Raw genomic sequence first — 914,379 nt, forward strand, 5'->3', positions numbered from 1 at the left:
GGCGAGGCCAATGACGCCGTTCGCGGCCGCAAGCACGGCTTGCGTCGAGCGGTAGTTGCGGTCGAGCGTGATCATCTCCGCGCGCGGTGAGAAGCTTTGCGGGAAGTCGAGGATGTTGCGCACGGTGGCGGCGCGGAACGAATAGATCGATTGCGCATCGTCGCCGACGACGGTGAGCCCACGCCCGTCCGGCTTCAGAGCCAAAAGGATCGAGGATTGCAGGCGGTTGGTGTCCTGATATTCGTCGACCAGCACGTGATCGAAACGGCCGCCGATCTCTTCGGCGATCAGCGCATCGCTCGTCATCTGCGACCAGTAGAGCAGCAGGTCATCGTAATCGAGCACGTGCTGCGCCTGCTTGGCCTCGACGTAGGCCGCAAATAGCCCCTTCAGCTCGGCGGCCCAGCCCGTGCACCAGGGATAGTGCTGGCCCAGTACCTTCTCGATCTCCATCTCGGCGTTGACGCAGCGCGAGTAGATTGCAAGACACGTGCCCTTGGCCGGAAAGCGGCTCTCGGTTTTCGACAGGCCGCGTTCGTGCCGAACCAGATTCATCAGGTCGGCGGAATCCTCGCGGTCATGGATGGTGAAGGCGGGATCGACGCCGATCCGCTCGGCATATTCGCGCAGGAGGCGCGCGCCGATGCCGTGGAAGGTGCCGGCCCAGGTCAGCGCGTCGCGCATGATCGCGGCGTTGCTCTCGCCGAGCACCTTGCAGGCGATGCGCTCCACACGCCCGGCCATCTCGGCCGCTGCGCGGCGCGAGAACGTCATCAGCAGGATGCGGCGCGGATCGGCACCTGCGACGATCAGATGCGCGACGCGATGGGCGAGCGTATTGGTCTTGCCGGAGCCTGCGCCGGCAATGACGAGCAGGGGACCGCCCACGGTCGCGCCATCCACCACGCCATGCTCGACGGCGCGGCGCTGCTCCGCATTGAGCGTGTCCAGATAGGTTGTCACGAATCGCCCCGGTGAAGGGGCAGAATCAACGATCCTCGGGCGAATCGCAATGTAGCTGGACGCGGGAGGCATGAGGATTTAGGGGAGAGGGAACAGCTCGTTCCATCCCGGACGGTTTGCAGAGATGGCCGATCCTACGCCCGACCTGTTTGAAATGCGCCGGCTGGAATCGCTGAGCAACACCATTTTTGGTGTCGCGATGACGCTGCTGGCCAATGATCTGCCCAAGGCGGGCGAGTTCAAGGCCATGCCGACCTGGAGCGATCTCGGTCAACTTTATTCCGGGCGCGTGACCGGGCTGATCCTGAGCTTCATCATCGCGGGCGTGTTCTGGATCAGCCATCACCGCCGGCTTGCCAACCAGCCGGAAGCGGGCCGCCACATCGTGCTGCTCAACCTGGTGTTCCTACTGTCGATCGTCCTCCTGCCGGTGACCAATGGCCTCTATGGCAATTACGGCATGAGCACCGCCGTGGCCGTGCTGTTTGGCCTGCATCTCACCGTCATCGCCGGGCTGAATGCCACACTGTGGTGGCTCGTGATGCGCGGCTTCCGTCACCAGTTGGTTGCGGCGTTGTTTCCGCTGGCCGTGTTCCTGCCCGGGACCGTGGTGGCTGCGGTCGCCCCGCAATACGCGACCTATTTCTGGTTTCTGGCCTTCGGCGGACTTCTCATCCGCCGCCGCATAGATGTGGCGACGGACGGTAAAACGTGACGGTGTCACCGCCCTTCATCCCTTGGTCGGCGTCGCACCAAACCCGTCGGCCGGCGCGTAGAGCATGACCGGGCGGATTTCGTAGACCGCCGATGGGTTGACCTCGCGCAGCTTCCGCGCTGCCGCGATCGCCTCCTCCTCCGTGTCGTAGTTGACGAGGTGGAAGCCCAGGAGCTGCTCCTTGGTCTCGGCAAACGGGCCGTCCAGCACCATGCCCGCGCCGGGACCGCGCAAAGTGCGGGCCTTTCGGGTTTCATCGAGGCGAGCGGCCGGCCCAAGGTGTCCGCTGGCCCGCAAGGGGGCCTGAACTTCGATGACTTTGGCCACGACTGCGGCGTCTTCCTGCGACGTCCAGGACAGGATCTCGTCTTCCACATGGTAGGCCAGGATGGCGTAAAGCATCGTCAACTCGCTGTTTTTTGCTGCGCGCCCTAAAGGACGTATCACTGCACCGGCAGCCGACAATGGCTGGGCGCGAAATATTGCATCGCCAAGGTTGCGACGAAACCGTCTTGAAACCTGATTGCCGCCCGTGGCCGTGAACGCCGCCCGAAGCCGATGCGACTATTGGCCACCAAGAACACGCGGAGGCGGCAATGTCGGGTCAGACCATCAACATCATCTGCGACGCGCGTCGGGCAGGGAAGTCGGAAGCGGCCGATCTGCACGACCAGTCCGGCCATCATCGCTATTACGGCAGTTCCGCCGAGAACGGTGGCGAGCGCATCATCGAGAGCCGCCGCGGCAAGCAGCCGCGCGCGCTGAACGTCTGCGGCTTCTGACGCCTTCGACCAGATTGTTTTTGGACCATGAGCGTCCTGCAAATAATGATCGCCACGATGCCGTTCCTGCTCTCGCTTGTGAGCAGGAACAGCAAGGCGATCGCCCCGTGCCTGCTCACGAGCATCTTCACCGTGCTGTTCATCGGCGTGCTGATGGCCGCCGTCGCCGTGCGCGAACGGCTTCGCGTGCTCTGAGCCGGCGGGCGGCCCTCCCGATCAAGGCAATTCCCAAAAAAAGGCGCGGCGGGGAGAACCCCGTCGCGCCCGATTTCTTGCTCGCTGGTCCAGGGCTGAGAGCGCCCCGATGCCAAGCTCATTTCGAAGCTTAGCGGGCGATCCCAGCGAGGTGACAGCGCTTGAGATAAGACACTGGATCACCTCCTTTCGTTGGTTTCGGGACGCTCAATATAGGGTGAAATCCCCCCGCCGTTAAGAGGTGGAGGCGGGTGGGAACAAGCCTGTTCGTGAGGTGGGAAAGACCGGCGAGGGACAGTTGAGACCGCCGCCCGGCCGTGTTAGGGAGCCGGTGTCGCGGGTGTAGCTCAATGGTAGAGCAGCAGCCTTCCAAGCTGAATACGAGGGTTCGATTCCCTTCACCCGCTCCAATCGCGACTTTTCACGCCTTCCTGCGATTTTCTGCGATCGCGTTCGCTGGTGGGCGCCCTCAGGCATCCCGGGCAGCCTCAACAAGGCACGATTCGATCAGATTGAAGCGGCCGACGCGGAGAACGGCTGTGGGACGGAAGCCACTCTCGGTCAGGAGCCGATAATATTCTCTTTCGGTCCGTTCCCGTCCACCTGGACCGCGCAGCATGTTCAAATCGCTCATGGCGCACGACCTGCCCGCGTCATCGGTACCAGGCGATTCCGGCATCGCTCGTTCGACTAATAGCAGTCTGCCTTTTCGAGGAAGCGCTTTGCGACAGTTTTCCAAAATGATGCAGCTGCGCTCATCATCCCAGTCGTGAATAATGCTTTTCAAGATGATCGCTTCGGCCCCCGTAGGCACCGCGTGAAAGAAATCACCTGCGACAAACGTAAGGCGATCGGACAGTCCCAGCCTGCCGAAGTGCTGGTTAGCGGCATCAGCGCACCTCGGCAAATCGAAAACCGTTCCTTTGATATTCGAGTATTCTCTCGCCACGGCGCCCATGAGTTCCCCAGAGCCGCCTCCGACATCCATCAAGTGGGAGATCGTGCCAAAGTCGTAGGCCTGCAGTAGATCGTGCGTGACCAACCGCGTCAGGTCTGTCATCGCTTCATTGAATATCCGCACATGCTCTGGCGTGCGTGCCATCAGATCGAAATTGTCGCCGACGTCCTGGAGTTGGGCAGCCGTCTTCCCCGACATGATCGAATCCAGCAGACCATCCCACCTCCTGGTCAGCATGTAGCCTTCAAAGATGACCCAGCTCTTGAACGATCGTTCGGCAGCACCATCGAGTCCCGCCCCCAGTTCGGTTAGCAAGTAGCGGTCTTCGCTGACGCGAGAGCAAATGCCGACGGCCGAGAGAGCGACGAGCAAGCGGGCCAGTGCGTCCCGGTCCGTGTGGGTTCGACTCGCGAGTTCATCGACCGTTCGCGGTCCGTCGCGCAGCCATTCGGCAAGCCCCAGCCTGGCAGCGACATAGATCACTGCCGTCACACGGTGCGATTGAACAAGATCCAACAACTTTTCGCGGGGATCGGTGGTCATGTGCCGCTCTAGTCTTCGATCGGGAATCCTGACGCCGCCACGATCGGGCCCCAGCGTTCGAAGTCGGCGCGCTGGACACGTTTGAGTTCGTCCGATGTCGTTCCTGTCGGCTCGCAGCCGATGGCATGAATCTTTGCGCGCATTTCGGGATCGCTCCCGATTGCAATGATCTCCTTTCCCAGGCGCTCAACGAACTGACGGGAAGAATGGGCAGGTGCATAGAATGCGAACCATCCGGACGCGTCGATATCGATCCCGCTCTCCTTGAGAGTCGCGGTTTGGGGTAGGAAGGAAGATCGCGCGGCGGCCGCGGTGGCGATGATGCGTATGCCACCGCCCCCATGTTGCTCCAGGAGTTCGGAAACAAACGCCATATACATCGGGACCCGGCCGGCCAGCACATCCGGGAGGGCAGCAGGCGTACCCTTGTAGGGCGTGTGGCGCAGGTTCAGGCCTGTGATCCGGCCAAACTCGCCGCAGATAAAATGAGGTGCTGTACCTGCTCCGGGCGAGCCGTACACGGCCTGGGCGGGATTGGCTTTCATCCAGTCGATGAGCTCGTGCGCTGAATGGATGGGCAGCTTCCCGCTGACCGCCAGAGCCAGATCGACCGTCATCACCTGCGAAAGGGGCACAAAGTCGCGCTCTGCATCGTAGCCCAAGCTCCTGAAGAGATGCGGCTGGAGTGTGAATTGCGAAGCGGAAGCAAACAGCACTGTCTCCTCGCCCGGTGCGGCATTCTTGACCGCCTGAGCGCCGATGCGCCCGCCAGCGCCAGCAAGGTTCTCCACAATCGCCACCTTGCCGAGCCTGGTATGGAGCTGCTCGGCAAACAGCCGGGCGATCGAATCTCCCGACCCGCCAGGCGCGAACGGAAACACGATCCTCAGCGGCCGGTCGGCGGCAATAACGGGTAGCGGAAGAGCCAGAGCCGAAAACCCGCTCAGTATGGCGCGACGCGAGCAAAGCTGCATGGCGTTCTCCATGTGCCTGGGACAGCAACGCGATGATCCGGCCGGCTTTCCATCTCGCTATCCTGAAGCAACAACGCTATAACCCGAAATCGCATTTTCCTATCGGGCTATAACGTGAGGTGAATACTCATGCAGTGGCAGGACCGCATCGGCCGACGCCTGCGCCTCAAGGATCTGCATACGCTCCAGACCGTCGCAGAGGTCGGCAGCATGGCCAAGGCGTCTCACCGTCTTGGATTGTCGCAGCCGGCGATCTCCAAGGCCATCACCGACATGGAGCACGCCGTCGGGGCCGCGCTGCTGGATCGCACCTCGCGCGGAGTCGAACTCACCGAGTGCGGTCGCCTTCTTGTCGATCGCACGCGCGTCGTTTTCGACGAAATAAAGCTGGGTGTTGCCGACATTGTGCAAAGATCGGATCCGGCACAAGGGCTCGTTGCGATCGGCACGACCGAGCCGGTCACCGCGATCGTTACAGAAATCATCGGACATCTCGTTCGCAGATATCCAGGCATCAGGTATCATATCACGATAGGTGATCGGGATGCGCTTGAGCATGCTCTGCGCCAGAGAATGCTTGATCTGGCCATAACGCGCTGGGCGCCGTTGCCAGTCGCGGATGATTTGTCCGCGGAGGTGCTGTTTAGATCCTCCCTTGCGGTGATGGCGGAGCGACGGCATCCGCTGCTGCGATCGAGGAAGAAGCTGAAACTCGCAGAACTTATGCAAGAGCAATGGACGCTCTCGCCGCCCGAGTCTTTTTTGGGTCGTACCGGCGTCGAGCTATTTCGGCGACATAACCTGCCCCTTCCGCCAACGACCGTCACCACGATTTCAATCTACATGCGGTTGAATCTGTTGGCGAGCAGCCGGTTCATAACCCTGTTGCCCATGCAGATACTCAGAATGCGATCGAGTAGCGCATGGCTGCGCGCGTTGAACGTCGATCTCGGCGATACTTCCGCCCCGATAGCCTCGATCACCTTGAAGGGACGACGGGCCGGAGGTGCAGTCAGGTTATTCCAACAGGCCAGCCGGGAGGTCTGTAAGGCGCTGGTTGGAGTGAGCTGACGTCATACCGTCAGCAGATTCCACTGCTCTGCCGTCTGGAGCAGATGGCCCAAGCTGTTGCTCACTTCGCCACCATGACCATCTGCTGCCGCGATGGCGTGCGTGATCAGATAAGGCGTGCTCGGATCGGTCGAGACCGAGTCTATCTGTAGTTCGATGCGCTCGGTGCCGGTGACATGCAGTCCGTCGATGTCGAAGCTTCCGGCGTGGCCGTGTTTTGCCGCCTGGTCGAAGGCGGTTTCGATCCTGGCAAATTCGGCGAGAAAGGCCCGTTCCGCTGTGGGATTTTGGTCGTTGATGATGAAGCGGAGCGTGTCATGCCCGCCGCCGCCGCTCACCATCTGTTGCCCGAAGGTGAAGCTGCCGTCGGGCTTGACCAGGCTCGCGCTTTCCTTGAGCACGAAGAGGTCATTGCCGGTGCCGCCGAATAGCGCATTGGTGCCGGCGCGGTTGACGATCAGCGCATCGCCATCGCTGCCGCCGATCAGCTTGTTGACGCCGGTCGAACCGGTCTCGAGCACGTCATGGCCGGAGCCGCCGTCGAGCGTGGCGTTGCCGGCACCGGCCCAAATCAGGTCGTTGCCAGTGCCGCCATGCACCGTCACATTGCCCTCACCGGCAAAGATGATGTCGTCGCCGGCGCCGCCATAGATTGTATAATTGTCGTTCAGCCCCGACCTGGTTGGATCGAGTGGCGTCGCGAAGACGAAATTGTCGCCGCCCCCGGCATGGATCACGCTCTGCGTGCCGTCGAGGAATTGCGCCGTATCCGACGTCAGCACCGCATCGGAGAATGCCGCCAGCACGCCGTGCGCCGCGCTGGTCGGATGCTCTCCATCGAAGAAGGCGAGCTCGTTCGGCGCAAACTGGTGCGTGCCGGTGGCGAGCTGGGCGGTCCAGGTGACCGTGAGATCGTTGTTGAAGCCGAAGGTCTTGGGATCCGCGGCAAAGGCTTCCGTCAATTGGAAGGCGTCCACCAAATGGACATTTGAATGGCTGGCAGCGAGCTGCGCCAATGCAGCGTTGTTGACGAGGTCTACGGCGTGAACGGCCGCGACGACGGCCGGGCCCTCGGCCTGCGCATTCGGCGTGAGCCCGAAATCGGGCAATGTGTAGAGGATGATGTGCTTGAAACCCGCGTCGGTCAGCGCGTTGATCGCTGCATCGACGCTGCCGATGACGTTCTGCACAAACGCCGGCAAATCCGCGGGATTACCATCGTTGAGAAAAAACGAATCATAGTCATTGCTGCCGATATTGATCAGCGCGGTGGCATCGGCCGGTGGCTTGTGGCCGTCGAGCTCCGCGATGTATTGCGCGACCTGGTACGAAAGATTGATGGCGTGTGGCGGGACATGATTGACCAGCAACGAGGGCGACGTATCGCTGGCCTCGGCAAAACCGTAGGCCCTGTCGTCGAGGCGCATATGCAGCAGGCTTGCGAGCTGCTCGGCGTAATTGGGCCCGTTGGAGAACCGTCCGTCCCAGTCGGGCGGCTGCGGAAGGCCGATCAGGTTGAAAAGGTTGCCGTTGTCCGACAGGCTGTCACCGAAGACGACGAGCGTGGAATTATGATGCTGATCCCGTCTCATGTTTCGCTCCCTGACTATGCAGATACTCGTTCGATCGCCGATGCGATAGGCCGGTCATGAATTCGGCGGCGCGAAGATGCAGCGAATGTCGGGGTTTTCGCCGGTGCCGAAGCAGATGTGCCAGCGGCCGTCGCGAGACTCTCTTCGCGATTTCGTCGGGTTGACATAGAGTGTTGTGCCATCGTCTGTCGTCATCAACAGCCCATCGGACAGCATCTGAATGCGTGACACCGGATGGCAATCGCCATCATGGCAGCAGTCGGTCGGATACCAACTGATGGTGCTGCCGTCGGCGCCGTGATGGACGTGGGCGCTGGCCGGCGAAAGCGCCGCAATACAAATTGCCACAATCGGTATCGGCAATGTTGTAAGGATCGATCGGTACGAGCTCAGTTCGAGCCAGCGGGCAATGTCGAGCATAGGAAATCTCACCAGTCAGGGTTTCCAGGACGCAAATGACCGGAGCGCTTGAGGCGCGAAACGGTTGACCAGGGGAGGCAGCGTGACACACAGCCTGACGATGAGGGGTAGCGCGAGCACGGGGATCACGCAGGCCGCGACGTAACCCTCCGCCAACGGCGGCAGCCCAAAACTCGCGGCCGCCCACGCCAGAGTGACGTTGCGATTGCCGCTGACGAGGCCGATCGTCCCGGCCAGCTGCAAACCAAGTCTTGAAAAGACCAGCGTGGCAAGCCCGCACAGTCCGAAATTGATTGCAATCGCGGCCGCGAGCATTTCCTCGAAACGAGCCGGGTTGCTGTGCCACTGTGTCGTGATGCCCTGCGAGGTCGCAAGACCGACGATGATGAGCCCGATGACGGCGACGCCGGTGGCGGCGCGCTGATCCGGCAGGACGGGCGTCAGCCGTTCGCGCCACCGCAATGATGCGACGGCTACAAGCGCCGCCATCCCGATGATGCCAAACAGGCGGAGGGCAAGGGCCTGCATGTCGAAGGCGACGCCGAGGCCCAGCACGGTGGCGAAGCAGGGAATCGAGATCGGCGCGAGCAGCGTCAATGCGATCGACACGAGCAGGGCGATGCGGGGCTGCAGGCCCAGCATCGCAGCAATCGCTGCGGCACTGCCGACTGGCGGCGCCAGCAGCGAAAGCAGCACGCCGGCCCGCAGCGATGGATCAAGTGGTACAAACGACAACAAGGCGGCCGCAGCCAACGGAAGCACGATACCGACCCAGGCCAGCACTACGCCGATCAGAGAGATGCGCATCTTGAGGCCGGATGGTGCAAGACCGGCGGTGAGAAAGGAACCCAGCGTCAGAAGAAATGCGGATACAGGCAAAAGGCTGTATCCGAAATGCGCGAGAGGCCGGCTGAGAACGCCCACACAGAGGGAAACCACCAGCAGCATCGGGCCTTGTCTACCAAGGGCGGAAAGTAATTTTCCGAATGTGCGCATCCGCTTTATCCTCGTTGGTACTTGCGAAGAGTTCTGAGCTGGGTCGAAAAGCGCCGCTTGCCTGTTGGCCAACGGTGCTGCTTCGCGTGAGGGGTGGTCAGGGCGGGTCGGGATTGAACAACGGCGAATGCCACTGCGCAGCCGTCTGCTGCTGCGGCGCACCGACGAGCACCCAAATCCCGAGTGCTGTGACCACCGATATTGCCAGGCACCAGCCGGCGAGGCGCGGCCGGTCCTCGTTCACGGCAACGCCATCGCAAGGGCTGTGGTCGCGTCGGTCGCATCCGCTCCCGGCACCGCAAAGTAGATGGCGGCGATCATGACGACGCTGAACATCGCGTAGCCGCAGATGATCCAGCGATCGTAATCGCGGTTCCCGGTGGGCAATACAGGAGGGCTGGCGCTTTCTGAGCTCTTCATTGTCACGCTCCTCTGCAATTCACGGCGCGTGCGTTCCCAGCTTGTGAAGCCGTCCGCACGCCGATGGAAAATAAAAAGTGCTTCGCGAACTTCGTCACCGTAAAGGTTGCGGCAATCGATGCGGGAAGTCGTGAAGAGGTTCTGAAAAGATTCCGAATCGATGCCGAGGGAACAGGCAGCCTGGGCAGATTGTGCACACGAAATCGGGGCGCTCAGGGCGTCTCGCGTCATGAATTCGTCACGAGGTGCTCGTGCGCGAAAAAAGCTTCCGTTGCGGGAATATCGCCGCGCCCAACCCGATAAATCAGATCAAGGGGCGATCTATGCTCGACGTCGCGCTGGTCTCGTTGGCGAAACCTGTGATCGATTTCATATCGGACGAAATTCGCAAGTGGTACGTTGAGCGAGCATGCGTAGCGCGCGCCCAGGCAGTTGCGTCTGCGGGCGGGTCGCTCAGTTCCGCCGGGTTGCAACATTCCGTCGTTGCATAGCTGCTCGATCTCGTCTTCGTCGCGCTGGGCGCCGATTTTCTGCTACCGTGCGGCGTGTGGGCCGGGGCATTTTGAAAGCTGAACGAGTTAATTGCGAAGACTTCCAACCGAGAACGAATTTGTTCATGTCGACGGTCCATGCTTTCGGTCCATTCCGTCTCGACGCGAATGCGGGCATCCTGTTCCACGGTACCGAGCCTGTGGCTCTTGGTCGGCGCGCGGTGGCGCTGCTTCGCGTGCTGGTCGAGAAATCCGGCGAGCCGGTCGCCAGGGACGCCCTCGTCGAGGCTGCGTGGGCAGGGCTTGCGATTGAAGACAGCAATCTCTCGGTGCAGATTGCGGCTCTGCGCAAAGCTCTCGGTGCCGAACCTGGCGGCGACCGCTGGATCGAGACGCTGCCGCGCCGCGGGTATCGCTTTGTCGGGCCGAGTACTGGAAGCTCGCAACAAGGACCGACGGCCGAGCGAACATCGGTCGTCGCTCCCCGATCTCGCTGGCTCGTCGGGCGACGCGGCCTGCTCCAGAAGCTGGACGGCACGATGCGACGCATGCTTGGTGGAGAGCGGCAGGTCGCTTTCGTCACTGGCGAGGCCGGCATCGGTAAGACCTCGTTTGTCGAGATGGCAGCCGAGCAATTATCCCGACATGGCGTCGACTTCCTCGCCGGGCAGTGTACCGAGCGCTTCGGCACCAACGAGCCGTTTCTTCCGCTGATCGACGCCTTGACGACGCGCTGTCGCGGACCGGGCGGGTCGTCCCTTGTGGAGGCCATTCGCTCCCATGCGCCGACCTGGCTGTTGCAGATGCCGGGCTTCCTTGAGGGAGTGGATCGTGCCGCGTTTCAAAACGAGGTGTTCGGAGCGACGCGGGAGCGGATGCTGCGGGAATTCTGCGACCTGCTTGAGGCATTGGGCGCAGATCGCCCATGGGCCCTCATTATCGAAGACATGCATTGGAGCGATTTCGCGACGGTGGATGTCCTGTCGCGCTTCGCGCGCGGGGATCGCAGGACATCAATACTCGTTCTCGGCACCTACCGGCCCGACGACGCAACCGCACAAGGCCATCCGGTTCGCCGCCTGCACCAGGATCTGGAGATCCACGGACGATGCAGCGAGTTGCAACTCGATCGACTGTCGAGCATGGAGGTCAAACACCACCTGGCTCTGCGTTTCCAGGACGAGGAGCTGGCCTCGGTGCTCTCCGGGCCCATGTTCGGACGCAGCCAGGGGCAACCGCTGTTCATCGCTTCCCTCGTGGATTACTTTGTCAACCAGGAGTCGATCGTCCAGATCGATGGCGCTTGGCGCCTCGGTTCCGGAATTGCTATCTCCGACGATGTTGTACCGAAAGATCTGAGCAATTTGATTACGCATCGGATCGATCGACTGACCGATGACGAGCGTCAACTCCTGGAGGTTGCCAGCGTAGCTGGGAGCGAATGCCCCGCCGCCCTGGTGGCTGCCGGATTGGCGCGTGACGAGATGCAGACCGAGGAGATCCTCGCGGAACTCACCCGGAGGGATCGCACCCTGGTGTCATCAGGAGTGTCTGAATGGCCCGACGGGACCTATTCGGGATCGTACGCGTTTCATCATATTCTCTATCAGAATGTGCTCTATCAGAGGCTGCCCCCGGCGCGACGAGTCCAGGTCCATCGCCGCATGGGTGAGCGGCTGGAACGGGGGTATGCCGGCCGCACGGAGAATATCGCAGCGAGCCTCGCGCTGCATTTCGAGCAGAGCCGTGACTTCCCGCGCGCGTTGCGCTACCTGAGCCAGGCGGCAGAGAACTCCGCAAAACGCCTCGGCCACGAGGAGGCAACCAATTATCTGTCTCGTGCGCTCGGAATTCTGGATCGTCTGGGTGCGACGGATCAATATGGAGCCCGCATCAACTTGCTGCGTCAACGCAGTTGGGCCCTGCGCTCGGCCGGCGATCTCGGCGGCTCGGTCCGCGACCTGAACGAGATGATCGCGACAGCTGCAGCGGCCGGCCAGCTTCGTCAGGAAGTGAATGGACTCCTGGCCGTGAGCCGGTTCTGCCTTCATGCCGACCGGCGGGTGTGCCTTCACGCCTCCGACGAAGCGCTGGCCAAGAGCGAAGCGCTCGAGGATGACGCCCTGAAGGCGCTGGTCCAGGGCAGCAGTGCCAGCATCAATCTGTACTTGAAGGGCTGGAGCGAGAAGGACGCGGCACTCTGCCAGAAGGCCTTGCAGGCGACGGCCGAGGCGCGCGACCACAGCACGCTGATCCGGCGGTATGGGATCGAGGGAATCCTCGAGTGCTGGCGGTCACATTATCAGGAATGCCGCCGCACGGGGACGGACGGCAAGAGGCTGGCTCAGGAGGTTGGCGACGTCTACATCTTCGTGCTGTTCAATGTACTGGAGTCGACCGCGCTGCTTCACCTCGGCGAATGGCGACAATTGCAGCGCGAGACCGTCGCCGCGCTGGCGCTCGCGGAGAGAAATGCCAATCGCCCGGCGATCGCATTGTGCCGCCTGACGCTAGCCTGGCTCCATGTCGAGGCGATGGACTTTGAAGGAGCCCGCCAGCTCTGCGAAAGCGTCGACGAGGCGGTTCTCGACGAAAACCCCTTCGCGTTCTTCTTCCAGCGGGCCGTTCTGGCGAAAGCGTTTGTCGGCATGAACGAGCCGCAACGCGCGCGCGAGCTGTTCGACGATGTCACGAGTCGCCTCGATGCGGATGGCATTTGCCTGGATTTCACCATCTACACACAACTCTATCACTGCCTCGGCGAATACGGGCTTCAGACAGGTGATCTCGCCCAGGCGCGATCGTCGGCTGCAAAGCTCCATGACTATGCCGCGCCGGCTCCCGACCGCAATCATCTGGTGCAGGCGCTTGGCCTGCTTGCGAAGATAGCGTGTGCCGCAGGCGATCTGGACGAGGCGCGGTTGCAATTGGCGCGTGCGCTCTCGGTTCTGGACAACGCCGACATGCCGCTTGCCGCTTGGCGGATTCATCGGACGGCGGCGGAGATCTATGCAAGTCTTGGCGAGGCGGCCGAGGCGGCCAGGCACCGGGTTCGCTTCGAGCAGATCATACGGAAGCTTGCCGAGAATTTCGATCCAACAGACAAATTGCGATCGTCGCTCCTCGCCGCTATCGATGCCCCGCACCAGGACTGAAGCATCGAAAACATCCGCTGGCCGAGCCGACAAGCTAGTTATCCGTGTCGCGGACGATAAGCGTGGATAGGCGTCGCACCTATCGGCCCGTCGCTATTTCTTGTGATCACGCGCGATCCTGAGTGCGACTGAGATAAAATTGCCAAGCGCCGCCGAACGCACATCGGCCCGAGAGGCCAGTCCCAGGGCCGCCTGCGGCGCGTCACCGGTCAGCCGAAGATAAACGATGTCGTTTGTTCTGAGATGCCTGAGCGATTCCGGCACGATCGCAATCCCAAGTCCGGCCGCCACGAGGTTCAAGGTCGAGGTCAGTTGCGGTGCTTCCTGGCTCAGCCGCGGGCGGAAGCCCGAACGTTCGCAGGCTGCGATCACGACATCAGTCAGTCCCGGCCGCACGTCTCGATGGTAGAACACGAAAACCTCGTCGGACAGGCCTGCGAGCGTCGTTGCCTTGCGCGACGCCAGTCGATGCCTCTTCGGTACCGCGACCACCATTCTCTCATGCAGCAACGGGGTGTAGGCTACGACCTCGTCCGCCTCGAACGGCGGCCGGATGAAGGCGGCATCAACCGTACCGTCCCGAATCATGGCCACGAGATTGGTCGAACTGTTCTCTTGCAGCGTGACGTGTAGGGCGGGATAGGCTTGGCGAAACTCGAGCAGGGTGCGAGTCACCGCCGGGTGAAAGCAGCCCGACTCCGTGAAGCCAACGCAGACGTGGCCCGACATGCCCCGTCCAACCTGTTGCGTCACCACCACGGCCTCGCCGATGCGGGACAGAATCGAACGGACCCGGTCCGCGAAGACCGAACCGGCCTCCGTCAACGCCACATGGCGCGGCGTTCGATCCACGAGACGGACACCCACCTCCTGCTCCAGCGCCTGAATCTGCTGCGAGAATGGCGGCTGCGCGATGCCGACCCGCTCAGCCGCGCGCGTAAAGCTCAGCTCCTCCGCGAGGGCGAGGAAGTAGCGCAGGTGTCTCAGTTCCATAATTATATCCAGAATGTATGGATTGGCCCTTATCTAGATATTTGACTGGAAGCATTAATGGGCCGATTTGAGCTGGCAAGCGAATTGTGCGGCGAACGCCCGACATGCCGGAGGGACCCAACTCATGTCATTCAAACAGAAGCTCCAGCAGAAGCGAGCCATCCTCGTGCCCGGTGCGCCCAACGCGCTCGCGGCTCGCGTGATCACCGACCTCGGCTTCGAGGCGATCTACGTGACCGGTGCCGGGGTGACCAATATGTCGCTCGGGCTTCCCGATCTGTCCTTCGTCGACCTGACGCAGATCGTTCAGCACACCATGGCAATCCGAAACGTGACCGATCTGCCGCTCGTCGTCGACGCCGACACCGGCTTCGGCAATGCCGTCAATGTGGCGCACACGGTCCGCATGCTCGAACGTGCCGGCGCCAGCGCTATCCAGATCGAAGATCAGAAAATGCCCAAGCGCTGCGGTCATTTCGCCGGCAAGGAACTGATTACATCGCAGGAGATGGCCGCAAAGGTGAGGGCGGCGGTCGATGCCCGCCGATCCGAAGAGCTTCTAATTATCGCTCGCACGGACGCGCGCGCGACTGAGGGCTTCCAGGCCGCGCTCGATCGCGCGACGCGCTATGTCGAGGCCGGCGCGGATCTCATCTTTATCGAAGCGCCGGAGAGTGAGGACGAGGTTCGGCGCATTCCCGCGGCGCTGCCGGTCCCGCAATTGGTGAATCTTGTGGTCGGCGGCCGCACCCCGATCTTCGACCAGGCCGAATTGGCAGAGATCGGATTCGCCATGGCGCTCTACGCGAACGTGGCGTTGCAGGGGGCCATCCTGGGAATGCAGAACGCACTGGGGGCGCTGGCCAGGGACGGGCGCATGGATGAGGACGGTGCGCTCGTGGCGAGCTTCGCCGAACGGCAGCGTCTGGTTCGAAAGAGCCACTATGACGAACTCGAGCGTCGCTATGCGACGTAATTCGGCAGTAGCGCCGTAAAGAGCAGAAATCCGACATGGGAGGAAGTGATGATCAGCACAGCGCATGATGTGCCGATGGATGCTGCGTCCGGAAAACGGTTCGCTGTGACAACAGTCCAGCTGCGATCCATCGTGGGCGGATGCGTTGGGAACCTGATCGAATGGTACGACTTCCTCGTCTACTCGATATTCTCGATCTATTTCGCCAGTTCGTTCTTTCCTCAGGGCGACCAGACCGCCCAATTGCTCAACGTCACCGCGGTAGCGGCGGTTGGCTATGTCGCGCGGCCACTCGGCAGCTGGCTGATGGGCCGCTACGCCGACCGAAGGGGGCGACGGCTGACGCTTGCCGTGTCCGTCTCCTTCATGTGCTTTGGCTCCCTCCTGATCGCGGTGACACCGACATATGCGATGATTGGCGTCGTTGCACCCGCTCTTCTGGTGGTGGCGCGCCTGCTCCAGGGTTTGAGCATGGGTGGTGAGTACGGCACCAGTGCCACCTATCTGAGCGAGATGGCGCCGAAGGATCGCCGCGGCTTTTTCGTTGGATTCTTGCAGGTCAGCGTCGTATCCGGCCAGCTCGCCGCACTTGCTCTTCTCCTGCTCTTGCAGCACGCGATCCTTCGTCCCGGACAAATGGAGGCTTGGGGCTGGCGCATTCCATTCGTCATCGGCGGCATCTTCGCGCTCTTTGCCCTCTACCTGCGACGCGGTATCGCCGAAACCGATGCCTTCCGGGAGACCGGGATCAAGGAGCAGAGCCGCGGATCAATGGCGACCCTCCTCGCGCATTGGAGGCTGATCCTGCTGGCGATCGGCATCACGGTGGGTGGAACAATCTCGTTCTATACTTACACGGTCTACATGCAGAAATTCATGGTCAACACCGTCGGCATGACGAAGGAAGCGGCCTCGCTCACCACCGCAGCGGCTCTTTTGTGTTATCTGCCTCTTCAACCTCTGTTTGGCCTGGTATCCGATCTCGTTGGACGCCGCCCGGTGATGATTTTCTTCGGCGCCGCCGGTACGATCCTGACCGTTCCGCTTCTGACCGCCATGAGCCATGCCGGCAGCGCGTGGGAAGCATTTGCCCTGAATTTTGCGGCTCTCTTCATTCTCAGCGGCTTCACCTCGATCCACATGCTGGTCAAGTCCGAACTCTTTCCCGCCGAGATTCGGGCCCTCGGCGTCGGGTTGCCATATGCGATCACCACGGCGATCCTTGGCGGGACCACCGAATGGGTCGCGCTCCAGTTCAAAGCCATGGGTCGCGAGGAATGGTTCTACTGGTATGTCACGGGTGCCATTCTGATCTCGCTCGTCGTCTACCTGATCATGCCGGAGACGCGTCGAACATCGCGACTTGATGGCGCGACGACCGCAGGCCACCACCGGGCCGCGCGATGAGCTCGGTTGATGCGGTATCAGAAATTCGCAACCGTCTTCAGTCCGAACACCAATGCGTTCGGATTCGCGGTCGTGCCGCCGGGGTCAATCACGTATTGGATGTTCGGTCGTATCTGCAGGCCGGTGAGCGGCCGCCAAGTGTAGTAGAGCTCCAGGGCGTATTCGTTGCTCTGGACCGCGACCGGACCGAGGCCCGCCAGATTTTGCAGTTCTTCCGACCAGGCGACACGGCTGTTGACGTGGGTGGTGCCGATCGCAAATCCGATGTCATCCTCGGGTCGGGACTGGAATGGACCGGTATAGGTCAGGCCACCGGCGATCTGATAATCGGTGGTCGACGTTCGGCGGTCGGCCATCGTCGCGTTCAGGAACAGGCTCAGCGTGCCCGCTGAATCTGCTCGCGATGGCCGGATCACCTGCTGGAGGAAGCTGACGTAGATACCGTAACGCCCGCGGCTCTGTAGCAGCGGCTGTCCCGAGAGGACGGCCGGGTTGCCGTTGATGTCGGTGACCACGTCAGGGGCGGTCGATGTGTCATACCAGCCGCCGAACTTGTAGCTGCCTTGAAGGCCGCCGAACTTCGGCAGCCAGGCGAGTTCCGCCGGGATGAGAATGCCGGTGGATCCCGAATAGAACACCGGAAGAGCTGATTGCTGCACCTTCAGGTAATTGGGATTGGCGTCGAACACACCAAACTGAAAATAGCCGAAGCCCTGCAAGTTGAATTTCAGCCGGGTGGCCCATTGGCTGACTGGCCAGTTGTAGATGTAGTTTCCGACGAGGTTGCCGGGTTGCGCGCCACAGAAGGTCAGGTTCTGGAAATCGCACGCGAACGATGCGAAATCCTCGCCGAAGGTGATCCGCCCGATCTTCCAGTCGGCCGCTCCGTCGATGAATTTTTGGTCGTACCAGAATTGCGTGAGCCGCAGCGTCTGGCCGCGTCCGAACACCTCCTGTACCTGCTGCAACGTGCCGAGGCGGGCGTCATCGCTCAAATTGCTGCCGTTGCGGTCCGTCCATGTGACCTGGACCGTGCCGCCGGGCACGACACCCAGCTTGGTCAGATCGAACGTCGTGCCGAATACCCATTGATCGGTGTAGGCCGCCTGTTGCCGCTGACCGCCCGTTGCATTGCCGGCGATCTCGCTGGTGTAGCCGAACTGAAAATCGATGCCTGCATTCGACAGCTTGGTTCTCGCACCGTCCCAGTCGCCGAACAGCCAGGGCACCGGTGCCGGTGCAGTGCCGGTCCCACGACTGGGAAACGTCAGATCGGCGGCGTGGGCGACCTGGCCGCCTGCGCAGACTGACATCACCGGGAGACCCAACCAAAGGAAGAACGTAACTGAGCACTTCGCTCTGCCACCGGATGACGCAACCATGACGACGCTCCCGGGTTCAATCCTTCAATGAGTAGGCGATGACGTAATCGCCGCGCTTGGTGCCGAACGAGCCGTGGCCGCCGGCCGCGGTGACGACATATTGCTTGCCGTCGATCTCGTAGCTCATCGGCGTCGATTGGGCGCCGGCCGGCAGGCGATCTTCCCAGACCACCTTGCCGTCGCGCACATCGTAGGCCCGGATCGTGTACTCGTAAGTGCCGGTGTAGAACGCGACCCCGCCGGCGGTGGTGATCGGCCCGCCCAGCATCGGCACGCCCATCTTGAAGGGAAGCGGTAGCGGCGTGGTGTCCCGGATCGTGCCGTTGGGATGCTGCCAGACGATCTTCATCGTCTTCAGGTCGACTGCGGCCATCGATCCCCACGGCGGCCGGTAGCACGGCACGGAGAGGGGCGAGAGAAAGCTCCAGATATCCACGCCGTACGGCGTGCCATACATCGGCTGCACTCCAACTTCGCTGCCGACCGGCTTGTCAGCCGTCGGTGCCGGAGGATTCTGGGGCCCGCGCGGGGTCAGCCGCGATGCGAAGGGTAACGACATCGGGTTGGCGATGGCGATCTGTCTCACCGGATCGACCGCAATGCCGCCCCATTCGAACATGCCGAGATTGCCCGGGAAGACGAGCGTGCCCTGCAACGACGGCGGCGTGAACGTGCCCTCGTAACGCAGTCGGTGAAACATGATCCGGCACAGCAGCTGGTCGAAGATCGTGCCGCCCCACATGTCCGCGCCGGTCAGCTTTGCCTCGGGGCGGAATGTCAGCTCGGAGAACGGCTGTGTCGGTGCGGTGCGGTCGCCGGGGGCGGCGCCCTGCGGAACCGGACGCTCCGGTGCCGGCACGATCAGTTCGCCGGTCCTGCGATCGAGCACAAAGATATTGCCCACCTTGGTCGGCTGGATGATCGCAGGCACGACGCCCTTGGCCGTGGCGACATCGACCAGGCTCGGTTGCGACGGAACGTCCATGTCCCAGAGATCATGATGCACCGTCTGGTACGACCAGGCGCGTTTCCCGGTGTTGACGTCCAGTGCAACGATTGAGCTGGAATAGCGCTCGACGAGCGCATTGCGATTGCCGCCCCAGATGTCGGGCCCGTTGTTGCCGGTGGGGATGTAGACGAGGTTCAGTTTCGGATCGAACGAGGCCGTGATCCATGAATTCGGCGAACCGTTGGTGTAATGCCGCGTCGGCGACGGCAGCTCATTCTCGTCCGCCGCGCCGGAGTCCCAGACCCAGACCAGCTTGCCGGTGTAGACGTCGAAGCCGCGGATCACGCCGGAAGGCACTTCGACCGCATAATTGTCGATCACCGCGGCGGCGACGACTAGGATCCTGTCACTGACGACCGGCGGCGACGTCGGCTCGAAGAAGCCCGCCGTCTTGATCCCCATCCCTTGCTGCAAGTCGAGCAAGCCGTGATCGCCAAAGCTGTCGCAGGGTTTGCCGCTGTCGGCATCGAGAGCGATCATGCGTCCGTCATTGACGGGCAGGAAGATCCGCCGGGGGCATTCGGCAGGCGCCGGAGCGCCGCTGCTGTCGACCGCGCCGGCCGCGGTTTCGTGGTAGGAGACCCCGCGGCAGGTCATGTGCTGGAACGTCTTGTTGAACACCAGCTTGGGATCGTATCTCCAGCGCTCCTTGCCGCTCTTCGCGTCGAGCGCAAACAGGACCTGGTGCTGTGAGCAGAGATAGAGCGTGTCGCGCACCTTGATCGGGGTGACCTCGAAGGTCGTCTCCCCGGAATCCTCCGGCGTCGGCACGTCGCCGGTGCGGAAGGTCCAGGCCACCTTGAGGTTGCCGACATTGTCGGGCGTGATCTGCTTCAGCGGCGAATAGCGTTGTCCGAATTGCGTGCGTCCATACGCACGCCAGTCGGCATCCGGCTGCGGGTCGGCTTCACTTTGCGGCACGGCGGAGCCGGACTCGGCGATCGTGCCGTTGACATCGTGATAGCTGGACAGAAGTCCGATGACGAGAACGACCGAAGCGGCAGCGACGCCGACCCAGAGCGGCGCCGTCGCGCTGCGGTAAGACACCGGCTCGTCGCGCACCAGACCGCGAACGATGACGGGTGTCAGAAGCCACAGCGCCATGGGGAAGATGATGTCGCCGCGCGCCGCGAGCGGCCACCAATCAAATCGCACTTCGTAGACGGCCCAAGCCAGCGTGCCGACCAGCACGATCGCAAACAGCCACAGCGCCGAACGGCGCTGTGCCAGCAACAACGCGCCAGTGGCGAGAATACCAACACCAAGGATGATATAGAAGACGGACCCACCCAATGCGGCGAGCCAAATGCCGCCGCCCGCGAGCACCAGGCCGATCAAGGCGTAGACGAGACCTGTGATGAAGACTGCCCTGGATCGCTGCATGGCTACTCCGGTGCGGAAAAGGGCCCGAGCGTGTCCCCGCGCAAGCACAACAGATGGCGTCCGTCTTCAAGGACTGTGGTTCAATCAACCACAAATGGCAACCGTCAACCGCCGCCGTGATGCAACCGCCGAGCGCAAAATTGCGATGCAAAAGCAAGGTTCTCCAAAATGCGCGCGTAACGTTCAAAAACAAGTGACACGGCTTGTTCTGGCTTGATGTCGGTTGCCTTCAGGCGGTCGAGGGCGGTGCCTTGCCACCGAGTTGGGTCTGCGCCGATCGCTATAGCCCGACGAGGATCACGGCAAGCGGCCGGCTTGTGGGATTCGCTCGATCAAGGTGCTCTGCGGTTTGTCAGGATGTTTGGCTTGCGGCACGCGCCAGCGCTCGCGCGTCAGGCAATGCTTCCATAAGTTTCCCCCTCAACAGACGGGGGGCAGTCTCGGCCTCGCCGCCGGATTCTTCGGAAAAAGCGCGCAATATCACCATATTGGGTTGACCCCGGCGAACGATATGTCAGAGAAGGACAGGTTTCGGCCGGAGCTTCAGGCCGGCGCCCCATCGGGGCAGTTTGGGAGCAGTTGTAGACATGGCTGAGCGGATCGCTCTCATCACCGGCATTACCGGGCAGGACGGCGCCTATCTCGCCGAATATCTGCTGTCGCTCGGCTATGTCGTGCATGGCATCAAGCGGCGCTCGTCCTCGTTCAACACCGCGCGTGTCGACCACCTGTATCAGGATCCGCATGTCGGCAATGTGCCGTTCCTGATGCACTATGGCGACATGACGGACTCGACCAATTTGATCCGCCTGGTGCAGCAGATCCGGCCGACCGAGATCTACAATCTCGCCGCCCAAAGCCACGTCGCCGTCAGCTTCGAAAGCCCGGAATACACCGCGAACGCTGACGCGATCGGCGTGCTGCGCCTGCTGGAGGCGATCCGCATCCTCGGCATGGAGAAGGAGACGCGGTTCTACCAGGCCTCGACCTCCGAGCTCTACGGCCTGGTGCAGGAGATTCCGCAGAAGGAGACCACGCCGTTCTATCCGCGCTCGCCTTATGGCGTCGCTAAGCTCTATGGCTACTGGATCACGGTGAACTACCGCGAAGCCTATGGCATGTTCGCGAGCAACGGCATTCTCTTCAACCATGAGAGCCCGATCCGCGGCGAGACGTTCGTCACCCGCAAGATCACCCGCGGCGTCGCCCGGATCGAGGTCGGGCTCGAGGACACGCTCTATCTCGGCAATCTCGAGGCCAAGCGCGACTGGGGCCATGCCAAGGATTACGTTGAAGGCATGCACATGATCCTGCAAGCCGACAAGCCGGACGACTTCGTGCTCGCCACCGGCGAGACGCGCTCGGTGCGCGAGATGGTCGAGCTCTCCTTCGCGCAGGTCGGTCGCCGTATCGAATGGCGCGGCAAGGGCGTCGAGGAGACCGGCATCGATGCCAAGAGCGGCAAGACCGTGGTGAAGATCGATCCGACCTACTTCCGTCCGACCGAGGTCGACCTCCTCGTTGGCGATTCCAGCAAGGCGCGCAAGGTGCTCGGCTGGAAGCCGAAGCGGACCTTTGCCGAGCTCGTCACGGAGATGATGGCAAGCGATCTGTCGGAAGCCAAACGGGATGTCGCAAATGGCAAACGCACCGTTTGAGCTGAAGGGCAAAAGCGTTTACGTCGCCGGCCATCGCGGCATGGCGGGCAGCGCGATTGCGCGCCGGCTGGCGCGCGAGGACGTCAGGCTCGTCACGGTGGACCGGCGCGAGGTCGATCTCTGCAACCAGGCCGCGGTGTTTGACTGGTTCGCGAAGGTGCGGCCGCAGGTCATCTTCCTCGCCGCCGCCAAGGTTGGCGGCATCGTCGCCAACAACACGCTGCGCGCGGAGTTCATCTACGACAACATCGCGATCGCGGCGAACGTGATCCAGGCCGCGCATCAGAACGGCGCCGAGAAGCTGATGTTCCTCGGCTCCTCCTGCATCTATCCGAAGCTGGCCCAGCAGCCCCTGCGCGAGGATTCCGTGCTGACCGGCCCGCTGGAGCCGACCAACGAGCCCTACGCGATTGCCAAGATCGCGGGCATCAAGATGGTGGAGGCTTATCGCAGCCAATATGGCAGCGACTTCGTCAGCGTGATGCCGACCAATCTCTACGGCCCCGGCGACAATTATCATCCCGAATTCAGCCATGTCGTCGCCGCACTGATCCGGCGCTTCCACGAGGCGAAGCTGTCAGGCGCGAAGAGCGTTGTGGTCTGGGGCACCGGCACGCCTCGGCGCGAGTTCCTCTATGTCGACGACATGGCGGATGCTTGCGTGCATCTGATGAAGACCTATTCGAGCGCCGAGCTGATCAATATCGGCACCGGCGAGGACATTGCGATTGCCGAGTTCGCGCGCGTGGTTGCCGACGTCGTCGGCTACAGCGGTGGGATCAGTTTCGACACGACGCGTCCCGACGGCACACCGCGAAAACTGCTCGACGTCAGCCGGCTGACCAAGCTTGGCTGGCGCGCGACGACGTCGCTTCACGACGGCCTGAAGAAAGCCTATGCGGCGTATCTGACCGGCTAGCTGCTCGCGGTCATGCGGCTCGCCGCCGACAACACGAAATCTTGAACCCGAAGCTGTCGTGCGCCGATACATCGGAATCGCAAGCCGATTTTCCGTGCCGACCTTCCGCGTCACAGCCCGCAGGCTGCCTGATCGTCACGCGTGGCGCTTGCATACGTCCACCGCGTTTTATATCGTTCGATCTAAATCTATGAGGCCGCAATCTGTGTCCGCGAAATTGCGTCAGGGCCTGATCGCCGCGAGTCCGATTGGAGAAGTTGAGATGAGCAAGACACTTTCCGAACAGCTCGAGGAATTCCTGGCCGGCTGGATGCAGCGTGTCCCTGCAGAGCGTCGGGCGGTCATGGAACGCCACATCGCGCATCTGTCCGATGTCGGCCTCGGCAAGCTGGCCAAACAGGTCGGCGACCGGGCGCCTCCGATCAGCCTGCCGGGAGTCGATGGCAAGCCGTTCGACGTCGCGGCGCTGTTGGCGAAAGGCCCGGTTGTCGTGACGTTCTACCGCGGCGGATGGTGCCCTTACTGCAATCTCGAGCTGAGGGCCTATCAGAACCTGCTGCCGCAGATCGCGGCTGCCGGCGCGAGCCTGGTCGCGATCAGCCCGGAAAAGCCCGACGATACCCTCACGACCGTCGAGAAGAACGCTCTGACCTTTCCTGTGCTGAGCGATGTCGGCCAGGCGGTCGGGAAGGCGTTTGGCCTGGTCTACACCTTCACCGACGAGTTGAAGTGGGCATATGAAGCGTTCGGTCTCGACATCCCGGCCAAGAACGGCGCTCCGGGCGAGTGGTCGCTTCCACTGTCAGCGACTTATGTCATCGGAACGGACGGCATCATCCTGTTCGCCGATACGGGGGTGGATTATCGTCGTCGGACCGAGCCGTTGGACGTCCTGACGGTGCTTCAGCGGTCGGCGGAAGCAGCCGAATAGGCGCTGCACGTGCGAACCGGCCGCGCGCCAGAGGAGGAAGACGATGAGTGTCTTGCGAACGCCCGACGAAAATTTCGCCGATCTTTCCGGCTATCGGTTTCGCCCGAACTATCGCGAGTCGCGCGCCGGTCTGCGCATGCATTACCTCGACGAGGGTGCACCGGATGCTCCGGTGGCGCTGTGCCTGCACGGGCAGCCGACCTGGTGCTATCTTTATCGGAAAATGGTGCCGGCCTTCGTTGCCGCAGGCATGCGCGTGGTGGCGCCGGACTTCTTCGGCTTCGGCCGGTCCGACAAGCCTGCGGAGGAAGCGACCTACACGTTCGACTTCCACCGCGACTCCATCGCCTCCCTGATCGAGGCGCTCGATCTGAAGCGGATCACGCTGGTTTGCCAGGACTGGGGCGGGCTCATCGGCCTCACCATTCCCATGGACATGCAAGCGCGGTTCGAGCGGCTTCTGGTCATGAACACGACGCTTGGCACCGGGGATGTGCCTCTCGGCGAAGGCTTTCTGTCCTGGCGCGCCTTTTCGAACAGCAAGCCCGACATGGACATTGCCGGCCTGATGCGTCGCGCTGTGCCGACGCTCGACGAAGCGGAAGCTGCCGCCTATGCGGCGCCGTATCCGGACGTGCGATACAAGGCCGGCGTGCGGCGCTTTCCGAATCTCGTACCGGACCGGGTGGACGCGGATGGAGCGGCGCTGTCGCGCCGGGCCCGCGACTTCTGGTCGAAGCAGTGGGACGGCAAGAGCTTTATGGCTATCGGCATGAAGGATCCCGTTCTCGGTCCTCCGGCGATGCAGGCCTTGCGGGCAAGCATACGGAACTGTCCGCCACCTCTTGAATTGGCGGATGCCGGTCACTTCACCCAGGAGGCGGGCGCGGTGATCGTGGAGGCGGCCATCAAGAGCTTTGCCGGCTAGGCTTCGATCTGCTGATATCCGCGCAAACCGCCTGTCCTGCGACAGGAGCGAGGCTTGAATGGCACGGCCAAGAGAGTTCGATGAAGGGGCCGTTCTCGATGCTGCGGTCCATCGTTTCTGGTCGAAAGGTTACGAGGCGACGTCCGTTCGTGATCTTGCCGAGACGATGGGCATCACCGGCGCAAGCCTCTACAACGCGTTCGGGGACAAGCGGTCGCTCTACAGGCGATCGCTGGATCACTATGTCAGCAACAGTTTTGGCGATCGCGTGCGGCGTTTCGAGAACGAGCTTCCGCCGTTCGATGCCCTGAAGGCCTTCTTCGAGGAGATCATCGAACGATCGGTTGCGGACAGGGAGCGCAAGGGCTGCATGCTGGTGAATTCCGCGCTCGAACTGGCGCCGCATGACAGGGAGTTCCGTCAGGTGGTGGCCGGCGTGCTCGGCGAGGTCGAGGCATTCTTCCGGCGTTGCGTTGAAAAGGGACAGATATCGGGGACGATCACGGCCGCCCAGCCGGGCGAGGATCTCGCGCGCCTGTTGCTCAGTGTTCTCCTCGGAATCCGCGTGCTGGCGCGGTCGCGGCCGAAGCGTGAATTGCTGGAAGGGGCAGTCCGGCCGGCATTTGCGTTTTTGGGGCGGAAGAGTGGGCGGTAACGCAGAAGATGGGTGACGCGAGGTCGCTTGTGCAAGGCTGCGCCTGCCGCTTCAAACAATCAACCGTCCACGCCGCGCCGCGATCCCGATCGTGACCTCGGCGCCCGCGTTGAAATCGAGGCGGTCGGCTTCGACACCGTCGCTGAAGATGACGCCGTTCTCTGCCATCAGCGAACGGATGCGCAATTGTTCTGCAAGCGCGAGCCGGCCGCAGACCAGCTTGGTCTGTGAGTAGCGGCTGGGGAAGGGCTCGCGCACCGCGAAGCGCAGCTCGGCTGCGTCCCAGGGCAGGGCGTCGTAACCGGCCGGCCGGGAGGGCTGGCCAAAACTGCCGGCGATGGCGAGCGAGCCGGTGACGATGCTCTTGAACCATGCGGTCGAGCCGAGCCCGGTCGAGACGATCAGCCCGCTCGAGGATTGTCGCTCCGTTTCCCCGCCGGCCGCGATCTCGTAAATCGCGGAGACATGCGTGCGCGCTCCGATGAACAGGTCGTTCACGGCATGAAGCACCTGGCCGTCGCTGAGCCGCGCCTCCGCCATCGTCACGGACTGGCTGTCGCGTTTCCCAGCAGCGACCTCCGGCAGCAGCTTGGCGAGGTCGCGCGGCGCGAAGGGGAGGAGGATGCCGTCGTAGCGCGCGGGGTCCGGGTTGACCCCGATCAGCGGATGGCCGTCAAGATATTTCATCGTGTTGGCGACGACGCCGTCCTGGCCGAGTGCGATCACGATGTCATCAGGTGCAAAGATGAAATTGGGCAGGAAGCCGCGCTCGATGATTTGGTAGCGACCCCATTGCTCCAGCACTTGCAGTGTCGCGTGCCGTTGCGCCTGATAGACCTGGTGCTCGCGCTCATAATCGGAGAAGTCGGCGCCGAGATGCTCGACATAGAAACGCGCCTGCGCCGCCGTGAGGTAACGCGCGATCAGGTCCTCCAGCCTGGTCTTGCGCGTCACCAGCACGATCTTGCGCTCATTGGCGGCGGGCATTGGCGGCCTCCACGGGCTTCGGCTTCTCCATCAGCTGGCTGAGCAGGTCGGGCGAGACGTTGAGCTGGCCGATCTTCTCAGCCTTCTCGGCGATGCCGGAGAAGGCTTGCGCGATCAGCTGGCCCGGCTGCATGCCGGCGGCGGCGAGCGCCTGGATCACGCGGGTGTCGACGCCCTCGAAGATCTTCATCAGCGCGCCGACGCGATAGGCCTCGGCGTCGGCCAGCGTGCGGGTGTTCTCGGCGTTGAGGCCGACGAAATCCTTGCGCTTGCCTTCCAGCACGATGTCGGCGGCCATGCCGGCCTGGCGCAGCTCGTTGCGCTTGGCGGCGACGCTCGCCTCGGCATCCATCTGGGTCTCGCGGATCGAGCGCTTCTTCTGCTCGACAGCGATCTCGGTGTCGAGCTCGCTCTCGCGAATGGCGCGCTCCTGCTCGACGGCGAAATTGCGTCGGGCGAAGATCGCTTCGTCCGCGTTCTTCAGGATCGCTTCGCGCGCCTGCGCCTCCAGCGCCTTCGCGGTGTCCGGTGTCGGCTTGATGCCGCGGATCGACACGCCGAGGATTTCGAGGCCGAGCGCGGCGATATCGGCGCGCCCCCGCAAACCACCGGCGATGATGTCGGCGATGCGGTCGGAGGCCTGGAGCGCGTCCTTCAACGTCAGCTCCTTGATCGCCTGCTGGGCGAGGACCTCGACTGTGCCGAGGATACGCTCCGGCAGCTTTTCCGGATCGTCGCTCTCATAGGTCTTGCCGTCGGACTTCAGCGTGAAGTCGAGCATGGATGCCGCCTTCTTCGGCTCGCTGACGCGATAGGTGACGTGGCCCTGCACGGTCAGGGTCTGAAAGTCGCGGGCGATCTGCTGGAAGATGAAGGAGGCGTCGCGGCTGCCGACGGGCACGGCGACGAGCGTGGTCACCGGCGCGTAGTAGAGCGCGGAAAGGCCGGCGCCTTCTGCGACGACGGCGCCGGCGCGGTACTTCATCAGAAAAGTGGTGGGCTGAGCCTTGATGAACCTGATGCCGAACATGGCTTACTCCGTGGTGAGCTATAAGTTGGTCTGAGCAACTAAGTAAGTTGTACTGTACAACTAAGTATGCTACTGTCAAGCCCGAACAGGGGAGATTGCCGATGGCGGGCGAGGGGCGGACCGAAAGGCTTGTAAAGCCTGGACAATTGGACTTTCCGCGACCCCTGACGACGGTCGATGTCGTGATCTTTGCGATTCTGGACGACCAGCTTGAGGTGTTGCTGGTGCAGCGGCCGGCCGGTGCGGGCGAGCCGTTTCCGCTGGCTTGGGCGTTGCCGGGCGGCTTCGTCGACATCGCCAGGGACCGCGATCTCGCGGCGTGCGCAGCCCGCAAGCTCAAGGAGAAGACCGGGGTCACGAGCCCTTATCTCGAGCAGCTCGGAAGCTGGGGAAGTGCCACGCGAGATCCGCGCGGCTGGTCGGCGACGCATGCCTACTTCGCGCTGATCCCGGAGGAGGCCGGCGTGCTCACGCCCGATGCGCGCTGGTTTCCAATTCGAGAGAGCAGGTTTAAGGAGAAGCTCGCCTTCGATCACGCCGACATCCTGGCCACCGCAATCCAGCGTCTGCGCAACAAGGTCGAGTACACCTCGCTGCCGGCCTATCTGATGCCTGAGGAATTCACGCTGCCGGATTTGCAGCGCGTCTACGAGATCGTGCTCGGCCGTCCGCTCGAGAAGAGCGCGTTCCGGACGCGGATCCTGTCGGGCGACATGATTGAGCCGGTGGCGAGGATGCGCCGCGGCCCCAACCGGCCAGCGCAGCTCTATCGCCTGAAGCAAGGCAGCGAGCCCGTGTATTTCGTGCGGACATTCAATCCGCCGGAGTGATGTCTCGCGGGGCTGATGGATGCGCGTCCGCACGTGCAATTCGTCATGGGCGTCAAGAATGCGATGCCAGCGGATGAGCATGTGCTCGACATCCTGCTGGGCGAGCTCAGGCGGCTGATTCCGCAGGCGACGTGGACCGCGGCCGGGATTGGACGTCATCAGGCCGAGGTGATGGGCTGGGCGCTCGCGCGCGGCGCCGATGCGGTTCGCACCGGGCTTGAGGACAATATTAGGATCGACAAGACACGGCTTGCCGCCAGCAACGCGGAGCTCGTGACCATCGCCCGTGAGGCTGTCGCGCGCCACGGCCGACGCGTCGCGACCGCAGCCGAGGCGCGATCCCTGCTCGGGCTCGCGGGATAGCGGCTACTGCCTCCTCCTGACATGCTCCCGGCTGCCTTCTGCCATTCGGCGGCCGGCGTTCCACTGCGCTGAGTCTCCGGGTAAGACGGGGGCCACAGGCGTGATCGGCGCCTGCCGGGCAGGCGACGAGTGGAATGCGGTTCTTGAAATCTGACAGCAGGCTGATCGGGGTCCTGCTGGTGCTGGCAATCACCCAACTCATTGGATGGGGCACGATCGGCCTTCCGGCCGTCATCGGCCGCGACCTTGCGGCCGATCTCGGCCTGAGCCTGCCGGCGGTGTTTGCGGGCAGTTCGGTGCTCTATGTCACCATGGGGCTGTGCGCGCCCTGGCTCGCCAAGGCGTTTGCGCGGCACGGCGCGCGCAAGGTGATGATGGTAGGCACCGTCGTTGCGGTGCCGGGCTACGTCGTCCTGTTCTTCGCGCGCGAGCCAATCCTCTATTTCGCGGCCTGGGTCATCCTCGGCATGGGCGGCAGCGCCACGCTGTCGACCGGCGCCTATATCATGCTGAACGAAGTGGCCGGGCGGCAGGCCAAGAATGCCATCGGCGCATTGATGCTGGTGACAGGGCTGTCCAGCAGCATCTTCTGGCCGACCACCTCGTTTCTCAGCTTCCATCTCGGCTGGCGCGGCACCTGCCTCGTCTACGCCGCCATGCTGATCCTGGTCTCGCTTCCGCTGTATGCCTTCGGCGCGCCGCGACGGGGCGTGGTGAAGGACGAAGGCGGCGAGGCGGCGAGGCCTTCGGCTGCGCCGGCCATTCCGCGAAGCACCTTCAACCTCGTCGTGATCGCGATCACGCTCAACGCCTTCGTCAATTTCGGCCTTGGCGCCGTTCTGATCGAGCTGTTGCGCGCGGAGGGGCTGGCGCCGGCGCAGGCGATCGCGTTCGGCTCGATGCTCGGCGTGATCCAGGTCAGCGCCCGCGGCCTCGATTTTCTCGGCGGCGGGCGGTGGGACGGCATCACGACCGGGCTCGTCGCCGGCACAGCGCTCCCCGTCGCCATGCTGCTGCTGATGCTGAGCGAGGGCGCGACCTGGGCGGTCGCGGTCTTCATCCTGCTCTACGGCGCCGGCAGCGGCGCCATGGCTGTCGCGCGGGCGACGATCCCGCTGGTGTTCTACGACCAGGCCGAGTTCGCCAAGGCGATGTCGATGATCGCGCTGCCGCTCAATCTTGCTTCCGCGATCTCGCCGCCGCTTCTTGCCGCTCTGCTCACCCAGTTCGGCAGCCGCGGCGCGCTCGGGCTCACCTTCGCCTTTTCCTGCGCGACGGTGCTGATCCTGGTCCTGCTCGGCCGCCGTCGACCACAGGTCGCCGCAGCGGCGGTGACGTAAGGCAATATCGCGACGCGGAAATTCTGCGTTCGCCGCCGGGCGGTGGATGGCCGTATGCCCGGAGTGCAGTGCTCAAGGCGCCAAAATAGTGTATCCGCAGGGAGCGCGGGCCGCGATCTCGCCGCCGCGCCAAGATCAGCTCCAAGATTCAGTTCCCCGGAGGAAATCGACATGTCGGCCCTGCCGCTCTCAGGCATCAAGATCCTTGACCTTACGCGCGTGCTCGCCGGGCCCTTGTCGGCCCAGATGCTGGGCGATCTCGGCGCCGACGTGATCAAGATTGAGCGGCCGGGCACCGGCGACGACGCGCGCGCCTTCGGCCCGCCCTACCTGAACGATCCCGAGGGCAAGGCCAACAACAACAATTCGTTCTATCTCTGCGCCAACCGCAACAAGAAGTCGGTCACCGTCAACATCGCGAAGCCCGAGGGGCAGGCGATCATCCGGGAGCTTGCCAAAGACGTCGACGTCTTCATGGAGAACTACAAGGTCGGCGATCTCAAGCGCTACGGCCTGGATTACGAGACCATCAAGGCGATCAATCCCCGCATCATCTATTGCTCGGTGACAGGCTTCGGCCAGACCGGCCCTTATGCGCCGCGCGCCGGCTATGACGCCATTCTGCAAGCGATGGGCGGCCTGATGAGCGTGACCGGGCACATGGACGGCGAGCCGGGCGAGGGCCCGATGAAGGTCGGCCCCTCCATCGTCGACTACATGACCGGCATGAACACCTCGATCGGGATTCTCTCGGCGCTCTACAATCGCGACGCCAATGGCGGCGTCGGGCAGCATCTCGACGTCTGCCTGTTCGACACCGTGATCGCCTCGCTCAGCCACTGGCTCCAGATCTACCTCGTCAACGGCAAGACGCCGCCGCGCCGCGGCACCTGGGGCAATGGCGGCATGCCGGCCGGCGTGTTCCGCTGCACCGACGGCGAGCTGATGCTGGTGGTGGGCAATGACGGCCAGTTCCAGCGCACCTGCGCCGTGCTCGGCGAGCCCGAGCTCGCCAACGACAAGCGCTTCGTCAGGAACAACGACCGCGTCGTGCACGGCAAGGAGATCATGGCGATCTTCGCCGGCCTGTTCCTCAAGCAGCCGGTGGCCTATTGGCTGGACAAGCTGGAAGAGGCCGGGGTGCCGTCAGGCCCGATCAACAATTTCGAGCAGGTCTTTGCCGATCCGCACGTCCAGTCGCGCGGCATGCGGGTGAAGACCGCGCACAAGTTCGAGCCGGAGCTTTCGCTGATCCGCAACGCACTGACTTTCTCGGAGACCCCGATCAAGACTTACCGCGCCCCGCCGTTGCTAGGGGAGCACACACAGGAGGTGCTCGGCGGCAAGCTCGGCTACGATGCGGGGAAGATCGAGGAGCTGAAGAAGCAAGGGATCATCTGACGCCTCTTCTTTTCCTCTCCCCGCTCGCGGGGAGACGAGCGCAGTGAAGCGCGTGCGATGCCGGGCTTGGCTGAAACGCCGTCAGACAAATCGTGACGTCATCGTGACGCTTACGCGGTCTTGCGCGAGGCTTGCGCGCAATCCCCAGCCAAACCCGGTCCGTACTCGCACAGGCTTCCGCTTCGCGCGCGACTCAGATTCGATCTCTCCCACTGGGTTCGGGAGGGAAGTGCATGTCCTATACGATCGGGTTCCAAGCGAAGAACCAGAAGGCAATTCTGGCGACCGAGGCGGCCACGGCCAATCAGGCCGTCGCGATCATTGCCGCACTGCGGCAAAGCGCCGAAGAGATCAAATTCATCCGCTCGCCGCAGGAAGGCGAGATGGGCATCGAGATGCTGCTGCTGCTCGCCAAGGAAGAGGCCGAGGAGATGCCGCAGCGGGCTTAAACCGCGTTCTGCGCGATCATACTTCGAGCTTTAGCGAAACATGCCGGCTGCATCATCGTGTAGTCAGGCCGCAGTCTCGCTTGAACCGAAGGTGGCCGCCCATGAAACGCCAAGCGCTCCGCGTTGAACCGATTTCGTCCTTTCTCGACCGCGTGAAGGCACCAACCTCGCCGGTGACGCGCGCCGGCAACATGATCTTCGTGGCAGGCCTGCCGCCGTTCGATCCCGAGACGGGCGAGATCGGGGGGATGCCGATCAAGCGCCAGAGCGAGATCATCATGGAGCAGATGAAGCTGTGCCTGGAGACGGCCGGCGCCTCGCTCGACAACGTCATGAAGTGCAACGTCTACTGCACCTCGACAAAACATTTCGCCGTCTTCAACGCCATCTATGCGCGCTACTTCCCGGTCGATCCGCCGGCGCGGATTTTTGTCTGCACGCCGGAATGGTTCGGTCCCTTCGACGTCGAGATCGACTGCATCGCGATGATGTGAGGGATGAGAGCGTTTTCGAGCGAAGTGGATACCGGTTCGCGTCAAGAAAACGCGTCAAAACAAGAATCTAGAGCCCCGTTCCGATTCCATCGGAACGGGAAAGGCTCTAGCGTGCCAGCATACGCGCCGGCGCCTTCATTCCTCCGCCCGCCGTCAGCGCCATCGTCGAGACGCTGACGACGCGTGCGATGATGCCGTCGACGTCATCGACGTCGCATTTGCCTTCCGACAGCTTGGTCAACCGCTCGCTGTCGCGCACCGTCTGCTGCGCCATGGCCAGCGCAAAATGCAGGCCCCAGTACAGCTCGACATCGGGCATTCCGGGCAGCGATCGCCGCATCGCGGCGACGAACTTGCGCAAATGATCGATCTCGCGATTGCGGATGCGGCGGATCGCCGGCACCGACTCGATGTTGACGCGGATCATGAAGCGCGCCGCGGTCGAGCGTGCATTCTCGGGTCCGAGGCAGCCGCGCAGGGTCGGCCCGACCAAAGCGCGCAGGATGTCCGCGATCTCGGCGCGGCCGCCGCCTGTCTCTTCCGCCGCGCGCAATTCCTGGAGCCGCTCGCGGTTGAGCTGCAAGCTGCGGGTGACGAACAGTTCCGCGATCAGCTCGTCCTTCGAGCCGAAATGATAGTTCACCGCAGCCAGATTGACGTTCGCCTCCGCGACGATGTCGCGCAGCGTGACATCGCCGAAGCCGCGATCGGCATAGAGCCGTTCGGCGGCGGCGAGAATGGCAGACCTCGTATGATCGCTGGCCATGGGCGCCCTCAGGGGAGGGAGTTGCAATTCAAACACTTGTATGAAACTATCGTTTGAAGGCCGGAGAAAGTCAATCCGCTTGATGGAATTGCGCCGCTTGGCGGTGAGGTTCCATCACGGCTCGCAAGCCGCGCGCTTTCGCGCTTGCGGGTCGCGCGCGGCGGGACGACAGTCCGGCGCAAAACAGGCTTTCAAAGCGAGACCGAGGAGCGTCCCATGGACTTCGATCTGTCCCCCAAGCAGAAGGAATGGCTCGACCGCGTGCAGTCCTTCATGGCCAAGCACGTGCGTCCGGCGGTGCCGATCTACAACGAGCAGGATCACAGCGGCGAGCGCTGGAAGGTGATCCCGGTCCTGGAAGACCTCAAGAAGAAGGCGAAGGCCGAAGGTCTCTGGAACATGTTCATGCCGCCGAGCGAGCATGAGGACGACGAATTCCGCGGCGCGGGACTGACCAATCTCGAATACGCGCTGCTCTCGGAGGAGATGGGCCGCATCACCTGGGCCTCGGAAGTGTTCAACTGCTCCGCGCCCGACACCGGTAACATGGAAGTGTTCATCCGCTACGGCTCCAGGGAGCAGAAGCGCAAATGGCTGCGCCCGCTGATGGACGGCGAGATCCGCTCCGCCTTCCTGATGACGGAACCGGCGGTCGCCTCGTCCGATGCCACCAACATCGAGACCAGCATCAAGAAGGACGGTGACCACTACGTCATCAACGGCCGCAAATGGTGGTCGTCCGGCGTCGGCGATCCCCGCTGCAAGATCGCGATCCTGATGGGCAAGACCGATTTCAATGCCGCCAAGCATCAGCAGCAATCGCAGATCCTGGTTCCGCTCGACACCCCCGGCATCAAGGTCGAGAAGATGCTGCCGGTGTTCGGCTTCGACGACGCGCCGCACGGCCACGCCCAGGTGCTGCTCGAGAATGTGCGGGTGCCGAAAGAGAACATCCTGCTCGGCGAAGGCCGCGGCTTCGAGATCGCGCAGGGCCGCCTCGGTCCGGGCCGCATCCATCACTGCATGCGCACCATCGGCAAGGCCGAGGAGGCGCTGGAGAAGATGGTGAAGCGGCTCTCCTCGCGCACCGCCTTCGGCAAGAAGATCGTCGAGCACTCTGTGTGGGAGCAGCGCATTGGCGATGCCCGCACCAATATCGAGATGACGCGTCTGCTGTGCCTCAAGGCTGCCGACATGATGGACAAGGTCGGCAACAAGACCGCGCAGGCCGAGATCGCCATGATCAAGGTCGCAGCCCCCAACATGGCGCTGAAGATCATCGACGAGGCGATCCAGGCCTTTGGCGGCGCCGGCGTCTCGGACGATGCGGGCCTTGCCAAGGACTACGCCCACATCCGCACGCTGCGGCTCGCCGACGGTCCGGACGAGGTGCACAATCGCGCCATTGCAAGGCTCGAAGTTCGGAAGTATGCCAACTCTCCCAAGCACTAACAGGGAGAGCCCTGCGGCGCTCCCGACTTGAAGAAACGACAGGGCATGATTGGGTGACCGCTTGACGCAAGTGCGTCAGCGGTTACCGATTAGGATCATGTTCGGACTGAAGAGGGAGCGTCACCGTGGCTGACGGCGTCAGGAAAGACGAAGAATTCTCCGGCACCAAGCCGGTCGAGGAGCGGCATCGTATCGACGAGATGCGGCTCGAGGCCTGGATGCGCGAGAACGTCGCTGGCTTCGAGGGCCCGCTGGTCGTGCTCCAGTTCAAGGGCGGCCAGTCCAATCCGACCTACCGCCTGAACACGCCGAACCGCTCCTACGTGATGCGCCGAAAGCCGTTCGGCAAATTGCTGCCGTCGGCGCATGCCGTCGATCGCGAGTACCGCGTCATCGCGGCCCTTGGAAAGCAGGGCTTTCCGGTCGCGCACGCCTATGCGCTGTGCCAAGACGACAGCGTAATTGGCGCTGCCTTCTACATCATGTCGATGGAGGAGGGTCGCGTGTTCTGGGATCCGGCACTGCCGAGCCAGACGCCGGAGGATCGCCGCAAAATCTTCACCAGCAAGATCGAGACGTTGGCGAAGCTGCACCTGTTCGATCCCACAGCGATCGGGCTCGGCGACTTCGGCAAGCCCGGCAATTATTTTGCCCGCCAGATCGACCGCTGGACCAAGCAGTACCGCGCGTCCGAGACCCAGCACATTCCCGAGTTCGAGAAGGTCGCCGAATGGCTGCCCAAGACCGTTCCGGAACAGGCGCGCGTCTCGATCGTCCATGGCGACTATCGCCTCGACAACATGATTTTCCACCCGACGGAACCGCGCGTGCTGGCCGCGCTGGACTGGGAGCTGTCGACGCTCGGCGATCCCATGGCCGACTTCACCTATCTGCTGATGCAGTGGGTCATGCCGGGCCTGGCCGGCGTCGATCTCAAGGCGCTCAACATCCCGAGCGTCGAAGAGGCCGCGCAGATCTATTGCAACGTGACCCAGATGAGCGTGCCGGACCTCAACTGGTACTTCTCCTATAATCTCTTCCGCCTCGCCGGCATCACGCAAGGCATCGCCGGCCGCATCCGCGACGGCACCGCCGCGAATGCCAAGGCGCTGGAGTCGGCCAAGCGCACCGTGCCGCTGTCAAAGGCGTCATGGGAGTACGCGCAGAAGGCGGGCGCGGTTTAGGAGAGACAAGGGCGCGGCCGGGTGGCCGCGCTTTTTTGTCTCGTGTCCCAGACGCACTGCAACGCCCTTAGCGTTGCTGCGCAGAGCCCGGACCCAGTTACTTGGCAACGGTGACTACCCCTTCGCGCAATGCGCGATCAGCTTCTTCACGAAGTCTGCGCATTTCTCCAGCTCCGCCATCTCGACAAATTCGTCCGGCGTGTGCGCCTGCGCGATCGATCCCGGGCCGATCACGACCGAGGGGATATCGGCCATGCCGGCAAACAGGCTCGCTTCGGTGCCGAAGGCGACCTTGGCGTGGTCGTTGCGGCCGGCGAGCTGCTTGGCCAGCGTAACGATCGCCGCATCGGCCGCGGTGTCGAGCGCGGGATAGTCGAGGATTTCCTCGAGATCGATGCCGCATTCCGGATGCCTCGCCTTCATCGCCGGCTCGAGCTCGGCCTTGGCCCAGGCCACGATCGCATCCGTCACCTCCCTGGACTCGCTGATGCCGATGCCGCGGCATTCGAAATCCACCGTGCAGGTGTCAGGCACGATGTTGAGCGCCGCGCCGCCATGCACGATGCTGGTGAGCAGCGTCGAGTGGGGCACGTCATAGAGGCTGTTGCGCTCGACCCGGCCTGCGAGCTTGACGGCGCGGCGACGGATTTCGGTGATCAGCTCGGCGGCGTATTCGATGGCGTTGACGCCATCAGGCGCGATCGAGGAGTGGCGGGCGAGGCCACGGAAAGTCGCGCGCACGCCGTGCTTGCCCTTGTGGCCGATGATGACCTTCATCTCGGTCGGCTCGCCGATGAAGGCGCCGAGCGGCCTGACTTTCTTCTTGGCGACCTCGGTGAGCATCGGGCGCACGCCGACGCAGCCGACCTCCTCGTCATAGGAGATCGCGAGATGGATCGGCGTGTTCAGCTTTGCCTCCAGCATCTCCGGCACCATGGCGAGGCACACCGCGACAAAGCCCTTCATGTCGGTGGTGCCGCGGCCGTAGAGCTTGCCGTCGCGCTCGATCAGCTTGAAGGGATCATGGCTCCAGTCCTGGCCCATGACAGGCACGACATCGGTATGGCCCGACAGCACGAGGCCGGGGCGATCCTCCGGCCCGATCGTGACCCAGAGCGAGGCCTTCTGTCCGGTCTCGTCGACGATGCGCTCACCCTTGATGCCGAGGAAGGCGAGATAGCTCTCGATATGCGCGATCAAAGGCAGGTTGGTGCGATCGCTGATGGTGTCGAAGCCGACGAGGTCGGCAAGCATGTTGCGGATGCGATCGGGGCGTGAGCTCGGGAAGATCGGGTTGGGCATTGTCACGTTCTTGTCAGGGGATTGCAGAGGCTGAGATTGCCTGCATGAACCATACCAACGTCGTACTCCAATGAGCAAATCAATACAGGTCTGTAGCCCGGATGGAGCGCAGCGCAATCCGGGGTCTTTTGCCCGCGCGGATGGATTCCCGGATTACGTTGCGCTCCATCCGGGCTACGAGATCTTGCGTTGCCCGTCAGGCAAAACACGCTAAGGCTCGGTCAATCCACGCTCACAAAAATATTCCACTTTACCGAAATTCGGAAACGGCGTATGTGTCGCCTCACTCCGGCCCAAGGAAGAGGGGCGTATCGCGATCGTCACGAACGCGGGCCGGGCGGCGGTGGACGTGAGCTACATCGGCGCGAAGGGCTTTGCAGGGCGGGCAACCGTGAGCGAGGCCGTCGCGCACACGACCGGTGCGGCTCGCGTACGGCAAAATCGTGTGGTCCTGACGCCCGGGGTCTGAGCGTCAAGTCTTGCGGTGATGTGTGTGGCCCGACCGGGCCGGCATGTCAGTCATCCGCAAGGCGACGGGGGCAATAGTGCATCGCTCCCCGGGGAGATCACGACATAAGCCGTTCCAACCATCGCGCAGGGAAGGCCGGGATGCTCCGGTTGCCCTGTTACCCGCTGTGCCGAGTAGCGCAATCTGCTCCTTGCATAGCGGTCAATGGGAGCCAGCCGGCTCCCGGCCTTCCCTGCGCCCTCTTTCATTGGGCGAAACGACGAAGCAAGGCTCGGGCGAGACAAGCCGCGAGAGCGCGAAGGTGTGTCTGCGATGAAGATGCGAAACGATAGAACGACGCTGCGTCCCCCACACTCCGTCATTGCGAGCGTAGCGAAGCAATCCAGACTGTCGCCGTGGAAAGATTCTGGATTGCTTCGCCACGCTCGCAATGACGATGTTGAGGCAGTTGTGCGCGAAATATCTCCCCACGGTCGTCCCGGCGAAGGCCGGGACCCATAACCCCAGGGAGTGGTTTTGCGAAGGCTCTTAGTGAAGAATATCCCCGCGGTACTAGCGCCGCCTTTCACCGATAGACCTCGCGGTATGGGTCCCGGCCTTCGCCGGGACGACACCGAGAGTGTGGCGGCGCTGTGCAAACCGGAGGGGAGAACCCCGTTGCTAAACCGGCTTCCCCGCATACGGCATCGACGCGGTGAGGCCACCATCCACCGGGAACGCCTGGCCGTTGACATACGACGCTTCGTCGCTTGCCAGAAACAATCCCATCGCGGCGAGCTCATGCGGCTGGCCGGGGCGCTTCAGCGGATTGAGCTGGCCGATCTTGTCTTGGGTGCCGCGCTCCTTGGCGCGGTCGAAGATCGGTTTGGTCATGCCGGTCTCGATCAGGCCCGGACAGACCGCGTTGATGCGCACGCCGGTGCCGGTGAGCGAATACGCCGTGGTCTGCACCAGCGAGATCACGCCGGCCTTGCTCGCCGCATAAGGATGTCCGCTGGCGCCGGCCTTGAGGCCTGCGACCGACGCGGTCAGCACGATTGCGCCGGACTGCTGCTTTACCATGTGCGGCATCGCATACTTCACCGCGAGGAACGGTCCGATCAGATTGATGCGCAGGATTTCCTGCCAGTGCTCCACCGTCTGCTCGGCGAGCGGAACGAGGCCGCCGGAAACGCCGGCATTGGCCCAGATCACGTCGAGCCGTCCGTGCGTCTTCACCGCCTTGTCGATCACGGCGATGACATCCTTCTCAGAGCCGGCGTCCGCGATCATTGCCTCGGCGACACCGCCGGCCTTCTTCACCTCGTCGACGGTTTCCTTCACCGCCTCGGTGCGATCGACCGCGATCAGCTTGGCGCCTTCCCTGGTGAACAGGTGTGCTGCCGCGCGACCGATGCCGCTGCCGGCGCCGGTGATGATGACGGATTTGCCTTGCAGGCGGCCCATGCGCTTTCTCCCTTTGGTTCGTGCGCGACGCTTGCCGCGCGACGGAATTTCAAACAGAATTTGAAACAGTAAAGTGTCTTGAGACACGTTCGCTACTCACGTACAGCGACATCACACGCGATGGAAGGGTTTCGATGATGTCCGACTCCAGCAAACCCGATGTGGTCACGACTCGGTGGTGGTGGGTCCGTCACGCGCCGGTGCGCAATGATGGCGGCAACATCTACGGGCAGAGCGATCTCGCTTGCGACACAAGCGACACTTATGTTTTCAACGCTGTTGCCAAGGTGCTGCCACGCAAGGCGGTCTGGTATTCGAGCAATCTGATGCGCACGCATCAGACCGCCGAAGCGATCTGGGAGGCAGGCTACCCGCGGCCCGCATCGATGACATGGGAGGCGGATCTCGCCGAGCAGAATCTCGGCCGCTGGCAGGGCATGAACCGGGCCCAGTTCATCGCCAGCCGCCCCGTCGGCGCGAGCTGGTTTGCCGACATCAACGAGCCCGCGCCCGGCGGCGAAAGTTTCATGGATCTCTACAACCGCACGCGCCGCACCGTCGAGCGGATCAACGGAGAGGCCGCAGGCCAGGACGTGATCGCGGTCGCGCATGGCGGCACCATCAAGGCGGCGATCGGCCTCGCACTCGACGGCCAGGTGGAGCGGGCACTGTCGTTCGACATCGACAATGTGTCGATCACGCGGCTCGATTATTTCGCGAGCCCCGAGCGGAGCGTCTGGCGCCTGCCGATGGTCAATCAGCAGCCGTGGATCGCGGATGACGCGCATGCCGAGATGCATCAGCTCGCGGGTCCGGAAGTCAAGAAGCTCGCCTGAGCGATTGCCGGCTCGCGCGACCGCGGCGTAAGCTTCAGGCCAATTCAAATCAACCTCTGGGAGGAAAGCATGACCTTGTTCGACATGAAGGGGAAAGTCGCCGTCATCACGGGATCGACGCGCGGCATCGGGCTTGCGATTGCCGAGCGCATGGCCGAGCACGGCGCCAAGGTCGTGATCTCCTCGCGCAAGGCCGACGTCTGCGAAGAGGTCGCCAAGGGCATCAACGACAAGTTCGGCAAGGGCACCGCGGTCGCGATCGCCGCCAACATCTCGTCCAAGGAAAACCTGCAAAACCTCGTCGACGAGAGCAATCGCGCCTTCGGCAAGATCGACGTGCTGGTCTGCAACGCCGCGTCGAACCCGTATTACGGTCCGCTCGCCGGCATCTCCGACGATCAGTTCAGAAAGATTCTCGACAACAACATCGTCGCCAACAACTGGCTGATCTCGATGGTGGTGCCGCAGATGATCGAGCGCAAGGACGGCTCGGTCATCATCGTCTCCTCGATCGGCGGCCTCAAGGGCTCGACCATCCTCGGCGCCTACGCGATCTCGAAGGCCGCCGACATGCAGCTCGCACGCAACCTCGCTTGCGAATACGGCAAGCACAATATCCGCGTGAACTGCATCGCGCCCGGCCTGATCAAGACCGACTTTGCCAAGGCGCTCTGGGACAATCCTGAGAATTTGAAAGCCTCAACCGCGCGCTCGCCGCTGCTGCGGATCGGCATCCCCGACGAGATCGCGGGCGCGGCGGTGTTCCTGGGCTCTGCGGCCGGCGACTTCATGACCGGCCAGACCATGGTGATCGACGGCGGCGCGACGATCAGTTGAGGCGTTTGCTGGTGCGCTCCCTCTCCCGCTTGCGGGAGAGGGCTGGGGAGAGGGTGCCTCCGCAGAGAGACTCCTGACGAGGAGAAAGCCCTCACCCGGCGCTACGCGCCGACCTCTCCCGCAAGCGGGAGAGGTTGCACCGAGATTGCGGCTCGATCGTCCAAACTGGTCAGGTCAATCCACCGCCGCGTAAACCAGATCCCGCACCAGCGTGCGCGTAAAATCGCGCTGTCCCGGGCCCTGGCTCATGAACACCGTGAACAGATCCTCCTTCGGATCGATCCAGAAGAACGTCCCGGCGATGCCGCTCCAGAAATACTGGCCGATGCTGCCGGGAAAGGGCGCGATGCCGGCGTCGCGGCGGACCGCAAAGCCGAGGCCGAAGCCGTGGCCGGGCGACAGCAGCGTGCCGTTGATTGCGACGTGCGGGCCGAGGTGATCGGAGGCCATCAGCTCCAGCGTCTTGCGGCCGATGATCCTGTTGCCGTCGAGCGTGCCGCCATTGCGCAGCATCAGTGCGAAGCGGGCGTAGTCCATCGTGGTCGAGACGAGGCCACCGCCGCCGGACTCCATCACCGGCTGCTCCAGCATATTGAAGAGAGCGACCTTGTCGCCGGTCCAGGGATCGTCCGCGAAGGGCTCGGCGAGGCGACCGGCATTGGCCTCGGAGGTCGAGAAGCCGGTCTCGGCCATCTGCAACGGCGCCAGGATGCGTTCGGCCAGATACGCGCCGAGCGACTTGCCGCTGACGACCTCGATGATACGGCCGAGGATGTCGGTGGAGCGGCTGTAGTTGAATTCGTCGCCGGGGTGGCAGACGAGCGGGAAGCTTGCCACCAGCGCGGCGTGCTCGGCATTGCTGATCCTGCGGCTGCGCACCCGCGAGTCCTGGTAGATCTTGTGCACGGGGCCGTCGCCCTGGTGCTCGTAAGTCAGGCCCGAGGTGTGGCGGAGCAGGTCCTGCACCGTCATCGCCCGCTTTGCTGGAACCAGCTCGAGCTTGCCGCCGCTGACCACGCCGACCTTCTGGTCGGCAAACTCCGGAATGAATTTTGCGACGGGATCGCTGAGGAGGAGATGGCCGTCCTCGACCAGCGTCATGACGCCGACCGACACGATCGGCTTGGTCATCGAGAAGATGCGGAAGATCGAATCAAGTGCCATCGGCGCGGACGCAGCCGGGCTCTGCTTGCCGAGCGCCTCGAACCAGCCGATTTGGCCGCGCCGGGCCACCAGCACGGTCATCCCGGGCACGGTTCCCCTGTCGACCTCGCGCCTGAAGGCGTCCGACATCGCCTGGAGGCGGGGGCGCGACAGGCCTAGCGTTTCCGGCTTGGCATCGGGCAGGGATGGGGTTTTCGGCGTGATCGCGGCGTGAGGGGCAGCTTGGACAGTCATGGGCACTCCCGGTTTCTCATTATTATCGGGAATGAACTGTGGCCCGGAAGCCGCGGGACAAACAAGCGAAGCCGGCGCGCGTCACCCTTGCAATCCGTCCTTGCAATCCGGCCGCGCCCTGTGCTTGAAAGCGCCCCTGATCCGCGCGGCGACGTGAGGGTCCGTAGGAGTGTAGCTCAATTGGTAGAGCACCGGTCTCCAAAACCGGGGGTCGCAGGTTCGAGCCCTGCCACTCCTGCCAGCTCATCCCAGCCAATCAGGATCGACAGGCAGGACAGGGACGAGCTGAAAAGCTCGGACCGTGGGTGATGCTGATCAAGTAAGCCCTTGATCCGGATCAGGTCCGCTGGCGGCGGCCGTGTGTATCCCGGCCTGCCCACACCTTGACGTTTGGCCCCATCAGCAGTACATACCCCGCACTCGCAGCCGGCCCGTTAAACGCGGATCTCCGGCGCGGCTTTGAAATCCCCCGAACAATCGAGCCCGGTTTTCCGGCTCATCCTTCGAGACAGAGGGCTGGGCCAACGGCGGCTGTTCGGATCCCTGAAATCCTTAATGGCGTCTCAAACGATGGCAGTCAGCCCGTTCAAATTCTTGCAGGAAGTGCGCTCGGAGACCGCCAAGGTCACCTGGCCGACCCGCCGCGAGACCACGATCACCACCATCATGGTGTTCGTGATGGTCGCCGTGGCCTCGGTGTTCTTCTTTGCCGCCGATCAGATCATCCGCTACCTCATCACCTTCCTTTTGGGCATTCACTGATGGCAACAGCAGCCGCTGCAACCCAATCGACCGACAAGCGCTGGTACATCGTCCACGCCTATTCGAACTTCGAGAAGAAGGTCGCCGAATCGATCCGCGAGCAGGCCAAGCAGCGTGGGCTCGAGGAGCTGTTCGAGCTGGTGCTGGTTCCGACCGAGAAGGTCACGGAAGTGCGCCGCGGCCGCAAGATCGACGCCGAGCGCAAGTTCTTCCCGGGCTACGTGCTGGTGAAGATGAAGCTGACCGACGAGGCGTTTCATCTGATCAAGAACACGCCGAAGGTCACGGGCTTCCTCGGCGCGGAGAACAAGCCGATGCCGATCTCGGAAGCCGAGGCGATGCGCATCCTGCACCAGGTGCAGGAAGGCGTGGAACGGCCGAAGGCGTCGGTGTCGTTCGAGATCGGCGAGAACGTGCGCGTGGCCGACGGCCCGTTCGCTTCGTTCTCAGGTGTGGTCGAGGAGATCGACGAGGCACGCTCGCGCGTGAAGGTCGCGGTGTCGATCTTCGGCCGCGCCACGCCGGTCGAGCTGGAATTCGGTCAGGTCGAGAAGGTCTGACCGGGTAGGCGTGAGGCTTCGGTCTCACGCGAGCAAGAGGCCGTGGGAGGGAGAGGGCGGTTGCCAGCCGCACCCGACCCAGACCACGAACCTGAAACCGCCGGCCTGGCCGGCACAACAGGAGTGATACATGGCAAAGAAAGTGACCGGATACCTGAAGCTTCAGGTCCCGGCCGGTGCGGCGAATCCCTCGCCCCCGATCGGTCCCGCGCTTGGTCAGCGCGGTCTCAACATCATGGAGTTCTGCAAGGCGTTCAACGCCCAGACCCAGAAGGAAGAGAAGAACACCCCGATCCCGGTGATCATCACCATCTATGCGGACCGTTCCTTCACCTTCGAGATGAAGACGCCGCCGATGTCCTTCTTCCTCAAGCAGGCCGCCAAGATTCAGTCCGGCTCGAAGGCGCCGGGCCGTGACAAGGCCGGCTCGGTGACGCGTGCACAGGTGCGCGACATCGCGGAGAAGAAGATGAAGGATCTCAATTGCGACACCATCGAATCGGCCATGAAGATGGTCGAGGGCTCTGCCCGCTCGATGGGTCTGGAAGTGGCGGGGTAAGGGCTCATGGCAATCGGAAAGCGTTTGAACAAAGCCCGCGAAGGTGTTGACCGCGAAAAGCTTTACCCGCTCGCGGACGCCATCAAGATGGTCAAGGAACGCGCGAAAGCGAAGTTCGACGAGACCATCGAGGTCGCGATCAATCTCGGCGTCGATCCGCGTCACGCCGACCAGATGGTCCGCGGTGTCGTGACCCTGCCGAACGGCACCGGCCGTACGCTCCGCGTCGGCGTGTTCGCCCGCGGCGCCAAGGCCGATGAGGCCAAGGCTGCGGGTGCCGACATCGTCGGCGCCGAGGACCTGGTCGAGAAGGTGCAGAACGGCACGATCGATTTCGATCGTTGCATCGCCACCCCCGACATGATGCCGCTGGTCGGCCGTCTCGGTAAGGTGCTCGGCCCGCGCGGCCTGATGCCGAACCCGAAGATCGGCACCGTGACCATGGACGTCACCGGTGCGGTGAAGGGTGCCAAGGGTGGCTCGGTCGAGTTCCGCGTCGAGAAGGCCGGCATCCTGCAGGCCGGCGTCGGCAAGGCCTCGTTCTCCGAGGAGAAGCTGGTCGAGAACATCAAGGCGCTGGCTGACGCCGTCGCCAAGGCCAAGCCGGCCGGCTCCAAGGGCACCTACATCCAGCGCGTTGCGGTGTCTTCGACCATGGGTCCGGGCGTGAAGGTCGAGCCGGGCACGATTCTCGGCTGAGGTTTGGAAATTGCATGAGGCGAGGGGCGGAATCGGGCAACCGATTCCGCCCCTTTCCATTTTCGACGGCATTTCACCGGAAACAACAACAATGGCTGACAAGGTCCTGATCTATTCGCGCTTTCCCAAGACGATGGTGGCGCGCTTCGCCGAACGTTTTGATTTGCTCGACAGCGGCGGCAAGCCGGCGCGGGAGGTGTTTTCGGTCGAAGAGCTCGCAGGCGTCCGCGCCATGCTGACTGCGGGCGGCACGCCGCTCGGCGCAGACGCGATGGACCTGCTGCCGAAGCTCGGCGCCATTGTCTGCTACGGCACCGGCTATGACGGTGTCGACCTGAAGGCGGCCGCTGCGCGCAACATCGCGGTCGGCCACAGCCCTGGTGCCAATGCCGCCTCGGTCGCCGATATCGCAATGACTCTGATGCTGGCGGTGACGCGGCGGATCCTGATTGCCGACCACTATGTCCGCAGCGGCGACTGGGCCGCCTCAAGGCAGTCGCCGATGATGCGTCCGCAAGCCGGCATGCCCGGCCGCCGCGTCGGCGTCTACGGCATGGGCGAGATCGGTCGCAAGATCGCGGCGCGCTGCGCCGCCTTCGAGAGCGAGGTCGGGTATTTCAGCCGCACCAAATACGATCTGCCCTATCAATATTTCCCGACGCTGGAGGCGCTCGCCGACTGGTGCAGCGTGCTGATGATCGCCGTGCGGGCAGGGGCCGACACCCAGCACGCCGTCAACGCCGATATTCTCAAGCGCCTCGGCGAAGACGGCTACGTCGTCAACATCTCCCGCGGCTCGGTCATCGACGAGAAGGCGCTGGTTGCGGCCCTGATCGACAAGACCATCGCCGGCGCCGGCCTCGACGTCTACGAGAAGGAACCGCACGCGCCCGACGCGCTGACCGCGCTGCCGAACGTGGTGCTCGCGCCGCATCTCGGCGGCCACACGCTGGAGTCCCACGTCGCCATGCAGAACTGCGTGCTGGCGAACCTGACCGGGTTCTTCGAGGGCAGGCCGCTGCCATACAGGGTCAAATCAGCCTGAATCGGCCCTTGTCAGCCTGCCTCAGGCCCCGCCGGCAATCGATTGGAACTGGTGTGAATTTTGCTCTTGGCAATCGGGCTCCGAGCGGTTAAAGAACCGCTTCCGGACGTGCCGGCCTTGGCTGGCGCGTTCGTGCACGCATTCCGAAAACCCGATACGGTAGGAGATCATTCCTTTTCAGGACGTCCGCAAGGATTTGCCGAAAAAGGAAGGAAAACCCGTCAGTTCGGTGGGGTGCGGGCAGAGGTCAGGCGGCTCGCCGGCTGACCTTGTCCTGTCCAAGACTGCAGGCGCCCGCGGGAAATTTCGATTTCTCAACGGCTTAATCGCATGGCCTGCATAGACGGGTGAAGACCGGATTTCACTTCGCGTTCCACTTTGGTGGTGGTTGCGGAATGGGTTTGGTTCGGACCTCGACACGCCGTGGGCCTTAGCGGGTTCCCGGAGGGCAGGCTTTGAATTGTCGTCTTGCCCGGCATGTCCGATGGGTTTTGCCCCTGAGGTTCAAGTTTGGGCGGGACGATGGGTGCAACCCGGCGGTCCCGCTTTCGCGATGACCGCCAACCGGAAAGAGCTTGCTGTGGAACGAGCGGCAAAAAAAGAAGCGGTCGAACAGCTCAATGGGGTCTTCAAGACCACGAGCGTCGCGGTCGTTGCTCAATATTCCGGCCTCACCGTTGCCCAGATGCAGAAGCTGCGCACGCAGATGAAGCAGGCTGGCGCCTCGGTGAAGGTCTCGAAGAACCGTCTCGCCAAAATTGCTCTTGAAGGCACCGACGTCGTTGCCATCGGCCCCATGCTGAAGGGACCGACCGTGATCGCCACTTCGAACGATCCGGTAGCGGCGCCGAAGGTCGCCATCGAATTCGCCAAGGCGAACGAAAAGTTCGTCATCGTCGGCGGCTCGATGGGAAAGACCGTCCTGAATGTCGACGGCGTGAAGGCGCTTGCCTCGCTGCCGTCGCTTGACGAACTGCGCGGCAAGATCGTCGGCCTGCTTGTGGCCCCGGCGACCAAGCTCGCTCAGCTCGCCAACGCGCCCGCGGGCAAGCTCGCGCGCGTCATCCAGGCTCATGCCTCAAAGGGCGAAGCGGCCTGACGCCCTTCGCAAAACTCAAACCCGAACCAGACTTACATTCAAGGAAACTGAACAATGGCTGACTTGCAGAAGATCGTTGACGACCTCTCGAGCCTCACCGTGCTCGAGGCTGCCGAACTCGCGAAGCTCCTCGAAGAGAAGTGGGGCGTTTCGGCTGCCGCGGCCGTCGCCGTGGCCGGCCCGGCTGGTGGTGGCGCTGCCGCCGCTCCGGCTGAAGAGAAGACCGAATTTACGGTCGTTCTGGCCGCCGCCGGCGACAAGAAGATCGAGGTCATCAAGGAAGTCCGCGCCATCACCGGCCTGGGCCTGAAGGAAGCAAAGGACCTCGTCGAGGGCGCGCCGAAGCCTGTCAAGGAAGGTGTGAACAAGGAAGAGGCCGACAAGATCAAGGCGCAGCTCGAGAAGGCTGGCGCCAAGGTCGAGCTCAAGTAACCGCAGGTTACTTGAGCGAGATCCCGGGCGAGCGTCAGCGAGACCCGGGATCCCGGACCACAGATCTGGTGGCCGTGAGGTCCCGAAAGGCTGGCCCGGATGCAAAAGGCGTGCGACGGATCGTCCCGACGCAGGCTGAACACGAAAAAGTGTGGGGATTTGAGGGTTTACCCCTCGAATCTCCACTATTGTCGCCCCATATCGGGTCGGCAGCACGAAAGCGCGGTGGGCAGGGATGCCGGATTTCCCTGTAAGCCGTTGGGAGAGCAGGCTATTTCGGGCTTTTGCAGTCCGTGAAGACAATCGTTGTGACGGGCGGGCGTGCCTATGCGCCCCGCGCGTCGTTTTGCGTTTTGAAGGTCTGAAGAACAGATTCAGGACATGACGGCCTGAAACTGGATTTTCGGTCCCCCAAAACGGGTTCGAAAAATTCAACCCGGGGAGCGGCGGCAGCCGCGTTCCGGACGGCGCGCCCAGAGCGGGCGACGAAATGAGAGGCCACGATGGCGCAGCAGACATTCACCGGTCGCAAACGCGTTCGCAAGTTCTTCGGACACATCAAGGAAGTCGCCGAGATGCCGAACCTCATCGAGGTTCAGAAGGCGTCCTATGACCAGTTCCTGATGGTCGACGAACCCGCGGGCGGGCGTCTCGACGAGGGCCTCCAGGCCGTGTTCCGGTCCGTGTTCCCGATCTCCGACTTCTCGGGCACCTCGATGCTGGAGTTCGTCCGCTACGAGTTCGAGCAGCCGAAATATGACGTCGACGAGTGCCGCCAGCGCGGCATGACCTTCGCGGCCCCCCTCAAGGTGACGCTGCGCCTCATCGTGTTCGATATCGACGAGGAAACCGGCGCGAAGTCCGTCAAGGACATCAAGGAGCAGGACGTCTACATGGGCGATATCCCGCTCATGACGATGAACGGCACCTTCATCGTGAACGGCACCGAGCGCGTCATCGTCTCGCAGATGCACCGTTCGCCGGGCGTGTTCTTCGACCACGACAAGGGCAAGACCCATTCGTCGGGCAAGCTGCTGTTCGCTGCCCGCGTGATCCCGTATCGCGGCTCCTGGCTCGACATCGAGTTCGACGCCAAGGACATCGTCTATGCGCGTATCGACCGTCGCCGCAAGATTCCGGTGACGTCGCTGATGTTCGCGCTCGGCCTCGACGGCGAGGCGATCCTGTCCACGTTCTACAAGAAGATCCTCTACAAGCGGACCAAGGAAGGCTGGCGCGTTCCGTTCGACGCCAACCGTTTCCGCGGCTACTCGACCATCAACGACCTGATCGACGCCGACACCGGCAAGGTCGTGCTCGAGGCGGGCAAGAAGCTCACCGTCCGCGCCGCCCGTCAGCTCCAGGAGAAGGGGCTCAAGGCGCTGCGCCTGTCGGATGAGGAGCTCGTCGGCAACTATCTCGCCGAGGACCTCGTCAATCCGAAGACGGGTGAGATCCACGCCGAAGCCGGTGAAGAGATCACCGACAAATCCATGAAGGTCCTCAACGAGCACGGCTACAAGGAGCTGCCGCTGCTCGACATCGACCACGTCAATGTCGGCGCCTATATCCGCAACACGCTCTCGGCCGACAAGAACATGACGCGCGAGGACGCGCTGTTCGACATCTACCGCGTGATGCGTCCCGGCGAGCCGCCGACGCTGGATTCGGCCCAGGCGATGTTCCAGTCGCTGTTCTTCGACGCCGAGCGCTACGACCTCTCCGCGGTCGGCCGCGTCAAGATGAACATGCGCCTCGACCTCGATGCGCCCGACACCCAGCGCACGCTGCGCAAGGAGGACATCCTCTCCGTCATCAAGACGCTGGTGGACCTGCGCGACGGCAAGGGCGAGATCGACGACATCGACCATCTCGGCAACCGCCGTGTGCGCTCGGTCGGCGAGCTCATGGAGAACCAGTACCGGATCGGCCTCCTGCGTATGGAGCGCGCGATCAAGGAGCGCATGTCCTCGGTCGACATCGACACGGTCATGCCGCAGGACCTGATCAACGCGAAGCCGGCGGCTGCCGCCGTGCGCGAGTTCTTCGGCTCCTCGCAGCTCTCGCAGTTCATGGACCAGACCAACCCGCTGTCGGAGATCACCCACAAGCGCCGTCTTTCGGCGCTTGGACCGGGCGGTCTGACCCGCGAGCGCGCCGGCTTCGAGGTGCGCGACGTGCATCCGACGCATTACGGCCGCATCTGCCCGATCGAGACGCCGGAAGGTCCGAACATCGGTCTGATCAACTCGCTCGCGACGTTCGCACGCGTGAACAAGTACGGCTTCGTCGAGACGCCGTACCGCAAGGTCAAGGACGGCCGCGTCACCGACGAGGTCGTGTACCTCTCGGCGATGGAAGAGGGCCGCTACACGGTCGCGCAGGCCAACGTGCCGCTCGACCCGAAGGGCCGCTTCACCGAAGACCTCGTGGTCTGCCGTCACGCCGGCGAAGTCTTGCCGGTCACGCCGGACAAGGTCGACTACATGGACGTGTCGCCGAAGCAGCTCGTTTCGGTGGCCGCGGCGCTGATCCCGTTCCTCGAGAACGACGACGCCAACCGCGCGCTGATGGGCTCGAACATGCAGCGCCAGGCGGTGCCGCTGGTTCGCGCCGAGGCGCCGTTCGTCGGCACCGGCATGGAAGGCGTAGTTGCGCGTGACTCGGGTGCCGCGATCGCGGCGCGCCGTTCGGGCGTGATCGACCAGATCGACGCGACCCGCGTCGTCATCCGCGCCACTGAAGATCTCGATCCGACCAAGTCGGGCGTCGATATCTACCGGCTGATGAAGTACCAGCGCTCGAACCAGTCGACCTGTATCAACCAGCGTCCGCTGGTGAAGGTCGGCGACATCGTCAAGAAGGGCGACATCATTGCCGACGGTCCGTCGACCGATCTTGGCGAGCTCGCGCTCGGCCGCAACGTGCTGGTCGCGTTCATGCCGTGGAACGGCTACAACTTCGAAGACTCGATCCTGCTCTCCGAGCGGATCGTGAAGGAAGACGTGTTTACCTCAATTCATATCGAAGAATTCGAGGTGATGGCCCGTGACACCAAGCTCGGGCCTGAGGAAATCACCCGCGACATTCCGAACGTCTCGGAAGAAGCGCTGAAGAACCTCGACGAAGCCGGTATCGTCTACATCGGCGCGGAAGTGCGCGCCGGCGACATCCTGGTCGGCAAGATCACGCCGAAGGGCGAAAGCCCGATGACGCCGGAAGAAAAGCTTCTGCGCGCCATCTTCGGCGAGAAGGCCTCCGACGTTCGCGACACCTCGCTGCGCGTTCCTCCGGGCGTGCAGGGCACGATCGTGGAAGTGCGCGTGTTCAACCGTCACGGCGTCGACAAGGACGAGCGTGCGCTGGCGATCGAGCGGGAAGAGATCGAGCGTCTGGCCAAGGACCGCGACGACGAGCAGGCGATCCTGGACCGCAACGTCTACAACCGTCTTGCCGAGCTGCTCGAGGGTCGGCAGGGCATCGCGGGTCCGAAGGGCTTCAAGAAGGACACCAAGATCACCCGTGCGGTGCTCGAGGAGTACCCGAAGTCGCAGTGGTGGCTGTTCGCCTCGCCGAACGACAAGCTGATGGCCGAGATCGAGGCCATGCGGAAGCAGTACGACGAGTCGAAGAAGGGGCTGGAACAGCGCTTCCTCGACAAGGTCGAGAAGCTTCAGCGCGGTGACGAATTGCCGCCCGGCGTGATGAAGATGGTCAAGGTCTTCGTCGCGGTGAAGCGCAAGATCCAGCCCGGCGACAAGATGGCCGGCCGCCACGGCAACAAGGGCGTGGTGTCGAAGATCGTGCCGATCGAGGACATGCCGTTCCTCGAAGACGGTACGCATGCCGACATCGTGCTCAATCCGCTCGGCGTGCCCTCGCGCATGAACGTCGGACAGATCCTCGAGACCCATCTCGGCTGGGCCTGCGCCGGCCTCGGCAAGCGGATCGGCCAGACGGTCGATGCGTATCTGTCGAAGCAGGACATCAAGCCGCTGAAGGAAACCTTGAAGAAGGTCTACGGCGAGGACGAGACGATCAAGTCGCTCAACGACAACGAACTGATCGAGCTCGGCCACAATCTGAGCCGCGGCGTGCCGATCGCGACGCCGGTGTTCGACGGTGCCAAGGAGACCGACATCGAGGAGATGCTGAAGCTCGCGGGTCTCGACGCTTCGGGTCAGTCGACCGTCTATGACGGCCGCACCGGCGATGCCTTCGATCGCAAGGTGACGGTGGGCTACATCTACATGCTCAAGCTGCACCATCTCGTCGACGACAAGATCCACGCGCGTTCGATCGGTCCGTACTCGCTCGTCACCCAGCAGCCGCTGGGCGGCAAGGCGCAGTTCGGCGGCCAGCGCTTCGGCGAAATGGAGGTGTGGGCGCTCGAAGCTTACGGCGCGGCCTACACGCTCCAGGAAATGCTGACCGTGAAGTCGGACGACGTCGCCGGCCGTACCAAGGTGTACGAGGCGATCGTGCGCGGCGACGACACCTTCGAGGCCGGTATTCCGGAATCGTTCAACGTGCTGGTCAAGGAAATGCGCTCGCTCGGCCTCAACGTCGACCTGCACAATTCCAAGGTCGGTCCCGGCACGGCGGAAGCAGCCGAGTAACACGACCCTTCATGCCCGGCCTTGACGGCCGGGCATCGGCGCCCCTCCCAAGGCCTTGAGGGCAGGGCGCCCCGCTTAGTGATTTTCGAATTTGCGGCCGGAGGCGACCGGCACGCGAGGAGAAGACGATGAACCAAGAAATTATGAATCTCTTCAACCCGACGACGCCGGCTCAGGTCTTCGACCAGATCCGGATCTCGATCGCGTCTCCAGAGAAGATTCTGTCCTGGTCCTACGGCGAGATCAAGAAGCCGGAGACCATCAACTACCGTACCTTCAAGCCCGAGCGCGACGGCCTGTTCTGCGCGCGCATCTTCGGGCCGATCAAGGATTACGAGTGCTTGTGCGGCAAGTACAAGCGCATGAAGTACAAGGGCATTATCTGCGAGAAGTGCTCGGTCGAGGTCACGCTGTCGCGCGTCCGGCGCGAGCGCATGGGCCATATCGAGCTCGCGGCGCCCGTTGCCCACATCTGGTTCCTGAAGTCGCTGCCGTCGCGCATCGGCCTTCTGCTCGACATGACGCTGAAGGATCTCGAGCGGATCCTCTACTTCGAATATTACGTCGTGCTTGAGCCGGGCCTCACCGCGCTGAAGGACCGTCAGCTGCTGTCGGAAGACGAGTATCTGAAGGCGCAGGACGAGTACGGCCAGGATTCCTTCACCGCCATGATCGGCGCGGAAGCGATCCGCGAGCTGCTCAAGGGCATGGACCTCGAGAAGCTCGAGGCCTCCTTGCGCGTCGAGATGCAGGAGACCGACTCCGACATCAAGCACAAGAAGCTCGCCAAGCGCCTGAAGATCGTCGAGGCGTTCCGTCACTCCGGCAACAAGCCGGAATGGATGATCCTGACCGTCGTGCCGGTGATCCCGCCGGACCTGCGTCCGCTGGTGCCGCTGGACGGCGGCCGCTTCGCGACGTCGGACCTCAACGACCTGTATCGCCGCGTCATTAACCGCAACAACCGCTTGAAGCGGCTGATGGAGCTGCGCGCGCCGGACATCATCATCCGCAACGAGAAGCGCATGCTTCAGGAGGCGGTGGATGCGCTGTTCGACAATGGCCGCCGCGGCCGCGTCATCACGGGTGCCAACAAGCGTCCGCTGAAGTCGCTCGCCGACATGCTCAAGGGCAAGCAGGGCCGGTTCCGTCAGAACCTGCTCGGCAAGCGCGTCGACTATTCGGGCCGTTCGGTGATCGTGGTCGGTCCCGAGCTGCGCCTGCATCAGTGCGGCCTGCCGAAGAAGATGGCGCTGGAGCTGTTCAAGCCGTTCATCTATTCGCGGCTTGACGCCAAGGGCCTGTCCACCACCGTGAAGCAGGCGAAGAAGCTGGTCGAGAAGGAACGGCCCGAGGTCTGGGACATCCTGGACGAGGTCATCCGCGAGCATCCGGTGCTGCTCAACCGCGCGCCGACGCTGCATCGCCTGGGCATCCAGGCGTTCGAGCCGGTGCTGATCGAGGGCAAGGCGATCCAGCTTCACCCGCTGGTCTGCTCCGCGTTCAACGCCGACTTCGACGGCGACCAGATGGCCGTGCACGTTCCGCTGTCGCTCGAAGCGCAGCTGGAAGCGCGCGTGCTGATGATGTCGACCAACAACATCCTGCATCCGGCGAACGGCCAGCCGATCATCGTGCCGTCGCAGGACATCGTGCTCGGTCTCTACTACGTCTCGATCATGCGCGAAGGCCTGCCCGGCGAGGGCAAGCTGTTCGGCGACATGGCCGAGCTCGAGCACGCCCTGCACGCGAAGGTCATCCACCTTCACACCAAGATCAAGTATCGGTGGGAAGGCATGGACGAGACCGGCAAGATCTCCAAGCGCTGGATCGAGACCACCGCCGGCCGCGTCATGCTCGGCAATCTGCTGCCGCGAAACCCGCGGATCTCGTACGAGATCATCAACAAGCTGATGACCAAGCGCGAGATCTCGGGTGTCATCGACCAGGTCTACCGTCACTGCGGCCAGAAGGAGACTGTGATCTTCTGCGACCGCATCATGGCGCTCGGCTTCTACAACGCGTTCAAGGCCGGCATCTCGTTCGGCAAGGACGACATGGTCGTGCCGCACAGCAAGTGGAAGATCGTCGACACCACCCGTACGCTGGCGAAGGATTTCGAGCAGCAGTATAACGACGGCCTGATCACCCATGGCGAGAAGTACAACAAGGTCGTCGACGCCTGGTCGAAGGCCACGGAAGAAATCGCCAAGGCGATGATGAAGGAGATCTCCTCCACCAAGAAGACGGCGAGTGGAGCCGATGCCGACATCAACTCGATCTACATGATGGCTCACTCCGGTGCCCGCGGTTCGCCGGCCCAGATGCGCCAGCTCGCCGGCATGCGCGGCCTGATGGCCAAGCCGTCGGGCGAGATCATCGAGACGCCGATCATCTCGAACTTCAAGGAAGGCCTCTCGGTTCTCGAGTACTTCAACTCGACCCACGGCGCCCGCAAGGGTCTCGCGGACACCGCGTTGAAGACCGCGAACTCCGGCTACCTGACCCGTCGTCTGGTCGACGTCGCGCAGGATTGCATCATCACGCAGAGCGACTGCGGCACCAAGCTCGGCATCAAGATGCGCGCCATCGTCGATGCCGGCACCGTGGTGGCTTCGCTCGGTTCGCGCATCCTCGGACGCACGGCCTGCGAAGACATCCGTGACAGCTCCGGCAAGGTGATCATCAAGCGCGACACGCTGATGGAGGAGAGCCATCTGGACGCCATCCATCAGGGTGGTGTGCAGGAGGTGAAGATCCGCTCGGCGCTGACCTGCGAGCTCGTCAACGGCATTTGCGGCAAGTGCTACGGCCGCGATCTCGCTCGCGGCACGCCGGTCAACCACGGTGAAGCCGTCGGCGTCATCGCGGCGCAGTCGATCGGCGAGCCGGGCACCCAGCTCACCATGCGCACCTTCCACATCGGCGGTGCGGCGCAGCTCAACGAGCAGTCTTTCGTCGAAGCCAATTTCGACGGCAAGATCGTTATCAGGAACAAGGCCATCGCCCGCAACAGCGAAGGTCATCTGGTCGCGATGGTGCGCAACATGGTGGTGGCGATCGTCGATGCCGACGGCACCGAGCGTGCGACGCACCGTATCCAGTACGGCGCGCGCCTGCACGTCGACGAAGGCGACATGGTCAAGCGTGGCCAGCGCATCGTCGAGTGGGATCCCTACACCCGTCCGCTTCTCACCGAGGTCGAAGGAACCATCGGCTTCGAGGATCTGGTCGAAGGGCAGTCGATCTCGGAAACGCTGGACGAGGCCACCGGTATCGCCAAGCGCGTGGTCATCGACTGGCGCTCGACCCGCGGCGGCTCGGACCTGCGTCCGGCCATCGTGGTCAAGGGCAAGGACGGCAAGGTGCTCAAGCTCGCCCGGGGCGGCGATGCCCGCTACATGCTGTCGGTCGACGGCATTCTGTCGGTCGACATCGGAGCCAAGGTCCAGCCGGGCGACATCCTCGCCCGTGTCTCGACCGAAAGCGCCAAGACGCGTGACATCACCGGCGGTCTGCCGCGGGTGGCGGAACTGTTCGAGGCACGGCGTCCGAAGGATGCGGCGATCATCGCCGAAATCGCGGGCACCATCCGGTTCGGGCGCGATTACAAGAACAAGCGTCGCATCTCGATCGAGCCGATGGACAAGACCGACGAGCCGCGCGAGTACCTGATCCCGAAGGGCAAGCACATCCACCTTCAGGACGGCGACGTCGTCGAAAAGGGCGACTTCATCGTGGAAGGCAACCCGGCGCCGCACGACATCCTGGCGGTCAAGGGCATCGAGGAACTCGCGGCCTATCTGGTCAACGAGATTCAGGAGGTCTACCGGCTCCAGGGCGTGCTCATCAACGACAAGCACATCGAGGTGATTGTCCGTCAGATGCTCCAGAAGGTGGAAATCACCGACCAGGGCGACACGGACATGATCTCCGGCGAGCAGGTCGACAAGATCGAGTTCGACGCGCTCAACGAGAAGGCCAAGGAAGAGGGCAAGAAGCCCGCCACGGGGACGCCGGTTCTGCTCGGCATCACCAAGGCGAGCCTCCAGACTCGCTCCTTCTTCTCGGCGGCCTCGTTCCAGGAGACCACCCGCGTCCTCACGGAAGCGGCGGTCAACGGCAAGGTCGATCCGCTCGAAGGCCTGAAGGAGAACGTCATCGTCGGCCGGCTGATCCCGGCGGGCACCGGCGCCTCCATGGCCAAGATCCGCGAAGTCGCCGTGAAGCGCGACAAGATGATCCTCGACGAGCGCGAGAAGCAGGCCTCGGTCGTGCCGCCGGCGCCGGAAGCGGAGCCGATGGCGCTGCCGCCCGCGGAATGATGCCTCATCCGTAAGACTACCGAGGAAAGACAAAAGGCCGGCGGAAGCCGGCCTTTTTGCTGCTTTGTTTGGTTGCTGCGGTGCGGGACCAACCTTTGTTCATCTTCCCTTCAGTCTGAAAAGCGCTTCTGGTAGGGGAGCTTAGACCGGTGGTCCCGTGACGGGGGCAGGGCCGGAGACCACGGAACTCAAATGCTTGATCTCGCAATCGTAGGCGGCGGCCCCGGCGGGCTGATGAGCGCCTGGTATCTGAAGCGTAAGCTCGGCGACCTCTGCCGCATCACCATTTTCGAAGCCTCCGACCGGCTCGGCGGCAAGATCGTCACGCGCAAATTCGATTCCGCGCCGGCGATGTATGAAGCCGGCGTCGCCGAGATCTACGACTACTCGATGACCGGGCCCGACCCGCTACGCGAGCTGATCCAGCATTTCGGCTTGCAGACCATTCCGATGGATGCGGAGCAGGTGCAGTTCGGCGGCGAGCTGCTCAACGACGTCGCCGGCATGCGCCGCAAATACGGCGCCATGACCGCGGCCGCGATCGAGTCGTTTCGCACGCGCTGCGCCGAGAAGATGACGCCGATCGAATATTACGAAGGCGTCGGCGCGCACGACAATGAGAACCCCTGGGCCTACAAGACCGCCGAGCAGGTGCTCGACGAAGAGGTCGAGGACGAGACCGCCAAGCGCTTCTTCAAGGTGATGGCGCGCTCCGACATCGCGACCGAGAGCCACAACACCAACGGCCTCAACGCGCTGAAAAATTACCTGATGGACGTCGACGGCTATATCGGCCTCTACTCCATCCAGAACGGCAACGAGCAGATCGTCGAGTGCCTCCAGTCGGAGGTCAATGCCGACATTCAGCTCAATCACCGCGTGCTCACCGTCGGCAAGGCTGAGACCGGCCGCTATCAGCTCAAGATGATGAACGGCAAGGGACCGGAGACGCGCGACTTCGACCTCGTGCTGGTCTGCCTGCCGCATTCCTGGCTCGCCACCATGGGGTGGGAGGGCGAGCAGCTCCGCAAGTCGATGGTCAAGCATGTGTCGTATTTCGATCGTCCCGCGCATTACCTGCGCGTCTCGATCCTGTTCGACACCCCGTTCTGGGGCGACAAGATTTCCGGCGCCTGGTTTATGTCGGAAGCCTTCGGCGGCTGCTGCGTCTACAACGAGGGCGCGCGCCACGATGTCGGCAAGCACGGCGTGTTGAACTGGCTGATTCCCGGCTCCGACGCGCTCGCTTTCGCCAATCTGTCGGATCAGGAGCTGTTCGACGCCGCGCTGAAATCGCTGCCGGCTTCGCTCGGCGATGCGCGCGCGCATTTCATGGAAGGCAAGATCCACCGCTGGCTGTCGTCGGTGAACGCAATCCCGGGCGGCGTGCCGGTGCGCGACGTCATGACCAACCACCGGCCCGAGCCGAAGGAGCACCCCGGCATCGTGCTGGTCGGCGACTATCTGTTCGATTCGACGCTGAACGGCCTGCTCGACTCCTCCGATGCCGCGACCGATATCATCCTGACCGAGATGATGCGCCTGCGCCGCGAGCGCGTGCAGGGCGGCAAGCCGGTCTCCGACAAGATCGACCGCGACTATTTCGAGAACTATCGCGGCCTCGGTCCCTATGGCGAGGCGTGGCAGCACTTCACCGATCCCGACTATCTGGCCAAGCTGATCGGCATCGTCTGGGGCAAGGCGAAGGGCGCCAAGCTCCTGGTCGCGGGCTCGGCCAGCGGCGAGCTGGTCGGTGCGCTGCGCGAGCGCGGCATCGATGCCTGGGGCATCGAGAACAACCGCGCCATCCATGCCAAGACGCCGAAAGCGCTGAAGAAGTACAACAAGCTCGGATCGATCCTGGACATGCCGTTCAAGGACGGCGCGTTCGACTTCGTGTTCGAGACGAGCCTCTGCCATGTTTCCCCGAAGCAGGTGGTCCGCGCCATCAAGGAGCTGAACCGCGTGGTCAAGACCGGCCTCATGTTCGGCTCGATCACCTCTGACATGGCGCCGGCGCTGATCGACCGCTACGACTTGCTGCGCGGCGTGAAGAAGCTCGGCACCTGGTGGGAATGGTCGGAGCTGTTCTTCGGCAACGGCTTCGATCTCGCGATGCACCGCAACGATTGCACCGATGCGCTTTGGGAAGCGACGCTCGCCGCCAACAAGGGCCCCGGCCAGTGGTACGCGGACGCCGACTCCTTGCGTTATTCCTTCTTCGACAAGGTCGACGACGAAGACGACGACTAGCTTTAAGGATCGGGTGACTTCGCCAATTGTTTTGCCGAAGTCATCGTGATCGCATAGACTCGGGGGCAGTAGCGGTGTGCCGCTATTTCCCTGCTTTCTCTGCGGTCATGCCGGCCGTCAGCATCGGTTGGTTTCATGGCGTCCAGGCCTCTCTCTCCCGACAAACAGAAGCTCGCTGTGCAAGAGGCGGCCGAGCTCGAAGACAAGCTCGTCTCCGGCGAGAAGCCCGAGCTGGCAGAGGACGACGAGGACGAAGACCAGGACGACGAGCTTGAACTCGACGACGACGATGAGGACGAGGACCTCGTCGTCTTTACCGCCCGCGAAGCCGCCGGCGCGCTCGCGACCATCTGGGGTTTCGTCAATCCCTATCTCGCCAACTACAAGCGGACATTGTCGTACGTCGCGTTCGGCGTGACGGTCGAGACGCTGTTCAACGTCATCATGCCGCTCAGCCTGAAATTCCTCATCGACGACGCGCTCGGCGAGGAAGATTTTCAGGCGCTCTACAAGATTCTCGGCGTGCTCGCGGTCGCCGGCATCTTCACCTCGATCGTCGCTGTCTGGTACGAGCGCTGGGACGCGCGGTTGGCCGCCTGCATCATCTCAGACGTCCGCAAGCGGTTGTTCGAGCACGTCCAGGACCTGCCGGCGGCCTATTTCGGCCGCACCAAGCGCGGCGAGATCCTGTCGCGCTTCTCGGTCGATCTTTCGGCCTTCGAAGGTTCGGTCAAGACATTCGTCAACAGCGCCGCGTTGCCGTTTCTGGAATTGATTGCCGGCATCATCCTGATGGTGTTTTTGAACTGGCAGCTCGCGGTCGTTGCACTTCTGGTGTTCCCGATTACGCTGATCGGCCCCCGCATCCTGACGCCGAAGGCGGTCCAGGCCAATTACGAGCAGAAGCTCAACGAGAGCGCGCTGCTCGGCATGGTGCAGGAGAACGTGGCGGCGCAGGCCGTCATCAAGGCGTTCAGCCTGCAGCGCAAGATGTTCGGCTTCTTTACCTTCCGCAACGACGAGACGCGTAACAGGATTGCCGCAGCCGCGTTCCTGTCGACCATGGTGGAGCGGACCGTCACCATCTCTGTGCTGCTGCTGCACCTCGTGGTGCTGGCGATCGGCGCTTATCTGGCTACCAAGGGCCAGATCACCATCGGTACTTTCGTCACCTTCGAGAGCGCGTTCTGGGAGGTCTCCTACAACATCGCCCATGTGATGCACTTCATCCCGGTGTCGATCTCCTCGGCTGCCGCGATCCGTCACATCCAAGAGCTCCTCGACGAGCCCACGCGCGGCGCCGACCGCCCCGGCGCGCCCGATCTGCCGCGCATCACCCACGACATCACCTTCGATCATGTCACGTTCCAGTACGACGGCAGCCAGACGCCGGTGCTGGACAATCTCAGCCTCAAGCTCAATGTCGGCAAGAGCATCGCCATCGTCGGCCCGTCGGGCTCCGGCAAGAGCACGCTGCTCAACCTGATCCTGCGGCTCTACGTGCCGGACGAAGGGCGCGTCACGATCGACGGTGTCGACGTGCGCAAGGTGACGCTGGATTCGCTGCGCCGGAGCATGGCGGTCGTGTTCCAGGAGAACATGCTGTTCAACATGTCGATCCGCGAGAACATCCGGCTCGGCAAGGAGGGCGCGACCGACGAGGAGGTGGAGGAGGCGGCCAGGAAGGCCGAGATCCACCGCTACATCATGAGCCTGCCGCAGCGCTACGACACGCCGGTCGGCGAGCGCGGCGATACGTTGTCGGGCGGCCAACGCCAGCGCATCGCGATCGCGCGCGCGGTCATCCGTAATCCCTCCGTGCTGCTGCTCGACGAAGCCACCTCGGCGCTGGACCAGACCACGGAGGCCGCGATCAACCGCACGCTGCTCAAGGTCGCGAAGGGCCGCACCATGATCTGGTCGACCCATCGCCTGACCTCGGTGGTCGAGATGGACGAGATCATCGTGATCTCGGGGGGCAGGGCGATCGAGCGCGGCTCGCATGCCGAGCTGCTCGCCAGGAACGGTAGCTATCGCAAGCTGTGGAACGACCAGATCCACCAGCCGCATGGCGCGGTGGCTCAGGCCGACGACGACAGCGACGATGACGACGAGGAAGACCTCGAGGATGATGAGGACGAGGACGACGAGGAGGAGTGACCGAGGAAATTCGGCTCCAGATGGAACGCTCCTCCAAGCCGCCGCAACAATCCCTGGGCTGACCAAGCCAGGAAGCGGGCCCAGCGCTGCGCCGTCCAGTACGGGTTGGTGGCGACCGATACAGAGCGGAAGTGGAACGCCTTCGCGGCTGACCATTCGTCGCAGGCCCGCTTGACCGGATCGGCGTAGAAGGCTGCGATCTTGCCTGCATCCATCCCGTCGGACGCCAGCCATTGCGGGATGTAGACGTTGCAGAGCCGCTCGACGTCGGTGAAGACCTTGTCGCAACCTGTGCCGGCGACAGGGCAGGAGGTCGAAAAGGCGTCACCGACCAGCACCAGGCCATTCTGATGGCTGGCATCATTCACATAGAGATCGACGGGGCGGATCTTCATCTCGCCTGCGATGTCGAACGGGCCGGTGATGCGCTTCAGTCGCGGCAGCGCGGCGTGCAATGTCTCGCTGGGCGCGCGGCGCAGTTCGCGCAGCCAGGGATCGTCGAAGCTGCGATAGACAAACAGATTGGCACGCATCCGCGTACCGATCGGAAACAGCGTGATGTAGGGGATGCGGTCGCTCGGCCGCTCCGAGAAATAGGTCAGCGCGGGGAAATCGAATGAGGCTCGCCCCGCCGGCACGATATCGAACCCGACCGAGATCGAATGGCAGGCGCTGATGACGTTGCGGGTGATGCCGAGCTGGTGGCGCAGGCCGACATTCAATCCATTGGCGAGCACGACCAGGCGGGCGGATACGGTCCCTTCGTTGGAGATCGTGATCCGCTGCCGCTCCGGGCTGGTCTCGATCGACACCGCCTTGGCCCAGATGCGTTCGACAGTCTCGGGAATCTCGTCGCGGATCGCGTTGACCAGGCAATCGTAGAGGATGTTGAACTGGCGGCTCGGCGCCTTGTCGAGGAGACGGCCGAAGCGCGCGATCCAGTTCTCGCCGGCAAAGGTCGCGCGGCGCAGCACCGGGTCGGCTACCCCAGTTCGCTCGAATCGCTCGACCTGCCCGTGGCCGCTGATCTTTTCGACGCGAAAATCGGCCGGATAGGTTGCGTGCGGATCGATCAGAATCGCCGAAATGCCGGCGCGGCCGAGCATCGCGGCGGCGGTTGAGCCGGACAGTCCGCCGCCGATAATGGCAATGTCGGTGTACCGCATGGCGCTTGTCTCTGCCGAAGGTGGCAGATTGCCGCATCAAGAGGAAAAAAAGCCTTAGCGGGAGTTATAAAAGTATATTTCTCCCGGGTATAAATTGGTTTAGGGCTGGCGGAACCGGGGCCTCGTTCCCATATGGGCGAGGCGCGGTGAGGGCGGCCAAGAGGCGATTTCGGCAGGCACTAGAAGCGCTTTGTGACTGTCGTTTCGCCTTGACTTGATCGATTCTCACTTATAGAAAGCGCCTCACTTAACGACAGGCGGTGAGCATCGCCAACGTCGGAACGGGCCACCCGTTTTGACCCTTTCAGGGGTCGCAGAGACGGGCACCAACCTCGACGAATGCCGCTCAAACGCTGTCGATTATAGCTAGGCAATGCCAGGCGATTTTAGTTCTCTTGAGCAAGTTCTCTTGAGATCGAACTCGGATGCATGACCTCGGTATGCGGGCTGACGGCGTTTTTCGCTGATTGGCCCAAAGACTGTGGTCCTCTGTGCGTCGAAGCGCTTTCCGCTCAGTGATGGAGCGGTTGGCGCGATTTCGCTTTGTGCGGATTGTTCCGTGCGAGGCGGCCTCATCGGATGGGTCGTCCGAATAGAATTTGCGGTCCCGGCAACGGGCCGCGGCAAGACAGCGGGCCCGGAAGGGGCCGCGATAGAACAAAGGGTAAGGCCAGGATGCCGACGATCAACCAGCTGATCGCTCAACCGCGTGAAGTGCAGAAGTCGCGCAAGAAGGTGCCGGCGCTGCAACAGTCGCCGCAGAAGCGCGGCGTTTGCACGCGCGTCTACACCACGACCCCGAAGAAGCCGAACTCGGCGCTTCGTAAGGTTGCCAAGGTGCGCCTGACCAACGGCTTCGAGGTGATCGGCTACATCCCGGGTGAGGGCCATAACCTCCAGGAGCACTCGGTGGTCATGATCCGCGGCGGCCGCGTCAAGGACTTGCCTGGCGTGCGCTACCACATCCTCCGCGGCGTTCTGGATACCCAGGGCGTCAAGAACCGTAAGCAGCGTCGTTCGAAGTACGGCGCGAAGCGTCCGAAGTAAGCGGGAACCAGCTCAATGTCTCGTCGCCACTCAGCGGAAAAGCGCGAAGTCCTTCCCGATCCGAAGTTCGGGAACATCATCGTCACGAAGTTCATGAACTCGGTGATGTACGCCGGCAAGAAGTCGGTCGCCGAAGGCATCGTCTACGGTGCGTTTGGTCTGATCGAATCCAAGACCAAGCAGAGCCCGCTCGGCGTGTTCGAGCAGGCACTCGAGAACGTCATGCCGACCATCGAGGTGCGCTCCCGCCGTGTCGGCGGCGCGACCTACCAGGTCCCGGTCGAGGTTCGTTCGACCCGCCGTCAGGCGCTCGGCATCCGCTGGCTGATTTCGGCAGCGCGCGAGCGCAACGAGAAGACGATGACCGAGCGGCTCTCGGCGGAGCTCTTGGACGCATCGAATAACCGGGGGAACGCCGTCAAGAAGCGTGAAGACGTGCACCGGATGGCGGAAGCCAACCGCGCCTTCTCGCACTATCGCTGGTAACGGCGAAACAAACGGACTCGCAAGGAACACCCCATGCCCCGCCAACATGCCATCGAAGACTACCGTAACTTCGGTATCATGGCGCATATCGACGCCGGCAAGACGACGACGACCGAGCGCATCCTCTATTACACCGGCAAGAGCCACAAGATCGGCGAAGTGCACGAAGGTGCCGCGACGATGGACTGGATGGAGCAGGAGCAGGAGCGTGGCATCACGATCACCTCGGCTGCCACCACCGCGTTCTGGGCCGGCAAGCGCCTGAACATCATCGACACCCCCGGTCACGTCGACTTCACCATCGAAGTCGAGCGTTCGCTGCGCGTGCTCGACGGCGCCGTCTGCGTGCTCGACTCGAACCAGGGCGTCGAGCCCCAGACCGAGACCGTCTGGCGCCAGGGCGACAAGTACAAGGTTCCGCGCATCGTCTTCGCCAACAAGATGGACAAGACCGGCGCCGACTTCTTCAAGTGCCTGTCCGACATCGTCGACCGCCTCGGCGCCAAGCCGATCGCGATCCAGCTTCCGATCGGCGCCGAGAACAACTTCAAGGGTCTCGTCGACCTCGTGAAGATGAAGGGCATCGTCTGGAACGATGAATCGCTCGGCGCGAAGTTCGACTATGTCGACATTCCGGAAGATCTGGTCGAGCAGGCCAAGGAATACCGCGAGAAGATGGTGGAAGCCGCCGTCGAGCTCGATGATGACGCATTGGCCGCTTTCCTTGACGGCAACGAGCCGGACGAAGCCACGCTGAAGCGTCTGATCCGCAAAGCGGTGCTGACCGGCGCCTTCTATCCCGTGCTGTGCGGCTCGGCCTTCAAGAACAAGGGTGTGCAGCCGCTGCTCGACGCCGTCGTCGACTATCTGCCGTCGCCGATCGACGTGCCTGCGATCAAGGGCACCGACGACCGCGGCAACGAGGTCGTGCGCAAGGCCGATGACAAGGAGCCGCTCGCGCTGCTCGCGTTCAAGATCATGGACGACCCGTTCGTCGGCACCATCACCTTCTGCCGCATCTACTCCGGCGTTCTCCAGAGTGGCACCGGCGTCGTGAACTCGACCCGTGAGAAGAAGGAGCGGATCGGGCGCATGCTGCTGATGCATGCGAACAACCGCGAGGACATCAAGGAAGCCTATGCCGGCGACATCGTCGCGCTGGCCGGCCTGAAGGAAGCGCGCACCGGTGACACGCTGTGCGATCCCGACAAGCAGGTGATCCTGGAAAAGATGGAATTCCCCGAGCCGGTCATCGAGATCGCGATCGAGCCGAAGTCCAAGGCCGACCAGGAAAAGCTGGGCGTGGCGCTGGCGAAGCTCGCTGCGGAGGATCCGTCCTTCCGCGTGTCGACCGACCAGGAGTCCGGCCAGACCATCCTCAAGGGAATGGGCGAGCTCCATCTCGACATCAAGGTCGACATTCTCAGGCGCACCTACAAGGTCGACGCCAACATCGGCGCGCCGCAGGTTGCGTTCCGTGAGCGTGTCACCAAGAAGGCCGAAGTCAAGTACACCCACAAGAAGCAGACCGGCGGTACCGGTCAGTTCGCCGAAGTGTCGATCGTCGTCGAGCCGAACGAGCCCGGCAAGGGCTACGAATTCGAATCGAAGATCGTCGGCGGCGCGGTGCCGAAGGAGTACATCCCCGGCGTCGAAAAGGGCCTGAACAGCGTGATGAGCTCTGGCGTGGTCGCGGGCTTCCCCGTGGTCGACGTCAAGGTTCAGCTCGTCGACGGCAAGTATCACGACGTCGACTCGTCGGCGCTCGCCTTCGAAATCGCGTCGCGCGCGGCTTTCCGCGAAGCGCTGCAGAAGGGCAAGTCTGTCCTGCTCGAGCCGATCATGAAGGTCGAAGTGGTGACCCCGGAAGACTATACCGGCTCGGTCATCGGCGACCTGAATTCCCGGCGCGGTCAGATCCAGGGTCAGGACATGCGCGGCAACGCCAACGTCATCAACGCGATGGTGCCGCTCATGAACATGTTCGGTTACGTGAACAATCTGCGCTCGATGAGCCAGGGTCGCGCGACCTTCACCATGCAGTTCGACCACTACGCAGAAGCGCCGGCAAACGTGTCGGCAGAAGTCCAGAAGAAGTTTGCCTGATTGTCGTCGGTCTCGAACTGACGATTGAACGGAGAGTCAAATGGCCAAAGCAAAGTTTGAACGTAACAAGCCCCACTGCAACATCGGCACCATCGGTCACGTCGACCATGGCAAGACGTCGCTGACCGCGGCGATCACCAAGATCCTCGCTGAAACCGGTGGTGCGACGTTCACGGCGTACGACCAGATCGACAAGGCGCCGGAAGAGAAGGCGCGCGGCATCACCATCTCGACCGCACACGTCGAGTATGAGACCAAGAACCGCCACTACGCCCACGTCGACTGCCCCGGCCACGCCGACTACGTGAAGAACATGATCACCGGCGCCGCCCAGATGGATGGCGCGATCCTGGTCGTGTCGGCCGCTGACGGCCCGATGCCGCAGACCCGCGAGCACATCCTGCTCGCCCGCCAGGTCGGTGTGCCCGCGCTCGTCGTGTTCCTCAACAAGTGCGACATGGTCGACGATCCGGAACTGCTCGAGCTCGTCGAGCTCGAAGTCCGCGAGCTGCTCTCGAAGTACGACTTTCCGGGCGACAAGATCCCGATCATCAAGGGCTCGGCGCTCGCCGCCCTCGAAGATTCCGACAAGAAGCTCGGCCACGACGCCATCCTCGAGCTGATGCAGAACGTCGACGAGTATATCCCGCAGCCGGAGCGTCCGATCGACCAGCCGTTCCTGATGCCGGTTGAAGACGTGTTCTCGATCTCGGGCCGCGGCACCGTCGTCACCGGCCGTGTCGAGCGTGGCATCGTCAAGGTCGGCGAGGAAATCGAGATCGTCGGTCTCCGTGCGACCCAGAAGACCACCGTCACCGGCGTCGAAATGTTCCGCAAGCTGCTCGATCAGGGCCAGGCCGGCGACAACATCGGTGCGCTGCTCCGTGGTACCAAGCGCGAAGACGTCGAGCGCGGCCAGGTGCTGTGCAAGCCGGGTTCGGTCAAGCCGCACACCAAGTTCAAGGCTGAGGCCTACATCCTCACCAAGGAAGAGGGCGGTCGCCACACCCCGTTCTTCACCAACTACCGTCCGCAGTTCTACTTCCGCACCACCGACGTGACCGGTGTCGTGCACCTGCCGGAAGGCACCGAGATGGTGATGCCGGGCGACAACATCGCGATGGAAGTGCACCTGATCGTGCCGATCGCGATGGAAGAGAAGCTCCGCTTCGCGATCCGCGAAGGCGGCCGTACCGTCGGCGCCGGCGTCGTCGCCTCGATCATCGAGTAATCAAGCGAATAGGGAATGGTGAGTGGCGAATAGGGAAATCCATTCGCTACTCGCTACTCGCCACTCACTAAAGAAAGAACGGCAATGAACGGCCAAAACATTCGTATCCGTCTCAAGGCGTTCGACCATCGTATCCTCGATACGTCGACCCGCGAGATCGTGAACACGGCGAAGCGCACCGGTGCGCAGGTTCGCGGACCCATTCCGCTGCCCACCCGCATCGAGAAGTTCACCGTGAACCGTTCGCCGCACGTCGACAAGAAGAGCCGCGAGCAGTTCGAGATGCGCACTCACAAGCGCCTGCTCGACATCGTCGATCCGACCCCGCAGACCGTCGATGCTTTGATGAAGCTCGACCTCGCCGCCGGTGTCGATGTCGAGATCAAGCTCTGAGCATGACCCCGAAAGTGGGCACCGGTTTTCGGACCGGGTCATGCTCACAAAGATTAGCTAGTCCGCAAGGACAGAAAGAACAGGAAGCAAGCCGATGCGCTCCGGAGTGATCGCACAAAAGGTCGGGATGACGCGGGTCTTTACAGAGGCCGGCGAACATATCCCCGTGACCGTGCTGAAGCTCGGCAATTGCCAGGTCGTAGGCCACCGCACCGAAGAGAAGAACGGTTACGTCGCGCTCCAGCTTGGTTCTGGCAGCCGCAAGACCGTTTACATGCCCAAGGCCGAGCGCGGCCAGTTCGCGGTCGCCAAGGTCGAGCCGAAGCGGCAGGTCGAGGAGTTCCGCGTCACTGCGGATGCCATGATCCCCGTGGGCGCCGAGATCCTCGCCGACCATTTCGTCGTCGGCCAGTTCGTCGACGTCACCGGTACCTCGGTCGGTAAGGGCTTTGCCGGCGGTATGAAGCGCTGGAATTTCGGCGGTCTGCGCGCCACGCACGGTGTGTCGATCTCGCATCGTTCGATCGGTTCGACCGGTGGTCGTCAGGACCCCGGCAAGACCTGGAAGAACAAGAAGATGCCCGGCCACATGGGTGTCGATCGCATCACCACGCTCAACCTTCGCGTCGTCCAGACCGATGTCGAGCGCGGCCTGATCCTCGTCGAAGGCGCCGTTCCCGGCTCCAAGGGCGGCTGGATCCGCGTGCGCGACGCCGTCAAGAAGCCGCTGCCGAAGGAAGCTCCGAAGCCCGGCAAGTTCAAGGTTGCTGGCGACGCGGAAGCCGCCCCGGCCGCGCAGGAGGCGTGAGATGGAATTGAAGGTCACGACCCTCGAAGGTAAGGAAGCCGGCTCCGTCCAGCTGTCCGACGCCATTTTCGGCCTCGAGCCGCGCGAAGACATCATCGCGCGCTGTGTGCAGTGGCAGCTCAACAAGCGCCAAGCCGGCACGCACAAGGCCAAGGGCCGCGCCGAGATCTGGCGCACCGGCAAGAAGATGTACAAGCAGAAGGGCACCGGCGGCGCTCGTCACGGCTCGGCCCGCGTGCCGCAGTTCCGTGGCGGTGGCCGTGCCTTCGGGCCGGTGGTGCGTTCGCACGCCACCGACCTGCCGAAGAAGGTCCGCGCGCTCGCCCTCAAGCATGCGCTGTCGGCCAAGGCCAAGGACGGCGATCTGCTGGTGATCGACAAGGCCGCGCTGGAAGCCGCCAAGACCAAGGCGCTGCTCGGCCACTTCTCGGGCCTGGGCCTGACGAACGCGCTGATCATCGACGGTGCCGAGCTCAACAACGGCTTCGCCGCTGCGGCCCGCAACATCCCGAACATGGACGTGCTGCCGATCCAGGGCATCAACGTTTATGACATTCTGCGCCGTCAGAAACTCGTTCTGACCAAGGCCGCCATCGATGCGCTGGAGGCGCGCTTCAAATGACGAAGAACATCGAGGCTCGCCATTACGACGTGATCGTCGCTCCGGTCGTCACCGAAAAGGCGACGCTGGCGTCCGAGCACAACAAGGTCCTGTTCAAGGTGGCCGCGAAGGCGACCAAGCCGCAGATCAAGGAAGCGATCGAGAAGCTGTTCGACGTCAAGGTCAAGAGCGTCAACACGCTGGTCCGCAAGGGCAAGACCAAGATCTTCCGCGGCAATCTCGGCTCGCAGTCGAACACCAAGCGCGCGATCGTGACCCTCGAAGAGGGCCACCGGATCGACGTCACCACCGGTCTGTAAGGTCGTACGACGATGGCACTGAAGACATTCAATCCTACGACGCCGGGCCAGCGCCAGCTGGTCATGGTCGATCGTTCGGCGCTCTACAAGGGCAAGCCGGTCAAGGCGCTCACCGAAGGCAAGCACTCTTCCGGTGGTCGCAACAACACCGGTCGCATCACCGTCCGCTTCCGCGGTGGTGGTCACAAGAGGACGCTGCGCACCGTCGACTTCAAGCGTGAGAAGGTCGACGTTCCCGCGACCGTCGAGCGGCTGGAATACGATCCGAACCGCACCGGCTTCATCGCCCTGATCAAGTATCAGGACGGCGAGCAGGCCTACATCCTGGCGCCTCAGCGCCTGGCCGTGGGTGACACTATCGTCGCCGGCAACTATGTCGACGTGAAGCCAGGCAACGTCATGCCGCTCGGCAACATGCCGGTCGGCACGATCATCCACAACATCGAGGTCAAGATCGGGAAGGGCGGTCAGCTCGCCCGTTCCGCCGGCACCTATGCCCAGCTGGTCGGTCGCGACCAGGATTACGTCATCATCCGCCTGAACTCGGGCGAGCAGCGCCTGGTCCACGGCCGTTGCCGCGGCACGATCGGTGCGGTGTCGAATCCGGACCACATGAACACCTCGATCGGCAAGGCCGGCCGCAATCGCTGGTTGGGCCGTAAGCCGCACAACCGGGGCGTCTCGATGAACCCGATCGACCATCCGCACGGCGGTGGTGAAGGTCGTACCTCGGGCGGTCGCCACCCGGTTACTCCGTGGGGCAAGCCGACCAAGGGCAAGAAGACCCGCACCAACAAGTCGACCAACAAATTCATTCTCCTAAGCCGCCACAAGCGGAAGAAGTAAGGAACGCCGGACATGGTTCGTTCAGTCTGGAAAGGCCCGTTCGTCGAGGGTTCTCTGCTCAAGAAGGCAGATGCCGCGCGCGCGTCCGGCCGTCACGACGTCATCAAGATCTGGAGCCGTCGCTCGACGATCCTGCCGCAGTTCGTCGGCCTGACCTTCGGCGTCTACAACGGTCAGAAGCACGTGCCGGTGGCCGTCAACGAGGAAATGGTCGGTCACAAGTTCGGCGAGTTCTCGCCGACCCGGACCTTCCATGGCCACTCCGGCGACAAGAAAGCCAAGAAGGCTTGAGGATTAAACGATGAGCAAACCTAAGCGCGAACGGAGCCTCGCCGAGAACGAGGCCAAGGCGGTCGCCCGGATGCTGCGGGTGAGCCCGCAGAAGCTCAACCTGGTCGCCCAGCTCATTCGCGGCCGGAAAGCGGCTGCTGCGCTCGCCGACCTGCAGTTTTCGCGCAAGCGGATCGCGATCGACGTGAAGAAGTGCCTGGAATCGGCTATCGCAAACGCCGAGAACAACCACGACCTCGACGTCGACGATCTCGTCGTGGCGCAGGCCTTCGTCGGCAACGGCCTCGTGATGAAGCGCTTTGCCGCCCGCGGCCGTGGTCGCTCGGGCCGTGTCTACAAACCATTTTCGCAGCTGACGATCATTGTTCGTCAGGTCGAAGCCGAAGCAGCAGCGGCTTAAGGGTCGCAGGAGAAAACGATGGGTCAAAAGATCAATCCGATCGGTCTGCGTCTCGGCATCAACCGGACCTGGGATTCCCGCTGGTTCGCCGGCAAGCAGGAATACGGCAAGCTGTTGCACGAGGACGTCAAGATCCGCGAGATCCTGCACAAGGAGCTCAAGCAGGCGGCCGTCGCCCGCATCGTGATCGAGCGTCCGCACAAGAAGTGCCGCGTCACCATCCACTCGGCTCGTCCGGGCGTGGTGATCGGCAAGAAGGGCGCCGACATCGACAAGCTGCGCAAGAAGGTCGCGGACATCACTTCGTCCGACGTCGTCATCAACATCGTCGAGATCCGCAAGCCGGAGCTCGATGCGACGCTGGTGGCCGAGTCGATCGCGCAGCAGCTCGAGCGCCGCGTGGCGTTCCGCCGCGCCATGAAGCGCGCCGTGCAGTCGGCGATGCGTCTCGGCGCGGAAGGCATCCGCATCAACTGCTCGGGTCGTCTGGGCGGTGCGGAAATCGCGCGCATGGAGTGGTATCGCGAAGGTCGCGTGCCGCTGCACACGCTGCGCGCCGACATCGACTACGGCGTCGCGACCGCGTTCACGACCTTCGGCACCTGCGGCGTCAAGGTCTGGATCTTCAAGGGCGAGATCCTCGAGCACGATCCGATGGCCCAGGACAAGAGAATGGCCGAAGGCGAGACCGGCGGCGGTGGTGATCGCGGCGGCCGTCAGCGCCGTGACGCGGCCTGACGCCAGCACAGAGAATTTGAGGGCTTACAGCCATGATGCAACCTAAGAAAACGAAGTTCCGGAAGGCGCATAAGGGCCGCATTCACGGCGTTGCGACTTCGGGCGCGACGTTGGCGTTCGGCCAGTTCGGGCTGAAGGCGACCGAGCCTGAGCGCGTCACCGCGCGCCAGATCGAGGCCGCCCGCCGTGCGCTGACCCGCCACATGAAGCGCGCCGGCCGCGTCTGGATCCGCGTGTTCCCCGACGTTCCGGTGTCGAAGAAGCCGGCCGAAGTCCGCATGGGCTCCGGCAAGGGTTCGCCGGAATTGTGGGTCGCGCGCGTCAAGCCGGGCCGGGTGCTGTTCGAGATCGACGGCGTCAACACCCAGACGGCGCGTGAAGCGCTGACGCTGGCGGCCGCCAAGCTGCCGATCAAGACGCGCTTCGTCGAGCGCATTGCGGAGTAATGGCCATGGCACAGATGAAGATCGAAGACATCCGCGCGATGAGCCCCGACCAGCAGGACGACGCCGTCCTCAACCTGAAGAAGGAGCGCTTCAACCTGCGCTTCCAGCGCGCCACCGGGCAGCTCGAGAACACCTCGCGCCTGCGCGAGGCTCGCCGCGACATCGCCCGCATCAAGACCATCGCCGCGCAGAAGCGCGCGAAAGAGAAGTAAGGGGCTTACGAATATGCCGAAACGTACTCTGCAAGGCGTGGTCGTCAGCGACAAGACTGCCAAGACCGTCGTGGTGCGCGTCGATCGCCGCTTCACGCACCCGATCTACAAGAAGACGATCCGCCGTTCGAAGAACTACCACGCACACGACGAGAACAACGAGTTCAAGCCGGGCGACATGGTGTGGATCGAGGAATCGAAGCCGATTTCGAAGTTGAAGTGCTGGATCGTGATCCGGGGCGAACACAAGAAAAGCGCCTGATCTGTTGGCCTTGGCCGACTGACTTCAGGGAAATGTTGAGCGCCGGCTAGGCTGGCGCAAAGAGAAAGAGGACGAGGTGCATCAATGATTCAGATGCAGACCAACCTCGACGTGGCCGATAATTCTGGCGCACGCCGTGTCATGTGTATCAAGGTGCTCGGAGGCTCCAAGCGCCGCTACGCCACGATCGGCGACATCATCGTCGTCTCGATCAAGGAAGCGATTCCGCGTGGCAAGGTGAAGAAGGGCGACGTGATGAAGGCCGTCGTGGTGCGGGTCCGCAAGGACATCCGCCGCGCCGACGGTTCGGTCATCCGCTTCGACCGCAACGCCGCCGTCCTGATCAACAACCAGGCCGAGCCGGTCGGCACCCGTATCTTCGGGCCCGTGCCGCGCGAGCTGCGCGCCAAGAACCACATGAAGATCATTTCGCTCGCGCCGGAGGTGCTGTGATGGCCGCGAAGATCCGCAAGGGCGACAAGGTCGTCGTGCTGACCGGCCGCGACAAGGGTCGCACCGGCGAGGTGTTCGAAGTGCGCCCCGACGCCGGCACGGCGCTGGTGCGCGGCATCAACATGGTCAAGCGTCACCAGAAGCAGACGCAGGCCCAGGAAGGCGGCATCATCTCGAAAGAGTCGCCGATCCAACTGTCCAACGTCGCCTATGTCGGCAAGGACGGAAAGCCGACGCGCGTCGGATTCAAGATTCTGGCGGACGGCAAGAAGGTTCGCATCGCCAAGAGCTCGGGAGCTGAGATCGATGGCTGAGACCGCTTACACCCCGCGCCTGCGCGCGGAATACGATGCGAAGATCCGCACGGCGATGACCGAGAAGTTCGGTTATGAGAACGTCATGCAGGTTCCGCGCCTGGACAAGGTCGTGCTGAACATGGGCGTTGGCGATTCCGTCAACGACCGCAAGAAGGCCGAGACCGCCGCCGCCGAACTGACCCAGATCGCCGGTCAGAAGGCGATCGTGACCTATTCGCGTATTGCAATTGCGACCTTCAAGCTGCGTGAGAACCAGCCGATCGGCTGCAAGGTCACGCTGCGCAAGGCCCGCATGTACGAGTTCATCGATCGTCTGGTGACGGTCGCGCTGCCGCGCGTCCGCGACTTCCGCGGCCTGAACCCGAAGAGCTTTGACGGCCGCGGCAACTACTCGCTCGGCATCAAGGAGCATATCATTTTCCCCGAGATCGACTTCGACAAGGTCACGGAAGCCCGCGGTATGGACATCACCGTCTGCACCACGGCGAAGACCGACGAAGAGGCGAGGGCCTTGTTGACCGCTTTCAATTTCCCGTTCCGGCAGTGAGACGCTGACCTAAAGCCTCTCAAACGCGGATACCCAGGAGCCAAGCATGGCAAAGAAGAGTTCAGTCGAGAAGAACAACCGGCGCAAGCGGATGGCGAAGAACGCCGCCCCCAAGCGCGAGCGGTTGAAGGCGATCATCGCCGACAAGACGCTGCCGATGGAGGAGCGTTTCGCTGCGACGTTGAAGCTGGCGGAAATGCCGCGCAACTCGTCGCCGACCCGCATCCGCCTGCGTTGCGAGCTGTCGGGCCGCCCGCGCTCGAACTACCGCAAGAACAAGCTGTCCCGTATCGCGCTGCGCGACCTTGGCTCCAAGGGCATGGTCCCGGGCCTCGTGAAGTCCAGCTGGTAAGGAGGGTCGTTTAGATGTCTACGCACGATCCAATCAGCGATCTGATCACCCGCATCCGCAACGCGCAGATGCGCGCGAAGAGCAAGGTCTCCACGCCTGGCTCGAAGATGCGCGAGAACGTCCTCGAAGTGCTGAAGAGCGAGGGCTACATCCGCGGTTACGCGACGCTCGAGCATGCCTCGGGCCGCAGCGAGATCGAGATCGAGCTGAAGTATTTCGACGGCGAGCCCGTCATCCGCGAGATCGAACGTGTCTCCAAGCCCGGGCGTCGCGTTTACGCCTCGGTAAAGAACCTGCCGCGGGTCAATAACGGACTCGGCATTTCGGTGTTGTCGACGCCGAAGGGGATCATGGCCGACCACAGTGCGCGCGAAGCGAACGTGGGCGGCGAAGTCCTCTTCACGGTGTTCTGAGAAGGATTTTTGATCCATGTCACGTGTTGGCAAAAGGCCTGTGGCGGTGCCGTCCGGTGTGACCGCGACCGTCGACGGGCAGACCGTCAAGATGAAGGGGCCGAAGGGCCAGCTTCAGTTCGTCGTCCATGACGACGTCGAGGTAAAGCTCGAGAGCGGCCAGGTGAAGGTCAAGCCGCGGACCGAGACCAATCGCGCGCGGGCGCTGTACGGCACCGCCCGCGCCCAGGTCGCTAACCTGGTCGAAGGCGTCACCAAGGGTTTTGAGAAGAAGCTCGAAATCACCGGCGTCGGTTATCGCGCCGCGATGCAGGGCAAGAACCTGCAGCTCGCGCTCGGCTACAGCCACGACGTGATCTATCCGATCCCGGAAGGGATCACGATCACCGTGCCGAAGCCGACCGAGATCACGGTGACGGGCAGCGACATCCAGCGTGTCGGCCAGGTCGCCGCCGAGATTCGCTCCTATCGTCCGCCGGAGCCCTACAAGGGCAAGGGCGTGAAGTATGTTGGCGAATTCATCTTCCGCAAGGAAGGCAAGAAGAAGTAACGGAGCCGGTCATGTCGAAAGCCAAGGTTACGAATGCCCGGCGCAAGCGGAGTGTGCGGCTGAAGCTGCGCCGCTCGGCTGGCGGCCGTCCGCGCCTGTCGGTGTTCCGTTCGTCCAAGCACATCTACGCCCAGGTCATCGACGACCTGAAGGGCGAGACGCTGGCCTCTGCCTCGTCGCTCGAGAAGTCGATGCGCGACGGCGGCAAGACCGGCGCCGACATCGATGCGGCGAAGGCGGTCGGCAAGCTGCTGGCCGAGCGCGCTGCGGAGAAGGGTGTCAAGGAAGTCGTGTTCGATCGCGGCAGCTACCTCTATCACGGGCGCGTCAAGGCTCTCGCCGACGCTGCGCGTGAGAGCGGGCTGAGCTTCTAACAGAATTTGAGGATTGAGGCGCAAGCCTCTGAAGGATTGGAAAAATGGCAGAACGCGAACAACGTGGTGGACGCGATCAACGCGGCGGCGGACGCGAACGCAAGGAGCGCGAGGAGCGCGACAGCGAGTTCGTCGACAAGCTCGTCCACATCAACCGCGTAGCCAAGGTCGTCAAGGGCGGCAAGCGCTTCGGTTTCGCAGCGCTGGTCGTGATCGGCGACCAGAAGGGCCGCGCGGGTTTCGGTCACGGCAAGGCGCGCGAAGTGCCTGAGGCGATCCGCAAGGCCACCGAGTCCGCCAAGCGCAACCTGACCCGCGTCTCGCTGCGCGAGGGCCGCACGCTTCATCACGACATCGCCGGCCGTCATGGCGCGGGCCGTGTCTATCTGCGTGCAGCTCCGGCCGGTACCGGCATCATCGCCGGTGGCCCGATGCGCGCCGTGTTCGAGACGCTCGGCGTCCAGGACGTGGTGGCGAAGTCGATCGGCTCGTCGAACCCGTACAACATGGTGCGCGCGACCTTCGATGCGCTCAAGCACCAGGATTCACCGCGTTCGGTCGCAGCCCGCCGCAACATCAAGGTGTCCACTCTGCAGTCCCGCCGTATCGGCGGCGATGCCGAGGCGGCTGCCGACTAACGGAAGTTTCGGAGTAGACTCCCATGGCCAAGGCCGCAAAGACGATCAAGCTCGAGCAGACCGGCAGCGCGATCCGCCGCCATCACTCGCAGCGCTCGACGCTGATCGGGCTCAAGCTCAACAAGATCGGCCGCGTCAGCGAGCTGCCGGACACCCCGGCAGTCCGCGGCATGATCGAGAAGGTTCACCATCTCGTCCGTATCGTCGACGAGAAGTAGGATAAGGAGAAGGGCGATGAAGCTCAGCGATATCGCCGACAACGCCGGCTCGCGCAAGAAGCGTATGCGCGTCGGCCGCGGCATTGGTTCGGGCAAGGGCAAGCAGTCCGGCCGCGGCGGCAAGGGCCAGACCGCGCGTTCGGGCGTGCGCATCAAGGGTTTCGAGGGCGGCCAGATGCCGATGCATCGCCGTCTGCCGAAGCGCGGCTTCAACAACATCTTCCGTGTGGAGTTCGTCGAGATCAATCTCGACCGTCTCCAGGACGCGGTCGATGCCAAGAAGATCGACACCGGCAGCGTCGTGAACGTCGAGGCGCTGGTGAAGGCCGGCGTGCTGCGCCGCGCCAAGGCCGGCCTGCGGCTGCTCGGCCGCGGCGAGCTCAAGGCCAAGCTCAACATCGAAGTGCACGGCGCCACCAAGTCCGCGATCGAGGCGGTCGAGAAGGCCGGCGGCTCGGTGAAGATCCTCGCCCCTGCCAAGGAAGAGGGCGAGGCGGCGTAACAACTGCGTCATCGGCCCGCGCCTCGCGGGCCTTTACGCGTGCCGGACGATGGACTTATCGAAGCCGAAGCCCCAGATAGTGTCCGGCGTCCGCTAGACTAGCCCGGCCGCGGGCATGTCGGCGCAAAAGGCGGCGGGAGAAAGTCCAATATGGCCTCTGCAGCGGAACAACTGGCAGCCAATCTCAATTTCGGCGCGTTCGCCAAGGCCGACGAGCTGAAGAAGCGCATCTGGTTCACCCTGGGTGCGCTGCTCGTTTATCGCCTCGGCACCTACATCCCGCTGCCCGGCATCGACCCCAACATCTGGGAACAGGTGTTCCGCTCGCAGGCGGGCGGTATCCTCGGCATGTTCAACATGTTCGCCGGCGGCGGCATCCACCGCATGGCGATCTTCGCGCTGAACATCATGCCGTACATCTCGGCCTCGATCATCATTCAGCTCCTGACCACGGTCTCGCCGCAGCTCGAGGCGCTGAAGAAGGAAGGTGAGGCGGGCCGCAAGTTGCTGAACCAGTACACCCGCTACCTCACCGTGATCCTGGCCGCGTTCCAGTCCTATGGCATCGCGGTCGGCCTCGAAGGCGCCGGCAACGTCGTCAGCGACCCCGGCATGTTCTTCCGGATCTCCACCGCGATCACGCTGACCGGCGGCACCATGTTCCTGATGTGGCTGGGCGAGCAGATCACCTCGCGCGGCATCGGCAACGGTATCTCGCTGATCATTCTCTCCGGCATCGTCGCCGAGCTGCCGGCTGCGCTCGCCAACATGCTCGAGCTGGGCCGTCAGGGCGCGATGTCGACCGGCCTGATTCTGGTCGTCATCATCATGGCGGTCGCGGTGATCGCCTTCATCGTGTTCATGGAGCGCGCGCAGCGGCGGCTTCTGATCCAGTACCCAAAGCGCCAGGTCGGCAACAAGATGTTCGAGGGCCAGTCCTCGCATCTGCCGCTCAAGCTCAACACCTCGGGCGTGATTCCGCCGATCTTCGCGTCCTCGCTGCTGCTGCTGCCGACCACGGTTGCGAATTTCAACGCGGGCTCGGGGCCCGAGTGGTTCCAGTGGATCACGACCCAGCTCGGCCACGGCCGGCCGCTGTTCCTGGTGCTCTATCTCGCGCTGATCGTGTTCTTCGCCTTCTTCTACACTGCGATCGTGTTCAACCCGACCGAGACTGCGGATAATCTGAAGAAGCACGGCGGCTTCATCCCGGGCATCCGTCCCGGCGAGCGCACCGCGGAATATATCGACTACGTGCTGTCGCGCATCACCGTGCTCGGCGCGATCTATCTCGCGATCGTCTGTCTGATCCCGGAAATCCTGATCTCCTACGCCTCGGTGCCGTTCTATTTCGGCGGCACGTCGCTGCTGATCGTCGTCAGCGTCACCATGGACACGGTGGCGCAGGTGCAGGGCTATCTGCTGGCGCATCAGTACGAAGGCCTGATCCGGAAGTCGAAGCTGCGCGGCCGCCGTCGCTAGGGCCGCGGCGTTCCTCTCAGGCGGCGCGCCCGCGCCGCCGATTCGCTGCGCGAGCAAGGCGAGACGCTCGCAGAGGCAATCGGCCAGTCATTCGGTCGCATCGACAGAACTGCTTTCACAGCAACACAATCGCTGATTTCGACGGCCTTCTTGGCGTCCGGGCACTTGCTCCCCTATGATATGGGTAGCGGTGCGGCGCTGATTATGATTTGCACTGTTACTCAACTTTCAAACACAGGTGCGCGACGTATCGCTCACCAATCCGGGGGGCGTACGCCGATGAGAATTATACTTCTGGGACCGCCGGGGTCGGGCAAGGGGACCCAGGCGCAGCTGCTGGTGCAGCGCTATGGCATCGTTCAGCTCTCGACCGGCGAAATGTTGCGTGCAGCGGTTGCGGCCGGCACGCCGGTCGGTCTCAAGGCCAAGGAGATCATGGCCGGCGGCGGTCTCGTGCCCGACGAAATCGTGGTCGGGATCATCTCGGACCGTATTGACGAGGAGGACGCCAAGCATGGCTTCATCCTCGACGGCTTCCCGCGTACCGTGCCGCAGGCCGAAGCGCTGGACGAGCTGCTCCGCCACAAGCACCTCAAGCTCGACGCCGTGATCGAGCTCCGCGTCAACGAGAGCGCGCTTTTGAGCCGCGTCGAGACCCGCGTCGCCCAGATGCGGGAGCGTGGCGAGGAGGTCCGGGTCGATGACACCCCGGAGGTCCTGACCAAGCGACTCGCCAGCTACCGTAGCCAGACGGAACCCCTGATTCACTACTATTCCGAGCGTCGGAAGCTTTCGACCATCGACGGCATGATGACCATCGACGAGGTCACCCGTGCCATCCACCGCCTGTTGCTGGCGCTGGGTGCGGTCGAGCCCAGGACGCATGCCCGGAGCGCGGCCAAGGCGGCACCGGCCAAGACAGGGGCAAAGAAGGCCAAAAAGCCGGCGAAAACGGCCCAAAAAGCCACAAAACCCACCAACAAGGCCGCCAAGAAGGCCGCAAAGGGTGTCAAGAAGGCGGCCAGGAAAGTCGCGAAAAAGGCGGCCAAAAAGGCAGTCAAAAAAGCTTCGAAGAAGGGTCCAAAAAAGGTCACGAAAAAGCGAGCCAAACGCTAGCGGCGGTTGACGAAAGCCCCCTGAATCCCTTAATAAGCCCCGCATCCAAGTCGGATAGTTTCAGACGATGCCGGGCCCCAGGAAGACCGGGGGTGGGCGTCGTGTTCGCGTTTGCGGACACCTGCCCGAGAACACAAGCACTTAAAGCCCGATTCCTGACGAGGGATCGGCGACAGGAGAGAAGGCCGTGGCCCGTATTGCCGGCGTGAACATTCCCACCAACAAGCGCGTGCTGATCGCGCTCCAGTACATCCATGGCATCGGCCAAAAGATCGCCGGTGAAATCCTGGAGAAGGTCAAGATCCCGGAGGATCGTCGCGTCAATCAGCTCAGCGACGCCGAAGTGCTCCAGATCCGCGAAGTGATCGACCGCGACTATCTCGTCGAGGGCGATCTGCGTCGCGAGGTCGGCATCAACATCAAGCGTCTGATGGACCTCGGCTGCTATCGCGGCCTGCGTCATCGTCGCGGTCTGCCGGTGCGCGGCCAGCGTACCCACACCAATGCGCGTACGCGCAAGGGCCCGGCCAAGGCCATCGCCGGCAAGAAGAAGTAATTCGACGCGAATAGGTGAGTGGCGAATGGCGAGTGGTCATCCACTCGCTATTCGCCACTCACCATTCGCATTTTCACAGGTGTAGCCGCTGGCATTACGGCGGCGTTTGAGATCTCCAGGAAAGGTACTCTATGGGCAAGGAAGCCACCCGCGTTCGTCGTCGTGAGCGCAAGAACATCGCCTCCGGCGTCGCGCATGTGAACTCGTCGTTCAACAACACGACCATCACCATCACCGACGCGCAGGGCAACACCATTGCCTGGTCGTCCGCCGGCACGATGGGCTTCAAGGGCTCGCGCAAGTCGACCCCGTATGCCGCGCAGGTTGCCGCTGAAGACGTGTCGAAGAAGGCGCAGGAACACGGCATGCGCACGCTGGAAGTCGAAGTCGCCGGTCCAGGTTCGGGCCGCGAATCGGCGCTTCGCGCGCTCCAGGCCGCGGGCTTCACTGTCACCTCGATCCGCGACGTGACCACGATCCCGCACAACGGTTGCCGTCCGCGCAAGCGCCGGCGCGTTTGATACCAAGTTGCGGGCGCGTGGTCGCCCGCGATGACTTTTTACGAAGCCGTGGGAAATGATCTGCGGCCTTTCTCCAACGCCAGTATTTGAGTTCTCAAATCGACTGGCCCGTATGGGTGAAAACAGTGACGATCCAGAAAAATTGGCAAGAACTGATCCGGCCGAACAAGCTCCAGGTGATTGCTGGTAGCGATCCGGCCCGTTTTGCGACCGTCGTTGCCGAGCCGCTCGAGCGCGGTTTCGGCCAGACGCTCGGCAACGCGCTGCGCCGCATCCTGCTCTCCTCGCTCCAGGGCGCGGCGGTGCAGTCGGTGCACATCGACGGCGTGCTGCACGAGTTCTCCTCGATCGCGGGCGTCCGTGAGGACGTCACCGACATCGTGCTGAACATCAAGGACATCGCGATCAAGATGCAGGGCGAAGGCCCCAAGCGCATGGTCGTGAAGAAGCAGGGCCCGGGCACCGTCACCGCCGGCGACATCCAGACCGTTGGCGACGTCGTCGTGCTCAACCCGGACCTCCAGATCTGCACCCTCGACGACGGCGCCGAGATCCGCATGGAGTTCACGGTCTCGACCGGCAAGGGCTACGTGCCCGCCGAGCGCAATCGTCCCGAGGATGCGCCGATCGGCCTGATCCCGGTCGACAGCCTGTACTCGCCGGTCCGCAAGGTCTCCTACAAGGTCGAGAACACCCGCGAGGGCCAGATCCTCGACTACGACAAGCTGACCATGACGATCGAGACCAACGGCGCGATCTCGCCGGATGACTCGGTGGCTTACGCCGCCCGCATTCTTCAGGATCAGCTCAACGTGTTCGTCAACTTCGAAGAGCCGCGCAAGGAAGTCGCCCAGGAGATCATCCCGGACCTCGCCTTCAACCCGGCCTTCCTCAAGAAGGTGGACGAGCTCGAGCTGTCGGTGCGTTCGGCCAACTGCCTGAAGAACGACAACATCGTCTACATCGGCGACCTCGTGCAGAAGTCGGAAGCGGAAATGCTCCGCACCCCGAACTTCGGCCGCAAGTCGCTGAACGAGATCAAGGAAGTGCTGGCCCAGATGGGTCTGCACCTCGGCATGGAAGTGCCGGGCTGGCCGCCAGAGAACATCGACGAGCTCGCCAAGCGCTTCGAGGATCACTACTGATCCTTTTTTCACTGTCGCGGTCGGGCCTCCGGCCGCGATTTTTATGGGCGAACGCAGGAAGCCCACCTGAGCAACTGATCCGACGAACCATCGCGGCAGTTCATACGTAAGGAATAGACACATGCGTCACGGCAAGGTTCATCGGAAGCTCAACCGCACGGCCGAGCACCGCAAGGCGATGTTCGCCAATATGGCGGCCGCGCTGATCAAGCACGAGCAGATCGTCACCACGCTGCCCAAGGCCAAGGAGCTTCGCCCGATCGTCGAGAAGCTCGTGACCCTCGGCAAGAAGGGTGGGCTCGCCATGCGCCGCCAGGCGATCTCCGAAATGCGCGACAAGGACCAGGTCAAGAAGCTGTTCGACGTGCTGGCTGCCCGGTACAAGGATCGCCAGGGTGGTTACACCCGCATCATCAAGGCGGGCTTCCGCTACGGCGACAACGCCGCGATGGCTGTCATCGAATTCGTCGATCGCGACGTCGATGCCAAGGGCCAGGACTCCGGTCCGGTGCAGGAAAAGGAAGCCGAGGCGGCGTAAGCCGACCGGTATTGAGTTTCGGAAAGCGGCGCCCTTGGGCGCCGCTTTTTTGTATCCCGCAGCCATTTCTCATGCTGCGCACGATGATTTTCCACAAAAGCATTTTGATTGGGAGGCTTCGATGAAGATGGTCTTTGGCATCGTGCTGGCGCTCTCGGTGTCGCCGGCTGCCGCCGAGACACTGGTCGAGCGTGGCGCCTATCTCGTCAACAGCGTGATGGTCTGCCACAACTGCCACACCCCGCGCGGCCCACAGGGCCTCGACATGTCGCGGGCGCTCTCGGGAGGGCAAACGTTCGACGAGCCTGCCTTCAAGGTCACCGGCTCCAATATCACGCCAGACAAAGACACCGGGATCGGCAACTGGACCGACGCCGAGCTGAAGCACCTTCTCGCCAGCGGTATCCGGCCGAACGGGACCAAGGTCGCGCCGATCATGCCGACCGAGTTCTACACGGTGCTCACGGCCCGCGATCTCGATGCGCTCGCAGCTTACCTGCGCTCGGTGCCGGCCGTGCGGCACGAGACGCCGGCGCCGGAATACAAGATCCCGCTGAAGCCGGAGACGCCGACCTATGCCGGCAAGCAGGCCGCCGAGGCCGAGCTCGCCGACAAGCTCGCGCGCGGCCGCTATCTCCTGACCATCGCCCATTGCCTGGAGTGTCACACGCCGGAAGGTCCGTCCGCGGTGCACGATTTTGCCGCAGCAAGCGGCAAGGGCGGCCGGACCTTCAAGGGGCCGTGGGGTGAATCCATCTCCCCCAACATCACCCCGGATCCGGTGGCGGGTCTCGGCCAATGGAGCGACGACGAAATCAAACGTGCGATTACGCAAGGCATCGCGCGCGACGGCCACAAGCTGAAGCCACCGATGGCCTATGCTGGCTACGCCACCATGACGGCCCAGGATCTCGATGCCATCGTCGCGTTTCTCCGGACGCTACCCCCGCGGGGCTGAATCCTCACGCGTCGGTGAGGGACGATTGAAGCTGCTTGAGCAGCGCACGATATCTCCGTCAACCTCAATGGAGATGATTCATGAATATCGACCTTTCCGGAAAGACCGCCCTCGTGACCGGCTCGACCGCCGGCATCGGCCACGCCATCGCCAAGGGCCTGCTCGGGTCCGGCGCGAGCGTCGTCATCAACGGGCGCGGCCAGGACAAGGTCGATGCGGCCGTCCGCAAGCTGGAAGGCGCGGGGGCCAAGGTCCGTGGCATCGCCGCCGACGTCTCGACCGCCGCCGGCTGCAAGGCGCTGGTGGCAGCGCTGCCGGAGGTCGATATCCTCATCAACAATGCCGGCATCTTCGAGCCGAAAGACTTCTTCGACATTCCGGACGAGGACTGGAGCCGCTTCTTCGAGGTCAACGTCATGAGCGGCGTTCGGTTGTCGCGCGCTTACCTGAAGGGAATGCTCAAGCGCAACTGGGGCCGCATCGTCTTCATCTCTTCGGAGTCCGGGCTCAACATTCCCGTCGAGATGATCCATTACGGCACGAGCAAGACGGCGCAGCTCTCGGTCGCGCGTGGTCTCGCCCAGCTCACGCGCGGCACCGGCGTCACCGTGAATTCGGTGCTGCCCGGCCCGACCATGTCCGAAGGCGTCGCGACCTTCGTGAAGGATCTCGCCAAGCAGAACGGGCAGTCGGTCGATGAAGCCGCCGCAAGTTTCGTCAAGCAGCACCGCCCGAGCTCGCTGATCCAGCGCTTCGCCAGTGTCGACGAGATTGCCAACATGGTGGTCTACGTCGCTTCGAAGGAGGCGTCAGCGACCAATGGCGCAGCGCTGCGCGCGGAAGGCGGCATCGTCAATACGATCGCGTAGGAGCGGCGCATGGCAGCTTATGTGATTTCGGAAGTCGAGGTGCGCGACCCCGATGGATTCGGGGCTTATCGCGCGCTTGCCGCGAAGACGATTGCGCAGTTTGGCGGACGATATCTCGTCCGCGGAGGCAGGGCAGAGCTGGCGGAGGGCAACCTTCCGCCGAAGGCCATCGTCATCGTCGAATTCCCGTCGATGGCGCGGCTGAAGGAATGGTACGCCTCGCCGGAATACGCCGAGGCGCTGAAGATCCGTGCCGATGCGCTGGAACGGCGGCTGCTGTTCGTCGAGGGCGTCGACCCATCGCAGCTATTGTAGGGTGGCAAAGCGAAAACGTGCTCACCACCCTTTCGCGCCGTCGCGAGATGGTGGGCACGGCGCGAGTACGCCTTTGCCCACCCTGCGGCACCGCGCGTGCCTTACCACCCCTCCAGCACGATCTTGCCGCGCGACTTGCCGCTCTCGAGCAGCGCGTGCGCACGCTTGAGATTGCGGGCGTTGATGGTGCCAAAGCTCTGGTCCAGCGTGGTGCGCAGCACGCCTTTGTCGAGGAGGTCGGCGACGTCGTTGAGCAGATGATGCTGCGCGATCATGTCCGGCGTCTGGAACGAGGAGCGCGTGAACATCGATTCCCAGTGCACCGAGATCGCCTTGCCCTTGAACGTGCTCATGGTGAATTCCGGCGGATCGTCGATCAGGCCGAACCTGCCCTGCGGCGCCATGAACTCCGCGATCGCCTTGTAGTGCTGCTCGGTGAAGGTGAGGCTCGCCACCAGCGCGACCGGCGGCAGCTTCAGCTTCTCGATCTGCTGCTTCATCGGCTTGCCGTGATCGATGACCGCATGCGCGCCGAGATCGAGACACCATTTTTGCGATTCCGGCCGCGTCGCGGTCGCGAGCACGGTGAGGCCGGTGAGGCGGCGGGCGAGCTGGATCAGGATCGAGCCGACGCCGCCGGCACCGCCGGTGATCAGCAGCGTGCGCGGATCGACGCTCTTGCCGGGCACCGCGCCGAGGCGATCGAACAGCAACTCCCAGGCGGTGATGGAAGTGAGGGGAAGGGCGGCGGCTTGCGCAAACGAGAGCGACTTCGGCTTGTTGCCGACGATGCGCTCGTCGACCAGGTGGAATTCGGAGTTGGTGCCCTGACGCAGGATCGAGCCTGCGTAAAACACCTCGTCGCCCGGCTTGAACAGCGTGACCTCGGGCCCGACGGCATCGACCACGCCGGCCGCGTCATAGCCGAGAATCTTCGTCTCGCCTTCGGGCGGGACGGCGCGCTTGCGCACCTTGTAGTCGACCGGATTCGCCGAGATCGCCTTCACGGCAACGCGGATGTCGCGCCCCATCGGCTCGGGTTTGGCAGCCTCGAAATCAATCAGTGACTCCGCATCCTCGATCGGAAGAGATTGTTTGTAGCCGACGGCCTTCATGGCTTGGGTCTCCGTTGCTGGCGGCGATTGCCTGCCGTCTAACTGTCGCGCTGGCCCCCATTTGGCAAGTACTGTAAATTCGGGGAACTAGTCCCCGTTTGGATACTATTGGGAAAAATCCGATGAAACGGAAGAATTTTGCCCGTCGACCCGGGTGCGCGGTCGAGGCGGCACTCGACCTGATCGACGGCAAGTGGAAGGGCGTAATCCTCTATCATCTGCAAAGCGGCACCCAGCGCTTCGGTGAATTGCGCCGGAGAATGCCCGGGATCACACAGCGCATGTTGACCAAGCAGCTGCGCGCGCTCGAGGACGACAAGCTCGTCGTCCGCAAGGTCTATGCTGAAGTGCCGCCGCGCGTCGAATATACGCTGTCCGAACTCGGCGAGAGCCTGCGTCCGGTGATCGATATCCTGAAAGCCTGGGGCGAGGGCCATCAGGAGCGGCTGTCCTGCGCGCCCGAGCCGGTGGTCGTGAGAACGCCGAAACGCGCGGCGTAGATGTCCGGGAGCGGACGATGCCGCCCCCGGAAGAGATCGCATCAGAACGCGAACTGCGTGCGCATCGCGACCGCGTCGAACCTCGAGCCCGTATCCGCCGCCGAGACTGGCGAGGCCTGCTTGGAGATATTGCCATGCAGGTAGTCGAGCATGAAGCGGACGTTGCCGTTGACGTACCAGTTGAGCGCGAGCGTGTAGACCGTCTGGCGGCCGCCGGCGATGCCGGCGGCGGTCGCGAGCTGATCGTTGAGATCCATCTGACTCACGCGGCCCGCGACTTCCCAGGCACCCCAGCCGCCACCTTCGAGCGAGAACGGATGCACCGGCTTGACGCCGCCATAGGCGGCGTTGCCCGGATTGTACTTGCGGGATTCACCGGTCAGGACGTAGGCCGCCTGCGCGTAACCGCCCTGGAATTTCAGGCTCGACGTGCCGATCGGTACCACGGCGGTATTGGCATTGCGATCGATGTTGAACCAGTAGTATTCGCCCTGGACCCAGAGCGGTCCATAGGTGCCTGCGGCTTCCACACCATACACCTGCGCGCCCGAGACATTTGCAATCGCACCGGTCGAGATCAGTGTCGTCGGGTCGATGCGCAGTTCGGGCCGGTCGCTGAGCGTAAGGGTTTGCGTGTTCGCGACCAGATTGCGTGGCGGCTGGATCAGCCACTGCGCGTCGGCGCCGAGATGCACCGAATAGTCGTTGCCGCTGACGACCTGGCCTGCAACGCGGGCGGTCGCGCCGTATTGCTCGCTGGTGCCGGCAGGTACGGCGCTTGACGCCGAGTGAATGGCACCCGTGGTTGGGCCCGTCGCGTAGGCGCCGGCGTAGAACACGTCGTTGTACCAGCGGGCGCCGGCAGCAGAACGGAAGTCGCCGGCGGCGATGTTTTGCGCAACCACGCCGACCGAGGCACGTTCCATGAAGGCGATGTCGTTGGAGCTCGTGGACTCATCCATGGTCCAGGCGAGGTCCATGACGCCGGCTTCGATGGCCATCTTGCCGCCAAAAGGCTTCAGTCCGGTATAGCTCACGAACGCGTTCTCGATGCCGGACGTGCCGCCCCCGGGCAGCAGTCCGACGGTGGGGGGAGTCGTAGAGGAGCCCACGGTGCCGCCGAAGCCATCAGCCGTACCGCCGAAATCGTAGATCAGCGCGAAATTCCAGTCCTCGAGGAATTTACCGACGACACCGATGCGCGCGCGGCGGACGTTCTCGCCGCTGTCGAGTTTCTGCGGCACCGTTCCCGCGGTGTTGGGACGGTAGTCGTAGCCGCCGACGTCCCAGTGCACGCGGCTCGTGATCGCGACGCAGTTGGCTCCGTCCGCCGTGCAGATGGTCGGCCGGTTGTTCGGCATCGTCACCACAACGCCGGATGCAGGCGGCGGGCTCTTCATTGGGATCGCCGCATTGGCATTGGCGACGACGGCCTTCGCTTCGGAGCGTGCTTCAGCCTTTGCTTCGGCTTTGGCCTTCGCGGTCGCCACCGTGTTCGCGGCGGTTTGACTCTGTAGCTTGTCCAGTTTCTGCTCAAGCATCTTCAGCTGCTGCTTCAGGAGTGCGATCTCCTGCTCGCTGCTGCTGGCTGATTGTGCCTGCGCCTGCGAGGCCGCCAGCACGCCGGCGAGACCAATCGCCGTGGCTGCAATTCTTGTCCTGCTCACGTCACCACTCCATCGGTTAGACCAACTTCCCCAAGTCGCAACGGGAGAGCCTAAGAACGATCGATGACTGTCCCGCGACGGCGCGCCACGGCTGCTGCGGTTCCACCTGATGTAAATTCGCCGCAGCCGAATCCGCCATCAGGCAGCATGCAAGATGATGCGCGTCATGCCAATGAGCGGCGCCGGCCGGATTGTCATTTTGCACGCCGGGCTTGCATGCCGGTCACACCGGGGAGAGGCCGAATATTGCCATCTCGCGCCCTTCTATTGGGTGGCGAACGCGCCTATATTCCGTCGTCTTTTCCAAGAGGTAGGAATGTTTCGATCGATCTGTACGGCCGTCATCACTGCACTTTGCGTAGGCTTTTCGGGCCACCTCGATCCGGCCTCGGCGCAGGACCGGCGCGTGCCCTCGTCGCCAGCCGAGCTGCGGCTCTCTTATGCTCCGATCGTGCAGCGGGTGCAGCCGGCGGTCGTGAATGTCTACGCGGCGAAAGTGGTGCAGAATCGCAACCCGCTGCTGGACGATCCGATCTTCCGCCGCTTCTTTGGCGTTCCGGGCCAGCAACAGGAGCAGGTGCAGCGCTCGCTCGGTTCGGGTGTGATCATCGATGCGTCCGGCCTCGTGGTCACCAACGTCCACGTCATCGAAGGCGCCGACCAGGTCAAGGTGTCGCTGTCGGACAAGCGCGAGTTCGAGGCCGAGATCGTGCTGAAGGATCCGCGCAGCGATCTTGCGGTGTTGCGCCTCAAGGACACGAAAGAGAAGTTTCCGGCTCTCGAATTCACCAATTCTGACGAGCTGATGGTGGGCGACGTCGTGATGGCGATCGGCAATCCCTTCGGTGTCGGCCAGACCGTGACCCACGGCATCATCTCGGCGCTCGCGCGCACACAGGTTGGCATCACCGACTACCAGTTCTTCATCCAGACCGACGCTGCGATCAATCCCGGCAATTCCGGCGGCGCGCTGGTCGACATGACCGGCAAGCTTGCCGGTATCAACACCGCGATCTATTCGCGCTCCGGCGGCTCGCAGGGCATCGGCTTTGCGATTCCCGCCAACATGGTGCGCGTCGTCGTCGCCTCCGCCAAGAGCGGCGGCAAGGCAGTGAAGCGGCCGTGGCTCGGCGCCAAGTTGCAAGCCGTGACGCCCGAGATCGCCGAAAGCCTCGGCCTGCGCTCGCCGACCGGCGCGCTGGTCGCAAGTGTCGTGCCGAACGGCCCCGCGGCGAAGGCGGGCTTGAAATCCTCCGACCTCATCACCGGCATCGATGGCCAGACCGTCGACGACCCTAACGCCTTCGATTATCGGTTCGCCACGCGTCCGCTCGGCGGCACGGCGCAGATCGACGTGCAGCGCGGCGGCAAGCCGGCGAAGCTGACCGTGGGGCTGGAGACCGCGCCTGACGCCGGCCGCAACGAGCTCGTCATCACGGCGCGCTCACCGTTCCAGGGCGCAAAGGTCTCGACCATCACGCCGGCCGTGGCCGACGAGCTGCATCTCGATGCAGACACCGAGGGCGTCGTCATCACCGAGCTCGGCGACGATTCGCCGGCCGCCAATGTCGGCTTCCAGAAGGGTGACATCATCCTCGCCGTCAACAACCAGAAGATCGGAAAGACCGGCGACCTCGAGAAGGCCGCCGGCGCGAGCCAGCGGCTCTGGCGCATTACGCTGGTGCGCGGCGGCCAGCAGATCAACGTCACGCTGGGCGGATGAGTCCGAAGCGACCACAGGAGACGCCAACTCTCTTTGCCGCGGCGGGGCTCGACCACGACGCTCCGCATCCGCTGCCGGACCGTTTGCGGCCGCGCGAATTGTCGGAGGTGGTGGGCCAGGATCACATCCTTGGTCCCGACGGCGCGTTGACGCGCATGCTGGAGACGCGCACGCTCGGCTCGCTGGTGTTCTGGGGCCCGCCCGGCACCGGCAAGACCACGGTGGCGCGGCTGCTGGCAGACGCGACCGACCTGCATTTCGAGCAGATATCAGCGGTGTTCTCTGGCGTCGCCGACCTGAAGAAGGCCTTCGATGCCGCACGCGCCCGCCGCGAGATGGGCACCGGCACGCTGCTGTTCGTCGACGAGGTGCACCGCTTCAACCGCGCCCAGCAGGACTCGTTTCTGCCGGTGATGGAGGACGGCACGGTGGTGATGGTCGGCGCCACCACCGAAAACCCGTCCTTCGAGCTCAACGCGGCGCTTCTGTCGCGCGCCCGTGTGCTGGTGTTTCGTTCGCTCGATGCCGCCGCGATCGAAAAACTGTTCGCGCATGCCGAGGAGGTCGAGGGCCGCAAGCTGCCGCTCGATGCCGAGGCGCGCGCCGTGCTGGTGCGCATGGCCGATGGCGATGGCAGGGCCTCGCTGACGCTCGCCGAAGAGGTCTGGCGGTCGGCAAGGGCGGACGAGATTTTCAACGCCGCGCAGTTGCAGGACATCCTGCAGCGTCGCGCGCCGATCTACGACAAATCCGCCGACGGCCATTACAATCTGATCTCGGCGCTGCATAAGTCGGTGCGCGGCTCCGATCCGGACGCTGCGCTGTATTATCTCGCGCGCATGCTCGATGCCGGCGAGGATCCGCTGTTTCTCGCGCGCCGCGTCGTGCGCATGGCGGTCGAGGACATCGGGCTTGCCGATCCGCAGGCGCTCGTGATTGCGAATGCGGCGAAAGACGCCTTCGACTTCCTCGGCCATCCCGAAGGCGAGCTCGCGATCGCGCAGGCCGTGGTCTATCTCGCCACCGCGCCGAAATCGAACGCGGTCTATACGGCCTTCGGCACGGCGATGCAGGTCGCCAAACAGGCCGGCTCGCTGCTTCCGCCAAAGCACATCCTGAATTCGCCGACCAAGCTGATGAAGTCCGAGGGCTACGGCGCAGCTTACGAATACGACCACGACACGCCGGATGCCTTCTCTGGCCAGGACTACTTCCCGGAAGCGCTGGGCCGCCAGACTTTCTACGATCCGCCCGAGCGCGGTTTTGAGCGAGAGATCCGGAAACGGCTGGATTATTGGGCCAAGCTGCGGAAAGAGCGGGGCGGCTCGCGCTAGAAACGGCCTTTCGCCGTGACGGGAGCCGGCTTTTAGGGTAGGCAGGCAATCATGAGCCGCCGCATCAAGAGAATGAATCCAAAGCCCCGTTCGCGTGACGAGCGCGACGATTCGCGTCCGTTCAAGGCGCGCACAGCGAAGAAGGCCGGGCCGCGGCCGGGCGGTAAGCCAGGCTTCCAACCGGGCGCGAAGCCGCCGCGCTTTGCCGGCGAGCGTGCTGAGCGGCGTCCGCCCAAAGCTGCGCCGGAAAGGGCTGCGCCGGCAAAACCCGTCGAGGCGCTGCTGCCGACCAAGGTCCAGACCGTCAAGGTGTCGGCCGACGAGAACAACATGCGCGTCGATCGTTTCCTCGAGGCGCGCTTTCCCGGTCTGTCGTTCTCGCACATCCAGCGCGTCGTCCGTAAAGGCGAGCTGCGCGTCGACGGCAAGCGCGTCGACAGCAAGGATCGGCTGGAGGAGGGGCAGAGCGTCCGCATTCCGCCGCTGAAGCTCGACACGCCGAAGGCCGTCGGCGAGCTGTCGGAAGGTGCGCAAAAGACGCTTGCTACGCTGAAGGAGATGACGATCTACGAGGATGACGACGTCCTCGTGCTGAACAAGCCCGCTGGCCTCGCCGTTCAGGGCGGCTCGGGCATGACGCGCCACATCGACCAGATGCTGGAGGTGATGCGCGATTCCAAGGGCCAGAAGCCGCGCCTCGTCCACCGTATCGACAGGGAGACGTCGGGCTGTCTCCTGATCGCGAAGACGCGCTTTGCCGCCTCGCATCTGACCGGCGCGTTTCGCTCGCGCTCGGCGCGTAAGACCTATTGGGCGCTGGTGCCGGGTCTGCCGAAGCCGAAGCAGGGCCGTATCTCGACCTTCCTGGCGAAAGAGGAGAGCGAGGACGACACCATCATGCGCATCGCCCAGCATGGCGACGAGGGCGCAAGCCACGCGGTGACCTACTACGCGGTGGTCGAGACCGCCGGCAACAAGCTGACCTGGGTGTCGCTGAAGCCGGTGACGGGCCGCACCCACCAGCTCCGCGCCCACATGGAACATATTGGCCATCCCATTGTCGGCGATCCCAAATATTTCAACATCGAGAACTGGCAGTTGCCGGGCGGCCTGCAAAACCGGCTGCACCTGCTCGCACGCCGCATCGTGATCCCGCATCCGCGCGGCGGCGTGATCGATGCCACCGCGCCCTTGCCGCCGCACATGCAGCAGTCGTGGAATTTGCTGGGGCTCGACGCGAGCCGGTTCGATCCGATCGAGAACGCTCCGGAAGAGTAGGGCTGAGCTCCGCTGCCAACCCCGTCATTGCGAGGAGCCCTTGCGACGAAGCAATCCAGAATCCCTCCGCGGAGAGATACAGGATTGCTTCGCTACGCTCGCAATGACGGTGTCGAGACAGCGGTGATGGCGCCCCTCAATTCCGAAACTGCTCCAGAAACATCCGCAGACTGTCATGCGGGCTCTCGACGTCCGTGATCAGCCAGCCCTCCGGTCCGTTGACCAGGATGAAGTTCAGCGTCACCCGTCGGCCGTGATTGTCGAAATTGGCCGCGACATAGGTCTTGTCGAATTGCTTGCGGATGATCGCGATCGCGACCGGGCCGAGCTTCCAGCTCGGGCTCTGCACGATGAAGTCATAGGGTTCGGTCCGCGGCGCGGACCATACCTTGCGCAAGGAGGGGTCGAAGAATTGCCGGGCGGTCGCGGCGTCCCGCGGCAGGCCCTTGGACAGCTCCGGCGCGCCCTCGCCATAATAGGCGTAGACGTTGCGGACCAGCGATTCCGGGGTGCGGAAGCCTGCCTCGGCTGCACCCAGCCAAAGCCCGGCGAAAAGGGCCCCAATGCCCAGAAGTTCCCTCATGCCCCGCCGCTCGCTTTATCGGCCGCCGGTCTTATCGTACAAGCCTAGCATTGAGCGACCGGGACCGAAAACTCACATGCGCGAATTGTTCGATGAAGCTGCGGGCCAGCCCCCGCGCGATCCGTACGAGGCGGCCCGCCAATCGGCGCGCACGCCGCTGCGCAAGCGCTTCTACAAGGAGGCAGGCGTCACTGAAGCCGAGGACGGCTTTGCCATCACGCTCGACGGCAAGCCGATCCGCACGCCCTCCGGCCGCCAGGTCGCGATCCCCTCGCGCCCGCTCGCAGATGCCGTGGCCGCGGAATGGAGGGCCCAGGGCGAGACGATCGATCCCGTGGCCATGCCGCTGACGCGGATCGCCAACAGCGTGGTCGAGGGCGTCGTCGACCGTGTCGCGCTCGTCAGCGACGACCTCGCAAAATACTTCGAGAGCGACCTGCTGTTCTACCGCGCCGGCCACCCCGAGGGCCTGGTCGCCCGCGAGGCCGCGCATTGGGACCCCGTGCTGTTCTGGGCCGCGGAGCGGCTCGGGGCGCATTTCATCCTGTCCGAAGGCGTCATGCAGGTAAAGCAGCCGGACGAGGCCGTTTTGGCCGCGCGCGCCGCGCTCCCCGGCGATGCCTGGTCGGTCGCAGCCCTTCACGTGGTCACGACCCTGACCGGCTCGGCGCTGTTGGCGCTGGCGCTGGCCCATGGTGTGCGCGATGCCGACCAGGTCTGGGCTGCTGCGCATGTCGACGAGGACTGGAACGCGGAGAAATGGGGGGTGGACGAGGAGGCGGCCGTCCGCCGGGCCGCCCGCCTGAAGGATTTCCAGGCCGCGGTGACGGTTTTGGCGGCGGCCAAAGGTCCTTAACGAGAGGTTTACGAGGGCGGCCTTAGGGTGGGGGCAGCGTTCTGCTGGGCCCTCAAAATGCCAACGCCGATAAGCTCGATCGTTCCCGTCAGTGCTGCCAGCCCTGTGGCTGATGCGGCGACGCCCGATCTCGTGCTTCAGGCCGGCAGCGTGGTCGACGCCAGGGTGGTCAGCGTGCTCGCCGACAATCTGGTGCGGATCGCGATTGCCAACCTCTCCCTCGACGTGACGTCCGAAGTCGCGCTCACGCCGGGCCAAAACCTTCAGCTCGCGGTGTCGCAGAACGACGGTACGATCCGGCTCGCCGTCGTCAATAGCGCAGGCGGGACGGCGGCCGATCAGGTGACGCTGACGCCCACGGCTGCGTCGCTGGTGGACAGTCCCTCGCTCGTGCCGTCCGCGACCGCGGCGCGCAATCCCCTGACGCCGTCGGAGCAAGTCGCCGTCACATTGGCCTCGGCTGAGGCTGTCACGAAGCAGGGCAGCCAGGCGCCGCTGTTCGCCAACCTCGCCGCGGTCGTCACCGGCAGCGATTTGCCGGCGGGACTGAAGCAGGCGGTGCTTGATGTGCTGACGCAGCAGACGCCGCTCAACACCGCCCTCGACGGCGCGGACATCGCATCCGCATTCCAGAAGTCCGGGCTGTTCCTCGAGGCTTCGCTGGCCGCAGGCGTGACGCCTTCATCGGGAGCAGTGCCGGACCTGAAGGCGGCGCTGCTGGTGCTGCGGCAAACTCTGGCGGCCGCTTCTGGCACGCTCGAGGCCGGCGTGCCGCAGACACCGGTGCAGGGCGCCGCACGACCGGCGAGCACCGCGGCCGCGCCGCAGGCCGCAACGACTGCGGCTCAAGTCTCGGCGACCGTACAGGCGGCCGCGCAGCCATCCGACGCGGAGGTCGCCCAACCAGCACAACTGCCGCGCGGCGCGGCGCTTGCAGCCGCCGTTCTCGCCGACCTCGCGACCGAAGCCCCGCAGGCGGCACTTCCGCGGACAGCGGCCGCGGGCCTTGCCGCGAGCCTGCTGCAAGAGGTCACGCAAAACCTGCCGCGCGTGATCGGCAATGTGCCGGGCTCCAACAAGGCCGTACCTGATGGCCATGTCTTCGAGGCGGCCGCGCGCACGACCACGCCGCCGCCGTTTCGCGGCGCGCTGCCACAGCCGCAATCCATCGCCTCGCCATCGCTTGCGCCGGACACGCCGCTCGCTGCCACCGTGCACCGCCTGCTCGACGACACCGATGCCGCGATCGCGCGGCAGACCTTGCTCCAGGTCGCTTCGCTTCCGGATCGCGTCGATGCCAGCGGGCACCGGATCGACCCGACCGTGCCGCAGTGGAATTTCGAGATCCCCTTCGCGACCCCGCAAGGCACCGCGATGGCGCAATTCGAGATCTCGCGCGATGGCGGTGGCGAGTCGGCCGATCCCGCCAAGCGGGCCTGGCGCGCGCGCTTCTCGCTCAATGTCGAGCCGACCGGCCCCGTGCACGCGCTGATCACGCTCAACGGCGACAAGACCTTCGTGCGGATGTGGGCGGAGCGGCCGGCGACCGCGCAACAGCTCCGTGCCGGCATCGGCGAGCTCAGCCAGGCCCTGACCAAGGCCGAGCTGAAGCCCGGCGACATCGTGGTGCGCGACGGCACCCCGCCGCAGCCGCTACCTGCCCGCGCCGGGCATTTTCTGGATCGCGCCACATGAGTGATGACTCCAAGCTCGCGATTGCGCTGCATTACGAGAAGGGGAGCGGCGCGCCTGTGGTCGTCGCCAAGGGCAAGGGCACGATCGGCGCAAAAATCGTCGAGATCGCCAAGGCGCACGACATCCCGATCGAGGAGAACGAGGTGTTGGCCGGCGCGCTGTCCAAGGTCGAGCTCGGCGAGGAGATCCCGCCGGACCTCTACAAGGCCGTCGCCGAGGTGCTGGTGTTCGTGCTGCGGCTGTCGGGCCGGGCGCGGTAGAGCATGATCCGGAAAAGTGTGTAGCGGTTTTCCGAAAAGATCATGCTCAAAAAATGCCCTGTCATCGTTTCAACACGATGGCGGCTGCATGGTCGTGCTATATTCCTCAATTCGACGGACGTTTCGCTTGCTGACCCGCCGCTTCACCCTCGGTCTTTTCGCCGCAGCCGCGGCGTTGCCGTCGCGTGCATTTGCCAACGTCGCGCCGCCACGCAACGAGATCCGCGAGAGCCTGGCGAAGCACTTTACCGATCTCGGCACCGCCGGCACCTTCGTCGGCTACAAGGTCGAGGACTATCTGATCGTCGCGAGTGACCGTGAGCGCTCGGGCGAGGGCAAGCTGCCGGCCTCGACCTTCAAGATCCCGAACTCGCTGATCGCGCTCGAGACCGGCGTCGTCGCCGACCCCGACAAGGACGTGTTTCCGTGGGATGGCGTGAAGCGGCCGATCGAAGCCTGGAACAAGGACCACACGCTGCGCAGTGCAATCGCTGTCAGCGCCGTGCCGGTCTATCAGGAGATCGCGCGCCGGATCGGGCAGGAGCGGATGCAGAAATATGTCGATCTGTTCGACTACGGCAATCGCGACATCGGCGGCGGCATCGATCAGTTCTGGCTGTCCGGCGCGCTGCGCATCGATCCGATCGAGCAGATCGATTTCGTCGATCGGCTGCGCCGTCGCGCACTGCCGATCTCCAAGCGCAGCCAGGATCTCGTGGCCGACATCCTGCCGGTGACCAAGGTCGGCGACAGCGTCATCCGCGCCAAGTCGGGATTGACCGGGCGCGAGCAGGGCTCGCTCGGCTGGATGGTCGGCTGGGCCGAGAAGGGCGAGGCACACACCGTGTTCGCGCTCAACATGGACTGTCCCGAACAGCGTCACATCGAGGCGCGCATGAGCCTGACGCAAGCCTGCCTTGCCGATATCGGCGCGGTCTGATTGTTGCGCGGACACAGAAGTAGGGTGGGCAAAGGCGCATAGCGCCGTGCCCACCATCTCTCCATACGATGAGCTGTTGGTGGGCACGCTTCGCTTTGCCCACCCTACGGCATCGCTGTCAATTTTGCGCGCGCGCCCTCACGCCTTGTCGGCCGGCTTCTTCGCCGTCAGCGCCTGGTCGATGGCAAAGCCGCCGATCTCGCTCATCGCCTGCGAGATCACGTCGCCCTTTCGTGCAAAGCCGCTGGAGAGATAGTCGAACTGGGTTCGCGCCAGCCGCAGCACCTCGATCGGCACGGAGACGACGGTTTCGTTGAAATTGTCGACGGAGGCGCGCAGGCTGTCGAGCTCGGTGGTGAGCTTGCCGATGTGGCTTTCCGCGTCCTGCATCAGGGCGAGCAGCTTGCTGCGCTCGGCGTCGAATGCGGTCCGTTCGGCCGCCGCCGCCGTGGTGACCTCGGCAAGCTGCGCGCGCAACGCCTCGATCTGGCTGACCATGGCATCGGAGGCAATCTCGGTAGCCACGCGCAGCTCGGTGCTGCGCGTGCTCTCTTCCTGCGCCTCATGAAAGAGCCGCTCGGCCGACATCGCCCGCTGCGCCAGCGACTCGATCAGCGCGGCCGCGCGCAGCAGCATCTCGCCGTTACGCCCCGACACCATGCTGGCCATGCGCCGCAGGAAGTCGACGGTTTCGGACGATGGGGTCGGCGGCAGGGGGACGACCGTGGCGGACATGGTGATACTTGCAGCCAGACGTGATGACCGCCGCCGTACCGACTGGGCTCACGCAACATTCGGCGCCTGATCGCTGGCTCGGAGCAAGCCTGAATCGCCTGAAACGGTCAACCGCCCCGCACGGGTAAAATCGCGGCAATCCCCGCTATCAAGCCCGGCGATCAGGCGTCCTTCTGCCGGCCGATCCGCCCGAGATGGGTGAAGCCGAAGCCGGCCGAATATTTCAGGCCATAACCGAGTGCCCGGTCGATGCCGATATGGGCAAGCCAGATCAAGGCGATGGACAGGGTGAGGGGCGAGGCGAAGCCGAACCCCAGCGTCATCAGCGTCACCGGCGCCATGTAGCTGTGGGCGGCATTGTAGGCCAGCGCACCGAATTTGGCGTCGGACAGATAGGCCAGGAAGCTCAGATCGGGCACCAGGAAGAGCAGCAGATAGACCGTCCAGGAGCCGCCCCAGGCCGCATAGAGCGCCGTCATCCCGGCGAACAGAGCGAGCCCCTCGAGCCGCAGCAGGGTCCTGACGCCGCCGGTCACCGCGCCGGTTTCGGCCATCGCTTGGTCCATCGTCGCCTCCCAGGCAAAACTTTGTAATTCCTTGCGCTTTCCCGCTGCCTCAGGGCAGCCCCTGCGGCGCCGAAAGCGGCTTCCCGGTTCGTAAAATGCCGTGTTAGAACCCCCGGCAATCGCATTTAGGCTAAGAACTGGCGGGAGCAAATGAAGAATATCCTGGACGCCCTTGAAGACCGTCGTGCCGGCGCAAAGCTCGGCGGTGGCGAGAAGCGCATCGAGGCGCAGCACGCCCGCGGCAAGCTGACCGCGCGCGAGCGCATCGAGCTGCTGCTCGACAAGGGATCGTTCGAGGAGTTCGACATGTTCGTCGAGCACCGCTCCACCGAGTTCGGCATGGAGAAGACCAAGGTGCCCGGCGACGGCGTCGTCACCGGCTGGGGCACGGTGAATGGCCGCAAGACGTTTGTCTTTGCCAAGGATTTTACCGTGTTCGGCGGCTCGCTGTCCGAGACCCATGCGCTGAAAATCACAAAGCTCCAGGACATGGCGATGAAGGCGCGGGCGCCCATCATCGGCCTCTATGATGCCGGCGGCGCCCGCATCCAGGAAGGCGTCGCCGCGCTCGCCGGCTATTCCTACGTGTTCCGTCGCAACGTGCTCGCTTCAGGCGTGATCCCGCAGATCTCCGTCATCATGGGCCCCTGCGCCGGCGGCGACGTCTATTCGCCGGCGATGACCGACTTCATCTTCATGGTGAAGAACACCAGCTACATGTTCGTCACCGGCCCGGATGTGGTGAAGACGGTGACCAACGAGGTCGTCACCGCCGAAGAGCTCGGCGGCGCCTCCGTGCACGCCACGCGCTCGTCCATTGCCGACGGCGCCTTCGAGAACGACGTCGAGACGCTGCTCCAGATGCGGCGCCTGATCGACTTCCTGCCGTCCAACAACACCGACGGCGTGCCGGAATGGCCGAGCTTCGACGACATCGGCCGCCTCGACATGTCCTTGGACACGCTGATCCCCGACAATCCGAACAAGCCCTACGACATGAAGGAATTGATCCTGAAGGTCGTGGACGAGGGCGATTTCTTCGAGATCGCGGAGTCCTTTGCCAAGAACATCGTCACAGGCTTCGGCCGCATCGCTGGCCGCACTGTCGGCTTCGTCGCCAACCAGCCGATGGTGCTCGCCGGCGTGCTCGACAGCGATGCCTCTCGCAAGGCCGCGCGCTTCGTCCGCTTCTGCGACGCCTTCAACATTCCGATCGTCACCTTCGTCGACGTGCCGGGCTTCCTGCCCGGCACCGCGCAGGAATATGGCGGCCTGATCAAGCACGGCGCCAAGCTGCTGTTTGCGTACTCGCAGTGCACCGTGCCGCTCGTGACCATCATCACCCGCAAGGCCTATGGCGGCGCCTTCGACGTCATGGCATCCAAGGAGATCGGCGCCGACATGAACTACGCCTGGCCGACCGCCCAGATCGCGGTGATGGGCGCCAAGGGCGCGGTCGAGATCATCTTCCGCTCTGACATCGGCGATCCCGACAAGATCGCCGCGCGCACCAAGGAATACGAAGACCGCTTCCTGTCGCCGTTCATTGCCGCCGAGCGTGGCTACATCGACGACGTCATCATGCCGCACTCGACGCGGAAGCGGATCGCAAGGGCGCTGGCGATGCTGAAGGACAAGAAGACGGAAATGCCGGCGAAGAAGCACGACAATTTACCGTTGTGAGCTATTTGTAGGGTGGGTTAGGTCCGATCAAAGTCCTATGACCGAAGACGATCCGACCGACGAAATCTCCGATATCGAGGTCCGGATCGAGGCGCTGGCCGAGATCGCCGAGCGCTGCCGGAAGTATATCCTGGCGTCCAAGATCGCCATCGGCAGCGGTGCCGCGCTGCTGTTGATCACGATCCTCGGCTTGCTGGGAACAGGTCAGACTGCCGCTCTCGGCTCGATCGCCCTGATCGTCGGCGGAATCGTCTCGCTCGGCTCGAACGTCAGCACGCTGCGGCAGACGGATGATTCCATTCGCGCGGCGGAAGCGCTTCGCGCGCAACTGATTGGCAGGATCAACCTTCGTGTGGTCGAGGACACGCCGATGAAGCTGGTGTGACGCGCTGGCTTGTGCCTTCGGCCGGCCTACTTGCACGCCGGGTAGCCGAAGCGCTTGATGATCTCGCTTCCCGAGATCGGATGAAATTCGAAGGTGTCCATGAAATGATTGTCGGTGACGTATTGGCGCAATGCGGCGTTATAGGTGCTGAGCATTTGCTGCGTGCGAACGGGACTGACAATTCCCTTTTTCATCGAGCCGCCCGAGTGAAACAGCAATGTGGCGCCGGGCGTGACGCAGACGTTGCGTATTGAAAGGAACATGGTGCAGGCGGATTGACAGTGGCTGTCGATGCGAAAGCGCTCGCCGGACGCGTTGTATTGCGCGATCACGTTCTGGAACTGCGCAAACACGGCTGGATTGGGAGCGCCGTAACCCATGCCGAGCGACGATACCGAGCCGTCGGCGTAGGCTGGCTGTCCCACCAGGCCGCAGGCGGTGTAAAGAATTCCAAGCGCTCCCAACCCACGCGCCAATCGCTGCCAGCTGTTCAAGGCGCTCTCCCGCCGCTTCACGCCGCAGCCTTGGGCGTCAGAACCTGCAATTCCGTGCGGCACTCGGCGGCGTAGGCCTGAAGTCGCTCGACGGTTTGCCTGTCGAGGATCGCCTTCGCCAGACGCTCGGCGCGAGCAAGTTGGTCTTTGAGATAATCGATGCGGGTCATGTCTCACCTTCCGCCTGGATGATTTGAAGGAAATTGCTTCGTTCCGTTGGCGGTGATCCTACGGCGAACGCCGGGTTAATTGTGTGCGTTCGATCACACTCCGCGCGCGGCATCTGCCGCGGCGAAGTGCGCCATCTGGTCGGCATGGGCCTTTGCGAAGGCCGGACGGGCGGTGGCGCGCGCGACATAGGCACGGCAGGCTCGGTGTCCCGACAGTCCATCGAACTTATCGACGACGCGCAGCACGTCCGACATCAGGATGTCGGCGACGGAGAAGGAGCCTGCGAGCCATTCGCGGCCCCCCAGCACCGTCTCCATGTGCTTGAGGCGGAGTTTGAGGAAGTCGTCGACGAACTTCACGGCAGGTGAACCATCGTCACTGCCGGTGAACTTGAACATCGTCCAGGGCAAGGCGGGCATCTCCACCGAATTGAGCGCGGCGAACACCCATTCGGTCGCCTCGCTGCGCCCGCGCGGATCAGTGGGTACCAGCTTCGCACTGAGTTCACCCAGATGCAGCAGGATCGCACCGCTCTCGAAGATCGAGAGGTCGCCGTCGGTCAGCCACGGCACCTGGCCGAACGGCTGGTGCGCGAAATGCGCGGCGTCCCGCGGGCCGAACGGCACGCTCGCGACGCGATAGGGCAACGCGGCCTCCTCAAGCGCCCAGCGCACGCGCAAGTCGCGCACGAATCCCCGCGGCATCTCGGGAACCCAGTCGAAAGTGGTGAGGGTGAGGTCGGCCATGCGGTGTCTCCGTGTTGTCTTAGGCCTAGGACGGATAAGGGCCGTGCGTTCCGACAACGGGACGAGATTGTTTGCAAGGTCCGCAGCGTGCCGCTGCCTTTGCAATGAACCTGAACGCGCGATTCAGCCGCAGTTCATCTCGTGACCGCGACACTTCGTCTCGCATCATACAACGCATGCCCGAGAGGAAGACGTCATGGAACGCCGCAATTTTCTCAAGCTCGCCATCGGTGCCGCGGCTGGCGCGGCCGCGTTGACGGCGGCCGCACAGGCCGCACCGCTGTCACCGCAACCGCTCAATGGCCCGGCCGTCGCGCCCGGCGTCGACGCCGAGATTCGCCCGGCCGTCACCAGCAGCGAGGAGATCGCGCAGCTGAAGCCGGAACAGGTGCGCTGGGGTCACTGGCACCACCGCCATTGGGGTTGGCATCACCGTCATTGGGGTTGGCGCCGCCGCCATTGGGGTTGGCGTCATCGCTGGCACCGCCGGCGCTGGCGTCACTGGTAGTCGCGTTCGTTTCAGCCGTTCGTAGTGCCCAACCGCCGCACGCTTTGCGGTTCATTGATGAGAAAGGAAGAGTCGTGAGAAAGATATTTGCTGCCTCTGCGCTCGTCATCGGCTTCGGCCTTTTCGGCCTTAGCGCGTCATCGGCGATGCCGCTTGCGCCGCTCGGCCAGGCGGCCTCGGGCGATACCATCCAGGTCGCCGGCGGTTGCGGCTGGGGCTGGCATCGCGGGCCCTATGGCGGTTGTCGTCCGATGTATAATTGCCCGCCCGGTTGGCATTCCGGTCCTTACGGCCGCCGCTGCTTCCGCAACTGGTAGGCTGAACGAAAAAGGGGATCGCGATCGCGATCCCCTTTTTGCTTGGCAGGTGCGTCACAGAGAAAATGGCCGCGCAGGCTTTCGCCGCGCGGCCACTTTGCAATGCGAAAAGCTCAGATCGGACGGCAACGGCCGTAGTACCAGCGGAAGCCATAGGGGCACACGCGCCCTGCAGGACGCACCACCACGACCGGCGCGGGGGCGGGCGCCACGACGACGACCGGAGGACGCCCGGCCATCGGACGGCAGCCACCATAGGGGCCACGATACCAGCCGGGGCCGCAGCCGCCCATGGCGCTGGCGGACTCGCTGAAACCGACGGCCGCACTGGCGAGCATCACGGCTGCGAACAGATATTTCATGAGGTCTTCCTTCTCGTCCTTGGAGCGGATTCTGGGGGCGGATTCTTGGGGGGAATTCTCGAGGGGCTCAGCGCTCGCGGCGCACAATGAATCAAAAGGCACGATTCGACACATTAAATTTTGGGAGGGAATGTGCCGACACGATGTGATCCAACTTGGCCAACATGACCTGAATGCGACATGAATGCCCGTGCTGCCTGAGGCGACAGGCCGGCGTCGCTAGCGGCCGAGAAAGCCCAGCACCAGCTCCCTGTACTTGTCCGGCGCCTCCAGGAACACGAGGTGCCCGGTGTCCGGAATCACCTCCGCGCGCGCGTTCGGCATCTTCGCGGCAAATGCTTTCGCGAGCTCGGCGTTCTGCCCCATTTTTGCGCGCAACGCCTCGGGCGCAAGCGGCCGGCCCGGCGCGTTGTGGTCGTCGGCGCCCATGATGAACAGCGTCGGCTCGGTGATGAGGGGAATCTCGTGCGCGACCGGCTCGCGATAGATCATCTGGCCGGAGGAGACGAAGGCGCGCAGCCAGCGCGGATAATCGGGGCTCCCCTTGATGTTGAAGCGGGCGTCGATGAACGGGGTGATCGCCTCAGGCGGCAGCTTGATCGCGTAATTGGTCTGGAGCTGTTTGCGGTAGCCGTCGGCGGTGAGCTTATCCTCGGCCTCGATGATTGTTTCGGTCGGTGTCGGCGGCACGTAGAGGCGGTAGTCCTCGAGCCCGATCGGGGCCGTCAGAACGAGGTGCGCGACGCGGTCGGGATAGGCTCGCGCGATGCGCACCCCGAGCATGCCGCCGAGCGAATGCGCGACGATCTCGGCCTTGTCGATCTTGAGGTGATCGAGCAGCGCCATGGTGTTGCGCGCCAGATTGTCGAAGTGCAGCTCGCCTTGCGGTTTGGAGGATTTGCCGAACCCGATCTGGTCGGGCACCACGACGCGGAAACCGGCCTCGCTCAGCATCTTGATGACCGGCGCCCAATAGCTCGAGGGAAAATTGCGTCCGTGCAGCAGCACCACGGTGCGGCCGTTCGGCTGAACTGGGGCGACGTCCATATAGGCCATGCTGAGCTGCTCGCCGTCGTTGACAACAGGCAGCAAGTGCACGGGATAGGGATAGGCGAAGCCTTCGAGCGCGATGCCGTAGGGTTCGCGCGGCGCGTCGGCGGCGCGGGATATAAACGGGATAGTAACAAGGGCGACAGCAAATGCTGCCGAGTAGATGCGGTTCATTGAGGTCTCCGTCATGCCCGGGCAAAAGCGCGAAGCGCGTCTTCGCGCAAGTGTCCCGGTCATCCACGTGCCAGCCGCAATAAAGACGTGGATGGCCGGGTCAAGCCCGGCCATGACGGCCGCGCGCATTCACACGCAAATGTGCGAAGTCACGCAACTTGCGTGATCAGTCCTGCCCGTTGCCGAACAGCGCGGCAAATTGCTTCTCGCCGGCGCGCGTAAAATTCACCACGCGGCTGCCGGGGGTGGCATCGCGCGCGGCCCATTTCAGTTCCGCGAAACGTTGCATCATGGCGGCGCCCAGCGTGCCAGCGAGGTGGTGGCGGCGCTCGCTCCAGTCGAGGCAGGCCTTGCAGACCGGGCGGCGCGGATGGGCAAGCATCTCGGGCGAGATCTGCAAATGTTTGGCGAGGAAGCGCTCGCCCTCAGCCGTCAGCTCGATCTCCTGCTTCTTCTGCTTGACCAGGCGACGATCGCGCAAGCTATCGAGCATCTGCACGCCGAGATCGCCGGCGAGATGGTCGTAGCAGATCCGCGCGCGCCGCAGCGCCGGGTCCTTCGGCCCGGTGCGCACGCGCATGTGGCCGGTGCGCGCGGCAAGCCCGGCAAGTCCTTCGAGCACGCCGGCGACGTCGTCGTCGGTGAGGCGATAATAGCGGTGGCGGCCCTGCTTCTCCGGCTCGACCAGCCCGCCGGCCTCGAGCTTGGCGAGATGCGAGCTCGCGGTCTGCGGCGTGATCCCGGCCTCCTGCGCCAGCTCGCTCGCGGTCAGCGCACGCCCGTTCATCAGCGCCGTGAGCATGTTGGCGCGAGCGGGGTCGCCGACCAGCGAGGCGACCATGGCGATGTCGGGTCCTGATTTCATGCTTCGATGGTAGCCGAAGCATCGTGGCCGGGCAAGCCGGTAATCTCTCATCACGTCGTCATTGCGAGGAGCGCAGCGACGAAGCAATCCAGACTGTCTCCGCGGTGGGATTCCTGGATTGCTTCGCTGCGCTCGCAATGACGGAGGAAACAGGAGAGCCCGTCATGTCCATCACCGTCTTCATCCGCTACCAGCTCGACCCCTTCAAGCGCGCGCAGTTCGAGGACTATTCGAAGCGCTGGCTCAGCATCATCCCGAAATGCGGCGGCGACCTGATCGGCTATTTCATGCCGCATGAGGGCACCAACAACATCGCCTTTGCGCTGATCAGCTTCGAGAGCCTCGCCGCCTATGAGGCCTATCGCGCGCGGTTGCGGCAGGATGCGGACGGCATGGCGAATTTCCATTTTGCCGAGGACAACAAATTCATCCTCGCGGAAGAGCGCACCTTCCTGCGCAAGGTGGTAGTGTAGGCCATCAACGAGAGGAGACGCCCATGATCGCCGTGATCTTCGAGGTCTGGCCCAAGCCGGAGCACCGCCAAACTTACTTCGATCTCGCGGCCGATCTGAAATCGATCCTGCAAACCATCGACGGCTTCGTCTCGGTCGAGCGTTTTGAAAGCCTGACCGAGAAGGGCAAGATTTTGTCGGTGTCGTTCTGGCGGGATGAGGCCGCCGTCGAGGCCTGGCGCAACACGATGGAGCACCGGCGCACCGAGGCCCGGGGCAGGGCGCAGATCTTTGCCGATTATCGCCTGCGTATTGCGAGCGTCATCCGCGATTACGGCATGAAAGATCGCGACGAGGCGCCGAAGGACAGCCGCGCCGTGCACGACGCGCACTAGCGGGCGCGTTGGCGCATCCCCATCTCTGCGCGGCCAACAAGGGAGAGAAACATGCACGTGACAACCGCTGACAAGCGCGCGACGTTCAGGAAGATGCACGAGAGCGGCTGCTTCATCCTGCCCAATCCGGTCGATGTCGGCAGCGCGAAAGCCTTGCAGCATCTCGGTTTCAAGGCACTTGCGTCGTCGAGCGCGGGCTTTGCCTGGACCATCGGCAAGGCCGACAATCGCGTCACGGTCGACGACGTCTGTCAGCATCTGGCAGCATTGAGCTCGACGGTCGATATCCCCGTCAACGCGGATTTCGAGGGCGGCTTTGCAGTCGAGCCGGACAAGGTCGCCGAAAATGTCGAGCGCGGTGTGCGCACCGGCGTCGCCGGCCTCTCGATCGAGGATTCCACCGGCGACAAGGACAAGCCGCTTTTCGACCGCGCGCTCGCGGTCGAGCGCATCAAGGCCTCACGCAAGGCGATCGGGGATAGCGGCACGCTTCTGGTTGGCCGCTGCGAGGCGTATCTCTGGGGCGTGACCGATCTCAAGCTCGTCATCGACCGGCTCGCCGCTTATGCGGACGCCGGCGCCGACTGCCTCTACGCGCCGGGGCTAAAGACGCGCGAGGACATCGCGGCGGTGGTGAAGGCTGTCGCACCAAAACCGTTCAATCTCCTGATCGGCGGCTCCGGCCTGTCGCTGAAGGAGGCCGAAGATCTCGGCGTGCGCCGCATCAGCGTCGGCGGCTCGCTGGCGCGCGCCGCCTGGGGCGGCTTCATGCGCGCGGCAAAGGAGATGGCGGAGAAGGGCACGTTCACGGAGCTCGGCAGCGGCTATTCCGGCGGCGAGCTCAACAAGATGTTCAGTTGAACGAAGAGCGGCGGGACCTTCATCCCGCCGCTCGCCTATCTCAACGCGATTACTGCGCCTTGGCGCCGTCAGACTTGGCCGCCGGTTCCGGCGCGGCCGGCTTGCTCGGCGCGGCACCCGTGGTCATCCCCGGCTCGGTGTTGTTGCGCGGCGTCACGTCACGCATACCGGGAGGGGCTGCCGGATTGGCAGGCGCCGTCTGCTGCGCCGTTTGCGACATCGGCGCGTTGCTTGCCTGGTTACTCGTGCTCGTATTGTTTAAGCCATAGAACACGGCGCCCAGCACCAGGGCGACAGCCACGGCGAACAGCGCGACCTTGCCGCTGGAGGCGGGGCCTTCGCCAAGCTCGGGGTCGACCTGGAGGTCGCCATCCCGGCGCGCCGCGCGAAGGTACTCATCGTCGGCGAGGTTCGGGCGATACGGATCGTTGGGAAAACGGTCGTCAGCCATCGATTGGGTCTCCTCGTTGATTGCGCGGGACAACCCGGAGATGCGAGATTCCGTTCCGTGTCCCTTATGTTTTCGTCGCATGTTGCCCTCACGTCAGGAATCGGGAACCTGTTAACTTGGGAACCGCGGACGTAAGTTCCATGGCGGGGAGCGAGGGAACAATTCGATGTGGAGCCTGCCGCCGAGCGATAGCGTGCTGCATCTTCTGGCGCTGGTCGCGCTCACGGCGCAAGGCATGACGGCGGCGCTTGCCGCCGGCCGGCGCAGCATGGACTGGCTCGGGGTCTGCTTCCTCGGCAGCATCACGGCGCTTGGCGGCGGCACGTTGCGCGATCTGCTGCTCGGGCATTATCCGCTGGTCTGGGTTGCGAACCCGATCTATCTCGTGCTTCCCGGCGTGGCGGCGCTGCTGACGATCCTGTTCGCGCGCCTCGTGCACCGGCTGAAGCTCGCCTTTATCGTGCTCGATGCGATCGGCCTTGTCGTCTTCACCATGACCGGCTGCGACATCGCCTGGCAGATGGATGTGTCGCTGCCGATCGTCATCGTCTCCGGCATGGTGACGGGCTGCGCCGGCGGCGTGCTGCGCGACGTGCTCTGCAACGAGGTGCCCCTGCTGTTTCGCTCGGAGCTCTATGCGACGGTCTCGGTGGTGACCGGCCTGTTCTATGCCACGGCGTTCGGATTGAACATCAACGCCGAACTCTGGACCATCCTGACCTTCGTGCTCGGCATCAGCCTCCGCCTGCTCGCGGTGCGCTACAAATGGGAAATGCCGAAATTCGTGTTTTCGGGGGATGAGGAGCGGTAGCTCTGTCCACGGGGGAGGCGGCGGTGAGCTACGGCTCCTTCCGCGCCTTCGCCACCTGCGCCGGCGTCACCATCGGCGCCGCATTGCCCCAGGAATTGCGGATGTAGTTCGTGACTGCCGCGACCTGCTCGTCGGACAATTGCCTGGCATAGGCCGGCATCTCGCCGGTGTTGGGCGCGCGCGGCGTCGTCACGGTGTGCGCGCCGTCGAGGATGACACGCAGGGTGGACGATGGATTGATCGATTGCAGCAGCGCATTGTCCGGCAACGGCGGATAGATCCGCGGGCTACCTGTGCCGTCGGCCTCATGGCAGGCGATGCAGAGCTTTGCGTAGACGGCCTGGCCCGCTTTCATCTCGGCATCGTCGGGCGGCGTCACGTTGGTCTCGCGTCGCGCCGGTGGCAGGCTCTTCAGGTAGATCGCAATCGCGCGCACATCGGCGTCGCTCATCTTCGACGTCGAATTGACGATCACCTCCGCCATCGGCCCGCCGGCATGGCTTTTGGCGTTGCGGCCGCTTTGCAGATATTCGGCAATGTCCGGTGCGCTCCAGGTCTGCAATCCGGTCCGTGCGGCGCCGTCGAGCCGTGGCGCGTACCAGCCGTCGAGCTCACTGCCCGACAGCGCCTGGGCCGTCTTGTCCGCGCCAAAATAGTTCTTCGGCGTATGGCAGGCGCCGCAATGGCCGAGCCCGGTGACGAGATAGCCGCCTCTGTTCCAGGCCGCGCTCTTGCCCTGGTCGGGCTCGAACAGGCCGGGTGTGAAGAACAGAAGGTTCCAGGCCCGCATCAGGCCGCGATAGCCGAGCGGCCAGCGCAGCTCCGGCGGCTTGTTGCGGCTCGCGACAGGCGCGAGCGTACCGAGATAGGCCCGGATCGCCAGCGTGTCGTCCTTGGTCATCTTCGTGAAGTAGGGGTAGGGGAAGGCCGGGTAATAGAGCGAGCCGTCCGGCGCGGTGCCAAAGCGTACCGCGCGGGTGAAATCGGCATCACTCCAGGCGCCGATCCCGGTGTCGCGATCCGGCGTCAGGTTCGGCGCATAGATCGCGCCGAAGGGCGTGTCGATCCGTTTTCCGCCGGCGAACGGTTTTGCCGGATCGGCGGTGTGGCAGCCTGCACAGTCGCCGGCCTCGACCAGCGCCTTGCCGTAGGCGATCAGCTCCGGCGACGGCTCGGCCGCCACGGCGGCCCGTGCAACCGCACCGCACAACAGCGCAACAGCCAGAATCGTCCGCATCACAAGGCCTCTCCTGTGACCAATCATTGAGTGCCGGATCATAGCGGCGTCACGTCGTTTCGCGATGGCGGGGTATGGTGACACAAATTGAAAATCCGCAATGCGATTCCAGCCACGAAATTGCGTTTTTTTCCCGCCGCCGCGCGAGGCCCAGATTTGTGATGCGGAGCATGAAATATCCGACATAGAGTGGCGAAGGTGGTCGGCGCGCCCTAGCTAAAAACAACGGGCAGGCAACGGCTTAAGCAGCCAAACGCTCAAAAGGGCGGAAGAGGACAACAATGGGCATCAACCAGGGTCCGATCAGTCTCGATCAGAAATACACCCAGGACACCGGCCACGTCTTCACCACGGGCATCCAGGCGCTGGTCCGCCTGCCCATGGCCCAGATCCGGCGCGATCGCGCCAACGGGCTGAACACCGCGGGCTTCATCTCCGGCTATCGCGGCTCGCCGCTCGGCGGCTACGACCAGCAGCTCTTCGCCGCCCGCAAGCATCTCGAACAGTACAACATCAAATTCCAGCCCGGCGTGAACGAGGACCTGGCGGCAACTGCCGTCTGGGGCTCGCAGCAGCTCAACCTCTCGCCCGGCGCCAAATATGACGGCGTGGTCGGCATCTGGTACGGCAAGGGCCCCGGCGTCGACCGCTGCGGCGACGTCTTCCGGCACGGCAATACTGCCGGCTCGGCCAAGAACGGCGGCGTGCTGTGCCTCGCCGGCGACGACCACGGCGCAAAGTCCTCGACCGTTCCGCATCAGTCCGACCACGCCTTCATCTCCGCGCTGATGCCGTATCTCTATCCCTCGAGCATCCACGAGATGATCGAGATGGGCCTGCTCGGCATCGCGATGTCGCGCTATTCGGGCTGCTGGGTCGGCATGAAGGTGATCACGGAGACGGTGGAGACCACCGCCGAGATCGACCTCACCGACGAGATGAAGCCCTTCATTATTCCCGCCGATTTCGAGCTGCCGCCCGGCGGCCTCAATCTGCGCTGGCCGGACGACCGCTTCGAGCAGGACCGCCGCCTCCAGGACTACAAGGGCTTTGCCGCGATCGCCTTTGCCCGCGCCAACAAGGTCAACCGCGTCACGATGGACAGCCCGAACGCCCGTTTCGGCATCATGGCGTCGGGCAAGAGCTATGAGGATGTCCGCCAGGCGCTGCGCGAGCTCGGCATCACGGAGGAGGTCGCCGCAAAAATCGGCCTTCGCCTCTACAAGATCGGCATGCCCTGGCCGCTGGAGCCGGAAGGCGTGCGCCAGTTCGCCGTCGGCCTCGAAGAGATCTTCATCGTCGAGGAACGCCGCGAGATCGTCGAGAACCAGGTCAAGCAGGAGCTGTTCAACTGGCGCGACGATGTGCGTCCGCGCATCGTCGGCAAGATGGACGAGCACGACAAGCGCTTCCTGACCTTCGCCGCCGAGCTGAGCGTTGCCTCGCTTGCGACCTCGCTGACCGAGCGGCTGCTTCGACTTAATCTCAATCCTGAGATCGCGGAGATGCTCCGCGTCAAGGCCGACTGGTTCAACGGCCGTCAGGCCACCCAAATGCAGGCGGTCGCGCCTGTCTCCCGCACCCCGTATTTCTGCTCCGGCTGTCCCCACAACACGTCGACCAAGGTCCCCGAAGGCAGCCGGGCGCTCGCCGGCATCGGCTGCCACTTCATGGCGCTGTGGATGGATCGCTCGACCGAGACCTTTACCCATATGGGTGGCGAGGGCGTGCCGTGGGTCGGCATCGCGCCCTTCACCAACGAGAACCATATTTTTGCGAATCTCGGCGACGGCACCTATTTCCACTCCGGCCTTCTCGCCATCCGCCAGGCGGTGGCCTCCAAGACCAACATCACCTACAAGATCCTCTACAACGACGCTGTCGCCATGACCGGCGGCCAGCGCCATGACGGCGATCTCTCGCCGCAGCAGATCACCTTCCAGCTCCACGCCGAAGGCATCCGCGAGATCTATCTCGTCTCGGAGGCGCCCGACACCTATCCAACCGACACCATCGCGCCCGGGGTGAAGAAGTATCACCGCGACGAGCTCGACAACGTCATGAAGATGTGCCGCGAGTTCAAGGGCACCTCCGCGATCGTGTTCGTGCAGACCTGCGCCGCCGAAAAGCGCCGCCGCCGCAAGCGCGGCCTGATGGAGGATCCGGCGCGCCGCGTTATGATCAACCCGGCGGTCTGCGAAGGCTGCGGCGACTGCTCGGTGCAGTCGAACTGCATCTCGGTCGAGCCGCTGGAAACCGAGTTCGGCCGCAAGCGCGCCATCAACCAGTCGTCCTGCAACAAGGACTATTCCTGCCTGAAGGGCTTCTGCCCGTCCTTCGTCACCGTCGACGGCGGCGCGCCGCGCCACCGCGCACCTAGCGAGCTCGCCGACATCGGCGCGCTGCCCGAGCCGGCCTCGCGTCCGGCGCTGGACAAGCCCTACAACATCGCGGTCGGCGGCGTCGGCGGCACCGGCGTGCTCACCATCGGTGCGCTGCTCGGCATGGCCGCGCATATCGAGGGCAAGGCCTCGATGATCCTCGACATGTCGGGGCTTGCGCAAAAAGGTGGAGCGGTGCTGAGCCACGTCCGCCTGTCGGATCATCCGGCGGAGGTGACCTGTTCGCGCATCGTCACCGGCACGGCCGATCTCGTACTGGCCGCCGATGAAGTGGTCGCTGTGGCAAAAGACACGATCTCGCTCTGCGATTCCGGCCGCACCCGCGGCATCATCAACAGCCACGTCATCCCGACCGCCGACTTCGTCCTGAACCGCGATTTCAACTTCCAGACCCGCAAGCTGAACGGGCTCCTGGAAACGGCGCTTCACAAGGACTCCGTGTTCTTCGATTTCACCAAGCCGGCGGAGCAGCTGCTCGGCGACAGCATCGCCACCAACATGATGATGATGGGCTACGCCTATCAGAAGGGGCTGTTCCCGCTGTCGGCGGAATCGATCGAGCAGGCGATCGAGGTCAACGGCGTCTCGATCAAGATGAACAAGGAAGCCTTCCGCCTCGGCCGCCTCGCGGTCGCCGATCCCCAGCGTCTTGCCGACATGCTGAAGGGCACGGACGAGGTCGTTGCGCCCAAGACCTTGGACGCCATGACGCTCGACGAGGTCATCGAGCATCGCGCCAAGCATCTCACCGCCTATCAGAACGGTCGCCTCGCCAAGCGCTATCGCAAGCTGGTCGACCAGGTCCGCGACGCCGCGGCGAAGGGCGGCTATGGCGAGGCGCTGCCGCGGGTGGTCGCGATCAACTACGCAAAACTGCTGGCCTACAAGGACGAATACGAGGTCGCGCGGCTCTTCACCGACGGCGCCTTCGCCCAGCAGCTCCGCGACCAGTTCGAGGGCGACTACAAGTTCAGCTTCAATCTCGCCCCGCCGATCCTCAGCCGCGGCGTCGATGCGCTCGGTCGCCCGAAGAAGCGCGCCTTCGGCCCGTGGATGCTGAAGGTGTTCGGCGTGCTGGCCAAGTTCAAGTTCCTGCGCGGCACCCCGCTCGACATTTTCGGCCGCAGCGCCGACCGCAAACTCGAGCGCGATCTGATCGTGGGCTACGAAAAGGACGTCGCCACGGTGCTCGGCCTGTTGTCGCCCGTCACGGCCGACACGGCGGTTGAGCTCTTGTCACTGCCCGACCGCATCCGCGGCTATGGCCCGGTGAAGGAGAAGGCGGTGGCGGACGCCAAGGTCCGTTACGCCCAGCTCGCCGCGGACCTCGCGAGCCCGCCGCCGGCGCCAAGGCAGATCGCGGCGGAGTAAGGGCTTCGTAGGGTGGGTTAGCCTTGCGGACTGCGCGAAGCGCAGATCGCTGGGCGTAACCCACCATTCGGCCTCCATGTGGGATAACAAAGAGGTGGGTTACGCTGTCGCTAACCCACCCCACAGGTCTGCGTTTGACAAAAGTTGTGCCTGCGCGATACGAACAACCTTCGATAGTGAAGCGCGGCGGGTGATGCGGTCGTGCGCTATGCGGGGCGGCGATCGATGTCGTTGCGCGGTGGTTTGATTGTCTTGGTGGCCGTCGGCCTTTTGGCGGCGTTGGGGATGTATTGGCATCAGCATGACATCGAACGCGTCATGCGTGACGGCTATGGCACTACGGGCAAAATCACGTCCGCCGAAGCCGTCTCGAACCGATTTCCGTTCGTGTTCGACGGCGTCTGGCCCCGTTTTGTCGACGAAAATCTGTCGATCGGACTGCAATGGACCGGAAAGGACGGCGTTCAGCGCGAGCGCAAGGGGATCGCAGTCAGTGCCGCCTATGCGGCGCGGATCACGGTTGGCAATCAGCTCAGGCTCGTGACGGTGCCCATTCAGGCCATTGACGACGATTCATCGCTTCCGGTGATCGTCGAAGATCTCGACGACCATCTGAGCCACATCCGATCTACCTCCAGATTCATGCTGGCGGGCGCAGGCATCAGCGCCATCATCCTGCTGCTCGTGATCGGATGGCAGACATGGGCGGCGCGTCGAAGCGGGCCGGGGAGTGCAGCAATCGCCGCCGGATCGCGGCGGCCGTTTCCTTTCGTCCTCGGGATCCTGACCGCCGTGATGGTTCTGTTCGGCGGCTACATGCTGGTGAATTCCTATGTCGAGCAGAGCACGTTGAAGGAGATCCTCGACCATGGCGACGAAGTCACCGCCGATCTCACGCGCGCCTATGGTGAAGTGAACAAGGCCGGTGACGCGCCGAGCTATCTCGTCACGCTGGCGTGGACCGACAAGAACGGACGACAGCAGAGCTACGGCCCGACCCATGTCAGCCCAGGCTTCTGGCAGAAGATCACGCGGAACGGCGTCCAGACCGTCAGGCAGACCAGGATCCGCTATCTCTCGGGCAGGCCGGATGCGCGGCCTCTGATCGTCGACGACGCGGCCGAAGCCCAATATCAGAACAGCTTTGGCGTGAAGGGCGGCGCTGTCTTCCTCGTCTTCGGCCTGATCCTCGCTGCGGCGACCGCGTTCCGCTATCGCGCGCGTCCGGGCATGGCCTAATCGCGCGAGATGGGTGTCGGTTGGGTTAGATGAGCCTGCCTTTCGATTTCCTGTTTGAAATCAATCGCCGTCCTACTGTGCATGGGGTTGTTTTCGATAAAACGAAACCCGCTTGCATCGTCGGGCAAAACACCTTTAGGATTTGGCTGTCGCATCCGTCATTGCGAACCCCTCTCGCCCGACGGAATATTTCCGCGCTTGCCAATCAGGTCCGTGCGGTTCAGAAAAACCGAGCAAAAAGAAACGCGAGCGGAGACCTCTGTTTTGACCATCAAGGGCAAGGCCTATATTGCCGGGATCTACGAGCACCCGACCCGGCATGCGCCGGACAAATCCACCGCCCAGCTCCACGCCGAGGTCGCCAAGGGCGCGATCGAGGATGCCGGGATCAGCAAGGACGACGTCGACGGCTATTTCTGCGCGGGCGATGCGCCGGGCGGCGCCTGGCCGATGGTCGATTATCTCGGCCTCAACACCAAGAAGCTGCGCCATGTCGATTCCACCGAGACCGGCGGCTGTTCCTACATCATCCATCTCGGCCATGCCGCGGAAGCGATCGCGGCGGGCAAGTGCTCGATCGCGCTGATCACGCTCGCCGGCAAGCCGCGCACCGGCGTGATGCCGCCGCGTGCGGCCGGCGCGGAAGCCGATTTCGAGTCCGCTTATGGCGCCACCACGCACAATGCCTATGGCATGTGTGCCATGCGCCACATGCACGACTATGGCACCACCTCAGAGCAGCTCGCCTGGATCAAGGTCGCAGCCTCCCATCACGCGCAATACAATCCGCATGCGATGCTCAAGGACGTCGTCACCGTCGAGGACGTGCTGAATTCGCCGATGATCTCCGATCCGCTGCATCGCATGGATTGCTGCGTCGTCTCCGACGGCGGCGGCGCACTGATCGTGACGACGCCGGAGATCGCCAAGAGCCTGAAGAAACCGCTGGTCAAGCTGATCGGCCATGGCGAGGCGATGAAGGGCCCGCGCGGCGGCAAGGATCTCGATCTCACTTACTCAGCGGGAATCTGGTCCGGCCCGCGCGCCTTCGAGGAAGCCGGTATCACGCCGAAGGACATCAAATACGCCTCGATCTACGACAGCTTCACCATCACCGTGCTGATGCAGCTCGAGGACCTCGGCTTCTGCAAGAAGGGCGAGGGTGGCAAATTCGTCGCCGACGGCAATCTCATCTCGGGCGTCGGCAAGCTTCCGTTCAACACCGATGGCGGCGGCCTGTGCAGCAACCATCCCGTCAATCGCGGTGGCATGACCAAGATCATCGAGGCGGTCAGGCAGCTGCGCGGCGAGGCGCATCCGAAAGTGCAGGTCAAGAATTGCGATCTCGCCATCGCCCATGGCACCGGCGGCCTTCTGGGCGTCCGCCACGCGGCCTCGACGGCCATTCTGGAGCGCGTGTGATGAGTGAAGCGAAAAAGTATCCGGCCCCGGTAACGAACCCCGAGACCGCGGCGTTCTGGGACGCGGCGAAGCAGGGCAAGTTCATGATCAAGCGCTGCACCGCCTGCGGCGAAGCGCATTACTTCCCGCGCGCGATTTGTCCGTTCTGCTACTCCGACAAGACTGTGTGGGAGGAGAGCTCGGGCGAGGCCACGATCTACACCTACAGCCTGATGCGGAAGTCGCCGACCGGCCCTTACGCGATCGGCTACGTCACGCTGAAGGAGGGGCCATCGCTCCAGACCAATTTCGTCGATTGCGATCTGGAGAAGCTCAAGATCGGCCAGAAGGTGAAGGTGGTGTTCAAACCCACGGATGGCGCGCCACTGCCGTTCTTCACGACGGTCTGACGTTTTCTTCCCTTCTCCCCTTGTGGGAGAAGGTGGCGCGAAGCGCCGGATGAGGGATATGTCTCCACGGAGAGAGCTTTCGCTGCGGAGCCAACCCCTCACCCAAACGAGTTTGCTGCGCGGCTCTCGCGGCCCTCTCCCACAAGGGGAGAGGGCACATTAACGAGCGCCGGTGCTCGCTGAGAAGAAGCCGGAGAGGAAACAAACAAAATGTCCGCCAGATACGAAGAACTCAAAGGCCTGAAAAACATCGGCCAGAAATATTCCTACAGCGATCGCGAGGTGATGCTCTACGCCTACGGCATCGGCCTGGGCGCCGATCCGATGGATGAAAACGAGCTCGCTTTCGTCAACGAGGGCACGTTCACGCCGCGACCGCTGAAGGTGGTGCCGACCTTTGCGTCGGTTGCGGCGTGGGGCTCGGGGCCGGGCGAGATGAACCTCAACCGCGTCATGGTGGTCGACGGCGAGCGCGACATCACCTTCCACCAGCCGCTGCCGGTGGCCGCACACATCACGGCCGACTCCTCCGTTGTCGAGGTCTACGACAAGGGCAAGGACAAGGGCGTCGTCATCAGCCACCAGACCGTGCTGAAGAACGAGAAGGGCGAGAAGCTCGCGACCCTCGTCGCTTCGCGCTTCGCTCGCGGTGATGGCGGCTTCGGCGGACCGAACCTGACCCAGCCCGATCCGCACCAGATCCCGTCGCGCAGCCCCGACAGGACCATCGACATCGTCACGCGTCCCGACCAGGCGCTGGTCTACCGCCTCTGCGGCGACCGCAACCCGCTGCATAGCGATCCCGAGTTCGCCAAGAAGGCCGGCTTCCCGCGCCCGATCCTGCACGGCATGTGCACGTACGGCATCACCTGCCGCGGCGTGCTCCAGACCTATGCCGACTACGACGCGTCCGCCTTTCGTCAGCACGTCGCGCGGTTCTCCTCGCCGGTCTACCCCGGCGAGACCGTGACCATGGACCTCTGGAAGAACGGCAACACAATCTCGTTCGAAGCCAAGGTGAAGTCGCGCGGCGTCACCGTGATCAAGAACGGCAAGACGGTACTGGGTTAGGAAGCCACCGACGTTTCGCCTCTCCCCGCAAGCGGGGAGAGGCGAAGAAAGAAAAACGAACAGGGAGAAGCCACCATGGGACTACTCGATGGCAAGGTTGCGCTGATCACCGGCGCGGGCGGGGGGCTCGGTGAGGCCTACGCAAAGCTGTTCGCGCGGGAAGGGGCGTCCGTCGTGGTCAACGATCTCGGCGGACCCCGCGACGGCTCCGGCGCGGACAAGTCGATGGCGCAGCTTGTGGTGGACGCGATCAAGGCCGGGGGCGGCAAGGCGGTCGCCAACGGCGCGGACATCTCCACCATGGAGGGCGGCCAGTCGGTGTTTGACGACGCCATCCGGCATTTCCGCCGCGCCGATATCCTGGTCAACAATGCCGGCATCTTGCGCGACCAGACCTTTGCGAAGGCGACCGAATCCGACTGGGACAAGGTCATCAAGGTGCATCTGAAGGGCACCTTTTGTTGCACCATGCCGGTGTTTCGCTGGATGCGGGAAAACGGCGGCGGCGTCATCGTCAACACCTCCTCGACCTCGGGCCTGATCGGCAATTTCGGCCAGACCAATTACGGCGCGGCCAAGGGCGGCATCTGGGGCCTCTCCAACGTGCTGGCGATCGAGGGCCGCAAGTACAACATCCGGATCTGGACGCTCGCCCCGGGCGCGCTGACCCGCATGACCGCAGACCTGCCCCGCTATAAGGAGAACCCCGGCGCGGCGCTGGGGCCGGACGGCATCGCGCCGGCCGTGCTATACATGGTCAGCGATTTGTCCGGCGACCAGACCGGCAAGGTGCTGGGCGTGTCCGGGCCCCGCGGCGTGCGCGAAATGCGGATGATGGAAATGGAAGGCTGGAAACCGCCGCACACGGGCTGGAACGCCCGGGACATCGCCGATCACGCCAAGGAGATCTTCTTCTCCGAGGAGCAGATCAAGATGGGCGCGCGGCGGTTCTAGCCACACGACAGAGAGAGACAAGGAAGACGATGAAACTGACCGCCGACGCCAAGGGCACCTTCGCAATCGCGCCGACGCCGTTCCACGACGACGGCCGGATCGATGAGCGCTCGATCGACCGCCTGACCGATTTCTACGAGGAAGTCGGCTGCGACGGCGTCACGGTGCTGGGCATCCTCGGCGAGGCGCCGAAGCTCGATGCGGCCGAGGCCGAGCAGGTGGCGGTGCGCTTCGTCAAGCGTGCCAAGACAATGCAGGTGATCGTCGGCGTCTCGGCGCCAGGCTTTGCCACCATGCGCTCGCTGGCGAGGGCCTCGATGGACGCCGGCGCGGCCGGCGTGATGATCGCGCCGCCGCCGTCGCTGCGCACCGACGACCAGATCGTCGGCTACTTCAAGCAGGCGGCCGAGGCGATTGGCCCCGACGTGCCCTGGGTGCTCCAGGACTATCCGCTGACCTTGCAGGTGGTGTTCACGCCGGCCGTGATCCGCAAGATCGTCATGGACAATCCGAACTGCGTGATGCTCAAGCACGAAGACTGGCCGGGCCTGGAGAAGATCACGACCCTGCGCGGCTTCCAGAAGGATGGCTCGTTGCGGCCGCTATCGATTCTCTGCGGCAATGGCGGTACGTTCCTCGACTTCGAGATGGAGCGCGGCGCCGACGGCGCCATGACCGGCTATGCCTTCCCCGAGCTCTTGATCGACGTCGTGAACCTCTCCAAGGGCGGCAAGCGCGATGCCGCGCATGATCTGTTCGACGCGCATCTGCCGCTGATCCGCTATGAGCAGCAGCCGGGCGCCGGGCTCGCCGTACGCAAATACGTGCTCCAGAAGCGCGGCATCATCGCCTCCAGCGCCCAGCGCAAGCCCGGCGCGACGATCACGGCGGCGGCGAAGGCCGAGGTCGAGTACCTGCTGTCGCGCGTCGCCCGTTTCGACAAGCGCGCCAATCTTGGCCCGCAATCCAGCGCCGCAGGTTAGTTGCATGCCCGAGAACGCCGCATCACGCCCTGCATCGACGATCCTTCTGCTGCGCGATGGCGCCGCAAAGGTCGACGGCAATAGCCGCGATGAGATCGAGGTCTTCATGATGGTTCGCCATCATCAGATCGAGTTCAACTCGGGCGCGTTGGTGTTTCCGGGTGGCAGCGTCGATGCCGGCGACAACGAGATCGTCGCCCGTGCCGACCTGTATTCGGGCGGCGAGGGCCTCAGCGAAGCGGATCGCGGGTTTCGGATTGCCGCGATCCGCGAGACTTTTGAGGAGAGCGGCATTTTGCTGGCGCGATCGAAAGGGACAAACACGCCGATCGATGCCAAGCGCGCCGGCGAGATCGCGGACAAGCATCGCGTTGCGCTCAACGAGCACAAGATCAGCTTCCTCAGCATTTTGGCCGACAACAACCTCCAGCTCGCGCTCGATACGCTCGTGCCCTACGCGCACTGGATCACGCCGGAGGGCATGCCAAAGCGGTTCGATACCTGGTTTTTCCTGGCCGCCGCGCCGCCCGACCAGCTCGGCGCGCATGATGGTCGCGAGTCGACCGACTCGATCTGGGTCTCGCCGCGCGAGGCGGTGGAGGGTGGTGAGAGCGGACGCTTCAAGCTGCCATTCCCCACCACGCGCAATCTGATCCGGCTTGCGAAGCAGCCGGCCGTGAAAGCCGCGCTCGACCATGCCAAGGGCATGTCGATCGTCACAGTGATGCCGGTCATGACCAAGACCGAAGGCGGCCGCCAGCTTCGCATTCCCCGCGAGGCCGGCTACGACGGCGAGGTCTTCGAGGTCGGCGCGGTCGGCTAGTATACTTCGATACGAAACGAAGTATCGACGGCCGCGGACGCGCTAGGTTCAGTCCATCGAGAACGAGATGGACGCGCCCCCATGGACAACCGGCAGGACACCAACATCGCCGTCGAGCTGGCCCTGCTGGTCGTGCTCGCAACGCTCTGGGGCGGCTCCTACACCTTCATCAAGCTCGGCGTCGCCACCATTCCGCCGATCACACTGATCGCCGCCCGCACGACGGTTGCGGGCCTGCTGCTGCTCGTCGTGATGTGGGCGCGCGGCATCAAGATGCCGACGGACGCCGCGACCTGGCAGCGCTTCGCCTTCCAGGCCGTGCTCAACAGCGTCATCCCCTGGACCCTGATCGCCTGGGGCGAACGCCATGTCGATGCCGCGCTTGCCACCATCCTCAACTCGGCCGCCCCGATCTTCACCTTCCTGCTGACCGCTGTGGTCACCCGCCACGAGGCGACGACCCCGAGAAAACTGTTCGGCGTGGTCGCCGGCATGGCCGGCATCCTGCTGATCGTCGGCGTCGATGCGTTTCATGACGTCGGCCGCGGCCTCGTCGCGGAAGCCGCCATCGTTGCTGCCACCATCTGCTACGCCTGCGCCGCGATCTTCGGCCGCAGCTTTAAGGGCCTCGACCCGATGGCGCCGGCCGCCGGCTCGCTGCTGGCGGGCGCGGCCGTTCTGATCCCGGCCTCGCTGGCCGTAGAGCAGCCCTGGACGCTGTCGCCGTCTTTGAGTTCCGTGCTGGCGCTGCTCGCGCTCGCGGTGTTCTCGACCGCCGCTGCGTTTGCGATCTACTTCCGCCTGATCCAGACGCTCGGCTCGGTTGGCACCACCGCGCAGGCCTATCTCCGTGTGCCGATCGGGGTCGCCATCAGCGTCGCCTTCCTCGGCGAGACCCTGAGCCAGACCGCCTGGATTGGCCTTGCCTGCGTCGTTTTCGGCGTCGCGGCCATGACGATCCCGGCCCGGCGGCAGGCCGGCGCCAAAACGTCATAAAGCCGACGCCAAAGGGCCGGCTGGCCTTAATATTAAGGATATTCGGCAGCCGGAGGCATGTTCCCCCGGGACCGCAAGCCGTCGTATATTGGGCTTCCAGTAGCCCGGTCCGTAAAACACGCCAATGTCCGCCGAATTGACGCCGACACCTGAGAAAAAGCGAACCTTTTCGCTCTCCATCGGCCAACTGACGTTCGGCAGCTTCCTGCTGGTGCTGGCGGTGATCATCGTCACCTCGACCGCGAGCGTGATCGCGATCCGGCACATCGACACGACCTTCGCCGAGTTGCAGCGGCTCCAGAGCGTCGGCGACCTCGCCGAGGATATCGACCGCCGCATGAACGAGCTGCGGCTCGCCGCGCGCGATTTCGTCACCGATCCCGGCGCCGGCATCCAGTTCAAGCAGGTGGGCGAGGCGGCCTCGACGCTCAGCGACATCCTGAAGAAGACCCGCATCGAGCTCGCGCCCGAGCAGCAGGACATGATCGACGGCGTCACCGAGCGGCTTGCGACCTATCGCAGCGGCCTGGAGCGGATCTCGACCCTGATCGACCGCCGCGCGCAACTGCTCGCCGGGCTGCCGCCGCTGCGGGACCAGTTCGACGCGGCGGTTGCGGGTACGGCGGACCGCGAGCTTGCCGCCCGCCTGTCGGAAGCACAGAGCCGGATCGCGCTCGGGCTGCTCGCGCGCAATCCGTCTGCCGCCGAACAGGCCGCGCAGAGCATGCGGACGATGGACATCGCCGATGGCGCGTTGAGGTCAGCCGTCAACAATTATGCCGATGCCATCATCGCGGTCGCCGTCCGCGAGCGCCAGATTGCTGATATCGACCGTGAGGTGCTGGGCACCGAGGGCAGGCTGATCGGGCGCGTCACCGAATTGCTGCGTGAGGTCAGCGCGCGGCGCGGCCACGTGCTGTCGCGCGACTTCGCCCGCACGCTGACGGAGGCGCGGTGGCAGAGCATCCTGCTCGGTTCTGTCGGTGTGCTGATCGGCATCGTCGCGGCCGCCTTTGTGGTGCGGCGGACGGTGCGCCCGCTCGCCCAGATCGCGCGGTCGATTCGTGCGCTTGCAGCCGGCGAGAAGGACACCTCGATCCCGTCAGCGGACCTCGACAACGAGATCGGCGACATCGCGCGCGCGGCCGAAGTGTTCCGCCGCGCGCTGGAGGAGGCCGACACGGCGCGCGAGGCGGCGGTGCGCGCGCTCACCGAGCAGCGTCTGGCCGAAGAGAGCTATCGCAAGCTGTTCGAGGGCTCGGTCGACGGCATCTACGTGACGACGCCGGCCGGCGATCTCCTCAATGCCAATCCGGCGCTGGCGCGGATGATGGGCTACGACAGCCCGCAGCACCTGATCGACAGCGTCAACGACATCGCTCACACCGTCTACGTCCATCCCGAGGCGCGCGAGGAATATCAGCGGCTGATGCATCGCGACGGCATGGTGCGCGAGTTCGAATACCAGGTGCGTCAGCGCAGCGGCAACATCCTTTGGCTCTCCGACAGCGCGACCGGGGTACGGGACGAGCAGGGCAGGATCGTCCGCTACGAGGGCACGCTGCGCGACATCACCGACCAGAAGCGGGCTGAAGACGCCATCGCCGAAGGCCGGCGCCTGCTCCAGCAGGTCATCGACACCGTGCCCGCCGTCATCAACGTCAAGGACCGCGATCTGCGCTACGTGCTGATGAACCGCTACATGGCTGGCATCTTCGGCATCGAGCCCGGCGACGCGCTCGGGCGCACCACCGCCGACTTGATGTCGCGTTACGGTGCGGCCAAGACCGACGAGAACGACAAGCGCGTGCTCAGTTTCCGCAAGGGTCTCGGCTTCTACGAGGAGGAGTACAAGGACTCCTCAGGCAATATGCGGCAATGGCTCGTCAACAAGCTGCCGCTGCTCGATGCCGAGGGCGAGATCGAGCGGATCGTCACCGTGGCGCTCGACATCGGCGAGCGCAAGCGTGGCGAGCAGGAGATGCGCAAGGCCAAGGACGCCGCCGAGACCGCGCTGCGCAACCTGCGCGAGACCCAGGCCTCGCTGATCGAGGCCGAGAAGCTTGCGGCGCTCGGGCGTCTGGTCGCCGGCGTCGCGCACGAGGTCAACAATCCCGTGGGCATCAGCCTCACGGTTGCCTCTGCGCTCGAGCGTAAGACCGCGATGTTCAGCGCCGAGGTCGAGCGTGGCGAGCTTCGCCGCTCGACGCTCAACGACTATCTCAACACCAGCCGCGACGCCTCCTCGCAACTTGTCTCCAATCTCAACCGCGCGGCCGAGCTGATCCAGTCGTTCAAGCAGGTCGCGGCCGACCGCAACTATTCGGACCAGCGCACCTTCGATCTCGCCGACCTCACCGAGCAGGTGGTGATGAGCCTGCGACCGGGCCTGCGCAAGCAGAACCTGACGCTCAACGTCGAGTGCCAGCCCAATCTCATCATGAACAGTTACCCCGGCCCGTACGGCCAGGTGCTGACCAATCTGTTCCTGAACTCGGTGGCGCACGCTTTCCCGGATGGGCGACCGGGCATCATCGACATCCAGGTGCGTGAATCCGGCAAGGACAATGTCGAGATCATCGTCTCTGACAATGGCTGCGGCATGTCGCTCGACGTGCGCCGCCGCGCCTTCGATCCGTTTTTCACGACGCGGCGTGACCAGGGCGGCACCGGCCTCGGGCTGCACATCGTCTACAGCATTGTTACCAACCGGCTCGGCGGACGGCTCGATCTCGATTCAGAGCCGGGCGGCGGCACGCGCATCCAGATGGTTCTTCCGCGCACTGCGCCGCTCGAGCAGGCGGCGGAGTGATCAGGCTGCGGAGGGCTAGTCGATGTCGGCGAGCCTGTGCAACGTGGCACCAAAAATCTGGCTGGCCTTGCCGACAAGCGCGGTGCCCGTCATATCCGCACGCGTATCCGTGAAGGTGCCGCTGACGCCGATGCCGACTGCGGTCGGGCCGCCGAACAGGGGATTGTCGTCACCACGCGGCGAGGTGTGCCGTTGCACCAGCACTTCACCCTTGAAGGTGTTGTCCTTCACCGTGTAGCTGCCGGTGTAATAGAGATAGGCATCGCCGCCAAGAATCTTGCCGTCGCGGAAAAGAATCACGCCGCTGCCCTTGCCGACTCGACCATCGAGCAGCGTCACGTGGATCGAATAGAGGCCGTTCTTCATCACGTCCCGTCGGCCGGCCGCCATCGCCCAACGGCGTAACCGGTGAAGCTTTTATGCCAAAGCACAATCCTTCGTGCAACGCGGCAGTTTGCCGGCCGATGAGCTTGCCCGGAGCTTGCGAACCGTAATTGTCCCGACTTGCCTGTGACGCCGATATGACGGTCTCATCATCAGGCGAGGCCAATCGTTGCGAATCAAGTTGGCCCGCGAAATGCATAACCATTGTTGCACTAGCCGCGGGGTGCTGGAGCAAGAGCAACGTGACCAACTGGATCGATTCCGGCGGCCAAGAGCCGCGTCTGTACAGTGCGCGTCCCACAAATTGCAAAAGCGAACAACCGCGGATCGGCCGCAAGATGCGGTGGCGAAGCGCAGCAAGTCTCGCTTGCGCCATGGCCCTGATCGCGCTCGCGGCCCCCATCGGGCACGCCCGCGACCGCGGCCAGTTCGTCAACACCAGCGCCGAGCTGAAGGCCTGGTTCGACGGCTTGCGAAGTGGCAAGGGGCCCTGCTGCTCCGATGCCGACGGCTCGGCAATCTCGGACTCCGACTGGGAGAGCAAGGACGGGCACTACCGTGTCCGCGTCCCGCGCCTTGGCTACGTGCTCGAAGGCCAGCAGCAAGAGCTCGTCTGGGTCGACGTGCCGGAGGAGGCCGTGATCTCGGAGCCGAACCGGGTTGGACGTACCATGGTCTGGCCGATCTACGGCTACATGGGCGTCACCATCCGCTGCTTCATGCCCGGTAGTATGACTTAGCGGGCGACGGCTCGCCCGCTCTCGTTGGCGTCCGATGAGGCCCGTGCCGGATCAGGTATATTTCTTGTCGCGCTCGAGCAGCTCGATGGAGATGCCTTCGGGACCGCGGATGAAGCAGATGCGGACGCCTGGCCGAATCGTGGTCGGCTCGCGCGTGAACGTCACGCCCTTGGCCTTGATCTCGGCGGCGACCGCGTCGATGTCCTTCACCGTGAGCCCGAAATGGTCGAGGCCCTGATGCGGGTGCGGTGGCGGCGGGCTGACGGCGCTCTCGCCTTCCAGCGGCGCGATGAAGATTTTTGCGCCGCCCAGACTCACGTCGATCCGCCCCGGTGCACGCACGATCTCGCCGCCGAGGATATCCCGCAGCCAGGACGCCGTGGCTTCCGGATCGGGGCTGCGTAGATGGACGTGATCCCAAGTGACGATAGGCATTTCATTTCCTCCAACGGGTCTTCGCGCCATTGCAGCGCATGTTGGCGATCCAGGCTGACGATCGCCACCGGGCCTCTTTGGCGCGATTCGCGTGCCCGCGGGAACCAAAGTTCCTCTGGGGAATTGAGAAAGACGCGAGCGGACGAGCGGTCGTAACGTGGCCGCGCCGGCGCGGACCAATCAGGCGATGCATGCCGGAGGCGCTCGGGCCGGCATTCGGTGACGCACTCATGAACACAGGGCTTGGCCGGATCGAATTGGGACACCTCGTCGGGGCCGGCGATGGCCCGCCGCGGTCCGGGCCTGCGGTGGGTGTTTGGTTCAAGCGTGGGCTGCTGGGGCTGTTGGCTGCGGTGGTCGTGGGTGGCGCCGTTTGGGTGCTGATGCCGCCGTCCGAAGGTAATGTCGTGCAGACCGAGCCTGCGACCCCTGCGGTGGCGGTCGCCGATCCGGCCGCCGGAGCCTCTCCCATCGCGATGCTGGCAGCGGAGCCGGCCGGGCTCGACCGGCTGAAAATCTCGTCGCAGACTTGGCGGCGCGGTGGGCTCGGCTCGAAGGCGCTGGTGACCTTTACCGTGCGAAATGACAATGACTATGCCGTAAAGGATGTCGAGATCGTCTGTGCTTTCGCGCGGCGCGACGGCAGCCATCTGACCGACCGCGGCCGCGTGCTCGCCGACACCGTCGGCATGAAGAGCCGCAAGACCTTCGCACGTGTTCCGGTCGGATTCGTCAACATCAACGCCGATCAGGCGAAATGCTCGCTGGTGACGGCGCGGCGTGCCTAAAGGCCGGCGCATTCCGCTAGCGGAAAAGTTACCGTCGATACCCTTGGTCAAAAAACTTGCCGTCGCTATTTGAACCGAAGGGCGGGTGCAGGAACCAATTAAAGGATCGCCTGTTAAGGCGAAGAGCCCACGCGGGGATGCGGGGGGCGGAGCGCGGCTAATGCCCATCTTTCGCTATTTCGTGTTTGTCGGTGGAGCGCTGCTCGCACTGTTGTTCGCAGCGGATTTTGTTTGGCCGACGTCGCCCGTCGTCAAAGCGGTGGCGACTGCTGGCTATGACCAGCCGCTGATCCGAATCCGGTCCGACCGCCATCTACCTGATCGTGTGGTGCTCGACACCAGCCAGCCGACGATCGCCGCGCCGGTTGTGGTGAAAGCGGCGGCCGCCGCAGTGCCCCAGCCGACGCAGGCTGATGCCCTGGCCGAGATGTCGGCCAAGGCGCGGGTGCGCGAGACGTTCGCTCAATTCACGCCGGCTGCAGTAAAGCTCGATGCAGCATCGGCCAGGAAAACCGACACCAAGCCGCAAGTCCAGGCCCAGCTTCCCCAGACCCAGGTTCCCCAAGTTCAGGCGCCGGCTCAGCCCAAGCGCAAGGTCGCCAGGGCCCACCCGGCGCCGCAGCGCGGGCAGCCGATGATGCTGGTAGCCCAGCAGCCGCATTTCGGTCTGTTCAACACCACCTGGTAGGAGCGCCTCTGCCCCGCTTCGATTGGAGGTGGGGAGGGCTTTTTATTATCTGACCTCTCTGCTAATTCGAACGCATCCGAGCGCCGCCAGCAATGGCGCGGCGCAGCTCGGTTGTGGCCCAATACCCCGGGTCAGGGCGCTCGTAGCTCAGCTGGATAGAGCATCGGATTTCGATTCCGAGGGTCGGAGGTTCGAATCCTTCCGAGCGCGCCATTCGCCAGGCAGGGGGCACCCTTGCAAGCGCCGCGGCCTGCAAGCCGGGCCAAGCATCCGGCGTCAGGCTGCCGGAAGGCCGCTATGCCGACCCCGTGCCAGCGTGTCCGAGGGGGTCTCGTGGAAGGTCGCGCGGTACGATGCGGCAAACTCGCCCAGATGATGAAATCCCTGGGCGCGGGCGCACGTCGCGACTGTCGCGCCGCCGCCTTTGAGGAGCCGGGCGCGGGTGGCCCAAAGCCGCTTCAGTCGGATGTACTGATGCAGGCTCATGCCGCGTACTTTCGTCACTGCACCGCCGAGCGTGCGGATCGAGACGCCGAATTCGTCGGCGAGATTGGCCGTATAGATCGGCGCGGTCGGATAGGCCGCGACGTAATCGTCGATCTGCTGCACGAGCCTCGCGGATCGTGCGCCTGCAATCGGCGCGCTGCTCTCCGACAGCGGGTCAATGCGAAACAGATCGTCGAGGGCGAGCAGCAGGCCCTCCTGGAGATGGGCGGCGACCTCCCTGGTTTCGAACATGTGCGGTTCGACTGACGCCGTTCTCAGGATGTCGAGCACAAGCTGTCGCGCATGGAGATGGGCAGCGGGATCCGCGATGCGAACCCACAAGGCGTCGGCGCGATCGAACCAGCCGCGATCCCTGAGAGTGGGCGAGAACATGATCAACACGTGATGATTGGTCTGGGGCTCGACGAAGTGGCAATCATGATGGCCGCGCAGGGCGACGAAAAAGCGCGAGTCGAGATCCATCCCGCTTGACGTCGCCCGCAGATCGTCGGTCATCGGCAGGATCACCATGCCGCCCGGTGCGCGATAGGCGGTATCGAGAATGCGCGCAAACGATCTCGCCACGATGATCCGGCACGCCGGCAGGTTCACGACCGCTCGCGCCGCCGCGAAGTTGGTGACGTCGAGGGGAATGCTGCGGGCATCTTCAAGCGACTCTGCCGGCCGAAACGAATCGACATCGGTAAAGGTGACCAGCTGGAGCGCGGAGGAGGGGGCGAGAGCGTCGAAGAACATTCGTCTGGCCGGTTCTTGAAATGTGACGATGAAATGAATGTCGGTACGTCGCCATCAATGGCGAAACACGGCGATTCAGTAAACCGGATTCCGGGCCGTAGTATTGCGGACATCATGCCACGAGGCGCGTCGGGTCGATGTCGCCATCAACGTTCGCGGCTCATCGGTTGACCGGTCGCGAGATCAATGAAGTGGAGCCGTGTGCAGGCCGGGCAGGGGAAGCACTCGAAGCTTCGTCCCTCCTGTCCCTGCTGCTTCTCGAGATGCGTTTGCACGTTCATGCCCGTCTGCGGGCATCGGAAAACAATCAAATCGGCCATCGGTGCAGAATGACGGCACGTCGGATTTCATCTTTGATCTAGATCAGTTTGGGAATGGCTCCGGGCGAGCTGCGAGGCGTCCGTCCCGCAAAAGCCAAGGGGCCCGAGGGCCCCTTCAAATCTCACCAGCGGCGATAGCCGTAGTAGCCATAGTAGCGCGGGCGCGGGGCATAATAGCGCGGTGGACCATAGTAACCCGGACCATAGCCGTAGCCGTATGCGTAGTTCGGCCGCCACCGGCAGCGTCCCCAGGCATTGCAGACCATGACGACCTGCTCGACGTTGGAGACCTGTGGCGCCGCAGGTGCAGGCGCAATAGGCATGGCGGACGCCGCCGGCGATGCCGCGAGGGCACTGAACAGGGACGCGGCGACGAGGCCAATCTTCAGCTTCATGATGTCTTTCCTCTGCTTACGCCGGACACGATATCGAAGTCGTTCTGATCAAATTGTGGCAGAACCGAAATGTAATGCTGATGAACAAATCTTCAGCTCGTCCGCCGCGGCCCTGACCCAACTCGGGGAAATCAGCAAAGGTTCGCGTCCATGGACAATTGCCGTGGTCGCGCGGCGGCACGAGCGGTGTTTCGAGTAATTCGAAGAGCAGTCGGACGACCGACTGGCGCGTCGCGTGAGACGCGCGCGATGCGCGCCAAAGCGAGGTCGGTCAGGATCTCGTCGAAGGGCCCGCCAGGGCTCCTCAGTAGCAGGGGTGCCGACGGCGGTCCTGGCCGACATAGCCGGCCGCACTCTGGTAGCAATGGTTGGTCGACGGGCCGTCATAATAGGCAAAGGTGCCTGGCGTGATCCCGGGGCCGTAATTGTGTAGATAGCTGATCGGATAGGGCAGCGGGTTGGCGTAGTAGCGGTGGTGATACCGGTGCGCCTCCGCCAGGTTGGGGGCTAGGATTGCGGCCGACAGGGCAGCAACCGCGGCAATAAGCTTCAACTTGCTCATCTCGATTCTCCGGAACCAGCGCTTAGAGGTCAGTTCCTTATAGCCTTTTTGGGCGGGCCGGACAGCCATCCGGCGAGCCGAATTCGGGGCTATCCCCCCAGATTCCCGGGCAGGTGTGACCGAATTGCCGGAGTTGAAGCCGGCAGCCTGCCCATTTTTGGCCTTTTCGGGATGCTTAACGAATTCCCCACACAAGTGTGGCCAAAGAGAATTCGGTTCAAGATTCCACTTGCCGGCCCTCTGGGGTGCTCTTCGGGCCGGTTCGTTCCTGCAAGGGTTTCGTCGTCACGTCGCCATGCGCATCACGCTCCTCAGCCTGCTGTTGCTTCTCCTCGCTGCCGCCACGCCGGCGCGGGCCGAGCTGCATATCACCCGCGACCACGGCGGCTATGTCGACGAATACAAGGCCAAGTACAAGCGCGTCCGCGACAAGGGCGAGCGGGTCATCATCGACGGCATCTGCAATTCGGCCTGCACGCTGGTGCTCGGCATCGTGCCGATGAACAAGATCTGCGTGACGCCGAAGGCGAGCCTCGGCTTCCACCAGGCCTATTACGATAAAGCCTTCACCTTCGGCATCAAGGTCACGAGCGCCGAGGGGACGTCCGACCTGATGTCCTACTATCCCGACACGGTGAAGGACTGGATCCGCCGCAATGGCGGGCTCACCACCGACATGAAGAAGATCAAGAACGGTGTCGAGCTCTGGAAGATCATCGACCCCTGTCCAGACGAATGGTGAGCGGCTGATCTGAGCCGTCGCGCACTCCGTCCGACGTGCAGCGCAACATCTGACAGCCGGAAATTCGCATTGCCGCATGGTCCCCGCTCGGGCAATGAGGGCGGCAATGAATCATAATCAAGAAAATCTGGCCGCACGCGCAGCGCCGGCCCTGTTCGTCTTGCTCTGGAGCACCGGCTTCATCGGCACGAAGTATGTTATCAACAATGCCGATCCCTTGACCTACCTCGCCATCCGCATGGCGATCGTGGTCGGACTGATGGCGATCATCGCGGCGATCGCGCGGCCGAAATGGCCCGATCGCACCGGCATCGCGCACAGCGCGGTCGCCGGTATCCTCGTTCACGGCTTTTATCTCGGCGGCACCGCGATCGCGATCGCCCATTCGATTCCAGCCGGGCTCTCGGCGCTCATTCCCGGTCTTCAGCCGATCCTGACCTCGACCATCGCCAATCGCTGGCTCGGCGAGAAGGTGACGCCGGTCCAGTGGGGCGGACTCGTGCTCGGGCTCGGTGGCGTTGTCCTGATCCTGCATAATCGCCCGATGACCGGCGAAGCCGGGCTCGGCTGGCTCGCCTCGGTGGCCTCACTGGTCAGCATCACGCTCGGCACGCTCTATCAACGTCGCTACTGCAACCACATCGATTGGCGCGCCGGCAATCTCGTGCAGTTTGTCGCGGTCACGATCTTCTTCGCGGCCGGCGCCTTCCTGTTCGAGGACCGCGTTGTGCACTGGACGCGGGAGTTCGTGCTCGCGCTCGGCTGGCTTGCGGTCGCGCTCTCGATCGGCTCGATCGGCCTGTTGTACTGGCTGATCCGCCATGCGGCAGCGACCTCGGTGGCGAGCCTGTTCTATCTGGTGCCAGCCGTCACGTCGCTGATGGCCTATCTGCTGTTCGCCGAGAAGCTCGATGCGCTGGCGATCGGTGGCATGGCGATGTGCGCGGCCGCCGTGTTCGTGGTCAACCGGCGCGTCTAGGCGCCGCATCGCCGGAATACATCCCTGACGTGCGTGGCGCCGCCATGCTAGGCTGGCCGCATTTCAGTTTCACTTCCAGCACGGTGATTTCCATGAAGAAGGCGAGACGTGCACTGCTCGGCAGATCGATGAAGCCGGTCCGGATTGCCTGCATCAACTATGCCGAGGAGACGATCGACGATAAGGAGATGCGCCAGCTCACCGCGGCACTGCAGAAATGCTACGACGAGCACTTCCTGCCGGTCTGGGGCTATCCGGTCGATCTCTACATCGCGCGCAAGCCGAAGCCGACCGACTGGCAGCTCGTCTATTTCGACGACGCCTCGCACAAGAACATGCTCGGGCGTCATGAGCTGACCCATCGCGGCCAGCCGATCTCGAAGATCTTCGTCAAGGCGCTGGGCGGCGAGCCGATCAGCCTGGCGGCCTCGCACGAGCTGTTCGAGATGGTGCTCGATCCCATGGCCAACCTCTGGGCCGACCAGAACCGGAACACCCAATATGCCTACGAGGTCTGCGACGCCGTGGAGGAGGACTCCTTCCGCGTCAGCGGCCTCGAAATGTCGAACTTCGTCTACCCGTCCTGGTTCGAGCCGTTCAAGCATCCCCGCGGCACCAAATTCGACCATAAGGGAACGCTGAAGGCGCCGTTCTCGATGACTGAGGGCGGCTACGTCATCAAGAAGGTCAACGGGAGGAAGGTGATCAGGGCGTTCGGGTCGCCCGAAAAGCGGCGGCGATTCGCCAAGGAGGACCGGCGCGGCCATCGCAGCGAGTTTCGCGATCCGCAAGGTGTCCATCACCCGGGCCGGCGCGCGTCCAAGCGGCGCGGGTAGGACCATGGTGGAGGTCTCCGGGCGCGCCCGCACCCGGAGACCTGCTCTCAGGCTGTGATCAGCGCTTGGCCTTCTTGGCCTTTTTCTTCTTCTTGGCGGATTTCTTGGGGGCCTTCTTCACGGCCTTCTTGGCTGCCTTCTTCGCGGCCTTTTTGGCTTTCTTCTTCGAAGCCTTCTTTGCTTTCTTCGGCGCTACTTTCTTGGCCACTTTCTTTGCCGCCTTCTTGGCCTTCTTTGCCGCAGGCTTGGGAGCCATCTTTGGCGGCTCAGCGGCAGGCATCGGTTCGATCGTCGGCTCAACTACTGTTACATCGTCCATATCGTCCCCCACGGTTTGAATGGAGCGATGACGATAGCGGGTTTCATAATTGTGTCAAAGCAGCGCTCAACCTTTGCGGATCTTTGCGTAGGCGGCGAGCGCGCGCTCGCGCCCTTTGGCGTGACCGACGATCGGCCGCGGATAGGTCTTGCCGAGCGTCACGCCGGCGCTGGCGAGCTCGATCGGCGTTGCCTGCCATGGCTGGTGGATCAGCTTCGCCGGCAGGTCCTTCAGCTCCGGTACCCAGCGCCGGACATAGGCGCCATCAGGGTCGAACTTCTCGCCCTGGAGCACCGGATTGAACACGCGGAAATAGGGCGCGGCGTCGGCGCCGCAGCCGGCGACCCACTGCCAGTTGGCGGGATTGCTGCCGGCATCTGCGTCGACCAGCGTGTCCCAGAACCAGGCCTCGCCGTCGCGCCAGTCGATCAGCAGGTGCTTGACCAGGAAGGAGGCGACCACCATCCGGACCCGGTTGTGCATCACGCCGGTGTGCCAGAGCTCGCGCAGGCCGGCATCGACGATCGGGTAGCCGGTGCGGCTGCGCTGCCAGGCGGCGAGCGCTTTCTTGTCGGTCTTCCAGGGGAAGTCGTCGAAGTTGGTTTGCAGATTCTCGGTCGCGAGGTTGGGGTGGTCGTGGAGCAGGTGGCGGCAGAATTCGCGCCAGCCGAGCTCGCTCAGGAATTTGTCGATGCCGGCTCCGAGCGCGGGCTCCTCCGCTGCGGAGAACCGCGCGGCGTGCCAGACCTGGCGCGGGCTGAGCTCGCCGAAGCGCAAATGCGGTGACAGACCTGAGGTTCCCTCCCGGTCCGGCCGGTCGCGGTCGCCGGCATAACCAGGCGCATTGTGCTTGAGGAAGTCGCGCAGGCGCGCGCGGGCGGAGGCCTCACCCGGCGTCCAGCTCTCGCGCAGGCCGCCCGCCCAGTCGGGCTTGCTCGGCTCCAGCGTCCAGCCGTCGAGCGCGTCGCTCTCAATCTTCGGGCCGGGGCGCAGCTCCTTCGGGGCGGGCAGCGGTTTTGGCGGATCGCCCAGCGCCAGCACCCGCCGCCAGAACGGTGTGAACACGCGCAAGCCGCGGCCTTCCTTATTGCGGATCGCCGCGGGTGGGACGAGCAAGTCGCCGGGAAAACTTTGCGGGTCCATGCCGAGCTTTGCCAGCGCTGCTTCGAGCTGTTTCTCGACCGCCTGATGCGGGGCCTGAGCGACCGCATTCCAATAGACCGCACGGGCGCCGCTCTCGCGCGCCAGGTCCGGGATGACCTTGGCCGCAGGTCCCTTCCGCAGGATCAGTGATCCTCCGATCTTGCCAAGGCTGGCACCGAGCGCGCGCAGGGAATGCGCCAGCCACCAGCGCACCGCGCCGCCCGGCGTCCGTCCAGCCGTCTCGTCGAGGACATAGAGGCAAATGAGCGACGCACCGGTTGTCGCGGCGGCGTGGAGGGCGGGGTGGTCGGACAGGCGGAGATCGTCGCGGAACCAGACGATCACAGGCGGCGGGCTTGGCGTAGTCAGGGGTGTCCTCGTTTACGATTTGGAAAGCATGTCGCGGGCGGCAGTGTGAACCATCGTTAATGGGGTCGTAAGCCGATTGCACGAATATGCAGGAATTACGGGGGTGGTTCCATTCATGTCCAGGCTTTTGACCGGGAAGTTCTTGCCGCAATTCAAGCTGGGCACCAAGGCGGTTCTGTGCGCCGTGCTGCTGATTGCCGTGAACACGGCGCTCGTGGTCGGTGCCGGCTATTGGTCGCTGACCACTGCCGTCAATGAGCGCGCGCTGCGCGACATCGAGGTCAATCTGCGCACGCTGGCGCTCGCCTTTGCCGAGATCGTCCCCGACGTCAGGATCACGATGAAGGATGGCTCGGTGACGCGCGCCGAGATTCCCAAGATGCCCGAATTCAAGGATCACACCATCGTCGATCGCGCTGTGTCCTATGTCGGGGGCAATGCGACTCTGTTCGTGTTCGATGAGGCAAGCGGGCAGTTCGTCCGCCGCTCGACCAATGTGAAGAAGGAAAATGGCGACCGTGCCGTCAGCACCCAGCTTGCCGCTGACCATCCGGCACAGGCCGGCTTGCGCCGTGGCGACGCTTATAAGGGGCCAGCCACGCTGTTCGGCAAGTCCTTCATGACGGCTTATTTCCCGATCGCGGATGCGAGCGGCAAGGTCGCCGGCATTCTCTATGTTGGCATCCCCATGGCGCAATATGAGAGCATGCTGGCCCAGGCGATCGAGAGCATGGCCATCGCAGCCGGCGTTGCCGCACTGCTCGTCCTGGTTCTCACCTTGCTGATCGTGCGCCGCGTTACCAGGCCGCTGACCTCGGTCACGCGCTCGCTGACGGCGCTCGCCAACGGCCAGAGCGACGTCGCGATCGAATGCGAGGACCGCGCCGACGAGATCGGCGAGATCGCCCGCACCGTTGCAGTATTCAAGAGCAATTCGCTGGAGCGGGCGCGCATGCGCAGCGAGCAGGCGGCCGCAACGGCCGCTGCCGCCGAGCAGCGCAAGTCCGAGCTGCGCAACTTCGTCGAGGAGTTCCGCGGCAGTGTCGGCGGCATCCTGGACAAGGTGCTGGAGTCCTCCGGCGAGTTCGAGCGCGTGGCGCGGCAATTGACCGACACGGCGCGGTCCACCGCCGATCTGTCGGCGCAGTCGGCCGGCGCCTCCGAGAGCGCCTCAGACCACGTGCGGTCGGCGGCGTCAGCCTCCGACGAGCTGTCCCAGTCGATTTCGGAGATCACCCGCCGGGTGCAGGATTCCAACGCGATCTCGGCCGAGGCGGTGCAACAGGCCGAGGCGACCGACCAGCGCATGGCGCAGCTCTCCGAGGCGGGCTCCCGCATCGGCGACGTCGTCAAGCTGATCACCTCGATTGCCGAGCAGACCAACCTCCTTGCCCTGAACGCCACCATCGAGGCCGCGCGCGCCGGCGATGCGGGCCGGGGCTTTGCCGTGGTGGCGCAGGAGGTCAAGACGCTGGCCGGTCAGACCGCCAAGGCGACCGAGGAGATTTCGAACCAGATCGCCAGCATGCAGCTTGCGACCCAGGAGTCGGTCACCGCCATCAAGGCGATCGGCCAGACCATCGAGCGTATCAGCGGCATTGCAAGCTCGATTTCGGCTGCGGTCGAGCAGCAGCGGAGCGCGACCCAGAACATCGCGGCCAGCGTCCGGGCCGCGGCCTCCGGCACAGCCGACGTTGCCGTCAATGTCCGTCATGCGGCCAAGGGTGCGAGCGAGACCGGTGAGACCTCGAGCCGGATGTTTGCCTCGGCCCAGGCGCTGTCGGGCGAGAGCCTGCATCTGAAGGCCGAGGTCGACAGCTTCCTCGACCGCGTCCGAGCGGCTTGATCTCGAATTGGCCGGCTGAAACCATCGGCCCGCCGTGACGTAACTGACGGCATCATGGGACTGCCTGCGCCATCGCGGGCAGGGAGGCCGCCAGTGAACCGCATTGCCGTCCTGTATGTCGCAACCCTGATCGTGCTGATGGGGCTGGACTTCCTGTTCCTCGGGCTGATCGCCAAGGGCTTTTTCACCGCGCAAGTCGGCGACATGCTGGGCGAGCCGAAGCCGGTGCCGGCGATCGTATTCTATCTGCTCTATGTCGTCGGCGTGCTGACCTTCGTCAGCGGTGGTTCGGCTGCGACCTGGGAGTCGACGCTCGCTTTCGGCGCGCTGTTCGGGCTGTTCTGTTACGCGACGTTCGACCTGACCGCGCTGGCGCTGCTCAAGCACTGGAGCTGGCCGGTGGCGTTGGTCGATGTCGGCTGGGGCGCGGTGGTGACCGCGGTCTCGTCGACCGCGGGTCTGTTGGTGGCGAACCGGCTGACCGCGTAAGCCGTCACTTCGGCTGCGGCACGATCCGGATATAGGGCTTCGGCTCTTTCCAGCCCTGCGGATAGATCGTCTTGGCCTCGTCGTTGGAGACCGAGCCCGCGATGATGACGTCCTCGCCCTGCTTCCAGTCGGCCGGCGTCGCGACGCGGTGCTTCGCGGTCATTTGAAGTGAGTCGATGACGCGCAGGATCTCCTGAAAATTCCGGCCTGTGGTCATCGGATAGACCAGCACCAGCTTGATCTTCTTGTCGGGCCCGATGACGAAGACGTTGCGGACGGTCTGGTTATCGGCCGGCGTCCGGGTGAGGGGATCGCCCGAGGTCGAGGCCGGCAGCATGCCGTACAGCTTCGAGACGTTGAAATCGGTGTCGCCGATCATCGGGTAGTTCGGGGCCGCACCTTGGGTCTCCTTGATGTCCTCCGACCATTTGGCATGACGGTCGACCGGATCGACCGAGAGGCCCATCAGCTTGACGCCGCGCCTGTCGAATTCCGGCTTCAGCCGGGCCAGGGTGCCGAGCTCGGTCGTACAAACCGGCGTGAAGTCCTTGGGGTGGGAAAACAGCAGCGCCCAGCTGTTGCCGATCCAGTCGTGGAACTTGATCTTCCCTTCGGTGGTCTCGGCTTCGAAGTCGGGCGCGGTGGTGCCGATCGGAAGTGTCATGGTTCTACCTCATCGCATTGAATTTACTTCTGAATTTGGTTCGGCCGTCGCGACCCAGTATAGGGTGTCGCCGATCCCAAGTGAACTGGTTCAAGTAAAATGTGAATTCCTTCCCTGAAGGGCCGATTTCCTGGCACCTTTCTGTTACAGGGGCGCCTGCGGCGAAATATCTCCACCGGAACTCAACGGGATGGATTGCCCCGATAAAGCCTTTTATGACCCGCATCACGCTCGCCCGACGTTTGATGGAACCGGAATGGTCCTGATAGCGACCAATTGGCAACCATCGAGAAAAGTCGCGATCCCCGTACCGAATCATTAACCACCCCTTTACGCCCGCATGGAAATGCTGGTCGATCAGAAGAAATCTGGAAGTGAACTATGTCCGCCGCACTGCCGAAGTCTGTTGAGTTGTCGTCCCTCGAACCGTCCTGCCGCGATACCGCGGCTCATGCCCTCTCCATCGTGCGTGACGGTGTGATCACGGGCGAAGGCCCGACCACCAAGGGCCGCGTGCACTTTTCCCGCTCCATCGATGCCGATGACACCGCCTGGTGCGCCCGCATCCTGACGGCAGTCGCCGTCAACGACCAGCCGGTCAGCCGCTCCGAGGCTGAGGCGCTGTTCGAGATCAACGAGGCCGCAACCGAGCGCACCGATGGTGGCCGGTTCGACGACTTGCTGGCCAAGGCTGTCGCCCACTACGCTGCGAGCGCCTCGGGTCTGAAGGTTCCGGCGCGCAGCGTTGCGCTCGCCCAGGACACCGACATCGAGAGCTGGGCGCCGTCCTATGCCTCCAAGGTCAACAGCGAGATGCTGGAGTGGATTGCCGGCCAGATGCGCGGCAAGCGCCAGAACAACCGTCGCCTGATGGCGATGGTGGCGACCTTCCTGGGCGCCACCGCGCTGCCTCTGGCGGGCCAGCTGCCGAACGTGTTCGACATTGGCATGTAATTTCGAGACTTGAGATTTTCGCGCCCCTTGCGGGGCGCGAAAGCAGCGGCGGGGTTATTTCCCCGCCGTTTTTTTGTTGCCGGCGTCAGGCTCCAGGCCCAGCGTACGGCCGACGAAACCGGCGGCGTCGAAATAGCGCTGGCTGCCGACGCGCTGGACGTTGAGCACGGTCTGGAGACCGTTCTCGGACATCTTCGACTTCTCGACCGCCTTGTAGGCCTTCGGCACGATGCCGTTGGGCAGTGCTTCCGACATCACGCGGCCGACCAGGCCGCCATTCTCCGAGCCGCGCAGGCCCATCAGCTGGGCCGCGGTCATGCCGACATCGGCATTGCTGACCGGCAGCTCGTCGACGAAGCCGGCTTTGAAGTCCGGACCGATCGCCGCCATGAAGTTATAGGTGTCGCCGCGGCTGAAGCTGCCATGCATGCCCTGGCCCTGACGCAGCACGGTATCGGCCACCTGCACCGAACAGTTGGTCGGCGCCTCGCCGCACTCGCTGGCATAGGAGCGGAAGTTGACGACGATCGCCGGCGTCGGGGTTGCAGCCTTGCCGCGCAGATTGATGCTCGACAGCGGCAGCGTGCCGGGGAAGCGGCCGAGGGTGTCGTCGACGAACAGGCCCGAGATGTAGTCCTGCTCGAGCAGCGCCTTGACGGTCTTGGCCGCCAGCTTCTTGTCCTTGTTCGGTAGATAGATCAGGTCCGAGCCGCCATTGGTGGCGATGACGAGGTCGGGCTTGGTCGGATCCTTGCCGAGCACGCCGTTGCCGGCCTTCGGATGGGCGTTGCCGGTGATGGCGGCGTTCTTGTCGTTGGGGTCGAACAGCGGCAGGTCGAGCGCCTTGGCAAGATCGAGCGCCAGGAAGCCCATCGGCAGGAAATCCTTCGGCGTGTCGTCATAGCTGACCTTGGCCGAGGGGCTGGTCTTGCTCTCCTTGGAGATGGTGGAGAAGCCGTGGTCGGCCTGGATCATGATATTGGTGTTGGCGGCGAGGCCGAGATCGTCGAGTGCCTTGCGGATCTGGGCGAGGTTGTTGTCGACGTTCTTGATGCTCGCCATCGTGCTCGGGCCGTTGATGCCCGGCATGATCTGGTTGAGGCTGTCGCCCTGGTTATGCTGGGTGCCGTCCGGGTCGCGCGACCAGAACACCAGCACGAACGGCTTGTTGCGCGCCTTGAACATCGGCAACACCACCTTGGTGGCGACGTCGGCGAAATAAGCCTGCTGGGTGACGTTGGCGGTGGTGGTGCCGGGCGTCTTGGCGTCGCCGGCCTTGCCGTTGTCGCCGCGGCCGGGGGCGGCCAGCGCGAGGCCCGCCTTGGTCAGTGCATCCTTCATCTCGTCCGACAGCGCCACGCCGGCCTTGCCACCGGTCGAGTCGTCGATGACGATCGAATGCTGGCCCGGCTTCTCGGGCTTGTCGGTGTGGTCCCACTGGTAGGTCGGGCCGACCTTGCCGATCGCCGCCGTGCTGAGGCCCTTGTCGCGGGCCATCTTCAAAACGGTCTCTTCGTTGAGATAGTCGCCCTTGAAATGCTCGTCGATGTCGCCGAGCACGGCATCGTTCTCGATGAAGGGGACGACGGTGTCGCCGGCGGGCACCGAGGTGTAGTTGGTCCAGATCGTGTTGGAGAACACGCCGGTGTCGCCGAGATAATGGCCGGTCGACATCGCCGAGCCGTTGGCCATGGTGAAGGTCGGGAACAGCGAGTGCGAGTTCTTGAAATTGATGCCCTTGTCGCGGACCTCGGCCATCGCCGGTGCGCTCTCGGGAGTGACCTTCAGCGAACGCAGCCCGTCGGGGATGAACAGGATCAGGTTGCGGGGGGTGTTGTTGTTCTGGGCGGAGGCAAGTCCGGTGGACAGCACTGTCAGTCCGGCGGACAGCAACACCAATGAGCGGCGCATCGATCTCTCCTAACGGTGAGGCGGCTTGAGCGGCCGACGCGGCCGCCGTCTTCGTTTAGTTTTGCTGTATGACAGTTTTGTTACAAGGGTGAATGACCCTGCAAAGATCGATGAGAGGAGACTTCGAAGTCACGGACTCGTCATGGCTGAGCTGAGTCCGGTGCACGAGATCGTCGTTGAGCAACAGACACGCCTTCGCATCCTCGCGGCGCGTTTCGCCCGAGCTTTGCTTCGCCGGCTCACCCTCAACTGAAAGAGGGCGCAGGGAAGGCCGGGAGCCGGCTGGCTCCCATTGACCGCTATGCAAGAAGCAGATTGCGCTACTCGGCACAGCGGGTAACAGGGCAACCGGAGCATCCCGGCCTTCCCTGCGCGATGGTTGGAACGGCTTATGTCGTGATCTCCCCGGGGAGCGATGCACTATTGCCCCCGTCGCCTTGCGGATGACTGACATGCCGGCCCGGTCGGGCCACACACATCACCGCAAGGCTTGACGCTCAGACCCCGGGCGTCAGGACCACACGATTTTGCCGTACGCGAGCCGCACCGGTCGTTTGCGCGACGGCCTCGCTCACGGTTGCCCGCCCTGCAAAGCCCGTCGCGCCGATGTGACCCACGTCCACCGCCGCCCGGCCCGCGTTCGTGACGATCGCGATACGCCCCTCTTCCTTGGGCCGGAGTGAGGCGACACATACGCCGTTTCCGAATTTCGGTAAAGTGGAATATTTTTGTGAGCGTGGATTGACCGAGCCTTGGCGTGTTTTGCCTGACGGGCAGCACAAGGTCTCGTAGCCTGGATGGAGCGCAGCGTAATCCGGGATCGCATCCGCGGATGTAAACGTCCCGGATTGCGCTGCGCTCCATCCGGGCTACGGGCTACGGGGAGGCTATTGCGAGCGCACGAAGCAATCCAGAATCCCTCAGCGGAAAGACTCTGGATTGCTTCGCTGCGCTCGCAACGACGGAGGGTGGGCGGCAGCAGCGATTCTCCAGCCGGCAGCTCATACGCCGCGAAAGAAAAGACCCGTCGCTTGATGAGCGACGGGTCTTGCGATGGCGCTCACTACCAGGTCCGATACGCGCCGGTGAGCGTGCCGTTGTTGTTGCCGTCAGGGCCGACGTCGCCTTGCGTCGAGCTCGGCGTCGGATGGTTAGTTCCGTTGTACGCGTTATAGGGACCGGCCGTGCCGGGATAGTACATCGCACGCGGTTGCGCGGGCACGTAGCGGGGGCCGCTGCGGTCCCAGCCCACGGGGTTGCCGTACCGATCGTAGGTTTGCGCCGATGCGGCGGCTGTGCCCGCGATGAACGTTGCGGCGATCAGGGATGCGAGTTTGATGTGGCGTTGCATGCGAGTTGCTCCTTTTCTTGTATGGGAGCCAACGACCGCAATGTGGTGACGTTCCGGATCGCACGATCAACTTGCGATCAACACGGGATCAGCTCTTCGCGAGGCAAGACAGGCATGCTCCTTATGTGAGCTTCCCCGGCCCGAGCCTATCTCGGCCCGATGATCGGGGCGCGCATGCATGGCGTCGCGGTCCGGATATTGCCGCGCTGACCGATTTCGGGACAGCGGCTATCGTCCGCCGCCCGTGTTAATCCCGTGCTTTAACCAACAATTAATTATACGTTTGCGGGCGGGCGACGGGCCGGCCTAGCGTGCGGTGGGGAGCCGCAATCGCGAAGCCAAACCAGTTGGTGCGTATCATGATGTCCAGATCATCCGGGGCGTTGCTCGCCTCGCTCAGCGCAGCCGCGCTGCTCCTTGCTTCCGGCGACAGTTTTGCAAGACCAGGCGGCGCCGCCCCGCATGGCGTGGTAGCTGCCGCCGCCCCGCCGGCCGCAGCGCGTCCGTCGATCGCCCCGGGAGCGCGCTTCCGCGGCCGCAACAATCCATGGGTCTATTGGCCCGGAGGCGGCGGGTTCTTCTACGACGGCGCGACCTACAGCGAGCCGTTCGCCGGTGCCGGGCAGCCTGTTACCAACGACGTGCGCTACACCTATAGCTATGACGTTCCCTGGGACTGGGCGCACCGCTTCCCGCCGAACGTCGTGCCGTCCGACCGGCCCTATGTGCCGAGCTGCCCGACGGAGTCCGTGACGGTGCCCGGCCGCGGTGGCGGCGAGCACACCGTTAACATCATGCGCTGCTACTGAGCGGCGCGTCCGGGTCCTGTCGTGCTTAGAGAATTCCGGCCGCGGCGGCGTGGTCGCGGTTGGACTGGTTCTGCCTGACGGTCGCGAGCTCGCGGCTGCAGGCTTCGAACGCGGTCGTACCCGGCCGGAGCCCAAACTGGCCGCAGACGTCCCGATCCTCAGCCGCAATGATGTGTACGAGCTCCGCCTCGGCCGCTGCGCGCATCGCGGGTCCCGAAACGAACGCCGTGTGCAGGCCAAAGGCCGCCACGACGGCCAGCAGCAATGCGGTCGGAAGCGCGAGGCGGGGCAGGTCGTTGGCGGTGTGCTGAGAAGGGTGGGCCTTGCGTCTCGCTTCGGTCATGAAATCCTCAGTTGAATGAAATATCGATCGTCAGAAAAATGATGGTGGGGCCGTCCGGCAAAATCGGCGGATCCAACATCAATACACGCTGCGCCGCAGCGGGAACGTGAAACAGATTACAAAAATTCGGGTCAGTGCTAGCCGAGTTCAAAGCTGGTTACGCCGAACACGCGGTCGAGCCGCAGTGACGGGGCCGGTCCAGTGTACATTCGCGCCGTTTCGAATATCGGCTTCAGGGCCAGGAATTCCGCAAGCGCAATAGCATCACGGTTCGGGGCGGGGATGTCGAGCACAATCTCGCAATGTCCGACGCTGGCAAGCAACGCCTGCACGATGGCCTCCGCAGCGGCACGGTGGCCGGCTACCAGCGGGCCGATCTTGTAGCCGGCCCTGCAGGGGCGGACCACGCCCCAAGCGGCAAGCTTGCCGTCGCGCATCAGTGCGCGTCCGATGTGACCGGGCGCGTTGATCCAGGCGCGCAGGAAGGCGCTGCGCGGAGCGGGAAAGACGGTGGCGTCGTCGGCTTCCAGCATCGCGAACGGGATTTTGTCGAGCGCGACGATATCGGCCGGCGGACGAGACGGCGCCGCAACAACGCCGCCATAGCGGATGTTGGCGTAGGCAAGCCGGAAGCCGGACTTCTTGTAATTGTCCTGCTGGGCCACGACGCCATCGAGGCCGATCACGCGGCGGCCGGCATGCGCGATCGCAGCGTTCCAGATGCGCAGGCCGTGACCCGCACCGCGAAAGCCGGCGCGCACGATGTAGAAGCCGAGGAAGGCGAAGCGGTCATCATAATTGACGCAGGAAATTGTCGCGACCGGCTCGCCGTCGATTTCGCCGACGAAAAAACCCTGCGCGTCGGGGATCGCAAAGCAGGCGGCGTCGCGAAGGCCGGGATTCCAGCCCTCGGCCGCGGCCCAGTCGACGGCGATGGAGATCTCCTCGGGGCGCAAATTGCGGATCTGCAGATCGCTCATGACGGATGGACCTGCCGGCAAGTCTGGCTGTAGAAGGCCCGCTGACGGGCTTGGCCGCCGGCTTGCCCCGACGCTATCACAGGAAAGACGGATCATGGCAGCAGAGAAGGTCGCACTCGTTACCGCCGGCGGCAGCGGCATGGGGGCAGGGGCTGCGCGGCGGCTTGCGGCGGACGGTTTTCGCGTCGCGATCCTGTCGTCGTCCGGCAAGGGCGAGGCGCTGGCGGCCGAGCTCGGCGGCTTCGGTGTCACCGGTTCGAACAAGTCGAATGACGATCTGAAGCGCCTGGTCGACGGTGCGCTCGCGAAATGGGGGCGGATCGATGTGCTCGTCAACAGCGCCGGCCACGGACCGCGCGCGGAGATCACCGAGATCACCGACGAGCAGTGGCACACCGGTCTCGATACGTATCTCCTCAACGTCGTCCGTCCGACCCGGCTGGTGACGCCGGTGATGAAGGCGCAGAGGTCGGGTGCCATCATCAACATCTCGACCGCCTGGGCGTTCGAGCCGAGCGCGATGTTTCCGACCTCGGCGGTGTTCCGCGCCGGCCTTGCCGCCTTCACCAAAATCTTCACCGACAGCTATGCCGCCGACAATGTCCGCATGAACAATGTGCTGCCGGGCTGGGTCGACAGCCTGCCGCAGACGGAGGCGCGCCGCGACAGCGTGCCGATGAAGCGCTACGGCAAGGTCGAGGAGATCGCGGCGACGGTCGCGTTCCTCGCCTCCGACGGCGCGGCCTATATCGCCGGTCAGAACATCCGCGTCGACGGCGGCCTGACGCGATCGGTCTGAGACGGGTTGAGAAATTACTTAGCCTGAAAGCTAACAGTTGTTGACGGGGCGCCCGGGCAGGTCCATAGTTAGCTACATGGCTAACCAACAATCCCGTCTCGACCAGGTTTTCGCAGCCCTTGCCGATCCCACGCGGCGGGCCATCGTGATGCGGCTGTGCGCCGGCGAGGCCTCGGTCGGCGAGCTCGCGGATCCCTTCGACATGGCGCTGCCGAGCTTCATGAAGCACATCCATGTGCTGGAGCTCAGTGGTCTTGTGGAGTCGGAGAAATCCGGCCGCGTGCGCACCTGCCGTCTCGCTCCTGACGCGCTCCTCGGCGCGGAAGACTGGTTCCAGCAGCAGCGCGCGGTCTGGGAGGCACGGCTCGACCGGTTCGAGGCCTATGTGATGAAGCTCAAGCAGGAGAGGGCGGCTGCCGCGCCGCCGTCCAAAAAAGCCAACAAGACCACGAAGAAGACAACCAAACGGAAAGGTCCCTGACAATGACGAGTTCTGCCAATCCCGCTTTGTCGCAATGGTCGCTCGACCGTGAGATCGTGATGTCGCGCGTGATCGACGCGCCCCGCGACCTGGTGTTCGAGGCGTGGTCCGACCCGAAACACCTGCCGCAATGGTTCGGGCCGAAGGGATTTCAGATCGAGACGTTCGAGATCGACGTGCGCGTCGGCGGCGTCTGGCGCTTCAACATGATCGGCCCGGACGGCACGGTCTATCTGAACCGGATGCGTTTCCGCCGCATCGAGCGGCCGAAGCTGATGGAGATGGACCATGGCGTCGATCAGGACGATGATCCCGGCATGTTCCGCTTCACGCTCACCTTTGCCGAGCAGAGCAACGGCAAGACCGTGCTGATGATGCGGCAGCTGGCCTCGAGCACGGAGCAGCGCGACGGCATGATCGGCTTCGGCGCGGTCGAATATGGCTACCAGACGCTGGACAAGCTCGCGGCCTATGTCGCGGGGATGAAGAAATAGATTTCTCCGCATTGTTCCGGGGGTCTCGAAGAGCGCCCCTGGAATTTGCGCGGAAGTAAGTCTGGAAACGCGTGGGGAGAGCCGTCGCCGTCTCGAATATGACAGGGCGCCGGGCCAATTATGACAGCGCTCTCACGCAGTTTTTTGTCGCGCCGTGCTACGGATTTATGACAGAATTGCTACCGTTGAATGTCATATTGACTACGACGGAGCGGTTCATGTTGCAGTGGCAGGCACGGTCAAATCCCCTGGCGTGGTGGTGGGGGTCCCTGACGCTGGTCAGTGCTGCCAACATTCTCGTCTGGTTCATGTTGTACCGCGAGTTCTATCCGACCGTTGCCGGCAGCGTCGGCGGCGGCTCGGATATCGGCCTGATGTTCCTGCTTTGCGCGGCCTATGTGTTCGGCTGCGCCTTCCGCTCGGTGCTGCCGCGCGCCGACGTGCAGCGCATCTGCCTGTTCGACACCTGGCTGTCGAGCGTGTTCGTCGGCCGCACTGTCGCGACCGTGGCCGAAGTCTGCTTTGCGGCGCAATGGGCGATCATCCTGCATCAGCTCGGTCACATGACGGGCGCGGAGAGCGCGGCGAACATCGCGCTTCTGATCGTGCCGATCATCATCGTCGCGGAGTGCTTCTCCTGGTACGCCGTGGTGACCACCAACTTCCTCTTCAACGCGATCGAGAATTCGTTGTGGGCGGTGACCTTCTTCCTCGCCGGCATCGCGCTGTGCCGCTTGATGCCGGAATTCCAGGGACCGGTGCGCTTGGCGCTGATCGCCGGCATCGTCGGCATCGCCTGCTTTCTCGCCTTCCTCGTCACCGTCGACGTGCCGATGTATCTCAGCCGCTGGCGGGCCGGGCACAAAGAGGGCGGCAGGTTCCTCGGCTTCCTCGAGGGCCTGCATGACGTCTCGACGCGCTGGGTGGTAACCCACGACATCGCGCACTGGAAAGGCGAGCTGACCTGGATGTTCCTGTATTTCAGCGCCGCCGTCTGGTCGAGCCTCGCGCTTTGCGCGCTCTACGCCATGGAAGGCTATCTCACGCGTTACCTCGCCTGAGGTTATTTACCGACCAGGCCGCACTTGCTGCGGTCGAGCGGGCGCGTGCCGCCGCTGAACTGCGCCTGGCTTGACTCGGTGGTCGCGCGCGAATGAGCGCGGCGCGCCTCAGAACGTCAGCTGCACCTTCATCGACTGCGCGCGGTCGCTGGCGAGCTCGAAGGCTGAGACCGCGTTCTCGAACGGCATGGTGGCCGTGATCAGCGGCTTGACGTCGATCAGGCCTTCGCCCATCAGCCGGACTGCGAGCGCGAACTCGGGATCGAAGCGGAAGGTGCCGCGGAGCTGCAATTCCTTGGCGACGATGGTGTTGATCGGCAGCGTCATCTCGCCGCCGAGGCCGAGCTGCACCAAGGTCGCGCCCGGCCTGAGCACGTCGAGCGCGGCGCGGAGCGCAGCCTGGTTGCCGGAGGCTTCGAACAATGTGTCGAACACGCCCTTGCCGGCGCGCCAGGGATCGAGCGCGGTGGCATGGGTCGCGACATTGATGGCGTGGGTGGCGCCGAGCTTGTTCGCGACCGCGAGCGGCGCGTCGGCAACATCGGTCACCACAATTTCCGATGCGCCGCCGAAGCGCGAGACCAAAATCATCAAGGCGCCGATCGGGCCGCAGCCGGTGATCAGCACGCGCTTGCCGAGAAGGGGGCCGGCCTGCTTGCCGGCATGGAGGCACACCGCGAGCGGCTCGGCCACGGCGGCTTCGGCGAGCGACAGCTTGTCGGAGATCGGCACGGCCTGCGTCGCATCGACGGTCAGGAACTCGCGAAAGCCGCCTTGCACATGAGGAAAGCGCATCGCGCTGCCGAGGAAGCGCATGTCGAGGCACTGGTTGCGCATGCCTTCCTGGCAATGCAGGCACTGGCCGCACGGCTTGCTCGGATTGACCGCAACGCGGGTGCCGGGCTTCACGCTGGTGACGCCGTCACCGACCGCCGCGACCACGCCGGCGATCTCGTGCCCCAGCGCCATCGGCTGCTGGATGCGCACGACGCCAAAACCACCGTGGTGGTAGTAGTGCAGATCGGAGCCGCAGATGCCGCCATTGGCGATCTTGACCCGGACCTCACCCGGGCCGGGCGCCGGATCGGGGTAGAGGTCGATCCGCAGGTCCTTCGGGGCGTGAATGACGACGGCGCGCATGGTCTCGTTCCCTGTTTCGCGATTACATCGCGGCGATCATGCCGCCATCGACATAGATGATCTGGCCGTTGACATAGGTGGAGGCGTCCGAGGCGAGGAAGATCGCCGCGCCCACCAGCTCGTCCGGCTTGCCCCAGCGCTTGGAGGGGACGCGGCCCATCAGCCAATTGTTGAAGTCGGTGTTGTTGACCAGCGCCTCGTTCATGTCGGTGAGCATGTAGCCGGGGCCGATCGCATTGGCCTGGATGCCGTGCTGGGCCCATTCGACCGCCATCGAGCGGGTCAGGTTCTTGATGCCGCCCTTGGCGGCCGTGTAGGGCGCAATCGTCGGACGCGCGAGCTCGCTGCCGAGCGAGCCGATATTGATGATCTTGCCGTGCTTGCGCGGGATCATGCGCTTGGCCGCCTCGCGGCCGATCACGAAAGCGCTGGTGAGGTTGGTCTCGATCACCTTGCGCCACTCGTCGGTGGTGAACTCGACCAGCGGCTTGCGGTGCTGGATGCCGGCGTTGTTGACGACGATGTCGACGGCAATGCCCTTCTTGTCGAAGTCGTTGAACGCCGCGACGATCGCTGGCTCGTCGGTGACGTTGAAGGCGGCACCTTCGGCCTGATGCCCGGCGGCGCGAAACTCGGCGACGGCCTGCTCGACGCGCTTGGGATCGACACCGTTGACGATGATCCTGGCGCCGGCCTTGGCCATGCCCTCGGCAATGGCGCGGCCGAGGCCGCGGGAGGAGCCGGTCACGAGCGCGGTGCGGCCGGACAGGTCGAACAAAGCAGTGCTCATCTCGAGAAATCCTTAAGCGTGGGAGCGGCGCACGGTGAGATCGCTGCGGTCGAACACCGCGGGCAGGAGATCGACGCCGAGGCCCGGTCCTTCCATCGGATAGACGTAGCCGTCCTTGATCGTCGGCATCGTGGTGACGAGCTCATTGTACCAGCCCTTGTAGAAGGCGCGCACCGATTCCTGGATCAGCGTGTTGGGCTGGCTGAACGACATGTGGATGGCGGCGATGAAGCCGATCGGGCCAATGCAGTCATGAGGCGCAAAAGGCCGGTGATAGGTCTCGGCCATCGCCGCGATCTTGCGGCCCTCGGTGAGGCCGCCGGTCCAGCACAGATCCGCCATCACCACATGCATGGCGTCGCGGTCGAGCATGTCCTTGTAGGGGAAGCGCGAGCCCAGCGTTTCGCTGGCGCAGACCCAGACGTCGGTGGAGCGCGCATATTCGGCGAGCGCCTGCGGCGAGTTCATGCGGATCGGGTCTTCGTACCAGGTCGGCTTGTAGGGCTCGAGCGCGCGCGCGATCTGCTTGGCGGTCGGCAGATTCCACAGCGAGTGGAGCTCGACCATGATCTCCATCCTGTCGCCGACGGCTTTGCGGATCTTCTCGAACGGTTCGATCGCCTGCTTCATCTGCGCGGCGGTGATATAGAGGCCCTTGTTCTCCTGCGCCGCCGGATCGAACGGCCAGATCTTCATCGCCGAAATGCCGCTTTCCAACAGGCTCTCGGCGAGCGCATCGGCGCGGTTCATGAAGCCGTCGAGATCTTCGTAGGGGCCTTTGGAGGCGCCGAGATTCCAGTTCGACACCGGGCTGATATTGGTGGAGCGGACATATTGCGTGCCGGCGCAGGTGTTGTAGATGCGCTGCTTGTCGCGGCAGAGACCGCCGAGCATCTGGTGCACCGGCTGATCGCAGACCTTGCCGAACAGGTCCCACAACGCGATGTCGATCGCGGACGCCGCGCGATATTCGACACCGGTGGAGGACTGCGCCATCGGCAGGTTCAGCATGTCGCGATGGATGGCTTCGATGTGCAGGGGATTGCGGCCGAGCAGGCGGCCGGCAAAGGTATCGTGGATCTGCGCTTCGATTGCGCCCGCGCCATAGAAGGTTTCGCCGAGACCGATCATGCCCGTGTCGGTGTGGATGCGCACCCAGATGACGTTGGAGAATTCCTCGGTGCGCAGCGTCTCGATCGACGTGATCTTCACGGCAACTGTCCTCCCATCACAGGCGCGGTGAGCGCTGTTGTTTATTTCGCAGCGCAACATGTGGCGCGCAGGCGAAAGTCTTACGCCTGCTTGTAATATATCACAACATGTTTTAAGGGTGCCACAAATAAGGCGCCGTCCTGCAGAGCGCAGGCCGACGGGAGGAATTCGATGGCACGGCGCAAACGCGCGCTCCAGGTGGTGAGAGCGGAGGACGACAGCGGCGGGGGCAAGCCCTCGCGGCGCAACCGTCTCAACTTCTTCGAGCTGGCCTATCAAAAGATCGAGGAGCTGCTCGTTCACTGCGAGCTGAAGCCCGGCCAGTTCATGACCATGCTGGAATTGCAGCAGATCACCGGCTTCGGCCGCACGCCGGTACACCACGCCGTCAACCGTCTTTCCGCCGACACGCTCATCATCATCCGCCCGCGCCACGGCCTGCACATCGCGCCGATCGATCTCGCGCGTGAGCGCATGCTGCTGGCCTTGCGCCGCGACATGGAGCGCTTCGTGATCCGTCTTGCGGCCGATCGCGCCAGCCTCTCGCATCGTAATCAGGCGCTGCACATCGAACGCTTGCTGCGCGAGCGCCGCGCCAGCCTGACGCTCGACGAATTCAACAGCCTCGACCGCCGCATCGACGCGCTGGTGCTGGAGGCGGCGGGCGAGCCGTTCCTGGTGCATACGCTGCGGCCGCTGCACACGCTGTATCGCCGCATCGGCTACATCCACCACCGCTTCATGCCGGGACAGACCGATTTGTCAGGCACGATCGATCACCACCTCGCCATTCTCAGCGCCGTTGCCGGCCGCCATGTCGAGGCCGCCGTGAAGGCGAGCGATGCGCTGATCGACTACATGGACCAGATGTTCACGGGCATGGAGGCGGGGATCGACCCGCGCCTGCTCGATTGCAGCATCGAGCCGCTACTTGGCGCTTAAAAAGTACTTGGCGTAAAAGTTTTGAAGAGAGGACCAGACATGTCAACGATGGCGATGCCACAACCGACCGCGAGCGAAGCCGCGGTCCGTTACCTCATTACGAACTACAGTCCCAAGGGCAACAAGGTCGGCTGGCTGATGATGGCCTCGATCCTGGTCGAGGCCTGGGATCTCTATTCGATCGCCTTCGTGCTGATCTTCATCCGCGAGCAGTACAATCCCGATCCGCTGATGCTCGGCCTTGCCGCAGCCGGCACGCAAGGCGGCGCGCTGATCGGTGCGCTGCTCGGCGGCTGGCTCTCCGACAAGATCGGACGGCGCGTGATGTTCCTGATCACGATGGTGATGTTCATCGTTCTCGCGCTGGCGCAGGCCTTCGTGCCGAGCGTCGGCTGGCTCGTCGTGATCCGTTTCCTGCTCGGCGTTCCGCTCGGCTCCGACATCTCGACCGGCTACACCTACATCATGGAATCCATGGCCAAGGGCGAGCGCGAGGTCATGGGCAACCGCTGGCAGTTCATGTTCGCTGTCGGCGAAGTCCTGACCATCGGCGTCATCGTGATCTTCCTGCTGCTCGACATCCAGCACGAGATGCTGTGGCGCGTGACGCTCGGCCTCGGCGCGGTGCCGGCGCTGATCATCCTGATCATGCGCCACGACGTGCCGGAGACGGCGGTGTGGCTGGTCCAGAAGGGGCGTTTCCGCGAGGCCAAGCAGGTCGCGCGCGAGATGTTCAACGACGATCTCGCCATGCTGCCGGACCAGGACGTGGTGATGCCGAAGGTCTCGACCCGCGACTTCATCGCCGACCTCAGGAAGGACCCGATCCGCTGGCGCGCCACGATCTACGGCTGGATCGCCTGCTTCGCCCAGGGCAGCGAGTTCTCGACCTTCGCGTTCTACCTGCCGGTGCTGTTCGTGATGGTCGGCGTGTCGAGCGTGCTCGGCAACAACCTGGTGACCATGGCGCTGTTCTGCTTCGCCGCCGTGTCGGGCTGGGTCGGCCCGCTGCTGACGCCGAAGATCGGCCATCGCGGCATCGCCATTGCCGGCTTCTCGATCGTGCTGTGCGCGCTGTTGGTCGCGGCCTTCGCGCTCTATACCGACAACAAGATGCTGCTGCCGTTCGCGGCCGCCGCCATGCTGTGGGGCCATTATTGGGATGCGTCGAACTGCATGACGATCCCGACCATGGTCGCCAAGCCGAAGTACCGCGGCACCGCCAGCGGCTTCGCCTACATGTTCGTGAAGCTGCCGTCGTTCCTGGCGATCTTCCTGTTCCCGTCGTTGTTCGCGGCGATCGGGCAGGCCGGCGCCACGCTGTTCGTCGCGATCTTCCCGCTGGTCGGATTGCTCGCCGCGATCTTTATCCTGCCGGAAGTCTACGGCTACGAGAACGACTAAGACTCGCGCGTTACCTGATCGCGGCCGCCAAGGCCGCGATCAGGGCGGGCGGCGTCACAAGCATTCCAAGTTTCAGGAATGGCCAGGCGCCGACCTCGATCTTTTCCCGCCGCAGGGCGACCAGCCACAGGATAGTGGCGAGGGAACCGGTCACCGACAGATTGGGTCCGAGATCGACGCCGATCAAAAGGGCGCTGACGACGGGGGCGGGCAGGTGGTCGCTGGCGGCGACCGAGCCCGCGACGAGGCCGACCGGAAGATTGTTGGCGATGTTGGTGGCGACCCCCGTCGCAATACCGACGCTCCAGGCCGCCTTCGGGATCGATTGCGCCACCGCCTCATGCAACAAGGCGCTGAGCTGCCCGATCACGCCGGTCTTCGCCAGCGCTTCCACCATTACGAAGAGCCCGCCGACCAGCGGCAGCACGCTCCAGGACACGCCGCGCAGCACGGGCAGCGGCGATTGCCGGCTGATCAGCAGCACGATTGTCGCCGTCGCCACGCCGCAGATGAAAGTCGGCAAGCCCAACGGCTTGTCGAGTGCGGACGCGGTGACCAGCACGACGCCGATCGCGACGATGCCGGCGGCCGTCAGCTTGCCGCCGCGGCCGAGTCTTGGATGCGGAACGCTGCGTGCGATGCTCTCGTCCTTCAGAGCGCGGTGCTGGGCCAGACGCAGCACGATGTAGGTGAGCAGGATCGAGGCTATCGAGGGCAGCGCAAACAGGCGCAGCCATTCGGTGAGCTGCGGCATGCGCGCGCCGAACACGACGAGATTGGCGGGATTGGAGATCGGCAGCACGAAGCTTGCGGCGTTCGCAATGAAGGCGCAGACGAACAGATAAGGCAGCGGTTTTGCTCCTGCCGCGCGCGTCGCGGCGTAGACGGCGGGCGTCAGCACGATCGCGGTGGCGTCGTTGGAGAGCAGCACCGTCACCACCGTGCCGACGAGATAGATCAGCAGAAACAGCCGCTGCGGTGAGCCGCCGGCATATTCGACCGCGAGCGCGGCGAGATAGTCGAACAGACCTTCGAGCCGCGCGAGCTCGGCGATCAGCATCATGCCGATCAGGAAGAGATAGACATCGACGCCTTTCTCGATGCCGGTGAGCGCATCCTGCCAGGGCAGGAAGCCGAGCAGCACGAGGGCTGCAGCGCCGATGACGGCCCAAATCGCCTCCGGCAGGCGGAGGGGCCGGAAGATGACGCCCGCGGTCGCGGCAACGATAATGCTCCAGGCCCAGATGGCGTCATGCGGCACGCTCGGCACGTCGTCGCTCCGGGCCTTAAAACTTCACGGCGAGCAGCACTGCGCCGGCGCCGATCATGGCGATGCCGAGCCAGCCTTGGGCGCTCGGCCGTTCACCGAGAAAGGCGAAGGCGAACAGGGCCACCAGCACGACGCTGAGCTTGTCGATCGGAGCCACCAGCGTCGCCGGACCGAGCTTGAGCGCGCGGAAATAGCACAGCCAGGACGCGCCGGTCGCAAGCCCCGACAGCACCAGGAACAACCATGTCTTCGATGAGACCGTCGATGGGACCGTGAACTGGCCGGTGAAGAACAACAGCACCGAGAAGGCGAGCAGCACCACGATGGTGCGGATGAACGTCGCCAGGTCCGGATTGATGTTCTCGACGCCGACCTTGGCAAAGATCGCGGTCAGCGCGGCAAAACAGGCGGAGAGCAGCGCCCAGGTTTGCCAGGCGGAGAGGAGGGCGGGTTTCATATCATCGATATCCGTTGTTTTGTGGCAGCGCGCCGGCACCGTCATTGCGAGCGGAGCAAAGCAATCCGGATTGTCTCCGCGGAAAGATTCTGGATTGCTTCGCTGCGCTCGCAATAACGGAAAGTGAGGCAGCTTTCATGCAATTATAACACTCACCGTGCCATCGACAGCTTCTCCGTGATCGCCTTGCGCAAGATGCGCGACAGCGATTCCACCGAATACGGTTTCTGGATCAGCTCGAAGCCGCGATGGGCGTTCTCGGCGAGAACGTTGCTGTAGCCGCTGGTCAGCACGACGGGGAGGCCCGGATAGCGCTCGCGGATGATGCCGGCAAGCTCGACGCCGTTCATGCCGGGCATGATAACGTCGGAGAAGACGAGGTCGACCGCGAACTCGTTCTCGCCGAGGATGGCGAGCGCGGCATTGGCATTGGCGACGCGGCGGACGACATAGCCGAGGTCTTCGAGCAGCTCGGTCGAGAACTGACCGACATCGTCATTGTCCTCGACCACGAGTACGCGATAGCCGCGTCCGGTGGTCGCCGCCTCGCTTGTCAGCGCCGCGGCTTGCTTGTCCGCCGCCGGGCTCTGGGCCTGCGGCAGATAGATGGTGAAGGTCGCACCCTTGCCGGGCGTGCTCGTCACCGCGATGTCGCCCTCGGACTGCTTTGCGAAGCCAAAGGCCTGGCTCAGGCCGAGGCCTGTGCCCTTGCCGACCTCCTTGGTGGTGAAGAACGGTTCGAAGATGGCGTCGATGTTTTCAGGCGCGATGCCACTGCCGGTGTCCGCGACCGAGATCGCGACGTAGTCGCCGCCGCGCGCCGACTGCGCGCGCAGGCTCGGGATGCCCTGAACCTTGCGGACCGCGATGGTCAGGCGGCCTTCGCCATCCATGGCGTCGCGGGCATTGATGGCGAGATTGATCAGCGCGGTCTCGAACTGGGCGATGTCGGCCACCGTGAAGCAATCGGCATCGCCGATCTCGACGGCGATCTCGATGCGGCCGCCGACCAGGGGCCGGACCAGCTGTGCCACGCCCTCGACCTGGCTGCCGACATTGAAGATCTGCGGCTTCAGCGGCTGCCGGCGCGCGAAGGCGAGCAGCTGCGCGGTCAATTTGGAGGCGCGCTCGACGGTGTCGGAAATGGCGTCGACATAGCGGCGACGGCGCTCCTCCGGCAGCTCGCGCCGGCGCAGGAAGTCGGTCGCCGAGCGGATGATGGTCAGGAGGTTGTTGAAATCGTGCGCCACGCCGCCGGTGAGCTGGCCGATCGCCTCCATCTTCTGCGATTGCCGCAGCGCTTCCTCGCCGCGGCGGCGCTCGGTGATGTCGACGGCTTCGGGCACGGCGCCGGTGATGTTGCCATGGCGGTCGAGCACGGGACGCATGCCGAATTCGAAATCGCGCTCACCGACGGGGAGCCGCAACCGCATCTCCATCCGCACCGCTTCGCCCTTCAGCACCTCGTCGAACGCCTCGCGCACGGCGGCGCTCATGCCTTGGGTGCCGGTGAACCAGGGCGTGTCCCAGAACGGCTTGCCGATCACCTCCGACGAGCTCGCCTTGATGCCGTCGAGCGCGGTCTTGTTGGCATAGAGCAGGTCGCCCTTGAGGTTGACCAGGCCCTGATACTGGTTGCTGGTCCCGAGGATCGCGCGCAGCCGCGCCTCGTTGGCTTCGAGCTCGGCGGTGCGCTCGGTAATGCGCTCCTCCAGGGTCTCGTTGAGCCGCCGGAGCTCGATCTCGGCCTGTTTGGCAACCGTGATGTCGTGAGCGACGCCGATGAAGCCGATATGCTTGCCGTTCGGGTCCCAGCGCGGCTGCGATTCCGAGCGCAGCCAGCGCCATTCGCCGGCGGCGTTCTTGTAGCGCGCTTCCAGCACGAAGGGCTTGAGCGATGCTTCGCCCTGGACCGATTGTTGCAGCACATGCGGCAGGTCGTCCGGATGCAGCACCTTGCGCCAGTCGAAATCGATGGCCTGGTCGTAGGGAAGGCCGACGAAATCGACATAGGCCTGGTTGGCGAAGGAGCGCTTGCGGTCCAGCTTGGTCACCCAGATCGGCACCGGCGCGCTGTCGGCGATCAACCGAAAGCGCTCCTCGCTTTCCCGCAAGGTCGCCTGTGCCAGCATCTGGTCGGTGACGTCGAGGTCGGCGCCGACCAGACGGACCGCGCGGCCGCTGGCGTCGCGCTCGATCCTTCCAACGACGCGGATCCAGCGGACCTCGCGGTCGTTGGGACGGATGATGCGGTAGCGATCGAAATAACCTTCGCTCGCGCCCTTCAGCGTATCGAAGAGATGGCTGATCGTTCGTTCACGATCTTCGGGATGGATGCGGCCGACCCAGTCTTCGTAGGTCTCATTGGCGGCCTCAGGCGGCAGGCCGTGGATCAGGAGGTATTCGGGCGTGCGTCGTGTCTTTACGCCGTCCCTGAAGTCGACCTCGAGACCGCCGACGCCAGCAATGCGCTGGATGCGCGCGAGCTCCGCCTCGCGCTCCTGGAGGGCGCGATGGGCGTTGTCGCGCTCGCGCGCGATGTCTTCGAGGTGCTGGCGCAGCCTCTCGGCGGCAATGGTCTCGGGCAAGGGATCGTTCAAGGCATCGGCCGTTGTGATGCGGGTGCGTGCGTGCCGGACTGATATTCACACAGACGGAGCGTGATGACCATTGCCTAGAAGGGAGAGCGGACGACGGCCCGCGGCCTGCCTGGCGCGGGAAAACTATACGTAATGAACGTCAGGGCTGGCATTTTGTTCCAAAGGTTGGAACGATCAGCCTGCAGAGACGTCTTTGCGAGGCGCCAACTTTCTTTGACAGAACTCCCTTTCAGAAAAGGCTAAATCTTGAAGCTGTTTGTCTGCCAATCCTGCGGCAACGTCCTCTATTTCGAGAATCGCGGCTGCGAACGCTGCGGTCACCGTGTCGCCTTTCTGCCCGAGCGGGAGACGATGTCGGCGATCGAGCCGGACGCCGAGGCTGATGATCACTCGTGGGCCACACTGATCGACAAGGGCAAGGGGCGGATGCTGTGCCGCAATGCCGAGTACGATGCCTGCAACTGGCTGACGGATGTTGGCGATGTCACCGGCTATTGCTGCGCCTGCCGCCATAACGGCATCGTGCCGGACCTGTCCGATCCCGCTCAGCTTGCCGGCTGGCGCGAGCTGGAAGTGGCAAAGCACCGGCTGTTCTATTCCCTGATCCGATGGAAGCTGCCGCTCCAGACCCGGCAGGAGAACCCAGAGCATGGGCTGATCTTCAATTTTCTCGCCGACGATCCGAACAGCGGGCAAAAGATCATGACCGGCCACGACAACGGCCTGATCACGATCGCGCTCACGGAGGCCGACGACATCGAGCGCGAACGGCGCAGGCTGGAGATGGGCGAGCCGTATCGCACGCTGCTCGGGCATTTCCGCCACGAGGTCGGACACTATTTCTGGGACGTGCTGGTGCGCGGCGGCGGCAAGCTGGAGGAATGCCGCGCCGTGTTCGGTGACGATTCGACCGATTACGGCCAGGCCTTGCAGCGCCACTACGCAGAGGGCGCGCCGCCAGACTGGCAGCAGAACTACGTGTCCGCCTATGCGACCACACATCCCTGGGAAGACTTCGCCGAAACCTGGGCGCACTATCTCCACATCGTCGACGCGCTGGAGATGGCCTCGGAGTTCGGCATGGAGGTGCGGCCGAAGGTCGATCGCGACGGCGAGTTGACGGCGCGTATCCGTTTCAACCCTTACCAGGCCAAGGACGTCGAAGTGCTCGTCAACGCATGGCTGCCCTTCACCTTCGCCATGAACAGCGTCAACCGGGCCATGGGCCTGCGCGACCTCTATCCCTTCATCCTGTCGTCCGCGGTGGTGACGAAACTGGGCTTCATTCACGGCCTGGTCCGGGGCGTGGTCAAGGACATGACCGCGGCCGGGAAGCCCTAAGCCATCCAAGGGCTTGCGAGCCCGGCTTCGGTCTTGCGCTGGTACGCCAGACGGGCCGGATTTTGACCGTTGCCTCCGGCCCATTTTGCTGTACCACGACAGCATACGGCCCCGTTCCGACCGGCCCGCCCGGGCGCGGGAGGGGGTCCCGCCCAAGGACCAAGCTCAAGAAGAACATGTTCAAACGCATCCTGATCGCCAATCGCGGCGAAATCGCCTGCCGGGTCATCAAGACCGCTCGCCGCATGGGAATTCAGACGGTTGCGGTCTATTCCGAGGCCGACCGCGACGCCCTCCATGTCGAGATGGCCGACGAGGCCGTGTTGATCGGCCCCCCCGCCGCGGCCGAGAGCTACCTGGTGATCGACAAGATCGTGGAGGCCTGCCGCAAGACCGGTGCCGAGGCGGTTCACCCCGGTTACGGCTTCCTGTCCGAGCGCGAGGCGTTTCCGCGGGCGCTGGAAGCCGCCGGCATCGTCTTTATCGGCCCCAACCCAGGCGCGATCGCCGCGATGGGCGACAAGATCGAATCCAAGAAGGCGGCTGCGAAAGCCAAGGTCTCGACCGTGCCCGGCTATCTCGGCGTCATCGAGGACGACAAGCACGCGGTCCGCATTGCCGACGAGATCGGCTATCCCGTGATGATCAAGGCCTCTGCCGGCGGCGGCGGCAAGGGCATGCGCATCGCGCATTCGAAGGCAGAGGTTGCAGAAGGCTTCAACCTCGCCAAGGCCGAGGCCAAGGCCTCGTTCGGCGACGACCGCGTCTTCGTCGAAAAGTTCATCGTCGATCCCCGCCACATCGAGATCCAGGTGCTCGGCGACAAGCATGGCAACGTGATCTATCTCGGCGAGCGCGAATGCTCGATCCAGCGCCGCAACCAGAAGGTCATCGAGGAAGCGCCGTCGCCGCTGCTCGACGAGGCCACCCGCCGCAAGATGGGCGAGCAGGCGGTCGCGCTGGCCAAGGCCGTGAATTATGATTCCGCCGGCACCGTCGAATTCGTCGCGGGGCAAGACAAGAGCTTCTTCTTCCTGGAGATGAACACGCGCCTTCAGGTCGAGCATCCCGTCACCGAGCTCGTCACCGGCATCGACCTTGTCGAGCAGATGATCCGGGTGGCCGCCGGCGAGAAGCTCAAGCTTACGCAGAAGGACGTCACGCTCACCGGCTGGGCGGTGGAATCGCGCCTCTATGCGGAAGATCCCTTCCGCAACTTCCTGCCCTCGATCGGGCGGCTGGTCAAATACCGTCCGCCGGCCGAAGCCAGCCATGACGGCATCACCGTGCGCAACGACACCGGCGTGCAGGAGGGCGGCGAGATCTCGATCTATTACGATCCGATGATCGCAAAGCTCGTCACCCACGCGCCGTCGCGCGCGGCCGCGATCGAGGCACAGGCGACTGCGCTCGACGCCTTCTATGTCGACGGCATCCGCCACAACATCCCGTTCCTGTCGGCGCTGATGAACCATCCGCGCTGGCGCCAGGGCAATCTGTCGACCGGCTTCATCGCCGAGGAGTTCCCCAAGGGCTTTACGCCGCGCGCGCCGGAAGGCGAGGTCGCGCGGCGGATCGCCGCCGTCGGCGCCGCCATCGATCACGTGCTCGGCGCGCGCAAGCGGCAGATTTCGGGCCAGTTGGGGGGACGCGTCGTGCAGCGCGAGCGCCGCCGCGCGGTGTGGCTCGATCGCCAGGAGATTTTGCTCGAGGTCGCTCGCGAGGGCGAGGCGATCGCGGTGAGCTTCGTCAATGCCGATGGCAAACTGGGCAAAGCGCATCTGTTGCAGTCGCCCTGGAAGCCGGGCGACCCAGTCTGGCAGGGCACCATCGACAGCCAGTTCATCGCGGTGCAGGCCCGGCCGATCGCGAACGGCATCCGCCTTGCGCATCAGGGCGTCGAGGTGCCGGTCTATGTCTGGACCGAGGCGGAGGCCGCATCCGCCCGGCTGATGCCGGTGACCACGGCCTCCGACACCGGCAAGAAGCTGCTTTGTCCAATGCCCGGTCTCGTGGTCTCGATCGCGGTGACCGAAGGGCAGGAGATCAAGGCCGGCGAGACGCTGGCCGTGGTCGAAGCCATGAAGATGCAGAACGTGCTCCGCGCCGAGCAGGACGGCACGGTGAAGAAGATCCACGCCAGCGCCGGCGCGACGCTTGCCGTGGACGCGCTGATTTTGGAGTTTGCGTAAAGCGTGTGAGCGGGGCCCGTTAGGGCCCCACGGAGTATGTTGCGGCTGCGTCGCAATTGTTGAGAGGGCACCATGGCGTTCCGTTCCCGCCGCGAGAAACTGCGCTCCATTCTGTCGGGCTCGGCCTGCATCCATCCTGGCTCGGTCTACGACGCTATCTCGATCCGGATTGCCGAGGACCTCGGCTTTCCGATCGGCATGTTCGGCGGCTCGGTCGCTTCGCTGGCCGTGCTCGGCGATCCCGATATCACGCTGATCACGATCACCGAGCTCTGCGAGCAGATGCGGCGGATGTCGCGCGCTTCAGCGCTACCGGTGCTGGTCGATGCCGATCACGGCTATGGCAATGCGCTCAACGTGCGTCGCACGGTGCAGGAGCTGGAGACGACGGGCGCCGCGGGGCTCACCATCGAGGACACGCTGTTGCCGGCGGCCTTTGGCGAAGCGAAGACCCAGCTGATTTCGCTGGAGGAGGGCGTCGGCAAGATGAAGGCGGCGCTGAGTGGTCGCAGCGATCCCACGCTGGTCATCATGGGCCGCACGGGAGCAGCTTCGATCGCCTCGCTTGAAGACACTATCCGCCGCGCGCAGGCCTATGAGGCGACCGGCGTCGATGCGCTGTTCTTCACCGGAATCAAGTCGCGCGCCGAGCTCGAGGCGATCGCGGCGGCGACGCATCTGCCGATCGTGCTCGGCGGCGCGCCGGAGGAATTGAATGCGCCGGATTATCTCGCCACCCAGCGCGTGCGCATCGCTCTCCAGGGCCACGCGCCGATCGCGGCTGCGACGCAGGCCGTCTACGACACGCTGAAGGCGTTGCGCGAGGGCACGTCGCCGAAGGCGCTCAAGGGCCTCGCATCGGCTGAATTGACCAACCGTGTCATGCGCGAGGTCGAGGTGAGGGCACGCAGCGCCGACGTCCTCGGGTTGAAAAAATGAGCCGGGCGATCCTCCAGGTGATGATCCGCGGGCGCGTTCAGGGCGTCGGCTACCGGGCCTGGGTCGAATATCAGGCCACCGCGAGCGGCCTCGAAGGCTGGGTCCGCAACCGGCGCGACGGCAGCGTCGAGGCGCTGTTTGCGGGAGCGCCGAAGCACGTCGCCGACATGGTCGCGCTGTGCCGCCACGGCCCGCCGTCGGCAAAGGTCGACAGTGTCACCAGCGAGACATCGCGCGTGGACGAACTGAATCTGCGCCGGGCAGGGGAAGCGTTTTCAGTGTTGCCGACGGTTTAGACAGCCTTATCGTGGCAGCTTGGCGATCGCCTCGCTCAGCTCGTGAATCTCGTACGGCTTGCGCAGGATCGGGAAATCGCCGCGCACGTCGGCGGCGGCCTCGCTGTAGCCGGTGGCGAGCAGGATCGGCAGGCCGGGGCGGATCTGGCGCAAATGATGGGCGAGGGAGAGCCCGTCCATCTTGCCGGGCATCACGATATCCGTGAAGACGAAGTCGACGCCGTTGTGCTCGAGCTCGCGCAGCGCCGCCTCGGCATCGGGCACGCGGTGGACCCGGTAGCCGAGCTGCTCGAGCAGGCCGATGCTGACGACGGCGACGTCCGGATTGTCCTCGACGAGCAGCACCGTGCCGCTGCCGCGGAACGCCATCGCCTCGGTTGTATCCCGCACCGGCGCATCCGTTCCGCGCGGCAACAGGATGGTGAAAGCAGTACCCTTGCCGAGCTCGCTTGCGACCTTCACGGTGCCACCGGCCTGATGCGCAAAACCATGCACCTGGGACAGGCCGAGGCCGGTGCCCTTGCCGATCGGCTTCGTCGTGAAGAAGGGCTCAAAAATCTTGTCGACGACGTCGGAGGGGATGCCAAGCCCCGTGTCGGCGACATCGATTGCGACGAACTCGCCGGCGAGCAATGTCTCGTCCATGACGACGTTGCGGGCACTGATCGTCACCGTGCCGCCGTCGGGCATCGCATCGCGGGCATTGATGACCAGATTGAGCAGCGCGGTCTCGAGCTCGGAGGCGTCGGTCCGGATCGGCCAGAGATCGCGCGCGACGTCGAAGGCGAGGTGGACGGAGCTGCCGATGCCGGCATCAAGCACCTCTCGGATCGACGCGATACGCTCGGCGAAATCGATCGCCTGCGGATTGACGCTTTGCCGCCGCGCGAAGGTCAGGAGCTGGCTGGTCAGCGCGGCACCGCGTCTGGTCGCTGTCTCGATCGCCGAGATCGCGCGGTCGAGCTTCGCGTCCTCGGTGCCGCTCTTCTTCAGGATGTGAAGGCTGCCGCTGATGATCATCAGCAGGTTGTTGAAGTCGTGCGCCACGCCGCCAGTGAGCTGGCCGAGGGCATCGAATTTCTGGGATTCGGCGAGCTGCTTCTGCATCGCCTCGAGCTTGATCTGCGCATCGCGCCGCTCGGTGATGTCGCGCGTGATCTTGGCGAAGCCGATGAGCTGGTCGTCCTCGTAGATCGGGTCGATCACCACGCTTGCCCAGAAGAAGCTGCCGTCCTTGCGGACGCGCCAGCCTTCCTCCTCGTAGCGTCCCTTGTCCCGGGCGATGCCGAGCGCCCGGGCCGGCTTGCCATTGGCGCGGTCGGTCTCGGTGTAGAAGCGCGAAAAATGCTGCCCGACGATCTCCTCGGACGAGTATCCCTTGATGCGCTCGCCGCCGATGTTCCAGCTGGTGATGATCCCAGTGGGGTCGAGCATGTAGAGGGCGTAGTCGGCGACACCTTCAACCAACAGCCGGAAACTTCGTTCGCTCTCGAGCAAGTCTCTCTGCTGACTGAATTTTTTAACCATTCCTGAAACCCCACCTCGACGGGTGCAAACGTTCAAAAGGGCGTTTGGTTCCCGTTCTCTGGGATGTTTTTAGGCAAATACGCCGGGCGGTATGCACGAGGCAAGCCGTCGGGAACACTTGACAGCCAATCCGATCTATCGGATATTTCTGTTATGACAGAAATAACAGGAAAGAAAAGACTTCCCGCCGCCGTCGAGCGCTTCATCCTGCATTGGGGCGACATGGGCGACGGGTGGGGCGTCAACCGCTCGGTCAGCCAGATCCACGGGCTGCTCTATCTCGCGGAGGCGCCGATGACCGCGGAGGACATCGCCGACACGCTCGGCATGGCCCGGTCCAACGTCTCCAACTCGATCAAGGAGCTGCTCGCCTGGAACCTGATCCGGCGGGTGCCGATCCTCGGCGATCGCCGCGACCATTACGAGGCCGAGACCGACATCTGGGAAGTCGCGGCGCGCATCGCGGCGCGGCGCAAGGAACGGGAACTCGATCCGGCGATTGCGGCGCTCCGGGCCTGTGTGTCCGATGCCGCTGACGATCCAGCCATCAGTCCGGTCGCAAGCAAGCGGCTGAAGGAGATGCTCTCCTTCACCGAGCTCGCCGACCACTGGTTCATGCAGATGCTGAAGGTGCCGCGGCCGCGGCTGGTCGCCCTGATGCGGCTTGGCGAGAAGATCGCCAACCTGCTGCCGCTCGGCAAGGCCAAATAGTTTGAGGAGGGTGCGATGACGTCGGAAAGATTATCAGGCTCCAACGCATCTCTTCCCGCTCACACCAAGCTGCTCGACGACCGCCGCTTCCGCGCACTGCTGTCGGACGAGGATTGGGGCCGGCTGCCGCTCGCGACCTGGCGCCGTTTTTCCAAGCGAGTCGCCGACGGCGACAGCGTCGTCTATGTCGGAATCGTCCACGAGGTCTTCTTCAGCAATATCGGCTGGTGGTTCGCGCAAGCCGCGCGCCTGATCGGCGGCCCGTTGCCGATTGGCCGCGACACCGGGGTCCCCATGATCGTCACCGTCACCGAGGACGGCGCGAGCGGCGGCCAGACCTGGACCCGCATCTGCGCACGCAAGCACGGTTTTCCGCAGGTCATTCATTCCGCAAAGCGCTTCGCAGGTCCTACCGGCCTCGAGGAATATGTCGGCTTCGGCGTCTCGATGGCGCTGCGCATCGCGGTCGAGGGCGAGACGCTGACCTTTCGCAGCGCCGGGTACGGCCTCCAGCTCGGCAGTTTCTGGATCCCGCTGCCGCAATGGCTGACGCCGGGCGACCTCACGGTGACGCACCGCGATCTCGGCGAGGGCGCCTTCCGCTTCACACTGGATGTCGTTCATCCGCGTTACGGCGCGCTGATCCACCAGTCCGCCACCTTCAGGGAGGCCGTGTCATGACGCCGCTGTTGTGGACACTCATCGCCATCCAGATCGTGATGGGCGTGTTCGACACCTTCTATCACCACGAATTCACCGAGCGACTGGCCTGGCGGGTCTCGCAGCGTTTCGAGCTGAAGCTGCACGGCATCCGCAACATGTTCTACGCGCTGCTGTTCCTCGTGCTCGGCTGGCTCGAGGTGCATGGTGTGCTGGCGCTCCTGATCGTCGTCGTGCTGGTCGCCGAGATCGTCATCACGCTGATGGATTTCGTCGAGGAGGATCTGAGCCGAAAACTGCCGGCGAGCGAGCGGATCAACCATACGCTGCTTGCGATCAATTACGGTGCCATCCTGGTGCTGTTGCTGCCGGTGCTGATCGATTGGGCCTTGCAGCCCTTCGGCGTGAGCGTTGCCTATCAGGGCTTGCTCAGCATCGCGGCAGCAGCTTGCGCAGCCGGCGCGGCGCTCTGCGGCGTCAGGGATTTTGCGGCGATGCGCCGGCTCGGCCGTATGAAAAGCATGCCTGCGCCCGGACTTGTCGAGAAGCTCGCCAGCCGCAAGACCGTGCTGATCACGGGTGCCACCGGCTTCATCGGCAGCCGGCTTGCGGCAAGCCTCAGCGGGGCGGGGCATCACGTCATCGCGCTGATCCGTAGTCCCGCGAAGGCCGAGATGCTGCCGCCGCCGGTCACGCTGATCACCAGCCTCGAGCAGCTTGCCGCGGACACGCGCATCGACGCCATCGTCAACCTCGCCGGCGAGCCGATCGGTAATGGCCTCTGGACCGAGGCGAAGCGCGCGAAGATCATCGGCTCGCGCATCGACATGACCGGCGAGGTCGTGAAGCTGATCGCGCGGCTCGAGCGCAAGCCCGAATTGCTTGTCAGCGGCTCCGCGATCGGCTGGTACGGCTTGTGGGCCGACCAGGTGCTGACGGAGTCGGCCAAGTCGCACGCCTGCTTCAGCCACGAGCTCTGCGCGGCCTGGGAGAAGGCGGCGCGGCCGGCCGAGGAGCTTGGCGTGCGCGTGGTCTATTTGCGCATCGGCCTCGTGCTTGGCACCGAAGGCGGCTTCATTACGCGTATGCTGACGCCGTTCGAGTTCGGCCTCGGCGGTCCGCTCGGCACCGGGCGGCAGTGGATGTCCTGGATCGAGCGCGACGATCTGATCCGGCTGATCGCCTATGTGATCGCGACGCCCGATCTCGTGGGTCCCGTCAATGCCACCGCGCCGATCCCGGTCACCAATGCAAAGTTCACCGAGGAGCTCGGCCGCCGCCTGCATCGGCCCGCGGTGTTCCGCATTCCCGGTGGCCTCTTGCGCCGGATCGGCGGCGGCTTTGCCGACGAGCTTCTGCTCGGCGGTCAGCGCGTGCTGCCGAACAAGGCGCTGAGTCGCGGCTTTGTGTTCCGCCACGAAACGCTGCGCAGCGCGTTCGAGGCGATCTTGTGAGGCGGTGTCCTAGTTCGCCGCAACGCTCCGAAATGTCGCTGCCACCGCGCGGAGGGCTGCGAGCTTGGCGGGATCGCTGACCTTCGAATGCAGCATCACCTTCGAGCTGCCGAGCTTTGGTAGCTTGTGCGCCGGCCCGATGTCGACCAACCCGGGAGGCGCGATCCGCCGCGCCAGCGGCGCGATCGCAAGCCCGGCGAGAGCGGCCGCAACCACGGCCGTGACTCCGCCACCGACAAAACGCTCGCGCCAGGCAATGCCCGCCTTGTCGAGCGCGCGCACCGCGACGGCGCGGACGCCGCAGGGTGGGGCGAGTGTTGCAAGCGGCAGCGCTTCTCCCTTCGGCAGGGTGAAGCGTCGTGACGCGAACCAGCCGAACTCATCCTCGGCCAGCTTCTCGCCACCGCGGCGGCTGCCTTCCTGGCGCACGATCACGGCATCGAGCCGGCCCGCATCATAGGCGTCCTGCATCTCGCGCGAGAAGCCGATGGTGACGGCGAGGGTGAGCTTTGGCGAGATCGCGTGCAGGCGTTCGAGCAGCGACACCAGCTCGGGGCCTGCTGCGTGGTCGGAGATGCCGAGCGAGAGCGATTGGGCCGCCGGTGCCTCGCCCGACAGCGCGCGGTCATGCGCCTGCATCAGCGTGCGGGCGCGATCTAGGAAATCCGCGCCGTCCGCGGTGAGCTGCACCGCGCGCGGCGAGCGCTCGACGAGCCGTTTGCCGAGCAGCGCCTCCAGCCGCTGAAGCTTGAGACTGACGGCGGCTTGCGTCGTGCCGAGCGCTTCGGCCGCACGCGTAAAGCTCTGGAGGTCGGCGACCAGCAGGAAGGCCTGGACAGTGGCGATGTCGAGCGTGGCTGCCATTATGATTGTTTATCACTGGTATCAGGAGAGATAAGATACCAAAATGACGAGCGGAGGTCTAGTTTCTCACCAACGCCTCGCAAGTCCCGCGCGGCATTCGAGGAGAACGACAATGCCCCTGATCACCGTATCCTACGCCTCGTCCCGCCAGTCGCCCTTGCTGAAGGCCGATATCGCGAGTGCCGTGTCCGAGCTCACCGCAAAGATCCTGCACAAGGATCCCAAGGTCACTGCCATCATCGTGAAGTCGGTCGATGCGAGCGACTGGTTCGCCGGCGGCAAATCGCTCGCCGACCAGAGGCTCGCGAGCTACTGGATCGACATCCATGTCACCGAAGGCACCAACACCAAGGACGAAAAGGCGGCCTATCTCGCCGCGATGTTCCAGCGCATGGCCGAGATTATCGGCCCGCTGCACCCCGAAACCTATCTGCATGTCGACGAGGTCAGGGGCGACGCCTATGGTTTCGGCGGCCTGACCCAGGAGTGGCGCTACATCGCCCGCAAGCGCGATGTCGCATCCGAGCGCGCGGCTTAGGCTACCGCCTCCCGCAGCAGCGCCTTCGTCGGGCCGAATAGCTCTTCGAAGGCCTGCCGGAGCGCGACGTCGACATCGGCCACGGTCACGAGCTGGCCGAGGTCGACCAGCGAGGTGACGCCATAACGGGGATCGGCGACGCCGCAGGGCACGATGCCAGCGAAATGCGAGAGCTCCGGCTCGACGTTGATGGCGATGCCGTGGAACGAGACCCAGCGCTTCAGGCGGACGCCGATCGCCGCGATCTTGTCCTCGTGCTCAGGACCCTTGTCGGGCCGCTTCACCCAGACACCGACCCGGTCCTCGCGCCGCTCGCCACAAACGTTGAAGGCGGCGAGCGTCTTCAGGATCAGCTCCTCCAGGCTCGCGACATAGGCACGTACATCCGGCCGGCGGCGCTTGAGATCGAGCATGATGTAGGCCACGCGCTGGCCGGGGCCGTGATAGGTGAGCTGGCCGCCGCGGCCGGTCGCAAACGTCGGGAATCGCGGGTCGAGCAGGTCGGAGGCCTTTCCGGAGGTACCGGAGGTGTACAGCGGCGGGTGCTCCAGCAGCCAGACCAGCTCCGGGCTTTGGCCTGCCGCAATCGCGGCAACGCGCGCCTCCATCGCGGCCACGGCATCCGGATAGGGCACAGGCGCGTCCGAAATCCGCCACTCCACGGGAGAGCCAATGGAGGCGGAAAATGACGTCAAATCGAGGTCTTGGCGGGGGTTTTGAGGCGAATTAACCATTGGCTAACCATAACGTGGTGATGATTGCAGGCGCAAATGCAGAGTCCCAAGTTGCGGCGGTGCTGAAGTGCCCACTCTCGATAAAGTCACCGTGGATCTCATGGTCGTCCTCGGGACGACCACCATGCCAATCCATCAGGTATTACGTCTTTCCCGCGGCGCCATCATTGAGCTCGACGCAACCGAGGCCGACGAGGTCAAGGTTCTCGCCAACAATCTGCCGGTCGCTTCCGGCGTCGTGCTGGTCGATCGCAACCGGATCGCAGTCGAGGTCAAGCAGATGCTGCCGCGTTCGGCAGGCAGCCGGTAGGGGCTTCGGACCCGCTGGGGCCCCGGGTGCCCGATAGGGCCGATCCGGGCAGGGACTGAATTTTCCTGCCAAGCTTGTGGAATTCGGGGCCTTTGCAGGCTTGTATCCCCCTGATGGATTTGTTAGATCGGCGGCCGTTGATCCGGCCGGCCACAAGGCTGAGGCCGGATTTTCTAGCGCTCGTGGCGGAACTGGTAGACGCGCTGCCTTGAGGTGGCAGTGGGTAACACCGTGGGGGTTCGAGTCCCTCCGAGCGCACCACGCATAGCCCGGAATAAAGATCGGCGGGCTCGCGTTGTGATCCTTCAATGCTAAGCAGTCTCGCGAGCAAGCCCATCAAACGATAGGTGGGCCATGTCACGCGCTGCCCATGTCGATATGGCCAGAGATCATCGAACCATCGACATGCGCGCGGGCGCCAAGGCTGCGTGAGTTCTCCAGCGATGATGTTTCACCACCGTGTCAAATTGCGATGCGGGATTCGAAAGTGCCGCGCTACTTTTGAGAGCGTTACAGTGACGAAGTGTGATGCTCGATATCGTTCGGTTCCCGTCGGTCGGCCGCGTCACACTTGCCCAAATTGCGTGCGGCGCTCTCCTGCAGCTGAGCACTCCGTCTTGAAGTAGCCTTTTGGGTGTGTCCCCGCGGAAACACTCCTTTGAAAAAGGGGTCTTTGAGAACCGGTGCCGGCTCTCCTTCATATCAGTTCCCGCGGTTCGGGCTTAGGATCGCTCCAACATTTCGATGACCTCTCGGTTGGGGCGACATCATGAATAAGCGATTTCTTTCGGGACTGATTTTCGTATTCGGGATTGGGGCGGTGGCACCAGCTTTTGCGGCCGACCTGCCGGTGAAGCGAAGGGCTGAGCCGCAGCAAACGCAGCAGACTGCGAATAATAACTGGTCCGGCGGCCAGGTCGGCGGATCCAATGGTGTCAGCTCGGTGAACAACAACTTCGTCGAGCCGGGCGCTTATGTTTGCCCTGCCGCCTTTCCCTATAACGTGAGCTGCTTCGAATCGAACTTCGCGTTCGGCGGTCATCCCGTGAGCTACACGATCGGGCCGTTCCTCGGATACCGCTGGCAGTTCGGGAATAGCGTAGTCGGCGTTGAAGGCGATTGGTCGTGGAAGAAGGCCGAAAACACGGCGTTGGTCTCGATGCCGTTCGTCTGTTTCGACACGACCTGCGCCAACTATCGCTCTGACACCAAGTACGGCGCGATCAAGCAAACCTGGGACAGCTCGTTTCGGCTTCGTTACGGATGGCTCGTGACTCCTTCGACGCTTGTCTACGGGACCGCCGGCATCGCGATCGGGGAAATCAGCGGCTCGTTTTCGTACCAGGGCATACTCTTCACCACGACGCCTCTCGTTGCTGCCGGAAGCACGGCAACGTCCAGGGCGGACTGGACGGATACCAGGGTCGGTGGAACGGTCGGTGCTGGCGTCGAGACCGTTATTTGGGGTGGATGGAAGGCGAGGGTGGAATACCGCTACACGGACTATGGCAGCTATACCAAGACCGTCGGGGTGAACACCGTTTGCGCCGCGCCAACAGGCTGTAGCGCACCGTCCAGCAGTGCGACGATTGACGTGCGCGAGTCCTTCCACACGGTTCGCGTGGGCTTGGGCTTCGACTTCTGATCCCTCCCGCGGTCTATCGTTTGGCGCCTTCTCCGACCAGCGAGAAGGGACCCCAGATCGCCGGATGAGCATTTGTCGGCGACGACTTATCGGCGAGATAGGCAAGCATGGCGCGCCGCAAGGCTTCAGCGCGCCCCAGCGTCGGGTCTGCTTTGAGCGTATCAAATGTCGACGTGCTCAACCGCGTTGCCGCTTCGGAGGCAACCGGCCAGTGTGACACCAGAAGAGCTCGCGCTCCCGCATAGAAGAAGGCGCGGGCGAGGCCGGAGAGAGCCTGGGCGCCCGGCTTCTCGCCTGCCGCCGTGTTGCAGGCCGATAGCACGACCCAGTCGGCGTTGAGCTTGAGTTGCGCGGCCTCGCTTGCCGTCAGCAAGCCATTATCGTCCGGGGTCGGTTGGGCCGGCAGGGTGAGGAGCAGCGCCGGCTCGGCAAGGCCCTTGATATCGCCGGCGACGAGACCATGCGTCGCGAAATAGACGATGCGATAATTCTCGAGCGTCGTGTGCTTTACGGTCGTTACGCTCGCGTCGCGACCGAGATGGATATCGGAGGCAGCAGCGCCAAGGTCAGATGCAACCGCCCTGAGTTCATCTGCGGTGTCGGGAAGACTTGGTGCGGAGGCCAGCGCCGAGCGATCGAGGCCGGCGCCACGCCAATATTCGGTGTAGGACCTGGCGATGCCCCTCGCGTGAGCGGTGCCTCTGGCGTCCCCCGGCGTGCGGTCGGGGCTGAACACCGGGTCGCCAAATCCAACCATCGGCTTCAGGTCCAGGTCTCTGCGCGCAAACGACCGCAGTGTCCGCAAGCTCGCGACCGAGGGGAGGACGGTGACCGCTTGACGCTTGATCAACCACGCAGCGTCGCGATAGGCGGGGGCATCCTGCTCGGGCGTTTTGCCATTGAGCTGTACCGAGAATTGGGTCGGCTTCTGTGTCACCAGCAGGTGAAACGGAAGGGCCGTCAGCGGTCCCGACGCTGCGACAAGCAGCTGGCGCTTGGTCTTGATCAGCCCGTCGACCGGACCAAGCAGCTGCCCGAACAATTGGTATGCGAGGTTGAGATCGAATGGTTGAAGCTTATCGACGTCCAGTCCCTTGCGAAACTTCTCGACCTCGTCGGCGAGATCGCTCGTGCCGATGGGGATCGCATGCCAGTCGAAGTCGGTGGCCGTCAGGGCAAAAACGTAGCTCTCCTTATCGCCAGTCAGAAAGAAAACGAGCGCCTCCTCGGACCCGAGCAATTTCTGTGCGTCCTCGACCTGCAAGGGTTTTGGCGTGGCGAGCTTGGCGAATTCAGGAAATTGCTGCTGCAACTGTGCCGAGTTGGCGGCCAGCTTGCTTTCGGTGTCGGCGATGGTCTTGCGTATTTGGTCAGCCTGCGCCGTGTTCGACTGCCCGTCCGGGTTCGACAGAACCACGACCAGTGCCTTGTTGCGATCACGCAAATAGGCGGACAGATCCTGGTTCGTGCGCACGAGCGCGGCAAGCGCATCGTTACCCGCAGCAAATCTTGGCCCAAGTTGCTGGAGGGCACCGCCGGCCGACGACTGAATGGCCCACTGAGCCACTTCGAACGCCTCTTGGCCGAATGCCCCGGCGGAACCGTCTCCCGCGCGTGCAGCAGCCGCGAGGCCGGCGACATGCGTTACAAAAATGTCGCTGCGCTGCTCGATCAAGCCGTCTGAGCCGTCGCCTGCCAATTTCCCCGCCGATACATCGCCGTCGGCGTGCGCGAGGATGGCCGCGGTTGCCTTGCGAGAATAGGCGATCGCATCGGTGGGATTGCCTCGCGAAATGCTCAACAAGGCGAGATCGTTGAGTCCTCTCGCAACTTCCGGGTGGTTCACGCCGCGCGCCTTCTCGTTGATCGCGAGCGCGCGCTTGTATGCCTGTTCAGCCTCCGCATAGCGGCCCTGATGCTCGAACAGGTGGCCTTGGCTGATCAGAACCGTGGCAACGAAACGGTGACTCGGCCCGAATGCCTTCGTGAAGATGGCGAGCGCCCGATTGAACTGTGTTTCCGCCTCGGCGTAGCGATGCTCTCCGTCGTAGGCGACGCCGAGCTTGCGGAGCACTTTTGCGGTGTCGGGGTTTTCCGCGCCGAGCGACTTCTCGACAATGGCGAGCGCCCGCTGGGCGTATGTTTCGACGTGGCTGTAGCGCTCCTCGGATTCATAAATCGCAGCAAGATTGTTGAGAATGGTGGCCACGCTGATACTGTCTGGGCCGAACGCCGCCTCCCGAATGCCGAGAGCGCGCTGGTAAAGTGCCTCGGCTTCGTCGTACCGGCCTTCGTCCGCGTACACGCTCGCCAAGTTGAGTAGCGAGGTGGCGAGGCGAGGGTGGTTTGGGCCCAGCGCCTTCTCCCAAATCTCGATGGCGCGTTGAAACAGGCTGTCGGCCTCGGCATAGCGGCCCACCCGCTCATAGACGTGCGCCAGGTTGTTGAGACTTGCGGCCACATCGGGGTGGTTTGGACCAAGCGCCTGCTCGCGAATTGCGAGCGCCCGCTTGGTGGCTTTCTCGACCTCGGCGAAACGGCTCTGGTCCTCATAGACCTTGGTGAGATTATTGAGGATCAGCGCGACCTGGAGGCTGTTGGGCCCGTTAGTCTTCTCGGCCATGCCGAGCGCCCGCTGGTACTGCGCCTCCGCCTCCGCGTAGCGCGCCTGGCTCGTGTAGACATCTCCGAGATTGCCGACCAACCGCACCACAGCGGCGTCATTCGGTCCGAGCGATCTTGTCGCGATATCGAGAGCCTGCTTGTATAGCTTCTCGGCCTCAACGCCGTTGCCCTGCAGCAGATAAACCGTGGCAAGGTTGGCGAGCGCCTGCCCTGTGCGCGGATCGGCCGGCGGGACATTCTTTTGCAAAGCATCAACCACCTGCTTGAACATGACGACTGCTTCGGCGTAGTGCCCCAACTCCTGATGGGCGCGAGCGAGATCGTTGAGGGCCAGAATGTAAGTGATGTTGTTGGTGCCGGCGCGCCTGGCCGCCGCCTCGGTTGACTGCGCTTGCGTCAAGGCTTCGGAATATTTGCCGGCTGCATACAGCTCCGTGAAACGCTTCTGTGCGGCCTCGATATCGATCTTCTGCGCGGCCGCCGGTGTCAGGGTGACGCTGACCGCAACCAGAAGGGCAGCCAGTCCGCGCCGCCACCCCGATTGCAGCAACAATCCGGGTGAATTGACGAAGAACAAATGTGCACGGGGGGTCACTCTCTTGCTCCTTGCCAACTCTCGCCGCGGCGAACCGCCGCAGCTGCAAGCCCCATTCGCTACGGCGAATAGACAGCCTGGACCGGGATTGCGCTCAAATCTCCGGGTAAAGCACGCCCATCAATACTCTTGATCTGTGTAAACCCCAGACTATTGCAAACGAAGCCTGCATCCGATTTCCGGATCATGTCGCTGGAGATGGATCGCTCGACCGCTCCGAGTTCTGCGATGAAGCGTCTGCGTGCCAGTCCGGGCAATATTCCGTCTGCTCTTTGTGGTGTCACCCAAGCTCCTTCGATCCTGAAGAAGACGTTGCCGACGGTTGCACACGCCACATGTCCTTGCGTATTGAGCATGATGGCGTCATCAGCACCGCGATCGATGGCCTCCCTCCGGGCCAAAATATTGTCTCCATAGCCCAATGACTTGATCCTCGAGAGAGGAGAGTGCTCGTTTCGTCGCGTAGATCGGCAGACGACAAAGTCCTGAGGAAGCGGAGCGGGGCTGGATGCGACCGTTAATACGCAGGTCGCCTGTGACGCAGCTTCCTTCGGCCAGAGTCCTCTTCCAGTGGGGCCTCTCGTGACAGTTAGCCGAATTGCGCTTCGGGTATCTTCGCTTGCGCCCGCCAGTAATCGATCCGCCGCGTCGGAGATGCGGTCGTCACGGAAGGGGATCGTCAGGCCAATCTCGACCGCTCCAGCTTTCAGCCTCTCGAGATGTTCAGCCAGCCAAAACGGAGTAGAGCCGACAGCCTTAATCGTCTCGAAAATGCCGTCGGCAAGCGTGAAGCCTCGATCCGCGACCAGCACACGGGCTTCATTTTGATCGACAATGCTTCCGTCAAGCCAGACAACGCTCATGCGAAAATCTCGCAAATCGTCAATTCGGATCTCTTGGCGAGCTGCCTGTTTCGTCTGCGCCCACAAGCTCGTATCGATCCGGACTGAACCCACCAGTGAGCGCCGTCACGACCGATTTGATCGAGGCCGCCGCCTTGAGAAGCATTTCGTCGAATTCGCCCTCTGGGGTCGAGGCGGCCACGACGCCGCCGCCGACGCCCATCGACAGGCGTCCTCGGCTCGCAACGATAGTTCTTATCACGATGCTCAGGTCGACCGCCCCATCGTCTCCTAGCCAGCCCAACGACCCAGAATAGACGCCTCGAGCTCGTCCTTCCAATTCATCGATAAATCGCAGAGTACGGGTCTTCGGCGCGCCAGTCATCGAACCGCCGGGGAACGCATTCCGGATCAATTGGACTGGGACGGCAGCAGGCTCCAACAGGCCGGTTACGGTACTGACCAATTGATGAACCGTGCGATATGATTCCACATCGAATAGTTTCGGCACGCGGACGCTGCCGGGGCTACAGCTTCGCGAGAGATCGTTTCGCAATAAATCAACGATCATGACGTTTTCTGCGCGATCCTTCTCGCTCGTTCGCAATTGCTCCGCGAGTTGATCGTCCTTGAGTGGATCCTGGTCGCGTTTGATCGTGCCTTTGATTGGCTTGGTCTCGACTTTCCCGCTTGTGTCGATCGAGAGGAAGCGCTCGGGCGAGGCACTCAGGACGGCACCTTCGGGCCACTTGATAAACGCCGCATGAGGAGCAGGATTGACCTTCCTCATGGTTCGATACAGCGTCAATGGATCCACGTCGGAGTTGCAATGCAACTCGTTCGTCAAGCAGACCTGGTATGTTTCGCCTTGCTGTATCAGATCCAGGCATCGACGGATGTCGGATAGATAGGTCTCTCTGTCGCGGTCCAGGAAGAATTTTATCGGCTCGTTCGGTATGTTCCGGAGCTCAGGCATCACCGGGGAGGCAGTCTGTTCGATCATGGCGATGGTGTGATCGATCCATTTTTTTGCTCGCTCCGCGCAGGACGGTTCGTCGACAGCTAGGACATAGGTTTTCTTTTCGACATGATCGACCGCGATGAAGCGGTCCGAGTAGATGAACATCGCGTCTGGCGTCGCGGCCCTTCGACTTGTCGGTGAACCGCAGTCGTTCCGAAGCTCATAACCGAACCACCCGACGTATCCACCGACGAATGGGCAGGGAGGGGCTGGCTCCGGGCGGCGGGGCTCGATCCGCTCGAGGTGTTCGAAAATTCCGGTGCGCTTGATGTGGGTGCCGGTACGGTCGGATATTTCGAGGCGCTTGTCCGCGGATCGATACTGAAGCCACGCCGCGTTTGGACCAGACGCATCGCCAGCATAGGACCAGCGCGCCCGACCTTGTTCCACGAGACTGCTATCAAGCCAATAGGCATGGGGGGATTCGGAAAACAACGATGAGAATGCGTCCTCCATGTTAATTTCACGAGGAATTTCTTTCCAGAACGTTCGCTTTCGAGATGGTTTCGACTCCCTCCTGCGAGCGGAGCCATCGAATGGCTCACCATTCAATGACTTTCCATTCAACGACTTGCCGTTCAATGACTTGCCGTTCAACAACTTGCCTTGACCGTTTGAGCGATTTCTTGACGGATCAATCATCCGACAGAAGTTTTCCAACAGTTGCCGGCCGTGCTCGGTGATGATGGACTCAGGGTGAAATTGAACGCCCCATTGCGGCCGATCGCGATGGGCAAGCCCCATGATCAAGCCATCCTCTGTCCAGGCCGTCACCTCCAGGCAAGAAGGAACGGGCCGCTGCGCGATCAGCGAATGGTAGCGAGCTCCCCTGAAGGGAGAAGGAATCCCTTTGAAGATTCCAGTGTCGCTATGATGGACGAGAGAAGTCCGACCGTGCATTGGCGCGGGCGCTCGAACCACCCGGCCTCCCGATAGCGCGGCGATGCCTTGATGACCGAGGCACACACCAAGTAGCGGTACGTTGGCTTCTTCGATGACGCTTTTGCAGAGTCCGAAATCATCAGGCTCCTCTGGATGCCCGGGCCCGGGCGAAATCACAATTCCATCGAATTGTTTTTCCTTGAGCTCATACCAGGAAATCTCGTCATTCTTCACGACGAGCGGCGGCTCGTGGCAAATTTCAGCGAGGAGATGAACGAGATTGTAGGTGAACGAGTCGTAGTTATCTATGACCACCAATCGCATGCTGCACCAGACCATGAAAAGTTTTCATAAGAAAAATCGAAGGTCGTGAGATGGAGAGTGTTTTTGGTTTTAGTCGAAGATGCTAACCGGCGATGTGACGCACGTCTCATTGTGGAAGAATATACGCAGCAGGACCGCCACTGGCTAGTTGTCGGTTATTGACCGGGGTCTTGGTCCGGCCATGTCCATCAGCACAGCGATGTCGATCAACAATGAGGCAATCACGGTGCCTCAATAAGCATCGCGACGTCGATCGCCGGCTTCGGTCGCGTCGGCGGACTACAATTTGGTCAACTTTACTGCCGCCAAGGTTCAGGATTCGAGCTTCGGTGCGTGATCAGGCCGCTGTAGCATCGACGGGCACTGTCACAGCAGTTGCGACGAGGCCGTGCGCAACTATGAAGCGGCCGCGCAACTCGACAAGCGGCGGTCCGCCGTCAGTTCGGGTTCCATCGACGAGCAGCTTCGCGGCGAATGTACCCATCGGATCAATCGTCAGGCGTGCATCTTCGAAGCCGAGCCAACGGCCAGTCAGGGGGTACCAGGCCTTGTAGACGGACTCTTTCGCGCTGAACAACAATCGCCCCCAGTGAAGCGCGGGAAGTGCACGGGACAACGCAGCCAGCATCTCAGACTCTCCCGCCACGGTGATCGATTCCTCGACGCCGTCAGGCAACCGATCGCTCCTTTCGGTATCGATACCGATGCTCGCGAGCACGCTATTGTGGGCAACTGCGGCAGCCCGGAAGCCGGTGGTATGAGTGATGCTGCCGACCACGCCCGCCGGCCACAGCGGCTCGCGCCTCGGGCCTGCGCGGATTGGAACCGGTGCGTACCCAAGCTTGGCGAGTGCGTCGCGCGCGCAGCGTCGCGCTGTCATGAACTCGCGGCGGCGGGTTTCGACGGCGTTCGCGACAAGAGATTCCTCTTCCGGAAAGCTCTGCTGCGCCGGCGCATCCTCGAAAGTCTCAACCGCCACAACGCCGTGGGGCAGCAGCTTTTCGATCATGCTGGCAGCACCTTCCTGGGCATTGGCGGCTTGCTGCGCTTGCTCCACTCGCGCGGATAACCGACTGAGACTTCCTCAAACCGGACGCCATCATAGTAGGCTGTTCGTGGGATGTGCAGGTGACCATAGACAACGACGCTGGCGCGAAAGCGAATGTGCCAATCTGCGGTCCGGGTCGTGCCGCACCATTGCGCGAATTCCGGAAAGCGCAGCGCCTGGGTCGGCTGGCGGATGAGCGGCCAGTGCCCAACGAGGACCGTCTTCACATCGGGCCCCAGGGCGAGCAGCCGGCTCTCGGCTTCGCTCAGCCGAGCACTGCACCACGATTCCCGATCCGGATACGGAGACGGGTGCAGCAACATCTCGTCGGCGCAGACGATTCCAGTCTGATACGCGTACTGCAGGGACTCTCTCTTTGTGCGCGTGCCGGGCGCGAGCCAGGAATGGTCATAGAGCAGGAACAGCGGCACAATCGTGACAGGGCCGCTTTCGTCCGGCCAGATCGCGTACTCGTCTTCGGGTGTCAGGATGTCGTTGTCTCGGCACATTTGAACCAGAGCCTGGTAGCGAGCCACGCCTCGTAGCTGGACGGGGTCATCACGAAGTGTCCACAAGTCGTGATTGCCCGGCGTCCAAATCACTTTCGCATACCGGCTCCGCAACAGCGAAAGTGTCTTCTCAATCTTGCTGAACGTATCGTCCACATCGCCGGCGACGATCAGCCAGTCGTCACGCGATTCCGGACGCATTTGGTCGATGATACGCCTGTTCTCCGAGAATGAACTGTGAAGATCACTGGTCGCAAACAGGGATCCCGGCACCTCGATTCCTCTCTGCCTTGCTCGTCGTTTGCGCTCGGACCATGTCTTACCCAGTCTAGACGCTGAGCATGAGTACAATTAAAGTGGCGACAAATCCGGGCGGGCTTTGTTAGCCGAAGAATATCTTTAGATGATGACCGCCATGGAAGTGGTAAAAAGTTCGAACTCAAGTAGAAATTATCGTACCTTATAGTTGCAAGCATTGAAGCAGCGATCCACGTGCGGGGGTGTAAGACGCGGTTCCATCGACGTGGCTACTCCAAGCTCGGCGCTATCTAAGTGGCCTACGTCACATTCACATTCGCGGCGCTGCATTAACTTGCTTCTGATGAACTTGCTTCTGATGCCGTTGAACTCCTCAAGCTTGTAAAATTGTTGACGCCGGCGTGCGCTTTGTGACTCAATTGCGTCTGTGCTTGGTTCTCTATTTTGCGAGGCCGATCGCTGACAGGCGCATCGTTCACCTCGATCAAGCAACTCAAGCAGCACTTTAGTGCCTCGTCGGAATTTGCAACGAATGTGAAGGAGGGTTCGTCTGGACGAAATTGTGAGTCCAGCACTGCGCGTCAAAGGGCCACGCTTGGTGGCTTGTGATTTCTGGATACCAGTATGAGTTGTAACTTACTTGTTTTGTGATTGGTCGCCATGCAGCATCTCAGCTCAACGTATGACCTGTTAACCGGTTCGGCGTTGATCAGTTACCGACTGTCGCTGTCGGAGCACCCCTGGTTGGCGCATCACAAGGTTTTCGATCGCGTCGCCTCGGCTGGGACCGGGCTATTGGAATTGGCTCTGGCGGCAGGGCTCGCCCTGGACAGTCCGCGGGTGCTTGAGCTGACGCTGGTTGCTCCCCTGATGATTTCTTCCGCGAGTGGATCGCGGGTGAAGATACAGGTGCAGGCTGCCGACGCACAGGGGCGTCGTACATTTTTCCTCCATAGTCTGGATGAGGCATCGCGCGCGCCATCAGGCGGCTGGATCCTCCATGCGACGGGCGTGTTGGCGGAAGCCGAGGCAGCCGACCAAGACGAAGCCGCTGTGCCGCTTCTCGATGCGTGGCCCCCGGAGGGAACGACACAACTGGACATCTCGAATCTCGGCGCTCGATTAAGTGCACAGGGACTTGATTGCGGGCCGGCGTTGCAGGGACTGGCTGGGGCCTGGCGCCTCGGCGACACGATCTACGCGGAGGTGGCGCTGCCCGCCGGCACGATATCGGGTGCTGCGGAGTTCGGCATTCATCCCGCGCTTATTGATGCTGCCTTGCATGTATTTGCTGCGGAAGGTTTTGCCGCCGACGATGAAGGTGGCTTGCCGCTTCCGTTTTCGTGGTCGGATGTGACGCTGCACACACACGGGGTCCGCGAGTTGAAGGTACGTTTTGATCTGGGCACGTCTGAGAGCTCGGAGCAGAGGTCGGCCTCGATGGTGTTGTGGAATGGGAAAGGGCCGCCGGTCGCGACGGTGGGGCGTCTGACACTTCGTCGGGCTGCTGGCGAGCCATCGCTGGAGGATCAAGTCGAGCAAGCGGCGGCTCCAGAACTTTTGCATATGCGGGAAAGCCCGAAGCCTCGTCGTGTAGCGGCAGGTGGCGCCGCCGTATCAGCCCTGCGCCATCGCTTGAGCGAGCTGCCCGAAAATGAGCGTCTCGGGAGCCTTGTGGTATTGGTGCAGGAGGGTATTGCGTCGATTTTGGCCTTGCCCGGAGCGTCCTCTGTCCCTGCGGATGCGCCGCTGAAGGGGCTTGGCCTCGACTCGCTGATGGCGGTCGAGCTGCGTAACCGCCTGTCGGTGCGGGTAGGGATCAAGCTGCCGACGACGCTGGCGTTCGATTATCCGACTCCGGAGGCGATTGCGTCGCTGCTTTTGCGCGAGATCTTTCCGGATCTGCATGCAATCGCAAGCACTGCTCTCCAGCGGCCGCGCGCGAAGGACGAGCCGATTGCGATCGTGGCAATGTCGTGCCGTACGCCGGGGGACGTCAAGGATGCGGAGACTTATTGGACCCTGCTTGCGGAAGGGCGGGATGCGATCGGACCGTTTCCGGCGCGCTGGGATAGCCATGCGCTCTACGATCCGGATCCGGAGACGCGGGGCAAGAGCTACGCGCGAGAAGGCGGCTTCCTGCATGATGTCGATCAATTCGACGCGGGCTTTTTCGGGATTGCGCCACGCGAAGCGGTGTCGATGGATCCGCAGCAGCGATTGGTGCTGGAGGTCGTGTGGGAGGCGCTCGAGAAGGCCGGGCTTCAGCCGGAGGCGCTGAATGAATCGAGCACGGGCGTCTATCTCGGCTCGATGCGCAGCGATTACAGGCAAAGCGGGATCTCTCTGGAGGCGATGGATGGCTACGTAGAAACAGGCCAGGCCAGCAGTGTGCTCTCCGGTCGTGTGTCTTATGCGCTGGGTCTGCAAGGCCCGGCGATGACGATCGATACGGCGTGCTCGTCATCGCTGTCGGCGCTGCATCTCGCCTGCACGGCGCTGCGGCAGGGCGAGTGCGATCTGGCACTGGCGGGCGGTGTGCAGGTGATGAGCACGCCGTCGGTGTTTGTGGAATTCAGCCGGCTGCGCGGCGTCGCGCCCGACGGCCGAAGCAAGAGCTTCTCCGACGGCGCTGACGGCGCCGGTTGGAGTGAAGGCTGCGGCGTGCTGGTGCTGAAGCGGCAGTCGGATGCGGAGCGGGATGGCGACGAGATTCTGGCGCTGATCCGGGGCTCTGCGGTGAACCAGGATGGTCGCAGCCAGGGTCTGACGGCACCCAATGGTCCGAGCCAGCAGCGCGTGATCCGTGCCGCCCTGTCGGCGAGTGGCGTCAGCCCCGACGAGATCGACGTTGTGGAAGCGCACGGCACCGGCACAAGTCTTGGCGATCCCATCGAGGCGGGCGCCCTGGCCGCGGTGTTCGGGCCGACCCGGCGCGAAGATCGCCCGCTGTGGCTGGGCTCGTCAAAGTCGAACCTCGGGCACACCCAGGCGGCCGCCGGCGTTCTCGGCGTGATGAAGATGGTGCTGGCGCTCCGGCACGAGGTCTTGCCGAAGACGCTGCATGCGGAGCATCCAAGCAGCCAGATCGAGTGGGACGGCAGCGGGCTGTCGCTGCTGCAGGAAGCACGGGCGTGGCCGCGGGAGCCTTCGCATGTGCGCCGTGCCGGCGTGTCCTCGTTCGGCATCAGCGGGACCAATGCGCATGTCGTGATCGAGGAGGCGCCGGCGCGGTCGTCTGCTGCTGTCAGCAGTGAGATCAACGGCACGGAAGCATCGTCGCAGGCCGTGATCCCGCTGCTGGTGTCGGGCCGTGACGAGGCCGCGCTGCGGGCGCAGGCGGGCCGGTATGGCGAATGGCTGTCGCAGCATCCGGACGCGGACTGGGGCTCCGTGGTGGCGACGGCTGCATTGCACCGGACGCATTTTGGCGCGCGGGCCGCGGTCTCGGTGCGCGATGCGGCGGAGGCGATAGAGGCGTTGCGATCGCTGGCCGAGGGCCGCCCGCATGCGGCGGTGTCGGTCGGCGAGGTGCGCGACCGCGGCCGTGTGGTGTTCGTATTCCCTGGACAGGGCAGCCAGTGGCCAACGATGGGCCGGGCCCTGCTGGCGGAGTCGGCGGTGTTTGCGCAAGCGATTGCGGCCTGTGAAACGGCGCTGTCGAGATACACGGACTGGTCGCTAACCTCTGTGCTTCGTGGCGATGAGGATCTCGAACCCTCCCTGCTGGAGCGGGTGGACGTGATCCAGCCGGCGCTGTTTGCGATGAATGTTGGCCTTGCCGCCGTGTGGCGCAGTCTCGGGCTGGTGCCCTCGGCGGTGGTGGGCCACAGCCAGGGCGAGATCGCAGCCGCCGTGGTGGCTGGCATCCTCTCGCTCGAGGACGGCGCCCGGGTCGTGGCGCTGCGCAGCCAGCTGTTGCGCCGTCTGACCGGGCACGGCGCGATGGCGGTGACGGAGCTTGCGGCCTCGCTCGTGGAAGAGCGGCTGAAAGCGGCGGAATGGTCCGGTCTGTCGGTCGCGGTGGTCAACACGCCGGGCTCGACGGTCGTCTCGGGGCCGACTGAAGCGATCGAGCGCTGGGTCGGCTGCCTTGGCCAGGAAGGGGTGTTCTGCCGGCAGGTCAATGTGGACTACGCCTCGCACAGCGCGGAGATGGACCCGATCCTGCCGGAGCTGGAACGCTTGCTGTCGGACCTTAAGCCACAGTCAGGTCAGGTGGCGATGATCTCGACGGTGACGGGATCGCGTTGTGAAGGAGTATCGCTGGACGGGGCCTATTGGTGCCGGAACCTGCGGCAGACGGTGCGGCTCGACCTTGCACTGGCCGAGCTGATCGGTCACGGGCATGGCGTGTTCGTGGAAGCGAGCGCGCATCCGGTGCTGGCAATGCCGCTGTCTGCGGCAAGCGGCGAGCATGGCGTGGTGGCGGGATCGCTGCGCCGCGATGGCGGAGGGATGTCGGAGCTTTTGCGCAATCTCGGCACGCTGCATGTGCACGGCGTTGGCGTCGACTGGAAGGCCGTTGGCAATCTCGCCAAGCAGCCTGTTGCCTCGCTTCCGACCTACGCATTCCAGCGGCAGCGTTACTGGCTTGAGGCGGAGAAGGCGGGCGGTGATGTCGCGACGATGGGCCTGTCGGAAGCCGCGCATCCGCTGCTGGGAGCTGCGACGCCGCTGGCGGAGAGCGACGGCTTCCTGCTGACGGGGCGGCTGTCGTTGTCGGACGCGGGCTGGCTGGGCGACCACAAGGTGTTCGGGACGGTGCTGCTGCCGGGGACCGGGCTGTTGGAGCTCGGCTTTGCGGCGGCGCGTGCGGTGGGCGCCACGAGCGTGTCGCAGCTGACGCTGCTGGCGCCGCTGGTGCTGCCGGCGGAGGGCGGGGTGCGGCTTCAGGTCCAGGTCGATGGTGCCGAGGCGGGCGCCGGCGGCCGGGCCTTGAGCATCTACAGCCGTGCGGAAGATGCGGCCGAGGGCGGATCGTGGACACTGCATGCGCAGGGCATGCTGGGCGAGGCGGCAGCGGAAGACGCGGTGCAGGACGCTGCAGCGGAGAGCGGGCTTGAAGAGAGCGGGCTCGAGGTGTGGCCGCCCGTCGGTGGCGAGCCGATCGATTTGAGCGGTCATTATGCGCGGATGCAGGCCCGCGGCTACGGCTACGGGCCGCTGTTCCAGGGGCTGGTTGAGGCCTGGCGTGTTGGGGACGCCGTAGTTGGGCGGGCGGTGCTGCCCGATGCGCTGTCGGACTCGGCGGAGAGTTACGGGCTGCATCCGGCGCTGCTGGATGCGGCGCTGCATGTGCTGAGCTTTGATCCTGTTGCGGGCAGCGATCTCGATGGCGGAGCGGATGCGCCGCTGCTGCTGCCGTTCGAATGGTCCGAGGTGTCGCTGGCCGCGACGGGGGCGCGTGAGCTGCGGGTGCGCGCCTCGGTCGAGCGCGGTGGCGAGGGCGAGGCGCTGGCGCATCTGCAGCTTGCGGATGGTCACGGCCGTGTTGTGGCCCATGTCGGGGGCTTGCGGCTGAAGCAGGCAAGCGAGGCACAGATCCGTGAGGCTTCGCGCAGCGAGGCGCAGCATCTGTATCGGCTGGAGTGGCGTGCGGTGGCGCTGGGCGAGGCCAGCTCCGAAGCCCCGCTGATGGTGGGCGGCGACGGCAGGCTGGCGGCGGCTCTCGGGCTTGATCATGCCGAGAGCATTGCAGCTGTTGTTGCGCGGCTCGACGCGGGTGCATCAGTCCCGGCTCAGATCGTGTTCGACCATTTGTCCGATCCGGCTGAACCTGATGGCCCCGTGCTTGCGGCAACGCATGCGACGGCGGAACGCGGGTTGGCCGAGCTTCAGGGGCTTCTTGGCGAGGCGCGCCTGAACGAGACGGATGTCGCGTGGCTGACGCGGGGCGCGGTGGCGACGGGTCCGGATGAAGGTGCCGGCGGACTGACGCGGGCGCCACTGTGGGGCCTGGTGCGCAGCGCGCGGGCGGAACATCCGGACCGGCGGTTGCAGCTCGTTGACATCGATGCGGTCCTCGCGGATGCGTCGTTGCTGGCGAAGCTGACGTCGACGACGTCCGAGCCCGAGCTGGCGCTGCGGCATGGTGCGGTGCTGGCGCCGCGGCTGCTGCGGGCTGGAGCGGGCGGGAGTGTCCTTCAGGCGCCGGCAACAGCGCCGGATTACCGCGTTGCGGTCACCGCTGCCGGCCGGCTCGACGGCGTCAGCCTGGTGGCGGCAGGCGAGCTGTCGGAGCCGTTGGCATCAGGTGAGGTCCGGGTCGGCGTGCGTGCGGCCGGCATGAACTTCCGCGACGTGCTGATCACGCTGGGACAGATTGCATCCCCCGGCATCGGGTTCGAGTTTGCCGGCGTGGTGGAGGCGGTCGGCGCGGAGGTGACGTCGGTTGCGGTCGGCGACCGGGTGTTCGGCTGTGGGCGCGGCTGCTTTGGCACCCGCGCGGTGACGCCGGCGCAGCAGCTTGCGACGATCCCTGAAGGGATGTCGTTCGCGGCGGCGGCGACGATCCCGCTGGCCTATCTGACGGCGCTGTATGCGCTGCAGGAGCTTGGGCATATCAGGTCCGGAGACCGCGTCCTGGTGCACGCAGCAGCCGGTGGCGTCGGGATGGCCGCGGTGCAGCTGTGCCGGCATTTTGGCGCGGAGGTGTACGGCACGGCGAGCCCCGCCAAATGGCCGGTGCTGGAAGGAATCGGACTGGACGGACGGCATATCGCCAACTCCCGCGACCTCAGCTTCGAGACGCAGTTTTTGTCGGCGACGAACGGCGAGGGTGTCGACATCGTGCTCAACGCGCTGACGGGCGAGTTCGTCGATGCCTCGCTGCGGCTGCTGCCGCGGGGCGGCCGCTTCCTGGAGATGGGGATCGCGGACGGGCGTGACGCGGATGCGATCGCGGCAAAATATCCTGGCGTGAGCTACCACGCGTTCGTGCTGCCTTCGGAGCGGATGCCGGCGCTGTTGCAGCAGCTGATGGGCCTGTTCGCGGCAGGCGTGCTAAAACCGTTGCCGTACGTGGCCTACGATGTGCGGCAGATGCCGGCGGCGCTGCGGCAGATGGCGCAGGGCCGCCACATCGGCAAGCAGGTGGTGCAGCTGCCGCGGCGTCTTGAAGCGGACGGCACCGTGCTGATCACGGGCGGTGCGGGCGAGCTCGGCCGTGAGGTCGCGCGGCATCTGGTTGCGGATCACGGTGTGCGTCATCTCTTGCTGACGTCGCGCCGCGGCATGGCCGCGCCGGGTGCATCTGAACTTATTACCGAGCTACAGGCGCTGGGCGCGCAGACGGTCGAGCTGGTGAGCTGCGACGTCGCGAACCGTGATGCTGTCAGTGCCATATTGAACACCATCGCGCCGGAACGTCCGCTGACGGGGGTGTTCCATCTGGCGGCGACGCTGGACGACGGCATCGTGCCGGCGCTGACCGTGGAGCGTCTGGAGCGGGTCTTGCGGCCCAAGCTCGATGGCGCCTGGCATCTGCACGAGCTGACGGCGGACCAGGATCTTGCGGCGTTCGTGCTGTTCTCGTCGGTTGCAGCGCTCGGCAGTCCGGGCCAGGCGAACTACGCGGCGGCGAACGTGTTTTTGGACGCGCTTGCGGCGGAGCGTCGGCATCGCGGCCTTGCCGGGCAGAGCCTGCTGTGGGGCCTGTGGGAGCAGCGCGGGGTCGGCATGACGGCGCATCTGGGCCGGGCCGAGCTGTTGCGGATGCGCCGGCAGGGCGTGCAGGCGCTGTCGCTGGAGCTCGGGCTCAAGCTTCTGGATGCGGCACAGGCGCAGCCCGAGGCGATGCTGGTCCCGATCCATCTGGATGTCGGCGCGATGCAGCGCCAGTTCGGCGAGGAGGTGCCGGCGCTGTATCGCGGCCTGGTACGCACTGGCTTGCGGCGGGCCTCAGTGGCATCGAGCGGCGACACCAACAGTCTGCGGTCGCGGCTGGCCTCGCTTGCGGGCGAAGCGGAGCGGCTGGCGGCGCTGGTGGAGCTGGCGCAGGAGGAGATCGCGGCGGTGCTGGCGCTGCCGGGCGCCGCCTCGGTGCCGGCGGACCAGCCGCTGAAGGAGCTCGGGCTCGACTCGCTGATGGCGGTCGAGCTGCGCAACCGCCTGTCGGGCCGGGTCGGCACCAAGCTGCCGGCCACGATCGCCTTCGACTATCCGACCGCACGGACGATGGCCCGCCTCCTGCTCGAGAAGCTCGAGCTCGGTCGTGCGCCTGCTCGACAGGAGCCGCGGCGGGCGATCAGTGCATCGGCGACGTCGGAGTCGATCGCGATTGTCGGGATGAGCTGCCGCACACCTGGAGGTCCCGCGAGCCCGGAGAGCTATTGGGCCTTGCTGGAGCGCGGTGGCGACGGCGTGGGCCCGCTGCCGGGCCGCTGGAGCCGTGATCTGCTGCGGCGCCTGGACGAGATCACGGGCGGACTGTCGCAGGAGGGTGGCTTTATCGACTCCGTCGAGGACTTCGACGCCGGCTTCTTCGGCATCTCGCCGCGCGAGGCGGTGGAGATGGATCCGCAGCAGCGCCTGATCCTGGAGGCGGTGTGGGAGGCGCTGGAGCGCGCGGGGATCCGACCCGAGGGTCTGGGAGAGAGCCGGACCGGCGTCTATCTGGGCTCGATGGCTGGCGACTACGGCACGCGCTCGCTCGAGGCGGCGACGATGTGGACGTCGACGGGCACGCTGTCGAGCGTGCTGGCGGGCCGTGTCTCCTATGTGCTGGGGCTCGAGGGTCCGGCGATGACGGTGGATACGGCCTGCTCGTCGTCGCTGACGGCGCTGCACCTGGCGAGCACGGCGCTGCGTCAGGGTGAGTGCGACCTCGCACTGGCGGGCGGCGTGACCGTGATGTCGACGCCCTCGACGTTTGTGGCACTGGGTCCTGACAACGGGATGGCGCCGGATGGTCGCTGCAAGGCATTCTCGGCAACCGCCAATGGTGCGGGCTGGAGCGAGGGCTGCGGTGTGCTGGTGCTCAAGCGCCAGTCGGATGCGGAACGGGATGGCGACGAGATTCTGGCGCTGATCCGGGGCTCTGCGGTGAACCAGGACGGCCGCAGCCAGGGTCTGACGGCGCCCAACGGCCCGAGCCAGCAGCGCGTGATCCGTGCGGCGCTGTCGGCGAGCGGGGTGAGCCCCGACGAGATCGACGTGGTCGAGGCGCACGGCACCGGAACCAGCCTTGGCGATCCCATCGAGGCCGGCGCCCTGGCCGCGGTGTTCGGGCCGACGCGGCGCGAAGACCGTCCGCTGTGGCTGGGCTCGTCGAAGTCGAACCTCGGCCACACCCAGGCTGCGGCCGGCGTCCTCGGCGTGATGAAGATGGTGCTGGCGCTCCGGCACGAGGTCTTGCCGAAGACGCTGCATGCGGAGCATCCAAGCAGCCAGATCGAGTGGGACGGCAGCGGGCTGTCGCTGCTGCAGCAAGCACGGGCGTGGCCGCGCGAGCCTTCGCATGTGCGTCGTGCCGGCGTGTCCTCGTTCGGCATCAGCGGGACCAATGCGCATGTGGTGATCGAGGAGGCGCCGGCGCGCGCCACAGCTCGTGGCACGGATACAAAAAATACAGACGATGCGTCATCGCCGTTGATCCCGCTGCTGGTGTCGGGCCGTGACGAGGCCGCGCTGCGGGCGCAGGCGGGCCGGTATGGCGAATGGCTGTCGCAGCATCCGGACGTGGATTGGTCTTCCGTGGTGGCGACGGCTGCATTGCACCGGACGCAGTTCGCCGTACGTGCCGCGGTGTCAGTACGCGATGCGGCGGAGGCGATAGAGGCGTTGCGATCGCTGGCCGAGGGTCGCCCGCATGCGGCGGTGTCGGTTGGCGAGGCCAGGGGCGAGGCCGGCAAGCTGGCGTTCCTGTTCACGGGCCAGGGCGCGCAGCAGATCGGCATGGGCCGGGCGCTGCTGGAGACGTGCCCGGCGTTCCGCGCCACGTTCGAGGAGGCCTGCGGCCATTTTGACGAACTGCTGGATCTGCCGCTGCGCAGCGTCATGTTTGCAGAGGAAGGCTCGGAGGCGGCGTCGAAGCTCGACGAGACCGCCTACGCACAGCCGGCGCTGTTTGCGGTCGAGGTGGCGCTGTTCCGCCAGCTGGAGCAGTGGGGTATCGCGCCCGACATCCTGCTCGGCCACTCCATCGGCGAGCTCAGTGCCGCACATGTTGCGGGCGTGTGGTCGCTCAGGGATGCCTGCCGTGTGGTGGCCGCGCGCGGCCGCCTGATGCAGGCGCAACCCGCCGGCGGCGCCATGGTGGCGATCGAGGCAGGTGAAGCGGAGGTGCTGCCACTGCTTTCTGAAGGCGTCGAGATCGCCGGGTTGAACGGGCCGCGTTCGACGGTGATCTCCGGCGATGAAGCCGCCGTGCTGGCGCTGGCGGAAGCGTTCAAAAGCAAGGGTCGCAGGACCTCTCGTCTGCAGGTGAGCCACGCGTTCCATTCCAGGCGAATGGAGCCGATGCTGGAGGCGTTCGGCCAGGTGCTGGCGTCAGTCTCCTTCGGCACGCCGCGGCTGCCGGTCGTGAGCAACGTGACGGGCCGTCTGGCGACCAAGGAGGAGCTGTGCAGCGCGGCGTACTGGGTGCGTCAGGTGCGCAGTCCGGTGCGGTTCCTCGACGGCGTGCATGTGCTGGAAGCCGACGGCGTGCGGGCAAGTCTCGAGCTTGGTCCGGACGGCATCCTGACCGGACTAGCAGCGGGATGCTTGTCGGAAGGCTCACCGATGCAGGTGATTGCCGCACAACGCCGCGGCCGCGATGGCGGCGAGGCGCTGCTGGCGGCACTCGGCACGCTTCACGTTCACGGCCTTGGCGTCGACTGGGCGAAGGCGCTTGGATCGAGCGCAAAGACATCGGTTGCCTCGCTTCCGACCTACGCATTCCAGCGGCAGCGTTACTGGCTGGAGGCGGAGAAGGCGGGCGGTGATGTCGCGACGATGGGCCTGTCGGAAGCCGCGCATCCGCTGCTGGGAGCTGCGACGCCGCTGGCGGAGAGCGACGGCTTCCTGCTGACGGGGCGGCTGTCGTTGTCGGACGCGGGCTGGCTCGGCGACCACAAGGTGTTCGGGACGGTGCTGCTGCCGGGGACCGGGCTGTTGGAGCTCGGCTTTGCGGCGGCGCGTGCGGTGGGCGCCACGAGCGTGTCGCAGCTGACGCTGCTGGCGCCGCTGGTGCTGCCGGCGGAGGGCGGGGTGCGGCTTCAGGTCCAGGTCGATGGTGCCGAGGCGGGCGCCGGCGGCCGGGCCTTGAGCATCTACAGCCGTGCGGAAGATGCGGCCGAGGGCGGATCGTGGACACTGCATGCGCAGGGCATGCTGGGCGAGGCGGCAGCGGAAGACGCGGTGCAGGACGCTGCAGCGGAGAGCGGGCTTGAAGAGAGCGGGCTCGAGGTGTGGCCGCCCGTCGGTGGCGAGCCGATCGATTTGAGCGGTCATTATGCGCGGATGCAGGCCCGCGGCTACGGCTACGGGCCGCTGTTCCAGGGGCTGGTTGAGGCCTGGCGTGTTGGGGACGCCGTAGTTGGGCGGGCGGTGCTGCCCGATGCGCTGTCGGACTCGGCGGAGAGTTACGGGCTGCATCCGGCGCTGCTGGATGCGGCGCTGCATGTGCTGAGCTTTGATCCTGTTGCGGGCAGCGATCTCGATGGCGGAGCGGATGCGCCGCTGCTGCTGCCGTTCGAATGGTCCGAGGTGTCGCTGGCCGCGACGGGGGCGCGTGAGCTGCGGGTGCGCGCCTCGGTCGAGCGCGGTGGCGAGGGCGAGGCGCTGGCGCATCTGCAGCTTGCGGATGGTCACGGCCGTGTTGTGGCCCATGTCGGGGGCTTGCGGCTGAAGCAGGCAAGCGAGGCACAGATCCGTGAGGCTTCGCGCAGCGAGGCGCAGCATCTGTATCGGCTGGAGTGGCGTGCGGTGGCGCTGGGCGAGGCCAGCTCCGAAGCCCCGCTGATGGTGGGCGGCGACGGCAGGCTGGCGGCGGCTCTCGGGCTTGATCATGCCGAGAGCATTGCAGCTGTTGTTGCGCGGCTCGACGCGGGTGCATCAGTCCCGGCTCAGATCGTGTTCGACCATTTGTCCGATCCGGCTGAACCTGATGGCCCCGTGCTTGCGGCAACGCATGCGACGGCGGAACGCGGGTTGGCCGAGCTTCAGGGGCTTCTTGGCGAGGCGCGCCTGAACGAGACGGATGTCGCGTGGCTGACGCGGGGCGCGGTGGCGACGGGTCCGGATGAAGGTGCCGGCGGACTGACGCGGGCGCCACTGTGGGGCCTGGTGCGCAGCGCGCGGGCGGAACATCCGGACCGGCGGTTGCAGCTCGTTGACATCGATGCGGTCCTCGCGGATGCGTCGTTGCTGGCGAAGCTGACGTCGACGACGTCCGAGCCCGAGCTGGCGCTGCGGCATGGTGCGGTGCTGGCGCCGCGGCTGCTGCGGGCTGGAGCGGGCGGGAGTGTCCTTCAGGCGCCGGCAACAGCGCCGGATTACCGCGTTGCGGTCACCGCTGCCGGCCGGCTCGACGGCGTCAGCCTGGTGGCGGCAGGCGAGCTGTCGGAGCCGTTGGCATCAGGTGAGGTCCGGGTCGGCGTGCGTGCGGCCGGCATGAACTTCCGCGACGTGCTGATCACGCTGGGACAGATTGCATCCCCCGGCATCGGGTTCGAGTTTGCCGGCGTGGTGGAGGCGGTCGGCGCGGAGGTGACGTCGGTTGCGGTCGGCGACCGGGTGTTCGGCTGTGGGCGCGGCTGCTTTGGCACCCGCGCGGTGACGCCGGCGCAGCAGCTTGCGACGATCCCTGAAGGGATGTCGTTCGCGGCGGCGGCGACGATCCCGCTGGCCTATCTGACGGCGCTGTATGCGCTGCAGGAGCTTGGGCATATCAGGTCCGGAGACCGCGTCCTGGTGCACGCAGCAGCCGGTGGCGTCGGGATGGCCGCGGTGCAGCTGTGCCGGCATTTTGGCGCGGAGGTGTACGGCACGGCGAGCCCCGCCAAATGGCCGGTGCTGGAAGGAATCGGACTGGACGGACGGCATATCGCCAACTCCCGCGACCTCAGCTTCGAGACGCAGTTTTTGTCGGCGACGAACGGCGAGGGTGTCGACATCGTGCTCAACGCGCTGACGGGCGAGTTCGTCGATGCCTCGCTGCGGCTGCTGCCGCGGGGCGGCCGCTTCCTGGAGATGGGGATCGCGGACGGGCGTGACGCGGATGCGATCGCGGCAAAATATCCTGGCGTGAGCTACCACGCGTTCGTGCTGCCTTCGGAGCGGATGCCGGCGCTGTTGCAGCAGCTGATGGGCCTGTTCGCGGCAGGCGTGCTAAAACCGTTGCCGTACGTGGCCTACGATGTGCGGCAGATGCCGGCGGCGCTGCGGCAGATGGCGCAGGGCCGCCACATCGGCAAGCAGGTGGTGCAGCTGCCGCGGCGTCTTGAAGCGGACGGCACCGTGCTGATCACGGGCGGTGCGGGCGAGCTCGGCCGTGAGGTCGCGCGGCATCTGGTTGCGGATCACGGTGTGCGTCATCTCTTGCTGACGTCGCGCCGCGGCATGGCCGCGCCGGGTGCATCTGAACTTATTACCGAGCTACAGGCGCTGGGCGCGCAGACGGTCGAGCTGGTGAGCTGCGACGTCGCGAACCGTGATGCTGTCAGTGCCATATTGAACACCATCGCGCCGGAACGTCCGCTGACGGGGGTGTTCCATCTGGCGGCGACGCTGGACGACGGCATCGTGCCGGCGCTGACCGTGGAGCGTCTGGAGCGGGTCTTGCGGCCCAAGCTCGATGGCGCCTGGCATCTGCACGAGCTGACGGCGGACCAGGATCTTGCGGCGTTCGTGCTGTTCTCGTCGGTTGCAGCGCTCGGCAGTCCGGGCCAGGCGAACTACGCGGCGGCGAACGTGTTTTTGGACGCGCTTGCGGCGGAGCGTCGGCATCGCGGCCTTGCCGGGCAGAGCCTGCTGTGGGGCCTGTGGGAGCAGCGCGGGGTCGGCATGACGGCGCATCTGGGCCGGGCCGAGCTGTTGCGGATGCGCCGGCAGGGCGTGCAGGCGCTGTCGCTGGAGCTCGGGCTCAAGCTTCTGGATGCGGCACAGGCGCAGCCCGAGGCGATGCTGGTCCCGATCCATCTGGATGTCGGCGCGATGCAGCGCCAGTTCGGCGAGGAGGTGCCGGCGCTGTATCGCGGCCTGGTACGCACTGGCTTGCGGCGGGCCTCAGTGGCATCGAGCGGCGACACCAACAGTCTGCGGTCGCGGCTGGCCTCGCTTGCGGGCGAAGCGGAGCGGCTGGCGGCGCTGGTGGAGCTGGCGCAGGAGGAGATCGCGGCGGTGCTGGCGCTGCCGGGCGCCGCCTCGGTGCCGGCGGACCAGCCGCTGAAGGAGCTCGGGCTCGACTCGCTGATGGCGGTCGAGCTGCGCAACCGCCTGTCGGGCCGGGTCGGCACCAAGCTGCCGGCCACGATCGCCTTCGACTATCCGACCGCACGGACGATGGCCCGCCTCCTGCTCGAGAAGCTCGAGCTCGGTCGTGCGCCTGCTCGACAGGAGCCGCGGCGGGCGATCAGTGCATCGGCGACGTCGGAGTCGATCGCGATTGTCGGGATGAGCTGCCGCACACCTGGAGGTCCCGCGAGCCCGGAGAGCTATTGGGCCTTGCTGGAGCGCGGTGGCGACGGCGTGGGCCCGCTGCCGGGCCGCTGGAGCCGTGATCTGCTGCGGCGCCTGGACGAGATCACGGGCGGACTGTCGCAGGAGGGTGGCTTTATCGACTCCGTCGAGGACTTCGACGCCGGCTTCTTCGGCATCTCGCCGCGCGAGGCGGTGGAGATGGATCCGCAGCAGCGCCTGATCCTGGAGGCGGTGTGGGAGGCGCTGGAGCGCGCGGGGATCCGACCCGAGGGTCTGGGAGAGAGCCGGACCGGCGTCTATCTGGGCTCGATGGCTGGCGACTACGGCACGCGCTCGCTCGAGGCGGCGACGATGTGGACGTCGACGGGCACGCTGTCGAGCGTGCTGGCGGGCCGTGTCTCCTATGTGCTGGGGCTCGAGGGTCCGGCGATGACGGTGGATACGGCCTGCTCGTCGTCGCTGACGGCGCTGCACCTGGCGAGCACGGCGCTGCGTCAGGGTGAGTGCGACCTCGCACTGGCGGGCGGCGTGACCGTGATGTCGACGCCCTCGACGTTTGTGGCACTGGGTCCTGACAACGGGATGGCGCCGGATGGTCGCTGCAAGGCATTCTCGGCAACCGCCAATGGTGCGGGCTGGAGCGAGGGCTGCGGTGTGCTGGTGCTCAAGCGCCAGTCGGATGCGGAACGGGATGGCGACGAGATTCTGGCGCTGATCCGGGGCTCTGCGGTGAACCAGGACGGCCGCAGCCAGGGTCTGACGGCGCCCAACGGCCCGAGCCAGCAGCGCGTGATCCGTGCGGCGCTGTCGGCGAGCGGGGTGAGCCCCGACGAGATCGACGTGGTCGAGGCGCACGGCACCGGAACCAGCCTTGGCGATCCCATCGAGGCCGGCGCCCTGGCCGCGGTGTTCGGGCCGACGCGGCGCGAAGACCGTCCGCTGTGGCTGGGCTCGTCGAAGTCGAACCTCGGCCACACCCAGGCTGCGGCCGGCGTCCTCGGCGTGATGAAGATGGTGCTGGCGCTCCGGCACGAGGTCTTGCCGAAGACGCTGCATGCGGAGCATCCAAGCAGCCAGATCGAGTGGGACGGCAGCGGGCTGTCGCTGCTGCAGCAAGCACGGGCGTGGCCGCGCGAGCCTTCGCATGTGCGTCGTGCCGGCGTGTCCTCGTTCGGCATCAGCGGGACCAATGCGCATGTGGTGATCGAGGAGGCGCCGGCGCGCGCCACAGCTCGTGGCACGGATACAAAAAATACAGACGATGCGTCATCGCCGTTGATCCCGCTGCTGGTGTCGGGCCGTGACGAGGCCGCGCTGCGGGCGCAGGCGGGCCGGTATGGCGAATGGCTGTCGCAGCATCCGGACGTGGATTGGTCTTCCGTGGTGGCGACGGCTGCATTGCACCGGACGCAGTTCGCCGTACGTGCCGCGGTGTCAGTACGCGATGCGGCGGAGGCGATAGAGGCGTTGCGATCGCTGGCCGAGGGTCGCCCGCATGCGGCGGTGTCGGTTGGCGAGGCCAGGGGCGAGGCCGGCAAGCTGGCGTTCCTGTTCACGGGCCAGGGCGCGCAGCAGATCGGCATGGGCCGGGCGCTGCTGGAGACGTGCCCGGCGTTCCGCGCCACGTTCGAGGAGGCCTGCGGCCATTTTGACGAACTGCTGGATCTGCCGCTGCGCAGCGTCATGTTTGCAGAGGAAGGCTCGGAGGCGGCGTCGAAGCTCGACGAGACCGCCTACGCACAGCCGGCGCTGTTTGCGGTCGAGGTGGCGCTGTTCCGCCAGCTGGAGCAGTGGGGTATCGCGCCCGACATCCTGCTCGGCCACTCCATCGGCGAGCTCAGTGCCGCACATGTTGCGGGCGTGTGGTCGCTCAGGGATGCCTGCCGTGTGGTGGCCGCGCGCGGCCGCCTGATGCAGGCGCAACCCGCCGGCGGCGCCATGGTGGCGATCGAGGCAGGTGAAGCGGAGGTGCTGCCACTGCTTTCTGAAGGCGTCGAGATCGCCGGGTTGAACGGGCCGCGTTCGACGGTGATCTCCGGCGATGAAGCCGCCGTGCTGGCGCTGGCGGAAGCGTTCAAAAGCAAGGGTCGCAGGACCTCTCGTCTGCAGGTGAGCCACGCGTTCCATTCCAGGCGAATGGAGCCGATGCTGGAGGCGTTCGGCCAGGTGCTGGCGTCAGTCTCCTTCGGCACGCCGCGGCTGCCGGTCGTGAGCAACGTGACGGGCCGTCTGGCGACCAAGGAGGAGCTGTGCAGCGCGGCGTACTGGGTGCGTCAGGTGCGCAGTCCGGTGCGGTTCCTCGACGGCGTGCATGTGCTGGAAGCCGACGGCGTGCGGGCAAGTCTCGAGCTTGGTCCGGACGGCATCCTGACCGGACTAGCAGCGGGATGCTTGTCGGAAGGCTCACCGATGCAGGTGATTGCCGCACAACGCCGCGGCCGCGATGGCGGCGAGGCGCTGCTGGCGGCACTCGGCACGCTTCACGTTCACGGCCTTGGCGTCGACTGGGCGAAGGCGCTTGGATCGAGCGCAAAGACATCGGTTGCCTCGCTTCCGACCTACGCATTCCAGCGGCAGCGTTACTGGCTGGAGGCGGAGAAGGCGGGCGGTGATGTCGCGACGATGGGCCTGTCGGAAGCCGCGCATCCGCTGCTGGGAGCTGCGACGCCGCTGGCGGAGAGCGACGGCTTCCTGCTGACGGGGCGGCTGTCGTTGTCGGACGCGGGCTGGCTCGGCGACCACAAGGTGTTCGGGACGGTGCTGCTGCCGGGGACCGGGCTGTTGGAGCTCGGCTTTGCGGCGGCGCGTGCGGTGGGCGCCACGAGCGTGTCGCAGCTGACGCTGCTGGCGCCGCTGGTGCTGCCGGCGGAGGGCGGGGTGCGGCTTCAGGTCCAGGTCGATGGTGCCGAGGCGGGCGCCGGCGGCCGGGCCTTGAGCATCTACAGCCGTGCGGAAGATGCGGCCGAGGGCGGATCGTGGACACTGCATGCGCAGGGCATGCTGGGCGAGGCGGCAGCGGAAGACGCGGTGCAGGACGCTGCAGCGGAGAGCGGGCTTGAAGAGAGCGGGCTCGAGGTGTGGCCGCCCGTCGGTGGCGAGCCGATCGATTTGAGCGGTCATTATGCGCGGATGCAGGCCCGCGGCTACGGCTACGGGCCGCTGTTCCAGGGGCTGGTTGAGGCCTGGCGTGTTGGGGACGCCGTAGTTGGGCGGGCGGTGCTGCCCGATGCGCTGTCGGACTCGGCGGAGAGTTACGGGCTGCATCCGGCGCTGCTGGATGCGGCGCTGCATGTGCTGAGCTTTGATCCTGTTGCGGGCAGCGATCTCGATGGCGGAGCGGATGCGCCGCTGCTGCTGCCGTTCGAATGGTCCGAGGTGTCGCTGGCCGCGACGGGGGCGCGTGAGCTGCGGGTGCGCGCCTCGGTCGAGCGCGGTGGCGAGGGCGAGGCGCTGGCGCATCTGCAGCTTGCGGATGGTCACGGCCGTGTTGTGGCCCATGTCGGGGGCTTGCGGCTGAAGCAGGCAAGCGAGGCACAGATCCGTGAGGCTTCGCGCAGCGAGGCGCAGCATCTGTATCGGCTGGAGTGGCGTGCGGTGGCGCTGGGCGAGGCCAGCTCCGAAGCCCCGCTGATGGTGGGCGGCGACGGCAGGCTGGCGGCGGCTCTCGGGCTTGATCATGCCGAGAGCATTGCAGCTGTTGTTGCGCGGCTCGACGCGGGTGCATCAGTCCCGGCTCAGATCGTGTTCGACCATTTGTCCGATCCGGCTGAACCTGATGGCCCCGTGCTTGCGGCAACGCATGCGACGGCGGAACGCGGGTTGGCCGAGCTTCAGGGGCTTCTTGGCGAGGCGCGCCTGAACGAGACGGATGTCGCGTGGCTGACGCGGGGCGCGGTGGCGACGGGTCCGGATGAAGGTGCCGGCGGACTGACGCGGGCGCCACTGTGGGGCCTGGTGCGCAGCGCGCGGGCGGAACATCCGGACCGGCGGTTGCAGCTCGTTGACATCGATGCGGTCCTCGCGGATGCGTCGTTGCTGGCGAAGCTGACGTCGACGACGTCCGAGCCCGAGCTGGCGCTGCGGCATGGTGCGGTGCTGGCGCCGCGGCTGCTGCGGGCTGGAGCGGGCGGGAGTGTCCTTCAGGCGCCGGCAACAGCGCCGGATTACCGCGTTGCGGTCACCGCTGCCGGCCGGCTCGACGGCGTCAGCCTGGTGGCGGCAGGCGAGCTGTCGGAGCCGTTGGCATCAGGTGAGGTCCGGGTCGGCGTGCGTGCGGCCGGCATGAACTTCCGCGACGTGCTGATCACGCTGGGACAGATTGCATCCCCCGGCATCGGGTTCGAGTTTGCCGGCGTGGTGGAGGCGGTCGGCGCGGAGGTGACGTCGGTTGCGGTCGGCGACCGGGTGTTCGGCTGTGGGCGCGGCTGCTTTGGCACCCGCGCGGTGACGCCGGCGCAGCAGCTTGCGACGATCCCTGAAGGGATGTCGTTCGCGGCGGCGGCGACGATCCCGCTGGCCTATCTGACGGCGCTGTATGCGCTGCAGGAGCTTGGGCATATCAGGTCCGGAGACCGCGTCCTGGTGCACGCAGCAGCCGGTGGCGTCGGGATGGCCGCGGTGCAGCTGTGCCGGCATTTTGGCGCGGAGGTGTACGGCACGGCGAGCCCCGCCAAATGGCCGGTGCTGGAAGGAATCGGACTGGACGGACGGCATATCGCCAACTCCCGCGACCTCAGCTTCGAGACGCAGTTTTTGTCGGCGACGAACGGCGAGGGTGTCGACATCGTGCTCAACGCGCTGACGGGCGAGTTCGTCGATGCCTCGCTGCGGCTGCTGCCGCGGGGCGGCCGCTTCCTGGAGATGGGGATCGCGGACGGGCGTGACGCGGATGCGATCGCGGCAAAATATCCTGGCGTGAGCTACCACGCGTTCGTGCTGCCTTCGGAGCGGATGCCGGCGCTGTTGCAGCAGCTGATGGGCCTGTTCGCGGCAGGCGTGCTAAAACCGTTGCCGTACGTGGCCTACGATGTGCGGCAGATGCCGGCGGCGCTGCGGCAGATGGCGCAGGGCCGCCACATCGGCAAGCAGGTGGTGCAGCTGCCGCGGCGTCTTGAAGCGGACGGCACCGTGCTGATCACGGGCGGTGCGGGCGAGCTCGGCCGTGAGGTCGCGCGGCATCTGGTTGCGGATCACGGTGTGCGTCATCTCTTGCTGACGTCGCGCCGCGGCATGGCCGCGCCGGGTGCATCTGAACTTATTACCGAGCTACAGGCGCTGGGCGCGCAGACGGTCGAGCTGGTGAGCTGCGACGTCGCGAACCGTGATGCTGTCAGTGCCATATTGAACACCATCGCGCCGGAACGTCCGCTGACGGGGGTGTTCCATCTGGCGGCGACGCTGGACGACGGCATCGTGCCGGCGCTGACCGTGGAGCGTCTGGAGCGGGTCTTGCGGCCCAAGCTCGATGGCGCCTGGCATCTGCACGAGCTGACGGCGGACCAGGATCTTGCGGCGTTCGTGCTGTTCTCGTCGGTTGCAGCGCTCGGCAGTCCGGGCCAGGCGAACTACGCGGCGGCGAACGTGTTTTTGGACGCGCTTGCGGCGGAGCGTCGGCATCGCGGCCTTGCCGGGCAGAGCCTGCTGTGGGGCCTGTGGGAGCAGCGCGGGGTCGGCATGACGGCGCATCTGGGCCGGGCCGAGCTGTTGCGGATGCGCCGGCAGGGCGTGCAGGCGCTGTCGCTGGAGCTCGGGCTCAAGCTTCTGGATGCGGCACAGGCGCAGCCCGAGGCGATGCTGGTCCCGATCCATCTGGATGTCGGCGCGATGCAGCGCCAGTTCGGCGAGGAGGTGCCGGCGCTGTATCGCGGCCTGGTACGCACTGGCTTGCGGCGGGCCTCAGTGGCATCGAGCGGCGACACCAACAGTCTGCGGTCGCGGCTGGCCTCGCTCGCGGGCGATGCGGAGCGGCTGGCGGCGCTGGTGGAGCTGGCGCAGGAGGAGATCGCGGCGGTGCTGGCGCTGCCCGGGGCCGCCTCGGTGCCGGCGGACCAGCCGCTGAAGGAGCTCGGGCTCGACTCGCTGATGGCGGTCGAGCTGCGCAACCGCCTGTCGGGCCGGGTCGGCACCAAGCTGCCGGCCACGATCGCCTTCGACTATCCGACCGCACGGACGATGGCCCGCCTCCTGCTCGAGAAGCTCGAGCTCGACAACGTCAAGTCAGGTCCGTCGGTCTGGGGTGATGAGCAAATTCGCCGGAAGCTACGAGAAATTTCTATCGAAGCGCTACGCGAGTCGGGCCTTCTTGAGCGTCTCATGATGCAGCCGAATGCCACCTCTTCCCGGCGTGCAGGCGACGATGAATTGTCCGCGCATATCGATGAGGCCGAAACCGAGTCTTTGTTGAATATCGCGTCTGAATTGCTCTGAAAAACATGCAGCAAATGAATCAAGAAGTTCAGGATCTAAAGAACGCTCTTCGCCAGAGTCTTCACAAGATTCGGGATCTGAAATGGTCTCTGGAAGCGGCGGAGAATGCCTCCTCTCAGCCCATCGCGATTGTCGGGATGAGCTGCCGCGCGCCTGGAGGACTGGCGAGCCCGGAGAGCTATTGGGCCCTGCTGGAGCGCGGTGGCGACGGCGTGGGCCCGCTGCCGGGCCGCTGGAGCCGTGATCTGATGCGGCGCCTGGAAGCGGTCACGGGCGGGCTGACACAGGAAGGCGGCTTTATCGACGCGGTTGCGGATTTTGACGCCGGGTTCTTCGGCATCTCGCCGCGCGAGGCGGTGGAGATGGATCCGCAGCAGCGCCTGATCCTGGAGGCGGTGTGGGAAGCGCTGGAGCAGGCGGGCATTCAACCGGAGAGACTGCGAGAGAGTCGGACCGGCGTCTATCTGGGCTCGATGGCTGGCGACTACGGCACGCGCTCGCTCGAGGCGGCGACGATGTGGACGTCGACGGGCACGCTGTCGAGCGTGCTGGCGGGCCGTGTCTCCTATGTGCTGGGCCTCGAGGGTCCGGCGATGACGGTGGATACGGCCTGCTCGTCGTCGCTGACGGCGCTGCACCTGGCATGCACGGCGCTGCGGCGAGGCGAGTGCGACCTCGCGCTGACGGGCGGCGTGACGGTGATGTCGACGCCCATGACGCTGGTCGCACTGGGGCCGGACAACGGGATGGCGCCGGACGGTCGCTGCAAGGCGTTCTCGGCGGAGGCGGATGGCGCCGGCTGGAGCGAGGGCTGCGGTGTGCTGGTGCTGAAGCGGCAGTCGGATGCGGAGCGGGATGGCGACGAGATTCTGGCGCTGATCCGGGGCTCTGCGGTGAACCAGGACGGTCGCAGCCAGGGGCTGACGGCACCCAACGGCCCGAGCCAGCAGCGCGTGATCCGTGCGGCCTTGGCGGCAAGTGGGGTGAGCCCCGACGAGATCGACGTGGTCGAGGCGCACGGCACCGGAACCAGCCTTGGCGATCCGATCGAGGCCGGCGCCCTGGCTGCGGTGTTCGGGCCGACGCGGCGCGAAGATCGCCCGCTGTGGCTGGGCTCGTCGAAGTCGAACCTCGGCCACACCCAGGCGGCGGCCGGCGTCCTCGGCGTGATGAAGATGGTGCTGGCGCTCCGGCACGAGGTCTTGCCGAAGACGCTGCATGCGGAGCATCCGAGCAGCCAGATCGAGTGGGAGGGCAGCGGGCTGTCGCTGCTGCAGCAAGCACGGGCGTGGCCGCGCGAGCCTTCGCATGTGCGTCGTGCCGGCGTGTCCTCGTTCGGCATCAGCGGGACCAATGCGCATGTCGTGATCGAGGAGGCGCCGGCGCGCGCCACAGCTCGTGGCACGGATACAAAAAATACAGACGATGCGTCATCGCCGTTGATCCCGCTGCTGGTGTCGGGCCGTGACGAGGCCGCGCTGCGGGCGCAGGCGGGCCGGTATGGCGAATGGCTGTCGCAGCATCCGGACGTGGATTGGTCTTCCGTGGTGGCGACGGCTGCATTGCACCGGACGCAGTTCGCCGTACGTGCCGCGGTGTCAGTACGCGATGCGGCGGAGGCGATAGAGGCGTTGCGATCGCTGGCCGAGGGTCGCCCGCATGCGGCGGTGTCGGTTGGCGAGGCCAGGGGCGAGGCCGGCAAGCTGGCGTTCCTGTTCACGGGCCAGGGCGCGCAGCAGATCGGCATGGGCCGGGCGCTGCTGGAGAGCTGCGCGGCGTTCCGCGCCACGTTCGAGGAGGCCTGCGGCCATTTTGACGGACTGCTGGATCTGCCGCTGCGCGATGTGATGTTTGCGGAGGAAGGCTCGGAAGAAGCCTCGAAGCTCGACGAGACCGCCTACGCACAGCCGGCGCTGTTTGCGGTCGAGGTGGCGCTGTTCCGCCAGCTGGAGCAGTGGGGTATCGCGCCCGACATCCTGCTCGGCCACTCCATCGGCGAGCTCAGTGCCGCACATGTTGCGGGCGTGTGGTCGCTCAGGGATGCCTGCCGTGTGGTGGCCGCACGTGGCCGCCTGATGCAGGCGCAACCCGCCGGCGGCGCCATGGTGGCGATCGAGGCCGGCGAAGCGGAGGTGCTGCCGCTGCTTTCTGAAGGCGTCGAGATTGCCGGGTTGAACGGGCCGCGCTCGACCGTGATCTCCGGCGATGAAGCCGCCGTGCTGGCGCTGGCGGAAGCGTTCAAAAGCAAGGGCCGCAGGACCTCTCGTCTGCAGGTGAGCCACGCGTTCCATTCCAGGCGAATGGAGCCGATGCTGGAGGCGTTCCGGCAGGTGTTGACATCGGTCACCTTCGGCACGCCGCGGCTGCCGGTCGTGAGCAACGTGACGGGCCGTCTGGCGACCAAGGAGGAGCTGTGCAGCGCGGCGTACTGGGTGCGTCAGGTACGCAGTCCGGTGCGGTTCCTCGACGGCGTGCATGTGCTGGAGGCGGAAGGCGTGCGGGCAAGTCTCGAGCTTGGTCCGGACGGCATCCTGACCGGACTAGCAGCGGGATGCTTGTCGGAAGGCTCACCGATGCAGGTGATTGCCGCACAACGTCGCGGGCGCGATGGCGGCGAGGCGCTGCTGGCGGCACTCGGCACGCTTCACGTTCACGGCGTTGGCGTCGACTGGGCGAAGGCGCTTGGATCGAGCGCAAAGACATCGGTTGCCTCGCTTCCGACCTACGCATTCCAGCGGCAGCGTTACTGGTTCGAGGAGGAGAAGCCGAGCCCGGCTGACTCGAAAAATGGGGTTGATGCCCGTTTCTGGGAAGCAGTGCAGAGCGGCAGCATGGAGCGCGTCGGGCAGCTCCTTCAGCTTCCAGAAGGCGGACAACGCGAGCATCTGTCAGCGCTCCTGCCGGCCCTGAACAGTTGGTACGAGCAGACCGAAGCAGAGGCGATGGTCGATGCGTGGTGTTACGAGGACCAATGGCAGAGAGTAAGCGCCCCAGCCTCGTCCGCGGCTACTGACGGCGTCTGCTGGCTTGTGAGCGGCGAGCGGCCCGACGTGGCGCACCGCGAGCGGCTGCAAGAAATCCTCAGCGCGCAAGGCGCAGCCGTCGAATGTCTCACAGTGAACGAAGCTGGGGCTCGACTGCGCGCAGACGCAGGCAGTGCAGACGCTACTTTGCCGCGCGCTGTCGTGTATCTGGCAGGAGAGTTGCCGCCAGGACGCTCTGTGGCGGAAGAAAAACCCTGGCTGCACGCGACCAGCGAAGCTGTCACGCTCGCACAAGCTATCAGCCAGCGAAAAGAGGCTTCCAGCACGCGCCTGTGGCTGTGCACGCCTCACGCTCTCCGGGTGAGAGACGACGATGTGCCGACAGCAGCCTATCTGCAAGCATTGTGGGGGCTTGGCAGAACACTGAATTTGGAGCTCCCAAATGCCTTTGGCGGGCTGGCAGATCTTGGACCTGCTGACGCCGTCACGCTGCGGCGGATCGCGGCCACGTTCCTGTCCGCCGAGACGACGGGCGAAGAGTTTGCGCTGAGGGGACAAGATCTCTGGACGCGAAGGCTGCACCACGTGCCGTCGCGGACCGCCTCGAAGCCTGCTGCTACGAAATGGGACCCACAGGGCACAATCCTCATCACCGGCGGCACTGGCGCGCTGGGGTCGTTCCTGTCCCATCGCCTTGCGAAACGAGGTGCGCAGCATCTCATCCTGACCTCGCGACGTGGCGAACGTGCGCCTGGCGCCGCCGATTTGGTGGCGGCACTCACGGGCAAGGGGTGTCGCGCTGAGGTCAGGGCCTGCGACGTCGGCGACAGCGCTGCGGTCGACGCTCTCATCCGTCAGCTGACATCCGGTGACGCTGGTAGGCCTGCGCTGCGTCACATTTTTCACCTCGCTGGCGACGTGTCGGACGTCCCGCTCAACGAATTGACGCGAGAGGCAATCGAGCACGAACAGGGCGGCAAACTTGGCGGTGCCTGGGCGTTGCATGAGTCCGTGCAACGTTGGGGAAGCGAGCTCGAAACGTTCGTGTTGTACGGATCGGTCGCTGGCTTCCTGGGTAACTATGGCCAGTCCACCTATGGCGCAGCCAATGCCGGGCTTACGGGTTTGGTCCATCTGCGACGTTCCAGCGGATTGCCCGCGACGATCCTTCACTGGGGTGCATGGGCGGATGCAGGAATGGCTGCCGCTCAGAACACGGAGTCTCAGCTTCGTCGTCGCGGCGCGTCCTTCATGAAGCCAGAGCTCTGTTTATTGGGACTTGAGCGAGCGTTGCAGGAAGATCGGGAGGAGCTGGCGGTCTTTGATATCGACTGGGCCCGCACGAGGGAGTTGACCGGCCGCACCAGTCCGCTTCTGAGCGAGCTCCCGGATATGCAGGTCGCATCCGGTCCGGACAGCGCGCACGGACATTCGCATAATTTGAGGATTGAGCTGCAAAAGCTGACAGCTCGCGAGCGCCGCAGCCGCGTGCTGTCGCTGGTGCGGGATCTCGTTGCCATGGTGCTGGGGATCAACGATCCCCGGACATTGGCATCCGAGATCGGCTTCGCCGAGTTGGGTCTGGACTCCCTGATGGCAGTGGAAGTCCGGAACAGGCTTGCAAAGCAAACCGGTCTGTCGGTGCCGGCGACCCTCGCGTTCGACCATCCCAATTTGAAGGCCGTGAGCGAATGGGTGCTGGAGGCTCTCGAACTGGGCGACAGCTCGAGAAAGATTGAGACTGCTGCGGTCCTGCGTCATGGCGAAGCGTCAGGCGCGCTTGCGATCATCGGCGTGGGGCTGCGTTTTCCCGGCGGCGCCGAAGATCTGGAGAGTTTTTGGCAGCTGCTGTCGACGGGCGTCGATACGCTGGGGCCGATTCCCGCGGAGCGTTTCGACCGTGCAACCTACTATGACCCGGATCCCGAGCACCGAGGCACATCGTACGTCAAGGAGGCATCGTTACTACATGATGTGGCGGGATTTGACGCGGCTTTCTTCGGGATATCGCCGCGGGAAGCAACGCAGATCGACCCGCAGCACCGGCTGTTGCTTGAAGTCACATGGTCGACGCTCGAGGATGCCGGGATCGTACCTAAATCCCTGGCGGAGTCGACGACCGGATTGTTCATCGGCATTGGACCGAATGAATATCAGACCCGAGGTTTCAATCTAGCGGAGGCAGACGCCTATGCCGCGACGGGCGGTGGGGCGGCATTCTCTGCTGGGCGACTTGCCTACCATTTGGGCGTGCAAGGTCCGGTCATGGCCGTGGACACGGCATGTTCGTCGTCGTTGGTCGCGCTGCACCTCGCCTCGGAGCATCTGCGATCAGGACGGTGCGACTTGGCGATCGTGGGCGGCGTGCAGGTGGCGTCGAGTCCGGAAGCGTTTGTGGTGTTGTCGCAGACGCGCGCGTTGGCGTCCGATGGTCGAAGCAAGACGTTTTCCGAGGCTGCCGACGGATACGGCCGTGGCGAGGGTGCCGCTGTCTTGGCGGTGATGCGGCTGGAGGATGCGCAGGCACAGGGGAAGCGCATAGTCGGCGTGGTGCGCGGAACGGCGGTCAACCACGACGGTGCTAGTTCGGGCCTCACCGTGCCAAACGGAATTGCGCAACGGAAGACGCTGCGAGCCGCATTAGCCGACGCGCGTTTGGGCGCCGCCGACATCGATGTCGTCGAATGCCACGGAACGGGAACGTCGCTGGGGGATCCGATCGAAGTCCAGGCGTTGCACGCGGTGTATGGCCAGGCGCGACCCGAAGATCTCGGACGATTGAAGCTCGGAGCTGTGAAAACGAACGTTGGACATTTGGAAGCGGCGGCGGGCTTGGTCGGTGTGATCAAGATGCTGGCCAGCTTCGAGTCGGAAGCATTGCCGCCTACGCTGCATTGTCGACCGCTCAATCCGCACCTGGATTGGGAACGACTGAATGTCGAGGTGGTGGATCAATTGACTGCCTGGCCTCGCGATGTGGCGCGGCCGCGGCGCGCGGGCGTCAGCGCGTTTGGACTGAGCGGGACGAATGCGCATGTGGTGATCGAGGAAGCGCCGGCGCGCGCTAATGTTGTCAGCGCGGCTGATGCGTCATCGCCATTGCAAGCGTTGATCCCGCTGCTGGTATCGGGCCGTGACGAGGCCGCACTGCGTGCACAGGCGGGCCGGTATGGCGAATGGCTGTCGCAGCATCCGGACGTGGATTGGTCTTCCGTGGTGGCGACGGCGGCATTGCACCGGACGCAGTTCGCTTCGCGGGCGGCGGTCTCGGTGCGCGATGCGGCGGAGGCGATAGAGGCGTTGCGATCGCTGGCCGAGGGTCGCCCGCATGCGGCGGTGTCGGTTGGCGAGGCCAGGGGCGAGGCCGGCAAGCTGGCGTTCCTGTTCACGGGCCAGGGCGCGCAGCAGATCGGCATGGGCCGGGCGCTGCTGGAGACGTGCCCGGCGTTCCGCGCCACGTTCGAGGAGGCCTGCGGCCATTTTGACGAACTGCTGGATCTGCCGCTTCGCGATGTGATGTTTGCGCAAGAGGGTACGGAAGAAGCCTCGAGGCTTGACCAGACCGCCTATGCGCAGCCGGCGCTGTTTGCGGTCGAGGTGGCGCTGTTCCGTCAACTGGAGCAGTGGGGTATCGCGCCCGACATCCTGCTCGGTCACTCCATCGGCGAGCTCAGTGCCGCACATGTTGCGGGCGTGTGGTCGCTCAGGGATGCCTGCCGTGTGGTGGCCGCGCGCGGCCGCCTGATGCAGGCGCAACCCGCCGGCGGCGCCATGGTGGCGATCGAGGCCGGTGAAGCGGAGGTGCTGCCGCTGCTTTCTGAAGGCGTCGAGATTGCCGGCCTGAACGGGCCGCGTTCGACCGTGATCTCCGGCGATGAAGCCGCCGTGCTGGCGCTGGCGGAAGCGTTCAAAAGCAAGGGCCGCAGGACCTCTCGTCTGCAGGTGAGCCACGCGTTCCATTCCAGGCGAATGGAGCCGATGCTGGAGGCGTTCGGCCAAGTGCTGGCGTCAGTCTCCTTCGGCACGCCGCGGCTGCCGGTCGTGAGCAACGTGACGGGCCGTCTGGCGACCAAGGAGGAGCTGTGCAGCGCGGCGTACTGGGTGCGTCAGGTGCGCAGTCCGGTGCGGTTCCTCGACGGCGTGCATGTGCTGGAAGCCGACGGCGTGCGGGCGAGCCTTGAGCTTGGTCCGGACGGCATCCTGACCGGACTAGCAGCGGGATGCTTGTCGGAAGGCTCACCGATGCAGGTGATTGCCGCACAACGCCGCGGGCGCGATGGCAGCGAGGCGCTGTTGGCGGCACTCGGCACGCTTCACGTTCACGGCGTTGGCGTCGACTGGAAGGCCGTTGGCAATCTCGCCAAGCAGCCTGTTGCCTCGCTTCCGACCTACGCGTTCCAGCGTCAGCGTTACTGGCTGGAGGCGGAGAAGGCGGGCGGTGATGTCGCGACGATGGGCCTGTCGGATGCCGCGCATCCGCTGCTGGGAGCTGCGACGCCGCTGGCGGAGAGCGACGGCTTCCTGCTGACGGGGCGGCTGTCGCTGTCGGACGCGGGCTGGCTGGGCGACCACAAGGTGTTCGGGACGGTGCTGCTGCCGGGGACCGGGCTGTTGGAGCTCGGCTTTGCGGCGGCGCGTGCGGTGGGCGCCACGAGCGTGTCGCAGCTGACGCTGCTGGCGCCGCTGGTGCTGCCGGCGGAGGGCGGGGTGCGGCTTCAGGTCCAGGTCGATGGTGGCGAGGCGGGTGCGGCCGAAGGTCGCGGGCTCAGCATCTACAGCCGTGCGGAAGCGGCCTCCGAGGGCTCGTCGTGGACGCTGCATGCGCAGGGCGTGCTGGGCGAGGCTGCGGCAGAAGCCCAAGACAATATCGAGGCAAGCGGCCTCGAAGTATGGCCACCCGTTGCCGGCGAGCCGATCGACCTGACCAGTCATTATGCGCGGCTGGCTGCGCGCGGCTACGGCTATGGACCACTGTTCCAGGGGCTGAGCGAGGCCTGGCGTGTCGGCGATGTTGTCTACGGCCGCGCGGTGCTTGCGGAAGCGCTGGGACCGTCGGCGGAGAGTTATGGCCTGCATCCGGCGCTGCTGGACAGCGCGCTGCATGTGTTGACCCTTGCGCAGGTCGAGGGTCTCGGCGACGGGCCGGTGCTGCTGCCGTTCGAGTGGTCGGACGTGTCTCTGGTTGCGACCGGTGCGCAGGAATTGCGTATCCGTGCATCGGTGCAGCGAAGTGGCGAGGGCGAAGCCCTGGCGGTGCTGCATGTGACCGATGGCAATGGGCGCGCGGTTGTGCGCCTTGGCGGGCTGCGGTTGAGGGAAGCGAGCGATGCGCAGATCCGTGACGCCGCGCGCACCGAGACGCAACATCTGTACCGTCTGGAGTGGCGCTCGGTCGCTTTGAGCGAGAGCGGAGCTCAGGCGCTTGCCTTGCCGCTGATCGTCGGAGGCGACGGCGCGCTGGCGAGGCATCTGGGTCTCGATCACGCCGACAGCGTTGCGGCCGTTGTTACGCGCCTCGACGAGGGCGGAGCGATACCGTCGCAGATCGTGTTCGACCATCTCTCCGAGGCGGGTGGGTGCGTGCTTGCGGCGACGCATGCGACGGCTGCACGCGGTCTTGCCGAGTTGCAGGGAATTCTTGGCGAAGCGCGTCTGGGCGAGACGTCGGTGATTTGGCTGACGAAGGGCGCAGTGGCGACAGGTCCTGATGACGGCGCGTGTGGATTGTCGGGTGCGCCGTTGTGGGGACTGGTGCGGAGCGCGCGGGCGGAACATCCCGATCGGCGGCTACAGCTTGTTGACGTGGATGTGCCGCTTGCGGATGCTTCGCTGCTGTCAAAGCTGATTTCGTCGACGACAGAGCCCGAGCTTGCGCTGCGGCATGGCTCTGTGGTGGCGCCACGGCTGGTGCGCGCCGGAGCAGGCGAGGCAGAGCCGCGGCGTCTTGCTGCTGGCGGGACGGTGTTGATCACGGGCGGTGTGGGCGAACTCGGCAGTGAGGTCGCGCGGCACCTAGTTGCTCGCCACAATGTGCGTCATCTGTTGCTGACGTCGCGCCGTGGCATGGCGACGCCGGGCGCGAGCGAGCTGGTAGCGGAGCTGAAGGCGCTGGGCGCGCAGACGGTTGAGGTTGCCAGTTGCGACGTCTCCGATCGTGCCCCGGTCGGCACGCTCCTGAGGGCCATTGCGCCGGAACGCCCGTTGACGGGTGTGTTCCATCTTGCCGCATTGCTGGACGACGGGATCGTGCCGGCGCTCACCATAGAGCGTCTGGAACGTGTGCTGCGACCAAAACTCGATGGCGCCTGGCACCTGCATGAGCTGACGGCGGATCAGGATCTGGCGGCGTTCGTGCTGTTCTCGTCGGTGGCGGCGCTCGGCAGTCCGGGGCAGGCGAATTACGCCGCAGCGAACGCATTCCTTGATGGGCTTGCGGCGGAGCGGCGGCATCGTGGTCTTGCCGGGCAGAGCCTGCTGTGGGGCCTGTGGGAGCAGCGCGGTGTTGGTATGACGGCGCATCTGGGCCGTGCCGAGCTGATGCGGATGCGCCGCCAGGGCGTGCAGGCGCTGCCGCTGGAGCTTGGGCTCAAACTGCTGGATGCGGCGCAGGCGCTGCCTGACGCGGCGGTGATCCCGATCCACCTGGATATCGGCGTGGTGCAGCGCCAGTTCAACGAAGACGTGCCGGCGCTATATCGCGCCCTGGTGCGCACTGGCTTGCGGCGTGCCTCGACGTCGAGCGGTGACACCAACGCCTTGCGGGTTCGGCTGGTCGCGCTTGCGAGCGACGGTGAGCGGCAGCAGGCGCTGGTGGAGCTGGCGCAGGAGGAGATCGCGGCCGTGCTGGCCTTGCCCGGGGCCTCGTCTGTGCCTGCGGATGCACCGCTGAAAGATCTCGGACTGGACTCGCTGATGGCGGCCGAGATTCGCACCCGCTTGTCGAAGCGGGTCGGAACCAAGCTGCCGACCACGCTCGCCTTCGATTATCCGACGGTGCGGGCAATGTCGCGCCTGCTGCTCGAGAAGCTGGAGCTCGATCGGACTGCTGCTCGACACGATAAGCGGCGGGCGATCACCGCATCGACGGCGGCGTCGGAGTCGATCGCGATCGTTGGGATGAGCTGCCGTACACCTGGAGGTCCGGCGAGCCCTGAGAGCTACTGGGCCTTGCTGGAGCGAGGTGGTGATGGCATTGGCCCGCTACCTGGCCGCTGGAGCCGCGATCTGTTGCGACGCCTGGAAGTCGTGACGGGATGGCTGACGCAGGAAGGCGGTTTTGTCGACGCTGTGGAGGATTTCGACGCTACGTTCTTCGGCATCTCGCCGCGCGAGGCTGCGGAGATGGATCCGCAGCAGCGCCTGATCCTGGAGGCGGTGTGGGAAGCGCTGGAGAGAGCTGGTATCCAACCGGAAGGCCTGAGAGAGAGCCGGACCGGCGTGTATCTCGGCTCCATGGGCAGCGACTACGGCATGCATCGCTCGCTTGAAGACACCACGATGTGGACGACGACGGGCAAGCTGTCGAGCGTTGTGGCGGGTCGCGTCTCCTACGTGCTGGGCCTCGAAGGCCCGGCGATGACGATCGATACGGCCTGCTCGTCATCTCTGTCGGCGTTGCATCTCGCCTGCACGGCGCTGCGGCAGGGCGAGTGCGACCTGGCACTGGCGGGCGGTGTGCACGTGATGTGTACGCCCATAGCCTTGGTCAGCATGGGTGCGGGTGCTGTCGCGCCCGACGGCCGAAGCAAGAGCTTCTCCGACGGCGCTGACGGCGCCGGTTGGAGCGAAGGCTGCGGCGTGCTGGTGCTCAAGCGCCAGTCGGATGCGGAGCGGGATGGCGACGAGATTCTGGCGCTGATCCGGGGCTCTGCGGTGAACCAGGACGGTCGCAGCCAGGGGCTGACGGCGCCGAACGGCCCGAGCCAGCAGCGCGTGATCCGTGCGGCGCTGTCGGCGAGCGGGGTGAGCCCCGACGAGATCGACGTGGTCGAGGCGCACGGCACCGGAACCAGCCTTGGCGATCCGATCGAGGCGGGCGCCCTGGCCGCGGTGTTCGGGCCGACCCGGCGCGAAGATCGCCCGCTGTGGCTGGGCTCGTCGAAGTCGAACCTCGGGCACACCCAGGCGGCGGCCGGCGTCCTCGGCGTGATGAAGATGGTGCTGGCGCTCCGGCACGAGGTCTTGCCGAAGACGCTGCATGCGGAGCATCCGAGCAGTCAGATCGAGTGGGAGGGCAGCGGGCTGTCGCTGCTGCAGCAGGCGCGGGCGTGGCCGCGTGAGGCCTCGCATGTGCGCCGTGCCGGCGTGTCCTCGTTCGGCATCAGCGGGACCAATGCGCATGTCGTGATCGAGGAGGCGCCGGCGCGGGCGTCTGCTGCTGTCAGCAGTGAGATCAACGGCACGGAAGCATCGTCGCAGGCCGTGATCCCGCTGCTGGTATCCGGCCGTGACGAGGCGGCACTGCGGGCGCAGGCCGGGCGTTACGGGACGTGGCTGTCGCAACATCCCGATGCGGACTGGGGCTCCGTGGTGGCGACGGCTGCGTTGCACCGGACGCAGTTCGCCGCGCGGGCCGCGGTGTCAGTACGCGATGCGGCGGAGGCGATAGAGGCGTTGCGATCGCTGGCCGAGGGCCGCCCGCATGCGGCGGTGTCGCTCGGCGAGGTGCGCGACCGCGGCCGTGTGGTGTTCGTATTCCCTGGACAGGGCAGCCAGTGGCCAACGATGGGCCGGGCCCTGCTGGCGGAGTCGGCGGTGTTTGCGCAAGCGATTGCGGCCTGTGAGACGGCGCTGTCGAAATACACGGACTGGTCGCTAACCTCTGTGCTTCGTGGGGATGAGGATCTCGAACCCTCCCTGCTGGAGCGGGTGGACGTGATCCAGCCGGCGCTGTTTGCGATGAATGTTGGCCTTGCCGCCGTGTGGCGCAGTCTCGGGCTGGTGCCCTCGGCGGTGGTGGGCCACAGCCAGGGCGAGATCGCAGCCGCCGTGGTGGCTGGCATCCTCTCGCTCGAGGACGGCGCCCGGGTCGTGGCGCTGCGCAGCCAGCTGTTGCGTGGCTTGAGCGGCCGCGGAGCCATGGCGGTGACGGAGCTTGCGGCCTCGCTCGTGGAAGAGCGGCTGAAAGCGGCGGAATGGTCCGGTCTGTCGGTCGCGGTGGTCAACACGCCGGGCTCGACGGTCGTCTCGGGACCGACTGAAGCGATCGAGCGCTGGGTCGGCTGCCTTGGCCAGGAAGGGGTGTTCTGCCGGCAGGTCAATGTGGACTACGCCTCGCACAGCGCGGAGATGGACCCGATCCTGCCGGAGCTGGAACGCTTGCTGTCGGACCTTAAGCCACAGTCAGGTCAGGTGGCGATGATCTCGACGGTGACGGGATCGCGTTGTGAAGGAGTATCGCTGGACGGGGCCTATTGGTGCCGGAACCTGCGGCAGACGGTGCGGCTCGACCTTGCACTGGCCGAGCTGATCGGTCACGGGCATGGCGTGTTTGTGGAAGCGAGCGCGCATCCGGTACTGGCAATGCCGCTGTCTGCGGCAAGCGGCGAGCATGGCGTGGTGGCGGGATCGCTGCGCCGCGATGGCGGAGGGATGTCGGAGCTTTTGCGCAATCTCGGCACGCTGCACGTTCACGGCGTTGGCGTCGACTGGAAGGCCGTTGGCAATCTCGCCAAGCAGCCTGTTGCCTCGCTTCCGACCTACGCGTTCCAGCGGCAGCGTTACTGGCTTGAGGCGGAGAAGGCGGGCGGTGATGTCGCGACGATGGGCCTGTCGGAAGCCGCGCATCCGCTGCTGGGCGCGGCGACGCCGCTGGCGGAGAGCGACGGCTTCCTGCTGACGGGGCGGCTGTCGTTGTCGGACGCGGGCTGGCTCGGCGACCACAAGGTGTTCGGGACGGTGCTGCTGCCGGGGACCGGGCTGTTGGAGCTCGGCTTTGCGGCGGCGCGTGCGGTGGGCGCCACGAGCGTGTCGCAGCTGACGCTGCTGGCGCCGCTGGTGCTGCCGGCGGAGGGCGGGGTGCGGCTTCAGGTCCAGGTCGATGGTGCCGAGGCGGGCGCCGGCGGCCGGGCCTTGAGCATCTACAGCCGTGCGGAAGATGCGGCCGAGGGCGGATCGTGGACGCTGCATGCGCAGGGCGTGCTGGGCGAGGCGGCGGCAGAAGCCGCCGCCCAAGACAATATCGAGGCAAGCGGGCTCGAGGTGTGGCCCCCCGTCGGCGGCGAGCCGATCGATTTGAGCGGTCATTATGCGCGGATGCAGGCCCGCGGCTACGGCTATGGGCCGCTGTTCCAGGGGCTGGTTGAGGCCTGGCGTGTTGGGGACGCCGTGGTTGGGCGGGCGGTGCTGCCCGATGCGCTGTCGGACTCGGCGGAGAGTTACGGGCTGCATCCGGCGCTGCTGGATGCGGCGCTGCATGTGCTGAGCTTTGATCCTGTTGCGGGCAGCGATCTCGATGGCGGAGCGGATGCGCCGCTGCTGCTGCCGTTCGAATGGTCCGAGGTGTCGCTGGCCGCGACGGGGGCGCGGGAGCTGCGGGTGCGCGCCTCGGTCGAGCGCGGTGGCGAGGGCGAGGCGCTGGCGCATCTGCAACTGGCGGATGGGCACGGGCGGGTGGTCGCCCATGTCGGTGGTCTCAGGCTGAAGGAAGCGAGCGAGGCACAGATCCGTGAGGCTTCGCGCAGCGAGGCGCAGCATCTGTATCGGCTGGAGTGGCGTGCGGTGGCGTTGAGCGATGCTGCCTCTGAAGCACCTCTGATGGTGGGCGGCGACGGCGCGCTTGCGGCGGCTCTCGGGCTTGATCACGTCGAGAGTATTGCGGCTGTTGTTGCGCGGCTCGACGCGGGTGCATCAGTCCCGGCTCAGATCGTGTTCGACCATTTGTCCGATCCGGCTGAACCTGATGGCCCCGTGCTTGCGGCAACGCATGCGACGGCGGAACGCGGGTTGGCCGAGCTGCAGGGGCTTCTTGGCGAGGCGCGCCTGAACGAGACGGATGTCGCGTGGCTGACGCGTGGCGCGGTGGCGACGGGTCCGGATGAAGGCGCCGGCGGACTGACGCGAGCGCCGCTGTGGGGCCTGGTGCGCAGCGCACGGGCGGAACATCCGGACCGGCGGTTGCAGCTCGTCGACGTCGATGCGGTCCTCGCGGATGCGTCGTTGCTGGCGAGGCTGACGTCGACGACGTCTGAGCCCGAGCTGGCGCTGCGGCATGGTGCGGTGCTGGCGCCGCGGCTGGCGCGCACAGGCACAAGTGCGATCGAGCCGCGACATCTTGCTACTGGCGGAACGGTGTTGATCACGGGCGGCGTGGGCGAACTTGGTAGTGAGGTTGCACGGCACTTGGTTGCCAAGCGCGGTGTACGTCATCTGTTGCTGACGTCGCGTCGCGGGATGGCGACGACTGGCGCGAGCGAGCTGATTGCAGACCTGCAAGCGCTTGGTGCGCAGACGGTGGAGATCAAAAGTTGTGACGTCTCGAACCGTGATGCGGTTGGCGCGGTGTTGCGTGGCATCACACCGGATCGTCCGTTGACGGGTGTGTTCCATCTTGCGGCAACGCTGGACGACGGCATCGTACCGTCGCTCAATGTGGAGCGACTGGAGCGTGTGCTGCGACCAAAACTCGATGGTGCCTGGCACCTGCACGAGCTGACGGCGGATCAGGACCTCGCGGCCTTCGTGCTGTTCTCGTCGGCGGGCGGGCTTGGCAGCCCGGGGCAGGCGAACTACGCGGCAGCGAACGTATTCCTGGATGCGCTTGCGGCGGAGCGTCGGCATCGTGGTCTTGTCGCGCAGAGCCTGTTGTGGGGCCTGTGGGAACAGCGCGGCGTCGGCATGACGGCGCATCTGGGCCGGGCCGAGCTGATGCGGATGCGGCGGCAAGGCGTGCAGGCGCTGTCGCTGGAGCTTGGGCTCAAGCTTCTCGATGCGGCGCAGGCGCTGCCGGATGCGGCGGTAATCCCGATCCATCTGGATGTCGCCGCGATGCAGCGCCAGTTCGGCGAGGAGGTGCCGGCGCTGTATCGTGGCCTGGTACGCACTGGCTTGCGGCGTGCCTCGGCCGGAAGCGGTGACACCAACAGTCTGCGGTCGCGGCTGGCTGCGCTTGCAAGCGATGCGGAGCGGCTGGCTGTGCTGATGGAGCTGGCGCAGGAGGAGATCGCAGCGGTGCTGGCACTGCCCGGGGCCTCGTCAGTGTCTGCGGACCAACCGCTCAACGAACTTGGAATGGACTCGCTGATGGCGGTTGCTCTCCGCAACCGTCTGTCGGGGCAGATTGGGACCAAGCTGCCGACCACGCTGGCGTTCGATTATCCGACGGCGCGGGCGATCGCACCGCTGCTGTTGGAGAAGCTCTCATTGAACGAGCGCGCGTCGCTGAGACAAGGTGCGGACGGGAAAAGCAAGGTCCGATCAAAACTCGAAGGGCTGGCATCACTCAGTGCATTGCTTGATAGCGCAGATCCCGAATTTCTGCGCCAGCTCGACCTGGAGCGGCGGCTTTCAGGGCTTGCGGAGATGACTGCCTTGCTGGAGAAGGGAAGTTCTTCTTGTGTCGTTCCCATACGCCCCGGATTTGGAGATCGGGTACTGGTTTACATCCCGGGCCTTGGCCATGGCTCGACCCGCGAGAACACGCCGCAGGTCATAAAAAACCTGGCTGGCGACTATCCTATCGCGGGTCTCAATCCATACCCACTCGCGGCGCAGGGGCTGCTGCATGGGCCTGTCGAAGATCTGGCTTCAAACTATGCGCCACACGTGGAGTCCTGGATCGGCGATCGATCCGTGTTTTTCGTCGGAGGCTCCTTTGGCGGAGTTGTCGCCATTGCACTGGCTTCCGAATTGGAACGTCGGGGCCATCATGTGACTGGAATCGCCTTGCTCGACACGCAGGCGCCGCCTGACCTCCACTCCGTACCAGTCTCGATGATGAATGCCATCGATGGAATGGGATGGGCCCACCTGATGAGAACGTACGGCCTTGCCGAGGACGATTCCGAAAAGCTAGCCGAACTTACCGGTGCACCATCAACCCAGGCCCTGCGCGAGATGATATCCGACAACGTCAAGGGCCAGATCGGCTACGTCCTGCCAGCAGTATCAGCGCCAATTTACATGCTCCACGCAAAGGAGCACGACCCTGCGCTTCGTAGCCTTGAAGAACATTCGCTACCGGATTTGGGCTGGAGCCGGTTTGGGCTTGAGCTGACCTCCATCACCATGGTGCAGGGCACCCACAGCTCCATGTATGCCCATCCGGAAGCACCGGGTCACATCGATGCGCTGTTCGAGAAGGGATCATGATCAGGGGCGCGGCGAAGTCGCGGGTCATCGCTGCTACAGCCGATCAGGCATTGAGTTGATTTAGGACGGCGAGAGCAAATCAATGGGCCGCGCCAAGCGCCGATTGCTGTTCGAATTGCTCAGCAGAGGATACCGAGATGCCACGAAGGTGATCGACATCACTCTGAACGACAAAAACTGATGATCGCGGCAGGAACAATTCCGGCTTGCCGGCCGCGCGGTAAGCAAATGTCCGCTCCGATACCAAGCGGATTGCTCGTCAAATCCCTACGTCAAATAACCGAATTTGTGTGCGAGCTAAGGTGCTCGCACACAATGTTCATGCTGCATATCTCCGCGACACTCCAAACTCAAACCGCCCCAGAGACCACTGCACCACAATTGGCAATTGTCTCAATCGTTGTCGTCAGGGTGTACCCGGCGACGCCGGCGCAACGGGTCTCTTTGCCGAGACTCGGCACCTCGCCCCTCGCGGAGCAGGTCGCCCAGCTTGCGAAGAGGCGTTTCAACCATGCGGTTCGTGAAGCCGGTCATCATCCGGTCGGCCATGCGCCGACCCTCTTCAAAATCAATGTCAAAAAGATCAATGTCTAACAAATCTTCGCGGTATTGGCGCTTGCGGCGTTGCCGCTCGGCATCGGCCCAAGCCTGCTTTTCTTCTTCATTCGGGCCTTCAAGCCATGCTTGCCGACGCTTCTTCTCGCGCTCGGCCCAAGCTGCGATGTCAGCCTCAGGCACAGCCCACGGTTCGTGTTCGCTAAAAGTTTCGGAGGCGCTTTCAGAACGCCGGGAATCCGTCGAAGCCTTGCTCATGAACAATCTCCAATATGGATCAACAAAGGATAGCATGTCCTAAGAACTTGTCCATCCGCCCCACGTCGAGCGGACACGGATCGAAAGTCGGTTTCGCGCGTTGCTTGTGGTTATTTTGCGGCTTTTGAGCGCATTCCCTGTGTGATCTGATCCGTGATGCAGCGCTTGAACCTAATTCTCTGGCGCGGGCTGCTCCATCGCTGCGGCACTTTTTCCGAAGCCCAGGAACGATCGCGAGCCTTGGGCTGGCACCTAGCGTACTCGCCCGAGGCTGCGCTGGCTTACCTCTCGTCCGATCACGTTCGATTGCTCGATGGCGGCAAGCTTGCGTCCCTGACGGAGGGCCAACAGCATAAAAATAAACGCGCAGAAAAGTAGCGTTCCGGGAATGAAATATTGCCCGACTCCGAGTGCAGCATTCAGGCTCGCGAATGCATCCTCACGGAATCCAAGAGATGCAATCGTGCCGATGAGGGCCGTCCAAATGCCATACTGCAAGAGGCGAGCTTGCAACATTCGCAGCGATACTTCGATCGAGCGGCCGGATGTCAGCAGCTTATTTACATTAGCTACGATCTCCTTGGCTTGTCCCCACGTCTCGGTAACGCTTCCAATTGCCTGTCGTTGCGTGAATATCTCGCCAACGTCGATGCGCGCGGCGCGCATCATGAATTGCGCTTCGTCCGCCAGCGGATCGCATGTGGGCGCGAGCTCGAAGACGATTGCATCCCGTGTCAGCAAAGTCCGCAAGTACAGCGAAACCGTCGCCGGAATGGATAAGCCGTGCTGTCGTATGACAGACATCATCCGAACCACGATATGTCTGGCGGCCAGCCAAGTCACGCTTCCGACGGGGCTGCGAAAACCATACAGATAGTCCTCAAGCACGACGGACATATCCCGCCGAAATCTGGCAATGTCTGTGCTCGGTGCGGCTTCGATCCATCGCAACAGCTCATCGGTTGCGTCGTCAAACTGTTCTCGAAGCACGTACTGCATGAAAAACCGAAATGAATCCTGGTGTTCCTCGGTGAACCGTCCGACGACGGCAAAGTCGACATAAGCTATCCGGTTGTCGGGCAGGATCAGGATGCCGGCGGGACTTAGATCGGAATGGAAAAGCCCGTCTCGATAAATCTGGTTGAGTGTGCACCAGTAAATGCGTCGAGCGATTAGGCGCAGATCGTAGTCCTGGTCTTTGAGACTCTGAAGGTATTCCCTGTCGTCGTGTTGGATCGCGTTCAAGATTCGCTGCACGGGGATCCCGTCGACGAATTCCCAAGTCAGAATGCGTTTGGCGGTATATTCTTTTCTGACTGTGAAATTGAACTCGGCTTCATCGCCCTTGGACAACTCCGACATGACTGTCGCATTGCGCGCCGTGTCCGCGAGATCGAGCTCCGAAAATAGAGCGCGCTCAAATTCCTTCACATAGGTGGCAACCGAGTTGGCTCCAAAGACTTTTGCCCAATCCAACGGAGCGGCAAGCCAGTGCATCAGGCGAATATCCGTCAGGTATTTCTTTCGTGTGGCCGGATTTTGGATCTTCACTGCGAGCCGCACGCCGCCCAAGGACGTCGCCCGATGGATCTGCCCGCTTGACGTGACCGCAAAGGGCTCGCGTTCAAGCGCCGCAAAAATCTCGTCGGGGGAACGACCAAGGTCTTCGATGATGATTTGATGAATTGCTGAATAGTCTTCTGCCACCACCTCGTTGGTGATTTGCAGGAGTTCCAGGCAGTAGTCCGCGGGTAACAGGTCAAAGCGAAGAGCCAGAGCCTGACCGAGCTTGACGAAGGTGAAACCCAATTTTTCAAACACGAGGCGCAGGGCGCGCGCCGACTTTTGTGGGCTCGACCGGAAGGGCCATGCCGCTGGCAATTGATACCGCGCCAGCAAAAGCGTCAGTTGGAACAGGCGCGCTATCGACTTGAACAAATCAGGCATCTGCTCTTCCGCGTGCTAACCGTACAAGCCACTGTGATAAAACGTGGAGGCGGGCCATCGCTGCCGCGATCCTAGGTTCCGCTCCAGGTGCGTGCAAGCCGATTGTGGTCGGCTCGCGCGAGACGTTCTCGGCTGAGTTGCGTCGTACGACCGATCAACACTCAATTCCTCCGATGGCCAGTCGGAGCGGAGCCCAACGCTGTACAAATCCGGCCGCGTCGTGCTAAATATCAGCTTTGGCCCACATTGTCGGTCGCGACTTGACCGTTGTGAGTGATTAGCAATTGATCGATAGAATTGGCCACGTGTTTTTGGGTGCGCGTCGGCTTTGCCAAATTATCTCGGCTGTTTCGCGTTTTTACGTCCGTCCCAAGCTTTGGCCAGGAAAGGTAGTGGTTCCACCGGAAGTACGCTTGCGCCTTTTTTTGGAGTACTTGGGCGGCGCATGGATGAAGATCGGACAGGCGCTTGCGCTACGGTTCGATTTGTTGCCGAGCGAATATTGCGCCGAACTGTTGAAGCTTCTCAACCAGACTCCGACTGTTCCATATGATGCGATCCGCCAAGTGATCCTGCATGAACTTGGTTCGTTTCCCGAGCAGATATTCGCGTCCTTTGATCCTGTGCCGCGCGCAACCGCTTCCATCGCTCAGGTTCATATCGCGACCGCACGCGATGGCGAGAAACTCGCGGTCAAAGTGCAAAGGCCCCGCGTCGAGGAACAATTCGAAGCGGATTTTCGTATTTTCCACATGATATCGTGGCTGGTCGGCCTGATGGATTCTTTAGGAGGATCCGCGCTTCGCTCTTTCTCGGAAGAGTTCGAGAAGTGGAGCCGCGAGGAACTGGATTTCACAACTGAAGCAAGAAACACCTTTCGGATACATGTGCGATCCGAGCACGATCCAATTCAGGTCTGTGCGGACGTTCGTTTTGAGTTTTGCTCACGGCGCGTCTTGGCCACCAGGCTGCTGACAGGCATCTCGCTGTTGGAGGTTGGCAATGCAGCGCGAGCGCAAGATACTGGAGCTTTGCGTGCTCTGAATTTGCAACGCGACGATCTCAAAAAGATCGCGCGAAATTACTTTTGGTCGGTTTACAACCAAATCTTCCGCGATGGCATCTTTCACGCAGATCCTCATCCAGCCAATGTCTTCGTGCTCAGCGGAAACAGGATCGGATTTGTCGATTTCGGCGCGACCGGCCGGCTGTCCAAGGAATTCCGGTCGGCACTCTCCGAGGTCTTTATTCATCTGTACCGAAGGAACATCGAGCAAGCTGTCGCCGCAAACTTCAAGTTGCTCGTTCCGTCGGAGGATACCGACCTGCGTCAAGCGCGGGAAGATTTTTTCATCGCGTATCAGATGTATCGGCTTGCGCTGGATATTGCGGGGGCGGACGTGCGGAAGCTTACCACGGAGCTGCTGGTGGGCACCATGACGATTGCGCGACGCCACAAAATTCTCATGCCGCAAGAGCTGAGCATCTATTACAAGACCATCATGACCGTCGATGCGGTCGTTTCTGAATTGGCACCCGACTACGATTGGATTTCCGATTTGCCTGAGTTCTTCACGCGGGGTTTTATTTCCGATGTGAGGGAAGGGCTTCATCGCTGGCCGGAAATCGTGCTGGCGACCAGGCATAGCGCGGACCGTTTGTTGAGTGATGCTAACAGCCTCACAGCATCGTTCCAGTTCTTTAATCCCGCTTTGAAGAGCATCCAGACGAGGGCCGTGCTCTACGGAATCTGGTCCGTCGCCTTTTGTGTGGCAGCCTATTTGGCCGCGAAGGGTGACATGTCGCTCCTGAATGACATCGTGGGCGTGAGCAATCGTTGGATCGTTTTCGGCTTCATGGGAGCTGCAATCGTTTCCTTGCTTCTGATGCAGCGCCAAATCCGAGATATTCGGAAAGTCAAAACTTGATTGGAAGCTAAGCTTTCGTCCGCTCTGTGTTGGCGGTCACAGAATTTTAGGAGCAAGTAGGTTCCGCTCGGTGGTCGAGCACTCCGACCGCACGGTTTGTGCAACCGCGATCTTGCCTGCTTGAGCATTCGATATATCGTGTTGTCTGCGCGAGGCCCATGGTGAAGAGCATGAATACTCAAATTCCGGACACGCTCGATCTGGACGTCGGCCGCAATGCAATTGCTGCGATCCCGCGTCTTTACAATTTCGCCGACGATGTCCTGGCTCGAAATCTGGTGGCGGGACGCGGGGGCAAGACCGCCTACATCGACCAGCGTGGGGCCTGGAGCTATGGTCAGCTCGCGGAGCGGGTGGCTCGGTTCGGAAATTTGCTGCGCAATCTCGGCATTCAGCGTGAGCAACGTATCCTGATTTGCCTGACCGACACAATCGACTCGCCCACGTGTTTTCTTGGTGCGGTCAAGGCGGGCGTGGTCGTGGTGCCCGTTAATACGTTGCTGAGTGAGGTAGAATATCGAGTCATATTGGAGGATAGCCGCGCTCGCCTCCTGATCGTTTCGGAGGAGCTATACCCTCGCTTTGCGAATCTGATCGACGCGAGTCCGGACCTCGAGCATGTCCTCGTGTCGGGCACCCATGGCTTCGGGCGCACGCTTTTCGAGGACGCGCTGCAGGCGGCCGCTACAACCGAACATACCGCGCCGACCGTCAAGGACGAGATATGCTTCTGGCTTTACACCTCGGGTTCGACCGGAACGCCGAAAGCTGCGGTGCACGTCCATGCCACCCTGGGGCTCACCGCCTCTTGCTACGGTGCTCACGTACTCTGCCTCACCGAGGAGGACGTCGTCTATTCGGCGTCGAAACTGTTCTTTGCCTATGGCCTCGGCAATTCGATGATTCATCCTCTTTCGGTTGGTGCGACGACGGTGCTGGCGTCAGAACGTCCGACGCCCAACTCGGTCGCGGAGCTCATGCGAAGGCACGGCGTTACCGTGTTCTTTGCGGTGCCGACTTTCTATACGGCGTTTCTTGCGGCGGATCCGGTGCAGCGCGAAGCGCTGAAGCTCCGGCGTTGCTGGTCCGCCGGCGAGGCGCTTCCGGTCAATATCGGGCGGTCCTGGAGCGAACGCTTTGGCATGGACATCCTTGATGGTCTCGGGTCTACGGAAGTGATCAGCACATTCCTGTGCAACCGCCCAGGAGCAATTCGCTACGGCACCAGCGGCAAACCCGTACCAGGCTTCGAAGTCCGTCTGGTTGACGAGGCGGGGGCCGTTGTCGCGCCGGGAGAAATGGGCGAATTGCAGGTTCGAGCACCGACCGCCGCAATCATGTATTGGAATGACCGCGAGCGGTCCCGTTCGACCTTTCTGGGCGAATGGCTTCGTTCGGGAGACAAATACATTGAGGACAAGGACGGCTACTATTCGTATTGCGGGCGCCGGGACGATATGATGAAGGTCGGCGGTATCTACGTCTCGCCATTTGAGGTCGAGGGGGCGCTGCTGACCCATCCCGACGTGCTCGAAGCGGCGGTCGCAGCATGGCCCGACGAGGATGGCCTGATCAGGCCCAAGGCGTTTGTCATTCTCAAGCCTTCCGGCAAGCCGAACGAAGCCATGGCGCTTGCGCTGCGCGACCATTGCCGCAAGCAGCTCGCTGCTTTCAAATATCCCCGCTGGATCGAATTCCGCACAGAATTGCCGAAGACTGCGACGGGTAAGATTCAGCGCTTTAAATTGCGCGCGGAAGGCGCTGATCGTGCGGATGAGGCTGCGACGGAATAGAACAGCAGGACCAGAGTTCGGTAGCTGCTTTGTAATAGTCGACGGAGTTGCACCACATCTGCTCAGAGCTCGGCCGCCGCGCGCTTACTGATCGAGAGCTCTCAAGATCGTCGCGCGCATGCGATCGACAGTATTGTTGATGAAGAAGTGATTTCCTGCGACTGCTTCACTAAAGAAGGACCCTCTCGTTTCCTTTTCCCAGCCAGCCATCGAAGATGGCGGACACAGATGGTCTTGCTCTCCAGCAATTGCGTAGATGGGGCACGCAAGCGGCGTTCCGGGCAAGTACTGGTACGTTTCGTACATTTTCATGTCTGCCTTGAGGATCGGCAATAGCATCTCCAGAAGGTCGGGTTCAGCAACGACAGCCGGAGAGATCCCGCCGGGATACCGGGCCATTTGCTTCTTGATGAATTCGGCATCGGGAAGCGTGTGCAGATGCGGGAGACTCAGCTTCTCCGTAGGTGCTTCGATCGCAGCCACTATCAGGGCTTGCGGTTGCTGCTGCCTTGCATCTTGCGCCAGAATACGCGCCGTTTCGAAAGCAATGAGCCCGCCAAGACTATAACCGAACAAGACGTAGGGCATCCGTGACAGATGTGTGATCTCGTCAGCCAGGCTCCGGGATGCGTCACTAACCCTGGTCAATAGGGGCTCCCGCCTGCGGTTCCAGCGTCCCGGCAGCTGGACTGCGCCGACCTCGATGTTTTCGGGCATGCTGCGCGCAAGCATGTGGTAAACTTGTGCGCTCCCACCGGCATAGGGGACACATAAGACCCGCGCCTGTGGATCGCGGCGTTCCGGGCGAAACTCTATCCAGGGACTAAGCATTGGAGCAATATTGCGAGAGGAGATACGGCGCGCACAATTAAGACGCCTCAGACGCACATTGGTCAACCGCAACGTGGCGAGAGCAATTCCAAGCCTAGCGCCGTAAGGCCGCCGCTGAATAGTCGTAGGACAAATTTATCGCCTCGGAGAGACGCATATGGATCCTTCTTCAAGGGACGAGGAAATTCGAACGCTTCGGAGGCTGCTCGCAATGCGCGAGGCCCAACTCGTGGAAGCAATGAATGAAATCGAGCGGCTCAAGAGCCAGTTCGTCTCTAAAGGGAATCAACAGAACACATCGACTTGCTCTGTATAAGAGAGCGCCAAAGAAGGCGCACGCAGGCAAGCGCAGCGCAACCGACTGCCTGCCGCCGGCCGGCGATACGATCAGGGCGCGCGACGCTATGCTGCCACTTCCAGCGGCTTCCGCTCGGCAAGAGCGGCTGCGCGGGCGTTCAATCGGCTTCGGATGAGGTCGAGTTGTCGCGTGCGTTGCGACGGCAAAAACAGTTTCCTGACGCCGGAGGACCATTCGGAACGCAGGCCGTTGTCGACGATCGGCGCGCAGTGCTGGTCCTGCGCTTCGCCGTGGTGATCGGGCGAGCTCCTCAGCGTTTCGTCGACACGGAGCAGGGACTCGCAGGGCGCGCCCTCGGCGTAGATCACGTCGTGGCTCTCGAGCTTGATATGGAAAAATTCCAGTTCGTCATGCTCGTGAGCCGGGTAGAGCGAGATCGTGGTATCGTTGATCAGGCTTTCGGCCGGGATCAGCAGCCCATCGATCAGCAACGCGTGACCTCCGGTCACGAATAGGTCGGCTGACGGGACATTGGTCGCCAGCGCGCCGCGCGCGATGCGGACTGGGCGCGCGTGCTTGTCCCATGGCCTGCCCGCATCACGCCTGGTCCGCCGAAATCGCCCAATCCATTCGATCGGCCGTGCGCCCCCGAACGCGGTCGGGACGATATCGCCGACGCAGAGGTCTTCGATCTTGCGAGAGCCTGTCAGGGTCGCGATCCCAGTGCCTTTCAGGAAGCAGTTTTGACCGTGGTAATAGGCGCGGGCGGGCCTCGCCCCGTACCCTGCGATAGCCGCCGCCGCGGCGAAAATCGTACGCCGCGTCAGCGCTTTGGATGGGGCCTTCGCTTGATCTGACTGAGCCATTTCGGCGCGTCTCCAAAATTCCGCTACCCGGGCCGTCTGTTCCAGACGAAATCGGAAATGATGCGCCGTAGCGTTATCATTGCAGGTTATGTTAGTCGAATGTTATATTCGCGCATGCGCTAGGTAAACCCCTGCGGACGCAACGCCGGCTGCGACACGATCTCGCGCGCTTCTGCTTAGAACAGGGAATTCTGGGGCCATCGCAGCGCATGCCGTTGTCCGGCCGCAATTTGTCCGTCGCTCATTTTCGAGGCGACCGCGTTGCGCAACTTGGCAAAATTGTCACGCCGGCGTTTGGGCGCATGCGATGCCGCCAGGTTGAGCCATTTGTAGGCGGCAACGTCGTCCTGCGGAACGCCCTGGCCCTTGTCGTAGGCGAGGCCGAGCAGATACTGCGCGGTGGTATCGCCCTGTTCGGCCGCTTGCCTGTACCAGTAACCCGCGGCGTCATAGGCCTGCGGAAGCCCCTGGCCGGTCGCATACATGAAGCCGACCATCCCTTGGGCCTGCGCATTGCCGCGCTCGGCGAGCGGAAGCAAAAGGCGCGCGGCATTATTGTAGTCGCCGCGGCTGAATGCGGCGCTGCCTGCGCCGAGCGTATCCGCGTGTGCAACGCCGGTCGCTGCGAGCGCCAGCACGATGGCGGCGAGGAAGGGCCTGCTCGACCTGATCATGTGATTCACTTGCATTTTCGGAGTAATTTGTGCGGGCTCAGCGGTAGGTCGTTGGCCCGGTCTGCTTCGGCCCGATCGCGTTGATCGTGCCGCGCAGCTTGGTGCGCAGCTCTTCGGCGACGAAATGGGCGTCGGCGCCGTCGCGAATGATTTGCGGGCGGATGAAGATGATGAGCTCGGTGCGTTTGACTTGCTTGTCGGTCTGTCCGAACACGGCTTCGCCGATGACGGGAATCTGGTCGAGCCCCGGAATACCCTGGCGGGATTTGGTCTGGCTGTCGCTGATCAAGCCCGCCAGCAGCACGGTCTGGCCGCTCGCGACCGCAACCGAACTGCGCACCTTGCGGGTCGACACCGTCGGGGTCAGCGAGTTGGTCGAAGTCGAGGAGGAGCCCGACGTCGTGGAACTGGCCACGGGATTGGAGATCTCCTGCTCGACGTCGAGCCTGACATTGCCGTTCGCGTTGATGCGCGGCACCACGCGCAGAATGATGCCGGTGCTGCGATAGTCGGTGGTGTTAGCGATCGTGTTGCTGCCGGTCAGCACGGTTGCGCTACCGGTCTGGATCGGGATTTCGTCGCCGACCTGAAGCGTCGCGATCTGATTGTCGATCACCACGACTGAGGGATTCGACAGCACCTTGACGTCCGTGATCGCATGCAGCGCGTTGAGCACCGCCCTCGGTGTGGACGCACTGCCGACCAGGAAATTGAAGCCGGGGATGGCGCGCTGGAGCGCGACGTCGGCCGCCGCGGCAACGACCGCCGAGGCGCCGTTATAGCCGAACGAGCCGGTGTCCGGTTTGAGGCCGAGATCGCGGCTCATAATGTAGGACTGGACGCCGTATTGCAGATCGTCGGTCAGCGTGACCTCGGCGATCGTGGCATCGATGGCGACCTGGAGCTGCGGCTGGTCGATTTCCTTGATGGTCTGCTCGATGATGCGGTACTGCTCCTGGCTCGCATAGATCAACAGCGTGTTGTTGACGCTGTCGGCGGTGATGCGAACGCCATCCAGGACTCCGGCCCCACCGGGGCCTCCTCCACGGCCTCCGCTCTGACCTGAGGCGGAATTGTCGAACAGACTGCCGCCGCCCTGGCTCGTGGCGCTTGCGCCGTAGCTGGCTTGATTGCCGGAAGACGCGTCCGCCGTTGCGCCGCCACCGGCGCTCCGCCCACTCGATCCGAAGCCCCCTGAAGATTGGCCGGTGGGTGAGGCCGAAAGCCGGTTGAGAGCGGAGCCGCCGCTCGAGCTCGCCGACAAGCCGGAGCCCGGTGCGACCTGGCCGGCGGGGCTGTCCAGCGGGGATGACGAGGATCCCGACGAGCTGCTGCCACCGAAGACATCGTTCAGCACGCGGGCGATCTGCTTGGCGTCGCCGAACTTCACGCGATAGACGTGGACCGCCGATCGTCCCGTATTGGTCGTGTCGAGGCGACGAATCCAGGTCTCGACGCGGCTCAGCAGTTCCGGCCTGCGCGTGACTGCGAGCACCGCGTTCATGCGGGCGATCGACTGGAACTTGATGACGCCCTGCGTCATGCCGCCTTCGCCGGAGTCCACGATCTTCTCGAGCTCGGCGATGATCGGGCCCGGATTGCTGTTCTGCACCGGGAAGATGCCGACGGATTGCCCCTTCAGGAAGTCCGCATCGAAGCTGAGCACGAGGTCGACCGCGCTGCGGCGCTCGCTGCCCGTACCCTGGATCAGGATGAGATTCCGGCTGGTATCGGCGCGGATCATGCCCTGCTTGGCGGCAAAGCTGTCGACCAGCTTGATGACCGTCTGCGCGGAGACATATTGCAGCGGCACGACAGTGATGCCGTAGCCGGGCGTCATGCGATCTGACGCATCCGCCAGTCCGGTCCCAACGGCATCGGACGCCGGCATCACCCGGTAGCCGGTATCATCCCGCACCAGCGCTGCACCGACGAGGCGTAGGGAGTTCTCGAGCGCGAAGGCGACATCCGTTTTCGGGATGGGGCGGCCCGACGAGAGGCTGATATTGCCCTGGACGCGCGGATCAATCACGTAGCCGACGCCGAGGATGTCCCCGAGCACGATTTTGGCGACGGATGAAATCGGCGAATTATCAAAATTCAGCTCGAACTTGTCCGTGCTTGCGGTGGCGGCCTGCGCCGACGTTGCCGTCGGGGCATCATCTCCGGGGTCGGCGGCGTAGATCGCGGTCTTGGCCTTGGGGCCGGTGGAGAGCTGCCGTTGCGGCAGCTGGCTCGGATAACGCGGCAGCAGGTCGACCGAGCGGACCTTGTCGAAGACGTCAGGGTCCTTGTTGTTGTCGGCGTCAGCGATGCTGCTGACCGTGTTGCAGGATCCCAGCAACACGGAGATGAGGACGCATTGGACAATCAAGCCGATCCGGAATGTTGCTCGGCTCACTGGACTGCCTCACTCACGCGCCGCCCGTTGTCATGGCCGGGCTGATGCCGGCTTGCTTAACCGTCTCGTGTGACAGTCTTGTGTTATGAATGTCGACGGCATCGCATTGAATGTGAGAGGTATTGTTATCTTAATGTGATGTGATCGAAATTGTGAAGGTGCGTCAACGGCTTTTCACCCCGCCAAGGCGTGAACTGTCGGGACCGGTGCTGCGACGGATCATCACGTCACATTTCCAATCGGAAAACTAAGGTAAACGGCGCGCTCGCCGCTCTGCGGCCATCAGAGTGACTGCGGTAGACATTCATGGCTTCCCCGAATGCGCACGAGTTCGCAGCTCGTTTCAGCCAGAAGGCCGGCCTGAAGGCGGACGTGGACAAGCTGGGCAGGCTGAACGGGTCTGGTCCCGCCGAGGGCGGGTTGCGCAAGCTGTGGGAAATGAGCGAACTGTCGGCGAACGAATTTGCCGACGAGGTGGCGCTGTTCTTCGAGCTGCCGCGTGTCGCGCTCCAGGAGATGATGGCGGCAGAATCCCGGGTGCAGCAATTCTCGCGGCGATTCTTGCGCGAAATGGCGGTGTTTCCGTGTCAGCCGCCGGGCGGTACACCGCTTCTCGTGCTGGCCGACCCGACCGACCGTGCGTCGATCCAGGCTGCCGCGATTGTGTTGGGGATGACGCCCGCGATCAAGGTGGCGTCGTTCGAGGATATCGCCACCGCACTCGACCAGCGCCTTGGCGAGGAGGAGGCCGTAACTGCCGAGACCGCTGCCAGCTCGACCGCACAGGACGATGATATCGACAATCTGCGCGACCTCGCGAGCGGAGCCCCCGTCGTCCGCGCCGTTAGCGACATGTTCGAGACTGCGGCAGAGCTGCGCGCCAGCGATATTCACATCGAGCCGGGCCGAACCTCGCTGGTCATACGGATGCGCGTCGACGGATTGTTGCGCAATGTCGCGACACCGAGCGGCGTTCCTCCAGCAGCAGTGATCTCGCGCATCAAGATCCTGGCGGGCCTCAACATTGCCGAGCGCCGCCTGCCGCAGGACGGTGGCGCGCGTGTCCGTGTCGCGCGTTCGGAAATCGACGTCCGCGTCGCGATCATGCCGACGCAACACGGCGAGTCCGCTGTTATCCGCCTGTTGCCGCGCGACCGCGCCCTGCTGTCGATCGACAAGCTGGGCTTCCTGGCTGGCGACCAGAGCAAATTGCGACGCATGCTGGCCTTGCCGCACGGCATGGTGATCGTCACCGGACCAACCGGCAGCGGCAAGACAACGACGCTTGCGACCGTGCTGTCGCTGCTCAACGAGCCGACAAGGAAGATCCTGACCATCGAGGATCCCGTCGAATACGAGATCCCCGGTGTCTCCCAGTCCCAGGCCAAACCTTCGATCGGACTGACGTTTGCGACCGCGCTGCGCTCCTTCGTGCGCCAGGACCCCGACGTCATCATGGTCGGCGAGGTCCGCGACTCCGAGACCGCCCATGTCGCCATCCACGCCGCGCTCACCGGCCATCTGGTGCTGACCACGCTGCACACCGAGACGGCGGCAGCTGCGGTGCCGCGCCTGCTTGATCTCGGTGTCGAAGCCTTCCTGCTGCGCTCGACCCTGCGTGCGGTGATCGCGCAACGTCTGGTCCGTCAGCTCTGCGATCGCTGCAAGGCCAGCCGGCCGCTGACCCACGCCGACGTCGAGGCGGACCCGCGCTACACGGCGGTCGGTCTGTCCGTCGGCAATGTCATCTTCGAGCCTGTCGGCTGCGAGCGGTGTAGCGGTGTCGGCTATCGCGGACGTATCGGCGTGTTCGAGGTGCTCGAGATGAACGAGGACGTCCGTGCCCTGGTCGAGGAGAAATCCGACTGGGAGTCCATCGACAAGGTCGCCATCCGCAACGGGATGACGACGATGATCGAGGATGGCCTCGCCAAGTGCCTGTCGGGCATGACCTCGGCGGCCGAGATCCTTCGCGTGACCACCGTGCGGTGACGAGATGCCGAACTTCCGCTACCGCGCGCTGACGCAGAAGGGAGAGGTCGTTTCCGGCTCGATCACCGCGTCGAACCTCGCCGAGGTCGCCCAGCGTATCGAATATCTCGGTCTGGTTGCCATCGATGCAGGTCCCGAGGAGGAAGCCAAAGGCTGGTCGTTTTCGCTCGCCTCGTTCTCGCTGTCGAAACCGGGCTCGGCCGATGTCACCATTTTCACGCGCGACCTCGCCTTGTTGTTGAAGGCAGGTGCGCGCCTTAACGACGCGCTGGAGCTGCTCGCCAACGATATGGACGTCGGACGGTTGCGGCCGGTCATCAACGACATCAAGAATGCGATCCTGTCCGGTGAGAGCTTTGCCGAGGCGCTCGGGCGCGAGCCGAATTTGTTTCCGGCAATGTATGTCGCCCTCGTCAGGGTCGGCGAGATGTCCGGCGGCCTCGACCACATCCTGGAGACGATCGGAAGCGAGCGCACACGAGCCGAGGCCCTGCGCCGCAAGGTGACCGGCGCCCTGCAATATCCTGCCTTTGTGCTGCTCGCGGCCGGCGGCGTGCTGATCTTCTTCGTCACGTTCGTGCTGCCGCAATTCTCCGCGGTACTGCGCGATTTCAACGCCAAGACGGATCCGGTCATCGAGGTGTTCCTCACGCTCTCTGACGTGCTGCGCGGTCACGGGGTCGAGGTTGGCGCCGCGGTCGGCATCGCCGTCATCGGCGGCTGGCTGGCGTGGCGGAGGCCCGCTGTTCGCGCCGGCGTCGTGACGCAGCTGGCGCGGCTCCCGGTGATCTCGACAGTCGTGGAATTTCACCGCGCCGCGCTGTTTTCGCGGAACCTCGGCATTCTGCTCGGCAGCGGTGTGACACTGACAGCAACGTTGCGCATCCTGATCGACATCATGACCGCCACGGGCGACGTACCGGCATGGGCGGCGATGGCCGATCGGGTGCGTCATGGCGGCAGGCTCGCGGACGCGCTGGCCGCCTCGGCCGTCTTGCCGCCGGTCGCCGTGCGCATGCTGCGGCTCGGTGAGGAGACCGGCCAGTTGCCGACGCTGTCCGGCCGTGTAGCGGAATTTTACGAGGAGAAGCTGCAGCGTCAGCTCGATCGCGTCGTGGCCATTATCGGCCCGGCCGCGATCATCCTCATCAGCGTGGTCGTCGGCGGCCTGATCGTCTCGGTGATGACGGCGCTGCTCTCGGTGACGCAAGTTGTCGGATGAACAGGGGAGAATGCGCATGATCGGCTTTTCGAGGAGGAGCCTGTTCGCTCCGCCCAGGCGGCGCCGGCGCCGCCTGGGGGAGGAGGGCTTCACGTTGGTCGAGATGCTGGTGGTCATCACCATCATCGGCATGATCATGGCGCTGGTCGGCCCGCGAGTGCTCAACTATCTAAGCGAGTCTCGGGTGAAGGCGGCCAAGATCCAGATCCAGAGTTTCACCAGCGCGCTCGACCTGTTCTACCTCGACGCCGGCCGCTTCCCGACGAGCTCGGAAGGGCTGGCCGCGCTCGCGCATCCGGTCAGCGGCGTGTCGTCCTGGAATGGGCCCTACGTGAAGGGCGGCAGTGTTCCCAACGATCCATGGGGCAACCCTTATGTCTACAAGCAACCCGGAGAGAAGGACCCTTACGAGATCCGCTCGTTCGGCTCGGATGGACAGGAAGGCGGGACGGGAACGGCTGGCGATATCTCATCGGCAGCGAAGTAATCTCGAGAGCGGGGAGGCCGGTTTCACCCTGCTCGAGATGGTCTGTGTCCTTGCCATCATGGCGCTGCTCGTGGCGATTTCGCTTCCGCGCATGCCGATGGCCACCTCGCGGCCGAAGCTGGAGGCCTACGCGATTCAGATCGCCACGCTGCTGAAGGCCGATCGTAATGCGGCGATGGGACGCCGATTGTCGGTCAGCGCTGTGGTCGACGCGCCCGGGCGGATCGTCCGGGCCGGCTCGAGCGGGGGAGTTGTCAGGGTGCCGGACGACGTCGTGTTCGACGCACTGCTGCCGCAGCGCTGCAATGGTCGAGAGATGCCGTCGGTCATTACGTTTCTCCCGAGTGGAATGTCGTGCGGCGGAGCAATACGGCTGACCCGGTTCGGCAGCGGGTTCGATGTGCGGGTGAACTGGTTGACGGGAGGAGTGGACATTGTCACGCAGGAAGTCGTCCAGGCGGCGCAGTGAGGCCGGCTTCACGATGATCGAGGCGGTGATCGCGCTGGCACTGCTGTCGATCGTGCTTGCGGCGGTCGGTTCGCTCGTGGCCAGGAACGTGCGCGGTGCGCAGCAGCTCGAGCAGCATACTGCCCTGATGCAGACGGCGCGCCTGATCGCATCCCGCCTTCCGCAGGAAGGCCAGCCGCTTCCGACGGAGCTCTCCGGCAGGGAGGCCGGCTATCGCTGGCAGATGCGGATCTCGCCGTTCGTGGATGCCGACACGGCGGTTCCGGACTCGCCGTTCGTTCCGCAGCGGGTTGAACTGCGCGTGCAATCGCCGACCGGGGCGATCGTTTCGTTCGAAACCGTGCGTCTGCAATACCGGGACGGGCGGCAATGAGGTCGATGCTCGTCCGGCTGTGGAGATCGAACGCGGGCTTCACCATGTTCGAGGCCCTTGTCGCGCTGGCGGTCATGGGGCTGGCCTTCGGCGTACTGGCCAGCGTGACAGGGGCGTGGTTGCCGCCATGGAATCGTGGCCTGCTCCAGACCCAGCGCAACGAACAGGTCACGGTCGCGCTTGATCGCCTGGCGGCCGATCTGTCTGCCGCCGAGTTTGTCACGCCGAACCGGGACAACACCGCCGCCTTGTTCCGTGGTGATGATTCCTCGATCGTCTTCGTGCGCTCGGCTGTGGGTCCCAACAACCGCCCGGGTCTGGAGATTGTGCGGATCGGCGAGATGACCGATCGCGCGGGGCGGGCACTGGTGCGCGCCCAGGCACCCTTCGTCCTTCTCCCGACCGGCGATCCTGCGGTTGATCCAATACCGTTTAGGGATCCTGTCGTGTTGCTGCGCGGGCCGTTTCGCATCACCTTCGCCTATGCCGGTCCGCGAGGCGATTGGCGCGCTATCTGGCCCCCTTGGGCGGGTCTGCCGACAACGGTTCGCTTCGACCTTCACGACGCCGATGGAACGATCGTGCTCTCGACCGCGACGCGTGTCCGTGCCAACGCAGCGGCACCTCAGGGCGAGCCGGCCAATGATGCTCGCCCTGGCGAAAGTCAGGCCGCAAGTAACGATGGGACGGGGCGCAGGTGACCCAGAACCCTTCAAATGTCGGCTCGAGGACGGCTGAGCGCGGCTTCATCGTGGTGGCGACGCTGTGGCTGCTTGCCGCCCTGGCCGGGTTGATCCTGGTCGGCTCGGTGTACATGACCCAATCGGCCATTGCACTGAGCGCGTTCGACGCGGCCACGCAGCTTCAGATGATATCGACGGCTGGCGTCGAGCTGGCTGCCTACCAGTTGTCCGGTGCCGCACCTGAGGTGCGCCCATCCCATGGCAGCTTTACGTTCCGGCTGGCGAACGCAAGGGTCGCGGTGGAGTATCAGTCCGAGGCCGCACGCATCAACTTGAATATGGCGCCTCGATCCGTGATCGCCGGCCTGTTTGTGGCCCTCGGCGTCGAGTCCGGAGCGGCCAGCCAGTTTGCGGATCGGATCGCGGCGTGGCGGAGTGCGCCAAAACCAAATGTGCAGGACCAGGAGGATACTCTCTACGTTGCTGCCGGCTTGGCGTACCTGCCGCGCCACGCTCCCTTCAGTAATGTGGACGAGCTATCGCTCGTTCTGGGAGTACCCGCAGAGCTGGCGGAACGCGCACGGCCGTTCCTGACATTGTACAGCGGCATTGCGGGGGTCAACGTCCTGGAGGCGGCTCCGGAAGTGCTTTCCGCACTTCCCGATATGACCTCTGCGAAGGCTGATGCATTCCTGGGTCAGCGTGACGCGTTGTCCTCGAACGATCCGGAATTCGTCCTGGGCATTCTCGGTGGCGGGGTGACCGGTGCGACGGTCGCCGCAAGCAATGCTTACCGCATTCGCATGCGTATCATTCTTCCCGACGGCAGAGACAGCAGATCGGAGGGTGTCATCGTGTTGTTCGATCGCGGCGCGAAGAGTGCCTATCGGGTGTTCACGTGGCGAGATGACATAGATCCGTCGAGAGGGGGAACGCAAAGATGAGCGTCGTCAGTGAAATTACGGCAGCGTCGTCCTTGTGGATTGACACCGTGGCCGGTGTCGTGAGCGCCCGGCTCGCGAATGTGAAACCGGTTCGCCGGATCGAGGTCGCCGAAAATGAGGCCGGGGCCTTCACGATGCGCCTCGCGCCGACAACCAAGATCGCGGACGGCGAGCTCTTCGCCTGTCGCGTCGCTGTGACCGACGGTGCGTTGAACGATCCGCTTTCGCCGCAATGGGCGGCCGCAGTGCGGGGAGGGGTGGTCGAATTGCAGCTCCGGCCGTCCCGCTTTGTCTTCCGTCCGATCGAGCTGCCGGGCCGCGCCGCCGAGTTCCTCGACGGAATCATCCGCGCCCAGATCGATCGCATCACGCCGTGGGCGCCGAGCGAAGCGCTATTCCACTGGACTGCTCCGCACACCATCGCCGGCGACCGCATCGAAACAACGGTGGTGGCCACCGGGCGAACGGCGGCCTTGTCCTTGGTGCAAGCCTTCTCTGACCTGGGAGCAGCAGGTGTCGGGATCGTGACCGAGACACAAGAGCATGGCCGGATCACCGTTCTCGATCAGCGGAGCAGCAAGCTGGCGGAAAGCCGCTGGATACGTACCGCCCTGATCGCGAGCCTTGCGGCAACAGGCGTGCTGGCGATGCTGTCACTCGGCCTTGGCGGGTTCGTCGCAGATTCCTACGACACGCAGCAACAGCAAACCCAGCAGCGGATCGCGGAACGGCGCGCAGTCATGCGCGGCAACCAGACGGGCTCCAGCGGCAGCCCGCTCGACCTCCTGATCCGCCGCAAGCAGACCTCCCCCTCCAGCGTGATCGTCATCGAAGCGCTGTCGGCGTTGCTGCCGCAAGACACTTACGCAACCGAGGTCCGGATCGAGGGCGACAAACTGCAGATCGTCGGCGTCACCCGCGACGCACCGTCCCTGATTTCGATCCTGGAGCAGTCGCCGCACTTTGCGAGCGCGGGATTCTTCGCGCCGACGACACACGCCGCCAACGAGTCTGGCGAGCGTTTTCACATCGAAACCAAGCTCAAACCATATTTCGGGTCCGGCACATGATCAGCATGCAGAGGGTCGAAGCCCTTCTCTTACGGTTTCCGATCGCGGCGGCCGCCGCCTACGTCGCCCTGATCGTACTCTTCCTTTTCGTCACGATCGGCACGACGCTCGACATCCTGGAGCGGCGCGGAGCGGCGGGCGCCGCCATGGAGATCCTCGATCGCCTGGACACTCGCGGTCCGGAACGTGCCCCAGCGGCACGGGCTGCGGTCAATGTCCCGTCAGGCTCGCCCTTCCTCGAAGGCGGGAGCGCCTCGCTTGCCGGCGCAACACTTCTCCAACGGGTTGCGGCGGCAACGAAGCGGGTGAACGGCAATACCTTGTCGTCGCAGGTCGATCTTCAGGGACCTAAATCCAAAGCAGGCTTCATTACGGCCACCTCGAATTTCGAGATCGATCCGGCCCAGCTCCAGCCCCTTCTGTACGATCTGGAGGCGGGTATGCCATTTCTGTTCGTCGACGAACTCGTCGTACAGGCGCCTTCGGCATCGACTCAGGGCGGAAAGCTGCGCGTGTTGCTTGGCGTGTCCGGGCAGCGGCAAAGCCAGAAATAAAGTAGGTCATGCGCTGCAGCCGGCGCCGCGCCCCCGTTAGCCGCACGATGTTGCCGGCGGATATCACTTGATCGAGCGGCAACGTTAGCGTTATAACGATAGTATCACATTGCCGATGGATGCGAACGTTATTGCCCGTCTCGGTGTTCATCTGGAAAAAGGCGTGGAAATGCGCGCTCTTGCCGTGCTGATTGGTTTGGTACTGATCGGCAACGCCGAGGCACTGGCCGCGAACACGCCGCTCGTGATTGATGCGCAAACCGTCGATCCGAGTGGTAGTGATTTGTTCGCGCCGAGGCCGGTTGACGCGCCGGTTGCCGCGGCCCCGGTTGCCACAGCGCCGCAGCCCGGTGCGGCTGCGACCACCACGCCTGCGACCGCGCTTCCGGACGAACACATCACGAGTGGTAATCCGCTTTGGTCGATTCCACTGGCGCGTTTGACGGCGTCTCGCGATCAGCCGCTGTTCGCGCCGTCGCGGCGTCCAGCGCCGCCGCTGGAGATGATCAGAGCTGCACCAGCGCCGGTTGGCCCACCACCGAAGCCGCCAGAACCAGAAAAGCCGCAGCTCTCATTGCTCGGCACTGTTGCGGGATCGCGCGAACGCATCGGCTTGTTCATCGATTCCGTAAGCAAGGAAGTCCTGCGTCTTAAAGCGGGCGAGGACCATCAGGGATGGACGCTGCGCAATGTCAAACCGCGCCAAGTCGAACTGGCAAGGGGACTGGACAATGCCACTCTGGAATTGGCGCCCCCTGACCTTACGCCCGGCCCCTCTGCACCAATGCTTGCCGGGGCGGCAACGCCGATATCCACGTCCGCAAAGCCAATGGCTGGGTCAGCAACATCGTCGCCGCCTGCGGCCCTTGTCAACGCGTTCAAGCCTTCCGGCGCGGTTCAAACGCTGACGAACGCGGGTGTGCAACGTACACTGCAATCGCTCCAGCCACCACCAGGAAGCCCGATCATGCCGCAGAGGCCCCGCTAGGTGAACAACCGTGGATCGACGCCAGGTCCAGCGACCAACGAGCGTTAAACAGTCTAATGCAGAACGTTGCAGGATTGTGCTCCTGCGGCCGCCGGAAGATCGCAGAGATACGACACTTTGTGCCGGCTGCCGGGAAAAGTCTTCGGCCGGTGTCGACGTGCTCGCCGCAGAATGACCGCTTTTCGTCCAACATAACGATCGCTTTTCGTCTTCAATCTGAAATTTTTTTTAACATCAGTCACAGCAACGATAAGAAACATTCTTACAAGAATGGGAAATAGGCTTCGCTTGGCAGGCAGTGGGCTGCTGTTCTTTGCGTTGCTGGAAGTCGAGCCTGTTTTTGTAAGTTGGGGGGTTGAAATGCGCGCGACAAATGCGATTGATCTGACTTGTCCCAAGTCCGCGCTGCAAGATTCAAACGAGAATGTGTATAGTCTGGGCCTCAAGCAGGACGAAAACAGCCTGCTTCGTCGCATCGAAAATCTCAAGCACGAGAATGTGCTCCTGATGCGCATGGTCGAGGAAACCCAGGTCGAAGTCGTGCGCCTGCGCAAGCTGCTCTCCACAACGTGACGACCGAAGCGCTCGTTCGTCATTGATCGAGCGTCGCCGGCTCACGCGAGCCGACGCGACGATAGCCGGGCGGACCAGGTTGATCCGCTCTGGCCGGCACGCAAACCCCAAGCGTCGGCGCCCGGTTGTTGTGTCCTCGGGCGTCGCGGGCGTTTCTCCAGTCCCGGTTTCCTTCCGGGCGTCTCGGCACCCACCCTCCCAGCGAGATTGCGCGTCTTGTTTTCGTGGTCGCTGCGCCGGCAGCGTCTATGGAGCAGGAACCGCAACAGATTCCCTTGCGGAAGGCGTGCAGGCGCGGAGGGCGCCGCGCAGGCGTGGCGAACGGTCAGCTGAGTACAAAACGGTCATGCGATTGAGAAACCTCTTGGCCATCGCATGCTGTCTGGTCTCCTCCGTTCTGCTTGGCGGCTGCGGCTTCATTTCCATGTCGGGGCCGGCGAGCGTCGACATCAAGGCCGAGAACACCAGCGTGCTGCCGTTTGCCGTCGTCAAGCTCACGCCTGATGTCGTGCGCTTGCTCGAGAAGTTCGAACCCAACGGACTGCCGGGGGGGCTCGCGGACAGTCGTCCGCCTTCGAGCATCCGCTTCGGCATCGGCGATATCATCAGCGTTACGATCTTCGAGGCCTCGGCGGGGGGCCTTTACGTGCCGCCGGAGGCCGGTGTCCGACCCGGCAATTTCGTGAGCCTGCCTGATCAGGCCGTCGACAATGACGGCAACATCACGGTGCCCTATGCCGGCAGGATACGCGCGGCGGACCGTACAAATGTGCAGATTCAGGACGACATCCTGAAGCAGATCAAGAAGCGCGCGATCGATCCGCAGGTCGTCGTGACATCGACCCAGCAGCGGTCGTCGCTCGTCAGCGTGTTCGGCGAAGTCAGGACGCCGGTCCGCTTCCCGATGCCGGCGGCGGGCGCCCAGGATCGGATCACCGACGCGATCACGCGCGCCGGCGGCATCAGCGGCGCCGGCTGGGAGACCTGGGTCGTCCTGGAACGCGGCGGCAAGCGCGCCACGGTACCGTTTGGCAACCTCGTCTATTTTCCCGCGAGCAACATCTTCGTGCAGCCGGGCGACCGCATCTATCTCTATCGCGAGCCGATGAAATTCATCGCCTTCGGCGCGACCGGCCAGCAGGGTGAGTTCAATTTCGATGCATGGCGGATCAACCTTACGCAGGCGGTGGCGAAGGCCGGAGGGCTGCTCGACTTGCAGGCCGATCCGGCTTCGGTCTTCCTCTATCGCCGTGAGCCGCGCGAGGTGGCTACGCAGCTCGGGGTCGATTGCTCGAAATTCGACGGCGACTCCGTACCGATCATCTTCAACGTCAATTTCCAGGATCCGGCGGGCTATTTCGTCTCCACCAAGATGCAGATGCGTCCATTCGACGTGCTTTACGCCGCCAATGCGCCGGAGGTCGATATCACCAAGGTCCTGAACTTCATCAACACGGCGGTCGTGACCGCCGATAACGGAGTGACGCTGGTCAACGACATCAAGGTGGTCCGAAGCAAGCTTTGAGTGACAGGATTGATGGGGCTCCCCTTTCCCAAATCGGGACGCGTCAGGTCAGAGAATTATGATAATATGAGAATCTCATACCATGTCGGGCGATCGGCGTTGGTGCCACATCACGGGCTTCCGAGATGAAGCCATGTTGTCTAATGGAGGCTTCGCAGCATGGCTGTCGCTCTGTCGAGAATAGGATTTCGCCGTAGCGGTTACCTCCTCGTGGCCGGTCTCGTTGCGATCATGGCGGTCCCGGCGGTGGCCCAGACTCCGGGTCCGGCCAATCCGCCGGCCGGCCAGCGTGAGAGCACAATCATCGGCGGTGGCGCATCCGGCGCCACAATTCAGCGCTGCGTCGACGTGCAGATCGGGGGCGATACCGCGTTCGGCTGTCTAAACGAAAAACTTCGGCGGGAAGTGGACAAGGTCAATCCAACGCTCAACCTGCCGCCGATAGATGCGCGCTCATCCGATGTGCGCGTGGGCATCGGCAACGAGGCGGCCGTGCGCCAGCAATTGGGTTCCAACTACGGTCGTACCATCACGCCTTTCCGCCCGCCGTCCATCTCCAACGTGCTGCCGCATCGCTGATGTCGAAACCCTCTCCGCAAGCGAAGACTATTTGGGCCACATCTCGATCGTGGCCATCGGCTGCCTTGTGCCTGCTCATTGTCCTAGGCGGAGAGGCGAGGGCGCAGGACGACGACGGCAAAAAGACCGAGATCAGCGGTGACGCTGCTGCGTCGACGGAAGCGGATGATGAGGCTCCCAAGCCTCTGCTGCTCGAACCGTTTGCTCCGCGGCCGCTCACCGCGGCCGATTTTCCCCCGGCAAACCCGCTGCTCGCCGCCAACTATACCTACCGGACCAGCGCCATGTTCGGCCGCGACTGGCGCGCCGGCCGCGCTGAATATCGCCAGCTCGTCGAGCGTGAATCGCTTGCTTTCGGCCTGCCGCCCGCGCTCGCGGATGCGGTGATGGCGGTGGAAAGCAGATACAATCCGGCTGTTGTCGGCATGGATGGCGAGGTCGGGCTGATGCAGGTGATGCTGCCGACGGCGCGAATGATGGGTTTCGCCGGCACAACGTCGGAGCTGGCTGCGCCTGAGGTTAACGTGCACTATGGCGTGCAATATCTCGCTGGCGCCTGGCGCCGCGCCAACGGCGATCTCTGTACGGCGACGATGAAATATCGCGCTGGTCACGGCGAGACACGATTTTCCTACCTGTCGGTTGAGTATTGCGCACGCGTTCGCGCTCATCTGGTTGCCAGCGGCGTTCCAGTTACCGGTGCCGTTCCGCAACCGACCTTCGGAAGATCCCCGGCACTTGCGAGATCTCCAGGCGGCGGCTCCTCGCGCAGCCGCGTGTTGTCGGGGACCGGCACGATCAACTTCGCAGAGTTGAATACGCGCCTGCGCTGCGCAACGGAGCGAAAGACGCCGCCCGACCTGCGCTGATCAGACCTTGCACTACTCCGAGGTGTGCTGAGATCGATCGGCGGCCCTCAAGTCAGGCTGCCCGATCATGCGCGATTCTTTCCGCCGGTAGGACGCCGGCGCCGCACCGCCGGGGCCGGGCGGCTGGTCGCCAGCGCCTCGCCGATGGCGCGCCAGCATTTGACGGCATCGCGGAAGGCATGCTCATGGGCGGAACTCTTGCCGCGCCAATCCATCAGTTGTTCGGCATCCGCAATCGTCGCCTCACCCGATTTGAGGCGCATGATCCACGACAACGCCTCACGGATTAAGGGATCTAAGTGATCGACCTGATGGTTTCGCTTCGTCACGATCCAGCGCTTTCCCGCCCATGCCGGTCATGAGCGGATGGCCCCGATCGACATATCTCTGTAGGTGAGACGTTGCAACGCGCTGAAAACCGAATTTGCCGCGCGCGGGACGTTTGAGGCGTTCGGCGCAATGCTCGACCGCCTGCTTGAGGTCGGTCTCGACGGTCCGAACCGTCACGCCGAGGATTGCCGCGATCTCCCGGTTCGGCAAGCCGTCGATGCGCGAGAGCATCAGGACGCGGCGCCGCCGCTCCGGGAGCTCGGCGATCGCGCGCTTGAGTTGTTCGACTTCGGAGCGATCCTCGATCACGCGCGCCGCATCGGGCCGGTCATCGGGAATCTCGAGCATGCTGTCGACCTCGTCGGCGGTGAGGCGACGCTTCTCGGCGCGTCGGCGGTCGGTGGCAATGTTGAGCGCAATGCGAAACAGATAGGCCTTGGGGCTGCGCACGGGCCCGATCTCTCGCATGCCGGCGAGACGAAGATAAGTCTCGTTGAGCGCCTCGGAGGCGAGGTCCGGCGAGCCGAGGCGGCGCGTCAGGCGCCGATCGAAATCGACGTATTCGGCGAGCAGCAAGCTGCGCAGGCTGGAGATGGTATCGATGGTCATGTTACGCCCCACTTATTAAACCCCGAATTTTGGCGGGACGGTAGAGAGACCGCACAACGGTAATGTGACGAACTGTTAGTCTATAATAATCATCGCGCGATAGTCGTGTTATGTTGCGCGAAATCATCACATCAACGATGCGGCTCGTCCAAGCGTACGGGAATCTTTTCGCGGCGACTGCGAGCGCGACGTCTATCGGATAAGGCTCGGCGGACTGGCGCGTCCCGGTCGGTTCGGGCTGTCCGAAGATCACTGCGGTCGCGACGAGCTGGCCGCAATGCGAGCATGATATCGAGGCTTAGGTGAATTCGCGTGGTCTGTATGAGAGGAGCGCGCGCCATCATGTGCCGCTTCCGTTGCGCGCCCTGCGGAGAGGCCGGTCGGTCGCCGCATGCGCACCGCAGCTCGCAGTCTGCGGCCTGCTGATCTGTGCGATCTGCGCCGGGCCCGCGGCGGCGAAGTCCGAAGCCGAAGCGACCAAGCCTGCCGCGGTGAAGCCGGCAGCAGCGCCCGCGGCAACCGCGCCGGCCAAGAACGGCGCAGATGCCGCCAAACCAGCCGCTCCAGAAGCCCACTTCGACATCGACGAGTTTCGTATCGAGGGTGCGGACAATCTGCCGCAGATCGAGGTTGAGACGGCGGTGTATCCGTTCCTCGGTCCGAACAGGAGCGCACAGGACGTCGAGAAGGCGCGCGCTGCGGTCGAGAAGGCCTATCACGACAAGGGCCTCCAGACCGTCACCGTGGCGGTCCCGCAGCAGGACGCGCAGCGCGGCTTCGTTGTGCTGAAAGTCACCGAGAGCCGGGTCGGACGCCTGCGCGTCAAGGGCTCACGTTATTTCGATCTGAACAACATCAAGGACAGCGCTCCTTCGCTGAAGGAAGGAACGCTGCCGAATTTCCAGGACGTGACGAAGGACATCGTCGCGCTCAATCGCTGGACGGACAGGCGCGTCACGCCGGCACTGCGGGCAGGCGTCGCGCCGGGAACGGTCGATGTCGATCTCAACGTCGAGGATACTTTCCCGCTCCACGGCAGCCTCGAGCTCAATAACAAGCAGAGCCCGAGCACCACACCGCTGCGCGCCAGCGTTTCGATGCACTATGACGACCTCTGGCAGCTCGGCCATTCCATGACCTGGACCTACCAGGTTGCGCCGCAGAATCCGAAGGACGCGATGGTGGTCTCCGGCTCCTATCTGGCGCGCACCGAGATCGATTGGCTCAGCGTTCTCGTCTACGGCCTCGTTTCCGACAGCTCGGTTGCAACGGTCGGTGGAGCGAACGTCATCGGTCCCGGGCAGGTCGTCGGCGGACGTGCAGTCCTGACCTTGCCGTCGAAAGGCGATCTGTTCCAGACGCTGTCGCTCGGCGTCGACTACAAGGACTTCAAGCAGTCGCTCAAGCTCGGCACCGATGCGTTCGACTCCCCCGTGACCTATGTGCCGCTGGTCGCCACCTACGGTGCCACGTGGCAGGGCGAGGGACATCTCACACAGCTCAACGCCACGGTGACCGCCAATCTGCGCGGCGCTGGCTCGAACCGCGATGAATTTGACGCCAAGCGCTTCGACGCGACGCCGAGCTTCATCACCCTGCATGCCGACATCTCGCACACCCAGGATTTCGCCGGCGGCTTCCAACTCTACGCCAAGCTCCAGGGACAGGCCGCCGATCAGCCGCTGATATCGAGCGAGCAGTTCAGCCTTGGCGGACAAGATACCGTGCGCGGCTATCTCGAGACCGAGGTTCTTGGCGATTACGGCGTCGCCGGAACGCTGGAGCTACGAACGCCCAATCTTGCGCAATATCTCGAGCAGAAGCTGCCCAATCCGCTCGGCGAACCCATCAAGTACAACGCGTTCGACGAATGGCGCTTCTTTGCGTTCGCCGACGCCGGCAACGCGCGGATCCACGAACCGCTGCCCGATCAGCAGTCGCATTTCGATCTCGCCAGCTACGGTGTCGGCATGCGCATGAAGTCGCTTCGCTATCTCAACAGCGTCGTTTTCGTCGCCATGCCGCTGACCAGCCAGCAGGTCACCGTCGCCAATCATCCACGGTTCAGCTTTCGCGTCTGGGGAGAATTCTAGATGTCGCTCCTTCGTTTTGGATCACGCCGCGGACACGGCTTCAGCGCGCCGGTGATGTTCGTCCTCGTTCTTCTGGCCGTGCTGTGGCCGAAACCTGCCGCCGCGTGGTGGAATGATCAGTGGACGCTGCGCAAGAAGATCACGATCGACACCGGACAGTCTGGCGCCGGTATCAGCGACGCCATCGGTACGACACCGATCCTGGTGCGCCTGCATGTCGGCAATTTCCGCTTCGGCGCCGCAAAGGAAGATGGCGGCGATCTTCGCTTCGTCGCGGCCGACGACAAGACGCCGCTGAAGCACCACGTCGAGAAATACGATTCATTGCTCGGCGAGGCGCTGATCTGGGTCAGCGTTGCCGATTTGAAGCCCGGCACCAAGAACGACATCTGGCTCTACTACGGAAATCAGAAGGCGCCGACCGCGGTCGACGCCAAGGGGACCTACGATCCCGATACGTTGCTGGTCTATCATTTCAACGATCGGGGAACCCCGGCGCAGGATGTCACGGCCTGGGCCAACAGCGCGCAGACCGTGGTGCCGGCCGCCGATGGCGCCATCATCGGGCAGGGCGCGCGCCTCGACGGACAGACTGCACTCACGCTTCCCAACTCGCCATCGCTCGTGGTCGCCGAGGGCGGCGAGCTGACCTGGTCGCTCTGGGTCAAGATGACCGCGACCCAGCCGGGCGCGGTGCTGTTCTCGCGGAGCGAGGGTGCGAACGGGCTTACGGTTGGATTGGACAATGGTGTCGCCTTCGTGGAGGTGGTGAGCGGCGGCAACACGCAGCGCAGCGCCGGTGGCGCGGCGATTGCGGCGGGGACCTGGCATCAGATCGCCTTTACGGCGAAGGGCAGCCAGATCACGCTCTATGTCGATGGCGCCCAAGCCGCAACGCTTGCAGCGGGCCTTCCCACCATGACAGGCGTGGCCCAACTCGGCGCAGGCGCGCCTGCGGCGGCAACTCCGGCGGCCGACGCAACGGCGGCTCCGGCCACACCCGCGGGCGATGCTGCGCAAACGCCGCCGCCGGCGGCTTCACCGGCCGCCGCGGCAGCGGGTTTCGCCGGCGACATCGACGAGTTTCAGATCGCGAAGGTCGCGCGGCCCGCCGGCTTCATCAAGCTGGCTGCGATCGGGCAGGGGCCTGACCAGGCCAAGCTGATCTCGTTCAGCGTCGACGAGGAAACCTCGGGCTGGTTCAGCGGCGGCTATTTCGGCGTGATCCTGCGCTCGGTGACGCTCGACGGCTGGGTCGTCATCGGCCTGCTCGCGATCATGGCGTTTATCAGCTGGTACGTCATGGTCGACCGCATCTCGTATCTGAACCGGGTTGCGCGCGGCAACGAGATCTTTCTCAAGCATTTCCGCGAGACATCGACCGACATCAGCGGTCTGCTTCAGCTCGACAGCCAGGAGAACGATCCAAGCTTCGGCGGCGAATTGGCTGCGAAGCAGCGCAAGGCGATCCACGCCGCACCGCTCTATCGCCTGTTCGCGGCCGGGGCGCAGGAAATTCGCAAGCGCTTTGCGGGCGGCGGCTACCGGCGGTTGTCGCCGCAGGCGATCCAGTCGATCCGCGCCGTGCTCGACAGCGGCTTCGTGCGGGAGAGCCAGCGCCTTAACCGGCTGATGGTGATGTTGACGATCGCGATTTCCGGCGGCCCGTTCCTCGGCCTGCTCGGCACCGTCGTCGGCGTCATGATCACCTTTGCGGCGATCGCGGCCTCTGGCGACGTCAACGTCAACGCGATCGCGCCGGGCATTGCGGCCGCGCTGGTCGCAACCGTCGCCGGCCTCGGCGTCGCGATCCCGTCGCTGTTTGCCTACAACTACCTGACGATCCGCATCAAGGATGTCTCGAGCGAGATGCAGGTCTTCGTCGATGAGTTCATCACGCGGATCGCGGAGTCCTACGAATTGCCGGACGAGCCGGTGAAGCAGGCGGCGGAGTAACCCATGCAAGTCCAGTCCGAAAGCAAGCCGTACGACGACATCAACATCACGCCGATGCTCGATCTCGCTTACGTGCTGCTGGTGATCTTCATCATCATGACCACGGCGACCGTGCAGGGCATGAAGGTGAATCTACCCAAGGCAAGCGCGGCGCCGTCGCTGGCGCAGCAGACCACGAAGGCGATCACGGTCGCGAACGACGGCAAGCTGTTCCTCGACACGATCCCCGTGACGCTGCCCGAGCTCGAGCAGCGGCTGGTGCAGCAGCGCTCGCTGACGCCGGAGTTTCCGATCGTGGTGCGCGGCGACGCCCAGACCCAGTACCAGAATGTCGTCGACGTGCTCGACATGCTCGGCCGCCTTAACTTCACCCAGGTCGGCATGGCGACCAAGCCGGTGGCACGGTGAACCTGACAGCATGTGAATTCGATGGATCAGCGCGACAACATCGAGGAGAGCGAAGGACCGGCCTGGCGGCGTTATCTGCTGCTGGGCGGCGGCGGTCTGCTGGTCCTTGCGCTGATGGTCGGCGGCATCATGGTCTTGATGGGCGGCGACAAGAATCCACCGCGCAAGGTGAACGAGCTTCAGGTGACGATGATCGTTCCGCCGCCGCCTCCGCCACCTCCGCCGCCGCCACCGGAGCAGCAGCCCGAGCAGAAGATGGTCGAGCAGACTCCGGTCAAGCAGGAGATGATCGAGGAGAAGCCGGTCGACATCCCCAAGGAAGCGCCGCCGGACGCTCCCAGCGATTCGAACGACAGCCCGCCGTCGCTCGAGGCCAACACGGCGGGTCCCGGCACGTTGCGCGGCGGCAAGGGCGGCCTGATCGGCGGCGGCGGCGGTGGCGGTGGCGGCAGCAGCAAATGGGGCTGGTACGCCAGCATCGTGCAGGCCCAGGTCGAGGCGGCGCTGCGTGCCAACGACAAGACGCGTCACGCGACGATGCGGGTCAGGGTCAACCTCTGGTCCGATGCGACCGGCCGGATCACCCGCGTGCAGCTCGCGTCCTCGAGCGGCAACAGCGAGCTCGACGCGGTGATCCGCGACCAGGTGCTCAGCGGCATGACGTTGCGTGAGCCGCCGCCGAGGGAAATGCCAATGCCGATCGTGATGCAGGTCACGGCGCGCAGTCCGGGTTGAAGAGACGGCGGGGCGGCGGGAGCCGTTTGCGCAAGCGAGTGTGAGAAAGAGTGGAAGAAGGGTTGATGTCATGTGGCGTGCAGAGATGACAAAGCGACAGCTGGCGGGGACCGCGGCGATCCTGCTTGCGCTTTCCGTTCCGGCGCATGCCCAGGACGACACGCCGTCGGGCAAGCGCCCGACCGTCTCGCGCAACGCACCGCCATCGTCGAACGCGACGGTCAATTTGATCAATCTGCTGGTGAAGCAGGGCACGCTCAGCGAGGAGCAGGCGACGGCGCTGATCAAGCAGGCGGACGACGAGGCTTACGTCGCCCGCCAGGCTACGCGCGACGCCACGACCAAGGCGGAAGGCGCCGAGAAGGCGGCGGCGACCGCAACGGACGCGGTCTCGCCGCCCGGCACCAAGCGCGTCACCTATGTCCCCGAAATCGTCAAAAAGCAGCTGCGCGATGAAATTCGCGCCGAGGTCATGGCGAAGGCCGAGAAGGAGAACTGGGCCTCTCCCGGCAAGTATCCGGAATGGGCCCAGCGGATCCGGTTCTACGGTGACATCCGCGCGCGCTATGAGGGCGACCATTTTCCAGCCGGAAACGGCCCGCTGGAGAATTTCAACGCGATCAATACCGGCAACCCGTTCCTCGAGGACAACGCCAACGCGATCAATCCCTATTTTCCGCCGACCTACAACACGACTCAGGATCGCAACCGGTTCCGCTTCCGCGCGAGACTTGGCGCCGATGTCGATCTGTATGACGGCTTCTCGGCCGGCCTTCGGATTGCGACAGGCGATAGCAGCTCGCCGGTCTCCACAAATCAGACCTTCGGCGGCAATGGCGGTGATTTCTCGAAATATGCACTTTGGCTCGATCGCGCATTCATCAAGTACCAGCCGGTGCAGGACTTCGTCGGTTCGGTCGGCCGGTTCGACAACCCGTTCTGGTCGCCGACAGATCTCGTCTGGTATAAGGAACTCGGCTTCGACGGATTTGCCATCCAGGCCAAGCACGAGGTGGATGAGGGCTTCACGCCGTTCTTCGTCGGCGGCGCCTTTCCGATCTTCAACACCGATCTGAACGCAGGTCTCAATACCGCGGACCTGAATGGACCGATCAAGTCTCCGAGCCGCGACCGGTGGCTGTTCGGCACGCAAGCCGGCTTTGGTGCCAGGTTTGATCCCGAGACCAACCTGACGGTGGCGGTTGCTTACTACGACTTCGCGAACCTGCGCGGCAAGCTCTCCAGCACATGTCTTGTCGCGACCGCCACCGATACCTGCGATACGGATTTGCTGCGTCCTCTGTTCGCGCAGAAGGGCAACACCTACATGCGGCTTCGCAACATCCCGACGGTGACGACGCCCGTCACCACGCTGAACTACCAGTATTATGGCCTCGCCAGCGATTTCCGCCCGGTCGTCGCCAGCGTCCAGCTCGACTTCGCCCAGTTCAATCCGATCCACATCATCCTCGATGGGGAATACGTCTGGAACACGGCCTTCAATCGCGGAGCCGTCGGCGCCGTCGCCGTCAACAATTTCGCGCCGACATCAGATGGCTCGGCCGGCCCCTTCAACGGCGGCAACCAGGGTTGGCTCGCGCGGCTCACGGTGGGCGACAAGGAGGTCAAGCATCTCTGGGACTGGAATGCGCATGTCGGCTACAAATATCTCGAGTCCGACGCGATGGTGGATGCGTTCGTCGATTCCGACTTCGGTCTCGGCGGCACCAACCTCAAGGGCTATTTCATCGGCGGCAATGTCGGTCTCGGTGAGAACGTCTGGGCCTCTGTGCGCTGGATGAGCGCCAACAGCATCGCCGGGCTGCCTTACGCCGTCGATGTCGTCCAGCTCGATCTCAATGCGAGGTTCTGATCATGCGGCTCCTGCGTCTCTCCCCCGTGATCGCATTGGCGTTGATGATCTCCCCGGCCGCGCACGCCGACCAGGAAGGCGATCGCCTGCGCGAAGCGCTGCGATCCGCTACCGCCCAGGCGAGGGCGGCCGAGGATCAGCGCGCCGCGCTTCAGGCAAGGCTGACGACGGCCGAACAGGAGCGCGACCGGCTGCGCAAGCAGAACGAGACCTATCGTGCCCAGGTCAAGGAAGCGGAGCAGGCCTATCGCCAGGCCGTGAAGGACTTCAACGAGCGTCTCGCCGAACGCGACGATTCACTCGAGAAGTGGAAGACCGCCTATGCCGAGGCAGCGAGCGTCGCGCGAGCCAAGGATGCCGAACGCGCCAAGTTCGAGTCCGACGCAACCACGTTCAAGGCGAGCACCAAGGCCTGCGAGGCCAAGAACGTTCAGCTTGTGAAGGTCGCCAACGACGTCGTGACCAAATATGAGGCGATGGATCCGTTCGAGAAGGTTCTCGACCACGATCCCGTATTTGGCTTGAAGCGGGTCGAGCACCAGAACGCGGCCCAGGACTTCCGCGACAAGATCCTCGAACAGAAGGCCAAGCCATGATCCATCACGCATTCAAAGCCGCCATGCTCGCTGGCGCGCTCTTCGCTGCCGGCTCGCCGATGGCCATGGCCCAGACCCGCAACGCACCCCAACCGGCGCCGGCTCCTGCACCGGCACGCCCGGCGCCTGCCGCGCCCGTGCGCCCTGCGGCCGCGGAGGATGCTTCGGCGGTGAAGAGCAGCGAGGTGATTGCGCGGGTCGGCGACAGCGATGTTACGGCCGACCAGGTGCGTGCGACGATTCAGCTCCTGGATGCGCGCCAGCAGGCTGCGATGGCGCGCGACCCGGCTCTGCTCAGCCAGACGGTGCGGGCCATCCTCGCCAACCGCCTCGTGCTGAAGGAGGCGACGGCCAAGAAATGGGACCAGCAGCCCGCCGTCGTTGCCCAGCTGGCTCGCGCGCGCGAGAGCCTGATCGTCGAAAGCTATCTCCAATCCGTGACGGCGCCACCGGACGGCTTTCCGAGCGAGGCCGAGATCAAGAGCGTCTACGACGCCAACGCCAGCGCGCTGCTTGTCCCGCGCCGCTTCCGTCTCGCCCAGGTCCTGGTCGCCGTGCCGAAGGACGCAGACAAGGCCGCCGAGGACGCCGCGCGCAAGAAGCTCGACGACGTCGTCAAGAAGGCCAAGCAGGCCGGCGCGGATTTCGCGGCAATTGCGCGCAGCTCGTCCGATGAGTCCGGCTCCGCCGAACGCGACGGTGAGATCGGCTGGGTCAACGAGCCGGATCTTCGGCCCGAAATTCGCGGTCAGGTCACCGGGTTGCAGAAATCCGGCATTACCGATCCGATCCGGCTCGACGACGGCTGGCACATCGTGAAGCTGCTGGACACTGAGGCGGCACATACGCGGCCGTTCGCCGAGGTGAGGGATGCGCTGGTACAGCGCATGCGGGCCGAGCGCGTCGAGGCCAATCGCCGCGCCTATGTGACGGAATTGCTCAAGCAGAGCCCGCCTGTCGTGAATGAGATCGCGCTCTCCAAGCTGCTCGAAACGAAGCCCGACGCTGCACCGTCGCGGTAGGCAAGGTTCCGTCTGAATAATCCAGCCGGGTTGCGTGATCGCGCAGCTCGGTCGTGTTTTTTTGTTCCCTGAAACCGCATCCACGAAACCTATGAATGACACGCGTCGGTTCCGATCACCAATATCGTTAAACGTTAGTTAAATATCATATACATGTAACAATATATGTGATACCCGGAGGCACGTTGCGTGCTCTCAGCGGCGGCCGGGAAACGGCCGGTGCGGTCCCTTGGCCGCCCCAAGCAACGCCCCCATGCCGCTGGAGTGTGCCGGTGAATATCGATCTGAAGCCTTCTGCCTTCTCGTTTCGCTGGCGGAGCCTCCGGGCCGCGCTGCTCACCTCGACGGCGCTGCTGCCCTGGCTGATCAACCATCAGGCGCAGGCACGCAATCTCAATTCGAGCAATTCTTCGGTTGCCCCGGCCACTGCGGCGCAGGTTGCTGCAGGACTTGCTGCACAGCAGGCGGCAAGTGCGGGAGCGCAGGCGCAAGTCTCGCTGGCGCGTGCGGCGGCCGCACTTGCGGCGGCGCGCCAGGCGCAGCAGGACGCGGCGGCAGCAGCGGTCGGCAAATCAACCGTCAACGGCGTCGTCACCGGCGGCCTGATGCCGCTTGGCGGCGTGACGCAGAATGCCTGCGGTGCGTCCTGCTCGACCCTTCAGCTCAACACCCCGTCCGCCTGGCAGAACGCCAACACGACCTTCACCCAGACACTCAACGACGGGCAGTACACGGTCGACATCACCCAGACGCAGTCAAAGGCGATCCTGAACTGGCAGACCTTCAACATCGGCCGCAACACGACCTTGAAGTTCGAGCAGCAGTCCTCCGATTGGACCGTGCTGAACCGCGTGACCGATCCGACCGGGTCCCCGACGCAGATCCTGGGTCAGATGAGCGCGCTTGGCGGCGTCTACGTCATCAATCGGAACGGCATCATCTTCGGTGCCGGCGCGCAGGTCAACGTTCACGCCCTGGTGGCCTCGAGCCTGGATGTCGGTGCGCTTGGTATGACCCAAGCCGCGCGCGACAGCTTCTTCCTCGGCAGTGGCATCAATGGTCCCAATGCTTTCTCGGTTACGCCCACGTCGCAGCCCGGCGACCCGAATTACGCGTCTGAGAACAATCATTGGGGTGATGTCACAGTTCAGGCCGGTGCATCCATCAAGACCAGCATCGTCGATCTGGATTCGCCGGGCTTCATCTATCTGTTCGGTCGCAACGTCTCGAATTCCGGCTCGCTCGCGGCTCCCGCCGGCGAGGTCGCCCTGGTCGCGGGCCGTAGCATCAACCTGATCTCCGGAGGCTTCTGGAAACTGCCGTCGAGCGTGCTTCCGAGCGGTGTGACCTATCGCGGGACCGACTTCCAGGTCACCCAGTTTGCCGATGTTTATCAAGCGCTGGGCAGCGGCCCGATCACAAACAACTATGCTGCGGGGACGGGACTCGTCAGCAATGACGGTCTGATCGAAACGCCACGCGGTATCACCGAGGCGATCGGCGACCGGATCACGATCGGCCAGGCCGGTGTCATCTCGGCGGATACCGGCATCACCCGCAACAGCATGGTGCTGTTGCGCGCTGCGACCAGCATTGACCTCGAAGGCACGATCAGCTCACTTCCCTACGACGATCCGTTGACGAGCAGCCTGCCGCAGGGCGGCAGCGCCGGCAGTACCGTGCAAACCTTCACACCGGCTTATGTCGAACTGTCGGCCCAGGGCTCCGTCACGGTCGGATCGAGCGGCCTGATATCCGCGCCTTCGGCAACGGTGACGCTGCGTGCCACCGATCTTGGTGCTACGTCCTTCTATACGAATCCTGACGTGTACAGGCTGTTCGGCACGCAGAATAGCCCCGCCGCGCTCCAACCAAGCGTCACCGGTCCACAGCGCATCGAGCTGGAGTCGGGAGCAACCATCGACGTCGCAGGGCTGCAGGACGTCGTGCTCCCGGCGAGCTACAATTTCATTCCGTTCGTGCCGCGCGGCAATGAATTTGCCGATACGCCGCTCCAACGAAATGGCGCCCTGTACGGTCAGACCTTGTGGATCGACATCCGCGCCTCCGGGACGCGCAGCGACGGCACGACATGGGTCGGAACGCCGGTGGCCGATGCCAGCGGTACGATCAACGCCTATGGCCGCAGCATCCAGCAGCTCATGACGACCGGGGGCGTCGTCAGCCTGCAAACGGACCGGACCGCGCCGGACATTCCGACCAACGAAGCAAGAGTGATTACGCAGTCTGGCTCGGTGATCAATGTCGCGGGCGGCAACGTCACCTATCTGCCGGGCATGGTCTCGACCAGCATCCTGCTCGGGGCCGATGGCCGCAGATATGGCATAGCGAACGCTGATCCCAACATGACTTATATCGGACTGGCCGGCCAGTTCACGGTCGACCACTCGCATTGGGGCATCAAGGAGATCTGGTCGACTGCGACGCAGATCTATCAGTCCGGCTATACCGAGGGGCATGATGCCGGCGGCGTCAACATCACCACCGTCAGCCCACAGCTCCAGGGGCAGATGTATTTCGGCTCCGTGGGGGGCGAGCGGCAAATTTCGCAGGGCCTGAAACCATCATCGACGAATGGCGTGACCGCCGCTCAAGCCAAGGGCGACGAACTCCCGTCGCAGGGATATCTCACGCTGAATCTCTCGAGCAGCGTCGTGATCGACGCGGATGCGGCGTCAGACCAGTTGGCAGTGACGAACCAGATCGGGCAGACCGGCGCTCCTGTTGTGAAGGGTGCTGATTTCACCCCGACCAGTACGCACCAGACCGTCCTGTCGGCCCCGACGCTGTCGAGCTACGGTCTCAGCCTGCTGCAAGTCAACAGCAACGATCTGCTGGTCACGCACAATGCAGCGAACGACGCAGCGGGACTGCCCGACCTCAATCTGGCGGCCGGCGGAACGTTCTCGGCGACGACCGGCAGCGCGATCAGCATCGCAGGAAATATCAGGGTGGCGGGCGGCCAGATCAGTCTGGTGACCGACGCCTATACGTTTGGCATCACAGGCAATCCCTTATTCCAGCGGGCGCAGACCGTATCCGGCAAGGCCGATGTCTTCGTCGAGGGCGCGCTCGACGTCAGCGGCCGCTGGGTCAACGACACCGGCCGGTTCGGAACCGCGATGGGCGGTCCAGGATACATCGACGGCGGTTCGATTTCAATTGCGACGAACAAGAGCAGCAACGGAACCATCGACACGACCGGCAGCATTCTGCTCGCGCAGGGATCGCTGCTGGATGCCTCGAGCGGCGGATACATTTCCTCGACCGGGGTTGCCAAGACCGCCTCGACGGGAGTCTTGGCGGGGCGTGGCGGCAGCATTTCGCTGCTCACTAATCAAGGAAGCGAGTTTGTTGACCCACTCAACGGCAGCGGGGGACCTCCGAGGCCGAGCAGCGGCAACGTCGCTCAACTCCAGCTCGATGGTACGCTGCGGGCCTATGGCTTCGAGCGTAACGGCACGCTGACGCTGGGTGCCGCGAAGACGATCACGATCGACAGCACCGCGCATGCAGACGCGAGCTCCGGCATTGTGACCTCGACCGGCGCGGGCCTGACGCCGGTCACGCTCGCAGCCTCCCGGCTGACGGACGGAGGATTTGGCGCCTATGTGATCGAGTCGACGCCCGACGGCTGGACCGGCACAAGCTCGGTGATCACGGTAGCCGCAGGGGTGAATCTGACGCTCCAGCAGCAGAACCTCGCGAGCCTTGCCGACTACAGTGCTGTCGGCACCGGTAGCAAGATCGCGAATGTCGCAGGCTTTGCGCGGTTGCCTGACGATCAGCGCAAGTCGGTCGACTTCACGCTGAAATCCGACAACATCCTGCTCGACACCGGCGCCGTGATCGCGACCGATCCGGGGGCCAAGATCAGCTTTGGCGGCATTCCGAACTACTTATTGTCGACTCCGCTCCGGGAGCAGGCGGCCCAGAACGTCCTGTTGCGCGGCAGCGTGATCGATCATGCCGGCACGGTCGTGGTGAACGCGCAGAAGACCTGGCTTGGACCTCAGGCCAAGGTCGACGTCTCCGGAACATTCGTGGCCAACTCGCGCTATGGGCAGCCGAAGGGCCAGACCGTCAGCGGTACGGTCCTCGGCGGTGGCTCCTTCACCATCGAAGCCGCCGCGCCGAACGTTCAGGTCGGCAATCTCGCCAACACCTACACCCCCGGTGCTGTCCCGTCCGGCACTTATGTCGTCGCCGAGCAGGGTGCCGTGGTCGACGTATCCGGCTACGCCACGTCGATCCAGGCCCAGGACGCCAGCGGCAACTCGGTCACGTCCCAGTCCTGGAGCGACGCCGGCACCGTCAAGATCGATGCGGCCTCGTTCGTTTGGGGCGGCACGTTCGTGGCCAAGGGTGGTCGCTCGGCCGATGGAACGCAGGTGATGTCGGCCGACGGCAAGACGCCGCTGGCCAATGGCGGCACCATCATGCTCGGCGGCGGCGCGATGCTGCTGCAACAGGATTCGACCAATATCTCGGCTGCGCTGTCCGGAATCCTTGCGGCCGGTCCGGCGACGCTTGCCAACCTCGCCAGCAATTCGAGTTCTCTCGTCAATCAGCTCGCATCGGCGTCGGGCACGTCGTCCTCGATATTTGCCGCGGTCGATCGGCTGAGCGCTTTCGAAAACGTCTTCCTCTACAGCGGCACCGCGCAGAACGGACCTGCGCGAATCTTCACGGGTCTGTCGGGAAATACCTATGCCATCGCCCCCCCGTCGCTGAGCGCGTTGTCGATCTCGGGCTCCGTCACCTGGACGTCCGACAACGGCCTGTCCCGCCTCTACATCGCGGCCAACACGATCAGCTCGACGACATCAGGCAGCACGGTCACGCTGGCGGCACCCTATATGCTGCTGACCGGTGGTGGCGGCGCCAGCAGCACGGCCGGCAGCTCGCTCTATCTCGGCTTCGAGCGCACCAGGGCCGGCGATCCCTCGTCGGACGTCATCATCGCGAAGACGATCGACGTCGAAAACGCCGCCTTCGCCGGCTTCAACGACATCGAGCTGAAGAGTGCGGGCGACATCCGTCTGAGCACCCCGAAGGTCGCTGACGGGTTTTCGTCGGGCGGCACCTCGAGCGACGCTGCGAGATTTACCGGCCAGATCGCCGCAGGCGGCGCCAACCTCGTCCTCGACGCCCAGCGAATCTACCCTGTCTCGGATGTCGACTTCACCATTCAGACCACGGGTAACGTCACGTTCCAGTCCACCGCCGGCGGACGCAGCGACATTCCCCTGTCGGCCGGCGGCTCGCTCAGCGTCTATGCGGCGACCATCGATCAGGACGGCAATATCTTCGCTCCGCTCGGCAAGATCACACTCGGCGATGACGGCACCGCGACCGGTAACACGTTGAAGATTCAGACAACGTCCGTGACGCTCGAGCCTGGCAGCCTGACCTCCGTCACGCTCGCCGGCACCGTCGTGCCCTACGGCGAAACGCTCGACGGCGTGAATTGGTATTACAACGCCAGTCTTCATCCCATCCTGGCTGCGGCAAGCGGTACGGAGCCGGTGCTGCCTTCGAAAGGGCTTGTGCTCAATGCGAGCGGCGTTGCGGTCAAGCAGGGCGCAACGATCGATACGCGCGGCGGCGGCGACCTTCAGGCGTCGGAGTGGATCCAGGGCAAAGGCGGCTCGCGCGACACGCTCGCCACGACTCCTTCGGGCCAGACCGTCTACGCGCTCGTTCCGTCCGGCAACAATCCGGTCGCGGCCTTCGATATCCACTTTACCACCGCGCGCAGCCTCGATGGCGGTCAGACGGTCAAGGCGGGCGATGCCTATCCGCTGGCGGGACAGCAGATCTATCTCGACGGCAGCACCGGCGTGCCGGCTGGCACCTACACGCTCTACCCCGGGCACTACGCGACCTTGCCGGGCGCGCTGCGCGTGGTCGATTATGGCAGCAATCTCGGACGCAACGTCGCGTCGGGCACGACCTTGCCCGACGGGACCGTGCTGGTGACGGGACACTATACCCAATCGGTGCGGCCGGGAGCCTACGCGTCGGGGAGTGAGCTGTTCGCGGTCCAAAGCAGCTCGGTATGGCAGCAATACAGCGAATACAGCTTCAGCAGCGCAAACAGCTACTTCATCGACAAGGCCAATCACGATGGCGTTGCGATCCCCCGGCTTCCCGTCGACGCCGGTCGCATCGCAGTGATTGCGCAGCAGCAGCTCATCCTCGCCGCAACCGAGTTGAGCGCGCCGGCTGCCGGCGGCCGCGGCGGCGAGCTCGATATTTCGGCGAGCAAGCTCGCCGTGCTGAGCCCCAGCGTTGATCCGCAGCCATTTACGGCCGCCGGCTATGTCGTCGTTGCGAGCGACCAGCTGTCGAGCTTCGAAAGCGTCCTGATCGGCGGCCTGCGCAGCGATACGGCGAAGGGTACGCTGATCACGGGAACCGCCTCCGACGTCGTGGTGGACACGCCTGTCGATCCGGCGACGCAGACCGGCGGGTTGTCGCTTCCCGAGATCATGCTCGTGACGACCCCGCTCGGCACGACGCAACAGACTGTCTCGTCGTCGTTCCAGGTCAACGTCAACGGCACCTGGTTCGACGGCACGTCCCAGTTCACCGCCAATGCGCCGACGGGGACCAGCACGATTTCGATCGCCACTGGCAGCGTCATCAAGACCACCGGGAATGTTCATACCGGCGTGGGACGCAACTTCTATGTCGGCTCGAATGCGAGCAGCACCACCACGGCGCAGCAAGTGGCGACGGCTCTCGGCGGAACGCTGGATTCCACCGGCACCGTTATCACGGGCGCCGATATCAACAAAATTCCCATCGGCGTTCCGGGTGTGGGCTACGGTAACAACCCGCCCACGGACGTGTTGTCGAGCTATTCCAGCCAGGGCCTTGGCGCGCTCTTTGTCGCGTCTCAGGATTCGACGATGTCTGTCGCCGGCCCGTCGGGATCGCCGCTGACGATCCAGTTCACGACGCTGGGTGGTTTCTTCCCGGTGCGCAGCGCCGATGGCAGCAGCGGTCCGGCCGCGGTCACTTTGCCGGGGGGCAATGTCGGTCACGTCGAGATCAGTGCCGGTGCGCAGATCACGACCAACAACCTGTTCATGCAGGCGACGGCGAGCACGAACAGCATCGTGCTCAACAAGCCGGTTGCGGGCAACCCGAACCTGCCCGCTGCCACCATCAACGCGGGCCAGGCAAAGATCGCAGGACGCAGCATCGGGATCGGGGCGAGCACGAGCGACGGCGTCATCCTCAGCGACGCCAATCTGGCCCAGCTTGCAACCGTGAAGAACCTGACGCTTGCGGCAGTCGCAGGCGACATCACGTTCTATGGCTCCGATCTGATCCAGACGGCGATGCAGGGGCTGACGCTCGACGCGCGCGCAGTCACCGGCACGGGAGGCGATAGCAAGATCCAAGTCGGCGGCACCGTGACGCTGCTCAACAGCAGCGGCTTGACTGGCACATCGGCGCAAGCCGGAGTGAGTGGGAGCCTCGATATCGTCGCGACCGACATCGTATTTGGCGGGGGCAGCCAGACGATCGCTGGATACTCGCAAGTAAACCTCGCGGCCAGCGAGCACGTATTGTTTAGCAATCAGGGCACGCTGAGGCTGGGGACTGGAAGCGACACAAACGGTCTCCCGACCGATGTGGTCGGTCTCCAGATGATCACGCCGCTGGTTTCGGTCGGCGGCAACACGTCAAAGGGCGGCGGCTCGTTCGTCGCCACCACTTCCGGTGCCGTCAACATCGGCAACGCCATCTTCGATCCCAGCAAACCACTGCCGATCAATCCGCCCACGGACAGCAGTGACACCGGCGGCAGCCTGTTGGTCCAGGGCAAGAGCATCAGCGTTGGCGGCTTTGTGGACGATCAGGGCCAGCAGCGCGCGGGCAGCATCATCCAGGCGCAGTCCGGTACGATCACGCTGGAGGCAACGACCGGAGACGTGACGCTCGGCAACAACGCCTATCTGTCGGCGCGCGGCTACGCCAAGAACCTGGTCGACACCACGACGTACCTGTCCGGCGGCAAGGTCGTGCTGAAGGCCGATGCCGGCAATATCGTGACGGTCGGTGCCACCGACCTGAGCAAGGGCAACGATGCCAGCGTGATCGATGTAGCGCAGCCTGTTGACGGACTGGGCTATGGCGGGCAGATCCAGATTCTTGCGACCGCCGGTCAGGCGACCCTGCTCGGGGATCTCCACGGCAAGGGCGGCAACGGTCTTGGCGGCAGCTTCCTGATCGACACCAACAGTCTTCAGGTCAGCTCGACCTACACGCCAAGGGTCGCGCTCGATCCGCTGGCGGACAAGCTGCTGGCGGGCGGGTTCACCGGCGCCATCGACATCCACACCAGGACCGGCGATCTGATGCTGTCCGAAGGCCACACGCTCAAGGCCAATTCCGTTGCGCTCACGGCGGATGACCAGACCTGGGACAGCAGCGATCCGTCCAGGCATTTCGGCCGTCTCGTCATCGCCGGCACGATCGACGCCAGCGGCTATGCGGGGACGACCGCCGACGGCACCGGGCAGGCGGGTGGACAAGTCAACCTCTACGCGGCCAACGAAATCACGCTGACGTCGACGGGCGTCATCAACGCCTCCACCGAGCACGGCGACGAGCGCGGTGGCGACGTGACGATCGGGATCGGCTGGGGCACCAAGAGCAACGCCGGCATCGACCTCCAGCCGGGCTCGCGCATCGACGTCCATGGCGGCACCAAGGGCGGGCTGAGCGGCGGGACGGTCCTGGTCCGCGCGCCGAACGACGGCGGCAACGACGTCTACATCACGCAGATCGCCTCGACCATCACCGGCGCCCGCGACGTGACGATCGAGTCCTTCGTCAGCTTCAGCACCAACGGCCAGGGCGGCATCGATGCGTCCTCGCTCGGCTGGAACGGCGTGCTCGATCCGGGCGGCGCGGTGAATGCGACCAGCGTGAAGGTCAACACGGTCTATGTGCCTCCCGGCAGCGGGGGCTCCTATACCGAAGTCCCCAACGTGATCTTCTCTGCGCCCGCAACGACTTCGACCGGACTCAAGAGCATCACCATCGCTTCGTCGAGTGTCTGGTATCAAAATGCGCTCGCCCCCAACTTCGTCGGCGACGTCGTGATCGAGGCGCCCACGGGAGGCACCGCCGCAAGCGGTGTCGTGACGACGGACGCGAACGGCACGCCCACGTTCACGATCACCAATCCGGGCAGCGGCTTCACCGGCGCGCCTGCGACCATCCGCTTCTACAGCCAAGGTGTTCTCCTCGCCACCGCGCACCTGACCGGCAGCGATTTTGCCAGTGCGCAGTTGACGACCGCCGGCCAGGCCACGGGCACTGCGGTGATGGGGCTGAAGAGCATCGCGATTGCCTCGACCAGCAGCTGGTATCATCTCGATCCCAATTTCGCGGGCACCGTGGTGATCCAGGCTGCGTCGGGCGGCGCTTCGGCGACCGGAACGGTGACGACGGATGCGAACGGCGTTCCCACGTTCACGATCACCGGCGCTGGCAGCGGGTTTACGGGGGCGCCAGCCACGATCCTGTTCTATCGCGACGGCAAGCTCGTCGTCACTGGACACCTCTCGAGCAGCGATTTCGCCAGCACCGTGATGACGGTCGTCGGCGTCAACGTGACCAATGCAGGCTCGCTCTACACCGGCGCCGCCACGGCGACGTTCTCGGGCGGCGGCGCAGGCGCGACGCAGGCGGCCGCGGTGAACGCGGACATGGATACTGCCGCAGCGACCGGGTCGGGCGCCTTTGCCGCCGTGACGCTGCAACAATACGTGCAGGGCAAGTTCGTCTACAACACCAGCACTGACGTGAAGTATTATGGCTTCAGCGGCGCGATGGATCGGATCGTCAAGCCGCTCGCCGGCGTGCTCGGATCGGTGGTGCATCTGCGGCCCGGCGTCGACCTGGTCAACCCGGATCCGACCATCAACGGCGGCAACATCACTGTTGCCAGCAACTGGAATCTCGCAGCCGGCACGGTCGGCAATTTGAAGCCGAACACCGGCTCGCTGGCGGGACTCCAGTACTTCGACCCCAGCACCAGCTATGTCGATTTTGCCTACCGCTATCTCGCGAACTACGGAACCGCGGACGCCCCGAGCTACGGGGTCGAAGCCGGCGCGCTGACACTGCGCGCGTTCAACAACATCAACGTGAACGCGTCGATCTCCGATGGGTTCTTCCAGTTCGGCGACTATCTGAACGGTACCTACAAGACCGCCGTTTCGAATTATATTGGTTCGACCACGGCACGGAGGACGATCGACAACGGTAACTCCACCCTGAACAATTACCTGCCCGCACCGTTCGCGCCGTACAACACGACCGGAAATCCCAATGGCATCAGCGCGAGCGCGGTCGACCTCAACGAAGCGGATCTGTTCCCGCATTCGCTGCTTGTCTGCGTCAGTCATTGTGGTGCCGATTCCGCGCCGGATGGCTGGGCTGCGATCGTCAATCCTGGCTCGTGGTCTTATCGTCTGACCGCCGGCGCCGACATGGGAAGCGCCAATCCAAACGCGATGCAGTCGCTCGCAAGCGTGAATGGCCGTAATGCTGGAGACGTCGTCGTGAATGGCCACGTCCTCAACACAACCATTGCACCGCTTCTCAATCTCAATCTGCCGACCATGGTGCGGACCGGCACGGGCGGCATTTCGATTGCGGCCGCGCGCGACGTCAGCCTCGCCGATACTGCCGCTCCGGGCGTCATCTATGCTGCAGGTGTGAACACGGCCCGATATGCCAATCCCTATGATGCGTCGGGCAATGTAACGGATTCGAATGGATTCCTTGAGCCGCAACTGATGAGCTATGGCAGTAGTACCTCGGGCAGATTGGAAGTGGTCTACGGTGCACCGACCGCTGCAGCGTTCCCGGTTGCCGCGGGTGATGTGTCGGTCATCGCGCAGGAGGACATCAAAGGCTACAGGAATGTCACGACAACGAACTTGTTCAATATCGCTGCCCTGGCGAACGCCTACTACACGCCTTGGCTCATCGCTGATGCTGGCGTGACAAACGCGGCCGGTGCCCTAACACTGGGCGCCGGCGTGTTCGCTCCTTCGTCAGGGGCCTTTGCATCCCAGACAGCCTGGTGGATCCAGTACGCCAGCTTCCGTGAGGGGATTCTGTCTGCTGGTGGCAACGTCAACGTCACGGCGGGACGCGATCTGGTCGACGTCTCGGTCTCTCTGCCTACGACCGGGCGGGTCACCGGAGGGTTGAGCTCGCTGAGCACGCCGCAAACCCAGCTCTACGGCAGCGGTAACATGACGGTGCGGGCGGGCCGCAACCTGCTGGGCGGTTCTTATTACGAAGGCTCGGGACACGCGAGTATCCAGGTCAGCGGCATCGTGGATGCGAACGGGACGATCACGCTCAAGGACGGATCGGCCGCGCCGAATTACACACTGCTCGCGGTGGACACCGGCCAGATCAGCATGATTTCGGGCGGATCGATGGCGATCAGTGGCATCGTTAATCCCGCCGAGCTGCACCTGCAGTCGCCCTCATTTGCCAATCAAGGGGGGGTGGGTTCGACCCAATCGCTGCTCATGAACACCTACGGCCCCAACAGCGCGGTAAACCTGTTGGCCGCCACTGGAAATCTGAATATCGCGATGCCGCAGACAAGCGGTACTACGGCCTGGACGACGGGATTGATCTACCCGGCGAGCTTCACCGCCATCGCTGCAGGCGGCGACATTACTACAAAAGGGCTCGTGACCAATTCAGCGACTAATACCACCGCGACAATGCCCGGAATCGTCCTGACAGGCTCGCAGAATGGCACGTTTGAACTACTCGCGCAGGGAAGCATCGATCTGACCGGCGGCTATACCAATCTGGCCACCCCCGGGCCGTCCATTTCGGCGGGACCGTCGCTACTCGATACGGCATTCGATCCCTACCAGCCCAATAACGGTATGACAGGCGCCTCCAGTTCCGCATTGCTGGCTCACCAGGACGATCACGACACCAACCCGGCGCGCATCTATGCGGTGTCGGGCGACATCTCGGCGGTGGCGACCACGACAAGCATCGTGCCGGCTGGCACGGTCACCTCTGCCACGCTGGTTGACTATTCGAGGGTCGAGCTCAACCGGCCGGCGAAGATCTATGCCGGTCGTGATATTCTTAATCTCAATCTCATCGCCCAGAACATTGCTGCAGACGACGTCACGACCATTCAGGCGGGACGTGACATTCTGTACAATTACGGCACGGCGCCTTCAACCCTCGGAACACCGCCTCCAGGTCTCACGGTATCTGCAGGCTTCTCCTTCAGACGCAGCCTCGGTGGGCCTGGCCTCCAGATCGCTGGTCCTGGTTTCCTCGTCGTGCAGGCCGGGCGCGACCTCGGGCCGTTCCTGCCCGTGACGCGCGACAGCAGCGCCTTCACCTTGGATCAGGAAGGCATCGCCGCGATCGGCAACGCCAGTCTCTGGCCGGTCGGCAACCGATATGTCAATCAGGGCTCGAGCGGCATGTACGACGTCACGCTGCTGGGTCCCGTTACGTCGAGCACAAGGAAGCGCAACGAGCAGTTGCCGGGCACCAGCGCCGATATCATCACGATGTTCGGCGTCGCCAACGGCATCAACTATGACGGCTATACCACGGTGGATGCCGCCACCAATCAGCCCGTCTTTCATCCAGGCGTGATTGCCACCTATATCGATCCCGCCAACGCCTCCGACGTCGCTCACAACTACATCAGCGAGCTGAAGGATTTCCTCGTCAGCATCGGCAGGCCGGCCGGCAGCGATTCCGACGCGTGGAGCATCTTCCAGTCCTTGCCGAAGGATCTTCAGCATGTCTTCGCCGACAAGGTGTTCTTTGCAGAGCTCAAGGCCGTCGGCAAGGCGCAGACCGCAACGTCCGGCAACTACCAGCGCGGCTACGAGGCGATCAACACCATGTTCCCGTCGGACTTCGGCTACACCAGGAACGCGCTCGGCGGCGGCACCAACGGCGCCAACGCGCTGGTGCACACCGGCGATCTCGATTTGCTGCATGCGACGATCCAGACCAGGTTCGGCGGCGACATCTCGATCTTTGGTCCGGGCGGCACCATCCGCGTCGGCTCGCTCGCGCTCGAGCCGAACCCTCTGCTCAAGCCGAACGATCTCGGCATCCTGACGCTCGGCGGCGGGGCGATCAACACGTTCACCGACGCGAGCGTGCTGGTCAATTCGAGCCGCATCATGACCCAGCAGGGCGGCGACATCCTGATGTGGAGCTCGAACGGCGACCTCGACGCCGGCCGCGGCGCCCAGACCACGCTGTCGTTCCCGCCGCTCCAGGTCACGTTCAACTCCGACGACTATCAGAGCGTCGATCTTGGCGGCCTCGTCAGCGGCGCCGGCATCGCCGTGGTGCAGAGCTCGAAGCTCGCCAGCGAGTCGAACGCCTTCCTGCTCGCGCCACGCGGCACCGTCGATGCCGGTGAAGCGGGCATCCGGGTGTCCGGCAATCTGGTGATCGCGGCCGTGCAGGTGGTGAATGCCGGCAACATCCAGGTGGGCGGCACGTCCACCGGTATCCCGACTGTCACGGCGCCGAACATTGGCGCGCTCAGCGCGGCCTCGAACACAGCCGGCGCCGCCGCCAAGTCGGCCGAGCCGCCGACCGCCGGGGGTAACAATGATCGCGCCTCGGTCTTCATCGTCGAGGTGGTCGGCTACGGCGGCACTGGCGGCCAGGACTCCAACTCGTCCGGCAACGGTCAGGGCAACCAATCCGACGACTCCGGTAAATCTGACGACCAGAAGAAAAAGCAGCCGTAGCGGCGCGCGCGAGACAGCAGAGGTCGGGGGGCCGCGATGACCGAGATCCATGCCATCATCCTCACGCTCGACGAGGAGAAGCACATCGCGCGCTGCATCGAGAGCATCCGTGCGCACTGCGCCAGCATTCTCGTCGTCGATTCCGGCTCGAAGGACCGCACCCGGGAGATCGCGGCCGGCCTTGGTGCCGAGGTGATCGAGAATCCCTGGATCAACTACGCGACCCAGACCAACAAGGCGATCTCGGCCTGCGCCGGCAAGACCGGCTGGCTGATGCGGATCGATGCCGACGAATATCTCACGCCGGAATCGGCGGCCGGCCTGCATGATCTGCTGGACCGGCAGCCGCGCGACGTCGCCGGCGTGGTCGTCCGCCGCCAGATCGTGTTCCTCGGACGCCGCATCAGATGGGGCGCCATCGAGCCGAGTTGGCAGCTGCGGCTCTGGCGCGCCGGGCAGGGCTCCTGCGAGCAGCGCTGGATGGATGAGCACATCATCGTCAGCGGCAAGGTGGTGCGATCGACCATCGATCTCGTCGACGAGAACCTCAATTCGCTCGACTGGTGGACCAGCAAGCACAATCGCTACGCCTCGCGCGAGGTCATCGACATCCTCGCCTCGCGCGGGCTGCTCGGCGAGAACATGGACATCCAGCGCCACAGCGCGTCCTGGCAGGCCAAGCTCAAGCGCTTCGTCAAGGAGCGGGTCTACGAAAAGCTCCCTGGCGGCGTGCGGCCGCTGTTCTTCTTCCTCTACCGCTATGTCGCGCGGCTCGGCTTCCTCGACGGCAAGCAGGGCTACTACTTCCACATCCTCCAGGGCTTCTGGTACCGCACCCTGATCGACGCCAAGCTCGACGAGATCATGGCGTTGGCCAAGCGACGGGGCGTTCCGGTCAGCGAGGCGGTGCGGCTCGCGACCGGATTTGATCCGAATGTCGCGGTTCCGGCGCCGGCTTCCCCGATGCCACGTATCGTCGCGTCGGACGGCGAACGCGGCCGCGAGCGAGCTATCGCGCACCAGTCGTAGGCAAATTCGATCGACTGTAGTTGACTGCGGCCCGTGCCAAGCGCGATGACATTAACCTCCAGCCTGTCGTGAGTCAAAACAGTGCCGCATCCGATCCCGGATGCGGCACAGTCGCCATCAGCCCTTTTCTTGTGGTCGTTACTCCGCGGCGACGATTTCCGGCTGGCGGATCGCGGGCTTCGGAGCGTCCTTGGGGCGCTGCGTCTTCTGGACCTGCTGGTCGATCCAGGCGTAGGTTTTGGCGATGCCGCTCTTGAGCGGCTGCGACGGACGCCAGGCCAGCTTCTCGAAGATCAGCTTGTTGTTCGAGTTGCGGCCGCGCACGCCGAGCGGGCCGGGGATGTGCCGCGGCGTGATGGTCTTGCCGGCGATCTCGGCGGCGATCGCCGCGAGGCGGTTGATCGAGACCATTTCCTCCGAGCCGATGTTCACCGGGCCGGCCCAGTCTGAGCGCATGAAGCGGATCGTGCCTTCGAGGCATTCGTCGATGTAGAGGAAGGAGCGGGTCTGCTCGCCGTCACCCCAGATCTCGATCTCGCCGGGGTTGCCGGCCTGCGCGACTTTGCGGCAGATCGCGGCCGGCGCCTTTTCCTTGCCGTCGTTCCAGGCGCCTTCGGGGCCGAAGATATTGTGATAGCGCGCGACGCGGACCTCGAAGCCGTGGTTGCGGGCATAGGCCGCGTAGAGGCGCTCGCTGAACAGTTTTTCCCAACCGTACTCGCTGTCGGGCGCCGCCGGATAGGCATCGCTCTCGGCGAGGCCCGCGTTCTCGGCCTCTAGTTGGCGGTATTCCGGATAGATGCAGGCCGACGACGAGTAGAAGATGCGAAAACTATTGCGGCGCCGGCAGGCCTCGAGGATGTTGAGGTTGATCTGCGCCGAATTGTGCATCACCGAAGCGTCGTTCTCGCCGGTGAAGATGTAGCCCGCGCCGCCCATGTCGGCGGCGAGCTGATACACCTCGTCGAAGCGCGTATCGACGGCTTCGTGGCAGACCGCGAGATCGCGGAGATCGCCGACGATGAAATCGTCAGCCTGGGTCGGGCTGAAGCGGGGATATTTGAGGTCCACGCCGCGGACCCAGAAACCCTCCGCCTTCAGGCGCTTGACCAGATGGGACCCGATGAACCCGCCTGCGCCGCAGACCAATGCCTTCTTCATACGCTGCTCCTGACCAATCGTAGTTTCTTTGCTGACGATGCGTTGTGGTTCGCGGCGAAATCTTCGAGCAATTGGGCGCATCGATCGCTGTCGCCGACATCGACGTGGAAGTACGCGCTGGACTTGCGCGCGTCGCAGAGCAGGTGGACGTCGGATTCCGTCGGGCCGATGAACATCACCGGCAAATCCGAGTCGACGCAGGCATAAACCTTGGACGGCAGCACGTAGCCGACGAACGCGTTCTTCAGGGTGATGAGATGCGCATCCGGTGTCCTGAGCAGCGAGGCGAGCTGGTCCAGCGGCACGAGATCGGTGCGAATGTAGGGCGCCTTGGCCTCGTCAAGCGCTTCGGCGACGGTGGCCGCGCCCTTCCCGATGGCGTTGAGCCAGAGCAGCACCGTTCCTGATCCAGTTTTGTGATGCTCGATATAGGCGCTGACGAAGGTCGCCGTGTCGTGTGCGATGCCCCAATTGCCGGAGTAGAGCAGCAGAAACTTGCCGTCGGTCTGCGGCGGCCGGGCGAGCGGCGGAGTGCCGGGGCCGATCTCGATCGGGGAGGGATCGCGCTTCAGCACGATGCGATCCTTGGTCACGCCGATCTCGTTGAGCCGCATCGCCTGATCGTGCCCGAGCACCTCAAACGTGTGGACCCGCCGGCGCCAGAACAGGGTGAGCGTGAGGACGAGCTTGAGGAACAGGCTAGGGCTGCCGCGTTCGGCGATCGCGCATTCCGGATGGAAATCGGTGATGCGATAGATCAGCCGCTTGCGCAGCAGCACGTTCAGCGGCGCGATCCAGTGCAGGAACAGCGGCGGGCTGCCGGTGAAGAGAACCGATTGCGCCTTGCGAATGAAGGGGAGCGCGGCCCGCAGCAGCTTGGTGTTGGTCGTGATGGTCCAGCGAATGCGCGCAGAGGTCCGGGCCTTGTCGTAGGCGGGAACCGGCACCTTGACGATCTCGAGCGTGCCGCGCTCGAAGCGCTCGATCGAACTTGTCGCTTCACCCGAGGTGAGGCCGACCAGCGTAACATGCAGGCCGCGGTCGCGTGCCATCTCGCGGGCGAACAGCACCGAATACTGCCCCACCGCGCCGAAGTCCGGCGGGAGCCAATCGCAGATGTAGACGAGCCGGGAGGCGGACATGACGGCGGCGGGCCCGAATTCTCAGTGAACCACACCGCGGCCAGTCAGGCCGCGCGCGCGCCGCTTGCCGCATCGCATATTGGGGCACTCGGGTAGCATAACATATGGTCCGCAAGTTATGATGGTAAGATATGCGTGACGCTATGGCAGTAACATGTCGCCTTCACGACACGTGACGCCTCGCGCGGAGACCGCCAGGATGACGGCGGCCCCATGATTTTCAGCTCAGGCTCGCGATTTTTCCAGTTCGCGCCAGGCCTGCGCGATGGCGTCGCTCTCGATCTTCTCGCCGAACAAGATCATCGGAACGGTGCCGAGCATGATCTTAACATCCAGCATGAAGGACATGTTCTTGACGTACCAGACGTCGAGCGCGGCCTTGTCGGCCGGCGAGATCGCGCGCCCGCCCTTGATCTGGGCCCAGCCCGTGAGGCCCGGACGCACCAGCAGGCGGGCCGAATAATCCGCCGGTTGATCGACTGGGAGCAGCGGACGCGGGCCCACGAACGACATGTCGCCGGTCAGGATGCTGATCAGCTGGGGCAATTCGTCGACCCGGGTCCGGCGCAGCACATTGCCGACCGCGGAAACGCGCTGCGACTCGTGCCTGCGGCGGCCGAGCGCATCGTGGGCTGCGGCCATGGTGCGGAACTTGAAGACCTTGAACGGCTGCGCGCCGAGCCCCGGACGCTGCTGCCAGAACAGCACCGGGAAGCCGACGTCCATGATCGTGATGAGCGCGACCACGCCCATGAGGGGGGCCATCATCACGAGAAGCAGCGCCGCGAGAAAGATGTCGAGGGACCGTTTGATGGTGCGATAGGGCGAGCTGGCGAGGCCCTCGCCGCTCATCGCGCTGAATGCATAGGTCTGCGCCCGCGTCTCGGGGGCTTTGCCGCTGCGTGGTGCCTCCCGGTTCGGACGTTCCGATGCGATCTTCTGATCGAGGAATTCGAGCGGGATCGCGTTGGCAGCTTCGAGGGCGAACAGGGCTTCCCGCGCCTGGACCGACAGCTCGCGAAGCGGAACTGCAAGCACGATCCGGGTGATGACGACGCCGTGGACCTCGAGCGTGCGGACAACATCGGCAACCTGCTCCGGTGTGCCGAGGACGCGATGCGACAACAGCGACTGCCCACGAGGGGCTTGCGCGTCCAGCAGGCCGACGACGCGAACGCGATCGCGGGCATAGCGGGTGATGCAATGCAGATAGAGCTCAGCCAGCTCATTGAGGCCGACGAGAAGGACGGACTCGGCCGTGGGAACGATCACGTCCTGCTGCCAATCGCCCGGCGAGCGCCGTGCATGCCAAAGCCGGCTCGCGATGCGCGCCCCGATCATCAGGGTGATTGTGATGAGAGCCTGGAGCAGCGGCAACGCGCGCGACACCCCGTCGAGCCGGTTGGCAACGAAAGTCAGCACCGAGGCGCCGGCGACGATCGCCACGACCGCGGTGACGATATCGCGATAGTTTTGCGGAGAAGAGTAGCGCCAGACAGCGCGAGTGACGCCCGACAATGGCAGCACGATTGCAGCCGCGGCAATCGTCAGGAGACCATACGGGATCAGCGCGACGAGATGATCGCTCGAGAATTCCAGATTTTCGCGAAGCACCGAGGACGCGACCAGCGCGAATGACACCAACGCCAGATCCGCCAGCAGAATGCGCAATGATCTCATGGCAATTACCGTCTAATCCCTTGTCATTTCATAGATATTCACCGCATTTGCCGGCGTTCCGGCGGGCTTTGTTGCGGTTAACATTCAGTTAACATTAGACTGTGACATCGGGGCGACGTCACAACATTAGTTAGAAAGAGTTCCACGAGACACGTGCGGCCCGTTCCGGCCAGCAGAGGCTGGCGCAGCGGCAGATTTGCGGGGCCTTGGACGCCTGAGACTGCGCGTCGCGCGGTCGAGGTCGATGACACCGTGATGTGATCGCGATGTCGCATGTCATCGTAACATAATATGACGTGGTGTATCCCGTGCCCGCGTTGACGGGATCGAAACGTGCCGAACGGGCAGGTTGCGAGCCTGACGACCGTGAGGTGCGTGCTTGGGGCTCGCGCATGACGTTCCGCGTAACACACGCGCCGACGCAGGAAATCGCGGCGGCCGCTAGAGGAGACGGGTGGGCATATGACCGCGATCCTGGGGCTGAATTTCAATCACGCCGATGCATCGGCCGCGCTGATCCTCGACGGCAAGGTCGTTGCGGCTGTCGCCGAAGAACGCTTCGGACGTCGCATCAAGCATGATCCGTCGTTCCCGGAACACGCGATCAGGTCGGTCCTCGCGATCGGCGGGGTCAGCGCCAGGGATATCGATATCATCGCGGTTCCCCGCGATACGCAGCAAAACCGGTTGAGCAAGGCCATGTATGTCTTGCAGAATCCGTGGCGCGGGGCGCAGGCGGCGGCAGAGCATCTGCGTCGCGCCAATGCCGAGAAGGGCACCGTCGACCGCGTTGCGGAAGCGTGCGGCGAGGCGACCGGCTCGCTGCGGGCGAAGCTCGTCAACATCGAGCATCACATCGCGCACATAGCGAGCGCCTATTATTGCTCGCCGTTCGAAGGGGTCACCGCCGGCTTCTCGTACGACAGCAGCGGCGATTTCGTCAGCGCGATGGCCGCACGATGCGAGGGCAGCCGTATTGAGGTGCTCGATCGCGTGTCGTTGCCGAACAGCCTCGGGTTCTTCTACACGGCCTGCTGCCAGTACATCGGGTTTGACGGGTTCGGCGAGGAATACAAGGTCATGGGCCTTGCCCCTTATGGGGAGAACACCTACGCGGAGTTCATGCGCGAGCTCGTGACCTCGCCCGACGACGGCTGGTTCCGTCTTTCACCCGGATGGTTCGGAATGCATTCGGGTGGTGAGAGTGGTGGGGTGGACGATCGCAACGCGATCGTGACGGGGACGCTCTACACCGACAAATGGGCCGAAAAGCTCGGCGCTCCGCGCAAGCGCGGCGACGAGCTGACGCAACGCCAGCGCGACATTGCCCGCTCGTGCCAGGTGCGGTTCGAGGATGTTGCGATGGATTGCTTCCAGAAGCTTCACGATCGGGTCCGCACCAACCAGATCACCTATGCCGGCGGATGTGCGCTCAACGGTGTGGCGAATGCGCGGTTGCTGCGTGATACCCCGTTCGAGAAGGTCTATCTCCAGCCGGCCGCGTCCGACGACGGCCTGTGCATCGGTGCCGCCATGTGGGCCTGGCACAACGTCGCGGGTCGGTCGGAGCGCTTCTACATGAAGCATGCCTATTGGGGCCCGGAATATCCGGACAGCATGCTGCGCAAGGCAGCCGAGGCTGCGGGCTTTCCGGTCCACGAGGTGTCCCGCGCCGAACTTCCGGACGCTGCCGCCCGCCTGATCCGGGCGGGCCTGGTGATCGGATGGTATCAGGGCCGGTCGGAATGGGGCCCACGTGCCCTCGGCAACCGCTCGATCCTGGGCGATCCGACACGGTCGGACATCAAGGATCTCATCAACGCCAAGATCAAGCGCCGCGAACTGTTCCGCCCGTTTGCGCCGACCATCGTGCGGCATGCGGTCGGCAAGTTTTTCGAACAGGACGTCTTCAGCCCGTTCATGATGCACGTCGTGAAGGTACGCCCGGAATGGCGCGACCAGTTGCCGGGCATCACCCATGTCGACGGCACCGGCCGGCTTCAGAGCATCGAGCGCGAGACGAACCAATTGTACTTCGATCTGATCGAAGCGTTCGGTCGCCTGTCCGGTATTCCGATCGTTCTCAACACCAGCTTCAACGAGAACGAGCCGATCGTCGATACGCCGGAGCAGGCTGTGAACTGCTTCGTGCGGACCGGGCTTGATGCGCTGTGCCTCGGCAACTACATTGTCGCCAAGCCGGAGCATGAGGCGCTGGTGCGCGACGCTTGCAGGTCGCCCGAAGCCGCGGCGAGCTGACAAGCTCGTTCATTCCGCTGCGCGTGCATCGCCTGGCTAGGAGATTGCACTCGTAGCCATCGCCGGCGTCCGGCCATGCGCTGTTGCGACCTCGGAGAGCACCCGGCCAAGCCGCTTGGCCGGGATGCTGATCTCGAACCGCCGCAGAAAGCAATCGCGGGCGGCTTTGCGCATCGCGTCCTTCTCGGGTTCGGCCAGTGCTGCGAAGCGAGCAAGCAGGTCGCAGACCCCCGCGGCGTCATCGGTCGCGATCAGGCCGGCAGCGTCAGATTTGACCTCGCGCCAGATGTTGACCTTGTCGGTGATCAGCACCGGCTTGCCGGCTGCAAGTGCCTCGGCGACCGCGACGCCAAAGTTCTCTTGATGCGATGGCAGCACGAAAGCATCGCAGGCGCGCAGCGCGCCCCATTTGATGTCCCCAAACACCGCGCCGGGCCAATGGATGCGACGTTCAATGCCGGCAGCGCGGGCCTGATCCTCGAGTTGGCTGCGCCAGCCGACCTGGTCCGGGCCCGCGACGACCAGATCAAGCTCGGGGTGCTCGGTCGCGATCCCTGCAAACGCGGTGACCAGCAAATCACAGCCCTTCTTGGGATGGATTCGACCGAGAAAGAGCAGAAACGAGCGGTCGCCGAGCGCAGGCAGGGATTTGCGGAAAGCGCCGACCTGGTGCGCGGGATCCCCCACGATGTCCGCGGTCCCGTAGCCGACAATTCGCTCGCTGGCGCGATATGGCCAGAACGTGTTGCGGGCGCGGCGCATCTCGTCTTCGGTGGTGAACAGCACGGCGTTCGCGTTTGCAAGCAGCGGGCCTTCGCAAAGCGGCCAAAGCGCCTGCTTCAACGCATGCTTCAAGCTCCCGCGAGCCCACGGATCGAGCATGCCATGAACGAACACGGCGTAGGGAATGCCGGATTGTGGCAGCACCTGCCGCGCCCCGAACGTTGCATAATTCCAAAGTCCGTTGACGACCACGATATCGTAGTTGCCGACATGCGATTTCAGCCACGGCACGAATTTCGGCGCATAGCCGTAATGCGCCCACAGCCAGTTCAACGGGCCGGATGGCTTGCTCAGCATCCCGCTCCCGACCGCGAAGGTCGGCACCGGACATGCGCCGACCCAGCCGTCGTCCGGGGCGTCGAGACTGACGATATGTGTGTCCGTAGCAAAGGCACGCCGGGCCTCCGCTTGGCGAAGCAGGCCCTCGATGGCCCCGCCACCGCGAGGGTCTACTGACGCAATGATCTCGAGAACGCGCAATGACGGCTTCATTGATGGCTTCACATCCAGATATGATCCATACAATATATGGATGAGATGAACGATATCAAATTGATCGCCGTCTTATCAAGGATCACGCGGAATGACGTCGGTCGCGCGTCTGAATTCATCAGACTGTCAACGAGCGCTGCCATCACCGTGCGCTGGCGGCACTTGCGGACCCGCCGGAAGCATCGCGTCTCCGAATGCCAGAGCCACACAAGCTGAGAAATGTTCCGGCAGGGGATGCGATCATGAGCGACGCAATGACGCCCAACGCACAGCTCGGGTCAGCCTCGATAGAACAATCGCCTTCCATCCTTGAGACGGTTCTGGATATCTGGCAGCGCACGACGGGCCCGAAGGGACAGCAGCCGAACGCAGATCTCCGCCATATCGGGATCGGTGTCAGGCGGGTGGTTCGCTTGCTGGATGAAATTGAAGAGGCGCTGGGCAAGAGGATTCCGATCGGCACCGCGTTGAGGCTGGGCACGCCGGACGCCATTGCCGAGGCTATCGCGACCGATCGGTGGCCCGAGCCTTCGCCGCTGCTGCTGCTGAAGGATGGCGACGATCGTCCGCCGCTCTATCTGATCGCAGGCGTTCGCGGGACTCTGTTTGAAGTCGTCGCGCTGGCGCGGGCGTCATCATTCCCCGGCAAGATCTGGGGACTTCAGCCGCCCGGCTTCGAGGGCGACGCGCCGCGCTTCGAGTCCATCGAAGCGACCGCGGCCGAGTTTCTCGAACATCTCGTTGGCGATCGTGCCGCGCCGGTCAATCTCGTCGGATATTCGATGGGAGGCGAGATCGCGATCGAGATGGCAAGGGCACTGCGTTCGGACAATCGAAAGCTTGGATTGATCGGACTCATCGACACCAACGTCGTGGAAAGACACTGGTCGCTGACGACGCGACTGCGCTATGCGGCACGGCGCTCGCAGTTGCGGGTCTTCGGGCTGTTCCAGGCGCCATCGGGGCAGCGCCTTGATAACTTGCTCAATATCGTGCGTCCGCTGATCCGTCGCCTGATCGGTCAGTTCACCTATGATGCAGAATTCACGCGCTACTACGAATCCGGGCTCGACGACAGGATCAAGGTCGTCAAGGATCTCGCACTCGTGGCCTACGAACGCTATGTGCCGCCCGTCGTCGATTTTCCTGTCGTTCTGTTCAAGTCGTGGGAGTCGGCCAAGCGGGATCTCGTCGATCCCGTCGAAACCTGGCGGCCGAAGATTCCCGAGCTCGAAGTGGTGGAAGTCGATGGCACCCATGCCAACATGATCTTCCCGCCATTCGTGCGCGGGCTGGCATCCGAGATCGCCGCTCGCCTATTGTAGGCATTGTCCCGCGACGAATTCACAAACCCAAATCTGCGCAACGCCGGGCGCAAGCAACGCGCGTCATATCCTCAGACGAACGGTACAAAAAAATGCACCCGGCCGAAGCCGGGTGCAGGTGCCTCGTTTGAAGGAGGCCTTGTACGGTCAGATCAGGCGCCCGAGCGGGTCTTGCAGACCGGGTTGGCCGAATCGCCGGCGTTGCCCATCTGCGACGGGCCGCCCGTGATGAGCGGGATGATCGGATCGCGCCAGGCGTTCGGGATCGGCGAGAAGCCCTGCGACTTCAGGATCGCAGCAGCGTGCGAGTCGTAGTAGTGGAACCCGATGTAGTTCATCATGTTCTGGAAGGTGCCGAGGCCGAGGCCGCTGTCACGGGTCTGGCTGTAGCACTGATAGAAGTCCAGCCAGGTGAAGCCCGCGATCGGGTACGAGCTGGGGGTGGCCGGGTTCGGAACCTGGGACTGCGAGCTCCAGTTCAGGGGGTTCGCAATCGCATTGGCGTCCGGCAGGATCGGCGTGACGGCAGCCATCGCGTTGTTGATGCGGGTCGGCGAGGGCCACTGGAAGGCACCGGTGGCGTTGTCCACGTCATACTGCGACTGGACGTTGGCAACCTGCATGCCGGTCGAGAGCACCGGCTGCGAGAAGTCGGTGGTGGAGTAGCCGATTGCACCGTTGGTGCTCTCGATCGCGGTCTTGACGCCGCCGTTGGTGGAGGCACCAACGAACACACCGCCGCCCGGGTTGTTGTTGAGCGGCTGAGCCGGCGAGCAGGTGTCGTTGGTGAAATCCGGCCAGTTGATCAGATTGTTCGCTTCATAGAGAGCGTCGGGGCAGGCCGTATTGACGCGGGCGCTGAAACGGAACTCCCACGAGCGAGTGGTCGGAGAAGCGGTGAGCGCATCGGCCGTGTTGAGCGGACCGGTGACGCCCTGGCACTGACGATAGAGGGCATTGGTGAAGAGGAAGTTGGTGCCGCTGCCGTCAGCGCGGTGGATGACCTTGATCTGACCGGTGCCGAGAGCAACGTTGTTGTTGGCCTTGGTCAGTTCGGGGTCGTTCCAGGCGGTGATGTGGCCGGTGAAGATGCCGCACAGCGCCTTGCGGGTCAGGTTCAGGCCGGTATAGTTGCCCGGATAACCGAACGTGGCCTTGTCGGAGGTCGCACCCGCCGGAACGGCGTTGGCGATATTGAGGGTGGTGCCCGCACCGTCCTTGCCGTTGAACGCGATCACGACAGCGCCAGCCAGAGCCGGCATCTGGATGATGTTGCCGTACTTGGCATTGTTGCCGGTCGCAGTGTAGTTCGCCGCATCGGTCGAATTCCAGATGTCGTCGCTGCCGACGAACTGCACCGACGGATAGCCGTAGTGATCGGTCCAGCCGGGAATCCAGCCCGAAACGATCGGGAGCGCAACGGCGGGCGCGGAGCCGAAGCCGGTCCCGTTGGAGGAGCCGTCATGGGCAATGAGCGCGCGCTTGCCGCCGCCCGAGCCAACCGGAACGTAGAGGATCTGCATGAACAGGCCGCTCGAGTCGCCGGTCCCGCTGCCGCAGGACGGAGAGATCGGATAAGCGGGCTCGAACGTGCCGGCGGGAATGCTGCCGATGGCGGGATAGGGCCAGGTCGGGCCGGCGGGATTGCCGTCGACTTGGACGGAGTGGCAGTCGAAGAGATAGCGATAGACCGGGGCAGGGAACGACGCACCTCCCGCGTAGACCAGCTGAGCTTGGGCCGGCGCAGCCAGGCCGCAAGTGCCGATGGCGGCCGAGGCCAGCAAATACGCTTTCCAGTTTCTCATTAGAGACTCCTGTTCGATTTCTAAGGTCCCGACCTTCTCCCCCAGCGGGCATCGTATCGGGTGCGGCGGACCCTAGTCAGGCTTTGTTATGCTTTAACGTTACATTTGTGAAAACGATAACATCGTCAAATGATACTCGTCGAGCGCGGCGCTCTTGTTGGTTGAGTGTGTGTTGCGGTGAAATCTTCCGACCGCATCAAAGACGAAATACTGCTGCAATTCGCTTTGATTTCACGCAAATCGCGCCGCGATCCTGCATGATGTGCTGATCGCGACAGCCCGCTTCGCGACGACTGAAAAAACATCATGACAACGTTTGATAACATAACTGGAGTCGATAGTCACAAATCATTCTTCCCTGCATTATATTAGCGTCAGGCTTGGGTCATTACAGACGCATCCTGGTCCTGCCGAGCGGGCACGACCAGTTGCAGTTGCGGGAGCATCACGCCGTCACGCTGCTGCTGTGCAGTCTTCGGTGATGCATTTCTAAATCTGATCGAGGGTATGATGGTTCTCAATCGTGTTCGCCGCCAACAGTCGTCTGGCGTGTATTCTCGAATGGTGGTCGGACTCGCAGTCGCGACGAGCCTTTGGGCCGCGAGCGGATCGAGCCGCGCCCAGTCAAGCGACACGGTTCTCGCCAAGGTCAGCGACCTCATCGTCGCCAAGGTCGACGACATCGTGATCGACGGCCGCGACTACGCGCTGGCGCAGCAGATGTTCGTGCATGATCTGAAGGGATTGGACGAGAAGGCGCGTCACGATTTTCTGGTCCAGTACCTGATCGACGTCGCGCTGATGTCGCGGGATGCGCAGAAGAGGGATCTGAAGGTGGATGAGGCTGCCCTTCAGCGCAACTTCGACTTCATCCGCAAGAAGGCGCTGATGGAAAGCTGGCTGGGCACCGTCGGGCAGGGCGCGATCTCGGAAGATTCCGTGCGCGCGGCCTATGAGCAGGCGGTCAAGGACACCAGCGAGCCCCAGATCCGCATGCGGACCATGCTGTTCAAGGTCGACGCCGCCGGCGATGAGAAGGCCGTCAAGACCGCAGAGGAGCGCGCCAACGAGGCCGTCGCCCGCGTCAAGAAGGGCGAGGAGTTCACCAAGGTCGCAGAAGACATGACAGGAACGTCTTTGCCGGCCACGCTCAAGGAAGCGGGTTATCAGAGCCGCCAGCAGATGAAGCCGGAAATCGCGAAGGTCGCGTTCACGACCGACGTGGGAAGCACGACCGCCCCTATCCGCACGGAGCAGGGTTGGGAAGTCGTGAAGGTCGAGGACAAGCAGACGCGAAAGCCGCTCGACTTTGACATCGTGAAGAGTCAGTTCGCGATGGTCGTGGCGCGGAAGGCTCAGCTTGCGGCCATGGAGAAGCTGCGGTCGGAGGCGAAGATCGAGCGGATGGATATCCCCGAGCCGCCGCAGGATCAGGCCGCCAAGACGCCGAATGACGCCGCCAAGGCGAAGACGTCGAACTGATGGCGGTCGCGCCGAACGACAGCCGTTGAGGGACGATCGCGCCGAAGCTCAGCGGCTTCGGTCGATCGTTCCAGGACTATTCGGGAACAGGAATTGCTAGTGAAGCCACGGTTGTCGCAGGCCGCGAATATCGGGCTTCTGTTCGGCGGATACGGCTTCGGGCAGGGAGCTGTGTTCCTGACCCAGACCTGGCTGATCGCCGCTGGCGAATATCGTCTGCTCGCCTCGTTCGGGACCCATTTTCTGTTTGCCGTCCTCGGCAGCCTCGCGGTCGATGCGGGCTCGAACACCACGCTGGCGCGCCACGCGGCGTCTGCTTCCGGGAGTGCTGCCAAGGAGCTTTCGCAAGCCTTCTGGAATGCGAGCGTGTTTCGAATGCTTCTGGCGATGGCTCTGATCGTCGCGGCAAGCATCTATGCGTTTGCTTTCGCTCCGGATGGATTTTCTCGAAATTACGTGCTGTTTGCGGCGCCCGGTCTGCTGTTCGTCGCCTGCAATGCGGCCGGATTGCTGGACGGATTCAAGTTCAGCGGAATCAGCGGGACCAGCGCTGCGTTTCCCTATGCGGTCTCTGCGCTCGTTCTCATTGCGACGAGACACGCTTCGCCCGATACCGCGGGCGCGGCGCTCGGCGCGGCTTTTGCCGGCGGATCCTTGCTGATGGTCGTGGTGCAATGGATCGCGCTCGTCAAACTCGGCTGGCGGCCACATGCGCCGACCACGACGATGCGCGGTCTGCGAAGGGCGGCGCGGGAAGGCGGGGCGATGCTCTGGGTCCTCTTGCCGCCCCAGATCTATGGCCGCGCGCAAGTGGTCCTGAGCGCGACCTATTTTGGTGCCGAGACAACCGCTCTCTTCCTCTACGCCAAACAGGTCGCGACTGGGGCGCTTCAGATCGTGGCCTTCGTGCAGCGGGTCGAATTCCCGACCCTGGTCGCATGCTTGTCCGGTCACAACGAAAATCCGGTGGGAACTGCCCTCCGCGTTCAGAAACTGGTGGCTGCCACGGGAATTAGCTTCACGGCGGCAGTGTCGGCGGCCGGATTGATCGCCGCCCAATTCCCGGGAAGCAAGTTCAGCGCCGTCGCGCCACTCCTGAGCGCGTTCGCCCCGACCATCCTGACGGTGACCGCGGTGGTCATGATGATGCAGGGGCTGGCCGCAACCGGAGCCTATGAGGGCCTCGCGGTCGACATCACGGTCTTCCACCTGGTCGGGGTTGTGGCGAGCTACGTGTTCCTGAGCAGGCTCGGCGTGTATGCATTCATTGCGGCCGATATCCTGTCGACCCTGCTTGGCGTCGTGCTGCTCGCGCTGCGGCTGGGCAGGTCGAAGCAGCAGGTTGCGGCGATGGGGCAGCAGCCATGACCGCCATGACCAGCGCGGAGATGCGCGGCTTCGCCGACAGGCCGGTGAGGCTGCGAAGACATCGGCTCTTCGCCCCCGCAATGCGCATGAGGCTGGCCTTCTTCGTCGGCTATTACGCCCTGAACGTGCTGTTCGCGGCGGACAAATTCGTGGCCGCGCTGACATTTCCCGCCTTCCTGATCTGTTGCTACAACGTCGCCCGAATTGCGGGGCGCTACGCAACCGTCGAGGACATGCTGTGGCTGCTGATGTACGTGTTCTTCGTCATCGCGCCCTGTCAGACGTTGAGGTTCGGACATTTTGAGAATGAAGGACCGGTCACCGGGCTTTTTTTCACCAATACGGAAATTTCAACCGCCTTCATCATCATCATCATCTTCCTCCTGTCCGCGACCGTCACGAGCATCCTGATCAGGCGGCTCGTCACGGCGGCGGAGCCGGTGCGCTACCGGTTGAAGGTCAACGTGTTGCCCGTACTGCTGGTCCTCAGCGTCTTCGGCTTTGCCGTGTTCGTGGTTGCGCAAGGCGGTATCGGAAATGTCCTTGCGGATCGATATTCCAAGGAATTGTCTGACGACGGCGCGGTGGGAACTGCGGGCATTTCCGCACTCGGGCTACAGATGGTCGCCTGTCTCCTGATCGCGGTCTATGCGAAGTGCATGCCTCGTCGGCGGAGCGCCGTCGTCGTCATGTCGACGTCAATTGCGCTCGCATTGCTCTTCGTTGCTCAGAATCCGTATAACACGGCGCGATTCGTTTTCCTGATCGCCTGGCTGCCGATCGTTCTGGTTTTCATCTCCGGGAAGCTCGGCATCAAGACATTTTATCTCGGCGTGGTGATCGGCCTCGTCGTCCTCATGCCGATGCTCAATCTCACTTCCAGATCCGGCGCCTCGTTGGCCGAGGCGATCGAAGCCGTCGACGTCTCCAGCGTGCTGACGATCCCGGGCCTCGACGTGCTCGACATGCTCGTCTACGAGGTGCGCTATCTGGAACTCTCGGACTTCTTCTGGGGCGGAAAGACGCTGGGTCTGATGTTGTTCTTCGTGCCACGCAGCCTCTGGCCGGGAAAGGAGACGGTGCTGGCGGGCGATATGGGGGGCGCGCTGGCCGACCTCGGGACGGCAGCAACCCCCAACCTGTCGGGTTTCGTGGCGGGCGACTTCTACGCCGACCTCGGCATGGCCGGCGCTGCGATCGGCGCCGTTTTGGTATCGTTCCTGCTCACATTCTTCGGGAGCAAGCGAGCGGTGCTGGTGCACGGCTTGGATCTGCGCGCGTTCATTTTCATGGCCTCGGCACCAATTCTCGTGCGCGGCTCGCTGGGCTCCGTGGTCTCGCTCACATTCGTCGAGATGGTCGCTCTCGCGGTGCTGACCCGCATCCTGTGCCGACGGGTCGTGACGGACCGCGACGGGAGCCGCAAGGGGCGAGGGAAGTCTCATTGATAACATGACTTTCCGGGAAGATCATAAAAGGGACGGCGCAACGTTATGATTTCGCGGCGATGTCACCAATCACGTCTATTGAGCGTGCCGCGGGCGATCGATTTCCCGGCGATCGTTTGGGCAGCCGCGACGAGCGTGGCCGCATAACGGCTAGGAGATGGGTATGGAACAGCTCGAATCGATCTCTGGATATACCTTTGACGATGCGGAGCTGGACGTATCGCACGACATTCTCTTGCCGTGCCTGCTTGCCGTCATCGACGAGCGCGGCGGCAAGGGAACCCGCGTTATGGATCTCGGCTGCGGCAACGGATCGGTCACTGAGCTGCTGCATCGCCGCGGTCATTCGGTCGTCGGCGTCGACCCCTCCGAATCCGGCATCCGGTACGCGCAACAGAAATATCCGCATCTCCAGATCGACCGTGGCTCGGCCTACGATCCCATCGCCGAAAAATATGGCCAGTTCGACTTCGTCGTCAGCCTCGAAGTCGTCGAGCACCTCTATAATCCACGCAAATTCGCCGCCACCGTGCATAGTCTGCTCAAGCCGGGCGGCACCGCGATCATCAGCACGCCCTATCACGGCTACTGGAAAAATCTGACGATGGCTGTCACGGGCCGGCTGGACCATCATTTCACGGCGCTGTGGGATCACGGGCACATCAAGTTCTGGTCGTACAAGACACTTCGTATGCTGCTCGAGGAAGCCGGTCTCCGCGACGTTGAATTCCACCGTGTCGGGCGGATACCACCGCTGGCCAAATCGATGCTCGCCGTCGCCCGGAAATAGAACGAGGCCATCGGGCTGCTTCATCTTGAAGCCGTCGTAACAGACCTCGCGAGCCTGTACCGGGGGCGCAATCGCATGTTTCGATCGTTGTGCATCGCATTTGCGCTGATTGTCCTCGCGGTCGCGGACGCGGATGCGCAGCCGCATATGTTCTGGTTCAACGATCCCGTTGGTCCGGATGACACAGTCATCGTCACGGGATCACAACTCGATGCCGTCACGGCGATCAGCATCAGCCGTGTTCCGGACGGCGCCTCAGGCGGGGACGGATCCGCCCCGCGGTCGGTGGAGTTGATCCAGCAAGACGCGCAATCCGTGAAATTTGTCGTGCCGAAGGAGTTTGCCCCCGGGGTCTACCGGTTCACGTTGACTTATCCGCAAGGCGAGAGCGCTGCCCTGCTCAACAGACCGACCATCTATTGGGTGCAGACCAGCCTTGGCGACACGGTCTCGCCGGGCGGGGAAGTGCGCATCTTCGGTCGCAATATTGTCCGGAGGCTGGATCGGGCGAAACTCATCATGGTTCCAGAACGCGCGGGCCAGCCCGTCACGTTGAGTCCGAGCGCAGGGAATCTCTGGCACGGACGCTTTCGTCTTCCGGATACGGTGGCGCCCGGCGACTATCGTCTGCGCCTCTCGAACGGTAACGGCACCGACGAAGACGTCGTCGATGCAGAACGGATTCACGTCGTTCCTGCCGTCGCGGAGACAGGCGCAATTTTCAACGTGCGCGAATATGGCGCATTCGGCGACGGCGTCATCAACGCGTCGCGGGCCGTCAGAGCCGCGATCAGCGCGGCTCAACAGGGCGGCGGCACCGTCTATTTTCCCCGCGGCCGGTATTTGATAACGGGCCCGCTCATGATCCCGCCCCATGTGACGCTCAAGGGCGAGCGAACGGATCTTGTCAATCTGGTCTGGTCGGATGTGGAAGATCCACCCGAGGCGCTGATTGCAGGCACGTCGCATTTCGCGATCGAAGACCTGACGATCTATGCCTCGCGGCATCGGCATATCGTGGCGGGTGGGTTTTTGAACGGAGTTCCGATCCCGAATGCGTCCGACATTGCTCTCCGGCGCGTGCGTATTCGCGCCTCGGCCTTTCGCGGCCATACAACTGCCGAGCAAACCTATCAGCGGATGCTGAAGATCGAGCAGCAATATGGACAGTTTCTGGATACGATCCGTCTGACGGGCGATCGGTTGACTGTCACCGATTGCGATGTCGTTGGATCGGGCCGGTCGCTCTATCTGCTCAAGGCGAGCAACGCCGTGATCTCCGGCAACATTCTCAACAACGGTCGGTTGGGATGGTATTCATTCACCGGGGTCAAGCGGGTCATATTCGAAAATAACACCGTCACCGCCGCAGACCTTCAGGGCACCGGTGGATCGATCAATACGCTTTCGCCCGATGTGACCGGATCGGAGAACGTGTTCTTCGCCAACAATATTTCCAAGGCGATATACGGCTGGGACCGCGAAGCGATCTCGAGTGACGGCGGCGGTGGCTTCTATTTCGGTCCTGCCGTGAGCGTTGCGCCGGACCAGCTATCGTTACCGGGGCCGGCGAACGAACATGTCATCGCAACGACCTGGGTGGGGGCCCTCGTCATGGTTGTGGATGGGCTCGGGGCCGGCCAATTCGCGCGCGTCGTCCGCTTCGATCCGGCCGGCAACAATGGGCCGATGTCGGTTACGCTCGACCGCAAGCTTGCGGTCGACCTCGATGCGACCTCGGTCGTCACCGTGGTTCAGATGCATCAGAACTATCTCATTGTCGACAACACATTCCAGGATGTCGGCGTCGCCGCACAATTCTACGGCACCGGCCTGAATCATGTGCTTGCCGGAAACGTCGCCACGCGAACTGGCGGTTTCTTCGACCGCGGAATGACCTATCACCATTTTCAGCCCAGCTGGCAGGTCCAGCTCCTCAACAACCGGATTACCGAAGGCAACGCCTACCAGGCGGGGCCGGATCGCACGATCGCGTCCGGCGAAGCCTTGATCGCGGTTCAGGCGGTGCGCTCGCTCGGTGTGTGGAACCTGCCGCCGTTGGTTCGCGGCGTGATCGTGCGCGGTAACCGGATGGACAACGACTCTCATATCGAAGTGACCGGTGTCACGCCGGCCTTCCCGGGCGTACGTGACGTTGTGATCGAGGACAATGTTATTGGAGCGTCGCGTGTTGGCTTGGTGATCGACCGCGGGGTGTTGTTGACCACTGAACGGCGCAACACGGTCAATGTCATCGACAGGTGACCTCCTCGGCGCGCCGACCCGGTCGAATTGCCGCGGAACCTGCCGCGAGGGACGCGGCATCTGTGACGCGCAGATGACGCAATGGGGGTTTGTTTTATTTCGCCGAAGCAAGGGGGAGCACGTCTCATATCTGGGCACCTGACGACCGGCTTTGGCGGGGCATCGGGTGGCCCGAGACACGCGTGGTCACGCGGCAGGCAAGCAGTCGAGGATTTGGACGGGGGCGCGTCGATGGCGCCAATCCCCGGCGGACAACGATGGATATTCGAACGGTCGTGCCAGCCAATCCAATCGATCAGGCGGAGCGGGAAGATCTCGACGACGCGATCTCCGTGTCGGACCTCGTCGAGAAGATCTGGGGCTTTTTCCGTCGTCAGTACCTGGTCTTTCTGATCGTCACCGCCTGCGCGATCGGTCTCGGCGTGGCCTATCTCCTGACGACGCCGGCGCGTTACACAGCGCATGCAATGGTGCTGATCGACTCCAGCAAATTGCGGGTGCTGCAACAGCAGCAGACGTCATTCGCGGACACGCCGCTCGACACCACTCAGGTCGAAACCCAGGTCGAAGTCCTGAAGTCCGACGGCGTCGGAATGTCCGTCGTGAAAGAGATGCATCTGGCGGAGGACGCTGAGTTCGCCGGATCTGGCGGAAGGTTTTGGGGGACTGATAGTTCGACGCAGAGCCTGGAGAGCCGGCAGTCGCAGGCTCTGGACGCAGTTTTGCGTCAGCGCACCATCACCCGCGTCGGCCGCACCTATGTGCTCGACGTCGCCTTTACCTCGCTGCGTCCCGATCGCGCCGCTGAAATAGCCAATGGGATCGGCGAGGCCTACATCGTCGACCAGCTCGAGTCGAAATACCAGGCCACAAGGCGAGCCAGTAAATGGCTCCAGGATCGGATCGCCGAACTGAGGGAGCAGGTTTCAGCCGTCGACCGCGCCGTGCTCGACTACAAGGAAAAAAACAAGATCGTCGACATCGCTATCGCCTCGTCGTCCGGAGGAGCCAACACCAGCACGCGATCGCTGGAAGAGCAGCAACTCGGCGAGATCACGAGTCAACTGAGTACAGCGCGCGGGACCAGCGCCGAGGCGAAGGCGCGGCTCGATCGCATCCAGGATATCCTGAAAATGGATATCCCCGACGCGTCCGTCGTGGATTCGCTGAAAAGCGAGATCGTCATTCGGTTGCGCAATCAGTATCTCGACCTGGCCCAGCGTGAGGGTATCCTGTCGCAGCGCTACGGGAGCGACCATCAGGCGGCGATCAACGTGCGGGCCCAGATGGAGCAGGTGCGCCAATCCATCACCGACGAGCTGCGCCGTATCGCTGAAAGCAACAAGAGCGACTATGAGATCGCCGTCGCACGCGAGCAGTCGCTCAAGAACAAGCTCGCGGACATGGTCTCGGATGCGAGGCTCACCAACCGCGAACGCATCGGCTTGCGCGAGCTCGAGAGCAATGCCCAGGCCATTCACGCGATCTACGACAGCTTCCTCCAGCGCTACATGGAGGCGATCCAGCAGCAATCGTTTCCGATCACGGAGTCCCGCGTCATCAGCGCGGCGACGGCGCCCAAGCAGAAGAGCAGCCCGCGCACATCCGTCGTGCTTGGTGCCGCCACGGTTCTGGGGCTTGCGCTCAGCCTGGTGATCGCCGGCTTGCGCGAGGCGCTCGACCCGGTTTTCCGCAGCACGCGCCAGGTGCGGGAAACCCTCCAGGTCAAATGTCTCGCCGTGGTGCCCTTGCTGGACGCTCCGCCGCGATCGCGTTTGCCGGCGCCCTTGCGGCGCTATATCGGGCTGGACGCCGTGCCGCCTGGCGGAGCGGATCCGCTGTTGGGCCGCGCGGTTCTCGATCCGTCGTCGCTGTTTGCGTCGGCGTTCCGCTCGATCAAGGTCGCGGTCGACGTCAGCACGGCCGGTCGGCGGAGCAGGGTCGTCGGCGTGATCTCGACGCTGCCTGACGAGGGAAAATCGACGATCGCCAGCAACTTCGCCGAACTGATCGCACATGTCGGCAAGAAGGTCATCTTGGTCGACGGTGACCTTCCCAATCCGACGATCAGCCGGGCCATGGCCCCGGATGCGGCCAATGGCCTGCTCGAAGTACTCGCCGGCGAGGTCGCGCTGCACGATGCACTCCGCACCGCGCGCGGGCTCGACTTCCTCCCGACAATCCTCGGGTCCAGATCGGCTCAGGGCAGCGAGCTTCTCAGCTCGGAGGCCCTGAAAATGCTGATCGAGCGGTTACGCGAGACATATGACTATATCATCATCGACCTGCCGCCCCTTGGTCCCGTTGCTGAAGTCCGGGCGACGGCAGGCATCGTTGATACATACGTCCAGGTGATTGAATGGGGCCGGTCGCGCAAGAACACGGTGCGGCAGCAACTGCTCGGAGCTCCCGAAATCTACGAGCGGTTGCTCGGTGTCGTCCTCAACAAGGTCGATCTCAGGGAGTTCGGGCGGCATGAGATGCTCGACGACGTCGCCAGCAGCCACGGATACTATTGAACGCCGCAACCGTCTCGCGCGCGGTCACGTCTCGGAACGGGGCCGCCAGCTACCCCCGACCAGTCGAGCTTGCGGCTGCCGCGTGCGGGGTCGGTAGCGTGAGCGGCCGTCGCGCCATTCGTTCATGCATCGCTCGGAGATTGCTGGCGCAGGCCGCGATCTCCTGCTCGGCCCGCTGTCGTAATGCGGCGTCGAGAAACAGCTCGGTCAGTGCGGCGTCGAGCTTCACACGAGTCAGGCCGTCGCGGCTCTTGCGACGATCGAGCGGGATTGCCGCGGCGGTGCCGCAGGCCTCTGCCGCGTCGCAGTCGATCAGCGCGGCCAGTTCGTTGTAAGTCAGCCAGATCTGAGGCACGACGGATTTTTCCCCTTGGTCCGCGGCATATTCGGGGGCAGCCCTGATTTTTCCTTTAATTTCGTGATTGAATTTGCGATGCAGGCTCGAGGGGGATGCGGCAGCCTGAGTCTAGGGGAATTTTCTGGTGCTAACGGTGTGGTGCTGACACGGGCATCGGGAGCGCCGGCTGGGGGCATCGGGCGGGCGCAAGTTAACCATCGTCACGTCGATGGTGAAGTGGTGGCTTTACTGCGGGGACGATCCGCGTCAAGCCTAACCACCAAGAACACGTTAGCCAACCTTTCATAAGTATGTTGAAAAGGTTAACTAATTGCGCTTATTAGTGTGAAGTGAACATTGGCCGGAAAGGGCGGAGATGGTCGGCAGGAGACATGATTCGCGGGAGATTTCGGACAAGCTGGCTCAGGCGGATCAACTCGTGGCCAGAGGCAAGACGCAGCGCGAGATATCAAAAGCGCTCGGCGTGAGCATCATGACATATCATCGCTGGAAGAAGATGGTCAAATCCCCGGAGTCGGCGGATGGCGCAGGCAGCGAGATGACCATCAGCTTGAGCGCGCCGCGCGAGGCCTCTTCCGAAGAGACCATCAAGCGCCTCGAAGTCGAAAACGCGCAACTGCGACGTCTTGTAACCGACATGTTGCTGGAGAAGCTCAAGTACGAAGAGCAGCTTCGTGCACGTCAGAAGGGCTAGGGCTTGATCCCCAGGCTGATCCCCAAGGGGGGAGGCAAGGGCAGCGGCGCGAGATCGGTGACCGGTTTGGCCTGCGCGCTGTTGAACGACACCCAGACATTCGGGTCGGCGGCGCTCTGCCGCGACAGATAGCGGTAGCTGGTCTCGTACCAGAACAGGATTTCCGGCGTCAGGTTGTCCAGGATCATCTCGCCGCGATCGGACCGGACCGTCAGGACGGCGTGACGCTCCTTCTCGTGCCCGCGCTCCTCGACGACGGTGATCAGAAGCGCCCCCAGCGGCCAGCCGGCCTTGGCGAGCAGCCGCCGCTTGAGCAGGACCATGTCCTCGCAATCGCCGCGGTCGAGCGGATAGGCCCAACGCTCAGCTTTCCCGTAGAGCTCTGCATCGCTGGTCCATTGCACGCGGTCGTTGACGTATTTGTTGATCTCGTAGAGCTGCTGGAGCAGATCCGGCGTCAGCGTCACGTCACGCGCCTGATCGGCCTCCGGCTTGCACTCTTCGGCACCGGTCGCGCAAAGCTGCAACCATCCGTTGGGCGCCTTCGTGGCATTTCCGATTGCGGCGAACAGCACCGGACGGCCGAGGAAGGCGTGGGCCGGCGAAACATGCAGCGGGGCGATCGCGGCGAGCGCAGCGGCTGCCATCACCCAGGCGCGAAGCCGGGTGGCGTGTCGTCTCTCGCTGCTGAAATTCGCCATGCCCGTCCCCCATCGGCGTCCGGATGGGAGGCTCGCAGACACACTTCGCGATCCCGCTAAGCGATTGCTTCAAATTGTATGGATCTCGGCGAAAGGCGCCGGGCAAAGCCGGCCATGGTGTGATTTGGATTAAATCGCAGGCCCTTCCGGGCGCGCACCTCGAGCCTTAGAGGTTTCCGGCAACCGATTGACATCACATGGGATATAGTCGAGCCCGGTGCGCGCCGGGGCTTTAGCCATATTCCTCGCCTATGCCGTATTCCTTGTAGATCTCGAGCGGGTCGGTCTCTGGAAACAGGCGGCATTTGGCCTGGGCGAGATGCAGGCTCACCGCCGCCGGCTCCTTGCCGTTCGCCAGCATTTTTCGGATATCATCCATATGCGCGCTCGGCTGGTGTTTCGGCGCGAGCTGCTCCAGCGCGACCAGCGCGGTCGCGAGCGCCTCGGTCAGAACCCAGTCGTCGTGGCCCGTGATTCCCTTCTTCGGCATCGGCAGACCCCACATGCGGGTGACCGTGTCAGTCTACTGTAGCTTCCGTTGAATCTCCATCGAGCCGCGCGCGCGGAACAAGCCGACCGCTGTCCTCGCTTGCATTATGGTCGCGCGTGGCTAAAAGGCGGCAATTGCGCTGGCGTTCGTATCTTTGTTGAAACAAAGTTGGCGTAGAGGGGCCTCGCGCGCCGCTCAGGCCGGCTGTTCCGGCCTGCAATCCACATCTCTGAATTCGACAAAGCCAAACGGTCGTACCGCTCAAGGCTGGAGCCACATGGTCTTTCTTAGCTTCGTCTATCGCTTCCTGACCAACTTCGCGTTCATGGCGCTGGTCTATTTCAGCCTGAACTTCATGGAGAAGTATCCGAACCGGGCGATCCTGGCGATCCTGGTGCTGGTCTATTCAGGCATGCGCGCGGCCTCGACGCTGCGGGCGTTCTACTTCTTCCAGAAGATCGAGAAGCTCGAAGCCGAGACCAGGCGCCTCCAGGCCCCGATCAATGACGGCTCGGGCGGAACGAGCGCGCGCAAGCAGATCGTGATGGATGTCGCGCGGCTGCGCCGCGACGGCGAGCTCAAGTCCTATATGGACCTGTTCTTCCTGGCGCTGATCGTGCTGCTCTGCGTCGCCGCCATCATGCGGCAGTAAGGATTTACTGCGCGCGCTTCTTCAGGCTGGCAAGCCGTGTCGGATGCGGCGCGGCGCCATTCGCCTGACTCTTGGCCTGCGCCGCGTGTTTCGGCGCGGCGTGCGCAGCATGCGCGGTCTTGCGTCCTTGCATCTTGCCCGCCTTGCCCCTGGCCGCACGCGGCGCTTCGGCCGCCATGGCGACACGCGTCGCGGCCCGCCGCGACAAGGTCGTCGACAGCAGCACCTCGATCGAGCCTTCAGGGATGGCGAAGAGATCGCGGTCCGGCACCGGCAGGGTGGCCGCGACATCCGCACGCGCGACGGTCTTGCGCGGAAACAGCGGCTGGTAGGCGGCTTGCGCATTGAGATCGGCGAGGTTCGGGGCCGGAAGCGTCACGGTCTGCGCGAACACGAAGTTCGGCACCGCCGGCCAACGCGCAATCGGCGTGGTTTCGCTCGGCGGATGCAACAACCATTCGACCGGCGTGGTCGGCGTCGCCGGCCGGTCGGCGGTCGCGGGCACCACATGGACGATGCGATAGCCGCGCGCCTTCAGGTCGCGGATGATTTTCGGCAGCGCCGCCACGGTGCGGGCCTGGATGTCGTGCAGCAGCAAAATGCCCTTGCCCTTGGCCTCGAGCCGCTGGATCGCGAGCTGGTAGACGCGGTCGGGCGACACGTGCCGCCAGTCGTCGGCAGGGAAATCGGCGCTCCACACCTGGATGCCGCGCGAGATCAGATAGTTTTCCACGCCTTCGGCGCGCATCAGGCCGGGAATCCGGAAGAACGGCGCGAGCTGGGACGACGGATCGGTCATCGCCGCCGAGGTCCACTCGATGCCGCCATTGATCTCGGTCTCGGCCTTCTCGATCGGCATCCGGTCAAAGGTCAGCGGATGGTTCATGCTGTGGGTGCCGACGGTGTGGCCGGCCGCGACCAGCTTGCGCACGCCTTCCGGGCTCGCCTTGGCCTGGCCGCCGATGGTGAAGAAGGTCGCCTTGATGCATTCGTCGGCCAGGATCTTCAGCACCTGGTTGGAATATTTCGGCAGCGGACCGTCGTCGAAGGTCAGGACCACCTCGTGGTCTTTCAACGGCAACGTCTCGCGGTACTGCATGGTGCCGATGCGCGGATGCTCGCGCGGATCGACGACAAGGGTTCGGGAGGTGCCGAGCGCATCGGGATGGCCGGGGCATTCGGCCGCGAAGGCTGCCGGCGACGCCGTCGTCAGCAAGCCCAGAAGCAGGACGGCCCACGATCGCGTCCGAAAAGCAACGCTACTGCCGATCATGAACCTCGTCTGCCCTCATATGCGACTGGCGCCATAGTAGGTCGGGGATGCCTGAAAACGGTTCAGGCGCAAAACCCCTGTCATCATTGCATGGACTAGCATGAACAGAATGTTAATAGGGCCCAAATCACCCCATTTTGCCGTGGCGTGACATTCCGGCATCAATGCGCGTCGGCATTCTTCTGCGGCGGCGGCGCGCCTTGCGGCACGATGTGGACCACGCGAAAGCCGTTCTCCCGCAAATACCGCAGGAAAGCCGGCATGATCGCGGCCGTGCGCGCCTTGGGATCGTGGAACAGGATGATGCCCTTGCCGGCCGCGGCGACCCGCTCGGTGATGAGCTTCAATTCCTGCTCCGGCGTCATCTCGTTCCAGTCGCTGGCCCACAGATCAGCCCCGAACACGGCGATGCCGCGCGCCTGAAGCAAATCGAGCTCGGCAGGCGTTGCTTCGAAATAGGGGAAGCGGAAGAACGGCGTCGAGGGCGTCGTGGTCGAGGTCCCGTGCAGTGCCAGCTCGTCGGCGGCGATGCCGCGGTCGATCTCGCTCTTCGCCTTGTCGAACGGGATCCGCGCCATGAACGGATGCGACCAGGTGTGGTGGCCGATGGTATGGCCCTCGCGCGCGATGCGCTTGACCATGTCGGGGTGCTCGGAGGCGTGCAGGCCGATCAGGAAGAAGGTCGCGTGCACGCATTCCTGCGCCAGCGCCGCCAGGATCTTCGAGGTGGTCGGCGGGTGTGGGCCGTCGTCGAAGGTCAGCACGACCTCGTGATCGGCGAGCGGCAGCGTCTGCGGAAAGCTCTTCAGCCCGACGCGGGGCGTGGTCTTGGCGTCGACGCTCAGCAGTCGCGAGGTGCCGAGCGTGTCCTTGCGCGGACAGTCCGCGGCCTCGACTGGGGCGCTCCCGATCAGGGCCGCGAGGATCGCGCCCAGCATGATCGAGGTCCGTTCCAGACGATGCATCTTTGCCATTGCGCTCGCGATTGCCTTGTGGGTATTGCCTGACCGTCAGCCCGAACCAATCGATCCAACCTGTCAAACGGCGAGGCGCACCATGGATGAACAGATGGACGGTGCGGCGTCCGCCGAAGCTTCGGTACTCGACCACGTCCCGATGCGCAATGAAGACGGCGAAATTCGGCACGAGTTCGTCGAGGAAATCGCGCATGCGATCGAGGCCGGCGACAGCGCCGCGCTGCGCGCCTGCGTCGCCGAGCTGCACGAGGCCGACCTCGGCGATCTGATCGGGGCGCTCGCGCCCGACGACCGCGTCCGCCTGGTCGAATTGACCGGAGCCGATTTCGACTTCTCCGCGCTGAACGAGGTCGACGAGACCGTGCGCGATGAGATCCTCGACGAGCTGCCGCCGGAGACGGTGGCCGAGGGCGTCCGCGAGCTCGAATCCGACGACGCGGTCGAACTCCTGGAAACCCTCGATCAGGACGAGCAGGAGGAGATCCTCGAGAAGCTGCCGCTACGGGAGCGCGTCGCGCTCGAGCGCAGCCTGCTGTATCCGGAAAATTCCGCCGGCCGGCGCATGCAGACCGAGTTCATCGCCGTGCCCCAGGATTTCACGGTCGGGCAGGCGATCGACTACATGCGCGATACGCCGGATCTCCCCGATCGCTTCTACGAGATCTATGTCGTCGACAAGGACCAGCACTGGCAGGGCGCGGTTTCGCTCGACGTCCTGCTCCGCGCCCGTCGCCCGGTGCCGCTGACCGAATTGACCGATGAGGATCGCCGCCGCGTCTCCGTCCTGGAGGACCAGGAGGAAGTCGCGCACATGTTCGGCAAATACAACCTCGTTGCCGCGCCGGTGCTCGACACCCAGGACCGCCTCGTCGGCGTCATCACCGTCGACGACGTCGTCGACGTCATCGAGGAGGAGGCCGACGAGGACCTCAAGGCGCTCGGCGGTGTCACTAGCGACGAAGAGCTCTCCGACACCGTGTTCACCATCGCGCGCGCCCGCTTCAACTGGCTGCTGGTCAACCTCGCCACGGCCTTCCTCGCGTCCTCCGTGCTCGGCCTGTTCGAGGGCCAGCTCGAGAAGATGGTGGCGCTCGCCGTGCTGGCGCCGATCGTGGCGAGCCAGGGCGGCAATGCCGCGACCCAGACCATGACCGTCGCGGTGCGGGCGCTCGCCACCCGCGAGCTCGGCTCCTCCAACGCCTGGCGCGTGGTGGTGCGCGAGACGACCGTCGGCCTCGTCAACGGACTCGCCTTCGCCGTGATCACGGGCATCGCCGCGGTGGCCTGGTTCAAGATCCCCGGCCTCGGCATCGTCATCGGGCTCGCCATCATCTGCAACCTCGTCGCCGGCGCGCTCGGCGGCATCTTGATTCCGATGGCGCTCGAGCGTGTCAGGGCCGATCCGGCGGTCGCCTCCGGCACGTTCGTGACCACCGTGACCGACGTGGTCGGCTTCTTCTCCTTCCTCGGCATTGCGACGCTGTGGTTCGGGTTGAAGTAACGGTTCGTGTCCCGGGCGCGCTGCAACGCCCTTCAGCGTTGCTGCGCAGAACCGGGACCCAGAAAGCGGCACGGTACGCTGCGGCGAATGGGCCCCGGCTCTGCGGCGCACCGCGAAGGCGCGCTGCACCGCGTCCGGGGCACAGAGGCCTTCATCTTTAATCCGACCTTAAGCGTGCTGCCGCATCATCGGCCGCGCTTGGGGGAATGGGCATGCGGTTGCGGCTGAAGGCGGACGGACGGATCGTCGAGTTGCGGGACGGGCAGGAATGTCCGATGCCGCCCGCGGCCAGTGCGGCGCCGGCCGAGGCCGGTTCGCTCGCGGTGCGCGATCTGCGCCGCCGCGCCTGCCTGACCCAGATGGAGTTCGCCGCCAAGCTTGGCGTACCCGTCGAGACCATCCGGAATTGGGAGCAGGGCAAGCGCGCCCCGCGCGGACCGGCGCGTGCGTTGCTCGCGGTGATCGCGCATGCGCCCGACACCGTATTCCAGGCGCTCGCCAAAGCCTGACACGAACCTCCCGTTAGCATTGCGCTGAATATCCGGCCCGGCATCCGTTGGCAGCCTGGCGGGGCGGGTCCATAATATGTCGGGGGCGATCGCAACAGAGAGGCTGCCTCATGCTGTTCGTCGAGGCCAATGGCGCAAGGATCCCGGCGATCGGGCTCGGGACCTGGGAGCTGAGCGGACGGCCTTGCGCGCGCGTGGTCGAGCAGGCGCTGCGGCTCGGCTACCGCCATATCGACACCGCGCAGGTCTATGACAACGAGCGCGAGGTCGGCGACGGCGTGCGCGCCTCGGGTGTGCGCCGCGACGACATCTTCGTCACCACGAAGGTCTGGACCAACCATTTCGCGCCGCACGATCTCGAGCGCTCGGTCAAGGAGAGCCTGGTGCGTTTGCGGCTTCCCGCCGTCGATCTCCTGCTGTTGCACTGGCCCAATCCACATGTGCCGCTGGCGGAGACGCTCGGCGCGCTCGCCCATGCCAAGCGCATGGGCCTGACGCGGCACATCGGCGTGTCCAACTTCACGGTGGCGTTGATCGAGCAGGCGGTTGCGCTGTCGGGCGAGCCCTTGGTCTGCAACCAGGTCGAATATCACCCTTATCTCGACCAGGCGAAGGTGAGGGCGGCCTGCGACCAGCACGGCCTTGCACTCGTCGCCTACAGCCCGATCGCCAGGGGCCGCGTCAAGGCCGACCAGACGCTCGCGGGAATCGGCCGCGCCCATCGCAAGAGCCCGGCGCAGATCTGTCTGCGCTGGCTGGTGCAACAGAATGTGTCGGCGATTCCACGCACCTCGCGCGTCGAGCGGCTGTCGGAGAACATCGAGATCTTCGATTTCGAGCTGGCGGAGGACGAGATGGCCATGATCTCGGCGCTGGCCAATCCGAAGGGGCGCCTGACTGACTTTGGCTTCGCGCCAAAATGGGATTGAGGGGTGCCTGCGGTATGCTAGGAGCAAGCGGGCAACCCAAGATCGGGCGATGGAACTGCGAAAGATCATTCGGACGGACATTGCAGCGTCGGCGATCGCGCATCTGACGCTGGTGGGGCTGATCATCCTGATCAGCGAGGTCCATCCATTCCACGCTGCGCCGCCCGAGACCGTGACGGTCGACATCGTCACGCCGGAGCAGGTCAAGGAACAGGAGCAGAAGGCGGAGGAGGCCGCAAAGGAGAAGGCGCCGGAGCCGACCCCGACCCCTGAGCTGAGGCTGCCGAAGCTCGATTTCACCGACAAGGACAAGCCGGACGCTGCGGCAAAGCCGGCGGCCAAGGAAACCGCAAAGGAAACTGCAAAGGAAACCGCCAAGCAGAAGGCCGCATCGCAACCATCGTCAAAGGACAAGGCCGCGGCTGAGCCGCAGCAAAAACAACCGCAGCCGGAACCCTCACAGGCCCCGAAGCAGCAGGAGGCCAACGCGCAGCCGCAGGCGCAGCAACCGCCGCAAGCGCAAGCTCCGCAGCCTCAACAACCACAACCACAGCCGCCGCAATCGCAATTGCCCCCGCAACAGCCGCCTCAGCCACAACAAGCGATGCCACAGCCGCAGGCGGCTCCGCCGCCGGTCTACCAGGCGCCCGAGCCCGACGTCACCGTCAAATACGGTGTGATGCTGGGCCTGCCGCCCGAATTGCCGGTCGAGCTCAAAGACGCGCCGAAGGATGACGGCGGCGACGCCAAGGATTCGGTCGGCGCCAAGCTGCCGCCCGAGGTCATTGCCGAGCTGCGCCGGCACCTGAGGAGCTGCGCGAAGCTGCCGGCCGGCGTCGCGCCCACCGACAATGTGCGCGTCAAGCTGCGCGCAGTGCTCGCCACCGACGGCACGCTGGCGCGCCCGCCGATCCTGATCGAGGCTCCGCCATCCACGAAGGGCGTGGCCATCGTGAAGTCCGCGATGAGCGCGATGGAGGCCTGCCAGCCCTACAAGATGTTGCCGCCCGACAAATACGGGGAGTGGAAGGTGATGGACCTGTCGTTCACCCCGCAGGATTTTGGCGGGTAGTAGGTGGCTGCTATCGCAGCTCAAATCCACGAACCGGTGCGAGACAGTCCGCACAATATTCCACCTGCACCGCGCCGTTGCCCGTGCAGGGCTGACCCACGGCCATCAGGAAGCGCATGGGCTTGGCAATGAAGAAGCTGGATGACTCCACCCGGCAAAAGTCCCGCGACTTCAGTTCGTGCGTGAGCGCGTCGAGCCGCATGAAGTGGCGGGAGGTGTCGGTGTAGCCGGCATAGTCGAACAGCTCGAACGGCGGCCTGTCCTCGTCGCGAAAGGCCTCGCGGATCGTCGTGACTTGCGCGTGGACGAAGCCGGCGAGCAGCAGCGCTATCGCTGGTATCTTCCAGCTTGCGCGAAGGCCGTCGATCGCGAGCGCGATCGACACGAAGAACAGGAACTGCGGGATAATGTAGTAGCGATCGGCGACGCTGGCGATCGACAGCCGCAGCGCCGGGAAATAGGCGATCGTCCACAGGCAGACCAGCGGCAGCAGCAGCTGCGCCGGCTCGCTGGGCCTGGCGCGGAAGCATTGGAGCGCGGCCGCGGCAAACAAGGCGAGCAGCAGCACCATCCGCAGGTGCAGCGCGATCATCTCGATTGGGCCGGGCAAATAAGAGACGACCCGCTCGAGCAGGATCATCCCCGACACCGTGCCGAAGAAGCTGACATCGCCGATCGGCGACGCCGCCAGCGCGAGCGCCACGACACCGAAGAGCGCGATATTTGCGAACCACGCGACACGCCGATCGGCCAAGGCTTTCATGATGTGCGAAAGAAGCCGGCCTTCGAGACGAACATAGACATGGGTCGCGAGCGCGATCACGCCGAGGCCGGCAAGCATTGCCGGCAAGGCGTGAGACGCAAAGCCGCCATCGCCGACAAAACGCCGTCCGCATAGGATAAGCTGAACCGCAAGGTTCAGTTGCCCGATCAGCAGCAGCCTTGCGCTGCTTTCGCCGGGCCATTTGAGCGCGACGAGGAGCGTGGCCGCGGCAAAGGACAGCGCCGCGGCGACGAAGATGGCGTGGCTCCAGCAGCCCAGCGAAAAGGCGAGCAGTAGAAGGAAAAGCCAGCGATGAGAGCGTCGGTCTGGTTGCAGCAGGTGCGGAAGGGCCAACAGCACCAGCGCGAGCAGGAGGTTCTGGAGTGCGTTCACCTCCCAGGCGACCCGGCTGTAGAACAGGAACAGCAGCGAGGATCCCATCGCCAGCGCGAAGTAGAGCGCGGCCGCGCCTCTCTTGCGGAGAGCCTGGGCTGTCGCACCGAGGGCCAGACCGTTCAGAATGGCGCCCGCCAGCCGCAGGCTGCCCGTGCCAGCCGGGACCATCGCAAAGACCAGGCTCACGATTTCAGGGAATAGCGAGCCGGTGTAGCCGTTCATGCCGCGAAGCGTGAACATGCCGCGGGCCTGCTGCTCGAGCGCGCGCAGCCCGACCCAGGCTTCGTCGCCGTGCAACCCGGGAAATGAATCGAGCCGCACCAGCAGGCCGGCCGCGACCATCGCCGTGATCGATCCCAGCAGCGCGGCGTAAGCGATGTCGCGCGACTGTTTCGGCTTGATTGCAGTGTGTGCCGATGCCGGCCGAAGATCAGGATGCATTGCGCCCGGCTGCCGCTGAATTCGCGCCGGCACGAATATGTGGGAAAAGATCACACGTCAATAGTTGCGGGCATGTGGGGCGGGTCGAGCGAGGCGCGGCCGATCCCGCCGGCTAAAGCGCGATGCGATTAGGTTCGACCGGCTGCCCCGGGGTCACCTCTCCCCAGCGGGGAGAGGTCGAATTGCTCCTGGCGATGCGGAGCATCTTCCAGAGCAATCCGGGTGAGGGGCCGCGGCACCCAGTGACACCGTAACCCCTCACCCGGATCGCATCTTTCGATGCGATCCGACCTCTCCCTACGGGAGAGGTGTTCGGAGTTCGCGGCTCGCATCGTTTCAATCAAATTTCATCGCGCTTTAGGCGCCGTGGTTCGCAAGCCAGGTGAAGGCGGCCAGAATTCCCGGCAGTTGCAGATCATGGCGAAGCTTGCCGGAGGCCGGCAGCAGGCGATGGTCCACCGCGACGCCGGCGCGCCGCAGGGCCTCGACATAGGCGGTCTGGACCGACGCCGACACGCGCTGGTCCTGCGGGTCGGTCAGCACGATGATCTGTTGCGGTGGATGGCGCGCCACATCAGTGACATGGTCGATCGGGTCGAGGAAATCGCTGTGGCCCGTGATGTCGGCGGTCCAGCCGTTCTCGCGATTGCGCTGCGCGACCGCGGTATTCCCCGAGGTGATCACCGCGCAGCCGATATCGTCGCGGCGCGCGATCAGCGCCGCCACGAGATGGCCGCCGCCGGATTGGCCGACCAGATTGAGACGACGCCAGCCAAAATGCGCCTTGAGCCGGCTGAGCGCCGCATCCACCAGCGCGACCTCGCGCGGCCGCCGCCGGTCGAGATGGCGACCTGACGAGCCCAGAATCCCGGGACGCGCCAGATGGACGTAGGGGCGACGGAAGTTGGCGCTCAGCTGTTCTGCCAGCGCCTGCACGTCGTAGGCCGTCGCTGCGACGTACCATTCGTTGGCGACGACCGTGCCGTCGCGCTTCTCCACGGCATCCCCGCGCAGAAAGACGACAGGGTCGGCCGGTGCCCCCCGAGGCGCAGCACCATAAAAGGCGAGAACATCGCGCTTGCCGTCGACCTCGACCAGCACGCGTCCCGGACCGTCACCGTCCGATGCAGAGCATTCGACGCCACGAACCACGTCGTCGCCGGAGAAGGGCGTGGTTGCCAGGTCCGCAATGTCCGAAAAGCTGATCACGACCTCAGTTTGCACCCGATCTCCCGCTCAATGTCAAGTAAGGCGCCCCGACGGGCAAAACACTTGTGAGACTGTCAAGCGGCCAGCCCAAAAATATTCCACTTTACCGAAATTCGGAAATATCGTATGTGTCGTCCATCCCGGCTCGACCTTGAGGGGCGATCGTACGTCGTCACGTTTTGCGAGCCGGGTTGCGGTGGACGCGGCAGCGTCGGCACGAAAAGGTGCGGGCAGGGCGGGTAGTCCCTGTGAGCCCGAAACCGCGTGCGGATGAGCGGCGCTGAAAGTTCGTCTCGCCAACATTCTTGCGGCGCGTGTGCACACTGCCGGAAGACCCTGTGGCAACGGACGAACGCGCGTACGGCAAAACCGTGTGGTCCTGGCCGTCGTTGCTACGGTCAAGCCTGTCGCGGAGGCGCAAGCGAGCCCAACCGGGTGGACTGCGCCGCCAATTCGCGGGGCGAGGGAGGCCAGAAGGAAAGTTCGGCTCCCGGGAGAGCACGGCATAAGCCGTCAACCCACTGCGCAGGGAAGGCCGAGTGTATCGGCTACACCTGTATGCTGCTGTGCGGTTCTTCCTGCGCTACACCTCGCGCAGCGGACCGCGGGTGCCGGCCGGCACCCGGCCTTCCCTGCGCCCTCTTGGATCAGAGGGTGGAGAGACGAAGCAAAGCTCGGGCGAAATGCGCCGCGAGAATGCGAAGGCGTGTCTACGGTTTGAAATGCGAATGGGAGAAAGGCGATGTCGCCTCTCGCTCCGTCATTGCGGCCCGCGCTTGTGCATCCCCTCATCGCCCGCCACCACCTCCGGCGCCATCGCAGCCCACGCGCTGGACGCGAATTGCCTTCGCCAGGTCACGATCACCACTGCGGCCGTGGTCACGAACAGCACCCACGGGCTGACGAACCAGCCGAGATAGCCGAGCGCGAAGAAGAAGGCGCGCTGGCCGCGGTTGAAGTGGCGGCCGGCGGATTCGAACACGCGCGTGGTGCGAATGACATGGGCCTCGGCCTGCGGCGTGTCGCGCTGAGAGGCCGGCGGCATGCCGCCGTAGAGGATCGCGACATAGTTGAACAAGCGATAGGCCCAGGCGAACTTGAAGAAGGCATAGACGCAGATCAGCACCAGGCCGACGCATTTCAGCTCCCACATCGCGGGCGAGGTGCTGAGGTCGATCGGCAGCTTGCCCAGAATCGTGATGGCGTCGTTGGTGGCGTGCAGCAGCGCCAGCGCGCCGCCGAGCGCGAACAGGCTGGTGGAGGCAAAGAAGGCGGTGCCGTTCTGGAGCGAGGCCATGATCTGCATGTCGACCATGCGCGCTTCGCGGTCGAGCAGGCGGCGGACCCAGACCTCGCGATAGCGGTTCATGCGCGCGGACAGGCTGTTGCGGCCATAGGCCGAGTGCTCGAGCGTAGCGGCATAGACCAGCCATTCGATGATGAAGAAGCCGACTGCGGTGATGTCGACCCAATGCCTGCTCATAGATCTCTCCTCGGGGATCGGAACGATTGCCACGCATACCCCTGCGCGGCAACGATTGATTGGCGGCAGGCGATGGCGCTAAAAGCAGCCGTATCCAAAGGACTCGGGAAGGACCGGTGACATGGCAGCGCTCAAGCTTGCGATCGGCAACAAGAACTATTCGTCGTGGTCGATGCGGCCCTGGCTCGCGCTCCGCGCCAACGACATTCCGTTCGCGGAGACTGTGATCCCGCTCTACACCGACAATCCCGCGGACAAGCAACAGATCCTGGATTTCAGCCGTGCCGGCAAGGTGCCGGTGCTGGTCGACGGCGATATCACGGTGTGGGATTCGCTCGCCATCATCGAATACATCGCCGAGCGTTATCCGGACAAGAAGCTGTGGCCCGACGATGTCGCCGCGCGCGCGCATGCCCGTTCGGTGTGCGCCGAGATGCATTCCGGCTTCGTGGCGCTGCGCAGCGAATGCGGCATGAACCTGCATCGGCCGATCCGCGCCGTGACACTGTCGGCGGATGCCAAGGCCAACATCGCCCGCATCCAGGAGATCTGGCGCGAATGCCGCGTGCGCTACGGCTCAGGCGGGCCGTTCCTGTTCGGCCGCTTCGGCGCAGCGGACGCGATGTTCGCACCGGTGGTGCACCGCTTCCGCACCTACGCAATCGAGGTCGAGCCGGAGGCCAAGACCTATATGGAGACGATGATGGCGCTGCCGGCCTTCCAGGAATGGACCCGCGACGGGATCGCCGAAACGCTTGTCATCGAAAAGTTCGAGAACGTGTAATCGCGAATTTGATCGGGCGCCGCTTGACGGCATGGCGGCTCGCGGCGCTCAATCGCAGGGAACAACGGTTAAGGAGAGGGGACGGTCATGGGAATTCTGGACTCGCTGGAGAACAACCCCGCCTTGCGAAGCGCGCTCGGCCAGCTTGGCGCTGCGGTGCTGCCGGCCGTGCTGAGCGAGGTGATGGGCAGCAACAACCAGGGCGGCTTGGGGGCGATCGTCGCCAAGCTCGAGCAGGCGGGTTTTGGCGATCAGGTCAAATCCTGGCTCGGCAACGGCCAGAACCTGCCGATCTCGGCCGACCAGCTCCGCGCCGTGCTCGGCAGCGACACCGTCCGCCAGCTCGCGGCCCGCTACAATATCCCGGTCGACCAGCTGGGCGAGATTCTGGCCCAGGAACTGCCCAAGGCGGTGGACCAGGCGAGCCCTCAGGGGCGTCTGCCGCATGGCGCATAAGGCCTGGTTCCAGCGGTATTCAAGGCTGGCCCAGTTCCCATTATCGTCCTGAAAAGACTTCAAAATTCGGGCGTTTGCCATGCGCGCATGACGCTGGCCAAAATCGTCGCATGCATGCTATACAGCGACTGGGTTTCCGGCCGGCCATCGCAGTGGGACCATGTGCGAGGCAGGCGTTGTTTGAGTGATGGAGAGGGTGTTGAAGCACAAATTCCCGATTGGAACGCGCGTATTGTTCACTGCCAGCAACGTCGCGCGCCCGGCTGCCAGCGGCTCGTATGAGATCATCCGCCTGCTGCCGACGGAAGGCGACGACTGCCAGTACCGGATCAAGAGCTCGACCGAAGCCTTCGAACGCGTCGCCAAGGAAAGCCAGCTCGCACTCTCGTAGCGTGCTGACGGCACCGCGCATTGACATTGCGGCCGAATTTGCTCCGCCCGCCGTCAAAAGGCCCGCTTCACCTTCACAAGGTGCACCGGGGGCAGTTGCCGATTAGCGGTGCTCGCTTTGACCATTCGCTCTTTGCTCGCGTGAGGGGACATCGCGCATGAACTGGGCATGGGCCACGTCGCTCGACCAAATCTGGCGCTCGCCGGCCTTCCCGATGTGGATGACGCTGGCGGCAGCCGGCTTCTTCGGCCTGATCATGCTGATCACGCTGCTGCGCGCCGAGAAATCGGTCGCCAACGGCGCGCTCACCGTCATCACGCTGCTCGCCATCGGCATCGCGGTCGCCGCCACCATGCGCGTCTATGGACCGGCGGGGCGGACCGCGCCGAGCGAAGCGCGCGCGCAGGCGGTCGCAACCGCCAACTTGCCGGCGCTGTCCTGCCTCGACGATCTCGCCGGCGATGCCGTGCTGGTCGGCTGCGAGAAGGCGCTGTTCGGCTCGCCTGATGCCGCCGCTGCGGCCGTCTCCTACACCGCGGCCCGGATCGACCGACTCACCGCGCTTGGTGATGCCGCGACCGCCGAGAAGAGCCTGACGCCGGACATGAAGGTGCTGCGCAAGGCGCTGGAGCATGATCGCTACGGCCTTGTCGCGCAGGTGCTGATCGCACGCGACGGCTGCACCCAGTTCGACTGCGCCGCGTTCCGCTCGCTGACCGATCAGCAGCAGGTCGCCGCCAACATGGACGCCCATCTCTACGACATGCTGGTCGCGCGCTATGCGCCGAGCTGGAACGCGCCGGCAACCGCGCCGGCGATGCCGCCGTCAGGCGCGCTCGCCGCGCTGCCGCCGACGATGCCGACCGGCAAGCCGACCAATGCCGACTTCCCCAGCGCCGCGTCAACGCCGCCGGTGAGCATCATGACTCCGGAGCCGCCGGCGGCCGCGACACGTCAGGCGCCCGCCGCTAACGCCGCAGCGGCGCCAGCGCCGCGCGCGCCGGCGGCGACCTCCGCTCAGGCCGCCGCGCCTGCGGCACCGGCCGCGAAGAAACAGCCCGCGCCGAAGGCCGCGCGTGCGCCGGCCGCGGCTCCGGTTCCGCTGGCGCCGCCGCCGGGCTCGGCTCCCGCGGCTGCGGATAACGACTAGATCGGCATTCCAAATCCGCGGCCGGCCCGCTAATGCTGGGCCATGCCTCTCCATCTGATCAAGCTTGCCGTCGGCTGCGACTCCGTCAAGGAATTGAAGGAGTGGATCGCCGAACGGATGCAGACCGCCAAAAAGAAAGGTCTGCCGCAACACCACATCCACATCACGCGCATGGTGCCCAAGCGCGACGCCGAGATCCTGTCGGGCGGTTCGCTCTATTGGGTCATCAAGGGCGAGATCGCCGCGCGCGAAAAGATCATCGGCATCGAGCCGTTCCGCGACAAGGACGGCATCGGGCGCTGCCGGATCGTGATGCAGCCGAAGGTGATCACGGTGTCGCCGCGGCCGATGCGGCCGTTCCAGGGCTGGCGCTATCTGACCGACGATTCCGTGCCGCCCGATCTCGGAAAGTCCGCCGCCGGCACGATCGCGGCGATGCCGGAGCCGATGCGGCGCGAGCTGCGCGATCTCGGACTGCTCTGAGCAGACCGCTCAAGGCGGCGTGACGATGTGCAGCCGCGCCACCTCGGCGGGCGGCACCACGAATGGGCGGGCGCCTGCGTCAAGACTGTCGACGAGGTCGACCAGGGCGGGCTCGACGCCCATTTCGAGCAGGTACTTGCGGTACTGCTCGCCAAATATCACGGTCAGGCTCTCGCGTTGCTCCGCCGAGACGTTGGGCGCGCGGCGGTTGCGGATGGAACGGCCGGTCAGCACCACCTTGGCGCCTTCGGCAAGGCTGCGATGCACGCCGCCGGCGAGCACGAGGACGCAGGCGAAATCGCAGGCCGCGTCGGGCAGCGCGACCTTGGCGTCGAGCGGTCCGCCCGGGCGCTTCAGCGCAAAACAATCCGCCTCCGATTTGCCGGCGCAGGCCTCGACCTCAGTCGCGCCCGCGATTGCATCCAGGCCGTGGTCGCGCAGGATGCGGCCCATGCTGGTCGCAACGTTGAGGTTCGACGCGCCCCAGATGTGAATGACCACCGGCAGCTTGCGTCCGGCCTGCCGGTCGAGGATCGCGATCAGCCGCTTCCAGCTGTCCCATTGCACGGCGCCTTCGGCGGCGATCCAGTCCGAGCAGCCCGGTCCGCAGGCGCCAGCCGGGCCACGCGCCACATAGAAGATCATCGCGTCTGTCGGCGACCCGTACAGGCCGATCGGCGGGCGCTGTTGTGCTTGTGCAGCCGTGGCGGCGACGAACACCAGCACCGCGCTCACGATGATCGTGCGGATCGACGACATTGCGCCCTGCTGCTTGGTTCGTTCCCTCATCGCGATCATCCATGCGGTTGAGGGGAGGCGCAAGGTCAACCTCGGCTATCGTACCGGGATATTGTCGATCAGCCGCGTTGCGCCGAGCTTGGCCGCGACCAGGATCCGCAACGGCCCGTCCGTGCGCGAATTGACCGGCGCCAGCGTCTCGGCATGGCGGACCTCGAAATAGTCGAGCACAAACCCGGCCGCTGTGATCATCTCGGCGCCGCGTGCCATCGCGGGCGTGATCGCTTCGCCGGCCTGGATGCGTCCGGCACTCTCTTTCATGGCGCGGTAGAGCATGGTGGCGGTCTGCCGCTCCTCGGCCGAGAGGTAGACATTGCGCGAGGACATCGCGAGCCCGTCGCGCTCCCGTATCGTGCGGGAACCGATCACCTTGACGCCAAGGTCGAGGTCGCGCGCCATCTGCGTCACCACGCGGAGCTGCTGAAAGTCCTTTTCGCCGAAAATCGCGACATCTGGCCGGCATTGCGTGAACAGCTTTCCGACCACGGTGGCGACGCCGCCGAAGAAGTGCGGCCGGAAACGGTCCTCGAGGCCGGCGAGCGCCGGCCCTTCCGGCACGATGCGGGTGGTAAAGCCCTCAGGATACATCGCCTCGACGCCGGGGTGCCAGACGATGTCGACATCCTCCGCCGCGAGCTTGGCGATATCGGCCTTCCAGGTCCGCGGATAGGCGCCGAAATCCTCGGTCGGGGCGAACTGAGTCGGGTTGACGAAGATCGAGACCACGACGCGGCGCGCGCGCCGCTTGGCGAGGCGCACCAGCGACACATGCCCGTCATGGAGTGCCCCCATGGTCGGCACCAGCGCGACCGTGGCCTTTCGCTTGCGAAGAGTGTCGACGGCGCGCCGCAGGGCGGGCACCGTGCGGGTGATCAAGGGGCTTCGTGACATCAGGACTCGAGGGGTTGGGGAGTGGGGTTGGGCGTGGCCAGCCGCGCAGCCGGCTAACCTTAACAAGCAGCGGTCGTGGACGCCATGCATCGACATGCGGCACAGCATCCTGCGCGACGCCGCGAAAGGCGTCGCGACATTGTGGGCTGGATCACAGACGCGACGAGCCTGCACGATTCATGATGAAGACCAACGCACAGCGATTTCGCTATCCTGTCACGCATTTCACTTGACCGCAGACGCGGCCAACTCGAAGATATTGCTTAGGGGTGTTGAGGACCGCCATGCTTGTGCAGGCTAGCCACGGCCAATCCGGCTCGGCGCATGTCGTTGTGCTCGGCAATGAGAAGGGCGGCTCCGGCAAATCGACCACCGCCCTGCACATCGCGGTCGCGCTCCTGAAGGCCGGCCAGCGCGTCGCCACTATCGACCTCGACTGCCGTCAGCAGAGCTTCACCCACTACATTAACAACCGCTCCGCCTGGGCGCGCCGCACCAAGCTCGATCTGGAGCTGCCGGTGCATCGCTGCATCAAGCTCGGCGAGACCATGCAGATCGCCGAGAACGAGAGCTCCGAGTTCCAGCAGTTCATGGAGGCGGTCTCGGCGGTCGAGAGCAGCTTCGACTTCATCGTGATCGATACCCCCGGCACCGACAGCTATCTGATGCGGCTCGCGCACTCGATGGCCGACACGCTGGTCACTCCGATCAACGACAGCTTCCTCGATTTCGACGTGCTCGGCACCGTCGATCCCGCCAATTACGCGGTGACGGGCGAGAGCCATTATGCCGAGATGGTGCGCGACACCCGCCGCAAGCGCCGCCAGCTCGACGGCTCGACCACCGACTGGATCGTGGTGCGCAACCGCCTGTCCATGCTCGGCTCCCGCAACAAGCAGCTCGTCGCCGACGGCCTGAAGGATTTGTCGCTGCGGCTCGGCTTCCGCTACGTCGACGGCTTCGCCGAGCGCGTCGTCTACCGCGAGTTCTTCCCGCGCGGCCTCACAGCGCTGGACGAGATCGACGAGGCGACGCTCGGGATGCGGCCCAATCTCGGCCATCTGACTGCGCGGGAGGAGGTGACGAGCCTGCTCCGCCAGCTCAAGCTCCCGCTCGACGAACGCGGCCGTCGCCGCGCCGCCAACCGGGCCGAGTGGTTCAGCCAGGTCGACAAGCCGCTCGAGGTCCACGACATCCTCGGCGCCTGAACCTGCGGCGGTATAGAGCTACTTCCAGTCGATCCATATCGCCGGTTCCCGCCGGAACGGAGCCGGCGCGACGCCGTTTCATTCAATGTTTACTGGGAGATTGAACCCGATCGAGACGGGTCGCGTCGGATGGTCATGCGCATCCTGATGTCCGTAGAGGACCGGGATTGCCCAACAAACGTGTGCGTCGCACAACGAAAGGGCTGCCGGATCACAATTTTTAGCCTTCCTGTCACGTGGCTGTGACGTATATTAGGGAATAGGCGACAAGGGCCCTTTGAGAGGCCTCTACCAACTCGATTTCAACTGCGATTTCAGGCCAGAACGGCCTGAGGCTGAGGACGAAAATGAAGCGTGGAATTGCCGTACTGGTTTCAGTGGGTGCCCTCTGCGGCGTCGCCTATTTCACGGCGAGCAAGTGGGCGATCAAGCACGAGACCATCACCTTCTATGACGCTTCGCGCGACAACCGTCCCGTGCCCGTCGACATCGCGATCCGCCGCGACAAGGAAATGCAGGCCAATGCCGGCATGATCACGATGCCGGTCGCCGTGATCAATCACGGCAACACCGTCAAGAACACCGAATACGGCTTCCTCGCCAACGTCTTTGCGGCGCGTGGCTATCTCGTGGTCAGCCCGCAGCATGATTTGCCGACCGATCCTCCGATGGTGACCAAGCCCGGCGAGCTCTATGTCGGCCGGCTGCCGCAGATTCTGCGCGGCGTCGCCAACATCCATCTCGCGATGCAGGAGATGAAGAAGGTTCAGCCCAACGCCGACTACGCCAGGGTGACGATGGTCGGCCACTCCATGGGCGGCGACATCACGATGTATTTCGCCAAGCAGTATCCGGACGAGGTCAAGAAGGTCGTGACGCTGGATAATCTCCGCGTGCCTTTCGTGACCGCCGGCAAGTTCAAGATCCTGTCGTTCCGCTCCAAGGATCCGCAGTTCAAGACCGATCCGGGCGTGATCCCGACCGACGAGGAATGTGAGAAGGCCGGTATCCAGGTCGTGAAGACCGACTTCCAGCATAACGACATGCGCGACACCGGTCCGGATGACGCGAAGAACTCGATCCAGGGCATGCTGGATAAATTCCTGAGCGACACCGACAGTGCGATCGCGCCGGTCGACACGACGTCGTCGCCGCCGAAGGTGCTTGAGCCCGGCCCCGTGGCCCTTATGTCACCCGCCAAGAGCTGATCCGTCCAACATCGCTGGAAACAGGTTACGAGGCCTCCGCCGGCACGCGCCTGCGGAGGCTAGCTCATTGACCGGGCAGGGCGCGCTATCCACATTGGTTGCTTGAGACCAGGTGCGACCAGCGATGTCCGGTGAACCGATCAAACCGCGCAATAGCGATGCCGTTTCGACAAAGGCCGAACGCGACGGTGCGCTGCCGCAGGCCAAAACCTCGACCTCGGAGGATGTCGCCGACTTCGTCGCCAGGGCGCGTGCGCTATCGCCACATGCGCCCGGCGCCAGGGGCCGTCTGATCTTCGCGCTGGATGCGACGATGAGCCGGCAGCCGACCTGGGACATGGCCTGCGCGCTCCAGGGCGATATGTTCCGCGAGGCGTCCGCGCTCGGCAGCCTCGACGTCCGGCTTGTCTACTACCGCGGCTACAACGAATGCCGCGCGACGGGATGGATCTCGGACAGTGGCAAGCTTGCGACGCTGATGAGCAAAATCGACTGCCGCGGCGGCGATACCCAGATCGGCAAGGTGCTGACCGAGGCGCGGCGCGAGGCGGTCGCATCTGGCGTGCGCGCACTGGTCTTCGTCGGCGACGCGATGGAAGAGAAAGTGGACGAGCTCTGCGCCAAGGCAGGCGAGCTCGGCATGCTGAAGGTGCCGGTGTTCCTGTTTCAGGAAGGGGACGATCCCGTGGCCGAGCAGGCCTTTCGCGAGATCGCACGCCTCACCGGCGGCGCCTGGTGCCGGTTCGATCCTGGCGCGGCGGCGCAGCTCCGCGATCTCTTGCGCGCGGCTGCGGCCTATGCCGTCGGTGGCCGGGAGGCGCTGTTGAAATTGTCGAAGGCGATCAGCGGAGCGGCAAAGCTGATCGGACAGATGAAATAGCAGGTCAGGTCAGTGCGGCCTGCGTCAGCTTGAATCCGTTGCTCATTGTCTTCGCAAATCTCCGCCGCGATGAACCAGGGCGCTGTTGCCGTCCTCATCACCGCCGCGAGCAGCGCCCTCAATTGCGGATGCCGAAAGGACGCCATGCATTTTGACAATAGGGCGACTATATTCGGCGCATGACCCTGATCGCCGGCCTTGTCGCTGTTATCACGATTTATCTGTTGCTGCAGATGTTCCGCTCGGCCAATCCAGCGGTGCTGGCGCGCACCATCAAGGTTGGCGGTGGCGTGGTCGCGCTCGCGGTCGCGGCCTTCACGGGCTTGCGGGGCGAATTGGCGGTGGCGATCCCGCTCGGAATCTTCGGCGCCGGGCTGCTTGGCTGGACGCCGCTGGCGAATGCGGGCTTCGGCAGTGTCGGTGGCCTGTTCGGCGGCGGCGCGGCGCGCACGTCCGGCCAGACTTCGCGCGTACGCTCGCAATTCCTGGATATGCGGCTCGACCACGATTCCGGTCAGTTGGCAGGCCAGATCGTTGCAGGACCCCATGCCGGGCGCGAGCTCGACGAGTTCGATCTCGCCAGCCTGCTGGCGATGGTCCCGGCGTTTGACGCCGAGAGCGTGGCTTTACTTGAAAGCTATCTGGACCGCCGCTTTCCCGCTTGGCGTCAGAACGCGCAGGGCGACGCGGCAGGGGGGCAACGCCGCGCGACGGCGAGCGGCAAAATGACGGCGGAGGAAGCCTATCAGATCCTTGGCTTGCAACCGGGAGCGGGGCGCGACGACATCAGCCGGGCGCACAAATCCCTCATGAAGAAACTGCATCCCGACCAGGGGGGCTCGACGTATCTCGCTGCCCGGGTAAACGAGGCCAAGGATACTCTGCTTCGTACGCATAACGGCTAACTCCGGCACCACGCCACAAACGCAAATCCCGCGTCAGCTCCGCGTGCTCTGTTCGCCGTCGCCCCGATGCCCGCCATTGTCGGCGTGGTCGATCCCTTGAGCAAAATTTAACCGTAAATCCTTGACGAGAGGTTGTCGCTGGACAGCCTTCGCATCATTGCGTCTCCAACGCGAAAATGCCCGCGCCGTAGGGCGCGGGCATTGGGATCGGGGTATCGCTGAAACTAGTTGCGGACGGTGATGCAGGAAATGTCGGCACGCTTCAGGGCGCGGCAGACGGCTTCGGCCTGATCCCGCTCGAGCCCGGCGAAGCGGGCGCGGTAGAGCTTGCGATTGTCCTTGGCGACGACCGGCTCGGTGAACGGATCGGCCTTGCTGAGCAGGCCGCGGGCCGAGCTGCGCGCGGCGTCGATGCGCTGCTGGGCTTCGCTCTCGCTCTCGAGGGCGCCGACCTGGACGATCCAGCCGCTATGGGTGACGACCGGCTTGGTCGTGGCGCTCATCTGGATCGGCTGCGGTGTCGGATCGGCCGAGGCAAGCTTGGCGGTGGCGACCGGTGCGGGCGCGGCGGCGGTTGCCGCCGGCAGCACGCCGAGCACGCCGTTACCGGAGCCGAAGCCCGCAGGCTGCCGAGGCAGCTCGGTGCGGGCGATCTCGGCCCTCGGCGCTTCCGGCTGGCTGACGACCTCGGGCTTGTTGATGAGGTCCGCCCGGGCGACGACAGCGCCAGATGTCTCGGCGACATCGGAGCGGGACGAGATCGTGTTGGTGACTTGCGGCGCGACCTGCGTCGGGGCGGCAGAGGCGACCTTCACCGCTCCAGCCTTGACCTGAACCGTCTTGACCCGCACCGGCTTCATCGGTTCTGACGAGCCCGGAATGAGGGAGAGCGGCTGGCTCGAGATCACGCCATTGGTCAGCGGCGCGGGCTCGATCTTGGACTCGGTCGGCTTGGCCTCGGGCTTGGGTTGCGCCGGCGGCATCGCGGCGGTTGCGGCCGCAAGCGCCGACAGGCGCGAAGTCGGACGCGGTGCCGCGGCGTCAGGAGCAGGCACGGCTGCCGCCTGCAGAGCGGGCCGAGCCGGGGTATCCGATGCATCGGCCACGTCGGTGTTGGCGTCGGCGCCGTTGCGCTCGGTCACTGAGGTAACGGTGTGCGTGGTCGCGCCCTTCTCGAGATTCTCCGCGAGCAGGTTGCGCATGATGGCGTCGCGCGAGCCGCCGCTGCGGCCGCCAAGCACCACGCCGATCAGATGGCGGTTGCCGCGGCGCATCGAGGTTACGAGGTTGAAGCCGGAGGCGCGAGTATAGCCGGTTTTGATGCCGTCAACGCCCTCGACGCTGCCGAGCAGGTGATTGTGGTTGCGGATCGACTGTCCGCGCCAGTTGAACGTAGTGGTCGAGAAATAGCGATAGTAGCGCGGGAAGCGCTCCTGGATGGCGCGGCCGAGCGTGGCCTGGTCGCGCGCGGTTGTAACCTGCTCGTCGTTGGGAAGGCCGTTGGCGTTGCGGTACACCGTCTTGGACATGCCGAGCGCGCGCGCCTTGCGCGTCATCATCTGGGCGAAATCGTCTTCGTCGCCGCCGATCGCTTCCGCGATCACCACGGCTGCGTCGTTGGCCGAGCGGGTGACGAGACCCTTGATCGCGTCCTCGACGCGAATGGTCTGACCGGCGCGCAGGTTCAACTTGGTCGGATCCTGATCGGCGGCGTGTTGCGAGACCGGCATTTCGGTATCGAGCTTCATCTTGCCGGACTCAAGGCGCTCGAACAGCAGATAGAGCGTCATGATCTTGGTCAGCGAAGCCGGATGGCGGAGCCCGTCCGGGCTGGTCGACTGGAGCACCGCGCCGGAATTGCCGTCGACGATGATGGAGGCGAATTGCGGGCTGTAGCTCTCGGAGACGTCGCGTTGCACCCGGTGGTGCGCGTAGTGGCGCCGATAGCGCCGTGCCTCGGCGGCGTCGGTGGTGACGATGACGGCTGTGGTGACCGCAAGCAGCCCGAAGACGCCAACCCGCGCCAAGCGCGAGGAAGACCAGTTATTACGAAGCATGGAACCCCGTCCCCGTTTCTGACTTGATCACCGGCTCGTGAGGCGAAATTGTGCCCTGCGGACCCGGGATCATTACCTGCTCAGGCTGTCCCTCCGCTGGTGCTCACTGGCGGGGAACGTTGGGCCTGAGCCGCTTTTCTGGCTAAGGTGATGTTCTCAAATGGCTTTTGACCATCTGCGGAAGGCGAACACGTCCAGGGAATCAGGGTAGGGGCCCGCGGTTTCCAAAAGCTTAAGGAACCCTTGCGGGAAAGCCCGGGAATCTCCGCGATCTGTATCTATTTTTGTGCGCCGCACAAGATTCTTGACTTTTTTGTGCGTTGCACTAATTGTGGGCAGAGTCAGGGAGCCGGGGCTTCCGGACGAAAGCCAGGGAAAAAGGATTCCGAAATGTTCAAGGTTGAAGACTTTCAGAACTACGGGAAAGAGCAGTTTGAGACGTGCGTCGCCTCCGCGACCTCGGTGCAGCACGGCCTCCAGGCGATTGCCAGCGCCTATGGCGACTACACCAAGAAGTCGTTCGAAGACACCAAGTCCTTCGTCGAGAAGCTTTCCGGCGTGAAGTCGCTGGACAAGGCGATGGAAGCGCAGACCGAATTCGCGCGTTCCGCCTACGAGACCTTCGTTGCGGAATCGCAGAAGATCGCCGGCCTCTACAGCGACCTCGCCAAGCAGGCGTTCAAGCCGGTCGAGACCGTCGTGTCGAAGTTCACCCCGGCCGCTCACTAAATCTTCTGGAAGTCCTGGAATCGAAAGCCCGGCTGACCAGCCGGGCTTTTTCGTTTCCGTGCGATGGCTCCGTCAGCGCGCCACGCGCAACTTCGACAGCGAGGTGCCGATGTCCTTGAACACCGAGACGGTCTGGCTCGCCAACGTCACCAGATAGAACTTGTCGGTGCTGCTCGCGCAATATTGCAGCACGCTCGAGGTCGGATCCGAGCCCGTGTTCACCTGCACCGTATAGATCGTGATGTTCGCCGCCTTGGCGTTGTCGCACAGCTTCTTCTGCCGCGCGTCGATCTGGGACGCATTGCTGTACCAGCGGTTCTGCGTGTTGAGGCCGTCGGAGAGCAGGACGATTGCATCCTTGTAGGTATAATTGGTGTCCTTGGCCGGCGCGTTCATGGGGTCGCCGGTCGACAATGTCATCCAGCCCCAGGCAAGACCAATGCCCTGGTTGGTATTGCCGGTCGGCTTCATGGCGTCGATCCGGCTCTTGAGCGAGGTCCAGTCGTAGCTCAGCGGCATGATCGGCTGCAAATAGGCGGAGCTCGCGGTGTTGCAGTAGGAATATTGCTCGGCCGGGAAAAGCGTCGAAGAATTGCCGTTCGTCGGCGTCGTGTTCTTGGTGTCGTAGTCCTGTTCGCGGTCGACGACGCAACCGGTCCAGGTGTTGTGATTGGCAGCCGTCCAGGTCTTGCCGTTGCTCACGCAAGACGACTGAGACGTATAACTCGATTTGCTGCAGCTGCCGTTGGCGGCATCCCAGTCCGAGAAGTCCATCCAGGACTGGCTGTAATTGCTGGCGCCGACATTGACGTCCTTGGCGAACGGCACGATCGAGATGTAGACGTCGCCGTCAGTCTTGGCGAGCGCGCTGAGCTGGTCGACCAGGTTCTTCGCAGCCGTCTGCATCGCCGATATCTTGCCGTTGTCGGCCATCGATCCCGTGTTGTCGAGCACCATGGCCACGCGCATGCGCACCAATCCCCAGGCGCTGGTCGATGAGGTGCTAATGTCGAGCGTCGGGAAGCCGACGATCTTCATGAAGGTGGTGGTGAAGTTGCCGTCGCCGTTCACCTGGATGGTCGAGCCCATGGACGTGCTCGCAGTGTAGCTCGCGGTGACCGTGACGTTCGGCAGCGCAGAGGTGTCGGTGAACAACGCATTGAAGTAGGCCGTGGCCTTGGCGCTGATCTGCGATGTGGTGATGGTGCCGGACGACAGGTCCTTGGACAGCATCAGCGCTGTTGAGTCGAGCGCCGCCTGCATCGAGGTGCGAGCCTGGACGGCGCGGCTGTAATCGACTGCCGCACCGACGAAGCCCAGCACTGGAACGAGCGCGATGGCGAAGATCATGGCAATATTGCCTTGCTCGGCCCCGGCGAAACGGGCGAGCTGCCGTCCAATGCGGCTGACAATTGGCAGGCGAAACATGACGGTCCCCGGGCTCTGTGGCTTTGCCCGATTTCGCGCCAAATCGTTCAACAACGTGTAAATTGCCCCGTAGAAAGCCGGGGCTATCGGCGCGCCGAACCGTCGCTGTGGTGTTTACGACAGGTTCCTGGTCAACAGATTCTAAACGGCTAGGGTGGAAGTTTTTGTCAAATCGGTTCGGATTGATTAACCTTGGTCAGGATCGCCCGGACCGGGAATCGGGACCGCTGCGGCCGCACCGGCTGGACCTTTGCACGCTTGCGGCGAGCCGGGGGTGGGCCCATATTCCTCACAATCGATCCGGACCGGACCGGTTGGAAGCGGCGATCCAGCAAGGCGGCGCGCCTGTGCGAGGCTCCCTAGTGCGGGGCCGCGCGGCGGACCGTTATTCGCTTCCGTGGGGAATTTGAACGCCTGAGCCATGCTGCAACTGACTTCCAGACAAGACATGTTCGCGGCCGCGGCCGCCCACGCTCCCCGGATGAGCAACGACGAGAACCGTTCCGGTAGCCCGACCGGTCCGAACACATCTGTGATCACCAAGGTCAAACCGAAGACCAAGCGGCCGAACCTCTATCGTGTGCTGATCCTGAACGACGACTACACGCCGATGGAATTCGTCGTCCACGTGCTGGAGAAGTTCTTCCAGAAGGATGTCGAGGCCGCGACCAAGATCATGCTGCATGTCCATCATCACGGTATCGGGGAGTGCGGCGTCTTCACCTACGAGATCGCCGAGACCAAGGTGACGCAGGTGATGGATTTCGCCCGCAAGCACCAGCACCCGCTGCAATGCGTGATGGAAAAGAAGTAACCGCCCGTTCGAATCCCGAGTTTCTCCAGATGGGTTCTGTTCGTGCGGTGTGTGACGTCAGCGCACCCTGTTGCGCGCGGCGGCAACAGCGCCGGCGCCGATCCTGCCCAAATGGGTAGTTCTGCCCAAATCGGAACGGGTTTTGCATCGAGCATGCGGTGGGCGCGTAATGTCCATCGAGTCGCGGAACCGGTCTTTCGCCGCGATCTTGTATAACTATATGTGACAAAGGTTGTTGTTGCCTGACCGGGCGATGGCGATCATGATGGTGGGGGCCATAGAGGACGCGAATGCCGACTTTTTCCCAAAGCCTTGAACAATCCCTGCATCGTGCGCTGGCGATCGCAAACGAGCGTCATCACCAATACGCGACGCTCGAGCATCTCCTGCTCTCCTTGATCGACGATTCCGATGCAGCCGCGGTGATGCGCGCCTGTAGCGTCGATCTCGACAAGCTCCGCACGAGCCTCGTCAATTATCTTGAGACCGAATTCGAAAATCTGGTGACGGACGGCGCAGACGACGCCAAGCCGACCGCCGGTTTTCAGCGCGTGATCCAGCGCGCGGTGATCCACGTGCAATCCTCCGGCCGCGAAGAGGTGACCGGCGCCAACGTGCTGATCGCGATCTTCGCCGAGCGCGAGAGCCATGCCGCGTATTTCCTGCAAGAGCAGGACATGACGCGCTATGACGCGGTCAACTACATCAGCCACGGCATCGCCAAGAGGCCCGGCGTCTCCGAAGCGCGGCCGGTGCGCGGCGTCGACGAGGAGACCGAGACCAAGGGCAACGAGGACGCCAAGAAGAAGGGCGAAGCGCTCGAGACCTATTGCGTCAACCTCAACAAGAAGGCGCGCGACGGCAAGATCGATCCGGTGATCGGACGCAATTCCGAGATCAACCGTGCGATCCAGGTGTTGTGCCGTCGGCAGAAGAACAATCCGCTGTTCGTGGGCGAGGCCGGTGTCGGCAAGACCGCGATCGCGGAGGGCCTTGCCAAGCGCATCGTCGACAGCGAGGTGCCGGAAGTGCTGGCAGCCGCGACCGTGTTCTCGCTCGACATGGGCACGCTGCTCGCCGGCACGCGTTATCGCGGTGACTTCGAGGAGCGCCTGAAGCAGGTGCTGAAGGAGCTCGAGGCGCATCCCAACGCGATCCTGTTCATCGACGAGATCCACACCGTGATCGGTGCGGGCGCGACCTCGGGCGGCGCGATGGATGCCTCGAACCTGCTCAAGCCGGCGCTGGCCTCGGGCACCATCCGCTGCATGGGCTCGACCACCTACAAGGAATATCGCCAGCACTTCGAGAAGGACCGCGCGCTGGTGCGGCGCTTCCAGAAGATCGACATCAACGAGCCGACGGTCGAGGACGCGATCGCGATCCTGAAAGGTCTCAAGCCTTACTTCGAGGACTACCACCGGCTGAAATACACCAATGAGGCGATCGAGGCCGCCGTCCAGCTCTCCTCGCGCTACATCCACGACCGAAAGCTGCCCGACAAGGCGATCGACGTGATCGACGAGTCCGGTGCGGCGCAGATGCTGGTCGCCGAGAACAAGCGCAAGAAGACCATCGGCATCAAGGAGATCGAGACCACGATCGCCTCGATGGCGCGGATCCCGCCGAAGAGCGTGTCGAAGGACGATGCCGAGGTGCTCAAGCATCTCGAGCAGACGCTGAAGCGCACCGTGTTCGGCCAGGACAAGGCGATCGAGTCGCTTGCCGCCTCGATCAAGCTCGCACGCGCGGGCCTGCGCGAGCCGGAGAAGCCGATCGGCTGCTACCTGTTCTCCGGTCCAACCGGCGTCGGCAAGACCGAGGTCGCAAAGCAGCTCGCGGCGTCGCTTGGCGTCGAGCTGTTGCGCTTCGACATGTCCGAATACATGGAGCGGCACACCGTGTCGCGCCTGATCGGCGCGCCTCCCGGCTATGTCGGATTCGACCAGGGCGGCCTGCTCACGGACGGTGTCGACCAGCATCCGCATTGCGTGGTGCTGCTCGACGAAATCGAGAAGGCGCATCCCGACCTCTACAACGTCCTGCTCCAGATCATGGATCACGGCCGGCTCACCGACCACAACGGCAAGCAGGTCAACTTCCGCAACGTGATCCTGATCATGACCACGAATGCGGGTGCTTCGGACCTTGCCAAGCAGGCGTTCGGCTTCACGCGGTCGAAGCGGGAAGGCGACGACCACGAGGCGATCAACCGGCAGTTCGCGCCGGAGTTCCGCAACCGCCTCGATGCCATCGTCTCGTTCGGCCATCTCAGTGTCGAGGTGATCGGCACCGTGGTCGAGAAGTTCGTGCTTCAGCTCGAGGCGCAACTCGGCGATCGCGACGTCACCATCGAGCTGTCAGAGCCCGCCAAGGCCTGGCTGGTTCAGCACGGCTATGACGAGCAGATGGGCGCGCGTCCGATGGCCCGCGTCATCCAGGAGCACATCAAGAAGCCACTGGCCGACGAGGTGCTGTTCGGCAAGCTCAAGGGCGGCGGCCACGTTCGCGTCGTTCTGGTCAAGGACGAGGCCGACGAGACCAAGGACAAGATCGGCTTCGAATTCGTCGAGGGTCCGGTGACGCCGAAGCAGGAAAAGCTGCCGGGCGCCCGCAAGCGCCCGCCGGGCAAGCCCAACAAGCCGGGTGGCCCCGGCGGCTCGAAGGGGCCGACCTCGAAGGGCCCGCTGGTCAAGGCTTGATCGGCTGCGACATGAATCGAAAAGGCCGGCTCTCGAAGCCGGCCTTTTTGTTTGCGCCGATTTGCTTGCACCGATGTCAGGCCACGGAGCGCCGTCTTACGTTCCGGCTTCGGGCGCCTTCGGCGGCCGCGGCTTCTTTGCAGGACGCGGTGCGACATGCGGCGCGGACGGCTGCATCGTCACGATGACCGGATTCGGCTTGTGATCGGTTGCCGCACCGGTCGCGGCGTCGACGCCCATGCCGACGACTCCGCCGAGCAGGAGATTGCCCGCAAAGCCGGCGGCGCCGGCGGTCGGGATGTCCCGGCTGAGCGGAACGACCTGCGGCTCATAGCCCTCCTTCTGGAAGGTGATGGAGATGTCCGCGTTGCGCTTGACCACTACGGAGCATGGCGTCGTGCAGGTGGTCGGAACCTCCATTCCGCTGACGACGGCCTCTACGCCTGATGGTGTCGATGAAATGCTGATGTTCTCGGTGGTGCCGCGCGTGACCGACGCGCAGCCGCCCAGCATGACGCTGAGCGCCACGATTCCCAATGAACGCATGAATAAATTGCCCCTTGTCCCGCCACAAGTGAAGCGCAACTGGAGCGCGAGCGCAATACTTCTCGGGGGGAGTGGTAAAACTACGGATTGTATAAGTCCGGGCGTGGGCCCTCAGTCGCCCCGCAGCCGCTGGTCGTCCTGGACGCGGACTTGCTCGGCGCCACGCGCGCCTGCGGGTGACAGCCGCAGCATGCTGAGCATCGCACCGCAGAGCGCGAAGCCGACGCCAGTGAGGAGCGCGATCCGGGTTCCGTCGATCGGATAGCGGCCGAGGAACAGCGCCACCAACGCCGCGCCCGTGGTCTGGCCGAGCAGGCGCGCCGTGCCCAGCATGCCGCTGGCGCCACCGGAGCGCTCGCGCGGCGCGGCCGCGATCATAGTGCGGTTGTTGGGCGTCTGGAACAGGCCGAAGCCGGCGCCGGCCAGCGCCATCCGCCAGACCACGTCGAGCGGCGTTGGGACCGCAGGCAGGAAGGCGAGCGCACCGAGACCACAGGCGAACAGCGTGAGCCCGATGCCGCCGAGCAGGCCAGCCGGATAATGCTCGACCAGCCGGCCTGCCAGCGGCGCGGCGCAGGCCACCGCGATCGGCCACGGCGTGATCAGAAGGCCCATGTGAACGGCCGAATAGCCGAACCGGCTCTGGAGGTAGAAGGGGATCGCGACGAAGGCCAGCATCTGGCCGCAGAACGAGGCGATCGAGGTCGCAATCGACAGCCCGAACACCGGGATGCGCAGCAGGTCGACCGGCAGGAGCGGCGACGTCATGTGGGTTTCGCGATAGACCAGCAGGGCGCCTGCAATGATCGCGATGGTGAACTGGACCAGGCATGTGATGGTTGCCTCGCCGTGCCCGCTGTCGATCGCGGCGATGCCGACGCCGAAGGTGATCGCCGACAGACCCGCGCTTTGCCAGTCGAAGGAATGGCTCGCGGGTGTCGTATGCGGCAGGCTGCGCCAGCCGAGCGCCAGCGTCGCCACACCGAGCGGGACGTTGATGGCGAACAGCCAGGGCCAGCTTCCGACCGCAAGGATGCCGGCGGCGATCGTCGGCCCGACCGCGGCGGAAAAGGCCACAACCAGCGCGTTGATACCGATGCCGCGACCGAGCAGGCTGCGCGGATAGGTGAAGCGCACCAGCGCCGAGTTGACGCTCATGATCCCGGCGGCGCCAAAACCTTGAATGATGCGCGCGAAGGTGAGTAGCGGCAGCGTATGCGCCAGCGCGCAGAAGGCGGATGCGAGCGTGAACAGCGCGAGCCCGACCAGATAGACCCGGCGATAGCCGACGATCTCACCCAGCGACGCCAGCGGCAGCAGTGAGATCGTGATCGCGAGCTGGTAGCCGTTGACGATCCAGATCGAGAAGGCGGGGCTCGCGTTCAGGTCAGCCGCGATCGTCGGCAGTGCCACGTTGGCGATGGCGCTGTCGACGACAGCCATGGTGATACCGAGCGCAATGGTCAGGATCGCCTGGTTGCGCTGCGGTTGCGGCAGGCCGTCGGCATGCTCGATTGGGGCGGGCGACATGAGGGAGGCGTGCTTGATTCGAGCCGTGGTTGACCTCCGGATTAGGAAATTGCGAGATGCGTCGCAACCCGGCAAGGTACGGACGGTTCCTGTCCCGGGAGCGGGTCTCCCGGCGCTGTGGGCATGGATCGGGGCTGCTCCGACAAAAAACGCGAAAACAACCCCATGCACAGTAGAAATGATTGGCAAAATCTGAATTCGGGAAGGCAGAAATATTCATTGACCTGTCGGGCAAAACAGCGGCAGAATGCCAAGGTGGTGATGGCTGGGCGCGGCGTGCGCGAGCTTCGTGCTAATCCCCGCTAGGAGCGGCGCGCTTACACTGGCGGCGGATTGCGGTCGGTGAAAGTCGTGCGCTGGTGCCAATAGGGATAGGGCAGCGTCACCTTGCTCGCGGCGTCGAGCTTTGCGATCTGGTCCTTGGTCAAGGACCAGCCGACCGCGCCGAGGTTTTCGCGCAACTGAGCCTCGTTACGTGCGCCGATGATCAGCGTCGAGACTGTCGGGCGCTGCAGCAGCCAGTTCAGCGCGATCTGCGAGACGCTCTTGCCCGTCTCCTTGGCGACCTCGTCGATTGCCTCGACAACGCGATAGAGGTGCTCGTCGGGCACGGGCGGCCCAAAATCGGCGGTCTTGGGCAGGCGGCTGACCTCGGGCTTCGGCTGACCGCGGCGGATTTTTCCGGTAAGGCGGCCCCAGCCGAGCGGCGACCACACCACCGCGCCGAGCCCCTGGTCGAGGCCGAGCGGCATCAGCTCCCATTCGTAATCGCGCCCGATCAATGAATAATAGGTTTGGTTGGCGACGTAGCGCGGGAAGCCGTGCTTGTCGGCGACGCCGAGCGACTTCATCAGGTGCCAGCCCGAAAAGTTCGACACGCCGACATAGCGGATCTTGCCGGCGCGCACGAGCACGTCGAGCGTGGAAAGCACTTCCTCGGGCGGAGTGAAGGCGTCAAAACCATGGAGCTGGAACAGGTCGATGTAGTCGGTGCCCAGCCGGCTCAGCGAACCATCGATGGCGGCGAGCAGATGCTGCCGCGACGAACCGACGTCGTTGGGCCCATCGCCGAAGCGGAATGTCGCCTTGGTCGAAACCAGCACCTTGTCGCGGCGGCCCTTGATGGCCTCGCCCAGAACGCGCTCGGATTCGCCGAGCGAATAGACGTCGGCGGTATCGAACATTGACACGCCGGCCTCGAGGCAGATATCGAGCAGCCGTCGCGCTTCGGTCGCATCCGTCGTGCCCCATGCCGCGAGGCGGCCCACGCCGCCGAATGTGCCGGTGCCAAGGCTCAACGCGGGTACCATGAGGCCGGACCGGCCCAAGCGTCGGTATTCCATCGATATGCTCCTCGGCTGGCCGCTGATTGATCCCTGCGGCCTTGGTGCTGAGGCTAGCTCAAGCCTGCACTGCGTACCATTGTGCGCGCACATGGCGGCTCTGCTTGCAAGGCTCGGATATGCTACGCGACGCTGGTCGTTTGCAGATTGGCTGCCGAAATCTTCGCGCGCAGCCACGCTTCGAACGCAGCGACGTGGCTGCGGCCCTTCGCTTCGGCAGAGCGCACGAGATAATAGGACACCGTCTCAACCTCGAATTTGGGCTGGCGGAACGGCGCGACCAGCGTGCCCTTGTCCAGCTCCTCGGCGGCCAGGATCTCGCTCTCCAGGACGACGCCGAGACCTTCGACAGCCGCATCGATGGCCATGGTGGATCGGTCGAACCACAATTCGTGACGCGGCTTGATGTTCGATCCAGTGACCTTGCGCAAATAGTCGGTCCAGGTCAGCGCGTTCGAGGAGTGGATCAACGTGGCGCGGGCGAGATCGCCGGGCTCGTGCAGTCCGAGCTGCTCGATCAGCCGCGGACTGCATAGCGGACGCAGGCGCTCCGCCAGGAGTGGCTCGATCTGCCGCCCGTTCAGGACGGGAGGACGTCCATAGGCAATGGCGAGATCGAAGCGGATGGTTTCGAGATCGCGCAGATCAGCGATGGTCGACAGCCGGATTCCGATGTCCTGGTGCTGGCCGATGAAGTCGCCGATCCGCGGTTGAAGCCATTTGGCACCGAAGCTCGGGCCGCTCGCGATGAAGAGATGATCGCGCTGCGACTGCGGCGCCACCAGCCGCGTCGCACCCATGATCGTGCCGAACGCGCGCTCGATCTCGCCGGCATAGAGCCGGCCGGCATTGGTGAGCACCGCGCGGCCGGCATGCCGCGAGAAGACGCGGACGCCAAGAAAATCCTCGAGCTTCTGGATCTGGTGGCTGATTGCCGAAGGCGTGACCCCAAGCTCCTCGGCGGCGCGGCTGAAGCTGCCGTGGCGGGAGGCCGCCTCGAACGCCGACAGCGCCTTGAGCGGCGGCATGCGCGGCCGCTCTGTTGACTCCACTTCATCGGCTGCTGAGTTTTTTGAACTGGCGCCCATCATGCCTGCCCGGTACGAATTTCCCTGTTGCACTGGCAAGTTTCGTACCGCGAACGCCCTGACGCAACAGCTTCGTGCCCGAAACCCGACCCGAGACCGGCGAGCGGAAACCGCATCGCCGCGCCGCGCAGCCGTGCGGCGGATGCCGCTTGCCCGAGGAGACGACATGACTTCAGCGCTGAAACAGGCCGCCGACGAATTTTTGGTCCGATATGGCGGAGACGTGTTCCCGAACCTCTTCACCTCGGCAAAGGGGACCATCGTCACCGACAGCGACGGGCGCGACTATCTCGATTTCACGTCGGGGCAGATGTGCGCCACCATCGGCCACAACCATCCGGCGATCGTCGCGGCTGTGGAGCGAGCGGGCAAGAAGGCGTTCCATCTCTTCAGCGGCATGATCCCCGAGGTGGTGGCCGAACTCGCTCAGGTGCTGGCCAAGGACTGGCTGCCCGGCGACCTCAAGCGCTCGATCTTCATCAACACCGGTTCGGAAGCGACCGAAGTCGCGCTCCGGATGGCCAAGATGTACACCGGCGGTTACGAGGTGCTCGTCCTCGGCGGCTCCTGGCACGGCATCACCGGCGGTGCCGCCTCGGTCTCGATGGCGAGCGATCGCAAGGGCTATGGCGTACCGCCGCCCGGCGTATTCGTCATCCCCGAGCCGAACGCCTACCGGCCTTACATCGCGAAGGGCAGCGAAGAGGAATCCGCGCTCGCCAATCTCGAGCTTGCGCTGAAAATGTTCGACATGCAGTCGAGCGGGCGGGGCGCGGCGATCATCGCCGAGCCCGTGATCAGCGCGGGCGGCGTGCTGGTACCGCCGAAGGCGTTCATGGAAGCGCTGCGCAAGGCGGCCGACGAGCGCGGCATGCTGCTGATCTTCGACGAGGCCCAGACGGCGTTCGGGCGTATCGGCAAGAAGACCGGATCGGAATATTTCGGCGTTGTCCCCGACATCATGACCATGTCGAAGACGCTGGGGGGCGGGCTGCCGCTTGCCGCTGTCTCGACCACCGAAGCAATCGAGAGCAAGCTCCACGACGATCACTTCACCTATTACACCAGCCACGTTTCCGATCCCTTGCTTGCCGAGGTCGGGCTCGCGGTGCTGCGTGTGATTTCGGAAGAGAAGCTCGTCGAGCGCGCCAATATCATGGGCGCCTATCTGCGCGGCCGCTTCGAAGGCCTCCAGCAGAAATACGAGCAGATCGGCGACATCAGGGGCATGGGCCTTCTGCTCGGCGTCGAACTCGTCACCGATCGCAACAGCCGGCGTGCGGCCCATCAGCTCGGTGGGCTGACCACGAAAAAGTGCTTCGAGCACGGGTTGAGCATGAACATCCGCCGCCGTCCCGAGCGCGGATCGGTCTGGCGAATCGCGCCGCCGCTCACCGTCTCGACAGATGAGATCGACCGCGCCGTCGAGATCCTGGATCGCTCGTTGCGGGAAAGCCTCGACGAGCTGTCGCGAAACCCCGCCGCCTAGCAACGATCCGGAGGCTGACATGATCCGCAGAGATTCGTTCACGTTCGCCGTCGCCGTCATTTCGCTTGCGCTGCTGGACGGTCCAGCAGCGCAGGCCGGAAGTCAGACCCTCGACAAGATCAGGGAGACCGGAAAGATCACCTTCGGCTACCGGGAGGCCTCGATCCCGTTCGCCTATCTCGGGACCGATCAGAAGCCGACCGGGCTCTCGCTCGACCTCTGTTCTGCGGTGGCCGCCAAGATCAGGGTTGCGTTGCGGCGACCGGAGCTCGGGATCGACTATGTGCCGGTGAATGCGTCCAATCGCATTCCGTTGCTTCAGAACGGCGCCATCGACGTCGAGTGCGGCAGCACGACCAACACCGCCGAGCGGCAGAAGCAGGTCTCGTTTTCCGTTGCGACCTACGTGGCGTCGCCGCGCTGGCTGGTGTCCGCTGCGTCAGGAGTTACGGAGCCCAAAGGACTCGACGGCCAGACCGTCGTCATCACCCAGGGCTCGCTGAACTTCGCGGTCGCCAAGAAGGTTCTCGATGATCAGAAGCTCAACGTGACGTTCGTTCAGGCCAAGGACCACGCCGAGTCGCTGCTGATGCTGGGAACGGGTCGCGCCGCCGCGTGGTTCGAGGACGATATCCTGATCGCTGGCCTCGTCGCGAACGCGTCCGATCCCAGGGCGTTCCGGATGCTGGCGGCGACCTATGCGCCGTCTTATTACGGGCTGATGACTCGCAGAGAAGATCCGGAATTCAAGGCCCTGGTCGATGCCGCGATCAGGGAGAAAATGGCTTCCGGCGAATTTGGTAAGCTCTATGCGAAATGGTTCGAGGCGCCGATTCCGCCGAAAGGACAGAACCTCCAGCTTCCCATGAGCGAAGCGATGATGGCGCGTGTCGCATCTCCAAGCGATGCGCTGGCGCCCTAGTGCCGCAACTGGCCTTGTCGGAAATCGCGCGGCGACATCCCGAAATGCTCGCGGAAGACCCGGCCGAAATGCGAGAGGTCGTTGAAGCCCCAGGCAAAGGCGATCTCGCTGATATGGCGGTGGGCGAGCAGGGGCGAGGCGAGGTCGCGCCGGCATTGGGCGAGACGTTCGGCAAGGACATGGCGCTGGAACGAGGTGTCCTCGTCGGCGAGCAGATCATTGACATAGCGTGGCGAAATGCCGAGTGCGGCGGCGGTCTCCGGCAGCGACAGGTCGGGATCGGCGAGGTGACTGCGGATGTGGGCCTTCAGCCGGTACAGCAGGGCGGAGCGGTGGGTCGAGGACGGCAGCGACGTCTGGCCGAGCCGCTCGCTCAGCGCCATCGCCAGCAGATCGACGGCCTGCTCTGACAGGGCAGCGGCATTGTTCGGCGCAAGCCGGTCCGCGCTCTGGCAGAGCTTGAAGATGAAATCATAGGCGAGCCGTTCGAGCGGCGCGTCGGCGCCGAACGAGATCGCAGTCAGCGTCTCGGTGCGGCCGAGCCGCCGCTGCAACATCTCCCGCGGCACCTTGAAGATGGTCTGCGTAAAACTGTCGTTGAACTTCAGCTCATAGGGACGCGTGGTGTCGTAGAGCGCGAACTCGCCGGGATGGATCACGGTCTCGCGGCCGTCCTGCACCACGCCGCCGTCGCCGCGATTGCCGAGCGCAATGAGAACAAAATCCTGATCCGAGCGCGCGATGCGCGAGGGCGTGCGGAACACGTGCTGGCGGTCGGAGCTGACGTCCGAGCAGATCGCCTTGCCGAGAGCGGCCTGCGTGACCGAGCCGTGAAAGGCGCTGCCGAGGTCGGACTTGCAGTCGAGCCCGACGAAGACGTCGCAAACGATGTCCTGCCAGAGCGCAAGCCGCCGGTAGCCGGGGCTGCCGTCCGTCGTGAACTGGATTGGCATCTGGCAACCCTCCCTTTCACATCCAGCGAAATCGCATGTCGGCGCAGATCCGGCCTGATCGGAGGCAAGTTCCGTACCGGGGCGGCGATCCTGTCCGGTCGAGTTTTTGTTCCGCCGTGGTCGAGCGCCGGTCCGTCCGGCTTGGCCAAATAGACTGCATCGGACGAGGTCTCCGATCAACTGGCAATGGAGGCGGCAATGGGCATCGAACATCCGAAATACAAGGTCGCAGTGGTGCAGGCGGCGCCCGCCTGGCTCGACCTTGACGCCTCGATCGACAAGTCAACCGCGCTGATCAAGGAGGCGGCCGAGAAAGGCGCCAAGCTGATCGCCTTCCCGGAAGCCTTCATTCCCGGCTACCCCTGGCACATCTGGATGGACTCACCGGCCTGGGCGATCGGCCGCGGTTTTGTGCAGCGTTATTTCGACAATTCACTGTCCTATGACAGCCCGCAGGCTGAGAAGCTTCGCGATGCCGTGCGTAAGGCAAAACTGACGGCCGTGATAGGCCTCTCCGAACGCGACGGCGGCAGCCTTTATCTGGCGCAATGGCTGATCGGCCCCGATGGCGAGACCATTGCAAGGCGCCGCAAGCTGCGGCCGACCCACGCCGAGCGCACAGTCTATGGCGAGGGCGATGGCAGCGATCTCGCCGTCCACGCCCGGCCCGACATCGGCCGTCTCGGCGCGCTGTGCTGCTGGGAGCATCTCCAGCCACTGTCGAAATACGCGATGTATGCCCAGAACGAGCAGGTTCACGTTGCGGCCTGGCCGAGCTTCTCGCTCTACGATCCCTTCGCGCCGGCGCTCGGCGCCGAGGTGAACAACGCCGCCTCGCGCGTCTATGCCGTGGAAGGCTCGTGCTTCGTGCTCGCGCCTTGCGCGACGGTGTCGCAAGCCATGATCGACGAGCTCTGCGACCGGCCCGACAAGAACGCGCTGCTGCATGTCGGCGGCGGCTTTGCCGCGATCTATGGCCCCGACGGCAGCCAGATCGGCGACAAGCTCGCGCCGGACCAGGAGGGGCTGTTGATTGCCGAGATCGATCTCGGCGCGATCGGCGTGGCCAAGAACGCAGCCGACCCCGCCGGACATTATTCGCGTCCGGACGTCACGCGGCTCTTGCTCAACAAGAAGCCCTACAAGCGGGTCGAGCAGTTCGCGCTGCCGGTCGACACCGTCGAGCCAGCAGATATCGCTGCGGCGGCGAGTTGATCGTCGCAATCAAGGGGAGGGCACGATCCATGGAATCCGCAATTCCTGTACATCTCGAAACCCCGCGCACGCGCCACAAGCGCGTGCCGGACGATTACCAGCCGCCATATCCGTCCTTCGTGGCGCGCTACAAGCCGGCCGTGAGCCGGGTGGTGATGGCCTATTTCGGGGTGCAGTATCGCGGCGCGGCGCCGGTGGCCGCGACGGAGGCGCTGAACGAAATCGCAGGACTGTTCGCTGCGGCCAACGGTCCCTCTCATTGGGACCGCGCGCAATATCGCGACCAGGCCGGCTACGAGAACGTCGTCACGGTCGCCTATTGGGATGACATCGCGCGCTTCGATGCCTGGTTTGCGCCGGCGCGCGAGGTGTGGACCGGCAAGCAGCGCGAGGGCATCGGCGCCTTCATCGAGGTTCTGCGTCCCGCTGTGGCGCGGCATGAGACGCTATTCTCCTCGCTCGGTCGCCCCGAGGGTGTCGCAGTGATCGCCGAAGGCATGAGCGGCGAGGTGCAGGAGCACGCCTATTGGGGCGGCATGCGCGATCGGATTCCGCTGTCGCAGACCGATCCGATGTCGCCGGGCGATAATCCGGAATTGATCCGTGACGGCGCGCGGCTGCGGGTCAAGGCGCATGACAATCTGTGCCTGATCCGCTCCGGGCAGGATTGGAGCGATACCGAGGCGTCGGAGCGAAAGCTCTATCTCGACGACGTCGAGCCAGTGCTGCGCGAGGGCATGGATTTTCTGCGCGACGACGGCGTTGCGATTGGCTGCTACGCGAACCGCTACATGCAGGTGCTCTCGGCCGACGGCAGCATCAGTGAAAAGTCCTACGGCCAGAGCTGGTGGAAGAGCCTGGCTGCGCTCGAGCGCTGGGCGGAATCGCACCCGACCCATGTCAGGATCTTTGGCGCGGCGATGAAATATCTCTCGACGCTCGGGCCTGCCGCAAAGCTGCGGCTCTATCACGAGGTCACCGTCGCGGCCGCCGACGAGCAGTTTTTCGAATATCTGAACTGCCATCCGAAGACGGGTATGCTGGCAGCGGTCGAAAGGGTGGGTGCCTAGGCCACGCAGTGCTTGATCACCTCGGGATGCGCGGCGCAGATATGATGCGCACCAGCGTCCCGCAGCTCGGCCTCGCTGCCGTAGCCATAGAGCACGCCGATCGCGGTCATGCCGTTGGTTCGGGCGCCGACCACGTCGTGGCTGCGGTCGCCGATCATGATTGCGCTGGCGGGATCGACCTTTGCCTCGTCGAGCGCGTAGCGGAGCAGGTCGCGCTTGTCGACGCGGGTGCCGTCGAGCTCGGAGCCGAACACGCGCTCGAAATGCGGTTTCAGGCCGAAATGCGCGACGATGCGGATGGCGTAGACCGCGGGCTTGCTGGTGGCGACGAACATGCGCGGCGTGGTCGCGGCAAGCGTCGTCAGCGTGTCCGTGATGCAGGCATAGGCTTCGTTCTCAAACAGGCCGATATCGCTGAAGCGCTCGCGGTAGAGCAGCAGGGCCCGATCGGCTAGCTCGTTGGTTCCGGTGAGCTTCTTCAGGCTGGCATGCAGCGGCGGACCGATGCACCAGGTCAGCTCGTCCTCGCTGGGCACCGCAAGGCTCAGCCGCTCCAGCGCGTACTGGATCGAGCGGGTGATCCCGGGTTTTGGGTTGGTCAGCGTGCCATCGAGATCAAAGAAGATTATCGCCATCGGGCCCCGGCCAGCGTTCATATTGCCGCCCGTTGCTAGTGGGAACAGGCCTCAAGTCAAGGCCCGTTGCGTCATTGCTGCCGGGTCCATTCGACGATCGCGGCAGCGTCCGGGCCGGCCTGCGTCTCCCAGCTGGCGATCGCGTCCGTTGCGGCTTTGCGGAGCGCTGTGACAAGGGCTGGCGGCGCGGGCTCGGCGATCTTGACGCCGTTGTCGCGCATGCGCGCGTAATTCTCGGCCGTGCGATGGGCCAGCAGCGCGAACTGGCTCGCCTCGGTCTCGGAAGCTGCGGCCAGCACCTCGCGCTGCATCGGCTCCGACAGGGCGGCAAATGCCTCGTTGCGGACGAAGGCGATCGAGACCGGCATCGCGTAGTTGATGGCCGTGAAATAGGGCAGGAAGTCCCAAAGCTTGCGTCCTGCACCACCGTCGCCCGAGGTGAGGAATGCGTTCAGTTGGTGGTCCTTCAGGCCGGCAAGCGCTTTGTCCATCGGCAGGAACTGCGCATTGGCGCCGGCCGCGCGCATCACCACGCTGGAATTGGCATCGTAGGCCCGCAAATTCAATTTCGGCAAATCGTCGGCGCTTTCGAGCACATGGTCCGACCAGAGGCCCGTGGCCGGCCAGATCGTCAAATAGAGCAGCTTGAGGCCGCGCGCGGCGAGCGCCTTCTCGTAGAGCGGGCGCGCGCGCAAATTAGCGGCGCGGGCGACGTCGACCGATTGCACCAGGAACGGCAGCGTGGAGAAACCGAGCGCGGGGTCGAGGCCGGACAGTGCACCCGCAAAGGCATCGCCGCCGGCGATCTTGCCATCCTGCGCAGCGCGCGGCATCTCGCCTGAGCTGATCTTGAGCTCGTTGTCGAACGCATTGGCCAGTGTCAGGAAGCCGTTGGTGCGTTCCGACACGCGCTTGGCGAAGGTCGAAAGCCCAATCCCGGAAATGTTATTCTCGGGATATTCGGTGGTCATCCGCCAGCTGACCTGAGCTACGGCCGGCGCGGCAGACAGGGCAAGTGCGACGAGGACGAGGATCGCGCGGATCCCTTTGGCGGGGGAGTGCATTGGGAGAAGCAGGTCAGGCAGCATATATTGGCAACTCGTTGAACCATGGTTCGATGCCACAACATGGCACATCACCTTGTTGCATGCCGCGCCGGTGCGCGCCACCGTGATGCCTGCACCCAGTTGGTGCAGACTGCATCGCGCGTCATCATCGCGCTGCTTGTCCTGGTGACGGCGGCGGCGGCATGGGATGGCTCACCGGCAAAAACCAACGTCGCGGTGCCGAGCGTCGAGGAGCTGGCGATGCCGCCGGCAAAGCCCGCGGATGCACGCGAGAGCGACACGCGGGAATCGATCTGCCTGATCATCGAGGCGGCCGCGCGCGATGCCAACCTACCGCTGGAGTTCTTCGCTCGCGTCATTTGGCAGGAGAGCCGCTTTCAGGCCGATGCGGTCGGCCCCATCACGCGCAGCGGCGAGCAAGCGCAGGGGATCGCGCAATTCATGCCGGGCACCGCGAGCGAACGCGGGCTGCTCAATCCCTTCAATCCGGTGCAGGCGCTGCCGAAATCGGCGGAGTTTCTCAACGAGCTGCGCAACCAGTTCGGCAATCTTGGCCTCGCAGCCGCCGCCTACAATGCCGGGCCGCGGCGGGTGCAGGAATGGCTCGCCGGCACCGGTCCGATGCCGGAGCAGACCCGCAATTACGTCTACGCCATCACCGGCGCGACGGTCGAGGCCTGGGCCAAGGCGGGAGCGACCGGCAAGGGGCCGCCGAGCTCGCCGCCGACGAGTTGCCGCGATCTGATGGCGCTGTTGAAGCGGGCGCCAAATCCCTTCGTCGCCGAGCTCGAGCAGCATGTGGAGCTTGCCGCCGCAAAAATCTGGGGTGTGCAGCTCGCCGCCGGATTCGACCGCAACAAGGCGCTGGCGATGTATTCCCGTGCCGTCACGCGGCTCGCCGCCGTGGTCGGAGATCGCGATCCGAGCCTGCTCTCCTCGGTGGTGCGCAGCCGCGGTTCGCACGCCTTTTACCAGGTGCGGATCGGCGCCGACACGCGCCCCGAGGCGGACGATCTCTGCAATCGCATCCGCAAAGCGGGCGGGGCGTGCTTTGTGCTGAAAAATCGCGGCGTGAGCGGGTAGCGGGCGCGCGCATGCCAGCCCCGCCGCGGGCTTCCTTGACGCGGTCGCCCGCATTGCCCGTTATGCAGGCACGATTCCGCAACCGTCGGCCAACCTCCCGTGCCGCTACCTCCGCTCGATTCTCCTCAATGGCAAAGTCCGTGGCGCGCCTTCGGCTGGGGGCTGCGCTCGATCACGCAGACGATCCTCACGCTCGTCCTGTTCGCGACTTATCTGGGCATTGGCGCGCTCGCCCATGACAGCCACTTCAGCCTGGTCTGGGCGCTGTCTTCCACGCTGTTTGTCTGGGCCGGGCCGGCGCAGATCATTTTGATCACGACGCTCGGCTCGGGCGCCACCATCATCCAGTCCGCGATCGCGGTCACCGTTAGTGCTGTCAGGCTGTTTCCGATGGTGGTTTCGGTGCTGCCGCTGATGCGCACGCCGACGACCAAGCGGCGCGAGCTGTACTTTGCGGCGCATCTTACGGCCGTCACGCTGTGGGTCGAGTGCCATCGCTTCCTGCCGCAAGTGCCGCGCGAGCGGCGCATCGCTTTCGTCAACGGCCTTGGCTTCGGTCTGGTCTCGGTGTGTCTCACCGCCAATACGATCGGCTATTTCCTCGCCGCCAATCTGACGCAGACTTTGGGTGCCGCGATCCTGCTGCTGACGCCGCTGTCGTTTTTGTTCTCGACCGCGCGCAACAGCCGCGAGGTGGCCGACGTCGTCGCACTCGCGCTCGGGGTTCTGCTTTATCCGATTGCGGCGAAGATGAACTCCGGCCTCGACATCCTCGTCAGTGGCCTTGCAGCCGGCACGATCGCCTATGGCGTGCATTGGTGGCGGGAGGTGCGCGCATGAGCGCCGCGCAACTCATCGGCGACTGGCAGGCGCTGTTCGTGCTGTTCGTCGCGGGTGTCATCCCCAATCAGATCTGGCGCATGCTGGGCCTGTGGTTCGGCGGCGGCATCGACGAAGGCTCGGAGCTGCTGGTCTGGGTGAGGGCGGTCGCGACCGCGATCCTGGCCGGTGTCATCGCCCAGATCGTGGTCGAGCCGCCGGGCGCGTTGGCAAGCGTGCCCGACGTCTTGCGCTACGGCGCAGTCGGCGCCGGTCTCGTCGTCTTTCTCTTGACCCGCCGCTCGATCTTTGCCGGCGTGGTGGCCGGTGAAGTCTTCATGCTGGCCGGCAAGTGGTGGTTGGGCTAAAACCACTTCCGAATAGCAAGGAACGGGACATATGGTTCGCGAAAACGAGCTCCGCGAGGGCGAGGTCGCCATCGAGCTGCCGTCGACGGAGGACGCCGGCCTCGTCTTCATCGGCCGCATCCGCACGCCGTGGACATCGCGGCTGGAGACGCCGCGGCAGGGCCGCCACGACGGTCCGATTTGCCGCCTCGAGATTTTTGAGCCGTTCGTGCCGGCAATCAAGGGCGTCGATTTCTACAGCAATCTCGAAGTGCTCTACTGGCTCGACAAGTCGCGCCGCGACATCGTGCTGCAAAGCCCGAAGAACAACGAGAAGACCCGCGGCACCTTCTCGCTGCGCTCGCCGGTCAGGCCCAATCCGATCGGCACCTCGATCGTCAAGCTGGTCGGCATCGAGGGCAGCACCATTCTGGTGCGTGGTCTCGACTGCATCGACCATACGCCGCTGATCGACATCAAGCCCGACCGCTGCGAGTTCACGCCGCTTGCTGCGCCGCAGGCTGGCGATTTCCAAACGGAGTGAGGGCGTCAACCCGCCTTCAGCGCCGCGATCAGCTTGGTCGCGTTCTCCTCCAGCACCTTGACGTCTTCCTTGCGGCTGGCGGCCGGCAGCATCGCCACGCCCTCGTGGCGCGGCATCACGTGCATGTGGAGATGAAACACCACCTGGCCGCCGGCGGATTCGCTGAACTGATGCACGCTGATGCCGTCGGCGTCGAACGCCTTCATCGCGGCAGCGGCGATCTTGTGCGTGCCGCGGGCGACATGGGCGAAGTCGTCCGGCTTGATGTCGAGGATGTTGCGGGCCGGGGCCTTCGGGATCACCAGCGTGTGGCCGGGCACGCGCGGCATGATGTCGAGGAAGGCGAAAACGTGCTCGTCCTCATAGACCTTGTGGCAGGGAAACTCGCCGCGCAGGATCTTTGCGAAGATGTTGTTGGGGTCGTAGGCGGTCATGGCAGCAGCTCCCAAGAATTTAACGCATAGATTTTGCGCTTACTGTCATCAGCCTCGGCGAGCCGTCAAGGCGCCTCGTCGGCACCTTTGCGGAACGGGCCGAGCTCGGCGAGCTCCCGTCCGGCTTCCGCGACATAGGCGCGCTCGCGCTTGAGGTAATCGTCGATGGCACGGCGCAGGCCGGGATCGGCGATGAAGTGGGCGGAATGGGTCGTCCGTGGCAGGTAGCCGCGCGCAATCTTGTGCTCACCCTGCGCGCCGGCCTCAACATGGGTCAGGCCGCGCTTGATGGCAAAATCGATCGCCTGGTAGTAGCAGACCTCGAAATGCAGGAACGGATGGTGCTCGACCGCGCCCCAGTTGCGGCCGAACAGCGTGTCCGAGCCGATGAAGTTGATGGCGCCGGCGATCCAGTGGTCGTTGCGGCGGGCCATCACGAGCAGCACGTCCTCGCTCATGGTCTCGCCGATCAGCGAGAAGAATTCGCGCGTGAGGTAGGGGCGGCCCCATTTGCGCGAGCCGGTCTCCATGTAGAACGCGAAGAAGGCGTCCCAGGCATCTTCGGTGATGTCCTTGCCCGTGAGCCAGTGAATGGTGACGCCGGCGGCGAGCGCATCGCGCCGTTCCCGCTTGATCGATTTGCGGTGACGCGAGTTGAGCGTCGCGAGGAAATCGTCGAAGCTGGCAAAGCCCTCATTGTGCCAATGAAACTGCTGGTCGGTACGCTGGAGGAAGCCGTGCCCGGCGAGCAGCTTCCATTCGGCCTCCCGTGCGAACGTCACGTGCACAGAGGAGGCCTTGCTGACGCCGCACAGCGCCACCAGGCCGCTCGCGAGCGCCTCGGTGATGCGCTCGCGGTCGACGCCGTCGCGGACCAGTAGCCGCGGTCCAGTCGCAGGCGTGAAGGGAACCGAAACCTGAAGCTTCGGATAATAGCGGCCGCCGGCGCGCTCATAGGCGTCCGCCCAGCCGCGGTCGAAGACGTATTCGCCCTGGCTGTGCGATTTCAGATAGCAGGGCACGACGCCGACGACGCGACCATCGAGCTTCGCCGCCAGATGCCGTGGCCCCCAGCCGGTGCGGATGGTGGCTGAACCCGATTTCTCAGCGGCGGAGAAAAACGCGTGCGAGACGAACGGGTTATAGGCGGGCTTTAAGAGGCCAGCCGAACCGCCTGGGAGCCCGGATAAGGTTCCCATGCCATGCCCGTTGCAGGCCTTGCCAGGATTGGCGCAGGCGTCCCAATCCTCCGGCGAAATTTCGCTGATGGATGGGACGGCTTCGAGCGTGATGTCGGATGATGCCATTGCGCCCAAGATCGTGCATTGCAGCAGCGACTTCAAGGGCGGGGACATCAAGCCTGCGGCACAAACCCCTCGAAGATCATTTGATCGGCGTATTGGCCGACACGCGTCCGCTGCTCCGGCGTGCGCACGGTCCAGCCGAGCAGGGCGCAGCCGAACACATTGCGGGCGATCCAGGGGGCGGGGGCCGGAAGGTGGTCGACCTTGTAAGCAATGAAATGCGGTTGGGTCTGAAAGCCGTGGCGCAGGTACAGCATGCTGTCGCGCTGCGCCTGCGTCAGGTCAGCCCAGTATTCGTCGTCATAGCTTCGCTGGGCGACGATGCCGCGCGGGCGCGAGGGCAGAAGCTCGCGGAGCGCCAGCACCTGGTCGGGATCGAAGGACATGCCGACCGCGGGACCCTGATAGGGCGCCAGCACCTCGGCCATCCGCTTCACCAGCTTGCGGTCGCCGTCAAAATGGCTCTTCACCTCGATCACCAGCGGAACGCGGCCGGCAACCATGCCGCAGAGGTCGGACAGCGACATCATCCGCTCGTCTGTGGCCTTGAACTTGATGGCCCTCAGCTCGGCTGCAGTCTTCTCAACGAGGTCACCGGTCGCCTCGGTGAGGCGGCCGAGCGCATGATCGTGGTGCACCATCGCCTCGCCGTCGGCGGAGAGCTGGATGTCGACCTCGATCGAGAAATTGCCCGCGATCGCAGCCTGCACCGCGCCCGGCATGTTTTCCACGATGCCGCGCGAAATATCGTGCAGGCCGCGATGGGCGACCGGCCGGGCTGTCAGCCAATCAGGAGCGCGCATCCGGCTCAGGCGATCTCGAATACGCCTTCGACCTCGACGGCTGCGTCCGCCGGCAGCGAGGCGACGCCGACGGTGGTGCGGGCGTGACGGCCCTTGTCGCCGAAGGCCGCGACCATCAGGTCGGAGGCGCCGTTGAGCACTTTCGGCCCGTCGAGGAAATCGGGGGCCGAATTGATGAAGCCGCCGAGGCGCACAACGCGTACGACCTTGTCGAGGTCGCCAAGCGCGGCCTTGACCTGGGCGAGCAGGTTGACGGCGCAGCCGCGCGCGGCCGCCGCGCCCTGTTCGAGGGAGACGCCGCCACCGAGCTTGCCCTTGGCGATCAGCTTGCCGGAGGGATCGAAGCAGACCTGACCGGACACAAACAGCAAATTGCCGGTGCGCACGAACGGCACGTAATTGGCCACAGGGGTGGGCGCCTCATGCAGCTTGATGCCCTGATCCGCCAGTTTCTGCTCGACCGTGCCCGCCATGTTCGACCTCGATGTCTGAAAACTCATATCCGTTCCGGCCGTCGCGGCCGGGCGCGCCCTGTTTCGCCCATCGTGCCGTCACATGCAAGCAAGCCGACCGGGCCGCCGCGCTGCATTTTCTTGAGGCAGGACAGGAGGTTCAACCAAGAGGCGCAACTTTCCGTGAAACGGCCCCAGTTGCGACGCAATGGAACGGTCATTAAAGTGTCGAATCTGCGCTTCCCCAGGGAACAGACATGGTGCACCTTTTCCGGACTTCGCTCGGTGTGATGGCGCTCGCGGCGGCCGCTTTCGGGCCCAGCGGCGGGGCTTATGCGGCCAACGGTCCGTTCCTCGCGCATCAGGCGCTCTATGATTTGAGCCTTGTGAAATCGCGCTCCAACTCCATCAACAGCGCGCGCGGCCGCATCCTCTACAATTTCGCCGGCAGTAGCTGTGAGGGTTACACCTCCGAATTCCGTCAGGTCTCCGAGCTCGACAGCGGCGAGGGCAAGATCACGCTGAGCGACCTCCGCTCCAATTCCTGGGAGGATGCGGCGGGGAAAAGCTACCGCTTCAAGATCGAGACGCGCATGAACGAGACCGAGGCGGGCCTGGTCGACGGCTCGGCGGAGCGCGACGGCGACCACATCAACGTCAAGCTGAAGCTGCCGGCGCCGAAGAATTTCACCCTGGACGGCAAGATCGTTTTCCCGACCGAGCAGATCCAGCGCATCATTGCGGCGGCCAAGGAGGGCAAGCCGCTGCTCGAGCTCTCCGTCTATGACGGCTCCGACGATGGCGAGAAGGTCTACAACACCCTGACCGTGATCGGCCAGCCGATCCCGGACGACCGCACCGCTTCGCCCGATCCGTCGACGTCGGACGAGCACATGAAATCGCTCAAACGCTGGCCGGTCACCGTCAGCTATTTCGACCGCGAGGCCCAGCAGAAGGAAGGCGAGCAGACGCCGGTCTATGCCATGTCGTTCGAGCTCTACGAAAACGGCGTCTCCCGCCAGCTCGTGCTCGACTACAACGACTTTGTCATCTCAGGCGCGATGGGCAAGTTCGACGTCAAGGACAGCAAGCCCTGTAATTGAGGGCGGGATCATCCGTCACGCGGCAAGAAAAAAGGGCGCAGCTTCAGTGAAGCCGCGCCCTCTTGATGTGTGCTGCGAAGCAAGGCCCCCGTGGTCTCGCTCTGCCGTTAGGCTGCCAGCGCGTTGGGAGCCAGGCTTCCCGACGCCACCGCATTGTGCTCGGTGATCATCGTGCCGCCATGTCCATCCGAAGCCAGCGTGAAGTTCGCGGCCGCGTACTGGCCGAGCAGGGATAGCGACGCCGAATTGGTACCGTCGCTGAGGGTTAGCGCTCCGCTCCCATTGCCGGGGTCGGCCGCATAGCCTAACGTCGTCCCTGCACCGAAGGCGATGTCCCTGAGGTCGAGCATGTCGGTGTCGCCAAACCCGGAGATCTGACCCGAGAACAGATCGGAGCTGTCGAGCTGGAGCGTGCCGTTTCCGCCCTGGAACGTGACATCGGCTGCTGCGCCACCTTCGGCGACATGCTCGAGACCACCCGAGATGATCGTACCGTTGGCGATACCGCTGTTCACCAGCTCGACGCCGCCACTGTGGACGATCGTTCCGTTGGTGATGCCGCCCGAGACGGTCTGAAGGCCGCCGCTGTTCACGACCACGTCGTTGGCCACGCCCATGACGTTCTCCTTGCCGTGATTTCCGATCACGGTGTCGTCGACGACGCCATAGATGTATTCGGTGCCTCCGAGATTGGTCGTGTTGTCGGCGGTACCGTAGACAAACTGATAGCCCGCGCTGATGACCATGTTGTTCGCCAGGCCGCCGACCTGGATCATGGCGTAGCCGCCGGTCAACACCGTGGCGCCGTTCGAGATGCCGCCGGTGTCGACGACCTCGTAGCCGCCGGAATTCACCGTCGTGTTGGTGGACGTCGCGCCGGCGCTCACGATTTCATAGCCGCCGCGGTTGACCGTGGTCGCCACCGAGCTGCCGCCCGCGCTGACGAACTCGTAGCCACCGCTATTGACGATCGTACCGCTGGTGAAACCGCCCGAGGTGACGACTTCGTAGCCGCCGCGATTGACCACGGTCGCGACTGCCAGGCCGTAAACCTCGACCTGCTGCGTTGCGCTTGTCAGGGTCGTGCCGCTCACGACGCCGCCGCCAAGCACGGTCTGCGTGCCGCCGGTCATCACCGTGTTGTTGGCGACGCCGTCCCAGACGATCTGCGACCCGCCGCTAATATGCGTACCGGACGCGGTGCCGCCAGCCAGCACATATTCGGAGCCGCCGCTCATGGTCGTGTTGCTTGCGACGCCGCCGCTTCCGATGAATTGCCAGCCGCTCGTCATCGTCGTGTTGATCGCGGTGCCGATAACGTCCTCCTGGCCACCGGCAATGGTCGTTGCGCTGACCATCGCGCCGCCATAGACGGCCTGGTAGATACCGTTGCCGAGCGTCGTGCCGCTGGCCACGCCGCCGGAATAGACCCATTGCGCGCCGGTGCTCAGGTTCGTTCCGGTCGCGATACCGCCGTCATAAATGGCCTGAACGCCGCTGCCGGTTGTGCCGCTGGCCGTTCCGCCCGAGTAGATGTTCTGGGCGGCGCCGTCCAAGGTGGTGCCAATCGCCCGGCCACCGTTGAGGATGTTCATGACGGCGCCTCCGGCGATCGTCGCATCGATGTCGGTGCCGAACACGTTCTCGACGGCAAGACCGCCCAGGAAGGAGTCGACGGCCGTTCCGCCGGAATCCACCACCAGCAGGCCGCCGCCGTTTACGACCGTCGCACTGGCTACGCCGCCGGCATTGATTTCGAGCGTGCCGCTCCACAAGACCAAGGTCCCATCGGCGGTCGTCCCGGAGCCGACGTCCAACGTCTCGCCGGGCTGCACTGTGTCAGTCATCGCATCTCTCCTGTAAAATTCACTGTGTCCTATTGCCGTTCTGCGTCCCGAACCCCGGGATCGCTTCGATCGTGCGTCGTACTTGGTCGAAGGTGATCAGCCGCGTGCATTCGAATTGCCGCGGAGTGTCCTTGTGGCGCGGGCACCACAGGAAGTCTTTGTGGTCGAACCTGTGAACAGGATCGTTCCAGCAGGAATTGCAGGCGTGGTAGTTGACGACGCGGTGCGGCGTCGTGAACTCATTGGTCGGATGCGTGAAGCCGCTGATGAGGACGACGGGCGTTCCGGTCGCCCAGGCAAGCCACGACAGCCCGCTCGACAGGCCGATGAAGAAGGCCGCGTGCCTGACCCAGCGCGCGCGCTCCTGGAGCGGGCGGTCGCCAGTCTCGTCCTCCGCTCCGTGCGGAATGTGGGTCCAGACCACGCCGGAGCCGTGAACGGGCTTCTGGTCGATACAGATCACCCGGTAGCCGGCTTGTTTCAGGAAGCGGACCGTTTCGTGCCAGCCATGTGGATTGTTCCAGTATTTGCACTGCGTGGTGCTCTGCACGGCGATGCAGACATAGGGCTCGGCGATCGGAGGGGTGTCGTCAGCGAGCGCAATTTGCGGCGGCTGTTCGGTCGGATCCACGCCGAGGATGTAGCCTGCGGTTCGATGCAGACCGACGTGACGGAAGTCGCAGGGCTGAAACATCCGGTCGTGGTCATCGAAGAACAGCCCGATACTGTATGTCGCGTAGTAGCGGCGCGGATCAACCTCGCCGTGAGGGAGCAATGTGATCTCGGGATACGCCGTGCGGAACAGCGGGATGACCTTTTCGGACATCGTGCAGGTCAATCGGCAATTGTGCAGGGCACGAAATCTGGCCGCATAGGGAAACCATCCGATCGTATCGCCGAGCGTCACCTCGGGGAGCTGGATCAGGACGTCGCGATCGGCTGCCGAGTAGTCGTGCTCGAGCACGATCTCGTCCTTGACCCAGATCTGGAGGCGGATACGAACGAAGTAGCGCTTTGTCGAATTGATGCGGCCGGACTTGATCTCGGTCTCGAACAGGACATTGCCGCTGTCGATATCGCAGAGCCTGACCCGGTAGGGACCGTTGTTGTCGGGGAGCCAGACCCTACAGCCGTCGTTGAAGTCGAAACGAATCCCCAGCGGGCCGGACTGGGTCGGCACGTCGGCTGGCGGGCGGAAGGGCAGCTTATCCGGAACTGCCGGGGAGGACGTCCGCGTGCTCTCCGGCGGCGCGGCGGCGTCAGCCGATGCGGGCGGCGGTGGCCGGGATGAGCCGTTCGCAGCAGGAGCGGGAGTTGGGACGTGGGCAATATTCATCGGGAAGCAGTCGGCAATGGACTTCGTCTGATGGCGTTGGCGCGGGAGCTGGTTGCTATCGCTGTCGGGTCGGCGCCGTCATCGGCGTCCGAAGTTGATTGTGGTGACGTGCGCCAATTATAATATGCGCATCATATTTGTTATCATAACACAGTGAGTAACGTTTTATTCCAGCTCATCCTTATGTTGTGGCGCGCGCTAACGCGTCGGATCGCCGCTATCGATTGTTGCGGGAAGGCGCCCCGCGGTATCTCGCGACGAATCATGACAAGTTGATCGGCGCGTCTCAGATGATGAGGACCGAATAGGTCCTATTTTGTAGATACGATGAGCGTATCGCGGAGTTGCTGTTGGTGCCGATCTGGATGCCAATGGGTATCGGAGGCGTTCCGCGAGCGGCACTGAAGAGGCGTCAAGGCCGGCGGTCCAATTCAAATCCACATTCGTATATGAGTCGCATTTGGTAGCTATAACATAGATCGTTAATATATCATACTGATTTGGGCGCGGCCTGCGCATTGTGCCTGATGTGGGATGCAAGGAGCAGACAATGCGCCCGTCGGAGTGTCTTGACGTGATGGAATGGGCATTTTGCGGGGCTGCGCATGGCTGACGATGCGGTCCAGGCGTTGCCCAGTGATCCCGGCCTTCATGCGGTCGTCGCCTTGTTGCGTCTGAATGGCGTGGGGGTAAGCCCGGATCAGGTTCGGCATCAATTCGGCACCGGGATCGGCGTGACCGAGATCCTGCGCTGCGCCAAGGTCTTCGGTTTGAAGGCAAAGACGATCTCTGCGCGTTGGGAGCGGCTCGCCGGGATTCCGATGCCCTGCATCGCGGTCCTGCGCGATGGCGGATTTTTGCTGCTCGGCAAGGCCGGGGACGACAAGATCATTGTCCAGGCGCCGGAAGCTTCGAAGCCGGATCTCATGACCCGGGCCGAGTTTGAGGCCGTGTGGGATGGCCGGGCCATCCTGATTGCGAAGCGGGCACTCCTGACCGATCTCAGCCGACGCTTTGACATCACGTGGTTCCTCGGAGCCATGCAGAAATACCGGCGGTTGCTCGGCGAGGTCCTGGTCGGGTCGTTGTTCCTCCAGCTGTTCGCGCTCGTCTCGCCGCTGCTGTTCCAGGTCGTGATCGACAAGGTGCTGGTCCATCGCAGCATGACCACGCTGGACGTGCTGGTGGCCGGGCTGATTGCGATCGCGGTGTTCGAGACCATCCTCGGAGCGCTCCGCACTTACCTGTTCTCGCACACGACCAATCGCATCGACGTCGAATTGGGTGCGCGGCTGTTTCGGCATCTGCTGGCGCTTCCGATCGGATATTTCCGGGCGCGGCGCGTTGGCGACTCCGTTGCCCGGGTGCGTGAGCTGGAGAACATCCGCAACTTTCTCACCAGCTCTGCCTTGACGATCGTGATCGATCTGTTCTTCACCATCGTCTTCATCGTGGTGATGTGGTTTTATTCGCCGCTGCTGACGCTGGTCACGCTCGCCTCGTTTCCGTTCTACATCGCCATATCAGCGGGGGTCAGTCCCGCCTTTCGCTGGCGGCTCGACGAGAAATTCCAGCGTGGCGCGGAGAACCAGGCCTTCCTGGTCGAGTGCGTCGCGGGCGTCGAGACGCTGAAGGCGATGGCGCTGGAGCCGCAGATGCAGCGGCGCTGGGAGGAGCAGCTCGCCGCTTACGTCGCGGCGAGCTTCCGCGTCATCAGCCTCGGCAACACCGCAAGCCAGGCGATCCAGCTCGTCAGCAAGGTCGCGACCGCCGCGATCCTCTATTTCGGCGCCAAGCTCGTCATTGCGGGCGATCTGACCGTCGGCGAGCTCGTCGCCTTCAATCTCCTGTCCGGCCGTGTCAGTGCACCGGTGCTCCGTCTGGCGCAGATCTGGCAGGATTTCCATCAGGCACGGTTGTCGGTGCAGCGCCTCGGCGACATCCTGAACACGCAAGCCGAGCCCGTGTATACCCCGGGGCGGGCGGCGTTGCCCGCGATCCGCGGTGATATCAGGTTCGAGCATGTCACCTTTCGATACCGCATCGACGGACCCGAGATCCTCAGCGATGTCAGTGTGAGCGTGCCGGCGGGGCAGTTCGTCGGCGTCGTCGGCACGTCGGGATCCGGCAAGAGCACGCTCGCCAAGCTCATCCAGCGGCTCTACATCCCCGAGAGCGGGCGGGTGCTGGTGGACGGCACTGATCTGGCGATGGTCGATCCGACCTGGCTGCGCCGACAGATCGGGATCGTTTTGCAGGAGAACATCCTGTTCAACCGCACGGTCCGCGACAACATCGCGCTTACCGATCCCGCAATGCCGATCGAGCGCGTGATCGAGGCCGCCAGGCTGGCCGGCGCGCACGAGTTCATCCTCGAGCTTCCCGAGGGCTACGACACGGTCGTCGGTGAGCAGGGCAGCACCTTGTCGGGCGGCCAGCGGCAGCGGATCGCGATCGCGCGGGCGCTGGTGACCAATCCGCGCATCCTGATCCTCGATGAGGCGACCAGCGCGCTCGATTATGAGAGCGAGCGGATCGTGCAGCAGAACATGATTCAGATCGCAAAAGGGCGGACCGTCTTCGTGATCGCGCATCGTCTGTCGACGCTGCGGATGGCCCACCGCATCATCACGATGGATCGCGGCCGTTTGATCGAGGACGGCACCCATGAGGAGCTGATCAAGACCGGCGGCCGCTACGCCACGCTGTTCCGGCTTCAGGCGGGCTTGCATGAAATCAGCTAGCAACAAGGTTGTGCCGTTCCCGGCGAGCAAGGCGCCTGCGAGAAGCAGGGACGAGATTGCGTTTCTGCCGGCGGCGCTGGAGATCGTCGAAGCGCCGCCCAATCCGGTCGGCCGTGCCGTCGGCGCCACGATTGTTGCGGCCTTCGCGGTTGCGATCGTCTGGGCTTGCTTCGGCACCGTCGACATCGTTGCGGTGGCGCCGGGGAAGGTGATCCCGAGCGGCCGCACCAAGGTGATCCAGCCGTTCGAGACCAGCGTCGTGCGTTCGATCAAGGTTGCCGACGGTCAGACGGTGCGGGCAGGGGATGTGCTGGTCGATCTCGACTCGACGATGAACGAGGCCGAGCTGGGGCATCTCAAGAGCGATCTGGTCGGTGCCCAGCTCGAGGCGGCGCGGTTGCGCGCGGCGCTCACCGACGGCGGCGATCCCGTCGCCAACTTCCATCCGCCGGAGGGAGCTCCCGCCGAGCTCGTGCAGGTGCAGCGGCGGTTCCTGGCGAGCCAGACCGCCGAGCAGACCGCCAAGCTGGCGTCGATCGAACACCAGGTCGCGCAGAAGGAGGCCGAGCGGGCGACGATCACGGCGACGATCGGCAAGCTCGAAGCGACGATCCCGCTGCTCCAGCAGCGCGTCGACATGCGCAAGCAGCTGTTCGACAAGGAGCTGGGGTCGAAGATCTTCTATCTCCAGGAGCTGCAGGATCTGGTCGGCCAGCAGCAGGATCTTGTGGTTCAACGGAGCCGATACAAGGAGGCCGATGCGGCGCTGGCTGCGCTGGTCGAGACCTCCACCAAGACGACGGCCGAGTATCAGCGTTCGCTGTCGGATGACCTCGCCAAGGCCGAACAAAAGGCCGCGGGCCTGATGCAGGACGTCGTCAAGGCCGAGCAGAGGAGGAGCTTCCAGCGCCTGACGGCGCCGGTCGACGGCGTCATCCAGCAGCTCGCGATCCATACCGTCGGCGGCGTCGTCACCCCGGCGCAGGCGCTGATGGTGATCGTGCCGCTGGAAAGCCGGCTGGAGATCGAGGCGATGCTGTCGAACCGGGACATCGGCTTCATCGAGGTCGGCCAGGACGTGGCGGTCAAGATCGATACCTTCAATTTCACCCGCTATGGCCTGTTGGACGGCAAGGTCACGAGCGTGTCGCACGACGCCATCACCCGCGACAGGCCCGCCGACAAGAACGGCGAGAAACCGCCGGGCGCGGAGGACAGCAGCGAGCCCAAGGGGCAGGAGCTGGTCTACTCGGCCCGGATATCGCCCGACCGGGGCCGGATGCTGATCGACGGCAGATACGTCAATCTCTCACCCGGCATGGCCGTGACCGTCGAGATCAAGACCGGGACCCGCAGCATCATCAGCTATCTGTTATCGCCGCTGGCGCGCTATCGGCACGAGAGCCTGCGGGAGCGATAGCAGCGTTGGCGTCAGGCGCGTTTCCGGATAGGCTTGCGCCCGACGAAGAAACGCCAGGGAACAACATCATGCCCAAGCTCGATCATCTCCGCCCCAGCGGCCTGCATCACAATCCCGCTTACTCCCATGTCGTCACCGCCACCGGGGCGCGCACCATCTACATCTCCGGCCAGGTTTCGACCGATGAAGAAGGGCGCATCGTCGGCGAGGGCGATCTCGCCGCACAGACCACGCAGGTGATGCAGAATCTCGGTCTGGCGCTGAAAGCGGCCGGTGCGAGCTACTCGAATATCGTGAAGATCACGACCTTCGTGGTCGGCTACAAGCCGGAGCTGCGCCCGATCATCGGCAAGGCCCGCTCCGCCTTCTTCGAAGGCATGGAGCCGCCGGCCTCGACCCTCGTCGGCGTCTCCGCACTCGCCGCGCCGGAATGGCTGATCGAGATCGAGGCGGTGGCGGTCGCGGATTGAGGGCTCGCCACAAAAATATCGAAAACAACCCCATGCACAGTAGCGGACGGTCGCCGGCGTGACCCGTGGGGCACTCCGCGAAGCACTGGACACGTCGGGCAAAACAGGGGCATGATACGATCATCGGAAAATCCGCATTTGGCTCGGATCGGGGCCGCGCGAGGCCTGACTGTCCCGGATACCGACGCGCAGCGCGAATGGGTGGTGGCTTTCGGCAATGCGCTGGAAAACAAGCAGGTGGAGAAATGATTCTGCAAGATGCCATTCGGATCGCCGCGGCGCTGATCAGCCGCGACGATGGACGTGTGCTGCTCGTCAGGAAACGAGCCACTGAGGCCTTCATGCAGCCGGGCGGAAAGATCGAGGCCGGCGAGCATCCTCAGGCGGCGCTGAGGCGCGAATTGTCCGAAGAGCTCGGGATCGAGGTCGATCCGAACGAGATGATCTATGTCGGACGCTACACGGCGCCTGCCGCGCATGAGCCGGGCCGGCAGGTCGATGCGGAGATTTTCCGTGTGGCCGTCGCGCGGTCAGTCAATCCCGGCGCGGAGATCGAGGAGATCCTCTGGCTGGACCCTAATACGCCTGGATCGGTGAAGCTCGCACCTCTCACGCGCGACAAGCTGCTTCCGCTGTGCTCACGGCCTGCTGGAGCGGATTAATCCCGGCTTGCCTCCGATACATCTCGGAGAGCGGCCATCGCATCTTCGATCATGTCGGAGGGAACGAAAAGATGGTCGTGGTGGAAGGCCGACACGGCGTTCACGCTGATACCGCAATCGGCCAGATGCGTGGTGATAGCCGCAAGGAAGCCAACCGCATCGAGCGCAGAGTGAACCGTCAAGCTAATCAGGCGTGAAGGGAATGCGTACTGCAATCCCGCTGCTTCGGCTTCTTCAAGCAGGATCACCAGCGTCGTTCCTTCCTGCTCGCGGAACGTCATGCGCGGATTGAGTGTTGCAGGAATGCGATCGCTTGCGGCGATTGTGCAGAACACGAAGACACCCGGCTGAATCTCCGGCTTCATGTCTCTCAGGAGCAAGTCGAGATCGCGTTCGCCTGCCATCACTCCTCCGCCTTCTCCGGCCCCTCATACGCAATGCCACGGATCACCGCGGCGCTGCCGAACTTCTTGCGCAAACTGTCCACCGCGCGCTCGGCATGCGCGGCGCGGCGGTCGAGCATGTCGGTGTCGTCGGCGGGCGAGCCCTCGCGCAATGCGCTGACGCCAGCGCCCATCAGGCGGAAGGCGGTGCCGTCGATCTCTTTCGCCAGCATCTCGCGGCAGATCGAGAAGATCTTCGCGGCAAGCTGCGTTGGCGCCGCGATCGACTGCGAGCGGGTGCGCTGGCGGAAATCGGCGGTCTTCAGCTTCAGCGTGACGGTCGAGCCCGCGAGTTCGCTGCTCTTGAGCCGCGACGACGTCTTTTCGCACAGCCGCCACAGGATCTTCTCGAGCGACGCGAAATCGCGGATGTCGGTCTCGAAGGTGGTTTCGCTCGAAATCGTCTTGGCGCCCCGGTCAGGTTCGACACGGCGGTCGTCGATGCCGCGCGCGAGCCGCCACAGCCTGCGGCCGTCGCTCGGGAACTGACGCATCAGCTCGATCTCGTCGGCCTTCTGGAGATCGGCAATGATGCGGAAGCCGCGCTGCACCAGGCGCTCCTGCGTGGCCGGGCCGACGCCGAAGATGAAGCCGACCGGCTTCTCGGCCAGCATCAAGCGCGCGTCTTCCTGATCGAGCGCGGCAAAGCCGCGCGGCTTGTCGAGATCCGAGGCGATCTTGGCCAGAAACTTGTTGCAGGACAGGCCCACCGAGACGCTGATGCCGACATCGCGCTCGACATCGCGGGCAAAGCGCGCCAGCACCTTTGCCGGGATCATGCCATGCACCCGCTCGGTGCCGGAGAGGTCGAGGAACGCCTCATCGATCGAGAGCGGCTCGACCAACGGCGTCAGCGCCTGCATGGCCTGCCGCACCTCGCGGCCAACGCGGACATATTTGGCCATGTCCGGCCTGATCACGGTCGCATGCGGGCAGGCCTCCAACGCCTTATACATCGGCATCGCCGAGCGCACGCCATAGGTGCGTGCGATGTAGCAGGCCGCCGACACCACGCCGCGTTTTCCCCCGCCGATGATGACGGGCCTGTCGGCGATATCAGGGTTGTCCCGCTTCTCGACCGTCGCGTAGAAGGCGTCGCAGTCGATATGGGCGATGGTCAGGCTGGCGAGCGCGGGGTGGCGGACCAGGCGAGGGGAACCGCAGGCCGAGCAGCGCCGCACGCCCATGTCGAGATCGGCCAGACAATCCCGGCAGAAGCAGCGGGGCCCGGCCGGGTCGGGGACGCTCACGGCACGTCGCGCTCCCAGGTCCGGTCGCCGAGCGCGTCGCCCAGCACCTGCCGCGCCGCGGCAACGTTGGTCGGATGCAGTTCCGAGGCCTTGGCAAAGGCCTTCACAGTGGCGTCATCGCGCAGCACGAAATCGAGCGCGCTGAGGAGGAAATTGGGGTCGGAGGCGGCGTTCCGCAGCGTCTCCGGGCCGACCCCCGTCTCAGCCAGGAACAGGCCCAGCCTTTCCGGGTCGCCCGCAATAAAGGACAGCGCCTGAATCGCAACGATTTCAGCGACTTCGCGGGGGTTGTGAACAGGCTTTTTCAAGGGCCCGGTTTGCCTTTCCGTTAACTTTCGGTGTCTACTTTGCATCATGCCCGAGTCTCCGCCGTGAGTCTTGCGACCCCAGACAAGCAACTGGAAACCACATCGCAGAAACTGGCCCCTCGGGTTTAACGAAACTAGAGCGAATCTGAGGCTAGTTTGAATCCAGTTTTCGAAGCGCCGGCGAGCGGCGCCTGAGGCGCTATGGCTAAGACCGTCCTGATCGTGGAAGACAACGAGCTCAACATGAAGCTCTTCCGCGACCTGTTGGAGGCGCACGGCTACCAGACCTCGGGCACCAGCAACGGCTACGAGGCGCTCGACCTCGTGCGCAAGATGCGGCCCGACCTCGTGCTGATGGATATCCAATTGCCGCAGGTCTCGGGCCTCGAGGTGACGCGCTGGATCAAGGACGATCCGGAACTGCGCGCCATTCCCGTCGTCGCGGTCACGGCCTTCGCGATGAAGGGCGACGAAGAGCGCATCCGCGAGGGCGGCTGCGAAGCCTATTTGTCCAAGCCGATCTCGGTCGGCAAATTCATTGAGACGGTCCGGCGTTTTATCGGATAGGAAGTGAGCTCAAAGTGTCCGCGCGTATCCTGGTCGTCGATGACGTTCCTGCCAACGTCAAGCTGCTCGAAGCCCGTCTGTCCGCCGAATATTTCGACGTGATGACCGCTTCGAATGGTACCGAGGCGCTGGCGATCTGCGCCCGCGCCGAATGCGACATCATCCTGCTCGACGTGATGATGCCCGATATGGACGGCTTTGAAGTCTGCCGCCGGCTCAAGACCGATCCGGCCACGCACCACATTCCCGTCGTGATGGTCACCGCGCTCGACAGCCCGGCCGACCGCAATCGCGGCCTGGAAGCGGGCGCCGATGATTTCCTGACGAAACCCGTCTCCGACGTCGTGCTGATCGCGCGCGTGCGCTCGCTGACGCGGCTGAAGATGATGACGGACGAGCTGCGCATGCGCGCCATCACCTCGCTCGAGATCGGCATGCAGGCGCCCGAGCGCAGCGCGGTTGCCGACACCGGCAAGGGCGGCCGCATCCTCCTGGTCGACGACCGCGAGTCCTCCTATGAGCGGCTGGCGACGATCCTCGCCGCCGAGCACACCATCGACGTCGAGCCCAATCCGACGGAAGCGCTGTTCCACGCCGCCGAGGGCAATTACGACCTGCTGATCGTCTCGCTCGATCTGAACAATTTCGACGGCCTCAGGCTGTGCAGCCAGGCGCGCTCGCTGGAGCGCACCCGTCACGTGCCGATCCTTGCGATTGCGGAGGCCGAGAACTCCACGCGGCTGCTTCGCGGCCTCGAGATCGGGGTCAACGACTATCTGCTGCGCCCGATCGACAAGACCGAGCTGCTGGCGCGGGTGCGCACCCAGATCCGCCGCCGCCGCTACACCGACCATCTGCGCGACAACGTGCAGAACTCGATTGAGATGGCGATCACCGACGCGCTCACCGGCCTGCACAATCGCCGCTATATGGAGAGCCATCTGGCGACGCTCGCCGAGCAGGCGTCCACGCGCGGCAAGCCGCTTGCGCTCATGATTCTGGACATCGACTATTTCAAGTCGATCAACGATAATTACGGCCACGATGCCGGCGACGACGTCTTGCGCGAGTTCGCCGTGCGCGTGCGAAAATCGATCCGCGGCATCGATCTCGCCTGCCGCTATGGCGGCGAGGAGTTCGTCATCGTGATGCCGGAGACCGATCTCCATGTCGCCGGCATGGTTGCTGAGCGCCTGCGCCGCTCGATCGCGGGCGAGCCGTTCGCCGTCCACAAGGGCACCAAGCGCATCGAGGTCACGATCTCGATCGGGCTCACCACGCTGGAGCAGAAGGGCGAGGCGGTCGCCGACGTCCTCAAGCGCGCCGACACCGCGCTCTATCGCGCCAAGCACGACGGGCGCAATCGCGTGGTGTCACAGGCAGCGTAAGGCAAGGGGCGCTGCCTCATTCTCGCTGTCGTCCCGGCGGAGGCTTGGCCTCCGCCGGGACGACGGCAATTATTGTGACGCGGGCTTGCGTCCCTTCATCGGCTTTGCACCACCACCACCGCCCACATCCACCCCCGCATTCCGCAGCAGCACCGTGGCCGCTTCCTTCGCCGCGCGGGCCATCGCGGGGTCGTCGCGGACGAGGTCTTGGGCGATCGAGCCGTCGACCAGCAGCACGAGCTGGGTTGCCAGCGCGTCCGAATCCGTAACGCCAAGCTCGATCAACCGCTCCCGAAACCAGACGCGGCGGCTTTCCTTGAAGGCGATGGCGATCTTCTTCACCGCGCGATCGGCGGGGCCGAGCTCGGCGACCGCGTTGACGAACGGACAGCCGCGAAAATCCTTGGCCGCGAAGCGCCGCTCCAGCGAATCGAAGGTGGCAAGGATCTGTTCGGCCGGCGGCTTGTCGGACGGGTGGGCGTGGACGAAGCGGCGCTCCAGATAGGCCGCGATCAGCGCGTCCTTGGAGGGGAAGTGGTTGTAGAGCGTGCGCTTGGAGATGCCGATCTCGGCCGCGATGGTGTCGACGCCGATGGCGCGAATGCCTTGCAGATAGAACAGCTTGTCGGCGGTCTCGAGGATCCGCTCCTTCATCGTCTGTGGGGTCGTCGGGGGAGCCATGCGGCAGCGCAAATCCTGTTTGCTTGACAGCACCGGCCTTCTATAGCCTAAGTACACAGGTCTGTGTAATCAAAATCAGCGCGAATTGCAGATGCCGGCACGCCTGCCGTGCCCACGAGGGAGAACAACAATGCCCCTGTTGCAGGTCCTGCGTCCGACATTGCCGATCCTGATCGGCGCCTCGATCATGCTGACGCTGAGCATGGGGTTGCGGCAGTCGCTCGGCATCTTCATGCAGCCGCTGACGCATGACATCCACATTTCGATCTCGGATTTCACGCTGGCGCTGGCGGTGCAAAACCTCGCCTGGGGCTTTCTCCAGCCGCTCGCAGGCGCAATGACGGTGCGCTACGGCTTTCGCCCGATCATGATCGTCGGCTCACTGATGTACATCGTGGGCCTCATTCTGATGGCGATGGCCAACGGCCTCGTCAGCATCATGATCGGCGCCGGCGTGCTGATCGGCACCTCGCTTGCCTGCACCGCGGCCGCGATCGCGATGTCGGTGGCGGCGCGGGCGGTGCCGGCGACGGTACGCTCCACCGTGCTCGGCATTGTCTCCGGCGCCGGCTCGCTCGGCGCGCTGCTGTCGGCGCCGATCGGGCAGATGCTCAACGAAGGCTTTGGCTGGCGCATCGGACTTGCCGGCTTCGTCGTGATGTCGGTGCTGATGATCCCCGCAGCCTGGTATGCCGGCCGCGTCGACAAAATCCCTCTGCCGAAGCCGGCCGCCGACGACATTGGCGATGCCACGGCTGCGTCGGTGGCGACCGCGGCATTCGGCAATGCCTCCTTCGTGGTGATGACCTGCGCCTATCTGGTCTGCGGCATGCAGCTCGTGTTCCTGACCACGCATCTGCCGTCTTATCTCGCGATCTGCGGCCTCGATCCAATGCTGAGCGCGCAGACGCTCGGCATGATCGGCGGCTTCAACGTGCTGGGCTCGCTGTTCTTCGGCTGGGCCGGCCAGCGCTGGAACAAGCTGGCGCTGCTCGGCGGCATCTACATCCTGCGCTCGCTCGCGCTCGCCTGGTATTTCATGTTGCCGGCGACGCCGTTCTCGACGCTGCTGTTCGGCGCCATCATGGGCTTCCTCTGGATGGGCGTCGGCCCGCTGGTCGCCGGCGCCGTCGCCGAGATGTTCGGGCTGCGCTGGCAGGCGATGATCCAGGGCCTCGCCTTCATGAGCCACCAGATCGGCAGCTTCCTCGGCGCCTATGGAGGAGGGGTGATCTACGACTCGCTCGGGTCCTACAACATGGCCTGGCGCATCGGCGTGGCGCTGGGCTTGGCCGGCGGCATCATCCAGGTCGCGTTCGCGCTGATCCGGCCGTCGCAGCCACCGGTGCTGAAGGCGGCGTAGGGCTTTGTCGTTATGAGCGTCCGCTCAGGAGTCTGGAGCGAACGCCGCGGAGCTTGGTCGCATTTGACACCCCTTGCGGACACGCAACGAGGTCACAACGGGAAGCGGGATAGCGGCCGGTGTTGTCGCTGATGCCAAAATAATAGCGTGTCACTGCGGCGGCTTTCCGATTTGGCACCGTTTCAACATCGGCGCCGATCAGCTGTTCCTGACGAAGAGGGCGGCGCCAGATCCAGTTCGAGGCTGTAACGGACAGTGCCCCTGCCGCTTAGTCCCTCTAGCCTGCGGGCCCGGAGGTCTGCGGAAGCGGCGGCTTGCGCTCCGGAAGCTTCTTCTTCGGAGGCGCAGGCAGCAAACCTTCCCTGATCGCCTGTTTGCGGGCGAGCTTGCGGGCCCGGCGAATAGCTTCGGACTTCTCGCGCGTTTTTCTCTCCGAAGGCTTCTCATAGGCGCGCCGCTGTTTCATCTCGCGAAAGACGCCTTCGCGTTGCATCTTCTTTTTCAGAACGCGAAGCGCCTGGTCGACGTTGTTGTCGCGGACAAGAACCTGCATTGAAACTCCTCGCTGGGCTGCGAAAGGGGGCGATCCTGCACGCAGCCAATTGCGCAGGAGATTTTTTGCGAATGGGAGAATGAGAGCAACCGCGCATCTCTTCGCCGGCCTCGAACGAGCAGGTTTGCCCATCGCGGCGATGCGGTTCAGTGGAGGCGACGTGACCACCGCTGCCAGTCTAAGTCAATCGATAAAGACCGTCGCGCGCCGACATCTCATCTGGAACTGCCCCCCGGCCGGCGCTGGGAACGTCGCGCCGAAAACAAACTGGCTTTCTTCCTTGCAAAAAACCGAAAGGTATGTATATTGAGCCTATTCGATTAGCCGCTGTGCCTTGTTGAACGTGCCCGCGGGCTCCTTTTCCAAAGACATCGACGAAGTTGAAATCACCGCGTGATTACCGCGCGGTACGCGCTTGCGCGCTTTGGAGATGAAAATGACGACAGGTACCGTGAAGTGGTTCAACGGCCAAAAGGGCTTTGGATTCATCCAGCCGAACGATGGCAGCAGCGATGTGTTCGTTCACATCAGTGCGGTCGAACGCGCTGGTCTTTCGGGTCTCGCCGAGGGCCAGAAGGTCAATTACGAGCTCAAGACCGACAAGATGCGGGGCAAAGTCAGCGCAGAGAACCTCTCGCTGGCCTGATCTCGTAGCGCCGTTTCACGGATGTACTGGAACGGCAATACTGCCCGCTCGATCCCCCGGATTGAGCGGGTTTCGTCTGTTGCGGAACGGGGTGAAGGATGAGCGCCAGGAAATCGGCAGAACCGTCGCCTGCAGCGATGGCACGCGCCGATCGTCAGCGGCTGGCCGCCGAAGAAGGCGTGCGGGCGATCGCGGATGTCGAACGGCAGGCGATCGAGGTCCGAAAGAACATGGCGCGACTGCGCGAGTTGCGCGAGGCCAAGGAAGTCGCCGACGCGGCACTTGCACTGAGCCTGCCGTCACCGGCCCCAAAGAAACGGACAAGGAAGTCGCCGCGATAGCCGGCGTCAATGCCGTCGATGGATTGTCGAGCACCGAGTCACGAGCCGGAGAGTGTTGATCGTGCCCAGAGCAAAGTCCGACGGAAGCGGAACGATTACCTTCACCCTCGCGATCGGCGCGGCGCGACAGATATGCCGACTTACAACGACGTTTCAAACCGACAAGCAGGCCTTCAGCTATCTTCACAAATATCGGACGGAGTTCGAGCGGATCGCGCGAGCGCGGCTTGCTTCGGGCGAACTTGAAGACGGGATCGTCGTGCTCTCGATGCTCTAATCTGAGGCGGAGCGCGCCGACAGCGTCGATAAGCCGAGCGGGCCGCCCTTCGCGCGCCTCAATCAGGCAGGCAGCAGCGAAGCCCGATGCTGCCTCGATCGCCATGCGGACGCCATGCCATCGAGTTCGCGCCGAACGTCGTCCAAGACGCTGGTCCAGTCGCCTCGCTTCGGTTGCCTGAACAGCCGCATCGACCGATACCATGGGCTGTCGCTGCGGTTGAGCAGCCAGCGCCAATCCGGGTTGAAGGGCAATAGCGTCCAGACTGGAGCGCCGAGCGCACCGGCGAGGTGAACGACGCTGGTGTCGACCGAGATCACCAGATCGAGACAGCCCATCAGTGCCGCCGTTTCGCTGAAATCCGTCAGATGCTCGGTCAGATCGACGATGTCAGGACGTTCGCTGAGGAACGCCCGGTCCTGGTCCCGGACACCTTTTTGCAGGCTGATCCACCGGACGTCGCAATCGAGCAGAGGCGCAAGCGTGTGGAGCGCGATCGATCGATTGTGATCGTTCTTGTGATTTGGATTTCCCGACCAGACGAGGCCGACGCGGAAGCGATTGCGGGGGCCGAGCCGGTTCTCCCACGCCTGCACGCGCGTCGTTGAGGGCGCAGGCACGTAGCCCTGCGCAAACGGGATCGTATCGAGCCGCGTCCCGAACGCCAATGGCAGGGTCCCAAGGGGACAGTGCAGGTCGAAAGCCGGCGGCTTCGCAGGCGATCGGCCGATGCACTTTTCAATGCCGGTGATGCCACCCAAGAGCTGCTGGATCGGCGGCTCGACCTCCAGGATGATTTTGGCTCCGAGCGCCGCCACCATGGGCACATAGCGCGCGAACTGAATGGCATCGCCCAATCCCTCGTCGGAGTGAAGCAAGATGGTCTTGTCTGCGATCGGCTGGTCGCCAAGCCAAAGGCGTTGGGAAAAGCCGCGATCGACCAGACCGACGGAAGGAAGCCGCCAACGCGCTTCGCGCGCAAGCCAGCCTCCGTCAAAATCTCCGGTCAGGAGCTGAAGCGTCGCCAGGTAAAACAGCGTCTGCGCGTCGTTCGGGGCGACCGCCAAGGCTCTGTGAAAGGTCGCGAAAGCGTCATCCAGCAATTGCAGATGCAACAACACCACGCCCTTGTTGTTGAGCACCGCATGAAAATCCGGTCGAAGTTTGAGCGCCCGGTCGAAACAGGCAAAGGCCTGTTCCAGCCGACCCCATTTCCAATGCAGCAGGCCGAGATTGTTGTGCGTCTCTGCGAGGCCGGGGTCGAGTGCAATGGACCGCTCGTAGTCGGCCTCGGCCTCCTCGAGCCGGTTCACCTCCGCGCAGCAAACGCCGCGCATTTGATACAGGGCTGCGGAGTTTGGATTGAGTTCCGCGGCGATATCCAGGCATTTCAGGGCTTCCGCATGCCGGCCGAGCTCGAGCAGCAGCATGCCGCAGTTTTGCGCGGCCTCCCAATATTGCGGATGCAGCTTCAGCGCCTGCTGGAAATGCAGCACGGCCTCGTCCCTGTGCGCGAGTTGCCAGAGCAGATTGCCGAGATGATTCCAGAGGCCGGCATCCTCTGGCTTGAGGATCAAGGCCTTGGCGTAGTGTTGCCGCGCGTCCTCGAGGTGGCCCTGCCGCTCCAGCACCGTGGCGAGACTGAGGAGGTACTCTGCCTTCGGCGCCTGCTTGATGGCGCGTCCGATCCATTCCGCGGCGGCGTCATGCTGCTGCGCCTGAAAACAAAGCACGCCCAACAGATGGAGAGCATCCGCGTGTTGGGCGTCCAACGTCAGCGCTTGCCGGCAACACAGCTCGGCCTCGGCAATCCGGCCGGATTGAAAATGGGCGAAGCCGGCCTGGCAGAGCGCCGCCGGTGTGACCTTTCCGGATTGCTTGGCCGCGGCCCGGCGCTCTCTGCGATTCATGAACGGCTGGAAATGATCCGAAGTGGCGACCAGTCCAGCACGCCTGCCTTGTGCGGGGCTGTTGCAGACCGGCGCCCTGTGGGGCGCCGGTCACCACGCCGTGACGTTCACCTTGCCGGGACAGGCCGCGGAAGGCGCAGGCCCCGGGACAAGGCCGGGCGGCGCGAGGCCGGCAGCCTGTTCGGAAGCTTTCCGAAATAGGAGAGGGTCTGTGTCATCACGCCTCTGACCGCCGGTTCGACCTTCGCAGAGATGAACCAGCAGACCGGGACAAGCAGACCAAGTTGGATCCACAGGGCCGCGGTGGCATCCAGGCCGGCATCGACCAGGAAATGAATGATCGCGGAGCCGGTGATGTTGTGCAGGAGATAGAACGGATAGGTGATGAGGCCGAGGGTTCTCCAATAGGCCGGAGCCTCAGGAGAAGCGATGCCCGCAGCGCGCCTGTTCCTGCTTCTGTTTGCGATAAAGGCAATCAGGAGCACCGCAGCCGCCCAGACCGCGATCGGCACAAGAGCCGATTGATCCGCGATCGCGGGGATGCTGGTCAGAAAGAACGAGGCGAAGAAGTAGATTTCCGCGGCGCCCGAAAGACAGGTGATGGCAACGGCGACCTGCTCGAGCGCCGTCAATTTCCTGTTCGCGGAAATGAACAGCCAGATGCCCAGCGCAAAGAAGCAGCCATGGGTCAGCAGGAATGCCGCGGCCGGCACCCGAAACATCAGAATGATGAGATAAGGCAAGTCGTCCGGCGTCGTGCATGACAGGATCAGCAACGCGATCGCGTTAAAGATGGCGCTGTAGATGGTGAGACCCCAGGCGAGGTGACGCAAGGTGACCTTCTTGGTGTGCATCGCGCAGAACACGAGGCCATAAAACGCCGTCTCGGCTGCCAGCGTCCAGTAGACGCCATCGAGCCACTGACCGGTGACTCCCTTGGGAACCATCAGCATGGCGTGGATGTAGGGCACAATGAATTGGGACGCGGATCCGCTGCCGAAAATGAGCAGAACAAGCAGGCTCGTGGTGGCGCAGACCCAGACCGCCGGATAAAGCCGGAGCGCGCGACCCAGAAGAAATTCGCCCGGCGAAGATTTGCACGCGGAATTCGCGATGACGAAGCCGGAGATCACGAAGAAGATTTCAACGCCGACCCAGCCGAACCATGTGAAGGGCGCGGCGGAGGGGTAGATGACATCGGCAGCCACGTAGCGCTCGAAACCGGGGACGCCGATCGACACCCAGGCCCAGGACCAGAACATCTGGTGAAAAATGGCGACACCGAGAGCCGTCGCGAAGCGCAGCGGATCGAGCAGGGGAAAATGGTTTTTCACGGGAAAATTCCAAAGTCATGAAACGATCCCGCAGGTGATATTGAAGGCCGTCACGAAGCTCTTTGAGGAACGTCACACTTCTCCGGGCGGCGACGAAATACGTAAATTTTGGAATGGGTTAGCGTGCCGTGCTGTGTGACGTAAGGCGCGTTATCGCAGTCACGGTGCCAGCTCATCCTGATCCGCGGTCGCGCTCCGAAGGCGGCGCGGGAATCGTCCGCATCTGCCCAATCGCTGGGCGAGACGCCGCTGCGTGAAGCAGCGTGCGCTTGACGTGCCGCACAGCAGCAAACGAGAATCGAAGCGCGTTCAGCAGGTTGATCGCGCCGCGTCGATGGTGCGAATCTTGCTTGTTTTTGATCAGGACTTGGAATCGTCTCTGACGTTTTCCGATCTGGCGACAAGGGAAAGGCCGATAAGCCATGAGGCTGGTCGCTGCCAGTCTCCAGCCATCGACGCTCGACGACCTCATCGCGCCGAGACGCGATCATTGTGTCCCGAGGCATCGTATCCCGAGACGTCGTATCCCTAGAAATTCTGTCCCGAACATCCGAGCTGATCGCGCCGGTGCATCGCGCCCGCGCGTTCGTTCGTCTCGTCGGTTTCAAGCAATGCCGGACGACATCTCAGGCGACTTGGGAGGATGATGATGGAAGCAAGAACATCCACGCGCCAAAGGCTCGCGACGCTGGTGGTCGCGCTGTTGGGAATTGCACTTCTCTACCTTGCGCTGGGCGACGTTGCGCTCGCGGAGGACGCGGGCCCGCCGGCTTGCGGCGGCAAGATCCTGGAGAAGTGCACGCCCAATTCCGGCGACACCGCCTGGATGCTGACCTCCGTCGCGCTGGTGCTGATGATGACGGTGCCGGGGCTCGGGCTGTTCTATGGCGGCATGGTGCGCAAGAAGAACGTGGGCGACACCGTGATGACGAGCTTTGCGGTGACGTGCCTCGTTACCATCCTGTTCGCGATCCTGACCTACAGCCTGGCCTTCCGCGCCGGAACGCCGTTCATCGGCGGGCTGGACCGCATGTTCCTGAAGGACATCCTCAGCGATATCGGCAAGGGCGGGATCGGCAATCCCAATCCGCTCGCGGCGACGATTCCGGAAAGCGTCTACATCTGCTTCCAGATGACGTTCGCGATCATCACGCCGGCGCTGATCGCCGGCGCCTTCGCCGAGCGGATGAAGTTTTCCGCGATGCTCTGGTTCATCGGCCTGTGGGCGATCTTCGTCTATGCGCCGATCGCGCATTGGGTCTGGGGCCCCGACGGCATCTTCTCCGCCGGCAACGACGCCGCCTGGGTCAAGGTGCTCGATTTCGCCGGCGGAACCGTCGTGCACATCAATGCCGGCGTGGCGGGCCTGATGTGCGCCATCATGCTCGGCAAGCGCAAGGAGACCGGACCGGCGCACAACATGGTGCTGACCTTCATCGGCGCCTCGCTGCTGTGGGTCGGCTGGTTCGGCTTCAACGCGGGCTCGGCGGTGACGGCAGGCATGCAGGCCGGCATGGCGATGCTGGTGACGCAGATCGCGACCGCGGTCGCGGCATTCACCTGGATGCTGGTCGAGTGGGCGCTGAAGGGCAAGCCGACCGTCGTCGGCCTCTGCTCGGGCGCGGTCGCGGGCCTCGTCGCGATCACACCCGCGTCCGGCTTCGTCGGCCCGGTCGGCGCCTTCGTGATCGGCATCGCAGCCGGCGTCATGTGCTACTGGGGATGCACCGGGCTGAAGGCGATGTTCAGCTATGACGACGCGCTCGATTGCTTCGGCGTCCATGCCCTCGGCGGCATCGTCGGCGCACTGCTCACCGGCGTCTTCGCCGTCGAGCAATATGGCGGCACCGCGGGCGCGCTGGAGGGAAATCCCGGCCAGTTCGTCAACCAGTGCATCGGTGTTGCCACGGTCTTCGTCTACGACGCCGTCGTCAGCCTGATCATCCTGTATGTGGTCAAGCTGTTCGTCGGTTTGCGGGTCTCGGAGGATATGGAGCGCGACGGCCTCGACCTCGCACTGCATGGCGAGGTCGTGCACTGAACGGCCGACAACAACGTTGAACGAATCCGGCCACCCGCGCCGACCTTGCGGGTGCGCCGGCACGGGAGAGGGAACGATGACTGAAATTTTTGCGCAAGGTGACCTGCTGATCGAGCGGGTAGGAGATGTAGCGCCATCGGGAACGCTCGCCGAGACTGCCGAGGGTGTTCCGCTGGTGCTGCTGGAGGGGGAGGCGACCGGACATTGTCATGCGATCGGCGAGCGCACGACGCTGTTCCGTGACGACGATCTGGCGCGCGACATTCCGGCCGGGCTCTATCTCGGGCATCTCAGGGTTGCCTCGGCCTATGCGCGGGTGACGCATGAGGAGCACGCGCCGCTGACGCTGCCGCGCGGCACCTACCGCGTGCGCCGCCAGCGCGAACTCGGCCCGCGGGATGCGCGCGTCCTTGCCGATTGAACGGGCGCTCACGGCGGAGCAGCGGAGCGCGCTCGGTGATTTTCGGGCGCGGTGGGCTGCGATCCGGCGCGCGACCGCGCCGGCCGATCGCAGCGCCGCCGAGGAGGCCGTGCGGCTTGCCTATCAAGCCGCGGGGCTTGCGTCGCCAGCGCGGATCGTCTGGTGCCACGGTCCGATGGCGCTGGCCAAGCTTGCCGGCCGGATCTCGCGCGACGACGGCCGCAACCTTCGCGCCCGCCTCGTCGACGATGTGCATCGCGACGTTGCCGCGTCGGTTGCGGCGCGGATCTCCCGGAGAATGCTTGCGGCCGTCGAGAGCGCAGTCAATCCCGACGACCCGCTCGCCGCCGCGGCGACCGAGGCGGTGACACGGAACGTTCCGGAGAAAAACCTGTCGGTGCTGGGCCAGCTTCGCCGCAACGGCCTGTCGTGGTCGGGGCTCCTGGAGGCGCTGGTTGCTCCCCGCAGCTTTGCGTCCTGTACGGCAGGCCCGCAAGATCTGTCGTGGCTCGGCGCTTTCGATTATGTCCGCGAGCTGCTTGGCCTGCGCGCGGAGACGGAGCCGCTGCGCGGCCTGATGCAGCTCGCAACCAGCGTCGGCTGGCTGCAACCCCATGAGCACATCTGCTGGCTCGCGGAGCGGCCGAACCTGCTGTGCGGTGACGCGCGTGACCGGCTGCATCACCCAAGCGGCCCGGCGCTGCGCTATCCCGATGGCTGGTCGATCTGGGCTTGGCGCGGGGTGGAGGTGCCCCGCTGGATCATCGCGCACAAGGACCGGATTACGCTTGCCGCGATCGACGCAGAGATCGACGTCCAGGTGCGCCGCTGCATGATCGAGATCATGACGCCGGAACGCTACGTCGCGCTCGGAGGCGCCACCCGCATCGCCGAGGACGAGACCGGCGTGCTGTGGCGGCGGAACTGGCTCGCAGCCGACGCCTGGGCCGCGGTGGAGGTCGTCAACGCCACGCCCGAGCCGGACGGCACGCGCCGGCATTTCTTCCTCCAGGTGCCGGCCAATCTGCGCACCGCGCGCGAAGCGGTCGCATGGACCTACGGCCTGCGGGCCGAGGCCTATGCGGGCCTCGTGATGAGGACGTAAGCTGTCTGGTCAGCTGCGGTAATAGCGCCACATCCGCAGGAAGGTGCGATGGATCGTGTCGGGCGGCTGATCGAACGGCTCGACATTGATCCGCACCATGTTGGTGTGGCTCATCCGCCAGGGCAGGCGCATCAGCCAGCGCCAGGACGGCTGCTTGCGCCAGTCGACCACCAGCGCGCTCGAGAGTGGCACGTTCAAGACGATCTGGAGCTCATGCACCGTCATGGCGCGCTCGGCGATCTCGACGAGATCGATGCGCTCGATGGCGCGCCACCGGATCAGGCCGAAGGCCTGGATGAAGAGGCCGTATTGGTTGGCGCCGATGGTCGGCCGGCCGGTCTCGAGCAGCGGAATGTTGTAATAGGTGAAGCCGGCGGCGAGCGCTGCGAGCACGAGCCAATAGAGCGCGCCGGTGAGAAACGTGGCGGTGCAGAAGATCGCGGCCAGCGCCGCCGTGACGTAGACCGGGAAATAGGTGTCGTCGCGGCCATAGGCGACCGAATAGCCACCGGCATTGCCCTCGTCGAGCGTCGCGATCATGGCCGCAAAGTTACGACCATCGGCCGCAAAATAAAAACGGGGCCCCAAGGGCCCCGTCAAAGTCCGTAGCGTATCCCGCGATCCTGCTTGATCTTCTTACTTGATCTTGGATTCGCGGAATTCGACGTGCTTGCGCGCGACCGGGTCGTACTTCTTCTTGACCAGCTTGTCGGTCATGGTGCGCGAATTCTTCTTGGCGACGTAGTAGAAGCCGGTGTCAGCCGAGGACACGAGCTTGACCTTGATGGTGACCGCTTTGGCCATGTTCAGGACCTCAAAAATGAAGGGAATCTGGAGCCGGCCAAACGGCCCGCGTTGGCCGGCAACCTAGCCAGAAACCGCCTGATGTCAAGGTTTTAGCGGACCAAAACCACCCAAAACGGTCCCATTACGCCTCGAAGAACCGGTTTTTTGGCCGCGGCAGGCCCAGATTCTCCCGCAAAGTGGCGCCCTCATACTCTTTGCGGAAGATCCCGCGGCGCTGAAGCTCCGGGACCACCTTGTCGACGAAATCGGCGAGGCCGGCAGGCACGAACGGGAACATGATGTTGAAGCCGTCGGAGCCGCGCCCGACCAGCCATTCCTCCATCTGGTCGGCGATGGTCTTGGCGGTGCCGACAAAGGCGAGCCCGCCATAGCCGCCGACGCGCTGGGCGAGCTGACGCACCGTCAGATTGTCGCGCTTGGCGAGGTCGACCATGCGCTGGCGGCCGCTCTTGCTGGCGTTGGTCTCGGGGATCTCGGGGAGAGGGCCGTCCGGATCGAATCCGGAAGCGTCGGTGCCGAGGATGACCGAGAGCGAGGCGATGGCACTGTCGTAATGCACGCGGCTGTCGAGCAGGGCGCGCTTCTCCTTGGCCTCGTCGACACTGTCGCCGACCACGACGAAGGCGCCGGGAAGAATCTTCAGGTGCTCGGGATCGCGGCCGATCTTCTCCATGCGGCCCTTGATGTCGGCATAGAGCTTCTGGCCGTCGGCGAGGCTGCCGCCGCCGGTGAATACCGCTTCTGCCGTCTCGGCCGCGAGCTGCTTGCCATCCTCGGAGGCGCCGGCCTGCACGATCACCGGCCAGCCCTGCACGGGGCGGGCGATGTTGAGCGGGCCGCGCACCTTCAGAAATTGACCGTCGTGGTCGAGCGTGTGCATCTTTGATGGCTCGAAGAACAGCCCGCTCTCGACATCGCGCACGAAGGCGTCGTCGGCGAAGGAATCCCAGAGACCGGTGACGACGTCGTAGAACTCGCGAGCGCGCTTGTAGCGCTCGGCGTGCTCCATGTGGTCGTCGAGGCCGAAGTTCAGCGCCGCATCCGGGTTCGAGGTGGTGACGATGTTCCACCCGGCGCGGCCGCCGCTGAGATGGTCGAGCGAGGCGAAGCGCCGCGCGACGTGATAGGGCGCGTCGAAGGTCGTCGATCCCGTCGCGATCAGGCCGATCCGCTCGGTGACCGCGGACAGCGCCGAGAGCAGCGTGAACGGCTCGAACGAGGTCACGGTGTGGCTGCGCTTCAGCGCATCGATCGGCATGTTCAGGACCGCAAGATGATCGGCCATGAAGAAGGCGTCGAACTTGCCGGCCTCGAGCTTCTGGATCAGCTGCTTGATGTGGCCGAAGTTGAAGTTGGCGTCGGGCCAGGCCCCGGGATAGCGCCAGGCGCCGGTGTGGATCGAGATCGGGCGCATGAACGCGCCAAGCTTGAGTTGCCGTTGTGCCATCGCGCCCTAAGTCCGTTTTGGTTGTCGTTCGGAAAGACATAGGGATGCGGCGGAACTCCGCCATCGGGGAGGACGGGAAGAATCTTTTGTTTTTCGCCGTCAGCTCAGCACAATCCCGTCATTCCGGGCTCGCGCCAAGGGGCGCGCCCCGGAATGACGGAAGGACTCAGCTCAAAATATCCTTCCGCATCTTGCCGCCGTAGAAATGGAAGAACGGCACCGGCGCGTCGTGGCGCAGCGGGCCGGTGGCAAGCCGGGTGTCGAGCTCGTTGAGCACGTTGCGCGTCATCGGATGCAGATCGGCGAGCGGCTTTGAGCCGAGCTCGACCCAGACCAGCTCGACCAGTTCTGCATCCGCATGGATCACGCCCTCGACGCGATGGGTGATCGCGGACGCATCCGCCGTGAAGAAGCGCGTGTCGAACCGTTTAACGCGGCCGGGCGGGGTGATCGCGCGCGCGATCAGGAACAGGCTGGAGGGATCGGGCAGCAGGCCCGCATCCGCGAACGGCTTCCAGGGGCCTTCGAGCCTGGGCACTTTTCCCTCAGCCTTGCGTCCGAGGCAGAGACCGGTCTCCTCGCAGGCTTCCCGGATCGCAGCGATCGCCAGCGATTTGGCGCGCGAGGCCGGCGTCTTCGGACTGCCCTTGGCGAGATTGGCCTCTAACTCCGTGGTGATGGGGGCCGCGACCGAGACGCGATAATCGTCCTTGTCGACACGGCCGCCGGGGAAGACGAATTTGCCGGGCATGAACACCACCTTGTCGTGGCGCTTACCGACCAGCACTTTTGGAACGGTGCCGCTGCGATCGACCAGGATCAGTGTCGCCGCATCCCTCGGGCGGAAATAGGGATGGTGGTCGGCCTCCTTGCCCTCGTGGATCTTTGCCTTCTCGGCTGCCTGCGAAATATCCGTCATGTCCTCACCCAACGCTTTTCATTTTTTTGCTTACACAGGCGGAATACCATCCGGCGGGTTCTCGTCAAACCCGTGCATGCGCAGAGCCCATTGCAAGCCGACCACAGCTCCCTTCACCGGCTGCAACAGGGCGAGCGACGCGAAGAAGGTGAACGGCAGATAGGCGGCAAAGCTGAGCCAGACCGGCGTGGTGTAATTGGTCTCGATCCAGAGGATCGTGGGCACCACGATGTGGCCGACGATGACGATCACGAGATAGGCGGGCAGATCGTCGGCGCGGTGTGGCGTGAAGTCGAGGCCGCACTGTGCGCAATTGTCCGCGGTCTTCAGGAAGGCGCGGAACAGTTTTCCCTCGCCGCAGCGCGGGCAGCGGCCGCGAAAGCCGCGCTTCATCGCAGCCCAGAGATCGCGCTTCTCGACCAGGCCGGTCTCGCGCGTCCAGATCTTCGGGGCTGTGCTCATGGTCACCATGCCTTGCCCTTCTGGCCCCCGCCTTTGCCTTTGTTCTTTCCCTTGCCCTTCTTCTTGCCGGGCTTTGGCTTCGGCGGCTTGCGTTTTTTGTCCGGGCTGCGTCCGGGATGGGCCTTCAACGAGGGACGGCGTTGCGGACCCGGTCGCCTGCGGTCGTGCGGCGCGGTCTCGCTGGATGACGACAGCAGCTCGAAGCGCAGCGCGCCTGCGATGGGGGCTGCCTCGATCAGCCGGACATCGACGACATCGCCGAGCTGGTACATGGTGCGGCTGCGCGTGCCGACCAGCGCGTGGCGGCTCTCGTCATAGTTGAAATATTCCGCGCCGAGGGATCGGATCGGGATCAATCCGTCGGCGCCAGTTTCAGCGAGTTTGACAAAGAGCCCGGCGCGCGTGACGCCGGAGACGCGGCCCTGGAAGGTCGAGCCGATGCGGTCGGCAAGGTGATGCGCGATCAATCGATCGACGGTCTCGCGCTCCGCCTTCATCGCGCGCCGTTCGGTCAGCGAAATGTGGGCTGCGACCTCGCCGAGCGATTCCGGCGTCTCGCTGTCAGGCAGGGCGCCTTCGCCAAGGCCGAGCGCGCGGACCAGCGCGCGGTGGACCACGAGATCCGCATAGCGGCGGATCGGCGAGGTGAAATGCGCGTAGCGTCGCAGGTTCAGGCCGAAATGGCCGTAGTTCTCGGAAGAGTATTCGGCCTGCGCCTGGGCGCGCAGCACGACCTCGCTGACCAGCGGGTAATAGTCATGGCCCTCGAGCTGGGCCAAGACGCGGTTGAACAGGGTGGGGCGCAGCGCGCCGGCCTTGGCGAAGGGGACGTCCAGCGTCTCCAGGAACTCCGCGAGGGCGTGGACCTTTTCCAGCGTCGGCTCGTCATGTACGCGGTAGATCAGCGGGAGCGATTTCTTCTCCAGCATCTCGGCCGCCGCGACATTGGCGAGGATCATGAACTCCTCGATCAGTCTGTGCGCATCGAGCCTGTCAGGCACGACGACGCGGTCGACGGTGCCGTCGCTTTTCAGCAGGATCTTGCGCTCGGGCAGATCGAGATTGAGCGGATCGCGCTCGTCGCGCGCGCGCTTGACGCAGGCGTATGCCGCGTAGAGCGGTTTCAGGATTGGATCGAGCAGGGGGCCGGTGGTGTCGTCAGGCCTTCCGTCGATCGCGGCCTGGGCCTGCGCATAATTCAGCTTCGCGGCCGAGCGCATCAGGATGCGATGAAAACTGTGCGAGCGCTTGCGTCCGTCGGGCGCAATAATCATCCGCACCGCAAGCGCGCCGCGCGGCTCGCCCGGCACCAGCGAACAGAGGTTGTTCGAGATGCGCTCCGGCAGCATCGGCACGACGCGGTCGGGGAAATAGACCGAATTGCCGCGGTCGACCGCATCGCGGTCGAGCGCGGTGCCCGGACGGACGTAGAAGCTCACATCGGCAATGGCGACGTCCACGATGAAGCCGCCTTTGTTATTCGGATCGGGATCGGCTTGCGCATGCACAGCGTCGTCGTGATCCTTCGCATCCGGCGGATCGATGGTGACGAGCGGGACGTCGCGCCAGTCCTCGCGCCCTTTCAGATTGGCCGGCTCCGCTGCCTCGGCTTCGCGCTCGGCGGCGGAAGAGAATTGCAACGGGATGTCGTGGGCGTAGATCGCGATCAGGCTGATCGCCTTCTCCGACTTGACCGAACCGAGCTTCTCTTTCACGCGGCCGGAGGCGAGACCAAAGCTTCGCGAACGAATGATGTCGACGCTGACGAGGTCGCCGTCCTGCGCGCCCTGTGTCTCGGTCGGGGCGATGTTCAGCTCACGGTCTGCGGACTTCTTGTCGACGGGGATCAGCCGTCCACCGCCCTCGGGCAGGCTGCGGAACACGCCGAGGATGCGGCTCTTGGCCTTGTCGAAGACCTTGATGATATGGCCGCGATACGCCGGGCCTTCGGACTCGTCCGTGCGCTCGACGCGCAGCAGCACGCGGTCACGGACGCCGGCGACGGTGCCCGGCTTTGGCCGGCGCGGCATCTGGATACGGATTTTAGGGGGCTCGCCGCTTTCGACCTCGTCCCATTCGGTGGGCGAGGCGATCAATTCGCCATCGGAGTCGCGGCCGGTGATGTCGGCGACCAGCGTCGGCGGCAGGCTGTCGGGCTCTGAAATCCTGTGGCGCTTTTTCTTAATGGTGCCGTCGTCCGCGAGCTCGCGCAGCATGCGCTTGAGCTCGATGCGATCGGCATTCTTCAGGCCGAACTCGCGCGCAATTTCGCGGGTCCCGACGTTTCCCTGATGTGCCTTGATGAAGGCGACGATGGCGCTCCTGTCGGGAAAGCCATGGTCATGCTTTGGTTTCACTTAACCTCTAATTCTTGCCGGCACTCTTCTTGGCCGGAGTATTTGCAGGATTCTTGGTGGCGGCGGCCTTGGTCGGCGACGTCTTGGCGGTCGTCGACACGGCTGCGCGCGCCTTGCTTGTGGATTCGGATTTGACCGCGGCTTTCTTCGCGGCCGGTTTCTTGGGTTTTGGCGCGGCGTCTTCGCCGTCCGCTGCCTTCTTGGCCTTGGCCGGCTTCGCCGCCTTCTTCGCGGGCTTCTTGCCGCCGCCCTTGGCGGCGCGCTCGTCGATCAGCGCGATCGCCTGCGCCAGCGTGACGGTGTCCTTTTCGAACTCGGCGGGGATCGTCGCGTTGACGCCGCCCGCCGTGACATAGGCGCCGTAGCGGCCGCTCTTCACGGTGACGGTGCCGAGCGTCGGGTGATCGCCGATCGCCTTGCCGGGGTCGGCGCCGAAGCGACGGCTCGGGCCCTTGGCCACCTTCTCCGCGATCAGCGTCACCGCGCGATTGAGGCCGATGTCGAAGACCTCGTCGCCGGCCTCAAGACTGGCATAGGTCTTCTCGTGCTTCACGAACGGCCCGAAGCGGCCGAGACCTGCGGTGATCGGCTCACCGGTCTCCGGATGCTTGCCGATCTCACGCGGCAGCGACAACAGCTTGAGCGCAAGCTCGAGCTCGATATCGCCGGGCGAGGTGCCTTTTGGAATACCGGCACGCTTTGGCTTCTCGCCTTCCTCGTAATCCTTCTGCTCGCCGAGCTGGATGTAGGGGCCAAAGCGGCCGGCCTTGACCCAGACATCGCGACCGGTGTCGGGATCCTGACCGAGCGAACGGTCGGCGCTGGCTTCGCCATCGGCGGCGAGCTGACGGGTGTAGCGGCATTCCGGATAGTTCGAACAGCCGACGAAGGCGCCGAACTTCCCGGCCTTCAGATTCAACCGGCCATTGCCGCAGCTCGGGCACTGCCTGATATCGCCCCCGTCCGTGCGCGGCGGATAGATGTGCTGGCCCAGCATATCGTCGAGCACGTCCAGCACCTGGGCTACGCGCAGATCCTTGATCTCGTCGACGGCGCCGATGAAGCCGGTCCAAAAGTCCTTCAGAACCTGCTGCCACGAGATCTCGTTGTTGGAGATGCGGTCGAGCTGCTCTTCGAGATTGGCGGTGAAGTCGTATTCGACGTAGCGATTGAAGAAGCTCTCCAGGAACGCGACCACGACGCGGCCCTTGTCCTCGCCGTGCAGACGCTTCTTCTCCAGCTTGACGTAGCCGCGGTCCTTCAGCACCTGGAGGATCGAGGCATAGGTCGAGGGCCGGCCGATGCCGAGCTCTTCCATGCGCTTGACCAGCGAGGCCTCCGAGAAGCGCGGCGGCGGCTCGGTGAAATGCTGGGTGACGGAGAGCGACTGCCGTTTGAGCGCGTCGTTCGGACTCATCGCGGGCAGGCGGCGGGAATCCTCGTCCTCCTCGTCGTCGCGGCCTTCCTGGTAGAGCGCCAGAAAACCATCGAACTTGATGACCTGGCCGGTGGCGCGCAGCTCCAGCGTGCGCGCGCCGGCCTTCGCCCTGATGTCGACGGTGGTGCGCTCGAGCTCGGCCGATTCCATCTGGCTCGCGATGGTGCGCTTCCAGATCAGTTCGTACAGCCTGGCCTGATCGGAATCGAGCTTGCGGCTCATGCTGTCGGGGCGGCGCGAGAGGTCGGTCGGGCGGATCGCTTCGTGGGCTTCCTGCGCGTTCTTGGCCTTGGCCTGGTACTGGCGCGGGGCATCAGGCACATAGGCGTTGCCGTAATCCTCGCCGATCACCTTGCGCGCCTGGGTGATCGCCTCGGGCGCGATCTGCACGCCGTCGGTACGCATATAAGTAATGAGTCCGGTGGTCTCGCCGCCGATGTCGATGCCTTCGTACAGCCGCTGCGCGATGCGCATCGTGTGCGCCGGCGCGAAGCCGTATTTGCGACTGGCTTCCTGCTGCAGCGTCGAGGTGGTGAAGGGCGCCTGCGGATTGCGCCGCGCAGGCTTGGCGTCGACCGCGGTGACCGCGTAGGTCGCGAGTTCCAGCGCCTTCTTGAAGTCTTCGGCCTCCGCGCCGGTGCCGATGTCGAGCCGCTGGATCTTCTTGCCGTCGGCGCCGACCAGACGCGCCTCGAAGGCGTCGCCGCGCGGGGTCAGCAGCGTCGCGATCAGCGACCAGTACTCACGCGCCACGAACTTCTCGATCTCGAGCTCGCGGTCGCAGACCAGACGCAGCGCCACCGACTGGACACGGCCGGCCGAGCGGGCGCCCGGCAGCTTGCGCCACAGCACGGGGGAGAGGGTGAAGCCGACCAGATAGTCGAGCGCGCGGCGCGCCATATAGGCGTCGACCAGCGCGCCGTCGATCTGGCGCGGATGCTTCATCGCGTCCGTGACGGCCTGCTTGGTGATGGCGTTGAACACCACGCGCTCGATCTTCTGATCTTTCAGCGCGCGCTTCTCCTTCATCACCTCCAGCACGTGCCAGGAGATGGCTTCGCCCTCACGATCAGGGTCGGTTGCCAGAATCAGGCGGTCGGCGCCCTTGAGCGACCTCGCAATATCGTTGAGCCGGCCGGCCGCCTTGGGGTCGATCTCCCAGATCATCTTGAAATTGCTGTCGGGATCGACGGAACCGTTCTTCGCCGGCAAGTCCCGGACATGGCCGAACGAGGCCAGAACCTCGTAGGACGAGCCCAAATACTTGTTGATCGTCTTGGCTTTCGCCGGCGACTCCACAATGACGATATTCATGTAGTTCCAGTGACTTACGGGGAAATCTTGGGCCGAATTCGTTCAGATTCGGGTCGGCCGTTTCGTCCCGAACATGGGTGGTGAGGCCTCCGCTGTCAAATCGAAGGGTGTTGAAAGGCCTCCGAATGGGAAAAGTTTCATATCGAGAAAGTTGCAAATTACCACCTTGGAGTTGCGATCCATGTGGGCGTAATGTTCCCGCGGGGCATGGATTCGGTGGGGTCTGGTGACTAAGCCAGGAAAGAAACGGGCGCGCGCGCCGTCGGGCGTGCAAGGGCGCCCGCGCAACGAGGAACCAGGGGAGGGCGGGGCAGATGAGGCGGTCGCCTTCATCGCCGAGCAGGTGACCGCATTGCGCACGCTCGCCGAGCGCCACAAGCTCGACGTGTTGCACTATCTCCTGGGCATGACGCAGTTGGAGGCCGACGAGCATCTGCGGCTGCGGACCAAGCGCAAGCTGTCGTGAGGATGCTTCGTCCCGGCGAAGGTCGGGATCCATACCGCGTGATTTTTCGGTGATCGCAGGTGCCAATACCGCGGGAGGCTGAATAACTGCACGTCTCCGCCAAACCTCTCCCTGTGGTTATCGGTCCCGGCCTTCGCCGGGACGACGTGGGGAGAGATCGTGCGCAGCGTCAGCCTGTTGCGCGCCGCCGCGACGCCGGTCGCGGCTTCAGCGTGGTATCCGTCTGGCTGAGCAGCCGTCCATCCTCGGCGCGCAGCTCCAGCTTCCGCACCGGGCGGCCTTTCTCGCGATCGACCAGGATGGTCGCGATCTCCTCGGGGCGATCGTCGAAGGCTTCGCTCCATTGCCGGAGTGCCACCAGGATCGGGAAGGTGCCGCGGCCCTTCGGCGTCAGCACGTACTCTTGATACGCGCTGCCGTCGGAGGCGGGGGCGGTCGCCAATATGCCGTGATCGACCAGCGAGCGCAGGCGTACGGCCAAAATGTTCTTGGCCATGCCGAGCTTGCTCTGGAATTCGCCGAAGCGGCGCAAGCCGAAGAATGCCTCGCGGATGATCAAGAGCGACCACCAGTCGCCGATCGCTTCCAGCGATCGTGCGATCGGGCAGGAGTCCCCTTCAAAGCTCGTTCGTTTCACCATCGTCTTTGGTCCCGTCGCGCCCGCCGGGGCTCGGCAGGCGATCACGCGCTTGTGTGGTTGCATTATAAAACCAGATGCCCTAGATGGCAACTCAGTTTCATTATGCAACCACTGGAGGCGAGCGTGAGACTGAAGAACAAGACGGCCTTGATCACCGGCGGCAATAGCGGCATCGGGCTTGCGACGGCAAAACTGTTCGTAGCCGAGGGCGCCAAGGTGATCATCACCGGGCGCAACAAGGAGACGCTGGAGGCGGCAGCCAAGGAACTCGGCCCGAACGGGCTCGCGCTCACAGCCGATGCCACCGACATCGCCGCGACTGAAGCTGCGATCAAGCAGGGGGCGGAAAAATTCGGCAAGCTCGACATCGTGTTTGCCAATGCCGGAATTCCCGGCGGCACGCCGCTCGGCTCAGCCACGCTTGAAATGTTCGAGAAGGTCATCAGCACCAACCTCACCGGCGTGTTCTTCACGGTTCAGTCGGCGCTGCCCTATCTCAACGACAACGCCTCGATCATCCTCAACGGCTCGGTGATCTCGGTGCTCGGCAATCCCGGCTACTCGGCCTACGGCGCGGCGAAGGCCGGCGTGCGGGCGATGGCGCGGATCATGGCCTCGGAGCTGTCGCCGCGTGGCATTCGCGTCAATGTGGTCGCGCCCGGCGCGATCCGCACGCCGATCTGGGGTGCTGCGATCGCGACGCCCGACGCGGAGAAGGCGTTCGAGAAGCGCATCGGGCTGGCGACGCCGCTGGGGCGCATTGGTGAACCGGATCACATCTCGAAGACGGTGCTGTTCCTTGCGTCCGACGATGCCGCGCACATCCAGGGCCAGGAGATCTTCGTCGACGGTGGCGCGGTTGCCTCGCCGAGCGGCGCGCCGATCTATCGCGGTTGATCAAATCACGCGCAAATTGAATCGGTCGGCGCATGCGATGCGGGTTGCGCCGGCCGGTTCCCTCATCTTGCGGGAAGTATTTTCTGAAGCTTGCATGATGCGTTGAACCTTCGCGGGTGCCGCAAAGACTTTTCTACGGGCAGGGGTCATAAGACTCATTTTAAAGGAGCCCGTAATGCCGAAGGCAGCTCGCATTTATTCGCCGATTTCTGCACCGCGCATTTACACCGAAAGATCCGCCGTTCCGACCAAGCGCTCCGATACGTCAGAGTTTATTGGCGTCGCCATCTTCTCTGGCGTCGGCCTGCTCGTATCGCTCGTCGCCGTCATCCTTGGCGTGCAGGGCGTCTGGTTCTAGCTCTACGGAACATTTGGAAGTCCATCAGCCGCCGCAGGTAACCGCGCGGCGGCCAATAAGATTGGCGTGGCCTCAGGCCGCGTGCAGGCTCGTGGCCGCCTGGAGCGCACCGGCGAGCGCCCTCTCGCGATGCTCGGCGCCGACCTGGATGCCGTCGGCGGGGATGAATTCGAGGCTGGTGATGCCGATGAAGCCAAACACCCAGCGCAAATAGGTTTCGAGGTGCTCGCCGGCAGCGGAGGGCGTCTCCGCGCCGTAGAAGCCGCCGCGTGAGATCGCCACGATCACGCGCTTGCCGCCGGCAAGACCCTGCGGACCGTTCGCGTCATATTTGAACGTCTTCCCCGCCACCAGAATGCGATCGATCCAGGCCTTGAGCTGGCTCGGAATGGTGAAGTTGTACATGGGCGCGCCGATCACCACGATGTCGGCAGCAAGGAACTCGTCCAGCACGGCGGCACTGGCGGCAAGGTCGGGTGCGAGTTCCGCGGGCGCGGGTGCGCCCTGGGCGGCCGCGAGGTGCGATCCGGACAGGTGGGCAAGCGGGGTCTGGGTCAGGTCGCGATAGACGATGTCGAGCAATGGCGTCGCCTGGCGCAGCCGGTCGACGATGGCGGCGGAAACCTGCCTGGAGACGGAGTGGGGGCCGAGCACGCTGGAGTCGATATGGAGCAGTTTCATTGGGGTCACCCATGGTATAGATTTGTAACCCGCACTACATGAGTGACTGTCGAAATCCCCGCAAGAACGCACTTTTTTGAGCCATGGACACATCTCTGAAACCGAGTGACAGCCATTTGCCCGCCGAGCCGGTGCGGCCGGGTCCCGACCATGCCGACTGCCGCGGGGTCGCCTCCGTGCTGTCGCGGGTCGGCGACAAATGGAGCGTGCTCGTGATCATGATGATGGGCGACGGGCCCAAGCGCTTCAATGAGCTGAAGCGCATGATCAACGGCATCTCGCAGCGGATGCTGACCCTGACCTTGCGGGGGCTGGAGCGCGATGGCCTCGTCACCCGCACCATCTTCCCGACGATTCCGCCGCGGGTGGATTACGAATTGACCGATCTTGGCCGCGGGCTGACGCAGCCGGTCATGGCGCTTGGCGAATGGGCGTTCGCGCATCTGGCGCAGATCGAGGCGGCACGAACGAAGTTCGATCAGCGCAAATAGCGTTTTCGAGCGAAGTGGGGACCGCGCGTCAAGAAAACGCGTCAAAAAGGAGCCCTAGAGCAGCGACACCAATCCGCCGCCGTGGCGTTCGAGCCGGCCGGCGAGCTCGAGCTCCAGCAGCACCGTGCGCACGATCGCGGGCGATGCGCCGGACATCCGCACGAGATCGTCGATCGAGATCGGGACAGGGCCGAGCAGACTCGTGATCTGCTCGCGGTCATGTCCTTGCGGATCGCTTTCGAACGGTTCGCTGTCGGGTTCGCTCGCCGGATGCATCGGCGGCCGCTCCATGATCGGTGCGACGGCGTTGACGATGTCGGCGGCCTCGGTAACGAGTGTTGCACCCTGCTTGATCAGGTCGTTGGTGCCCGCGGCGCGCGGATCGAGCGGCGAGCCGGGAACGGCGAACACCTCGCGGCCCTGTTCGGCTGCCATGCGCGCGGTGATCAGCGAGCCCGAGCGGTGCGCGGCTTCCACCACGACCACACCGAGCGCGGCGCCCGAGATCAGCCGGTTGCGGCGGGGAAAGTCGCGGGCGCGCGGCTCGTGGCCGAGCGGCATTTCGGAGATCGCAGCACCCTCGCGGTCGAGGATCGAGACCAGCAAATCGCCATGCTCGGGTGGATAGATGCAGTCATGGCCGCCGGCGAGCACGGCGATCGTGCCGCTCTCGACGCTGGTGCGATGCGCGGCCTGGTCGACGCCGCGGGCAAGGCCGGAGATGATGACAAAGCCGGCTTCGCCAAGCTCGCGGGCGAGCTGCCCGGCGAATTTCAAGCCGGCGCCGGAGGCATTGCGCGAACCGACGATCGCGATCATCGGCCGCATCAGGGTTTTCGTGTCGCCGCGCACCGCGAGCAGCGGTGGCGCATCGTCGATCATCGCCAGCCGTTCCGGATAACCGTCCTCGCCGGGCGCGAGCCAGGACATGCCGAGCTTCCGGCTTGCGGCGAGCTCTGCCTTCGCCTCGTCAACACTACAGATGCGCCCCGATCGCGACGCGCCGCCACGCCGTGCAAGATCCGGCAGCCGCTCCAGTGCTGCGCGCGCGGAGCCGAAATGAGCGACCAGCGAATTGAAGGTGCGCGGCCCGACATTGTCGGAACGGATCAGCCGCAGGCGGTCGATCCGCTCGGCCTCAGTAAGCTCCACGCTTGGATTGATGGCGTCCACGGCGTCTCCTTGTGGGCGCAGCATGGAACAACCTGGGGGCGTGAGCAACAGCGCCGTGCGCTTGATCACGCTTCGAATGTACGACGAAAGACCCGCCGACCACGGCGGGTCTTTCGCGAAGTCGTCCGCTTAGTGCGCGTGCGCCGCCTGAGCCGCAGCGACGCCATCACGCGAGAGGCGAGCGTCAAGGCTGAGCGCACCGGCGCCGAAGGCAAAGATCTGAAGCAGGCCGCCGGCCATCATCACGTTCTTGAGGAAATGGATCATCTGATTCTGGTCGGCAAAGTTGTTGTGGAAGGAGACCGCCGCGGCGAGCGAGAATACGGCCATCGTCAACGCGACCGAGCGGGCCTGATAGCCCGCGATCAGCAGGAGACCGCCACCGAGCTCGACGAGAACGGCGATCGCATAAGCCAGCGGCGGCACCGGGAGTCCCGCAGAGGCGATGTAAGCGGTCGTCGCACCGTAGGCGGCGAGCTTGCCGAAGCCGCTCATGGCGAAGGGGAGGCCGATCATCAGCCGGCCGACGAGGGAAGCATAACGGGCTGTCGTATCCATGGTAGTCGCTCCTGTGTTGAGGTCCGACGGCGGTGACGCACCAGCGTCTGCCGTTTGGAAGAAATTGCGCGTCGCGGGCCTTCGTTGTGTTTTGAAATTGGACCTTTCGAATTGCGATATAAATAGAAATGGTTGAAAGTCACCGTTTCCATTTTTGATCTTATAGGCCAACAGGTCGTGCCGTCGCGGAGACGAATGATCTGCTCGAGAGGCCCGGCTGCCGTGCGCTTGCGCGACCTCGTCGCGATGCTAAAAGCGATGGCAATAAGAAGGGTTTTGCCATGATCTCACTCGCCGACCTCCAGCGCCGCATCGATCGCGGCGAGCTTTCGCCCGATGCCGCCATCGCGCAGTCGCACGCGGCGATCGAGGCACGGGAGAAGGAGGTCCACGCCTTCGTCCGCCATGACAAATCCGCGAAGGCGCAAAACACCGGCCCGCTGCGCGGCATCGCGGTCGGCATCAAGGACATCATCGACACCGCCAATATGCCAACCGAGATGGGCTCGGAGATCTACCGCGGCTGGCAGCCGCGCGCGGACGCGCCGGTCGTGATGATGCTGAAGCGGGCGGGCGCGACCATCATCGGCAAGACCACGACCACGGCGTTTGCTTCGCGCGATCCGACCCCAACGCTCAATCCGCACAATGTCGGCCATACGCCGGGCGGCTCGTCCTCGGGCTCGGCTGCCGCGGTCGGTGCCGGCATGATCCCGCTGGCGCTGGGCACCCAGACCGGCGGCTCGGTGATCCGGCCTGCCGCCTATTGCGGCGCGGCTGCGATCAAGCCGTCGTTCCGCCTGCTGCCCACCATCGGCGTCAAATGCTATTCGTGGGCGCTCGACACGGTCGGCCTGTTCGGTGCGCGTGCCGAGGATCTCGCGCGCGGACTTCTGGGAATGACCGGGCGCAGCGAATTTTCCGGCATTGCTGCTGCGAACTCGCCGCGCATCGGCGTGGTCCGGCAGGAATTTGCCGGGCCCGTCGAGCCGGCCGCAGAGCAGGGGCTGCAAGCCGCGATCAAGGCGGCCGAGCGCGCCGGCGCCAGCGTCGAGATCATCGAGATGTCCGAGACGGTGAAGGAGGCCTGGCGCATCCATCCCATCATCCAGGATTTCGAGGCGCATCGCGCGCTCGCCTGGGAATTCTCCGAGCATCACGACGAGATTGCGCCGATGCTGCGCGCCAGTCTCGACGCGACGGTCGGCTTGACGCCGAGGGAATATGACGAGGCGCGCCGGATCGGCCGCCATGGCCGCCGCGACCTCGGCGACGTCTTCGATCGCGTCGATGTGCTCCTGACCTATTCCGCGCCGGGCACACCGCCGGCCAAGGAGCTCGCCTCCACCGGCGACCCTCGCTACAACCGGCTCTGGACGTTGATGGGCAACCCTTGCGTCAACGTGCCGGTGCTCAAGGTGGACGGCCTGCCGATCGGCGTGCAGGTGATCGCGCGCTTCGGCAACGATCCCGGTGCGCTGGCGGCGGCCTGGTTCCTGGAGGATGCGGTGGCGAAATCAGGCTAGCGCGGGCTCCGCCGGCACAGCGGGATCGTCCGATTTGATCTGCGCAGCGGCGGAGTCTGCATCTCGCCCGAGCCACCGTTCGGCGGCCTCGCGGCCGTTCCGGTGCAGCAGGCGAATGAAGCCGCGGCCGAGATCGGCCGAGGAGCGCTGTGCCAGGCCCTCGATCGAGTCTTCCGCGGCGATTTTCGAGAGCCGCAGCGCCGGCATCGTGTGCGGTCGCGCCCATTCGATCGCCGCGATCTCGGCGTTGAGGGCGGCATTGGCCGCGATCTGGTCGAGCCGGCGGTCGATCGCAGCGAGCGTGATCGGCACATAGGAGTCGCGGGACGGGGTGATCTGGACCAGCAGCACATCCGTCGCCGCCGTCTCCTGCACCAGCTTCACCAGCGGCGGATTGCCGCCGAAGCCGCCATCCCAATAGGCCTCGCCGTCGATCTCGACGGCGCAGTGAACCAGAGGCGGGCAGGTCGAAGCCAGCGCGACATCGGCGCAGATCGTGTCGTTGCGGAAAACTTGCTGCTGGCCGTCGCGGATTCGCGTCGCCGCGATCAGGAGTTTCGGGCATCTCGTGTCGCGCAGGGCCGCGAAATTGACGTCGCGCGACAGCGCCTGCCGCAACGGATCGAGATCGAACGGATCGAAATGGCCGGACCGCAGGGTCGGCCCGAACGCGACCGAGCTTCCCGCCGGCGAAAAGCCACCGACCAGCATCAGTGAGCGGAACGAAGCCTCGTGCATCAGCCGGAGCCAGAACCGGTTCAGCCTTGCGCGCGCAGCCTCACGGCCACCTTCGGCGAGGCCGCAGGCGAGCAGCAGCGCGTTGATGGCGCCGGCACTGGCACCGCTGATGGTGTCAAAGCCAATATCGGGCTCCTCCAGCAGCCGCTCCAGCACGCCCCAGGTGAAGGCGGCAAAGGTGCCGCCGCCTTGGAGCGCCAGCGATAGTTTCCGCGGCGGCCAGGGTCTTGAGGACGCAGGCTTGCGCGCGACAGGTGCGGCGACAGCAACGATCTCGATCGAAGCCGGCGCCTGCACGACGGGAGCAGGCGGCGGCGCTGGTGGAGGAACAAGGACAGGCTCGGGGATGGGAGGCGGCGAGGGAGCTCCGGACCAGATATCCGTTGCCGACAGCAGCTGGCTGGCCGCGGTGCGTCCCGCACCTTGCGAACCGCCGTCGATAAGCGTGCCGACAATTGTCTCGCTCATTCTGAGCTACCGCGTAAGGCCATTTCCTCTGTCAGGATGACAGGCATGGAACCGGTTCGCTACTCCCGGCCGTGAGTCGGCTCGAAGTTGCGAACGGGAATTGGCTTACAATGCGGAAGGTGTGCGGCGGTATCCGTACTTTTTCCGACTTTAGGTTTTGTTTTGACGCGTTTTCTTGACGCGAACCGGGATCACTTCGCTCGAAAACGCGCTCTAGGCCTTTTCGCCGATCCGGCTTTCCTTGCCGGCCTGCAATCGCTTGATGTTCTCCCGATGCGCGTAGAACAGCAGCAGCGTCAGGATCGCGAACAGCGCCGACAATGCGAGGTGGCCGAACCACCACAGGAATATCGGCGTGATGAACGCCGCCACCAGCGCCGAGAGCGAGGAGTAGCGGGTGGTGAAGGCCGTAGCTAACCACAGCAGGCAGAACACGACGGCCGCCGGCCAGAACAGGCCGAGCAGGATGCCGATATAGACGGCGACGCCCTTGCCGCCGTTGAACTTCAGCCAGACCGGAAAGAGATGGCCGAGGAAGGCGCCGAGGCCGGCCACCATCGCCGCATTGGGTCCTGCGATGTAGCCGGCGATCACCACCGCCACAGTGCCCTTGAGCGCGTCGAGCAGCAGGGTCCCTGCGGCAAGGCCCTTGCGTCCCGTTCGCAGCACATTGGTGGCGCCGATGCTGCCCGAGCCGATCGAGCGTAGATCCTGCGTGCCGGCGAGCCTCGTCAGGATCAGCCCGAACGGAATCGAGCCGAGCAGGTAGCCGATGAGGAACGCAACCGGCAGGAACGCTTCAAGCCCCATGGCGGTCTCTCCATGGCTGACATAGCCAGCGCCCATGATCTGGTCCTGACATGTTGTCGCGATGCGAGACGCGGCCCGCGTCGCTGGAAGACGGCACCCTAGACATGCTCGTAGACCGTCCGTCCGCCGACAATGGTGCGCACCACGCGGCCTGTAAAGCGGGCTTCGTCGAACGGGGTGTTCTTGCAGGGCGATTTGAGGTCGGCGGGATCGACCACCCAGGGCGTGTCGGGGTCTATCACGATGACGTCGGCCGGTGCGCCGGTGCGGAGGGTTCCGCCTGACAGCCCCAACAGTTCCGCTGGCCGGGTCGACATCGCCTTGATCAGCGTCTTGAGGTCCAGCTCTTCGTTGTGGACCAGCCGCAGGCCTGCCGCCAGCATGGTCTCGAGCCCAATCGCGCCGGGCGCGGCTTCCGCAAACGGCAGGCGCTTGACCTCGACGTCCTGCGGATTGTGGTCGGACATGATGACGTCGACGAGGCCGGAGGCGACGGCTGCGACCAGCGCGCGGCGATCGTCCTCGGTCCGCAACGGCGGCGACAGTTTCAGGAACGAGCGGTAGGGCCCGATGTCGTTCTCGTTCAGCGCGAGGTGATTGATCGAGACCGACGCGCTGACGGCAAGTCCGGCATCGCGGCCGCGCTTGAGGATGTCGAGCGAGTCGATGCAGGTCAGCGAAGCCGCGTGATAGCGGCCGCCGGTCAGCGCGACGAGCCGCATGTCGCGCTCGAGGATGACGGCTTCGGCGGCCTTCGGGATGCCCATCAGGCCGAGGCGGGTGGCGAACTCGCCCTCGTTCATGACGCCTTCGCCGATCAGATCGGGATCCTCGGTATGGTGCACGACCAGCGCGTCGAAATCGCGGGCGTAGGTGAGCGCCCGGCGCATCACCTGGGCGTTGGTGACACTGCGGTCGCCGTCGCTGAACGCCACGGCGCCGGCGGCCTTCAACAGGCCGAACTCGGTCATCTCGTCGCCGCGCATGCCTTTGGTCAGCGCCGCCATCGGCTGGATGTTGACGATCGCGGTGTCGCGAGCGCGGCGCATCACGAAGTCGACGGTCGCCGAATTGTCGATGACGGGCAGGGTGTCGGGCTGGCAGATGATGGTGGTGATGCCGCCGGTCGCTGCCGCCTGGCTCGCCGACGCAAAGGTCTCGCGATGGCTGAAGCCGGGCTCGCCGACAAAGGCGCGCATGTCGATCAGGCCGGGGGCCACGATTTTGCCGGAGCAGTTGACGACATCGGTACCCTCGGGGACGCCGGCGGCACCGATGCCGCGGCGGGTCTCGCGGATGATGCCGTCAGCAATGAGGACGTCGCCGGGGCCGTCGAAATCTCTGGAGGGATCGACGACGCGGGCATTGGCGAGCAGGATCGGGCGGCGGTCGGTCAGCATCGGCATCACGCGTTCGGCAGGTTACGGGCGAGCGCTTCCAGCACCGCCATGCGCACGGCGACGCCCATCTCCACCTGTTCGCGGATCAGGGACTGCGCGCCGTCGGCCACGGCCGTGTCGATCTCGACGCCGCGATTCATCGGGCCGGGATGCATGACGAGTGCGTCGGGCTTGGCGTAAGCGAGCTTCTTCTGGTCCAGACCGAAATAGTGGAAATACTCAGAAGTCGATGGCACGAAGGAGCCGTTCATGCGCTCGCGCTGAAGCCGCAGCATCATGACGATGTCGGCGCCGTTGAGCCCTTCGCGCATGTCGCGCGCGACCTCGACGCCCATCCGCTCGATTCCCGACGGCAGCAGCGTGGTGGGGCCGACGACGCGGACGCGGGCGCCCATGGCGTTGAGCAGGATGATGTTGGAGCGAGCGACGCGCGAATGCAGCACGTCGCCGCAGATCGCGACCACCAGCCCCTCGATCCGGCCCTTGTTGCGGCGGATGGTCAGCGCGTCGAGCAGCGCCTGAGTCGGATGCTCGTGCGCGCCGTCGCCGGCATTGATCACGGAACCGTCAACCTTGCGGGCGAGGAGTTCCACCGCGCCGGAGGCGTGATGGCGCATCACCAGAATGTCCGGGTGCATCGCGTTCAGCGTCATCGCGGTGTCGATCAGCGTCTCGCCCTTTTTCATGGACGAGGAGGAGACCGACATGTTCATGACGTCGGCGCCAAGACGTTTTCCCGCGAGCTCAAACGAGGATTGGGTCCGGGTCGAGGCTTCGAAGAACAGATTTACCTGTGTCCGTCCACGCAGGACGGTGCGCTTCTTGTCAACCTGGCGGTTGAGCTCGACATATTCTTCGGACAGGTCGAGGAGGCCGGTGATGTCGGCCGCGGAAAGGCCCTCGATGCCCAGCAAATGCCGGTGGCCGAGGACGAAGGTCGATTTCGATGTCATTAAAGCGAGAGCTATAGGCGCGGATGGCGGGGGGAGCAAGGGCCAAAGCCGGGGCAGGGAGTTATCCCCTGATCTGTCGCCTCGTTCTTCGCCACGCCCGGGCTTGTCCCGCCTGCGCGGCCGAAGCCGCTTCAGCGAGGCGAAGGCCCTGGCATCCACGATCTTCTATCGCATTTGACGCAAATAAGCCGTGGATGGCCGGGACAAGCCCGGCCATGACGACGTGGAGGCATAGTGTGAAATCGCTTCTCATCGCGACGATAGCGATAGCTATCGTTTCATCCGCCCACGCCCAATCGCTTCCCGGCGGCTTCGTCTATCTGCGCGACATCGATCCCACCATCATCCAGGACATCCGCTACGCGACGTCAGTCAATTTCGTCGGCCGGCCGCTGGCCGGCTACGGCGCCGGCGAATGCGTGGTGAAGCGGGAGGTCGGGCTGCGGCTGAAGGCGGTTCAGCAGGAGCTCAGCAGCCAGAACCTGTCGCTGAAGATGTTCGACTGCTACCGGCCGGGGCGGGCCTCGCTCGACATGGTCAGATGGTCGCAGAACGGCCGCGAGACCGCGGCCGACCGGCGCTACAATCCGCGGATTCCCAAGACCGAGCTGTTTCGGCTCGGCTATATCGCAAGCCGCTCGCAGCACTCCACGGGTGCCGCGCTCGACCTGACGCTGGTCGATCTCAAGGCCGACAATTCCGCCAAATACGATTCGTCGAGGATCTATGCCGACTGCACGGCGCCGGTCGAGGCGCGCATCCCGGAGGGCAGCGTGGACATGGGCACCGGCTATGATTGCACCGACTTGAAGGGACATACCGCAGCATCGTCGATCAATCCGGACCAGCGCGCCTGGCGCAGGCGTCTGGTGGCTGCGATGGCGAAGCAAGGCTTTGTGAACTATTCGAAGGAGTGGTGGCATTTTTCCCTGCCGGGGGCGGGCGGGGCGGCCTATGATTTCCCGATTCCGCCGCGGCGGAACTGACCCCGCCGTATCTTTGCGAAAGCTCGCTGATGGACTCCCTCAATCCCGATCATCCGCCGCTCATCGTGACGCCCGTGGCGTCGCGCGTGTGGAAATTCTGGGGCACATCGCTGTGGGGGATCCTGCTCTTCGTCGCGATGTTCGTCGGACAGATCGGCGCGATCGTCCTGCTCGTGGTGCATCGCGGTCTGCCGCTCAACCTCGCATCGATGCAGCTGGTCGGCGCCGAGCCGGAAGCGCTCGCGCTGTCGGTCACGATGGGCTTGCCCGCGACGCTTGGGGTCGCGTGGCTCGCCATTCGCATCAGGAAGGCGTCCTTCGTCGACTATCTCGCGCTGCATTGGCCGTCGTGGAAGCAGATCCTGCTCGGCGCGGTCGGGCTCATCGCGGTCGTGCTGGCCTGGGAGGTGGTGTCGCGCTCACTCGGCCGCGAGGCGACGCCGGGCTTCATGACCGATCTCCTCAAATCGGGCCGCGACAGGGGCGCCGCGGTGCTGCTGCTGCTGTCCTTCAGCGTGGCGGCGCCGATGTCGGAAGAGGTGCTCGCGCGCGGCTTCCTCTATCGCGGCTGGTCAGAGAGTTTTCTGCGCGTGCCCGGCGCGATTCTGCTGTCGTCGCTGGTGTGGACGGCGGTGCACATCCAGTACGATCTCTATTTCCTCGCCGAGGTCTTCTCGATCGGCGTCTGGTTCGGCTACATGCGCTACCGCGCCAACTCGCTCTGGCTCACCATCGTGCTGCACGCGCTGAACAACATGACCGCGGTGGTGCTGACGATGTGGCTGGGGAGCTAGCGCTCACGCCACCAGCGCGATCGCGATCGGCATGGTGATCGCCGCCAAAATCGTTTGCAGCGTGATGATTTGCGCCAAGAGCGGCGCATCGCCGCCCATCTGGCGGGCCAGCACATAGGCGCTGGGCGAGGTCGGCACCGCCGCGCAGATCGCCACGATCGCGAGGCTGTTGCCGGTGAGGCCGAACCAGGCGGCAAGAACCAGCGCGAGCACGGGCATCAGCACGAGCTTGAACGCCACACCGAGGGTTGCGCTCAGACTCGGGCGGAGCAGGCCCTTGAGCTGGAGGCCGGCGCCGGTGACGAGCAGGCCGATGGCGAGCGAAGAGCGGCCGAGCGCGTCCGCAACCTCGTGCCAGATTTTTGGCAGCGGCAGATGGATGACGTTGATGAATAGCCCGATGACGCAGGCCCAGATCAGTGGATTGCGGATCACCGTCAAGGCGATCGCGCGCGCAGATTGCTTCTCGGGTGACGCATAGTGCGCGAGCACCGCGACGCTGAAGACGTTGACCAACGGAATGATCGCGACCATCGCGACCGAGGCAAGCGCCAGCCCGACTTCGCCGTACAGATTGGCTGAGACCGACAGCGCAACATAGGTCTGCCAGCGCGTGGCGCCCTGGAAGATCGAGGTGAAGGCGGGGCCGTCGATGTCGAGTCGTGACAGCGCCGGGCGGAGCGCCAGACAAAGCAGCGACATTGCGAGCGCCGACAGCAGCAGCGCGCCGCCGACGCCGGCGACCGGCACTTTTGAGAGGTCGGCCTTCACCAGGGTCTGGATCAGCAGCATCGGAAACAGCACGAAATAGGTCAGCCGCTCCAGCCCGTGCCATTGCGTGTCGAGCCGCATCAGGCTGTGCCGGAGCACCACGCCGAGCACGATGAGGATGAAGACCGGCAGCAGCGCCGCGATCACGACGGCCATGGATCAGCCATTCTCCGAAGCTGCGCGGAGATTTGCGAGCCGGTCCAGCGCGCCTTGCAGGATGAAGATCGCGGCGTGCTCGTCGATCACTTCGGCGCGCTTGGCGCGGCTGACATCCATGCCGATCAGCTCGCGCTCGACCGCCGCGGTCGAGAGGCGCTCGTCCCAGAGGCCGATCGGGAGTGCCGTGAGGGCGGCAAGATTGCGGGCGAAGGCGCGGGTCGATTGTGCGCGCGGGCCCTCGCTGCCGTCCATGTTGATGGGAAGGCCGAGCACGAAGCCGATCGCCTTGCGCTCGGCCGCGATCGCGAGCAGGCGGGCCGCGTCCTGCTTGAACTGCTTGCGCTGGATGGTCTCGACGCCGGTCGCAAGCCGCCGGTCTGGGTCGGAGACCGCGACGCCGATGGTCTTGGTGCCGAGATCAAGCCCGATCAGCGCGCCGCGCTGGGGCCAGTGGGTTGCAGCATCGACCAGGGGCAGGATAGGAGCCGGCATGGCTTAGCGCATATCATGCCGCGATGACGTCGTCCTCTGTCTTGAGGCAGGACAGGAAGCCGCTGAGCGCGCTGAATTGATGGCCGGAGCGGCGCTGGATGAAGAGCGTTTCGACGCGGGCGTGCTGCGGGCTCAGCGTGTGGATCGACACGCTGCCATTCATCGCACTGCGCTCGACCACGGCGCGCGGCAGCAGCGTCACCCCCATGTCGGCGGCGACACAGCCGATCATGCCGTCGAGCGTGCCGAGCTCGAAGCGTGTCGCCGAGGGCCAGCCGAACTCCACAAAAATCTGCTCGAGCCGCTGCCGGTAGGTGCAGCCGGTGCGGAACGCCAGCGCAGTCGGACCGGACTCGGGCGTGCCGGCGCGCAGCTCGGCGAGCGAGTTCCAGCGCCGCGCAGCTACAAGCACCAGCTCTTCGCGGAATGAGCTGGTCGCAATGAGGTCGGCATGCGCGATGGGACCTGCGACGAAGGCGCCGTCGAGCCCGCCTTCGAGCACGCCCGTGACGAGATCGGCGGTGGTCGCGGTGCGCAGGCTCAGCCGCACGGCGGGAAAGCGGCGGTGGAAATCGGCGAGCAGCGGCGGCAGCCGCACCGCGGCCGTCGTCTCCATCGAGCCGATTGCGAGCGGCCCCTTCGGCTCGCCGTCGTCGCGCGCGGCGAGCACGGCCTCGCGCGACAGCGCCGCCATTCGCTGCGCGTAGGGAAGCAGGCGCCTGCCGGCGCCGGTCAGCGTCATGCCGCGCGAGTGGCGTTCGAACAGCGGCGTGCCAATCTCGGCCTCGAGCGCCTTGACGCGCTGGGTGACGTTGGATTGCACCGTGTTGAGCTCTTCGGCGGCGCGGGTGATGCCGCCGGTGCGGGCGACCGCGGCAAAGGTCTGGATGTCGCTGAGTTCCATGGTGTCGTTTCGCTTTTGTGATGGCAGCGTTCGCAACAATTCATTTTCCGAGAATGCTAGTCGCGCCTAGTCTGTCTGTCCAGACGGGGGAGGAGCCATGCCGATCGCAACGCCGCTGACTACGTTGCTGGGGATTCAGCATCCCATCCTGCTGGCGCCGATGGACGTCCTCGCCGGCAGCCGGCTGGTGACGGCCGTGAGCCGCGCCGGCGGTTTCGGCATTCTGGGCGGTGGTTATGGCGAGGGGGCGTGGCTGGAGCAGGAGACGGCAAAGCTTGCCGGCCTGTCTGTGCCGTTCGGCATCGGCTTCATCACCTGGAGCCTCGCCAAGCGGCCCGAGCTTCTCGACATCGCGCTTGCGGCAAAGCCATCCGCGATCATGTTGTCCTTTGGTGATCCCGCGCCGTTTGTGCCGAGGATCAAGTCGGCCGGCGCCAGTCTGATCTGCCAGGTGCAGGACCAGGCGATGGCGCAGCAGGCGCTCGATGCCGGCGCCGATGTCCTGATCGCGCAGGGGACGGAGGCGGGCGGTCACGGCGCCTCCCGCACCACGATCGATCTCGTGCCGGCCATCGTCGATCTTGCGGCGGGCCGCGTGCCGGTGGTGGCCGCCGGCGGCATCGCCGACGGACGTGGGCTTGCCGCCATGATGATGCTGGGGGCGAGCGGCGTGCTGCTCGGCACGCGCTTCTATGCAAGCCAGGAGGCTGACGGCGCCGATGAAGCCAAGCGGCGTATCTGCGCGGCGGATAGCGGCTCGACCGTGCGTGGCATCGTCTTTGATCTCTCGCGCAACAATATCTGGCCGGCGCCCTTCACGGGACGCTGCCTGGTCAACGATCACGCCCGGCGCTGGATCGGCCGCGAGGTCGAGCTGATGCAGAATGTTGCCAGTGTTGCCGCCGATTATGCGGCTGCTAAAGCGGCCGGCAATTTCGACGTTGCCGCCGTGATTGCGGGCGAGGCGGTCGGACTGATCCATGATATTCCACCCGCGGCCGAAATCGTCGAGCGGATTGCGACGGAAGCCGAGCAGCACCTCGCCGGCCGGCGCAATTCGATCGTCTCCGCCGCCTGACAAGAAAGAGACACATCATGTGGCCTGACCGTCGACTGATCGATCTCTTCAAGACCGAATTCCCGATCGTGCTGGCGCCGATGGCCGGCGTGATGGATGCCGAGCTGGTGATCGCCGTGGCCGAGGGCGGCGGGCTTGGCTCGTTGCCGAGCGCGATGCTGTCGCCGGAGAAGGCGCGTGAGCAGGTCAGTCTCATTCGCCGGCGCGTGAAGGCGCCGGTCAATATGAACTTCTTCTGCCACACACCGATCGAGCTCACGGCCGAGGCTGACGCGCGCTGGAAGCATCGGCTCACGGGCTACTACACCGAGCATCGGCTCGATCCGGCGGCGCCGATCAACGCGGCGAACCGTGCGCCGTTCGATGCCTCTTTCTGCGAGGTCGTCGAGCAGCTCAAGCCAGAGGTCGTCAGCTTCCATTTTGGCCTGCCGGAGGCGGCTCTGCTCAAGCGCGTCAAGGCGGCAGGCTGCCTCGTCATTTCATCCGCCACGACGGTGAAGGAAGCCGTCTGGCTGGAACAGCGCGGCGTTGATGCCGTCATCGCGCAAGGCGCCGAGGCCGGTGGCCATCGCGGCATGTTCCTGACGGACAAGATCGCCGAGCAGCCCGGCACGTTTGCGCTGGTGCCGCAGGTCGCCGATGCCGTGAAGGTGCCGGTGATTGCCGCCGGCGGCATCGCCGACGGCCGCGGCATTGCGGCGGCGTTCGCGCTCGGCGCATCCGGCGTGCAGATTGGCACGGCCTACCTGCGCTGCCCGGAATCCACACACACGGCGGCGGGACGCGCGGCGCTTGCGGAGGGACGGGATGACTCCACCGTCATCACCAACGTCATGACCGGGCGGCCGGCGCGCGGCGTCCAGAACCGCCTGATGCGCGAAGCCGGCCCGATCTCGCCGGATGCGCCGCCATTTCCCCATGCCGCAACGGCGCTGTCGCCGCTGAAGGCGGCGGCCGAGAAGCAGGGCAAGGTGGACTTCACCAATCTCTGGGCCGGGCAGGCGGTCGCGATGGGCCGGGAGCTGCCGGCGGCCGAATTGACCCGGGATCTGGCCAAATCGGCGCTGGCGCGCCTGCGTCAGATGGCCGGCTAGGGCGGTTGCGGCGCAAAAGCGGCCTCTGCTATACGGCAGTTAGAATTTGCCGTGAGAGGCCTTATATAATGTCCGTCGACGCCGCTACCGTCCGCCGCATCGCGCATCTGGCGCGGATTGCGGTTTCCGAGGGCGAGGTTCCGCACCTGCAGGGCGAGCTCAACGCCATGCTCGCCTTTGTCGAGCAGCTCTCGGAGGTGAATGTCGAGGGCGTGGAGCCGATGACCTCGGTGACCCCGATGCAGATGAAGAAGCGGCGAGACGTGGTCAATGACGGCGAGATCGCCGACGATATCGTTGCCAACGCGCCCGCGACCGAAGGTCACTTCTTCCTGGTGCCCAAGGTCGTTGAATAACTTTTAGGACCTGGTCCGATGTGTCTGCTTTGCGACGATGAGAAGGCCTATCAAGCCTATATGAGCTATCTCGACAAGATGGAGCGGCAGGGCAAGGCTGCCGACCCCAATGTCGCCGCCAATGCCGTGCTCGACGAGCTTGAGGCGGCGGCGAATGCGGCCGCGAAAAAAGACGACCCGGCCAACGACAAGACCCTGTCTCCGTTCTTCTGCAGCCCGATCAATAAATGACCGATTTGACATCGCTGACCCTCGCCGAGGCCCGCAAGGGCCTCGCCGACAAGACTTTCACGTCACTCGAGCTGACCGACGCGCATCTGAGCGCGATCGAGCAAGCGCGCGTGCTCAACGCCTTTGTGCTGGAGACGCCGGACCAGGCGCGCAGCATGGCGCGCGAGGCCGACGCCAAGATCGCCAAGGGTGAGGTGGGGCCGCTCGCCGGCATCCCGCTCGGCATCAAGGATCTGTTCGCGACCAAGGGCGTGCGCACCACGGCGTGCTCGAAGATTCTCGGCAATTTCGTGCCGACTTACGAGTCGACCGTGACCTCGCAGCTCTGGCGCGACGGCGCCGTGATGCTCGGCAAGCTCAACAATGACGAGTTCGCGATGGGCTCGGCCAACGAGACCTCGTGCTTCGGTCCGGTTGGCAATCCCTGGCGGCGCGAGGGAAGCAACACGACACTGGTGCCGGGCGGCTCGTCCGGCGGCTCGGCCTCGGCCGTCGCCGCGCTGCTGTGCATGGGTGCGACTGCGACGGACACCGGCGGCTCGATCCGTCAGCCGGCGGCGTTCACCGCGACCGTCGGCATCAAGCCGACCTATGGCCGTTGCTCGCGCTGGGGCATCGTGGCGTTTGCCTCGTCGCTCGACCAGGCCGGTCCGATCGCGCGCAGCACGCGCGATGCGGCGATGCTGCTGCGCTCGATGGCCGGCCACGATCCGAAGGACACGACGTCGGTCGACGTGGCCGTGCCGGACTACGAGGCCGCGATCGGCAAGTCCGTGAAGGGCCTCAGGATCGGCATCCCCAAGGAATATCGCCTCGATGGCATGCCGGCCGAGATCGAAAAACTCTGGAGCGAGGGTGCGGCCTGGCTCAAGGCCGCCGGTGCCGAGCTCGTCGAAGTCTCGCTGCCGCACACCAAATACGCGCTGCCGGCCTATTACATCGTGGCGCCGGCGGAGGCGTCCTCCAATCTCGCGCGCTATGACGGCGTGCGCTACGGCCTGCGCGAGCAGGGCAAGAACATCATCGAGCAGTATGAGAACACCCGCGCCGAAGGATTTGGTGCCGAGGTGCGTCGCCGCGTCATGATCGGCACCTATGTGCTCTCGGCCGGCTATTACGACGCTTATTATCTGCGCGCGCAGAAGGTGCGCACGCTGATCAAGAAGGACTTTGAGGATTGCTTCGCCAAGGGCGTCAACGCGATCCTGACGCCGGCGACGCCGTCGGCGGCGTTCGGCATCGGCGAGAAGGGCGGCGCCGATCCCGTCGAGATGTATCTCAACGACATCTTCACGGTGACTGTGAACATGGCGGGCCTGCCCGGCATCGCCGTGCCCGCCGGCAAGGATGCGCAGGGCCTGCCACTCGGCCTGCAACTGATCGGCCGGCCCTTCGATGAGGAAACGCTGTTCTCGCTCGGCGAGGTGATCGAGCAGGCGGCCGGCCGCTTCACGCCCGCGAGGTGGTGGTGAATGTCGCTGGCTTCATCGCAAGCCTCGACGGCGCGGCGCCCGCGCCGGAGCTGAGCGCGCCGCTCGCCGGTCTGTGGTGGGCCGCGAAGGGCGACTGGGACCAGGCGCACAGAATCGTTCAGGACGACAATGGCCGCGACGCCGCCTGGGTGCATGCCTATCTGCATCGCGTTGAAGGCGATCCCGGCAATGCCGGCTACTGGTACCGCCAGGCCGGCCAGGTCGCGGCCAAGGATTCATTGGAAGCGGAGTGGGAGCGGATCGCTGCCGCGCTGCTCGGGAGCAAGACATGAGCACGGCCACGCACAAGTTTCTTAAAGGCGCCACCGGGGATTGGGAGATGGTCATCGGCATGGAGATCCATGCCCAGGTGACCTCGCACTCAAAACTGTTCTCGGGCGCTTCGACCGCGTTCGGCGGCGAGCCGAACAGCCACGTCTCGCTGGTCGATGCGGCGATGCCGGGCATGCTGCCCGTCATCAACGAGGAATGCGTCAGGCAGGCTGTCCGGACTGGGCTTGGCCTCAACGCGAAGATCAATCTGCGGTCGGTGTTCGATCGAAAGAACTATTTCTATCCGGACCTGCCGCAGGGCTACCAGATCAGCCAGTACAAGTCGCCGGTGGTGGGCGAGGGCGAGGTTCTGCTCGAGCTCGACGGCGGCCGCAACGTCACCGTCGGCATCGAGCGGCTGCATCTGGAGCAGGACGCCGGCAAGTTGCTGCACGACCAGTCGCCGACCATGTCCTATGTCGATCTCAACCGCTCCGGCGTGGCGCTGATGGAGATCGTCTCCAAGCCCGACATCCGCGATGCCGAGCAGGCCAAGGCCTACGTGACCAAGCTCCGCTCGATCCTGCGCTATCTCGGCACCTGTGATGGCGACATGGAGAAGGGAAGTCTGCGCGCAGACGTCAACGTTTCCGTGCGCAAGCCGGGCGGCCCGCTCGGCACCCGCTGCGAGATCAAGAACATGAACTCGATCACCTTCATCGGTCAGGCGATCGAGTATGAAGCGAGGCGCCAGATCGAAATCCTCGAGGACGGCGGCGCGATCGACCAGGAAACGCGGCTCTACGACCCCAACAAGGGCGAGACGCGCTCGATGCGCTCGAAAGAAGAGGCGCACGACTATCGCTACTTCCCCGATCCGGATCTGCTGCCGCTGGAGTTCTCGCAAGACTTCGTCGACGGGCTGAAGTCGAAGCTGCCCGAGCTGCCGGACCAGAAGAAGACGCGCTTCGTCGCCGATTTCGGCCTGTCTGCCTATGACGCGAGCGTGCTGGTCGCCGAGCGCGAGAGCGCGGTGTTCTACGAGACCGTGCTGGACAAGCTCGCCAACCGCGCCCGCGACGGCAAGATGGCGGCGAACTGGGTGATCAACGAGTTGTTCGGCCGTCTCAACAAGGAAGGCCGGGATATTACGGCCTCTCCAGTCAGTGCCGAGCAGCTGGCTGCGATCATCGACCTGATCGGCGAGGGCGTCATCTCGGGCAAGATCGCCAAGGATCTGTTCGAGATTGTCTGGAACGAGGGTGGCGATCCCCGCGCGCTGGTCGAAAGCCGCGGCATGAAGCAGGTGACCGATCTTTCGGCGATCGAGAAGGTGGTCGACGACATCATCGCGGCCAATCCCGACAAGGCCGCGCAGGTCAAGGACAAGCCGCAGTCGCTCGGCTGGTTCGTCGGCCAGGTGATGAAGTCGTCGGGCGGCAAGGCCAACCCGCAGAGCGTCAACGACCTGCTCAAATCCAAGCTCGGCGTCTGACACCGCACGTTCGAACGAGGTGACGGGATGCGCTTCGTCACCTCGCTTCAGCTTTCGATGCGACGTTCGCGCGCATCCTCGACGGCAGACTTCGTCCCGATCGACGGCGATGCAGCGCCCGAATCGCCGTCGCGCGATTCGCGCAAAACGGCGACCTGCACACGCTCCGACGAGCATTTCCGCCGTTAAGCATGAAAATATTTTCGTTGCCAAAATTCGCGACTCAGAGTCCGCGGAGCGCGTCCGCACGGCGACGAAGCGAGACGCGACGTGCATCGCCGCGTTGATCATGCGCAATACGCAAGTGCAGAATAATACTTGCTGCATAGAGTTTTCTTGCAGTCGCCACGCGCGCCGACGTCGATGCAGCGATCGCTCCGCGTGATCGCAAGCACATGTCTCTGCGAGCACGCGCATCGCGCTCGCCAAGCGCACGCGCACTGCGTCGTCAACACTTCCTTAAGTGAGAAGATGTTTTTTTCGTCGTGTTGGTGTATTCGGGGTGAGTGCACATTCGATCCCCGAATGCGCGCAGCGATTAAAGCCATCTCACACATCGGAGGGCAACATGGCCAAGAAAGCGAAGAAGGCGAAGAAGGCGAAGAGCGCAGTGAAGAAGACTGCGAAGAAGACCCGCAAGGTCGCGAAGAAGAAGAAGTAACTTCGCTTCTGAAGTTGCCGGCTCTTGAGCCGGCACGTCATCAGCGCCCCCTAGAGGTTCTGGTCGACGATAGAGGGTGTCGGCGAGACATCAGGTCAACGGTCGGATCGTCAGCTTTCACGAGTTCGCTCGTCAGAGTCCGGTCCGGCAGAAGAAACGAGTTTTCTTCGTTCGGTGCGGTTGTCCTTGATCGAGGGCTCCGCAATTTCACAAGCGGCCTTTGGGCCGACGTGGAATCTGGTCCTGACGTGTTCGCCGACGCCCTCGTTCCCTGAGGCCGGGGTATTGCCGGCATCCCATCTCCCACATTGCTGACCTGATCGCGACGTCGTCGCGTTGCGCTGTTGCCTTGGCCGATCGGCCTTGAGGCAGGCGAGGGCTGCGGCGAACTGTCGTTGTCGCGACGGTCGTCGCTCGGGCGCAATTGCCGAGCGGTTGCCCCGATGCCGGTCTCGGTCTTCGCGGCCTGCCGGCCTGATTGCCGCAGACGGGCGCTCGGCCCCGAGCTGTCAGGCGGTCTTCCAGCGCAGCGCCCCCACAAATTGTAGCCACAGGACACACGCCACCGCGCGCGATGGTTATCGATGTCCCAAAATCCCACGGTAAACCAAATCTGACGAATCGCAGAAGTGCCTGCAAATCAGGGACTTCTCGAACTGCACGCGGGCGCGCCGGGCGCCTCCGTTTACGTTCGCTTCATCGCGATACTTAAACTGCCATTCAAATTTGCCCGCCATCATCGTCTTCAACAAGCCGGCAAACGGCATTGGGGATGAGTTGAACAGCGCATGATCCCGGGAAGGATCATGCAAATCAAAGTTGGACGGGAGCCGCGCTCGGGGGAACGAGACGGCACAAGAAAAAGGGGATGCGTTATGTTTCAGGGAACTTTCGATCTGGAGATGGCGACGCCGATCGACGCAAGCGCGCTGTCGGATGTGCTGTTCGAGCGCGGGATGTATTGGGCGAGCGGCCGTTCAGGCCTCGTCGATCTCGTCGCCGCGCACAAATGGTTCAACCTCGCTGCCCTGAAGGGCCGCAAGGACGCCGTCGCGTTGCGCCAGGAAGTCGCCGGCCAGATGTCGGATACCGAGATCTCGGCCGCGCAGCGCGAGGCGAGGGCGTGGGTCTCCGCGCACTGAGCGGAGACAGGCGCCAAGACCCCTTGTTTTCACGGGTCAGCCTCGTTGCGTTGAATCAAGAGCCTGCAAAAACGGCCCAAGAACGGGTCACTGGCTGCCGATTCAGATCGCGCTCGACAACTGCGATCTGGAACTCGGACGGCCACACAAAACGGGCATCCTGCCCTGGACGTTTCCATGCCGGCGCAAGTCCGGGGTGTGGTTCAATGTCTGGGCCGGCGAGCCGGTGCTGATTTCGCCCTCAGTGGCGGATCTGGCGTTCCCAGCCGTGAGACGCGGGCGCGCGCATATAAGATGAGCCGCGAATCGGTCTGCCTGAGCGACACGCAAATCCTTGCGTCAGGCTTGCGCGGCCATCGCGATGCCGACTTTCAGGTGAAAGAACGCACCAGCCCCAATTCTGCCGCTTGCGGCTCGGCGCCGGGTCGGGCATACCGCGCATATTGGAGACGTGGCCGAGTGGCTGAAGGCGGCGGTTTGCTAAACCGTTATAGGCTTGTAAAGGCCTATCGAGGGTTCGAATCCCTCCGTCTCCGCCATGCAGCCGGTCAAGATTTTGATTTTGCTCAGGTTTCCTGACGGCAGCGCGTCTGTCTGAGCTCAGTTTCAGGCCCGCGCTGTCCAATCTCACAATTTGCCCACAAACACCTGTCGGCGTTGCGGCTACGGGCTCTGCCCGCGCAGAACCGAGCCGACAAGGCGATAGCCTTCAATCCCGACTTTGCTGACGCATATGCAAGCAAAGGCGACGGTTTGAAGAGCTCAAGCGCAATGAGAGCATCTGTCGGATTGCGTCATCGCCGATCACGTCTTGCTGCCGGACTCAAACCGCCAGTCCTGCGACGAGAAGGTCGTTCGTTTGCTCGGCAGTTTCATCGCGCGACAATGAAGGCGAGTAAGCAGACGGACGAATGCCCGATCGCGCCGATCACGATTTGCAGGCGGTATGGACGACGCACATTGGAAATGGCTTCGCAGGATGTGTCGCGGCGCGCTTTGCTTGATGCCGCAGGTCTGCCTGAATTGATCACGCGAACGTGCGAGGATTGTGAGGCGCTCGCGAACCAGCGCTTTACACGCGGCGCCCTCGAGGCAGCCTACGAGGCCATGCCGCAAAGATATCAGGCTGGATTGCCGCCGGAACATATCGACGTTCAGGCGCAGCGATGACGGAGGCCCTCATCCGAACAGCTATCACCGTGTGAGTTGCGTGTTGCGGGTCGGGCAGGGGACGACATCGCGCATATAGAGTGTCTGTGCGCCGTTGAGCCTGCTGCGGAGATGGGCCGATTCCCTGAGCGATGGGGCGTCCCACGGCCCCTCGACGATTCCCGCGATTCGATCGCGTCAGAACCGCAACACCGCCTCTCCGTGCTGGCGATCGTTTGCCGAGAATTTCGGCGGCAAATGGAACCGGTTATAAAATGACAATAAATTCAATGGCTTGCGCGGGCGACTTGATCACATCTGCGTGTTATTTGTGCAACACCCGTTGGAAAACACGCTTCATTGGCTCGTTTCGGAGCGTTCTCTTGTTGTGTGTGCAAGGGCCTTCGGTAATTGTGACTGAGCGACGGAGGGGGGCATCCCGAGGTCGTCCCGTTTAGGTCTTTCGCTTAAGTCCCTCGCGTTCATGCGGGTGTGTCCGAAGACGCGAAGGTGACCAAAGCGGTGATTTAGAGGGGGTTGGGGAATTGGCCGTTCGGGTCAGTGACCTTCCCTGAAGAGCAACTTGGAGGTTTAACATGAAGTTGGTTAAGAGCCTTTTGCTCGGCTCAGCGGCGGGTCTGATCGCCGTGGGCGGAGCGCAGGCAGCCGATCTCCCCGTGAAGGCCAAAGCGGTCGAATACGTGAAGATCTGCTCCCTGTACGGTGCGGGTTTCTACTACATCCCGGGCACCGACACCTGCATCAAGCTGGGTGGTTACCTGCGCGCGGAAGTCGCGGTGAACACCAACTCGGACTTCAGCGGCCAGTTCACCGCAAACGCGGGTTCGCGCAACCGTCTGACGAACTACTACACGGCTCGCGCTCGTGAAGACCTCAACATCGACACGCGCACCGCGACCGAGTACGGCGTGGTCCGCACCTTCTTCGACGGCGTGTTCTCCTGGACGACCGGCAACTATGCCGGTACCGGCAGCGCGACCGGCACCACCGCCTACAGCGGTACGCTGGCGCTCAACACCTCTGGTGCGACCCCGGCGCTTGTTGGTTCTTCGATCAACGGCACTGACGGCAACACCTCGGCCGGTTCGCTCGGCGTGTACTACGCCTTCATCCAGTTCGCCGGCTTCACGATGGGTAAGGCCGTGTCGCAATTCGACGCGCCCTGGACCAACTATCCCGGCAACAACTTCGACGGTCTCGTCGGCGGCAGCGGCACGGTCACTGGTATCCTCCAGTTCACCTACACCGCTGACTTCGGTCAGGGCGTGACGGCGTCGTTCTCGGCGGAAGATCCGACCCAGTACCTCCAGGCCGGCAACCTCAACATGACCGGCGCGTCTGCGGCTGGCATCCTCGGCGGCTCGTACGGCTCCAACGCCATCGGCGGTTCGCGTTCTCCGAACCTCGTTGGTATGGTGCGTGTCGACCAGGCTTGGGGTCTGTTCCAGGCGTCGGTCGCTGCGCATGACAACCACGTTGCCTATTACGGCGCGACCGAGCCGACTGGCCACCCCGACGACAAGTGGGGTTGGGCGGTTCAGCTCGCTCTGTCGATCAAGAACATCCCGACTGGTGCGGGTGACGTGATCAACATCGGTGGCGTCTACACCGACGGCGCGACCCGCTACAACTTCCAGAACCTCGCGGGCAGCTCCTACTCGATGTTCGGTAGCTCGGGCCTTGCTGGTGCCTACGGCAGCATCGGCTTCGCCAACGCTCCGGACACGGTGTACATCACCGGCAGCTCGCAGGAGACCGTCAAGACCTGGGGCTTCCGTGGCGCTTACACCCACAACTGGGATCCCTACTGGAACACGGCGATCTACGGTGCCTACGCCGGCGTGCAGTTCGGCAGCCTGGCCAAGACCACGATCTGCGGCCCCGCCGGTATCGGTGGTGGCGTGTTCGGTGCCCTGGCCGGTGTGACCTCGTGTAACCCCGACTTCAACGTCGGTCAGGTGGGTATCATCACCCGCTGGACCCCGGTCAAGAACCTGACGTTCTCGGCGGACGTTGCCTGGACCCACATCGACCAGAAGTATGCTGGTACGGTTGCGTTCACGCCGTCCGGCACGACCGCCAAGCCGGCCGCAGTGTACGAGCTCAAGGATCAGGACTCGGTCGTTCTGCTCCTCCGCGCTCAGCGCAACTGGTAAGTTCGGTCTAACGATCTGACAGAGAGCCCCGGCGGGAAACCGCCGGGGCTTTTCTTTTGCTGGAGCGGCCTGCGCGTGGCCGCTAGGACGTTTGGTCAAGCGGGTGAGCTGATTGCTGGGCCGCCTAGTCAGGTGGGGTTATCGCATATGACGGCTGGAGAATGCCGAACCAGCTCGGCCTGCATGGTTCGAGACGCCCGCCTTGGCGGGCTCCTCACATGAGGGTCTCGCCGCGAAACGCGACCTCATCCTGAGGGCCTGCCATAGGCGGGCGTCTCGAAGGATGGCCACAAGCGAGCTTCTGTCCGCGAGCCAGCGGCTTCCTGAATCGAGCCTCAGAAGCGTCTGCTCAAGCGCTTCCTGACCCTCAGCGTCTCCCGTTCAAGGACAGGCGGGGACGGGCGTGGCGCTCACAATCGATGCGCTCACCAGAGCCTCGAGTGAGGAGGGCAGTTACTCCACCCTCCCGGTACCGCGGCGCAAATCCGCCTCGATCTGCAACCGAGTGCCGCCGCCAAAGCGGGCGCGGTAGACTTGCAGGTTCTCCATGATCCGCTGCACGTAGTTGCGCGTCTCGGAGAAGGGAATGAGCTCGACCCAGTCGACCGCGTCGATCTTGGCGTCGCGCGGGTCGCCGTAGCGGTCGATCCACTTCTTCACGCTGCTACGGCCGGCATTGTAGGCGGCAAAAGTCATGATGTAGGAGCCGCGATAATCCTCGAGCAGTCCGCCGAGCTCGGCGGCGCCGAGCGTGGCGTTGTAGGACGAATCGTTCTTCAGTCGGGACAGGTCGTAAGTCGCCCCGTGTCGCTTGCAGACATAGCGCGCGGCGTCGGGCGTCACCTGCATCAGGCCATAGGCCTGCGCTGGCGAGACCACGGATGGGTTGAACGCGCTTTCCTGCCGCGCAATCGCGTAGACGATGCTGCGCTCGACCTCGGGGCCGATCTGCGTGAACTGCGGAATGCCGTTGACGGGGTAGGCGTAGAAGTCGAACGGCAAACCGCGGTTGAGCGCGGCCTTGCCGACCAGCAGCATGCCGCGCGCGTCGCTGTAGCGCTGGGTCAGCTCGCCGAGCCCGGTGAGGGCCTCGGGATCGCCGTTCTCGCCCATGTCCGCCAGCATCGGCACCACCATCTCGCGCTCGTCGAGCTCGTAGAGCAGCTGCGCGGCGCGCACGATCTCCAGCCGCTCGGCCCCGCGGCCGCGTGGCTGGCTGTTGAGCTCGATCTGCGGCAGGCCGAGCTTTGCGCGCGCAAGCTGGCCGTAATAGCTGGTGGATTGCTCGGCGGCGCGAGCGTAGGCGTTGCGCGCCTCCTGCTGGCGGCCTGCGGCCTCGGCTGCGCGGCCCTGCCAATAACCGGCACGCGCCAGTGTGGTCGGATTGACGCTGCCGATGCCGATGCGGGCAAAATGCTGGCTGGCTGCCGCGGGATCGTTGAGGAAGCGCAGCGCGATCCAGCCCGCCGTGAACTCCTGCTCGGTCTTGTAGATGTCGCGCGAGGGCAGCGCCGCGTCGCGCGCGATCAGATAGGCGCTGCGGAATTCCTCGGTGTCGATCATCTTGCGCGCGAGCAGCCGCCGCTCGATCCACCATTCGTCGAGATTATAGAGCCGGTTCGGATCCTTCGGCGCCGACAGCATCAGCTGGGCGGCTTCGGCAAACTTCTCCTCGCGACGCAAGAGCTGGATCTTGCTGAAGATGAAGCCGGGATCGTTGTGCAATTCACGCGGCACCTCCTCGAGCAGCGCGCGCGTGTTCGGTGCCTTTCTGTTGGATGCGATGCGGGCCTTCGCGAGCGCGACATAGCCGGCACCGAGGCGTTTGGCGGCACGCAGAGCGGCCTCGGTCTCGCTGCCATAGAGCAGCGTGTCCATCCGCGCCTTCTGGTCGCCCGGCGTCAGCAGCGCGCCGAACTGGTCGAGCGCGTTGTTCTCGGTGTCTTCCGACATCGGATCGTTGCGCCAGGCTTCGCGCACCAGCCGCTCGGCATTGGCGCGGTCGCCGCGCGCCAGCATCGCCTTGGCGAGCGTGAAGCGGCCCTTCGCGGACACGGGGGATTCGTTCTCGAACCACGACCATGCCACGGAGTCGTCGCGCCGGTCGTCCCACATCGCGGCTTCGAGGCGCCGGCGCAGGAAGGTCTGCGACGGCCAGCTCGGATTGGCGGAGAGGAAGGCACGGTAGCGCTCCACGGTCGCGCCATTGTCCTCGCTGCGCAGGATGATCCATTCGGCGAGCTTTCGCGCGACTGGATCGGTGATCGAGGCGGCGTAATTGGAGGCGTCGCCCGACCTGCGCTTGCGTACGAGCTCAATGACGTTCTCCAGCGTGTCCTTGTCGGCTTGTGACGTCGACGAGGTCGCAGCGATCGCGGCCGGCGTCACTGGCTTGAGCGGTGCTGCGTGCTGGCGGGTCGCGGGTGCCAGCACCGGAGCTGCGACCGGTCTGGCAGGCGCCGGGGCGGTGGGCCTGATGGTCGCCGTCACAGCCGGGGCGGGTGCGGTCTTGGGGGCCGAACCGTTGGCGGTCGGTCCTGATTTTGGCGCAGGGGCCGCTGCCGCAGCCTTCGGCTTGTCGGGCTTGGGCTTGTCAGCTTTGGGCTTCGCGGATTCCTTGCTGGCGTCCTTCCCGGCATCCTTGGCAGGTTTCTTCGCAATGTCCTTTGCCGGAGCGCCAGCAGCTCCCGTGCTCGCGCCCTTCGCTGAGTCCTTGCCAGTTGCCTTGCTTGTCTCCTTGGCCGATCCCTTGGCAGGTCCCTTGGCGGCGTTGGCTGCTGGCTTCGCGGTGTCCTTGGTTCCTTCCGCGGTCGTCTCATCGGACTTGGCCCAGGCGGCGCAGCCTATCGACAGCCCCGCCAGCAGGCACACGACCAGACCAGCGGATCGCCATGAGGCATGGGAAAAGGAGGTCACGGCGTACGTCGCCCCGAATCAGTGAATTGGCTCAAGACCTATCTGTACAAGATCTGGCTGTATTTGATTGAATATGCGGACAAAATACCAACAGCCGCTTACCTTCGCCGGGTTTGCACCACCACCGCGGCAAAATCGCGGCCTAATCGGTGCGTCATGGGGCAGCGGCCCTTTTACCGGCAGGTGAGACCCGATATGAAGGGAGCTTGCTCAAGAGATCGCCGCGTACGGAGGAAGTCCATGGCAGCCAAGACGAAATTCCGGGGGTCGTTCACCGCCTTGGTCACGCCGTTCAAGAACGGTTCGCTGGACGAGGCGGCATTCCGGTCGCTGGTCAACTGGCAGATTTCCGAGGGCACCAATGGCCTGGTCCCGGTCGGCACCACCGGCGAGAGCCCGACGCTCAGCCATGACGAGCACAAGAAGGTGGTCGAATGGTGCATCGAGGAGGCCAAGGGCCGCGTGCCCGTGATCGCAGGTGCGGGCTCCAATTCGACCAAGGAAGCGATCGAGCTCGCCCAGCATGCCGAGAGGGCCGGCGCCAACGCCGTGCTGGTGGTGACGCCCTATTACAACAAGCCGACCCAGGAAGGGCTGTACCAGCACTTCAAGGCGATCAACGACGCGATCGGGATTCCGATCATCATCTACAATATCCCGCCGCGCTCGGTGATCGACATGTCGGTCGACACCATGAAGCGGCTGTGGGAGCTGAAGAACATCGCCGGCGTCAAGGACGCCACCGCCAGCATGGTGCGGGTGTCGCAGCAACGCGCCGCGATGGGCGAGGATTTCAACCAGCTTTCCGGCGAGGACGCCACCATCATCGGCTATATGGCGCATGGCGGCCACGGCTGCATCTCGGTGACCTCGAACGTGGCGCCGCGGCTGTGCTCGGAATTCCACGCCGCCTGGCAGAAGGGCGACACCAAGGCGGCGCTCGCGATCCACGACAAGCTGATGCCGCTGCACAATAACCTCTTCATCGAGAGCAATCCGGCCCCGATCAAGTACGCGATGACGCTGCTTGGCAAGCTCGACGAGGCGCTGCGGCTGCCGATGGTGCCGGTGTCCGAGCCGACCCGCGTTGCCGTGCGCAGTGCCATGGTGCACGCTGGCCTGATCAACTGACGCATCAGCCACCGGGGAGCTTTCATGAGCGCCGTCGAGGAAAAGGGCATGCGGATGCTCAAGGAGTTCCGCGAGTTCGCCATGAAGGGCAACGTCGTCGACCTCGCAGTCGGTGTCATCATCGGCGCGGCCTTCGGCGCGATCGTCAATTCGCTGGTCGGCGACGTGATCATGCCGATGATCGGCGCCGTCACCGGCGGCCTCGACTTCTCGAACTACTTCACCCCCTTGTCGAAGGCAGTCACTGCCACCAATTTAGCTGACGCGAAAAAGCAAGGTGCCGTGCTCGCTTGGGGCAGCTTCCTGACGCTGACGATCAACTTCATCATCGTCGCCTTCGTGCTGTTCCTGGTGATCCGCGCCATGAACACGTTGAAGCGCAAGGAAGAGGCGGCGCCCGCCGCCCCGCCGAAGCCGTCGGCCGAGGCCGCGCTGCTGACCGAGATCCGTGATCTCCTCAAGAAGTGACGCGCGCGCTTCATCCAAACTGTTAGCATCGCAGCGCATCTCGATCGGGTTTGACTTCCATGGCCGACAAGAACGAACGTCCGATCAAAGTCATGGCGGAAAATCGCAAGGCCCGCTTCAACTATGCGATTGAGGATACGATCGAGGCCGGCATTGCGCTGACGGGCACCGAGGTCAAGTCGATCCGCAACGGCAAGAGCACGATCGCGGAATCCTACGCCGACTCGAAGGACGGCGAGATCTGGCTGATCAACGCCACCATTCCCGAATACCTCCAGGGCAACCGCTTCAACCACGAGCCGAAACGGCCGCGGAAACTGCTGCTGCACCGCCGGCAGATCAACAAGCTCATGGGCGCGGTGGACCGCGAAGGCATGACGTTGATTCCGCTCAAACTCTATTTCAACGAGCGCGGTCGCGCCAAATTGCAGTTGGCGGTTGCAAAGGGCAAGAAGCTGCACGACAAGCGCGAAACTGAGAAGAAGCGCGACTGGAGCCGGGAGAAGGGCCGGCTGATGCGGGCAAGGGGATAGCGAGATGAATCAGAGAAACCTGCTCGAGGTCGATTGGAGCCAGATTCCCGCACCGACTGACGACGGTGGCGCCGCGCATCTGACCGGCATGCGGCTACCCGCGATCGGCCTGCGCGCGACCGACGACAATTCCGTCACGCTGTCGGCGCTCTCCGGCCGCACCGTGGTCTTCGCCTATCCGCGCACGGGCGAGCCTGGCAAAATCGCTTTGGTTGAGGACTGGGACATGATCCCGGGCGCGCGCGGCTGTACGCCGCAGACCTGCGCATTTCGTGACCTGTTCGCCGAGCTGAAGGCCGCCGGCGCCTCGCAGGTGTTCGGGCTCTCGACGCAGAGCAACGAATACCAGACCGAAATGGCGTCGCGGCTGCATCTGCCATTCCCCGTGCTCTCGGATGAGAAGCTGGAGCTCACGCGCGCGCTCACTCTGCCGACCATGGAGGTTGCGGGGCTGACGCTGATCAAGCGCATGGCGCTGATCATCGACGACGCCAGGATCACGCATGTGTTCTATCCGGTGTTTCCGCCCGACCGGAACGCCGGCGATGTGCTGGACTGGCTGAAGGCCAATCCCGTTAGCGCCTAATCGAGATCGGCTTTCACCTTCGCAAACACCGAGCGGAACATGTCAGGCGTCAGCACGCCTGTGTTCGTGTTGTAGCGCGAGCAGTGATAGCTGTCGTAGAGCCGGAACGGGCCAGCCTGATGCACCGCACCATGGCCGAACGGCGCTTGCGAGGCCTTCAGCTTTAGCGGCTTGAGCAGGGTGTCGTGCGCAATCCGCCCCAGCGCGATGATCGCCCGCAGGTTCGGCATCGTCTCGAGGTTCGCAACGAGAAACGGTCGGCAGGTGTTGATCTCCACCGGCAGCGGCTTGTTCTGCGGCGGCACGCAATGCACCGCGTTCGCAATCCGGCAATCCACCAGCTTCATACCGTCGTCGGGGCGCGCCTGATAGGTGCCGCTGGCAAAGCCGTATTCGATCAGGGTCGCGTAGAGCAAATCACCCGCATAGTCGCCGGTGAACGGCCGGCCCGTACGGTTGGCGCCCTGCATCCCCGGCGCGAGGCCGACGATGAGCAGGCGCGCCGTGATATCGCCGAACGGCGGAACCGGCGCGTTGTGCCAGGACGGCTCGCGCGCGCGGTTCGCCTCGCGAAAGGCGACCAGGCGCGGGCAGAGCGGACAGTCACGGTCGGGAACGAGGGCGGGGGGCTGGCGGCTTGACCGGGCCGCCTCACTCCTCGAAGTCGTCATCGCCCCTCGGCGCCATGGTGGTCGCGCGTTGGAGGAACTGCGGAGCGTGGTGGCGTCCCTCGCGCTCGCCGCGATCACGTGGCGCGGGGCGTTCGGACGGATCACGGCCGAGCTTGGATTGCAGCTCGACGAGATCGGTGAAGACGTCGGCCTGGCGGCGCAGCTCGTCGGCGATCATCGGCGGCTGGCTGGCGATGGTGGAGACCACGGTGACGCGCACGCCGCGGCGCTGCACGGCCTCGACCAGGGAGCGGAAGTCGCCATCACCGGAGAACAGCACCATCTGGTCGATGTGCTCGGCGAGCTCCATGGCGTCGACCGCAAGCTCGATGTCCATGTTGCCCTTGACCTTGCGGCGGCCGGAGGCGTCGATGAACTCCTTGGTCGCCTTGGTGACGACGGTGTAGCCGTTGTAGTCCAGCCAGTCGATCAGGGGACGGATCGAGGAATATTCCTGATCCTCGATGATCGCTGTGTAGTAGAACGCCCGCAGCAGCGTCCCGCGGCTCTGAAATTCCTTCAGCAGACGCTTGTAATCAATGTCGAAGCCGAGAGTTTTTGCCGTCGCGTAGAGATTGGCCCCATCGATGAAGAGCGCAATCTTGTTGGTAGGGGAAGGTGACATTCAGTTTGCTCGCGTAGTGTTCGTGATAAATTCGTTTATTGTTGGCGCGACGGCAGCCAGCCGCGCAATTCAAAGTGCTGCCGAAACCCGTCGAAACCGCAAATCCGGAGAAGTCGGGGCAATCAAGGTATAGTTATGGCGGACTTTCATACACCCGGCGCCGCCCTCAATGGCAGCCCGGGAAACCACCCATCCCAGCCCCAATGTGGAGGTACCAGAGCCGTTTGGCGAGGCCAAATCACAAATTGGCCTTGCGAAATCGCCCTGGCCCCTATAACTACCCCCAATCATCCACATATTTCGTCCCACCCACAACGGAGCGACAGTCTATGGCTCGCGTCACCGTAGAAGATTGTATCGACAAGGTCGACAACCGGTTTGACCTGGTCCTGCTGGCCGCCCACCGGGCCCGCATGATTTCGTCCGGTTCACAACTAACGGTTGACCGCGATAACGACAAGAACCCTGTTGTATCTTTGCGTGAAATTGCCGACCAGACCATCTCTCCGGAGGACCTCCGCGAGGAGCTCGTGCACTCCCTCCAGAAGTTCGTCGAGGTCGATGAGCCCGAGCCGGATACGGTGCCGCTGATCGGTTCCGCGGGCGCGAGCGTCGATGCGGACGACACGGAAGTTGCGGTTGAGCGCATGACCGAAGAGGAGCTCCTGAAGGGCCTCGAAGGGCTCGCGCCGCCGGAAGAGCAGCCGGAGGAAGACGAGTAATCGTCCTATCGTGATCTTCGAATTGTTGTGATCTTATCGAAGGCCCGAACCCGTGTTCGGGCCTTTGCTTTTGTTGCCGTTTTCGTGGTTACCATGGCGTTGTCGATTGGCGCCGCGCAGCTTGCATCGAATTGATCGGCCGCGCGCGCGATCGGCGCTAAGATGTATACAACGAGCCCTCCCTCGGCCCGTTTGAAGGCAGGACGCATGGTGTATCGACGCCGCAGACCAACGCAGATGCAGGCCGCAACCGAATCGGTTGCCGTGGCCCCGACTGCGCAGGTGGCGCGGCCGGCGAAGCCGCGTGCGCGCATGATGCGTCAATATGACCTCGTCGAGCGCGTTCGGTCCTACAATCCCAACACCAATGAAGACCTGCTGAACCGCGCCTATGTCTACGCCATGAAGGCGCACGGCTCGCAGACCCGCGCCTCCGGCGATCCGTATTTCTCCCACCCGCTCGAAGTGGCGGCGATTCTCACCGACCTGAAGCTCGACGACGCGACCATCGTCGCGGCATTGCTGCACGACACGATCGAGGACACCGAGGCGACGCGGGCCGAGATCGACCAGATCTTCGGATCGGAGATCGGCGCGCTGGTCGAGGGCCTGACCAAGCTGAAGCGGCTCGAGCTCGTCTCGCGCGAGGCCAAGCAGGCCGAGAATCTGCGCAAACTGTTGCTGGCGATTGCCGACGATGTCCGCGTGCTCCTGGTGAAGCTCGCCGACCGCCTGCACAACATGCGCACGCTGGAATTCGTGCCGACCGAATCGCGCCGGCGCATCGCCGAGGAGACGCTCGACATCTACGCGCCGCTCGCCGGGCGCATGGGCATGCAGGAAATGCGCGAGGAGCTGGAGGATCTGTCCTTCCGCACCCTCGATCCCGAGGCCTATTCTGTGGTGATGCAGCGGCTCGACGCGCTCGCCGAGCGCAACCGCAATCTGATCGGCGAGATCGAAGACCAGCTCTCCAACAATCTGCGCCACCGCGGCCTGGGCGCGCGGGTCTACGGCCGCCGCAAGAAGCCGTTCTCGATCTGGACCAAGATGGAGCGCAAGTCGGTCGGCTTCGAGCAATTGTCCGACATCTTCGGCTTCCGCGTCGTCGTCAACGACGTCGAGGCCTGCTACCGCGCGCTCGGCATCGTCCATACCACCTGGCCGGTCGTGCCGGGGCGTTTCAAGGACTACATCTCGACGCCGAAGCAGAACGATTATCGTTCGATCCACACCACGGTCATCGGTCCTGGCAACCAGCGCGCCGAACTCCAGATCCGCACCGAGGCGATGGACCAGATCGCCGAGCGCGGCATCGCCGCGCATGTGTTCTACAAGGAAGGCGAGGGCTCGCCGACCGAATTCCTCAAGCGCGAGTCCACCGCGTTCGCCTGGTTGCGTCACACCGTCGGCATCCTCTCCGAGAGTGCCAATCCCGAGGAATTCCTTGAGCACACCAAGCTCGAGCTGTTTCACGACCAGGTGTTCTGCTTCACCCCGAAGGGCAAGCTGATCGCGCTGCCGCGCCATGCCAATGTGATCGACTTCGCCTATGCGGTGCACACCGACGTCGGCAACAGCGCGGTCGGCTGCAAGATCAACGGCAAGTTCTCGCCGTTGTCCTCGGAGCTCCAGAACGGCGACGAGGTCGAGGTACTGACCTCGGAGGCGCAATCGGCACCGCCTTCGGCCTGGGAAACGCTTGCGGTCACAGGCAAGGCGCGCGCTGCGATCCGACGTGCCACGCGTACCGCCGTGCGTGACCAATATGTCGGCCTCGGCCGGCGCATCGTCGAGCGCCTGTTCGAACGCGCCAAGATCGAATATGCCGACGACAAGCTGAAGGGCGCGTTGCCGCGGCTCGCGCGCACCTCGATCGAGGACGTCATGGCGGCGGTCGGCCGCGGCGAGATCAAGGCCTCCCACGTCGCGCGCGCGATGTATCCCGACTACAAGGAGGAGCGCGTCGCGCGCTACGGCATCAAGAAGGGACTCGCCGCCAAGCTCAAGGAGAAGGCGGCGTCCGAGCCGCCGCGCAGCCCCGTCGCGATTCCGATCCGTGGCATCAATTCGGAGCTGCCGGTGAAGTTCGCGCCGAATGGCGGCGCCGTGCCCGGTGACCGCATCGTCGGCATCGTCACGCCGGGCGAGGGGATCACGATCTATCCGATCCAGTCGCCGGCGCTGAAGGATTTCGAGGAGGAGCCGGAGCGTTGGCTCGACGTGCGCTGGGACATCGAGGATTCCGTGCCGCAGCGCTTCCCCGCCCGCATCAAGGTCGAGAACGTCAACGAGCCCGGCGCGCTGGCGCAGATCGCGACCGTGATCGCCGAGCACGACGGCAATATCGACAATATCAGCATGCAGCGCCGCTCGCCCGACTTCACGGAGACGACGATCGACCTCGAAGTCTACGATTTGAAACATTTGAGCGCGATCCTGGCCCAGTTGCGCGCGAAGGCGGTCGTCGCCCGCGTCGAACGTGTTAATGGATAGGCGCCTTTCGGTCTGTTCTTGCGCTTACGAGAGTCCCTGCAATGCCCGCTCTTCCGCTCCGCCTCGGCGTCAATATCGACCATGTCGCGACCGTCCGTAACGCGCGCGGCGGCCGCCATCCCGATCCGGTCCGCGCGGCCTTGCTGGCGATCGAGGCCGGCGCTGACGGCATCACCGCGCATTTGCGCGAGGACCGCCGGCACATCCGCGACGAGGACATGGCGCGGCTGAAGGCCGGGATCTCCAAGCCGCTCAATTTCGAGATGGCGGCGACCGACGACATGATGCGGATCTCGCTCGCGACCAAGCCGCACGCGGTGTGCCTGGTGCCGGAGCGCCGGCAGGAGGTGACGACCGAAGGCGGCCTCGATGCGGTCGGCCAGCACAACGCGCTCGCGCCCTACATCGCGCGGCTCAACGATGCCGGCATCCGCGTCTCGCTGTTCATTGCCGCAGACCCCGCGCAGATCGAAATGGCGGCGCGGCTGCGCGCGCCTGTGATCGAGATCCACACTGGCGCGTGGTGCGATGCCGTGGTCGACGGCCACACCGAGAAAGCCGAGGCCGAGTGGCTGCGGATCGTGGCGGGCGTGAAGCTTGCGAAGAACGCGGGGCTCGAGGTCCATGCCGGGCATGGGCTCGATTATGCGACGGCGGAGAAGATCGCTGGCCTGCCGGAGATCATGGAGCTCAACATCGGCTACTACATGATCGGCGAAGCCCTGTTCGTCGGCCTCGCCGAGACCGTGCGCAGCATGCGCGCCGCAATGGATCGCGGCCGGAGCAGGGCATGATCATCGGCATCGGCTCCGACTTGATCGACATCACCCGTGTCGGCAAGGTGATCGAGCGCCATGGCGAGCGCTTCCTCGACCGCATCTTCACCGAGGCCGAGCGGGCCAAGGCGGAGCGGCGGGCCAAGAACGAGAAGATGGTGGTCGCAACCTATGCCAAGCGTTTTGCCGCCAAGGAGGCCTGCTCCAAGGCGCTCGGCACCGGGATCCGGCGCGGCGTCTGGTGGCGCGATATGGGGGTGGTCAACCTGCCGGGCGGGCGGCCAACCATGCGGTTGACCGGAGGCGCTCTGGCGAGGCTTCAGGCCCTGACGCCGGAGGGGTTCGAGGCCCGGATCGATCTGTCGATCACCGACGATTGGCCCCTGGCGCAGGCCTTCGTGATCATTTCCGCGGTGCCGCTGGTCAAGCCCTGATCGCCTGGCGGTCATTTTATAATTCGTATTGAAAATCAATGTCTTGCAGGTTTTTGATGAGATCCTTGATTGCGTGGCCCCCGACAACCGTCTAAAAGTCCGCCGACGCAGATCAGCCTGGGCGAATTCGGCTTTACGCCGGAATTGGCCCTCACTATCAGAATCAGGACAATCTCCTTGCACCGCGAAAGCGATGGGCCGTTCGCGGGAGGAGGGCGCTCTGTGACCGCCGGTCGGAATTGAGAGAGCAATGAGCGTGACTTCGGGAACAAAAACTGAGAGCGGCGTCGGCGAAACGATCCGGGTCGTGATCCATGCTCTCCTGATCGCGCTGGTGATCCGCACCTTCCTGTTCCAGCCCTTCAACATCCCGTCCGGCTCGATGAAGGCGACGCTGCTGGTCGGCGACTATCTGTTCGTCTCGAAATATTCCTACGGCTATAGCCACTACTCGATCCCGTTCTCGCCGCCGCTGTTCTCGGGACGTATCTGGGGTTCGGATCCGAACCGGGGCGACATCGTCGTGTTTCGGCTCCCGAAGGACGACTCCACCGATTACATCAAGCGCGTGATCGGCCTTCCCGGTGACCGCGTCCAGATGAAGGACGGCCTGCTCTACATCAACGACACGCCGGTCGAGCGGCAGCGCATGAGCGAATATGTCGGCGAGGATCCGTGCGGCTCCGAAGGCGGTGGCATCTCGCGGGTGAAGCGCTGGAAGGAGACGCTGCCGAATGGCGTGTCCTATGAGACGCTGGATTGCGCCGACCATGGCTACATGGACGACACCAACGTCTACACCGTGCCACCCGGCCATTTCTTCATGATGGGCGACAACCGCGACAATTCCACCGACAGCCGCTTTCTCGGCCAGGTCGGCTATGTACCGGCGGAAAATCTGATCGGCCGCGCCCAGATGATCTTCTTCTCCATCGGCGAGGGCGAGCACGCCTGGATGTTCTGGCGCTGGCCGTGGTCGGTGCGCTGGAATCGCTTCTTCAAAATCGTCCGATGAAAGACGAAGCCAAGGACATCACGACCCAACCGATCGAGGCGCAAGCCGCTCCTGAGGGCGAAGCTGCAACAAAGGCGCTCGCCACCAAGGCCGCTGAAACGAAGACTCCTGCGAAGAAGAAGCGGGTGAGGGGCAGCAAGGCCAAGGACAAGGCGGCGGCCGACGCAAATGCTGCGCTCGAGGCGCGTATCGGGCACGGCTTTGCCGATCCGAACCTGCTGATGCAGGCGATCACGCATGTCTCGGCGCTGAAGTCCGGGCGCAAGCGCGGCGACAGCTACCAGCGGCTGGAATTCCTCGGCGACCACGTGCTCGGTCTCGTCGTGTCCGACATGCTCTATCACGCCTTTCCAAACGCCGATGAGGGCGAGCTGTCGAAGCGCCTCGCCGAGCTCGTGCGCAAGGAGAGCTGCGCCGATGTCGCAAAATCGCTCGGGCTGCTCGACGACATCAAGCTCGGCTCGGTCGGCCCCGCCGCCGACGGCCGCCTGCGCAAGTCGATCCTCGGCGACATCTGCGAGGCCGTGATCGGCGCCATCTTCCTCGACGGCGGCCATGCGGCGGCATCCGAATTCGTCAAGCGCAACTGGACCGAGCGCATGCACAAGCCGCGGCGGCCGCTGCGCGATCCCAAGACCGTGCTCCAGGAATGGGCACAGGGAAAGGGACTGCCGACGCCGGTCTATCGCGAGGTCGAGCGCACCGGGCCGCATCACGATCCGCAGTTCCGCGTCGCGGTCGACCTGCCGGGGCTGGCGCCGGCCGAAGGCATCGGCGGCAGCAAGCGCGCGGCGGAGAAGGTTGCGGCCTCCGTCATGATCGAACGCGAAGGCGTTGGCGGCGGCAATGATGGCTGAAACGAGCGAGGCACCGGCTGCGACGCGCTGCGGCTTCGTGGCGCTGATCGGCGCGCCCAATGTCGGCAAGTCCACGCTGGTCAACGCGCTGGTCGGCGCCAAGGTCACGATCGTCTCGCGCAAGGTGCAGACCACGCGCGCGCTGATCCGCGGCATCGTGATCGAGAACAACGCGCAGATCATCCTGGTCGATACGCCCGGCATCTTCCTGCCGAAGCGGCGACTCGATCGCGCCATGGTCTCGACGGCCTGGAGCGGGGCGCATGACGCCGATCTCGTCTGCGTTCTGCTCGATGCCAAGACCGGGATCGACGAGGAGGCCGAGGCGATCCTCACCAAGGCCGCCAGCGTCAACCACGAGAAGATTCTGGTCATCAACAAGGTCGACCTGGTCCAGCGCGAGACACTGCTGGCGCTGGCGCAGGCGGCGAACGAGCGCATGAAGTTTGCGAAGACCTTCATGATCGCGGCGATCTCGGGCGACGGCGTCGACGACATCCGCGCCACGCTCGCCGAGATGGTGCCGCCGGGCCCGTACCTCTATCCCGAGGACCAGATGTCGGACGCGCCGATGCGGCAGCTGGCGGCCGAGATCACGCGCGAAAAGATCTATCAGAAGCTGCACCAGGAATTGCCCTACCAGTCCACTGTCGAGACCGACAAATGGGAGGAGCGCAAGGACAAGTCGGTGCGCATCGAGCAGACGATCTTCGTGGAGCGCGAGAGCCAGCGCAAGATCGTGCTCGGCAAGGGCGGCGCCACCATCAAGTCGATCGGCGCGGACTCGCGGAAAGAGCTGATGCAGATCCTGGATGCGCCGGTGCATCTGTTCCTGTTCGTCAAGGTGCGCGAGAACTGGGGTGACGATCCCGATCGCTACCGCGAGATGGGCCTGGAATTTCCCAAAGAATAAGCAAGAACAGATCGGTATCCGATGAGCGTGCCCCGTAACGTCCAGCGCTTCGAAGCGTTGCTCTATGCATCGCTGATGCTGGATGCCCTGTCGGTCGCAGTGCAGGACCGAACGCCAAATGCCGAGATGACCGAGCAGATGATCATGACGGCGACCCTGCTCGCGGGTGGCATGATCCTGCTGCTGGTCTATTTCGTCTGGTTGGCCGCGCATTGGCGCAAGAACTGGCCGCGCTGGGTGCTGGGAGCAGCACTGGTGCTATCGGTGATCTCGCTCGCGCAGATCATCGGCGAGCGGGGCCTCGAGCTCGACAGCGTCATCGAGATCGTGTCCTGCGTGCTGACGGCGTTCGGGCTGTATTTTTCCTTCAGCGGCGATGCCCAGGGCTGGTTCAACGCGTGATCGAAATTGGTGGGCACGCTTCGCTTTGCCCACCCTACGATCGCTCGAATTGCGCTACACTTCGCGCCATGGAATGGACCGACGAAGGCATTGTGCTGGGCGTGCGGCGGCATGGCGAGAGTAGCGCTATCGTCGAGCTGCTGACTCGCGGCCACGGCCGGCATCTCGGGCTCGTGCGCGGTGGCGCCGGCTCGCGGCTGCGGCCGCTCTTGCAGCCCGGCAACAGCGTCAGCGCGGTGTGGCGGGCGCGGCTCGACGAGCATCTCGGCACCTATGCCATCGAGGGGTTGAAGCTGCGCGCGGCGACGCTGCTGGGATCGTCGCATGGTGTTTATGGCGTCACTCATCTTGCCTCGATTGCACGGCTGCTGCCGGAGCGCGATCCGCACGAGCAGATCTTTGCGATGCTCGAGCATTCGCTCGACGATTTCGACGATATCGGCAGCGCCGCCGTGCACGTGATCCATTTCGAGCTGGCCATGCTCGGAGAACTCGGCTTCGGGCTCGCGCTCGAAAACTGCGCGGTGACTGGGGAGACCACGGACCTGATCTACGTCTCGCCGAAATCCGGCGGCGCGGTGTCACGCACGGCAGGTGAGCCGTGGCGCGACCGGCTGTTGCGGCTGCCACCGTTCCTGCGTCAGGGCCAGATGCACGACGACCTCACCGACGAGGATCTCCAGGACGGCTTCCGGCTCACCGGCCTATTCCTGCTGCGCCACGTGCTGGAGCCGCGAGGACAGGGGCATTCCGACGCGCGGGCCGGCTTCATCAGCGCCCTGACACGGCAGCAGGCCAAAGCGGCGCTCCCGGCGCCATGAGCTGACTGAGTCTCTGCCCTGCCTCAGGACATGTTTCTCCGGAACGAATTGTGCTTGTACCAGTTGGCCGAGCAGGTTCCACAACGGGGATAGCCTAAATGTTGATCAGGGGACTCGTATTGTCAGCCGCGCTGGTCGCGGTTGCGCCGGACGCGATAGCCGGCGAGCCGCAACCGGGCGTGTTTCGCCGCGCCTCCTGCACCGTCGTCAGGTACTATGTGGCGAAATATTCCGCTGCGGCCGCAGAGACATGGGCGAGATCCAAGGGCGCGACCGAGGCTGAAATCGAGGCCGCCCGCCGTTGCCTGACCAACGCGCCTGTGACCGCACAGGCCAAGGTTCAGCCCACCGTGACTGCCGGCTGGGCAGGCCAGTAACGACCCACAGGGAACCAATCGATCCTTGCCCGATTCGCTTCCACGGTTTAACCGGGCGGCATGGGAAAACGAATCGTTCCGCCGGAAGAACCGGCCGAAATTCACGACGTTCCGCTGCGTGAGGCGCTGGAAGAGCGCTATCTCGCGTATGCGCTCTCGACCATCATGCATCGCGCGCTGCCAGATGCGCGCGACGGCCTGAAGCCGGTGCACCGGCGCATCCTCTACGGCATGCGCCTGCTCAGGCTCGACCCCGGCACGGCCTTCAAGAAGTCCGCCAAGATTGTCGGCGACGTGATGGGCTCGTTCCATCCGCATGGCGACCAGGCGATCTACGACGCCATGGTGCGTCTCGCGCAGGACTTCTCCTCGCGCTATCCGCTGGTCGACGGCCAGGGCAATTTTGGCAATATCGACGGCGATAACCCCGCCGCCTACCGCTACACCGAAGCGCGCATGACCGACGTCGCGCGGCTTCTGCTCGACGGCATCGACGAAGACGGTGTCGAATTCCGCGCCAATTACGACGGCCAGTCGAGGGAGCCGGTCGTGCTGCCAGGCGGCTTCCCGAACCTGCTCGCCAACGGCGCGCAGGGCATCGCGGTCGGCATGGCGACCTCCATCCCGCCGCATAACGCCGCCGAGCTCTGCGACGCGGCGCTGCATCTGATCGAGAAGCCCGACGCGAAGTCGAAGGCCCTGCTGAAATGGGTCAAGGGCCCGGATTTCCCGACCGGCGGCATCTGTGTCGATTCCAAGCAGGCGATCGCGGAGGCCTACACCACCGGCCGTGGCTCGTTCCGCGTCCGCTCGAGATGGGAGCAGGAGGAGGGCGCACGCGGCACCTGGGTCGTCGTCGTCACCGAGATCCCCTTCCTGGTGCAGAAGTCGCGCCTGATCGAGAGGGTCGCCGAGCTGCTGGACCAGAAGAAGCTGCCGCTGGTCGGCGACATCAGGGACGAGTCGGCCGAAGACGTCCGCATCGTGATCGAGCCGAAGTCGAAGAACGTCGATCCCGCGCTGATGATGGAATCGCTGTTCCGGCTCACCGAGCTCGAGAACAAGATTCCGCTGAATCTCAACGTGCTGATCAAGGGCCGCATCCCCAAGGTGGTGGGGCTCGCGGAGTGCCTGCGCGAATGGCTCGACCATCTGCGCGACGTGCTGATCCGCCGGACCAGCTATCGCAAGGTGCAGATCGAGAACCGGCTCGAGGTGCTCGGCGGCTTCCTGATCGCGTTTCTGAATATCGACGAGGTGATCAGGATCATCCGCAACGAGGATGAGCCGAAGCCGGCGCTGATGAAGCGGTTCAAGCTCACCGAGGTGCAGGCCGAAGCCATCCTCAACATGCGGCTGCGCTCGTTGCGCAAGCTCGAGGAAATGGAGATCCGCACCGAGGACAAGAACCTCCGCAACGAGCTCAAGGGTGTCAACGCCATCCTCGCCTCCGAGACCGAGCAGTGGAAGAAGGTCGGCGAGCAGGTCGGCAAGGTCCGCGACATGTTCGGACCGAAGACGCCGCTCGGCAAGCGCCGCACCACCTTCGCCGACGCCCCCGAGCACGATCTCGCCGCGATGGAGGAAGCTCTCGTCGAGCGCGAGCCGGTCACCGTCGTCGTCTCCGACAAGGGCTGGATCCGCACCATGAAGGGCCATGTCGAGGATCTCTCGGGGCTCGCCTTCAAGCAGGATGACAAGCTCGGCTTCGCCTTCTTCGCCGAGACCACGTCGAAGCTGTTGTTGTTCGCCACCAACGGCAAGTTCTATTCGCTTGATGTGGCGAAGCTGCCCGGCGGCCGCGGTCATGGCGAGCCGATCCGCCTGTTCATCGACCTCGAGCAGGAGGCCGCGCCCGTCGCGCTGTTCGTCAACAAGGGCGGACGCAAATTCCTGGTCGCGAGCCACGAGGGCCAGGGCTTTGTCGTCAACGAGGACGATTGCGTCAGCACGACCAAGAAGGGCAAGCAGGTCCTCAACGTCGACATGCCGAACGAGGCGCGCGCGATCACCGAGGTGCTCGGCGACACCGTCGCGGTCATCGGCGACAACCGCAAGATGCTGGTCTTCCCGCTCGACCAGGTGCCGGAGATGGCGCGTGGCCGCGGCGTGCGCTTGCAGAAGTACAAGGACGGCGGCCTGTCGGACATTGCAGTGTTCGACGCCAAGGCGGGCCTCACCTGGAAGGACTCCGCGGGCCGCGAATTCTCGGCGACCATGAAGGAGCTCGCCGAGTGGCAAGGCACTCGCGCGGATGCCGGCCGCCTTCCGCCGAAGGGCTTCCCGAAGTCGAACAAGTTCGGCAAGGCGATCGGGTAATCGCTCTCTTATTCCTGATGTACAGCAATGCTCTTGCATGGCTGTATCGGTCTGCGCGGCCTGATACCGTCCGCCATCCCGGTGTTCTGGAACTTTGAGAAGTAACGCGATGTACGATGTCATTGTTGTCGGCGGCGGCTCAGCCGGTGCCGCTATGGCCGCACGGCTCTCCGAGGATCCTGCACGACGCGTGCTGCTGCTCGAAGCCGGTCTCGACTGGCGCGCCGACGAGGCGCCCTGGGAGGTGCGGACGCCCAATCCCATTCCGATCATCCACCAGCGCGAGTACCAGGAGAAATGGCAGTGGCCTGATCTCTTGACGCGCCGGGTGGCGGGACAGGAGCCGCGCTTCTACTGGCGCGGCAAGGGGCTCGGCGGCTCATCGATGATGAACGGCCAGATCGCCATCCGCGGCGTTGCCGACGCATTCGACGAATGGGCGGCCAATGGCTGCACCGGCTGGTCGGCCAAAGAGGTGATGCCGCTGTTCTCCGTGATCGAGGACGATCTTGAGTTCAGCGACGCCGCAGGCCATGGCCGCGGCGGACCGCTGCCGGTCTATCGCGCGCCGCCGGAAAAATGGGGCCCGATCGATCAGGGCTTGCGCGATGCGGCGCTGGCGAGCGGCTATCCCTGGTGCGCGGACGTCAATGGCCCGGACGGCGAGGGCGTCGCCTGCTATCCCATCAACAGCCGCGACGGCCGTCGCATCACGACGAACGAAGGTTATCTCGAGCCCGCGCGCGGCCGCGCCAATCTGGAGATCCGGGGCAAGACGCTGGTCGATCGCGTGCTGATCAGCGACGGAAGGGCGACCGGCCTGCGCGTCCATGTCGAGGGGCAGGGCACCCAGGAGATCAGCGCGCGCCATATCGTGCTCTGCGCCGGCGCGATCCACAGCCCGGCGATCCTGCTGCGCTCCGGCATCGGCCCGGCCGACGAGCTGAAGGCGATGGGGATCGCGGTCGAGCGCGACCTGCCGGTCGGCCGGCATTTCTTCGACCACCCGCTGTTTCGCGCCACGATCCAGCTCCACGAAAAGCTGCGGCCGACTGACCCCGACACCCGCCACACCAATTGCTGCGTGACCTATTCCTCGGGCCTCGCCAATGGCGGCAAGCGCGACATGATCCTGATCGCCTTCAACCATCGCGGCATCGGCATGCCAGGTGCGATCGGCGCCGGGCTGTTCAATGCGTATTCGCGCGGCACGCTGAAGCTGGCTTCGACCGATCCCAGTATCGATCCGGTCGTCGAGGAGAACATGCTGGCCGATCCCCGCGACATGCTGCGAATGATGGATGCCGTGAAACGGCTCGCCGTGATCACCTCGCAGCCGGCGCTTTCCGGCATCGCGGACTGGATCCGACTGACCGACACCGATCTGACATTGCCGCAGGCCGCCGCGCTGCCGGATCGCGAGCTCGATGCGCTGCTGCGCCGTGAAACCGGCGACATCCAGCACGCCGCCGGCAGCTGCCGCATGACCGGCGCCGACGATGACGACGGCGTGGTCAATCCCGACGGCACGGTGAAGGGGATCGCGGGCCTGCGCGTTGCCGACGCCTCGATCATGCCGTCGGATTGCCGGGCCAACACCCACTTCACGACGGTGGTGATCGGCGAGGCGATCGCGCGGATGATGATGCGGTAGTGCTACTGCATCCGCGTCATTGCGAGCGGAGCGAAGCAATCCAGAGTCCTTCCGCGGAGACAGTCTGGATTGCTTCGCTCCTGTTCAGCCCGGGGACATAGCTTACACCTGTTCGGGGACATGGTTGACACTTTTGGATCATCCTAGATCGATCGCCGCGATCTGGTGCGCGGCGAAGAAGATGCCGAACCTGCCGTCGGTATTGAGTGGACGGATCGCAAGCCGTTCGCCGCGGAAGGCCTGCGGAACCTTCCACAATTTGCCTTTGAAGCTGACATAGGCCTTGGTGGTGGAGACGGAACGGACGACCTCGTGCTCGTCGTATTCCACCGCGGGCAATCTGTCCGGCATTTCCCGCGAACTGGGTTGGTACCGGCTTGCCGGAACGTTGTAGTTCAAAGCCTCATGCGGCCGATCGAGATTGTAGACGGCTCGCCATTGGTCGAATGCGCGCTGCACCTCGGCAAGGTCGCGGTAGCGCCTGAAGGCAAATACCTCGGCCTTCAGCGTGCGATGGAAGCGTTCGTTCTTTCCTCGGCTCTGCGGATGATACGGCCGGCTGTGGATCACCCGGACGCCAAGCTTCAAAAGCCAGACCGTCAGCCCGGTCCAGGGGTCTTCAAGGGTGAAGCCCCAGGGGCCGCCATTGTCGACGAACATCGCATCGGGGAGGCCGTACCGGCGGAATGTCTCCCTCAGATGCCCTTGCACGGTCGAACCTCGCTCGTTGTCACAAGCAGCCAGGCACAACGAGAACCGCGAGTGATCGTCCAGCATCGTCAGCGGGTGGCAGGATACGCCGTCCTCGAGGGGGCTGTGTCCCTTGAAGTCCATCTGCCAGAGCTGATTGGGTGCCTCCTTCTCGAAGCGGATGTAGGGCTGTCCAGGTCTCCCCGCAGGTTCGCTCACGCGATCGTAGCGACGCAGGATCTCGTGCGTCGTCGATATCGCCGGCACGGCTTGCCGGTCGCGCTTTAGACGATGCAAAATCTTGCGCGCCCCCCAGGCCGGGTGGACATCGCGCAAGGCCACAATCTGCTGCTCGATCGCAGCCTCAGTACGATCCGGGCTGTGATGCGGCCGGCGCGAGCGATCGGCCAGCGTCGTATCCCCTGCATCATAGCGCTCGATCCACTTGTAACCAGTCTGGGCACTAATCCCGAACTGCCGGCACAGCTTCCGCCGGTTCACTCCTTCCTGCTTAGCAAGCATCACAAACTCGCGCCGCTGGTCCATGACAGACACCTCTCGCCACGGCATGGCTCGCCCCCTTGTTCGACGAATCCAGCCGATTTTGATGTGTCAACCATGTCCCCGAACAGGTGTAAGCTATGTCCCCGGGCTGAACACTGCGCTCGCAATGACGGAGCGAGCGGCGAGGCCATCGCTCTCCAATTCATATTTCAAACAGCAGACGCACTATCGCGTTCTCGCGGCGTCTTTCGCCCGAGTTTTGTCTCTCGCACACGCCCTCGTGGAGACAAGGGCGCAGGGAAGGCCGGGCGCCGGCTGGCACCCGCGATCCGTGCGCTGTAGAAATGCACACGGGGTGGACCACAGGTCTCGCCGGTCGCCCGGCCTTCCCTGCGCGATGGTTTTACGGCGTACTTCGCGCTCTCCCCGGGGAGCGATGCACTATTGCCCCCGTCGGCTAACGGATCACCGATGCGCGTGCCCGGTCGAGCCGCCACATCACCGCTAGCCTTGACGCACAGACCCCGGGCGTCAGGACCACACGACTTGGCCGTCCGCGCACGTCTTCGCTGGGACTTCGTGCGCTGGCGTGTGCTCGCGCCCGAAGCCATGCGAAGACGCTGTCAGCGCCGTGTCGTCGGCACGGGGAGTCTTGCTCACGGTTTCCCGCCCTGCAAATGCCCGCCGCGCCCGACGCCGTCGCGTCCATCGCTGCCCAGCCCGCGGTTCGTGACGATCGCGATCCGCCCCTTGTCTCGGGCCAGGGTGCTTTGTCTGTACGACAAATCCGAATTTCGGTAAAGCGGAATATATTTGCGCGGAGCGCTTGACGTGCTGCCGGTGTTTTGCCCGACAGGCATTTTTTCGCGGGGCGCGCCTCAATTTCCGGCGGTGCCGACCAGGCGAGGGCGGTTGCGGTTTACGAGCGAACGCTCGGCCGGTAGCGCCCGCAGCCAGTCGCGGAAGCTGACGATTTCGGGACAATCCGCGGTGCCTTCAGGCGCGATCAGCCAATCACCCAAACCGGATCCCTCGTTGATCCGGTCGCAGCGATAGCCCGGATGGTGGCTGACACCGCGGGCGATCAGCATGTCGGCCTTGCCCTCGACCAGCTCGTGCAGGCCGGCGGGCTGGAGCACCCGCAGGCCGATCTCCGCATGCGCGCTGCGAAACGCCGCCAAGTCGAGACGGCGCAAATCCAGGCTGCCATGGACCCCAAGCTGGAGCAGCACCGCACCCGCCGGCTTCAATTGCGAGGTCGCCTCGGCAATGAGGCGAAAGCCATCGGATATCCCGGGCAGATAGGCTTGGCCTGCCGCGGTCAGGACAAGCTGCTTATGCAGCCGCCCGAACAGCTGCACGCCGAGGCGCGCCTCCAGCGCTTTCACCTGCTGCCCGACGGCGGCGGGCGTCACGTGCAGCTCGTGCGCGGCGAGCTTGAAACTGAGATGCCGCGCGGCGGCTTCGAAGGCGCGGAGCGCGTTGAGGGGTGGAAGGGCGTAGGTCATCGCGCGGCAGTTTGACACCGATGGGTCGTGGCCTTGCAATAGATTTTCTTGCGCTGAACAGCAGGAATGATGCTTTGCGCCGCGGCGATGTCAGCGGATACGGTCAGCGTGCCATCCGGAGAACACCATGCCCCGCCGACTGGATCATCTCGTTGTTTGTGTCCACGATCTCGAACAGGCTGCGCTGGATTGGCGAAAGCTGGGCTTCAACCTCACGCCGACCGGTGTGCACCCGTTTGGAACCAGCAACCGCCTTGCGCAATTCGCCGACAATTTCGTGGAGTTGCTGGCCGTCACGGACGATGCGTTGGTGTCCCCAGCAGCGCCCGGCCATTTCAGCTTCGCAGCCCACAACCGGGATTTTCTGAAGCGGGCCGAAGGCATGTCGATGCTGGTCTTGCATAGCACCGACGCCCACGCCGATGCGGCACGCTTCAGGGCCGAGCGCATCGGCGACTATGCGCCGTTCGATTTTGGCCGCGATGCGGTGCTGCCGGGCGGAGGCACGGCACGGGTCGCATTTTCGCTGGCCTTTGCCACCGATCCCGCCATGCCTGGAATCGCATTCTTTACCTGCCAGCAGCGTCACCCGCCGGAACTGTTTTGGAAGCCCGAGTATCAGCGGCACGCCAACGGCGCCGCGCGCGTGATCGAGATCGTGATGTCGGCCGAGGAGCCGGCGGCGCATCGCGACTTCCTCGAGCGGCTGATGGAATGCCCGGCCGAGCTTGCGCCGGGCCGGCTGACGGTCGGCGACAGCGATAACCGGATCACATTGCTCGGCCCGTCAGAACTGGCGCGCCGGTTACCGGGCCTCGCGAGCAGCTCGTCGCCGAGCTTTCGCGCTGCGCGTCTGGCAGTCGTCGATCTCGGTGCGACCCGGCGGGCATTGGAGAGCAACAGCGTCAGCTTCGCGATGATCGGCGGCGCGCTGCTGGTCCCGCCGGTCGCGCCGCACGGCCTGGCGCTGGAATTCGTCGAACAGGAGGCAAACTGACATGGCGCTCCACCCCTTCTATGAATCGCATCGCGGTGCCATGGAGGCTGCTATGCGCCATCGTCTCGACCTTGCGGAACCGATGCTGCGCGAGCGTGCTTATCTGTCCGACATGGGTGGGATCAAGCGGGAGGTGATGGACGAATTCGAGATCGTGCTCACGCAAATGCCCTATGTGGGGGGCGCGGCAAGCCGCATGAGCGATTTCTTCATGCGGCTCATAGGCTTCATGGCCATCAGCCGGGTGCTGCGGCGACACGGCGTGCCGCTGCCCGTGATCGGCGAGATCGAGCGGGAGACTTACAAGGCGCAATTGCTGACCGAGCCCGAAGCCGAGCGTCTTGCCGCGGGGCGTCAGTTCATGTCGCGGGAGAACCAGGCCTTGCTGCGCGAGCAGGCCGCGAAAAGCCATCTGCAAGAGTTTCCGGAAGATTTCGTCTACGATTTCGTCGCGCCCGGCCCGCGCGACAGCTTTGAATTCGGCATCAACTACAGGGCATGCGGCTTCTGCAAATTTGCGGCCCGACATGGCGACAAGGAGATCCTGCCGAACATTTGCGGCCTTGATTTCGACGCCTACGCAACGCGAGGCATCCGCCTGGAACGGACCCAGACATTGGCTGGTGGCGCGAACCACTGCGACTTCCGCTTCTCCCGGCTTCCGGCGGACTAGATCACCCCTGCCAGCCGCAACCCCACGCCGGCCGCGCAACTGCCCGCCAGCACCGTCAGCATGCCGAGCTTGAAGCGGAAGATCGCGGTTGCGGCCGCGATGGCCAGCAGCAGTGCGGGGACATCGACGCTGGTCAGCACCGGCATGTCGAAGGCAAACGGAAAGGCGTGCACCGGTACGGTCTGGTGGAACAGCGTGTGCAGCGCGAACCAGATCGAGAGGTTGAGGATCACGCCGACGACGGCGGCGGTGATCGCGCTGAGCGCGCCGGCAAGTCCCTTGTTGCCGCGCAGGAGCTCGACATAGGGCGCGCCGAGGAAGATCCAGAGGAAGCAGGGCGTGAACGTGACCCAGGTCGCGAGCAGGCCGCCGAGCGTTGCGGCGAGCATCGGCGACAGTCCGCCCGGATCGCGATAGGCCGCCATGAAGCCCACGAACTGGAGCACCATGATCAGCGGGCCCGGCGTGGTCTCGGCCATGCCGAGGCCGTCGAGCATCTCCTGCGGCTTCAGCCAGTGATAATGCTCGACCGCCTGCTGGGCCACATAGGCGAGCACCGCATAGGCGCCGCCGAAGGTGACCAGCGCCATCTTCGAGAAGAACAGCGCGATCTGGCTGAACACGTTGGCCTGTCCGAGCCCCACGAGCAGCGCGATCACCGGCACCAGCCACAGTGCCAGCCACATTGCACCGACGCGGATCGCGCGTCCGGTATCGGGGCGGACGTGGTCGGGCACGGCCTCGCCCAGCATGCTGTCGATCGCGGCAGCGCCGCCGCTGGGGCCGTGGCCGGCCGGCGCGAATTCCGGACGGCCTTGCCTCGCGCCGACATAGCCGATCACGCCGGCGGCGATGATGATGATCGGGAAGGGGACGGCGAAGAAGAAGATCGCGACGAAGGCGATGGCGGCGAGCGCAATCATGATGCGGCTCTTCAGCGCGCGCTTGCCGACGCGTACCACGGCCTCGACGACGATGGCGAGCACGGCAGCCTTGAGCCCGAAGAACAACGCCTCGACGAAGCTGACATTGCCGAAGGCGGCATAGACGTAGCTCAGGCCCATGATCGCGATGATGCCGGGCAGGATGAACAGGCCGCCCGCCATCAGCCCGCCCGCGGTGCGGTGCATCAGCCAGCCGACATAGGTCGCAAGCTGCTGCGCCTCCGGCCCCGGCAGCAGCATGCAGTAATTCAGCGCATGCAAAAAGCGGCCTTCGGAGATCCAGTTCTTCTCCTCGACCAGGATGCGGTGCATCACCGCAATCTGGCCCGCGGGCCCGCCAAAGCTCAAGGACGCGACGCGGAGCCAGACGCGAAAGGCCTCGCCGAAGCTGATGCCGTGACCGGCATCAGCTCCTGCTTGAAGGTTGCGGGTATCCATTACGCCTTCACCTTGTTGGTCGGCCAATTGTGGGTCTCGGCGGTGGCGTCGCGGCACCAGCGGTAGAAGGCGTCATAGAGCAGCATGCCGGCCTCGAGCTGCTCGAGGTCGTCGTCATACATCCGCGACAGCCCGAGCGAGGCTGCGAGCAGGCCCGGAGCTTCCGGCGCGAGATCAGGCCGGGCGGTGTCGGCGCCGCGCACCAGCGTTGCAAGGCGCAGCAGTGCTGGCGTCGCGATCCCGAATTCCTCGATCATGACGTCGAAGGTGCAGAGCTCGCCGCGGTGGCTCCAGAACACGTTCTCGATGTCGAAGGGCGCGGCGTTGAAGCGCTCGCCGACGGCGACCACCTCGGACGGCGCCACATACAGAAACACCGCGTTGGGATCGACGAAGCGGCGGATCAGCCAGGGGCAGGCGATGCGGTCGATCTTCGGTCGGGCCCGCGTGACCCAGACAGTGCGGCCCTTGGCGTCGCGCGGCGGCAGCTTGGTCGCGTCGACCAGGGGCAGCTTTGCCGCCTTCCAGGCTTCGAAGCCGCCCTCCAACGTCTCGGCGGGGATGCCGAGCTGCCTGAGCCAGGCCGCCGTGCCCTGCGCGAGCTTTGCGCCGCGCAGGCAGGAGACGATTGCCGTGCGGCCGGCGAAGTCACCGCCCCAGTCCGGGACATTGTCGTGGCTGAGCTTGATCGAGCCGGGAATCAGCCGCCGGTCGGCGGCAAAATCCTCGTCCGTCCGCACGTCGATCAGGGCAGGGGCGTTTGCCGTGCCGATCAGCCGTGCCAATTTGTCAGAAGATATCGTTGTGTAGGAAGACATGATGCGCCCTCGTAAAATCAAACGGGACGCGATACTTGGGCATGTCGCCTCGTGGGGAGATCGCTCAAATCCCCATGAGCGGCATTACAGCGAAACCGCGCCGGGCTGTCAATCGGCTCGTTTCCTTGATTTTGTCCTGATGTCCCGCAGGTCTATATTGCGGGTCAACGGACCGGACCTTTCGGAGAGCCTTCGATGCATTCCCATTCCATTGACCAATGGACCCATGACCACGCCTTCCTCGGCGACAAGCACGACGAGAATGAGCGGCGCACCTGGCTCGTGGTCGTCCTGACACTGGTCATGATGGTCGGCGAGATCGTCGCCGGCTCGCTGTTCGGCTCGATGGCGCTGCTCGCCGACGGCTGGCACATGGGCACGCATGCGGCAGCGCTCGGCATTGCCGCCTTCGCCTACCGCTTCGCGCGCCGGCACCTGGGGAACGCGCATTTCACCTTCGGCACCGGCAAATTCGGCGATCTCGCCGCTTTCTCCAGCGCGATCATCCTCGGCCTGATCGCGGTCGAGATCGCCTATGAGAGCGTGCTGCGGCTGATCAATCCGGTGTCGATCGTCTATGGCGAGGCCATTGCGGTCGCAGCGCTTGGCCTCTGCGTCAACCTCGCCAGCGCCTGGCTGTTGCGCGACAACCATGATCATCACCACCACGGCCATGATCACGGTCATGCGCATGACCACGACGATCACGATCACGACCACGACCACGACCATCACCACCATCATCACGACAACAACCTCCGCGCAGCCTATATCCATGTCATGGCTGATGCCGCGACCTCGGTGCTGGCGATCGGTGCGCTGCTGGTGGCGCGGTATTCGGGATGGGTCTGGGCCGATCCGGCGGTCGGCCTGATCGGCAGCGCCGTGATCGCGAGCTGGGCGTTCGGCCTGATCAGGAGCTCCGGCGCGGTCTTGCTCGATGTGCGCGCGGACGAGACGCTGGAGCGGACCATCCGCACGCGGATGGAGGTCGGCGACGACCGCGTCACCGACCTGCATCTGTGGCAGGTCGGCCCCGGCCATTGCGCCGTGCTGGTCTCGGTGGTGTCGGACCAGCCAAGGCAGCCGGCGGTCTACAAGCAGCGGCTCGCCGGATTGAGGGGGCTGAGCCACGTCACGGTCGAGGTCGAGACTTGTCCGCACTAGACCTTGTCCGCGCTAGACTTGCTCACACTGGACTTGCCCACACTGGACTTGCCCACATCAGACCTGCCCGCATTGATGTGATCGGCGGGGCCGGGAATTTTCACCCGCGGCCGGGTTTGGTCATCGGTATCGGCGCGCGCCCTCGCGCGTCACGGTCAAAAGGAACAACAACCATGCGTCGGGTCGGCCTTGTCCTCTCCGCCATCGCTCTCCTCCTGTCCGCCTCGGCGGCGTCCGCGCAGTCGGAAAAGCCGGGGGTCGAGAAGCTCTACATCATGAATTGCGGGGAGGGTGTTGCCGGCGACATCGGGCGCTGGTCGCCCGGGGTGAATGAAGGCCAGTCGATGGACTTCGTCGACACCTGCTATCTCATCAAGCACACGAAGGGCTGGTTCCTGTGGGACACCGGCATCCCCGATGCGGTCGCCGCGATGCCGAACGGGCTCACGCCGGCCGATCCGAAGGCCGTGACCTGGAAGCGGCCGAAGACGCTCGCCTCGCAGCTCGAGCAGATCGGCGTCAAGCCGGCCGACGTCAAGGCGATGGGTATCTCGCACACCCATCCCGACCATATCGGCAATGTCGAGATGTTCCCGCAGGCCATGCTCTACGTGCAGAAGGCCGAATATGACTGGCCGGGCGCCAACAACGAGCCGCGCTTCAAGCCCTCGCATCCGGTCGAGCTCCTGTCGGGCGACAAGGACGTGTTCGGCGACGGCAGCCTGACCATCCTCTCGACGCCCGGCCACACGCCGGGGCACCAGTCGCTGCTGGTGAAACTGCCGAAGACCGGCGCGGTGCTGCTGTCCGGCGACGCCGTCCACTTCAAGAGCAATTGGGAGAACCGGCGCGTTCCCGTCAACAATTTCAATAAAGACCAGACGGTCGCCTCGATGCAGAAGATCGCCGACACGCTCGACAAGGAAAAGGCGCAGCTCTGGATCAACCACGACAAGGCGCTGCGCGACAGCCAGAAGATGTCGCCGGAGTTTTACGAGTAGCTGCTGGCGGCACTCCTGTTGCCACACAGGTGGCAGCGGGCTGTGTGAGCGGCCCCTTCAATGCTCCGGACCAGGAGACGATTGTGGGGAGTGGGCTGGCGTTGCGATCGCGCTTGTCTCGAGCAGCTTGGGCGACGCGTCGCCGTGTTCGCCGGCATCTGGATTGCGACCAGCCAGGCGAAGCCGGCTTAGCTTTTCGGAGCGGTGACCTGCGGCGGGCTCGCGTCCGGCGTCTTCTTCGGCTTCAGCGTACCGGCATAGAACGAGACCAGCCACACCAGCATGATGGCGAGGAGATAGACGCCCCAGGCCTGAGGCGGCGTCATGGCCCAGCGCAGGAGGCCTTTGAACGAGCGGGGCGGGCGAGTGTCTTCGGTCATGGTGCGCTTGTGCGCGAAAGCGGCAGCGGGGTCAATCCGGCCGCGGCGCGAGGCGGATCAAGAACAGCGCGGCCAGCGCCGACAGGCTGAGCGCTGACGAGACCATCAGCACCTTGGCGCCCATGACGTCGATCAGCAGGCCGAAGGCCAGCGGCGCCACCGCCTGCGCCATCCGCGCCGGCGCGCCGATGATACCGAGGCGGTAGCCAAAATCCTTCGGGCCGAAGATCGAGAGCGGCAGCGTGCCGCGTGCGATCGTCAGGATGCCGTTGCCGGAGCCGTGCAGCAGCGCAAAGGCGCTTGCGGCAGGGGCACTGAAAATGGCGATGACGGCAGCTCCAAGCGGATGCGTGAGGCAGGCAAGCCGCGTCGACCACAGCGGATGAAAGCGGCTGAGAAAACCCGCCTCGAGAATCCGCGCGGCCACTTGCGCCGGACCGATCAGCGCACCGGCCGCGATCGCCTCGACATGCGTCGCGCCCGTCGCCTCCAGGATGCGCGGGAAATGCACGGCCATGGCGCCGGTGACGGTCCAGACCGCGGCGAAGACGAAGGCGAGCATGATCATGGTGCGATCGAGCGGCAGATGCGGCTTTTCCGCCGTCGTCGCGGCCTGCTTCGCGCCCTTGATCGCAGGCAGCGTGAAGAAGTTGAGCGGCAGGCCGATCAGGATGTTGGCGGCCGCCCAGGCGAAACAGGTGTCGCGCCAGCCGATATGGGCGAGGCCCCAGGCGGTGAGCGGCCATCCGACCGTCGAGGCAAAGCCCGCCATCAGCGTGATGCCGGTGATCGAACCGCGTGCCTCGGTGCCATAGATGCGGCCAAGCGCCGCGAAGGCGGCGTCATAGAGCCCCATCGCCATGCCGATGCCGAGCACGAGCCAGGCGAACGACATGAGTGCCACCGACTGTGAGAACCCGAGCAGCACGAGGCCGGCGGCAATCGTCAGGTTCGAGGCCGACAGCACCTGCCGTCCGCCGACGAGATCGATCTGCCGCCCGATCCGCGGACCGAGCATGGCGGAGATCACCAGCGAGGCCGAGAACGCGCCAAAGATCCAGTTCGTGGAGATGCCGAGGTCATGCGCCATGGGATCGGCGACCAGCGCCGGCAGATAATAGCTCGAGGCCCAGGCCAGGGTCTGCGTGGTGCCGAGCGCCAGGATGATCGGAAGCTGGCGCTGGCTCATATCCTCGTATTTCTGGTCGCGGATGTCATCGGTTGCATTTGCGGCCCGCGGCGCGAGCGCGTCAACAGCGTCCGCGACATATTCGATCTGTTGCAGGCGGGAGCCTCGGATGGGCAGGATTCGCGCCCGGCCTTTCGCTCGTCACGAATGCACGCCATAATGGCGTATGCAAATGACCTCGCGCCTCGCGCTGATGAACTGGCTGACCGGCCAGGGGCTCACGGGCCTGCCCGAAAGCGAACTGCTCCGCGGCTTCTGCGAGCGCTGCCGCGCCGAAGGGCTGGAACTCTCGCGCGGGCTGGTCGTGATCGACACGCTGCATCCGATCTATGAGGGCCGCGGCTTCCGCTGGAGCGACCGTCCCAGCAACGAGAGCGACGTGTTCGAATACGGCTCGACCGCCGAAGGCGACGCCGCCAAGAGCTGGCGGCGCTCGGTGTTCTTCCACATGCTCGAGCATGGCCACGACGAGATGGTGATCGATCTGGCCGATGCGCCATCGATGGATTTCTCGCAGCTCGGCGAGCTCGTCGAGAAGGGCCACAAGCATTATCTCGCCTTCGTGCACCGCTTCGGCGAGAACGGCGCGCTCGGCCTGATGGATTGTCTCTATTCCTGCTGGACCACGCGCCGCGACAGCGGATTTTCCGAGCCGGAGCTCGCCGCTCTACGCGATCTCGTGCCGGTGCTGGGGCTCGCGATCAAGTCGGGGCAGCAGGTCGATATCGCGCGCACGCTCGGCCGGGTCTATCTCGGCCGCGGCGCCTCCGAGCAGGTGCTGGGCGGCCGCATCTCGCGCGGCGTCACCGAGCGCATCAACGCCGTGCTGTGGTATTCCGATTTGCGCGGCTCGACCGGGATCAGCGAGAGCATCGGGCCGGACGAGATCATCCCGTTCCTCAACGATTATGCCCAGGCCGTGATCGACGCGATCCACGACGCCGGCGGCGACGTGCTGAAGCTGATCGGCGACGGCGTGCTGGCGATGTTCACCGGCGAGGACATGGCGGATGCCAGGCGCGCCGGGTTACGCGCCGAACACCTGTTCCGCAAGAACGTCACGGCGCTGAACGCGCGCCGGACGGCTGATGGCCGTCCCACCACGTCCGCCTATATCGGGCTGCATGTCGGCGAAGTCTTTTACGGCAATATCGGCAGCGAGGACCGGCTGGATTTCACCGTGGTGGGCCCGACCGTGAACGAGGTCAGCCGCATCGCCTCGATGAGCCGCTCGGTCGACCGCGAGCTGCTGGCATCGGCCGAGTTCTACAAGGGACTCGATGCCGCCGGCCGCCGCTATCTCGTCTCCACCGGCCGCTACGCGTTGCGCGGCATCGGCCGCGCGCAGGATCTCTACACGCTCGATCCCGAGGTCGACAGCAACGAGCCGGTGACCGGCGCCTATGAGCGCTATCTGGCGAGCTAGCACCGCGCAGTCACTGTGTCCCCCACCATGTCCGGCTGCCGATCCAGCGCCACCGCAGGCGAGAGCCAGATGACCAGCGCCTGGACGCCGAACACGGCCGCCGCGAGATAGAGGCACGCTTCCGCGCTCCAGAAGCCGCCGACGATCGCGCCCAGTGCCGAGCCGAGCGGGCGGGCGCCATAGCTCATGATGTTGATGGCGGAGACGCGGCCGAGCAGGCGCGGCGGCGTCACGGACTGGCGCAGCGTCGTGGTCGAGATCACCCAGAGGATCGGCCCGACACCGAGCAGGAAGAAGCTCAAGGCCGCCAGCCAGGGCGAGGGGATCAGCACCGTCAGCGCCATCACGATTGCGGCGACGAAGCCGGTGACCGGGCCGAGGCCGACCACGATGCCGAAGGCGATGCGCGTCATCACGCGCGTGGCGAACAGCGCGCCGATCACCATGCCGACGCCATACATGGTCAGCACCGTGCCGACGCCGGCTGCGGTCAGGCCGAGATGGCGCACGGCATAGGGCACGAACACCGCAATCTGGAGGAACCAGCCGGTGTTGAAGATGAACTGGGTGATGAACACCGGGCGCAGCAGTGCGTGATGAAACACGAAGGCCGCGCCTTCGCGGATGTCCTGGAATGGATGCCGCCGCGGCGTCGGCGCGCGGGCGGGCTCGTAGATGCCGGAGAGCAGAACGACTGCAATCGCCGAGAGCGCGGCGGCAAAGCCGAAGGCGGGGCTTGCACCGAGCCAGCCGACCAGCGCGCCGCCGACCGCAGGTCCGCTGGCAAAGGCGATGGTGCGGGCAAGCTCGATCCGGGCATTGGCGGCCGGCAGCAGCTCCGCGCTCACCAGCGAGGGCACCAGCGCTGGCGCCGCCACGCTGTAGACGACGGTACCGCACACGGCCGTGAAGCCGAGCAGGGCCAGCAGCGACAGATTGAGCGCGCCGAACGCGAGCAGCAGCACGATCGCCGCGAGTGCCGCAGCGCGCAGCGCTTCGGCGCCCGCCATCAGCGCGCGGCGCGAGATGCGGTCGGCGAGCAGGCCAGCCGGAATGGCGAACAGCACGAAGGGAAGGGTCAGGGCCGTCTGCAACAAGCCGGTCTGGCCCTCGGCGACGCCGAGCGTCAGCACGGCGACGATCGGGGCAGCCGCCAGCGCGACCTGTTCGGCCGATTGCGCTGCGAGGTTGGACCAGGCGAGGCGGTTGAAGGTGCCGGGGAGGCGAGGAGTATTCGGCATGGGTATTTCCTTGGCGCAATTCCTGCAAAGTCGGGTTGGTCGCAGTATCCGCCTGCGGGGATGGCCAAACCCACCCGCTTTCCGACAGCGCCGGGCAGGAGGGGAGCCAATGCGGCTAGATGCAGTTGCAAATGAGTTGCAATAAGACCCGACTTCGGTATTATGCCAGCATGGATGCCCGATCGCCCGATCTGACCCAAAATCTGACCCGAGACGCCGCTGCCGGCTGGCGCTCCGATGCGCCGACCACCAAGAGCCTGGCCGAGGTCAATGCCTCGGTCGCCCTGCCTGCGGCGGGCGCATGGTGGCGGCGGCTGCTGGCCTTCGTCGGCCCGGGCTACATGGTCTCGGTCGGCTACATGGACCCCGGCAATTGGGCGACCGACCTCGCCGGTGGATCGAAGTTCGGCTACACGCTGCTCTCGGTCATCCTGCTCTCGAACCTGATGGCGATCCTGCTCCAGTCGCTGGCGGCGCGGCTCGGCATCGTCACCGACCGCGACCTCGCGCAGGCCTGCCGCGCCACTTATTCGCCTGCGGTGAATTTCCTGCTCTGGCTCGCTTGCGAGGCGGCGATCATCGCCTGCGATCTCGCAGAAGTCATCGGCACCGCGATCGCGCTCAAGCTGCTGTTCGGCATTCCCCTGATCGGCGGCGCGCTGCTCGCGGCGCTCGACGCCTTCCTGCTTCTCGTGCTGATGAACCGCGGCTTCCGTTTCCTGGAAGCCTTCGTCATGGCGCTGCTCGCGGTGATCGCAGTCTGCTTCGCGGTCCAGATCGTGGCCGCGGCGCCGCCGGTGGCCGAGGTTCTGCACGGCTTCGTGCCGAAGGGCGAGATCTTCACCAATCCGGAGATGCTCTACATCGCGATCGGCATCATCGGTGCGACCGTGATGCCGCATAATCTCTATCTGCATTCGTCGATCGTGCAGACGCGCGCCTATGAGCGCAACGACGAAGGCCGCCGCGAGGCGATCAAATGGGCGACGACGGACTCGACCATCGCCCTGATGCTGGCGCTGTTCGTCAACGCCGCGATCCTCGTGGTGGCCGCCGCGACCTTCCACAAGAGCGGCCATTCTGAGGTCGCCGAGATCGACCAGGCCTTCGAGCTCTTGTCACCGCTGCTCGGCCTCGGCATCGCCTCGACGCTGTTCGCGGTCGCGCTGCTCGCCTCCGGCCTCAATTCGACCGTGACTGCGACGCTCGCCGGTCAGATCGTGATGGAAGGCTTTCTCGATCTGCGGCTGCCGAGCTGGGCGCGCCGCCTGCTCACGCGCGGCATCGCGATCGTTCCGGTGATCATCGTCACCGCGATCTATGGCGAACGCGGCACGGCGGATTTGCTGGTGTTCAGCCAGGTCGTGCTGTCGATGCAGCTGCCCTTCGCCGTCATCCCGCTGGTCCGCTTCGTCTCCGACCGCCGCAAGATGGGCCAGTTCGCGATTCCGGTCTCGGTCGCAGCGATGGCGTGGATCGTCGCGGGCGTGATCGTGGTGCTGAATCTGAAGCTGCTGGCGGATACGCTGTTCGGGTGAGGTGCGAATGGTGAGTGGCGAGTAGCGAATGGAGTTCGTTCCACTCGCTATTCGCCACTCCCAATTCACGTCCTTCAGTCCTGCGGCTCGGACGCCACATCCCCCTGCGCGTCGATGCGGAGCCAGCCTGACGGCGCGAGGCGTTGCTGCGGCAGGAAGCGGGCCTTGTAGTCCATCTTCTTGGAGCCTTCGATCCAGTAGCCGAGATAGACGTAAGGCAGCCCTTGCCGGCGCGCGCGGGCGATGTGGTCGAGGATCATGAAGGTGCCCATCGAGCGGCTGACCTGGCTCGGCTCGAAGAACGAATAGACCATCGACAGGCCGTCGCTGAGCACGTCGGTCAGGGCGACGGCGATCAGCTCCTCGCCGCGGCCGGTGACGCCGCTGTCGGGGCCGCGCTTGCGATATTCGATGATGCGGGTCTCGACGTGGCTGTCCTCGACCATCATGGCGTAGTCGAGCACAGTCATGTCGGCCATGCCGCCATGACGATGGCGGGAGTCCAGATAGGCACGGAAAACCGAATATTGCTCGGAGGTCGGCACCGCGCTGCGCTGCTCGCCGACGATGTCGGCGTTGCGGGCCATCACCTTGCGGAAGTTGCGGGAGGGGCGGAACTCGTTGGCGACGACCCGGACCGAGACGCAGGCGCGGCACTGGTCGCAGGCCGGCCGGTAGGCGATCGACTGGCTGCGGCGGAACCCGCCATGGGTCAGGAGGTCGTTGAGGTCACCGGCGCGCTCCCCCACGAGGTGCGTGAACACCTTGCGCTCATGCCGACCCGGCAGATACGGGCAGGGGGATGGCGCCGTGAGGTAGAATTGGGGGGTGTCGCGCGAGTGCTGGGTCAAGGGACGTCGTGGGCCTCCGAAGTGGGTAACAGCATCGCGCTACGAAAGCCCTTGGTCAATCGGTCTGCTGGGCAGGTCAGATCCGTCAGTCTAATCTGGTTCTGGTTGATAGGTCCTTGATCACCAGGTTCTGGCGGCTTGCGGCGCCGGCACACGAACGGAATTGTTGATCACGACCGTTCCCAGCACGAAATCGTGCAACAGGCGCCGGCGGCCGTTGAACAGGCCGACCAGCACCACGAAGGGCGACAGGAACGATACCGTCACCCAGAACAGCACGGCGTGGGTCGCGCCGAGCACGAAATAGCCGGGCGCGCCGTACCAGGTGCGCAACTCCAGATCCATCACCCGCATGCCGATCGTCGCGGACGACGGACCGCCGATGCAGGCGCCGTAATAGACGATGGCCCAGACCACCGAGGCCGGCCAGGCCAGCCAGAACAACGCCCAACCGATGCCGAGCGTGACCACGCCGAACACCGCGATGAAGATGTAGCCGAGGATCACAGGCACCGAGATCACGACCATGTCGATCAGGAAGGCAAATGCCCGTCGCGTCGCCACGCCACGGAACAATTCCGGATGCAGATAGGGGTCGTAGGCGTGAGCCGCGCCGTCACTGCGCCAGGCGTTGTCTGAATTGCCCGAGTCCGAATACGACATGTCGCTCTCCCAGGGAAAACTCCCGTGGCAGGACATGGGAACAGGCTCTTCCCCTGCCAAGGGTGCGCTGGGATTAACAAGCCGAAATATTCCGGCGATTCGGGGGCGGGGGAAATCGTGTGGGAGGCTGCGTTGGTGCCACACCCCCTGATGTCGTCCCGGCGAAGGCCGGGACCCATAACCACAGGGGGCAGTTTGGCGAATACCAGGAATTGATCCTTTCGCCGGTATCAGCACCGCGCATCACAGATCGATCACGCGGTATGGGTCCCGGCCTTCGCCGGGACGACTCGAGCAATTGCTACTGCGCCCTGATCTTCTCCGCGGCTTTCGGCGCGAAATAGCTGAGCACGCCGTCGGCGCCGGCGCGCTTGAAGGCGACGAGGCTCTCCATCATCGCGCGCTCGCCGTCGAGCCAGCCATTGTTGGCCGCAGCCGCGATCATCGCGTATTCGCCGGAGACTTGATAGGCGAAGGTCGGCATCGCGAACGTGTCCTTCACGCGGCGGACCACGTCGAGATAGGGCATGCCGGGCTTCACCATCACCATGTCGGCGCCCTCGGAGATGTCGAGCTCGACCTCGCGCAACGCTTCGTCGGTGTTGGCGCTGTCCATCTGATAGGTACGCTTGTCGCCGGTCAGCGTCTTGGCCGAACCGATGGCGTCACGGAACGGGCCGTAGAAGGCGGAGGCGTACTTTGCCGCGTAGGCCATGATCTGCACGTCGAGCAGGCCCGAATGATCAAGCCCCTCGCGGATCGCGGCGACGCGTCCGTCCATCATGTCGGATGGCGCGATGATGTCGCAGCCGGCCTCAGCCTGCACCAGCGCCTGGCGCACCAGCACCGCGACCGTCTCGTCGTTCAAGATCTTGCCGTCAGAGATCAGGCCGTCATGGCCATGGCTGGTGAAGGGATCGAGCGCGACGTCGCAAAGGATGCCGAGATCGGGAAACTCCTTCTTGATCGCGCGCACCGCCTGGCAGACCAGATTGTTCGGATTGGTCGCCTCCGAGCCTTCCTCGTCGCGCAGGGAGGGGTCGGTATAGGGGAACAGCGCGATGCAGGGGATGGTCAGCTTCATGGCGCGCTCGGCGTCGCGCACGGCCTGGTCGACGCTGAGGCGATCGACGCCGGGCATCGAGGCGATCGCCTCGCGCTTGTTGCTGCCGTCGATCAGAAACAGCGGCCAGATCAGATCGTCGGCGGTGAGCACATTCTCGCGCACCATGCGCCGGGCCCATTCGGCCTTGCGGTTGCGGCGCGGGCGGACAGTCAAATCGAGGGCAGGGGAGGCCGTTGTGCCATCCCGGCGCGAAACCTCGCGCAGTTCGATCGGACGTCCGTATTTGATCGCCATCACTCTTCCTCCGGCTGGAATTATTCTTATACCAGCTCGCATGGTTCCCGTCACCGCGGCTTGACCCGCCGCAAGAGATGGACTGCCGATTGATTTTGCGGGGCGAACCAGCCAGAAGGGGCCATGTCCGAGATTTCCACCCGCGATGCGGCCCGCGACAGCGCCACTGCCAGGGACGCCGTCAGAGACAATGCCCGCGACAATGCGATGTCGGTGGCAGCGATCTCGTCGGAGCGGCCTGAGTCCGACGACAATGTCTGGACGCGCCGGCTCGTGCTGTTCCTGCGGGTGATGGCGCTGCTGTCGATCCTCAAGGGCCTCTATCACTGGGCGCAGGTGACGGGCTTCGTCGGCGGCGAGGACGAGGCGTTCGAGAACCAGTCGATGGCCTGGCAGGCCTCGACCATCTATTTCGCGGTGATCGAGCTCGTCGCCGCCGTCGGCCTCTGGCTCGCCACGCCCTGGGGCGCGGTGGTGTGGCTCACGACCGTGGTGTCGATGGCGGTGATCGAATTGATGTTCCCGGGCATCTATGGAGGCAGCCTGGTCGTGGTCGGCGTTGAGGCCTTCATGCTCGCCGCTTATCTCGCACTCGCCTGGATGGCTGCACGCGAGCGGCCGCCGTAGCGCGCGTCCCATCCTACGGTCTGATCTCGCCGGGACACGAGCGTTGCTCGTGGTTGACCGCTGGTTGCGTCAAATTCGCCGTAACTTTTCGCTAACCCAGCCCTTCCGCCACAGCCGTTACGCGTGCGTTTCGAAACGGGGCGGGGCTGTTCTGGAATGTGACAATCGGTTCGGACGGAGGGTGAACAGGACCTTGCGAGGGTCAACAGAGGGTTGCGAAAAGTGCTTGTGGCACAGGCTTAATCCGCAATTCACTGTCTTAAATTCATGATCTCTTTATTCTCTTATTTAAGCCGATCTTCAAACGGCCCCCTTAAGTTGCAGCTATCGGACGGGACACAAGTTTCGTCGAATAAGTGTCGATAAAAACGACAACAGGGGAAGTGTCATGATGAAAGCCGTCGCAACTGCGGCAGATACCGCAGAGCGCGTTTCCGGCCCGCAGGGTTCGGTGCAGTCGCTCTATCTGGAAGCATTGACTCTGGTGGAACGGCTGCATCGCCGTCTCCTCGACGTCATCAAGGACGAGTTCGATCGCCGCGGCCGCGCCGACATCAATTCAGTGCAGGCACTGCTGCTCTACAACATCGGCGACAAGGAGCTGACTGCGGGCGAGCTGCGCACGCGCGGTTACTATCTCGGCTCCAACGTCTCCTACAATCTGAAGAAGCTCGTCGAGCTCGGCTTCCTCGATCATCAGCGCTCGCGCGTCGATCGCCGCTCGGTGCGCATCCGCCTGACGCCGCAGGGCCAGGAAGTCCGCCGCATCGTCGACTCGCTCTACCAGAAGCACGTCAAGACCGTGGAACAGGTCGGCGGCATCTCGGGCGAGGAGTTCTCGACCCTCAACAAGTCGCTGCACCGCCTCGAGCGGTTCTGGACCGACCAGATCCTGTATCGGCTCTGAGTTTTCCAAAGGGATCAAGGCCAAGCCGGCCCGCAACAAGACCGGCAAGCCGTCCCTAAAGTACCTGCCGAACGTGCCTGACTTCCCCAAGCGCGCCGGTCCGGCTTTGCCCGGACCGGTGCGTTTTGTCGTTTCGCGCTTGCGAAAAAATCTCCCCGCTGGAGGGAACCCGTTCCCAGCGTCGCACTTATCTCTCTGGATCGGAGGATGCGATGCTGGTCGAACGCGGGTTGCAGGCTATGAACGTGGAGCTTGTGAGCGATGCTTACGCGATCGCCGCGAATTATCTCCGCCGTTCCGGCGCGATCCCCGACACGCTCGTCACCAATGAGCGCCTGCTCGAGATCGTCATCCAGCTGCTCCAGCACCGTGAGTTCAACAAGATCAGGCTCGCCAACAAGGCGATCGCCAGGTTCGAGGCCCAGTCCGGGGCGAGAGCGGTTGCCTGATCGAAATTTCCAACATCGCCAAGACCCAGAGGATGCCATGGACGCCGCCATCGACCGCATCATGCAGACCTATGACCTGCTCGCCAACCGCACGTCCGCGGCGAGCGCGGAGGCGCGCGCCAAGGTGACCAACTACCTCAACACGCTGATGGAAGCCGGCGAGAAGGACCCCCACAGGTTGACGGTCTGCGGCCTGACCTATCTGCGTCAGCTCGACGGCAGCGTCGACCCGGTAAAGGCGGGGTATACCGGGCTGTAGACGAGAGACGGCCAGGCGGCCGCGAGACCAACAGTGCCGATTGTTACCGATACGCTGGTCCGGCGGCCCGATCCAGGGCGTCCGCCGGGCGAGTCCCGCAGGCCGACGGGGCTCCAAATCCCCGCGATCCCCACCATATCTGGCATAATTGCCACGCCCAACCCGCAAATGCTTGGCCGGGGCGGGGTGATGTGGTAAGTCGCCATCGCTTCCGATCGCCACACCAGACCTGCCCGTAGCCCGCCAAAAGGCTGCGGCGGTGGAGATATTCGCCGATGACCTCTTCCAGCGCCAAAACCGCCTCCGCGCCCGATTCGTTTTTCACCGCCTCGCTCGTTGATGCCGATCCGGAGATCGCCGCCGCGATCAAGGGTGAGCTCGGCCGGCAGCGTCACGAGGTCGAGCTGATCGCCTCCGAGAACATCGTCAGCCGGGCTGTGCTGGAAGCGCAGGGTTCGGTGATGACCAACAAATACGCGGAAGGTTATCCGGGCGCACGCTACTACGGCGGTTGTGAGTGGGTCGACGTCGCCGAGAACCTCGCGATCGATCGCGCCAAGAAGCTGTTCGGCGCCAACTTCGCCAATGTCCAGCCGAACTCGGGCAGCCAGATGAACCAGGCGGTGTTCCTGGCACTGCTCCAGCCCGGCGACACCTTCATGGGCCTCGACCTCGCGGCCGGCGGCCATCTCACCCATGGCTCGCCGGTCAACATGAGCGGCAAATGGTTCAAGGCTGCGCACTACACCGTGCGCCGCGAGGACCAGATCATCGACATGGACACGGTGCAGAAGCAGGCTGAAGAGATCAAGCCGAAGCTGATCATTGCCGGCGGCTCGGCCTATTCGCGCGCCTGGGACTTCAAGCGTTTCCGCGAGATCGCCGACTCGGTCGGCGCCTACCTGCTGGTCGACATGGCGCACTTCGCCGGCCTCGTCGCCGGCGGCGTGCACGCCTCGCCCGTGCCCTATGCGCACGTCACTACCACCACGACGCACAAATCGCTGCGCGGTCCCCGTGGCGGCCTGATGCTGTGGAATGACGAGACGCTGACCAAGAAGCTCAACTCGGCGATCTTCCCGGGCCTCCAGGGCGGCCCGCTGATGCATGTGATCGCGGCCAAGGCGGTCGCGTTCGGCGAGGCGCTGCGTCCGGACTTCAAGCTCTACGCCAAGAACGTCGTCGAGAATGCCAAGGCGCTCGCCGAGACGCTGCGCGGCCACGGGCTCGACATTGTTTCCGGCGGCACTGACAACCATCTGATGCTGGTCGATCTGCGTCCGAAGGGGCTGAAGGGCAACGCCTCGGAGAAGGCGCTGGTGCGTGCCGCCATCACCTGCAACAAGAACGGCATTCCGTTCGACCCCGAGTCACCCTTCGTCACCTCCGGGATTCGGCTCGGCACCCCGGCTGCGACCACCCGCGGCTTTGGCGTCGCCGAATTCCAGCAGGTCGGCGGCATGATCGCCGAGGTCCTGAACGCGATCGCGCAATCCTCCGACGGCAAGGCACCGCTGGTGGAAGCCGCAATCAAGGAACGGGTCAAGGCACTCACCGACCGGTTCCCGATCTATCAGTAAGGCCAAGGTACACGGATGCGCTGCCCGAACTGCAACAGTCTCGATACGCAGGTAAAGGACTCGCGTCCGACCGAGGACTCTTCCGTGATCCGCAGGCGGCGCGTGTGCGTCGCCTGCAATTTCCGCTTCACCACCTTCGAGCGCGTGCAGCTGCGCGAGCTCACGGTGATCAAGCGCAACGGCCGCCGCGTGCCGTTCGACCGCGACAAGCTGATGCGCTCGGTGTCGATCTCCTTGCGCAAGCGGCAGGTCGAGCCGGAGCGGGTGGAGAAGATGGTCTCCACCATCGTGCGCGAGCTCGAGACCGGGGGCGAAGCCGAGATCTCGTCCGAGGTGATCGGCGAGACCGTGATGGAGCATCTGCGCACACTCGACGACGTCGCTTATGTGCGCTTTGCCTCGGTCTACCGCAACTTCCGCGAGGCCAAGGATTTCGCCGAGGTACTCGGCGAGCTCTCCGGTGAGGAGGAAGCGCGGCTCGCCGCGATCCGCAAATGATCTTCCGCATCCTGGAGGATCAGTTCGCGCAGAAGGCCCGCGAGTCCAAGGATGCCGATCGCCGCTTCATGCAGCTTGCCCTGGCGTTGGGCAAGCGCGGGCAGGGGCGCACCTGGCCCAATCCGGCCGTCGGCGCTGTGATCGTGAAAGATGGCGTGATTGTCGGCCGCGGCTGGACTCAGCCGGGAGGGCGACCGCATGCCGAGCCTGAAGCGTTACGACGGGCAGGCGAGGCAGCGCGCGGCGCCACGCTCTACGTCACGCTCGAACCCTGCTCGCATTTCGGCAAGTCGCCGCCTTGTGCGGATGCGGTGATCGCGGCCGGCATCAAGCGGGTGGTGGCGGCGATCGAGGATCCCAATCCGGAAGTGGCTGGGCAGGGCCATGCGCGGCTGCGCGCTGCGGGTATTGCGGTGGAAGTGGGCCCGTGCGCGACCGAGGCCGCCTTCGACCACGCCGGCCATTTTCGCCGCATCCGCGATCACCGGCCTCATGTGATCCTGAAGCTCGCGGTCTCGCCCGACGGCAAGATCGGCGCAGCCGGCGGCAAGCCGGTTGCCGTCACCGGCGAGGCCGTGCGCAACCGCGTGCATCTTTTGCGCGCCTCGAGCGATGCCATCCTGGTTGGTGCCGGTACGGTGCTTGCCGATGATCCGGAGCTCACCTGCCGTCTGCCGGGCATGGCGGCGCGTTCGCCGGTGCGGATTGTGCTCGACCAGAGCCTGCGTATTCCGGCATCGAGCAAGCTCGTGCAATCTGCCCGCGAGACGCCTCTCTGGGTGGTGGCGTCCGAGCTTGCAGAGGCCGCGTCCGTCACGCGGCTTGGCGCCGCAGGCGCGCAGATCATCCGCGTACCGCCGGGGGCCGCCTCGGGGCTCGATCTTCCGGCCGTGCTGCATGCGCTATTCGAAAAGGGCATCACGCGGCTGATGGTCGAGGGCGGCAGTCGCGTCGCGGCATCATTCGTCGCGTCCGATCTCGTCGACGAGATCTGGCTGTTCCGCGGAGCGGAAGAGGTGGGCGCAGACGGCGTCGATGCGCTCGATGCATTGCCCCTGTCGAAAATCACGCAGTCGCAGGTCTACAAGGTTCATGCTAGCGAAACGTTCGACAAGGATACTCTCACCATCTACGAGCGCGCCTAGCATGTTCACCGGCATTGTCACCGATATCGGCGAGATCGTCAGCTTTACGCCTGTGGCGCAGGGCCAGCTGCACCGGCTGCGCATCGCCTGCCGCTACGATCAGACCACTATTGCCGACGGCGCCTCGATCGCCAGCAACGGCGTGTGCCTGACCGTGGTTGCCTCCGGCGTCGCAGGCGGTAAGGATTCTACTCAAAAGACCTGGTATGACGTCGATGCGGCCGCCGAGACGCTGGCACTGACGACGGCAAAGCACTGGAAGCTGGGCACCAAGCTCAATCTCGAGCGTGCGCTCAAGATCGGCGACGAACTCGGCGGTCACATCGTCGCCGGCCATGCGGACGGGATCGCGACTATCGTCAGCCGCGAGGACCTGCCGGACATGGCGCGGTTCGAGCTCTCGACGACGCGGGAGCTGGCGCGCTTCATCGCCACCAAGGGCTCGATCACGCTCGATGGCGTGTCGCTCACGGTCAATACGGTGAAGGATGTGACCTTTTCGGTGCTGATCATCCCGCATACGCTCACTGTCACGACGATCGGCAGCTGGAAAGCGGGCGCCGAGGTCAATATCGAGGTCGATCTGATGGCCCGCTACGCGGCGCGGCTCACGGAAATGAAATGACCGGCAGAGCCGGCCCGAAATGACAGTGTCTTTGAACTTGGCTTACTGGCTGGCGGCGACTACATAGCGCCGACCCCAGTAGAACGGATTGAACGATGGCTGACGCACGGCGTGCACCTCTGAAGGACCAGACCGACATTTCCGGCGCGCGCGCGCTGATTGTCGAGGCGCGGTTCTATGACGATCTCCAGGACGCGCTGCTGGACGGCGCGGTGGCCGAGCTGAAGGCGGCCGGCCTGACCCATGACGTCGTCACGGTTCCCGGCGCGCTGGAGATCCCGGCCGCGGTCGCCATCGCTGTCGATGCGGCTGCGGCGAACGGCAGGCCCTACGATGCGGTGATCGCGCTCGGCTGCGTCATTCGTGGCGATACCATTCATTTCGAGATCGTCTCGCAGGAATCCTCGCGCGCGCTGATGGATCTTGCGGTGGCGCGAAAGCTGCCGCTCGGCAACGGCATCCTCACCGTCAACAATGAGGACCAGGCTTGGGCGCGGGCACGCGCGAGCGAGCTGAACAAGGGCGGCGATGCCGCTCGGGCCGCGATCGCGATGCTGCGCATCAAACGCCGCCTGACGCGGGCCTGAGCCATGGCTGACAGCAGGAAACCGGCGGGGCTCACGGAGAAGAAAGCGAACCGGCGCGGTGCAGCGCGGCTCGCGGCCGTGCAGGCGCTCTACCAGATGGACATTGCGGGCGCCGGCATCAACGACATCTTTGCCGAGTTCGAGAGCCACTGGCTCGGCAACGAGGTCGAGGGCGACACCTACCTGCCAGCCGAAGCCGCGTTCTTCCGCGACGTCGTCTCCGGCGTCGTGCGCGACCAGAAGAAGCTCGATCCGCTGATCGATGAGGCGCTGTCCAAGGGCTGGCCGCTGAAGCGCATCGAGGCGATTTTACGCGCGGTATTGCGGGCCGGAGCCTATGAGCTCCAGCACCGCAAGGACGTGCCGGGTCGCGTCGTGGTGTCCGAATATGTCGACGTCGCCAACGCCTTCGTCGACCGCGAGGAGACCGGTATGGTCAACGCGGTGCTCGATCAGATCGGCCGCCAGTTTCGCGGCGACGAGTTCGGGCGGGGGTAGGACGACGCCGGAGGTTGGGGCTGACATTGATGACCACTCCGCAAAATCCTTCCGGCGAAGATTCCCTCATCGCGCTCTATTTCAAGCCGCTTGCGACCGATCCCGGTGCGTTTGGCCTGGTCGATGATGCCGCGATCCTCTCCTCGGCTGGCGAGGACATCGTCGTCACCACCGACGCGGTGGTCGAGGGTGTGCATTATCTTGCCACCGATCCCCCCGACAGCATCGCCCGCAAGGCGCTGCGGGTGAACCTGTCCGATCTCGCTGCGAAGGGCGCAGAGCCTGCGGGCTTTGTGCTGACGCTGGCGCTGCGCAGCAAGGAGGATGCCTGGCTCCGGCCGTTCGCGGATGCGCTCGGCAAGGACGCAAAGACCTTCGCGTGCCCGCTGCTTGGCGGCGATACCGTGTCGACGCCGGGCCCGCAGATGATCTCGATCACCGCCTTCGGCCGGGTGCCAAAGGGCCGAATGATCGGTCGCACCGGCGCGCGGCCGGGTGACCTTATCCTGGTGACGGGGACGATCGGCGATGCCGCGCTTGGTCTCGACGTGCTGACGGGAGGTGCGGCGGCGGGAGCGGTCGCGTCTGATCCCGCTGCAAGGGATGCGTTGATCTCGCGCTATCGTATTCCGCAGCCCCGCAACGCGCTGGCGCAGGCCGTGCGCGACCATGCGACGGCCGCGATGGATGTCTCCGACGGGCTCGCCGGCGATCTGACAAAGCTCTGCGCTGCGTCGGGAGTTTCAGCCACGGTGGAGGTAGCGAGCGTGCCGCTCTCAACCGCAGCGAGAGACCTCGTCGCGCGCAATGCCGTTTGCGTTGAGACGCTGCTTGCCGGTGGCGACGATTACGAGGTGCTGTGCACCGTTTCGCCGGCGCAGAGCGATGCGCTGATTGCCGCGGGGCAGGCGGTTGGCGTCGCCGTCACGGCGATCGGCACCATCGTCGAGGGCCGCGAACGGCCGCGCTTCCTGGACGGGCAGGGGCAGGAACTGGCTTTGAAGCGGCTGTCCTACAGCCACTTCTAGGAATTGCTCCAAACCGACGTTCGCTCTCAGGACCAAAGGTTTGGGACTAGTCCTAAATACCTGCCAAGATCGGCTTTTTCGGCCTTATCCGGCGTTGCACCCTCAATTTGATTTTGGCAAGCTCGCGACCGACTGAGGCCGTCCCTTCGGGCGAGGGGCGGCCTTGTTCAAAATCAAGGCGCCGCACCGCACGACGGACAACAAAAGGCGCCGGGGGTACGTACATCAAGGATCTGAGGCAAAAAATCACATGACAGCATTATGGTTGATAGTGCTCTGCGGAGTGCTTTCCGTCGTCTACGCGATTTGGGCGACGTCTTCGGTGTTGAGCGCGGATGCGGGGTCGCCGCGCATGCAGGAGATCGCGGGAGCGGTGCGTGAAGGCGCACAGGCTTATCTGCGGCGTCAATACACCACGATCGGCATCGTCGGCATCGTCATCTTCGTGCTGCTCGTCTATTTCCTCGGGCTTTACGTCGCGATCGGTTTTGCCGTCGGCGCCATCCTGTCAGGCGCCGCCGGCTTCATCGGCATGAACGTCTCGGTCCGCGCCAATGTGCGCACTGCGCAGGCCGCGACGACGTCGCTTGCCGGCGGCCTCGAGCTCGCCTTCAAGGCGGGCGCGATCACCGGCATGCTGGTGGCGGGTCTGGCGCTGCTCGGCGTCACGCTCTATTTCGGCTTCCTGGTCTATTCGCTGAAGCTCGCGCCCGACAGCCGTGTCGTGGTCGACGCCATGGTGGCGCTCGGCTTCGGCGCCTCGCTGATCTCGATCTTCGCCCGTCTCGGCGGCGGCATCTTCACCAAGGGTGCGGACGTCGGCGGCGACCTCGTGGGCAAGGTCGAGGCCGGCATTCCCGAGGACGATCCGCGCAACCCGGCCACCATCGCCGACAACGTCGGCGACAATGTCGGCGACTGCGCCGGTATGGCCGCCGACCTGTTCGAGACCTATGCGGTGACCGCGGTCGCGACCATGGTGCTCGCGGCGATCTTCTTCGCCAAGACGCCGATCCTTATGAACATGATGACGCTGCCGCTCGCCATCGGCGGCATCTGCATCATCACCTCGATCATCGGCACTTTCTTCGTCAAGCTCGGGCCGAGCCAATCGATCATGGGCGCGCTCTACAAAGGCCTGATCGCAACCGGCGTGCTGTCGCTGATCGGCATCGCCGGGGTGATCTACACCTTGATCGGTTTCAGCAAGCTCGATGGCGTCGAGTTTACCGGCATGGCGCTGTTCGAATGCGGCGTGGTCGGCCTCGTCGTCACCGCGCTGATCATCTGGATCACCGAGTACTACACCGGCACCGACTATCGCCCGGTGAAGTCGATCGCCCAGGCCTCGGTGACCGGTCACGGCACCAACGTGATCCAGGGCCTCGCCGTCTCGATGGAGGCGACCGCGCTGCCCGCACTCGTCATCATCGCCGGCATCCTCGTCACCTACAGCCTGGCCGGCCTGTTCGGCATCGCGATCGCCACCGCCACCATGCTGGCGCTCGCCGGCATGGTCGTGGCCCTCGACGCCTTCGGCCCGGTGACCGACAACGCCGGCGGCATCGCCGAAATGGCAGGCCTGCCCAAGGAGGTGCGCAAGTCGACCGACGCACTCGACGCGGTCGGCAATACCACCAAGGCGGTGACCAAGGGCTACGCGATCGGCTCCGCCGGTCTCGGCGCGCTGGTGCTGTTTGCGGCCTACAACCAGGACCTCAAGTTCTTCATCGCCGACTCGGCGAACCACGTCTACTTCAAGGGGGTCAATCCGGACTTCTCGCTCAACAACCCCTACGTTGTTGTTGGCCTCTTGTTCGGTGGCCTGCTGCCGTATCTGTTCGGCGCGATGGGCATGACGGCGGTGGGACGCGCGGCCAGCGCCATCGTCGAGGAGGTGCGCCGGCAGTTCCGCGAGAAGCCGGGCATCATGCAGGGCACCGACAAGCCGGATTACGGCAAGGCGGTCGACCTGCTCACCAAGGCGGCGATCAAGGAGATGATCATCCCCTCGCTGCTTCCGGTGCTGTCGCCGATCGTCGTCTACTTCCTGATCTACGCCATCGCCGGTGGCGGCGCGGCCGGCAAGTCGGCGGCGTTCTCGGCGGTGGGCGCGATGCTGCTCGGGGTGATCGTGACCGGCCTGTTCGTCGCGATCTCGATGACCTCGGGCGGCGGCGCCTGGGACAACGCCAAGAAGTACATCGAGGACGGCCATTTCGGCGGCAAGGGTTCCGATGCCCACAAGTCGGCGGTGACCGGCGACACCGTCGGCGATCCCTACAAGGACACGGCGGGACCGGCGGTGAACCCGATGATCAAGATCACCAACATCGTGGCCCTGCTGCTGCTGGCGATCCTGGCGCACTGAGCTGGGACAACAACGCAAGACAAAACCCCGCGGCACGAGCCGCGGGGTTTTTGTTTGGAGCGTCGCTACGCTCGCAATGACGGAGACGCCACCTACTGCACATCCATTTGCAGCCCTTCCTTCTGGATGATGCCGGCGAACTTCTTCGTCTCGGCGTCAACGAAGTCGGCAAACTGCTGCGGCGTTCCGTAGTCGGCGCGGGCGCCCATCGCGGCGATCTGCTTCTTCATGTCGTCGCGCTCCAGCATCGCCTTGACCTGGAGATTGAGCGCCTCGAGAACGGGGGCTGGAACGCCCTTGGGCAGAAAAACCGAGAACCAGGATGATACGTCGAAGTTCGCGAGCTCTGGCGCGCTCTCGCGCATGGTCGGCAGGCTCAGTGCGAGCTCGCTGCGCTCGGTGGTGGTGACGCAGAGCCCGTTGAGCGTGCCGTTCTGGACCTGCGGCAGGCTCGGATAGAGATTGTCGAACAGGATCTGGATGTCGCCAGCAAGGGCGGCCTGCAGCGCAGGGCCGGCGCCGCGGAACGGGATGTGCGTCATCTTCAGCCCGGTGAGCTGGAGGAACCAGGCGCCGGTGAGGTGAGGGCTCTGACCGACGCCTGACGAGGCGTAGCTGAGCTTGTCCGGATTGGCCTTGAGATAGGCGATCAGCTCGGCGACCGATTTGATGCCGGTCTTCGGATGCGCCGAGACGATGTTCGGGATCCGGATCATGTTGGAGACTGGCTGGAGCTGGTCCGGCTTGTAGCTGAGGTTCTTGAAGATGCTGTAGGCGATCGCGTTCGGACCGGGATTGCCGATCAGGATAGTGTGGCCGTCAGGCTTCGAGCGCACCACCTCGGCCGTGCCGATCGTGCCACCGCCGCCGGAGCGGTTTTCCACGACAGCCGTTTGGCCCCAGGCGGTTTGCAGATGGGCGGCGAGCAGTCGGCCCATTACGTCGGTCGAGCCGCCGGCCGCAGCCGGCACGATGACGCGGACATTTTCGGTCGGCTTCCAGTCCGCCAGACTCGATCGCGGCAGGACGGCTGCCGCCGAAAGACCGGCAACGCCGGCGAGCACGCGACGACGGGACAGAAATCTTGTCTGCAATGTCTCGGGCACGAATCCACTCCCTGCTTCTTGTTTTGCAGGGAGCCTATGGAACCGGGCCCACAACGGCAAGTCGCGCGCGACGGCACGTGCCGCGCGGATAGCGGCACGACGCCGCAGGCCGAAAAGTCGCCGCAAGACCTCAGTTGAAGCTGAGCAGCTTGAACAGCGGCGCGAGGTAGCTCATCTCCTGACCCGACGTCGGCGTGGTCCGGCTAATGAAGTCGAAGATCTTGCCGTCCTGGAGACCGTAATTCGCAAGCCGGCGCACGCGCCGGTTCTTGTCGAAATAGATCGCGATCACGCGCTGGTCGACCAGCTTCTGGTCCATGAAGGCGACGATGCGCTCGGAGCGCTGCGAGATGTAGTAGAACACCTCGCCGTCGAGGGTGGCGACAGTGGAGGGCGTGCCCATCACGATCAGAACCTGATCCTGGCTCGCGCCGATCGGAATCTGCTCGAGCGCCCCCGGCGGCAGGATGTAGCCTTTCTGGAATTGCTCACCGGTGCAGCCAGTAAGTGCTGCGCCGACCAGGGTGGCGGCCGCGAGCATGCGCAGGCCGCGCCAGCGCAAATTCAAGCCGCGCCAGCCGAAATTCATGGCGCGCCAGCGCGAATGGAGGCCGCGCGGTCTGACGGCGCGCAGGCGGGTCTGGGTCGTTATGGTCATTGCGGAACTGATTCCGTCCCCTTGCGTCGCGCGAGGCGCTGAAGTACCGGGCGGAGGCTCTGAATGCAACTCGCGCGCGCCCGCTTGCGGAAACCACAATGCTTTGGCCGTTCAATCACTTCAGGAAACCCCGGCTAGCCCCGGCCGGCACCATTGAGGCCATCTATGGCATGATCGTGACGCAGGCACGAGAACCCATATTTTACCGGGACTTGGGCGTGCCGGATACGGTTAATGGCCGTTTCGACCTGTTGCTGCTGCACCTCTGGCTGTTGCTGCGGCGCCTGCGGACCGCCCAGGGCGGCGTGGAGCTGTCGCAGGCCCTGTTTGATCGCTTCTGCGAGGATATGGACGACAATCTGCGCGAGATGGGCGTGGGCGACCAGACGGTCCCGAAGCGGATGCGGGCCTTTGGCGAGGCCTTTTACGGCCGCGTTCAGGCCTATGACCAAGCCATCGATGCCGGCGCCGAAGCGCTGGCGCAGGCGATCCGCAAGAATATCTTGAACGGCGCCGGGATGGATCACGCGCTGCGGCTTGCAGCTTACGCGGCGGCCGCCGAGGCTGATCTTGGCCGCACCGATGAGCCCGCGCTGCTGCGCGGATCCTTCAAATTTCCCGCGCCGCCTCGTGGGAAGGAGACGCCATGAATCGACCGACGACAGGATCCGCATCCGACCCCTGGCGCTCGCCCGTGACGGTCGCCCAGATTCCCGACACCGGCCTGCACCGTGAGCTCGAGGCCTCGGCTGCCGAGCGTCGGGCCATGGCCGATCTCGCGGGGGTGCGCGACATCCTGTCGGCCCATGCCGACTTCGACGTCGTGCCGAAGAGCGGCGGCAGAGTGCATGTCACAGGCCATGTCCGTGCACTGATCGGCCAGACCTGCGTTGTCACGCTCGATCCGATCGAGAACGAGATCGACGAGGAGATCGACCTGACATTCGCGCCCGAGGCCGAAGCGCGGCGACTGGCCGATTTGATCGAGGAGGGGCAGGACGACCAGAATCCGCCTGATGTCGCCGATCCGCCGGAGGCGATCGTCAACGGCATCATCGACCTCGGCAGGCTTGCCACTGATGCGCTGTTCCTGGCGATCGATCCCTATCCGCGCAAGCCTGGGGCGGTGTTCGAGACGGAGACCATCGCGCCTGACCCGGAGGACCATCCGTTCGCGGCGTTGAAGGCGCTCCAGGACAAGAAGAAGGGCCGATAGCTCGCGCATTCCCCGTGCGAATCCTTGCGGCGGGCCGTGAGGTAGTTTGCCGGATGCATTGAGAATTCGTCATATCCATCTGATGTATATGACATTTATGTGAATTTGCGACCTCTCAGCCAGATCGACCTGAATCCAAAAGGCTGGGGGCAGGAGGTTGTTTCGGGATAACAAAACGCTATTGTCGCGCCCCGGTCCGGGTGCGACGTCGCGCTTGGCCGGTCGCCATGTCCATGGCGAACCCATTTTGCGGCCCCGATCGTTGACGACCGCACCAGACCAGGTTTCCGGGACTTTCATGCCTAGCAAGGTTCGTATCGCGCTTGACGCCATGGGGGGCGACGTCGGCGCCGCTGTGGTCATTCCAGGCGCTGCCATCTCGCTCGGCAGGCATCGCGAGACCGAATTCCTGCTGGTTGGCGACCGCGCGCGGATCGAGCCCGAACTCGAGAAACACCCCGCGCTCAAGGCCGCCTCCCGAATCATCCATACCGACGTCGCCGTCAGCATGGAGGACAAGCCGAGCCAGGCGCTGCGGCGCGGCCGCAAGACCTCCTCGATGTGGCTTGCCATCGATGCGGTGAAGAAGGGCGAGGCCGATGTCGCCGTCTCCGCCGGCAACACCGGCGCGCTGATGGCGATGTCGCGCTTCAACCTGCGCACGTTGCCGGGCATCGACCGTCCGGCCATCGCCGGGATATGGCCGACCAAGCGTGGCGATTCCGTCGTGCTCGATCTTGGCGCCACCATTGGCGGCGATTCTCACCACCTCGTATCGCTTGCGATCATGGGAGCGGCGATGGCAAGCGTGCTGTTCAACAATCCGCGTCCGACGGTTGGCCTGCTCAATATCGGGACCGAGGAGATCAAGGGCCACGAGGAGATCCGCGAGGCCGGCGAAACGCTGCGCGCGATGAACCTGCCGGAGCTCGACTATCTCGGTTTCGTCGAGGGTGATGGCATCGGCAAGGGCCGCGCCGACGTGATCGTGACCGAGGGATTTAGCGGCAACATCGCGCTCAAGGCCGCCGAGGGAACCGCACGCCAGATGGCGGAACTGCTCCGCAACGAGATGCAGCGGAGCTGGCTGTCCAAGCTCGGCTATCTCTTTGCACGGGGCGCCTTCCAGGCCCTGCGCGATAAAATGGACCCCAACAAATCCAATGGTGGGGTGTTCCTCGGATTGAACGGACTCGTGGTCAAGAGCCATGGCGGAATCAGCGCCGAAGGCTTTGCCTATGCGATCGATGTTGGCTATGAGATGGTCAAATTCGATCTCCTGAACAAGATCAATCAGATGCTCAACCGCGAGGGTGGCGCACTCAATTCCGTGCAGACCGCGCAGGAGGCTGTTTCGTGACTCAAATTCGTTCGGTCGTGCTGGGCTGCGGCTCTTATTTGCCGGAGCAGGTGGTGACCAACGCCCAGTTGGCGGCACGTATCGACACGTCCGACGAGTGGATCGTGCAGCGCACCGGCATTCGCGAGCGGCACATCGCGGCCGAGGGCGAATTCACCTCGCATCTCGCGATCAAGGCGGCGCAGGCCGCGCTCACCGACGCCGGCATGGACGCGCAGTCGATCGACCTGATCGTGCTCGCGACCTCGACGCCGGACAACACTTTTCCGGCGACCGCAGTCGCCGTGCAGCACGGGCTCGGCATCAACCACGGCGCGGCCTTCGACCTCCAGGCCGTCTGCTCGGGCTTCGTGTTCGCGCTCGCGACGGCTGACAATTTCCTGCGCACCGGCGCTTTCAAGCGCGCGCTGGTGATTGGCGCCGAGACCTTCTCGCGCATCCTCGACTGGAACGATCGCGGCACCTGCGTGCTGTTCGGCGACGGCGCCGGCGCGATCGTGCTGGAGGCGCAGGAGCAGCAGGGCAACGCCGCAACCGATCGCGGCGTCGTCACCACGCATCTGCGCTCCGACGGCCGCCACAAGGCAAAACTGTACGTCGATGGCGGGCCGTCCTCGACCCAGACCGTCGGCCATCTGCGCATGGAGGGCCGCGAGGTCTTCAAGCATGCCGTCGGCATGATCACCGACGTGATCGTCGACGCCTTCGAGGCGACCGGCCTGAACGCCGAGAGCATCGACTGGTTCGTGCCGCACCAGGCCAACAAGCGAATCATCGACGCGTCCGCCCACAAGCTTCATATCGCACCGCAGAAGGTGGTGCTGACGGTGGACCGTCACGGCAACACGTCGGCCGCCTCGATTCCGCTGGCACTGTCGGTGGCGCGCAAGGACGGCCGCATCAAGCGCGGCGATATGGTGCTGTTGGAAGCGATGGGCGGCGGCTTCACCTGGGGCTCCGCGCTCGTGCGCTGGTAAGCCACAGTCGATAAAATTTTGCCGGAATCAGTCGCGATTATCGATGCTTCTGCATTGATGAGCGCTGTTGACCGCCGTATCGTAACCTCCTAATTTCAGACAACAATTGTTCGCCGTGATGTGGGGCAGGGCGATGACCGATCAAAGTAAAACCGTAACGCGTGTTGATCTCTGCGAGGCCGTCTACCAGAAGGTGGGTCTGTCGCGCACGGAGTCGTCCGCCTTCGTGGAACTCGTGCTGAAGGAGATCACCGACTGCCTCGAGCGGGGCGAGACGGTGAAGCTGTCCTCGTTCGGCTCCTTCATGGTGCGCAAGAAGGGTCAGCGTATCGGTCGTAATCCGAAGACCGGCACCGAAGTGCCGATCTCGCCGCGCCGGGTGATGGTTTTCAAGCCGTCGGCGATCCTGAAGCAGCGGATCAACGCCCAGCACCGCACCAATGGCGACGCCAGCAAGGCTCAACCCGAGGCGTAATCGCCTTTCGGAAAGGATTGGCATTTGGACAAGGCGCCGGATGCGTTCCGAACCATCAGCGAAGTAGCGCAGGAACTCGACATCCCGCAGCACGTGCTGCGGTTCTGGGAGACGCGATTCGCCCAGATCAAGCCGATGAAGCGCAGCGGCGGCCGCCGCTACTACCGCCCCGACGATGTCGACCTGCTCAAGGGCATCCGCCGTCTCCTGTACGGGGAGGGCTACACCATCCGGGGGGTGCAGCGGATCCTGAAAGAGCACGGGGTCAAGTCCGTGCAGGGGTTGGCCGACGGCTCGGCCGCGGTGTCGTTCGGGGCGATCGAGGACGCCATCGGGGCGAGCCTGATGGAGCCTGAGGACGAGGCGCCCATCAAGGGCGTCTCGGATGCCGACGAAAACGACTACCAGGGCGACGAAGAGGAGGGCATCGACTTCCGCTTCGCCGAGGTCGACGACGAGGATATCCTCACCACCTTCCGCAAAGGCGGCACGGCCGCGCCGGCCGGCCCCAGCGCGCTGGACCGGGAGCGGCTGGAACGGGTGCTCGGCGACCTCGTCGCCTGCAAGGACATGCTCGATCACGCGCTGAAGGACGGCTGAGGGCGCTTTTCGTCGTCTTTGCGGTCAGTTCCGGGCACTTGGGGGCAGAGGTACCAAAGACACCAAAATGGCGTGGCTCGCCTTGCGCAAAGCGGCGATCCTAGCTAATGGAACGGCGTTCGGAGCGTGGCGCAGCCCGGTTAGCGCACTAGTCTGGGAGACTAGGGGTCGGAGGTTCAAATCCTCTCGCTCCGACCAATATTTTGCCGGATTTCAGGGCATCTCGGTTCTAGCTAGGTAGCCAGCACGGTACTTGGCGCAGGCCCATCAAGGACCCAAATGAACTGGTGGGATCGGTGGAAGCGGTTGGCCGCCCAGCCTCCGGGTGAGAGGCAGACCGCTCAACCTCCGGGGGTGACGCAGAACGTTTTGGACCTGCATCTTGCAGCCGTTGAGTTTTCAGACGGGACGCAAATTCCTCTCCGACCCGACTCGATCTTAGTACTTACCGGGGCGAATAATGTCGGTAAGAGCTCTACATTGACAGAAATCTTCGATCACATGATCGAAGGTGAGAAGCTTGGTCCTCTCGTGCGATCAATTCGGGTGCACGCTGGGGGCTCAATGGCCGCATTCGTCGAGCACGCAAACCTAAACTCCCTTCCAGTAGACCAACTAGGCTATACGACAATCGAAGGAAGACCCTATCGCGTCTCGGAGTTTGAGACAGACGTAAAGAAGAAGTTTGTCGGTTCGCGTGCCGCTGGATTGTTCATCACTCATCTAACTGCAATAAAGCGGCTCGAGGCAGCTAATCCATCAGTTCGCGAAAGCCGGCCAGAACAATCGAAAAAACCAATACAGTGGCTTGAATTTGACGAAGCGACTGAGCTGAATATTAGCTCGTTGTTCGAACGCATTTTTGGGCTGAAGCTCGTATTGAACCGGCTGGCCGGGGACAAATTGCGGCTTCATGTATGCAAAGAACATTATCCCACCACCGCGACAGGTATCTCCCGCGAGACCGTCGCGCGGCTCGCTCGGCTCCCACAGCTCGAGCGACAAGGTGATGGAATGCGAAGTTTTGCCGGATTGATGCTTAGTCTGCTTGTGAATTCAAGAAGGGTGGTTCTGATTGACGAACCAGAGGCATTTCTGCATCCGCCCCAGATCCGCAAGCTTGCCGATGTAATTGCACGGGATACGCCTGAACAAACTCAAATCATTGTCGCTACCCACAGCGACGAATTTGTACGAGGTTTGCTAGATGCCTCGGGCAATCGAGTTGCAGTGGCTCGGATCGATCGCAAGAGGGATGATTCGACTGTCGTATCGGTGTTAGATTCCGGCCAGATAACCAACCTTTGGATTGATCCGCTTTTGCGCACCTCAGATGTGCTTTCGGCCCTCTTTCACGAGGCGGCAATCATTTGCGAAGGAGAGTCAGATGCTCGATTTTTTCGGGCATTGCTCGACGCGGTTACCACAGAGCAGCGCCGGCCAGATATTCGATTTTATCATTTCGGGGGGAAGGACAAGGTTTCCGGAATCGCCAAAGCCTTGAAGCTCGTAAGTGTTCCCGTCATAGCCGTTGTCGATATCGATGTGCTTTCGGACAAAACCAAATTCCTTTCATTGTTTTCGACTATGGGCGGAAATCCAAGCGAAGTGGAAAAAGAGGTGACGCTGCTCGTCACCAAGGTGCAATCAAAACGATTAGAATCGTCGGCAACGGAAATCGCGCTAGACCTCGAACGGATTGCTGCCGAGTCGCGGAAAGGCGATTCCAACACGGACCAATCGCGGAAGCAAATAGCTGAGATCGGAAAGAGTTCCTCGCCCTGGCAACGAGTCAAGGAAGACGGCTACCGAGGATTTGCTGATGCCGATCTCGTCAATGCGTTTGAGAAGATATGTGTTGCGTCAGAGGCCGTAGGTCTCTTAATTCTTAAAGAAGGTGAGCTAGAGGGCTTTTGCAGGGGCTTTTCGCGCAAAAACAAGGCCGAATGGTTGGCATCAGTCTTACAGCTCGACCTTGAGGAAGATGAAAGGTTCGCCGACGCGCGAAGCTTCGCTGCTTCCCTGCTAAGAGTCGTTGCTCAGGTCATCGACCACCCACCTCAGATCAGCTCCGGATCAGTTGCACCATAGTTGCGATACGCAGACAGAGTATCAAATCCGCAATTCAGTCGAACTTTGTCGCGGGTTCCAGCGTCGGGATATAAACTGCGGTCAGCGCCCTAATCGGCACACTGCGCCGGAGCAGCCTTGCCGCGAGCCCGTGCCCGGACGTCGAAGGCGAGTTGATAGTGCCCCACGACGTCCACAATGGACGCTTGCGTGCTTTCCAGGCGCTTGACGAACCCGCTCAGATTGAGGTCCACGACCGCGTCGACCGCCAACAAGGATATCGAGAGGAGCGCAATCGTCCCGGCGACAGCCATTCTCTCCCATTCAGATGACTGCATTAATGAACTTTCTCAGGTATTTTGCCGCTTGCCTGGATAGGTAGGGCGTTTATGTCCGGTTCAACCCCCAAGGCTGCCTCACGCACGTGTTCTTGAAGTGCGACAGTTGTGTAACAGGGCGGATGCCGGATCGTCTCGATTCGGTCAACCTGCGCGACAGTGCCTTTCGGCGAACGTCGGAATGCTATGTGGCCGGTCGCAAAAACCCGACCACCATTCTTGTCGTCTCATCCACCAGCGTCCTCACCATCTTCTCCGGCAGCATCTCGCTCGGGTTCAGCACCGTGTTGTGCGCGATCGCTTCGATCGCGCTGACGCAGATGAAGGTTGCGACATCGAGGTCGATCTTGCGCATTTCCTTGTAGTGGTTCTCGAAATAGGTGCGGACGAGGGTATGGACCTCGCGGTTGACGGCTTCGACATCGAGCTTTCCTGCACGCGGGATCTGCTCGGCGAGGACGCGATGGAGCTCAGGATTGATGCGGTGTGCGTCGATCGCGACGGTGACGAGGCGGCGCACGGCTTTCTCGATCGGCAGGTCCGTGACCTCCGTGAGCGTCGTGCGGACGACATCCATGATCTCCTGGTTGTGACGCTCGATCACGGCGGCAACCAGCGCCTCCTTGCTCGGGAAATATTGATAGAGCGAGCCGACGCTGACGCCGGCGATCTCGGCGATCCGGTTGGTGCTCGTCTTCTCAAAACCTTCGCGCACCAGAATGCGAGCAGTTGCCTCGACCAGTGCGTCGACCGTGGCGCGGGATCGCTCCTGCGAGGCATTTTTCCGGGGTGTTGTGGGCGGTTTGCGGGCCACGGCCTTGTGATCTGAATGCGAGTAGGAAAAGCGAGCGAATGCTCGCATTATAGGCACGGTTGGCATCCCATAGATAGAAGCAAGTTGGTGTCGGTCGGGCGCAGCAAATGAGGGCAGGAGCATGAGCGTTGCGAAGATGCTGTCGATTGGGCGGCTTTGCGAATGTCCTTTTGCATGGGCCGCGTCTTCAAACGATCCCGCGCCGAGCTTGCAGAGCCGCCTCTTTAACCTGCTGCTGCGGCAGCTCCCGTACAAGCAGCAGCTCGCATCCGCCGAGGCCGTGCAGGCGCATGTGCAGAAGCTCGCGCTGGAGCCTGTAACGTTCGAGCCGACGGGGCTTGGCCGCGGCGTCGAGGCGACGCTGACCAAGATGGGCGGATGGCCGGTCTATTACACCGCGCCGTCGTCGGGCCATGAGGGCTGCAACTTCGTCATGTTCCTGCATGGCGGCGGCTACATCAACGAGATCGTTCCGGCGCATTGGCGCTTTGTAGGCCAGATGACGCGCAAGGCGGGCGTCGTCTGCGTCGTGCCGATCTATCCGCTTGCGCCGCGCGTGACCGCGAAAGATGTCGTGCCGAGGACGGCCGAGCTGTTGCGGATGCTGCTGGAGGATGCGGGGCCCGCAAAGGTTACGGTGGTCGGCAATTCCGCCGGCGCGGGTCTTGCGCTGGCCGCGTGCCAATGGCTGCGCGACCGCGGCCACCGCCAGCCGAACCGGCTGATATTGATCTCACCTGGAGCCGACGCGTCCGTCAGCCGCCCTGAGCAAACGGAGATCGCCGCGCGCGATCCGATCCAGGATATTCCGGGCATCATCGAGGCGGGACGGCTCTATGCCGGCGAGCTCGATATCGGCCATCCCTTTGTCAGCCCGCTCAACGGCGCGTTCCGTTTCCTTGCGCCGATGACGATCTTTTCAGGCACGCGCGATCTGCTCTACCCCAATAGCGTCGACCTCGCTGCGCGCGCGCGGGCCGCAGGTGTCCCGGTCGAGCTGCATCTGTGGCGCGACCAGCCGCACAATTACGCGCTGATGCCGACGCCGGAGGGCCGGCGGGCGCGTGCGATGATTTTACGGGCAATGGCTTAAAGAGGGAGCGTGACTGATGTCACGCTGCGCGCTGGCGAGAGCTGACGCTCGCGAGATCTGGCGCTGATCGTGTCGCGCGGGAGGGAGAAGGCGGCCTCCGGGGCGTTTCCTCTGGGAGTGTAGTTTTGCGGGGCCTTTAGGCGTGGCCCTTGATCTCGTAATGGCCCGGCACGCATTTGTAGCGGTCGAGGCGCCAGTTGGCGTGATAGATCGGATGCTCGTCCATCCATTTCGCCAAGGGCGCCTGAGCGCCGACCGCGCACGCCATCATCGACATCTCGGGCGTCATGTTGCTGTCGGTCACGATTTCCTCGACACAGCTGCCTGAGGCAGCGGCGCCAAGCCGGCAGAGCACGGCAACGACGGTTATGAACATTCCAATCACCTCATCGGTAGTTTCGACCACGAGGAGGATGCAAGCCGAGTGCCACAGCCTGTGTCGTAAACGACACGCCGGCCGGGTCGACTCGCCCCAGCATCCCCATTTGACGATTCGGATTGTAAAAAAATTCCCCTTAACCCGAAGCCGGACAATTACGGGGAACCAACAGGGATGATCGCAGGAATGTTGGATTCCGGGGGCAGCCTCGCGCCGGCGCCCTCTTCACAGAGGCGGCGGAGCCGATAGGCTCCCTTCTGTGCGGATCCTCGCCGACAGAGCGGGACCGCCATAGCACCAAGGAAGCGCGAGGGCAGACCATGAAGGCAAGACCGACCGGCGTGATCCCGCCGATGACGACGCCGTTCCGCAAGGACGGCGAGATCGACTACAAGCTGTTGGCGCCCCAGGTCGACTGGATGATCGGCGCCGGCGCCCATGGCGTCGCTGCCGGCGGCTCGACCGGCGAGGGCCACACGCTCGATCACGAGGAATTTCGCGACCTGATGGACGCGACGGTAGAGGCGGTCAGAGGACGCATTCCCGTGATCGCCGGCATCATCGTCGATTCGACACGTGACGCGATCCGCCGCGGCAAGCTCGTGCGCGACATCAATGTCGCAGCCCTCCAGGTCACGCCGGTGCACTATCTGTTCAAGCCGGACGACGAGGCGATGGTGGCGCACTTCCGCGCCATGGCCGATGAGACCGGCATGCCCATCATCATCTATAACGTCGTGCCGTGGTCCTATCTGTCGCCGGCGCTGCTGACGCGGATCATGACCGAGGTGCCGCTGGTGGTCGGCGTCAAGCAGAGCGCGGGCGATCTCAAGCTGTTTGCCGACCTCATGATGATGGCGCCGGACAAGCTGATCTACAGCGCCGTCGATGCCCTGATGTATCCGTCCTACACGCTTGGCGCCCATGGCTCGATCGCCGCGATCCTGACCGCCGCGCCGCATGCCTCCGTCGCGCTGTGGGATGCGGTGAAGGCAGGCGACCATCCCCGCGCGCTCGAGCTGCACAAGAAGCTGCTGACGCTGTGGAATGCGATCATCGCCGACAATCTGCCGGCCTGTACGCGCTATGCGCAGACGCTCCAGGGCTTGCCGCGGACATATCCGCGCGCACCGATGCCGGAGGCCTCGCCGGCGCAGCAGGCCGCGATCCGCAAGGCGCTGGAGGCGCTCGGCGCGTTGCCCCGCCTCGAGGCCGCGGAATAGTTCGTCCGCCGAGATAACTGATCCGGGCAGAACTGATCCGGAATGGCAGCGCCGATCCGCTTTTACCTGCGGATGCGGCGCTGCTACATTTGCGCTCGCCCGCGCGAGCGGCGCGGCGGCAAAGAAACAGACCGACAAGGGGAGGGGTCGAAATCCCATGAAGGAATTTGCAGGAAAGATCGCCGTCGTCACCGGCGGCGGCACGGGCATGGGGCGGGAGCTGGCCCGACAGCTCGTCGCCGAAGGCTGCAATGTCGCGATGTGCGACGTCTCGGAAGCCGCGATGGCCGAGACCAAGCGGCTCTGTGAGGTCGAGAAGCTGCCGCAGGGATTGCGCGTGACCACGCATGTCGCCGACGTCTCGATCGAGGATCATCTCAAGCGCTTTCGCGACGAGCTCGCCGAGCAGCAGATGACGGACAACATCCATCTGCTGTTCAACAATGCCGGCATCGGCGGTGGCGGCAGCCTGTTCACCAACACCCGCGAGCAGTGGGAGCGAACCTTCAACATCTGCTGGGGCGGCGTCTATCTCGGCGTCCGCACCTTCCTGCCGATGCTGGTCAAGGCGGACGAGGCGCACATCGTCAATACCGCAAGCGTCAACGGCTTCTGGGCCTCGATCGGCATGAACCAGGCCCACACCGCCTACAGCTCGGCGAAGTTCGCGGTGAAGGGCTTTACCGAGGCGCTGGTCAACGACCTCCGTTTGCACGCGCCCCACGTCAAATGCTCGGTGGTGATGCCCGGCCATATCGGCACCTCCATCGTCTCCAACTCACGCAAGGTGCAAAGTGGCGATGGATCGGACCGTCTGAGCGCCGACGAGGTCGCGCTGACCCGCACGCGCATGGTCGCGGCGGGCGTGCCAGATGCTGACAAAAAGTCTGATGACGAGATTCAGGCGGCGTTCGCCGAGCGCGCCCGCAGCTTCCTGGAGGATGCGCCGACGACGGCGGCACAAGCCGCAAAGATCATTCTCGACGGCGTGAAGGCGGAGCGATGGCGAATCCTGGTCGGCGAGGACGCCAGGCGCCTCGACGAGCGCGTGCGCGCGACACCGGAGCAGGCCTATGACCGCGCTTTCTACGAGAGCTTTACCCAGGAGGTTGGCTGGCGGCTCGGCTGATTTTATTGGCTGAGACTGTCAACGACCGCGCGCTCTTTATGTATGATGACCATCATTGCAAGCAGCGTACATATTCTTTTATTCGCTGCATCCGCAGTGCATTTCTTTCGTGTATGACGAAACGGAATATCACGCATGCGGCGGTATTCCCGCGTTCAAGCGATGGTGATCTTAAAGCTGTCTCATTTGAAGCAAGCCAGCTTGGTTGGCGAACTAAAATAGTTTAGTGAATCAGGCGTAAGGCCACGATAGAGCATAGCTCCGATGATACCCGCATGCCTCTCCGACGATTGGATCCTCTGCCCGGAGAGAGAGGATATCTCCGCTGAATTCACCCGGCTGCTCACCGCGGCCCAGGAGGGCGGCGCCACCATCGCAGAGTGTCTGATGATCGCGCGGCAGCTGAAGCGCGGCGACGAACAATCATGGCACCGCGAGTGGAAGAGGCTGGCGCAGGCCAATCGGCAGCGCGCCGAGGCTGCGTTCGCAGAGGGCCACAGGGTGACCGCGCAGCGCAATTGGCTGCGCGCCATGAACTACTACAGCGCGGCCGCGATGCCGCTCGACACGGCCGACGAACGCCGCTGGGTGGCGGTGCTCGCGATGCAGGAATGCGCCCGGCGCTTCCTCGCGGCCCGCGATCCGGCCGGCGAAGTGGTGACGGTGCCCTGGATCGAAGGACATTCGCTGCAGGGCTACTTCCTGCCTGCGCCGTCGGCGAGCGGGCGCGCTCCGGCCGTGATCTGCGTCGGCGAGCCCGGCCATCGCAAGGAAGAGTTTCTGTTCAAGCTCGCGCCGCACGCGCGCGAGCGCGGCTTCTCGATGCTGGCGCTGGACCTGCTCGGCGACCAGCGTGACGATTATGTCGATACGCTCCTGCATCGCAGGGATCTCGAGAGCTCGATCGGCAGTGTCATGGACTATCTGGAGGCGCGCAGCGACGTCGATTTCGACCGCGTCGCGATCGTGGCGGACGGGTGGGGATCCTCCTTCGTGGCCCGTGCGGTCTTGCAGGAGCCGCGGCTTGCCGCGGCCGTGTGTGACGGCGGCCTGTGGGACCTGCACGAGCGGTCGTTCTTCGCCAGCCGCTTTGCGATGAGCGACCTCAGCATCGTCCCGGTGTCGCATTCGCCGCTGATGGCCTCCAGCGTCGACTGTCCGGTGCTGATCACACTTGGCGAGGACGGCTGGCTCAAGGCCGACCGGGCCCGTCAGATCGTGCAGAAATCCCGGCTCGGCAGCTCGGATATCGTGCTGAAGGTGTTCACCGCGGCCGAGACCGGCGCGGCGCAGGCCCATGCGGACAATCCGAGCCTTGCCAACGAATACATCTTCGACTGGCTCGAATCCCAACTCGGCGCGACGGGTCGGCGGATCTGAGCGCGGAGATTCGACGGCGACGGGCTAAAGCGCGATGAGATTAGCTTAGGATGAATCGTTATCGCTCTTTAGATTATTATTTGAGTATGATCTTTCCGGAAAACGGCTGTGCACTTTTCCGGATCATGCTCTAGAGGTCGAGAGACAACCTGACGCACGCCTTTTCGAGGCGGGTCTTCAGCGTCGCGAGCTTGGCGGTGAACTCGGTCAGCTCGTTCTCGTCGAACTCCTGGAAGACGAATTCGCGAATCGTCTTGTACTGCTCGTTGAGGCTCGCGATGTGCTTCTGCGTCTTGTCGACCAGCGACAGCCGGACCACCCTTGCATCGGTCGGCGACGGCCGCCGACGCAACAGGCCTTTCTTCTCGAGAATCTTGGACTGGGTGGTGACGAAGGACGGATCGACATGAAGCAGCTTGGAGACCACGTTGACGGGAACGCCGTCATCCTTGTCGAGATCGGAGATGGCCATCAGGATCAGCCATTGCGGGCCGCTGATGCCGAGCGTCCTGGCCCAGAACTGACGAAGCTCCTCCAGATGCATGTTGATCGAGGATATCTCCCAGGTGAAGCGCCTGATGATATCGAGATTGCCGATGGGGCGGAGGCGCGCCCCTTCCTTCCTCGTCGCTGACACAGCGTCACTCCCGTGGGCTGATTCATCCTGGCCGGTGTTCGCGGACGGCATAGTCCACGCAAGTCTGCCCTGACGCAAGTGCAGGGCAGGGTAATTTTGTCACGGAAATTACAAATATGATCAGATCAGCCTTTTGGCCGGTCCGGGGTGTTGCTGCGCGGACACAGATTTAGTGAAATAACAAAGCTGATCTAATAAACTATTTTGATTACCAGAACGGCGCATGCATATTGACCGTGACGGTGGGGGGTACTCGATCGTCCCGTTGCAGGTGGTTCGCTCACGTCCCTCGCGTCTTAAGCGGGTGTGTCCGAAAGCGCGAAGCGGCCGAGCGGATTTGAAGAGATGGGGATCTGGGGGGCCTCACGGTCCGATCTCCGTAAAATGAGCAACTTGGAGGTTTTAAATGAAAGTGGTGAAGAGCCTTTTGCTCGGCACTGCGGCGGGTCTGATCGCCGTCGGTGGAGCTCAGGCGGCTGATCTTCCGGTCAAGGCCAAGGCGGTCGAATACGTGAAGATCTGCACGCTCTACGGCGCAGGCTTCTACTACATCCCGGGCAGCGATACCTGCATCAAGCTCGGCGGCTATCTGCGTGCGGAAGTCGCGCTGAACGCCGGCGGCAACTACAGCGCCTCGTACAACAACGTCTTCGCGGCGAACAACCGCCTGACGAACTACTACTCGGCGCGCGCTCGTGAAGATCTCAACATCGACACGCGCACCGCGACCGAATACGGCGTGGTCCGCACCTATTTCGATGCGGTGTTCACCTGGACGACCGGCAACTATGTCGGCACCGGCTCGGGCACGGGCTCGACCCAGTACAGCGGCACGCTCGGTCTCAACGCGGCCGGTACGGGCCTGGTCGGTTCGAGCGGCGGTGCCGTCAACGGCACCGACGGCGCGATCTCCGGCGGTGCGCTCGGCGTCTACTACGCCTTCATCCAGTTCGCCGGCTTCACCTTGGGTAAGGCCGTGTCGCAGTTCGACGCGCCCTGGATCAACTATCCCGGCAACAACTTCGACCAGCTGGTCGGCGGCAGCGGCACCACCAACGGTGTTGCGCAGGTCACCTATACGGCCGATTTCGGCCAGGGCGTGACGGCGACGGTGTCGGCGCAGGACCAGACGCAGGTCTTCCAGACCAACATCTGGAACGTCGCCGGCATGAGCACCGCGGGCGTGCTCGGCGGTGCTTACGGCTCGAACGATCTCGGCGGCAGCAGGTCTCCGGACCTCGTCGGTGCGGTTCGCGTCGATCAGGCCTGGGGCCTGTTCCAGGCGTCGGTGGCCGCGCACGACAATCATGTCGGCTACTACGGCGCGACCGAAGTGACCGGTCATCCCGAAGACAAGTGGGGCTGGGCGGTCCAGCTGGCACTATCGATCAAGAACATCCCGACCGGCGCGGGTGACGTGATCAACGTGTCGGGCGTCTACACCGACGGTGCGAGCCGCTACAACTTCCAGGAGCTGGCCGCGACCAGCTACTCGATGTTCGGCAGCTCCAACGCCGCCTATGGCAGCATCGGCTTCGCCGGCGTGTCTGATGCGGTGTTCGCTCCGGGCGGCGGCCTCGAGCTGACCAAGACCTACGGCTTCCGTGGTGCCTACACCCACAACTGGAATCCGTACTGGAACACGGCGCTCTACGGTGCCTGGGCGGCTGTCAACTACAGCGGCACGGCCAAGGGCCTGATCTGCGGCAGCGCCGCGTTCGCGACCCTGACCGGCACCTGCAACCCGGACTTCAACATCGGCCAGGTCGGCGTCATCACCCGCTGGACGCCCGTGAAGAACCTGACCTTCTCGGCTGACTTCGTCTACAGCCACCTCGACCAGAAGTACTCGGGCACGATCACGACGGCGGCGCTCACGTCGGTTGCCAAGCCTGCGGCGACCTACGAGCTGAAGGACCAGGACACCTACAGCCTGCTGCTGCGCGCCCAGCGCAACTGGTAAGCTTCGGGTCACCTGACGATCTGACGAAAGCCCCGGCGGGTGACCGCCGGGGCTTTTTTGCAAAAGGCGCGTGTCTCGAAAATCCGAATCTTCCTACGCAAATGGCGAAGACGAGCTATGCGATTCGATCGTCGCCAAATTTATTTACTTACCTGAGTTACTAAGCTATATAGCTGTTAGCCGATTTCGAAAGTTACGGCTCTTAGCTTCACGCTAAGCCTCCAGAAACCTCCGGTGATGCCCCGCCGGAGGTTTTTCATTTTGGGACGACGCTGGAGCGTCAGCCGCGTGCGATGCGCACGCGGGAGTTCGGTCGGTAGGCGAGGCGGCTGTGGCCGGCGCAATAAGGCTGCCCGTCATGTGAGGCATTGCCGCAGAAGCAGAAATCGTCGGCCCCCGGCGTCGAGATCGGCCAGCGGCAGCGATTTTCGCTGAGCTCGAGCAGCGAGCAGCGATTGGTGTCGTCGATCGGGCCCGTGACCACCGGTGCAGCGGTTTCGCCGTAGATCGTGGCGAGCATTTCGTATTGCAGCCGCGGCACTGTCTTCGGCGCGCGGGGCGGCGCGAAGCTTCTGTTGTCCTGAAGCTTGCGCTCGTCGACCGAGCGGCCGCGGGTCAGATTGAGCCGGGACAGCTTGCCGATCACGGCGTTGCGGCTGACGCCGATATCGGCCGCGATCTCGCGGCAAGACAGGCCGGCCTCGAAGTGCCGCTTCAGACGTTCAATTCGTTCGTCAGTCCAGGTTGGTGAAGAAGTCGGTGAAAAAACAGGCATTGTAACGGTCCCAGGTTTGCAGATGACGGCCAGCCGCCTCTGAGATCGGTCCGCCTCACGTCCGGCGCGTCCTCACGTCCTTCCATTGTCGCGAATCGACAAAAGTCCGTCCTTGATGGCGAGACGGATGCCTTCCTCGATCAATGTTCGTGCGACGCCGGGAACGCTGGTGCCGTGGGTGCCCTGTCTCACCAGTTTTTCCAGGTAGGTGATGGTCGAGAGCGCCAAGGTTACGGGAATGCGGTCAGTCTCGGCTTTTTCGGTGGCCATGGCCCGAACGCTAGCCTCTTACTCGGATACATAAAAGTAACGATTAAGACTCTATTTAGGTTTGAGGGCAGAAGTCAAATCCGGACTGAACCGGAGGGGCAGCCCGTTGGAATCGCGTTGGAAATCGGCGCGACGGGGCGCGCCGCGCGAGCGACCGGCGGCGGCGTCATGCCAAACGGGGCAAAGAGAGGTGCGGCAGGCTCAGCCGTGCACGATCGCCTTCTCGATCATGCAATGGATGCCCTTGGAGCCGTTGACGGTCTGGGTCACCCGCAGATCGGCGGCCAGGCTGCACAGCGTGTAGGCGTCCTCGCGCGACAGATTGCGCTTCTCGCCGAGCAGCGTGATCATGTCGCGCAGGGCTCGCACCACGCACTGGTCGAGGTCGGGATCCATCGCCATGGTCAGGTAGTGCGAGGCCGTCTCCGCGCGGGGATAGTCGAACCGCAGGTCCTTGCGCAGCGTGAGGCGGAAGCGGCCCTGGAGCGCGGTCTCGATCGCGGTGACGCAGACCTCGCCGTCGCCCTGCACGCCGTGGCCGTCGCCGCAGGAGAACAGCGCGCCCGGCACGAACACCGGCAGATACAGCGTCGCGCCCGCGCCGAGCTCCTTGTTGTCGAGATTGCCGCCCATGGCGCGTGGAATGAGCGAGGTGATGCGGCCCCAGGCCGGCGGCGGCGCCACGCCCATCACGCCGAAAAACGGCTTCAAGGGGAGGTCGAGGCCCCAAGGCAGCCGGCCGACCATTCGCGTTCGGTCCAGCGGGATGTTGAGGATGCGCGTCTCGTGGAAATCGTCGGGCAGGGTGCCGGACAGCGGCCGGATCAGATTGTAGCCCCAATCCTGCCGGAGCTGAACGTCGAGGATCTCGACCTCGAGCACGTCGCCGGGTTCGGCGCCGTCGACCGCGACCGGGCCGGTGAGGATGTGGCCGGGCACCATCCGTTCGGATTTCGCATGCACCTCGAACAGCTCGGGCGGCACGTGGAACTGGTTGCGGTCCGGCACCACCTCCGGTCCGCCGCTGATGGTGTCGATGGTGACCTCGTCGCCGCTCTTGATCGTCAGGACCGGTTTGAGCTTGGCCTCGAAAAAACCCCAGTGGCAGGTCGCGGGGCTCGCATTCAGGTGGTGATGGGTCATTTGCGGTGTCCGGTCGTTTTCATCGAAAGGCGGTGCAGCCGGGCTTGACCCGGCGATCGATCCTCTTCCAAGAAGATTTCTGAAGATGGGCGGGCGGGTCAAGCCCGTCCGTGACCGGCGCGTTCATTCCAGCGAGGCTCCCCTGTTCTTTTTTCTGTCCAAGACGCTGGGCGTCGCGTTGCTGCCGATCAATTTGCTGGTTGAGCTCGGAATCGCGTCGCTGATCTTGATGGCGACGCGCTTTGCCTCGTTCGGGCGCAAGCTTGCCGTGACCACGCTGGTGCTTTGGGCGCTGACCGCGTTTTCGCCGCTCGGCAATTTTCTGCTCTATCCCCTGGAGTCGCGGTTTCCGCCGTGGGACCCGTCGCGCGGCGCGCCCGACGGCATCATCGTGCTGGGCGGGTCCGTCGATGTCGATCTCTCGGCCGCGCATCACACGCCTGTCGTCGCAAACGCGGCCGATCGCCTGATCGTGCCGGCCGAGCTCGCGCGCCGCTATCCCAATGCGCGCATCGTGTTCACCGGCGGCACTGCGAATTTGCTGCCCACCAGCGGGAGGGAGGCCGATTACTCCGCGCCGATCCTGGAAAACTCCGGCATCGCGAAGGAGCGTCTCATCCTGGAACGCGAGTCGCGCAACACCTATGAAAACGCGATGTTCACAAAGCAGCTGGTGGCGCCGAAACCGGGCCAGCGCTGGCTCCTGGTCACGTCGGCCTTCCACATGCCGCGCTCGATGGGAATCTTTCGCAAGGCCGGATTCGAGGTCGAGGCCTATCCCGTCGACTGGCGGATGGGTGGCCGCGACGAGCTGTTCTCCTTCTCCAATAACGGCGCGTCCGGGCTCATCCGCACCGATGTGGCTGTGCGCGAATGGATCGGCCTTGTGGCCTACCGCCTGATGGGGCGGAGTGACGATTTGCTTCCAGGCCCGGTGAAGGACTAGAGCGTTTTCGAGCGAAGTGGATCCCGGTTCGCGTAAAGAAATCGCGTCAAAACAAGAATCGAGAGCCTCCGTTCCGATTCCATCGGAACGGAAATGGCTCTAGAAACGACGATAACATCAAGATGACCGGCGCGTGATCGCCGGCCCGGAGGACGCCATGCAGCAGCAGAGTGCGGAGACGATCGATCTTGCCGGCCTGGTGGCCGATCTCAACAGCCTGTTGCGGCTGAAAACGAATGTGATCGGCATGAAGCTGTTCGCGCTCGTTGCCGACATGGAGGCGATCCCGAAGATCCGGCGGCCGAATGCGATCCACACCACCGACCAGATCGTCAGCATGGCCGCGCGGCTCGGCTGGACCGTCGGCATCACCGGCGACGATCTCGTCGGCGCGCAGTGTCGCGCGGTGATCGGCCTTGCGCCCCAGGACGACAAATGGCTCGCCGGCGAAAACTATGTCGGGGTGTGGCACGGCACGGCCGAGGACGCGCGCAAGCGGCAGGAGGCGCTGGACGTGGTGCCGTTCGGCCGGTATCAGGCGCTCGCGGTGAGCCCGCTGGCCAGCGGCCGGCTCGATCCGCCCGACATCTGCCTGGTCTATGCAACGCCCGGGCAGATGATCATCCTGATCAACGGGCTGCAATATACCGGCTACAAGAAGTTCGAATGGGGCGTGGTCGGCGAAACCGCGTGCGCGGATTCCTGGGGCAGGGCGCTGAAAACCGGCGAACCCAGCCTGTCCTTGCCATGCTATGCCGAACGGCGCTATGGCGGCGTGCCGGACGAAGAGATGCTGATGGCCTTGAAGCCGCAGCATCTCGCCAAGGCGATTGAGGGCATGAAGGCGCTGGCCAAGAACGGCCTGCGCTATCCGATCCCGCCCTACGGCATTCAAAGCGACGTCCGTGCCGGCATGGGCGTGAGTTACGCGAAAAAGTAAAGGCCAGTCATGAGCTCTGCGAAATTCGACATCGTCGTCTATGGCGCGACCGGTTTCACCGGTCAGCTCGTCGCCGAATATCTGGCGGCCCATTACAAGAACGACAAGCAGCTCAAATGGGCGATGGCCGGCCGCAGCCTCGACAAGCTGAAATCCGTGCGCGACGCGATCGGCGCGCCCGCCGATACGCCGCTGATCGTGGCGGATGCCTCCGATGCGGCGTCGCTGAAGGCGATGGTGGCGCAGACCAGGTCGGTGATCACGACGGTCGGGCCGTATCAATTCTACGGCGAGGCGCTGCTCGAGGCCTGCGTTGCCGGCGGCGCGGATTATCTTGACCTCTGTGGCGAGCCGGTCTGGATGCGACAGATGATCGACAAGCACGAGGCAGCTGCCAAGGCGAGCGGCGCGCGCATCATGTTTTCGTGCGGCTATGATTCCGTGCCGTTCGAGCTCGGTACGTTCTTCGTGCAGGAAGAGGCCAAGCGGGTGTTTGGTGTACCGGCCCCGCGCGTGAAGGGGCGCGTGCGCGACATGCGCGGGACGCTGTCAGGCGGAACCGCAGCAAGTGCAAAAGCGACCTTCGACGCGGTCGCCAAGGATCTGAGCCTTGTCGCCATTCTCAACGACCATTTTGCGCTGACGCCGGGGTTCGCCGGGCCGAAGCAGCCGAAGGGCAACAGGGCGGCCTATGAGGAGGACCTGCAATCCTGGGCCGCGCCGTTCATGATGGCGCTGATCAACACGCGCAACGTCCATCGCTCCAACATGCTGATGGGCTTTCCCTACGGCCGCGAGTTCGTCTACGACGAGATGGTTTTGACCGGCCCCGGCGACAAGGGCGAGGCCAATGCGAAGCGGGTGATGGCCGTCAACGCCGAGAAGACCGGCCCGAATGCGCCAAAGCCGGGTGAGGGGCCGTCAAAGGAAGAGCAGGAGAAAGGCCTCTTCAATCTGCTTTATGTCGCGATCGCGCCCGACGGCCGCCAGGTCCGTGCCGGCGTCACCGGCGACCGCGATCCCGGCTACGGCTCGACCTCGAAGATGATCTCGGAATGCGCGATCTGCCTGTTGCGTGACGCAGACGACGTCCCCGGCGGAATCTGGACGCCGGGCGCGGCGATGCAGCACAAGCTGATCAAGCGGCTGGTCGAGCATGCCGGGCTGACGTTCGCTGTAGAGAGCTAGCTCGGTATCGTAGAGTGGGCAAAGCGAAGCGTGCCCACCAATCCTATCGCAATGGTGGAGAGATGGTGGGCACGGCGCTTCGCGCCTTTGCCCACCCGACGGCAGCGCGCGCCTAAGCCGCCCGCGCGTCATACGCGTACATGAACTCCATGCTCTTCGAGCCCAGCGGCAGCAGCCATTTCAGCATCTGATTGCGCAACCAGGCTCCGGTCGCGCTGAACTCGCGCTTGTTGTTGCCGTTGCGGCGGGCCATCGCCACGATCTTCTCGGCGCGCGGGCGGCGCTCGGCCTCGAAGGCCTGGAAGGTGGCGCCGAGCTCCTGGCCGTCCTGCATCAGCCGCGCCAGCCGCATCGCATCTTCCAGCGCGAGCGAGGCGCCCTGGCCGGCATGCGGGCTCGTTGCGTGCGCGGCGTCGCCGATCAGCAGCGAGCGCTTGCGCGACCATGTCGGCAAGGTCGCGACGTCAAGCGTGTCGGTGACGACGATGTTCTCGGCCGCCTCGATGATGGCAGGAATCGGATCGCGCCAGCCACGATGGAAGCCGCGCAGATGCTGCTTCAGCGCCGCCGCGTCGAGCGCGCGGAACATCGCGGCATCCATGCCGTGCGCAGGCTGCGTGCTCCACCACATCACGCCGTCCTTCGGATCCGGGCTGCAATAGCCGTAGCCGAAGAAGCCGCTCTGGCCGAACGTGGTCTCGACATGGCGGTCGTTCGCCCGGCCGGCGAGCACGGCATGCGGCACGAAGCCGCCGAACCCGATCAGGCCGGTGTCGAAGGGCTTTGGCCCGTCAGGCACCACCTGGCGCCGCGCGATCGAATGCACGCCGTCGGCGCCGATCAGGAAGTCGCCCTCCGCGGTGGTGCCGTCGGCGAAATAGGCGATGATCGGCTGGTCGCCGCGATCCTCGATCTTGATCAGCCGCCTCTCGAAATAGAGCGAGACGCAGGAGCACCACGCCTTGTCGATCAGCATCTCGTTCAGTGTGGCACGGCAGACATTGACCGCGGGCTGGCCGAAGCGCCGCGCCATGTCGCGGTTGATCGATCCGAGCCGCTCGCCGCCTTGCGAATAGAAGTCGAAGGATTCCGCAATCGAGCCGCGGCTGATCAGCTCGTCGGCTAAGCCGATCTCGTCCATGACCTGCATGCCGTTCGGCGCGATCTGGAGACCGCCGCCGATGCCCTTGGAATAGGGCCAGGCTTCGTAGATCGCGGATTCGATGCCGGCACGGCGCAGCAGGATTGCGGCAACGGGCCCGGCGATGCCGGCGCCGATGATCAGGGCCTTGCGCGGACGGGTGGACATGGCTTGCTCCCGAGGTTTCCGTGGTGCTAGGAGAAATTACGGTCGCTAAATCTCTTAGTGACTAAGATATATATTCGGTAAGAGATGAGGTCGGCCTTGTCAAGGGCAAAGGCGCGCACGGCGTTGTTGGGAGAGCTCGAGGAGGCGATGCGGCGGTCGTCCGCGCAGGGCGTGCTTTATGGCCAGACCGTTGCGAATGTTGCCGGAATTGCCAATTCCGACCTCGAATGCATGGACATTCTCTATCTCGAGGGGCGGGTGACGGCGGGCCGGCTCGCCGAGGTCACGGGGCTCACGACCGGGGCCATCACCGGCGTGGTGGACCGGCTCGAGAAAGCGGGCCTGGTCCGCCGCGAGCGGGACGAGACCGATCGGCGCAAGGTATACATCGCAGTCGTGCCGGAGACGGCGATGAAGATCGGCCAGCTCTACGTGCCGATGCAGCAGGCGATGGAGAAGGTCTTCAGCACGTACACGGATGAAGAGCTGCGCCTGCTGCTGCGCTTTGCCAATGAGGGCTACAAGGGCGTGCTTGCGGCGACCGCGGCGCTGAAGGGCCTGCTCGACACGCCGCCGGAGAAACGGCCCGATCTCAAGCTGAAGAAGCGTCCTCGCCAGCCCTAGCCCTGTAGGCCTGCGCGGCCGCGATCATGCCCCACATCGCGCCCAGCATCATCCAGAAATGCCGCCAGTGGTCGGTGTCGATCACAAAGCTCTCGCCGACGGTGCCGACGAAGGCCGAGAACACGGCGAGATAAGCACGCTGCCAGGGTACGCGGACGAAGATGTGGCGGAAGCCCATGACCACGGTGGTGAAGACCAGCGCGGGATAGCACACGCCGGACATCCAGCCGCCGGACATGAAGGCGTTCAGATACGAATTGTGGGTGTCTTCGGGGAAGAAGCGATGGAATTGCAGCGGGCCGATGCCGAACGGCAGGTCGAGCGCCATCTCCGCACCGAGGATATGCCGGCCGAACCGGCCGAAGCGGCCTTCGTCATAGCTCTGGTCGAAACTTGCGCGCTGCTTGAACATTTCAGCGATGCTATCGAACGACAGCAGCACCGCGATCAGCGCCAGCCCCAGCACCATCGCGACGATCGCCATGATGATGATGCGCGAGCGCTGCGCGTTGGTGCGGCTGGTCAAGACCATCAGCAGCAGCATGAATGCCGATGTGAGGACCAATCCGCCCCAGGCGGCGCGGGAGAAGGCGAGCAGGATCGCCAGCGACATGATGCCGAAGGCGATGACGTTGCGGGAGGCCTTGGCGAGCTTGTCGGAGACCACGCTCTGGAGCGCGAACAGCGCCGGCAGGATCAGGAAGGCGCCGAGCACGTTCGGATCCTTGAACGTGCCGCGCGCGCGCTCGTAGAGCGTAAAGAGGTCGTGGCCTCCGGGAACCAGGTTGAAATAGCCGGCGATGGCCGCGAGCGAGGCGATCATTGCGCCGACCACGAGGCCTCGGCGCAGCATGTCGAGCCGCGCCGCCGTATCCTCGGAGGTGACCATCGCGAAGAACACCACGGTCACTGCCATGTACCAGGAGGTCGCGATCCAGCTCACCACCTCGGACTGCTCGAACAGCGGAATCGCGCTGATCGTGTAGCCGACATTGAGCAGCACCAGCAGCAGCACCAGCGGCATCAACACGAGCCTGAGCCGCAGGCCGGTGGCGAAGAAGGTGACGGTCGCGAGCAGTGTCACGATCTCGTAGGGGCTCGGCTCGATGAAGACGATCGCTCCGGAGGCGCCGACCAGCCACACCAGCGCGCGCTGGAGCGCCAGCACGCCCGGCGCAGCCGGTGCGGCTATGTTCACTCCACCGGCTGTCGCCGCATACGCCATCACGCGCTCACGCTACTGGTACGCCACAAAACTCGCCGTCATCGCCCGGCTTGACCGGGGCATGACGGAAACTCAATACGCGTTCTCGTTCTTGGTCAGCAGCGCGGTCGGCGTCTTCAGGAGAATGTAGAGGTCGAACAGCACCGACCAGTTCTCGATGTAATAGAGATCGAACTCGACGCGCTTCTGGATCTTCTCTTCATTGTCGATCTCGCCGCGCCAGCCGTTGATCTGGGCCCAGCCGGTGATGCCGGGCTTGACGCGGTGGCGGGCGAAATAGCCGTCGACGGCCTCGTCGAACAGCCGGCTCTGGAGCTTGCCCTGCACCGCATGCGGACGCGGGCCGACCAGAGAGAGATTGCCGGAGAAGACCACGTTGAACAGCTGCGGCAGCTCGTCGAGGCTGGTTTTGCGAATGAAGCGGCCGACGCGGGTGACGCGCGGATCGTTCTTGGTCACGACCTTCGACGCGGTCGGATCAGCCTGATGGTGATACATCGAGCGGAATTTGTAGACGTCGATGCGCTCATTGTTGAAGCCGAAACGCTTCTGCCGGAACAATACGGGGCCAGGACTGTCGAGCTTGACCGCCAATGCCACCAGCGCCATCACCGGGAGTGCGGCGAGCAGCGCGAGGCTGCCGACGATACGGTCGAACAGCCATTTCATCACCAGATCCCAGTCGGTGATCGGTGCTTCGAACACGTCGAGCGTCGGCACCTCGCCGAGATAAGAATAGGAGCGGGGACGGAAGCGCAGCTTGTTGGTGTGGGCGGACAGGCGGATGTCGACCGGCAGCACCCAGAGCTTCTTCAGCATTTCCAGGATCCGCGTCTCCGCCGAGATCGGCAGCGCGAACAGCACGAGATCGACGCGGGTGCGGCGGGCGAATTCGACGATGTCATCGACCTTGCCGAGCTTGCGCGCGCCGGCGCAGGTGTCGAGCGCGCGGCTGTCGTTGCGGTCGTCGAACACGCCGAGCACGTGGATGTCGGAATCCTCCTGCTGCTTCAGCGCCTCGACCAGTTCCTCGCCGTTACGATCGGAGCCGACGATGATGGTGCGGCGGTCGAGCCGGCCCTGCCGTGCCCAGTTGCGCACCAGTGAGCGCAGCACCAGCCGTTCGGCGATCAGCGCGGCGAGGCCGAGGAAGAAGAAGGCGGCAAGCCAGAGCCGCGACATTTCGGTGCCGAACTTGGCGAAGAAGGAGACGCCGATGAACAACAGGAAGACGAACGACCAGGACGAGATCATCCGCGTCATCTGCCGGAGCTGACCGCGGAACAGTTGCACCTGGTAGATGTCGGCGGCCTGGAAGCAGACCACGGCGGCGATCGCAACCGCGATGATTTCCGCAGGATAAACCCAGCTGAAGCCGGAGAGCGGCATGACGTAGCCGACATAGAGAACGATGCCGACGAGGCTCAGCAGCGCGAAGTCGGTGGCGCGCACGGCGCCGGCGATCACGATCGGAGAATAGGCGCGGGCGACTTTCTGGTTGACGACTTCGAGCGCAGCCGGCGTGAGCCGGCGACGGCGTTCGACAAAAGCCGGTTCAGCAGGCTTCGCCGCAGCGTTGGCCGCGGCATCGAGCATCGAGCGTGCGTTGAGCGGTTCCACGGGCTTCCACGTCCATTCCAAATACCCGCGGGCCACGGCTCTGTGCCCCGGGCGAGCATCCCCTGGCACGTCGATTATCGGACAAATCGGAAGATTCTCTAAAGCGGCCCAAAGGATGGTTAATGATTTGCGAATGCATCGCGGTAACCCGCGAGCACGCCGTCGACCATCGCCTGCTGCGAGAAATGCGACGAGATCCGCTGACGCAGCGATGACGCCCGCTGCGCGGTCCCTTGCGGATTGTCGAGCGCGGAAGCGATGGCCTCGGCCATGGCGTCAGCATTGCTCGCCGCGAACAGGGCCGGGCTCTCGGCGCCGAAAATCTCGGGGATGCCGCCGACGCGGGCCGCGATCATGGGAATGCCGGCCGCGCCGGCCTCGATCACCACATAGGGCATGGAATCGCCGCGCGAGGGCACGACCAGCAGCCGCCCCTTGGAAAAGCCATGGCGCGCCTTGACGTGGCCGATGAAGCGGATCGCGCCGCCAAGGCCGAGCTTCTCGACCTGCGCCTTCAGCGTCGCGGTCTCTTCGCCGTCGCCGCCGAGCGTCAGCGTCACTTTTCTGCCATTTGCATGCAGCCGCGCCACCGCATCGACCAGGAGATCGGCACCCTTGATGTGCCTGAACTCGCCGACATAAGCGAGATCGGTGGCATCCTCGGCGGTGACGACCGGCTCGAATTCCTCGGGCGTGACGCCGTTGAAGACGCAATGCACCACACCCTTGGGCGTGCCGACGATGCGCTGATAGGTGTCGCGGGCAAAGGCGCTTTCGAACAGGAACAGGTCGGTCGCGTCCATCAGCGTGCGTTCGAGCCGCGCGTAGAACTCGCCCTTGAAAGTGTGCAGCGGATAATGCAGCGAGCCGCCATGCGGCGTGTAGATGCGGATGGTGTCGTCGGAGCGGCGTCGCATGCGGACGAAGGCACCGGCCTTGGCGCCGTGGCCGTGCATGACGTCGGGTTTGAGCTTGCCGATCAGTCGGCGCATTCGAAGCCACACCAGAAAATCGTCCGGCGACGGCTCGCGGCGGATCGCGAGCCGGTGCACGCCGAGCTTCAGGCGCGGCGCAAGCTCTGCAAGCGCCTTCTCGGCGCGCTCGCCACCGGTGAGGCTGTCGGCGAGAATGCCGACATGATGGCCGCGATCGGCCTGGCCGTTGGCGAGATCAAGGATGTGCCGGAAGATGCCGCCGACGGGCGCACGCACGGCGTGCAGGATGCGAAGCGGCTGGTCGGGAGACGGGGGCATGATCAAAACCAGCGCTCGACGGCGAATGCCGAACATTCTTCGAAATTTCGAAACGGATTAAGGACCCTCGTGGTTAACAAACGGTGACGACGCCATGCGCGCCGCCTGCGGCCGGCGGTTAACCCAGCGGCAACCATAATGGAGTGTAATCGCCGCGGTTGAGGTAGAGTCGTTGTGGCGTTGCCCCGCGGGAGTTTGCGATGCGTTTGGCGTTCTGGCGTGCCGGTAAGAACAGCGCGGTGGTCGAGCGGGCTGTTTCGAAGCCGAAGATCGAGCCGAAGGCTGAAGCAAGGCCTGCGGCCGCTGCCGCCAAACAGGCGTCGGTCGAATCCGGTGACATCGATCTGCACGCGCTCGGCGGCGCGCTGGCACGCAAGCGCAGCTGGATTATCGTGCCGACGGTGCTGGCCCTCGTCGCGTCCGTCGCTGTCGTCAATCTCATCACGCCGCGCTACAAATCCGAGTCGCGCATCCTGATCGACGGCCGCGAGAACGTATTCCTGCGGCCGAGCAGCGACCGCAGCACCGAGGAACGTCAGGCGCTCGACCCCGAGGCTGTGACCAGCCAGGTCCAGCTCGTGCTGTCGCGCGATCTCGCGCGCGAGATCATCAAGAAGAACAAGCTTGCGGAGCGTCCCGAATTCGATCCGGTGCTGCAAGGCATCTCGCCGCTGAAGTCGCTTGCGGCGCTGGTCGGCATCGGCCGCGATCCGTTCTCGATGACGCCGGAAGAGCGCGTGCTCGACGCTTATTACGATCGTCTCCAAGCCTACGCCGTCGACAAGTCGCGCGTCATCGTGGTCGAATTCCAGTCCGCCGATCCGGACCTCGCCGCGCGCGTCGCCAACTCGATCGCCGACGGCTACCTCGTGCTCCAGCAGAATGCCCGTCAGGACCAGGCCCGCAGCGCGAGCCAGTGGCTCTCGGGCGAAATCGAGAACCTGCGCAAGAAGGTCTCTGACGCCGAAGCCAAGGTCGAGGATTTCCGTTCCAAATCGTCGCTGTTCGTCGGCACCAACAACACCACGCTGTCGAACCAGCAGATGGGCGAGGTCAACACCCAGCTCAACAACGCCCGCTCGATGAAGGCGGACGCTGAATCCAGGGCGCGGCTGATCCGCGAGATGCTCCAGAGCGGCAAGCCGATCGAGGCGTCCGAGGTCGTGAACTCCGAACTGATGCGGCGCCTGTCCGAGCAGCGGGTGACGCTGCGTGCACAGCTCGCAGAACAATCATCCACGCTGCTCGGCAACCATCCGCGGATCAAGGAATTGAAGGCGCAGCTCGGTGACCTCGATGGTCAAATTCGCGACGAGGCGGCCAAGATCTCGCGCTCGCTCGAAAGCGATGCGCGGATCGCCGCCGGCCGGGTCGATGGGCTGACCGCGAGCCTCGAGCAGCTGAAGAAGCAGGCGACCTCGACCAATGGCCAGGATGTCCAGCTGCGTGCGCTCGATCGCGAAGCCAAGGCGCAGCGCGACCTGCTCGAAACCTATCTCGCCAAATATCGCGAGGCCAACACCCGCGAGACCATCGATACCGCGCCGACGGAAGGCCGCATCATCTCGCGCGCCATCGTCTCCAACACGCCAGCCTACCCGAAGAAGCTGCCGATCGTGCTGATCGCGACGCTGGCGACGCTGCTGCTCTCGTCCGGTCTGGTGGTTACCGGCGAACTCCTGCGTCAGACCGCGCCACGCGCCGTTGCCACGCTCACGCCGGCGGTGGTTCGCCAAAAGCCGGCGGTCGAAGAGCCGGTCGCCGATGCGGTCGAGATCGAGCCGGTGCCGCTCCAGCCGGACATGACGGCCAATGCCGATGTCAGCGAATTCGCCGAGATCGGGCAGCTGGCCGAAAGTCTGAAGGCTGCGGGTTCGGCCGCGAAGAAAGTCACGGTGCTCGGCACCGCATCGGGCGACGCCATCACGCTGTCAGCGCTCACGCTCGCCAGGCATCTAGCCCGCGATGCGCGGGTCGTCGTGGTTGATCTCGCGGCATCGTCGCCGGCGATTGCCGCTGTCTCCGTCGATGCCACGTCGCCCGGTCTTGCCGAGTTGATGCAGGGCGAGGCGTCGTTCGCGCAGATCATCACCCGGGACAAGCTCTCGCGGCTGCATCTGGTGATGGCCGGCCGTCCCGGCTTCGACCGCAGCCTGCTGCAGTCGCCGCGGGTGACCCTTGCGATTGACGCCTTGCTGCGTGCCTATGACCACGTGCTGATCGACGCCGGCAGCGCCTCAGACTTGCCCGCTGAACTCCTGACGTCCGGTGCCCGCGCCGTCGTGGTGCCCGATGCGTCGATGGCGCCGGACGCGCGCACGCTGATGTGCGAGCAGCTCAAGGCCGTTGGTTTCAGCGAGGTGACGATGCTGAGCAGGCCGGTGCAGCCGTCGGATGCCGGCGAGCCCACCCCGCGCGTCGTGGCGGCGTGATCTCGCTTTCCCTCTCCCCTTGTGGGAGAGGGTGGCTCGTCGCGCTAGCGACGAGACGGGTGAGGGGTCTCTCTCCGCATGTGAGCCTCTCTGAGTTCGACTCGTTGATGCAACCCCTCATCCGGCGCTTCGCGCCACCTTCTCCCACAAGGGGAGAAGGGAAGGGATCGCGGATGGATATTGGAAAGCTCGGGACGTCTAGCCGAATGCCCGGCGCAGCCTCTGCGCCAGGTCGAACAGCATCTGGTTCTGCTTTATCAATCGCTTGCCGCGGTTGACCGATGACATCGCCATCGCGGCGAGCTTGCCGCGCGAGGTCAGCGGGACGAAGCTGTCGAAGATGTCTTCGTCACCCTTGCAGAACATCCGCTTGTAGTCGTCCGAGCCGATGCCGAGGTCGAGTGACCGGTAGCCGCACTCGGCATAGCGGTCGATGATGTTGCGCATCAGGATCAGGCCGGGGCTGTGGCGGGCCTGCTCCGACAGGGTGTAGGTGTTGAACATCATCGAGAAGCGCTGGCCGTCGGCGACGCCAGCGAAGATTGCGATGATTTCATCGTCGCATTCGAGCGCGTGGATGTCGATGACGCGGCCTTCGCCGCGCGGCGCAAGGCAGGCACTGCGGACGAACTGCTCGACACCCGGCTCCGCGAAGACGTTCGGCAGTTTCTGCTCCGCCATTCTCACCGGCTTGATGCGGAAGAACCAGTCGAGCAGGCGGGTGACGTCCGCGTCCGTGGTGGCAAGGTGATAACGATAGCCGGCGAGCGCCTGGAGCTTCTTCTCCTTGCTTTTGAGGCGGCGGCGGAAGGAATTGCTGATGCGCGACTCGGGCGAGCCGCCGGGCTCCATCACCAGCAGAGGGCAGCCGTTGATCGCGCTCTGCCGCGGCAACAGTGCGAACGGGTTCTGTTGCTCATGCCAATGCAATGGCTGCTGCGTGAGCGCCAGCACGTCGATATGCGCGCGCAGCGGCGCAAGGAGTACATCGAGATCGGCCGAAATGGCCTGGGCCGCGAACTCGGCGTTCCACAGTCCCATGTTGAAGGTCGTATGCTTGCCGCCCATGAAGCAGCCCGTGCGCACGCCGTGGCTCTGGCGCAGCGCGAGCGGTAGCAGCGCGAGCGGTCTTTGCTCCGCATCACGGGCGATAACAATGAAGGGCCGGGCGCCTTCGCCGGCCCCGACCAGGCGTTGCCACGGACCGAGCAGGTCGAATTGTTGATAGGGCGTGGAGAGGTGACCGGGGTCTTCGAAGGCGCGCCAGACCGGCTCGGCGGCGTCGAGATCGGAAACGATGTCGACATGCGCGATGCGGCTCGCTTTCGACCGCGCTGGCGCTTCTGCCGTCCGGCTTTGCATCGCCGCAGCCATGGTCATTCGCGGAACCTGTCGAGAAATCGAAAATATGCGTATTTCGGCCTGAGGCCGAGCTTTGCAAAGAAATGTCAACAAAGGGTAATGACTATGGGAGAAGGAACAGGCCGCCGGCGAACGCAAGGGTGGGATATTTGGCATCCGATGACAGATGGCTGGAGCGGTTGCGGCTCGAGCTGGCCTGGTTCACCGGCCAGCCGCTGCTGCGCAGCCGCGGTGCCGGTGCCATTCTGCGCTTCGCACGGGTGCGACCGCGGCGGAGCGGAGCATTCCAGCCGTTGCGCGACAGCGAGATCTCGCCGCAATTCCTCGATCGTGCCATTCGCGCGCTGAAGCGCTGGAAGTATGACTTCCTCGGCATGGACGAGGTCTGCCGGCGCGCGGTGACATTGCCCGAGAAGCGGCGCTTCGTGGCACTCACCTTCGACGGGGCCAACAAGGATCTCATCAGCTACGCCTATCCAGTGCTGGCGCGCCACGCCGTGCCCTTTACCGTCTACGTTCCCACCGCCTTTCCGGACGGCGTCGGCGAGGCCTGGTGGCTCGGGCTCGAACAGGTCATCGCGCGCGAGAGTCGGATCAGCCTGATGATGGGTGAGAAGGAGCAGCGCTTCACCGTCATCGGCAATGCGGAGAAGCAGGCGCTGTTCTCGTTCGTCGAAGGCTGGTTGCGCTCGCTGTCGCCGGCGGATTTGTCCGCTGCGATCGCCGATCTCTGCACGCGCTATCGCATCGACCTCGCCGCGCTGTCGCGCGAGGCGTCGATGGATTGGCAGGATCTGGCGAGGCTGGCGGACGATCCGCTCGTCACGATCGGCAGCGCAACCGTGAACTATCCCGTTCTTGCCAACATGAAGGATACAGCCGCGCTGCGCGAGATGACCATGGGCAAGGCAGTGGCTGAAGCGGCCTTCCGTCGCGAGATCCGGCATCTGGCGTTCCCGGTTGGCGATCGCGCCTCGTTTCGGCGCAGTCACGTCGTCATGGCCGAGGAGGCAGGCTTCGGCAGCGCGGTGTCGACCATTCCCGGGATCGTCGATGCGGAGGGGCGCACCAATCTGCACGCGCTGCCGCGCATTCCCTGGGACGGCCGCATGCGCTCGCTCCGGATGATGCGCGTGCTGGTGTCGGGAATTGCCTTTGCGCCGGTGAAACCGACAGGTAGCGCTACGAGCTAGGCTCTACGAGCTGGATTTGGCCCGATCGGACCGCTGCATCCAGCTCACGATCGGCATCGCCGGCAGGACCCAGCCCATTCCGACCGCGACGTAATAGATCGCCTGTCGCCAGCCGGACTCGGCGATCCAGGGCATCTGCGCGGCCGCCATGCCGAGCAGGGCCCAGACCGTGGCCAGCACCAGGAGCAGAATGGCGCCGAGGAACTTTCGGGTGCGGATTGTCATAGCGGTTTGTTGCGGCTTTTGCATAACTTGCGCTGCGGGAGCGGGGGACTATAAGGGGCACGCAGTCCTGTTCAAGCCTCTTTGGTTGCCGGTTTAACCCCGAAATGACGACGGTTTCCGCCCCTTCCGAGCCGCATCGCGCCGTGCGCTGGTGGCTCGTGTCCGTCGCCGCGCTGATCGCGCTGATGGTGCTGGTCGGCGGTGCAACGCGGTTGACGGAATCCGGCCTCTCCATCGTCGAGTGGAAGCCGGTGACGGGCAGTGTGCCGCCGCTGTCGGAAGCGCAGTGGACCGACGCGTTCGAGGCCTACAAGAAGATCCCGCAATATCGCGAGCTCAACGCCGGCATGAGCCTGTCCGAGTTCAAGGAGATTTTCTGGTGGGAATGGAGCCACCGGCTGCTCGGCCGTTTCATCGGCGTCGCCTATTTGCTCCCGTTCCTGTTCTTCCTGTGGCGCGGAGGTCTGTCGGGCGAGTTGAAGCGCAGGCTGTGGCTGCTGTTCGCGCTCGGCGGACTCCAGGGCGCGGTCGGCTGGTGGATGGTGGCCTCGGGCCTCACCGAACGCGTCGAGGTGTCGCAATATCGGCTGGCGACGCATCTGGTGCTGGCGCTGCTGATCTTTGCCGGCATCGTCTGGACGGTCCGGCGGCTTGCCGAGCGGCCGCAGCTCGCCACGTCCACGCGGCTGCGCTTCACGAGCGCGCTGCTTCTCGTCGTGACCTTCGTGCAGATCTATTTCGGCGCGCTGGTCGCGGGCCTGCGCGCAGGCCGTGCCTACAACACCTGGCCCACAATCGACGGCGCCTTCATTCCATCCGCAGAGCGGCTGTGGTTCGAGACGCCGTGGTGGCGCAACATGTTCGACAATGTGCTGACCGTGCAGTTCGAGCACCGCATGACCGCCTATGCGCTGTTCGTGCTGGCGGCACTGCATGCGGTCGACGCGGTGCGCTCGCATGCAGGCCCAGCGGCGCGTGGCGCGCTTTGGCTGTTGGCGGCTGTCAGTCTGCAAGCGGTGCTCGGCATCCTCACGCTGCTCAACCAGGTCCCGATTGACCTCGCGCTGTCGCATCAGGCGGTCGCGATCGTGGTGCTGACGCTTGCGGTGATGCAGGCGGAACGACTCGCCTCGCGGCATTCGACCGAGATGCAGTCGCGCGCGGTTCCGGTCGGTCAGCCCGGCTGATCAGCAATAGCCGTAGATGCCGCACGAATAGGGCAGCCGCCAGAAATAGTCGACCTGCTTCCCGCCGTAGTACGAGCCCTGATAGTCGTAGTCCCAGGGACGGCCGTAGTAGCCGGGCAGCGTGTGCGAGCCGGGCAGGAGCGGGGTGCCCGGCAGGTTGCGGATGTAGCTGCCGATGCCATAGGCCGGCGAGATCAGCGCATCCGGATCGGTCTCGACATAAACCTTAGGCGGCTCCGGCGGTGGAGCGACGGCCCGCCGCCTCGGCGTCGCCGGTAAATCGGCGGCAACAGCGGCTGAGACCGTCAGCATCGCCGCAAGGGCAGGTACCATCCAGCGCAGCATCGTCGGCTCCGAATCAAAACAGGGCGATCCAGGGACGATGCATACGGCAGATATGGTTAATGACTGTTAACCGGGGCCGTTCCGGGGCGCACTTTCATGTGCCCCGCAGATCAGGCAGGAAACGTCCTGACGGGCGTGACGATCGCATCGAATTGAATCGATACCCTGTTCTTCAGGACGTGTTGGATAACCTCTGTTTCTGACTTCTCGAAGAATTCTTCCCAGTTCTCGGATTGACCAAACTCTCTCTCGAAATCGATCTCGGCGAACTTTCCAATGAAGACGCCGGTCACGTCCGACTCCCTGTTCTTTGCGAACAAATGTTTTTGTCTCGACTTTTTCATGTACAGGCTGATCATGCGGAGAGCCTTGTAGACCAGCGTGCTGTCGTGAAAGAGAATGATCGCGTCGCTCTTCACCAGCGGAAGCGTCCACAAGAAATCCCTGAAGCAGGCGACATCGGTGTGCTCTCCATCGATGAACGCAATCTCGAAATTGTTTTCCGCCCCTTGCAGCGAATCCACCGAGCCATCAAACGTCGTCAGCTTGGACGTCGGTATGCCACGAGAGACCAGATTACCGATCATCGTCTGATGTGTAATTCCGGAGTAGTCGTATTTGGCTCCCCTCTCATCCGGCTGTTGCCGGCCCCTTTCATCGATCGAAAGGACCGCTTTACATGCGGGGTCCATCAGAAACGGGGTCAGGCTTCCGCCAAGATACGAGCCGATTTCGACGTAAGAAAAGGACCCCAGGACTCTCTTGGTGAGAGCAATGGTCTGCAACAAGAACCGTTTGTCGTGCGCGCTTGTCTGTGAGGGAATTGGAAAAAGCGATCCGATGTCCGGCGCGGCAATATTCATGGCCTTCCTTGTACAGTCGCGAGTCGTGGGAGCGTTGGGCGACGGTAGCGATGGAAGCTGGCGCGGAGCCTTCGGCAGGACGCAGCGCCAGATCGCGGCGAAGACGGCAGGCAAAGGCGGCTCGGACGGGGGGTTCCCGTCCGAGCTGCGCGTGCGGTCGTGCTTCGAGGTTTTCTATGCGGCCAGCGCCTGCTCGAGATCGGCGATCAGGTCTTCCTTGTCCTCGATGCCGATCGAGAGCCGCACCACGTCGGGACCGGCGCCCGATTTCACCTTGGCGGCGTCGTCGAGCTGGCTGTGCGTGGTCGAGGCCGGGTGGATGACCAGTGAGCGCGTGTCGCCGACATTGGCGAGATGCGAGAACAGCTGCAATTTCGAGACCAGGCCGACGCCGGCGTCATAGCCGCCCTTCAGGCTGAAGGTGAACACGGCGCCCGCGCCCTTCGGCGCATATTTGCGCGCGAGCTGGTTGTACTTGTCGCTCGGAAGCCCCGCATAGCTCACCGAGGCCACCGCCGGATGACCGGCGAGGAATTCGGCGACCGCCTTGGCATTGTCGCAGTGCTTCTGCATGCGCAGCGGCAGCGTCTCGATGCCGGTGAGGATCATGAAGGCGTTGAAGGGCGACAGCGCGGGGCCAAGATCGCGCAGGCCCAGCACGCGGCAGGCGATCGCGAAGGCGAAATTGCCGAACGTTTCCTGAAGGCGGATGCCGTGATATTCCGGCCGCGGCTCCGACAGCATCGGATATTTGCCGCCGGTCGACCAATCGAACGTGCCGGCATCGACGATGATGCCGCCGAGTGAATTGCCGTGGCCGCCCAAAAATTTCGTCAGCGAGTGCACGACGATGTCGGCGCCGTGATCGATCGGGCGGATCAGGTAGGGCGAGGCCAGCGTGTTGTCGACGATCAGCGGCACGCCGGCCTTGGCTGCCACACTCGAGATCGCCTCGATGTCGGTGATGCTCCCCGCCGGATTGGCGATGGATTCGATGAAGATCGCTTTCGTGCGCGGCGTTACCGCGCGCTCGAAGCTCGCGATGTCATCGGGATCGGCCCACACCACGTTCCAGCCGAAGCTCTTGAACGCATGCGTGAACTGGTTGATCGAGCCGCCATAGAGTTTCCGCGCGGCGATGAATTCGTCGCCGGGCTGGAGCAGCTGCTGCAACACCACGACCTGCGCGGCATGGCCGGAAGCAACGGCCAGCGCGGCCGTGCCGCCTTCGAGCGCGGCGACGCGCTCTTCCAGCACCGCATTGGTCGGATTGCCGATGCGGGTGTAGATGTTGCCGAACGCCTGCAAGCCGAACAGCGAGGCGGCATGGTCGGCATCGTTGAAAACGAAAGACGTCGTCTGATAAATCGGGGTCGCGCGCGCACCGGTGGTGGGATCGGGCTGTGCACCGGCATGCACGGCAAGGGTCGAAAATCCCGGAAGGCGATCGCTCATTGAGGGCGTCCTGTTCTTGTGGTCTGAAATCGCGCGGCATGCTGATGGGCGAACCCGCTGCCGTCAAGGCGCGGGTTCACGTCGGAATGATCCTGCTGCCTATTGTCGCGTTCGCGAAAAGAATCCTTCGCAATCGCGTCAGCTGTGCTCGCTCTTGTTTTTCGCGGCGCGATCCGAGGCGGCGGTGTCACCGCCGCCGACACTCATCCGATTGAGGGATAACCGCATGCCCTGTGTCGGCGCCGGCGGCCGCTTGGAACTCAGCGTGCGCGTGTTGACGCCCATCCAGGAGATTTCCGACGACAGCCGGCCATATTCGATCTTGGGGCAGCGGTTCATCACGACCTTGATGCCGACCGATTCCGCCTTCGCCGCGGCGACATCGTCACGCGCGCCAAGCTGCATCCAGATCACCTTCGGCAGCGGATCCAGCATGAGCGCCTCTTCGACGACAGGCATGACGTGGCTCGAGTTGCGGAAGATGTCGATCATGTCGACGGGACGGCCGATATCGCTCAGCGAAGCGACGAACGGTTTTCCGAGCAGATCCTTGCCGACATGGCCGGGATTGACCGGGATCATGTCGTAGCCGCGCTGCGCCAGATATTTGAACGCGAAATAGCTCGGCCGCACATTCTGCGGCGATGCCCCGACCATCGCGATCGACTTCACGCTGTTGAGGATGCCGCGGATGTAACTGTCGGGATAGGCGTCGTGATTCATCTGGCGTCTTTTCTTGTTGTCATTCATCCCGCCATGTCGGCGTGCGCTTCTCGATGAACGCGCCGATGCCTTCCTCGGCGTCGCGGGCCATCATGTTCTCGGTCATCACCTCTGCCGCATAGCGATAGGCGTCTGCAAGGCTCATCTCCGCCTGGCGGTAGAACGCCTCCTTGCCGAGCTTGACGGTATAGGCCGATTTCAGCGCGACCTGTTCCGCGAGCGCAATCGCGGCGTCGCGCTCGGTGCCGGCGGCGACCACGCGATTGACGAGACCGATCTCGCGGGCCCGCGCGGCCGGGATCGGTTCGCCCGTCAGCAGCATCTCCATCGCCTGCTTGCGCGGCACGTTGCGCGACAGCGCCACCATCGGCGTCGAGCAGAACAGGCCGATGTCCACGCCGGGCGTGGCGAAACTTGCAGCTTCGGATGCGATTGCGAGATCGCAGCTTGCGACGAGCTGGCAGCCGGCCGCGGTCGCGATGCCCTGGACGGCAGCCACCACCGGCTTCGGCAGATGCACGATCGCCTGCATCATCGCGCTACAGGCGTTCATCATCTCGGCGAAGAAGGCGCGGCCGCGATCCGGATCGGCGCGGCGCGCCGTCAGCTCCTTCATGTCGTGGCCGGCCGAGAAGGCGGGACCGTTGGCGGCGATCACGACGCCGCGGATCGCCTTGTCGTCGCGGATCTCCTCGAGTTCGGCATGCAGGCCGGCGATCATCGCTTCCGACAGGCTGTTGCGCGCGGCCGGGCGGTTCAACGTCAGGACCGCGATGCTGCCGATCGTTTCGCGCAGCAGAATTGGCGGTTGCGGGGAGGGGGCGCGGGCGGCCTGGGCGGACATCGAGGCGTTTCCGATTGGATTATTGCGTTTGGATGACGCAGACAACTTAATGTAACAGGGGACATGAAGCGAGGGTGAGGCGTAGCATGGCGTTAGCGAAAATGAGCGTGGCGGAGGTCGAGCAGTTTCTCCGCGACGAGTTTCCCCAGGCCTTCAGCGGCGACGACATCACGATCGAGAGCGCGGACGGGCAGACCTGTCTTTTGCGCCAGCGCTACAGCGAACGGATGCTGCGACCGGGCGGAACCGTGTCCGGCCCGACGCTGATGGCGCTGGCCGATTTCGCCATGTATGTGGTGCTGCTGTCGGCAATCGGGCCCATTGGGCTCGCGGTCACCACCAATCTCAACATCAATTTCCTGCGCAAGGGCCAGCCCGGACAGGACGTGCTGGCGGAAGCGCGGCTGATCAAGCTCGGCAAGCGTCTGGCGGTCGGGGAGGTGAACCTCCTGTCAGGGACCTCGCCCGATCCGATCGCCCATGTCACGTCGACCTATTCCATTCCAAATGTTTGAATTTTTTGCGGGTAATATAGCACCTTATTTATAAGACATTGATTCTGCTAACGTAATTTCCATCGCAGGGCATTGACCGTTGCGCGTCACTTCTCTAGAAAGCCGGGCAGTCCGGTGCGGTGTTCGCGCCGATATCCCCGTCCACGGAAATTCTGACATGAAAACCTTTTCGGCAAAGCCGGCCGAGGTGACGAAGAAGTGGGTGCTGATCGACGCCAAGGGTCTGGTCGTTGGTCGTCTCGCCACCATCGTTGCCATGCGTCTGCGCGGCAAGCACCTCCCGACCTACACCCCGCACGTCGATTGCGGCGACAACGTCATCATCATCAACGCCCAGCATGCGGTCCTCACCGGCCGCAAGCGCGAGCAGAAGACCTACTACAAGCACACCGGCTATGTCGGCCACGTCAAGGAGCGCACCGCGCGCCAGATCCTCGAGGGCAAGCATCCCGAGCGCGTGCTCGAGAAGGCCGTCGAGCGCATGATCCCGCGTGGTCCGCTCGGTCGCGTCCAGATGGGCAACCTCCGCGTTTACGGCGGTGCCGATCATCCGCACGAGGCCCAGACGCCCGAGAAGATCGATATCGCCAAGTTGAACCGCAAGAACACGAGGGCCGCATAATCATGGCCGAATCCATTCAGTCGCTCGACCAGCTCTCGCAGCTCAAGACCTCGGCGGCGCCCGATGCGCCCAAGCACGAGAAGAAGGTCGACAAGTTCAATCGCGCCTACGCCACCGGCAAGCGCAAGGACGCGGTCGCCCGCGTCTGGATCAAGCCGGGCGCCGGCAAGGTCACCGTCAACGCGCGTGAGGTCGAGGTCTATTTCGCCCGCCCCGTGCTGCGCATGATGATCGAGCAGCCGTTCTCGGTGGCCGCGCGTTCCGGCCAGTACGACGTGATCTGCACCGTCGCCGGCGGCGGTCTGTCCGGCCAGGCCGGCGCCGTCCGTCACGGCATCTCCAAGGCGCTCACCTATTTCGAGCCGGAGCTGCGCACCGTGCTCAAGAAGGGCGGCTTCCTCACGCGCGACTCCCGCGTGGTCGAGCGCAAGAAGTACGGCAAGGCGAAGGCCCGCCGGTCCTTCCAGTTCTCGAAGCGTTAATCGCTTCGGTCACATTCGCCGCGAAAGCGGCTTCAATGAAATGCAAAAGGGCGCTGATTTCAGCGCCCTTTTTGTTGTTCGTTTGTACGCAAATTGATGACGTGTTTCGCGAAAACTTGGGCGCCCGTGAAAACCTGAATGGAACCCGCGGGACATAGCGTCGCATCTGGAAGGGCGCGCAAGTCGGCTGGGCCGATCGCGTAACTGCTATGTGTTAAAGGGGGCCGACATGATGTCGCTCGATAGCATCACGCTCTATTTGGTCGCCACGATGGTTGCCGCACTGCTCGGCGCCATGATGGTGTTTTTCGGCAAGCAGGAGAACAGCCCTGCGCTGAAATGGTGGGGCACCGCCTATCTCCTTGGTGCCGCGTCCGTCGCGCTATGGACCGTGGCCGGCGACAAGCTCGGCCCGCATCTCTATCTCGCGCTGAACGCTGTCGGCTTCGTCGCCTGCGGCATGGTGTGGAATGCGGCGCGCGTCTTCCATGGCCGCAAGCCGAACTGGCCTGGTCTCGTGCTCGGCGCATTCGCCTGGGTCGCGACCGCAACGCTGCTCGATCCCTCGGCCTCCATGCTGCGCATGATCATCGGCGCCGGCATCGTCTCTTTCTATGCGGCGCTGACCGCGAGCGAGCTCTGGGTCGAGCGGCGCAAGAGCCTGCAACGGCGCTGGCCGGCCTTCGTGGTGCCGGTGATGCATGGCTGCGTGCTGATGCTGCCGATCCTGCTCGGCAGCTTCCTGCGGCCGAACGATGCCGGCTTCTCTCACAGCGTCTGGGTCACCGTGTTCGCGGTCGAGCTCGTGCTCTACGCCGTCGGCACCGTGTTCGTGATCTTCATGCTGGTGTCGGAGCGCACCGTGACCGCGCACCGCACCGCCGCCTCCACCGATCCCCTGACCGGCATGCTCAACCGCCGCGGCTTCTCGGAGGCCTGTTCACGGATGATCGAGCGCGAGGCCAAGGGCGGCCGCCCGGTCACGGTGATGATCTTCGATATCGACCACTTCAAGTCGATCAACGATCGCTTCGGCCATCCAGCCGGCGACGAGATGCTGAAGCTGTTCTCGACTATCGTCGTCAACAATCTGCGCATCTCCGATCTGTCCGGTCGCATCGGCGGCGAGGAGTTCGCGGCGCTGCTGCCGTGTTCACTGGAAGAGGGCGTGGTGGTCGCCGAGCGCGTGCGCGAGGCGTTCGAGACGTCCGGCGTCGTGGTCGATGAAGGCCCGGTCGACACCACCGTCAGCATCGGCATCGCTGGCGGCCCCGCCGGCACCGAGCTCGAGGTGTTGCTGGCCTCGGCCGATACCGCGCTCTACCAGGCCAAGCGCGGCGGCCGTAACCGCGTCGAAGCTGCTGAGGAGCTGCCGCTATCGCTGGAAAACTGGCGCCGCCAGAGCGCCGCGCGGATCGGTTTGCCGAAGGTGCAGCCGGCGACCGCCTGACACGCCGGCCGCTCTGCGGTAATGGTCTATTTACCATTCGGTTCCTACCATTGCGATCATGGAATCGACCCGTCGACAGAGCCCGCAGGCCGCCCTGATGAAGCTTGAAGCCGCTGCGGCCTCGGCACGCGGCGGTTTCGCCTGCCTGTTCTCGACTGCGGACGAATACGAGACCGCCCTGATTACCGAGCGCCGCGCGCAGGGGCACTACACGCAGGACCGCGACTACTGGTCGTTTGCGCTGTTCGTCGGTTGCGCGCTTATCATTGTCGGCACGGTCCTGCTGCTTGCCTGAGAGCGGCGCATTTTGAGCCGAGCAGGGCGCCGATCCGGCGCCTTTTTCTTTGCCTCCGGGTGCGGTAGACACGCCCGTCAACAAAGAAGGGCGGAAACGATGGTCACCGAGATCGCGCAAATCGAAATCAAGCCGGGCAGCGAGAAGGATTTTGAGGCGGCCGTCGCCAAGGCCAAGGCTGCCTTCGGCCGCGCCAAGGGCTTTCACGGCTTCGAGCTGCACAAGTCGATCGAGAAGCCGCAGCGTTACCGGCTCATGGTGAAATGGGCGACGCTGGAAAATCACACCGTTGATTTCCGCGGCTCCGAGAATTTCACCGAATGGCGCGGCCTCGTCGGCCAGTATTTTGCCTCGCCCCCGGAGGTCGAGCACACCGAGACCGTGCTGACGACCTGAGAGAGGTCAGGCCGCCTCTGCCTGGGGCGGGACTTCATACGTCTTGAAATGGTCGATCATGACCTTGGCGATGGCGACCAGTGGCAGCGCCAGCGCCAGGCCCCAGATTCCGAAGACGACACCGAGCAGGATCTGGAATGCGAACAGCGTTGCCGGCGGGATGTCCAGCGCCTGGCGCTGGAGGATCGGCGTCAGCACGTAGCTTTCCATCGTGTGCACGCCGAGGAACAGGACGAGCGCGGACAGCGCCGGAATCCAGCCCGAGGCGAGGCTCGCCAGCACCACCACGACGCCGGCGATGATGGCGCCGACGGTTGGGATGAAGGCGAGCAGGCCGGCCTGGATTCCAAGGATGAACGAGCCGGGGATGCCGATGATGGCAAGCCCGATCCAGGTCACCAGGCCTACCGCGAGCATGACGATGATCTGCGCGATCAGCCAGCGCTCCAGCGTCTCGCCGATACGATCGATGATGAGGGTGGCGCGCACACGATGCCTGGCGGGTGCGAGGAACAGCAGGCCGTCGTGATAGACGCCCGGCTGGGCGGCGAAGGCGAGCCCGAGAAACAGCACGATGAAGACGTTGCCGACGGCGCTGATCGCACCGAACAGCAGCTTGAAGGTCTGGCTCACGATCGCTCCGCCGCTGGAGGCGAGCGCGCCAGCGCCCGGCAACGCGCCGCGCGGGGCCTGGCTTGGGGCGGGCGTCGAACCAGCGTCGGCGGAGGCTTGGGGCGCGGCATTGCCGAGATCGAACACGCTGGTGTCGATGCCGTGGTTATCGAGGAAGGAGCGGACGTTGGTGATCTGCGATTTGATGGTCTTGCTGAGCACCGAGGCCTGCTCGGCGATGGTGGCGCCGCCGAGATAGGCGACGCCGGCGAGCATCGCGGCAAGCGCGACACAGACGATCGCAAGCCGCACGGCATGTGGCAGGTGAAAGCGGCGGCCGAGCGCGTTGGTCAGCGCGTTGAGCGCGACGCCGAGCAACATGCCGGCGAAGATCAGGAGCAGGGTGGCCGCAAAATACCAGGTGAAGGCGAGCAGGGCCGTGAACAGCACCACGCCGATACCGCCGATGGAAATTGCCCAAGCCTGATCCCGGGCCAGATCTGCGCGGGGCCGGGATCCCTCGTCTCTGGAAATCGTCACATCCTGTCCTTTTCCGACCGCAATCGGGCACTCTTTCGTGAAATCCCGCCCGGGATCAAGCCGCCGTCGCGCGCCAGGACGCGTCCTCGGTCTCCCAGACCAACGCCGGGCGGGCTCGAACGGGTGCCGTTGCGGCGCCCTTGGCCGCAATTGCGCGAAAATAGCATTGCCGTCCCGCGATCCCTTCTGTTGAATTTGTTCCATCCCAGGGGCATCTTTGGGGAATCTTCTTAGCGCGGGAGGTCGGAACGGGAGATGAGAAAGCCGGTCGTCGGCGTGATTGGGAACGCCAGTCGCATCGAAAATCGATTTCAGGTCCAGATGGTGGGCGAGCGCAATCTGCGCGCCGTGGCCGAGGTCTCCGGCGGCCTGCCGGTGATGTTCGCGGGCTCGCCCGACATCACGGATATCGCCGCGCTGCTCGATGCGGTCGACGGCATCGTCCTCACCGGCGCCCGCGCCAACGTTCATCCGACTCGTTTCAACGTCGACCCCTGCGAGAAGCACGAGCCCTACGACATCCACCGCGACGAGGTGGCACTGGCGCTCTCGGTGGCCTGTGTCGCCCGCGGCATCCCGATCTTCGGCATCTGCCGCGGCTTGCAGGAGATGAACGTCGCCTTCGGCGGCTCGCTGCATCCGGAAATCCGCGAAATCCCCGGCCGCATGAACCACCGCATGCCCCGGCTCGAGAACGGGGAGATCCATCCGGATCCGACCGTGGTGTTCGCCGACCGGCACGACGTCGATCTCACGCCGGGCGGGGCGTTTGCAACAATCCTCGGCTGCGAGAGGATCAGGGTGAATTCCCTGCACGGCCAGGGCATCCTCGATCCCGGCAAGCGCGTGCTGATCGAAGGCATCGCCGAGGACGGCACCATCGAGGCGATCCGCATCGCCGAAGCCCCAACGTTTGCGCTCGGCGTGCAATGGCACGCCGAATACGACCCCCAGCACAACCCGATCAACCGCAAGCTGTTCGAGGCGTTTGGCGAGGCGTTGGTCGAGCGGCAGCGCGTGAACGCGTAGGCCGGGCGCGCTTGAGGCTTTTGGGCACGCTCTCGCCACATCGTCATTGCGAGCGCCGCGACTCCAGGGGCGAGACGAGAACGTGCAGAACGAGGTGAATCCAAAGGTGAACCCGTTCGGGTCGCGAGCAACATTCGTCATGAACGTCTGCGCGCTGGTGTTGGCATGTGTTGTTCTGACCGAAGTGGCAGTCATTGAGAATCAGCGCTTCGGTCATGCTTTGCCGAGCGATCCTTTTCTCTGCTTCTTTCCCGCCCTCATCATGTTCGTCGTCAGAAGCGAGCCGTTCTCATTTTTCTTTCTACTAGCCCATCTGCTCGTTTCGGTCAGATTGACCTTCCCCGTGTTCGGCATCGCTGCCGGCACCTACAAGTTTAGCAGAGCAGATGATCCGCTATTCATTCTGGTGTTGTTCACGATGGCAACGGCCATATGCTTCGTTGCGTTCGTCTTCGTCGCTCTAATTCGCTTCTTGGTCGCGCATCGACGGCCCGCCGAGTGAACGCAGCCGGTGCCCCAAAATAGAAAGGCGCCCCTCACGGGGCGCCTTTTGCTTGTCGCATAGAGTTCGGACAGCTTAGCCCGAATAGTACATCTCGAACTCGACCGGATGCGGGGTCATTTCGAAGCGGGCGACTTCGGTCATCTTCAGCTCGATATAGGCGTCGATGAAGTCGTCGTCGAACACGCCGCCGTTCTTGAGGAAGCCGCGGTCCTTGTCGAGGTTTTCCAGCGCCTCGCGCAAGCTGCCGCAGACGGTCGGGATCTGCTTCAGCTCTTCCTTCGGCAGGTCGTAGAGGTCCTTGTCCATCGCCGGGCCCGGATCGATCTTGTTCTTGATGCCGTCGAGGCCGGCCATCAGCATCGCGGCGAAGCCGAGATAGGGATTGGCGAGCGGATCGGGGAAGCGCACCTCGACACGCTTGGCCTTCGGCGAAGCGGTGTAGGGGATGCGGCAGGAGGCCGAGCGGTTGCGCGCGGAATAGGCGAGCAGCACGGGCGCCTCATAGCCCGGCACCAGACGCTTGTAGGAGTTGGTCGACGGGTTGGTGAAGGCGTTGATCGCCTTGGCGTGCTTGATGATGCCGCCGATGTATTGGAGGCAGGTCTCTGACAGGTCGGCATACTTGTTGCCGGCGAACACCGGCTTGCCGTCCTTCCAGATCGACTGGTGCACGTGCATGCCCGAGCCGTTGTCGCCATAGACCGGCTTCGGCATGAAGGTGGCGGTCTTGCCGTAGATATGCGCGACCTGGTGGATGCAGTATTTGTAGATCTGCAAATGGTCGGCCATCAGCGTCAGCGTGTCGAACTTCATGCCGAGCTCGTGCTGGGCGGAGGCGACCTCGTGGTGATGCTTCTCGACCTTGACGCCCATCTTGGCCATGGCGCCGAGCATTTCGGAGCGCATGTCCTGCACGGAGTCCTGCGGCGGGACCGGGAAGTAGCCGCTCTTGGTGCGGACGCGGTGGCCGAGATTGCCGCCTTCATATTCGGTGTCGGAGTTGATCGGCAGCTCCGAGGAGTCGAGCCGGAAACCGGTGTTGTAGGGGTTCGCCGAATAGCGCACGTCGTCGAACACGAAGAACTCGGCCTCGGGGCCGACGAACACGCTGTCGCCCACGCCCATCGACTTCACCATGGCTTCCGCCTTCTTGGCGATGCCGCGGGGGTCGCGATTGTAGGGCTCGCCGGTGGTCGGCTCGAGCACGTCGCAGGTGATGACCATGGTGGTCTCGGCGAAGAACGGATCGATCGTCGCGGTCACCGGGTCGGGCATCAGGCACATGTCGGACTCGTTGATCGCCTTCCAGCCAGCGATCGAGGAGCCGTCGAACATCGTTCCTTCGGCGAAAATATCCTCATCGATCATGCTGACGTCGAACGTCACGTGCTGCCACTTGCCGCGCGGATCGGTGAAGCGCAGGTCGACGTATTTGACGTCGTTGTCCTTGATCGATTTCAGGACGTCTTTGGCGGTCTTCATGCATACCCCTTTTGGCTCTGCGGGTCGGTTTCCAGATGAGCGGATTTGTTCTCGCTTTTGGCGAGTTCGTGGCGCGACCGCACAAACGAAATCAGGCCGCCGAAGCAGCCTTATTTCTTGTCAGAGTGTCGCAAAATGCGGGATAGCACCCGGCTCAGATAGCGTCCAGCCCGGATTCGCCGGTCCGGATGCGGATCGCCTCTTCGATGTTGGAGACGAAGATTTTCCCGTCACCGATGCGCCCGGTTTGCGCAGCGCGGCGGATCGCATCGATGGCGCGTTCGACCAGATCATCGCCGATCACGATCTCGATCTTCACCTTGGGAAGGAAATCGACGATGTATTCTGCGCCGCGGTAGAGCTCGGCATGACCCTTCTGGCGGCCAAAGCCCTTGGCCTCGGTCACGGTGATGCCTTGAAGGCCGACTTCCTGAAGCGCTTCCTTCACCTCGTCGAGCTTGAACGGCTTGATGATGGCTTCGATTTTCTTCACTGCGCGCCTCCCGGCCTTGTCGATCAATCAGCAACGTCTTCGTCAGGATGCGCTTCTCTCACGCACGAAATTTGCCTTCTGTCCGGGTCGCCTGATCAACCCGGCGGCGGCCGGCCACACCCTGATGAATGCCAGTGAGCACGACGAACCGAAGCGGCTTCCTCGTAAGCAGGGTCTATGCCAAGTTGCATTTGCCCTGGTTATTGGAGCGTTATCAGCCTTTTAACGAGCATTCCTGATAGGTGGAGCCGACCGGCACAAGATACCTAAGACTGTGAAATAGGCAAACAGTTCAATCTTTATGCAGGTCGAGGTTTTATGTTTCGAAGCGGCACAGGAAATGCCTGTTGAAAAGGCGTTTGTACCAGGGAAGTGGCATGGAAGTTTTGACCAACGCTGAAATGCAACGGGCTGACCAGCTCTCGATTGCGGCCGGCACGCCCGGCTTCAAGCTGATGCTCAGCGCAGGGCAGGCGGTTGCCGAAGCTGCGAACGCGCTGATGGAGGAGGGGCCGATCCTGATCGTGGCCGGCCCCGGCAACAACGGCGGTGACGGGTTTGTCGCGGCCGCCGAGCTCGCCGCGCAAGGACGAGAGGTCTCGGTGATCCTGATGTGCGAGCGCGATCATCTCCAGGGCGATGCGGCCTCTGCCGCGCGCGGCTGGAAGCATCCGGTGCTGCCGTTCAATCCGCAGGCGATCGGAAAGCCCGCTTTGATCATCGATGCGCTGTTCGGTGCGGGCCTCAGTCGTGCGGTCGAAGGCGAGGCGCGCGCGATGATCGAGGCGATCAACGCCAACGGCGCGCCGGTGCTCGCCGTCGATTTGCCGAGCGGCATCAACGGCACCAGCGCGGCCGCGCTCGGCGTCGCGGTCAATGCCGCCGAGACCGTCACCTTCTTCCGCAAGAAGCCGGCGCATCTCTTGCTGCCGGGCCGCATGCATTGCGGCCGCGTGCGCGTCGCCGATATCGGCATCGAGAGCCACGTGCTCGACGAGATCGGGCCAAAGATCTTTGAGAACGATCCGGATTTCTGGGGCTCAGCCTTTCCGGTGCCGCGCATCGACGGCCACAAATATGCGCGAGGCCATGTGCTGGCTGTCTCGGGCGATGCGGCGGCGACGGGCGCTGCACGGCTCGCAGCGCGCGGGGCGCTGCGAGCGGGCGCAGGCCTCGTGACATTGGCGAGCCCGCGCGATGCGCTCGCGATCAACGCAGCCGCGCTCACCGCGGTGATGGTCCGCCCCGTCGATACCGCGATCGAGTTCGCCGAGTTGCTCGGCGACAAGCGTTACAACACCTGCATGATCGGCCCCGGCGCGGGCGTTGGCGAACGCACCTGCGATTTTGTCCACAGCGCGCTGTCGGCGCAGCGGCACCTGGTGTTGGACGCCGATGCGCTGACGAGCTTTGCCGCCAATCCCGAGCGGCTGTTTGAATCGATCAAGTCCTCGCAGGACGCAGCTGTCGTGCTGACGCCGCACGAGGGCGAGTTCCCGCGGCTGTTCTCCGACCTCAGCAACAAAAATCCGGGACGCTCGAAGCTCGAGCGCGTGCGTTCCGCAGCCGAGCGCGCCGGTGCGGTCGTGCTGCTGAAGGGCCCGGACACGACCATCGCCGCGCCCGACGGCCGCGCCACTATCGCCGCCAACGCGCCGCCCTGGCTCGCCACCGCCGGCGCTGGCGATGTGCTCGCCGGCATCATCGCAGGCCTGCTTGCGCAAGGCGTGCCGGCGTTCGAGGCTGCCAGCATCGGCGTCTGGATGCACGGCGAGGCGGGGAGCGAAGCGGGCCCTGGGCTGATCGCGGAAGACCTGACCGAGACGCTGCCGGCGGTTCACCGGCGCATCTACAATGCGCTCGGGGTGGAGTACTGATGCTCAGGCCGCTCGCGCTCACTGACATGGGCGCGGCCGCACAGGTCCATCGGACGGCATTCGACCGGGCGATGCCGTGGCTGGTCGGTCTGCACACGCCGGACGAAGACAGCTGGTTCTACCGCGAGCGCGTTTTCACGGCGTGCCGAATCTGGGGACGCTTCGACGACGGCTTGCTCAGCGGGATCATCGCTTTCCGCGATGGCTGGATCGAGCAGCTCTACGTGCTTCCCGCGGCACAGGGCCGCGGCGTCGGCACCGAGCTCCTCGACGCCGCCAAGAGCGCCTGCGAGCGGCTGGAGCTCTGGACCTTCCAGCGCAACACGCGGGCGCGGCGATTCTACGAAGCCCGCGGCTTCATGCTGGTCGAGCAGACCGACGGAGCGCGGAATGAGGAGCGGGAGCCTGACGCCCGCTATCTCTGGATACGTTAAGCGCCTTGATTGGACATGGATTGTCGTCTAAGAACTACATGTGGTCGAGCTCCAGCAGACTGAGACGTTTCGAAAATGGCGATTGCGTCTCCGGGATGACGCGCCCGAGCGCTGATCGCGTCGCGCTTGGATCGGCTCGCGCATGGGCATGCAGGTGACGTTCAGCCTGTTGGCGACGGGATCAGCGAACTGCGTATCCATTACGGCCCGGGCTATCACGTCTATTTCCAGAAGCGGGGCCACACAATCGTCGTTCTGCTTTGTGGCGGCGACAAGAGCACGCAGACAAGGACATCAAGACGGCGAAGCACCTTGCCGAGATCTGGAGTGAATGACATGGGCGAGAAGCTGACGACTTATGATCCGGCCGAAGATCTCCAGTCTGATACGGCCATCGCCGTGTTTATGGAGGAAGCCTTCAAGACTGAGGATGCGGCCTATATCGCGCATGCTCTTGGTGTCGTCGCCCGTGCCAAGGGGATGACGCAGATCGCCAAGGAGACGGGTCTGTCTCGCGAGCAGCTCTATCGCTCGTTCAGCACCAACGGCAATCCGACGCTCAAGACCACGATAGCGGTGATGAAGGCACTCGGAATCGAACTTACGGCCAAGCCGCACGCCTAATCGACGCGGCTCACTCCACCCCGTACCAGCGCACCAGCCGCGGTGCAGCCCAGTCGGTCACGACAGATTCGATCAGCCATTTTCCGGGCGAGGCGGCGGCGAAGGCGATGCGCTGGGTCTGGCCGGGCTCGATGGCGAGGGTATCGAGCCAATAGGGCTTCCAGCCGTCGTCGAGCTTGTCGAGCAGGCGGAAATGGTGGCCGTGCAGATGGAAGACGGTGGTCGCTATTGCGGGGTTATGGAGGGCGAGCACGACGGTGCGGCCAGCCCTGGCGCGGAATGCCGGCTCGGAGGCGGTGGAGAAGGACGGGGGCCGGGTCCAAATAGCGTCGGGGGCGCCGACCGCGACATCGAACCGCAGCGCGCCCTTGAGATCGAGCTGCTCGGGCAGGCCGTTCGATGGGAGCGGCTGGGGAGGCGCCAGCGGCGCGCGCCGTTCTCGTGTGCCGGAAATCGCAAGGCGCCCGATCGGATGGGCTTCCTTGCCGTCATGCAGCAGGAACGCTGCCGAAGTGGCCGTATCCACAAAGGCGTCGGCACGCGCGCCGGGGGCCAGCACCAGGGCGCCGTTGCGCGCCGGGAACGGCTCGGCCGGCTGTCCGTCGAGCGCCATCACGCGAACATCATGGCTCTCCAATTTGATCGCCAGAACAGTGCGTTGGGAGCCGTTGATGAAGCGTAGCCGCAGCCGTTCATTGGCTGCGGCTGAGAGTTCGAATGAGGTCTGGCCGTTGAGGGTATAGAGCGGCGTCGTGCCCGTCGGGTCGCGGCCCGGGGGAACGGCGGTCCCATCCGGCCGCAGGCGCCATTCCTCGATCAGTAGCACCTCGTCACGATCGACGGCGACCCGGTTCGTCTCCTCGGCGATGATCGGGAGCGGGCGCGCAGGCTCTTTCAGGCGGTCTTCGAAGAGGCGGAAGTTGGCCAGCAGGGTTCCCGCATTTGGTATTGAAATGATTGATGTTTCAGTCGCGTCCGGCGCAATGGGCGCGCGCCCCCGCAGCGGGTCGGCCGCGGCCGCGCCGCTCAGCCCGTACCAGACTGGCGCAAGCGGCACAGGCAGGTCGTTCCGAAACACTACCTGACAGAGGTCGCCGCGCTTGAAACGGACGTTGCCGATATGGCTTACGGCGGCCAGCTCCCAGACTGGTGTAGCCGGCTGAGATGGTCCGAGAGCCAACGTTGCCGGTCTCGCCAGAAGGGCGATCTGGGCGGTTGGGAGCGGGCCCGCGCCGCCGGCCATCAACCCGGCCGCGGAGGCGCCGAGGCCAGCCAAAACCTCACGTCGCGAAGGGGCGAAAAGCCTCGGTTTCATCAGGCCGATCCGGACCATGCCGCGCTGGATAAGTCCAGCCGCGATGCTTACCTCAAGCGGGCGTCGACATGGCCATTTTTTTGCTGCGAACAATCGGGCACATGCTATAAGCCCGGCCGCCCGCGGCATCGCGGCCGGTCTTGATGCAAATTCACGCGGGCGTGGCGGAACTGGTAGACGCGCTGGATTTAGGTTCCAGTGACGAAAGTTGTGGGGGTTCGAGTCCCTCCGCCCGCACCAAGCGCTTTCAGCGTTTGCACGGATTACTGACGGGCCCCGCTCCGCACGGATATTTCTCCGTCAGGAGCCGGGTTCGATGAACCAACGGCGTTGAGGCGTTCGCCTCGCGCCGGATCGATTAATGACAGCGTCCCGACGCATGCGTGCCGGGACCGAACGAGAAGAAGATTGGACGCCATGCAGGTCACAGAAACCCTCTCGGAAGGATTGAAGCACGAGTTCAAGATCAGCGTCCCCGCGTCTGATCTCGACGCCAAGGCTGGCGCCAAGCTCGTCGACCTCAAGGACAAGGTTCGCCTCAACGGCTTCCGCCCCGGCAAGGTGCCGGTCGGCCATCTGAAGAAGGTCTATGGCCGTTCGGTGATGGCCGAGACCATCGACCAGACCATCCGCGACACCAACACCCAGCTGTTCTCCGAGCGCGGCTTCCGCCTTGCGACCGAGCCGAAGATCACGATGCCGACCGAGCAGGCCGAGGTCGAGGAGCTGCTCAACGGCAAAACTGATCTGACCTACACGGTCGCGATCGAAGTGGTGCCCTCGATCGCGCTCGCCGACTTCAAGTCCTTCCAGGTCGAGAAGCCCGTCGCTGATGTCGCCGATTCCGATGTCGATGACGCGATCAAGCGCATTGCCGACACCAACCGCGGCTACGCGGCCAAGGCCGAGGGCGCGAAGGCCGAATCCGGCGACCGCGTCACCATCAACTTCAAGGGCACCATCAACGGCGAAGTCTTCGAGGGCGGCACCGGCGAGGGCATCCAGGTCATCATCGGCTCGAATACCTTCATCCCGGGCTTCGAGGAGCAGCTGATCGGCATCGGCGCGAACGAGACGCGCACGCTGAAGGTGGCGTTCCCGAAGAATTACATGAACGACAAGCTCGCCGGCCAGCCGGCCGAGTTCGAGACCACGGCGACGCTGATCGAGGCGCCGCAGGATCTCGCAATCGACGACGAGTTCGCCAAGACGCTCGGTCTCGAATCGCTGGACAAGCTGAAGGAAGCCGCGCGCGAGCGGCTCGCCGCCGAGTTCGCGGGCGCGACGCGCCAGCGCGTCAAGCGCGCGCTGCTCGACCGTCTCGACGAGGCGCATCGCTTCGAGGCGCCGCCCTCGCTCGTCGACGAGGAGTTCAATCTGATGTGGAACTCGGTCAAGGCCGAGATGGAGTCCGCCGGCAAGACCTTCGCCGACGAGAACACCACTGAGGACGCCGCCAAGGAAGAGTATCGCAAGATCGCCGACCGCCGCGTGCGCCTCGGCCTCGTGCTCTCCGAGATCGGCGAAAAGAACAAGATCACCGTGACCGACGACGAGGTCGGCCGTGCCGTGATCGAGCGCGCCCGCCAGATGCCCGGCCGCGAGAAGGAAGTCTGGGACTATTACCGCAACAACGCCCAGGCGTTGGCCCAGCTTCGTGCACCGATCTATGAGGACAAGGTGGTCGACTTCATCCTCGAGCTCGCCAGCGTGACCGAGAAGAAGGTTTCGCGCGAGGATCTCTACAAGGACGACGAGGAAAAGACCGCCGCCTGAGGGCTTTGAGCAAGCCTTCTGCTTGGGAAAGCCTTCCATTAAGGATGATCCGCGAAGCGGCCCAGCTAGCCAGATGGCCGGCTGGGCCTTTTTGCGAGAATCAGCTTCAAGTGCCCCGAAGTGCCCGATGGATTAAGGCTTAATTCGCCCCGCACTTGTCTGACGCGAATTGCGCTATATCTGTCGGTACCTACGCGTTACTGCCTCTGCCAACTTCCTGCATCACGGGACGTCCATCGGCCTTCCGGCACATCCAGCCCAGACTGGCAGCCAAGACTGGCGATGTCCGCCTCTTAAAAACCCTAGGTGACTCATGCGCGATCCGGTTGAAACCTACATGAACCTCGTGCCCATGGTGGTCGAGCAGACCAACCGTGGCGAGCGCGCCTACGACATCTTCTCGCGCCTGCTGAAGGAGCGCATCATCTTCGTGACCGGACCGGTCGAGGACGGCATGTCGACGCTGATCGTCGCGCAGCTGTTGTTCCTTGAAGCGGAAAATCCGAAGAAGGAAATCTCGATGTACATCAACTCGCCGGGCGGCGTCGTGACGTCGGGCCTCGCGATCTACGACACCATGCAGTTCGTCCGTCCGCCGGTCTCGACGCTGTGCACGGGCCAGGCCGCCTCGATGGGCTCGCTGCTGCTCTGCGCCGGTGAGAAGGACATGCGCTTCTCGCTGCCGAACGCGCGCATCATGGTGCATCAGCCCTCCGGCGGCTTCCAGGGTCAGGCCACCGACATCATGCTGCACGCCCAGGAAATCCTGAACCTGAAGAAGCGGCTCAACGAGATCTACGTGAAGCACACCGGCCAGACCTACAAGTCGATCGAGGACGCGCTGGAGCGCGACAAGTTCCTGACCGCGAGCGACGCGAAGGAGTTCGGTCTCGTCGACAAGGTCATCGACAAGCGCGCCGAAGAGGCTGCGCCGGCGAAGACCCAGTAGCACTACTGGGCCGTAACTCCTGTCCCCGGAATATCTCTGGAATTTCCGGGTAGCTTCAGGGCGGCGTTCACGTTAACGACGCACTTCGCAACGGCGCAAAAAGCCATTTTGCGCCCTGCGGCAGACAGAAAGTTCCGCTTTCGTGCTTGTTTTTCGTGGCAATCCAGCAACGTCGGGGTGATTTCGGTCACTTCGCCCGTGCCAAGACCTGAAATCACGGTATTGTCACGGGTAGCCGGCGACCCCCGATTAGCGAATTCTTGATAGTCGGGTGACAGCATGGTTGGCTGCGATTGATCGGCTATGATCGCGGGAGAATCGAGTGGCCGTGATTCGCACGGCAGGTAACGCGTAGGGTCTTTTTTGGTACGGAATTTGCTCTATTTGAACCTTGTGCCCGGCGGTCGTACCGGGATGGGGCGATCGAGCGGACGGGATCGAACCGCGGACGGAGACATGAATGAGTAAGGTCGGCACGAGCGACTCCAAGAACACGCTATATTGCTCGTTCTGCGGCAAGAGCCAGCACGAAGTCCGCAAACTGATCGCGGGTCCCACGGTCTTCATTTGCGACGAGTGCGTCGAGCTCTGCATGGACATCATCCGCGAGGAGAACAAGTCCTCGCTGGTCAAGTCGCGCGACGGCATTCCGACGCCGAAGGAAATCTGCAAGGTGCTGGACGATTACGTGATCGGCCAGAGCCATGCGAAGAAGGTCCTGTCGGTCGCGGTGCACAACCACTACAAGCGCCTCAACCACCAGACCAAGCACAACGACGTCGAGCTTGCGAAGTCGAACATCCTGCTGATCGGTCCGACCGGCTCGGGCAAGACGCTGCTCGCGCAGACGCTCGCCCGCATCCTGGACGTGCCGTTCACGATGGCGGATGCGACCACGCTGACCGAAGCCGGCTATGTCGGCGAGGACGTCGAGAACATCATCCTGAAGCTGCTCCAGGCCGCCGACTACAATGTCGAGCGCGCCCAGCGCGGCATCGTCTACATCGACGAAATCGACAAGATCAGCCGCAAGTCCGACAATCCCTCGATCACGCGCGACGTGTCGGGTGAGGGCGTCCAGCAGGCGCTGCTGAAGATCATGGAAGGCACGGTGGCTTCGGTCCCGCCGCAGGGCGGCCGCAAGCATCCGCAGCAGGAATTCCTGCAAGTGGATACCACCAACATCCTGTTCATCTGCGGCGGCGCGTTCGCCGGCCTCGAGAAGATCATCTCGGCGCGCGGGCGGTCGACCTCGATCGGTTTCGCGGCCCAGGTGATGGCACCGGAGGATCGCCGGACCGGCGAGATCTTCCGTCACGTCGAGCCTGAGGACCTCCTGAAGTACGGCCTCATCCCCGAATTCGTCGGCCGTCTGCCGGTCGTGGCGACGCTCGAGGACCTGGACGAGACCTCGCTGAAGAAGATCCTCACCGAGCCGAAGAACGCGCTGGTGAAACAGTACCAGCGGCTGTTCGAGATGGAGAACATCGAGCTCACCTTCGCCGACGAGGCGCTTGGCGCGGTCGCCCGCAAGGCGATCGAGCGCAAGACCGGCGCGCGTGGCCTGCGCTCGATCCTCGAGGCGATCCTGCTCGAGACCATGTTCGACCTGCCGGGCCTGGAAGGTGTGGAAGAAGTCGTGATTTCCCGCGAAGTCGTGGAAGGCACGGCGCGTCCGCTCTACATCTACGCCGATCGGTCCGATCGCGCCGTCGAGAACGCCAGCGCCTGAATTGCGGCGCTGGAACGCTCCAATCGTCTTTGAAAGTAGCGGCTGCGGAAAGTCTCTCCGCAGCCGGTGTTGCGTCGCTTACACACGTGCGTAAGCGCCTGATGGCGCGCGTATTTCAATGACTTGACACCCCCCCGGTCGATAGCCACCTAATGCCGACGGCGAACGAGAATTCTGTTCAAGATTCGTCTTAGTTCCGATCCGGCAAGCCCGGTCCAACCTTGAAATGGTAGACCGGTTTTGTGGATCACCTCGGCACCTTGTGGCGGTTGCGCATGAGCATGGCGGGCTGCGTGCAAGGGGGCAAAGCAAAAGGAAAAGGCCATGACTAATCCAAAACCCAGGCCAACCATCGTCCATGGCGAAACGCACGCTTATCCCGTGTTGCCGCTGCGCGATATCGTCGTCTTCCCGCACATGATCGTTCCGCTCTTCGTCGGTCGCGAGAAGTCGATCCGCGCGCTCGAAGAGGTGATGAAGAACGACGCGCTGATCATGCTCGCGACGCAGAAGAACGCGTCCGATGATGATCCGGCGCCTGATTCCATTTACGAGACCGGTACGCTCGCCAGCGTGCTTCAGCTCTTGAAGCTTCCCGACGGCACCGTGAAGGTGCTGGTCGAAGGGCTCGAGCGTGCGCGCGTGCAGAAATACACCGATCGCGCCGACTATTATGAAGCCACCGCAGTTGCGCTCGCCGACACCGATGCGAAGTCGGTCGAGGCCGAAGCTCTCTCGCGCTCGGTCGTGTCCGACTTCGAGAGCTATGTGAAGCTCAACAAGAAGATCTCGGCCGAGGTCGTCGGCGTCGTGCAGGCGATCACCGATTTCGCCAAGCTCGCCGACACCGTCGCCTCGCATCTCGCGGTCAAGATCGCGGATCGCCAGGGCATCCTGGAGACGCTGTCCGTCACCACGCGCCTGGAGAAGGTGCTGGGCCTGATGGAGAGCGAGATCTCCGTGCTCCAGGTCGAGAAGCGGATTCGTTCTCGTGTCAAACGACAAATGGAGAAGACCCAGCGCGAGTATTATCTCAACGAGCAGATGAAGGCGATCCAGAAGGAGCTCGGCGACGACGACGGTCGCGACGAGCTCGCCGATCTCGAAGAGAAGATCTCCAAGACCAAGCTCTCCAAGGAAGCGCGCGAGAAGGCGCAGCATGAATTGAAGAAGCTGCGGCAGATGTCGCCGATGTCCGCGGAAGCGACCGTCGTGCGCAACTATCTGGATTGGCTGCTGTCGATTCCGTGGAACAAGAAGTCCAAGGTGAAGAAGGATCTGGAAGCGGCGCAGGCCATTCTGGACTCCGATCACTACGGGCTGGAGAAGGTCAAGGAACGCATCGTCGAGTATCTCGCGGTGCAGTCGCGCGCCAACAAGCTGACGGGCCCGATCCTGTGCCTGGTCGGACCTCCCGGCGTCGGCAAGACCTCGCTCGGCAAGTCGATCGCGAAGGCGACGGGGCGCGAATTCGTGCGCGTCTCGCTCGGCGGCGTGCGCGACGAGGCCGAGATCCGCGGTCACCGCCGCACCTATATCGGCTCGATGCCCGGCAAGATCATCCAGTCGATGCGCAAGGCGAAGTCGTCCAATCCGCTGTTCCTGCTGGATGAGATCGACAAGATGGGCGCCGATTTCCGCGGCGATCCGTCCTCGGCTTTGCTCGAGGTGCTCGACCCCGAACAGAACGCGACCTTCAACGACCACTATCTCGAGGTCGACTACGATCTGTCCAACGTGATGTTCATCACGACCGCGAATACGCTCAATATTCCGGGCCCGCTGATGGACCGCATGGAGATCATCCGGATCGCGGGCTACACCGAGAACGAGAAGGTCGAGATCGCGCGCAAGCATCTGATCCCGAACGCGGTGTCCAAGCACGGCCTGGACTCCAAGGAGTTCTCGATCGACGACGACGCGCTGCTGCTGCTGATCCGCCGCTACACCCGCGAAGCGGGTGTGCGCAATTTGGAGCGTGAGCTCTCCACACTCGCCCGCAAGGCGGTGAAGGAGCTGATGATCTCCAAAAAGAAGTCGGTCAAGGTCACCGAGAAGACTCTGGAAGAGCTGCTCGGCGTGCCGAAGTACCGCTTCGGCGAGATCGAGAGCGAGCCGCAGGTCGGTATCGTCACGGGCCTTGCCTGGACCGATGTCGGCGGCGAGCTCCTGACCATCGAAGGCGTCATGATGCCCGGCAAGGGCAAGATGACGGTCACGGGCAATCTGCGCGACGTCATGAAGGAATCGATCTCGGCGGCGGCGTCCTATGTCCGCTCGCGCGCGATCGTCTACGGCATCGAGCCGCCGCTGTTCGACCGGCGCGACATCCACGTGCACGTGCCGGAAGGCGCGACGCCGAAGGACGGCCCGTCCGCGGGCGTGGCGATGGCCACTGCGATCATCTCGGTGATGACCGGCATCCCGGTCCGCCACGATGTCGCGATGACCGGCGAAATCACGCTGCGCGGCCGCGTGTTGCCGATCGGCGGTCTCAAGGAGAAGCTGCTGGCCGCTGCCCGCGGCGGCATCAAGACGGTGCTGATCCCCGAGGACAACGCCAAGGATCTCACGGAGATTTCCGATGCGATCAAGGGCGGCATGGAGATCATCCCGGTGTCGCGTCTGGACGACGTCATCGCCAAGGCATTGGTGAAGAAGCCGGTGCCGATCGTTTGGGAAGAGGACACCAAGGTGACGGTGAAGCCGGACGGCGACGAAGCCGCCGGCGGCCTGACCGCTCACTGAGATCGTGGCTTGAAAAAATGATAAAACGGCGCCTTCGGGCGCCGTTTTTGTTTTGGGAGCTTGTTGTTTTGGGAGCTTGGTCATGCGGATCGACGGGCAATGCCATTGCGGGAAGATCAGCTACGCCGCCGAGATCGACCCGGAGGCGGTTTCGGTCTGCCACTGCCGGGACTGCCAGGCGCTGACGGGCTCGCCGTTCCGGGTGACCGCGGTCTGCACCGGCGCCGCGATCCGGCTGACGGGAGGCAAGCCAAAAGTCTACGGCAAGCGCGGCGACAATGGCCGGATGCGCTTCCAGCACTTTTGCGGCGATTGCGGTTCCCCGCTGTTCACCAGCGGCGAGGGCGCGCAGGCCGACGATTGGGGCATCCGCTGGGGCTCGATCCGCCAGCGCGACAGCTTGCGGCCCAGCCGCCAGATCTGGTGCCAGTCGGCCGCGGTCTGGATCGACGCGGTGCCGGTGCTGCCGGGGAGGCCGCAGGATTGAGGTTTCGGCCCTTGCTCGGATGGGGTGGGCAGGGCTAAAGAGGCGGCCGTGGGGCGGTTAGCTCAGCTGGTTAGAGCATCTCGTTTACACCGAGAGGGTCCGCGGTTCGAATCCGTGACCGCCCACCAGCCTTCGCTCGCGAAGCGAGACTGAGGCTCGGCAAGGCCCGCCCAAGCAGGCCGTCACAGGGAGACCCTATGCAACAGCCAAGCGGACACGAGCAGAACGCCGATCAGATCGCCTATTGGAACGGACCGAGCGGGCAGCGCTGGGCCGATCGCCATGCCGTGCAGGAAAAGCTGCTCGGACCGATCGCGGACGTGCTGATCGACCGCGCCCGACCAAAGCCGGGCGAGCGCGTGCTGGATGTCGGCTGTGGCTCCGGTGCGACCACGATCGCGTTTGCCAAGGCTGTGGCGCCGAATGGATTCGCGCTCGGGATCGACATCTCCGACCCGATGCTGTCACAGGCGCGTGGCTTCGCGCCAAAAGGCCTGCCGCTCGATTTCGTGCTGGCGGATGCGACGGTGCATCCGTTCGAGCCGGCGAGCTTCGATCTCCTGGCCTCGCGCTTCGGCGTGATGTTCTTCGCCGACCCGATCGCGTCCTTCACCAATTTGCGGCGCGCGCTGAAGCCGTCGGGACGGCTCGCCTTTGCCTGCTGGCGCGAGCCGAAGGAAAACCCGTGGATGATGACGCCGCTGATGGCGGTCTACAAGCACGTGCCGAAAATGCCGCCGGTCGGGCCGGAGGAGCCGGGCCCGTTCGCCTTCGCGGCGGAGGAGCGCGTGATGCGCATCCTGAACGGGGCAGGCTTCGTGGACGTGGCCATGGAGCCGCACAATCTCGCGATGGACATTGCAATCGGCGGCGGGCTCGATGCCGCCGTCGAAGGGGCACTCCAGATCGGCCCCGCCAGCCGTGCGCTGCAAGGTCATCCGCCGGAGACGTATACGGCGGCAAAAGCCTCGATGCGCGAGATGCTCGCGCCGTTCGTGAAGGGACAGTCGGTGGCGTTGCAGGGCGCGATCTGGATCGTGACGGCGAAGGCGGCTTAAGGACCTAGGCCGCTCACACCACATCATCCGGCGCCAGCGCGCAGCCGTTATCCGGATGGGTCTCGACCTGAAGCGTGGTGTGGCCGATGCGGAAGGACGCTTTCAGCATCTGCGCGGTCTCCATCAGGAACGCGTCTCCAGCCGCGCCATCTGGCATCACGAGATGGCACGTCAGCGCCGTCTCGGTGGTCGAGATCGGCCAGACGTGGAGATCGTGGATCCCCGCGACGCCGGGCCGCTCGAGCAGGAAGATTTTGATCGCGGCGATGTCGGTGCCCTTGGGCGCGGCCGCCATCGACATGTCGATCGAGCTGCGCAACAGGCTGGTCGTGCTCCAGAGGATGGTGACGCAGATCACGAGGCTGGTGACCGGATCGAGCCAGAGCCAGCCGGTCCAGATGATCAGCGCGGCCGAGATGACGACGCCGAGCGAGACCACGGCATCGGCTGCCATATGCAGATAGGCGCCCTCGATGTTGATGTCGTCCTTGCGGCCGCGCGCAAACAGCATGGCGGTAAAGCCGTTGATGAGGATGCCGATGCCGGCGACCACCATCACGGTGACGCCCGCGACCGGCTCGGGCGATTGCAGGCGCAAGATCGCCTCCCAGCCGATCGCGCCGGTTGCGACCAGCAGGAACACGGCATTGGCCAGCGCCGCGAGGATAGTTGAGGCGCGAAAGCCATAGGTGAAGCGGCCGCTCGGTGCGCGCTTCGCCGCGATCGAGGCACACCAGGCCACGACAAGGCCGAGCACGTCGCTGAGATTGTGGCCGGCGTCCGCGAGCAGTGCGGTGGAATTGCCGATATAGCCGTACACCGCTTCCGCCACGACCAGTGCGGTGTTGAGCGTGATGCCGATCGCGAACGCCTTGCCGAAATTGGCGGGCGCGTGGACATGCGCGTGGCCATGATGATGGGCATGACCGGCATGATCATGGTGATGATGGCCGGAGTGATGGTCGTGTGTGCCCACCGTTCAATCCATGCTTGGAAATACGAGCAGGAGTTTCAGAAGCGGCGTCGGCTGGTGCACGACGCCGCCCTGTTTCTCGGTCCGGCGGCGGTAGCACTGGACCCGAAGCGTGTCGATCCGCAACATTGTTACGTGAATATTGTTACGTGCTCGCCGCAGCCCTTACGCCTTCTCCTCCCAGATCATCGCCAGATGCACGATCGTCTGCACCGCCTTCTCCATGTCCTGACGGCTGACCCATTCCAGCCGTGAGTGGAATGCGTGCTCGCCCGCAAAGATGTTGGGGCAGGGCAGGCCCATGAAAGACAGGCGCGAGCCGTCGGTGCCGCCGCGGATCGCGGTGCGCATCGGGCGCAGGCCGGCGCGGCGGATCGCCTCGATGGCGTATTCGAGGATGTGCGGGTGACGGTCGATCACCTGCTTCATGTTGCGGTACTGCTCGCGCACCTCGAACTTGTAGGTCGAGCGCGGATAGTCCTTCATCACGTCCTTGACGATGCCCTCGAGCAGGACCTCTTTTTCCTTCAGCCCTTCCTCGGTGAAGTCGCGCACGATGAAGGCAAGCGTCGCCTGCTCCAGCGCGCCGGTGATGCCGACCGGATGCAGGAAGCCCTGCTTGCCGGACGTCGTCTCGGGCGAGCAGCCTTCCTTCGGCAGACGCTCGACGATCGCGGCTGCGATCTTGATCGCGTGCTCCATCTTGCCCTTGGCATAGCCGGGATGGGCGCTGACGCCGTTGATCATGATGGTGGCGCCATCAGCGGAGAACGTCTCGTCCTCGACACTGCCTGCGCTCTCGCCATCCATGGTGTAGCCGAAATCGGCGCCCAGCTTCTTGATGTCGACATTGTCGACGCCGCGGCCGATCTCCTCATCCGGCGTGAACAGGATCTTGATGGTGCCGTGTTTCACATCCGGGTTGTTGATGAAGAAATGCGCGGCATCCATGATCTCGGCGACGCCGGCCTTGTTGTCGGCGCCCAACAGCGTGGTGCCGTCGGTGGTGACGATGTCGTTGCCGATCTGGTTCTTCAGCGCGGGGTGCTCGGCGAAGCGGATCACCTGGCTGGTGTCGCCCGGTAGCGTAATGTCGCCGCCGCGATAGTTCTTCACCATTTGCGGCTTGACGTCCTTGCCGGTGACGTCGGGCGAGGTGTCCATGTGCGAGCAGAAGCAGATCACCGGCACTTTCTTGTCGGTGTTGCCCGGGATCGTCGCATAGACATAGCCGTAATCGTCGAGATGGGCGTCCGCGATGCCCATGGCCTTGAGCTCGGTGACGAGAACCCGGCCGAGATCCTTCTGCTTCTCGGTCGAGGGCGAGCGAGGGGATTCCGGATCGGACTGGGTGTCGATGGTGACGTAGCGCAGGAAGCGCTCGGTCACGGTATGCGTGAAGGTGAGGGAGGACATTTCTGGTCAAACCGCCGGGGCTTCTGGGAGCAGGTCTTGGGAAGCAGCCGGTATACCAGAAAAGCGGGCCGTGTTGCGGCCGGAACGGGCCGGATCAGGCCTAACGAAGGCTCGCGCCTCAGATCGCCTCTTTCAGCTCCTTGACCGGGCGGAACGCCACCTTCTTGCTGGCCTTGATGTGGATCGCTTCGCCAGTGGCGGGATTGCGGCCGGTGCGGGCGGCGCGCTTGCGGACCTGGAGGATGCCGAGCCCGACGATGCGGACGCGGTCGCCTTTCTTGAGGTGCTTGGCGATCAGGTCGACCAGGTCGGTCAGGACGGCCTCGGCGTGCTTCTTCGACAGGTCCTGGCTCTCTGCGATGTCGGCGGCGAGGTGCCTGAGGGTGATGGTGGCGGGAGCGGCTGCCTTTTTCGCCATGTCTGGCCTCCTCGATGACGGGGAAGCCCCGGAAAAGCCGGGAAGGCGTGGGGTCCCTCTAAGTCCTCGCAGGCGTAGACGATTCGGGCGCGGGCTGACTATGCCGCGAGTTCCCGCCGGACGCGGGCAGTAGCCCACGCAATCGCGAAAGGCGTCGAGAAGTTGGGCTAAGGCTATGAAGGGACTGCCAAAATGGCGCGAGAGACGGGGCTCGAACCCGCGACCTCCGGCGTGACAGGCCGGCGCTCTAACCAACTGAGCTACTCCCGCGTGGCTCGCTGAACGCGCGCGGAACGAGGGGGGACTTAAAGGCGGGGCTTGGTGAAGTCAAGGACGTTGCGCTTCGCGAGGGCGCATCAGCTAAGCATTGCTCTGGAAAACGAAAAAGGCCGCCTGTCGGCGGCCCTGGTCAGCCCGGAACGGGGCGCGTCAGCGAATCTCGGATGTTCCTGAGCTCGTGATCACCACCGGCTTGCCGGCCTTGAGCACATGGGTGGACTGGGCGGTCTGGCTGTAATCGGCGTTGGTGCGGGCTGCAATCCCGAAGGCGGCGACTGCGATGCCGGCCACCAGCGCCACCACCACGATCTTCAGGTGTGTACCCCGATCAGCAGAGTGAATTGAGTGGTTCATCTGAGCCTCCCGACGGGCTTTGTCCCCGTCTGTTGGCCCTTGTCTTAAGGAACATCTGTTTCCGGATCGTTTCGCCGGTTCCGCAAAATGGTTTCATTAATGCGCCCGGTTGGTTTCGCCGGGCTGGCGGCCGGAACCGGCGTCAGGCCGCGGCCCGACCGATGTCGGCCCGGATCGAGCGGGCGGCCCACACGAACAGCAGCGCCCCGAGCGTCGTCGTGGCCGCGGCCGAGAGCAGGGAATAGCGCACGGCGTCCGCGCCATACCCGCCCTTCAGCGCGTCGTTGGCCATGCCGACGGCGAGCGGGCCGACGCCTTGGCCGAAACAGGTTGCGGTGAGCGCGATCAGGGCGGAGGCGAGCGCCCGCATGCTGGGCTTGGCCACCGTCTGCGCGATCGCAAAGATCGGGCCGAGATGGAAGCCGACCAGGAACGAGGTCAGCGCCAGCATCGCGACCATCATCGCGAAATCCTGCGTCAGCATGCAGAGCGCGAACACCGGGCCGGCGAGGCCCGAGGTGATCGCCGGCGCCCAAAGCTTCCAGCGATCGTCGCGACGGCTGATTTGCGCCACCACGAAGCCGCCGAGCAGGGTGCCGGCCATGCCGGCGAGGCCCTTGAAGGTGCCGGCATAAGTGCCGATCTCGGCGCTCGACAGATGATGCACGCGCGCCAGGAACGGAGGGATCCAGGCCGCGGTGGCGTAATTGGTGTAGGTGGTCAGGCAGAAGCCGATCAGCACAATGACGAAGCTTTGCTGCGAGGCGAGGAAGCGCAGCGTCGGCCCGAGTGGTTCTGGCACGAAGGTTTCCTGCATCGCGCCGCGCTTCGGCTCCGAGATCGTCAGCCACAGGATGACGGCAAGCAGGATGCCGGGCACGCCCGCGACATAGAACGCCATCCGCCAGCCATAGTGCTGATTGACGTAGCCACCGACGAAATAGCCGAGGAAGACGCCGAGATAGGTGCCGATGGCATAGATGCCGAGCGCGCGGGGGCGCTCGTTCTTGGCAAAGAGATCGGCGACGATGGATTGCGAGGCCGGCGAGCCCGCGGACTCGCCGATGCCGACGCCGATGCGAGCCAGCGCCAGTGACGTCACGCTCGAAGCCATGCCGCACAGCGCTGTCATCGCGCTCCAGAACGCAAAGGCCAGCGCCACGATGTTGCGGCGGTTGAGCCGATCGGCGACGCGCGCGATGGGAATGCCGAGCAGGGAGTAGAACAGCGCGAAGCCGAAGCCCGCGAGCAGGCCCATCATGGTGTCGCTGAGCGAAAACTCCTTCTTGATCGGCTCGATCAGGACGTTGAAGATCGTGCGGTCGAGGAAGTTCAGCGCGTAGATGATGGTGAGCAGGCCCAGCACGTAATAGCGCCGCGCCGTGGGCTGCGCCGCGGCGGCCGTTTGCACCGACATTTGTGACGTTACATCGACCATCGCTTCCCCCAATTTGTCTTTGTTATCGTTGTGGGTCCAGCTCTCGTTGGGGCCGGCCAACTCAGCCTTCGCGGATGTAATTCCCCGCTTCGAATTCGACCGGCGCGGCACTTGTGTCGAATGAGACGCCGATCGGGTCCTGGCCTGCTTCCATCGCCTCGAGCTGCTCGCCCAGCATACGCCGGATCATCAGGATGCCGCGGTCGCTCTGGCCGAAGTGCTCCTCGGAATGGATCGTGACCTCGCCCTGGCCGACCTGGGCTTCGTAGTCGCCGGGGAATTGCTGGTGCTCTTCTTCCGTCATGTCCCACCAGAATTTGCCGTTGAACTTCGAGCGCATGCGGCCGATGTCGCCGGAAGTTTTCACGCGCCCAGCGACGTAGATGCGGAACGAGGTGTCGTCGATCGGCAGCGTCCAGCCGATCGACTCGACGCGGGCGAACTGCGCGACGCGCGGATTCGGCACCACGCGCAGAGTGGGCAGCGCCGCTTCGGTGACGCGGTAAAACACCTTGCCGTCGTCCTGCTTGCGGATCGAGCGCACGGCAATGCCGCGCGGCGTCTTGTCGAACTTCACCTCCGGCATCGAGGCCATCATGTTGGTGAATTGCGGGCCCGAGAACGAGCCGTGCAGCACCGGCACGTGGTAGGGATCGACCACATTCTCGAAATGCTGGAGCCAGTTGCAGGGGATGATGGCCGGGCCGCCGCCGCCGATCGAGGAATCGTCGGCCTCGACGAACTCGCCGTCATCCATGTTTTCCAGGCACTCATAGCGCGGCAGCACCGGGCGTTTCTCGGCCGGGCCCATATAGGCGAAGATCAGCCCGTAGCGCTCCTCGATCGGATACCAGGGCTGACGCACCTTGTCCTTGAACTGGCCGCCATCGGGCTCGCAGGGCTGCTCCAGGCAATGGCCTTGGGTGTCGAACTTCCAGCCGTGATAGCAGCAGCGAATGCCGTCTTCCTCGACCTTGCCATAGTAGAGCGTGGTGCCGCGATGGCAGCAGCGGGCGTGCAGCAGGCCGACGCGGCCGTTCCTGTCACGGAACAGGATCAGGTCTTCGCCGAGCGCGCGCACCTGCTTCGGCGTGTCGGTGGCGTCACTGACAAGCCCGACCGGATGCCAGTAGCGGCGGAGCAGTTCGCCCATCGGCGTGCCGCGCACGACCGAGGTGAGCTCGGTGCGCGTCTGCGCCGGCTTCATCGCATAGGCGGTGCCGAGATCGCGATCCCGCTGGGTGATGGTCATCAGCTTCCTCCCGCCGCGGCCTTTGCTGGCCCGGTCGTCTTTCGCGTCTTCTCAGTCAAAAATAATTCGATGACAATGTCAACGATATTCCGGATGCCTTTTAGTCGCATTTCGATGGATTGGGGAGCCCGGCACCCCGCGGGCTTGGCAGGCCACGGCTTTCTTGGCACAGGTGTGCGATGAACCAGACACCGAGCAGGGACGGGTGGACGGCACCCGAGGTGCAGGCCAGCGAGCCGGCACCGATCACCGTGATGCTGTCGTCGCGGCTGATGGTGCTTGCCAATCTGCTCAAGCGCGGCGCGATCCTGCGCTACAAGCGCCTCGCCGGATTGTCGTCGGTGGAATTCGGCCTGGTCGCCTCGCTCGGCCGACGTCCGCCGATGAGCGTGGCGCGGCTTGCCGAAGCCGTCGGCCAGGACAAGGGCCAGATCAGCCGCGCGCTCGCCGAGCTTGTGTCGCGAAAGCTGATCGCAAAATCCGCCAATCCAAAAGACAGCCGCGAGGTGTTGGTGTCGCTGACATCAGCAGGCCTCGCCGCGCATGATGCGATCGTCGCCGGCGCACAGGAGCGCAATCGGCTATTGCTCGAGCATTTGAGCAAGCAAGAATTCGAGACATTGCTTGCGCAGATCGATCGCCTCACGGCGACCGCGGAAAAGATGCTCGAAGCCGAGAAAGCTCCGCGCTGATCTCTCTCGGAATGCAGGATCGCTTCCTGAAGTTTTTCTGGGGCGCCCGCTCGCCCCGACACATTCGCCGGACGAACCCCGGTCCCGTCGTGATGCATGGCTCGTCCGCATCACCGCGGCTGTGGATACGTGTCTTTGCGGCACCCATTCTGCTCGCGGCCGCGACACGATCGGCCAATATGTCGCCTGGGTGACGGTGGGGGCGCCGGTGCTGGTGGTAGCCTGGGTTTGGGCGCGCCGCCGCAGCAAGAAAAACGTGCGATTTTCGCGGATGGTGCGCGGCAACCAGCCGTCTCGATCGTTATCCTGGTCCCTGCGCCGCAATCTCAGAACTACTGCCCTGCGAAACCGTTGCCGGCCTTGCTGGGTCTTTCGATCTGCTCCATACCAACCGCGGGGCGATTCCGGGATTTCCACCGTTCTGGGAGCGGCAAAGGGCCAAAAAAGAGCGTGTCTTGCGCCCATTGGTGCACTGCGCTAAGGCTCAGAATAATTCCAAATCGGACGAATCCGTGGCTGTCCCGAGGCTACGGGAAAAAGGGCTCGCCAATGAGCGGCATTCTTCAGAACTACCTTCCACTCGTCGTCTTCATCGGGGTCGCGGGCCTCATCGGCCTCGTGCTGCTGATCGCCCCCTTCATCGTGGCGTTCCAGCAGCCCGATCCGGAAAAGCTCTCGGCGTATGAGTGCGGCTTCAACGCCTTCGACGACGCCCGCATGAAGTTCGACGTTCGCTTCTATCTGGTCGCCATCCTCTTCATCATCTTCGATCTCGAGGTGGCGTTCCTGTTTCCCTGGGCGGTGGCGTTCGGCAAGCTTGGCGCGACCGGCTTCTGGTCCATGGTGGTGTTCCTCGCCGTGCTGACGGTGGGCTTCGCCTATGAATGGAAGAAAGGCGCACTCGAATGGGATTGAACCCAGCTACGCAGTCCGCAGGTCCGGTTATCGCGCCGGCCCCCAAGGGCATTCTGGATCCGTCGACCGGCAAGCCGGTTGGGGCCAATGATCCGTTCTTCCTCGAGGTCAATTCGGAGCTGTCCGACAAGGGCTTCTTCACGGCCGCGACCGACGACCTCATCACCTGGGCGCGCACCGGCTCGCTGATGTGGATGACCTTCGGTCTCGCCTGCTGCGCGGTCGAGATGATGCAGGTGTCGATGCCGCGCTACGATGTCGAGCGCTTCGGCTTCGCCCCGCGTGCCTCGCCGCGCCAGTCCGACGTGATGATCGTCGCAGGGACCTTGACCAACAAGATGGCGCCGGCGCTGCGCAAGGTCTACGACCAGATGCCCGAGCCGCGCTACGTCATCTCGATGGGCTCCTGCGCCAATGGCGGCGGCTATTATCACTATTCCTACTCGGTCGTGCGCGGCTGCGACCGCATCGTGCCGATCGACATCTACGTGCCGGGCTGTCCGCCCACGGCAGAAGCGCTGCTCTACGGCGTGCTGCTGCTTCAGAAGAAGATCCGGCGCACCGGCACCATCGAACGCTAAGGTTTTGTGTCATGGACGATGGCAAGCTCGACACCCTGGGGCAAACGATCGTTGGCGCGCTTCCGGGCGCCGTCACCGGTCACGCGGTGGCCTTCAACCAGCTCACCATTGACGTCGAGGCCAGCAAGATCGTCGAGGTCGTAAAATACCTCCGCGACGATCCGAATTGCCGCTTCGTCAACATCACCGACATCACCGCGGTCGACTATCCCGATCGCGAGAAGCGTTTCGACGTGATCTATCACTTCCTGTCACCGACGCTGAACACGCGGATCCGTCTCAAGGCCCAGGCCGACGAGACCACGCAGGTGCCGTCGCTGATCGACGAGTTTCCCGGCGCGGACTGGTTCGAGCGCGAGGCCTATGACCTCTACGGCGTGTTCTTCGTCGGCCATCCCGACATGCGCCGCATCCTCACCGATTACGGTTTCGAGGGGCATCCGCTGCGCAAGGATTTCCCGACCACCGGCTTCCTCGAGGTCCGCTACGACGACCAGGAGAAGCGCGTGGTGTACGAGCCGGTCCGGCTCAACCAGGAATTCCGCAAGTTCGATTTCCTCTCGCCATGGGAGGGAGCCGACTATCCGCTTCCCGGCGATGAGAAGGCGAAATCGTGAGTGGCGAATAGCGAGTGGCGAATAGGGATGTTGATTGAGCGACCAGTCGATCAATTCGTATCGGGACCTGAGGGTGTGGCAGGATGCCATGTCCTTGGCGGAGTCCTGCTATCGGTTGACGGCTCAATTTCCCCGCGACGAACTTTTTGGGCTGACTTCACAGATCAGGCGGGCAGCGGCCTCCATACCCGCGAACGTTGCCGAAGGGCATGGACGCGAAAGCACCGGCAGCTTCGTGCAGTCGCTCCGGATATCGCAGGGATCGCTGAAGGAACTGGAAACTCATCTGCTCTTGGCGCAGCGCGTCGGTATTTTGGACGTGCCCGATCTGGAGATAGTTTTGGGACGATGCGAAAGCTTGGGCAAAATGGTTCGCGCGTTGATACGTTCTCTGCAGGACAAGTCCACAAAATGACCACTCGCCATTCGCTATTCGCCATTCGCCCCGCAGCTGGAGCTGCGTCATGAACGAGCAACCCGAACAGCTTCGCAATTTCACCATCAACTTCGGGCCGCAGCATCCGGCCGCGCACGGCGTGCTGCGTCTCGTGCTGGAGCTCGACGGTGAGGTCGTTGCCCGCGTCGATCCGCATATTGGCCTGCTTCATCGTGGTACCGAAAAGCTGATCGAGCAGAAGACCTATCTCCAGGCGATCCCGTATTTCGATCGGCTCGACTACGTCGCGCCGATGAACCAGGAGCACGCCTTCTGCCTCGCCGCCGAAAAGCTGCTCGGCATCGAGGTGCCGCGCCGTGGGCAGTTGATCCGCGTGCTCTATTGCGAGATCGGCCGCATCCTCTCGCACATCCTCAACGTCACCACGCAGGCGATGGACGTCGGCGCGCTGACCCCGCCGCTGTGGGGCTTTGAAGAGCGCGAGAAGCTGATGGTGTTCTACGAGCGCGCCTCGGGCAGCCGTATGCACGCAGCCTTCTTCCGCGTCGGCGGCGTGCACCAGGATCTGCCGCAGAAGCTGATCGACGACATCGAGGCCTGGTGCGATCCGTTCCTGAAGGTGGTCGAGGATCTCGATCGCCTGCTCACCGCCAACCGCATCTTCAAGCAGCGCAACGTCGACATCGGCGTGGTGCCGCTGAAGGAAGCCTGGGCCTGGGGCTTCTCGGGCGTGATGGTGCGCGGCTCGGGCGCGGCCTGGGACCTGCGCAAGTCGCAGCCCTATGAGTGCTACGCCGAGATGGATTTCGACATTCCGATCGGCAAGAACGGCGACTGCTACGACCGCTATCTGATCCGCATGGAAGAGATGCGCCAGTCCGTGCGCATCATGAAGCAGTGCATCCAGAAGCTGAATGCGCCGGAGGGCAAGGGCCCCGTCGTCGTCGAGGACAACAAGGTCGCGCCGCCGCGCCGTGGCGAGATGAAGCGCTCGATGGAAGCCCTCATCCACCACTTCAAGCTCTACACCGAAGGTGTCCACGTGCCGGCCGGCGAGGTCTACGCCGCGGTCGAGGCGCCGAAGGGCGAGTTCGGCGTCTATCTCGTCGCCGACGGCACCAACAAGCCCTACAAGTGCAAGATCCGCGCGCCGGGCTTTGCGCATCTGCAAGCGATGGATCACATCTGCCGCGGCCATCTGCTCGCAGACGTTTCGGCGATCCTGGGTTCGCTCGACATCGTGTTCGGAGAGGTCGATCGGTGATGGCGCAGGCGCCAATCCAGTTTGACCGTGCCTCGGGGGCCCTTGAAGGGGCCAACCTGTGGGAGCGGACGGCTGCCTTGGCGCTGGTGACGGGATCGAAGATCTCCTCGCACTTCTCGCATATGGGCTACATCGCCTGCGCCAATCTGCTGCGGAAAACGCTGCCCGAGCGCAACATCGCGATCAAGCTCAACCCCGACGCCGTGTTCGAATTCCCCTACGGCGACGGCTATTGGAGCAAGCTGCTCAACCGCTCCTACAGCTACGAAGACGAGCTCGAGCTGCTGTTCGCCGATTCCATCGACGTCGACTATACGCTGCTCGATTGCGGCGCGAATTACGGCTACTGGTCAGTGCTGGTGTCGAGCAGGCCGTTCGGCTCGCACAAGGCGATCGCGATCGAGCCGTCGGGGCAGAACTATCCGAAGCTCGCCAACAACGCCCGCATCAACGGCAACCGCTTCGAGACCATGAAATGCGCCATCGGCGCCTCGCGCGGCACCGCGCGCCTGTCCGGGACCAAGCACGAGGCCTTCAGCATTGCCGGCGAAGCGTCCGCCGGCGGGGAAGAGGTGCCGGTGCTGGCGCTCGACAACCTCATCGAGGACGGCAAGGTCGCGGCCACCGGCAGATATCTGATCAAGCTCGACGTCGAGGGCGTCGAGATCGAGGCGATCAAGGGCGGGGCCCGGCTGCTTGAGGCCGACAGCGTGATCATGTGCGAGGAGCACGGCAGCGACCGCTCTCACGCGGTGTCGCGCTTTATCCTCGAACAGACCCCGATGAAGCTGATCGTGCTCGATCCGCGCACCAACCGGCTGGAGACGGTGACCGAGCTGTCGATCCTCGACCGCATCAAGGTCTCGACCCACGTCGGCTACAATGTTTTCGGCACCGCGAGCGCATTCTGGCAGGACAGGATCAATGCCCTGAATGCCAAAACCGCGCGCCGCATGCAGTGAGAGATAAGAGATGTCCGTCCGCCGATTAGCCCCGAAGGAAGTCCAGCCCGCGAGCTTTGCGTTCACGGACGAGAACCTCGCGTTTGCGAAGCAGCAGATCGCGAAATATCCGGCCGGTCGCCAGGCCTCCGCGGTGATCGCCATCCTCTGGCGCGTCCAGGAGCAGCACGACGGCTGGGTGTCGGAAGCCGCGATCCGCGCCGTCGCCGATCTGCTCGACATGCCCTATATTCGCGTGCTGGAGGTTGCGACCTTCTACACGATGTTCCAGCTTGCCCCCGTCGGCAAGAAGGCCCACGTCCAGGTCTGCGGCACCACGCCGTGCCGCCTGCGCGGCGCGGAAGACCTCATCCACGTCTGCGAGAGCCGGATCCACCACGATCCCTTCCATCTCTCCAAGGATGGCAATTTCAGCTGGGAAGAGGTCGAGTGCTTGGGGGCCTGCGTGAACGCGCCGATGGTGCTGATCGGCAAGGACACCTATGAGGACCTGACCAAGGAAAGTTTTGGCAAGGTGCTCGACGGCTTTGCATCGGGCAATCCGCCGAAGCCCGGTCCGCAGAACGGCCGCCAATTCTCCGCGCCGATGGGCGGCCCGACCACGCTGAAGGAGACCTCCTGATGCGTGATCTCCCCACAATTGGAGGGAACGAGGCCGTGAACAAATGGGGCTTCATCGCCATGCATGCCGCGCTCGCGGCCGGCTTCATGTTCCTGCTCCAGCGTTTCGTGTTGAGCGCGACGCAGGAGACCAGTCTGCTCTGGGCGCTGACCTTTGCCGTCTGCGCCGCCGGGCTTGCCTACAAGCAGGCCAACCGTTGATCGGAAAGCACTGATATGCTCGAGGACAAGGACCGCATCTTCAAGAACCTCTACGGCCTCCACGATTGGGGGCTCGAGGGCGCGCGGCGCCGCGGCGCCTGGGATGGCACCAAGGCCATCATCGACAAGGGCCGCGACTGGATCATCAACGAGATGAAGGCCTCGGGCCTGCGCGGCCGTGGCGGCGCCGGCTTCCCGACCGGGTTGAAGTGGTCCTTCATGCCGAAGGAATCGACCGACGGCCGTCCCAGCTATCTCGTCGTCAACGCCGACGAGTCCGAGCCCGGCACCTGCAAGGATCGCGAGATCATGCGGCACGATCCGCATCTGCTGATCGAAGGCTGCCTGATCGCGAGCTGCGCGATGAACGCGCACACCTGCTACATCTATGTCCGCGGCGAATTCATCCGCGAGCGTGAGCACCTTCAGGCCGCGATCGACCAGGCCTATGACGCCAAGCTGGTCGGCAAGGACAACGTCAACGGCTGGCCGTTCGACATCTATGTCGCCCACGGCGCCGGCGCCTATATCTGCGGCGAGGAAACTGCCCTGCTCGAAAGCCTCGAGGGCAAGAAGGGCCAGCCGCGGCTGAAGCCGCCGTTCCCGGCCAATGTCGGCCTGTTCGGCTGCCCGACCACCGTCAACAACGTCGAGTCCATCGCCGTTGCGCCCGATATTCTGCGTCGTGGCGCAGCCTGGTTTGCCGGCATCGGCCGCCCGAACAATGTCGGCACCAAGCTGTTCTGTATCTCCGGCCATGTCGAGCGGCCCTGCAACGTCGAAGAAGCCATGGGCATTCCGTTCCGTGAGCTGATCGAGAAGCATTGCGGCGGCATCCGTGGCGGCTGGGACAACCTCAAGGCCGTGATCCCCGGTGGCTCGTCGGTGCGCATGGTGCCGGCCGAGCAGATCATCGACACGCCGATGGATTTCGACAGTCTGAGCAAGCTGCGCTCGGGTCTCGGCACCGCGGCCGTGATCGTGATGGACAAGTCGACCGACCTGATCCGCTCCATCGCCCGCATCTCCTATTTCTACAAGCATGAGAGCTGCGGCCAGTGCACGCCGTGCCGCGAGGGCACCGGCTGGATGTGGCGTGTCTTGACGCGCATGGCCGAGGGTCGCGCGCATAAACGCGAAATCGACATGCTGCTAGAGGTGACAAAACAGGTCGAAGGCCACACCATCTGCGCGCTCGGCGACGCAGCCGCCTGGCCGATCCAGGGCCTGATCGCGCATTTCCGTCACGAGATCGAAGCGCGCATCGACCAGTATTCGCACAAGGCCGACATCGACGATGCCGGCGTCCGCGATCCCGTGAACATGGTCGCGGCGGAGTAGGAAGCATGACCAAGCTCATCATCGACGGCAAAGAGATCGATGTCCCGGCCGACTATACGCTGCTTCAGGCGTGCGAGGCGGCCGGCGCCGAGATTCCGCGCTTCTGCTATCACGAGCGGCTGTCGATCGCCGGCAATTGCCGGATGTGCCTCGTCGAGGTGAAGGGTGGCCCGAAGCCGGTCGCAAGCTGCGCCTGGGGCGTGCGCGACTGCCGTCCGGGCCCCAAGGGCGAGCCGCCGGAAATCTCCACCCGTTCGCCGATGGTGAAGAAGGCACGCGAAGGCGTGATGGAATTCCTTCTCATCAACCATCCGTTGGACTGCCCGATCTGCGACCAGGGCGGCGAGTGCGATCTGCAAGACCAGGCGATGGGTTATGGCGTCGACACCAGCCGCTTCGCCGAGAACAAGCGCGCGGTCGAGGACAAATATCTCGGCGCACTGGTCAAGACCTCGATGAACCGCTGCATCCAGTGCACGCGCTGCGTCCGCTTCTCGGCGGAAGTCGCCGGTGCCCCCGAGATGGGCGCGACCGGCCGCGGCGAGGACATGGAGATCACGACCTATCTCCAGCACGCGCTGACGTCGGAACTCCAGGGCAATCTCGTCGATATCTGCCCGGTCGGTGCGCTGACCTCGAAGCCCTATGCGTTTGCAGCGCGTCCCTGGGAGCTCGGCAAGACTCAGTCGATCGACGTCATGGACGGCGTCGGATCGTCGATCCGCGTCGACACCCGCGGCCGCGAGGTCATGCGCGTGCTGCCCCGCATCAATGAGGCCGTCAACGAGGAGTGGATCTCGGATAAGACCCGCCACGTCGTCGACGGCCTGCGCACCCAACGCCTCGACCGGCCCTATATCCGTGAGGCCGGCAAGCTGCGCGCGGCGAGCTGGCAGGAGGCCTTTGCCGCGATCGCCTCCAAGGCAGCGCGCACCGACGGCAAGCGGATCGGCGCGATCGCCGGCGATCTCGCCGGCGTCGAAGAGATGTTCGCGCTGAAGGATCTGCTGGCAAAATTCGGCTCGGCCAATCTGGCCGTGCAGGGCGGCGACGCCTTCGATCCGGCGCTCGGCCGCGGCTCCTACATCTTCAACCCGACGCTTGCAGGCGTCGAGCAGGCCGATGCGCTCTTGATCATCGGCGCCAATCCGCGGAAAGAGGCGGCCGTGTTCAACGCCCGTATCCGCAAGCGCTACCGCACCGGCGGCCTCAAGGTCGGCGTGATCGGCGCCAAGGCCGATCTGACCTACGACTATGATTATCTTGGCGCGGGCAGCGAGACGCTCGGCGAGCTCGCGGCCGGCAAGCACTCCTTCATGGACGTGCTCAAGAACGCCAAGCACCCGATCATTCTGGTCGGCGCAGGCGCGGCCGCGCGTCACGACGGCGCCGCCATTCTCGCAAGCGCCGCCAAGCTCGCGCTCGACGTTGGCGCGCTGACGGACGGCTGGAACGGCTTTGGCGTGCTGCACGAGACCGCCTCGCGCGTCGGTGCGCTCGACGTCGGCTTCGTGGCCGGTCCGGGCGGGCTGAACGCCGCGCAGATGACCACGTTCGGCACGCTGGACCTGCTGTTCCTGCTCGGCGCCGACGAGATCAAGGCGCCGGACGGCACTTTCGTGGTCTATATCGGCACCCATGGCGACCGCGGCGCGCACCGCGCCGACGTGATCCTGCCGGGAGCCGCCTACACCGAGAAGTCCGCGATCTACGTCAACACCGAAGGCCGCGCACAGATGACCGGCCGCGCCGCGTTCCCGCCGGGCGAGGCCCGCGAGGACTGGGCGATCGTCCGCGCGCTGTCGGAAGCGCTCGGCAAGAAGCTCGGCTATGACTCGCTTGCCGCGCTGCGCCAGGCGATCTTCAAGGCGGTGCCGCACCTGATCCGGCTCGACCAGATCGAGGCGGGCTCCGCCGACCAGATCAAGAGCCTCGCAGGGAAGGGCGGCGCGCCGGAGAAGGCGCCGTTCAAGGCCCTCGTCGAGGACTTCTATTTGACCAACCCGATCGCGCGTGCGTCCGCCGTGATGGCGGAATGCTCGCGGCTTGCCTCCGGGCAGATGCTGACCGCAGCGGAGTGAGTGTGACCTGATGGAATTCTTCCAAAGCGCATTCTGGACCGGTTTCCTCTGGCCGCTGATCATCATGGTCCTGGAGAGCGTGCTGGTGCTCGTCGTCCTCCTGATCGCGATCGCCTACATCCTGCTCGCCGACCGCAAGATCTGGGCGGCGGTGCAGATCCGCCGCGGTCCGAACGTGGTCGGCCCCTGGGGCCTGTTTCAGTCCTTCGCCGATCTGCTGAAGTTCGTGCTGAAGGAGCCGATCATCCCGGCCGGCGCCAACAAGGGCGTCTTCCTGCTGGCGCCGCTGGTGTCCTGCGTGCTCGCGCTCGCCGCCTGGGCGGTGATCCCGACCAATCTCGGCTGGGTGATCTCCGACATCAATGTCGGCGTCCTCTTCATCTTCGCGATCTCGTCGCTGTCGATCTACGGCATCATCATGGCCGGCTGGTCGTCGAACTCGAAATACCCGTTCCTGGCGGCGCTGCGCTCCGCGGCGCAGATGGTGTCCTATGAGGTTTCGATCGGCTTCGTCATCATCACCGTGCTGCTCTGCGCCGGTACGCTGAACCTCTCGGCGGTGGTCGAGGCCCAGCATGCGCGTGGCCTCGCCAGCCTGATCGGCCTGCCGCAGCTGACCGTCCTGAACTGGTACGTCTGGCCGCTGTTCCCGATGTTTGTGATCTTCTACGTCTCGGCGCTGGCGGAAACCAACCGTCCGCCGTTCGACCTGGTCGAAGCGGAATCCGAGCTCGTCGCCGGCTTCATGGTCGAATACGGCTCGACGCCGTATCTGCTGTTCATGCTCGGCGAATATGTTGCGATCGTCACGATGTGCGCGATGGCGACGATCCTGTTCCTCGGAGGCTGGCTGCCCCCGGTGGACTTGCCGCCCTTCAACTGGGTGCCGGGGATCATCTGGTTCTCGCTCAAAGTCTTCTTCATGTTCTTCCTGTTCGCGATGGCGAAGGCGATCGTGCCACGCTACCGCTACGATCAACTGATGCGCCTCGGCTGGAAGGTGTTCCTGCCGCTGTCGCTGGCGATGGTGATCGTGGTGGCCGGCGTGCTGCACTTCGCCGGCATCGCGCCGAAGTGAGGGCCGTCATGGGTATCAACATCAACGCCACTGCACGCTCGCTGCTGCTGTCGGAATTCGTCTCGGCATTCTTCCTCGCCATGCGCTATTTCTTCCAGCCGAAGCCGACGCTGAACTATCCGTTCGAGAAGGGGCCGATCTCGCCGCGCTTCCGCGGCGAGCATGCGCTGCGCCGCTATCCGAACGGCGAAGAACGCTGCATCGCCTGCAAGCTGTGCGAGGCGATCTGCCCGGCGCAGGCCATCACCATCGAGGCCGGTCCGCGCCGCAACGACGGCACCCGCCGCACCGTGCGCTACGACATCGACATGGTGAAGTGCATCTATTGCGGCCTCTGCCAGGAGGCCTGCCCGGTCGACGCCATCGTCGAAGGTCCGAACTTCGAGTTCGCGACCGAGACCCGCGAGGAACTGTTCTATGACAAGGCCAAGCTGCTCGCCAACGGCGACCGCTGGGAACGCGAGATCGCGAAGGCGATCGAGCTCGACGCGCCGTACCGGTGAGATGAGAGCATGATCCTTCCCGCGCTGTTCTTCTATCTGTTCGCCGGCGTCTGCGTCGCCTCGGCGGTGATGGTGATTGTCTCGCGCAATCCCGTGCACTCCGTGCTGTACCTGATCCTGGCCTTCGTCAACGCCTCCGGCCTGTTCGTGCTGATGGGCGCCGAATTCTTGGCGATGATCCTGATCGTCGTCTATGTCGGCGCGGTCGCGGTGCTGTTCCTGTTCGTGATCATGATGCTCGACGTCGACTTCCTCGAGCTGCGCGAAGGCTTCATCGAGTATCTGCCGGTCGGTCTCGTGATCGGCGGCATCTTCCTGTTCGAGCTGCTGCTCACTGTCGGCTTCTGGGTCATCAACCCCGGCGTCTCCAAGACGATCACGGCGGCGATCCCGACCAACGTCTCGAACACCGAGGCGCTCGGGCTCGTGCTCTACACGAAGTACATCCACTACTTCCAGCTCGCGGGCATGGTGCTTCTCGTCGCCATGATCGGCGCCATCGTGCTGACCTTGCGCCACAAGGCGAACGTGAAGCGGCAGGACATCAACGTTCAGAACGCGCGCACGCCGGAGATGGCGATGGCGATGCGCAAGGTGGCGCCGGGGCAGGGGCTTTCGGACGCCGATGCGGCGGAGTGGGTGAAATGACGATCGGGCTCGGACATTATCTGGCGGTCGGCGCGATCCTGTTCACGCTCGGGATCCTCGGCATCTTCCTGAACCGCAAGAACATCATCGTCATCCTGATGTCGATCGAGCTGATCCTGCTCTCGGTCAACATCAACCTGGTCGCGTTCTCGACCTTCCTCGGCGATATCGTCGGCCAGGTCTTCGCGCTGCTGGTCTTGACCGTTGCGGCCGCAGAAGCCGCGATCGGTCTCGCCATCCTGGTGGTCTATTTCCGCAACCGCGGCTCGATCGCGGTTGAGGACGTCAATCTGATGAAGGGCTGAGCTCTCAAATGGTTCAGGCAATCGTTTTCCTGCCGCTGCTCGGCGCCATCCTCGCCGGCCTGATCGCGCTATTCGGCGCGCATGCCCGCAACCCCTCAGGCGACGAGGTCGAGCATCACGACGACGGGCATGGCCATGGCGACGCGCATGCGTCGGCCGCCCATGACGACCATAGTCATGACGATCATGCGCATGACGATCACGGTCCGGCCGAGCCGCCGGCCGCGGGCTCGCGCGCGGCCGAGCTGATCACCACGGGGCTGCTGTTCGTCGCGGCGGCGCTGTCCTGGATGACGCTGGTCGATGTCGGCTTCATGCACCATGACGCCCGGATCCAGCTCTTGCCCTGGATCTTCTCCGGCGAATTGCAGGTCTGGTGGTCGCTGCGGGTCGACACGCTGACCGCCGTGATGCTGGTGGTGGTGACCACCGTGTCCTCGCTCGTGCACCTCTATTCCATCGGCTACATGGACGAGGATCCGTACCGTCCGCGCTTCTTCGGCTATCTCTCGCTGTTCACCTTCGCCATGCTGATGCTGGTGACCGCTGATAACCTCGTGCAGCTGTTCTTCGGGTGGGAAGGCGTGGGTCTGGCCAGCTACCTGCTGATCGGCTTCTGGTATCAGAAGCCGTCAGCGAACGCCGCCGCCATCAAGGCCTTCGTGGTCAATCGCGTCGGCGACTTTGGTTTTGCGCTCGGCATCTTCGCGATCTTCTACCTGACCAGCTCGACCGATTTCGAGACCATCTTCCATGCCGCTCCCGGCCTCACCGGCAAGACCATCGATTTCCTCGGCTGGCATGCCGATGCCCTGACGCTCACCTGCCTGCTGCTGTTCATGGGCGCGATGGGCAAGTCGGCGCAGTTCCTGCTGCACACCTGGTTGCCGGACGCGATGGAGGGCCCGACACCTGTGTCGGCGCTGATCCACGCCGCGACCATGGTCACCGCCGGCGTGTTCATGGTGGCGCGCCTGTCGCCGCTGTTCGAGCTTGCCCCGAACGCGCAGGCCGTCGTGATGTTCTTCGGCGCGACCACCGCGTTCTTCGCGGCGACCATCGGCCTGGTCCAGAACGACATCAAGCGCATCGTCGCCTACTCGACCTGTTCGCAGCTCGGCTACATGTTCGTGGCGATGGGGGCGGGGGCCTATTCGGTCGGCATGTTCCATTTGTTCACGCACGCCTTCTTCAAGGCGCTGCTTTTCTTAGGGAGCGGCTCGGTGATCTACGCGATGCACCACGAGCAGGACATCCGCAACATGGGCGGCCTCTGGCGCAAGATCCCCTACACCTATGCGGTGATGGTGGTCGGCACGCTGGCGCTTACCGGCTTCCCGCTCACCGCCGGCTACTTCTCCAAGGACGCGATCATCGAGTCCGCCTACGCCTCGCACAATCCGTTTGCTGTGTATGGCTTCCTGATGACGGTGATCGCGGCCGGCCTGACCTCGTTCTATTCCTGGCGCCTGATCTTCAAGACGTTCCATGGCGAGCCGCATGACGAGCATCATTACGAGGCCGCGCATGAGGCCCCGCTCTGGATCCTGATCCCGATCGGCGTTCTCGCGGTCGGTTCGATCGTCGCAGGGCTTCCGTTCAAGGAGCTGTTCGCCGGCCACGGCGTCGAGGAGTTCTTCCGCGAGTCCGTGAAGATGAACCCGCACATCATCGAGGAGATGCACCAGATCCCCGAGACCATCGCCTTCCTGCCGACGGTGATGATGGTGCTGGGCTTCCTCGTCTCGTATTTGTTCTACATCCGCCGGCCGTATCTGCCGGTCGAGCTCGCGAACACCCAGCCGATGCTGTACCAGTTCCTGCTCAACAAATGGTACTTCGACGAGCTCTACGATCTCATCTTCGTCCGCCCGGCGAAGTGGATCGGCTACCAGCTCTGGAAGAAGGGCGACGGCTTCATCATCGACGGTTTCGGTCCCGACGGCGTCTCGGCGCGCGTGTTGGACGTCACCCGCAACGTCGTGAAGATCCAGACCGGCTATCTCTACCACTACGCGTTCGCCATGCTGATCGGCGCCGCCGGCCTGATCACCTGGTTCATGTTCGGCTTTGGAGGCCAGTAAATGACAACCTGGCCAATCCTTTCGGTCACGACGTTCCTGCCGCTGGTCGGCGCGCTGATCGTCTATCTCAGCCGCGGTGATGACGAGGCCGCCCGGCGCAATTCGCGGTGGATCGCGCTCTGGACCACGCTGATCACCTTTGCGGTGTCGACGATCCTGGTTGTGCGCTTCGATCCGTCGAACCCGGACTTCCAGTTCGTCGAGAAGGCGAACTGGCTCGCCACCGGCATCACCTACCACATGGGCGTTGACGGCATCTCGCTGCCGCTCGTGATCCTCACCACCGCTGTGATGCCGTTCTGCATCATCGCGAGCTGGAAGGCGATCACCAACCGCGTTCGCGAATACATGATGGCGTTCCTGATCCTGGAAACGCTGATGATCGGCACCTTCTCGGCGCTCGATCTCATGCTGTTCTATCTGTTCTTCGAAGGCGGCCTGATCCCGATGTTCCTGATCATCGGCATCTGGGGCGGTCCTCGCCGGGTCTACGCGTCGTTCAAGTTCTTCCTCTACACCTTCCTCGGCTCGGTGCTAATGCTGCTCGCCATCATGGCGCTGTACTGGAACGGCGGCACCACCGACATCCCGATCCTGATGCACACCGCCGTGCCGCGGTCGTTGCAGACCTGGGCCTGGCTCGCCTTCTTCGCATCCTTCGCGGTGAAGATGCCGATGTGGCCGGTGCACACCTGGCTGCCCGATGCGCACGTGGAAGCACCGACCGCGGGCTCGGTGGTGCTGGCGGCGATCCTGCTGAAGATGGGCGGCTACGGCTTCCTGCGCTTCTCGCTGCCGATGTTCCCGCTGGCCTCGCACGACTTCGCGCCGCTGATCTTCACGCTCTCGGTCATCGCCATCATCTACACCTCGCTGGTGGCGCTGATGCAGGAGGACATGAAGAAGCTGATCGCGTACTCGTCTGTGGCGCATATGGGCTTCGTTACCATGGGCATCTTCGCCGGCACCATGCAGGGCGTCGCCGGCGGCATGTTCCAGATGATCTCGCACGGCATCGTCTCCGGCGCGCTGTTCCTCTGCGTCGGCGTCGTCTACGACCGCATGCACACCCGCGAGATCGCGGCCTATGGCGGCCTCGTCAACCGGATGCCGCTCTACGCGCTGACCTTCATGGTCTTCACCATGGCCAATGTCGGTCTGCCCGGGACGAGCGGCTTCGTCGGTGAGTTCATGACGCTGCTCGGCACCTTCAAGGTCTCGATCCCGACCGCGTTCTTCGCCACGACGGGCGTGATCCTGTCGGCGTGCTACGCGCTGTGGCTCTACCGCAAGGTGGTGTTCGGGGCGCTGGTCAAGCCGTCGCTGATGAGCATGAAGGATCTCACCTTGCGCGAATGTGTGACGCTGTTCCCGATGATCGCGCTGACGATCCTGTTCGGCGTCTGGCCGAAGCCGGTGCTCGACATGTCGGCCGCCTCGGTCCAGCAACTCGTCAATAACTACAACACCGCTGTGACGGCCGTGAAGGCCGCCGCACTGCTCCAGTGATCGGGCAGGTCAGGATATCGCCATGAGCTTTGAGACTGCAGGTTATCAACTGGCGCCGGTGCTGCCCGAGCTCGTGCTCGCGATCGGCGCCATGGCGCTTCTGATGCTGGGCGCCTATCGCGGGCAGGGGACGACCAGCGCGGTCACGACGCTGGCGGTCCTGCTCTTGGTCGTGGTCGGCGTGCTCGAATATCTCCAGCCCGGCGGCAAGACCGTGACCTTCGGCGGCAGCTTCATCGTCGACGACTTTGCCCGGTTCATGAAGATCCTGGCCCTGATCGGCTCTGCGGTGACGCTGGTGCTGTCGACCGAGTTCCTGTCCGATCCGTCGCGCCGCATTTTCGAATACGCCATCCTGGTGCTGCTCTCGACGCTCGGTATGATGGTGTTGATCTCGGCCGGCGACCTGATCTCGCTCTATCTCGGCCTCGAGCTGATGTCGCTCGCACTCTACGTCGTTGCGGCTTCGAACCGCGACAACGCCAAGTCGACCGAAGCCGGCCTGAAATATTTTGTGCTCGGCGCGCTGTCCTCGGGCATGCTGCTCTACGGCGCCTCGCTGATCTACGGCTTCACCGGCACCGTCAGCTTCGCCGGCATCGCCACGGCCGCGACGGCTTCGAATATCGGCCTCGTGTTCGGCCTGGTCTTCCTGCTCGCCGGCCTCTGCTTCAAGGTTTCGGCCGTGCCGTTCCACATGTGGACGCCCGACGTCTATGAGGGCGCGCCGACGCCGGTGACCGCCTTCTTCGCCTCTGCGCCGAAGGTCGCCGCACTCGCGGTGTTCACCCGCGTCACGCTGACCGCATTCCCGGGCATCGTCTCGCAATGGCAGCAGATCCTGGTGTTCGTGGCGATTGCGTCGATGGCGCTGGGTTCGTTCGCTGCGATCGGCCAGACCAACATCAAGCGCCTGATGGCCTATTCCTCGATCGGCCATATGGGCTTTGCGCTGGTCGGCCTGGCCTCCGGCACGCTGGAGGGCGCGCAGGGCGTGCTGATGTATATCGTGATCTATGTCGCGATGACGCTCGGCTCGTTCTCGATCATCCTCGCCATGAAGCGCAACGGCCAGGCGGTGGAAAAGATCAGCGACTTCGCCGGCCTGTCGCGGACCAATCCGCTGCTCGCCTTCATGTTCGCGATGCTGCTGTTCTCGCTCGCCGGCGTTCCGCCGCTCGCCGGCTTCTTCGGCAAATGGTACGTCTTCGTCGCCGCCATCAAGGCCAATCTGTTCGCGCTCGCCGTCATCGGCGTGCTGACCAGCGTGGTGGGCGCCTATTATTACCTCTCGATCGTCAAGACAATGTATTTCGACGAGCCGGCCGGCCAGGTCGATCCGGTCCGCATCGAGGTGAAGACGGTGATGGCGGTCGCGGGTGTGTTCAACATCCTGTTCGCGCTGTTCGCGGGCCCCGTGGTGAGTGTCGCCTCGGCCGCGGCAAAGTCGCTGTTCTAGGATGGCCTTCACGCTCGGTCCTCGTGCACTCTCGGCGGGCTACAGGCTCGCAGCGTTGGAGCGGACCGGCTCGACCAACACCGACGCGATCGAAGCGGCGCGCGCCGGCGAACGCGGCCCGATCTGGTTCGTGACCTCCGAGCAGACCGCCGGCCGCGGCCGGCGCCAGCGTCCCTGGATCGCGCCGCGCGGTAATCTGGCGGCCAGCGTCCTCGAAGTCATGGACGTTGCTCCCGCGGTCGCCGCCACGATCGGCTTTGCCGCCGGACTCGCGGAGGAGGCCGCGCTGGAGAAGGTCAGCCTCGAGGCCGCGCTGCGCCTTGGCCCCGACCGTCCCCGCTACGCCCTGAAATGGCCGAACGACGTGCTGGCCGGCGGCAAGAAGCTCGTCGGCATCGGTCTCGAGGCGGAGGCTGTCGACGATGGCCTCGCCGTGGTGGTCGGTATCGGCACCAACGTGGTTGCGGCGCCAGAGGGCACGCCAACGCCCGCGGTGTCGCTCGCAGCCCTGGGCGTCCAGATCAGCGCCGACGAGCTGTTTTCGGCCCTGTCCGACGCCTGGGTCGAATTCCGTGGCATCTGGGACAATGGAAACGGCTTCGCCGAGATCCGTAAACTGTGGCTGGCGCGCGCCGCCGGTCTCGGCGAGCGGGTGGCGATCCACACGGGGACGACGACGCTGGAAGGCATTTTCGACACCATCGACGACACCGGCTGCCTGATCGTCCGGACCGCGGAGGGGCGGCGGGTGCCAGTGGCCGCGGGCGAAGTGTTCTTCGGTCCGGTGCGCTCGGTGGGAGCGGCGTGATGGCGAGGCCCGACGAACTGGTGTTTGCGCCGCTCGGCGGTGTCGGCGAGATCGGCATGAATTTGTCGATCTACGGCCTCGGCAACCGCCACCAGCGTTCCTGGTTGGCAGTCGATCTCGGCGTCTCCTTCGGCGACGAGGAGCATCTGCCGGGCATCGATTTGATCATGCCCGACATCGGCTTCCTGGAGAAGGAGCGCAAGAACCTGATGGGGCTGGTGCTCACGCACGCCCATGAGGACCATTTCGGCGCGATCATCGATCTCTGGCCGAAGCTGCAATGCCCGATCTACGCGACCAAATTCAGCGCGGCGCTGTTCGAGGCCAAATGCGCCGCCGAGCGCAACGCGCCGAACATCCCCGTCACCGTGATCCCGTCGGGCGGACGGGTCGACATCGGCCCGTTCAACGTCGAGTTCATCCCGGTTGCGCATTCGATTCCGGAATCGCATGCGCTGGCGATCCACACCGAAGCCGGCACCGTGCTGCACACCGGCGACTGGAAGATCGACCCGACCCCGAATATCGGCCGTCCGACCGATGAGAAGCGGCTGCGCGAATTGGGCGAGGAGGGCGTGCTCGCCCTGATCGGCGATTCCACCAATGCGGTCCGCGACGGCCGCTCGCCCTCGGAAACCGAGGTCGCCCGGACCATCATCGACCTCGTCAAATCGGCCAAGGGCCGCGTCGCGGTCACGACCTTTGCCTCCAACGTCGCCCGCATCAAGGCGGTCGCCGACGCCGCGAAGGCCGCCGATCGCGAGGTCGTCGTCGTCGGGCGCGCCATGGAGCGCGTGGTGCAGGTCGCGCGCGAGACCGGCTATCTCGACGGCGTGCAGAATTTCCGCTCGCCCGAGGTCTACGGCCACCTGCCGCAGGACAAGGTGCTGGCGCTCTGCACCGGCAGCCAGGGCGAAGCCCGCGCCGCGCTGGCGCGGATCGCCAATGACGATCATCCCGAGATCACGCTCAACCGCGGCGACAGCGTGATCTTCTCCTCGCGCACCATTCCCGGCAACGAGAAGGCGGTCGGTGCGATCATCAACAATCTGATCCTGCAGGGCGTCGAGGTCATCACCGACCGCACCCATCTGGTCCACGTCTCCGGCCACCCGCGCCGCGACGAGCTGCGCGACATGATCGCCTGGACCAGGCCGCAGCTCCTGATCCCCGTCCATGGCGAGGCCCTGCATCTGCACGAGCACGCAAAGCTCGCCCGCGCCGCCGGCGTGCCGCGGGTGCTGGTGGTCCGCAACGGCGACCTGGTCAAGCTCGGTCCCGGCGATCCCGGCATCATCGGCGAGGTGCCCTCGGGCCGGCTCTACAAGGACGGCACCATCCTCGAGGACGCCAAATCGCGTGCCGTGGTGGAACGTCGCCGCATGGCGTTCTCCGGCTGCGCCTTCGTCGCCATCGCCATGACCGCGCAGGGCGAGCTTGCCGACGATCCCGAGGTCGATCTCGTCGGCATCCCCGAGAAGAACCGGGCCGGCGAGCCGTTCGACGACATCGTCTTCGATGCCGTGATGTCCACCATCGAGGGCCTGCCGCGTGCGCGCCGCCGCGATCCGGATGCGCTCGGTGAATCGGTGCGGCGCGCCGTCCGGGCGGTGATCAACGAACATTGGGGCAAAAAGCCCCCCTGTCTGGTACACGTCCTGACAGTCTAAGGGAGAAGCATATGCTGGGCCGGCTCAACCATGTCGCGATCGCGACCAAGGACGCCGTCAAGGCTGCAAAAATCTACGGCGCCGCGTTTGGCGCAGAGATCTCGGACGCCGTCCCGCTGCCCGAGCATGGCGTCACCACCGTGTTCGCGACGCTGCCCAACACCAAGATCGAGTTCATCGAGCCGCTGGGCGAAGCCTCCCCAATCGCAAAATTCATCGATCGTAATCCCGACGGCGGCATCCACCATGTCTGCTACGAGGTTGTCGACATCATCGCCTCGCGCGACACGCTGGTGAAGGAGGGGGCGCGGGTGCTCGGCGACGGCGTGCCGAAGATCGGCGCCCACGGCAAGCCGGTGCTGTTCCTGCACCCGAAGGATTTTTCCGGCGCCCTCGTCGAAATCGAGCAGGCATAAGGCCGCCCCATGGCCTATCAAATCTCGACCGGGCTTGCGATCTACTTCGTCATCTGGTGGATCGCGTTGTTCCTGACGCTGCCCTTTGGCATACGCAGCCAGCATGAGGATGGCGCCGGCGCGCCCGGCACCGACCCCGGCGCACCGATCCTGACCGGCATGAAGCGCAAGCTGATCTGGACCACGATCATCTCGGCGATCATCTTTGCCGCCGGCATGGCCGCCTATCACGCCGGCTACCTCTCGATCGAACGGCTGTCGAAACTGATGGGAATGCCGTTCTAGTTTCACCTCTCCCGAAGGGAGAGGTCGGATCGCTTCGAAGACGCGATCCGGGTGAGGGGTTACGGTCTCACCGCGTGCTGCGGCCCCTCACCCGGATTGCACTGGACGATGCTACGCATTGCCAGGCGCAATCCGACCTCTCCCCGCTGGGGAGAGGTGTGATACCGATAGACCGTACTTCGTCTCGATTGGAATTTCGTAGTTGCGTCGCTGTTGGGGGACCAAATGACTTTTCAGAGGATCGTCGTCGCGCTTCTGGTGCTGATCGTCGCCGGTCTTGGCGCCGTCGGCTACTTCGAGTGGAGGATGGCCGTGCAGGTGCGAACGCTGAAGGCCTTCGTCGAGGGCTATGTCTTCAACGAGGCCGTGATGGCCTGCGAGCAGGCCAAGAGCTCGACGCCGTTCAAATGGAATGGCGGCAAGAGCACCTCGGTGATCGGGCTGAACTCGGTCAAGCTGGACAAATACACGGTCAGCGCCAGCTACACGCTGGTGGCGGACAGCGTCTATTGCGATTACGATCCGATCAAAAGAAAGGCCGAGATCGGCTCGAGCTTCCTGGAGCGGGAGTAACGATCCGGCCCAAGCAAATGGGATGGGATCGCCATGACCGGGGACCGGGCGGGGGATTATCGGATTCTGCATGAGGCCGCCTTGCGGGATTATCTCGCAGGCGTTCCGGACCTCGCGGCACTGCTCGGCGCCGAGCCGGTGTCCTGGTCGGTCACCGAGGTCGGCGACGGCAATCTCAACCTCGTCTTCATCGTCAAGGGCGACCGCGGCGGCGTCGCCGTGAAGCAGGCGCTGCCTTACGTCCGCCTGGTCGGCGAAAGCTGGCCGCTGCCGCTATCGCGCGCCCATTACGAATTCTTGGCCTTGTCCCGACAGGGCGAGCTCGCACCGGGTCTCGTCCCGGCGTTGCTGCATCACAACGAGAGGCTGGCGCTGACCGTGATGGAGCTGCTCGAGCCCCACATCATCATGCGCAAGGGGCTGGTGGCAGGCACGCACTATCCGCGCTTCGTCGACGACATCACCACTTTCATGGCGCAGACGCTGTTTTTCACATCCGACCTCGCGCTCTCCGCCGCCGAGAAGAAAGAGGGCATCGCGGCCTTCGCCGGCAACCACGCGCTGTGCAAGATCACCGAGGATCTGATCTTCACCGATCCCTACCGCATCGCCGAGCAGAACCGCTGGACCGCGCCTTATCTCGATGGCCTCGCCGGAGCCTTGCGCGACGACATGGAGCTGCATGTCGCGATCTCCCGGCTGAAGCTGAAGTTCATGGCAAGCCCGGAAGCGCTGCTCCATGGTGACCTCCACACCGGCTCGATCATGGTGACGGAGCGCGAGATGCGCGTGATCGATCCCGAATTCGCGTTCTACGGCCCAATGGGGTTCGACACCGGCGCCGTCATCGCCAATCTCCTGATGGCCTATTTTGCATCCGCCGGCCACGAGCGCTCGCCGGGCGAACGGCGCGCCTTCGAGGCTTGGGTGCTGGAGACCGTCGAAAAGGTCTGGACCGAGTTCGCTCGGAAATTCCTCGACCTCTGGCGGGCCGGAGCGGTCGGCGACGCCTATCCGGCCTTGCTCTTCGCGGGTGAAAAGGGCGCCACGCGGCTGGAGGCCGAGCGGCAGGCCTACATGCAACGCCTGTTCGCCGACACAATCGGCTTCGCCGCCGCAAAAACCATCCGTCGCATCTTCGGCCTCGCTCACAACATCGATTTCGAGCTGATCGAGGACCCGAAAAAGCGCGCGATCGGCGAAGCGCGAGCGGTACGGCTGGCGAGGGCGATGATGGTGGATACGGGGGCTTTTGCGGGCATCGCGGATGTCAGCGGCGCTGCACGGAAATTGCGCGACTGGCAGCCGGAGTTCGCGGCCGGCTAGGGCGCGCAACCGCGCCAGCCGATGGAGCCGGGCAGAGGGACCGCCTTCGGAACCGGCATCGATCGCCAAAACGAGAAGCTTGCGCTCGACGGGCTGCGAATGGTCAACTCGTCGGTCGGAAGGCTCCTGTATTTTTGGAGGACATATGATGTTCAGGATGATGGCGATCGTTGCTGGTTTGGGACTGGCGCTCGCCACCTCGGCGGAGGCCGAGAGCCCGCGCAAGGGCGGAACCATCCGCATGACGGCGCCCTATGGCTCGAGTTTCACCAGCCTGGACATTCATACGACCCAGCGCGCCCAGGACGAGATCTATGCCAAGGGCCTGCACCGGTCGCTCTACATCTGGGATTCCGCGGAAGGAAGGCCGGTTCCGGAGCTTGCCAAGGAGGTGATCGTCTCGGGCGGCGGTCTCGTCTACACCTTCAAGCTGCGAGACGACGCCTATTTCCACAATGGCCGCAAGATGACGGCCGACGACGTCATCTGGTCCTACAACCGCATCATGGACGGCGCGAAAGCCTATCCCGGCGCGCGTTACGTCCGCGTGATCGAGGGCGCGGCGGCGGTCGAGAAGGGCCAGGCCAAGGAGATCTCCGGCCTGAAGAAGATCGACGACTTCACCATCGAGATGAAGCTGACCGAGAAGGTCGATCCGGGCTTCTACTTCTTCACCGCGCTGACCTCGATCTATCCCGCCGACGAGGCCGCCAAGGAGGGCTTCATCCAGCATCCGATCGGTCTTGGCCCCTTCAAGTTCGTCGAGCACGTGCCGGGCTCCCGCATCGTTCTGGAGCGGTGGGACAAGTTCTACAAGCCCGGCAAGCCCTATGCCGACAAGCTGATCGTGTCGGTCATGGGCGAGGCCGCGGCGCGCGACGTCGCCTTCCGCAACAAGGAGATCGATACCTCCGTGCTCGGGCCGGCGCAGTATGTCGCCTATCAGGCCGACCCCGACCTCAAGGGCACCATCGTGGAAGTCGCCGAGGTCTTCACGCGCTACATGGGGATGAACACCTCATTCAAGCCGTTTGCCGACAAGCGCGTCCGGCAGGCGATCAACTATGCGATCGACACGGATTTGATCATCAACAAGCTGGTCAAGGGCAAGGCCTATCGGGCGACCAGCTGGCTGCCGCTGACCTCGCCGCTCTACGACAAGACCATGAAGCCCTACGCCTTCGATCCCGCCAAGGCCAAGCAGCTACTCGCGGACGCCGGCTATCCAAACGGCTTCGAATTCGAATGGACCACCAGCCAGAATGAAAGCTGGGGCCTGCCGATCGTCACGGCCGTCATCCCGATGCTGGACAAGGTGGGCATCAAGGCGAAGGTCAAGCAGGTCGAGGCCGCGGTGCTGTCGGAGGTGGTTCGCAGCGGCGACTACCAGGCCTATATCTATTCCCAGCAGACCGGCCCGGATCCGCAAGCCGCGCTGAAATGCTTCCATTCATCGACGCCGCGGTCAGCCTGCAACTACATGGACTTCAAGAACGCCGACTTCGACAGGCTGATCGACGAAGCCGGGCAGACCGACGATTCCGCAAAGCGCGGCCAGCTGCTGCAAAAGGCCAATGCGCTGCTCTATGACGAGGCGCCAGTCTGGTTCTTCAACTACAACAAGGCCGTCATGGCCGTGCAGCCGTGGCTCAAGGGAGTTCAGCCGAACGCCACGGAGCTGACCCACCAGAACGTCGAAGACCTCTGGGTCGCCGAGACCTCGCCCGCGAAGTGACCCACGCTCTCGCGCTCCCTCCATCGCGACGAGCGATGGAGGGAGCGAGGACAAAGGCCGATGCTTTCCTTCCTGATCCGTCGTCTCCTGCAAACCATTCCGACCGTGCTTGCCGTCGTGCTGCTGGTGTTTGCGCTGTTCAGCGTCGTGCCGGGCAGCATCGTCTCGACCATGAGCGATGACAGCGATCCGCAGGTCGAGGCGCGCATGAAGAAGCAGCTCGGGCTCGACCAGCCCGTCTACATCCGCTTCGGCTCCTATATCGCAAAGCTCGCGACCGGTGATTTCGGCACGTCGTTCCGCACGCGCGAGCCGGTCACGACCATGATCTCCAAACGGGCCTGGCCGACGCTGCAACTGATCTTCGCGGCCATGGCGTTTGCGGTCGTGGTCGGCGTGCCACTCGGCTTCGTCGCCGCCTTGCGTCCGGGCGGTCTCGTCGACAGCGCGGCGATGGTTTTGGCGGTGTCGGGCCTGTCGTTGGCAAAATTCTGGCTTGGACTGCTGTTGATGTACCTGTTCGCGCTGAAGCTCGGCTGGCTGCCGAGTTTCGGCTATGGCGATGGGGGCGGCAAATATCTGATCCTGCCGGCGGTGACGCTCGGTGTCTCGCCGATGGCGTTGTTGGCCCGGACGACGCGCGCTGCGGTTCTGGAGATCATGACCGCGGATTTCGTCCGCACGGCACGTTCGAAGGGCATGAGCGAGGTCAGGGTCGTGAAGTGGCACGTGATGCGCAACGCGCTCGTCCTGATCCTCACGACCATGGGCCTGCAATTCGGCGCGCTGATGGGGCAGGCGGTCGTCGTCGAGAAACTGTTCTCGTGGCCGGGTATCGGCTCGCTGCTGGTCGACAGCGTCCTCCAGCGCGACATTCCGGCCGTCCAGGGCTCCATTCTCGTGGTGGTGCTGTTCTTTCTCGCGATCAATCTGCTGATCGACGTGCTCTACGGCGTGATTGATCCCAGGATCCGATACGCATGAAGCTGCGCGCCAATCTCGTCATCGGCGGGGCGCTGTTCGCACTCGCGATCCTGGTCGGCCTGCTTGCGCCCTGGCTCGCGCACACCGATCCGGTCATGGACGCCAATTTGATGAATGCGGAGGAGCCTCCGGGCTGGACCTGGTGGTTCGGCACCGACGGGCAGGGCCGCGACATCTATTCCCGCGTGCTGTACGGCGCGCGGATCTCGCTGACGGTCGGCATCGTCTCGCAGCTCATCAACAGCGTCATCGGCGTGGCGCTGGGCCTGAGCGCCGGCTATTTTGGCGGCTGGTGGGACGATGTCGTCAACGGGCTCACCAATCTCATGCTCGCGATCCCCTCGCTGATCTTCGCGCTCGCCATCATGGCGGTGCTTGGCCCTGGCCTGACCAGCCTGCTGATCGCGCTCGGCCTGACCAACTGGTCCTTCACCTGCCGGATCGCGCGCGCCTCGGCGCTGTCGCTCAAGAGCCAGGGCTACGTGCAGGCCGCGACCGTGCTCGGCTATGGAGATCTGCGCATCATGATCACGCAGCTGTTGCCGAACATGCTGGGGCCCCTCATCGTGATCGGCACGCTCGGCATGGGCAGTGCGGTCTTGTCCGAAGCCGCTTTGTCGTTCCTCGGCCTCGGCGTTCGCCCGCCTTTTCCAAGCTGGGGCAGCATGCTGTCGGAGGCCCGCGACCAGATCACGACGGCACCGTGGCTTTCGGTGTTTCCCGGCCTTGCCATCTTCCTGACGGTGCTCGGCCTCAATCTGCTCGGCGATGGCCTGCGCGATAGTCTTGATCCGCAGTCGCGGAGCCGGCGGACATGACGGGGGCAGCGCTGATCGAGGTCGAGGATCTCCGCATCGATCTTGACGACGGATCGCGGGGCGTTGCGGCGGCCGAAGGCATCTCGTTCCGCATCGATCGAGGCGAAACCTTCGGCCTTGTCGGCGAATCCGGCTGCGGCAAGAGCATCACGGCGCTCGCTCTGATCGGCCTGCTGCGGCCGCCGCTGTCGGTCGGCGGCGGTGTCATCCGCTTCGGGGGACAGGAGATTCAGCGCCTTTCAGCCGCCAGGCAGCGCGAGCTGCGCGGCAATCGTATCGCCATGATCTTCCAGGAGCCAATGACGGCGCTCAACCCGGTCTCGCCGGTGGGCCGGCAGATCGCCGAGATGTTCGTGCTGCACAAGGGCAAGAGCTGGCGGGAGGCCAACCAGCTGGCGGTCGAGGCACTGGCAAATGTCCGTGTCCCCGCGCCGGAGCGGCGGGTGAACGATTACCCGCATCAGCTGTCCGGCGGCATGCGTCAGCGCGTGATGATCGCCATCGCGCTCGCATGCGGTCCGGACCTTCTGATCGCGGACGAGCCCACGACGGCGCTCGACGTCACCGTGCAGGCGGAAATCATCGAGCTGATGCGGAATCTATGCGCCGAGCGGGGAACGGCCATTTTGATGATCAGCCATGATCTCGGCCTCGTCGCCAATGTCTGCCGCCGCGTCGCCGTCATGTATGCCGGCCGCATCGTCGAGGAGCGCGGCTCGGCCGACATCTTTCGCGCGCCCTCGCACCCCTATACGCAGGGCCTGGTTGCCTCGCTGCCGCGGCTGGGCAGCCGCGCAGCGCTTGGGCGCACAAGGCTCAAGGAGATCGCGGGCGTCGTCCCGGCGATCACGCGTTTCCCGGACGGTTGCCGGTTCAATCCGCGTTGCGCAAATGCGACCGACATTTGCAGGAGCGTCGCGCCGACGGCGGATTTTCTGGAGTCCGGCGGTTTGGTGAGGTGTCATCACCATGCATGAGGCCGAGAGCAGGCCGGACGACGATCTCATTCTCAGCGTCGAGGATCTTGCGGTGCATTTTCCGCTGGGCGGCGGCCTGCTGGGCCGCGGCAAGCGGCTGCTTCGCGCCGTCGACGGCGTCGATCTCAGGCTGAAGCGAGGCGAGTGCCTCGGCCTTGTCGGCGAGTCGGGCTCGGGCAAGTCGACGGTTGCCTTGTCGATCCTCGGCCTGATGACGCCGACGCGCGGGCGCATCGTGGTGGACGGACAGGTCGTGACGGGCCAGCCATCCGGCGATCGCAAGGCATTGGCCCGTACCGTGCAAATCGTCTTCCAGGATCCCTACGCCTCGCTCAATCCACGCCAGACCATTCGCCGCACACTCGAAGATCCCCTGCGTGTGCATGGTGTGACCGCCAAGAGCGAGATCGAGGACAGGGTGGCGGCCATGTTGCGGCATGTCGGCCTGCGGCCCGAGCAGGCCGATCGCTACCCGCATGAATTCTCCGGCGGCCAGCGCCAGCGCATCGGCATCGCGCGTGCCCTGATCCTCAACCCCAAGATCGTCATCTGCGACGAGCCGGTCTCGGCGCTCGACGTCTCGATTCGTGCCCAGATCATCAATCTCCTGCTGGAATTGAAGGACACGCTCGGCCTGTCCTACATCATGATCAGCCACGACCTCGGCGTCGTCGAGCACATGAGCGACCGGGTCGCGGTGATGTATCTCGGCCGCATCGTCGAGAACGGCGGCTGGCGCGAAATTTTTGAGCGGCCGGCGCATCCGTATACGCAGGCGCTGATATCAGCGATCCCCGATCCCTTGCGCCATGCGCCATTGGCGACGACGGGGGGCGATCTGCCCAATCCGCTCAATCCGCCGAATGGGTGCGCGTTTAGTCCGCGATGCCGGTATGCGGAAGCGGTATGTCGGCGCGAGCCGGGGCCCGTGCTGGAGACGCGGCCCGATGGGCATGCAGTACGGTGCTGGCGGAGTGAGGAGATTGCGGGGCAGGGGGCGTTGACCTCTGTCGGGGGCGTCCATCCCTAGGATCCGGAGTTTGCGAAAGGCTAGAGACGTCCCCGCCAGGATCGCGTATTTTGGCAGTTGGGGGTTTTGCGCATGGCCAAGACGGGCAGAGGGGCGGTAAAACGCGGCCGGCCGGGCGGACCGGGCAGTCCGCGCGAGCCAACCGGATCCAAAGCCAAGAGAGCGGGATCGACCAGGGCCACGCTGCGGCAGCAAAAGCCTTCACTCCGGTCGGAAAATGCGCGGCTGAAAAGTCAACTGGAAGCGGTCGGGCTGCAACAGCAGGCGAGCGCCGAAATCCTGCGCGCCATCGCCGACGCCGGGGGCGACGTCGCGCGTCCCTTGCAACAGATTGCCGAGACGATGGCCGAGCTGTTCGACGCGCCCAGCGTGTCGGTCCAGCTTGCCGAGGGCAGGGAGTTCACGCAGGAGTACCGCGTCGGCTCCATCGCAAAACGGGTCGGCTCGGCCTATCCGAGGTCCAACATCAAGGTCGGCGGCCGAAACCTGCCCGGCACGGTGGTTGCCGAGAACCGGCAGATCCACATCCCGGATCTCGATCATCTCGATCCCTCCATGGCCGACTTTCCGGGCCTCCCCCACGCGAGGGCGGGCGGTGCCCGCACCGTCTGCGGCACGCCGCTGCGGCGCGAGGGCGGCGCATTCGGCGCGCTAATCGTTTTCCGCGACCAGCTGCTGCCGTTCACCGACGGAGAGCTCGCGCTTTTGCAAAGTGTCGCCGACCAGGCCGTGATCGCGATCGAGAATGCCCGACTGTTCAGCGAAAAGAAAGAGGCGCTGGAGCGGCAGACCGCGACCTCGGACATCCTGCGCGTCATCAGCCAGTCGCCGACCGAGGTGCAGCCGGTCTTTGATGCGATCGTGGCGACCGCCGTGCGATTGTTTCGGCGCGATCGATCGTTCATCCTGCGCACTGATGGTGCCAGGTTCTGGCAGGTGGCGTTCGCCGGGCCGGACGGCGTGCTCCCGTTTCCCGATCTCCCGCCCGAGCCGATCGATCCGGATGCCAATTTTCCGTCACGCGCGATCGTCACCAGACAGAATCTGCATCTGTCGGACTGGTCAGCGATCGAACTGCCCGACTTCGAACGCCAGATCCGCGACACCTTCGGCTTCAATTCGGCGCTGTATCTGCCGCTGTTGCGCGACGGAGAATGTATCGGCGTTCTCGGTATCGCCGGAACTCGCGCCGGCCAATTCGACGACAACGAGATCGCTCTCGCCGAGTCGTTCCGCGATCAGGCTCTGATCGCGATCGAGAACGCGCGGCTTTTCAACGAAACCGAGGACGCCCTGGCCCGGCAGACAGCGACCTCGGAGATTCTGCGCGTCATCAGCCAGTCTCCCACCGACGCCCAGCCGGTCTTCGACGTCATTGCTCAGACGGCCATCCGGCTGCTCGGGTGCAACCGTGCCTTCATCCAGCGCTGCGACGAGGAGTGCTTCTGGACCGTGACCTGGTGGGGCGCGGAGGGCCGGCTCCCGCTCATCAACATGCCGCGCGTCAAGATCGACCCGGCAGCCAACTTTCCCTCGCGTGCAATTGTGCAGAAGCAGACTGTGCACCTGCCCGATTGGTCGCTGATCGAGCTGCCTTTACACGAACGTATGATCCAGAAGAGATTGGGGCTTCAAACAGCGCTGTTCATGCCACTGCTCCGTGACAACAAGTGCATCGGGCTGCTTTCGGTCGCCGGAACGCGCCCGAATATGTTTGGCGACAATGAAATCGCGCTGGCCGAGTCGTTCCGCGACCAGGCCCTGATCGCCATCGAGAACGTGCGCCTGTTCGACGAGGTTCAGGCCAAGGCGCGCGATCTGACGGAGTCGCTGCAGCAGCAGACCGCGACCGCCGACGTGCTCAAGGTCATCAGCCGCTCCGCCTTCGATCTGCAGACGGTGCTCGTGACACTCACGCGTTCGGCCGTCGAGCTCAGCGGCGCCCAGAACGGCATCATCTTCCTGCGCGATGGCGACCTGTTCCGCTATCGCGCATCGTCCCACGCCGATTCGAATCCAGAATGGGTGAAATGGCTCGAGGAGAATCCCCAAAAAGCAGGCCGCAACACAGCGACGGCCCGCGCGATCACAACCGGCAGGATCGCCTGTGTCGCCGACGTGCCGGCCGATCCAGAGGTGGACCTTCCCGCGACGCCGCTCGCCGGTATCCGCGCGGCCCTCAGCGTGCCGCTATTGCGCGACGGCAAGGTCGAGGGCGTGATGACGCTGACGCGCCAGGTCCCGGGACCATTCACCGATCGTCAGATCGAGCTGGTCCAGACCTTCGCCGACCAGGCGGTGATCGCTATCGAGAATGCGCGGCTGTTCGACGAGGTGCAGGCCAAGACGCGGGATCTCACCGAGGCGCTCACCTACCAGACCGGCAGCGCCAACATCCTGAACGTCATCGCGGCATCGCCGACCGACGTGGCTCCCGTGCTGAAGGCGATCGTCGAGAGCGCATGCGAGGTTTGCGAGGCTTATGATGCGGCCGTGGTGTTGCGGGACGGTAACGATTTGCGCTTCAGCGCCCATCATGGTCCGATCCCCATCGGGCTGGAGAAATGGCCGATCAACCGCCGCTGGACCGCCGGCCGCGCCTTCATCGACCAGCAGCCTGTCCACATAGCAGATCTGCGCGACGAGAGGCATGCCGATTTCTCCGACGGCCGCGATCTGTCGCTGAGAATGGGGCATCGCACCATCGTCAGCGTCCCGCTGCTGCGCGACAAGGAGAGCATCGGAGCGATCGTGCTGCGCCGGAACGAGGTCCATCCGTTCAGCGACAAGCAGATCGCGTTGCTCCAGACCTTTGCCGACCAGGCGGTGATCGCGCTCGGCAATGTCCGCCTGTTCGAGGAAGTGCAGGCGAAGACGCGCGAGCTCGAGCAATCCCTCGAAGACCTCCGCACGGCGCAAGACCGCCTGGTCCAGACCGAGAAGCTCGCCTCGCTCGGCCAGCTCACTGCGGGCATTGCGCATGAAATCAAGAATCCGCTCAATTTCGTCAACAATTTCTCGGCGCTCTCGGCCGAGCTCGTCGACGAGCTGAACGAGGCGCTCGAGTCGGCCGCGCTGCCGGCGGCGAGCCGCGGAGAGATCGGCGAGCTGACCGGGCTGTTGAAGGACAATCTGCACAAGGTGGTCCAGCACGGCAAGCGCGCCGACTCCATTGTCAAGAACATGCTGCTGCATTCCCGTGAGGGCTCCGGCGAGCACCGGCCGACCAATATCAACGCGCTGGTTGAGGAAAGCCTCACCCTCGCCTATCACGGTGCCCGGGCTGAGAGGCCGGACTTCAACATTTCCCTGAAGCGCGATTTCGACCCCGAGGCCGGAACGATCGAGGCCTTTCCGCAGGAGATCACCCGGGTTCTGCTGAACCTGATCTCCAACGGCTTCTATGCGGTTGCGCAGCGCGACGGCGCCAATAAGAACGGCTTTGAGCCCATGCTCAGCGCCAGCACGCGCGCCAGAGAGGAAGCGGTCGAAATCCGCATCCGCGACAATGGCACCGGCATCCCGGCCGAGGTCAAGGAGAAGATGTTCAACCCGTTCTTCACGACCAAGCCGGCTGGCGAGGGGACCGGGCTCGGGCTATCCATGAGTCACGACATCATCGTGAAACAGCACGGTGGCACAATCGACGTCGATACTGCTCCGGGCGAATTTACCGAATTTATCATCCGATTGCCGCGCAAAAGCAATTTTTCAAACAGGACTTGAGGTTAGCCGTGACTGTGATGGTTCTTGTGGTGGATGACGAGCCCGACGTCGAGGCTCTGTTCCGCCAGCAATTTCGCCGCGATCTTCGTGCCCAGCGTTTCGTGATGGATTTCGCCAATTCCGCCGCGGACGCTTTGGCGCGTATTGCCGACAATCTCGGACAGTCGTTGATCCTGATCCTGTCGGACATCAACATGCCTGGCATGACCGGGCTCGAGATGCTGCCGAAGGTGAAGCAGATCCGGCCCGAGGTTCCGGTGATCATGATCACCGCCTATGGCGATGCCGACACCAAGCGCAAGGCGCTGGCCGGTGGCGCAACGGGTCTTTTGACCAAGCCGATCGACTTTGCTCTCCTGCGCGAGGAGATTGATGCGAGACTGATGTGAAGGGGCGAGGCCGCTTCGCGGCAGGGGCGACCGGTTCAATCACGTCGAAAATTAATGTCATTTTGGGTGACATTAATATTGTCGGGTCCAATATTTCATGTCACTATGATAGACATGAAATCGAGCCCGACGCCGCCCCCTCGAAAATATCGTCAGACCGGCCGTGCGGATGCGGCCGAGGAGACGGCCCGTCAGATCCTGGATGCGTTCAGCGACTGCATGCGGCGGCAATGGTTCGATGAGGTGACTCTCGAGGAGGTTGCAGAGCGCGCGGGCGTCCACGTGCGAACGGTGATCCGTCGTTTCGGTGGCAAGGAGGGGCTGCTCGAGGCCTTCGTCGAGGATTTCATTCCCTCGGTCGCCATTGACCGCGCGACACCGCTGGGCGATGTCGCGGCAGCCATCGACCGGCTCATCGATCTCTACGAGGCCTGGGGCGACAGCGTCATCCGCAACCTGGCGCAGGAGCCGCGTTATCCCGCCTTGAAACGGCTGCTTGATCTCGGTCGGGAGCGGCATCGCACGATCACGGCGGCAACCTACGCGCCCTGGCTCGATCGCCTTGCCCAGCCGGACTGGGTGACGACGCTCGACGCGCTCGTCGCCGTAACCGACGTCTACACCTGGAAACTCATGCGGCGCGACATGCAGCGCTCGCGCTCGGAGGTCGCCCGGGCCCTGCGCACGCTCGTCGAGGCCGTTCTGGCACACGCATCGTCACTCGCATCGGGAGGGAACACTTCGTCATGACCGTTCGCAAGCCGTTGAACTTCCTGTTCGTGACCGCCCATCTCGGGGGCAATGTCTCGCCGATCATGCAGGTCGTGCGCCGGCTCGTTGTGGCCGGGCACAGCGTGCGCGTCATGAGCGACGGCTTGAACCGCCGCGATGTGGAAGCTGCCGGAGCCCGGTTCAGGACCTGGCAACGTGCCCCCAGCCGTGTCGACCGCAACCGCGAAGAGGATCCGCCCGACTGGAGCGTGGACGACAAGCAGGGCATCGGCATGGTCGCCCAATTCCTTGCGGGCACGGCGCAGGCCTATGCGGAGGACACCATCGAAGAGCTGAGGCAGGAGCCGGCCGATCTCGTCGTCTGCTTCGACATGCTTCTCGGCCCCATGCTGGGCGCGGAGGCGATCGGCCAGAAGCTCGCGCTTCTCGGCACGATGATCAGCTTCTTTCCATTGCCGGGGATCGCGCCGCTTGGCTCCGGCCTTGGCATCGCGCGGACCCCGGCGGACACGGCGATCCAGGACGCGTCCCGACTGGAAATGACGGCCATCTTCGATTCCGCGCTGCCGGAATTCAACGCGGCGCGGAAAGGCTTCGGCCTGGCGCCGCTCGCGCATCTCGCGGACCAGTGCGCGGCCGCATCGGTGCATTGGCTCGGGACGGCGCAGGCCTTTGATTTCGAGCAGGCCGAGCTGCGACCCAACATGCGGTATGCCGGCCCGCTCATGGGCGACCCCGTCTGGGCCGACCGATGGTGCTCGCCTTGGAGCAAGGACGATCCCCGTCCGCTCGTGCTTGCGGGGTTCTCGACCAGCTTTCAGAATCATGCCGCCGTGCTGCAACGGGTGATCGATGCCGCGTCCTCGCTGCCGGTTCGTCTCCTGATCACGTTGGGTGGCCCGATCGAGCCGCATGAGCTGGTGCCTGCCGAGAACACGGTCGTGGTTCGCAGCGCACCGCATCTCGAAATCCTGAAAGAGGCCTCGCTGGTCGTGACGCATGGCGGGCATGGCACGGTGATGGCGGCCCTGATGCATCGCCTGCCGATGCTTATCATCCCGCATGGCCGCGACCAGGCCGACAACGCCGTGCGCGTGACCGAACGCGGCGCAGGCCTCGCGGTCTCGCGGATGGCTCCGACAGAGGAGATCCACGCCGCGCTTGGCCGTCTCCTCTCCGAGCCCGGCTTCCGGACGCGAGCCGACGCGCTCGGCACTGTCGTCGAGGCGGAGGCGCGTACGAGTACCCTGATGGCCGAGCTCGAAGCTCTGGCGCGGGGGGAGGCCTGCCCCGCCGCCAAGGCGGATCGAGCCAGTGCCATCGCCTGAACCGCAGCCAAATCTGCACGGTACGGTTCACAACCGGCCGCGCTGACGCTAGGCTCCTCAGCATTCATGCGGGGGGCGCCGGACGAGACGCCGCCATTTTCATTGGGGAAATAGGCATTGCGGCGGTGTCGGGGAGTGAGCCTGCTGCGCGTAGGCGGCAGTGGGAGCGGCAAGATAAGCCGATATCAACGAGTCGGCATGCTGCATATGTTTGCGGCGGCCTTCGGATTTGTCTGTTGCATGATGCCCGTCGCGGCGGAGGCCCAGCCGGCGTCGAAGACATATAGGCTCGGCTGGCTGCAGACCGCTCCGTCCTCAAGTCCCTTCTACCAGGATTTTCTGGATGCGCTGCACGGGCTCGGTTACGTCGAGGGAAGGAACATCGAGATCGTCGTACGCTCGGCGCAGGGCCAGCTCGACCGGCTTCCCGCGCTCGCGCGCGAACTGGTCAGTGAGCATCCGGACGCCGTGTTCACGGGTGCCGATCAAGGGCTGCGGGCCGCCAAGGACGCCACGGACAATGTCCCGATCGTCGTCGTGGTCTGCGATCCCCTGGATTCCCTGATTGCGAGCATCGCGCGACCGGGAGGAAAGGCGACGGGTCTCACCTGCATCTCCTCTGAACTCGCCGGCAAGCGCCTTCAATTGATGAAGGAGCTCATTCCTTCGCTGAATAACATCGCGGTGCTCTTCAATCCCGGTGACCACAACAAGCTGTCGGAATACCGGCAAATGCAGGACGCGGCGCAGAAGCTGGGCGTTGCGCTCGCGGCGTTCGAAGCGCGGTCCGCGGGAGAGATCGACAAGGCCTTCGCCGATATGGGAGATGGGCGTTTCCAGGCTCTCGTCATCCTTACCGACGCTCTGATGGTGATTGAGGAAAAGAGGCTAGCCGAGTTGGCGTTGAACAAGAAGCTTCCTGCCGTGTTCGGATTTCGGGAGTTTGCCGATGCCGGCGGCCTTGTGTCCTATGGCGCGAGCCTTCACGACATCTACCGCCACGCCGCCGACTATGTTGACAAGATCCTGCGCGGCGCCGACCCCGGAAGCATCCCGATCGAGCAGCCGACCCGCTTCGAGATGGTGATCAACCAGAAGACCGCCAAAGCGCTCGGCATCGCCGTGCCGCAGTCGATGCTCGCGCTGGCCGATGACGTGATCGAGTGACCAGGAGACATTCGTGAGACGGCGAACATTCCTCTCGCTCCTGAGTGCTGCATTGGCGCAACCCCTCGCGGCGGTCGCGCAGCAGCCGAGGCCGACCATCGGCTTTCTCGGCAGCGGCTTTGCCGGTGACCAGCAAAACCTCGTGGCAGCGACGCTGCAAGGCTTGAAGGAGGCCGGCTTCACGGTTGGCCAGAATGTCGCGATCGAGTTTCGCTGGGCCAACGGCCAGTATGAGCGTCTGCCTGCACTCGCGGAAGAATTGGTCAGGCTCCCCGTATCGTTGATCATCGCCGCCGGCGGCAGCGATCCCGGGCGCGCCGCCAAGGCGGCGACCTCGACCATCCCGATCGTCTTCATCACCGCGGCTGATCCGGTCAAGGCCGGGCTGGTCGCCAACCTCAATCGCGGCGACGGCAACGTCACCGGGATCAGCATGATCGGCGCGACTCTCGAAGCAAAGCGGCTGGAGTTGATGCATGAGCTCCTGCCGAATGCCTCGATCGGGGTCATGATCAACCCGGGCTATCCCGCCGCGAGGGCGCAGGCCGAGGAAGTCAGGGAGGCCGTCAACCGCCTGGCGGTCGAGGTCGCCGTGATCAACGCGAGTACCCCGGCCGAAGTGGATGCCGCTTTCGCCAAATTCGACGAGCAGAACATCGGCGCCGTGCTCGCCTGCAACGACCCGTTCTACGGGTCCGACCGGACGCATATCGCCGCGCTCGCCTTGCGTTACCGGCTGCCAACAATGTCGTTCCGCCGCGAGTTCGCCGAAGTCGGCGGCCTTGTCAGCTACGGCGCGCTGTTCGCCGACGGCTACCGCCAGACCGGCATTTATGCAGGCAAGGTGCTTGCCGGCGCCAGGCCGGCGGATCTGCCCGTGATGCAACCAACTAAATTCGAGTTGGTGATCAATCTCAGGACGGCCAAAGCAATCGGGCTTCCGATCTCCGAGACGTTTTTGCTGCGTGCGGACGAGGTGATCGAATGAGCCGGTCGCATTCGGTACGGCTTTGGAGTGAAATGCAGCGACGTGAATTTCTGGCGGCTTTACTCGTCCTTGGAAGTCAAGGCGCGCGCCGAAGAGGTGATCGAGTAGGGAGTTTCATGAGGGCCCGACCTCGCTAGGGGCACATCGCCATGATAACATCATGCTCCTGTTTTGCCCGACGAGTCAAACGTCCCGGCCCGAGACGCTCAAACCGCTCCGCGCCAAATTCCCCAATGATTTGTACTGTGCATGGGGTTGTTTTCGCGTTTTTGTTTTGAGGGCTGACTACTCCGCCGCCTTCTCCCTCAGCCGCTGCGCATAGACGTTGATGATCAGCGCCGCCAGCAGGATCAGGCCGCGGATCAGGATCTTCAGGAAGCTGTCGATGTTGACGTGGTCGAGGCCGTTGTTGAGGACGCCGAGCACGAACAGGCCGACGATGGTGTTGCCGATGCCGCCACGGCCGCCGAACAGGCTGGTGCCGCCGACCACGACGGCGGCGATGGAGTCGAGTAGATAGGTATCGAACTCGTTCTGCTGCGCACTGCCGAAATGGGCGACGCCCAGCATGCCGCCGATGCCGGAGCACACCGCCGAGATGATCATCACGCTGCCTAAGATGAGCTTGACGTTGAGCCCGGAATATTCGGCCGCCTCGCGGTTGCCGCCGACCATGTAGACGTAGCGGCCGAAGCGCGTGTAGGTCAGCACCAGATGGCCGCCGAGCAGCATGATGGCGGCGACGATGACGATCCAGGGGATGCCGCCGATCGCGCCCGAGCCGAGCGTGGTGATCAGGCTCGGCACCTTGTAGGCGATCTGGCCGCGGACCAGCATCGCCGAGATGCCGGCCGCGATCTGCATCATGGCGAGCGTCATGATGAAGGAGGGGATGCCGATCACGGTCAGCCCCAGCGCGTTGACGAGGCCGAGCGCCGCGCAGAGCAGGATGGCGAGCAGGATCGCGACCGCGCCGGGCAGCGGCACGTTGGCGATGTTGACGTAGGACTCTTGCAGCGTGAAATAGGCGACCGCGATGCCGGTGACGTTGGCGATGCCGGCGATCGAGAGGTCGATCTCGGCGCAGAGGATCACGAAGGTGAGGCCGACCGCGATGATGCCGGTCACCGACACCTGCGTCAGGATGTTGCCGAGATTGTCGATCGTCGCGAAGGAGGGGCTGGCGAGAGCGAAGAAGCCGGACAGGAAGATCAGCGTCAGGAACGGCGCGATGTTGCGCATCTGCGAGCGCAGGAAGGGGCGGAGGCCACTGGCTCCGTGCTTGGCCGCTGGGGCCGTCTCACTGCTCGCCATGGTGCTTCTCCGTCACGCCGCCTCCAGCAGGCGGTCCTTGCTCACCGGCTCGTTGACAAATTCCCGCACCAATGCGCCGCGCTTGAGCACGAGGATGCGGTCGGCCAGCGACAGCACCGTTTCCGGCTCGGTCGACAGCACGATGATCGCGAGCCCCCTGGCGCGGAGGTCGCGGACGATGTTGATGACGTCGTTCTTGGCGCCGACATCCATGCCGCGGGTCGGCTCGCACAGCACCAGCAGCTTGGGCGGATAGGTCAGCCATTTCGCCAGCGCGACCTTCTGCTGGTTGCCGCCGGAGAGCATGCCGAGATCGAGGCCGACCACCGGCGGCCTGATCTGGAGCTGCTCGACCTGGTGCTTGGCGATATCGCGCTCCTGCGCAGGCTTGAGCAGCAGCGACGAGATGCGGTCCAGAATGCTGATCGAGATGTTCTTGTAGACCGGCTCCTGGTGAAACAGCATGGCGCGCCGGCTCTCCGGCACCAGCGCGACGCCGGCGCGCCGCGCCGCTGCCGTGCTGGCGAAGGTTTTGGGCCGGCCTTCGACGATCAGTGTGCCGCCGTCCGGCTTGAGCTTACCGAACAGGATGCGCGACAGCTCCTGTTGCCCGCAGCCCATGAAGCCGTAAATGCCGAGCACCTCGCCGGCGCGGGCTTCGAACGAGACGTCCTGGAGACTGCGGGCGAGCGACAGCTGGTTGACTTTCAGCACCACTGAGCTGTCGCTCGGCCGCGGCAGCATCAGATCGTCGCTGTAGCTGTGCCCGAGCGCTTCGCCGCCGCGGCCGATCATGGCCTCGATCAGCGCGCCCTTGCTGGTCGCGGCGGCCGCGGTCTCGGCAACCTTCCGCCCGTTGCGGAACACGGTGACGGTGTCGGACACCAGCAGGATGTCCTCGATGAAATGCGAGATGAAGACGATGGCCGTGCCTTGCTCGCGCAGTAGCCTGAGCGTCGCAAACAGCCGCTCGACCTCGGGTGGGGAGAGGGCGGAGGTGGGCTCGTCCAGGATGACGATGCGCGCACCCGAGAACAGCACGCGGGCGATCTCGATCAGCTGCTGGAGCCCGATCGGGAGATCGCCGAGCCGCGACATCGGATCGACGTCGATGCCGAATCGAGACAGCTGCTCGCCGGCCTCACGCGCCATGCGCCGCCACTGCACAAGGCCGAGCCGGTTGGTCGGCTGGTTGCCGAGGAAGACGTTCTCGGCGACCGTGAGATCGGGCGCGACCGAGAGCTCCTGATGCACCATGGCGATGCCGGCCGCGTGTGCGTCGCGCGCCGAGCGGAAATGGGTCTCCTGGCCGTCGAGCAGGAAGCGGCCGGAGAATTCGGTGTGCACGCCGGCGATGATCTTCATCAGCGTGCTTTTGCCGGCGCCGTTCTCGCCGACGAGACCATGGATCTCGCCGGGAGAGAGCGCGAAGTCGACACCACGAAGCGCTTCGACGCCGCCGAAGCTCTTCGTGATGCCCTCAAGTTCCAGGATGGGCCGTGGTCCCGCAGACATGGAAACTCAGATCAGGAAGTGATCCTGCATCCATTGCATGCCGGCGGCATTGGCCTTGGTCACGACGGGGCCGTCGGTGACGACGTTTTTCGGAATGCCCTGTCCGCTCTTCTCGCCGCCTGCGACCGCAGCCACGCCCGCGACGATCGCGCCGCCGTGGATGCGGCAGGACGGATTGCGGACGGTTGCGAACATGCGGCCCTCGCTCACCGCCTGGATCGCCGGCGGCATGGCGTCGACGCCGCCGATCAGGATGTTGGTGCGGTTGTGGGCCTTCATGATGTTGGCGGCGGCGAGCGCCATGTCGTCATTGTGGAAGAACGCCGCGTCGATCTGCGGGTACTTCGTGAGATAGGTTTCCCAGAGCCGTGCGGTCTTGGAGACGTCCCAATCGGCGGGTTGAGTATCCAGCACCTCGATTGCCGGAAATTGCTTGACGACGTTGTTGAAACCCTTGGCGCGGCCCTGTGCGCCGGTATGGCCGAGCGCGCCTTGGGTCATGATGATCTTGCCCTTGCCGCCCATGGCGTTGCACAGCGCCTGCGTCACCGAGGCGCCCATGAACTCGTTGTCGGGGGCGAGGAAGGAGTGGACGTTGATCTGATCGAGGGGCGCAATCAGCGTATCCATATCGATCACCGGCGTGCCGGCGTCGATCATCTTCTGTACCGGCTGGGTGAGGGTGCCGATGCCGAAAGCCTGGATCGCGACGAAATCCCATTTCTGCGAGGCCATGTTGTCGATCGCGGCGCGCTGCTTCACGGCATCGAGCTGGCCGTCGAACCAGGTCACCTCGACGTTGAACAGCTTGCCCCAGAATTCCGCCGCCTGCTTGCCCTGCGCGCACCAGGTGGCCTGGAGGCCCGCATTGGAGAACGCCGCCTTCAGCGGCTTCTCGCTGCGTCCGACTTCGGCCGCCAGCGCGGGGTTTATGCCCATGCTGCCGAGGATGGCAGTAGCGGCGCCGGCGGTCGCTGCCGCCTGAAGAAGATCGCGCCTCGTCGTCGAGAAATCTTTCGTCCCGGACATCGCTCGCTCCCATGTATTTTTCGTCGGCGCGTCATTGATTGCGCGACCGATGTCCGAAAGTCTGTCACAATCGAAGAGTTCACGCCACTCAATCTGCAATCGTAACGTTGGTGCAGCGCAAAGCTGCTACGCTGCGATGCCGGCGAAAGCGTCGATCTCAGCGAGCAGCTGGTCCCATGCACGCGCAATCTCCGGCGACCATTCGTCGCCGATGAGCTCGCGCAGCGTATCCCTGATCACCACGAAGAAGGCGATGAACAGCTCGCGCGGCGTGCCATAGGCATCATGCGAGGCGACTTCGCAGGCGATCATCCGGAAATGCCCGCTGCGCTCGCCCGCGAAATCGAGGATCGCCTCGATCGTCAGCGCAAGCATCGACCCCTTCACGAGTTCTGAACCTTGCGAGCGGAACATCGTCTGCGTTTCGGGATGCTCGCGGAACAGACGCTGGTAGACCAGCGGCGTGAGATCGGCGCAGCGCTGTGCTGCGAGCTCAAAACTCTGCTCGATCGGATTGGGGGAAGCGTTCATCGGTGCTTCAGCCACGCAGACAAAAAAAGAGCGGGGCCCTAGCCCCGCTCAAACATTGTGTCGACCCTATTATCCCCGATTCTAAGATTTGATCTTGATTGGCGGGGCGACGCTGCGTTTTGCGCGCCAGGGGCTCCTCCCGAGACTTGGACCACCAGACTTCGACCTTGCGGCCAGCCTGAGCAAGAGAGATGCTAGATCAACTTTTCTCACTTGTCATCATTTTCGGCAACGATTGTTCAAAATTCGAGCAGTTAACGCAATGATCGGGCTGCTGCCCCCGTAAGTACATGACAAGTATAAGATATCTGTGGATATGGGGAACGCGGCCGCTGCCTCAAATGCTGGATTCCTGGCTCCAGGCGGGGCCGGTCGAGCACAGTTTCCCGAAAACTTTCACCAAGACGACCAAGCCGTTGAAGCGACCTCGACTCGGCGCTGGTGCGGTGTTTAGTTAGCAGACGAACGAATGGTTCGGCGGATGCGCGCTCGGCTGCAAAAATTCCTACCCGTGGTCCTGCTCGCGCTGGTGATGCAGGTGCTGGCGCCGATTGCCGCCTGCTGGGCGGCCGGTCAGGCCGTTGCCGATCCGTTGTCGGCCGCCGTCATCTGCCACAGTGTGAGCGAGCAGGGCAGCCCAAACGACCAGGACACACCGACAGCACATGCGGGCGCGTGTGCGCTGTGTTGCCTGGTGCAGGCCAGCGCGTCGCTCGATTCGCCGCCGCAGGTGACGCTCTCCATTCCGTTCCGCCATGCCGAGCGCGTGGCGTGGCATCAGGCGGATGCGTCCGTCGTCGCGGTCCATAAGGGCTCGGGCGCCCAGGCGCGCGGGCCTCCCCAGTTTTCCTGACGACCCTCGGTGTCGCCGCGGTCTGTCCGCCGGCGACTGATGTTGTCAATTGGCTGGCGATGGCTGCCGGCGTCAGGAATGCCCCATGTTATCTCGTCATGCCCGCTGCGGCGTGAGTGTCGTTGCCGTTCAGGCAGCGCTGCTCGCTTCGTCGAGCGGCGTTTTTGCGCAGAGCAGCCAAAGAGAGCTGCCGGCCGTGACCGTCGATTCACCCACAACGGTGAAGCTCAAGCCTCGCAGGCCTGTGGCTCAGGCAGCTGGCGCCAGGAGATCGTCGGCAAAGCCGGTGGCCGAGCGGGCCGCCTCATCAGCCGCCACCAATGATCATGGCGCGGGCAACGCCCGCGCGTCGCTGGATCCTCCGGCGGTCGTGGCGCGCTATCAATTGCCGCAGCGATCCTTCAGCATCACGGCGAAGGAGGCCGATGAGACCATCAATCTCAAGGATCCCGAGGACGCCGTTAAATTTATGCCGAGCCTGTTCGTGCGAAAGCGCAACGACGGCGATAACCAGGCCGTGCTCGCGACGCGAAGCTGGGGCCTCAATTCCAGTGCGCGCACGCTCATCTATTACGACGACCTCCTGATTTCGGCGCTGATCGGCAACAACAACTCCGGCGCCTCGCCGAAGTGGAATCTGATCTCGCCCGAGGCGATCGGGCGGGTGGACTTTCTCAATGGTCCGTTTGCGGCCGCCTATCCCGGCAATTCGATTGGCGGCGTCCTCCTGATCACGTCAAAAATGCCGGACAAGCCGTTTGCGGCCGCCAAGGAAACGGTCTCGGTGATGCCGTGGAATCAATACGGCACCAGGGACACCTACGTGACCAGCCAGACCAGCGCGGCCGCTGGCAACCGCGACGGCAAGTTGTCGTGGCTCGTCAGCGCCAACTATCTCGATAGTTTTCAGCAGCCGTTGACGTATGTGACGAATGGCTCTGTTCCGGGGGGCACGACGGGGACCTTTATCGCGTCCAATCGGACAGGTGGGGTTGCGGATGTCGTTGGCGCGGGCGCCTTGGCGCACTCCCAGCAGACCTCTGGCAACATTCGTCTTGCCTACGATATCACCCCGCTGGTTCAGGCGACCTATTCATTCGGTGTCTGGAATAATCACCAGACGTCGGATCCACAGACCTATCTGAAATCCACGGTAACCGGCTTGCCGACATTCGGAGGCGTGACCGGCTTTGCCAGCAATAAGTACACCTGGGATCAGCTGAACGTAAGCAACGCCGTCTCGCTCAAAAGCAACACCAAGGGCATCTTCGACTTTGATCTCGCGGTCTCGAGCTACAATTATCTCCAGGACACCCTTCTCAACCCGTATACCATCGCACCGGGGCCGGGCGTCGGTTATTCGCTGAACGGCAAGGTGACGCGGATGGACGGCACCAACTGGCAGAATGCCGACGCCAAGGGCATCTGGCGTCCCTTCGGCATAGATGGTCCGCACGAAATCAGTTTTGGCGTTCACGGTGATCGCTACCGGCTTGAAAACCCCGTCTACGGATCGACGATTTGGTACAATGCCCCCTCGACCGGAAATGGTCAGCTCTATTCGACCGGTGTCGGTGAGACGCGAACCGAAGCCTTGTGGCTGCAAGATGCCTGGAGGATCACACCGAACGTCAAGTTGACCCTCGGCGGGCGATTGGAGAACTGGCAGGCGCTTGATGGTTTCAATGTCAACTCGACCGTCGCAACAGGTACAGGCACCGCTGCCGTTCCAGTACCGGTCGTGACGCTTCAGCCGACCACTCAACCGAACCTCAACTCCACCAATTTCTCGCCCAAGGTTTCGCTTTCATATGATCCCAACAAGGATTGGAATATCACCGGAAACTTTGGCGAAGCCTATCGCTATCCCACCGTCACCGAGCTTTATCAAAACATCTCCGTCAGCAACATTACCTACCTCGCCAATCCGCGACTTTCGCCTGAGCAGGATTTCACCGGCGAACTCAATCTCGAGCGGCATTGGCAAGACGGCCGGGCAAGGCTCACCGTCTTCGCTGAGCGCACGAATAACGCGCTGATATCGCAAACCACGACGGTGCAGGACATAAGTGGAGGGCAGTCGTTCCAGTCAGCGGTCAGCAACGTGGCCGCCATTCGCATGCGGGGCATGGAGCTGTCCGCCGAAGAGGACAACGTGCTCATCAGCGGTCTGCAACCGTTCGGCAGCGTGACTTACGTCGATTCAAGAATCATTTCGGACCCGGCCTGGAAGGGTGCCACGACAGTTGTGGGAAAACGCGTGCCGAATGTGCCCGAGTGGCGCGCCAAATTCGGCGTAAGCTACCGTCCGGACGACAATTGGGTCTATACGGTCGCGGCGCGCTACACTGGCAAGCAGTACGCAACTCTCGATAATACCGACGTCGTCCAGCACGTGTATCAGGCGTTCGATCCTTTCTTCGTCGTGGACATGAAAATCCACTATAACGCGACGAAGAATCTCGCGTTCGACTTCGGCATCGATAATCTCTTCAACGAGCAGTATTTCCTGTTCCATCCGTTCCCGGGACGAACTTTCGTTCTCGCCGGCAAGTACACGTTCTGACGGATGGGACAAATTCAACGGCGACAAGAAAGGCAATCGACATGAACAAGCTCTCACGCATCTTCGCGCTCGCTGCGCTCTCTACCGCAGTCATCGCCGCGCCTGCGCGCGCCGGGGACGTCAAGGCCGGTGACCTCGTCATCACCCAGGCCTGGAGCCGGGCGACGCCGGGCGGCGCCAAGGTCGCCGGCGGCTTTCTCACCATCGAGAACAAAGGGACCGCACCCGACAAGCTCGTTGCCGTCTCGGCGGAGATCGCCGGCAAGGCCGAGGTCCACGAGATGGCGACGGACAATGGCGTGATGAAGATGCGTCCGCTGGACAAGGGCCTCATCATCGAGCCCGGCAAGACCGTGAAGCTCGCCCCTGGCGGCTATCATCTGATGCTCCAGGACCTGAAGGGTGCGTTCAAGGAGGGTGACAAGGTGCCGGTCACGCTCGAGTTCGAGAGGGCCGGAAAGGTTGCCGTGTCCCTCGACGTTCAAGGCGTTGGCGCCCAGGCGCCCGGCGGCGGAGGAGGCATGATGAAGAAGATGCCCGATCATTCGGGAATGAAAATGTGACGCGCGCGATCTAGCTCCCCGGGAGACGAACATGTCGAAGACGTCCTGGTTAATCCTGTTGGCCGCGCTCGGCACATCGCCTGCGGCGGCGCATGTCTATCTCGACGGCAAGCAGGCCACGGTCGGTGCGTCCTACAAGGCCGTCTTCGCCGTGCCGCACGGTTGTTCGGGCTCGCCGACGGTCAAGATCCGTGTGCAGATTCCCGAAGGTGTCATCGCTGTGAAGCCTATGCCGAAGGCCGGCTGGAACGTCGATGTCGTCGAGGGTAATTATGCCGCCGAGTACGACTATCACGGCAACAAGCTGACTTCGGGCGCGAAAGAGGTGGTCTGGTCCGGCGGCAAGCTGCCGGACCACAATTACGACGAGTTCGTCTTGAGCTCCTTTCTCACCGACAGCCTGAAGCCAAACACCACGTTGTATTTCCCAGTCGTGCAGGAATGCGAGAAGGGCGTCAGCCGCTGGATCGAAATCCCGGCGGAAGGGGCCGAGCACTCGCATGAGGACAAGTCGCCGGCGCCTGGCGTGAAGCTCTTGCCCAAGCCGTAATGCGCCGTCTTGCTGCGCTCGTGACGCTGCTTCTGTTCGCCGGCACTCCAGCCGGCGCGTTCGCGCATGCGGCATTGATCTCGGTCGAGCCGGCGAGCGGCAGCATCCTGACGAGCGCGCCGAAGGCGGTCGAACTGCGCTTCAACGAGGCCGTGACGCGAGGTGCGATCCAGCTGATCGATGGAACAGGGAAGGCGCGTGGCGATGCTCGCGTCATCACATCGGGCGAGAGCATTTCGGTCACGATGCCGGCCGACCTGCCGCAGGGGACGGCGGTCGTGAGCTACCGCGTGATCTCGCAGGATGGCCATCCCGTGGCAGGATCGGTGATCTTTTCCGTGGGCGGGCCGACGGCGACACAACCGCCCGCCAATGTCGACGGTCGCTTGAACGCCCTGATTTGGCTCGCGCAGGTCGGTCTCTATCTAGGGCTTTTTGTCGGCGTCGGCGGTGTGTTCTTTGGGCGCTGGATTGCGTGGTCGATGACCGGCATGACCGTGCCGCGCGTTGCGCTGATGGTTGGTATTCCCAGTGCCGCCGTCGCCATTGGCGTGCTGGGCCTCGACCTCCTCGGTCTGCCGCCGGCAGCGCTTATGACGGCTGCGCCGTGGACAATCGCGTTCGCGACCAGCGCCGGTCCCGCCTTGCTCGTCGCCGTCACGGCGATGCTGCTCGCGCTGATGGCGCTCGATCGCGCGTGGTACGCGCGTGCTCTTGCCGCCATTGCATTCGCCGGCGTCGGCTTGTCGCTCGCCATGACCGGGCACGCCGCGACTGCGCCGCCCGAGGTGCTGACGCGGCCGGCGGTCTTCCTCCATGGTCTCGGTGTCGCCTTCTGGATCGGCGCTTTGGCCCCTCTGATGGTGCTGGTGTCGAGGCCAACGGCGGCGACACTGCCCCTCCTGAATCGCTTCTCGCATATTGCCATGCCGGTCGTTGCAATGCTGGCGCTGACTGGCCTTACACTTGCGGTGATCCAGCTCGAAAGTCTTTCGGCGCTGATCGAGACCCGCTACGGCGTCATCCTCACGATCAAACTGGCGCTGGTGTTGTCCCTGCTGGCGCTCGCCGCGCTCAACCGTTTCCGTCTGACACCGGCACTGGCGAAAGGGCACAAGGCTGCACCCGCGCTCAAACGCTCAATCCTGGTCGAATGCGCCGCCGCCCTGGGCATCCTCGCCGTCGTCGCCGGCTGGCGCTTTACGCCGCCGCCGCGGACCATCGTTCCGGACACCCCGCTGGCGATCCACATCCACAGCGACAAGGCGATGTTCCAGGTGCTGGTGTCGCCCGGCAAGTCGGGCATCGACGATTTCGTGCTCCAGCTGATGACCGGGGAGGCGACGCCGCTGAAGGCCAAGGAGGCGACGTTGACGCTGAGCCTGCCGGAGCGCGGCATCGAGCCGATCGAGCGCGACGCCGAGCTGGGGCCCGACGGCTATTGGCATGTGCGCAAGGTCGAATTGCCCTTCGCCGGCCGCTGGCATGTGCGGATCGACGCGCTGGTGACCGATTTCGAGAAGGTCACACTCGAGGACGAGCTCGAGGTCCAGCCGCCTTGAGACGAGGCGGTTCAAGTCGAACCTGAAGTCAACGGAAAAATGACAGGAATTCCGCCGTGTTAGCGGCTTTTCCTCATTCCCGGTCTTGTGTTTTCGTTCCCAATCCGGTTTCACTGCAACCCCTTACCGATTCTCCGAGTATTGCCATGCGGTTGTCGCGGTTCTTTCTGCCCATCCTGAAGGAAAATCCGAAAGAGGCGGAGATTGTCTCGCATCGGCTGATGCTGCGCGCCGGCATGATCCGGCAGGAGGCGGCCGGCATCTATGCCTGGCTGCCGCTCGGCTTCCGCGTGCTGAAGAAGATCGAGCAGATCGTGCGCGAGGAGCAGGACCGTTCCGGCGCGCTGGAACTGCTGATGCCGACGCTGCAGCTCGCCGATCTCTGGCGCGAGAGTGGCCGCTACGACGCCTACGGCCCGGAGATGCTGCGGATCGCCGACCGCCACAAGCGCGAGCTGCTATACGGGCCGACCAACGAGGAAATGATCACCGAGATCTTCCGCGCCTACGTCAAGTCCTACAAGAACCTGCCGCTCAATCTCTATCACATCCAATGGAAATTCCGCGACGAGCAGCGTCCGCGCTTCGGCGTGATGCGCGGGCGCGAATTCCTGATGAAGGACGCCTATTCCTTCGACCTCAACGAAACGTCGGCGCGCGTCGCCTACAACAAGATGTTCGTCGCCTATTTGCGCACCTTCGCGCGGATGGGGCTGAAGGCGATCCCGATGCGCGCCGAGACAGGCCCGATCGGCGGCGATCTCAGCCACGAGTTCATCGTGCTCGCAGAGACCGGCGAATCCGGAGTGTTCATCAATCGCGACGTGCTGGACCTGCCGGTGCCGGACGAGAACGTCGACTATGAGGGCGACCTGGCGCCGATCATCAAGCAGTGGACCTCGGTCTACGCGGCGACCGAAGACGTGCACGACGCCGCGCGGTTCGAACAGGAAGTGCCCGCCGACAAGCGGGTGAACACCCGTGGCATCGAGGTCGGTCAGATCTTCTATTTCGGAACCAAATATTCCGAGCCGATGAAGGCGATGGTGGCGGGCCCCGACGGCGTCGACGTGCCGATCCATGGCGGCTCCTACGGCGTCGGCGTCTCGCGCCTGCTCGGTGCCATCATCGAGGCCTGCCATGACGATGCCGGCATCAAATGGCCGGAAGCGGTCGCCCCGTTCCGCGCCGTGGTGCTGAACTTGAAGCAGGGCGATACCGCGGTCGATGCGGCCTGCGAGAAGCTCTATGCGGAACTGTCGGCCAAGGGCGTCGACGTGCTCTACGATGACACCGACCAGCGCGCCGGCGCCAAATTCGCCGCCGCCGACCTGATCGGCATCCCCTGGCAGATCATGATCGGGCCGAAGGGGCTCGCCGACGGCAAGGTCGAGCTGAAGCGGCGCGCCGACGGCTCACGCGAGAATCTGTCGCCGGCGGACGTGGTCGCCCGGCTGGTCGGTTGAATATTGTTCATCGTTCGATCGCGGCCGCCAATGCGGCCACAATTGACCCCGAATCATGGGATTATCGAACGATGGACGAGACCATGACCGAACCTGTGCAAACCGCGCCTTTCGCGCCCTTCGAGTGGATGCTGTCGGCGCGCTATTTGCGGGCGCGGCGCAAGGAGGGATTCATCTCGGTCATCGCCGGGTTCTCCTTCCTCGGCATCATGCTCGGCGTCGCCACGCTGATCATCGTGATGGCGGTGATGAACGGCTTCCGCAAGGAGCTGCTCGACAAGATCCTTGGTCTGAACGGCCACATCCTGGTGCAGCCGCTGGAATCGCCGCTGACCGACTGGAAGGATGTCGCCGAACGCATCAGCCAGGTCCAGGGCATCCGCCTCGCAGCGCCCGTGGTCGACGGCCAGGCGCTGGCGTCCTCGCCGTGGAACGCCTCGGGCGTGCTGGTGCGCGGCATCCGCTCCGACGACCTCAACAACCTCACCTCGATCGCCAAGAACATCAAGCAGGGCTCGCTGGAAGGCTTTGACGACGGGCAGGGCGTCGCGATCGGCCGGCGGCTCGCCGACCAGCTGTCGCTGCATGCCGGTGACAGCGTGACCCTGGTGGCGCCGAAAGGCGCGGTGACCCCGATGGGCACGACGCCGCGCATCAAGCCGTACAAGATCGTCGCGGTGTTCGAGATCGGCATGTCCGAATACGATCTCGGCTTCGTGTTCATGCCGCTCGCGGAAGCGCAGGCCTATTTCAACCGCAGCAGCGACGTCACCTCGATCGAGGTGTTCACCACCAACCCCGACCGCATCGATGCCTTCCGCAAGTCGGTGACGGAGGCGGCGGGCCGGCCGGTGTTCCTGGTCGACTGGCGCCAGCGCAATTCGACCTTCTTCAACGCGCTCCAGGTCGAGCGCAACGTGATGTTCCTGATCCTGACCATGATCGTGCTGGTCGCGGCGCTCAACATCGTGTCCGGCCTGATCATGCTGGTGAAGGACAAGGGCAGCGACATCGCGATCCTGCGCACGATGGGCGCCTCGCAAGGCTCGATCATGCGGATCTTCCTGATCACGGGCGCCTCGATCGGCGTGGTCGGCACGCTGGTCGGCTTCTTCGTCGGCCTGGTGATCTGCCTCAACATCGAATCGATCCGGCAGTTCCTGTCCTGGCTGACCGCGACCGAGCTGTTCTCGCCGGAGCTCTACTTCCTCTCAAAACTGCCCGCCGAGATTGACGTCGGCGAGACCTCGGCCGTGGTCATCATGGCGCTGACCTTGTCGTTCCTGGCGACGCTCTATCCGTCCTGGCGCGCCGCGCGACTCGATCCCGTCGAAGCGCTCCGGTACGAGTGAGGGGCTGATGGAGAGCCATGGGGCGGACGATGTACCGGTTCTTTATCTCCACGAGATAAAGCGGCAGTACTTGCAGGGCGAGGCGCCGCTGACGATTCTGGACGGCGCCAAGCTCGCGCTATGGGCCGGGCAGTCGGTCGCGCTGGTCGCGCCGTCGGGCTCGGGCAAATCGACGCTGCTGCACATCGCGGGGCTGCTTGAGGCGCCGGATTCCGGCGAGGTCTATGTCGGGGGAGCGCCGACCTCGCAGCTGCCGGACATCGAGCGCACCCAGCTGCGCCGCACCGAGATCGGCTTCGTCTACCAGTCGCATCGGCTCTTGCCGGAGTTCTCGGCGCTCGAGAACGTCATGCTGCCGCAGATGATCCGCGGCCTGAAGAAGTCCGAATGCGTCAAGCGCGCCAAGGAGATCCTCGGCTATCTCGGCCTCGGCGACCGCATCACCCATCGCCCCGCGGAACTGTCGGGCGGCGAGCAGCAGCGCGTCGCGATCGCGCGCGCGGTCGCCAACGCGCCGCGCGTGCTGCTGGCAGACGAGCCAACCGGCAATCTCGACCCGCACACCGCCGACCACGTGTTCCAGGCGCTTATGCAGCTCGTGAAGGCGACGCAGGTCTCGATGCTGATCGCGACCCACAACATGGAGCTCGCCGGCCGCATGGACCGGCGCGTCTCGCTGGCCAACGGCCAGGTGATCGAGCTCGAATAACAAACTTGCGAAAACAACCCCATGCACAGTAGCCGGCCTTGGCCGGTGACGGGCGGGGTGACTTCTCCCAGTTATCTGACATCGCTGGCAAAACGGCGGCGATCGCGCATCGCCGCCGCCTTCGGGCAGTTCACGGCCGGATCATCGTCATGCTGAACGGGCCGGCGTTGGCGGCCGCGTAGGCCACGGCCTCGTTGGCGTGGTCGAGATCGAACGCCTTGGTCTCGTAGTGATCGAGGCGCAGCAGCCCTGCGCGCACCAGCGCGATCAGGCGGACGGCGGCGTCCGGCGGATACATCCAGACGCCGTGGATGGTGATGCATTCGCGCATGATCCAGTTGTAGGGCAGCTCGAGGCCCGCGCCGCCCTGCATGTTGACGCCGCCCATCAGCACGACGCGGCCGTAGGGACGCACCGTCATGATCGCGGCGCGCACCACCGTCGTCGCGACCGAAGGCGGCATGATATCGAACACGCAATCGATCGGGCCGGGAGCGGCGCGCTTCATCCGCGCGCAATCGTCGGCCTCGTTGCCCGTCAGCTTCACCGGCCTGACGCGTTCGCCGTAACGCCGCACGAGTTCGGCCAGCATCGTCTCGTTGCGGCCGGGCGCCACGACGCAGGCTGCGCCCATCGCCAGTGCCACGGCTACCGCAGCGCTGCCGAAATTGCCGGTCGCGCCACTCACCAGCACGGTCTCGCCAGGCTGCAATTTGGCGGCGAGGAAGCCGCCATAGGGCACCAGCATGTTGCCGAGCGCGCACCATTGGTCGGCCTCCGTCGCGCTGATCTGGCCGAGCCGCGTCACGTTCTCCGTCGGCACCCTTATCTGCTCGGCGAACGAGCCGTCGTGGAAATACTTCTGGAGCCGCATGCCGCCTTCGCCGCGGGCGCTCACGCCCTGGAGGTGAATGTCGGGAGCGATCGCATCGTCGCGCGAGCGCACCGTCGGACCGCACAGCACCCAGTCGCCGACGGCGAGTTTCGTCGCGTCCGGGCCGATCGCGCGGACGCGGCCGACCCCGCCCGCGCCGGGGACGACGGGGAGATCCAGCGCGTATTGACGCTCGCCGCTCAACACCTCGTTCGTATACGAGATCACGCGGGTGGAGACGATATCGACGATGACCTCGCCGGTGCCGAGCACCGGGGCGGGCACGTCCTCGATCGCAAGCGGGGTTCCGAAGGATTTAAGTACGGCAGCTTTCATGATGTTCACCTCAAAGTCGGGTGATGCTCATATGCGCTGCCTTTGACGGGGCAGGAAGGCCTGGTATTATCCTAGTATTCCAGAAGCCCTTCCATCGCGGGAGCATGCCATGGCCGATCCACGCCGCGTCGAATTCGGCGACTTCCTTCGCTCCCGCCGCGAAAAACTGTCGCCGAAGACCGTCGGGCTTCCTGCAGGCGCGCGGCGGCGCACCGCGGGGCTGCGCCGCGAGGAGGTCGCGCAGCTCGCCGGGATCGGCGTCGACTGGTACATTCGGCTGGAGCAGGGCCGCACCGCCAGTCCGTCGGTCACCACCGTCGATGCGCTCGCCCGCGCGCTGCGCCTCAGCAAGACCGAGCACGCGCACCTCAAGGACCTTGCGCGCGACGGCGCGCGGGGTGCGTTCACGCGCGAGGTGGTGCCGCCGCCGATTTTGCGGCTGGTCGAGAGCCTGCCGCATCCGGCCTACATCACGGGACGGCGCTGGGACGTGCTGGCCTGGAACGAAGCGGCCGAGGAGATCTTTGCGTTCGGGCGTTTGCCGGAGCAGGATCGCAACACGCTGCTGCTGATGATGACCAACAAGAAGACGCGAAAATCCTATGGTGCGGGCTGGGCGGATGTGGCCAAGCGGATGGTCGCGATGTTTCGCGCCACCCACGACGTCTGGGCCGGCGATCCCGCGTTTGCAGAACTGCTGACTCGGTTGCGTGAAGGCAGTCCCGAGTTCGTCAAATGGTGGGGCGCGCACGAGGTTCACGGCACCATGTCGGGCCGCAAGACCATGACTCATCCGACCAAGGGCGTGCTGCATTTCGAGCACACGAGCTTTCAGGCCAATGACGATCCCGCGCTGAAGCTCGTGATCTATACGCCGGTGTAGGATGGGGACGCCTAATGGCTGTTGCCAACCAGGTGATCGACGAACGTCAAGCCGGTTGCAGCCCGTAGCGGAGGTCACGTCGGCCTTGGTCGAGCGCCGCTTCTGACCCATGGCAGGCCAGGACAACTTGTACTAGATTGCCGGCCGCATATAGCCGAACGGAGCGCGGGATGCCCCTTTGCGAAAAAATGGTCGGCGTGTTGGCCGTACTCGTCATGAGCGGATTATGTGCAGCAGTGGCGGCGGACACACTTGAATATGACCGCGTAACGTCGACAGATCTCAAGTGGAACCCGCTCCCCTCTATGCCCAAGGGGACGCAAACCACGGTGCTTCACGGTAATCCAGGCAAACCTGGCCTTTATACCGTTCGGCTCAAAATACCACCAAATTCAAAAATGCCAGTGCACTCTCATCCTGATGAACGCGTTCGCGTTATCATTTCGGGGACATACTACTCTGCGCTTGGAGACAAGGTCGACGAGACGAAACTCTTGAGCTTTCCGCCCGGGACGTTTTCGCATGTGCCGCCCAAGGTGTGGCAATTCGCGGAAACGAAGGATGAAGAGGTTGTATTCGAGATTACTGGAATTGGACCGACAGGCATTGACTACTTGAACGCTGAGGATGATCCGCGAAAACAAAAATAGCGACGGCTTTCCGGTCTTGGCCCCAGCGGAAATATGCCGCCAATGGGATGACGTCGCTTCTGGCCCCTGGCGGACATCACGCACCTCGGCGTGATGTCTGCACCTTACGTCACAGGTCGATCTCACGTGGCTAGCAGTATCAACTCGCTCACGCGGTCTGGCGCATCGCGCAGCGACAAAGAGTGCAAATGGCCCTGAGCGGACCGCTCAAGTTTTTCGAGATGGACTTGCTTGTCTGCTTGAAGGGCGTGCCCTTGTAAGTAGAGTTGGCGCTTCTGAAAGAAGCCGTTCCCCATCTGTCGACGGTCGCGTTGCTCTACAATCCGAACGAGGTCAGCGCTTCGCGGGTGATCAAGGCAAACGAGGCGGCCTCGCGCCCGCTCGGACTTTCCCTTAACGCCATCGGAATTCCGATCGCTGAAGCGATCGAGCCGGCGTTTGAACAGATTGAGCGTGATCGCGTCGACGGCGCTGTCATCGTAGGATCAATGCTGTTCAATGAGCGCGCTCGAGTGGGCGCGGCGGCGCTTGCCCACCGCCTGCCGTCAACTTGCATCGTCGCTGAAATGCTTCCGTATGGCCTGTTGATGTCATACGGCCAAGACTTTCCCGATTATTTCCGCAAGGCCGCGGGCTATGCTGCCAAAATATTGCGAGGAGCAAGTCCCGCCGACCTTCCCGTGGAACAACCCACCCGACTGAAGCATGTCATTAACTTGAAGGCCGCAAAAGCCATCGGACTGTCGCTCCCTTCATCGCTACTCGTGAGTGCCGATGAAGTCATCGAGTAGATCGATGACTTCCTCTTCCGGGCCCATAGCAGACCGAAACGTTACGCCACCCGATCCCTGCGGCTATCCGAGCAGGTTCGGTCATCCGGTGCCAGTGGCGGCGCGGTAGCTTTCCCTCGTAGGGTGGCGTCGTTTCCTGCTGAGCTGACCACAGCGGCCCGCGCGTCGCGCCAGGCGACGATCCAGATCAGGAAGCCCGCAAGCGCGAGCGCGGCGCCGACGGGGCCGGTGGATGTCCAGCCAAAACCCTCGCGAATGGCAACGCCGCCCAGGAAAGGGCCGAGCGCATTGGCGGTGTTGAACGCCGAATGGTTGAGCGCGGCGGCAAGCGCCTGCGCGTCGCCCGCGACGTCCATCAGCCGGGTCTGAAGGATGGCTCCGAGCGAGACGCCGGCACCGATCGCGAAGACGTCGGCCGCAAGGAGCCAGGGATTGCCGGCCGCAAGTGGAAATACCAGCAGCGCGGCTGCCGAAAACAGCAGGATGATTCCCGCCGTCGGCATCAGCGCGCGGTCCGCGAAGCGCGGCACGATGAGATTGCCGAGCGTGGCACCGATGCCGAAAATGGCGAGAAAGAGGGGAATGACCGAGGGACTGACCTTGGTGACCTCGATCAGCGTCGTCGCTAGATAAGTGTAGACGGCGAACATGCCGCCGAAGCCGATCGCGCCGATCGCGAGCGTGATCCAGACGCGGCCGCTTTTGAGGGCTCCGAGCTCTCGCAGCGGGTCTGACCGGCCGGCCTGGTCGCGCGGCGCAAACAGCGCGCAAAGCAGCACCGTGAGCAGCGCCAGCAACGACACGAGGCCGAAGCTCGCGCGCCAGCCGACCGCCTGACCGATCAGATTGGCCAAGGGCACGCCGATGATGGTGGCGCCGGTCAGGCCGAGCATCACCTGGCCGATCGCCTGTGAGCGACGATGTTGCGAAACCAGCGAGGCTGCAACCAGCGCGGCGATGCCGAAATAGGCGCCATGCGGCAACCCCGAGAGAAAGCGGGCCGCGATCATCCAGCCAAAGCCGGGGGCGAGCGCGGTGAGCGCATTGCCAACCGCAAACACCGCCATGAGGGTCAGCAACTGCGTGCGCCGCGCGAACCGCGCGCCAAGCACCGCGATCAACGGCGCGCCCAAGACCACGCCGAGCGCGTAAGCGCTGATGGCATGCCCTGCGGTCGGCTCGTCGATCCCGAGGTCGGCGGCGAAAAACGGCAGCAGGCTCATCGATGCGAATTCGGTGGTTCCGATCGCAAAGCCGCCGATCGCGAGCGAGAGCAGGACGATGGCGAGGTGAGGGGGCGCGGAGGCCGCAGTCGCGCGAGGCGAGGTCGCTTTCGTCGAGATCGTCATGTGTCCTGCATTGGTGGCGTCAACGGGAACCAGCCCAGCGAACGTCGCCACCCCTGCAAGATTTATCCGTTGTACTTAGAGCCGGATCGGCTCGCGTCAACAGGGAAGACCGACCGCATATCAGCCTCCCGATTTGCAGCGACCGCTCGGTGCCGACAGGCCCGGCACCGCATCCGCCCGTTGATCTAGGTCAACGTCGCCGATGCTCTGGTCCTCACCCTGAGCGCAGCCGCAAGGAAGGCGGCTGCTGCAACGAGGAGGGGATCATGATGCGTCCGAGCAAGAGGCTTTCGATTGGGTCAGCGACGGTTGCCGGAATTGCCGCCAGCGTGCTGTTCGGCTTTGCAGGCGTCATTCTCACTCCGGCGCCAGCTGCCGCCGTCGTGTACTGCCAGTACGTCGACTATCCGCCGAGTTGCGTTGCGCGGGCCGGCGTGGTGCTCCGGCCACGCCCCGTGGCGCGCGCCGCGGTCCGGGCCGGCACGGCGAGCCCGCGCAATATCAATGGCGGTATCAATCGCGTTGGCGTGCGGTAGCGGATCTTGCGTGCGCGTTGTACTTACGGCGTCGGCGCGGCCGGAGGCGTCGCGCTGACGTTCGGCAGCGGAACCGTTGGCCAGGGGCTGGTCGGACTCGGCGCCGACAGGCACGACGTCGCAAGCTGCGGCCAGACCGATGCGAGGCCCGTCATGTCGATATCGAATTTCGCAAGGTCGGCCTTGCCGTCCGGCATCGGCGTGGTTTCGCGGACCTGGAGGTAGCGGGATGTCAAAATGGCCTTGATCATGTCGGACCCGACAGTCCCGTTCCAGACCTCATACTTGCCGAAGCGCACCGGAAACCCTCCGGCCTCCTCGTTGGTGTCGGCGCTCGCCATCATCCGGATCGTGCTCTTGCCGACGGCGGCCTCGTCGGTCTCGCCGGCGAATCTCAGCGGCACGCGATCCTTGTTTTCGCAGGACAGACGCCACTCCATCATCCGGAATGAAGAGCCGCTGTCCTTCTTCAACACCGCGATCTTGCTGACAGACGGCTGCAATCCCTTCTCGAGCGTCCACGCCGTTTCCACAAGCGTTCGCGTGTCTATGCCAAACCGGTAGAGCTCGGATCGGGTCAGCACGTGCAGGCTTTCGTACTTCACGGTCCGGATCAGATCGTCGAGCTCGCGGCTGATCCCCATCGCCGCGATGAATGCGGTGCGCTCGCGATCGGCGGTTGCGATCCGGCGCTGCCTGGCGGCCGCGACCACATCCGGTGGCGGATCACCGTGAAAGGTCAGGACCAGCCTGGAGTTATGGACCCCCAGTGCCGCGTCGGGTGCGACCTCGCGAGACGTCGCGCCGAGAAACAGGTATCCGCAGGCCGAATTGCACATCGCCCTGCGAGTGGTGAGCTCGGCCTCGATCTCGCCGCCGGCGTTCTTGATCTTGAGGCAGCTGGCGTCCACTTGCGTGCCGGCGGCGCATGCCGTCGCACTGGTGCGGCCGACCCGCGCCACCGCCTTCCGGCTGCGCAGCAACCGTCCGATCAAATAGGACTGCTCCACATTGCCGCCGGGGGAGTGCAGGTAGATCGGAAGCTGGGTGTCCTTGACGCCGGCGAGGAAGCGGCGAATGCGCGCCGCCGCGCCCTCATCGACCTGGCCCTCGATGGCGATCCAGCGGTCGCAGCCCGGCCCGCAGGCGTCAGGCGCCCCCTTGGCAAGATAGATCGTGAGCCTCGGCGAAAATCCGGCTTTCTCGACCGGCGTTTTTTCTGCGTGCAATGTGCCGGGGATCGAGAGCGCGGCCACGAGCAACAAGATACGGACAAGCATGAAGTGACGGGACCACGCGCGGTGAAGACCAAAGTGAGGTTATACGATGACCGGCGTCGTCACAACTTTTGGTGGCGGCTGTTCATTCCGCGACATCAGGCGCGCCAAGCTACGGGGCGCGGGTCAATTCCATGCCGTCGACCACCATCTTCCAGGTTCCAGCCGCCTGATGGGGCGGTTGCGACACCTCGAATGTCGTCTCAATGAAGGGAATGCCGACGACGAGATTGTCGCCCTCGAACCTGCGCAGCGGCGCATTGATCGAGGTCGTGGTATTGCCCCTGACGCGCTTATAGTGGACGGTCCCGTCCTTGGTGACCTCCAGCCTCATCGTCTGCGCCCGCCATTCGCCCACATAGGCAGCCTTGTCGTCCGCGACCGGCTGTCCGCACGCGGACAGGATCGGCAGCATTGCGACGAGAACGATTGGCAAAATCCGTTTGCTCATTCTGCTCGAAGCCCGATTCAGGGATTGGATATGTCTCGACCTACACTCCTCGCATTCGTCGCTGCGCTCGCGGCGACAGTTCAATCGCTGTCTGATTCGGTTTGGGTTGTCGGGGTCGAGCCGGCGTCAACGAGCGGCACCCTCAAGATCGCCTAACCGCCGCGCCCGCGCCGGCGCGCCGTTGTCGGCTTTTTCTGAGGGAAATACGGGTTCACGAGGCATGAGGCCGAGCGGCCGACGGCGAGATATTTGCACTGCGCGAGCGAAGCGTAGCGACAGTCGACGTAGCCGACGGGGCCGTAGATCTGCATGCAGACGGGATAGTTGGGATCATAAGTCTGGGCGCGCGCGGGCGCGGTTGCGACAAGCACGCCGGCCGCGCCGAGTATGAGCCACGCGCGGCGCATTTCAACGCTGCGAGTCATAGCCGGGCGCAAACACGCGCGGGCGATTCTGATACGCATAGGGATCATCGCTCTGTCCCGCGAAATAGGGATTCGCGATGCAGGTCAGCGGCCGGCCCGACGCACTCGCCTGGCACTGCGCGTAAGTGTCGAACCTGCAATTGCTCAAGCCCGGCCATTCATCGCCGGTGAGGCAGAACGGATGCGCGGTGCCGAACGCGTTCGCGTCTGTGCTCGCGCCCGCGACAAGCGCAAATGTGGCGATCGCGAGCGAAAGTGTGGCGACAATGAGGAAGGCAAATCGTGCCCGCATTTTCGATTCTCCGATCACAGGATTGTGCGCGCGACGTCGTTACGCGCGCACGAAGTGTACATCGCGCAGAAGGCATTGGAACTGCTGAAAACTCTTGTTTCAAAGGGTTTCCCGAACGCTCCGCTAAATCTTCATTCATGAAGCGCGGCCCTTTGGGCTGAACTGTTGCGTCGAGGTTACAGCAATTCCGTCGATCGCTGATATGACGTCGGCCCACGGCCCGGGGGCCTAACGACGAAACTGGAACGGGATTCAAATGAAGAAGAGTTTGTTGCTTGTCACTGCGAGCCTGGTCGCGATCAGCGCGGCGGCTCCGGCGATGGCTGCTGATCTCGCGGCACGGCCTTACACGAAGGCGCCGGCGATGGTCGCCACGATCTACGATTGGAGCGGCTTCTATATCGGTATCAACGGCGGCGGCGGTTCGTCACACGCGACCTGGGATCTGACCGGCCTCGGCCGCGAAGGTTCGCACGACGCGACCGGCGGCACGGTCGGTGGCCAGATCGGCTATCGCTGGCAGTCGGGCCAGTGGGTGTTCGGTGTTGAAGGCCAGGGCAACTGGGCTGACTTCTCGGGCAGCAACACCAGCGCGCTCACCGGCAACAGCAACCGCACCAAGATCGACTCGTTCGGTCTGATCACCGGCCAGGTCGGCTACGCCTGGAACAACGTCCTCGTCTACGTCAAGGGCGGTGCGGCTGTGCTCGGCACCAAGTACGACATCCACACCCCGGGCGGTGCGTTCGTCGCTTCCTCCGACGACACCCGCTGGGGCGGCACGGTCGGCGTGGGTCTCGAATACGGCTTCGCCCCGAACTGGTCGGTCGGCGTCGAGTACAACCACATCTTCGTGGGCGGTCACGACCAGAACCTGACCAATGGCGGCGTGTTCGTGCAGACCGACCACGTCAAGCAGGACGTCGACATGGGCCTCGTCCGCCTGAACTACAAGTTCGGCGGCCCGATCATCGCCAAGTACTGAGCAACGGACTGAGAACAGTCGCTCTTTTTGAGCGACCGTCGAAAGCCCCGGCCGCTGGCCGGGGCTTTTTTTTGACGTGAATTCAGCGGGTTAACCATTCCTCTTCGAGAGAGACGAGATTGCTTGACTCCCGGGAACGAAATGAGAACAATGTTCTGCATACGTTCCAGTAAGGGAGCAAGCCATGTTCAGGATTTTCGTGGAAGAAGCCGCTGCACTGACGTCGATCGCGCTGTTCGTCGGAATGATCGCGATCTGGGCCCAGGTCATCCCGCAGCTTTGAAGGGCGATTAGGCCGCGCCGGGCTCGGTGTTTACCTCTCCCCAGCGGGGAGAGCTCGGATTGCGCAGCAATCCGGGTGAGGGGCCGCAGCGCTCCGTCAGACCGCAACCCCTCACCCGGATCGCATCTTCGATGCGTTCCGACCTCTCCCTCCGGGAGAGGTGGCACCGAGCACTTCGGCTTTGACCGGATTGCCGGCCTGGGGAAAAGCGGGACGGCGCGGCCGTTTGGCGGCTCCGGCGTGGACTCTGCCAGCGCGACACCCCACCATTGTGGGGCGAGTCGGCCGGACGAGCGCAGGGATGTCTCCTGAGCCGGCGACCGCTTCATCGCATCTCACAAGAGGCCGTCACGCGACCATGCCGAGCGCCGGATTTGTCCACCTTCACGTTCACTCGGCCTATTCGCTGCTCAAGGGCTCGATCAAGATCGCCAAGCTCGCCGAGCTTGCGAAGAAGGACCATCAGCCGGCGCTGGCGCTGACCGACACCGACAATCTGTTCGGTGCGCTGGAGTTCTCCGACAAGATGGCGGGCTCCGGCATCCAGCCGATCGTCGGCTGCGAGCTCGCGATCGATTTCGGTGACCAGGACCCGAATGCGCGCAATGCGATGGCACCGTCGCGCGTGGTGCTGCTGGCGGCGCAGGAGCGCGGCTATCGCAGCCTGATGCGGCTGAATTCGCGCGCATTCCTGGAATCGCCCGACAGCCACGCGCCGTTCATCAGATTCGATTGGTTCGACGGCGAGACTGAAGGCCTGATCGTGCTGACGGGCGGACCGGACGGCCCGATCTCGCTGGCGCTTGCCGGCGGTATGGCCGAGCTTGCAGCCACGCGCGTCGAGCGTCTGGCAAAACTGTTCGGCGATCGCCTCTACATCGAGTTGCAGCGCCACAACGTCGACAAGGAGCGGCGTATCGAGAGCGGGCTGATCGACATCGCCTACGCAAAAGGCCTGCCACTGGTTGCGAGCAACGAGCCGTATTTCGCCGCGACCGACGATTACGAGGCGCATGACGCGCTGTTGTGTATCGCCGGCGGCCGGCTGATCGCGGAGACCGAGCGCGAGCAGCTCACGCCCGATCACCGCTTCAAGACCCGCGCCGAGATGGCGGTGCTGTTCGCCGACATCCCGGAGGCACTGGCCTCGACGGTGGAGATCGCCGAGCGCTGCTCGTTCCGCCCGATGACGCGCAAGCCGATCCTGCCGTTCTTCACGGTCGGTGCGGCCGGCAGTTCTGACGCGGCTGCGGTCGAGGCGGCTGAATTGAAGCGGCAGGCCGAGGAGGGGCTTGCCAACCGCCTGCGCGTGCACGGCCTGTCGCAGGGCACCACGGAGGAGGACTACAACAAGCGCCTGGCGTTCGAGCTCGACGTCATCATGCGCATGAAGTACGCGGGCTACTTCCTGATCGTGTCCGACTTCATCAAATGGGCGAAGGGTCAGGGCATTCCGGTCGGGCCGGGCCGCGGTTCGGGCGCGGGTTCGCTGGTGGCGTGGGCGCTGACCATCACCGATCTCGATCCGATCAAGTTCGGCCTCTTGTTCGAGCGCTTCCTCAATCCCGAGCGCGTGTCGATGCCGGACTTCGACATCGACTTCTGCCAGGACCGCCGCGGCGAGGTGATCCAGTACGTGCAGCAACGCTACGGCCGCGACCAGGTCGCGCAGATCATCACCTTCGGGACGCTGCAAGCGCGCGGCGTGCTGCGCGACGTCGGCCGCGTGCTGCAAATGCCCTATGGCCAGGTCGACAAGCTCACAAAACTCGTGCCGCAGAATCCGGCCGCGCCGGTGACGCTGGCGGCTGCGATCGAGAGCGAGCCGAAGCTGCAGGCGTTTCGCGACGAAGATCCCGTGGTGGCGCGCGCCTTCGACATCGCCCAGCGCCTCGAAGGATTGACGCGGCATGCCTCGACCCATGCGGCCGGCATCGTGATCGGCGATCGTCCGCTGAGCGAGCTCGTGCCGCTCTACCGCGATCCCAAATCCGACATGCCGGTGACCCAGTTCAACATGAAATGGGTCGAGCCGGCGGGCCTCGTCAAATTCGACTTCCTTGGCCTGAAGACGCTGACCGTGCTCGACGTCGCCTGCAAACTGCTCAAGCCGCGTGACATCCATGTCGATCTCGCCACGCTGCCGATCGACGATGCCGAGAGCTACCAGATGCTGGCGCGCGGCGAGGTGGTCGGCGTGTTCCAGGTTGAAAGCCAGGGCATGCGGCGCGCGCTGGTCGACATGCGGCCCGACCGCTTCGAGGACATCATCGCGCTGGTCGCGCTGTACCGCCCGGGCCCGATGGCGAACATCCCGACCTATTGCTCGCGCAAGCACGGCGACGAGGAGCCCGAATATCTGCATCCGGTGCTGGAGCCGATCCTGAAAGAGACGTTCGGCGTCATCATCTACCAGGAACAGGTGATGCAGATCGCGCAGGTGATGTCGGGCTATTCGCTCGGCGACGCCGACCTGCTGCGCCGCGCCATGGGCAAGAAGATCCGCGCCGAGATGGACAAGCAGCGCGACATCTTCGTCGCGGGCGCTGTGAAGAACGGCGTGCCGAAGGGGCAGGCCGAGACCATCTTCGAGCTTTTGGCAAAATTCGCCGACTACGGCTTCAACAAGAGCCACGCGGCGGCTTACGCGCTCGTGTCCTACCACACCGCCTATATGAAGGCGCATTATCCGGTGGAGTTCATCGCGGCGTCGATGACGCTTGATCTCAACAACACCGACAAGCTCTCCGAATTTCGCTCCGAGGCGCAGCGCCTCGGCATCAAGGTCGAGCCGCCGAACATCAATCGCTCGGGGGCGACCTTCGAGGTCGGCGACAAGACGATCTATTACGCGCTCGCCGCTCTGAAGGGCGTCGGCATCCAGGCGATCGACCAGATCATCGAGGAGCGCACCAAGAACGGGCTGTTCACCTCGCTTGCCGATTTTGCCGCGCGTGTCTCGCCGCGCGCGATCAACAAGCGCATCATCGAGAGCCTCGCTGCCGCCGGCGCCTTCGACACGCTGGAGCCGAACCGGGCCCGCGTCTTTGCCGGCGCGGATTCGATCCTCGCGGCGTGCCAGCGCGCGCATGAGGCCGCGACCATCGGTCAGAACGACATGTTCGGCAGCTCGGCCGACGCGCCGACCATCATGCTGCCGGCGATCGAGCCGTGGCTGCCGGCCGAGCGGCTGCGCCGCGAATACGACGCGATCGGCTTCTTCCTGTCGGGCCATCCGCTCGATGATTACGCCACCGTGCTGAAGCGGCTGCGGGTGCAGAGCTGGGCGGAATTTTCGCGCGCGGTGAAGACCGGCGCCACCGCCGGCAAGGTCGCGGCGACCGTGGTGTCGCGCATGGAGCGGCGCACCAAGACCGGCAACAAGATGGGCATCATGGGGCTGTCCGATCCGACCGGCCATTTCGAGGCGGTGCTGTTCTCCGAAGGCCTCGCGCAATATCGCGACGTGCTGGAACCGGGCGCCGCCGTGCTGCTCCAGCTCGGTGCCGAGCTTCAGGGGGAGGACGTCCGCGCCCGCGTGCTGCACGCCGAGCCGCTCGATGACGCCGCCGCCAAGACGCAGAAGGGCCTGCGCATCTTCCTGCGCGATACCAAGCCGCTGGATTCGATCGCCAAGCGTCTCGCCGGTCCCGAGATTGGGGCCTCGAACGGCGCCGCGCCAAAAATCGGCAGTCCGGGCTTGGCGCCGCGTTCCAATGGCGACGGCGAGGTCTCGCTGGTGCTGATGCTCGACCTCGAAACCGAGGTGGAGATGAAGCTCCCCGGCCGCTTCAAGGTCTCGCCGCAGATCGCCGGCGCGATCAAGGCGGTCGCGGGCGTGGTCGACGTGCAGCAGATCTAGCCGCCTTTGCGCATTGCGGTCCCGCGTTTTGTAAAGTTGTCATAACGGCTCGGTTGCAACCTTTCGCTGTTTCTGGCTAGCGTGCCCCGGGAAATGAAGTTTTGGGGGCATCTATGCTGAGACTGTGTTTGCTGCTGCTTGCCGTTGGTGCCGGGCTTGCGGGATGCGTGAGCGACCAGGTCGGAACCGACTTTGCTTCCGTGTCCCAAAAGATCGGTCCGCCGCGCGCGGGACAATCGCGGGTGGTCTTCTTGCAGGACAAGCGGCAAGGCCTGAGCATGGCGTTGTGCGCCTGCGAGGTGAAGCTCGACGGTACGCCGCTCGGCAAGGTCATCGCCGGAAAATATGCCTATGCCGATCGTCCGGCCGGCCGTCATGAATTGCTGGTCACCGAAGCGCTGTTCCCGGGCGACACCAAGCGCGAGATCGTGATGGAATCCGGCCGCACGCAGTTTTATCTGATCAAGAGCAGTCCCCGGCACGATGCCGCGACGGGCGGAGCGGTGCTCGGCGGCCTGATCGGGCTTGCAGCTGTTTCGGTCGCGACGGCGGGAGAGGCTAATCCGGGGCCGGCCGAGCTCGTTCCGCTCGACGAGGCGACCGCACGAACCAAGCTCGCCGAGCTGCAAGCCGTGGATTAAGATGCGGCGTGGCCGCTGCAGACATCATGCGAACGGCGGCTCGGAAGGGGAAACATGTGCGAAAAATGCGCTCGTGATGCCGCTGCCCAACGCGGGCCTTCGCGGAGATCGCTGATCCACCTGACCGTCTCCGCGCTCAGCCTGGCCGCCGTCGGCAGCGCTTTGGCCAAGGAAAGCAAGGCGCCGCCAAAACCGCAGAACGTGCTGTCGCCCGAGGCGTCGCTGAAGCGGCTGATGGAGGGCAATGCGCGCTATGTCGACGGCGTGACGCGGCGCCACGATTTCAAGCACGAGCGCGAAGCGCTCGCGGGCGGACAAAATCCGTTCGCGGCGGTGCTGAGCTGCGCCGACTCGCGCATCGCGCCGGAATATGCCTTCGACACCGGCCGCGGCGATCTCTTCGTCTGCCGCGTCGCCGGCAATTTTGCCGGCACCGAGACCATCGCCAGCCTCGAATACGCGGTCGCGGTTCTCAACGCGCCGCTGATCCTGGTGCTCGGCCATGATGCCTGCGGGGCCGTCGATGCGACGATAAAGGCGATCAAGGACAACAGCCCGCCGCCGGGACACATTCCTTCGCTGGTCGACGCGATTGCGCCTTCAGCCAAGGCTGCGATGCAGCAGGGTGGCGACGTCTTGGACAAGGCGATCCGGCAGAACGTGCTCGACAATGTCGCGAAGCTGAAATCGGCCGCGCCGATCCTCAATGCCGGCGTCGAGCAGGGCAAGCTGAAGGTCGTCGGCGGCATCTACCGGCTCACCACAGGCGCGGTCGACCTGGTCGCGCAAGCCTGAAGTTTGAAGGCCGAGGCCTCAAGGCTGAAGCTTATCTGGGCCTGACGCAAGACGTTGGGGCTGGCGGCACGCCACGTCGCCGCCTCAATCCGGGCCTTTCGTTCAAGTGCCGTTCAGCCGGCCGCGCCTCTGATGCGAGGTGATCACTCGACAACAATAACGGGCAAGCGAGCCATGCGCGGGACACCCAAGCTCTTCATCGCGTTCCTTCTGCCGATTCTGCTCCTTGCGATGGGCACGTTCGGCCCAGTGCGGGCGCAGCAGCCGGAGAAGCGCATCGCGCTCGTGGTCGGCAACGGCGCCTACGCCAAGTCGCCGCTGGCGACCACTGCGAACGACGCCGGCCTGATTGCGCAAACGCTGCAAGCGGCCGGCTTCGACGTGGTCGGCGCGCGCGATCTCGACGGCGATACGCTGCGCAAGAGCCTTCGCGACTTCATCCAGAAGGCGCAGGCCTCGGGCCCCGGCACCGTCGCGATGATCTATCTCGCCGGCTACGGCGTGCAGCTCGCCGGCGAGAATTATTTCATCCCGGTCGATTCCAACATCACCCGCGACACCGATGTTCCGACTGAAGGCTTGCGCCTCAGCGACTATCTCCGCCAGCTCGCGTCGATCCCGCTCAAGGCCAATATCGTCGTGCTCGATGCGGCGCGCGCGCAGCCCTTCATCGAGGGCGGCCAGGCGATCGCGAGCGGGCTTGCGCTGGTCGAGCCTGATCCGAACATGCTGATCGCCTTCAACGCGGCGCCCGGCACGGTGGCGCCCGAAGAGCCCGGGCCCTACGGCATCTACGCGCAGTCGCTCGCCGAAATGATCCGCACCGGCGGCCTGTCGCTGCCGGAGGTGTTCGACCGCGTTCGCCTGCGGGTCAACGAGGCCTCCAAGGGCGCGCAGGTGCCGTGGGACGAGCAGAAGGTCAGCTCGCAGTTCGCCTTCTTTGAGCGCGGGCCCGACGCGCCGCCGCCGCAGGCCGCACCCGACCAGGTCGCCGCGATCCGCAACAAGCCGATCCGCGATCTCGGCGCGCAGGATGCCTATGCAGCTGCGCTCGAGCGCGACACGCTGCCGGCCTATGAGGAGTTTCTCGCAGCCTATCCCGGCGATCCGCTGGCAAAACGCGTGGTGGCGATCGTGGCTGCGCGCCGCGAGGCGATCACGTGGCGGCGGACCTATCGGACCGATACGCCGGAAGCCTATTGGTCGTATCTGCACCGCTATCCGCGTGGCCCGCATGCGGGCGATGCGCGCCGGCGCCTCGCGATCCTCACTGCTCCGGTCGAGCCGCCGCCGGCCTTTGCGATGATCGACTATGACGTGCCGCCGCCGCCGCCGGAGGAGGTGGTCTATGTCGACCGTCCCGTGCTGCTGTTCGGCGATCCCGTGTTCGGCTTCGCGCCGCCACCGCCGCCGCCGGTCTATTATCTGCCGCCGCCGCCGCCCGACTTCATTGTGCTGCCGCCGCCGCTGCCGGTGGTCGGCCTGTTCGTGCTGCCGCAGCCGGTGTTCGTGCCGATCCCGCTGTTCGTCCGGCCGCCGCTCTATGTGGCGCCGCCGCCCAACAACATCATTTATCAGAACATCCACAACACCACGGTCATCAACACCGTGATCAACCAGGCGCCGGCCCCGCCGCCGGCCGGCAATGCCGCGGCTGCCGCGATCGTTGCGGCGAACGGGGCAGGCCGAGCCGGTGCGCTGACGCCGGTGCCCGGTGCCGTCAGGCAACAGGCAATGGCGATCCAAACCAATCCTGGTCAGCAGCTCAAGCCGAGCCAGGCCGCGTTCGTCAGCAACCCGACCGCCAAGCCGGCAGCGATGCAGGTGAAGCCGGTCAATGCCACATCGACCGCGGTCGCGCCGCCGCCGGCACCACCGGCCGGCCACGCGCTTCCGGTCCCGGGCACCCAGAACACGCCGCCCGCGCCGGCCGGTGCGGCGGGGCCGCAGCCAAACAAGCTCGCGCCGACGGCAACCGCGCCCGCCAATACCCTGCCGCAGGCCCATCCCAATGCGGCGATGGCGCCCGCCACCGCGACCGCCCCGGCTGGCGGCAGCCCAACGGCTGCGCCGACCTCCAAGCCGCCCGTGGCGGCGACGGCGCCCACGAGCGGGCCCTTGGAGCGCGCGAAAAAATCGACGGCGCATGAGCCGGCGACCACCGTGCCGTCGGTGACCCCGGCCGGCAAGCCGGCGGTAGCCTCGACCAGGCCGACTGTTCCGGTTTCGCCGCCACCGTCGGCTGCGCGGGAGCAGCTCAAGCCGCAGAATCAGCGAGTTACGCCGGCGCAGGCGGCAAAGCCTGCTCCGTCGGCGCGGCCTCAGGCGGTTGCGAGACCGCCGTCACCGCCACCCGCACGCGCGGCTGCCCCGCCGCCGCGGCCGGCGCCGGTTGCCGCCGCCCGGCCGTCCCCGCCGCCGGCAGCCCGACCGGCTCCGCCACCGCCGCCCCGGGTGGCCGCGGCGCCGCCGCGTCCGGCCGCTCCGCCGCCCCGCCCTGCGGCCCCGAAGAAATGCCCGCCGAACCAGCCCAAATGCTGAACGGCGCATCGGAACCCGTAGGAAGCCGGACCTAAAAGCAGGACTTGCGGAGGAGGGTGCCAAAACACCCTCTGGAGGCCCTTATTTCCTTGCTTCTGGCCGAAATGGCGCTATATAGCCGGCCATCTCACACGGAAGCATGGCTCACAAGGCCGTCCGGTGGCAGCCGGGGCGTCAACGCTCCGTCTTGCTCACACGCTTCCGGAGGAACCAACCGGAGAATTAGATCTATGGCGCTACCCGATTTCACTATGCGTCAGCTGCTCGAAGCTGGCGTGCACTTTGGTCACCAGTCTCACCGCTGGAATCCGAAAATGGCTCCGTTCATTTTCGGCACCCGCAACAACATCCACATCGTCGACCTTGCCCAGACCGTGCCGATGCTGCACGGCGCCTTGCAGGCCGTCAGCGACACGGTTGCCAAGGGCGGCCGCATCCTGTTCGTCGGCACCAAGCGCCAGGCGCAGGACGGCGTCGCCGACGCGGCCAAGCGCTGCGCGCAGTATTTCGTCAATTCGCGCTGGCTCGGCGGCACGCTGACCAACTGGAAGACGATCTCCGCCTCGATCAAGCGTCTGCGTCACCTCGACGAGGTGCTGGCCGGCGGCGAAGCCAGCTCCTACACCAAGAAGGAGCGCCTGACGCTCCAGCGCGAGCGCGACAAGCTCGACCGTTCGCTCGGCGGCATCAAGGACATGGGCGGCCTGCCCGACATGATCTTCGTGATCGACACCAACAAGGAAGACATCGCGATCCAGGAGGCCCAGCGCCTCAACATCCCGGTGGCTGCGATCGTCGACACCAATTCCGACCCGAAGGGCATCACCTACGTGGTGCCGGGCAATGACGACGCCGGTCGTGCGATCTCGCTCTATTGCGACCTCGTCGCCCGTGCGGCGATCGACGGCATCTCGCGCGCCCAGGGCGATTCCGGCATCGACATCGGGGCGTCGGCCCGTCCGGTCGCCGAAGAGCTGCCCACCACCGCCGGCTTCCAGGGCCTTGCCGGCCCGCGCGGCGCCGCCGACGACCTCAAGAAGCTCCCGGGCGTGTCGGGCGCGATCGAGAAGAAGTTCAACGACCTCGGCATCTTCCACTTTTGGCAGCTCGCCGAGCTCGACCACGACACCGCGCACACGATCGGCGAAGAAGTCGGTCTGCCAAGCCGTGCGGATGCCTGGGTGGCCAAGGCCAAGGCGCTGACCGCGGAAGCGGAATAGTCAAAAAGAGCGATGGGTTGGCCGGATAGACTCCGGCCACCATTTCAGTTGACGCGAATTCCTGAGATGGACCGCGGCGGGGCAATTCAGAGTGCCACGCCGCGGCAAACCGGCAGGCAAAAAGGATTTTCAACGATGGCAACGATCACAGCTGCGATGGTCAAGGATCTGCGCGAATCGACCGGCGCAGGCATGATGGACTGCAAGGCCGCGCTCACCGAGACCAGCGGCGACATGGAAGCGGCGCAGGACTGGCTGCGCAAGAAGGGCCTGTCCAAGGCTGCCAAAAAGTCGGGCCGCGTCGCAGCCGAGGGCCTGATCGGCGCGCTCACCAAGGGCACCAAGGGTGTCGTGGTCGAGGTCAATTCCGAGACCGACTTCGTCGCGCGCAACGGCCAGTTCCAGGGCCTCGTCAAGATGATCGCCCAGGTCGCCTTCGACGTCGGCGCCGATGCCGAGAAGATCAAGGCCGCCAAGGTCGGCGACGTCACGGTGGAAGCCGCGATCAATGACGCGATCGCCACCATCGGCGAGAACATGACGTTGCGCCGTGCTGCTTCGCTCGAAGTGAGCCAGGGCGTGGTGTCGCATTACATCCACAACGCAGTCGTCGAAGGCGCCGGCAAGATCGGCGTGATATTGGCGCTGGAATCGCCCGGCAAGGCCGACGAACTAGCCGTGCTCGGCCGCCAGCTCGCGATGCATGTCGCGGCCGCCAAGCCGTTGGCGCTGGATCCGACCGGCCTCGATCCGGCGGTCGTGAAGCGCGAGAAGGATGTGCTGGCCGACAAATATCGCCAGCAGGGCAAGCCCGAGAACGTCATCGAGAAGATCGTCGAGTCCGGCCTGAAGACCTACTACAAGGAAGTCTGCCTGCTTGATCAGGCCTTCATCCACGACAGCGGCAAGTCCGTTGCCCAAGCGGTGAAGGAAGCTGAGGGTAAGGTCGGCGGTCCGATCAAAATCGCGGGCTTTGTGAACTATGCTCTCGGCGAGGGCATCGAGAAGCAGGAATCGGACTTCGCGGCCGAGGTCGCGGCGGCCAGCGGCAAGAAGTAAGCGCCGGAACGTTCCTTCCGGCGTGCCGCCGGAAGCGGCGCCCGGACAAGGAAAGTGCTCATGACTGATCCGGTCTATCGTCGCGTCGTGATCAAGCTGTCCGGCGAGTATCTCGCGGGACAGCAGGGCTTTGGCATCGATCAGGCGACCATCGACCGCGTTGCGGACGATCTGATCGCCGCCCGGCATCTTGGCACCGAGGTCGCCGTGGTGATCGGGGGCGGAAATATCTTTCGCGGCGTCGAAGTGTCGTCCCGGGGCGTTTCTCGCACGACCGGCGACACCATGGGCATGCTTGCCACCATGATGAACTGCCTCGCGCTCGAAGCCACGATCGAGCGCAAGGGAACGCCGGCGCGCACCCTGTCGGCGTTCGTCATGCCGGAGATTTCGGAGCTGTTCACCCGCGCCGCGGCGCACAAATACCTTGCCGAGGGCCGAATCATCGTGCTCGGCGGTGGAACCGGCAATCCGTACTTCACCACGGACACGACGGCGGTGCTGCGGGCCGCCGAGATCGGTGCCGAGGCGGTGCTGAAGGCGACCAATGTCGACGGCGTCTACTCGGCCGATCCGAAGAAGGATCCGGCCGCGACGCGGTTCGACCGGCTGACGCATTCGCAGGCCATCGAGGGCGACTACAAGGTGATGGATGCGACCGCCTTCGCACTTGCCCGCGAGACGTCGCTGCCTATCATCGTGTTTTCGATCGCCGAGCCCGGTTCGATCGGCGCGATTCTGCGCGGCGTCGGCCACGGGACGATCGTCGCCGGCTGACGTCTCACCGGCCGCGCCCAAGGGGCAGGGCGCCGAGGCGGAGCAGGGGTTTTGGCCGGGATTTGAAGGAGAAACGAGATGGCCACGGGTAATTTCGACCTCAACGAAGTGAAGCGCCGCATGCAGGGCGCCGTCGCATCCCTCAAGCACGAGCTTGGCGGTTTGCGCACTGGCCGCGCTTCCGCGTCGATGCTCGATCCGGTCCAGGTCGAAGCCTATGGCAGCCACATGCCGCTCAACCAGCTCGCCACCGTGAGCGTGCCGGAACCGCGGCTGATCTCTGTGCAGGTCTGGGACAAGTCGATGGTCAAGCCGGTCGAGAAGGCGATCGTGGATTCCAATCTCGGCCTGTCGCCCGCAACCGAAGGCCAGGTGCTGCGCCTGCGCATTCCCGAGCTCAACGAGGAGCGGCGCAAGGAACTGGTCAAGGTCGCCCATAAATACGCGGAAGCCGCCAAGGTCGCGGCACGCCATGTCCGCCGCGACGGCCTCGATGTTCTGAAGAAGCTCGAGAAGAACCACGAGATGTCGGAGGACGATCAGAAGCGTCACGCCGACGAGGTACAGAAGGCGACCGACGGCACCATCGCCGAGATTGACCAGTTGCTGGCCGCCAAGGAAAAAGAAATCCTCACCGTCTAAAGCGCGATGAACCGTCATCGCGCTTTAGGTTATTGTTCGCGCATGATCTTCTCGGAAAACCGGTTCGTACTTTTCCGGATCATGCTTTGAGGCAAGCCTTCATGTCCAACGTCGCCGCGCCCGCCACGGAAGGACCCGACAGGTCCGAGGCGCCTGCGCATGTCGCCATCATCATGGATGGCAACGGGCGCTGGGCTGCTGCGCGCGGCCTGCCGCGCGCCGAAGGTCATCGCCGCGGCGTGGAGGCGTTGCGCCGCGTGGTGCGTGCCTCGCACGAGCTCGGCATCCGTTATCTCACCATCTTCTCGTTCAGCTCAGAAAACTGGTCGCGCCCGGCAAGCGAGATCGGCGATCTGTTCGGCCTCTTGCGCCGTTTTATCCGCAACGATCTCGCGAGCCTGCATCGCGACGGCGTCAAGGTTCGCATCATCGGCGAACGGGATGGACTGGAGAGCGACATCTGCGCGCTGCTCAACGAGGCCGAGGAACTGACGCGCGACAACAGCCGCCTGACGCTCGTCGTCGCCTTCAATTACGGCTCGCGGCAGGAGATCGCGAAAGCGGCGCAGGCGCTCGCGCGCGAGGTTGCCGAGGGCAAACGCGATCCAGCTTCAATTGACGCCGAGACGCTCGGGGCTCATCTCGACGCGCCCGACATTCCCGATCCCGATCTCATCATCCGCACTTCGGGCGAGCAGCGCCTGTCGAATTTCCTGATGTGGCAGGCCGCCTATAGCGAGCTCGTGTTCGTGCCGATCCACTGGCCCGATTTCGACAAGCCGGCGCTCGAGAGCGCGATCGCCGAATTTGCCAGGCGCGAGCGCCGTTTCGGCGGCCTGGTTGCGAAAACCGCCTCGTGAGCGAACCCGACGCCGCACCGGTGGGCTCTGCGCCTGCCCCGAGCAATCTCGTGATGCGGATCCTCGCAGCGCTGGTGCTGGCGCCGCTCGCCATTGCGCTGGCTTATGCCGGCGGTTGGCTCTGGGCACTCCTCGTCACCCTGGTGTCGATCGGACTGTTCGCGGAATGGCTGATGGTGGTGGGCGCGGGATCTGCTGCGCTGACCGCGTCCGGGACGGTCGTCATCGCCATCATGGGCTTCTGCGTCGCCTTCGGCGCGCTCAAGACTGCCGTGATCGCCGGCTTCGTCGGTGGCGCGATCGTGACGCTGATCGCGCGAGGCAAGTTCGTCTGGGCGGCCACCGGATTCGCCTACGCGTCCGCAGCGCTGCTGGCGTCGATCCTGGTTCGGCAGGATCTCGCGAACGGTTTTGCCGCGCTGATGTTCGTTTTGCTGGTGGTATGGGCGACCGATATCGGCGGCTATTTCGCCGGCCGCAGCATTGGCGGACCGAAACTATGGCCGCGCGTGAGCCCGAAGAAGACCTGGTCCGGAGCCCTCGGCGGTTTCACGGCGAGCCTCGCGGTCGCTGCCGGCTTTGCCGCCTGCGGGATCGGAAAAGCGGCGCCGCTGCTCATCATCAGCGCTATCCTGTCGGTGGTCTCGCAGCTCGGCGATCTCTTCGAATCCGCGGTGAAGCGGCGCTTCGGGGTCAAGGATTCCAGTCACTTAATTCCCGGCCACGGCGGACTACTGGACCGTCTGGACGGCTTTGTTGCGGCCATCCTGATGGCATGGATTATCGGCTTTCTCCGCCATGGTGTGCATAGCGCCGGAAGCGGTCTTATGGTTTGGTGAAGGTATGAGCGCAGTCCCTTTGCGTAACAACAAGCTCGCGGCGGCCGACATCCGCAGCGTCACCGTCCTCGGTGCGACCGGCTCGATCGGCGACAGCACGATGGACCTGATCCGCGCAGCGCCCGAGCGATATCGTGTCGAGGCGCTGACCGCGAACAGCAATGTCGAAGCGCTGGCCAAGCTCGCAAAGGAATTTTCCGCGCGCTTCGTCGCGATTGCAGACAGCACCAAGCTTGGCGCGCTCAAGGCAGCGCTTGCCGGCACGAGCACCGAATGCGGCGCCGGCGAAAGCGCGGTGATCGAAGCCGGCGCGCGCCCAGCCGATTGGGTCATGGCTGCCGTGAGTGGCGCGGCCGGACTGAAGCCAGCCTTGGCTGCGGTCGATCGCGGTGCCCATGTCGCGCTCGCCAACAAGGAATGCCTCGTCTGTGCCGGCGACTTCTTCATGCAACGCGCCGCGAAAGCCGGGGCCTGCATCCTGCCGGCCGATTCCGAGCACAACGCACTGTTCCAGGCGCTGAGCTCGGGCAACCGCGACGAGCTCGTCCGTGTCATCATCACCGCTTCGGGCGGCCCGTTCCGGACCTGGAAGAGTGCCGATATCGAGCAGGCGACGCTCGCCCAGGCGCTGAAGCATCCGAACTGGAGCATGGGCCAGAAGATCACGATCGATTCCGCCTCGATGATGAACAAGGGGCTGGAGGTGATCGAGGCGTCCTATCTGTTCGCACTGTCGCCGGACGAGATCGACGTGCTGGTGCATCCGCAGTCGATCATCCACGGCATGGTCGAGTTCTCCGACCGCTCGGTCGTCGCCCAGCTCGGCGCGCCCGACATGCGCACGCCGATCGCCCACTGCCTCGGCTGGCCTGACCGGATCAAGGGACCGGCGGCCAAGCTCGATCTGGCCAAGATCGGCCAGCTGACCTTCGAGGCGCCGGATTTCGAGCGGTTCCCCGGGCTTCGCCTGGCCTACGATTCGCTCCGGACCGGGAAGGGAGCGACCACCGTCTACAACGCCGCCAACGAGGTCGCGGTCGCCGCCTTCATCGCCGGCAAGATCCGGTTCGGCGCCATCGCCCGGCTGGTCGAGGCAACGCTCGAAGACTGGATCCGGGGCGGGAACCAGGCCCCCATGACGTCAGCGGATGATGCAATAAACGTTGACCATGTTTCTCGAAATAGAGCTGCCGCCCTATTGCCTCAAATTGCCTTAAAGGCATCCTAGATAATTCGGGGCCAGAGCCTTGCGGCGCTGGGTAAGGGGAATTGATGTCTGACTTTTTCGTCCATAGTTTCAATGCGTTGAGCCATGGGCTGCTCGGCTACGCGGTGCCCTTCCTGTTCGTCCTGACCATCGTGGTTTTCTTCCATGAGCTCGGCCATTTCCTGGTCGCGCGCTGGGCCGGCGTTCGGGTGTTAACCTTTTCGCTTGGCTTCGGACCTGAGCTGGTCGGCTTCAACGACCGTCACGGCACGCGCTGGAAGATCTCGGCCATCCCGCTCGGCGGCTACGTCAAGTTCTTCGGCGACGAGAGCGAGGCTTCGACCCCATCCGCCGAGACGCTGGCGGCGATGACGGAAGAGGAGCGCGCCGGCAGCTTCCACCACAAGAAGGTCGGCCCGCGCGCCGCGATCGTCGCGGCCGGCCCGATCGCCAATTTCATCCTCGGCGCGCTGATCTTCGCCGGCATGGCGTTGTACTACGGCAAGCCGAGCACGATCGCGCGCGTGGACGGCGTCGTGGCCGACGGTGCGGCGGCTGCGGCCGGCTTCAAGATCGGTGACGTGGTCGTGCAGATCGACGGCAAGCCGATCGAGAGCTTTGCCGACATGCAGCGAATCGTTGCGACGAACGCGGGTTCGGCGCTTGTCTTCCAGGTGAAGCGAGACGGCGCGGTCGTGTCGCTGACTGCCACGCCAGCGCTGCTGGAACGCAAGGATCCGTTCGGCAACAGCCATCGCGTCGGCGTGCTCGGCGTCGAGCACAAGTCTCAGGCTGGTGAAGCTTCAACCACGCCGGTCGGTGTCGGCGAGGCCCTCAAAATCGGAGTGGAGCAGGTCTGGTTCATCATCACCAGCACCTTCAAGTTCCTGGGCTCGCTGTTCATCGGAAACGGCAATCCGAACGAGGTCAGCGGCGTTCTCGGCATCGCCAAGATGTCAGGGCAGGCGGCCAGCGCCGGGTTCCAGTTCGTGATCAACCTCTGCGCCGTGCTGTCGGTCTCGATCGGCCTGCTGAATCTGTTCCCGATCCCGCTGCTCGATGGCGGTCACCTTATGTTCTATGCTGCGGAAGTGGTCCGTGGCCGGCCCTTGTCCGAGCGGACCCAGGAAATGGGATTCCGAATCGGGCTCGGTCTGGTGCTGATGCTGATGGTGTTTGCGACCTACAACGACATCCTGCGGATGGCCGCTTCCTGATAGGGGCTTTTTTATGGCGTTGCTCTTGGGCAACGTCTTGGATTGAAATTGGAATTGCGGCGCGCTCGGCCGTTTGCGGCGTCGGTGAAATTGGCTACAAGCGGCTTGAACTTGGGGAATCTTCCAGACTGGCGTTGGGGTTGGGTCTGGTACGGAATGATAAGGGCGCGTTGCGCATGAAGTTTGGACTGCGACTCCGGGGCGGCTTGCTTGCCACCCTGATCATGTTCGGCGCGCCGGTGGTTGCCCCGGTCGGGGCTGTTTTTGTGTCTTCTGCGCTTGCTCAGACCGTGCAGTCGATTTCCGTCGAAGGGAATCGCCGTGTCGAGGTGGAGACGATCCGCTCCTATTTCAAGCCCGGTCCCGGTGGTCGCCTCGATCAGGGTGCCATCGATGACGGCCTCAAGGCGTTGATCGAGACCGGCCTGTTCCAGGACGTCAGGATCAACCGTGGCCCCGGTGGCCAGGTCATCGTTTCCGTGGTGGAAAACCCGGTCATCGGCCGCGTCGCCTTCGAGGGCAACAAGAAGATCAAGGACGAGCAGCTCACCGCCGAGGTCCAGTCCAAGGCGCGCGGCACGTTCTCCCGCGCCATGGTGCAGTCGGACACGTTGCGAATCGCCGAGATCTACCGCCGCTCCGGCCGCTACGACGTCCGCGTCACGCCCGAGATCATCGAGCAGCCGAACAACCGCGTCGACCTGATCTTCACGGTCGAGGAGGGCGCCAAGACCGGCGTCAAGTCGATCGAATTCGTCGGCAACAACGCGTTCTCGTCCTATCGCCTGCGCGACGTCATCAAGACGCACGAATCGAATCTGCTGAGCTTCCTCGCCAGCAACGACATCTATGATCCGGACCGCGTCGAGGCCGACCGCGACCTGATCCGCCGCTTCTACCTGAAGAACGGCTTTGCCGACGTCCAGGTCGTGGCCGCGCTCACCGAATACGACCCGGAGAAGAAGGGCTTCCTCGTCACCTTCAAGATCGAGGAGGGCCAGCAGTACCGCGTCGGTACCGTCGATTTCCGCACCAGCATTCCCAATTTCGACGCAAGCTCGATGCGCTCCTTCTCGCGCGTCAATGTCGGCTCGCTCTACAACGTCGAATCGGTCGAGAAATCGGTCGAGGAAATGCAGATCGAGGCGTCGCGGCGCGGCTATGCCTTCGCCGTGGTGCGTCCGGGCGGCGACCGCAATTTCGATGCGCACACCGTGTCGGTGGTGTTCAACATCGACGAGGGCCCGCGCACCTATATCGAGCGCATCAACGTCCGCGGCAACACCCGCACGCGCGACTACGTGATCCGCCGCGAGTTCGATATCTCCGAGGGCGACGCCTATAACCGCGCGCTGGTCGATCGTGCCGAGCGCCGTCTGAAGAATCTCGACTACTTCAAGAGCGTGAAGATCACGACGGAGCCGGGCTCCTCCAGCGACCGCGTGATTCTGGTCGTCGATCTCGAGGAGAAGTCGACTGGCGACTTCTCGATCTCGGGCGGTTACTCCACGACCGACGGTGCGCTGGCCGAAGTCTCGGTGTCCGAGCGCAACCTGCTCGGCCGAGGCCTGTTCGCCAAGGCGGCGGTGACCTACGGCCAGTATGCGCGCGGCTATTCGCTGTCGTTCGTCGAGCCCTATCTGCTCGACTACCGCGTCGCGCTCGGTCTCGACTTCTATCAGCGCACCCAGCTGTCCAACAGCTACATCTCCTACGGCACCAAGACGCTGGGCTTCTCACCGCGCCTCGGCTTCCAGCTGCGCGAAGATCTGGCGCTCCAGCTGCGCTACTCGGTCTACCAGCAGGAAATCACGCTGCCGTACTACCTGGCGAACTGTAACAACGTCGTCGGATCGTCGGCCTTCAATCCGAGCCCGGCCTTTGCCAACCTCAACGGCATCGACCTGAGCTCGACCAACGGCCTCGGTTGCTACAGCGACGGTGAAGCCTCGCTGCCGGTGCGCAAGGAGCTTGCAAACGGCAAGACGCTGACCTCGGCGCTCGGCTACTCGCTGACCTACAACACGCTCGACAACAACAAGAACCCGACCGACGGCCTGCTCATCGACTTCAAGCAGGACTTCGCCGGCGTCGGCGGCGACGTCTCCTACCTGAAGTCCGTCGCGGATGCGAAGTACTACCAGTCGCTGGTGTCGGACCTCGTCGGCCTCGTCCATCTCCAGGGCGGCATCCTGACCAAGGTGGGCAACGACCTGCGCATGCTCGATCACTTCCAGATGGGTCCGAATCTGGTTCGCGGCTTTGCCCCGAACGGTATCGGTCCGCGTGACTTGAACCCCTATGGCACGCAGGACGCGCTTGGCGGCACCAAATACTGGGGCGCTTCGCTCGAATTGCAGATGCCGTTCTGGTTCCTGCCCAAGGAAGTGGGTCTGAAGGGCGCGGTCTATGCCGATGCCGGTGGTCTCTACGACTACCAGGGTCCGACAACGTGGGCGCTGACCAACGAAGTGACCACGACGAAGAACTCGAGCTGTACGCCATCGACGATCAATCCGGCCACGCCCGGCACCTGTACCGGCCTCGTCTACGACGACAGCCGCGTGATCCGGTCGTCGGTGGGTGTCGGCCTGATCTGGGCCTCGCCGTTCGGTCCGCTGCGCTTCGACTACGCGGTGCCGCTCACGAAGGGCAAGTATGACCGCACGCAGGAGTTCCGGTTCGGCGGCGGCACGACCTTCTAATTCGATCAACACGGCATGATCGGCCCCCGTCGCGGGGCCGGTGGCCAAAAAGATCGTGTTCAATCCAACAGATGAGGCATGATGCGGCCTGGTCGCTTCATGCCGAAGCCGGACCGCGACGGGGTGGAATGGCGCAACCGACTTTCTTCACAAAGCCGCCGGCGTCAGCGCTGGCTGACATTGCCGCGCTGACCAAGGCGCAACTGGTCGACCCCGCGCGGGGCGGTCACGTCATCACGGGCCTGGCCTCGCTCGACGAAGCCGGCCCGATGCACCTGACGTTTTTCGACAACCTCAAATATGCCGACGAGCTCAAGGCGACCAAGGCCGGCGCCTGCCTGGTGAGCCCGCGGTTCGAGAAACAGGTGCCCGCGCATGTAGCGGTGCTGCGGGTGGCGCAGCCGTTCCGTGCCTTCGTCGGGCTGGCGCGGCAATGGCACGGCGACGCGCTCAGGCCGCAATCCTGGGTCGGCAATGACGGCATCGCGCCGTCGGCCATCATCGATCCCACGGCGCGGCTCGAAGACGGCGTGGTCGTCGATCCGCTGGCCGTGATCGGCCCGGATGTCGAGATCGGCACCGGCACGGTGGTCGGCGTCGGCGCGGTGATCGGCCCCGGCGTCAAGATCGGCCGGGACTGCAATGTCGGCGCCCGTACGGCGATCCAGTGCGCCCTGATCGGCAACAACGTGCTGATCCATCCGGGCTGCTCGATCGGCCAGGACGGCTACGGCTTCATCTTCTTCGGCCCTGAGGGCCATCTGAAGGTGCCGCAGACCGGACGGGTGTTGATCCAGAACGATGTCGAGGTCGGCGCCGGCACGACGATCGATCGCGGGTCGCTGCGCGACACGGTCATCGGCGAGGGCACCAAAATCGACAATCAGGTCCAGATCGGCCACAATGTGACCATTGGCCGGCATTGCCTGCTGGCGGCCCAGATCGGCCTCGCGGGCAGCCTGACCATCGGCGACAACGTGGCGCTGGGAGCGAAGGTTGGCATCAACAACCACCTCAAGATCGGCGACGGGGCTCAGGTGACCGCCATGAGCGCCGTCAAGGACGACATCCCGCCGGGTGGTCGCTGGGGCGGGCATTTCGCCAAGCCGACCAAACAATGGTTCAAGGAGATCATCGCGGTGGAGCGTCTGGTGCGCGACAGCAAGGCCGATCCGAAGGACGAGGGACGGGAATGACGGAGGAATCGCCGATCAAGTTTGCGCTTGTGGACATCAACATGATCCTGCAAACGCTCCCGCATCGCTTTCCCATGCTGCTGATCGACCGCGTGATCAACATCCGCGCCGATTACAGCGGCATCGGCATCAAGAACGTGACGTTCAACGAGCCGGCGTTCCAGGGCCACTTCCCCGAGCGACCGGTCTATCCGGGCGTGATGATGATCGAGGCGATGGCGCAGACGGCGGGCGTGATCGGCATCAAGTCGGTCGAGGGCACCGAGAAGCCGCGCGCGGTGTATTTCCTCACCATCGACAAGTGCAAATTCCGCAAGCCCGTGCTGCCCGGCGACACCATCGAGTATCACATGCACTCGCTCGGCCGCCGCAAGACCATGTGGTGGTTTCACGGCGACGCGAAGGTCAACGGCCAGGTCGTCGCGGAAGCCGATGTCGGGGCCATGCTGACGGACTGACGCGGCGAATGGCGAATAGGGAGTAGCGAATCGAAAGTGGACTATTCGCTGCCCCCTATTCGCCATTCGCCTTGAAACACGCCGAGATCATACGTCACTGGACAGATCGGGCGAAGTCGCGCTAACCACCGGAAAGTTAGGCGATTTCAACACATAAGCAGACCTTTTTGATGAGTAAGATCGACCCCAGTGCGCGGGTGGAAGACGGTGCCATGATCGGCGAGGGCACCGAGATCGGGCCCTATTGCATCATTGGCCCGCACGTCATGATCGGCAGGAATTGCAAGCTGATCGGACATGTGCACGTCACGGCACAGACCACGATCGGCGACGATTGCACCATCTACCCGTTTGTCTCGCTCGGCACGCCGCCGCAGTCGCTTGGCTATCGCGGCGAGCTGACGAAGCTGACGATCGGTTCTGGCTGCACCATCCGCGAATCCGTGACCATGAACGCAGGTACCGTCGCGGGTGGCGGCATCACCACCGTGGGTGACCGCGGCTACTTCATGAACTGTAGCCATGTCGGCCACGACTGCCACGTCGGCAACGACGTGATCTTCGCGACCTCGGCGACGCTTGGCGGCCACGCCGAAATCGGCGACTTCGTCTTCATCGGCGGCCTGTCGGCCGTGCACCAGTTCACCCGCATCGGGCCGCAGGTCATGGTTGGCGGCGTGTGCGGCGTGCGCGACGACATCATTCCGTTCGGCCTTGCCAACGGCCAGTATGCCGTGCTCGAGGGCCTCAATCTTGTCGGCATGAAGCGACGCAAGTTCACCAAGCAGCGGCTGGCGACGGTGCGCGCGTTCTACCAAAAACTCTTCCATGGCCCCGGCACGTTCGCCGAGCGGCTGGAGACCGTGCGGCCGCTCGCCGGCGAGGATCCCGCGATTGCCGAAATCCTCGGCTTCATCGGCAAGGGCAAGCGCCCGCTCTGTCTTCCCGCCATCGAAAAGTGATCCTGGAGATGGCCGCGGACATGACATCGGCGGCTTCCGAGATTTCATCGCCGGTCGGCGTGGTCGCAGGCGGCGGCGCCATGCCGTTCGCGGTTGCCGAGTCGCTCGCCGCGCGCGGCATCACGCCGGTGCTGTTTCCGCTGCGCGGGGCCTGCGATCCGGCGCAGGTGGACAAATTCCGTCACCGCTGGATCTCGGTCGGCCAGCTCGGTCGCGCCATGCGGCTGTTTCGCGAGGAAGGCTGCCGCGACCTGATCTTCATCGGCACGCTGGTGCGTCCCTCGCTCTCGGAGATCCGCTTCGACGTCAAGACGCTGCGGCTGCTCGGCAACGTCATCCGCGCCTTTCGCGGCGGCGACGATCATCTCTTGTCCGGCGTCGGACGCATCCTCGAGCAGGACGGCTTTCGCATGGTCGGCATCAAGGATGTTGCGCCCGATCTCTTGATGCCCGAGGGCTGCATTACCCGTGCGTGGCCGGCCGACAACGCCAAGGGCGATATCGAGCGCGGACGCGCGGTGCTGACCGCGCTCGGGCCGTTCGACATTGGCCAGGCCGTCGTCGTGATCGACGGCCATGTGGTGGCGGTGGAGGACATCGAGGGCACCGACGCGCTGCTCGCGCGCGTCGCGCGGCTGCGCGATGAGGGCCGCATCCGCGCCGCCACCGGGCGGGGCGTGCTGGTGAAAGCGCCGAAGAGGGGGCAGGATCTGCGATTCGACCTGCCGACGATCGGCCCGCGTACCATCGAGCGCGTCGCAGCCGCCGGCCTTGCCGGCGTTGCCGTCATCGCCGGCAACACCATTGCCGCCGAGCCGCAGGCAATGATTGCGCTTGCGGACGCAAAATATCTCTTCATCATCGGCCTGCCGGCGTGATGCAAAGCCGCGATCCCAAGCGAAAGATCTTCCTTATCGCGACGGAGGAATCCGGCGACCGGCTCGGCTCGGCCCTGATGAAGGTGCTGCGCCAGCGGCTCGGTGACGGCGTGCAATTCGTGGGCGTCGGCGGCCGCACCATGGCCCGTGAGGGCCTGGAGACGCTGTTTCCGATCGACGAGCTCTCGATCGTCGGCTTCGCCGCGGTGGTGCAGCAGCTGCCAAAGATCCTGCGTCTGATCCGCGAGACCGTTGATGCGGTGACGGAGGCGGCACCCGACGCACTCGTCGTCATCGACAGCCCCGATTTCACCCATCGCGTCGCCCGCCGCGTGCGCGCGAAGAATCCCGCGATCCCGGTCGTCGACTATGTCTCCCCCTCGGTCTGGGCCTGGCGGCCGGGCCGGGCCCGCGCCATGCTCGGCTATGTCGATCACGTGCTCGGCCTGCTGCCGTTCGAGCCGGAGCAATACCGCAAGCTCGGCGGGCCGCCGTGCAGCTATGTCGGCCATCCCCTGATCGAGCAATTGCCCTCGCTGCGGCCGAACGCCGAGGAGCAGAAGCGCCGCGATGTCGACCCGCCGGTGCTGCTGGTGCTGCCCGGCAGCCGCCGCAGCGAGATCCGGCACCATCTCGAGGTGTTCGGCGCAACGATCGGCCGGCTCCAGGCCGAGGGCCGGGCCTTCGATCTGATGTTGCCGACCATGCCGCATCTCGAAAAGACCGTCCGCGAAGGCCTCGCGAGCTGGCCGGTCCAGCCGCAGATCGTGATTGGGGAGGCAGAGAAGCGCGCCGCCTTCCGCATCGCGCATGCGGCGCTGGCAAAATCCGGCACCGTGACTCTGGAGCTCGCTTTGTCAGGCATTCCGATGGTGACGGCGTATCGCGTCGGCGGGATCGAGGCCTTCATCCTGCGCCGCGCGATCCGCGTCTCCTCGGTGATCCTCGCCAATCTCGTGATCGGCAAGGACGTCATTCCGGAGTTCTTGCAGGAAGACTGTACGCCGGGGAAGCTTGCGCAGGCGCTCGCCGAGGTGCTGACCGATACGCCCATGCGCCGGCAACAGGTTGACGCGTTCGCCCAGCTCGACTCGATCATGTCCACCGGCAACAAATCGCCGAGCGTGCTTGCCGCCGACATCGTGCTCGCGACGATGCGGAAGGGGAAGCGCATCGGCTAGCCAAGCCCGCCATCGACCTGAAAACACTGGCGCGTGATACGCTGGCTGTCGTCGGATGCGAGGTACAGCGCCATGTTGGCGATGTCGTCGGGCGTCACCGCATCGGGAATGGCCTGGCGGGTGCGCAGCTCGGCGATGGTCTGTTCGTTCGGATACCACAGTCGGCGCTGCCGCTCGGTGATGACCATCCCCGGCGCAATCGCGTTGACGCGGATGCGGTCGGGGCCGACCAGCCGTGCCAGTGAGTTGGTGAAGCCGACGATCGCAGCCTTCGCCGCGGCGTAGACCGGCAGCGCCGGGGCGCCGCGCATCCACGCGATCGACGACATGTTGATGATCGAGCCGCCGCCGCGGGCCTGCATCTGCGGCACCGCGGCCTGGGCGGCGAAGAAGACGTGCTTGAGATTGACGCCGACCATCCAGTCGAATTCCGCCGGCGTTACGTCGGCCAGCACCTGGCGCTGGTCGTTGGCGGCATTGTTGACGAGGACCGCGGCATCGCCGAGTGCCCTGTGAACCTTGGCCATCGCGGCGCGGAGGGCGTCGATGTCGAGAAGGTCGCAGGGCACGAACAGCGGGGCAGCGCGGGAACTTCCTGCCAGTTCTCGCGACAGCGCTTCGCCGGTCTCCGCATCGACGTCGAGAAAAGCGACGCGCGCACCTTGGCCTGCGAAAGCGCGGACGAAGGCGGCACCGATGCCGCTGGCGCCTCCGGTGATCAGCACCACGCGGTCCGCGAGGCCGGCATAGCTCGTCTGGGTCATGCGATCAGTCGCTCCGTCTCTGGGTCGAACAGGCAAAGGCGGCGGGTATCGAGGGCGAACGGAGCCGGGCTTCCCGGTGTCGGGCGGATGTCGGGCGAGATGCGCGCCTGGGCGGGCTCGCCGCCGAGCCGGAGCAGGACGATGGTCTCAGCGCCAGTGGGCTCGACCATCTCGACTGGCGCGGTAACGAGGACGGGCGGCTCGCCTGAGAAGACGCGGCCACCCTCGGCGATGCATTCCGGCCTGATCCCGAATACCACTTCGCGGCCGACATAGGAGGCGGCCGCGTCGCAGTTCCGGAGACGGATCCGAACCTCGTCCGCTCGTCCGGCGCCGATCACGGCCACCAGACCGGCGGCGTCGGCCTCGAGCCGCGCCGGCATCGTGTTCATCGGCGGCGAGCCCATGAAGCGGGCGACGAACAGATTGGCCGGGTAACGGTACACGGTGTCGGGGTCGGCGAATTGCTGCACCACGCCCCGGTGCATCACGGCGATGCGGGTTGCCATCGTCATCGCCTCGATCTGGTCGTGGGTGACATAGACGATCGTGGCGCCGATGCGCTGATGCAGCCGCTTGATCTCCATCCGCATCTCGACCCGCAATTTTGCGTCGAGATTGGAGAGCGGCTCGTCGAACAGGAAGAGCAGGGGATCGCGCACCAGCGCCCGGCCCATCGCCACACGCTGGCGCTGGCCGCCGGAGAGTTGGGACGGCTTGCGGCCGAGCAGGGGCTCGATCTGGAGCAGCTTGGCGACGTTCGCCAGCGCCTTGTCCTGCTCTGCCTTCGGCACGTGGCGACATTCCATACCGAAGGTGATGTTCTGGCGCACCGTCATGGAGGGATAGAGCGCATAGGACTGGAACACCATGGCGATGTCGCGCTCCTTGGGCGGGACGTCGTTGACGACGCGTCCGCCGATCTCGATCGTTCCGTCGCTCGGACGATCGAGGCCGGCGACGATGTTGAGCAGGGTGGACTTGCCGCAACCGGACGGTCCGACCAGCACGGTGAATTCGCCGCTCTCGATATCGAGGTCGATGCCCTTCAGCACCTCCAGATTGGCGTAGCGCTTCGACAGGGCGCGAATGCTCAGTGCTGCCATGACACATCCATCATTTCACAGCCCCGGCAGTGAGGCCGCGCACGAAATACCTGCCGCCAAAGAGATAGATCAGCAAAGTGGGCAGCGCCGCGATGATCACCGCAGCGCTCTGCACGCCGTGCTGCGGGATATCTGCGATTGCGGCAGAGAGCGCGATGAGGGCGGCCGTGACCGGCTGCTGCTGGCCGGTGGTGAATGTCACGCCATAGAGGAATTCGTTCCAGATGTGCGTGAACTGCCAGATCACGGTGACGATCAGGATAGGAGACGAGAGCGGCAGAATGATGCGCCAGAAGATACGAAAGAAGCCGGCACCGTCGATGCGCGCGGCCCTGATCAATTCATGAGGAATGGCGACATAGTAGTTCCGGCAGAACAGCACGGTGAAGGAGAGTCCCTGGATCGTGTGGATCAGCACGAGACCGGTCAGCGTATTGATGAGACCGATGTCGCGCAGCACGATGGTCCAGGGCAAGAGGCGCATCTGCTGGGGGAGGAAGAGGCCAAGCGTCACGATGCCGTAGATCCAGCCATCGCCGCGAAAACGCCAGAGCGAAACGGCGTAGCCGGCAATCGCACCGAGCAAGGTCGAGAAGATCGTCGCGGGGATCGTGACGAGCGCGGAGTTCAGCATGTACGGCCGGATGCCGGCGCAGGTCTCGGCGACGCAGAAGCCGCTCCAGGCCTTGGCGTAGTTGTTCCAGGCCAGGTGTTGCGGCCAGCCGATCATCGAACCCTGCGCGATCTCCTCGTTGGTGCGGAGCGAGTTCAGCACGACAACAACCAGGGGCGCGAGATAGGCTGCCGCGAATAAAGACACGACGAGATAGATCAGAACGCGGCCCGGCGCGAAGGTTGAGTCACGCATGGGCGGCCTGCCGTCGCTGGACATAGCGCCAGGCCGCATAGGGCAGCAGCACGGCGAGAAGAATGAGCAACATGAGCACCGCCGCCGCCGCTCCCCGGCCGAGCTGGCTGCGCTGGAACATCAGGTCGTAGACGACGAGGGCCGGCAGCTGGGTCGCGATGCCGGGTCCGCCATTGGTGAGGGCGCGGACGAGGTCGAAGGCCGAAATCGCGAACTGGAGCTGGACCACGACGACGGTGATGGTAATTGGCCAGAGCGTCGGCAGAATGACGCGCCAATAGGTTCGGATCGGTCCGGCGCCGTCGATCTGCGCGGCCTTGATGATGTCGGCGTCGACGGAGCGGAGGCCTGCCAGGAACAGCGCCATGGCGAAACCGGAGGATTGCCAGATCGCGGCGATGACAATCGTCCAGATGGCCTTGTCGCGATTGACCAGCCAGTCGAAATGGAAGGAGGCCCAGCCGAGGTCATGGGCGAGCTTCTCGATCCCGATGCCGGGATTGAGCAGCCAGCTCCAGACCGTGCCGGTGACGACGAACGACACGGCGAGGGGGTACAGGAAGATGGTCCGCAGCACGTTCTCGGCGCGAATGCGCTGATCGAGCAGGATCGCAAGCAAGAGGCCCGTGATCAAACTCAGCAGCACGAAAGCGATGCCGAACAGCAGCAGATTGTCGAAGGCGATCTGCCAGTTCCGCGATGCCAGGACTGCGTTGTAGTTGCGCAGGCCCACCCAGCCCGAGACCGGAATGAGGGTGGAGGGCGTGAACGAAATCCAGATCGTCCAGATCGAAAACGAAATGAGGTGTGCCGCGGACAGGAGCAGCGGCACCCAGATCATCAGATATTCAGGTAGCCGGCGCACCATCTCGGATGTCGCCGGCCGCGCTGGTGTCGAGGCGAGGCTGCTCAACGTGATCCCTCGACGGCCTCGGCGAGGCGCGTGACCGCCTGCTCCGGTGTGATCGTCTTGTTCTTGGCGTATTCGGTGAGCACGTCGATCATCGCTGCGGTCAGGCCGTTTTCCTGCGCCATGTTGTGCGCGAGGCTGAGGACGGCCTGATTGCTGGCGACGGCGTCCTTCAGAGCGGCAGCCGTCCGCCGTTGACCGTCCGACCAGCCTTCACCGGAAAGATCGACGTCGGTGCGCACGGGGATCGATCCGGTGATCTGCGAATACATGGTCTGAATGGCCGGATCCATGACGAGCTGGGCCATCAGCGTCTGACCGGCCTGGAGGTCTGCCTCCTTGCGCTGCCAGAAGATGAAGGCATCGGCGTTCAGCAGGAAAACCGGCTTGCCATTGTCGCTGGGGCCCGGCGCGATGGTGTAGTCGTCGAACTTGAAGCCGGCGTTTTTCAAAACGCCCTGGGCCCAGCCGCCCATGATCAGCATGCCCATCTCGCCGTCGACGAAGCGCTTCAGATTGGTGGCATAGGGTTGGGCGCCGACATTGGGGTCACACCAGTCGGCGATCTTGCGCGTCTGCGCGAAGGCCGCCTTGATCTCGGGGCCCTCCAGCGCTTTCTTGTCGAGATTCATGAGGGCGGCGCGGTATGCCGTCGGGCTGATGCCGGCAAGAGAAGCCTCGAATTTTTGCCCGTCGTCGGGGCGGGTACCGCCGTTGGCGAGGGGATAGGTCATTCCGGCCGATTTCATCTTCTCGGCAAGCTCGTTGAAGTCGGCCCAGGTGACGGGGATCTTGTCGGCCTTGGCCTTGTCCATCCCGCGCTTGGAGAGAAACAGCATGTTGGTGCTGTAGATCTGCAGCGGCAGCGCGATCCACTTGCCGCCCGGCTTGTGCAATTTTGCAAGGTCCGGTGCGACGACCTTTTCATAGCCGGCGGCAGCGACGACGGCGTCGAGATCGACGGTCGGCGCAATCTTCGACCAGGCCGCAATCTCGGGGCCCTTGAGCTGCGAGCAGGCCGGCGGATCGCCGGCGATGATCTGGGCGCGCAGCTTGTTCATCATCTCGGTGGTGAAGCCGGGGACGGGCGAGTGCTGCCAGACGCCGCCCTTCTCCTCGAATTTCTTGCCGAGCGCCGTGATCGCCGCCCCATCGCTGCCCGCGGACCATTGCGAGATCGCGGTCAGGCGCGGCTTGACCGCGCCTTGCGCGCGGGCAAAGGCCGGCAGTGCGAGCGCGGCAGCAGATCCAGCGAGCAGACGGCGCCTTGTTGTCGTGATCGGCATGGCAAGTTCCTCCCGGGTGTGAACTTTGCGGCTCGCGCGAGCCGCGCGTGGCTCAGGGCATGTCAGGCAGCCTCCGTCGATGCGGCGGCCATGCCGCCACATCTCGCCAGGCAGAAGGCGGCGAAGGCCAATGCGGCTTGCGGATCATTGCCGTTCGAGGGCGGCACGAAGGCGAGCGACACCTGCGCCAGTTTCCGGCCGCCGAGCAGGCAGGCGTCGATCCCGTCGATAACGGCCTTGCGATCCTCCTCGTCGAGCAGCGACGGCCAGCCGCTGATCGCGACCCCGCGGCAGGGTTTGACGTTGAGCGTGTTGCCGATCGCGAGTCCCAGTCGGAACAGCCGTTGGCGCAGCTCCTGGCGTACGCGCGATGTGAGGGGGACAGCGGTCACCCATTCGTTGCCGAACGCGAGCAACTCGGCCTCGCGCAGGCCAAGAAGCTCGGCCAGCGCCGGCAGCGACGTATAGGCTTCGACACAGCCGTGATGGCCGCAGCGGCAGCGGGGGCCTTCGGTTCCGAACACCATGTGGCCGAGCTCGACCGGCTGGAGCGCGTCGTCCTCGATGGGATCGTCCATCCAGGTTCCCGCAACGCCCTGGCCGACGAAGACGAACAGATGCGCGCCGCTGAACGGATAGCTTTCCGTGCGGCAACGATGAAAGGTGGCGTGCGCCACCACCGAATTGGTGAAGGCGACCGGTACGTCCGCAAACAGCTCGCCGGACATGTCGCTGATGCGTCCGACGTCGCAGGGAATGATCGGGTTGCCAAACTCACTCAGGCGCCCGAGGCCTGGAACGGTGACGCCGATCTGTGCGAGCCTGATGCGGCGGCGCCGCGTCCAGTCGCGCAGCAAGGCCAGCGCTTCGCCAAACACCCGGCCGACGGTTTCGACGGTGGGCCTCTTCGGCAGCGGGACGCGCTCGGTGTAATGCAACTCGCCCGACAGGCCGCCAACGCCGACGCTGAGCCATTGACCGGTCAGCTCGAGGGCCGCAAGTGCCACCGTTGCGTCGAGCGACACGAGACCGGTCGGGCCGCCGACATAGGGGGCAGGGCGCCGTACTTCCTCGATCAGGCCTTCGGCCTTCAGGTCAAACAGGATGCGCGACAGGCTCGCCTCGGACAGGCGCACGGCCTTGGCCAGCGGCGGCCGGAACGAGCCGCCCGACTGGAGCAAGTGAGTCAAAATGGCGGCGCGCGTCTGCCGCCGACTTCTCGGCTGCTCCGGCATTTCCATCCCTGTCGTCATTCTTACTTAGTGTAAGAATTTGCGCGCGGAGCGTTTCGACTGTCAAGCATTAGCCGGCGCAATGCATCGACTTGTTGTTGTGCGCGGCAGCAAGAACGCCGAGGTTCGATCGGTTTCGTAGGCATCCGTACAAACAAAAAACGGCGCCATCTTGCGATGGCGCCGTTTCGAGAGCCGTAACGGCCGATCTTACTTGCGGTCGCCGATCTTCACGTAGTCGCGGCTGGTGACGCCGGTGTAGAGCTGGCGCGGACGGCCGATCTTCTGCTGCGGATCCTCGATCATCTCGCTCCACTGGCTGATCCAGCCGACGGTGCGGGCGACCGCGAACAGCACGGTGAACATCGAGACTGGGAAGCCCATCGCCTTCAACGTGATGCCCGAATAGAAGTCGACGTTCGGGTAGAGCTTGCGGTCGATGAAGTACTGGTCGCTGAGCGCGATCTTCTCGAGCTCGAGCGCCACCTTCAGCATCGGATCGTCGCCATGGCCGGTCTCCTTGAGCACGGCGTGACACATCTTCTGCATGATCTTGGCGCGCGGATCGTAGTTCTTGTAGACGCGGTGACCGAAGCCCATCAGGCGGACTTCGCTGTTCTTGTCCTTCACCTTGGCGATGAACTCGGGGATCTTGTCCACGGTGCCGATCTCGGCGAGCATCGCGAGCGCTGCTTCGTTGGCGCCGCCATGCGCCGGGCCCCACAGGCAGGCGATGCCGGCGGCGATGCAGGCGAACGGGTTGGCGCCGGAGGAGCCGGCGATGCGCACCGTCGAGGTTGAGGCGTTCTGCTCGTGGTCGGCATGCAGGATGAAGATCTTGTCCAGCGCTTCCGCAAGCACCGGGTTGATCTTGTACTCCTCGCACGGCACCGCGAAGCACATGTTGAGGAAGTTCTGGGCGAAGCCGAGCGAGTTCTTCGGATAAACGAAGGGCTGGCCGATGGTGTATTTGTAGGCCATCGCGGCCAGCGTCGGGATCTTGGCGATCATGCGCATGGAGGCGATCATGCGCTGCTTCGGATCGTTGATGTCGGTGCTGTCGTGATAGAACGCGGCCAGCGCGCCGACGGAAGCGACCATCACCGCCATCGGATGGGCGTCGCGGCGGAAGCCCTGGAAGAAGCGGGCCATCTGCTCGTGGACCATCGTGTGATGGATCACGCGGTCGTCGAAATCCTTCTTCTGCGCCGCGGTCGGAAGCTCCCCGTAGAGCAGCAAATAGCAGGTCTCGAGGAAGTCGCCGTTCTCGGCGAGCTGCTCGATCGGGTAGCCGCGGTATTCCAGCACGCCCGCGTCGCCGTCGATATAGGTGATCTTGGACTGGCAGCTCGCGGTCGAGGTGAAGCCGGGATCGTAGGTGAACAGCCCGGACTGGCCGTAGAGCTTGCCGATATCGATAACGTCGGGCCCGACGCTGCCACTGTGGATCGGGAGATCGTAGTTCTTGTTTCCAACCGTCAGCGTGGCGGTCTTATTGCTTGATTGTGCGTCCATCAGAGGTCCCCGATGTAAGGTGAAACGGGCCGGACCCGGAAGGCCCCGATGACATGGTGGGGCAGGCCGGATATTCCAGAAGGTACGGCCAAGATGGGTATATTATTGCTGTGTGCGCTGCAAGATGGCGCCGTGCATGCTCGACTTACGTCGTAGCTAGTCCTTGGCCTGATCCTTGAGCCTGCCCAGACTTTCCTGGCGTCCCAGCACGTCCAAAACCTCGAATATGCCAGGCGAGGTCGACCGGCCCGTCAGCGCGGCCCGCAAAGGCTGGGCGACCGCGCCGAGCTTGAGACTGTTTTCCTCGGCAAAGGCACGCAACGCGGCTTCCGCCGAAGCCGCGTTCCAGGTCTCCACATTCTCCAGCGCGGAATGAAGCTGGCCGATCAGCTTGCGGTTCTCAGGCGTCAGCAGGGCTGCGGCCTTGGGATCAAGCTCCAGCGGCCGGTCGGCGAAGATGAAATAGGCGCTGTCGATCAGCTCGATCAGTGTCTTGGCGCGCTCCTTCAGGGCCGGCATGGCCTTGAGCAACTGGGTGCGCGTGGTGTCGTTTAACTTGGCCTTAATGTCGTCGCGACACGGCACGACGTGGTCGAGCACGTCCTCGAACATCTTCACGAGTGATTGATCGTCGGCGTGGCGGATGTAATGGCCGTTGAGGTTTTCGAGCTTGGCGAAGTCGAAGCGCGCCGCCGCCCGGCCGACATTGGCGAGATCGAACGCCGCGATCATCTCCTCGGTCGAGAAGATCTCCTGGTCGCCATGGCTCCAGCCGAGCCGGACCAGGTAGTTGCGCAGCGCAGCCGGCAGGTACCCCATGGCGCGGTAGGCATCGACGCCGAGCGCGCCATGGCGCTTGGAGAGTTTTGAGCCGTCCGGGCCGTGGATCAGCGGAATGTGGGACATGCTCGGCAGTGCCCAGCCCATCGCATCGTAGATCTGTTTCTGGCGCGCGGCGTTGATCAGATGGTCATCGCCGCGAATGACGTGGGTGACACCCATGTCGTGGTCGTCGACCACCACCGCGAGCATGTAGGTCGGGTTGCCATCGCCACGCAGCAGGACGAGATCGTCGAGATTCTCGTTCTGCCAGACCACGCGGCCCTGGACCTGGTCCTCGATCACGGTCTCGCCGGTCTGCGGCGCGCGCAGACGGATAGTGGGCTTGACGTCGGACGGCGCCGTTGCCGGGTCGCGGTCGCGCCATAGGCCGTCATAGAGGCGGGTGCGGCCCTCTGCGCGCGCCTTCTCGCGCATGGCGCTGAGCTCCTCGGCGGTGGCGTAGCAGCGATAGGCCTTGCCGTCGGCGAGCAACTGCTCGGCGACCTCGCGGTGACGGGCGGCGCGGCTGAACTGGTAGATGACGTCGCCATCCCAGCCGAGCTCGAGCCATTTCAACCCGTCGAGGATGGCGCCGATCGCAGCTTCGGTGGAGCGCTCCCGGTCGGTGTCCTCGATCCGCAGCAGCATCTTGCCGCCGTGCTTTTTCGCATAGAGCCAGTTGAACAGCGCCGTGCGTGCGCCTCCGATATGGAGGAAGCCGGTCGGGGAGGGAGCGAAGCGGGTGACGACGGAATCGGACATTCTTGGCAGGGCCTATGCATTGGAGGCGGTGGTATATAACAGGACCGGAGCATAACTAAAGCCCGGCAGCGGACCGCTTAGGGCCTTGCTTAAGCCCTTGGCTCAGCCAAGCAAATTTGGCAGAAGGGCCGCTGATTTCCCTACAGGATTTTAGGATGAGCATAGAACCGGTGGCGACTGAGGTTGGGCGCGATTTCATTCGTGACATCATCCAGGCCGACCTCGACCAGGCCAAGTACACGGAGATCGTGACCCGGTTCCCGCCGGAGCCGAACGGCTACCTCCATATCGGCCACGCCAAGTCGATCGCGCTCAATTTCGGCATCGCCCAGGAGTTTCCGGGCCGCTGCCATCTGCGCTTCGACGACACCAACCCGGTCAAGGAAGAGCAGGAATATATCGATTCCATCCAGGCCGACGTGCACTGGCTCGGCTACGACTGGGGCAAGAACCTGTTCTACGCCTCGGACTATTTCGACCGCCTGTACGAATGGGCGGAGAAGCTGATCCGCGACGGGCTCGCTTATGTCGACGACCAGTCCCAGGAGGAGATCCGGCTCGCGCGCGGCACGCTGACCGAGCCCGGCAAGAACTCGCCGTTTCGCGACCGCACGGTGGACGAGAACCTCGACCTGTTCCGTCGCATGAAGGCCGGCGAATTTCCGAACGGCGCGCGCGTGCTGCGGGCCAGGATCGACATGTCCTCGGGCAATATCAACCTGCGCGATCCCGTGCTCTACCGTATCCTGCATGCGCACCATCCGCGCACCGGGACCAAATGGAGCATCTATCCGAGCTACGACTATGCCCACGGCCAGTCGGACGCGATCGAGGGCATCACGCATTCGATCTGCACGCTCGAGTTCGAGGACCACCGGCCGCTCTACGACTGGTTCATCGAGAAGCTGCCGGTGCCGTCGAAGCCGCATCAGTACGAAATGGCGCGGCTCAACCTGACCTACACGCTCTTGTCCAAGCGGGTGCTGACCCAGCTGGTCCGCGACGGCCATGTCGCGGGCTGGGACGATCCGCGCATGCCGACCATGGCGGGCATGCGCCGCCGCGGCGTGCCGCCGGCCGCGCTGCGCGAATTCGTCAAGCGCATCGGCGTGGCGAAAGCGAACAGCGTTGTCGACGTCGGAATGCTCGAGTTCTGCATCCGCGAGGAATTGAACCGCACCGCGCAGCGGCGCATGGGCGTGCTGAAGCCGCTCAAGGTGGTGATCGAGAATTATCCGGAAGGGCAGACCGAGGAGCTCGAGGCGATCAACCACCCGGACGATCCGTCGGCGGGTACGCGGAAAATCACGTTCGGCCGCGAGCTCTATATCGAGCAGGACGATTTCATGGAGAACCCGCCCAAAAAGTTCTTCCGCCTGTCGCCTGGCAACGAGGTGCGGTTGCGCTACGCCTATTTCGTCAAGTGCACCGGCGTGATCAAGAACGACGCGGGCGAGGTGGTGGAGCTGCGCTGCACCTACGATCCCGCGACCAGGGGCGGCAACGCGCCCGACGGCCGCAAGGTCAAGGCGACCATGCACTGGTTGCCGGCAGCGAGTTCGGTGCCCGCGGAAATCCGCATCTACAACCAGCTGTTCGCCAATCCGAGCCCGGACGCCTCGAACTTCGCGGCCGACCTCAATCCACAGTCGCTGGAGATCCTCTCCGACGCGCGGATCGAGGCATCGGTCGCCGAGAGCAATGCGACCGAGCCGATGCAGTTCGAACGCCAGGGCTATTTCGTGCGCGACAGGGACTCCACGCCCGGCAAGCCGGTGTTTTCACGCACCATCGGCCTGCGCGACACGTTTGCGAAGGAAGTCGCAAAAGGTTGAGGCACGCATGAGCACCGACGCCGACACCATCGTTTCCGCCATCATCGCGAAATGGTGCGCCGGCTTCGCCAAGCTCGACGCGGCAGCGCTGTCGTCGCTTTATGCGAGCAACGCCTTCTTCTTCGGCTCCAATCCAAAACTCTACCGGGGCAGGGACGGCGTTGCCGATTATTTCAACGGCTTGCCGCGATGGCGGAAGCCGAGCGCGGCATTCTCCGAGGTGCGCGCGGCGGAGGTCGGCTCCGATATCATCAACACGGCCGCGACCGTCTCGTTCGACCTCGCGGGCGAACGGCCGGATCTCGTCGTCAAGATGAGCTGGGTCATCATGCGCGAGGACGGTGACTGGAAGATCGTCAATCACCATGCCTCGTCACAGGCGCCGCTGATCTGACGCCGCACACGGCATCGTCATTGCGGCGATGGCAACGAACCGACGCCGCGCGCGTTGTGTGGGTCCAAACGAGGATCTCGCCATGCAGAACATCACAGAGCATATGGAAGTCATCGGCGCCGATGGCGTCCACATCGGCACGGTCGACAAGGTCGAGGGCAATCGTATCAAGCTGACCAGGAAAGACAGCGGCGAGGGCAGCCACAAGGGGCACCATCACTTCATCGACAAGGGCCTCGTCGCCGATATCGAGGGCAACAAGGTCCGCCTCTCGGCCAAGGCGGCGGTGGCCGTGACGATGGAAGAGGAAAAGTAGGGCGCCGGCCGTTCGTTCCTGATCCGTACCGCTATTCGGCCTCCCGCACGTTCCGGTAGCCTCCGCTCCCGTCGCGTATCGCAGGGTGCAGGGAATGGCGGAGCCGGGCCGGCCGTTGCGGTCCCAGGGTGTCGCGGGGACGTGGCCCGTCGGTCGAGCCGCGTCCGCCGGTGGCCTTGCACCAGCGGGCTTTGGCGCTTGGCCCGCGCTTGCCGGGACGCTGCGTGAATGGGCCAAAGCGGAAGCCGGCGCCGGGCGTCTGTTCCCCTGGGTGCCCATCGCCTTCGGTTGCGGCATCGCGCTCTATTTCGCCGCCGATCATGAGCCGGTGCTGTGGGCCGTTGCCGCGACGGCGGCCGCGCTCACAACAGGCGCCGTGCTGCTGCGGCGGAGCCGGCTGTTCGCGCCGGCGATCATGATCGCCGCGGTTGCGGCCGGTTTTGCCATGGCGACCTGGAAGACGGCGCGGATCGCCCACACCGTGCTGGCCAAACCGCTCTATTCGGTCTCGCTGTCGGGCTTCGTCGAGACCCGCGACATCCGCGAGCGCACCGACCGTTTTGTCCTCCGCGTCACCGCGATGGAGGCGCAGCGCAGCGACGTCAAGCTCGAGCGGGTCCGGCTGTCGGTGCGCAAGGGTACCGCGCCCGAGGTCGGCAGCTTCGTGCAGCTGAAGGCGCGGCTGATGCCCCCGCTGTCGCCGCTGCGGCCTGGCAGCTATGATTTTGCCCGCGACATGTTCTTCCAGGGCATCGGCGCCTCCGGCTTCGCGATGGGCGCCATTACAGCTTCCGCCCCGCCCGAGGTCGGCGGCTTGCGACTGCATTATGCCGCGATCATGCAGGGGCTGCGCGATACGATCGACGCACGCATCCGCGCCACGCTCGATGGCGACAACCGCGCGATTGCGACCGCGCTGCTGACCGGCCGCCGCGATGCGATCACCACGCCCGTCAACGACGCGATGTTCATCTCGGGGCTCGGCCATGTGCTGTCGATCTCCGGCTATCACATGGCCGTCGTCGCCGGCGTCGTTTTCTTCGCGGTGCGGGCGCTGCTCGCCTTGATCCCGGGATTGGCGGCTGGCTTCGCCATCAAGAAATGGTCGGCGGCTGCGGCGCTGGTTGCAGCCGCGTTCTACCTGCTGCTCTCCGGTGCGGAGGTCGCTACGCAGAGATCGTTCTTCATGACCGCGGTGGTGCTGATCGCGGTGATGGTCGATCGCCGCGCCATCACGTTCCGCACGCTCGCGGTGGCTGCCCTGATCGTGCTGGCGGTCGCGCCGGAGGCGCTGGTCCATCCGAGCTTCCAGATGTCGTTCGCGGCGACCCTCGGGCTCGTGGCGCTGGTGCAGATCGGCATGCCGAACCTGTTTGCCTCGCCCGATCATTCCGCGACCGCACGGATCGCGCTGTGGGGCGGTCGCGAGATCGCGATGCTGTTCATGGCCTCCATGATCGCGGGGCTCGCGACCACGCCCTATGCCGCCTTCCACTTCCATCGCATCACGCCCTACGGCGTGCTCGCCAATCTCGGCGCGATGCCGGTGGTCTCGGCGCTGGTGATGCCGGCGGGGCTGTTGGGATTGCTGGCCGCCCCCTTCGGCCTCGACGGCGTGTTCTGGTGGCTGATGGGGATCGGCATCGACTGGATGATCGCCGTCACGCGCTGGGTGGCCGCGCTGCCCGGCGCGGTCGGCCACGTCGGTGCCTTCGGCACCGGGCCGCTGGTCGCCGCGAGCCTCGGCCTCGTCCTGATGGGCCTGCTGCGCACGCCCTTGCGCTGGTCCGGCGCGCTCGTGCTGGCGGCCGCGATCGTCTGGGGACTGTCCGTCCGGCAACCCGACATTCTGATCGCCGGCGACGGCTCGAGCGTGGCGGTGCGGGGCAAGGATGGGCAGCTGCATTTGATCAGGGCCAGCAAGGACAGCTTTCTGCTGAAGGAGTGGCTCGCGGCCGATGCCGATCCGCGTGATGCCGGCAGTGCTTCGCTGGCCGACGGCGTGTCCTGCGACGAGTCCGGCTGCGTAACGCCGCTTGCCGATGGGCGTATGGTCGCATTGGCGCTGCGCATTGACGCGCTGACCGATGATTGCAGCCGCGCCGCGCTGGTGGTGACTACCCGGCCCGCGCCGCCGGATTGCGCAGCCATGGTGGTCGACCGGCCGCATCTTGCACGGCAAGGCGCATTGGCGCTGACGCGGCGCGGCGACGGCTTTGCGGTTCAGGCTGTGAAGGCGAGGGGCACAGACCGTCCCTGGTCGCCGGCGGCGGCCGGCGATGGGGATTCCGAACTGACCCTCATGCCACGGTCGGCGGCTCCGCGCTCCAAGGACGCAACGCCATCGGAGTCCGACCTGCAGGCCGAAGACTGAAATCTTCTCAGCCGATCGGCAGGCGGGTGATGATCGGTTGCCTGTCGGCGATGGTCTGCGGCACGTGCTCACGCTCGCCGACCGGCTGGGTCACCGGCAATTGCAGCACGGTTGCGCGCTGACCTTCGACGAGCTGTGTCACGAGCACGTACTTGCCGTCGGGGAATTCGATCGCATCGTGATGGCGATCGGGAATGTGCGGATCGATCCTGCCGAACTTGCCGACGCGGGAGTTGATGGTGCGCGTCCAGATCCAGCGATTGTCGTAGCGGACGTTGTCGGCGAAGGCGAGCTCCGTTCCCGGCAGCAGGCAGACCGCGACGGACATGTCGGCTTCGGAAGCGAAGCCGCGCGTCGAGGTGCCGCGGAAGGTTGTCGTGACGATCGTCTCGCCGATCTGGGCGGGCCGCGTCGCGACGGCGTGCAGGCTGTAGTCACACATCGGGGTGCTCCTCAATCAGGATAGAGCACCCGCGCCTCTTCTGAGGCGCAGGCCCCTATCAGAGTGGAAGCCTGCAAGCGTCTGCTTGGTTGTGGGCGAATCTGCGGCTGCGGGTCCGCAAGCTCCGATCACATTATCTTTTTCGAATCCGCGAGGAACAAAGCCTGTTCACCTGCATTCTGCGATGCGAGTAAGTTAGCGGCCAGCGGGCGCCGACCAGCCCGAATATTGCCAGGCAGGCTGCGACGGTTGCTCGACCGCATTGCGGGCATTGCGGAATTGTTCGCTGGTCGTCGTCTCCGGTGCCTTGCGGGCATGGCGCTGCGACTGGGCGGCGAAAACTTGCGGCGCCGATGCTGCGATCAACGCCATCGTGACTGTGCTCAGAACGATCTTGCGCATGGTTGTCTCCTCGGCCTTTCAAATCCGCGAAGCAAGGAGTGCTTCGTGCGGTGTGCCGGGGATGTAGCGCTGAAGGGGTGGCCGGATAATCTGTGCAAAACCAGAAAGACTATCCAGCCGAAGCGGACAATCGTCCGCTCCAATCGTTAATGCGCAGTTGCCAACCGCAGCATTCTCAGTATTTGCGGTAAAGCCCGATGAGCTTGCCCTGAATCTTCACGCGGTTGGGCGGCAGGATGCGGACCTCATAGGCGGCGTTGGCGGGCTCGAGCGCAATCGAAGCGCCACGGCGGCGGAAGCGCTTCAGGGTTGCTTCCTCGTCGTCGATCAGCGCCACCACGATGTCACCGGTGTCGGCAGTCTCGTTGCGCTGGATCAGCGCCATGTCGCCGTCGAGGATGCCGGCCTCGACCATGGAATCGCCGCGCACCTCGAGCGCGTAATGCTCGCCCGAGCCGAGCATGTCCGGCGGCACGCTGATGGTGTGGCTGCGGGTCTGCAACGCCTCGATCGGCGTGCCGGCCGCGATGCGGCCCATCACGGGGACCGCAACGGGACGCTCGCCGTCGTCTGCCGGCGGGCTGGAGGTCGTGCGCACCTTGCCGAGGTTGCCCTCGATCACGCTCGGCGTGAAGCCGCGGCGGCTACCGGCGGCGGCCTGGAGCTCGGGCAGCTTGATCACCTCGATGGCGCGGGCGCGGTTGGGCAGGCGCCGGATGAAGCCGCGCTCCTCGAGCGCGGTGATGAGGCGGTGGATACCCGATTTGGAGCGCAGGTCGAGCGCGTCCTTCATCTCGTCGAAGGAGGGCGGCACGCCGCTTTCCTTCAGCCGCTCGCTGATGAACCGCAGAAGCTCGTATTGTTTGCGCGTTAGCATCTCGACCAAAATCCCCCGGTTGATGTCGTTCGATTCCGAGACGTTCAGTTCGGCATTAAGCCGCTAGATGCTCGAAACAAATCATGAACGGACACTATATGTTCGATATGTGTTCCGCAACTGCTTAATTTAGCGTGAACGCCGCAAAGTTGGCGGATCGCGTGTGGCGCGGGCTTTCAGAGCGGCAGGCGCAGTATCGCGCAAGGCGAGCCTGCCTCGGCTTTCGGCGCGAATGGCGCGCGCACGAGAAGTGCCTGTGCCGCAGCGAGATTCGCCAGCAGCGAGGAATCCTGATGATCGACGGGGAGGGCGATCAGCGTGCCGTCGTCACGCTCTACCAGACGCGCGCGGAGATAATCCTCGCGCTGGTCATTGGCGCCGACATCGCGGCCGAGCACGGCGTGCTCGCGGCGGTGGTGAATCACGGAGCGGCCCGACAGCGCGCGAATCAGCGGCACCATGAACAGGAAACCGCAAACGTAGGACGACACGGGATTGCCGGGCAGGCCGATCACGCGCATCGCGCCGAGCCGGCCGTGCATCATCGGCTTGCCCGGCCGCATCGCGATCTTCCAGAACGCCATTGCGACGCCCTCGGCCTTGAGCGCGTGCTGGACCAGATCGTGGTCGCCGACGGAAGCGCCACCCGTGGTGATCAGGATGTCGGCGCCGCTCTCGCGCGCGCGGCGGATGCCGGCGGTGGTCGCCTCCAGGGTGTCGGCGGCGACCCCGAGGTCGACGGTGTCGGCACCCTCGCGGCGGGCGAGCGCGTGCAGGGCGTAGCCATTGGAATAGACGATCTGGCCGGGGCCGGGCGTGGTGCCCGGCCGCACCAGCTCGTCGCCGGTCGCGAGGATCGCGACCTTCGGCTGGCGGCGGACAGCGAGGTTTGGATGATTCATGCCGGCGGCGAGCGCGAGATCGCGCTCGGTCAACCGGGCGCCCTTGCGCAACAGCACGTCGCCCTCGCGAAAGTCGATTCCGGCGGGGCGGATGTGCCGCCCGGTGACGGCGGCCTCCTTGACCGTGATGCGTTTGCCGTCAGTGACGGTGTCCTCCTGGATCACGACAGCGTCGGTACCATCGGGAACGACGCCGCCGGTGAAGATCCGCACCGCTTCGCCGGCGCGGACGGTTCCCGCGAACGGCCGGCCAGCCGCGACCTCTCCGATCACGGTGAGCTGCGAATCGATCGCTGCCGCATCGCTTGCACGCACGGCATAGCCGTCCATCGCCGACATCGCCTGCGGCGGCTGCGTGCGCTTTGAAGCAACATCGCGCGCAAGCACGCGATGAAAGGCATCGTCGAGCGCGATCGTCTCCTCAGGCAATGGCTCCGCGCCCGCGAGCACGGCAGCAAGCGCATCGGAAACCGGCATGAGGGCCACGGTGAACTCCCGCTACAAATCGAAGAAACTTGGTCGGCAAGGTTCTAGCTGAGCGGAGGGGCTGAGGCAAAAGGGGCGGCCGCCGGCAGGAGTCTTTCCGTCAGTGCCGACCCAGGTCAATTTCCCCAAGTCAATTTCGAATTGCTGTTGGCACCCGTGAGCGGCCAGTGGCGGCTGTTCGGATTATCCGCCAATCTCGGCACCGGTGCTACCGGCTGCGGGCCCGTGCCTACACAGTCGCCGACATCGTTCGCGCCGCCACCATCGGCCGAGAAGCAGCCGAGTGCCCGGCTGAAGGCTGGCGCGGAACCTGCAGAGGACTAACGGCGCGGGGCATCACGAGGGCGTTATCGGATTTCCGCTTTTCGGGGCTCCGTCTTCCGCGACATCGGGCGCCCTGGGACCCTGATCCCTGTCGGGCATCGGATCGGCCTGCGATTTCAAGTCGGCCGCCTTGCTCATCAGCTTGGCGGAAAGCTCGGAATCCGAGGTGGTTTTGGCGAATTTGACCAGCAGGGAGGCCTGCCTGGTGAGGTAGGTTTTGCCCAACACTTTGATACGTCCGATGTAGATTACCCAACGGACTCTTAGAGTCCGGAACAGGGCATTCCGTTCCCGGAACTCTGTATGAAAATGCACAAAGTGTTTTGGTTCCTCATTCCCGGAATGAAAATGTTCCGCGAACCGGGTGGTTAGATCCCGAGCGCCTTCAGCGCATGGCCGACATCGTGGGGCGAGATCACATGCACTGCGGTCAGTCCGCGGGCGCGGGCGCCTTCGATATTCTCGGCGAGGTCGTCGAAGAACACGATGCGGTTCGCCGGCACGCCCATCGCGGCAACCACATGGTCGAACGCTTCCGCATCCGGTTTGCGCAAGCCGATACTGGACGACAGATACAGCTCGCGGAAATGGCCGAGCAGATCGGCATATTCCTTGGAGAAGTAGTCGACGTGCGGGCGGTTGGTGTTGGAGAAGGCGTAGAGCGGCATCCGCTTCGCCGCGCGGGGCAGCAGTTCCGCGATGTCGGGCATCTCGCCGGCGAAGATCGCGTTCCAGCCCTCCAGGAACTGCGCGTCCGAAATGCCGATCCCGAGCGATGAGCGCAGCGAGGCGAAATAGTCGGCGTCGCTGATCTTGCCCATCTCATGCAGCCGGTAGGCCTCGTCGCGCACATAGCGCGCGACGATGGCTTCGGGCTTGAGGCCCGCATATCCCGCCCAGCACGCGATCGCCTTGGAGAAATCGATGTCGAGCACGACACGCCCGAGATCGAACAGAAGCGCGTCGGCGCTGCCGGGAGAGAGCGAGGTCATTGCATCCTTTCAGGTCAGTACCGATAGGGCTCGTGATCGTAAAGCGGGAACGCGCTGAACACGCTCGGCGCGTTGGTGGCGGTTGCCGGATGCAGGCAGGATTTGTTGACCTCGGCAAACGAAGTTGCGCCCAGCAGGCCAAGGCAGCGCAGCACCTCGTCCTCCAGCAGCTCCAGCATCCGCGTCACGCCGGCTTCTCCAGCCGCAGCCAGCGCCCAGCATTGCAGCCGGCCGATGCCGACGAGGTCGGCGCCTGCGGCGATCGCCTTGACGACGTCGGTGCCGCGGCAGATGCCGCCATCGACCATGATCTTGGCGCGGCCCTTCACCGCCTCGACGATCTCGGGCAGCACATGCATGGCACCGCGGCCGTGATCGAGCTGGCGGCCGCCATGGTTGGAGACGTAGATCCATTCGACGCCATGATCGACCGCGATCTGGGCGTCCTCGGCGGTGGCGATGCCTTTAAGGATCAGCGGGATATCGAACTTGTCCTTGATCATCTTCACCGTCCGCCACTCCAGGCCCTTCTGGAAGTCGCCGCCGGTGGCGCGCAGCCGGCTCTCGCGAACGTAGCGCTTGGCGATGTCACGCTCGCGACGGCTGTAATGGGCGGTATCGACGGTCAGGCAGAAGGCGGCATAATTGTTCTTCACGGCGCGGGCGACGACATCGGCGACGAAAGCGTCGTCGCCACGGACATAAAGCTGGAACAGGCGCAGCGCATCGGGGGCGGCTTCCGCGGTCTTCTCGAGCCCCGGCTCGGTCACCGAGCTCAGCATGTGCGCCGCACCAAAGGCGCCGGCGCCACGGACGACACTCGCCGCGCCATGTGGATCGAAGACCTCCAGCGCCCCGACCGGGGCCAGCACCACCGGCAGGCGCATCGTGCGGCCGAACCGCTCGACCGAGCCGTCGACCCTGTGCACGTCCCGCAGCACGCGCGGGCGAAACGCGATCTCGTCCAGCGCCATGCGGTTACGGCGCATCGTGGTCTCGGTCTCGGCGGCGCCGACGATATAGTCCCAGGCGTTCTGGTTGAGGTTGGCGCGCGCCTTCTTGATGAATTCGTGCAGATTCTGGAACGGCTCGTTGCTGGCGCCGAGTTCGACGTTCCTGTCCGGCCGGATGCGGGGCGCTTCGTTCATTGTTATCCTCCCGAGAATTTGAAGCCTTATCTGATCGCCTATCGCGTCCGGCCCTCCAAAACCATCCTAAAATCGCATAGCTGCGAGGCGTGGGCCGGCCGACCGATTCTCGCCCCGAGCGAGGCGGTCCGTGAACGTTGCCAAAAGTTTAGGTCCGAACGAAGGGATTTTTGTGAGACTACCCGCCGGCGTGGCAGGCCGGCCTTGAAGAAACCAGAATGGTATTGTGAGAAGCGGATTGGATCGCCATTTGCATGGCGCCCTCAGCCGCCAAGCAACAAAGCGAAAAGGCCAATCAATCCATGCGGAAATCCCTGCTTTTTCCCCTCGGCGCACTCACCGGAGTGTGTCTGACCCTCCTCGTTTCCGGTCCTCAGGGCGGACTTTGGGCGGCACGGGCGGCGGCGGGCGCGGACGATGCTTATTCGCAGCTCAATTTGTTCGGCGAGGTCTTCGAGCGGGTGAAGGCGAGCTATGTCGAGAAGCCCGATAACGCCAAGCTGATCGAAGGCGCGATCACGGGCATGGTGACCTCGCTCGATCCGCATTCGCGCTACATGAACGACAAGGCCTGGACCGAGATGCAGGAGACCACCTCCGGCGAGTTCGGCGGGCTCGGCATCGAGGTCACGATGGAGGAAGGCCTGGTCAAGGTCGTCTCGCCGATCGATGACACGCCGGCGTCCAAGGCCGGCATCATGTCCGGCGATCTCATCAGCAAGATCGACGGCGACGCCGTGCAGGGCATGACGCTCGAGCAGGCCGTCAACAAGATGAAGGGCCCGGTCGATACCAAGACCAAGCTCACGATCATTCGCAAGGGCGCCGACGCCCCGCTCGATGTCGCGATCACGCGCGAGATCATTCATGTGCGGCCCGTGCGCTTCCATGTCGAAAACGGCGACATCGGCTATATCCGCGTCACCTCGTTCAACGAGCAGACCACCGACGGCCTGAAGAAGGCGATTGCGGCGATCTCCAAGGACGTTCCGCAGGAAAAGCTCGCCGGCTACGTAATGGACCTGCGCAACAATCCCGGCGGCTTGCTCGACCAGGCGGTGTCGGTGTCGAGTGCGTTCCTTCAGCGCGGCGAGGTCGTCTCGACCCGCGGCCGCAATCCCGAAGAGACCCAGCGCTTCACCGCGCATGGCGGCGACCTCACCAAGGGCAAGCCGCTGGTCGTGTTGATCAACGGCGGCTCGGCCTCTGCCTCCGAGATCGTCGGCGGTGCGCTGCATGATCACAAGCGTGCGACGATCATCGGCACGCGCTCGTTCGGCAAGGGCTCGGTGCAGACCATCATTCCGCTCGGCGCCGGCAACGGCGCGCTGGCGCTGACCACCGCGCGTTATTACACGCCGTCGGGCCGCTCGATCCAGGCCCAGGGCATCGCGCCCGACATCGAGATCCTCCAGGAGGTGCCGGCGGAGTTGAAGGGCCGCGTCGACACCATGGCGGAGTCCCAGATGCGCGGCCATCTCTCGGCCGCTGACGGCACCGAGCAGACCGGCTCGCAATCCTACGTCCCGCCGGACGAGAAGGACGACAAGGCGCTGCACGCGGCCTACGACTTCCTGCACGGCGTCACCGCAAACGCGGTCGCCGCCAAGCCCGCGGCGAAGACGACGGTGCCGAACTAAGTCTTTCGACGTCTGCACATTGATCGCCCGGGAGCGGATGACCGCTCCCGGGCGAATTCGTTCGGGACGCCGCCTCAGCTCGGATTCATCGCAACCAAGGTCGCCTCAGCAGCCCTCGCGCTCGGCCAAGCGCCTAGCTCGCCTCGCGGCGGCGGCTTTGCTCGCCGCCGCGCTGGGCGAGGCGGCTGCCATGCAGTGCGAACAGCTCCAGCACCTTGTCGGCCGGCTGTGCCGCGCTGAACAGATAGCCCTGCATCTCGGAGCAGCCGAGCGTGCGCAACAGGCGCTGCTGCTCCTCGGTCTCGACGCCCTCGGCCGTGGTGGCCATGCGGCGGGCGCTGGCAAGGTTGACCACGGCCTGCACGATGCTGGCGGAGCCGTCGGGGCCGGCGATGTCCTCGACGAAGCAGCGGTCGATCTTGATCTTGTCGAACGGGAAGCGGTGCAAATAGCTCAGCGACGAATAGCCCGTGCCGAAATCGTCGAGCGCGATGCGGACGCCGATGGCGCGGAGCTGATGCAGGATCGCAAGCGCGGTCTCGTCGTCGCGGATCAGCACGGCCTCGGTGATCTCGAGCTCGAGCCGGCTCGCAGGCAAATTGGAGGCGGCGAGCGCCGCCATGATCTTCAGCGCCAGCGTGCTGCTCTTGAATTGCACCGGCGAGACGTTGACGGCAAGGCGGATGTCGTCAGGCCAGGCGGCCGCATCGCGGCAGGCGGTCTTGAGCACCCATTCGCCGATCTCATTGATCAGGCCGGTATCCTCGGCGATCGGGATGAATTCGGCGGGCGAGACCATGCCGCGCTCGGGATGGCGCCAGCGCACCAGCGCCTCGCAGCCGGTGATGCGGTCGTCCTTCAGGCTCAGACAAGGCTGGTAGTAGACATCGAGGCCGCCATGGGCGATGGCGTGGCGCAAATCGATCTCGAGCTGGCGTCGCTCGCGGACCTTGGCGTCCATGTCCGGCTCGAAGAAGCGATAGGTGCGGCGGCCAGCGGCCTTCGCGGCATACATCGCCATGTCTGCGTTCTTCAGGATCTGGTCGAGCGCAGTGCCGTGGCCCGGCGCGAGCGCAATGCCGATGCTGGCGTCGGTGGTGAGATGGTGGCCCATGCAGTCGAACGGCGCGCGGATCGCGGCGAACACCCGCGCGACGAGATCGTTGATCTGATCGGTGGAGGTCACGGCGCTCTGCACGATCGCGAATTCGTCGCCGCCGAGCCGCGCCACGAAATCGGTCGGGCCGGCGCAGCCGCTGAGGCTCGCGGCGATCGACTTCAACAGCTCGTCGCCGACGAGATGGCCGAGCGCGTCGTTGACGCCCTTGAATTCGTCGATGTCGATGTAGTGTACCGCAAGCTCTTCGCCATCGACGATCGCGGCAAGCTCTCCGCGCAGATGTTCGTGGAACATGGCGCGGTTCGGCAGATCGGTCAGTGCGTCGTAATGAGCGAGATGGGTGATGCGCTCTTCGATGCGGCGGCGCTCGGTGATGTCCTCATGCGTCGCCACCCAGCCGCCATCTCCGAGAGGCTCGTTGACGATCTGGATCGAACGGCCGTCGCCGGTGTCGACGACCATGGAGTTGCGCACGTGGACGTCACGCAGCACGCGCGCGACATAATGGTCCACGTCGCCGGTGAAAGAGCCCGTGGCCTTGCGGTGCCGAATGATGTCGCTAAAGCTGCAGCCGGGCTTCACGATGTCGGCCGACAGTCCGTACATCTCGATATAGCGCTGGTTACAGATCACGAGCTGCTGCGAAGCGTCGAACAGCAGCAGGCCCTGGGTCATGTTGTTGACGGCCCGGTCGAGACGCTGCTTCTCGAGCGTCAGCCGCTCGCGCGAGAGGCGGTGCTGCTCCAGGAGCTTGCGCACGATCGCGATCAGCACGCCGGCAATCGCTAGCGCCGAGGCGCCGGCGACCGAAATCAGGATGCCGATCTGCTCGCGCCAGTCGGCGAGAGCGGCCGCGCGCGTCGTGGTCGCCATCATCAGGATCGGGAAGTGGGGCAGGGCGCGCGCCGAGATCAGCCGGTCGTCGCCGTCGACTGGACTGACGAAGCGCCCGGCGAAGTGATCGAGCCCGAAGACCCGCTGTTGCTCGTACGGGCCGTTCTTGAAATTGCGCCCCATCAAATCGCTCGAATGGGGAAAGCGGGCGAGCAAGGTGCCGTCACGATGCAGCATCGAGATCGTTGCGCTTTCGCCGAGCACGACGGTCTCGAAGAATTTCTCGAAATTGGCGGGCTCGATGCCGCGCCCGACCACGCCCATGAATTCGCCGTTCGGTCCGACGATCCTGCGGACGATCAGGATGGTCCAGGCGCCGGAGATGCGGCTGTACACCGGTTCGATCAGCACGTCGGGCGACAGCGGATCGTATCGGAAGGTCCTGAAGTAGGCGCGATCGGCGAGGTTGACCTTCGGCACCGGCCATGCCGTCGACGAGTTGATCAGATTGCCGTCGGAGTCGATGATGTTGACGCCGCCCATGTAGGGCAGTGCCTCGATCTTCGAGCGCAGCATCCGGTGGATGTCCTGGCCGGAGAGGCGCCTGCGATAGTCTTCTGCGGTCGTGATTCCGCTCGAGCGGACGTGATCGACGAAATCCTTCTGGATGACGGCGAAGTCCTGCAATTGCTGATCGAAATGATGGGCGAGCAGCAGCACGGTGTTCTCGAGCTCACGGCTGGAGTTACGTAGCGCACGCTCGCGGAAATTCTGCGCCATCAACGTCGCGCCGACGGCGATCGCCACGATCAGCAGCGTGCCGCCCACCACCAGCCAGCGGATCGGTCCGCTGCGTACGAAGGCCTGGTCAAAGAGGCGACTGCCGTATCCCGTCATCATGTCGATCGTTGCCGTGCACACGCCGAGATCGCTTGTTGATCCCGTAAACATCCGTCGGTTTACGAGAACGGTGTGGAGGCGGAGTTAGGAAGCGCGGTTAATGCGACATGAACTGAAACGCGCAAATACGATCGATGCGCAGGATGCGAGGCGTGCAGGAATTGCCGGGAGCTCCTGCGATGCCGATCAATTTCTGCCGGTCACCGCGAGGTCAACCAAGGCTTAACCATCTAAATTGTTGACGATCCTCGATGTCGTGTTGGCACGTGAATTGCGAGCGAGGCCAGCTACGACGCAGAGAGGATGGGATCATGAAAAAGACTGTGAACGATTTCCTGGCCGACGAATCCGGTGCGACCGCGATCGAGTATGGGCTGATTGCCGCCGGCATCGCCCTCGCCATCATCACCGTTATCAACGGCATGGGCAGCAAGCTCAGCGCAAAGTTCGGATCGATCAGCTCGTCGCTGAAGTAGTGGCCGTGGTCAGGCGCGGTAGTGGCCCGACTTGCCGCCCAGCTTTTCGATGAGGTGGATCCCCTCGATGCGCACGCCGCGCTCGACCGCCTTGATCATGTCGCAGATGGTGAGGCAGGCGACCGAGACTGCCGTCAGCGCCTCCATCTCGACGCCGGTCGGACCCGTCACCTTGACGCTGGCGCGGACCAGGCAGCCCGGCAGTTTCGCGTCGGGCTCGATGTCGACCGTGATTTTCGACAGCGCCAGCGGATGGCAGAGCGGGATCAGCTCGGAGGTGCGCTTTGCGGCCATGATGCCGGCGATGCGCGCGGTGCCGAGCACGTCGCCCTTCTTGGCGTTGCCGGACACGATCAGGTCGAGCGTCGCCTTGCTCATGACGACGCGGCCTTCGGCAACCGCGAGCCGCTCGGTCGCGGGCTTGGCCGACACGTCGACCATCCGCGCCTCGCCGGAGGCGCCGATATGGGTGAGGGAAGGGCTCGTTTTCTTCGCCGGCTTGCGCGCCATGTCAGCGCGTGCCCGTGGCGCGCGCCGAGGTTTCGCGTGCGAGCAGCGTGCGCGTGGCGGCGGTCACGTCGTCTTGACGCATCAGGCTCTCGCCGACAAGGAACGTCGACATGCCGACTCGCTCGAGCCGCGCGACGTCCGCGGGCGTGAAGATGCCGCTCTCGCCGACCATCAGCCGGTCGCCGGGGATCAGCGGCGCCAGCGTTTCACTGGTCACAAGCGTGGTCTCGAAGGTGCGCAGGTTGCGGTTGTTGATGCCGATCATCTGCGAACGCAGCTTCAGCGCACGATCGAGCTCGGCGCGATCGTGGATCTCGATCAGCACATCCATGCCATAGGCGATGGCGGCGTCTTCGAGGTCCTTGGCGGTCGCATCGTCGAGTGCGGCCATGATGATGAGGATGCAATCGGCGCCATGCGCGCGTGCCTCGACCACCTGGTAGGTGTCGAACAGAAAGTCCTTGCGCAGCACCGGCAGCGAGGTCGCGGCGCGCGCCGCCACCATGAAATCGAGATGGCCCTGGAACGAGGGTGTGTCCGTCAGCACCGACAGGCAGGCCGCGCCACCGGCGTCATAGGCCCGGGCGAGCTGTGGCGGATCGAAATCGGCGCGGATCAATCCCTTGGACGGCGAGGCTTTCTTCACCTCCGCGATCAGCGCGTAGTCGCCATTGGCGTGCCTGGCCCTGATCGCGCGCAAAAAGCCGCGCGGTGCGGACTGGGCCTTTGCTCTCGCCTCGACGGCGGAGAGCGGCTGCGCGCGCTTGGCCGCCGCAATCTCCTCGCGCTTGTAGGTCTCGATCTTGGTCAGAATGTCCGACATGGAAAGCCTCAGCCGTTCGAAATCGCGACCAGGTGCTTCAGCCGCGCGCTCGCAGCACCGCTGTCGAGCGACCGCGCGCCGATCGCGACGCCTTCCTTGAGGTCCCTGGCGCGTCCGGCGACGATCAACGCGGCGGCCGCGTTCATCAGCGCGACGTCGCGATAGGGGCTCGGCTTGCCGTCGAGCACGTTTTGCAGCGCGATCGCATTGGCATCGGCGTCGCCGCCCTTGAGCGCACCGGGCTCGCAACGCGGCAGGCCGGCTTCCTCCGGCGTCACCTCGAAATTCCTGATTTCGCCGTTGTGGAGTGCGGAGACGAAGGTCGGGCCGGTGAGGGTGATTTCGTCCAGGCCGTCCGAGCCATGCACCACCCAGGCGGATTCGGAGCCGAGGTTCTTCAGCACCTGCGCCAGCGGCTGCACCCATTGCCGCGAGAACACGCCGACCATCTGCCGCTTCACGCCGGCAGGGTTCGACAAGGGACCAAGCAGGTTGAAGATCGTGCGCGTGGCGAGCTCGACCCGCGTCGGGCCGACATTCTTCATCGCAGGGTGATGGGCGGGTGCGAACATGAAGCCGATACCGCATTCGCGCACGCAGCGGCCGACCTGCTCGGGCTTGAGATCAATCTTCACGCCGAGCGAGGCGAGCACGTCGGCGGCGCCCGAGCGCGACGACAGCGCGCGGTTGCCGTGCTTGGCGACGGGGATGCCGGCGCCGGAGACGATGAAGGAGGCACAGGTCGAGACATTGACCGAGCCCGAGCCGTCGCCGCCGGTGCCGACGATGTCGACCGCGTCGGCGGGCGCGGTGACCGTCAGCATCTTGGAGCGCATCGCAGCGACCGCGCCGGTGATCTCGTCCACGGTCTCGCCGCGTACCCTGAGCGCCATCAACAGGCCGCCCATCTGCGAGGGCGTGGCCTCGCCGGACATCACCGCGTCGAAGGCGGCCGCCGCTTCGTCACGCGACAGGCTGGCGCCGGTCGCCACTTTTCCAATGATCGATTTCAGGTCGTCCATCGCGTGCTTTCAACTCACTGGTTCGCGCCGGTCACTTGCGCGAAGGCGGCCTGATTAATGGTGGTCCCGATGTCGGTCTGGAGCTTGTTGACGTAGGAGGCGACCTGCTCGTCGGTCCGCGCGCGGTCGATGCTGTCCTTCAGCTTCTTGACCGCATCGGAGGCCGCGTCGACCGGGGGATCGACGACGTCGGTGACACGGAAGACGATGACCTCGATGCCGCCGGTGACGGGCGCCTGTCCGACGCCGTCCTTGGCGGTGCGGAAGGCGGCCGCAACGATGTTCGCAGGCACGCCAGCCGGCGAGTCATCGCGCTTGAAGCCACTCGCGGTCTCGACCGTAGCACCGATCGCAGTGGCTTCATCGGCGAGCTTGCCGCCTTGTTCGAGCTTCTGCACCATCTCGGTCGCCTTGGTCTTGAGCTTGGCGGCGACCTGGTCCTGGCGCCAGCGTGCCTCGACCTGGTCGCGGACCTCATCGAGATTGCGGTCGCGCGAGGGGGTGATGGCGAGCACGTCATACCAGACATAGCCGCCCTTGAACGAGATCGGGTCATTGTCGACGCCGACATCGCTGTTGAAGGCCTGGGACACCACGTCGAGGCCCTGCGGGATGTTGGCGACAGGCTGGCCGTCCGGCGCGCGGCCGGAGCGGTCGACGGCGTCGACGGTCACGGCCGCAAGCCCGAGCTTCTGCGCCGCGTCGACGACGCTGGTGCCGGCGCCGCGCTCGTCCTCCATCTTGTCGCGGAGATCGGCGACCTTGGCGCGTGCGCGCTCGCCCGCGATCTGGCGCTTCACGTCGCCGGCAAATTTAGCGTAGTCAGCCTCGACACCCGGCTCGATCTTGTCGACCTTGACGATGGAGGTGCCGAGACGGCCCGGAATCGGCTGGCTGATCTCGCCCGCGGGCAGCGCGAAGGCGGCATCGCCGACGGCTGGATCAAGCGACGATTTGGTCACAAGCCCGAGGTCGACGTCGGAGGCGGTCAGTCCGCGCTCCTTGCCGAGATCCTCGAACGACATCCCGCCGACGAGACGCTCACGCGCGGCCTGTGCCTCAGCGGCGTTGGGGAAGACGATCTGGTGGATCTGGCGCTTCTCCGGCGTGCTGAGCATGTCCTTGCGCGTCTCGAAAAGCTTCTTCGCGTCGTCGTCGGTGACGTCGGTCCATTTGCCGATCTCCTCCGGCGAGATCACGACAAAAGCGATCTTGCGATATTCGGGCGCGCGGAACTGGACCTTGTGATCCTCGAAATAGGCCGCGAGCGCTTCGGGCGAGGGCGGGTCGATGGTGCCGGCCTGTGCCGCGTTGAGCCGGACGAACTCGATCGCGCGCTGCTCGTTCTGGAAGCGCGTCAGCACGTCGAGCATCGCCTTCGGCGGCTCGAGGCCGGCGCCGATCGTGCCGGTGATCTGCCGGCGCAGCGCCACCTTCCGTTGCTCGGCGACGTAACGCTGCTCGGTGTAACCGAAATTGCGGATCAGGCCCTGGAAGCGGTTCGCGTCGAATTTGCCGTCGACACTCTTGAAGTTCGGATCGTTCATGATGAGCTGGCGGATCTGCTCGTCGGACTGGCCGAGCCCGAGCTGGCGCGCGTTTTCGTCGAGGGCGGCTTCCGCGATCGTCTGCTGGAGCACCTGGCGGTCAAGACCGAAGGCGCGCGCTTGATCGGGCGTGAGCGGGCGGCCGAACTGGCGGCCGATCTGCTGGAGGCGGTCAGTGTAGATCTGGCGGAACTCGTTCAGCGAAATCTCGGTGCGGCCGACCTTGGCCACCGTGGACTGCCCGAAGCCGCGGAAAATGTCGGCGATGCCCCAAATGCCGAAGCTGATGATCAGCACGCCCATCACCACGGCCATAATGGTTTTGCCGACCCAGTTTGATGAGGCCTTGCGCATTCCTCGAAGCATTTGGTCCAACTTGTCTGGTAGGAAGGGGAACGGGAACGGGAGCGCGTCTTAATGCAGATTCCGCAAAAGCGCCTCACCAAATTGAAAGATCATCATAAAGTGGCGCCTTTCCCCCCGCAACCTCAGGTCAGGCCGGTGCGCGATCCCAGCGGTTAATGGCGCCTGGTCTCTGGAACTGCCGCAGCAGCTCTGCTAGCGCATGCACAAACCTCATTTTGCTGGACATTGACATGACCGACGCCATCCGACCGCTGATTGCCGGCAACTGGAAAATGAACGGCCTGAAGGGCTCGACTGCCGAATTCGACGCCATGCTTAATGGCGCAGCAGAGGTGATCGGTAAGGCCGACCTCTTGGTTTGCCCGCCGGCGACCCTGATCGCTGCGTTTGCCGACAAGGCGCGTGGCAAGGCGGTCGCCGTGGGGGCGCAGGATTGTCACCCCAAAGCGTCAGGCGCCCATACCGGCGATATCGCCGCTGAAATGCTGGCGGATGCCGGCGCGACCGCCATCATCGTCGGCCATTCCGAGCGCCGCGCCGATCATGGCGAGGGCGACGCCCTGGTCCGGCAGAAGGCGGAAGCGGTCTGGCGCGCAGGGCTGGTCGCGATCGTCTGCATCGGCGAGACCCAAAGCCAGCGCGATGCCGGCCGGACCCTGGATATCGTCCGCGGTCAGCTCGACGGCTCGCTACCGGACGGCTCGATCGCAGCCAATCTGGTCGTGGCCTATGAGCCGGTCTGGGCGATCGGCACGGGTCTCACCCCCACGGCTAAGGATGTTGAGCAGATTCATGGCTTTATCCGGGAGTTCCTGACCTCCCGGTTCAAGGCTGCGGGAGCGCAGATGCGCATCCTCTATGGCGGCTCGGTCAAGCCCTCGAATGCGGCGGAGCTGATGGCGGTCAGGAACGTCAACGGCGCCCTGGTCGGCGGCGCCAGCCTGAAGGCGGCCGATTTCCTTGCGATTGCCAGGGGCTGTCCCTAGCTAACGCGGGAACGTGATCGGGACCGATCGGGGGTGGCAATGCCGTTTCCGATCGTGTAACACCGCGCAACTTCAGGAAAACCCGCGAAGCGCGATCGGCCGCCGTCTCGGCGCTGTCGGCTTGTGACGGAAGGAACCTATGCAGACCGTTGTCATCGTCATCCACCTCATGATCGTCGCCGTGATGATCGGCGCCGTCCTGCTCCAGAAATCGGAAGGCGGCGGCCTCGGCATGGGCGGCGGCGCGGGCTTCATGTCGAGCCGCGGCACTGCGAACCTTTTGACGCGGACGACCGCGATCCTGGCCGCGGGCTTCTTCCTGACCAGCCTGTTCCTGTCCTGGTACGCCGGCTACAACCGTGCGCCCTCGTCGATCATCGGCACGCCGGCTTCGCAGACCCAGCCGGCCGGAGGCGCCCCGATCGCGCCGCCGACCTCGGGCGGCATCCTGGATTCGCTGAAGAAGGCCGACGAGCAGCAGCAGAACCAGGCGCCAGCCGGTCCGCAGGTGCCTCGCTCGCAATAAAGCAGGGGGGCCATGCAGGGCGGTGGCTTCCGTCCTGCATCAACAACCCCCATCAAGGCTCTGTCACCACTCTCAGTTTTGGCTCACCCACAGGCCCGCAGATTCTTTGGGGCGGAAGACGAATCGCTTTGGCGAATCGGATTCGAGGGATTAGAGGTTAGGTCCCATGGCGCGGTACATATTCATCACCGGCGGCGTGGTTTCTTCGCTCGGCAAGGGTCTGGCTTCAGCGGCACTCGGTGCCCTGTTGCAAGCGCGGGGCTACAAGGTCCGCCTTCGCAAGCTCGACCCCTATCTCAACCTCGATCCCGGAACGATGTCGCCGTATCAGCACGGCGAAGTGTTCGTGACCGATGACGGCGCGGAGACCGATCTCGATCTCGGTCACTACGAGCGCTTCACCGGCCGGCCTGCGACCAAGCAGGACAACATCACCACGGGGCGGATCTACCAGGACATCATCACCAAGGAGCGCCGCGGCGATTATCTTGGCGCGACCATCCAGGTGGTGCCGCACGTCACCAACGCCATCAAGGAATTCGTCCTCTCCGGCAACGACGATTACGATTTCGTGCTGGTCGAGATCGGCGGCACCGTCGGCGACATCGAGGGCTTGCCGTTCTTCGAGGCGATCCGCCAGCTCAAGAACGAGCTGCCGCGCGATCACGCGGTCTACATCCACCTGACGCTGCTGCCCTACATTCCGAGCGCCGGCGAGCTGAAGACGAAACCGACGCAGCACTCGGTGAAGGAGCTTCGTTCGATCGGCATCCAGCCGGACATCCTGCTCTGCCGCACCGACCGCGAGATCCCGAAGGAAGAGCGGCGCAAGCTCGGCCTGTTCTGCAACGTGCGCGAGAGCGCCGTGATCGAGGCGCGCGACGTCGACAACATCTATGCGGTGCCTGAGGCCTACCACGATGCGGGCCTCGACGACGAAGTGCTTGCCTCTTTCGGCATCGGCTCGCGGATTCCGCCGGCGCTGCAAAGCTGGCAGAAGATCAACGAGCGCGTCCGCAATCCGGAAGGCAACGTCACAATCGCCATCGTTGGCAAATATACCGGCATGAAGGATGCGTATAAGTCGCTGATCGAGGCGCTGTCGCATGGCGGCATCGCCAACAAGGTGAAGGTCAATCTCGACTGGATCGAGAGCGAGATCTTCGAGAAGGAAGATCCGGCGCCGTTCCTCGAGCACGTCAACGGCATTTTGGTGCCCGGCGGCTTCGGCCAGCGCGGCGCGGAAGGAAAGATCCGCGCGGCGCAGTTCGCGCGCGAGCGCGACGTGCCGTATTTCGGCATCTGCTTCGGCATGCAGATGGCGGTGATCGAAGCCGCGCGAAACCTCGTCGGCATCGAGGAGGCCAATTCCACCGAGTTCGGTCCGACCAAGGAGCCGCTGGTCGGCCTGATGACGGAATGGCTGCGCGGCAACGAGCTGGAGAAGCGCTCGCAGGCCGGCGATCTCGGCGGCACGATGCGGCTTGGCGCCTATCCCGCTGCGCTCAACCGCGGCAGCCGCGTCTCGCAGGTCTATGGCGGCGCGACCGAGATTTCCGAGCGCCACCGCCATCGCTATGAGGTCAACACCGCCTACAAGGACCGCCTCGAGCAGCACGGGTTGAAATTCTCCGGTCTGTCGCCCGACGGCGTGCTGCCGGAGATCGTCGAATACGAGGATCACCCCTGGTTTATCGGCGTCCAGTTCCACCCCGAGTTGAAGTCGCGGCCGTTCGAGCCGCATCCACTGTTCGCCTCGTTCATCCAGGCGGCGATGGTGCAGTCGCGGCTGGTGTAGAGGCGCTCGTTAAGGCGTCGCCGCGCGCGGCGCATCTTCGCCCTTCATCCGCGCCAGTTCGAGCCCCGCGGCGATATGCTCGGTGTAGACGATGACGCCGAGTTCGCGGGTCTTGTTGAAATAGGTCTCCGCGGCCTTCTTGTCGCCGGCGGCGAGATAATGCTCTCCGATATAGAAATATCCCTCGGCCAGCGCCATCTGGCGGTCGTCGCCTTTCTTGTCGTCCACCGTCTTGATGAGGTCATCGGGCGTCATCGCGCCTGCGAGCATGCCGAGCGCCGCGCGCGGCCACTCGCCGTGCAGCTCTGTGGTCGCTCGCTTGAGGAGATCGGCGGGCGCCGGCTTGCCAAGTCTGGCATAGGCGATGACGAGCCAGATGTCGCTATAGAGTCTGGTTTCCTTGTCGGCGAGCTCGCTTGCCTTGGTCAGGTCGGCAACCGCATCGTCCAGCCGGCCCGCGAACAGGCGCGACACGCCACGCCCGCGGAATGTCCCCGCCGTCGTGCCTCCGAGCGGGATTGCCTTTGAATAGTCTGCGATGCTCTTGTCGAACTGCCCGATGCGGAAATAGATCTCGGCACGGCAGGTCCAAGGCGAGTACGCATTGGACGCGAGGCGCACCCCGGCATTGGTGTCCTGGATGGCTTCGTCATAGCGATCGAGTTCCGCATAGCTCTGGCCGCGAAGGCAGTAGGCGTCCGCCAGATCGGCACCCGACAGCTTTCCGCCGTCGATCGTCTCGGTCGCCTTCTTGATGGTCTGCTCGCTCAGGCCCTGGAGCCGCTTTGTGAAGCTTGATTGATCCGAAGGATCGCCCGACTTGATCGCGAGCTTGCTCACGAACACGAGCCCTCCGACTGCCTTGGTGAAGGCCCGCACGTCATCGGCATAGGCCGTGTAATTGTCCGGCTCGACCGAGGCGCGAAGCGTGGTCAGATCCATCGATCGCTTGGCGATGTTGCCGCGAAACGATTCCGAGACCGTCGCGCTGAAATATTTGTTTTCGACAGTCTGGGCATGGGGATCGACGAAGTTGCTGACCGCTTCAGGGAAGGTGATTTCCAGGTCGTATTTGCCGTGGAAGGGATATCCGGGAATACGCATCGGCGTGGTCCGGTTCGCCGACGAGGACGTCGTCAGGATATCGATGAAATTGTCTGGCCTGAAATAGACCAGCCAGTTTCCATCGCGTTCGGCGGCGAGTTTCGGGACCTTGTAGGTCGCGCCGATCGTCAGGGTATTGTTGACGGGGTCATCGGCGATGGTGGGCTCGCCGATCATCCTGGCGCCGGGATAGCGGCGCTCCATCGCGTCACCAAACGTCCGCAGGATGCGATCGCGCGAGCTCAGCTCGAAAACGACGCGGATTCGTTCTGCCGACAGTCCCGTGAAGATCCGCTTGAGCTCGAGCTGGCCCTCGTCGCCGAGCTTGGGAAGCATGATGCGCTCGCCGATCGCGTCCTCGACGAGATCACCGCCGGCAGCCGGGATCGTGGTCAGGTCTGTCGTGCCCTGGCCGACCACCAACACCTGTGCGCCACTATGCGCCTGGCCCATCCGGCTCAGCACACCGTGCTGGCCGAGACGTGTCGGATCGAGAAAGTACGTCTGACCGTCGACCACCGCTCGCACGATCGCATGATCGAAGAATTGCGGGCTTGGCAGCGTCTTGTCGATGCCCTCGCGCCGCCCGATCTGGAGCAGCACCGGGCTGCTTTCGATCTCGAGTTCGCGCAACAGCGTGACCAGCAGGAACGACTTGTCCTTGCAGTCGCCGTATCGGCGCCGCAACACCTCGTCGGGCGCGGCGGGGCGGTGCGAGCTCTCGCCCAGCGAAACCGAGAAGTAGCGGATTTGCGACTGTACGAATTCCAGCGCGGACGTCACGCGTTCCTGGTCCGAGCCCAGCGTCCGGATTCGATTGACGGCGGCGCGAAGATCCTCGCCGATCGCGGGCTTGGCATCGAACAAGGTGTTTGCCCAGCCGGCGACTTCGTTCCAGCTTGCGAATTCCGAAAATTGCAGGAAGCGATAGCCGAAGAAGTCAGGGGCGGTCTGGGCCTCTCCGACAATCTCGGACAGATCTTTCTGGTTGAAGTCCAGGCGGCGCATGCCGTCTTGGACGCTCTCATTTGGAACGAGGGCCGGGGATGCGCGGTCGCCGACCATCCGCCACTGGATCGGCCGGCCGACCGGATGGTTCATCACCACCCTGCGATGAAGCGTGGGCAGGCTCTGGTCCCAGGCACTCAGGCCAAAATACTTGCCGCCGAAGACCGGGTTGTCGCCATAGGTCGAGTAAGCGATGTCGAGCGTGTCGCCGACGCGAAGGTCGTCGATCAGGATCGATGCCGTGACATATCCGCTGTAGACGCCATTCTCCAGGCCCTGCTCGCGCTGGAGGAAGCGAATGTTAGAGGTTTTAGTCCGGTCGAGCAGCTCCTGCGCCCGCTGGATCCTGACCCAGTGCAGCTGGACGCGCTCATATTCCGGCGCAAAGGGGATCGAGAAACGCCCGGCTGCGGTGAGCGAGGCCGCATCGTTGATGGCCATGGCGCGCCGGACGTAGGTCACTGGCGTCGGCCCGACGAGTGACTGGGTTTCCATCAGCCGGATCACCACGGGCTGCGGCTTCGTCACCTCGGGAAGCGGTGTCGGATCCACCCAGGCGGGGATCGGGTCGGCGAGGGTGAATGCGCTGCTCTCGACCTGCACTTCCTTCAACTGCTGGCCGGGGGCGGGCTGCGCGGAGATGTTGTGGGACGCCAACAGGCCGGCGAGCACCAGGCCCGCACGGAGAAACCTCGCAAGATACATGCATCACCTCTGCCGCTCAGAGGTTGTATAGATGATGCGGTGCGGCCGTTCAATGCGCGCGCCACCGAGCGCGCCGGCAGGCATGCGCAAATCGCCGCGCGGGGCATCGGAGCCAGCCCAAGACAGCGTCGGGGGCAGCGGCTATAACCGCCCGCGAACAATCGTGGGAGGAACCACAATGATCTACGAAATGCGCCAGTATCGTTGCGTGCCCGGCCGCTTGCCGGCGCTGTTGAAGCGCTTCGAGACGGTGACGCTGAAGCTGTGGGAGAAGCACGGCATTCGCCAGGCCGGGTTCTTCACCACGCTGATCGGCGAATCCAATCAGGAACTGACCTATTTCCTGGCCTGGGAATCGCTTGCCGAGCGCGAGGCGAAGTGGGTCAAGTTCATGACCGACCCGGACTGGATGAAAGCGCGCGCCGAGAGCGAAGCGGACGGCCAGATCGTCGCCAACATCGTCAGCCAGCTGCTGGCGCCGACCGCCTTCTCCTCGGTGAAATAGCCGCGATTTTGCGCGCAGGGCCCCTGCGCAACCCTGATATTCGAAGGCCAGGTATTCGAAGGACAGGGCCGAATGGGGTTGATCCCACCCATTCGGCCGCTATGGTCGCGCCGAAACAGGGGATTTTTGAGCCTTGAGCGCCAGTCATTCTGCAGCACCGGTTGTGTCGGTCGGGTCGGTCAGGTTCGGCAATGATCTGCCGATCTCGGTCATCGCAGGACCGTGCCAGCTCGAAAGCCGCCAGCACGCGCTCGAAGTGGCTTCCGCGCTGAAGGAGATCGCCGCGCGGCTGAAGATCGGCCTTGTCTACAAGACCTCGTTCGACAAGGCCAACCGTACCAGCGCCTCTGCTGCACGTGGCCTCGGGCTCGCGCAGTCGCTGCCGATCTTCGCCGAGATTCGTTCCTCGCTCGGTCTGCCCGTCCTGACCGACGTGCACGATGCCGCGCAGTGCGCCGACGTGGCGCAGGCGGTGGACGTGTTGCAGATCCCGGCCTTCCTGTGCCGGCAGACCGATCTGCTGCTGGCAGCGGCCGCGACCGGCAAGGTCCTCAACGTCAAGAAAGGCCAGTTCCTGGCACCCTGGGACATGGCGAACGTCGTCGCCAAGATCACCAGTGCGAACAACCCCAACGTGCTCGTCACCGAGCGCGGCGCCTCCTTCGGCTACAACACGCTGGTCTCCGACATGCGTTCGCTGCCGATTATGGCACGCACCACCGGCGCGCCCGTGATCTTCGATGCCACCCATTCGGTGCAGCAGCCGGGCGGGAAGGGGGCTTCGTCGGGCGGTGAGCGCGAATTCGTGCCGGTACTGGCGCGCGCCGCCGTCGCAGTCGGCGTTGCCGGCGTTTTCATCGAGACCCATCCCGATCCCGACCGCGCGCCCTCGGACGGTCCCAACATGGTACCGTTGCGCGAGTTCGAAGGATTGATCCGCATGCTGATGGCGTTCGACGCAATCGCCAAGGGCGCCGCGCGCTGATGCACCAGCCTGTGACCAGGCCGCCCGCCGATCAGACGTTTCCGCCCGCGATCAATATCATCGCGCTCGCCGGATTCTCCGCGGCCTTGTCGACGCGCGCGCTCGATCCCGTGCTGCCGCATATCGCGGAGGATTTTTCGATCAGCATCACCACGGCTGCGAGCATCGCGGCCGGCTTTGCCTTGATCTATGCGCTGGTGCAGCCGGCAATCGGCGCGGCCGCCGATCTGTTCGGCAAGGCGCGATTGATGACGCTGTGCCTGGCGCTACTGGGCGTCGCCTGCATCCTCGGCGCGCTCGCCACCTCCTTCTCAGCCCTGTTCGCGAGCCGCATCCTGGCCGGCATCGCCTCCGGCGGCGTGTTTCCGGTGGCGCTCGGTTTGACCTCCGACCTCGTTGCGCCCGCAAAGAGACAGGTCGCGATCGGGCGCACGATGGCGGGCTCGATGACGGGCAATCTGCTTGGTGCGTCGGCCTCCGGCATCATCGGCGATCTGATCGGCTGGCGCGGCGTGCTCGTGATCCTCGGCGCACTGGGCCTGATTGCGGCCGCAGCGGTGGCGGCAGGCTTTCGTGGGGCCGCGCTGACGGCGCCGCCGAAGACCAACTTTAAAACCTTGCGACAGGGCTACCGCACCATCTTCGCCAATCCCAACACGCGCTACTGCTATTCGGCCGTGTTCATCGAGGGCTGCTGCGTGCTCGGCCTGTTTCCTTTCATCGCATCCTTCCTGTTCGATCTCGGCGAGAGATCGCTGTCGATCGCGGGCATCGTGATTGCGGGTTTTGCGGTCGGCGGATTGTTCTACACGCTGACGGTCTCGCGGATGCTGCCGCGGCTTGGCGTCAAGGGCATGATGATCGCAGGCGCGAGCCTTGTGGGCTTGCAGCTTTGCGTGATCGCGTTCGGTCCCGGCTGGAAGCTGCAATTCGCCAGCATGCTGGTGATGGGCTGGGGCTTCTACATGATCCATGGCTGCTTGCAGGTGTTCGCGAGCGAGTTATCGATCGGGGCGCGTGCGACCGCGATGTCGCTGCATTCGTTTTTCTTCTTCATGGGGCAGACTGTCGGGCCGCTCGCCTACGGCCTCGGCCTCCAGCATGCCGGCAAGGTGCCGACCCTCGTCGCGAGTGCGGTGATCATGGTGGTTCTGGGCCTCGTCTGGGCCCGGCTGCTCAAGCAGCGGGCGCCGTCCGACGCAAGGGCGTGAGGGAAGTATCGAATTACCGGACTCCCGTAGTTTCCCGTGAAGAACGGTAGCGGAATCCCTTCAATGTTAAATCAAATCTCATCGTTCGGTTCGTAGAGTGCCGGCAGGCCGCCGCTTGCGGCGTCACTCCATCGGATCGCCAGATGCAAAAGCAACGTTCGGTCGCCCGCATTCTCGGGGCAGTGGTTGGTTCTCTCGGAATCGTGCTCGTCCTCATCTGCGCCTATGCGTTGAAGCTGGCGATGACACGCTACTCGGACAGTAACCGCATCGTCTCGCTCGCGGTCGCGAGCCGCGACCTGACCAACACGCTGGTGATCTTTCGCCTGGAGCGCGGCGACACGCTGAGCTATCTCGCGGCGGCCGCCCCCGCGCCCGACAGCGTCATGAGCAGTCTCGCCGAGCAGCGTGTCACCGTGCAGAAGAACTACGCGCAGGCCTTGCAGAGCCTCGCCTCGGTTGAAGCGCCTGGTCTCGCCGAAAAGCTCGACAAGCTCCGCGGCGTCTGGGCCCAGCTCGAGGAACTGCGGCCGCGCGCGGTTATCGCGCTGAAGCAGGAGAAGAGCGCGCGTGACGCGAACCTGCAGCCAGGCTGGGCCAAGATCAGCGACGCCTATATGGATGCGATCGGCGACATCACCGCCCATGTCGACAACGCGATGACGCTGGTCGACCCCGTGGTCGATCGTCTCCTGATCGCCAAGCAGGCGTCCTGGCAGGCCCGCGCCAATGCCGGCCAGACCATTCTGGTCCAGTTCTCCTCGATCCTCGCCAACAAGACCTGGACTGCGGCCGACGGCGTCGCCTTCGCCGATCTGCGCGGCCGCATCCAGCAGTCCTGGCTCGTGGTGCGTGACCTCCCACCGAGCGTGGCATCGCCCGAGCTGCTGCAGGCCATCCGTAACGCCGAGCCGGAAATCTCCGGCGCGCTCAGCGACGAGCGGAATGCGATTGCGACCAAGCTGCTCGCCGGTGAGCCCGCCGGCGTCGCCGGCATCGACTACCGCGATCGCCAGCTGGTCGGCGCCAACAATGTCGTCATCGTCACGCAGACCGCGCTCGCCAACATGATCGCGCGGGCCGAAGACGGTGCCGCGCGGGCAAAGATCAGCCTCGTCCTGTTCGGCTTGCTGGTGCCGGCCTCACTCGCGCTGACGATCGGCGGGCTGATGTTGATGCGCAACCGCGTCACCCGGCCGCTGACCGCGATCACCGGCGTCATGACCCGTTTCGCCGCGCATGATTTTGCCAGCGACGTGCCGGGCCTCGAGCGCAACGACGAGATCGGCCGCATGGCGTCGGCCTTGCAGGTGTTCAAGGAAGCCATGATCAGCGCCGAGCGTCTGTCCGGCGATCAGGCCGCCGAGCGTGCCGAGAAGGAGAAGCGTGCGTCCGAGCTCTCGGGCCTGGTCCACCAGTTCGAAAGCCGGATCAGCCAGATGGTCCAGACGCTCTCCAGCGCCTCAGGCGAGCTGGAGACGACGGCGCGCTCGATGTCGGGCACGGCGGCGGAGGCCCAGAGCCAGGCTGGTTCGGCCTCGACCCTCGCCGACCAGGTCGGTGGCGGCGTGCAGACGGTTGCGGCGGCAGCTGAGGAGCTCAACGCCTCGATCCGCGAGATCAACCGCCAGGTCGAGCAAGCGAGCCGCGCCACCGAACAGGCCGTTCTCACCGTCAAGGAGACCGACACCACCATGCGCGCGCTCGCCGACGGCGCTGACCGCATCGGCGAGGTCATCGGCCTCATCACCTCGATCGCCGGCCAGACCAATCTGCTGGCGCTGAACGCGACCATTGAGGCCGCGCGCGCCGGCGAATCCGGCCGCGGCTTTGCAGTCGTGGCGAGCGAGGTGAAGAACCTGGCCTCGCAGACGGCGAAGGCGACCGAAGAGATCAGCGCCCAGATCACCGAGATCCAGGGCGCGACGCAGAAGGCGGTCTCGGCCATCGACGGCATCGTCAAGACCATCGAGGAGGTCTCGACCATCAACCGCACCATTGCCGCCGCGATCGAGGAGCAGAACAAGGCCACCGCCGAGATCGCCAACACAGTTCAGCACACGGCGGAAGCGACCTCGACCGTGACGCGTAACATCGCCAGCGTCTCCTCGGCCGCCAACGAGACCGGCCGTGCGGCATCGGGCGTGCTGAAGGCGGCCGCCAATCTGGCGAGCCAGTCGGGCTCGCTGACGAGCGAGGTCGACGGCTTCATCAGCAAGGTGAGGGCGGTGGCGTAAGGAGCTCTGGCCCTTTGGGGACGGACAGCTACCCTGACCGAGGCGGAGTCCGTTGTCCTCGGGCAGCGCGACTGGGCGTGCGTCCTGCGGCTTTGACGGCTCCCGCATAAGGGACCGAGATATTCCCAGCCGAATCGACATTCTGGTTCGGCAACGAGACAAAGTTGCCGGAACGGGTGCCAGCCTCCGCCGGAATGAACAGGCCTCCGGCGGTGGACTCGAAGATTGTCACGGCCACCACATCACCGACACCGAATTTGATACTAGGCGGCGGTCGGGGAATGCCACAGAGAGAACGCCGGGTCCGTACTCCTTCAGCACGTCGAGTACCCCCGGAGTGAGCTTTACAAGTCCGTAATCCGGTCCCGCTTTTGTGGTCTGGCCTTTGATGACGTGATCCTCGGGTCCCGAACTGGACATGATCGAGCACCCAGCAATCGACGTGGCGCCTCTTTGCGCCTCGCGTCACCGTGCCACAGTCCGCTTTGGTATACATGGCACGCCGATTGCTTCGATTTTGGGCAAATCGAGGTGTGACATCGTGGACGCCCAGACCAGCCGTTCGCCCAGCGCAGTCAGCGCGACCCGATCGACCGGATATCCTACCAAGCCTCCGCTACGGCGCTTTCTGTCCGATTGCTACGCGGAATTCAGAGCCGACAAGTCCGGCGAGCTCGCCGACTACATTCCCGAGCTCAAGCGCGCCAATCCCGATCATTTTGGCATCGCGCTCGTCACCATCGACGGTCACGTCTACGAGGTCGGCGACAGCGAGGTAGCATTCACGATCCAGTCGGTCTCGAAGGCCTTCGTGTTTGCGCTGGCGCTCGAGATGGTCGGTGAGGAGCGGGTTGCGGCCACGATCGGCGTCGAGCCGAGCGGCGAGGCCTTCAACTCGATCCGGCTGACCAACGACAATCGGCCGTTCAATCCGATGGTCAATGCCGGCGCCATCGCCTGCTCGGGCCTGATCTACGAGGTCGAGGGGAAGGGGGCTTTCGAGCGTGTCCGTTCAAAGCTCAGCCAGTTCGCCGGCCGCGAGCTCAGCGTCGACGACGCCGTGCATGAATCGGAGACGGCGACCGGCAACCGCAACCGGGCGATTGCCTGGCTGCTGCGCAATTACGCCGTGCTGCCGGACGACGTCGATGCCGTGCTCGACGTCTATTTCCGCCAATGCGCGATCCTGGTCACCGCGCGCGACCTCGCGGTGATGGCGGCGACGCTCGCCAATCGCGGCATCAATCCGGTGACCGGCGCGCAGGTGATCACGCCGCACATCGTCGCCCGCACGTTGTCGGTGATGACGAGCTCGGGCATGTATGACTATGCCGGCGAATGGACCTACCGCGTCGGCATTCCCGCCAAGAGCGGTGTCGGTGGCGGTATCGTCGCCGCGCTACCATCGCAATTGGGACTCGGCACCTTCTCGCCGCTGCTCGACAACCATTTCAACAGCGTGCGCGGTTTGAAGGTCTGCGAGGCGCTCTCGGCGCGGTTCGACCTGCATATGCTCAACCGCAACGCCGATGTCCGCACCAGCATCATGGCGGACTACGACATCTACGGCATCTCCTCGCGTCGCAGCCGCCCGCCGCACGAGCAGCAGATCCTCGACGAGCGCCACAGCGACATCCGCATCATCGAGCTGGTCGGGGCAATGAATTTCGGCACCATCGACTACGTCACCCGACGGCTCGCCGGCGAGCCGCCGAATGCGCCGCTGCTGATTTTCGACTTCCGCCGCGTCCCCGACATCACCGCGGCCGGCGCGGAGCTGCTCGGCGAGACGCTGACCGCGCTCGCCAATGCCGGCGTCACTACGATCCTGTCAGGCCTCGAGGAGATCTCGGCTGTATGGACCGCCATTTCCGCGCGCACGGTCGAGCCGCGCCGGCTGCGCCGCTTTGCGCTGCTCGACGACGCCATTGAATGGGCCGAGGACCAGGTGATCTATCGTTCCGGCGGCTTCACCGATGTCAAGGAAAGCGCGCATCTCGGCGAGCAGGCGCTGCTTGCCGAGCTCGACGCAGACGAGATCGCCGCGATCGTGAAACTGTCGACCACACGCCACTACGCCGCCGGTCAGCGCATCATCGCCGCAGGCGAGCCCGCCAATTCGTTGTTCTTCCTCCAGAGCGGCATGGTCAGCGTGAAGCTGCGGAGCGGCGTCCGGCTCGCCTCGCTCGGTCCCGGCATGGAATTCGGCGAGATGGCGATCCTGGAGAGTAGCCGCAGCGCCGATGTCCTTGCCGACACGCCCGTGACCTGCCTCGAGCTGCCGCTTGACAGCTTTGCCGACTACCGCCGCCTGCATCCGGAAACGTCGCTCAAGATCATGCGCAACCTCGCCGCCATCCTGGCGCGGCGGCTGGTGCTGGCGAACGCCAAGGTGGATTTGCTGAGCGCATACTAACCCCGTCCGCGATAGGGCGCGACGCCTTGCTCGGGTACCCACAGGCCCTTCGGCACGCGGCCGGTCTGCCAGAACACGTCGATCGGGATGCCGCCGCGCGGATACCAATAGCCGCCGATGCGCAACCACTTCGGCTTGATCTCGGAGGCGATGCGTTTGCCGATCATCACGGTGCAGTCCTCGTGGAAGGCGCCGTGATTGCGGAAGCTCGCGATGTAGAGTTTCAACGATTTCGACTCCAGCAGCCACTGTCCGGGCGCGTAGTCGATCATCAGATGTGCGAAATCGGGCTGGCCGGTGACCGGGCAGAGCGAAGTGAATTCCGGCACGGTGAAGCGGACCAGATAATCGGTTCCGGCTTGCGGATTGGGCACGCGGTCGAGCTGGGCTTTTTCGGGTGCATCGGGCCATTCCACGGCGCGGCCGAGCTGAAGGGCGGATGAGTTCTTCGATTTGCTGGGCTTTTTCGACATGCCGCCCTCTTAGCCAAACATTCGGCGGCCGTCACCCGGCCTTTTCCGCTTCGATGCATTGCGGTAGAAGCACCGCCAACTGCCCCCTTTGTTCCCTGAAAAGAGGCCCTCATGACCGCCATCATCGACATCATCGGACGCGAAATCCTCGATAGCCGCGGTAATCCCACCGTCGAGGTCGATGTGGTGCTGGAAGATGGCGCGCTCGGCCGCGCCGCGGTGCCGTCCGGCGCCTCCACCGGCGCCCATGAAGCGGTGGAGCTGCGCGACGGCGACAAGGCCCGCTATCTCGGCAAGGGTGTCACCAAGGCGGTCGGCGCCGTCAACGGCGAGATCTTCGAGGCGCTCAGCGGCCTCGATGTCGAGCAGCAGGCCCAGATCGACCAGATCATGATCGATCTCGACGGCACCCCGAACAAGAGCCGTCTGGGCGCCAACGCCATCCTCGGCGTCTCGCTCGCCTGCGCCAAGGCGGCCGCGAACTCGCTCGACATGCCGCTCTACCGCTATGTCGGCGGCACCTCGGCGCGGCTGTTGCCGGTGCCGATGATGAACATCATCAATGGCGGCGTGCACGCCGACAATCCGATCGACTTCCAGGAGTTCATGATCCTCCCCGTGGGTGCATCGTCCTTCGCCGACGGCCTGCGCTACGGCGCGGAAGTCTTCCACACACTGAAGTCGGAGCTGAAGAAGGCTGGCCACAACACCAATGTCGGCGACGAGGGCGGTTTTGCCCCGAACCTGCCGTCGGCGGATGCCGCGCTCGAATTCGTCATGAACGCGATCGGCAAGGCCGGCTACAAGGCCGGCAGCGACATCGTGATCGGTCTCGACTGCGCCTCGACCGAGTTCTTCAAGGACGGCAAGTACGTTTATGAGGGCGAGGGCAAGACCCGCTCGGTGTCCGAGCAGGCAAAGTACCTCGCCGATCTCGTCGGCCGCTATCCGATCGTGACCATCGAGGACGGCATGTCGGAAGACGACATGGACGGCTGGAAGGAACTCACCGACCTCATCGGCAAGAAGTGCCAGCTGGTCGGCGACGATCTATTCGTCACCAACGTCAAGCGCCTCGCCGAGGGCATCAAAGCCGGCCGTGCCAACTCGATCCTGATCAAGGTCAACCAGATCGGCACGCTGACCGAGACGCTCGCCGCTGTCGAGATGGCGCACAAGGCCGGCTACACCTCGGTGATGTCGCATCGTTCCGGCGAGACCGAGGATTCCACCATCGCCGACCTCGCGGTTGCCACCAATTGCGGGCAGATCAAGACCGGATCCCTTGCGCGTTCCGATCGAACCGCCAAATACAACCAGCTGCTGCGCATCGAGCAGCAGCTCGGCAAGCAGGCGCTGTATGGCGGCAAGGCGGCCCTGAAGGCGCTGGTTTGAGCCGGCGCTTCAACACGCACACGGGAGGATCGACATGAGCGATGCCAAGACCGGACTGCAACTGCGTTCGCTGCTGAAGAAGAGCGGCGACCTGGAATTGTCCCTGGTGAGCGTGCCGACACCGGAGCCGGCCGACGATGAGGTCGTGGTTCGCGTCGAGGCCACGCCGATCAATCCGTCCGATCTCGGCCTGCTGATCGGGCCGGCCGACATGTCGGCCGCCAAGGCTTCCGGCACCAAGGAGATGCCGGTCATCACCGCAACGATGCCAGAGGGGGCGATGCGGATGATGGGCGCGCGGCTCGATCAGTCGCTGCCGGTCGGCAATGAGGGCGCCGGCACGGTGATCGGAAGCGGATCGTCCGATGCCGCGAAGGCGCTGATGGGCAAGACCGTGTCGATGATCGGCGGCGCGATGTACACCCAATATCGCGTGCTGAAGGTGCGCGACGTCATGGAGCTGCCGGCGGGCACGACGGCCGCCGACGGTGCGTCCTGGTTCGTCAATCCGCTGACCGCGCTCGGCATGACCGAGACGATGCGCCGTGAAAACCACAAGGCGCTGGTGCACACCGCGGCCGCGTCCAATCTCGGCCAGATGCTCAACAAGATCTGCATCAAGGACGGCATCGGCCTCGTCAACATCGTGCGCAGCAAGGACCAGGCCGACATCCTGCACAAGATCGGCGCCAAGCACGTCGTCGATTCCTCCGCGCCGAGCTTCATGGACGATCTCACCAATGCGCTGGTCGAAACCGGCGCCACGATCGCGTTCGACGCCATCGGCGGCGGCAAGCTCGCCGGCCAGATTCTCACGGCCATGGAAGCGGCTGCCAACAAGACGGCGAAGGAGTACAGCCGCTACGGCTCCAACGTGTACAAACAGGTCTACATCTACGGCAGCCTCGACAACCGTCCGACCGAGCTCAGCCGGTCGTTCGGCCTGACCTGGGGCGTCGGCGGCTGGCTGCTCACGCCGTTCCTCCAGAAGATCGGCCCGGCCGACATCGGCCGCTTGCGTCAGCGTGTGGCATCCGAGCTCAAGACCACCTTCGCCAGCCACTACACCAAGGTGGTGTCGCTGACCGAGGCGCTCGATCTCGCCAACATCGCGGTGTACGCCAAACGGGCCACCGGCGAAAAATTCCTCATCGCCCCGAATAAATTGTCGTGATCTGAGGTCCGGGATCACCGAAAGAAGGTCTTGCCTTCTGAGCGAAGCGGGAGAACATTCGCGCCGCCTTTGAAAGCGGAAAAACCGCAAAGCGCTCAGAAGGGGACACCATCATGACCGATCTCAATCGCCGCCATCTGCTTGCGGGCGCCGCCGCTGTCGGCGCAGCTGCCGTGACCGGACTGCGACCAATCGCAACCAATGCCGCGGTGCCGCAAAGCGGCGCGCAGGCGCCGGGCTTCTATCGCTACAAGGTCGGCAGCTTCGAATGCACCTCGATCAATGACGGCGCGCGTTCGTTCCCGATGCCCGACACGTTCGTCACCAACGTGAAGAAGGAAGAAGCCCTTGCTGCGGCCGACGCCGCCTATATGCCGAAAGGCATGGTGACGGTGCCGTTCAATCCGCAGCTGATCAACACCGGTTCCAAGCTCGTGCTGATCGACACCGGCAACGGTGTCGCCAATCTCGAGCCGAGCAAGGGCGCGGTCGGCCGCACGCTGCAAAACCTTCAGGCCGCCGGCGTCGATCCCAAGACGATCGACGTCGTGCTGCTGTCGCATCTGCATCCCGACCACACCAACGGCATCCGCCTTGCCGACGGTTCGCTTGCCTTCCCGAATGCCGAGATCATGGTGCCGGTCAAGGACTGGGAGTTCTGGACCAGCGCGGACAACGCCGCCAAGGCCGAGTCCAATGCGATGATGAAGAACTACTTTGCGAACGTGAAGAAGACCTTTGACGGCCTCGAGTCCAAGGTGACCAAGTATGATTGGGGCAAGGAGGTCGCGCCCGGCATCACGTCGATCGCGACGCCCGGCCACACGCCCGGTCACACGTCGTTCGCGGTCGCGTCCGGCGATGCCAAGGTGCTGATCCAGTCCGACGTCACCAACATTCCGGAATTCTTCCTGCGCAATCCGGATTGGCATGTGGTGTTCGACACCGACGCCGAGTTGGCGCAGGAGACCCGCCACAAATTCTACGACATGGCGGCCGCGGAGAAGGCAACCGTGATCGGCTTCCACTTCACCTTCCCCTCGGTCGGTCATGTCGAGAAGGACGGGGCGAAGTATCGCCTGATCCCGTCGGCCTGGAATCCGACGATCTGATTGTTACGCAATCGCGCTGAAGATCGGGCCGCCTCTTGGCGGCCCGATTGTTTTGGGCGACGATCTCCTTTTGCGAAACGCTGCGTTTCCAATTCGGTCCGGTCCATGCACTTGCATCCAACGCTCGGGATGGCTTAAGTGCGGCACTCCCGCTCAAGATTTCGAGGACAACCATGGCCTACAACATCGTCACGATCGCCGGCAGCCTGCGCAAGGACAGCTTCTCGCTGAAGATCGCCAATGCGCTCGCCAAGCTTGCGCCGGCCTCTCTCAAGCTCGAGGTCGTCACACTGGGAGGCATTTCCTTCTTCAACCAGGATATCGAAGGCGCGCCGCCGGCGGACTGGCTGGCTTTCCGCGAAAAACTCCAGAAGTCGGACGGAGTTATCTTCGTCACGCCGGAATACAACCGCGCCATCCCGGGCGTCCTGAAGAACGCCATCGACGTCGCCTCGCGCCCCTATGGCAAGAGCTCGTTCAACGGCAAGCCGGTCGGCATCGTCTCCAACTCGCCGGGTCCGCTCGGTGGTGTCAGCGCTGCCAAGACGCTCCAGAACATCCTGCCGGGCATTGCCGGCCCGATCATGCAGCAGCCGGAGATCTATCTGAACGCGGTCGGCGACGCCTTCGATGCCGAAGGCAATCTAACGAAGGAATCGCTCAAGCCCGTGCTCCAGGCCTATATCGACGCCTATGCGGCGCACGTGGCGAAGCACCACGGCTGACCGCTCGCTCTCCGTCATGGCCGGGCTTGACCCGGCCATGACGGCTCGCGCGGCGTGCATTAGTACTCCCTTAACCAAGCTGCCCCATCTTGCAAGGATGGTCTCCCGCGCCCGCCTGAAATCGTTCCTGACCGGTGTTGCCCTCTACGCGATGGCGGCTGCGATCGTCGGCTATTTCGGCGTCAACGCCTATACCGGCAAATACGGCCTCAACGCCCGCCTGGAGCTCGATCAGGAGATTGTCGCGCTGACGGGTGAGCTGGCGCAGCTCAAGCGCGAGCGCGCCCGCAGCGAGCAGCGCGTGTCGCTGCTGCGCTCCGAGAAGATCGATCCCGACATGCTGGACGAGCGCGCCCGCTTTCAGCTCGACTATGCCAATCCGCACGATCTTGTGCGGATGATCCCGCCAAACTGAATCGTCCGCCTTCCGCCGTCATCTGCCTGTCAGAGAATTGAGACAAGACGGCAAGCCCGGCATCGATGCGATGCCGTGAAGATGGAGGCTTGCCATGCAGAACAATCGTTCACGACGGACGCTGCGTATCGGAGCGATGCTGTTCGGCGTGTCGGTCCTGACGCTTTTACCGCTGTCGATGGCAAGCGCACAGACCGCGCCGGCCGGCGCCAAGCCCTTCACGACCGTCGACGGAAAGGCGCCGCTGATCCTCGGACATCGCGGTGTGCCGGGCCTCGTGCCCGAAGAGACTGAGGCCTCGTATGACCTCGCTGCGGCGCTCGGAACCGACGCGCTCGAAGAGGATCTGCACCTCACCAAAGATTGCGTCCTGGTGGCGCGTCACAACCCCTGGCTAGCCGATAATACCAACGTCGCCGAAGTGGCGAAGACCAATGCGACTGTCGCGGCGCGCAAGCGCACCGTGCCCGGTGTAACCGTCAAGGTGAAGTCTCCCGGCAACGGGCCGGCCGAATATTTGACCGATCTCACCGATCCGGCCGATCCCAAATCGGTGCTGAAGTCATTGATCGTCGACGGCGAGAACCACACCAACGACTGGTCGATCACCGATTTCACCATGGCCGAGCTGAAGGACTGGATCGGCGGCACCACCTATGATGCGGCCAACGAGCGGCCGAAGGTGTTCAACGGCAAGTTCCCGGTCATCAGCTTCCAGGACATCCTCGACATCGCCAAGGCGAAGAGCAAGGAAACCGGGCGTCAGATCCTGGTCTATCCCGAAACCAAGAATCCGACCTGGAACAACGCCCAGGCCATCGCCAATGGCTGCGGCGCGCCCGGCAGCCATCCGCTTGAGGACGCCCTGATCAAGATCATCAAGGACAATGGCCTCAACACCAAGGACGCGCCGATCCTCGTGCAGAGCTTCGAGCCCGGCAGCCTGAAATATATGCGCAGCCATGGCCTCGAAACGCGGCAGGTCCAGCTCGTCGACGGCAACGGCATCGATTTCAAGACCGGCAAGGTCCTCCTCAACAACATCACCAACTCGCGTCCATTCGACTGGACGGTTGCGGGTGACCCGCGCCAGTACGATGCGATGCTGACGCCGGAGGGCCTGGCCGAGATCAAGACCTATGCCGACGGCATCGGTCCGTGGAAGGCCTATATCGTGCCGCTCAAGATTGCGCCGTGGAAGGACAGCAACGCCGACGGCACGCCCTACAAGGGATCGACGCCGGAGGCTTCGACGCAGGAGGCGACCAGCCTCATTGCCGACGCGCACAAGCTCGGCCTGTTCGTGCATGTCTTCACGTTCCGGAACGAGAAGAAATATCTGGCCGCCGACTATCACGCCGATCCGGCCCAGGAATATCTCAAGTTCTTCCGGCTCGGCGTCGATGGGGTCTTCACCGATTTCACGCACACCGGCGTTGCCGCCCGCGCAGCGTATCTGCGAGAGCTCGGCTGGTGAGGCCGGCTCTCGCGTAGGAGCAAATGTTGCCTGGGGCGTGCCAAAGGTTTTGCAAAATTTCGGCCACGTTGCAGTGCGGCATAATGAAAGTCGTGCCATGTCGCTGCGGTGCTTTCGCGCACGATTGAGTTAGGTTAGAGAGGGCTTAGATTTCTCTGACCCGGAATTCCCATGGCCGCACCCAAGAAAGCCGCCGCAAGCACTGCACAGGACAAGACCAACGGCGGTTCGCCCCCGGAATTCACCAAGGAGCAGGAGCTGAAAGCACTCCGCGACATGCTCCTGATCCGGCGATTCGAGGAAAAGGCCGGCCAGCTCTACGGCATGGGTGCGATCGGCGGCTTCTGCCATCTCTATATCGGCCAGGAGGCCGTGGTGGTCGGTATGCAGATGGCCCTGAAGCAGGGCGATCAGGTCATCACCGGCTATCGCGATCACGGTCATATGCTCGCCACCGGCATGGAGGCCAACGGCGTCATGGCCGAGCTCACCGGACGCCGCGGTGGCTATTCCAAGGGCAAGGGCGGCTCCATGCACATGTTCAGCAAGGAGAAGCACTTTTACGGCGGCCACGGCATCGTCGGCGCCCAGGTCTCGCTCGGCACGGGGCTCGCCTTCGCCAATCACTATCGCGGCAACGACAACGTCAGCGTCACCTATTTCGGCGACGGTGCGGCCAACCAGGGCCAGGTCTATGAGAGCTTCAACATGGCGGAGCTCTGGAAGCTGCCGGTGATCTACGTCATCGAGAACAACCGCTACGCCATGGGCACCGCGGTCTCGCGCGCCTCGGCGCAGCAGGATTTCTCCAAGCGCGGCGCGTCCTTCAACATCCCCGGCCTGCAAGTCGATGGCATGGACGTCCGCGCCGTGAAAGCGGCCGGTGACGAGGCAGCCGCCTGGTGCCGCTCGGGCAAGGGACCGATGATCCTGGAGATGCAGACCTACCGCTATCGCGGTCACTCGATGTCGGATCCAGCCAAATACCGGACGCGCGAGGAGGTCGAGAAGGTCCGCCACGACCAGGACCCGATCGAGCAGGTGCGCAACCGCCTGCTGGCGGCGAAGGTGAGCGAGGCCGACCTCAAGGCGATCGACGCCGGGGTGCGCGACATCGTCAACGCCGCCGCCGACTTTGCCCAGCACGATCCCGAGCCGGACGCCGCCGAGCTCTGGACCGACGTTTACCGCTAAGACGCGCGCAAGCTTTCCTTGGAGTCGATATGCCAATTCAAGTGCTGATGCCCGCGTTGTCGCCCACGATGGAGAAGGGCAACCTCGCCAAATGGCTGAAAAAAGAGGGCGAGACGATCAAGTCCGGCGACGTCATCGCCGAGATCGAGACCGACAAGGCCACCATGGAGGTCGAGGCGACCGATGAGGGCACGCTCGGCAAGATCCTGATCCCCGAAGGCACCGCCGACGTCGCCGTCAACACGCCGATCGCGACCATCCTCGCCGATGGCGAGAGCGCGGCCGATCTTGCGAAAGCACCCGCACCGGCGAAGCCTGCCGCGGAAGCTGCGCCGGCTGCACCTGCCAAGGCCGAAGCGCCCGCGCCGAAGGCTGCACCCGCGCCCCACGCCGTTGCCGCGCCCGATCCGGAAGTGCCTGCCGGCACCGAGATGGTGACGCAGACCATCCGCGAAGCGCTGCGCGACGCCATGGCCGAAGAGATGCGCCGTGATCCGGACGTCTTCGTGATGGGCGAAGAGGTCGCGGAGTATCAAGGCGCCTACAAGGTGACGCAGGGCCTGCTCCAGGAGTTCGGCGCCAAGCGCGTGATCGACACGCCGATCACCGAGCACGGTTTTGCCGGCGTCGGTGTCGGTGCCGCCATGACCGGCCTGAAGCCGATCGTCGAGTTCATGACCTTCAACTTCGCCATGCAGGCGATCGACCAGATCATCAACTCCGCCGCCAAAACGCTCTATATGTCGGGCGGCCAGATGGGCTGCTCGATCGTGTTCCGCGGTCCCAACGGTGCAGCCGCGCGCGTTGCCGCCCAGCACAGCCAGGACTATTCGTCCTGGTACTCGAACATTCCCGGTCTCAAGGTCGTCGCGCCGTTCTCGGCCGCCGATTACAAGGGCCTCCTGAAGGCCGCGATCCGCGATCCCAATCCGGTGATCTTCCTCGAGAACGAGGTGCTCTACGGCCACACCGGCGAAGTGCCCAAGCTCGATGACTTCGTCGTCCCGATCGGCAAGGCGCGCATCGCGCGCGTGGGCTCCCATGTCACCCTGATCTCCTGGTCGAACGGCATGACCTACGCGCTCAAGGCCGCCGATGAGCTCGCCAAGGAGGGCATCGAGGCCGAGGTGATCGATCTGCGCACGCTGCGGCCGATGGACACCGAGACCATCATCAACTCGGTCAAGAAGACCGGGCGCGCCGTGACGGTGGAGGAGGGCTGGGCCCAGAGCGGCGTCGGCGCCGAGATCGCCGCGCGCATCATGGAGAACGCGTTCGACTATTTGGACGCGCCGGTCGCGCGTGTGTCCGGCAAGGACGTGCCGATGCCCTATGCCGCGAATCTGGAGAAGCTCGCGCTGCCGACGGTCGCCGAAGTGGTCGAGGCCGCCAAAGCCGTCTGCTACAGGTAGACCATGGCGGGCCCGAAGGAGCAGCCATTGCCGCCCGACGTCATGACCCGCGATGATGCGGTCGAGATCCTGCGCGTGTTCGTGCTGGACGGCGGGCTGTCGATGGCGTTCCAGCGCGCCTTCGAGGAGCCCGACATGTGGGGCCTGCTGCTCGTCGATCTCGCCCGCCACGCCGCGCGCGCCTATGCGCGCGAGAGCGACTATAGCGAGGAGGACGCCCTGAACCGGATCCTCGAGATGTTCCAGGCGGAGATCGAGCGGCCGACCGACATCGGCACCACGACGCCGCGCGGGCAGAAGGGGCATTGAACGTGACCGGCTGCCTCGACAAGCTGATTTGAGAAGCGAGTAAACCCAATGCCCATCAACATCCTGATGCCCGCTCTTTCGCCGACGATGGAGAAGGGCAACCTCGCCAAATGGCTGAAGAAGGAAGGCGACAAGGTCAAATCCGGCGATGTCATCGCCGAGATCGAGACCGACAAGGCGACCATGGAGGTCGAGGCCATCGACGAGGGCACGATCGCCAAGATCCTGGTGCCCGAGGGCACGCAGGACGTGCCGGTCAATGATGTGATCGCGGTGCTGGCCGGTGAAGGCGAGGACGTGAAGGCGGCGGGCAGCGCGAAGCCCAGCGCCTCTGCCGCGCCGCCCAAAGCCGCCGAGGCGCCTGCCGCGGCTCCAGCACCGGCGCCCGCCGCGCCCAAGGCCGCGCCGCCGCCCGCCGCGTCGCCGGCTGCTGCCGCTCCTGCTGCACAGAGCAACGGCCATGTCGGCCGCGTGTTCTCGTCGCCGCTGGCGCGTCGTCTCGCCAAGGAAGCCGGCATCGATGTCGGAATGGTCACCGGCACGGGTCCGCACGGCCGCGTCGTCGCGCGCGACGTCGAGCAGGCCAAGTCCGGCAAGGGGCTCAAGGCACCCGCCGCCAGCCCGTCATCCGCGCCCTCGATCGCACCGACCATGTCGGACAAGCAGATCCTGTCGCTGTTCGAGCCCGGTTCGTACGAGATCGTCCCGCATGACGGCATGCGCCGCACGATTGCCCAACGGTTGACCGCCTCGATCCAGAACGTCCCGCACTTCTACCTGACGATCGACTGCGACATCGGCAAACTGCTCGCCGCACGCGAGGAGATCAATGCGGCTGCACCGAAGGACAAGGAGAAGAAGCCGCTCTACAAGATCTCGGTCAACGACTTCGTCATCAAGGCGATGGCGGTCGCGCTGCAGAAGATCCCGAACTGCAACGTCAGCTGGACCGAAAGCGGCATGGTCAAGCACCACCATTCCGACGTCGGCGTTGCCGTGGCGATGCCGGGCGGCCTGATCACGCCGATCATCCGCAAGGCCGAGACCAAGACGCTCTCGACCATCTCCAACGAGATGAAGGATTTTGCGGCGCGCGCCCGCACGCGCAAGCTGAAGCCGGAAGAGTATCAGGGCGGCACCACGGCGGTGTCCAACCTCGGCATGTTCGGCATCAAGGATTTCACGGCCGTGATCAACCCGCCGCATGCCACGATCCTTGCGGTCGGCACCAGCGAGGAGCGCCCCGTCGTGCGCGGCGGCAAGATCGAGATCGCGCAGATCATGAGCGTGACGCTGTCCTGCGATCACCGTGCCATCGACGGCGCGCTCGGCGCCGAGCTGATCGGCGCCTTCAAGCAGCTGATCGAAAACCCCGTCATGATGATGGTGTGAGCCGCGGACCGTGCATACGTAGGGTGGGCAAAGGCGCGATGCGCCGTGCCCACCTTATTTCATAGCGTTGGAAGGTGGTGGGCACGCTTCGCTTTGCCCACCCTACGAAGTTCAGTTGAATGGGAGCCGCAATGGCCGACACATCCTTCGACATCATCATCATCGGCTCCGGTCCTGGCGGCTATGTCACCGCGATCCGTGCCGCCCAGCTCGGCTTCAAGACCGCGATCGTCGAGAAGTCCTATCTCGGCGGCATCTGCCTGAACTGGGGCTGCATCCCGACCAAGGCGCTCTTACGCTCCGCCGAGATATATCACTACATGCAGCACGCCAACGACTATGGTCTGTCGGCGGAGAAGGTCTCGTTCGATCCGAAGGCCGTGGTGCAGCGTTCGCGCGGCGTCTCCAAGCGGCTGAATGACGGCGTCGGCTTCCTGATGAAGAAGAACAAGGTCAGCGTGATCTGGGGCGCGGCTTCGATCGACGCGCCCGGCAAGGTCACCGTGAAGAAGTCCGACGTCGAGGGCCCCAAGGGCTCGCTGGGCGAGGGGACTTATCAGGCCAAACACATCATCGTCGCGACCGGCGCGCGGCCGCGCGTGCTGCCCGGGCTCGAGCCCGACAAGAAGCTGATCTGGACCTATTTTGAGGCGATGGTGCCGGAGAAAATGCCGAAGTCGCTGCTGGTGGTCGGCTCCGGCGCGATCGGCATCGAGTTTGCGTCGTTCTTCCATACCATGGGCTCGGACGTCACCGTGGTCGAGGTGCTGCCGCAGATCCTGCCGGTCGAGGACGCCGAGATCGCAGCCCTTGCCCGCAAGCGTCTGGAGAAGCAGGGCATCAAGATCATGTCCTCGACCAAGGTGACCAAGCTCGAGAAGAAGGCCGACAGCGTCGTTGCCACCATCGACGACGGCAAGGGCAAGCCAGTGACCACCGAGTTCGAGCGGGTGATCTCGGCCGTCGGCGTCGTCGGCAATATCGAGAATCTCGGCCTCGAAAAGCTTGGAGTGAAGACGGACCGCGGCTGCATCGTCATCGACGGCTATGGCAAGACCAACGTCCCCGGCATCTACGCCATCGGCGACGTTGCGGGGCCCCCGATGCTTGCACACAAGGCCGAGCACGAGGGAGTGATCTGCGTCGAGGCCATCAAGGGCCTGCATCCGCATCCCATGGACAAGCTCCTGATCCCCGGCTGCACCTATTGCAATCCGCAGGTCGCGTCCGTGGGGCTGACGGAAGCCAAGGCCAAGGAGAGCGGCCGCGAGATCCGCGTCGGCCGCTTCCCCTTCGTCGGCAACGGCAAGGCCATCGCGCTCGGCGAGGACCAGGGCCTGGTCAAGGTGATCTTCGACAAGAAGACCGGCCAGCTGCTCGGCGCCCACATGGTCGGCGCCGAAGTGACCGAGCTGATCCAGGGCTACGTCGTCGCCATGAACCTGGAGACCACGGAAGAAGAGCTGATGCACACGGTGTTCCCGCATCCGACCCTGTCGGAGATGATGAAGGAAGCCGTGCTGGATGCGTATGGGCGGGTGCTGAATATTTGACCGCCCGATCGTCATCGTTTCGCTGCGCTCGCAATGACGAGCAGAGAGAGCCGTTTGCAAAATAAGAAGGAAATCACCCATGCACGACAACGACAACCTGACTATCGAACGCCCGACCTTCGTCACGCATCTGGAGTGCGCGATGGAGGGCGACCATTACGCGGCCGACCAGGTCCACAACCTCTCTAAGGCCGGCAAGCCGCTGCTGGTGCGCTACGACCTCGCTGGCGTGAAGAAGGCGCTGACCAAGGATGCGCTCGCTCAGCGCCCCGCCGACATGTGGCGCTACCGCGAACTGCTGCCGGTGCGCAAATGCCAGGACATCGTCTCGCTCGGCGAGGTGACGACGCCGCTGATCCGGCTGCCGAAGCTCGGCGCAAAACTCGGCGGCGGCGAGATCATCGTCAAGGACGAGGGACGGCTGCCGACCGGCTCGTTCAAGGCGCGCGGCCTGGTGATGGCGGTGTCGATGGGCAAGGCGCTCGGGGTCACACACATGGCGATGCCGACCAATGGCAATGCCGGCGCGGCGCTCGCGGCTTACGCGACCTCCTGCGGCATCAAGACCACGATCTTCTGCCCGGCCGATACGCCGGAAGTGAATGTCAGCGAGATCGAGCTCCAGGGCGCAACCGTCTATCGCGTCAACGGCTATATCGACGATTGCGGCAAGATCGTCGGCGAGGGGAAAGCAAAAGTCGGCTGGTTCGACACCTCGACGCTGAAGGAGCCGTATCGCATCGAGGGCAAGAAGACGATGGGGCTGGAGCTCGCCGAGCAGCTCGGCTGGGACGTGCCTGACGTGATCTTCTACCCGACCGGCGGCGGCACCGGCCTGATCGGCATGTGGAAGGCGTTCGATGAGCTCGAGAAGATCGGCTTTATCGGAAGCAAGCGTCCGCGCATGGTCGCGGTGCAGGCGTCCGGCTGCGCGCCGATGGTGCGCGCCTATGAGGCCGGCACCGAGCATGCGACGCGCTGGGAAGACGCGCACACCATCGCGTCCGGCATTCGTGTGCCGCAGGCGATCGGCGATTTCCTGATCCTGCGTGCGGTGCGCGAGAGCAAGGGTTTTGCCATTGCGGTCGACGACGACAAGATCTCGGCGGCGCTGAACGAGGTCGCGCGCGAGGAGGGGCTCTTGCTTTGCCCCGAGGGCGCCGCGACCTACGCCGCCTACAAGGACAGCCTCGCCGACGGCCGCGTCTCGAAGGGCGACCGCGTGATGCTGTTCAACTGCGCGACCGGCCTGAAATATCCGCTGCCGCCGGTCACCCGCAACCTCGATCGCCACAAGCCGATCGACTTCTCGCAGTTCTAGCGCGGCATTTCGTCTCTTCACCAACGAGCTCTCTTCCCGTACGCGGGAGGAGATAAAAACAAGAACGACATCGTCGGGGAGAAAACAATGAACAAGGCCGCCTGGGCCGGGCTGATCGGTCTTCTCACGCTCACCGGCGTTGCGCGCGCCGACGACTATCCCTCGCACCCCATCACCATCATCGTGCCCTTCGCAGCCGGCGGCCCGTCGGATGCGATGGCGCGTGTGCTGGCCGAGCGGATGCGCACCTCGCTCGGCCAGGCCCTGGTGATCGAGAACGTCACCGGCGCCGGCGGCTCGATCGGCGTCGGCCGCGCCGTGCATTCGCCGCCTGATGGCTATACCATTTCCTTTGGCCATCTCGGCACCCATGTCGCCAACGGCGCCGTCTACAAGCTCAACTACGATCTCGTCGCCGATCTCGAGCCGGTGGTGCTGCTGCCGAGCAACCCGATGATCGTCGTCAGCAAGAACGCGGTGCCCGCGACCTCGCTGAAGGAGCTTTTGGCCTGGCTGAAGTCGCGCCCGACACCCCCGACGGCCGGCACCGCCGGCGCCGGTTCCGGCGCCCATATCGCCGGCGTCTATTTCGAGAGCGTCTCCGGCATCAAGCTGCAATACGTGCCGTATCGCGGCACCGCGCCGGCACTGAACGATCTCATCGCCGGCCAGATCGACGTCATCGTCGACCAGACCTCCAACTCCATCAACCAGGTCCGCGCCGGCACCATCCGCGCCTACGCCATCACCGACGACAAGCGCCTGGCCTCGGCGCCGGAGATCCCGACAGCGGAGGAGGCCGGCCTGAAAGGCTTCAACATGACGCTGTGGTCGGGCCTCTGGGTGCCCAAGGGCACGCCGAAGGAGATCGTCACCAAGCTCAACGCGGCCGCCGTGGAGGCGCTCAACGATCCCGCCGTGAAGAAGCAGCTCGAAAGCCAGGGCCTGGAGATGACGCCGCAGGATCAGCTCACGCCGGAAGCGCTCGGCGCTCGGCAGAAATCCGAGATCGCAAAGTGGTGGCCGATCATCAAGGCGGCGAACATCACGGTGGAGTGAGGGCCGCCGCCTCTATTCCGGCCCCTTAAATCCCACCGGCGTCGCCTTGGCATTTACGTCTTGCGTCACCACGCGCTGGTCGGTCTTCCCGGCCACCATGCCGCTGCCCTCGAACCTCGCGCGGTACACCAGCACGTTCTCCATCACGCGCTGGACGTAGTTGCGCGTTTCCGACAACGGGATGCGCTCGACCCAGTCGACCGGGTCGATCTTGGGATCGCGCGGGTCGCCATGGGCCTGCACCCATTCGCGCACGCGGCCGCGGCCGGCATTGTAGCCGGCAAAGGTCATGATCTGGTTGCCGCGATATTCCGACAACAGCGCAGAGAGCTCGGCTGCGCCCATCTGCGTGTTGTAGACGGGATCGGAGACCATTTTGTCCCAATCATAGGTCACGCCGAAGCGCTTTGCGGTGTCGCGGCCGGCTTCCGGCGTCACCTGCATCAGGCCGACGGCGTTGGCAGACGATTTGTCGCGCTGGTCGAACGAGCTCTCGGTACGCGCCACCGAATAGATCACGCTGGTTTCGATCGCGGGCGCGACCTGCTTGTGCTCGGGGATGCCGATGGTCGGGAAGGCGTAATGGTCGAGCGCGAGCCCGCGCGCCAGCGCCGATTTTCCGACCTCCAGCATGACGCGCGCGTCGTTGCGCCGGCCGGCGAGCTCGCCGAGCGCTTCGAGCGCTGCGACGTCGGTGCTCTCCTTGGCAAAGTCCTCGGCATAGTAAAACACCGTGTCGCGCTCGCCGATCGCATAGAGCATGTCGGCGCCGCGCACGCGCTCGTCGGCGGGCGGCGTGTCGGCTGACGCCAGCACGGGCGAGGGCGCGCGCAGCTCGATAGTGTCCAGCCCGAGCCTCGCGCGCGAGAGCTGGCCGTAATAGGCGGTCGAATAGCGCGCCGCCGCCTGATAGCTCTGGCGCGCGTCAGCGCTCGCGTTCATCGCCTCGGCGGCGCGGCCGCGCCAGTAATGCGCGCGCGACAACGCGATCGGATTGGCCGAGCCCTCGTCGATCGCGGCAAAATGCATCAACGCGGTCTTGGGTTCGTCGAGATAACGCAGCGCGATCCAGCCGCACATGAAGTGATAGTCGACGCGGTAGACCTCCATCGCCGGAATCGCGGCGCCACGCACCACGTCATAGGCCGTCCTGAACTTGCCCTGGTCGAGCAGCTTGCGCGCGAGCAGGCGGCGCTCGCGCCACCAGGCATCGGTGTCCTGGGCCGCCATCATGTCGGGCGCGGCAGCCAGGATCACCTCGGCCGCATCGTCGATGCGGTCCTTCTGGATGTGCCATTGCGCGCGGCAGAGGACATAGCCGAGGTCGCGGCGCGCATCAGCCGCGACGTCGTCGAGATAGTCCTTGGCCTTGTTCTCCTTGCCGTTGACCGCGGCACAGGCCTTGACGATCGCGAGTGCGTCCTCGCCGAGACGTTTTGCGGCGCGTCGTGCGCCGGAATAGTCCTTGGCGCCGAGGCGCTTGTCCATGCGCGCGCGATGATCGTCCGCGGTTAGCAGGTCGCGGAAAGCTTCGTAGGAATCCTCCTCGCTGCGCTCGGACAATTCCTCCGAGCGCCAGGCCTCGCGCACGAGACGTGCGGCCCTGTCGCGGTCACCCTCGGCGAGCAGCACGCGGGCGAGCGCGAAATTGCCCTTGGCGCTGGTCGGCCGGTCCATCGTGAAGGCGTGCACGGTGGCCGCGTCGCTCTTCTCCTGCCACAGCCGCGCCTCGGCACGGCGGCGCAGCAGCGCGGCGCTCGGCCAGTCTGGATTGGCGGCAAGGAAGGCGGCGTAGCGCTTGAAAGGTGCGGTGCTCTCGGAATGGCGCAGCATGAACCAGTCGGCGAGCTTTTGTCCGGCGGGATCGGCGATCCTGTCGCGCGCGGCGGTCGCGTCGTCAGTCTTGCCCTTGCGCGCGAGATCGATGGCGTCCTTCAGCGCGGCGAGATCGCCGGTCAGCGGCGGTGGGGCCGGCTTGTCCGCGGGCTCGTCGTCCTGCTTCTTCGACTTGCGCCTGGCCTCGGCATGTCTGCCGCGCTTGCCGGAAGCGGCATGCGGCTGCTTGCCGGCTTTGGCTTCGTGCGTCTTCTTCGGGCTTGGTGACTTGCTCTTCGCTGCCAGCTCCGTCGGAAGGAGCGCCAGTGCGGCCATGGCAACGAGACACGCGAGCGAGCGTAGGCACTGGTTCATTCCATGGTCCCCCTGCGAAACCACTCTACAAACCAAGGTCCGCGATCCCAGCGGATTGAGACTCAATCGATGCCAAGGATGATGGCACGGCATCGTTTCGCATTTGTCACGCTGAAGCAACAATGCGGCAAAATACGGATGGAGTGAGGGAACTTCTGCAACGGGGGATAGAGGTAGGGCCTTTAGCTTTTGTTAACGAATGGGGTTCGCGCGACGGTTGCGGGCGGCCCAAAGCGCCACGAACGGCAAGATTGCGCGTGTTCCCTGGCCGAAATCCGGTGTATTGAGTTCCACGGACCCGTCCTTTCAGCCTTTGCCCCGAACCCATGCCGATTTTCAACCAGTCGATCCGGCGCAAGATCGTCGGCATCGCCCTCGGATTGATCGTTCTGATGCTGGTCACCTCGATCCTGTCGATGGTGATGTCGAGCAAGGTCGGTGTCCTCCTCGATGAGCTGACCAACCGCTATATTCCCGCCTACGGGCATCTGGCGCGCGCGAACATCCGCTCGCTGGAGCGGGCGCTGGCGCTGCGGCGCCTGGTCATGACCAAAATGCAGTCGCCCTCGGACGAGGAGGCCTATACGGCGCGGCTGCACGAGTTCGAGGAGGTCGACCGCAAGATCGAGGAGGAGGCCGAGGGCGCGCGGTCGCTGATCAATGCAATCATCGACGATCCCAGGACGCCGTCCGACAATGCCACGCTGGCGCGGATTGAGACCCGCATCGAGACCGCCGTCACGGAGCTGCGCCGCGACCTGAACGAGGACCACGCCAAGCTCCTCAAGCAGGTCGACGCCAGGCAGATGGATGATGCCCGCGCCACGTTGGAGCATCTCGACGTTCTCCGCGACCAGTTCAACCTGAAGATCGATGCGATCCGCGCCGACATGCTGAAGCAGGTCTTCTTCTCGACGTCTCAGGTGATCGGCCATCAGCGCCAGGCGATCATCATCTCGGGCATCGTGACGTTGCTTGCGGCAATCGTCGGATTTGCCTTCGCACTGCTCGTCTCAAGCGGCATCACCCGCCCGGTGCGGCTGCTGCTGGCTGGTGCCCGAGAGGTCGAGGCGGGCCGCTTCGACAAGAGCATCACCGTCTCGACCCAGGACGAGATCGGCGAGCTCGCCGCCGCGTTCAACCGCATGATCGAGCAGTTGCGCCACAACGAGCGCATTCGCGAGACCTTTGGCCGCTACATCGATCCCAAGGTGGTGCAGGGGCTGATCGACCGGCCGGAGGTCACGATCGACGGCCAGCGCCGGGTGATGACCATCATGTTCTGCGACATGAGCGGCTTCACCGCGATGAGCGAGGGCATGACCCCGCGCGGCCTCGTCAAGGTGATGAATCACTATTTCACGGTGATGTCCGGCCCCATCCGGAACAACCGCGGCGTCATCGACAAATATATCGGCGATGCCATCATGTCCTATTGGGGCCCGCCCTTTGTCGAGGCGGACGAGCAGGCAGTGCTGGCGTGCCTGTCGGCCATCGACATGGCCGATCAGGTGCCGATGCTTCAGAAGCAGTTGCCTGATCTGCTCGGCATCCGCGCCATGCCGGTGCCGTGCGATTTGCGCATCGGCATCGCCACCGGCGAGGTCCTGACCGGCAGCATCGGCTCCGAGCTGATGATGAGCTTTACGGTGATGGGCGACGCGGTGAACCTTGCGTCGCGCTTGGAGGCCGTCAACAAGGTCTACGGCACGCGCATCCTGATCTCGCCGGCCACGGCTGAAGCAATCGGGTCGCTTCTCGAATTGCGCGAGATCGACCGGCTCGCGGTCGTGGGCCAGAGTGCGCCGCAACCGATCTTCGAGGTGATGGGCAGGGCAGGCGCGCTCACCGCGGCGCAGGACAGCCTGCGGCAGCACTATGCGGCGGGCCTTACCGCCTATCGCGCGCGTCGCTTCGACGATGCGCGCACCGCGTTCAACGCCGCGCTTGAGAGCGCCCCCGGCGACGGGCCTTCGCAGGCCATGCTCGACCGCATCGCCCAGTTCGGGACGAGCCCGCCCGACGCGGGCTGGGACGGCGCTTGGCGGATGGACCACAAATAGCGGTCTCTGCCTGAGAATAATTGATTCTACCTCATAACGATGTTCGCCCTGACTCATTTTCCGGGCTTAGGTTTGTTGTCCTTGAGGCGTTTAATGGGGACACGCCGATGACAGAACTTGAGGACAGGCTGGAACGGTTCGAGACGCTCACCGCCGAATGCGAGCTGATTGCCAAGCTCGCCACCGACAGCGCCAAGCGGGAATTCTATCTCAAGCTCGGCGAGCATTATTTTCAGCTCGCGAACGAGACGCGGCGCGCGGTTGCGACCAGAGCTGCGGCTTAAGCTGGTGGCTTGACGTAAGCCTCGGACAGGCAAACCGCTGCATGATGCATGGAACCATCGCGAGCGGGCGAGCCTGCGCGGCTGAAAGCCGTTCTTAACGATTGACGCGCATCCTTGGTAAGGATGTGAGGCTGAGGCGCAGTGCGCGAATCCTCACGATGGGAATGCCGGGGCTCGTTGCAGTGCAATGGGCCTCGTAGACGCCGTCGCACGGTGCTTTTTGGCAGGGCCACCCATGCGTGTTGTTGCAGTCATCATGTTTGCTCTCATGCTGGCAGCCTGCAACCAGGAGCAGGACATCACGGGCTCGACTCCGCTCTGCCCGATGCGGAACTACAGCTCCTACAATCCCCGCGACATGAACCAGTGCGTGGCCGCCTGCAAGTCGTGCGATCACGGCAACACGGTCACCTGCACCACGTCCTGCACGTTGCACGGCGCGCGCTGAGCGCGTTGCAAGGATCGCAACCGCCCCATCTCCTGCCGCCATCCTCCCCTCAGCTCCGACCTGCTAGGCTGACCCCAGCGTCAGGGGACCAGGGATGAAATTTGCGAGTTTTGCGATCGACAGCACCGCGTCGTGGGGCCTGGTTGAGGGTGACAACGTGGCCAACCTGGGCCCGGTTCTGGGTGACCGCTATCCCGACTTGAAATCGGCGATCGCTGCGGGCGCGCTGGCCGAGGCCGCCAAATCCGCGGCCAAGGCGACGCGCCATCCGCTGGCGAAGATCGCCTTCCTGCCGGTGATCCCGAACCCGGACAAGATCCTCTGCATCGGCTTGAACTACGAGAACCACCGCAAGGAGACCGGGCGCACGGAGGTCGAGAACCCCACCGTGTTCGGCCGCTTCGCCAATAGCCAGACCGGGCATCTCACCGACATCATCCGCCCAAAGGTCTCGACCCAGCTCGACTTCGAGGGCGAACTCGCGGTCGTGATCGGCAAGGCCGGCCGCCACATCAAGCCGGCCGAGGCCTGGGGCCACATCGCCGGCTATGCCTGCTACAACGAGGGCAGCGTGCGCGACTATCAGCGCCACACCCACCAGTTCACACCGGGCAAGAATTTTCCCGCAACCGGCGGCTTCGGCCCGTATCTGGTGACGCCCGACGAGGTCGGCGATGTCGGTCCGCTGCGGTTGCAGACCAGGTTGAACGGGGAGGTGGTGCAGGACACCACCATCGACCAGATGATCTTCGATATCCCGCGCCAGATCGAATATTGCTCGCAGTTTACCCGGCTCGAACCCGGCGACGTCATCGCCACCGGCACGCCCGGCGGTGTCGGCTCCAGGCGTACCCCGCCGATCTGGATGAAGGCCGGCGACGTCGTCGAGGTCGAGATCGACAAGGTCGGTCTGTTGCGTAACGGGATCGCCGACGAGGCCTGATGTCCTCGGAAGTGACGACGGCCTATGCGCCGCTCCTGCGCCGGATCCATTGGGCGACGGCGGTGCTCTTCATTGCAGCCATGTTGATCGGCTTCTATTGCGGCCTTCAGCCGCCTGGCACCTCGCCGCGGCGCTAGCTATTGGAGGTGCACAAATCGCTCGGCATGACGCTGTTCTTCCTGTCCATCCTGCGGCTGATGGTGCGTGCTGCCACGAAGGTGCCGCCCGAGCCGTCGTCGTTCGGTGCCCTCGTGACGTTCGCTGCACGGCTCAACCACGCGGCGCTGTACTTCATCCTGTTCGCGATGCCGCTCACCGGCTACGCCTTCTCGTCGGCCGGCGGTTACTCGCTGAAATATTTCTGGACCTTCAGCTGGCCGCGACTGGTGGTGGGGAGTCCTGAGATCGCGCATGCGGGCGAGGTCACGCATGACGCGCTGGCCTATGTCGTCTATGCCGCGGTGGCCTTGCACATCGCGGCCACCGCCTGGCACGCCGTGGTGATGCGCGATGGAACGCTGGCACGGATGTGGCCGCGTTCGGGGAGCGCCGAGGGCTGACGGTGCCGGTGCACCGGAACGAATTGCGTAGGAAAATCATTGAAGGAACGGGCAGGACGCGGAGTCCTATGGATGGGTATGCTCGATCCCGGTCGGTTCCTGGTGGCGTGCTCGCATTGCGAGGCTTGGCCGATGGCGGCCAATGTGAAACGCGCAAGCTGGTCGGCGTCCCCGCATGAGGTTCGCTTCGTCTGCCCGCGCTGCCGCCGCGAGGAGACCGCGATCGTGTCCGCCTCCGGACAGCTGATGCCGATCAAACGCCTCGACGTTCCGCCGCAGGATGTGACCGCGGCCTGGGCCCAGGCCCAGCGCCCGCGCGGGCGGACATAAGCACCAGCCCTTTGGCAAATGTGCTAAGGTGGGGGCCGGAAGGATTTTCCATGGCCACTGACATGCTTTCATCCCAGGCCGACCGTTTCCGGCTTCATCCCGTCGCGCCGCGCCATGCAGCAATGTTCTGCTTTGCGCTGCTGACGGCGTCATGCGCGCTCGCAAGCTTCGCGCTCGCCTGCGCGACGCCGTTTGCGGCCTTCGCCGTCGTCGCGGCCGCGACACTGCCGCTGCGTCCGGCGCTGCTGGTCGTCATCGGCGCGTGGCTCGTCAACCAGACCATCGGCTTCGGCGCGCTGCATTACCCGATCGATGGCAGCACGATCGCCTGGGGCTTTGTCATCGGCGCCGCGGCGCTGGTTGCGACGGTTGTGTCGTCGGCCACCCTCCGCGCGCTGCCACAGGGCCGCACGCCGCTGGTGCTGGCGCTCACCCTTGTCGCTGCCTGCGCGGCCTATGAGCTCGTGCTGTTCGCCGTGACGCCAGCCCTCGGCGGAGAGGGCGCCTTCACCTTGGCCATCGTGACGCGGATCGGGCTGACCAGCGCCGTCTGGCTCGCCGGCCTCGTTGCGGCCTGCGAGATCGTCCGCCTGATCGATCCGTTCGGGCGTGGACGCGCGATCTCGACTTGAACGACGAGGTTCAGTGGCGCGATGACATCGCCTCGGTGGTGTTTGCGGTCCCGGGACACGGCGCGATCTGCGCCGTTCACCGCGGCGCATTCCGGACCCTGATCGGCGCAAATCCCGCGCCGCTCGACTGCATCAGCTATTTCCGGCGATTCGAGGCGGCGTTTCGCGCCGCCGCCGCCGCCAAGATCGTCCACAAGGGCATTTTGGCAGGCACGAGCCTGCATCTTACCAGTCGCGACGTCGCCCGGAAGCTGCTAGAAGACCACGAAATCGCCAACGGAGAAGATCCATGAGCCCAGCTCAGCTCACGAACGCCAATGTCACGCAGCTGCCGGCCGCGGTCGGGCAGGTGGGACGGCTTTCGCAGGCCCTGTTGGCCATGGTGCTCGGCGTCTTCATCGTCGGCGTGGTCGGCTTCTCGCACATCGACGTCGTCCACGATGCCGCGCACGACGTGCGCCATTCCAACGCGTTTCCCTGCCACTGACCGGGGCGGCATGAGCACGTTTCGCGCGATCGTCTTCGCGTCCGTCATTGCCGGTTTCATCGTTGGTCTCGTCGTCACAGTCGCCCAGCAATTCGGCACCGTCCCCCTGATCCTGAAGGCGGAAATCTTCGAAAAGGCTGCGGAGACCCATCAGCACGACGCCGCGGCCGCGCCGCAGGCGGCGACGGTTGGTCATGATCATGCCGGCCACGACCATGCGGCTCACGATCATGCCGATCATGACCATGGCGCCGACGCCTGGGAGCCGCGCGACGGTTTTGAGCGCAACGCCTATACGGCGGCCGCCAACGTGCTGACCGCAATCGGCTTCGCGCTGCTGCTCTCAGGCTTCTTCGCCGTCCGCAGCGGTGCGACCGGCGATAGCGTCTCCTGGCACGAAGGCCTGATGTGGGGACTGGCCGGCTTTGCCGTGTTCACCATCGCGCCCGGCCTCGGCCTCACGCCGGAGCTGCCGGGCGTTCCCGCCGCGCCGCTGCTGTCGCGCCAGATCTGGTGGACGGCCGCCGTGCTGGCGACCGCGGTCGGCCTCGGCTTTATCGTGTTCCGCCGCTCGGTGCCGGCCGCCATTGCGGGCGTGATCCTCCTGATCCTGCCCCATAGCATCGGCGCGCCCGAGCTCGCGCATGTCGAAACCAACGTGCCGTCCTCGCTGTCGCACCAGTTCGTCACCGCGGTCACAGTGACGAGCCTGGTGTTCTGGACCCTGCTGGGCGCCGTGACGAGCGCGGTGTTCGCGCGCTTCGATCGTGGCGCGGAATTGCGGGCCTAGAACCCGGTCTAACGTCATCCTGGCCCAGCGCAACGGCGTCGCGATTACCCGACGGGCAAAACAGCTGCGAGGCCGTCAAGCCGCCGTTGCCTGCGCCCTCTTGGATCAAACGGTGGAGTGACCAGGCAAATCTCGGGCGAATTGCGCCGCGAGACTGCGAAGACGTGTCTGGAGAACGGCGATGCCGCCTCTTGCCGCGACTCACACCAAGCGCGCCGGCACCTTTCAAAAACGCACGCGCACGGCAGGTGGCTATGAGTTCTGAGGTTGTGGATACCGCCTCTGCCGCCGGTACGCCGGTAGCTAAATTCGTGTCCCGTGAGCCACGATTGTGCCGTCTCTGCAACAGTTACGGGCGATTTAACCCTTATCGCAGCCGGTTCGCACCGGCGCCGCTTTTTGGCCACACCTGAACATGAATAAAATCGCTCTAAGTTTTAGGGGCTGCGGAGTGCTCGCGGCAGGCGACGGGAAATCCCAAGGTCGATTCAAATCTTGGGTCTGATGTTCCGGGTCTGACAAGGGTTCGCCAAGGAAACTGAACAAGGAAACTGGGCCAAGGAAACTCGGCCAAGGAAACTGGTCGCGATGGACGCCAAGACCAACATCAAGCAGAGGCTGCCGAGCCGTCACGTGACGGAAGGCCCTGCGCGCGCCCCCCATCGGTCCTACTTCTATGCCATGGGTCTGACCACCGAGCAGATCCACCAGCCCTTCGTCGGCGTCGCCTCCTGCTGGAACGAGGCTGCCCCCTGCAACATCGCCCTGATGCGCCAGGCGCAGGCGGTGAAGAAGGGCGTCGCCTCCGCCGGCGGCACGCCCCGTGAGTTCTGCACCATCACCGTGACCGATGGCATCGCGATGGGCCATGACGGCATGCGCTCCTCGCTGCCGTCGCGCGAGTGCATCGCCGATTCCGTCGAGCTGACCGTGCGCGGCCACGCCTACGACGCCCTCGTCGGCCTTGCCGGCTGCGACAAGTCACTGCCGGGCATGATGATGGCGATGGTCCGCCTCAACGTCCCCTCGATTTTCATTTACGGCGGCTCGATCCTGCCCGGCAATTTCCGCGGGCAGCAGGTCACCGTGCAGGACATGTTCGAAGCCGTCGGCAAGCACTCGGTGGGTGCCATGTCGGACGAGGACCTCGACGAGATCGAGCGCGTGGCATGCCCCTCGGCGGGCGCCTGCGGCGCGCAGTTCACCGCCAACACCATGGCGACCGTCTCGGAAGCGATTGGCCTCGCGCTGCCTTACTCGGCCGGTGCCCCGGCACCGTATGAAATCCGCGACGCCTTCTGCATGACCGCAGGCGAGAAGGTCATGGACCTGATCGCGTCCAATCTCCGGCCGCGCGACATCGTCACCCGCAAGGCGCTGGAGAATGCAGCGGCCGTGGTCGCTGCCTCCGGCGGCTCGACCAATGCTGCGCTGCACCTGCCGGCGATCGCGCACGAGGCCGGCATCAAGTTCGATCTGTTCGACGTCGCCGAAATCTTCAAAAAGACACCTTATGTCGCGGATTTGAAGCCGGGTGGCCGTTATGTCGCCAAAGACATGTTTGAAGTTGGCGGCATTCCGCTTCTGATGAAGACGCTGCTCGACAACGGATTTCTCCACGGCGACTGCATTACGGTCACCGGTCGAACGATCGCCGAAAATCTCAAGAGCGTGAAATGGAATCCGCACCAGGACGTGGTGCACCCGGCCGACAAGCCCATCACCGTCACCGGTGGTGTGGTTGGTCTGAAGGGCAATTTGGCGCCAGAAGGTGCGATCGTGAAAGTCGCGGGAATGTCCAACCTGAGGTTCACCGGTCCGGCGCGTTGCTTCGACCGGGAGGAGGACGCGTTCGACGCCGTCCAGAACCGCACCTATCGCGAAGGCGAAGTCATCGTGATCCGCTACGAGGGCCCCAAGGGCGGTCCTGGCATGCGGGAAATGCTCCAGACCACCGCGGCGCTGACCGGGCAGGGCATGGGCGGCAAGATCGCGCTCATCACCGACGGCCGCTTCTCCGGCGCCACCCGCGGCTTCTGCATCGGCCATGTCGGGCCTGAGGCCGCCATCGGCGGTCCGATCGCACTGTTGCAGGATGGCGACATCATCGAGATCGATGCCGTCGCCGGAATCCTTAACGTAAAATTGAGCGACGACGAGCTGGCCCAGCGCAAGACCAAATGGAGCCCTCGCGCGACGAACCATACGTCGGGTGCGCTCTGGAAATATGCTCAGCAGGTTGGGCCAGCGGTCGATGGGGCAGTGACCCATCCGGGTGGCGCGCACGAGAAACAGTGCTATGCGGACATCTAAGGGTACCATAGTTGCGTTTGTGTTGGGGGCAGCTGCGCTGGCCGCGCCGGCGTTCGCCCTCGACGGCTCGCCGGTCAATCCTCGGGATGCGACCATCCCTGTCGTGACCACCCTGCCGGGCGCTGCGGGCACGGTGCGCAAGAGCGCTCCGCCGGTGGCAGTGGCACCCCAGGAAACCTCGCTCAGCGCCCTGCAATATGCCGCCGAAGGCGGCCATCCGATCGCGCAGTGGAAGCTCGGCCGCATGTACGCCAATGGCGACGGCGTCGCTCAGGATGACGTGCGCGCCTTCGAGTATTTCAGCCGGATTGCCAACGCGCATGCCGAGGACAGTCCGTCGGCGCCGCAGGCGCAGGTCGTGGCCAACGCCTTCGTCGCGCTCGGCCGCTATTATCTGAGCGGCATCCCGAATTCGAAGATCAAGCCGGACCCGGACCGGGCGCGGGAGATGTTCTCCTATGCCGCGTCCTATTTCGGCAATGCGGACGCGCAGTACGATCTCGCCCGGCTCTACCTGAAGACGCCGGACGCCTCGCGCGAAGACTTCCGCTACGGCGCGCGCTGGCTCGGCCTTGCCGCCCAGAAGGGCCAGCACGAGGCCCAGGCGCTGCTGGGACAGATGCTGTTCAACGGCGACCGCGTGCCGCGGCAGGCCGCGCGCGGCCTGATGTGGCTGACGCTTGCGCGTGACAGCGCCGGCGCCGACGAGACCTGGATCAAGGAAAACTACAACCGCGCTTTCGCCAAGGCGTCGGACGACGACCGCGCCATGTGCCTGCAAATGCTGGAACAGTGGGTGCAGGGCCGCCGCGAGTAATCGCGTAGAGGCGAGCAGGTGCCGTAGGGTGGGCAAAGGCGCTTTGGCGCCGTGCCCACCATCTCTCTCCGCAATTACGAGTCGTGGGCACGCTTCGCTTTGCCCACCTACGGCAGTTGCGACTGCCACTCGCTCCCACCAACTCCGCGTAAGGCCTAAGCCGCCTCCAGATCCAGATCCGCCCATACCGGCACGTGGTCCGACGGCTTCTCCCAGCCGCGCACGTAGCTGTCGATGCCGACATTGGCGAGCCGGTCGCTGGCCTGCGGCGACAGCAGCAGATGGTCGATCCGCAGGCCGTGGTTCTTCTGCCAGGCGCCCGCCTGATAGTCCCAGAAGGTGTAGAGTCCCGGCTCGTCGGTGACCGCCCGCAACGCATCGGCGAGGCCGAGGCCGAGCAGGGACTGAAAGCTCTCCCGCGTCTCGGTCTTGAACAGGGCGTCCTCGGTCCAGGCCGCCGGGTTATGCACGTCGCGGGCGTGCGGGATGACGTTGAAGTCGCCTGCGAGGATCAGCGGCTCCTCGGTCTGAAGGCGTTCCTTCGAATACTCAAGAAGCCGCGACATCCATTTGAGCTTGTAGGGATATTTGTCGGTCCCGACCGGGTTGCCATTGGGCAGATAAAGGCAGGCGATGCGCAGCACCCCGCGCTTGAGCGTGACCACGCCCTCGAGGAAGCGGGCATGCACATCCTCGTCGTCACCGGCGAGCCCCGACTTGGTCTCGTCGAACTTGAGCTTCGAGAGCAGGGCGACGCCGTTGAAGGTCTTCTGGCCGTGCGTGACCACGTTGTAGCCGAGCGCCTCGATCTCCAGCCTGGGAAATGCCTCGTCGACGCATTTGATCTCCTGGAGGCAGACGATGTCCGGCTGGCACTCCCTGAGCCAGGTCAGGAGCAGGTCGATCCGCTGCCGGACCGAATTCACGTTCCATGTGGCTACTCTGATGGTCATTGGTGGGGCTCCGGGCAGGGGCCATGGTTAGAACAAACTGCAAACACGCCCGTCAAGGACGCCGCAAAATCTCCCACAAAATTAACCCGGCTTAAGCAGGCCGCAGGCCATTGATACGGAAAAGGTTCCACGGATGGGATGGCCGGACAGATCCGCTACATTGATCGAGCCGCGTGACGGCGTGACCGCCGGTCTCGGCGAGCGCGAGCTGCGTCGTATTCGCGCCAAGCAGATCGAGGCGGTGACGCAGCTGATCCCGGTGACGATGGCCGTCACCATGCTCAACGTCGCCATCGTGCTGATCCTGTTCTGGGGCCGGGGCTGGAACGACTTCCTCGCGATCTGGGGCCTGACGCTCGCTACCACCGCCTCGCTCGCGGTGCGATCATGGCGACGATCCCATCGGGATCCGCCGCAGGAAGCCACAAGCCGCGCGATGCGGCAGACGACGCGGCAGGCGTTCTTCATCGCCGCGATCTGGGGCACGCTGCCGCTCGCGCTGTTCAGCCGGGTCGAGCCGACCGGCCAGCTGATCCTGGCCTGCCTGATGGTCGGCATGATGTCGGGCGGCGCCTTCACGCTCTCGACCTTCCCGCGCGCCGGCCTCGTCTATCTCGCGACCATGACGATTGCCTGCGCCGACGCGATGCTGTTGTGCGGCACCGGGCCCTATGCCATGACCGCGGTGTTCCTGCTGCTGTTCGCGTTCTTCATGGCGCGCAACATCGTCTCGCAGGGCAATCTGTTTCTCGGCAATCTCAACGCGCAGCTCGAGCTCGAACGCCAGACCGAAATCATCTCGCTGCTGTTGAAAGACTTTCAGGACAACGCCAGCGACTGGCTGTGGCAGACCGACGCCGAAGGCCATCTGGTCGACGTGCCCGAACGCTTCGCCGATGTCGCGCAGCTGCCGCTTCCGCTTCTGAAGGGATCGCACTTCGCCGACGTGCTCGACATGCTGTGTCCCGAGGACAAGGCGGCCGCCTACAACATCGTCGGCCTGATGGAGCACGCCGAGCCGCTGCACGAGATGAACCTCAAGGTCGTCGCCGGCGGTGAAGCGCGGCTGTGGTCGCTGACCGCAAAGCCGGCCTACGACCGCGACGGACAATTTCTGGGCTATCGCGGCTTCGGCCGCGACGTCACCGAGCGCTGGCGCGCGGAGAAGGCCGAAGCCGAGAGCCGCGCCAAGTCGGACTTTCTGGCGGTCATGAGCCACGAAATCCGCACGCCCATGAACGGCGTGCTCGGCCTTGCCAGCATGCTGCTGGAGACCAAGCTCGACCCGGAGCAGCACGAGGCCGTCACCACGATCCGCGAATCCGGCGACAATCTCCAGCGCATCCTCAACGACATTCTCGATCTCTCCAAGCTCGAGGCCGGCCGTTTCCAATTCGAGGCGATCGACTTTGCGCCGCAGACGCTGGTCGAGACGGTCGCGACCGTTGCCCGTGCCAGCGCCAAGAGCAAGGGGCTCACGGTCAAGGTCGAGCTCGATCCGAACCTGCCGCCGACGCTGCGCGGCGACGTCGCGCGCATCCGCCAGGTGCTGCTCAACCTCGCATCGAACGCCGTGAAGTTCACCGACCAGGGCGAGGTGACGATAGCGGCGACCTGCCCGGCGCGGCGCGATCTGCTCGCGACCGTCGAATGGACCGTGACCGACAGCGGTATCGGCATTGCGCCCGAGAAGCTCGGACAGCTCTTCTCGGACTTCGCCCAGGCCGACGCCTCGATCAGCCGCCGCTTCGGCGGCACTGGCCTGGGGCTTGCGATCTCCCGGCGCATCATCGAGCAGATGGGCGGCACCATCGGCGTCACGTCGATGCCGGGCGAGGGCTCGACCTTCCGCTTCACGCTGGTGCTGCCCTGGAGCCAGGCCCAGGCCTCCGACCATGACGCGGGTCGCGACGAAGCCGACGATCTCAAGGCCCGCATCGTGACCCTCGACCGGCCGCTGAAAGTGCTGGTCGCCGAGGACGACGCCGTCAACCGCATGGTCGTGAGCAAGATGCTCAGCGCCTTCGATGTCGAGCTCAGGGTCGTCACCGACGGTGTCGAGGCTGTGGAGGCCGTGTCCGAAAGCGATTACGACGTCGTGCTGATGGATGTGCGCATGCCGGAAATGGACGGCCTTGCCGCGACGCGCACAATCCGCGCCGAAGGCGGCCGCTTCGCCGCGTTGCCGATCATCGCGCTGACCGCCAACGCCTTCCCCGACGATATCAAGGTCTGCCGCGAGGCCGGCATGTCCGACTTTCTGGCCAAACCGCTCCGCAAGCCGGCGCTCGTCGCGGCCCTGCTGTGCGCGCTGGACGGACACGTGATGACTGAGGACGCGCTGCTGCAGCCGGAGCTGATGCCTGATGAGTTGGAGTGGACCGACGAGGAAAGGCAGATGACGGGCGCGTAGACGGCGGTCGGGCCGTGTCACCGACGCACCGATAGAGGTACTCACCCATGTCTTCGCTGATCGTGATCGGTCGTCTCTTCCTTCCCTACAGGGGGCATATCAACGACATCGGCTTTTGCAGCGGCTCAGACCAGACCCTATCACATCGTCCTCCCCGGCCTGAGAGCGTGCCATACGATTTCTGGTGTTCGGACAGGTTCCTATCCTTGGGCCGCGACGAAGCGAGCTCTTCAATCGGAAGCGTGGAAGTCAGCGAGGCCTTGGTCTACGACAATCGAATGCATTCGGAGATCGACTTTACCGGTTTCAGCGTGACGGTGTCTTTGCAAGAACACGCATACGAAGCCTATTTGGACTATATCGGCGAAGTGCGAATTGAGCTTGGCGATCTCGATGCGTGGGATGGCCGCATTCTGCTTCGCATTCCTTCGCGGCCGTTCGCATTTCCGCTGCCGCGTGGCAGCACTACCCCGTGGGAGACGAGAAAGCCGGTTGTCGGCCAACTGAAGTCGATCAGAGGGTTCGCCTTCGATGAGATCGAAATTCAGGCGCTTCGAGACGAGCAGGGCCGCAAGGTGAAGTTCGACCACGGCACGTGCGAAGAGCGTGCTGGTTGGCAGCCAGCCTTGTCCCTGCGGGCTCAACGGAGCGCGAGCGCTTGACGGCGCCGATGCTGCGCTCCCCTGCGAGCTTGCACTGCGCCAATGGCAGAACGGGCGTCGGCGACGAAGGACGTATGTTACGCCTTCACCCGCGCCGCTCCGGCGCATAGTCGAGCGGCAGCACCGTTGTCGACTTGATCTCTTGCATGACGAATGACGACGACACGTCTGCGAGCGTGATCCTCCCGATCAGGCGCTGGTACAGCCTGTCATAGGCGGCAACATCCGGAATGACGGCCTGCAGCAGATAATCGACATCGCCGGTCATTCGATAGACGCCGATGATCTCGGGAATGTCGCGCACGGCATTCGAAAACCGCTCGAGCCAGCTCGCGCTGTGCTCGGTCGTGCGCAGCGCGATGAACGCGGTCAGGCCGACATTGATGCGGCTTGCGTCGAGCAGCGTCACGCGGCCCTTGATGATGCCCTCATCCTCCAGCCGCTTGATGCGGCGCCAGCAGGCATTGCGGGAAAGCCCCGCCCGTTCGCTCAGCTCGTCCAGCGACAGGGCGGCATCATGCTGTATCAGGTTGAGGAGCTTGCAATCTGTTTCATCCATTATCCCAACAATACGCTAAATAATCGTCCAAATTCAACCGATACAGGGCATATCGTGTGATATTTGGGACATCTTCCTGGCCCGAATCCGCTAGGAATTGCAAGCGAACCGCGCCCCCTGGAGCCTCGCATGCAAACCACTCTGCACCGGCTGTTTCTGTCCCATCCGCACAGTGTCGATGAATCCTATGGCGAGCATTTCCTGTTCGCGCTCGGCTTCGCGGCGCGCCTGTTCGGCGCCGCATTGGCGGCGCTGGTGCACGCTGTCATTCCCTGCCTGTTCGAGACCACCGCCAGCCGCATGATCCGGCAGATGCACGAGCGCATCACGCGTCGCGGCCACGCGCTGCAGCCCGCCGAGTAGCCCGCGCCTCGATCCAGAGCCGGGGGAACAAGCGTGTGTCGATGGTTGGCCTACCTGGGCAAGCCGGTTTTCCTTTGAGGACTAGACTGCGGTGCACGACGCTTCATGAGTGGCGTCTGCCGGCTGCTGGTTTCAGGGATGATGCCCCGTGAGGCAGGTGGTCCTATTCCCTTCAATGAATTTCTTGACTGAGGCTATCCACATACGTCTTGGCTTCCAGGAGGTCGGCACCCGTTTCCGCCCGGACAAGAGCAATTGCCGCAATGGGGTTGCGGTCGTGCACCAGTCTGTTCACGCGCTCCAGCACATCGTCTGGCAACCTGATCCGAGGATTTGGATCAGCCCCACGAGTCTCCGCGCGGATCGCTGAAGCGATTTTGTCGGTCCACTTGACCACGTCCGCATAACGCTCGGCGTATCCGCACGCGACGAGCGCGGCAGTCTCGTGCTCGAATTCAGCCGCCGGCTTGAACGGTTCTGAACCTGAACAAAGCTGCGTCCCATCGGGGCCATAGTCGCATGCAGTTTCGAGATATGCCTCGAGCAGGCGTTCGAATAACGCGTCGGGAAGCTCACCACAGGCAAGCACGCCCGCCCGTGTCTCAGGAGCTGGGAAGAACCTATACACAGCGAACGTTTCCTCGCCCGGACGCCGCTTTGCATCAACGTATTGCTGCCGAGTCATGCCTTGGTGGCCACTCCCGGTCGCTACCAAAGCCAAGGCGACCCCGAGTTCCCAAAGCACGTAGCAGCCGTCCTCGAACGGAGTTTGTGCGTAATGCCAATAGTAGCCCGGCGGGTCGACTGGTTCGAGCGTCATCGAAAGGCGACGCGCGAGACCAACGGCAAGTTCCGCAGCCAATCGAAGGCGCATCGACGGCCGATCGATCATTCCGTCATCCTGATCATTCATGATCGATCAGGTTTCCTTTCGCCAATTTCTGGGATCGTCATAGGGCGAGCCACCCACGTCGGCATAGCGTTCGCGATAATCCTTGGAGTTGCAAAGGTAATTTCGCAAAAGAAAGATCCGGAAGCGCCTTGCGGCTTCCGCACGTTCGGCCGGAGAGCGATAGCCGGCATCGTCTGCGGCAAGCGCCTCCAATCGTTCCAGACTGGACACACGGCCGTACAACCACAGGGCATTGTACGCGCCTTGATCCTCCTGAATCATGGCAAATTCGGAGGAAATGCCGATGTCGTTCAATCGACGGACGGCAGCCTGGAACGCGGGGTCGGCCTCGTAGTATGTACGCGCGGCCTGCATGCTCTCGCCCAACTGAGCTTTTTCTTCCGCAGTGGCGTCACGTCGGTTGAACATGATGGTATGGACTTCGGCTCGACCGAACTGAAGTGCGACTGTGGTGTAGAAACGATCATTCAATTTGAAGTGCCGAAAATATCGGTAGTATTTGAGAAGGCCGCGCCCTCCGGCATCGTGAAGCGGATTGAAGAGCCAGCGCCAGCCATTCTCGATCCCGAAATGCGTTGGCGGATTGTGAGAGGTAAAGCGTTTCAAACGAGCTGCGACTATGTTGCTCAGTAGCGAGCCCGGTTCGAGGAGGCGCAAGAACAAGTCATCCGGTTGACCGCTCCGCGCGGCCATGGCTAGTTAACCTCGCGCGTCAGCGGGTCGTCAGCACCCTGGACCAGCTCTACCAATCGCGTTGCTTCATCACCGACCGCGGCGAGGCGCCACCATGGTGCCTCGTCGGCAGTATCGGGCAGCCACACACCATCGATCCAACGCGCTGCTAACGCTTTGACCACGTCTATTCTGTTACCCTTCAGCGCCGCGAGCCTGACATCCGCGGGAATGCCGGCCAGGGCCTTGCGCATGTCCAGATCGACGTCCCGCTCCTCGAGCTCCTGGCGCGACAAATTGGCCCCGTCCCAGCAGCCCGTCATCTGCATCGCGCGGCCGATCTTGTCCGTCCATATGAAGGCATTGCCGGCTGGCCGGACGTAATCCAGCGCCGCAAGCGCATCCATCGCGGGCCTGATGTCGTCATGCGGGACAAAGGGCAGGCGCGTGAGCGACGGATGACCCTCCTGGCCTGCAACCAAGAGCCACGCTTCAAGGACCTCGTCGATCGGCGGCAATTTGACCTGGCTATCCCGCGATCGCTCCGCAACGAAGTGCGCAATCCGGTCACCATCGATCGCCAGTTTGTTGTCAGGAGTCGCGACTCCCAGCTGATGGAGAATGAGCAACGCGCCTTCATAGGCAGACAGGCCGCCTGAACCATCGAGCTTGGCGCCAACGCGGGTGCGCGGCTCGCCCGGCTCACAGCGATCCGTGGTGGCGCGCACAAGGGAGGCGGCAAGCTCGCCGTAAAGTCTGTGATTTCCCATCGCGCGAGCGATAGCATGGGCAATGTGGACGAACCGTAAAACCTGGTGGTGACGGACGACTGGGATGTGGCGCTACGATAGCGGGGCCTGTGAGGCGGCGGATGACGCTTCGCTCATCCGCGGATGTCGAATGAAGCAATCCAAATTTCTGCAAATCGTCGTGAAGACATGTGCCGGTATATCAACCATAACGTGGAAAGTAGTATAATACTCCTTCCACAACCACCCTTATTCTTGGAATCGTAATCTCCGCTAGCCATCCTCCCGGCGCGAACATGCCGGGAGGGCGATGCATGAATGCGGTGCTGGACATCTATGACGAGCAGCGGCCGGGCGCCGAACGCCAGTTGCGTCACCGGCTCGAATTGCCGGCCGAACGGATAACGGCGCGCGACCTGATCCGGAGCCGCATAGAAGCGGACGTGGCCATCCATAATGCCATGGAACGTGCACGCCTTGACGGGACGATCGCCGCCCAGGACGCCAACCGCGACACGCGCAACGAATGGCTGGTGTTGCCCGGCTGGGTCGAGCGTGCCCTGAACGGCCTGCGCGCATATGGTCCCGGCCTCGAACGTCTGCACCCGATCAAAAGCGAGCCCTTGGTCGCAGTCGCGCTCGAGGCCTTCGCGAAGAACGGTTTCTTCATGATCTTCGACGGCCGTCAGATCGTTGATCTCGACGAGGTTCTGACGGTCAAGGAAGACAGCGCCGTGACCTTTCTCCGTCTCGTGCCACTCGTTGGCGGATGAGCGGAAGCGCGAACCGCCACCCTCGCTCACCGCTCGCCGCTTGCTGAAGGATGCTTGTCCATGGCGCTGTTCGACGTGTTCAAATCGAAGGTGCGGACCCTCGAAGATTGGTCGCCCGACGTTCCGTGGTCCAATGTCGACGTAGCCGCGCTTATCGCGGATATGCGCCGGACTAACGTTCCGGCGCTGGACAAGATCATCATCGACGTCATTGACGATCATGGTCGGCACCGCTGGTTGGAGGTGAGAGGCGAGGTGCGTCGGGTTGTCGAGGCATTGTACGAGGCCGAAAAGATGCGACTGCTCGGCCGGACAACCCTAATCGAGGCTGCATTACAATCCCTGTTTGCTCGCTTTGGCTGCCGCCCGGAACACGGGTCTTTCTTTCACAACATTCATGACTGGGAAGGACTCATTCGCGACGCCATCCACGCAAGTGGCGCAATGAACATGAAATTGGATGATCTGGCGACCCTGGACATCGTGCGCGCCGCACGGTGCAGGCTCAGTCGCGGAGCGAGGCGAGAACTTCGCGACATCGCTCGACTGCTTGTCGAGAAAGTCCCTGAACCGATGAGCGCCGTTCAGCGCCGCTCGCTGGTCGATCTCGCCGGATTAGTCGACAAGGCGCCGTGGAAGGCCTGGGATTACCGGGAGGTGCTTCAATCTATCGAGCCAATGTTCGCCAAGATCGGCCGTCCACTTGCCGAGAGCGATGTCTTCGTCAAGGATCAACAGCTGAAGGGGATTGCTGAAGCCGCGTTTGAATATGTTTGCGGAGGAATAAGCCCGCCGCTCAAAACGGTGATCCGAGGAATATATGAGGACGACAGCGCCCGGGATTTCGAGAAGCGCCCGGGCATTTCCGAGTTGCAGGCGTCGACGCCTGAAGCGAAGGGTGAATTGCTCGCCCTGATCGTCGACGTTTACCTGCGCGTCGTCGCACTTCGCGATTCAAAGGCTCCCAACTTCCCTGCGTACAACGAGATCAGCGCGCACCTTGCAATCGCACGACTTGTTCCCGGCACAAAGCTTGTGACGCACAGAGGGAATTACGCCAGCGGGTTGGGCGAACTCGTTGCAGTCGTGCTCAAGAAAAAGATCATCGCGGATGACCGGACGTCGGCGGAACTGCTTGCGACGATGCCAAGGTGGGACGCCCTGCAGGACATGCGTGTCGTGAAAATTATCCTCGCGACGATCGCCGCCGGGCCCGCGCCGCTCACCCGAAAAGCCGCTCAGGATCTCCTTTCGGATACTTCGGCGACCTTCGATGGAAAGGGACGCGCATCTCGCGTCCAGGCGCTGGAAGCACTCGGTGCTGCGCTCGAATCCCGCGCGTTCGCCACCGATCCTGGGCAATCGATCGAGCTGCCGCTCCCTCCGCGCCCCGTATTCGAACCCATCACGGCCAAATCCGTCGTGCTCAGGAGCCTATGGGACTATTACGGCGATCTGTCGGACTTCCGCAAATGCTCGGCGGAGGACCGCGCCTATGTGGAGCAGTGCCTTCGCAGACCGCCACCTCGCCCGCCGGCCGAAGGAACGCTCTCACTGATCCAAGCGGCAGCGATGGCCCTGCGCGCGCTCAGCACGGCTGATGAGGCCGACGTAGACGCCGGACCGTTGCTCGCGCGCATGGGCAAGCTGTCGGAGATTCCGCAGGAGCTGCGCGCGCCGTGGAAGTCGCTGCATATCCGCGCGCTCGAGCTGGAGGGAAAGAGCAGTCCATCTGGCAAGTGGCTCAAGGCGGCTCACGAGACGCTTTCCGGCCTCTCGCCCCAGCAGAAGATCGCTTTTCTTGGGGCGGTGCTCGATATGCCGGGGCCCTCCGGGGTTCTTGCCCGAGCGGCGGTCTACCTGGCTGCGGAGTGGTCGCCCGACGCCGTCGGACCCATGCTGGCGCGGCACGCTCAGAACGTGTGTTTCCAAAGCATTCCGTCCTGGGGCATGCGCGACGAGCGCCTGGGCAACGCCTGCCTGTGGGCCTTGATCCATTTGCCGCAAGGCGGCGGCGTGCCCTATCTCGCGCGGCTGCTGTCGCGGGTGAAATATCCGAAGGTGAAAAAGCGCATCGAGGCGGCGCTGAACGAGGCGGCGGCCGAGGCGGGCATCACCCGCGGCGAGCTCGACGAGCTGTCGGTCCCGACCCATGACCTCGATGCTCACGGCACCGCCGAAATCGCCGTTGGCGAGGGCGCGGCGCTGCTTGCGATCGCGGGCACGGCCTCGGTCGAGGTGACGTGGCGCGCGGCGAACGGGAAAGTCTCGAAATCTGTCCCGGCCGTCCTCAAGGAGCGCAAGGATGCCATCAAGGCGGTCAAGGCGCTCGCCAAGGAGATCGAGGCCGATCTATCCGTCCAGCCGCAACGCCTGCAACGCTTGTGGCTCGATGACCGGCGCTGGGCGGCGGAGGTCTGGCGGCAACGCTATGCGGAGCATCCGCTGGTTGGCGCGCTGAGCCGCCGGCTGATCTGGAATGTGCATCACGGCGACGATCGGGTCGCTGTCGCATGGTCGGGTGGCGGCATGACCGACGTGAGCGGCAAGCCGGTCTCGATCGACGGCGCGGAGATCACACTCTGGCACCCGATCGGCTGTACGGTCGGGGAGGTGATGGCCTGGCGGGAGAGGCTCGGCGCGCTCGATATCACGCAGCCGTTCAAGCAGGCACACCGGGAAGTGTATCTTGTCACCGAGGCCGAACGGCGCACCGGCGCCTATTCGAATCGTTTTGCCGGGCACATCGTCAAGCAGCACCAGCTCATGGCGCTGGCGCGCCTCAATGGCTGGATGGTGACGCATCGGATCTGGGCCGACAGGCCCAACGACGAGCCGACGCACATCGTGCTGCCGCGGCAGGGTCTCGTCGCGGAATTCTGGACCGCGGGCGCCGGTGGCGATGATCCCGAGGTCACCGATGCCCAGGCGTATCTCTATCTGACGACCGACCAGCTCCGCTTCTACCGGATCGCAAATCCTGCCGAGGCCGTCGTCGCATCGGCTCGCGGCCCGGAAAGGGGAGCAGCCGCCAACATCGAGGATGTCCCGCCGCTCGCGCTGTCCGAGGTGATGCGCCATTGCGACCTGTTCGTCGGCGTCGCCTCCGTCGCGAATGACCCCAATTGGGCCGACGGCGGCCGAGACGCTGAACACCCCAACCAGTGGCGCCGTACGATCGGCGCCGATTACTGGCAGGCACGGGCTTTCGGCGATCTCGGTGCGATGGCCGAGACGCGCCTCGCCCTGTTGACGTCCCTTCTGCCGAGCCTTGCCATCGGCAAGGTCAGCCGTATCGTCGATGGCAAATTTCTGCGCGTCGAGGGCAAGCGGCACGCCTACAAGATCCACCTTGGCTCCGGCAACATCCTCATGGAGCCTGCCGGCCGGTATCTGTGCATCGTCCCGGCGACCGCGAATGTGGCTCGGGCCGACGTGCGCTTGCCGTTCGAGGGCGACAACATGCTCTCGATCATCCTGTCAAAGGCAGCGATGCTTGCCGACGACGACAAGATCACCGACGCCAGCATCCTGAGCCAGCTCGGACGGTGAACGCGGACGGCGAGTTTTGACTGACCGGGCGTGTCCCGTCGCACTCCCCGTGAGGATCTCGCGATGATTACACCTTACCCCTGTTTTGCTCGACGCATCAAGTGATATTCGAAAAAGCAGAAGTGCTCAGTACCGGTGTCCCGGCTACTGTGCATGGGGTTGTTTTTCAGATTTTGAATCTGATCAGATCGAGAAGCTGGTGCCGCAGCCGCAGGACGCCGTGGCGTTGGGATTGTTGACGCGGAACGAGGCGCCGATCAGGTCGTCGACGAAATCGACCTGCGAGCCTGCCAGGAACGGCTGCGAGGCGGAATCGACCAGCACCACTGCGTTCTCCTGCTCGATGACAAGATCGTCGTCGGTGCGGTCGCGGTCGATGTCGAACTTGTACTGGAAGCCGGAGCAGCCGCCGCCCTCGACCGAGATGCGCAGCATCGCGCCTGTGCCTTCGCCCTTGAGGATCTCCCCAATCCGGCGGGCGGCGCGGTCACTGATGGTCACGGCAGTCGTCATGGCTCGTCTCCGATAGGCCCGCGGTCATGCCAAGTTCACTTGGTATCCCGCGTCCGGCATAGTTAAGTGCAAGGATACGCAGAATCAAATGGATAGGGACTAAATTCGTCGTGTCCGTCGGAATGGCAGCCCCTCGCGCGCCCTATGCCTGCGACCCTGAGCGCAGCCGTGGCCGGCTGGTCGCGGAGCCCCCGAGCCGGACCCGGAGCCCGTTCCGGCGGGATTGCGACCGGGTGATCCATTCGACCGCATTCCGCCGCCTGAAGTACAAGACCCAGGTGTTCGTGTTCCACGAGGGCGACCATTACCGCACCCGGCTGACCCATTCGCTGGAGGTGGCCCAGATCGCCCGCGCGCTGGCCCGCCAGCTCGGGCTGGACGAGGACCTCACGGAAACATTGGCGCTCGCCCACGACCTCGGCCATCCGCCGTTCGGCCATGCCGGCGAGCGGGCGCTGGATGCCTGCCTGAAGGACTTTGGCGGCTTCGACCACAACGCCCAGGCGCTCCGCGTCGTCGGCTCGCTGGAGCACCGCTATCCCGAGTTCGACGGGCTCAACCTGACCTGGGAGGCGCTGGAGGGCATCGTCAAGCACAACGGCCCGCTGACCGATCGTAGCGGCGCGCCGGTCGGGCGATATCGCGAGCACGGCATTCCCGTCGGCATCGCCGACTATATCAAGACCTACGATCTCGAACTCTGGAGCTTCGCCTCGCTGGAAGCGCAAGTGGCCGCGATCGCCGACGACATCGCTTATGACGCCCATGACATCGACGACGGCCTGCGTGCCGGGCTGTTCCACCTCGACGACCTCAAGGTGATGCCGCTCACCGCCGAGATCATCGCCGAGACCTCGGCGCATTATCCCGATCTCGAAGACGTCAGGCGCGGCGCGGAACTCGTGCGCGAGCTGATCTCGCATCTGATCGGGGCGGTCTTCGCCGAGGCCGAGAGGAACTTGGCCGCCGCGAAACCGCAATCGGCCCAGGACGTGCGCCAGCAGAGCCGGGCGCTGATCTCGTTCCCGGCGGCGGTGGCCGAAGAGGAGGCCGCCATCAAGCGCTTTCTCTATCAGCACATGTACCGCCACAAGCGGGTGATGCGGGTGATGGCGGAGGCGGAACAGATCCTGTTCGACCTGTTCGCCAAATACCTGACATCGCCGGCCGATCTGCCGCCGGAATGGCTGGTGGGGGCGCAAGGCGACGACGAGGGCGACCGGGCCCGCCGGATTGGCAATTTCATTGCCGGAATGACCGACCGTTTCGCTCTGACCGAGCACCAGCGGCTCTTTGACTCGACCCCGGATTTGCGTTAGGCGGCGGCCATGCCCGACACATCCTCAAGCCCGCATCTGTTCGCCGACGTGCTCGCACGCGTGCACGCCGTCTGCCGCGCGCTCGCCGCGGACGCCAGCTGGCCCGAGGGCATCGATTTCTCGCGCGTGGTGGTCGAGCCGCCGCGCGATGCCTCTCATGGCGACATGGCGACCAACGCCGCCATGGTGCTTGCGAAAGAGGCAAAGGCAAAGCCCCGCGATCTCGCCGAGCAGATCGCGGCGCGGCTCCGCGCCGACGCGCTGATCGCCAAGGTCGACGTTGCGGGCCCGGGCTTCATCAACTTGACGCTCAAGCCCGCCGCTTGGGCCGAGGCACTGCGGACCGTGCTGCGCGAGGGCGCCGATTACGGCCGCGTGCGCGGTGGCTCCAGGGTCAATGTCGAATACGTCTCGGCCAACCCGACCGGGCCGATGCATGTCGGCCATTGCCGTGGCGCCGTGTTCGGCGACGCGCTCGCAAGCCTGCTCGAGTTCGGCGGCCATGACGTCACGCGCGAATATTACATCAACGACGCCGGCGCGCAGGTCGACGTGCTCGCACGCTCCGCGTTCCTCAGGTATCGCGAGGCGCTCGGCGAGGACATCGGCGCGATCCCGGAAGGCCTCTATCCGGGTGATTATCTGAAGCCGGTCGGCGCGGCGCTCGCGCAGGAGCACGGCGACAAGCTGCTCGCGATGAGCGAAGCGCAATGGCTGCCGACGGTGCGGGCCAAGGCGATCGCCATGATGATGGACGAGATCAAGGACGATCTCGCGGCCCTCAACATCCGCCACGACGTGTTCTTCTCGGAGCGCTCGCTGATCGAGACCGGCAACAACAAGGTCGCCGAGACCATCGATTTCCTGAAGGCCAAGGGCGACATCTACGAAGGCCGCCTGCCGCCGCCAAAGGGCGCACCGGTCGAGGACTGGGAAGACCGCGAGCAGCTGCTGTTCAAGGCGACCGCTTACGGCGACGATGTCGATCGACCGCTGATCAAGTCGGATAATTCCTACACCTACTTCGCCTCCGACATCGCCTATCACAAGGACAAGTTCGACCGTGGTTTTGCGGAGATGATCGATGTCTGGGGCGCCGACCATGGCGGTTACATCAAGCGCATGCAGGCGGCCGTGAAGGCCACGACGTCCGGCAAGGGCGCGCTCGACGTCAAGATCGTCCAGCTCGTGAAGTTGCTGCGCAACGGCGAACCGGTGAAAATGTCGAAGCGGAGCGGGGACTTCGTCACCTTGCGTGAGGTGGTGGATGAGGTCGGCCAGGACGCCGTCCGCTTCATGATGCTATACCGCAAGAACGACGCGGTGCTCGATTTCGACCTCGCCAAGGTCATGGAACAGTCGCGCGACAATCCGGTGTTCTACGTCCAGTACGGCCACGCCCGCGGCCACTCGATCTTCCGCAATGCGCGGGTCGAGGTATTCCCCGACCTGCCGGAAGATGCTGGCAAGCGCATCGCCTGGCTCGGTGAGTCGGCGGTGGAGCGGCTCTCGGACCCCGTCGAGCTCGATCTTCTTAAGCGCCTCGCAATTTATCCGAGGATGCTGGAAGCTGCCGCGGCGGCTCATGAGCCGCACCGAATTGCTTTCTATCTCTATGACTTAGCGAGCGAATTTCACGCACTTTGGACGAAGGGGCGCGATTTGCCCTATTTACGCTTCATTATCAATAATGATGCAGATCTTACAAAGGCGCGACTGGCCATGGTCCAGGGCGTCGTCTCGGTCCTGGCATCGGGCCTCGCCATCCTCGGCGTCCATGCCCCGGACGAGATGCGGTAGTTTGGGGCGAACTACTTAAGGGGAATTTTGGGGTAACCGGCAGAAGCCGGATCGCTTAGACTTGGTTGAAAGCCTTGTGGGTCGAAAGCCGCGCCTTGGTCGAGGGGCGCGCGGCTTTCCCGAAGGGACGCATCATCACGATGGCCGATCGATATCACGACAGACCGTTTCCCTCCGACGACTATGGTCGCGGCAACGACCAGCATGGGAAGGCGGAAAGCGATCCCTTGGCCGAACTCGCCCGCCTGATCGGGCAGACCGATCCCTTCGCGGCACAAGGACGGCCGGGCGCGCGGACGCCGGCAGCGCCTGCGCCCACGCAAAGCTATCAGGACGACGACTATCAGCAGGACGACTACCAGCAGGACTATGCCGAGCCACCGGCGCCGCCGCCTCAGCCCGGTCCGCCTTCATGGATGCGGCGCGCCAATGTGCAGCCGCAGCCGGCACCGGCTGCCGAGCCTGACTATCCTGTTGACGTAAACCCGGTTCATCCACTGCATCGCTACTCGGCCCAGCCGGCTGCGCCCGCGCCTGATTATCATCAGCCGCAGGCCTCGCAGGATCACGGCTATCAGGATCAGGCGTATCAGGACCAAGCCTACCAGCAGGATCAGGCCTATCAGCAGCCATACGAGCAACCCGATCCGGCGCGCTACGATGATGCGCTCTACGGCCGGCTCGAGTCCGGCGAGCAGGACTTTCAGCGCGATCCGGCCTATCCAGACGACCCTTACGCGTTCCAGAGCGACTATCCCGAGGACGATCTTGAGGAGGAGCCGAGGAAGTCGCGCGGCGGCATGATGACGGTGGCGGCGATCCTGGCGCTGGCCGTGGTCGGAACCGGCGCCGCTTTCGCCTACAAGACCTACATGGGCTCGCCCCGCAGCGGCGAGCCGCCGATCATCAAGGCCGACAACACGCCGACCAAGATCATGCCAGCGCCGGGCGACTCCTCGGCCAAGGTGCCGGACCGCATGGTGAGCGGTGACGGTAGCGAGAAGATCGTCCCGCGCGAAGAGGCGCCCGTCGACGTCAACGCCAAGGCCGCCGGTCCTCGCGTGGTGTTTCCGCCGCTGAACCAGAACGCGAATCCGCCGCCGGTCGCGAGCGTATCGCCGTCCACCGTTCCGCCGCCGAGCGCCGGTCCGATGCCGAGCAACGGCACGATGCCGAACAACACACCGCGCCCGATCAAGACCGTGCCGGTGAGGGGCGATCAGGCCGACGTCACCTCGCCGCAAGCCGCAGCTCCATCGGCCGCCAAGCAGGTGGCTGTGCCGAAGCCGGCTGCTGCGCCGCGGACGCCGCCGACCTCGGCCAATGCCAGCGCCAACCAGCCGCTCTCGCTGGCGCCGCAGGCCGCGCCCTCCGAGCCGCCGCAGCGGATTGCTGCGACCAATCCGACGCAAACCGCGCCCGCCAGCAGTGGCGGTGGCGGCTTTGTCGTGCAGGTCTCCTCGCAACAGAGCGAGGAGAGTGCGCAGGCGTCGTACCGGGTGCTCCAGGGCAAATATGGCAGCGTGCTCGGCTCGCGCTCGCCGGTGGTCAAGCGGGTCGACCTGACCGACAAGGGCAAGGGTATCGTCTACCGCGCCTTCGCCGGGCCCTATGGTTCGGTCGAGGAAGCGACGCAAGCCTGCAACAATCTGAAGTCTGCTGGCCTGCCGACCTGCTTCGTCCAGAGGAATTAGCGGCCGTTTCCTTGACCCCTCAGCGGGGCAGGGTTAATCGGCCCTTATGACCACGCGGGCCTTCATTACCGGCGTATCCAGAACGGAACTGACCGCCGCCGAGCGGGAGTTTATCCGTGCCGATCGTCCATGGGGCTTCATCCTCTTCAAACGCAATATCGAAACTCCGGCTCAAGTCACTGCCCTGGTTGCCGAATTGCGCAGCGTCGCTGATGCCCCCGACGCCCCGGTCCTGATCGACCAGGAGGGCGGACGGGTGCAGCGGCTGGGGCCGCCGCACTGGCCCATCTATCCGCCGGGCGCCGTTTTCGGCGCGTTGTACGACGCTGATTCGGCCCTCGGGCTGACGGCGGCACGCCTCAGCGCCCGGCTGATTGCCGCCGATCTGGCCGATCTCGGTATTACCGTGGATTGCCTGCCGCTGGCGGACGTGCCGGTTCTGGGCGCCGACGCCGTGATCGGGAATCGCGCCTATGGCACTGCACCGGACAAGGTCGCTGCGATCGCGCGCGCCGTCACCGACGGGCTGGAGCAGGGCGGCATCCTGCCGGTCCTGAAACACATTCCCGGGCACGGACGGGCCACCGCCGACACTCATTTCAAGCTGCCGACCGTCGATGCGCCGCGTGACGAGCTGGAGCGGACCGACTTCGCGGCGTTCAAGCCGTTGGCCGACCTTCCGATGGCCATGACTGCACATGTTGTGTTTAGCGCGGTCGACCCCGCCCATCCGGCGACGACTTCTGCGACAATGATTGCTCAGGTGATTCGCCACGCAATCGGGTTCCAGGGTTTGTTAATGAGTGATGACGTGTCGATGAACGCGCTGGCGGGCAATCTTGCCGAGCGCACCCGCGCGATCTTCGCGGCCGGTTGCGACATGGCGCTGCATTGCAACGGCAACATCGAGGAGATGCGCGACGTCGCCAGCCAGACACCTGAATTGTCGGGCCTGGCGCTTAAGCGCGCAAACACTGCGCTCGCCGCGCGCAAGGCGCCGCAGCCGTTCGATCGCGCAGCCGCGCGCGCCGAACTGGACGGATTGATCGCACGGGCAAACACGGCATCCGCATGACCGCAGAAATCCTATCGTTCGAAACCGGGCGGCCCGCAGAGCTCGCCGAGGGTGAGCCGGCATTGGTGGTCGACGTCGAAGGCTATGAAGGCCCGCTCGATCTCTTGCTTGCGCTGGCGCGCCAGCAGAAGGTCGACCTGTCCAAGATCTCGATCCTGGCGCTGGCCGATCAGTATCTTCACTTCATCGAAGCCGCGCGAAAGATCCGGCTTGAGCTCGCCGCCGACTATCTCGTGATGGCCGCCTGGCTCGCGTTCCTGAAGTCGCGCCTGCTGTTGCCGGAGCCGCCAAGCGCCGAAGGTCCGAGTGCTGAGGAAATGGCGACCGCGCTCGCCAACCGCCTGCGGCGGCTCGAAGCCATTCGCGAAGCCGCCAATCGGCTGATGAACCGGCAGCAATTGCTGCGCGATATCTTCCCGCGCGGCGAGCCCGAGCACATCGCCGAGATCAGGCATCCGAAATATACCGCGACGCTCTACGACCTGCTCACGGCTTACGCGGTGCAGCGTCAGTCGCGCGTGCTGGCGAACGTGCATCTCGCCAAGCGTACGGTGTGGTCGCTTGCTGAAGCGCGCGCCACGCTGGAGCGGCTGGTCGGCAGCATCACCGAGCAGGACGACTGGGGCGTTCTCGACGATTTCCTGATCCGGCACGTCGCCGATCCGACGCAACGTGCGACGGTGTTCGCCTCGAGCTTCGCCGCAGCACTCGAGCTGGTGCGCGAAGGCCAGCTCGAGCTGAACCAGAAAGAGGCGTTTGCGCCGATCTATTTCCGGAAAGGGCGCCATCAACCGGTGCCAGACGCAACTCCTGCGCCTGATGCGCCGGTCGGTTAAGTGCAAGAAGGAGAAGCTGCCATGGCAAGCCTGGCTGAAGTGCGGGTAGAAGAGGCCGAGCCGATGGAGAACGAACCCCAGGCACGTCCCGAAGAATTGCGGCTGCTGGAAGCGCTGCTGTTTGCTTCGAGCGAACCGCTGGACACCGCAACGCTGGCCAAGCGCATGCCGGAGGGCGTCGACGTCAAGGCCGCGCTCGAGCAATTGCAGGCCGAATATGCGACGCGTGGTGTGAACCTGGTGCGCGTCGCCAACAAATGGACCTTCCGCACCGCGGGCGATCTCGCCTGGCTGATGACGCGCGAGAGCACCGAGACCCGGCGCCTGTCGCGTGCGGCGATCGAGGTGCTGGCGATCATCGCCTATCACCAGCCGGTGACGCGTGCCGAGATCGAGGAGATCCGCGGCGTCATCACCTCAAAAGGCACGCTCGACGTGCTCCTGGAGACCGGCTGGATCAAGCCGCGTGGCCGTCGCAAGACGCCGGGCCGTCCCCTGACCTTCGGAACCACCGAGGACTTCCTGTCGCAGTTCACGCTGGAACAGCTCGGCGATCTGCCGGGTCTCGAGGAGCTGAAGGGCACGGGCCTGTTGGATTCGCGCCTGCCGACCGGATTCAGCGTGCCGACGCCGTCAGATGATCCGGCACTGCGCGAGGACGAGGATCCGCTGGAACCGGGCGACGAGCTGGATCTGGCGCTCGCTCCGGCGGTCGAGCCCGAGGCGCCGGAAGGCGGCGATCAGGGTGACGAAGAAGGCTGATATTCCGGCCTTTTACGGGCGCCCTGCGACCAGTTAACACTAGCAAGATTACGTAGCGCCAACAGCGAATTGGCGCTGCCTTGGTCCTTGTTTTTGACACCCACGAAGCCTACGTTCCGGTGAAGATCGGCCGGGTCCCGGCCATGCGTGTTTGGAGGGTTGCAGGATGGGTTCGCTTAGCATTTGGCACTGGATCTTGGTGATCGCAGTGGTCCTGCTGCTGTTCGGCCGCGGCAAGATTTCGGATCTGATGGGCGACGTGGCGCAGGGCATCAAGGCCTTCAAGAAGGGCATGCAGGACGACGACAAGCCCGCCGAAAAGCCCGAGCCGTCGAAGTCCATCGAGCACAATGCCGCACCGACCGCGGCGCGATCCGACGTCGGCAGCAAGGCCGTCTGAGCCAGAGAGCACGCGAGACGCGGGTAGCCGACCCGATCCTGCGCGTTAGCGGATTGGGCCGATCGCGCCTTCACGTGAACGGAAGACTTCATGTTCGACATCGGGTGGAGTGAACTGGTCCTCATCGGGGTCGTGGCCCTGGTCGCCATCGGCCCGAAAGAGCTGCCGGGCGTGCTGCGCATGGTCGGTCAATGGATGGGCAAGGCCCGCAAGATGGCCGCCGAATTCCAGGGCCAATTCCAGGAAGCGATGCGCGAGGCCGAGATGGCCGACCTCAAGAAGAGCTTTGACGAGGTCAAGGAAGCCGCCTCCGGCTTCACCGGCAACAATCTGATGACCTCGCTCCAGAAGGATGTCAGCGACGCGTTGCGCGTCGATGCGCTCGACAAGCCGGCCGAGACCGACACGACTGCTGCGATCGAGGCACCGGCGGGCCCGACGACTCCGGAAACGCCAACGCCCGAAACATTCGTGGAAGCCGAGGCGCATGCAGCGGTGAATGAGCCGCTCGCCGTCACGCGCGAAACCGAGCCGGCGCCGGTTACCGAAGGCCACGTGACCCAAGACACCGCGCCATCCGAGGCGATCAAGGACGCCAAAGCGTCATGAGCGACGCCGATATCGAGGCCAGCAAGGCCCCGCTGATGGACCATCTGATCGAGCTGCGGTCGCGGCTGATCAAGGCGCTGCTCGGCTTCGGCCTGGCCTTCATCTTCTGCTTCTTCTTCGCCAAGCAGATCTACAACGTGCTGGTCTGGCCGTTCGTGTGGGTCGCGGGCGCGGATAACTCGAAATTCATCTACACGGCGCTGCTGGAATATTTCATCACGCAGCTCAAGCTCGCACTGTTTGGCGCTGGCTTCATCTCGTTCCCGATCGTCGCCACCCAGATCTACAAATTCGTCGCGCCCGGCCTCTACAAGCACGAGAAGAACGCGTTCTTGCCGTATCTGGTTGCGACCCCGTTCTTCTTCGTGCTGGGCGCGGCGCTGGTCTATTTCGTCGTGCTGCCGATGCTGATCCGCTTCTCGCTTGGCATGCAGCAAACCGGCAGCGAAGAGACCGCGCAGATCCAGCTTTTGCCCAAGGTCGGCGAATATCTGTCGCTGATGATGTCGCTGATCTTCGCCTTCGGCATCGCCTTCCAGCTTCCGGTGATCCTGACACTGCTCGGCCGTATCGGCATCATCACGTCGAAGATGCTGCGCGAGAAGCGCCGCTATTTCATCGTGCTCGCCTTCATCATCGCCGCCGTCCTGACGCCGCCGGACATCCTGAGCCAATGCTCGCTCGCGATCCCCCTGCTGGCGCTCTACGAGGGCTCGATCATCGCGGTGGCGATGGTGGAGAAGAAGGCGGCCGCCTCGCAGCCTTCGTCCGGCGCTTCGTCGAGCACCAATCCGGCGGAGTAGGGCACTTTTCGCTCTATCATATCGCTGCTCAGCCCATGATTCGTCATGCCCGGGCTTGACCCAGGCATCCACGACTTGATCTAAGGCGGCAGATACGTGGATGGCCGGGATAGACCCGGCCATGACGGGACATCAGCCATGCACGACATCAAATCGATCCGCGACAATCCGCAAGCCTTCGACGCCGGTCTCGCACGGAGGGGTCTGAAGCCGATGTCGGCCGCGCTGCTCGCGATCGACGAGAGGCGCAGGGCGTCGATCCTGGCGTCCGAGCAGGCCCAGGCGCGGCGCAACGCGGCGTCCAAGGAAATTGGCGACGCCAAGAAGGCCAAGGACGAGGCGCGCGCGGCCAAGCTGATGGCCGAGGTGGCGGCGCTCAAGACCACGATGCCCGAGCTCGAGGCCGCCGCAAAGGCCGCCGACGAAGAGCTGACCAAGGAGCTCTCGTCGATCCCGAACATTCCGTTCGATGAAGTGCCCGACGGCGTCGACGAGCACGGCAACGTGCAGCACCACGTGTTCGGCAAGAAGCGCAACTACGCCTTCGCGCCGAAGCTGCATGACGATCTCGGCACGGCGCTCGGCTACATGGATTTCGAGGCGGCGGCAAAACTCTCGGGCGCGCGCTTCGTCGTGCTGAAGAAGGGGCTGGCGCGGCTCGAGCGCGCGATCGGCCAGTTCATGCTCGACCTGCACACCACCGAGCACGGCTACACCGAGATCAACCCGCCGCTGCTGGTGCGCAACGAGGTGATGTTCGGCACTGGGCAGTTGCCGAAATTCGAGGACGACCAGTTCTGGGCCATCAAGGGCGAATTGCTGGCCGCGCCCGATCATGAGCGGCTGAAGAGCGAGCGCCTCGGTCTCATTCCGACCGCCGAAGTCTCGCTCACCAATCTCGCGCGCGAATCCATCCTCGACGAGAAGCAATTGCCGATGCGCTTGACCGCACTGACGCCGTGCTTCCGCGCCGAGGCGGGCGCTGCGGGGCGCGACACCCGCGGCATGATCCGCCAGCATCAGTTCACCAAGGTCGAGCTGGTGTCGATCACGACGCCGGAGACCAGCAAGGATGAGCTCGAGCGGATGCTATCCTGCGCCGAGCAGGTGTTGCAGAAGCTCGATTTGCACTATCGGGTGATGACGCTCTGTGCAGGGGATATGGGTTTTTCGTCGCAAAAAACCTATGACATCGAGGTCTGGATGCCAGGGCAGGGCGACGGCGGCATGTTCCGCGAGATCTCGAGCTGCTCGGTCTGCGGCGATTTCCAGGCACGTCGCATGGATGCGCGCTCACGCGGTCCCGACGGCAAGCCGCGCTTCGTGCACACGCTGAACGGTTCCGGCACCGCGGTCGGCCGTGCGCTGATTGCGGTAATGGAGACGTATCAGCAGGAGGATGGCTCGATTGCGGTCCCTGACGTGCTCCAGCCCTACATGGGTGGCTTAAAAGTCGTCGCGCGCGGGTAAAGCCTGATTGCCCGATGTTGCGGCAGAAACGTTTGGTTGCGAAGATCGGGCGGCCGGTTATCTTAACGGCTACCCGCGAACTCGAAACCTCCGTTCATGGCCTTGCACCGCGACATCTTCTGGGTCGGCAGACAATGGGCGGTGACCGGCGCTGGCATCCAGGCCGTCGACCAGCGTCTGCGCGGCGTTTTGGACATCGACATCGCCCGGCTCTGGGACGACGCGCATGTGCAGGGCCGGCGAGCCAAACCCGGTGTCAATGTCGAGGATTTTGACAAGGCGGTGACGATGGCGCGTGCGCGCTATCCGCAAATACCGGTGTCGGCGCCGATCATGGCGCAACTTGAAGCGCTCGGTGCGATCGAGACATCGCCTGCTGCCAGTTCCGCCGCGCCCGCGATGAAGCTGCGTGCGGAGGGGCGGCTTGCGCGCTTCCTGCCGCAATGGCGGATCCGTCGCTAGTAATGCATCGGGCTTGGATAGTTCGGCATGGTCCGGAAATACGCACCCGGATCAATCGTCTGCGAGCGGTGCCGTAGTGCCACGCAGCCATAGCGCGTTGCGACCATGCCGCGGCCGCAAGCGCGATGCGGTTCCGGCTCGCTCGATGACAATGTGGGCGGCGGTGCGCCATCCGGCTTCGCTGCCGCTGTAATGCAGGGGCCGTCGCGCGGACAAATTTTGGGGATGCACTTGCCCCGCGCAAATTCGAGATCGTAGACCTGACCAGACATCGTGACCTGGCCGCTGCACAGGCATTCGCCCGTGACCGTCATCTGGCCGCCCAGGCAATTTTCCGCGTTGATGCGCACGCAGGAGCCGCCCGGATCGGTGCCCGCCGGCATCAACTCGAAGCCGGCCGGGCAGGTGCATTGACCATTGCTCGCGGTGCCGCCGTTGCAGGTGATCGTGATCGGCGCGCGCGGCGGCGCGGGGGGCGTATCGGTGATGCAGGCGCCGCCGTCAGCGTGGAAGCTGGGCGGGCAGACGAGCGGCGGAGTCGTCGCACTGCTCTCTGCCGGGGCGGGGGATAGGCTCGGGGCCTGGGCTGCCGGAAACGGCGGCGGCGCGAGCGGAGCCGTCTTGGCGACGCAGACGCCGTTGCGGAACTCCTGCCAGGGAAAGCAGCGGTCCGCAGGGGCCAGATCCTGCGTCCGTCCGGCGCCAGCCACGCAGAGGCCAAGCCCGAGGCCGAAAAGGATAGCGGCGGAAAAGCGGGTCATTGTGCCGATCGCCTGAAAATGCACGGGAAAAATTAGGCTCCGGTGTTGCAGCGCCGCAATGAACTAGATCACAGACGAGACCTGCGTCTGCCCCCGCGAATTCCCGCATTCGGACGGTTTGCTTGATCGGCCGCAGCCGGATAAGACGGCCTGAACCGACCTTTAGGAATCGACCTCCGGCATGCGCATTCTCTGCACCAATGACGACGGCATTCATGCTCCCGGCCTCAAGGTCGTGGAGGAGATCGCGGGTGCGCTGTCCGACGATGTCTGGGTAGTGGCGCCCGAGCTCGATCAGTCCGGCGTATCGCATTCGCTGTCGCTGAATGATCCCCTGCGCCTGCGCGAAGTCGGCCCGCGGCATTTTGCAGTGCGCGGGACGCCGACGGACTGCGTCATCATGGGGGCGCGCCACATTCTCGGCGCCAAATTGCCCGATGTCGTGCTGTCCGGCGTCAACAAGGGCCGCAACGTCGCCGAGGATGTGGTCTATTCCGGCACCATTGCCGGCGCGCTGGAAGGCACCATCTTGGGACTGCCGTCCTTCGCGCTGTCGCAGGAGTTCAGCGTCGAGACCCGCGAGCGGCCGCCGTGGGATACCGCACGCAAATTCGGCCCCGACATCCTGCGCAAGGTCATGGCGGCGGGCATCCCGAAGGACACCGTCATCAACGTCAATTTTCCGTCCTGCGCTCCGGAAGATGTGCTCGGCATCCGCGTGACGCGGCAGGGCAAGCGCAATCTCGGCTTCTTGCGGATCGACGAACGCAGGGACGGCCGCGGCAATCCCTATTTCTGGATTGGATTCGAACGCGCGGCGATGCTGGACACGCCGGCCGAAGGCACCGATCTCGCAGCGCTGCGCGAGCGCTACGTCTCGGTCACGCCGCTCCGGCTCGATCGGACCAATGAAGCGTTTTCCGACGCGCTCAGCGAGACGCTGAAGTAGCGGTCGGGATTAGCGGCTAGCCGCCGCGAAGCGCGGCTTCGATGGTCTTGCCGAGCGCGTCGAGCTGAAACGGCTTCTGAAGCGCGGGCCGGTCGCGATACTGCTCCGGCAGGCCCGACGAGCCATAGCCGGTGGCGAAGATGAAGGGGCAGCCCTTGGCCTGGATGACGTCGGCGACCGGCGAGATGACCTTGCCATTGACGTTGACATCGAGGATGGCGATGTCGAACTCGGTGGCCTGGGCCAGCCGCATCGCTTCGGTGATGTCGCCCGCTTCGGCCGCGATCGTGTAGCCGAGCTCCTCCAGCATATCTGCGACCATCATTCGGATCATGACCTCGTCCTCAACGAGGAATACCGAGCGGCCCGAAAGCCCTGTCGCAGTCATCACCGAGTCCTTGCCCATTCTTGAAAACGTTCGCAGATAACGCCAAGCGACGCAATGCGAGTTTCGGCTAACGCAAACTGCAAATAGCCTAATCTGTGCAAGCCGATTGTGGTCAAGTGCTACGTTGGAAGGCTATCATAGGTTCCAGAGCAGGAACAAGATTCTCGCCTCGGCCGTTGCGACGCAGAGCATCGATCCGACCCCTCCGAGACGAACGCAGACAGCAATGGCCCCCAATCAGCACCCGCCGGAAAAGATGATGTTTCAGCTCACGCTGAGGCGCAGGGGCATCAGCGATCAGGCCGTGCTGCGGACCATGGAGGAGGTGCCGCGCGAGCTGTTTGTCGAGGCCGCCGACCGCGATGGTGCCTATCGTGACAGTGCGCTGCCGATCGCCTGCGGGCAGACCATCAGCCAACCCTTCGTCGTTGCCTACATGACCGAGCAGCTCCAGCTCCAGAAACATCACCGTGTGCTCGAAATCGGCGCCGGCTCCGGCTATCAGGCCGCGGTGCTGTCGCGGCTCTCGGGCCAGGTGCTGACGGTCGAGCGCTACCGCAGGCTTGCCGATGCCGCGCGCGCCCGGCTCGAGAAGCTCGACTGTCACAATGTCGAGGTGATGCTGGGCGACGGCCTCAATTTGCCACCCAATATCGGCCCGTTCGACCGCATCATCGTGACTGCCGCGATGGAGCAAATCCCCGAGAACCTGATCGAGCGGCTGGAGCTCGGCGGCATCCTGATCGCGCCGGTCGGCCCGCATCAGGGCGTGCAGTCGCTGACCCGCCTCAGCCGCAGCGAGGCCGGGATCGAGCGCAAGGAACTCGTCGAGGTCCGTTTCGTGCCGGCGCTGCCGGGCGTGGCGCGGGAGCTGTAGAATTCCGGATCGGCTGTTCGGCCAACACCTTATTGGGAGGGTTAAGCCGTTATTTACTCGGCGCGTGTTTACTTAAAAGACCAGTTCTGTTGCGTACGAGTGAGTAACCATGTCTGTTGTCGCCGAGTTGCTTTACTCGCGCCGCGTGCCGCAGGTCGCGGTGCTGGCGCTGATTTCGTTCAGCTTTGCGGGGTGCAGCGCCGACATGTCGTCGCGGCTCTCCCAGTCGAATTTCTCCAATCCCTTCTCCTCTGAGCAGACCGGTTCGGTGCAGCAAGCCCCGCCGCCGCAGCGAGAGCTGCCGCAATATGCGCGGCCCCAAACGCAGCCCGGCTCTTATCAGTCCCAGCCCTTGCCGCCGCCGGCGGTTTCCGCGCCGCAATCCTATCCCGTGGCCGCGGGCGGTGGTGTCTCCGGAGGCGGACGTGGCCTCGGCTCCTATGCGCCGCCGGTCCAGCCGCATCTCGAGACCACCGGCACCGTGCCGCCGCGCTCGGTCGCAGCCACCCAGCCGGCCGGCGGAACGAAGATCATCGTCGGCACCAGCGACACGCTCGACGTGCTCGCCAGGCGCTATCACGTCACGCCGCAGGCGATCCTGGCCGCCAACGGCTACAAGGGGCCGCGCGCGCTCTCGCCGGGCCAGCAGCTGGTTATCCCGCATCCGGGGACAAGTGCGGCTGCTCCCGCGCCGGTCATGACTCCCGTTGCCGCGGCTCCCGCGATGGCGCCGAAGCCGGTTGCGGCCGTTGCGGCGCCGCCCCGCGTCCACTTCGTCAATCGCGGCGACACGCTCGCCAGCATCGCCCGCAAGAACCACATCTCTAGAGCTGAACTTGCCCATGCCAACGGCCTCGAGCAGTCGGCAAAGCTCAAGCTCGGCACCAAGCTGACCGTGCCCGGTGCCAAGACCGCTGCGCTCGCCGCGCCGGTTGCTCCGGCGCCTGCCATGGCCGCCCCCGTCGCCTCCACACTGCAACCCGTTGCAGCCGCTCCAGCGCCCGCGACCAAGATGGCTGCTGTCGGGACGCCGACGCAGAGCGCTCGCCTGGCCCAGGCGACCGGCAATGTTGAAGAGAAGCCCGCCGAAACTCCAGCCAAGGCTGCGGATGCCACCGGCGCGCTGCCGACCTTCCGCTGGCCGGTGCGCGGCAAGGTGATCACGAGCTATGGCGCCAAGACCAACGGCAAGTCCAATGACGGCATCAACGTCGCGGTGCCCGAGGGTACGCCGGTCAAGGCGGCAGAAGACGGTGTCGTTGCCTATTCCGGCAACGAGCTGAAGGGCTATGGCAATCTGGTTCTGGTTCGGCACTCCAATGGCTACGTCACCGCATATGCCCATGCGAGTGAGCTTTTGGTGAAGCGCGGCGATCCCATCAAGCGCGGCCAGGTCATTGCCAAGTCGGGTCAATCCGGGGAGGTGGCGTCGCCGCAGCTCCACTTCGAGATCCGCAAAGGATCGAGCCCGGTTGACCCGCTTCAATTCCTGAACGGGGCGTGAGGCCTACACGATATCCGCAGTGACGGTGTCGTCGCCCGGCTTGACCGGGCGACGAACTATTTGGCCGTCAGCTTCACACCCAGTCGTCCTGCGAGTTCCTGCACGAACTGCCAGGCGACGCGGCCCGAGCGTGAGCCGCGCGTCGTCGACCATTCCAGCGCCTCGCGCTCCAGCGCTTCGTCGTCGATCCTGACGCCGAAATGACTGCAATAGCCGCGCACCATCGCGAGATATTCGTCCTGGCTGCAACGGTGGAAGCCGAGCCAGAGGCCGAAGCGATCCGACAGAGAGACTTTTTCCTCGACCGCCTCGCCGGGATTGATCGCGGTCGAGCGCTCGTTCTCGATCATCTCGCGCGCGAGCAGATGACGGCGGTTGGAGGTGGCGTAGAGGATGACGTTCTCGGGCCGGCCCTCGATGCCGCCTTCGAGCACGGCCTTAAGCGATTTGTACGAGGCGTCATTGCCGTCGAAGGAGAGGTCGTCGCAGAACACGATGAAGCGGAAGGAGGACGCGCGTAAGCGCTCCATCAACGCCGGCAGGCTTTCGATGTCCTCGCGATGGATCTCGATCAGCTTCAGCCTGTCGGCGGATTTGCGGTCCGCGTTGATGCTGGCATGCGCCGCCTTCACCAGCGACGACTTGCCCATGCCACGCGCGCCCCAGAGCAGCGCGTTGTTGGCGGGAAGGCCGTTGGCGAAGCGCTCGGTGTTCTCCATCAGGATGTCGCGCATCCGGTCGACGCCCTTGAGCAGGAACAGCTCGACGCGGCTGACCCGCGGCACCGCCGAAAGGCGGCCGTCGGGGTGCCAGACATAGGCGTCCGCGCGCTCGAACGACTCGTGTTCGGCGGTCGGCTTCCCCTGCGCGGCAAGGTGCGCCGCGATGGTCTCCAGCGCGCGGACGATGCGCTCCTGGGAGAGGTCTGAGGTTGCCTTGGGGGCCGCCCTGGAAGCGCCCTTGGGGCGATTTGCCGCGATGCCCGCGGGCTTCCTGGCAGGGGTACGGGGGCCTTTGAGGCCTGAGCTTTTGCTTGGTTTTTTGGGCATGTCCGAAGTTCCTGAGAATGCAGCCTTATCGGGCCTGAGGGCGCGCCGCAAGGTGGCCAAATCGACGGTCTGGCAGCGTTGCAATTGGGGCGGTGGCCGCTATAGTCCGCGCGAATTTGACCGAACCGGTCGCTCCAGCGGCCTGACCGGCTTCCCCCGTTCTCTCGAGGATCGTTCCGAATGCTGATTACCCCTGCGTATGCCCAGGCCGCGGGCGCCGGCGACACCAACAGCATGTTGATGTCGCTGCTGCCGTTCGCCCTGATCTTCGTGATCATGTACTTTTTGATTCTGCGGCCGCAGCAGAAGAAGGTCCGCGACCACGCCGATCTCGTGAAGAACATCCGTCGCGGCGATACGGTGGTCACGTCGGGCGGCCTGGTCGGCAAGGTCACCAAGGTCGTTGACGACGACCAGATCGAATTCGAGATCGCTGATGGCGTGCGCGTGCGGCAGATGCGCTCGATGGTCTCCGGCGTACGTGCCAAGGGCGAGCCCGCCAAGGACAGCGCGAAGGATAGCGCCAAGGACGACGCCGCGTCGAAGTGAGCGCTTCCGCGAGTCTTTCAAGTCTCCTGATCTGACAGGTCCAGTCGATGTTGTATTTCACGCGGTGGAGGGCGCTCGGGATTATCCTGACGGCGCTGATCGTGTGCCTCTGCGCGGTCCCGAACTTTTTCCCCGAGGCCCAGGTCAAGACCTGGCCGGCCTGGGCGCAGCGCCGGCTCGTGCTCGGCCTCGACCTTCAGGGCGGCTCCTCTCTGCAGCTCGAGGTCGATTCCAACTATGTGAAGAAGCAGAGGCTTGAACAAGTCCGCAGCGACGCACAGAAGGTGCTGCGCGATGCTCGGATCGGATTTACTGGCGGCGTTGTTGTGCGAAACGATGCCGTCGAGACCCGCATTACCAAGGAATCCGACCTGCAGACCGCCCTGTCCAAGCTGCGGGAGCTCTCGCAGCCAGTGGGCGGTCTGATGGGCTCCAGCGGCCAGCGCGATCTTGATGTAACCGACGCTGGGGGCGGGCTTGTCCGCCTGACCATCCCGGAGGCCGCGACACTTGATCGCCTGCGCAAGACCATCGAGCAGTCGATCCAGATCGTCGAGAAGCGCGTCAACGAGCTCGGCACCGTCGAGCCTATCATCCAGCGTCAGGGCAACGACCGCATCCTGGTGCAGGTACCCGGTTTACAGGATCCCACCCATTTGAAGGAACTGCTGGGCAAGACCGCGAAGATGGAATTCCGCATGGTCGATCCCTCGGTGCCGCCGGACCAAGCGCAGCAGGGCGGTTTGCCGCCGGACTCCGAGCTTCTGCCGGCCGCCACGCCGCCGCCGTCAAACTACGTGGTCAAGAAGCAGGTGCTGGTTGCGGGCGGCGACCTGACCAATGCCCAAGCGACCTTTGACCAGCGTACCAACGAGCCGGTGGTCAGCTTCACGTTCAATACCTCTGGCGCCCGTAAGTTCGCACAGGCCACGCAAGAGAATGTCGGCGTGCCCTTCGCGATCATCCTCGATGGCAAGGTGATCTCGGCGCCGGTCATTCGCGAGCCGATCACTGGCGGTCAGGGCCAGATCTCCGGCAGTTTCACCGTGCAGTCGGCCAACGATCTTGCGATCCTGCTGCGCGCCGGCGCGCTGCCTGCACCGCTCACTGTGGTCGAGGAGCGCACGGTCGGCCCGGGCCTCGGCCAGGACTCGATCGAGAAGGGCGAGCTTGCGGCCTATGTCGGCTCGATCATGGTCGTCGTCTTCATGCTGTTGACGTACCGGCTGTTCGGCGTGTTCGCCAACATCGCGGTGACCATCAACGTCGCGATGATCTTCGGCCTGTTATCGCTGCTCAGCGCCACGCTGACGCTGCCCGGCATCGCCGGCATCGTGCTCACCGTCGGCATCGCGGTCGACTCCAACGTGCTGATCTATGAGCGCATCCGCGAGGAGTTGCGCGGCGGGAGAAGCCCGATTTCGGCGATCGACGCAGGCTTCAAGCGGGCGCTTGCGACCATTCTCGATTCCAACATCACCACCTTCATTGCCGCTGCCGTGCTGTTCATGATCGGCACCGGACCGGTGCGCGGCTTCGCTGTAACGCTCGGCATCGGCATCATCACCACTGTGTTCACCGCCTTCACCATGACCCGCCTGATCGTGGCATGGTGGGTACAGTGGAAGCGGCCGAAGACTGTGCCGATTTGATCATTCGAGGCCGGCTGTGACCACTACTCAACTCGTTCTCATTTCTCTCGGCGTCCTGATTGCCGTGCTGACCGTGGTCAGCGTGCTCGGCCTCCTGCCGTCGCTGCGCATCGTCCCGGACAACACGCATTTCGACTTCACGCGTTTCCGTCGCATCAGCTTCCCAATCTCGGCCGCGCTGTCGATCGTCGCCATCACACTGTTCTTCACACATGGCCTAAACTTCGGCATCGACTTCAAGGGCGGCACCTTGATGGAGGTGCGGGCCAAGTCGGGCTCCGCCGATCTTGCGCAGATGCGCACGACCCTTGGCAGCCTCGGTCTCGGCGAAGTCCAGCTGCAGCAATTCGGCGGCCCCGCCGATGTGCTGCTTCGCGTTGCCGAGCAGCCGGGCGGCGACAAGGCGCAGCAGGCAGCCGTGGACAAGGTACGCGGCGCCCTCGGCGAGTCCGTGGAGTATCGCCGCGTCGAAGTGGTGGGCCCGCGTGTCTCCGGCGAGCTGCTGGGTTGGGGCATGGCCGGCCTGATGCTCGCGATCGGCGCGATCCTGATCTATCTCTGGTTCCGGTTCGAATGGCAGTTCGCGCTCGGCGCCATGATCGCCAACGTGCACGACATCGTGCTCACGATCGGCTTCATGTCGATCAGCCAGGTCGATTTCGACCTGACCAGTATTGCGGCGTTGCTGACCATTCTCGGCTATTCGCTCAACGACACCGTCGTCATCTACGACCGCATCCGTGAAATGCTGCGGCGCTACAAGAAGATGCCGATGCCGCAGCTGCTCAACGAGTCCATCAACTCGACGCTGTCACGCTCGATCATCACCCACTTCACCGTGACCTTGGCGCTGCTGGCTCTGCTCTTGTTCGGTGGCCATGCCATCCACAGCTTCACGGCCGTGATGATGTTCGGCGTGGTGCTGGTCGGCACCTACACCTCGATCTTCATTGCGGCGCCAATCCTGATCTATCTCGGCGTCGGCGAGCATCGCGAAGATGCGGTGGAGGCGGCTACGTCGGCGAAGAAAAACAAGGCATGATCCGAACCGCATGCCCTCGCATGAGTTTGCGAGGGCGGTAGCCTCATTCGGACGAGACTCATGGCCGGCGATCCCAACGCTCCTCATTTTCCGCGCTCGGCGCCGATCGACGCCTATGGCAAGGGCGGCTTTGCCTTTGCCGGCATGTCGCATCGGGGCTCGCTGCTGTGCCTGCCCGACGCGATCTGGGCCTGGGATGTGACCGACCCCGCCATGATCGACCGCTATTCGCTCGACCGGGTGTTTGCGGCCGCCAACGGCATCGACACGCTGCTGATCGGAACCGGAACCGGAATGTGGCTGCCGCCGCCCGAACTGCGCCAGGCGCTGAAGGCAATGAGGGTGGTGCTGGACACGATGCAGACCGGTCCCGCCGTGCGCACCTACAACATCATGATCGGCGAACGGCGGCGCGTCGCGGCCGCGTTGATCGCCGTCCCATGAACAGCGCTGCGCCGCCGGTCGATAGTGCAGCCTTCTGCGCCGATCTCGTGCGCAGCCATGACTTTCCGCGCTATGTCGCGACGCTGTTCGCGCCAGCCGTCGAACGCCGCGCGCTGCTTGCGCTTTACGCCTTCAATGTCGAGATCGTCCGTGTTCGCGACCAGGTGAGCCAGCCCTTGCCCGGCGAAATCCGGCTGCAATGGTGGACCGACATGCTCTCGGGCCACGCCCATGGCAGCGTCGAGGGCAACCCTGTGGCAGCCGAGCTGTTGCGCGCGATCCGCGATTTCGCCCTGCCGGTCGAGCCGTTGTCGCTGCTCATCGACGAGCACCAGTTCGATCTCTACAACGATCCGATGCCGACGATGGCGGCGCTGGAAGGCTATCTGGCCGCAACCTGTTCGGCGTTGCTTGCGCTGGCCGCGCAGATCATGGCGTCCCCGTCCGATTCAATCGAGCATCTCGCACGCCACGCCGGGCTTGCGCAGGGCATCGTGCAGGTGATCGCCAACCTGCCGCGCGACGCCGCGCATCGGCAGCTGTTCCTGCCGCAGCAGGTGCTGGCGAGCCATAATTGCAATATGGAGGACGTGTTCGCCGGCAGGGAGACGCCAAGCCTGCACGCCGTGCTGGACCAGCTCGGGGGCGAGGCCCGTCAGCATCTGGCGACTGCCTCATCGTTGTTGGTGGAGGTACCGGCAGCGGTTCGGCCGGCGTTCCTGCCGCTCGGGCAGGTGCGGGCCGACCTCAAGCGCCTCTCGCAGGCGGGACGCAATCCGTTTGCGCCGCAGCCGCTGTCGCGCCTGCGCACGCTGTGGACGCTGTGGCGGGCGTCGCGATCGCGGGAATTTACCAAATAGCGGTTGGCTTATCGCGTGGACCCGTCAAATGCTCTATGCTGTCCTATGGCCGACTTGTCCCAAACGATATCCCCCGATCTGAGCGGCTTTCCGGTCGCACCGGCCGACATTCACGCAGCCGCCGAGACGATCCGGGGCGCGGTCGTCGAGACGCCTTGTGGCTACAGCCGGACGCTGAGCAACATCTACGGCTGTGACCTCTGGCTCAAATTCGAGAACCTCCAGTTCACTTCCTCGTTCAAGGAGCGCGGCGCGCTCAATCGCCTGACGGCGCTGACGCCGGAGGAACGCGCGCGCGGCGTAGTCGCAATGTCGGCGGGAAACCACGCGCAGGGCGTCGCCTATCATGCCAAGCGGCTCGGCGTTCCCGCCACCATCGTGATGCCCGTGGGCACGCCGATGGTGAAGGTCGAGAACACCAGGCACCACGGCGCCGAGGTGGTCGTCACCGGCGCGACGCTGGAGGAGGCCGCCGCGTTTGCGCGCAGCCACGGCGAGGCGCGTGGCATGATCTTCGTCCATCCTTATGACGATCCGCTGGTCATCGCGGGGCAGGGCACGGTCGGGCTGGAGATGCTCAAGGCGGTGCCGGAGCTCGATACGCTGGTCGTCCCGATCGGCGGCGGCGGCCTGATCAGCGGTATCGCGATTGCCGCGAAATCGCTGAAGCCGTCCTTGCGGATCCTGGGCGTCGAGGCCTGGCTCTATCCCTCGATGTACAACGCCGTCCATGGCGGCAATCTGCCCGCGCGCGGCGACACGCTGGCTGAAGGCATTGCGGTGAAATCGCCGGGCAAGATCACCAGCGACATCGTCCGCCGGCTCGTCGACGACATCGCGCTCGTCAACGAGGCCGAGCTCGAGCGCGCGGTCGCGACCCTGATCTCGATCGAGAAGACGGTCGTCGAGGGCGCCGGCGCCGCAGGCCTCGCCGCGATCCTGTCCGATCCCTCCCGCTTTGCTGGCGAAAAGGTCGGGCTGGTGCTGAGCGGCGGTAACATCGACACCAGGCTGATCGCCTCCGTTCTGACGCGCGAGCTTGCGCGCGAAGGGCGTCTGACCCAATTGTCGCTCGACATTCCTGACCGGCCGGGCCAGTTGGCCGCAGTCGCGGCGCTGCTGGCCGAGGCTGGCGCTAACATCATCGAGGTCTCGCATCAGCGAACCTTCTCCGATCTGCCGGCGAAAGCGACGCTGCTGCAACTGGTCATCGAGACCCGCGACAGCGCGCATCTCGACGAAGTCATGGCCAGGCTCGGTGCATCGGGACTGAGCGCGCGCTGCACGTGAGCGGCGCTATCGATGCGCCAAGCCCGCCAAGAGGGTGAGCAACCGATCGATCTCGGCTTCCGTATTGTAGTAGTGCGGCGACGCCCGTACAACCACCGGGAGCGCGCGGACTTCCGCGTCGATGCGGGTACTCGACGGATCGGATGCGCCGATCGTGATGCCGGCCGCGGCAGCGCTGCCGACGATCCTTTCCGCCTCATACCCCTCCATCGTGAAGCTGACGATGGCGCCCGGCGCGCGGCCGAGGTCGCGAATGGTGACGCCGCGAATGGAGGCGAGGCCACTGCGGAGACGGCCGGCGAGCAGGCGGCAGCGCTGCTCGATCGGATCGAGCCCGATGTCGAGAGCATAATCGACGGCCGCGCCAAGTCCGAGCCGGGCTGCGTAGTTGTTCTCCCAGGTCTCGAAGCGGCGCGCGTCGTCGCGGAGCTGGTAAGCATCGCGCGAGACCCAGGGCGCCGCGAAGTGATCGATCATGAGCGGCTCGAGCTGTCGCAGGAGCGCCCGGCGCACGTACAGGAAGCCCGTCCCCCGCGGGCCGCGCAAAAACTTGCGGCCGGTCGCCGACAACATGTCACAACCGATCGCCTCCACATCGACTGACATCTGGCCAACCGCCTGGCAGGCGTCGAGGAGATAGGGGATGCCGCGCGCTCGCGCGATCTTGCCGACGGCGGCTGCCGGATTGACGAGCCCGCCATTGGTCGGGACCCAGGTGATCGCGATCAGCTTCACCCGTTCATCGATCATGCGTTCGAGCACGTCGACATCGAGCTCGCCGCTGGCATCGCTCGGCACGACGTCAATGATCGCGCCGGTTCGCTTGGCGACCTGAAGAAAGGCGACATAGTTGGCGGCGTATTCCGCTTCCGCAGTCAGGATGCGATCGCCCGCGCGAAACGGCAGTGCATAGAACGCCATCTGCCAGGCAATGGTCGCATTCTCCATCAGCGCGATTTCGTCGGGCGCGGCATTGAGCAGGCGGGCAACCGAGCCGTAGACGGCCTCGAGCCGATCGCACTCGCGGTCGGCGGCGGCATAGCCGCCAATCTCGCTTTCCAGATCGATGTGCCGCTTGATCGCCTCGACGACAGGTACGGGCATGAGCGCCGCACCCGCATTGTGGAGATATGCGAGCCGGGATGTCGCCGGTGTGTCGGCCCGTATTCGGTCGATGTCGATCAACTCCGCCTCCACTTGCCGCGATCCTTCGACATGAATTAGACGCGCCGAACAGCGCGAGCAAGATGGCGGTCCGGTCAGGCTTAGATGCAGAGGCCGAGCAGCTTGATGTGGCAGTTGCTGGATTTGGGCTTGCTTGCCGGCGCAGTTTCGCGCTTCACGGCAACGAGCGGCTCGGTGTCCTTCTTGCCCTTGCCCCGTTTCGGCTCATAGTCGCCGGCGATGACCATGGCCCAATAGGTGCGCTTGCCGCTGGCATTCTTGGCGCTGGCGATCCCGACGCGGGAGGCATCGTGCAGCAATAGGTTCTTGCGGTGCCCGGAGGAGTCGATCCACTGGCCGAGCGTCTTCTCGAAATTGTCGTAGCCGTAGGCGATGTTCTCGGCGGCGCGTCCTGCGCCGGCCGGCGCGACGCGCTTGTTGAACGGCCCGAGCGCGTCATGGCTGAGGTCGTCCTTCTCCGCCATCGCGCGGGCCTGGGCCATGGCAATGCGGTCGAGGGTGGCATCGCGAACGACGCGCCCCTCGCCATGCTTGAGCCGGAAGCCGGAGATCTGCTCGGCCGGGGATTCAGCTGCCATTGCAAGGGGGGCTGCCAGCAGCAGAAGGCCGGCGATCAGGCCACCAACCACACGATGCATCATTGTCCCCGAGTCCCCATGACCGCGCCAGCCCGAACTATCCGATCGCTTCTCTATCGCCAATATGGACGCATCAAGGCACCGTCCCGGTTAGTTCGTCGGCAGGTCCGCCTCGAAATTGAAGCGGTCGCGCAGGTTCTTGCGCTGCTCCAGGATGTCCTTGAGGAAGGCGCGATCCTGGTCGTTCTTCATCATCGGCTCGATCAGGTCGAGCTGGTTCATGGCGACCAGTTGCAGGATCTCGGTGCGCGGCTTGCCGCTGGTATCACGCGGCAGCGCATGCACGACCTGGATGTGTTCCGGCGGCTTTGGGCCCTTGGCGGCTGCGAGCTCGTTGCGGAGCTCGCCTTCGAGCGCGGCCTGATCGGCCTCCACGAAGGCATAGAGCCCGACGCCAGAGCGACGGTCGGCAAAGGCGACGATAGCGGTATCGCGCACGGCCGGGTTCTTGCGGATCAGGTCGGCGATGACAGGAGCGTCGTTGACGAGCCGCCGGCCGCCGCCCTCGCGGTCGGTGAAATTGAACAGGCCGCGCGTGATTGCGCGATAGACCTTCTTGCCGGTTGCCAACCACAGGCTCGCTGCGAATGATTTCTTCGCGAGGATTTTGCGCTCTCGCAGCGTCAATGCGTCGGGGGCGTAGGTGCGCTTGTGCTTGAGCAGATGCCGGAGATCTTCATAGGCGAGGACGCGATAGAGCCGGCCGCGCCGCTTGAAGCACGCGGCAAGCTGGAAGTCGGTCACGTAAGCGCAGCCGTCGCGGCCGACCAGCCAGTTCTGCTCCTTGGCGAGGTCGTTGTGGCAGATCCCGGCGCGGCGCAGACGGCGCAGTGCCGCCTTGGCCGAACGGAAATAGGCGAGATCACCATGGGGCTTGGCGAGGTGCAGCGCGACGCCGTCGACGAAACCACGCACCAGGGCGCGGCGTCCGGCCCAGAGCAGTTCGGGGCCGACGTTCAGCCCCTCTGCAAGGGCAAGCGCGTGCTTTTCGCGCGCGAACAGATGGCGCGCCAGCAGGAACGACCACCACGGCACCTCGTCGAGCCGGCGCAGCACGGCATCGACCTCGCCGCTGTCAGCGCGGAAGCGGCCGCGCTCGACGGTCGAGAACACGTCGCGCTTGAGCAGCACGCCTTCGATCCAGCGCGCCGAAAGTTTTGCGGCGTCGTCCTTGGGGAGGCTCATCGACAAACTCACGCGGCGGCGGCAATACGCAGGTGATCGGCGATCCAGCGATCGAGATCGGCGAGCGCGCGCACACTCATCGCCTGCTTCTTGGCCACCGTCTTCTCGTTGCCGCGCAGGCGCGTGCCGTCGGGCTTCTTGGTCGGTACAGTCGCGAGCGGCGGGAACAGACCGAAATTGATATTCATCGGCTGGAACGAGCGCGTGCCCGGCTCGATGGTCTCGATATGGCCACCGGTGATGTGGCCGAGCAGCGATCCGAGCGCCGTCGTGCCCGGCGGGCTCGCCAGTGTCTCGCCACGCGCATCTGCGGCCGCATAGAGGCCGGCAATCAGGCCGACGCTGGCGGATTCCACATAGCCCTCGCAGCCCGTCATCTGGCCGGCAAAGCGCAGCCGTGGCTGTGCGCGCAGGCGCAGCTGGGCGTCGAGCAGCTTTGGCGAGTTCAGAAAAGTGTTGCGATGCAGGCCGCCGAGGCGGGCAAATTCTGCCTTCTCCAGCCCCGGAATGGCGCGGAAGATGCGCTGCTGCTCGCCATATTTCAGCTTCGTCTGGAAGCCGACGATGTTGTAGAGCGTGCCGAGCTTGTTGTCCTGGCGCAGCTGCACGATCGCGTAGGCCTTCGTCGCGGGATCATGCAGGTTGGTGAGGCCGACCGGCTTCATCGGGCCGTGACGCAGCGTCTCGGGACCGCGCTCTGCCATCACCTCGATCGGCAGGCAGCCGTCGAAATAGGGCGTGTTGGTCTCCCACTCCTTGAACTCGGTCTTCTCGCCGGCAATCAGGGCGGCGACGAAGCCGTCATACTGCTCCCTGGTCATCGGGCAGTTGATGTAGTCGGCGCCATTGCCGCCGGGGCCGACCTTGTCGTAGCGCGACTGGAACCATGCCACCGACATGTCGATGGACTCACGATGCACGATCGGCGCGATCGCATCGAAAAAGGCGAGCGCGTTCTCGTCGGTCAGCTCGCGGATGGCGTCGGCAAGCGGGGCCGAGGTGAGGGGACCGGTCGCAACGATCACGTTGCTCCAGTCGGCCGGCGGCAGGCCTGCAACCTCGCCGCGGGCGATCTCGATCCGGGGATGGTCGTTGAGCGCTTTGGTGACGGCGGCCGAGAAGCCGTCGCGATCAACCGCCAGCGCACCGCCGGCTGGCACCTGATTGGCGTCGGCCGCGCGCATGATCAGCGAGCCGAGGCGGCGCATCTCGGCATGGAGCAGGCCGACGGCGTTGTTGGCGGCGTCGTCCGAGCGGAACGAGTTGGAGCAAACGAGCTCGGCGAGCCCGTCGGTGCGGTGTGCCTCGGTCATGCGGTCCGGCCGCATCTCATGCAGCACCACGGGCACGCCAGACTTCGCCACCTGCCAGGCGGCTTCGGAGCCGGCGAGGCCTGCGCCGACGACGTGCACGGTATTGAACTGGGATCCTGTCATGGGGCGGACAGGTAGCGCTTTTCTGCGGCTAGTGGAATCGCCGAGATCGAGTTTTCTGCCACCGAAACGACAACGCCCGCACAAGGCGGGCGCTATCGGTTGGTCCGGTGAAGGGCTGAACGATATCAGCCCTGATACTGACCGGCAGCAACGCGCGGGATGTCCGAGCGATCGAGGCCGATATCGGCCAGTTCGCGATCGCTGAGCTGGGACAGCTCGGCAACATTGCGCTGATAGTCCCGGAACGCCTGGATCATACGGATGAGCGAGAGCAGCATTGGTAGTCTCCTGTAGTTCGATTCAGCCCTTGACCTGGGCGCCATCGTTGAAATGAATATAGATGGGAGTGTTGCAGTGCGGAAGTTCCGATGTTGCGATGCAGCTAAGCCGGGAATGCATGGCATCGGTAAGAGACGATTAACCTCTCGGCAGTCACGCCCAACAGATAGGCGGAATGCCGCAAAAATCGCGGTAAAGTCCCGTGAAATCACGGCCTTAGTATACGATATGCGGTTCCGGCGGCTGGTAAGGTAGGTTTTGTTCCCGCCGCCTTCAAGGCGCTTTGCCAGCGTGTGGGCCCAAGTCTCTCATGCGCGATTCGCATGACCTGAGTTTCATAGAAGTGAAATTAAATTCACATATTGGTGCCGACGGTCTGGATCCGAGTCTCCGTGCGGCGCTGGGATTGCCGGATCGGGGACGCTAAATAGATGAGATGGCTCGCGCTCGAGCCCGGTATTCCCCGTTCAGTCCCGGCTCGGCGGCAGTCCCCCGAATGACGCGCTGCACACACGCCCAGCGTGCAAAGCCTTAATTACAGAGTTGTAATGAAAATCAGAAATTTCGCATGCCGCTCTGCGCGGCGCGCAACATCACGCAATTCTCGCGGGGAATTTATTGCGGCAAGTTGCCGCGTTGGCAGCAAAGTCGTTTTGCAGATTCCGGCAATGTCGTCGGATCTGTCCAAGAACAAGAGAAGGAAAGTAACATCATGACGAAGTTACTCGGGGTTATCGCAATTGCTGCCGTCGCTCTCGCCGTCGCGCCGGCCCAGGCCGCCAAGCATGCCATGGGCGGTTGCAGCGGGTCCAATCTGGAGAAGACGGAGACCGCGATCGAGAACATGGCCGACGGCGACGGCAAGTGGGTCGCCGAGAAGGAGATCACGGCCGCGCAGGACTCGCTCCTCAACGGCAAAATGGGTGCGTGCGGCATGCACCTGAACAAGGCGATGCACGCCACCATGGGCAAGTAAGCGGGTAGGTAAACGCGATCCAAGAGAGGGCCGGTCGCCGGGCGATCGGCCCTAACGCTTTTGAGGGTGTGGCTTAAGGCGCGCGGGCCAGCTGGGTGGCGAAATAGGCGACCGTCTTGGCGTAGACCTCGCTCTTGTTCCACTGCTGGAGCACCGCGAAGTTCGGACTGCCCGGCTCCCAATCCTTACCCTTCTGCCAGCCATAGCCCGCCAGGTAATTGGCCGTGGAGGCGAGCACGTCGGGCGCGTTGTGCAGGAGATCGCGCTTGCCGTTGCCGTCGAAATCGACTGCATATTTCATCCAGGACGACGGCATGAACTGGGTCTGGCCGATCTCGCCGGCCCAGGCGCCCTTCATGTCGGCCGGCGCAAGATCGCCGCGCTGGACGATGCGGAGCGCATCCATCAGCTCGCCGCGAAACTGTTCGGCGCGCCGGCAGTCATAGGCAAGCGTTGCGAGCGAGCGGATGGTTGCGAACTTGCCCGTGTTGACGCCGAAATCAGTCTCGAGCCCCCAGATCGCGACGAGGACCTCGCCCTGCACGCCATAGGTCTGCTCGATGCGCGACAGCACCGAACCGTACTGCTTCATCATGTTGGAGCCGCGCGTCATGCGGGGCGGCACCATGCGGCCGGAAAACTCCTCAAACGTCTGGCTGAAGACCTTTTGCGAGTGGTCGCGGTTGAGCACGCTCTGATCGAGCGTCACGCCGGCAAGCCCTGAGGCGATCGCCTGTTGCGAGATGCCCTTGGCCGCAGCTTCGGTCTTGAAATCGGCGAGCCAGGCATCGAAATTGCCCGAACCGCAGGCAACCGCAGCGAGCGTGGGCTCGATGGACAGGATTGACGCAGTGATGGCGAAGGCTGCGAGAGCGAGACGAGAAATCGTCGGGGTCATCAGGCTAAATTGATTCCGTGACATGGCATGGCCGGCGGCGGCAATGTCGATTGTAACCGCGGCCAAAGCAAGGCGTGTGACAGCGTCTGATCCTGCCCGCGATGCGGGCAGGATCAGGATGTAACAGAATCGTCAAGCGTCCGTCCTATTCCGCCACGGGAATAGATTGGCAGGAAAATCGGCGGCCGGCTTGCGCGGGCGCTGCGGCGGAGGGGGTACCGGCCGCGCGCCGGGATCGGACACGATCACCTTGCGATAGAGGTGCCAGGTGGCATGGCCGAGCACGGGTATGACGATGGCAAGACCAAGGAACGCCGGAATCGTTCCGATCGCCAGCAGCACCGCCACGATCACGCCCCAGGCCGCCATCGGCACCGGGTTCTTGGCCACGACCCGGAGCGAGGTCACCATCGCCTCGAAGGCGCCGGCATGGCGATCGAGCATCAAGGGGAATGACACTGCGCTGATGCAGAGCGCGGCGAGCGCGAACAGGAAGCCCGCGCCGCAGCCGATCACGATCAGCCACCAGCCTTGCGAGGTCGTGAGCACGCGCGTCACGAAATCCGAGATTCCGCTGACGCCCTCATAGCCGAATGCGGCGATATAAATCGCCTGCGCGGTCGCGACCCAGGTCACGAACAGAGCGAGCAGCAATGTGCCGAGGCCGAGCATCGCGCCGAAGGAGGGCGAGCGCAGCACGTCCATGGCATCCCAGGCGCTGGCCTCTTCGCCGCGTTCGCGTCGGCTCGAGAGCTCATAAAGCCCGAGCGCTGCGAACGGGCCGATCAGGGCAAAGCCAGCGGCCAGCGGAAACAGCAGCGGGAGCACCGAATAGCCCATCGCCGTGCGGGCGAGCACGAGGCCCAGCACCGGATAGAGGACACAGAGGATGATGGCGTGGCTTGGAACCGCCTTGAAATCCTCCCAGCCGCGCTTGAGCGCGTCGCGCAGGTCGGACAACTGGATGGTTCGGATCACTGGTCCAGCCGCATCTGCGGTCTGGCCCATCGTGGGGACATTGCCCGGGTAGAGTGTGGCCATGGTCGGTAGCTCCCTTGCCATGCGGCCGAAACCGGCGCCGGCAACGGCGCAAGCGGCCGCTCTTCTTGGATGATCGCGATTCCGACCAGACGCGAATTCCGGAACGCAATCGCGAACTGACACGTGAAGCGTACTCTCAATTGCGGGCGCTGTCCCTCACGCTTGGGTGAAATTCGATGTCGCAGTGCAACTTCGTCGATGTCATTCGGTCGTCATTTCGCCGCAGATAAGCTGATGCTGCGTTTGGTTCGCAGAACATCACGGGTGCGACGTCAAAACTTGGTCTATAAGTGCCACTCAAGGCCCTTCCAACGGAACCTTTTCGGGGAGCAGACATGAGCATTTTCGGGAAAATCATGGGCGCGATCTTCGGCAGCCATCCGGCTTCCGCCGCACCCGCCGGCAGCCCAGTTGGAGGCAGTGCGCCCGCTGGCGCCGCGCCGGGCGCATCGGCGCCGTCGTCTGCGCCTGCTGCCGCGCCGACGGCAACCGTCGACGTTGCCGCGATCGTCGACAAGGCGGCCGCCGCGAAGGGCGAGAAGCTGGAATGGCGCACCTCGATCGTCGACCTCATGAAGGCGCTCGACGTCGATTCGAGTCTTGCCGCACGCAAGGACCTCGCCAAGGAGCTCGGCTACACCGGCGACATGAACGACTCGGCCAGCATGAACGTCTGGCTGCACAAGCAGGTGATGTCCAAGCTCGCCGCCAATGGCGGCAAGCTGCCGCCGGAAATCAAGCACTGACCGATCTCTCGGTCGTCGCAAGGGCCCGCCATCGCGCGGGCCCTCGTTGTTTGAGCATGATCTTTTCGGAAAACCGCTTCGCACTTTTCCGGATCATGCTGAGGCGACGAGATCCGCATCCTCGGGATGCTTGTCGAGATAATCGGCGACGAAGCCACAGCCCGCGATCACCTTCCGGCCGTCGCGGCGGATCAGATCCAGCGCGCCCTTGATCAGCTCGGAGGCGACACCGCGGCCGCGCAGCGCACGCGGCGTCTCGGTGTGGGTGATGATCACCGCCGACGGCGTCAGCCGGTAGTTGGCGAAGGCGAGCTCGCTGCCGACATCGAGCTCGAAGCGGCTTCTGTCCTTGTTGTCGCGTACCTGTGCCGCCATACGAAATCCTTCCGAAGTGATGACTGCCTCTCATGTAGGCGCCTGAACCCGCGCTTGCCAAGTCGCGACCAAGGGAGGTTGCCGCAGGGGAGATCTCCGGAAAATGCGTGTCCCACTTGGCTTGATGGCGTTGCTCGCCGCGCTGATCTCGACTGCGCCGGTCCCGGCTTCGGCCGAAGGCGGGCCGGCTTGGGACGCCTGTGTAGGCCTCGCCAGCACGCCGGACGATCGGGTCAAGGCGTGTTCGACCGTCATTGATACGAAGAGTGAGACCGGCCGCAGGCTCGCCGGCGTCTATTGCAACCGCGGGCATGGCCTCACCGAGAAGCGCGAGCTCGATGCGGCGCTGTCCGATCTCGACGAGGCGGTCCGGCTCGATCCCACCTATGCCTGCGCCTTCAACAATCGCGGCCGCGTCTACAGCTTCAAGCGCGACTATGATCGCGCCATCGCCGATTACGATCAGGCCATCAAGCTCGATCCGTCGATGGCGATGGCCTACAGCAATCGCGGCGAGTCCCGCTTCAACAAGGGTGACATCGACGGCGCCTTCGCCGATTTCGACGCGGCGATCAAGCGAGATCCCAACTACGCGACGGCCTATGCCAATCGCGGCCTGGTCTACTATCGCAAACACGACATGGCTCACGCGCTCGCCGACTACACGACGAGGATCAAGCTCGCGCCCGATCTGCTCGCCTTTATCGACCGCGGCAACGTCTATCGCGACAGCGAGCAGCTCGACCGCGCCGCCGCCGATTATGGCGAGGCGATCCGCGTCGCGCCGACCGATGCGCGCGGCTGGCGCAATCGCGGCATGATCCGGCTCTACCAGGGCGACAACAAGGGCGGCCTGTCCGATTATGACAAGGCGCTGCAATACGATCCCGCCGACGTGTTCTCCTGGAACAATCGCGGCCAAGCCAAGCTGCGGCTCGGCGACAAGCAGGGCGCGATCGCCGATTTCAGGAAGGCGCTGGAATTGAAGCCCGGCTTGCAGACGGCGCAGGAACAGCTGAAGCGGCTGGGCGCGCTTTAGCCACTCGTCATGTTCAATCGGCTGCCTTGGCGAGCCGCGAATCTTCCGGCTGAGGTTTTGGGCGGAGGCAGCCCTGGCAGATGACCAGCGAGCGGTTGACCCTGGCGTCCTGATCGGTGTCGACGCCGTCCGGCGCCGTTCGGGCCGCAACTCGCGCTGCGCGCGACGGCTCGGAGACGGAACGCGGCAGGTTGGGGTCTTCGCCGGCGCCATCCCAGGCATAGCGTGCGGGCTTGAAGGCGGAATCCGCGGCCAGATGTGTTTGCGGGGCCATGGCGCAGCCGGCAAGCGCCAGCGACAACAGCAGGAGGGCGGGCGCTTTGACCATGATGCAGCACTCTGGACGCGGAGACTGACGGAGGTTGCGCTGATCATGTTTAAAATTCCCTGAACGATCGCAGGGCCAGCTGTGCGGCCCGCGGTCTTGCTACGCCGCAAGCGATGGCGATAAATGGGCTGCAAAGAGCCGGGCATTTGCACGCTGTCCGCCGTCGAAGAGGAACCCCCATGCAGCCGCTCCGCATGTCCCGCCGCGTCATGAATCTCGCTTACATGCTGACCCAGAATGCGCGGCGGCATAGTGCGCGGCCCGGTTTCGTCTGGGGCGACAAATCCTGGACCTGGCGCGAGATCGACGCGCAGGTCTCGGCGCTGGCTGCGTCGCTCGCGGCGCGCGGCATCGCCCAGGGCGACCGCGTCCTCGTCCATTCCAAGAATGGCAACGAGATGTTTGTCTCGATGTTCGCAGCGTTCCGGCTCGGCGCGGTCTGGGTGCCCACCAATTTCCGCCTGATGCCGGACGAGGTCGCTTATCTCGCGCAGGCCTCGGGCGCGAAGGCGTTTTTGTGCCACGTCGATTTTCCAGAGCACGCGGCGGCTGTGAGCGGCGGTCTGCTGGAGTTCACCTGGAGCATCGACGGCAAGGCCGCGTTCGGAGAGCGCTCGGTCGCCGACGCCATCTCGGCGCATGCTGGCGCCGTGGTCGAGAACGTCGCGGTCGAGCACGACGATCCCTGCTGGTTCTTCTTCACCTCCGGCACCACCGGCCGCTCCAAGGCCGCGGTGCTGACTCACGGCCAGATGGGCTTTGTCGTCACCAACCATCTCGCCGATCTCACGCCAGGCGTGACGGAAACGGACGCCTCGCTGGTGGTGGCGCCGCTGTCGCACGGCGCCGGCGTGCATCAGCTGATGCAGACTGCGCGCGGCGTCTGCACCGTGCTGCTGCCGACCGAGAAATTCGACATCGACGAGGCGTTCCGCCTGATCGAGGCGCATCGGGTTGCCAATCTCTTCACGGTGCCGACGATCTTGAAGATGATGGTCGAGCACCCCGCCGCGGATAAATACGACCACTCCTCGCTGCGTCACGTCATCTATGCCGGCGCGCCGATGTATCGCGAGGACCAGAAGGCTGCGCTGAGGAAGCTCGGCAAGGTCATCGTGCAATATTTTGGCCTGGGCGAAGTCACCGGCAACATCACGGTGCTGCCGGCGGCGCTGCACGATCCCGAGGACGGCCCGCACGCCAAGATCGGCAGCTGCGGCTTCGAGCGCACCGGCATGCAGGTCTCGATCCAGGATGACGAGGGCCGCGAGCTTGGGGCGAACCAGAGCGGCGAAATCTGCGTGATTGGACCTGCCGTGCTCGCCGGCTATTACGACAACCCGGAGGCCAATGCGAAGGCGTTTCGCAACGGCTGGTTCCGCACCGGCGATCTCGGACATATGGACGAGGAGGGCTTTGTCTATATCACCGGGCGCGCCTCCGACATGTACATCTCCGGCGGCTCCAACATCTATCCGCGCGAGATCGAGGAGAAGATCTTGACGCATCCCGCGGTCGGCGAGGTCGCTGTTCTCGGCGTGCCGGATGCGACCTGGGGCGAGGTCGGCGTTGCCGTCTGTGTCGCGCGCGATGGTGCGAAGGCTGTGAGTGAAGCCGAGATGGCGGCATTCCTGTCGCCAAAAGTGCCGCGCTACAAGATGCCAAAACGGTTCTTCTTCTGGGAGGCGCTGCCGAAATCGGGCTACGGCAAGATCCCGAAGCGCATGGTGCGTGACGAGCTCGAGGCACGCGGGTTGCTCGATCTCGACAAGACGAAGGCGGGTTGAGCGGACGCGATGCGGAGCATCAAGCAGCCGGGCGCAGCCATCGCCGAGCGCATTCAATGGGTGGAGGCGAGGGGACGCGCCTTCACCTTCACGCTTCAGGCAGGTCTGCCGCTGCTGGAGGCCGCGCGCCGCGGCTTTGAAGCCGAGGGTTTTGCCGGCGGCGTGCTGAACTTTGGCAGCGGCACACTCGGGCCACTCGGTTACGTGATGCCGGCGCTGTCGAAGACCGGCGAGAATGCGGCGTTCTACAGCGACACCTATCGGCCCGCGGGCATGACGCGCACCAGGCTCGGCAGCATGACGCTCGGCCAGCGCGATGGCGCGCCGTTCTTTCATTGCCATGGGCTTTGGATCGAGGCGGATGGCAAGCCGAGCGGAGGGCACATGCTGCCGGACGAGACGATTATCGCCGAGCCTTTCAAGGTCGAGGCCTTTGGTCTCGATGGCGCGGCGTTCTTGGCCGAGCCTGATCCCGAAACCAACTTCAAGCTGTTCGGCCCGGTCGCGTCGGTGGCGAGCGGCGCGCGCACAACCAGCCGCGCCTTCGCGCTGCGGCTGCGTCCCAACCAGGATTTCGCCGGCTGCCTCGAAGCCTTTTGCCGCGCGCGCGGCATTGCGCGCGCGAAAATCCATGGCGGCGTCGGCTCGACCGTCGGCGCGCGCTTCACCCATGGCGGCGTGACCGGGCCGTTTGCGACCGAACTGGCGGTGACGGCCGGTGCGGTCGCGCCGGGCCGGTCGGGCGCCTTGGAAGCCGCGCTCGACGTCGCCCTGATCGACTACACCGGCGGCATCGCCGAGGGGCGCCTGATCCGCGGCGACAATCCGGTGCTGATGACGATGGAGCTGGTGCTCGAAGTGCTTGACTAGAGCATGACCGGGGCATGCACCCGCTCGTCCATGCCACTTGTGCATCAACATTGTTCCCGTTATGTTCCATCCCATACCTGTTGGGACAAGCTGGGCGCGGAGACTGCTATGGGCCGGAGAGGCAATCGCACGATCAACCTGCCGGCCCCTTATCTGAGACGGGTCTGGCTTGATCCGTCGCAGGTTCACGATCGGGAGGGCTATCCGTTTTGCTTGCCCATCTTTCCTGATGAATTCGAGCTCAACTTCGATGCCGCCATCACGATCATCGTAGGAGAGAATGGCACGGGGAAGTCGACGATCCTCGAGGGCATTGCAGTGCTGGCTGGCTACGATGATGCGGGGGGCGGGAAGGGCTACATGCCCGTCGATCACTCCGAAGCGCGGGAGAAGATGGGCGGTCAGCTTTCCAAGGCGTTGCGCGCAAGTTGGCTGCCGAAGATCACCAACGGCTGGTTTTTTCGTGCCGAGAGCTTTTTCTCGGTGGCGCGATATCTGGATAAAGCGGCACGTGATGCCGGCCAGGTTGGCCCTGATTTCCTGTCGCATTCCCATGGCGAGGGCTTCCTGCGCTTCTTCGAAGAGCGCTGCCAGCGCCAGGGTATCTTCATTTTCGACGAGCCTGAATCGGCGCTGTCGCCCGCGCGCCAGGTCGAATTCCTGAAGCTGCTGCGGCGCATGGACGAGTCCCGTATTTGCCAGGTGATCATGGCGACCCATGCGCCTCTGCTGATGGCCTATCCCAATGCGCAGCTGCTGCGGCTTGGGAAGTACGGCCTCGAGCCGACGACGGTGGAGCAGACGGATCATTACCGGTTGATGCGGGATTTCTGCGCCGATCCACGCGGGTTCGTGGAGGCGACGCTGGAGGAATGAATCTGCCATCCATTGTCGTTCACCGGTTTCCGTAGTATATTTTTGCCATGATCAGGTCCTGGCGGAATTCGGCGAGCCGCAAGGTCTGGGATGGCGAGCGTCCGAGCCAGTTTCGTGGGCTCGATTTCGAGGTGGCGGCTGCGTTGTTGGTCGCGCCGAATGTCGCGAAATCGCTCGGAGACCTGAGTCCGCTGAAGAGCGTTGGATTGCACAAGTTGAAAGGCGATCGCAAAGGGCAATGACGGTCAACGAGCGTTGGCGCATCTGTTCGAGTTCAACAAGGGCGATGCCTACGGGGTAGAAATCGTCGACTATCACAAGGGCTGACATCAATGGCTCCGCTCGTTCATCCAGGGCGATTGCTCAAGCGAGAATTGGTTGCGCGTGGGCTTAGTGCGAACAGGCTCTCGCTCGACATCGGCGTTCCCTCGGGTCGGATCACCGATATTCTGAATGGACGCCGAGGTATCTCGGCGGACACCGCGGTGCGGCTTGGTCGCTATTTCGGAAATAGCCCGCAATTCTGGCTGGACTTTCAGGGGCAATACGACATTGGCGTTGTCGAGCGGGAGAAGGGCGCGGAAATCGCTCGACGGGTGCGGCCCGCCGACGCGGCATGATGCGGGCTTTGGCCAAAAGCTTCATCGTTCTTCATCCGAGTGGCAAGAGGACGCACCCCGGCGCCCTCGCGGCACGTCGTGCCCGAGCTTTGCTGCAATCACCGCCCCCAAGAGTGCCGAGGGCGCAGGGAAGGCCGGGTGCCGGCTGGCACCCGCGGTCCGCTGTGCGCAAGATGCGCTGGAAGTGATGCACAGCGGCATACAGGTGAAGCCAAACATCCGGCCTTCCCTGCGCAGTGGTTTTACGGCTTATGTCGCGCTCTCCCCGGGGAGCGATGCACTATTGCCCCCGTCGCCTTGCGGATGGCTGACGTGGTCACCCGGTCGGGCGGCACACATCACCACAAGACTTGGCGCACAGACCCCGGGCGCCAGGACCACACGATTTTGCCGTACGCAGGCTGCACCGGTCGTGTGCGCGTGGCGCTCGCTCACGGTTTCCCGCCCTGCGATGCCCTTCGCGCCAGTGCTGCCTGCGTCCACCACGTCCCATCCCGCGTGTCGTGACGATCGCGATAGCGCCCCTCGGCCCGGGTTGGGATGCGTGGAAGATGCGGTATTTCAGAATTCGAGTAAAGCGAATTATTTTGCCTTCGAAGCATTGACCGCGATGTCGCGTGTTTTGCCCGTCGGGCAACGCAAGGGATGGTGGGTGAAGTGCGCGTAGGGCGGATTAGCGAAGCGTAATCCGCCATTTCGTCCAGAGGAAAAGACGGCGGATTACGCTTCGCTAATCCGCCCTACGGCACCTTCGATGCGGCGAAGTCCTTCAGCTTCAGGAAAAAGTCCTTCAGGATCGGGTTGCGATCCACAGAGGTCACGTAGCGGATCGGATGCCGCCTTCGGTCGATGCTCCAGGTCATCTGATCGGTGAGGACCGGCGCCGGGATGATCACGCTTGGTGCCCATTCGGGGTTCAGCAGCCAGCCGACCGGCGCCATGTCCCAGATCTCCTTGGCCCAGCCCATGTGGTCGGACGAATAGTCCTTGAACCTCTGAGCGAGGAACGCGCCGATGCTGCCATGCGGCTCGACGTAGCGCTCGATCTCCGGGACCGTCGAATGCAGGCGCGAGGTGACGCCCATGCAGGGCACCAGCACCAGCGGCACGCCGCTGTCGAGCAGCACCTGCGCGCCGCCGACGTCCTGCTTCAGATTGAACTCGACCGTGTGCGGCCATTCCAGCGCATGGCCGCCGAGCCAGACCACCACGACGCGGTCGATGATGTCGGGGGCTTTGAGCAGAGCGGATGCGACGTTGCTGATGGCGCCGATGGCGATGACGTAGAGCGGACGGTCAGGCGAGCCCGCGCGCGCCCGGGCGATGAGGTCGTCGACAGCGGGGGCCGCCCGCGCCGTCTTGGTTGGGCCGACATAGTCAGTGACGCCGCGATGGACCAGGCCTTCGGGCGCGATGTTCAGGCGCTCCAGCAGGCGAAGGATTTCCTGATAGCTCAGCTCCATGCCGTGGCCGGGACTGTCCGCGCGCGCATTGAAGAACGGCGCGGCATAGATCGCCTCGACGTCAAAACGCTGCGGCGACAACAGCATCTGCACCAGCGCGAACTGGTCGTCGATTTCGTTATAGGTGTCGGTGTCGAGCACGACACGCACCTTGCCGACCGGCAGCTGGAGGAGCTTGAGGCGGGCCGCGTCCGTGAGTGTCATCGCCGTCTCCTCGAACAGTTCGTAGGGTGGGTTAGCCTGCGGCCGCGCGAAGCGCAGTCCGCCGGCGTAACCCACCTCTTCTGCCTCTGTGGATGCGAACAGTGGTGGATTACGCTTCGCTAATCCACCCTACGCTTCCGCACAAGGTATCCGCGATCTCCTCCATCTGCGCGAACATGTGATCGGGCGCAAGCGCCCGCAGCGCCGCCGGCGCGGCATAGCCCCAGCTGACCGCGCCGCAGGCGATGCCGACGCTGCGCGCCGCCTCGATGTCGCGGACCTCGTCGCCGATCGCGATGACGCGGTCGAGCGCCACGCCGGCGCGGCGGATGACGCGGCGGAATTTCGCCGGCTTGCCGAACACCGAGGCGGCGCAGTCGAACTGGGCGAACAGCGCGCCGACATCGCCGAGCTTCTGCCGCGCATTGGCCTCGTTGTCGGAGGTCACCAGCGCCAGCTGGACACCGTTCTCCGCCAGTGTCCGCAGCATCGCCTCGACGCCCGCGAACAGCGGAATCTCGGCCGCCGCCTCTCCCTTCAGCCGCCGCGCATGCCGCGCGATCGCCGGCAGCTTCCAAACGGGCAGTTCGAGGCGAGAGAGGATTTCGCGCGTCGTGGCATGCCGCAGCCCCTCGACATCCTCATCCCGCACGCGGCGAAAGCCGAAGCGATCGGCGACGTCATTGATGGTGCGCAGGAACCAGGGGAAGCTGTCGACGAGGGTGCCGTCGAGATCGAAGATGGCGAGGGAGTAGGGCATGGAGGAGGGCGGGCCGGCGGGTCACACACCGCGTCCCCTGGCGACGCGCTGACAGATGCAGTTGGAGATGCTATATTGACCGCACAGAGGTGACAGATGTCGGAGCTACTGGCAAGGATTACAGTCGACCCGCAGCGTATGCATGGACGCCCCTGCATTCGCGACCTGCGCATCACGGTTGCCGACGTTCTGGGGCTGCTGTCCGCCGGCCAGTCGCGCGAGAGTATCCTTGCGGATTATCCGTACCTTGAAGAGGCAGATATCGACGCGGTGCTTGCATATGCTGCCCGTCAGGTCGACCATCCGATCATAGCGGCTAAATAGCTTGCTCTACCTGATCGATGCTCAGCTTCCACCAGCACTCGCGGAAGCCATGCGTCGGGTCGGACATGATGCTGCTCACGTAGCCGAGCTCGGGATGGCAAACGCAGACCGACGGGGTCATCTGGAGCGAAGCCATTTCTCGATCGGCCGTTCTTGTGACCAAGGACCGCGACTTCTCACTCTTGCGCGCAGCAAAGCGGCAAGGGCCGATTGTGCTGTGGGTCCGAGCCGGCAACATCGACAATCGGGCGTTGGTCCGTGATTTTTTAAGTGCCATGCCGCGGATTGTCGAAGCAGTTGCACTGGGCGAGGCCGTCATCGAATTTGTCGGCAGTTAGTGTGGCAGGCTGGATCGAACCACTCTCCCGTTGCATGTAGCGCCGTTGGGCGCTTGGATGTACGGAGAGGGCCCCAGAAAGGAAGCCATGCCGATTGATGACACCCAGCTCAGCAAATTTCTGAGCCTCGTCTTACGCCATAAGCCGGATGTGATCGGACTTGTGCTAGATGCGCAGGGATGGGCCGGCATCGACGAACTAATCGCCAAAGCAAACGCTGCTGGAACGAAGTTCGGCCGCGATGATCTGTTGCGCGTCGTCGCAGCGAGCGACAAGAAGCGATTTTCGTTGTCACCAGGCGCGGATCGCGTCCGCGCCGCGCAAGGGCACTCGGTGCAGGTTGAACTCGGGTTGGCGGCGCAGGAGCCCCCGCCGCTGCTGTATCACGGGACGGCGACCCGGTTCGTGGAGGCGATCTTGTCGGAGGGCTTGAAGCCGCAGGCGCGCCAGCAGGTGCACCTGTCAGCCGATGTGGCGACTGCGGAGCGTGTCGGCCAGCGTCACGGCAAAGCCTACATCTTCACGGTCGATACTGTCGCGATGCGCCGGCACGGATACAAGTTCTATCGCGCAGATAACGGGGTGTGGTTGACCGACCTGGTGCCGCCGGAGTTCCTGGCACCGATCACCACCGAACGAGCCTAGCTCACTCCGCCGCCTCGCTCGTGCTCCGCCGCTTCGGCTTCCGCGCCTTCTTCAGCACCGGCTCCAGAAACTTGCCCGTGTAGCTCCGCGGCGCCTTGGCGATGTCTTCCGGCGGGCCCCAGGCGACGATCTCGCCGCCGCCGTCGCCGCCTTCGGGGCCTAAGTCGATCACCCAGTCGGCGGTCTTGATGACTTCGAGATTGTGCTCGATGACGACGACCGTGTTGCCCTGCGCGACTAGCTCGTGCAGCACCTCCAGCAGCTTCTTGACGTCGTGAAAATGAAGGCCGGTGGTCGGCTCGTCCAGGATGTAGAGCGTGCGGCCGGTGGCGCGCTTTGACAGCTCCTTGGCGAGCTTGACGCGCTGGGCTTCGCCGCCCGACAGGGTCGTCGCTTGCTGGCCGACATGGATGTAGTCCAAGCCGACACGGTGCAGGGTCTGAAAAGTCTCGCGCACGCGCGGCACCGCCTTGAAGAACTCGGCGGCTTCCTCGACGGTCATGTCGAGCACGTCGGCGATGCTCTTGCCTTTGAAAAGAACCTCAAGCGTCTCGCGGTTGTAGCGCTTGCCCTTGCAGACGTCGCAGGTGACGTAGACGTCGGGCAGGAAGTGCATCTCGATCTTGATGACGCCGTCGCCCTGGCAGGCCTCGCAGCGGCCGCCCTTGACGTTGAAGGAGAAGCGGCCGGGCTCGTAGCCGCGCGCCTTGGCCTCGGGGAGGCCTGCAAACCATTCGCGGATCGGCGTGAAGGCGCCGGTATAGGTCGCGGGGTTCGAGCGCGGGGTGCGGCCGATCGGCGACTGGTCGATGTCGATAATCTTGTCGATGTGCTCGAGGCCCTCGATGCGGTCGTGCGGGGCGGCGCCTTCGCTGGCGTTGTTCAGCTTGCGGGCGATGGCGCGGTAGAGCGTGTCGATCAGCAGCGTCGACTTGCCGCCGCCGGAGACGCCGGTGACGCAGGTGAACAGGCCGAGCGGAATTTCGGCCGTGACGTTCTTGAGGTTATTGCCGCGCGCGTTGACCACCTTGATGGTGCGGCGATGGTTCGGCGGCCGCCGCTCCGGCACCTCGACCTCGAGCTCGCCGGTCAGGTATTTGCCGGTCAGCGATTTCGGATTGCGCATGATCTCGTCGGGCGTGCCTTCGGCGACGATGTGGCCGCCATGCATGCCGGCGCCGGGGCCGATGTCGAGCACGTAATCGGCGAGACGAATGGCGTCCTCGTCATGCTCGACCACGACCACGGTATTGCCGAGGTCGCGCAACCGCTTCAGCGTGTCGAGCAGGCGGGCATTGTCGCGCTGGTGCAGGCCGATCGAGGGCTCGTCCAGCACGTAGAGCACGCCCGTCAACCCCGAGCCGATCTGCGAGGCGAGGCGGATGCGCTGGCTCTCGCCGCCGGACAGCGTGCCGGAGGAGCGGGAGAGGGTGAGGTAGTTGAGGCCGACGTCGAGCAGGAAGGTGAGGCGCTCGCGGATTTCTTTCAGGATGCGGCCGGCGATCTCGTTCTGCTGGCTGTTCAGCGCCTCCGGCACGGTCGAAAACCACTCGCCGGCGCCCTTCACCGACAGCTCCGAGATCTCGCCGATGTGCTTGCCGCCGATCTTGACGCAGAGCGCCTCGGGCTTGAGCCGGAAACCGTTGCAGCTGCCGCAGGGCACGTCGTGGAAATACTTTGCCAGCTCCTCGCGCGCCCACTCGCTCTCGGTCTCACGGTAGCGGCGGTTGATGTTGGTGATGACGCCTTCGAACGGCTTCTTGGTGTCGTAGGAACGGACGCCGTCCTCATAGGAGAACTTGATCTCCTCCTCGCCGGAGCCATGCAGGATCGCGTTCTGCGTCTTCTTCGGCAGATCCTTCCATTTGGTGGTCAGTGTGAACTTGTAGTGCTTGCCGAGCGCCGTCAGCGTCTGTGTGTAGTAGGGCGACGACGATTTGGCCCAGGGCGCAATCGCGCCCTTGCCGATTGCCATCTCCTTGTCGGGGATGACGAGATCTTCATCGACATGCTGCTCGACGCCGAGGCCGCCGCAGGCGGGGCAGGCGCCATAGGGGTTGTTGAACGAGAACAGGCGCGGCTCGATCTCCGGGATGGTGAAGCCGGAGACGGGGCAGGCGAACTTTTCCGAGAACAGGATGCGCTCGGGCCCGCTCTTGTCGTGGATCTTTGCGGTCTTCTTTTTCTCCTCGACCGGCGCCGCAGCAGGGGCATCGGCGAACTCGACCACCGCAAGGCCCTCGGCGAGCTTCAGCGCGGTCTCAAAGCTTTCGGCGAGGCGCTGGCCGATGTCGGCGCGCACCACGATGCGGTCGACGACGACGTCGATGTCATGCGGGAATTTCTTGTCGAGCGCCGGCGCTTCAGCGAGCTCATGGAAGGTGCCGTCGATCTTGACGCGCTGAAAGCCTTTCTTAAGCCATTCGGCGAGCTCCTTGCGGTACTCGCCCTTGCGGCCGCGCACGACGGGGGCGAGCAGATAGAGGCGGGTGCCCTCGGGCAGCGCCAGCACGCGGTCGACCATCTGCGAGACGGTCTGGCTCTCGATCGGAAGTCCCGTGGCGGGCGAATAGGGAACGCCGACGCGGGCCCAGAGCAGGCGCATATAATCGTAGATCTCGGTGACGGTGCCGACGGTGGAGCGCGGGTTCTTCGAGGTCGTCTTCTGCTCGATCGAGATCGCCGGCGACAGGCCGTCGATCTGGTCGACGTCGGGCTTCTGCATCATCTCCAGGAACTGGCGCGCATAGGCCGAGAGCGATTCGACGTAGCGGCGCTGGCCTTCGGCGTAGATGGTGTCGAAGGCGAGCGAGGATTTGCCGGAGCCGGACAGGCCGGTGAACACCACGAGCTTGTCGCGGGGAATCTCGACGTCGATGTTCTTGAGGTTGTGCTCGCGCGCGCCACGGATCGTAATTGCGCGCAGGCTGGATCCCGCGTTCTGCTGCTGGCGCTTGGCCTTGATCACTTCATCCATCCGCTGGTCCTCAAGGAATCCCAAGGGCGCGCGATCGCGCCAATGGTGAAGGCGCGCTTCGCCCGGAACCGGGAACGGCGCCGATGGGGTTGCCAGCGAACGTAGGAAGAACGGGCGCGGATTTCCAGTGGGACTTGCGAATCGTCAACGGATTGTTGGCGCGCTGGCGGCATCTGGCAGGAGAGGCGCGCGGAACAGCCGAAGGGCCGGCACCAGGCCGGCCCTTCGTTCGCTTGTGGATGCGGATCTGGGGGCAATCCGCACGCGAGCAGGACCTGGAGGAGTCCTTTGGAAACGGTCTTTGGGCGATCAGTATTTGGCGACGACCGGGCCGCCCCAGCGGTAGCTGACGCGGATCAACCCGATATCGACGTCCTGGCCGAATTTCTCGGTGCGCACGGGTGGGAGCAGGCTCGGGCTTGCGAGGTCGCCGCCGTGATGTCCGAGGAACAGATGGTCGTATTCACCGCCGACCGACCAGTTCTCGGCAAAGGCGTATTCCACGCCGAAGCCGGCGCTGTAGCCCCAGCGGGTCTGGGTGAGATTGTTGGACACCACGCCAACACCCGGAATGAACTCGTCGTATTTGGCGTGCGCGACGGCCGCGCCCGTCTTGCCGTAGAACAGCAGGCCGTTCACGGTGTAGCCGAGCTGGCCGGTGAACAGACCGAAGCTGTCGATCTTGGTGCGGTTGTTGATGGGAGGCACAATGAGGCTGACATTGTTGCCCTTGAAGTCGGCCCAGTTGCCCTCGGCCTCCGCGCCGAGCACCCAGTGTCCCTTCTGCCAGCGATAGCCAAGCTGGGCACCGACCGTGCCGCCGCTCGCGTTGTGACAGCCTTCGCCGACGGGCGGGTCGATGGCAACGCCACCGGCAGCTGTGATGCTCCAGCAGGAATGGGCGAGGCCGCCGCCGCCATTGATGCCGGCATAGACGCCGGTCCAGTCGAAGGCGAGCACGGGCGCCACAACCGGCGCCTTGCCGTAGAGCGGAAGATCGGCGGCATCGGCCGGCGCCGCCGCGCCGAGTGCGAACAAGCCGACCGCGGCCAGCGCCCATCTCTTCATTGCAAATCCCCAACTCGCCGAACCATTGGTGGGCGCGATTCGCGCCTCACGACTCAATGACGGTCCGGCGCAGGCGTCAGCGAAAACAAAAAGGCCGGCGCGAGGCCGGCCTTTCGTAACGCGATGGCGTTGGAGACGAAGCTCAGTACTACAGCTCAGTACTTGGCAACGATCGGGCCGCCGAAGTGATAGTTCACGCCGACCTGCACGGTGTGGAAGTTGAGCGTGCCGGACGCCAGGGGAACGCCGAGGTTCGAGAAGTAGTTCTCGCTGCCGAGGCTGCGATAGAGGTACTCGCCCTTGATCGACCACTGCGGAGCGATGAACGCTTCGACGCCCGCACCGACGGTCCAGCCGGAGTGCCACTTGGTGTCGGAGACAGTCACGCCGAGCGCGCTGACGGAGATCTTGTTGTCGACCCAGGCATAACCGCCCGTGCCGTAGAACAGGATCTGGTTGACGGCGTAGCCGATGCGGCCGCGCACGGTGCCCATCGCGTCGGTCTTCGAGGAGACAGTGATGCCGAGAGCCGACGCCGAAGCGTTGACGTCAGCCCAGGCGCCATCGGCCTCGAGGCCGAACACGACGTTGCCGGTCTGCCAGTTGTAACCGGCGGTACCACCGACGAAGCCGCCCTGCATCCGGGGGCTGCTGGAGTCTTCCCAGGCGCCGCCACCGACGATACCGAGATAGAAGCCGGTCCAGTTGTAGACAGCGGCCATCGGAGCCGGAGCCTTGGTGTAGGGGCGGGCCGCCAGATCGGCAGCCGAGGCGGAAGCGAACGCACCGAATGCGAGCAAACTGGCCGAAGCCAGCAAAACCTTTTTCATTTTCAACTAATCCCAGTCCCAGTTTCTGTTGATTGCCTTCTGCGGGCAGAAGGGCATCGGACGCCGTAGTCCAACTGACGGCGTGCTTACACCATTGAAGCTGCAAGTTGTGTCTCTCAAAAGTCACAACGGCCTGAAAATGGTGCAGTTGCTGACCTATTGTTCCCATCGGGAACCGGCAACCAGAGGCGGGTCCTCGATTCTCGAGTGACGTCAAATGGATGTCAAGATTTCTTCATGGCTCTGTCGCCCGACGCCGTCGGCTTCAAATACCCCGGGGTGCGCAATCAAGCGGCATTATTCCTCTTGCTTTTAGCGGGAACAAATCTGGAACAAAGCTGTGGGTGGTGCTATATATGGGGATAACCGAAGGCGCGGTGGGCCGATTGGGGTCCGTAAGCGTATACGGTCGCTTCAGCAGGGCGGCAGCACAGCGCGGGCGCGCGGGCCCGCCCTTTTGAAATTCAGTGGCATTTGGAGTGGAGAGCGGCGATGGCGGGAAGCGTCAACAAGGTCATTCTGGTTGGAAATCTCGGCAAGGATCCGGAAATCCGCCGCACCCAGGACGGGCGGCCGATCGCGAATTTGAGCATTGCGACCTCGGAGACCTGGCGCGACAAGAACAGCGGCGAGCGCAAGGAAAAGACCGAGTGGCATCGCGTCGTGATCTTCAGCGAACCGCTCTGCAAGATCGTCGAGCAGTACTTGAAGAAGGGCGCAAAGGTTTATATCGAGGGCGCGCTCCAGACCCGCAAATGGACCGACCAGAGCGGTGTCGAGAAGTACTCCACCGAAGTCGTGCTCCAGGGCTTCAACTCGACGCTGACGATGCTTGACGGCCGCAGCGGCGGGGGAGGTGGCAGCTTCGGCGACGAGCCGGGCGGCGATTTCGGCTCCTCCGGTCCGGTCAGCAGCGCGCCGCGTCGTCCCGTTGCCGCCGGCGGTGGTGGCGGTCGCAACGACATGGACGACGACATCCCGTTCTGAGACGCGGGTCGTGCTCGCGTAAAGCGGCAGAGTTTCCGACCAATTTGCGGGCTAGACACGGTTTTTCCGGGCTAGCCTCTTGTGCTGCCTCAAGGCTTTGACGGCAGGCCATGTGAATGATATTAACTTTATGTTAATCCTATTCACATGGTCGGTTTCCCGTCCGGAGGACGCGCCACATGAGCCTCGCGCCTCTGCTCAACGCCGCGCCGGCGATCCCACTGCACGCCTTTGCCGCCATGGCGGCGTTCGTGCTCGGCCTCGTCCAGTTCGCTGCCCCCAAGGGCACGCTGCCGCACCGGACGCTCGGCTGGATCTGGGTGGCGCTGATGGTGGTCGTGGCGTCGTCGTCGTTCTGGATCCACCAGATCCGCCTGGTCGGGCCATTCAGTCCGATCCATCTGCTGTCGATCTTCACGCTGGTGATGCTGCCGCTCGCGGTGTGGCGGGCGCACACCCATCGCGTTGCCGACCACCGACGGATCATGATCTTCATTTTCGCCGGCGCGCTGGTGGTGGCGGGCCTGTTCACGCTGGTGCCCGGACGCATCATGCACCGGGTGATTTTCGGGGCCTGAAGCGCGGTTCCGGGCGGGGCGTTCCGGCGCCGCTGGAGACAGGGGTGGGAAGCGCGTAAGTCTCTGGAAAAACAAACGGAAAAACCGCCTCCAAAGAGCTTGCAAGGGTGGTTACAAGGGTGGTTATCAGGGCCTCGATGCGCTATATGATTCCCAGATAAAACCTCACCGGATTCCCCTTTGGCCGACGACGACAACAAGAAGCCCGGCGACGAGCCGGAGCGCTCGGATATTCGCCCCGTCTCCATCTTCGAGGAGATGAAGAAGTCGTATCTCGACTACGCCATGAGCGTGATCGTGGCGCGCGCTCTGCCCGATGCCCGCGACGGCCTGAAGCCGGTGCACCGCCGCATCCTGTACTCGATGAACGAGCAGGGTCATACGCCCGACAAGAAGTACGTCAAATCCGCCCGCGTGGTCGGTGACGTCATCGGTAAGTATCACCCGCACGGCGACCAGTCGATCTACGACGCCATGGTCCGCATGGCGCAGGACTTTTCGATGCGCGTGCCGCTGATCGACGGCCAGGGCAATTTCGGCTCCGTCGACGGCGATCCACCGGCCGCCTATCGTTACACCGAAGCGCGACTGACCAAGGCGGCGCTGGCTCTGCTGGCCGATATCGACAAGGATACTGTCGACTTCCAGCCGAACTACGACAACAACGAGACCGAACCATCGGTCTTGCCGGCCAAGTTCCCGAACCTTCTCGTCAACGGAGCCGGCGGCATTGCGGTCGGCATGGCGACCAACATCCCGCCGCATAATCTCGGCGAAGTCATCGATGCCTGCGTCGCATTGATCGACAACCCCGCGCTGACCATCGACGAACTCATCAACATCGTGCCGGGACCGGATTTCCCGACCGGCGGCGTCATTCTCGGACGCGCGGGCATCCGCGCCGCCTATCACCTCGGCCGTGGCTCGATCGTCATGCGCGGCAAGGTCGCGATCGAGACCATCCGCAAGGAGCGCGAGGCGATCATCATCACCGAGATTCCCTACCAGGTGAACAAGGCGACGATGGTCGAGCGGATCGCCGAGCTGGTGAAGGAAAAGAAGATCGAGGGCATCGGCGACCTGCGGGATGAATCCGATCGCGAAGGCTATCGCGTCGTCATCGAATTGAAACGCGACGCCGTGCCGGACGTGGTGCTGAACCAGCTGTACAGATTCACGCCGTTACAGACGAGCTTCGGCGTCAACATGGTGGCGCTCGACAGTGGCCGTCCCCGGATCATGCATCTGAAGGACCTGCTGGCTATCTTCGTCGACTTCCGCGAACGGGTCGTCACGCGGCGCACCAAGTACCTGCTCGCCAAGGCCCGCGATCGCGCCCATATCCTGGTCGGTCTGGCAATCGCGGTCGCCAATATCGACGAGATGATCCGCGTCATTCGGACCTCGCCCGACCCGACCACCGCGCGCGACACCCTGATGTCGCGCGACTGGCCGGCTCGGGACGTCGAGGACATGCTTACGCTGATCGACGATCCGCGCCACCGTATCAGCGAGGACGGCACGATCCGACTGTCGCTGGAGCAGGCGAGGGCCATTCTCGACCTGCGCCTTCAACGCCTCACCGCACTCGGCCGTGACGAAATCCGCGAGGAGCTCGACAAGCTCGCCGGTGAGATCGGGGACTATCTCGACATCCTGCGTTCACGCGACCGCGTGCTGGGCATCATCAAGACCGAGCTTGCCGAGGTGAAGGCCGAGTTCGCGACCCCGCGCAAGACGGTGATCATGGAGCAGGAAGGCGAGGTCGAGGACGAGGACCTGATCCAGCGCGAGGACATGGTCGTCACCGTCTCGCACGCGGGCTACGTCAAGCGCGTGCCGCTGTCGGCCTATCGCGCCCAGCGCCGCGGCGGCAAGGGCCGCGCCGGCATGCAGACCCGCGACGAGGATTTTGTCTCGCGCCTGTTCGTGGCGTCCACGCACACACCGGTGCTGTTCTTCTCCTCGCGCGGCCAAGTCTACAAGGAAAAGGTCTGGCGGCTGCCGATGGCGGCGCCGAACGCGCGCGGCAAGGCGCTGATCAACATCCTGCCGCTGGAGCAGGGCGAGCGCATCACCACGATCATGCCGCTGCCCGAGGACGAATCGACCTGGGGCAACCTCGACGTGATGTTCGCCACCACCGGCGGCAACGTCCGGCGCAACAAGCTGTCCGACTTCGTCGACGTCCGCCGCTCCGGCATCATCGCCATGAAGCTCGACGACAATGAAGCGATCGTCGACGTGCAGATCTGCACCGAGCGCGACGACGTGCTTTTGACCGGCGCCGGCGGCCAGTGCATCCGCTTCCCCGTCACCGACGTGCGCGTGTTCACCGGGCGTACCTCGATGGGCGTGCGCGGCATCGCGCTTGCCGAGGGCGACAAGGTGATTTCGCTGGCGATCCTGCGCCATGTCGAGACCTCTTCGGACGAGCGCTCCGCGTATCTGAAAATGCGCCGTGCCGTGGTCGGCGAGGCCACGACTGAGGAGGCTCCGGCGGACGCCGAGGCCGAGGAGACGTCCGGCAGCTTCCAGCTCTCGCAGGAGCGCTATGTCGAGATGTCGGCGGCCGAGCAGGTCGTGCTGACCGTCTCCGTCAACGGCTACGGCAAGCGGACCTCGTCCTACGAGTACCGTACCACCGGGCGCGGCGGCAAAGGCATCGTTGCCATGAGCGTCAACAACCGCAACGGCAACCTGGTCGCCTCTTTCCCCGTGGAGGAGGCCGACCAGATCATGCTGGTCACCGACAAGGGCCAGCTGATCCGCTGCCCGGTCGAAGGTATCCGCATCGCCGGCCGCTCGACCCAGGGCGTGATCGTGTTCGACACCGCCGAGGACGAGCACGTCGTCTCGGTCGAGCACATCACGGAAGAGGCCGAGGGCGGCAATGGCGACAATGGAAATGGCTCGCATTAGGCGCGGCCCGGACGCGTGTTGAGGGACGTTTCATGCCGCGATACATAGCCTGCCTGTTTGCTGTCCTGGCCACCTTCACCTTGGCCACGGGCGCGGCGGCCGCTGATGTCAAGGTGATGATCTCAGCCGGGTTCTTCGGCGTGTATGAGGAGCTCGGTCCCGCATTCGAGAAAGCGACGGGGCACAAGCTCGTCACCACGCGCGGGCCTTCGGTCGGCGATTCACCGGAAGCCATACCGACGCGTCTGTCCCGGGGTGAGGCGGCCGACGTGGTCATCATGGACGGGGTCGGCGTCGATCTGCTGGATCAGAAGGATCTGACCCGCCCGGGCAGCCGGGTGCCGCTCGCGGAATCGTTCATCGGAATGGTGGTTCGGGCCGGGCAACCCAAGCCCGACATCAGCACGATGGATGCGCTGCGCAAGACACTGCTCGCGGCCAAGTCTATCGCCTATTCGGACAGTTCCAGCGGCACCTATCTCTCGACCATCGGTTTCAAGAAGCTCGGTGTCGCCGATGAAATCGCCGGCAAGACGCGCAAGGTGCGCGGTCCGCCGTCGGGCGAGCCGGTGGCTGCCGTCGTCGCCCGCGGAGAGGCGGAAATAGGCTTTCAGCAAGTCCCGGAACTGATCCACGTGCCGGGGATCGATTTCGTCGGCACCGTGCCATCCGAGGTTCAGCCGCCAACCCTTTATGTCGGGGCGCTGCCCAAGAGCTCACAACAGTCCGACGCCGCGATGGCCCTGCTGCACTTCCTCTCCTCCGCAGATGCGGCAGCCGTGATCACCAAAGCCGGCATGAAGCCCTTGCCGCCGCACTGAGCTTCGTCGTCCGCATCATCGGCGCATCATCGAAACACGCCCTAAATCTCCAGCTCCGTGCCGAATTCCACCACCTGCTTGGTCGGCACGCCGAAGAACGCGGCGGAGCGTTCGGCGTTGCGCTGGAGGAAGGCGAACAGGCTTTCGCGCCAGACCCACATGCCCGGAATGTCCTCGCGCGGGATGATGGTCTCGCGGCCGACATAATAGGTGATGTCGGCGAGGTCGATGCCGGGAAGCCTGCCCTGGCGGCAGGCGAGCGTCAGTCCCTCAAAGATCGTCGGGTTCTGCATGAACCCGTAGCGCAGGATCACGCGGGTGATGCCGGGGATGATCTCGATCACCTCGGCGCGATCCTCATCGGCAATATGCGGCAATTCCTCGATCAGGACGGTGACGAGGATGATGCGCTCGTGCAGCACGTGGTTGTGCTTGACAAACTGGGTCAGCGCCAGCGGGACGCCATTTGGCACAGATGCCAGGAACACCGCGGTCCCGGGCAGCCTGGCGCTGCATTTGTTGACAGCGGTCTCGATCAGATCTTCCTCGGGCTGACGCAGCTTGCTGCGTGCGGCCTCGACCAGCTTCACCCCGGCACGCCAGGTCATCATCAGGAAGGCGACGAGGCCGGCGAGCAGCAGCGGAAACCAGCCGCCCTCGAACAGCTTGATCGAATTGGCCGAGAAGAAGATCACGTCGATCACGAAGAAGAAGCCGTTCACGGCCACCACGAGCCAGGGCGAATAGCCCCACTGGATCGCCACCAGCGCTGCGAGCAGCGTGGTGATGGCCATCAGCAGCGACACCGCGATGCCGTAGGCGCCGGCGAGCGCATCCGAGGTGCCGAAGGCGAGGACGGCGCCGAGCGTGGCGGCGGCGAGCAGCCAGTTTACCAGCGGCACGTAGATCTGGCCGATCGCATCGCTCGTGGTGTGGCGGATCTGCATGCGCGGCAGGAAGCCGAGCTGGATCGACTGCTGGGTCAGCGAGAACACGCCGGAGATGATCGCCTGCGAGGCGATCACGGTTGCGACCGCCGAGAACGCGACCAGGGGATAATGGAGGACATCAGGGCAGAGCTGAAAGAACGGGTTCTCGATCATGCCGGGATCGGTGATCAGGAGCGCGGCCTGGCCGAAATAGTTCAGCACCAGCGCGGGCAGGCAGATGGCGAACCAGGCGAGCCGGATCGGCAGACGGCCGAAATGACCCATGTCGGCATACATGGCCTCGCCCCCGGTCACGGCAAGGAAAGCCGCGCCCAGGATCGCGAAGGATACGTGGAAATCCTGGTGGATCAGGAAGTCGAAGGCGTAGAACGGACTCAGCGCCGCCAGCACCGCCGGCGCCTTGATGATGCCATGGATGCCGAGCGCGGCGAGCACGGCGAACCAGGCCAGCATCACCGGTCCGAAGATGCGGCCGATGAAGCCGGTGCCCTGCTTCTGCATCATGAACAGGCCGACCAGGATGGCGATGGTGACGGGGACCACGACCGGCGAAAGCGAGGGCGCGTCGACCTTGAGGCCCTCGATGGCGGAGAGCACCGAGATCGCCGGCGTGATCGCGCCGTCGCCATAGAGCAGGGCGGCGCCGACCAGGCCAACAATAAGCAGATGCGCGCGCCAGGTGCCGGGCTCGGCATTACGGGCATGCAGTAGAGCTAACAGCGCGACGATGCCGCCTTCGCCGCGGTTGTCTGCCCGGAGGATCAGCAACGCATATTTCAGCGAGATGATCAGCAGCAGCGCCCAGAGGATCAGCGAAGCAACTCCCAGGACAGCTTCGGGCGTCACTGTCGCGCCATGGGCGGCCGCTTTGGCGGCTTCCTTGAGGGCATAGAGCGGGCTGGTGCCGATATCGCCGTAGACCACCCCGAGGGCGCCCATGGTCATGGCCAGCGGCAGTGGATCAGGATGGTGGCCGGAAGCGACTGCGGGCGTACTGGACAAAGGCGACCCCCCGATGGGATCGCGCCCGACGGGCCATTCCGAGGGGCGCGAGCGTCACGCAGTCTGCGACGAGACGCCGCAAATTGCCACGGGGTTTTTCTTGGGGTTTCTTGGCGTTCTCTTGGGCTTTGTATCGAGGTTTACGACGCCAAGCTGACGGAGCGTCTACGGCGTGCGGTCGGCGGTGACGAGGCGGGCCACGCGAACGTCGGCCTTGGTGCCGGCGCGGCGCAGGCAGGACGCTTCGAAATTCGGCCAGGCCTGCTGCGAGCAGTCGCGGCCGATGGTCTTGATGTCGAGCCGGTCGGCCTTCGCCAGCGGCTGCGGCACGCTGGCTTCGACGGTCGGCGCAAAGCCGGGCAGGAGGGTAAGGGCTGCGGCAACGCACGCAGCGATAGTGATCGCTGAAAGAGCCTTGATCATTGACGGTCCCCTGTGATGCGGCCGCTACGCCCAATGTGCGGCCCGTCATTCGTTGGGTGGATTAGTAACCATGGTCAGTTTCCGGACGTCTTCGCGGATACGGGAAATGGTTTCGTTCGCGCTCTGTTTTGTTTCGTCATGGCCTCAGGACGAAACAAACCGGAGGTTTCCGACACGATTTTGCGAAAAGATCTGGATTGCCGGAAAAATCGGCAGGGAACCTGGCCGGCTTGCCGGCTCGGGCCGGGCGGGGTAGGAGGAGGCCATGTCGCGCATTGCCTTCTACCCGGGTTCCTTCGACCCCATCACCAACGGCCATCTGGACGTGGTCCGGCATGCCGTTCCCCTGTGCGACAGGCTCGTGGTCGCGATCGGCGTCCATCCCGGCAAGAAGCCGCTGTTCACGACCGAGGAGCGGCTGAAAATGCTCCACGACGTCTGCGGGCCGATTGCGGCCCAGGCCGGCTGTACGCTCGAGGCCACCACTTTTGACGACCTGTCGGTGACCGCCGCGCGCAAGCATGGCGCCACCATCATGATTCGCGGTCTGCGCGACGGCACCGACCTCGACTACGAGATGCAGCTTGCCGGCATGAACGAGGCCATGGCGCCGGAGGTGCATACGGTGTTTCTGCCGGCATCCCCCATGGTCCGCCCGATCACTGCCACACTGGTGCGACAGATCGCGGCTATGGGTGGCGACGTCTCGACCTTCGTGCCGCCGCTCGTGGCATCCCTGCTCAAGGCCAAATTCGCCCCGTAACGGCGCGCGTCTTCATCTCACCAGATCCGGAGTTTTCATGATCCGTCGTCTCGCAATTCTTGCCACGATCTTTGCCGCGCTCATTGGCGCGGCCCCGGCGCTAGCGCAGCAACTGCCGGCCAACCTCGACAAGGCCAATGCGCTCGTCATCGACACCACCAAGGGCCGCATCGTCATCAAGCTCAGGACCGACCTGGCGCCCCAGCACGCCGAGCGCCTCAAGCAGCTCGCGCGCGAGGGCTTCTACAACAACGTTCCGTTCCACCGGGTGATGGACGGCTTCATGGCACAGACCGGCGACGGCCAGAATGGCAACGGCACCGGCGGCTCGAAATATCCGAATCTGAAGCAGGAATTCTCCAAGGTGCATTTTGCCCGCGGCATCGTCGGCATGGCGCGGCGCGGCGACAGTGTCGATACCGCCAACTCGCAGTTCTTCATCATGTTCGCCGACGGCGGCAGCCTCGACGGCCAGTACACCGTGATCGGCGAGGTCGTGCAGGGCATGGATGTCGTCGACAAGCTGAAGAAAGCGCCCCCGGGCTCGCCGGGCGGCACAGTCACCGATCCGGACAAGATGGTGAAGGTGCAGGTCGCCTCCGACATCAAGTAAGAGGACCACGCAGGGGAGGACCATGGCGTACTGCTGCAACACGCTCCGCTTGGCTGCTGTTGTACTGCTGTGCGGCCTCTCGGGCGCGGCTGCCGAGGACGCGAAGGTCGACACCATCGCGGACATCTCCCGGTATCTGCAAACTTGCTGGAGGCCGCCGCTCGCCAGCAAGGCTCGCCCTATCGACATCACTGTCATCGTCAGCTTTAACCGGGCCGGAAACATTTTGGGCCATCCGCGAATTTCCTATGAGTCCGCGGACGCCTCCGACGAGGACCGGCTGCAATACCGCATCGCAGTGATGGAGACATTGCAACGCTGCACGCCGTTGCCATTTACCGATGCAATGGCCGGCGCTGCGGCGGGGCGTCCATTCGCAATTCCCATCCGCAGGCGGAAGACTTCACCCCCAACGCAAGAGAGACGAGTATGAGCGCCACCGAAAACACCCTGATCCTCGAAACCACGCAGGGCCCCGTCACCATCGAGATGCGCCCCGACCTTGCGCCGGGTCACGTCGCCCGTATCAAGGAGCTGGTTCGCGAGGGCTTCTACGACGGCATCGTGTTCCATCGCGTGATCGACGGCTTCATGGCGCAGACCGGCTGCCCGCACGGCACCGGCACCGGCGGCTCCGGCAAGAAGCTGAAGGCCGAGTTCAACAAGGAGCCGCATGTGCGCGGCACCACCTCGATGGCGCGTGCTGCCAGCCCCGATTCCGGCGACAGCCAGTTCTTCATCTGCTTCGACGACGCCCGCTTCCTCGACAACCAGTACACGGTGTGGGGCAAGGTCACCGAGGGCATGGAGAACGTCGACAAGATCAAGCGCGGCGAGCCGGTGCAGAATCCCGACAAGATCGTCAAGGCGCGGATGGCCGCGGACGCGGAGTAACAATTGCCGCCATGCCCCGCCCTGGCGGGGCATGGCGAGGTACCGAACGTGCGCACCGATCTCTTCGACTTCGATCTCCCCCCCGAGCGCATCGCGTTGCGCCCCGCGCATCCGCGCGACTCCGCAAAGATGCTGGTCGTGGAAGGGGGCGCGCTGCGCGACCGGATCATCTCCGACCTGCCGCAATGGCTGAGGCCGGGCGATCAGCTCGTCGTCAACGACACCAAGGTGATTGCGGCGCAACTCAAAGGCCGCCGCATCGGCCGCGACACCGAGCCGAAGATCGAGGCGACGCTGATCAAGCGCCTCGATGGCTCACGCTGGCAGGCGCTGGTGAAGCCGGCGAAGAAGCTCGTGGCCGGCGACCGCATCCGCTTCGGCAATGAAGGCAAGGTCTGCCTGCTCGGCCATCTCGATGCCGAGGTCGAGGCGAAGGGCACCGAGGGCGAGGTGACGCTGTCGTTCTCGTTCCACGGCCCTGCGCTCGACCAGGCCATCGCCGATCTCGGCAGCCCGCCGCTGCCGCCTTACATCGCCTCGAAGCGCACGCCGGACGATCGGGATCTCGCCGACTACCAGACGATGTTTGCGGCGAACGAAGGCGCTGTCGCGGCGCCAACCGCGGGCCTGCATTTCACGCCGGCGCTGGAGCAGGCGCTGCGCGAACGCGGCGTCGGCATCAACCGCATCACGCTGCATGTCGGGGCAGGGACCTTCCTGCCGGTGAAGGTCGACGACACCGAAGGCCACAAGATGCACGCGGAGTGGGGCACGATCTCGGCCGAGACGGCCGAAAAACTCAACACCGCGCGGAAGAATGGTGGCCGGATCGTTGCGGTCGGCACGACGTCGTTGCGGCTGCTCGAAAGCGCAGCCAGCGAGGATGGCACCATCCAGCCGTTCGCGGCCGAGACATCGATCTTCATCACCCCCGGCTATCGCTTCCGAACCGTCGATATCCTGATGACGAATTTCCACCTGCCAAAGTCGACGCTGTTCATGCTGGTGTCCGCTTTCGCCGCGCTTGACACGATGAAGCAGGCCTATGCGCATGCGATTGCGAGCGGTTACCGGTTCTATTCCTACGGCGATGCGTGCCTGCTGTTTCGCGGGCATTAGGAAAGCGTTCAACGGTATAACGCTGTTGTGAACGCATAGCTCCGCGTCGTTTTGTCCAGCCGTTGAGTTACAAATCGCGCGGATCAAATCTCTTGGTTGTGCTACAAGCAACGATGCAGAAATTGTTTTTTGTCGCGCTTTTCATCACGATCTCTCCTTGTTGCATGGCCCAGACCATTGCCGGGACGACAATTCCGCCAGCCGATCCATCGATCCGCGACCAGATCAAAGCCGATCGGGCGAGGCAGAACGCCGAGGCGAAGGATGCTTCGCAAGCCCGCCCCTGGGACCGGGACGCCAACGGCAAGCGTCCCTGGGAGCCGAAAGATCCGCCTACCAAGTAGAGCCGCAGGGCGGGTTGGCCGTAAGGCGTAACCCGCCACTCTAACCCACCTACGCATCTCGCTTGTTACGCCATCACCCGCTGCGGCAGCAGTTCCGCGATCTGCACCGCGTTCAGCGCGGCGCCCTTGAGCAGTTGATCGGCCGCCACGAACATCGAGACCGAATGTCCGCTAGGGTCGCTGAGATCCTTGCGGATGCGGCCGACCAGGACGTCGTCCTGGCCCGAGGCGTCGATCGGCATCGGGAAGTAGTTCCTGGCGCGGTCGTCGATGACCTTCACACCGGGCGCCTGCGCCATGATCGAGCGGACCTGGTCCTCGCTGATCGGCTTCTCGCATTCGAAGGTGATGGCCTCGCAATGAGCGCGCAGCACCGGCACGCGGACGCAAGTCACGCCGATGGCGATTGTCTCGTCCTCGAAGATCTTGCGGGTCTCCTTGATGACCTTGGTCTCCTCGTCGTTGTAGCCGGTCTCGGGGTCGATCGCGGTGTTGTGGTTGAAGAGGTTGAAGGCGTAGGGGTGCGGCATCACCTTGGGCGTATAGACCTGCCCGTTGAGATTGGCGCGGGTGGATTCGACGAGCTCGTCCATCGCCGCGGCGCCGGCGCCCGAGGCCGCCTGGTAGGTCGAGATGATCACGCGCTTGATGCGGTTCTTCTGGTGGATCGGCCAGAGCGGCACCAGCGCGGTGATCGCGGCGCAGTTCGGGTTGGCGATGATGCCCTTGTGGTCGCGGATACGGTTCGCGTTGATCTCGGGGATCACCAGCGGCACGTTCGGATCCATCCGGAAGGCCGAGGAGTTGTCGACCACGACCGCGCCGGCCTTGACGGCGAGTGGCGCGAACTTCTTCGAGATGCTGCCGCCGGCGGAGAACAGCGCGATGTCGACGCCCTCGAAGGCGCGCTCGGTCAATTCCTCGATGACGACGTCCTTGCCCCGGAACGACACCGTCTTGCCGGCCGAGCGGGCGCTGGCGAGCGCCTTGAGCTTGCCGACGCGGAAACCGCGCTTGTCCATGGTGGCGATGAATTCGGCGCCCACCGCACCGGTGACGCCGACAATCGCGACGACGGGATCGTTACTCACATTCTTCTCCATTTCAGTTGAGCATGATCTGGTCGGAAAACCGGATTCCACATTTCCGGATCATGCTGGTGAATTGCAGACAACAAAAAAGCCCCGGACCATCGAGGGCGGGGCTTCGGTAGAGCTGATTGCGTTCTAGTCGACGACTACGCGCGCACGCCTCCCCGGGCCCCGAAGGCCGTGGTGGTTTTGGTCGTGCGTTTGGTGGTCGTGAACATGGCGGCGACTTATGCGGGAGAGTTTTGCGCCCGTCAATGGCTTTTCGGCGGGATTGCGGCCTTGGTTATTTGGCCCGGACACCTGGCGGCTCGAGGATGACCTCCTTGAGGTCGTCGCCGCTGATGACGACGATCGCGAAATTGAGCCGGCCGCGCTCGCGCACCAGCCCGCCGCTGATGGCCTTGCCTGACGCTGCCTGCTCGGCGACGCGCACTGCATCCGCCAGGCGATGCCGGATGGTGCCGAGCGCCGCGAGGTTGCTGCGATCTTCATGGTCGAGCTCGGCAAGGGGCAGGGCGGCTTCGCCGCCAACGAGCTCGCCGGTTGCGGCATTGATCGTGTGCCGCCAGATCCGGTCGTTGTGCAGCGTCTTGACCCGGTATACCGGCACGCCCGAGCCGCCGTCGAAGCTGACATCTGCGGTCGTGGCGCCGGCGTGCCGGGCTTCGGCAATCGCCATGGCCTGGCTGATCGAGATCGACGAGCCGCGGAAGCGTTCGATTTCGCGGCTGACGGCTTGGCGGTCGACCTCGGCATCACCATCTGTGGCGCTGTGGACGGCGGTGGGCGTGCCTTCCGTCGTGGCGAGTGCCTGCGCCGGCGCTGCGATGAGCAACCCGGATAGGGCGATCGCTAGCAACTCGCACGCCTGTCGTCTTGTCGCTCGCATGTTCGGAACCCTTGGACCGACAAGTGTGCCGGACGATCGTAAAGAAATCGCGGCCGACCATGGGCAGCGGTCGGCCGCCGAAAGCTGCAATGGGCTGTACCCAGGGCTGCGATCGAAGCGACACGGACCCCTTTTGGGGCTGGTGAAAAAAGCGGTCCGTCTCACCTTGTAACTAAACCATACCGTATCGTTTTATTTTGGTCAATGGCGTAGACGCCCTCCCGATGGGGATAGAGCGCAAGCTCACGGAAATGTCAGCGGGACGGGCGGCGCCGTTGCGGGGCTTTGGCGGCGTCTTTTGAAGTTTCCTGCACGCGGTCGGCAGGGCCGAGCGCGCCGGCCAGGAACAGCTTGATCGCCGCGCGCATTCGCTTTTCGGCGGATTTGAGCTCCATCGGTGTTCCGAAGGTCGCCATGCGGTGGGTATGGCCGACGACGACGTCGAGGAAGACTTCGGCTGCGATCGTGGTGTCGTCGACGCCGAGCGCGCCTTGCGCCACCAGGTGATCGAAGAAGCGCGCGGTGGTGGCGACGGCCTTCAGCCAGCCCTCTTCCTTGCCGAGCTTGGCGATATCGGGGAAGTTGATGGCCTGTGCCGTCATCATGCGGCTGAAGGCCATGGCATCAGGCCCGCAGGTGAAATTGAGCATCTCCCGCCCGATCTCGACCAGCCGCTGCTCGACTGAGATGTCCGATGAGCTACTGAGCTGCGTCTCGGCGGCCGCCGACAGGGGCGCCAGCCATCGCGAGATCTCGCGCCTCAAGACGGCCGTGAACAGTCCGCGCTTGTCGCCGTAGCGGGCATAGACGGTGGGCTTGCTGACGCGCGCGGCTTCCGCAACCGCATCGAGCGAGGTCGCGTCAAATCCGCGATCCAGGAACAGGCGGGTGGCGACTTCGATCAGCCGCTGATCGCGCTCGATGGCGGCGGTTTTGGTCGGCCGGCCGCCGCGGGATTTCGACATCCCGCGCCGCGGCGTTGCCGTCCTTGTTCTGGTCGCAGTCAATCCCATGCCCAATGATTCCTGCGCGATCGTCACAATGGTCTTCGCTCTATAACGCGCAGGAACGGGTGCGTCATTGCGAATCTGGCGCGTTCCGCCTTGCGGTTTTAAGGCAGCCGCGAAGTCCAGGCCTGGCCGGCCGCCGCCTTCTCGTAGCCGTACTGGTACAGCGCGCGCATATAGGCGGTGTCGAACCCTTCGGACGGCGGTGCCGGATAATCGCGCTCGATATAGGAGAGATGGAAGCCGAGCCGGTTGCGCTTGGCAAAATCATAGGTCGAGAAGATGATCGAGCGCGTCTGCGACTGAGTGATCGCGGACAGGCTGCGTGAGGCGACATCGATCGTGCTGTTGGCGACGAGCTCGAAGTTTCGTTCGATCTTCTTGTTGACGAGGATGTAGATGTCCATCTTGGCGTTGCCCGGCAGGCGGCCCTGGAACAGCAGGGCCTCGGGCAGCGTCAGCACCGGGGCGGTCACGCCGCCGTCGACATGCATCTCCTGAAACTTGTGCCCCTGGCCTTCGGCGTCGATCATGATCGGCGGAAACACCAAGGGAATGCTGGCGGAGGCGGCCATTACGTCGCGAAACAGCTTTAGCGCCTCAGGCGTGCCGACCGCGGCGATCTTGCCCATGTCCCAGATCGCGGTGCGCTGGGTGTCGAGATCGGTCGTCACGATCAGCAGCCGGCGGCCCTTGGCGTTTTCGCGGGCGACTTGCGCCATGATCTCGGGCCCGACATAACGCGCCACCAGCTCGCGCAGCCGCGTGTTGCCGAACAGGCCTGAGCCGAACAGCACCCGCATGATGCTGGGATCGCTCAGCAGGCTCTCCGCGATGCCGCTAGTGTAAACGTCTTTCAGCGTGTCGTCATATTGCGGGCCAAGAAAGGCAAACGGAGCAATGAGTCCGCCAGTGCTGACCCCCGAAACGACCGAGAAGGCGGGTCGGGTGCCGGCCGCGCTCCAGCCGTTCAGCACGCCGACACCATAGGCGCCATCGGCGCCGCCGCCGGACAGCGCCAGGTAGCTGCGGTTCGCGGCGCTGTTGTCCTTCTCGAAGCTGAATTTCGTGATGGGCTCGTCGGTGTAGCGCCGCAGGCCGTCGATATCGAGCACGCGGGAGCTCGTGGCATCGGCCGCGGTATAGGGCGTGCGCGGCAGCGTCGTGCAGGCGCCGAGCGCAAGGTTCAGCGCGAGGCCGGCCGCTCCGAGCAGGCGCAGGCCATACTGCCTCATCCGGCCGCGGACGAGGATCGATCCAGTCAGAGCAACAGGGGCAGGCATTTGCCGTCAATCACCGCATAGGCTACGCGCCGACGCCGGCGTTTTTGCAGCCCGCGCCGGCATCCCATCCTGCCCCATCGTCTGATAGAACTATACGGTATCGTTTTGTTTAACAAGCGTCGGGCGGGGCGCCAAAACGGCTCAATTGTGTCCGGCGAGAAGCGGTCGGGACCGGCGAATTGGGCGGTTGATCGACCACTCCCGACACGCAATAAGCACCGCCATGAACCGCCCCGACCACACCCATCCCGATACCGGTCTGCCCAATCATTTCGAGCTGCTCGCCACCGACGGCGCGGCGCGCACCGGCCGCCTGACCACGCCGCATGGCGTGGTGCGGACGCCGGCCTTCATGCCGGTCGGCACCGCCGGCGCCATGAAGGGCATGCACTGGCGCGAAGTGCGCGAGGCCGGGGCCGACATCGTGCTCGGCAACACCTATCACCTGATGCTGCGCCCCGGCGCCGAGCGCATCGCAGCGCTTGGCGGCTTGCAGAGGTTTACCGGCTGGAACGGGCCGATGCTGACGGATTCCGGCGGCTTCCAGGTGATGTCGCTGGCCGATCTGCGCAAGGTCAGCGAGCACGCCGTCACCTTCCGCTCGCATATCGACGGCGCCAAGGTGGAATTGTCACCCGAGCGCTCGATCGAGGTGCAGCGCTTCCTCGGCTCCGACATCGCCATGCAGATGGATGAATGCGTGAGGCTGCCGGCGGAGCGCGACGACATCGAGCGCGCGATGCGGCTGTCGCTGCGCTGGGCCGAGCGCAGCAAGCGCGCCTTCGAGAGCGCGCCTGACGGCTACATGCTGTTCGGCATCGTGCAGGGCGGGGATGTGCCGCAGCTTCGTCATGCTAGCGCGCAAGGCCTCGTCGAGATCGGCTTCCACGGTTATGCGATCGGCGGCCTCGCGGTCGGCGAGCCGCAGGCCGTGATGCTTGCGATGATCGACGAGACCGCGCCGGCGCTGCCGTCCGAGCGGCCGCGCTATCTGATGGGCGTCGGCACGCCCGACGATATGCTCGAGGCAGTCAAACGCGGCGTCGACATGTTCGACTGCGTGATGCCGACCCGCAACGGCCGCCACGGCGTCGCCTTCACCCGCCTCGGCCAGGTGAATTTGCGCAACGCGCGGCATGCCGACGATCCACGTCCGCTGGACGAGGAAAGCTCATGGCCGTCGGCGCGCAATTGTGCGCGCGCCTACCTGCACCATCTCGTCAAGGCCGGCGAGACGCTGGGCGCAATGCTGTTGTCCGAGATCAATATTGCCTACTACCAGTTCCTGATGCACGGCATCAGGGACGCGATCGCACACGGGACATTCGAGGAATTCTACCGACGTACGCGCGAGGACTGGGCAAGGGGCGACATCGCCCCGCGCTGATCAATTGCAGACGATCCGCTGCTTGACGGCGTGCTTGGTCACGAAGCCATAACCGCAGGTGTCGCAGGTCCAGAGATAACTGATCACGTGGTCCGAGACGTAGGCGGAAGCTTCGGCGGCGACCATCGAGTCGGCGCAGACGGGACAGGTGGGTAACTCGCTGCAACGCGGATCGCGCTTCGGCACTACGGTCGACAACACTTCAGCGACTGCTGACATCGTGGTGACCTCCCTGCTTCGAGACCTAAGTCTAACATAAGCAGAATCAGTTGACGAGGTCGCAACACAAATGCGTTGGTTTTCTTATAATTGCAGCTCACGCGATTTTGCGATGCAGCGTATTTAACATGTGCCGCATTGTCGCTTGCGTGTCGCCGCAAGCTGTTCGTAACTGCGCAAGAGCTGCGATAGAAGCGCAAATTGTCGCCACAGGGAGTTCATCATGGACACATCGTCCAACGCGGGTGCAGCGCACCAACCCGGCCGCGGCCGGATCTACTCTTCGATCGTTGAGGCTTTTGGCGACACGCCGATCGTGCGCCTGCGCCGACTGCCGGGCATGCACGGCGTGAACGCGACGATTTTGGCAAAACTTGAATATTTCAATCCGGCGGCGAGCGTGAAGGATCGCATCGGTGCGGCCATGATCATCGCGATGGAGCAGGCGGGCATCATCAAGCCCGACACCGTGTTGATCGAGCCGACCTCCGGCAACACTGGCATTGCACTCGCCTTCGTCGCGGCCTCGCGCGGGTACCGGCTCAAGCTGGTGATGCCGGAATCGATGTCGATCGAGCGGCGCAAGATGCTTGCCTTCCTCGGCGCCGAGCTGGTGCTGACGCCAGCCGCGCAAGGCATGAAGGGCGCGATCGCCGCTGCCGAGGAGCTCCTGAAGACGACGCCGAACTCGGTGATGCCGCAGCAGTTCAAGAATCTCGCCAATCCCGAGGTGCACCGCCGCACCACGGCGGAGGAGATATGGAATGACACCGCCGGGAATATCGACTTCTTCGTGGCTGGCGTCGGCACCGGCGGCACGATCACCGGCGTCGGCCAGGTGCTCAAGCCCCGCAAGGCGTCCTTGCGCGTCGTCGCGGTCGAGCCGGAGGAGAGCCCGGTGCTCTCCGGCGGGCAGCACACGCCGCACAAGATCCAGGGCATCGGCGCGGGCTTCGTGCCCGACATCCTCGACCGCTCCGTGATCGACGAGATCGTGAAGATCAACTCGACGACCGCGATCGAGACCGCACGAGCGCTGGCGCGGCACGAGGGCATTCCCGGCGGCATCTCCTCGGGTGCCGCGATCGCCGCGGCCCTCCAGATCGGCCAGCGACCGGAAGCTGCGGGTAAAACCATCCTGGCGGTGGTACCGTCCTTCTCGGAGCGCTATCTTTCGACGGCTCTATTTGAAGGAATCTAGCACATGGCGGATCAACCGAGGCGGCCGCGCACGCTTGGCGATGCCAGGACGGAGGCCGAGGCGGCGTTCAAGAAGGTGACCGCCAAGGTCGCTCCCACGCCGCCGAAGCAGAACGTGGCGCCGGGGATCAAGGAGCAGGTGACGCTGCGGATCGACCAGGACGTGCTGGAGCATTTCCAGGCGGGCGGTCCCGGCTGGCAGGACCGCATCAACGAGGCGCTGCGGAAGGCGGCGGGGAAATAACGGAACGGCGCGTTTGGTGCCCACCATGAGGATTGAGAAAGCAGAAGCCCGGCGCGAGCCGGGCTTCTGAATTTCGGAGCCGCTTGGGTCTCAGTGGCGGAACATGCCACCCATCATGCCGCCGACGACGCCGCCAACGAAGGCTGCGCCCGCATCGCCGCCGCCGCTTCGATGGCCGCCGCCACCGCCACCGGAAGGTGCGGCGGCGCGCCGGGCCGGCTTGGACGATGGGGTGTCATCGCTCGCGGTCGACGTCGAGGCGACGATCTCCGAGAGCAGGGCCTTGTGCTGGAGCTTGTTGAGGAAGCCCGTCGACGGATAGCCGCGGGCGGCCTGCCAGCGCTTCAGCACGGAGCGGGTGTCGTCGTTGAACACGCCGGTGACCTTGGTATCGAAGCCGAGCCCGTTCAGGCGACGCTGCACATCGCGGCGCTGCCCCTTATCGAGACCGATCTGGTCCTCGGTGACCTGGCTCGCATCGTCGGTGAAGGTGGCGGGATCGACACCGGCATTGAGGTTGCGGGTTGTGGTCGACGGACCGTTCTGGATCGCGGCGAGCCGCGCCAGCGCCAGCGCCTTGAACTGGCCGTTCGGATAGGCGGAGAGATAGGCGTTTAGCTCTTCCGGCTTGTTGGTCTCCTTCACCGAGCGCCAATACTCGAGCTCGACACCGTCGGAGCTGCTGGTGGACGCGGCGACCGGCGTGCTGCTCGACACGGCCGGTGCCGCGTTGGCGACCTGGGTCGTCGGCGCCTGGTTGAGGTAGACGGCGCCGATCAAATTGGTATGGCCCCAGGGCAGCTGGCCCTTGTGGGTCTCTTCGTTGACCTGGGCGCGCACCGAAGTCATCGCCTGCTGGATCTCGACGCCGGGCTTGGTGATGTTGTCGATCAGCGCACGGGTGAACGGGCTGTTGTTGCCCTCCTGGCCGTCGAGCGCGGTCTGGCCCGGACCGGTTGCGAACGCGATCAGCGTGCCTTCGCCCGACTTCATCTCGGCAAGGCCGCTTCCGACGTTGACGCTGCGGGTCGCGGAGTTCGACTTGATCTTGGCGGCGAAGGGATTGTCGCGGCAGGCATCGAGGAACACCAGCTTGACCTTGGCATCGCCCATGGTCTGGTCGAGCGTCAGGTCGATGTTGATGGCGGCCCCTAGCTTGACGTCCATTTCCGATTTGATGTCGGCGTCAACCGGCAACAGATAGTTGGTGCCGCTGACGGCGATGCCATGACCGGCGTAGTAGAACACGGCGATGTCGGAGCCCTGCGCCTTGCGGCCGAAATCCAGGAGCTTCTCCGTCATCTGGTCGCGGGTGAGGTTCGATCCTTCGATCACCTCGAAGCCGACATTGCGCAGCGTCGAAGCCATCGCCTTGGCGTCGATCGGCGGGTTCGGCAATTGCGCGACGTTCCTGTAGGCACCGTTGCCGACAACGAAAGCGACACGGCGATCGGCCTTTGCGGCGCTGACCGACAGCGCCATGCACATCAGGGAGAGGAGGATGGTGAGGTAGCGCATCTGAAATCCCCAACAGAATCGAATTGATGGCAGCAACAAATTGGCTGCGAACTTACACGAAAGCGCCCGGCTCCGCGCTAGCAAACGACAGTTCGCCCAATCCGTGACTGTGTGACCGAATGTGCACGATGGAGTGCCTCTCCAACGTGATCCAAATCACGCTCGACCACTCTGGTTTGTCGCGTGAGGCGGCGCGCGGTTCACTGCGCGCGGGCGGGAACCGGCGCGGGCGGCTTCAAATTCAGGAGATTGCCGCACAAGATCAGCGCCGCACCGAGCACGGTCCAGGCGTCGAGCCGCTCCGAGTAGAGCAACCAGCCGGCGGTTGCGGTCAGGGGAACCCGCAGGAAGTCCATGGGAACCACGATGGTGGCGTCCGCGTAGCGCATCGCGCTGGCAAGGCAATAGTGCGAGAATGTGCCGCAGACGGCGATCACGCCGACCCAGGCCCATACATAGGCCGACGGCCAGGTCCAGACGAACAGCGTCGGAACGAAGCCTGCGACCGATTGTACCACCAGCATCCAGAACAGGATCGATAGCGCGCTCTCGGTGCGGGTCAGTGATTTCACCAGCGCCATGGACACGCCAAAGCCCATGGCAGCGCCGAGCGCGATGAGCTGGCCAGGATTGATCTCACCTGTCGCGGGCCGCACGATGACGATCACACCGACAAGGCCGAGCACGATTGCGGCGATCTTCCACGGCGTCATACGCTCGGACAGGAAGCTTGCCGCCAGGATCGCCGTCCAGATCGGCATGGTGAACTCAATCGCCACCACCTGGCCGATCGGGATCAGCGTCAGCGCGAAGAACCAGCCGAGCTGGGCGACGTAATGCACGAGGTTGCGCCCAATGTGTTGCGGCAGGCGCGACGTTCTGAGCACCTTGAAGCCGCCGGCGCGGTAGATGATCGGCGAGAGCAGCACGAACCCGACCAGAGACCGGACTTCCATGATCTGAAAGACGTTCAGCTCGCGCGTGGCCTCGCGCCCGGCGACCGCCATGATCAGCATCAGCGACAGCCAGCCGGCCATCCAGAATGCAGCCATGGTTTTGGACGGTGTCGCGCTCATCGGGGCAGGGTGCAGGGTGCGGAAAAATTCAATGCTGAGGGAGGCCGGTATCGGCGACATCGCCGTTGTTTGCAACGACCAAATCTGCGGGTGCAGCGATGCAGGGCTGTGTGCTAAGGCATGAGCGAACAACGAGAAAATCGGGAGATCAACGCTCATGCAAATCTTGCAGCCGGCCGAATGGAAGAAGCCGCGCGGCTTTTCACATGGCGTGGTGGCGGAGGGCCCTGGCCGCTGGGTCGTCCTCGTAGGCCAGACCGGCGGCGACGAGACCGGCAATTACGCGCCTGATATGGCGGCCCAAGTTGGAACTGCGCTGAAGCGGATCATCAAACTCTTGAGCGAGGCCGGCGCCGGTCCCGAGCATGTCGTCCGCCTGACCTGGTATCTGACCAGCCGCAGCGAGTATGAGGCGGCGGGTGCCGGCATCGGGGCGGCCTGGAAGGAGACGCTCGGGCGCAACTTCCCGCCATCGACGCTGCTCTATATCGGCGGGCTGGTGGACGATCGCGCCAAGGTCGAGATCGAGGTCACGGCCTTCGTGCCGAGCCCATAAAAAGTCGATCCGGCGAGGTCGCCGGATCGACTGTCGTGTCACTGGACTGTCGTCTTATTTCGACAGCGAGATGGTGGCGCCGCGGAACTGGCTGTCCGCGCGGATCGTAACGCTCTGCCTGTTGCCGCTCGTCCTCAGCCCGATATTGGCGTTGAAGCCGGCGGTCGAGGCGACCACTTCGAAGTTTCCGCCACCGCCTTTGCCCTGAAGAGAGCCGGAGATGTTGCGGCTGGCCTCGCTCCAGCTGCCGGTGATGGCGCTGCCCTCGGCCCTGACGTTGGCGCCGAGGTTGAACTTGTAGGCGTCGCTGGCGCAAGTCAGCGACATCTCCATGGTCGGGCCGATCGGCGCATATCTGGCCCGGCAGCGGATGCGCTCGGTCGAGCCGTCATCGAGGGTGACGGTGCCGCCGCCGCTCCAGCTTCCCGCCATCGGCGCGAACGGGCCGGACTGGGCCTTGCTTTCGGAGTTGGCGAGGGTCGCTACAAACAAAACGGCGGCCGCCATGAGCAACCGCCGGTTGAGGGCACTGATGCCAAATTGCTTATTGGCGCGATGCTTCCCACCGCCCGCTGCACGGTATGCCTGCAGATGCTCCATTCCACTTCCCCGATCCGGCGTTGCCGCTGAGTTGACCGTTGGCATATGCACCATTGATCGAAACTTTCACAAGTCCCCCGCTGCCGATGGTGCCGGAAACGTTAGCGCCGGGGGCGGTGATCTTGCCGTCGGCAACCGTCAGCATGGAGCTTGCGGTCGGCTCGCAGGTGCCGGTCTTGGTCACGATGGTGACCTGCCAATTGCCGTCAAAGGGGGTCTGGGCGATAGCGGGGGCGGCGAGGGTGCCGGCGAAAACTGAAGCGGCACAGAACGCCGCGATGCGGTCAAAACGCATGAATTCCGTCCTTGAATATGTCTGAGATGCTGTCTCTTATTCGGACGAAATGTGACGGAAATTTGGTGCAATGCCAAATCGAAAATTGTTCCTGTGGAAACAATGGTTTATTTGCGTTTCCCGTTCCGATTTTCGAAGCAGAATCAAGGCGGCGTCACGTTAAGGGTGAATCTCAGGAGAGACTCGGGGCCGAGGTCGCGAACTGCTCGTCCTGAACCTTGGACGGCAACGCCTTGTGGACCTTGGCATAGTCGATCACGTCGGCGAGCAGCTTGAGGCCGAGCGGGGCCAGCGCCCGTTCCCATAATTCCCGCGCGGTCTCGCCCTTCTTGACGAAGCACCAGTCCTGGGCGGCGATGGCGCCGGCGTCCATGCGGTCGGCCAGATGGTAGATCGTGCCGCCGGCGATCGGATCGCCTTCCTTGATGGTCCATTCCACGGCGGCCTTGCCGCGGTGGCGCGGCAGCAGCGAGGGGTGATAGCCAATCCCGCCGAGCCTGCTGGCTGCCAGCGCGTCCTTGCCGATCCGGGCATGGCTGTGCGCGGTGATGATCAAATCGGTATCGGGCGCGATCTCGGAGGCGACCACCAGCCTGGGGTTGGCCTGGACCACCACCTCGATGCCGGCGGCCTCCGCGGTTGCGGCCAGGCGATCCTCGGCGTCGGCCACCACGACCCGCACGATCGAAACGCTGTGCTCCCGGAGCATGTTCAGGGTGGTCACGCCGAAATGGCGGGAGCCGACGAGGGTAATCCGCATGGGTGTCTGATCCGTCTCGCAACTGCGTCATCCCCCCGATAACACGTCAGGCCGCCCTGTCACCACCCGCAGGGTGTTTGGGCTGGTTATCAACAATGCGCGGAGCGCAGGGCGTAGCGAACTCCGAGATTGCGCGGCCCGGCCTTCCGGTGTTTGCATGCATCTGTCCCATCGGCTCGGAGTGACCGGATGCGAAGCGCGTGGCTGATCCTTCTCGCAACGATCGCGGCGGCTCCGGCACATGCCGGCGGGCCTTACCCCGCGGTGCCGCCGGAGATCGGCGTGGCGCCCTTCATCGGTCCGACCTGGGACGCGTATCGCTGTGCCGAGGGGCCGGTCTATAATTTCTATCACGGCGCCTATTACGGCGAGGAGCCGCCGGCGCTGTATCGCGGCTACGCCTACCGGCCGTATTACCGCTACAGCGCCTATCGCAGGCTGCCGCGCAAGTATTTCTGCGTCGTCGATTAGCGTTGCCGTCCAGCAACGCTCGCGCGGCAAGTGGTGGTTCCGCGGTTCCTGTGTTTCATTTTTAACTGAAGGAATCCGCAGTCTGCCGTTAGAACGTGCCCTACCGGGGCTGGCGACATTTGGATTCCGGATCCGTTTTCGAACCCGGCTTAAGCCGCTGGCGTCATTCGCCAGCGGCTTTTTCGTGTGGCGTGCCGCGAGATCATCGAACGGTAATACGTTCTCAACCTCGCTGTCGTATCGACGAATCTGTCGCGGATTAGTATGGCGTACCGCGACACCAAAAATGTCCCATCGGGGCGGGCGCGCCGCGCGGGCTTTTTTGCCGGGACAGTTTTCATGCCGAGCGCGATTGAGCAGATCGTCGACACCTATGTGCGACTGAAGAACCGCCGTGGCCTCGACGAGCTGATGATGCACAGGCAGCGTCTCGCGGTCGATCTGAAGAGCAGATCCGGCTACGATTTCAGCCTGCCGATCAGTCAGATCGACGACGAGATTGCGGTCATCGAGGCCGGGCTGAGCCGGCTGAAGGCGGATTCGGCTGCATTCGGTGCGACGCGGACCGCCTGAGGCGCTCAGTCGCGCCGGCCGCCATCGATGACGGTGAACAACGGCCGCGCCGGGGTCGGTTCGACCAGCAACTCCTCCACCAGCGCGGTTGCCGCGTCGACATATTTGCGGGTCGGCTTGTCGAGCGGACGCTTCGCTTCGTCCGCGAGCGCGACCTTGGCGGCCTCGACCAGCTTGCGCATCCGCGTGGCGTGATCGTCGCCGGCCGTCAATGTGGCGCGCGCCAGCGAGCGCAACACGAACAGCTCGCCCTCGAGACGGAGCAGGCGGTCGTTCAGCCTTGACAGGACAGCGTTGAGGTCGGCCATGGCGTGCGTTTGCCGGGAAGGGTCCCAACCGGTCTAGCGTCGATCGGTGAACGGAGTGCAAATGCCGATGGCCCAATTGGGCGGATCTGCCGCACCGCCTGGCATCCGTAATGCCGCCGATGTGACCAATCACGACGCCGTGGATCGGTGGGCAACGCGTGGCAATCGCACCACATCCCGCCTTGGGAGGACGTTTGGAGCGATACGATGCGTTCTGTCCTGGTTTTGATCCTTTTGATGTCTGCGTGCGCGCCGGCCGACGCGGCACCTCGTCGTGCCCACCCGCATCATCCCGTCGTCGTCCGTTCGGCCGGGGACGCGCCGGTGCCGCCCGGCTGGTACAAGTTTCCCGGCTATCCGCCGATCCCGCCGTCGGAGAATCGCAATCTCGATCCGTCCAATTTCGGCGGCGCCTGACCGCAACGTCACGCCGCGGTTCTGGCGAGATAGTCGCGGGCAAACGCAAGATACCAGTCGAGGCAGGCGGGATTGGCCATCGCCTCCTTGTTGATCACCTTCTCCACGGGCTGGCCGAGCAGCAGCTTCTTGATTGGCAGCTCCTGCTTCTTGCCCGACAGCGTCCGCGGGATCTCGGCGACGGCGAAAATCTCGTTCGGCAGGAACCGCCGCGAGAGGCCGGCCTCGATCGCCTTGTTGATCTTCGCCTGCATCGCGCCGTCGAGCGCTGTGCCGTCACGCAGCACCACGAACAGCGGCATGTAGCTGTCGCGGCCGAGATATTCGAGGTCGACGACGAGGCTGTCGAGCACCTCCGGCAAGGCTTCGATCGCGGAATAGAGCTCGCTGGTGCCCATGCGCAGGCCGTGCCGGTTGATGGTGGCATCGCTGCGGCCATAGATGATGCAGGAGCCGTCGGGATTGATCTTGAGCCAGTCGCCGTGCCGCCACACCGGGCCGCGGCCGCTGCCGTCGAAATTGTCCGGATAAGTTTCGAAATAGCTGGCGCGATAACGCGCGCCGTCCTTGTCGTTCCAGAAATAGAGCGGCATCGAGGGCATCGGTTCGGTGCAGACGAGCTCGCCGACCTCGTCGATCACGGCGTGGCCCTGTTCGCTGAAGGCCTCCACGGCAGCGCCGAGCAGGCGGCACTGCATCGCGCCGGGCGTCTGCGCCAATTCACGGTTGCCTCCGATGAAGGCGCCGGCGAAATCGGTGCCTCCGGAGATGTTGGCCCACCAGATGTCGGCCTGCGCCTTGCTGCCATTGAGCTTCGAGAGCTCCGCGAAGCGCGCGCTGAAATGGGCCTGTGTGTCGGCGCTGAGCGGCGAGCCGGTCGAGCCGAGGCAGCGCAGTTTTGAGAGATCGCCGGCGGCAGTGAGATCGGTTTCGGCCTTGGCGCAGTTGGCGAAGAACGCCGCGCCCGCGCCGAAGAAGGTCGATTTCGATTGCGCCACGAAACGCCACAGCGTGGCCCAGTCCGGCTTGTCCCTGGTGCCGCCGGGGCTGCCGTCGAAGATGCAGCAGGTGGTGCCGCTGAGCAGGCCGCCGACTTGCGAATTCCACATGATCCAGCCGGTCGAGCTATACCAGTGATAGCGCTCGCCGAACGAGTTTGGATGATAGGAGCAGCCGATGTCGTTGTGCAGCCCGAGCAGCGCCAGCACCACGATGACGATGCCGCCATGGCCGTGCACGATCGGCTTCGGCAGGCCTGTGGTCCCGCTGGAATAGACGATCCAGAGCGGATGATCGAACGGCAGCCACACCGGCTCGAATGCGTCGACCTCAGCGTCTCGTCGAGCGACGATCTCGGAGAGCAGCGCATCGGGCGCGGTCGCGCCGGCCTCACTGTGCAGGATGACGTGCTCGACCGTCGGCAAAGATCGCCGGAGCTCGGCGACGACATCGCACCGGTCATGCTTGCGACCGGCATAGGTGACGGCGTCGCAGGCAATCAGCACCCTTGGCTCGATCTGCTTGAAGCGGTCGATCACGGCGGGCGCAGCCATGTCAGGCGCGCAGACGCTCCAGATCGCACCCAAGCTGGCGCTCGCGAGAAACGCGATGATGGTCTCGGGGATGTTGGGCAGATAGGCCGCGACGCGGTCGCCGGGCTTGATGCCCTTGTCCTTCAGATGCAGCGCGAGCGCGGCCGCCTTGCGCTTGAGCTCGGGCCAGCTCGTCTCGGTCAGTCTGCCGTCTTCGCCGCCGCTGACGATCGCGGGCAGGCCGGCGGCATCGGCTGCGTCGACATGCCGGAACACCTGACGCGCGTAATTGACCTGCGCGCCCGGAAACCAGACCGCGCCCGGCATCTTGCGCTCGGTGATGACGGCCGAAAATGGCGTCGGCGATTGCAGATCGTAATAATCCCAGATGCTGCGCCAGAAGCCGTCGAGATCGCGCGCCGACCATTGCCGCATGTCCTCGTAGCTCGCGAAGGTGAGGCCGCGCTCTGCGGCGAGCCAATTGCGGTAGAGGGCGATCTGCGGAACGAAGGGAGCGGGCATCGGGTGTCGGTTTCAGTTGCGGGGAGGGGAATGTAACGGGTCTTGTCGGGTGCTTCCACATCGTCTTTGCGAGCGCAGCGAAGCAATCCAGCCTCTTTCCGCGGAGACAGTCTGGATTGCTTCGCTGCGCTCGTAATGACGGAGCAAGGTGCGCCACGGCCATCCTCCAAATCGCATCTCGACTCGCAGACACAGCTTCACGTTCTCGCGGCGTATTCCGCCCGAGTCTTGCGTCATCCATTTGCCCTCGTCGAGAACAAGGGCGCAGGGAAGGCCGGGCGCCGGCTGGCACCCGCGATCCGTGCGCTGGAAAAAAGCACACGGGGTGGACCACAGGTTCCGCCGGTCGCCCGGCCTTCCCTGCGCGATGGTTTTACGGCGTACTTCGCGCTCTCCCCGGGGAGCGATGCACTATTGCCCCCGTCGGCTAACGGATCACCGATGCGCGTGCCCGGTCGAGCCGCCACATCACCGCTAGCCTTGACGCACAGACCCCGGGCGTCAGGACCACACGACTTGGCCGTCCGCGCACGTCTTCGCTGGGACTTCGTGCGCTGGCGTGTGCTCGCGCCCGAAGCCATGCGAGACGCTGTCAGCGCCGTGTCGTGCGCGCGACGGCAATCGCTCACGGCCGAGGCCGCCCTGCAACGCCAATCGCACCCGACGCCGTCGCGTCCATCGCTGCCCGGCCCGCGGTTCGTGACGATCGCGATCCGCCCCTTGTCTCAGGCCAGGGTGTTTCGCTTGTACGATAAATCCGAATTTCGGTAAAGCGGAATATATTTGCTGGAGCATCTTGACAATCGCGGCAGGACGTTCGGTTGGTGTTTTGCCCGACGGGCAAACTTCTGCGTTTTGGCGGGTGCGGCTCACGCAGCGGTGACCACGCCGACTTTCCATTCGCGCAGCCGTGATTTTTGACCGGGTGTCTTTTTTCACGCGGGTACATAGATCGTCATTGTCCAAGAAAATCCGAAGGAAACGCTTTCAACAGAGCAGCCGATTAGCCAGCGCGAATGCTCCGCACGAAAACCAGAACCGTTCGGAGTACGACTATGATTGGATTCAGGACTTCTATTATTGCGGCAATTGCATCGATTAGCGTGATCAGCTCCGCAAGTGCGCAGTGCCCGACCTGGGCAACTCAAAATCCCGCTTCGTTTCAGGCGCAATACCCCGACAGGGATGTGTTGAACGACTGCGAGCTAACGCCAGCAGGCAGAATGGGCCTAGAGTTGCCTGGCGGCGCGGCGCCTTGGTTTGAGCCCAACAGGGCTTACGGGGCAACGCCAGGCGTTGCTCAACACCAGAGCTTTCGCCATCGCTCGCGGTGAGGCGGCTCACGCTGTCGCGCGCGACGCTACCACCGCACCCCGGCCCAGCGCCGTCCGAACACCTGAGGCTTGGTCTTCACCGGTTGCCAGCCGAAGAAATGATGCTTGCCGGACCACGAGTGCACCACGCCGCTACAGATGCTGCATTTGAAGTGGCCCGAATGCGGCTCGTCGTGCTCCTCCCTTGTCGCGGTGTAGTCCATGCTGCAACCGGGGCAGGTGAATTCTTCGATCGTCCAGAGACTGTTGGCCATTGCACCGACAAAGTGTTTTTGGGACCTGAGGCAAAGCGTAGGTGCGAGCCTTTGCATCGGCGTAAACCGGCCGGCGCAAATCCGGTTAATGGCCGTTAGGCAAACCGGCTCGGTTTGCGGGTCTTGCAGGATTTTCCCGATATCGGCAGCGCCTGCCGGGCTCAACGGCGCTCCCGCTCGTCTTGACGGCCGACCCGTTGCTGGCAATAACGCTGGGCCGCGCAAGTGCCGGAACCCGCGCTGATGCCGCAAGGAAAGCCGTGCCTGTGAAAAGTCTGCGTCAGTTCCTGACGGGCCAGGACGTCATCCAGCTCGTGATCCGTGTCGGCCTGCTGGCGCTCCTGATCCTCTGGACGCTCTACATCGTCCGGCCGTTCGTGCCGATCCTGGCCTGGAGCGCCGTGCTCGCGGTTGCGTTCTATCCGGCCTTCAGCTGGCTCGCCAAGATCCTGGGCGACCGGCCCAAGACCGCCGCCGCGATCCTCACTTTGATCACGCTTGGCATCGTGCTCGGCCCGGCGACCTGGCTAGGCCTGAGCGCGGTGGACGGGGCGCGCGAGCTCGCGCACCAGCTCGGCACCGGCGACCTCGCACTTCAATCGGCGCCGGAATCGATCAAGTCCTGGCCCGTGATCGGCCCGACGCTGTTCGACCTCTGGGACCAGGCCTACACCAACATCCGCGCGGTGCTGCGCGAGGTCGCGCCCTATCTCCAGCCGCTGGCGGGACCGCTTCTGTCGCTCGCGGGCGATGCCAGCCTCGGCACGCTCCAGTTCCTGGTTTCGGTGTTCGTCGCCGGCTTCCTGTTTCCGCACGGGCCGCGGCTGGTCGCGGCCGGACGCGGCTTCCTCTATCGCATCGTGCCGGAGCAGAGCGAACATTTCCTCGGGCTTGGCGGCGCCACCATCCGCGCCGTGGCGCAAGGCGTGATCGGCGTCGCAATCGTGCAGGCGCTGCTGGCCGGCATCGGTTTCAAGCTCGCCGCCGTGCCGAGCGCGGGCCTGCTCGCCTTCATCGTGCTGTTGCTGTCGATCGTACAGATCGGCGCCTTCCTGGTGCTGCTGCCGGTGATCATCTGGATCTGGACCGCCAAGGACCTCACCACGGCGCTGGTGCTCACGGTGTTCTTCGTCCTGGTCGGGTTCATCGACACCATGCTGAAGCCGCTCGTGATGGGGCGGGGCCTGACGACGCCGACGATCGTGATCTTCGTCGGCGTGATCGGCGGCACGCTTGCGCACGGCATCGTCGGCCTGTTCATCGGGCCGATCATCCTGTCGGTGGCGTGGGAGATGGCGGCGGCATGGATCCGGACCGAGGATGGGGCGGCGGCGGTGAGCGGCAAGGGTTCCGACGCTGCTGCGTCCTGAGCATTGGTAAAATCAGCGGCCATCCGCATGAAATCAGCTGGTTGGTGTGGATAACCGCCGGCGCTGCCGGTATCAGAAAACGGTGTGGAACTTGTCTATCCGAGTAGACAAGTTACGATGGCGCGATTCTGGTTTCGATCTACGGCAATTATGGCGAAGTCTTCCAAGCTGGTCGCCGCAAGGCGCGGCAAGGTTCTGTTGGTCAGACGTCGGGTGGACGGGCTCTGGATGTTTCCGGGCGGCCGCAAGCGTGCGCGCGAGTCCGACAAGGACTGCCTGCGACGCGAGATCAAGGAGGAGCTGCCGAAGCTGAAGCTCGGCCGGATCAGCCTCTGGAAGGAAGTAACCGCCAAGAACAAGCGTACCGGCCGCAAGATGAGCGACGCGATCTTCATCGCCAAGAGCGCCAAGGGCCGGCTCGCGATTGGCGACAAGAAGGAGATCGACCGTGCCGCCTGGCAGAAGCCCCGCGGCATTCGCCTGACCGCGACCTCGCGCTACATCCGCGATCGCCTGTTTCCGAGGAAGTCACGGCGGAGCTGAGCTCCGCAACCCCCCGGGTGTGACAAATCGTCCGGCTGCCCGCAATTGCGGGCATGTGAGCGAGATCACAAGCGATCTCGGACTCCTCTGCTATGAAGGCGTCATTGCCTTACCAATTGATATTTCCTGAAACGCCCCAGTGCCTCCGCGCACTGGGGTTTTTCATGCCGAGCGCAGCGTTGCGCCAGATCAGCCTTGCCGCCGTCAGCCTTGCCGCCGCAGGAATCCCGTGATCGTGACCTTCTCCCAGATGCCGGCCGCGGCGAACGGATCGGCGCGATTGAACGCCTCGACCTCGGCGCGGCCGGGAGCCTCGATCAGGAACAGGCTGCCGATCATCGCTTCGCCGTCATCGGACACCAGCGGCCCCGACATCACGATCTTGATGCCGAAGCGCGAGGTGTCGCCGAGGAACGCCTTGTGAGCGTCGTAATTGGCCAGCCGCGTCGGCAGCGCGCCGGCGCGATCGAGGGCATGGATTGCAAACAGCATGATGTCTCCGTTTCTTGGGACGGCCGCACGGCTGCGGCCGTCCGTGCTAGCCGTTGATCGGCAGGGTCTATTTGGCGCTGAGCTTGCTGGCCTCTTCGAAGGTCGGGCAGACGCGCTGCTCGAGCGGCTGATCGAAGGGCTGGTAATTGTCCTTGGTGATGACGGTCGGCTTCAGCACGATCTCGGCGATGACCGGCTGCTCGCGCAGGGCCCGGATCGCCATCATGGTGCCGAGGCAGCCCTGGTAGAAGCCGTTGTAGTCGCCGCTCGCGAGCAGCTTGCCGGACTTGATGGCGTCGATCGCTTCCTTGGTGCCGTTGATGCCGATCACCTGGGCCTTGCGATTGGCGCCGTCGAGCGCCTCGATCGCGCCGACCGCCATGGCGTCGTTGGCGGCGAGCACGCCGTCGATCTGCGAATTCGACTGCATCAAATTCTCCATCACCTGGAGCGCCTGGAGCCGCTGGTAATTGCCGGGCTGCGAGGCCAGGAGCTTGGCGCCCGGATTCTCCTTCAGCGCGTCGTTGAAGCCGCGAACGCGGTCGACATTGGTGAGCGAGCCCTTGACGCCCTCGATGATGACGATGTTGCCCTTGCCGCCCAGGGTCTTGAGCAGGAAGCGCGCGGTCTCGAGCCCGAGGCTGTAATCATCCGCACCGATGAAGGAGAGGAATTTGCCGCCGGCGGAGCGGTCGGTGATGTTGACGACGGGGATTTTGGCGTCGTTGATCTTCTCGACCCCCGGCACCATCGCCTTGTAGTCGACCGGCGTGAACACGATCGCGCTCGGCTTCTTCACCACGACGTCCTCGATCTGGCTGAGCTGCTCGGGGATCGAGTCCGGCTTGGTCGGGATGTATTGAAGCGTCTTGGCGTTCAGCGTCTTCGCCATGTTGTCGGCGCCGACCCGAACCGTCTGGAAGAACGGGTTGGTCTGGTTCTTGGTGAAGACGGCGATGGTCTCGCCGTCCGCACGAGCCTGCGTGGTGAACGCCGCCGCCATCACCAGCGGCAGTGCGAAATAGCCCAGCTTCTGTTTCATGTCGTCTCCATCCCTCATTTTGCTTGTTGGATTGCTTTCGAAAACTCAGTGCGTCCGGCGCCGGGTCTTCATGTCGAGCCAGACCGCGAGAATGACGATGATGCCGGTGACGAGCGGCTGCCAATTGGCGCTGACCGACAACAGGTTCATGCCGTTCAGGACCAGCGTCAGGATCAGCGCGCCGATGAAGGTGCCGAACACGGTGCCGACGCCGCCGAACAGCGAGGTGCCGCCGATCAGCACGGCCGCGATCGCCGGCAGCGTCAGGCTTTCGCCGATGTCGGCTTCCGCTGAATTCAACCGTGACAGGAAGATGATCGAGGCAAGCCCCGCCATGGTGCCGGACACCGCGTAGACCAGCAGCAGGCGCCGGGTGACGGGAATACCGGAGAGGCGGGCGGCGACCGGATTGGCGCCGATCGCATAGATCTCCTGGCCCCAGATCGTGCGCTGGGCAAACAGCGTCCCGATGCCCAGAAACACCAGCAGCAGATAGACCGGGATCGGCAGGCCGAACAGATAGCCGCTGCCGATCTGGCGGAATCCCGCCGGGAAGCCGTGCAGCGTCTCGCCGGCCATGTACCAGTAGGTGAGGCCGTTCAATACCCAGAGCATGCCATAGGTGGCGATGAAGGAGGGGATGCGCAGCGCGGTGACCATCACGCCGTTGAGGAGCCCGACCAGGCCGCCGCAGGCAAGGCCGGTGAGGATACCGAGCACAGGCGAGCCGGTGGTGTGGATCACGGTGCCGGCGACACAGGCCGACAGCGCGACATTGGCGCCGACGGAGAGATCGAGGCCGGCGGTGAGCACCACCAGCGTCAGGCCCGAGGCGATGAAGAAGGTCAGGCTCGCCTGCCGCAGCACATTGAGGATGTTGCCGAGGCTGAGGAAGGAATCGTTCAGCACCGCCAGCACGGCGCAGATCAGGAATACGGCGAGCAGGCGATAGAACAGCTGGATCGCGTCCTGCGACAGGAACGAGCGGGGCGGCGACAGGACCTCCTTGGCGATGTCGGTCATGCGCGGCTCCGCAGGCCGTCGAGGAAGAGGGCGACGATGACGAGGACACCGACGCTTGCGACCTGCACTGACGAGGGCAGCGAGATCAGGTTCAGCCCGTTGCGCAGCACGCCGACGGAAAGGACACCGAGCAGGGTGCCGAGCAGCCAGCCATTGCCGCGCTCGAACGAGGTGCCGCCAACCGCAACCGCGGCGATGGCGTCGAATTCGAGCCCGAGGCCGGCGGTGGGATGTCCCGAATTCATCCGGGCGGTCATCAGCAGGCCGGCGACGCCGGCCATGGTGCCGCCGAGCGCATAGACCGCGATCAGGAGCTTGTTCGGCGAAAGGCCGGCGAACCTGAGCGCCTCGCGATTGCCGCCGAGCGCGAACACGTAGCTGCCGAAGCGGGTGTGATAAAGCAGGCCGTGAAACGCGGCGTAGGTGACGAGCGCCATCACGATCGGCACGGGGATGCCGAGAAGCGTCGCCGAATAGATGTCCCGCACGCTGTGGGGAATGCCGACGACGCTCTGGCCGTCCGAGACGATCAGCGACAGGCCCTGCGCCATGCCGAGCGTGCCGAGGGTTGCCACGAACGGCGGGATACCGAGGATGGCGACCAGCCAGCCGTTGACTGTGCCGAAGGCCGCGCCGACCAGCACGCCGGCGCCGAGCCCGAGCAGCATCGATTTGGTCGCGAGCGAGACAATGGCGACGCAGAGCGAGGTCAGTGTCAGCACCGCGCCCATCGAGAGGTCGAGACCTTCCGTCATGATGATCAGCGTCATCGGCAACGCCAGCATGGTCAGGATGGTCGACTGCACCAGCACGTTGGACAGATTGGCCGGCGAGAGGAAGCCCGGCGCGATCGCGCCGAACAGCACGATCAGCGCGCCCAGCACGATGGCGACGCCGGGGATGCGCTGGAGCGGATTGGGTTGTGAAACGACCGCGGCCTCACGCATGATGCATCCCCAATCGCACGATGTTCTCCTCGGTCAACTCGTTGCGCGCGAGGTGCCCGGCGACGCGGCCCTCGCGCATGACATAGGCGCGGTCGCAGACATGGCAGATCTCGACCTGCTCGGACGAGATCATGAGCGCCGCCGCGCCTTCAGCGACCAGCCGGTCGATCAGTGCAAAGATCTCGGACTTGGCGCCGACGTCGATGCCGCGCGTCGGCTCATCGAAGATGAAGAGCTTTGCGCCGGCCGCCAGCCATTTGCCGATCACGACTTTCTGCTGGTTGCCGCCGGACAACAGGCCGACGGTCTGACGCGCGCTCGGGGTCGCGATGCGGAGCTGCCGGATCAGGCCGTCGGCGGTGCGCTGGCCGCTGCGCGGATCGAACAGCCCGCTCGGAAACAGTTTTCGCAGCGCCGAGACCACGAGATTGTCGCCGACCGAACGCAGCAGGGCGAGGCCTTCGCTCTTGCGGCTTTCCGGGATCAGCGCGATGCCGCGCCGGGAGGCGACGTCGGGCTCGCCGGAGATCGCCTTGCCGTCGAAGACGATCTCGCCGGAGATCACGGGATCGGCGCCGAAGATGGCGCGCGCCACCTCGGTACGGCCCGAGCCAACCAGGCCGCAGAGGCCGACGATCTCGCCGCGGCGCACCTCGATGTTGATGTCGGAGATGCCGGTCGACGAGGTCAGGCCCTTGACCTGAAGCAGCACGTCGCCGGGCTTGTCGGCAAAATTGCGCGGATAGCTCATGTCGACATTGCGGCCGACCATCATGCGGACGAGCTGGTCGGGCGTGACGTCGGCGGGGCGAACCCCGTCGATGCGGCGGCCGTCGCGCAGCACCGTGATGCGGTCGCCGAGCGAAAACACCTCGGCCATGCGGTGCGAGATGTAGACGATCGAGACGCCGTCGGCCTTCAGCTTCGCGATCAGCGCGAACAGGAGCTCGGTCTCGCGGTCGGAGAGCGCGGCGGTCGGCTCGTCCATGACCAGGATGCGCGCGTTCTGGCTGATGGCTTTCGCGATCTCGACCATCTGCTGCTGGGCGACGCCGAGCGAGTTGACTGTGACGGAGGGATCGATATCGAAGCCGATCATGTCGAGCAGGCGTTTTGCGTCGGCCAGGATCTTGCGGCGGTCGATGCTTCCAGGGATGCGCCCCTTGGGCTCGCGTCCCAGGAAGATGTTCTGGGCGATGTCGAGATAGGGGACGAGCGAGAACTCCTGGAAGATCACGGCAATGCCGAGCTTCTGCGCGTCCGCGCTCGAGGCGATCGTGACCTTCTTGCCCTCAAAGAAGAATTCGCCGGCGTCGGCCTTGTAGGCGCCGCAGAGCACCTTCATCAGGCTCGACTTGCCCGCGCCGTTCTCCCCCAGCAGCATGTGGACTTCGCTCGCGTAGAGCGCAAAGGACACGTCGTCCAGCGCCTTGACGCCCGGAAACTCCTTGCTGATGCCGCGCAGCTCGAGCAGCGGTGTTGCTGCGGTGTCGCTCATTTCTGCGCTCCCGCAAAGATCTTGCCGGGATTCATCAAGCCGTGCGGATCGAGCGCGGTCTTGATCGACCGCATCACGTCGACGGCGTCGCCGAGCTCGTCGGTGAGATAATCGATCTTGCCGAGCCCGATGCCGTGCTCGCCGGTGCAGGTGCCGTCCATCGCGATGGCGCGGGCGACCATGCGGGCCTGAAGCGCCTTGGCGCCGTCGATCTCCTCTAGCCTTGCGGGATCGACCAGGATCAACATGTGGAAATTGCCGTCGCCGACATGGCCGACGATGGGCGCGGTGAAGCCGTGCTCGTCGGCGTCGCGGCGCGTCTCGGTCAGGCATTCGGCGAGCCGCGAGATCGGCACGCAGACATCGGTGATGACGGCGCGCGCGCCGGGGCGCAGGCCGAGACCAGCATAGAGCGTGTTGTCGCGCGCGTGCCAGAGCCGGCTGCGGTCCTCCGGCGCCTTGGCCCATGCGAAGCCGCGGCCGCCATGCTCGGCGGCGATTGTCTCTGCGAGCTCGGCCTGCTCGGCAACGGCGCTCTCCGAGCCATGAAATTCGAAGAAGAGCGTCGGCGCCTCGCGATAGCCGAGCTTGGCGTAGGCATTGATGCCGCGCATCATGACGTCGTCGAGCAGCTCGACGCGGGCCACCGGGATAGCGGCCTGGATGATGCTTATCGCGGTATCGACGGCGTTGTGCAGGGTGTCGAAGCTGCACACCGCGGCCGAGATCGCCTGCGGCAGCGGATGCAGTTTTAGCGCCACCTCGGTGATGACGCCGAGTGTACCTTCCGCACCAACGAACAGCCGCGTGAGGTCGTAGCCGGCTGCGGATTTGCGGGCGCGCCTGGCGGTGCGGATCACGCGACCGTCGGCCAGCACCACCTCCAGCGCCATGACATTGTCCTTCATGGTGCCGTAGCGCACCGCCATGGTGCCGGAGGCACGGGTGGACGTCATGCCGCCGATCGAGGCGTTCGCGCCGGGATCGATCGGAAAGAAGAGTCCGGTGCCGCGCAGCTCGGCATTGAGCTGCTTGCGGGTGATGCCGGGCTGAACCACGACGTTCATGTCGCTGTCGTGCACGGTCAGCACCTTGTTCATGCGCGCGAAGTCGATGCAGACGCCGCCCGCAACCGCCGACGCATTGCCCTCGAGCGAGGTGCCGGCGCCGAACGGCACGATCGGCATGTTCGCACCGGCGCAGAGCTTGACGATCTCGACGACCTCCTGGGTCGTCTCCGGATAGACGACGATGTCCGGCGGCAGGGCGCGATAATAGGATTCGCTCTGGCCATGCTGATCGAGCACGCCGCGCGCGATGGTCGCGCGCGGACCGATCACGCTCTCGAGGCGCTCAGCCAATGCGGCACTATTCACCCGCGGTCCCATCGTCTCTCCCCGTCGTCCATCCTCGTCGCGGACTGTTGTCGGTCCGTCAATTCGACGTCCGGCTTACGCCGCCCGCGCGTTGCTTGCAGCCTGCTTCAGGCCGAAATCGTAATTGAGGTGATAGTAGGCGGCGTCCACCATGCGACCATCCGGCGCACGGCCGGCCGGGCGGCGCACGAAATCGTGGATCAGGCTGTCCTTGACGCCGAACACCACGTCGGAGTCGAGATATTTGTCGCCGGCCACGAACACATGCGTCACCAGCTGCTCGAAGCCTAGCGCCGAGATCATGAAGTGCACATGCGCGGGCCGCCAGGGATGGCGTCCCTGCGCTTCCAGCATGTCGCCGACCGGGCCGTCATGCGGGATCGGGTAGGCGGCGGGCCTGATCGACCAGAAATGGAAGCGGCCGTTGGCGTCGGTGTGGAAGCGGGCGCGCATCGCGAGATCGCCGATCTCGTCGAGCTGCTGCACGTCGTAATAGCCGTCATTGTCCGAATGCCAGACGTCGACCATTGCGCCCGCGAGCGGCCTGCCGTCGACGGTCGAGACCGAGCCGGTGACGATCATGGGATCGCCTTCCATGGCGCCCGAGATGTCGTCGCCGTTCTCTTTCTCGGGCGCGGCCTGGACGAAGAACGGGCCAAGCACGGTGGTCTCGGTCGCACCTTCCGGCACCGGATGGTTGATGGCGTCGACCAGCATGGAGACGCCGAGCGTGTCCGAGAGCAGGATGAACTCCTGGCGCTTGTCGTCGCACATGTGACCGGTCCGGGTCAGGAAGTCGATGCCGTATTCCCATTCCTTCTGGGTCGGACGCACCTCGCGCACGAAGGCGTGGAGATGACGCACCAGCGCTTCGCTGACCTCTTTGATACGCGGATCGGTTGCGCCCGCGATGCGTTCGAGCACGGCGTCGGTGATGTTGGTCTCGCTGAAATTACGCAAATTCTCCTCCGTCGATCAGAGTTTGGGCTCGCCAAGTTTCGGCTCGTCAAGGCCGGACAGGCGTTCGAGATGCTTGACGGTCGCGATGAAGTCGGTCTCGCCGTCGCCTTGCGCGACCAGCGAGCCGTAGGTCTCACGCACCTGGGCTGCGAGCTGGAGCGGCACGCCGACGGCATGTCCGGCGCCGAGGATGAGGTCGAGATCCTTGGCCATCTGCTTGCAGGAGAAGCTCGAGACGAAGTCGCGGGCTCGAAGCGGCGCCGTCTTGTACTTCACCATGGGGGAGGCGACCGCGCTCTCGTCCAGCACATTCAGGATGTCCTGCCAGCCGATGCCGCCCTTGCGCGCCAGCGCCAGGCTCTCGGCCATCATCGCAGCCGAGACGGCGATCATGAGATTGACCGCGAGCTTTGCGTAGCGTGCTTCCTCGCCCGCGCCGAGATAGGTCTGTGCTCGGGTGAAGCTCGCAAACAGCGGTTTTGCGGTTTCGAAGGCGTCCACGGGCCCCGAGACGAAGCAGCTCAGCGCGCCGGTATGGACGATGCTGGCATTGCCCGAGACCGGCGCGCGCAGATAGGCGATGCCGCGCGCCTGTGCCGCTGCGTCGACTTCAGCGGAGGCTTCGGCGCTGACCGTGCTGGTTTCGATCAGAATAGCCTTCGGCGCCATCACGCCGATCAGGCCCGTCGGCCCGAGCATGACGGCGCGCAAGGCGGTGTCGTCGGGAAGCGATGTGATGATCAAGGGGCGACCGCTGACGGCGTCGGCGGGCGAGCTTGCAACGGCAATCCCTTGCTCGCGCGCCTCGTTGAGCCGCGCCGCGCTCTGGTCGAAGGCGCTGACGGTATAACCGGCCTTGGCGACGAGCTGTGACATCGGCAGTCCCATCTTGCCGATCCCGATGAAGGCGACGTTTTTTGTCGTGTCAGTCATTGTTGTTGTCCGTTGGCCGCTATCTCGCGGCGTGCCCTTGTCGTTCGATGTCCCGCACCAGCCGCTGGCCGGATTGCGCGAGCAGCTCTTTCTTCTGGTCGAGCCCGTCCACCAACAACTTCCCGTTCCGCTTCTTCCAGCGGCCTCCGATCATCACCGACTCGATATTGGCAAGGCTCGTCTGCATCACCACGGTGGCGACGGGATCGTGGACCGGAAACAGATTGAGATCGTCGGCATTGATGACGACGAGATCGGCGAGTTTCCCCGGCGTCAGCGAGCCGATCTGGCCTTCGCGGCCAAGCATGCGCGCGCCTTCGGTGGTGATCCAGCGCAGCGCCTCGCGCGCGGGGATGGTGGTCGTCGCTGGAATGGTGCCCGCGGTCTTGCGCATCTCGGCATTGTCGAGTGCCCGCTGCATCGACAGCGCGACGCGTGCCGCCGAAAAGAGGTCGCCGGGCAGCACGGATTCCAGGTCGATGCCGATGGTGGGACGAACACCGCGCTTGAGCAGCCGTCCGGTGATCGGAAAGCCGTGGCCCTGGATCATTTCGTTCTCCGGCGTCACCGAGAAGGTGACGCCGAGATCGATCAGCTTGTGCAGGAGATCGTCGGGCAGATCGTTGCCATGGACGATATTGACGTGAGGACCGACGAGATCGGCCTCGATCAGCTTCTCCCAGCCGCCAAGCGTCTTCGCCGGGCCGCCGCCCTGATGCATCGAGGCGATCAGGCCGAGCTCACGCGCCATCTGGAAATCATGCAGGGACACGTCGAGTGTCGAATAATGCGGGCCGAGAATGGCAAGCCCGAGCGTGACCAGGCCATTGCGGTCGGCGAGGGCGCCGGCCAGCAACCGCTCGACCTCGCGGCGCGGATGCGGCACCTCAGAGAAATGGGGCTCGCCCGGTTTCGGCTCCGGCTTCGGCGAGCCATGGAAGAAGGCGGCGCGGATGCCGCTCTCGATCAGGCCGCGCACAGCCGCATCAGAGTGAGCCGGCGTCGGATTGTTGTGGCACCAGTCGACCAGCGTGGTGGCACCGCAATTGATCTGGTTCAGCGCGCCGACGAGGGTGGCGACATAGATGTCGTCGGGCGCGAACAGGGTCGCGAGCCCCGCATGCATCCGGCGGAAATATTCGAGCAGGGTCCAGTTCGCGGCGAAGCCGCGCAAGCCCGTCTGCCAGGTGTGCATATGCGCGTTGATGAGCCCGGGGATGACGATGCGTCCGCTTCCGTCGACGATCTCGGCATCAGTGGCGTCAATGCCGGGACGAACGTCGGCGATCCGCCCGCTCTCGATCAGCACGTCGCCGACACGGAGATCGCCGATGCGATTGTCCATGCTGATGATCGTTGCCGATTGGATGAGAGTGCGCCGCATGTCGTTCACGCCGCCGCTTTGGTTGCGACCGGCGGTTCGCCGGCCCAGGCGCGCGCGATCAGGTCGCGGATGGCGTTGCGCTCGAGCGGCCGCGGATTCCAATAGGCATTGGTCACGGCGAGATCGGCCGCCTTGTCGATGCCGCTCTCGGGCATGCCGATGTCGCGCAGCGCCAGCTTTGCGTTCAACCGTCTGGCGAGATCGTACAGTCCCTGCGCCGCATCGGCCGCGTCGATCGCGCGCGCGATCCGCGCCATCGCCTCGGGCACCGCGGGCGCGTTGTAGGCGAGCGCATGCGGCAGCACGATGGTGTGGGTCTCGGCGTGCGGCAGGTCAAAGGTGCCGCCGAGCGTGTGGCAGAGCTTGTGATGCAGCGCCATACCGACGGTGCCGAGGCACACGCCGCACAGCCAGGCGCCGTAAAGTGCATCGCTGCGGGCGGCGCGATCATCGGGCTTCGCCGCAATCGCGGGTAGGGCACGGGCGAGCGCGCGGATGCCTTCTTCGGCCATCAGCGAGGTGACGGGATTGGTGTCGCGCGCGTAGAGCGCTTCGACCGCGTGGGCGATGGCGTTGATGCCGGAGGTCGCGGTGAGGCCGACCGGTAACGTCATGGTCAGGTCGACGTCGTAGATCACGGTCTCGGGCAGCACGGCCACATCGCGCACCGTGGTCTTCAGGCCGTTCTCGGTCTGGCCGAGGATCGGCGTCATCTCCGAGCCGGAATAGGTGGTGGGGATGCAGAGCTGGTTGACGCCGGTGCGCAAGGCCAGTGCCTTGCCCAATCCGGTGGTCGATCCGCCGCCGAGCGCGACCACGCAATCGGCATCGCAAGCCTTCATCGCCGCGATCGCCCGCTCGGTGACGTCGACCGGCGTGTGCATGGTGGCGCCCGCAAAAATGCCGGCATAGAGCGGGCCCAGCGCGGCGCCGAGCTTCGTGCCTTGCGCCTCCTGCTGCGGCGTTGTCAGCACCAGTGCGCGCTTGCCGCCGAGCCGCTCGATCTCCGCCTTGGCTGCAGCCAACGTCCCGCTGCCGAACACGACGCGGCAGGGCAGATTTTCAAAGGTGAACGAACCGATCATGCGCCGGTCTCTTTGATGGGATAATCGACCTGGAAGCGGCCGATCCGCAAGTCGCCAAGCTGCTCGCGCACCCGCAGATGTTCCGGATGGGTGGCGTAAGCTTTGAGGGCCGCGCTGTCGGTAAATTCGGAGACGAGGACCACGTCGCAGGCATAGTCGACATCGCTGATGTCGGCGCCGACCTCGATATGGGTGAGGCCGTCGATCCGGCCCTTGAGGCCCTCGAACAGGGTCTTGACCTTGGTTCGGGCAGCCAGGCGCTCCGCCTGGGTCTCACCGCGCAGCCGCCACATCACGATGTGCTTGATTGGGCCCGACATTTCCCGGAATTCCTCGCCTGTCATCTTGCTTGTTGGGCGCATTTTGCCTTGCAGAAATCGGAAATAAAGGCCAAAAATCGCAAGTCTCTTTTCCGATATGAGGAAGAATGGACCGGCTTCTCCAGCTCGAGGTGTTTTCCAGGACGGCCGAGCTCGGCAGCCTCTCCAAGGCCGCCGAGATCCTGCGGATGTCGAATGCCGCGGCGAGCCGGCACCTGAGCGCGCTGGAGGAGCGGCTTGCAGTCCGGCTGATCGAGCGCAACACGCGCCGGCAATGGCTGACCGAGGCGGGGCAGGAGCTGCTACAGCGATGCAGCACGTTGCTGAACGAGCTTGCGGAGGCCGAGGACGCCGTCTCTGACCGCGCGCTATCGCCCAAGGGCATGCTGCGCGTCACGAGCTCGCTGTCGTTTGCGATGATCTACATGGCACCGATGCTGCCGGCGTTTCGCAAGCTCTACCCGAAGCTCGACGTGCAGATCATCGCCGCCAACCGCTATCCCGATTTCATCGAGGCGGGCATCGACGTTGCGATCCGCACACGGGAGCAGGAGCCGGATTCCAACATCATCATCCGCCGCATCGGACAGATGCGCCGCGTGCTGGCGGCAGCACCGTCCTATCTCGCCGCACACGGCATTCCCGAGCATCCCGCCGATCTCGCGCGCCACGACATGCTGATCTACAACCTCGCCAACGATCCCTATTCGCTGCGGCTCCAGAAAGGCAATGCGGTGCAAACCGTCCGCATCGCGCCGACGCTGGACAGCAATGACGGCCAGGTCATCCGCGGTGCAGCGCTTGCGGGGCTCGGCATCCTGATCCAGCCGCTCTACATCGTGCAGGGCGACATCGGGGCCGGCAAGCTCGTGCCGGTGCTGATGGATTGGGAGCTGCCGCTGCTCACCATGAACGTGGCCTACCAGAACCGCGTCCGGCTGCCGGCCAAGATCAGGGTGTTTTCCGATTTTCTGGTCGATCACATCCGCGCACATTCGGATGCGGGGATCTGGATCGAGACGACGTCGTAATCGCTATTCGGACCGGCCTTGCCCCCGCGTCCGACCGGTGGACGACCGCGACCGCGGAGCCGAGCGCGGTTCCGGCGGAGCAGTGATCCTGATCGCCTCGGTCTCGCGCAGCTCCTTGCGGGCTTTCCGCGCGTTGCGCATCGCGCGCTTGATGAAGGGGTGCTGCGAGTCCTCGGCGAAAAACAGCACGACCTCGCAACAGGGACATTGCCGGGAATAGCCGTCCTGCAACCGTCCCGCGCGATCGCGAAACATGGCCTTGCAGCGCGTGCACTGGATCTGGACGAAGCTCATCGCCGGCAACAATGACAATGGGAAATATGATGTCAGGCTGGGCCCAAATGTCTGAAGAAACATTAAAGACGGCTGGTGATCTGGTCGCACGTCTTGCGGCTCGGCCCGCAATGGAGGCGAAAAGCCTCGGAGCCCGCCGCGATGGGCGGCAGGCTCATTTCGTCTAAATCGTCTAAACGGCCTGGCCGCTATTGCTTGGCAGCCAGCGCGTCGAGGCAGTGATTGAGGTAGGCCGTGCGATCTCTGGGCAGCACCTTATCGAGATCCGCCTTCAGGCCGCATTCGCGCTGACGGATCTGTTCGGCCCGGCGCTTTTCCGCAGCCTCGCGATATTCGGGTGCAACCTTGTCGGGATCGACCAGTGCCTGCGACCGTGCAGGAGCGGCAAGGAGCGCAATCGCGGCGACGAAGAAAATGAGCTGTTTCAAACGAGCCTCCGTAAAAAGGCTCATCCTATCGCTCAGGTTCGTGGCACTCAAACGGGAAGTGGCGCCATGCGGCGGAGGCCGGTCCAAATCCGCGACAGTCGAATGTGACGTCTGTCACAACCCGGACCGCTGGAGCGCAGCGCGCCCGGCCTCTCGCCATCCGTCACTTCGAAACGTGGCTAATCTTGTGTCCGAGGTGGCCGGTCTCGTGATCGCGCCGCAACTGGCTGAGCGAGGTCTCATTGAGCTGATGCAAGACCTCACTCAGTTGGGTCGTGTCCGGATAGCCGGCCGCAAAACCCTTGCCGTAGATCTTGCGCAACGTGCTGACCAGCGTGTTGCCGTGTTTCTTGCTAATCCCGCCATCCTTGTCCCGGTGGCGGCCATCCAGGCCCGGTTCCTTCATGTGTCTCTCCCCGTGCGGCGTCTTCGCGCCTGGAAGAGAGCGTGCTCCCAAACGGGCTGACTAGCAACGGCATGGCGCGCGGGAGGGCGAGGCGGGCTGAATGCACCGCAGCAACGTTGCTTTCGCGCTTCCATCTCGCAGCTGTGAAGCCGTTACAGATTGCTGCGAAGCGATCAGCACATCACATGACAGCGAACGGTTGCTCAATGGAGCTGATGCGATGCGCGCTGCTTTGGCTCTAGGTCTCCTGGTCGTCCTGTGCACATCCGCAAACGCCGCTGCCGTGCACCGCTCCCATGCCCGCAATCCCGCGGTGGACCGTCCCAGCGCGGAGGTGGACCCTCGGGCGCGCTTTGCGGTGCCCGGGTGGAGTGACGAAGCTACCGCGCGGTGGCTGAATAGCGCCTCGTCCAACGTCGGCCGGGGCGGCTAGCTCGGTTTCCAGGCTCTATCTGGTCCGGTCGGCGATCCACAATCCGACAACTCCGCCGACGCAGCTCAACAGCACTCCGGCGTAGGACAGCAGCTCGCCACCCCACAATGCGGGAACAAAGCCGCCGATCGTCGTGCCGATCAACATGGCGAGCCAATAACGCGATTGCACGCCAGTTGCTTTCCGAAGGAGCGCTGAAGGCAGGGCGGCTAGGCGGCCTGTTCCTCAAACGAGGTGTAGACGCGGCCCGCGGGGTCAACGACCTGAACGTCCCAGCAGCCGTCCTCGACGAGCTCCCTGGCCTTCTTGAGAGCGGCGGCGAGTGACGGCCGCTTCAGGTTGACGACGCCCGCCGTGTCGAAACCGCTGATTTCAAACATGCCGCTCCTCCCTGTTTTCCTGAATCCTACACTTTTTATGGGCGTTGTCTGCGGCCTTGTCGCGCTTCGCGGCAGGCTGCCCGGTTCGGCAGAGACACCGTACTCGACCGGGGTGGCTGGGCCTGCCAGGCGACCAAGCCGCTAACGTGGAATTAATCCAAAAAGCCCACAATTTTAGGCAGTTGGAGTTGGGTGCTGCGTAGAGGAGGCGTCGCGAGGACGTTCCGGCGACGGCTTCCTTTTGCCTGAGGTCAATGCACATGACCACGAGTTTGGAAGCGCAAGGCCCCGTCGAACAGCTCGACCCCGCAGCGCTCGCGCTTGCAGCCGCAGCACCTGAACCCGAAACCCCAGAGGCTCCTGTACCGATCAAGCGATCCAGCCGGAAGTCGGTCCTGGCCCTGTCGGTGTGTGCCTTGGCCATCAACGGCGCGGCGGCCATCTATACATCGCCGTACGATGTTCCGTCGCCGAATCTCAGCCGTCTGGCTGAACTGCTTCCGCACCGGGAAGCGTCCCCGCCAAAACCGGATCCGGTTGTCGCTGCCCTGAAGGACATTCAGGCGGCGCAGCAGCAACACACGGCCGCGCTCCAGGAGAGCAATAACTCGTTGCAGCAAAGCGCAGCAATCCAGCAGCAGGATTCAATGGTGCTGCTTTCTTTGCGCCAGAGCATCACGGACGAACGGATCGACGTGAAGAAGGTATCTTCGCAGCTATCCACGCTCATCGCGAAGATCGACTCGCTGCAAAATACGATGACGTCGGATCTCACGTCCTCCATTCGAAGAGCGCATGCCCGCTACGGACTGTCCGCAGCGATGCGCAAAAGGATGGCTCCGCAGCCGAAATCGGTTGGGCCTGTTTCGGTTGGAGGAGCTCCGCTGACTGCGCCGGCTACGGTTGCGGTTCCGGAGAGCTGAAAGGCACGGCGAGCGAAACGCTTGGGACGATGGGTGCGCTGACGTTGCGTCGGTAGACGCGTATCTTTTGCTAGTTGGTAGTCGTGCCGCTCTTGGCCTTGGACGAGTGCTTCACAGCCGGCGTGGCCGACTTCTTCGGCGCGTTATCGCCGCGTGCAGCTCCCCACGGATCGACCGGCTTCTGGTCCGGAACATTGTTGAGGGAGCGTTGATAGGCGCGCTCAGCCCGAGCGTCGTCCGCCTTCTGCGACTCCGTCTTCTCCTTGGGCTGTTCGCCATATTGCGGAACATGGTCCTGCGCCAGCGCGGGGGCGGCGATCAGGGCAAGCATGATTGCGACGGCGATTTTGCGCATCGAGAAGCTCCCGGTTCTGCGGCGAGCATAACATCGCGCCGATCGCGGCATCAATGCAGCGAAGCGGATGATGCGCGCGCCGGATCTTGCTACTGCGCGTCGTGATTGAAGTTGCTTGGTGAGCGCGCTGGGGCTCGAACCCAGGACCCCGTGATTAAAAGTCACGTGCTCTACCGGCTGAGCTACGCGCTCCCATGGCCGCTGATGGCTTGAAAGACATCGCCATCGTGTTCGGACATTCGAGAAGCATGTCTTGCCGCTCCGCTTTAATTCGCGTCGCGAGGAAAACCGGCTGTTTCCGGATCATGCTGTCGGCCCGCGCTGTGTAGGGGGATGGGGCGCTGAGGTCAATAGCAGGGATGGCCGCCGAAACCCGCGGCAGGAGCGGGGATTTTCTTGCCGCTTCCGTTGCTTAGGCTGGGATTTTCAACCGGATTGGCGGCCCGTCATCCACGCCGAACAACAGGACCCCGTCAGTTCGCCTCCCGCCGCACCTCGCTCGGCACCGCTTGCCCCATGCCGGCAGGCGGCGGCAGCGCGACCGGGCGCAGGCCGATCAGCTCGGCGGTGCGGATCGCGCTGTCGCGCCAGAACTGGAACGAGTTGATGCGGCTGAGCTCGAGGATGGCGATGGCGACCGCGGCCAGGAACGGCAGGCTTTGCAGCACCAGAACGCCCGCAAAGATGTAGATCTCGGTGATCTGCCGGAAGCTGTTGGAGGCGATCAGCACGCCGGCGCCGATCAGGAGCAGGGTGCCGATCACGGCCTCCCAGAACGCCTGGAACTCGATCGACATCCTGGACAGGCCGCCCTTGGAGGTGCGCGCGAACGCAATGTGCTCGGTGATCAATCCTTGCGCAACGGCGCGCGACACCGTCCACTGCACGCTCATGGCCGCGATCATGGCGCCCAGCATCTGGCCGGGCTTGATCGCGACGCGCGCGCGGTACATCGACAGGAAGTGCGCGAGCGAGACGACGAAGGCGCCGATGATCGGCAGCGTCAGGATCTTGTCGGGGATGGCGATGTCGGCAAAGGCCACGATCGGCACCCAGACGAGGTTGAGCAGCGCCACGACCACGCCGAGGCTTTCCGCGCCCAGCCAGTTCAGCCAGCCCAGGCCATATTCGCGCTTCTGGTCGGGCGTCAGCCGGCTCTTGCCGGGCAGGAACTGGCGCCAGTGCTTCTTCACGATCTGGAGCCCGCCATAGGCCCAGCGGTGACGCTGCTTCTTGAAGGCCTCGTAGGTGTCGGGGAGCAGCCCCTTGCCGTAGCGGTAATTGGTGTAATGGGTGGTCCAGCCGAGCTCCTGGATCGCAAGGCCGAGATCGCTGTCCTCGCAGATCGTGTCGGACGACCAGCCGCCGGCCATGTCCATCGCGGCGCGGCGGATCAGGCACATCGTGCCGTGCACGATGACGGCGTTGAGCTCGTTGCGCTGGACCATGCCGATGTCGAAGAAGCCGGCATATTCGCCGTTCATGATGTAGTGCATGATCGACAGATCGCCGTCGCGATGCTCCTGCGGCGCCTGCACCAGGCCGACGCGCGGGTCGGCAAAGGCGGGCACGAGGTCCTTCAGCCAGTCGGGCTCGACGACATAGTCGGCATCGAGGATGCCGATGATCTCTGCATCGACGGCGGTGCGGTCCATCGCGATGCGCAACGCGCCGGCCTTGAAGCCCTTCACCTTCTCGGCATTGATGAACTTGAAGCGTTCACCGAGCGCGCGGCAATGGTCCTGGATCGGCTGCCAGAACGCGGGATCCGGCGTGTTGTTGATGATGACGACGCATTCGTAGTTCGGATAGTCGAGCCGCGACAGCGCATCGAGCGTCTGCTTCAGCATCTCGACCGGCTCGAAATACGCAGGGATATGGATCGAGACCTTCGGGTAGTATTTCTCCGGCACGTCGGCGACCGGCTTGCCCTTGGTGAGCAGCCGCTGCGGCGGCCGGCCGAAGGCGACGGCCGCGATCTCGTCGATGCGGGCCATCGCGATGAGGACGAGAGGAACAAGGAGAATCATACCGAGCGTCAGCGCGAAGGCCGATCCGAACAGGAAGTAGTGTCCATTCCAATAGGCGAACACGGTCGCGGCCCAGGCGCCGACACCGTTGGCGGTCGCCGCCAGCAGGAATGCCTGCCTTGCGGTCGGATGCTCCAGCCGCAGGATGGGTAGCGACAAGAGGATGCCGACCAGCAGCGCGATCGTCATCAGCTTCCAATAATCGGGATTCTCGACCGGGCCGGTCCAGGCGAATTTCGGCTCGCGGCTGGCGTTGAGGATGCCCCAGTAAGGGCCGACGCCGCCTTCGAAGAACTTCCAGGGCTGATCGATCGCCTCGACGATGTTGTATTCCATGCCGAGCGCTTCGGCGCGGCTGACGAAATTGCGCAGCGTGAGCGCCTGCTGGAACGCACCGGGGTCGGCGTTGCGCAAGTTATAGCCGGCGCTCGGCCAGCCGAACTCAGCGATCACGATGCGCTTGCCCGGGAACTGATTGCGCAACAGGTTGTAGCGGTCGACAGCCTGATCGACGGCCTGGTCGGAGCGGAAGTTTTCCCAATAGGGCAGGACGTGGGCCGCGATGAAATCGACGTTGGAGCCGAGGTCGGGATTGTCGCGCCAGATGTTCCAGATCTCGCCGGTGGTGACGGGCACGCGGACCGCGCTCTTCACCTTCTTGATCATCTCGATGAGGTCTTCGATCTTCTGCTCGCCGCGGTAGATCACCTCGTTGCCGACGACGACGCCGTTGACGTTGCTGTTCTTGCGGGCGAGCTCGATGGCGGCCTTGATCTCGCGCTCGTTGCGGTCGGGGTCCTTGTCGATCCAGGCGCCGACTGTGACCTTGAGGCCGAACTCGGCGGCGATCGGCGGCACCAGCTCGTTGCCTTCCGTCGCGGAGTAGGACCGGATCGCGCGCGTGATGGTCGAGAGCTTCTTCATGTCCGCGCGAATCTTTTCGGGGTCGACGTTGTTGTCGACGACGTGTCCCGGTTCGAACGGCGTATAGGACAGGCTGGGCAGCAGACCCTTGAAGTCGGGCGCGGGTTCCTTGTCGCGCAGGACTCCCCATAGGCCGGCGTGGAGCACCGACACGAGCAACAGAACGGCGGCGACAACGCGCATCGCGGCTAAACCAAAAGGGGCTGAGATGGCAGGGAAGCGGATCCGACCCCGAGATCCGACCGAGTCCGCGGCAAAAGGAGCATACCTCTGCCGCGCGGTTTCACAACTGTCATGGCCTCATGTCCGGATGAGGGCATGGCCTTTTTCTGAATGCGTGGCAGTGCCAACGACAGCTATCGCCGATCGTTCCTGAACGAAGGCTGAAACGATCGCGGCTATTTTGGGGGCGCGGGCGAGGGGCTGGCCGCAGGCGAGGGGCTCGCGGCCGGCTGCGGCTGCGAATTCCCGGTGGTCGGCGCCGGCGGCTGGGACGCGGCGGCGGCCGCCTGCTGCGGCTGGGACGCCGGATTGATCCAGCAAGCGTGCACACGGCTGTCCAGGGTCTCGGCGACCTTGGGATCGATCTGGGCGCCGAACCGGGTCAGGCAGCGGAACGCGGCCTGGATGTGGCCGCCGGGGCAGCCGAAACGGTCGTAGAGGTCGAGGTGGCGGAACGCGGTATCGAGGTCATCCCGCCACATCAGCCGCACCACGCGCCGGCCGAGCCAGACGCATTCGGGGTTGCCGGCCGGGCCGTTGATGGCCTGGGCGGCCTCGGCGAATTCGTCGGTGCGGCGCTGGTTCTGGGCGGTGGCGTCCTTGGCGGCGTCGGCGGGCTGGGCGGCGGCCTTGCCTTGGTCGGGGGCAGGCGTCCCGCTCTGGGCTGAGGCGCCGTTGAGGCCGACCAGGAGGACCAGGGAGGAGACGGCCAAGGTGGCGGCGAACTGCCGCAGGACCGCATTTCGTAACTCGAACACCCGTCGCCGCATGAATTCCCCAATATCTCAGCTGACCGACCGCGTGGGACGACCTCGCGGACGCTAGCTGATGGCGTCCAAATGGGTCTCCAATGCGGCGGAAAAGTCCCGCAAAATCCCATGACCTGTATTTGGATTTTTGTCCAGCAAAGTCACGATCCTATGGGATGGTCGAACGGCCGCAGGCCAATTCGCCGGGGAGAGGGGAGAGGCCAGCCGCCTCACCCCCTTGGCAGATGGCGTGCGAGCAGGTAATCGACGGGCCCTTCGCGGAGGACGGAACCGATTTCTCTTCGTACGCCACTGGCGCTCCTGCTCGTCTCCCTCTGTGCGATTGCTGCCGTGTGGTGGTGGCTGGCCACGCCGATCACGCTCGCGCGCGCGCCGATCGATCCCAATGACAAGGTCCAATGCGTCTCCTATGCACCGTTCCGCGGCGAGCAGACGCCGCTGAACGAATGGACCCATATCGGGGCCGACCAGATCGAGCAGGATTTGCGCCAGCTCAAGGAGATCACCGACTGCGTCCGCACCTATTCGATCGAGAACGGACTCGACCAGGTGCCGGCGGTGGCGACCAAGGTCGGCGGGCTGAAGGTGATCCAGGGCATCTGGCTCGGCAGCAACCGCGCCAAGAATTTCGCGCAGGCGGCGATTGCCGTGCGTCTCACCAAGGAGTTTCCCGACACCATCTCCGCCCTCGTCGTCGGCAACGAAGTCCTGCTGCGCGGGGAGATGACGACCGCAGATCTCGTCTCCATCATCCGCATCGTGAAGGCGCAGGTCAGCGTGCCCGTCACCTATGCCGATGTCTGGGAATTCTGGCTGAAGAACCGCGAGGTCTATGACGCCGTCGACTTCGTCACGATCCACATCCTGCCCTATTGGGAGGACATGCCGGTGCGCGCGAAATTCGCGGCAAGCCATGTCGAATCGATCCGCGAGCGCATGGCTGTCGCGTTTCCGGGCAAGGAGATCCTGATCGGCGAGACCGGCTGGCCCAGCGAAGGGCGCATGCGCGACGGCGCGCTGCCGTCACGCACCAACCAGGCGCGCGTGGTCTCGGAGATTCTGGCGCTTGCGAAGGCGCAGAAGTTTCGGGTCAATTTGATCGAGGCCTATGACCAGCCGTGGAAGCGGCGGCTCGAAGGCACCGTCGGCGGCTATTGGGGCCTGTTCGATTCCGTCCGTCGCCAGCTCAAATATCCGCCGGGCGAACCGATCTCCAATTTCCCGTACTGGAAATGGTACATGGGCGCCGGCATGGCGCTCAGCGTGCTGGTGTTCGCGGTGGCCGGCATCACGCTGCGGCGCCGCCCTTGGACGCCGCGCTTCTCGGCCTGGCTCGCGGTCGGCATCTCCGCGACATCGGCGGGCACCCTGCTCGGGATTGCCGCCGACAAGATGTATTACGAAAGCTACGGCTGGGGCGGCTGGCTGATGTGGGGCGTGTTGCTGTTGGCCGGCATCCTGTCGCCGATCTTCTGCGCGCAGGCCCTGGTCATCGGCCGCAGCCTGCCGACCTTCCTCGACCTGCTCGGTCCGCGCGAAGAGCGGAAATGGTCGAAGCTCACGGCCGTGCTTGGCCTGACGCTGGCCGTGACCGCCGTGATCGCGGCCGAGACTGCACTCGGCTTCGTGTTCGACCCGCGCTATCGCGACTTCCCCTATGCCTCGCTGACGATGGCGGTGGTGCCGTTCGCGCTCCTGATGCTGAACCGGCCGCAGATCGGCGTGCGTCCGATCGCGGAAGCGGTGTTCGCAGGGGTGCTGGCGCTGTCGGCGGCCTACATGCTCCTCAACGAAGGCCGCGAGAACTGGCAGTCGCTCTGGACCGGCGCGATCTATCTGTTGTTCGCGCTCACGCTGTGGCGGGCGCGGGCCGAGCAAAGCCAAGGATGAGCAGGCCGATCGCGAGCCCCGACAGCACGACGTTGTAGAGCACGATGCCGAGGCCGGCCGCGATCACGCCGAGGGTGAGCAGCACGATCGAAGGCCGCATCAGGTTCAGCGTCGCGACGACCAGCGCGACGATGCCGAAAACGGAATTCTTGAACAATGCGGTCGAGACGGAGCGTGCCTTGCAGGCCATGGTCTGAAGGCCGGCGTCGCACGCGAGCGCGACTTGCGAGAACTCGACCGCGAGATAGCGCACATAGAGCGCGTAGCCGACGGTGACGAATCCGACGACGAGCAGGAACTGCACCTGATAGGGCGTGAGGCGAAAGGGCTTCTTTTTCATCGGGGCAATATGGTCGGGAAGGGGCGGGCAGGCAACGGGGGAGGTGGATTTTCTGGTTCACGCCATCGACAACGGGCAGAAGGCGAGATCCGGATCCGCGGCTCTCATGCGACAGAATTGGCTGCGATATCGACGTTCACTCCCCTTGGGGAAGAGAACCTCGCTGCCTGGTATTGCAGGCGCCCCGGTTCTCGATGACGATTTCACAACAGCAAGTCGCAAGGGCGCACTTCAAAGAGTCGTCATTAAAGAGTCGTCATTGCTTCACCGGTTTCGAGATAGCTCTGAAGTGTGTATTGCCAATCGATTGGTATTGCCGGTGGCTGGTAGCAAATATTGTCCGCAGCTCGACGGCATTCGCACGTTTTGCATCATTTTTACTGTGTTGAACCATATCCCTGCCGATGGCAGGCCATGGTTCGTCGACGGCACCGTTGGGGTGGACGCCTTTTTTCCATTGAGCGGTTGGCTCATAACCTGGCTCCTTCTTGAGGAGCGACGAAAGGAAGGGCGGATCGATCTGGGAGCCTTTTATCTCCGAAGGATTTTCAGAATCGTGCCGCTTTATTATCTGACTATTGGGATTTACGCCGGCGCGGCACTTGCCGTGTACCTCCTGACGGGGAATTCTGCGAAGCTTGACGAGCTTCGAAATGCAGCGCTCTACCTTGTCACCTTCAATTCCGAGTACCGTCCCGACGATGCCGGCGTCATCTTTGGACACGCTTGGACACTGGGTATAGAAGAAAAATTCTACGTCATTTGGCCGTTGATGTTGTTCTTGGCCGGACGGTTCACCGTGGTTGCCGTCGTCGGTGCGTTCATTGTGATTGGCGCGCTGTTCGGTTTGTTCGGAACGTCTGATTATCTCGTTCGGGGGTATTTTGGCCTGGGTGTGGGGGCTGGGATGGCCATCTGGCTCAATAACTCGCCATACGTGACCGTTTTCAGGAATAGGCCGATCGGCTGGATATCACTTGCAATGACGGTGGTGATGTACGCCGGGCTCGTAACGGCGCCAAGCCTCTATTGGCACTTGGGGCTTTCGGCCAGTGTCTCGCTTCTGATTGTGAGTGTCTGGTTTGATCGAGAGCAAGGACTAGCTCGCTTTCTGGCCCGCGCTCCCCTGGTTTGGCTCGGGACGCTGACCTACGCGATCTATCTTTTCCAGACATTGGCCAGCAATCTCGTTCAAGGCCTGCTGCAGAAGCTCCACCTGCACCCTAATTTTCTGACAATCCTTTTGGCGGTATATGCTGTCTCGGTGGCCTTGGCTTGGCTAGCCCACGTGGCAATTGAGCAACCTGCAATCAGCATTGGCCGTCGTCTTGCCACCAAGCGAAAGATTGAGCAGTCGGCCTTAATTCCGGCTCGCCCGGAAGTTTGAATTCGCGCTTGCTGCCTGGTTTCGGCTATCGGCTTCCTTCGTGACGGCATTCAGCTGCTGCCGAAGGCCTTGCCCCGCCTTTCATGTCATACGCTTGGAAGTGAGCGCTCACCGGCGCGGTCGGCGGCGGCATTCACCGTAACGATCCGGATTTGCCGGACCGCCAGCGTCGCCTAAGATTCGACTTGAATCGAAGGCGTGATGACTGATCCGAACAGCAGATCACGTCGTTCAAGAGCGCGACTGCGGGGAAGCGAGCGGGGAATGGCAATGACCGAGGCGTTGCAGATCAATTTCGCGCTTTGGGGCATGATCGTCTGCGCGGCGATCAAGATTAGCCAGCTGATGGCAGCGTTTTAGCCAAAGATCCAACCTACAGCGGCCAGCGCCGCGCGCGAGATGGCGTAGAGCCAGCCGGCCATCGCCACTCCAACGGCCGCCAGATATGCGATCGCGAAGGCGCGTTCGCCTACTCTCGGCTTGCCGGCGCCGAGGTCTTCAGTGGCCATTTCCGTTCCGAGACTTGCTTGCTGCATGGTATCAGACATCTCTCACACTCCGCGTGTGAAGCATGTCATGGGAAGATTGCGCCTGGCCGACAGCAACGCGGAGAACGCGCGGCGGTTGCGTGGCAAAAGCGAGACCGGATTGCCTCAGCGGCTCGTTTTGGCGGGCGTTTCCCAGGGCCGCTTGCCGTCGCTGTCACGATCCCACGCCCGCTTCGATCGATCGTTCTGCTCGTCCGACTTGTCTTTGGCGCGCGCAGCCTTGATTTGATCGCGGACTGAAATATCGGGAACCGTCGACTGGCGATCGATTTGCGCCACGGAGGGCGAAGCGGACATCAAAATTGCGACGAGGAATACCTTCATCGCTGTCGGTAGCACGCGCCAGCCGCTCTGTCCGATTTACTTTTGTCCGCCCTAGCGGCGGAAGAACGACGACAGCGTCGATCCCGCCGACGCCGTCTCCGGCTTGGCCGCTGCGGCAGCCGCCGCCGGCTGTGGCGCGGGCGCCGGCTCCTCGCGCTTAGAGCGCTTGGAGGAATAGCTGCGGCGGTGCTTGTCTTGCTTGGCGTTTGGCACAGGCGCGGTCTCGGCTTGCGGGACGGCATCCTGGTTCTTCTCGACGTTTTTCTCCGATCCTTTGTTGTCCTGCGCCTTTTCCGTGCCGCCGCGGATCGAGAGGCGCTGGCCATCGAACACGGTGGTCTCGCAGTGGCGATCGTTTTCGCTGAGACCCGCGCAGAGCTTTGCGGCGGCAGCGGCATTGACCAGGGGGCCCGCGCCCAGGCGGAGCTGCATGCCGAGGCCGTTACCGCCTTCCTTGATCATAATGATCGGGCGTAGTGCCGCGATCTCCGGATTGGACTTGATCAGGCCGCGCCAGAGCGCGCGCAGGCCGTCGATCGAATTGGCGCCGCCGAGATCGATCGCAAAGCGCGTCTGCTGGACTGCGATCGCAGGAGGCTCGCCCTCGGCCGCTTCCGGCGGTTTGGCCGATGCCGCGGCGACTTCGGTCGGAGCGGTTGTGGGCTCGGGCTTCTTCTCGGCAGCGTCAGGCTGCACCAGTTTCGATGCCGCCGGATCAGGCGGCGCCATGATCGATTTGGACGGCACGAGCGCAATCGTCGGCAGCACGGGCGATGCAGGCGGCGACTGCGGCACGAGTGATGCTGCGGCCGCCGTCTGTTGCGGCGGCCCCGGCTGATCCCTTGCAGCCTCTTTCGAACTGTCCTTCGAACTGTCCTTCAAACTTTCTCTGGACTCCTTCGCCGCACCCGCGCGCGGCTTGTCCATCAGGGATGCCGCCGTCGACGCGACCGGCGCGACATCGGGCGCGGGTGCTGCGGGCTGTGTGGCTGCGACCGTCGCGTCCTGCGGCTTCGATGCGGCGGCCACCGGCTGCGCCGCATTCTGCTTGGCGATGGTGCCGGTGACGGAATCGAGCCCTTGCTCCAGCACGGTGACGCGCGAATAGAGCCGGTCGCGATCGGTGTTCAGCGTCTCGATGGCCGAGGCGAGACGGCGGGCTTCGAGCTGGCTTTCCTTGGTCAGCGTCTGGATCCGGTCGGCCTGGCGCACGAGATCGGCGGAGGCGACCTGCTCGCGCCGCCAGCCGAGCTGGGCCTGGTTGGCCATCACCGCCACGACGACAGCGCCAACGGCGGCCACGCCCCACGAGCCCAGCCGCCACAGCACGCGGCGATCGAAGCTGGTTTCCTCGGCCAAAAGCCCGGAGAACAGCCCGCCGGTCTCCTTGGCGCCGAAGGCATCCGCCAGTGGGTCGGAATCCTTTGCCATGAACGTTTAAGTGCCCAGCCCTGCCTGGCTTCCCCGAATCACTCAGGGAACATTAACAGGAAAACCCACTGGCACTTGAATTCCGGGCGTTTGCGGGGGTAGCAAGGCGAGAGACTCTGGCGACGTCGGCGTGTCGCCCGCCGATGTGATGATGATTCGGCCTTATTTGACAGGATTGCAATGACCGCCCGCTCCAGCCTCACGATCGTGCTCGCCGCCGGCGAAGGCACGCGCATGCGATCGAGTTTGCCAAAGGTGCTGCATCCCGTAGCTTCCCAGACGCTGCTCGCCCATGTGCTCGCCGCAGCACCAAAGGGAACCGGCACGTCGCTCGCCGTCGTGATCGGCCCCGACCATCAGGCGGTCGCGGATGAAGCCAGGCGCATCCGCCCCGACGCGCTCACCTTCGTGCAAGCCGAGCGGCTCGGCACCGCGCATGCGGTGCTGGCAGCTCGCGAGGCGATCGCGCAAGGCGTGGATGATCTCTTGATCGCCTTCGGCGACACGCCGCTGATCTCGGCCGAGACTTTTGCACGGCTGCGCGCGCCGCTCGCCAGGGGCGCTGCGATCGCCGCGCTCGGTTTTCGCGCCGCCGATCCCACCGGCTACGGCCGCTTCATCGTCGAGGGCGACCGGCTGGTCGCAATCCGCGAACAGGCTGACGCCAGCCCTGAAGAGCGCAAGATCAACCTCTGCAATGCCGGCGTGATGGCGATCGACGGGCGCCGCGCGCTCGCGATCCTCGACAAGATCGGCAATGCCAATTCCAAGGGCGAATATTATCTGACCGATGCGGTCGGCATCATCAGCGACAATGGATGGGAGGCCGTGGTGATCGAGACCAGCGAGGACGAGGTGCGCGGCATCAACACCAAGGCGCAGCTTGCGGAAGCCGAGGCCGTCATGCAAGTGCGCTTGCGCAAGGCGGCGATGGAGGCCGGCGTCACGCTGATCGCGCCGGAAACCGTCTATCTCGCTGCCGATACGCTGTTCGGCAAGGACGTCACCATCGAGCCGTTCGTGGTGATCGGCCCGGGCGTGTCGATCGCCGACGGCACCGTGATCCACTCGTTCTCGCATATCGTCGAGACCACGCTCGGCAAGAACGTCTCGATCGGCCCCTATGCGCGCTTAAGGCCCGGCACCTCGCTCGGCGACGGGGCGCGCATCGGCAATTTCGTCGAGACCAAGGCCGCGACGCTGGAGGCCGGCGTCAAGGTCAACCATCTCTCCTACATCGGCGACGCCACCGTCGGCGCCAATTCCAACATCGGCGCCGGCACCATCACCTGCAACTACGATGGCTTCAAGAAGCACAAGACGATCATCGGGCAGGGCGCCTTCGTCGGCACCAACTCGTCGCTGGTCGCGCCGGTGAAGATCGGCAACGGCGCCTATATCGGCTCGGGCTCGGTGATCACGCGCGATGTGCCCGACGACGCCATGGCGTTGGAGCGCAGCCCACAAACCATCAGGGAAGGCGGCGCGGCGCGCTATCGCGAGATGAAGACGGGCGCCAAGAAACCGGAGAAATGAGCGGCGGGGTGTCAGGTCCTCCGGGGTGCCATTAGGCTCGCGCGCTGATGATCGATTTCCTTGCTGGTTTGATCCCTCTGCTCGCCGAGCTTTTCTTCGTGGTTGCGGGACGGTGGGTGCTCAAGCTGTTTGGCGAGGGTGAGCCGCACTATGGCGAGGCCCTCGCAATGGGACTGGTGGTTTGGGGGCTCGTGGTCGTGCTGGCTTTTATTATGCAAATGTGAAGCGGCAACGATTGCGGACTCTACTCGTCGTCTGCGAATTCGGAGAAGATCGCACGCGTCAGGCGCCAGCCGCGCGGCTTGGCGCGCTTGATCGGCTCACCTTCCGGGTGCTTGACGAAGAGCGGCTTGCTTTCCTTGCCGCGCTGGGGCGGCGGCCAATGGGCGAGGTGCGTGCCCGAGGTTTCGCTGGCGCGCAGATACATCGATGACAGACCCTTGCGGTCGGACGTGACTTTCATGGCCTTGATCTCCTGGATGGGAATCGTTGGCCAAACATATTGACAACGAGTTAATGCGCGCGGTTAAAGGCCGGCCACATCGACGCAGGCGAAGCCTGACGTCACCGGATGCTGTCGCAATCCGTCATAATTATTGAGTATCTGGTTCCTTAGGAACTTCGCTAAAAACCGAGCGCGTCGTTTAGGCGATTTTTCGACGATTTGGGGGATATTGATCCGCATGTGCGGGATTGTCGGCATTCTCGGGCGCGAACCGGTTGCAGAGCAATTGGTGGATTCGCTCAAACGTCTCGAATATCGCGGCTATGACTCCGCGGGCGTCGCCACGCTCGAAGGCAAGCATCTGGAGCGCCGCCGCGCCGAGGGCAAGCTGAAGAATCTGGAGGCGCGGCTGCGCGAGAAGCCGCTCAACGGCACGACCGGGATCGGTCACACCCGCTGGGCCACCCACGGCAAGCCGACCGAGAACAACGCCCATCCGCATGCGACCGAGCGTCTTGCCGTCGTCCACAACGGCATCATCGAGAATTTCCGCGAGCTGCGTGAGGAGCTCGAGACCAAAGGCGCGGTGTTCCGCACCGAGACTGACACCGAGATCGTGCTGCATCTCGTCGATGACCTGCTCAGGCGCGGCAACAAGCCCGTCGAAGCGGTGAAGCTGGCGCTGGGGCGGCTGCGCGGCGCCTTCGCACTCGGCTTCATCTTCGCCGGCGACGACGATTTGATGATCGGCGCCCGCAACGGGCCGCCGCTCGCGATCGGCTATGGCGACGGCGAGATGTATCTCGGCTCGGACGCCATCGCGCTCGGCCCGTTCACCGACACGATCAGCTATCTCGAGGATGGCGACTGGGTCGTGCTGACCCGCAAGAGCGCCACCATCTTCGACAAGGACGGCAAGGCCGTCCAGCGCGACAAGATCAAGCACGCCGCCTCGACCTCGCTGGTCGACAAGGCCAATTACCGCCACTTCATGGCCAAGGAGATCCACGAGCAGCCGGAAGTGGTCGGCCATACGCTGGCGCGTTACGTCGACATGGCGACCGAGCGCGTCTCGCTGCCGGTCAAGCTGCCGTTCGACTTCAAGGACATCCAGCGCATCAACATCACGGCCTGCGGCACCGCGAGCTACGCCGGCATCGTCGCAAAATACTGGTTCGAGCGTTTTGCGCGCCTGCCGGTCGAGGTCGATGTCGCCTCCGAATTCCGTTACCGCGAGGCACCGTTGCGCAAGGGCGATCTCGCCATCTTCGTCTCGCAGTCGGGCGAGACCGCCGACACGCTCGCCGCACTGCGCTACGCCAAGGCCGAGGGCGCACATACGATCGCCGTCGTCAACGTGCCGACCTCGACGATCGCGCGCGAAGCTGAGACCGTGCTGCAAACGCTGGCCGGGCCCGAGATCGGCGTCGCCTCGACCAAGGCCTTCACCTGCCAGCTCATGGTGCTGGCAAACCTCGCGATCGCCGCCGGCAAGGCCCGCGGCGAATTGTCCGACGAGGACGAGACCAAGCTCGTCCACGGCCTGGTCGAGATCCCGCGTCTGATGGCGGACGCGCTCACCAGTGAAGTCCAGATCGAAAAGCTCGCGCACAGGATCGCAAAATCCCGCGACGTGCTCTATCTCGGCCGCGGCACCAGCTATCCGCTGGCGCTCGAAGGCGCGCTGAAGCTGAAGGAAATTTCCTACATCCACGCCGAGGGCTACGCCGCCGGCGAGCTCAAGCACGGTCCGATCGCGCTGATCGACGAGACCATGCCGGTCGTCGTTATCGCGCCCTACGACCGGGTGTTCGAGAAAACAGTCTCGAACATGCAGGAGGTTGCAGCCCGCGGCGGCAACATCATCCTGATGACCGATGCCAAGGGCGCGGAGGAGGCGACGGTGAAGTCCCTTGTCACCATCGTCATGCCGGACATGGCGGCGGCGTTCACGCCGATGGTCTATTCCATCCCGGTGCAGCTGCTCGCCTATCATACGGCCGTGGTGATGGGCACCGATGTCGACCAGCCGCGTAATCTCGCGAAATCCGTGACCGTGGAATAGGCAAAAGGGATCAGGCCGCGCTCTTCCAAAACCTGCTAGAAGCCCCTAGCTTGACCGAAGCGACCGACCTGGAACCCGAATGACCACCCGCGACGATGCGCCTGCGCCTCTTGATCCCGCCCCGGAACCACATACCGGCCTGATGGGCCGCTTCCGCAACTATTTCCTGACCGGGCTCATCGTCACCGGTCCGATCGCGATCACGCTGTATCTGGTCTGGTGGTTCGTCACCTGGGTCGACGGCGTGGTGCGGCCGTTCGTGCCGCTGGCCTATCGTCCCGAAACCTATCTGCCCTATGGCGTTCCCGGCTGGGGGCTGATTGTCGCATTCTTCACGCTGACGCTGGTCGGCTTCCTCGCGGCCAACCTGATCGGCCGGACGCTGGTCGATGTCGGCGAGACCTTGCTCGGCCAGATTCCGGCCGTCCGCGCCATCTACCGCGGCCTGAAGCAGGTGTTCGAGACTCTGTTCTCGGGCAAGGGCTCGAGCTTCCGCAAGGTCGGCCTCGTCGAGTTTCCCTCGCCCGGCATGTGGTCGATCGTGCTGATCTCGCAATCGCCGAACGAAGAGGTCTCGCGCAGCCTGCCGGGGCAGGAGGAACATGTCTCGGTGTTTCTGCCGTGCTCGCCGAACCCGACCACGGGCTTCTTCTTCTACGTGCCGAGGAGCAAGATCATCGAGGTCGATCTCACCGCCGAGGATGCCGCGACATTGATCATGTCGGCCGGCGTTGTGCAGCCGGGCGCAGCACCCGACGCGAAGAAGGCCGCTGCGCTCGCCGGCATGGCGAACGCCGCGCGTATCGCCAACGCCTCCACGCTCCAGCCCGAGCCTGCGAAGGTGGAGTAGCGCCATTCCAGTTTGGGATGGCCGCATTCACTCAGGCACGTCGGTCCTCTGCTAGTGTCCCGGCCGAACCGGGCGCGTCGCTCGGAATTCGACCTGGAGTGTCCGATGTCCAAGACGATTGCGATCCTCGCACCCGGCGCCATGGGCAGCGCCGTGGCCCGCCGCCTGAGCGAGAACGGCGCGCGCGTGCTGACCTCGCTGAAGGGGCGGAGCGAAGCGACGCTGAAACGGGCGGCGGATTCCGGCATGGTCGGCGCCGACGATGACGCCATCGCCGAGGCCGACATCATCCTCTCCATCGTGCCGCCCGGCGAAGCTGTGGCGCTCGCCGAGCGCCTGGCCGCGCTGATCGTGAGGCATGCGAAGAAGCCGGTCGTGGTCGATTGCAACGCCGTCAATGTCGACACCGTGCTGCGGATCGAAGAGATCATCGGCTCGGCGCAGGCGCCGTTCGTCGATGGCGGCATCATCGGCTTCCCGCCGCAGCCCGGCGGGAAGAGTCCGGCCTTCTACATGTCGGGCGAGCACGCCAAGGACGTCGCGGTGCTGAAAGATCTGGGGCTCGACGTTCGGATCGTCGCGGGCCCGGTCGGCGCGGCCTCTGCGCTGAAAATGTCCTACGCTGGCATCGTCAAGGGTCTCGCCGGCATCGGCTCGGCCATGGTGGTCGCGGCGACGAAGGCGGGCGCTGCGGATGCACTCCGCGACGAGCTCGCGCTGAGCCAGCCGGCAATCCTGGCGCGGCTCGAGGTCGCGCTGCCCGACATGATTCCGAAGGCGTATCGCTGGGTGGCGGAGATGCATGAGATCGCAGGCTTCCTCGGCCCGGATCATCCCGCAAGCCAGATCTATGAGGGCTTCGCCAAATGGTTCGAGCATCTCGCCGGGGATGCGAAAGGCGAGGCGGTGGATGCGGCGCTGCTGAAGGCATTTGCCGCGAGCATCGCGAAGAAGAAGCCCTGATTTTCGGGCGTTTCGCGCCTGCCGAAACGTCAGTCCGACTGACCTGTGGCGCGCCAGAGATCGCGAACGCGTGAACTGATGTCCTGGCGTCGGGCGGGACGAAGCATGTCCAGCCTTAACGAAGCCGTTCGGTTCCATCAGTGAAACCGATTTGCACCGGCCGCGAAGATTTCTGGAAATTGCCCCCGGCTAGTCTCCACCCCGTTAAAAACGGGGTTGATCATGAACCATTCATTTCGCCAGATCAGTTTCGCCGTCGCTTTTGCTGCGTCCGCTTTGACGCTGCCCAACGCCGCGCATGCCTATACTGCGGAAGCCCAGCAGATGTGCACCGGCGACGCCTTTCGTCTTTGCAGCGCGGAGATTCCGAACATCCCGCGCATCACCGCCTGCATGGTGCAGCACAAGTCCGAGCTCAGCCCGGGATGCCGCGCGGTCATGGACCGTGACTCCGCGCCTCAGCCGGTCAAGACGGGTCCCGACCTGGAGTGAGAGCTTCCAGAAAATCCGCAATGCCCCGGTCGCTTCCCAAACGCACGACCGGGATATTGGAGCCATAGCGAATACGTTCTGCCTCGATCACTGGCGCGCGTTCGGTGTCGTAGCGCCACGCCTCCCGCATCAACTTCCAGTCGAATTGCTCCGGACATCCCTCCGGCAGGTCGGGCCGCGTCGTGTCGCGATCGAAGGCCGACCGCAACAGAATGCGCCACTGGCAGAGCCATCGCGGTCGCTCGATGACGACCAGCGTATCAGCACGCGCAAGCGTGAGGTCGAAGGCAAGCCCGGAGAAGCTGCCGTCGACGACCCAGGCATCGCCCGCGATCGCATCAGTGACGCGGACGCGAAAGCTCGCCGTGTCGGATGCCTTCCAGCCCGGCCGCCAATAGAGCACGTCGAGATGCACCACCGGCAGGTCGAGCTTTCGCCCGAGTTCACGGGCGAGGCTGGGCTTGCCGCTTCCCTGGGAGCCTACGACGATGATCCGGCGCATGCTGCGAGGGTTTCACGAAACCCGCCGCGGCGAAAGTTTGGATTTCAACTTGCCGTTCGAGAGGCGGGATGGCTCAATGCGCGAGGCGTGCAATGGGAGTTCAGATGAGACTGTTGGTGATCGGCGCCGGTGCGCTTGGCGGCTATTACGGCGCTTGCGTCATGCGGGCGGGCGGCGACGTGACCTTTCTCGTCCGCGCGAAGCGGGCCGAGCAATTGCGGCGGAACGGATTGCAGGTCGTGAGCCAGAACGGCGACTTCGCCGTGCAGCCGAAGATCATCCAGGCCAGCGATCTGAAGGCGCCATACGACGTCGTGCTCGTCGGCGTGAAGGCCTACTCGCTCGATGACGCGATGGGCCAGTTTGCCCCTGCGGTCGGCGCCAGCACGATGATCCTGCCGATCCTGAACGGGCTGAAGCATATCGATGCCCTGACCGCGCGATTCGGCGCTGAACACGTCCTGGGTGGACTGGCGAATGTCAGCGCCGGGCTCGATGCGGATGGTCGTGTCATTCAGTTCATGGCCAATCAGACGATTGTCTTCGGCGAGACCGGGGGGCCGTTGAGCGAGCGCGTGCTCGCGCTGGAGAAACTGCTCAATGTCCCCGGCATCGACGTGCGCGCCAGCGAAGCGATCATGCACGACATGTGGGAGAAATTCGTCCAGCTCAGCACGCTTGCCGGCATCACTTGCCTGATGCGCGCCAGCATCGGCGATATCCTGACGGTGCCGAAGGGCGAGGAGCAGATCTTCCGCCTGTTTGGGGAATGCTGCGCCGTCGCGACGGCCTCCGGTTTCGAGCCGAGGGCGCCGTTCATCGCGTTCGACCGGAAGCTATTTACAACGGCGAACTCGCCACTGAAGGCGTCGATGCTGCGGGATATCGAACGTGGTTCGGTTACCGAGGCCGAGCACATCCTGGGCGACATGGCCAATCGCGGCCGTGCGCTCGGCGTTGACACGCCGCTGCTGGATCTCGCCCGGGCGCATGTGGCGGCCTATGAGGTCGGGCGACAAAGGGCGGCGGGCTAACCCGCCCCGATCAGCGGAATCGCCTCGTCCCGCTCGTAGAGATAGAGCAGGCAGCGCAGCGCTTCGCCCCGCTCGCCTTTCAGCTTCGGATCGTCCTTCATGATCCGCAACGCCTCGTCGCGCGCTTGCGTGATGAGCTGGCCGTGGACTTCCGAGCGCGCGATGCGGTAGCCGGGCAGGCCACTCTGGCGCACACCGAGCACGTCGCCTTCGCCGCGCAGCTTCAGGTCCTCCTCGGCGATGCGAAAACCGTCGGTGGTCTCGCGGATCACCTTCAGCCGCGCCTTCGACATCTCGCCGAGCGGTTCTGAATAGAGCAGCAGGCAGGTCGAGGCCTCCGAGCCGCGTCCAATCCGGCCACGCAGCTGGTGCAGCTGGGCAAGGCCAAAGCGTTCGGCGTTCTCGATCACCATGATGGTCGCGGCCGGCACGTCGACGCCGACCTCGACCACGGTGGTTGCGACCAGAAGGCCGATCTCGTGCGCGGCGAACTGGCCCATCACGCGGTCCTTCTCCGTGCCCTTCATCTGGCCGTGGACGAGACCGACGCGGTCGCCGAAACGCTTTTGCAGGCTCTCGAAGCGTTTTGTCGCGTTGGTGAGGTGCTCGGTGCCTTCCGCCTCGGATTCCTCGACCAGCGGGCAGATCCAGTAGACCAGCTTGCCGGACTCGAGCGCGCGGCCGATGCCCTCCATGACCTCGCTGATCCGGCTCATCGGCACCGCACGGGTGTCGATCGGCTGGCGACCGGCGGGCTTTTCGCGCAGCTCGCTGATGTCCATATCGCCGAAATAGGTCAGCACAAGCGTGCGCGGGATGGGTGTGGCGCTCAGCACCAGTACGTCGACGGCTTCGCCCTTGGACGTCAGCGCCAGGCGCTCGCGCACGCCAAAACGGTGCTGCTCGTCGACGATGGCGAGCGCGAGATCGTGGAAGATCACGTCGTCCTGGATCAGCGCATGGGTGCCGACGAGGAGATCAATCTCGCCCTCCGCGAGTTGCTCGATGATCTCGCGCCGCTCCTTGCCTTTCTCGCGGCCGGTGAGGATCGCGACGCGCATGCCGGCCCGCTCGGCGAGGGGGGCAATGGTCTTGATGTGCTGGCGCGCCAGGATTTCGGTCGGCGCCATCAGCGCGGCCTGCTTGCCGACTTCGGCCACGGCGGCGGCGGCGAGCAGCGCCACCACGGTCTTGCCCGAGCCGACGTCGCCCTGAAGAAGCCGCAGCATGCGCACGGGCTGCTTCAGGTCGTCGGCGATGGCCGCGGCGGCGCTGCGCTGGGAGGGCGTGAGCGCATAGGGCAGGGCGTCGATGATCTTGTTGCGTAGATGCCCGTCACCGGCATTGCGCACGCCGGCCGGGCGGCGCAATTGCGCGCGGATCAGCGCGAGCGCCAATTGTCCGGCGAGCAGCTCGTCGAAGGCCAAGCGCGACCAGAACGGCTGGTCGGGCAGGATGTCCGTCATCTCGACCGGCTGATGAACCCGATGCAGCGCTTCCGCAATTGGCGGGAAGTGGCAGCGGCCCAGCACCTCCGGGCTGATCCATTCGGGGAGCGCCGGCAGCTTCTGGAGCGCCTGCGCGATCGCGCGGCGCAGCGAGCCGAGCGCGAGGCCTTCCGTCAATGGATAGACCGGATCGATGCCGGAGAGTTTTGAGATTGCCTCCTCGTCGAGCACGCGGTCGGGATGCACGATCTGCGGGATGCCGTCATACATCTGGAGCGTGCCCGAGACATAGCGCTTCTCGCCGACCGGCAGCAGCTTCTCGACATAGCCGGGCTTGGCGCGGAAGAAGGTCAGCACGACGTCGCCGGTGTCATCACCGGCATAGACCAGATAGGGCGCGCGGGAATTGCGCGGCGGGGGCGGGCGGTGGCGATCGACGGTGACCTCCAGCGTCACCATGGTTCCCTGTGCGGCGTCGCGAATCTTCGGCCGCGCCCGGCGGTCGATCACCTGGCTCGGCAGGTGCAGCAACAGATCGACCAGCCGCGGCGTCTCGTTGCGGCTGAGCAGATATTGCAACAGCTTGTCCTGCTTCGGACCGACGCCGGGGAGCGTGGTCACGGCAGCAAACAGCGGATTGAGCAGGCTGGGGCGCATGGACGCGAATCTAGGATCGTTTCGGCCCGTCATGCCCGGCTTTGTGCCGGGCATCCACGGCTTTTTTCGCCGGGCTCGCGCGGCTGGCTGCCCATGACAAATCGAGGGCTGACATGGCCGATCCGAGTGGCTATATCACCCCCGCCCGGCACGTCCGGGCTTTCGGCGTTTGACTGGAATTGAGACATGACGGGAACGACACGATCGAGCAACGGGCTGGATGACCGCCGCAAGCGGCTCCTGTTCCGCTGTTGGCACCGCGGCACGCGCGAGATGGACTTGATCCTCGGCCGCTTCGCGGATGCCGAGATCGGCAATCTGTCGGATGCTGAGCTGGTCGAACTCGAGACCTTGTTGGAGGTCAACGATCCCGATCTCTATGCCGCCATTACCGGCGACAAGGTGTTGCCGGCCGACGTCACCGGCGCGCTGTTTGCCCGCATCAAGGCGTTTCCGATCGCGGACGGCCAGTCGTGAAGCAGGGGATGAAATCTCCGGCCGAGCTGCTCACGCCCGGCCGCGCGCTGACGCTTGCCAATGTCGCGGAAGGCGCCGAAGGCCTCGTCATCTCCGATCTCGCCCGCGCCATCGCGGCGCGGCCGAAGAAGCCGGCCGTCAGCCTGGCCGTGGTCTGCCGCGACGGCGCGCGGATGCAGCAGCTCGAACGCGCGCTGCAATTCTTCGCGCCCGATCTGCCGGTTTTGATCTTCCCGGCCTGGGACTGCCAGCCCTATGACCGCGTCTCGCCGCATGGCGGCATTCTGGCGCAGCGCCTGACCACGCTGGCGCGGCTTGCCGCGCTCACCGGCAGCGACAAGCCGCTGATCGTGCTGACCACGGTGAACGCAGTCGTGCAGCGCGTGCCCGCGCGCGAGCTCGTCGCGGCGCAGGCGCTCTCGGTTGCACCCGGCAATGTCGTGCCGATGGACACCATCGTCGCCTGGCTCGAGCACAACGGCTACAACCGCTCCTCGACCGTGCGCGAGCCCGGGGAATACGCCGTGCGTGGCGGCATCCTCGATCTGTTCCCGGCCGGCCTCGACCAGCCGGTGCGCTTCGACTTCTTCGGCGACAGCCTGGAATCGATCCGCTCGTTCGATGCCGAGACCCAGCGCACGATGCTCGACATGCGCTCGCTCGATCTGGTGCCGATCTCGGAATTCCAGCTCGTCACCGACACCATCCGCCGCTTCCGCATGGGCTATGTCGCCGAATTCGGCGCGCCCGAGCGCGACGATGCGCTGTACGAGGCCGTCAGCGAAGGCCGCCGCCATCCCGGCATGGAGCACTGGCTGCCGCTGTTCCAGGACCGGATGGACACGCTGTTCGACTATCTGCAAGGCGCGGCCGTCGCGATCGAGCCGCAGGCCGAGGACGCCGTCCGCGAGCGCTTCAAGCAGATCCTCGACTATTACCAGGCCCGCCGCGAGGCGATGGAGCATCCCGGCGGCGGCGCGCTCTACAAGCCGCTGCCGCCGGATAGACTTTATCTGACCGAGGAGGAGTGGGCCAAGCGTCTGGGCGATATCCCGTTGGCCCGGCTGACGCAGTTCTCCGTGCCGGCCGATGGCACCAGCGTCGTTGATGCCGGCGCGCGCAAGGGCCGCGACTTCGCGCCGGAGCGCAACGACACCACCGTCAACGTGTTCGAGTCCGTCGTCAGCCACGTGATGGCGCTCCAGGCGCAGCGCAAGAAGGTGGTGATCGCGTTGTGGAGCGAAGGCTCGCGCGATCGCATGACCTCGATGCTGCGCGACCACAAGCTGACCCACACCACCAGCGTCAACAGCTGGCGGACGGTGCAGGCCACGCCACGCAACGAGACCATGCTCGCCGTGTTGGGCCTCGAGAGCGGTTTCGAGACCGACGAGATCGCGCTGATCAGCGAGCAGGACATTCTGGGCGACCGCCTGGTGCGTCCGCGCAAGGCCAGCCGCAAGCTCGACAATTTCATTTCGGAGGTGACGAGCCTCACCGCCGGCGACATCGTCGTTCATGTCGATCACGGCATCGGCCGCTTCATCGGTCTCCAGACACTGGACGTCGCCGGCGCGCCGCATGACTGCCTCGAGCTGCATTATGCGGCCGAAACAAAACTATTCCTGCCGGTCGAGAACATCGAGCTGCTGTCGCGCTACGGTTCCGACCAGACCACGGTCGAGCTTGACCGTCTGGGTGGCTCCGGCTGGCAGACCCGCAAGGCGAAGCTGAAGAACCGTATCCGCGAGATCGCGGGCGAGCTGATCAAGATCGCGGCCGCGCGCCATCTGCACGAGGCGCCCAAGCTGCCGGTGCAGCAGGGCCTCTATGACGAGTTCTGTGCCCGCTTCCCCTATGACGAGACCGAGGACCAGTTAGGGGCCATCGAATCCACCCTGAAGGATCTCGAGCTCGGCCGTCCCATGGACCGCCTGATCTGCGGCGACGTCGGTTTCGGCAAGACCGAAGTCGCGCTACGCGCGGCGTTCGCCGTCGCGCTCGAAGGCAAGCAGGTCGCGGTGGTGGTGCCGACCACGCTGTTGGCCCGCCAGCACGCAAAGACCTTCACAGAGCGCTTCAAGGGCTTTCCGGTCAACGTGGCGCAGGCCTCGCGCCTGGTCGCGACCAAGGAGCTCAACCTGGTCAAGAAGGGCATCGCCGATGGCTCAGTCGACATTGTCGTCGGCACCCATGCGCTGCTCGGCAAGGCGATCAAATTCCGCGACCTCGGCCTCGTCATCGTCGACGAGGAGCAGCATTTTGGCGTCACCCACAAGGAACGGCTGAAGGCGTTGCGCGCCGAGGTGCACGTGCTGACGCTGTCGGCAACGCCGATCCCGCGCACGCTGCAACTCGCGCTGACAGGTGTCCGCGAGCTCTCGATCATTGCTTCGCCCCCGGTGGATCGACTGGCGGTGCGCACCTTCGTTGCCCCGCACGATCCGCTGATGATCCGTGAGGCGCTGCTGCGCGAGCGCTATCGCGGCGGGCAGGCGTTCTACGTGGTGCCGCGCATCGACGACCTCGCCGAGGTCAAGGACTTCCTCGACAAGAACGTGCCGGAGATGAAGGTCGGCGTCGCGCACGGCCAGATGCCGCCCGCCGTGATCGAGGACATCATGACCGCGTTTTACGACGGCAAGTTCGACATCCTGCTGTCGACCACGATCGTGGAGTCAGGGCTCGACATCCCCAACGCCAATACGCTGATCGTGCATCGCGCCGACATGTTCGGCCTGGCCCAGCTCTACCAGCTGCGCGGTCGCGTCGGCCGTTCAAAATTGCGGGCGTATGCGCTGTTCACGCTGCCGGCGCAGCAGAAGATCACGGCGCAGGCCGAGCGCCGGCTCACCGTGCTGCAATCGCTGGAGACGCTCGGCGCCGGCTTCCAGCTCGCTTCCCACGACCTCGACATCCGCGGCGCCGGCAATCTGCTCGGCGAGGAGCAGTCCGGCCACATCAAGGAGGTCGGCTTCGAGCTCTACCAGTCGATGCTGGAGGAGGCGATCGTCAACCTCAAGGCCGGCGTCTCCGAGCCCGCCGCCGACCGCTGGTCGCCGACCATCACGATCGGCATGCCGGTGCTCATCCCCGAGGATTACGTCAGCGATCTCTCGGTGCGGTTGTCGCTGTACCGGCGGCTCGCCGATCTCGACAGCGAGGAGGAGATCGAGAACTTTGGCGCCGAAATGCGTGACCGCTTTGGCGTGTTGCCGGACGAGGTGCGCTATCTGTTCAAGGTTGCCGCGATCAAGGCGTTCTGCCGCCAGGCCAATGTCGAGAAGATCGATGCCGGCCCGAAGGGCGCCGTCATCACCTTCCGCGACAATTCGTTTGCCCATCCCGACCGCCTGGTGTCGTTCATCCGAAGCTACGGCCAGGCCGCAAAAGTGCGGCCCGACATGAAGGTGGTGTTCCTCCAGGATTGGGAGACTCCGGAGGAGCGGCTAGTCGGCACCACCGAGATCATGCGCCAACTTGCCCAGCTCGCGCGGAGCAAGAAGGCGGCGTAGAAGGAGATGCCGTAGGATGGGCAAAGGCGCGTTCGCGCCGTGCCCACCATCTTTCCTCGATGACGGAAGCGGTGGGCACGCTTCGCTTTGCCCACCCTACGATTCTGCCGCTGGCCAGCAGGTTTCAGCTGTAACCTGAATTACCGACGTCGAAATAGCCGTGCAACGGTGCTTCTCGATAGTGGCTTCTCGCAAGTCGGACCGGGCTGAGGGCTCGATGGGATCGACAGGGAAGCTTCACGAACATGCATGGCTCAGCAGGTCACTTCCGAAAGCAACGTGTTGCCGGCGCACATCCCGGCTCTCCGAAGGCAAAATCGAGTCTGGTGCGCAGGCTGGTTGCGGCCAAGGACGACCCCGCCAAGTGCCGGATTCGGACCTGGCTCGCGGCCCTCGATGATGAGCACCTGTCAGGCCTTGGCTTGACAGCCGGGGACATCGCGATCCTGCGCGGAGCGTGATCCCCTTGAATATCGAGCGCTCATCTCCGGGCTCATTCTGAAAACAGCGGCATTTGGCCACTTGCGGAATGATCAAACGACAGCCATGTTCGGCTCGTGGAGTTTTGGCTGAAAGAGCCTGAGTCCTGTTTGGTGCGAACCGCGACTGGTTACCAGCCGCGGTTTTTTCATACCGCAAGCGGGGCAGCCCGCTGATCGAAGCAGCAGAGGTCGCGAGCGTGTCTATCAATACCGATTCGGGCCAGGAACGCGGCGAGCACGATGACGTCATGTATCCGCAGGTGCTGCCGTTCGTATTGATCCACGTGGGATGCGCCGCGGCGATCTGGTCGGGCGTCTCGTGGCAAGCCGTTGCAATTTGCGCCGCTCTGTATTGGTTGCGCATGTTTGCGATCACTGGCGGCTATCACCGGTACTTCTCGCATCGAGCCTACGCGACGAGCCGGGTGTTCCAGTTCATCCTTGCCTTTCTGGCTCAGAGCAGCGCTCAGAAGAGTGTTCTTTGGTGGGCCGCCAAGCACCGCCATCATCATCTTCACTCGGATACGGCGCAGGACGTGCATTCGCCCCGGCACAAGGGCTTCGTGTACAGCCATGTCGGTTGGATTTTCTATCGGCAGCACGATGGGACTGACCTGGTGAAAGTCGCGGATCTGGCGTCGTATCCCGAGTTGATGTGGCTGCACAGGCTGGAGCTTTTGCCGGCGTTCGTGCTCGCGGGTCTGTGCTTCCTTGCTGCCGGGTGGTCGGGACTGGTGGTCGGATTCCTCTGGAGCACCGTGCTTCTCTATCACGCCACGTTCTGCATCAACTCTCTCGCACATGTTCACGGACGCAAGCGCTATGTGACCGGTGACGATTCCCGCAACAACTGGCTGCTCGCCCTGCTGACGATGGGCGAGGGGTGGCACAACAACCACCACGCCTATCAGGCCAGCGCCAGGCAGGGCTTCCGCTGGTACGAGATTGATCTGACCTATTATGTGTTGGTGATGCTGTCCTGGCTCGGGATTGTCCGGGATCTGAAAATGCCGCCCAGGCAAGTCTTGCGCAACGAGCATCGGTTGGGATCGCGCGTGGTCAGGCAAGCGGCCGAGCAACTCGCCGCCCGCTTCAATCCCGAACACATCGCGCAGGCGATCAGGTCGTCGATCCATGAGACCGAATTGTCGGTCCGGGACACGCTCCATCAGTTGCAGCACCAGGCCGATTTGCGCCTGTCCAGTATGCCGACCCGCGACCAATTGCTGGCTGAAGCGCAGCGCATGTTCGCCAAGACCATCTCACTGGACGACATCGTCGACCGTGCCTACGAACTCTTGCACGACTCTGGCGGCTATCTCCTGGCCGCTCCCGCTCTGGCGACCAGCGCAAAGGCGAATAGTCGCGTTTAGCGCGAGGATTACGACGCCGCGCGCGACGCGTCCGCGGACAGCCGCGCCAGCAGCGACCTTGCCGTATCCGACGATGACAGCGAGTCCACGCTGACGACCGGATCGCTCCGCATCTCGTGCTTGCCATTGGACGTGTGCCGCATCACCGCCGACAGGCGGCGCGCGATCATATGGGCGGTGCGAAAATCGGTCTCGGCGAACACGACGATCACCGAGCCGTCCTTCTGCGCCGCGCCAAAATCCATCTGCCGCATCAGACGGCTGAGGATGCGCGAGGCATCGAGCTGGGCACGGGGATTTGAGGGATCGAAAGCGAAGCGCGCCACCGACAGGCCGCCGCCGCGGGCAAGCGTCTGTTCGACCGCTTTGGCAAAATCGCGGGCGAAGGCTTCGGTCGTGAGCAGGCCACTGCGCGGATCGAGCCAGCCGCCGGCATCGATCGAGCGCAGCGTGCGGCTCAGCTGCGCTTCCATCGCGTGCTGGCGGATCAGCGGCAGCGCGTTGGCCGCGACCTTCGCCGGCTCGCCGGAGATCAGCTCGAGATTGGGCAGGTCGTAGCTCTGCGTGAGCTGGTGCGCGGTGACGACCACCGGCAGGTTGCGGAAGCGCGTATCTTCCGCGAGCACTGTGAGGAAGGCATCGGTGACTCGCGGCGTAAAGCCTTCGGCGAGCACGACGCCGTCGATGTCGCGGGTGTTGAGATGCTTTGCGGCCGCCTCGATCGAGAGCGCGCCGACGACGCCGGTGCGCTCTCCCAGGGTAACCGAGAGCGCGGGATAAGCCGCGCCACGGCCGATCAGCAGCACCATGGCATCGCGCACCGGATCGGTCTCCGGCACCGCGACCTTCGCTTCCGGCAGCCGGCGCAGCACCGTGGCGTGCAGCGTGCGAACGCGCATCGCGGCGCGTAAGCGCGCGATCAGGCGATCGGCATTGCCGCCGCGCGAAGCATAGGGAAGGGCGTTGTGGGGCAGCATGCCCTGCGGGTCCAGCGCGACCAGCGGCAGATAGAGCGGCCGGTCGGCGATTGTCTTGGCGAGCAGCGGCATGTACGGCTCGTGCCCGCCATACATCGCGGCCAGAACCGCGGCGGGCTGCACCTCGCCGACGGCGCGGGCGGCGCTGGCCCAATCGCTGTCGACGATTGGAAAGAGACGGGACTCGTCCAGCGCCGCAATGAAGGCGGGGCGCTCGGCATTGGACACAAACAGGATCGGGCCCGCCTGGGACATCAAACACTCTGATCACGCAATCGATGCTGCGCAATCTAGTTTGGCCGCCTTAATGCAGCGTCAACGAGGGAACCGAAACTGCGCCTAGACCGGCCCGGAGCGGTCGCGAAAAGCCTCGACCATCAGGGGGTTTAGCCCGAGCTCGCTGAGCGCCTCGCGGGCGCGCGCGTTGTCCTGGGCCCGTCCTGCCAGCCGGTGCCCGGAGAGACGGTCGGGCAGCGCGGTCAGAAGCGCGCCCTGGCCGAGCCGGCGCGCCCATTCCTGGAGGTCGTTGGAGAGGAAGCGGTAGCCGCCGACCGCCATGATGCCCGAGGGTGGGGCGGTGATGCAGATCGCGCCGCTGGCACGGTCGATCCGCGCGGCATAGCCGGTGTCGACATAGTCGCGCGGTGGTTGCGCCGTCAGTGTCTCGCCGACCGGTTGCGGCGGGGCGTAGGCCGCGATCGGCACCATCGGTCCGCGCAGGCCGAGCGTGCCCTTCGGGGTCAGCAGGATGTCGCCGGCAATCGAGGAGCCGGATTGCTCGCGCGGCGCGCCGTGCGGCCCCGGCATCACGGTCACCGGCGTGCCGTCCTCGCCGCGGCGGGCGCCGAACAGGCCGGCCTCGCCGAACAGATAGACGTCGGTGAGCGGCGCATGGGGCGCGATCCAGGCATCGCTGGCCGCCACCTGCTCCGGCGCACGCCAGAGGCCGATGACGTTGCGTAAAGTGGGCATCCGCGCCGTGAGATCGGAATCGCCGAGCCGCAGCGCGAGCTGCGCCGGCGCGATCAGCACGTCGCATTCATGCTCGTTGATCTGCTGCTCCAGCACTTCGCTCTCGAAGGGATGATGCAGCGCCAGCGTGCCGCCGCAGAGCAGCCACACCGCGAGCGAGGAGGCGAGGCCCGCAAACGACATCGGCATGAACGCCGCCATCACGGTCGCGCCCTGCTGGATGTCGGCTTCGAGCGACATCGCGAGCCCGCCGGCGATCAGGCTGAAATGCGGCCTCGGCACCGGGCGAAAGCCCTCCGCCGTGACATCGAAGGAGATCATCGCCGCCTTGCGGCCGTCCTGGATCACGGCGCGGGTCGTGCCGGGCGGACGAGCCATCACCTCGTCGAGCGAGCCCATGCCTTCGGGCAGGTCGGGCCCGAAACCGAAGACGTGGCGGATCGAGAAGGCCTCTGCAGCCGCGTGCATCGCGAGATCGGAATAGCTGATGCCGTCGACCTTGCTCATGGTGACGATGGCGCGCGCCGCGGTACGGTTCAGTGCCGCCGTCAGCTCGGCATGCCGCCAGAGCAGCGGCAGCACAGCGACGACGAGGCCGGCGCGATGGGCGGCGAGTACCGTCAGCACGAACTCGACGGTCGCAGGCAGCTGAATCGCGATGACGGAATTGGCCGGCAGCCCTGATTCGACGAAATGCGCCGACAGCGCTTCGATCGCCGTATCGGCTTCGGCATAGGTCATCCGCCGCGGCTGGTGCCCGGTCACGCGCGCCTTGTTGATGGGGTCGAGCAGAGCGAGCGCGTGCGGCTGCCGCGTCAGCGTGCGCTGGAACAGCGTGTCGAGCGTCGGCGATACGGCGGGCTGGTTCACGGCGTCACTTCGATTGGCTGGCTTGAGGCTCACCCTTCGACCACCAGGTCTCCGGCAGATAGCCGGACAGCGCAGTGGTCGATGGTCGTTCTATCCGATTCCAGCGCGCGATCCATTGCTCGGATACGTTAAACAGGGGGATTGTGTAGAAGCCCGCGATCAGGGCCCGGTCGAGCGCCCGCACCGCCGAGACGAAATCCGTATGATCACGGGCCTCGAGCAGGGCTCCGATCATGGCATCGATCGCTGGATCCTTCGCGCCCATGTAGTTGCGGGTGCCTGGATTGTCCGCGGCAGCGCTCCCCCAGTAGAAATATTGCTCATTGCCGGGCGAGAGCGACTGGTCCCAGCGGTTCTGGATCATGTCGAACTCGTAACTGAGCCGGCGCTGGTCGAATTGCACGGGATCGACCGAGCGCACGCTGGGCTCGATGCCGGCGCGCTTGAGGTCGCGCTGGAAGGCGAGCGCGACCCGCTCCTGGTCGCGGGTCGTCACCAGCATCTCGAAGGTGAAGGGCGCTTTCGTCGCGCGGTTGCGCAGCACGGTGCCGTCGAGATCGTAACCAGCCTCCGACAGCAGCTTTAGCGCCGCGCGCAGCGTGTTGCGGTCGCGCCCCGAGCCGTCGGTGACGGGCAGGCGGTAGCTGCCGTCCATGATGTCGGGCGGGATCTGCGCGGCAAAGGGTTTTAACAGCTGGCGCTCGCGCGCATCGGCGGGGCGGGCATAGGCCGAGAGGTCCGAGCCTGCGAAATAGCCGGCGACGCGCGAATAGAGGCCGAAGAAATAGTTGCGGTTGACCAGCTCGAAATCGAACAGCAGCGTCAGCGCCTGACGCACGCGGATGTCGGCGAAGATCGGACGCCTGGTGTTGAACACCAGAAACTCGGACGGCTGCGGCACGCCGAGCTTGATGGTGTCGCGGGTCAATTCGCCGCTCTTGGCGGCCGGAAAATCGTAGCCATCGTGCCAGCGCAACGGCTCGTTCTCGACGCGGAAATCATAGAGGCCACGCTTGAAGGCTTCGAACTGGCCATTGGCTTCGCGAAAATAGTCGAGCCTGACCTCGTCGAAATTGTAGAGCCCGCGATTGAAAGCGAGGTCACGGCCCCAATAGTCGGGATTGCGTGTCAACGTCACGCTGACGCCGGGCTTCACCGCGGTCACCCGGTACGGGCCCGAGCCGACCGGGCCTGTCAGTGTCGTCTCCTCGAAGGTCGCAACGTCAACCGCATGCTTCGGCAGGATCGGCATCAGGCCGAGGATCAGCGGCAGCTCGCGATCATTGGCGCCTGTGAGGTCGAAGCGGACGGTGAGGGGATCCGTCGCCTCGGCCTTCGCGGCCTTGGCGTAATATTGCCGGAGGTTCGGGCGGCCGTGGTCGCGCAGCAGCTGCCAGGAGAACAGCACGTCTTCGGCCGCGACCTGCTTGCCGTCGGAGAAGCGGGCGCGCGGATCGATGCGGAACGTGACATAGCTTCGCGCGTCGTCGGTCTCGACGGTCTTGGCGAGCAGCCCATAGAGCGTGAACGGCTCGTCCTGGCCGCGCGCCAGCAGGCTCTCGACCACGTAGTTGCGGATCGGCTGTACCGCCAATCCCTTCACGATGAACGGATTGAGGCTGTCGAAGGTGCCGAGGATACCCCAGGTCAGCCGGCCACCCTTGGGCGCGTCCGGATTTGTGTAGGGCATGTGAGTGAAATCGGCCGGCATCGCCGGCTTGCCGTGCATCGCGATCGCATGGGCTTCCTCGGCCCGCGCGCCGGCTGCCGACAGCGCGATGGCGAGGAGCAAGGCGAGGCTGCAAAAATGGACGCCGGGGCCCTCGAGCAGGCGCAGGAACATGAACATCTGTACACGCTGATTCGAGGACCGGCGGGGCCTGAATCCTATCACAGGGATTTCACTGAGCCCCCGCCGGGATGCAGTCAAACACGCTTGTTGGCATTGATCTTTCCGTCGGCCACGCTAAGAAGGCACCCAATCGCGCGGGAGCGCCGAGCCCGTCACTTATCTGCCTCAATTGACGGGGAGAGAGCCGCGCCAAGGCGGCTCGGTTCGGCGCTTCGGAGCGGTTCGGGGCACGTCCCGTTCAGAAAGGGTTTTCCGCAATGAATTTCCGTTACTTGGCCGCGTCCGTCCGGCCGCGCGGGCGACTTCTCGCCCTGTTGACGGCGACGGCGTTGGCCGTTCCGTTTGCCGCCGAAGCCCAGACCCCCGCGCCGGCTCCGGGCGCGCCCAAGGCGGCGCCGAAGGCGGCTCCGAAGGCTGCCCCCAAGGCTCCGGCCGCAGCTCCGGCGCCCCAGGCCCAGCAGGCCCCGGCCCAGCAGGGCGCTCCGGCAGCGCAAGGCGGCCAGCCGGCCGATCAGCAGATCCAGCTGATCTACGCGCCCTGGACCAAGTTCTGCCTCAAGGGCCAGGACGCCAATGCCAAGCAGGTCTGCTTCACCGGCAAGGACGGTCGCATCGAATCGGGCCAGCCGGTCATCGCGGCCGTGATCATCGAGCCGGAAGGCGAGCCCAAGAAGATCCTGCGCGTAACGCTGCCGCTCGGCATGCAGCTCGTGCACGGCACCCGCATCATCGTCGACAACAATGCGCCGTTGCAGAGCCCGTACGTGATTTGCTTCCAGAACGGCTGTATGTCCGACTACGAGGCGACGCCCGAACTCATCGCCAACATGAAGAAGGGTCAGAACCTCGTGGTGCAGGCGATCAACGCCAATGGTGCGCCGCTGACCCTGCCGTTGCCGCTCGCCAGCGAATTCCAGAAGGCCTATGACGGTCCGCCGACCGATCCGAAGGTGTTCGAGGAAACCCAGAAGAAGCTCCAGGAAGAGCTTCAGAAGAAGGCGGACGAGCAGCGCAAGAAGCTCGAGCAGCAGGGTGGCGCGCCTGGCGCAGCTCCGACTGGTTCGAAGTAAGCGGTCTCACATCCCGGACAATGAAAAAGGCGCTCGGTTCGAGCGCCTTTTTTGTTGGGCGATCTGTTTACCTCTCCCCGGCGGAGAGAGCTGAACGCTGCGGCGATCGCAAGAGTCTCGTCGCGACTTAGTTCAGCGACGGATTGCGCGGGCGGTAGCCGCCATCCTTGTTCTTGATGAAGATCTCGGCCACCTGCGAATGCCGGATCGGCTCGCCCGACTCGTCAGGCAACAGGTTCTGCTCGGAGACGTAAGCGACGTACTCGGACTCCGCGTTCTCCGCGAGCAGGTGATAGAACGGCTGGTCCTTGTGCGGCCGCACCTCCTCGGGGATCGACAGCCACCACTCCTCGGTGTTGTTGAATTCCGGATCGATGTCGAAAATCACCCCCCGGAACGAGAAGATCCGGTGGCGAACGACCTGTCCGATCTGGAATTTGGCGGTCCGCGCTTTAATCATCCCCCGTCGATAGACCAGGATTGTGGCCGATGCTAGTGCCGACATTTGGAATTAACGTGCGCGTTAGGGGCAGATAGCCCCCAAGCCTTCAGAAAATACTTGATCAATGGTCGATATCCTCAATCTGGCATTACCTTATTTCGGCTTGATATTCGTCGGTTTCGCCTGCGGCAAGGCCAAGTCGCTGCCGGAATCGGGCCTCGCCTGGATGAACTTCTTCCTGCTCTACGTGTCGTTGCCGGCGTTGCTGTTCGCAATCATGTCGAAGACGCCGTTCTCGGAGCTGAACAACCCGCCGTTCCTGGTCGCCACCACGCTGTCGACGATTGCGGCGTTCACCATCGCGCTCGTCGTCGGCAAGCTTCTCGGCAAGCTGACGCTGCGCGAGGCGACGCTTGCGGGCCTCTCCGGCGGCTACGACAATATCGGCTACATGGGACCGGGGCTTGCGCTCGCGGTGCTCGGGCCTAAGGCGGCGGCGCCGACCGCGCTGATCTTCTGCTGCGACAGCATCTTCCTGTTCTCGATCGTGCCGCTTCTGATCGAGCTCTCGGACCGCGATCATCCCTCGCTCGTGCACGCCTTCGGCGTCGTGGCGAAGCAGATCGTGCTCAACCCGCTGATCATGTCGGCCTGCTTTGGCGCGGCTGTCGCGGCACTGCATATCGAACTGCCGGTCGCGCTCGACCGCACCATCACCTTCCTTCAGAACGCAGCCGCGCCGACCGCGCTGTTCGTGCTCGGCGTGACAGTGGCGCTGCGGCCGTTTGATCGCGTGCCATGGGAGGTGCCGGGTGTGATCGCGGTCAAGCTCCTGATCCATCCGCTTGCCTCGTTCGCGCTGATGCTGGCGTTCGGCCCGTTCGCGCAGCCCTGGGCCGCGACCGCCGTGCTGATGGCCTCGCTGCCGCCGGCGCTGAACGTGTTCGTCATCGCCCGGCAGAACGATGCCTGGATCGAGCCTGCCTCCGTTGCCGTGCTGCTCGGGACGTTTGCGTCGGTGGTCACGCTGACCAGCGTGATGTGGTTGCTCCAGGCCGGTCGGCTGGTGTTTCCGTGACGGAGGCGGCTCGTTCTTGCGTCATGGTGCTGCGGCCCGTGCGGCGAGAAAGGCCTGATTCAGGTGTGCACGCATGCGGGTCGATGCCAGCTGAGCGTTGCCCTCGGCAATGGCCTCGATGATCGCAAGGTGCTCGCGGCACCATTCGCGGACGCGCCGGCTGTCGAAATAGCTGCCGAACTCGAGCAGGCGCCGCAACCGGTTCTGGTACTGGATGGCCTGCGCAAAAAAGGCGTTGCCGCAGAACTCGGCGCACATCTCGTGGAATGCGGCATCGGTTTCGAACAATTGCGTGCTGGAGATCGCGGCGATGTCGGGATGCGAGGCGAGATACAAATGTTGCAGCCGCATCCGTTCGATCGCGGCGAGGTCCGGCTTGAACGTCGGCAGCAGAAGGCCTGAGGGCTCGAGCGTCAGTCGAAATTCGTAACTGGCGCGAAGCGAGACGAGGGAGTCGAGCGTCGGCAGGAAGCTCCAGCCATGCCCCTGCTTGCGCGCGATCAGGCCGTCTTCGGCGAGCCGCGCAAGGGTGCGCGCCAGCGCCGTGCGGTCGACATCGTAGCGCCGCGCGACCTCGCTCTGTGTAATGGAGTTCGGAATGCGATGCGCGAGGCGATCGCGGACGAGCCTCGTGTAAAGCTCCTCGTCGATCGTCGAGGGGACTTCGATCTCGATCCGGTGCAGGGATTCGAACGGCTTTCGCAGGAAGAACCCATGGTTCTTCCGCGTCTCCACGATACCGCGGTCGGCCAGCAGATCGAGCGCGGACCTGATCGGCGTCCGCGAGACACCGATCAGGTCCGCAAGCTGCTGCTCGCGCAGATGATGGCCGGGCTCGAGCCTGGCGTTCCGGATGACATCGAGAATCTGATTGGCGAGGCGAAAGCGACTTTGTTGCGTTGACCGCGCCATGAAAGGGGCTCTCGGATCCGTCCTGAAGTACAAATTGTAGTTGCGGATACAATAGCCGCAGGCCGCGATCCGCGCCAAAGCGCCATTGACCAAGCGTTGGTCAGCGAATGCCCGCTGAACAGGCTTGACGTCAAAGGCGGCAAAGATTGTATAATAACCAACAATAGAACAATCAAGTCAGGAGCTGACCGATGTCTCGTTTGCGCCTTGTCTGCGGAGTCCTGTCGCTTGTTCTGTCCGGGCCGGTGCTGGCCGCGGATCTGTCCTCGGTCTCGCTGATCGAGAAGGGCGCGCTAACCTACGGCGTTGCCGGCACCTTTTCGCCGTTTGAATTTCAGAAGGACGGCAAGCTGTCCGGCTTCGACATCGACATGATCGGTCTTTTGACCAAGAAGCTCGGTGTCGAGGCCAAGCCGATGAACATGGAGTTCAAGGGGCTGATCGTCGCGCTGCAAGGCGGTCGCCTCGATCTCATCAACTCCGCCATGTACATCAACGAGCAGCGCGCCGGCCAGGTCGACTTCGTTCCCTATCTGAAGATCGGCACGCTCGTGGTGGTGCAGGCCAGCAATCCCGCCAAGATTACCGGTCGCGACGAGTCCCTCTGCGGCAAGACCATCGCTGTGACGCTCGGCGGCATCCAGGAGAGCTACGCGCGCCAGGACGACCAGCGCTGTCGCGACAAGGGGCTTGCCGCCGTCAACGTGATGACGCTCCCCACGGCGCAGGATTCGGCGCTGACGCTGCGGCAAGGACGGGCGGATGTTGTGTTCAATTCGACGCCGGGCGTGGTTGAGCTGATGGACAAGGTGCCGGGCGTCTACGCCGTAGCCGGCTCGGAGTTCGAGGCCAATACGCAGATTGGCATCGCGGTGCGCAAGGGCGATACTGCCATGAAGTCGGCGGTCGAAGCCGCGCTCAAGGAGATCGTCGCCGACGGCTCCTACAAGAAGCTGATCGAAACCTGGAAATTTCCCGCCTCGGTGTCGCTGTTCGACTAAAGGAACCGGCCGATGTCCATCGAGCTTGTCCTGAAATATCTGACCTCGCCGAACTTCCTGCGCGGCGCGGAGATGACGCTGCTGCTCACGCTCGCCTCGCTGGTCTTCGGCGTTCTGATCGGTCTCGTGCTCGCGCTGATCCAGGAGAGCCAGACGCGGATCGGCACCGTTGTGACGGTCGCCTACCTCTGGCTGTTCCGTGGTACGCCCGTGCTGTTCCAGATCATCTTCATCTACAACGTGCTGCCGTCGTTCGGCATTAAGCTTTCGGCGTTCATATCCGCGGTGCTGGCGCTCTCGCTGAACGAGGGCGCCTATATGGCGGAAATCCTGCGCTCGGGCCTTCAGGCCGTGAAGAAGGGGCAGCGCACCGCCGGTCTCGCGCTCGGCATGACCCGAACCGAGGTGATGCGCCACGTCGTGATTCCCCAGGCCGCGCGGATCGTGCTGCCGCCGATCGGCAACCAGATGATCGGCATGCTGAAGCTCAGCGCGCTCGTCTCTGTGATCGCCGTGGAGGAGCTGCTGCTGGTCGCGAACCAGACGGCGAGCGCCGACTTCCGCTACTTCGAGGCGCTGACCGCGGCCGGCATCTACTATCTCGCGATGACCACGGTCTTCATGGGTCTCCAGATCCTCATGGAAATCGCTCTCGATCCCAAGAAGCGGCGGGGCATGCGCCGGCTTTCGTTGACCGAGCGGATGCTCGGCACATCGAAGATTCTGGCGGTGCGGTAGCGGCATGCAGCACCTCCTCGAGATCGTCGGGATCACCAAGAGTTTTGGCGCGACGCAGGTCCTGAAGACCTGCACGCTGGCAGTCGATCCGTCCGAGACGGTTGTCGTGATCGGTCCGTCGGGGTCCGGCAAGTCGACGCTGCTGCGCTGCGTCAACCTGCTGGAAACGGTCGACAGCGGCGACATCTTCTTCGAAGGCGAGAACATCACGCGCGCCCGGCGTACGGCCCATTTGCTGCGCCGGCAGATCGGCATGGTGTTCCAGAACTTCGAATTGTTCGCCCATCTGTCGGCCGTCGAGAATGTCATGCTCGCACCGGTCAAGATTCTCGGAATCAGCCGCGCCGACGCCCACGACATCGCGGCCGACCTTCTCCTCAAAGTGCAGATCCCCGAGAAGGCGGACGCCTTCCCGGACGAGCTGTCCGGCGGCCAGCAGCAGCGCGTCGCCATTGCGCGCGCGCTCGCGATGCGGCCCAAGCTGATGCTGTACGACGAGCCGACCTCCGCGCTCGATCCGGAAATGATCCGTGAGGTGATCGACGTCATGGCAACGCTCAGTGCCGAAGGCATGACCAGCATCGTGGTCACCCATGAGATGGGATTCGCCCGGCGAGCGGCCGACAGGATCGTGTTCATGGAGCATGGAGAGATCATCGAGAGCGCGCCGAGCGACCGGTTCTTCGGCGGCACGGTCAACGACCGGACGCAGCGCTTTCTCGACCAGATCCTCCACTAAATCCCGATATCCGGAATCTCCCGATGTTCAGTTCTCCCGACGTGCCACGCATGAAGCACGAGCTCGCAAGGCTCGTTGCGATCGACACGCAGAACCCGCCAGGTCGCGAGGCGCCGGCCGCGGATTATCTGCATGAGCTGCTCGCGTCCGAAGGCTTCGACGTGCTGGAGCAGGAGTACAAGCCGGGACGCGTCAATGTCGTCGCTCGGCTCGATAACGGCGCCGGACCGGTTTTCGCCTTCAACACTCATATGGATGTGGTGCCTGCCGGCGAAGGCTGGTCCTCCGATCCGTTTGGCTTGACCGAGAAGGACGGACGGCTCTACGGCCGCGGCGCCTGCGACTGCAAAGGGCCGTTGGTGGCAATGCTGGAGGCCATGCGCATGCTGGCCGGCGATCGCACGGCATGGTCGGGCACGCTGCTTGGCGTGTTCGTCGCGGATGAGGAGATCGCCAGCGAGGGCGCCAGGTTCTACGCCGCGGGGCATCCCAGGATCGACGCGGCCGTGATCGGCGAGCCGACATCGAATGCGGTCTTCTCGGCGCACAAGGGCAGCCTGCGGCCGATCGTGCGGGTGCACGGCGTGTCGGCGCATTCCGGAACGCCGCACCTCGGCGAGAACGCGATCTACCGCGCCGGCGAACTGCTCGGGCTCATTGCCGAGCATCACGACAAGGTGGTCCGTCACCGCAACCATCCGCTGGTCGGGGCGGCCAGCCTCACGGTCACCAGGATCAATGGCGGCCACGCCGACAATGTGCTGCCCGGCGCCTGCGATCTGCTGCTCGATCGCCGGATGGTGCCGGGCGAAGATGAGGATGCGGTCAAGCGCGAGATCGGAGAGCTCCTCGTGGTCGCGCGCGCGCGTTTTGGCCTGCGCGCCGAGATCGTCGACTACAAGGCGACGACGGGCGGGGCGACGGAGACGGCGCCGGACAGTGCGATCGTGCACGCGAGCCTTGCGGCGAGCGGGGCTCATGGTGTGGCCAGGCCGGGTCCATTCGGCTTCCAGGGCGCCTGCGATCTCGTGCATTTCACTGGTGCCGGTGCGCAGGGGACCGTGATCGGCCCCGGCGATCTCGCCGTCGCCCACAAGCCCGACGAGTTCGTGCCCGTCGATGAATTCATCACCGCCAGCCTGATCTATCGCGACGTGGCGAAAGCCATGCTGCGCAACTAGGACCCGCACGCTTGCGCGTTTCACTGCACTTGGCCGATCTGCACTATGGCGGCGGGCTCGTCCTGCACACCGCCTCGTCGGGCAGCATTGCCTCCCTGAAGGAAGTTTACCTGCGGCTCGATGACGGCGAGACGGCCGGAATCGGCGAGGTCAGGGCCAACATCGCCTATCTCAACGGCTATGACGAGAGCACCGTGGTGCAGTCCGTCATCGCCGCAATTCGCGACGTCGACTGGCGCCGCGATCCGCTCGACCTGATCGCGATGATGACGCTCTGGGAGACACCGTACATCGCGCCAGTCCGTACGCTGATTGATTGCGCGTTGCACGATCTCGTCGCGCGCCGGGAGCGCAAGACCGTTGCCGCCTGGCTCGGCGCCACCGCGCAGGATGTGATCTGCAAGACCAACCAGACCCTGTTCTGGTCCTCGTACGAAGACTTCCTCGCCCAGGCGCAGGCCTATGTCGATCGCGGCTACACGGATCTCAAGGTGCGCATCGCCGTCGGAGATTTTGCCGAGGATCTGCGCCGCGTCGCCGCATTGCGGAAGCGTTTCGGCGGGCGAGTGAAGATCGCAGCCGATGCGAACGGACGCTGGAGCCTCGACGAGGCGCTGGCAAAGCTCGACGCGCTCGCTGTGTACGATCTCGTCTATGTCGAGCAGCCGGTGCCGGCCGGCGATTGGGTTGCCGTCGATGAGCTCGCGCGGAGAAGCCCGATTGCGGTGATGCTCGACGAGAGCATCGCCAGCGCGAGCGATGTCGCACGGATATGTGCCTATGAGGGGCGGGTGTTTGCGCATCTCAAGCTGGTGAAGCTCGGCGGCATTGCGCCGACGGTCGCGGCCGCACGGAAGCTGTCTCAGGCCGGCGTGCCCTTCATGATCGGCCAGATGAACGAAGGAGCCGCGGCCACCGCGGCGGCACTGCACGTCGCCTGCGCGACCATGCCTGCATTCGCCGAACTCTACGGGGCCGACGGACTCATCGATGATCCGGCCTCGGGCATCTCCTACACCGCCGGGGCAGTCCAAGCGGAACGCGCCCCTGGCCTTGGCGTCGAGTTCGACGCCGCCACCACCAAGCTTATCGGAGACTACAGATATGACTAGCGCCAGCGTGCAGCAGGGCTCTGAATCGGCATTTCCGAAGCATGAGTATGATGGACGGGTCGCGCGTGCGCGCGCGCTGCTCGCCAAGGCCGGCATCGACGTCATGGTCGTCACTGGTCCCGAGAACATCTTCTACCTCACCGGACAGCAGACGCCGGGTTACTACACCTTCCAGGCGCTGGTCCTGCCGGTCGACGGCGAGCCGGCCTTCGTCGTCCGGCAGCTCGAATATTTCAACTTCATCGCAAACACCTTCATTGCCAATGCGCAGGTCTACCAGGACGGCGACCAGCCGGTGAATTTCCTGGTGAACGTCATCAAGGATCGCGGCTGGGCGTCGCAGCGCATCGCGATCGACAAGCGCGGCTGGTTCTTACCGGTCGCAACTTACGAAGCGCTCCAGGACAAGCTTGGGACGGTCCACGACGGGGCAGGGATCATCGAGCAACTCCGCATCGTCAAGTCGGCGGCCGAGCTGGAGAAAATCACCACGGCCGCGTCCTATGTTGAGGCCGGCATGCGCGCAGGCCTTGCGGCGGTGAAGTCTGGTGCGAGCGAAAACGATCTCGTCTCCGCCATGGTGGGAACGTCGATCGCCGCGGGCTCCGAATATGTCGGCATGGAGCCGCTGGTCTCCGTCGGCCGCCGTAGCGGCGTGCCGCACGGCACCTGGCGGCGCGGGCGAATCGGAGCCGACGATCCCGCGTTCCTGGAGATGGCCGCGAGCCACGATCGCTACCACGCCGCGCTGATGCGCAGCGCCTGGATTGGCGCCATGCCGCAGCGCGCGATCGACATGGAGAAGACCTGTCAGGAGGGGCTTTCCGCGGCGCTCGAAGCGATCAAGCCGGGTGCGCCCTGCGAGGCGCCGCACCTGGCCTGTCAGCGGATCATCGATCGCGCCGGCTATACCGAGAACTTCAAGAAGCGCGTCGGCTACAGCATCGGTATCGCCTTCGCGCCCGATTGGGGCGAGGGCGGCGTGCTCAGCCTGTACACGGGCGTGACCACCGAATTGCGCCCGGGCATGACGTTCCATCTCCCGGTCGCAATGCGGGATTTCGGCCAGTTCACCGTCGGCGTCAGCGAGACGGTCATCGTCACCGAAACAGGTTGCCGGCCACTCAGCGCCATTGCCCGCTCCATCCTGCGGGTGGCCGGCTGATGGGATAGAAAATGATGTTTAAACAATAGCTTGGAGCGACATGATGTTGTGTCGCTCCAGGTTCCGCCAAGCTAGCGCCGCCAGGTCGGCGTCAGCCCCTCGCGCATCGCCAAACGCCTGAGCGGGCCGATTGCGCCGAGCAGATGCATGCCGACGGCGCGGACCGGCTGGAGCGGCAGGAAATCGTTGAGCAGGGAACGGTTGGCGATGTCGATCACAAAGGTCCGGCTCAAAATGTCCGGACGCCGCGCCCGGTCGTAGCGGTTCAGCACCTCGCTCGCGCCGGGATCCTCGCCCGACGCGATGGCCTCGCCCGCAAGCCTCGCGATATCGGCGGCATCCCGCAGGCCGAGATTGAGGCCCTGGGCGCCAATCGGGGGAACCACATGGGCGGCTTCGCCAACCAGCGCGATGCGGTCGCGGGCAAAGGACGCCGGCCGCTCGATCGCCAGCGGAAACAGGTTGCGGCCGGGCTCGACCGTCATCCGTCCAAGAATGGAATGCGACTGTTTCTCGATCGCGGCAGACAGTTCCTCGTCGCTCGAGCCGCGGAGCCGCTCGGCCTCCGCGGGCGCCGAAACCCAGACGACGCTGGAGCGATTGCCGGGCAGGGGCACGAACACGCAGGGGCCATGTGGCGTGTGGAACTCGGTCGAGACGTTGCGATGCGGCCGCGCGTGGCTGACATTGAAGGTCAGCGCCGTCTGCGTCAGCTCGCGCCGCGTCACCGCAATGCCGGCGGCCTCCCGGCACAGCGAATGCCGGCCGTCGGCCCCGACCACGAGCCGGGCCGTCAGAAACTGTCCCGACGCCGTGCGGATCGCGACATCGTCGGCCTCGACGACGACGTTCTCGGCCTCGTCGTCGAACCGGACGAGATTGGCGAAGTCGGCCGCGCGCGCCTCCAGCGCCAGCATCAGCGAGCGGTTGTCGATGTTGTAGCCGAAGGCTTCGAGGCCGATCTCGTGGCAGGCGAAGCGGACCTCCGGCGCGCGGAACAGCCGGCCGGTGTCGTCGACGAGGCGCATCACCTCGAGCGCGGCCGCCTTGTCCTTGCAGCGCGGCCAGACGTCGAGGCTTTCCAGGAGCTCGACGGAGGCCCCGAGCAGCGCGGTGGTCCGATTGTCGGCATAGGGCAGGCGTCGCGCCACCAGCGCGGTTCGTGCGCCGGCCTGGGCAAGCGCAATGGCCGCCGCAAGGCCTGCCGGTCCGCCACCAATGATGGCTGCGTCAAAGAGTGTCGATGCGTCTGTCATGGAACGACAATTAACGCCGCAATGGCGGATGTGCAAACCGGCCTCGTTCTGGTAGCAGAAGCCATGGACAGCCAAGGGGATTCCCTCAAGCCGACGCCCGCGATCCGCGCCGCGGCCTTCTCGGTGCACATCTTCACCGCGTTCGGTGCCGCGCTCGCACTGCTCGCGATGCTGGAGGCCGTGCGCGAGCACTGGGCGGCGATGTTTCAATGGCTGGGCGTCGCCCTGATCATCGATGCGATCGACGGTCCGATCGCGCGCCGGCTCGACGTCAAGAACGTGCAGCCGAACTGGTCGGGCGACGTGCTCGATCTCGTGGTCGATTTCGTCACCTATGTGTTCGTGCCGGCCTATGCGATCGTGGCGAGCGGCCTGCTGCTGCCGGTGGCGGCGCCCCTGCTCGGCATCGCCATCATCGTCACCAGCGCATTATATTTCGCCGATCTGCGCATGAAGGCCGACGACAATCATTTTCGCGGTTTTCCAGCGCTGTGGAATGCAGCGGCGTTCTATTTGTTCCTGCTGCACTGGCCGCCGCTGTCGTCGACGCTGCTGGTCGCGGCCCTGGTCGTGCTGACCTTCGTGCCGTTCCATGTGCTGCATCCGGTCCGCGTCGTGCGGCTGCGCTGGCTCACGATGTCGCTGATCGTAATCGGGGCGGTGCTCGCACTCTACGCGCTGGAGATGGATTTTCGCGTCGGCACCGGCGTGACGGTTGCGCTCTGCGCGATCGCGCTGTGGATCGCCTTCAGCGACGCATTGATCCGCTTTGCCAGATCCTTCGCATGATGCATTTGGTGACCAGCCCCGAGGCCTGGGCCGCGCTTCTCACCCTGACCTCGCTCGAGATCGTGCTCGGCATCGACAACGTCATCTTCCTGTCGGTGATCGTCTCGCGCATCCCCGAGAAGCAGGCGCATCGGGCTCGCCAGATCGGGTTGGCGCTGGCGCTGGTCTTCCGCATCGTCCTGCTCAGCCTTCTGGTCTGGCTGATCGGCCTGACCGCGCCGGTGTTTTCGTTCAAGAGCTACGACTTCTCCTGGCGCGACCTGATCCTGATCGGCGGCGGCCTGTTCCTGATCGCGAAGGCGACGCACGAGATCCATGCCGAGGTCGACGCCGACGATGACGCGGGCGATGGCAAGTCGGCGCGCGGCGCCTTCTTCTGGGTGATCGCCCAGATCGTGGTCATCGACATCGTGTTCTCGCTGGACTCGATCATCACCGCGATCGGCATGGCGCAGGACATCGAGATCATGATCGCGGCCGTCGTGATCGCCTGCCTGATCATGTACATTTCGTCCGGACCGGTGGCGCGATTCGTCGCCGAGCATCTGACCACCAAAATGCTGGCGCTGGCGTTCCTGGTGCTGATCGGCGTCGCGCTGGTTGCGGATGGATTCAAATTCCACATTCCGCGCGGCTATATCTATTTCGCAATTGCGTTCTCAGCGGCGGTGGAATTCTTCAACGTGCTGGCCAAGCGCAACCGCAGGAAAGCCGCCAAGCCGTCAGTTTAGCCGTTCCAATCTGCGTTGAGTTGACAAGGCGGGCGCGATGTCTTTCGCTCAGCCGCGAAGAGACCGAGAGGAGCTCAGGCGATGACCAAAGCCGTCCGTGTGCACAAGGTCGGAGGCCCCGAGGCGCTGGTCTATGAGAGCGTCGAGGTGCCGGCACCTGGCCCCGGCGAGGTGCGCATCCGCCAGCATGCGGTCGGGCTCAACTTCATCGACGTGTATTACCGCACCGGCCTCTACAAGGCGCCGGGGCTGCCCTTCATCGCCGGCAACGAGGCCTCGGGCGAGGTCGTGGCGGTCGGGCCGGGCGTGACGAATTTCCATCCCGGCGACCGCGTCGCCTATTACCACAATCTCGGCGCGTACACGAGCGAGCGCAACATCCCCTGGGAGAAGCTGGTCAAGCTGCCCGACCACATCACCCACGAGCAGGGCGCCGTGCTGATGCTCAAGGGCCTGACCGTCTGGTACCTCCTGCACAAGACCTTCAAGGTCGAGCCGCATCATCGGGTGCTGATCCACGCCGCCGCCGGCGGCATCGGCCTGCTCGCCTGCCAATGGGCGCGGGCGCTCGGGGCCCATGTCATCGGCACGGTCGGCTCGCGCGCCAAGGCCGAGCTTGCGGAAGCGAACGGTTGCGATCACGTCGTCCTGTACAATGAGGAAGACTTCGTCGCGCGCGTCAAGCAGATCAGCCGCAACGAGGGCTGCGACGTCGTCTATGACGGCGTCGGCAAGGCGACCTTCCCGGGCTCGCTATCCTGCCTGAAGCCGCGCGGCATGTTCGTCTCCTTCGGCAACGCCTCGGGTCCCGTGCCGCCGTTCTCGATCGCCGAGCTCAACAATCATGGCTCGCTGTTTGCGACGCGGCCGAAACTGAACGACTATATCGGCACGCGCGCGGAGCTGCTGGAAGGCGCCGATACGCTGTTCGCCGCCGTCATCAACGGCAAGCTGCACGTGCCGATCAACCACGCCTACGCGCTGAAGGACGCCGCGAAGGCGCATATCGATCTGGAGAGCCGGAATACGACGGGGGCGTCGATCTTGAAGCCGTAGCCCCTCCGTCACTGCGAGCGAAGCGAAGCAATCCAGAAATCCGTCCGCGGAAGCAGTCTGGATTGCTTCGTCGCAAGGGCTCCTCGCAATGACGAGCCTTCACGCCACTCGCCGTGCCGCGCCGGCCTTGGTCAAGATCCCGTCGAGACAATCGATCATCTCGGCGATCTCTCCCTTCGTCACATTCAGCGCCGGCATGAAGCGCAGCGTGTCGAGTTGCGGTGCGTTCAAGAGCACGCCGGCCTCGAACGCCTGCGCGACGATGCCGGGCGCGATCGGCAGTCTGAGATCGAGCGCCAGCAGCAGGCCGCGGCCGCGCACGCCGCCGAGGCCATGCCTTGCGGAGATCTTCTGCAGCGCGCTTTCGAGCAGGAGGCCCGTCTCGGCGACCGCCTTCAGGAAGTCGGGCTTGCCGACCTCCTCAAGCACCGCAAGCCCGGCCGCGCACATGATCGGGTTGCCGTTGAACGTGCCGCCCTGGTCGCCGTGCTCGAAACAGGAGGCGCGTTCGGTCGCAAGCAGGGCCGCGAGCGGCACGCCGCCGCCGATGCCCTTGCCGAGCGTCATGATATCCGGCGCGATGCCAGCGTGCTCGTGGTGGAAGAGCTTTCCGGTCCGGCCCATGCCGGTCTGGATCTCGTCGAACATGAGCAGCAGGCCATGCGCCTGGGTCAGCGCGCGCAGCTCCTTCAGGAACTGATCGGTCGCCGGCCACACGCCGGACTCGCCCTGGATCGGCTCGAGCATCACTGCGACGGTGTTGTCATTGATCAGCGTCTCGACCGAGACGATGTCGTTGAGCTTCGCCTTCTTGAAGCCCGCGACCTTCGGCTCGAACAGTGGCTCGAACGCCTTCTTGCCCGAGGCCGACATGGTCGCGAGCGTCCGGCCGTGGAAGCCGCCCTCGAACGTGATGATCTCGAACGCGCCGCCCTTGTTGAGGCTGCCATATTTGCGCGCGAGCTTGATCGCGCCCTCATTGGCCTCCGCGCCGGAATTGGCAAAGAACACCTGGTCGAACGCACTGTTCTCGACAAGCGACTGCGCCAGCTTCAGGCTCGGCTCGTTGTAGAAGGCCGGGCTCGGCGTCAGCAGCCGCTTGGCCTGCGCCGACAACGCGTCGGCGATCGCAGGCGGCGAGTGGCCGAGGCAGTTGACGGCCCAGCCCTGCACGAAATCGAGATAGCGCTTGCGCCTGTCGTCCCAGAGATAGGAGCCGGCGCCGCGGACGAACACGGCCCTGGGCCGTGCGGTGATGTCCATCAGCGCGTCATACGGATGGGTGGCGTCGGTCATGTCGAACTCCTCTGGAGGCGGGTGAAAAAGACGCGCGAAAAGCAGAAAGGCCGCACTTTGCGGGTGCGGCCTTCTCGAAAACTCTGCTGAAATCAGGAGATCAGCGGCGTCGTCGGACATGGCGCAACCCATCATCGTCGCGGGAGCGACGACGCATGGCTTGGCGCAGATGGGTCCGAGAGTTGATCATGGGCGGGTCCCTACAGCCGAATGGCAGGGCTTGTCAAGCGGGCGCTCACTGAACGCCATAGGGCGCGAACGTATCGGCGATGCCGGCGTTGATCGCTTTCGCCGCCGCGACGTCGCGTTCGGCACCGTCTGCATCGCCCTTCTTCCGTTTCGCGAGCCCGCGGCCGTAGAGCGCGCTGTCGAGCTCGGGCTTTGCGCCGAGCGCTGCGTCGTAATCCGCGATCGCCGCGTCGAGATTGCCGAACTTGAGATGGACGAGGCCGCGGCTGTCCAGCGTATAGGGATCGTTCGGGCGCATTTTGAGCGCCTGCTCGCAATCGGCCAGTGCCTCCGGCAAATGACCGAGGATCGCATGCGTCATGCAACGCGCGTTGAACACGCCGGAATAGCTCGCATTGGCCTTGATCGATCGATCGTAGTCTGCGAGCGCGCGGGCGTAATCGTGGTCGTCGAAATACATGTTGGCGCGCGCATAGGCGTCGCGGTCGTTGCTCGGATTGAGCTCGATCGATCTGGCAAAATCGGCCAGCGCACGGGCGCGGTCGCCCTTGTCGCGGAAGATGCGGGCGCGGTTGCCATAGGCCGGGCCATAAGTGGGATCGAGCTTGATCGACATGTCGAGATCGGCGAGCGCGCGCTCGGCCTCTTGATGCTCGCGTAGCGCCGTGCCGCGGTTGAAATAGGCCAGTGCAAATTTCGGATCGAGCTTGATCGCCCGGTCGTAGTCCACCATCGCATGCGCGTAGTCGTTCTTCGCGATGAGGGAGTTGCCGCGGTTGTTGTGGTAGAGCGCATCGCCCGGCTCGAGCCGGATCGCGCGCGTGTAGTCGGCGATGGCGTGGTCGCGATCGCCGAGATCGTCATAGGCGATGCCGCGATTGTACCAGGCGCTGGCATCGTTCGGGTCGAGGTCGACGGCGCGGTTGAGATCGGCCACGGCACGTTCAGGGTCGCCTTTACGCCGGTAGATTTCGCCGCGGTTGGCAAGCGCGGCCGCATTGGACGGATTGGCCTTCAGGATGGCCGTGCAGCCGTCCATGCGCTGGTCGTCACTGACCTTGCCAGTGCCGAAGCACCATTGGCGTGCCTGCGCAGCCGACGGGGATTGCGCAAGGGCGGGAAACGTCAGCAGGGTCACGACAAGGCTGATCGCACCCATCCCGGCCCAAATACCTGGTTTGCGATTGTGTTCCATCCTGCCGCACCGAAACCATCATGCCTCTAGCGCGTTTGTGATCGGGAGATGCCGATTGGTTCGAACCGGACACTGGACCGGTGAGACCCAAGGGGTGCGGGACCAACCAGACAGTCTTTTACCTTGTCCGATACGCCTTACCCGATCGACCTCGACAGCATTCGCGGCGCGTTTCCGCCGGGCATCGAGGCGCCACCTTTGCTGCTCGATTTTGCCGGCTGGCTGAACGGGCGCCCCTGGGGCAGCGTCGGCTGCTTTTCGCTGCAAGGCCAGTTCTCCGATCAGGCCCCGATCTTCGACGGCAGTCCCTTGCGCGACCGCTTCGCACTGTTCATGCGCCTGCCGGACGGCTCGGCCGTCGGTGGCTGGTACGGCGCCGGTCTCGACCGCGACGATCCTCCGATCGTGGGCCTGGGGTCGGAAGGCGACTATGAGCTGCTGGCGCCGAGCCTCGACGCGCTGCTTTCGAAACTGACATCGCAGCAATTCGACAAGGCCTGGCACGATCTGTTGCCCGACGACGAGGTCGAGTGCCACACCGTCGCGCTGGCCGAGTGGCTCGCTGGACGGCCGGTCGCCGAGAAACCGGCGCCCGAGGAAGCGTCATCGGAGGTTCCCGATTTCCGCGGCTTCGTCGAGAAATGGAGCCGGGACCGCGAGGATTTCTGGGCCAATCACCGCATGATGGCCGAGCTCGGCTGGCGCCTCGCCGCGCATCTCCCCAAGGGCAAGAACGCCTGGGACAAGACCCGCTTCGAGGTCGCAATCGTCGGCACCCAGTACCAGGCGCGCGTCCTGACGCGCGGGCCGCAACCGTTCGAGGAGGCTGCCTCGATCGAATCCCTGCTGCGCGAACTGCGCGAGGAGATGTGGCGTGCGCAGCGCGAGCTAGGGCTGTGGTCCGCGATGAGCTTTGGGCTCTACGCCGACGGCCGGGTCATGCCGAACTTCGACTACAATACGCGCCCGACCATCGATGGCGAGCCGGCGCTGCTGGCTGAGGCCAAGGCCGATCTCGCCCGCGCCCCGCGGCCGGAGCGTTGGGTGCCGAAATGGCTGACGTGAACGAAAGAGCGTGATGAACTCCCGTTTGCAGCCGGAGAACTCGGCATCCACCTCTCCCGTAGGGAGAGGTCGGATCGCATCGGAGATGCGGTCCGGGTGAGGGGTTACTGTCTCACTGAACGGCTGCGGCCCCTCACCCGGATTGCTTCGCAATCCGACCTCTCCCCGACGGGGAGAGGTGAGCACCTCCAGCCGGACTTGATTCACCACGCACGCGCCGCTCAGAACCCCGCGACGCTGCCGTGCAGATCGTATTGATCCGCGCGCTCGATCTTCGCGGCGACGATCTCGCCGACGCGCAACGGGCGGCGGCTCGTCAGATAAACCGCACCGTCGATCTCCGGTGCATCGGCCTTTGAGCGGCCCTTGGCGACGGTTGGCCCGACCTCGTCGATGATGATCTGCTGGCGCGTGCCGACCTTGCGCTTCAGCCTGCGCGCCGAGATTTTCTGCTGGCGCGCCATCAGCGCGTTATAGCGCTCCTGCTTGATCTCTTCCGGCACCGGATTTGCGATCGCATTCGACGTCGCGCCGGCGACGGGCTCGTATTTGAAGCAGCCGAGGCGGTCGATCTCGGCCTCATCGAGCCAGTCGAGCAGATAGGCGAAGTCGGCATCGGTCTCGCCGGGGAAGCCGACGATGAAGGTCGAACGCAAAGCGAGGTCAGGACATTCCTCGCGCCAGCGCTTGATCCGCGCCAGCGTCTTGTCCTGAGCTGCCGGGCGCTTCATCGCCTTCAGCACCTCGGGGCTTGCATGCTGGAACGGGATGTCGAGATAGGGCAGCACCTTGCCCTCGTTCATCAGCGCGATGACCTCGTCGACATGCGGGTAGGGATAGACATATTGCAGCCGGACCCAGGCGCCGAGTTCGCCGAGCTCGCGCGCGAGATCCAAAAACTTGGCGCGGACCTGGCGATCCTTCCACGGGCTCTCGGCATATTTGAGATCGACACCATAGGCCGAGGTGTCCTGCGAGATGACCAGCAGCTCCTTGACGCCGGCGTCGACCAGGCGCTCGGCTTCGCGCAGCACGTCATTGGCCGGACGCGAGACCAGATCGCCGCGCAGCTTCGGGATGATGCAGAAGGTGCAGCGATTGTTGCAGCCTTCGGAGATCTTCAGATACGCATAGTGCCGCGGCGTCAGCTTGATGCCCTGCGGCGGCACCAGGTCGAGATGCGGATTATGCGCCGGCGGCAGCGCGCGATGCACGGCATCGAGCACGCTCTCATATTGCTGCGGGCCGGTGATGGAAAGCACGCCGGGATAGGCCTGTTCGATTTGCTCGGGTTCCGCACCCATGCAGCCGGTCACGATCACCTTGCCGTTCTCGGCCATGGCCTCGCCGATCGCCGAGAGCGATTCCTGCTTGGCGCTGTCGAGGAAGCCACACGTGTTAACGATGACGATGTCGGCCCCGTCATGTCTGCGGGCGAGCTCATAGCCCTCCGCGCGCAGGCGCGTGATGATGCGCTCGGAATCCACCAATGCCTTGGGACACCCGAGTGACGTGAATGATATGCGCGGCGCTTTATCCATGTAATCGCCTGGAACCTGGATCTGAATTGTTCGGATATGCGCTTCAACTAATTGAACCGATGGCAAAATTCAATGACTAACGTGTGCGGCGCGATGCTAAAGCCGTATTCCCGTATTTGAGGCGATCGGCCAGCAATTCGGAAGGGTATGGACTAACCGAGGGCTCGTGACGTGGAAGCTCGTTCCGTTCGAGCAACTGGACGAGCCGAGACGAATTGCTCGAACTTGCACTTTTTAGTTGTCATTCTGTGTTGCTTGATTCCACGGAGCTTACCTGTGATGCGCCGTTTCATCTCCGGCATGGCTTTCGTTATCGTTTTCTATGGCGCGATGTTTCCGGCGCGGGCAGAAGTCGACAAGATCATTCATGTCTGCGATCGGCAAGAACGATTGTGTCCGGAATTCAGGCCACGCGTGAAAGCACCTGATGGGTGGGCGAGGGACGAGGCCGCGAGTCTCAAGTACGGCGCCTCGATGTTCGTGCCCAACGGGAAAAAATTCGGTAGCTCAGAAGCAATCATCTATGCCGAAGGCCGCTACAACAAGGATCGGACCGAATTGGTTCAATGGGTAGCAGCCAGCGATCGGGATTGGGCGACGACATCCGGCAAGAATGCCAAGATCACCACGCTTCCCTCGGTCAACCCCAAGGTCATTATCAACCGCTACGATAGTCCGTCCCTGAAGGACCAGCCGATTGAGGTGATCGCGCATTACGCCGATCTCGACAAGGACGGCAATTCCTACGTCGTGCGGCTGGCGGTCTCCGGCCTCAACGAGACGGCAGTGCTGGCTGCCGTGCCACTTCTCGACAAGATGATCGTTGGCGCGAAGATTCCGTGAGCGCATAAGCTCGGATGTTCGTTCCGGGTCCACGACCGATAAGGCGCCGATTGACCACCTGAGTTTTCCTTCGCATCCAAAGTCGAAATCTCGGTTTAACGAGTACACGCCAGCCCTGGGGGCGTTTCTTGGGAGTGGGCGGCTCAAAGATTTGCACTCGTTGTCTCAGGACCACCCGAGCGACATGAAGCTGACCTTGGGCGCAGCCGTCTGATCTTTTTCTGATCTGCCTGATTGATTAGCTGCAGCTAGTCCCAATTGCCCATAATTACAACCCTTTGCATGGCCTTCCGCCGTGCTATGGATGAATCGCCGGACGTGAGTGAGCTATGAGCGCCGAACAGTCGCCCAAAATCGTGATTGTCGACGAAAGCCCGATCCGGGCCGCAATCCTGGAAGAAGGGCTGCGGGAGGCCGGCTTCACCCAGGTGGTCCACATCCGCGAGATGCAGAGCCTCTTGGCTCGGATTTACGCCGTTGACCCCGACATCATCCTGATCGATCTCGAAAACCCCAGCCGCGACGTGCTGGAGGCGATGTTCCAGGTCAGCCGTGCCGTGAAGCGGCCGATCGCGATGTTCGTCGACCAGAGCGATTCAGCCTCGATCCAGGCCTCCGTCGAGGCCGGCGTGTCCGCCTACATCGTCGATGGGCTGAAGAAGGAGCGCATCAAGCCGATCCTCGATCTCTGCGTGTCCCGCTTCAACGCCTTTGCAAAACTCCAGGAAGAGCTGGAGCGCACCAAGTCGCAGCTCGAGGACCGCAAGATCATCGAGAAGGCCAAGGGCATCCTGATGCGGGTCAAGGGCCTCAACGAGGACGAGGCTTATGTGCTGCTGCGCTCCACCGCCATGCGCGAGAAGAAGAAAATCGGCGAGATCGCCCAGTCGATCATCACCGCGTCGGAGATGCTGAAATGAGTGGACCGCTCCGCATCGGGTTCATCCCGCTGGTCGATGCCGCCGCCCTGATCGTTGCCGTCGACAAGGGATTTGCTGCCGCCGAAGGGCTCGAGGTCGAGCTGGTGCGCGAGGTGTCGTGGTCCAACGTCCGCGACAAGCTCAATATCGGCCTGTTCGACGCCGCGCATCTGCTTGCGCCGGTGGCCATTGCGTCCTCGCTCGGGCTCGGCCACGTCAAGGTGCCGATCGTCGCCCCCTTCAACCTCGGCATCAACGGCAACGCCATCACGGTGTCGCCGGCGCTGCTGTCCGCGCTGATGGAGGAGATCGACGGCGATCGCTTTGATCCGATGGCGACGGCAAAAGCGCTGGCGCGCGTCGTCGCCAAGCGCCGCAAGGCAGGTGCCGAGCCGCTGACCTTCGGCATGACCTTCCCGTTCTCGACCCACAATTACCAGCTGCGGTTCTGGATGGCGGCGGCCGGCGTCGATCCGGACGAGGACGTGCGCCTCGTCGTGCTGCCGCCGCCCTTCATGGTCGACAGTCTCAAGAGCGGCCATGTCGATGCGTTCTGCGTCGGCGCGCCCTGGAACTCGATCGCCGTCGATCTCGGCGTCGGCCACATCCTGCATTTCGTCTCCGACATTCTCGTGCATGCAGCAGAGAAGGTTCTGGCCATCCGCCAGAGCTGGGCCGACAAGAACCCGGACGTGGTCGCAGCCCTGGTGCGCGCAGCCGAGAAGGCCGCCGATTTTATCGAGCACCCCGAAAACCGCACCGAGGCGGCGCGCATCCTGGCACAGCCCGAGCGGATCGGCGTCGACGCCGAAGTCATCCAGCGCACCCTCGACGGGCGCCTCAAGATCTCGCCCGACGGCACGTTCCGCGAGAGCGACCGCTATTTATTGGTGGGTCGCGAAGGAGCGGGGCGGCCGGACCCGGTCCAGGCCGCCTGGCTTTATGCGCAGATGGTGCGCTGGGGACAGGCGCCGCTGACGCCCGATGGCGTCAAGACGGCGATGGCCGTGTTCAGGCCCGACCTCTATGAGGCCGCCCTGGGACATCGACGGCCCGTCGAGGCGCCTGCGCCATTTGGCGCCTTTGCCGGCCCGGCCTTCGATCCCACCGATATCAGCGGGCACCTCGAAGCCTTCGAGGTCGGCCGCTGGAAGGCTTGATTCGATCCTGCATCGTTTTTGGGCGTATCGAGTCATCGTCTAAATTTTGAGCCGACTGCTCGAATTTCGTGAAAACTCCGGGACCGGGATTATCCGGGCTCGGATGTAATCTGTTGAAATTACAAAACGTTTTATTTCGTCGAAGCTGGCACGCAACTTGTATGTTGCAGTGCGGCCAGCTTGTCACAGGTGCCTGCTGAGCCAAGTCCCACAGCAACGAAGCTGATTGGACCGTCGGGTAGCAGAGCAGGCTCCAGGGCCAGCCGAGTTCCCCGCGGGTCGTATCCCATTCCCTCCCCACCCCAGGTGGCCGCAGGAGCTTCGTTACCGACCATGAAAATCGAACCGGTTTCAGTCGACTTTACCGAGGAGCAGAAGCGCTACCTCGAAGGCTTCACGACCGGTCTGCAAATCAGCAAGGTTGGTCGCGGCTTTGGCGGCGGCGGCGGCGGCAAGGCGAGTGCCGAGCCGACCGGTCCGGACGCCCTGCACATCAAGGCGCAGGACAGGGTCATCGCGTCCGGCAAGAAGCTCGCCGACCAGGAGAAGTTCAAGCGCGACGAGCATCCCTTCGATGCCTATCCGCGGCTACGCCAGCAGGCGCTCGACAACGCGCCGCCGAGTCCGGCCGACAATTTTCGCTGGCGCTATTACGGCATCTTCTACGTCGCGCCGACGCAGGATTCCTACATGTGCCGCCTGCGCATCCCGAACGGCATCATGAAGCACTGGCAGCTGTCGGGCCTTGCCGATCTCGCCGACGATCTCTGCGGTCCCTACAGCCACGTCACCACGCGCGCCAACCTCCAGCTGCGCGAGCTTCCGCCGAAGAACGCGATCAAGCTGATCGAGGGCATCCAGGATCTCGGCCTGTGCTCGCGCGGCTCCGGTGCCGACAACATTCGCAACGTCACGGGAACGCCGACCGCCGGCATTGATCCGCAGGAGCTGATCGACACGCGGCCGTTCGCCCGCGAGTGGCACTATCACATCCTCAACGACCGCTCGCTCTACGGCCTGCCGCGCAAGTTCAACGTCGCCTTCGATGGTGCCGGCAAGATCGCGGTGCTGGAGGAGACCAACGACATCGCCTTTACCGCGTATGAGGTGAAGGACGGGTTCGGAGTCGAGCCCGGGGTCTGGTTCCGTCTCGGCCTCGGCGGCATCACCGGGCACAGGGATTTTGCGAAATATTCCGGCATCATCGTCAAGCCGGAGCAGGCGACCGCCGTCGCCGACGCCATCGTGCGCGCGTTCATCGAGCACGGCGATCGCACCAACCGCAACAAGGCGCGGCTGAAATACGTGCTCGACACGATGGGCCATGACGGATTCCTCAAGCTCGTCGAAGAACGGCTGAAGACGTCGTTCACGCGCGTGCCGGAGGAGGCGTTCGCGCCGCGGCCCGCGTCGGATCGCATGGCGCATATCGGCGTGCACAAGCAGAAGCAGGATGGATTGAACTGGCTCGGCGTGTCGCTGACGCTCGGCAAGATCACCTCTGACCAGATGCGCGGCCTTGCCAAGGTGGCGCGGGATCTCGGCGACGGCGAGATCCGGCTGACCGTCTGGCAGAACCTCTTGATCCCGGGCGTGCGCGACGAGAACGTCGAGCTTGCCGTTGCCGCGATCAAGCAGATCGACCTTGCGGTCGAGGCCTCGCATATCCGGGCCGGCCTGATTGCCTGCACCGGCAATGCCGGCTGCCGTTTCGCCGCCTCCAACACCAAGCGCAACGCCGCCGAGATCGGCGACTGGTGCGAACCGCGCGTTGCCATGGACAAGCCGGTCAACATCCACGTCACCGGCTGCCACCATTCCTGCGCGCAGCACTACATCAGCGACATCGGCCTGATCGGCGCGCGCGTGCCGGTCAATGAGGAGGATACGGTCGAGGGCTATCACCTCTTCACCGGCGGCGGCTTCGGACCCGACGCCGATGTCGGGCAGGAGGTCTATCACGACCTCAAGGCCGAGGACGCGCCGAAGACGGTCGAGGGATTGCTTAAGGCCTATCTCGCCCATCGCTCATCCGCCGACGAAACCTTCCTCGCCTTCGCGCGCCGCCATGATGGCGAAACGCTGCGCAAGCTTGCCGATGCACAGGTGTCCGCATGAACCAGATCACCCCTCCACCGAAACTCGACATCATCCCCGCCAGCGCGCCGTTCTCCGACGCGCAGCGCTCCTGGCTGAACGGCTTCTTTGCCGGGCTGCTGTCGCCTGACGTGGCTACGCCCTTGTCGACAGAGCAGGGCGCCGCCGTCATGGGCGGAGCCGGTGACGGCGACGACGGTGAGGCGCCTTGGCACGACCAGACCATGCCGATCGCGGACCGGATGAAGCTTGCGGAGGGACGCCCGGTGCGCCGTAAGATGATGGCGGCGATGGCGCAGCAGGATTGCGGCCAGTGCGGCTACAATTGCAACGACTATTCCGAGGCCATCGCAGGCCGCAGCGAAGCGCGGCTCAATTTGTGCGTCCCCGGCGGCAAGGAAACCGCGCGGATGCTGAAGTCGCTCTACGAGGAGCTCGACAAGGCACCGGCGGCCAAAACAACTGACAAGGCGGATGCGGTGGCAGCACCGGCCGTGACGGTGACGATCGCGGAGCCCGGCCGCTCCCGCGACAATCCGGTCGCGGCGACCTTCCTGTCGCGGCGCCTGCTCAACAAGGGCGCCTCGGAGAAGGAGACCTACCACATCGAGTTCGATCTTTCCGAGAGCAAGCTCGATTACGTCGTCGGTGACAGCTTTGGCGTGTTCCCGCGCAACGAGCTCGGCCTCGTCGACCAGATCATCGCGCTGCTCGGCGCCTCCCACACCACCAAGGTCAACAACAAGACGCTGCGTGAGGTGCTGATCGACGACGTCTCGCTGTCGCCGGCCCCCGACTCGCTGTTCGAGCTGATTTCCTTCATCACCGGTGGCGCGCAGCGCGAGAAGGCACGGGCGCTGGCGCAGGGCGAGGATCCCGATGGTGATGCCGCAACGCTGGACGTGATGGCGACGCTTCAGAAGTTTTCCGGCACGCGGCCGCATCCCGAGGCCTTTGTCGAGGCGCTGGAGCCGCTCCAGCCGCGGCTCTATTCGATCTCCTCGTCGCACAATGCGACGCCCGGAAAATTATCGTTGACCGTCGATTCCGTGCGCTACGTCATCGGCAAGCGCAAGCGGCTCGGCGTCGCCTCGACCTTCCTCGGCGAGCGCATCAATGATGGCGAGAAGCTCAAGGTCTATGTGCAGAAGGCACACGGCTTCGGCCTGCCGCAGGATCCGAAGACGCCGGTCATCATGATCGGCCCCGGCACCGGCATCGCGCCGTTCCGCGCCTTCCTGCTCGATCGCAAGGCGACCGGCGCGCCCGGCAAGAACTGGCTGTTCTTCGGCCACCAGCGCAGCGATTGCGATTTCTTCTACCAGGACGAACTCAACGCGATGAAGACGTCAGGGCAGTTGACGCGGCTGTCGCTGGCCTGGTCGCGCGATGGCGAGAAGAAGTTTTACGTGCAGGACCGCATGCGTGAGGTCGGCCGCGAATTGTGGACCTGGCTCGCCGAGGGCGCGCATCTCTACATCTGCGGCGATGCCAAGCGCATGGCCAAGGACGTCGAGCGTGCGCTGGTCGACATTGTCGCGCAGTTCGGCGCGCGCTCGACGGATGAGGCCGTGAGTTTCGTCGCGGAGCTGAAGAAGACCGGCAGATTCCAGGCTGACGTGTACTAAGGCGCTATCCGATCGGGATGAATCGCCGGCGCCGCGCACGGCGCGGGCAGCAGCGTTCTACTGTGCATGGGGTTGTTTTCGCTGTTTGAGTTGGATGGAACCGGTTCCATTTGGCTTGGACTTTAACGAATAGCATTCCTGGAACCCGCATGTTCCGAGAATTTTAGCCTGCGAAGAGAGCCTTGAAGGGGCTTCCATCGCTATTTGCGCGACAGTCTTACAGCCGTCGCGTTTGCTCGTTCATAATCCCTCGCATGGTGCGTTGGAAATCGACCATCCGGGAATTGTCGGCGGAAGCCAGGCTGCACTTCTATGCGCGATCGCTCTCGCGCAGGACCGGGGCGAGCGCGCCCCACATCGGCCTCTACGGCGCCTGCGCGCTGATCGCAGTGCTCGTCATCAGCACGCTCTCGGCGCACCCGTTCTGATCACGCCCCGCGCTTGAATGGCGCGACCTCGATGCCCGCATCCTTCAGCGCCTGACGCAGGCTGCGCGCGATCTCGACCGCGCCATGCGTGTCGCCGTGGATGCACACCGTGTCCGTACGCATCTTGATGACCTTGCCGGTGACCGAGACCACCGCGCCGTCCTGCACCATGCGCACCACGCGGTCGGCGATCGCCTTGGCATCGTGCAGCACTGCACCGGGCTTCTTGCGCGAGACGAGGTTGCCGTCGTTCTCATAGGCGCGGTCGGCGAACACCTCGTGCACCATCGGCAGATTGGCTTCTTCGCCGGCCTTCACCAGCTTCGAATTGGCGAGCACGACGAAGATCAGGCTGGGGTCGACCGCCCTGATGCCGGCGGCGATCGCCTTCGCCGTCATGTCGTCCTCGCATGCGACGTTGGAGAGCGCGCCATGCGCCTTCACATGCGTCACCTTGTGGCCGGCCGCGGTCGCGATCGCCTGCAATGCGCCGATCTGGTAGGCGACCAGGTTCTCGATCTCCGAGGCCTTCAGGCCGGCGATCGGATGCCGGCCAAAGCCATGCAGATCGCGATAGCCGGGGTGTGCGCCGACCGACACGCCGCGCGCTTTCGCCAGTTCCACAGTCCGCCGCATGATGTCGGGATCGCCGGCATGGAAGCCGCAGGCGACATTAACCGAACTTGCGAGCTCGATCATCGCCGCGTCGTTGCCCATTTCCCACGCGCCAAAACCTTCGCCGAGGTCGCAATTGAGATCGATCGTCGTCATGGTTGCTCTCCGCCTCTGGTCGTCTTGTCGTCTATGGCTCTGCCGCCACCTGCCACGTCCCGGAATCCACGGCGCTCACCGCATAGCCGGCGACATTGGCATCGCTGAGCGCCTCGATATTGAGTTCGACGATGTCGGACGAGCGCAAGCGATCGGGCAGGGTGCGGATCAGTTGCGCGAACTTCCTCGCCTCATCCTGCGCTTCCACCATGGTGACCTGCTTGAAGCGGAACGCCGTGCCCGCCGAAGTCTGTGCCAGACGGCCGACATCGGCCGTGATCACGGTTGCGATCTTCGGGTAACCGCCGGAGGTGCCGCGGTCCATCATCAGCGCGATCGGAGCGCCGTTGCCGGGCACCTGGATGCTGCCGTTGACGGTGCCGTCGGAGACGATGTTGTGGCCGTGCAGATGCTTGATCGCGGGGCCATCGAGCCGGTAGCCCATGCGGTCGGAGGTCGCCGAGATCTTCCATTCGCTGTCGAGAAAGAGTGCCTTGTTGGCATCGTCGAACTCGTCGTCCTGCGGGCCCAGCAGGACGCGGATCGGACCGGCCACGGGCTTGGGCAGCTCGATGCGGAGCTCCGGCGCGCCGCTCGCGGGATCAACCGCGAACTCGTCGCCGGCCTGGAGCGGGCGCGGATAGGGGCTGCCGAGCCCCGCGCGGGCATTCACCGCGAGGCTGCCGAACACCTCTTCGCCCTTGATGGCGCCTTCGATCGCGAGATAGGTGAAGGCGCCGCCGCGGGCAAAGCCGAGCGTCAGCGTCTCGCCGTCCTTCAGCGTGACGGATGTGTCGATCGCGACCGGCCGGCCCGCGATGTCGGCATTGCGCGGTGCGCCGGAAATCGCGACGCGCACGGCGCCGTCGCGGGCGGTGAGGGTTGCGCCGAACGGGCCGATCTCGACAGCGGCTGCGAGCGGGGCATTGCCGACGAGCGTGTTCGCGGCCGCGAGCGACAGCCGGTCCATCGCGCCGCTGACGGTCAGGCCATAGCGCTGCGCGCCGAAGCGGCCGCCGTCCTGGACGGAGCTCGCAGGGCCAATGCTGGCAACGACGAGCCGGCTCATGCATCCACCTGCTCGGCGATGATCTCGCCGGCCTCGGCAGCGCGGTCCTGCTCCTCAAAGGTCTTGTGGTCGATGGCGAAAAACGTCACGCGATCACCGGGTTCGGTGAGGAAGGTCGGATTCCGGTGGAGCTGATAGGTCCGCACCGGCGTGCGGCCAAGCAGGTGCCAGCCGCTCGGTGCGGCCAGGCACTGGATGCCCGCCTGGATGCCGCCGATCGAGATCGTTCCGGCAGGCGTGAACAGCCGGGGCGACTGCCGCCGTGACATGTGCAGGGACTTGTCGAGACCGCTGAGATAGGACCAGCCCGGCGTGAAGCCGATCATGGCAACGCGATAGTCGCCACTGGCGTGGCGAGCAACGATGTCGTCCGGTGTGGTGTTCAGCGCCTTCGCGACCTCCTCGAGGTCGATGCCGTGCTCGCCGCCATAGGCGACGGGAATACGCCAGCGCCGCGCCTTGGTGGCCGGCGGCAGCGGCCGGGTGGCGATCGGGAGGATCTTCTCGCCGAGTGCGTCGAAGCCGACCTTGCCGGGATCGTAATGCACCAGCAGCGAGCGATAGGTCGGCACGGTCTCGGTGATACCGTCGATGGGGTGTGCTGCGAGCGCCTTGTCGAGCGCGAGCACACGCTGGTTGGCAGCATCATCGATGGTGCGGCTGAACTCGACCGTGACGGCGCTGTCGCCACTGGGCAGAAGGCGGGGCGGAGGAAGCGTCGCGGCCATGAGCTGTCGAAGAGCTGTCGAAATCGGGCTTCTGGAAAACGCGGGCTCGTCCTTGAGTTCCGCGCTATCCTGCTTCGCGTAAATGCGCCCGCAAGTCCAATAAATTAATGCAAGGGCGTCCGATAAAGCCTTGTTATCGCGTCGCATAACTGCCCTGCCGCCCAGCGTTCTTGTAGCGTCTTGGCCCTTGACGCGCGCGCCGCGGCTCGCAAGATGCGCGGCGTCATTTCCCGCCTATTTTCGGAGCTCGTTGTCGTCCATGTCGCTATCCCCCGAAGCCCGCAAGACCCTCGCCGGCATCACCACTGCCACCATCACCACGGTCCTGCTGAAGAAGGGCCTGCGCAATGTGTGGATGCGCGGTGCGCGTCCGCTGCGTCCGGGCCTGCCGCGCCTGGTGGGACCTGCCTTCACGCTGCGTTTTGTGCCGGCCCGCGAGGATCTGGCGACGCCGGAATCCTGGTCGTCGCCGATCTCGACCCGCACCGCGATCGAGGCGATGCCGGAAGGCTGCATCGCCGTGGTCGACGCCATGGGCATCACCGATGCCGGCATCTTCGGCGACATCCTCTGCGCGCGCATGATGAAGCGCGGCGTCACCGCGCTCGTCAGCGACGGCGTGGTGCGCGACGTCGAGGGCGTGCTTGGCACCAATCTGCCGGTCTGGTGCGACGGCTATGCCGCGCCGCCGTCGGTTGCCGGCCTGACCTTCGTCGGCTGGGGCGAGCCGATCGGTTGCGGTGGCGTCGCCGTGTTTCCGAACGACATCGTGGTTGCCGACCAGGACGGCTGCGTGCTGATCCCGCAGGCGATGCTCGACCACGTGCTGGCCGAGGGCGTCGAGCAGGAGCGGATGGAGGCCTGGATCGTCAACGAGGTGAACAACGGCGCGGTGCTCCCGGGCCTCTATCCCATGAACGCCGAGACCAAAGCGCGCTACGCGGCAACCAAGAAGTAACAGGAAGCGAGGAGCCCCCCTATGGAGATCACCGTCGCAGGCACGCGGCCGACCCGCCGCGCGCCCAAGGAGAATTTTACCGGCACCGTGTTGCAGGACCCCGTGATCATGGCGCCCGCGCCGGCACGGCTGAACTGCTCGCGCGTGTCATTCGAGCCGGGTGCCCGTACCAACTGGCACCACCATCCGCTCGGGCAGACGCTCTACGTGATTTCGGGCGTCGGCCGCGTCCAGGCCAAGGGCGGCCCGATCCGCGAGATCCGTCCCGGCGACACCGTCTGGATTCCGCCGGGCGAATTGCACTGGCATGGCGCCTCGCCGAACAACAGCATGTGCCACATCGCCATGCAGGAATCGCTCGACGGCGTCTATTCGACGTGGCTCGAGCCGGTCACGGACGCGGAGTACGGCGCGGCGCTGGGCTGACTACACCCGCTGCGCCGTCCAGGTGCCCGAGCACATGGTGCCATGCCATGTGCCGGAGCCGGACGTGCCGCTCAGCCGGCCGAAGCCGACGGCGTGCTTGATGCCGGTGCCCAGGGTGACGTTGATGTTGCCGGCATCGGCCACGCGGCCCGAGGCCGCGACAGCTGCGTTGCTCGAGGCGATCTGACCATTGCTGATGCCGATCGCGACGGTCGCACCATTGCCGCACGTCTCGCTCGACGATGCGATATGGACATTCCATGTACCGTCGAAGCTGCTGGTGGCAGCGCCGGCCTGCGACAGCGGGAAGGCGACAGCGACAATGGTGGCGAAGAGAGCTTTACGAAGTCCGTTCATGACACGCCCCTGTTGTTGATCACGCGGGCGTTGTGTCATGAGCGCGGAACCGGCGACGTGAGGGCTGTCACGCGCGCCGGCCGCTGTGTGAGGTGATGCACATCGGAATGACGCGACGGACAAAAGCAAAGGGGCCCGGATCACGGGCCCCTGATCTCTCTCGGACTATCGCGATCGATCCTAGTTCACCCGTGTCCAGGTCTGGCCGCCGCAGAACATGCCGCCGAAGGCGCAGCCCTGCACGCTCAGGCGATCGGTGCCTTTCAGCGCGATGGTCGAGTCGTAGGTCGAGCCGGTGTTGGGGTCGAGGATGCGGCCGGACCATTTCTGGTCCTTGTCGGGCTTCATGTTGATCAAAATCTGCTCGCCGTTCTGGTTCGATTTGCTGTCGACTGAATAGCCGCAGAGATTGTTGCCGCATTGCTCGATGCGGACCTTGCCTTCCTTCTCCTGGGTGAGCCAGACGCCCAGCGGTGAGTTGAGATCGCGCGCGGGCGCGACTGCGGGAGCCGGCGCGACGGCGGCCGATTGAACCGGGGCTGACGGTGGCGCCGGAGCGGGTGGAGGCGGCGCCGGGGGAGCCACTGCCACAGTCGGTGCCGGCGGCGGAGGCGGTGCTGGAGGTGCAACCGCAATAGTCGGAGCTGGCGGCGGAGGCGGTGCCGGGGGCGCGATCGCGGCGGTCGGCGCAGGGGTCGCCGGCGGCACGGGCGGCGGCACCATAGACGTATCAGCCGGAGCGCTGTTGGCGGTGGTGGTCGGAGGCGGAGCAGGCGGGGGCAGCGGGGCGGGAGGCGGTGCCGCGGCAGCAGGAGCCTGTTCGGCCGCTGGCGGCGTTGCGACGGGAGCAGCGGCCGGCGCGGGTGCCGCCGGCGGTTGCGGATTGACATTTGCCTGTTGCGGCGTCTGCTGGTCCGGCTTGGCCTCGTTCTTCTTGGCCTTCTTGGATTTGCCGGTGTTGTCGTAGACGCCGGGAATCGACACCGTACCGCGGTCGGGATCGATGCGGATGGTGCGCCCGCCATATTCGAAGGTGTACTGCGCTTGCGCGGCGGTGCTCGCCAGAAGGAACGCGGCCGTGGCCAACAGCTTCCTCATATCCGTCTCCTGAGCAGGTGGTCCCCGCACCGACGCTTACGCCCCGGCCCGATCGCGAAAAGTGATCTAGATCACTGTTTCTCGGTATGAGTCGTGCGCCCGGCGGTCCGGGTTCAATACATCCGGTACCCGTCCAAAGTTTGGCCGGAAGAGAACGTTCCTAGAGCATGATCCGGAAAAGTGCGCCGCGGCTTTCCGGGAAGATCATGCTCAAACAACAACCTAAAGCGCGATGACGACTTATCCCAATCTCATCGCGCTTTAGTCGAACCAGGCGGCGTAGATCTTCTTGTAGCTGCCGTCTTCCATCGAGATGTGCAGCCACTGGTCGACGAAGGCCTTCAGCGCCAAGTCGCGCTGGAGCCAGTAGGCCTTTTCCGAGAAGTCGAACGGCTTGTCGGGATGCACCGCGCAGAGCACGCCGGAATGCTGCTTCTGCTGGTAGCGGGTCTCGGAGGCGTCCGTCATCATCAGATCGGCATTGCCCTTGGCGATCTCGTCGAAGATCGCGGTGTTGTCGGGGAAGACGGTGATGTCGGCATCCCTGACGTTGGCGCGCGCAAAACGCTCATTGGTCCCGCCGGGATTGACGATGACCCGGGTGCCTTTCTTGTCGATGTCCGCGATCGACTGGTACTTGCCGACATCGGCGCAGCGCGCGATCGGCGTCTTGCCCTCGCGCATGATCGGGATCGAGAAGAAGCCCTTCTTCTGCCGGTCGAGCGTGACCGAGACGCCGTCGGCCTCGAAATCCTTCATCAGCTTGGGCCAAGCGGTCGGTACGAACTCGACCTTGACGCCGAGCGCCTTGCCCAGTGCTTCCGCCATATCGACGTCGAAGCCAGAGAACTGCTGCGTGGCCTTCTCCAGATAGGTGAAGGGCTTGTAGTCGCCGGTCATGCCGACGCGCAGCGTGCCGCGCTTGATGATCTCGTCGAGGCGCGAGGGCACCGGCTGCTGTGCGTGCACTGAGAGGTTTGCCAGCAACATCACGACCAAAGCCGCCAGGATTCGAACGGTCATTCGAACGGTCATCTCTTTTCCACCTGCGCCCGAGCTGTCATTATACAGCTCTCCTGACTTGGATTTAGACCAGATGCTCGCCGCTGGCGAGGCCGGAATTAGAGGGAATTATGAAGTGACGATCTCGATGTACGAGGCCTCGGTTGGCCTGTTCGCGCCATATCTACGCAACCTGTCCGTCCTGCTCGACAAGGGCGTCGCCTATGCCGAGACCCGGAAGTTCAATCCGACGGTCCTGCTCGGGATGCGCATGGCGCCGAACATGTATGATCTGGCGCAGCAGGTCGGCGAGGCCTGCCGCCACGCCACCGTCGCCCCGGCCTTGCTGGCGCAGTGCGAACCGGTCGCGCTGCCGCCGCTGGAGCACGACATGGCCGGGCTTCAGGCGCGCATCGCCACGTCAATCGAATTCATCGAAAGCCTGCCGCGCGCCGAGATCGATGCGGCCGCTGAGCTCAAAGTCTTCTTCAAGCTGAAGAACGGGACCGAGCTGCCCTTTACCGGGCGGACGCTGCTGCTCACCAACAGCGTCCCGCAGTTCTTCTTTCACGTCACGACCGCCTACGACCTGCTGCGGCACGCCGGCGTCGAGCTCGTGAAGAAGGACTTCTTGGGGCGCAAGTAATTACGCTTCGCCCTTGCGCTCGTAGTCGGCGAGCGAGCTGCGGCCGGCGATCTCGCTGCGCAGCAGCTCGAAGCGCCGATGCGCCTCGTCCTCGTGCGTATCGACGAAATGCACGGCGGCCTCGCTCGTCATCGGGCCGCTGATCACGGGCGCGGACTGCTCGCCGATGGTCTCGTGGACGTAATACTGGCCGTCGTCGCCACGATGAACGGTCCACTTGAGCCGGATCGCGACCATCGGCCCGGGGCCGACCTTGCTGTAGCCGTCGGCATCGGTGTGATCAGGCACCAGCGGCTGTTCCTCGACCACGGGGTGCTCATGCTCGTCGAGGGCGGACTCTTCGGCAACGACCGGATGCTCTTCAGCCGCGACCGCTTCCGTCTCGGTGGTGTCCCGGACGACGAAGGTGGGCTCGGGGTGCTCGAAAATGCTGGCGATGGTCGCCAGCGCTTGGTCGGTCGGGTCGATCTCTGACAAGGGTCCATCCTCCAGCTCGACGCGGCCGGCAAGTCTGTCCCACTGCCGCCGCGGCCGGACTTATTACGCGGGTTTGATTAAGGCTGAGTTGGGGCTCGATCTGCACCAAAATGGGACGCATTCTGGCCTTCCGAAGGCGGACCGATTGGCCGTCCGCCTCCGGATTGTCCTCAGCCCAGCACATCCTGATTGATGATGTTCTGCCGAATCGGATCGCCGTCCAGCACACTCAGGATGTTGCGCGCGGTTTGCTCGCTCATGCGCTGGACGGCCTCGACGGTGACGCCGGCGACGTGCGGCGCCATGATGACGTTGGGCAGCGTGAACAGCGCGTTCGTGACGGGCGGCGGCTCCACCTCGAACACGTCGATGCCGGCGCCGGCGAGCTTGCCGGAGACGAGCGCGTCGTAGAGTGCGGCTTCCTTCACGATGCCGCCGCGTGCGGTGTTGATGAGATAGGACTTTGGCTTCATCCGTCCGATCCGCGCGGCGTCGAACAGGCCGACGGTCTCGGGCGTCTTCGGGCAGTGGATGGTGACGAAGTCGGCGTGCGGCAGCGCCGCATCGAGATCGGCGACCAGCTCGCAGCCGGCAGCCGTGATCTCAGCGGCTCCCTTGTAGGGGTCGTAGACCTGCACCTTCATTTCCATCGCCTGGCAGCGCTTGGCGGTGCGGGTGCCGATACGGCCGAAACCGACGATCAGCACGGTCTTGCCGTAGAGGTCGAACGGCAGCATGCCGAGCCGGTCGGCCCATTTGCCGTCCTTGACGCAGGCATGCATCTCATTTGCGCGCTTGGCCAGCGTCAGCATCATGAACAGCGCCTGCTCGGCGACCGAGGGCGAGTTGGCGCTGCCGGCCACCATCAGCGGCACCTTGCGGCGCGAGAGGGCGGGCACGTCGACGGCGTCATAGCCGACGCCGATGCGGGTCACCACCTTCATGTCTTTTGACGCCTCGAGCTCGGTCTCGCCGAAGGCGGTGGCACCTAACGCCACGCCATGGACCGGCGCATGGCTCTTCAGCATCGCCTCGAAGTCCTTGGCCGAGATCAGGTTCGGAAATTCGACGAGCTCGATATCGTCCCGCTGGGTGAGGAGGGCGCGTGCCGCTTGCGACAAAGTTTGTGTAACGAAAATCTTCTTCTTGTTGGTCGCCATTGCTCCCTGCCTGCTTGCGTTTCTTGGCCGGCGGGTTACAGCACGACGCCGGTCGCCTCGTTTAGCAGGTGCATGTTGTTGAGGTCCATCGCCAAACGCATGGGAGCTCCGTCCTTGGCGCCGGCATTGGGATTGACGCGGCCGCAGACCGGCGTGCCGTCGAGGGTGAAATACACCAGCGTCTCCATTCCCATCGGCTCGGTGACGTCGAGCACGGTGTCGAAGGTCTCGACGCCCGGCTCGAGGTGCGCATGCGACTCGGCGAGATGCTCCGGGCGGATGCCGAGCAACAGCTTCTCGCTGCGCGGCAGCGCGTTGTAGCGGGCGGCGCGGGCCGCCGGCAGCGGGAAGGCGATACGGTCTGTGAGACGAATTTGAACCGAGCCAGCAACGTCCTCGAGTCGGCACGGAATAAAATTCATCGCTGGTGAGCCGATGAAGCCCGCGACGAAGCGCGTCGCCGGCTTGTGGTAGAGCTCATTCGGCGTGCCGATCTGCTCGATGCGGCCCTTGTTCATCACCACGACGCGGTCGGCCAGCGTCATCGCCTCGACCTGGTCGTGGGTGACGTAGACGGTGGTGGTGCGCACCTTCTGATGCACCTTCTTGATCTCGATCCGCATCTGCACGCGCAGCTTGGCGTCGAGATTGGACAGCGGCTCGTCGAACAAAAAGACTTTCGGATTGCGGACGATGGCGCGCCCCATCGCCACGCGCTGGCGCTGGCCGCCGGAGAGCTGCTTCGGCTTGCGGTCGATCAGGTCGGTGATGTCCAGGAGGCGGGCGGCTTCCGTCACCCGCGCCTTGATCTCGGCCTTGGGATAGTGCTTCAGCCGCAGCCCGAACGACATGTTCTCCGCGACCGTCATATGCGGGTAGAGCGCGTAGTTCTGGAACACCATGGCGATGTCGCGGTCCTTGGGTGGGACGTCGTTGACGACGTCGCCGCCGATCATGATGTCGCCGTCGCTGATGTCCTCGAGCCCTGCGATCATGCGCAGCGTTGTCGATTTGCCGCAGCCGGAGGGGCCAACCAACACGATGAACTCGTGGTCGGCAATATCGAGGTCGATGCCGCGCACGGCTTCAACATCGTCGTAACGCTTGACCACTTTCCGCAAAGCAACGTCAGCCATGAGACATCAACCCTTTGTCGCGCCAGCGGTGAGACCGGCAATGTAATAGTCCATCAGGAAGGCGTAGATGATCAGCGGCGGAGCGGCGCCGAGCAGCGCGCCGGTCATGATCTGACCCCAGTTGAAGACGTCGCCTTTGATCAGCGTCGTGGTGATGCCGACCGGCAGCACGAGCTGGTCAATGGATGTCGTGAACACGAGGGGATAGAGGAACTGGGCCCAGGACACCGTGAAGGCGAAGATCGTCGCGGCGATCAGCCCCGGCAGAGCGACCGGAATGAAGATCCGCAGCAGGGTCTGGAGCCATGAGGCCCCGTCGATGATTGCGGCCTCATCGAGTTCTTTCGGGATCGAGGCGAAATAGCCGATCATGATCCAGGTGCAGAACGGCACGGTCAGCGTCGGATAGATGAACACCAGCACATACCAGCGGTTTAGAAGCGTAATGCCGGTGAAGTCCTGGATCACCGCCAGCATCTTGAACAGCGGAATGAACAACAGGCTGTCCGGAATGAGGTAGGTGAGGAAGACGCCGGTCGCGAGCGTCGCCGAGCCCCAGAACTTCATCCGCGCCAGTGCGAACGCGGCGGGGATGCTGATCAGCATCGTCACAATCACGACCGTGATCGAGATGATCGACGAGTTCCAGAAGAAGCGCAGGAACTGGTTCGAGGTCAGCAGCTCGACATAGTTCGACAAGGTGGGGTGAAACACCCACCACGGATTGGTCGCCGCCGAGATCTCCGCGCTGCTCTTGAGCGAGGTGATCAGCATGTAGAGAGGCGGCGTCAGGAAGAAGATCGCAAACAGCACGAGGAAGAAATAGGACCAGCGCAGCGCCCAGGTCCGGTCCCGGCTCATGCTGCTGAGTTTGACCTTGCGGGAAGGGCCAGCCTTGTCGATTGCGAGCGTGCTCATCAGGCTTCGTTCCCACGTTTGTTGACATCGCGCAGGATGAAGATCGCGGCGACGGCGAGGATCGGCACCATGAACAGCGAGACGCAGGCGCCGAGCGGAATGTCGCTGCTCTGGATGCCGACCTGGAACGCCCAGGTGGCGAACAGATGCGTCCGGTCGAGCGGTCCGCCCGAAGTGAGGATGCGCACGATGTCGAAATTGGCGAAGGTCACGATCAGCGAGAACAGCGTGGTGATCGCGATGATGTTGCGCATCATCGGCAAGGTGATATGCCAGATCTTTTGCCACCAATTGGCGCCGTCGATCGACGCCGCCTCATAGAGCTGGTCGGGCACGGATTTCAGCGCGGCCAGATACATGATCAGGAAGAACGGCGCGCCGTACCAGACGTTGACGAGGATGACGGAGAAGCGCGCCCAGAAGGTGTCGCCGAGCCAGGGGATCGGACCGACGCCGAAGAAGGAGAGCGTGTAGTTGAAGGCGCTATAGGACGGATCGAACAGCCACAGCCATGCCAGCGTGCTCATCGCCGGCGGAATGACCCAGGGCACCAGCAGCATGCCGCGCCATTTGCGTTGTTTCTTGCCGGGAATGTTGTGGACGAAATGCGCGACGATGAAGCCGATCAGCGCCTTGAAGACCACGGCGGTAATCGCGAAGATGCAGGACTGCTTCACCACCATCCAGAAGGTCTCGCGCTTGAACAGGAAGGTGAAATTGCCCAGCCCGACGAATTTCGTCATCGCCTTGTTCAGCGTCGCCAGGTAGACCGAATAGAAGGCGGGATAGAGCACCAGCAGCACGATCAGCAGAATCAGCGGCAGCGTCAGGAAGAACGCCACGGTCGATTTCCGACCCATTGCATTGCGGAGGCTCGTACCTTTGCGTCGGCTCGGGGCGCGAATGAGGTTACCTTGCTCAACGACGACATCGGCCATGGGCAAACTCTCTTGCGGAAGGTTCAACGGTGAGGCCGGCGACCGGTCGGCTTCATGGACATGCGGACGGAATGAGAGCGCGCCTGGGCGGCTCACGCCCGAAGGCATGAACCGCCTTGGCACACACCCGGCTCAGGTCCGCATGAAGCCCTCGCACTCGCCCTCGGCCCAGGCGAGCGCCGTGTCCATCTTCTCGCCCTGCGCAAAGCGCAACGCCATCTTGGTCAGCGTCGCCTGGAAGTAGATCTGCTGCGCGATCTTCGGCGGCGCCGGCGATGCGGCGATCGACAGGGTCTGCCGGTGGTAGGGATCCGGATAGTGGAACAGCGTGCCCTTCGGCGGCCCTTCCTCGGCCCAGGTCTTGAACTTCGTCATGTTCGCGTAGGCCGGGAGATCGTATCCGCCGCTCGCCACGACGAACTTTTCAATCGCCGCAGGCGAGGACAGATGGACGAGCAGACTCTTGGCCGCCTCCTTATTCCTGCCGAAGCTCCAGACGCCCCAGAAATAGGGCAGGAACGGCGCAAAGCGGCCCTTCGGCCCGGACGGAAAACCATGAGTCCAGCATTGCTCGGCGACCTGCGGCGCATCGCGCTTCGCAACGGCCCAGGCACTCGGTGGGTTCATGATCATCGCGCCGCGGCCTGAGATCAGCCATTTGTTGTTGGAGGCGTCGTCCCAGGACGGCGCATCGGCCGGCAACACGGCGATCAGCTTCTTGTAGAATTCGAGCGCCTGTCGCACCTCGTCGGTCTTGACAGTGACATCGCCCTTGGCGTTGACGAGCTCGGCACCAAAGGATTGGAAGATCGCACCGGCCGTATCGACGCTGTCGGTGGTCTCACCGAGGCCGATGCCAAACGGGAAGCCAGCCTTCTGGCAGGCTTCTGCCGCCTTCAGGAATGTCTCCAACGTCCAGCTGTCATCTTTCGGCGGGCTGCCGGCCGGGTACATCTCCTGGACGTCGATGCCTGCGTGCTTCTTCATGAGATCGATGCGGGAGCAGGGGCCCTTGATCTGGCTTCCCGGCGTTGCTGGTACCGCAAGCCATTTGCCGTCCAACTGTCCCAGATATTTGACGGTGCCGTTGACCTCGCCGTTCTGCTTGATGAGCGGCTCCATGACGTCGTTGAGCGGCTCGAGATTCTCGGAATAGGCGTGTGGCCACCAGCTCGGCATCTGAAGGATGTCATGGCCGGACTTGGCCTGCGCTTCGGCCGCCGCGGTCAGCTCAATCTTCTTGTTGTTGCTGGTGATGTAGTCGATGGAGACCTCGACCTTTTCCTTCTCGCCCCATTCTTTCACAAGGGCTGTGGAGGCGTCGTTGGCGCCGGGCACCCAGTGGTCCCAGAAACCGATCGAGAGCTTGCCGGCGGCGTAAGCGCCTCGGACATAGGGCGCCGCGATCAGCGCTGTGGAGGACATTGCAGTGGCAGCCACAAATTGACGTCGCGTCAGTGTCTTGCGTGACATCTCGTTTCCTCGCTTGGGTGTTTGTTGTTGGAGTTTCCTCTTTCAGTCCCTTTGATTTTTTTGTTTTTGCAGTTTCTTGTTGGAGCCGTCGTCCCCGCTGGCAAACCAGGCGAAGGCGCGGCAAATTGGTAGCGCGATCAGATCATGATTGATTGCGTCTGTCGAGAAAGCCGAATGCCTTGGCCTCTAGAACTAACGTTGCGTACGGAGAGGCGTCAGTCACGACCCGCGCCTGCTCTTTTTGCGACGCACACTTCGGCGCGGACCGGCTCGCGCCGGTCCATGCGCAATTACGCCGCAGTTCCGAATGAGCCTGCATTACCGTTTCGCGCGAATGACCTTTCGGATGGGGACGGCGACTGCCCGTGCCTAGACCTGGGCGCGGTGAAACCGATAGAGTTGCAACCGGCAGGATGCCTGCCGTTCGTAGAAGGCAAGCAGATCGACATGGAGACCAGAATGATCACCCCGGCGCCGCCTGCGCGGCTTCGCCTGCGACGATGGCTCGCGCTTGGGTCCGTGCTTATGCTGCTGCTGGGCGCAGCCGCGGTTGCGAATGCCCAAGGTTTGGTCAAGGGCGTCCAGGACGGAGCTGCGGCCGGCAACAAGGCAGCTGGTCCCGTCGGCGGCGTCCTTGGTGGCGCCATCGGCGGCGTGGTCGGGGTCTTCACTGGCGTGCTCGGCGTCGGCAACAATGGCCAGGCGCCGGCCGCCAAGGACGCCAGCAAGGATGCGAGCAAAGACGCTGGCAAGGATGCTAAGCAGCAGGACGCCAAGGGCGCCGGCAAGGACAAGGACGCCAAGAGCGCCAAGGAGAGTGCCAAGGACAACACCAAGGCCGCGAAAGGCGCCAAGGCGACCAAGGAGGCCAAGAACGCACCGCAGGAGAACAAGGACGAGAAGGACGTCACGGTCCTGACCCAGACCGGTGCGCCGCAACTGACTCCTGATCAGATCGTCGCCAACAGCGATTCCTATATCGATCGCATCAAAGGCGAACTGAACCTTACCCCCGACCAGGAGAAGCACTGGTTCGGCTTCTCCAGCGCCATGCACTATCTCGGGCACAACGGCGCCGAGCGTCTCAATCTGCGGGTGGAGCGCGCCAAGCGTGATCCGCCCGACGACATCATCGAGCAGATGCGCAACGAGGCGCAATTCCTGATCGATCGCGCCGCCGATCAGCGCAACGTCGCCGATGCCGCCGAGCCGCTGTTTTCGAGCCTCGACGACAAGCAGAAGCAGCTCTTCATCCAGGAGATGGTGCGCCTCAGCCACGAACGCGGCCTGGATTGATCAACTTGAATCGGATCGAGCGCGTCTGAATTAACGTCGGCCGCCACGAATTCGTGATATTCTTGGCGCGTCGGTTATGCTTAGCTTCGCAAGGTGGCTGCGAGGTTGAAATGGCGGACGGACTCTCCGTTTTCCTGGTCGAAGACGAGGCGTTGATCCGGATGATGATTGCCGACATGGTGGAGGAGCTTGGCCATCATGTCGTCGCCGAAGCGGACAATGTGCGCGACGCGAGCGCCTTCGCGATGACCGCGCAGTACGACTTCGCCATCCTCGACATCAATTTGATGGGCGTCTACGTCGACCCTGTCGCCGATCTGATCGAGCGCCGCGGCAAGCCGTTTCTGTTTGCGACAGGCTACGGGCCGGAGTTGCTGCCGTCCTTGCTCCGCCGCCGACCGATCCTGCGCAAGCCGATTTCGTTGGATCAGCTCAAGACCATGATCGACTCGCTGTTTCCGGAAGCGACGGCCAAGGTTCCGCAGTGATCGCTGATCGTCGTTAGGTCAGGCATTCTGCCATAGCGCAACGAAAACGGCCGCCGAGAAGGCGGCCGGTTTAATTCCCAGGGGTTAGTTCCCAAGCGTAGGCCCTAATTCCCACGTGAGGATCGTCTCACATCAGGCCGGCGCTGAGGTCGATGCCGTGCGCCATCAGGCTGAACGAGGCGACGAGCCCGATGCAGCAGAACACGATGATGGCCTTCAAAGAATAGTCGCTCGACTGCGTTTCGACGGAGGCCGGAATCGCGGTGATTGAAATCATGCTCATGTTCATTCCCCCCTTGTTGGTCCTGAATTGCATCAGGTGAGGGAACTCTTAGAGCAAAAAGTTTGACACAGGCTTGCGAGAGATCCTTAACGGAATGGCAACGATCGCGTGCTCGCGCGCGCATCCGGAGTAAGGAAAGCCTCAGTTACGGCCGGCCTTCAGCACCGTGGCGATGGTATGAGCCGTCATCGCAGCCCGATCGGATGCGCGCTGCGCTGCGAGCCGGTCCCTGGCTTTCTCCTCGATCAGCAGCTCGATCAGCGCCTGCCGCTTGGTATCGTCATCCGCCTCGACCAGGAGCCGGTGATAGCGGTGATAGTCGAACCCAACATCCTGCTTACGCATGTCACGCCCCCGCACCTACGCCACACACGCGCGGATTGTTTCCCAAGGGAAACAAACCGACAAGCACGATCTCGCATGGAACCGCACGCGCGACGCAATCAGCTGTGAATTAGTTAACCCAAAGCGCAAGACGGCGCCGTCGCGCGTCAGTCCGGGTTGTGGTCGGCGAACATCTTCAGGCCGACGAAGCTCGCATCGGGCTTCATCACGAGCCGGGTCGGGATGTTGCGGAGGTAATCCTGGAAACGCCCCTTGGCCTCAAATCGCGCCCGGAACGCGGAGGCTTTGAGGAACTCCGGAAAGCGCGGCGCGATCCCGCCGGCGATATAGACGCCGCCGCGAGCGCCGAAGGTCACCGCGAGGTTGCCGGCGACCGAGCCGAGGATGGCGCAGAACATCTCGAGTGTCGCGCGGCTGAGCGCGCAACTGCCGTCCAGAGCGGCCGTGGTGATGGCTGCGGCATCGCGTTGCGGCACCTGGGCGCCATCGATCTCGGCCAGCGCCTCGTAGAGGCTTTGCAGGCCGGAACCCGACAGCGCGCCGCGCTCGATCGAGACATGGCCGAGACGTCGGCGCAGGCACGCGATGACGCGCTCCTCGCGCTCGTTCTCCGCCGGGAGCGTCGCGTGGCCAGCCTCGGTGACAACGGCGAGCCGGGCGCCATGGCGCTCGACCAGGCAGGAAACGCCAAAGCCCGTTCCCGGTCCAATCACCAGCAGAGGCTCGCCTGCGATGCCGTCCTGCCCGCCGAGCGGGATCAGATCGGCCGGTTGCAAAGCGGGCAGGGACCAGGCCACCACCTCGAAATCATTCAGCACATGGACGCTGTCGAAGCCGAGCGCCGGCTGGAGTTCATTGCCGTCGATGACCCACGGGCTGTTGGTCATGACACAGCGGTTGTTGGTGACGGGACCCGCGACGGCCAGCACGCCCCTCACGGGTTGTTCGCCACCGGCCCGGCGCAGCACGTCGGAAATGGCTTCGCGGACCGTCGGGTGGTCGGCGACCTTGACATAGTCGATCGGTCCGATCTGGTCGCCCTGCGTCAGCGCAAAGCGCGCATTGGTGCCGCCGATGTCGGCAAGAAGAATTGTCTGTCCAGTTGTTCCGATACTCATCATCAAACGGTGGCCCGCGGCGATGCCAGCTGCGGGAACCCCTTCCTCCGCTCCATCCAATCCCGAAATATGAGATTCTGCCCTCGGGTGCAGCTAGTCAACACGAAGGACGCCAAAGCGTTGCATGTCGGTGCACGCGGCCGGTGGTTGCGTAGCCAGGCGGGAAGATCGACACTGGCGAAAGCGTCCGGCGTCTGTCGCGCCGGGCGGATGGAATGGGGACCGACATGCAGATTTCCGACCGCGACGTGCTGCTGGTGATCGACGTGCAGAACGATTTCTGCACCGGCGGGGCGCTCGCCGTTCCCAACGGCGAGAAGGTCGTCCCCGCCATCAACCGCATCGCCCAAAAATTCGCCAATGTGGTGCTGACCCAGGACTGGCATCCGGGCGACCATGTCTCCTTCGCGCCGAACCATGCGGGCAGGCAGCCGTTCCAGACCATCGAGCTCGATTACGGCACCCAGGTGCTTTGGCCCACGCATTGCGTGCAGGGCACGGCGGGCGCCGAATTCCATCGCGATCTCGACGTCGCAAGTGCGAGCCTCGTCGTGCGCAAGGGCTTTCGCCGCGACATCGATTCCTATTCGGCGCTGTTCGAGAATGACCACAGGACCCCGACGGGCCTGCTCGGATATCTGCGCGAGCGCGAGCTGAAGACGGTCTTCCTCGCCGGCCTCGCGCTCGACTTCTGCGTTCGCTTCTCTGCGGAGGATGCCCGCAAGGCCGGCTTCGAGGTTGCCGTCATCGCGGACGCCTGCCGCGGCATCGACCTCGACGGCTCGGTGGCGGCGACCCATCGCAGTTTTGGCGAGCTCGGCATCTCCGTCGTGAGTCTTGAGGCGTTCCTCTAGGGATGGTCGACTGATCATGGCGGAGCAGGCAGGCAAGCCACAAAGCGGATCGGGGCATCGTCCGGATGACCCGCTGCTATGGCCGTTCGCCGCCGCGCGGCTCGCCGTGGACGCCTGGTTCTGGTGGCTGGAGCGGGCGCCTGCGGAGCCGGACGACAGCGACCTGCCGTGGACGACCCCCAACTTTGTTGCGCTCGAGCTTGCAACCATGCGCCTGCGTGATTGCACGCGGACAGGCGCCGGCCAGCCGGCGCTGGTCTGCGCGCCCTATGCGCTGCATAGGGCCTTGATCGCTGATTTCGCGCCGGGCCATAGCGTGGTGCAGTCGCTGCAAAAAGGCGGCGTCGACCGGGTCTATCTCACCGATTGGCGCTCGGCCGCGCCTGGCATGCGCTATCTCTCGATCGACAGCTATCTCGGCGATCTCAACGTTGCGATCGATGAGATCGGCGCGCCGGTCGATCTGGTTGGTCTTTGCCAGGGCGGCTGGCTGTCGTTGCTTTATGCGGCGCGCTTTCCCGCCAAGGTACGGCGTCTCGTGCTGGTCGGTGCGCCAGTTGACCTCTCGATCGAGTCCGGGCTGTCGCAGCTTGCCCGCAATGCCCCCGAGATCGTCTATGATCAGCTCGTCGCACGCGGCGGCGGCAATGTCAGCGGCGGGGAGATGCTGCGGGTCTGGTCCAAGGCGCCAAGCCGCGATGACATCGCAGCGGCCTTGCAAAGGGACCTCTCGGACGACGAGGGCGCGGCGCTGCTCGCGCGCTTCGACCGCTGGAATAGTGAGACGCTCAACCTGCCTGGCGCCTACTACCTTCAGATCGTCAACTGGATTTTCCGGGAGAACCGGATCGCGCGCGGCCATTTCACGGCGCTCGGCCGCGAGATTGACCTGAAGGACGTCCAGGTGCCGATTTTCCTGCTGGCCGGGCTCGACGACGACGTCGTGCCGGCGGCGCAGGCGCTTGCCACCGCCAGCCTGCTCGGCACACCGCCTGCCTCCATCGCGGCCGCTTCCGAGCCCAGCGATCATCTCGGCCTGTTCATGGGCGCGCGGACCCACGCGCATGCCTGGCCCCGGATCGCCGCGTGGCTCCGCAGCGACTTGGCCGGCCTGCTGGCGCGCAGCGCCTGATGCGGGCGCAAATCCGTTATGCATGATGGCGGATGGCCTGCACGCGGCCATGTCGATGGGCTACATATAGCCCGTGCTGACGGCCGCCCAACGGAGGCCGGCTGCGACAAGATCAAAGGTCCTTTGCGCGATGAGCTTTCACTCGATCTACGCCCACGGATTTGCGCGCGTGGCGGCCTGCGTCACCACCTCCCATGTGGCCGACCCCTCGGCCAATGCGAAGGCGGTCCTGGCGGCGGCCAAGGACTGCCACGACCAATCGGCGGCGGTCGCCGTGTTTCCCGAGCTGTGCCTGTCCGGCTATGCGATCGAGGACCTCGTCAAGCAGGACCCGCTGCTCGATGCGGTCGAGCGCGGCCTCGCCACCATCGTCGAGGCCTCCGCGGGGCTGATGACCGTGCTGATCGTCGGCGCGCCACTGCGGTTTGGGGCGCGCATCTACAATTGCGCCGTCGTCGTTCATCGCGGCAGCATTTTGGGCGTCGTGCCCAAGACCTACCTGCCGACCTATCGCGAATTCTACGAGGGGCGCCATTTCGCCTCTGGCGCCGGCATCGTCGGCGAGGCCATCGCCATCGGCAAGCTCAACGCCCCCTTCGGCGTTGATCTCCTGTTCGCAGCCGAGGATGTCCCGGGCCTCACCATTGGCGTCGAGATCTGCGAGGACATGTGGATTCCGGTGACGCCGGCCTCCGAGCTCGCGCTCGCGGGCGCCAGCGTGCTGATCAATCTGTCCGGCAGCCCGATCACGATCGGCCGGGCGCGCGCCCGCGCGCTGTTGTGTCAGTCGACCTCGGCGCGCTGCCTTGCGGCTTATGTCTATTCGGCGGCAGGGGCAGGGGAATCCACCACTGATCTGGCCTGGGACGGCCAGACCTCGATCTACGAGAACGGCGTTTTGCTGGCCGAAGGCGAGCGGTTCCGGCAGGACGGCCAGATCACGCTGGCCGACGTCGATCTCGACCTGCTCAGGCAGGAGCGCGCCTTGATGGGCACGTTCGACGACAACCGTCGGCAGCGCGAAGGCGTCTTCCGCAAGATCGGCTTCGCCTTGCAGGCGCCGTCCGTCGACATCGGCTTCCTGCGCAAGGTCGAGCGTTTTCCGTTCGTGCCGAGCGACGAAAGCCTGCTCGAGCAGGATTGCTACGAGGCCTACAACATCCAGGTCGCGGGCCTCGTGCAGCGCATGCGCGCGACCGGCACCAAGCGCGTGGTGATTGGCGTCTCCGGAGGTCTCGATTCCACCCACGCCTTGATCGTTGCGGCCAAGGCGGTCGATCTCCTGGGTCTGCCGCGCGAAAACATCCTGGCCTACACCATGCCGGGCTTTGCCACCGGCAGCGAAAGCAAGACCAATGCGCTGGCGCTGATGCAGGCGTTGCAGACGAAATGGCAGGAGCTCGACATCCGCACCACGGCCACGCAGATGCTCAGGGATATCGGCCACCCCTTCGGCAAGGGCGAGAAGGTCTACGACGTCACCTTCGAGAATGTGCAGGCGGGCCTGCGCACGGATTATCTGTTCCGCCTTGCCAATCATCACGGTGGCATCGTCATCGGCACCGGTGATCTTTCCGAGCTCGCGCTCGGCTGGTGCACCTATGGCGTCGGCGACCAGATGGCGCATTACAACGTCAATGCCGGTGTGCCGAAGACGCTGATCCAGCATCTGATCCGCTGGGTGATCGCCTCACAACAGTTCAGCGGCGATGTGAACGGCACGCTGGCCTCGATCCTGTCGGCCGAGATCTCGCCGGAGCTGGTTCCGGTCAAGCCGGGCGAGAAGCCGCAGAGCACGGAAGCCTCCGTCGGGCCGTATGAGCTGCAGGATTTCAACCTGTTCTACACGCTGCGCTTCGGCATGCGGCCGTCGAAGATCGCCTTCATGGCGTGGCAAGCGTGGAAGGATGTCGCCAAGGGCGAATGGCCGCCGGCGTTTCCGGCCGATAAGCGCAGGGCCTATGATCTTCCCGAAATCCGCCGCTGGCTGGACGTGTTCCTGCGCCGCTTCTTTGCCTTCAGCCAGTTCAAGCGCTCGGCGATGCCGAACGGACCGAAGGTCTCGGCCGGCGGCTCGCTGTCGCCGCGCGGCGACTGGCGGGCGCCGTCGGATTCAAGTGCTGCGGCCTGGCTCGAGGACCTCGAGCGGAACGTGCCGAAGTGATCGAGCGGGCGGCTTACTGCCGCCTGAAACGAGATCGCGCCGCGCGGCCCACATGGCCGGCGGCGCGACATCGCGTTCAATCTCAAAAGCACGAGGTCCGGAGTGCCTAGGAGTCCGGACCTCGTAACCTTGCCCCAGCCTTTGATCCCCCCGCCCCAGAGGTCCCCCAACCCCGTGGTGCGCGATCAGAAGGTGATGCCCTTGGAAGGCCGCCGATCGATATGCGCGATGTACGTGAGATCGGAATAGGATTCCATTCCGGATCACTACGGACTCCCTGGGCTTGATCCCGCGCGCCGTTGCATGCGTCTGCACAAGTTGCGCGCGCCGCTGCCCGATATCGATGCAAGCGCGCGCCGGAATGTCCACATCTCCCCGGCGCTGCGGAACCTGCATTTCACCGGCCTGTCATTGAACTGGTCTAGCGCTGCCCTTGTCATCGCTGATGGTCAAGGAGCAAGCCATGTCGAAGCCGGTGTTGGGCGCCGCACTTTCCATCAAATCGATCCCCGCCCACCGCGACTGGCTTCTCGACCGACAACGCGATCTCGAAGTTCAGGATTTCTTCCGCGCCGATCTGCTCGACGGCGATTGGCGCAGTGCCGCCGGCGAGATCAAGCAGATGCTCTCGGGCCACACCGGCCGTCTCGGCATCCATGGTCCGTTCTGGGGCTTCAAGATCGACAGCCATGATCCGATGATCCGCCAGGCGGTGACAAAACGCCTGCTTCAGGGCCTGGATGCGGCTGAATTCCTCGGCGCGACGCAGATGGTGATCCATTCGCCGTTCACGACCTGGGACCACAACAATCTCGATCTCTATCCGGACAACCGCGGCAATCTCGTCGAGCGCGTCAAGGCAACGCTTGCCGAGGCGATCGCGCGCGCCGAAACCATCGGCTGCGAGATCGTCATCGAGAACATCGAGGACAAGGATCCGCGCGATCGCGTGCGTCTGGCCAAGGCGCTCGAAAGCAGCAAGGTCCGTGTCTCCCTGGACACCGGGCATGCCAACTACGCGCATGGCTCGACCGGCGCGCCGCCGGTCGATTATTACGTCGAGGCCGCCGGTGACATGTTGACGCATGTGCATCTCCAGGACACCGACGGCTTTGCCGACCGGCACTGGGCGCCGGGCGAGGGCAACATCGCCTGGGTCGCGGTGTTCCGCGCGTTGGGACGGCTGACCTCGAACCCGCGGCTGATCCTCGAATTGCGCAACCATGACGATGTCCGCAAGGGCGCCGCGCATCTCGCCGCGCTCGGTCTCGCCGAATAAAACGATCACAGAGGGCAGGGGTCATCATCATGAGCAAGCTCACCCGTCGCTCCATCCTGAAGTCCGGCGGCGCGGCCGCAGGCACGCTGCTGTTGCCGCGCTTTGCGATTGCGCAAGCCGACAGCCGTCCGTCGGTGACGATCGCCGTGCAGAAGGTGACCAACTCCAACGTGCTCGACGTGCTGCGCGAGCAGTCCAATGTCGGCGAGCGCGTGTTCTTCTCCTCGATCTGGGAAGGCCTGATCTCCAAGAACTGGCGCGGCAATCTCGAAGCCGTGCCGGGGCTTGCCACCGAATGGCGCCGTATCGACGACCAGACCGTCGAGGTGAAGCTGCGCCAGGGCGTGAAATTCCACAACGGCGACGAGCTCACGGCGGAGGACGTCCTCTTCACCTTCAGCCGCGAGCGCATGTTCGGCGAGACCGAGGCCAAGAGCCGCACGACCATTCAGGCTTTTGAGAAGATCCCGACGCCGCGCCCCGGCAAGGAGCTGCCGCCTGATGTGCCGGCGGTCGCGCGCCGCATCTGGCCCGACCTCGTGCGCGTCGATGCCGTCGACAAGTACACGGTGCGCTTCTACAACGCGACGCCCGACGTCACCATCGAGGGCCGCCTGTCGCGCTATGGATCCGACATCGCCAGCCGCCGTGCCTGGGCCGAATCCGCGAGCTATCTCGACTGGGCGCGCAAGCCGATCACGACGGGCCCCTACAAGGTCGTCGAGCTCAGGCCCGACGTGTCGCTGACGCTGGAAGCCCACGACGAATATTGGGGCGGCCGTCCGCCGCTCAAGCGCATCCGCTTCCTTGAAGTGCCCGAAGTCGCAAGCCGCATCAACGGCCTGCTGTCGGGCGAATACCAATTCGCTTGCGACATCCCGCCGGACCAGATCGCCGGCATCGAGAAGAACACAGCGTTCGAAGTGCAGGGCGGCACCATCCTCAATCACCGCCTGACCGTGTTCGACAAGAACCACGCCCAGCTGGCGAACCCGCTGGTGCGTCGCGCCTTCACCCACGCGATCGACCGCCAGGCGATCGTCGACAGCCTGTGGGCCGGCCGCACCCGCGTGCCGAAGGGCCTGCAATGGGAGTTCTACGGCGACATGTTCAACGCCGACTGGAGCGTGCCGGCCTATGATCCCAGGCTCGCACAGGATCTGTTGAAGCAGGCCAATTACAAGGGCGATCCGATCCCGTACCGCCTGCTCAACAACTACTACACCAACCAGGTCGCGACCGCGCAGGTGCTGGTCGAGATGTGGAAGTCGGTCGGCCTCAACGTCGAGATCGAGACCAAGGAGAACTGGTCGCAGATCATGGAGCGCGCACCGACCCGCGCCGTGCGCGATTGGTCGAATTCGGCGGCCTTCAACGATCCCGTGTCCTCGTTGGTCGCCCAGCACGGGCCGAACGGCCAGCAGCAGCAGATCGGCGAATGGACCAACGTGGAGCTGAACAAGCTCTCCGAATTCCTGGAAACCTCGACCGACCGCGCCGCCCGCAAGAAGGCATTCCACCGCATGCTGGAGATCGCCGAGCGCGAGGATCCCGCCTACACGGTGCTGCACCAGAACGCCACGTTCACGGCCAAGCCGAAGTCGATCAAGTGGAAGGCCGCTCCGGCGTTCGCGATGGATTTCCGCGCCGGCAATTTCGAGGCCTGATCGGTGACGCCGCTGGTCCGCATCGAAGGCCTGAGCGTCGCCTTCAACGGCGTACCGGTGCTGCGCGGCGTCGATCTGGCCTTGCAGAAAGGCGAGGCCCTTGGCCTTGTCGGCGAATCCGGCTCCGGCAAATCGGTGACCTGGCTTGCTGCGCTCAGCCTTTTGCCGCACCAGGCGCGCGTGTCCGGCTCGGTCCGTCTCGACGGGCGCGAGATCCTCGGCGCGCCGTCGGCGGAGCTCGACCAGGTGCGGGGCGGGCGCGTCGCCATGATCTTCCAGGATCCGGCCAGCGCGCTCAACCCCGTGCTGACCATCCGCAAGCAGCTCTGCGAGGCGCTGGCGCTGCACCGCGATCTCTCGGGCGAGGCTGTGAAAGCCGAAGCACGACGGCTGCTCGATCTTGTCGGCATTCCCGATGCGGCGCGGCGGCTCTCCGCCTATCCGCACGAATTTTCGGGCGGCCAGGTCCAGCGCATCATGATCGCGATGGCGCTTGCCGGAAATCCCGATCTGCTGATCGCGGACGAGCCGACCACCGCGCTCGATGCCACCATCCAGGCGCAGATACTTGAGCTGCTCTCCACCATCCGTCGCGAGATGAGCATGGCGATGGTGCTGATCAGCCACGATCTCGGCGTCGTCGCCGAGAACTGCGACCGCGTCGCGGTGATGTATGCCGGCCGTATCGTCGAGGAGGCGCCAGCCAACCAGCTCTTCGTCGATCCCGTGCACCCTTATGCGCAGGGCCTGATCGGCGCGCTGCCGCCGCTCGACGGACCGCGCCGGCGCCTCACCGCCATTCCCGGCACCGTGCCCGATCCCGCGAACATGCCGACCGGCTGTGCCTTCGCGCCGCGTTGTGCGCTGGCGGCAGAGCCGTGCGGTCTCGCCGCGCCGCCGCTTGCGCCGATCGCCGAGGGCCGCACCGTCGCCTGCATCCGTGCCGAGGCGTCGCGCCGCGCGTTGCTCGGGATCGCCGCCGAATGAGTGCGCCGCTCGTCGAGGTGTCCTCGATCTCGCGCAGCTATTCCATGCGCGCCGGGATGTTCGGCCGCAGCACGGCCGTCCATGCCGTCGACGGCGTGTCGCTGACGATTCCCAAAGGTGAGACGCTCGGCCTCGTCGGCGAGTCCGGCTCGGGCAAGTCGACCACCGGCCGCATCGTGCTCGGCCTCGAGCCGCCGGATCGCGGCGAGGTGCGGTTCGACGGCAGGCCGATGGGCGCGCCCGGCACGCCCGCGTGGCGCGCGCAAAGGGCGCGCATGCAGATGATTTTTCAGGATCCGCTCGGCGCACTGGACCGGCGTTTGCCGGTCGCGGCTCAAATCCGCGAGCCGCTGGACATCCACGGCGTCGGCACGCCTGCCGAGCGCGAAGAACGCGTCCGCGAATTGCTGCGCGCAGTCGAGCTGACGCCGGCCCATGGCGGGCGTTATCCGGGCGCGCTCTCGGGCGGACAGCGTCAGCGCATCGTGCTGGCGCGCGCGCTAGCGACAAAGCCCGATTTCCTGGTCTGTGACGAACCGGTCAGCGCACTCGACGTCTCGATCCAGGCGCAGGTGGTGAATTTGCTCGCCGATCTCCAGGCGCAGCTAGGGCTGACGCTGCTGTTCATCAGCCATGATCTGCGCGTCGTCCGCCAGATCAGCAACATCGTCGCGGTCATGTATCTCGGCCGCATCGTCGAGATCGGCAGCGCCGACGATCTCTTTGCGCGGCCAGAACACCCTTACACGCAGGCGCTGGTCTCGGCCTCGCCCGCGCCGGGACGCCGCAGCGCGGGCCGTATCGTGCTCACCGGCGATCCGCCGAACCCGGCCGCACGCCCCCAAGGCTGTGCCTTCCATCCGCGGTGCCCCCGCGCGATCGCGCGCTGTGCGGGCGAGACGCCGGTTCTCTCGGCCGTCGGCGGCGATCGCCAGGTCGCCTGCCATCTCGTGACGGGCCCGCAGGCCGAAACGCGAGACGCGGCCTGATGGGACGCTATTTCGCCATTCGCATCGGACGCGCGGCGTTGACGATCGTGCTCGTCGTCACCTTCGCCTTCGTCGTGCTGCGGCTGTCGGGCGATCCCGCGCTGATGATCCTTGGACCGGAGGCGCCGCCCGAGGTCATCGCGGCCTTCCGCAAGGCCTGGGGCCTCGATGATCCCATCTGGTTTCAATATCTCGATTACTTCGGCGCCATCGCCAAGGGCGAGCTCGGCCGCTCCATGCGCGATGGCCGGCCCGCGATCCAGCTCGTGCTGGAGCGGATCCCGGCGACGCTCGCGCTGACGTTGCCGGCCTTCGCGTTCAAGGTGGCGCTCGGCATTCCCGCCGGCATCTACGCCGCGCTGCATCGGGGCTCGGCGATCGATCGCGCCGTGATGATGGCCGCGGTCGCTGGCTTCACTGTGCCGAGCTTCGTGCTCGCGCTTCTCCTCGTGCTCGTGTTCGCTGTGCAGCTCGGCTGGCTGCCCTCGGGCGGACAGGACAGTTGGCGCCACGCCATCCTCCCAATCGTGACATTGAGCCTCGGCGGCGCCGCGGTGCTGGCGCGCTTCACCCGCAGCGCGATGCTGGAGGTGCTGGGCCAGCCCTATATCCGCACGGCGTCCGCCAAGGGCGTGCCGTGGCGCAAGGTCGTGACGTCGCATGCGCTGCCGAACGCGGCGATCCCGACCGTCACCATTCTCGGCTTCATGGTGGGCACGCTGATCGCGGGCGCGGTCGTGGTCGAGAGCGTATTTTCCTGGCCGGGGGTGGGGCGGCTGCTGGTCGTAGCCGTCGCCAACCGCGACCTCGCGGTCGTGCAGTGCATCCTGCTGCTGGTCGCGGCGACCATGGTGACGTCGAACCTGGTCGTTGATTTCCTCTATGGCTTCCTCGATCCGCGGCTGCGCGCCAAAGGGGCCCATGCATGAAGGGAGCGCATGCATGACCGACGCGACCCTGAAGGACAGCGCCGTTCGGAGGCGCGTCAGCCTGCCGGCGATCCCGATCTCGGTGGCGCTCGCGGTCGCCTGGATCATCGCCATGCTGCTGATCGCCGCGCTCGCCGAGAAGATCGCGCCCTATGGCTACACCCAGCTCGACCTGCGCGATCGCCTGTCCGCGCCGGGCAATCTCGCGCACTGGCTCGGCACCGACGAGCTCGGCCGCGACGTGCTGTCGCGGCTGCTCGTCTCGATCCGCATCTCGCTCCTGATCGCCTTCGGCGCAACCGCGATCTCGGCGGTCGTCGGCACCACGCTCGGCTTCCTCGCCGCGCATTTCCGCGGGACGGTCGAGCAGCTCGTCCTGATGCTCTCCGACTTCCAGGCCAGCATGCCCTTCCTGATCATGGCGCTCGCCGTGCTCGCCTTCTTCGGCAACTCGCTGCCGCTGCTGATTGGTTTGATGGGCCTGTTCGGCTGGGAGCGCTATGCGCGCATCGCGCGCGGCCTCGCCATCTCCGCCAACGCGCAGGGCTATGCCGCAGCCGTTCGTCAGCTCGGCGCGACGCCAACCCGGATCTACCTGCGCCACATCCTGCCCAACATCGCCTCGACCCTGATCGTCTCGACCACGCTGGTCTTCCCCGAGGTCATCCTGATGGAATCCGGCCTGTCCTTCCTCGGCCTCGGCGTGCAGCCGCCGATGACCAGCCTCGGCAACATGGTCGGCTACGGCCGCGAATATTTGACCCGGGCACCGTGGATCATGCTGGCGCCGGCGACCACCATCGTGATCACGACACTGGCGGTCTCCGTCATCGGCGACTGGCTGCGCGACCGGCTCGATCCGACCTTGCAATAGGCCGAGCTTGCAGCCCGGATTGCGCTGCGCTCCATCCGGGCCACGAAGGGCTACCAAGAGCCGCGCCGGGAGCAGGGGAGCCCTGTCCAGCCCAAGTTCCCGTTGCGCCCGCCCAGCCCGTGCGCTATCCGGCCCGGAAAGGCCTGAGGCGGCTTCCATTTTTCCGCCCGGCTGCCCAACCCGAGGACGGAAACCGCCATGCCAGCCTATCGCTCCCGCACTACCACCCACGGCCGTAACATGGCGGGCGCGCGCGGCCTCTGGCGCGCGACGGGGATGAAGGATGCGGATTTCGGCAAGCCGATCATCGCGGTCGTCAACTCCTTCACCCAATTCGTGCCCGGCCACGTGCACCTGAAGGACCTCGGCCAGCTTGTCGCCCGCGAGATCGAGCAGGCCGGCGGCGTCGCCAAGGAATTCAATACCATCGCTGTCGACGACGGCATCGCCATGGGCCATGACGGCATGCTTTACAGCCTGCCGTCGCGCGAGCTGATCGCCGACAGCGTCGAGTACATGGCCAACGCGCATTGCGCCGACGGCCTCGTCTGCATCTCCAACTGCGACAAGATCACGCCCGGCATGCTGATGGCCGCGCTGCGGCTCAACATCCCCGCGGTGTTCGTCTCGGGCGGCCCGATGGAGGCCGGCAAGGTCAAGCTGCAAGGCAAGACCAAGGCCGTCGACCTCATCGACGCCATGGTCGCCGCCGCCGACTCCAAGGTCAGCGACGAGGACGTCAAGGTGATCGAGCGCTCGGCGTGCCCGACCTGCGGCTCCTGCTCGGGCATGTTCACGGCGAATTCGATGAACTGCCTCACGGAAGCCCTGGGGCTCGCGCTGCCCGGCAACGGTACCGTGGTCGCAACCCATGCCGACCGCAAGCGCCTGTTCGTCGAGGCCGGCCACACCATCGTCGATCTCGTCCGCCGCTATTACGAGCAGGAGGACGCCAGCGTACTCCCGCGCAACGTCGCGAACTTCAAGGCGTTCGAGAACGCGATGACGCTGGACATCGCGATGGGCGGCTCGACCAACACGGTGCTGCATCTGCTCGCTGCCGCCCATGAAGGGCAGGTCGCCTTCACCATGCAGGACATCGACCGGCTGTCGCGCCGCGTCCCTGTGTTGTGCAAGGTCGCGCCGTCGGTCGCCGACGTCCACGTCGAGGACGTACACCGCGCCGGCGGCATCATGGGCATTCTCGGCGAGCTCGACCGCGCCGGCCTGATCGACACGTCAGTGTCGACCGTGCATGCGCCGACCATGAACGAGGCGCTGGAGCGCTGGGACATCAAGCGCTCGAAGAGCGAGTCCGTGCGGACCTTCTTCCGCGCTTCGCCCGGCGGGATCCCGACGCAGGTCGCCTTCAGCCAGGAGCGCCGCTACGACGAGCTCGACACTGATCGCGAGAAGGGCGTGGTGCGCAACCTCGCGCACGCCTTCAGCAAGGACGGCGGCCTCGCGGTGCTCTACGGCAACCTCGCGCAGGACGGCTGCATCGTGAAGACCGCCGGGGTCGACGCCTCGATCCTGACATTCTCCGGCCCCGCGCGCGTGTTCGAAAGCCAGGACGCCGCCGTCGAAGGCATTCTGGGTGGCAAGGTCACGGCCGGCGAGATCGTTGTCATCATCTACGAAGGCCCGCGCGGCGGCCCGGGCATGCAGGAGATGCTTTATCCGACCAGCTATCTGAAATCGATGGGCCTCGGTAAGGCCTGCGCGCTCGTCACCGACGGCCGTTTCTCCGGCGGCTCGTCCGGCCTGTCGATCGGACATCTGTCGCCGGAAGCGGCGGAAGGCGGCAACATCGGCCTCGTGCGCACCGGCGACCGCATCGCCATCGACATTCCGAACCGCAGCATCACCCTCGATGTCTCCGACGAAGAGCTCGCCAAGCGCCGCGCCGCGGAAGAGGCGAAGGGCGATGCCGCCTGGCAGCCGCAAAGCCGCAAGCGCAATGTCTCGACCGCGCTCCAGGCTTACGCCGCGCTCACCACCAGCGCCGCGCGTGGCGCGGTGCGAGAGGTGAAGCGGCGCGCGAAGTAGGCACGTCTTGCGCAGGCGTGATCGCGATTGCCGCGGTCACGCCTCGTGCATGGTCAACAAGTTCTTAGCGATCGGCTCGCCGTTCGCATTAAGGATGCCCCAACGAACTTCGGCAGCTCCGGATTTTGCGGCGTATACTGCGCGCGACCTTCGCAAATCCATTCGGGCAACTGGGGCGCCACCACAATGTCTCGTACTCTTGCTGTCGTTTTCTCAACGGCCGTCGCTGCGATCTCGATGACGGGCGCGGCCTCCGCCGGCTGCTACAATTGCTACGCGCCGCCGCCCTGCCAGACCTGCTATCAGCAGCAATACGTCGCGCCGCAGTATCGCACCGTCGACGAGACCGTGATGGTCTCGCCCGGTGCGACCGTCGCCCATCGCACGCCGGCACAGTATCGCACCGTGATGGTGCCGCAGACCGTGATGGTGGCGCCGCCGGGCGTCCAGTACGAGCGCATCCCGCCGCAATACGCCACCCGCCAGCGCGTCGAGATGGTCTCGCCCGGCTATTCCTATTACGCGCCGGTGCAGCCGAGCTGCGGCAACTGCGGCTACTAAGCCAGGCAACCAAGGAATCTTCGCGCGGCGCTCCTCAGGGGGCGCCGCATTTTCTTTTGCGGCGGGCCGAACGAGGCCCGGAAATACGACCGGCGTTTCAATGGCGGAACATGCCGCCCGTGGCACCGCCCAAAAAGGTTCCGGAAGAACCAGCGCCAGCGCCGCGATGACCGCCGCCACCACCAGTGGCCCCCCGTGTCGGACCTTTGTCGGAGCTATTGCTGGCGCTCGGCGAGGTTGAGGCGACGATTTCGGCAAGCAACGCCTTGTACTGCAACCTGTTGAAGTAGCCCGACGACGGATAACCGCGCGCGGTCTGCCAGCGTTTGAGGGCGGAGCGGAACTCGTCGTTGAACGTGCCGTTAGGCTTGGTGTCGAAGCCGAGCCCATTCAGGCGGCGCTGCACGTCGCGGCGCTGACCCTTGTCGAGGCCGATTTGGTCCTCGGTGAGCTGGCTGGCGTCATCCGTGAAGGTGGCGGGATCGATGCTGGCATTGACGTCGCTGGACGTCGTCGGCGGACCGTTCTGGATTGCCGCGAGCCGCGCCTGCGCCAGCCCCTTGAACTGTCCATTCGGGTAGGCAGAAAGATAAGCGTTGAGCTCCTCGGCCTTGTCGCTGTTCCTGATCGAGCGCCAGAACTCGAGTTCGGCCTGGGCGGAGGTCAAGGCCGTGGTCATCCCTGAGCCTGCCGGATTGAGATACAGCGAACCGATCAGGTTGGCGTGAACCCAGGGAAGCTGGTTCCTGTTGGTCTCGGCGCTGACCTGAGCACGAACCTCGGTCATGGCCTGGCTAATCTCCACGCCAGGTTTGGTGATGTGCTCAATCAGTGCACGCGTGAATGGGCTGCTGGTGTTGCCTGGACCGTCGAATGCGATCTGTCCTGGAGCGGTCGCGAGCGCGATGAGTTCACCTTCGCTCGATTTCATCTCGGCCAGACCGGATTCGACCGATGCACTTCGGGTCGCGGTCGATTTGATCTTGGCGGCAAACGGATTGTCGCGGCTGGCATCGAGGAAGACCAGCTTGACCTTGGCGTCGCCCATCGTCTGATCCAGCGCCAAGTTGACGTTGAGAGCGGTGCCAGAGGTAACATCTCGCACGGACTTGATGTCGGCATCGACGGGCAGAAGGTAGTTGACGCCGTCGACGGCCATGCCGTGGCCGGCATAGAAGAACACGGCCACATCAGCGCCTTGGGCTTTCTTGCCAAATTCATCCAACTTTCCCGCCATCGCGTCGCGCGTGAGATTGGTGCCCTCGACCACGTCAAAGCCGATGTCGCGCAACGCCGATGCGGTCGCCCTGGCATCGAAAAGCGTATCCTCAAGCTGTGCGGCGTTCTTGTAGGCGCCATTTCCGGCGACAAAGGCAACCCGCCTTGTGGTGCGGGGAGGCGCGAGATCTGTCGAGTTCGACGGCTTATCGTCAGAACGCGAATCCGTGGCGACGACCGCCGGCTCGACTGCGATAATCGGGGTCGCGGCAGGCTTTTCCGGCTCGGGCGGCCGTGCAATTTCCTGGAACCCGTACTCCCAGATCATTTGTTCCGGAGGCCGAGCAGGCTGTTGCTGAATGGCTTCGGTGGATTTTGGTGGCCCCCGGGTGACGATCCTCAAGCTGGTGTGCGTGCTGACGAACGCAGAGCAGATCCCCAGGGCGATCGCCGCGGGATAGACCAGACCGATCAGTTTGAGCTCTCTCCAGAGGAGAGTCGGAGCAGATCCGCTCATCATGGCATGTTCTTCAGCTTGCCCATCTCCAGGACCGAATAGCCCAGTCTGACAAGGATCTTGACCGCGCCCAATCCCATGAACGCGATCCAGAGAAAGACCTCGATGTGGTTCACGATCTCTTCGAAAGGCGTTCCAAGCACAAACCAGTGCTGATCGCGTACCAACCACTCGGAGGCCATCATCAACCCGAACAGCACCACCACCGGTGCAAAGTCCAAGACCAACATGGAGGCAATGAGAAGCGCGGTGGTGAAATGGTGTCGAATTTCTCGAAGAGGATTTTTCCAATGGTCCGTCATAAAAAATGGTCCGTCATAAAAAACCCGCTAAAGTTGCGGGAAGTATTTGACCGCGCCCGACCTTAGTCAATTCACGTTTCGTGCTGGACGCATCCGTCAATCATCCGTGCCTCGACGCGGCAGGCGCCGTCCAACGCAAAGGACTCGGCGCAGGCAGAGGCTGCCTCGACAAGTCCAATACACGGTCAATCTCGATAGCATTCGAGTACGGTCGAACCCGGGGTGACATAGTCCGCACGTTTTCGAGGCGCGCTATTGCCAGCGCCAGGGGTGTTCGTGGAGAAATGCTGTATTCGGGGCCAGGTGGGTCCAAGTTCGCGTTGCGCTCGGACGAGCTATCCGTTAAGTGCCTGATCTCACTGCGAAGGAAGGGTGGCCGAGCGGTTTAAGGCACCGGTCTTGAAAACCGGCGTGCCCGCAAGGGTACCGTGGGTTCGAATCCCACCCCTTCCGCCAGTATCCGGTTCTCCCAATTCGCCGTTGTTCGGAATTGGCAGCAAGATCAGGTTGTTGGCCAGAAGTGCTGGACTTGGCAATTCGCCGATGTTCGCGCCGCCCCGAACGCTGCTGCGCGCAACGCTACCGCCATCGCACTCAACTCTAATGCGCAGCCACAGCCTCGGCTTTGCCAAAACGCCGTTCATAGTCCCGGATATAGGCTTCGGGCGAGGGCTCCAGATGGCGGCGGGTCAGGGCCACCAGTTCGTCCCGACGCGAGCCGCGAAGCGCCTTGATCATATCGAGATGATCGCGGCGGGCGCGATCGAGCGATTCCGGAAACGCGTTGGCAAACGACCTGATGCCGTAGACTTTCTGGGCCAGCAGATCGATGGTCTCGATCAGACAGGCATTGCCGCAAAGACCGAACAGGATCTGGTGAAAGCTGAGGTTGCTGTAGAACACGGTGAGCAGGTCGCCCGCGGCAATGGCCGCGGTATGCTGGCGCTGTAATTCCTCCAGCCGCTCGATATCCTTTCGCGCCACCGGAAACGGGATGATGCGGACCGCCATCACCTCCAGCTCCTCGCGAACCGCGTATATTTCCCTCACTTCGAGCGGCGTGAGCCCGCGCACCATCGCGCCGCGATTTGGGATGCGTTCGACCAGGCCCTTTTTCTCGAGCTCGAACAGCGCAAGTCTCACGTCACCACGGTGAGTCCCGAACAGGTCGCAAAGATCCTGCTCGACCAGGCGCTCCCGCGGCTGCCGCCGCCCCAGGACGATATCCTCCTCGATACCCTTGGCGATGACGATCGCCGGCGCCACGTCGCGCGCCGGCGCCGGTGAAATCGAAGGTGATTTCGCCGTTCGGGCGCTCGCTCGTTTGCGTGGTTTTCCGGCCATGACAGATCCCGCTTCCGCTTCGAAGAGGCCCACAGACCTTCGTTTTCAATTATGATGATAATATCGCAAACAGTATTGTAAACAATTTTCAGCCGCGTTACGATCGAGCTACAAAACAGAGCGAACAGGCAGCCAGCTGCACTGAGATCGCGCGGGGAGGAACGGCATGGAAAGAGACCGCAAGGATTCTGCCCTCAAGCTGACGGCTGCTCGAAATCAGTCCCTTTCGAAGCGGCAAAACCGCCGCCAGTTTCTGCTCAAGACCGGCGGCGTGCTGGCAGCCGGCGCCTTCGGCGCGGTGCCGCTACGCGGCTGGGCCGCCGAGCCCGTCAATATCGGCGCGCTCTATCCGACCACCGGCAGCATGGCGCAGATTGGCGTCGGCTGCATCGCCGCCGCCAAGCTCGCGGTCGAAATGGTCAATGAAGCCGGCGGCATCAAGTCGCTTGGCGGCGCCAAGCTCAACCTCATCATTTCCGACGTGCAGAGCGACACGACGGTGACGCGCACGGAGACCGACCGGCTGATCACCGGCAACAAGCTGTCGGCGATCCACGGCTGCTTTGCCAGCGCGCTGACGCTGATCGCAAGTGAGGTGTGCGAGCGCGCGAAAGTGCCGATCATCACCGGCTCGAGCTCCGACCAGCTCAACAAGGGCCGCAGCTACACTTTCACGCCGTTTGCCCGTGCCTCGCAATTCGCCAAAGCGCAATTGCAGATGTCGAAGCTCCTCGGCGACAAGCCGAAGGTCGCAGTGATCTTCGAGAATACCGCGTTCGGCACCTCGACGTCGAACGGCCTGAAGGAGCTGGCGCCCGGCGAGGGGGTTGAGATCGTGATGTTCGAACCCTACTCGGCCGGGTTCACCGATGCCTCGCCGCTGATCAACAAGGTCAAGGCGTCCGGCGCCAATGCGTTATTCTCGGTCTCGTACCTGAACGATCTCATCCTGATCGTTCGGACCGTCAAGCAGGTCGGCCTCAACGTCGCGATCAACGGCGGCTCGGGCGGCTTCGTCATTCCGGATTTCTACAAGAATGTGGGCACGCTCGCGGAGGGCCTGCAAGGCGTCGCGCACTGGAACCACGACATGAGCGACGACGCGCAGAAGGTGAACGCCGAATACAGGAAGCGCACCGGCGAATTCCTGTTCGAATATGCCGGCGGGCTCGTGGCGCAGACTTTCATGCTGGCCGACGCGCTGGAGCGCGCGGGCTCCGCCGACCCGCAAAAGGTTCGCGAAGCGCTGACGACGCTCGACGTCTCCAAGGGGTTTGCAGCGATGGCACCCGGCGGAAAGGTCAAATTCGGTCCGGACGGAAGGAACGTCTATGGGCATCCGGTCGGTGTGCAGTGGCAGAACGGCGATCTCGCGAGCGTCTTCCCCGATGAAGACAAGCGCGCGCCGCTGCTGAAAACCTGAACGCAGGTAAGTCCCGATGTGGGAGACACTGGCCCAGGCCGTCATCAACGGCCTGCTCATCGGCGGAATCTACGCACTCGTCAGCATCGGCGTCACGCTGATTTTCGGCGTGGTCAAGATCGTCAATTTCGCCCAGGGCGAATTCGTGATGATCGGAATGTATATCTCGTTCTTTCTCGCCAACCAGTTCGGCATCGATCCGCTGGTATCGCTGGTCATATCGATGCCGGCGCTGTTCGTGATCGGCGTCCTGATCCAGCATTTCCTGATCCGCAGGGTGCTGGGGCCGAACGACATGCCGCAGATCTTCCTGACGTTTGCGCTGTCGCTGCTGCTGCTCAATCTTGCGCTGATGTTGTTTACCGCGAACTACCGCACGGTCCACACCTCCTACTCGGACGAAGCCTTTCATATCGGCGGGCTCTATGTGCCGGTGGCAAAATTGATCGCCTTTGTCGTGGCGATGGCGCTCAGCGGCCTGCTCTGGGTTTTCTTGCACACCACTGATCTGGGCAAGGCCATGCGTGCGGCGTCGCAGAACCGCGATGTCGCGATGCTGATGGGCATCAACCCCAATCGCGTGTTTTGCGTTGCGCTCGGCGTGGCGCTGGCACTCGCCGGTGCCGCCGGTTCGCTGCTGATGCCGTTCTATTCCGCCTATCCCTTTGTCGGGCAGGTTTTTGTGCTGATGGCTTTTGTCGCCGTCGTGCTTGGGACGCTCGGCAACGTGATCGGCGCGCTGATCGCCAGCCTGATGATGGGGGTAGCGGAATCGCTCGGCATTCAGTTCGTCGGCGCCGATTCCGGATTGCTTGTGGTGTTCGCGATGCTGCTCTTGACGCTCGCCTTCAAACCCAATGGGCTCGGGGGGAGGGCACGATGATATCAACGCGAAATCTGCTTTGGCTGGCGCTGGCTGCGGTCGTCCTCATCGCCCTGCCGCAGGTCGTCAGGAGCTCGTTCGCGGTCGATATCTTCATCCGCATCCTGCTGTTCTCGTTCATCGGTGTGGCCTGGAATCTGATGGGCGGATACGCCAAGCAGCTGTCGCTTGGGCACGCCGCCTATTTCGGGCTCGGTGCCTATACCTCGACCATCCTCCAGATCGACTTCGGCATCTCGCCCTGGATCGGCATGGTTGCCGGCGGCGTGGTGGCCATGCTGGCGAGCCTGCCGATCGGCTGGCTGTGCTTTCGGCTGCGCGGCCCTTATTTCACCATCGCGACCATCGCAACGGCGCAGGCGCTGATGCTGATCTTCCTGAAGTTCCGCGATCTCGCCTGGGGCGCCGAGGGCACCACGATTCCAAACCTCGGCTCATCGCCCTGGATGATGCAGTTCGAGACCAAGGCCTCCTATTACTATGTCGTGCTCGGCCTGCTCGCGCTCGGGCTTGCGATCACCTCCCTGATCGAAAGATCCTGGATGGGATATTACCTCGTCGCCATCGGCGAGGACGAAGACGCCGCCGAGGCGATCGGCGTCAATGCGCCGAAAATCAAGCGCGACATCTATTTGATCAGCGCGTTCCTCACCGCGCTGGCCGGCACGTTCTATACCCAGTACATCTACTTCATCGATCCCGCGACCGCCTTCAGCTTCAGCATCTCGATCGAGGCTGCCCTGGTGTCGATCGTCGGCGGCATTGGAACGCTGTGGGGCCCGGTGATCGGCACCATCCTGCTGGAAACGACGTCGACCCTGCTGCAAAGCTGGCTCGGCAATTCGATCGGCGGCGTCCAGCTCACCGTGTACAGCCTGATCCTGATGGCCGTCATCCTGTGGCGGCCGACCGGGCTGATCGGGGTCGCGACCGAAGCGTACCAGCGCTATCTCCGGCGCCTGCCGGCGCGCGCGTGAGGACACAAGCCGATGGCGGAAGCGCTGGTTATCAAAGGTCTCAGCAAGCGGTTCGGCGGCCTGCGCGCGGTCCAGGACGTCAGCTTTTCCGTGCAGGAGAACGAGACCGTCGCGCTGATCGGGCCGAACGGCGCCGGCAAGACCACGAGCTTTCATCTGATCACGGGTTTCCATCGGCCCGACGCCGGTTCGGTGCTGGCTTTCGGGAAGGAGATCGTTGGCCTGAGGCCGCACGACATCTGCGCGTTCGGTCTTGCCCGCACGTTTCAGGTCGCCAAGCCGTTTGGCGCGATGACGGTGCTGGCGAACGTGATGACCGGAGCCTTCCTGCGCGATCGGCATGTCGCTGCGGCGCGCGAGAAGGCGCTGGAGGCGATCGAGTTCGTTGGTCTCGGGGCCAGGGAACAGACCGCGGCCAAGGACCTCACCACCATCGACCAGCGCCGGCTGGAGATGGCGCGCGCGTTGGCGACCGAACCGCGGATCTTGCTGCTGGACGAGGTGATGGCCGGGCTCAACCCGGCCGAGATCGACCAGGCGGTCGCCCTGGTCAGAAAGCTGTCGCAGCGCGGCCTGACCATCGTGATCGTCGAGCACGTGATGCGCGCCATCATGGCGGTCGCCCGTCACATCGTCGTGCTCGACCACGGCCAGAAGATCGCCGAGGGGGCACCGAAAGAGATCGTGGAGAATCCGGAAGTGATCCGCGCCTATCTTGGTTCTGGCTATGTACATGCGCCGGCCACAGGAGGCGCGCATGCTTGACCTCTCAGGCGTCAGCGCCAGCTACGGTTCGGTGCCCGCGATCAACAATATCAGCCTTACGATGGGCGAGGGCGAAGCCGTCGGCCTGTTGGGCGCCAACGGCGCGGGCAAGAGCACGACACTGCGCGCTGTCTCGGGCCTGGTGAAGCTGTCCGCCGGCCATGTCAGATTTGACGGAATCGATCTTGCGTCGCTGCCGCCGCACCGGATTCCGGAATTGGGAATTGCCCATGTCCCGGAGGGGCGACAGGTCTTTCCGGACATGACCGTGCAGGAGAATCTCGAAATCGGCGCCTACGTCCCGAAAGCAAAGGCAGAACGTGCCCGCACGCTCGATCTGGTTTACGGCATTTTCCCGCGATTGGCCGATCGCAAGAAGCAGCTCGCCGGGACCATGAGCGGGGGCGAGCAGCAGATGCTGGCGGTCGGCCGCGGCTTGATGCTCAAGCCACGGCTGCTGATGCTCGATGAGCCCTCGCTGGGCCTGGCGCCCGTGATGACCGATGTGACCTTCGAAAAGATCGGCGAGATCCACAAAATGGGCACCGCGATCCTGCTGGTCGAGCAGAATGTCAGTCGCGCGTTGTCGCTGGTCCAGCGCGCCTACGTGCTGGAAAGCGGCACCGTGATCATGCACGGCAGCAGCGCCGAGCTTGCCAACAACAAGCAGGTGCAGGCGGCGTATCTGGGGATCTAGAGCATGATCCGGAAAAGTGCGCAGCGGTTCTCCGAAAAGATCATGCTTAAACAATAGCCTGAAGCGCGATGACGATTCATCCTGATCTCATCGCGCTTTAGCTGGCGGCTCGCACTCTTGGTGCGGTGATCGCGTCTGCCCATTGCGCTGACGATGTCATCCGTCGATAGAGAGAGTCGGGGATCGTCGATCCGATTGCGGTCTCCGGAAAAAATAGAAAATCCCTGTGCCCGCCCAATCCAAACTTTGGATGTGGGATCTGCCAGCCGGCCGAGTACGGAAGGTACTGGTCGTCGAGATACATGGTGCCGCGATAGCCGAGCTCTTCGAAAAACGAGAACAGCCGGCCGGCGTCCGCAGAGACGCTCTCGAACTGGACGAGAGGACGATGGGTTTCGATCGAACGCCTCGCGCCTTCGAGGACGCTGAGCTCGTGCCCTTCCACGTCGCATTTGATGAACCTGAGATTCGGCAATTCGAAATCATCGAGAACGGCGAGCGGGACGGAGATCAGTTGATCGCCGGGATGGCTCCGCTCCTGGCACAATGAGGCGCTTCCGACGCCAATGCCCTGCCGTGTGAGTTGGGCGTCGCCGTAGTGATCGGACAGGGCGGTCTCCCAGGTTGCGACGTTGGCCAGGTCGAAGCTCTGTTTTCGGGATTGGATATATCTGACCATCTCGGGCTGAGGTTCGAAGGCGTGCACTCTCCCGGATCGCCCGACCGCACGGGATAGCCAAAAAGAATAGATGCCCTTGTTTGCGCCGACATCGACCACGGTCGCCCCTCGGAGATCGAGCGACGCCAAGGTCTTCAGAGCCAGCCTTTCGGTGTGAAACCTGTAACGCAAACACCGAATAAAAAAATGCGCGTCATCAAAATTCATCGAGAGTAACCCCTCGAAACAAGGCTATCCCTCAAGGGGGGAGAACTCAATTTGCGATTTTAGTTGCGGCGCAGCGGCGACCAGCCGTTGACGACCGCCTACGATCGGGAGTCTGATCCGCGGCCATGGGCATCGGCAGGACATCGACGAGCTCGCGCGCATGGAGCGCATCTGCCGCCAGTTGGCGGAGCAGGACACTCTATCCGCCAGCCCCTATCGGAAATTCACCGCAAAATCAGATGATTGGCGGGCGCTCTCAAGCTGCGTTCCACCATCGCAATTGCCGGAGACACCCTCACTTCTGGCTGAAGTGCACAACGCCTTCCCAATCCTCCGGCGGGGGCTCCAGCACGAAGCCGATCACCCGCGACAGATAGAGTCCGGCCACCACGTCATCGGGATGATCCGCGGCAAACGCTTCCAGTGCGTCCAGCGTGCCGAGCCAATTTTTGTGGGCGTAGACCTCGTAGACACGATTCCAGTCCTCGACGAGCCGCACCATGTCCGGCGTCGCGCGCAGGTCTTCCGGACCTTCGTGCATGCCGAGCAGCTCGAACACGTCCAGCGGCCTGACGGCACCTTTGGGCTGGCTGCGGTCGACCCGACGGAACAGGAATTGGTCCGAGCAGACGTCCGCGATGTCGCCGCTCGCCAGGATGCCGGTGCCGTAATGCTTGTTCAGCCCTTCCAGGCGCGAGGCGATGTTCACGGTGTTGCCGATCGCCGTGTAGTCGATCCGGTCCGACGATCCGACATTGCCCAGCACCGCCTCGCCGACGTGAACCCCGAAGCGGGTCTGCCAGGCCGTCATGCCCTGTTCGGTCCAGCGCGCGTTCAGGCGCCGCAACGCGACGCGACATTTGAGGGCCGTAGCGCAGGCCAAGTGCTCGTAGCGCGGCACCGATTGCGGCGCATTCCAGAACGCGAACACGGCATCGCCGATGTACTTGTCGACCGTGCCGCCCTCCCTGATGATCAGGGACGCCAGCTCCTCGAAATACTCGGAGAGCTTGATCATCAGCGTTTCCGCCGGCATTTCGCCGGAGAATTGCGTGAAATCCCTGATGTCGCTGAACAGGATGCTGACGCGTCGCGTCGCGCCGCCGACCTCGAGCGAGCCGCCCCTTTGCACGAGCTCCCGGACCAGCGCCTTGGGCACGAATTTCGTCACCTCGCGAATGGCGCCCTTCATGCCCGCCATCGATTTGATCAGCTTGTTGACCTCGCGGACCCGCGAGCCGAGCTGGATGGGGTCGGCAAGCTGGAACGCCTGGATCAACTCGGCTTCCTTGGACAGCCGCCTGAGCGGCTTGGAGATCGAATGCGCGAAATAGATGATGGCCGGCAGCGCCAGGATGAACACCAGCAGTGCGGCTAAAATGCTTCGCGCGGCGGCATGGGCCAGCGGTCCGACAAAGTCCGAGAAGGGCGCCGCATAGAGCACGTAGAAGCTGGTTCCATCGCGGCCGACCTGCTGCACCACGGTCGACAGATATTCCGCGCCGTCGACATCGAGATGCGCCAGCTCGTAGGGACCCTCGCGCTTGAACACCTGCATCGCTTCACGCACGACAGGATCGCTGAGATCGGCCGTCGTTGCCAGTTCGACCGTGCGCATCTCGTGGCTGATGGTGACCTTGAACATCCGGTCGGGATCGAAATGGGCGAGCAGGCGGTTCTGCTCGTCGAATCCGACGAAGCGTTGCTTGTCGTTCGATCTGACCGAGCGGACATAGGCCATCAGCCGGTCGAGCGTGATGTCGACACCGATGGCGCCGCCCTCGAAGGCGCGTGACAGGGTCATTCCGATCTGGTCGGTCGCGGCGAACAGATAGGGTGGGGTGCGAACCACCCGTTCCTGCTGCGCGCGCGCATCGCGATACCAGGCGCGGAGCCGCGGATCGAAAGTCGCCGCCTGATCGCCGGGCGCCGCGATCTGCCGGCCCTCGCCATCGAGAAATCTCCAGGTCTCCATGCGATTGCCGCTGTCGGAACGAATCTCGCGAACCGCGAACCGTGTCGCCGCAGAAGCACCCATTCTCTCGACAAAGGATTTCTCGGCATCCGTGATCGACAGAACGTGAAAGAAGTTGCCGTTCTCGTAGCCCGCATACACCGCGGAGATCTGCGGATTTATCGCCAGGCTGGACAGGATCATTTTCAGGATCGGATCCTTGGATCCGCGCGGGTCGCGCAGGAGAGGGGTGTCGCCCAATTGCTGCGCGATCAGAAACGGTGCCGCAAAGAAGGCCAGGCGGCGCTCATTGATCCGGGCGATCTTCTCCTTGAACGTCTCGCTGGCGACACTGAGCGCGTTCCTGCGGTTCTGAATGTAGTCCGCGATGGTGACGCCTGCGCCCACCAGCAGGGCGGCACACAGGAACATCGTCAGGATGGTCGCGAACAGCGTGATCCGCGGGTCGCGTGTCGAAGAGGAATTCGTGCGAACTGATCCCTCCATGATCGCCCTCAAGGTTGGGACAGGTCGACGATCCGCTTGGACAGATAGTCGACCCAGTAGCGGATGAACGGATCGGACTCCTCCAGCTTCCGCCGCAGCGTCTCCTCGCTCACGCGGATCACCTCGCATCCCCGAATCGTGGCGGCGGTCGCGCCGCGCCTTGCGTCGGCCATCAGCGTGTGCATGCCGAACATCTGTCCGGGCTTCAGCGCGATCACCGCGCGCGGCGTGCCGCCTCCGCTCGCAGCGCGAAGCGTCACGTCGCCCTGCAACAGGATAAAGGCGGCCGCGCCAAGATCCCCTTCGGCGAAGATCGTTTCCCCCGCGGCAAAGGTCAGGCGGTCAAAACCTTGCCAGACTGCCTGAACGGAGGACGTTTCTGCCATGACACGCGACTGGTTTCTTCGGTGAATCGGCGGTGGCGCTCGCTGGAGCGGGCGAGCGGACGACGTCCTGGACCGTCTCCTGTCCGACGATCGCGGCCGCGCCGTTCTCGACATTGCCGAACCAGATCGTCGAATCGAAGCCATGCTTGGCTGCGTAGTCGCGGAAAGCGCTTGAGATGACCCGGACCCGCATTGTAGGCGTCACGCGCCATCCGCCGCAGGTTGAATAGCCTGCCTATGCGCTTTGTGCCTGTGCAGTTTGTGCCAATGTTCGCGCGTGGCCGGCGCAAGTTGCCGCAGATGGACAGGCCGGACGCGCACCAACGCAGAGGCCGAATCCTGTGTGGGATGAGTGGCGTGTCGCTTTGACTCGATCCATCCGATCGGCGCTTCGACGCGTGCGATGGATTTCGGAATAATGGTAGTTTACTCCTGTTTTGCCCGACGAGTCAAAATCGCGTTGCGGGACGCGCAAACCCTCGCTCCGGCACGGGTCGGGCTACATGGGGTTGTTTTCACGATTTTTGTTGGCGGGCCGGCACTTGGCTTCTAAAGGACTGAAAACGCAGCTGTTTCCGGTGGAACTTTTTCCTCGCCGCCGCGTTGTTTGACCATGGCTGAAGATCTTTCCTTCCGACGCAAACCCCTGACACCGGAACAGCGCCAGGCGCGCGATGCGGCTCGCCGGATCGAGGCCGAGCAGGCCATGCGCGACCACCAGGAGGCGCAGCGGGCGTTTCATGCCAATCGCGAACGGCTGAGGGCCGAGCGGCTCGCCCGTGAGGCGGCCGCGGCCAAGGGCTGATCAGGCCTCCTGGCCTAGTGCCGGCTGGGTGGGCGCGCCGCGCTCAGGACGATCTTGAGGGCCTGGACGGCGCCAGCGAGTGCACCGCGATGCGATGACTGGGCTTCGATGGCTTCCGCTGCGACGCGGCAGTCGTCGGCGACTTTCAGCAGCCCGGTTCGTGCCAGGTCCATGGTCGAAAGCGCGGCCTGCTCCAGGCACACGCGCTCGAGGCGTCGAAATTCCCGCAGCTCTCTGTTCATGCGTCGGCTCTCGTCATCCCTGCGGACTATGCGGCCGTGAGTCTGCTTAACAAACAGTAAACATCACCACTTAACCGATCAGGCTGGTGCGAAGCTGACCCTTGCCAAGGGGGCTCGGGGCCGGTGCGCCGGGAGGCTTGACGGCGTGTGGCTTCCGCCGGAAGATTCAAATGATCCTCAATTGACGAGAACCACGGAGACGTTCGCTCCCAGTCCAGACCCTCATCAAGCGAAAACGCAATGGAGCTGACCATGACCACGTTCGACAAGCGCGAGCAGGGCTTTGAGGCCAAATTCGCCCACGACGAGGAATTCATGTTCAAGGCCACGGCCCGGTCCAACAAGCTGCTCGGCATGTGGGTCGCGAGCCAGCTCGGGCTGAGCGGGGAGGCTGCGGCGGGCTATGCGACGGCGCTGGTGACGGACAATCTGGAGAGCCAGACGAGCGACGAGATCCTGAGCCGGGTCGCGGGCGATCTTGCCAGCAAGGGCGTCTCGCGGGCGCAGGTCGCCGAGAAGCTCCGGGAGTGCCTGTATCAGGCCATGCAGCAGCTCGACAGCAGCGGATAGGGCGATCGCCCTGTCACTCGGCCTGCTTGCGCATGGTGGAGTCGCTGAGCCTGTCGACGTAGGCGATCCCGATCGCCGAGACGATGAAGGTGAGGTGGATCGCTACCTGCCACATCACGCCGGTCTCGGTGAAGCCGGCGCGGTCAGAGCCGAGATTGCCGGCCTCGATGAAGGTACGCAGCAGCGCGATCGAGGAGATGCCGATGATCGCCATCGCAAGCTTGATCTTGAGCACGCTGGCATTGACGTGGCCGAGCCATTCCGGCTCGTCGGGATGGCCCTTAAGGTCGAGCCGCGAGACGAAGGTCTCGTAGCCGCCGACGATCACCATCACCAGCAGGTTCGAGATCATCACGACGTCGATCAGCGCAAGCACGCTCATCATGATCTGCTGCTCGGTGAGATCGATGGCGTGCCAGGAGAGGTGCCAGAGCTCCTTGAGAAACAGCACGATGTAGACGCACTGCGCCACGATCAGCCCGAGATAGAGCGGCAGCTGCAGCCAGCGCGAGCCGAAGATGATCATCGGCAGCACGCCGAGGCGCGGCACGGGAGGGCGGGGTCCGGCCCCGGTTTCAGGCTCAACCGACATTGCGGCAGCATCCGCGCGTCTGGATCATCTCGCACTCCCTTAACCCGGCCAGATGGCCGGCGGAAGACGTTGGCGGCGCCAGCGGGCTTTGGCGGCATGCTATCGTGCCACGCGGCCGCCGCTCAGTCGGCGCGGATCGGGAGGTTGGCAGTGTCTCGCAGCTTTGGCAGGACGTTCGGCAAGATTGCAATCGCGGCCGCCTCGATGCTCAGCGCCGGCGCGACCGAGGTATCGGCGACGCCGCTGACGCCATTTCGCGACGAGGCGCAGGCGCAGCGGTATTGCCCGGGCGACAAGGTGGTGTGGCTGGATTTCAGGAAGGGCGTCTATTACCGCAAGGGACAGCGGCGCTACGGCCAGGGTTTTGATGGCAGCTTTGTCTGCTTGAATGAAGCCCGCGACAGTCTCTACCGCCGATCGCTATTGGGTGTGCGCTGAACGGCACGGGCCTGAGCTTCTGCGGGATGCCCGGCTATTTCTGGCTCGGCAGCGTCACCGGCACGTGCGGGGCGGTGCTGACGACCCGGGAGCTTCCGTCGGAATAGGTGCGGTCGCCGCGGATCAGCGATTCCAGGACCAGGAAGAATTTTTCGGCTAACATGTGCGTCACCCTCGTTGGTGATGGCCTCTTCAAATGAGTCGAGGCGCCGACGCGGAAATTCAATCAACTAAACGGGAGCAGGGCAATCCCGGATCAGTACGCATGCTGCGTCGCAATAGCGCAGCGGTCTGACATCGCCAACGGGTGAGGGTCAGGCGAAGGCCAGCGCCATCAGGCTCGAGCAGAGCAGCACGAAGCCGCCAGCAGTCAAAGCCAGGAAGCCACCGGACACAAGATCATGGGATACGAGGTCATGGTTGCTGTGCATGGGACACCTGCTGCTCTCGTCTTCGATGCTCGATCGGATTGATTAAAATTGTCCGAACGCGCCGTCTTCAAAGAGGTAATGCAATGTCACCCGCGCGAGTGCCTTCAGGCCCTCGTACGGTAGCCTTCAAACGCATGGGCCAGGAAGATCCCCGCGCTAACCAGACCCATCAGTGCTGAAACCGTCTCGATCATCGTTAAATTCCAATCCCGCCCCTGCACGCGAGAAAACGCGGGCGGCCTTGCACAGTCAAAAGAATTCCGGTGAAGCCAGCGACAATGGGGGTGGAGTGAGGATTTGGCGCAACAGCTTGTTCAGGACTGGCACAGAGAAAGCCGCCGCTGATCCGTAGATCAACGGGGGAGAGGCGAACGTCCTGTTTACCATCCCGGCGCGAACGCTGTGGGCTCCCCATTTCCGCCGTGTTCGGGTTGCGTTATCGTCACGACTTCCGAAAGCGGTGGTGGGCCGCCTCGGAGCTGAAGGACCGGAAGGCGCTTCCCGTAGCTAAAGCGGGTTGGGTTCGTCTCCGGCGAAATGGTATTTGGGGCGAATGGGGATCCGACGGTCAGATTCGGTGGTGCGGGCCGCGCGGTGCGTTGCGGCGGTCGCCACCTGCCTCGCGCTCGCCAATTGCGCCTCGTCCAACAAGTTCGCCAGCCGCGTCGATCCGAAATACGGCGTCTCGTCGAGCCCTCGGGTCGTGGCCTGGGGCGATCCCGTTCCCAAGGGCGGCGGCACCTACCGCGTCGGCAAGCCCTATATGGTGGCCGGGCGGACGTACGTGCCGGAAGAGGACGTCAACTACCGTGCCGAGGGCATGGCGTCCTGGTACGGCGACGATTTCCACGGCCGCCAGACCGCCAATGGCGAAGTGTTCGACATGGGCTCGCTGACGGCGGCGCATCCGACCCTGCCGATGCCGTGCTATGCACGGGTAACCAACCTCTCCAACGGCAAGTCGCTGATCGTGCGCGTCAATGACCGTGGGCCGTATCATGGCAACCGGCTCATCGACGTCTCGAACAAGGCTGCCGAACTGCTTGAATTCAAAGGCAATGGCGTCGCCAGGGTGCGCGTCGAATATGTCGGCCGGGCGCCGCTCGAAGGCTCCGACGACCGCCAGCTGATCGCGACCTTGCGCACTGGCGTTCCGGCGCCGTCGCCCTCGATGGTCCGGGTCGCCTCGGCGAGGCCCTTCGTGCCGGAGCTGCCGACATCGAGCCGCGGCGCCATCCGTGGCGAGGTGCCGATGCCGGAGGGCCGGCCCTATAGCCTCGGCAACACCTCCGCTGATGTCGCCTCGATCAATGCCACCTCGGAGATGTCGGCCTCGAGCCGCAGCCGGGGCCGGGCGCTCCAGAACGCCCGCCAAGTGTCCTATGACAGGGACGGCCGCTACAGCTCGGACAACGGCCCGTCGGCGGCCTATGTCTCCGATAGCGGTGCAGCCGAGGCCCGCAGCATCCTGACCGGCCGCGGCCTGTACTAGGCCGCACTGCTTTCCCTCAGGAATCGGATCAGCGCGGCGTTGACCTCGTCGGGCCGCTCCTGCTGCACCCAATGGCCGGCCCCCTCGATGATCAGTTTCCGCGTGAGATTGGGCAGCACGCGCTCGAGCTCGTTGATGCGCTTGGCGCCGATCAGGCCGGTGATGACGGCATCCTTCGCGCCGGCAATGAAGAGGGAAGGCTGGTCGATCTGCGCATCCTGCCAGGGCGCCGTCAGCTCCCAATTGCGGTCGAGGTTGCGATACCAGTTCAACCCGCCGCGGAAGCCGGACTTGCGGAAGGCTTCGGTGAAATGGGCAAGATCGGCTTCGCTCAGCCACGCCGGCAACGGCTCCTCTCCCGTCGCGTGGGCGAGAAAGCCCTTGCCCTCCGGCACGAACATCGCGGCCGACGGATCGGCCAGTCCGCGTCCACCGAGCACGACGCGCATGGTGCGGGCGACGTCATGCTCGAACTCGGCCTCGGCGACGCCTGGGGTCTGGAAATACTGCCAGTAGAAATTGGTCACGCCGTTCTGGCGCAGCAGATCGAGCGGCCTGCCGCGGCCACGGAACGGCGGCGGCACGCTCAGGCCTGCGACCGCCGTGAAGATGTCGGGGCGAAACAGCGCCGCGTGCCAGGCGACCGGCGCGCCCCAATCATGGCCGATCACCGTCGCCCTGGTCTCGCCGAGTGCCTTAACCAGGCCGACGATGTCGCCGACCAGATCGAAGATCGAGTAGGCGGCCACGTCAGGCGGTGCCGCACTCTGGCCGTAGCCGCGCATGTCGGGCGCGACAACATGAAAGCCGGCGGCGGCGATTGCCGGGATCTGGTGCCGCCAGGAGTACGACAGTTCCGGCCAGCCATGGCAGAGCACCACCAGCGGTCCCTGGCCCGCCTCGCGGATGAAGAGGTCGATCCCATTGGCCTTGATCATCCGCGTGGAGGACATCGCTTTTCCGCCTTGTTTCAGGGGTCTGTTCGGGGAACATGAGGTGCCACGATAGGGACGCGAGGAGAATCGTGCAATCTCGGGGCAAGCGCCGATCCTCGTTGTTCGCACCGGTTCCAACTGTTAGAACGCCGCTCTCAGGGCTTCGCCATGGCATTTCGTCTCATTCCGCTCGGTCGCACCCGCTTCACAGCCGGCGCGTTGGCGCGCGGGCTGATCGCGACGGCCATCGCGATGAGCCTCAGCTGGGGCGGGGTGCTCTATGCCGCCAACCAGAGCGTCCAGGGCGCCAAGAAGGCGGAAGATGCCGGCTTCGACGGTGACGCTCCGACCGCGATCCTGATCGAGGCCTCCAGTGGCAGCGTCCTGTTCGAGAAGAACGCCGACGAGCTGCGCGCGCCCTCCAGCATGATGAAGCTCGTGACCGCCGAGGTCGTGTTCAACGCGATCAAGAAGGGCGACGTCAAGCTGACCGACGAATATCGGATCAGCGAGAACGCCTGGCGCAAGGGCGGCGCGCCCTCGGGCGGCTCGACCATGTTCGCCGCCATCAACAGCAAGGTCTCGGTCGACGACCTCCTGCACGGCGCCATCATCCAGAGCGGCAACGATGCCTGCATTGCGCTTGCCGAAGGCATCGCCGGCAGCGAGCGGATCTTTGCCGCCGATTTCATGACCAAGCGCGCCCGCGAGCTCGGCATGACCAAATCGACCTTCGGCAATTCCAACGGCTTGCCCGACCCCGGCAACAAGATGACGGTACGCGAGCTCGGCATCCTCGCCCGCCACATCATCCTGGACTTCCCGGAATTCTATAAGCTGTTCGGCGAGAAGGAGTTCACCTGGAACAAGATCCGCCAACCCAACCGCAATCCGCTGCTCAACTCGATGGAAGGCGCTGACGGCTTGAAGACGGGCTACACCAAGGAAGGCGGCTACGGGATGGTCGGCTCGGCCGTGCAGAACGGCACGCGGCTGATCGTCGTGGTCAACGGTCTCGAAGACCCCGAGGACCGCGCCACTGAAGCCAAGAAGATGCTGGAATGGGGTTTTCGCAATTTCGAGACCCGTACGCTGATCGCGGCCGACCAGCAGGTCGGCTACGCCAAAGTGTTTGGCGGCGACAGCCGTTCGGTCAAGCTCGTCGCCAAGACGCCGGTGAAGGTGATGGTGCACAAGAACGGCAACGACAAGCTGATCGCGCGCGTCGTCTATAACGGCCCGGTGCGCGCACCTGTCCAGGAGGGGCAGCAGGTCGGCGTCGTCAGGGTCTGGCGCAGCGGCAACATCGCGGTGGAGACGCCGGTTTATGCGGCCGAAGCGATCGGCACCGGCTCGACGATGCGGCGCGCCATCGACGGCGCCAGCGAGCTCGTGATCGGCATGTTCCGCGCAGGCGCCGAGAAGCTCTGATCATGATCGAGAGCGCAGGGCAGCGGCCGTCCGGACGCGGACGCTTCATCACCTTTGAAGGCGGCGAGGGGGCGGGCAAGTCGACCCAGATCAAGAAGCTCGCCGACCGGCTCAATGCGGCCAAGCTGCGCACGCTCGTCACACGCGAGCCGGGCGGGTCGCCGGGTGCCGAGATCATGCGCCATCTGGTGTTGTCCGGGATGGGCAAGCTGCTCGGCCCCGAGGCCGAGACGCTGCTGTTTGCCGCCGCGCGCGACGATCATGTCCGCACCGTGATCGCACCCGCGCTCAACCAGGGCACCTGGGTGCTGTGCGATCGCTTCGCCGATTCGACGCGGGCCTATCAGGGCAGCCTCGGCAGCGTGCCGGCCGGGCTGATCAACGCGATGCAGCGTGTCACGATCGGCGATTTGAAGCCGGACCTCACCATCATCCTCGACCTGCCGGTCGAGATCGGCCTGCAACGCGCCGCCGCACGGCGGGGCAACGACACACCTGACCGGTTCGAGAGCGAGCAGCTCGGCTTTCACCAGGGCCTGCGCGAGGCCTATCGCAAGATCGCCGCAGACGATCCGGCGCGCTGCGTGCTGATCGACGCCAATTCCGATCCGGATACGGTCGCCGGCCGGGTCTGGACCGCGTTGCGCGAACGTCTGCTGCCGACGCCGGCCTCGGTGGTGTCGGCATGAGCCCGCGTCAGGCCGAGCGCGAAAGCGCCATTCCGCATCCGCGCGAGACCAGCCTGCTGTTCGGCCATCGCGAGGCCGAGACCGCGTTGCTTGCGGCCTATCGCAGCGGGCGGATTCCGCATGCCTGGCTGATCGGCGGACCGCAGGGGATCGGCAAGGCGACGCTCGCTTATCGCATGGCGCGCTTCGTGCTCACCCACGGCCAGCCGCTGTCGGGCGCCGTGCAGCGCTTCGAGAGCCTCGCGATCAATCCTGATGACGCCGTGGCGCGGCAGGTCGCCGCAAGCTCGCATGGCGGGCTGTTGACGCTGGAGCGCACGGCCAACGATCGCGGCGTGATGCGCACGGTCATCACGGTGGACGAGACCCGCGAGACGATCGGCTTCTTCGGCTCGACCGCGGCGGCCGAGGGTTGGCGTGTCTGCATCGTCGACACCGTCGACGAACTCAATCCGAATGCGGCCAATGCGCTCCTGAAGATCCTCGAGGAACCGCCGCAGCAATCGCTGTTTCTCCTGGTCAGCCACGCGCCTGCGCGGGTTCTCGCCACCATCCAGTCACGCTGCCGCAAGCTGCGCCTGCGGCCGCTGGCAACGGACGAGGTGATCGGCGCGGCCGCCGTGGCCGCCGAGCTCGATCCGAATGATCCGGCGCTGCGCGATGCAGCCGAGGCGTCGGAAGGCAGTGTTGCGCGGGCGCTGACGCTGCTTGGGGGCGATGCGCTGAAACTCCAGCAGCGCACGGCTGCGCTCTTGGCGCGCCTGCCTGAGGTCGATCCGCGCGAATTGCACACGCTCGGCGATTCGCTTGGCACCAGCGACCGCGTCGCGCTTGCGGCCTTCATTGACGGCATCGATCGCTGGATCGCGGACCGCCTGCACGCGGACGGAGCCAATGCCAACCAGAACCTGCCGCGCCTTGCGCGCCTTGGCGAGGTATGGGAAAAGATCGTCCGCGCCGCGCGCGACACCGAAACCTACAATCTGGAGCGAAAGCCCTTGGTTTTCTCGGTGTTCGGCTGGCTGGCGGACGCAACGCGCTAGGCGCAAGTCGTTTCCAAATTTTGATTGGCCGGTAAGGGAATTCGTCGTGGCAGCGCGAACTAAGAAAACAGTCAAGAACAATAGCGGCAAGAAGGCTGCCAAGAAGTCTGTGAAAAAAGCTACGAAGAAGATCCAGCGCTCCTCTATCGCGGAGCAGAAGGCAGCTGCCGATAAGGAGCGTGAGCGAAAAAAGCAAGCGGCTGAAAAGGCAGCAGCAAGGAAAGAACGCGAGCGCAAGAAGAAAGCAGCAGCGAAAGAACGGGAACGTAAGCGGAAGGCAGCGGAAAGAGCTGCCGCCGAGAAGCAGCGCGAGCGGAAGAGGAAAGCCGCCAAGCGGGCGGCGGCAAAGAGAGAGCACGAACGCAGGAAGAAAGCTGCTGCGAAGGAGCGCGAGCGTAAACGGAAGGCAGAGGAGAAAGCTGCCGCCGAGAGAGAGCTCAAACGGAAGAAGGAAGAAGCCGAAAAGGCAGCAGCAAAGAAAAAACGTGACCGCAAGAAGAAGGCAGTTGAGAAGGAACGCGAACGGAAGACTCCCGAAGGGAGGACAAGAAAGAGGCGAAGCCCCAAAGAGAAGATTGTCGAAAAGGAACCGGTCGAAGACACGCAAGAGCCAGAACTCGAGCGGCGGCCTGCCGAGTCTATATATGCCCGCGAAAACGTCTTCTACATCACGACCGCGATCGCCTATCCCAACGGCAGCCCCCATATCGGTCACGCCTATGAGGCGATTGCAACCGACGTGCTGGCGCGCTTCGCGCGGCTCGACGGCAAGGATGTGTTCTTCCTCACCGGCACCGACGAGCACGGATTGAAGATGGTGCAGACCGCGCAGAACGAGGGCCTGACCCCGGCTGCGCTCGCCACCCGCAACGCCGGCCGCTTCAAGGCGATGGACGAACGTTTGAACGTGTCGTTCGACCGCTTCATCCGCACCACCGAAGAGCAGCACCATCGTTCCAGCCGGGAGATCTGGCGGCGCATGGCGGAGAACGGCGACGTCTATCTCGACAGCTATGCGGGGTGGTACTCGGTCCGCGACGAAGCCTATTACGCCGAGGAAGAGACACGGCTGAATGACGACGGCGCGCGCTTGGGACCGCAGGGCACGCCGGTCGAGTGGGTCGAGGAGAAGAGCTATTTCTTCCGCCTCTCGGCCTATCAGGACAAGCTGCTGAAGCACTACGAGCAACATCCGGATTTCATCGGCCCGGATGCGCGCCGCAACGAAGTGGTGAGCTTCGTCAGGAGCGGCCTGCGCGATCTATCGATTTCGCGGACCACCTTCGACTGGGGCGTCAGGGTGCCCGGCGATAACGAGCACGTGATGTATGTCTGGGTCGATGCACTGACCAATTATATCACAGGTGTCGGATTTCCCGACGGTGGCGACAAGAACTGGCGCTATTGGCCGGCCGACGTGCACGTCATCGGCAAAGACATTATCCGTTTCCACGCCGTGCACTGGCCGGCGTTCCTGATGTCAGCCGGCATTCCGTTGCCGAAGCGGGTCTATGCCCACGGCTTCCTGTTCAACAGGGGCGAGAAGATGTCGAAGTCGGTTGGCAACGTCGTCGACCCCTTCAATCTCGCCGACCAGTATGGCGTCGACCAGATGCGCTATTTCTTCCTGCGCGAGGTGCCGTTCGGGCAGGACGGCAATTACAATCACGAGGCCATCGTCGCGCGCATCAACGCCGATCTCGCCAATGATCTCGGCAACCTCGCGCAGCGCTCGCTGTCGATGATCGCAAAACAACTCGGCGGCGTGCTGCCGCAGCCCGGCGAGTTCAGCGACAACGATAAGGCGATCCTGGCGATGGCCGACGGCATGATTGCCGCGTCGCGCGAAGCGATGGCGACGCAGCAGATCCATCATTGGCTCAACGCCGTGTGGGCCGTGGTGGCTGAAGCCAACCGCTATTTCGCGGGCGAGGCGCCGTGGGCGCTGGCCAAGACCGATCCGGCACGCCAGAGGACGGTGCTTTACGTCACCGCCGAAGTCGTGCGCCAGATCGCGATCCTGGCGCAGCCGGCGATGCCGACCGCCTCGGGCCTACTGCTCGACAGCCTCGGTATCCCCGCGGGCGAGCGCAGTTTTGCGATGCTCGGCGGCGCCAAGCGGATCGCGCCGGGCTCGACGCTGCCGGCGCCGACGCCGGCGTTCCCGCGCTACATCGAGCCGGCGGCCTAGAGGCGTTCGCAAAATGCTGGTCGACAGTCACTGCCATCTGGATTTTCCGGACTTCGCGGAGGATCTTGACGGGATCGTCTCGCGTGCACGTGCGGCCGGCCTTGGCCGCATGGTCACGATCTCGACCCGGGTGCGAAGACTGAATCAGCTTCTGGCCATCGCGGAACGCTATGACGACGTCTATTGCACGGTTGGCACCCATCCGCACAATGCGGATGAGGAGGACGGCATTTCGCCGGACGAGCTGATCGCGCTGGCAGAGCATCCGAAGGTGGTTGCCCTCGGCGAAGCGGGGCTCGACTATTTCTACGACAACGGTTCGCCGGAGGCGCAGGCGAGGGGCTTTCGCGCCCACATCGCTGCTGCCCGCGCCACCGGGCTGCCGCTCGTGATCCACACCCGCGAAGCCGATGAGGATTGCGGTCGCATCCTCGAGGAGGAGGCGGCGAAGGGATCGTTTAACGCCGTGCTGCATTGCTTCACGGGCGGGCGCGAGTTGGCGCTGAAGGCGGTGTCGCTTGGGCTCTATATCGGCTTCACGGGCATCCTGACCTTCAAGAAGTCGGAAACCCTGCGCGCGCTTGCGGCCGAACTGCCGTCCGACCGTATTCTGGTTGAAACAGACTCCCCCTATCTTGCGCCGGGCAAGTTCCGGGGCAAACGTAACGAGCCCGCCTATGTGGTCGAGGTCGCAAAAGTGCTCGCCGAAACGCGCGGCGTGTCGTTCGAGGAGATCTCGCGCCAGACCAGTGACAACTTCTTTCGCCTGTTCTCGAAGGTGAAAGCCTGAATTTGGGAGCCTCATGACACTGACGCTGACGATCCTGGGTTGCGGCTCCTCCGCCGGCGTGCCGCGCCCGGCGCTCGGCTGGGGTGCCTGCGATCCCAACAATCCCAAGAACCGCCGCCGCCGCTGCTCGCTGCTGGTCGAGCAGACTGGCGAGCACGGCACGACGCGAATCGTTATCGACACGTCGCCCGACCTGCGCGAGCAGCTCATCGATGCCGACGTCGATCACATTGATGCGGTGTTTCTAACTCACGAGCATGCCGACCAGACCCACGGCATGGATGATCTGCGCTCGGTCGTACTCCATATGCGCAAGCGCATTCCGACGTATTTCAATCAGTCGACCGCCAAGGACATCATGGCGCGGTTCTCCTATTGCTTCATCTCGCCAGAGGGCAGCGATTATCCGCCGATCCTGACGCGACATTCGATCGAGGCGGGTGAAACCCAGACCATCTTGGGGAAGGGCGGCGCGGTGAAGATGACCGCCTTCCTGGTCCAGCACGGCCAGATCCCCGCACTCGGCTATCGCATCGGCAATGCCGCCTACACGCCCGATCTCAACGACATCCCGCGCGAGAGCTGGGGGGCCTTGGAAAACCTCGATCTCTGGATCGTCGACGGTCTGCGCTACACCCAGCATTCCAGCCATTTCAGCATCAACGACGCGCTGTCCTGGGTCGAGCGCTTCAAGCCGAAGCGTGCTGTCATCACCAACATGACCGCCGATGTCGACTACGAGGTGATCCGGCAATCGCTACCCGCGGGCGTGGTGCCCGCACACGACGGTATGCTGCTGGAGACGCACTGAACCTATCCAGTGGGAATTTGCCGCAGGGCGGCATGCTCCTTGCTTTCGCAGGGCTCATCGTGTTGGTCTAACGTCTGAAGGACAGGCGTTGGCAGGTGGCGATAATCAGGCGAGGCGAGCCGATCGCCGGATTTGATTGCGCCGCAGGACGAGGATGGGGCCGCGTGGCAGGGCACAGCGACGACGTAAATTCTGTTGGACCGGTCCGACGTGCTCTGGATCTGCTTTATCTCGGCTCGGGCATTGCTGCCGGTGTCTTCCTGGTCGCGATCTTCGCAATCATGATGGTGATGTCGGTCGGGCGGCAGTTCGCGCTCAACATCCCGGCCGGCGATGATTTTGCATCCTGGTGCATGGCCGCGATGGCGTTTCTCGGTCTTGCCCACACTTTCAAGCGCGGCGAAATGATCCGCGTCGGCTTGCTGCTGGAGCGCTTGCACGGGCGCACCAAGCAGGTCGCGGAGATCGTGGCGCTCGGCATCGCGACGGCCTTCGTGGTCTACTTCACCCGACACGCAGTGCAGATGACCTACGATTCCTGGCGTTTCAACGACGTGGCGCAAGGCGTCGTCGCGCTTCCGCTCTGGATTCCGCAGCTTGGCTTTTCCGGCGGTCTCGTGATCCTGTCGATCGCGCTGATTGACGAGATGGTCAATGTCATCGGCGGCAACCGGCCGAGCTACGACAAGGGCTCCCCGGACGAAACGCCGGACGAATTCATCGAACGCATCTCGCAGGGCGGCGGAGGTTGACCATGGCCAATCTCGGCATGATCGAGCTGTCGTTCGTCCTGCTCGGCGTCATGATCCTGCTGCTCGGCAGCGGCATCTGGATCGCGGTCTCGCTCGGGCTCGTCGGCTTCGTGGCGATGGCGCTGACCACGAGCCTGCCGCTCGGCTCGGTGCTTGCAACCACCACCTGGAGCGCGAGCTCGTCCTGGACGCTGGCCGCGTTGCCGCTGTTCATCTGGATGGGCGAGATTCTCTTCCGCACCAAATTGTCGGAGGAAATGTTCCGCGGCCTGTCGCCCTGGGTTCAGTGGCTGCCCGGGCGCCTGACCCATGTCAACGTGATCGGCTGCGGCATCTTCGCGGCGGTGTCGGGCTCTTCGGCTGCGACCTGTGCGACCATCGGCAAGATCGCGCTGCCCGAGCTCGACAAACGCGGCTACGACAAGGGCCTGAGCCTCGGCTCGCTCGCGGGCTCCGGCACGCTTGGCCTTCTGATTCCACCCTCGATTCCGATGGTGGTTTATGCGGTCACGGCGAACGTCTCCGTGCTCCAGGTGTTCCTCGGCGGCTTCCTGCCGGGCGCACTCGTGATGGCGCTCTATTCCGGCTACATCATCATCTGGTCGCTCTTGAACCCGAGCAAGATTCCGCCGCGCGATCCGCCGATGCCGTTTCGCCGGAAGCTGCAGGAATCCGCCAAGCTCGTTCCGTGCCTGCTGTTGATCCTGGCCGTCTTTCTCTCGCTGGTGCTGGGCTTTGCGACCGCGACCGAATGTGCCGCCTGGGGTGTCGCGGGCGCGCTGCTGCTCGCATGGTGGAGCGGCACGCTCACGCGCAAGACCTTCGCCGATAGCGTCATGAGTGCGACGCGTCTCACTTGCATGATCATGCTGATCCTGGCGGGTGCCGCCTACACCACGGCGGCGATGGCCTATACCGGGATTCCCGCAGCGCTTGCCACCTGGGTCCAGGGGCAGCAGCTCACGCCCGGCATGCTCGCGCTCTATCTGAGCATCATGTACATCATTCTCGGATGCCTGATCGACGGCATCTCCATGATCGTGCTGACCGCGGTCATCGTGCTACCGATGGTGAAACAGGCCGGGCTCGATCTGGTCTGGTTCGGCGTCTATCTCATCATTCACGTCGAGATGGCGCAGATCACGCCGCCGGTCGGCTTCAATCTGTTCGTGCTCCAGAACATGAGCGGCCGCGATACTTTTACCGTCGCGCGCGCAGCGTTCCCATTCTTCGTCCTGCTGCTGGCCGCCGTATTCATCATCACCGAATATCCGCAGATCGTGTTGCTGTTGCCAAAACTCGCTTTCCCCGACTGATCTCAATTCGACCGTGAGGAGAAGTCCGATGAAGTCTCGTCTCATTCGCGCCGGCCTGATTGCCGGCGTCCTGCTCGCCGCAGCGCCCGCTTTGGCCCAGACCAAATGGAATCTGCCGGCAGCATACCCTGCCGACAATCCGCACTCGGAGAATCTGGTCGCCTTCGCCAAGGACGTCGAAGCTGCGACATCCGGCAAGCTCCTGATCACGGTTCATCCGAACGCATCGCTATTCAAGGCGCCTGACATCAAGCGCGCGGTCGTCACCGGGCAAGCCCAAATGGGCGAACTGCTGCTGTCGATCCACGAGAACGAGGACCCGATGTTCGGCATCGACGTCGTGCCGTTCCTCGCCACGAGCTTCCCTCAGGCGATGAAACTGTATCAGGCGTCCAAGCCGATGATCGAAAAGAAGCTGGACGCGCAGGGTCTCAAACTGCTGTTCGTCGTTCCCTGGGCGCCGCAGGGCGTCTATGTCAACAAGCCGCTCGCCACGATCGAAGACATGAAGGGGCTGAAATGGCGCGCCTATAATGTCGGGACCGCGCGCATCGGCGAACTGGTCGGTGCCCAGTCGGTGACGATCCAGGCGGCCGAGCTGCCGCAGGCGCTCGCGACGGGCGTGGTGAATTCCTTCATGTCGTCGGGCGGTACCGGCTACGATTCCAAGGCCTGGGAGTCGCTGAAATATTTCTATGACGTGCAGGCCTGGATCCCGAAGGACTACACTTTCGTCAACAAGGCGGCGTTCGAGGCGCTCGACAAGCCGACCCAGGAAGCGATCCTGAAGGCCGCTGCGACCGCAGAGACGCGCGGCTGGAAGGCCTGGGAGGAGAAGGCCAATTGGTACATCGATCAGCTCAAGGCCAAGGGCATGACGGTCGAGGCGCCGAGTCCGGCGTTGAAGGCCGGATTCCAGAAGGTCGGCGAGCAGCTCACGGCCGACTGGCTCAAGAAGGCTGGCGCTGACGGACAGGCCGTGGTTGACGCCTATAAGAAGATGTGAGGAGCGTGCGCGGGTGAGGGCGTCTGCTCACCAAGTGTAGCGCAGCACAGCCTTGCCGGTATAGGAGCGCATCAGGCTCGAAATCTCGCTGTCGAAGCTCGTCGAAGCGGACCAGCCATTGATTGCGCGGAGCTCGAGCGCAATGCCTGAGAGCGCCGAGTTCGGCGCGATCGCTGTGGTGCCGATCGCGAAGCCTTGGCCGGACACGGCCTGAAACACTGCGGGCACTGACTGCGTCGCGCTGAAATCATGCGCCCAGGCGAGACGTCCGCGCAGATCGAAGAGACTGCCGGCCATCAGAAACGTCGTGCTGGCGCGCAGGCCGAGCTCGCTGCGACGGTCGGTGAAGCTGTTGCTGCTGGAGGTCGCCGCGAATTGATCGGCCGCGTAAGCCGGCTGGCCGGAATTCGCGGCGAGGCGGAACATCGTGATCTGGCCGGCTGCGTAGGGCGTGATGCCGAGCCATGGCGTCCCGATGCGATAGCCGCTCTCGATGCGGCCGGAATAGGCGTTGGCATTGACCGCGGCGTTGAGCTGGTCGCTCCCGGCCGGCGTCGCCGCATGATCGCTGGTGATGGCCTGCCAGCCATAGGCCAGCGCGGTCGCGACATAGGCCGATCCGATCGTATGCCTGACGAAGGTCCCGGCCTGGAACAGATCGGAGCGGCCGCTGGAAAAGTTGTTGGCGAAGCCGGTGCCGCCGCCGGCGAGCGCAAAACCGATGCGCGTCTGTGGCGAGAGCGAATAGTCGGCACCCACCGCAGTGGCAAAACTGCGGCTGGTCGAACCGCTGCCGCTGGTCGACATTTGCGAACCGCCGAAGCCCGAGGCCCAGATGCTCCAGTGCGGCGCTGCGAGCGACGGCTTGCCGTAGATCGCCTCATAGGCCTCGCGTCCGACGCCGCCATGGGTGCGGTCGTTGCCCAGATCGGCATAGGCCGCGAGCTCCGCGTCGAATTCGGCCCGTCCGATGCCGCGCCCGTCGACGGCGGGATCGAGCAGGGTCTGGGTGAACTGTGTCATTGCCAGGAACGTGGCCTGCGCCGTCTCGGTCTGCGCGCCACGGCTATCGGCACCACCGCCAAACGCCTGCCGCATGCCAAAGCGCCCCGCGCCGGCAAGACCTCCTGGAGGACCTGGCGGCTCGCCGTTCCAGCCATAGTTCGGCTGCATGCCGCCAGGGCCACCGCCGTTGCCGAACGGCGCGCCGCCGATTCCAGACCCTGCCGGCCCGCCAAACATCGGACCACCCGGGCCACCACCGAAATTGTTGAGGCCGGCGGGGGCATTCGAGCCCGGGCCCGGAGCGCCAAAACTCTCGGCGCCTCCGAACGCGCCAAACTCGCGCATGACCTGCGCGTCCGCCGAGCGCGGCAGCAGCAATCCGGCTGTCAATAGCAGCAGCGCCAGACGCACACAGGCGTCTGCGCTCACGACACCAACCGCATGAAGCGCCCCAACCGCGCCGTCCGCCAGCCGCGCAGCTCGCGCGGCGAATCAGGTGGAGACGGCGAATCCGACGGGAGAGAATCGTAAATGCGTCTCTAACGTTTTCCAATCTTTTCTTGGTGTGTCCTGATGTCGTCAAACATACACGATCAGTTTCAGGACGAATCACGATTGCTGCGCTGACACAGGGTCAATACGCACTTCTACGGGACCACGAAGTGAGATCAGGCCGAGATCGCCTTCGCCGATCCGACCTCGTTGCGGAGCAGGAATTTCTGGATCTTGCCGGTCGAGGTCTTTGGGATCGGCCCGAACACGACGGCCTTCGGCGTCTTGAAGCCACTCATATGGCCGCGGCAGAAGGCGATGATGTCGGCCTCCGTCGTGCTGGCGCCGTCCTTCAACTCGACAAAGGCGCAGGGCACTTCACCCCATTTCGGATCGGGCTTTGCGACGACCGCCGCAAACAGCACGGCCGGATGCTTGTAGAGGATGTCCTCGACCTCGACGGAGGAAATATTCTCACCGCCGGAGATGATGATGTCCTTGGAGCGGTCCTTGATGATGACGTAGCCATGCTCGTCGAGCACGCCGAGGTCGCCGGTGTGAAACCAGCCGCCTTCGAAGGCTTCCCTGGTCGCCTTCTCGTTGTTGAGATAGCCCTTCATCACGATGTTACCGCGGACCATGACCTCGCCGATGGTCTCGCCGTCGCGCGGGACTTGCCTCATGGTCTGCGGATTGATGACGGTGACGCCTTCCTCGAGCGGGTAGGGCACGCCCTGCCGTCGCTTCATCCGTGCGCGGTCGGCGGCCGGAAGATCGTCCCAGCCAGGCTGTTCGGCGCAGACGGAGGCGGGGCCGTAGACCTCGGTCAGGCCGTAGACATGCGTGAGCTTGATGCCGATATTTTCCGCGCCTTCGAGCACGGCGACAGGCGGGGCGGCGCCGGCGATCAGGCCGACGACGCGGCGAGCGCCGCCGTCCTTCGGCGCATCGGGTGCGTTGATCAGCGTGTTGTAGACGATCGGCGCGCCGCACATGTGGGTGACGCCATGCGTCCTGATCAGCTCGAAGATCTTCGTCGGCTCGACCTTGCGCAGGCAGACATTGATGCCGGCGGCCGCCGCAATGGTCCACGGAAAGCACCAACCGTTGCAGTGGAACATCGGCAGCGTCCAGAGATAGACCGGATGCTGGCCGAGTTGGCCTGCAAGGATATTGCTGACGGCGTTCAGATACGCGCCGCGATGATGGGTGACGACGCCCTTGGGATTGCCCGTGGTGCCCGAGGTATAGCTCAGCGCGATCGCGTCCCATTCGTCGCTCAGTGGAATCGCGGTGAAGCCGGGATCGCCCTGCGCGACGGCCGCCTCATATTCGATCTCGCCGATGCGCATTCCCCCCTTGAAGGCGGCATCGTCGACGTCGATCACGAACGGCCTTGGCCCGCTCATCTGCGCGAGCGCATCGGTGATGACGCCGGAAAACTCGGGATCGACCAGGATGATCCTGGCGCCGCCGTGATCGAGCTGAAATGCGATCGAGGGCGCATCGAGGCGGATGTTGAGCGCATTGAGCACACCGCCGGTCATCGGCACCGCAAAATGCACCTCGTTCATCGCCGGGATGTTCGGCAGCATCGCCGCCACCGTGTCGCCGACGCCAATGCCCTTGCCGGCGAGATAGGACGCAAAGCGCCTACAGCGCTCGTAGGTCTGCGCCCAGCTGAAGCTGCGGCCTTCATAGACGGTACTGACGTGATCGGGATAGACCGCGGCGCTGCGCGCGAGAAAGCTCAGCGGCGACAGCGGCACGTAGTTGGCGGGGGTCTTGTCGAGGCCGATATTGTACTGGTTCTGCCGCCCACTCATCGACATCCTCCTTCGAGCCTACAGGAATCCGATCGAGATCCACGGGAAAATCGCGACGATGATCAATCCCACCAGCAGCGCCAGCAGATAGCCCCAGATCGGCCTGATGCCTTCGGCCGGATCGACGCGGCCGATGGCGCAGGCGGCATAATAGCCGACGCCGAACGGCGGGGCGAATAGCCCGATACCCATCGCCAGGATGATCACCATGGCATAATGCACCTCGTGCACGCCGACGGCGCGCGCGATCGGAAACAACAGCGGCCCGAACAGCACGATCGCCGGGATACCCTCCAGCACGCTGCCGAGGATGGTGAAGGCCAGGATCGAGACGGCGATGAAGGCTGCAGAGCCGCCGGGCAATCCGGTCATGGCCGCGGCCAGTGAGCGCGAAAAGCCGGACTGGGTCAGGCCCCAGGCCATGCCGGTCGCCGTGCCGATGATCAAAAGGATCGCGCCCGACAGCGCCGCGGTCTCGACCAGCATCGGAAACAACCGCCGCCAGTCGAAGCGCCGGTAGACGAGGAGGCCGACAAGGACGCCGTAGACGATGCCGATGGTGGAGACTTCAGTGGCGGTGGCAACACCCTCGACCACGGCGTAGCGGATCACGAAGGGCAGCGCGAGCGCGGGCAGGGCGATGATGAAGGTCTTGCCGATCTCGGATGCCGTGGCGCGGCGGACATGGCTCATGTCCTCGTGGCGATAGCGCCACCACACCAGCATGCAGAGCGTGAGCGCGAGCACGACGCCGGGCAGTAAGCCGCCGGTGAAGAGCGCCGCGATCGAGACGCCCGTCACCGAGCCGATGGTGATCAGCACGAGGCTCGGCGGAATGGTTTCGGTCTGGGCACCCGTCGCCGCAAGCAGCGCAACGAGATCGCCGGGGCGGGCGCCGCGCTGCTTCATCTCCGGGAACAGCACCGGCGCGACCGCCGCCATGTCGGCCGCCTTGGCGCCGGAGATGCCGGAGACCAGGTACATGGCGCCGACCAGCACGTAATGCAGGCCGCCCCGGACGTGGCCGAGCAGGCTCGCCAGGAACGCGACCATGGCCCGCGCCATGCCGGTCATCTCGATCAAGAGCCCCAGGAACACAAACAGCGGCACCGAGAGCAGGATGAGGTGGCTCATGCCCTCGTCCATGCGCCCGACCAGCACCATGACAGGCGTCCGCGTGGTCAGCGCCAGATAGCCGAAGATCGCCAGTCCAAAGCCGAACGCAATGGGAACGCCGGCAAAGACGCAGAAGCCGGCCACGCCGACGAAGAAGATCACGAGATTGAGATTGCCGAGCGGCCGCAGATAAGGCTGCGCAAGCCAGAACAAGCCAACGACGACGGCAACGGACATCACGGCCGTCAGCACCATGCGATAATCCGCGGCACGCAGCAGCCGCAGCAGCGCGAACACAGCCATCAGGCAGATGCCGGCCGGCAGCGCCGCGGCGCGCCACATGTTCGAGATCTGGAGCGCCGGCGTGGTGATGAAGCTTTCCTCGAAGGCATAATCCCAGGACGGCCAGACGATCAGCACCAGGAACGCCAGCGCTGCACAGGTTGCGACCAGATCGAGATAAGCGCGCGTGGCCGGCCTTGCGCTCGCGACAATCGCGGTCATGCGCATGTGCTCGGAGCGGCGGAATGCGACCGCCGCGCCCAGCATGGCCAGCCACAGGAACAGGATCGAAGCGAGTTCGTCGGACCAGATCAGCGGCCGGTGCAAGCCGTAGCGCGCGACCACGCCGGCAAACAGGATCACGATCTCGGCGACCACGAGGATCGCCGCCGGGATTTCGACCGCGAAGCCGAGCATGCGCTCCAGCGAAGCCAGCAGCGAGGATCGGCGAGGGGACTGAACAGTCACCTCGCCCGCCACTTCGCTCACCTCGGCCTCGATATGAGCCATGACGGCCCCAATGCGTTAGGACAGCTTGCCGACGGCCTTTTCCAGGAGGTCCCAGGCCTGATCGCCGTATTTGCCTTTCCACTCGGAATAGAAGCCGGCGGCGCGCAGCTTGTCGCGGAACGGTGCGACCGTCGGCTGGTTGAAGGTCAAGCCCTTGGCCGCGAGCTCCTGCTGGAGATTCGCGTTGAGCTTGGCGGTATCCTCACGCTCCTTGACGGCGGCGGCGTTGATGTTCTTGGCGACGATGGCGCGCACGTCCTCAGGCAACGCGCTCCAGGCGCGGCGGTTGGCCAGGAACCAGAAGCCGTCCCACATGTGGTTGGTCAGCGAGCAGAATTTCTGCACCTCGTACAGCTTGGCGGTCGAGATGATCGCCAGCGGATTCTCCTGGCCCTCGACGATCCTGGTCTGGAGCGCGGAATAGACCTCGCTGAAATTGATCGAGGCGGGTGCCGCATCGAACGCCTTGAACATCGAGGTCCATAGCGGCGACACCGGCACGCGGATCTTGAAGCCCTTGAAGTCGTCCGGCCCGGTGATCGGCTTGCTCGAGGACGTGGTCTGGCGGAAGCCGTTGTCCCAGATCTTGTCCATGACCTCGAGGCCGGCTTTCTTGATCTCGCCGCGGACATAGGCGCCGAGGTCGCCGTCCATCGCCTTCCAGACCGTGCCGTAGTCCGGGAAGGCGAAGCCGATGCCGTTGATGGAGGCCGCCGGCACCAGGGTCGCCAGGATCAGGCCCGACAGCGTGAAGAACTCGACGCCGCCGGAGCGGATCTGGCTCAGCATGTCGGTGTCGGAGCCGAGCTGGTTGTTCGGGAAGATCTGGAGGTCGAACTTGCCGTTCGTCTCGCTCTTGATCGCCGCGGCCATCTCCCTGGCGCGCACGTTGAGCGGATGGGTGTCCGGCAGGTTGTTGGCGTATTTGTAGGTGAACTCGGCGCTCTCTGCGCGCGCCACATGGGGCGCGCCGATGCCGCCCAGGACCGCGGTCGCGGCGGAGGCCTTGAGAAGCGTGCGTCGGGAAAAGCGCGTTGAAAAGACCATGGGTCTGCTTCCTCGGAAGGTTTGTTTTTGTTGTGAGACGCAAACCTATACGGACGGACGGTCAGAACGTCATCTGCGATCTCGCGGAGCCACGCTTATTGCAGCCGGACACCATCGCGGCAATATCGGCTTTCGGCACATAACCGGACTCAAAATGTGAAAAACAACCCCATGCACAGTAGCCGTCAAGACCCGCGGCGATGGTCGGTGGTCGGTCCGAAAACGACGCTGGAGCGAAGGCGCTGTGGCAGCAATTTGCCCCAAATATCTGATCTAATTGAATATAAATATATTCCATAATATACCTTATGCGAATTGCGGATATGGGTTGTCCGAGATCGGACCAGTTCGGCGGCCTGCCATCTGGGATAATCATGCCGGCGTTGCTACCGCGCCAGCAGCAGCTCCAGCTGGCCCTGCGCCTTCTTCACCGCTGCCGCGTACCAACCCTGGCTTGGCGCTTCCCTGGCGAAACAGGCCGTGTAGGCCGCCATCGCCTGGTCTTCCCTGGCCATGGAGTCCTGCGGGGTCTTTTTGGCCATCATCTGCTTCCAGACCTTTTCGCAGGCCGGGATCTCCGCCGTCTTCACGGCGTCGGTTGCGGCGAGGAAGAAGACCTTCTCGCCCTGGATCGCGACCACGTCGATCTCGTGCGGCGGGCCCTTGAGGTCGCCATTGCCGCGCACGCCGAGCACGGCGACCGCGGCGCTCGCGGTGGCGGGCCTGGCGATCGGAAGCTCGGCATATTTGGCGAAGGCCGAGTCCTGGATGGCGGCGTAGTAGAAGCTGTCGGACTTGAAGGCCGCGTCGGGCTCCTGCGGCATGGGATCCTTGCGGTGCTCGGCAAGCCAGTGCTTGAGCAGCGCCGTCGTGGTCACCACGGCTTGGATCTTGTCGCCTTCGGTGGCGAAGCAGAGCCCGTCGAGATGGCCGAAGCCGATGTCGCCCTTGAACAGCGTGTCGACGTTCGACTTGCCCTCTGCCGGCAACCCCTTGATCGTGACCGGCCCGACCAGACCGCGCAGCACGCCCGTGAGCTCCTCGATCGCCTTGTCGTGCTGCTTGTAGGTCGCGTCGTTCTCCGCAGCTTTCGAGAACTTTGCGATGTAGCGATCGCGCAGGTCGAGATAGTGCTGCTCGGGCGTGGCCGCATGGGCGCAGGTGCCGAACAAGAGCAGGCAGAGCAAGGCAGGCGGTCTCATTCGATGTCCGTGGACTGGGAGCGATCTGATGTCTTGGTGCCGTTGCCGGATGGGAAGGTTCATCCCCGGCGGCCGTAGTTGGAGCCCTCCTCCACCGGCGCAAGCTGCTGGTCCGGCGCCAGGAACGAAGCCTTCACCATGCCCGCGGGGTTCGATTGAGGCTGGCGCCTCATGGAGGTAAAATTGGCGGCAGATTTTTTCGTTGAGTTTGGATGTCCATGAGCGAATTGCGCGCTGCGACCAGGCAATCCACGGCAAGGACCGGGATCATCGAGTTTGACGGTGCGAGAGGCGCCGTGAGCATCCCCTGCACGATCTCCGACGTCTCCGGCACGGGCGCACGGCTCAAGCTCGACTGGTCGCTGTCGTTTCCCAAACAGGCCACGCTGGTCTTTGCTGACGGCTTGCAAAAGGCCTGTCGCGTCGCGTGGCAGAAGCGCAGGCTCGTCGGCGTCGCCTTCGTCGATGGGTTAGCGAGCCTGGACGAGCAGGCGCTGATGATGACCGAGGAAGAGCAGGCGCTGCACCGGCGGCATATCGGCGCCCAGGTCAAAAGCGCACGCGAGGCGCGAGGCTATACCGAGAGCCAGATCGCGAACCTGATTGGCGTCTCGCCCGAGTTCGTGTCACGGGCCGAGCGCGGCGAGATCAGCATCCCCCTGCACCAGCAACCCACATGGCCGATCTCATGCTGGTCAGCCTCGACAGCCTCGTCGCAGGGCCGGCGTCGAGCGAGGTCGAACCCGCGGAATGACATGCAGGACGGCCTTGCTCCCCCGGCTCGTGTGGGAAAGTCCATCGCCCTGCTGTAAGTTCGACCCGCGTCGGTGTCGGCGCGGGAGATGACCACATGGCGGAGCCTGGCTTCGGTCGGTTCAAGAAGGACCACCGGGAATTCTTCAACGCGCTTGCGGAGGATGGATGGCGCCCCGTCCCCGGCTATGTCGGGGTCGAGGAGAAGATCCTGTCCGGCGGTTTCGATCACCCGGCGCGCGCGGGCGCCGTGACGCGGCTGTCGCGCTGGGCCGCCGGCGCGTCCGTGGACCATCCCGTCTCGCATGATTGGTGCGAAGAGGTCTTTTTGATATCGGGCACGTTGTCGATCGGCACGCCGTCGCAGGAAACGCGGCTGCTGGAGGCTGGCACCTATGCCGTGCGGCCGGCCCATGTCGAACATGGACCGTTCTTCACCCGCGACGGCTGCCTGATGATCGAATTTCTCTATTACCCGCCGGCGGCGTAGCGGCGCGCCTGGAGCGTGATCAAGTCAGGTTCGATCGGCTGCGCGAGGTGTGCTGCCTGACCTGTCTCAGCGGTGCCGCAGCCGGCGATTGACCCGGCGCGCCAGATAGTCGCCGGCGCTTTGCACGAGCTGCACCAGCGCGATCAGCACGACGACGACGGCGAGCATCATCTCCGGCATGAAGCGCTGATAGCCGTAGCGGATGCCGAGATCGCCGAGCCCGCCGCCGCCGACGGCACCGACCATGGCGGAGTAGCCGAGCAGGCTGACCACCGCGAGCGTCAGCGCCAGCAGGAGGCCCGGCAGCGCCTCGGGGATCAGCACCTTGAACACGATCTGAAGCGGCGAGGCGCCGAACGACGACGCAGTCTCGATCAGGCCGCCATCGACCTCGCGGATCGCGGCTTCGACCAGGCGCGCGATGAAGGGGGTCGAAGCGATCGTGAGCGGCACGATCGCCGCCGTCGAGCCGATCGAGGTGCCTGCGATGAGGCGCGTGAACGGGATGATGGCGACGACCAGGATGATGAACGGTGTGGAGCGGGTCGCATTCACGACCATGCCGAGCGCCGCGTTGACGGCAGGGGCCGCGAACAGCTCGCCCTTGCGGCTGGTCGCCAGGAACACGCCGATCGGCAGGCCGAACACGGTGCCAAGCGCGGCTGCGACCCCGACCATGAACAGGGTTTCGCCGGTGGCCTGGACGATCAGGTTGATGAGTTCAGGCGACATAGCCGAGACGCTCCGCCGGGAATTGATGTTGAGAGAGCCAGGCGAGCGTGCGCGCTGTGGCGCTTTCGCCGCAAGAAATACTTAGAGGGATGCCGAGGACCAGCGAGCCAACCTGCTGGCCGCCGATCTCGTCGATCCGAGCGGACAGCAGCGCGACATCGAGACCGAGCTCGCGCGCGAGCCGCGCGAGCAGCGTGTCGCCGGCCCCTGCCCCGCGCACCTGGACGCGGATCACGGCGTGGCTGCCCGGCTCCGGCACGATCCGGCTCGCCAGCGAGACCGGCAGGCTGTCGCCGGTCACCTCGGCCAGGAAGGACTGCGTGATCGGATGTTTTGGGTGGGTGAAGATGTCGGCGACATGGCCGCTCTCGACGACATGGCCGGCGTCGAGCACGACGACCTCCTTGGCGAGCTGGCGCACCACGGACATTTCATGCGTGATCAGCACGATGGTCACGCCAAGCTCGCGGTTGATGTTGGCGAGCAGATCGAGGATCGCACGCGTGGTCTGCGGATCGAGCGCCGAGGTCGCCTCGTCCGACAGCAGCACGTCCGGCCGCGTCGCCAGCGCCCGCGCGATACCGACGCGCTGCTTCTGGCCGCCGGAGAGCTCTGACGGATAGCGGTCGTGCTTGTCGGCGATACCGACGAGCGCGAGCAGCTCAGAAACGCGCGCGCGGATGTCGGTCCTCGACCAGCCCGCGATTTCCAGCGGCAGCGCGATGTTGTCGGCGGCGGTCCGTGACGACAACAGATTAAAATGCTGGAAGATCATCCCGATCGACCGCTGCGCCAGCCGCAGCTCGCGGCCTGCGAGCGCCGAGATGTCGCTGTTGTCGACGACGACGCGGCCCGTGGTCGGCTTCTCCAGCCCGTTGATGAGGCGGACCAGGCTCGACTTGCCGGCGCCGGAGCGCCCGATCACGCCGGTGATCGAGCCGCGCGGGATGGCGAAATCGATGTCCTGAAGCGCGTTGACGCCGGGCTTGCCGCGATAGGCCGGATAGGTCTTGGAGATGCGTTCGAAACGGACCATCGCCTCCGGCTCGGCGGCCGGCACGTCAAGGGTTTCGATCGGATCTCCGACCACAAGCGATGGGTGCGCGTTCATGGAAGCGGCTTTCATGCACGATGTTTAGCTCGCCCGCCCCAAAGGCGCACGAGAACCAAGCCGCTATCGAAGCGACAGGATCGCAGGAACGGTTCGCCCACGGGCGCGTGCACTGCAGCACAGACCATCGCCCACCAAGGTCTCTGTTGCAATATCAGATATTTACGCGACGTTGGACGAAGTTTCTCCAGTCCCTGCCCTGTGAAGAAAAATCATCTGCCGGAGGTATCAGCCCCGGTTCACCGGACCATCTGCAACCACGGCATTACGATCACGAGCAGGCCTGCGAAATAGAGCAGCCCGAAGATCAGGCCAAAGCCCCAGAACTGGCCTTTCCCGATATAGCCGCTGCCGTAATACATCGGCGCAGGCCCCGTTGCGTAGGGCGAGATCACGCCCATCAGGCCGAGCGAATACATGCAGAGCATCGCCAGCGTGGTCACGGGCAGATCGGGAATGCCGGAGCCAACTGCGAGCACGACCGGCAGCACGGCCGCCGCATGCGAAGTGATGCTCGAGAAGAAATAATGGATCCAGAAGAACAGCGCGACCAGCAGGATCATCGCGGTCGACGGCGTCAGCCCTGAGAGCGGTTGTGCGAATTCGTTGGCAAGCCATTTGATGAAGCCGATCTCGTTCAGCCCCGAGGCCAGCGTCAGCAGCGAGGTGAAATAGAAAAACACCTCCCAGGCGCTCTTCTCGCCGACGATGTCGGCGAATTCGATCACGCCCGTGACCAGCATCAGCGAGATCACGATGAACACGACGGTGGTGGCATTGACGAAGTTCGCACCGAGCAGCGGCACGTGGATGTCCGGGCTCGAGCCCGCGATCCACAAAAACATCGCAAGCAGGATCAGGACCAGCATGATCCACTCGTTGCGCGACATCGGGCCCATCTCGCTGAGCTCCTTCGCCGCCCATTCGGAGATCTCCGGGCTGTGCTTCACCTCCGGCCGGCAGATCGCATAGCTGAGCAGCGGCACGACGATCATCAGGAGGAGGCCGAGCGGCGCGAAGCCGATGAACCATTGGCCCCAGCTCACATCGACCCCGACCGTCTTCTTGGCGATCACGAGCGCCGCCGCGTTCGGCGCCAGTGCGGTGAAGAACAACGAGCTGGTGATCGCAGTCGCCGCAAAGGCCGTCCACATCACATAGGTGCCGATCTTGCCGGCGGTCGGTCCGGGCTCGGAGCCATAGATGCGCGGAATGTTGCTGATGATGGGATAGACGATGCCGCCGCTGCGCGCGGTGTTGGAGGGCGTCGCCGGCGCGAGCAAAAAGTCCGACATCGCCACCGCATAGCCGAGGCCGAGCGTGTTGCGGCCGAGCCGCCGCACCAGCACCAGCGCAATGCGCCGGCCAAGCTGGCTCTTGCGATAGCCGATCGAGAATACGAAGGCGCCGACGATCAGCCAGACCGTGCTCTCGGCAAAGCCCGCCAGCATCCAGCGCAGCGACTTGCCGGGATCTGGGTCGATATAGCCGCCGACGCCGGCGACCGTGAGCCCGATCAGACCGACCGCGCCGACCGGCATCGACTCCAGGATGAGCCCGGTAATGACGGCGGCGAACACTGCAAAATAATGCCACTGGTTGACGTTGAGCCCCGCCGGCACCGGCAACAGGTAGATCGCGAGCCACACCACGAGCGGCGCGATCAGCTTCCAGCGGCGCGTCATCAAACCTCCCCCAATCGCCCGGTCCGTTGCCGGATCATCATCCTATACGTCACAGTTCGAAACACGATTCAATGCGTCCGATCAAGAGCGCTGCCGCAGCGGCTGTCGCAGCTTGCTAATGTGCAAACGGTGTCACGCAGACGTGGCTCGATTGCGCTGCAACGAACCATCGACAGGCACGGACCATCTGGTTGAACTATATGCCCGATAAGCCATCGCGATCACAGTCACTTGGAATTGCTGGAGACAGAGCCGCGTGCGCGCTCGAGACGATTTTGACTAGAAAAGACTATGCCGAGCCGGCGATGCTCGAAGCGATTGCGGAGGCCTACGAGACCAAGTTTGAGCCAGTAACGGCGCCCTGCCGCCAGCGCGCGGAAATCGCTCTAGGCCGTCGTGATGGATGGAGCAAAACAGCGATGCCATCATAATGGCCTTGTCCCGCGTCTAACAAATGAATATGTTAATAACATTCTCTACTTTAGATAGTTTGTGCATTTTCAAGCGACGGCAAAGGCCATGCCTGACCAATTTGTCTCACGCCTGGATTCTGAAGTCGCCCTGAACCATGAGGCGAGAAAGGAAGTATTCCGCAAGGTCGCGGGCACGGCGATCGAAAACTCCCACGCTGCACTCAAGCAGACCTGGGTCGCCATATTTGCGGGGGGCACGTATCAACTCATCAGGTCGTTCGACAATTTCATTAGTTGCACGCGCGTCACTCCGAGCGATATCGCACAGGCAAAGAACATCAAGGAAGTCTGCGAGATAAGCTACCTTCACCAGTATATGACCAAGACCCCGGCCGTTCCCTGGTCAGAGATCGGGCTCTTGCTCGCTTTTTACCTGATCTATGTACTAACTTTCTACCGCTTCTACGTCGGCAATATCCGCGTGTTCGACATGCGTTACATCGAGATCGGAAGGTTCGTGGCGCTGCTCAGCGAGAAATTGGAGGCGGCGGCAAAAAAATCCGCAGAAACACCAACGTGTTCCGAGAAGCGCGCTGGCAAGACCACGGAGAGCAAGGCCGCCGAACTGATGAAGACCGCGAATGCGCAGAGGGATCAGCTCTACAGGGACTTCTTCGACTACAACAATAAGCAAAAGCGCATCGTCGACAGTCTCTTGCTTATGATCAAGACGCTCACGATTGTCGGTTTGACGTTGGAGATCAACAATCCTCCGGTCTTCATCACGATCTATGCGCTCGTCCTATTGTTCGACCTCGGCTGGATGCAGGTGAGTAACCTAATCGACTCCTTGCGCAAGCGGTTTTACGCAAGTCAGACCTCCGAGGGAGACGAAAAATTCCCTGAGGCTGATCTGAAAACGCCTTTGTCCGGAAATCCATTTTTTGTCTACAACTACTTCTACTGGCTAGGTCTCACCCGGGCGGTTCAGAATCCAGAACCGGTTGGCAAAGAGCGCGAACCGCGCGCTCCCCAGAAACGCGAACGAGAGCTCATAACGATTTTTCCGTCGCGCGCGATCAAGTGGTGGACCCGCATCAACGCTATCTGCTTTGGACTTTTGGCGATCCTCGGAGTTCCGTTTTATTTTCCTTCCGTCTCTACGAACCTCTTGTGGTTCGTGCCGTCGCAGTACGTGCTGTTCGCAATGGCCGGAGCAGTCATGCTGGCAAACTGTGTCGCCGATTTGTACGCGACGTGGGGCTTCTACAATCCGTTGTTCGAAACCGCCCACGACTTCATCATCGCTGACACCGACTAGGCCGTCATCAGTCCTGGCTCGCGGCCAGCCGGCGCCGGGCAAAGAGCTTTCGCCCGACGTCCTGCAAGCGACCCACGAGAACATCCGCCGCGCCCCAGCAGGCGATAGCTGCGGCGCCGATGTAGTTGCCGCCGGCTAGACCTGTCACGATGCCCGGAATGCGTAGGGCCAGGATGGCAACCCCCACGATCGGCTGCAGCGCATCCGCGGCCCGCACCAGGGCGGCGCTGCCGCGGCGCTCACCAAACCAGGCGACTGGGGCGCGCGCTGCGCCGATGAGCCAAGTTCCGGCCATCAACGCGAGCGCGATCTGAAAACCTGCATTGCCGGATGCGACGGTGGATATCACCGCAAGCGCATCTCCGAAGGAAAACAGCAAGCCCCCCGCGGAGTAGCCGGCCCGTGTGTGGCCATACCGCGTAAGGATAATCTCGGCGACGAGGAAGCTCAACGAAATCACAATGCCGGCGCTGTCGCCACCGAACAGGAAAAGAGAACTGCCGGCCATCGATACCAGGCCGCCGATATTCTCTGATTTCATCGCCGCGAGCAGCCGGAAGGCGTTGTCGCGAATTCGCCTGACCCAAGATGATTCGATGGCTGGCTCCATGCCGATGCAATAGGACGAACCGCGCCCTCGCACAACATGTGATTGTCCTTCAAGAAATTGTCATCATTCGCAACACCGAGCTTGAGGCACATACAATCAAGCGGGTGGGCCAACCCGAGGTCCAGCGCCCCCTCGAGAACCGCTCGACATGGGCCGCGGACTGCGCCTATCCTCTGCGGATGAGCGACCATCATCATCACCACGATCACGATCATTCGGAGTTGTCCGAGACCGAGCTGCGCGTGCGCGCGCTCGAGACGATCCTGACCGAAAAGGGCTATGTCGAGCCGGCCGCGCTCGATGCCATCATCCAGGCCTACGAGACCAAGATCGGCCCGCATAACGGCGCGCGCGTCGTCGCCAAGGCCTGGACCGACCCGGCCTTCAAACAGGCGCTGCTGGAGGATGGCAGCAAGGCGATCGGCACGCTCGGCCATGTCAGCCGCGTCGGCGACCACCTCGTCGTGGTCGAGAACACGCCAGACCGGCACAACATGGTCGTGTGCACGCTGTGCTCCTGCTACCCCTGGGAAATGCTCGGGCTGCCGCCGGTCTGGTACAAGGCCTCGCCCTACCGCTCGCGCGCGGTCAAGGATCCGCGCGGCGTGCTCGCCGATTTTGACGTGACGCTGCCAAAGGACATCGAAATCCGGGTGTGGGATTCGACCGCCGAGACGCGCTTCCTGGTGCTGCCGATGCGGCCCGCGGGCACGGAGGGCTGGAGCGAGGAGCAGCTCGCCGATCTCGTCACGCGCGACTCCATGATCGGCACCGGATTTCCCAAGACGCCCGGAGCGCCATCGTGAACGGCGTGCACGACATGGGCGGCATGGACGGGTTCGGCAAGGTCGAGCCCGAGCCGAACGAGCCGATGTTTCATGCCGATTGGGAGTCGCGCGTTCTCGCCATGGTACGCGCGATGGGTGCGGCCGGTGCCTTCAACATCGACACCTCGCGATTCTATCGCGAGACGCTGCCGCCGCACGTGTATCTCTCGAGCTCCTACTACAAGAAATGGTTCCTCGGCCTCGAGGAGATGCTGATCGAGAAGGGCTACCTCAGTCGCGAGGAAGTCGCTGCCGGCCACGCGATGCAAGCCCCAAAGGCGCTCAAGCACGGCAAGTTCGACCTCACACAGGTCGAGCGCATCATGGTGCGCGGCAAGTTCGCCCGCCCTGCTGCCGCGCCGGCCAAATTCAACATCGGCGATCGCGTGCGCGCGAAGAACATCCATCCGACCACGCATACGCGGCTGCCGCGCTATGTGCGCGGCCATGTCGGCGTGGTCGAGCTGAATCATGGCTGCCACGTGTTTCCGGATTCGGCGGCGATGGAGCTCGGCGAAAACCCGCAATGGCTCTACACGGTCGTGTTCGCAGGCCGCGATCTCTGGGGCGCGGACGGTGACCCGACCCTGAAGGTGTCGATCGACGCATTCGAGCCCTATCTGGACCCGGCGTAATGAGCAGCAGTGCCGCTGCGGCCGCAACGGCGGCGATCCCGAGCATTCCCCGCGATGACGACGGCCCGGTGTTCCGCGCGCCTTGGGAGGCGCATGCGTTTGCGATGGCGCTGACGCTGCACGAGCGCGGCGTGTTCACCTGGCCTGAGTGGGCCGCAGCCCTGGCCTCCGAAATCAAGCGCGCGCAGGCCGCCGGCGATCCCGATACGGGCGAGACCTACTATCTGCACTGGCTCGCCACACTGGAAGGGCTCGTTGCGAGCAAAGGCGTCGCGTCGACGGAAACCTTGCACCGCTACCGCGACGCCTGGGACCACGCGGCGGATCGTACGCCGCATGGCAAGCCCATTGAATTGCGGCCGGAGGATTTTGGCTAGCTCGCGCCTCACTCTCGTGTTCCGGACGCGCTGCAGCGTGTAACGCTGCTGCGCAGAGCCGGGACCCAGAAAGCCACACAGCACCATACTGAGACATGGGCCCCGGCTCTGCGGCGCACCGCTGAAGAAGCGCTGCGCCGCGTCCGGGGCACGAGAGGAGTATGGCGACGCAGCTACCTCCCCGCCACAAACTCCCGCCACCCCTTCGCGCGCAGGCTGCACGCCGGACACTCGCCGCAGCCATAGCCCCAATCGTGCTGCGCGCCGCGTTCGCCGAGATAGCAGGTGTGCGACTGCTCGCGGATGAGGTCGACGAGCCCGTCGCCGCCGAGCTCATACGCAAGCTTCCACGTGGCGGCCTTGTCGATCCACATCAACGGCGTATGCAGCTCGAACTTGCGGGCCATGCCCAGCGAGAGCGCGGCCTGCATGGCGCGGATGGTGTCGTCGCGGCAATCGGGATAGCCGGAATAGTCCGTCTCGCACATGCCGCCGACGATGTGGGCGATGCCGCGCCGGTAGGCCAGCGCCGCGGCAAAGGTCAAGAACACCAGATTGCGGCCGGGCACAAAGGTGTTGGGCAAACCGTCGGCGCCCATCGCAATCGCGACGTCGCGCGTCAGCGCGGTGTCCGAGATCGCAGCCAGCGTCGGGATCGACAGAGTGTGGCTCTCACCGAGCCTGGCGGCCCAATCCGCGCGCAGGGCCTTGATGCCGTCGACCAGCCGGTCGCGGCAGGCCAACTCGACGGCATGGCGCTGGCCGTAATCGAACCCCAGCGTCTCCACCCGCGCAAAGCGGCTGAGCGCCCAGGCGAGGCAGGTGGTGGAATCCTGGCCGCCGGAAAACAGCACCAGCGCGGTTTGTGATGAAAATGCGTCACTCATGGCCCGCGCTTTAGCACCGCGCGCCGTGCCCGCCAATCGGTGGAAATCGGCCTGTTCCGCCGGCTTGTGCTGGGAACGGCGGCGCGCTTTTGGCATAAGGTTTTGGACCCAGGAGACTGCCCCGCAATGACCCCTTCCCGCGACATTTCCCGCCTGATCGAGATCATGGCGGCGCTGCGCACGCCGGTGACCGGCTGCCCCTGGGACCTCGAGCAGAATTTCACGACGATCGCGCCTTACACGATCGAGGAGGCCTATGAGGTGGTGGATGCCATCGACCGCGGCGATCTCGATGATCTCCGCGAGGAGCTCGGCGACCTCTTGTTGCAGGTGGTGTTCCACGCCCAGATGGCTTCCGAGCAGAAGGCCTTTGCATTCGGCGACGTCGTCGAGGCCATCACGCGAAAAATGATCCGGCGCCATCCCCATGTCTTCGCCGACAAGGAGGGCAATCTCGCCTCCTCCCACGTCAAGGAAGTCTGGGACCGCATCAAGGCCGAGGAGAAGGCCGAGCGCGCCGCGCGCCGGCCGCCGGAAGCAACGCCGACGCACAGATCGCTGCTGTCTGGCATAAAGGCCGGTCAGCCCGCGCTGACCCGCGCCATGGAGCTCCAGCGCAAGGCCTCAACGGTCGGCTTCGACTGGAACGATCCGCGCGCGGTGCTGCAAAAGATCCGCGAGGAAGCCGATGAGATCGAAGCGGCACTGGATCGCAACGACAAGCAAGAGATCGCGGAGGAAACCGGCGATCTGATGTTTGCTCTGGTCAACCTTGCCCGTCACGTCGATGCCGATCCGGAAGCCGCGCTGCGCGCGACCAACGCAAAATTCGAACGGCGCTTTGCCTTCATCGAGCGTGCGCTGGAGGCGCAGGGACGGTCGCTGGAGCAGGCGTCACTGGCGGAGATGGATGCGTTGTGGAACGAGGCGAAGCAGAAAGCGCCGCATCGCTAAGCGCAGCACGAACCCTCGCCCTGCTTCGGCGGGCACGGCACTGTCCCATAGGAACAGAACACGCAGCAATCGCCAGTCTTCGGCCGCAGGCGCGTGCCGCAGCCGTTGCAATCGTAGAAATATTGGCAGGCGTCTGTCGGCATGGCTTCGGCCGACTGATGGCCGCATTCCGGGCACGTGAGAATTGACACCAATTCCATCTGGATCGTTCCCGTCGGGCCGGTCAGGCTACGCGCGGCACCGCATCGAACCGGTTGACCACGATATCGCGCTTGGTCTCGTCGACCCGCACGGTCATGTCGAAGCGGCCCTCATGCAGTTCCTTGGCCAGCACTTCGGCATTGCGATGCAGCCACGAGATGCCGGCGCCATCTGCGGCGTCGATGGAGAGATCGAGCGTGGTGCGTTTGGCGGCGAGCCGTTCCTCGATCGCGGCCAGCAGCGCGTCGATCCCCTCGCCTGACACGGCCGAGACCAGCATCGCCGGATGATCCTCCGGCCGGCGCGCGGCGATGTTCAAAAGCTCCTCGCGCTGCTCGGAATCGTAACGGTCGATCTTGTTCCAGACCTCGATGATGCGGCCGCTATCGTCGGGGTTGATGCCGAGTTGGCGCAGCACGGCGTCGACGTCGCTCTGCTGCGCTTCTGCGTCCTCGTGCGAGATGTCGCGGACATGGAGGATGACGTCGGCCTCCAGCACCTCTTCCAGCGTAGCGCGGAAGGCGGCGACGAGCTGTGTCGGCAGGTTGGAGATGAAGCCGACCGTGTCCGACAGCATCGCCTTGCCGCCATGCGGCAGGCTGAGCGCGCGCAGCGTCGGATCGAGCGTTGCGAACAGCATGTCGGCGGCCTGCACGTCGGCGCGGGTCAGGCGGTTGAACAGCGTCGACTTGCCGGCGTTGGTGTAGCCGACCAGCGCGACGACGCGATACGGCACGCGCTGGCGGCCGGCGCGATGCAGCCGTCGCGTCGCCTGCACCTTTTTCAGTTCGCTCTCGAGCTTGGAGATGCGCTCCTGGATCAGGCGGCGATCGGCTTCGATCTGCGTTTCGCCGGGACCGCCCATGAATCCAAAGCCGCCGCGCTGGCGTTCGAGATGGGTCCATGAGCGCACCAGGCGCGAGCGCTGGTAGTTGAGATGGGCGAGCTCGACCTGGAGCGAGCCTTCCTTGGTCTTGGCGCGGCGGCCGAAGATCTCCAGGATGAGCCCGGTGCGGTCGAGCACCTTGGCGTTCCATTCCTTCTCGAGGTTGCGCTGCTGGATCGGCGACAGCGCGCAATCCATCACCACGAGCTCGGCGTCCAGGCTCTTGATCAGCCCGGCGATCTCCTCGACCTTGCCCTTGCCGATATAGGTCGCCGGCCGGATCTGGCTGATCGGCGCGATGATGGCATCGGCAATGACGAGATCGATGGCGCGCGCAAGCCCCGCGGCTTCCTCGATCCGGGCCTCGGCGTCGCGCTGGACATGATTAGGAAGGACATGGTTCTCCGATTGCGCGTCGGCACCGCCTGCGCGCATTCGCAAATAGGGGCCGATGACAAGCACCCGCCCCGTTTGCTGAGCCCCAGCCGACCGCGGACGGTCGGCATCCCCGTCGAAATTCCGGGGTTCCAATCAGATCACTTTCAAGCCGGCTGATCCTCGCCGCCTTCGAACAACTGGATCGGAGCGCCCGGCATGATGGTCGAGATCGCGTGCTTGTAGACAAGCTGCGAGTGACCGTCGCGCCGAAGCAGCAAGCAGAAATTGTCGAACCAGGTCACGATGCCCTGGAGCTTCACTCCGTTGACCAGAAAGATCGTCAGTGGCGTCTTGGTTTTGCGAACGTGATTAAGGAAGGTGTCCTGTAGGTTTTGTGCGCGGTCTGCCGCCATTGTTTTTTTCTCGCTTTGAGTTTCTTTTTATTGCGCCGGTAGCGACCCTGTTCTGAAATTTGGGCCTTCTTCCGGTTGCCGCTCCTCATGAGATCCCCCTCGGAGGAACAGCGGTTCAATTAGAGGGCAGGACGGCTTATTAGGCAAGCCGCTTCACGCGGCAGGCCATGCAGATTTGCCCCGAAAAACTACGGAAATAGATGATTTTCCTCGCTTATCCCAGATGCGCCTTGGTGCTAGCCGACGCCAAGCGCCTTCAATTTGCGATGGAGCGCCGAACGTTCCATGCCAACGAACTCCGCCGTGCGAGAAATATTTCCTGAAAAGCGGCTGATCTGCGCAATCAAATAGTCGCGCTCGAACACTTCGCGCGCCTCGCGCAGCGGCAGGCCCATGATGTGCTCGCCGTTGTTGCTGGTCGGCATCGCCGGCACCATCGAGCCGACGTCCTGCGGCAGCATGTCGGCGGTGATGATCACCTCCGGCCCGCCTGCCGCCAGAATCATGACTCTTTCAACGTTGTTGCGGAGCTGGCGCACATTGCCCGGCCAGACATGCGATTGCAGCACCGCCATCGCGTCCTGGCCGATCTGCCGCTTCGGCAGGCCGCTGCCGGCCGAGATCTGCTCCATGAAATAGTCGATCAGCTCCGGAATGTCCTCGCGCCGTTCCGACAGCGCCGGCACGCGGATCGGCACCACCGAGAGGCGATGATAGAGATCTTCGCGGAAATGACCGGCCGCGATCTCCTCCTCGAGATTGCGCGCGGTCGAGGAGATGATGCGCACGTCGACCTGCACCTTGGCGGTGCCGCCGACGCGCTGGAACGATTGCTCGACCAGCACGCGCAGGATCTTGTTCTGGGTCTCGCGCGGCATGTCCGCGATCTCGTCGATGAACAGCGTGCCGCCATGGGCTTCCTCGAGCGCGCCGGACTTGCGCGGCTGCTCGCCGTTGGACTGCTCGATGCCGAACAGCTCGTGCTCCATGCGCTCCGGTGTGATCGCGGCCGCGTTGATGACGACGAACGGGCCATCGGCGCGACCCGAGGCCGTATGCAGCGTGCGCGCGGTCAATTCCTTGCCGGCGCCGGCGGGGCCGACGATCAGGATCCGGCTGTTGGCTTTCGCCGCGCGCTCGATGGTCTGGCGCAGCTGGTTCATGCTCGGCGAGCGGCCGACGAGCTGGCTTGCGCTCGGCGCAAGCTGCTTCAGCTCCTTGACCTCGCGCTTGAGCCGCGAGTTCTCCAGCGCGCGGGTGGCGACCAGGATCAGCCGGTCGGCCTTGAACGGCTTTTCGATGAAGTCGTAGGCGCCGCGCTTGATCGCGGCGACCGCGGTCTCGATGTTGCCGTGGCCGGAGATCATCACCACCGGCAGATCGGCATTGTCCTTCTTGACCTGCTCCAAAAGCTGCAAGCCGTCGAGCTTGGAGCCCTGCAGCCAGATGTCGAGGAACACCAGATGCGGCCGGCGGTTGGCGATCTCGGCCAACGCCGTATCGCTGTCGCGCGCGGTCCTTGTGACGAAACCCTCGTCTTCGAGAATGCCCGCGACGAGATCTCGAATATCGGCCTCGTCATCGACAATCAGAATTTCACTTGCCATGGGTCGCGCCTGTCTTGTCAGCTGCCTGTCGAGGCTTCGATTTTCGTTGAATCATTAGTCATTTTAGCCGGCTCTTTGGTTTCGGCCGCCGGCTCTTTTGTTTCCGGCGCCGTCACCGTTTCCTTGGCCATTTCCTTGGCCGTTTCCTTCACGATTTCACCAGCAGGCGCCGCCGCCTCGGCGCCCTCGGCCTTCTTGGCCTGGCCGGAGACGGCAAAGCGCATCCGCATCCAGGCGCCGCGCTGGCCGTCCCGGAAATCGGAGGCGTCCTTCAATTCGATGCGGCCGCCATGGTCTTCGAGCACGCGGCCGACGATCGCCAGGCCCAGGCCGGTGCCCTTGGCGCGCGTTGTGACGTACGGTTCAAGCAGTCGCGAGCGCGCCACCTTGGGCAGGCCGATGCCGTTGTCGATGACGTCGATCAGCACGTCCTCGCCCTCGCGCGACACCACGACGTCGATGCGGCCCTTGCCACCGTCCTTGCCAAGCTCCTCGGGCGGGACCTGCTCGATCGCCTCGGTGGCGTTCTTGACGATGTTGGTGACCGCCTGTGAGATCAGCCGCCGGTCGAACTGGGCGCGCAGCGGATCTTCCCTGAACTCGGCCTCGATATCGAGCTCGGGATGGGCAACCTTCATCAGGAACACCGCCTGCCGCACGGTGTCGGCGACATCCTCGCCCTCCATTACCGGCTTGGGCATCCGCGCAAAGCGCGAGAACTCGTCGACCATCCGGCGGATATCGTCGACCTGGCGCACGATGGTGTCGGTGCACTGCTCGAAGATCTGCTTGTCCTTGGTCTCGGTGATGTCCTTGCCGAACTTGCGGCGGATGCGCTCGGCCGAGAGCTGGATCGGCGTCAGCGGGTTCTTGATCTCGTGGGCGATGCGGCGGGCAACGTCGCCCCAGGCCGAGGTGCGCTGTGCCGAGACCAGCTCGGTGATGTCGTCGAGCGTGATGATGTAGCTGTCGTGCGGCTGGTTCTTCTCGGCGCTGACGCGGACCGAGAGGTTGCGCTCCTGGCCGTCGCGCGTAATCGTGATCTGGCCCTGCACCAGGCGCTGGGTCCCTTCCCGCGCCGTCTTCATCATCTCGTCGAGCTCGGGCAGGACGTCGGAGAGCGGATGGCCGAGCGTCTCGGCCTCGGAATGCCCGATCAGCTTCTCGGCAGAGCGGTTGAGAATGCCGACGCTGCCCGACGTATCGACGCCAATGATGCCGGCGCTGGCCGAGGACAGCACCGCCTCGATGAAGCGGCGGCGGCTGTCGATGAGGTCGCTGGCGCTGACGAGCTCGTCGCGCTGGCTGCGCAATTCCTGCGTCATCTTGTTGAAGGTCTCACCGAGCTGGGCGAGGTCGCCCTCCGACTGGTGCACGGGCACTTTGACATGGAGATCGCCGGTCGAGACCGTATGCGCCGCGTTCATCAGCCGCCGGATCGGCGCCACCAGCGAATTGGCGAAGTTCAGTCCGATCAGCACCGAGGCCATCAAAATGGTCAGCGCGATCACCGCGAACATCAGCGCGAAGGCGACCTGGATGCCGAGCCGCCGTGACTCGATCTGGGCGTATTCGGCGACGCTGACCTCGGTCTGCTTGAGCTGATTGACCACATTCGGATCAAGAGGCCGGGCGACATAGAGGAAGGTGTCGTTGAAGGCGCGCAAGCGGATCACCGCCGCGACGAAGCTCGCATCCGGCAGCACCGCGATCTCGGGCTCGGATTCGTTGACGTTGCTGAGGAAGTCCGGCGCCGGCGGCGAGTAGGCCAGCCGCATCCCGGTGTCGGCCGCTTCCAGGATGTTGGTGTTCTTGTCGATGATCATCGCGCCCGGCAGATTGCGGGAGCTTGCGCTCGCGGCCAGCAGCTCGCGGAACGAGCGGCGGTCCTGGTCGTAGAGCGGCCTGGCATGGGCGATGTCATTGGCCATGCCGAGAATGTCGCCGCGGATCAGCTGCGCATGGTCCTGCATGTAGGCCCGCGCAATCGTCAGCGAGTTCTGGATCACTTCCTTGGTCGGGCCGGAGAACAGCCGGTCGAGGCCGCGCTCGATGGTGACGTTGGCGACGACGGCAACCAGCACCGCCGGCAGCACGGCAACGATCGAGAACAGGCTGACGATCTGGACATGGAGGCGTGCCGCCGCCCTTCCCCGCCGGCGCGCCAGGATCAGCTGCCAGAGCTCGCGAATGATGATCCCGACCAGCAGCAGGATCGTTCCTGCATTGATCAGGTAAAACGAACGGACAATCTCCGGCGTCGGCTCGATCTTGGTCAGGCCGGTCAGGACCAGGAAGGTCAGGAAGGCCGACGCCAGCGCCAGCGCCACCGCAAACGGCGCCAGCCAGCGCCGCGCCGACCAGCGTCGGGGCTCTTCGGCTGGGGCCGTGTCAAAGGATGCGGCCGAGGTATCTGCGCTGGTCATTCCGGCAATGGGGTGCTGAAAACGGGTCCGCGATGGGCGGGTACTGATGTATTCGTACCACATTGTTGCCAAATTGCGACAATTCCGCGGCGCCCGCCCCGCGATGGGACCATCGCATCCACAGGGGTCTGCGGATCAGCGCCGCGCGACTGGGAACGGATTCCTGCCATTCCGGCTTGACCCGGCATGGACAGGTTCTTTCTCGCGATGATGGTCTCGGCCGTTCTGCTGCTGATCGTGGCCGCCGACCTTCTGGTCAACAGCCCGAGCATGCAGCCGCCGGCGGCGGACATCGCCAACGCCGTGCCGGTATCAGGCCGATTGATCAGATAGGAGCCGCGTCCCGCGGGATGGCCATTGCGACGTTCCAGCGGAACATTTCGGTCCGATTCGGACTTCTGCGCATCGCGCCAGTCACACAGGCCAGCGCGATCCGGACAGGCTCAGCTCCGCTTTGGTAGGGGGAGCTGAGCCACGTTCGCGCAAACGCGTTTAGCGTTTGTCGCAAGAACTAGCCCCCGCTCCGATACACCTGGATATCGAGATCCCGGATCTTCTTCCGCAGCGTGTTGCGGTTGAGGCCGAGGAGATCGGCGGCGCGGATCTGGTTGCCGCGGGTGGCGGCGAGGGCTGCCGTGAGCAGCGGCACCTCGATCTCCTTGAGAATGCGGTGATAGAGGCCCGGCGGCGGCACGCCATTCGGGAAGCCCTGGAAGTGCGAGGAGAGATAGGCCTCGACCGCGCCACCGAGATTGTCGACGCCCTGCTGCACTGCCGCACCCGGACTGACCGAGGGCGGCGCGAGCTCGCCGTCGATGACGGAGGCCGTGATCACGTCCTGCGGATACAGAGCCGCAAGGCGCCGGGCGAGGTTTTCCAGCTCGCGCACGTTGCCGGGCCAGCGATGCTGCTTCAGCCGCTCCAGCGCCAGCGCATCGAGCTTCTTCGGCGGCAGCCCGTCCTTCTCGGCAAGCGCGAAGAAGTGACGCACGAGATCGGGCAGATCCTCGATACGCTCGCGCAACGGCGGCAGCCGCAGCGGCACGACGTTGAGGCGGAAGAACAGGTCTTCGCGGAACAGGCCCTGCTGGATCAGCACGCGCAGATCCTTGTTGGAGGCCGCGACGATCCGCACGTCGGTCTTGATCGGGGTGCGGCCGCCGACGGTGGTGTATTCGCCCTGCTGAAGCACGCGCAGCAGGCGCGTCTGCGCCTCCATCGGCATGTCGCCGATTTCGTCGAGGAACAGCGTGCCGCCCTCGGCCTGCTCGAACCGGCCCGAGGCGCGGGTGTTGGCGCCGGTGAAGGCGCCGCGCTCATGGCCGAACAGCTCGGATTCGATCAGGTCGCGCGGGATCGCGGCCATGTTGACCGCGACGAACGGGCCGTTGCGGCGCTTGCCGTAATCGTGCAGCGCGCGCGCCACCAGCTCCTTGCCGGTGCCGGACTCGCCCGTGATCATCACGGTGAGGTCGGTCTGCATCAGGCGCGCCAGCACGCGGTAGATTTCCTGCATCGCAGGCGACCGGCCGACCAGCGGGATCGCCTCCATCTCGGCGTCGTCGTCGGGCGCTGCGACCCGCTCCTTCGGCTCGGCGAGCGCGCGGCCGACGATGGCGATCAGCTCCTTCAGGTCGAAGGGCTTTGGCAGATATTCATACGCCCCGCGCTCGGAGGCGCGGATCGCCGTCATGAAGGTGTTTTGCGCGCTCATGACGATGACCGGCAAATTCGGCCGCATCTTCTTGATCCGCGGCAGCAGATCGAAGGCGTTTTCGTCCGGCATCACCACGTCGGTGATAACGAGATCGCCCTCGCCCTGGCTGACCCAGCGCCACAGCGTCGCGGCATTGCCGGTGAGCCTGACCTCATAGCCGGCGCGGGACAGTGCCTGATTGAGAACCGTGCGGATGGCGGTGTCGTCATCAGCAACGAGAATACTACCTGCGGGCATTGTTGATCCTCATTTTGCCCCATGTGACGCAGACGACGACTTCCCGGCAGAGCCGTCGCGACTGCTGTGATCTGCGTGTTTGACCGATGTCGAGTACATCGGCATCAGCACGCGGAAGGTGGTCTTGCGCGGCTGAGACTCGCATTCGATGATACCCCCGTGATCGCCGACGATCTTTGCGACCAGCGCCAGACCGAGGCCTGAGCCGGTCTGCTTGGTGGTCACGAAGGGGTCGAACAGGTTGGGCAGAAGGTCGTCCGGCACGCCTGGTCCATTGTCCCTCACGCAGAATTCGAGCGGCAGGGATACCCGGGATTTTTGACCGGGGACTGACAGGCGCACGCCGGGGCGGAATGCGGTGGTGAGCTGGATCTCGGCGTCGGGCACGTCGATCAACGCTTCGGCGGCGTTCTTCACCAGATTGAGGAAGACCTGGATCAGCTGGTCCTGGTTGGCCAGCACCGGCGGCAGCGACGGATCGTAATCCTCGATGAAGCGGATGTTGCGCGCGAATCCCGACTGCGCCAGCCGCTTCACGTGATCGAGCACCGAGTGAATATTGACGGGCCCGCGCACCACGGGCCGTTCGTCGCCAAACACCTCCATGCGGTCGACCAGCGTCACGATGCGGTCGGCCTCGTCGCAGATCAGTCGTGTCAGCATGCGGTCTTCGGACGAGGCCTGCTGCTCCAAGAGCTGCGCCGCGCCGCGGATGCCGGAGAGCGGATTCTTGATCTCATGCGCGAGCATCGCTGCTAGCGCTATCACCGAGCGCGCAGCGCTGCGATGAGTGAGCTGGCGATCCATCTTGTCGGCGATGGTGCGCTCCTGGAGCATCACCACGATATGGCCGGGCCGCTCGGTCAGCGGAGCGACATGCAGATCGACCTGGCGGTCGCCGCCCATCCGCGGCGTGCCGAGATCGACCTTGTATTCGTTGACCGGCGAGTTCGAGGAACGCACCTGGTCGATCAGCGCCAGCAACGGGCTGCCGAACGGCACCAGCTCCTTCAGCGACTGCCGCTTCAAAAATTGCGTCGAGATCTCGAAGAAGGCTTCGGTCGCGATATTGGCGCCGACGATCTTGCCGTCCGGCCCGATCAGCAGCACCGGATTCGGCAAAGCGTCCAGGATCGCATCGCTGTCGGACAAAATCGGCCGACGATGTTCAGCGGCTGAGCTCATGCAGCAGCGCTCCATGCAAAGTCGTCGAAGGCATCTTGCAGTGAACGGTGAACGAGGCGCGGGTCTTCGGAGGTGAGAATCTTCTGGCGCCAGGCTTTCAGCTTTTCAGCCGGCGCGCGGCTCGCAAGTGCTGCGACATCGAGCGCCCAGCCGAGATGCTTGCGCGCATGCCTGAGGCCGACGCGCAGGCCGTAAAGCGCACAGACGCCCTCATAGAGCGTGCGGACATAATGCAGCTGCGTCTCGAGCGAAGGCAGCGCTTCGGCCGCCCCGCCCTTCAGGCGGCGGCCGATCTGGCCGGGCAGCCAGGGCTGGCCGTTCGCGCCGCGACCGATCATCACGGCATCGGCGCCGGAGGCGTCCAGCGCGGCGACCGCCTTCTCATAGGATGTGATGTCGCCATTGACGACGAGCGGAATGGAGATGGCTTCGCGCACCGCGCGGATCGCATCCCAATCAGCCTCGCCCTTGTAGAACTGGCAGCGGGTGCGGCCATGCACGGTGACGAGCTTGATGCCGGCCGCTTCCGCGCGCCGCGCCAGCTCCGGCGCGTTGCGGGTGCGATCGTCCCAGCCGAGCCGCATCTTCAGCGTCACCGGCACTTTCACCGCTCCGATCGTCGCCTCGATCAGGCTTACGGCATGATCGAGATCGCGCATCAGCGCCGAGCCGGACTGGCCGCCGGTGACGTGACGCGCCGGACAGCCCATGTTGATGTCGATGATATCGGCGCCTTCGGCTTCGGCGATGCGCGCGCCTTCGGCCATCCAATGCGCCTCGCAGCCGGCGAGCTGCACCACATGCGGACCGACGCCGGTCGCTTCGCAGCGCAACCGCGACATCCGGTGGCCATTGGCGAGCTCATCGCTCGCGGTCATTTCGGACACGACCAGACCGGCGCCGAGCTCGGCGGCCAGCCGGCGAACGGGCGAGTCGGTCACTCCCGACATTGGCGCCAGGAAGACCGGGGTAGCGATTTCAATATCGCCTATTTTCAAAGGCTTAGAGCCTGATCCTGCCGGGCCGGTCACAGTGGTCTCGTTACAAGGCAGGGCCTCATCGCGCCTGCCACGACCTATCTTGCGCACAATTCTTGTGCAGTCAAGCGTCATGCCTACAGTTTAACCAGTTCTGCAAATCTTTCAAGTGCAGTGCAGCAAATTGCTGTTTCCCACAATCCGGGGAAACCCCCTTTTTTTGCGGGCCTGCCGTGCTAGAGGCATGCCGGCAATCACCCCACTCCCCGACTCTCTCCTGACAACTGAGTATTTGAGTCCTATGGCGAAATCACAACGCACCGGAGTTGTCCTCGTCGCAGCCGGACGCGGCCTGCGCGCGGGCGCCGGTGGGCCGAAGCAGTATCGGACGATCGGCGGCGTGCCTGTGATCTTCCGCGCCATGGAGGCCTTCAGTCGTCATCCGGAGGTATCAGCCATACAGCCCGTCGTGAACCCCGACGACAGCGCCATGTTCACGGCCGCGGTCGCAGGCCTCAAGCACGAGCCGCCGACGAGCGGCGGCGCGACGCGGCAGGCTTCGGTGCTCGCGGGTCTCGAAGCGCTTGCGAAGCACGAGCCGGACATCGTGCTGATCCACGATGCCGCGCGGCCCTTCGTCTCGGCGGGCGTGATCTCGCGCGCGATCGAAGCGGCAGGCCGTACCGGTGCCGCGATCCCGGCCGTTGCTGTCACCGATACCATCAAGATCACCGGCGAGAATGGCGACGTCGAAGGCACGCCGGACCGCACCCGCCTGCGAATCGCGCAGACGCCGCAATCGTTTCGTTTCGATGTCATCCTCGAAGCGCATCGTCGCGCCGCAAAGGACGGACGCAGCGATTTCACCGATGATGCCGCGATCGCTGAATGGGCGGGATTGACGGTTGCGACCTTTGAAGGCGATGTTGCCAATATGAAGCTCACCACTCCCGAAGATTTCGTGCGCGAGGAAGCGCGGCTTGCGAGCCTGCTCGGCGACATCAGGACCGGCACCGGCTATGACGTGCATGCCTTCGGCGAGGGCGACCACGTCATGATCTGCGGCGTGCGCGTGCCGCACAGCAAGGGCTTCCTGGCGCATTCCGACGGCGATGTCGGCCTGCATGCACTGGTGGATGCCATCCTCGGCGCGCTCGCCGACGGCGACATCGGTTCACACTTCCCGCCAAGCGATGCGAAGTGGAAGGGCGCCTCCTCCGACCAGTTCTTGAAGTATGCCATCGACCGCGTCACCCAGCGTGGCGGCCGCGTCGCCAATCTGGAAGTGACCATGATCTGCGAGCGGCCGAAGATCGGCCCGTTGCGCGACACCATGCGCGCGCGCATCGCCGAGATCTCCGGCGTCGACATCTCGCGCGTCGCGGTGAAGGCCACGACCAGCGAGCGGCTCGGCTTCACCGGCCGCGAGGAAGGCATCGCGGCCACCGCGAGCGCCACCATCCGTCTCCCCTGGAGCATCTAGGTCATGGGCGGCAGCGACGCACGCGCCCTCTCCCGCTCGCTGCTCGACCTGTGCCGGATGCGCAAGCTGACGATCGCGACGGCCGAATCCTGCACCGGCGGCCTCGTCGCCGGCGCGCTGACCGACATCCCCGGCTCGTCCGATGTGATTGATCGCGGCTTCGTCACCTATTCCAACGACGCCAAGCGCGCGATGCTCGGGGTCGAGGCCTCAACGCTCACCAATTTCGGCGCCGTCAGCAAGGAGACCGCGACCGCCATGGCGGTCGGTGCGCTCGAGCGCGCCGGCGTCGATCTCGCGGTTGCCATCACCGGCATCGCCGGCCCCGGCGGCGCCACGCCGGGCAAGCCGGTCGGCCTCGTCCATTTTGCCGCCGCCGCGCGCGACGGCCGCATCATCCATCGTGAGCAGCGTTTTGGCGCGATCGGCCGCAGCGCCGTGCGCGCGCGCTCCGTGGTCGAAGCGCTGCGCATGCTGATGGAGCTCGCCCGCGGCCCGCAAGTCGCGACCAAGCCGCGCCGCGCCGCGGCAAGCCGCCTGCGCCCGCGCGTGACGCGCTCGCCGCGCCGGCATGCGGTGAAGCGCCGCCCGCCGCGCTCGCCGCGGGCATAAAGCGCCAACTACTGTCCCGCCCGCTCGATCCGGCGCATGACGGGGAGCTTTTGCTCAATCGCCTTGGCAAGCACCGTCCCTGTGGTCCGACCAAGCTCCTTCGCGATCACCGCAATCGGCTTGGTTCCTGCGAGCTTCTTGAGCCTGGTAAGGTCTTCCTCGCTCCATGATTGCTTCCAGCGCGCCATGATCCCTGGTCCCGCTCAACACGCCCCGCACCCGGCTCGTACTGTAGTCGAGCGGCGACGACATGCGGCCGCGTCAGGTGTCGCGCACACGGCAAGGGGTGTTCCGTCAGTCCGGCGCTTTTTGGCACAAACTGCACTTGTTATGACTTGAGATGCCGAGCTCGAATTATGGTTTCGTGGGCCGAGTTGCCAGGATCGGCAGCCACAATCCGTTGCATTGCCGTCGGGCAAAACACCCAATTGGCGGGTCAATTCGCGCGCGCAAAGATATTCCACTTTACCGAATTTCTGATTTGCAGTAGAACGTCACCACCTCATCCCGGTCAGAGGGGCGTATCGCGATCGTCACGAAACGCGGGGTGAGCGGCGGTGGACGCATGTCACATCGGCGCGAAAGGCATCGCAGGGCGGGCAACCGTGAGCGAGAACCGGCGCGCACACGACCGGTGTGATTGCGTACGGCAAAACCGTGTCGTCCTGGCGCCCGGGGTCTGTGCGCCAAGTCTTGTGGTGATGTCGGCGGCCCGACCGGGCGCGCGCATCAGTCATCTGCAAGGCGACGGGGGCAATAGTGCATCGCTCCCCGGGGAGAACTCGGCATAAGCCGTCAAACCACTGCGCAGGGAAGGCCGTGTGTTGGGCTTCACCTGTATGCCGCTGTGCAGCCTCTTGTAGCGCAACTTCGCACAGTGGACCGCGGGTGCCAGCCGGCACCCGGCCTTCCCTGCGCCCTCTGACAAAAGAGGGCGGCACGACCAAGCAAAGCTCGGGCGAAATGCGCCGCGAGGATGCGGCGTCATGCTCGCTTTTCAAATTGCACGCAGCAGAATACGCCTCGCAGCCGCCGGACGTGGTGAAGGCAGTGGATTGATTACGACGACGCCAGCTTCGGCCGGCCGTAAATCGCATCTGCCCGCTTCTCGAACGCGGCGGAGAAGCGCGCGAAGGCTGCATCGAACATCGAGCCCATCAGCATCGCCAGCATGCGGCTCTTGAATTCATAGGCGAGGAAGAAACCGACATCGCAGACGTCGTTACCCTCTTGCTCGCCTTTGGGCTCGAACGTCCAGCGATTTTCCAGATTGCTGAACGGGCCTTGCAGATATTCGACCAGGATTTTCAGATTGGCGCGGTCGAGCGTCACCCGGCTGGTGAAGGTTTCCCTGACCAGCTTGAACGACACCGTCATGTCGGCGACCAGTACCTCGGTGCCATCGGGCTTCGCCACGCGCTGGCGGATCCTGAGCGCACTGCACAGCGGTACGAATTCCGGATAGCGCTCGACATCAGCGACCAGATCAAACATCTCGGATGCGCTGTGAGTGACACGGCGCTTGCTCGAAAATTTAGGCATATCGGTTCAGCGCGCGGTCGCGGCCCGCGCGGCCTTCAGTCTGGCAAAATCCTCGCCGGCATGATGCGACGAGCGAGTCAGCGGGCTCGCCGACACCATCAAAAATCCCTTGGTGTAGGCGACCTTTTCGTAGGACGAAAACTCGTCCGGCGGCACGTAGCGCATCACGGCGTGATGCTTGCGGGTCGGCTGGAGGTATTGGCCGATGGTCAGGAAATCGACGTCGCCCGAACGCAGATCGTCCATCACCTGGAGCACCTCGTGGCGCTCCTCGCCGAGGCCCACCATGATGCCCGACTTGGTGAAGATGGTGGGATCGAGCTCCTTGACCCGCTGCAACAGCCGGATCGAGTGGAAGTAGCGCGCGCCCGGCCGCACGGTCAGATAGCGCGACGGCACGGTCTCGAGGTTGTGGTTGAAGACGTCGGGCTTTGCCGCGACGACCACCTCCAGCGCCCCCTCCTTGCGCAAAAAGTCCGGCGTCAGGATCTCGATCGTGGTCGACGGGCACGCGGCGCGGATCGCGCGGATGGTCTCTGCAAAATGCTCGGCGCCGCCGTCGGCGAGATCGTCGCGGTCGACCGAGGTGATGACGACGTGGGCGAGACCGAGCTTGGCGACGGCCTCGGCGACGTTCTGCGGCTCGGCCGCGTCCAGCGCGTTGGGCAGCCCGGTCTTGACGTTGCAAAAGGCGCAGGCGCGGGTGCAGGTGTCACCCATGATCATGAAGGTCGCGTGCTTCTTGTCCCAGCACTCGCCGATATTCGGGCAGCCCGCCTCCTCGCACACCGTGTGCAGGCCGTTGGCGCGCACGATGTTGCGGGTGTCGGCATAGCCGCGGGTGTTGGGCGCGCGCACGCGGATCCAGTCCGGCTTCGGCGGCGAAGCGGAATCGGGCCGATTCACCTTTTCGGGGTGGCGCGGGCGCAACGGGTTCGTGATGGTATCGACAATAACGACCATGATCTGTCCGGTCTGTTCAGGTCCTACCTAGTCGGTCTGGCTGCCTGCCGCAACCCGGCTCGCCCCGCTTCAGGGAACATGGCAGATATGGGCAATATCCTGCTCTGTTCTCAGGCGATTCTCACCTCGAATGGCTCCAGCTTCGAAGACTTCCACACCGCGGCTTGGCAAACGGCTCAAGCGCGACTTTTTCGGCCGCGGCGTCCGCGAGGTCGCTCCCGACCTGATTGGTGCGACCATGCTGGTCGACGGCGTCGGCGGGATCATCGTCGAGGTCGAGGCCTATCATCATACCGAGCCGGCGGCGCACTCCTACAATGGCCCGACGCCGCGGAACCAGATCATGTTTGGCCCGCCCGGTTACGTCTATGTCTACCGCTCCTACGGCATCCACTGGTGCATCAATTTCGTCTGCGAGGAGGAAGGCTCGGCAGCCGCCGTGCTGATCCGCGCGCTGGAGCCGACCCACAGCTTGGCCGCGATGCGCCGACGCCGCCACGCGGTCGATGTGCACGCGCTGTGCTCGGGCCCCGGCAAGCTGACGGAAGCGCTCGGCATCACCATCGCGCACAACACCCTGCCGCTCGATCGCGCGCCGTTCGCGCTGCATGCGCGGACGGAGGATGTCGAGGTCGCAACTGGCATCCGCATCGGCATCACCAAGGCGGTCGAGCTGCCCTGGCGCTATGGCGTCAGGGGCTCGAAATTTCTGAGCAAGCCGTTTCCGAAATAGGCTTACGACGCCTGTTTCAGCCGCTCCAGCGCCTCCAGCAGCTTGGCCTTGCGCGCCAGCGCCGCCTCGCGCTTCTCGCGCTCCTCCTCGACGACCTCCTCGGCCGCGTTGGCGACGAACTTCTCGTTCGCGAGCTTGGACTCGGCGCGCTTGATGTCGGCGTCGGCCTTCGTGATCTCCTTGTCGAGACGCGTGCGCTCGGCGGCGAAATCGACCACGCCCTTCAGCGGCAGCGCGGCGACCTCGCCGCGAACGAGCAGCTGAACCGCGCCGTCGGGCGAGCGGTCGGCAAAGGAGATGTCCGACAGCCGCGCCATGCGCTTGATGACGTCGGTCCAGCGCGGCGCGCGCTCCTTCGTCTCGGCCGAGGCGCCGGCGAGCACCAGCGCCGTCAGGGTCGCCGGCGCAATGTTCATCTCGGCGCGCACCGAGCGGATCTGCGTGATCAGGTCGATCACCCAGCCGATCTCGGCTTCCGCCTTGGGATCCGTGAAATCGGCATGGTCGAAGATCGGCATCACCAGTGCCGGCGAGATCAGCGGATCGGTTGGCCCCGCCGCTGCGGCCAGCATCGCGAGTTGCTCGGGCGTCGGCCCCTCCGGCTTCAGCGGCCACGGCGCGAGGGCGAGCAGGCCATCGCGTTTGGCCGTCACCTCCCACAGCTCTTCGGTGATGAAGGGCATGAACGGGTGCAGCAACTTCAGGCTCTCGTCGCGCGCCCAGGCGACCATGGCGCGGGTCTCGGCCCGCAGCGGACCGTCGGCGCCACCGAGCGCAGGCTTTGCAAGTTCGACATACCAATCGCAATAGACGTTCAGGACGAACCGATACATCGCGCCGGCCGCATCGTTGAAGCTGTGAGCCTCAAGTGCCTCCGTCACCTCGCGCGTCGCCTCCGCGGTCTTGTGCGCGATCCAGCGGTTCAACGGCTCCTTCGCCTTCGCCGGCTCGAAGCCTTCGGGCACGACGCAATCGTTCATCTCCGCGAAGCGGCAGGAATTCCAGAGCTTGGTCGCGAAATTGCGATTGATTTCGACAAGTTGCGACGACAGCTTGATGTCGTGCGTGTGAGCCGCCTCGCGCGCCAAGGCAAAGCGGAGAGCGTCAGCACCGAATTCGTCGATGAGGTTGAGCGGATCGATGACGTTGCCTTTCGACTTCGACATCTTGGCGCCCTTCTCGTCGCGAACGAGACGGTGAATATAGACGGTCGAAAACGGCGCCTCCTTCATGAAGTGAAGGCCCATCATCATCATGCGCGCGACCCAGAAGAAGATGATGTCCCAGCCCGTGACCAGCACGTTGGTCGGGTAGTAGCGCTTCACCTCGGGCGTGTGGTCGGGCCAGCCGAGCGTGGAGAACGGCCACAGCGCCGAGGAGAACCAGGTGTCGAGAACGTCTTCATCACGCGTGATGAAGCCCTCGCGCTTGTTGCGGTCGAGCGCCATCTCGCGGCCCTGCTCGACCGTGATCACTTCCTGCTCGACGTAATAGCCGAGCGCGTGGCTGACAGCCTCCTCCTCGGTCTCGGCGACGAACACCTTGCCGTCGGGCCCGTACCAGGCCGGGATCTGATGGCCCCACCAGAGCTGGCGGGAGATGCACCAGGGCTGGATGTTCTCCATCCACTCGAAATAGGTCTTTTCCCAGTTCTTCGGCACGAAATTCGTGTCGCCCAAACGCACCGCCGCGATCGCGGGCTTCGCGAGTGTCTTGGCGTCGACGTACCACTGGTCGGTGAGATACGGCTCGATGACGGTGTTCGAGCGGTCGCCGTGCGGCACCATGTGGGTGTGCGGCTCGACCCGCTCGACGAAGCCGAAATTCTCCAGCCGTTCGACGATACGCTTGCGCGCAGCGAAGCGATCGACGTTGTGGAATTCCTCAGCAAATCGCGCGGCGCCTTCGGGCAGGTCGCGCAGGTAGTCCTCGTTGTCGAGGAGATCGAGGCAGCCTTCCTTGTCGAGCACGCTGATCCGGCGCAGGCCGTGGCGATTGCCGACCTCGAAATCGTTGAAATCGTGCGCCGGCGTCACCTTGACCGCGCCGGAGCCCTTCTCCGGATCGGAGTATTCGTCGGCGACGATCTTAATCTTGCGGCCGACCAGCGGCAGGATGATGTTCTTGCCGACGAGCTTCCGATAGCGCTCGTCGTCGGGATGCACGGCGACGCCGGTATCGCCGAGCATGGTCTCGGGCCGCGTCGTGGCAACGACGATGAAGCTCGCGGGATCCTCAGGGCTGAATGTCTTGCCCTCGATCGGATAGCGCAGATACCAGAGGCTGCCCCTGACCTCGGTCTGCTGCACCTCGAGATCAGAGATCGCAGTGAGCAGCTTGGTGTCCCAGTTCACCAGCCGCTTGTCCTTGTAGATCAGGCCGTCGCGATGCAGCTCGACGAACACCTTGACGACGGCCTTGGACAGGCCCTCGTCCATGGTGAAGCGCTCGCGCGACCAGTCGCAGGAGGCGCCGAGGCGCTTGAGCTGGTTGATGATGGTGTCGCCGCTTTCGGCCTTCCACTGCCAGACCCGCTCCAGAAACTTCTCGCGGCCCATCTCGCGACGGCCGGGTTGCTGGCGCTCCATCAACTGCCGCTCGACCACCATTTGGGTGGCGATGCCGGCATGATCGGTCCCTGGCTGCCACAACACGTCGCGCCCGCGCATGCGCTCGAACCGGCACAGGATGTCCTGGAGCGTGTTGTTGAGGGCGTGGCCCATGTGCAGCGAGCCCGTCACGTTCGGCGGCGGGATCACGATGGTAAAGGGCGCGGCGTCGCGGCGGTCGGGGCGGCCGGCCTTGAAGGCAAGGCTGTCCTCCCACACGACGGACATGCGGGCTTCGATATCGGCGGGCTGGTAGGTTTTCTCGATCATGGGGCTGCTAGAAAGCCGCGCGCGGGGCTCAAGTCAACGGAAAGCTCAGCGGCAACACGGCTTCCCGGCCCCGGCGGCGGGCCGAATATGACGCCAGAGCAGGGCTTTATCAGGGCCATGCGGCCCATGCCTCACCTGCCGCCGCGCGAGACCCGCTCGATTTCGGCCTTCACGATGCGTTCAACAAGGCCCGGCAGATTGTCATCGAGCCAGGATTTCAGCATCGGGCGCAGCATCTCCTTGACCAGGTCCTCCAGCGTCCGCGCATTGCTGCTGAGCACCGTATGGGCCAGGGAGTTGAAGGCAGACTCGACGGCAGAGACCGTCGACTGCGCCAGGATCGGCTGCTGTGACGGCAGCGGCGGCGCGTCGAAGTCCACCGGCGCGTATGACGGCGGCGGCACCGGACGCGGAGCTGGCCCCGATTCGGCGAATTCGAGATCGTCACGCGGCTCGACCCTGCGGAAGCTCGGCGGCGGCGGAGGCGCCGTCGGCTCCGGGTCCATCGCCATCTCGTCGGTCAGCTCAAGGACGTCGGGTTCAGGCTCGGGCTCGGGCTCGGGCTCAGGCGCGCGTGCCACAGGCGCAGGCGTTGCCTCGTCGAGCCCAGCCAGCAGCGCATCGATATCGTCCTGGTTGTTCGGTCCGGCATCTGCCGCCGGCGCCGGCGCGGGCGGCGGCGCAGCGGGCCTGGCGACCGGCGGCGGCGCAGGCTTCTCGGCGGCAGGCTTTGCCGGCGCAACCTTGGATGGCGGAATGTCGTTCATGGCCTGCGGCTTCGGCGCAGGCGCAGCAGCGGGTGCGGGCTTGGCGGCCTCGGCCGGCGGCGGCTTGGCCTCGTCGTCGGCAATGATGCGCCGGATCGAGGCCAGAATCTCCTCCATGGAGGGTTCTGTGACCTTTGCAGGCTGCGTCATCTCCGACTCCACATCATCAACGCCCTCGCATGCGTTGTTTTACACCAAGCACGACAGGATTGGCCGGTTCCGGATCGGTGGCCCGACATTTTCGTCGTGGACAGCCGGACTTGTCCCCAGATCACGGCTCAACGTGCGGCGGTGCGCCCCTGCCCGCGGCACTCAAGCTTACGCACACGACACCGGGTGCGGGCCGAATCGACCCGCATCTTCTTGGCAAGGCTATGTCAGGGATTTTGACGATTGCAAGCAAAGCGCCGGTCGACCTCGGCTGTTTGCGAGGTCGACCGGACAACTACGGCAATCAGCGTCCGTCAGGGATGCGCACGCCCGCCCAGCTGTCGCGAACCTGCTGGTAGTGCACGCTGGGATCATAGACCGTGGTGTTGAGGCCGAGGACCGTTGGCGCGAGACGACCGATTGCGCTGAGCACCGAATAGGATGCCACCACGCGGTCATGCTGCGCAGTAACGAGAGCAACGCGCGCGTTTACCAGTGCCTGCTGCGCGTTGAGCACGTCGAGCGTGGTGCGCTGGCCGGCCTTGGCTTCCTCACGCACGCCATTCAGCGCGATCTCGGAGGCCGTGACCTGGGCCTGTGCGGACTGCACCTGCGCCTTGCCGGCTTCCAACTGGCCCCAGGCCTGCACGACGGTCGCGCGAGTCTGGTCGCGGGTCGTCTCGAGATTGAGACGCTGCTGCGCCAGGTTTTCCTTGGACTGGCGGATCAGCGAATACTCGGCGCCGCCTTGATAGATCGGCACGGCGACTGTTGCGAGGGCGGAAGCGGTGTTCGTGCGGAAGACCGTCAGGGTCTGCTGGTAGGACGTGCTGACGGCAGCCGCGACCGAGACCGTCGGCAGCAGCGCGCCCTCGTTGACCTTGACCTGGAGATAGTTGACGTCGATGCCGTACATCGAAGCCGTAACGTTGGGGTTCTCCACCAGGCTGAGATTGACCGCGGAGGCGATGGTCGCGGGCAGGAAGCGATCGACGGGCGAGCCCGGGGCAAGGTTCGTCGGCTCGTTGCCGATGATCCGGCGGAAGTTCGCACGCGTCGTCGTGAGATTCGATTCGGCGGTCAGCGCTTGAGTCTTGCCCGCAGCCAGCTGCGCTTCCGATTGCGCGACGTCGGTGCGCGTGACCTCGCCGACATTGAAGCGATCGCGCGTTTGCTTGAGCGTCTGTTCGAGCACGCGCACGTTGCTGCGCTGGACTTCGAGAGTTGCCGCATCGCGCAGGTAGTCCATGTAGCTGGTGGCAGCCTGCAGAAGGACCGTCTGCTCGAGCACACGCAACGCTTCGCGAGCGCCGGAGACCTGGCTCTCCGCCGCGCGCGTCTTGTTGGCGGTCTGATTGCCGTTGTAGAGCGTCTGGCTGACCGTCAGGCTGGCGCTGTTGGGCTGAAGAGGGTCGGCATGAAGCGGCGCACCATGCTGCACCTGTTGGATATCCTGATACTGATACCCGGTGCCGAGGGTCACATTGACCTTGGGGCGGTAACCCGACAAAGCCTGCGGTACGTTTTCGTCGGTCGAGCGCACCTGGGCCCGCTGCGCGTTGAGCTGCGGATTGTTCTGATAGGCGCGCACCAGCGCAGCCTCAATCGTGTCCGCCAAGACAGGCGCAGGCCCTGCAAGCGCCATCAGGAGGACCGAAACCGCAGCTCCGGTGAAGAGCTTCACCCCATGCATCCCTGAAAATCCGTTCATTCTCACGTCAGGCTCGTGCCCGCGAGCCTGGTTACCGTATCCGAGTGGAGTCGTTGCCCCGCAGCAACATAGGACGCGGTCAAGCGCGACGGAACTACCTCCAGGCAGTTCCCAGTGGAAACTCTTCACGTGCAGCATCCCGGCCACACTTCTGATTCAGAATGGTATTTTAACAGGGGCCGGGGCCGTCAGAAGACGAAGGCGGCGGTCCGTTCCAGCCCGGGAAGCAGCGGGGCTGCGGCATCGAACAGCGGCCGATAGCCGAATTCGCCATGGGAACGGGTGACGATCATGGCCCGCGACGGCCTCGATTCGGCAGAGACCCCCACCAAGCGGCCGCCTTCCTTGAGCTGGCCGAACAGGCCTTCCGGCGTCACCTCGGTCGCACCATTGAGGACGATCACATCATAGGGAGCAGCCGCCGGATCCCCGTCGGCACAGGCGGCGGCCTTGCAGGTCACGTTGGTGAGACCGATCGCGGCGAAGGCGTCCTTGGCCTTCGCGGCCAGCGCCGAATCGCATTCCGTTGCGGTGACCTGGCGTGCGAGCTTCGCGGTCAGAGCCGCGAGATAGCCGGTGGCACAGCCGACGACCAGCACGTTGTCCCCCTCACCGATCTCGGCCGCCTGAAGCAGCCTTGCGGTCAGTGCCGCCTTGAGCAGGAACCGCTTGGCGGTGCCTTCGCTCACATCGAGGTCGAGGTCGAGATAGGCCAGGGCCTGCCGGCTCGCCGGCACAAAGACCTCACGGGGAACCGTGAGCATGGCATCGAGAATGCGGCGATCGGTGACATCATTGGTGCGCACCTGGCCATCGACCATTTTTTGGCGCGCGGTCGCAAAGGCCTTTTCTTGTTTTTCGCGTTTTTCGCGTTGTTCTTTGAGCTGCGCCGCTCGATTCCGTTCCGAGCCATCCATCCGATAGATTGGTTCGGCCTTTGGACGAGTATCATTCTGCGGCATGTCGGGCTCGTGGTGCCTGGTCGAGATTGACGGCCGAAAACACTGACCGTCGACGGAAGTTGGCGGCATCTTTGGAGCAGGCTCCGCGAAAACGCAACACGTGCGTTGGCCCGGACGGGCCGAGCCTTGCGCAACTCAGGGCATCGAGGTGCGGAGAGCTATTCGATCGCGACGGCCAGCCGGCCGATCAGGGCTGCGACCTCGTCTAGCCGCGCCGAATCGGGCGTCTCGACTGCGCGCGCCAGTCGCGCGAGGCATTCGTCGTCGCTGAGCTCGGGAATGTCGGCCGGCAGAATAGAGGGGGCCAATTGGGAACGGTTGACCTGAACGTCTCGCATGGGAATCAGCTCCGTAAAGGCCCGGCCTTGGGAAGCTCGATTTGAATTGAGTCGATTTGGCGTCGATGGCGGGACGACGCCCGCCGCGGCGTACACATCCGCTTGAGAATCCGCTGCAACGACGTCGCGCGTCAGCTCAGAGTCTCTTTGCAATCTATTGAATATAAAGCGGAATTTGGCTCCCCGGGCTGGATTCGAACCAGCGACCATCCGATTAACAGTCGGATGCTCTACCGCTGAGCTACCGAGGAAAAAGGCGAACCGTTCGTTCGCGCGCGGCTGCGTATAACAAAGCCGCTTGCGCTTGCAAAGGACGAATTCGTCATCTTCCGCAACGCGTGCCTATTCGGCGACGAAAGACGTGGTCTTGGTGCCGGGGTCGTAGCGCAGCCGCAGCACGTTGAACTTGCAAAGGTTGACGTTCTTCCACAGCACGGACTCGTCGTAGTTCTGCCAGTCGACGCGGATGTTCCAGACGCAGCCCTCGTCGTCGTCGTCGAACTCGACATAGGTCGAGGCCTGGTTCTGCAGGACCTTGTCGAGCTCATTGTCCCATTCGTCCATGCCGTCGTCCGGGGCATTGAAGCCCAGGAACTTGATGGCATAGCCGGTCTCGTTGACGACGGAGACGTTGCGGGCGTCAGCGGCAAAGGAGGCGGTGGCGGCGAGCGAAAGACCGATGGCGAGCAGTCCGGAGAGAAAATACTTCATATGAAAATCCCCCGATCGAAAGCGGCTTCGGCGCCTGACGTCGATCGGCGCAGGCGCCGCGGCAACCAACGGCGTTGCCTTGAGAGATTCGTCCGGAGTGCGATCGAAAGGTTCAACACGCCTCGATCAGCACCCCGGCTCGTTGCGCGACGCGAGACGCGCAACGAGCCCGTTTCTATCGATTCGAATTCTCCGCAGCAATGAACGGGCATTCATAGATCGGCGGTGTTTGATGTCTCCGGCGCAGGCGCCGGCACC

841 protein-coding genes, 12 tRNA genes and 4 pseudogenes (2 of these 857 only partly in view) are annotated in these 914,379 nt (G+C 64.2%); 530 read left to right on the forward strand and 327 right to left on the reverse strand.

Translation table 11 applies throughout. The features are described 5' to 3' along the window. On the reverse strand, positions 1-963 hold the beginning of the coding sequence (locus tag IC761_RS14240; RefSeq protein WP_195803850.1) for an ATP-dependent helicase. Its footprint begins 1,095 nt before the window's first position; only the first 963 of its 2,058 coding nucleotides appear in the window; it begins with the start codon at positions 961-963; its stop codon lies off the left edge, out of view. Between the two features lie 124 nt (positions 964-1,087). On the opposite strand from IC761_RS14240, the gene IC761_RS14245 reads away from it, so the two are divergent. After that, a complete protein-coding gene (locus tag IC761_RS14245; RefSeq protein ID WP_195803851.1) occupies positions 1,088-1,678 on the forward strand; it encodes a TMEM175 family protein in 591 nt (196 codons plus the stop codon). Between the two features lie 15 nt (positions 1,679-1,693). Here the strand turns inward: IC761_RS14245 and IC761_RS14250 are convergent, their stop codons facing one another. Further along, entirely contained in the window at positions 1,694-2,080 is a 387-nt protein-coding gene (locus IC761_RS14250) for a YciI family protein (RefSeq protein ID WP_195803852.1), read from the reverse strand. 194 nt (positions 2,081-2,274) lie between these two features. Here IC761_RS14250 and IC761_RS14255 point away from each other — a divergent pair, with 194 nt between their 5' ends. From IC761_RS14255 to IC761_RS14265, 3 genes are all read left to right on the forward strand, one after another. Continuing rightward, complete coding sequence (locus IC761_RS14255; protein WP_195803853.1) at positions 2,275-2,460, forward strand: hypothetical protein; 186 nt, start codon at positions 2,275-2,277, stop codon at positions 2,458-2,460. Between the two features lie 45 nt (positions 2,461-2,505). Continuing rightward, entirely contained in the window at positions 2,506-2,655 is a 150-nt protein-coding gene (locus IC761_RS14260) for a hypothetical protein (protein WP_195804901.1), read from the forward strand. Between the two features lie 336 nt (positions 2,656-2,991). After that, positions 2,992-3,065, forward strand: a tRNA-Gly gene (locus tag IC761_RS14265). A 59-nt stretch (positions 3,066-3,124) separates the two neighbouring features. Here the strand turns inward: IC761_RS14265 and IC761_RS14270 are convergent. Beyond that, positions 3,125-4,156 (reverse strand): methyltransferase, encoded by a 1,032-nt coding sequence (locus IC761_RS14270; protein ID WP_195803854.1) that lies wholly within the window; start codon positions 4,154-4,156, stop codon positions 3,125-3,127. Positions 4,157-4,164: 8 nt separating this feature from the next. Next, positions 4,165-5,130, reverse strand: coding sequence for a Bug family tripartite tricarboxylate transporter substrate binding protein (locus IC761_RS14275; protein ID WP_195803855.1), 966 nt, complete (start codon positions 5,128-5,130; stop codon positions 4,165-4,167). Positions 5,131-5,259: 129 nt separating this feature from the next. Here IC761_RS14275 and IC761_RS14280 point away from each other — a divergent pair, with 129 nt between their 5' ends. Next, entirely contained in the window at positions 5,260-6,201 is a 942-nt protein-coding gene (locus tag IC761_RS14280) for a LysR family transcriptional regulator (protein WP_195803856.1), read from the forward strand. Positions 6,202-6,203: 2 nt separating this feature from the next. Here the strand turns inward: IC761_RS14280 and IC761_RS14285 are convergent, their stop codons facing one another. From IC761_RS14285 to IC761_RS14300, 4 genes are all read right to left on the reverse strand, one after another. Continuing rightward, positions 6,204-7,793: an SGNH/GDSL hydrolase family protein gene (locus IC761_RS14285; RefSeq protein WP_195803857.1), complete on the reverse strand. Its 1,590-nt coding sequence runs from the start codon at positions 7,791-7,793 to the stop codon at positions 6,204-6,206. Between the two features lie 54 nt (positions 7,794-7,847). Continuing rightward, on the reverse strand, positions 7,848-8,213 hold the full coding sequence (locus tag IC761_RS14290; RefSeq protein ID WP_195803858.1) for a hypothetical protein: 366 nt from the start codon (positions 8,211-8,213) through the stop codon (positions 7,848-7,850). Positions 8,214-8,228: 15 nt separating this feature from the next. Next, positions 8,229-9,209, reverse strand: a complete 981-nt coding sequence (locus tag IC761_RS14295; RefSeq protein ID WP_246791516.1) for a hypothetical protein — start codon at positions 9,207-9,209, stop codon at positions 8,229-8,231. Between the two features lie 240 nt (positions 9,210-9,449). Further along, positions 9,450-9,860 (reverse strand): hypothetical protein, encoded by a 411-nt coding sequence (locus IC761_RS14300; RefSeq protein WP_195803859.1) that lies wholly within the window; start codon positions 9,858-9,860, stop codon positions 9,450-9,452. Positions 9,861-10,245: 385 nt separating this feature from the next. Here IC761_RS14300 and IC761_RS14305 point away from each other — a divergent pair, with 385 nt between their 5' ends. Continuing rightward, the gene (locus IC761_RS14305) at positions 10,246-13,275 is read left to right on the forward strand and encodes an ATP-binding protein (protein ID WP_195803860.1); all 3,030 of its coding nucleotides are present in this window, start codon (positions 10,246-10,248) and stop codon (positions 13,273-13,275) included. Between the two features lie 93 nt (positions 13,276-13,368). Here IC761_RS14305 and IC761_RS14310 read toward each other — a convergent pair whose 3' ends face one another. Further along, positions 13,369-14,268, reverse strand: coding sequence for a LysR family transcriptional regulator (locus IC761_RS14310; protein ID WP_195803861.1), 900 nt, complete (start codon positions 14,266-14,268; stop codon positions 13,369-13,371). 124 nt (positions 14,269-14,392) lie between these two features. On the opposite strand from IC761_RS14310, the gene IC761_RS14315 reads away from it, so the two are divergent. Together IC761_RS14315 and IC761_RS14320 are read left to right on the forward strand one after the other, a co-directional pair. Next, positions 14,393-15,244, forward strand: a complete 852-nt coding sequence (locus IC761_RS14315) for an isocitrate lyase/PEP mutase family protein (RefSeq protein WP_195804649.1) — start codon at positions 14,393-14,395, stop codon at positions 15,242-15,244. Positions 15,245-15,319: 75 nt separating this feature from the next. Next, positions 15,320-16,651 (forward strand): MFS transporter, encoded by a 1,332-nt coding sequence (locus IC761_RS14320; protein WP_210338547.1) that lies wholly within the window; start codon positions 15,320-15,322, stop codon positions 16,649-16,651. 17 nt (positions 16,652-16,668) lie between these two features. Here IC761_RS14320 and IC761_RS14325 read toward each other — a convergent pair whose 3' ends face one another. Both IC761_RS14325 and IC761_RS14330 read right to left on the reverse strand, forming a co-directional pair. Then, positions 16,669-17,964 (reverse strand): carbohydrate porin, encoded by a 1,296-nt coding sequence (locus tag IC761_RS14325; RefSeq protein ID WP_210338531.1) that lies wholly within the window; start codon positions 17,962-17,964, stop codon positions 16,669-16,671. Between the two features lie 85 nt (positions 17,965-18,049). Continuing rightward, a complete protein-coding gene (locus IC761_RS14330) occupies positions 18,050-20,425 on the reverse strand; it encodes a glucose/quinate/shikimate family membrane-bound PQQ-dependent dehydrogenase (protein WP_195803863.1) in 2,376 nt (791 codons plus the stop codon). A gap of 587 nt (positions 20,426-21,012) precedes the next feature. Here IC761_RS14330 and gmd point away from each other — a divergent pair. The 5 genes from gmd (at position 21,013) to IC761_RS14355 (ending at position 25,516) form a co-directional block, all read left to right on the forward strand. Beyond that, complete coding sequence (gene gmd / locus IC761_RS14335) at positions 21,013-22,083, forward strand: GDP-mannose 4,6-dehydratase (RefSeq protein WP_195803864.1); 1,071 nt, start codon at positions 21,013-21,015, stop codon at positions 22,081-22,083. Further along, positions 22,064-23,002 carry a GDP-L-fucose synthase gene (gene fcl / locus IC761_RS14340; protein ID WP_195803865.1) on the forward strand — a complete coding sequence of 313 codons (939 nt, stop codon included), beginning with the start codon at positions 22,064-22,066 and terminating at the stop codon, positions 23,000-23,002. The genes gmd and fcl overlap by 20 nt, the downstream gene beginning before the upstream one ends. Positions 23,003-23,264: 262 nt before the next feature. Continuing rightward, on the forward strand, positions 23,265-23,933 hold the full coding sequence (locus IC761_RS14345) for a peroxiredoxin-like family protein (protein WP_195803866.1): 669 nt from the start codon (positions 23,265-23,267) through the stop codon (positions 23,931-23,933). Positions 23,934-23,976: 43 nt separating this feature from the next. Then, positions 23,977-24,861: a haloalkane dehalogenase gene (locus IC761_RS14350; protein WP_195803867.1), complete on the forward strand. Its 885-nt coding sequence runs from the start codon at positions 23,977-23,979 to the stop codon at positions 24,859-24,861. A 58-nt stretch (positions 24,862-24,919) separates the two neighbouring features. Next, positions 24,920-25,516 (forward strand): TetR/AcrR family transcriptional regulator, encoded by a 597-nt coding sequence (locus IC761_RS14355; RefSeq protein ID WP_195803868.1) that lies wholly within the window; start codon positions 24,920-24,922, stop codon positions 25,514-25,516. A gap of 51 nt (positions 25,517-25,567) precedes the next feature. On the opposite strand, the gene IC761_RS14360 is transcribed toward IC761_RS14355, so the two are convergent. Both IC761_RS14360 and IC761_RS14365 read right to left on the reverse strand, forming a co-directional pair. Further along, positions 25,568-26,503 carry a diacylglycerol kinase catalytic domain-containing protein gene (locus IC761_RS14360; protein WP_195803869.1) on the reverse strand — a complete coding sequence of 312 codons (936 nt, stop codon included), beginning with the start codon at positions 26,501-26,503 and terminating at the stop codon, positions 25,568-25,570. After that, positions 26,487-27,533, reverse strand: coding sequence for an SPFH domain-containing protein (locus IC761_RS14365; protein ID WP_195803870.1), 1,047 nt, complete (start codon positions 27,531-27,533; stop codon positions 26,487-26,489). The genes IC761_RS14360 and IC761_RS14365 overlap by 17 nt, the downstream gene beginning before the upstream one ends. 101 nt (positions 27,534-27,634) lie before the next feature. Between IC761_RS14365 and IC761_RS14370 the strand changes: the two genes are divergently transcribed. The 6 genes and pseudogenes from IC761_RS14370 (at position 27,635) to IC761_RS14395 (ending at position 32,410) form a co-directional block, all read left to right on the forward strand. Then, positions 27,635-28,363, forward strand: coding sequence for an NUDIX hydrolase (locus IC761_RS14370; protein ID WP_195803871.1), 729 nt, complete (start codon positions 27,635-27,637; stop codon positions 28,361-28,363). Positions 28,364-28,369: 6 nt separating this feature from the next. Next, a pseudogene (locus IC761_RS14375) lies at positions 28,370-28,726 on the forward strand (3-keto-5-aminohexanoate cleavage protein); the annotation flags it as partial. 134 nt (positions 28,727-28,860) lie between these two features. Then, positions 28,861-30,066, forward strand: coding sequence for an MFS transporter (locus IC761_RS14380; protein WP_195803872.1), 1,206 nt, complete (start codon positions 28,861-28,863; stop codon positions 30,064-30,066). A gap of 171 nt (positions 30,067-30,237) precedes the next feature. Further along, a complete protein-coding gene (locus tag IC761_RS14385; protein WP_195803873.1) occupies positions 30,238-31,467 on the forward strand; it encodes a CaiB/BaiF CoA transferase family protein in 1,230 nt (409 codons plus the stop codon). Positions 31,468-31,700: 233 nt separating this feature from the next. Further along, entirely contained in the window at positions 31,701-31,916 is a 216-nt protein-coding gene (locus IC761_RS14390) for a hypothetical protein (RefSeq protein WP_128951178.1), read from the forward strand. 101 nt (positions 31,917-32,017) lie between these two features. Then, on the forward strand, positions 32,018-32,410 hold the full coding sequence (locus IC761_RS14395; RefSeq protein WP_195803874.1) for a RidA family protein: 393 nt from the start codon (positions 32,018-32,020) through the stop codon (positions 32,408-32,410). A gap of 106 nt (positions 32,411-32,516) precedes the next feature. Here the strand turns inward: IC761_RS14395 and IC761_RS14400 are convergent, their stop codons facing one another. Continuing rightward, positions 32,517-33,176, reverse strand: a complete 660-nt coding sequence (locus tag IC761_RS14400) for a TetR/AcrR family transcriptional regulator (protein WP_195803875.1) — start codon at positions 33,174-33,176, stop codon at positions 32,517-32,519. 216 nt (positions 33,177-33,392) lie between these two features. Here IC761_RS14400 and IC761_RS14405 point away from each other — a divergent pair, with 216 nt between their 5' ends. Beyond that, a complete protein-coding gene (locus IC761_RS14405; protein ID WP_195803876.1) occupies positions 33,393-34,628 on the forward strand; it encodes an acyl-CoA dehydrogenase family protein in 1,236 nt (411 codons plus the stop codon). Positions 34,629-34,753: 125 nt separating this feature from the next. Then, on the forward strand, positions 34,754-35,812 hold the full coding sequence (locus IC761_RS14410) for a phosphotransferase family protein (RefSeq protein ID WP_195803877.1): 1,059 nt from the start codon (positions 34,754-34,756) through the stop codon (positions 35,810-35,812). A gap of 114 nt (positions 35,813-35,926) precedes the next feature. On the opposite strand, the gene argE is transcribed toward IC761_RS14410, so the two are convergent. Then, positions 35,927-37,114 (reverse strand): acetylornithine deacetylase, encoded by a 1,188-nt coding sequence (gene argE / locus IC761_RS14415; RefSeq protein WP_195803878.1) that lies wholly within the window; start codon positions 37,112-37,114, stop codon positions 35,927-35,929. A gap of 1,129 nt (positions 37,115-38,243) precedes the next feature. Continuing rightward, positions 38,244-39,029: an SDR family NAD(P)-dependent oxidoreductase gene (locus IC761_RS14420; RefSeq protein WP_195803879.1), complete on the reverse strand. Its 786-nt coding sequence runs from the start codon at positions 39,027-39,029 to the stop codon at positions 38,244-38,246. A gap of 134 nt (positions 39,030-39,163) precedes the next feature. On the opposite strand from IC761_RS14420, the gene IC761_RS14425 reads away from it, so the two are divergent. Next, positions 39,164-39,865 carry a histidine phosphatase family protein gene (locus tag IC761_RS14425; protein ID WP_438265122.1) on the forward strand — a complete coding sequence of 234 codons (702 nt, stop codon included), beginning with the start codon at positions 39,164-39,166 and terminating at the stop codon, positions 39,863-39,865. A 69-nt stretch (positions 39,866-39,934) separates the two neighbouring features. Further along, on the forward strand, positions 39,935-40,702 hold the full coding sequence (locus tag IC761_RS14430; protein ID WP_195803880.1) for an SDR family NAD(P)-dependent oxidoreductase: 768 nt from the start codon (positions 39,935-39,937) through the stop codon (positions 40,700-40,702). A gap of 174 nt (positions 40,703-40,876) precedes the next feature. Here IC761_RS14430 and IC761_RS14435 read toward each other — a convergent pair whose 3' ends face one another. Beyond that, positions 40,877-42,100, reverse strand: coding sequence for a serine hydrolase domain-containing protein (locus IC761_RS14435; RefSeq protein ID WP_195803881.1), 1,224 nt, complete (start codon positions 42,098-42,100; stop codon positions 40,877-40,879). Between the two features lie 165 nt (positions 42,101-42,265). Between IC761_RS14435 and IC761_RS14440 the strand changes: the two genes are divergently transcribed. The 12 genes from IC761_RS14440 (at position 42,266) to IC761_RS14495 (ending at position 60,613) form a co-directional block, all read left to right on the forward strand. Continuing rightward, positions 42,266-42,341 (forward strand) — tRNA-Trp (locus IC761_RS14440). A 329-nt stretch (positions 42,342-42,670) separates the two neighbouring features. After that, positions 42,671-42,862, forward strand: coding sequence for a preprotein translocase subunit SecE (gene secE, locus IC761_RS14445; RefSeq protein WP_027564420.1), 192 nt, complete (start codon positions 42,671-42,673; stop codon positions 42,860-42,862). Beyond that, positions 42,862-43,422 (forward strand): transcription termination/antitermination protein NusG, encoded by a 561-nt coding sequence (nusG, locus tag IC761_RS14450; RefSeq protein WP_129268045.1) that lies wholly within the window; start codon positions 42,862-42,864, stop codon positions 43,420-43,422. The genes secE and nusG overlap by 1 nt, the downstream gene beginning before the upstream one ends. 130 nt (positions 43,423-43,552) lie before the next feature. Then, positions 43,553-43,981, forward strand: coding sequence for a 50S ribosomal protein L11 (gene rplK, locus IC761_RS14455; protein ID WP_195803882.1), 429 nt, complete (start codon positions 43,553-43,555; stop codon positions 43,979-43,981). 6 nt (positions 43,982-43,987) lie between these two features. Then, entirely contained in the window at positions 43,988-44,680 is a 693-nt protein-coding gene (gene rplA / locus IC761_RS14460) for a 50S ribosomal protein L1 (protein WP_195803883.1), read from the forward strand. Between the two features lie 91 nt (positions 44,681-44,771). After that, positions 44,772-45,725, forward strand: a complete 954-nt coding sequence (locus IC761_RS14465) for a 2-hydroxyacid dehydrogenase (protein ID WP_195803884.1) — start codon at positions 44,772-44,774, stop codon at positions 45,723-45,725. 580 nt (positions 45,726-46,305) lie between these two features. Further along, the gene (gene rplJ / locus IC761_RS14470) at positions 46,306-46,824 is read left to right on the forward strand and encodes a 50S ribosomal protein L10 (protein WP_195803885.1); all 519 of its coding nucleotides are present in this window, start codon (positions 46,306-46,308) and stop codon (positions 46,822-46,824) included. Positions 46,825-46,878: 54 nt separating this feature from the next. Further along, positions 46,879-47,256, forward strand: coding sequence for a 50S ribosomal protein L7/L12 (gene rplL / locus IC761_RS14475; protein WP_195803886.1), 378 nt, complete (start codon positions 46,879-46,881; stop codon positions 47,254-47,256). Between the two features lie 503 nt (positions 47,257-47,759). Then, on the forward strand, positions 47,760-51,875 hold the full coding sequence (gene rpoB, locus IC761_RS14480) for a DNA-directed RNA polymerase subunit beta (protein ID WP_195803887.1): 4,116 nt from the start codon (positions 47,760-47,762) through the stop codon (positions 51,873-51,875). A gap of 128 nt (positions 51,876-52,003) precedes the next feature. Further along, positions 52,004-56,200 carry a DNA-directed RNA polymerase subunit beta' gene (rpoC, locus tag IC761_RS14485; protein ID WP_195803888.1) on the forward strand — a complete coding sequence of 1,399 codons (4,197 nt, stop codon included), beginning with the start codon at positions 52,004-52,006 and terminating at the stop codon, positions 56,198-56,200. A gap of 192 nt (positions 56,201-56,392) precedes the next feature. After that, positions 56,393-58,453 carry an FAD-dependent oxidoreductase gene (locus tag IC761_RS14490; protein WP_195803889.1) on the forward strand — a complete coding sequence of 687 codons (2,061 nt, stop codon included), beginning with the start codon at positions 56,393-56,395 and terminating at the stop codon, positions 58,451-58,453. 135 nt (positions 58,454-58,588) lie between these two features. Continuing rightward, positions 58,589-60,613, forward strand: coding sequence for an ABC transporter ATP-binding protein (locus IC761_RS14495; protein WP_195803890.1), 2,025 nt, complete (start codon positions 58,589-58,591; stop codon positions 60,611-60,613). Here IC761_RS14495 and IC761_RS14500 read toward each other — a convergent pair. Beyond that, complete coding sequence (locus IC761_RS14500) at positions 60,535-61,779, reverse strand: FAD-dependent oxidoreductase (protein WP_195803891.1); 1,245 nt, start codon at positions 61,777-61,779, stop codon at positions 60,535-60,537. The genes IC761_RS14495 and IC761_RS14500 overlap by 79 nt on opposite strands. A 675-nt stretch (positions 61,780-62,454) precedes the next feature. Between IC761_RS14500 and rpsL the strand changes: the two genes are divergently transcribed. The 34 genes from rpsL to IC761_RS14670 all read left to right on the forward strand — a co-directional run bounded on the left by rpsL (position 62,455) and on the right by IC761_RS14670 (position 83,830). Continuing rightward, the gene (rpsL, locus tag IC761_RS14505; protein ID WP_007603006.1) at positions 62,455-62,826 is read left to right on the forward strand and encodes a 30S ribosomal protein S12; all 372 of its coding nucleotides are present in this window, start codon (positions 62,455-62,457) and stop codon (positions 62,824-62,826) included. A 15-nt stretch (positions 62,827-62,841) separates the two neighbouring features. Next, positions 62,842-63,312, forward strand: a complete 471-nt coding sequence (gene rpsG / locus IC761_RS14510) for a 30S ribosomal protein S7 (RefSeq protein ID WP_195803892.1) — start codon at positions 62,842-62,844, stop codon at positions 63,310-63,312. Positions 63,313-63,345: 33 nt separating this feature from the next. Beyond that, the gene (gene fusA, locus IC761_RS14515; protein WP_195803893.1) at positions 63,346-65,418 is read left to right on the forward strand and encodes an elongation factor G; all 2,073 of its coding nucleotides are present in this window, start codon (positions 63,346-63,348) and stop codon (positions 65,416-65,418) included. 40 nt (positions 65,419-65,458) lie between these two features. After that, positions 65,459-66,649 (forward strand): elongation factor Tu, encoded by a 1,191-nt coding sequence (gene tuf / locus IC761_RS14520; RefSeq protein WP_195803894.1) that lies wholly within the window; start codon positions 65,459-65,461, stop codon positions 66,647-66,649. Between the two features lie 84 nt (positions 66,650-66,733). After that, positions 66,734-67,042 (forward strand): 30S ribosomal protein S10, encoded by a 309-nt coding sequence (gene rpsJ / locus IC761_RS14525; protein ID WP_002712302.1) that lies wholly within the window; start codon positions 66,734-66,736, stop codon positions 67,040-67,042. Positions 67,043-67,136: 94 nt separating this feature from the next. Beyond that, positions 67,137-67,850: a 50S ribosomal protein L3 gene (gene rplC / locus IC761_RS14530; RefSeq protein WP_195803895.1), complete on the forward strand. Its 714-nt coding sequence runs from the start codon at positions 67,137-67,139 to the stop codon at positions 67,848-67,850. A gap of 1 nt (position 67,851) precedes the next feature. Beyond that, positions 67,852-68,472, forward strand: a complete 621-nt coding sequence (gene rplD, locus IC761_RS14535) for a 50S ribosomal protein L4 (RefSeq protein ID WP_195803896.1) — start codon at positions 67,852-67,854, stop codon at positions 68,470-68,472. Continuing rightward, on the forward strand, positions 68,469-68,771 hold the full coding sequence (locus IC761_RS14540) for a 50S ribosomal protein L23 (protein ID WP_195803897.1): 303 nt from the start codon (positions 68,469-68,471) through the stop codon (positions 68,769-68,771). Before rplD ends, IC761_RS14540 begins: the two co-directional genes overlap by 4 nt. Before the next feature lie 12 nt (positions 68,772-68,783). Then, positions 68,784-69,617, forward strand: coding sequence for a 50S ribosomal protein L2 (rplB, locus tag IC761_RS14545; RefSeq protein ID WP_195803898.1), 834 nt, complete (start codon positions 68,784-68,786; stop codon positions 69,615-69,617). Positions 69,618-69,629: 12 nt separating this feature from the next. After that, the gene (gene rpsS / locus IC761_RS14550; protein ID WP_008136357.1) at positions 69,630-69,908 is read left to right on the forward strand and encodes a 30S ribosomal protein S19; all 279 of its coding nucleotides are present in this window, start codon (positions 69,630-69,632) and stop codon (positions 69,906-69,908) included. Positions 69,909-69,918: 10 nt separating this feature from the next. Further along, positions 69,919-70,308 (forward strand): 50S ribosomal protein L22, encoded by a 390-nt coding sequence (gene rplV / locus IC761_RS14555; protein ID WP_195803899.1) that lies wholly within the window; start codon positions 69,919-69,921, stop codon positions 70,306-70,308. Positions 70,309-70,326: 18 nt separating this feature from the next. Continuing rightward, positions 70,327-71,046 carry a 30S ribosomal protein S3 gene (rpsC, locus tag IC761_RS14560; RefSeq protein WP_027535295.1) on the forward strand — a complete coding sequence of 240 codons (720 nt, stop codon included), beginning with the start codon at positions 70,327-70,329 and terminating at the stop codon, positions 71,044-71,046. Between the two features lie 32 nt (positions 71,047-71,078). Further along, the gene (gene rplP / locus IC761_RS14565) at positions 71,079-71,492 is read left to right on the forward strand and encodes a 50S ribosomal protein L16 (RefSeq protein WP_027535296.1); all 414 of its coding nucleotides are present in this window, start codon (positions 71,079-71,081) and stop codon (positions 71,490-71,492) included. Positions 71,493-71,497: 5 nt separating this feature from the next. Next, the gene (gene rpmC / locus IC761_RS14570) at positions 71,498-71,704 is read left to right on the forward strand and encodes a 50S ribosomal protein L29 (protein ID WP_195803900.1); all 207 of its coding nucleotides are present in this window, start codon (positions 71,498-71,500) and stop codon (positions 71,702-71,704) included. 13 nt (positions 71,705-71,717) lie between these two features. Then, on the forward strand, positions 71,718-71,966 hold the full coding sequence (gene rpsQ / locus IC761_RS14575; protein WP_195803901.1) for a 30S ribosomal protein S17: 249 nt from the start codon (positions 71,718-71,720) through the stop codon (positions 71,964-71,966). A gap of 84 nt (positions 71,967-72,050) precedes the next feature. Continuing rightward, positions 72,051-72,419 carry a 50S ribosomal protein L14 gene (gene rplN, locus IC761_RS14580; RefSeq protein WP_008549246.1) on the forward strand — a complete coding sequence of 123 codons (369 nt, stop codon included), beginning with the start codon at positions 72,051-72,053 and terminating at the stop codon, positions 72,417-72,419. Beyond that, on the forward strand, positions 72,419-72,733 hold the full coding sequence (rplX, locus tag IC761_RS14585) for a 50S ribosomal protein L24 (protein ID WP_195803902.1): 315 nt from the start codon (positions 72,419-72,421) through the stop codon (positions 72,731-72,733). The genes rplN and rplX overlap by 1 nt, the downstream gene beginning before the upstream one ends. Continuing rightward, positions 72,726-73,283, forward strand: coding sequence for a 50S ribosomal protein L5 (rplE, locus tag IC761_RS14590; protein ID WP_128958540.1), 558 nt, complete (start codon positions 72,726-72,728; stop codon positions 73,281-73,283). The genes rplX and rplE overlap by 8 nt, the downstream gene beginning before the upstream one ends. Before the next feature lie 46 nt (positions 73,284-73,329). Further along, complete coding sequence (rpsN, locus tag IC761_RS14595) at positions 73,330-73,635, forward strand: 30S ribosomal protein S14 (protein WP_195803903.1); 306 nt, start codon at positions 73,330-73,332, stop codon at positions 73,633-73,635. A gap of 14 nt (positions 73,636-73,649) precedes the next feature. Continuing rightward, positions 73,650-74,048 carry a 30S ribosomal protein S8 gene (gene rpsH / locus IC761_RS14600; protein WP_195803904.1) on the forward strand — a complete coding sequence of 133 codons (399 nt, stop codon included), beginning with the start codon at positions 73,650-73,652 and terminating at the stop codon, positions 74,046-74,048. A 16-nt stretch (positions 74,049-74,064) separates the two neighbouring features. After that, entirely contained in the window at positions 74,065-74,598 is a 534-nt protein-coding gene (gene rplF, locus IC761_RS14605; RefSeq protein ID WP_195803905.1) for a 50S ribosomal protein L6, read from the forward strand. Between the two features lie 11 nt (positions 74,599-74,609). Next, a complete protein-coding gene (gene rplR, locus IC761_RS14610) occupies positions 74,610-74,972 on the forward strand; it encodes a 50S ribosomal protein L18 (protein WP_024342458.1) in 363 nt (120 codons plus the stop codon). 44 nt (positions 74,973-75,016) lie between these two features. Continuing rightward, complete coding sequence (rpsE, locus tag IC761_RS14615; RefSeq protein ID WP_008136332.1) at positions 75,017-75,610, forward strand: 30S ribosomal protein S5; 594 nt, start codon at positions 75,017-75,019, stop codon at positions 75,608-75,610. Positions 75,611-75,633: 23 nt separating this feature from the next. Beyond that, positions 75,634-75,828, forward strand: coding sequence for a 50S ribosomal protein L30 (rpmD, locus tag IC761_RS14620; RefSeq protein ID WP_063682061.1), 195 nt, complete (start codon positions 75,634-75,636; stop codon positions 75,826-75,828). Positions 75,829-75,844: 16 nt separating this feature from the next. Then, positions 75,845-76,330 (forward strand): 50S ribosomal protein L15, encoded by a 486-nt coding sequence (gene rplO, locus IC761_RS14625; protein WP_195803906.1) that lies wholly within the window; start codon positions 75,845-75,847, stop codon positions 76,328-76,330. A gap of 150 nt (positions 76,331-76,480) precedes the next feature. Beyond that, complete coding sequence (gene secY / locus IC761_RS14630) at positions 76,481-77,812, forward strand: preprotein translocase subunit SecY (RefSeq protein WP_195803907.1); 1,332 nt, start codon at positions 76,481-76,483, stop codon at positions 77,810-77,812. A gap of 279 nt (positions 77,813-78,091) precedes the next feature. Next, complete coding sequence (locus IC761_RS14635; RefSeq protein WP_195804652.1) at positions 78,092-78,928, forward strand: adenylate kinase; 837 nt, start codon at positions 78,092-78,094, stop codon at positions 78,926-78,928. Between the two features lie 187 nt (positions 78,929-79,115). Beyond that, entirely contained in the window at positions 79,116-79,484 is a 369-nt protein-coding gene (gene rpsM / locus IC761_RS14640) for a 30S ribosomal protein S13 (RefSeq protein WP_014494511.1), read from the forward strand. A 131-nt stretch (positions 79,485-79,615) separates the two neighbouring features. Next, complete coding sequence (gene rpsK, locus IC761_RS14645; protein WP_007603045.1) at positions 79,616-80,005, forward strand: 30S ribosomal protein S11; 390 nt, start codon at positions 79,616-79,618, stop codon at positions 80,003-80,005. 116 nt (positions 80,006-80,121) lie between these two features. Next, entirely contained in the window at positions 80,122-81,150 is a 1,029-nt protein-coding gene (locus IC761_RS14650; protein ID WP_195803908.1) for a DNA-directed RNA polymerase subunit alpha, read from the forward strand. A 121-nt stretch (positions 81,151-81,271) separates the two neighbouring features. Continuing rightward, entirely contained in the window at positions 81,272-81,688 is a 417-nt protein-coding gene (gene rplQ / locus IC761_RS14655; protein WP_195803909.1) for a 50S ribosomal protein L17, read from the forward strand. A 121-nt stretch (positions 81,689-81,809) separates the two neighbouring features. Beyond that, positions 81,810-82,646, forward strand: coding sequence for a c-type cytochrome (locus tag IC761_RS14660; protein WP_195803910.1), 837 nt, complete (start codon positions 81,810-81,812; stop codon positions 82,644-82,646). Between the two features lie 80 nt (positions 82,647-82,726). After that, positions 82,727-83,515 (forward strand): SDR family NAD(P)-dependent oxidoreductase, encoded by a 789-nt coding sequence (locus IC761_RS14665; RefSeq protein WP_195803911.1) that lies wholly within the window; start codon positions 82,727-82,729, stop codon positions 83,513-83,515. 9 nt (positions 83,516-83,524) lie between these two features. Then, positions 83,525-83,830 (forward strand): DUF1330 domain-containing protein, encoded by a 306-nt coding sequence (locus IC761_RS14670; RefSeq protein ID WP_195803912.1) that lies wholly within the window; start codon positions 83,525-83,527, stop codon positions 83,828-83,830. Between the two features lie 101 nt (positions 83,831-83,931). Here the strand turns inward: IC761_RS14670 and IC761_RS14675 are convergent, their stop codons facing one another. Next, positions 83,932-84,945, reverse strand: coding sequence for a zinc-binding alcohol dehydrogenase family protein (locus tag IC761_RS14675; RefSeq protein ID WP_195803913.1), 1,014 nt, complete (start codon positions 84,943-84,945; stop codon positions 83,932-83,934). A gap of 122 nt (positions 84,946-85,067) precedes the next feature. On the opposite strand from IC761_RS14675, the gene IC761_RS14680 reads away from it, so the two are divergent. Beyond that, on the forward strand, positions 85,068-85,445 hold the full coding sequence (locus IC761_RS14680) for a winged helix-turn-helix transcriptional regulator (RefSeq protein ID WP_195803914.1): 378 nt from the start codon (positions 85,068-85,070) through the stop codon (positions 85,443-85,445). A gap of 41 nt (positions 85,446-85,486) precedes the next feature. On the opposite strand, the gene IC761_RS14685 is transcribed toward IC761_RS14680, so the two are convergent. Then, a complete protein-coding gene (locus IC761_RS14685) occupies positions 85,487-87,112 on the reverse strand; it encodes an OprO/OprP family phosphate-selective porin (protein ID WP_195803915.1) in 1,626 nt (541 codons plus the stop codon). 316 nt (positions 87,113-87,428) lie between these two features. On the opposite strand from IC761_RS14685, the gene IC761_RS14690 reads away from it, so the two are divergent. The 3 genes from IC761_RS14690 to IC761_RS14700 are packed head-to-tail and all read left to right on the forward strand — an operon-like array spanning position 87,429 to position 91,447. Continuing rightward, positions 87,429-88,835 (forward strand): DegQ family serine endoprotease, encoded by a 1,407-nt coding sequence (locus IC761_RS14690; RefSeq protein WP_195803916.1) that lies wholly within the window; start codon positions 87,429-87,431, stop codon positions 88,833-88,835. Further along, positions 88,832-90,169 (forward strand): replication-associated recombination protein A, encoded by a 1,338-nt coding sequence (locus IC761_RS14695; protein WP_195803917.1) that lies wholly within the window; start codon positions 88,832-88,834, stop codon positions 90,167-90,169. Before IC761_RS14690 ends, IC761_RS14695 begins: the two co-directional genes overlap by 4 nt. Before the next feature lie 51 nt (positions 90,170-90,220). Continuing rightward, positions 90,221-91,447 (forward strand): RluA family pseudouridine synthase, encoded by a 1,227-nt coding sequence (locus IC761_RS14700; RefSeq protein ID WP_195803918.1) that lies wholly within the window; start codon positions 90,221-90,223, stop codon positions 91,445-91,447. A 136-nt stretch (positions 91,448-91,583) separates the two neighbouring features. Here the strand turns inward: IC761_RS14700 and IC761_RS14705 are convergent, their stop codons facing one another. Further along, entirely contained in the window at positions 91,584-92,030 is a 447-nt protein-coding gene (locus tag IC761_RS14705) for a hypothetical protein (protein ID WP_195803919.1), read from the reverse strand. 76 nt (positions 92,031-92,106) lie between these two features. Here IC761_RS14705 and IC761_RS14710 point away from each other — a divergent pair, with 76 nt between their 5' ends. From IC761_RS14710 to blaOXA, 4 genes are all read left to right on the forward strand, one after another. Then, complete coding sequence (locus tag IC761_RS14710) at positions 92,107-92,886, forward strand: ATP12 family chaperone protein (protein WP_195803920.1); 780 nt, start codon at positions 92,107-92,109, stop codon at positions 92,884-92,886. A gap of 57 nt (positions 92,887-92,943) precedes the next feature. Then, positions 92,944-94,581 carry a flagellar hook-length control protein FliK gene (gene fliK / locus IC761_RS14715; RefSeq protein WP_195803921.1) on the forward strand — a complete coding sequence of 546 codons (1,638 nt, stop codon included), beginning with the start codon at positions 92,944-92,946 and terminating at the stop codon, positions 94,579-94,581. Next, a complete protein-coding gene (locus IC761_RS14720) occupies positions 94,578-94,841 on the forward strand; it encodes an EscU/YscU/HrcU family type III secretion system export apparatus switch protein (protein WP_195803922.1) in 264 nt (87 codons plus the stop codon). The genes fliK and IC761_RS14720 overlap by 4 nt, the downstream gene beginning before the upstream one ends. 88 nt (positions 94,842-94,929) lie before the next feature. Beyond that, entirely contained in the window at positions 94,930-95,781 is an 852-nt protein-coding gene (gene blaOXA, locus IC761_RS14725; protein WP_438265124.1) for a class D beta-lactamase, read from the forward strand. 138 nt (positions 95,782-95,919) lie between these two features. On the opposite strand, the gene IC761_RS14730 is transcribed toward blaOXA, so the two are convergent. After that, the gene (locus IC761_RS14730; RefSeq protein ID WP_195803924.1) at positions 95,920-96,516 is read right to left on the reverse strand and encodes a hypothetical protein; all 597 of its coding nucleotides are present in this window, start codon (positions 96,514-96,516) and stop codon (positions 95,920-95,922) included. 161 nt (positions 96,517-96,677) lie between these two features. Beyond that, on the reverse strand, positions 96,678-97,082 hold the full coding sequence (locus tag IC761_RS14735) for a DUF4260 domain-containing protein (RefSeq protein ID WP_195803925.1): 405 nt from the start codon (positions 97,080-97,082) through the stop codon (positions 96,678-96,680). 150 nt (positions 97,083-97,232) lie between these two features. On the opposite strand from IC761_RS14735, the gene IC761_RS14740 reads away from it, so the two are divergent. Together IC761_RS14740 and IC761_RS14745 are read left to right on the forward strand one after the other, a co-directional pair. Then, positions 97,233-98,765, forward strand: coding sequence for an acyl-CoA carboxylase subunit beta (locus tag IC761_RS14740; protein WP_195803926.1), 1,533 nt, complete (start codon positions 97,233-97,235; stop codon positions 98,763-98,765). 37 nt (positions 98,766-98,802) lie between these two features. Beyond that, positions 98,803-99,150, forward strand: a complete 348-nt coding sequence (locus IC761_RS14745; protein ID WP_195803927.1) for a hypothetical protein — start codon at positions 98,803-98,805, stop codon at positions 99,148-99,150. Positions 99,151-99,176: 26 nt separating this feature from the next. On the opposite strand, the gene IC761_RS14750 is transcribed toward IC761_RS14745, so the two are convergent. The 3 genes from IC761_RS14750 to IC761_RS14760 all read right to left on the reverse strand — a co-directional run bounded on the left by IC761_RS14750 (position 99,177) and on the right by IC761_RS14760 (position 100,561). Beyond that, positions 99,177-99,644: a hypothetical protein gene (locus IC761_RS14750; RefSeq protein WP_195803928.1), complete on the reverse strand. Its 468-nt coding sequence runs from the start codon at positions 99,642-99,644 to the stop codon at positions 99,177-99,179. A 17-nt stretch (positions 99,645-99,661) separates the two neighbouring features. Next, positions 99,662-99,814: a hypothetical protein gene (locus IC761_RS14755; protein WP_195803929.1), complete on the reverse strand. Its 153-nt coding sequence runs from the start codon at positions 99,812-99,814 to the stop codon at positions 99,662-99,664. Positions 99,815-99,907: 93 nt separating this feature from the next. Then, entirely contained in the window at positions 99,908-100,561 is a 654-nt protein-coding gene (locus IC761_RS14760; protein WP_195803930.1) for a glutathione S-transferase family protein, read from the reverse strand. A 196-nt stretch (positions 100,562-100,757) separates the two neighbouring features. Here IC761_RS14760 and IC761_RS14765 point away from each other — a divergent pair, with 196 nt between their 5' ends. Both IC761_RS14765 and IC761_RS14770 read left to right on the forward strand, forming a co-directional pair. Further along, a complete protein-coding gene (locus tag IC761_RS14765; RefSeq protein ID WP_195803931.1) occupies positions 100,758-101,069 on the forward strand; it encodes a twin-arginine translocation signal domain-containing protein in 312 nt (103 codons plus the stop codon). 74 nt (positions 101,070-101,143) lie between these two features. After that, complete coding sequence (locus IC761_RS14770; RefSeq protein WP_195803932.1) at positions 101,144-101,386, forward strand: GCG_CRPN prefix-to-repeats domain-containing protein; 243 nt, start codon at positions 101,144-101,146, stop codon at positions 101,384-101,386. 113 nt (positions 101,387-101,499) lie between these two features. Here the strand turns inward: IC761_RS14770 and IC761_RS14775 are convergent, their stop codons facing one another. The 3 genes from IC761_RS14775 to IC761_RS14785 form a co-directional block, all read right to left on the reverse strand. Then, positions 101,500-101,748 (reverse strand): GCG_CRPN prefix-to-repeats domain-containing protein, encoded by a 249-nt coding sequence (locus IC761_RS14775; RefSeq protein ID WP_195803933.1) that lies wholly within the window; start codon positions 101,746-101,748, stop codon positions 101,500-101,502. Between the two features lie 219 nt (positions 101,749-101,967). Next, a complete protein-coding gene (locus IC761_RS14780; protein ID WP_195803934.1) occupies positions 101,968-102,972 on the reverse strand; it encodes an alpha/beta fold hydrolase in 1,005 nt (334 codons plus the stop codon). A gap of 166 nt (positions 102,973-103,138) precedes the next feature. Further along, positions 103,139-103,837 (reverse strand): ArsR family transcriptional regulator, encoded by a 699-nt coding sequence (locus IC761_RS14785; protein WP_195803935.1) that lies wholly within the window; start codon positions 103,835-103,837, stop codon positions 103,139-103,141. Between the two features lie 164 nt (positions 103,838-104,001). Between IC761_RS14785 and IC761_RS14790 the strand changes: the two genes are divergently transcribed. From IC761_RS14790 to IC761_RS14800, 3 genes are read left to right on the forward strand one after another with little or no spacing between them, the layout of a single operon-like run. Then, on the forward strand, positions 104,002-104,310 hold the full coding sequence (locus IC761_RS14790) for an NIPSNAP family protein (protein ID WP_195803936.1): 309 nt from the start codon (positions 104,002-104,004) through the stop codon (positions 104,308-104,310). A 23-nt stretch (positions 104,311-104,333) separates the two neighbouring features. Then, positions 104,334-104,684 carry an antibiotic biosynthesis monooxygenase family protein gene (locus IC761_RS14795; RefSeq protein ID WP_195803937.1) on the forward strand — a complete coding sequence of 117 codons (351 nt, stop codon included), beginning with the start codon at positions 104,334-104,336 and terminating at the stop codon, positions 104,682-104,684. 51 nt (positions 104,685-104,735) lie between these two features. Further along, positions 104,736-105,545, forward strand: a complete 810-nt coding sequence (locus tag IC761_RS14800; protein ID WP_195803938.1) for an isocitrate lyase/PEP mutase family protein — start codon at positions 104,736-104,738, stop codon at positions 105,543-105,545. Between the two features lie 49 nt (positions 105,546-105,594). Here IC761_RS14800 and IC761_RS14805 read toward each other — a convergent pair whose 3' ends face one another. After that, positions 105,595-105,996 (reverse strand): hypothetical protein, encoded by a 402-nt coding sequence (locus tag IC761_RS14805; protein ID WP_195803939.1) that lies wholly within the window; start codon positions 105,994-105,996, stop codon positions 105,595-105,597. A 166-nt stretch (positions 105,997-106,162) separates the two neighbouring features. Between IC761_RS14805 and IC761_RS14810 the strand changes: the two genes are divergently transcribed. Continuing rightward, a complete protein-coding gene (locus tag IC761_RS14810) occupies positions 106,163-106,807 on the forward strand; it encodes a trimeric intracellular cation channel family protein (RefSeq protein ID WP_195803940.1) in 645 nt (214 codons plus the stop codon). Positions 106,808-106,835: 28 nt separating this feature from the next. Here the strand turns inward: IC761_RS14810 and IC761_RS14815 are convergent, their stop codons facing one another. Continuing rightward, positions 106,836-108,044 (reverse strand): c-type cytochrome, encoded by a 1,209-nt coding sequence (locus tag IC761_RS14815; protein ID WP_195803941.1) that lies wholly within the window; start codon positions 108,042-108,044, stop codon positions 106,836-106,838. A 281-nt stretch (positions 108,045-108,325) separates the two neighbouring features. Here IC761_RS14815 and IC761_RS14820 point away from each other — a divergent pair, with 281 nt between their 5' ends. The 10 genes from IC761_RS14820 (at position 108,326) to IC761_RS14865 (ending at position 122,506) form a co-directional block, all read left to right on the forward strand. Continuing rightward, a complete protein-coding gene (locus IC761_RS14820) occupies positions 108,326-111,817 on the forward strand; it encodes an indolepyruvate ferredoxin oxidoreductase family protein (RefSeq protein ID WP_195803942.1) in 3,492 nt (1,163 codons plus the stop codon). 285 nt (positions 111,818-112,102) lie between these two features. Beyond that, the gene (locus IC761_RS14825; protein WP_246791517.1) at positions 112,103-113,056 is read left to right on the forward strand and encodes a hypothetical protein; all 954 of its coding nucleotides are present in this window, start codon (positions 112,103-112,105) and stop codon (positions 113,054-113,056) included. Between the two features lie 264 nt (positions 113,057-113,320). Then, positions 113,321-114,478 carry a thiolase family protein gene (locus tag IC761_RS14830; RefSeq protein WP_039147548.1) on the forward strand — a complete coding sequence of 386 codons (1,158 nt, stop codon included), beginning with the start codon at positions 113,321-113,323 and terminating at the stop codon, positions 114,476-114,478. Continuing rightward, positions 114,478-114,867 (forward strand): Zn-ribbon domain-containing OB-fold protein, encoded by a 390-nt coding sequence (locus tag IC761_RS14835; RefSeq protein WP_195803944.1) that lies wholly within the window; start codon positions 114,478-114,480, stop codon positions 114,865-114,867. The genes IC761_RS14830 and IC761_RS14835 overlap by 1 nt, the downstream gene beginning before the upstream one ends. Positions 114,868-115,077: 210 nt before the next feature. Next, positions 115,078-115,938 (forward strand): MaoC family dehydratase, encoded by an 861-nt coding sequence (locus IC761_RS14840; RefSeq protein ID WP_195803945.1) that lies wholly within the window; start codon positions 115,078-115,080, stop codon positions 115,936-115,938. A 75-nt stretch (positions 115,939-116,013) separates the two neighbouring features. Beyond that, positions 116,014-116,892, forward strand: a complete 879-nt coding sequence (locus IC761_RS14845) for an SDR family oxidoreductase (protein ID WP_195803946.1) — start codon at positions 116,014-116,016, stop codon at positions 116,890-116,892. 29 nt (positions 116,893-116,921) lie between these two features. Continuing rightward, a complete protein-coding gene (locus IC761_RS14850; protein WP_195803947.1) occupies positions 116,922-117,875 on the forward strand; it encodes a dihydrodipicolinate synthase family protein in 954 nt (317 codons plus the stop codon). Between the two features lie 4 nt (positions 117,876-117,879). Next, positions 117,880-118,698, forward strand: a complete 819-nt coding sequence (locus tag IC761_RS14855; protein WP_195803948.1) for an NUDIX hydrolase — start codon at positions 117,880-117,882, stop codon at positions 118,696-118,698. Between the two features lie 81 nt (positions 118,699-118,779). Next, a complete protein-coding gene (locus IC761_RS14860; RefSeq protein WP_195803949.1) occupies positions 118,780-119,694 on the forward strand; it encodes a DMT family transporter in 915 nt (304 codons plus the stop codon). Positions 119,695-119,818: 124 nt separating this feature from the next. After that, a complete protein-coding gene (locus tag IC761_RS14865; protein WP_195803950.1) occupies positions 119,819-122,506 on the forward strand; it encodes a PAS domain S-box protein in 2,688 nt (895 codons plus the stop codon). 15 nt (positions 122,507-122,521) lie between these two features. Here the strand turns inward: IC761_RS14865 and IC761_RS14870 are convergent, their stop codons facing one another. Continuing rightward, positions 122,522-122,872 (reverse strand): GrlR family regulatory protein, encoded by a 351-nt coding sequence (locus IC761_RS14870; RefSeq protein WP_195803951.1) that lies wholly within the window; start codon positions 122,870-122,872, stop codon positions 122,522-122,524. A gap of 260 nt (positions 122,873-123,132) precedes the next feature. On the opposite strand from IC761_RS14870, the gene IC761_RS14875 reads away from it, so the two are divergent. Next, positions 123,133-123,630 (forward strand): hypothetical protein, encoded by a 498-nt coding sequence (locus IC761_RS14875; protein WP_195803952.1) that lies wholly within the window; start codon positions 123,133-123,135, stop codon positions 123,628-123,630. A gap of 51 nt (positions 123,631-123,681) precedes the next feature. On the opposite strand, the gene IC761_RS14880 is transcribed toward IC761_RS14875, so the two are convergent. After that, the gene (locus IC761_RS14880) at positions 123,682-124,065 is read right to left on the reverse strand and encodes a VOC family protein (protein ID WP_195803953.1); all 384 of its coding nucleotides are present in this window, start codon (positions 124,063-124,065) and stop codon (positions 123,682-123,684) included. Positions 124,066-124,295: 230 nt separating this feature from the next. Between IC761_RS14880 and IC761_RS14885 the strand changes: the two genes are divergently transcribed. From IC761_RS14885 to IC761_RS14895, 3 genes are all read left to right on the forward strand, one after another. Then, positions 124,296-124,853, forward strand: a complete 558-nt coding sequence (locus IC761_RS14885; protein WP_195803954.1) for a hypothetical protein — start codon at positions 124,296-124,298, stop codon at positions 124,851-124,853. Positions 124,854-125,013: 160 nt separating this feature from the next. Further along, the gene (locus IC761_RS14890; protein ID WP_195803955.1) at positions 125,014-125,541 is read left to right on the forward strand and encodes a hypothetical protein; all 528 of its coding nucleotides are present in this window, start codon (positions 125,014-125,016) and stop codon (positions 125,539-125,541) included. 136 nt (positions 125,542-125,677) lie between these two features. Next, a tRNA-Arg gene (locus tag IC761_RS14895) sits at positions 125,678-125,754 on the forward strand. 63 nt (positions 125,755-125,817) lie between these two features. Here IC761_RS14895 and IC761_RS14900 read toward each other — a convergent pair. From IC761_RS14900 to IC761_RS14910, 3 genes are all read right to left on the reverse strand, one after another. Beyond that, positions 125,818-126,783, reverse strand: coding sequence for an AraC family transcriptional regulator (locus IC761_RS14900; protein ID WP_195803956.1), 966 nt, complete (start codon positions 126,781-126,783; stop codon positions 125,818-125,820). Positions 126,784-127,225: 442 nt separating this feature from the next. Beyond that, a complete protein-coding gene (locus IC761_RS14905) occupies positions 127,226-127,498 on the reverse strand; it encodes a hypothetical protein (protein WP_195803957.1) in 273 nt (90 codons plus the stop codon). Positions 127,499-127,802: 304 nt separating this feature from the next. Further along, the gene (locus tag IC761_RS14910) at positions 127,803-128,060 is read right to left on the reverse strand and encodes a hypothetical protein (protein WP_195803958.1); all 258 of its coding nucleotides are present in this window, start codon (positions 128,058-128,060) and stop codon (positions 127,803-127,805) included. Between the two features lie 295 nt (positions 128,061-128,355). Between IC761_RS14910 and IC761_RS14915 the strand changes: the two genes are divergently transcribed. The 3 genes from IC761_RS14915 (at position 128,356) to IC761_RS14925 (ending at position 130,617) form a co-directional block, all read left to right on the forward strand. Next, positions 128,356-128,802, forward strand: coding sequence for a hypothetical protein (locus IC761_RS14915; protein WP_195803959.1), 447 nt, complete (start codon positions 128,356-128,358; stop codon positions 128,800-128,802). Positions 128,803-128,908: 106 nt separating this feature from the next. Further along, entirely contained in the window at positions 128,909-129,781 is an 873-nt protein-coding gene (locus IC761_RS14920) for a DMT family transporter (RefSeq protein WP_195803960.1), read from the forward strand. A 92-nt stretch (positions 129,782-129,873) separates the two neighbouring features. Next, positions 129,874-130,617, forward strand: a complete 744-nt coding sequence (locus IC761_RS14925; protein ID WP_195803961.1) for a hypothetical protein — start codon at positions 129,874-129,876, stop codon at positions 130,615-130,617. A gap of 58 nt (positions 130,618-130,675) precedes the next feature. Here IC761_RS14925 and IC761_RS14930 read toward each other — a convergent pair whose 3' ends face one another. Both IC761_RS14930 and IC761_RS14935 read right to left on the reverse strand, forming a co-directional pair. Further along, positions 130,676-130,936, reverse strand: coding sequence for a hypothetical protein (locus tag IC761_RS14930; protein WP_195803962.1), 261 nt, complete (start codon positions 130,934-130,936; stop codon positions 130,676-130,678). A 66-nt stretch (positions 130,937-131,002) separates the two neighbouring features. After that, positions 131,003-132,394: a cryptochrome/photolyase family protein gene (locus tag IC761_RS14935; protein WP_246791564.1), complete on the reverse strand. Its 1,392-nt coding sequence runs from the start codon at positions 132,392-132,394 to the stop codon at positions 131,003-131,005. Positions 132,395-132,563: 169 nt separating this feature from the next. Here IC761_RS14935 and IC761_RS14940 point away from each other — a divergent pair, with 169 nt between their 5' ends. Continuing rightward, on the forward strand, positions 132,564-134,294 hold the full coding sequence (locus IC761_RS14940) for a methyl-accepting chemotaxis protein (RefSeq protein ID WP_195803963.1): 1,731 nt from the start codon (positions 132,564-132,566) through the stop codon (positions 134,292-134,294). 93 nt (positions 134,295-134,387) lie between these two features. Then, complete coding sequence (locus tag IC761_RS14945; protein WP_195803964.1) at positions 134,388-134,783, forward strand: DUF2177 family protein; 396 nt, start codon at positions 134,388-134,390, stop codon at positions 134,781-134,783. A 4-nt stretch (positions 134,784-134,787) separates the two neighbouring features. Here the strand turns inward: IC761_RS14945 and IC761_RS14950 are convergent, their stop codons facing one another. Beyond that, positions 134,788-135,447, reverse strand: coding sequence for a peroxiredoxin (locus tag IC761_RS14950; protein WP_195803965.1), 660 nt, complete (start codon positions 135,445-135,447; stop codon positions 134,788-134,790). Between the two features lie 381 nt (positions 135,448-135,828). Between IC761_RS14950 and IC761_RS14955 the strand changes: the two genes are divergently transcribed. Continuing rightward, positions 135,829-136,401 (forward strand): hypothetical protein, encoded by a 573-nt coding sequence (locus IC761_RS14955; protein WP_195803966.1) that lies wholly within the window; start codon positions 135,829-135,831, stop codon positions 136,399-136,401. 54 nt (positions 136,402-136,455) lie between these two features. Here IC761_RS14955 and IC761_RS14960 read toward each other — a convergent pair whose 3' ends face one another. Together IC761_RS14960 and IC761_RS14965 are read right to left on the reverse strand one after the other, a co-directional pair. Then, complete coding sequence (locus tag IC761_RS14960) at positions 136,456-138,312, reverse strand: alkaline phosphatase family protein (RefSeq protein ID WP_195803967.1); 1,857 nt, start codon at positions 138,310-138,312, stop codon at positions 136,456-136,458. Between the two features lie 1,063 nt (positions 138,313-139,375). Next, a complete protein-coding gene (locus tag IC761_RS14965; protein ID WP_195803968.1) occupies positions 139,376-139,663 on the reverse strand; it encodes a hypothetical protein in 288 nt (95 codons plus the stop codon). Between the two features lie 359 nt (positions 139,664-140,022). On the opposite strand from IC761_RS14965, the gene IC761_RS14970 reads away from it, so the two are divergent. Then, the gene (locus tag IC761_RS14970; protein ID WP_195803969.1) at positions 140,023-140,472 is read left to right on the forward strand and encodes a hypothetical protein; all 450 of its coding nucleotides are present in this window, start codon (positions 140,023-140,025) and stop codon (positions 140,470-140,472) included. Between the two features lie 25 nt (positions 140,473-140,497). Here IC761_RS14970 and IC761_RS14975 read toward each other — a convergent pair whose 3' ends face one another. Beyond that, positions 140,498-140,815 carry a hypothetical protein gene (locus IC761_RS14975; RefSeq protein WP_195803970.1) on the reverse strand — a complete coding sequence of 106 codons (318 nt, stop codon included), beginning with the start codon at positions 140,813-140,815 and terminating at the stop codon, positions 140,498-140,500. A 137-nt stretch (positions 140,816-140,952) separates the two neighbouring features. Then, entirely contained in the window at positions 140,953-141,795 is an 843-nt protein-coding gene (locus IC761_RS14980; protein WP_195803971.1) for a GNAT family N-acetyltransferase, read from the reverse strand. A gap of 94 nt (positions 141,796-141,889) precedes the next feature. Between IC761_RS14980 and IC761_RS14985 the strand changes: the two genes are divergently transcribed. The 4 genes from IC761_RS14985 to IC761_RS15000 all read left to right on the forward strand — a co-directional run bounded on the left by IC761_RS14985 (position 141,890) and on the right by IC761_RS15000 (position 144,630). Further along, entirely contained in the window at positions 141,890-142,594 is a 705-nt protein-coding gene (locus IC761_RS14985; RefSeq protein WP_195803972.1) for an SDR family oxidoreductase, read from the forward strand. A 76-nt stretch (positions 142,595-142,670) separates the two neighbouring features. Then, positions 142,671-143,075: an ArsR/SmtB family transcription factor gene (locus IC761_RS14990; protein ID WP_195803973.1), complete on the forward strand. Its 405-nt coding sequence runs from the start codon at positions 142,671-142,673 to the stop codon at positions 143,073-143,075. Between the two features lie 2 nt (positions 143,076-143,077). Continuing rightward, positions 143,078-143,569, forward strand: a complete 492-nt coding sequence (locus IC761_RS14995) for an SRPBCC family protein (RefSeq protein ID WP_195803974.1) — start codon at positions 143,078-143,080, stop codon at positions 143,567-143,569. Positions 143,570-143,787: 218 nt separating this feature from the next. Then, positions 143,788-144,630 (forward strand): hypothetical protein, encoded by an 843-nt coding sequence (locus IC761_RS15000; protein ID WP_195803975.1) that lies wholly within the window; start codon positions 143,788-143,790, stop codon positions 144,628-144,630. 108 nt (positions 144,631-144,738) lie between these two features. On the opposite strand, the gene IC761_RS15005 is transcribed toward IC761_RS15000, so the two are convergent. From IC761_RS15005 to IC761_RS15015, 3 genes are read right to left on the reverse strand one after another with little or no spacing between them, the layout of a single operon-like run. Beyond that, entirely contained in the window at positions 144,739-145,770 is a 1,032-nt protein-coding gene (locus tag IC761_RS15005; RefSeq protein WP_195803976.1) for an L-idonate 5-dehydrogenase, read from the reverse strand. Positions 145,771-145,792: 22 nt separating this feature from the next. Next, positions 145,793-146,560 (reverse strand): SDR family oxidoreductase, encoded by a 768-nt coding sequence (locus IC761_RS15010; RefSeq protein ID WP_195803977.1) that lies wholly within the window; start codon positions 146,558-146,560, stop codon positions 145,793-145,795. 12 nt (positions 146,561-146,572) lie between these two features. Continuing rightward, positions 146,573-147,772 carry a mandelate racemase/muconate lactonizing enzyme family protein gene (locus IC761_RS15015; protein ID WP_195803978.1) on the reverse strand — a complete coding sequence of 400 codons (1,200 nt, stop codon included), beginning with the start codon at positions 147,770-147,772 and terminating at the stop codon, positions 146,573-146,575. Between the two features lie 171 nt (positions 147,773-147,943). Here IC761_RS15015 and IC761_RS15020 point away from each other — a divergent pair, with 171 nt between their 5' ends. Continuing rightward, positions 147,944-148,714: a GntR family transcriptional regulator gene (locus IC761_RS15020; protein ID WP_195803979.1), complete on the forward strand. Its 771-nt coding sequence runs from the start codon at positions 147,944-147,946 to the stop codon at positions 148,712-148,714. Positions 148,715-148,753: 39 nt separating this feature from the next. After that, the gene (locus IC761_RS15025; protein WP_195803980.1) at positions 148,754-150,118 is read left to right on the forward strand and encodes an MFS transporter; all 1,365 of its coding nucleotides are present in this window, start codon (positions 148,754-148,756) and stop codon (positions 150,116-150,118) included. Positions 150,119-150,128: 10 nt separating this feature from the next. Here the strand turns inward: IC761_RS15025 and IC761_RS15030 are convergent, their stop codons facing one another. From IC761_RS15030 to IC761_RS15040, 3 genes are all read right to left on the reverse strand, one after another. After that, positions 150,129-151,379: an arsenic transporter gene (locus tag IC761_RS15030; protein ID WP_195804654.1), complete on the reverse strand. Its 1,251-nt coding sequence runs from the start codon at positions 151,377-151,379 to the stop codon at positions 150,129-150,131. A 25-nt stretch (positions 151,380-151,404) separates the two neighbouring features. Further along, on the reverse strand, positions 151,405-151,845 hold the full coding sequence (locus IC761_RS15035; protein ID WP_195803981.1) for an EamA family transporter: 441 nt from the start codon (positions 151,843-151,845) through the stop codon (positions 151,405-151,407). Between the two features lie 152 nt (positions 151,846-151,997). Then, positions 151,998-154,463 carry a hybrid sensor histidine kinase/response regulator gene (locus IC761_RS15040; RefSeq protein ID WP_195804655.1) on the reverse strand — a complete coding sequence of 822 codons (2,466 nt, stop codon included), beginning with the start codon at positions 154,461-154,463 and terminating at the stop codon, positions 151,998-152,000. A gap of 228 nt (positions 154,464-154,691) precedes the next feature. Here IC761_RS15040 and IC761_RS15045 point away from each other — a divergent pair, with 228 nt between their 5' ends. The 4 genes from IC761_RS15045 (at position 154,692) to IC761_RS15060 (ending at position 159,213) form a co-directional block, all read left to right on the forward strand. Next, the gene (locus IC761_RS15045; protein ID WP_195803982.1) at positions 154,692-155,786 is read left to right on the forward strand and encodes a zinc-binding metallopeptidase family protein; all 1,095 of its coding nucleotides are present in this window, start codon (positions 154,692-154,694) and stop codon (positions 155,784-155,786) included. Between the two features lie 176 nt (positions 155,787-155,962). Beyond that, complete coding sequence (locus IC761_RS15050; protein ID WP_195803983.1) at positions 155,963-157,978, forward strand: acetyl-CoA carboxylase biotin carboxylase subunit; 2,016 nt, start codon at positions 155,963-155,965, stop codon at positions 157,976-157,978. Positions 157,979-158,050: 72 nt separating this feature from the next. Further along, a complete protein-coding gene (locus IC761_RS15055) occupies positions 158,051-158,917 on the forward strand; it encodes an isocitrate lyase/PEP mutase family protein (protein ID WP_195803984.1) in 867 nt (288 codons plus the stop codon). Further along, on the forward strand, positions 158,914-159,213 hold the full coding sequence (locus tag IC761_RS15060) for an acylphosphatase (protein WP_195803985.1): 300 nt from the start codon (positions 158,914-158,916) through the stop codon (positions 159,211-159,213). Before IC761_RS15055 ends, IC761_RS15060 begins: the two co-directional genes overlap by 4 nt. Before the next feature lie 6 nt (positions 159,214-159,219). On the opposite strand, the gene IC761_RS15065 is transcribed toward IC761_RS15060, so the two are convergent. Further along, the gene (locus IC761_RS15065; protein WP_195803986.1) at positions 159,220-160,740 is read right to left on the reverse strand and encodes a PAS domain-containing hybrid sensor histidine kinase/response regulator family protein; all 1,521 of its coding nucleotides are present in this window, start codon (positions 160,738-160,740) and stop codon (positions 159,220-159,222) included. Between the two features lie 153 nt (positions 160,741-160,893). On the opposite strand from IC761_RS15065, the gene IC761_RS15070 reads away from it, so the two are divergent. Genes IC761_RS15070 through IC761_RS15080 form a run of 3 tightly spaced genes read left to right on the forward strand, consistent with a single transcriptional unit; the run spans position 160,894 to position 163,565 of the window. Then, positions 160,894-161,451, forward strand: a complete 558-nt coding sequence (locus IC761_RS15070; protein WP_195803987.1) for a GbsR/MarR family transcriptional regulator — start codon at positions 160,894-160,896, stop codon at positions 161,449-161,451. A 15-nt stretch (positions 161,452-161,466) separates the two neighbouring features. Beyond that, the gene (locus IC761_RS15075) at positions 161,467-162,132 is read left to right on the forward strand and encodes a DUF4166 domain-containing protein (RefSeq protein ID WP_195803988.1); all 666 of its coding nucleotides are present in this window, start codon (positions 161,467-161,469) and stop codon (positions 162,130-162,132) included. Beyond that, positions 162,129-163,565 (forward strand): TIGR01777 family oxidoreductase, encoded by a 1,437-nt coding sequence (locus tag IC761_RS15080; protein WP_195803989.1) that lies wholly within the window; start codon positions 162,129-162,131, stop codon positions 163,563-163,565. The genes IC761_RS15075 and IC761_RS15080 overlap by 4 nt, the downstream gene beginning before the upstream one ends. 9 nt (positions 163,566-163,574) lie before the next feature. Here the strand turns inward: IC761_RS15080 and IC761_RS15085 are convergent, their stop codons facing one another. Next, complete coding sequence (locus IC761_RS15085; RefSeq protein WP_195803990.1) at positions 163,575-164,429, reverse strand: LysR family transcriptional regulator; 855 nt, start codon at positions 164,427-164,429, stop codon at positions 163,575-163,577. Between the two features lie 112 nt (positions 164,430-164,541). On the opposite strand from IC761_RS15085, the gene IC761_RS15090 reads away from it, so the two are divergent. Beyond that, positions 164,542-164,967, forward strand: a complete 426-nt coding sequence (locus tag IC761_RS15090; RefSeq protein WP_195803991.1) for a tautomerase family protein — start codon at positions 164,542-164,544, stop codon at positions 164,965-164,967. On the opposite strand, the gene lipB is transcribed toward IC761_RS15090, so the two are convergent. Continuing rightward, positions 164,964-165,701, reverse strand: coding sequence for a lipoyl(octanoyl) transferase LipB (lipB, locus tag IC761_RS15095; protein ID WP_195803992.1), 738 nt, complete (start codon positions 165,699-165,701; stop codon positions 164,964-164,966). The two genes, IC761_RS15090 and lipB, sit on opposite strands and share 4 nt — an antisense overlap. Before the next feature lie 67 nt (positions 165,702-165,768). Here lipB and IC761_RS15100 point away from each other — a divergent pair, with 67 nt between their 5' ends. The 3 genes from IC761_RS15100 (at position 165,769) to IC761_RS15110 (ending at position 167,656) form a co-directional block, all read left to right on the forward strand. After that, positions 165,769-166,011: a FliM/FliN family flagellar motor switch protein gene (locus IC761_RS15100; protein ID WP_195803993.1), complete on the forward strand. Its 243-nt coding sequence runs from the start codon at positions 165,769-165,771 to the stop codon at positions 166,009-166,011. Positions 166,012-166,187: 176 nt separating this feature from the next. Next, positions 166,188-166,272: transfer RNA gene (locus tag IC761_RS15105), tRNA-Leu, on the forward strand. Positions 166,273-166,780: 508 nt separating this feature from the next. After that, positions 166,781-167,656, forward strand: a complete 876-nt coding sequence (locus IC761_RS15110; protein WP_195803994.1) for an outer membrane protein — start codon at positions 166,781-166,783, stop codon at positions 167,654-167,656. 13 nt (positions 167,657-167,669) lie between these two features. Here the strand turns inward: IC761_RS15110 and IC761_RS15115 are convergent, their stop codons facing one another. The 5 genes from IC761_RS15115 to IC761_RS15135 all read right to left on the reverse strand — a co-directional run bounded on the left by IC761_RS15115 (position 167,670) and on the right by IC761_RS15135 (position 175,775). Further along, positions 167,670-170,876, reverse strand: coding sequence for a CHAT domain-containing tetratricopeptide repeat protein (locus IC761_RS15115; protein ID WP_195803995.1), 3,207 nt, complete (start codon positions 170,874-170,876; stop codon positions 167,670-167,672). Positions 170,877-170,935: 59 nt separating this feature from the next. Further along, entirely contained in the window at positions 170,936-171,739 is an 804-nt protein-coding gene (locus IC761_RS15120; protein WP_195803996.1) for an aminotransferase class IV, read from the reverse strand. 19 nt (positions 171,740-171,758) lie between these two features. Beyond that, entirely contained in the window at positions 171,759-173,960 is a 2,202-nt protein-coding gene (gene pabB, locus IC761_RS15125; RefSeq protein ID WP_246791518.1) for an aminodeoxychorismate synthase component I, read from the reverse strand. Positions 173,961-174,282: 322 nt separating this feature from the next. Continuing rightward, positions 174,283-174,954 (reverse strand): 4'-phosphopantetheinyl transferase family protein, encoded by a 672-nt coding sequence (locus tag IC761_RS15130; protein WP_195803997.1) that lies wholly within the window; start codon positions 174,952-174,954, stop codon positions 174,283-174,285. Further along, positions 174,951-175,775, reverse strand: coding sequence for a metallophosphoesterase family protein (locus IC761_RS15135; protein WP_195803998.1), 825 nt, complete (start codon positions 175,773-175,775; stop codon positions 174,951-174,953). Before IC761_RS15135 ends, IC761_RS15130 begins: the two co-directional genes overlap by 4 nt. A 645-nt stretch (positions 175,776-176,420) precedes the next feature. On the opposite strand from IC761_RS15135, the pseudogene IC761_RS36150 reads away from it, so the two are divergent. From IC761_RS36150 to IC761_RS15145, 3 genes and pseudogenes are all read left to right on the forward strand, one after another. Then, positions 176,421-177,218 (forward strand): annotated as a pseudogene (locus IC761_RS36150) (polyketide synthase dehydratase domain-containing protein); the annotation flags it as partial. A 255-nt stretch (positions 177,219-177,473) separates the two neighbouring features. After that, a complete protein-coding gene (locus IC761_RS15140) occupies positions 177,474-196,811 on the forward strand; it encodes a type I polyketide synthase (RefSeq protein WP_246791519.1) in 19,338 nt (6,445 codons plus the stop codon). Positions 196,812-196,825: 14 nt separating this feature from the next. Continuing rightward, positions 196,826-213,103: a type I polyketide synthase gene (locus IC761_RS15145; protein ID WP_195804000.1), complete on the forward strand. Its 16,278-nt coding sequence runs from the start codon at positions 196,826-196,828 to the stop codon at positions 213,101-213,103. A gap of 393 nt (positions 213,104-213,496) precedes the next feature. Here IC761_RS15145 and IC761_RS15150 read toward each other — a convergent pair whose 3' ends face one another. Next, positions 213,497-213,916: a hypothetical protein gene (locus IC761_RS15150; RefSeq protein ID WP_195804001.1), complete on the reverse strand. Its 420-nt coding sequence runs from the start codon at positions 213,914-213,916 to the stop codon at positions 213,497-213,499. A 252-nt stretch (positions 213,917-214,168) separates the two neighbouring features. Next, the gene (locus IC761_RS15155) at positions 214,169-215,863 is read right to left on the reverse strand and encodes an ABC1 kinase family protein (RefSeq protein WP_195804002.1); all 1,695 of its coding nucleotides are present in this window, start codon (positions 215,861-215,863) and stop codon (positions 214,169-214,171) included. Between the two features lie 449 nt (positions 215,864-216,312). Here IC761_RS15155 and IC761_RS15160 point away from each other — a divergent pair, with 449 nt between their 5' ends. Both IC761_RS15160 and IC761_RS15165 read left to right on the forward strand, forming a co-directional pair. Further along, positions 216,313-217,791 carry an ABC1 kinase family protein gene (locus tag IC761_RS15160; protein WP_195804003.1) on the forward strand — a complete coding sequence of 493 codons (1,479 nt, stop codon included), beginning with the start codon at positions 216,313-216,315 and terminating at the stop codon, positions 217,789-217,791. A 170-nt stretch (positions 217,792-217,961) separates the two neighbouring features. After that, positions 217,962-219,584 (forward strand): benzoate-CoA ligase family protein, encoded by a 1,623-nt coding sequence (locus tag IC761_RS15165; protein WP_195804004.1) that lies wholly within the window; start codon positions 217,962-217,964, stop codon positions 219,582-219,584. An 84-nt stretch (positions 219,585-219,668) separates the two neighbouring features. On the opposite strand, the gene IC761_RS15170 is transcribed toward IC761_RS15165, so the two are convergent. The 4 genes from IC761_RS15170 to gspD form a co-directional block, all read right to left on the reverse strand. Beyond that, positions 219,669-220,316: a thioesterase II family protein gene (locus IC761_RS15170; RefSeq protein ID WP_246791520.1), complete on the reverse strand. Its 648-nt coding sequence runs from the start codon at positions 220,314-220,316 to the stop codon at positions 219,669-219,671. 501 nt (positions 220,317-220,817) lie between these two features. Further along, the gene (locus tag IC761_RS15175; protein WP_195804006.1) at positions 220,818-221,579 is read right to left on the reverse strand and encodes a Hint domain-containing protein; all 762 of its coding nucleotides are present in this window, start codon (positions 221,577-221,579) and stop codon (positions 220,818-220,820) included. 176 nt (positions 221,580-221,755) lie between these two features. Continuing rightward, positions 221,756-222,253 carry a tetratricopeptide repeat protein gene (locus tag IC761_RS15180; RefSeq protein ID WP_195804007.1) on the reverse strand — a complete coding sequence of 166 codons (498 nt, stop codon included), beginning with the start codon at positions 222,251-222,253 and terminating at the stop codon, positions 221,756-221,758. 37 nt (positions 222,254-222,290) lie between these two features. Continuing rightward, the gene (gene gspD, locus IC761_RS15185) at positions 222,291-224,654 is read right to left on the reverse strand and encodes a type II secretion system secretin GspD (RefSeq protein ID WP_195804008.1); all 2,364 of its coding nucleotides are present in this window, start codon (positions 224,652-224,654) and stop codon (positions 222,291-222,293) included. A 306-nt stretch (positions 224,655-224,960) separates the two neighbouring features. On the opposite strand from gspD, the gene IC761_RS15190 reads away from it, so the two are divergent. From IC761_RS15190 to IC761_RS15255, 14 genes are all read left to right on the forward strand, one after another. Further along, on the forward strand, positions 224,961-226,646 hold the full coding sequence (locus IC761_RS15190) for a GspE/PulE family protein (protein WP_195804009.1): 1,686 nt from the start codon (positions 224,961-224,963) through the stop codon (positions 226,644-226,646). Positions 226,647-226,650: 4 nt separating this feature from the next. Beyond that, a complete protein-coding gene (locus IC761_RS15195) occupies positions 226,651-227,868 on the forward strand; it encodes a type II secretion system F family protein (protein ID WP_195804010.1) in 1,218 nt (405 codons plus the stop codon). 10 nt (positions 227,869-227,878) lie between these two features. Continuing rightward, positions 227,879-228,355 carry a type II secretion system major pseudopilin GspG gene (gene gspG / locus IC761_RS15200; protein WP_438265125.1) on the forward strand — a complete coding sequence of 159 codons (477 nt, stop codon included), beginning with the start codon at positions 227,879-227,881 and terminating at the stop codon, positions 228,353-228,355. Further along, entirely contained in the window at positions 228,300-228,824 is a 525-nt protein-coding gene (locus IC761_RS15205) for a prepilin-type N-terminal cleavage/methylation domain-containing protein (RefSeq protein WP_195804012.1), read from the forward strand. Before gspG ends, IC761_RS15205 begins: the two co-directional genes overlap by 56 nt. Positions 228,825-228,837: 13 nt before the next feature. Further along, positions 228,838-229,197 (forward strand): type II secretion system GspH family protein, encoded by a 360-nt coding sequence (locus IC761_RS15210; protein WP_246791521.1) that lies wholly within the window; start codon positions 228,838-228,840, stop codon positions 229,195-229,197. Then, the gene (locus tag IC761_RS15215; protein WP_195804014.1) at positions 229,194-229,898 is read left to right on the forward strand and encodes a PulJ/GspJ family protein; all 705 of its coding nucleotides are present in this window, start codon (positions 229,194-229,196) and stop codon (positions 229,896-229,898) included. The genes IC761_RS15210 and IC761_RS15215 overlap by 4 nt, the downstream gene beginning before the upstream one ends. Next, positions 229,895-230,824, forward strand: a complete 930-nt coding sequence (locus IC761_RS15220) for a type II secretion system minor pseudopilin (protein WP_246791522.1) — start codon at positions 229,895-229,897, stop codon at positions 230,822-230,824. The genes IC761_RS15215 and IC761_RS15220 overlap by 4 nt, the downstream gene beginning before the upstream one ends. Next, positions 230,821-231,894, forward strand: coding sequence for a PilN domain-containing protein (locus IC761_RS15225; protein ID WP_195804015.1), 1,074 nt, complete (start codon positions 230,821-230,823; stop codon positions 231,892-231,894). The genes IC761_RS15220 and IC761_RS15225 overlap by 4 nt, the downstream gene beginning before the upstream one ends. Then, the gene (gene gspM, locus IC761_RS15230) at positions 231,891-232,448 is read left to right on the forward strand and encodes a type II secretion system protein GspM (RefSeq protein WP_246791523.1); all 558 of its coding nucleotides are present in this window, start codon (positions 231,891-231,893) and stop codon (positions 232,446-232,448) included. Before IC761_RS15225 ends, gspM begins: the two co-directional genes overlap by 4 nt. 115 nt (positions 232,449-232,563) lie before the next feature. After that, positions 232,564-233,436 carry a hypothetical protein gene (locus IC761_RS15235; protein WP_195804016.1) on the forward strand — a complete coding sequence of 291 codons (873 nt, stop codon included), beginning with the start codon at positions 232,564-232,566 and terminating at the stop codon, positions 233,434-233,436. A gap of 288 nt (positions 233,437-233,724) precedes the next feature. Next, positions 233,725-234,009 carry a hypothetical protein gene (locus IC761_RS15240; protein WP_195804017.1) on the forward strand — a complete coding sequence of 95 codons (285 nt, stop codon included), beginning with the start codon at positions 233,725-233,727 and terminating at the stop codon, positions 234,007-234,009. A gap of 364 nt (positions 234,010-234,373) precedes the next feature. Next, positions 234,374-235,534, forward strand: a complete 1,161-nt coding sequence (locus IC761_RS15245; protein ID WP_368367106.1) for a polysaccharide biosynthesis/export family protein — start codon at positions 234,374-234,376, stop codon at positions 235,532-235,534. A gap of 159 nt (positions 235,535-235,693) precedes the next feature. After that, entirely contained in the window at positions 235,694-236,113 is a 420-nt protein-coding gene (locus IC761_RS35845) for a hypothetical protein (RefSeq protein WP_246791524.1), read from the forward strand. A gap of 65 nt (positions 236,114-236,178) precedes the next feature. Then, positions 236,179-236,982 (forward strand): lytic transglycosylase domain-containing protein, encoded by an 804-nt coding sequence (locus IC761_RS15255; protein ID WP_368367107.1) that lies wholly within the window; start codon positions 236,179-236,181, stop codon positions 236,980-236,982. A gap of 65 nt (positions 236,983-237,047) precedes the next feature. On the opposite strand, the gene IC761_RS15260 is transcribed toward IC761_RS15255, so the two are convergent. Together IC761_RS15260 and IC761_RS15265 are read right to left on the reverse strand one after the other, a co-directional pair. Then, complete coding sequence (locus tag IC761_RS15260; RefSeq protein WP_210338533.1) at positions 237,048-237,311, reverse strand: FecR/PupR family sigma factor regulator; 264 nt, start codon at positions 237,309-237,311, stop codon at positions 237,048-237,050. Next, the gene (locus IC761_RS15265) at positions 237,262-237,921 is read right to left on the reverse strand and encodes an RNA polymerase sigma factor (protein ID WP_195804020.1); all 660 of its coding nucleotides are present in this window, start codon (positions 237,919-237,921) and stop codon (positions 237,262-237,264) included. Before IC761_RS15265 ends, IC761_RS15260 begins: the two co-directional genes overlap by 50 nt. 302 nt (positions 237,922-238,223) lie before the next feature. On the opposite strand from IC761_RS15265, the gene IC761_RS15270 reads away from it, so the two are divergent. The 9 genes from IC761_RS15270 (at position 238,224) to IC761_RS15310 (ending at position 261,468) form a co-directional block, all read left to right on the forward strand. Continuing rightward, the gene (locus tag IC761_RS15270) at positions 238,224-240,014 is read left to right on the forward strand and encodes a ShlB/FhaC/HecB family hemolysin secretion/activation protein (RefSeq protein ID WP_246791525.1); all 1,791 of its coding nucleotides are present in this window, start codon (positions 238,224-238,226) and stop codon (positions 240,012-240,014) included. Continuing rightward, entirely contained in the window at positions 240,015-241,970 is a 1,956-nt protein-coding gene (locus IC761_RS15275) for a DUF2341 domain-containing protein (RefSeq protein WP_195804021.1), read from the forward strand. A gap of 3 nt (positions 241,971-241,973) precedes the next feature. Continuing rightward, positions 241,974-242,378 carry an ExbD/TolR family protein gene (locus IC761_RS15280; RefSeq protein WP_195804022.1) on the forward strand — a complete coding sequence of 135 codons (405 nt, stop codon included), beginning with the start codon at positions 241,974-241,976 and terminating at the stop codon, positions 242,376-242,378. Positions 242,379-242,399: 21 nt separating this feature from the next. Then, a complete protein-coding gene (locus IC761_RS15285) occupies positions 242,400-243,113 on the forward strand; it encodes an energy transducer TonB family protein (RefSeq protein ID WP_195804023.1) in 714 nt (237 codons plus the stop codon). A gap of 85 nt (positions 243,114-243,198) precedes the next feature. Beyond that, positions 243,199-244,986: a putative porin gene (locus IC761_RS15290; protein ID WP_246791526.1), complete on the forward strand. Its 1,788-nt coding sequence runs from the start codon at positions 243,199-243,201 to the stop codon at positions 244,984-244,986. A 2-nt stretch (positions 244,987-244,988) separates the two neighbouring features. After that, entirely contained in the window at positions 244,989-245,582 is a 594-nt protein-coding gene (locus tag IC761_RS15295; protein ID WP_195804025.1) for a hypothetical protein, read from the forward strand. Continuing rightward, a complete protein-coding gene (locus tag IC761_RS15300) occupies positions 245,579-246,604 on the forward strand; it encodes a peptidylprolyl isomerase (RefSeq protein WP_195804026.1) in 1,026 nt (341 codons plus the stop codon). Before IC761_RS15295 ends, IC761_RS15300 begins: the two co-directional genes overlap by 4 nt. Before the next feature lie 272 nt (positions 246,605-246,876). Beyond that, a complete protein-coding gene (locus IC761_RS15305; RefSeq protein WP_195804027.1) occupies positions 246,877-260,439 on the forward strand; it encodes a filamentous hemagglutinin family protein in 13,563 nt (4,520 codons plus the stop codon). Between the two features lie 36 nt (positions 260,440-260,475). Further along, entirely contained in the window at positions 260,476-261,468 is a 993-nt protein-coding gene (locus tag IC761_RS15310) for a glycosyltransferase family 2 protein (RefSeq protein ID WP_195804028.1), read from the forward strand. A gap of 138 nt (positions 261,469-261,606) precedes the next feature. On the opposite strand, the gene IC761_RS15315 is transcribed toward IC761_RS15310, so the two are convergent. From IC761_RS15315 to IC761_RS15325, 3 genes are all read right to left on the reverse strand, one after another. Then, on the reverse strand, positions 261,607-262,629 hold the full coding sequence (locus IC761_RS15315; RefSeq protein ID WP_195804029.1) for an NAD-dependent epimerase/dehydratase family protein: 1,023 nt from the start codon (positions 262,627-262,629) through the stop codon (positions 261,607-261,609). Then, complete coding sequence (locus IC761_RS15320) at positions 262,626-263,771, reverse strand: glycosyltransferase family protein (RefSeq protein ID WP_195804030.1); 1,146 nt, start codon at positions 263,769-263,771, stop codon at positions 262,626-262,628. Before IC761_RS15320 ends, IC761_RS15315 begins: the two co-directional genes overlap by 4 nt. 225 nt (positions 263,772-263,996) lie before the next feature. Next, positions 263,997-265,451, reverse strand: a complete 1,455-nt coding sequence (locus IC761_RS15325) for a sugar transferase (RefSeq protein WP_195804031.1) — start codon at positions 265,449-265,451, stop codon at positions 263,997-263,999. 462 nt (positions 265,452-265,913) lie between these two features. On the opposite strand from IC761_RS15325, the gene IC761_RS15330 reads away from it, so the two are divergent. Continuing rightward, complete coding sequence (locus tag IC761_RS15330) at positions 265,914-267,710, forward strand: carbamoyltransferase family protein (protein ID WP_195804032.1); 1,797 nt, start codon at positions 265,914-265,916, stop codon at positions 267,708-267,710. Between the two features lie 36 nt (positions 267,711-267,746). On the opposite strand, the gene IC761_RS15335 is transcribed toward IC761_RS15330, so the two are convergent. Then, on the reverse strand, positions 267,747-268,985 hold the full coding sequence (locus IC761_RS15335) for a glycosyltransferase (protein WP_246791527.1): 1,239 nt from the start codon (positions 268,983-268,985) through the stop codon (positions 267,747-267,749). A gap of 242 nt (positions 268,986-269,227) precedes the next feature. Here IC761_RS15335 and IC761_RS15340 point away from each other — a divergent pair, with 242 nt between their 5' ends. Continuing rightward, complete coding sequence (locus tag IC761_RS15340) at positions 269,228-270,310, forward strand: thioesterase domain-containing protein (RefSeq protein ID WP_195804033.1); 1,083 nt, start codon at positions 269,228-269,230, stop codon at positions 270,308-270,310. Between the two features lie 152 nt (positions 270,311-270,462). Here the strand turns inward: IC761_RS15340 and IC761_RS15345 are convergent, their stop codons facing one another. After that, complete coding sequence (locus IC761_RS15345) at positions 270,463-272,115, reverse strand: substrate-binding domain-containing protein (protein WP_195804034.1); 1,653 nt, start codon at positions 272,113-272,115, stop codon at positions 270,463-270,465. A 561-nt stretch (positions 272,116-272,676) separates the two neighbouring features. Between IC761_RS15345 and IC761_RS15350 the strand changes: the two genes are divergently transcribed. The 6 genes from IC761_RS15350 to IC761_RS15375 all read left to right on the forward strand — a co-directional run bounded on the left by IC761_RS15350 (position 272,677) and on the right by IC761_RS15375 (position 281,987). Further along, the gene (locus IC761_RS15350; RefSeq protein ID WP_195804035.1) at positions 272,677-273,597 is read left to right on the forward strand and encodes a peptidylprolyl isomerase; all 921 of its coding nucleotides are present in this window, start codon (positions 272,677-272,679) and stop codon (positions 273,595-273,597) included. 99 nt (positions 273,598-273,696) lie between these two features. Further along, the gene (locus IC761_RS15355; protein ID WP_195804036.1) at positions 273,697-274,965 is read left to right on the forward strand and encodes a hypothetical protein; all 1,269 of its coding nucleotides are present in this window, start codon (positions 273,697-273,699) and stop codon (positions 274,963-274,965) included. Further along, the gene (locus IC761_RS15360; protein WP_195804037.1) at positions 274,962-276,413 is read left to right on the forward strand and encodes a hypothetical protein; all 1,452 of its coding nucleotides are present in this window, start codon (positions 274,962-274,964) and stop codon (positions 276,411-276,413) included. The genes IC761_RS15355 and IC761_RS15360 overlap by 4 nt, the downstream gene beginning before the upstream one ends. Before the next feature lie 163 nt (positions 276,414-276,576). Continuing rightward, positions 276,577-277,203 carry a class I SAM-dependent methyltransferase gene (locus tag IC761_RS15365; RefSeq protein WP_195804038.1) on the forward strand — a complete coding sequence of 209 codons (627 nt, stop codon included), beginning with the start codon at positions 276,577-276,579 and terminating at the stop codon, positions 277,201-277,203. A 75-nt stretch (positions 277,204-277,278) separates the two neighbouring features. After that, the gene (locus tag IC761_RS15370; protein WP_195804039.1) at positions 277,279-279,468 is read left to right on the forward strand and encodes a glycosyl hydrolase family 28-related protein; all 2,190 of its coding nucleotides are present in this window, start codon (positions 277,279-277,281) and stop codon (positions 279,466-279,468) included. Between the two features lie 257 nt (positions 279,469-279,725). Further along, positions 279,726-281,987 carry an AAA family ATPase gene (locus IC761_RS15375; protein ID WP_195804040.1) on the forward strand — a complete coding sequence of 754 codons (2,262 nt, stop codon included), beginning with the start codon at positions 279,726-279,728 and terminating at the stop codon, positions 281,985-281,987. 49 nt (positions 281,988-282,036) lie between these two features. Here IC761_RS15375 and IC761_RS15380 read toward each other — a convergent pair whose 3' ends face one another. Beyond that, positions 282,037-282,342 (reverse strand): hypothetical protein, encoded by a 306-nt coding sequence (locus tag IC761_RS15380; protein ID WP_195804041.1) that lies wholly within the window; start codon positions 282,340-282,342, stop codon positions 282,037-282,039. 358 nt (positions 282,343-282,700) lie between these two features. Here IC761_RS15380 and IC761_RS15385 point away from each other — a divergent pair, with 358 nt between their 5' ends. After that, a complete protein-coding gene (locus IC761_RS15385; protein ID WP_195804042.1) occupies positions 282,701-283,039 on the forward strand; it encodes a helix-turn-helix domain-containing protein in 339 nt (112 codons plus the stop codon). On the opposite strand, the gene IC761_RS15390 is transcribed toward IC761_RS15385, so the two are convergent. Both IC761_RS15390 and IC761_RS15395 read right to left on the reverse strand, forming a co-directional pair. Beyond that, on the reverse strand, positions 283,036-283,740 hold the full coding sequence (locus tag IC761_RS15390; RefSeq protein WP_210338534.1) for a transglutaminase-like cysteine peptidase: 705 nt from the start codon (positions 283,738-283,740) through the stop codon (positions 283,036-283,038). The two genes, IC761_RS15385 and IC761_RS15390, sit on opposite strands and share 4 nt — an antisense overlap. A gap of 232 nt (positions 283,741-283,972) precedes the next feature. After that, positions 283,973-284,230 (reverse strand): hypothetical protein, encoded by a 258-nt coding sequence (locus IC761_RS15395; protein WP_195804043.1) that lies wholly within the window; start codon positions 284,228-284,230, stop codon positions 283,973-283,975. Positions 284,231-284,507: 277 nt separating this feature from the next. On the opposite strand from IC761_RS15395, the gene IC761_RS15400 reads away from it, so the two are divergent. Beyond that, positions 284,508-284,882, forward strand: coding sequence for a hypothetical protein (locus IC761_RS15400; RefSeq protein ID WP_195804044.1), 375 nt, complete (start codon positions 284,508-284,510; stop codon positions 284,880-284,882). Between the two features lie 4 nt (positions 284,883-284,886). Here IC761_RS15400 and IC761_RS15405 read toward each other — a convergent pair whose 3' ends face one another. Then, complete coding sequence (locus IC761_RS15405; protein ID WP_195804045.1) at positions 284,887-286,155, reverse strand: polysaccharide deacetylase family protein; 1,269 nt, start codon at positions 286,153-286,155, stop codon at positions 284,887-284,889. 161 nt (positions 286,156-286,316) lie between these two features. After that, entirely contained in the window at positions 286,317-287,129 is an 813-nt protein-coding gene (locus tag IC761_RS15410) for a polysaccharide deacetylase family protein (protein WP_195804046.1), read from the reverse strand. A gap of 82 nt (positions 287,130-287,211) precedes the next feature. Here IC761_RS15410 and mgtE point away from each other — a divergent pair, with 82 nt between their 5' ends. From mgtE to tolA, 4 genes are all read left to right on the forward strand, one after another. Beyond that, positions 287,212-288,633, forward strand: a complete 1,422-nt coding sequence (gene mgtE / locus IC761_RS15415) for a magnesium transporter (RefSeq protein WP_195804047.1) — start codon at positions 287,212-287,214, stop codon at positions 288,631-288,633. Positions 288,634-288,839: 206 nt separating this feature from the next. Beyond that, entirely contained in the window at positions 288,840-289,142 is a 303-nt protein-coding gene (locus IC761_RS15420; RefSeq protein ID WP_195804048.1) for a helix-turn-helix domain-containing protein, read from the forward strand. A 110-nt stretch (positions 289,143-289,252) separates the two neighbouring features. Further along, the gene (locus IC761_RS15425) at positions 289,253-290,071 is read left to right on the forward strand and encodes an aldo/keto reductase (protein WP_195804049.1); all 819 of its coding nucleotides are present in this window, start codon (positions 289,253-289,255) and stop codon (positions 290,069-290,071) included. 49 nt (positions 290,072-290,120) lie between these two features. Next, complete coding sequence (tolA, locus tag IC761_RS15430; RefSeq protein WP_195804050.1) at positions 290,121-291,143, forward strand: cell envelope integrity protein TolA; 1,023 nt, start codon at positions 290,121-290,123, stop codon at positions 291,141-291,143. 10 nt (positions 291,144-291,153) lie between these two features. On the opposite strand, the gene IC761_RS15435 is transcribed toward tolA, so the two are convergent. The 3 genes from IC761_RS15435 to IC761_RS15445 all read right to left on the reverse strand — a co-directional run bounded on the left by IC761_RS15435 (position 291,154) and on the right by IC761_RS15445 (position 295,435). After that, positions 291,154-292,644, reverse strand: a complete 1,491-nt coding sequence (locus IC761_RS15435) for a hypothetical protein (protein ID WP_195804051.1) — start codon at positions 292,642-292,644, stop codon at positions 291,154-291,156. 456 nt (positions 292,645-293,100) lie between these two features. Beyond that, a complete protein-coding gene (locus IC761_RS15440) occupies positions 293,101-293,967 on the reverse strand; it encodes an alpha/beta hydrolase family protein (RefSeq protein WP_195804052.1) in 867 nt (288 codons plus the stop codon). A gap of 745 nt (positions 293,968-294,712) precedes the next feature. Next, positions 294,713-295,435 (reverse strand): DUF599 domain-containing protein, encoded by a 723-nt coding sequence (locus IC761_RS15445; RefSeq protein WP_195804053.1) that lies wholly within the window; start codon positions 295,433-295,435, stop codon positions 294,713-294,715. Between the two features lie 121 nt (positions 295,436-295,556). On the opposite strand from IC761_RS15445, the gene IC761_RS15450 reads away from it, so the two are divergent. The 5 genes from IC761_RS15450 to IC761_RS15470 all read left to right on the forward strand — a co-directional run bounded on the left by IC761_RS15450 (position 295,557) and on the right by IC761_RS15470 (position 298,699). Further along, positions 295,557-296,219, forward strand: a complete 663-nt coding sequence (locus tag IC761_RS15450; RefSeq protein WP_195804054.1) for a glutathione S-transferase family protein — start codon at positions 295,557-295,559, stop codon at positions 296,217-296,219. An 87-nt stretch (positions 296,220-296,306) separates the two neighbouring features. Beyond that, positions 296,307-296,675, forward strand: a complete 369-nt coding sequence (locus IC761_RS15455; RefSeq protein WP_195804055.1) for a YidB family protein — start codon at positions 296,307-296,309, stop codon at positions 296,673-296,675. Between the two features lie 187 nt (positions 296,676-296,862). After that, positions 296,863-297,066: a hypothetical protein gene (locus tag IC761_RS15460; RefSeq protein ID WP_195804664.1), complete on the forward strand. Its 204-nt coding sequence runs from the start codon at positions 296,863-296,865 to the stop codon at positions 297,064-297,066. A gap of 157 nt (positions 297,067-297,223) precedes the next feature. Continuing rightward, on the forward strand, positions 297,224-298,216 hold the full coding sequence (locus IC761_RS15465) for a hypothetical protein (protein WP_195804056.1): 993 nt from the start codon (positions 297,224-297,226) through the stop codon (positions 298,214-298,216). Between the two features lie 42 nt (positions 298,217-298,258). Further along, positions 298,259-298,699: a DUF1489 family protein gene (locus IC761_RS15470; RefSeq protein ID WP_195804057.1), complete on the forward strand. Its 441-nt coding sequence runs from the start codon at positions 298,259-298,261 to the stop codon at positions 298,697-298,699. Between the two features lie 9 nt (positions 298,700-298,708). Here the strand turns inward: IC761_RS15470 and IC761_RS15475 are convergent, their stop codons facing one another. After that, positions 298,709-299,458: a hypothetical protein gene (locus IC761_RS15475; RefSeq protein ID WP_195804665.1), complete on the reverse strand. Its 750-nt coding sequence runs from the start codon at positions 299,456-299,458 to the stop codon at positions 298,709-298,711. A gap of 75 nt (positions 299,459-299,533) precedes the next feature. Next, positions 299,534-300,388, reverse strand: a complete 855-nt coding sequence (gene panC, locus IC761_RS15480) for a pantoate--beta-alanine ligase (protein WP_195804058.1) — start codon at positions 300,386-300,388, stop codon at positions 299,534-299,536. Between the two features lie 284 nt (positions 300,389-300,672). On the opposite strand from panC, the gene IC761_RS15485 reads away from it, so the two are divergent. From IC761_RS15485 to IC761_RS15500, 4 genes are all read left to right on the forward strand, one after another. After that, positions 300,673-301,596, forward strand: coding sequence for a division plane positioning ATPase MipZ (locus tag IC761_RS15485; RefSeq protein ID WP_195804059.1), 924 nt, complete (start codon positions 300,673-300,675; stop codon positions 301,594-301,596). 347 nt (positions 301,597-301,943) lie between these two features. Continuing rightward, positions 301,944-302,804 (forward strand): alpha/beta fold hydrolase, encoded by an 861-nt coding sequence (locus tag IC761_RS15490; protein ID WP_195804060.1) that lies wholly within the window; start codon positions 301,944-301,946, stop codon positions 302,802-302,804. A 124-nt stretch (positions 302,805-302,928) separates the two neighbouring features. Further along, a complete protein-coding gene (locus tag IC761_RS15495) occupies positions 302,929-303,684 on the forward strand; it encodes a vWA domain-containing protein (RefSeq protein ID WP_195804061.1) in 756 nt (251 codons plus the stop codon). A 179-nt stretch (positions 303,685-303,863) separates the two neighbouring features. After that, positions 303,864-304,589: a DnaJ domain-containing protein gene (locus tag IC761_RS15500; RefSeq protein WP_195804062.1), complete on the forward strand. Its 726-nt coding sequence runs from the start codon at positions 303,864-303,866 to the stop codon at positions 304,587-304,589. A gap of 224 nt (positions 304,590-304,813) precedes the next feature. Here IC761_RS15500 and IC761_RS15505 read toward each other — a convergent pair whose 3' ends face one another. Next, positions 304,814-306,646, reverse strand: coding sequence for a D-alanyl-D-alanine carboxypeptidase (locus tag IC761_RS15505; RefSeq protein ID WP_195804063.1), 1,833 nt, complete (start codon positions 306,644-306,646; stop codon positions 304,814-304,816). A gap of 390 nt (positions 306,647-307,036) precedes the next feature. On the opposite strand from IC761_RS15505, the gene IC761_RS15510 reads away from it, so the two are divergent. Continuing rightward, positions 307,037-307,375, forward strand: a complete 339-nt coding sequence (locus IC761_RS15510) for a phasin family protein (RefSeq protein ID WP_195804064.1) — start codon at positions 307,037-307,039, stop codon at positions 307,373-307,375. 72 nt (positions 307,376-307,447) lie between these two features. On the opposite strand, the gene IC761_RS15515 is transcribed toward IC761_RS15510, so the two are convergent. Next, positions 307,448-308,803: a vWA domain-containing protein gene (locus tag IC761_RS15515; protein WP_195804065.1), complete on the reverse strand. Its 1,356-nt coding sequence runs from the start codon at positions 308,801-308,803 to the stop codon at positions 307,448-307,450. 481 nt (positions 308,804-309,284) lie between these two features. On the opposite strand from IC761_RS15515, the gene clpS reads away from it, so the two are divergent. Then, complete coding sequence (gene clpS, locus IC761_RS15520) at positions 309,285-309,617, forward strand: ATP-dependent Clp protease adapter ClpS (protein ID WP_027548135.1); 333 nt, start codon at positions 309,285-309,287, stop codon at positions 309,615-309,617. A gap of 290 nt (positions 309,618-309,907) precedes the next feature. Continuing rightward, positions 309,908-312,319, forward strand: a complete 2,412-nt coding sequence (gene clpA, locus IC761_RS15525) for an ATP-dependent Clp protease ATP-binding subunit ClpA (protein ID WP_195804066.1) — start codon at positions 309,908-309,910, stop codon at positions 312,317-312,319. Between the two features lie 96 nt (positions 312,320-312,415). On the opposite strand, the gene IC761_RS15530 is transcribed toward clpA, so the two are convergent. From IC761_RS15530 to IC761_RS15545, 4 genes are all read right to left on the reverse strand, one after another. Next, positions 312,416-312,865, reverse strand: coding sequence for a PEGA domain-containing protein (locus IC761_RS15530; RefSeq protein ID WP_195804067.1), 450 nt, complete (start codon positions 312,863-312,865; stop codon positions 312,416-312,418). A gap of 111 nt (positions 312,866-312,976) precedes the next feature. Then, the gene (locus IC761_RS15535; RefSeq protein WP_195804068.1) at positions 312,977-314,395 is read right to left on the reverse strand and encodes an MFS transporter; all 1,419 of its coding nucleotides are present in this window, start codon (positions 314,393-314,395) and stop codon (positions 312,977-312,979) included. A 317-nt stretch (positions 314,396-314,712) separates the two neighbouring features. After that, on the reverse strand, positions 314,713-315,738 hold the full coding sequence (locus tag IC761_RS15540; protein ID WP_195804069.1) for an aldo/keto reductase: 1,026 nt from the start codon (positions 315,736-315,738) through the stop codon (positions 314,713-314,715). Positions 315,739-315,860: 122 nt separating this feature from the next. Next, entirely contained in the window at positions 315,861-316,766 is a 906-nt protein-coding gene (locus tag IC761_RS15545) for a LysR substrate-binding domain-containing protein (protein WP_195804070.1), read from the reverse strand. A 226-nt stretch (positions 316,767-316,992) separates the two neighbouring features. Between IC761_RS15545 and IC761_RS15550 the strand changes: the two genes are divergently transcribed. Together IC761_RS15550 and IC761_RS15555 are read left to right on the forward strand one after the other, a co-directional pair. Next, positions 316,993-318,315, forward strand: a complete 1,323-nt coding sequence (locus IC761_RS15550; protein ID WP_195804071.1) for an aspartate aminotransferase family protein — start codon at positions 316,993-316,995, stop codon at positions 318,313-318,315. Positions 318,316-318,334: 19 nt separating this feature from the next. Then, positions 318,335-319,237, forward strand: coding sequence for an amino acid ABC transporter substrate-binding protein (locus tag IC761_RS15555; RefSeq protein WP_195804072.1), 903 nt, complete (start codon positions 318,335-318,337; stop codon positions 319,235-319,237). Here the strand turns inward: IC761_RS15555 and IC761_RS15560 are convergent. Continuing rightward, positions 319,234-320,190, reverse strand: a complete 957-nt coding sequence (locus IC761_RS15560; protein ID WP_195804073.1) for an AraC-like ligand-binding domain-containing protein — start codon at positions 320,188-320,190, stop codon at positions 319,234-319,236. The two genes, IC761_RS15555 and IC761_RS15560, sit on opposite strands and share 4 nt — an antisense overlap. A gap of 198 nt (positions 320,191-320,388) precedes the next feature. Between IC761_RS15560 and IC761_RS15565 the strand changes: the two genes are divergently transcribed. Together IC761_RS15565 and IC761_RS15570 are read left to right on the forward strand one after the other, a co-directional pair. Further along, complete coding sequence (locus IC761_RS15565; RefSeq protein WP_195804074.1) at positions 320,389-321,405, forward strand: carbon-nitrogen hydrolase family protein; 1,017 nt, start codon at positions 320,389-320,391, stop codon at positions 321,403-321,405. A 29-nt stretch (positions 321,406-321,434) separates the two neighbouring features. Continuing rightward, positions 321,435-322,475, forward strand: coding sequence for a phenylacetaldoxime dehydratase family protein (locus IC761_RS15570; protein ID WP_195804075.1), 1,041 nt, complete (start codon positions 321,435-321,437; stop codon positions 322,473-322,475). Here IC761_RS15570 and IC761_RS15575 read toward each other — a convergent pair. After that, positions 322,472-323,110 carry an HAD family hydrolase gene (locus tag IC761_RS15575; RefSeq protein WP_195804076.1) on the reverse strand — a complete coding sequence of 213 codons (639 nt, stop codon included), beginning with the start codon at positions 323,108-323,110 and terminating at the stop codon, positions 322,472-322,474. The genes IC761_RS15570 and IC761_RS15575 overlap by 4 nt on opposite strands. Before the next feature lie 71 nt (positions 323,111-323,181). Beyond that, positions 323,182-324,198, reverse strand: coding sequence for a TRAP transporter substrate-binding protein (locus tag IC761_RS15580; RefSeq protein WP_195804077.1), 1,017 nt, complete (start codon positions 324,196-324,198; stop codon positions 323,182-323,184). Positions 324,199-324,237: 39 nt separating this feature from the next. Between IC761_RS15580 and IC761_RS15585 the strand changes: the two genes are divergently transcribed. From IC761_RS15585 to tsaA, 4 genes are all read left to right on the forward strand, one after another. After that, on the forward strand, positions 324,238-325,260 hold the full coding sequence (locus IC761_RS15585; protein ID WP_246791529.1) for a lytic transglycosylase domain-containing protein: 1,023 nt from the start codon (positions 324,238-324,240) through the stop codon (positions 325,258-325,260). A 99-nt stretch (positions 325,261-325,359) separates the two neighbouring features. Beyond that, positions 325,360-326,100: an AzlC family ABC transporter permease gene (locus tag IC761_RS15590; protein WP_195804078.1), complete on the forward strand. Its 741-nt coding sequence runs from the start codon at positions 325,360-325,362 to the stop codon at positions 326,098-326,100. Continuing rightward, the gene (locus tag IC761_RS15595) at positions 326,097-326,447 is read left to right on the forward strand and encodes an AzlD domain-containing protein (protein WP_195804079.1); all 351 of its coding nucleotides are present in this window, start codon (positions 326,097-326,099) and stop codon (positions 326,445-326,447) included. Before IC761_RS15590 ends, IC761_RS15595 begins: the two co-directional genes overlap by 4 nt. A 31-nt stretch (positions 326,448-326,478) precedes the next feature. Further along, a complete protein-coding gene (tsaA, locus tag IC761_RS15600) occupies positions 326,479-326,970 on the forward strand; it encodes a tRNA (N6-threonylcarbamoyladenosine(37)-N6)-methyltransferase TrmO (protein ID WP_195804080.1) in 492 nt (163 codons plus the stop codon). 5 nt (positions 326,971-326,975) lie between these two features. On the opposite strand, the gene IC761_RS15605 is transcribed toward tsaA, so the two are convergent. From IC761_RS15605 to IC761_RS15620, 4 genes are all read right to left on the reverse strand, one after another. Further along, positions 326,976-327,404 (reverse strand): HIT domain-containing protein, encoded by a 429-nt coding sequence (locus IC761_RS15605; protein WP_195804081.1) that lies wholly within the window; start codon positions 327,402-327,404, stop codon positions 326,976-326,978. 65 nt (positions 327,405-327,469) lie between these two features. Then, positions 327,470-328,711 carry a GNAT family N-acetyltransferase gene (locus IC761_RS15610; RefSeq protein WP_195804082.1) on the reverse strand — a complete coding sequence of 414 codons (1,242 nt, stop codon included), beginning with the start codon at positions 328,709-328,711 and terminating at the stop codon, positions 327,470-327,472. A 47-nt stretch (positions 328,712-328,758) separates the two neighbouring features. Next, on the reverse strand, positions 328,759-329,511 hold the full coding sequence (locus IC761_RS15615) for a glycerophosphodiester phosphodiesterase (RefSeq protein WP_195804083.1): 753 nt from the start codon (positions 329,509-329,511) through the stop codon (positions 328,759-328,761). 5 nt (positions 329,512-329,516) lie between these two features. After that, positions 329,517-329,984, reverse strand: a complete 468-nt coding sequence (locus IC761_RS15620; RefSeq protein WP_195804667.1) for a RidA family protein — start codon at positions 329,982-329,984, stop codon at positions 329,517-329,519. A 236-nt stretch (positions 329,985-330,220) separates the two neighbouring features. On the opposite strand from IC761_RS15620, the gene IC761_RS15625 reads away from it, so the two are divergent. Further along, on the forward strand, positions 330,221-331,066 hold the full coding sequence (locus tag IC761_RS15625; protein ID WP_195804084.1) for a cell envelope integrity EipB family protein: 846 nt from the start codon (positions 330,221-330,223) through the stop codon (positions 331,064-331,066). Between the two features lie 107 nt (positions 331,067-331,173). Here the strand turns inward: IC761_RS15625 and IC761_RS15630 are convergent, their stop codons facing one another. Then, positions 331,174-332,913 (reverse strand): hypothetical protein, encoded by a 1,740-nt coding sequence (locus IC761_RS15630; RefSeq protein ID WP_195804085.1) that lies wholly within the window; start codon positions 332,911-332,913, stop codon positions 331,174-331,176. Positions 332,914-332,932: 19 nt separating this feature from the next. Continuing rightward, on the reverse strand, positions 332,933-334,093 hold the full coding sequence (locus IC761_RS15635; protein WP_246791530.1) for an autotransporter strand-loop-strand O-heptosyltransferase: 1,161 nt from the start codon (positions 334,091-334,093) through the stop codon (positions 332,933-332,935). 761 nt (positions 334,094-334,854) lie between these two features. Here IC761_RS15635 and IC761_RS15640 point away from each other — a divergent pair. The 4 genes from IC761_RS15640 to IC761_RS15655 all read left to right on the forward strand — a co-directional run bounded on the left by IC761_RS15640 (position 334,855) and on the right by IC761_RS15655 (position 339,545). Beyond that, a complete protein-coding gene (locus tag IC761_RS15640; RefSeq protein ID WP_195804087.1) occupies positions 334,855-336,993 on the forward strand; it encodes a type I secretion system permease/ATPase in 2,139 nt (712 codons plus the stop codon). Continuing rightward, the gene (locus IC761_RS15645; RefSeq protein ID WP_195804088.1) at positions 336,980-338,413 is read left to right on the forward strand and encodes an HlyD family type I secretion periplasmic adaptor subunit; all 1,434 of its coding nucleotides are present in this window, start codon (positions 336,980-336,982) and stop codon (positions 338,411-338,413) included. The genes IC761_RS15640 and IC761_RS15645 overlap by 14 nt, the downstream gene beginning before the upstream one ends. Positions 338,414-338,481: 68 nt before the next feature. Next, positions 338,482-338,883: a RidA family protein gene (locus tag IC761_RS15650; RefSeq protein ID WP_195804089.1), complete on the forward strand. Its 402-nt coding sequence runs from the start codon at positions 338,482-338,484 to the stop codon at positions 338,881-338,883. A 245-nt stretch (positions 338,884-339,128) separates the two neighbouring features. Further along, positions 339,129-339,545, forward strand: a complete 417-nt coding sequence (locus IC761_RS15655) for an NUDIX hydrolase (protein ID WP_195804090.1) — start codon at positions 339,129-339,131, stop codon at positions 339,543-339,545. Here the strand turns inward: IC761_RS15655 and IC761_RS15660 are convergent. The 3 genes from IC761_RS15660 to IC761_RS15670 are packed head-to-tail and all read right to left on the reverse strand — an operon-like array spanning position 339,542 to position 341,546. Continuing rightward, positions 339,542-339,949, reverse strand: coding sequence for an ACT domain-containing protein (locus IC761_RS15660; protein WP_195804091.1), 408 nt, complete (start codon positions 339,947-339,949; stop codon positions 339,542-339,544). The genes IC761_RS15655 and IC761_RS15660 overlap by 4 nt on opposite strands. Continuing rightward, complete coding sequence (locus tag IC761_RS15665) at positions 339,949-341,238, reverse strand: DNA polymerase IV (RefSeq protein WP_195804092.1); 1,290 nt, start codon at positions 341,236-341,238, stop codon at positions 339,949-339,951. Before IC761_RS15665 ends, IC761_RS15660 begins: the two co-directional genes overlap by 1 nt. Then, on the reverse strand, positions 341,235-341,546 hold the full coding sequence (locus IC761_RS15670; RefSeq protein WP_195804093.1) for a DUF3572 domain-containing protein: 312 nt from the start codon (positions 341,544-341,546) through the stop codon (positions 341,235-341,237). The genes IC761_RS15665 and IC761_RS15670 overlap by 4 nt, the downstream gene beginning before the upstream one ends. A gap of 201 nt (positions 341,547-341,747) precedes the next feature. Here IC761_RS15670 and IC761_RS15675 point away from each other — a divergent pair, with 201 nt between their 5' ends. Together IC761_RS15675 and IC761_RS15680 are read left to right on the forward strand one after the other, a co-directional pair. Then, on the forward strand, positions 341,748-342,113 hold the full coding sequence (locus tag IC761_RS15675) for a response regulator (RefSeq protein ID WP_008566616.1): 366 nt from the start codon (positions 341,748-341,750) through the stop codon (positions 342,111-342,113). Between the two features lie 14 nt (positions 342,114-342,127). After that, entirely contained in the window at positions 342,128-343,501 is a 1,374-nt protein-coding gene (locus IC761_RS15680; RefSeq protein ID WP_195804094.1) for a PleD family two-component system response regulator, read from the forward strand. A gap of 69 nt (positions 343,502-343,570) precedes the next feature. Here IC761_RS15680 and IC761_RS15685 read toward each other — a convergent pair whose 3' ends face one another. Further along, a complete protein-coding gene (locus IC761_RS15685) occupies positions 343,571-344,182 on the reverse strand; it encodes a TetR/AcrR family transcriptional regulator (RefSeq protein WP_195804095.1) in 612 nt (203 codons plus the stop codon). A 130-nt stretch (positions 344,183-344,312) separates the two neighbouring features. On the opposite strand from IC761_RS15685, the gene IC761_RS15690 reads away from it, so the two are divergent. After that, on the forward strand, positions 344,313-345,545 hold the full coding sequence (locus IC761_RS15690; protein ID WP_195804096.1) for an MFS transporter: 1,233 nt from the start codon (positions 344,313-344,315) through the stop codon (positions 345,543-345,545). A gap of 277 nt (positions 345,546-345,822) precedes the next feature. Here the strand turns inward: IC761_RS15690 and rpsU are convergent, their stop codons facing one another. Beyond that, entirely contained in the window at positions 345,823-346,098 is a 276-nt protein-coding gene (gene rpsU, locus IC761_RS15695) for a 30S ribosomal protein S21 (RefSeq protein WP_195804668.1), read from the reverse strand. 436 nt (positions 346,099-346,534) lie between these two features. Between rpsU and IC761_RS15700 the strand changes: the two genes are divergently transcribed. The 3 genes from IC761_RS15700 to IC761_RS15710 all read left to right on the forward strand — a co-directional run bounded on the left by IC761_RS15700 (position 346,535) and on the right by IC761_RS15710 (position 347,362). Further along, positions 346,535-346,744, forward strand: coding sequence for a cold-shock protein (locus tag IC761_RS15700; RefSeq protein ID WP_195804097.1), 210 nt, complete (start codon positions 346,535-346,537; stop codon positions 346,742-346,744). A 98-nt stretch (positions 346,745-346,842) separates the two neighbouring features. Continuing rightward, entirely contained in the window at positions 346,843-347,085 is a 243-nt protein-coding gene (locus IC761_RS15705; RefSeq protein ID WP_195804098.1) for a transcriptional regulator, read from the forward strand. Between the two features lie 61 nt (positions 347,086-347,146). Beyond that, a complete protein-coding gene (locus tag IC761_RS15710) occupies positions 347,147-347,362 on the forward strand; it encodes a hypothetical protein (protein WP_438265138.1) in 216 nt (71 codons plus the stop codon). Between the two features lie 62 nt (positions 347,363-347,424). Here IC761_RS15710 and IC761_RS15715 read toward each other — a convergent pair whose 3' ends face one another. Next, positions 347,425-349,272 (reverse strand): tetratricopeptide repeat protein, encoded by a 1,848-nt coding sequence (locus tag IC761_RS15715; protein WP_195804100.1) that lies wholly within the window; start codon positions 349,270-349,272, stop codon positions 347,425-347,427. Between the two features lie 107 nt (positions 349,273-349,379). After that, positions 349,380-350,606, reverse strand: coding sequence for an acyltransferase family protein (locus IC761_RS15720; RefSeq protein WP_195804101.1), 1,227 nt, complete (start codon positions 350,604-350,606; stop codon positions 349,380-349,382). 646 nt (positions 350,607-351,252) lie between these two features. Here IC761_RS15720 and IC761_RS15725 point away from each other — a divergent pair. The 3 genes from IC761_RS15725 (at position 351,253) to IC761_RS15735 (ending at position 354,173) form a co-directional block, all read left to right on the forward strand. Further along, entirely contained in the window at positions 351,253-352,647 is a 1,395-nt protein-coding gene (locus tag IC761_RS15725) for an ammonium transporter (RefSeq protein WP_195804102.1), read from the forward strand. Between the two features lie 76 nt (positions 352,648-352,723). After that, a complete protein-coding gene (locus IC761_RS15730) occupies positions 352,724-353,068 on the forward strand; it encodes a DUF8820 family protein (RefSeq protein WP_210338535.1) in 345 nt (114 codons plus the stop codon). Next, complete coding sequence (locus IC761_RS15735) at positions 353,058-354,173, forward strand: DUF6745 domain-containing protein (RefSeq protein ID WP_195804103.1); 1,116 nt, start codon at positions 353,058-353,060, stop codon at positions 354,171-354,173. Before IC761_RS15730 ends, IC761_RS15735 begins: the two co-directional genes overlap by 11 nt. A gap of 9 nt (positions 354,174-354,182) precedes the next feature. On the opposite strand, the gene IC761_RS15740 is transcribed toward IC761_RS15735, so the two are convergent. The 7 genes from IC761_RS15740 to topA all read right to left on the reverse strand — a co-directional run bounded on the left by IC761_RS15740 (position 354,183) and on the right by topA (position 362,917). Next, positions 354,183-354,761: a hypothetical protein gene (locus tag IC761_RS15740; RefSeq protein WP_246791531.1), complete on the reverse strand. Its 579-nt coding sequence runs from the start codon at positions 354,759-354,761 to the stop codon at positions 354,183-354,185. A 48-nt stretch (positions 354,762-354,809) separates the two neighbouring features. Next, positions 354,810-354,977, reverse strand: a complete 168-nt coding sequence (rpmG, locus tag IC761_RS15745; protein WP_045008041.1) for a 50S ribosomal protein L33 — start codon at positions 354,975-354,977, stop codon at positions 354,810-354,812. Between the two features lie 124 nt (positions 354,978-355,101). Beyond that, a complete protein-coding gene (locus IC761_RS15750; RefSeq protein WP_195804104.1) occupies positions 355,102-356,427 on the reverse strand; it encodes an LLM class flavin-dependent oxidoreductase in 1,326 nt (441 codons plus the stop codon). Positions 356,428-356,593: 166 nt separating this feature from the next. Then, positions 356,594-357,346: an NUDIX hydrolase gene (locus tag IC761_RS15755; protein ID WP_195804105.1), complete on the reverse strand. Its 753-nt coding sequence runs from the start codon at positions 357,344-357,346 to the stop codon at positions 356,594-356,596. A gap of 30 nt (positions 357,347-357,376) precedes the next feature. Next, positions 357,377-357,817 (reverse strand): DUF983 domain-containing protein, encoded by a 441-nt coding sequence (locus IC761_RS15760; RefSeq protein ID WP_195804106.1) that lies wholly within the window; start codon positions 357,815-357,817, stop codon positions 357,377-357,379. After that, complete coding sequence (gene rnr, locus IC761_RS15765) at positions 357,811-360,165, reverse strand: ribonuclease R (RefSeq protein ID WP_195804107.1); 2,355 nt, start codon at positions 360,163-360,165, stop codon at positions 357,811-357,813. Before rnr ends, IC761_RS15760 begins: the two co-directional genes overlap by 7 nt. A 7-nt stretch (positions 360,166-360,172) precedes the next feature. After that, positions 360,173-362,917, reverse strand: coding sequence for a type I DNA topoisomerase (topA, locus tag IC761_RS15770; protein WP_195804108.1), 2,745 nt, complete (start codon positions 362,915-362,917; stop codon positions 360,173-360,175). Positions 362,918-363,143: 226 nt separating this feature from the next. Between topA and IC761_RS15775 the strand changes: the two genes are divergently transcribed. After that, positions 363,144-363,383: a hypothetical protein gene (locus IC761_RS15775; RefSeq protein ID WP_195804109.1), complete on the forward strand. Its 240-nt coding sequence runs from the start codon at positions 363,144-363,146 to the stop codon at positions 363,381-363,383. A gap of 169 nt (positions 363,384-363,552) precedes the next feature. Here IC761_RS15775 and IC761_RS15780 read toward each other — a convergent pair whose 3' ends face one another. Then, on the reverse strand, positions 363,553-364,023 hold the full coding sequence (locus IC761_RS15780) for a winged helix-turn-helix transcriptional regulator (RefSeq protein WP_195804110.1): 471 nt from the start codon (positions 364,021-364,023) through the stop codon (positions 363,553-363,555). 123 nt (positions 364,024-364,146) lie between these two features. On the opposite strand from IC761_RS15780, the gene IC761_RS15785 reads away from it, so the two are divergent. Beyond that, positions 364,147-364,920 carry an SDR family oxidoreductase gene (locus IC761_RS15785; protein WP_195804111.1) on the forward strand — a complete coding sequence of 258 codons (774 nt, stop codon included), beginning with the start codon at positions 364,147-364,149 and terminating at the stop codon, positions 364,918-364,920. Between the two features lie 175 nt (positions 364,921-365,095). Continuing rightward, the gene (locus IC761_RS15790) at positions 365,096-365,278 is read left to right on the forward strand and encodes a hypothetical protein (protein WP_195804112.1); all 183 of its coding nucleotides are present in this window, start codon (positions 365,096-365,098) and stop codon (positions 365,276-365,278) included. Positions 365,279-365,350: 72 nt separating this feature from the next. Here the strand turns inward: IC761_RS15790 and IC761_RS15795 are convergent, their stop codons facing one another. Then, positions 365,351-365,959 (reverse strand): FMN-dependent NADH-azoreductase, encoded by a 609-nt coding sequence (locus IC761_RS15795; protein ID WP_195804113.1) that lies wholly within the window; start codon positions 365,957-365,959, stop codon positions 365,351-365,353. An 83-nt stretch (positions 365,960-366,042) separates the two neighbouring features. Between IC761_RS15795 and IC761_RS15800 the strand changes: the two genes are divergently transcribed. Then, positions 366,043-366,450: a winged helix-turn-helix transcriptional regulator gene (locus tag IC761_RS15800; protein ID WP_195804114.1), complete on the forward strand. Its 408-nt coding sequence runs from the start codon at positions 366,043-366,045 to the stop codon at positions 366,448-366,450. A gap of 54 nt (positions 366,451-366,504) precedes the next feature. On the opposite strand, the gene dprA is transcribed toward IC761_RS15800, so the two are convergent. Next, the gene (gene dprA / locus IC761_RS15805) at positions 366,505-367,647 is read right to left on the reverse strand and encodes a DNA-processing protein DprA (RefSeq protein ID WP_195804115.1); all 1,143 of its coding nucleotides are present in this window, start codon (positions 367,645-367,647) and stop codon (positions 366,505-366,507) included. Positions 367,648-367,752: 105 nt separating this feature from the next. After that, positions 367,753-368,181 (reverse strand): DoxX family protein, encoded by a 429-nt coding sequence (locus IC761_RS15810; RefSeq protein WP_195804116.1) that lies wholly within the window; start codon positions 368,179-368,181, stop codon positions 367,753-367,755. A 281-nt stretch (positions 368,182-368,462) separates the two neighbouring features. On the opposite strand from IC761_RS15810, the gene IC761_RS15815 reads away from it, so the two are divergent. Beyond that, positions 368,463-369,707: an amidase gene (locus IC761_RS15815; RefSeq protein ID WP_195804117.1), complete on the forward strand. Its 1,245-nt coding sequence runs from the start codon at positions 368,463-368,465 to the stop codon at positions 369,705-369,707. Here IC761_RS15815 and IC761_RS15820 read toward each other — a convergent pair. The 4 genes from IC761_RS15820 to IC761_RS15835 form a co-directional block, all read right to left on the reverse strand. Beyond that, on the reverse strand, positions 369,699-370,913 hold the full coding sequence (locus IC761_RS15820; protein ID WP_195804118.1) for a patatin-like phospholipase family protein: 1,215 nt from the start codon (positions 370,911-370,913) through the stop codon (positions 369,699-369,701). The genes IC761_RS15815 and IC761_RS15820 overlap by 9 nt on opposite strands. Before the next feature lie 213 nt (positions 370,914-371,126). Then, positions 371,127-371,723 (reverse strand): glycerol-3-phosphate 1-O-acyltransferase PlsY, encoded by a 597-nt coding sequence (gene plsY, locus IC761_RS15825; protein ID WP_195804671.1) that lies wholly within the window; start codon positions 371,721-371,723, stop codon positions 371,127-371,129. 98 nt (positions 371,724-371,821) lie between these two features. Next, the gene (locus tag IC761_RS15830; RefSeq protein ID WP_195804672.1) at positions 371,822-373,123 is read right to left on the reverse strand and encodes a dihydroorotase; all 1,302 of its coding nucleotides are present in this window, start codon (positions 373,121-373,123) and stop codon (positions 371,822-371,824) included. Positions 373,124-373,128: 5 nt separating this feature from the next. Continuing rightward, the gene (locus tag IC761_RS15835) at positions 373,129-374,076 is read right to left on the reverse strand and encodes an aspartate carbamoyltransferase catalytic subunit (RefSeq protein WP_195804119.1); all 948 of its coding nucleotides are present in this window, start codon (positions 374,074-374,076) and stop codon (positions 373,129-373,131) included. A gap of 215 nt (positions 374,077-374,291) precedes the next feature. Here IC761_RS15835 and IC761_RS15840 point away from each other — a divergent pair, with 215 nt between their 5' ends. Then, positions 374,292-375,062 (forward strand): M15 family metallopeptidase, encoded by a 771-nt coding sequence (locus IC761_RS15840; protein WP_195804120.1) that lies wholly within the window; start codon positions 374,292-374,294, stop codon positions 375,060-375,062. Positions 375,063-375,091: 29 nt separating this feature from the next. Further along, positions 375,092-375,856: a CPBP family intramembrane glutamic endopeptidase gene (locus IC761_RS15845; RefSeq protein WP_195804121.1), complete on the forward strand. Its 765-nt coding sequence runs from the start codon at positions 375,092-375,094 to the stop codon at positions 375,854-375,856. Positions 375,857-375,859: 3 nt separating this feature from the next. Here the strand turns inward: IC761_RS15845 and IC761_RS15850 are convergent, their stop codons facing one another. The 3 genes from IC761_RS15850 to IC761_RS15860 are packed head-to-tail and all read right to left on the reverse strand — an operon-like array spanning position 375,860 to position 378,182. Next, entirely contained in the window at positions 375,860-376,783 is a 924-nt protein-coding gene (locus IC761_RS15850; RefSeq protein ID WP_195804122.1) for an AEC family transporter, read from the reverse strand. Positions 376,784-376,786: 3 nt separating this feature from the next. Further along, on the reverse strand, positions 376,787-377,278 hold the full coding sequence (gene ruvX / locus IC761_RS15855; protein WP_195804123.1) for a Holliday junction resolvase RuvX: 492 nt from the start codon (positions 377,276-377,278) through the stop codon (positions 376,787-376,789). 13 nt (positions 377,279-377,291) lie between these two features. After that, positions 377,292-378,182, reverse strand: coding sequence for a LysR family transcriptional regulator (locus IC761_RS15860; RefSeq protein ID WP_195804124.1), 891 nt, complete (start codon positions 378,180-378,182; stop codon positions 377,292-377,294). A 97-nt stretch (positions 378,183-378,279) separates the two neighbouring features. On the opposite strand from IC761_RS15860, the gene IC761_RS15865 reads away from it, so the two are divergent. From IC761_RS15865 to IC761_RS15915, 11 genes are all read left to right on the forward strand, one after another. Beyond that, positions 378,280-379,260, forward strand: coding sequence for an NAD(P)H-dependent flavin oxidoreductase (locus IC761_RS15865; RefSeq protein ID WP_195804125.1), 981 nt, complete (start codon positions 378,280-378,282; stop codon positions 379,258-379,260). A gap of 17 nt (positions 379,261-379,277) precedes the next feature. Continuing rightward, the gene (locus IC761_RS15870; RefSeq protein ID WP_195804126.1) at positions 379,278-380,354 is read left to right on the forward strand and encodes an NAD(P)H-dependent flavin oxidoreductase; all 1,077 of its coding nucleotides are present in this window, start codon (positions 379,278-379,280) and stop codon (positions 380,352-380,354) included. A gap of 68 nt (positions 380,355-380,422) precedes the next feature. Continuing rightward, positions 380,423-380,710: an Asp-tRNA(Asn)/Glu-tRNA(Gln) amidotransferase subunit GatC gene (gene gatC / locus IC761_RS15875; RefSeq protein WP_195804127.1), complete on the forward strand. Its 288-nt coding sequence runs from the start codon at positions 380,423-380,425 to the stop codon at positions 380,708-380,710. Between the two features lie 18 nt (positions 380,711-380,728). Further along, positions 380,729-380,941, forward strand: coding sequence for a hypothetical protein (locus IC761_RS15880; RefSeq protein WP_195804128.1), 213 nt, complete (start codon positions 380,729-380,731; stop codon positions 380,939-380,941). Then, on the forward strand, positions 380,938-382,413 hold the full coding sequence (gene gatA, locus IC761_RS15885) for an Asp-tRNA(Asn)/Glu-tRNA(Gln) amidotransferase subunit GatA (protein WP_195804129.1): 1,476 nt from the start codon (positions 380,938-380,940) through the stop codon (positions 382,411-382,413). Before IC761_RS15880 ends, gatA begins: the two co-directional genes overlap by 4 nt. After that, complete coding sequence (locus IC761_RS15890) at positions 382,404-382,706, forward strand: hypothetical protein (protein ID WP_195804130.1); 303 nt, start codon at positions 382,404-382,406, stop codon at positions 382,704-382,706. Before gatA ends, IC761_RS15890 begins: the two co-directional genes overlap by 10 nt. After that, positions 382,703-384,181 carry an Asp-tRNA(Asn)/Glu-tRNA(Gln) amidotransferase subunit GatB gene (gatB, locus tag IC761_RS15895; protein ID WP_195804131.1) on the forward strand — a complete coding sequence of 493 codons (1,479 nt, stop codon included), beginning with the start codon at positions 382,703-382,705 and terminating at the stop codon, positions 384,179-384,181. Before IC761_RS15890 ends, gatB begins: the two co-directional genes overlap by 4 nt. Before the next feature lie 1,536 nt (positions 384,182-385,717). Further along, positions 385,718-385,984 (forward strand): hypothetical protein, encoded by a 267-nt coding sequence (locus IC761_RS15900; RefSeq protein ID WP_195804132.1) that lies wholly within the window; start codon positions 385,718-385,720, stop codon positions 385,982-385,984. A gap of 445 nt (positions 385,985-386,429) precedes the next feature. Then, a tRNA-Ser gene (locus IC761_RS15905) sits at positions 386,430-386,523 on the forward strand. A gap of 346 nt (positions 386,524-386,869) precedes the next feature. Next, positions 386,870-387,154: a hypothetical protein gene (locus tag IC761_RS15910; protein ID WP_195804133.1), complete on the forward strand. Its 285-nt coding sequence runs from the start codon at positions 386,870-386,872 to the stop codon at positions 387,152-387,154. 575 nt (positions 387,155-387,729) lie between these two features. After that, a complete protein-coding gene (locus IC761_RS15915; protein ID WP_195804134.1) occupies positions 387,730-389,310 on the forward strand; it encodes a porin in 1,581 nt (526 codons plus the stop codon). Between the two features lie 453 nt (positions 389,311-389,763). On the opposite strand, the gene IC761_RS15920 is transcribed toward IC761_RS15915, so the two are convergent. Continuing rightward, a complete protein-coding gene (locus tag IC761_RS15920; RefSeq protein ID WP_195804135.1) occupies positions 389,764-392,226 on the reverse strand; it encodes a transglycosylase SLT domain-containing protein in 2,463 nt (820 codons plus the stop codon). Between the two features lie 240 nt (positions 392,227-392,466). Between IC761_RS15920 and dapA the strand changes: the two genes are divergently transcribed. From dapA to IC761_RS15940, 4 genes are read left to right on the forward strand one after another with little or no spacing between them, the layout of a single operon-like run. Beyond that, positions 392,467-393,357 (forward strand): 4-hydroxy-tetrahydrodipicolinate synthase, encoded by an 891-nt coding sequence (gene dapA / locus IC761_RS15925; protein ID WP_195804136.1) that lies wholly within the window; start codon positions 392,467-392,469, stop codon positions 393,355-393,357. Positions 393,358-393,411: 54 nt separating this feature from the next. After that, the gene (mscL, locus tag IC761_RS15930) at positions 393,412-393,825 is read left to right on the forward strand and encodes a large conductance mechanosensitive channel protein MscL (RefSeq protein ID WP_195804673.1); all 414 of its coding nucleotides are present in this window, start codon (positions 393,412-393,414) and stop codon (positions 393,823-393,825) included. A 59-nt stretch (positions 393,826-393,884) separates the two neighbouring features. Then, positions 393,885-394,358 (forward strand): SsrA-binding protein SmpB, encoded by a 474-nt coding sequence (gene smpB, locus IC761_RS15935; protein ID WP_027530006.1) that lies wholly within the window; start codon positions 393,885-393,887, stop codon positions 394,356-394,358. 4 nt (positions 394,359-394,362) lie between these two features. Then, positions 394,363-394,944, forward strand: a complete 582-nt coding sequence (locus IC761_RS15940) for a peroxiredoxin (protein WP_195804137.1) — start codon at positions 394,363-394,365, stop codon at positions 394,942-394,944. Here IC761_RS15940 and IC761_RS15945 read toward each other — a convergent pair. Together IC761_RS15945 and IC761_RS15950 are read right to left on the reverse strand one after the other, a co-directional pair. Next, positions 394,941-395,615: a uracil-DNA glycosylase gene (locus IC761_RS15945; protein WP_195804138.1), complete on the reverse strand. Its 675-nt coding sequence runs from the start codon at positions 395,613-395,615 to the stop codon at positions 394,941-394,943. The two genes, IC761_RS15940 and IC761_RS15945, sit on opposite strands and share 4 nt — an antisense overlap. Beyond that, entirely contained in the window at positions 395,596-396,240 is a 645-nt protein-coding gene (locus tag IC761_RS15950) for a LabA-like NYN domain-containing protein (protein ID WP_195804139.1), read from the reverse strand. The genes IC761_RS15945 and IC761_RS15950 overlap by 20 nt, the downstream gene beginning before the upstream one ends. A 329-nt stretch (positions 396,241-396,569) precedes the next feature. Here IC761_RS15950 and rpoZ point away from each other — a divergent pair, with 329 nt between their 5' ends. From rpoZ to IC761_RS16010, 12 genes are all read left to right on the forward strand, one after another. After that, positions 396,570-396,962: a DNA-directed RNA polymerase subunit omega gene (rpoZ, locus tag IC761_RS15955; RefSeq protein ID WP_027522935.1), complete on the forward strand. Its 393-nt coding sequence runs from the start codon at positions 396,570-396,572 to the stop codon at positions 396,960-396,962. Positions 396,963-397,169: 207 nt separating this feature from the next. Next, positions 397,170-399,458, forward strand: a complete 2,289-nt coding sequence (locus IC761_RS15960; RefSeq protein WP_195804140.1) for a RelA/SpoT family protein — start codon at positions 397,170-397,172, stop codon at positions 399,456-399,458. A 41-nt stretch (positions 399,459-399,499) separates the two neighbouring features. Beyond that, a complete protein-coding gene (locus tag IC761_RS15965; protein ID WP_195804141.1) occupies positions 399,500-400,252 on the forward strand; it encodes a pyridoxine 5'-phosphate synthase in 753 nt (250 codons plus the stop codon). Then, positions 400,249-400,668 carry a holo-ACP synthase gene (gene acpS / locus IC761_RS15970; protein ID WP_195804142.1) on the forward strand — a complete coding sequence of 140 codons (420 nt, stop codon included), beginning with the start codon at positions 400,249-400,251 and terminating at the stop codon, positions 400,666-400,668. The genes IC761_RS15965 and acpS overlap by 4 nt, the downstream gene beginning before the upstream one ends. Before the next feature lie 250 nt (positions 400,669-400,918). Then, positions 400,919-401,683 (forward strand): signal peptidase I, encoded by a 765-nt coding sequence (gene lepB, locus IC761_RS15975; RefSeq protein ID WP_195804143.1) that lies wholly within the window; start codon positions 400,919-400,921, stop codon positions 401,681-401,683. Further along, positions 401,680-402,540, forward strand: coding sequence for a ribonuclease III (gene rnc / locus IC761_RS15980; protein ID WP_195804144.1), 861 nt, complete (start codon positions 401,680-401,682; stop codon positions 402,538-402,540). Before lepB ends, rnc begins: the two co-directional genes overlap by 4 nt. After that, the gene (gene era / locus IC761_RS15985; RefSeq protein WP_195804145.1) at positions 402,530-403,453 is read left to right on the forward strand and encodes a GTPase Era; all 924 of its coding nucleotides are present in this window, start codon (positions 402,530-402,532) and stop codon (positions 403,451-403,453) included. Before rnc ends, era begins: the two co-directional genes overlap by 11 nt. A gap of 21 nt (positions 403,454-403,474) precedes the next feature. Continuing rightward, positions 403,475-403,855 carry a hypothetical protein gene (locus tag IC761_RS15990; RefSeq protein WP_195804146.1) on the forward strand — a complete coding sequence of 127 codons (381 nt, stop codon included), beginning with the start codon at positions 403,475-403,477 and terminating at the stop codon, positions 403,853-403,855. 68 nt (positions 403,856-403,923) lie between these two features. Further along, complete coding sequence (gene recO / locus IC761_RS15995) at positions 403,924-404,676, forward strand: DNA repair protein RecO (protein WP_195804147.1); 753 nt, start codon at positions 403,924-403,926, stop codon at positions 404,674-404,676. A 98-nt stretch (positions 404,677-404,774) separates the two neighbouring features. Further along, positions 404,775-405,053, forward strand: a complete 279-nt coding sequence (locus IC761_RS16000; protein ID WP_195804148.1) for a hypothetical protein — start codon at positions 404,775-404,777, stop codon at positions 405,051-405,053. A 60-nt stretch (positions 405,054-405,113) separates the two neighbouring features. Beyond that, complete coding sequence (parC, locus tag IC761_RS16005) at positions 405,114-407,372, forward strand: DNA topoisomerase IV subunit A (protein ID WP_195804149.1); 2,259 nt, start codon at positions 405,114-405,116, stop codon at positions 407,370-407,372. Positions 407,373-407,481: 109 nt separating this feature from the next. Next, a complete protein-coding gene (locus tag IC761_RS16010; RefSeq protein WP_195804150.1) occupies positions 407,482-409,026 on the forward strand; it encodes a GMC family oxidoreductase in 1,545 nt (514 codons plus the stop codon). 138 nt (positions 409,027-409,164) lie between these two features. Here the strand turns inward: IC761_RS16010 and IC761_RS16015 are convergent, their stop codons facing one another. Together IC761_RS16015 and IC761_RS16020 are read right to left on the reverse strand one after the other, a co-directional pair. Continuing rightward, on the reverse strand, positions 409,165-410,286 hold the full coding sequence (locus IC761_RS16015; RefSeq protein ID WP_195798467.1) for an IS481 family transposase: 1,122 nt from the start codon (positions 410,284-410,286) through the stop codon (positions 409,165-409,167). Positions 410,287-411,098: 812 nt separating this feature from the next. Beyond that, entirely contained in the window at positions 411,099-411,728 is a 630-nt protein-coding gene (locus IC761_RS16020) for a LysR family transcriptional regulator (protein WP_195804674.1), read from the reverse strand. 127 nt (positions 411,729-411,855) lie between these two features. On the opposite strand from IC761_RS16020, the gene IC761_RS16025 reads away from it, so the two are divergent. Together IC761_RS16025 and IC761_RS16030 are read left to right on the forward strand one after the other, a co-directional pair. Beyond that, positions 411,856-412,725 (forward strand): VOC family protein, encoded by an 870-nt coding sequence (locus IC761_RS16025; protein WP_195804151.1) that lies wholly within the window; start codon positions 411,856-411,858, stop codon positions 412,723-412,725. 1 nt (position 412,726) lies between these two features. Continuing rightward, positions 412,727-413,398, forward strand: a complete 672-nt coding sequence (locus IC761_RS16030) for an L-2-amino-thiazoline-4-carboxylic acid hydrolase (protein WP_195804152.1) — start codon at positions 412,727-412,729, stop codon at positions 413,396-413,398. Here the strand turns inward: IC761_RS16030 and chrA are convergent. Further along, complete coding sequence (gene chrA / locus IC761_RS16035) at positions 413,395-414,780, reverse strand: chromate efflux transporter (RefSeq protein ID WP_195804153.1); 1,386 nt, start codon at positions 414,778-414,780, stop codon at positions 413,395-413,397. The two genes, IC761_RS16030 and chrA, sit on opposite strands and share 4 nt — an antisense overlap. Further along, the gene (locus IC761_RS16040) at positions 414,780-415,598 is read right to left on the reverse strand and encodes a chromate resistance protein ChrB domain-containing protein (RefSeq protein ID WP_195804154.1); all 819 of its coding nucleotides are present in this window, start codon (positions 415,596-415,598) and stop codon (positions 414,780-414,782) included. The genes chrA and IC761_RS16040 overlap by 1 nt, the downstream gene beginning before the upstream one ends. Before the next feature lie 195 nt (positions 415,599-415,793). Between IC761_RS16040 and dmeF the strand changes: the two genes are divergently transcribed. Further along, the gene (dmeF, locus tag IC761_RS16045) at positions 415,794-416,765 is read left to right on the forward strand and encodes a CDF family Co(II)/Ni(II) efflux transporter DmeF (RefSeq protein WP_195804155.1); all 972 of its coding nucleotides are present in this window, start codon (positions 415,794-415,796) and stop codon (positions 416,763-416,765) included. 173 nt (positions 416,766-416,938) lie between these two features. Continuing rightward, on the forward strand, positions 416,939-417,766 hold the full coding sequence (locus IC761_RS16050; RefSeq protein ID WP_195804156.1) for an N-acyl homoserine lactonase family protein: 828 nt from the start codon (positions 416,939-416,941) through the stop codon (positions 417,764-417,766). A gap of 188 nt (positions 417,767-417,954) precedes the next feature. On the opposite strand, the gene IC761_RS16055 is transcribed toward IC761_RS16050, so the two are convergent. Both IC761_RS16055 and IC761_RS16060 read right to left on the reverse strand, forming a co-directional pair. Next, a complete protein-coding gene (locus IC761_RS16055) occupies positions 417,955-418,146 on the reverse strand; it encodes a hypothetical protein (protein WP_195804157.1) in 192 nt (63 codons plus the stop codon). Positions 418,147-418,177: 31 nt separating this feature from the next. Next, positions 418,178-419,335 (reverse strand): MFS transporter, encoded by a 1,158-nt coding sequence (locus tag IC761_RS16060; RefSeq protein ID WP_195804158.1) that lies wholly within the window; start codon positions 419,333-419,335, stop codon positions 418,178-418,180. A gap of 166 nt (positions 419,336-419,501) precedes the next feature. Here IC761_RS16060 and IC761_RS16065 point away from each other — a divergent pair, with 166 nt between their 5' ends. Then, entirely contained in the window at positions 419,502-420,761 is a 1,260-nt protein-coding gene (locus IC761_RS16065; RefSeq protein ID WP_195804159.1) for an adenylate/guanylate cyclase domain-containing protein, read from the forward strand. Here the strand turns inward: IC761_RS16065 and IC761_RS16070 are convergent. After that, positions 420,758-422,002 (reverse strand): MFS transporter, encoded by a 1,245-nt coding sequence (locus tag IC761_RS16070; RefSeq protein WP_195804160.1) that lies wholly within the window; start codon positions 422,000-422,002, stop codon positions 420,758-420,760. The two genes, IC761_RS16065 and IC761_RS16070, sit on opposite strands and share 4 nt — an antisense overlap. Positions 422,003-422,172: 170 nt before the next feature. Here IC761_RS16070 and IC761_RS16075 point away from each other — a divergent pair, with 170 nt between their 5' ends. Further along, positions 422,173-423,540 (forward strand): Nramp family divalent metal transporter, encoded by a 1,368-nt coding sequence (locus IC761_RS16075; RefSeq protein WP_195804161.1) that lies wholly within the window; start codon positions 422,173-422,175, stop codon positions 423,538-423,540. Positions 423,541-423,614: 74 nt separating this feature from the next. Here IC761_RS16075 and IC761_RS16080 read toward each other — a convergent pair whose 3' ends face one another. The 3 genes from IC761_RS16080 to hemB form a co-directional block, all read right to left on the reverse strand. Next, a complete protein-coding gene (locus tag IC761_RS16080; protein ID WP_195804162.1) occupies positions 423,615-424,391 on the reverse strand; it encodes an arginyltransferase in 777 nt (258 codons plus the stop codon). Positions 424,392-424,511: 120 nt separating this feature from the next. Further along, positions 424,512-425,054: an RDD family protein gene (locus IC761_RS16085; RefSeq protein WP_195804163.1), complete on the reverse strand. Its 543-nt coding sequence runs from the start codon at positions 425,052-425,054 to the stop codon at positions 424,512-424,514. 301 nt (positions 425,055-425,355) lie between these two features. Then, positions 425,356-426,414 (reverse strand): porphobilinogen synthase, encoded by a 1,059-nt coding sequence (gene hemB / locus IC761_RS16090; RefSeq protein ID WP_195804164.1) that lies wholly within the window; start codon positions 426,412-426,414, stop codon positions 425,356-425,358. Between the two features lie 123 nt (positions 426,415-426,537). Here hemB and IC761_RS16095 point away from each other — a divergent pair, with 123 nt between their 5' ends. The 12 genes from IC761_RS16095 to IC761_RS16150 all read left to right on the forward strand — a co-directional run bounded on the left by IC761_RS16095 (position 426,538) and on the right by IC761_RS16150 (position 436,988). Then, the gene (locus IC761_RS16095; protein WP_195804165.1) at positions 426,538-427,041 is read left to right on the forward strand and encodes a DUF6163 family protein; all 504 of its coding nucleotides are present in this window, start codon (positions 426,538-426,540) and stop codon (positions 427,039-427,041) included. Positions 427,042-427,429: 388 nt separating this feature from the next. After that, positions 427,430-427,948, forward strand: coding sequence for a transcriptional regulator LdtR (ldtR, locus tag IC761_RS16100; protein WP_027529973.1), 519 nt, complete (start codon positions 427,430-427,432; stop codon positions 427,946-427,948). A gap of 212 nt (positions 427,949-428,160) precedes the next feature. Beyond that, positions 428,161-428,397, forward strand: coding sequence for a hypothetical protein (locus tag IC761_RS16105; protein ID WP_195804166.1), 237 nt, complete (start codon positions 428,161-428,163; stop codon positions 428,395-428,397). Between the two features lie 37 nt (positions 428,398-428,434). Beyond that, a complete protein-coding gene (locus tag IC761_RS16110) occupies positions 428,435-428,656 on the forward strand; it encodes a hypothetical protein (protein WP_195804167.1) in 222 nt (73 codons plus the stop codon). Positions 428,657-428,931: 275 nt separating this feature from the next. Further along, a complete protein-coding gene (gene glyA, locus IC761_RS16115) occupies positions 428,932-430,236 on the forward strand; it encodes a serine hydroxymethyltransferase (protein ID WP_195804168.1) in 1,305 nt (434 codons plus the stop codon). A gap of 15 nt (positions 430,237-430,251) precedes the next feature. Continuing rightward, entirely contained in the window at positions 430,252-430,734 is a 483-nt protein-coding gene (nrdR, locus tag IC761_RS16120; protein WP_195804169.1) for a transcriptional regulator NrdR, read from the forward strand. Beyond that, positions 430,731-431,879 (forward strand): bifunctional diaminohydroxyphosphoribosylaminopyrimidine deaminase/5-amino-6-(5-phosphoribosylamino)uracil reductase RibD, encoded by a 1,149-nt coding sequence (ribD, locus tag IC761_RS16125; protein ID WP_195804170.1) that lies wholly within the window; start codon positions 430,731-430,733, stop codon positions 431,877-431,879. The genes nrdR and ribD overlap by 4 nt, the downstream gene beginning before the upstream one ends. A 1-nt stretch (position 431,880) precedes the next feature. Further along, positions 431,881-432,504: a riboflavin synthase gene (locus IC761_RS16130; protein ID WP_195804171.1), complete on the forward strand. Its 624-nt coding sequence runs from the start codon at positions 431,881-431,883 to the stop codon at positions 432,502-432,504. A gap of 95 nt (positions 432,505-432,599) precedes the next feature. Then, the gene (ribH, locus tag IC761_RS16135; RefSeq protein ID WP_195804172.1) at positions 432,600-433,091 is read left to right on the forward strand and encodes a 6,7-dimethyl-8-ribityllumazine synthase; all 492 of its coding nucleotides are present in this window, start codon (positions 432,600-432,602) and stop codon (positions 433,089-433,091) included. 3 nt (positions 433,092-433,094) lie between these two features. Beyond that, positions 433,095-433,589: a transcription antitermination factor NusB gene (nusB, locus tag IC761_RS16140; protein ID WP_195804173.1), complete on the forward strand. Its 495-nt coding sequence runs from the start codon at positions 433,095-433,097 to the stop codon at positions 433,587-433,589. A gap of 29 nt (positions 433,590-433,618) precedes the next feature. Further along, positions 433,619-434,617 (forward strand): thiamine-phosphate kinase, encoded by a 999-nt coding sequence (gene thiL, locus IC761_RS16145; RefSeq protein WP_195804174.1) that lies wholly within the window; start codon positions 433,619-433,621, stop codon positions 434,615-434,617. 250 nt (positions 434,618-434,867) lie between these two features. Next, complete coding sequence (locus IC761_RS16150; RefSeq protein WP_195804175.1) at positions 434,868-436,988, forward strand: sodium-translocating pyrophosphatase; 2,121 nt, start codon at positions 434,868-434,870, stop codon at positions 436,986-436,988. Positions 436,989-437,080: 92 nt separating this feature from the next. Here IC761_RS16150 and IC761_RS16155 read toward each other — a convergent pair whose 3' ends face one another. Together IC761_RS16155 and IC761_RS16160 are read right to left on the reverse strand one after the other, a co-directional pair. After that, positions 437,081-438,094, reverse strand: coding sequence for a Bug family tripartite tricarboxylate transporter substrate binding protein (locus IC761_RS16155; RefSeq protein WP_195804176.1), 1,014 nt, complete (start codon positions 438,092-438,094; stop codon positions 437,081-437,083). Positions 438,095-438,224: 130 nt separating this feature from the next. Beyond that, a complete protein-coding gene (locus tag IC761_RS16160; protein WP_195804177.1) occupies positions 438,225-438,752 on the reverse strand; it encodes an outer membrane protein assembly factor BamE in 528 nt (175 codons plus the stop codon). Between the two features lie 98 nt (positions 438,753-438,850). On the opposite strand from IC761_RS16160, the gene IC761_RS16165 reads away from it, so the two are divergent. From IC761_RS16165 to IC761_RS16200, 8 genes are all read left to right on the forward strand, one after another. Continuing rightward, positions 438,851-439,402, forward strand: coding sequence for a ubiquinol-cytochrome C chaperone family protein (locus IC761_RS16165; RefSeq protein WP_195804178.1), 552 nt, complete (start codon positions 438,851-438,853; stop codon positions 439,400-439,402). Next, the gene (locus IC761_RS16170) at positions 439,399-439,968 is read left to right on the forward strand and encodes a YceD family protein (protein WP_195804179.1); all 570 of its coding nucleotides are present in this window, start codon (positions 439,399-439,401) and stop codon (positions 439,966-439,968) included. The genes IC761_RS16165 and IC761_RS16170 overlap by 4 nt, the downstream gene beginning before the upstream one ends. A gap of 298 nt (positions 439,969-440,266) precedes the next feature. Beyond that, a complete protein-coding gene (gene plsX / locus IC761_RS16175) occupies positions 440,267-441,328 on the forward strand; it encodes a phosphate acyltransferase PlsX (RefSeq protein ID WP_195804180.1) in 1,062 nt (353 codons plus the stop codon). Beyond that, positions 441,325-442,305, forward strand: coding sequence for a beta-ketoacyl-ACP synthase III (locus IC761_RS16180; RefSeq protein ID WP_195804181.1), 981 nt, complete (start codon positions 441,325-441,327; stop codon positions 442,303-442,305). Before plsX ends, IC761_RS16180 begins: the two co-directional genes overlap by 4 nt. 133 nt (positions 442,306-442,438) lie before the next feature. Further along, positions 442,439-442,780 (forward strand): integration host factor subunit alpha, encoded by a 342-nt coding sequence (locus IC761_RS16185; RefSeq protein WP_195804182.1) that lies wholly within the window; start codon positions 442,439-442,441, stop codon positions 442,778-442,780. Between the two features lie 24 nt (positions 442,781-442,804). Beyond that, positions 442,805-443,380 carry a MerR family transcriptional regulator gene (locus IC761_RS16190; protein ID WP_195804183.1) on the forward strand — a complete coding sequence of 192 codons (576 nt, stop codon included), beginning with the start codon at positions 442,805-442,807 and terminating at the stop codon, positions 443,378-443,380. A 120-nt stretch (positions 443,381-443,500) separates the two neighbouring features. Further along, positions 443,501-443,578: transfer RNA gene (locus tag IC761_RS16195), tRNA-Pro, on the forward strand. A gap of 282 nt (positions 443,579-443,860) precedes the next feature. Then, positions 443,861-445,471: an ATP-dependent nuclease gene (locus IC761_RS16200; RefSeq protein WP_195804184.1), complete on the forward strand. Its 1,611-nt coding sequence runs from the start codon at positions 443,861-443,863 to the stop codon at positions 445,469-445,471. An 89-nt stretch (positions 445,472-445,560) separates the two neighbouring features. On the opposite strand, the gene IC761_RS16205 is transcribed toward IC761_RS16200, so the two are convergent. Both IC761_RS16205 and IC761_RS16210 read right to left on the reverse strand, forming a co-directional pair. Beyond that, a complete protein-coding gene (locus IC761_RS16205; RefSeq protein WP_195804185.1) occupies positions 445,561-445,764 on the reverse strand; it encodes a hypothetical protein in 204 nt (67 codons plus the stop codon). 208 nt (positions 445,765-445,972) lie between these two features. Then, complete coding sequence (locus tag IC761_RS16210) at positions 445,973-446,602, reverse strand: TetR/AcrR family transcriptional regulator (protein WP_195804186.1); 630 nt, start codon at positions 446,600-446,602, stop codon at positions 445,973-445,975. Between the two features lie 121 nt (positions 446,603-446,723). On the opposite strand from IC761_RS16210, the gene IC761_RS16215 reads away from it, so the two are divergent. Beyond that, on the forward strand, positions 446,724-447,695 hold the full coding sequence (locus IC761_RS16215; RefSeq protein ID WP_195804187.1) for an alpha/beta fold hydrolase: 972 nt from the start codon (positions 446,724-446,726) through the stop codon (positions 447,693-447,695). Positions 447,696-447,831: 136 nt separating this feature from the next. Here IC761_RS16215 and IC761_RS16220 read toward each other — a convergent pair whose 3' ends face one another. Beyond that, on the reverse strand, positions 447,832-448,071 hold the full coding sequence (locus tag IC761_RS16220) for a hypothetical protein (RefSeq protein WP_195804188.1): 240 nt from the start codon (positions 448,069-448,071) through the stop codon (positions 447,832-447,834). Positions 448,072-448,394: 323 nt separating this feature from the next. On the opposite strand from IC761_RS16220, the gene IC761_RS16225 reads away from it, so the two are divergent. From IC761_RS16225 to IC761_RS16235, 3 genes are all read left to right on the forward strand, one after another. Continuing rightward, positions 448,395-449,297, forward strand: a complete 903-nt coding sequence (locus IC761_RS16225) for a dihydrodipicolinate synthase family protein (protein WP_195804189.1) — start codon at positions 448,395-448,397, stop codon at positions 449,295-449,297. A gap of 157 nt (positions 449,298-449,454) precedes the next feature. Next, complete coding sequence (locus IC761_RS16230) at positions 449,455-450,426, forward strand: SDR family NAD(P)-dependent oxidoreductase (protein ID WP_195804190.1); 972 nt, start codon at positions 449,455-449,457, stop codon at positions 450,424-450,426. A gap of 264 nt (positions 450,427-450,690) precedes the next feature. Further along, a complete protein-coding gene (locus IC761_RS16235; RefSeq protein ID WP_195804191.1) occupies positions 450,691-451,806 on the forward strand; it encodes an alpha/beta hydrolase family protein in 1,116 nt (371 codons plus the stop codon). A 130-nt stretch (positions 451,807-451,936) separates the two neighbouring features. On the opposite strand, the gene IC761_RS16240 is transcribed toward IC761_RS16235, so the two are convergent. After that, entirely contained in the window at positions 451,937-452,443 is a 507-nt protein-coding gene (locus IC761_RS16240) for a MarR family winged helix-turn-helix transcriptional regulator (protein WP_195804192.1), read from the reverse strand. Positions 452,444-452,849: 406 nt separating this feature from the next. Here IC761_RS16240 and IC761_RS16245 point away from each other — a divergent pair, with 406 nt between their 5' ends. Next, entirely contained in the window at positions 452,850-454,406 is a 1,557-nt protein-coding gene (locus IC761_RS16245) for a porin (RefSeq protein ID WP_195804193.1), read from the forward strand. A 280-nt stretch (positions 454,407-454,686) separates the two neighbouring features. On the opposite strand, the gene IC761_RS16250 is transcribed toward IC761_RS16245, so the two are convergent. From IC761_RS16250 to IC761_RS16260, 3 genes are all read right to left on the reverse strand, one after another. Beyond that, complete coding sequence (locus IC761_RS16250) at positions 454,687-455,181, reverse strand: GcrA family cell cycle regulator (RefSeq protein ID WP_195804194.1); 495 nt, start codon at positions 455,179-455,181, stop codon at positions 454,687-454,689. Between the two features lie 72 nt (positions 455,182-455,253). Next, positions 455,254-455,451 carry a hypothetical protein gene (locus tag IC761_RS16255; RefSeq protein WP_007603456.1) on the reverse strand — a complete coding sequence of 66 codons (198 nt, stop codon included), beginning with the start codon at positions 455,449-455,451 and terminating at the stop codon, positions 455,254-455,256. Between the two features lie 201 nt (positions 455,452-455,652). Then, positions 455,653-456,594, reverse strand: coding sequence for an acetamidase/formamidase family protein (locus tag IC761_RS16260; protein ID WP_195804195.1), 942 nt, complete (start codon positions 456,592-456,594; stop codon positions 455,653-455,655). A 142-nt stretch (positions 456,595-456,736) separates the two neighbouring features. Here IC761_RS16260 and IC761_RS16265 point away from each other — a divergent pair, with 142 nt between their 5' ends. The 3 genes from IC761_RS16265 (at position 456,737) to IC761_RS16275 (ending at position 459,668) form a co-directional block, all read left to right on the forward strand. Further along, positions 456,737-457,540: a YdcF family protein gene (locus tag IC761_RS16265; RefSeq protein WP_246791568.1), complete on the forward strand. Its 804-nt coding sequence runs from the start codon at positions 456,737-456,739 to the stop codon at positions 457,538-457,540. A gap of 157 nt (positions 457,541-457,697) precedes the next feature. Beyond that, positions 457,698-458,480, forward strand: coding sequence for a DUF169 domain-containing protein (locus IC761_RS16270; RefSeq protein WP_195804197.1), 783 nt, complete (start codon positions 457,698-457,700; stop codon positions 458,478-458,480). Positions 458,481-458,489: 9 nt separating this feature from the next. Beyond that, positions 458,490-459,668, forward strand: a complete 1,179-nt coding sequence (locus IC761_RS16275) for a saccharopine dehydrogenase family protein (protein WP_195804198.1) — start codon at positions 458,490-458,492, stop codon at positions 459,666-459,668. Positions 459,669-459,780: 112 nt separating this feature from the next. Here the strand turns inward: IC761_RS16275 and IC761_RS16280 are convergent, their stop codons facing one another. Next, positions 459,781-460,977 (reverse strand): FAD-dependent monooxygenase, encoded by a 1,197-nt coding sequence (locus IC761_RS16280; protein ID WP_195804199.1) that lies wholly within the window; start codon positions 460,975-460,977, stop codon positions 459,781-459,783. 147 nt (positions 460,978-461,124) lie between these two features. On the opposite strand from IC761_RS16280, the gene IC761_RS16285 reads away from it, so the two are divergent. After that, positions 461,125-461,601: a MarR family transcriptional regulator gene (locus IC761_RS16285; RefSeq protein WP_195804675.1), complete on the forward strand. Its 477-nt coding sequence runs from the start codon at positions 461,125-461,127 to the stop codon at positions 461,599-461,601. Here the strand turns inward: IC761_RS16285 and IC761_RS16290 are convergent. From IC761_RS16290 to IC761_RS16300, 3 genes are all read right to left on the reverse strand, one after another. Next, entirely contained in the window at positions 461,570-462,826 is a 1,257-nt protein-coding gene (locus IC761_RS16290; protein WP_195804200.1) for an O-antigen ligase family protein, read from the reverse strand. The genes IC761_RS16285 and IC761_RS16290 overlap by 32 nt on opposite strands. A gap of 72 nt (positions 462,827-462,898) precedes the next feature. Continuing rightward, complete coding sequence (locus tag IC761_RS16295) at positions 462,899-464,446, reverse strand: undecaprenyl-phosphate glucose phosphotransferase (protein WP_195804201.1); 1,548 nt, start codon at positions 464,444-464,446, stop codon at positions 462,899-462,901. Positions 464,447-464,565: 119 nt separating this feature from the next. Next, a complete protein-coding gene (locus IC761_RS16300; protein ID WP_195804202.1) occupies positions 464,566-465,699 on the reverse strand; it encodes a glycosyltransferase family 4 protein in 1,134 nt (377 codons plus the stop codon). A gap of 200 nt (positions 465,700-465,899) precedes the next feature. On the opposite strand from IC761_RS16300, the gene IC761_RS16305 reads away from it, so the two are divergent. Beyond that, positions 465,900-468,131, forward strand: a complete 2,232-nt coding sequence (locus tag IC761_RS16305; protein ID WP_195804203.1) for a GumC family protein — start codon at positions 465,900-465,902, stop codon at positions 468,129-468,131. 198 nt (positions 468,132-468,329) lie between these two features. Here the strand turns inward: IC761_RS16305 and IC761_RS16310 are convergent, their stop codons facing one another. Further along, positions 468,330-469,511, reverse strand: coding sequence for a GNAT family N-acetyltransferase (locus IC761_RS16310; RefSeq protein ID WP_195804204.1), 1,182 nt, complete (start codon positions 469,509-469,511; stop codon positions 468,330-468,332). 131 nt (positions 469,512-469,642) lie between these two features. On the opposite strand from IC761_RS16310, the gene IC761_RS16315 reads away from it, so the two are divergent. Continuing rightward, a complete protein-coding gene (locus IC761_RS16315; RefSeq protein ID WP_195804205.1) occupies positions 469,643-470,686 on the forward strand; it encodes a polysaccharide deacetylase family protein in 1,044 nt (347 codons plus the stop codon). A gap of 3 nt (positions 470,687-470,689) precedes the next feature. Here the strand turns inward: IC761_RS16315 and IC761_RS16320 are convergent, their stop codons facing one another. Further along, the gene (locus IC761_RS16320) at positions 470,690-470,911 is read right to left on the reverse strand and encodes a DUF2842 domain-containing protein (RefSeq protein WP_195804206.1); all 222 of its coding nucleotides are present in this window, start codon (positions 470,909-470,911) and stop codon (positions 470,690-470,692) included. Between the two features lie 104 nt (positions 470,912-471,015). Here IC761_RS16320 and IC761_RS16325 point away from each other — a divergent pair, with 104 nt between their 5' ends. After that, the gene (locus IC761_RS16325; protein ID WP_195804207.1) at positions 471,016-472,098 is read left to right on the forward strand and encodes a COX15/CtaA family protein; all 1,083 of its coding nucleotides are present in this window, start codon (positions 471,016-471,018) and stop codon (positions 472,096-472,098) included. On the opposite strand, the gene IC761_RS16330 is transcribed toward IC761_RS16325, so the two are convergent. From IC761_RS16330 to IC761_RS16350, 5 genes are all read right to left on the reverse strand, one after another. Then, positions 472,099-472,443 (reverse strand): hypothetical protein, encoded by a 345-nt coding sequence (locus tag IC761_RS16330; RefSeq protein WP_195804208.1) that lies wholly within the window; start codon positions 472,441-472,443, stop codon positions 472,099-472,101. It abuts the gene before it with no gap. 110 nt (positions 472,444-472,553) lie between these two features. Then, positions 472,554-473,306 (reverse strand): class I SAM-dependent methyltransferase, encoded by a 753-nt coding sequence (locus IC761_RS16335; RefSeq protein ID WP_195804209.1) that lies wholly within the window; start codon positions 473,304-473,306, stop codon positions 472,554-472,556. Positions 473,307-473,480: 174 nt separating this feature from the next. Continuing rightward, positions 473,481-474,761, reverse strand: coding sequence for an O-acetylhomoserine aminocarboxypropyltransferase (locus IC761_RS16340; protein WP_195804210.1), 1,281 nt, complete (start codon positions 474,759-474,761; stop codon positions 473,481-473,483). Between the two features lie 138 nt (positions 474,762-474,899). After that, entirely contained in the window at positions 474,900-475,484 is a 585-nt protein-coding gene (locus IC761_RS16345) for a CoA-binding protein (protein WP_195804211.1), read from the reverse strand. 19 nt (positions 475,485-475,503) lie between these two features. Next, complete coding sequence (locus tag IC761_RS16350; protein ID WP_195804212.1) at positions 475,504-476,328, reverse strand: enoyl-CoA hydratase; 825 nt, start codon at positions 476,326-476,328, stop codon at positions 475,504-475,506. A gap of 86 nt (positions 476,329-476,414) precedes the next feature. On the opposite strand from IC761_RS16350, the gene IC761_RS16355 reads away from it, so the two are divergent. The 6 genes from IC761_RS16355 to IC761_RS16380 all read left to right on the forward strand — a co-directional run bounded on the left by IC761_RS16355 (position 476,415) and on the right by IC761_RS16380 (position 480,088). Next, positions 476,415-476,843 (forward strand): PaaI family thioesterase, encoded by a 429-nt coding sequence (locus IC761_RS16355; RefSeq protein ID WP_195804213.1) that lies wholly within the window; start codon positions 476,415-476,417, stop codon positions 476,841-476,843. A 157-nt stretch (positions 476,844-477,000) separates the two neighbouring features. Beyond that, a complete protein-coding gene (gene rplM / locus IC761_RS16360; RefSeq protein ID WP_008137961.1) occupies positions 477,001-477,465 on the forward strand; it encodes a 50S ribosomal protein L13 in 465 nt (154 codons plus the stop codon). Positions 477,466-477,467: 2 nt separating this feature from the next. Then, on the forward strand, positions 477,468-477,947 hold the full coding sequence (rpsI, locus tag IC761_RS16365) for a 30S ribosomal protein S9 (protein WP_195804214.1): 480 nt from the start codon (positions 477,468-477,470) through the stop codon (positions 477,945-477,947). Between the two features lie 229 nt (positions 477,948-478,176). Then, a complete protein-coding gene (locus IC761_RS16370; protein ID WP_195804215.1) occupies positions 478,177-479,397 on the forward strand; it encodes a GGDEF domain-containing protein in 1,221 nt (406 codons plus the stop codon). A gap of 58 nt (positions 479,398-479,455) precedes the next feature. Further along, entirely contained in the window at positions 479,456-479,692 is a 237-nt protein-coding gene (locus IC761_RS16375) for a hypothetical protein (protein ID WP_195804216.1), read from the forward strand. A 99-nt stretch (positions 479,693-479,791) separates the two neighbouring features. Further along, positions 479,792-480,088 carry an antibiotic biosynthesis monooxygenase family protein gene (locus IC761_RS16380; RefSeq protein WP_195804217.1) on the forward strand — a complete coding sequence of 99 codons (297 nt, stop codon included), beginning with the start codon at positions 479,792-479,794 and terminating at the stop codon, positions 480,086-480,088. 6 nt (positions 480,089-480,094) lie between these two features. On the opposite strand, the gene IC761_RS16385 is transcribed toward IC761_RS16380, so the two are convergent. Then, complete coding sequence (locus IC761_RS16385; protein WP_195804218.1) at positions 480,095-481,240, reverse strand: AI-2E family transporter; 1,146 nt, start codon at positions 481,238-481,240, stop codon at positions 480,095-480,097. Positions 481,241-481,495: 255 nt separating this feature from the next. Between IC761_RS16385 and IC761_RS16390 the strand changes: the two genes are divergently transcribed. Then, entirely contained in the window at positions 481,496-482,269 is a 774-nt protein-coding gene (locus tag IC761_RS16390) for a gamma-glutamyl-gamma-aminobutyrate hydrolase family protein (RefSeq protein WP_195804219.1), read from the forward strand. A gap of 82 nt (positions 482,270-482,351) precedes the next feature. Beyond that, a complete protein-coding gene (locus tag IC761_RS16395; protein ID WP_195804220.1) occupies positions 482,352-482,771 on the forward strand; it encodes a hypothetical protein in 420 nt (139 codons plus the stop codon). 75 nt (positions 482,772-482,846) lie between these two features. Here the strand turns inward: IC761_RS16395 and glnA are convergent, their stop codons facing one another. Both glnA and IC761_RS16405 read right to left on the reverse strand, forming a co-directional pair. Then, entirely contained in the window at positions 482,847-484,256 is a 1,410-nt protein-coding gene (gene glnA / locus IC761_RS16400) for a type I glutamate--ammonia ligase (RefSeq protein WP_195804221.1), read from the reverse strand. Positions 484,257-484,410: 154 nt separating this feature from the next. After that, a complete protein-coding gene (locus IC761_RS16405) occupies positions 484,411-484,749 on the reverse strand; it encodes a P-II family nitrogen regulator (protein ID WP_007603495.1) in 339 nt (112 codons plus the stop codon). On the opposite strand from IC761_RS16405, the gene IC761_RS16410 reads away from it, so the two are divergent. The 5 genes and pseudogenes from IC761_RS16410 to IC761_RS35855 all read left to right on the forward strand — a co-directional run bounded on the left by IC761_RS16410 (position 484,727) and on the right by IC761_RS35855 (position 487,684). Continuing rightward, the gene (locus tag IC761_RS16410; RefSeq protein WP_195804222.1) at positions 484,727-484,975 is read left to right on the forward strand and encodes a hypothetical protein; all 249 of its coding nucleotides are present in this window, start codon (positions 484,727-484,729) and stop codon (positions 484,973-484,975) included. The two genes, IC761_RS16405 and IC761_RS16410, sit on opposite strands and share 23 nt — an antisense overlap. 151 nt (positions 484,976-485,126) lie before the next feature. Beyond that, positions 485,127-486,626, forward strand: coding sequence for an NAD(P)H-hydrate dehydratase (locus IC761_RS16415; RefSeq protein ID WP_195804223.1), 1,500 nt, complete (start codon positions 485,127-485,129; stop codon positions 486,624-486,626). Further along, positions 486,626-487,060, forward strand: a complete 435-nt coding sequence (locus IC761_RS16420) for a GNAT family N-acetyltransferase (protein WP_195804224.1) — start codon at positions 486,626-486,628, stop codon at positions 487,058-487,060. Before IC761_RS16415 ends, IC761_RS16420 begins: the two co-directional genes overlap by 1 nt. 126 nt (positions 487,061-487,186) lie before the next feature. Further along, positions 487,187-487,294 (forward strand): annotated as a pseudogene (locus tag IC761_RS36155) (type II toxin-antitoxin system RelE/ParE family toxin); the annotation flags it as partial. Positions 487,295-487,396: 102 nt separating this feature from the next. Further along, on the forward strand, positions 487,397-487,684 hold the full coding sequence (locus tag IC761_RS35855) for an addiction module antidote protein (RefSeq protein ID WP_246791532.1): 288 nt from the start codon (positions 487,397-487,399) through the stop codon (positions 487,682-487,684). A gap of 10 nt (positions 487,685-487,694) precedes the next feature. Here the strand turns inward: IC761_RS35855 and IC761_RS16430 are convergent, their stop codons facing one another. Beyond that, positions 487,695-488,999: a multicopper oxidase family protein gene (locus IC761_RS16430; RefSeq protein ID WP_195804225.1), complete on the reverse strand. Its 1,305-nt coding sequence runs from the start codon at positions 488,997-488,999 to the stop codon at positions 487,695-487,697. Between the two features lie 155 nt (positions 489,000-489,154). Here IC761_RS16430 and IC761_RS16435 point away from each other — a divergent pair. The 3 genes from IC761_RS16435 to IC761_RS16445 all read left to right on the forward strand — a co-directional run bounded on the left by IC761_RS16435 (position 489,155) and on the right by IC761_RS16445 (position 491,724). Beyond that, positions 489,155-489,239 (forward strand) — tRNA-Leu (locus tag IC761_RS16435). Positions 489,240-489,416: 177 nt separating this feature from the next. Continuing rightward, on the forward strand, positions 489,417-490,775 hold the full coding sequence (gene tig / locus IC761_RS16440) for a trigger factor (RefSeq protein ID WP_195804226.1): 1,359 nt from the start codon (positions 489,417-489,419) through the stop codon (positions 490,773-490,775). A 313-nt stretch (positions 490,776-491,088) separates the two neighbouring features. Continuing rightward, on the forward strand, positions 491,089-491,724 hold the full coding sequence (locus IC761_RS16445) for an ATP-dependent Clp protease proteolytic subunit (protein ID WP_195804227.1): 636 nt from the start codon (positions 491,089-491,091) through the stop codon (positions 491,722-491,724). Positions 491,725-491,726: 2 nt separating this feature from the next. Here the strand turns inward: IC761_RS16445 and IC761_RS16450 are convergent, their stop codons facing one another. After that, positions 491,727-492,005 (reverse strand): hypothetical protein, encoded by a 279-nt coding sequence (locus IC761_RS16450; protein WP_195804228.1) that lies wholly within the window; start codon positions 492,003-492,005, stop codon positions 491,727-491,729. A gap of 179 nt (positions 492,006-492,184) precedes the next feature. On the opposite strand from IC761_RS16450, the gene clpX reads away from it, so the two are divergent. From clpX to IC761_RS16475, 5 genes are all read left to right on the forward strand, one after another. Next, positions 492,185-493,456 carry an ATP-dependent Clp protease ATP-binding subunit ClpX gene (gene clpX, locus IC761_RS16455; protein WP_018320118.1) on the forward strand — a complete coding sequence of 424 codons (1,272 nt, stop codon included), beginning with the start codon at positions 492,185-492,187 and terminating at the stop codon, positions 493,454-493,456. A 324-nt stretch (positions 493,457-493,780) separates the two neighbouring features. Further along, positions 493,781-496,204, forward strand: coding sequence for an endopeptidase La (gene lon / locus IC761_RS16460; RefSeq protein ID WP_195804229.1), 2,424 nt, complete (start codon positions 493,781-493,783; stop codon positions 496,202-496,204). Between the two features lie 82 nt (positions 496,205-496,286). Continuing rightward, positions 496,287-496,691 carry a GFA family protein gene (locus tag IC761_RS16465; protein WP_195804230.1) on the forward strand — a complete coding sequence of 135 codons (405 nt, stop codon included), beginning with the start codon at positions 496,287-496,289 and terminating at the stop codon, positions 496,689-496,691. Positions 496,692-496,742: 51 nt separating this feature from the next. Further along, a tRNA-Val gene (locus tag IC761_RS16470) sits at positions 496,743-496,819 on the forward strand. Positions 496,820-496,888: 69 nt separating this feature from the next. Then, positions 496,889-497,749 (forward strand): class I SAM-dependent methyltransferase, encoded by an 861-nt coding sequence (locus IC761_RS16475; protein WP_195804231.1) that lies wholly within the window; start codon positions 496,889-496,891, stop codon positions 497,747-497,749. Positions 497,750-497,762: 13 nt separating this feature from the next. Here IC761_RS16475 and IC761_RS16480 read toward each other — a convergent pair whose 3' ends face one another. The 7 genes from IC761_RS16480 to IC761_RS16510 form a co-directional block, all read right to left on the reverse strand. Continuing rightward, positions 497,763-498,725 carry a cation diffusion facilitator family transporter gene (locus IC761_RS16480; RefSeq protein WP_195804232.1) on the reverse strand — a complete coding sequence of 321 codons (963 nt, stop codon included), beginning with the start codon at positions 498,723-498,725 and terminating at the stop codon, positions 497,763-497,765. 162 nt (positions 498,726-498,887) lie between these two features. Then, positions 498,888-500,138 carry a peptidase T gene (pepT, locus tag IC761_RS16485; RefSeq protein WP_195804233.1) on the reverse strand — a complete coding sequence of 417 codons (1,251 nt, stop codon included), beginning with the start codon at positions 500,136-500,138 and terminating at the stop codon, positions 498,888-498,890. 118 nt (positions 500,139-500,256) lie between these two features. Beyond that, a complete protein-coding gene (locus IC761_RS16490; protein ID WP_195804234.1) occupies positions 500,257-500,556 on the reverse strand; it encodes an HU family DNA-binding protein in 300 nt (99 codons plus the stop codon). A 193-nt stretch (positions 500,557-500,749) separates the two neighbouring features. After that, a tRNA-Asp gene (locus IC761_RS16495) sits at positions 500,750-500,826 on the reverse strand. Between the two features lie 159 nt (positions 500,827-500,985). Then, a complete protein-coding gene (locus IC761_RS16500) occupies positions 500,986-501,189 on the reverse strand; it encodes a hypothetical protein (protein ID WP_195804235.1) in 204 nt (67 codons plus the stop codon). A gap of 142 nt (positions 501,190-501,331) precedes the next feature. Continuing rightward, positions 501,332-502,627, reverse strand: a complete 1,296-nt coding sequence (locus IC761_RS16505) for a spinster family MFS transporter (protein WP_195804236.1) — start codon at positions 502,625-502,627, stop codon at positions 501,332-501,334. 61 nt (positions 502,628-502,688) lie between these two features. Continuing rightward, a complete protein-coding gene (locus IC761_RS16510) occupies positions 502,689-503,879 on the reverse strand; it encodes an aromatic ring-hydroxylating dioxygenase subunit alpha (protein ID WP_195804237.1) in 1,191 nt (396 codons plus the stop codon). A 179-nt stretch (positions 503,880-504,058) separates the two neighbouring features. Between IC761_RS16510 and IC761_RS16515 the strand changes: the two genes are divergently transcribed. The 35 genes from IC761_RS16515 (at position 504,059) to IC761_RS16685 (ending at position 540,089) form a co-directional block, all read left to right on the forward strand. Beyond that, on the forward strand, positions 504,059-504,571 hold the full coding sequence (locus tag IC761_RS16515; RefSeq protein WP_195804238.1) for a MarR family winged helix-turn-helix transcriptional regulator: 513 nt from the start codon (positions 504,059-504,061) through the stop codon (positions 504,569-504,571). Positions 504,572-505,120: 549 nt separating this feature from the next. Further along, positions 505,121-505,486 carry an NADH-quinone oxidoreductase subunit A gene (locus tag IC761_RS16520; RefSeq protein WP_008136158.1) on the forward strand — a complete coding sequence of 122 codons (366 nt, stop codon included), beginning with the start codon at positions 505,121-505,123 and terminating at the stop codon, positions 505,484-505,486. Continuing rightward, positions 505,477-506,067, forward strand: a complete 591-nt coding sequence (locus IC761_RS16525; protein ID WP_438265128.1) for a NuoB/complex I 20 kDa subunit family protein — start codon at positions 505,477-505,479, stop codon at positions 506,065-506,067. Before IC761_RS16520 ends, IC761_RS16525 begins: the two co-directional genes overlap by 10 nt. Before the next feature lie 11 nt (positions 506,068-506,078). After that, positions 506,079-506,684, forward strand: coding sequence for an NADH-quinone oxidoreductase subunit C (locus tag IC761_RS16530; protein WP_195804239.1), 606 nt, complete (start codon positions 506,079-506,081; stop codon positions 506,682-506,684). An 88-nt stretch (positions 506,685-506,772) separates the two neighbouring features. Beyond that, positions 506,773-507,099: a four helix bundle protein gene (locus IC761_RS16535; protein WP_210338550.1), complete on the forward strand. Its 327-nt coding sequence runs from the start codon at positions 506,773-506,775 to the stop codon at positions 507,097-507,099. Between the two features lie 49 nt (positions 507,100-507,148). Further along, on the forward strand, positions 507,149-508,345 hold the full coding sequence (locus IC761_RS16540) for an NADH-quinone oxidoreductase subunit D (RefSeq protein WP_195804241.1): 1,197 nt from the start codon (positions 507,149-507,151) through the stop codon (positions 508,343-508,345). Further along, a complete protein-coding gene (locus IC761_RS16545) occupies positions 508,345-509,307 on the forward strand; it encodes an FkbM family methyltransferase (protein WP_195804242.1) in 963 nt (320 codons plus the stop codon). Before IC761_RS16540 ends, IC761_RS16545 begins: the two co-directional genes overlap by 1 nt. Positions 509,308-509,317: 10 nt before the next feature. Next, positions 509,318-509,929 (forward strand): NADH-quinone oxidoreductase subunit NuoE, encoded by a 612-nt coding sequence (gene nuoE / locus IC761_RS16550; protein WP_195804243.1) that lies wholly within the window; start codon positions 509,318-509,320, stop codon positions 509,927-509,929. Then, a complete protein-coding gene (locus IC761_RS16555; protein ID WP_195804244.1) occupies positions 509,929-510,129 on the forward strand; it encodes a hypothetical protein in 201 nt (66 codons plus the stop codon). The genes nuoE and IC761_RS16555 overlap by 1 nt, the downstream gene beginning before the upstream one ends. Before the next feature lie 15 nt (positions 510,130-510,144). Next, positions 510,145-511,470 (forward strand): NADH-quinone oxidoreductase subunit NuoF, encoded by a 1,326-nt coding sequence (gene nuoF / locus IC761_RS16560; RefSeq protein ID WP_195804245.1) that lies wholly within the window; start codon positions 510,145-510,147, stop codon positions 511,468-511,470. A 5-nt stretch (positions 511,471-511,475) separates the two neighbouring features. Then, positions 511,476-513,551 (forward strand): NADH-quinone oxidoreductase subunit NuoG, encoded by a 2,076-nt coding sequence (gene nuoG, locus IC761_RS16565; RefSeq protein ID WP_195804246.1) that lies wholly within the window; start codon positions 511,476-511,478, stop codon positions 513,549-513,551. 10 nt (positions 513,552-513,561) lie between these two features. After that, a complete protein-coding gene (gene nuoH, locus IC761_RS16570; protein WP_195804247.1) occupies positions 513,562-514,629 on the forward strand; it encodes an NADH-quinone oxidoreductase subunit NuoH in 1,068 nt (355 codons plus the stop codon). A gap of 14 nt (positions 514,630-514,643) precedes the next feature. Further along, positions 514,644-515,132: an NADH-quinone oxidoreductase subunit NuoI gene (gene nuoI, locus IC761_RS16575; RefSeq protein ID WP_027529879.1), complete on the forward strand. Its 489-nt coding sequence runs from the start codon at positions 514,644-514,646 to the stop codon at positions 515,130-515,132. A 9-nt stretch (positions 515,133-515,141) separates the two neighbouring features. Beyond that, on the forward strand, positions 515,142-515,780 hold the full coding sequence (locus tag IC761_RS16580; RefSeq protein ID WP_195804248.1) for an NADH-quinone oxidoreductase subunit J: 639 nt from the start codon (positions 515,142-515,144) through the stop codon (positions 515,778-515,780). Beyond that, complete coding sequence (nuoK, locus tag IC761_RS16585; RefSeq protein ID WP_008547737.1) at positions 515,777-516,085, forward strand: NADH-quinone oxidoreductase subunit NuoK; 309 nt, start codon at positions 515,777-515,779, stop codon at positions 516,083-516,085. The genes IC761_RS16580 and nuoK overlap by 4 nt, the downstream gene beginning before the upstream one ends. A gap of 8 nt (positions 516,086-516,093) precedes the next feature. After that, a complete protein-coding gene (nuoL, locus tag IC761_RS16590; RefSeq protein ID WP_195804249.1) occupies positions 516,094-518,169 on the forward strand; it encodes an NADH-quinone oxidoreductase subunit L in 2,076 nt (691 codons plus the stop codon). Next, on the forward strand, positions 518,170-519,678 hold the full coding sequence (locus tag IC761_RS16595) for an NADH-quinone oxidoreductase subunit M (RefSeq protein ID WP_195804250.1): 1,509 nt from the start codon (positions 518,170-518,172) through the stop codon (positions 519,676-519,678). 22 nt (positions 519,679-519,700) lie between these two features. Next, positions 519,701-521,137, forward strand: coding sequence for an NADH-quinone oxidoreductase subunit NuoN (gene nuoN / locus IC761_RS16600; RefSeq protein WP_195804251.1), 1,437 nt, complete (start codon positions 519,701-519,703; stop codon positions 521,135-521,137). A gap of 1 nt (position 521,138) precedes the next feature. Further along, positions 521,139-521,945 (forward strand): biotin--[acetyl-CoA-carboxylase] ligase, encoded by an 807-nt coding sequence (locus IC761_RS16605; RefSeq protein WP_195804252.1) that lies wholly within the window; start codon positions 521,139-521,141, stop codon positions 521,943-521,945. Then, a complete protein-coding gene (locus tag IC761_RS16610; protein WP_195804253.1) occupies positions 521,945-523,615 on the forward strand; it encodes a ribonuclease J in 1,671 nt (556 codons plus the stop codon). Before IC761_RS16605 ends, IC761_RS16610 begins: the two co-directional genes overlap by 1 nt. 11 nt (positions 523,616-523,626) lie before the next feature. Continuing rightward, entirely contained in the window at positions 523,627-524,031 is a 405-nt protein-coding gene (mce, locus tag IC761_RS16615) for a methylmalonyl-CoA epimerase (protein ID WP_195804254.1), read from the forward strand. A 9-nt stretch (positions 524,032-524,040) separates the two neighbouring features. Then, on the forward strand, positions 524,041-524,316 hold the full coding sequence (locus IC761_RS16620; RefSeq protein ID WP_195804255.1) for a DUF1467 family protein: 276 nt from the start codon (positions 524,041-524,043) through the stop codon (positions 524,314-524,316). 225 nt (positions 524,317-524,541) lie between these two features. Further along, complete coding sequence (locus IC761_RS16625; protein WP_195804256.1) at positions 524,542-524,889, forward strand: hypothetical protein; 348 nt, start codon at positions 524,542-524,544, stop codon at positions 524,887-524,889. 33 nt (positions 524,890-524,922) lie between these two features. Next, positions 524,923-526,215 (forward strand): S-methyl-5-thioribose kinase, encoded by a 1,293-nt coding sequence (mtnK, locus tag IC761_RS16630; RefSeq protein ID WP_195804257.1) that lies wholly within the window; start codon positions 524,923-524,925, stop codon positions 526,213-526,215. A gap of 145 nt (positions 526,216-526,360) precedes the next feature. Then, a complete protein-coding gene (locus IC761_RS16635; protein ID WP_195804258.1) occupies positions 526,361-527,950 on the forward strand; it encodes an ABC transporter substrate-binding protein in 1,590 nt (529 codons plus the stop codon). A 60-nt stretch (positions 527,951-528,010) separates the two neighbouring features. Beyond that, on the forward strand, positions 528,011-528,934 hold the full coding sequence (locus IC761_RS16640; RefSeq protein WP_195804259.1) for an ABC transporter permease: 924 nt from the start codon (positions 528,011-528,013) through the stop codon (positions 528,932-528,934). Then, positions 528,931-529,752: an ABC transporter permease gene (locus IC761_RS16645; RefSeq protein ID WP_195804260.1), complete on the forward strand. Its 822-nt coding sequence runs from the start codon at positions 528,931-528,933 to the stop codon at positions 529,750-529,752. The genes IC761_RS16640 and IC761_RS16645 overlap by 4 nt, the downstream gene beginning before the upstream one ends. Beyond that, positions 529,749-530,729, forward strand: coding sequence for an ABC transporter ATP-binding protein (locus IC761_RS16650; protein ID WP_195804261.1), 981 nt, complete (start codon positions 529,749-529,751; stop codon positions 530,727-530,729). The genes IC761_RS16645 and IC761_RS16650 overlap by 4 nt, the downstream gene beginning before the upstream one ends. Further along, positions 530,722-531,759 carry an ABC transporter ATP-binding protein gene (locus tag IC761_RS16655; RefSeq protein WP_195804262.1) on the forward strand — a complete coding sequence of 346 codons (1,038 nt, stop codon included), beginning with the start codon at positions 530,722-530,724 and terminating at the stop codon, positions 531,757-531,759. The genes IC761_RS16650 and IC761_RS16655 overlap by 8 nt, the downstream gene beginning before the upstream one ends. Before the next feature lie 72 nt (positions 531,760-531,831). Next, positions 531,832-535,485 (forward strand): GAF domain-containing protein, encoded by a 3,654-nt coding sequence (locus IC761_RS16660; protein ID WP_195804263.1) that lies wholly within the window; start codon positions 531,832-531,834, stop codon positions 535,483-535,485. A gap of 8 nt (positions 535,486-535,493) precedes the next feature. Continuing rightward, on the forward strand, positions 535,494-535,874 hold the full coding sequence (locus IC761_RS16665; protein WP_195804264.1) for a response regulator: 381 nt from the start codon (positions 535,494-535,496) through the stop codon (positions 535,872-535,874). A gap of 114 nt (positions 535,875-535,988) precedes the next feature. Continuing rightward, entirely contained in the window at positions 535,989-536,624 is a 636-nt protein-coding gene (locus IC761_RS16670) for a TetR/AcrR family transcriptional regulator (protein WP_195804265.1), read from the forward strand. Next, positions 536,621-537,934 carry a nucleotide disphospho-sugar-binding domain-containing protein gene (locus tag IC761_RS16675; RefSeq protein ID WP_195804266.1) on the forward strand — a complete coding sequence of 438 codons (1,314 nt, stop codon included), beginning with the start codon at positions 536,621-536,623 and terminating at the stop codon, positions 537,932-537,934. Before IC761_RS16670 ends, IC761_RS16675 begins: the two co-directional genes overlap by 4 nt. A 135-nt stretch (positions 537,935-538,069) precedes the next feature. Next, positions 538,070-539,101, forward strand: a complete 1,032-nt coding sequence (locus IC761_RS16680) for an ABC transporter substrate-binding protein (RefSeq protein ID WP_195804267.1) — start codon at positions 538,070-538,072, stop codon at positions 539,099-539,101. A 13-nt stretch (positions 539,102-539,114) separates the two neighbouring features. Continuing rightward, entirely contained in the window at positions 539,115-540,089 is a 975-nt protein-coding gene (locus tag IC761_RS16685; RefSeq protein WP_195804268.1) for an ABC transporter substrate-binding protein, read from the forward strand. Positions 540,090-540,374: 285 nt separating this feature from the next. On the opposite strand, the gene IC761_RS16690 is transcribed toward IC761_RS16685, so the two are convergent. The 4 genes from IC761_RS16690 to IC761_RS16705 all read right to left on the reverse strand — a co-directional run bounded on the left by IC761_RS16690 (position 540,375) and on the right by IC761_RS16705 (position 544,478). Then, positions 540,375-541,403 carry an ABC transporter permease gene (locus tag IC761_RS16690; RefSeq protein ID WP_195804269.1) on the reverse strand — a complete coding sequence of 343 codons (1,029 nt, stop codon included), beginning with the start codon at positions 541,401-541,403 and terminating at the stop codon, positions 540,375-540,377. A gap of 12 nt (positions 541,404-541,415) precedes the next feature. Then, positions 541,416-542,918: a sugar ABC transporter ATP-binding protein gene (locus IC761_RS16695; protein ID WP_195804270.1), complete on the reverse strand. Its 1,503-nt coding sequence runs from the start codon at positions 542,916-542,918 to the stop codon at positions 541,416-541,418. A 6-nt stretch (positions 542,919-542,924) separates the two neighbouring features. After that, positions 542,925-543,947 carry a sugar ABC transporter substrate-binding protein gene (locus IC761_RS16700; protein ID WP_195804271.1) on the reverse strand — a complete coding sequence of 341 codons (1,023 nt, stop codon included), beginning with the start codon at positions 543,945-543,947 and terminating at the stop codon, positions 542,925-542,927. 126 nt (positions 543,948-544,073) lie between these two features. After that, positions 544,074-544,478: a globin gene (locus IC761_RS16705; protein WP_195804272.1), complete on the reverse strand. Its 405-nt coding sequence runs from the start codon at positions 544,476-544,478 to the stop codon at positions 544,074-544,076. Between the two features lie 481 nt (positions 544,479-544,959). Here IC761_RS16705 and IC761_RS16710 point away from each other — a divergent pair, with 481 nt between their 5' ends. The 8 genes from IC761_RS16710 to IC761_RS16745 all read left to right on the forward strand — a co-directional run bounded on the left by IC761_RS16710 (position 544,960) and on the right by IC761_RS16745 (position 554,099). After that, positions 544,960-545,331, forward strand: coding sequence for a DUF2946 family protein (locus tag IC761_RS16710; protein ID WP_246791534.1), 372 nt, complete (start codon positions 544,960-544,962; stop codon positions 545,329-545,331). 85 nt (positions 545,332-545,416) lie between these two features. Further along, positions 545,417-547,897 (forward strand): TonB-dependent receptor, encoded by a 2,481-nt coding sequence (locus IC761_RS16715; protein ID WP_195804274.1) that lies wholly within the window; start codon positions 545,417-545,419, stop codon positions 547,895-547,897. A 41-nt stretch (positions 547,898-547,938) separates the two neighbouring features. After that, positions 547,939-548,460: a copper chaperone PCu(A)C gene (locus tag IC761_RS16720; protein WP_195804275.1), complete on the forward strand. Its 522-nt coding sequence runs from the start codon at positions 547,939-547,941 to the stop codon at positions 548,458-548,460. Between the two features lie 31 nt (positions 548,461-548,491). Beyond that, positions 548,492-549,010, forward strand: coding sequence for a YcnI family copper-binding membrane protein (locus IC761_RS16725; protein WP_195804276.1), 519 nt, complete (start codon positions 548,492-548,494; stop codon positions 549,008-549,010). After that, entirely contained in the window at positions 549,010-550,572 is a 1,563-nt protein-coding gene (locus tag IC761_RS16730; protein WP_195804277.1) for a copper resistance CopC/CopD family protein, read from the forward strand. The genes IC761_RS16725 and IC761_RS16730 overlap by 1 nt, the downstream gene beginning before the upstream one ends. Positions 550,573-550,718: 146 nt before the next feature. Next, positions 550,719-552,038, forward strand: coding sequence for a proline--tRNA ligase (proS, locus tag IC761_RS16735; RefSeq protein WP_195804278.1), 1,320 nt, complete (start codon positions 550,719-550,721; stop codon positions 552,036-552,038). 71 nt (positions 552,039-552,109) lie between these two features. Next, a complete protein-coding gene (locus IC761_RS16740; RefSeq protein ID WP_195804279.1) occupies positions 552,110-553,390 on the forward strand; it encodes a lipoprotein-releasing ABC transporter permease subunit in 1,281 nt (426 codons plus the stop codon). 7 nt (positions 553,391-553,397) lie between these two features. Continuing rightward, positions 553,398-554,099 (forward strand): ABC transporter ATP-binding protein, encoded by a 702-nt coding sequence (locus IC761_RS16745; RefSeq protein WP_195804280.1) that lies wholly within the window; start codon positions 553,398-553,400, stop codon positions 554,097-554,099. 130 nt (positions 554,100-554,229) lie between these two features. On the opposite strand, the gene IC761_RS16750 is transcribed toward IC761_RS16745, so the two are convergent. After that, positions 554,230-555,309: a quinone oxidoreductase family protein gene (locus tag IC761_RS16750; RefSeq protein ID WP_195804281.1), complete on the reverse strand. Its 1,080-nt coding sequence runs from the start codon at positions 555,307-555,309 to the stop codon at positions 554,230-554,232. A 109-nt stretch (positions 555,310-555,418) separates the two neighbouring features. Between IC761_RS16750 and IC761_RS16755 the strand changes: the two genes are divergently transcribed. The 3 genes from IC761_RS16755 (at position 555,419) to IC761_RS16765 (ending at position 557,633) form a co-directional block, all read left to right on the forward strand. Continuing rightward, positions 555,419-556,192 (forward strand): helix-turn-helix transcriptional regulator, encoded by a 774-nt coding sequence (locus IC761_RS16755; protein ID WP_195804282.1) that lies wholly within the window; start codon positions 555,419-555,421, stop codon positions 556,190-556,192. A 170-nt stretch (positions 556,193-556,362) separates the two neighbouring features. Next, positions 556,363-556,842 carry a cupin domain-containing protein gene (locus IC761_RS16760; protein ID WP_195804283.1) on the forward strand — a complete coding sequence of 160 codons (480 nt, stop codon included), beginning with the start codon at positions 556,363-556,365 and terminating at the stop codon, positions 556,840-556,842. A 266-nt stretch (positions 556,843-557,108) separates the two neighbouring features. Then, on the forward strand, positions 557,109-557,633 hold the full coding sequence (locus IC761_RS16765) for an ABC transporter substrate binding protein (protein WP_195804284.1): 525 nt from the start codon (positions 557,109-557,111) through the stop codon (positions 557,631-557,633). A gap of 41 nt (positions 557,634-557,674) precedes the next feature. Here IC761_RS16765 and IC761_RS16770 read toward each other — a convergent pair whose 3' ends face one another. Continuing rightward, positions 557,675-558,982: an MFS transporter gene (locus IC761_RS16770; RefSeq protein ID WP_195804677.1), complete on the reverse strand. Its 1,308-nt coding sequence runs from the start codon at positions 558,980-558,982 to the stop codon at positions 557,675-557,677. A gap of 269 nt (positions 558,983-559,251) precedes the next feature. Between IC761_RS16770 and IC761_RS16775 the strand changes: the two genes are divergently transcribed. After that, complete coding sequence (locus IC761_RS16775) at positions 559,252-559,518, forward strand: hypothetical protein (protein WP_195804678.1); 267 nt, start codon at positions 559,252-559,254, stop codon at positions 559,516-559,518. A 23-nt stretch (positions 559,519-559,541) separates the two neighbouring features. Here the strand turns inward: IC761_RS16775 and IC761_RS16780 are convergent, their stop codons facing one another. The 4 genes from IC761_RS16780 to IC761_RS16795 all read right to left on the reverse strand — a co-directional run bounded on the left by IC761_RS16780 (position 559,542) and on the right by IC761_RS16795 (position 561,963). Further along, positions 559,542-560,798 carry a COG3904 family protein gene (locus IC761_RS16780; RefSeq protein ID WP_195804285.1) on the reverse strand — a complete coding sequence of 419 codons (1,257 nt, stop codon included), beginning with the start codon at positions 560,796-560,798 and terminating at the stop codon, positions 559,542-559,544. Between the two features lie 109 nt (positions 560,799-560,907). After that, entirely contained in the window at positions 560,908-561,246 is a 339-nt protein-coding gene (locus IC761_RS16785) for a hypothetical protein (protein ID WP_195804286.1), read from the reverse strand. A 152-nt stretch (positions 561,247-561,398) separates the two neighbouring features. Beyond that, complete coding sequence (locus tag IC761_RS16790) at positions 561,399-561,653, reverse strand: DUF3551 domain-containing protein (RefSeq protein WP_195804287.1); 255 nt, start codon at positions 561,651-561,653, stop codon at positions 561,399-561,401. A gap of 1 nt (position 561,654) precedes the next feature. Next, complete coding sequence (locus IC761_RS16795) at positions 561,655-561,963, reverse strand: DUF3551 domain-containing protein (protein ID WP_195804288.1); 309 nt, start codon at positions 561,961-561,963, stop codon at positions 561,655-561,657. Positions 561,964-562,219: 256 nt separating this feature from the next. On the opposite strand from IC761_RS16795, the gene IC761_RS16800 reads away from it, so the two are divergent. The 19 genes from IC761_RS16800 to lpxB all read left to right on the forward strand — a co-directional run bounded on the left by IC761_RS16800 (position 562,220) and on the right by lpxB (position 586,271). Then, positions 562,220-562,948 (forward strand): outer membrane protein, encoded by a 729-nt coding sequence (locus IC761_RS16800; protein ID WP_195804289.1) that lies wholly within the window; start codon positions 562,220-562,222, stop codon positions 562,946-562,948. 641 nt (positions 562,949-563,589) lie between these two features. Next, positions 563,590-567,093, forward strand: a complete 3,504-nt coding sequence (gene dnaE / locus IC761_RS16805) for a DNA polymerase III subunit alpha (RefSeq protein ID WP_195804290.1) — start codon at positions 563,590-563,592, stop codon at positions 567,091-567,093. 113 nt (positions 567,094-567,206) lie between these two features. After that, positions 567,207-567,734 carry a DUF2846 domain-containing protein gene (locus tag IC761_RS16810; RefSeq protein ID WP_195804291.1) on the forward strand — a complete coding sequence of 176 codons (528 nt, stop codon included), beginning with the start codon at positions 567,207-567,209 and terminating at the stop codon, positions 567,732-567,734. 54 nt (positions 567,735-567,788) lie between these two features. Further along, entirely contained in the window at positions 567,789-568,529 is a 741-nt protein-coding gene (locus IC761_RS16815) for a carbonic anhydrase (RefSeq protein ID WP_195804292.1), read from the forward strand. 174 nt (positions 568,530-568,703) lie between these two features. After that, the gene (locus IC761_RS16820; protein WP_195804293.1) at positions 568,704-571,070 is read left to right on the forward strand and encodes a caspase family protein; all 2,367 of its coding nucleotides are present in this window, start codon (positions 568,704-568,706) and stop codon (positions 571,068-571,070) included. Positions 571,071-571,300: 230 nt separating this feature from the next. Continuing rightward, a complete protein-coding gene (locus IC761_RS16825; protein ID WP_195804294.1) occupies positions 571,301-572,290 on the forward strand; it encodes a 30S ribosomal protein S2 in 990 nt (329 codons plus the stop codon). 135 nt (positions 572,291-572,425) lie between these two features. After that, positions 572,426-573,349, forward strand: a complete 924-nt coding sequence (gene tsf / locus IC761_RS16830) for a translation elongation factor Ts (RefSeq protein ID WP_195804295.1) — start codon at positions 572,426-572,428, stop codon at positions 573,347-573,349. A 60-nt stretch (positions 573,350-573,409) separates the two neighbouring features. Continuing rightward, positions 573,410-574,126 (forward strand): UMP kinase, encoded by a 717-nt coding sequence (gene pyrH, locus IC761_RS16835; protein ID WP_195804296.1) that lies wholly within the window; start codon positions 573,410-573,412, stop codon positions 574,124-574,126. A 78-nt stretch (positions 574,127-574,204) separates the two neighbouring features. Next, positions 574,205-574,768 carry a ribosome recycling factor gene (gene frr, locus IC761_RS16840; RefSeq protein WP_195804297.1) on the forward strand — a complete coding sequence of 188 codons (564 nt, stop codon included), beginning with the start codon at positions 574,205-574,207 and terminating at the stop codon, positions 574,766-574,768. 101 nt (positions 574,769-574,869) lie between these two features. Beyond that, complete coding sequence (locus IC761_RS16845; RefSeq protein ID WP_195804298.1) at positions 574,870-575,628, forward strand: isoprenyl transferase; 759 nt, start codon at positions 574,870-574,872, stop codon at positions 575,626-575,628. Next, positions 575,625-576,467 (forward strand): phosphatidate cytidylyltransferase, encoded by an 843-nt coding sequence (locus tag IC761_RS16850; protein ID WP_195804299.1) that lies wholly within the window; start codon positions 575,625-575,627, stop codon positions 576,465-576,467. The genes IC761_RS16845 and IC761_RS16850 overlap by 4 nt, the downstream gene beginning before the upstream one ends. A 4-nt stretch (positions 576,468-576,471) precedes the next feature. After that, a complete protein-coding gene (gene dxr / locus IC761_RS16855; RefSeq protein ID WP_195804300.1) occupies positions 576,472-577,695 on the forward strand; it encodes a 1-deoxy-D-xylulose-5-phosphate reductoisomerase in 1,224 nt (407 codons plus the stop codon). 44 nt (positions 577,696-577,739) lie between these two features. Then, a complete protein-coding gene (gene rseP, locus IC761_RS16860; protein ID WP_195804301.1) occupies positions 577,740-578,891 on the forward strand; it encodes an RIP metalloprotease RseP in 1,152 nt (383 codons plus the stop codon). A gap of 176 nt (positions 578,892-579,067) precedes the next feature. After that, the gene (gene bamA / locus IC761_RS16865) at positions 579,068-581,596 is read left to right on the forward strand and encodes an outer membrane protein assembly factor BamA (RefSeq protein WP_195804302.1); all 2,529 of its coding nucleotides are present in this window, start codon (positions 579,068-579,070) and stop codon (positions 581,594-581,596) included. Positions 581,597-581,724: 128 nt separating this feature from the next. After that, positions 581,725-582,792 carry a UDP-3-O-(3-hydroxymyristoyl)glucosamine N-acyltransferase gene (gene lpxD, locus IC761_RS16870; RefSeq protein WP_195804303.1) on the forward strand — a complete coding sequence of 356 codons (1,068 nt, stop codon included), beginning with the start codon at positions 581,725-581,727 and terminating at the stop codon, positions 582,790-582,792. Then, entirely contained in the window at positions 582,789-583,250 is a 462-nt protein-coding gene (gene fabZ, locus IC761_RS16875; RefSeq protein WP_195804304.1) for a 3-hydroxyacyl-ACP dehydratase FabZ, read from the forward strand. The genes lpxD and fabZ overlap by 4 nt, the downstream gene beginning before the upstream one ends. 170 nt (positions 583,251-583,420) lie before the next feature. Continuing rightward, entirely contained in the window at positions 583,421-584,212 is a 792-nt protein-coding gene (lpxA, locus tag IC761_RS16880; RefSeq protein WP_195804305.1) for an acyl-ACP--UDP-N-acetylglucosamine O-acyltransferase, read from the forward strand. Between the two features lie 20 nt (positions 584,213-584,232). After that, a complete protein-coding gene (locus IC761_RS16885; protein ID WP_195804306.1) occupies positions 584,233-585,090 on the forward strand; it encodes an LpxI family protein in 858 nt (285 codons plus the stop codon). Continuing rightward, the gene (gene lpxB, locus IC761_RS16890; RefSeq protein ID WP_195804307.1) at positions 585,087-586,271 is read left to right on the forward strand and encodes a lipid-A-disaccharide synthase; all 1,185 of its coding nucleotides are present in this window, start codon (positions 585,087-585,089) and stop codon (positions 586,269-586,271) included. Before IC761_RS16885 ends, lpxB begins: the two co-directional genes overlap by 4 nt. Here lpxB and IC761_RS16895 read toward each other — a convergent pair. The 8 genes from IC761_RS16895 to gltX all read right to left on the reverse strand — a co-directional run bounded on the left by IC761_RS16895 (position 586,268) and on the right by gltX (position 595,536). Continuing rightward, complete coding sequence (locus IC761_RS16895) at positions 586,268-587,035, reverse strand: SDR family NAD(P)-dependent oxidoreductase (RefSeq protein WP_195804308.1); 768 nt, start codon at positions 587,033-587,035, stop codon at positions 586,268-586,270. The genes lpxB and IC761_RS16895 overlap by 4 nt on opposite strands. After that, the gene (locus IC761_RS16900; RefSeq protein WP_195804309.1) at positions 587,032-588,141 is read right to left on the reverse strand and encodes an ABC transporter ATP-binding protein; all 1,110 of its coding nucleotides are present in this window, start codon (positions 588,139-588,141) and stop codon (positions 587,032-587,034) included. Before IC761_RS16900 ends, IC761_RS16895 begins: the two co-directional genes overlap by 4 nt. A gap of 10 nt (positions 588,142-588,151) precedes the next feature. Then, positions 588,152-589,009 (reverse strand): carbohydrate ABC transporter permease, encoded by an 858-nt coding sequence (locus tag IC761_RS16905; protein ID WP_195804310.1) that lies wholly within the window; start codon positions 589,007-589,009, stop codon positions 588,152-588,154. Next, the gene (locus IC761_RS16910; protein ID WP_438265139.1) at positions 589,002-589,877 is read right to left on the reverse strand and encodes a carbohydrate ABC transporter permease; all 876 of its coding nucleotides are present in this window, start codon (positions 589,875-589,877) and stop codon (positions 589,002-589,004) included. Before IC761_RS16910 ends, IC761_RS16905 begins: the two co-directional genes overlap by 8 nt. A gap of 41 nt (positions 589,878-589,918) precedes the next feature. Continuing rightward, a complete protein-coding gene (locus tag IC761_RS16915) occupies positions 589,919-591,205 on the reverse strand; it encodes an ABC transporter substrate-binding protein (protein ID WP_195804311.1) in 1,287 nt (428 codons plus the stop codon). A gap of 62 nt (positions 591,206-591,267) precedes the next feature. Beyond that, positions 591,268-592,446 (reverse strand): ROK family transcriptional regulator, encoded by a 1,179-nt coding sequence (locus IC761_RS16920; protein ID WP_195804680.1) that lies wholly within the window; start codon positions 592,444-592,446, stop codon positions 591,268-591,270. Positions 592,447-592,647: 201 nt separating this feature from the next. Then, complete coding sequence (gltA, locus tag IC761_RS16925; protein ID WP_195804312.1) at positions 592,648-593,952, reverse strand: citrate synthase; 1,305 nt, start codon at positions 593,950-593,952, stop codon at positions 592,648-592,650. 156 nt (positions 593,953-594,108) lie between these two features. Further along, a complete protein-coding gene (gene gltX, locus IC761_RS16930) occupies positions 594,109-595,536 on the reverse strand; it encodes a glutamate--tRNA ligase (RefSeq protein WP_195804313.1) in 1,428 nt (475 codons plus the stop codon). Between the two features lie 155 nt (positions 595,537-595,691). On the opposite strand from gltX, the gene IC761_RS16935 reads away from it, so the two are divergent. From IC761_RS16935 to IC761_RS16950, 4 genes are all read left to right on the forward strand, one after another. Further along, entirely contained in the window at positions 595,692-597,371 is a 1,680-nt protein-coding gene (locus tag IC761_RS16935; RefSeq protein WP_195804314.1) for a glutamine--tRNA ligase/YqeY domain fusion protein, read from the forward strand. 7 nt (positions 597,372-597,378) lie between these two features. Then, complete coding sequence (locus tag IC761_RS16940; protein ID WP_195804315.1) at positions 597,379-597,765, forward strand: YybH family protein; 387 nt, start codon at positions 597,379-597,381, stop codon at positions 597,763-597,765. An 82-nt stretch (positions 597,766-597,847) separates the two neighbouring features. Further along, positions 597,848-598,081: a DUF2171 domain-containing protein gene (locus IC761_RS16945; RefSeq protein ID WP_195804316.1), complete on the forward strand. Its 234-nt coding sequence runs from the start codon at positions 597,848-597,850 to the stop codon at positions 598,079-598,081. A 94-nt stretch (positions 598,082-598,175) separates the two neighbouring features. After that, complete coding sequence (locus tag IC761_RS16950; protein ID WP_195804317.1) at positions 598,176-600,455, forward strand: ComEC/Rec2 family competence protein; 2,280 nt, start codon at positions 598,176-598,178, stop codon at positions 600,453-600,455. 7 nt (positions 600,456-600,462) lie between these two features. Here the strand turns inward: IC761_RS16950 and IC761_RS16955 are convergent, their stop codons facing one another. From IC761_RS16955 to IC761_RS16985, 7 genes are all read right to left on the reverse strand, one after another. Beyond that, the gene (locus IC761_RS16955; protein ID WP_195804318.1) at positions 600,463-600,897 is read right to left on the reverse strand and encodes a hypothetical protein; all 435 of its coding nucleotides are present in this window, start codon (positions 600,895-600,897) and stop codon (positions 600,463-600,465) included. Positions 600,898-601,092: 195 nt separating this feature from the next. After that, positions 601,093-601,299 carry a hypothetical protein gene (locus IC761_RS16960; RefSeq protein ID WP_195804319.1) on the reverse strand — a complete coding sequence of 69 codons (207 nt, stop codon included), beginning with the start codon at positions 601,297-601,299 and terminating at the stop codon, positions 601,093-601,095. Between the two features lie 175 nt (positions 601,300-601,474). Next, complete coding sequence (gene lexA / locus IC761_RS16965) at positions 601,475-602,176, reverse strand: transcriptional repressor LexA (protein WP_195804320.1); 702 nt, start codon at positions 602,174-602,176, stop codon at positions 601,475-601,477. 176 nt (positions 602,177-602,352) lie between these two features. After that, a complete protein-coding gene (locus IC761_RS16970; protein ID WP_195804321.1) occupies positions 602,353-603,564 on the reverse strand; it encodes a molybdopterin molybdotransferase MoeA in 1,212 nt (403 codons plus the stop codon). Positions 603,565-603,900: 336 nt separating this feature from the next. Next, entirely contained in the window at positions 603,901-604,116 is a 216-nt protein-coding gene (locus IC761_RS16975) for a hypothetical protein (RefSeq protein ID WP_195804322.1), read from the reverse strand. Positions 604,117-604,256: 140 nt separating this feature from the next. Continuing rightward, complete coding sequence (locus tag IC761_RS16980) at positions 604,257-604,880, reverse strand: HAD-IA family hydrolase (protein WP_195804323.1); 624 nt, start codon at positions 604,878-604,880, stop codon at positions 604,257-604,259. Positions 604,881-604,894: 14 nt separating this feature from the next. Then, on the reverse strand, positions 604,895-606,028 hold the full coding sequence (locus IC761_RS16985; protein WP_195804324.1) for an alpha-hydroxy acid oxidase: 1,134 nt from the start codon (positions 606,026-606,028) through the stop codon (positions 604,895-604,897). Positions 606,029-606,330: 302 nt separating this feature from the next. Between IC761_RS16985 and IC761_RS16990 the strand changes: the two genes are divergently transcribed. Further along, positions 606,331-607,668 (forward strand): S41 family peptidase, encoded by a 1,338-nt coding sequence (locus IC761_RS16990; protein WP_195804325.1) that lies wholly within the window; start codon positions 606,331-606,333, stop codon positions 607,666-607,668. A 133-nt stretch (positions 607,669-607,801) separates the two neighbouring features. Here the strand turns inward: IC761_RS16990 and IC761_RS16995 are convergent, their stop codons facing one another. After that, a complete protein-coding gene (locus IC761_RS16995) occupies positions 607,802-610,522 on the reverse strand; it encodes a bifunctional diguanylate cyclase/phosphodiesterase (RefSeq protein ID WP_195804681.1) in 2,721 nt (906 codons plus the stop codon). A 311-nt stretch (positions 610,523-610,833) separates the two neighbouring features. Between IC761_RS16995 and IC761_RS17000 the strand changes: the two genes are divergently transcribed. Further along, positions 610,834-610,998, forward strand: a complete 165-nt coding sequence (locus IC761_RS17000) for a Flp family type IVb pilin (protein WP_195804326.1) — start codon at positions 610,834-610,836, stop codon at positions 610,996-610,998. Between the two features lie 9 nt (positions 610,999-611,007). Here the strand turns inward: IC761_RS17000 and moaC are convergent, their stop codons facing one another. The 4 genes from moaC to IC761_RS17020 are packed head-to-tail and all read right to left on the reverse strand — an operon-like array spanning position 611,008 to position 615,266. After that, on the reverse strand, positions 611,008-611,508 hold the full coding sequence (gene moaC, locus IC761_RS17005) for a cyclic pyranopterin monophosphate synthase MoaC (protein WP_195804327.1): 501 nt from the start codon (positions 611,506-611,508) through the stop codon (positions 611,008-611,010). Between the two features lies 1 nt (position 611,509). Then, entirely contained in the window at positions 611,510-612,331 is an 822-nt protein-coding gene (gene trpC, locus IC761_RS17010; protein ID WP_195804328.1) for an indole-3-glycerol phosphate synthase TrpC, read from the reverse strand. A gap of 8 nt (positions 612,332-612,339) precedes the next feature. Further along, positions 612,340-613,353 carry an anthranilate phosphoribosyltransferase gene (gene trpD, locus IC761_RS17015; RefSeq protein ID WP_195804329.1) on the reverse strand — a complete coding sequence of 338 codons (1,014 nt, stop codon included), beginning with the start codon at positions 613,351-613,353 and terminating at the stop codon, positions 612,340-612,342. Positions 613,354-613,367: 14 nt separating this feature from the next. Further along, positions 613,368-615,266, reverse strand: coding sequence for a peptidylprolyl isomerase (locus IC761_RS17020; protein ID WP_195804330.1), 1,899 nt, complete (start codon positions 615,264-615,266; stop codon positions 613,368-613,370). A gap of 230 nt (positions 615,267-615,496) precedes the next feature. Between IC761_RS17020 and tpiA the strand changes: the two genes are divergently transcribed. From tpiA to pyrG, 3 genes are all read left to right on the forward strand, one after another. Further along, complete coding sequence (tpiA, locus tag IC761_RS17025) at positions 615,497-616,252, forward strand: triose-phosphate isomerase (RefSeq protein WP_195804331.1); 756 nt, start codon at positions 615,497-615,499, stop codon at positions 616,250-616,252. 139 nt (positions 616,253-616,391) lie between these two features. Further along, positions 616,392-616,778, forward strand: coding sequence for a preprotein translocase subunit SecG (gene secG, locus IC761_RS17030; RefSeq protein ID WP_195804332.1), 387 nt, complete (start codon positions 616,392-616,394; stop codon positions 616,776-616,778). Positions 616,779-616,944: 166 nt separating this feature from the next. After that, a complete protein-coding gene (pyrG, locus tag IC761_RS17035) occupies positions 616,945-618,576 on the forward strand; it encodes a CTP synthase (RefSeq protein WP_195804333.1) in 1,632 nt (543 codons plus the stop codon). A 9-nt stretch (positions 618,577-618,585) separates the two neighbouring features. Here the strand turns inward: pyrG and IC761_RS17040 are convergent, their stop codons facing one another. After that, a complete protein-coding gene (locus tag IC761_RS17040; RefSeq protein WP_195804334.1) occupies positions 618,586-621,393 on the reverse strand; it encodes a DUF3857 domain-containing protein in 2,808 nt (935 codons plus the stop codon). A gap of 178 nt (positions 621,394-621,571) precedes the next feature. Between IC761_RS17040 and IC761_RS17045 the strand changes: the two genes are divergently transcribed. The 4 genes from IC761_RS17045 (at position 621,572) to IC761_RS17060 (ending at position 626,331) form a co-directional block, all read left to right on the forward strand. After that, a complete protein-coding gene (locus IC761_RS17045; RefSeq protein ID WP_195804335.1) occupies positions 621,572-621,898 on the forward strand; it encodes an NIPSNAP family protein in 327 nt (108 codons plus the stop codon). 133 nt (positions 621,899-622,031) lie between these two features. After that, positions 622,032-622,883 (forward strand): 3-deoxy-8-phosphooctulonate synthase, encoded by an 852-nt coding sequence (gene kdsA, locus IC761_RS17050; protein WP_195804336.1) that lies wholly within the window; start codon positions 622,032-622,034, stop codon positions 622,881-622,883. Continuing rightward, complete coding sequence (locus IC761_RS17055; RefSeq protein ID WP_195804337.1) at positions 622,883-624,094, forward strand: MFS transporter; 1,212 nt, start codon at positions 622,883-622,885, stop codon at positions 624,092-624,094. The genes kdsA and IC761_RS17055 overlap by 1 nt, the downstream gene beginning before the upstream one ends. A gap of 143 nt (positions 624,095-624,237) precedes the next feature. Beyond that, entirely contained in the window at positions 624,238-626,331 is a 2,094-nt protein-coding gene (locus IC761_RS17060; RefSeq protein WP_195804338.1) for a methyl-accepting chemotaxis protein, read from the forward strand. A gap of 28 nt (positions 626,332-626,359) precedes the next feature. On the opposite strand, the gene IC761_RS35865 is transcribed toward IC761_RS17060, so the two are convergent. Both IC761_RS35865 and IC761_RS35870 read right to left on the reverse strand, forming a co-directional pair. Continuing rightward, a complete protein-coding gene (locus IC761_RS35865; RefSeq protein WP_246791535.1) occupies positions 626,360-626,572 on the reverse strand; it encodes a polysaccharide biosynthesis/export family protein in 213 nt (70 codons plus the stop codon). Continuing rightward, entirely contained in the window at positions 626,560-626,751 is a 192-nt protein-coding gene (locus IC761_RS35870; RefSeq protein ID WP_246791536.1) for a hypothetical protein, read from the reverse strand. Before IC761_RS35870 ends, IC761_RS35865 begins: the two co-directional genes overlap by 13 nt. A 121-nt stretch (positions 626,752-626,872) precedes the next feature. Between IC761_RS35870 and glsA the strand changes: the two genes are divergently transcribed. Continuing rightward, positions 626,873-628,747: a glutaminase A gene (gene glsA / locus IC761_RS17070; RefSeq protein WP_195804339.1), complete on the forward strand. Its 1,875-nt coding sequence runs from the start codon at positions 626,873-626,875 to the stop codon at positions 628,745-628,747. Here the strand turns inward: glsA and queF are convergent. Then, the gene (queF, locus tag IC761_RS17075) at positions 628,744-629,220 is read right to left on the reverse strand and encodes a preQ(1) synthase (protein WP_195804340.1); all 477 of its coding nucleotides are present in this window, start codon (positions 629,218-629,220) and stop codon (positions 628,744-628,746) included. The genes glsA and queF overlap by 4 nt on opposite strands. A gap of 111 nt (positions 629,221-629,331) precedes the next feature. Here queF and eno point away from each other — a divergent pair, with 111 nt between their 5' ends. The 13 genes from eno (at position 629,332) to IC761_RS17140 (ending at position 643,758) form a co-directional block, all read left to right on the forward strand. Next, complete coding sequence (gene eno / locus IC761_RS17080) at positions 629,332-630,615, forward strand: phosphopyruvate hydratase (protein ID WP_195804341.1); 1,284 nt, start codon at positions 629,332-629,334, stop codon at positions 630,613-630,615. Between the two features lie 34 nt (positions 630,616-630,649). Then, entirely contained in the window at positions 630,650-631,789 is a 1,140-nt protein-coding gene (locus tag IC761_RS17085; protein WP_195804342.1) for a zinc-binding dehydrogenase, read from the forward strand. Positions 631,790-631,902: 113 nt separating this feature from the next. Continuing rightward, a complete protein-coding gene (locus IC761_RS17090) occupies positions 631,903-632,901 on the forward strand; it encodes an MBL fold metallo-hydrolase (RefSeq protein ID WP_195804343.1) in 999 nt (332 codons plus the stop codon). A 173-nt stretch (positions 632,902-633,074) separates the two neighbouring features. Beyond that, positions 633,075-633,626 (forward strand): NADPH-dependent FMN reductase, encoded by a 552-nt coding sequence (locus tag IC761_RS17095; RefSeq protein ID WP_195804344.1) that lies wholly within the window; start codon positions 633,075-633,077, stop codon positions 633,624-633,626. Positions 633,627-633,723: 97 nt separating this feature from the next. Continuing rightward, positions 633,724-634,041 carry an FtsB family cell division protein gene (locus IC761_RS17100; RefSeq protein WP_195804345.1) on the forward strand — a complete coding sequence of 106 codons (318 nt, stop codon included), beginning with the start codon at positions 633,724-633,726 and terminating at the stop codon, positions 634,039-634,041. A gap of 94 nt (positions 634,042-634,135) precedes the next feature. Further along, entirely contained in the window at positions 634,136-635,518 is a 1,383-nt protein-coding gene (locus IC761_RS17105; protein WP_246791537.1) for a glycerophosphodiester phosphodiesterase family protein, read from the forward strand. A gap of 171 nt (positions 635,519-635,689) precedes the next feature. Further along, positions 635,690-636,712 (forward strand): pyruvate dehydrogenase (acetyl-transferring) E1 component subunit alpha, encoded by a 1,023-nt coding sequence (pdhA, locus tag IC761_RS17110; protein ID WP_195804346.1) that lies wholly within the window; start codon positions 635,690-635,692, stop codon positions 636,710-636,712. 29 nt (positions 636,713-636,741) lie between these two features. After that, on the forward strand, positions 636,742-638,124 hold the full coding sequence (locus IC761_RS17115; RefSeq protein ID WP_195804347.1) for a pyruvate dehydrogenase complex E1 component subunit beta: 1,383 nt from the start codon (positions 636,742-636,744) through the stop codon (positions 638,122-638,124). Positions 638,125-638,127: 3 nt separating this feature from the next. Continuing rightward, positions 638,128-638,433, forward strand: coding sequence for a DUF5076 domain-containing protein (locus tag IC761_RS17120; RefSeq protein WP_195804348.1), 306 nt, complete (start codon positions 638,128-638,130; stop codon positions 638,431-638,433). Positions 638,434-638,481: 48 nt separating this feature from the next. Continuing rightward, the gene (locus tag IC761_RS17125; protein WP_195804349.1) at positions 638,482-639,825 is read left to right on the forward strand and encodes a pyruvate dehydrogenase complex dihydrolipoamide acetyltransferase; all 1,344 of its coding nucleotides are present in this window, start codon (positions 638,482-638,484) and stop codon (positions 639,823-639,825) included. Positions 639,826-639,956: 131 nt separating this feature from the next. Beyond that, entirely contained in the window at positions 639,957-641,378 is a 1,422-nt protein-coding gene (gene lpdA, locus IC761_RS17130; protein ID WP_195804350.1) for a dihydrolipoyl dehydrogenase, read from the forward strand. Positions 641,379-641,457: 79 nt separating this feature from the next. Next, positions 641,458-642,699, forward strand: a complete 1,242-nt coding sequence (locus IC761_RS17135; RefSeq protein ID WP_195804351.1) for a threonine synthase — start codon at positions 641,458-641,460, stop codon at positions 642,697-642,699. Positions 642,700-642,786: 87 nt separating this feature from the next. Beyond that, positions 642,787-643,758 (forward strand): tripartite tricarboxylate transporter substrate binding protein BugD, encoded by a 972-nt coding sequence (locus IC761_RS17140; protein WP_195804352.1) that lies wholly within the window; start codon positions 642,787-642,789, stop codon positions 643,756-643,758. A 12-nt stretch (positions 643,759-643,770) separates the two neighbouring features. Here the strand turns inward: IC761_RS17140 and IC761_RS17145 are convergent, their stop codons facing one another. Next, positions 643,771-645,948, reverse strand: a complete 2,178-nt coding sequence (locus IC761_RS17145; protein ID WP_195804353.1) for a lytic transglycosylase domain-containing protein — start codon at positions 645,946-645,948, stop codon at positions 643,771-643,773. 326 nt (positions 645,949-646,274) lie between these two features. Here IC761_RS17145 and IC761_RS17150 point away from each other — a divergent pair, with 326 nt between their 5' ends. The 13 genes from IC761_RS17150 to IC761_RS17205 all read left to right on the forward strand — a co-directional run bounded on the left by IC761_RS17150 (position 646,275) and on the right by IC761_RS17205 (position 655,615). Further along, entirely contained in the window at positions 646,275-648,011 is a 1,737-nt protein-coding gene (locus IC761_RS17150) for an adenylate/guanylate cyclase domain-containing protein (RefSeq protein WP_195804354.1), read from the forward strand. Positions 648,012-648,118: 107 nt separating this feature from the next. Then, positions 648,119-648,295, forward strand: a complete 177-nt coding sequence (locus IC761_RS17155) for a hypothetical protein (RefSeq protein ID WP_195804355.1) — start codon at positions 648,119-648,121, stop codon at positions 648,293-648,295. Between the two features lie 235 nt (positions 648,296-648,530). Next, positions 648,531-648,743, forward strand: coding sequence for a hypothetical protein (locus tag IC761_RS17160; protein WP_195804356.1), 213 nt, complete (start codon positions 648,531-648,533; stop codon positions 648,741-648,743). Positions 648,744-648,837: 94 nt separating this feature from the next. Beyond that, positions 648,838-649,686: a fumarylacetoacetate hydrolase family protein gene (locus tag IC761_RS17165; RefSeq protein ID WP_195804357.1), complete on the forward strand. Its 849-nt coding sequence runs from the start codon at positions 648,838-648,840 to the stop codon at positions 649,684-649,686. Continuing rightward, the gene (locus IC761_RS35875; protein WP_246791538.1) at positions 649,686-649,823 is read left to right on the forward strand and encodes a hypothetical protein; all 138 of its coding nucleotides are present in this window, start codon (positions 649,686-649,688) and stop codon (positions 649,821-649,823) included. The genes IC761_RS17165 and IC761_RS35875 overlap by 1 nt, the downstream gene beginning before the upstream one ends. A 9-nt stretch (positions 649,824-649,832) precedes the next feature. After that, a complete protein-coding gene (locus tag IC761_RS17170; RefSeq protein WP_246791539.1) occupies positions 649,833-650,246 on the forward strand; it encodes a cytochrome b in 414 nt (137 codons plus the stop codon). A 72-nt stretch (positions 650,247-650,318) separates the two neighbouring features. Beyond that, the gene (locus IC761_RS17175; protein WP_195804358.1) at positions 650,319-650,576 is read left to right on the forward strand and encodes a hypothetical protein; all 258 of its coding nucleotides are present in this window, start codon (positions 650,319-650,321) and stop codon (positions 650,574-650,576) included. Between the two features lie 50 nt (positions 650,577-650,626). Continuing rightward, positions 650,627-651,208, forward strand: coding sequence for a hypothetical protein (locus IC761_RS17180; protein ID WP_195804359.1), 582 nt, complete (start codon positions 650,627-650,629; stop codon positions 651,206-651,208). Further along, a complete protein-coding gene (locus IC761_RS17185; RefSeq protein WP_195804360.1) occupies positions 651,205-651,501 on the forward strand; it encodes a hypothetical protein in 297 nt (98 codons plus the stop codon). The genes IC761_RS17180 and IC761_RS17185 overlap by 4 nt, the downstream gene beginning before the upstream one ends. Next, complete coding sequence (locus IC761_RS17190) at positions 651,498-651,695, forward strand: CbtB domain-containing protein (RefSeq protein ID WP_195804361.1); 198 nt, start codon at positions 651,498-651,500, stop codon at positions 651,693-651,695. Before IC761_RS17185 ends, IC761_RS17190 begins: the two co-directional genes overlap by 4 nt. Before the next feature lie 10 nt (positions 651,696-651,705). Beyond that, complete coding sequence (locus tag IC761_RS17195) at positions 651,706-652,485, forward strand: CbtA family protein (RefSeq protein ID WP_195804362.1); 780 nt, start codon at positions 651,706-651,708, stop codon at positions 652,483-652,485. 588 nt (positions 652,486-653,073) lie between these two features. Then, positions 653,074-654,798, forward strand: a complete 1,725-nt coding sequence (gene ilvD / locus IC761_RS17200) for a dihydroxy-acid dehydratase (protein ID WP_195804363.1) — start codon at positions 653,074-653,076, stop codon at positions 654,796-654,798. Next, positions 654,785-655,615 carry a tetratricopeptide repeat protein gene (locus tag IC761_RS17205; RefSeq protein ID WP_195804364.1) on the forward strand — a complete coding sequence of 277 codons (831 nt, stop codon included), beginning with the start codon at positions 654,785-654,787 and terminating at the stop codon, positions 655,613-655,615. Before ilvD (IC761_RS17200) ends, IC761_RS17205 begins: the two co-directional genes overlap by 14 nt. Before the next feature lie 155 nt (positions 655,616-655,770). On the opposite strand, the gene xth is transcribed toward IC761_RS17205, so the two are convergent. Continuing rightward, complete coding sequence (gene xth, locus IC761_RS17210; RefSeq protein WP_195804365.1) at positions 655,771-656,568, reverse strand: exodeoxyribonuclease III; 798 nt, start codon at positions 656,566-656,568, stop codon at positions 655,771-655,773. A 133-nt stretch (positions 656,569-656,701) separates the two neighbouring features. On the opposite strand from xth, the gene IC761_RS17215 reads away from it, so the two are divergent. Together IC761_RS17215 and IC761_RS17220 are read left to right on the forward strand one after the other, a co-directional pair. Then, positions 656,702-658,981: a hybrid sensor histidine kinase/response regulator gene (locus IC761_RS17215; protein WP_195804366.1), complete on the forward strand. Its 2,280-nt coding sequence runs from the start codon at positions 656,702-656,704 to the stop codon at positions 658,979-658,981. 47 nt (positions 658,982-659,028) lie between these two features. Next, a complete protein-coding gene (locus IC761_RS17220; protein WP_195804367.1) occupies positions 659,029-659,643 on the forward strand; it encodes a hypothetical protein in 615 nt (204 codons plus the stop codon). An 85-nt stretch (positions 659,644-659,728) separates the two neighbouring features. On the opposite strand, the gene IC761_RS17225 is transcribed toward IC761_RS17220, so the two are convergent. Further along, entirely contained in the window at positions 659,729-660,202 is a 474-nt protein-coding gene (locus IC761_RS17225) for an Lrp/AsnC family transcriptional regulator (protein WP_197959417.1), read from the reverse strand. 129 nt (positions 660,203-660,331) lie between these two features. Between IC761_RS17225 and IC761_RS17230 the strand changes: the two genes are divergently transcribed. Beyond that, positions 660,332-660,565 carry a DUF6356 family protein gene (locus tag IC761_RS17230; RefSeq protein ID WP_195804368.1) on the forward strand — a complete coding sequence of 78 codons (234 nt, stop codon included), beginning with the start codon at positions 660,332-660,334 and terminating at the stop codon, positions 660,563-660,565. Between the two features lie 172 nt (positions 660,566-660,737). On the opposite strand, the gene IC761_RS17235 is transcribed toward IC761_RS17230, so the two are convergent. Genes IC761_RS17235 through IC761_RS17245 form a run of 3 tightly spaced genes read right to left on the reverse strand, consistent with a single transcriptional unit; the run spans position 660,738 to position 662,920 of the window. Then, positions 660,738-661,478, reverse strand: coding sequence for a hypothetical protein (locus IC761_RS17235; RefSeq protein WP_195804369.1), 741 nt, complete (start codon positions 661,476-661,478; stop codon positions 660,738-660,740). A 6-nt stretch (positions 661,479-661,484) separates the two neighbouring features. Further along, a complete protein-coding gene (locus IC761_RS17240; RefSeq protein WP_195804370.1) occupies positions 661,485-662,171 on the reverse strand; it encodes a hypothetical protein in 687 nt (228 codons plus the stop codon). A 2-nt stretch (positions 662,172-662,173) separates the two neighbouring features. Beyond that, on the reverse strand, positions 662,174-662,920 hold the full coding sequence (locus tag IC761_RS17245) for a hypothetical protein (protein WP_195804371.1): 747 nt from the start codon (positions 662,918-662,920) through the stop codon (positions 662,174-662,176). Positions 662,921-663,213: 293 nt separating this feature from the next. On the opposite strand from IC761_RS17245, the gene IC761_RS17250 reads away from it, so the two are divergent. Then, a complete protein-coding gene (locus IC761_RS17250) occupies positions 663,214-663,672 on the forward strand; it encodes a hypothetical protein (protein WP_195804372.1) in 459 nt (152 codons plus the stop codon). Between the two features lie 60 nt (positions 663,673-663,732). Then, positions 663,733-667,224, forward strand: coding sequence for a DUF4132 domain-containing protein (locus IC761_RS17255; RefSeq protein ID WP_195804373.1), 3,492 nt, complete (start codon positions 663,733-663,735; stop codon positions 667,222-667,224). Between the two features lie 183 nt (positions 667,225-667,407). Here the strand turns inward: IC761_RS17255 and erpA are convergent, their stop codons facing one another. Beyond that, positions 667,408-667,737, reverse strand: coding sequence for an iron-sulfur cluster insertion protein ErpA (gene erpA, locus IC761_RS17260; protein ID WP_027529739.1), 330 nt, complete (start codon positions 667,735-667,737; stop codon positions 667,408-667,410). Between the two features lie 122 nt (positions 667,738-667,859). Between erpA and IC761_RS17265 the strand changes: the two genes are divergently transcribed. From IC761_RS17265 to IC761_RS17315, 11 genes are all read left to right on the forward strand, one after another. Then, positions 667,860-669,056, forward strand: coding sequence for a deoxyguanosinetriphosphate triphosphohydrolase (locus tag IC761_RS17265; protein ID WP_246791540.1), 1,197 nt, complete (start codon positions 667,860-667,862; stop codon positions 669,054-669,056). Between the two features lie 9 nt (positions 669,057-669,065). Next, positions 669,066-670,856 (forward strand): arginine--tRNA ligase, encoded by a 1,791-nt coding sequence (gene argS / locus IC761_RS17270; RefSeq protein ID WP_195804375.1) that lies wholly within the window; start codon positions 669,066-669,068, stop codon positions 670,854-670,856. 140 nt (positions 670,857-670,996) lie between these two features. Beyond that, positions 670,997-672,550, forward strand: a complete 1,554-nt coding sequence (locus IC761_RS17275) for an SPOR domain-containing protein (protein ID WP_195804684.1) — start codon at positions 670,997-670,999, stop codon at positions 672,548-672,550. 46 nt (positions 672,551-672,596) lie between these two features. Beyond that, complete coding sequence (gene nagZ / locus IC761_RS17280) at positions 672,597-673,625, forward strand: beta-N-acetylhexosaminidase (RefSeq protein ID WP_195804376.1); 1,029 nt, start codon at positions 672,597-672,599, stop codon at positions 673,623-673,625. Then, positions 673,622-674,461: a segregation and condensation protein A gene (locus IC761_RS17285; protein WP_195804377.1), complete on the forward strand. Its 840-nt coding sequence runs from the start codon at positions 673,622-673,624 to the stop codon at positions 674,459-674,461. The genes nagZ and IC761_RS17285 overlap by 4 nt, the downstream gene beginning before the upstream one ends. Positions 674,462-674,482: 21 nt before the next feature. Continuing rightward, the gene (gene scpB / locus IC761_RS17290; protein WP_195804378.1) at positions 674,483-675,223 is read left to right on the forward strand and encodes an SMC-Scp complex subunit ScpB; all 741 of its coding nucleotides are present in this window, start codon (positions 674,483-674,485) and stop codon (positions 675,221-675,223) included. A 166-nt stretch (positions 675,224-675,389) separates the two neighbouring features. Next, on the forward strand, positions 675,390-675,623 hold the full coding sequence (locus IC761_RS17295) for a twin-arginine translocase TatA/TatE family subunit (protein ID WP_195804379.1): 234 nt from the start codon (positions 675,390-675,392) through the stop codon (positions 675,621-675,623). Positions 675,624-675,713: 90 nt separating this feature from the next. After that, complete coding sequence (gene tatB / locus IC761_RS17300) at positions 675,714-676,232, forward strand: Sec-independent protein translocase protein TatB (protein WP_195804380.1); 519 nt, start codon at positions 675,714-675,716, stop codon at positions 676,230-676,232. Then, positions 676,229-677,035: a twin-arginine translocase subunit TatC gene (gene tatC / locus IC761_RS17305; RefSeq protein ID WP_195804381.1), complete on the forward strand. Its 807-nt coding sequence runs from the start codon at positions 676,229-676,231 to the stop codon at positions 677,033-677,035. Before tatB ends, tatC begins: the two co-directional genes overlap by 4 nt. A 138-nt stretch (positions 677,036-677,173) precedes the next feature. Next, positions 677,174-678,505 carry a serine--tRNA ligase gene (gene serS / locus IC761_RS17310; RefSeq protein ID WP_195804382.1) on the forward strand — a complete coding sequence of 444 codons (1,332 nt, stop codon included), beginning with the start codon at positions 677,174-677,176 and terminating at the stop codon, positions 678,503-678,505. A 96-nt stretch (positions 678,506-678,601) separates the two neighbouring features. Beyond that, positions 678,602-678,967: a hypothetical protein gene (locus tag IC761_RS17315; RefSeq protein ID WP_195804383.1), complete on the forward strand. Its 366-nt coding sequence runs from the start codon at positions 678,602-678,604 to the stop codon at positions 678,965-678,967. On the opposite strand, the gene IC761_RS17320 is transcribed toward IC761_RS17315, so the two are convergent. Further along, entirely contained in the window at positions 678,964-679,728 is a 765-nt protein-coding gene (locus IC761_RS17320) for a hypothetical protein (protein ID WP_195804384.1), read from the reverse strand. The two genes, IC761_RS17315 and IC761_RS17320, sit on opposite strands and share 4 nt — an antisense overlap. 181 nt (positions 679,729-679,909) lie before the next feature. Here IC761_RS17320 and surE point away from each other — a divergent pair, with 181 nt between their 5' ends. Then, positions 679,910-680,677, forward strand: coding sequence for a 5'/3'-nucleotidase SurE (gene surE / locus IC761_RS17325; protein ID WP_195804385.1), 768 nt, complete (start codon positions 679,910-679,912; stop codon positions 680,675-680,677). Between the two features lie 16 nt (positions 680,678-680,693). Here the strand turns inward: surE and IC761_RS17330 are convergent, their stop codons facing one another. Then, the gene (locus tag IC761_RS17330) at positions 680,694-681,065 is read right to left on the reverse strand and encodes a response regulator (RefSeq protein WP_195804386.1); all 372 of its coding nucleotides are present in this window, start codon (positions 681,063-681,065) and stop codon (positions 680,694-680,696) included. A gap of 226 nt (positions 681,066-681,291) precedes the next feature. On the opposite strand from IC761_RS17330, the gene IC761_RS17335 reads away from it, so the two are divergent. Both IC761_RS17335 and IC761_RS17340 read left to right on the forward strand, forming a co-directional pair. After that, on the forward strand, positions 681,292-681,942 hold the full coding sequence (locus IC761_RS17335; RefSeq protein WP_195804387.1) for a protein-L-isoaspartate(D-aspartate) O-methyltransferase: 651 nt from the start codon (positions 681,292-681,294) through the stop codon (positions 681,940-681,942). A gap of 109 nt (positions 681,943-682,051) precedes the next feature. After that, positions 682,052-683,446, forward strand: a complete 1,395-nt coding sequence (locus IC761_RS17340) for a LysM peptidoglycan-binding domain-containing M23 family metallopeptidase (protein ID WP_195804388.1) — start codon at positions 682,052-682,054, stop codon at positions 683,444-683,446. A gap of 56 nt (positions 683,447-683,502) precedes the next feature. On the opposite strand, the gene IC761_RS17345 is transcribed toward IC761_RS17340, so the two are convergent. Continuing rightward, a complete protein-coding gene (locus IC761_RS17345) occupies positions 683,503-684,495 on the reverse strand; it encodes an ATP-binding protein (protein ID WP_195804389.1) in 993 nt (330 codons plus the stop codon). 180 nt (positions 684,496-684,675) lie between these two features. Here IC761_RS17345 and yajC point away from each other — a divergent pair, with 180 nt between their 5' ends. Genes yajC through IC761_RS17375 form a run of 6 tightly spaced genes read left to right on the forward strand, consistent with a single transcriptional unit; the run spans position 684,676 to position 690,332 of the window. Further along, positions 684,676-685,044 carry a preprotein translocase subunit YajC gene (gene yajC, locus IC761_RS17350; protein WP_195804390.1) on the forward strand — a complete coding sequence of 123 codons (369 nt, stop codon included), beginning with the start codon at positions 684,676-684,678 and terminating at the stop codon, positions 685,042-685,044. A 47-nt stretch (positions 685,045-685,091) separates the two neighbouring features. Beyond that, the gene (secD, locus tag IC761_RS17355) at positions 685,092-686,696 is read left to right on the forward strand and encodes a protein translocase subunit SecD (protein ID WP_195804391.1); all 1,605 of its coding nucleotides are present in this window, start codon (positions 685,092-685,094) and stop codon (positions 686,694-686,696) included. Between the two features lie 16 nt (positions 686,697-686,712). Then, a complete protein-coding gene (secF, locus tag IC761_RS17360; RefSeq protein ID WP_195804392.1) occupies positions 686,713-687,738 on the forward strand; it encodes a protein translocase subunit SecF in 1,026 nt (341 codons plus the stop codon). Between the two features lie 60 nt (positions 687,739-687,798). After that, positions 687,799-688,182 carry an Mth938-like domain-containing protein gene (locus tag IC761_RS17365; protein ID WP_195804393.1) on the forward strand — a complete coding sequence of 128 codons (384 nt, stop codon included), beginning with the start codon at positions 687,799-687,801 and terminating at the stop codon, positions 688,180-688,182. Further along, the gene (locus tag IC761_RS17370; RefSeq protein ID WP_195804394.1) at positions 688,179-689,042 is read left to right on the forward strand and encodes a phytoene/squalene synthase family protein; all 864 of its coding nucleotides are present in this window, start codon (positions 688,179-688,181) and stop codon (positions 689,040-689,042) included. The genes IC761_RS17365 and IC761_RS17370 overlap by 4 nt, the downstream gene beginning before the upstream one ends. A gap of 45 nt (positions 689,043-689,087) precedes the next feature. Next, positions 689,088-690,332, forward strand: coding sequence for a threonine ammonia-lyase (locus IC761_RS17375; RefSeq protein ID WP_195804395.1), 1,245 nt, complete (start codon positions 689,088-689,090; stop codon positions 690,330-690,332). A 6-nt stretch (positions 690,333-690,338) separates the two neighbouring features. On the opposite strand, the gene IC761_RS17380 is transcribed toward IC761_RS17375, so the two are convergent. The 5 genes from IC761_RS17380 to IC761_RS17400 all read right to left on the reverse strand — a co-directional run bounded on the left by IC761_RS17380 (position 690,339) and on the right by IC761_RS17400 (position 695,054). Further along, positions 690,339-691,517, reverse strand: coding sequence for an aminotransferase class V-fold PLP-dependent enzyme (locus IC761_RS17380; RefSeq protein WP_195804396.1), 1,179 nt, complete (start codon positions 691,515-691,517; stop codon positions 690,339-690,341). A gap of 80 nt (positions 691,518-691,597) precedes the next feature. Next, positions 691,598-692,155, reverse strand: a complete 558-nt coding sequence (locus IC761_RS17385) for a CAP domain-containing protein (RefSeq protein ID WP_195804685.1) — start codon at positions 692,153-692,155, stop codon at positions 691,598-691,600. Between the two features lie 90 nt (positions 692,156-692,245). Then, entirely contained in the window at positions 692,246-693,340 is a 1,095-nt protein-coding gene (locus tag IC761_RS17390) for an AMP-binding enzyme (RefSeq protein ID WP_195804397.1), read from the reverse strand. 8 nt (positions 693,341-693,348) lie between these two features. Beyond that, entirely contained in the window at positions 693,349-694,776 is a 1,428-nt protein-coding gene (gene trmFO, locus IC761_RS17395) for a methylenetetrahydrofolate--tRNA-(uracil(54)-C(5))-methyltransferase (FADH(2)-oxidizing) TrmFO (RefSeq protein WP_195804398.1), read from the reverse strand. 125 nt (positions 694,777-694,901) lie between these two features. Then, on the reverse strand, positions 694,902-695,054 hold the full coding sequence (locus tag IC761_RS17400; protein ID WP_007590701.1) for a DUF1127 domain-containing protein: 153 nt from the start codon (positions 695,052-695,054) through the stop codon (positions 694,902-694,904). 569 nt (positions 695,055-695,623) lie between these two features. On the opposite strand from IC761_RS17400, the gene IC761_RS35880 reads away from it, so the two are divergent. Further along, positions 695,624-696,031, forward strand: a complete 408-nt coding sequence (locus tag IC761_RS35880; protein WP_246791541.1) for a hypothetical protein — start codon at positions 695,624-695,626, stop codon at positions 696,029-696,031. Positions 696,032-696,104: 73 nt separating this feature from the next. On the opposite strand, the gene IC761_RS17410 is transcribed toward IC761_RS35880, so the two are convergent. Next, the gene (locus IC761_RS17410; protein ID WP_195804399.1) at positions 696,105-696,929 is read right to left on the reverse strand and encodes a lytic murein transglycosylase; all 825 of its coding nucleotides are present in this window, start codon (positions 696,927-696,929) and stop codon (positions 696,105-696,107) included. 132 nt (positions 696,930-697,061) lie between these two features. Beyond that, positions 697,062-697,970, reverse strand: a complete 909-nt coding sequence (locus IC761_RS17415; RefSeq protein ID WP_195804400.1) for a DUF2189 domain-containing protein — start codon at positions 697,968-697,970, stop codon at positions 697,062-697,064. A gap of 335 nt (positions 697,971-698,305) precedes the next feature. On the opposite strand from IC761_RS17415, the gene IC761_RS17420 reads away from it, so the two are divergent. Further along, positions 698,306-698,716, forward strand: coding sequence for a DUF3597 domain-containing protein (locus IC761_RS17420; protein WP_195804401.1), 411 nt, complete (start codon positions 698,306-698,308; stop codon positions 698,714-698,716). 93 nt (positions 698,717-698,809) lie between these two features. Here the strand turns inward: IC761_RS17420 and IC761_RS17425 are convergent, their stop codons facing one another. After that, entirely contained in the window at positions 698,810-699,091 is a 282-nt protein-coding gene (locus IC761_RS17425) for a GNAT family N-acetyltransferase (protein WP_195804402.1), read from the reverse strand. A 103-nt stretch (positions 699,092-699,194) separates the two neighbouring features. Here IC761_RS17425 and IC761_RS17430 point away from each other — a divergent pair, with 103 nt between their 5' ends. After that, the gene (locus tag IC761_RS17430) at positions 699,195-700,130 is read left to right on the forward strand and encodes a tetratricopeptide repeat protein (protein WP_195804403.1); all 936 of its coding nucleotides are present in this window, start codon (positions 699,195-699,197) and stop codon (positions 700,128-700,130) included. A gap of 13 nt (positions 700,131-700,143) precedes the next feature. Here IC761_RS17430 and IC761_RS17435 read toward each other — a convergent pair whose 3' ends face one another. After that, a complete protein-coding gene (locus IC761_RS17435) occupies positions 700,144-700,458 on the reverse strand; it encodes a hypothetical protein (RefSeq protein WP_195804404.1) in 315 nt (104 codons plus the stop codon). 179 nt (positions 700,459-700,637) lie between these two features. On the opposite strand from IC761_RS17435, the gene IC761_RS17440 reads away from it, so the two are divergent. The 4 genes from IC761_RS17440 (at position 700,638) to IC761_RS17455 (ending at position 704,611) form a co-directional block, all read left to right on the forward strand. Further along, positions 700,638-702,245, forward strand: a complete 1,608-nt coding sequence (locus IC761_RS17440) for an acyl-CoA synthetase (protein WP_195804405.1) — start codon at positions 700,638-700,640, stop codon at positions 702,243-702,245. Positions 702,246-702,254: 9 nt separating this feature from the next. Further along, positions 702,255-703,115: a PCC domain-containing protein gene (locus tag IC761_RS17445; protein ID WP_195804406.1), complete on the forward strand. Its 861-nt coding sequence runs from the start codon at positions 702,255-702,257 to the stop codon at positions 703,113-703,115. 108 nt (positions 703,116-703,223) lie between these two features. Continuing rightward, positions 703,224-703,991: an AAA family ATPase gene (locus IC761_RS17450; protein ID WP_195804407.1), complete on the forward strand. Its 768-nt coding sequence runs from the start codon at positions 703,224-703,226 to the stop codon at positions 703,989-703,991. Positions 703,992-704,323: 332 nt separating this feature from the next. Next, complete coding sequence (locus tag IC761_RS17455) at positions 704,324-704,611, forward strand: HigA family addiction module antitoxin (protein WP_195804408.1); 288 nt, start codon at positions 704,324-704,326, stop codon at positions 704,609-704,611. 740 nt (positions 704,612-705,351) lie between these two features. On the opposite strand, the gene IC761_RS17460 is transcribed toward IC761_RS17455, so the two are convergent. Both IC761_RS17460 and IC761_RS17465 read right to left on the reverse strand, forming a co-directional pair. Beyond that, positions 705,352-706,278 carry a nucleoside hydrolase gene (locus IC761_RS17460; protein WP_195804409.1) on the reverse strand — a complete coding sequence of 309 codons (927 nt, stop codon included), beginning with the start codon at positions 706,276-706,278 and terminating at the stop codon, positions 705,352-705,354. A gap of 109 nt (positions 706,279-706,387) precedes the next feature. Further along, positions 706,388-707,038: an HAD-IA family hydrolase gene (locus tag IC761_RS17465; RefSeq protein ID WP_195804410.1), complete on the reverse strand. Its 651-nt coding sequence runs from the start codon at positions 707,036-707,038 to the stop codon at positions 706,388-706,390. A 96-nt stretch (positions 707,039-707,134) separates the two neighbouring features. Here IC761_RS17465 and IC761_RS17470 point away from each other — a divergent pair, with 96 nt between their 5' ends. The 3 genes from IC761_RS17470 (at position 707,135) to IC761_RS17480 (ending at position 708,345) form a co-directional block, all read left to right on the forward strand. Beyond that, a complete protein-coding gene (locus IC761_RS17470; RefSeq protein WP_195804411.1) occupies positions 707,135-707,362 on the forward strand; it encodes a DUF433 domain-containing protein in 228 nt (75 codons plus the stop codon). A 155-nt stretch (positions 707,363-707,517) separates the two neighbouring features. Continuing rightward, positions 707,518-707,700: a DUF5615 family PIN-like protein gene (locus IC761_RS35885; protein ID WP_246791542.1), complete on the forward strand. Its 183-nt coding sequence runs from the start codon at positions 707,518-707,520 to the stop codon at positions 707,698-707,700. A gap of 87 nt (positions 707,701-707,787) precedes the next feature. Beyond that, entirely contained in the window at positions 707,788-708,345 is a 558-nt protein-coding gene (locus IC761_RS17480) for an RNA 2'-phosphotransferase (RefSeq protein ID WP_195804413.1), read from the forward strand. 1 nt (position 708,346) lies between these two features. Here the strand turns inward: IC761_RS17480 and uvrA are convergent, their stop codons facing one another. The 3 genes from uvrA to IC761_RS17495 form a co-directional block, all read right to left on the reverse strand. Continuing rightward, a complete protein-coding gene (uvrA, locus tag IC761_RS17485) occupies positions 708,347-711,322 on the reverse strand; it encodes an excinuclease ABC subunit UvrA (protein ID WP_195804414.1) in 2,976 nt (991 codons plus the stop codon). A 309-nt stretch (positions 711,323-711,631) separates the two neighbouring features. After that, a complete protein-coding gene (locus IC761_RS17490) occupies positions 711,632-712,390 on the reverse strand; it encodes an outer membrane protein (protein ID WP_195804415.1) in 759 nt (252 codons plus the stop codon). Positions 712,391-712,545: 155 nt separating this feature from the next. Continuing rightward, complete coding sequence (locus tag IC761_RS17495) at positions 712,546-713,220, reverse strand: outer membrane protein (RefSeq protein WP_195804416.1); 675 nt, start codon at positions 713,218-713,220, stop codon at positions 712,546-712,548. A gap of 492 nt (positions 713,221-713,712) precedes the next feature. Between IC761_RS17495 and IC761_RS17500 the strand changes: the two genes are divergently transcribed. The 4 genes from IC761_RS17500 (at position 713,713) to IC761_RS17515 (ending at position 718,528) form a co-directional block, all read left to right on the forward strand. Beyond that, positions 713,713-714,207: a single-stranded DNA-binding protein gene (locus tag IC761_RS17500; protein ID WP_195804417.1), complete on the forward strand. Its 495-nt coding sequence runs from the start codon at positions 713,713-713,715 to the stop codon at positions 714,205-714,207. A gap of 179 nt (positions 714,208-714,386) precedes the next feature. After that, entirely contained in the window at positions 714,387-714,785 is a 399-nt protein-coding gene (locus tag IC761_RS17505) for a DUF2306 domain-containing protein (protein WP_195804418.1), read from the forward strand. A 180-nt stretch (positions 714,786-714,965) separates the two neighbouring features. Then, complete coding sequence (gene gyrA / locus IC761_RS17510) at positions 714,966-717,707, forward strand: DNA gyrase subunit A (protein WP_195804419.1); 2,742 nt, start codon at positions 714,966-714,968, stop codon at positions 717,705-717,707. 80 nt (positions 717,708-717,787) lie between these two features. Continuing rightward, on the forward strand, positions 717,788-718,528 hold the full coding sequence (locus IC761_RS17515) for a substrate-binding domain-containing protein (RefSeq protein WP_246791543.1): 741 nt from the start codon (positions 717,788-717,790) through the stop codon (positions 718,526-718,528). Positions 718,529-718,569: 41 nt separating this feature from the next. Here IC761_RS17515 and IC761_RS17520 read toward each other — a convergent pair whose 3' ends face one another. Both IC761_RS17520 and IC761_RS17525 read right to left on the reverse strand, forming a co-directional pair. Further along, positions 718,570-720,423, reverse strand: a complete 1,854-nt coding sequence (locus tag IC761_RS17520) for a potassium transporter Kup (protein ID WP_195804687.1) — start codon at positions 720,421-720,423, stop codon at positions 718,570-718,572. Between the two features lie 222 nt (positions 720,424-720,645). Then, positions 720,646-720,903, reverse strand: coding sequence for a hypothetical protein (locus tag IC761_RS17525; protein ID WP_195804421.1), 258 nt, complete (start codon positions 720,901-720,903; stop codon positions 720,646-720,648). A gap of 265 nt (positions 720,904-721,168) precedes the next feature. Here IC761_RS17525 and coaD point away from each other — a divergent pair, with 265 nt between their 5' ends. From coaD to IC761_RS17555, 6 genes are all read left to right on the forward strand, one after another. Next, positions 721,169-721,666, forward strand: coding sequence for a pantetheine-phosphate adenylyltransferase (coaD, locus tag IC761_RS17530; RefSeq protein ID WP_195804422.1), 498 nt, complete (start codon positions 721,169-721,171; stop codon positions 721,664-721,666). Positions 721,667-721,703: 37 nt separating this feature from the next. After that, positions 721,704-722,279 (forward strand): peptidylprolyl isomerase, encoded by a 576-nt coding sequence (locus IC761_RS17535; RefSeq protein WP_195804423.1) that lies wholly within the window; start codon positions 721,704-721,706, stop codon positions 722,277-722,279. A gap of 22 nt (positions 722,280-722,301) precedes the next feature. Next, on the forward strand, positions 722,302-722,712 hold the full coding sequence (locus IC761_RS17540; RefSeq protein WP_195804424.1) for a UCP034077 family protein: 411 nt from the start codon (positions 722,302-722,304) through the stop codon (positions 722,710-722,712). Further along, positions 722,709-723,173: a peptidylprolyl isomerase gene (locus IC761_RS17545; RefSeq protein ID WP_195804425.1), complete on the forward strand. Its 465-nt coding sequence runs from the start codon at positions 722,709-722,711 to the stop codon at positions 723,171-723,173. The genes IC761_RS17540 and IC761_RS17545 overlap by 4 nt, the downstream gene beginning before the upstream one ends. A 48-nt stretch (positions 723,174-723,221) precedes the next feature. After that, positions 723,222-724,292, forward strand: a complete 1,071-nt coding sequence (queA, locus tag IC761_RS17550) for a tRNA preQ1(34) S-adenosylmethionine ribosyltransferase-isomerase QueA (protein ID WP_195804426.1) — start codon at positions 723,222-723,224, stop codon at positions 724,290-724,292. 122 nt (positions 724,293-724,414) lie between these two features. Further along, positions 724,415-724,636: a hypothetical protein gene (locus tag IC761_RS17555; RefSeq protein WP_195804427.1), complete on the forward strand. Its 222-nt coding sequence runs from the start codon at positions 724,415-724,417 to the stop codon at positions 724,634-724,636. A 65-nt stretch (positions 724,637-724,701) separates the two neighbouring features. Here IC761_RS17555 and IC761_RS17560 read toward each other — a convergent pair whose 3' ends face one another. The 4 genes from IC761_RS17560 to IC761_RS17575 form a co-directional block, all read right to left on the reverse strand. Continuing rightward, positions 724,702-725,739, reverse strand: coding sequence for an aspartate-semialdehyde dehydrogenase (locus tag IC761_RS17560; protein WP_195804428.1), 1,038 nt, complete (start codon positions 725,737-725,739; stop codon positions 724,702-724,704). A 271-nt stretch (positions 725,740-726,010) separates the two neighbouring features. Further along, positions 726,011-726,616: a PepSY domain-containing protein gene (locus IC761_RS17565; RefSeq protein ID WP_195804429.1), complete on the reverse strand. Its 606-nt coding sequence runs from the start codon at positions 726,614-726,616 to the stop codon at positions 726,011-726,013. Between the two features lie 254 nt (positions 726,617-726,870). Further along, positions 726,871-727,629 (reverse strand): TetR/AcrR family transcriptional regulator, encoded by a 759-nt coding sequence (locus IC761_RS17570; RefSeq protein ID WP_195804430.1) that lies wholly within the window; start codon positions 727,627-727,629, stop codon positions 726,871-726,873. Between the two features lie 98 nt (positions 727,630-727,727). Continuing rightward, positions 727,728-728,906: a patatin-like phospholipase family protein gene (locus tag IC761_RS17575; protein WP_438265130.1), complete on the reverse strand. Its 1,179-nt coding sequence runs from the start codon at positions 728,904-728,906 to the stop codon at positions 727,728-727,730. Positions 728,907-729,129: 223 nt separating this feature from the next. On the opposite strand from IC761_RS17575, the gene tgt reads away from it, so the two are divergent. After that, on the forward strand, positions 729,130-730,293 hold the full coding sequence (gene tgt / locus IC761_RS17580) for a tRNA guanosine(34) transglycosylase Tgt (RefSeq protein WP_195804431.1): 1,164 nt from the start codon (positions 729,130-729,132) through the stop codon (positions 730,291-730,293). On the opposite strand, the gene IC761_RS17585 is transcribed toward tgt, so the two are convergent. Next, a complete protein-coding gene (locus tag IC761_RS17585) occupies positions 730,294-730,512 on the reverse strand; it encodes a hypothetical protein (protein WP_195804432.1) in 219 nt (72 codons plus the stop codon). Between the two features lie 223 nt (positions 730,513-730,735). Here IC761_RS17585 and cysK point away from each other — a divergent pair, with 223 nt between their 5' ends. Together cysK and IC761_RS17595 are read left to right on the forward strand one after the other, a co-directional pair. Next, positions 730,736-731,713 carry a cysteine synthase A gene (gene cysK / locus IC761_RS17590; protein ID WP_195804433.1) on the forward strand — a complete coding sequence of 326 codons (978 nt, stop codon included), beginning with the start codon at positions 730,736-730,738 and terminating at the stop codon, positions 731,711-731,713. A gap of 3 nt (positions 731,714-731,716) precedes the next feature. After that, the gene (locus tag IC761_RS17595) at positions 731,717-731,956 is read left to right on the forward strand and encodes a BrnA antitoxin family protein (protein ID WP_195804434.1); all 240 of its coding nucleotides are present in this window, start codon (positions 731,717-731,719) and stop codon (positions 731,954-731,956) included. A gap of 90 nt (positions 731,957-732,046) precedes the next feature. Here IC761_RS17595 and IC761_RS17600 read toward each other — a convergent pair whose 3' ends face one another. Further along, the gene (locus IC761_RS17600; protein WP_195804435.1) at positions 732,047-733,474 is read right to left on the reverse strand and encodes a caspase family protein; all 1,428 of its coding nucleotides are present in this window, start codon (positions 733,472-733,474) and stop codon (positions 732,047-732,049) included. Between the two features lie 200 nt (positions 733,475-733,674). Then, the gene (locus IC761_RS17605) at positions 733,675-734,550 is read right to left on the reverse strand and encodes a DMT family transporter (protein ID WP_195804436.1); all 876 of its coding nucleotides are present in this window, start codon (positions 734,548-734,550) and stop codon (positions 733,675-733,677) included. A gap of 157 nt (positions 734,551-734,707) precedes the next feature. On the opposite strand from IC761_RS17605, the gene IC761_RS17610 reads away from it, so the two are divergent. After that, a complete protein-coding gene (locus tag IC761_RS17610) occupies positions 734,708-735,106 on the forward strand; it encodes a RidA family protein (RefSeq protein ID WP_195804437.1) in 399 nt (132 codons plus the stop codon). A 54-nt stretch (positions 735,107-735,160) separates the two neighbouring features. On the opposite strand, the gene IC761_RS17615 is transcribed toward IC761_RS17610, so the two are convergent. The 3 genes from IC761_RS17615 to IC761_RS17625 all read right to left on the reverse strand — a co-directional run bounded on the left by IC761_RS17615 (position 735,161) and on the right by IC761_RS17625 (position 736,761). Then, a complete protein-coding gene (locus tag IC761_RS17615) occupies positions 735,161-735,706 on the reverse strand; it encodes a hypothetical protein (protein WP_195804438.1) in 546 nt (181 codons plus the stop codon). Beyond that, positions 735,651-736,001: a hypothetical protein gene (locus IC761_RS17620; protein WP_195804439.1), complete on the reverse strand. Its 351-nt coding sequence runs from the start codon at positions 735,999-736,001 to the stop codon at positions 735,651-735,653. The genes IC761_RS17615 and IC761_RS17620 overlap by 56 nt, the downstream gene beginning before the upstream one ends. Before the next feature lie 172 nt (positions 736,002-736,173). After that, entirely contained in the window at positions 736,174-736,761 is a 588-nt protein-coding gene (locus tag IC761_RS17625; RefSeq protein WP_195804440.1) for a formyltransferase family protein, read from the reverse strand. 189 nt (positions 736,762-736,950) lie between these two features. Between IC761_RS17625 and IC761_RS17630 the strand changes: the two genes are divergently transcribed. Further along, entirely contained in the window at positions 736,951-737,232 is a 282-nt protein-coding gene (locus tag IC761_RS17630; RefSeq protein WP_195804441.1) for a hypothetical protein, read from the forward strand. 339 nt (positions 737,233-737,571) lie between these two features. Continuing rightward, positions 737,572-737,805, forward strand: coding sequence for a hypothetical protein (locus IC761_RS17635; RefSeq protein WP_195804442.1), 234 nt, complete (start codon positions 737,572-737,574; stop codon positions 737,803-737,805). 5 nt (positions 737,806-737,810) lie between these two features. On the opposite strand, the gene IC761_RS17640 is transcribed toward IC761_RS17635, so the two are convergent. Beyond that, positions 737,811-738,113, reverse strand: a complete 303-nt coding sequence (locus tag IC761_RS17640) for a hypothetical protein (protein ID WP_195804443.1) — start codon at positions 738,111-738,113, stop codon at positions 737,811-737,813. 207 nt (positions 738,114-738,320) lie between these two features. On the opposite strand from IC761_RS17640, the gene IC761_RS17645 reads away from it, so the two are divergent. Beyond that, the gene (locus IC761_RS17645) at positions 738,321-738,530 is read left to right on the forward strand and encodes a hypothetical protein (RefSeq protein ID WP_195804444.1); all 210 of its coding nucleotides are present in this window, start codon (positions 738,321-738,323) and stop codon (positions 738,528-738,530) included. Positions 738,531-738,538: 8 nt separating this feature from the next. On the opposite strand, the gene IC761_RS17650 is transcribed toward IC761_RS17645, so the two are convergent. Both IC761_RS17650 and IC761_RS17655 read right to left on the reverse strand, forming a co-directional pair. Further along, entirely contained in the window at positions 738,539-740,584 is a 2,046-nt protein-coding gene (locus tag IC761_RS17650) for an acetoacetate--CoA ligase (RefSeq protein WP_195804445.1), read from the reverse strand. Between the two features lie 1,360 nt (positions 740,585-741,944). Next, positions 741,945-742,172: a hypothetical protein gene (locus tag IC761_RS17655; RefSeq protein WP_195804446.1), complete on the reverse strand. Its 228-nt coding sequence runs from the start codon at positions 742,170-742,172 to the stop codon at positions 741,945-741,947. Positions 742,173-742,432: 260 nt separating this feature from the next. On the opposite strand from IC761_RS17655, the gene IC761_RS17660 reads away from it, so the two are divergent. Together IC761_RS17660 and IC761_RS17665 are read left to right on the forward strand one after the other, a co-directional pair. Beyond that, positions 742,433-743,542: an AI-2E family transporter gene (locus IC761_RS17660; RefSeq protein ID WP_195804447.1), complete on the forward strand. Its 1,110-nt coding sequence runs from the start codon at positions 742,433-742,435 to the stop codon at positions 743,540-743,542. Positions 743,543-743,692: 150 nt separating this feature from the next. Beyond that, positions 743,693-744,085 carry an NUDIX hydrolase gene (locus tag IC761_RS17665; RefSeq protein WP_195804448.1) on the forward strand — a complete coding sequence of 131 codons (393 nt, stop codon included), beginning with the start codon at positions 743,693-743,695 and terminating at the stop codon, positions 744,083-744,085. Positions 744,086-744,289: 204 nt separating this feature from the next. Here IC761_RS17665 and IC761_RS17670 read toward each other — a convergent pair whose 3' ends face one another. From IC761_RS17670 to IC761_RS17720, 11 genes are all read right to left on the reverse strand, one after another. After that, on the reverse strand, positions 744,290-744,577 hold the full coding sequence (locus IC761_RS17670) for a YciI family protein (protein ID WP_195804449.1): 288 nt from the start codon (positions 744,575-744,577) through the stop codon (positions 744,290-744,292). Between the two features lie 67 nt (positions 744,578-744,644). Beyond that, the gene (locus IC761_RS17675) at positions 744,645-745,619 is read right to left on the reverse strand and encodes a sugar ABC transporter substrate-binding protein (protein ID WP_195804450.1); all 975 of its coding nucleotides are present in this window, start codon (positions 745,617-745,619) and stop codon (positions 744,645-744,647) included. 45 nt (positions 745,620-745,664) lie between these two features. Continuing rightward, the gene (locus IC761_RS17680; protein WP_195804451.1) at positions 745,665-746,642 is read right to left on the reverse strand and encodes an ABC transporter permease; all 978 of its coding nucleotides are present in this window, start codon (positions 746,640-746,642) and stop codon (positions 745,665-745,667) included. Then, positions 746,639-747,589: an ABC transporter permease gene (locus tag IC761_RS17685; RefSeq protein ID WP_195804452.1), complete on the reverse strand. Its 951-nt coding sequence runs from the start codon at positions 747,587-747,589 to the stop codon at positions 746,639-746,641. Before IC761_RS17685 ends, IC761_RS17680 begins: the two co-directional genes overlap by 4 nt. After that, the gene (locus IC761_RS17690) at positions 747,582-749,087 is read right to left on the reverse strand and encodes a sugar ABC transporter ATP-binding protein (protein WP_195804453.1); all 1,506 of its coding nucleotides are present in this window, start codon (positions 749,085-749,087) and stop codon (positions 747,582-747,584) included. Before IC761_RS17690 ends, IC761_RS17685 begins: the two co-directional genes overlap by 8 nt. Further along, on the reverse strand, positions 749,084-750,475 hold the full coding sequence (locus tag IC761_RS17695) for an FAD-linked oxidase C-terminal domain-containing protein (protein WP_195804454.1): 1,392 nt from the start codon (positions 750,473-750,475) through the stop codon (positions 749,084-749,086). The genes IC761_RS17690 and IC761_RS17695 overlap by 4 nt, the downstream gene beginning before the upstream one ends. 63 nt (positions 750,476-750,538) lie before the next feature. Further along, a complete protein-coding gene (locus IC761_RS17700) occupies positions 750,539-751,423 on the reverse strand; it encodes an intradiol ring-cleavage dioxygenase (RefSeq protein ID WP_195804455.1) in 885 nt (294 codons plus the stop codon). 15 nt (positions 751,424-751,438) lie between these two features. Continuing rightward, a complete protein-coding gene (locus IC761_RS17705; RefSeq protein WP_195804456.1) occupies positions 751,439-752,356 on the reverse strand; it encodes an NAD(P)-dependent oxidoreductase in 918 nt (305 codons plus the stop codon). Positions 752,357-752,375: 19 nt separating this feature from the next. After that, positions 752,376-753,740 carry an amidohydrolase family protein gene (locus IC761_RS17710; protein ID WP_195804457.1) on the reverse strand — a complete coding sequence of 455 codons (1,365 nt, stop codon included), beginning with the start codon at positions 753,738-753,740 and terminating at the stop codon, positions 752,376-752,378. Between the two features lie 5 nt (positions 753,741-753,745). After that, a complete protein-coding gene (locus tag IC761_RS17715) occupies positions 753,746-754,825 on the reverse strand; it encodes a maleylacetate reductase (protein WP_195804458.1) in 1,080 nt (359 codons plus the stop codon). Next, positions 754,822-755,145, reverse strand: a complete 324-nt coding sequence (locus IC761_RS17720) for a Dabb family protein (RefSeq protein WP_195804459.1) — start codon at positions 755,143-755,145, stop codon at positions 754,822-754,824. The genes IC761_RS17715 and IC761_RS17720 overlap by 4 nt, the downstream gene beginning before the upstream one ends. Positions 755,146-755,252: 107 nt before the next feature. On the opposite strand from IC761_RS17720, the gene IC761_RS17725 reads away from it, so the two are divergent. Next, positions 755,253-756,176: a LysR family transcriptional regulator gene (locus IC761_RS17725; protein WP_195804460.1), complete on the forward strand. Its 924-nt coding sequence runs from the start codon at positions 755,253-755,255 to the stop codon at positions 756,174-756,176. A 482-nt stretch (positions 756,177-756,658) separates the two neighbouring features. Here the strand turns inward: IC761_RS17725 and IC761_RS17730 are convergent, their stop codons facing one another. The 4 genes from IC761_RS17730 to IC761_RS17745 form a co-directional block, all read right to left on the reverse strand. Beyond that, complete coding sequence (locus IC761_RS17730; RefSeq protein ID WP_438265140.1) at positions 756,659-756,922, reverse strand: hypothetical protein; 264 nt, start codon at positions 756,920-756,922, stop codon at positions 756,659-756,661. A gap of 139 nt (positions 756,923-757,061) precedes the next feature. Then, complete coding sequence (locus IC761_RS17735) at positions 757,062-757,304, reverse strand: hypothetical protein (RefSeq protein ID WP_195804462.1); 243 nt, start codon at positions 757,302-757,304, stop codon at positions 757,062-757,064. A 448-nt stretch (positions 757,305-757,752) separates the two neighbouring features. After that, complete coding sequence (locus tag IC761_RS17740) at positions 757,753-757,908, reverse strand: hypothetical protein (RefSeq protein WP_195804463.1); 156 nt, start codon at positions 757,906-757,908, stop codon at positions 757,753-757,755. 38 nt (positions 757,909-757,946) lie between these two features. Beyond that, the gene (locus tag IC761_RS17745; protein WP_195804464.1) at positions 757,947-758,117 is read right to left on the reverse strand and encodes a hypothetical protein; all 171 of its coding nucleotides are present in this window, start codon (positions 758,115-758,117) and stop codon (positions 757,947-757,949) included. Positions 758,118-758,371: 254 nt separating this feature from the next. Here IC761_RS17745 and IC761_RS17750 point away from each other — a divergent pair, with 254 nt between their 5' ends. Beyond that, a complete protein-coding gene (locus IC761_RS17750) occupies positions 758,372-759,040 on the forward strand; it encodes a hypothetical protein (RefSeq protein WP_195804465.1) in 669 nt (222 codons plus the stop codon). 70 nt (positions 759,041-759,110) lie between these two features. Here the strand turns inward: IC761_RS17750 and IC761_RS17755 are convergent, their stop codons facing one another. The 4 genes from IC761_RS17755 to IC761_RS17770 form a co-directional block, all read right to left on the reverse strand. Continuing rightward, positions 759,111-759,395, reverse strand: coding sequence for a hypothetical protein (locus IC761_RS17755; RefSeq protein WP_195804466.1), 285 nt, complete (start codon positions 759,393-759,395; stop codon positions 759,111-759,113). 116 nt (positions 759,396-759,511) lie between these two features. Further along, positions 759,512-759,587, reverse strand: a tRNA-Lys gene (locus tag IC761_RS17760). 281 nt (positions 759,588-759,868) lie between these two features. Beyond that, positions 759,869-762,532, reverse strand: a complete 2,664-nt coding sequence (locus IC761_RS17765) for a glycosyltransferase (RefSeq protein WP_195804467.1) — start codon at positions 762,530-762,532, stop codon at positions 759,869-759,871. 215 nt (positions 762,533-762,747) lie between these two features. Then, a complete protein-coding gene (locus tag IC761_RS17770; protein WP_195804468.1) occupies positions 762,748-763,341 on the reverse strand; it encodes a beta-1-3, beta-1-6-glucan biosynthesis protein in 594 nt (197 codons plus the stop codon). Between the two features lie 330 nt (positions 763,342-763,671). Between IC761_RS17770 and IC761_RS17775 the strand changes: the two genes are divergently transcribed. Next, positions 763,672-765,231 carry a glycoside hydrolase family 17 protein gene (locus IC761_RS17775; protein WP_195804469.1) on the forward strand — a complete coding sequence of 520 codons (1,560 nt, stop codon included), beginning with the start codon at positions 763,672-763,674 and terminating at the stop codon, positions 765,229-765,231. Here IC761_RS17775 and IC761_RS17780 read toward each other — a convergent pair. Continuing rightward, positions 765,191-765,571, reverse strand: a complete 381-nt coding sequence (locus IC761_RS17780; RefSeq protein WP_195804470.1) for a hypothetical protein — start codon at positions 765,569-765,571, stop codon at positions 765,191-765,193. The two genes, IC761_RS17775 and IC761_RS17780, sit on opposite strands and share 41 nt — an antisense overlap. 43 nt (positions 765,572-765,614) lie before the next feature. Between IC761_RS17780 and IC761_RS17785 the strand changes: the two genes are divergently transcribed. Beyond that, on the forward strand, positions 765,615-766,958 hold the full coding sequence (locus IC761_RS17785; RefSeq protein WP_195804471.1) for an acyltransferase family protein: 1,344 nt from the start codon (positions 765,615-765,617) through the stop codon (positions 766,956-766,958). A 356-nt stretch (positions 766,959-767,314) separates the two neighbouring features. Here IC761_RS17785 and IC761_RS17790 read toward each other — a convergent pair whose 3' ends face one another. The 3 genes from IC761_RS17790 to IC761_RS17800 all read right to left on the reverse strand — a co-directional run bounded on the left by IC761_RS17790 (position 767,315) and on the right by IC761_RS17800 (position 769,261). Next, positions 767,315-767,506 carry a hypothetical protein gene (locus IC761_RS17790; RefSeq protein WP_195804472.1) on the reverse strand — a complete coding sequence of 64 codons (192 nt, stop codon included), beginning with the start codon at positions 767,504-767,506 and terminating at the stop codon, positions 767,315-767,317. A 105-nt stretch (positions 767,507-767,611) separates the two neighbouring features. Then, positions 767,612-767,785 carry a hypothetical protein gene (locus IC761_RS17795; protein ID WP_195804473.1) on the reverse strand — a complete coding sequence of 58 codons (174 nt, stop codon included), beginning with the start codon at positions 767,783-767,785 and terminating at the stop codon, positions 767,612-767,614. Between the two features lie 96 nt (positions 767,786-767,881). Continuing rightward, positions 767,882-769,261, reverse strand: coding sequence for a hypothetical protein (locus tag IC761_RS17800; protein WP_195804474.1), 1,380 nt, complete (start codon positions 769,259-769,261; stop codon positions 767,882-767,884). A gap of 180 nt (positions 769,262-769,441) precedes the next feature. Between IC761_RS17800 and glmU the strand changes: the two genes are divergently transcribed. Next, complete coding sequence (glmU, locus tag IC761_RS17805) at positions 769,442-770,797, forward strand: bifunctional UDP-N-acetylglucosamine diphosphorylase/glucosamine-1-phosphate N-acetyltransferase GlmU (protein ID WP_195804475.1); 1,356 nt, start codon at positions 769,442-769,444, stop codon at positions 770,795-770,797. A 47-nt stretch (positions 770,798-770,844) separates the two neighbouring features. Continuing rightward, the gene (locus tag IC761_RS17810; protein WP_195804476.1) at positions 770,845-771,021 is read left to right on the forward strand and encodes a hypothetical protein; all 177 of its coding nucleotides are present in this window, start codon (positions 770,845-770,847) and stop codon (positions 771,019-771,021) included. Positions 771,022-771,041: 20 nt separating this feature from the next. Here IC761_RS17810 and IC761_RS17815 read toward each other — a convergent pair whose 3' ends face one another. After that, positions 771,042-771,260 (reverse strand): hypothetical protein, encoded by a 219-nt coding sequence (locus tag IC761_RS17815; protein WP_195804477.1) that lies wholly within the window; start codon positions 771,258-771,260, stop codon positions 771,042-771,044. A gap of 220 nt (positions 771,261-771,480) precedes the next feature. Between IC761_RS17815 and glmS the strand changes: the two genes are divergently transcribed. The 4 genes from glmS to IC761_RS17835 all read left to right on the forward strand — a co-directional run bounded on the left by glmS (position 771,481) and on the right by IC761_RS17835 (position 775,612). Then, positions 771,481-773,307, forward strand: a complete 1,827-nt coding sequence (glmS, locus tag IC761_RS17820) for a glutamine--fructose-6-phosphate transaminase (isomerizing) (RefSeq protein WP_195804478.1) — start codon at positions 771,481-771,483, stop codon at positions 773,305-773,307. Between the two features lie 79 nt (positions 773,308-773,386). After that, complete coding sequence (locus IC761_RS17825) at positions 773,387-774,157, forward strand: DUF502 domain-containing protein (protein WP_195804479.1); 771 nt, start codon at positions 773,387-773,389, stop codon at positions 774,155-774,157. Positions 774,158-774,262: 105 nt separating this feature from the next. Next, on the forward strand, positions 774,263-775,120 hold the full coding sequence (locus IC761_RS17830) for an NAD(P)-dependent oxidoreductase (protein ID WP_195804480.1): 858 nt from the start codon (positions 774,263-774,265) through the stop codon (positions 775,118-775,120). A 222-nt stretch (positions 775,121-775,342) separates the two neighbouring features. Further along, positions 775,343-775,612: a hypothetical protein gene (locus IC761_RS17835; protein WP_195804481.1), complete on the forward strand. Its 270-nt coding sequence runs from the start codon at positions 775,343-775,345 to the stop codon at positions 775,610-775,612. Here IC761_RS17835 and IC761_RS17840 read toward each other — a convergent pair. Beyond that, positions 775,587-776,114, reverse strand: a complete 528-nt coding sequence (locus IC761_RS17840) for a P-loop NTPase family protein (RefSeq protein WP_195804482.1) — start codon at positions 776,112-776,114, stop codon at positions 775,587-775,589. The genes IC761_RS17835 and IC761_RS17840 overlap by 26 nt on opposite strands. Before the next feature lie 104 nt (positions 776,115-776,218). Here IC761_RS17840 and panE point away from each other — a divergent pair, with 104 nt between their 5' ends. Further along, entirely contained in the window at positions 776,219-777,148 is a 930-nt protein-coding gene (gene panE / locus IC761_RS17845) for a 2-dehydropantoate 2-reductase (protein ID WP_195804483.1), read from the forward strand. Here panE and recG read toward each other — a convergent pair. Beyond that, entirely contained in the window at positions 777,145-779,253 is a 2,109-nt protein-coding gene (gene recG, locus IC761_RS17850) for an ATP-dependent DNA helicase RecG (protein WP_195804484.1), read from the reverse strand. The two genes, panE and recG, sit on opposite strands and share 4 nt — an antisense overlap. A gap of 186 nt (positions 779,254-779,439) precedes the next feature. Here recG and IC761_RS17855 point away from each other — a divergent pair, with 186 nt between their 5' ends. The 3 genes from IC761_RS17855 (at position 779,440) to IC761_RS17865 (ending at position 785,100) form a co-directional block, all read left to right on the forward strand. Beyond that, on the forward strand, positions 779,440-779,730 hold the full coding sequence (locus IC761_RS17855; RefSeq protein ID WP_195804485.1) for an FAD assembly factor SdhE: 291 nt from the start codon (positions 779,440-779,442) through the stop codon (positions 779,728-779,730). Continuing rightward, the gene (gene mfd / locus IC761_RS17860; RefSeq protein WP_195804486.1) at positions 779,727-783,245 is read left to right on the forward strand and encodes a transcription-repair coupling factor; all 3,519 of its coding nucleotides are present in this window, start codon (positions 779,727-779,729) and stop codon (positions 783,243-783,245) included. Before IC761_RS17855 ends, mfd begins: the two co-directional genes overlap by 4 nt. Positions 783,246-783,975: 730 nt before the next feature. Then, on the forward strand, positions 783,976-785,100 hold the full coding sequence (locus tag IC761_RS17865; protein ID WP_195804689.1) for an acyl-CoA desaturase: 1,125 nt from the start codon (positions 783,976-783,978) through the stop codon (positions 785,098-785,100). An 8-nt stretch (positions 785,101-785,108) separates the two neighbouring features. Here the strand turns inward: IC761_RS17865 and IC761_RS17870 are convergent, their stop codons facing one another. From IC761_RS17870 to IC761_RS17880, 3 genes are all read right to left on the reverse strand, one after another. Then, a complete protein-coding gene (locus tag IC761_RS17870) occupies positions 785,109-786,332 on the reverse strand; it encodes a GGDEF domain-containing protein (protein ID WP_195804487.1) in 1,224 nt (407 codons plus the stop codon). Positions 786,333-786,416: 84 nt separating this feature from the next. Next, entirely contained in the window at positions 786,417-787,919 is a 1,503-nt protein-coding gene (locus IC761_RS17875; RefSeq protein WP_195804488.1) for an AMP-binding protein, read from the reverse strand. A 4-nt stretch (positions 787,920-787,923) separates the two neighbouring features. Then, the gene (locus IC761_RS17880) at positions 787,924-789,768 is read right to left on the reverse strand and encodes an extracellular solute-binding protein (protein WP_195804489.1); all 1,845 of its coding nucleotides are present in this window, start codon (positions 789,766-789,768) and stop codon (positions 787,924-787,926) included. Positions 789,769-790,028: 260 nt separating this feature from the next. Here IC761_RS17880 and IC761_RS17885 point away from each other — a divergent pair, with 260 nt between their 5' ends. Further along, positions 790,029-790,841 (forward strand): invasion associated locus B family protein, encoded by an 813-nt coding sequence (locus tag IC761_RS17885; protein ID WP_195804490.1) that lies wholly within the window; start codon positions 790,029-790,031, stop codon positions 790,839-790,841. Positions 790,842-790,968: 127 nt separating this feature from the next. On the opposite strand, the gene hspQ is transcribed toward IC761_RS17885, so the two are convergent. Beyond that, positions 790,969-791,301, reverse strand: coding sequence for a heat shock protein HspQ (hspQ, locus tag IC761_RS17890; RefSeq protein WP_018317973.1), 333 nt, complete (start codon positions 791,299-791,301; stop codon positions 790,969-790,971). A 106-nt stretch (positions 791,302-791,407) separates the two neighbouring features. Here hspQ and IC761_RS17895 point away from each other — a divergent pair, with 106 nt between their 5' ends. After that, positions 791,408-792,361 (forward strand): AEC family transporter, encoded by a 954-nt coding sequence (locus tag IC761_RS17895; RefSeq protein WP_195804491.1) that lies wholly within the window; start codon positions 791,408-791,410, stop codon positions 792,359-792,361. A 21-nt stretch (positions 792,362-792,382) separates the two neighbouring features. On the opposite strand, the gene IC761_RS17900 is transcribed toward IC761_RS17895, so the two are convergent. Further along, entirely contained in the window at positions 792,383-793,273 is an 891-nt protein-coding gene (locus tag IC761_RS17900; RefSeq protein WP_195804492.1) for a GntR family transcriptional regulator, read from the reverse strand. 191 nt (positions 793,274-793,464) lie between these two features. Here IC761_RS17900 and IC761_RS17905 point away from each other — a divergent pair, with 191 nt between their 5' ends. From IC761_RS17905 to IC761_RS17930, 6 genes are read left to right on the forward strand one after another with little or no spacing between them, the layout of a single operon-like run. Next, positions 793,465-794,274: an ABC transporter substrate-binding protein gene (locus IC761_RS17905; protein WP_195804493.1), complete on the forward strand. Its 810-nt coding sequence runs from the start codon at positions 793,465-793,467 to the stop codon at positions 794,272-794,274. A gap of 12 nt (positions 794,275-794,286) precedes the next feature. After that, the gene (locus IC761_RS17910) at positions 794,287-795,012 is read left to right on the forward strand and encodes an amino acid ABC transporter permease (protein WP_195804494.1); all 726 of its coding nucleotides are present in this window, start codon (positions 794,287-794,289) and stop codon (positions 795,010-795,012) included. A gap of 4 nt (positions 795,013-795,016) precedes the next feature. Then, entirely contained in the window at positions 795,017-795,751 is a 735-nt protein-coding gene (locus IC761_RS17915) for an amino acid ABC transporter ATP-binding protein (protein WP_195804495.1), read from the forward strand. 23 nt (positions 795,752-795,774) lie between these two features. Then, a complete protein-coding gene (locus tag IC761_RS17920) occupies positions 795,775-796,932 on the forward strand; it encodes a M20 family metallopeptidase (protein WP_195804496.1) in 1,158 nt (385 codons plus the stop codon). 11 nt (positions 796,933-796,943) lie between these two features. Beyond that, complete coding sequence (locus IC761_RS17925) at positions 796,944-798,044, forward strand: mandelate racemase/muconate lactonizing enzyme family protein (RefSeq protein ID WP_195804497.1); 1,101 nt, start codon at positions 796,944-796,946, stop codon at positions 798,042-798,044. After that, positions 798,037-799,209, forward strand: coding sequence for a M24 family metallopeptidase (locus IC761_RS17930; protein WP_195804498.1), 1,173 nt, complete (start codon positions 798,037-798,039; stop codon positions 799,207-799,209). Before IC761_RS17925 ends, IC761_RS17930 begins: the two co-directional genes overlap by 8 nt. 71 nt (positions 799,210-799,280) lie before the next feature. On the opposite strand, the gene IC761_RS17935 is transcribed toward IC761_RS17930, so the two are convergent. Next, complete coding sequence (locus IC761_RS17935) at positions 799,281-800,465, reverse strand: UbiH/UbiF family hydroxylase (RefSeq protein WP_195804499.1); 1,185 nt, start codon at positions 800,463-800,465, stop codon at positions 799,281-799,283. A 63-nt stretch (positions 800,466-800,528) separates the two neighbouring features. Here IC761_RS17935 and pcsA point away from each other — a divergent pair, with 63 nt between their 5' ends. The 3 genes from pcsA (at position 800,529) to IC761_RS17950 (ending at position 803,041) form a co-directional block, all read left to right on the forward strand. Next, a complete protein-coding gene (gene pcsA, locus IC761_RS17940) occupies positions 800,529-801,254 on the forward strand; it encodes a phosphatidylcholine synthase (RefSeq protein WP_246791545.1) in 726 nt (241 codons plus the stop codon). Further along, positions 801,251-801,985 carry a TerC family protein gene (locus IC761_RS17945; RefSeq protein ID WP_195804501.1) on the forward strand — a complete coding sequence of 245 codons (735 nt, stop codon included), beginning with the start codon at positions 801,251-801,253 and terminating at the stop codon, positions 801,983-801,985. Before pcsA ends, IC761_RS17945 begins: the two co-directional genes overlap by 4 nt. A gap of 81 nt (positions 801,986-802,066) precedes the next feature. Then, entirely contained in the window at positions 802,067-803,041 is a 975-nt protein-coding gene (locus tag IC761_RS17950) for a quinone oxidoreductase family protein (RefSeq protein WP_195804502.1), read from the forward strand. Between the two features lie 99 nt (positions 803,042-803,140). On the opposite strand, the gene IC761_RS17955 is transcribed toward IC761_RS17950, so the two are convergent. Continuing rightward, positions 803,141-804,337 (reverse strand): acetylornithine transaminase, encoded by a 1,197-nt coding sequence (locus tag IC761_RS17955; protein WP_195804503.1) that lies wholly within the window; start codon positions 804,335-804,337, stop codon positions 803,141-803,143. 235 nt (positions 804,338-804,572) lie between these two features. Beyond that, on the reverse strand, positions 804,573-805,685 hold the full coding sequence (locus IC761_RS17960; protein ID WP_246791546.1) for a tetratricopeptide repeat protein: 1,113 nt from the start codon (positions 805,683-805,685) through the stop codon (positions 804,573-804,575). A 159-nt stretch (positions 805,686-805,844) separates the two neighbouring features. Here IC761_RS17960 and IC761_RS17965 point away from each other — a divergent pair, with 159 nt between their 5' ends. After that, a complete protein-coding gene (locus IC761_RS17965; protein WP_195804505.1) occupies positions 805,845-806,786 on the forward strand; it encodes a hypothetical protein in 942 nt (313 codons plus the stop codon). A gap of 221 nt (positions 806,787-807,007) precedes the next feature. On the opposite strand, the gene rimO is transcribed toward IC761_RS17965, so the two are convergent. Continuing rightward, complete coding sequence (gene rimO, locus IC761_RS17970) at positions 807,008-808,327, reverse strand: 30S ribosomal protein S12 methylthiotransferase RimO (protein ID WP_195797999.1); 1,320 nt, start codon at positions 808,325-808,327, stop codon at positions 807,008-807,010. 279 nt (positions 808,328-808,606) lie between these two features. Here rimO and IC761_RS17975 point away from each other — a divergent pair, with 279 nt between their 5' ends. From IC761_RS17975 to IC761_RS18000, 6 genes are all read left to right on the forward strand, one after another. Continuing rightward, on the forward strand, positions 808,607-809,170 hold the full coding sequence (locus tag IC761_RS17975) for a hypothetical protein (RefSeq protein ID WP_195804690.1): 564 nt from the start codon (positions 808,607-808,609) through the stop codon (positions 809,168-809,170). 329 nt (positions 809,171-809,499) lie between these two features. Beyond that, positions 809,500-810,090, forward strand: a complete 591-nt coding sequence (locus IC761_RS17980) for an ANTAR domain-containing response regulator (protein WP_195798000.1) — start codon at positions 809,500-809,502, stop codon at positions 810,088-810,090. Further along, positions 810,087-811,250 (forward strand): CmpA/NrtA family ABC transporter substrate-binding protein, encoded by a 1,164-nt coding sequence (locus tag IC761_RS17985; RefSeq protein ID WP_195798001.1) that lies wholly within the window; start codon positions 810,087-810,089, stop codon positions 811,248-811,250. Before IC761_RS17980 ends, IC761_RS17985 begins: the two co-directional genes overlap by 4 nt. Before the next feature lie 333 nt (positions 811,251-811,583). After that, entirely contained in the window at positions 811,584-813,368 is a 1,785-nt protein-coding gene (locus IC761_RS17990) for a NirA family protein (RefSeq protein WP_195798002.1), read from the forward strand. After that, positions 813,365-814,975, forward strand: a complete 1,611-nt coding sequence (locus tag IC761_RS17995; protein WP_195798003.1) for a sulfite reductase subunit alpha — start codon at positions 813,365-813,367, stop codon at positions 814,973-814,975. The genes IC761_RS17990 and IC761_RS17995 overlap by 4 nt, the downstream gene beginning before the upstream one ends. A 254-nt stretch (positions 814,976-815,229) precedes the next feature. Continuing rightward, positions 815,230-815,403: a hypothetical protein gene (locus IC761_RS18000; protein WP_195804887.1), complete on the forward strand. Its 174-nt coding sequence runs from the start codon at positions 815,230-815,232 to the stop codon at positions 815,401-815,403. Here IC761_RS18000 and IC761_RS18005 read toward each other — a convergent pair whose 3' ends face one another. The 3 genes from IC761_RS18005 to pxpB are packed head-to-tail and all read right to left on the reverse strand — an operon-like array spanning position 815,404 to position 817,971. Continuing rightward, the gene (locus tag IC761_RS18005) at positions 815,404-816,174 is read right to left on the reverse strand and encodes a LamB/YcsF family protein (RefSeq protein ID WP_195798004.1); all 771 of its coding nucleotides are present in this window, start codon (positions 816,172-816,174) and stop codon (positions 815,404-815,406) included. Positions 816,175-816,205: 31 nt separating this feature from the next. After that, positions 816,206-817,243 (reverse strand): 5-oxoprolinase subunit C family protein, encoded by a 1,038-nt coding sequence (locus tag IC761_RS18010; protein WP_195798005.1) that lies wholly within the window; start codon positions 817,241-817,243, stop codon positions 816,206-816,208. Further along, positions 817,240-817,971, reverse strand: coding sequence for a 5-oxoprolinase subunit PxpB (pxpB, locus tag IC761_RS18015; RefSeq protein ID WP_195798006.1), 732 nt, complete (start codon positions 817,969-817,971; stop codon positions 817,240-817,242). Before pxpB ends, IC761_RS18010 begins: the two co-directional genes overlap by 4 nt. A gap of 259 nt (positions 817,972-818,230) precedes the next feature. Here pxpB and IC761_RS18020 point away from each other — a divergent pair, with 259 nt between their 5' ends. Both IC761_RS18020 and IC761_RS18025 read left to right on the forward strand, forming a co-directional pair. Beyond that, entirely contained in the window at positions 818,231-818,929 is a 699-nt protein-coding gene (locus tag IC761_RS18020; protein ID WP_195798007.1) for a ribonuclease activity regulator RraA, read from the forward strand. A 21-nt stretch (positions 818,930-818,950) separates the two neighbouring features. Continuing rightward, complete coding sequence (locus IC761_RS18025) at positions 818,951-819,355, forward strand: (R)-mandelonitrile lyase (protein WP_195798008.1); 405 nt, start codon at positions 818,951-818,953, stop codon at positions 819,353-819,355. Here IC761_RS18025 and IC761_RS18030 read toward each other — a convergent pair whose 3' ends face one another. The 3 genes from IC761_RS18030 to IC761_RS18040 form a co-directional block, all read right to left on the reverse strand. Further along, the gene (locus tag IC761_RS18030) at positions 819,356-819,712 is read right to left on the reverse strand and encodes a hypothetical protein (RefSeq protein WP_195798009.1); all 357 of its coding nucleotides are present in this window, start codon (positions 819,710-819,712) and stop codon (positions 819,356-819,358) included. 180 nt (positions 819,713-819,892) lie between these two features. Beyond that, complete coding sequence (locus IC761_RS18035) at positions 819,893-820,810, reverse strand: DUF2147 domain-containing protein (RefSeq protein WP_195798010.1); 918 nt, start codon at positions 820,808-820,810, stop codon at positions 819,893-819,895. 261 nt (positions 820,811-821,071) lie between these two features. Continuing rightward, positions 821,072-821,833 carry a transporter substrate-binding domain-containing protein gene (locus IC761_RS18040; RefSeq protein WP_195798011.1) on the reverse strand — a complete coding sequence of 254 codons (762 nt, stop codon included), beginning with the start codon at positions 821,831-821,833 and terminating at the stop codon, positions 821,072-821,074. A gap of 127 nt (positions 821,834-821,960) precedes the next feature. Here IC761_RS18040 and IC761_RS18045 point away from each other — a divergent pair, with 127 nt between their 5' ends. Continuing rightward, positions 821,961-822,458: a DUF1993 domain-containing protein gene (locus tag IC761_RS18045; protein WP_195804691.1), complete on the forward strand. Its 498-nt coding sequence runs from the start codon at positions 821,961-821,963 to the stop codon at positions 822,456-822,458. On the opposite strand, the gene IC761_RS18050 is transcribed toward IC761_RS18045, so the two are convergent. From IC761_RS18050 to IC761_RS18075, 6 genes are all read right to left on the reverse strand, one after another. Continuing rightward, positions 822,459-822,935, reverse strand: coding sequence for a hypothetical protein (locus IC761_RS18050; protein WP_195798012.1), 477 nt, complete (start codon positions 822,933-822,935; stop codon positions 822,459-822,461). It lies immediately after the preceding gene. Between the two features lie 170 nt (positions 822,936-823,105). After that, the gene (locus IC761_RS18055; protein ID WP_195798013.1) at positions 823,106-824,095 is read right to left on the reverse strand and encodes a hydroxyacid dehydrogenase; all 990 of its coding nucleotides are present in this window, start codon (positions 824,093-824,095) and stop codon (positions 823,106-823,108) included. Positions 824,096-824,130: 35 nt separating this feature from the next. Further along, positions 824,131-825,231 carry an ABC transporter ATP-binding protein gene (locus IC761_RS18060; protein ID WP_195798014.1) on the reverse strand — a complete coding sequence of 367 codons (1,101 nt, stop codon included), beginning with the start codon at positions 825,229-825,231 and terminating at the stop codon, positions 824,131-824,133. Between the two features lie 6 nt (positions 825,232-825,237). After that, positions 825,238-826,149 carry a carbohydrate ABC transporter permease gene (locus IC761_RS18065; protein WP_195798015.1) on the reverse strand — a complete coding sequence of 304 codons (912 nt, stop codon included), beginning with the start codon at positions 826,147-826,149 and terminating at the stop codon, positions 825,238-825,240. Further along, positions 826,149-827,087: a carbohydrate ABC transporter permease gene (locus IC761_RS18070; RefSeq protein ID WP_195798016.1), complete on the reverse strand. Its 939-nt coding sequence runs from the start codon at positions 827,085-827,087 to the stop codon at positions 826,149-826,151. Before IC761_RS18070 ends, IC761_RS18065 begins: the two co-directional genes overlap by 1 nt. Before the next feature lie 132 nt (positions 827,088-827,219). Next, complete coding sequence (locus IC761_RS18075) at positions 827,220-828,560, reverse strand: ABC transporter substrate-binding protein (RefSeq protein WP_195798017.1); 1,341 nt, start codon at positions 828,558-828,560, stop codon at positions 827,220-827,222. 459 nt (positions 828,561-829,019) lie between these two features. On the opposite strand from IC761_RS18075, the gene IC761_RS18080 reads away from it, so the two are divergent. Further along, entirely contained in the window at positions 829,020-829,856 is an 837-nt protein-coding gene (locus IC761_RS18080) for a Spy/CpxP family protein refolding chaperone (protein WP_195798018.1), read from the forward strand. A gap of 110 nt (positions 829,857-829,966) precedes the next feature. Continuing rightward, a complete protein-coding gene (locus IC761_RS18085; RefSeq protein WP_195798019.1) occupies positions 829,967-830,344 on the forward strand; it encodes a response regulator in 378 nt (125 codons plus the stop codon). Between the two features lie 127 nt (positions 830,345-830,471). On the opposite strand, the gene IC761_RS18090 is transcribed toward IC761_RS18085, so the two are convergent. The 3 genes from IC761_RS18090 to glk all read right to left on the reverse strand — a co-directional run bounded on the left by IC761_RS18090 (position 830,472) and on the right by glk (position 832,090). Then, positions 830,472-830,627, reverse strand: a complete 156-nt coding sequence (locus tag IC761_RS18090; protein ID WP_195798020.1) for a hypothetical protein — start codon at positions 830,625-830,627, stop codon at positions 830,472-830,474. Between the two features lie 141 nt (positions 830,628-830,768). Beyond that, on the reverse strand, positions 830,769-830,972 hold the full coding sequence (locus IC761_RS18095) for a hypothetical protein (RefSeq protein ID WP_195798021.1): 204 nt from the start codon (positions 830,970-830,972) through the stop codon (positions 830,769-830,771). 146 nt (positions 830,973-831,118) lie between these two features. Next, positions 831,119-832,090 (reverse strand): glucokinase, encoded by a 972-nt coding sequence (glk, locus tag IC761_RS18100; protein WP_195804692.1) that lies wholly within the window; start codon positions 832,088-832,090, stop codon positions 831,119-831,121. Positions 832,091-832,305: 215 nt separating this feature from the next. Here glk and pncA point away from each other — a divergent pair, with 215 nt between their 5' ends. The 11 genes from pncA (at position 832,306) to IC761_RS18155 (ending at position 845,575) form a co-directional block, all read left to right on the forward strand. Next, entirely contained in the window at positions 832,306-832,944 is a 639-nt protein-coding gene (gene pncA, locus IC761_RS18105) for a bifunctional nicotinamidase/pyrazinamidase (protein ID WP_195798022.1), read from the forward strand. A gap of 16 nt (positions 832,945-832,960) precedes the next feature. Beyond that, positions 832,961-834,076 carry an alpha/beta fold hydrolase gene (locus IC761_RS18110; RefSeq protein ID WP_195798023.1) on the forward strand — a complete coding sequence of 372 codons (1,116 nt, stop codon included), beginning with the start codon at positions 832,961-832,963 and terminating at the stop codon, positions 834,074-834,076. 130 nt (positions 834,077-834,206) lie between these two features. Continuing rightward, positions 834,207-836,240, forward strand: a complete 2,034-nt coding sequence (locus IC761_RS18115; RefSeq protein WP_195798024.1) for an NAD(+) synthase — start codon at positions 834,207-834,209, stop codon at positions 836,238-836,240. 463 nt (positions 836,241-836,703) lie between these two features. Continuing rightward, complete coding sequence (locus IC761_RS18120) at positions 836,704-837,519, forward strand: sugar phosphate isomerase/epimerase family protein (protein ID WP_195798025.1); 816 nt, start codon at positions 836,704-836,706, stop codon at positions 837,517-837,519. Between the two features lie 29 nt (positions 837,520-837,548). Continuing rightward, positions 837,549-839,186 (forward strand): ABC transporter substrate-binding protein, encoded by a 1,638-nt coding sequence (locus IC761_RS18125; protein WP_195798026.1) that lies wholly within the window; start codon positions 837,549-837,551, stop codon positions 839,184-839,186. A gap of 3 nt (positions 839,187-839,189) precedes the next feature. After that, on the forward strand, positions 839,190-840,173 hold the full coding sequence (locus IC761_RS18130) for an ABC transporter ATP-binding protein (RefSeq protein WP_195798027.1): 984 nt from the start codon (positions 839,190-839,192) through the stop codon (positions 840,171-840,173). After that, positions 840,170-841,162, forward strand: coding sequence for an ABC transporter ATP-binding protein (locus tag IC761_RS18135; RefSeq protein ID WP_195798028.1), 993 nt, complete (start codon positions 840,170-840,172; stop codon positions 841,160-841,162). The genes IC761_RS18130 and IC761_RS18135 overlap by 4 nt, the downstream gene beginning before the upstream one ends. Continuing rightward, positions 841,162-842,091 carry an ABC transporter permease gene (locus IC761_RS18140; protein ID WP_195798029.1) on the forward strand — a complete coding sequence of 310 codons (930 nt, stop codon included), beginning with the start codon at positions 841,162-841,164 and terminating at the stop codon, positions 842,089-842,091. Before IC761_RS18135 ends, IC761_RS18140 begins: the two co-directional genes overlap by 1 nt. A gap of 13 nt (positions 842,092-842,104) precedes the next feature. After that, complete coding sequence (locus tag IC761_RS18145; RefSeq protein WP_195798030.1) at positions 842,105-842,965, forward strand: ABC transporter permease; 861 nt, start codon at positions 842,105-842,107, stop codon at positions 842,963-842,965. A 198-nt stretch (positions 842,966-843,163) separates the two neighbouring features. Then, a complete protein-coding gene (gene ilvD, locus IC761_RS18150) occupies positions 843,164-845,014 on the forward strand; it encodes a dihydroxy-acid dehydratase (RefSeq protein ID WP_195798031.1) in 1,851 nt (616 codons plus the stop codon). A gap of 237 nt (positions 845,015-845,251) precedes the next feature. Then, positions 845,252-845,575, forward strand: a complete 324-nt coding sequence (locus IC761_RS18155) for a hypothetical protein (RefSeq protein ID WP_195804693.1) — start codon at positions 845,252-845,254, stop codon at positions 845,573-845,575. A 97-nt stretch (positions 845,576-845,672) separates the two neighbouring features. Here IC761_RS18155 and IC761_RS18160 read toward each other — a convergent pair whose 3' ends face one another. Then, positions 845,673-847,313: a caspase family protein gene (locus IC761_RS18160; protein WP_246791263.1), complete on the reverse strand. Its 1,641-nt coding sequence runs from the start codon at positions 847,311-847,313 to the stop codon at positions 845,673-845,675. Further along, complete coding sequence (locus IC761_RS18165; RefSeq protein WP_195798032.1) at positions 847,310-847,612, reverse strand: hypothetical protein; 303 nt, start codon at positions 847,610-847,612, stop codon at positions 847,310-847,312. Before IC761_RS18165 ends, IC761_RS18160 begins: the two co-directional genes overlap by 4 nt. A gap of 366 nt (positions 847,613-847,978) precedes the next feature. Between IC761_RS18165 and IC761_RS18170 the strand changes: the two genes are divergently transcribed. Next, positions 847,979-848,068, forward strand: a tRNA-Ser gene (locus IC761_RS18170). A gap of 144 nt (positions 848,069-848,212) precedes the next feature. Here IC761_RS18170 and IC761_RS18175 read toward each other — a convergent pair. Continuing rightward, the gene (locus IC761_RS18175; RefSeq protein WP_246791264.1) at positions 848,213-848,989 is read right to left on the reverse strand and encodes a GntR family transcriptional regulator; all 777 of its coding nucleotides are present in this window, start codon (positions 848,987-848,989) and stop codon (positions 848,213-848,215) included. 133 nt (positions 848,990-849,122) lie between these two features. Between IC761_RS18175 and IC761_RS18180 the strand changes: the two genes are divergently transcribed. The 5 genes from IC761_RS18180 to IC761_RS18200 are packed head-to-tail and all read left to right on the forward strand — an operon-like array spanning position 849,123 to position 853,701. After that, on the forward strand, positions 849,123-850,379 hold the full coding sequence (locus IC761_RS18180) for an ABC transporter substrate-binding protein (protein WP_195798034.1): 1,257 nt from the start codon (positions 849,123-849,125) through the stop codon (positions 850,377-850,379). A gap of 16 nt (positions 850,380-850,395) precedes the next feature. Beyond that, positions 850,396-851,262 (forward strand): branched-chain amino acid ABC transporter permease, encoded by an 867-nt coding sequence (locus IC761_RS18185; RefSeq protein ID WP_195798035.1) that lies wholly within the window; start codon positions 850,396-850,398, stop codon positions 851,260-851,262. Beyond that, positions 851,259-852,239, forward strand: coding sequence for a branched-chain amino acid ABC transporter permease (locus IC761_RS18190; RefSeq protein ID WP_195798036.1), 981 nt, complete (start codon positions 851,259-851,261; stop codon positions 852,237-852,239). The genes IC761_RS18185 and IC761_RS18190 overlap by 4 nt, the downstream gene beginning before the upstream one ends. Before the next feature lie 12 nt (positions 852,240-852,251). Next, positions 852,252-853,004 (forward strand): ABC transporter ATP-binding protein, encoded by a 753-nt coding sequence (locus tag IC761_RS18195; RefSeq protein ID WP_195798037.1) that lies wholly within the window; start codon positions 852,252-852,254, stop codon positions 853,002-853,004. Then, positions 852,997-853,701 (forward strand): ABC transporter ATP-binding protein, encoded by a 705-nt coding sequence (locus IC761_RS18200; RefSeq protein WP_210338478.1) that lies wholly within the window; start codon positions 852,997-852,999, stop codon positions 853,699-853,701. Before IC761_RS18195 ends, IC761_RS18200 begins: the two co-directional genes overlap by 8 nt. Before the next feature lie 97 nt (positions 853,702-853,798). Here the strand turns inward: IC761_RS18200 and IC761_RS18205 are convergent, their stop codons facing one another. The 3 genes from IC761_RS18205 to IC761_RS18215 form a co-directional block, all read right to left on the reverse strand. Then, positions 853,799-854,587, reverse strand: a complete 789-nt coding sequence (locus tag IC761_RS18205) for an FkbM family methyltransferase (protein WP_246791265.1) — start codon at positions 854,585-854,587, stop codon at positions 853,799-853,801. A 295-nt stretch (positions 854,588-854,882) separates the two neighbouring features. Beyond that, positions 854,883-857,048 carry an adenylate/guanylate cyclase domain-containing protein gene (locus IC761_RS18210; RefSeq protein ID WP_195798039.1) on the reverse strand — a complete coding sequence of 722 codons (2,166 nt, stop codon included), beginning with the start codon at positions 857,046-857,048 and terminating at the stop codon, positions 854,883-854,885. A gap of 8 nt (positions 857,049-857,056) precedes the next feature. Beyond that, on the reverse strand, positions 857,057-857,434 hold the full coding sequence (locus IC761_RS18215; RefSeq protein WP_195798040.1) for a Crp/Fnr family transcriptional regulator: 378 nt from the start codon (positions 857,432-857,434) through the stop codon (positions 857,057-857,059). 613 nt (positions 857,435-858,047) lie between these two features. Between IC761_RS18215 and IC761_RS18220 the strand changes: the two genes are divergently transcribed. After that, entirely contained in the window at positions 858,048-858,239 is a 192-nt protein-coding gene (locus tag IC761_RS18220; RefSeq protein WP_195798041.1) for a hypothetical protein, read from the forward strand. A gap of 14 nt (positions 858,240-858,253) precedes the next feature. Here IC761_RS18220 and IC761_RS18225 read toward each other — a convergent pair whose 3' ends face one another. Continuing rightward, entirely contained in the window at positions 858,254-858,481 is a 228-nt protein-coding gene (locus tag IC761_RS18225; RefSeq protein WP_195798042.1) for a hypothetical protein, read from the reverse strand. A gap of 252 nt (positions 858,482-858,733) precedes the next feature. Between IC761_RS18225 and IC761_RS18230 the strand changes: the two genes are divergently transcribed. After that, a complete protein-coding gene (locus IC761_RS18230) occupies positions 858,734-859,051 on the forward strand; it encodes a DUF1476 domain-containing protein (protein ID WP_195798043.1) in 318 nt (105 codons plus the stop codon). 13 nt (positions 859,052-859,064) lie between these two features. Here IC761_RS18230 and IC761_RS18235 read toward each other — a convergent pair whose 3' ends face one another. Then, a complete protein-coding gene (locus IC761_RS18235; RefSeq protein WP_195798044.1) occupies positions 859,065-859,643 on the reverse strand; it encodes a TIGR00645 family protein in 579 nt (192 codons plus the stop codon). 204 nt (positions 859,644-859,847) lie between these two features. Here IC761_RS18235 and IC761_RS18240 point away from each other — a divergent pair, with 204 nt between their 5' ends. Then, positions 859,848-860,081, forward strand: coding sequence for a hypothetical protein (locus IC761_RS18240; protein WP_438265141.1), 234 nt, complete (start codon positions 859,848-859,850; stop codon positions 860,079-860,081). Between the two features lie 34 nt (positions 860,082-860,115). Here the strand turns inward: IC761_RS18240 and IC761_RS36080 are convergent, their stop codons facing one another. After that, positions 860,116-860,244 (reverse strand): hypothetical protein, encoded by a 129-nt coding sequence (locus IC761_RS36080; RefSeq protein ID WP_283814440.1) that lies wholly within the window; start codon positions 860,242-860,244, stop codon positions 860,116-860,118. 821 nt (positions 860,245-861,065) lie between these two features. On the opposite strand from IC761_RS36080, the gene IC761_RS18245 reads away from it, so the two are divergent. Then, positions 861,066-862,004 (forward strand): septal ring lytic transglycosylase RlpA family protein, encoded by a 939-nt coding sequence (locus IC761_RS18245; RefSeq protein ID WP_195798046.1) that lies wholly within the window; start codon positions 861,066-861,068, stop codon positions 862,002-862,004. On the opposite strand, the gene IC761_RS18250 is transcribed toward IC761_RS18245, so the two are convergent. After that, positions 862,001-862,957, reverse strand: coding sequence for an alpha/beta fold hydrolase (locus tag IC761_RS18250; RefSeq protein ID WP_195798047.1), 957 nt, complete (start codon positions 862,955-862,957; stop codon positions 862,001-862,003). The two genes, IC761_RS18245 and IC761_RS18250, sit on opposite strands and share 4 nt — an antisense overlap. Positions 862,958-863,107: 150 nt before the next feature. Here IC761_RS18250 and IC761_RS18255 point away from each other — a divergent pair, with 150 nt between their 5' ends. From IC761_RS18255 to IC761_RS18295, 9 genes are all read left to right on the forward strand, one after another. Then, a complete protein-coding gene (locus tag IC761_RS18255; protein WP_195798048.1) occupies positions 863,108-864,370 on the forward strand; it encodes a D-alanyl-D-alanine carboxypeptidase family protein in 1,263 nt (420 codons plus the stop codon). A 2-nt stretch (positions 864,371-864,372) separates the two neighbouring features. Beyond that, the gene (gene tmk, locus IC761_RS18260; RefSeq protein WP_195798049.1) at positions 864,373-865,059 is read left to right on the forward strand and encodes a dTMP kinase; all 687 of its coding nucleotides are present in this window, start codon (positions 864,373-864,375) and stop codon (positions 865,057-865,059) included. Then, entirely contained in the window at positions 865,056-866,102 is a 1,047-nt protein-coding gene (locus IC761_RS18265) for a DNA polymerase III subunit delta' (RefSeq protein ID WP_195798050.1), read from the forward strand. The genes tmk and IC761_RS18265 overlap by 4 nt, the downstream gene beginning before the upstream one ends. A gap of 46 nt (positions 866,103-866,148) precedes the next feature. Continuing rightward, positions 866,149-868,293, forward strand: a complete 2,145-nt coding sequence (metG, locus tag IC761_RS18270; RefSeq protein WP_195798051.1) for a methionine--tRNA ligase — start codon at positions 866,149-866,151, stop codon at positions 868,291-868,293. A gap of 13 nt (positions 868,294-868,306) precedes the next feature. Beyond that, positions 868,307-869,083 carry a TatD family hydrolase gene (locus tag IC761_RS18275; RefSeq protein WP_195798052.1) on the forward strand — a complete coding sequence of 259 codons (777 nt, stop codon included), beginning with the start codon at positions 868,307-868,309 and terminating at the stop codon, positions 869,081-869,083. 13 nt (positions 869,084-869,096) lie between these two features. Beyond that, positions 869,097-869,894 carry an MBL fold metallo-hydrolase gene (locus tag IC761_RS18280; protein WP_195798053.1) on the forward strand — a complete coding sequence of 266 codons (798 nt, stop codon included), beginning with the start codon at positions 869,097-869,099 and terminating at the stop codon, positions 869,892-869,894. Positions 869,895-870,058: 164 nt separating this feature from the next. Next, positions 870,059-870,646, forward strand: coding sequence for a TRAP transporter small permease (locus IC761_RS18285; RefSeq protein ID WP_195798054.1), 588 nt, complete (start codon positions 870,059-870,061; stop codon positions 870,644-870,646). 2 nt (positions 870,647-870,648) lie between these two features. Then, entirely contained in the window at positions 870,649-871,962 is a 1,314-nt protein-coding gene (locus IC761_RS18290) for a TRAP transporter large permease (RefSeq protein WP_195798055.1), read from the forward strand. A 28-nt stretch (positions 871,963-871,990) separates the two neighbouring features. Then, positions 871,991-872,968, forward strand: coding sequence for a TRAP transporter substrate-binding protein (locus tag IC761_RS18295; protein ID WP_195798056.1), 978 nt, complete (start codon positions 871,991-871,993; stop codon positions 872,966-872,968). A gap of 27 nt (positions 872,969-872,995) precedes the next feature. Here IC761_RS18295 and IC761_RS18300 read toward each other — a convergent pair whose 3' ends face one another. From IC761_RS18300 to IC761_RS18320, 5 genes are all read right to left on the reverse strand, one after another. Then, positions 872,996-874,402, reverse strand: coding sequence for an autotransporter outer membrane beta-barrel domain-containing protein (locus IC761_RS18300; RefSeq protein ID WP_195798057.1), 1,407 nt, complete (start codon positions 874,400-874,402; stop codon positions 872,996-872,998). A 239-nt stretch (positions 874,403-874,641) separates the two neighbouring features. Then, on the reverse strand, positions 874,642-876,291 hold the full coding sequence (locus IC761_RS18305) for an acyl-CoA synthetase (protein WP_195798058.1): 1,650 nt from the start codon (positions 876,289-876,291) through the stop codon (positions 874,642-874,644). Positions 876,292-876,309: 18 nt separating this feature from the next. Further along, a complete protein-coding gene (locus IC761_RS18310) occupies positions 876,310-878,199 on the reverse strand; it encodes a TRAP transporter large permease (RefSeq protein WP_195798059.1) in 1,890 nt (629 codons plus the stop codon). Between the two features lie 15 nt (positions 878,200-878,214). Next, positions 878,215-879,246, reverse strand: a complete 1,032-nt coding sequence (locus IC761_RS18315; RefSeq protein WP_195798060.1) for a TRAP transporter substrate-binding protein — start codon at positions 879,244-879,246, stop codon at positions 878,215-878,217. Positions 879,247-879,632: 386 nt separating this feature from the next. Then, positions 879,633-880,448: a hypothetical protein gene (locus tag IC761_RS18320; protein WP_195798061.1), complete on the reverse strand. Its 816-nt coding sequence runs from the start codon at positions 880,446-880,448 to the stop codon at positions 879,633-879,635. Between the two features lie 218 nt (positions 880,449-880,666). Between IC761_RS18320 and IC761_RS18325 the strand changes: the two are divergent. Then, positions 880,667-881,202 (forward strand): annotated as a pseudogene (locus IC761_RS18325) (helix-turn-helix domain-containing protein). Positions 881,203-881,298: 96 nt separating this feature from the next. Beyond that, entirely contained in the window at positions 881,299-881,691 is a 393-nt protein-coding gene (locus tag IC761_RS18330) for a cupin domain-containing protein (protein ID WP_195798062.1), read from the forward strand. 66 nt (positions 881,692-881,757) lie between these two features. On the opposite strand, the gene IC761_RS18335 is transcribed toward IC761_RS18330, so the two are convergent. The 3 genes from IC761_RS18335 to IC761_RS18345 form a co-directional block, all read right to left on the reverse strand. Next, positions 881,758-882,423 (reverse strand): methionine ABC transporter permease, encoded by a 666-nt coding sequence (locus IC761_RS18335; RefSeq protein ID WP_195798063.1) that lies wholly within the window; start codon positions 882,421-882,423, stop codon positions 881,758-881,760. Beyond that, on the reverse strand, positions 882,413-883,534 hold the full coding sequence (locus IC761_RS18340) for a methionine ABC transporter ATP-binding protein (protein ID WP_438265023.1): 1,122 nt from the start codon (positions 883,532-883,534) through the stop codon (positions 882,413-882,415). The genes IC761_RS18335 and IC761_RS18340 overlap by 11 nt, the downstream gene beginning before the upstream one ends. Positions 883,535-883,773: 239 nt before the next feature. Continuing rightward, positions 883,774-885,219 carry a DASS family sodium-coupled anion symporter gene (locus IC761_RS18345; RefSeq protein WP_195798065.1) on the reverse strand — a complete coding sequence of 482 codons (1,446 nt, stop codon included), beginning with the start codon at positions 885,217-885,219 and terminating at the stop codon, positions 883,774-883,776. Between the two features lie 519 nt (positions 885,220-885,738). Between IC761_RS18345 and IC761_RS18350 the strand changes: the two genes are divergently transcribed. After that, the gene (locus tag IC761_RS18350) at positions 885,739-886,953 is read left to right on the forward strand and encodes a hypothetical protein (RefSeq protein ID WP_195798066.1); all 1,215 of its coding nucleotides are present in this window, start codon (positions 885,739-885,741) and stop codon (positions 886,951-886,953) included. A gap of 7 nt (positions 886,954-886,960) precedes the next feature. Here the strand turns inward: IC761_RS18350 and IC761_RS18355 are convergent, their stop codons facing one another. Next, positions 886,961-887,563: a hypothetical protein gene (locus IC761_RS18355; protein ID WP_195798067.1), complete on the reverse strand. Its 603-nt coding sequence runs from the start codon at positions 887,561-887,563 to the stop codon at positions 886,961-886,963. Positions 887,564-887,742: 179 nt separating this feature from the next. Here IC761_RS18355 and nthA point away from each other — a divergent pair, with 179 nt between their 5' ends. Genes nthA through IC761_RS18370 form a run of 3 tightly spaced genes read left to right on the forward strand, consistent with a single transcriptional unit; the run spans position 887,743 to position 889,402 of the window. Beyond that, positions 887,743-888,369 (forward strand): nitrile hydratase subunit alpha, encoded by a 627-nt coding sequence (gene nthA, locus IC761_RS18360; protein WP_195798068.1) that lies wholly within the window; start codon positions 887,743-887,745, stop codon positions 888,367-888,369. Then, a complete protein-coding gene (gene nthB, locus IC761_RS18365; protein ID WP_195798069.1) occupies positions 888,366-889,025 on the forward strand; it encodes a nitrile hydratase subunit beta in 660 nt (219 codons plus the stop codon). The genes nthA and nthB overlap by 4 nt, the downstream gene beginning before the upstream one ends. Then, the gene (locus IC761_RS18370) at positions 889,025-889,402 is read left to right on the forward strand and encodes a nitrile hydratase accessory protein (protein WP_195798070.1); all 378 of its coding nucleotides are present in this window, start codon (positions 889,025-889,027) and stop codon (positions 889,400-889,402) included. The genes nthB and IC761_RS18370 overlap by 1 nt, the downstream gene beginning before the upstream one ends. A gap of 173 nt (positions 889,403-889,575) precedes the next feature. Here IC761_RS18370 and queC read toward each other — a convergent pair whose 3' ends face one another. Continuing rightward, entirely contained in the window at positions 889,576-890,289 is a 714-nt protein-coding gene (gene queC / locus IC761_RS18375) for a 7-cyano-7-deazaguanine synthase QueC (protein ID WP_195798071.1), read from the reverse strand. 126 nt (positions 890,290-890,415) lie between these two features. Here queC and mazG point away from each other — a divergent pair, with 126 nt between their 5' ends. Next, the gene (gene mazG / locus IC761_RS18380; protein WP_195798072.1) at positions 890,416-891,243 is read left to right on the forward strand and encodes a nucleoside triphosphate pyrophosphohydrolase; all 828 of its coding nucleotides are present in this window, start codon (positions 890,416-890,418) and stop codon (positions 891,241-891,243) included. Here mazG and IC761_RS35895 read toward each other — a convergent pair. The 5 genes from IC761_RS35895 to IC761_RS18400 all read right to left on the reverse strand — a co-directional run bounded on the left by IC761_RS35895 (position 891,240) and on the right by IC761_RS18400 (position 897,154). Further along, entirely contained in the window at positions 891,240-891,443 is a 204-nt protein-coding gene (locus IC761_RS35895) for a GDCCVxC domain-containing (seleno)protein (RefSeq protein WP_246791266.1), read from the reverse strand. The two genes, mazG and IC761_RS35895, sit on opposite strands and share 4 nt — an antisense overlap. Before the next feature lie 23 nt (positions 891,444-891,466). Beyond that, positions 891,467-892,861 (reverse strand): GTPase HflX, encoded by a 1,395-nt coding sequence (gene hflX / locus IC761_RS18385; RefSeq protein WP_195798073.1) that lies wholly within the window; start codon positions 892,859-892,861, stop codon positions 891,467-891,469. 11 nt (positions 892,862-892,872) lie between these two features. Then, positions 892,873-893,121 (reverse strand): RNA chaperone Hfq, encoded by a 249-nt coding sequence (gene hfq, locus IC761_RS18390; RefSeq protein ID WP_007591126.1) that lies wholly within the window; start codon positions 893,119-893,121, stop codon positions 892,873-892,875. Between the two features lie 236 nt (positions 893,122-893,357). Next, positions 893,358-894,728 carry a nitrogen assimilation response regulator NtrX gene (gene ntrX / locus IC761_RS18395; RefSeq protein WP_195798074.1) on the reverse strand — a complete coding sequence of 457 codons (1,371 nt, stop codon included), beginning with the start codon at positions 894,726-894,728 and terminating at the stop codon, positions 893,358-893,360. Between the two features lie 17 nt (positions 894,729-894,745). Further along, positions 894,746-897,154: a sensor histidine kinase gene (locus tag IC761_RS18400; protein WP_195798075.1), complete on the reverse strand. Its 2,409-nt coding sequence runs from the start codon at positions 897,152-897,154 to the stop codon at positions 894,746-894,748. Positions 897,155-897,340: 186 nt separating this feature from the next. On the opposite strand from IC761_RS18400, the gene IC761_RS18405 reads away from it, so the two are divergent. Beyond that, a complete protein-coding gene (locus tag IC761_RS18405; RefSeq protein ID WP_195804888.1) occupies positions 897,341-897,487 on the forward strand; it encodes a hypothetical protein in 147 nt (48 codons plus the stop codon). Positions 897,488-897,665: 178 nt separating this feature from the next. Here IC761_RS18405 and ntrC read toward each other — a convergent pair whose 3' ends face one another. The 3 genes from ntrC to dusB are packed head-to-tail and all read right to left on the reverse strand — an operon-like array spanning position 897,666 to position 901,291. Next, positions 897,666-899,108, reverse strand: a complete 1,443-nt coding sequence (gene ntrC / locus IC761_RS18410) for a nitrogen regulation protein NR(I) (protein WP_195798076.1) — start codon at positions 899,106-899,108, stop codon at positions 897,666-897,668. Positions 899,109-899,117: 9 nt separating this feature from the next. Beyond that, positions 899,118-900,293 carry a two-component system sensor histidine kinase NtrB gene (locus tag IC761_RS18415; protein ID WP_195798077.1) on the reverse strand — a complete coding sequence of 392 codons (1,176 nt, stop codon included), beginning with the start codon at positions 900,291-900,293 and terminating at the stop codon, positions 899,118-899,120. Then, the gene (gene dusB, locus IC761_RS18420) at positions 900,290-901,291 is read right to left on the reverse strand and encodes a tRNA dihydrouridine synthase DusB (protein WP_195798078.1); all 1,002 of its coding nucleotides are present in this window, start codon (positions 901,289-901,291) and stop codon (positions 900,290-900,292) included. The genes IC761_RS18415 and dusB overlap by 4 nt, the downstream gene beginning before the upstream one ends. 280 nt (positions 901,292-901,571) lie before the next feature. On the opposite strand from dusB, the gene IC761_RS18425 reads away from it, so the two are divergent. Together IC761_RS18425 and IC761_RS18430 are read left to right on the forward strand one after the other, a co-directional pair. Further along, positions 901,572-902,753, forward strand: coding sequence for a bifunctional 2-C-methyl-D-erythritol 4-phosphate cytidylyltransferase/2-C-methyl-D-erythritol 2,4-cyclodiphosphate synthase (locus tag IC761_RS18425; protein ID WP_195798079.1), 1,182 nt, complete (start codon positions 901,572-901,574; stop codon positions 902,751-902,753). A gap of 3 nt (positions 902,754-902,756) precedes the next feature. Continuing rightward, positions 902,757-903,365: a CinA family protein gene (locus tag IC761_RS18430; protein WP_195798080.1), complete on the forward strand. Its 609-nt coding sequence runs from the start codon at positions 902,757-902,759 to the stop codon at positions 903,363-903,365. An 8-nt stretch (positions 903,366-903,373) separates the two neighbouring features. On the opposite strand, the gene IC761_RS18435 is transcribed toward IC761_RS18430, so the two are convergent. The 3 genes from IC761_RS18435 to lipA form a co-directional block, all read right to left on the reverse strand. Then, positions 903,374-903,553 (reverse strand): hypothetical protein, encoded by a 180-nt coding sequence (locus tag IC761_RS18435; RefSeq protein ID WP_195798081.1) that lies wholly within the window; start codon positions 903,551-903,553, stop codon positions 903,374-903,376. A gap of 871 nt (positions 903,554-904,424) precedes the next feature. Continuing rightward, on the reverse strand, positions 904,425-904,907 hold the full coding sequence (locus IC761_RS18440; protein ID WP_195798082.1) for a type II toxin-antitoxin system RatA family toxin: 483 nt from the start codon (positions 904,905-904,907) through the stop codon (positions 904,425-904,427). A 6-nt stretch (positions 904,908-904,913) separates the two neighbouring features. Then, positions 904,914-905,870, reverse strand: coding sequence for a lipoyl synthase (gene lipA / locus IC761_RS18445; RefSeq protein ID WP_195798083.1), 957 nt, complete (start codon positions 905,868-905,870; stop codon positions 904,914-904,916). A gap of 130 nt (positions 905,871-906,000) precedes the next feature. Between lipA and IC761_RS18450 the strand changes: the two genes are divergently transcribed. Further along, a complete protein-coding gene (locus IC761_RS18450) occupies positions 906,001-906,603 on the forward strand; it encodes a DNA-3-methyladenine glycosylase (protein WP_195798084.1) in 603 nt (200 codons plus the stop codon). Positions 906,604-906,605: 2 nt separating this feature from the next. On the opposite strand, the gene IC761_RS18455 is transcribed toward IC761_RS18450, so the two are convergent. The 8 genes from IC761_RS18455 to IC761_RS18490 all read right to left on the reverse strand — a co-directional run. Then, on the reverse strand, positions 906,606-909,482 hold the full coding sequence (locus IC761_RS18455) for a valine--tRNA ligase (RefSeq protein ID WP_195798085.1): 2,877 nt from the start codon (positions 909,480-909,482) through the stop codon (positions 906,606-906,608). Between the two features lie 131 nt (positions 909,483-909,613). After that, a complete protein-coding gene (locus tag IC761_RS18460) occupies positions 909,614-910,399 on the reverse strand; it encodes a PopZ family protein (protein ID WP_195798086.1) in 786 nt (261 codons plus the stop codon). Positions 910,400-910,703: 304 nt separating this feature from the next. Continuing rightward, complete coding sequence (locus tag IC761_RS18465) at positions 910,704-912,092, reverse strand: TolC family outer membrane protein (protein WP_195804696.1); 1,389 nt, start codon at positions 912,090-912,092, stop codon at positions 910,704-910,706. A gap of 206 nt (positions 912,093-912,298) precedes the next feature. Continuing rightward, positions 912,299-912,931 (reverse strand): protein-L-isoaspartate O-methyltransferase family protein, encoded by a 633-nt coding sequence (locus tag IC761_RS18470; protein WP_246791267.1) that lies wholly within the window; start codon positions 912,929-912,931, stop codon positions 912,299-912,301. Positions 912,932-913,230: 299 nt separating this feature from the next. Then, positions 913,231-913,410 carry a hypothetical protein gene (locus tag IC761_RS18475; RefSeq protein WP_195798087.1) on the reverse strand — a complete coding sequence of 60 codons (180 nt, stop codon included), beginning with the start codon at positions 913,408-913,410 and terminating at the stop codon, positions 913,231-913,233. Positions 913,411-913,586: 176 nt separating this feature from the next. Next, a tRNA-Asn gene (locus tag IC761_RS18480) sits at positions 913,587-913,661 on the reverse strand. 91 nt (positions 913,662-913,752) lie between these two features. Further along, positions 913,753-914,121, reverse strand: coding sequence for a hypothetical protein (locus IC761_RS18485; RefSeq protein WP_195798088.1), 369 nt, complete (start codon positions 914,119-914,121; stop codon positions 913,753-913,755). Positions 914,122-914,333: 212 nt separating this feature from the next. Continuing rightward, on the reverse strand, positions 914,334-914,379 hold the 3' end of the coding sequence (locus IC761_RS18490) for a flotillin family protein (protein ID WP_195798089.1). Its footprint extends 1,655 nt past the window's final position; only the last 46 of its 1,701 coding nucleotides appear in the window; the start codon falls outside the window, past its right edge — the gene reads right to left on this strand; the stop codon is at positions 914,334-914,336.

The organism is Bradyrhizobium commune, assembly GCF_015624505.1.
GTDB classification, from domain to species: Bacteria; Pseudomonadota; Alphaproteobacteria; order Rhizobiales; family Xanthobacteraceae; genus Bradyrhizobium; species Bradyrhizobium commune.

Excerpts from the sequence above, each read along its gene's own strand:
- era (WP_195804145.1), top strand. The coding sequence starts at position 402,530 with ATGATGGCTGAAACGAGCGAGGCACCGGCTGCGACGCGCTGCGGCTTC.
- IC761_RS16260 (WP_195804195.1), bottom strand. The coding sequence starts at position 456,594 with ATGACCCATCACCACCTGAATGCGAGCCCCGCGACCTGCCACTGGGGT.
- IC761_RS16030 (WP_195804152.1), top strand. The coding sequence starts at position 412,727 with ATGGCGCTCCACCCCTTCTATGAATCGCATCGCGGTGCCATGGAGGCT.
- IC761_RS15510 (WP_195804064.1), top strand. The coding sequence starts at position 307,037 with ATGTTCAAGGTTGAAGACTTTCAGAACTACGGGAAAGAGCAGTTTGAG.
- IC761_RS16085 (WP_195804163.1), bottom strand. The coding sequence starts at position 425,054 with ATGTCGTATTCGGACTCGGGCAATTCAGACAACGCCTGGCGCAGTGAC.
- mtnK (WP_195804257.1), top strand. The coding sequence starts at position 524,923 with ATGACCGGGGACCGGGCGGGGGATTATCGGATTCTGCATGAGGCCGCC.
- IC761_RS18075 (WP_195798017.1), bottom strand. The coding sequence starts at position 828,560 with ATGTCACGCAAGACACTGACGCGACGTCAATTTGTGGCTGCCACTGCA.
- IC761_RS16920 (WP_195804680.1), bottom strand. The coding sequence starts at position 592,446 with ATGGAAATGCCGGAGCAGCCGAGAAGTCGGCGGCAGACGCGCGCCGCC.
- IC761_RS17610 (WP_195804437.1), top strand. The coding sequence starts at position 734,708 with ATGCAAATCTTGCAGCCGGCCGAATGGAAGAAGCCGCGCGGCTTTTCA.
- bamA (WP_195804302.1), top strand. The coding sequence starts at position 579,068 with ATGAAGTTTGGACTGCGACTCCGGGGCGGCTTGCTTGCCACCCTGATC.
- IC761_RS16095 (WP_195804165.1), top strand. The coding sequence starts at position 426,538 with ATGTCCGAGATTTCCACCCGCGATGCGGCCCGCGACAGCGCCACTGCC.
- IC761_RS17285 (WP_195804377.1), top strand. The coding sequence starts at position 673,622 with ATGACCGCAGAAATCCTATCGTTCGAAACCGGGCGGCCCGCAGAGCTC.
- IC761_RS18210 (WP_195798039.1), bottom strand. The coding sequence starts at position 857,048 with ATGGAGGGATCAGTTCGCACGAATTCCTCTTCGACACGCGACCCGCGG.
- IC761_RS14930 (WP_195803962.1), bottom strand. The coding sequence starts at position 130,936 with ATGGACGATGTAACAGTAGTTGAGCCGACGATCGAACCGATGCCTGCC.
- IC761_RS18145 (WP_195798030.1), top strand. The coding sequence starts at position 842,105 with ATGACCGACGCGACCCTGAAGGACAGCGCCGTTCGGAGGCGCGTCAGC.
- IC761_RS18240 (WP_438265141.1), top strand. The coding sequence starts at position 859,848 with ATGCTCAGCGCCGGCGCGACCGAGGTATCGGCGACGCCGCTGACGCCA.
- nuoG (WP_195804246.1), top strand. The coding sequence starts at position 511,476 with ATGACCAAGCTCATCATCGACGGCAAAGAGATCGATGTCCCGGCCGAC.
- IC761_RS18400 (WP_195798075.1), bottom strand. The coding sequence starts at position 897,154 with ATGACCAGCGCAGATACCTCGGCCGCATCCTTTGACACGGCCCCAGCC.
- IC761_RS14730 (WP_195803924.1), bottom strand. The coding sequence starts at position 96,516 with ATGTCCGCCACGGTCGTCCCCCTGCCGCCGACCCCATCGTCCGAAACC.
- IC761_RS14760 (WP_195803930.1), bottom strand. The coding sequence starts at position 100,561 with ATGGCCGACCTCACCCTCACCACTTTCGACTGGGTTCCCGAGATGCCG.
- IC761_RS17870 (WP_195804487.1), bottom strand. The coding sequence starts at position 786,332 with ATGTCCCAGGCGGGCCCGATCCTGTTTGTGTCCAATGCCGAGCGCCCC.
- IC761_RS16185 (WP_195804182.1), top strand. The coding sequence starts at position 442,439 with ATGACCGATCAAAGTAAAACCGTAACGCGTGTTGATCTCTGCGAGGCC.
- IC761_RS17190 (WP_195804361.1), top strand. The coding sequence starts at position 651,498 with ATGAGCCCAGCTCAGCTCACGAACGCCAATGTCACGCAGCTGCCGGCC.
- IC761_RS15360 (WP_195804037.1), top strand. The coding sequence starts at position 274,962 with ATGACCGCCATGACCAGCGCGGAGATGCGCGGCTTCGCCGACAGGCCG.
- IC761_RS16350 (WP_195804212.1), bottom strand. The coding sequence starts at position 476,328 with ATGTCCGCCCAGGCCGCCCGCGCCCCCTCCCCGCAACCGCCAATTCTG.
- IC761_RS17540 (WP_195804424.1), top strand. The coding sequence starts at position 722,302 with ATGGCGTACTGCTGCAACACGCTCCGCTTGGCTGCTGTTGTACTGCTG.
- IC761_RS16725 (WP_195804276.1), top strand. The coding sequence starts at position 548,492 with ATGTCGAAGACGTCCTGGTTAATCCTGTTGGCCGCGCTCGGCACATCG.
- ilvD (WP_195798031.1), top strand. The coding sequence starts at position 843,164 with ATGCCAGCCTATCGCTCCCGCACTACCACCCACGGCCGTAACATGGCG.
- gatA (WP_195804129.1), top strand. The coding sequence starts at position 380,938 with ATGACCGATTTGACATCGCTGACCCTCGCCGAGGCCCGCAAGGGCCTC.
- IC761_RS16050 (WP_195804156.1), top strand. The coding sequence starts at position 416,939 with ATGCGTCGGGTCGGCCTTGTCCTCTCCGCCATCGCTCTCCTCCTGTCC.
- IC761_RS14810 (WP_195803940.1), top strand. The coding sequence starts at position 106,163 with ATGTGGAGCCTGCCGCCGAGCGATAGCGTGCTGCATCTTCTGGCGCTG.
- IC761_RS15315 (WP_195804029.1), bottom strand. The coding sequence starts at position 262,629 with ATGAAGAAGGCATTGGTCTGCGGCGCAGGCGGGTTCATCGGGTCCCAT.
- IC761_RS14660 (WP_195803910.1), top strand. The coding sequence starts at position 81,810 with ATGAAGATGGTCTTTGGCATCGTGCTGGCGCTCTCGGTGTCGCCGGCT.
- IC761_RS18215 (WP_195798040.1), bottom strand. The coding sequence starts at position 857,434 with ATGGCAGAAACGTCCTCCGTTCAGGCAGTCTGGCAAGGTTTTGACCGC.
- IC761_RS15845 (WP_195804121.1), top strand. The coding sequence starts at position 375,092 with ATGGACTCCCTCAATCCCGATCATCCGCCGCTCATCGTGACGCCCGTG.
- IC761_RS16420 (WP_195804224.1), top strand. The coding sequence starts at position 486,626 with ATGCTCAGGCCGCTCGCGCTCACTGACATGGGCGCGGCCGCACAGGTC.
- IC761_RS16555 (WP_195804244.1), top strand. The coding sequence starts at position 509,929 with ATGCGTGATCTCCCCACAATTGGAGGGAACGAGGCCGTGAACAAATGG.
- IC761_RS15020 (WP_195803979.1), top strand. The coding sequence starts at position 147,944 with ATGGCACGGCGCAAACGCGCGCTCCAGGTGGTGAGAGCGGAGGACGAC.
- IC761_RS16370 (WP_195804215.1), top strand. The coding sequence starts at position 478,177 with ATGATGTCGCTCGATAGCATCACGCTCTATTTGGTCGCCACGATGGTT.
- IC761_RS15375 (WP_195804040.1), top strand. The coding sequence starts at position 279,726 with ATGGATATTCGAACGGTCGTGCCAGCCAATCCAATCGATCAGGCGGAG.
- rplC (WP_195803895.1), top strand. The coding sequence starts at position 67,137 with ATGCGCTCCGGAGTGATCGCACAAAAGGTCGGGATGACGCGGGTCTTT.
- IC761_RS15965 (WP_195804141.1), top strand. The coding sequence starts at position 399,500 with ATGCCCGCTCTTCCGCTCCGCCTCGGCGTCAATATCGACCATGTCGCG.
- IC761_RS17430 (WP_195804403.1), top strand. The coding sequence starts at position 699,195 with ATGCGTGTCCCACTTGGCTTGATGGCGTTGCTCGCCGCGCTGATCTCG.
- IC761_RS17730 (WP_438265140.1), bottom strand. The coding sequence starts at position 756,922 with ATGAGCCTTTTTACGGAGGCTCGTTTGAAACAGCTCATTTTCTTCGTC.
- thiL (WP_195804174.1), top strand. The coding sequence starts at position 433,619 with ATGACCACTCCGCAAAATCCTTCCGGCGAAGATTCCCTCATCGCGCTC.
- IC761_RS16510 (WP_195804237.1), bottom strand. The coding sequence starts at position 503,879 with ATGACCATCACCCAGCGGGATCGCGATCTCGGCACCGCCTATGCGATG.
- rpsE (WP_008136332.1), top strand. The coding sequence starts at position 75,017 with ATGGCAGAACGCGAACAACGTGGTGGACGCGATCAACGCGGCGGCGGA.
- IC761_RS17090 (WP_195804343.1), top strand. The coding sequence starts at position 631,903 with ATGACCGATCTCAATCGCCGCCATCTGCTTGCGGGCGCCGCCGCTGTC.
- IC761_RS17825 (WP_195804479.1), top strand. The coding sequence starts at position 773,387 with ATGACCACCCGCGACGATGCGCCTGCGCCTCTTGATCCCGCCCCGGAA.
- IC761_RS15460 (WP_195804664.1), top strand. The coding sequence starts at position 296,863 with ATGGAGAGGGTGTTGAAGCACAAATTCCCGATTGGAACGCGCGTATTG.
- IC761_RS14920 (WP_195803960.1), top strand. The coding sequence starts at position 128,909 with ATGAATCATAATCAAGAAAATCTGGCCGCACGCGCAGCGCCGGCCCTG.
- IC761_RS17470 (WP_195804411.1), top strand. The coding sequence starts at position 707,135 with ATGTCGGAGCTACTGGCAAGGATTACAGTCGACCCGCAGCGTATGCAT.
- mazG (WP_195798072.1), top strand. The coding sequence starts at position 890,416 with ATGACCCCTTCCCGCGACATTTCCCGCCTGATCGAGATCATGGCGGCG.
- IC761_RS15725 (WP_195804102.1), top strand. The coding sequence starts at position 351,253 with ATGATGGAAGCAAGAACATCCACGCGCCAAAGGCTCGCGACGCTGGTG.
- IC761_RS16010 (WP_195804150.1), top strand. The coding sequence starts at position 407,482 with ATGTACGATGTCATTGTTGTCGGCGGCGGCTCAGCCGGTGCCGCTATG.
- IC761_RS15830 (WP_195804672.1), bottom strand. The coding sequence starts at position 373,123 with ATGCTGACCGACCGCCGCCCGATCCTGCTCGCCAATGCCCGCGTCGTC.
- IC761_RS14975 (WP_195803970.1), bottom strand. The coding sequence starts at position 140,815 with ATGACCGAAGCGAGACGCAAGGCCCACCCTTCTCAGCACACCGCCAAC.
- IC761_RS16130 (WP_195804171.1), top strand. The coding sequence starts at position 431,881 with ATGTTCACCGGCATTGTCACCGATATCGGCGAGATCGTCAGCTTTACG.
- IC761_RS15215 (WP_195804014.1), top strand. The coding sequence starts at position 229,194 with ATGAGGTCGATGCTCGTCCGGCTGTGGAGATCGAACGCGGGCTTCACC.
- cysK (WP_195804433.1), top strand. The coding sequence starts at position 730,736 with ATGGACACATCGTCCAACGCGGGTGCAGCGCACCAACCCGGCCGCGGC.
- IC761_RS15660 (WP_195804091.1), bottom strand. The coding sequence starts at position 339,949 with ATGGCAGGCGAACGCGATCTCGACTTGCTCCTGAGAGACATGAAGCCG.
- rplP (WP_027535296.1), top strand. The coding sequence starts at position 71,079 with ATGATGCAACCTAAGAAAACGAAGTTCCGGAAGGCGCATAAGGGCCGC.
- IC761_RS15655 (WP_195804090.1), top strand. The coding sequence starts at position 339,129 with ATGATTCTGCAAGATGCCATTCGGATCGCCGCGGCGCTGATCAGCCGC.
- IC761_RS17755 (WP_195804466.1), bottom strand. The coding sequence starts at position 759,395 with ATGCGCAAAATCGCCGTCGCAATCATGCTTGCCCTGATCGCCGCCCCC.
- IC761_RS35845 (WP_246791524.1), top strand. The coding sequence starts at position 235,694 with ATGGCTGTCGCTCTGTCGAGAATAGGATTTCGCCGTAGCGGTTACCTC.
- IC761_RS18085 (WP_195798019.1), top strand. The coding sequence starts at position 829,967 with ATGGCGGACGGACTCTCCGTTTTCCTGGTCGAAGACGAGGCGTTGATC.
- rpoB (WP_195803887.1), top strand. The coding sequence starts at position 47,760 with ATGGCGCAGCAGACATTCACCGGTCGCAAACGCGTTCGCAAGTTCTTC.
- rpsC (WP_027535295.1), top strand. The coding sequence starts at position 70,327 with ATGGGTCAAAAGATCAATCCGATCGGTCTGCGTCTCGGCATCAACCGG.
- IC761_RS17680 (WP_195804451.1), bottom strand. The coding sequence starts at position 746,642 with ATGACCGACATCGCCAAGGAGGTCCTGTCGCCGCCCCGCTCGTTCCTG.
- nuoF (WP_195804245.1), top strand. The coding sequence starts at position 510,145 with ATGCTCGAGGACAAGGACCGCATCTTCAAGAACCTCTACGGCCTCCAC.
- IC761_RS14500 (WP_195803891.1), bottom strand. The coding sequence starts at position 61,779 with ATGCGGTACACCGACATTGCCATTATCGGCGGCGGACTGTCCGGCTCA.
- IC761_RS18125 (WP_195798026.1), top strand. The coding sequence starts at position 837,549 with ATGAGCAAGCTCACCCGTCGCTCCATCCTGAAGTCCGGCGGCGCGGCC.
- IC761_RS16380 (WP_195804217.1), top strand. The coding sequence starts at position 479,792 with ATGGTCACCGAGATCGCGCAAATCGAAATCAAGCCGGGCAGCGAGAAG.
- IC761_RS15800 (WP_195804114.1), top strand. The coding sequence starts at position 366,043 with ATGGACACATCTCTGAAACCGAGTGACAGCCATTTGCCCGCCGAGCCG.
- IC761_RS17750 (WP_195804465.1), top strand. The coding sequence starts at position 758,372 with ATGCACATGACCACGAGTTTGGAAGCGCAAGGCCCCGTCGAACAGCTC.
- IC761_RS14890 (WP_195803955.1), top strand. The coding sequence starts at position 125,014 with ATGCCCATCTTTCGCTATTTCGTGTTTGTCGGTGGAGCGCTGCTCGCA.
- IC761_RS17960 (WP_246791546.1), bottom strand. The coding sequence starts at position 805,685 with ATGGGTGCGATCAGCCTTGTCGTGACCCTGCTGACGTTTCCCGCCCTT.
- IC761_RS15165 (WP_195804004.1), top strand. The coding sequence starts at position 217,962 with ATGAATACTCAAATTCCGGACACGCTCGATCTGGACGTCGGCCGCAAT.
- IC761_RS15010 (WP_195803977.1), bottom strand. The coding sequence starts at position 146,560 with ATGAGCACTGCTTTGTTCGACCTGTCCGGCCGCACCGCGCTCGTGACC.
- IC761_RS17460 (WP_195804409.1), bottom strand. The coding sequence starts at position 706,278 with ATGACACTCACGGACGCGGCCCGCCTCAAGCTCCTCCAGCTGCCGGTC.
- IC761_RS17770 (WP_195804468.1), bottom strand. The coding sequence starts at position 763,341 with ATGCGGCGACGGGTGTTCGAGTTACGAAATGCGGTCCTGCGGCAGTTC.
- IC761_RS14860 (WP_195803949.1), top strand. The coding sequence starts at position 118,780 with ATGGACAACCGGCAGGACACCAACATCGCCGTCGAGCTGGCCCTGCTG.
- nuoL (WP_195804249.1), top strand. The coding sequence starts at position 516,094 with ATGGTTCAGGCAATCGTTTTCCTGCCGCTGCTCGGCGCCATCCTCGCC.
- tmk (WP_195798049.1), top strand. The coding sequence starts at position 864,373 with ATGATCGAGAGCGCAGGGCAGCGGCCGTCCGGACGCGGACGCTTCATC.
- IC761_RS16330 (WP_195804208.1), bottom strand. The coding sequence starts at position 472,443 with ATGCTGCGCTGGATGGTACCTGCCCTTGCGGCGATGCTGACGGTCTCA.
- IC761_RS18120 (WP_195798025.1), top strand. The coding sequence starts at position 836,704 with ATGTCGAAGCCGGTGTTGGGCGCCGCACTTTCCATCAAATCGATCCCC.
- IC761_RS18110 (WP_195798023.1), top strand. The coding sequence starts at position 832,961 with ATGGCGGAGCAGGCAGGCAAGCCACAAAGCGGATCGGGGCATCGTCCG.
- IC761_RS18220 (WP_195798041.1), top strand. The coding sequence starts at position 858,048 with ATGGCTGAAGATCTTTCCTTCCGACGCAAACCCCTGACACCGGAACAG.
- IC761_RS15085 (WP_195803990.1), bottom strand. The coding sequence starts at position 164,429 with ATGGCAGCCACGCTCGACATCGCCACTGTCCAGGCCTTCCTGCTGGTC.
- rplD (WP_195803896.1), top strand. The coding sequence starts at position 67,852 with ATGGAATTGAAGGTCACGACCCTCGAAGGTAAGGAAGCCGGCTCCGTC.
- IC761_RS15555 (WP_195804072.1), top strand. The coding sequence starts at position 318,335 with ATGATCCGCAGAGATTCGTTCACGTTCGCCGTCGCCGTCATTTCGCTT.
- IC761_RS15625 (WP_195804084.1), top strand. The coding sequence starts at position 330,221 with ATGGTGCACCTTTTCCGGACTTCGCTCGGTGTGATGGCGCTCGCGGCG.
- queF (WP_195804340.1), bottom strand. The coding sequence starts at position 629,220 with ATGTCGAAAAAGCCCAGCAAATCGAAGAACTCATCCGCCCTTCAGCTC.
- IC761_RS17655 (WP_195804446.1), bottom strand. The coding sequence starts at position 742,172 with ATGGCCAACAGTCTCTGGACGATCGAAGAATTCACCTGCCCCGGTTGC.
- IC761_RS16150 (WP_195804175.1), top strand. The coding sequence starts at position 434,868 with ATGACAGCATTATGGTTGATAGTGCTCTGCGGAGTGCTTTCCGTCGTC.
- rplO (WP_195803906.1), top strand. The coding sequence starts at position 75,845 with ATGAAGCTCAGCGATATCGCCGACAACGCCGGCTCGCGCAAGAAGCGT.
- IC761_RS16595 (WP_195804250.1), top strand. The coding sequence starts at position 518,170 with ATGACAACCTGGCCAATCCTTTCGGTCACGACGTTCCTGCCGCTGGTC.
- pdhA (WP_195804346.1), top strand. The coding sequence starts at position 635,690 with ATGGCCGCACCCAAGAAAGCCGCCGCAAGCACTGCACAGGACAAGACC.
- IC761_RS15290 (WP_246791526.1), top strand. The coding sequence starts at position 243,199 with ATGACAAAGCGACAGCTGGCGGGGACCGCGGCGATCCTGCTTGCGCTT.
- IC761_RS18180 (WP_195798034.1), top strand. The coding sequence starts at position 849,123 with ATGGAAAGAGACCGCAAGGATTCTGCCCTCAAGCTGACGGCTGCTCGA.
- IC761_RS17335 (WP_195804387.1), top strand. The coding sequence starts at position 681,292 with ATGGCCCCCAATCAGCACCCGCCGGAAAAGATGATGTTTCAGCTCACG.
- IC761_RS17695 (WP_195804454.1), bottom strand. The coding sequence starts at position 750,475 with ATGGGACCGCGGGTGAATAGTGCCGCATTGGCTGAGCGCCTCGAGAGC.
- IC761_RS15265 (WP_195804020.1), bottom strand. The coding sequence starts at position 237,921 with ATGACCATCGATACCATCTCCAGCCTGCGCAGCTTGCTGCTCGCCGAA.
- IC761_RS18290 (WP_195798055.1), top strand. The coding sequence starts at position 870,649 with ATGGCCAATCTCGGCATGATCGAGCTGTCGTTCGTCCTGCTCGGCGTC.
- IC761_RS16635 (WP_195804258.1), top strand. The coding sequence starts at position 526,361 with ATGATGTTCAGGATGATGGCGATCGTTGCTGGTTTGGGACTGGCGCTC.
- IC761_RS14825 (WP_246791517.1), top strand. The coding sequence starts at position 112,103 with ATGTATTGGCATCAGCATGACATCGAACGCGTCATGCGTGACGGCTAT.
- IC761_RS14330 (WP_195803863.1), bottom strand. The coding sequence starts at position 20,425 with ATGCAGCGATCCAGGGCAGTCTTCATCACAGGTCTCGTCTACGCCTTG.
- IC761_RS16525 (WP_438265128.1), top strand. The coding sequence starts at position 505,477 with ATGGGATTGAACCCAGCTACGCAGTCCGCAGGTCCGGTTATCGCGCCG.
- IC761_RS14315 (WP_195804649.1), top strand. The coding sequence starts at position 14,393 with ATGTCATTCAAACAGAAGCTCCAGCAGAAGCGAGCCATCCTCGTGCCC.
- IC761_RS16715 (WP_195804274.1), top strand. The coding sequence starts at position 545,417 with ATGTTATCTCGTCATGCCCGCTGCGGCGTGAGTGTCGTTGCCGTTCAG.
- IC761_RS15000 (WP_195803975.1), top strand. The coding sequence starts at position 143,788 with ATGTTGCAGTGGCAGGCACGGTCAAATCCCCTGGCGTGGTGGTGGGGG.
- IC761_RS14280 (WP_195803856.1), top strand. The coding sequence starts at position 5,260 with ATGCAGTGGCAGGACCGCATCGGCCGACGCCTGCGCCTCAAGGATCTG.
- IC761_RS17370 (WP_195804394.1), top strand. The coding sequence starts at position 688,179 with ATGAACAGCGCTGCGCCGCCGGTCGATAGTGCAGCCTTCTGCGCCGAT.
- IC761_RS18055 (WP_195798013.1), bottom strand. The coding sequence starts at position 824,095 with ATGGCGACCAACAAGAAGAAGATTTTCGTTACACAAACTTTGTCGCAA.
- IC761_RS16960 (WP_195804319.1), bottom strand. The coding sequence starts at position 601,299 with ATGCGCAAGATCGTTCTGAGCACAGTCACGATGGCGTTGATCGCAGCA.
- pyrG (WP_195804333.1), top strand. The coding sequence starts at position 616,945 with ATGGCGCGGTACATATTCATCACCGGCGGCGTGGTTTCTTCGCTCGGC.
- IC761_RS17420 (WP_195804401.1), top strand. The coding sequence starts at position 698,306 with ATGAGCATTTTCGGGAAAATCATGGGCGCGATCTTCGGCAGCCATCCG.
- IC761_RS14365 (WP_195803870.1), bottom strand. The coding sequence starts at position 27,533 with ATGTTCGGCATCAGGTTCATCAAGGCTCAGCCCACCACTTTTCTGATG.
- IC761_RS15790 (WP_195804112.1), top strand. The coding sequence starts at position 365,096 with ATGCCGAAGGCAGCTCGCATTTATTCGCCGATTTCTGCACCGCGCATT.
- IC761_RS17725 (WP_195804460.1), top strand. The coding sequence starts at position 755,253 with ATGGACCGGCTTCTCCAGCTCGAGGTGTTTTCCAGGACGGCCGAGCTC.
- IC761_RS18320 (WP_195798061.1), bottom strand. The coding sequence starts at position 880,448 with ATGAGACCGCCTGCCTTGCTCTGCCTGCTCTTGTTCGGCACCTGCGCC.
- IC761_RS16660 (WP_195804263.1), top strand. The coding sequence starts at position 531,832 with ATGGCCAAGACGGGCAGAGGGGCGGTAAAACGCGGCCGGCCGGGCGGA.
- IC761_RS16810 (WP_195804291.1), top strand. The coding sequence starts at position 567,207 with ATGCTGAGACTGTGTTTGCTGCTGCTTGCCGTTGGTGCCGGGCTTGCG.
- IC761_RS18485 (WP_195798088.1), bottom strand. The coding sequence starts at position 914,121 with ATGAAGTATTTTCTCTCCGGACTGCTCGCCATCGGTCTTTCGCTCGCC.
- rplM (WP_008137961.1), top strand. The coding sequence starts at position 477,001 with ATGAAAACCTTTTCGGCAAAGCCGGCCGAGGTGACGAAGAAGTGGGTG.
- IC761_RS15090 (WP_195803991.1), top strand. The coding sequence starts at position 164,542 with ATGCCCCTGATCACCGTATCCTACGCCTCGTCCCGCCAGTCGCCCTTG.
- IC761_RS14675 (WP_195803913.1), bottom strand. The coding sequence starts at position 84,945 with ATGAAGGCCGTCGGCTACAAACAATCTCTTCCGATCGAGGATGCGGAG.
- rpmD (WP_063682061.1), top strand. The coding sequence starts at position 75,634 with ATGGCCAAGGCCGCAAAGACGATCAAGCTCGAGCAGACCGGCAGCGCG.
- IC761_RS16285 (WP_195804675.1), top strand. The coding sequence starts at position 461,125 with ATGCGGCGGTCGTCCGCGCAGGGCGTGCTTTATGGCCAGACCGTTGCG.
- IC761_RS14790 (WP_195803936.1), top strand. The coding sequence starts at position 104,002 with ATGTCCATCACCGTCTTCATCCGCTACCAGCTCGACCCCTTCAAGCGC.
- IC761_RS18165 (WP_195798032.1), bottom strand. The coding sequence starts at position 847,612 with ATGACGGACCATTGGAAAAATCCTCTTCGAGAAATTCGACACCATTTC.
- IC761_RS17490 (WP_195804415.1), bottom strand. The coding sequence starts at position 712,390 with ATGAAGAGATGGGCGCTGGCCGCGGTCGGCTTGTTCGCACTCGGCGCG.
- gspM (WP_246791523.1), top strand. The coding sequence starts at position 231,891 with ATGATCAGCATGCAGAGGGTCGAAGCCCTTCTCTTACGGTTTCCGATC.
- recG (WP_195804484.1), bottom strand. The coding sequence starts at position 779,253 with ATGCGCCCCAGCCTGCTCAATCCGCTGTTTGCTGCCGTGACCACGCTC.
- IC761_RS16165 (WP_195804178.1), top strand. The coding sequence starts at position 438,851 with ATGCTTTGGCCGTTCAATCACTTCAGGAAACCCCGGCTAGCCCCGGCC.
- IC761_RS16280 (WP_195804199.1), bottom strand. The coding sequence starts at position 460,977 with ATGTCCACCCGTCCGCGCAAGGCCCTGATCATCGGCGCCGGCATCGCC.
- IC761_RS16255 (WP_007603456.1), bottom strand. The coding sequence starts at position 455,451 with ATGGCCACCGAAAAAGCCGAGACTGACCGCATTCCCGTAACCTTGGCG.
- IC761_RS18090 (WP_195798020.1), bottom strand. The coding sequence starts at position 830,627 with ATGAGCATGATTTCAATCACCGCGATTCCGGCCTCCGTCGAAACGCAG.
- IC761_RS15865 (WP_195804125.1), top strand. The coding sequence starts at position 378,280 with ATGCCGATCGCAACGCCGCTGACTACGTTGCTGGGGATTCAGCATCCC.
- pxpB (WP_195798006.1), bottom strand. The coding sequence starts at position 817,971 with ATGGCCGCGACGCTTCCTCCGCCCCGCCTTCTGCCCAGTGGCGACAGC.
- IC761_RS14960 (WP_195803967.1), bottom strand. The coding sequence starts at position 138,312 with ATGCGCCGCTCATTGGTGTTGCTGTCCGCCGGACTGACAGTGCTGTCC.
- IC761_RS18225 (WP_195798042.1), bottom strand. The coding sequence starts at position 858,481 with ATGAACAGAGAGCTGCGGGAATTTCGACGCCTCGAGCGCGTGTGCCTG.
- IC761_RS16040 (WP_195804154.1), bottom strand. The coding sequence starts at position 415,598 with ATGTCTTCCTACACAACGATATCTTCTGACAAATTGGCACGGCTGATC.
- IC761_RS17125 (WP_195804349.1), top strand. The coding sequence starts at position 638,482 with ATGCCCATCAACATCCTGATGCCCGCTCTTTCGCCGACGATGGAGAAG.
- IC761_RS15275 (WP_195804021.1), top strand. The coding sequence starts at position 240,015 with ATGTCGCTCCTTCGTTTTGGATCACGCCGCGGACACGGCTTCAGCGCG.
- tuf (WP_195803894.1), top strand. The coding sequence starts at position 65,459 with ATGGCCAAAGCAAAGTTTGAACGTAACAAGCCCCACTGCAACATCGGC.
- IC761_RS17235 (WP_195804369.1), bottom strand. The coding sequence starts at position 661,478 with ATGAATGATCAGGATGACGGAATGATCGATCGGCCGTCGATGCGCCTT.
- rpsI (WP_195804214.1), top strand. The coding sequence starts at position 477,468 with ATGGCCGAATCCATTCAGTCGCTCGACCAGCTCTCGCAGCTCAAGACC.
- lon (WP_195804229.1), top strand. The coding sequence starts at position 493,781 with ATGACTAATCCAAAACCCAGGCCAACCATCGTCCATGGCGAAACGCAC.
- IC761_RS16245 (WP_195804193.1), top strand. The coding sequence starts at position 452,850 with ATGAAAGTGGTGAAGAGCCTTTTGCTCGGCACTGCGGCGGGTCTGATC.
- IC761_RS16225 (WP_195804189.1), top strand. The coding sequence starts at position 448,395 with ATGAAGGCAAGACCGACCGGCGTGATCCCGCCGATGACGACGCCGTTC.
- IC761_RS15780 (WP_195804110.1), bottom strand. The coding sequence starts at position 364,023 with ATGGTGAAACGAACGAGCTTTGAAGGGGACTCCTGCCCGATCGCACGA.
- IC761_RS14925 (WP_195803961.1), top strand. The coding sequence starts at position 129,874 with ATGAAGAAGGCGAGACGTGCACTGCTCGGCAGATCGATGAAGCCGGTC.
- IC761_RS14865 (WP_195803950.1), top strand. The coding sequence starts at position 119,819 with ATGTCCGCCGAATTGACGCCGACACCTGAGAAAAAGCGAACCTTTTCG.
- rimO (WP_195797999.1), bottom strand. The coding sequence starts at position 808,327 with ATGGATAAAGCGCCGCGCATATCATTCACGTCACTCGGGTGTCCCAAG.
- IC761_RS18250 (WP_195798047.1), bottom strand. The coding sequence starts at position 862,957 with ATGTCCTCCACGCGGATGATCAAGGCCAATGGGATCGACCTCTTCATC.
- IC761_RS16070 (WP_195804160.1), bottom strand. The coding sequence starts at position 422,002 with ATGCCGAATACTCCTCGCCTCCCCGGCACCTTCAACCGCCTCGCCTGG.
- IC761_RS14345 (WP_195803866.1), top strand. The coding sequence starts at position 23,265 with ATGAGCAAGACACTTTCCGAACAGCTCGAGGAATTCCTGGCCGGCTGG.
- IC761_RS17375 (WP_195804395.1), top strand. The coding sequence starts at position 689,088 with ATGGCCGACTTGTCCCAAACGATATCCCCCGATCTGAGCGGCTTTCCG.
- IC761_RS18475 (WP_195798087.1), bottom strand. The coding sequence starts at position 913,410 with ATGCGAGACGTTCAGGTCAACCGTTCCCAATTGGCCCCCTCTATTCTG.
- secG (WP_195804332.1), top strand. The coding sequence starts at position 616,392 with ATGCAGACCGTTGTCATCGTCATCCACCTCATGATCGTCGCCGTGATG.
- hfq (WP_007591126.1), bottom strand. The coding sequence starts at position 893,121 with ATGGCGGCAGACCGCGCACAAAACCTACAGGACACCTTCCTTAATCAC.
- IC761_RS14850 (WP_195803947.1), top strand. The coding sequence starts at position 116,922 with ATGAAACTGACCGCCGACGCCAAGGGCACCTTCGCAATCGCGCCGACG.
- IC761_RS15150 (WP_195804001.1), bottom strand. The coding sequence starts at position 213,916 with ATGAGCAAGGCTTCGACGGATTCCCGGCGTTCTGAAAGCGCCTCCGAA.
- IC761_RS15545 (WP_195804070.1), bottom strand. The coding sequence starts at position 316,766 with ATGCCGCCGCTCAAGGCGCTGTCGGCGTTCGAGGCGGCCTCCCGCCAC.
- coaD (WP_195804422.1), top strand. The coding sequence starts at position 721,169 with ATGTCGCGCATTGCCTTCTACCCGGGTTCCTTCGACCCCATCACCAAC.
- IC761_RS14880 (WP_195803953.1), bottom strand. The coding sequence starts at position 124,065 with ATGCCTATCGTCACTTGGGATCACGTCCATCTACGCAGCCCCGATCCG.
- ruvX (WP_195804123.1), bottom strand. The coding sequence starts at position 377,278 with ATGCCGGCTCCTATCCTGCCCCTGGTCGATGCTGCAACCCACTGGCCC.
- IC761_RS17920 (WP_195804496.1), top strand. The coding sequence starts at position 795,775 with ATGTTCAGTTCTCCCGACGTGCCACGCATGAAGCACGAGCTCGCAAGG.
- IC761_RS17255 (WP_195804373.1), top strand. The coding sequence starts at position 663,733 with ATGGCGCTGTTCGACGTGTTCAAATCGAAGGTGCGGACCCTCGAAGAT.
- rpsU (WP_195804668.1), bottom strand. The coding sequence starts at position 346,098 with ATGCAGGTTCTTGTCCGCGACAACAACGTCGACCAGGCGCTTCGCGTT.
- IC761_RS17910 (WP_195804494.1), top strand. The coding sequence starts at position 794,287 with ATGTCCATCGAGCTTGTCCTGAAATATCTGACCTCGCCGAACTTCCTG.
- IC761_RS18305 (WP_195798058.1), bottom strand. The coding sequence starts at position 876,291 with ATGAGTGGGCGGCAGAACCAGTACAATATCGGCCTCGACAAGACCCCC.
- tatB (WP_195804380.1), top strand. The coding sequence starts at position 675,714 with ATGTTCGACATCGGGTGGAGTGAACTGGTCCTCATCGGGGTCGTGGCC.
- serS (WP_195804382.1), top strand. The coding sequence starts at position 677,174 with ATGCACGACATCAAATCGATCCGCGACAATCCGCAAGCCTTCGACGCC.
- IC761_RS14245 (WP_195803851.1), top strand. The coding sequence starts at position 1,088 with ATGGCCGATCCTACGCCCGACCTGTTTGAAATGCGCCGGCTGGAATCG.
- IC761_RS18040 (WP_195798011.1), bottom strand. The coding sequence starts at position 821,833 with ATGACCGTTCGAATCCTGGCGGCTTTGGTCGTGATGTTGCTGGCAAAC.
- lpdA (WP_195804350.1), top strand. The coding sequence starts at position 639,957 with ATGGCCGACACATCCTTCGACATCATCATCATCGGCTCCGGTCCTGGC.
- IC761_RS17650 (WP_195804445.1), bottom strand. The coding sequence starts at position 740,584 with ATGCCCGCTCCCTTCGTTCCGCAGATCGCCCTCTACCGCAATTGGCTC.
- IC761_RS17480 (WP_195804413.1), top strand. The coding sequence starts at position 707,788 with ATGCCGATTGATGACACCCAGCTCAGCAAATTTCTGAGCCTCGTCTTA.
- IC761_RS18235 (WP_195798044.1), bottom strand. The coding sequence starts at position 859,643 with ATGTCGGTTGAGCCTGAAACCGGGGCCGGACCCCGCCCTCCCGTGCCG.
- IC761_RS35880 (WP_246791541.1), top strand. The coding sequence starts at position 695,624 with ATGCCGCTCTGCGCGGCGCGCAACATCACGCAATTCTCGCGGGGAATT.
- rpmC (WP_195803900.1), top strand. The coding sequence starts at position 71,498 with ATGGCACAGATGAAGATCGAAGACATCCGCGCGATGAGCCCCGACCAG.
- IC761_RS17525 (WP_195804421.1), bottom strand. The coding sequence starts at position 720,903 with ATGATCAAGGCTCTTTCAGCGATCACTATCGCTGCGTGCGTTGCCGCA.
- dxr (WP_195804300.1), top strand. The coding sequence starts at position 576,472 with ATGAGCGCAGTCCCTTTGCGTAACAACAAGCTCGCGGCGGCCGACATC.
- tolA (WP_195804050.1), top strand. The coding sequence starts at position 290,121 with ATGGAACTGCGAAAGATCATTCGGACGGACATTGCAGCGTCGGCGATC.
- pcsA (WP_246791545.1), top strand. The coding sequence starts at position 800,529 with ATGGACAGCCAAGGGGATTCCCTCAAGCCGACGCCCGCGATCCGCGCC.
- IC761_RS17440 (WP_195804405.1), top strand. The coding sequence starts at position 700,638 with ATGCAGCCGCTCCGCATGTCCCGCCGCGTCATGAATCTCGCTTACATG.
- IC761_RS18195 (WP_195798037.1), top strand. The coding sequence starts at position 852,252 with ATGGCGGAAGCGCTGGTTATCAAAGGTCTCAGCAAGCGGTTCGGCGGC.
- IC761_RS18135 (WP_195798028.1), top strand. The coding sequence starts at position 840,170 with ATGAGTGCGCCGCTCGTCGAGGTGTCCTCGATCTCGCGCAGCTATTCC.
- IC761_RS16290 (WP_195804200.1), bottom strand. The coding sequence starts at position 462,826 with ATGGCGTATGCGGCGACAGCCGGTGGAGTGAACATAGCCGCACCGGCT.
- IC761_RS15605 (WP_195804081.1), bottom strand. The coding sequence starts at position 327,404 with ATGACCGCCTACGACCCCAACAACATCTTCGCAAAGATCCTGCGCGGC.
- dnaE (WP_195804290.1), top strand. The coding sequence starts at position 563,590 with ATGCCGAGCGCCGGATTTGTCCACCTTCACGTTCACTCGGCCTATTCG.
- IC761_RS18070 (WP_195798016.1), bottom strand. The coding sequence starts at position 827,087 with ATGGCCGATGTCGTCGTTGAGCAAGGTAACCTCATTCGCGCCCCGAGC.
- IC761_RS15750 (WP_195804104.1), bottom strand. The coding sequence starts at position 356,427 with ATGGCACAACGGCAACTCAAGCTTGGCGCGTTCATGCGCCCGATCTCG.
- IC761_RS16800 (WP_195804289.1), top strand. The coding sequence starts at position 562,220 with ATGAAGAAGAGTTTGTTGCTTGTCACTGCGAGCCTGGTCGCGATCAGC.
- IC761_RS17570 (WP_195804430.1), bottom strand. The coding sequence starts at position 727,629 with ATGGGATTGACTGCGACCAGAACAAGGACGGCAACGCCGCGGCGCGGG.
- gltX (WP_195804313.1), bottom strand. The coding sequence starts at position 595,536 with ATGTCCGATTCCGTCGTCACCCGCTTCGCTCCCTCCCCGACCGGCTTC.
- IC761_RS17950 (WP_195804502.1), top strand. The coding sequence starts at position 802,067 with ATGACCAAAGCCGTCCGTGTGCACAAGGTCGGAGGCCCCGAGGCGCTG.
- IC761_RS15940 (WP_195804137.1), top strand. The coding sequence starts at position 394,363 with ATGAATCAGAGAAACCTGCTCGAGGTCGATTGGAGCCAGATTCCCGCA.
- IC761_RS18205 (WP_246791265.1), bottom strand. The coding sequence starts at position 854,587 with ATGAATTTTGATGACGCGCATTTTTTTATTCGGTGTTTGCGTTACAGG.
- lexA (WP_195804320.1), bottom strand. The coding sequence starts at position 602,176 with ATGCTAACGCGCAAACAATACGAGCTTCTGCGGTTCATCAGCGAGCGG.
- IC761_RS17345 (WP_195804389.1), bottom strand. The coding sequence starts at position 684,495 with ATGCCCAAAAAACCAAGCAAAAGCTCAGGCCTCAAAGGCCCCCGTACC.
- IC761_RS17585 (WP_195804432.1), bottom strand. The coding sequence starts at position 730,512 with ATGTCAGCAGTCGCTGAAGTGTTGTCGACCGTAGTGCCGAAGCGCGAT.
- IC761_RS17535 (WP_195804423.1), top strand. The coding sequence starts at position 721,704 with ATGATCCGTCGTCTCGCAATTCTTGCCACGATCTTTGCCGCGCTCATT.
- IC761_RS17690 (WP_195804453.1), bottom strand. The coding sequence starts at position 749,087 with ATGAGCGACACCGCAGCAACACCGCTGCTCGAGCTGCGCGGCATCAGC.
- IC761_RS17000 (WP_195804326.1), top strand. The coding sequence starts at position 610,834 with ATGAAAAAGACTGTGAACGATTTCCTGGCCGACGAATCCGGTGCGACC.
- IC761_RS18095 (WP_195798021.1), bottom strand. The coding sequence starts at position 830,972 with ATGCGTAAGCAGGATGTTGGGTTCGACTATCACCGCTATCACCGGCTC.
- moaC (WP_195804327.1), bottom strand. The coding sequence starts at position 611,508 with ATGGCGCGCAAGCCGGCGAAGAAAACGAGCCCTTCCCTCACCCATATC.
- topA (WP_195804108.1), bottom strand. The coding sequence starts at position 362,917 with ATGAATATCGTCATTGTGGAGTCGCCGGCGAAAGCCAAGACGATCAAC.
- IC761_RS14845 (WP_195803946.1), top strand. The coding sequence starts at position 116,014 with ATGGGACTACTCGATGGCAAGGTTGCGCTGATCACCGGCGCGGGCGGG.
- IC761_RS14260 (WP_195804901.1), top strand. The coding sequence starts at position 2,506 with ATGATCGCCACGATGCCGTTCCTGCTCTCGCTTGTGAGCAGGAACAGC.
- IC761_RS14800 (WP_195803938.1), top strand. The coding sequence starts at position 104,736 with ATGCACGTGACAACCGCTGACAAGCGCGCGACGTTCAGGAAGATGCAC.
- IC761_RS17150 (WP_195804354.1), top strand. The coding sequence starts at position 646,275 with ATGCCGATTTTCAACCAGTCGATCCGGCGCAAGATCGTCGGCATCGCC.
- mscL (WP_195804673.1), top strand. The coding sequence starts at position 393,412 with ATGCTCAAGGAGTTCCGCGAGTTCGCCATGAAGGGCAACGTCGTCGAC.
- rplL (WP_195803886.1), top strand. The coding sequence starts at position 46,879 with ATGGCTGACTTGCAGAAGATCGTTGACGACCTCTCGAGCCTCACCGTG.
- IC761_RS16015 (WP_195798467.1), bottom strand. The coding sequence starts at position 410,286 with ATGCCGTGGCGAGAGGTGTCTGTCATGGACCAGCGGCGCGAGTTTGTG.
- IC761_RS16720 (WP_195804275.1), top strand. The coding sequence starts at position 547,939 with ATGAACAAGCTCTCACGCATCTTCGCGCTCGCTGCGCTCTCTACCGCA.
- IC761_RS35895 (WP_246791266.1), bottom strand. The coding sequence starts at position 891,443 with ATGGAATTGGTGTCAATTCTCACGTGCCCGGAATGCGGCCATCAGTCG.
- gmd (WP_195803864.1), top strand. The coding sequence starts at position 21,013 with ATGGCTGAGCGGATCGCTCTCATCACCGGCATTACCGGGCAGGACGGC.
- IC761_RS17145 (WP_195804353.1), bottom strand. The coding sequence starts at position 645,948 with ATGAACCAGTGCCTACGCTCGCTCGCGTGTCTCGTTGCCATGGCCGCA.
- IC761_RS17230 (WP_195804368.1), top strand. The coding sequence starts at position 660,332 with ATGCAAACCACTCTGCACCGGCTGTTTCTGTCCCATCCGCACAGTGTC.
- IC761_RS14300 (WP_195803859.1), bottom strand. The coding sequence starts at position 9,860 with ATGACGCGAGACGCCCTGAGCGCCCCGATTTCGTGTGCACAATCTGCC.
- IC761_RS16955 (WP_195804318.1), bottom strand. The coding sequence starts at position 600,897 with ATGTGTGACTACAGCCTGCACGCCGTCGCGACGCGGCCCGCCCAGATC.
- IC761_RS15870 (WP_195804126.1), top strand. The coding sequence starts at position 379,278 with ATGTGGCCTGACCGTCGACTGATCGATCTCTTCAAGACCGAATTCCCG.
- IC761_RS15365 (WP_195804038.1), top strand. The coding sequence starts at position 276,577 with ATGGAACAGCTCGAATCGATCTCTGGATATACCTTTGACGATGCGGAG.
- IC761_RS15810 (WP_195804116.1), bottom strand. The coding sequence starts at position 368,181 with ATGGATACGACAGCCCGTTATGCTTCCCTCGTCGGCCGGCTGATGATC.
- glmS (WP_195804478.1), top strand. The coding sequence starts at position 771,481 with ATGTGCGGGATTGTCGGCATTCTCGGGCGCGAACCGGTTGCAGAGCAA.
- IC761_RS15130 (WP_195803997.1), bottom strand. The coding sequence starts at position 174,954 with ATGATCGAAAAGCTGCTGCCCCACGGCGTTGTGGCGGTTGAGACTTTC.
- IC761_RS18280 (WP_195798053.1), top strand. The coding sequence starts at position 869,097 with ATGACACTGACGCTGACGATCCTGGGTTGCGGCTCCTCCGCCGGCGTG.
- IC761_RS17835 (WP_195804481.1), top strand. The coding sequence starts at position 775,343 with ATGAACCATTCATTTCGCCAGATCAGTTTCGCCGTCGCTTTTGCTGCG.
- nagZ (WP_195804376.1), top strand. The coding sequence starts at position 672,597 with ATGACCACGCGGGCCTTCATTACCGGCGTATCCAGAACGGAACTGACC.
- IC761_RS15405 (WP_195804045.1), bottom strand. The coding sequence starts at position 286,155 with ATGATCGGCAGTAGCGTTGCTTTTCGGACGCGATCGTGGGCCGTCCTG.
- IC761_RS18010 (WP_195798005.1), bottom strand. The coding sequence starts at position 817,243 with ATGAGCCGGCTCGTCGTTGCCAGCATTGGCCCTGCGAGCTCCGTCCAG.
- IC761_RS15410 (WP_195804046.1), bottom strand. The coding sequence starts at position 287,129 with ATGGCAAAGATGCATCGTCTGGAACGGACCTCGATCATGCTGGGCGCG.
- IC761_RS17465 (WP_195804410.1), bottom strand. The coding sequence starts at position 707,038 with ATGCCCTACTCCCTCGCCATCTTCGATCTCGACGGCACCCTCGTCGAC.
- IC761_RS18045 (WP_195804691.1), top strand. The coding sequence starts at position 821,961 with ATGTACGAGGCCTCGGTTGGCCTGTTCGCGCCATATCTACGCAACCTG.
- IC761_RS16935 (WP_195804314.1), top strand. The coding sequence starts at position 595,692 with ATGAGCATAGAACCGGTGGCGACTGAGGTTGGGCGCGATTTCATTCGT.
- IC761_RS17435 (WP_195804404.1), bottom strand. The coding sequence starts at position 700,458 with ATGGTCAAAGCGCCCGCCCTCCTGCTGTTGTCGCTGGCGCTTGCCGGC.
- rpsG (WP_195803892.1), top strand. The coding sequence starts at position 62,842 with ATGTCTCGTCGCCACTCAGCGGAAAAGCGCGAAGTCCTTCCCGATCCG.
- tsf (WP_195804295.1), top strand. The coding sequence starts at position 572,426 with ATGGCAACGATCACAGCTGCGATGGTCAAGGATCTGCGCGAATCGACC.
- rplV (WP_195803899.1), top strand. The coding sequence starts at position 69,919 with ATGAGCAAACCTAAGCGCGAACGGAGCCTCGCCGAGAACGAGGCCAAG.
- IC761_RS17880 (WP_195804489.1), bottom strand. The coding sequence starts at position 789,768 with ATGTTCATGTTCCTGCGCCTGCTCGAGGGCCCCGGCGTCCATTTTTGC.
- IC761_RS35870 (WP_246791536.1), bottom strand. The coding sequence starts at position 626,751 with ATGTCCAGTTCGGGACCCGAGGATCACGTCATCAAAGGCCAGACCACA.
- IC761_RS15005 (WP_195803976.1), bottom strand. The coding sequence starts at position 145,770 with ATGCGCGCCGTCGTCATTCACGCCCCGAAGGACCTGCGGATCGACCTC.
- IC761_RS15075 (WP_195803988.1), top strand. The coding sequence starts at position 161,467 with ATGACGTCGGAAAGATTATCAGGCTCCAACGCATCTCTTCCCGCTCAC.
- IC761_RS14970 (WP_195803969.1), top strand. The coding sequence starts at position 140,023 with ATGATGTCCAGATCATCCGGGGCGTTGCTCGCCTCGCTCAGCGCAGCC.
- IC761_RS16465 (WP_195804230.1), top strand. The coding sequence starts at position 496,287 with ATGCGGATCGACGGGCAATGCCATTGCGGGAAGATCAGCTACGCCGCC.
- IC761_RS14360 (WP_195803869.1), bottom strand. The coding sequence starts at position 26,503 with ATGCCCGCCGCCAATGAGCGCAAGATCGTGCTGGTGACGCGCAAGACC.
- IC761_RS14355 (WP_195803868.1), top strand. The coding sequence starts at position 24,920 with ATGGCACGGCCAAGAGAGTTCGATGAAGGGGCCGTTCTCGATGCTGCG.
- tpiA (WP_195804331.1), top strand. The coding sequence starts at position 615,497 with ATGACCGACGCCATCCGACCGCTGATTGCCGGCAACTGGAAAATGAAC.
- clpA (WP_195804066.1), top strand. The coding sequence starts at position 309,908 with ATGCCGACTTTTTCCCAAAGCCTTGAACAATCCCTGCATCGTGCGCTG.
- IC761_RS18140 (WP_195798029.1), top strand. The coding sequence starts at position 841,162 with ATGGGACGCTATTTCGCCATTCGCATCGGACGCGCGGCGTTGACGATC.
- IC761_RS16710 (WP_246791534.1), top strand. The coding sequence starts at position 544,960 with ATGCGCGCTCGGCTGCAAAAATTCCTACCCGTGGTCCTGCTCGCGCTG.
- IC761_RS18440 (WP_195798082.1), bottom strand. The coding sequence starts at position 904,907 with ATGCCTAAATTTTCGAGCAAGCGCCGTGTCACTCACAGCGCATCCGAG.
- IC761_RS15325 (WP_195804031.1), bottom strand. The coding sequence starts at position 265,451 with ATGAGATCATTGCGCATTCTGCTGGCGGATCTGGCGTTGGTGTCATTC.
- IC761_RS18035 (WP_195798010.1), bottom strand. The coding sequence starts at position 820,810 with ATGAGGAAGCTGTTGGCCACGGCCGCGTTCCTTCTGGCGAGCACCGCC.
- IC761_RS15310 (WP_195804028.1), top strand. The coding sequence starts at position 260,476 with ATGACCGAGATCCATGCCATCATCCTCACGCTCGACGAGGAGAAGCAC.
- IC761_RS16795 (WP_195804288.1), bottom strand. The coding sequence starts at position 561,963 with ATGCGGGCACGATTTGCCTTCCTCATTGTCGCCACACTTTCGCTCGCG.
- IC761_RS15950 (WP_195804139.1), bottom strand. The coding sequence starts at position 396,240 with ATGTCACCTTCCCCTACCAACAAGATTGCGCTCTTCATCGATGGGGCC.
- IC761_RS15535 (WP_195804068.1), bottom strand. The coding sequence starts at position 314,395 with ATGTCGCCCGCCCCAATCGAGCATGCCGACGGCCTGCCGCAACCGCAG.
- IC761_RS35855 (WP_246791532.1), top strand. The coding sequence starts at position 487,397 with ATGGGCGAGAAGCTGACGACTTATGATCCGGCCGAAGATCTCCAGTCT.
- IC761_RS18020 (WP_195798007.1), top strand. The coding sequence starts at position 818,231 with ATGTCGCTATCCCCCGAAGCCCGCAAGACCCTCGCCGGCATCACCACT.
- IC761_RS17140 (WP_195804352.1), top strand. The coding sequence starts at position 642,787 with ATGAACAAGGCCGCCTGGGCCGGGCTGATCGGTCTTCTCACGCTCACC.
- IC761_RS18155 (WP_195804693.1), top strand. The coding sequence starts at position 845,252 with ATGACGGGCGCGGCCTCCGCCGGCTGCTACAATTGCTACGCGCCGCCG.
- IC761_RS14765 (WP_195803931.1), top strand. The coding sequence starts at position 100,758 with ATGGAACGCCGCAATTTTCTCAAGCTCGCCATCGGTGCCGCGGCTGGC.
- IC761_RS17175 (WP_195804358.1), top strand. The coding sequence starts at position 650,319 with ATGGGTATGCTCGATCCCGGTCGGTTCCTGGTGGCGTGCTCGCATTGC.
- IC761_RS14490 (WP_195803889.1), top strand. The coding sequence starts at position 56,393 with ATGCTTGATCTCGCAATCGTAGGCGGCGGCCCCGGCGGGCTGATGAGC.
- IC761_RS15110 (WP_195803994.1), top strand. The coding sequence starts at position 166,781 with ATGAATAAGCGATTTCTTTCGGGACTGATTTTCGTATTCGGGATTGGG.
- IC761_RS14695 (WP_195803917.1), top strand. The coding sequence starts at position 88,832 with ATGAGTCCGAAGCGACCACAGGAGACGCCAACTCTCTTTGCCGCGGCG.
- IC761_RS18455 (WP_195798085.1), bottom strand. The coding sequence starts at position 909,482 with ATGATCGAGAAAACCTACCAGCCCGCCGATATCGAAGCCCGCATGTCC.
- IC761_RS15850 (WP_195804122.1), bottom strand. The coding sequence starts at position 376,783 with ATGGCCGTCGTGATCGCGGCGCTGCTGCCGGTCTTCATCCTCATCGTG.
- IC761_RS15640 (WP_195804087.1), top strand. The coding sequence starts at position 334,855 with ATGGCTGACGATGCGGTCCAGGCGTTGCCCAGTGATCCCGGCCTTCAT.
- IC761_RS15445 (WP_195804053.1), bottom strand. The coding sequence starts at position 295,435 with ATGAGCAGGCATTGGGTCGACATCACCGCAGTCGGCTTCTTCATCATC.
- ilvD (WP_195804363.1), top strand. The coding sequence starts at position 653,074 with ATGGACGCCAAGACCAACATCAAGCAGAGGCTGCCGAGCCGTCACGTG.
- IC761_RS14670 (WP_195803912.1), top strand. The coding sequence starts at position 83,525 with ATGGCAGCTTATGTGATTTCGGAAGTCGAGGTGCGCGACCCCGATGGA.
- rseP (WP_195804301.1), top strand. The coding sequence starts at position 577,740 with ATGTCTGACTTTTTCGTCCATAGTTTCAATGCGTTGAGCCATGGGCTG.
- IC761_RS15760 (WP_195804106.1), bottom strand. The coding sequence starts at position 357,817 with ATGGTGACCATGAGCACAGCCCCGAAGATCTGGACGCGCGAGACCGGC.
- IC761_RS17800 (WP_195804474.1), bottom strand. The coding sequence starts at position 769,261 with ATGGCAAAGGATTCCGACCCACTGGCGGATGCCTTCGGCGCCAAGGAG.
- IC761_RS18245 (WP_195798046.1), top strand. The coding sequence starts at position 861,066 with ATGGGGATCCGACGGTCAGATTCGGTGGTGCGGGCCGCGCGGTGCGTT.
- IC761_RS16520 (WP_008136158.1), top strand. The coding sequence starts at position 505,121 with ATGAGCGGCATTCTTCAGAACTACCTTCCACTCGTCGTCTTCATCGGG.
- trmFO (WP_195804398.1), bottom strand. The coding sequence starts at position 694,776 with ATGACAGGATCCCAGTTCAATACCGTGCACGTCGTCGGCGCAGGCCTC.
- IC761_RS17900 (WP_195804492.1), bottom strand. The coding sequence starts at position 793,273 with ATGGCGCGGTCAACGCAACAAAGTCGCTTTCGCCTCGCCAATCAGATT.
- IC761_RS15585 (WP_246791529.1), top strand. The coding sequence starts at position 324,238 with ATGGCACATCACCTTGTTGCATGCCGCGCCGGTGCGCGCCACCGTGAT.
- IC761_RS14985 (WP_195803972.1), top strand. The coding sequence starts at position 141,890 with ATGGCAGCAGAGAAGGTCGCACTCGTTACCGCCGGCGGCAGCGGCATG.
- IC761_RS16500 (WP_195804235.1), bottom strand. The coding sequence starts at position 501,189 with ATGAACCACTCAATTCACTCTGCTGATCGGGGTACACACCTGAAGATC.
- IC761_RS15685 (WP_195804095.1), bottom strand. The coding sequence starts at position 344,182 with ATGGCTCCCCCGACGACCCCACAGACGATGAAGGAGCGGATCCTCGAG.
- IC761_RS17620 (WP_195804439.1), bottom strand. The coding sequence starts at position 736,001 with ATGCGTTTTGACCGCATCGCGGCGTTCTGTGCCGCTTCAGTTTTCGCC.
- eno (WP_195804341.1), top strand. The coding sequence starts at position 629,332 with ATGACCGCCATCATCGACATCATCGGACGCGAAATCCTCGATAGCCGC.
- tatC (WP_195804381.1), top strand. The coding sequence starts at position 676,229 with ATGAGCGACGCCGATATCGAGGCCAGCAAGGCCCCGCTGATGGACCAT.
- rpsK (WP_007603045.1), top strand. The coding sequence starts at position 79,616 with ATGGGCAAGGAAGCCACCCGCGTTCGTCGTCGTGAGCGCAAGAACATC.
- IC761_RS14290 (WP_195803858.1), bottom strand. The coding sequence starts at position 8,213 with ATGCTCGACATTGCCCGCTGGCTCGAACTGAGCTCGTACCGATCGATC.
- IC761_RS14775 (WP_195803933.1), bottom strand. The coding sequence starts at position 101,748 with ATGAAATATCTGTTCGCAGCCGTGATGCTCGCCAGTGCGGCCGTCGGT.
- IC761_RS16160 (WP_195804177.1), bottom strand. The coding sequence starts at position 438,752 with ATGACCATAACGACCCAGACCCGCCTGCGCGCCGTCAGACCGCGCGGC.
- secD (WP_195804391.1), top strand. The coding sequence starts at position 685,092 with ATGTTGTATTTCACGCGGTGGAGGGCGCTCGGGATTATCCTGACGGCG.
- IC761_RS17765 (WP_195804467.1), bottom strand. The coding sequence starts at position 762,532 with ATGCGCGTTGTCGCCGCCGTTCTGTTGCTCGTGTCGGTGCTCCACGCC.
- IC761_RS15285 (WP_195804023.1), top strand. The coding sequence starts at position 242,400 with ATGGATCAGCGCGACAACATCGAGGAGAGCGAAGGACCGGCCTGGCGG.
- IC761_RS16845 (WP_195804298.1), top strand. The coding sequence starts at position 574,870 with ATGTCCAACGTCGCCGCGCCCGCCACGGAAGGACCCGACAGGTCCGAG.
- IC761_RS15675 (WP_008566616.1), top strand. The coding sequence starts at position 341,748 with ATGGCTAAGACCGTCCTGATCGTGGAAGACAACGAGCTCAACATGAAG.
- IC761_RS18185 (WP_195798035.1), top strand. The coding sequence starts at position 850,396 with ATGTGGGAGACACTGGCCCAGGCCGTCATCAACGGCCTGCTCATCGGC.
- IC761_RS17445 (WP_195804406.1), top strand. The coding sequence starts at position 702,255 with ATGCGGAGCATCAAGCAGCCGGGCGCAGCCATCGCCGAGCGCATTCAA.
- IC761_RS17095 (WP_195804344.1), top strand. The coding sequence starts at position 633,075 with ATGGCCTACAACATCGTCACGATCGCCGGCAGCCTGCGCAAGGACAGC.
- fabZ (WP_195804304.1), top strand. The coding sequence starts at position 582,789 with ATGACGGAGGAATCGCCGATCAAGTTTGCGCTTGTGGACATCAACATG.
- IC761_RS15390 (WP_210338534.1), bottom strand. The coding sequence starts at position 283,740 with ATGGCGAATTTCAGCAGCGAGAGACGACACGCCACCCGGCTTCGCGCC.
- IC761_RS17135 (WP_195804351.1), top strand. The coding sequence starts at position 641,458 with ATGCACGACAACGACAACCTGACTATCGAACGCCCGACCTTCGTCACG.
- tgt (WP_195804431.1), top strand. The coding sequence starts at position 729,130 with ATGAACCGCCCCGACCACACCCATCCCGATACCGGTCTGCCCAATCAT.
- IC761_RS15465 (WP_195804056.1), top strand. The coding sequence starts at position 297,224 with ATGAACTGGGCATGGGCCACGTCGCTCGACCAAATCTGGCGCTCGCCG.
- IC761_RS15840 (WP_195804120.1), top strand. The coding sequence starts at position 374,292 with ATGACGACGTGGAGGCATAGTGTGAAATCGCTTCTCATCGCGACGATA.
- IC761_RS16105 (WP_195804166.1), top strand. The coding sequence starts at position 428,161 with ATGCTGGTCGAACGCGGGTTGCAGGCTATGAACGTGGAGCTTGTGAGC.
- IC761_RS14540 (WP_195803897.1), top strand. The coding sequence starts at position 68,469 with ATGACGAAGAACATCGAGGCTCGCCATTACGACGTGATCGTCGCTCCG.
- IC761_RS16000 (WP_195804148.1), top strand. The coding sequence starts at position 404,775 with ATGTTGATCAGGGGACTCGTATTGTCAGCCGCGCTGGTCGCGGTTGCG.
- IC761_RS16670 (WP_195804265.1), top strand. The coding sequence starts at position 535,989 with ATGAAATCGAGCCCGACGCCGCCCCCTCGAAAATATCGTCAGACCGGC.
- IC761_RS15435 (WP_195804051.1), bottom strand. The coding sequence starts at position 292,644 with ATGGTCGCGGCCGGCCTGCTGGTGCGGCTCGATTCATTTCCCGGGTTG.
- IC761_RS15350 (WP_195804035.1), top strand. The coding sequence starts at position 272,677 with ATGGTGGTCGGACTCGCAGTCGCGACGAGCCTTTGGGCCGCGAGCGGA.
- IC761_RS15815 (WP_195804117.1), top strand. The coding sequence starts at position 368,463 with ATGATCTCACTCGCCGACCTCCAGCGCCGCATCGATCGCGGCGAGCTT.
- IC761_RS16780 (WP_195804285.1), bottom strand. The coding sequence starts at position 560,798 with ATGCTTGTCCGTATCTTGTTGCTCGTGGCCGCGCTCTCGATCCCCGGC.
- IC761_RS16475 (WP_195804231.1), top strand. The coding sequence starts at position 496,889 with ATGCAACAGCCAAGCGGACACGAGCAGAACGCCGATCAGATCGCCTAT.
- rnc (WP_195804144.1), top strand. The coding sequence starts at position 401,680 with ATGAAAGACGAAGCCAAGGACATCACGACCCAACCGATCGAGGCGCAA.
- IC761_RS16985 (WP_195804324.1), bottom strand. The coding sequence starts at position 606,028 with ATGAACGAAGCGCCCCGCATCCGGCCGGACAGGAACGTCGAACTCGGC.
- IC761_RS15035 (WP_195803981.1), bottom strand. The coding sequence starts at position 151,845 with ATGAAACCCGCCCTCCTCTCCGCCTGGCAAACCTGGGCGCTGCTCTCC.
- IC761_RS17160 (WP_195804356.1), top strand. The coding sequence starts at position 648,531 with ATGCGTGTTGTTGCAGTCATCATGTTTGCTCTCATGCTGGCAGCCTGC.
- IC761_RS16355 (WP_195804213.1), top strand. The coding sequence starts at position 476,415 with ATGGCGTTAGCGAAAATGAGCGTGGCGGAGGTCGAGCAGTTTCTCCGC.
- IC761_RS14400 (WP_195803875.1), bottom strand. The coding sequence starts at position 33,176 with ATGGCCAGCGATCATACGAGGTCTGCCATTCTCGCCGCCGCCGAACGG.
- IC761_RS17810 (WP_195804476.1), top strand. The coding sequence starts at position 770,845 with ATGATCGATTTCCTTGCTGGTTTGATCCCTCTGCTCGCCGAGCTTTTC.
- IC761_RS15295 (WP_195804025.1), top strand. The coding sequence starts at position 244,989 with ATGCGGCTCCTGCGTCTCTCCCCCGTGATCGCATTGGCGTTGATGATC.
- IC761_RS17330 (WP_195804386.1), bottom strand. The coding sequence starts at position 681,065 with ATGACTGCGACAGGGCTTTCGGGCCGCTCGGTATTCCTCGTTGAGGAC.
- IC761_RS18335 (WP_195798063.1), bottom strand. The coding sequence starts at position 882,423 with ATGTCGCCTGAACTCATCAACCTGATCGTCCAGGCCACCGGCGAAACC.
- IC761_RS15595 (WP_195804079.1), top strand. The coding sequence starts at position 326,097 with ATGAGCGCCGCGCAACTCATCGGCGACTGGCAGGCGCTGTTCGTGCTG.
- scpB (WP_195804378.1), top strand. The coding sequence starts at position 674,483 with ATGGCAAGCCTGGCTGAAGTGCGGGTAGAAGAGGCCGAGCCGATGGAG.
- IC761_RS17020 (WP_195804330.1), bottom strand. The coding sequence starts at position 615,266 with ATGCTTCGAGGAATGCGCAAGGCCTCATCAAACTGGGTCGGCAAAACC.
- IC761_RS15860 (WP_195804124.1), bottom strand. The coding sequence starts at position 378,182 with ATGGAACTCAGCGACATCCAGACCTTTGCCGCGGTCGCCCGCACCGGC.
- IC761_RS16215 (WP_195804187.1), top strand. The coding sequence starts at position 446,724 with ATGAGCGTTGCGAAGATGCTGTCGATTGGGCGGCTTTGCGAATGTCCT.
- IC761_RS14735 (WP_195803925.1), bottom strand. The coding sequence starts at position 97,082 with ATGGACCAAGCGATGGCCGAAACCGGCGCGGTGACCGGCGGCGTCAGG.
- IC761_RS18345 (WP_195798065.1), bottom strand. The coding sequence starts at position 885,219 with ATGACGCGCCGCTGGAAGCTGATCGCGCCGCTCGTGGTGTGGCTCGCG.
- IC761_RS16640 (WP_195804259.1), top strand. The coding sequence starts at position 528,011 with ATGCTTTCCTTCCTGATCCGTCGTCTCCTGCAAACCATTCCGACCGTG.
- IC761_RS17045 (WP_195804335.1), top strand. The coding sequence starts at position 621,572 with ATGATCTACGAAATGCGCCAGTATCGTTGCGTGCCCGGCCGCTTGCCG.
- IC761_RS14700 (WP_195803918.1), top strand. The coding sequence starts at position 90,221 with ATGAGCCGCCGCATCAAGAGAATGAATCCAAAGCCCCGTTCGCGTGAC.
- smpB (WP_027530006.1), top strand. The coding sequence starts at position 393,885 with ATGGCCGACAAGAACGAACGTCCGATCAAAGTCATGGCGGAAAATCGC.
- IC761_RS16675 (WP_195804266.1), top strand. The coding sequence starts at position 536,621 with ATGACCGTTCGCAAGCCGTTGAACTTCCTGTTCGTGACCGCCCATCTC.
- IC761_RS14805 (WP_195803939.1), bottom strand. The coding sequence starts at position 105,996 with ATGGCTGACGACCGTTTTCCCAACGATCCGTATCGCCCGAACCTCGCC.
- IC761_RS14370 (WP_195803871.1), top strand. The coding sequence starts at position 27,635 with ATGGCGGGCGAGGGGCGGACCGAAAGGCTTGTAAAGCCTGGACAATTG.
- IC761_RS15650 (WP_195804089.1), top strand. The coding sequence starts at position 338,482 with ATGCCCAAGCTCGATCATCTCCGCCCCAGCGGCCTGCATCACAATCCC.
- IC761_RS16410 (WP_195804222.1), top strand. The coding sequence starts at position 484,727 with ATGATGGCTTCGATTTTCTTCACTGCGCGCCTCCCGGCCTTGTCGATC.
- pabB (WP_246791518.1), bottom strand. The coding sequence starts at position 173,960 with ATGGTCTGGTGCAGCATGCGATTGGTGGTCATAGATAACTACGACTCG.
- rplR (WP_024342458.1), top strand. The coding sequence starts at position 74,610 with ATGTCGAAAGCCAAGGTTACGAATGCCCGGCGCAAGCGGAGTGTGCGG.
- IC761_RS14425 (WP_438265122.1), top strand. The coding sequence starts at position 39,164 with ATGATGTCCGACTCCAGCAAACCCGATGTGGTCACGACTCGGTGGTGG.
- IC761_RS14705 (WP_195803919.1), bottom strand. The coding sequence starts at position 92,030 with ATGAGGGAACTTCTGGGCATTGGGGCCCTTTTCGCCGGGCTTTGGCTG.
- IC761_RS18275 (WP_195798052.1), top strand. The coding sequence starts at position 868,307 with ATGCTGGTCGACAGTCACTGCCATCTGGATTTTCCGGACTTCGCGGAG.
- uvrA (WP_195804414.1), bottom strand. The coding sequence starts at position 711,322 with ATGGATGAAGTGATCAAGGCCAAGCGCCAGCAGCAGAACGCGGGATCC.
- IC761_RS16320 (WP_195804206.1), bottom strand. The coding sequence starts at position 470,911 with ATGACAATCCGCACCCGAAAGTTCCTCGGCGCCATTCTGCTCCTGGTG.
- IC761_RS15470 (WP_195804057.1), top strand. The coding sequence starts at position 298,259 with ATGCCTCTCCATCTGATCAAGCTTGCCGTCGGCTGCGACTCCGTCAAG.
- IC761_RS15530 (WP_195804067.1), bottom strand. The coding sequence starts at position 312,865 with ATGCGTTCATTGGGAATCGTGGCGCTCAGCGTCATGCTGGGCGGCTGC.
- IC761_RS16110 (WP_195804167.1), top strand. The coding sequence starts at position 428,435 with ATGGACGCCGCCATCGACCGCATCATGCAGACCTATGACCTGCTCGCC.
- IC761_RS17995 (WP_195798003.1), top strand. The coding sequence starts at position 813,365 with ATGAACCAGATCACCCCTCCACCGAAACTCGACATCATCCCCGCCAGC.
- ribD (WP_195804170.1), top strand. The coding sequence starts at position 430,731 with ATGATCTTCCGCATCCTGGAGGATCAGTTCGCGCAGAAGGCCCGCGAG.
- IC761_RS17505 (WP_195804418.1), top strand. The coding sequence starts at position 714,387 with ATGAGCCTCGCGCCTCTGCTCAACGCCGCGCCGGCGATCCCACTGCAC.
- nuoE (WP_195804243.1), top strand. The coding sequence starts at position 509,318 with ATGTCCGTCCGCCGATTAGCCCCGAAGGAAGTCCAGCCCGCGAGCTTT.
- IC761_RS14275 (WP_195803855.1), bottom strand. The coding sequence starts at position 5,130 with ATGCAGCTTTGCTCGCGTCGCGCCATACTGAGCGGGTTTTCGGCTCTG.
- IC761_RS17575 (WP_438265130.1), bottom strand. The coding sequence starts at position 728,906 with ATGCCTGCCCCTGTTGCTCTGACTGGATCGATCCTCGTCCGCGGCCGG.
- IC761_RS15400 (WP_195804044.1), top strand. The coding sequence starts at position 284,508 with ATGGTCTTTCTTAGCTTCGTCTATCGCTTCCTGACCAACTTCGCGTTC.
- IC761_RS15500 (WP_195804062.1), top strand. The coding sequence starts at position 303,864 with ATGACCCTGATCGCCGGCCTTGTCGCTGTTATCACGATTTATCTGTTG.
- IC761_RS18115 (WP_195798024.1), top strand. The coding sequence starts at position 834,207 with ATGAGCTTTCACTCGATCTACGCCCACGGATTTGCGCGCGTGGCGGCC.
- ldtR (WP_027529973.1), top strand. The coding sequence starts at position 427,430 with ATGATGAAAGCCGTCGCAACTGCGGCAGATACCGCAGAGCGCGTTTCC.
- IC761_RS17815 (WP_195804477.1), bottom strand. The coding sequence starts at position 771,260 with ATGAAAGTCACGTCCGACCGCAAGGGTCTGTCATCGATGTATCTGCGC.
- IC761_RS17975 (WP_195804690.1), top strand. The coding sequence starts at position 808,607 with ATGCGCCGTTTCATCTCCGGCATGGCTTTCGTTATCGTTTTCTATGGC.
- IC761_RS16655 (WP_195804262.1), top strand. The coding sequence starts at position 530,722 with ATGCATGAGGCCGAGAGCAGGCCGGACGACGATCTCATTCTCAGCGTC.
- IC761_RS17935 (WP_195804499.1), bottom strand. The coding sequence starts at position 800,465 with ATGACAGACGCATCGACACTCTTTGACGCAGCCATCATTGGTGGCGGA.
- IC761_RS14710 (WP_195803920.1), top strand. The coding sequence starts at position 92,107 with ATGCGCGAATTGTTCGATGAAGCTGCGGGCCAGCCCCCGCGCGATCCG.
- IC761_RS15395 (WP_195804043.1), bottom strand. The coding sequence starts at position 284,230 with ATGCCGAAGAAGGGAATCACGGGCCACGACGACTGGGTTCTGACCGAG.
- IC761_RS15505 (WP_195804063.1), bottom strand. The coding sequence starts at position 306,646 with ATGCTTCGTAATAACTGGTCTTCCTCGCGCTTGGCGCGGGTTGGCGTC.
- IC761_RS18190 (WP_195798036.1), top strand. The coding sequence starts at position 851,259 with ATGATATCAACGCGAAATCTGCTTTGGCTGGCGCTGGCTGCGGTCGTC.
- IC761_RS16055 (WP_195804157.1), bottom strand. The coding sequence starts at position 418,146 with ATGACCGAAGACACTCGCCCGCCCCGCTCGTTCAAAGGCCTCCTGCGC.
- IC761_RS15345 (WP_195804034.1), bottom strand. The coding sequence starts at position 272,115 with ATGAGAAACTGGAAAGCGTATTTGCTGGCCTCGGCCGCCATCGGCACT.
- IC761_RS14915 (WP_195803959.1), top strand. The coding sequence starts at position 128,356 with ATGCGCATCACGCTCCTCAGCCTGCTGTTGCTTCTCCTCGCTGCCGCC.
- tsaA (WP_195804080.1), top strand. The coding sequence starts at position 326,479 with ATGGTTCGCGAAAACGAGCTCCGCGAGGGCGAGGTCGCCATCGAGCTG.
- hspQ (WP_018317973.1), bottom strand. The coding sequence starts at position 791,301 with ATGATTAAAGCGCGGACCGCCAAATTCCAGATCGGACAGGTCGTTCGC.
- IC761_RS15330 (WP_195804032.1), top strand. The coding sequence starts at position 265,914 with ATGACCGCGATCCTGGGGCTGAATTTCAATCACGCCGATGCATCGGCC.
- IC761_RS18080 (WP_195798018.1), top strand. The coding sequence starts at position 829,020 with ATGATCACCCCGGCGCCGCCTGCGCGGCTTCGCCTGCGACGATGGCTC.
- IC761_RS18030 (WP_195798009.1), bottom strand. The coding sequence starts at position 819,712 with ATGAACGGACTTCGTAAAGCTCTCTTCGCCACCATTGTCGCTGTCGCC.
- secE (WP_027564420.1), top strand. The coding sequence starts at position 42,671 with ATGGCAGTCAGCCCGTTCAAATTCTTGCAGGAAGTGCGCTCGGAGACC.
- IC761_RS17085 (WP_195804342.1), top strand. The coding sequence starts at position 630,650 with ATGAGCGATGCCAAGACCGGACTGCAACTGCGTTCGCTGCTGAAGAAG.
- IC761_RS17265 (WP_246791540.1), top strand. The coding sequence starts at position 667,860 with ATGGCAGCCCCTCGCGCGCCCTATGCCTGCGACCCTGAGCGCAGCCGT.
- IC761_RS17955 (WP_195804503.1), bottom strand. The coding sequence starts at position 804,337 with ATGACCGACGCCACCCATCCGTATGACGCGCTGATGGACATCACCGCA.
- IC761_RS18350 (WP_195798066.1), top strand. The coding sequence starts at position 885,739 with ATGCCTGACCAATTTGTCTCACGCCTGGATTCTGAAGTCGCCCTGAAC.
- trpC (WP_195804328.1), bottom strand. The coding sequence starts at position 612,331 with ATGTCGGACATTCTGACCAAGATCGAGACCTACAAGCGCGAGGAGATT.
- IC761_RS17745 (WP_195804464.1), bottom strand. The coding sequence starts at position 758,117 with ATGTTTGAAATCAGCGGTTTCGACACGGCGGGCGTCGTCAACCTGAAG.
- IC761_RS16895 (WP_195804308.1), bottom strand. The coding sequence starts at position 587,035 with ATGACCCAGACGAGCTATGCCGGCCTCGCGGACCGCGTGGTGCTGATC.
- IC761_RS18295 (WP_195798056.1), top strand. The coding sequence starts at position 871,991 with ATGAAGTCTCGTCTCATTCGCGCCGGCCTGATTGCCGGCGTCCTGCTC.
- IC761_RS16940 (WP_195804315.1), top strand. The coding sequence starts at position 597,379 with ATGAGCACCGACGCCGACACCATCGTTTCCGCCATCATCGCGAAATGG.
- IC761_RS17990 (WP_195798002.1), top strand. The coding sequence starts at position 811,584 with ATGAAAATCGAACCGGTTTCAGTCGACTTTACCGAGGAGCAGAAGCGC.
- IC761_RS14465 (WP_195803884.1), top strand. The coding sequence starts at position 44,772 with ATGGCTGACAAGGTCCTGATCTATTCGCGCTTTCCCAAGACGATGGTG.
- IC761_RS15235 (WP_195804016.1), top strand. The coding sequence starts at position 232,564 with ATGGATGCGAACGTTATTGCCCGTCTCGGTGTTCATCTGGAAAAAGGC.
- IC761_RS16770 (WP_195804677.1), bottom strand. The coding sequence starts at position 558,982 with ATGACGATCTCGACGAAAGCGACCTCGCCTCGCGCGACTGCGGCCTCC.
- IC761_RS17365 (WP_195804393.1), top strand. The coding sequence starts at position 687,799 with ATGGCCGGCGATCCCAACGCTCCTCATTTTCCGCGCTCGGCGCCGATC.
- IC761_RS17980 (WP_195798000.1), top strand. The coding sequence starts at position 809,500 with ATGAGCGCCGAACAGTCGCCCAAAATCGTGATTGTCGACGAAAGCCCG.
- IC761_RS17985 (WP_195798001.1), top strand. The coding sequence starts at position 810,087 with ATGAGTGGACCGCTCCGCATCGGGTTCATCCCGCTGGTCGATGCCGCC.
- IC761_RS14740 (WP_195803926.1), top strand. The coding sequence starts at position 97,233 with ATGAAGAATATCCTGGACGCCCTTGAAGACCGTCGTGCCGGCGCAAAG.
- IC761_RS16430 (WP_195804225.1), bottom strand. The coding sequence starts at position 488,999 with ATGAAACCGAGGCTTTTCGCCCCTTCGCGACGTGAGGTTTTGGCTGGC.
- glk (WP_195804692.1), bottom strand. The coding sequence starts at position 832,090 with ATGAGTATCGGAACAACTGGACAGACAATTCTTCTTGCCGACATCGGC.
- IC761_RS16730 (WP_195804277.1), top strand. The coding sequence starts at position 549,010 with ATGCGCCGTCTTGCTGCGCTCGTGACGCTGCTTCTGTTCGCCGGCACT.
- IC761_RS17720 (WP_195804459.1), bottom strand. The coding sequence starts at position 755,145 with ATGTCGGGCCCAATCAAGCACATCGTGATGTGGCGGCTGCGCGGTGAG.
- IC761_RS15990 (WP_195804146.1), top strand. The coding sequence starts at position 403,475 with ATGAGCGTGCCCCGTAACGTCCAGCGCTTCGAAGCGTTGCTCTATGCA.
- IC761_RS17180 (WP_195804359.1), top strand. The coding sequence starts at position 650,627 with ATGGCCACTGACATGCTTTCATCCCAGGCCGACCGTTTCCGGCTTCAT.
- IC761_RS14940 (WP_195803963.1), top strand. The coding sequence starts at position 132,564 with ATGTCCAGGCTTTTGACCGGGAAGTTCTTGCCGCAATTCAAGCTGGGC.
- IC761_RS15755 (WP_195804105.1), bottom strand. The coding sequence starts at position 357,346 with ATGACGGATATTTCGCAGGCAGCCGAGAAGGCAAAGATCCACGAGGGC.
- IC761_RS16690 (WP_195804269.1), bottom strand. The coding sequence starts at position 541,403 with ATGGCGAGCAGTGAGACGGCCCCAGCGGCCAAGCACGGAGCCAGTGGC.
- IC761_RS17905 (WP_195804493.1), top strand. The coding sequence starts at position 793,465 with ATGTCTCGTTTGCGCCTTGTCTGCGGAGTCCTGTCGCTTGTTCTGTCC.
- IC761_RS15490 (WP_195804060.1), top strand. The coding sequence starts at position 301,944 with ATGAAGCGTGGAATTGCCGTACTGGTTTCAGTGGGTGCCCTCTGCGGC.
- IC761_RS16025 (WP_195804151.1), top strand. The coding sequence starts at position 411,856 with ATGCCCCGCCGACTGGATCATCTCGTTGTTTGTGTCCACGATCTCGAA.
- IC761_RS17115 (WP_195804347.1), top strand. The coding sequence starts at position 636,742 with ATGCCAATTCAAGTGCTGATGCCCGCGTTGTCGCCCACGATGGAGAAG.
- IC761_RS15340 (WP_195804033.1), top strand. The coding sequence starts at position 269,228 with ATGAGCGACGCAATGACGCCCAACGCACAGCTCGGGTCAGCCTCGATA.
- nuoH (WP_195804247.1), top strand. The coding sequence starts at position 513,562 with ATGGAATTCTTCCAAAGCGCATTCTGGACCGGTTTCCTCTGGCCGCTG.
- IC761_RS15475 (WP_195804665.1), bottom strand. The coding sequence starts at position 299,458 with ATGTCGTCGATCCGCACGATCATCGTGAGCGCGGTGCTGGTGTTCGTC.
- rpsN (WP_195803903.1), top strand. The coding sequence starts at position 73,330 with ATGGCAAAGAAGAGTTCAGTCGAGAAGAACAACCGGCGCAAGCGGATG.
- rplF (WP_195803905.1), top strand. The coding sequence starts at position 74,065 with ATGTCACGTGTTGGCAAAAGGCCTGTGGCGGTGCCGTCCGGTGTGACC.
- IC761_RS18430 (WP_195798080.1), top strand. The coding sequence starts at position 902,757 with ATGGGCGGCAGCGACGCACGCGCCCTCTCCCGCTCGCTGCTCGACCTG.
- IC761_RS16065 (WP_195804159.1), top strand. The coding sequence starts at position 419,502 with ATGCAAATGACCTCGCGCCTCGCGCTGATGAACTGGCTGACCGGCCAG.
- IC761_RS18340 (WP_438265023.1), bottom strand. The coding sequence starts at position 883,534 with ATGAACGCGCACCCATCGCTTGTGGTCGGAGATCCGATCGAAACCCTT.
- IC761_RS15705 (WP_195804098.1), top strand. The coding sequence starts at position 346,843 with ATGAGCGCCAGGAAATCGGCAGAACCGTCGCCTGCAGCGATGGCACGC.
- queC (WP_195798071.1), bottom strand. The coding sequence starts at position 890,289 with ATGAGTGACGCATTTTCATCACAAACCGCGCTGGTGCTGTTTTCCGGC.
- IC761_RS17040 (WP_195804334.1), bottom strand. The coding sequence starts at position 621,393 with ATGTATCTTGCGAGGTTTCTCCGTGCGGGCCTGGTGCTCGCCGGCCTG.
- IC761_RS16250 (WP_195804194.1), bottom strand. The coding sequence starts at position 455,181 with ATGCCTGTTTTTTCACCGACTTCTTCACCAACCTGGACTGACGAACGA.
- IC761_RS15610 (WP_195804082.1), bottom strand. The coding sequence starts at position 328,711 with ATGGCATCATCCGACATCACGCTCGAAGCCGTCCCATCCATCAGCGAA.
- IC761_RS18255 (WP_195798048.1), top strand. The coding sequence starts at position 863,108 with ATGGCATTTCGTCTCATTCCGCTCGGTCGCACCCGCTTCACAGCCGGC.
- IC761_RS17685 (WP_195804452.1), bottom strand. The coding sequence starts at position 747,589 with ATGCGTGAGGCCGCGGTCGTTTCACAACCCAATCCGCTCCAGCGCATC.
- IC761_RS15880 (WP_195804128.1), top strand. The coding sequence starts at position 380,729 with ATGTGTCTGCTTTGCGACGATGAGAAGGCCTATCAAGCCTATATGAGC.
- IC761_RS16745 (WP_195804280.1), top strand. The coding sequence starts at position 553,398 with ATGGAGAGCCATGGGGCGGACGATGTACCGGTTCTTTATCTCCACGAG.
- IC761_RS17220 (WP_195804367.1), top strand. The coding sequence starts at position 659,029 with ATGTCTTCGCTGATCGTGATCGGTCGTCTCTTCCTTCCCTACAGGGGG.
- IC761_RS15515 (WP_195804065.1), bottom strand. The coding sequence starts at position 308,803 with ATGTTTCGCCTGCCAATTGTCAGCCGCATTGGACGGCAGCTCGCCCGT.
- IC761_RS17840 (WP_195804482.1), bottom strand. The coding sequence starts at position 776,114 with ATGCGCCGGATCATCGTCGTAGGCTCCCAGGGAAGCGGCAAGCCCAGC.
- IC761_RS16820 (WP_195804293.1), top strand. The coding sequence starts at position 568,704 with ATGCGCGGGACACCCAAGCTCTTCATCGCGTTCCTTCTGCCGATTCTG.
- IC761_RS17450 (WP_195804407.1), top strand. The coding sequence starts at position 703,224 with ATGGGCCGGAGAGGCAATCGCACGATCAACCTGCCGGCCCCTTATCTG.
- IC761_RS16645 (WP_195804260.1), top strand. The coding sequence starts at position 528,931 with ATGAAGCTGCGCGCCAATCTCGTCATCGGCGGGGCGCTGTTCGCACTC.
- ribH (WP_195804172.1), top strand. The coding sequence starts at position 432,600 with ATGGCTGACGCACGGCGTGCACCTCTGAAGGACCAGACCGACATTTCC.
- IC761_RS15425 (WP_195804049.1), top strand. The coding sequence starts at position 289,253 with ATGCTGTTCGTCGAGGCCAATGGCGCAAGGATCCCGGCGATCGGGCTC.
- lipB (WP_195803992.1), bottom strand. The coding sequence starts at position 165,701 with ATGGTTAATTCGCCTCAAAACCCCCGCCAAGACCTCGATTTGACGTCA.
- IC761_RS16825 (WP_195804294.1), top strand. The coding sequence starts at position 571,301 with ATGGCGCTACCCGATTTCACTATGCGTCAGCTGCTCGAAGCTGGCGTG.
- IC761_RS15550 (WP_195804071.1), top strand. The coding sequence starts at position 316,993 with ATGACTTCAGCGCTGAAACAGGCCGCCGACGAATTTTTGGTCCGATAT.
- IC761_RS17780 (WP_195804470.1), bottom strand. The coding sequence starts at position 765,571 with ATGAAAAAGAAGCCCTTTCGCCTCACGCCCTATCAGGTGCAGTTCCTG.
- glnA (WP_195804221.1), bottom strand. The coding sequence starts at position 484,256 with ATGAAGACCGCCAAAGACGTCCTGAAATCGATCAAGGACAACGACGTC.
- IC761_RS16505 (WP_195804236.1), bottom strand. The coding sequence starts at position 502,627 with ATGGTCGATGTAACGTCACAAATGTCGGTGCAAACGGCCGCCGCGGCG.
- glyA (WP_195804168.1), top strand. The coding sequence starts at position 428,932 with ATGACCTCTTCCAGCGCCAAAACCGCCTCCGCGCCCGATTCGTTTTTC.
- IC761_RS16755 (WP_195804282.1), top strand. The coding sequence starts at position 555,419 with ATGGCCGATCCACGCCGCGTCGAATTCGGCGACTTCCTTCGCTCCCGC.
- IC761_RS15385 (WP_195804042.1), top strand. The coding sequence starts at position 282,701 with ATGGTCGGCAGGAGACATGATTCGCGGGAGATTTCGGACAAGCTGGCT.
- IC761_RS14900 (WP_195803956.1), bottom strand. The coding sequence starts at position 126,783 with ATGTTCTTCGACGCTCTCGCCCCCTCCTCCGCGCTCCAGCTGGTCACC.
- IC761_RS15820 (WP_195804118.1), bottom strand. The coding sequence starts at position 370,913 with ATGAGCGAGACAATTGTCGGCACGCTTATCGACGGCGGTTCGCAAGGT.
- nuoK (WP_008547737.1), top strand. The coding sequence starts at position 515,777 with ATGACGATCGGGCTCGGACATTATCTGGCGGTCGGCGCGATCCTGTTC.
- IC761_RS16340 (WP_195804210.1), bottom strand. The coding sequence starts at position 474,761 with ATGAGCGATCGCCTTCCGGGATTTTCGACCCTTGCCGTGCATGCCGGT.
- IC761_RS17665 (WP_195804448.1), top strand. The coding sequence starts at position 743,693 with ATGGCGAAGTCTTCCAAGCTGGTCGCCGCAAGGCGCGGCAAGGTTCTG.
- IC761_RS16760 (WP_195804283.1), top strand. The coding sequence starts at position 556,363 with ATGCCCCTTTGCGAAAAAATGGTCGGCGTGTTGGCCGTACTCGTCATG.
- IC761_RS16515 (WP_195804238.1), top strand. The coding sequence starts at position 504,059 with ATGAACCAGACACCGAGCAGGGACGGGTGGACGGCACCCGAGGTGCAG.
- IC761_RS14385 (WP_195803873.1), top strand. The coding sequence starts at position 30,238 with ATGTCGGCCCTGCCGCTCTCAGGCATCAAGATCCTTGACCTTACGCGC.
- IC761_RS17495 (WP_195804416.1), bottom strand. The coding sequence starts at position 713,220 with ATGAAAAAGGTTTTGCTGGCTTCGGCCAGTTTGCTCGCATTCGGTGCG.
- chrA (WP_195804153.1), bottom strand. The coding sequence starts at position 414,780 with ATGGATACCCGCAACCTTCAAGCAGGAGCTGATGCCGGTCACGGCATC.
- IC761_RS14870 (WP_195803951.1), bottom strand. The coding sequence starts at position 122,872 with ATGAAGAACGGCCTCTATTCGATCCACGTGACGCTGCTCGATGGTCGA.
- IC761_RS17640 (WP_195804443.1), bottom strand. The coding sequence starts at position 738,113 with ATGGCCGACCTCAACGCTGTCCTGTCAAGGCTGAACGACCGCCTGCTC.
- IC761_RS14270 (WP_195803854.1), bottom strand. The coding sequence starts at position 4,156 with ATGACCACCGATCCCCGCGAAAAGTTGTTGGATCTTGTTCAATCGCAC.
- IC761_RS18330 (WP_195798062.1), top strand. The coding sequence starts at position 881,299 with ATGGCGGAGCCTGGCTTCGGTCGGTTCAAGAAGGACCACCGGGAATTC.
- IC761_RS17830 (WP_195804480.1), top strand. The coding sequence starts at position 774,263 with ATGTCCAAGACGATTGCGATCCTCGCACCCGGCGCCATGGGCAGCGCC.
- rplK (WP_195803882.1), top strand. The coding sequence starts at position 43,553 with ATGGCAAAGAAAGTGACCGGATACCTGAAGCTTCAGGTCCCGGCCGGT.
- IC761_RS16815 (WP_195804292.1), top strand. The coding sequence starts at position 567,789 with ATGTGCGAAAAATGCGCTCGTGATGCCGCTGCCCAACGCGGGCCTTCG.
- IC761_RS15370 (WP_195804039.1), top strand. The coding sequence starts at position 277,279 with ATGTTTCGATCGTTGTGCATCGCATTTGCGCTGATTGTCCTCGCGGTC.
- IC761_RS15945 (WP_195804138.1), bottom strand. The coding sequence starts at position 395,615 with ATGACGACTTCGAGGAGTGAGGCGGCCCGGTCAAGCCGCCAGCCCCCC.
- IC761_RS16205 (WP_195804185.1), bottom strand. The coding sequence starts at position 445,764 with ATGGCTGTCGCCGGGACGATTGCGCTCCTCTCGATATCCTTGTTGGCG.
- IC761_RS15120 (WP_195803996.1), bottom strand. The coding sequence starts at position 171,739 with ATGAGCGTTGTCTGGCTTGACGGAAGCATTGTCGATCAAAATGAAGCC.
- plsX (WP_195804180.1), top strand. The coding sequence starts at position 440,267 with ATGCCTAGCAAGGTTCGTATCGCGCTTGACGCCATGGGGGGCGACGTC.
- IC761_RS17915 (WP_195804495.1), top strand. The coding sequence starts at position 795,017 with ATGCAGCACCTCCTCGAGATCGTCGGGATCACCAAGAGTTTTGGCGCG.
- nusG (WP_129268045.1), top strand. The coding sequence starts at position 42,862 with ATGGCAACAGCAGCCGCTGCAACCCAATCGACCGACAAGCGCTGGTAC.
- pepT (WP_195804233.1), bottom strand. The coding sequence starts at position 500,138 with ATGTCCTCCCTCACCTTCACGCATACCGTGACCGAGCGCTTCCTGCGC.
- rpsL (WP_007603006.1), top strand. The coding sequence starts at position 62,455 with ATGCCGACGATCAACCAGCTGATCGCTCAACCGCGTGAAGTGCAGAAG.
- IC761_RS16220 (WP_195804188.1), bottom strand. The coding sequence starts at position 448,071 with ATGTTCATAACCGTCGTTGCCGTGCTCTGCCGGCTTGGCGCCGCTGCC.
- IC761_RS14305 (WP_195803860.1), top strand. The coding sequence starts at position 10,246 with ATGTCGACGGTCCATGCTTTCGGTCCATTCCGTCTCGACGCGAATGCG.
- IC761_RS16545 (WP_195804242.1), top strand. The coding sequence starts at position 508,345 with ATGGCGCAGGCGCCAATCCAGTTTGACCGTGCCTCGGGGGCCCTTGAA.
- IC761_RS16785 (WP_195804286.1), bottom strand. The coding sequence starts at position 561,246 with ATGAGCAAACGGATTTTGCCAATCGTTCTCGTCGCAATGCTGCCGATC.
- mce (WP_195804254.1), top strand. The coding sequence starts at position 523,627 with ATGCTGGGCCGGCTCAACCATGTCGCGATCGCGACCAAGGACGCCGTC.
- hemB (WP_195804164.1), bottom strand. The coding sequence starts at position 426,414 with ATGGCGATCAAATACGGACGTCCGATCGAACTGCGCGAGGTTTCGCGC.
- IC761_RS17105 (WP_246791537.1), top strand. The coding sequence starts at position 634,136 with ATGCAGAACAATCGTTCACGACGGACGCTGCGTATCGGAGCGATGCTG.
- ntrX (WP_195798074.1), bottom strand. The coding sequence starts at position 894,728 with ATGGCAAGTGAAATTCTGATTGTCGATGACGAGGCCGATATTCGAGAT.
- IC761_RS15160 (WP_195804003.1), top strand. The coding sequence starts at position 216,313 with ATGAAGATCGGACAGGCGCTTGCGCTACGGTTCGATTTGTTGCCGAGC.
- fliK (WP_195803921.1), top strand. The coding sequence starts at position 92,944 with ATGCCAACGCCGATAAGCTCGATCGTTCCCGTCAGTGCTGCCAGCCCT.
- IC761_RS17340 (WP_195804388.1), top strand. The coding sequence starts at position 682,052 with ATGTCTGTTGTCGCCGAGTTGCTTTACTCGCGCCGCGTGCCGCAGGTC.
- IC761_RS17630 (WP_195804441.1), top strand. The coding sequence starts at position 736,951 with ATGCGAAGCGCGTGGCTGATCCTTCTCGCAACGATCGCGGCGGCTCCG.
- IC761_RS16490 (WP_195804234.1), bottom strand. The coding sequence starts at position 500,556 with ATGGCGAAAAAGGCAGCCGCTCCCGCCACCATCACCCTCAGGCACCTC.
- IC761_RS15900 (WP_195804132.1), top strand. The coding sequence starts at position 385,718 with ATGTTTCAGGGAACTTTCGATCTGGAGATGGCGACGCCGATCGACGCA.
- IC761_RS15645 (WP_195804088.1), top strand. The coding sequence starts at position 336,980 with ATGAAATCAGCTAGCAACAAGGTTGTGCCGTTCCCGGCGAGCAAGGCG.
- IC761_RS14250 (WP_195803852.1), bottom strand. The coding sequence starts at position 2,080 with ATGCTTTACGCCATCCTGGCCTACCATGTGGAAGACGAGATCCTGTCC.
- IC761_RS17600 (WP_195804435.1), bottom strand. The coding sequence starts at position 733,474 with ATGCGCTACCTCACCATCCTCCTCTCCCTGATGTGCATGGCGCTGTCG.
- IC761_RS14380 (WP_195803872.1), top strand. The coding sequence starts at position 28,861 with ATGCGGTTCTTGAAATCTGACAGCAGGCTGATCGGGGTCCTGCTGGTG.
- yajC (WP_195804390.1), top strand. The coding sequence starts at position 684,676 with ATGCTGATTACCCCTGCGTATGCCCAGGCCGCGGGCGCCGGCGACACC.
- IC761_RS16705 (WP_195804272.1), bottom strand. The coding sequence starts at position 544,478 with ATGAACGCTTCCCCCAATCCGATCGAGCAGAGTTTTGAGCTCGCAGCA.
- IC761_RS16060 (WP_195804158.1), bottom strand. The coding sequence starts at position 419,335 with ATGAGCCAGCGCCAGCTTCCGATCATCCTGGCGCTCGGCACCACGCAG.
- IC761_RS16695 (WP_195804270.1), bottom strand. The coding sequence starts at position 542,918 with ATGTCTGCGGGACCACGGCCCATCCTGGAACTTGAGGGCATCACGAAG.
- IC761_RS18230 (WP_195798043.1), top strand. The coding sequence starts at position 858,734 with ATGACCACGTTCGACAAGCGCGAGCAGGGCTTTGAGGCCAAATTCGCC.
- IC761_RS15420 (WP_195804048.1), top strand. The coding sequence starts at position 288,840 with ATGGGCATGCGGTTGCGGCTGAAGGCGGACGGACGGATCGTCGAGTTG.
- IC761_RS16445 (WP_195804227.1), top strand. The coding sequence starts at position 491,089 with ATGCGCGATCCGGTTGAAACCTACATGAACCTCGTGCCCATGGTGGTC.
- IC761_RS16620 (WP_195804255.1), top strand. The coding sequence starts at position 524,041 with ATGGCCTATCAAATCTCGACCGGGCTTGCGATCTACTTCGTCATCTGG.
- IC761_RS14980 (WP_195803971.1), bottom strand. The coding sequence starts at position 141,795 with ATGAGCGATCTGCAGATCCGCAATTTGCGCCCCGAGGAGATCTCCATC.
- IC761_RS15210 (WP_246791521.1), top strand. The coding sequence starts at position 228,838 with ATGATCGAGGCGGTGATCGCGCTGGCACTGCTGTCGATCGTGCTTGCG.
- IC761_RS14955 (WP_195803966.1), top strand. The coding sequence starts at position 135,829 with ATGTCCGCCGCACTGCCGAAGTCTGTTGAGTTGTCGTCCCTCGAACCG.
- IC761_RS14990 (WP_195803973.1), top strand. The coding sequence starts at position 142,671 with ATGGCTAACCAACAATCCCGTCTCGACCAGGTTTTCGCAGCCCTTGCC.
- IC761_RS14390 (WP_128951178.1), top strand. The coding sequence starts at position 31,701 with ATGTCCTATACGATCGGGTTCCAAGCGAAGAACCAGAAGGCAATTCTG.
- IC761_RS15065 (WP_195803986.1), bottom strand. The coding sequence starts at position 160,740 with ATGGTTAAAAAATTCAGTCAGCAGAGAGACTTGCTCGAGAGCGAACGA.
- IC761_RS17425 (WP_195804402.1), bottom strand. The coding sequence starts at position 699,091 with ATGGCGGCACAGGTACGCGACAACAAGGACAGAAGCCGCTTCGAGCTC.
- IC761_RS16750 (WP_195804281.1), bottom strand. The coding sequence starts at position 555,309 with ATGAAAGCTGCCGTACTTAAATCCTTCGGAACCCCGCTTGCGATCGAG.
- panC (WP_195804058.1), bottom strand. The coding sequence starts at position 300,388 with ATGTCACGAAGCCCCTTGATCACCCGCACGGTGCCCGCCCTGCGGCGC.
- IC761_RS14420 (WP_195803879.1), bottom strand. The coding sequence starts at position 39,029 with ATGGGCCGCCTGCAAGGCAAATCCGTCATCATCACCGGCGCCGGCAGC.
- IC761_RS16235 (WP_195804191.1), top strand. The coding sequence starts at position 450,691 with ATGATACCCGCATGCCTCTCCGACGATTGGATCCTCTGCCCGGAGAGA.
- IC761_RS16980 (WP_195804323.1), bottom strand. The coding sequence starts at position 604,880 with ATGACCTCGCTCTCTCCCGGCAGCGCCGACGCGCTTCTGTTCGATCTC.
- xth (WP_195804365.1), bottom strand. The coding sequence starts at position 656,568 with ATGACCATCAGAGTAGCCACATGGAACGTGAATTCGGTCCGGCAGCGG.
- mgtE (WP_195804047.1), top strand. The coding sequence starts at position 287,212 with ATGGATGAACAGATGGACGGTGCGGCGTCCGCCGAAGCTTCGGTACTC.
- rplE (WP_128958540.1), top strand. The coding sequence starts at position 72,726 with ATGGCTGAGACCGCTTACACCCCGCGCCTGCGCGCGGAATACGATGCG.
- IC761_RS14635 (WP_195804652.1), top strand. The coding sequence starts at position 78,092 with ATGAGAATTATACTTCTGGGACCGCCGGGGTCGGGCAAGGGGACCCAG.
- lepB (WP_195804143.1), top strand. The coding sequence starts at position 400,919 with ATGAGCGTGACTTCGGGAACAAAAACTGAGAGCGGCGTCGGCGAAACG.
- IC761_RS15060 (WP_195803985.1), top strand. The coding sequence starts at position 158,914 with ATGAGCCGGGCGATCCTCCAGGTGATGATCCGCGGGCGCGTTCAGGGC.
- IC761_RS17790 (WP_195804472.1), bottom strand. The coding sequence starts at position 767,506 with ATGTCTGATACCATGCAGCAAGCAAGTCTCGGAACGGAAATGGCCACT.
- IC761_RS16305 (WP_195804203.1), top strand. The coding sequence starts at position 465,900 with ATGCGTTTGGCGTTCTGGCGTGCCGGTAAGAACAGCGCGGTGGTCGAG.
- IC761_RS17240 (WP_195804370.1), bottom strand. The coding sequence starts at position 662,171 with ATGGCCGCGCGGAGCGGTCAACCGGATGACTTGTTCTTGCGCCTCCTC.
- IC761_RS14785 (WP_195803935.1), bottom strand. The coding sequence starts at position 103,837 with ATGAAATCAGGACCCGACATCGCCATGGTCGCCTCGCTGGTCGGCGAC.
- IC761_RS16170 (WP_195804179.1), top strand. The coding sequence starts at position 439,399 with ATGAATCGACCGACGACAGGATCCGCATCCGACCCCTGGCGCTCGCCC.
- IC761_RS15540 (WP_195804069.1), bottom strand. The coding sequence starts at position 315,738 with ATGGAATACCGACGCTTGGGCCGGTCCGGCCTCATGGTACCCGCGTTG.
- rpsQ (WP_195803901.1), top strand. The coding sequence starts at position 71,718 with ATGCCGAAACGTACTCTGCAAGGCGTGGTCGTCAGCGACAAGACTGCC.
- IC761_RS17390 (WP_195804397.1), bottom strand. The coding sequence starts at position 693,340 with ATGAGCCTCCCCAAGGACGACGCCGCAAAACTTTCGGCGCGCTGGATC.
- dmeF (WP_195804155.1), top strand. The coding sequence starts at position 415,794 with ATGCATTCCCATTCCATTGACCAATGGACCCATGACCACGCCTTCCTC.
- IC761_RS15485 (WP_195804059.1), top strand. The coding sequence starts at position 300,673 with ATGCTTGTGCAGGCTAGCCACGGCCAATCCGGCTCGGCGCATGTCGTT.
- frr (WP_195804297.1), top strand. The coding sequence starts at position 574,205 with ATGGCCACGGGTAATTTCGACCTCAACGAAGTGAAGCGCCGCATGCAG.
- IC761_RS16020 (WP_195804674.1), bottom strand. The coding sequence starts at position 411,728 with ATGACCTACGCCCTTCCACCCCTCAACGCGCTCCGCGCCTTCGAAGCC.
- IC761_RS14780 (WP_195803934.1), bottom strand. The coding sequence starts at position 102,972 with ATGAACCGCATCTACTCGGCAGCATTTGCTGTCGCCCTTGTTACTATC.
- IC761_RS14995 (WP_195803974.1), top strand. The coding sequence starts at position 143,078 with ATGACGAGTTCTGCCAATCCCGCTTTGTCGCAATGGTCGCTCGACCGT.
- IC761_RS17930 (WP_195804498.1), top strand. The coding sequence starts at position 798,037 with ATGACTAGCGCCAGCGTGCAGCAGGGCTCTGAATCGGCATTTCCGAAG.
- IC761_RS16885 (WP_195804306.1), top strand. The coding sequence starts at position 584,233 with ATGACATCGGCGGCTTCCGAGATTTCATCGCCGGTCGGCGTGGTCGCA.
- IC761_RS14395 (WP_195803874.1), top strand. The coding sequence starts at position 32,018 with ATGAAACGCCAAGCGCTCCGCGTTGAACCGATTTCGTCCTTTCTCGAC.
- IC761_RS16335 (WP_195804209.1), bottom strand. The coding sequence starts at position 473,306 with ATGAATATTGCCGCGCCGGACATCGGATCGCTTTTTCCAATTCCCTCA.
- IC761_RS17455 (WP_195804408.1), top strand. The coding sequence starts at position 704,324 with ATGGCTCCGCTCGTTCATCCAGGGCGATTGCTCAAGCGAGAATTGGTT.
- IC761_RS17320 (WP_195804384.1), bottom strand. The coding sequence starts at position 679,728 with ATGACCCGCTTTTCCGCCGCTATCCTTTTCGGCCTCGGGCTTGGCCTC.
- IC761_RS16535 (WP_210338550.1), top strand. The coding sequence starts at position 506,773 with ATGTCCTTGGCGGAGTCCTGCTATCGGTTGACGGCTCAATTTCCCCGC.
- IC761_RS17885 (WP_195804490.1), top strand. The coding sequence starts at position 790,029 with ATGAATTTCCGTTACTTGGCCGCGTCCGTCCGGCCGCGCGGGCGACTT.
- IC761_RS18025 (WP_195798008.1), top strand. The coding sequence starts at position 818,951 with ATGGAGATCACCGTCGCAGGCACGCGGCCGACCCGCCGCGCGCCCAAG.
- IC761_RS15190 (WP_195804009.1), top strand. The coding sequence starts at position 224,961 with ATGGCTTCCCCGAATGCGCACGAGTTCGCAGCTCGTTTCAGCCAGAAG.
- IC761_RS14435 (WP_195803881.1), bottom strand. The coding sequence starts at position 42,100 with ATGACTGTCCAAGCTGCCCCTCACGCCGCGATCACGCCGAAAACCCCA.
- nuoN (WP_195804251.1), top strand. The coding sequence starts at position 519,701 with ATGAGCTTTGAGACTGCAGGTTATCAACTGGCGCCGGTGCTGCCCGAG.
- surE (WP_195804385.1), top strand. The coding sequence starts at position 679,910 with ATGCGCATTCTCTGCACCAATGACGACGGCATTCATGCTCCCGGCCTC.
- IC761_RS17195 (WP_195804362.1), top strand. The coding sequence starts at position 651,706 with ATGAGCACGTTTCGCGCGATCGTCTTCGCGTCCGTCATTGCCGGTTTC.
- IC761_RS15795 (WP_195804113.1), bottom strand. The coding sequence starts at position 365,959 with ATGAAACTGCTCCATATCGACTCCAGCGTGCTCGGCCCCCACTCCGTC.
- IC761_RS18005 (WP_195798004.1), bottom strand. The coding sequence starts at position 816,174 with ATGACGACGATCGATCTCAATTGCGACCTCGGCGAAGGTTTTGGCGCG.
- argS (WP_195804375.1), top strand. The coding sequence starts at position 669,066 with ATGCCCGACACATCCTCAAGCCCGCATCTGTTCGCCGACGTGCTCGCA.
- IC761_RS14405 (WP_195803876.1), top strand. The coding sequence starts at position 33,393 with ATGGACTTCGATCTGTCCCCCAAGCAGAAGGAATGGCTCGACCGCGTG.
- IC761_RS16230 (WP_195804190.1), top strand. The coding sequence starts at position 449,455 with ATGAAGGAATTTGCAGGAAAGATCGCCGTCGTCACCGGCGGCGGCACG.
- IC761_RS15205 (WP_195804012.1), top strand. The coding sequence starts at position 228,300 with ATGGACAGGAAGGCGGGACGGGAACGGCTGGCGATATCTCATCGGCAG.
- IC761_RS18265 (WP_195798050.1), top strand. The coding sequence starts at position 865,056 with ATGAGCCCGCGTCAGGCCGAGCGCGAAAGCGCCATTCCGCATCCGCGC.
- IC761_RS16075 (WP_195804161.1), top strand. The coding sequence starts at position 422,173 with ATGGATGCCCGATCGCCCGATCTGACCCAAAATCTGACCCGAGACGCC.
- IC761_RS18065 (WP_195798015.1), bottom strand. The coding sequence starts at position 826,149 with ATGAGCACGCTCGCAATCGACAAGGCTGGCCCTTCCCGCAAGGTCAAA.
- IC761_RS15320 (WP_195804030.1), bottom strand. The coding sequence starts at position 263,771 with ATGTCCGCCTCCCGGCTCGTCTACATCTGCGATTGGCTCCCGCCGGAC.
- IC761_RS15055 (WP_195803984.1), top strand. The coding sequence starts at position 158,051 with ATGGCGTTCCGTTCCCGCCGCGAGAAACTGCGCTCCATTCTGTCGGGC.
- IC761_RS16605 (WP_195804252.1), top strand. The coding sequence starts at position 521,139 with ATGGCCTTCACGCTCGGTCCTCGTGCACTCTCGGCGGGCTACAGGCTC.
- IC761_RS17595 (WP_195804434.1), top strand. The coding sequence starts at position 731,717 with ATGGCGGATCAACCGAGGCGGCCGCGCACGCTTGGCGATGCCAGGACG.
- IC761_RS17735 (WP_195804462.1), bottom strand. The coding sequence starts at position 757,304 with ATGAAGGAACCGGGCCTGGATGGCCGCCACCGGGACAAGGATGGCGGG.
- IC761_RS17705 (WP_195804456.1), bottom strand. The coding sequence starts at position 752,356 with ATGACTGACACGACAAAAAACGTCGCCTTCATCGGGATCGGCAAGATG.
- IC761_RS16450 (WP_195804228.1), bottom strand. The coding sequence starts at position 492,005 with ATGCTGTCACCCGACTATCAAGAATTCGCTAATCGGGGGTCGCCGGCT.
- rpoZ (WP_027522935.1), top strand. The coding sequence starts at position 396,570 with ATGGCTCGCGTCACCGTAGAAGATTGTATCGACAAGGTCGACAACCGG.
- IC761_RS17415 (WP_195804400.1), bottom strand. The coding sequence starts at position 697,970 with ATGGCCACACTCTACCCGGGCAATGTCCCCACGATGGGCCAGACCGCA.
- erpA (WP_027529739.1), bottom strand. The coding sequence starts at position 667,737 with ATGACGACTGCCGTGACCATCAGTGACCGCGCCGCCCGCCGGATTGGG.
- IC761_RS14295 (WP_246791516.1), bottom strand. The coding sequence starts at position 9,209 with ATGCGCACATTCGGAAAATTACTTTCCGCCCTTGGTAGACAAGGCCCG.
- IC761_RS18415 (WP_195798077.1), bottom strand. The coding sequence starts at position 900,293 with ATGAGCTCAGCCGCTGAACATCGTCGGCCGATTTTGTCCGACAGCGAT.
- IC761_RS15570 (WP_195804075.1), top strand. The coding sequence starts at position 321,435 with ATGGAATCCGCAATTCCTGTACATCTCGAAACCCCGCGCACGCGCCAC.
- IC761_RS14795 (WP_195803937.1), top strand. The coding sequence starts at position 104,334 with ATGATCGCCGTGATCTTCGAGGTCTGGCCCAAGCCGGAGCACCGCCAA.
- clpS (WP_027548135.1), top strand. The coding sequence starts at position 309,285 with ATGAGCAACGACGAGAACCGTTCCGGTAGCCCGACCGGTCCGAACACA.
- rplN (WP_008549246.1), top strand. The coding sequence starts at position 72,051 with ATGATTCAGATGCAGACCAACCTCGACGTGGCCGATAATTCTGGCGCA.
- rpmG (WP_045008041.1), bottom strand. The coding sequence starts at position 354,977 with ATGGCCAAAGCGGTCACCATCAAGGTCAAGCTCGTGTCCTCGGCTGAC.
- IC761_RS16300 (WP_195804202.1), bottom strand. The coding sequence starts at position 465,699 with ATGCCCCCGTCTCCCGACCAGCCGCTTCGCATCCTGCACGCCGTGCGT.
- IC761_RS16775 (WP_195804678.1), top strand. The coding sequence starts at position 559,252 with ATGCGTCCGAGCAAGAGGCTTTCGATTGGGTCAGCGACGGTTGCCGGA.
- pyrH (WP_195804296.1), top strand. The coding sequence starts at position 573,410 with ATGACTGATCCGGTCTATCGTCGCGTCGTGATCAAGCTGTCCGGCGAG.
- IC761_RS15180 (WP_195804007.1), bottom strand. The coding sequence starts at position 222,253 with ATGATCAGGTCGAGCAGGCCCTTCCTCGCCGCCATCGTGCTGGCGCTC.
- IC761_RS15155 (WP_195804002.1), bottom strand. The coding sequence starts at position 215,863 with ATGCCTGATTTGTTCAAGTCGATAGCGCGCCTGTTCCAACTGACGCTT.
- IC761_RS15615 (WP_195804083.1), bottom strand. The coding sequence starts at position 329,511 with ATGCGCGCTCCTGATTGGCTGACAGCCCGGCCGGTCGCCCATCGCGGC.
- argE (WP_195803878.1), bottom strand. The coding sequence starts at position 37,114 with ATGCCCAACCCGATCTTCCCGAGCTCACGCCCCGATCGCATCCGCAAC.
- IC761_RS14285 (WP_195803857.1), bottom strand. The coding sequence starts at position 7,793 with ATGAGACGGGATCAGCATCATAATTCCACGCTCGTCGTCTTCGGTGAC.
- IC761_RS17055 (WP_195804337.1), top strand. The coding sequence starts at position 622,883 with ATGCACCAGCCTGTGACCAGGCCGCCCGCCGATCAGACGTTTCCGCCC.
- IC761_RS18370 (WP_195798070.1), top strand. The coding sequence starts at position 889,025 with ATGAGCAGCAGTGCCGCTGCGGCCGCAACGGCGGCGATCCCGAGCATT.
- IC761_RS18310 (WP_195798059.1), bottom strand. The coding sequence starts at position 878,199 with ATGGCTCATATCGAGGCCGAGGTGAGCGAAGTGGCGGGCGAGGTGACT.
- rpsJ (WP_002712302.1), top strand. The coding sequence starts at position 66,734 with ATGAACGGCCAAAACATTCGTATCCGTCTCAAGGCGTTCGACCATCGT.
- IC761_RS17715 (WP_195804458.1), bottom strand. The coding sequence starts at position 754,825 with ATGATCGGTTCGTTCACCTTTGAAAATCTGCCCTGCCGCGTCGTGTTC.
- fcl (WP_195803865.1), top strand. The coding sequence starts at position 22,064 with ATGGCAAACGCACCGTTTGAGCTGAAGGGCAAAAGCGTTTACGTCGCC.
- IC761_RS15700 (WP_195804097.1), top strand. The coding sequence starts at position 346,535 with ATGACGACAGGTACCGTGAAGTGGTTCAACGGCCAAAAGGGCTTTGGA.
- nthA (WP_195798068.1), top strand. The coding sequence starts at position 887,743 with ATGAGCGACCATCATCATCACCACGATCACGATCATTCGGAGTTGTCC.
- lpxA (WP_195804305.1), top strand. The coding sequence starts at position 583,421 with ATGAGTAAGATCGACCCCAGTGCGCGGGTGGAAGACGGTGCCATGATC.
- IC761_RS15565 (WP_195804074.1), top strand. The coding sequence starts at position 320,389 with ATGGGCATCGAACATCCGAAATACAAGGTCGCAGTGGTGCAGGCGGCG.
- IC761_RS36080 (WP_283814440.1), bottom strand. The coding sequence starts at position 860,244 with ATGTTAGCCGAAAAATTCTTCCTGGTCCTGGAATCGCTGATCCGCGGC.
- IC761_RS16995 (WP_195804681.1), bottom strand. The coding sequence starts at position 610,522 with ATGATGACGGGATACGGCAGTCGCCTCTTTGACCAGGCCTTCGTACGC.
- IC761_RS15025 (WP_195803980.1), top strand. The coding sequence starts at position 148,754 with ATGTCAACGATGGCGATGCCACAACCGACCGCGAGCGAAGCCGCGGTC.
- IC761_RS15575 (WP_195804076.1), bottom strand. The coding sequence starts at position 323,110 with ATGGCGATAATCTTCTTTGATCTCGATGGCACGCTGACCAACCCAAAA.
- IC761_RS18060 (WP_195798014.1), bottom strand. The coding sequence starts at position 825,231 with ATGGCTGACGTTGCTTTGCGGAAAGTGGTCAAGCGTTACGACGATGTT.
- IC761_RS17565 (WP_195804429.1), bottom strand. The coding sequence starts at position 726,616 with ATGCGAGCGACAAGACGACAGGCGTGCGAGTTGCTAGCGATCGCCCTA.
- nusB (WP_195804173.1), top strand. The coding sequence starts at position 433,095 with ATGGCTGACAGCAGGAAACCGGCGGGGCTCACGGAGAAGAAAGCGAAC.
- IC761_RS17675 (WP_195804450.1), bottom strand. The coding sequence starts at position 745,619 with ATGAAACAGAAGCTGGGCTATTTCGCACTGCCGCTGGTGATGGCGGCG.
- rpsH (WP_195803904.1), top strand. The coding sequence starts at position 73,650 with ATGTCTACGCACGATCCAATCAGCGATCTGATCACCCGCATCCGCAAC.
- IC761_RS16900 (WP_195804309.1), bottom strand. The coding sequence starts at position 588,141 with ATGGCAGCACTGAGCATTCGCGCCCTGTCGAAGCGCTACGCCAATCTG.
- IC761_RS15335 (WP_246791527.1), bottom strand. The coding sequence starts at position 268,985 with ATGAAGCCGTCATTGCGCGTTCTCGAGATCATTGCGTCAGTAGACCCT.
- IC761_RS15835 (WP_195804119.1), bottom strand. The coding sequence starts at position 374,076 with ATGACATCGAAATCGACCTTCGTCCTCGGCCACCGGCATTTGCTGGGC.
- IC761_RS14910 (WP_195803958.1), bottom strand. The coding sequence starts at position 128,060 with ATGAGCAAGTTGAAGCTTATTGCCGCGGTTGCTGCCCTGTCGGCCGCA.
- IC761_RS14720 (WP_195803922.1), top strand. The coding sequence starts at position 94,578 with ATGAGTGATGACTCCAAGCTCGCGATTGCGCTGCATTACGAGAAGGGG.
- IC761_RS16905 (WP_195804310.1), bottom strand. The coding sequence starts at position 589,009 with ATGCGTGACTCAACCTTCGCGCCGGGCCGCGTTCTGATCTATCTCGTC.
- gspG (WP_438265125.1), top strand. The coding sequence starts at position 227,879 with ATGCGCATGATCGGCTTTTCGAGGAGGAGCCTGTTCGCTCCGCCCAGG.
- IC761_RS17245 (WP_195804371.1), bottom strand. The coding sequence starts at position 662,920 with ATGGGAAATCACAGACTTTACGGCGAGCTTGCCGCCTCCCTTGTGCGC.
- IC761_RS35875 (WP_246791538.1), top strand. The coding sequence starts at position 649,686 with ATGTCCTCGGAAGTGACGACGGCCTATGCGCCGCTCCTGCGCCGGATC.
- IC761_RS16990 (WP_195804325.1), top strand. The coding sequence starts at position 606,331 with ATGCGGAAATCCCTGCTTTTTCCCCTCGGCGCACTCACCGGAGTGTGT.
- IC761_RS16740 (WP_195804279.1), top strand. The coding sequence starts at position 552,110 with ATGGACGAGACCATGACCGAACCTGTGCAAACCGCGCCTTTCGCGCCC.
- IC761_RS14325 (WP_210338531.1), bottom strand. The coding sequence starts at position 17,964 with ATGTCAGTCTGCGCAGGCGGCCAGGTCGCCCACGCCGCCGATCTGACG.
- pncA (WP_195798022.1), top strand. The coding sequence starts at position 832,306 with ATGGGGACCGACATGCAGATTTCCGACCGCGACGTGCTGCTGGTGATC.
- IC761_RS17250 (WP_195804372.1), top strand. The coding sequence starts at position 663,214 with ATGAATGCGGTGCTGGACATCTATGACGAGCAGCGGCCGGGCGCCGAA.
- IC761_RS14815 (WP_195803941.1), bottom strand. The coding sequence starts at position 108,044 with ATGCGGACGATTCTGGCTGTTGCGCTGTTGTGCGGTGCGGTTGCACGG.
- IC761_RS16700 (WP_195804271.1), bottom strand. The coding sequence starts at position 543,947 with ATGTCCGGGACGAAAGATTTCTCGACGACGAGGCGCGATCTTCTTCAG.
- IC761_RS18405 (WP_195804888.1), top strand. The coding sequence starts at position 897,341 with ATGGACAGGTTCTTTCTCGCGATGATGGTCTCGGCCGTTCTGCTGCTG.
- IC761_RS15145 (WP_195804000.1), top strand. The coding sequence starts at position 196,826 with ATGAATCAAGAAGTTCAGGATCTAAAGAACGCTCTTCGCCAGAGTCTT.
- IC761_RS15960 (WP_195804140.1), top strand. The coding sequence starts at position 397,170 with ATGGTGTATCGACGCCGCAGACCAACGCAGATGCAGGCCGCAACCGAA.
- IC761_RS18315 (WP_195798060.1), bottom strand. The coding sequence starts at position 879,246 with ATGGTCTTTTCAACGCGCTTTTCCCGACGCACGCTTCTCAAGGCCTCC.
- IC761_RS16790 (WP_195804287.1), bottom strand. The coding sequence starts at position 561,653 with ATGCGCCGCGCGTGGCTCATACTCGGCGCGGCCGGCGTGCTTGTCGCA.
- rplX (WP_195803902.1), top strand. The coding sequence starts at position 72,419 with ATGGCCGCGAAGATCCGCAAGGGCGACAAGGTCGTCGTGCTGACCGGC.
- IC761_RS17100 (WP_195804345.1), top strand. The coding sequence starts at position 633,724 with ATGGTCTCCCGCGCCCGCCTGAAATCGTTCCTGACCGGTGTTGCCCTC.
- acpS (WP_195804142.1), top strand. The coding sequence starts at position 400,249 with ATGATCATCGGCATCGGCTCCGACTTGATCGACATCACCCGTGTCGGC.
- IC761_RS15560 (WP_195804073.1), bottom strand. The coding sequence starts at position 320,190 with ATGCCAATCCAGTTCACGACGGACGGCAGCCCCGGCTACCGGCGGCTT.
- IC761_RS14255 (WP_195803853.1), top strand. The coding sequence starts at position 2,275 with ATGTCGGGTCAGACCATCAACATCATCTGCGACGCGCGTCGGGCAGGG.
- parC (WP_195804149.1), top strand. The coding sequence starts at position 405,114 with ATGGGAAAACGAATCGTTCCGCCGGAAGAACCGGCCGAAATTCACGAC.
- IC761_RS15620 (WP_195804667.1), bottom strand. The coding sequence starts at position 329,984 with ATGGCGGGCACGGTCGAGCAGAAACTGGCGGATCAGGGCATCAAGCTG.
- IC761_RS16910 (WP_438265139.1), bottom strand. The coding sequence starts at position 589,877 with ATGGTGCGCCGGCTACCTGAATATCTGATGATCTGGGTGCCGCTGCTC.
- IC761_RS15715 (WP_195804100.1), bottom strand. The coding sequence starts at position 349,272 with ATGAATCGCAGAGAGCGCCGGGCCGCGGCCAAGCAATCCGGAAAGGTC.
- IC761_RS17205 (WP_195804364.1), top strand. The coding sequence starts at position 654,785 with ATGCGGACATCTAAGGGTACCATAGTTGCGTTTGTGTTGGGGGCAGCT.
- IC761_RS16650 (WP_195804261.1), top strand. The coding sequence starts at position 529,749 with ATGACGGGGGCAGCGCTGATCGAGGTCGAGGATCTCCGCATCGATCTT.
- IC761_RS17410 (WP_195804399.1), bottom strand. The coding sequence starts at position 696,929 with ATGACCCCGACGATTTCTCGTCTCGCTCTCGCAGCCTTCGCCATCACT.
- IC761_RS14680 (WP_195803914.1), top strand. The coding sequence starts at position 85,068 with ATGAAACGGAAGAATTTTGCCCGTCGACCCGGGTGCGCGGTCGAGGCG.
- IC761_RS17500 (WP_195804417.1), top strand. The coding sequence starts at position 713,713 with ATGGCGGGAAGCGTCAACAAGGTCATTCTGGTTGGAAATCTCGGCAAG.
- recO (WP_195804147.1), top strand. The coding sequence starts at position 403,924 with ATGGAATGGACCGACGAAGGCATTGTGCTGGGCGTGCGGCGGCATGGC.
- IC761_RS17385 (WP_195804685.1), bottom strand. The coding sequence starts at position 692,155 with ATGCATCGTGTGGTTGGTGGCCTGATCGCCGGCCTTCTGCTGCTGGCA.
- IC761_RS16275 (WP_195804198.1), top strand. The coding sequence starts at position 458,490 with ATGAGCTCTGCGAAATTCGACATCGTCGTCTATGGCGCGACCGGTTTC.
- rpoC (WP_195803888.1), top strand. The coding sequence starts at position 52,004 with ATGAACCAAGAAATTATGAATCTCTTCAACCCGACGACGCCGGCTCAG.
- IC761_RS17215 (WP_195804366.1), top strand. The coding sequence starts at position 656,702 with ATGGGATGGCCGGACAGATCCGCTACATTGATCGAGCCGCGTGACGGC.
- dprA (WP_195804115.1), bottom strand. The coding sequence starts at position 367,647 with ATGCTGCGCCCACAAGGAGACGCCGTGGACGCCATCAATCCAAGCGTG.
- IC761_RS15195 (WP_195804010.1), top strand. The coding sequence starts at position 226,651 with ATGCCGAACTTCCGCTACCGCGCGCTGACGCAGAAGGGAGAGGTCGTT.
- IC761_RS16375 (WP_195804216.1), top strand. The coding sequence starts at position 479,456 with ATGGAATCGACCCGTCGACAGAGCCCGCAGGCCGCCCTGATGAAGCTT.
- IC761_RS17545 (WP_195804425.1), top strand. The coding sequence starts at position 722,709 with ATGAGCGCCACCGAAAACACCCTGATCCTCGAAACCACGCAGGGCCCC.
- IC761_RS15170 (WP_246791520.1), bottom strand. The coding sequence starts at position 220,316 with ATGCTTGCGCGCAGCATGCCCGAAAACATCGAGGTCGGCGCAGTCCAG.
- IC761_RS14820 (WP_195803942.1), top strand. The coding sequence starts at position 108,326 with ATGGGCATCAACCAGGGTCCGATCAGTCTCGATCAGAAATACACCCAG.
- IC761_RS17895 (WP_195804491.1), top strand. The coding sequence starts at position 791,408 with ATGGTCGATATCCTCAATCTGGCATTACCTTATTTCGGCTTGATATTC.
- lipA (WP_195798083.1), bottom strand. The coding sequence starts at position 905,870 with ATGGTCGTTATTGTCGATACCATCACGAACCCGTTGCGCCCGCGCCAC.
- IC761_RS17670 (WP_195804449.1), bottom strand. The coding sequence starts at position 744,577 with ATGCTGTTTGCAATCCATGCCCTCGATCGCGCCGGCGCGCTGCCGACG.
- fusA (WP_195803893.1), top strand. The coding sequence starts at position 63,346 with ATGCCCCGCCAACATGCCATCGAAGACTACCGTAACTTCGGTATCATG.
- IC761_RS18450 (WP_195798084.1), top strand. The coding sequence starts at position 906,001 with ATGGCTCCAGCTTCGAAGACTTCCACACCGCGGCTTGGCAAACGGCTC.
- tig (WP_195804226.1), top strand. The coding sequence starts at position 489,417 with ATGCAGGTCACAGAAACCCTCTCGGAAGGATTGAAGCACGAGTTCAAG.
- IC761_RS14835 (WP_195803944.1), top strand. The coding sequence starts at position 114,478 with ATGAGTGAAGCGAAAAAGTATCCGGCCCCGGTAACGAACCCCGAGACC.
- IC761_RS17865 (WP_195804689.1), top strand. The coding sequence starts at position 783,976 with ATGTATCCGCAGGTGCTGCCGTTCGTATTGATCCACGTGGGATGCGCC.
- IC761_RS15080 (WP_195803989.1), top strand. The coding sequence starts at position 162,129 with ATGACGCCGCTGTTGTGGACACTCATCGCCATCCAGATCGTGATGGGC.
- rplA (WP_195803883.1), top strand. The coding sequence starts at position 43,988 with ATGGCAATCGGAAAGCGTTTGAACAAAGCCCGCGAAGGTGTTGACCGC.
- IC761_RS16345 (WP_195804211.1), bottom strand. The coding sequence starts at position 475,484 with ATGAATCACGACGCCTATCCCGACAGTTACATCCGCGGCATCCTCAAC.
- IC761_RS17710 (WP_195804457.1), bottom strand. The coding sequence starts at position 753,740 with ATGCGGCGCACTCTCATCCAATCGGCAACGATCATCAGCATGGACAAT.
- IC761_RS18160 (WP_246791263.1), bottom strand. The coding sequence starts at position 847,313 with ATGATGAGCGGATCTGCTCCGACTCTCCTCTGGAGAGAGCTCAAACTG.
- IC761_RS18425 (WP_195798079.1), top strand. The coding sequence starts at position 901,572 with ATGGCGAAATCACAACGCACCGGAGTTGTCCTCGTCGCAGCCGGACGC.
- IC761_RS16530 (WP_195804239.1), top strand. The coding sequence starts at position 506,079 with ATGGACGATGGCAAGCTCGACACCCTGGGGCAAACGATCGTTGGCGCG.
- IC761_RS16310 (WP_195804204.1), bottom strand. The coding sequence starts at position 469,511 with ATGACCATGGCTGCGGCGATGCAAAGCCGGACGGCAGAAGCGCCAGCG.
- IC761_RS15225 (WP_195804015.1), top strand. The coding sequence starts at position 230,821 with ATGAGCGTCGTCAGTGAAATTACGGCAGCGTCGTCCTTGTGGATTGAC.
- proS (WP_195804278.1), top strand. The coding sequence starts at position 550,719 with ATGCGGTTGTCGCGGTTCTTTCTGCCCATCCTGAAGGAAAATCCGAAA.
- plsY (WP_195804671.1), bottom strand. The coding sequence starts at position 371,723 with ATGGGGCTTGAAGCGTTCCTGCCGGTTGCGTTCCTCATCGGCTACCTG.
- secY (WP_195803907.1), top strand. The coding sequence starts at position 76,481 with ATGGCCTCTGCAGCGGAACAACTGGCAGCCAATCTCAATTTCGGCGCG.
- IC761_RS15050 (WP_195803983.1), top strand. The coding sequence starts at position 155,963 with ATGTTCAAACGCATCCTGATCGCCAATCGCGGCGAAATCGCCTGCCGG.
- rplQ (WP_195803909.1), top strand. The coding sequence starts at position 81,272 with ATGCGTCACGGCAAGGTTCATCGGAAGCTCAACCGCACGGCCGAGCAC.
- IC761_RS16325 (WP_195804207.1), top strand. The coding sequence starts at position 471,016 with ATGACGACGGTTTCCGCCCCTTCCGAGCCGCATCGCGCCGTGCGCTGG.
- IC761_RS17520 (WP_195804687.1), bottom strand. The coding sequence starts at position 720,423 with ATGACCATGGGCGCCCTCGGGGTGGTCTACGGCGATATCGGCACCAGC.
- IC761_RS16270 (WP_195804197.1), top strand. The coding sequence starts at position 457,698 with ATGCAGCAGCAGAGTGCGGAGACGATCGATCTTGCCGGCCTGGTGGCC.
- IC761_RS15070 (WP_195803987.1), top strand. The coding sequence starts at position 160,894 with ATGACAGAAATAACAGGAAAGAAAAGACTTCCCGCCGCCGTCGAGCGC.
- gltA (WP_195804312.1), bottom strand. The coding sequence starts at position 593,952 with ATGGACGCACAATCAAGCAATAAGACCGCCACGCTGACGGTTGGAAAC.
- IC761_RS18460 (WP_195798086.1), bottom strand. The coding sequence starts at position 910,399 with ATGACGCAGCCTGCAAAGGTCACAGAACCCTCCATGGAGGAGATTCTG.
- IC761_RS17945 (WP_195804501.1), top strand. The coding sequence starts at position 801,251 with ATGATGCATTTGGTGACCAGCCCCGAGGCCTGGGCCGCGCTTCTCACC.
- blaOXA (WP_438265124.1), top strand. The coding sequence starts at position 94,930 with ATGGTCGTGCTATATTCCTCAATTCGACGGACGTTTCGCTTGCTGACC.
- IC761_RS17605 (WP_195804436.1), bottom strand. The coding sequence starts at position 734,550 with ATGAGCGCGACACCGTCCAAAACCATGGCTGCATTCTGGATGGCCGGC.
- IC761_RS17855 (WP_195804485.1), top strand. The coding sequence starts at position 779,440 with ATGACGGGAACGACACGATCGAGCAACGGGCTGGATGACCGCCGCAAG.
- IC761_RS16945 (WP_195804316.1), top strand. The coding sequence starts at position 597,848 with ATGCAGAACATCACAGAGCATATGGAAGTCATCGGCGCCGATGGCGTC.
- IC761_RS14310 (WP_195803861.1), bottom strand. The coding sequence starts at position 14,268 with ATGGAACTGAGACACCTGCGCTACTTCCTCGCCCTCGCGGAGGAGCTG.
- clpX (WP_018320118.1), top strand. The coding sequence starts at position 492,185 with ATGAGTAAGGTCGGCACGAGCGACTCCAAGAACACGCTATATTGCTCG.
- panE (WP_195804483.1), top strand. The coding sequence starts at position 776,219 with ATGAGACTGTTGGTGATCGGCGCCGGTGCGCTTGGCGGCTATTACGGC.
- IC761_RS15910 (WP_195804133.1), top strand. The coding sequence starts at position 386,870 with ATGAAGGCGAGTAAGCAGACGGACGAATGCCCGATCGCGCCGATCACG.
- IC761_RS18355 (WP_195798067.1), bottom strand. The coding sequence starts at position 887,563 with ATGGAGCCAGCCATCGAATCATCTTGGGTCAGGCGAATTCGCGACAAC.
- glmU (WP_195804475.1), top strand. The coding sequence starts at position 769,442 with ATGACCGCCCGCTCCAGCCTCACGATCGTGCTCGCCGCCGGCGAAGGC.
- IC761_RS17400 (WP_007590701.1), bottom strand. The coding sequence starts at position 695,054 with ATGCTGCTCTCGCTCATCCGTATGATCCAGGCGTTCCGGGACTATCAG.
- IC761_RS17295 (WP_195804379.1), top strand. The coding sequence starts at position 675,390 with ATGGGTTCGCTTAGCATTTGGCACTGGATCTTGGTGATCGCAGTGGTC.
- IC761_RS15730 (WP_210338535.1), top strand. The coding sequence starts at position 352,724 with ATGACTGAAATTTTTGCGCAAGGTGACCTGCTGATCGAGCGGGTAGGA.
- IC761_RS14320 (WP_210338547.1), top strand. The coding sequence starts at position 15,320 with ATGGATGCTGCGTCCGGAAAACGGTTCGCTGTGACAACAGTCCAGCTG.
- IC761_RS14950 (WP_195803965.1), bottom strand. The coding sequence starts at position 135,447 with ATGACACTTCCGATCGGCACCACCGCGCCCGACTTCGAAGCCGAGACC.
- IC761_RS14495 (WP_195803890.1), top strand. The coding sequence starts at position 58,589 with ATGGCGTCCAGGCCTCTCTCTCCCGACAAACAGAAGCTCGCTGTGCAA.
- IC761_RS14690 (WP_195803916.1), top strand. The coding sequence starts at position 87,429 with ATGTTTCGATCGATCTGTACGGCCGTCATCACTGCACTTTGCGTAGGC.
- IC761_RS17060 (WP_195804338.1), top strand. The coding sequence starts at position 624,238 with ATGCAAAAGCAACGTTCGGTCGCCCGCATTCTCGGGGCAGTGGTTGGT.
- IC761_RS14885 (WP_195803954.1), top strand. The coding sequence starts at position 124,296 with ATGAACACAGGGCTTGGCCGGATCGAATTGGGACACCTCGTCGGGGCC.
- IC761_RS14430 (WP_195803880.1), top strand. The coding sequence starts at position 39,935 with ATGACCTTGTTCGACATGAAGGGGAAAGTCGCCGTCATCACGGGATCG.
- IC761_RS16415 (WP_195804223.1), top strand. The coding sequence starts at position 485,127 with ATGGAAGTTTTGACCAACGCTGAAATGCAACGGGCTGACCAGCTCTCG.
- IC761_RS17645 (WP_195804444.1), top strand. The coding sequence starts at position 738,321 with ATGCGTTCTGTCCTGGTTTTGATCCTTTTGATGTCTGCGTGCGCGCCG.
- dapA (WP_195804136.1), top strand. The coding sequence starts at position 392,467 with ATGGCAGCCAAGACGAAATTCCGGGGGTCGTTCACCGCCTTGGTCACG.
- IC761_RS16540 (WP_195804241.1), top strand. The coding sequence starts at position 507,149 with ATGAACGAGCAACCCGAACAGCTTCGCAATTTCACCATCAACTTCGGG.
- IC761_RS14745 (WP_195803927.1), top strand. The coding sequence starts at position 98,803 with ATGACCGAAGACGATCCGACCGACGAAATCTCCGATATCGAGGTCCGG.
- IC761_RS15630 (WP_195804085.1), bottom strand. The coding sequence starts at position 332,913 with ATGACTGACACAGTGCAGCCCGGCGAGACGTTGGACGTCGGCTCCGGG.
- rpsS (WP_008136357.1), top strand. The coding sequence starts at position 69,630 with ATGGTTCGTTCAGTCTGGAAAGGCCCGTTCGTCGAGGGTTCTCTGCTC.
- IC761_RS16950 (WP_195804317.1), top strand. The coding sequence starts at position 598,176 with ATGGCGGAGCCGGGCCGGCCGTTGCGGTCCCAGGGTGTCGCGGGGACG.
- IC761_RS14905 (WP_195803957.1), bottom strand. The coding sequence starts at position 127,498 with ATGAAGCTGAAGATTGGCCTCGTCGCCGCGTCCCTGTTCAGTGCCCTC.
- IC761_RS15690 (WP_195804096.1), top strand. The coding sequence starts at position 344,313 with ATGCCCCTGTTGCAGGTCCTGCGTCCGACATTGCCGATCCTGATCGGC.
- gatC (WP_195804127.1), top strand. The coding sequence starts at position 380,423 with ATGTCCGTCGACGCCGCTACCGTCCGCCGCATCGCGCATCTGGCGCGG.
- IC761_RS17275 (WP_195804684.1), top strand. The coding sequence starts at position 670,997 with ATGGCCGATCGATATCACGACAGACCGTTTCCCTCCGACGACTATGGT.
- IC761_RS16610 (WP_195804253.1), top strand. The coding sequence starts at position 521,945 with ATGGCGAGGCCCGACGAACTGGTGTTTGCGCCGCTCGGCGGTGTCGGC.
- IC761_RS15455 (WP_195804055.1), top strand. The coding sequence starts at position 296,307 with ATGGGAATTCTGGACTCGCTGGAGAACAACCCCGCCTTGCGAAGCGCG.
- nrdR (WP_195804169.1), top strand. The coding sequence starts at position 430,252 with ATGCGCTGCCCGAACTGCAACAGTCTCGATACGCAGGTAAAGGACTCG.
- IC761_RS14665 (WP_195803911.1), top strand. The coding sequence starts at position 82,727 with ATGAATATCGACCTTTCCGGAAAGACCGCCCTCGTGACCGGCTCGACC.
- IC761_RS15915 (WP_195804134.1), top strand. The coding sequence starts at position 387,730 with ATGAAGTTGGTTAAGAGCCTTTTGCTCGGCTCAGCGGCGGGTCTGATC.
- lpxD (WP_195804303.1), top strand. The coding sequence starts at position 581,725 with ATGGCGCAACCGACTTTCTTCACAAAGCCGCCGGCGTCAGCGCTGGCT.
- IC761_RS14840 (WP_195803945.1), top strand. The coding sequence starts at position 115,078 with ATGTCCGCCAGATACGAAGAACTCAAAGGCCTGAAAAACATCGGCCAG.
- IC761_RS14755 (WP_195803929.1), bottom strand. The coding sequence starts at position 99,814 with ATGACCCGCATCGATTATCTCAAAGACCAACTTGCTCGCGCCGAGCGT.
- IC761_RS17615 (WP_195804438.1), bottom strand. The coding sequence starts at position 735,706 with ATGGAGCATCTGCAGGCATACCGTGCAGCGGGCGGTGGGAAGCATCGC.
- IC761_RS17635 (WP_195804442.1), top strand. The coding sequence starts at position 737,572 with ATGCCGAGCGCGATTGAGCAGATCGTCGACACCTATGTGCGACTGAAG.
- IC761_RS15280 (WP_195804022.1), top strand. The coding sequence starts at position 241,974 with ATGCAAGTCCAGTCCGAAAGCAAGCCGTACGACGACATCAACATCACG.
- IC761_RS16915 (WP_195804311.1), bottom strand. The coding sequence starts at position 591,205 with ATGCCGATCACGACAACAAGGCGCCGTCTGCTCGCTGGATCTGCTGCC.
- IC761_RS17165 (WP_195804357.1), top strand. The coding sequence starts at position 648,838 with ATGAAATTTGCGAGTTTTGCGATCGACAGCACCGCGTCGTGGGGCCTG.
- trpD (WP_195804329.1), bottom strand. The coding sequence starts at position 613,353 with ATGGACGACCTGAAATCGATCATTGGAAAAGTGGCGACCGGCGCCAGC.
- IC761_RS17625 (WP_195804440.1), bottom strand. The coding sequence starts at position 736,761 with ATGCGGATTACCCTCGTCGGCTCCCGCCATTTCGGCGTGACCACCCTG.
- IC761_RS16580 (WP_195804248.1), top strand. The coding sequence starts at position 515,142 with ATGATCCTTCCCGCGCTGTTCTTCTATCTGTTCGCCGGCGTCTGCGTC.
- gatB (WP_195804131.1), top strand. The coding sequence starts at position 382,703 with ATGAGCACGGCCACGCACAAGTTTCTTAAAGGCGCCACCGGGGATTGG.
- IC761_RS15495 (WP_195804061.1), top strand. The coding sequence starts at position 302,929 with ATGTCCGGTGAACCGATCAAACCGCGCAATAGCGATGCCGTTTCGACA.
- IC761_RS17120 (WP_195804348.1), top strand. The coding sequence starts at position 638,128 with ATGGCGGGCCCGAAGGAGCAGCCATTGCCGCCCGACGTCATGACCCGC.
- IC761_RS16625 (WP_195804256.1), top strand. The coding sequence starts at position 524,542 with ATGACTTTTCAGAGGATCGTCGTCGCGCTTCTGGTGCTGATCGTCGCC.
- IC761_RS16390 (WP_195804219.1), top strand. The coding sequence starts at position 481,496 with ATGAGAAAGCCGGTCGTCGGCGTGATTGGGAACGCCAGTCGCATCGAA.
- IC761_RS18465 (WP_195804696.1), bottom strand. The coding sequence starts at position 912,092 with ATGCATGGGGTGAAGCTCTTCACCGGAGCTGCGGTTTCGGTCCTCCTG.
- IC761_RS14855 (WP_195803948.1), top strand. The coding sequence starts at position 117,880 with ATGCCCGAGAACGCCGCATCACGCCCTGCATCGACGATCCTTCTGCTG.
- ntrC (WP_195798076.1), bottom strand. The coding sequence starts at position 899,108 with ATGCCCGCAGGTAGTATTCTCGTTGCTGATGACGACACCGCCATCCGC.
- IC761_RS15175 (WP_195804006.1), bottom strand. The coding sequence starts at position 221,579 with ATGGCTCAGTCAGATCAAGCGAAGGCCCCATCCAAAGCGCTGACGCGG.
- IC761_RS18435 (WP_195798081.1), bottom strand. The coding sequence starts at position 903,553 with ATGGCGCGCTGGAAGCAATCATGGAGCGAGGAAGACCTTACCAGGCTC.
- IC761_RS14965 (WP_195803968.1), bottom strand. The coding sequence starts at position 139,663 with ATGCAACGCCACATCAAACTCGCATCCCTGATCGCCGCAACGTTCATC.
- IC761_RS17315 (WP_195804383.1), top strand. The coding sequence starts at position 678,602 with ATGGCCTTGCACCGCGACATCTTCTGGGTCGGCAGACAATGGGCGGTG.
- IC761_RS15450 (WP_195804054.1), top strand. The coding sequence starts at position 295,557 with ATGGCAGCGCTCAAGCTTGCGATCGGCAACAAGAACTATTCGTCGTGG.
- IC761_RS18470 (WP_246791267.1), bottom strand. The coding sequence starts at position 912,931 with ATGGTCGATGGCCAGGTGCGCACCAATGATGTCACCGATCGCCGCATT.
- IC761_RS18200 (WP_210338478.1), top strand. The coding sequence starts at position 852,997 with ATGCTTGACCTCTCAGGCGTCAGCGCCAGCTACGGTTCGGTGCCCGCG.
- rplB (WP_195803898.1), top strand. The coding sequence starts at position 68,784 with ATGGCACTGAAGACATTCAATCCTACGACGCCGGGCCAGCGCCAGCTG.
- IC761_RS14350 (WP_195803867.1), top strand. The coding sequence starts at position 23,977 with ATGAGTGTCTTGCGAACGCCCGACGAAAATTTCGCCGATCTTTCCGGC.
- IC761_RS17225 (WP_197959417.1), bottom strand. The coding sequence starts at position 660,202 with ATGGATGAAACAGATTGCAAGCTCCTCAACCTGATACAGCATGATGCC.
- IC761_RS17560 (WP_195804428.1), bottom strand. The coding sequence starts at position 725,739 with ATGGAGAAGAATGTGAGTAACGATCCCGTCGTCGCGATTGTCGGCGTC.
- IC761_RS15580 (WP_195804077.1), bottom strand. The coding sequence starts at position 324,198 with ATGCTGCCTGACCTGCTTCTCCCAATGCACTCCCCCGCCAAAGGGATC.
- IC761_RS15300 (WP_195804026.1), top strand. The coding sequence starts at position 245,579 with ATGATCCATCACGCATTCAAAGCCGCCATGCTCGCTGGCGCGCTCTTC.
- IC761_RS17155 (WP_195804355.1), top strand. The coding sequence starts at position 648,119 with ATGACAGAACTTGAGGACAGGCTGGAACGGTTCGAGACGCTCACCGCC.
- IC761_RS18000 (WP_195804887.1), top strand. The coding sequence starts at position 815,230 with ATGGTGCGTTGGAAATCGACCATCCGGGAATTGTCGGCGGAAGCCAGG.